Source organism: Enteractinococcus fodinae, assembly GCF_031458395.1.
Classification (GTDB): Bacteria; Actinomycetota; Actinomycetes; order Actinomycetales; family Micrococcaceae; genus Yaniella; species Yaniella fodinae.
This window is the reverse complement of record NZ_JAVDYJ010000001.1, coordinates 2244188-2932870: the sequence shown is the minus strand read 5'-3', so window position 1 is coordinate 2932870 and position 688683 is coordinate 2244188. Positions and strand designations below refer to the sequence as shown.

The following is a 688683-nucleotide window of genomic DNA, read 5'->3' as shown; positions in this document are numbered from 1 at the left end:
AGGGGTTCATGGATGCGCTTCACTGAGCAGGTTGGACTCTGGCTCATTTTAACAAGGAGCAACTGGGAGGCATACTTGGGTATTTGATTGTTCCAATTGCAAGAGCATCGCCCCCACAGTCTCTTATTGTGAGCCTTAGCATATGCTCCAGCGGATTGTGAATATGTGCTCTTGTTTACTCGTGCCTCCGAGCGCTGCTTCCATCATATCTATGTATTCTTCAGCTTGACGGTCTAGCTGAGACCGTTCCTCACGGTACGTTTCGTAGAGGTCGTCGGCTTGACGTGAATATCGTCGTATCTCTTTTCGATATCGCAGGCGTTCGGTGAGATCAGTTGTTCTTCTTTCTAGAGAGCGAGCCCGTTCCTCTTTCTGGTTTATATTGCGAATTTCAGCGTCGAATTCTGCCTTATGGTCTTTTAGACGTGAATCGATAAGGTCACTTTGCTCGATAGCGTAAGTGGCGGATCGCGTCTGAACCTCTTCTTGAATAGAAGAAGCTTGAGATGCTAACAAAGGTGTGATGGTAGTGCTATCTATTCGTTCTACAGAACCAACCTCTACACAGTTTAAATCGAGAATCTGTTCGATTTGTTCTGCATCAAGATGCTCACCCTGCTTTGTTATGCCTGCTGCGAGGATATACGACTCTTTAACAATGTCCGTGCCGGCTTGCATGCTAAAGGTGAGTAATTCGATGCGTAGGACACCCTGCTGTCCAATCAGTGCTTCGGTGGTGGCGGATGCTCTTTTCGATGTTGAATGCGAGAAGAGCAGCTCTCGTTCGGGCGTAGGGTTGGAAAGTGCAGAGGTGACGACGTATTGTCCCAAATCGCTAGTGAAACGATACTGGTGAGCGCCTTTTTCAGGCTTTGATTTGAAGAAATAGCGGCCTTGGGGGATGTCAGGCGCGGGCGGCCGTTGGAGGGTGAAACTGTGAGCACCGTCATCGAAGACCGCAAGGTCATTCAGTTCTCGTCTAGTAACCTGTAGTAGAAGACGCTCAAACTTCGTAAGTACGGAGTCTTTCTCCGCATCATAATTTTTTAGTTTGTCTCGCACATTGGGATCGAGATTATCGAAGACCCGAGCACGTGTCGCCTGCATCTCTGCTTGAATCTCTGATTGGTACTGCGTTTCCAGTTCTTCGAAAGCGGCATTGATTTCATCAGAAGTTTTACAGTTTTGGAGAATCTCTCCGATCTTCTTCTCGAAATTGAAGCCGTCTTCAATCGAACCCAGAACATCATCAGAAGCACCGAAAACGGAGGTAAAGAGTTTAAACTTATCAGTCAGTAACTCAAGAATACGTTCCTCGGCAACATTTCCTTGGTTCGAAAAATTAACAACGACGACGTTGTGCTTTTGACCGTATCTGTGCACACGCCCGATCCGCTGCTCAACCCTTTGGGGGTTCCAGGGTAGATCGTAGTTTACGAGCATAGAGCAGAATTGGAGATTAATGCCTTCTGCAGCAGCTTCGGTAGCAATCATGATGGTACCGCGCTCTCGAAACTCGTCCACGAGAGCTTTTCTTATATCGACTGACTGGACGCCAGTGACGAGATCTGATCCCTCATTAGTCGCAAGCCATTGTTGATAGATAGCTCTGGTTTCTGGTGAAGAATTGGCCCCGTTAAAAAGGACCAAACCATCGCCCCATCCAGAATTTCGCAGTGTTTCTGCGAGGTACTCCTGGGTTACTGTTGAATCCGTGAAAATTATTGCCTTTTGAGGGGCACCAATCTCTCTAAGTTTTTCGAATCCTAGTGTTAGTGCTTCTATGAGCTTTATAGCTTTCTGATTGACGCGGATAGATCGTGCTAGTTCCGCGTAGGATCGCAGCTCTCGAGCTTCGTCGATCATTTCTTGTCGGTGGCTCAGGAGAGGAAAATCAGTCGCATCCTCGGAGTCGCCCTCGAAGGCTTCCAACTCTTCAGCGGTCATGTCATCGTCTAGGAGCACGCCCCTGTTATTTCGGATCTGCCCGGACTTAATCTCTGCCTCGAGTCGGCTGGCAATGGCTTCGAGAGTTGTAGCAACTGCATAAGTCGAAGAACCGAGACGCTTGCGAATGATCAGGGCTGATAGGTGCCGTTGAGACTTAGCGAAAGCATAGAGGAATGGGCGTTGAAGGTAAGTATTCACCTTGTCATATAGTTCGCGCTCCTCTGAAGATGGCATGAAGCCTAACGTGCGGGGTATACGCTCCGTAAATCGTATATATTTCTGAGCCTCTGATCTCAACGTCCGTTTTACCAAATGAGAAATTCGTTTGGAGAGGTCATCGTTATTGGTGTTATAAGGATGTTCTATGTAACGTTCTCTGAAACCTTCGAAAGAATGGAAGAAATTTTGGTCAAAAACTGAAACGAGCCCATAGAGCTCCTCAAGTCTGTTTTGCAGGGGCGTTGCAGTAAGCAATAGAGACTTTCTGGAGGAACGCATAACTTCCGAGACAGATTGCGCGATCTTAGCGTCTTTTTTCCAGAAGGACCGAAGTCGGTGAGCTTCGTCCGCAACCACGACATCCCAATGCCTTATGAGCTCGTTTTTATTTCGTTGTACGAACTCGTATGAACATATCAAGATGTGAGTCGGAAGGGTGGAATGGGGCTTTAGTAGCTCGTTCTTGTTCTTTCTCTCTAAAAGGCGTGAAGGTAAAGCAAATTTTTCGTCCAGTTCTTGTTGCCATTGCTGGCGTAGCGATGAAGGCGCAATAATAAGGATCTTCCGTTTGCGTTCAGCCCAATACTGACATAACACAATACCGGCTTCGATGGTTTTCCCTAACCCGACTTCATCTGCGAGGATGACCCCAGGCGAAGATGAGGCTTGTAGGGCAAAAAGTGCTGCGTCGATCTGGTGAGGTTTAGGTTCGATTTGAGCATCGAAGAGCAACCCCGCAAGTTTTCCCACGTGATCCGAAGCGTAGGACCGCGTTAATTGGTGGGCGTAGTATTTCGACTGGTACGCAGTGAGTTCCATATCGCAGGGCTTATCTGTAATCTGTTGCTAAATCGGAGGTGTACAGTGCTTTGGCGTCCTGATATTCACGGATGGCTTTTCGAACCTGATCCTTTTTGAGGTCGAGCACGCGATATACTCCGTTGATTTCGGCCACGGATTCGATGCGACGGAATTCGGTGCCGTAGTCCTCTGTGAATTTGGCGAGACCACGGAGTTTCGGAAGCGCATCTGCAAGATGATATCCATGAGGATCTACCAAATCGGCGACTATCCCGTTGCTGCCTTCAGCAAAGAAGATGAAGTCTGGGCGCAGAGCTTTCCACTGCCCTGAAGGATCTCGATACGCGATCGCCAATGAATCTTTGACGGCGCGATCCGGGTTTCTCCACCACCCCACAAAGTTGCTTCGCGTAGATTCTGTCTTCAGCACATGTTGTTCCCAGCCGAGGAGGTTAAGTGGGAACGTACCTTCATCGGATACAAGCAGATGGTTTCTGTCGACAGGTAATGTGATGGGGTCACCCTCTTCTGTCCGCCACATTTTTGTATCAGCTTGTCCGGCTTGTGGCAGCGCGAGACTAACGCGTTCGGGACTAGTTGCCATGCCTTCGAGTCGTTCGTATTCGGCTTGGTGTTCATCGGGTAGATCTTTTCGATCCACACGCGTATCGTCGAGCCATTCTGTTGCCAGACGTCCCACTTCGCTTTCAATACTCTCAACAAGTTCAGGGACCAAACCTATAGCTGCCACTTCGACATAAGCCTCTAACAGATCATCTTCATTTGCGTCTGTTGGAACAAGGTAGTCAACATAAGATGAACAAAGAGCTGCGCTGAGGCGCCTGGAAGCGGAGTTGTAGGATTCTATAATCGCCCGGGGATCAGCAGAGAGATTAAACGAAGTGCTGATGAGAGGGCCTCCGCCTATACGTGCACGAAGAGTTTCCCCCGACATCGTGAGAACATCTTCGCGAGCGGCATCGACTTCTTCTCTATATTGCACAACACGGGATGCAATGACTTTGTTTAACGTTTTGCGGGAGTGTTTTACAGCATTCTCCACGATCCCATCTTTTGCCAGAGCGGCCGCGAGAGCGGTGAACCGTTTGATGGGCTTGGCTTGTCGTTGTGGAATTGAAACTGTAGGAAGGGCCGTGAACTTCTGCCACAGCTCATCTGGCATCTTTTGATTGGGATGTAACTCGACTGGTTCAAACAGTACGCGACGACCTTCTCCACCCCCGGTTTCTGCCTCGTCGTCTTTTCGAGTGGCACCCTGCATGAGCATATTGGCGACGAGTTTCGCAGTTTTCTTATCGAAATAAGGCAAAATGCAGTCAACCGAGTTCAACAGCTCATTGCCAGGAATGCGCCGCGCAAGAGGCGTACGAATCATTCGGCCCAGCAATTGAGTAATATGCGTACGATCTGAAGCGGGCCGGAACGAAATAAGCACCTCAGCGCGTGGGCAGTCCCAACCAGTTGAAATCGCGGACTTCGCTAACAATACTCGAATATGTTTAGCGTCTTGAACACGCTGCGGTTCGATATAGGGGACGACATAACTACCGAAGTGAAGTTTTTCGCGTTCACCAAAAACATTCGCAACAGCGTCATGCTCAAGCTCTGGCCAGGCCTCGTAAATCGTATCCAAGGTTGCCGTTAAGTCTTCCGCTGAAGGTTTATCTGCCATTTGAACCACGAGTAACGGTTCGACTCGCTCGGTGCCCTCTTGCGTACTCGTGTATTCATTCCAAGCGGCTGTCGACGACCTGATCTTCTCTACGGCATGGCGGAGCAATACTGATTCGTATGAGCCCGCCTCGGCTGGAATCGACAGGACGATGTCGTCCTTCAGGAGGCCTGAAGCCTGAACCAAAGCGGAGTCAACTTCAACGCTTGGTAGGGCCGTCCGCTCCTTTATGTTTTTCATTGCCTGGTCGAATCGCTCAACCGTGGCCGAAATACCAAAGACGATAGGAATCGATGGAACGCTGCCGTGGCCATTAATGAGGCGTTGGACAATCGTGGTTCGATTGCGTTCCGGTTTCATACCGCGGTGTGCTTCATCAAGTATTAAATAAAGGGTGAGATCCTCGTTTTTAACCGTGTTTGCGATGGTGTCATAAATAGTTGATTGAACTTCATCGGGGCGCGGTTTCTCCAAGGTGAGAAGAGTGCCTTCGTCATCTGAGCTTGGCTCATGGCCTTTTACTAACAGTGAATTCTTACTGAGTTTTTGAGTATTGAGAAAATAGACATGCCCTGGCTGAAAAGTGCTCTGACGAAAATCGTTAGAGATAATTTGCATACGCCAATCCAACTCGCTGGCCGCTGACTGGATTCGCGCACGTGACTGTTCGTTAAGCGAGGGGTCATCGGAGAACCATAGAACGACGGCACCTGGATCTCTAGGAAAGTCGAACTCATCTGAACCAAACAGCAAAGCTTCAATCACAGCAGCAGCCATGACCGTCTTTCCGGCGCCGGTTGTCGCTGACAAAGAAAACTGAGACAGGGCACCATGACGCTTATACATGTCTTGCGCCTGAGTTATGCGGTCGAGGACCTTTTCGACGGCTTCTGCTTGGTAGTCCTTGAGGGTGTAGCGCATTAGTGTGGTTGTCCTTGGTTGATGGTGAAGTTATGCAGGTAGGATTCGTAGAGTTGGACGGGGCGTAGGTGTTCGGGCAGTTCGCGGCAGATCATCTGGAAGGCCGTGTCGTCGTCGGTGATGAGATAGACCGTTAAGCACCCTGGGTGCTCTCGTATGGCGGTGAGGAACTCATCGGTCTGATCGAAGTTTGCTAGCACGGCGTAGGCTTGGGCTATGTCCCAGCCCTGGTCGCCGAGATCGGTGATGATCCGGCCGTGTGCGCCGGCCCGGAGCCAGAGCATCGGGGCGATGCGTTTAAAGGCGCGGTGGTGGCGGACGGCCAGTGGGGTTTCGTAGGTTAGGGTGAAGTAGGCGGCGTTTTCGTTAAACCCGTCGGCCATGGGGAATTCATCGTTGAACCGGTAGTCGCCTTTGATTGGTTGACCCTCTGGGGTCTGGCCGGTGATGGCAGCAGTAATACGAGGTTTGGTAACGTAGTCACAGATCCCGAGGGCTTCCCAGTCGGGATCGCCGGGGCGCAACCCGGCTTTGCGCAGGGTGCGTTGTTCTTCTGCAGAGACCTCGTTATTGGTCACCGAAATCGACTGTCGCCGCCCACCGTCTTGTTTATTGAGCCGCATTACGGCATGCGCGGTGGTGCCTGAGCCAGCAAAGAAATCCAGGACCTTGGCCTCGGGCTTATCTTTGACAAAAAACCGCAGCGTGTCCTCGACCGCATACAACGACTTCGGAAACGGGAACTTACGATTTGGCAATATTCGACGCAGGAGGGAACTACCATAGTCTCCAGCACTGTGGGACTGCTTATTCCATGTTGTCATCGGACGCACTGGCTTATTGAGTGCACCCAGAAGCAATGTGCCATCCTCATTTTTGCCATGGACTTCGATCTCTCCAGCCTCAATCGCTTTAATGGTGCCGCTTTGTACGTGGTAGATGGCTCGCCAACGTCTTTTTTTGTCATAAGGGCCAAATTTGAGGTAGCCGTTTCTGATATGTGAATCAAACTTAATATGGGAGATTCCCCATGTTGCTTCTGAACCGTCTTGAGAGATCGGGAATACAGGAAAAGTCCCAGCGGGAGAATCTACCTCGTGACGGCTTTCAGAAATATCTAAGGGTTCACCTACAGAGTGATATCGACCGTTGTGTTTGTGAAAGAAGACCGGATAGAAAAGGTTTGGCCTCGCTGTTCGTCTACCTGTCGCGCCCCGACGAGCAAGACCATCCCATCTGACAGGGCGTTCCTTTAGATTGCCCCGTAACATGTCATCTCTACCAGGGACTATTTGAGCAGCTCCTACAAATACAAATAGTATGTACTCGTCAGACCTCGAAAAGCTACCTAAACGACTGGATCCACTAGGGTTAATGACACTTGTGATCATTTGGATATCGGCTTCGGGGAAGGTCTGTTCGAGCAGGAGTCCTAACCGGTGTACTTCTTTTTCGTCGATGGTGACGATGAGCACGGAGTCGTCGGGGTTGAGCAGATCGCGGGCGATCTTGAGGCGGCGTTCCATGAAGGCGAGCCATTTGGAGTGGCGGTAGTCGTCGTCGCCTTCGACGTAGTTGTTGTTGTATTTCCAGTCTTTGGCCCCGGAATTGTAGGGCGGGTCGATGTAGATGGCATCGATGGTCTGCCGGTGGGTGTAGGTCAATAATTGTAGGGCGTGATAGTTTTCGGCGTTGATGACGGTGTGGAAGGGTTTATCTCCGCCGCGTTCTACCCGCCCGGTTTCCACCAGGCCAGGGTAGATCCGGTCGCTAAATTCCGCGATCACAACGAGGTCCTCGGTGGGGGCGCTACAGCTGTCAGGCTGGTCGGTGTTGGCCTCGAGCAGGTGGGCGATTCGTTGACCGTTGGAAGACTCGATCGTCTGGACGCGCCAGAGCCGGGAATCTGCTGATTTGGTCTCACCGCGCGGGGGCAGGAGACGGACTTTGTCACCACGCCGGATGCTGCGTCCGGGCAGTTCCACGGCTTCGGGCTGGTGGGGCTCAAAGACTAGACCGAAGGTGCGCCGGTTGGTCAGTTGGTTAATCTCGGCTTCGAGGTCTTTGGCCAATTGCGTATCGGCTTGGCGCACTTGCCGCAGGAGATCAGTCAGCCTAGACACCGTATTACTACCCCTTGCATGTGTGAGTGTGTGAAACGCCCCCATCCCAGTGAACGACACTAGGGCAGCGGCCTTTCTATGATATCCACTCACAAACACAGCCCAGAAATACTGCACCACCACGCAACACACCCCACCCATGATGCAGCTTACTTATCTGCGTACAGGACGGTGTCCGAGAGCGGTAGTTTGGTGTTGAGCGCCGTTTATGCCTTGTTTCAAGGACGGCTTTTGCCATGGTCGCCGGTTAGGTCACGGCTATAGGCGGCGTTATCGATCTTAGGCTCAGCAGCTCCGCGATACTCGCATACGAAGAGGATAGTTTATGCCATATACGTGTAGGAGTTTGGGAGCTGGTGGCACCTCATAGATGATGATGCGCCATCGGTGAGAGGTCCTGATCGTCCAAACGTGAGGCATTCAGCGTTAGCGTCCCAGGCTCCCCTCGTACGAGGTTAGGTTATATGACGTTTTGAGGCTTTACTCCGCTGCGGGCTGGGGTGTGTGCCAACCCTGGCGAGCTGTAGTTCTGTTTGGTTTCGAACCCCACCGCTCATTGGTGGTGGATTGACTTGTATGACAGATACGCAGCTAAGCCTTCTGGTCCGTATTCAACCCCAAGGCCGGAGTCGTTGCGGCCGCCGAAGGGTGCTGCGTGGTTTGAGGCAAAGAAGTTGATGCCGACGCTGCCGGTGTTCATCGCCTCGGCCACTTCTTGGGCTTTGTCTTGATCGCTCCCGAACACAATGCCGCCGAGACCGAATTCGGTGTTGTTGGCCAGCTCGATTGCCTCGTTGAGGTCGTTATATTTCAGGATGGTGATGACGGGTCCGAAGATTTCTTCGCGTGCGACTCGCATGTCCGGGGTGACATCAGCCAGTACGGTTGGCTGGATAAACAGTCCCTCTGCCAGTTCCCCGTTCAGCTGGGCTGCTTCACCGCCGGTGGTAACACGCGCACCTTCTTGTTTCGCGGATTCCAGATGCTCCAGCACGGATTCGTACTGTGACTGGTTTGCCGATGGACCGAAAACCGTGGCCGGATCTAAGGGGTCGCCTTGCGGAGCAGCGGCAATCGTTTCGGTGACCATGTTGAGGATTTCGTCGTAGCGGGAGGCTGGTGCGAGGATTCGGGTGGAGATGTAGCAGGTTTGTCCGGTGTTGCGCATGCACGAGCGGATGAGTCGACCCGACATCTCGTCAAGATCAGCATCTTCCATGACGATGGCGCTGGATTTTCCGCCGAGTTCGAGGGTGACAGGTCGTAGGAGTTCACCGCAGGCGGCCGCGATGTGGCGTCCGATCGGGGTGGAGCCGGTGAAGGCGACTTTGGCGACCTTCGGATGGTGAACCATCAGGTCGCCCATCCGTCCCGGGCCTGTGACGAGGTTGACGACCCCGGCAGGCACTCCGGCCGCTCTCACCGCATCGACGATGATGCGGAACGACAGTGGGGTAGGGGAGGCGGGTTTCATCACGACGGTGCACCCGGCCAGCAGGGCTGGGCGAGTTTGGTGACCATCAGATTGATCGGGAAGTTCCATGGCGCGATGAGTGCACAGACGCCGATGGGGTCCTTGCGGACGAGAGATTCGCCCTGGCCATTGGGGAAGGGGTGTACGTCGTCGGCTTCAAGCTCTGGAGCCAGGGTTGCGAAGTACCGGAAGATACTGGCGGCATTGGCTGCGGCACCCGATGTCTCAGCGACGGGGGACCCGTTCTCAAGCGTGTGCGTTAGCGACAGCTCGGTGGCACGTGCTTCGATTTCGTCGGCGATGCGCAGCATGATCTCGGCGCGTTCGGGTGTGGTGGTTTTCGACCACGGTCCGGTGGTGAAGGCTGCGTGTGCGGCTTCGACGGCCGCATTGACGTCGTCCTTATTTCCAACGGGCACCGAGCCCCAGACGGTGTTGGTTGCCGGGTCGGTGACCTCGATGGTGTCTTGTCCCTGGCTTTGCCCCCAGGCGCCGTCGATGAAGTGGGTGGTGACGTGCCGGTAGGGGATCTCGATGGTGTCGCGGGTGAGCTGCTGTGGGGTTTGCGTGGTCATCGGAGCACCGCCGTTTTCAGTAGGTCTCAGGAGCGTTTCAGGTCAGCATGCGCCATGGCGATGGCTGCTTCGGTAATGAGTTCGGGGATAATTTCGTGTTCGAGCCGGTCGGTGTAGTAATCGGGAGTTTGGCTAAACCATCCAGAGGCCAGGGCGATTCCGACGCGGTCGAAACGTCAGGACCGGTCAGCATCACGCATCAAGGCGTCTTCGATGCTGTGGGCTTCTTGCCGGGTATCATGGCCATCGATAATGGCTGTGACTTTTGCAATGAACTCATCGGAGTAGCCCAGGCCGGGAGAACGCGTTTGGCGACTTCGCAGCCTTGGACTTCGTGTTCATAGCGGATCTTCGCTTTGAGCCCGTCGCCGCAGAAGTCCTCAGAGATGATGCGTTCTTCGTCGACGTGGGCCCAGCCGGTGTCATGCAGCAGCGTCGCAATGAGCACGAGTTCTCGGTCTGCCTGGAGGTAGGCATCGCACAAGCGGCGGGCATAGGCACAGACAATGACAGGTGGCGCCCTCAGCGATGACAGGAGGATTTGTCGCACCGGCATTGCTAGCAGAGCTACGACACTTCGAGGTTCCTGAGAGCTAAGTTAGAGGGGTGCAGGCAAGAATTTTTCATGCTCATCAATACTTAGTAATCCAATATCGACGGCCTTATGGACAGCTTTCATTGCTTGTTCCCGGGTGGGTCCTTTAAGTCGTTGAAGATCAAACTCATCTCGTATTTGATTTAGTAGATCACTCTTACTATATCGTGCTGGTTTCTCACGAACTATAATTTCAAGGAGATTAACCAATTCATATGGCGAGATATCTTTGAGTGTGCGTTTACCACTTGAGTCTCTACGGTACAGGCGCCACTTTTCTGGTTCCACACCTTTCGGCCAGTAGAATCCATCTTGATCGCGCCATACTTCAGCGTTGCCACTTGCAACTTGGTGTTTGATCTTTCGTTGGAAGGAACTCGAGCGCCGTCGTAACCCAAATGCGCGAGCAACGCTGGTCAGTAACTGGTCCTCGCTGAGGGGACCATAGTTACTAACGACAGTTTCGATTGCCTGAATGACTTTTCTCTTCGAACTGACTCGACGCAGGCTGTCCAGATCATCTTTCTCGCCGATGGGATTAATGAGAATGGGTTCCCACTCGACGATACGCTTTGATAACGTCCCTTTAATACTCGATACGTCATGGGTTGTAAATGCTTGGGAGGTGGTGGGGGTCAGCGACTTCGGCGGGTTGGGCTTCGAAATCTCTCTGTTCTTAGAGTTCGAAGGGATCTGTACAGTGTCATCTTCTTGGTCTGACCATAAGAAGCTTAGAACTTCGTTCTGTAAATCATTCAGTTTATCGACAGTAGCTGTCGCTCCAATTAGCGACGCGAGTTGAGTAGCAGTGACTATGGTGGTCATGGCATGTACTGGTTCAATCACGTCATCGGGGTGTGACAATTGATTACGTGCTAACCGAAGCATTTGGCCATATGTGCTAAATAAGCGATGCCGATTGTTCCTGTCGAAAGGGTAGCCGAGGTCCCCCAATCGTTCTGTAAGCATCCGATATTGAACTGCCGGATCCCGTCGACTCAACTCAACCGGACCCCTTCCTTTCAAAGAATCGAGTTCTTGGAGTACGTATGGCCACGGGACATCGTCGCCAATGAGTTTTGCAATAACACGCGTAATGTGATCATCGAGGGCTGGAGACAGCGTCAGGAGAGCTGTATCGGTCCAATTTCGTGATAATAATTCCTCGTCCATTTACCCTCCAGGTATGTGACTTGACATATTCGATTAGTTTCAGTTACAAATCCGTGTTCTCACGGCTATGTACGGGAGCATATCTTTGGCCCTATATCCCAAATCCCTTGTTCCCGTTCGATAGTCAGGCGCACGTATGGCCGTATAGATTTATACTGGGTGTCCTAGAACGGACTTTCCCGTGCGACAGCCGCGGTTAGTTCAGCGATAGTGTGGGCGTGAAGAATTCTAAAAGGTTTGCCTCGCACCTAAATATCCAGATCAACCAATCTGGTGCCATCCCAACTCCAATTAGATGCGCCATGAAAGTTACTCGTTCTACTTACTCGCGCGCCGCTTCGTTCCTTTAGTTCCTTCGTTAACGGGCCCAACGCCCATTCTTCACCTTCAAACCAAACCCTAGAATCGCTAATCACTTCTGCGGTAATAACCGGATTGGAAACAAATTCAATCGTTTCGCCAATGAGTTGGTTCAACATTTCACGCGAATCAAACTGGGACGTACCACGCCCATTCTGACTCCAGTTGCTACCGCGTTTAAAGCGCTGGGGGACCTCTAAAACTTGGTCGATGATGAGGGAGATTATGTAGTCTTGTCTCCGGGTTATCGCGCTTAGGTCCCAAACTTCTCGATCAAGAATACGATTCTGAGTAACTTGTAAGCCTGATCGGCCGGCGTACGTAACCTTCTTTTCGATAAATGACTTGTTACCTAGTTCTTGATTATGTCGAATTAACGTTATATTCCCGACGTTGTTCAGATATTCCTGGTGAATTGATTCGTGCTCATCGCCGAGCATCTCACGCCAGCCCGCGTTCAGTTTCTGTGGCATGATGTGCTCTAGCTGCAGCAAGGAATCATCCCAGGCTGGGCGCGATTTCGTAAGATACTCTTCAGCTATCGACAAGATTAGGCGAGGGTAGTTCCTTGAACGCCCAAGGTTGTAGAAGTTCATGGTACGAAGCCGCGACGCCAGTTCGTCGTCGTTGGGCAAACGCAGAGCATACTCTTGAGAAGATAGTTGCTTATATAAGGTGTTGGTTACATTTTGGGAATTCGCTAGCTCGTCGAGCCGAGCCCCTAATACCGGGTAAAATTTGTTTTCAGCAGTCGTCATGCCAAGAACGCGGCGGCGCAAAAGATAAGTTCTCATACCAACTAGAACTTCCATAACGTCCCGATTAGACAGGAACTTCGATTCCCAGCCTGCCAGTACCTCTGTCAGATAAGAATAAGCCGGTGCAACGCCAATTACGTTGAGGTCGGAGATGACTTGATCAATTTGATGAATGCCTGTCTGTTCGAGCCCACAGACGATGGAGTACGGCCGAGCGAATCGCACAAAGCTTCTAAAAAGCTCCTCAACACTGCGACCGCCTACTATCTCTTTAAATCCTCCGTATAGCTCTTTGTAGTTGTTTTCTCGAGCCACTTTGTAGCTCTTATGCTGGTCCGCTTGCATCCAGTCACGTATAAACTCCGATAGTTTCCCGGGGAGTCTTTTCTCTAGTCTCAGCCAGTATTCGTTGTAGAGCTCAGTTTGATCACTTGTGCTCTTACCCATTAGCAGATAGTTGCGAACTAAGTCAGCTAAAGATAGCGGCTTGCCCAAAGAGTTCATAGACTCGAATATTTCTTGGGGGTTTTCCCAAGGATTCCGGTCTGGCTCCAGCTGTATCGCGATAATGCTGAATTTCATTAACCCTTGTTCAAGGAGACTTTTCTTTTCTGATTCGGTTAAAGTTTCAATCGACTTGCGGAAGAAAAGATAATTTTGGTGCACTGCGGAATTTTTCAGTTCCGCAGGAACTTCATCACCGAGAACAAGGAGTTTATAGGCTTCCCAGTCTGATTCAACTTGCTTGAGCTTAATCTTGTATTCAACACTCTCATCAGCTCTATCGTTTTCAAGGAATCGCTGCCGGATAGTCTGTTGGTAGATAGGGTCTTCGATACTATCTCTTAAGGCCATCAACATGAGCATCGTAGTAGTTATGCGCTGTTGGCCGTCAGTTAGTACGTACTTATCAGGCCGACCAAAGCCAGACTCCTCCACCACATAAACAATGCTGCCAAAGAAGTGCTCAGTCTTACCGCCCGCCATGTTCGACTTGGCTACCTTTTTCACATCTGAGAGTAGCACCTTGCAATTATCTGTCGACCACTCATAATTTCGCTGGTAAGGCGGAATGAAGAAGGTTACATCATTATTCGATAGGGAATCGAGTAAGTATGTCGGGTTGGCTTTCATAGAGTTTCCTCAACAAGTTCAGCGCTCTAACTCTCATGGTTAGAGATAGGTGTGTGTGGGTGTGAGATATTATATTGCTCCCTATCATCTCACTATCTACAGATTCTTTATGCAATAGGTCATCGGTGTCTTCGAATATTAGACAGACTTGCGAGGCCTGTTTGAGCGAACGAGCCCAAAATTGGGGAGTCATGGGACTGCAGAGCAGGGTCCCGCTCGCTAATAGAGGTGGGGGTAGCATTATTACTAAGTCGCTATCCGGTCTGTCTGGTATTGACCGTTATTTCGCGCTCGACTCGTTTTTGTCGTGGAGCCGATTACGGGATATGCAGGCCTAGTTTTTGGTCCTTTGCAAAGTGGTGGACGCACGCTAGGCCTCAAGGTGGTTATCCATTCTTCGCCGCCGTAGCCTGCCAGCTTATTTTCGTCCGGCTGCGCACCGTCTATTTATCCGAGGGTCGAAAGCCTAAGGGTAGACCGTCTGACTTTGATATTTTGGGACCGGCCCTACTCGCTCGAATCAGATGCGTTCCCGCAGTGGCGAGTCGAAGAGTCACTCCGAGACGTCTACTCAGCCGTCACCAAGAACTCCGATATTTGCCCACTGTGCGACCTGTGATCGGCTGGGCTAAATCAGCGCCGAGGGATAGCTATGTAAGAAAGATAAGCAACTAAGCCTTATGGTCCGTGTTCAACGCCGATGCCGGAGTCGTTGTGTCTCCCCCAAGGGCGTGGTTCGAGACTAAGATGTTGATACCCACGCTGCTGGTGTTTTCTTCTCGATCAACGTTAATTATAGAAAGAATCAATCATCCACATACCGAGCAGGGTGAATGAGATAAGAAGTAGGACGCCGCATCCCGCGCTGGAATCACGTGAGCGCGATGCGGGCGGCACACGGCGGAAGGTGTTGTGGCGCGGCTCATTGTGCTCGCGATATAGCGCATAGGCGCGCTTTATACCTTCAAGTGCATGGTCTCGCTGGGACACGGAATAGACGTTCACGCATGGATGTTTGGGCCAAGAAGGCCATAATGCATCGAGGTAAATTCGTTTTTGAGCAGAGCCCGGGACGGCAATGAACCATACGGCCGCTCCGCAAAGAGGGCAGGTTGAATTGGGAGGGAGGCCCTCATGATAATCCTGAAAGATTCTTACTAATTTCTCCGGGATTAAGGGGTGAGCAGTGGGTGTAAGTTTGCCTCTAGGGTACCGCGTCCGTGCTGGCTGATATCTGTTGGCGGAGCGGGTAGAACTTTGTATATACGAACCCGATCTATGGCGATTTACTGTATGACCCCTAACCCAAACTCTTTGCCCATTCTTTCCGCGGCGATAATGTCCTCGACGGTAATGCCTGCTCAGAGCGTTCTCCTGTGCTTTCTCTTCGATTGGAATAATGTTCGTTATTGTAAGCCACAGATCGCTCGGTTGAGATCGTATTCCCCTCTCTTCTGCAGGTAAATACCATTTGCAGTTTCTGATCATGCTCCTAAAGGACATCCAGAATTGAGTGAAGTAACTATCTGAAAGTCGGCTCCGATGATTATTTATATAGGAAAAAAGTAAAAGGCTGAACGTAGCGGTTTCCTCTGGTATAACCGGTCGTGAGAGGTAGGTCATGCAGATACATTTCGGTTGGGGATATGACGGAGCTCGATGGAACCATGAGGATTCGCTGCGGCAATATACAGCCGGCCCCACGGGTCTCACCTCTCTACTGGCTACCAGGCTAGGCCTCAATATTCCCGCGATTTCACAGGTGCAGCGGATTGCCGTGTACCGGCGAGCGTTGGAGAAGTACCTAACTGAAGTCGACACTGCGCCGAACGGTCCCTGGTTTGCCGACAGTTTTGTCAAAGATCCCTGGGCTACGGCTCGACAGGTGCTTGCCTGGCGTGATGAGTTAGTAGCTGCCGGTTGGCACGCAGAAGAGTGCACGGACGCGTCAGTGCCACCCCGTCTGCGAACGATGGCACGAATCGAAACCACCCTGGCCCAAGAACCAGATTGGGCTCCCGGTGGAGCCGACCTCTTAGCTGATGTTGCGGCAGAGCTTCAGTGGCTTGTTTCTGCGCAGCTGCCTTTTGAACTTGGCATTGAAGCGGTCCGTATCGAACATGAACGTACCGCGCTGCCTCAAATATGGCAACAGCTTTTTAGCCACCTTGCGGCACTGGGGATTGAAATAGCAAATGTGCCACAGGTTGCGCCACTGACTCAGCTGCGCATTCTGCACGCCGACTCTGAATGGGATGCCGCTGTTGTGGCGACTCGAGCCGTACAGGCTCACGCCCATGCACCGTTCACGCTCGTCGCGGGTCGTTCAACTCAACTGCTAGATGCGGAACTGGCCCGCTATGGCTTCCCGACCGCAGGAGTGCGGGAGCCAGGAAGTGCCAGACCCGGAGTGCAGGTGTTGGGCGTTTTCTTGGCCGCAGCGATGGCACCGCATGATGTGCACGCACTGGCCAACCTGCTGGATATGCCCTTGGCGGTGCAGCAAGGCGACGATGGCATCAGACGCCAAATCCGGCTGCTGCCTAACGCCGTCCGACGAGAACTGCTGTGGGCACTCAGCGAACAGCCCGGGATAGGTGGATCGGCCTGGGGCGCTGCGTTCGAAGAAATCTGGGCCCAGGGGAATGAACGGCACAGCGAACTGGCTGACGCATTCGATCAGGTCATCCGAGTCAACCCAATCGAGCTCGACGCTTCTGGACTCAAGACGGCACAAGTCGTCGATCACCTCACCTGGCTGGTCACACGGCTGAATGCGTTGCGTCGCGGACTCGGGGAGACCTCCCAGACCCAAGGGCTTGAGGTAGCGATCACACACGCGACAGCTGTTATCGAGGTGCTCGGCAGTCTCGGCAGCACGGTCTCGATGCAGGAATTGCGGGCCATCATTAATGATTCTGCCGGTGATGTCGGACCGATTGTTGATAGTCAGCGGCAAAGCGCGTCGGAGTTCATGGACGTGGTGACGTCACCGTCGCAGTTAGGCACCGGTACTGCGCCGGTGGTCTGGTGGTTGCCCCTCGACGATGCGCCCGTGCAACGTTGCTATAGCCGGTTAACAGAACTCGATTATCTGCACAGCATCGGTGTCGAGCCCGCCGAACCCGAAGCTCTGGCAGCCCTGCACTTGGACTCGCAAATCCGTGCAGCGCGCAAGCGCGGTTCGGTCACGGCCATCCTGCCGGCAACCACTGTCGATGGGGAACCAGTTGGGCCACACCCACTCCTGACGTTTCTGCTCGACGACGTGCGCTCGCAGCATCCGGATCTCAGCTTGGGAGAGGTTGCCGAGCAGGTGACCTGCACGGTCGATGATGTCTTCCCCGCAGAAACTGTTGCGCCACCCGCGGTGGAACTGACGACCAGAAGCCCCGTGCGCTGGGAGATCACACCGGGGGAGCAACTCATTCCGTCGCGGATCAGTTTCTCGCAGTGGGAGCGGCTGCTCACGCACCCCACCGATTGGTTGCTCGAACGTCAACTCCAGATCACCTCAGCGGCACGCACGCACATCCCAACCGACAACCGTATGATTGGACTGTGGTTGCACGCGACCGTCGAAACCCTCGTCAACCGTCACATCGAGGAACCGGGTCAGCCTGTTGCTATTGATGTCACGGATGACGACGTGCGTGAGACACTCATCGAGCTCATGCCCTATCACGCCTCAGAACTCATGCTGCCGGGGTATCGCCGAAAGCGCGCCACGCTGCTAAACCACGGCACCCGCGCCATCAGCGCGCTCTTTGCCGGTCTGGGCAAAACTGGTACTCGTATCAGCGGTGTCGAGAGCCAGATCGGGTGCGAAGTGCCTGGCACTCGCGGCCAACACGGCCAGCCGTTGCAGTTAACTGGCCGCCGGGACGTCGACGTCGTTTTCACCGATGGTCGCCTCGGGCTGATCGATATGAAGTACACGAACTCCAAAACCCGCTATCAGGATCAAATCCGCACCGGGCAGGCGATGCAGCTGGTCGTCTACGCCCACTCGATTCGTGCCGCGCAAACCGAGGATCGGGGCCTGGCCCACATCCCCACCGCATATTTCATGCTCAAAGATGGCGACATGGCCACCGAATTCAACGGCTTCGGCGCTCGGGAAGTCATCACACTTGAACCCAGTGAATACGGTGCCGCCAGCGCGGATGAGTTATGGCAGCGAGCCGTGACCGGTCTCAACGCATTCTTCGATCGGTTGCGCGAGGGCGTGATGTTTGACTTCGGGAAGCTCGTGGATCGTGATGAATGGAAAGCTTACGAGCGGGCCATGAAGAAGGGCGATGAGGCCACAGTCCCGCGCGATGGGGAACTCTATGGGCCCCTGCAGGCGGCTCGAGTCGACGGGTTTATCCCAGAGCGGTCGTATCGCGATAGAACCTACGATTTCATCGCGGGTGTGAAGGAGCTATGACCTTGGACCTGACCAAGTACACGATCATCAAAGCCTCGGCGGGATCCGGGAAAACCTATCGACTGACCCAAGAACTCGCCAACCGGCTTGCCAATGGCGAGAGCTCAGCACAACTGCACCCGTCGCAGATCATTGCCACCACCTTCACCCGCAAAGCCGCCCAAGAACTCAAACATCGCATCCGGGAATACCTCGTCGACGAGAATCAGCTGTCCCAGGCCGCAGCGCTGCCAGCGGCACTGATTGGGACCGTGAACTCCGTGACGGGACGCATTCTCCAAGACTTTGCGGTCGATATCGGTCTGTCACCAGACCTCACCGTGTTGACAGAAACCGCTGAGCGGCGCGCGTTTGCCATCGCCGCTGATGACATCATCGCTGCGGCGGAACAAGAACATCGCGGGTTATTGGCTCGTACCGGATACAACCTGACCGAAGCGGACTGGACCTCGTTCCACGACTTGCGACGCAACTGGAGTGACACGATCCGCAACGTGGTCAACTTGGCGCGCACCAATGATATCGACCCTTCGGAGTTCGCCGACTTTGCTGAGCAGAGTGTGCAAGAGATTCACACTTTGATCGGCGCGGAAGAGGAAACCGACCAACGCACTCAAGTGCTTGCAGGTCTCCGCCAGGTCATCCAACAGATACAACAAGACCTGGATAGCGGTGTGATCAAGGGTCGTTCGGTGAGCCCCAATGAACGAGCGATTTCGGCTGCAGTGCGTTTCGTCGACACCATCGAGCTCGACGGCATAGACGGTGTCTCGTGGAAAGCATGGTTCGACGCGACCGCAGGGAAATTCCCTGGTCTCCGAACTCCGGCGGCATTCAAGAAAGCTTTAGCGGCACTCTTGGATCCCGAGGCGCTTGCGACTGACACGCAATTTCAACGTGACATGACCGAGCTTGTGCGGCTGGTCTTCACCACGGCCGCACAGTGCATGGCAGCATACCGTGAATACAAAGATGAGCTCGGCCTGATCGACTTCATCGACCAAGAACACCTCACCCTCAAGCTCCTGCGCACCAACCAGATGGTCCGCGAGACGATCACCGAGCGCTATCGCATCCTGGCCGTCGACGAATTTCAAGACACCAGCCCACTGCAATTAGCACTGTTTACTGAGCTCGGTGGGCTCGTGGAAGAAGTCATCTGGGTCGGCGACCCAAAGCAGTCAATTTATCGTTTCCGCGGTGCTGACCCCGACCTGATGCAAGCGGCCATCACCGCCATTGAAGACGGTGGCGGTACCACCGATACGCTGAGCTATTCTTGGCGTACCCACGAAGTGCCACTCGACGTCACCAACCGGATCTTCTCCCAGCTATTTGCCGGGATAGACCCCGCGACCTGTCGGAACCCAGAAGTCTGGTTGGATGTCGCCCCACCCCGGGCGAGAGCCCATGTGGGTGGAGAAGTGCAGTTGTGGGTCGATGCAGATACGGAAAAACCCAACAATGCCCAGTGGTATCAGCGCATTGTGCACGGCTTGATTGACCAGGAAAACGCGGAGGCGAAGCCTGGCAGCCGGGCGATTCTGACTCGAACCAATAGCCAGGCCGCAGAGCTTCAACGCCTGCTGACCGCCCACGGCATTCCGGTGACCGGTGGCGGCGCACCGCTCTTGGATACTCGGGAGGGCGCTGCGGTCCGAGCAGGCATTGCGTTTTTGCTCGATCCAAACGATACCCAAGCGTTGGTCGAGCTCATCATATTGCTGAACGAGCACGAGGCCCACGAGACCTGGCTCCAACAGCTGACAGCGCTGGAGACTCGAGCCCAGCGGCGTGAGCAGCTCGCCGAGTGGGGCAAGGATCCCGCGCTGACCCCGCTTCGCGAAGTTCGTGAACTCATCGCAGACTCGAAGCCTGTGGAACTCACCGCCGCAGTCATCGATGCGCTGGACCTTCGCACGAAAGTTGCAGCGTGGGGTCGGGCTCGCGAAGGCACCGCAGCGCTCAACGGTCTCCTGAGGGCGGCAGCGCTGTTCACGGATGAAGCTGATGCTCCCATCGCCGCGGACTTTCTCGAGTACCTCGAGGTTTCTCCGGATGCCGTCACGCAGGCAGCCCAAGATACCAATGCGGTGTTTGTCGGGACAGTTCACCAGTCCAAGGGGCTTGAATGGGACGCTGTTGTTGTGGCACTACCAGATGGTTCCGAGAAGTTTCGGCCCGCAGGACAGTGGGTGCACGTCACCCAAGATATCTCGATGGACGCTCCGCTGGCGGGCCGCCAACTGCGGTTCTGGCCAGAGACGCTGCTCCACTCGGACACCCTCAAGCAGCGCATCGTCGAAGACCCCTCACAGGTGCAGCGCTCACAGGCCGAACAACTAGAAGAACAACAACTGTTCTATGTGGCGATGACCCGCTCGGTGCACACCACCGTGTTGGCCCCGAAAACCGAAGTGCAAAAGCTCCAGGCCTTCGCTTCAGGCACGGTCGACTTGCAACTCACCGAAGAGCCGACGGAGCAGGTTGCTCATCTGACGATCAGCTCCTCACCAGTGCACGAGGGTCAGCAGATGACCATCCAAGACACCGTCAGTTTCGACCTCAAGCACATCTCTTCTGAAGAAGATGCATTGGATCTGGTGGCCGAACAGCGGCCTCCGGTGGCTGATCCACCCGCCGCACGTATTCTTGCTGGCCGCAACCAAGCCCCAGCTACTGACCAGATCGTACCGGCCACATTCAAAGCCAGTCATCGTCTTCCTGATGCCACCCTGGTGGCTGAGACACGGGTCGAGAAGATTGCAGACCTTGGCCCTGCTCTCGTGCCACGTGGCGGCATGGACTGGGACCGGGTCGGAGACTGCGTTCACGCGTATCTTGCGGTGCCGTACCGGAGCCTGGACGATGCCGGCAAGCACCGGATCGCCGCCAGGCTCATCCAACGATGGGCCGTTGCTGATGTGTTGTCTCCAGAACTGGTCATCGAAGCAGGGGACCGGTGGGCTGAGTGGCACGACCAACGCTATCTCGATGCGACCGTGCACACAGAAGTACCGTTCACTTGGACGAACCCTGAGCACCAGCGTACCCAGGGCTGGCTCGACCAACTGACTGAACTGTCTTCGGGTGACTACGTCGTCGTTGATCACAAGAGTTATCCCGGCGAGCAACCGGAACAAGAAATTCTTGCGTCATATACTGGCCAACTGCAGGTTTACCGGGAAGCCTTGCGTAGTATTACCGGTGCATTCCCGACAGAGGTGCTCGTGCATCTGCCCCTCCGCGGCGAAGTCTATGCCGTCCACCTTCCGATGCTCGCGTCGCCAACGCCCTCCGTCCAAGCTCTCAGAAGCGGGAGCTTTTCGTAAGCTTCTCGACCGTAGCCTCATGCTGGAAGCGCGGTACTGCGTCTCGAGCTCTCGTGCGCACGCGGAGCTGAGATTCGAGGATGTTTGTTGGCAAGGTTAGCTAGGTGCAGTAACTAGGATGCTAGACGGCACGCTTGATCAAACAGATAACCGGAAGGCTTTGCAGAGTATGAGCGTCCCATCATGGGAAGATTTTAATGTGTGGGTTCTCAGAGTTCTCAATGAGGGCGAAACACTATCGATTAGAGAACTGCGACGAGAAGTGCCAGTGAGGATGAAGCTGACAGAAGAGCAGCTGAGTGCCACCGTCAGTAGTGGTCAATCTATGGTTGCTAATCGCATTGGTTGGGCCGCTTCATACTTGACTCGAGTTGATGCGCTCGAGCGACCCCAACGAGCTCACTATCGGATCACAGGGATTGGTCGACAGTTACTCGTTGAGCACCCGGACCGTGTCACTGAGCATCATCTTCGAATGCTAGCCAAGCCTGATGATAAATGGTGGATCACTGTGCCCAAGCACGAGGATGGGGCGCAGAAATCCGATGAAGTGGAGCAGGTTGACACCAAGCTTGATCCCATTGCCCAAGTCGAGCAAGGCATAACGCGAATCCATGAGGACATCGGTTATCAACTACTATCTCGACTTCAAGAACGAGAGTGGGGGTTCTTTGAGGAAGCGGTCGTAGATCTGCTGCTGAAAATGGGGTACGGCGGAGTCCACGGACGTGGTCAAGTCACAAGGTTTACCCGTGATGGCGGGATCGATGGCGTTATCGACCAAGACGCTCTCGGACTAAATAAAGTTTATATCCAAGCCAAACGATACGGGGCGAACACTGCGGTGCAACGTCCAGAAGTACAAAGCTTCGCTGGAGCCCTGCGTGGCAAGGCAGACGGTGGAGTGTTTATTACCACGGGTAGGTTTACCTCGGGCGCTCTAGAGTACGTCAATAACAGTCCGGACCGCATCATCCTGGTCGACGGACAGCAACTTGTGTCACTTATGATCCAATACCGCGTAGGTGTCGAAGTGAAGCAAACATATAGCGTGGTCGAGATCGACGACGACTATTTCACATAAACTAACCGAGATCAGCGCAGCTTTTCCGTTGCACTTCAAACGCGAGCCCGACAATCTGAAGTTTGATATCGGTTTCGATGCTTGGTTACCCCCACCGTGTAGCCTGAGCTTGGTTGAACATTGGACTATCCGGGTTCAGGGTGGCTGATGTTTACCGTCACTGACATACGAGGGATTGATTTCGTGAACGCGTCTGTTCCACCACCCAACGGATGGACAAGCTTCGCACTGGGCCTTCTGACAGCGGCAATCAGCATTTTGCTGAGTCAGGTGGTCTTCCTTCTCAGACTGACGACTGATCAAGGTGGCTTCATCCACGAGAGGTTCTTCGACCCAGTCCTGTACTCAGTTGTCGCAGTCTTTGTTGTCGCTCTGGCGGTTTACCTGGCGATTGTTGTGTCTCGGAGACGACGCGGCTTATGGATGTACCTCTCGGTGGGAAAAACCTTCGCGTGGTCACTTGTGGCGACGCTTGTTCTGCTGCTCGTGCCGGTTCTGGCCTTCTCGCTACCCGAGTTCGGCCGCATGTACTTCAGTTTCGCCTTCTTTGCGACCGGTGTTATCGGCGCGGTCTTGGCATTACCGCTTACCGCAGGACTGACTGCACTCAACATTCGCTTGTATCGCCATCGTCTGCGCTCGAACGCCTCTGAGCGCACACATTCGTAACTCTTGGGGACACTGAGGCACCAGTCCAGGTGGGCCAACAGTGCTCCCTTCCTCCCCAAGTCACGCTGAACTATGATGCATATCACATAGTGTGCAGGACTCACACCCTGAATTAGAGGAGCTCAGTATGTCATCCACCGATTCACGCTCCAGCAATACAGCCGCCAAAGATAAAGAAGGCACACCGATCTCGCGAGCGATGCGGCCCCTGAATAACCTGGTAGAACGGTTCATCCCGTCGGCGCTGGTCTTCTCGATTCTGCTGACCTTCATCGTTGTCATTCTCGCGCTGTTTCTGACTGATACTCCACCGACCGACCTCATGCTGCACTGGGGTGACGGCCTGGCCGGCCTGTTGGACTTCATCACGCAAATGGCCTTGATCTTACTCTTCGGCCATATTCTGGCCAACACAGGTCCGGTGCGGCGCGGTCTAGCGTTTCTCGGAAGTGTGCCGCAGAGTGAACTCTTTGCGTATGTGTTCGTTTTTCTTGTCGCGGCAATCGCCAGTCTCATCACCTGGGGATTGGGCCTCATTGTCGGAGCGCTGTTAGCTCGAGAAGTCGCCTATCAGGGTGCTCAACGTGGGCTGAAGCTGCACTTCCCAATGTTGGTAGCCTCGGGCTTCTGTGGATTCATTGTTTGGCACATGGGTTATTCGGCGTCCGGCCCACTGACCGCTGCCACCGAGGATTCCTTCATGGCTGAAGCATTGGGCGGCGAAACCATCCCGCTTAGTCAGACGGTCTTTTCGGGCTGGAACATGATAGCGGCTGCGGTCACTATCATCGTGGTCGCTCTGGCGCTGTATCTGATCGCACCCCGGAAGGGCGACCACATTATTGAGTTCACCGCCGACGCTCGCCAGGAAGTCGTTGATGGACAAGAAGAAGTTGTCACCCCCGCTGACCGCATCGACGCCAGTCGCATCGTCACTCTGTTACTTGGACTGATGGTGGTCACCTATCTGGTGCTGCACTTTGCTCAGGGTGGCACCCTGACACTCAACACGGTGAACTGGTCATTCCTTGGGCTCATTCTCCTGTTGGTGCGCAATCCCTTTGAACTGATCGCCTTGACGAAAAACGCAGCATCCAACGTGGGGGAGATCCTACTGCAATTCCCCCTGTATGCGGGCATTTTGGGACTCATGGAGGGATCCGGACTCATCCAGATCTTCTCCGAAGCTATCGTGGCTGTCTCCAATCCCGTCACCTTTGGGGTGTTGGCATTCCTAGCAGCTGGACTGGTGAACTTCTTCGTCCCCTCTGGCGGTGGACAATTCGCCGTCCAGGGCCCCATCATGCTCTCGGCCGGTGCTGAACTCAATGTCGATCCCGAAATCACCATCATGGCGGTGTCGTACGGTGACCAGTGGACGAACATGATCCAGCCGTTCTGGGCCCTTCCGTTGTTGGCCATCGCGGGGCTGAAGATGCGCGACCTACTCGGCTACACCACGATCGTGCTCATTGCTTCCGGACTCGTCTTCGCCGCGACTCTCTTATTGGTGTCCTTATGATTATTAGGGCAGAGCACCCCTAGGAGCCATGGGCTCTGGATATGTCACAGTGGGTTGAGAGAATGGTAGAGCACCGATCGGCGATAAACGACCTCATGAAGAATGCGAGGAGCGATAGTTCAGGTGGAAGATACTTCAGCACACGAACCGGCTCATACCTACGTTGAAGCGATCCGGCGTGGGGTACCTTTTCGGGATGAAGAAGGGGTGTTGCACTATCCCACCAAGCGGAGCCGGCCGCAGCCCACCTTCACTCTTGATACTTTCCACCGGTTCCTATTGATCAGCAGCGTGGTGGTGGCTATCGGTTATACCATCTGGATGATATTTCGCATCCCATCGATGCCAGACCAGCTTCCGATGCACTTTGCTGCAGATGGTTCTGTGAACCGTTATGGCTCCCCTTGGGAGTTACTCATTCCTGCAGCGTTATTGCTGGCCACAATCCTTGGTTGTGCGCTCCTTACCCGGTATCCCCGCATCTTCAACTACGGCACTGGGAAGACCACCGAGAACAATATTCAAACGCACTATAAAAACGGCGTGCAGCTCATGGTGTGGATGACTTTCAGTGCCACCGTGCTGCTGATTATTTCGTTAGGCGGCATCGCTGGTGACTGGGCAATGACTCCAGCTATCTGGATTGGATTAGGACTTTTCGTCATCCCAATCCTCTTTTTCACCCTACGAATGCCCAAACACTAGCCAGCCTCAACATCCTCTCCGCCAAGTTCCGACCTTAGAACCCTGAGCATTTGGCAAGGGCGCCATCGATGGGCTAGCGGCAACCGAAACCGCAGATAACGCCTCATCGAACTCCGCGTTTATCCCGCTGTTGACCTTAGGCTTGCCACCCAACTCGGTGCTGGCACTGCTGTTCGGTGTGCTGATGCTGCACAACGTCACTCCTGGCCCGACCATGATTGAAGATCACCCGAATGTCTTCTGGGGTGTTATCGCCTCGATGTACATTGGCAACGCCTTGCTGTTGCTCTTCAACCTGCCGGCCATCGGAGCGTTCGTCCAGATCCTTCGGATCCCTGCCGGACTGATGTTCCCATTCGTTGTCGTCATCGCGTTCTGTGGTGTCTACAGTGCCAACAACCAGCTGTTCGATGTGTTCGTAGCGGCAGTCTTTGGCATCATCGGATTCTTGTTGAAGAAGTATCGTTTCGACATGACTCCGGTCATCCTGGGCTTCATCTTGGGCCCGGTTATCGAAAACGGTTTCCGTCGCACCATGGTGATGAGCGATGGCAGCATGGGCATCTTCTTCGAGCGTCCCGGAACCATCATCATGATGGTCATCATCGTTGCCATCGGCGGTGCCATGGCGTACATGTCGCACCGCCGCAAGAACTCTGTCATTACAGAGGCGGCGAAAGAATCAGCCGACGCCAGCTAGGACCTTAAACATGTCTTGCTAAGCTTCGGTACGCAAGCAAGGGCCGTCACGGTACAGCGCGGTATCACACCGCTGATGTATTCCGTGACGGCCCTTTTTGTTCATTCCGAGGAGGTCGAGATCCGTTATCTAAGCAGTCGAGGGTTGGCAGGCCGAGCAGGCCGCGGTTCATCCGCCTGCTCTAACGGGGTTTTGAAAAGCTGTCAGTATCTGGCTAGGAAATGCGGTAGTCCACCACACTCATAGTAGCCATGCAACGTTCAGTCCCTTGGTAGAACCAAACGCTAGCATCGCATCGCCTAGGCTATTCCACCTTGGATACTCGCCACAGGATCAACAAGCACGCACATCATGGATCGGCGATCAAGGCTACGTGGGGCAGTCGGTATCTCCAATTCGACTTATCATCTGGAAGTGACTTCGCGGCGCATAACACTAACCGCTTGGTGTCAATTTCCGCATCGCAAGTAATGCCAAAGCTGCCGCTTGATCGCCGAGCACCGCATCGTCAAAGAGAACTTCTGGCGAATGGTTCCACGCAGCTTTCTCGAAGTCTACTTCAGGTGGGCTGGTTCCTAAAAAGAAGAAAGTACCAGGCACCCGCTGGAGAACTTCAGAGAAATCTTCTGAACCCATCGCAGGCTCAGCCGATTCCACCACCCGCTCATGTCCGAAATGCTTTTTTAGACTTGTAGCAGCTTCGGCAGTTTCATCCGGATGATTGACAGTTACGGGATACGAGACGTGCCATTCGATTTCTGCAGTACAACCAAAGGATGCCGCTATTCCCTCGGCGAGTGCTTTTGTATGGATTCGCAACCGTTCATTTGCCTCAAATGAGAGCGTTCGAACTGTAGCCCCGAGCTCTGCGGTCGCTGGAATTACGTTGATTGCTTCACCCGCTTTGAGCTGTGTCACTGTAAGCACCACTGGATCGAAGGTGGGGAATTTGCTCGCAAGCATCTCTTGAAGAGAGCCAGCTATCTTGACCAGGGCTGGAACTGGATCAATAGCGCTTTCTGGTCTAGACCCGTGTCCTCCTTTTCCATGAACCTTGATATTTAACTCGCTAGCCCCGGCTAAGGCTGGACCGCTACGATACATGAACGTCCCTCTAGGACCAGGAGCCACGTGAAGGCCGTAAGCGGCGATAGGGCGCTCTCCGGTAGCTTCAAGCACTCCTTCCTCGATCATTTTTTTGGCTCCACCGTACCCTTCCTCGCCGGGCTGGAACATGAATATCACAGAGCCGTGCAGTTCCGACTTCAGTCCTGACAACAACTTCGCCGCACCTACAAGTCCAGCCGTGTGCAGGTCATGGCCACACGCATGCATGTTTCCGTTAGTAGCCGCATAGGCCAAACCGGTATTCTCCTGCACCGGCAAAGCATCCATATCTCCACGGAGTAAGACCGTTGGTCCGCCGTAGTCACCTCGTAACACTGCAACAATTGAGGAGAGGCCTTTGCCCAAGCTGATTTCAAGCGGTAGTCCTTCCAAGGCAGCGAGGATTGTCCTTTGCGTTTCAGGAAGATGCAAACCAACTTCCGGTGTGGAATGTAGAGAGCGGCGAAGAGCCACAAGGTCCGGTAATAGATGGTCGGTTTCCAAGAGTGGGCTAGTTTCTGTTTGAAAAGGCACGGATACTCCATTCTGAGTGAAGATAAATGAGCTTCGATGCGGATGGTTGCTTGACAGTGATCTAGGTCACTTGTAATCTCGCTGTCATCATAACGAATTTTTGAGTAGTTACCACTTACCTCATCCAGACGTGTCATAGCTACGGCGTACCTCATCAATGACGCTTCGAAGCTTCCGCGCATCTCCCATCCTCCAGATGCCTACGGTGGCCCAAACCAATTATCGACTCACGCTTGAAATTCCCTACATAGGATTCGAGGACACATGAACATGCTTTTAAGTAGGCCAAAACCGTCAAATACTAGCCGTGCCCACCGAAAACCTTTGATGAGCACTATCGCAGGGCTCTCTGCACTAGCCCTCACCCTCTCCGCTTGCACCACTGGCGAAGATAGCGCGGCAGCCGGAGGTGAGATGTCTACGGACACGATTCGCACCACAATGGACGGTGATCCGAACAGCTTTAACCCCCTCGAGGCTCAGGGTGTCAGTGCATTCATAGTGGATGCGTTTCTCTATGGGACTCTTGTCTCACGAGATCCTTCAGGAGGGCTTGTAGGGGATCTGGCTAGTGATTGGGAAGCGACTCCTGAAAAGGGCGTGTTCACCATTCGTGAGGGAGCTACTTGTTCTGATGGCACAGAGATTACGCCCACAGTCGTCGCCGATTCGCTCGAGGCGTTTATCAGCGAATCTCGAAATAAGCACATTGTTTTTGGTCCCTCAGATCCGGAACTCACAGTCGACGATGAGGCTGGAACTGTGACGATAGAATTAGAAACTCCCTGGGCAGACATGCCTTACGGGCTTACCCTGCCGGAAACGGGAATCATCTGTCCAGCGGGACTGGAAGATCAGGAAGCGCTGGCAGCAGGTGAAGCCGACGGAGCTTATTCTGGACCTTATACCTTAGACAATTATCAACCTGGCGTCACAGTTGACTTCGCACTGCGTGAGGAATATGAATGGCCCGAGTATGAGACACCGTTGGAGGGCGTACCGGCCGCGACAATCAAGTACGCGATCAACGGCGACTACAACAGCATTGCCAATGGCCTACTCACGGGCACCCTAGACATTGCCAACATTACTGGTGAGCCGATGGAACGGTTCGACGGTAACGATGATTTTAATACAGAGCGGTATCCCGCAGCTGTCCAGTTCATAATGTTCAACGAGCGCGAAGGGACCCCCTTTGCTGAAGAGGAGAACCGCAGGGCAGTGGCTCAGGCCTTAGACAGAGAAGCGTTCAATCAGGCAGCGACGAACGGTAACGGCGAGTTATTAGCAAGTTTCGTGCCAGAAGAAGTCCAGTGCGCACTCACAGACGACACTCTTCTTCTTCCCCAGGATGTCGACTCATCGCAGTCCGTTCTGCAAGACAGTGAGGTCATTCGACAAATCGGCACCCAAGCTGTAGGTCCCAACGGTGCCGGCAACTCTTATGTGGATCAAGCCCTCCGTGAGCTCGGAGCGGAAGTGGAGCTTCGGAATGTGGATAATACCACCTGGGCTACTGAGCTCGACTCTAAGCCTGAATCGTGGGACATGACAGTGATGGCGTTGTTGAATCTATCGCGCACGATGTACGGGGGATTATCTCCATTTACCGGCGCTGCTCCTGAAGATGGCGGACGCAATAGTACTGGCAGTGAAAAAAACGAGGTCCTAGAACGGTTCAGTCAAGCTCAAGCAGAGCCAGACGAAGAAAAACGCTGCGAGATTTATCAAGAAATTCAGCAGAGCCTCATCGATTCTGCACACCTTGTTCCACTGAGTACCCTGGTTGCCCAAGCAACTACTGCTGACGGTTTCAGTGTGCAGGTAGTTGACGGAACAGTCCAGTCAAAAACGATGCGTATCACGAAGTAGGTATCTATAATGACCTCACTTCACACTGATACGGCTGCCGTCTCCGGGAAAGCTGCACATACTCCCGGAGGCGGGCGGCCGCCTCGCCAGCTGAGAGATCATCCCTGGTACGGTTTGCGCTAGTGCGCACTGGTGGATTTTTCATCGGCCGCACTGTTAATCGTAATCACTTTCTTAATCATGCCCCTGATACCTGGTGATCCTGCTGTAGTGGTCGCAGGCGAGGGGGCAACTGCGGAGCAAGTAGGGCCAAACTAGCCAGGCATTGGGATTGGAAGAGCCTTTGCTCGTCCAATTCTGGCATTATGTCGTCGGTGTTCACACTGGATATGGGCTACTCTTTTTCGTCTGGAGCTCTGATCGCGGATATTGCGCTTACCCGCCTTCCATTTACGGCACAGATAGCGCTGCTTGCGATCAGCTTCACCCTACTTATCGGGGTACCTGCAGGTATGTTCGCAGCCTTGTTTACACGTGGCGGACGCAACCGCTGGATAGACCACTCTTTCAACGCCCTAACCAGTTTGGTTTACGCAGTACGAACTACGTGTTTGCGACCTTTCTGATATTTGTCTTTGCGATTCAGCTGGGATGGTTCCTTTCCGGGGGAGCTGCATCAATCACGTCGTTAGTCTTACCTACGAGGCAGTGATGCTCGGACCCACCATTCGGCGGTAATGCAGCTAGTTGTAAGTGGGCCTGGTCCCGGGCTTGGAAAACTGTTGAGTGGGTCTCGGGCTCCGTTCCACTCTTGACATGACTTAATAGAGTGTGTCAGGGTCTCCCAAAGTTCTTATCCTCTTCAGGCTCGAGTTGAAAATAATGAATGGAAGGTTTTATGCAGACAAAGGTAGAGGGCAGGTTGGCCGGTAAGGTTGTGTTCGTTTCCGGTGCAGCGTCAGGAATGGGCGCAGCTCACGCAAAGCATCTTGTTAGCGAAGGCGCATCTGTCGTCATTGCAGACATTGACGAAGAAGGCGGACGTGACCTAGCCAACATTATTGATAAAGACGAGACGATGTTTTTCCGGCTCGATGTGAGTGATTATGACAATTGGCTGGAAGCAATAGACAAGACCGTGGAGCGTTTCGGGCGTCTCGATGCACTTGTCAACAATGCTGGGATGGGAACGACGGGCTCAGTCGAAGTAGAGACTATCGATGGGTGGCACGAAACACTCGGAGTAAATTTACATGGATCGTTTTATGGGATGAAAGCAGCCGTGCCCCAACTGAAACAATCTGAAGCGGCATCGATCATAAATATTTCCTCAATTGCAGGTTTCTCGGGCTTCAAGGATTTAGTAGCCTATAGCACCGCTAAGTCAGCGCTGCAAGGTCTTACTAAAAGTTCCGCATTAGATCTCGCGCAGCATGGGATACGAGTGAACCTTGTACATCCGGGCAGCATCGAAACCCCTCTAACTGCAGATCTGCAGCGAGGACTTGGTCAGATTCCTCTGGGTCGAGTAGGGCAACCGAGAGAAGTGTCTTCGTTGATCGTTTATCTAGTTTCGAAAGAGTCGAGCTTCGTCACCGGAGCTTCATTTGTGATTGACGGCGGAGAAACCGCTGGTAATAACTTGCGGGGAAGTAATGCAATCACGCGGACCGATGAGTGACGGCCTCCTTGATGGCCAGAGGAACTGGCTGATGGTTAGCCTGTGGAGTTGGAACGACCTTTTCAGACAGATTTTCGCTGGGAAGCATTTGGAATTGAAATGCGCGTCACGGGAGTGGATTCTCCCGTCCTCACAGATGCCGATCATCAGCCAGGAACGACAACTTAGAGCTTTCTTCTCTTATTGCTCGCAAACTATGGGCCTATCTATGCAACGCGTTCTTCAGTAGTTGCGCAAGGTGTTTGCCACGTACTCCAGTGCCTTCCTCTATTTGTGTCCGGCATGAGAAGCCGTCTGCAAGGATAGCTTCGCCTTGCGTAGCAGCCCGAACGCGAGGGAAGAGCTCACGCTCACCCAGATCTCGTGACATTTGGGCGTGTCCAGGCTCGAAGCCCCAGTTGCCAGCCAGGCCACAACAACCGGTCTGGATGGATTCTTCATTAACCCCAACGTCTTCTAAGACGCTGGAGGTGGCATCATGACCGCCCCGGGAGCGTTCGTGACAGTGGGTCTGGCTAAGCGCGTCCATTTGGAGCTTTTCAAAGGGCCAAATTCCGCCAGCCTGCTTGTGGGAGGTGAGGAATTCGCTGAAAGAGACGACTTGTTGAGCTAATGAATGCGCACGGGCGTCGTCAGGAAGCAACTCTGGTGCCGTATCGATTAACATTGCGGCACACGAAGGCTCTAGGCATACCACAGGGGTCTCCCCGTCGAGGTTGTCTTCTAGCTGGTCGAGTGTTCTGGTGATGACCTTCTGTGCAGTGTCCAGTTGACCGGTGGAGTGCCAGGTGAGTCCACAGCAAATGAACCCCTGAGGGACTGTGACCTCATAACCAAGCGCTTCCAGAACCTCAAGGGCGTCCATAGGCACGGCGGGATCTAAGTGGTTCGTGAAACTGTCTGGCCACAGAATGACTTTTCCCCGTGTATGTTCTACCTGAGTGTTTCTACGACGCCGTCGCGCACGTGATTGGAAGCTACTGGAGGCGAAGTTAATCATCTTCCGGGAGGGATCAATGCCTCCCAGCCGCTTCACCAGTTGCTCGACAGGACGGATTCTTAATGCTTTATCCGCGAACCATGCTGCACCGGGTATTCGGTGTAGAAGGTGTGAAGTAAGTGGCAGCCAACCCATGGAGTAATGGGCCATTGGACGGCGGCGTTTCTGGTAGTGCTGATGCAGGAATTCCGATTTATATGTCGCCATGTCAACGTTCACCGGACATTCTGACGCGCACGCATGACATGACAGGCAAAGATCGAGTGCATCTTTTACCTGCTCGGAATCAGTTCCTTCAGTAAACACTTCGCCACGCAACATCTCTGAAAGAACTCGAGCTCGTCCTCGTGTACTATGCACCTCATCTCCTGTGATCTGGAACGAGGGACACATGGCATCGGACTCAGTTCGGCACAGCCCGACCCCGGCGCAGCGGTTGACTGCATTGACCAAAGACCCGCCATCACGTGAAAGTGCATGTAACGGGATGAATTCTTTCTTCCGTTGGCCTGGTCCGGGCCGCAGATTGTCATCGAGAGCTTCGGGATCGACTAGTATTCCAGGATTGAAGAGGCCTGTCGGATCGAAAATCTGCTTGAAGCGGGTGAAAGCTGACAAGGCATCTGGTGAATACATAAGTGGTAGGAGCTCCGAACGGGCTCGACCATCACCGTGCTCACCAGAAAGCGATCCGTCATACCGGGCAACCGTCGCAGCGGCTTCCTCCATGAAAGTCCGATAAGTTGCCATGCCTGCATCGGTACCAGGAGTGAACGAGATCCGGATGTGCACACAACCATCACCGAAGTGGCCAAAGGGGACGCCCTCAAGACCGTGTTTATCGAGCAGCCCGTAGAGATCTCTGAGGTAATCCGCGAGTTTTTCAGGAGGCACAGCGGAATCTTCCCACGATGGCCACGCCTCACGACCGTCAGGGAGCCTGGTGACCAGGCCCGCTGCGGATTCTCTAATTTTCCACAGCTGCCGTACCTCTTGGTGGTCACTCACGACGACGGAGTCCACGAGACGGTGGCTTGACTCCGATTCAAACTTTCTGACCAGGGCAGCAGCGCGTTGTCCTGCCTGCTCAGGTGAGTCTCCCGTTGTCTCGCAGTATAACCAGCCACCTGCCGGACGTGGATTTCCATGGGCGCCTGGTAGCAGTTCGTCTGCGCCAGTATCTCCTTTGCTCATCCACAAGGCATCTAACAGGTCTGAACCCATACCCTCAGCGGTCGAAGCGCCTGCGCGCTTGGCCAGCGGTGCGGCGCCGGCGGCATCGAAGACGCTTTCGAAAGCCATGACTGCCAGTGCGCTTGCTGCCGGCCGTTCGACGAGCCGCACCACTGCCTCAACGACAATTCCGCTAGTGCCTTCGCTACCAACAAACGCCTTTGCTACGTCGAAGCCGGCTTCTTGTGTGAGATGGTGCAGACCATAACCGGAGACCTGGCGGGGAAACCGACCCAGCTCAGTACGCAACATCGCGAGGTTTTCGTCTCGTAGCGCGATAAGCTGCTTTTCAAGATTAGGATCGCTGACTGTCCCATGACCAAGGGTAACGAGTTCGCCGTCTGCGCGCATGATCGTTAGCTCCACGACGTTGTCTGCAGTGGTACCCCATTGCATAGAGTGGGAACCACACGCATTATTACCGATCATTCCGCCGATTGTGCAACGACTGTGAGTCGAAGGGTCGGGACCGAATGTCAAACCATATTCGCCCGCTGCCTCACGAAGTACATCGCAGACGACGCCCGGTTGGACACGCGCGGTGCGATTGACAGGGTCGATCTCCAAAATGCGATTAAAGTGGCGGGATGTGTCGATAATCAGGCCTTGCCCGATCGCATTTCCTGCCACTGAAGTGCCACCACCGCGTACGGTAACCGACCAACCTTCCTCGCGCGCAGCCTCAAGTGCGGAGCGCACTTCCTCGAGATTCCGAGGTTCAAAGACAGCTTGGGGCGTTCTCCGGAAGACAGACGCATCTGATACATACGCTCCCAGAGTTGCAAGGTCGGTGCGGAATTGGTCACGAATGTCGACTGTAGAGGTTTTAGTTATGCTGGATAAATTGGTTATTGATTCAGTATCACCAGCCGTTGAATACGTCACGAATGGCCTCCGCTAATGTACGCCGTGGTGGTGTGGGTGAAGAACTCCTTGGCTGCGCCCCCCTGTTCCATCGGACCGTAGCCAGACTTCTTGGCACCGCCGAAAGGCACGTGTGGTTCCGAACCGGCAGATTCAGAGTTTATATGCAGCACACCGACATCGATTCCCTCGACGGCCTCGAGCACGCGAGTAATATCCTGAGAGAAAACTGCACAGGAGAGCCCAAATTCACTGTCCCCAGCTAGTCGGAAAGCCTCCGCACTGTCGCGGACCCGCCGCACTGTCAGCACCGGACCAAAGAGTTCTTGGTGCCACGCTGAGTTTGCCAGCGCAGCCTCACCAGGCGGTAACTCCAGCACCGTCGGCGCCACGTAACTGTCTACTGGGGGGAGTGGTTCGTCCCCTGGGTTATAAACAACCTGCGCCCCTTCTTGGATTGCGCGAGAAATCCCTTCGCGTACCCTGGCTGCGGCAGAACTAGAGACGAGGGGGCCCATATGCATCGCTGGATCAGAGGGATCACCGACTCGCCATTCCTTGATCTGTGCCACTAGGCGCGCGAGGAACTCGTCAGCCACGGACTCAGCGATGATCAATCTCGACGTGGCTGTGCACTTTTGGCCGGTGGACCGAAACGCGCCCTTTATTACTTCCTCGACTGCAAGGTCGAGATCGGCGTCTTCGAGTACCACCGAAGCATTCTTGCCGCCCATCTCCGCTTGCATGGGGATACCTTTGGAGGCAGCCTTGCTCGCCAACGATAATCCGACTTCGGTTGAGCCGGTGAAGGTAAGCCCGTCGAGTTCAGGATGTTCCAGCAAATCGTTGCCTAGCGACCCGGGGCCGATGAATAAGTTCAGCACACCGTCGGGTAAACCGGCAGTAGTGAGTGCCTCAGCCAAGCGGTATGCCAACAATGGCACATCCGACGAAGGTTTCCACACCACGGTGTTCCCGTACACCAGTGCGGGTGCGATTTTCCAAGCTGGAATAGCAATCGGGAAATTAAAAGGAGTCACCACTCCCACAACCCCAAGTGGCTTACGAGTGACAAATATGCGCTCACCACGGCGGGGCGATGCATAAGATTCACCGGCCATCCGGTCGCCTTCGTTGCCCCAATAGCGGAGAATCCGTACCGCTCGGGAGACTTCAGCGATACCCTCAGACAGAGTCTTACCCTCTTCACGGGTGAGTTCGAGGCCGAGAGTGTCTGTGTCGGCCTCGATAATCGAAGCGGCTCGCAGCAGAACAGCACCGCGTTCATGAATAGGAGTTTGAGACCATGCTCGGGCCGCAGCTCTAGCGGCCGACATTGCATCGTAGACGTCGGTGGTCTCTGCCTGCCTGTACGTCGCGACGATCTCTTCGGGTCGTGCCGGATTTAACGAAGTTCGCGTTGCGCCAGATCCCTCACGCCACGACCCGGCAATGAGATGATGCAGTTCGACACTGGTGGACAGAGTATCAGTGGTTTCCATCGTTTTCCTTATGATGAGCAGACGCAAAAGCGCCAGAAAAGACTTTGAGAGTAGCCGTCAAACCTTAAGCAGGGGTCGTAATGACCTCGCATTGTATGGCTGCACTCTCAGGGGAGGACGACTATCGAGACGTGTAACATGCTACTGGGATAAGTAACATGTTACAAGCAGTTAGGGTGAAAGTGTTTTAGGAGGCCTCGATGAACTGCTTGACGACTCGGTTGTACTCATCGGGGTACTCGAGTTGCGGGCAGTGGCCGCATTGGTTCATCAGATATAGTCGCGCCGAGGAAATGAGCGTACATAACTGTAACGAGTTTTCGAAGTGGACCACTCGGTCATCGCGTCCATGAATCAGTAGTGTCGGTGCTGTGATGGCTGAAACTTGATCGATCGTGGACATGGGGAGATAGCCCGGCGTGCTGATTCCTGCGAGAAAGTTATTCCTATGATCCTCGCGCGCAGCAGCGGCTTCTGCGCGTTCGGCTACGGCTTCTTCAGAGATGACGCCTTGCTCGAATGTGATGGCGTCGTAGAATTCTCGCATGTTCTGTTGATTTGGCTCTTGATAGGCTGATATTAGCGCCCTAAGCCCCTCACTCATCCCCTCGGGACTGAATATCTTTGGAGCCAGTGGTCCTGCAGAGCCGCTGGCTACGATATGTGAGACGCGGTCTGGCCATTCAGAGGCAACCCGTAGTGCAGTCATCGCTCCCATAGAGTTGCCTACGAGCGCTGCCTGATTGATTTGTAGTGCGTCCATAAATTGGAGCACAGCCTCAACATGGTTTGCTTTATCAGGGGATGCGGGGTCGGAATCTCCCCAACCAGGAAGATCGAGCGCCAAGACTCGGAATGATTTCGAGAGGACTTCAATGTTCGGGTAAAAGTTCTTCCAGCCTGATGTTCCTGGCGCTGAACCGTGGATAAGAATGAGCGGATGCCCGCTCCCGGCCTCATGGAAGTGTATTTCCCAGTCGGTTGTTCGAATACGGCGGGCGGTGCCCTCTGCTGTTACGTTAGCTGTGCTTTCCAGAGTCATTAGGACCTCTTCCATCAAGGGTTGGAGCGGAACATCTTGGCGGCATATATGGTTTGGAGCTCATTGTGATCTGTGCCGCAATCGAATAGCTCCGATAGTAACATGTTACTTTCACTTGAGCGAGAAATACTGTGGCGTCTGGGTACGGAGTTCTCCGATCTGGAGTTGCTAGGCACTTTATCGCGCCCAAGATATTCATGCCCTTGAATTCCGTGAGCTCACCCGACCCCTTTCAAAGAGATTCGGCTGTGCAGCCATGCGACCGACACCTTCTTGCCTGTGCAGTACTTGACGCCCGCCCTTATGGATCTGTGATGTCGAGTATTCGTGGATTCGAGTCACCGCCAGTGTGAGTCATAAGCTGCAATCATTGCTGCTCGTCCCTCGCTCTGAGTTGGCGGTCTGCGCTTTGTTTTTCGGTGGAGCGTCTCACTATGTATGAAATAAATCACTCTGTTGACAATCTACGTCACATTGCTAATATTGACGCAGCGATGAAATGAGAGTGCACTCTCATTAGCTAACAAATACTTATTCTCACTGAGGGGGACTTTCCTATGGCGGAAAGAGTTATAGTCACAGGCGGCAATGGCGGTATCGGTTCTGAGATCATTAATCGACTAGAGGCTGACGGCTACGAGCCGATCTCCATCGACCTTCAGGGTCCCGGAATTAACGCGGACCTTTCCGATGTGGAAGAAGTCCAGGATGCGGTCGCAGAAGCGCTCAAGGACGGCCCCATCGAGAGGATCGTCAACAATGTGGGCGGAACGAACGGTGCCACGCTCGAGCAAGTAGACGAGGCCGGAATGGATGAGTTGTGGGCGATAAACGTTAAAGCCGCCGTGTTCGCGACCCAGGCGTTACTTCCATCAATGAAGGCTCGCGGAATGGGTCGGATTGTCAATATTAGCTCTGTGGCGGCCTACGGCAAGCTTGAGAAAACCTCTTATTCAAGCACGAAAGCGGCTGTCTTGGGCTTAACGAAGACTTGGGCACTCGAACTCGGCCAGCATGACATCACCGTGAATGCGATCGCACCCGGTGCAATCGAAACGAAGATGTTCGCGGTCGGTAACCCGCTGTCGGATCCCAATGTGCAGGCAGCTCTTAATTCCTTGCCGATCCAGCGCATGGGGCAACCGAAGGATATTGCTAATACGGTAGCGTACTTGCTCGATGAGCGGACCAGCTACGTAACTGGGCAGATCCACAATGTATGCGGTGGGTTCACCGTCGGCCGTGTTGCGCACTGAAATGCAAATATACGAATCGGCAGAGGCATCTATGCGAAACATTCAACATAGCATCATTCAGGTTGGCGGCAGTGAGCAGCAAGCGGATGCACAGTTTGCTATCTACGGTGAGATGCTCGGCCGGGATTATCACGTCACAACAATTGACGCAGACCCACCACAGGCAGACCGGCCCCTTCCTAGCGGCTGGACGGTGAGCTCTGAAGTTGAGACGGATTTCGACGAACGAGTTCAGACCGTGCTTGGCACTATACGCAGAGAAGTAGAAGCTGAACGAGTGGTTCACCTCCTAGGGTTTGGTCTCGGTGCTGGTGTGAGTGTCGCAGCAGCGGCGCGTAGTAACGGATTGGTGAGCAGCTTAACGCTAGTTGCAGGCTGGTTACGGTCCGACCGTCTCATGCAGGAAACTATCGATTTGGGAGTGGCACTCTGGTCCCAAGACAAACATCTTTCACAAAGGTATTCGTCACTTCTTGAGCACTCACCGCAATACCGGCGTCATCTAGGTGTTTCCTACGATCCGACTATCCCTGCAGTGCCCGTGGCAGATCCACGGGTGCTGCGCAGGTTGAACGCCGCCTACCATTTAGACGTGTCAGACGAGGCCACACGCGTGGAGTGTCCGACTCTCATCGTTGTGCCGCTGCGTGACCTCAAGGTCCCTCCACAGCATTCATATGAACTCTACGGTGCGATCCAGGGGGCTTCACTCATGGAAGTTGACGCCGGACATGGGATCCTTGCCGAGCGGGTCAGTCAGGTCTATAACGCACACGACCAGCTCATCCGTGGTCAAATTTCAGCGCATTCCCGGCTAGTTCCGAATCAAGCCTGACGATTGCATATCGTTACTGAAAGAGAAGGTAAATTTATGACGTCGAATCATACCCCGATTCTTATTATCGGAGCAGGAGTCGCAGGGATAGCGACCGGAACAATGCTGCGTCGTCGAGGCATCACTGATTTTACGATTATTGATCGAGGTGAGACGTTCGGCGGTACCTGGCGCGACAATGTCTATCCAGGCGTGGAATGCGATGTTCAATCACATCTTTATTCCTTTTCCTTCCGTCACAATCCTCGGTGGTCGAAGACTTATGCTGGGGGTGCTGAGATTAATGATTACCTCGTTACCGTTGCCCAAGAAGAGGGACTCGCTGAGAACACCGTTTTCAATCGATCGGTCCTAGAAGTCCGCTGGAACACCGGTACGCAAACGTGGATCGTGACGACTGATCATGAGACGTATGAGGCCAACTATGTGGTCACCGCGACCGGATCCTTAGCTGAACCCAAGATGCCCAAGATTCCTGGCATCGAGGGTTTCGAAGGCGATCTTATGCACTCAGCCATGTGGGACAGTTCCATCGACCTCAAGGGTAAACGCGTTGCGGTTATCGGAACAGGAGCTTCCGCTATCCAGGTGGTGCCGGCCATCGCTAATGATGTCGAGTCACTTACAGTTTTTCAGCGCACTCCTCCGTGGATAGTTCCGCGGGTGGACATCAAATACAGCGAGGCGCAGAAGCGCATGTGGGAAAGTCTTCCAGAAACTCTTGAGGAATATAGACAATTCCTTTTCTGGCTGCATGAGACGCGTTTTCCAGAGCGTGCCCGAGCACAGGCTGCTATCGACAGAATGACGGGCATTGCCAACGCTCACCGAGAGAATCAGATCCAGGACCCAGAACTTCGAGAAATGACGCGACCGACCTATGCCATCGGTTGTAAACGCATCCTCAATTCGAACGACTGGTACCCTACTTTGCAGCGTGAGAACGTAGAGCTGGTACCTTACGCGGCAGAGAAGATGACGGAAACAGGCATCATTGATGCGGCCGGTGCGGAACGAGATTTCGATGTCATAATCGTGTGCACCGGTTACGACACCGAGGGACTTCCTATTACCCGCATCATCCACGGAGAAGACGATACTCGACTTTCAGATCTGTGGGCTGAAGAAGGTGCTCGAGCCTATGGGGGTATGAGCGTCGACGGATTCCCCAATTTCTTTTTCGTCAATGGTCCCCATGTGGGCTTGGGTTTCGGTTCGATCATATTTATGATCGAGACGCAGGCTGGTCACGTTGCCGATGCGCTGCGTTTTGCCATGGATTCGGACACTCCGACCATTCGTGTTCGCCCGGATCGTCAAAGGTCCTTCACGGACTTTCTCGACGAGCGCGCGGCTCGCACCGTGTGGCTCACAGGAGGTTGCGACTCGTTTTATCTTGGTGATGGCACTGGGCGGCTGACCTCGCTGTGGCCTGATTTTATGACTCGATTTGCTGACGACTTTGGAACCTTTAATGTCGATGATTACGTGCTCGAGCCATCTAAATACGCTGTGGCATAATTTCGGTCAAGTCTCTAGTCAATTGGTCGAGACCGGCGAAGTAAGCTCCTTTTCCGCCGAGAATTCGCATAATATCGCCGGCAACGCTGAGCACGCTTCAGTTATGCTGCGCGAATCTCGGACAGTGGAGTGAGTGTTTTCTTTTACGCTGTCGAGGCTGGCTGGTGGTATTTATGCTGAAATTCGAAACCAATGTGGAACGGATCTACAAAATCCCGCAAGCCCCCACAGCAAGAGTGAGCCGGTTTATGGCACATATAACTGTAATAAATATCCAGCGAACAAAAGTATAAAATTTGCCCGAACTTTCAGTCTCTGAAGTATGGGTAATCTTCAATAGTTCTGCAGACACAACAGTAGGAGGTCCTCGTGTCGGACATTACAACGGTGGCAGTCGCCGGAGCCGGAGTGCTCGGATCACAGATAATCATGCAGAATGCCTACGCGGGAATGAAAGTTCACGCCTTCGACACTGAACAGGCGGTACTCGAGAAGCTGCCTGCCCGGTGGGAGTGGATGCGCAAGTACTACCGGAAGGACCTCCCTGAGTTCACAGAGGAGGCCTTTGATGCCGCGATCGCCCGGATCACGCCAACCTCAGACTACGCCGAGGCGTTCGCTAACTGTGACCTTGTCATCGAGGCTGTTCCTGAGGATATCGAGATCAAGCGAGCAGTGTGGAAAACGATCGGCCAACACGTTCGCGAGGATGCCGTGCTGCTGACGAACACTTCATCACTGCTGCCGAGTGAATTCGCGGACGCAAGCGGTCATCCCGAGCATTTTCTTGCCCTCCATCACGCGAACTTGATCTGGATCCAGAACATTGGCGAAGTGATGGGCCACTCCGGCACGGATCCTGCCTACGTCGAGCGAACGGTCAAGTACTGCGAATCCGTCAACCTCGTCCCGGTAGTCGTCCAGCGAGAGAGCTCACGTTTCATCCTCAATAAGATGATCAAGCCTTTCCTTGACGCCGGTGTCGAGATGTTCATGACCGGTCTAGCCACGGTCGAGGACATCGACAAGGCGTGGACGGTGTCTACGCAGGCGCCCAAGGGACCTATGGCCACGATGGACGTTATCGGCTTTCGTCCCCTGGCGCTCATCAACAAGCATAGTGAGAACCCGCTGGTACGTGATTTTGCTGGTCTGCTCGAAGAACGCATTACCGAGGGCAAAGCCGGTCTCGCAGACGGCGAGGGCTTCTATCTGTGGAACGAGGACGGCGAGATCATCGGCCGCTCCGACTTTGGCGTGATCGCTCCAGCATTGAGGCACTAATCAAGCCTCGCAGTCTCTCAACAACGAACGAAGGTGAAGAGATGTCCGTTCCTGTCATCCATACCTCATCCGGCATCGTGACGGGCCTGACCGAGGGTTGTGTCGAGGTGTTCAGAGGCATTCCTTATGCTTGCTCTCCGCTAGAGACGGGACGCTTCGACGCACCCGTTCCGTTCGATTCGCCCGAGCTTCAGATCGATGGGTCGCGCTCCGGTACCGTGCTTCCGCAGATCTCAATTGGCATCGACCGCGACTACCCGCAGGTCAAAGACGATGACGAATGGCTCACACTCAACGTTTTCTCTCCTCGAACCGGAAACGCCGTGAACGAAGATGACTCGGTTCCGCTGCCGATCATAGTCTGGGTCCATGGCGGCTCGTTCATCAGTGGAACCCCAGCGAGCCCGAGCTATGACGCGGTGGAACTCGCCTCCCAGGGGGCCGTGGTTGTCACTATCACATACCGGCTCGGCGTGGACGGTTTTCTGCATATCCCTGGCCATCCCGATAATCGTGCGGTGCTCGATGTCGTCGCCGCCTTGCGGTGGGTGCAGAGGAACGCCGCAAGTTTCGGGGGGGATCCGGCTCGACTCACTCTGGCGGGTCAGTCCGCCGGGGCACTACTCGCCCTCATTGTTGGGGTCAGCGATATGGCCAAGGGGCTCGTAGAGCGCCTCATCCTGCAGAGCCCGCCCGCACTCCTTACCTCCTTGGAACTCGCCGCAGACGTCTTTGAGCAGCTTGATGCGGCTCATCGGGAGAAGTACGGAACCGGGATCACCGAGGTGGGGCCCCACGAGGCGGCGAAACACGTCGCCGAGATAGGTCCCGATCTCATCGCGGCCAACGGACTCGGTTGGAAGCGGATCGGCGTCGGCGGTGTTCCGCTTCTACCAGTCATCGATGGTGAGATCGTGCGCGAGTCACCTTTTCTAGCCTTTGCAGAGTCGAGATTACCCGCTCTTATCTCACACACGACAGGGGAATACCGACTGTTCCTGCACCTGGCTGGTGCGCTCGAGTCGATGTCAGCTGAGGCAGCCCAGGGCCTGACCTTCCTGACTGGAGCGAACTCAGCGGGGTATCCAGGGTCCTTCTCAGCGCCCCAGGTTGCCGAGTCGGCTATGACGGACCGGTTCTTCACCGCGGCGGCGGTCGATCTGCTCCGTGCGCGGCCGGCATCGAGACAGACTTATGGCGTCGTTTTCGATTCCGCTCCAGCTAAAGGGATTGGCGCGGCTCATGCGATTGACGTCAGCTATCTATTCGGTGGCATCGACGTCGAACTTGGACAGGTGATGTTCCCCAAACCGAACGTCACCGACCGCGAGATCGGGTCGCTGGTGCGTCGTCATTTTGTCGGGTTCGTCCATGGCGTACCCGAGCTGGTTCGCTGGGAGGACGAGACAGTGACTCTCATCGCCGATCACCATAATCCTTGGATGATCGACGCGCGCCATCCACTCCTGGATCGATACGACGCAGCATTCAACACGAATCTGCGCGGTGGCGACTGGATCGTTACCACGACCGGCTGAACACCGCCCTACCCCGCAACGATCGTGGGGAGGTGCCCAGTTGCCAGCTCAATCGAGACAGCACACGGTCACCCACCAGACTTCTCTGTTGCTTCTACCGACGACCTTGTGAGGTCTTCGGTTCCCGGGGCGTGCTTGAATATAGGACTGTTGAATAAGCGATTTACAAGCTGCCATTGCCCACCCAGTTACACCCCTGGGATAGCAGTCCATCACGGTGGCAGGGTAGAGAACCCCCTGCCAGTTATCAATATAGGGACATCTCGCGTGAGTAGCCATAGCGGTTCAATGAGAACACTCGCTAGTGGCAACAAGGAAGTGGGCGGGGCCACTGTTAACCCTAGAGGCCCTCACAGGCTTCAAGGATCGCGGGTAGCTAGACCGGCACTGCTGTAACCCGTCGTTAAAGACAACTGCCGCATCGTGATACGTGGGGAAGCTGCGGTCTGCAAAGCATGGCACCAAGAAATCTGGAGCGCATCAAGCTTGAGACCGGGTCAACCAACAATAAAGAGGGCCATCAAAAGGGTCTGGGGGTAAATCCGGCTGGGGTACGTGACAGGTATTCATATCGAGGAAGGCCTCTGACAATGCTTCACCCGCGCCGTGGTTGGGTCGGGAAGACTTTCACTGAACGAGCTGGTTACTCTTTAAACTGACCCATCCGCGAAGTAATTGGGTGTTGTAGTTCGTCCAAACGCCGTAGATCTTCAAGATACTGAAGAGATGCTTCCATTCATATCGCACCTCACAGGCAGAAGAAACGGAAACAGGACCAGCCCTAGAATTCGGCTGCCCAATCCTTGGGAATAGGGACCGCTCTGGCGTATTCGTAGGTCAAGGTCGAGCCTGCTGACGGATTGCTAAACGCCCGTTCTTGCGGCGCATTATCGTGGCGATACTGGTATGACGAGAGCTCATGTTCTTCTCCTAGGCTTGGCTCCGCTTTTAACGGAAGGGCCCAAAGAACCGTTAGATGCGGGGCTCACATGTCGGTGTGAGTAGAAGGGGGGAGTCAATCCGCCCCTCCTACTCATTCCATTTGTCATTCTGGTCGATGCTCCAACAGGATTTCTTCATAGACAGCTTCGGCAAAAGGACGAAAATCTGTCTCCGGGTCGAACCACTCATCGAAATCAGAGAATTCGCCCTCATCTACGAAACCAAGTTCTTCGGCCTTTTCCGTCCACTTCTCTCCAGAAGCAAGGACGCGCTCTCTGAGATCCGTGCCGTGAGTGCCATCGTTCTCAATTTCAGTGATGCGTTCTTCATTTGTGGCTGCAATTGACTCTTGGACCGCAGCGTCCATCTCCTGGATCGTGCCACCAACTTCATGCACCTCGGCGACTCCCTCATAATTTCCATGGATGACAACTTCTGCACTCCCCATGAATGCCTCAACAAGCGAGTCGAAGAGGACTTGCTTGTAAGCTAGAGGTAAATTAGCGACGTCAATCCCTCCAATGATCGCCCCGGGTCCTCGAGGCACACTAGTTTCGGTTGGGTAGCTGACATGGGGAGCAACGTCTATGAATCCATAGTCATATGCGGAGTTCATTGAGTTCAGGGCGCAATCAACGGTTCCACGCTGAAGGGCTTCGTATACCTCGACGAAATCTAACGATACGGGAGTGGCGCCAATGCCTTGGGCCATAGCCTCATGAGCTCTCGAGCCTGCTCTAATCTGGCGTCCGTTCCAATCCGCCTCGGAGGTCCCTTCCTGTGTGCATGCCGGATAGAAACTCGCTGATGCCGAGACGGGGAAGAGAGGAACAAGTCCCTGGCTTTCGTATTCTTCGAGTACTTCCTCTGATTGCCACGAGAGTTCCAAACCAACTGCGTTGGCCACCAGTTCACCGACAAGTGGAGAGTTCGGAAGCATAGAAAGAGAATATGAAAGGTCATCGAAGTTAGGGTACGTCGAGGGATCATAGCCAGGAAGCGTGTAGGCTAAATCAACGCGCCCGTCTGCAAGTGCAGCATCAACTTCGTCGAATCCGGCAATTGCCTGCCCATATACGATGTCCATGGTAAGTTTCCCCCCGGACCGCTCTTCAAGGGCTTCGGCCCAGATCTTGTCCCTCGCCTGAACCGAGTCCGGTGAGCTAGCAGCACCCTGATATGTCAGAGTGACCGGTTCGAGATCTGCGAGTGCCGCGTCAATCTCCTCTTGGTCAGCTCCATATTCATACCCGGTCTCATCAGATGCCCCGGGTTGGTCTGAAGCGTTAGCGCAACCAGTGATTATTAGGGCGAGCGCTGCACCAGCCGCAGCGAGCGGGAATTTTTTCATAATGACGTTGCCTTTCTAGATCGTATATTTTTGTTTGCTACACAATTTCGTCTTTAACTAAGTAGCGGTTGATGCGGCTTTCATGCATCGCAATTGTCATCCGAGGATTACCTGTCGTTAGATGGATCACGTCGCGTGTCACATGTTACTCAGTAATCTGGGTAACATTATACTGGGCATGTCAAGATGCATCGTGATATACGACTCACTGCGTTGCTATGAGCATCCAATACGAGATATGAAAGTCGGGCAGAATAGCGGTATGCCACGTTCTGAATCCTCCCCCATAGTCCGTCCACACCGAAGTCTCACCCAGCAAGTCATGGATTACGTGCGCACTTCGGTCATGAATGGACAGATGCAGCCGGGGGAGCTCTACAGTGTTTATCAACTAGCCGAAGAGCTGGAGATTTCACGCTCGCCGGTGAGAGACGGACTTTTACGTTTGGAAGAAGCCGGCATGATTCGGTTTTCCCGGAATAGGGGATTTCAGGTTATTCCTACGACGCCCGCCGATATAGCTGAGATTTTCTCTATTCGAATTGCTCTTGAAGTACCGGCAGCCCGTCGTGCTGCTTTATCGGAAGCGGATGAATCGGCCCGACTCGCTGAGCTTCGTATAGAGATGCAGCAGGCTGCGGCAGACGATGATGAAGAACGGTTTTTCCGTGCGGACCAAGAACTGCACAATGTAATTCTGGTGACGGGGGGCGCGCGTCGGGCGCGGGACATCGTTGAGCGGCTTCGCTTGAATACCCGACTGCTTACGCCGTCGACGGTGGGATTATATAGAGGGTTCGACACGATTGTGGATGAGCATGATCCGATTATCGACGCCATAACTCGTGGTGATGATCGGGCAGCGGCTGAGGCAATGCAGAGCCATCTGGTTTTGACCGGCCGGCTCTTAGTTAAGCAGGCACTGGCACAGACTGGTGACTCAGAAGATCCCGATGAACTGTGGGAGCGGTTAACGGCGGGATACCTGCATTAGGGCGATTCCACACCTTCGGTGGTGGAATCGTGACCAGACAACGGAGCGAGACTGACCGAAGAAGATAAATACACCAAAGAGGTATCTTCCACTGTGGACTAGATGCCATCAATTCAGTAATTGAATACGATGAGGAGCGTTGGGCGTGTCACAGAAGTCCCTCCACGGAGGTACCTCTGCACCGAGCTGACGTGAGTCTAAGTACCTGACGAAAGAGACATATATGTTTGATCTGTACAAGCCAAGCGAAGACCACGATGAACTGCGTGCTGCGGTACGCGATGTCGTAGATAAAGAAATCGCCCCGCATGCGACCGAGGTTGATGCGGAAGCACGGTACCCACAAGAAGCCCACGATGCGCTGGTGGACACGGATTTCTTTGCCGCACATATCCCCGAAGAATATGACGGCGTCGGGGCTGATGCGCTCGCAGTGGCGATCATTATCGAAGAGGTCGCACGTGGCTGCATGTCATCGTCGCTGATCCCAGCGGTCAATAAACTCGGTTCGCTGCCAATACAACTGGGCGGCAATGAGGAAATCAAACAGAAGTACCTGCCACGGTTGGCCGCCGGTGAAGCGACCATCTCCTATGGCCTCTCGGAGCCAGAAGCCGGTTCTGATACCGCGAGCATGAAAACTCGCGCGACTCGGGATGGTGATGACTGGATTCTCAACGGAACCAAGGCCTGGATCACCAACGCCGGGGTCAGCGAATATTACACGGTGATGGCCGTGACCGATCCGGACGGCAAACGCGGTAGCAACATCACCGCTTTTGTGGTCGAGAAATCTGATGAAGGCTTTAGCTTCGGCGCTAAAGAGCGCAAGCTCGGGATTAAAGGCAGCCCCACCCGGGAACTGCTATTCGATAACTGCCGGATCCCCGGTGACCGAGTAGTCGGAGACATCGGCGGCGGCCTGAAGCTAGCATTGCAGACCCTTGACCACACGCGCGTCACTATTGCGGCTCAAGCCGTGGGAGTAGCTCAAGGCGCCCTGGATTACGCGATTGATTACATCAAGGAACGTCAGCAGTTCGGCAAACGCATTGCCGACTTCCAGGGCATTCAATTCATGGTTGCTGATATGGGCATGAAGCTGGAAGCTGCCCGCCAGCTCACCTATGTTGCTGCTGCCAAGAGTGAGCGCAACGACTCGGATTTGGGCTATTACGGTGCGGCCGCGAAAGCCTTCGCCTCCGATGTCGCCATGGAGATCACCACCGATGCGGTGCAATTGCTCGGGGGTGCCGGCTACGTGCAGGACCACCCGGTTGAGCGCATGATGCGCGACGCCAAGATCACCCAGATCTACGAAGGCACCAACCAGGTACAGCGTCTTGTGATGGGTCGCAAACTGCTCAGCTAGCGCCGCGATTTGCTCAGACCGCATCTCAGTAGCCATCCCCGCCGCATCCGAGGTGGCAAACAAAGCTTGGACCTTCCTGGTCTGAATAAAAGCCTCGTGCTTTCGCTCCATAGAACCGTTTACGGCTGAACTGGAGCACCCGCCAGCCGCGTGAGCTAATGAACCTGAGCTCGACAAGGCTCGACAGGCCAACCGTAACCGGCACATCGGACTCACCCCAAAAGAGGTCGAAATCTACCGAGCATCGTTTACTGCCCCCTCGACCTGCTGGTAGACGAAGGCACCGGGTAGCCCCATTCAACTGCGGACTACCCGGGTCTTCGGGCTTCTGGGTGAAGAGGGAGCACGATCATGGAGAAAATGAGACCCCGAGTGTGCAAAGAACGTCTCGGCGCGTCCTAACCTACGTTCTTTCTCGCACCCGATCTGAGGCTTCGTGCGTTCGGGAATTAGAGCAGCCTTATGACCAGCGACACTGCGTCCTGCATAGACCACCGCGTTACGATGACGAGCGCTGAAGCCATCGCTTGGGTGGTAGCATGCTGACATTAGTGGCGATATAGACGAATCGACCTAAAATGCTTTGAATTGAGATGTCACCGTACTGTTCACTTCATTCCTGGGTCGAAGGTGTTAATGTCACAACAGGCTTAGAACGGGAAGTTCGAAAGTAGGGAAAGAGTGGCAGTTGATACTCGTCAGAGGATAGAGGCCGCTGCGTCCTCGTTACTTGAAGAGCGATCTTTTGCAGAAATCACAACACGCGACGTTGCAGTACGTGCAGGGATATCGGAGGCAACCCTCTTCAGGCATATAACGTCAAAAACAGATCTTTTTTTGACGGTATACGGGCATCAAATGGATCTTATTATGGATTCGTGCGAACAAAGAGAGATCGCATACTCCACCAAATCCAGCACGACGGCCGCTGCCTACGTAGACAGGATATTGGCAATATATCAAGCCCGTGCTGAGTATTATCAAGACAATTTTACAAATGCGGCAGAATACGTTCTTGCTTCCTTCGACCCCAGCAGCCCTCGAAAGCCGCGGACGCTCTCACAGGGGGAGCGGATGATCCGCCTAGTCGAGACCGTCTTGGTGGAAGCCAGCGAGAATGGTCGTCTACGAACTGGTGGGTCCCCGCGCCTTATCGCAGAGAACATTCATGCCGTAGAGCTTCACGAGATAATCCGTACTCCGCTCCGGGAATATGCCGTCGCGCAGATGTGGGACAGGCTGCGCCCGCGGATTGAATTTATTTTGGAAAGCGCTCTCGTCGAACCATAGTGAATCTTAAGTGTGGCCGTTACGGACCCGTATAACGAAAGCGAGTACTTAGAGAGTAACTCGCTTGGCAGGCTGACGTGCGCATCCCCTGTTGTGTAATCCCCTCGAGAATGCACGATGTTGCCGTTCGCGAAAATCTTCACCTTGACCCAATCGTAGCCCTACAGGTGAGCCTCCGGCTTCTGTGCACGTGGCGCCATGCAGTCAGGTTTATGATCACCGGTCGAGGGTGGGGTCGGTTGGCTCAGTAGTGAGCTTGTGCAAACTTTTTTCTTTTGATGGCCGATCCATTTTGCTCCCGTATATCGGGCATAAGTGCGTCCATCTTTCGATGTTCGATGTCAGGCTGACAAGCAACAGTGTGAATCTGAGGCTCCGGATGCGCTTGTTGAAGAAAAGTGTTGAGGTATGACTACATCTGCACGAGGTCGTCAATGTGTCCAGGCGCATGATTGACAAAGTTGGGTAGATCACAATATCCTTCATTGAAGCAATGAGAGTGTACTCTCATTGAGCTCCACGTAACTTTCTCAAGTATGAGGAGAACTATCCGGTGACGGAGAGAGGGCTGTGCACGGCGGTACCGATTCGCCGATCACGTACCGGCTGAAGAAGGACGTGTACATGCCTATCTCAATCGCCATTCAGGTTCCCAGTATCTAACGCGGACCTGTTCGATAGTGCGAGCGTTCACAGCGAATGCATGGAGCAGCATCTCTGGGTCAGTTCATCAAGCTATTTGCAGAGCGGGTGCCGTCGTAGGCGGTCAAGGCTCAGTCTGAAAACACAACATATGATCTCTAAGATTGGAAAATCAGAATGAAATATCTATCGCTTGCCGCCTGTGGGACGGTGTTCATGCTGGCGGTTACGGGTTGTGCCGGTAGCGCGGGGCAATCATCCGCTGCTGAAGATTCTGGCTATGAATTTGGAGCTAGCCAGGACGAGATTGATGCGGTTCTTGCCGATCTTGAACCAGTCACTCTGACCTATCAATCGGTAGCCAGTTCGCCGAACTCTGTGATGGCCCATGACACCATCTTTGCAGAGGAAATCGAGGAGCGCTCCGGCGGAAAGATCACCGTGGACGTCGTCTACGGACAGGCCATTGCGGGGTTTGACGAAATACATGATGCACTGGCCGACGGGCGCGTGGACCTCGCATACACCCTGCCCGCCGCCGATCCCTCGAGGTTCCCCATCTTTGACGAGCTCTCATACCCTCTTTCGGCGCTGTCGAGTTCGCCGCTCGTCGGTGAACTTGTCGCCAACGCTGTCGGAGTGGAGCTCGGATGGGAGTCCGAGGAACTTCTCGAGGAGTTTGAGAGCCAGGGCTTAGTTCCCCTCTTCCCGATCTCGGCGTCTGCGAATGCCTACCCCTCCTGTACCGAAGAAGCCCAGTCAGCTGAAGATTGGGAAGGCCGTCAGATCCGGGCAGGCTCGAGTGCCCATGAGACGATAATACGGAGCATTGGAGCGACCCCAGTGTCCTTGTCGTACGTCGAGGTGTATGAAGCCCTGCAGCGAAAGACCGCCGATTGTGCGATGAACTCGTTCAATTCCTCTTTTGATCACGGCTTTTTCGAGGTTGCACCGCATGTTAGCTACACAGCAGATACAAGCGCTTTGCGAGCTCCGGGCGCTGTGCTGGGCGGTTCGAAAATCGCTAACTTGCCGCTTGCATACCAGCAGGTCGTCTTCGACTCTCTCGTGGGGGCTTTCATCGGAGGCGCGGAAGTCGTGATAGATGGCAACTACGAGGGTGTTGCGAAGGTCAACGAGGTCGGCGGCACCATTAAGGAGATGGACCCAGAGGTCCAAGAATCGATCATGAAGGCGAATAGAGAGCTGATCGCCGAGATCGAAGACAACGGAACGCACGGGTCAGACCTCCGTGACCGCGTTATCGCCTCTGGAGAGAAGTGGACCGCCAAGGCCGAAGAGCTGGGTTTCGTCGATGAGGGAGACTTCGCCAGCTTTGACGAATGGTATGACGAGGATACAGATTTCCGCCCCTACGCCGACGCGGTATATGAAGAGGTCCTCCTGGAGCACCGACCAGAGTAATTTGCAATTCCCACTCGTGCTCATTCGCCACTGAGGCATGGAGCGGAACTCCGGCGGGGAAATGTATGCCGGGACTCCTGAGCAACGTTTGATCATTCTTGTAAGGAGGCTTCAATATGACCGTTACCAAATCATTCACGGTAGTCGGTGCAGGCATTGTCGGAGCGGCTGTCGCTCGTGAGCTCGCGAGCAGGTTTCCCGATTCAACCGTTACCTTATTAGAGAAGGAAGCTCAAGTTGCTAGTCACCAATCTGGGCATAACTCAGGCGTGGTGCATGCTGGCCTGTACTACCAGCCGGGAGGTTTGAAAGCGCAGCTGTGCCGACGGGGCGCGCAACTTCTCGAGGATTATTGCCTAGCGCGAGAGCTGCCGTACGAGCAGTGCGGCAAGCTGGTGGTGGCGCTAGACGAAGCAGAAGCGCGTCACTTGGGCGAGATGTTCGAGCGGGCGAAGAAGAACGGTGTTCCTGGAGTACGGATGGTCGACGGCGCCGGGATTCGCGAAATCGAACCGAACGCAATAGGTATTTCTGCTCTGCATTCTCCAACCACGGCGATTGTCGATTATGCTGCGGTTACGAGATCTCTTACCAATGACTTGGTCGAGTTGGGTGGGAGAGTGGAACTGAACTGTGAAGTTTACGATATCGCCCCGAGTAATAGTGGAGTCATTCTTCAAACTTCTCAAGGTGATCGCGAGACCGACTTTGTGATTGTGTGCGCAGGCCTCCAGTCCGACCGCATCGCGCGTCTGGCAGGGGGCGCGCGGAATCCGAGTATAATCCCGTTCTTCGGGCAGTATTTCAGGTTGGACGAAAAGCATAAGGACATACTCAATGGCCTGGTGTACCCAGTGCCAGACCCGAAGTTTCCTTTTCTAGGGGTGCATTTAACAAAACGTGTCGATGGGGAAATGTTGGTGGGGCCTAATGCCTTCCTGTCACCCTCACGTGAGGTTTACCGCGGGCTGGGATTGAACCTGCGAGACCTAGCGGAAACGCTCATGGACCGTGGTTTCCTGAATTTCGCACGGAACAACCTTCCGAGCGCCGTTCGGGAAGGACGAACTGTGCTGTCGAAGACATTCTTTCTTCGTGAGGCGCAGAAGTACGTTCCTTCGCTTGAGGGTGCGAACGTAACTCGCCTCACCCGTGGAATCCGCGCACAAGCTATGGATGCGGATGGCAGCCTCGTCGATGATTTCAGGATCGATTATGAGGCTAGAGTGACTCACGTTCGAAACGCCCCGTCACCAGGCGCAACCTCCTCAATGGCGATCGCTGAGTTTATTGTCGCTGGGATGGTTGAGAAACACGAAGCTCTCCAAGTCTGACAGCCCTTACTTTTGCCGTGCGCAGGACCAGTAAACGCATTCGATGATCAACTCCATCCTGGGCGTGGTTGGATTGCCGCAGCAAGACAGATGGTATCGCTGGTTTAAGCCTTGCTGGCACCCAACGCTAAGGCTTAGACGAGTTGTGGATGATCGTTCAAACTCGTCGGCGTAGTTGCTTCAGGGGCTTGAACCTATCCGTCATTTCATCCTTGTGCTCTGGGGTGTTTGCTCGCTATCAGCAGCGGCTTGAAATTGACGTCGGTAAGTGGGACTGATCTGTCCTCGCGCCCCACCGGCGAATGCAGACCGCTGTGTTACCCGAGGGTGTGAGGGCCAGGGCTAGAACTAAGTACAAAATACCTCTCAAAGCTATTGTAATCTCATTTCAACTTGAAGTACGATTACAAGTGTGATTTCGATCACTCGTAACGAAGGAGTAAAAGGATGGCGAACAGCTGGTCGGTTGATAATCCGAAAGCTACTGATTCGGGTTCGATATACGTTGATGTATTGATCATTGGAGCGGGGGTAGCGGGTGTAGGTGCGGCTGCTCAATTGAGGCAGTCCTTACCCGAGAAAAGTTTCCTTGTGCTCGAGAAGAAAGATGAGATCGGCGGAACATGGGTGACCCATAGATACCCGGGCGTTCGATCGGACAGCGATCTGTTCACTTATGGATACTCGTTTCGTCCCTGGGACGGTCCTGCGATCGCCACCGGCCAAGAGATTCTTTCGTATCTTGACGATGTAGTAGACGATTACGGACTGAGGGACAACATCCATACCGGCATCCACGTCGAAAGTGCATCGTGGTCGTCTAAGGAGTCCTTGTGGACTGTTGTGACGACTAGTAGGGCCAACGGGAGTCGTCAGGTCTATAGGACTGCTTTTCTTTGGATGTGCTCTGGTTATTACGATCACGATCGTGGCTACTTGCCCGAGTGGTCGGGCATGGATGAATTTAGCGGACAGATCGTTCATTCGCAGCACTGGCCTGAAGACTTAGATTTCACTGGTAAACGAGTAGTTGTGATTGGTTCGGGGGCAACGGCAGCCACCCTTATTCCAGCTATGAGCGACCGCGCCGAAAAAGTAACAATGGTCCAAAGAACTCCAACCTATTTTGCTAGTCGTCCAGCCACTCCTGAGCTAGTCAATACACTTCGTGAGCTAGATATCCCTGGTGAGTGGATACACGAGATTATGCGTCGCTATTACATCGACCAGACGAACCAGCGTGTGCGTATGACGTTTGAGAACCCTCAGGTCCTAGAAGAGGCTCTACTTGAAGATACTCGCGCTCGCTTACCGGAGGGCTTCGATGTGGATCACCATTTCAAACCGCCCTATCGAGCCTCCCAACAACGGATTGTTTTGACGCCCGATGGCGATTTCTTCTCAGCGGTCCGAGCTGGCAAGGTGGACATCGTTACGGACACGATCGAAACATTTTTCGAGGGTGGCCTCCGACTGTCGTCAGGACAGGAGATTGAAGCGGACCTCATCATCGCGGCCACAGGATTTAATATGAACGTCCTTGGAGATGTGAAGTTTGTGGTGGATGGGGAACCCGTGGATTTCGCCAACCATGTTACCTATCGAGGGTTGATGCTCACAGGCATACCAAATATGGCATATGTAATGGGCTACTTTCGTTACAGCTATACCCTCAAGGTGGATCTTGTTTCAGAATTTCTGATACGTCTTTTTGACTACATGGAATCGAAGGACGCTGCCGTCGTGGTACCTCAACTGCGCCCAGAAGACGCCGACATGGAGATACTCGACTGGGGTAATCCTGACAACTTCAATGCTGGCTATGTTATGCGCGCGCATAAGAAATTTTTTAAACGCGGCACGAAACCACTCTGGTCTAACTGGAATGAATATCCAGATGATCAAACCTTGTTACCTAACGCAGATCTCAACGACGGCTTAACTTACCGTTCTAAGGGCGAACCTATTCGATTCGACGGTGTCCCAGCCGTTACCGGCGCGCAGAGTCTTTGAGTCTCTTGCATTGGGCACATCATTTATTAAGGAGACACGATGCCGCTCGATTCTGAACTTGCCGAAACGCTCGCTGCAGCCGCAAAAGCAGGGGCTCCACGTTTAGAGACCCTGGGCCCCGAAAAAGCTCGTATCCAATATAGAAGCCTCACCTTCGACTCGATCCCGCATGGGCGAATAGTGCCCGTTGCATCGACCGAGTACATTAAGGTTCCCGGCGGGGCGGGTGAACTCGATGCCAAAGTGTATCGTCCCGAAGGCGAAGGCCCCTTCCCGACGATCCTGTTCATACATGGTGGAGGATGGGTAATCGGTGATCTAGATACACACGAGAACACCGCGCGGGGCCTATGCAGGGGCAGCCAGGCGGTGGTTGTTTCAATTGATTATCGCCTAGCCCCGGAGCACAGGTTCCCCGCCGGACTGCAAGATGCCGTGGAAGCGGCGAGGTGGATCCACACCAATCTGTCCTCCCTTGGTGGTGATGAGCGTTGGGCCGTGGCCGGCGATAGTGCCGGAGGAAATCTTGCCGCCGTGGTTTCCGAGGTTCTGACTTCGGAACACACGCCACCGCAAGCGCAACTGTTAATATATCCCTCAGTTGAAATTGACGGCTCCGCCTACCCCTCCCGATCTCAAAACGCGCGTGGCTACTCCCTCGAAGTCACCACAATGGACTGGTTTGTCCAGAGTTACCTCGGTGACCACGATAAAACGGACCCACGCGTATCGCCTCTTCGATCTCAGAACCTTGCAACGCTACCACCCTCGCTGATTGCGATTGCTGAGTTCGATCCGTTGCGAGACGAGGGGGCCGCGTTCGGGGCAGCATTGCGCGATGCGGGGGTATTCGCTGAGGTTGTGTGTTATGACGGCATGATTCATGGATTTGCTGGCATGACTCACAAATCTGAGGGAGCCAAAAATGCAGCGGAGGATATCTATCGTCGGTTTGGGGACCTATTAAGATCGGATATTTCGACGTGCTAACTACCTCAGCACTCGAACATATGGCGCCTACGCAGCTGTGTGCTAAACGGTCCTGCGGTTTCGGTGCTCATTTCAAAGTTGAGCGACTGGCACATACCTATTTGAGGGAATCGTAGGACTTCGCTTACGCAGTTTCCGGTTTCACGTTGTTACAACGTGGGCTGGGTTTAGTACTGCCTCATACTATTTTCGCCTTATTTACGAATGTAGAACCAACTCGCAGCGCGACAAGCTGAAACATACTCATCGTCCTACATAGCACTGAACAAATTCTTAAGGAGTAATGATGTTAACTGGTATTAGATCGACTATGGGGGATAATATTCCTCTGAATATTGGCGCATTGATGAAACACGCCGCGACGGTATTTCCGTCCACTGAAATCGTTCATCGACGCCTAGACGGCTCCTGGTCCCGTACGGATTATGCCGCGACCATGAAACGCATCAACAAGCTGGCGCACGCACTCGACTCGTTGGGGATCGCTGCTGGATCGATGGTGGGAGTGCTCGATTGGAATCAGCTGCGTCACTTTGAACTGTACTTCGGGGTCCCTAGCGTCGGTGCCACAATGCTCCAGCTCAACATTCGCCTGGCACCCTCGGACCTGAGCTACGTCGTTGAGCATTCCGATGCGAAATGGATTTTCGTTGACGAGTCGTTGCTTCCCGTGGCTGAGGAGATAGCCGACAAGGTGGATGTACACGGCTGGGTGGTGATGACCGACAAACCTTCGTCGGAAATTACAACCAGCCTCAAAAACGTGCATTTCTATGAAGACCTGCTGGCCGGACAACCGGATGAATACGAATGGCAGCTCATCGACGAGAACACCGCGTGTTACGCCGGCTACACTACTGGAACCACTGGGCGACCGAAGGGTGTGTACTACTCGCATCGCGCAATTTATCTGCACACTCTGGGTGTGATCTCTGCTCTTAAAGTCGATTATCTTGACTGCGTCATGCCGATCACCCCTATGTTCCATGTCTTATCCTGGGGATTCCCGCAAGCTGCGGTCGGCGCTGGTGCAAAAATCGTGCTGCCTGGAAGGTTTACTGCTGACAACATTGGAGCTGTGGCGGATGCTCTTGTGGAGGAAGACGTGACGGTAGCCAACGGGGCTCCCTCATTATTCGCTCCCATGTTGGAACACATTCGTCAGCTACCCAAGGCGCCGGACTTATCTCATACCCGACTGGTCTCTGGCTCAACGGAACCACCGCTGGCTTTGATGAAAGGTTTCGCCGAACTGACCGGAGCCAACGTCATCCACGGCTATGGCGCGTCGGAGACGAGCCCGCTCGTGACATACAACTGGGAACTGAAACCCGAGCTCGCTGAACTGTCGGAAGAAGAGAAGTGGGATCGCAAACGTTACCAAGGCGTTCCTATTCTGGGCGTTGAGCTCAAAGTCGTAGATTCTGAAGGCGCCGAGTTGCCTCATGATGGTAGGTCTATGGGAGAAGTGCTCATGCGAGGACCATGGATCGCGACAAGCTACCACAATCTTGCCGACAATTCCGAACGCTTCGTTGATGGTTGGTGGCGATCTGGCGACGTTGGCGTAATTACTCCGGAAGGTTATCTCAAGCTCACAGACCGGCTAAAAGATGTTATCAAATCTGGCGGAGAGTGGATTTCTTCAATCGATATGGAAAATGCGATCATGGACCACCCCAAGGTGCTCGAGGCAGCCGTCATCGGCGTTCCGGACCCCAAGTACCAAGAGCGACCGATGGCATATGTCGTAGGGCGTGAGGGCGATCCGCTATCGAAAGATGAAGTCTATGAAGTACTGGCCGAGAGATTTGCCAAATGGCAACTACCTGACGATGTTCACCTGACGACGGAGTTGCCACGTACCTCAGTGGGCAAGCTCGATAAGAAACGCCTGCGCGCTGCATGGAGCGCCTCCTGAAGAGTAAGCGTTTCACGGAGCATCGCACTGACTGATCGCTGCCTTGGTCCCATTGATTACCACTAGACTCGTAGTGATGACACACCTGCGGCAGGAGGCGAGAGTATGAAGTCAGAGACAAGTTCCTCAAAAGGAAAGTCTGTCCCGCAATTCCTGCCGAGAGTTCTAGCAACACGTAAAGCGCTATTAGAAGGTGCTAGACGAGCATTCGTGGAGCACGGCGGATTTGCCCAGACGTCGATAGATGCCATAGTCGCGAGATCGCAGTCGAGTTTAGGAAGTCTATACAATCAGTACGGAAGCAAAGCTGAGATTTTTCTTGCACTGTACGAGGACTATCACAGCAAGTTATGGCAGGTTAGCCATGCTGCCATACAGGGTTCCCGAGATGCGGGAGAACCGGATCCTCTCAGACAATATCTTGAAGGCCTCAAGGCGTATCTTCGTGAATGCTGGGAAGAGCGCGATCTGACTAAGCTCTTTTATTGGGGCGACACAGCCCCGGGGTTTGAACTGCTTGCGAGAGATACCCTCCGATTGTGGATTGCTGAAAACTTCGATCAACTAGCGCTCGATGACAAAAAGAATGGCGAATTGCTGGCGGCTGCTGTAACGGCAACTGTTGGTGCTGGCGCCAGGGCAATATGTGACAGTCGCACACGTGAGGAAGCAGCCACGGTAGCGGATTTCTACGCAGAGTTGGTCACCAGGCTTGTCATGCCGACCCTCGAGGCTGAGAGACTGAACTGAACGGTGACGGGTGATGCGGTAACCTCCGTGAGAGCGTTCGGTGCGAACTGCTTCAGTGGCATCACCACGCTCCACGAAGGAACCCCGTTCTCTCGCTCGGGGCCGAGATCGTCGTCGCAGGTTTTCATCTTGGCCGAGTTCAATCCGATTTCAGCTCAGCGCCAGTGGTTGTGTTGATGCCCTGGCGGGCTGGTTGCCACCCTCAGGGGGGTGTAGCCCGCTGCAATCGGCCCACGTTGCCCTTTACTGTCCTCTTCATCGGCGTCATGATCGGAATATATATCTCCGTGGCATCGCTGCGTTATTAGTCGCCTTGTACTACTGCCTGCGATACATAACAACAGTACAAAGTTTCCAGTAGGCATCCGCCGTCGGGGAGTACCGCACGGTTCGAAATCGATGTGGGGTACCGTCCTGGTCTTGCTGTTGGTTATGGAGAACGGTCTGGCCGAATAGCGTTTGATCAAATGCGTGTCTAATCGCGTCTATCACCAGGTCAGACTGGCTACGGTGTATTCTGGGGCTTTGGTTGATGGCTTGGAGGAGTATTCATGGGGGTTAGCAGGTGAGGTCGCATACCAGTGCACAGAGTCACCAGGGATGGTGGCCGTTTGCGGTCTCTGCAGCAGCGTTGCTCCTCATCTTCGTTGCCTCCGGTTCACCGACTCCGCTGTTCAATATGTACCGCGAGACGACCAGCATTACAGACGCACACCTCGCGCTGACAACCTCGCTATATTTCACTACCACGGCATTATCCTTACTGCTGTTAGGGCGGCTATCAGATTATCTCGGCCGCCGTGCTGTCTCCATCGCTGCCGTGCTAATCGGCGCCCTCGGCTGTCTGGTACTAACGCAGATAGATGGGCCCGCAGTGCTGGCCATTGGACGTCTTCTGCAAGGACTGTCCTGCGGGATGGGGTCGACTGCGCTCGGCGCGTTTGTCGTAGATACGGCACCGCCTCGGTCAGACTGGTTAGCCGCGTTGATTACCGGCAGCGCTCCACCGTTCGCGATACCCATCGGGGCGTTATTTTCCGGAGCGTTAATGAAGCTTCCAGATGTGACGCCCACATTGGGTTACCTCATACTGAGCGCCCTCTTGGTGATCCTCGCCGTATGCATATTCTTATGTCCAGATACTGTTCGACCCAAGCCGGGGGCGCTGCGCTCGACTAGACCGTATGTCCGCATCCCGGAGGGTTCGGGACGGATGATTTTTGCTGCGGGCGCGGCCTTTGCCGCCACCTGGTCGATGGGCGGGTTTTTTCAATCATTCTCGGCTTCTTTGACAGCCGACTACCTCGGCTCGAGTGACACGTTCGTCATTGCGCTCGTCTTTTCTGCACCTGTCTTACTCAGTCCCATCGGCGGAGCTATAAGCGGACGACTCAAAGTAGCCACCGCGGTCCGTACCGGATTGATCGTATTCATGCTAGCGGTCATCGGATTTATCACCGCCTTGCAATTCGGATCAATTCTTTGGTTCCTGGTAGCCGCCATTGTGGCCGGCTTCGGACAAGGCGCCGCCAGCACCGGCGGGATGCGCAGTGTGCTGAATGTATCGTCTGCCCCAGACCGGGCGGGTGTGCTAGCCACCATGTATCTAATCTGTTACAGCTCCGGTGCGATCCCGAGCCTCGTCGTAGGACAAATAGCGGACTTCGTACCTATCTTTAGTCTCGCGGTGGGCCACGGCGTACTGGTCGTCGTTGCCGTCATCGTGTCAATGGCGACCATCAGAAACCAGCCGCCGAAGCGGCCGTCACACTAGGTCACCGGTGGCGGGGCGCGCATCCCGAGAGTGTCTCGCTCACTTTGACGGGCATGCGATACGTGTCTAAATCTAGTCCGGAGTACAGAACACTGGAGACAATCCGAGGATGCCGTATTAATGCATCACTCAGCCGGTTAATCGAGTAACCATATTTATGGAAGCACGATGTACCTTCCCGGCCGTGTTCGACCGCCGAGAAGGTATCACCTCTGCTGGCTACCGCGCGGTCTCACCGGCCTCGAAGGCGGCGTGGGCACGCTCGACGATATCCCGGTCAGCGAATGCGGCTACCGCAGTTGCGGCGAGCATGAGCGCTCCGTCCCGGATCAGGCCCTCGGCGGCGGGGCCAGCAGCGTCGTCGGCGAATTCACGAGTGTGTGGAGAGCCATCAGCCAAGCGCATCATAGGGTGCATCGCTGGTACGCGCTGGCTAACGTTCCCCATATCTGTGGAGCCGCGGGGACCGGCTGGCACTACGAGGTCTCGACCTAACGCCTCGTAGGCATCTTGGGCGAGCCCAGCCAGGACCCGGTTTTGCATTACAGATTCATAGCGAGGAGTATTCTCCTGAATCTCGACTTCACAGCCCGTCGCGATAGCAGCACCTTCGAAGCACGCCCGCACTCGTGGCAGAATGTCGCTGATCAGGTTCTCTTGGTCTCCCGAACGGAGGAAAACCCGCAGGGCGGTGTGCTCCGGGATGATATTGGGGGCCTCGCCACCATCGGTGACAATCCCGTGGATGCGGACCCCGTCGGGGGTCTGCTGACGAAGTAGACCGATAGCGTTCAATGCCAGGACGCTGGCATCGAGCGCATTGCGACCGAGTTCGGGGGCGCCTGCAGCATGGCTAGCGCGTCCGGTGAACTTAATATCCAGGGCGATGCGAGCCATGGAAGCACCCACTACAGCGTTGTAGCTCGAGGGGTGAACCATAATCGCGATATCCACACCGTCAAGGACGTTTGCCTCGATCAGGGGAACTTTTCCTGCGCCGCCCTCCTCACCAGGGCTGCCGATAACCATGAGGTTGGCGGGCACGTCATGATTTTCTTGGAGCCACTGCTTAACCAGCTGCCCGGCGCCGAGGCCACACGCTGCGATTAAGTTGTGGCCGCAAGCATGCCCAATGCCCTCTAGTGCATCGTATTCGCAGAACACTGCAATCGTGGTGGATTCTGGAGTCGCAGTGCTCGTTGACCAGCGTCCGACAAATGCGGTTTCAAGGCCGCCCACCCCGCGTTCCACTGCAAAGCCATCAGTTTCCAGGGCTTCTGTAAGCACCTTGGCCGCGTGGTACTCCTCGAAGCGGATCTCAGGATTAGCGTGAATATTCATTGCGAGATCAACCAGCTCAGGGAGAACCCCGTCGACGTAGCCGGAGAGAGAATCGAGAATAGCCGGGATAGGGGTGTCAGTCATGGGGTCTTTCCGATTTTGAGTGACATGGCTAGAGGTGACGGTAGTGGTTTTGGACATGTGAAGCTAGCTCGCTTTCTTCGTAGTTATCTAGTGGGTGGTGGCAAGTTCAACAATGTGGTGATGAAGGGACGGCGCGCAATGCAGTGCACGAAGTAACGAGCCAATTGATGCTCCTGTCTGCCCGTAACGCACTGTGCAAGCCCTTTGCTCTTCAATTACACGCAAGGTTTATTATCGAATTAGATGTTGTCGCGCATTGGGCTTCAGAGTATGAGGTTGCCCCAGCTTATTTAGCGCCAACGATGCCAGTGCTAGTGCTTGGTCACCGAGTACGCCATCGTCAAAAAGTACTTCTGGTGAATGGTTCCAAGCACTGGTTTGATGATCAACGTCTGGCGGACTAGCTCTAAGGAAGAAAAACGATCCTGGCACTCGTTTTAGAATCTCTGAGAAATCTTCTGATCCCATCCCAGGTTCTGGCGCTTGCAAGACCCGATTCGGTCCGAAAAGGTTTTCTAGAGTATGCGCGACTTCAGACGTCTCAAAAGGATCATTCATGGTGACGGGGTATCGTACCTGCAGTTCGACTTCTGCGGTACAACCGAACGAAGAAGCTATCCCTGCCGCAAAAGTTGACGTATGGTGCCGTAAGAGTTCGATGGCCTCGGCCGAAAACGTACGCACTGTTGCCCCAAGTTCTGCGGTTTCGGGAATGATGTTGATCGCTTGCCCCGCTTTGAGCTGTGTCACAGTAAGAACCACAGGGTCAAAAGGCGAAAACTTACTCGCAATCATTTCCCCGAGGGAGCCAGCGATCTTGACCAGCGCCGGGACGGGATCGACTGCATTCTCTGGCCGCGATCCGTGCCCACCTTTGCCGTGAACTTTAATACTTAACTGGTTCGATCCAGCTAAGGCGGGACCCGCACGATGTACGAATGTGCCCTTCGGTCCAGGGGATACGTGAATACCGTACGCGGCGATGGGGGGTGCACCTGCAGCCTCGAGGACGCCTTCTTCGATCATCAGTTTGGCTCCGCCATATGACTCTTCGCCGGGCTGGAACATGAAGATTACTGAACCGTGCAGTTTAGACCTGTAACCCGACAACAGTTTGGCAGCCCCTACGAGACCTGCTGTGTGTAGGTCATGCCCGCAAGCATGCATGTTTCCGTTGCTCGACGCATAGGGCAGTCCCGTTTTTTCCTGCAAGGGTAAACCATCCATGTCGCCACGAAGAAGTACACTGGGTCCTTCGTGAGCGCCATGTAGGGTCGCCACGACAGACGAGAGTTGCTCTCCTAAAGTGATTTCAAGCGGCAAACCTTCCAGGGCATTGAGGACTTTTCTTTGCGTTTTGGGAAGGTTGAGGCCAACTTCTGGTTCGGTGTGTAGGGAGCGCCGAAGGTTGACAAGGTGCGGTTGTAATTGAAGAGCCTCTGCATGCAGAGACATATTTACCTCGCGTTCTGAGTGGATGAGCGGTAAGGAGGACTCCACGTGTGACCGACCCTACATTGGCATAAATCACATTCGCTCTCAAGTTGTGGAGTTTTTGTTTCATCGTGAGTAGGGGCGTCACGGGTCTCTGGAGAGGGCTCGGATATAAGAGAGCGCCGAGTTACATCGCGAGCCACGCAGGTGCTGTGAGGCCTCAGGCGTGTATCGCAAAATAGACCACAGCCCGTGGCGAGACATCGCGCCAGTCGGCTAGCACTGCGGTCACAGATTTGCCTGCTCGTGTGCCTGACTATCCGGCGGACGAAAGCATCTGTATGAGAGTGGCAGAGTATCTATTGGGTTTATGCTCCCACCGAACAGGATTCTGTGCGTCTTGATTCCATCTCCTCGGAGATTTGAGAGCCGTTGTGATGCGCGCTGTTCTGCAACACTGGATCCATGGGATTAGCTAATTATTCAGAGACCTCCAAAATTTGACAGGTGGCGATGCTGTGGCGGCGTGGAAGTCAGTAGATGTCGGTGTAACGAAGCTGAGTTGCACATTCACGCAAAGTCTCTGCGTTAACAACTCGAGCTGTATGTTGGCTGATTTTCGGGCGTGTAATAATTTTGACAATGCTACACGTCACGCTTACTGTCGAGAGCGTCACTTCAACCTTCGAGTAGATCACTCATGCCTTTGAGCGGGTCACATTTTCGCTCAAACGCAACATACGGGTGTGAGATGAGTCCCTGCTTATCTCACGGCTGATGTGACAGAGGCTCTTACGCCCCTGTCATCACTGTCTGTTCGATGAAGGGCAGTAAACGAACCGCACGTTAATCACACACGAAGAATTTTTACGCGAAAATGCGAGGACAGATGAACATGCTCTCTAGTAGGCCGAAGCTTCCGATGACCAACCGGTCTCGCCCCAAACTGTTGGTGAGCACAGTTGCAGGAATGTCGGCATTAGCTCTTACACTTTCAGCCTGCACAACGGATGAAGGCAGCGCCGCAGCCGGAGGTGAAATGTCTACTGACACGATTCGCACATCGATGATCGCTGACCCTAACAGCTTCAACCCACTAGAGGCTCAGGGCTCCAGTGCCGCCTATGTGGACGCTCTCCTATATGGGACACTTCTCTCCCAAGATCCTGCCGGGTCACTTGTAGGCAATCTCGCCACTGACTGGGATGTCACCCCTGAGAAAGGTGTCTTTACTATTCGTGAGGGAGCGACTTGTTCGGATGGCACAGAAATCACTCCGACAGTGGTAGCTGATTCGCTCGAAGCGTTCATTGATGAGTCACGAAATAAGCAGATCGTATTCGGACCTTCAGATCCAGAACTCACAGCAGACGACGAAGCTGGAACTATCACCATCGAATTAGAAGTTCCGTGGGCAGACATGGTTCACGGGCTGACCTTGCCGGAAACGGGAATCATCTGTCCAGCTGGGCTTGAGAATCCAGAACAACTGGCGGCAGGGGAAGTCGACGGAGCTTATTCCGGGCCCTACACCCTAGATAACTTTCAGCCTGGCGTCACCATAGACTTCTCACTACGGGAGGAATACGAATGGCCAGAGTATGAAACGCCGTTGGAAGGAGTACCTGCCACCACGATCAAGTACGCAATCAACAGCGATTACAACAGCGTCGCGAATGGCCTACTCACCGGTACCATCGACGTCTCCCATATTACTGGAGAGCCGATGGAACGATTCGACGGCAAGGATGACTTTCACACAGAGCGGTATCCGGCCGCTGTGCAGTTCATAATGTTCAATGAGCGCGAGGGGACACCCTTTGCTGATGAAGAGAACCGCCGGGCAGTGGCTCAGGCCCTAGACAGGGAAGCGTTCAATCAGGCCGCCACGAACGGTAATGGCGAGTTATTGACAAGCTTTGTGCCACAAGAAGTCCAGTGCGCACTCACAGACGACTCACTGCTCTTGCCACAGGATGCTGACTCGGCACAGGCCACTCTAGAGGGTGAGGCAATTCGTCAGATTGGCACCCAGGCTGTAGGCCCTAACGGTGCCGGCAACTCCTATGTTTCCCAGGCTCTGGAAGAGGTTGGAGCTAATGTCGATCTGCGGAACGTGGACAACACCACTTGGACTACCGATTTACATTCAAACCCAGAGTCTTGGGACATTACAGTGTCGGCGTTGTTAAACCAATCTCGAACGATGTACGGGGGGCTTTCCCAATTCACTGGACCTGCTCCTGAAGACGGCGGCCGTAATAGCACCGGCAGTGAGAAGACTGAGGTTCTTGAACGGGTCAGCGAAGCTCAAGCAGAGCCAGACGAGGAGAAGCGCTGTGAGATTTATCAGGAAATCCAGCAGGGTCTCATCGATTCCGCGCACTTTGTGCCGTTGAGCACCCTGGCTGCTCAGGCGACCGCTGCTGAAGGCTTCAGTGTCCAGGTGGTCAATGGAGGCATCCAGCCAACAACGATGCGAATCACGAAGTAAGTATCTATCATGACCTCACTTCATACTGATACCGCCGCCGTCTCCGGGAAAGCTGAGCAGCTTCCCGGAGACGGGCGGCCGCCCCGTCAACTGCGAGACCATCCCTGGGCTCGGTTTGCGCTGGTGCGCACTGGTGGATTCCTGCTATCTGCAGCAATCTTAATCGTTGTCACCTTTCTCATAGTGCCCTTGATACCGGGTGACCCGGCCGTGGTAGCCGCAGGGGAGGGAGCCACCGCGGAGCAAATAGAACAAACTAGGCAAACTTTGGGCCTGGACGAGCCTTTTCTTGTTCAATTTTGGAGCTATATTGTAGGCGTCTTCACCCTAGACATGGGATACTCATTCTCCTCTGGGGCAATGGTTACAGATGTTGTATTAACCCGCCTTCCGTACACCGCTCAGATTGCACTGCTGGCGATTAGCTTCACGCTTCTTATCGGTGTACCTGCAGGTATGTGCGCAGCTCTCCTGACACGAGGCGGACGCAACCGCTGGATTGACCATTCTTTCAATCTCTTGACCAGTTTCGTTTATGCGGTGCCGAACTATGTACTCGCCACCTTTTTGATCTTCATTTTTGCGATTCAACTCGGGTGGTTTCCTTCGGGGGGAGCAGAGTCACTCGCTTCCTTAGTCTTACCAACAGCGGCGGTAATGATTGGACCGACTTGCGTCATTGCCCGTGTGGTGCGCCGAGAAGCAGCCACCATCCTCGAGCAAGACTATGTACGGACAGCCCGCGGCTGGCGCTTAGGTACTTGGCGGACCCATTCCAGGTACGTACTTCCGAATCTACTCACCACCACCTTGACCTTGGCAGGCCTGATTTTGGCAGGAATGCTCGGCGGGGCTGTCGTGATCGAGACTGTATTTGGATGGCCGGGGTTAGGTAAGGGCGTGGTAGACGCAATCATTTTCCGTGACTATCCAGTGATACGGGCAATTGTGCTTCTATTGGGTCTCCTAGCTACCCTCCTCATCATCCTTGTCGACGTCATTCTGGCGATAATCGATCCTAGAAACCTTGAGAAAGGCCACAATGGCTAACCCAAAACGCTCGCTATGGAGTCCGGGACTAATTGTTGGCCTGGCGCTCCTTGCTGTACTCACTCTCATCGCAATTTTCGCGCCTATGTTTCTGCAAGACGCAGCGAACGACTTAACCGATAATCGGGGCTTGCCGCCTTCGAGCGAGCATTGGTTAGGCACGAACAATTTTGGCCAAGATAATCTCGCGCGTGTATTAGTAGCAACCCGATTGACGCTGCTCATGACCTTGGCTGCTTCGGCAATTTCAATCGGTTTCGGGTTGCTTATCGGGATAGCCATTTGGCTCGCGCCGACAAAGGTCCGCGAGTTTTCGCTGCGCTTACTCGAAACCATGGTGGCGTACCCAACTTTGATCACCGCTCTGATCATCGCCGCGATCCTTCAGCCTGGAGCAATGACAGCAATTATTGCTATGGGCGTCGCAGGAATACCGGGCTTCGCCAGGGTTACGGCCAACCTCGCCCAGCAGGTAACGAAAAGTGATTATTTTGTTACCGCGAAGTTCCTAGGAGTACCACCCTCCAAGCTAGCAACTCGACACATGATCCCGTCGATGGCTGAGCCATTGCTCGTCCTATCGACCACTATTTTCGCATCAACTCTCGTCGAAATTTCAGCTCTATCGTTCATCGGTCTCGGGGTACAACCGCCTCAATATGACCTAGGCTCTCTGCTGAACGACAGCCTTGATTCGCTATATACTCAACCAGCTGAAGCGGTCGGACCAGCCGTACTCATCGTGGTGGCCAGCATCGGAGCGATGCTCATCGGCGACGCTCTGGCAGCTCATGCTAATCCTCGCACCACTCGTGTCTGGAGTCCTCGTAAGCCGCAGGGTAATCCCATTGATAACACTGCGCAGGAAGACACAGCGCTCGTTCGGGTAGAAGACCTGCGAGTGACCATGCCTGGAGAGGGCGGAGGAACCGAACTAGTACACGGTGTGAGTTTCTCTATCGACCCTGGGGAGATCATCGGCATTGTCGGTGAGTCTGGTTCCGGAAAGTCGCTAACTGCGATGACGGTAGCAGGACTCGCTCCAGACAACTTGAGCATCAACGCGGAACGAGTCCGGGTAGGAACGATGAACATGTTGTCGACCCCTCGGCCAGAAGAGCTGGCGAAGGAAATCAGCATTGTGTATCAGGACCCAGGTACGACTTTTAGTCCCTCCCTCAAAATGGGTGGTCAGTTAACCGAGGTGCTTCGAAAGCATGCGAACAAGGGGAAAAAAGAATCCAGAGCAATCATGGCAGATGCACTCGAGAGGGTAGGTATTGATCGACCTCACGATAGGTTAGACCAGCATCCTCATGAGCTCTCTGGGGGAATGCGGCAGAGGGCGATGATTTCAAACTCTGTAGTGACATCGCCGTCACTCCTTATCGCAGACGAACCCACAACCGCCCTGGACGTTACCGTACAGGTTGACGTGTTGCGACAGTTCCGCAAGCTTCGAGAAAAACACGGCACTGCCATCCTATTCATCTCGCATGATATTGGGGTAGTACAAGAATTCTGTGATCGCGTACTCGTGATGGAAAAGGGCAGAATCGTTGAGGAGCTGCAACCTGATCAGATCAGAACGCATGACGTTTCGCACCCTTATACGCGCCAGCTCCTTGAGGCGGTCCCGGTACTTGACGTAGAGCAGGAGATAGCAGCAACTGAGAAGGTACGACCATGAAGAATCCGAATACAGAACCTCTCGTAGCCACGCAAGAGCTTAATCTTAGCTTCGGATCGGCTCATATCTTGAAGGACGTGTCAGTTTCTCTCCCACATAACCGTACTGTTGGCTTGGTTGGGGAGTCAGGGTCGGGCAAATCGACCTTAGCCAAGGCGATTGTGGGCATGAATCGAATCTCATCGGGCAAGCTTATGATTGCGGGTGAAGATATGTCTCATCCGACTCCTGCTCAACGGAAACAACTTTATAGGCAGATCCAGTATGTGCCGCAAGACCCCTATTCGTCTCTTAACCCTCGCCGCACCATCGGGCAAACCATGGCTGAGGCGCTCGATCCGATGCGAGCTAACCCTCGAAAACACGCGAAGGAAATCAGCGAGGCTCTTGGGGCGATGCAACTTGATTCGCAGTCCGCGAGTAGGTACCCACACGAATTCTCGGGGGGACAGCGCCAAAGAATCGCAATTGCGAGAGCGCTAATCGTCAAGCCCAAGCTGATCGTTGCCGATGAGATCACTTCGGCACTTGACGTTTCAGTGCAAGCTGAAGTAATTCGCATCCTCCAAGAGCTACGCGAGGATATGGACTACTCCATGCTTTTCATTACCCACAACCTAGCGGTTGCACAAGCTGTTTGTGATGAGGTTGTTGTAATGCTCAAAGGTCAGGTAGTTGAATCAGGAGCCACGCAGGAGGTCTTTTCTCGGCCAAAAGAAGAGTACACGAGAAAACTGCTCAACTCTGTACCAGGCGCACCGGGGTTCAGTCTCGTGTGAGGCCGATGTCCGGCCCTTCTAATGCGCACCGGCTTCATGTTTGCCATCCCTCATCGAACGCCTACAAGACAAAGGCGTTCGGTGAGGGATTTAAATTATCGGAAATCTACGGTTAGCCTGAACTACGTCTATATTCTTCGGCGGATGTCGCTTCGGTGGCGCACGCACGATACGGCTGAGTGGGCGCTCTGCCGCTGCTACTCTTATGTGAATACTTTGCATAACTCTTGATGAGGTCGCTCATGCTAGATGCCTATCCGATACTCACACTGCTGCCGCCACTGGTGGCAATCATCCTGGTCATCGTCACCAGAAAAGTCCTGATCTCGCTTGGTGCCGGAATCGTTTCCGCCGGCTTGATCCTGGCTGAATTCAACCCACTGACCATGGTGATATGGATCTGGGATGCGATCGTCCGGCTCGTCTGGGCCGACGGCGAGCTCAACTGGTTCACCATCTTGATCGTGGCGTTCTTGTTCCTCCTCGGTATCATCACCTCGCTCGTCATGATGTCGGGTGGGGCAGCAGCGTTTACCGAATGGGTAGCAAAACGCATCAAATCCCGTCGTGGCGCTCAAGCGCTCACCGGGCTGCTGGGCATGATCATCTTCATTGACGATTACTTCAATGCGCTCGCCGTCGGCCAGGTTGCCCGACCGATTACCGACCGCTATCGAGTATCTCGGGCGAAGTTGGCGTATCTCATCGACTCCAGTTCGGCGCCGGTGGTCGTGCTGATGCCCCTGTCGAGCTGGGGTGCCACCATCATGGGGATCATGGCTCCGGTACTTGCAGCCTCAGCGCTGATGGTCTCCCAGCTTGAGGCCTTCGTGCTGGCGGCCGCGATGAATTACTACGCGATCGCCGCACTCGTGCTGCTGTGGCTTACGATTTTCCTGGGGATCGATTTCGGTGCGATGCGCCGTGAAGAACACCGCGCCGTAGCCGGTGAGGGTCTCTACAGAGCCGACGATGTCGCACCGGCTCAACTCAATGACACCGTGCCAACGCCCACCCAGGGTGTTATGCGCGCATTGCTCCTGCCGTTTATCGTCCTCTTCGTCGGCGTGATCATCGGGATGTATGTCTCCGGTGGCATCATCGGCGGCAGCTGGGCGCTGCTCGACACCCTGGAAAACACAGATGTCGCCATCGCGCTCAACGTCGGCGGCATCGCTGCCTTACTTGTCGCCCTGTATTACTGCCTGCGCTACACGAAAGACAGTACACAGTTTCCGACGGGCACCCGCCGTCGGGGAGTGCTGCATGGGGCGAAATCCATGTCGGGCGCCGTGCTGATTCTCCTATTCGCCTGGGTGCTGGGTGACTTGATCGGCGAACTTGGCACCGGTGAATACCTGGCATCACTCGTCGAGGCGCTGGCGATGCCGGCCGTGTGGTTGATCCCGGCACTATTCGTCATTGCTGCGCTCATTGCCTTTGCGACCGGGACGTCCTGGGGTTCCTTCGGCATTCTGTTACCCCTGGCCGGTGAGATGATGAACGCTGTATCCGGCGGCGATGCGTTCTTGATCGCCAGCTTCGGTGCCGTCCTTGCCGGTGCGGTATGGGGTGACCACAGCTCACCGATTTCGGACACCACGATTCTGTCGAGTACTGGCGCTGCATGCTCGATCCCCACCCACGTTTCTACCCAGCTGCCCTACGCTTTTGTCGGAGCGCTCGCAGCTCTAGCGGGGTACGTAGTGTATGCGCTGACCCAAAGCGGCATCATCGGTCTCGTTGTGACACTTGGTTTAGTAGTGGGGATCGCTCTGGTGATTCGAAAAGTACGCCCACCCGTTCAAGAGCAGGATGTTGCAGCCGTGGGCGTCGCGCAGAATAACTAGAGCACCGCGCTGAAGTAGCGAAAGCTAAGTTATGAGCCGCCTTGACGAGGTGGAACCTCTACACTTTTGCTGTCAGTAAGACACCTTCGCGAGTGTCACGTCGCTCGTGTTCAGCGAAGGTTGGTGCGGCGCACATGAAAAGGGTTCGACCATCTGAGCCCCCGAGAGCGCACGCGAACACGTTGAGGTCGCCGGTTGAAACCTGATCGACAATCTCGCCGCCTTTGGCCACGCGAACTACTCGCTGTCCGATCGCGTCTGCAACCCAAACGGTGTCGTCCTCGTCTCTGCACAGCCCGTCTGGGACTGCTGACACTGACTCGAGTACCTCGGCGATGTCCTCGCTCGTGGGCTCCGGTCCGAAACTCGCCCAGTCCTGCCGGGCTGACAGCTCACCTGAGGAGTCCACGTTGAAACTGCTGAGCCGATTGCCGAACGATTCCGAGACCACCAGGGTACCGCCGTTGTCGAGAAGATCCATCCCATTCGGGAAAGCGAGATCGTCAGCAGCGACCTCAGCCGAGCCGTCCGGTTGGACGAGTACGATATTTGCGGTTTGCACAGGAGCACCAGACATGAGATCGAAGCCGAACGAACCGACGTAGGCTCGTCCTGCCTCGTCGACAATCATGTCGTTGAGGTGCCACGTGGTTAATTCCGACAGGTCGGCGTGTTCGGTGAGCGAGCCGTCTTCTTCTTGGCGTAGCACACGACGATCCCGCATCGATACGATCAGAAGTCGCCCATCTGGTAACCAGCCGAGCCCCGAAGGCTGTTCCGGCACAGTGGCCACTAGTTCAACTTTTCCAGACTCATCAATGGCAAGGACCTGGTGAGTGTAGAAGTCCGACACATATAGCTTGCCGTTGCGCCACCGGGGTCCTTCGAGATAGCTGAAACCGTCGGCCAGTTCTTGTACGTTCGTCATCGGGGTGTCCTTTCGATAAAACTACTAACGAATTGCCGGTTCGGCCGACAGGCTGAGAAGTGAGGGGGCTTTTAATAACCGTTGTACGGGGGTTCTTGAGATGTCAGTCCGGGCTGCGACTGCTGACGGTCCGCACGATGTAGGAAGTGAATTTGGTTTAGAAGCAGCTGTCGACTCAAAATGCAGCCTAAGTGTGACTTGGGGCACTGTCAAGATAATGGGCAGATACGTTATCGTGGCTCAGCTCCCTAAACGGTAGGCATTCGTGCTCTGAGCTAGGGCAGCCCGAAGTAAGGACGCGCAGCGGAGGTATCGCTTCGTGGATGACTGTATGGCATCCTTCAAAAGATGCCGGGCAGTGTGCTGGCCATGCTAGCCGTGGCTATCGAATGAACAAGATATTCATAGACTTCGCAGGAGCATTCATGATTCGTCGATCGGTTTCCGATGGCATTCTCACGCTGACAATTGATAATCCGAGCCAGGCGAACGCCCTGACTGCAGAAGCGTTAGAAGAGCTGTGCAAAGCCTTTACTCAGGCATCTGACGACACTGAGCTGCGTGGAGTGCTCCTGACCGCAGCCGGCGATAAAGGTTTTTCGGCGGGAATGCACACGGCCCAATTCGATCACACGAGCTCCACGCGTGCTTATGAGACGATCTCATTGCTGGGAAGTGTATGCGAGGCAGTAAAAGACTGCGAGCTTCCGGTTGCCGTAGCCATGCGTGGTTACGTTATCGGGGGAGCGCTAGAAATCGCCGCTGCAGCAGACTTCCGCGTAGGGAGTACCTCATCTTGGTATTCGATGCCTGAGGTCCGCATCGGCATCCCCTCAGTGCTCGAATCGGTCAACCTCCACCGACTCATGGGATGGACGAAAGCTCATGAGCTGATTCTCACGGGAAACCAATTCTCCGCAGATGATATGGAACGCTACGGTTTCCTGAACTATGTGGTGCCCGAGGCAGATGTTGAGGAAAAGGCGCTCTCGTACTTGTGGGACACCATGAAATCGGACCGTGAAGTCATTGCGCAGCAAAAGCGGCTCTTTCGAACCTGGAAAAATACCTTCGAACGAGAAGCGGTTGCTGACTCAAGGAAAGAATTCGCACTAGCTTTCGCACGGAAAAACGACTAAGCCTTATCGCCCACTTTGCTATGGGGCAGGGCGTCCTGAACGTGTGAACCACCTGCTTTAGGTGCACGATTCTTGGGAGGTCGTACGTGCTCGGGACAACGTCTGAAGTAAATACGTGAAACCATGGACAGTCCGGGCGTTCACTCGGTAACATGCATCACAGTGATTGGGCTCACAAGCGAGCCCGTTAAATGTTTAGTCACACCACACCGTGTAGGAAGAGTGAGCAGATGTATCCAGGTCTTTGGGCTGCCAAGAACCCCGAGAAGCCCGCCGTTATTATGGCTGACACTGAGGAGACGCTCAGTTATGCCGAGTTAGAAGATCGCTCGCTACGGCTAGCGAATCATTTCCGCAGTCTCGGTCTGAAGCCGGGGGATCATGTGGCCATGATCGCCGAGAACCGGATGGAAATCATCGAAGCGTACTGGGCCGCGCTGCGCAGTGGAACCTTCATCACCGTGGTGAACCGTCACCTCACCGTGCGGGAAAGCTCGTACATCATTCACGACTGTGATGCCTCCGTCGTGCTGATTTCTGCTGGGTTGTCGATTGCTGAAGAACTCAACGAGGTCTGTCAAGACATCCCGCATCGCATTGCCGTGGGCGGCACTCTACCCGGGGCTGAAGAATATGAAGCCGTATTGGCTGCTGCGAGTCCTGTTCGGCCAGATTATGAGCCGCGCGGTGACGATATGCTCTACTCCTCGGGTACCACCGGTAATCCGAAGGGGATCTTGCCGGCGTTGAAAGACCAGCCGGTCGAAGACGAGGATATCCCGTTGGTGCAGCTCTTTACCCAGCTGTATGGTTTCGACGAGAACTCGGTGTACCTGTCACCTGCTCCGCTGTATCACGCGGCCCCGATCCGATTTGTGATGACCACGCACTCTCGTGGTGGCACAGTAGTCGTCATGCCGAAGTTCGATCCAGAAACGGCGTTGTCGCTCATCGACAAGTATCAGGTCACCCATTCGCAGTGGGTGCCGACGATGTTTATTCGGATGCTCAAGCTGCCTCAAGAGGTACGCGATCAATATGATGTCTCGAGCATGAAGGCTGCCATCCACGCTGCGGCTCCTTGCCCCGTTGAGGTCAAGCAGAAAATGATCGAATGGTGGGGCCCGGTTATTCACGAATATTATGCAGCGACAGAAGCCAACGGCATCACCGTGCTCAATAGCGAAGAGGCGCTGGCCAAACCCGGTTCCGTGGGGCGCGATGGACTGATGGGCACCGCGCACATTGTCGGTCCCGATGGCGAAGAGCTGCCCGCCGGTGAAATAGGAACGATCTACTTTGAGATCGAAGAAGGCCGCGAGCCATTCGTCTACTACAAAGACGATGAGAAGACTCGAGGCAGCAGGCACCCGGTACATGAGCGGTGGACGACCACCGGGGATCTGGGCTACCTCGACGAAGACCGTTACCTGTATATCGTTGAGCGCAAGAGCTTCATGATTATCTCCGGTGGGGTCAACATCTACCCGCAGGAAATCGAAAACGAACTTGCCCTGCACCCGGATATCAGAGATCTAGCCGTCGTCGGTGCCCCGGACGATGAGCTTGGTGAAATCGTGGTGGCCTATCTTGAAGTTGAGGATCATGCGCAACCCGGTGAGGAATTGGCCGAAGAGATCCGCGAGTGGCTCAGCGATAAGCTCGCGCGCTACAAGATTCCTCGCCGTTTCCACTTCATCAATGAAGTGCCGCGCACACCGACCGGCAAACTCGTCAAGCGGAAGCTGACCGAGACTACGACTGTTTAAGAGCGAATCGAAGTGCGTAGGTAGCTGCAACGCCGGATGGGGCCTTGGTCTCATCCAGCGTTGCAGCGTCTCGGCGCGTGAGCTTCCGTTATGAACTGAGACCCTGCGCGCATGTTTTTATAGCTGTCCGGGCTTGAGTGCGACCCATAAACCTTCGGCTTCAGCGCACAGTGTTTGTCCGTCAAACAGTTTCCCACTCAAGAACTGTTTGCGTCCGTCGACCCTGGTTACCCGTCCCTGAATCGTAAGTTCTTTATCCACCGGTGTAATAGACCGGAAGTCCGTATTCAAGTAGGCAGTGCGAGAGGTGGGTAATTTTGCTCTGGTGCTCACGTTGCCGAGGAATTCGTCAAAGAGTAGCGTGACCGCGCCACCGTGCACGGCGTTGTTCATTCCGGTCCAGAATCTGCCGAAGGTGACCTTGCCTTCCATAGCAAATATTTCTTCCTGGGGTGGTTGTGAACCGTTAAGGCCCTGGTCGCGCTGTTTCAGTACGACATCGTCGTAGACAGTGGGCACAAGTGCTTGGCCGCGGTCGTCGCGTTGGGGCCAGTGACCCCACAGACGCTCTGGGTCAGGAACTTGCTGGTTTCCTAGGAACTGAGTCCATTGCTCGAGATCTTGAGCTAAACGTGTTGCCTGTTGCTCATCGATGTGCGCTCCGGCGAGGGCATTGAGAAACGGCTTGAGCGCATCAATCATTTGACCGTATGAGCTGAACAGTGGTGAGTCCCGGCGAGCGTTGGAGGCCAAATCGCGCATAGCTGTTATGCCGTCACGGAGTTCAGCAGGAGCATCTAGATTCGTAGCCGTGGGCGATGAGAAATGATTGTTGTGCATGAAAATCTTCCGACGAAAGGATATACATCGTATCTTCGATGTGGTCTATGTCGCTTATACCACGAAATCGTTGCACCACTCATCCATGACCGTAATGGTCTATTCAACCGAAGGCACTGGCGTTTCATGAGGCTGATGAGGCAAGGCACTATTGCCGGGGCTATCGAGGTTTGCGAAAGTGAATTTAGCTGATAACCATCTGACACGGGAAGTCGAGAACAACATGAGTGAAAGAAAACCCCTTGCCCGCACCGAGGTACAAGTGCGCTATCACGAATGCGATCCTTCAGGAATCGTCTTTCATCCGCATTATCTGACATGGGCAGACATGGCGAGCTTCGACTGCCTCGAGGCGACCACAGGGCCATACTCGGACCTGGCGGATCGGGGAATAGGGCTCGTGGTGGCAGATTCGAGTGTTCGGTACCTGGCGCCGTGTACTGCGGGTGACGAGCTCGTGGTGTCAGGATTCCTCGATCACGTCGGCACGACCTCGATGGTGCTTCGGTTCGAAATACATAAGCCTGAAGAACTCGTAGCCGAAGTGACGAACCGATATGTCTGGGTGGACGCGGAGAGCGTGAAACCCATGGCGCTCCCAGAAGATATTCGTTCAAAACTGGTTGCACACCTGTCCGAAGGGTAGATCGACCTTAGCTGTTACACAACTTCACAGTGACGACAGTCACGGTAGAGTTACTCCTGATAGAAGAACTAGGCCGCTTAGTAAGGGTCTTCACTGGCGCCCATCAGAGGCGCACTGCGCTAGTTCTCTCCGACATCACTTGAAAGATTTGAGCATGACAAAAAATACTGACGTTCCTGTTAAAGACGCTGCAACAGTGATTCTATTGCGCGACGCTCCGGGAGGGCCTGAAGCGTTCGTCATGGAACGCGCCATGACCATGGCTTTTTCGGCAGGGGCCACGGTGTTTCCCGGAGGTAAAGTTGACCCCGCTGACACAGTCCACGACGAGCTCTTTGTCGACGTAGAAATGCCGTACTGGCAGCAATCGCTCGGCACCTCAAGTGAGCAAGCAAAACGGCTCATGATGGCCGCAATACGCGAAACGTTCGAAGAGGTCGGTGTGCTCTTTGCTCGGCCAATCAGTGGCGGGGAATTGGTGGATCCAAGCAAGTTCGAAGAAGAACGCGCTCGCATCGAGGCGGGTGAACTCGTCTTTTCAGATTTCCTGGCTCAGAATCAACTGGCCCCCGACTTTTCCTATCTGCGTCCTTGGTCGCGATGGGTTACCCCGGTTGGCGAATCGAGACGCTACGACACCCATTTCTTTCTCGCTGCTTTCCCCTATGGGCAAGAGGCTCGACTGGTCACTGAAGAAGCGACCTCAGCGTCTTGGATCAAACCACAAAAAGCGCTGGACATGTTTGGTCAGGGCGCTACCTATTTAATGCCGCCTACCTGGGCCCAGTTTGATCGGCTCAAAGAGTTTAATTCAGTCGAGGACGCACTGGCCGCAACCCCCCAGACTGCACCCATTGAACCTGAAGTCCTCGCCGGTGCCAAGCCCTTCAAGGTTCGTTTTCCTGGTGCAGAGAATTACTACTTACTGTCTCCACAACACAACGACTCGAAGTCGTCCACGAACGCCTCCTCCTAACGGGAGGAGCCACGTTGCGCTCGGACTGTAGCTGCAGCAGAAATCACCTGCTGCGTCGATACTAGGAAGAAGGTTTACATGACCGAACGGGACACGCAAGTAGAAGAACGCCACAGCGCAGCCGAGAGTGCTTCGGCGCTTGTGAATCTGCGAGACCTCGGTGGTATGCCGACCCAAGATGGCACCGTAACCCGGCATGGCGTCCTGTATCGCAGTGACGCGCCCTACCCGAATGATAGCGACCCGGTGACTGTCGACCAGTGGCCTCCGGCAGCTGTGCTTGATCTGAGGTCTCAGCGTGAGCGCGACGACGTTGGGCACGAGTGGACCGAAGATTCGAAGCTGTACCACTGGCCGCTCTACGATCAAGCAGCGCCGATCTCTCGCGATGCGCCGAACTTGGTTGACCTATACGGCAATATTCTTGAGGCAGTTCCTCATCGTGTAGCAGCGGTCGTGGATGTTGCTGCAGAGGCCGAAGCTCCGCTGTTAATTCATTGCGCAGCTGGCAAGGATCGTACTGGTATCACTGTGGCGGCTTTACTGTTGGCCGCAGATGTAAAGCCCGAAGCGGTCATGCAGGACTATCTTGCCACTGCCGCGAGCATGGCGGCATTGCGGAACCGGTGGGACGTCAAAGGTAGAGAAATTACCGTAGCCGAGGAGTGGCTGCTGACGCCGCAAGATGCAATTGAGTTCGTGTTGGATCAGTTCATGTCGTGGCGTGGTGGACCTGTTGGTTGGTTGACTGAGCACGGTGCCCGCCCCGAATCGGTGGAAGCCTGGAGAGCGCAGATCCGCCAGTAAGAGCCCTGGGGTAATACCACGGAGCGTCTCAAGGGGTTTTTCCAGTTCAAGCGGAGTAGAAGCGATCTATCCGTGCACTTGTGACCCGTGCTACATTTAGGTTCGTTGTAGATAATCTTAGTAAGACCGTCAGCGGTTCAATACCCTGACATGGAGCCGACTCACAGCTGGGCTTAGTACTCCGCCGTGGTGACCCGAACACTACCGAGAAACTCGGACTCCGAAGCAGATGATAGAAGGTTTATACGCAGTGCAACGTCAATTTCTTCCCTCACTTGAACAAGTGAGCCAGCTCCCGAGCCTAGTTTCCGTCCAGGTCATGCCCGATTGGATCGATGTCAATGGACATATGAATATCCGGCATTACTTGGAAATCGGGTCAAAAACCACCGTTGCGGGTGTCGAATCCTGCGGAATTGACCAGAAATATCGCGAGGAAGAACGCGCGAGCATATTCGACGCTGAGACTCACATCCGATACCTCAACGAGTCGCATATTGGCGACGCACTCACGGGACATCTCCGATTCGTTGATGTAGGTCCGAAAAGTGTCCACACGGTCGTGCTGGTGGTCGATTATAAGCGTGAGGTGCTTGTGAACGTGTATGAGTCACTCGGCATCCATGTGAATATGGAAACACGACGCGCAACGAATTTTCCAGACCATATCTTCAGAGATCTGGAGATGAAGGTACAGGAAGACTTACTGCTTGACTGGCTACCGCCCGTATCGGATTCGTTGGAGGTCCGAGGCGGCATCCGCGCTCTGCAGACCCAGGCAGCTCGATAAGTAGTACAAGGAATCTCTTACTGAGGACATGGAACCCGCATCAAGAAGGTGCATTTCAGACTGAAGAAGCCGAACCCACGGACGTGGGTTCGGCTTCTTCAGTCTGCGTTATCTTGTGATCAGCGGCCGAGCCACTGTGGTGTCCGTTTCTCCAGGAACGCAGCAACGCCTTCCTGACGGTCTTCCGAGACCAACACCCTTTCTGTCGCCTGCTCAGTGCTGGACCAGCCGAGCTTCTCCTCGTCCTCCAACACATCATTCATCACCGACAGACTGGTTGACACAGCGAACGGTGAATTCTGACAAACCTGGTCCGCGAGGGTCAGGGCCGCTTCAAGAGCATCGCCATCTTCGGCGAGCACGTTGACGATCCCTAATTCGTATGCACGTGGCGCGCTCATCGGCTGACCGGTCAACACGAGTTGTTTCGCGACGGTTAGAGGCAGACTCTGCCACGGACGGAAGAGCCCGCCACACGTCGGGATGACGCCCCGAGCAACTTCGGGCAGACCAAATTGCGCAGACTTCGCGGCAGCGACCATGTCACAGGCCAAGACCACCTCAAAGCCGCCGCCATAGGCGATACCCTCAACCGCTGCGATGAGCGGGGTGTGACGTCGTCTTCTGATGACGCCGTAGGGCCCGCCTCGATCTGTTGGTTCTCCGGGACCATCGGCCAAGTCGGTTCCGGCAGAGAAAGCCTGCTCCCCACCGACTAGGACGCCGCATCGCAGATCAGGATCATCGTCGAGCCGGTTCAGCGCGGCATCGAGGCTCTGCGTCATGAGCGAGTCAATCGCATTGCGTTTGCGGTTCCGCTCCATCCGGATGATGAGCACGTGGCCGCGTTGTTCTAACGAAACCCGCTCCTCTGCGGAATCGGGCATGTTTGAGTCAGTCATCCTGGTGCTCCTAGTACGTGTTGAAGTGTCGCTTCATACCGGCAGATTCGCTCTCCGAAGCAGCTGGATTATTCTTCGTCTTCTCCCAGCAGGGTGAGCGCAGTCGAGGTCCAGGTCGCGATCATCGGTTCGGTTTCAGGATTGCGACCGGAGAAGGTGTAGGTCAGGGCCATGCCACGCATACTGGTGAAGATGACGTCGAGCATCCTAGAGAATTGCGGGTTGGCGTTGATGTGCTCACCAAACAGTCGATGCGCGTTTTCCCGCACCCGACGCAAAACGGCCCGTTCGTGTTTCAGCAATTCGGCTGCCAGTTCTGGGTCAGTCCGGGCCGCGATCCAGGTTTCTGTGGCCGCCCAGAAATTCGGGTGAAAGAAGCTGGTCCATAACGCGTTGACGGACCATGCTACGCGTTCTTTGACGTGCGTAGTCGGCGGTGCATTGGAATAGTCCGCGCTGGACGTCGTGAGACGATCGGCTGCTAATCGGCGTATCGCGGCCGTGATAAGTTCCCGCTTCGAGGGGAAATGGTGCAGTAGTTTGCCGCGTGAAACACCGGCGTGTTCCTGAACCTTCATCGTGGTTGTGGCTGCGTAGCCGTTGGCCAGCAGGCATTCGATGGCTGCGGTCAGGATCTGATCGCGGGCGATCCGGCCCCTAATTTGGCCAGTTTGTGTTTCGGAGTCGAGGTCGAATATTTCAGTGGTGTCGGGAGAAGACACGTCCGCCAACGCCTGGGGACCAGTGGCCCCCGAGGCGTTAGGCGACGTGAATTTCTTTTCTGAAGAGGTCATCGGTGGTTAGCGAGGAGCCATCCGGATTGCACCATCCAGGCGGATCGTTTCACCATTGAGCATAGGGTTCTCAATAATGTGCTGTGCAAGCGAACCGAATTCATCCGGCTTCCCAAGACGAGATGGGTGTGGGATCTGCTGGCCCAGCGAATTCTTGGTTTCTTCGGAAGCGCCCATCATCATTGGGGTTTCGAAAATGCCCGGTGCGATGGTCATGACGCGGATCTTGGTCGAAGCAAGGTCGCGAGCAATCGGCAAGGTCATGCCTGCGACGCCAGCCTTGGATGCCGAGTATGCTGCCTGACCGATCTGGCCGTCGAAGGCAGCGACCGAGGCGGTGTTGATGATGACGCCACGTTCGCCGTCGATCGGTTCGTTCTGCTGCATCAAAGCGGCACCCAACCGGATGACATTAAATGTTCCGACCAGGTTGACCTGGATGACCTTGTTGAATGCGTCGAGTGGGAATGGTCCATTTTTGCCGGAGACACGAATGGCGTTGCCGATTCCTGCGCAGTTGACGACCATACGCAGATCGCCGAGTTCTTTGGTGCGCTCAAGGCCGGCGGATACTTGCTCTTCGTTGGTGACATCGCCTTCGACGAAGATTGCATCGTCACCGAGTTCAGCTACCGCGTCTTCACCCTTCAGGTCGAAGATGACCGCCTTCCCACCCTGGGCAATGATTTTCTTGGCGGTATCGAAGCCTAGTCCTGAAGCTCCACCGGTGATGAAGGCAACCTGGTCTTTAATCTGCATGTGATGTACTCCTCATTGAAAACGTCCTGTGTGAAATTGCAGCACTAAAAAATGCTTACCAGTCTATCTTGACTGGTTTTGTCGAATATGTGAAGCTTGACACATAATATTTTTTTGCGCACCGTGCGTAATCGGGGTCAAAGTCGAGCTGTTCATGACCGATGAGGCCCACCCACCACAAGGAGTTTCCATGTCAGATGCAGTTATTGTTGCCGCCCGCCGTGCCCCAACCGGAAAGCGTGACGGTGCTTTGTCAGGTATCCACCCCGCCGACCTCTCAGCGACCGTCCTCGAAGACCTCGTCAAAACCGCCGGGATCGATCCAGAACTTATTGACGATGTTGTCTGGGGCTGTGTTACCCAAGCCGGTGAGCAGACCATGGACATCGGACGCACCGCAGCCCTGTCTGCTGGTTTCCCCGAGACCGTCACTGGCGTGACTATTGACCGTCAGTGTGGCTCATCCCAGCAGGCCGTGCACTTCGCTGCCGCCGGCATCATGGCCGGTCAGTACGATATCGTCATCGCCGGTGGCGTCGAATCGATGTCGCGCAACCCAATGGGTTCGTCTTCGCAGGGCAAAAACCCGTACGGTGAAAAATTCTTAGAACGCTATAACGGCATCAAACCAAACCAGGGTATCGGCGCGGAAATGATCGCCGAGCAGTGGGGCTTCTCCCGCACCGAACTCGACGAGTTTGCACTGGCCTCTCACGAAAAGGCCGCCTATGCAACCGATTGTGGCTTCTTTGACTCGCAGATCGTGCCGATTGAAACCGAGCACGGCACCATTACAAAAGATGAGGGCATCCGTCGCGGCGGAACGGTAGAAAAGCTTGCCAAGCTCGACACCGTGTTCAAAGAAGACGGCGTGATCCACGCGGGTAACGCTTCACAGATTTCCGACGGTTCCGCAGCCCTGTTGATGATGAGCTCGGAACGCGCCAAGCAGCTGGGTCTGAAACCACTGGTGCGCGTACACACCGCAGTACTTGCTGGTTCCGATCCGGTCATCATGTTGACCGCTCCGATCCCAGCCACGCAGAAGGCGCTGAAGAAGTCCGGTCTGTCCATTGATGACATCGGCACCTTCGAAGTCAACGAAGCCTTCGCCCCGGTTCCAATGGCCTGGTTGAAAGACCTCGGCGCAGATCCAGCGCGCCTGAACCCACACGGTGGCGCGATTGCGATGGGTCACCCACTGGGCGGTTCCGGTGCCCGTTTGATGACCACCATGGTGCACAACATGGTCAACAACGACATCAAGTACGGCCTGCAGACGATGTGTGAGGGCGGCGGACAAGCCAACGCCACCATCCTCGAACTGCTCTAACCCACGCCTCGAGCGGATCAGGAGATTCGATATGAAACGTAACCTGTATACAGACGAACACGAGGCCTTCCGTGAGACGGTCGCGGCGTTCCTAGACAAAGAAGTGGTTCCCTACTTTGAGGAGTGGGAAGAGAACAAGCTCGTCGATCGGTCGATGTGGAAAGCCGCCGCCGAAATGGGCGTCATTGGGTTCTCACTGCCAGAAGAATACGGCGGACTGGGAGTCAAGGACTACCGGTTTGAAATGATCCGTGGGGAAGAAGTCGCCAAGCGCGGTGTCTCCCCGGCGACCTCCGGCTGGGGCGTGTCCGACGGCATCGTCCCCGGTTACTTTGAGGCCTTCGCCAACGAGGAGCAGAAACAGCGGTACCTTCCCGGTCTGGCTTCCGGTGAGAAGATCAGCGCGATCGCGATGACCGAACCCGAAGCCGGGTCGGACCTGCAAAGCATCAAGACCAAGGCCGTCCGCGATGGCGACGAATGGGTCATCAACGGTGCCAAAACCTTTATCACCAACGGCCAGCACTGCGACTGGGTCATCGTTGTTGCTCGCACGAATAAAGACGTTCCGGCTTCTAAAGGCACCTCGCTATTTATCGTCGACACCGACACCCCTGGCTTCCAGCGTGGCCGCAAGCTTCGCAAAGTTGGCCTGGACGCCCAGGACACTTCGGAAATGTCGTTCGTCGACGTCCGCGTCCCACACGCCAATCTGCTGGGCGAAGAGGGCAAAGGCTTCATCCACCTGATGACCAACCTGCCGTACGAGCGCATGGGCATTGCTTCCGGGGGGCTCGCCGGAGCACGCGCTGCGCTGCAGTGGACGTCGGAGTATGTCTTCCAGCGCAAGATGTTCGGTAGCACCCTGGGCGATCTGCAAAACACCCAGTTTGAACTGGCCGAGATGGAAGCCAAAGTCGACATGCTCGAAGCCTATGTTGATCGCTGCGCGATGGCGCTCAACGCGGGTGAACTCACTGCGGTGGAAGCATCCAAAGCGAAACTCATGGGCGCGGACCTGCAAATCGAAGTCGTGAACCGTTGCCTGCAGCTGCACGGCGGGTACGGCTACATGCTCGAATACCCGATCGGGCGGGCCTTCCGCGATAGCCGGATTCAATCCATCTACGGCGGTACTTCTGAAGTCATGAAGTACATCATCGGTAAAGACATCAGCAAGAGGTACCAGGTTGCCAAGCAACCGCAGCCTGCATATGCCTAATCCGAAGGTAGGGCCCTGGAATACGCTCCGCTAAGACACCGTATTCCGGGGCCCGCCTGCGGACAAAACCACACAAACCATAACCAACATACTGCGAAACGATCTACATGAAGACTTCCCTTGGGGGAGCGTGGGTCTTTTTCAAATGTACGATCTGGGGGATTAATGGATAATCTACTGAACGAGCAAGAGCTTGAATTCGCGCAGCAGATGCGTGAGTTCTATAGAACTGAGATTCCGGAAGACATTCGGCGCCGAAACGCCGCCGGTGAATCGCTGACCAAAGAGGATCACGTCACGACGATGCGTATCCTCAACAAACACGGGTATGCAGTCCCGAACTGGCCTGTCGAATGGGGTGGAAAAGACTGGACCCCGGTGCAGCGCCACATCTGGCTCGAGGAAATGCAGCTCGCCTCGGTCCCGACACCACTGCCATTCAACGCCTCGATGGTCGGTCCCGTGATTGCCACCTTCGGAAGCCAAGAGCTCAAAGAACGCTTCCTGCCACCCACCGCAAACCTCGATATTTGGTGGGCCCAGGGCTTCTCCGAACCCAACGCTGGGTCTGACCTCGCATCCCTCAAGACGGCCGCTGTACGCCAGGGCGATAAGTACATCGTCAATGGCCAGAAAACCTGGGCCACGATGGCTCAGCATGGCGACTGGATCTTCACGCTCGTTCGCACTGATCCAGACGTCAAAAAGCAGGCCGGCATCTCGTTCCTGCTGATCGATATGTCATCTCCCGGTGTCACGGTCCGTCCGATCAAACTGATCGATGGTGGATACGAAGTCAATGAGATTTTCTTCGATAACGTTGAAGTTCCGGTTGAGAACCTCGTTGGTGAAGAAAATAAAGGCTGGAGCTACGCGAAGTTCCTGCTCGGCAACGAGCGTACCGGTATCGCCCGAATCGGCAGCTCAAAAGTAGCGCTCGCACGCGTGAAGGCTTTTGCCGCCAACACCAAAACCTCCCGCGGGACGCTGCTGGATGATCCGCTGTTCTCCGCCAAACTCACCCGCGTCGAAGCAGAACTGACGGCGCTGGAATTCACCCAGTTGCGCATCCTGTCTACCCAGGCAGCAGGGGCCGATAAACCGGATCCACGCTCCTCCGTCCTGAAACTGCGCGGGTCCATGCTGCAGCAGGCGATCACCGAGCTCAAGGTCGATGTCCTCGGGCCCGAAGGCTTGGACTTCGTCGACTCACGCGAAGTGCCGGACGGCTTCACGACGCTGCCACACGGCGCGCCAGATGCCCTTCCGAACTACTTCAACATGCGCAAGACCACCATCTACGGCGGGTCTTCCGAAGTACAGCGCTCAATCATTTCCAAAGCCCTGCTCGGTCTCTAAACCCCTCGGCAACGTTAGAAACTTTATAAAGGAGAATCGCATTGGATCTCGAACTAAACGAAGATCAGCAAGAACTCAGCGAAATCATCTCTCGCCTGCTGAGGGATAAATACGACGCAGGCACCCGTGACTCAATCCTGGCTTCCGAGCAGGGATGGAGCACCGAAATGTGGGAACAGTACGCCGAAATCGGGCTCCTCGGGCTGCCATTTTCCGAAGACCACGGTGGCGTCGGCATGGGCTTTGCTGAAGTCGCAGTCGTGATGGAAGAGTTCGGCAAAGCGCTCGTGCTCGAACCATACCTGGCCACTGTCATTCTCGGCGGGGGACTCGTCAACGCAGCCGGCACCGAAGAACAGAAATCTCAGATCCTGGAAGAAGTGACCGAAGGCTCGAAGTTCTTGGCTTTTGCTGGCTATGAACCGCAGAACCGCTACGATCTGACCACGCCGGCAACAACTGCCACAGCTTCGGGCGACCAGTACACGCTCAATGGTGAAAAATCACGCGTGCTGGGCCTCGATGCAGCTGACCAGCTCGTGGTTTCCGTTGCCGTCGATAATGGTGTGGGTCTGTTCCTCGTCGACGCTGACGCCCAGGGCGTCACCACCGATATCCGGACGCAAGCAGATGGACTGAAGGCAGGATCGGTCCTGTTCGACAACGCCCCGGCTGTTCGACTCGGTGAAGGCGATGCACAGGACGCCATCAACCAGGTCATCGACATGGCCAATACCGCCATGATGGCCGAAGCCGTTGGAGCCATGGAGTCCGCCCTGAAAATGACCTCGGAGTACCTGCACGAACGCGAACAGTTCGGTGCCCCCATCGGTCGTAACCAGGTACTGCAGCACCGCGCCGCTGACATGTACGCCTCCCTGCAGGATGCCAAGAGCATGGCACTCTATGCCCGGCTGGCAGTGTCGCAGGATGAAAACGAGCCAAACCCCAACCGGCACCGCGACGTGATCGCAGCCAAGATCATCATCGACCAGGCAGCGCGTCACATCAGCCAGGAATCCATTCAGATGCACGGCGGTATCGGCATGGCAATGGAATACCCCATCGGTCACTACGCCAAACGCCTGACGGTCATCTCCCAGACGTTTGACGACTCTGACGGCCTGACCGCAGAACTCGCCGGTCTCGGTGGGCTTATTGAAGCCGAGGCCGCAGATCTTGAACCATCACTTGCACTCAACTCGACGCACTAAGAAGGAACCCATGTCTGAAGAGTCTCTCTACGTCTCCACTACCGATGGCGTGATGACCATCCAGCTCAACCGTCCACAGGCACTCAACGCCGTCACACCGGACCTGGTGTATGCCTTGGATGCTGCGATCGATCGCGCCCAGTCCGAAGCCCGGGCGGTTATCATCACCGGCGATGCACGTTCGTTTTCTTCCGGAGCGGATCTCGCGGCCTCGAGCAATGGGGAGAAAAAGGTCGATATTCTCGACATCATTAACAAGCTCATGCTGAAAATCCGCGACCTCAAAGTCCCAACGATCGCCGCGGTCTCCGGACCAGCTGCCGGAGTCGGATGCTCCCTGGCATTGATTTGTGACTACGTCGTCATGGACCCCAGCGCATACCTGATGTTGGCATTCACCAAGATCGGTCTGATGCCCGATGGCGGCGCAACAGCACTGGTCGCTGCTTCGGCTGGACGCCACCGCGCGCTGCGGATGGCACTGAACGCTGAAAAAATTCACGCCGAGACCGCCTTCGAATGGGGACTGGCGACCGAGGTCACCGCTGAAGGCGAGTACCTGAGTCGTGCACAGGAGATCGCAGCACGCTTTGCAAACGGTCCGACGCTGTCTCTTGGGGAGACGGAGTACGCAATCAACAAGGTCACGCTTGGAGATCTTGATGCCGCACTCGAGCAGGAACTGACCGGCCAGAATATTCTGCGAGCCAGCTCAGATTACGTCGAGGGTGTCCAAGCTTTCCGTGAGAAGCGTCCAGCCGTCTTTGCAGGGAAGTGATTGATTGTGTCGAATCTCTTTGATCTCTCTGACAACGTCGTGGTCGTGACCGGTGGCAATAATGGCATCGGGTTGGGCATGGCACGTGGCTTGGCACAATCCGGTGCATCAGTGGCCATTTGGGGCCGCAATACCGAGCGCAATGCTGAGGCTGAGGCCGAGCTAGCGAAAATCACCGATGCGAAAGCATTTGCTTGTGACGTCGCGGATCCAGCACAGGTGGCTGAAGCCATGGAAGGGACCGTTGAAAAGTTCGGCAAGGTTAACACGCTGATCGCCAACGCCGGTAGAGGAGGCAAGAAGGGCCCCTTCCACGAAATGGAAATCGAGGAATTTGATGAGCTCGCCGCCGTCAACGTCAACGGTGTGGTCCTGAGCTTCCAGGCTGCGATCAAGCAATTCCTCAAACAAGAATCCGGCGGTTCCCTTGTGGCAGTGTCCTCCTTGGCCGGCATCGAAGGCGCAGGCCAGAACGTGCACTACGGTGCAACCAAGGGTGCCGTCCTGGCAATCACCCGTGGTCTGGCCGCCGAGTACGCTCGCTACGGCATCCGCACCAACGCCATCCTCCCGGGCTGGATCGATACCGACATGACCGAAAATGCGGTCGGTAGCGAAGTGTTTTGGGAAAAAGTCATCAAACGCGTCCCGATCCGTCGCTGGGGCACCCCCGAGGACTTTGCTGCGGCAGCGGTCTACCTCGCGGGACCCGGCAGCGCATACACCAACGGCCAACAATTCATCATCGACGGTGGGTACTCGATCTTCTGATCGACGCCTATCGCAGTGTCTTTGTAAGGAAAGGGCAACAGTGTCCGAATTTACTCACATTACGTATGAGGTGGCCGAGCGGATCGCGACCGTCACCATTGATTCTCCGCAAAACAACAACGCCTTTACTGCTCTGATGGGCGAAGAGCTTATTAGTGCTTTTGAACGAGCAGACGCCGATGACGACGTCAAAGTGGTCGTGTTCACCGGCAAGGGCCGCTTCTTCTGCCCCGGAGCTGACCTTTCGGCAGGCGAAGAAACCTTCGACTACGACGCTCGCTACGGTGACAACGGTCTTGATCCAGACAAAGATCTGATCGATGGTGTGCGCCGTGATGGTGGTGGCCGGGTATCGCTGGCGATTGCTGATATGCGCAAACCCGTCATCGTGGCCTTCAACGGTGCCGGGGTGGGCGTTGGTTCGACGATGACCCTGCCGTGCGATATCCGTATTGCCAGTGAAGACGCCAAGTTCGGGTTTGTCTTTGCCAAGCGTGGCATCATGCCAGAAGCTGCCTCCACTTGGTTCTTGCCTCGCGTGGTTGGGATCAATCAGGCGCTGGAGTGGGTCTACACCGGCCGGGTGTTCGACGCCCAAGAAGCCAAAGAGGCAGGCCTAGTGTCCCGCGTCGTGCCGGGCGACCAGCTCATGGAAACCACCTACGAGCTGGCTCGCGAAATGGTCGAGGGCTCCTCGGCATTGACCATGGCTGCAGGTCGCAAGATGCTGTGGGGCATGCTCAGCGCTGATTCCCCGTGGGAAGCACACCGGTTAGATTCCAAGGGCATTTACGAACTTGGCAAACTGCCGGATGTTCGTGAAGGTGTCTCCTCGTTCCTTGAAAAACGCGAACCGGACTTCCCGGCAAGCATCCCGAGTGACTATCCCGAATGGTTGCCCGAATTCCCCGGTCCAAAACCTGTCTAACCTTTTAGGAGACCGTTATGATTAAAAACCGTTTTACCGAAATGCTCGGCATCGAGCACCCGATTGTCCAAGGCGGTATGCAGTGGGTAGGCCGAGCCCCACTGGCTGCAGCCGTATCCAACGCCGGCGGCCTGGGGATTCTCACCGCATTGACCCAGCCGACCCCGGAAGATTTGCGCAACGAAATCCGCAAGACCCGCGAACTGACCGATAAGCCATTCGGGGTCAACCTGACCATTCTGCCGACCATCAACCCGGTTCCATACGACGAATACGTCAAAGTGGCAGTCGATGAAGGCATCAACGTCATCGAAACCGCCGGGGCCAACCCCGAACCCTACATGCCGTTGTTCAAAGAACACGGTGTCAAAGTCATCCACAAGTGCACCGCCGTCCGGCACGCACTGAAAGCCGAAAAACTCGGTGTGGATGCGGTCAGCATCGACGGCTTCGAATGCGCCGGCCACCCCGGTGAAGACGATATCCCAGGCCTGGTGCTGATCCCAGCAGCGGCCGATAAACTGTCGATCCCGTTCATCGCCTCCGGTGGCTTTGCTGACGGTCGCGGTTTGGCCGCAGCGCTTGCCCTGGGTGCCGATGGCATCAACATGGGCACCCGGTTCATGGCTACCGCTGAATCCCCGATTCACGAAGACGTCAAACAAGCCATCGTCGAGGGCACCGAACTGGACACCATCTTGAATTTCCGACCACTGCGCAACACCGTGCGGGTCCGCAAGAACCAGGTCTCCACCGAAGCCGTCGAGATCCTCAACAACGGCGGCAAGTTCGAAGACGTCCAGCACCTCGTTGCCGGCGCTCGTGGACGTAAGGTCTTCGAAGACGGCGATATTGAAGCCGGCCAATGGACCGTGGGCATGGTCCAGGGCATCATCAACGATATCCCCACCAACGAAGAACTCATCAACCGCATCATCTCTGATGCGACCGAGATCATCCAGAACCGCCTGGCGAACATGCTCACCGCAACCTCGCCAGTCAGCTAACACACCACAACAACCCAAGCGCAAGCAGAAGGGGTGGGACGATCCAGATCGCCCCACCCCTTCTGTCACGCCCTAAAGCTTCAATATAAGGAGTCATATTATGAACTCAGCTCAAAACGCATCAGTGCGAGAAGACAGCGCGTTTATGAAAGCCTCGGGTCTGGTCATCGAGACCTTGGAAAAGACTCGTGCGACGGGATACGCCGATCTGGGCGAGGATCAACTCATGCCCAAAGGTGTAGTTCACGGCGGAGTCTACGCCACGATTGTGGAAACGATCGGCAGTGCCGGAGCAAGCCACGCAGTCTCTGAACTGGGACAGTATTCCGTGGGGGTGAATAACTCCACTGATTTTCTACGCCCTAGCACCGGTACGCATGCAACGGTGGTGGCCGAGGCGCTATACCAGGGACGCACGCAGCAGCTGTGGCAAGTGGTGATCACCGATAGTGCTACCGGTAAGGACCTGGCGCGAGGACAGCTTCGCGTACAGAACGTTCCCGAATCACCCGAACAGTAGCGTCACGGTGCAGAAGGCGAAGGCCCCGTGTTTCCAGGACCGTCACACGGGGCGGTGTGTCCTAGGGGCGCCTAGATCTTCCGTGAGTAAAAGCCCCAAGGGCCGCCACGAACGCTGCCTCACGGGAGCGCCGACAGAGGGTCTTTCTCGGTGATGACCTTCTGTGACGTGAGCCAAAGTTGCACCGCGGTCCCTGACTAGCGCCTTCGTTTTGGAGCGAGGTTTAAGACAGTACATCACAACAGATTTTCCTTCCGATGTGGTACAGTCTCCTTCGGCATGAAGTGTCATACGTCACTTATTCGATACGCCGGTGCAACAAACGAATTTCAGTTGCACCAGTCTTTTCTTTAGAAATATATAATATACGGAGAGTACTGCAATGCAGAAAATGCAGAAAAAGAATCGATGGAGCTCCACGAGCGTTATCGCTGGAGTTGCGGTCGCTGCGTTAGCTTTGTCAGGTTGTGCCGGGAGCGCCGGTGGTGACGCAGAAGAAGAGCGTGCTGGCGATGAAGGCTACGAGTACGGCGCCTCGGAAGAGGAAATCAAAGCGGCATTTGAGGATGTCGAGCCCCTTACCATCACCTATCAGCCCTCCGCACAGTCTCCCGGTGGTGCTGAAGCATACCGCGCGGAGGCCTTCATTGAGAACCTCGAGACGCTGTCTGACGGCAAAATCACCGTCGATACGACTTATGGCCAAGGTATCGCTGGCTACGATGAATTGCCGGACGCGTTGGCCGATGGTCGAGTCGACATCGCATACATGTTGCCGATTTATCTGCCGGACCAGTTCCCGATCTTCCAAGGGTATGTTGCTGGCACCACGTTGACAGGTACCTCTCCACTGGTTGATGAGCTTGCTGCGAATGCGGCGATGGGTGAGCTGGCCTGGCAGGATGAAAACCTGATCAATGAGTTCCGTGATCAAGGTATTGAACCCCTGAATCTTTTCAACGCCGCTGGAGCGGTGCTGCCAATGTGTGCTGATGAGACGCTGACCGCCGACGATTGGAGCGGTAACCAGGTGCGTGCTTCTTCGTCGGCACACACTGCCCAATTACAAGCATTGAATGCATCTCCCGTCTCGATGGCCTACACCGAGACATTCGAAGGGTTGCAGCGAAACACCATCGACTGCACGCTGACCGCAACGTTGGCCGCTGATGCCGGTGGCTTCATGGAAGTTGCCCCGCATGCCTCCTACACCAGCGATGTGACCTTTGCTCGTGGTCCAGGTGGCGTATATGCCGGCATGGCCTGGGACTCCTGGCCGCTGGCAGTGAAGCAGTTGGTTTTCGATTCCATGCAAGATGAGTTCATCCAGTCACGCCGTGGTGACCTGGCAGCCAACCACATCGCCGCAGAAGCGGTCCGGGAATACAACGGTTCATTTGAAGAAATGGACGATGACCTTCAGGAAGCGCTCTTAGAAGTCTCTCAGGGCCTGGTGGATGACGAAATTGAAGCTGGCACCCTGCCAGAAGGCTCGACCGAGAACATCCCAGAGACGCTGAACCGCTGGCGGGACGTCGCTGAGGAGCTCGGGTATGAAGATGAGGGCACTTTCGCGAACTACGACGAGTGGTACGACCTAGAAGACACCGAATACCTCGTGCCGTTCGGTGAACGCTACTTCGAAGAAGTCATGCTCCCACACCGCCCAAGCTAAGCACCTCATGAGCCACCCGCGCCGCTAGCCCATGCGCAGCTGCCGGGCGGGAACGGTGCCCGTTTTCAGAAGTGAAGATCTACTTCTGAAAGCGGGCACCGACTCGTTTAACGAGTAAGCCTTAGCTGTGGAGGTCGGAGTCGAGCATCGTCAGGGCCTGTCTTGCGAGCCCTTCAACGCCTTCACCAGTCTCTTCAGCATTAAATGCTAGATCGCCCATCTGGCCATTGATCATCCGGGTGTAGACCCCTTCCCGGATGCAAGCTAGCTTCCAGAGTGCAAATGCCGCATAGTAATTGACGTTCTGAGCCCGCGTGCCTGTCTGCTCTTCATAGTGCGCAATCAGTTCTTGGGTCGCTGGGAACCCGTCGTCTTGCCCGGGCACCCAAATGTTTGTGTATTGCTGTGGAGTTTCGAACATCGCCACAAAGTAGCCCAGATCTGTAAACACGTCGCCGATCGCGGTGAGTTCCCAATCGACGACCGCGTTGATGGTGCCGTCGGGCGCAAAGATCATATTGTTCGGTTTGAAATCACCGTGGGCGATGCCGGTAACGACGTCGTCCGCCTTGGGCATGCGTTCCACGAGGACATCGTGGACTTCGCGGATCACGGGAATGTCCCGTTGGGTAATGTTTTCAAACTGGCCAAGCCACCGCCGCAATTGACGTTCTACCAAGTTGCCTGGCCGACGCAAGTCACCCAAACCAGCGGCATCAATGTCCACACGGTGGATTGCAGCCAGGGTGTCAACCATCCCAAACGCAGTTGCACGCCGATTCTCTGCCGGGATTAGCGCCCATTCTTCAGGTGTATTGAGCGGGAAGCCAGGACAGTGGTCCATAAACACGAATGGAACTTCCATGACCGCAGGGTCATCGACAATCTCTAACACGTTCGGGACGGGCACTTGTGTCGAGCCAAGGGCCGCCATAATGCGGCCTTCGCGCGCAACGTTGTGGGCACTGCCGCCTTGGTGGCCCAGTGGGGGCCTGCGTAGCACCCACCGTGGTTCTCCGCCGACATCGACGGTGTAGGTAAGATTCGAGCGTCCTACCGATAGGACCGAATAGCTCACCTCACTTACACCAAATTTCTGGTCGATCCATCGGCCGACCTTTTCGGCATCGAGCCCCGCGGGCACCGTTTGCGCTTCAGTCATATCGTCCTCACTGTAGTTACGGGTCTATACATAGCTCGAGCAGGTGGACACGCACCATAAGCCCGGAATGATAAGTCTGTGGTCTGCCTCACAGTGTAATACTAGTTCAGCTGCCCCCTCAAAGAGGCGAAGGGCAAATCACTGGATGGCTCCAGATTTACACATCGTGTGAAATATGTCACGAATTGGTCTTTCGTTGTTATGGTGGGTCAATGACATCACTTGATTCTTTAGACGGCATTGCCATGGCTAAACGCCGTGGCCGAAGACTGGAGGATACGCCACATACGCAGGCGTATCGTGAAATGTTAGCCGCGGTGCGTGGGTTCCAGAACGCGGTAGTGCAAGCCAATCCCAGCCCGGAAGAATTGGCGCAAATGACGGCTTCACTGCAGGAAATGCAGGCGATGTTGGAAGCGCAGGCGGTGCCCGAAGTGGAGCGCTGGTATGGACGTGGCGGTGGGCGCGATGGCAAGTTGCAGTTGGTGACTCCACAGTTGCGCATCGATGTCGTGGAAGAGGACCGCATCCAAGCGCATACGGTGGCAGAGGAGTTTTACATCGGAATGAACGGTGCCATGCACGGCGGGATTGTGGCAGCGATATTTGATGCGTTATTGGGGCGGATGGCTTCAGGCGCGCAGGGTCGAGTGTGTCGCACGGCGTATCTGACGACGAATTATCGCGCGATCACCCCGTTGAATGAGCGGTTGGACCTGGTGGCGAAAGTCGAATCAGTAGAGCGCCGGAAACGGTTCGTCTCAGGACAGCTCTGGCATGGCGACACCTTGTGCGCCGAAGCTGATGCTCTGTTTGTAGAGCTCCTGCCCGGACACCAGTAAATCTCTGTTCGCATTCTCTTGTGACTATTGACTCTCATGGGCGTGCTCCCTAGAGTCTGGTTTTAGCGATCGATCACTAAAGTGATGCCGTCGATTCCGTTAACGGCACTGACGACCCAATTTTCATCCCAGACGACCATGTGTCCGCGCGATAGTACTCGCCGGCTTAGTACCTGGCATCGCTCCCCAGCGTTATACCACCGGGCACAGTTGCGAACCACTGACCTATGTAGAGGAATGCCAATGGATTATCGAATTCCCGAGTACCTACAGAACCTGCTCAATGAATTAGACGAATTCATTGAACGGGAGATCCGCCCGCTGGAGAACGAAAACGATAATATTCGGTTCTTCGATCATCGACGCGAGTACGCACGCACCGACTGGGACAATGGTGGGGTCCCACACCCAGATTGGGAAGCATTGTTGGCTGAAGCCAAGCGTCGCGCGGACAAAGCAGGGTTCTATCGAGCCCAATTGCCGAAGCATCTAGGTGGCTCTGGATTAGGAAACCTAGACATGGCTGTCATTCGCGATCACTTCGCCTCCAAAGGGCTTGGCCTTCATAACGATCTGCAGAATGAACACTCGATAGTCGGCAACAACGTGGGTCTGATGCTTCTGATGAACTATGGCTCCGAAGCGCAGATTGATGAATGGAAAGAAAAGATTGCCGCGGGCGAGGCGCACTTCAGCTTCGGCATCACGGAACCAGATCATGGTTCGGATGCCACCCACATGGAAACGACCGCGACGAAGACCGATTCCGGTTGGGTCATTAATGGGGAAAAGATGTGGAACTCCGGTCTGCATACGGCCGATCGGGATATTGTTTTTGCTCGCACTCATGGCGAGCCTGGCAGCGCAGAGGGCATCACCGCTTTCCTCGTCCCGTTAGACGCACCTGGAGTCGACATCCTGGAGTACGTCTGGACGTTCAACATGCCCACCGACCATGCCCACGTCCGGTTTACCAATGTCGAAGTCGATGAGACCCAGCTCTTTGGTGAACTCGGTCGCGGCCTACAGATCGTGCAACACTTCTTCAACGAAAATCGAATCCGGCAGGCAGCGTCGAGCCTGGGGGCAGCACAGTACTGCATCAACGAATCCGTTGAATATGCCAAGGAGCGCAAGCCGTTCGGCAAACCGCTCGCGGTCAACCAAGCGATCCAATTTCCACTGGTCGACCTTCAGGCACGTGCCTCCATGCTGCGTTCCTTTATTCGTGAGACAGCATGGCTCATGGACCAAGATGGCGCTTTCACCGTCTCCGACAAAATCTCCATGGCGAATTACCAGGGCAACAGACTGGTTTGCGAGGCGGCCGATCAAGCCATGCAAGTGCACGGCGGAATGGGGTACTCCCGCAAGAAACCCTTCGAGCACATCTACCGGCATCACCGCCGCTACCGCATCACCGAAGGCGCCGATGAAATTCAGATGCGCCGCATCGCCGGTTACATGTTCGGCTTCATGTCCCAGCGTAATCCTAAGGGAGTTACAACCGACACGTACAAGACGCAAGCTGACAGTGAGGCGACACAAAGAGCGTGATGGTAGAGGACCTCAAAGCCCGCTTGGAATCGCGCCTTCATCAGCTCGGGCACCCATCAGGCGAGATTACCGATATACAACAACTCACCGGTGGCGCCAGCAGGTTGATGTGGCTGGTGGGAACCACCCTGAGTGGGGACTGGTGTCGATTCGTGTTGCGGATGGACCATCCCAGCGATCCCGATCCCGAAGCCAATGCACAAGAAGCTCGGGTGCTCGCTGCGGCCCATGCCGCCGGAGTCGCAAGTCCTTCAGTGCTGGACCATTCGGTGGACCCCCAGATCCTGGGGACCCCGTACCTCATGCTGAGCTTTATAGAAGGGGAGACTATCGCTCCTCGCATCCTGAAGGATGAGCGATACGCGACAGCACGAGAACGCTTACCGGCTCAACTGGGTGAAGCAATCGGACGCATCCACGCAGTACCTTTGGATGGGCTGGGGCTAGAAGAGGCCGAGGACCCAATTGACAGTCTTCTTGATGATTACGCCGCGACGGCTGTCGACCGTCCGGCACTGCTCTTAGGACTGCGCGAACTAGCCCGCCGCAAACCTGAGGCAGCGCCGAAACGCACCCTGGTTCACGGGGATTTTCGTCTAGGAAATCTCATGGTGGACGAATCGGGTCTGGCCGCTGTGCTGGATTGGGAACTCACCCACCTGGGCGACCCGTTTGAGGATCTGGGATACGTTTGTATGCGAGCCTGGCGATTCGGCGGGCCCGGCCGAGTAGCTGGAGTCGGGGAGGTATCCGATTTTCTGGATGCTTATGAATCGCAGACCGGTTTCCGCCCCTCCGAGGAGCAATTGACCTGGTGGGAAGCTCGAGCCACCGCCTGGTGGGGTATTGGGTGTCTCCGACAAATGCAGCGCTCCGTACCCGGCCATACCAATGAACTTGAGCTCTTGGCTATTGGACGTCGTACAGCCGAGCAGGAACATGACCTGCTCGAGCTGTTATACCCCGAGGTGCAACCCGCCGAGGTTGGTACAAGCTCGACCGATGGTGCTCCGCAGAACGGACGGTCCGCCCCAAGCTTGTTCACGGAGCCGACCGCAGATGAGCTGTTCAACGGGCTCGAGTCCTATTTAACGCAGGACCTTATTCGTGGCGAAGGTGAACCCAACCGTTTCAAGGCTCGCGTGGCCAAGAATGTCGTCAGCCTGCTGCGTCGTGAAAACAGCCAACGACCAGAGGCCGATCGATGGTACGCAAGGGCGCTGCACGAGCTACGCGCGGACGATGAAAAGGGGCTCGCGCAGTGCGTGCAGCAACTCTCAGACACATCGGCAAGTTCCGAGGAGACCCGGCGCATCGTCGCGGTGCTCAAGACAGCAGCGCGACTCCGTCTCGAAGTCTCCAACCCGAAATACCTCACATAACGAAGCGGCCTGAATCATGCTGGCGCGTAGGTTGAATCTTCAAAGGAGAACAGACAGGATCATGCCAGAGACTTCATCAAGAATTACAGCATGGCAGGCGGCCGCAGAGGAACTTGCTGCGCTGCGAACGCTCTGGCCGGAAGAAGTTCCGCATAACCCCGCTGAGTTGGCGGCAGGGACCGGCCTGGCCGAGACCATCCAACACTGGGCTAGGACCCGCCCCGATGCGGTAGCGGTCAGCTACTACGGATGGCAGTCGACCTGGTCAGAAGTGGAACGCAGGGTGGGAGCGCTCGCCGGCTGGCTGTCAGGTCACGGGGTCGGTGTGGGAGATCGTGTTGGCGTCTATATGGGAAACAGCCCGCAGTATTTCGAGTCGTTTGCTGCAATTGCCTGGCTTGGTGCGGTCTATGTGCCTATCAACCCGATGTACAAAGCCGAAGAGTTACGGTACCAACTTGAAGACTCGGGTGCGGTCCACCTGATCGCCGCGACTCAACTGCGAGAAATCGTTGATAGCGTTCTTCCTGAGCTCGGCCACGAGGTCTCAGTGACATGGACAGATCCGGCTGCCGTTTTCCTTGAAGCGGGCGCACCTGCGCCCACCCCAGGATTGCCTATATCGGTGCCCTCTGCTGAAACAGCGGGGGACTGGGCGGCAGTCCTTGAAACCTCGCCCGTACCTCCGGTGCCTTCGGACCCTGACCGTCTCGCGGCATTGAACTACACGGGTGGGACAACAGGGCGGCCAAAAGGATGCGAACATACGCTGGGCCACATGGCGTACACCGCAGCCGCTTCCGCCGCAGGGATGGGCAAAACTTCCACAAGTTCCACACGGGATGTCACCCTAGGCTTCCTTCCGATGTTCTGGATCGCGGGGCAAAATTTGGGTTTGTTGTTGCCGTTCTATTCCGGCGGGGAAGTGGCGATCATGAACCGGTGGAATCCACGTGTAGCGCTGAGGGCGATTCATGACCGTGGCGTCACTCGTCTCGCCGCACCTGCTGAAGGCTATGACGAGATGCTGCAATTATTAGCGACTGAAGAGTTTGCGGACGTCGACATCAGTTCGCTGGAGCAGTCCCAGGCGCTTTCACTGAGTCGAAAACTCGACATCGACTTGCGCGAGCGCTGGCATGCCCAGACCGGTCTGACCTTGCGAGAGGCATCCTACGGGATGACCGAAACCCACACATCTGACACGTTTACGCTGGGTCTGCAGGATGAAGACCGGGATCTGCGAGCTGAGCCAGTGTACTGCGGGTACCCTGTGCCCGGAACAAACATCGTGGTGGTCGATGCGGATCTCAACCCGGTCCCCGTAGGACACGAAGGGGAGATTCTGGTGAATTCGCCCTCGGTTCTGACCGGATATTGGCGCAACCCGACCGCTACCGAAGAGACCCTAATTGGTGGATGGCTCCGCACCGGTGACACCGGCCGTTTTGATGAAGTGGGCGCGCTGACCTACTTGGCGCGGACCAAGGAAATGATCAAAGTCAACGGCATGAGTGCATTTCCCTCCGAAATCGAAGCCCTGTTGCGTATGCATCCCGATGTGGACACCGTCGCGGTCGCGCCCCGCGAAGATCAGGCCAAAGGGCAGGTTCCCGTCGCATTCGTGATCCCCACCCCGGGATCCCAGCCGGACGCCGACGAGCTCACCGCATGGGCCAAAGAGAACATGGCGGTATTCAAGGTGCCCGAATTTGTCTTTGTCGATCAGATGCCCATGACCGCCACGGGCAAGATCCGCAAGAACGAACTCATCGAACAGGTCAATCAGCTGACCTGAGGCAGCTGATTTTCCCTACCCAACCACACCACTGAAAATCTGCGTCAACGGAGACCAAGACATCACTATGGACAACACCCCTACAATTCTTATTGCCAATCGCGGCGAAATTGCCGCGCGGATTATCCGAACAGCACAGGCCTATGGGATACGCACCGTTGCCATTCGCTCCTCGGATGAAGAATCCTTGGCTGGAGCAGCCGGCCTGCACGTACAACTTGCTGACGAAGTAGTCACGCTGCCAGGTCGCGGCGCTGCGGCATACCTCGATGCGCAAGCGGTTCTTGAGGCCGCCTGCTCGAGCGGTGCCCAACTGATCCACCCGGGCTATGGATTCTTGGCCGAATCAACACAAATGGCACAGCTGTGCCAAGACGCCGGCCTCACGTGGGTTGGACCCTCTGCCGAGGTGCTCAACTTATTTGGGGATAAGCGTGCGACACGGGAGCACGCCGAATCCCTTGGCATCCCGGTTCCCGCCTCAACCGGCCTGCTGTCTACGGCAGAAGAGGACTATGAAGTGGCAGTTTCTACTGCGGCAGAGCTGCTGGCCGCGCACCCCGGTGGTATTGCCATTAAGGCCGTGGCCGGCGGAGGCGGGCGGGGGATCCGCATGGTCCACGATGCCGATAAGCTCCACGATGCGCTCAACGCGTGTGCTGCAGAAGCACAAGCTGGCTTCGGAGACGACCGTGTTTTTGCCGAGGCTATAGTCACCGGTGCACGGCATATCGAAGTACAGGTCTTAGGCACCCCTGACGGGGTCCATGTATTAGGGGACCGCGACTGCTCTATTCAGCGCAGACGCCAGAAGCTGGTGGAAATCGCCCCCGCGCCAGGGCTGAGCGATGAGCTACGAGCAAGTTTGCACGCCGATGCTGCTCGACTGACGGAATCCGCGGGGTACTTGTCATTGGCGACCGTGGAATTTCTCGTCTCTGATGACCGGTACGAGCTGCTCGAAGTCAACCCTCGCATCCAGGTCGAGCACACGGTCACTGAGCAAGTAACAGGGCTTGATCTGGTGGCCTGCCAACTCGATGTTGCCACCGGCAAACAACCAGTAGGTCTGAATGATCACTCTGTAGAGGCACCAGAGCCACGCGGCTACGCGGTCCAACTACGGGTCGCCGCCGAGTCCATGCAAGCCTCGGGGGAGCCGATGCCCAGTGCCGGTACAGTTGACGCGGTCACGTGGCCGACAGGCCCCGGGGTGCGAGTGGATACATGGGTTCAACCGGGCACGACCGTTACCGGGGCCTTCGACTCGTTGCTGGGCAAGATCATCGTCCAGGGACCTACCCTCGAGGCAGCGTTATCAGCCGGAGACCGGGCGCTGTGCGAAACTCGGATCTCAGGAATCGACACCAACGTCGCCTTATTACAAGCGATCGGCCAGATCCTTGCGCCGGGAAGCGAGACCACAACTTCGTTTGATGCTCGGGCAGCAGACATCGTCACCTGCGCCAACGAGATCGAAGCGGCCAGACAGGCTCGAAACCCCTCAGCCCCTGGAGCCAACGGCAGAGGTTCCCAGTCGCCGCCGATCAGTGGCAACGGTGTGGCTGAACCGAAACTTCGCAGCGATGAAACCCTGCTTCGCGCCTCGCTGACCGGCACCGTCGTGTCCGTCGGGGAGAAACCCAGCGAATATGTGCTGTTGGAGGCCATGAAGATGCATCACCCCGTCTCGGGGCCGGTTGCGCAAACCGTCCGGCACCTGGTTTCGGTGGGAGACTTTGTTTCCGCCGGGACTCCTCTGGCTGTGCTCAGTGGCGTCGCAGAGCAGGATGAGGATGCCGCCTTAGAAGTAGAACCACACCCCGGTGTGGCCGAGGTCCAAGAACGACACGCAGCGGTGCTGGATGAAGCCCGCGAGAAGCATCTGAAAAAGATTAGAGATCGTGGCAGACGCACGGCGCGAGAAAACGTTGCTGACCTGGTAGATCCGGGCAGTTTCGTGGAATACGGGCCCTTGGCTATCGCTGCCCAAACCAAGCGCCGCAGTGTTGAAGATCTTATTGAAAAGACTTCTGGGGACGCTCTCGTGGGCGGTGTCGCCACGATCGAAGGCCAAGAAGTTGTGGTCATCAGCTACGACTTCTCGGTCTTGGCGGGCACGCAAGGCACCCGCAACCACGCAAAAGTAGACCGGCTGATTCAGGTGGCCCAGCAACGCCAGGTGCCATTGATCCTCTTCGCCGAAGGCGGCGGTGGCCGTCCGGGCGAAACTGACCGGGCGCCCTCAGTAGGGCTGAGCGTGCCGACCTTCGCAGACCTCGCCGCGCTCCGCGGGCAGGTACCGATGATTGCTGTGGTTTCCGGCTACACCTTTGCCGGCAACGCAGCGTTAGCCGGGGTCTGTGATCTCATTATCGCCACGCCTGAGGTCAACCTCGGCATGGGCGGGCCAGCAATGATCGAAGGCGGGGGACTCGGCAAATACCGCCCCGAGGATATCGGTCCGGCAGAGCTCCACCTAGCCAACGGTGTCATAGACATCCTCGCCCAGGATGAGGCCGAAGCAGTAGCCCACGTGAAAGAGGCATTGTCCGCGCTCACCGGAACCCGGCGCTCGCAGCAAGAGGAGAACGTTTCTCCTTTAGAGGTTGATGAAGAGCTCGCCGAAACCGCTCGCACCGTCGTGCCGGCGGATAGACTCCGCGCGTTCTCTATGGTCGATGCGATCACTTCGGTTGTTGACCCGGGAACGTTTACGGAAGTTCGGCAGGAATTCGGCGCTGGCGCCATCACCGGCTTCGGGCGCATTGATGGTGAGCCCATTGCGATCATTGCCAATAATAACCATCATCTCGGTGGCGCGATCGACGTTGATGCCGCACGGACGATGACCCAGCATCTGACGCTCGCACAAGATCATGGCTTGCCGGTCGTCTCGTTTGTCGACACCCCCGGCTTTATGGTCGGTGTCGAGGCCGAGCGAGAACCAGGAGTCCGAGCATTCGGCGACCTCTTCGTGGCCGGCGCTTTACTTACCGTCCCGGTGGGGGCCGTTGTCATCCGGAAAGCCTACGGCTTGGGCGCGATGGCAATGCTGGCCGGTAGCTCGAAATCCCCGCAGTTCACCATCGCCTGGCCAAGCGGTGAACTCGGGCCCATGGGACTCGAAGGCGCGGTACGCCTCGGGTACGCAAAAGAGCTTGCCGCAATCGACGATCCTGAGGCTCGTGAGGCAAAGGAAGCCGAACTCACCGACCAGCTCTACGAACAAGGCAGAGCGATGAGTGCCGCCATGATTTTTGAAATCGACGACGTCATCGACCCAGCACTCACCCGCGACTGGATCCGAACTCTGGTTTGAAAAGAGCGGAGCACCGGAGTTGCCATACCTTGAACTCCTTACCCCCACGGGTAGAATGTGCTGGGTATCACACTAAAATAGCGGAGGTGGAGTACGTGGAGCCAAAGAGGTCTCACGAGGATATTCAGGCAGAACTCACAGCAGAGGGGGCCCCTTTTGAGACCCTCGAGATCGACAGAGATGGCGTACCGGTCCGGGCGTGGAAAAACGCTCCACCCAGCGTCCGCGCCATGGTTGAAAACTCTCGAGCCTTTGGTGACCAGGACTTTCTCGTCTATGACGATGAGCGACTCACGTACCGGGAGCACTTCACCAGAGTCGCCGGGCTAGCCAAAGAGCTCATGGAAACCTACGGTATCGCCAAGGGCGACCGGGTGGCTATCGCGATGCGCAACTATCCGGAATGGGTCATCGCCTTCTTCGCAGCCTCGTGTACAGGTGCGATCGTTGTGCCGCTGAATGCCTGGTGGACGGCGAGAGAACTCGAATTCGGCCTCCGCGATTCCGGGGCAAAGGTCGTCATCGCCGATCAAGAACGGTTGGACCTGTTGGGTTCCGTTCTGCCTGAGCTGGAGATACCAGCCATGGTGGCGCGCCCCACAAAGCCGCTTCCCGAAAATACTCGTGATATCTCCACCGTGGCCTCAGCCGAAGAGCTGCCTGCAGTGGACCTTGATCCCGAGGACGACGCGACGCTTTTCTACACCTCGGGCACCACCGGCACCCCAAAGGGAGCCCTCGGGACACACCGAAACATCTGCGGCAACGTGGTCAGCCAGGTCTATTCCGGCGTCAGGGGAATGCTCCGATTGGGCCACACACTGGCCGAAGTTCAGGCGGCAACGCCAGCCCCCATGGTCTCCTTGATGGCGGTGCCGTTATTCCACGCCACCGGTTGTCACACGGTCTTGATGGGGGCCTTCGAACGTGGCGGCACGTTGGTCCTCATGTACAAGTGGGAGCCAGGCACAGCACTGGAACTTATGGAGCGCGAGCGGGTCACCCACTTCACGGGTGTGCCCACTATGCTCACGCAGATGTACAACCATCCTGATTTTGAAGATCGTGACCTCAGTAGTCTGACGGTTATGGCTTCCGGAGGCGCATCCGCCGCCCCAGTGCTGGTCGAACGAACGACCCAACTGCTGCCAGCGGCCGCTCCCGGGAACGGTTACGGACTCACCGAAACCTCCTCGATGACCACAAGCAACCGCGGGATCGACTATGTTATCCACCCAGATAGTGTGGGCCCGCCGGTGGCGATTTGTGAGGTCGAAGTAGTCGATCCGGCGAGCAGAGAACCTCTTCCAATTGGCGAAGTTGGAGAACTGCGCATCAAAGGCGCCAACGTCGTCAAAGGCTACTGGAACCGTCCCGACGCTACCGATGAGGTTTTCGTCGACGGCTGGTTCTACTCCGGGGATCTGGCGCGACTGGATGATGAAGGCTTCGTATACATCGTCGATCGTGCCAAAGACATGATTATCCGTGGGGGAGAAAATGTCTACTCGGCCGAAGTGGAAGCTGCGATCCACCAACACCCGAACGTTACCGATTGCGCGGTGATCGGTGTCGAGCACGAGGTTCTAGGTGAAGAAGTCGGAGCCGTCGTTCAAACGAAGGTTGGTTCGTCTCTGACCGACGAAGAACTCAGGACCTTCCTCGCTGATCGTATCGCGCGCTTCAAGATACCAACCCGCTGGGAGATCCTGGAAGACGAGCTGCCGCGAAATGCCGCCGGTAAGCTGCTCAAACGCGAAATTAAAACGCATCTGGACAATGCAGGCGAGACCACCAGGGTCTAAGGGACTGACCTTGTAACGACTGAAACGCAAAGAGGGGGTAGTGCGAAAACTCGCACTACCCCCTCTTTAGCTTTGGAAACTATTTAGTTGTCGAATATTCAGCCGCGTACTGGGCCCGCATTTTATGTTTCAGGAGCTTGCCCGAAGCATTTCGTGGGAGCTCGTCGACGACTTCCAGCCGGGTGGGCTTCTTGAAGGAAGCTAATTTATCCGAGAGGTAGTCTTGGATCTCTTCCAGGGTTGGCGGGTCGGAGGGATCTGCCGGGACCACGATGGCCACCGGGGTCTCAACCCACTTCTCGTGCGGTGCGCCAACCACCGAGGCATCAGCCACCTTGGGGTGCCCGGCTACAGCATGTTCAACCTCGATGGAAGAGATGTTCTCCCCACCGGAGATAATGAGATCTTTCGTACGATCCACGACATACATATAGCCTTCCTCATCTTGGCGAACCATATCGCCTGAGTGGAACCAGCCATCGTGCGTGGATTCTTCGGTCGCTTCTTCTTTGTTCCAATACCCGGCCATCAGACCGGGACCGCGATACACGATCTCCCCCATTTCACCCTGTGGTACATCGTTACCCTGCGCATCAACGATGCGGGCGGCAACCGGGCCGATCGTTTTGCCAATCGAGCCCATCTTGCGCAGTGAATCCGGTCCCTGAAGCTGGGCCGTGACGGGTGACATTTCCGTCTGACCAAAGGCGGCCGAAATGGTGGCATTGGGGAAGGTGTCCGCCATGAGCTGCAGTGTCTCTTTCGAGGCTGGGGAGGCGCCCCACGAGATGGTCTGAAGGGGAATATCGCGATCCTTAATCCCCGGCAACGAGCACAGCGCTTGCCAGATCGTGGGCACCAGGAACATTGTGGTGATCTGTTCTCTTTCGAGCATGTCGGCCAGCGCTGAGATATTTGTGAGCACTTTGGGTGGCGCGATGACTAGGCGAGTGGCCGCGAAGAATGCTGGAGTTAGGAAGCCAACGCCGGCAATGTGAAACATTGGTACAACGATGAGGTTTGCTTCTGGTAGTTCTCCGGGGGCCGGTGCCGTGCGGAACAGCGGGATCGTCTGGCTCAACAGATTCATGTAGCTGAGCATGACCCCTTTCGGCGCCGAGGTCGTGCCAGAGGTGTACATGATCATGGCGATCGCATGTTCATCAACGTCCAACCATTCCGGGCGTCCTTCGGCCGCGATAATCTCTGGCAGGTCATCAACAAAAGAGATTGCTTGAACTTGATCTTTGTGTTCGGCGCCAGCAAGTGTCTGCGCACCCATCGCGTCCACGTAAATGGCCTTGGCACCAGAATCGGAGATGAAGTAGTCCAATTCCCGTGGGACGGAGCGGACGTTGACCGGAACGCTGACCGCACCAAGCGTATTAATCGCCACCATCGCAGCAAGATACTCGGCGCTGTTTAGGGCAAGAATCAGGACGCGGTCGCCGGACTGTACTCCGCGGTTCTGTTGGAGATCAGCGGCCATTGCCTGGACTCGTCGATGGAGTTCCGACCAAGAAATATTTTCCGCTTCGGTCGTGACCGCAATTTCATCTGGCCGGTCAGTTGCATGGAGATCGAGCATATTCATCCAGTGCATTCGACGGGAATGAAATGGTTGGCGGTCTGGGACGGTGGGAATGAGCATGTGAGAGCCTTCCGTGTTTAGTGTGAGCTACCTCACGATATACTAATGAAATGTCTCCATAAAAGCGATGCTTTTTTGGAAATTTGGTGCGATGATTCTCGCCGAGAAGGGGCGTGGATCCAGATTGAACTCGCTTGTCCGAGCTATCCGTATTACTCCCGAGAGCGGATGAGAGCGTCAAGAACTAAGGAAAGTACCGGTCGGTCAGCGTTGTCCACGAGGACTCCGGTCGAGGAGAAAATAGCTCGACCCGGGCCGGTAGGCGTGACCGATTTGATCGTGACTCTTCCGCGCAGCTCCGTTCCTGCAAAAACCGGACGTTCAAACCGCAGCTGAGAGACCTCTCGTCCGGCGATGATGTCATAGCGGTTAAAGAAGTTTTCAACACATAGTCGCTGAAAGATTGCGGCCGTGTGAATGCCGCTTGCGATGATGCCGCCAAATTCACTGTTAGCGGCTGCTTCAAGGTCTACGTGAAAATACTGTGGATCCCATTGCTGTGCGAAGCCGATGATTTCCTCCTCGGTTACCGTATGGGAGCCCAGGTGGAGTAGTTCACCAATGGGGAGCTCTTCGGCTGGTAGACGCTTGTTTGCTGTTAGGTCGTTCATGCAGGGATCACCGTTTCCGTGAGTCTCGTGTTGTGTCGAAGTTCTTGGGTGAGATGGGCGGGGTGCTCTTGGGTGGTGCTTTTTATTCCTTCTAAGCATCCATGAAGCGTCATGCGCCGAGAGGCTAAGTTGTGTCGCGTACGTAGGGTTGCCCATGAAGACTGATTCAGGTGTATCCTACATCACAGTTGATCTGACCTGGGCCGCTTCGACTGACGGGCATCGAGCACTGAAAGTTCGATCGCGACGCACTGACATCTCAAGGCTCCCGTAGCTCGCTTGGAGTGATATAGGATGCAGTGTGGCGAGCGACACGTTTCAGCGTGAATCGTCGCATCATATCCAGGTGCGGCGTGGGCGGATCTCGGATTCGGCCCATCAAGCTGGAAAGTGACCATCAGGTGACTCCAGATTCTGTACGTAGGGGACTCTGCGGTGACTGCAGGGAGAGATACCGGCCCCGATTTCGATTTGGCTGTACAGGAGTGCCTCGTCATATTAGTAAGCATGAAAGGCTGAATACTTATGGATATCACGCCGGATAGCGGCCTGGAAGAGTTTCGTTCCGAGGTAGTCGAATTCTTGGATACGGCGCCCACCCCAGAGATCCTCGAAGCAGGGCGGAAAACGACCAGTGTCTTCGCTCCCTTCGAGCAAGTTATGGCCTGGCACCGCATACTTCACACCCGCGGGTGGTCGGCCCCGGACTGGCCGGAGGAATACGGCGGACCGGGCTGGTCAGTGGAGCAACGCTATATCTTCGCCACGGAATACCAAAAGCGCGGACTGCCGCCACTGTTACCCAATGGTCTGAAAATGGTGGGCCCACTGCTGATGGAACTCGGCAGCCCCGAGCAGAAGGATCGCTACCTACCAGGCATCCTGTCTGGCGAAGACTACTGGACCCAAGGCTATTCTGAACCTGCAGCCGGCTCCGATCTCGCCTCGCTGAGTTGTTCAGCTGTGGCTGACGGTGATGACTACATCCTCAACGGCAGTAAAATCTGGACCACCTACGCCCACCACGCCAACCGGATGTTCATGCTGGTGCGCACCAGCAATGAGGGACCGAAACAGGCCGGGATCACGTTCCTACTTTTGGACCGCATGGATTACCCGGGCATGGAGGTTCGGCCGATTATCGGACTCGACGGTGCTCCCGAGCAGTGCGAGGTATTCTTCACCGACGTTCGAGTGCCACAATCCGGCAGGGTGGGTGCCGAAAATGATGGCTGGGCAGTATCCAAACAACTCCTCAAACACGAGCGCGGCGGTGGAGCGCAAAGCCCCATGCTGCGCCACAGACTCGATGTGGTCCGGGAAGCCGCTGCCCAGACACCCTCCGCGTTTGGCGGCTTCCTCGCGGATGACGCGGCCTTCCAGCGCGACCTGGGAGAACTGGAAGCTGAGGTCAGCTCGCTGGAGCATTTCGAAAAGCTTGCGATCAGTGGACATCCAATGGTCAAAGATCGCGCTTATCCTTCACTGAATAAAATTTTGAGCACTGAGCTTACCCAGCGCATCTCAACCCTGATGACCGACGTGGTTGGTTTGGATGCCCTACCCGACCAACGAGATGCATTGAGCGTCGGCTCGGATACCGAACCACTTGGTGATGATCTTTCCCTGATTGCCATGCCCTACTACCTCAACAGCCGGGCGACCACCATTTACGCGGGCACAAACGAAGTGCAACGTGACCTCATCGCCCGCACACAGCGACCCTGACCGGAGGCCCACCGTGGATTTTACGTATACCGAGGAACAAGAACAGCTCCGCAGTAGTCTGGTCAGTGCACTGCGCCGGAACTATACGTTGGCGCAGCGCCAGGACATCGTCGCCTCAAAAGACGGCTGGTCCCCAGCAGTGTGGGAACAACTGACTGAACTTGGCTTGACTGCTATTCCGTTTTCCGAGGAGGTCGGAGGGCTCGACGGCTCGATCGTTGATCTCGTCGCCGTGGCCGAAATATTTGGCGCGCATCTGGTCGCAGAACCCTGGATACCTTCGACGGTCTTGGCCGGCGGGGTGTTGGCCGCGTTTCCTGACCTGCCCGAGGCGCGCTCGCTGCTAGAACAGATTGCAGCCGGTGAAGCAATCGGCGCGCTCGCTCATGAAGAAGGCCGTGGAACACCAGATCCCGCACTGATCACTATGGAAGCCGAACGAACCGGTGAGGGGTACACGCTCACCGGTGAGAAGCGGATGGTCTTGCATGGGGCAGCAGCTGACATCGTGCTCGTGACCGCCCGCCTCGATGGTGAGCTAGCGTTATTTATTGTCGATGGCACCGCACCTGCAGCGACGAAATTCACTACCATTGACGGTCGACCAGCTGCTCACCTTCGCTTTGAGGCCACATCAGCTAAGCTCATCGCTTCCGAGGCGGAAGCCCGGGTGCGCGAGGCGTTGAACCGAGCAATCATCGTGTTAGCCGCCGAGACGGTCGGAGCGATGGGCGCACTCCTGGAACAGACGGTGGAATATGCGCACACCCGACAGCAGTTTGGGTCGCCCATCGGGGCCTTCCAAGTGATTGCTCACCGCATGGCTGACATGAAACTGGCCTATGCAAAAAGTCGCGCCACGTTATTACACACCACGGCGGTAGCCGAAGCAGGACAGCCCAGCGCCCACGATATCGCCGTGCTGAAAACTCAAGTGGGACGCCTCGGGCGCAGCGTCGGTGAAGCCGCTATTCAAATTCACGGTGGGGTCGGGATGACCGATGAACTGCCGATCGGCCACCTGCACAAACGCATCCTTACCATCGACGCTCTGTTGGGCTCAGCCGAGTATCATGCCCGCGCTCTCGGTGCCCCACGCGCAGCAAAAGTCGACGGCTCAGCGGGTGATGAGAGACAACCAAGTACGACCGAGAAGGAACTATTTCATGCCGACATTTGATGCCCAATCCACCACCGACGACATCCTCGGCGACGCCGATTTGCGAGGAACGCGGGTGCTTATCACCGGCACATCCGCAGGTCTTGGCGTCGAGACCGCTCGCAGCCTGAGCGTCCGGGGCGCGCAGGTCACCGGCGTGGTACGGGACGTAGAGAAAGCACGAGCGAACCTTGAGGAGGCCGGAGCGCAAGGGGTCGAACTATTCGAAGCGGATCTTGCATCGCTGGCCTCTGTTCGCGAGTTCACCGATGCTTTCCAGGCCACCGGTGAGGAAATTGATGTGCTCATCGCAAATGCGGGCATCATGGCGTGCCCGCAGGCCACCACCGAAGATGGTTTTGAGCTGCAATTCGGCACCAACCATCTAGGGCACTTCGTGTTAGTCAATCGCCTCGTACCGCAACTGGCAGCAGATGGGCGTGTGGTCATTCTGTCTTCCGCGGCCCATCGACACAGTGACGTCAACCTCGACGACCCGAATTTCGAGCACACCCCGTATGAGGAGTGGAAGGCTTACGGTCGGTCCAAGACCGCTAACGCCCTGTTCGCCCTGGAACTTGATCGCCGCTTACAAGACCGCAGTATTCGGGCGACTTCGGTGCATCCAGGGGTCATTGAGACTGAGTTGATGCGTCACCTGACACCGGAAACCAGTAAGCGGTCCGGAGCCCGGAAGATGCAGCGCAAAACCGTCGGTCAAGGAGCGGCCACAACGATATGGGCTGGGTTCGCAGCAGATGCAGACGATGTTGGCGGGAAATACGCTGAGGATTGCGCTGTCAGCCCGGTTACCGACGATCCGAGAGAACGTCCGGGTGTGATGCGTTATGCCACGGATCCGGAATCAGCCCAAGAGCTCTGGTCACTCTCCGAGGAGATGGTTGGCGAGACGTTCAAACTGTAAATGGCACCGCCGGTGGCGATGGTTTCGTCGCCACCGGCAGTCATTGCTTGGTTTCCCTTAGATTTTGACGACCATCTTGCCGGAGTTCTCACCGCGCAGCAACCCCATGAACGCTTCCACGCTATTATCGATCCCTTCGACCACGGTCTCGTCGTAGACGAGCTTTCCATCGGCAAACCATTGGCCGGCGACGCGACGGAATTCATCGCCGACTTCAGCGGCATAATCGGATTGGATAAAACCTTGGACTTTGAGCTTCTGTCGCAGAATATTGGTCATATTATCGGGGCCGGGTTGTCGTTCCGTAGCGTTGTATTGGCCGATGGCACCACAAACCGCGACTCTTCCGAAGGGGGCCAGCACATCAAGTGCGGCTTCGAGGTGGTCCCCGCCCACGTTGTCGAAGTACACGTCGAGTCCATCATCACCGATCACCCGGTTGGCTTGCTCTCGGATCGGCTCAGCCTTATAGTCCATCGCTGCATCAAAGCCGTATTTTTCCGTGACGAGTTCGCACTTTTCCGGCCCACCTGCAGAGCCATATACCTTGCTGGCCCCGAGTAGTCGGGCGAACTGGCCCACGGCCGTGCCGACTGCGCCGGCGGCACCGGAGACGAATACGCTTTCACCCTCACTGAGCTCCGCGATGCGGGTCAGCCCAATGTAGGCGGTGATCCCGGGCATGCCGAGCAGACCAAGGTAGAGGGAGAGAGGGGTATCTTCAGAGGCGCGCTCTATGCGCTGAAAAGCCGTTGCGGGCCCCTGCGCTACATCACGCCACCCCATGCTGTGCAGCACAAGCGTGCCTTCGGGCAACTCCGACGAACGGGATTCCACGACACAGCCCACGGCTGCACCGTTCATAACTTCACCCACCGCATAGGGTGCCGCATAACTCTTCGCCGAGCTCATCCGACCGCGCATATACGGGTCCACGGAGACGAATTCGTTTCGGACGCGCACCTCACCCTCAGCGAGGGCCGGTAATTCAACCTGAACGGTATCGAAATTGTCATGGGTTGGGAAACCGACGGGACGAGACGATAAATGGATCTGAGTACTTAGAGAAGTCGACATGCTTCTTACATTAGGCGTAGATGTAACTTGAGTCACTCCAGATGACCTTCTAAGAGCTGGTGTAGACCACTGCGGGGCAATTCGTGCCCGCAATGTATACGAAGCGTTGACGTGATCTGCATTACATGCGTAGTCTTCATATGGTGCCACCATCATGGTGTTTTACATCACCTACGCTCACATAAGGAGATCACACAAGCATGAAGGCAATCCACGTCACCTCGCTCGACGGACCAGACAAGCTCGAAGTGCGGGAAATCGACCGTCCCAAACCAGGTCCCAACGAAGCTCTCATTGAAGTTTCCTATGCAGGGGTGACCTTCCCGGAAGTACTCCAGACGCGTGGCATGTATCAAGTCCGCCACGAACTTCCGTTCGTCCTGGGCTCGGAAGCCGCAGGCACTGTAGTTGAAGTCGGAGAAGGTTCGAAGTTCTCCGTAGGAGACCGGGTGGCGACCAACCCTGGCAAGGGAACCTTCGGCGAATATGCCATTGCACCAGACTCCAAGACCGTGAAGCTGCCGGATTCCACCCCGTTTGCCTACGGCGCCGGCATGCCCATGAACCTGTTGACTGCAGACTTCTCATTGCGCATGCGCGCGGACCTGCAACCTGGTCAGACTGTACTAATTCACGGCGCTGCTGGCGGACTCGGCTCAGCCGGCGTCCAGTTGGCGCTGGCCATGGGCGCAGAAGTCGTCGCTGTGGTCTCCAGTGATGACAAAGCCGAAATGGTCAAAGGCCTCGGCGCCCAGCATGTTGTTAAAGCAGACGGTTTCAAAGATGCCGTCAAAGAAATTTATCCCGATGGAGTGGACCTGGTCTTCGACCCGGTAGGTGGCGATCGGTTCACCGATTCGATCCGCTCACTCAAGCCTTTCGGGCAGCTCCACGTCCTCGGATTTACCGCAGGAGAAATCCCCACCGTAAAAGTGAACCGACTCCTGCTGAAGAACGTCTCCGTCGTGGGTGTCGCCTGGGGTGCCGCGCTGCAGGGTAAACCAGAATTTATTAGCGAGCAGTGGGATGCGATCTACGAGCATGTTTCGGCAGGTCGCCTCGACCCGAATATCCATGCGATTTATCCGCTAGACCGCGCCAGTGAAGCGCTCGCCGTCCTGGATGAGCGCGCCGTGCTGGGCAAAGTATTGCTCGAGGTCAAGCCAGAGGCAGACCAGCCGGATTCCATCCGGGAAAACGCCCTGGTGTCGTCTAAATAACGACAAAATCCAGTACAGAGCCCTCCGGCCCCTCGGGCCGGAGGTTTACGTGCACTTGTGCCCACATAGGCCAGCGCGCACTAGAAGCGATGCATGCTGCAGCGACTTCTAGTTCTACTAAGGAGATAACGTATGAGTTGGAATTTTTCGACTGAGCCAGAGTTTGAGAAGAAGTTGGAATGGATGCGGGAGTTTGTCCGCGAGGAAATCATTCCACTGGAGGTCGCTGACCTGAGTCCTGAGGCTTTCAAGGTTCATACTGATAAGTTGAAGGATCAGGTTCGTGAACAAGGGCTGTGGGCTGCTCACCTTGAACCTGAGCTCGGTGGTGGTGGTTTTGGGCAGTTGAAACTTGGCCTGATGCACGAAATTCTTGGCCAAAGTGTGTTTGCCCCACCGATCTTTGGCAATAACGCCCCGGACTCCGGCAATGCGGAACTACTGGCTATCGGTGGTAACGATTACCAAAAAGAGCAGTGGATGTACCCGTTGCTCGCCGGCGAATTGCGCAGTTGTTTCTCCATGACTGAGCCCGGCGCCGGCGCTGACCCGACCATGCTGACCACCCGTGCCGTGCGTGAAGGCGACGAGTACGTCATCAACGGGCATAAGTGGTTCTCCTCAAATGGCGCATATGCTGACTTCTTCATCGTCATGGTCGTGACCGATCCCGATGCCGACCCACGCAAACGTGCCTCAATGATCATTGTGGATGCAGACACGCCGGGGGTGAATGTGCTCCGCAACATTCCGGTGATGGGCGAATCCGGCGCGGCCGGCGATAAAGGCCACGCGGAGATTTTGTACGAAAACGTTCGGGTCCCGGCGGCGAATCTGGTCGGCAACGAAGGTGACGGATTCATGCTCGCCCAGCAGCGTCTGGGCCCAGGCCGTATCCACCATGCGATGCGCTGGTTAGGTCAGGGACAGCGAGCCTTTGACATGATGTGCGAGCGAGTCGTCTCTCGCGAAGTGCATGGTTCGTTGTTGTCGCAGAAACAAATGATCCAAGACATGATCGCCACCTCGAAAGCAGAACTGGAAGCAGCCCGACTGCTCACTCTGCAGGCAGCATGGAAGATGGACCAGGGTGGTACCAAGAACGCGTTGACCGATATCGCGATGATCAAGTTCTGGGGTGCACAAGTGCTCTATAACGTGATTGATCGCGCGATTCAGGTTCATGGCGCACTCGGTATTACCGGGGATCTGCCGTTGGAGCGGATGTATCGTGACGCCCGCGCCGCGCGGATTTACGACGGCCCGGATGAAGTCCATAAGGTCACCGTTGCACGCCGGGTGTTGCGCGACTACGAGCCAACCGATGTACCGACAGAACACGTGCCAACCCGCACCGAAGCAGCCCAGAGAAAATTCGCGAGCCTGTTGGAGTCGATCTCTTGAGCCACAGCAAACAACAAAACCCAAGCACCGATCTGTCGATCAGCGCCTCGATCGCAGCAGAACACGCCGAAGAATCGGGCATTGATTTAGACACACTCGAAACCTGGTTGCGGGCACAACTCGGCCCAGGCGAATTGCAGGACCCGAAGTTCCTCACCGGCGGAACGCAGAATGTGTTGTTGGGATTCACGTGGAACGGGGAACGCCTGATATACCGTGGCACCCCGGTGCACAAACGGGAACACTCTGACACGATCATGTTGCGTGAAGCCCGCGTCTTGGCAGCACTGAAGGGCAGCCCGGTACCGCACCCGGAACTCATGGCGGCCTGTGATGACCTCAGTGTGCTCGGCAACGCGTTTTTCATCATGCGTGCAGTCGAAGGCTTCAATGGTGTCAGCGAACTTCCGGAACATGTGCAAACCGATACCGAGTGGCAGCATGCCATGGGCATCTCGCATGCACGGGCAGTGGCAGCCTTGGGCAACGTCGACTATAAAGCGGTTGGCCTGGAAGGCTTCGGCAAACCAAACGGATGGCTCGCACGCCAGCCCGCCCGGTGGGTACGGCAGCTCGAAAGCTATCGTGAATACGAGACCTGGGCAGGTATAGACCACCCCGGTGTCGAGACCATTCCCGCTTGGTTAGAAGAACACATGCCCACCGCGCAGAACGAAGGAATTATTCACGGAGATTGCCACGCCGGCAACGTGATGTTCAAACACGAAACCCCAGAGGTCGCAGCGCTTGTTGACTGGGAGCTGTCCACCCTCGGTGATCCGCTCTTGGATCTCGGTCATCTATTGGCATCCTCCTACGGGAATGAACTTCCTGGAGCCCCCAGCAAGTCTGAAGTTATTGAAGCGTACGGAGAAGTCAGCCAGTGGGACGTCAGTGACGTGGACTTTTACCACGTGCTGGCATGCTTCCGTTTTGGAGCGATCCTCGAGGGCTCGCAAGCACGAGCATCAGCCGGTCTCGCCCCGGAGGCCGTGGGCGAGCGTCTGCACGCCAGAACACTGTTCCTCTTCGACCAAGCAATGGAGATCATCGAATCATGAATAAATGGGCCTTCGATTTTACCGGGAAGAAAGTCGTCATCACCGGGGGCTCTCGTGGCCTCGGTTTTCAGATGGCCTGTGCTTTCTCCTCCTTGGGTGCCGAGGTCATCATCGCCTCTCGGAAATTAGAGTCCTGCCAGACCGCAGCCTCGACCATAACCGCCGAAACCGGCGGGAAGGTGCACGCCTACGCCTTGCACGCCGCGGACTGGGACCAGTGCACCGAGTTTGCTCACAGGGTATTAGAAGACCACGGCAAGATTGACGTTCTCGTCAACAACGCCGGTTCGTCCCCGCTCTACGACAAAGTCACTGACATCAGCGAAGAACTCTATGACAAAGTTGTCGGGCTGAACCTGAAAGGCCCGTTCCGCTTGTCGGCACTGCTTGGTGAAAAGATGGCTGAATCGGGTGGCGGGGCGATCGTCAATATCTCTTCGATCGCCTCGGTGAATCCCAAACCCGACACGGTGCCATACTCGGCGGCCAAGGCAGGCCTCAACGCTACGACCGTTGCGCTTGCGCACACCTACGGGCCCGACGTGCGAGTCAATGCCGTGGTGCCAGGCACTTTCTTGACGGATATCTCTCAGCACTGGGACCAAGAGGCATTTGCTCAACGGGCCCAGAGCTTTGCTGCCAAACGTGGTGGAGAGCCCGAAGAAATCGTTGGAGCGGTCCTGTACTTGTCTTCTCCAATGGCCAGTTATACAACAGGCGCCCTGTTGACCGTCGATGGTGGAGCTTCGAAATAATGAGTAGTTTCTTAGGAAAAGCCCTCGGGGGAGCACTACTAACACGAGCCATGCAGGTCACGAATGTGTACCTGGTCCGGCATGGTCAACAAGTCCGAGGTGGCCACGATTCACCCGAATCCTTGGGTTACGATGCGCACTTGTCTGACACGGGTCGGCGACAGGCCCAAGCGGTGGGGCGCGCCCTCGAGGGCGCGGAGCTGGACGTGGTGTATTCATCGGACCTTGTCCGGGCCCACGATACCGGTAAAGCCATTGCTGCCTCCCATGGTCACGAAGTTTGTGTTGACCCACGGCTCAAAGAGATCGGTGTCTTCCGAGACGTCCCCGAAGACCAAAGCTACGAACAGGCCGTGGGCGCTGAAAAAGCTCAAGAAGCCACGACTCGTATGATGGAAACCCTCAAATGGGATTCGATTGCACTCGGTGAAGGCTCTGCTGAGTTTCGCAGGCGCGTTCACGGCGCTATTTGGGAGATCGTGCGGCGGCATCAGAATCAGAACATCGCGATCGCATGCCACGGTGGTGTCATTAACGCGTTTATCTCCGAAGAGTACGGCTTGGAACGTGACTTCTTGTTCCGGCCGGCCCACGCTGGGATTACGCGCATGCGCTTCACAGAGGATCGCGCAGTGATGCTCACCGGCAATGAGATCACTCACCTTGAGAATGAAGACATCCTGACATTCTGAGGTTTCGACTTGCGGTGAGAAGCCAGCTGAAGGGGATAACATATGTCAGCAGTGGAAAGCACGACGGCAACGAGTCGACTGCCGGAGACGATTAGTAGTCGATTGAGGTTGCCTGCAATTGCCGCGCCCATGCTTCGGGTCTCCGGGGTCGAGCTGGTCAAAGCGGCCTGCCAGGCGGGTGTGATTGGTGCGTTTCCCACGGCCAACCCGAGATCGCATGAAGCCTTGGATGACTGGCTGACAGAACTCGATGAAACCCTTTCAGAAAACGATGCGCCGTACTGCGCCAACCTCATCATGAGCAGGCCGGAAACGCAAAAGGATATCGAGATCCTCTTGCGGCACCGAACTGAGATGGTCATTACCAGTGTCGGCTCTCCGGCACCGGTGGTGCCCGCCTTACACGAGGCCGGAGTGTTTGTCCTGGCCGATGTGGCGACCATGAAACATGTTAAGAAAGCGATCGAAGCAGGTGTTGACGGTCTCGTGCTTCTGACCGCTGGAGCCGGCGGTAATACCGGCTGGATGAACCCTTTCGCATTTGTCCGGGCGGTTCGCGCCTTTTACGATGGGCCGATAGCTTTAGCGGGCGGGATGAGTGATGGAGTAGCACTTCGTGCCGCCCGTGAGCTCGGCGTTGATCTGGGCTACATCGGGACAAAGTTCATTGCAACGCAAGAGAGCCTGGCCGAGCCAGAGTACAAACAGATGCTTGTCGACAGCACGATGGATGACGTGCTGCTCACCCAAGCCTTTACGGGGATGAACACCAGTTTTCTCCTACCCTCAATTGAGGCTGCCGGACTTGATCCCGCCACGCTCGACCACAATGCGGACGTCGCCTCGGCTCAAGCCCAGTACGGAGGCTCGGCATATTCAGATAAGTCCGGCCCTCGTCGTTGGAAAGATATTTGGAGTGCCGGACATTCCGTCAGTGGCGTGTCAGATGTGCCAGCGACACGAGAGATAATCGACCAAACGCTGCGAGAATTCCACGGGGATAGATAACCGATTCGACAAGGGAAAACCCCGCGTCTTTACCTCTCACCAGCGCCCAAAGGAGCAACCATGAACATCGCTACCCATTTGCTGGGCCCCACCCAAGGTGTGCAGATCAAGCGCGCGCTTGAGCGGTACCCCGAACGCCTGGCTTTCAAAGATGAACGCGGCGAGCAGACCTACGCTGAGGTATACGATCTCATCGGCCGGTACCAAGCGGTGCTGGAGGCCGCCGGGTTAAAGCGCGGTGACGGTGTCGCAGCGTTAGGCGCGAACCGTTTCGAAGTATGGGTCCTCGGTTCTGCAGTCCAGTCGATGGGGCTGTACATTACCTGGTTGCATCCCATGGGTTCCTTAGCAGACCAAAAATTCCAAGTGCACGATTCCCAGGTCAAGGCGCTGATTGTTGATGAAACCTATTATGCCCAGCGGGGTCGGGAACTGGCCGAGGTAGCACAAAAATCAGGCTTGCAGATCTGGTCCATGAGTCCCGCTGACTTCGCCTCCGACCTGGCCACGGCAGCCAAGGAAATCGGTCCCCAACCATTTCAGACCACGGTCAAACACGATGACCTCAGTACAATCAACTACACCGGCGGCACCACCGGAAAACCGAAGGGCGCCTATCGGAAGCACTTTAGCCTTGGCCCTTCGACCGCAGATATCCTCGCCAACTTCGAACTGCCAGACACTCCTCGCTACTTACTCGTCCCACCAATGAGTCACGTCGCCGGGACCAATGTGCTGCCAACCCTCATTAAGGGTGGCACAGTGCATCTGATGAACGGTTTCGACCCGGCCAAAGTATTGGAAACGATTGAGCGCGAGAAGATCAACTTCACCCTGTTTGTGCCGACGATGATCTATGCGCTGCTGGATCACCCAGATCTCGACACACGGGACACTTCGAGCCTGGAATACATTCTCTACGGTGCCTCGCCGATGTCGGAAAGCCGCCTCCGCGAAGGTATGGAGCGGATTGGACCAGTATTCGGACAGCTCTACGGTCAGACCGAGTGCTATCCAGTGTCAATCCTTTCCAAAGCTGATCACCAGAACCAAGACTTGCTGCTGTCATGTGGCAAACCAGTCGAATCCGTCGACGTACGTATTCTTGCCCCCACGGGCGAGGAAGCCGAAATCGGTGAGCCAGGTGAACTGTGCGTGCGTGGTCGGGGCGCAATGCAAGGCTACTGGCAGCGCGAAGATCTCACCGCAGAGACGATCGTCGACGGCTGGATCCACACCGGTGACATCGCGAAAATGGATGAGCAGGGCTATTTGTATATCGTCGACCGGAAGAAAGACATGATTATCTCGGGTGGTTTCAACGTATTCCCCCGAGAAGTCGAAGATGCCCTCACTACTCACCCGGCGGTAGCTCAAGCGGCCGTGTTCGGTATTCCGGACGAGAAGTGGGGCGAGCAAGTTACTGCCGCTGTGATTCTTAAGAGCGGTCACGAAGCCGACTCCGAAGAACTCGTGGCACACGTCAAAGAACTCAAAGGATCCGTTCAGACGCCCAAGGAGATTATCTTCCCGGAGACCATGCCCCAGACCGCAGTTGGGAAGATCAACAAACGCGCGCTACGCGACTTGGCCAGCAATAATTAATAGCTCGTGATGCGCCGCTGAGCAGCGCACCGGACTGAATAGGCACAGGCGGTCTTAAGCGGTTGTTGTGTCTCCAACAAAACGCGCCGTGTCCCGACAGATCTGAACGTGAGTCCCAGCGAGTTCATCGACAGAGAGCCCTCCGTCTGGTCGATACCACTGCGACATGCCTAAACAAATGCTCGTAATGGCTCGAGCCACATGCCGTGGGTCATCGGTTGCAAAGATACCCGCGGAGACGCCTTCTTCGACCACGTCGGTGACTAACTGCTGTTCTTGGCGTCGCTGTTCCAGATGATCTTCCCGCGCTTGGCCTTGCAGCGCCCGAATCTCGCTGAAGGATACGAACGCGACGTCGGCAAAGTCGGTGTGGAACTGGACCAAGCACTCCACGAGCGCGTCGAACCGATCAAGTACGTCGTCTCCCGCCGCAGCGAGCGCACGATGTGAGGCATCAAGCAGTTGGGTCATGGCGACGTTGCAAAGATCGACCAACAGGGCGTGTTTGGAATCGAAGTGGTGGTAGACCCCGGGCACGGATAACCCGGCCTCAGCAGCAATCTGGCGAATCGTGGTCCCGTGATACCCATTAACGGCAAAGCACCTGAGTGCAGCTTGTGTAATAGGGGACAGGGGCAACTGATCGGGAAGCATACGGGAAAACTTCATGGGCGCCTCTCTGCGGTCAGGTGCTACTGTCCTGATACAGGTTACAGCAGAACCCCTTGTGCGTGGGTGAATGCCCCTCAGGGCCGGAACTCTAAATCCAGCGCCAGCCTCTACGCAAGGCAAGTACTAGTTCGGTAGGTGTGGAAGCATGACTTTTAATGTTGATGTAGGGCTTTACAGTTCCCCACGCACTGAGGCCTCCGACCAGCGCCTGTGCGGCGCGGTCAGAGGCCTCAATGCAGGTGAATCAACGGTTAGCTTCCATTACCTGAGCCGGGCCTGTAATTCATGGCGGCCGATTCTTCGTAAACGGCCCAGGAGAACTCGTCGTAATCAGTATCTGGGTCGTACCATTCGTTGAGGTTATCCATTTCGCCCTCGTCTGCGTATCCCATTTCGGAGATTGCGGAAGACCACTTCTCGTCCAGTTCTTCAATCCGGGTCACCGTGTCAGCGTCGATGGTGCCGGCCTCGATGGCTTCGTCTTGTAGCACGGTAATGAAATTGGCTAGTTCATCTTGCATTTCTTGGTCGAATTCATTGATCGTGCCATCGATGGACAGGGTGTCGTCGATAAACAGCGCATTGGAATTGATGTAGTTTCCTACGTCATTGCCAAGCCCAAGTTGCTGAGAGTCGAAGATAATCTGCTGATAGGCCAACGGCAGTTCCTGGAAGGTCGAGCCCGCTAAGTAAGCTGCAGGGAATCTCGGCCAGCTGGCTTGGGTGGTGTATCCCAAGTGCGGTGCTGCCTCGTAGACTCCTGAGATCTCTTTTGCTCCCATTGGGGAGAGGTCACAGTCAATGGTGCCGCGCTGTAACGCTTCGAACGCTTCAGCAAATTCGATACTTGTGGGCGTTGCATCGAAGTGCTCCACTGCCTTTGCTTGGGCGAGGGAGCCCGCACGAATCTGGGCTCCAACCATATCCTCTGCGGTGCTGAGCTCAGAGTTGCAGCTCAGTGAATACGCCCCGTTGGCGACAAACGGCGCGAACGGAGTCAGGCCCTCTGCTTCATAGCTATCGAGAAGGCCTTGATTCTGCCATCCGATCTCGGCCCCTACGGCGTATGCTGTCATCTCACCCACCATCGGGGAGTACTCAATATTCGCCAGCGCTGAACCTATATCGGTCGCTTCGGGAAACCGCTGGGGTTCATATCCGACGAGGTGATATGACATGTCGATTCGACCATCTTGGAGCGCATCCACAACTTCGGGATAGTTAGCAACCGACATCGACCAGACCGGTTCGATGGTGATTTGACCGTTGGAACGTTCTTCGACTGCTTCCATAAACTTCAGCACAGGCTGAGCAGCTGGCGCGTTTTCGGAAGGGGCTGCGTTTTGAAAGGTCAGCGTAACTGGTTCTAAATCAGCGATGGCCTCGTTGACCTCTTCTTGGGAAGCGCCGTATTCGAAGCCTTCCGTTTCGGCGTTCGCTTCATCTGCGTCCGCTTCTCCTGTGTCACCTGCGCATGAAGATAATGCCAGGCCGGCGATCGCCAGCAAGCTCACTGCACCATAGGTTTTTCGACGGCGGGATAGTTTAGGGCTCTTGCTTGTCATTCGGTTTCCTCTATCTGGTTGAGAGTGAAACAGGATCCCGGGTATAGATGGGGTAAATGCTGCTTCGTCTATTCACGAGAATTTCGCAACGCGCCTTGTCCGGAACCCCTCATGTGCACATCAATGCACAGTGTGACATAGCTTACATTTACCTTGGGGTTCGCGCCACCATGAGTTCGAGCCTGGGCTGACTTTTCTGGTGGTGTCAGACAGTAAAGGTTGAAGCCTCTAGTTCTGGGACCGCTTGTGCTCGCTTTCACGGTCCTGGGCATGGCGCAGCAGTCGTTTGACGAGGTACCTGCCAGAGGGCAGCACGCGAGCTCGTCGGTCCAGCTCGACATCATCGCGAAACTGCTCTGAATTCATGTAGCTGGCTTGCGGAAGCATTTTGTCAGGACCGGAAGCTCACTCTGTCTGAACACACCCCAGCCGACTATGCTCGAGGTCACATCTACTCCTCTCGGAAGGATCAAGAATGCTCAAAGGTGTCCCATCGTCAATGGGCGACGAATATCCCCTAAATATGACCACTCTGCTCAGGCACGCCGCCGGAACCTTCCCCACCTCGGAAATTGTCCATCGGCGTCTCGACGAAAGCTGGGCGCGTACGGACTACGCCGGGATGCTGCGGCGCGTTAGTCAGCTCGCGCACGCACTGGATTCACTAGATATCACCCCTGGGACCACGGTTGGAGTGCTGGACTGGAATCACCTGCGCCACCTCGAACTGTATTTCGGGGTGCCGTCGGTCGGTGCGGTGATGCTCCAGCTGAATATTCGACTCGCTCCAACGGATCTCGTCTACGTGGTCGACCACTCGGAAGCGCAGTGGATCTTTGTCGATGAATCATTGCTCTCAGTAGCTGAGAGTCTCGCCGATAAAGTCAACGTGCGCGGCTGGGTCGTGATGACAGACAAACCCTCATCCGAGATCTCTACCAGCCTGGAAAACGTGTACTTCTACGAAGATCTACTGGCCGGACAGTCGGAAGAATACGATTTTCAATTCATTGAGGAAACAAGTGCTGCTTACGCCGGTTACACCACCGGAACCACAGGCCGCCCCAAGGGTGTCTACTATTCGCACCGCTCGATGTACCTGCACACCCTCGGCCTCATCTCGGCGCTCAAGATCGACTACCTCGACTGCGTCATGCCGGTTACCCCGATGTTCCACGCCGTCTCCTGGGGCTTCCCTCAAGGTGCAGTGGGTGCTGGAACAAAGATCGTCCTCCCGGGCCGGTTTAGCGCCGACAACATTGGTTTCGTCGCTGAAGCGCTCGTTGAGGAGAACGTGACTGTCGCCAATGGCGCCCCAGCGTTATTCGCTCCGATGCTTGAGTACCTGCGTCAGCTGCCCGAAGCACCAGACTTGTCAAACACTCGCCTGGTATCCGGGTCGACAGAACCACCATTGTCGCTGATGAAAGGATTCTCGGATCTCACCGGCGCCGATGTTATTCACGGTTATGGTGCTTCTGAGACCAGCCCGCTGGTCTCGTACAACTGGCGACTCAAAGCGGAACTTGCGGACCTCCCTGAGGCAGAAAAATGGGATCTGAAACGTTACCAGGGCTTGCCTATCTTAGGCACCGAAATCAAAGTTGTTGGCCCGGAGAACGAGGAGCTACCTCACGACGGCAAATCTATGGGTGAAGTTTTGATCCGAGGACCGTGGATCGCGCGTAGCTACCCGAAGCTCGATGACAATGACGAGAGGTTTCACGAAGGCTGGTGGCGCTCGGGTGACGTTGGTGTCATCACCCCGGAGGGTTATCTCAAACTCACCGACCGACTCAAGGACGTCATCAAGTCCGGTGGTGAGTGGATCTCCTCGATCGACATGGAAAACGCCATTATGGACCACCCGAAAGTGCTGGAGGCAGCGGTCATTGGCGTGCCGGACGAGAAGTATCAAGAGCGTCCGGTGGCTTTCGTCGTGGGCCGTGACGGCGCTGAAGTCACCAAGGAAGATGTCTACGAAGTGCTGGCCGATCGGTTCGCCAAGTGGCAACTGCCCGATGAGGTCGTTGTCTCTCAAGAACTACCGCGCACCTCGGTGGGCAAGCTTGAGAAGAAGAGACTGCGCGCTGAATGGCAGAGTAATTAGAAAGAGTCCTTGAGTGAGGTGTTTGCTCTGCCGCCATGCGTGAGCGGTAGACCAAACACCTCATTTTTAGTTAGGGCGATGTTCCAGCATGACTTCCTGGAATAATTCTTGTGCTAATGGACGGTAATCGGCCTCGGGGTCATACCACTCATCGAAATCGGCCAGTGTACCCTGTTCCTCATAGCCCAGCTCTTCGACGCGATCCGCCCATTTTTCACGGGATGCCTGAAGCCGATCGACGATATCCTCACCGAGAATGCCGGATTCGACGACCTCTTGTCTTTGAAGGTCGGCAAACTGCTGAATTTCTTCTTGCAATTCCGGCGACACTTCTACAACGCTGCCTCCAAGCTCATTAACTTGGGCTATAGCTTCATCTTTTCCGTTCGCCTTTATGCTGCCATCGAAATACGCATCGAAAGAGTCGAAGAGGATTTGCTGATAAGCCACTGGCAACTCTTCAACGCCCGCACCCGTAAGGATCGCACCGGCCACGCGCGGAAAGCTTGTAGTGGTTGGATACCCTAAATGTGGTGCGACCTCAAAAAAGCCCCCTTGCGCTGCGTCTGATAACACCCCAAGGGTGCAGTCGATGGTGCCGCGTTGCAATGCCTCGTAAGCTTCTACTCCCGCGATCGAGACCGGCGATCCGCCCAGGTGCGATACCAGGTCCAATGCTGCCGGCGAGCCGACCCGCACCTGAAGGCCATCCCAATCTTCCGGTTCGGTCACTTCATCGCTACATATCGAATAATAGCTAGCCGATGCCATAACGGGTACGAAAGGGGTGACACCAATTTGTTCGTATTCTGTGAGGATTTCAGGGGTCTGCCAAGCTGTTTCAGCAGCCGCTAGATTCGTCACGAGTTCACCTGTCAGGGGCGGCTCAGGGTCACCACCCAGCAGGTCGTTGAGAGCGGTGAACGCAGGAAATTCTGCTGGCTCATATGAGGGCAGGGTAAACGCCATATCAACCCGTCCGTCAGCCAGTGCGTTGTGCAGATCCTCGTAAGGAGCTACGGACTGATTCCAGGCCAACTCAACTGTGATTTGTCCGTTGGAGCGCTCCTCGACAGCTTCCTTATAGTGGGTCCCTAAGTTTGCCTGCGGTGATTGCTCGGAGGTCGCAGGGATCTGGTAAGTGACTGTTACCGGTTCCAGTTGTTCAATCGCCGCATTCACTTCTTCTTGTGGGGCCCCGAATTCGTACCCCTGCTCTTCTGCGGCTTCATCTCCGTCTGCGGCCTCGCCACCGCATGAGGTCAACACGAGGGCAAGGGCTGCCAGCGCTGCGGATGAAGTCACCCACCTGGTCCATGAACGTCGTCCGTGATCTGTTTTCATTGAATCCACCTTTTATTATTTGGTATCGCTGCTCAGAAACCCACTGAAGATCACCTGAGACGTAAGTCACATAAGTGTGGATGCTATCGAACATGCAAAGAAGACTCAATAAGGCCTTTGCGCAAAATGTGGCGCAGTTCCACCGCATGTCAGAAAGTGCTGGGTTGTAATAAGTCCAGTAAGTGTGTCTTGACTCACACGCGATGCCGTATAGTCTTCCAGGGTAGGAGAGAAGTGACCTCCGACACAACTGCGAAACCATGGTTGGAGAAGGGTAGAACAGCGTGGCAGCAAACGCTCAGTTTCCAGACATCATCCACACGACTAATGCAGACGCGGGGTCCGCGACATTCAACGAGCAGTTTGCTCGTCTCGCGGATACTCACGGGACGATCGACGCGATAGTCGATTCCAGCGGTGCTATCACATTCGCGGAACTGGAAACCCGCACAAATCAGTTGGCCCGACTCTTCCAGGAACACGACGTCGACCACGGGGACTATGTTCTCATCTCGACGGCACTACCTTCGCTACTGCTCGAATCGGCCATTGCCGCCTGGAAGGTGGGTGCCGTGCCCATGCCGGTATCAGACCGCATGGTGCAGGCAGAGTTGGATGCAATTATCGAACTCGGACGCCCACGAGTCGCCGTCGATACGACTTCCCGAACAGTCAGCGTCCCAAGGATAGACGGCCTCAATCAGCTGCACGATTATAGTTCTGAAGCTCTGCCTCCCGTCGTGCCACCGCATCTCAAAGCACCCACCTCTGGTGGAAGTACAGGCATGCCCAAACTGATCATCTCGGGCGCCCCGGGCGATCCAGCGAGCATCATCCAACTAGGCCAGGCGATGGGAGTGCCGACCAACGGAACCTGTCTCATTACTGCCGCGCTCTCCCACAATGCACCGTTCAGCGATGCCCTCGCCGCTCTTGCCCTTGGTAACACCACAGTCTTGATGGAGCGATTCGACGCAGAAGTTACGCTGCAGATGATCGAAAAACACCAAGCCACATGGGTTTATTCGGTCCCTACCATGATGCAGCGCATGTGGCGGCTCCCAGACGAGATCAAATACAAATACGACCTCTCCAGCGTCGAGACATTCTTCCATGTGGCAGCACCCTGCCCTCCATGGCTCAAGCGGGAATGGATCAACTGGCTGGGTGCAGACACAATCTATGAACTCTACGGTCCCACTGAGGGCCAGGCTGCAACTACTATCACCGGGCGAGAATGGCTCGACCACCCCGGATCAGTCGGCAGAGCCGCCATCGGTGAAGTCACAGTGCGCGACGAAAATGGGCGGGTGCTGCCTCCTGGCCAGACCGGGGAAGTCTGGTTGCGTCGCGGAGCAGACGAACCACCGTCGTACTACTACATCGGCGCCGACAGTGAAGCCCAAGATGAGGGCTGGGAAACGGTCGGAGACATCGGCTGGATGGATGACGAAGGCTACCTGTATCTGACTGATCGCCGGTCAGATATGTTGCTGGTGGGCGGCGTCAATGTGTATCCCGCTGAAATTGAGGCCGTGGCTGATATGCATCCTGCGGTTCTCTCCTCGTGCGTAGTCGGGCTCGATGATCCGGAGCTGGGCAAGGTCCCGGCCATGGTGATCGAAACCGATCACGGAAACATACCCGAGGACTTCGATGACTTCCTCAGCAGCCAGCTTTCCGGAGTGAAGCTTCCCCGTCGTGTAGTGGCAACAACTCAACGGCTCCGCGACCATGCGGGAAAAGTGCGGAAGCGCGATATCAAAGTCGAATTTTTCGGTGCATAAAGTGCACCCCATTTCTAACGTTCGGTGCATCAGGTAAACCGAACCTCTGAAGTCAACGATCAACAACGAAGCTGGAGGCTAATGCATGGGTATCGATGTAAGCGCTGTAGGACGTTCCGCCGGACCGGTCAAAGTCGAGTGGGACTCGAGAGATGCGATGCTCTACGCTTTAGGTGTTGGGGCCGGCGCTGAGGACCCGCTGGAAGAGCTCTCGCTGACGACCGAGAACACCGAAGGGGTCACGCAGGAGATTCTGCCGACTTACGCCATCGTGCTTGCCCAACGTACCCGTGACCTGAGTATCCCGTTTGGTGATTTCAACCCTGCAAAACTCGTCCACGCACAACAGGAACTATCGATGCACCGCCCGTTGAGTGTTGAAGGTGAAGTATGTCTAACGAATACCATCTCCAGTATTTGGGATAAAGGCTCCGGAGCGTTAGTGACAATCGAAACTCAAGGCACCGTACCGGACACCGAACAACCCTGGTTTACCAGCAGAGCGTCTGTATTCATCAGGGGCGAAGGTGGTTTTGGTGGTGAGCGTGGGCCGTCTTCCACTTCTAACATCCCCGAGCGGGACTGCGATGAACAGATCACGGTTGCCACCCGCCCCGATCAGGCTCTGCTGTACCGACTATCGGGTGATCGAAATCCGCTGCATACGGATCCCGCCTTTGCCGCTAACGGCGGGTTCCCGCGTCCTATCCTGCACGGCATGTGTACCTACGGGATCACCGCACGAGCCGTACTACGAGCAGCCGAACTATCCCCGTCGAGCCTGCAAAGCATTACCGGACGCTTTTCAAAACCGGTCTTTCCTGGCGAGGACCTCACCATCTCCATGTGGCAAGAAGCCGACGGCATCCGCTTCCAAACCCAAGATTCCGACGGAGACATCGTCCTGGATCAAGGTGTTCTCACAACCACGGGCTAACGAAAAGTCGCAGCGTCGTTGCAGTTCAGTGCGTTCTTACTCCCAAGCAGATTTGCTGTGGAGTAAGAACGCCCCCGGTGGCTAGGCTGCGGCGCGTGGTCCTATCCGGGGAGAGCATCCCCAGAAGGGTCAGACTTATCGGCAATTTCCCACCGATCTTGCGCCTCCGACAGGGACGCGCCCTCTGCGAGTAGCCGACGCAACTCGACCTTGTTCACCTTATTCAGGGTGGAGTGCGGCAGAACTCTCACGAAATGCACCGCTCTGGGGACTTTGAAATCGGCTAACTGTTTGCGGCAAGCATCAATGATGTGATCGGCTAAGCCCTCGGCAGGGGAGGGGTCGACTACGAATACCACCGGGACCTCGTCGAGACTGTCATCTGGTCGTCCGACCACAGCGATCTCAGCGGTACCAACTACCTGCTGTATCACCCGCTCGATCTCAGAAGCCGCTACGTTCTCAGCGCCGATTTTAAGCATGTCTTTGGCGCGATCCATAAAGGTGAAGCTGCCGTCATCGTTGAGCCGGACGAGATCGCCTGTGGCCATCCAGCCTTCAGCATCGAAAATCTCAGCTGTCGCTTCTGGATTGTTCCAGTACTCGGCGAACAGCGATACTCCACGAATTCCGCGGACATACAGATCGCCCGTTTCACCCGGCACGACAGAAGTGCCGTCAGGTCTCCGAACGGCGATCTCGTACTCTGGCGCTGCTCGACCAATGCTGCCTGGCAGCTTCGTAGCGCGTCCATCGGAAATGATGCCGTGGCTGACCGTCTCGGTCATGCCCCACCAGTTCACGGACTCAACGCCGCATTTTTCTTCAAGAATCGGGTTGCTCGCGCCGCTTCCGAAGGCACGATACGAGTGGTTCTCGGGTGGGGTTGAGTCCATGATCGCCCGAGATGACAGACCGACTAAGGACAGCCACGTGCAACCATGGGCTACCGAAATGTCCCAGAAGCGACTCGTCGACCATTTTGGAGTGAGTACGAAGCGCGCTCGAGCCCAGATGCTGGCCAACACCGAATACCCCATGGCGTTCGTGTGAAACAGGGGCAAATAGACCAAGTGCACGTCACTTGCCAGCAGGCCTTCGTGCAGAGCGTTTACCCGAGCTGACCAAAGCCCATTCGCCTGAGTCCACAGCACGCCCTTGGGCCGTGAGGTCGTGCCCGAGGTGTATTGAATACACAACCACGCTGCTGGATCCGGTTCCGGCAGAACCAGTTGAGCGGGATCGCCGTGCAGGGCCGCAAAGGATTCTTCTGTGGCAACAGCGGTGGTGTCAGTCTCTCCTGCATGGGGCACAACGCTGACCCATTCCAAACCTGGCGCCGCCTCCCGAACAAGTCCCGCGAACTGAGCTTGCGTGATCGCGGCCCTAGCTCCGCTGTTATCGATGTAGTAGGCCAACTCGTCCACTGAGGAGCGGGAGTTTGTCGTGACTGCTACCGCGTGGATGGCCGCGCAGGCGAACCAAGCCAGCAGGAACTCGGGGCAGTTCTCCATATGGATCACCACACGGTCTCCAGCCTGGATCCCCCGAGCCTGTAACCCGGCTGCTATTTCGCGACATTCCGCCAAAAACGTTGCATACGTCCACACAACTGGCTCAGCATCGAACGGCTGCCAGGTGAGTAGCTCCTTATCCGGGACAGCCGCAGCTGACTCGTTGAGCATGCTCCACACATCTGCGCCCACGAACGGATGGATCTCCGGCAGATCGAAGCGAGTAGAGGCGAGCTTGGTCTGAGTGTTCAATGTAAGTCCTTATGCTTCGGGGCGAGATTGTGGCTGTGCGTCACGGCGTGTCACGAAGTGTGATTTGCAACACTCATATTACCGTGGCTTAACAGCTCTCAAGCAAGAAGTCGGGAACGCTATTCCAGTAAAGGCTCAGCTACACCAAATCCGGGGAGTATAGGACCGAGAAATATGACATACACGCGTAAATTGACACCATTAGCACTCATCGCCAGTTCAGCTCTGATTTTGAGTGCTTGCGCTGGTGACGAGGGAGGCACGGAAGGCGGTTCCGAGGAGGGTTTCGAGTACGGAACCTCCCAGGAAGAACTGAATTCTGTATTAGCAGACTTAGAACCATTAGAAATTACGTATCAGGCGGGTGCGCAGTCTCAGAATTCCATTTCGGCCGCCAACGATCTTGCCTTCAAAGAGTATGTTGAAGAGCGCTCTAACGGACAGATCTCTGTGGATATTGTCTGGGGGCAGGCCATTGCTGGCTACCCCGAACTGGATGACGCGCTCGTCGACGGACGCGTCGATATTGCGTATGCAGTACCGATTTATAAACCAAATGAATACCCAACCTTCGATGCCATCGGAGCTGCGACTTCTGGTTTGCCTAACTCACCCGTCGTAGGAGAAATGGTCGGCGATGCAGCTGTTATCGAGCTGGCTTCGAGCTCGGATGAATTACGTGCTGAATATGAAGCGCAAGGGGTAACGCCACTGATACCGATGATCAGTACAGGGACATATCTTTCGGTCTGTGCTGAACCTGGCACAGCTCCAGAGGATTGGACTGGCCGGACAGTACGCGTCGGTAATTCCGCTCATGAACAGCAGGCACGAAGCTTGGGCGGCACACCTACATCGATGGCGTATACCGAAGTCTTCGAGGCTCTTCAACGCGGTACCGTCGACTGTACGTTGGCTCAATTTAGACCTTCTGAAGAAGCTGGATTACTTGAGGTCGCCCCCTATGTGGCCTATACATCGGAAGAGAACAGTCTGCCTGGTCGAGCGGCAGGCGCCGTATTGGCAGGGGCTAAATATCAACAGTTACCCCTGGCATACCAGCAAATTATCTATGATGCTAACGAAGTGCGATTTGTGACCAATAACGAGGTCGCGGCTACTTCAAATGCAGCCGGTGTAGAGCAGCTTAAGGGCGCCGGTGGGGAAATAGGGCCACTCGACGACAACGCTGATCAGATCCTTGGCGAAACCAATGAAGAACTTCAGGCTGGAGTTGAAGAGTCTGGTCACGTGCCGTCCGGCATAGCGGACCGCGTCGCTGCGTCAGGCGAGCGGTGGAGTGAGGTAGCGGAAGAGCTCGGGTACACAGAAGCTGGCGGATTTGAAGATCTAGATGAGTGGTATGAGCCGGATGATTATGACTTCGCACCGATGGCCGAACGGGTATTTGAAGAGGTGCTGTTAGAGCATAGGCCTGAGTAAGCGCGGCCTCTCGACTCCGGATAAAACCCTTTGCCCTTAGAAAGGACCCGATGACCACACAGCTTTATCTCGATATCGACGGGGTTCTCGTCATGGAACCGACCCCTCCATATCCTCCGGACTTTCGTGCACTTGATGTGCGGGTGGCTGACGGCCGGTTCGTACCCGTTGCCTACTCTGAAACTATCGTCACAGCTCTGGCCGAGGTGATCGCTGAGCATTCAGTAAACATCACCGTCGCGTCATCTTGGCAATCCGATGCGCCATATCTATTCCGCGAAATTGGGTTACCCGAGGTTGAGTGGCTCGATTTGTCCGGCCCAGCCGAAGTTTCAATGTTTGAGCGAAAGCACACCGCCGTACGCGCTCACGCACTACAGCACCGTCCACAACGGATCCTGTGGATCGACGATCATCTACCGAAAACTCAGGTTGAATGTGATCCGTTGGCGACATCGCTCGAGTGTGCTGACACCTTTCTTTTGAGCCCTTCCCTACGCGAGTGCCTAACAGCTGAGCATCTGGAAAGCATCGTTGATTTCGTGGCCCTCAGTCGAGCTGAGACGCCAGCGGGGCGTTGAACCAGCATTTGGACGTGCACCAAGCTCGGTTACGGGCTGAGAAAAACGGGGCAAGGGTGGATCGCTGAGGTTAAGCGATCCACCCTTGCCCCGTATCTGCTTGCTGTGGTTAGTTGGTTTTCTTGTAGACCAGGCGCTTGTTGACGAATTCGTCCATAGCCAGCGGTCCGAGCTCACGGCCGACTCCGGAGCGTTTCACGCCGCCGAATGGCAGGAATTCGCGGGACTGCTCTGGGGTGTTGATGAAGACCATGCCGGCATCGACTTGCTGGGCGACCTTTTCGGCTTTTTCCTGGTCAGAAGAGAACACTGCTGAACCCAGGCCGAAGGGCGTGTCATTGGCCAGTTCGATGGCTTCTTCTTCCGAAGAAACTTTGAAGACCATGAACGCTGGTCCGAAGAGTTCTTCGTGGTAACCGCGCATGCCAGGTTTCACATCAGTCAGAACGACCGGTTTGACGAAGGCACCGGGAAGGTCATATTCATCCTGTCCGGTGTGGATGGTCGCACCATCAGCGACAGCGGCTTGGACCTGTTCCATAAAACGTTCCTTGGCTGCCACGCTCGATAGCGGTGAGAGCTTCGAGTCCTCGGCCAAAGGATCCTCCGGAGTGAATTCTTTGGCGGCAGCGGTGAGCTGCTCGACGAATTCGTCGTAGACGTCGTCCATGACAATCATGCGTTTTGGTGAGTTACAGGCCTGACCGGTGTTGCCCATGCGTGCGCCAAAGAACGTTTTAACTGTGGCGGCAAGATCCGGGGTGTCCAGCAGGATATAGGGATCCGATCCGCCCAGTTCCAGCACAACTTTCTTCAAGTTGCGGCCAGCTTCCGCCGCCACTGCCGAACCAGCACGCTCTGAACCCGTCAGAGAGACGCCTTGGTTCCGTGGATCCGGGAGGATGACATCAGCGACCTGCTCATTGGTGGCGTAGATATTGATGTAAGCATCCGCTGGAAGTCCAGCTTCTTGGAAAATCTCTTCCATGACGGCCGCTGACTTCGGGCACTGTGGTGCGTGCTTCAACAGGATGGTGTTGCCCAGGGCCAGGTTGGGCGCCGCGAACCGGGCAACCTGATAGTACGGGAAGTTCCACGGCATGATGCCCAATAGCGATCCCACCGGGCGACGCTCAATGAATGCCTCGGCATTCTTGGGCCCCTTGAGTGGTTCGTCTTCCATGAACGCTTCAGCGTTGTCAGCGAAGTACCGGTAGATCAGGCTCACTAGCTGGAGCTCGCCTTGACCCTCAGGAATGGCTTTACCCATTTCTGTCTGGATGATCTTGGCTAATTCTTCCGATCGCTCTTCATAGATCTCCGCAACCTTTCGCAGCACCGCGGTGCGTTCTTGGATCGGAGTCTCGCGCCATGATTTGAAGGCTTGATCTGAGCGTTCCAGAGCGTCCAGAATCTGGTCATCTGTTGCTGTAGGGAATTCCTCGACGGTCTGGCCTGTAGCGGGATCCACAACTTTGTATTGAGTAGTTACTTGGGACTGAGTAGTCATAGAAGTTCTAGCTCTCCTTTGAAGTAAACGATGTGCTTAGAAATGGAAGATTGGGGCATAAGAAAATGCCGTATCTTAGGCGGTCAGTACTGTGCGGCCACGAGACTTCCCCGCAGCCAAGTCTTGCAGGGCGGCATTGAGGTTGTCAGCATCCAGTGGTCGCTCGGCGATCGGCAGTACCGGTAGGTCTTTTGTTTTCGCCAGTTCCACCAGAGCTTTGAGTTCCGGCAAGCTGCCCACGAAGTTGCCTTCAATCGTGAACACTTGCAGCGCCAACATGGCGGTCGGGTAGGTGTGTTCGCCCCCGAACAAGCCAACGCTGACGAGCTTTCCGCCCTTCTGCAAAGCGCCTAGGGCCAAGCTTGATGTGCCACCGTTATTGACAAAATCGATCACCGCCGCGACCTTCTTACCGGTCGCTGCGAGGAACCCTTCTAGGGGGTTCGAAGCCTTGGAATTGAATGTGATCGTTGCACCAAGACCTTTGGCGCTTTCGAGGTTTTCATCGCTGACATCCACCACCGCAATTTGCTTGTGGCCCAATGCTTTGAGCATGGCAACAGCCATCAGCCCCACACCGCCCGCGCCGATCACTGCGACAATGTCGTCATCGCCACGTGGGAGCACCTTGTTGACGGCCGAATAGGAGGTCACGCCAGAGCAGGCCAGTGTCGCGCCCCACGCTGGGTCAAGATCACCCAGCTCGATCAGGTATTTTTCATCCGGGACGAGCACTTCACGAGCAAAGCCACCGTGAATGTCCATGGTGCCGAGGTTCCGCCCGCGTGGACAATAATTTTCGCGGTCTTCTTGGCACGCCTGGCATTCGCCACACCCGATCCAAGGAAAGACGATGTATTGTGTGTCGCCGGGTTGCAGTGAGGCTTCCGGTCCCGCAGCGGCTATGGTGCCGACAATTTCGTGGCCAAACACTGCCGGATATTTACCGCCCATGGCGGCAAAGGTCAGCTCGCCTGCAGAGCCCAGGTCGAAAGCCCCTTCTTGCAAGTGAACATCCGAGTGGCAGACGCCAGAGTGCGTTACCTGAATAAGGATTTGCTTGCCCGTAAGTTCAGGGGTAGGAAGTTCTATTTCCTCAGCGGGCGCTCCTGGCGCACAAACCGCAAATACCTGCATATGATTCCTCCTCAACGTCACGCCATGTGACGTCAGTAACTGAAATGTGAGTCCTAGATCACTCTAACAGCATGCAGGCATAACCGTCAGCCCTGACTCTCATCATTTGAGTTGCAGCTTGAGCTGAGCTTTGTGAGATGACTTATCGCTTGAACTAAATCACGGGGGAGAGCCCGCCGTCGACGTTTAGGGCAGTGCCGGTGAGGTAGCTGGCGCGGGGTGACAGGAGAAATGCGGCGACGTCACCGAATTCTTCTGGCGTGCCTGCTCGTCCCAGAGGGATGCCCAGTTGCTGGGCACGGTTGTCCTCATATTCTTGGACCGCTTGTGCATCATCCGTGCCAGCAGCGCGCACCCACTGGTCACTGTGGATAAAACCGATCAGGGCTGCATTGACTCGGATCCCATCATCCGCCAGATCCCGAGCTAGCGCGTTCGTTGCGCTCAGCCCAGCTGATCGAAACATGGAGCTGGGCATCGAATTTTTGTATTGGTATTTTGCAAAGACGCTCAAGACGTTGAGTACTGCAGGGGCGCTACTGGCGCGCAGCAGCGGTAGCATTTCCCGCACGCCGCGCAGAATGGCCATGACCTTCAGGTCAAAGTCGTCGTACCACTGGGTGTCCGTGGTCTCCTCGAACTTGCCCGAGGTGTGCTCGCCGGCGTTATTGACCAGGCCGTCCAGCACACCATCCCAGCGTGATGAGAGCTCCTCGCGTAGCTGGCCGAAGGCTCCTGGGTCGGTGACATCAGCTCGGAAGCCGACGACATCCTGCCCATCGCTCCTGAGGGAATCCAGCGCCTGTTCTATGCGCTCCTCAGATCGCCCACAAATAGCCACATCAGCGCCCTCTGCCACCAACGATCGTGCCGCGGCTAATCCCAAGCCAGAAGAGCCACCCGTGATCAGAAATTTGCGCTTACTCAGTCCCAAATCCATGTTTTCCCACTCCTCAGACAGAGCCCTACAAGCCAAAATGGCAGAGCTGCACTCAGTTCAATCGATGTCACTGCTCCGTGCGGAACAGTTCCCTCTCGACCGCTTCCGAGACGTGTGCTGAGCTCGTCAGTCCGATCCCGCCGTCAACGATGTATTGCGAACCGGTCACGTAGGCACCCAGCGGACCGGAGAGTACAGCGGCCATCGCACCGATTTCTTCCTTGTCCCCGTAACGGCCCAGCGGAACCGCCCTCTTCCACGCCTCGTCACCGGACTGAGCGGCCAGTCGTGCCATGCCCTCGGTGCCAGAGATCGGTCCGGGGACCAACGAGTTTGATCGGATGCCGTACGGACCCCATTCAACAGCGAGGTCCTTCATGAGCATTTCAATGCCCGCCTTGGCAGCACCGACATGGGCTTGATATTTATTTGCTTTGTATGCCTGGCCTGCTGAGATGAACAGGACCGAGCCGCGGGTGCGCTGCAGGTACGGGAAAGCAAAGCGAGCAGTGTGATACGCGCCCATGAGATCGATGTCGACCACGGTGCGGAAGGCGTTGGGGCTCATCTCCTCGGCTCGGGCAAAGAAGTTGCCAGCGGCACCAGCCACCGCAATGCTGATGTCGCCCAGCTGTTCGGCAGCGTGATCGATCGATGCTTGCAGCGCCTCGGGGTCACGGACATCTGCAGCTTTGTAAGCAACCCGCGCGCCTAGCGCCTCCAGCTCTGTTGCGGCAGCGGCAAGGCGCTCTTCGGTGCGCCCACAAATAGCAACCGCGGCCCCGCATCGCGCGAACGCTTTGGCGATGCCCAGGTTAATGCCGGAACCGCCACCGGTGATAAATGCGACGTGTCCCTTGAGTAACTCTGGTGAGAGGTAGCCGATAGGGTCGTGAACTGTCTCTTGCGCTTCGGTCATGAAACGCTCTCCTTCTTTTGGTATGTGTGATCAAAGTGCGTCATTGTGTAGCGTCCTTTTCGGTCCCGTACGCCCCAAGTCTGGCGGCGAGAAACCCGAAAATCACGGTGAGTAGTAGGGTGCCCAGAGCAGTCCACCCATAAGCAATCTGCATGGGCAGCATCTGACCCAGCCCAGCGAAAACGCTCGAGAGTACGGCCACGCCCAGCCCGATGCCGGTCTGCTGGCCCGTTGCCACCAATCCACCGGTGAGCCCGGCGACTTCGTCGGGGACGGCAGCCATGATGACGGAGATCAACGGTCCCATCATGAGGCCCTGGCCACCGCCGATGAACACTGCCGTGATTTGAAACCACACGATAAACGTCGTGACGTCCGTATTCAACAATGAGACGAGGCCGAGTCCGGCCAGCCCGACTCCTTGGACAACAGAGGCGATGATGAGTATTTTTCGTCCCCCGTTGGCTGTGCCACCGAGTCGGGCAACAAGCCGAGGGGCTAGGGCTGATGTGAGGATAAATGCCAGTGCCAAAATAACCATGGACAGCCCGGATTCTAACGGCGAGAAACCGAACCCGACCTGGCTGAGGATAGCGAAGTTGTACATGAACCCACCGATCATCATGAACAACAGGCAGGCCAGTGCTATCCCGATGCGCACTCCAGGTTCCCGAATGACATAGACCGGAAGAATGGACGGTCGCAGTGAACGCTCTCTGCTCCGAGAATGTGGCACCAATAAGACGAAAAAGAGCAGCGAGCCGGCGAGAAGTACTGCGGTGGTCACCAGGGGTTCAACGGGGGAGAGAGGTTCCAGCAGGTTGATGCTTGCCGCATTGGTCAGCCCAGCAATCATCAATAGCAAGGCGATAGCGAGGATGACTGAGCCCCGGATGTCTAACCCCAGTGGTGCCGGAGAGCGCGATTCGGTGAGGTAGCGGGAGCCCACCCAGGCGAAAATAGCTGCAAGGGTGACACTGGCGAATGCCGCGCGCCACCCATAGGTTTCGCCGAATGCACTGTTGACGATCCCGCCCATCACTTGTCCACCGACTGTCCCACTGCCGGCGAAAACTGCGTAGAGTCCGACCGCTCGCAGTCGAGTCGAGCCGGTGAGGATAGCTTGGATGCTGGACAGGATTTGGGGTGTAGTAATCGCTGCAGCAATACCCTGGAGCAGCCGGGCCGCTACGAGGAGTCCCAGGTTCGGTGCGCAAGCGACCAGTAAGGACGTCACGGCCAATCCTGCTGTGCCGAATCGAAACATCCGGCGTCTACCCCAGCGGTCGCCTAAGCGTCCAAAGATGATAAGACCAGCGGCGAAGGTGGCCGAATAGGATCCAACCACCAGAGAGGTCTGGGTGTCTGGGATTCCCAGAGCCTGCTGAATTCCAGGCGCTGAAATGCTTGCCACAGCGATCGTGTAGGTGGCTAAGAATGTGACGACGTAGAGGGGCCAGACTCTGGGTTTGTCAGTAGCTGGCTGTTTACTCACCGCAGGGTCGAGTGGTTTGCTAGCAGACTGAGTTCGGGAAGAGGGCCGTGATGTCACTGTCAGCGGTCATTTCGTCCGGTGTGCTCACGGTGACGGGGTTCCAGGAGTCCCTCGTCAAAGAGGAGCTGTAGCTGCTCAAGCCCGGACACGTTTAACAAATCCCTAGGCATGCCCTCTCCTCTGTGTGGTGATATACGTCATAACTCTCAACAGTCTAAGCTGACTGGTCTGTTTTCGGAAGGTCCAGCCAGGTCTTTATATGAACTAAGAGCCTTCGTGTGTCACTGTGATGTACACACGAAGGCTCTTAGTCCCGTAGTGAGGGAAGTTAGACGCGTTCTTTCTTGCGTGCCTGTAACTGCGCCATCCGTTTATCGACGGCCTCAACCTGCTCCGGGCCGCCCATGAGTTCGGCTATTGCGTCTTGTTCTGCGTCGAAGCCCTTGTCGAGCGAATCGGTTGCAGCCATGTCGATGAGTTTTTTCGCCCAAACCAGTGCACTTCGAGATTTATCGGCGATTTCCCTGCCAAGCTCGAGTGCACGATCGACGGCGTTCTCCGTGACTTCGTCTGCCATGCCGATCTCACCACAGCGAGTCCCGCTGATGACCTCGCCGGTAAAGGTTAGGTACTTCGCTTGGGAGGGCCCAACCAGCTGTGGCAACAGTTGTGTGCCACCCATATCCGGTGCCAGCCCCCAGTTAATCTCCATCATCGAGACCTTCGTATCTGGTGCCATCACGCGAATGTCGGCGCCGAGTGCAATCTGGAGTCCGCCACCGAAAGCGACACCTTGTACGCCAGCGATGACAGGAATCTCAAGAAGGGACCATACATGCACGGCCTTCTGGCCGAGAGCGCGAGCGGATCCGAGGCGCTCGCCCAGAGCCACGGCGGGGTTTCGCTCTCCCGACTTCATTTCATCGAACGCACTCAGATCGAGTCCGGCACAGAAGGCGCGCCCGGCGCCCGTGATGACGACACAAGCGACGTCCGGGTCAGTCATGAGCCGCTGCCCCATCTCTACAAGGTCGGCAAAGACGTCCCTAGTGAGTGAATTCAGCTTCTCCGGCCGATTGAGCTGAACATGGGCTAGGCGGTCCTCAATCGTCAGGGTCACATTGCCGTTCGTCGCAGTTTCCGTCATAACGCTCCTCTTTGACAAGTTGTGCCCCTTCGACGAAGGACAACCTGCATCTACCGATCTGTGCGAGTGTGCTCTAGGGCACAAAGGTTCCTCGATCTATGATGCAGGGTACGTATCGCTTTGGCAATACTCCCTCGAGTCGCCGGTGAAGCTTGACCGGCCTAGATGCCATCACTGCGTAGCCGGAGCTAGTTCTCCATGAGGCTTTCGAAGTAGTTGCGAAGCGCGTCGTCAAAGGGCTGAGATTTGCGTGATGCGGTATTGATTTGCACGCAGATTGACTCGCCGGTGGAGCAGAGGTTTCCGTTGCTGAATATTGCCTGCTCGAGTACGAGCGAGCTATTGCCGACCCGTTTGATTCGCGTTCCTATCTCGACGGTCCCCGGCCAGTGCGTCTCCGCAAGATACTGGATCGTGATTTGGGCGATGACAAATTCGCAGTCGTCGTTGTCTGCAGCCTTGTGAGCCTCTTCGAATGTTTGGGTCCGGCCGGTTTCGTAGAAAGTCGAGTATACGGCGTTATTGATGTGACCTTGTTTGTCTGTATCCGAGAAGCGGAGCTTGTCGTGAGTGCGTAGGGGGTAGTCCATAATTGTTTCGCTCATGAGCTTATTGTTACATAGACCACTTCCGACGTGCGGGTTCAACATACTGCCGATATAAGGCATCAGGGGGTGTCGGGACTACAGCTGGACGATATGAGATACGGGTCGCAGTTATTGCTCAGGTGTGTATAGGTGTGTTGCCGGATGGTCCAGTACCCTGTATTGTGTCGTACGTCACACTACAGTTGGATGTTTAGAACACATTCAAACTGGCGCACCGCCTGCTTATTTGGTGCGTCGCAACTTGAGGAGAACATTGATGGATGGAACCAGAACAAGGAAATTTGTAAAGCTGTCTGCTGGGGCTGCGGCATTAGCGCTGGTGCTAGCAGGCTGCGGCGGCAATGCCGAAGGTGAAGACAATGGGGCTGCTGCGGAGGACACTGGCTTCGAATACGATGCTCCACAGGAAGAAGTCAACGCCATTGTAGAAGACTTAGAGCCTGTCACGATCACGTTCCAGCCTTCCGCAGCATCCCAGAACTCGGTGATGGCGCCGGCCGGGACGGTGTTCAAAGACATCGTTGAGGAGCGGTCGAACGGCAAGATTACCGTAGATATCGTCTGGGGTCAGGCGATAGCCGGCTACGACGAAGTGCACGATGCACTGGCCGACGGTCGGCTAGATGTGGCTTATACTCTGCCGGTCTATCAGCCGGATGAATTCCCAGCGCTTAATGATCTAGGCACTGCAATGGCAGGACTTTCGTCTTCGCCGTTTGTAGGGGAACTGGTGAATAACGCGGTGGGTAATGAACTCGGCTGGCAAAATGAAAGCTTGCTCCAGTCTTATGAGGAAAAAGGGCTCACGCCATTGACCGCGTTAGCAGCTTCTGGTGGGTATTACACGGTGTGTTCAGATCCGGTCGAAGACGTGGATGATTGGAACGGAACACAAGTCCGCATCGCTTCGACCGCACAATCTGCCCAAGTGAGCGAGCTTGGGGGGACCCCGGTATCGATGGAGTATGCCGAGACATTTGAAGCCCTGCAGCGCGGTACGGTGGATTGCACCTTAGGTCAGCTCGTGCCGTCGGCCGAAGGTGGTATTTTCGAAGTCGCTCCGCATCTGGGGTACACCACAGACCACAGCTTCTCTCGAGCACCGGGTGCTTATCTCGCGGGCTCAAGTTTCCAAGATCTGCCATTGGCCTATCAACAGATCATCTTCGACAGTAACCGATTCGCTTCGGCTGGTGGCATGCAGGCCGTGATTGGCGGCAACGCCGAGGCAGTTGCTCAGGCGAAAGAAGCCGGTGGTGAGGTCACTGCATTTACTGACGAGGTACAACAACAGATCGGTTCCTATGCCGAAGAGCTGACCGAAGAAGCGGTCCAGAACGGTCAGATTGATGAAGATATCGTCTCCCTGATCGCCGAATATGAAGAGCAGTGGACCACAAAGATTGAAGAGCTCGGTTACACCGATGAGGGTACGACTGCGGACTTCGACGAATGGTATGACGAAGACACCGACTACATGGACTACGCTATCGCTACATACGAAGACAGCGAAGCCATGAACTTCCGCCCTGAGTGATCCCCACTAAGTCTTTCAAAGCCTACGGGGATGCACTGTCATTCCAGAAAAGTAGCCGAGCGGGCAACGATACCCGCTCGGCTACTTTGTTGCCGTGAATAGGCGACGAGAACTACATCGTTATCAGGCTGGGACTTAGCTTCCTGTCCACTGAGGTGCTCGCTTCTCGGCGAAGGCGGATGCGCCTTCTTTAGCGTCCTTCGAAGTGAAGATTGGGTCGAGAATCTCAGACTGCTTGGCGAATTTTTCGCTTTCATCCCATTCGCTCGACTCTACGATGACGCGTTTCGAGGCGCGGACCGCTAGTGGTCCATTTGCTGCAATCTTCTCTGCCAACTTCAGAGCCGCCTCGACTGCTTCACCCTCGGGTACCAGTTGGTTGACGAAACCGTGCGCGTGTCCGAATTCGGCACTGTAGATATCTCCGGTCAGTGCCATTTCCATTGCAATGGCACGGTGGGTACGCGAAGGCAAAGTTAGCAGACCGCCGGCAGCAGCTGCCAGGCCGCGTTTGACCTCGGGGATGCCAAATTTTGCGGTTTCTGCTGCGACAACGAGGTCACAAGCCAGCATAGTTTCGAAACCACCCGCGAGTGCATACCCCTCGACGGCCGCGATGATTGGTTTCGTTGGTGGCTGCTCGGTGATAGCCAAAAAGCCGCGGCCTTCCACGGAGGGCCGTTCGCCTCGCACAAAGCCTTTGAGGTCCATTCCTGAACAGAACGTCTGAGCTGCACCCGTCAGTACGGCCACGAACAGTTCATCGTTGGCTTCAAAATCATCGAGGATTTTGGCCATGTCCTTGGCCATCGCCTCGGTGGCAGCGTTTTTGGCTGCCGGGCGATTCATCGTAATGATGAGGACGTTGCCGCGGATCTCGGTTAGCACTTCACTGTCAACGGAGGTCTCTTGAACATTTGCGGTTGTAGACATAGGACTATGCTCCTTATGGATTAGTTATTTCGATAGTGCGCGATGCAACGCTCGCACGGTCTTCAATAGGGTGAACTTGATGGGTAGAGTTTCTGGACGGGCTTAGTCGTGGAGACGCTCGACCTGGGTGACAACTTCCGATAACGGTGCACGCTCGGTGCGGTAGGAATTCCCCGGCGCCGCATGATCGGGATGACCCAGGGCCATACCCGCGACCACGTCGACCTGGTCATCGAGCCCAAGGTACCGATGGATGAGATCAGCGTGCATGCCGATCGATCCGAGCGCACACGCTCCCAACCCGAACTCCCAGGCAGCATATTGCAAGGATGCAATATATGAACCGGTGTCGACCCAGCCGTACGGTCCGACCTCACGGTTCGAGGTGATGACCAACCCCACGGGGGCGCCGAAGAAGTCGTAGTTATCCAGCGCTGCCTCGAATCGAGCTACGTGATCGTCGCGATCAATACTCAAAGAGGCGTACCGGCCATAGCCGGTGACTCGACGACGCTGGAGTTCCAGGTCGTTGAAGCGCTTGGGCAAGGCAAGATCTGGCCCGGTGATTTTCTCCGGGGTGCGTTTCGTGACTTCGGTCCTGAGCCGATTGCCGACTTCCGTAAGGACCTCACCGGTCAGAACATGCACCTGCCACGTCTGGGTATTCGACCAGGACGGCGTCCGCTGGGCCACTTCCAGCACAGCGGTCAGTTGCTCTTCGGTGACAGGTTCGTCGGTGAAATGGCGAACGCTGTAGCGCGCGTGCATCAGATCCGAAAACGGCGTGCTGAGGACACCGGTGGCTGATTGCTCAGGCTGAGATGAGGTCATGGTGTTAGCCCCCGATGAATTGTGGGGTGCGGCGTTCTTGCGCCGCAGCGATGCCTTCGTCGGAGTCCTGGGTCTCCCAGAGGCGTGCTTGCTCGGCGCGTTCCCGTTCTAGGACTTCGCGTACTCGTTCTGGCAGGTCACCTCGAAGAGTCTTCTTGATAGATTGCACGGCCAGCGGGGCCTGCTCAGCGATACGCTGCGCAAAAACGACTGCTTCATTGCGAAGGTCCTCTTCGTCTACCAGTCTGTCGAGCAGCCCAATTTCGTATGCTTCTTCGCCTTTGAGCCGTGGCGAGGCATAGAAAACTTCCAGGGCCTTTTGGTGACCAAGAATCTGAGGCAAGCTGACGCTTAAACCGAAGCCCGGGTGGAAACCGAGCGAGGAGAAATTGGCGTGGAGTCGCGAGGAGGGTGTACCGATTCGGAAGTCGGCGGCACAGGCTACACCGAGCCCGCCACCGACCGCGGCTCCCTGGATCGCCGCAATGATTGGCACCCGGACGCCAAACAGCCGGATCGCTTCCTCGTAAATTTTGTCGGTGACAGCTACCCGGTTATCCCCGATACCATCGCCACTGAAGTCCGCTCCGGCGCAGAAGTGCTTGCCGGTTGAACACAGCACGATGGCCCGGCTTCCGTGGTTATCAATGAGCTCATCTGCTGCGTTGCAGATGGCGTGCATCATCTCGTAGTCAAAATAGTTCACGGGAGGTCGGCTAAATTCGATGATACCGACGTGCCCTTGTTGATCGATTCTTACCGGTTCGGTCACGGTATATCCCTTCATTGAAAATTCGCAGGTGTTAGGCGCGAGAAATGAGCCCCATAATATTTCCGTTGTCCATAGCGCTCTTGGCCATCAGTTGTTTCAGCTCGGTATCGGAGGCTCCATGGGAACGCCATAGCCACAACCGACGCGTCAAATGCTGGAGCCCATACTCGCGAGTCATGCCCATGGCCCCGTGGGCCTGATGCGCGGCGCTCGCAGCGAGATCGACGTGGTAACGAACAGCAATTGCTGCGGCGATTGCCTCGTCGTCGGCGTCAACGGTCTCCTCGCTCAGCGCCGCGCGCTGTATGGAAAGAGCACTCATGGACGCGGCTTGGGCCAGTGTGACCAGATGTTGCTGTACGGATTGGAACGCCGCAAGTGGCCGACCGAATTGGTGCCGCTCAGTAATGTACTGTTGCGTCATTTCGAAGGCCCCATCCATGGCACCTGCCATCAGCGCGGAATAGACCAAGAGCGACCGACGCTTGAATTGACCTTGTGTCAGCGGGGCTGCGAAGCGGCTCGCTCCTGAAACATCGATGCCGACGTGTGCTTTTGGCTGGCCAGCAATGTCACGGCCCTCTTGAAGTTCGACATCGTTGCGAGCGACAATGGCAATTTCGGTCTGGTCATTCGCAGTCTTCACCACGACGAACGATTCGGCAGCGGGTGCCCAGGAGACATCTCGCCAAGTGCCTGAGATCCGGTTGTCGGAGAAGCCATGATTGGCCTCTTCATTAACCACTAGACACACGGCTGGCCCCTCAGGAAGATCAGCTTCGGCCACTCCCGCGACCCAGCGAGCCAAGAAATTCTCAGCCCACGGCAGCGGTGCGGCATAACGCCCTATCGCCATAGCGACCTCTAGTGCTTCCAGGAAGGACCCGCCGGCGCCGCCGAAGTCTTCGTCCAGCCCAAGGGTGTTGAGCTCAAGCGCTTCAGCTTCCTGCCACACGTCCTGGGGCCATGCCCCCTCATCTGCGTTGCTCCGCACGCCAGGGGTGATGGTCTTGTTGAAAAATTGTTCAATGAGATCTTGCAGATCCTGATCGACAACAGTCACTTCCGGGTCAGTCCTTTCGAGATTACGTTGCGCAGGATTTCATTTGTGCCACCGCGAATGGACCACGATGGAGCCACCAGGCAGGCTTGCGCAAGGAGACGTTCATAGGGGTCTTCAGCGTCGTGCTGCGGTGGACGTCCTAGCCACTGCGATACGGTCCGGACGCATTCTTGCTCAAAGCGAGTAGCCATCTCTTTGACTAACGCGGCTTCGTGGACGGGGGAGTAGCCCTGGTCCACGAGTCGAGCAATAGATAACGACATTCCCCGGAATGCCCAGCAACGCGCCACGATGGAGCCCAACTGATCCTCTGCTACCGGTCCGGCTTCCTTAATTTGGTTGGCTACCCAGTGCTCCAGGATGGGCATCGGGGTGATCCAGCGATCCACTCCGCCACGTTCGAGCGCAAGTTCGCTGGTGTTTTGGCCCCAGCCCGCACCGACTTCGCCTAAGCGCTGCTCGTCAGGGATGAAAGCGTCTTCGAATACAACTTCACAAAAATCGGACGTGCCGTCGATGAAAGGAATTGGATTGACTGTTACGCCCGGAGTGTCACGGTCAACGATGAACTGTGTCAGACCTCCGTGGCGCTCATCTGAAGTGCGGAATAGCGACAGGATTTGGGTGGCCTTATGTGCCCCGCTGGTCCAAATCTTTGTGCCGTTGACCTTCCATCCGCCGTCGACCGCTTCGGCTCGGGTACGTACTGAGGCTAGATCAGAACCGGAATCAGCTTCGCTCATACCAATGGAGAACGACAGCTCACCGCGTGCAATCCCCGGCAGGTATTTCTGTTTTTGCTCTTCCGTGCCGTTTGCGGCGATGTTCGGACCGGACTGGCGGTCGGCGATCCAGTGATACCCGACGGGCGCTCCGCGACGGAGGAGCTCTTCCACGACCACGAGTCGTTCGACAGCGCTTCTGCTGTGACCGCCGTATTCGGTCGGCAACGCCATTCCGAGCCAACCTTGAGCGCCGAGATCTTTCGAAAACTCCGGGTCCACTCCCGCGGCCATGCCGAGGCCTAGTGCGTAGGACCCCTCTGGTAGGCGTTCATCGAGGTAAGTCCGCACCTCGAGTTGAAGGGAGCGTTCCGCATCCGTCAACGTGGTGGGTGGTAAGCGCATAGTTCCTCCGAATACAGCATCTAATGAAACGTCACGTCGTGAAGGTGGGAGTCGGCAGTTCTTGAAACCGTCGAGTCGTTCATTCTGGACCGTCATTTTCGTGCGTCAAATCTTGGTCGACGGTGCGACCTATCTCACAATACTAAATGTATACAATAATGTACACAGACAAGGGCAAGCTTTTGACGCAGGAATGGTTCGCGTTACATGACCAAGCGCTGGTTCGCGTTGCGACGACCCCAAGGCAAGGGAGAATTAGAGTGAACGATGTGAGTGGGACGAAGAAGACGAGTGTTGAAAGCACCCTTCACCAGATCCGACAAATGATTGTCGATGGTGAGCTACTTCCTGGCGAGAAAGTGCACCAGGCGGAGTTAGCGGTGAAGCTCAACCTGTCGCGGATACCGGTGCGCGAGGCCTTATCCTCGCTTCACGCAGAAGGTGTCCTCGTGTACAAACCTAACGTGGGGTTCACGGTGGCGCGCTTCAAAAGTTCGGATCTGGTCGAAATCTATCTCATGCGTCGCCTATTGGAGACGGCCCTGATTCGTTCCATCGATCTCTCAGCGGTCGACACCGATGAGCTTTCCGCCTTGAATCAGCAACTCGCAATGGTCTCCGCAGACGACACGCATGGAGAGTTTCAAGAGAGAAATCAAAGATTTCATTTCCGCTTTTTTGAATATTCGGATTTGGCGTTAGTCCGAAAGGAAGTAGAGCGGTTATGGTACATGTCCACGTTTTATCGCTCGCTCTACATTCAAGAGCGTGGCTCGCTGTCCCAAATTATTGCTGATCATGAGCGCATCATTCAGGCGATTCGAGACCAGGATGTCGAGGCCGTGATTCAGGCCAGTGACGACCATCGAGGAGCAACTGAAGTAACGACCCTTCGTCGCTTTGGTTAATACTGCACTCGCGTGCTGCGACGCCCGTCGGGTAAACGTCCCTAGTGGGCGCCACCCTTTATCAAAGCTTTGGGGGTCGTTGCCAGTGCTCTTTCGCACTGACGACGACCCCCAAAGTCATGGATTACTCACCATAACCGTTGCTGCGTAGGTGTTGGTCAAACCTAGTGGTTTGACTCGTGTTTACTCAGGTGGTGCACCACCGCTCATAGACTCCATGAGATTCGGTAAGACTTCTGTCATTTCTGGGAAGAAGATCATAATCATGAGGAACACTACCGAGACCGGGAGGAACCAGACGAGCGATGTAAAGACGTCGCCAAGGCTGATCTTTTGTCCCTGGTTGACCTCAGGATCCTGCGCGATGCCATGAACGATGAAGGACAAAATACCAACCGGTGGGGTGATCATTCCGAGTTCGCCGAGAAGAATCACAAAGACACCGAACCATAGTGGGTTGACGTCCATCGCTTCGAGGGTAGGCAGGAGAATCGGAATCGTCAGCAGCATCATCGACAGGGTGTCGAAGAACATGCCCAAGATGATATAGACCACGATGAGGATCATCAGGAACGCGATTCTGCCTAGACCCATCCCGACGATGAAGTCGGTGACGATTTGGGCAAGGCCAGTGATCGCCAGCAGTCGCGTGAGCATTTCGGCGCCGATCATAATGAAGAAGATCGCTGCCGTGGAAGCAACTGCCGCGAAGGCCGCTTGAGAGACCTGCTTCAATGGCTGATTCTTGCGAGTGTAGAAAATACACAGGGCAAGTGCTGTTAGGGCAGCCGCTGCACCTGCTTCAGTAGGTGTAAAGACGCCCGAGAACAGCCCACCGAACAAGACGATCATGATGACGGGGAAGCCCCAAACCTGACCCAGGGAGTGGAAGCGTTCGCCCCATGTCACTTTCGGGCCCTTTTTGGCGTCCTTCGTACGTCCGACAAGCTTGGGGAAGATCAGCGCCAGAATCAGAATAAAGATTGCGTAGGTGATAGCAATGAGGATGCCCGGTACTGCGCCTGCCACAAGCTGTGGTCCCACTGGAACACTAGCGATTCCTGCATAAACAACCAGAAGGATCGAGGGCGGAATCAGCGCGCCGGGCAGCCCAGCGATAATCACTGTACCCACTGCCATACGCCTGTCGTAGCCCATGCGCAACATTTCCGGAAGACCAGCTCGCGCCAGTGTGTAAGTCATACCAATGGTTGAGCCTGAAACAGATGCCAGACCAGCACCAGCAGCGGTGGTCCCCACACCAATACCACCGGGCAGCCAGGAGAACCAACGATCTGTGGCTGTGTAGATCCTCGTCGTCATGCCGGACTGGGTAAGAAGCATGCCCATGAAAATAAAGGCTGGGATGACGCTGAAGCTCCAGCTTGCCACCGTGTTGTACGGGGCTGTGGAGAGGATATTCATCGAGGCCGGAGCGCCGCTAATGGCGAAGACACCGACGATACTGGGAATAGACAACGCAAGCGCGACGGGCACTGCTAGGAATATCAAGACGAGCATGAGGAATACGCACCACATGCCTGCCATTGCGTTGGACGTACTAGTGAACAAGCCCACCAGACACACAGCAATCAAACCAAAACCGATGATCAGGGCTTTTGCTGTGGGTTTCCTGCTTCTTGTGTCAGCCGGCAAAATGGCCGGGGTGGTACTAACGGGGGGTTTCCCAGTTTCGACGGTCATAGAGTTCTCCTGATGGGACCTAATAGGTTGAGTGATATCACTTGCTGGCTGTTTCTATATCGTCGGCGGTTTCGCTGACCAGTGGTTCTTCAGGATCGTCAGCGCGCCGAACCGCTACCATTTCAACGATGTAAAGTGCCGCAAGTAGTAAGAAGGTCAATGGGACGAGAAAATACACGGGCCATATGGTGACGTCCGTTACGCCCGCGGTCGCGCCAATTGACATCCGATGTAGAGCTTCTTCGAAACCAAACCAGGCCCAGAGGAGGCTGACACCGAATCCGAGTAACGCTGCGAACATTTTGTAAATGGCGGCGTTCCAGAAATTCATCTGTCCGGTGGCCAGTGTCACGGTGATGTGTTGCTTTTGCAGTTGGGCCGCAGGGATGCCCAGAAGGGCTACCAAGGGAAGGTACCAGTATTGCACCATCTCATTAGTGCCGTAGATCGGTGAACTAAAGAGAAAGCGGAGTACTGCGTGTGCCACGACGTGGAGCATCATTACGATCAATACCACGGCGGTAATGACCGAGAGCGTCCTATTGAGACGATCGTTGATTTTTGTTAACATAGCAGGCTCTCTTTGAGGTGTCTGAGTCGGTCGCAAAACCGCGACTTACATGTGCATTCGGTTATCTGAGTAATCCCACAACATACGTCACTCGAAAAGTAGTTAGCGCCTCACCTGAGGCGCCGGTACTGCCTGTTTTTCGAGTGGGTACATACGTAGCCTTCCGTCTGGTGCACCGCAGCCGGTAAATCAGCCTGCGTTTTGGGCTTTGCGGGGTGATGTTGATGCTGAGTGGCCCGGCGTTGTGCTGCATGCCCACTCAGCGGTATTGCAAGGCAGCTGCGGTCTGTCATATGAAGATGTGAGTACTCAAAAGGGCTCTGTGATCCTCTGGTCCCGTGAAAGTCCTCGAATAGCTCTCTCCTCCATATAACTGCGCATCCATGTGCAGAAGCCATGAGCTGCGTGACTTAGATTACATTTGAATTCGGGTCCGGTCAACGATCAGTTGCAATGCGTTTAAAAGACACGTCCAAGAGCGCTGGATTCGGGGTTCGACCTTGTCGCGTTTCTTCTTCAGCCTGGAAATTGGGGATGCGGTTTTACCTTCATGAGATCTCGTTAGAGCTGGTAGTATATGGTGAACTCAATCACACAATATATAATGTATTACTAGCAGTCGAATCAACATACTAAAATTTTGAGGAGTTCCTTTGGTTGAAGCAGTGATCGTAGATGCGGTGCGGACACCCGTTGGCAAACGTGGTGGCGCATTGCGGGACATTCACCCCGTGCAATTGGGCAGTCATGTTCTGAAAGGGCTGGCCGAGCGGAACTCGTTAGATCCTGCGCTTGTCGATGATGTCATTTTCGGCTGTGTCGTCCAGGTAGGGGAGCAAGCCGGCAATGTGGCTCGTTGGGCTGCCCTAGGCGCCGGATGGCCTGAAACAACTCCTGGCACCACGGTAGACCGAGCCTGCGGCTCGTCCCAGCAGGCTCTAACCTTTGCCATCTCATCGGTCGTCGCAGGTCATGCTGACATCGTGGTAGCAGGCGGTGTTGAGAGCATGACTCGCGTCCCCATGGGTACCAACCGGAACAACGGCCCCGGTAAGCCTTATGGCCCAGACATCGAAGCCCGGTATGGTCAGGACAGTTTTAGCCAAGGCGAAGGCGCCGAGATGATCGCCGAGCAGTGGGGTTTCACCCGCGAGCAGCTAGATCAGATGGCTCTGGACTCGCACGCTCGAGCGAAGGCTGCGACTGAACGGGGAGACTTCGCTGATCAGATCCTGCCGATCACTGGGCTCGATAAAGAAGGCAACGAGTTCCTCTTTAAAGAAGACGAAGGAATCCGGCCCGGAGGCACATTAGAGACTTTAGGCAAGCTCAAGACGGTCTTCCGCGATGATGGCGTCATCACCGCCGGCAACTCATCCCAGATCTCAGACGGAGCATCCGCAATACTCGTGATGTCCGCGGAAAAAGCCGAAGAATTGGGCCTCGAACCGATTGCGCGGCTCCACACTGCGGCTCTGGGTGGCGCTGATCCCATCACTATGCTCACCGCACCGATCCCGGCTACACAGAAAGCTTTGCAGAAGTCAGGGCTATCAGTTGATCAGATCGGCGTCTTCGAGGTCAATGAAGCCTTCGCGTCCGTGCCTGCGGCATGGCTATGTGAAATCGGCGCTGACCCAGCCCGGCTGAACCCCAACGGCGGGGCCATCGCTCTGGGGCACCCATTGGGCGGCTCAGGTGCGCGCATCATGACCGACATGATTCACTACATGAAACGTACCGGCACGCAGTATGGTCTGCAGACCATGTGTGAAGCCGGCGGCCAGGCCAACGCCAGCATTCTCGAATTGATGAACTAGGTTCAGACCGGCCAGGCTCTTCCGGCGTTCTGTCGGAAGAGCCGGCTCCATCCGATAACCACACTGGCGAGCGTTGTCGACACCCACTACCGCTCCCGGCCAAAAGAATTTAACCGCATTAGAACTTAACGGGAAGTATTGAGAGATTCTTAGGAGACAATTTGTCTAATCAACCAGAAGCCTACTCCGCAGGCCGGGGCCCGTTAACGGGACTCAAGGTCGTTGAGCTCGGCGCTATCGGACCGGTGCCCCTTGCGGGAGCAATGCTGTCAGACCTCGGTGCCGACGTTGTGTTGGTCGAGCGACCGGGCGCAAAAGAGCCGAATCAAATAACCGATATCGTCCGACGAGGTCGCCGCGTTGTTCAGCTTGATCTGAAAGACGAAGCTGATCGAGCACGCCTCATCGAATCGCTGAAAACCGCCGACGTATTACTCGAAGGCTTCCGCCCCGGAACCATCGAACGGCTGGGGTTGGATCCAGAGGTGTTGCTGGAAAATAACCCGCGCCTGATCATTGGACGGATGACCGGCTGGGGCCAGTATGGTCAACGTTGCGCCGACGCTGGACACGATATCAACTACATCTCGCTGACCGGCCACCTGTCAGCCATTACTGACCCCTCCCAACGTCCTGCTGTCCCGCTCAACCTTGTGGGCGACTACGGCGGAGGGACCATGTTCCTACTGCTGGGGGTCCTGTCAGCACTTCACGAGCGCTCCACCTCAGGTCGGGGTCAGGTCATTGACTCGGCCATGGTTGACGGAGCAGCCATGCTCGGGCTGCAGATCTGGTCGATGCGTGGAATGGGGAGCTGGACTGACACACCATTCTCGAACCCGCTTGACGGCAGCGCCCCGTGGTACGGCGTCTATGAAACCCGCGATGGCCGTTATATGGCAGTTGGTTCCATCGAACCGCAATTCTATGAACTGCTACTAGAGGGTCTCAACGTCAAAGACATCGCACCCGACCGCGCTGACAAAGCCAATTGGCCCCGGTTGAAAGAAATCTTCGCCGAGCGATTCTTGACCGAGGACATGGCACACTGGACTTCAGTATTTGCCGGTACCGATGCATGCGTCACTCCAGTCCTGACCTACGAAGAAGCTCTCCAGGACGGGCACATGCGCTCGCGGCATACCTTTACAGAACTTGGCGGCGTGCCTCAACCCGCACCTGCGCCACGCTTCTCTCGCACCCCCGCATCCACTCCTGAATGGCCGCCGCAGGCGGTTGGAGAAGGGACCGACTTCTGGTCCTAAGAACCCGAGATTGAAAGCGTCCCCGGTCGGTGAGATCACTCACCAGCCGGGGACGCTTCGTCTCTCAGACGTGGTCTTCGCGATACCTTATGTTCGAGGTGTCGAGGATGATAATTGTGGGGAATCAACGTCGCGATCGCTGACGAGCTGGCGCAATGTTGTCTTCTGAATCTTGCCGATGCCGTTTCGGGGAAGGGCCGGTTGAATGATGAGATCTTTCGGCAGCTTATAGCGGGCGAGGTCTCCCTCACAGAAGTCGCGGATCTCTTCCAGCGTGGGCGGTTCGTTGTGATCGTGCGGCACGACAATTGCCACCGGGATTTCTCCCCATTTGTGATCAGCTCTTCCCACAACGGATACTTCGGCGATTTTCGGGTGCCATGCGATGACGTTTTCTAGTTCGGCGCAGTAGATATTTTCTCCACCGGATACGATCATGTCCTTGACTCGATCGACCACGTAGAGGAAGCCGTCCTCATCCTTGCGGACTAAGTCACCAGAGTGGAACCAACCGCCAGCGAAGGCTTCGGCCGTTGCCTCCTCGTTGTTCCAAAACCGACTCATTACGCCCGGCCCTCGGTAGACGATCTCACCGACCTCATTGACGGGAACATCGTTCATTTCGGCATCCACGATTCGTATCGCGAAATTGCGATTGGCCTTGCCGACGGATCCAAGTTTGCGCAGCGAGTCTTCGTGTCCGAGAGAAACACCGCTAGCGGTGGTTTCTGTCTGGCCGAACGCCGCTTGTGAGATGGCGTCAGGGAAGGTGTCGCGTAATGCCGTGAGTAACTCTTCGGTGGCCGGTGCGGCACCCCAGTTGTAGAACCGCAGATTCAATTTTCGAGATTTGCGGCGTTGTTCGTCCACGATCATCTGCCATTGGGTGGGAACCCCGAACGTGTGAGTGACACGGTGTGCTTCCATCAGATCCAACATTTCTGCGGCATCGAATCCTGTTGATGGCGGGATAATCGCGGTCACCGCGTTGGCGATACTGGTTGTGAAGACGCTGAAAGCCGAGATATGGAACATCGGGGACGGGATGAGAACCGAGTCCTCACCGGGCACGTAGCCCCATGATATAGACGAGTTCGTGGTCGCAGACAGGAAGTTCATGTACGAAAGGACTGCGCCTTTGGGGCGGCCTGTGGTACCGGAGGTATACATAATGGCTCGGTCATCGTGTAGATCGCAGATCACCGGCTCTGGGACCTGGGGGTCATGGCCCGGTGATGTGGTCTCGGCCAGATCCAGGACGGGGGTCGATCCAGCGGCTGCTCTCGTGACCTCAGAGCGCTCTGCATCGGTAACCACAATGGTCGGCTCACAGTTGCCGAGGATATATGCGATTTCACCTACGGAGAGCCGAAAGTTCACGGGCACGATGATGGCACCCAGGTAATTGACCGCGTAGGTGAGGATGGGAAATTCGACGCAGTTGCCGGCCACAATCGCCACGCGATCGCCGCGGGTGATGCCGACGTCGGCTAAGCGAGTAGCTGTTTGCTGCACTCGTTGGAGGAGTTCGCCGTACGTAACGGTGGTTTCTCCCACCAGAGCCGGATGGTCCGGCAGTTCGTAGGCGTGGCGATAGATGTCAGCGGTCGGGAGTTGGGTGCGGGCCAGTTTGAATTCAATGGTCACTGAAGTTCCTTCGTCGTTCCTCGGATTATGCGTAGGCGTTGTAGCTCAGAAAGGCAAGATATTGTTCCGGCCGACTTGGGAACAGAAGTGGCCGGTTCGTCAGGTTCCTAGGAGAATCGTGACGAACCGGCCGCTGCCCAGAGCGTTACTGTGGGCGGTGGGGGAGTGCAGCGTCTTCGAACAGTGCCTGGCTTACCGGGCGGAAGTCGACACTGCCTTCTTCATACCACTCGTCGAGTTCTGCCAGGCTGCCGCCGTCCTCATACCCGAGTTCTTCGACAATGCCAGTCCATTTTTCTTCAAGCTCTTGCATTCGATCACGGATGCCCTGATCGAGGCGACCTTCAGCAATCATCTCGTCGACGAGCTCCTCTTGAATTTCTTGGATGCGTGCTTCCGCGTCGGGTTCAAAAGTTGAGACTTCCCCGCCGGCATCGTTCAGATCGTGAACCATCTGAAGGGCGGCATCCATTGTGGCAACCAAGTTGCCATGGAAGTGGTCGATTTGCGCATCGAATATGATTTGCTGATATGCCAGTGGTAGGGATTGGAAGCCAGAGCCGGCGATATTTCCGGATGTTGCCGATCCCGTCATGCGTCGATCAGAAAATATCCCGAGATAAGGTGCGGCTTCCATAATGCCTACCCCTCCGGCGACTTGCGGTTGAGTGAAAGTACAGTCGACAGTACCTCGCTGGATGGCTTCGAAGAGCTCGTTATATGCCATCGATACGCCTGTGGCGCCGATGCCCTCTGCAATGGCACTGTGTGCGCTTCCGGCGATGCGCATTTGTCGACCGTCCCAATCTTCAAGACTCGTTCCAGGCTGGCCACAGGCCGTGTAGTAGTCGCCGGAGCTCATCATTGGAGAGAGCGGCACGAGGCCCTTATCCGAGTATTCTGCTAGCAACTCATCACTATTCCACCCTAGGTCGCTCATCATGGCCGCCGAGACAACTTCACCGACCAGTGGGCTGGGTGCAGAATAGTGCGTCAGTTTGCTGAAGGAGTCAGCCACCGGATACTCATCCGGCTGATAGATCGTAGCGACGAAAGCGATGTCGATACGACCATCAGCAAGGGCAGCCTCTATCTCACCGTGATCGGCAATCGACTGGCCCCAAGCGACCTCGAAGTTGATTTTGCCCTCGGAGCGCTCTTCGATAGCTTCGACGAAAGCGTGTGCATTAGCGGCATTTGGCGTATTTGGAGACGCAGCGCCGGGTTGATACGTCAGCGTCACTGGCTCGAGGTCGGCTATAGCTTCGCTAACCTCTTCCTGTGATGCCCCGTATTCGAAACCATCTCCCGCTTCTGCGCTTGCACCACCACCCGCAGAGCCGCCGCAGCTTGATAGCAATAGTGCTGCGACCGCGCCGAAAGAGACAGTAGCAAGCGATCTCCGTGTTCGAGGAGCCCTATTTTTAAATGGCATGGGTACGGCCTTTCAGGGGAGGGTTATACAAATGAAGAATGAGAGAGTCACCGGGATATATAGGCGACCGATCGATCGCTAGCTTATCTGTGATTAGTGCCACAGGTCAAGATATATTCTGGCGAGAATACTGCATTATGCGCTAAGGGGTTGAACATGTCCGTGGAACATCGCTGCAGACGAGTAAATTCTCCGGGCGAATCAACTGCTTGGCGCAGTTTCACCAGGACTAAGAAAGAGCTCTGGTCGACCTCAGCAAGCGGGACCGACCAGAGCTTAAGCGTGCGAGAACGGCAGTCGTTACCCGATAGCCCGGGCCATGCCTTCCCAGTGTGTGGCACGTAAGACTTTCTTATCGATCTTGCCGAATGGCGTCACGGGTAGCTCAGGGACGAACTCAACGGTTTTCGGGCGAGCGTATCCGGCCAGCTTGTTCCGGCAGAAATCGATCAACTCGTCTTCTGTTAATGTCTCAGACGATGTCCCGGCCTCAGGTTCTCGAAGCACAACAACAGCGTGAACCGCTTCGCCCCAGTCATCGTGTGGGATACCGATAACAGCCGCCTGCGAAACCTGCGGGTGCTTGGACAGTACGTCCTCTACCTCACGGGAATAGACGTTGAACCCGCCCGAAATGATCATGTCATTGCGGCGGTCTTTCAGGTAGACGTAGCCTTGCTCGTCCATGGTGCCCATGTCACCTGTTCGCACCCAATCGCCCCAGAACTTCTCGGCGGTAGCCTCAGGGTTGCCAATGTACTCGGTGAGCGCGAAGGGCGTGAGCACACTGATTTCTCCGAGTTCACCAGGTGGCAGCGTATTGCCGTGGTCATCAGTGACTCTGACCTCGGTGAATAGCGAAGGGTTCCCGCACGACGTCAGCAACTCCGGGCGGTCTAGGTCATGGTCGAGCTTCGACAGTCGGGTGCAGAACTGTGGCGCTTCGGTCTGGCCGAAGAGCTGAATGAAGACCTGGCCAAAGACTTTCAGCCCGTGTTCCAGGCGGGTCGGTGACATAGGAGCGGCGCCATAGAGAACGGTACGTAGTGCAAGCTTCGGGATTTCGGGCAATTCGTCAATGACATCGAGCACCCGATAAATCATCGTCGGCACCATGAACGTCCAGGTGATGTCATCATGCATCAGCAACTCAACTGTGCGATGTGCGTCGAAGGAGTCGAGAATCCGAATATTGGCACCACGTGCGATGCCAGCCTGCATGAGTGCCCCACCGGCATGAGCCAGCGGAGACATCACAAGCATCCGTTCTCCGACGCCGATCTCTGCCTCGATCATCTGGATATACAACGCTGCGGCAGCAGACCGGGCCGAGTGTGAGACGGCCTTCGGTTTCCCGGTGGTCCCACCGGTGAAGTTGATGCTGGAACGAGAGTTCGGGTCTCGATGATGAACCGTGTCGCGGCCGTCAACTTCCGGGCCCGGCGGGTCAACGTGCGCGATCGAGCCCGGGATCCGTCGCCCTTGAGGGTCGGACAACTGAATGATGGTTATGCCGTGATTCTCGCCGAGCTGCTCGAGGAGAGCGGTGCCAAGGTCGAAATCGGTGACGACAACCTTGGCACCGGCATAGTTGAGTTGGTACACGACGGTATCGATAGCTGACATGTAATTGGCGGGGGTGCGTACCGCGCCCATGCGAGCAATTGCGGAATCCACTACTGCCCATTCGGCGCGGTTGCCTGCGAAGATACCAACCACGTCATCATTTCCGATGCCGAGGTCGCGAAGCTGGTCGATGGTTGCATCTGACCAGGTCCATATCTCCTTGTAGGTAAATTCCCGGGTGTCCTCGCGCAACGCGGTGAGGTTACTGTGAACGCGGAAGGAGTGCTCGTAAATCTCTCCGGGGGTCGTAAACATAGTTCTCCGATGTTCTAATGTGAATGAATCAGTTTGGCCAATTACTCCGGGCGGTGGGCGAGCGCGGTGTCTTCGTAGACACGCTGGGCCATAGCGTCAAAGTCGTAGTCGTCTGCGTTCCACCATTCATCGAGGTCTTCGAAGTCCCCTTGATCGACGATGCCGGTCTCCTCGGCGACGGAGCTCCATTTCTCGGCGGAGGCTTGGACTCGCTCGGCGATATCATCACCTAGTTGTCCGTTTTCGATGACTTCAGCAAGTTGCTGCTGGTGAGTTTCGCCGATGATTTCTTCAGTCTCTTCGTCGAACTGTTCGATATTGCCGTCGGCTTCTTTCGATTGGCGCACGGACTCGGCATTACCGTTTGCGGTGAGTTCAACTACGCCCGTGTATGAGGCTTGAGAGGCATCAAAGATAATCTGCTGGTAGGCCAAGGGGAGGTCATCGAAGCTCGAGCCAGCCAGTTCTGCGCCAACCGCACGTGAAGACATGCTGTAATCGTCAGAGCTGTAGCCAATATTAGGCGCGACTTCGAAGAGCCCTGCTTCAGCTGAAGGAATGAGCTGAGCGAAGCTGCAGTCGACAGTACCGCGTTGCAGAGCCTCATACACTTCGACATATTCCATGGAGACAGGGGATGCCCCAAGAGCATCAGCGACTCCGTGATGAGCAGTGCTCGCCACTCTGATCTGACGGCCATTCCAGTCATCAGCAGACACACCTTCATCAGCGCAAACGGAGTAATAACCGCCCGAGGCAATGATGGGGGTCAGTGGTGTGACGCCCTGCGCTGCATACTCCTCGAGTAGTGATTCAGACTGCCAGCCGATGTCGGTTGATACGGCGTTGTAGATTGCCTCGCCTGCTACAGGGGAGATTGGTAGACCGCCCAGGGCGGTTGCTGCAGCATCGAAGGAAGGGTAGTCGCTCGGGTTGTAGATGGGTAGCGCGTAGGCCAGATCGAGGCGGCCGTCCGCTAATGCGTCATCAACCTCGTCATAACCGGCGATTGCCTGTCCCCAGATGATCTCGATTTCAATTTGTCCGTTCGAGCGTTCTTCAATGTAATCTGCGTAGTTCTCGGCAAACGGGGCCATGATGGAGTTTGGTGATGCGGCGGCCGCCTGGTAGTTCAAGGTCACCGGTTCCAGGTCGGCGATTATTTCATTGACTTCCTCTTGTGGCGCTCCAAATTCGAAGCCCGCTGATTCGGAATCAGCTTCAGCGTTGTTCCCGCCTCCGCCGCACGCTGATAGGAACAGTCCGGCGGTGGCCATGATACCGACGATTTTGGCCGTTCTGAGTGTCCTCTGATTTGTCATAAATGTATTCTCTCGGTGTTGGAGTTTCGAACCCGGCAGGGGGATAACAGAAAAATTCCCAAGGAAGGTGACGCCGGGTGATGAGTGTGATCTACCTCTCAGTATCACATACTATAAAGGCGGAAAGATAAAGTCTGCAATCGCTGGGGTGAGTTAAATTTCTTGGGCTACCCTCACACAGCCGGATCTGGCCGACACCTCTTCTGAGGGGTCGGCCAGAGGGCGAGTAGGGAGCTTCAGGGTATCGAAGAGGTTTTATTCTGGACGGTGGGCAAGTGCACTGTCTTCAAAAACGCGTTGACCAAGCGCTTCAAAGTCGTAGTCGTCGGCGTTCCACCATTCGTCGAGGTCTTCGAGGGAACCTTGATCTTCAATGCCGATTTCCTCCGCGGCGGAGGTCCACTTGTCAGCGGCCTCTTGTACGCGTTCGCCGATGTCCTCGCCGAGGATGCCGCTTTCAATGACCGCCTCGAGCTGCTGTTGATTCGTTTCGCCGATGGTTTCTTCGGTCTCACTGTCGAACTGTTCGATCGTGCCGTTGGCCTCTTTGACCTGGCGTACTGCTTCAGCATTCCCACTTGCGACAAGCGGAACGCCGGCGGCAAATCTAGCCTGGGAAGCATCGAAAATGATCTGCCGATACGCCAGAGGAAGATCATTGAAGCTTGCGCCAGCCAGCTCGGCGCCTACAGCGCGCGAAGACATGCTGTGGTCATCGGAGCTGTAGCCCACGTGGGGAGCGACTTCGAGAAGTCCCGCTTCGGCTGAAGGAATCAGCTGGGCGAAACTGCAATCGACCGTGCCGCGCTGCAATGCTTCGTATACTTCGACGTACTCCATAGACACTGGTGAAGCTCCGATCGCTTCGGCTACACCGTGATGGGAGGTGCTTGCCACCCGGATCTGACGGCCGTTCCAGTCTTCAGCAGAAACGCCTTCATCGGCGCAGACTGAGTAGTAGCCGCCAGAGCTGACGATAGGTGTTAGGGGAGTAACGCCTTGCGCCTCATATTCTGCAAGTAACGACTCGTTCTGCCAACCGATGTCCATCGAGACCGCGTTATAGATGGCTTCACCCGCGACCGGGCTGACGGGGAGTCCTGCCAGTGCGGTCGCTACGGCATCAAAGGATGGGTAGTCATTGGGGTTATAAATCGGAAGCGCGTAGGCCAGATCAAGGCGACCATCGGCCAAGGCATCGTCAACCTCTGGGTAATCGGCGATAGCCTGACCCCAGATAACGTCGAGGGTGATCTGGCCGTTCGAGCGTTCCTCGATGTAGTCGCGATAAGACTCCGCGGCTGCTGCCATGAGAGAGTTTGGTGAAGCTGCCGAAGCTTGGTAGGTCAACTCGACGGGCTCCAAGTCAGCAATCACCTCATTGACTTCTTCTTGCGGTGCGCCGTATTCGAAGCCTGTCTCTTCCGCATCGTTTGCAGCATTGCCTGCCTCACCGGCGCATGCTGTTAGGAGCAGTCCGGCAGCTGCGATCATACTGAGGGTTTTGACCGTTCCAGTCGTTCTGTGTTTCGTCATAAATGTACGCTCTCGTCGTGGTTTTCTAGGCGATGACCTGAGGAAACAGACGTCTCCAAGAAAGAGTTGCTCAGGTTCTGTGGTGTGATTTCCCTCTCAGCATCACACCCTATATTCAACAAAAAATAAAGTGTGCGCGCCCCGTAGGTGGCAGAATCGTGTCCTGCGTTACAACAAGAGCTAGTTTCTGCGCCTTGCGTGACGCGCTGAGCTGCAGCTAGTGACATACGACACGTTTGAGGGTATTGTGGCATCGGTGCCAGACCGATCACTCACTCAGTAGGAGAGACACCTTTATGACAAATCGCACTGCGATCGTTACTGGCGGGGCGCGCGGAATCGGCGCTGCAGTCAGTGAACGGTTTGCCGCCGATGGTATGAAAGTCGGCATTATCGATCTCAATGAGAACGAGGCTCAAGAGGTCGTTGAGCGCATTCAGCGTGCGGGCGGTGAAGCCATCACGGTCGCCGCCGATATCACCGATGAGAATGCTTCCGAGCAAGCCGTGACCCAAGTGGCCGAGCAACTTGGACCTCCCACAGTCTTGGTCAATAATGCCGGGATCTTGAAAGATAACTTGCTATTCAAGATGCCCGTGCACGAGTTCCAGGCCGTCCTCAGCGTTCACCTGACCGGGAATTTTCTAATCACCAAGGCCTGTCAGAAGTACATGGTGGAAGAGAACTTCGGTCGGATCATCTCCATGTCGTCGACTTCGGCATTGGGCAATCGCGGCCAAGCCAACTACGCGGCCGCCAAAGCCGGGATCCAAGGCATCACAAAGACTTACGCTTTTGAGCTCGGCAAATTCGGCATCACGGCCAATGCCATCGCACCGGGTTTTATCGAAACTGACATGACACGTGCCACCGCCGAACGGCTCGGCACATCTTTTGAAGAATTCACAGCGGCTGCCGCCCAGAGCATCCCTGTGCAGCGAACCGGACGCCCCGAAGACGTTGCCCACACGGCTTCCTTCCTGGCAAGTGAAGAAGCAGGGTTCGTATCCGGTCAAGTTATCTACGTAGCAGGAGGACCAAAAAATTGAGTACCACCGATATTGAGCAAGAGCTCACCACTGAACAACAAGCGGTGGTCGACGCTGTCAATGCGGCAGCCGCCGCGACGACAGCTGAGATGTCCGATCAGGAAAAGTACGGGGTCCAGTTTGACCACGGCCTCGCCTGGGTAAACTTCCCCGTTGGTGACGGTGGACTAGGTGTCTCAACAAGTCTGCGCGAATTCGCAGCTGACCAAATGACCAAAGCTGGTCTGCAGCCGCCGCCGCGGGGTAGCAACACCATTGGTTTCGGAATGGCCGCCCCGACGATCGTGGCCTACGGCAACGAAGAACAGCGTGCTGTACTCCGCAAGATCTACACCTTAGAAACCATCTTCTGCCAGCTGTTTTCTGAACCCGGTGCGGGCTCTGACCTCGCGGCTGTCGCGACTCGTGCGGTGCGCAATGAAGACGGATACCTCATCAATGGCCAGAAAGTATGGACCTCCTCGGCCCATAACGCCGACATGGCGATCCTGGTAGCACGCACTGACACCGAGGTCCCGAAGCACCAGGGGCTCAGCTACTTCCTGCTTGACATGCATGCCCCAGGGGTCGAGGTTCGAGGGCTGCGTCAGATCACTGGTGAAGCGGAATTCAACGAAGTCTTTTTGACTGACGTCCAGATCCCCGCAGGCTACATGCTCGGTGAACCGGGCCAGGGCTGGAAAATTTCTAACACCACTCTCAACAACGAACGCGTGGCTATCGGGGGTGGCAATCCGCGTGAAGGCGGCATGATCGCCCAGGTCGCCAAAACCTGGCGGGACAATCCCGAATATCGCGACCCGCTGCTGCATGACGAACTCGTCCGCCTCTGGGTAGAAGTAGAGGCGTCTCGCATGATGAGCGAGCGACTCAGCCAGAAACTCGCGGCCGGTCAGCCGGGACCCGAAGGATCGGGCGCGAAACTCGCCTTCGCGACCAACAACCAACTCTTGTCCGGTTTGGAAATCGCGCTCAGTGGTGTTGATGGCCTGCGCTACGACACGTATGAAATGCGTCGTCCCGTCGAACACTCCATGACCGGGCGCATCCCCGGGTACCGCTACCTACGAGCCAAGGGCAACTCAATCGAGGGCGGCACGAGCGAAATTATTCGAAACATTATTGCAGAACGAGTTCTTGGTCTTCCAGGTGAACACCGGGTCGACAAGGACGTGGCTTTCAAGGATCTCCCTAAATGACAGATATTGACCTGCTCCCAAGCGAAATCGAAGAGGACCTGCGAGACAGCATTCGCAGTCTTCTTGAGTCGAAAAGCGACAGCGCTTTTGTCGCAAGTCTTTACGACGACCCCGATACCGACACTTCTGCACTCGACGCTGCGTGGGCTGAGGAACTCGGGCTGGCAGCTCTGTTAGTTCCTGAGGAGCTTGATGGAGCTGGCGCCACGATCTCCGAGGCCGCAGTCGTCTCGGAGGAAATTGGCCGCGCCGTTGCGCCGGTTCGGTTCTTTTCCTCCGCTGTCGTTGCCACCACCCTGGCAGTTAGGCTGGGTGCCACTGAACTCGTCGAGCGGTTAGCAGCTGGCGAAGCGTTCGCTGCGGTTGCCTGCCCGGCGACCTCTGCCACACTAGATTCGGGCGTCACCGTGGTCGAGTCTGGGGAAGATGCCGTGGTCAACGGAACGGTCCCAGGCGTGATCGAAGCAGCCGGTGCCGATGAACTGATCGTCGTCTCCGGTAGTGGCGATGACACTATCGTTGCCTCGGTCGCTGCCGCTGATGCGAAGGCCGAAGCGTTCCTGACCCTCGACCAAAGCCGTCGCTTAGCCGATGTGACCTTTGCTGATGCACCAGCTCGTGTCCTTGGGCGCGGCGCTCAAGCAGCCGATGCCGTGCGGGCAGCGACCGTTATCGGACGGACGATCCTGGCGGCCGAGCAGTACGGGGTGGCGCAACGGTCGTTCGACCTGGCGCTGGACTACATCAAGGAACGTCGCCAGTTCGGTCGAACCATCGGTTCCTATCAGGCGATCAAACACCGGATGGCCGATCTCTGGCTGGCGGTGTCGCAGGCCGGTGCAGCCGTGACCTACGCTGCCCGGGTTGCCTCGGCATGGCAGGCGGGCGAAGAAACCATTGAAGAAGCAGAACTCTGCTCCTTGGTGGCCGGATCGTACGCGTCGACCGTGGCCGTCAATGCCGCCGAAGAAGCGCTACAGATGCACGGTGGCAACGGTATGACGTGGGAATTTCCACTGCATCTCTACCTGAAGCGTGCCAAAGCAGATGAGCTGATCCTTGGCCACGCTGCAGCGCAGCGACGCCAACTGGCGCCCCTCATTGACATCACCCTCGACTAGCACAACAACGTATTTTGAAAACTTTTGTGCCACATCGTCTGTGAGTTTTTCACGGACGGAAAGAAACACCGGATGGTCGCGACATACGCCACCATCGCCGCAGCAGAGGCTCGGCCCGAGCTAAGGAGAATAACGCAATTGCAGACTACAACTGAAGACAAACTTGTGGGCGACAATCAGGACGGGATGGGTGACCTCACTCCGCAAGACACACTAAATGACTTGCGGATGTCGGATAAAGCCGTACCGCTGTTGAATCACGTGAAGCGGTTCATCAAAGAAACTGTCGACCCGATGTACGAAGAGTTTCAGAAACTCGGCGAGGGACACACCGACCGCTGGAGCTTCGCTCCCGGGCAGCTTGAGGTTCTTCAAAAAGCCAAAGATAAGGCAAAAGAAGAAGGCCTGTGGAACTTCTTCTTACCGGACTCCGAAACCGGTGAAGGTCTTTCGAACCTCGACTATGCCTACATCGCCATTGAACTCGGCAAAAGCCCGTTGGCGTCGGAGACGATGAACTGCTCCGCGCCGGACACCGGGAACATGGAAGTCCTTGAACGCGTTGGTACACCAGAACAGAAGGAGCAGTGGCTACAGCCGCTGCTCGATGGTGAGATCCGCTCTGCCTACGTTATGACTGAACCGAACGTGGCGACTTCTGACGCTAAAAATGTCTCGACCACGGCAGTGCTAGAAAACGGCGAATGGGTCATCAACGGAGAAAAACACTACATCTCCGGTGCCGGCGATCCACGATGCAAAATTCTCATCATGATGGTCAAGACCAACGACGGGGACGATCGTAACCGCAACCACTCGCAGATCCTGGTGCCAATGGACACCCCAGGTGTCGAGATTGTCGGCCCGATGCAGGTTTTCGGTGAGGACCATGCACCAAGAGGCCACATGCACATGCGCTTCAACAACGTGCGGGTACCGGAATCCAACATGCTGCTGGGCGAAGGTCGAGGCTTCGAGATCTCACAGCTGCGATTGGGCCCTGGACGCATTCACCACTGCATGCGCACCATCGGTAAGGCCGAAGTTGCTTTGGACTACATGGTCAAGCGCGGTAACTCACGTACTGCGTTCGGTCAGACACTCTCGAAGCTGGGTGGCAACCTTGAGAAAATCTCGCGCGCTCGCATCGAGATCGAATCGATGCGCCTGCTAGTACTCAAGGCAGCCAAGGCCATGGATGTACTAGGTAACAAAGAAGCCCGAGTCTGGGTTTCGATGGCCAAGGCGGCAATTCCAGAGAAAACCTGTCAGATCATTGACCAGGCGATCCAGATCCACGGCGCGTACGGTATGTCGCAGTTCACGCCACTGCCAGAACTGTACGCGGATGTGCGTCATCTGCGTTTCGCCGATGGCCCGGACGAGGTTCATCACATGGTGGTCGGCCGCCACGAAATTTCGCAACACTAACTCCTACACCTTGGAGTAACACACACTGAGAGCGCGCGGGTGACGAAAAATATTCGACACCCGCGCGTTCTTTTTTATTGACGGCCCGTTGGCTATATCCAACTCATCACTTTTTGATTCAGAAAATTCCAGCGATGCATCGGCCATCCTGGAATGAAAGAGGAAATATGCGAAAATTTCGTAATGCAGTCCCAATAGCTCTGGCGGCAAGCTTGGGGTTAGTCCTAAGCGGTTGCTCTGGGGCTGGCGCCGAGGAGCAGTCTGATGGCGAGCAGGGGTTTGAATTTGGAGCTCCGCAAGAAGAAGTCGACGAACTGATTGCCGATTTAGAACCGGTGACGTTGACTTATCAGCCTTCCGCTGGCTCTCCGAACTCTGTCCTTGCGCAGAGCACGCACGCTTTTGCAGAAGCGGTCGAGGAACGTTCAAACGGTCAGATCACTCTAGACATAGCGTATGGACAAGCGATCGCTGGGTATGGAGAAGTGATCGACGCGTTAAACGATGGCCGCATCGATATTGCGACCCATCTGCCGGTATACGAACCCAGTGATTTCCCTACCTATGATGCACTAGCAACCTCTATGTCCGGGCTACCGATTTCTCCTGTTGTGGGTGAAGCCGTACATGCTGCAATGGCAGCTGAACTCGGTGAGCAAAGCGACGGACTACGCGCCGAGTTCGAAGCCCAAGGTGTCACCCCCATCGCCCCGCTTATGTCTGCTGGAGGCTATTACGGTCTATGCAATTCGGAGGACACATCCGCTTCTGACTGGGCAGGGAACCAGACCCGAGTTGCCAGTACCGCTCATCACGCGGTGGTCGAAAATATCGGAGCCACACCGGTCTCCCTGGAATGGGTGGAAACATTCGAGGCCTTACAGCGAGGCACCGTCGACTGTTCAATGGCGCAGCTGCACTCTTCATCCGAAGGTGGCGTGCCAGAAGTCGCGCCCTACATTATTTATACGTCAGACGAGAACTCCATGTCCTCGCGGACAGTTGCAGCCGAATTAGCTGGCCCAAGTTTTAATGAATTGCCGCTGGCTTATCAGCAGATCATTTATGATGCGCGATGGGTCGAAGGCAATGCCAACGCATTGAACTCTTCGATAGATGGTATTCAACAAGCTGTCATACAGGCCAAAGGTGCTGGTGGCGCGGTCGTACCGTTCGATGACGAGGTGGATCAAGCTATCGGGGAAGCGAATGAAGAGTTGCTAGCTTCGGTTCGCGAAACCGGCTTGGTGTCCGAGGAACTGCTTGACTCGATCCCAGAGTTGGGTGAGGAATGGGAGAGCCGGGTTCAGGAGCTCGGTTATGAAGACGCCGGTGACTTTGAAGAACTCGACGAGTGGTGGGAACCCGGCGAAGTAGACTTCACGGAACTTACCGAAGCAATCTACACCGAGGTAGGTCTGCAGAACAGGCCGAAATAAGGACAGTTCTCCTACCCGCTCGAAGATAGGGGGCTTCAGGTTCTATCAATTCGAACCTGAAGCCCCCTTATTGCAGGAGCCCGAAATGCTTCCGCTATCTAATTCTGTGCAGCTTCCGCGAACGGGTACAGACGGTGCATCTCCATAACCAACGGTCGATGCCAACGCCTTCACACCGATGTACTTTCAGGACTCTTAGAGGTGACAAATGAAGGAAGCATATCTTCTGGAGCGTTACAAGTAGCATCTCGGTCCCCGCCGCAAGGGCTGACACCAGAATGGTGCAGGTCTTTTGCCAGTATGCCTGGATACGCCTCGCTCTGAACCGGCGCACTGTCTCCGCTCAACTTACACTTGAATATGAATTAGGGTTCAAGTAGTCTCCTCGTAGGATATTCGGTATCGACGAAGGGTTGCAGCTATGGATTCGTCAGCGTTCGACACACAATCGGGCGGGGCGAGTCCGCCCTCCGCGTTGCTCATCGATTTCGGCGGGGTGCTCACCAGTTCCGTTCTGGACGCTTTCCGAGCGCTCAGTGTAGATCTGGGCTTAGCGCCCGAGACAGCGTTGAATGTGCTCAGCACCAATGAAGAAGCGCGGACAGCGCTGATTGAACACGAGGTCGGACGCCAGGAGGAAGAGGAATTCGAAAAGGCCTTCGCAGCGGCTCTGACCGAGGCTGGTGGCAGGGTTGAGCCTCAGGGTCTATTGGCCCGCTTTGACGGGTATCTGGACTTGGAAGAAACGATGATCGAGGCAGTGATGGAGGTGCGCCGTCGCGGGGTGCCAGTAGCACTCGTTTCCAACTCACTCGGACGCGATTGTTATGCCCGAATCGACCTGGACGAACTCTTCGACGTGAGCGTGATATCCGGCAAGGTCGGAGTCCGCAAACCATCACGACGGATCTATCGCATCGCCTGCGAACAACTTGGTGTCGCTCCCGAAGAGTGCATCTTAGTAGATGATCTGCAAAACAACCTCGACGGTGCAGCCAGACTCGGCATCCGAGGGGTCCTCCACCGGACCGCGCCGGAGACAATAGCGCGTCTGGAGGAGCTTCTCGCGCTCCCCGTCGGCCCCACTACCCCCAGATGAAATCTGACTAACTCACCAGGAACGGACACCATGTTAGAACTAAGTGAACGCGGTCAAGAATACCGTGACAAGCTGCTCAGCTTTATGGACGAGCACATCTACCCTGCGGAACCGGTCTACCGGGAACAGATGGACGCGTCCGGCGATCCAAATCATCAGCCTCAGATCCTTGAGGACCTCAAGACCGAGGCGCGTGAGCGGGGGCTGTGGAATCTCTTCCACCCGGATCCCGAATGGGGTCCAGGCCTCACCAATCTTGAGTACGCGCACTTGGCCGAGATCACCGGTCGGAGTCTTGAAATCGCACCCGAGGCCATCAATTGTAATGCGCCAGATACCGGCAACATGGAGGTCCTGAGCCTGTTCGGTACCGAAGAGCACAAGGAAAAGTGGCTGCGACCGCTGCTCAACGGTGAGATCGCTTCAGGTTTTGCGATGACCGAGCCCCAGGTCGCTAGTGCGGACGCGACGAACATCGAAACCTCAATGGTTCTTGACGGCGATGAGTACGTCATCAACGGGCGCAAGTGGTGGACCTCTAACGCTTTACATAAGAACTGCAAGGTGCTGATCGTCATGGGTAAAACCGACCCAGACGCTTCGACTCACCGTCAACAGTCAATGATGGTCGTGCCAATGGACACCCCCGGGATTAAAGTCATCCGCGGACTGCCGGTCTTTGGCTATCAGGACCGCGAGGGCCACGCAGAAATCGTTTTTGACAACGTCCGCGTGCCCCGTGAAGCGCTACTCGCAGGAGAAGGCGATGGCTTCATGATCAGCCAGGCCCGGTTAGGGCCCGGGCGAATCCATCACTGTATGCGAGCCATCGGTGTCGCCGAGCGGGCTTTGGATATGATGATCGATCGCGCACAATCGAGAGTTGCTTTCGGGGAGCCGATCGCAAACCGTGCCAACATTCAAGACTGGGTGGCCGAAGCACGTATCGATATAGAAATGGTCCGGTTACTGACCCTCAAAACCGCCTATCTCATGGACACGGTCGGGAACAAGCAGGCCCGTACTGAGATCGCAGCGATTAAAGTAGCGGCGCCCAATGTCGCCCTGCGCGTGCTGGACAGGGCAATTCAGGTACACGGTGGCGGAGGTGTGAGCGATGACTTCCCCCTGGCCATGTGGTATGCACACATGCGGACTCTTCGGCTCGCCGACGGGCCGGACGAGGTCCACAAGATGACCATCGCCCGTCGTGAGTACCGCCGTCGCTGCCCAGACTGGGGCAAGAAGAAATAATCAATTGCCCCGGCGCTCGCTTCACGCTTGAGGCCGAGTAGGAGAACAGGAATAGTAGAATGACCGTTATGTCTGATGAGAACTCTGCAGGCGATGTGGTTCCGGACCTCGTCGACCCCTTGAAGCTAGGACCCCAGCCGCAAACCGCCCGGGGTAAACGCACCAGGGATGCTCTCATCGCAGCGGCCCGAACCATTTTCGAACGGGATGGTTATCTGGACTCAAGGCTCGTGGATATTGCCGAAGAGGCGAAGTGCTCGATCGGCAGTTTTTACACCTGGTTTGACAGTAAAGACGTGATCTTTGCGGCTGTCCTCCACGAAGCACAAAACGATATGCTCCACCCCGGTACGGGGATGATTGAGCGAACCGATGACCCGGTGGCCATCATCGATGCCAGCAACCGAGCATATTTCGAGGCCTATAGCCGTAATGCACGACTGAACCAGTTGCTCCAGCAGGTCTCTTGGGTTGATCCGCGGTTCCGGGCGTTGCGTAAGGCCCGTTCGGACGCCTTCGTCAGCCGCAATGCGCGTGCGATCGCAAGCCTGCAAGAGCGCGGTTTGGCAGATCGTCAGGTGGATGCTGAAGTAGCGGCAATGGCGCTCTCCGGCATGGTCTCGCGTTTGGCAACTGATGCTTTTCTTTTCGACCTCGAGCACGACATTGAGGTGCTTGTCGAGACCGCAACACGTCTGTGGACGAATGCCCTCGGTCTGACCGAACCGGAGCTACGCCCGAGCTGATTAGCGAGCCAATATCAAACACGTAAGGGCCCGGAGTTGTCGACTCCGGGCCCCTATGTGTTGGTAAATTTCAGATCGGATCAGCGGGTGATGTTCGCCCCGCCGTCCACGGTTAATGTGCTACCGACCACGTAGTCGCCCGCGCTGGAAGCCAGATAGACCGCAGCTGCAGCCATATCCTCAGGGCTGCCGATACGGCCCGATGGGATTCGGGCGGCGACCTCGGTGGCCTCGTCTCTGGCTGCCTTATTCATGTTCGATGCAAAGGCCCCGGGGGCGATCGCGCTGACGACAATCCCTTGGGGTGCCAGCTCGGCTGCCATCCGTTTGGTCAGATGGGTTATGCCGGCCTTGCTTGCATGATAAGAGTATGTCTCTAGTGGGTTGAGCGATAGTCCGTCGATTGAACCGATGTTGATGACTTTGGCGAGGTGTCCGTTGCGCTCGCGGGCGGTCAGCAGGAGGTCTTTGGCTTGTTGGGTGAGGAAGAAGGGGGCCTTGACGTTAAGGTTCATGACCTTATCCCAGCCAGACTCGGGGAACTCGTCGAATGGTTCAGCCCAAGCCGCCCCGGCGTTGTTGACGAGTATGTCTAGCCGGTCCTCATACTCTCGGAATGCTGAGAGAAGTTCTTCGATCCCGTCGAGGGTGGAGACGTCGGCGGGCAACGCGACGCAGTGTCCGAGTTCGGAGAGCTCCGTGGCTGTGGCTTCGGCTGCCTCCGCCTTTCGGGCAGAAATGTACACCCGTGCTCCCTGGCTGAGTAGTCCCTCAGCTATCATCCGGCCAATACCTCGGGAGCCTCCGGTGACAAGGGCTACGCGACCTTCAAGTGAAAACAAGGAACTCAAGTCCATGGCGATCCTTTGCGAGAGAATTGTGATTGATACCACCCTGCAGCCTAACATGAATGCAGGTTCAAGCATCACTTGAGGTCGAATTCAAGTTAAGGTTAGGCTGATCCTATTCTCTGACCCATTCGGGTCTATAACCGCCCCTATCGATTTTGGGAGATTTCATGAGTTGGTCCTCGCAGGAAGTCCGTCTGGCACAACGTCCTTTGGGTTATCCGGATTCAGAAACGTGGGAAATTGCCGACGTAGAAGTCGGTGAGCCCGGCCCCGGCGAGTTCGTGGTCAACCTCGAGCTCATCTCGTTGGATCCTGCGATGCGGGGCTGGCTCAATGATGTCCGCTCCTATGCACCACCTGTCGGGATTGGCGAAGTCATGCGAGCATATGGCGCCGGTACCATTGTGGCCTCACAGCATGACCACTATGCGGTCGGTGACGTCGTCAGCGGCACTTTCGGAGTGCGTGAGTATGCGGTCTCCGACGGCCACGATGTCACAAAGCTGGATCTCGACGTGGCGCCAATGGCCACCTGGCTCGGTGCACTCGGTATGCCCGGGATGACCGCGTATTTCGGGCTCGAGGAGGTCGGGCGCGTCCAGCCGGGGCAGACGGTGTTGGTCTCGGCTGCAGCTGGGGCGGTGGGTAGCATCGTTGCCCAGCTTGCCAAAGCCAAGGGGTGTCGTGTTATCGGCGTGGCAGGCGGCCCCGAGAAGGTGGCGTGGCTACAAGAGGTCGGGCTTGACGAGGTGATTGATCGCAAGGAGGGGGATCTCATCCGCCAGGTCCGACGCGCGGCACCCGACGGAGTCGATTTCTACTTCGACAATGTCGGCGGTGAGATGCTCGACGCTGCACTCGCGAACCTCGCCTTCGGTGCTCGGATCGCGCTGTGTGGAGCCATTTCGGCATACAACGAAGAGAAGCTCCCAGAAGGACCGCGGCGATATATGGCGCTTTTGGTCTTTCGTGCCACGATGCAAGGGTTTCTCGTGACGGATTACAAAGATCGTTATGACGAGGCGGTGGCCGAAATCTCTCAGCTTATTGCCCAGGATCGAATCGTTGCCACCGAGACCATACTGGACGGTGGGGTGACCACGTTCCCGGACGCTTTGCTGGGGCTCTTCAGTGGAGTCAATACGGGCAAGCTGCTCCTGAAAGTCTGATCGCACTGGGTGAGACATGCGGCGCGTAGCTGCTTGCTCTACGTTCACTTACGGGCTCTGTGCAACATAGATTTCACGAGATTTTATTCTTGAACCTGAAAACACATTCAAGTATGGTGTGATTGATCGCACATCACCACTGAAGCATTACCGGCCAGGGCCCAGCAGCGGGTTGCGCTAGCCCGCAGCCGAACGCTTTATCGACATCACTACCGCAGCCTTATTTGAAAATGAGTGCGCGCATTCGCTACGGGGCAGGTCAGCCGACCCATTCTGCAGCCGACAGGAGAAAACTTATGGACGTCAAAAATAAAGTGGCTATCGTAACCGGTGCTGCCGGGGGAATCGGGGCAGCCATTGCACAGCGACTCCTTGAGGCCGGGGCGAAAGTGGTGATCTCGGATCTTGATGCGCAGCGCCTACAGGCAACAGCAGACCGTTTAGCCAATGAAATCGACCCCAAGAGGGTTATAGCGGTCGCCGGGGATGCAGCCGCTACTGAAACTATCACGCGGCTGATCGAAGCCGCCGAGGGACATCTGGGGCCGGTTGATATATATTTCGCCAACGCCGGAGTAGGTGACGCCAGCGGACTGGACGCCGACGATGCACAGTGGCAACAGGCTCTCGAAGTCAATCTGATGGCCCATGTGCGGGCCGCGCGAAAGCTCGTGCCTGCGTGGTTAGAGCGGGGGAGCGGTTACTTTGTCAGTACGGCCTCGGCTGCAGGACTGCTCACTCAAATTGGCTCGGCAACGTATTCTGTGAGTAAGAACGGGGCCGTTGCCTTCTCGGAATGGCTTGCGGTGACCTACGGGGCGCAGGGGATCGGCGTCAGCTGCCTGTGTCCAATGGGAGTAGACACCAACATGTTAAATGGTGGCAACCAAAATGATGGCACAGCGCGAAAGACTACTTCGGCGGTCACAAGTGCCGGTGAAGTGCTTGATCCGCTGGTCGTGGCCGACGAGGTATTGAAGGCGCTCGCCGATGAGACTTTCCTGATCCTTCCCCACGAGAGCGTGCAAGAATTTCGTCGACGTAAGGTGGCTGACCCGGACCGGTGGATTCGTGGAATGCAGCGCTACGCGGGCTCTTTGGTCCATGGGTGACCGCCCGAATATTAGCTTGAGCGCCCACCAGTAACTACAGCCTGAACCGCTACCCTCACGAACTCTCCAGGGGTACGTGCCACCACGAGGAGCAAAATTCATGACTAACGCAGCACATCTTGTGTGGGGCCACGCAGTTTCGAGCCCCAGCCGGCTGGCGCTCCGCGAGGGCGAGCGCGAATGGACCTTCGAACAGTTACGCGCAGCCATCACTGATTGCATGACCCAGCTGCGCCAACGCGGGGTGGGTCGAGGGGATCACGTACTCGTGGTCTTGCCGACAAGTGCTGAGTTCGTCATTGCCTACCACGCCCTGCTGGCCCTTGGAGCCACGGCGGTAACTGTCAACACGCTTTCGACCGTCCGAGAACTGAACTACTTCCTTGCAGACGCTGAATGCACCCATGTAATCGGGTGGCACGAGAGTCAGACCGCAGTGACAGAGGCCGCCGAACAGGCGGGTTTGGAGGCCTGGATTCTTCGGCCGGAAGCCGTGGGCTCCACCGATGAGGTCTTGGAACTTGCGGAGGTCAGTAGTGATGACGCTGCAGTGCTGCTGTATACCTCTGGCACGACTGGTAGCCCGAAGGGTGCCGTGCTGACCCATCGCAACTTACTGGCCTGTGGCAAAGCCCTGAGTACCGCGCTGGAAGTCACCGCGGATGATGCAATGGGCACCGCCCTACCCTTGTTCCACGTCTTCGGACAGGCGGCAGTGATGTTCACGGTCTATTCGGTAGGGGCCAGCTTGACGCTGCTGCGTCCGTTTGACGGCGCGGCCCTACTGGAACTGGCGGCCCGACACTCGTTGACGGCCGTGGCAGGGGTCCCGACGATGTGGAACGCGATGCTACATGCGGATACGAAGGTCACCCGTGAAGATTTGTCTGCCCTTCGGCTGGCCAGCTCAGGCGGTGCCGCGCTCCCGCTCAAGGTCGCCGAGGCCTTCAAAGAACGTTTCGGTGCCCAGGTGCTCGACGGGTACGGATTGAGCGAGACCACGGGTGCGACCACGTTCAGCTCTCCCGATAATCCTCGCAAAGAGATGAGCGTCGGACGAGCAGTCCCCGGAGTGGACATCGCGATACTCGACGATCATGGGCAGCCGCTGCCACCCGGTGAAAGTGGAGAAGTCGCAGTCGCCGGACCGGTGGTGATGCGCGAGTACTGGAAGAAACCAGACAAGACTGCGGAAGTCTTCCACAATGGTTGGTTTCTCACGGGCGACATTGGTCGGATGGACGAAGACGGCGACTTATGGATCGTCGACCGTAAGAAGGACCTCGTGATCCGAGGTGGTTACAATGTGTACCCGCGAGAGATCGAGGAAGTCCTATATGCTCACCCCGCGGTCCTTGAGGCAGCCGTGATTGGTGTGTCTGACGAACGCTTAGGCGAAGAACTCGCCGCAGTTGTGGCACTGCACCCCGGGCAGGAACTCGAACCTGAGGAATTGCGAACATGGCTCGAGGAGCGGCTTGCTGCCTACAAGGTGCCGCGTATCTATCAACAAGTGGATGCGCTCGTGAAAGGTGCGACAGGCAAGATTCTGAAGCGGAAAATCGACCGGGAAGCCATCGCCACTTCCGGCGCCCGCCCATCTCGTGTCACGAGGTGACCCAGCTGAAAGCTAGCACTGGGTGAGGGGTGCACCTGCGCTACAAAGATATACTCGCCACCCGGCTGCATAATCGAAAGATTGGAGGACCATCAGCATGCTGATGGTCCTCCAATCCGTTGCGCCCCGCGACAGTGCGGTTATTCGGGTCGGTGCTGTAGAGCGGCTTCTTCGAATACCCGCTCGCCCAGTGGGCGGAAGTCCACCTCGCCGGGCTCGTACCATTCGTCAAGTTCAGACAGCTCGCCCCCGTCTGTGTAACCGAGCTCCTCTACAATCTCGGTCCATTTCTCAGCCGATGCTTGCAGTTCGTCCCGGACATCTTCATCAAGCACGCCGTCGGCGATGAGATCGTCAACGAGTTCTTCTTGTACCTCGGACATGCGTGCTTCGACTTCGGGATCGATCGCGGTGAAGCCGCCGCCAGCCTCTCGGGCGTCGATGACTGATGCGACTCCCGAGTCCAAGGTATTGGCTAATTGTCCGTGGAACAGATCAACTTCGGCGTCGAAGATGATCTGTTGGTAAGCCAGGGGCAGCTCTTTAAAGCTGGCTCCAGCGACATGGGCGGCTGTCGCCCCACCGGTCATCCGACCCTCGCTAAATAGCGAAACGTGGGGAGCCACCTCGAGTATGCCGGTTGATCCAGCAACCTGTGCTTGCACGAAGGTGCAATCGACAGTCCCGCGCTGCAGGGCTTCGAAGGTCTCACCGTATTCCATGGAGACCGGCGATGCGCCAATGCTTTCAGTAATCGTCGTTTGAGCAGTCCCTCCGATGCGGAGCTGACGCCCATTCCAATCCTCCATGGCCACCCCCGGAGAGTTGCAAGCCATCCAGTAATCGCCTGAGGATAACAGCGGCGATAACGGCGTGAGACCCTTTTCTTCATACTCCTGCATGAGCTGGTCGTTGTTCCAGGCCAATTCACTCATCATCGCCTGGGAAATCGCTTCGCCGGTCAGTGGGTCCGCACTAGAATACTGCGTTAGCTTGTTATATGCGTCGATAGTGGGGTACGCCGCTGGATCGTAGATCGGTACATGATAAGAGATATCGATCCGCCCATCGGCCAAGGCGTCATCAATCTCAGGGTATCCCGCGATGGCCTGTCCCCAGACCATATCCAGCGTGATCTTGCCTCCGGACCGTTCCTCCACTGCCTCTTTGAATGACATGCCGGTCACGGCGGATGGCTTATTCGGAGAGCTTGCGCTCGGCTGATACACAAGGGTTACAGGTTCCAAGTCCTCAATGACCGCATCTACCTCCTCCTGCGAGGCACCGTATTCAAACCCTTCTCCCTGAGCACTGGCATTCGTATCGCCTACAGCTCCTGCGCAGGCCGTGAGCAGCATAAGAGATGAGAGCGCGGCGCCGACCGATCCATACAGTCGTTTTCGTGTCATATATTCTCCTTTGATCGGTGATCCCACTCGCGTAGCGCACCGGAGGTATCTCCGTGCTCGCCCCGGAAGAGTCAGGCTGATTTGCCGCGAGCGGTTATGTGATGTATTTCACTCAAACCAGTTCGAGCGTAACCTAACATGAACTCACATTCAACTACACGCGGGCGCCTCATTTTAAAGAAAGAATCAGCAATGGCGGCGCAGCAATGAGCGGTCTCAGTCGCACATTCTCGTTCGGATGCGCGACTGAGATCGGAAACCAGGAAAGCTCGTGTGGCTGCTTTGCAAAAGCTAGCTCACCGTACGTTGGCCGGCTTTCGCTAGCGTGTTCTGGTATCGTCGCATTCCGCTCAGCCAACGGTCGTAGTCGGCCCCTTTGCGCTGGTGCATATCCAGGACTTCTGGGTGCGGCAAAATGAGGAACCGTTCCTCTTCGAGCGCTTCGAGTACCACGTCGGCCACCACAGTGGGGTCGAGGATCTCTCCGGCGGAGGTCACCGACCGGGTGGCCATCGTCCCGATCTCATCGCCGAGCTGTTCGCCTGCACGTAAGAGGGGAGTCTCAACGGCCATAGGACACAAGCAGCTCACGCGAATACCTTGGTCGCCATAGGTGACCGATAACCACTCGGCAAAACCTAACGCTGCATGTTTCGTCACGGAATACGCGGGCATCCCGATCTGGGTCAGTAGTCCGGCAGCAGAAGCTGTGCTAATAAAGTACCCTTCGCCGCGCTCTAACCACCGGGGGATCATGACCTGTGCCGCTCGCACATGGGCGCGAATGTTGACTTCAAACGCGGTGTCCCAGGACTCGTCTGATGCGTGCAAACCGGGCTCACCAGCCACCCCGGCATTGGCGAAGAACATATCCACCGGCCCAAAGGCGTTCTCGGCCTGTTCGACCAACCGAGTGATATCCGTCGTGGCGGCAGCATCGGCCACTACGGCTAGTGCAGCATTCGGATGACTGTCATTAATCGCCTCCACTACGGTTTCCACGGCGCTGGGCTGGAGGTCAGAGACAACCACTTTGGCACCTTGACGCGCCAGGGCGGCGGCGAGAGCGCTACCGATGCCCCCGCCACCACCGGTGATGACGGCTACTTTGTTATTGAAGCTCAAGCTGAGTCCTTTGCCGTGTCGCGAAGCTGGCGTCGCAGGAGCTTGCCAGTGGCCGTTTTAGGGAGTTCGGGCAGGATCTCGACCGAGCGTGGATACTTGTAGGCGGCCATCCGTTCTTTGCAGTGCTCGATGAGTTCGGCTTCGGTCACCGTCGCGCCAGAACGTACGCTTACGAAGGCTTTGACCGTCTCACCGCGGTAGGCATCGGGTACGCCGATAACCGCAGCTTCCAGCACCGCTTCGTGTTCGTACAATACGTCTTCGACTTCGCGCGGCCAGATCTTATAGCCGGCGGCATTGATCTGGTCCTTCTTGCGGTCGATGATATAGAACCAACCGTCTTTGTCCATGTACCCGACATCACCGGTATGCATCCGCCGATAGCGCGTGCCTTCCGGGAGGTCTTTGGCGGTGGCTTCAGGCTTGTTCCAATATCCAGCCACCACCTGGGGTCCTTCGGTGACCAGTTCACCGATCTCCCCGGCAGGCAAGTCGTGGCCTTGTTCATCGACGATCCGGACGACTGTGTCGTACACCGGAACCCCCACCGAGGTAGCACCGGTGACCTCGTCGACTGGGGCGCGCACGCCATAGGGCACCCCGTGCGAGGGTGAGGTAGTTTCGGTCAGTCCATAAATGTTATGGATGTAATGATCGAACATCTTTTCAAACGCGATAATCGTACTCGGCGGGATTGGTGCTCCGCCGGAATAGATTTTCGTCAATGTTTTGAGCGACTCGGGCTTCACGTCCGGAACATTCATCAGCGCAATAAACACGGTGATCGAGCCGGCGGTGAAGGTCGCGCCCTGCTCTTCAATCGTGCGGATGGTTTCTTGCGGCTCCATCCGACACATCAGTGCTAACGGTGCTCCGGTCAGCAGTGTTGCGGCGATGTGTGCGATCAGTCCGGTGATGTGAAATAGCGGAGCCACCCCGAGGATGACATCATCGCTGTCGAGTTCTACCCACTCGCGGTACGTTTGCGCGTTGAAGACCACGTTCCGATGCGTGGTCATGGCCCCTTTGGGCGGTCCGGTGGTGCCTGAGGTGTAGGTCAGAAACGCGATCGAGTCTGGACCCAGTTCAGCCGCCGGTGGGCGCTGGCCGCGATTTTCTGCCAAGAGATTGGCCATGTCGATGGTGTCCGGGCAGTCGATGACCTCAACGTTGGCCAGTGGACCACGATTGAGGCTCTGGTATTCGAGCTCAGAAGTGGTGACCACGGTGCGCACTTGGGTGTTGGGTACGACCTCGCGTGCGACATTCTGGTATAAATCCTGCATGGAAACCAGGACGGTCGCACCGGAGTCTTGCAGTATCTCCGTGAGTTCACGGCTGCGGTACATCGGATTGGCCGATACTGCGATCCCACCGGCTTTCCACGTGCCGACTTGAGCGATGACGAATTGTGGAATGTTCTGAGCGAAGATGACCACGCGCTCGCCGGCTTGAAATCCATGTTCAAGGATCCCGGCAGCGAACGCGTCGCTGAGTTCATCAAGTTCCCGGGCGCTGATGCGACCGTCGTAATAGCGAATGAGGTCAGCTTCGGGGTCTCTGTCAACCGTGGCAGCGAACATCTCGAGTGCCGAGTCGAATTCGATGTCTAACGATGTTTTGGTCGGATCGGGATATTGGGCCAGCCACACCTTCTCGTCGTAAATACTCATGCGATCACCGCAAAACCACTGGGTTGACGGGTGCGCCGGTGCCCTCGACGATGTTCAGCGGTGCCGCGGTGTAGAGGAAGTCCCATCGGCCGTCAGCCGCACACGCCTCAGCGAGTTTATCGAGGTCACAGATTTCCGTCAGCACAACCCCGAGGTTGCGCATCAGGGCGCAGTGCAGCGGCAGAGCCACGCCGGACTTAGGTTCATACGTGACTTCGTTTGCGATGGTATCTGTCACCAGGTTGGGGATTTCGCGATCGTTAAACCAGTCGACGAGTTCCCGAGAGTAGGTCAGTCCCGGCTCCATGAAGCCGTCATAGAACTCTTCGTTGGGTACAGAATAGAAGTAAGTCAGAAAGCCGGTGCGGATCAGCAGGATGTCGCGTTGCTCAAGCTCCACGCCCTGCGCTTTGGCAGCTTCCTCGAGATCGTTGTGGTCAAAGGTTTCACCCTTATCTAACCATTTCTTGCCGCGATGCCGTGCCATATCGATCAAGACTCCGCGCCCGGCGACACCGCGTTCGGCAATGGGCTGGACCGAGGCCTTTTTATTGCCACCCACGGTGCTGCGAGCATCATAGCCGTTCCAAATTTGACCGTCGTACCACACGTGCCCGAGGGCGTCATACTGGGTCGAACCTTGCAGGAAGATCTCGGCTTTGTCGTCCGAGTAGTGGAGGCCGCCGGGAAACTCCGGTGCGCTCTCCTTGCCAGGATCCCACGATGATTCATCGAGCACATTTTCCCGCTTAATGCTCTGTCGCCCCGGGAAGACGGGGTCACCGTGCGGGTGACCCATGGGGATCTGCAGGGTGAAAACTTCACCGCTCTTGACGTATTGGACGCCTCGGAGCACCTGCGAGGCATCCAGGTAGTTCAGGGCACCGAGTTCATCATCATCGCCCCACTTCCCCCAGTTCTTTGGGGTGTCCTCGCCGAGTAATTCATGCATGGTAGGTACAGTTTCTGCGGTCATGACAGACTCCTCTGTATGCAAAGTGTAAGTTCTTAACAGACCACAGCCGATCGAGTGATCGGTCGAGTGGTGTGTGATTAGCGTCTCACTCATTTGGGCTCTGGTCAAGAGTCTGAGGCAGAAAAACCCCGCCCCACGAGTACTCGGAGGCGGGGATGTTTTCTCGTTTCACCTGGGCGTGAGCGTTCGGCGGCTCGGGTTTCCGTCGCCTTAACCTACATACGGAGGTGTGCGGCGCAGTTCACCTCTGGCAACGGTGCGGCGGTGTACTGCATCGGGTCCATCGACGATGCGCAGTGCGCGGGCCCACGCGTAGAAGTATGCCAGCGGGGTGTCATCGGAGACCCCAGCTGCTCCGAAGATCTCGATCGCGCGATCGATCACCGCGCAGGCGACCTGCGGGGCGATGACCTTGATCGCCGAGATTTCAAAGCGGGCATCCTTGGCGCCGACGGTGTCGATCATCCACGCGCAGTGCAGTACCTGCAGGCGTGCTTGGTCAATTTCGATTCGCGAGTTCGCGATGTGTTCTTGTACGACGCCCTGATCTGCCAGTGGTCCTCCGAAGGCATTCCGAGATTTGGCTCGATCGACCATCAGGGCCAGTGCGCGTTCGGCCATGCCGATCGCTCGCATCGCGTGGTGGATACGGCCGGGGCCGAGACGAGCTTGTGCGATCGCGAAGCCGCCACCTTCTTCGCCCAACAGGTTCTCGACCGGCACGCGGACATCGCGGAACACGAGTTCCGAGTGTCCGTGCTGGTCCTGATAGCCGAACAATGGCAGGTGGCGTTTGATCTCTAAGCCGGGGGTGTCGCGGGGGACGAGCACCATCGACTGCTGGCGGTGGGTCTCGGCCTCGGGGTCGGTCTTACCCATCACAATGAAGATTTCACAACGAGTGTCAGCGACCCCGCTGATCCACCATTTGCGCCCGTTGATCACGTACTCGTCGCCCTGACGCTCAATGCTCAGCTGCACATTGGTGGCATCCGAGGAGGCCACATCGGGCTCGGTCATGGCGTAAGCGGAACGAATCTTGCCTTCTTTGAGCGGCTCAAGCCACCGGGCCTTCTGCTCGTCGGTGCCGAATAAATGTAAGGTTTCCATGTTTCCGGTGTCGGGAGCCTGGCAGTTGATCGCTTCGGGGCCAATGACGACGGACCACCCGGAAATTTCGGCGATCGGAGCGTATTCGAGGTTCGAGATGCCGGACCATTCAGGCAGGAACAGGTTCCACAACCCGCGGCGACGAGCCTCTTCTTTGAGGTCTTCCATGATCGGAGCGTAGGCGTGCTCGCCGTGGGTCCGTTGGTATTCCGCGACGACCGGTTCGGCGGGGAACACCTTTTCTCGCATGAAGTCCCACATGGTCTCGGAGAGCTCTTGGGTGCGTGCACTCGGGGTGAAATCCATCAGTATTCCTAAGGTGGTTGAAGTGGCTGAGTTTCTATAGGGAAAAGTATGTTTCCGAGACCAAACGGTGAGTTGGTTCAGTGCATGGTCATGCCGCCGTCGACGGTCAGTGTGATGCCGGTGATGAAGGAGGAGGCATCGGAGGCTAGAAAGACCAGGGCGCTATCGAGTTCGTACTGGCGGCCAAGGCGACCGAACACGGTGTTGGAGGTGATGTCTTCGAGCATGTCTTGAGGGATCTCGTCGGTCATTTCCGAAGCGAAGTATCCCGGGGCCAGTGCGTTGACGCGAATACCGCGTCGGGATCCCCACTGGGCCGCGAGATCGCGGGTGAGTCCCAGTACGCCGGCCTTTGTTGCCGAATACGCGGCTTGCGGGGCAAATCCGGCCGTCAGGCCTAAGACGCTGGCGATGTTGACGATGCTGGAACCGGGCTGCATCACGGCGGCGCATTCTTTGGCCATCCAGTAGGCGCCATTAAGATTGACGTCGACCACCGAGCGGAATTGCTCTGGGGTTTCTTTCAACGCCGGTACCGCTGTGCCCATTCCCGCGTTGTTGACGAGGATATCGACGCGACCGTGTGTTTCCACCACGGTACGCACCAGTTCGGCACAGACCTCTGGATCAGAAACATCAGCTTCGACGGTGGTGGCCTGTCCACCATTGTCCGTGATCTGTTCTGCCAGCGCTTCCAGCTTCTCGCGTCGGCGCGCGGCTAGGACCACAATTGCGCCTGCTGAGGCCAGAGCTTTGGCGAAGCCGGCGCCCAGACCCGAGGACGCTCCGGTGATGATGGCAACCCGTTGGTCCAGGCGGAATCTGTCCAGCACCGGAACATCGTCGGAGAGGTCTCCGGTGCGTGGATCGACAGCGACGGAGGTGGCGTTTTCGGGCATCGGATTATTCTCCTTGCAAGCGGTCTAATGTGGTGTGGCCGTATTCAACGATTTCTACGATCTGGCTTGCGATATCTCCGAAGGACTGACCGGCCATATCGCCGGCATCGGCGCGGGTGGCGACCCCTTGGGCGATCGCCGCAAACTTGAACGCCGAAAACGCCAGATACCAGGGCATTTGGCTGGCATCGGTGCCAGTGGCAGAACAGTATCGTTCGATCAGATGGTCTGGGCCCGGCCATTCGTGGCTGCGGCTAATGCCCGGGATCAGCGGCATGATGGGTCCGTTAGCATCGCCCCAATACAACACACTCAGAGCCAGGTCAGCGATCGGGTCGCCCAGTGTGGAGAGTTCCCAATCCAGGACCGCTTTAATGCGCCCGGGGTTCTCAGCGTCAAAAATGCAGTTGTCCATACGGTAGTCCCCGTGCACAATGCGGGCCGGGGGAGAGGTCGGCATGGATTGTCCGAGTCGGTGGGCCAGTTCGGGTAGCCGATCGGTGCGGACCGAGTCGTTGGCTTTCTCCGATTGGCCCAGCCAGCGGCGTAGCTGACGTTCCAGATACCCCTCGGTTTTGCCTAAATCGCCCAGGCCCACTGCAGCCGGGTCCACCGCGTGTAGCTCGATCATGACATCGATGAGTTCATCGGCCATGGCCTGTTTCTGGTCAGTCGTGGTGGCATAACCGGCGGGTAGTTCTTCACGGATGATGTGGCCTTCCACCTTCTCCATGACGTAATAGGGCACTCCGAGGTCTTCCCCGGTGGTCTCGTTGACGACCACGGTGGCCACCGGCACTCCGGTGTCTACCAAGCCCTGCTGGATCCGGGCTTCGCGGCCCATATCGTGAGCGCTGGGCAACAGTTTTCCAGTGGGCGGTCTGCGCAGAATCAGCTGTTGTCCGCCTGCTGAGGTCAACGTGAAGGTGAGGTTGGACTTCCCACCGGCAACAAGTTCTGCCGTGAAATCCCGCCAGGTCTCGTCGTCGGTTGCTTCAGCTATTCGCGGGCCGACCGCGTCAGGATGCACGAGATGCTCAGTCGTCTCCCGATCCTGCTGTGCTTGTCCTGCTGTCATAAAGGTCCACCCTGTCTCACGAACGATACCGAGCGAACGCTCGGCTTCTACCAATGCTAGGGTGGCCCATGCCACAGGCAGATGTCAAGCTTGCAGCATTGTCGGAAGGGTATCAATCCGGGCCGCAGTTCGTATTGGACAGTTCGTGCGACCGGTGGTTCTATGAGGTAGAGCACTTCGAATAGGACGTTTCTATGATCAATGCACTGAATTCTCAGGACCCAAATTCGCCCCAGGGCCCCCTGGCTGGAGTTGTCGTGGCTGATTTCAGCCGCGTACTGGCTGGCCCCTACTGCACCATGCTGCTGGCCGATATGGGTGCAACCGTCATCAAGGTGGAAAGCCCCGGCGGGGACGATACCCGCCAGTGGACTCCGCCCGAACGCGACGGCGTGAGCACGTATTACTTGGCGATCAACCGGAATAAGCATTCCATCACCTTGGACATGACCGACCCCGCGGATCTGCAAACCGCCTATGACATCGTCGATCAGGCCGATGTTTTCGTGGAGAACTTCAAGCCCGGCAGCCTGGCCAAGTTCGGTCTTGACTCCGAAGCCGTTGCTGAGCGCTGGCCGGGCATCGTCCACGCCTCGATCACCGGTTTTGGCAGTGCCGGAGGTGCCGATATGCCCGGTTACGACCTCTTAGCTCAGGCCATGTCAGGCATGATGTCCATTACCGGCAGCCAAGACGGTCCTCCGCAGCGCGCCGGAGTGGCAATGTTCGACGTGATGACCGGTATGCACGCCTCGATCGGTATTCTGGGGGCGCTCCGCGAACGCGACATCTCCGGGCAAGGTCAGCATCTGGAAGTGAACCTTTTGTCCTCTGCACTGTCAGGACTGGTGAATCAGACGTCTGGTTATGCTGCCGCTGGCAACGTGCCAACCCGGCTGGGCAATGACCACCCAAGCGTGTACCCCTACGGGCCGTTCGCCACCGCGGATCGAGATTTGATCATCGGATGCGGCAACGACAACCAGTTCGCAAAGCTCGTTCAGCACTTGGGCATGCCTGAGCTAGCCGACGACGAGCGATTCCGCACCAACAGCCAGCGCAATGCGCACAGGGAAGAACTGCGGGCACTGTTGGAAGAAGCGCTGTCCACCGCGACCGCCGATGAGTGGTTCGAACGCTTCCGGGCCGCGAAGATCGCCAGCGCCCCGATCCTGACCATTGGTGAAGGCGTCGAGTTCGCCGACGAAATCGGGCTGAACCCGATAGTCGAAGCCGGCGGCCCAGACGACAGTGTGCCCACGATCAAACACCCGGTTGATTACAGTCGCACGCCCGCCCGGTACGATAAAGCTCCGCCGGCATTAGGCGCGGATCGGGATGCCGTCCTTGCCTGGCTCAAAAGCCGACAAGCCCAAGGAGAGCACGCCAATGTCGCCTACTGAGGTCCCAGAGCACGCCTTCACCTGCGAGTTGCAGGTGCGCTGGTCAGATCAAGACGTCAACGAACACGTCAATAACAGCCGCATTTTGACCCTGACCGAAGAAGCGCGCGTGCAGGCCACCAAAGCCTGGACCGGCGTGGTTCCTGATGCCCGGGTCGTCCGGGCGCTCAACGTGTCATTCGAACATCCGATCCATTACGGGCCAGCGCTGATCGCTCACGTGTGGATTTCTCGGATAGGCACGTCGTCCTTTACCTTCAGCCACACCTTGAGCCAGGACGGCGTTCGGTGCGCCTATATCGAAGCCACGGTCGTCACCATCGACCCCGAGACGAAGCAATCCAGGCCATTGTCTGACCAGCTCCGGGCAGCGCTTGTCCCGCAATTGGCGGCAGAATCCGTGACGGGGCCCGGTAACTAAGGGACGCACACTTGCGCTCGCGGTGAGTCTCACACCTCCCTTGACTCCTTCATAGTAGCTATACTGTGCCAAAGTAGTGCTACATGAGCTAACCCCGACGGGAGCATAACCGTGATAAATACGATCGTGACAGGTGTTGACGAAAGTGAAACGGCCGCTGTTGCAGCAAGAAAGGCTGCGGAGTTGGCCAATGTCCATGAAGCAGAACTCCACGTGATCAGCGCTTATGGCAACCAGGAAGTTAGAACCCTGCGTGCCGGCGGGGACGTGGTGGAGATCAATCAGGTTGAGAATGCCACCCGGGTAGCCAAAGGGGTAGCAGATTCACTGCGGGGGGAGTTCCCCAATCTGACGATTACCTCGAACGCAGCGTTGGGTCAGCCCGGGGAGGCTCTCGTCTCCACGGCATCAGAACTGGATGCCGATCTGATCGTCGTTGGTAATAAGCGAGTTCAGGGATTTAGTCGGGTGCTGGGAAGTATCGCCCGGGATGTCGCATCCGAGGCGCACTGCGATGTGTATATCGCCTACACACGATAAGTCTTAGTGCAATTAAGAGAGCAGGCTCGAATACGAGCCTGCTCTCTTGTTGTTTAAGCCAGATACAGTCCGTTTAGCATCCTTGAAGCGTCTGACCCTTCTGCAACGCATCTTGTCTCGCTAAACTGCATCAATGACTTCTTTTGACTCAAACTCTGAAAATATTCACCTTGATTATCCCGAAGCCGGTATCGCTCGCATCACCTTCACCCGTCCAGAGCGGATGAACACCGTCGATGTGGACTTCGTTGCCGACCTCAACCATGCCCTCGCGGATATCGAAGCAGATCTCGATATCCGAACATTGATTCTGACGGGCCAGGGCCGCGCATTTTGTGCGGGTCTGAACCTCACCGGGTACGGCGACGAGGAGCTCATCGAGACCCAGGGTAAACTGCCGCGGGCGATGGCACGGCAAAAAGAAATCGCCGACCTAGTCGCGACCATCCGAGGCCTGCGAGTTCCCGTGATTGCTGCCGTCAACGGCGCCACCGCAGGAGTGGGTCTGTCCATTCTGTGTGCGTCAGATATCCGCTACGCAGTCCCCGAAGCAAATCTCGCCGTGGGCTACATCCGCGCCGGATTCTCAGCTTGCGATATGGGATTATCCTGGTTGTTGCCTCGGATCATCGGTGCCGGACGGGCACAGGAATTGATGCTCACTGGCCGTCGCTTTACTCCGGCTGAAGCCCAACAGGCCGGCTTGCTGGCTGATGTAGTAGAGGCCGATGTTCTGATGGATCGGGCGCTAGAGACCGCGCGGCAAGTTATGCAGAATGCCCCGATTTCCGTGGAATTTACCAAGGAAGGCCTCTGGGCGTCGTTAGAGATCTCATCCTTCGATGCAGCCGTGGAATTCGAGAACCGGCAGCAAATTTACACTGCTCTAACCGAGGACCGGAGCGAGGCTACCGCATCGTTCCTCGAAAAACGTGCGCCGCAATACGCACGCCGCTAATCAAGAGGCTCTCGAAAGGTATAGTGCACGAATCCGAGGATTGCTGCCTTAGAAGTATGGGCAGCAATCCTTGTGGTCTCCTTAGTAGGACTTCGGCAGGTCTAGCACGTGGTTTGACACGTAGTTGAGGACCATTTCTTGGCTGACGGGAGCTAACCGGAGGAGTCGAGATTCGCGGAAATAACGCTCGACGTTGTATTCCTTGGCATAACCCATACCTCCGTGCGTTTGGACCGCGCTGTCGGCGGCTTCGAAACCGGCATCTGCACACAGCCATTTGGCCATGTTGGCCTCCTTGCCACAACTGAGGCCTTGATCGTAGCGCCACGCTGCCTGGCGGGCCATGAGTTCTGCGGCATCTAGCTTGATGGCGGCTTGGGCCAGTGGAAACGCGATCCCTTGGTTCTGGCCGATAGGGCGGCCAAAAACGACGCGGTCTTGAGCGTACTGAGAAGCGCTTTCCAAAGCTGCCCTTCCGATGCCTAAGGCTTCGTGAGCAAGGAGAATGCGTTCGGGGTTGAGGCCGTCCAGCAGGTACTTGAAGCCTTGTCCCTCCTCACCGACTAATGCACTGTCAGGGACGAAGTAGTTATCAATCGCTACTTCGTAGGAGGCAACCGCGTTGCGTCCCATTTTCGGAATAGCGTTGAGTTGAATGTGCTCGGTATCCAGATCGATGAGGAACAGCGACATGCCGTCGGTAGACCGCGTCACATCTTCGCGTTTTGTGGTCCGTGCGATGAGCACCATCTTTTGTGATTGCTCCGCTTTCGTGATCCAAACCTTCCGTCCATTCAGGACGTATCCGCCTTCAACACGTGTTGCGAAAGTCGAGATCCTGGTGGTGTCTGTGCCAGCATCCGGTTCGGTAACGCCGAAACACACGTGAAGGGAGCCGTCTGCTGCAGCCGGTAAAACTTCTCGCCGGAGTTCTTCGCTGCCGTGTTTGACGATCGTATTGAGGCCAAATATGGTCAGATGCATAGGGCTGCAGCCGTTCATGCCGGCACCAGAAGCGGCGATTTCTTCAAGCAGCAGCGAGGCCTCAAATATCCCCATTCCACCGCCCCCGTAGTCTTCTGGGATAGCGATACCGAGCCAACCACCTTCCGCGAAAGCGTTGTAAAACTCCCAAGGAAATTCATTCTGGCTGTCTCGTGCAGCCCAATATTCATCGGGGAAGCTTCGTGCAAGCTCTCGCGCAGCAGACTGTATGTCTAGTTGTTCGTCGGTCAGTTGGAAATCCACGGAAGAAACCTTTCCTAGCGTCGAGGCTGGTGCTTTGTGCACGCAGTGCGGTCGCCTTGTGGCGATGGAGGCTCGGGAGGGGCATGCAGCTCGGGGGAAGCCGCAGAGCCTTTCTAGCTATGACCCGCCTCACAGTACTCGTGTAGTATCTTATCCGGGTCACGGAAGTGACCGCTCACACTTAAAGGGAAGCGAGGATGTGTTGAAGGTTTTCGAAGCAGTCGCCAAATATCTGGCGGAGGAAAGAGCAGGACGACCTATTTTTGGGCTCATGGGAGATGCCAATCTAGGGTATTTGGGGGCCTTCCTCGAACGAGAATCTGGACACTACATTTCTGCAGCGCTCGAGGGCGGTGCGGTGTCGATGGCCGACGGCTGGGCTCGCGCCACCGGTGAGGTCGGGGTCGTTTCGGTGACCCACGGCCCTGCGTTGACGAATACGCTGACCGCCCTGACCGAAGCGGTCAAGTCTCGCAGCGGTATGGTGCTCATCGGTGGCTCGCCCCCAGAAGTCGACGGGCACTTCCAGTACGTCGACATTGAAGGCTTCGCACGCTTCGCCGGGGCCGCATTCGTGAAAGTCCGGCAAGAGCGCGAACTGCTCCGCATGCTGGACAAAGCCTTCACCCGTGCAGCCCAAGACTCCATCCCGGTGGTCCTCGATATCCCGTTCCAGCTGCTGCGCAAAGACGTTGAATACCGTTCCCCGCAGATTGCCCCAGTCGAAGGGCGTCGGGTGGGCCCAGACGCCGATTCCGTTGACGAGGCACTGGCCGCCCTAACCTTTGCCAAACGTCCGCTGCTGATTGCGGGACGTGGCGCGGTCGTCTCGAAGGCGCGGGAAGAAATTCTCGCGCTGGCTCGTGCTATCAACGCACCGGTTATGACCACCCTCATGGCCAAGGACTACTTCGACGGGGAGCCAGAGAATCTCGGCATCCACGGCACGCTGTCGAACGGTCCTGCGCTGGCCTACATGGCGGATGTTGATGTGGTGATGTCGTTCGGTGCCTCGCTGAATAGTTTCACCACCGACAAGTTCGAATTGCTCAAAGACCGCGTCCTGATTCAATCTGACATCAGCCCGGCAGCACTCAGTAGCCACGGACCCGCTCACCAAGCGATTGTGGCCGATGCGAAAACCTTGGCGCAAACCATGCTGGACCGGTTGGAAGAAGCAGACATGGGCGCTGAGCGAGCCGCGTACATGGAGACGATTGCCGCAGCACCGGATCGTGAAGCCAAAGATCTCTACGAATCGACCACCGGCGACGGCTTTATCGACATGCGCGATGCCACCAGCTGGTTCTCCGACATCCTGCCCGAAGGGGCGATGCAGGTCTGCGACGTGGGGCGTTTTGTCTACTCCACCTGGCCGCACATTACTATTGACCCCGAACGCTGGGCCTACATCGGCGCGTTCGGGTCCATTGGACTAGGCACCGCGGCCGCAGTCGGGGCCGCCGCTGCCCGCCCAGACACACCGACCGGGCTCTACGTTGGGGACGGCGGTCTGATGCAGGGTCTTGTCGAACTCAATACCGCCGTTCGGCATAAGCTGCCCTTAGTCGTGCTCGTGCTCAACGACCAGTGCTACGGCGCCGAATACCTCAAACTCGACTACTTTGGCAGCAAAGTGGACTGGGCGACCTTCGAATGGCCCTCCTTTGCTGAAGTCGCTCGCAGCCTTGGCGCCCATGCTGTTCGAGCCACCAGTATGGAAGAACTCGAACCCGCAGCAGAAGCCATCAAAGAGCAAAAATTCCCGCTGCTCATCGAAATTGTCGCTGATCCCCACAAGGTCGCGAACCGACCCGGTATCGTGCCCACGGCCGCGTCAACTACCGCTTGATCTAGACGGTACTTTCCAACCCCTGCACGGCATTCAATCGAACCCGATCTTCTCGGTGAGTGCCGTGCAGGACTGGTTAAACCTTACGGCTCTTCGTGGCCTCAAGAGTGTGGTCGGTATGGTTGGCGCGTGCTCGTGCACGTGCTAGTGTCATACATCACATACATCAGAGCGATCGATCGGTCCACCTAAGAGTGTTTGCGAAGAGTGAGGAAGTCAATGAAACCATCCGCTGAGCGTAGAGCTCTCGAGTTATCTCAAGCGCCATCAGTTCCTGCCCGAATCGAGGGGCATGCCCACGAAGCTCCGCAAGCTACGGCGGTGAGCTTCAATGGTCATGACATGAACTGGGAGACGTTCGCGGAGCTGGTGCGGTATTGCGCAAAGAACCTGAAAGAACGCGGGATCGAACAGGGCGATCGAGTCGCGCTGTTGCTGACCAACCGCCCGGAGTTTCTAATTGTCACCTCTGCGGCGGCGGCAATCGGAGCGATTTCCGTACCTATCAATTTCCGCCTGGCCGCTGGTGAAGTTGCCTATATTCTCAACAACGTCACTCCGAAGCTGTTGTACGTCGAGCAACAGACAGCCGAGCTCGCAGAGGCCGCGGCGACTAACGCGGCCACCCAGCCGGAGGTCATCGACTGCGACACAGCAGACCTTCTCGAGGCGACTTCTTACCCGGCCGGTAAGCTCGATGATGCTGAGCTGTTCATTCCTGAGGCGGGCGACGATTTCGCGATCATTCACACTTCGGGCACCACCGGCAACCCAAAGGGCGCGGTGATTTCGCACGGCAGTATCTCCATGTGCGCGTCGAAGGTCGCCAGTCGGTGGGGTCTGCGTCGCGGTGAGGGAGTGGTCATGCTCGCGCCGCCGCTGTTCCACATTGGCACTTTCCTGGCCAGTCACGGAGCGCTTGTTGGTGGTAGTACTTCACTGGTGGTTCCTAGCACCGGCTTCGATCCGGTCCAAACGTTGGAAACGATGAAGCGCTTCGCGGTGACCGCGGCGTTCATGGTGCCTCAACAATGGCAGATGCTGTGCGCGGAGATTGAGCGAGTAGGTGGCGAAGGCTTAGCGCTGACGCATGCCAACTGGGGTGGGGCGCCGGCCAGTGAAAAACTCCTGGAACGCATGAAAGCTAACTTGCCCGGGACCGAAGTGAAAGCCTCCTTTGGGCAGACAGAGACGACCGGGTACGGAGTAGGTCTGGAGTTTGCAGACTCGTTGCGCAAAATCGGCTCGGTTGGCAAGCCCGAAAATGATATGTCCGTGCGGGTAGTCGACCCAGACATGAACGACGTGGCCGTGGGGGAAGTCGGCGAGATCGTCTACCGCGGAGTAGGCGTGATGAGCCGTTATTGGAATAACGAAGAGGCCACGAACGAAGCCTTTCGAGGCGGCTGGTTTCACTCAGGAGACCTGGTCAAGCGTGATGATGAAGGCTTCATCTATGTCGTGGACCGGCTCAAAGATATGATTATCTCAGGCGGAGAGAACATCTACTGCGCTGAGATTGAAAATGTGTTGGCTTGGCATCCCGATGTCGCCGATGTCAGCATTGTCGGCCGCCCGGATGAGAAATGGGGCGAAGTCCCAGTGGCCTGTATTATTCCCAAAGACCCGAATAACCCACCAGATCTCGCCTCCGTGAGAGAGTATCTGGCCGATCGCCTGGCCTCATATAAGCATCCAAAGGATGTGCGCATTATCGAGGCGTTCCCGCGCTCAGGGATTGGCAAGATCCAAAAGAATGTGTTGCGCCAATCAGTCCAGTCAGCGGAAGCACTAGCTGACTAATTGCTGGGGACAGCTCTCCAAGCAGTAGGGGAGTGACCGGTCACAACGCCTCAACAGCCGCCTTCTGGGGTCGTTTGGAATACCAGATCAGTACGGCGCTGACCAAGGCAGCTATCAATCCCAGGACAAAGACGAGGACAAACCCCTCCGGTTCTGGGACTTCGTTGCCGTTTACGGGCACGCTGTAGGCTGCCAGCACCATGCCCGTCACGGTGGCACCGGAGCTGGTGCCAATGCTGCGCATCAGGGCGTTGACGCCAGTGGCAGACCCTGTGGCATCCCGAGAGACTTCGCTAATCACCAACGTTGGTATTGCGGCGTAACCGATTGCGACTCCGGCCAGCAACAGAGAACTAAATGCCACAATGTGCCAGACCTGGTCGTGCCAGATGAGGGTAAGCGCATAGGCGGCAGCGGCGGTGAGTGCCCCGATCGAGGTGGCGACCCTACCACCGTAGCGACTGGTCAAACGAGCTGCCAACGGTGCTACCGCCATCATGGCAATAGCACTGGGCACTAGAGCGATACTGGCCAGCAGCATGCTCAGCCCTAACCCGGCGTCGGTTTCGCTCGGCAGCTCCAAGATCTGAAGAAACGCAACTTCCGAAACGAAGAACGAAAATCCCAGCGCGATCGTGCCTAGATTTACCATCAGCAGCGGGCGACGAGCCAAAATTCTCAGGTCGACGATGGGATCGACGGTCCGAAGTTGGTACAGTCCCCACACGTAGAGCACCACGACTCCGCCGAAGAAGGTGCCAAGTGTCTGTGTGGATACCCACCCCCAGACGGGACCCTGGGAGATAGCAATCAAAATTCCGGATAGTCCCACCGCGAGCCCGGCTGCCCCGATCAGGTCGAGGCGTTGTTGCGTGCCAACCGAGCGCGGCACCACGCGCCAGATGAAAATAAGGTTCACAATCCCCAGTGCGGCAGACGACCAGAACAGCAGCTTCCAATCGCCGGCTTCCACGATCCAGGCACTCAGCGGCAGCGCGATGGCACCACCGAAGCCCAAACTGGCGCTGATAAAAGCGATGCCAGTAATGCGCTGCTTCGGGTCCTGTTGATCGCTCATGATCGACATACCAACGGCGATGATCCCCATGCTGACACCCTGGAATGCTCGGCCAACTAATAACCACCCCAAGCCCTGAGACACAGCGGCAATCACAGAACCGACCACTAGCAAGCACATGAGTGCCAAAGCCACTTTGCGTTTGCCAATAATATCGCCCAGCCGCCCCGAGATCGGTGTGGTTACTGCAGCAGCCAACAGCGAGATCGTCAAGACCCAAGCCGTTGAACTGCGCGAGGCATCGACTAGTACTGGAAGATGATTTTGAATCGGAACCACCAGGGTCTGCATGAATGAAGCGCTCGTCCCAGCGAAGCCGAGTACTGCGACCAACGCCCAGGGGCGTCTCTTCGTTCGCATTGTTGTCTTACGGAACACTGCGGAGCCCTTCCTCGCCGTCTACGACTTCTGCCAACTGCAGGAACTACCGCCGAAAACGGCCTCAAACTAGCACTGTACCGTACGCTCGGTCCGCAGCGAATGAATGTGCGGCTGTCCTGCTGTGAAACGTGACCGCGTACCAGAGGGACTGCGTTGGTGAGGAAGGCTTGCCCTTGGGGATACTTGCGCCACGCAGCAACACACCAGGTCATTGCCACCCTCAGCACGGTAGATTGTAATCTGCATCACTGTATAACAGCAAAGGAATCCCTTGTGAGTATTAATTTCGCTTCTCGTTCTGTGGCCGAATCCACCGTCATGGTCACGGGTGCTGCCAGTGGCATGGGGCGCGCCACGGCACTCCTCTTCGCATCCGAAGGCGCCCGCGTAGTGCTCGCCGATCGCTCCGAGGAAGAGTTAGAGCAGGTCATGACAGAGCTTTGCGACGCCTTCCCGCAGGCTGAGGCATTATCTGTTGTGTGCGATGTGCGGAAGCCGGAAGATCTGAAAAATCTGGTGTCCGCTACGGTGGAACGCTTCGGCGGGATCGATACGCTGGTGAATAACGCTGGCATCTCCCGACGCAACAACATTTCTGAGCAAGAAGAAGCAGAGTTCGAGGAAATCTGGCAGGAGGTGCTCGACATCAACCTCACTGCGCATGTGCGCCTTGTTCGGTTGGCGCTGCCGCACCTCAAAGAATCCGATGCAGGTCGCATCATCAACATCGCCTCGAGTGAAGCGCTCGTCTCTCAGGGTGGGCTCATTAGCTACTCCGCGACCAAATCAGGGGTCGTGGGCATTACCCGCAGCATGGCCATTGAGTTGGCTGACCACGGCATCACCGCGAACTGCGTCTGCCCCGGACCAATCGATACGGGCATGACGGCCCGCTACCCAGAAGAGGCCAAAGCGAAATACGCACGTCGACGTGTCCCGATGCGTCGGTATGGGCGCCCCGATGAGGTAGCACAAATGACGTTGAACCTCGCCCTGCCCGCTTCCAGTTACGTGACCGGCGCGGTCATCCCTGTGGATGGTGGCATGACGATGTTCCACGTCTAACCCATGTGCATTCCTCAGGCAGGCTTCTAAAGGTTAAACACAGAGAGCTCCTGTTGGGTCGGTGCTGTGCTTAGCACTTTCCCACAGGAGCTCTCCGTGATCATCTCGCGCCTCAATGCTGGGGCGACGAGATATCGTTACGTGTTAGAACCTTTCAAACAGCGCTGCGGCACCCATGCCACCGCCGATGCACATTGTGACAACAACACGCTTGACGTCACGACGTTCTGCGGCCAGCAGGCCATGGCCGGTCATGCGAGCACCCGACATGCCGTAGGGGTGGCCAATGGAAATTGCTCCACCGTCGACGTTCAATTTTTCCGTCGGAATCCCGAGTACGTCCTGGCAGTACAGCACCTGGACGGCGAATGCTTCGTTGAGTTCCCACAGGTCAATGTCGGAGACATCCAGGTTCATCTTTTTCAGCAGCTTAGGTACTGCTAGTGCAGGTCCAATACCCATTTCATCAGGTGCAACGCCTGCAGTCGCAAAACCAGCTAGGCGACCGAGTGGTTTGAGGCCGCGTTCTTGGGCTTCGTCTGCTGACATAACCGTCAGAGCTGCCGCACCGTCTGAAAGTTGCGAGGCATTACCGGCGGTGATCGATGCTTCGTGTGGAACTTGGTCAGCCATCACGGGATTCAACCCGGAGAGTTTTTCTGCCGTGGTTCCGGGTCGGTTACCTTCATCTTGTTCCAGCGTGACTTCTTTGGTCTCGCTATTTGGATCCTTCGGATCTGTAAAAGGACAGGACGGCAGTGGCACAATTTCCTGATCGAAGCGGTTGTCGGCCTGCGCTTCGGCGGTGCGCTCTTGTGACATGGCAGCGTATTCGTCTTGTCGGCTGCGGGAGATCGAGTACCGGTCCGCTACAGTTTCGGCGGTTTGTAGCATCGAGTGGTAGATTCCCGGCACATTGTGCTCCAGCCATTCATCCTTGGCTCGGAATCTGTTCTGGTGCTCGTTCTGCACCAACGAAATCGATTCGGCGCCCCCCGCCACGACGATATCGGCGTCGCCAGCTTGGACCATGCGGTTGGCGATCACAATCGACATCAAGCCTGATGCGCACTGACGGTCCACGGTCATGCCCGAAACTGTGGTCGGGAGTCCGGCGCGTAGTGCAGCCTGCCGGCCAAAGTTTCCACCCTGAGCGCCCTGCTGTACTGCCGAACCTAGAATGACATCGTCAACTGCAGACGGGTCAAGTTCAGCTCTCGAAACCGCATGCTGGATTGCATGCCCAGCGAGTTCCTGGGATTGGGTGTTGTTGAAAGCACCCCGGTAAGCCCGGCCAATCGGCGTGCGGGCAAATGAAACCAATACAGCGTCTCGCATTACTACCTCCTGAAGATGTGTGTACCACACATAGGCTAGCGCAATAGTGGCCCACTTCACTGTTATGTGTCATAGTTCACGATGTTGCTATAGTCGAAAAGGATGTTTCGGATCACCGGCCACTGGTTTTAGCGTCGAGGCCGGTACCGGAACCCCAGCCAACACCCACGTAACACCAAGGAGAACAGGGACCTGTGAGCACAGCATCGCCAGCACAACAGACCATGTCAGAGACCGTAACCCTAGAGATCGTCGATGCCGTGGCGGTCATCGAGATTGCGAATCCGCCAGTGAATGGGCTGGGCGATACCACGCGTAAGGGCCTCAGCGATGCCCTCGCGCAGGCATTTGCCGATGACGCCGTCACCAGCGTTGCTATTACCGGAGCTGGTCGAGGGTTCAGCGGTGGTGCTGATGTGCGGCAGTTCAATACTCCAGCCGCTACAGCCGAACCCGGACTGCGCACCATTTTTGCGCAAATTACCGCAGCTGAAAAACCTGTGGTGGCTGCCATCCATGGCTTCGCCCTGGGTGGGGGACTCGAACTCGCGCTGGCCTGTCACTACCGCATCGCCCAAGAGGGCGCCTCGATTGGATTGAGTGAGGTCAACCTCGGGCTCATTCCCGGAGGTGGCGGCACGCAGCGGCTGCCACGCCTCATTGGAGCGAACAAAGCCTTGCAGCTGATTCGTAAGGGCGCCTCCTTGGATGCCACCAAAGCAAAGGACCTGGGTGTCGTGGACGCCGTCTTTACTGGTGATCCAGCCGAGGCAGCTCGCACCTTCCTTGCCGAAAAAACCTCGAGCACGCAGGACCACCCCGTCCTTGACGAGCTTCCCACCGCTGCGGCTGACGGAGCTGACTTTGAGGCGGCCCGTGCCGAAGCGAAAAAGAACCGACGCAACGGCCGCGCCGAACTCGCTGCCATCGACGCAGTCGAAAAATCCTTGAGTCTACCGATCGAAGCTGGACTCGACGCGGAACGAGCACTTTTCGCCGACCTAATTGACGGCCCAGAATCGAAAGCACTGCGGTATCTGTTCTTTGCCGAGCGCATGACCCCCAAACTCGCTTCGGTCCCGAAAGATACTCCGATCCGCGATATCAAGACCGCCGGGGTCATCGGTTCCGGAACGATGGGTGTCGGCATCGCCATTTCCCTGGCCAACGCAGGCATCGCTGTTACCTTGATTGATAAAAGTGCCGAAGCCCTCGACAAAGCTACAGAGCGCATCGCCGGCATCTACGAGAGCTCGGCTAAAAAGGGACGGCTGACCGCTGCGGAAGCTGAAGAGAATAAGAACCGCATCGTGACTGCTACCGACTATTCTTCACTCAATGATGTCGACCTCATTATCGAAGCGGTCTTTGAGGATCTCGACGTCAAGCAGTCGGTCTTCAAAGAAATCAGCCAGATTGCTCGGCCTGATACCATTCTGGCGACCAACACCTCTCGCCTGGATGTCAACAAAATCGCTGACGTGACGACCAAGCCGGAAAATGTGATCGGCCTGCATTTCTTCAGCCCAGCGCACGTCATGCGGTTGCTTGAAGTGGTGCAAGCAGACCGGACCAGCGACGAAGTGCTGGTCAGCAGCATGAAGTTGGGGCAGCGGATCGGGAAACAGCCGGTCCTTTCCCAGGTGTGCGATGGCTTCATCGGTAACCGGATGCTCTCGCCTTACCGCCGAGAAACTGATCTGTTACTCGAAGCCGGTGCGACGCCACAGCAAGTGGATGCTGCGCTGACAGATTTCGGCATGGCCATGGGCCCCTTTGCCGTGAGCGACCTCGCCGGGCTCGACATTGGCGAGGCCGGACGAGAGACCTTCCGACAGACCGCAGACCCGGTGCTGCTCGAATCGGACTCTGAAATCTCTACCATTTTGGTCGAGGCCGGACGCTATGGTCAGAAGACTGGCGCGGGGTACTACCGGTACGAAGAAGGGAATCGCACTCCGCAACCCGATCCGTACGTTGACGAAGTGATCGAACAAGCTGCCGCGAAGAAGGGCGTGCAGCGGCGCGAGGTCTCCGATGAGGAAATCGTAGAACGTAGCATGTTGGCGCTGATCAACGAGGGCGCAAAACTGCTAGACGAGGGCATTGCCCAGCGTGCCTCCGATATCGACGTCGTGTGGACCAGCGGTTACGGCTTCCCTGCGTACCGCGGCGGCCCGATGTACTATGCAACCACTCTGGGCTTGGAGCACGTTGTCTCGAAAATGCGTGAATTCCAACAGAACATTGGTGAGTACTGGAAGCCCGCTGATTTGCTTGAACGGCTGGTCAAAGCCGGGAAGAAAGACTTCTCTGACCTAGACGTCTAACGACCTCAGCGTCGCTGATCTTAGCAACTCAAAAGCACTGGGCGTTTCATCCCTCAAGGCGATGGAATGCCCAGTGGCATGTTTTCGGGGTGTCATGTGTTACGCCACGAATCGTCATGGGGTGCAACGCGCTTCGATGTGATGTAAGTTACGGAAGTAGCGTCTGCAGGTCTGCATCGACACAAGCCTGAAGCTTTTAACTTATCGCCAACGCATTGGAGTGACTGTGGTCAGCATCGAAAATATTCTATCTCAATTGAGGATTCCGGTTATCGCGTCTCCGCTGTTCCTTGCTTCTGGGATTGATCTGGTAAAAGCTCAGTGTCAGGCCGGTGTGGTCGGCTCGTTTCCGACGCTTAACGCACGACCCGTTTCGTTACTGGACGAGTGGTTTGCTGAGATCAAGGAATCCAACGAAGACTTTGCACGCAAGAACCCAGACATGCCGGTTGGCCCGATGGCAGCGAACCTGATCGTGCACAGAACTAACGACCGACTTGAGCAGGATATCGAGCTCGTCGTCAAGCATGAGGTGCCCGTTGTCATTACCTCCCTAGGCGCCCGAGAAGAAGTCTACGAGGCGGTGCATTCCTACGGCGGCGTCGTCTTCCACGACGTCATCAATAACCGTTTCGCCCACAAAGCCATCGAAAAAGGTGCCGACGCCCTGGTAGCGGTAGCCTCCGGCGCCGGGGGGCATGCTGGCACACTTTCACCATTCGCGCTGATCAGCGAGATTCGCGAATGGTTCGACGGTTATCTGGCGCTTTCGGGTGCGATCGCCAACGGTCGGTCAATCTTGGCTGCACAGGCAGCCGGGGCCGATTTCGGCTACATCGGCTCAGCATTCTTATCCACTCCAGAAGCCAACGTCGTCGAAGAACAGCGGCAAATGGTGCTCGACACGACCGCAGAAGACATCGTCTACACCAACCTGTTCACCGGCGTGCACGGAAACTATATGCGCGGATCCATCGAGGCAGCAGGGCTAGACCCGGAGAATCTTCCATCCTCCGACCCTTCGAAGATGAACTTCGGGTCCGGCGGAAATACGAAGGCCAAAGCCTGGCGCGACATCTGGGGCGCTGGCCAGGGCATTGGCACCATCCGGGAGCAACTGAGCACCCTCGAGCTCGTTATGCGATGGGAACGCGAGTACAAAGCGGCTGCCGCTGAGCTTGATGCCAAAGTCGCGTCTCAGCACAAGCCGGTCTCGTCCGTGACGCACTAAATGACCCTCGGCTCGGGCTGTCATCGATTGTTCACGACGACTGCCCGAGCTCAATCTCACTCTGGTAATTCAACCTGAACCACGCGCCTGAGCACCTCCCTCATCTCAGCCCCGTGCTGCCTGATGTGCGCCACATCCCAGGTTTGGCCCGTACCTTCAAGCTGATTTGTGGTCTCAGCCATGATCTGGAATTTCAGACTTTGATTCGTGGACAGATATTGGGCGACCTTGGCCCTTGGCATCAGGTTATTTCGAGCCGAATTATCCGAGCGCGACATAATACAGAGGTTGCCGAAGTGGTCGACGTCGCTCTGGGGAAGCGGCCGGTGTTGCTGAGATTCATCAGGTGCTACCGGATAGAAGTGCTCCACTGAGGTGCGGTAACGGAAACTGAAGCTTCGAGCGTGTTCTTTGATTGCGGCGACGACCTGTGGGTTGTCTACTTGACGAGCAAACGGGTGCTCTTTGAACGTCCCTTGAAGCCAGAGAACGTAATCGAGGAAATTGAAAATAAAGTTCGACACTTGCGTGCCTTGATGCAGGTTGTCGCCCAGACCCAACGCTTGCAGCCTTTGCTGAGCCGAATGCTCTAACTGTTGGGCAAGGCCCTCGGCGGATACCTGGCCTTGAGCTTCATGGTCATGTAGCCACTTGAGGGTCTGGAAAAGAAAATACTTGGACGCTCGTCGAGTATCGGTTACCTGGAACATCGCCTGAAGCATGAGCACCCGGCTGCCAGAAGAAGTCTGATCTTCATCGTCATGTGAGGTGTCGCTGGAACTAAACGTATTCCTTGCGCTCAATTGCCGTTTCACTGAGACAGAGCTATATTTATGAGCTCGGTGGATGACCCAGTTTTCATCATCATTGCCAGCCAATCCGGGTTGAGTCCGAATCACAAAGGTATCCAGAAGGTACCGAGTCCTCAGCAGCAACCAGGCGAAGTCGCGCACCCAGTCTGCGTCTGCTTGCGGCAGGACTTTATCGAATTCCTCGAGAAGATACTTGTCTTCTAGGCGGATTTCTTGCAATGAGCCGTGGTCGGGATCGTCCCACGAAAATCGCTCGCCCTGTTTGATCTTCAAGACGTGCAGCAGAAAGTTGGGAAAGTCGATAATCGAGCCATAGGATCCGGCATCTTCGTCCCCCGCAGGCTCAAGAGATAACTCATCGGCGCTGGCATCTTCAGTGAGTATGTCCATCAGACTGACCTCGCCGGTTGCCTCATCTGTCGTATGTGAGTCTTGGAGATGGGCAAAAAGGGTTTCGCTGTCTTCCGGGACGAACGTGTTCCAGTTGGTGCCGAAGAGATGTGCTCGTTCTGACGTGGCAGAGAACTGCACTTGGATGTGCCGATTCAGATGCTTACACGCATCCCAGATCCGGGACAGGGTGGCCTGATCGTCCTGGCTTGGCAGTTTTTCAATGAGCCGAGCCTTCAGGATCTCGTGTTTTTCAAGTTGTTCTCCTCGGGTGTTCATGACCTCGAAATAATGATTCAGATCTGTGTTCGGAGGTAACTGAGTGCGCACGATTCTTACGTTATGAAGAAGATACTGTAAATCCTCGGCGCTGAAGATGATTTCCGAACTATGATCTGGTGTGTTCGAATTATCGGCCGTTGTGCGGTGTGCGGCGGTGTAGATGAGCTCTGCAGCGTGGGTGATCCCGTCAGTGGTTAGCAGTCCTCTGCCCTTAGCACCGTCGCGGGCGAGACGTTTCAAATCTTCTTGTGAACGTTCGCGACCTTCAAATCGTAATTTATCTCGGAGGACCTCGGCCCAGTACGTATCTTCCGGGTTGAACAGACGTGGGACGATTGATAAGAGAATGAATAGCGTGGTCAGACGTTGTTGGCCGTCGATGACCTCGAAGATGGTTTCATCATTATTGTGGAGCGTATTGACCACCAGAGATCCCAGATAATAGTCGCGCACCGGGCCATGGGCTCCATTTTTAAGCCGGGCATCTCGAATATCCCGCAGGAGGGTATGAATTTCTGAAGCTGTCCACGCATAGGCACGTTGGTAGATAGGAATACGGTAGGTTTCTTGACCGAAGATCTGCGCAACTGTGAGTTTGTCTAAACCTTGATCCATGGTGGTTGATGGGATGGTCATACCGTTGGCTCCTTTGGGACAGACGAGAAAAGCCTTTGAAAGGGCGTGTTCAGCGCGCCGATCTTTTCTGCGGGCACCGTGGGGTCCTGGATAGTCAAAATTTCGTCGGGGGACTGGGCTTGTGCGATTTTAGCGAAGAGGTTCTCGTGACCTAGGCCTGCCCGGGAGTGCCCGAACAGCGCGTGGTTATTGATCGATTTCTTATTGACCCGTTGGAGGTGCACTCGCAGTAGGTATGCACGTTGTGCGAGTTTGTCGGCCGCCTCTCCGACCTCGTGCCAACCGAACCGGTCCACATAGGCCAACAGCAGGCAGTCGAAGAGCTCCCGGATGTAGCGGTTTCCGGTACCAGCAGGAAGCCCCTCGAGTTTTTCGAGAATATTCTGAAGTTCTGGGGCCGTTTGAGTAGCAGGCGACCCGGAATCCTGTGCCAAAGTACCGTTGATGCCTGCTTTGCGGGTTTCGGCGATGTAGTGGTCCACCATCCGGAAGAACATCTCACCGTCTATGACCGGTTGCAGGATCTGAAACGGGAATTCAAATTCTTCAATCACACCATACTGACGCAACGTTGCATTGGTAGCACGATACTGATCGACCGTTGCCTTGGCCATCAGTGCCATGTGAGCCCACCGATACTGCGTATTACCTTGCCGGATGCCTTTGAACAGATCGACATGCTCGGCGGTGAACCCGGTTTCTGGGACGGGTTCATTGGCTGTCCAGCGTTTGACGGGAAACAGCACCGCGGCAAAGAGATGTTCGATTTCCTCGGGCTCAAGAGCATCCCACCGGCGCACCGTCTCAAGGATCGCTTCGCGAGAGGGATCGGTCTGACTAAATTCGCGCAGGTGGTGGGCTTTCAGCAAGTCGGTCGGATACAACGCTCTTCCTCGGGTGTTTTGGGAGTCGAAGAGTTGAAATGCTGAATCGAGGTCTTTGACCTCCATAACCACTACAGAGCATTCTTTGAGAAAGAATTCCGTGAAGTCGCTGAGCTCTTGAGTGGACCACGTCTTCACGACCTGGAACAGATGCTCGTAGTTGGTCCGGAGGTTGGCTTCGCTTTTACCATCCCGTCGTCTCGGGATGGAGATATTCTGTACCCGGGCGAGCAGTGGCTCGGAGAGCGCCTGGTCGAGCTCTTCTGACCGGGTTGAAAGCGCCATAATGATGAGCCCGAACGTTAGATACCGCTGCTGCCCATCAACGATGTTCAGCACGCGCTTCCCGTCTTGCGCGCCGTGGTCGACACTGTCTGCTGGGTCTGCTTCGTTGAGGATGAATGTCCCGAGACGATAGTGTCCTGCGGTACGGAAATGCTGAATATCGGAGACGAGCTGACGGACGTTTTTGACAGACCAGGTATAGGGACGCTGGTAGGCCGGGATGCGAAGATCCTGTCGGAGTATGTTGCCCACCGTGCTGATGTAGGCCTCGAATTGCTCGCGATCTTCAGTGGCGGCGTGACGGTGTGTGATGGTTTGCTGAATACTCACGTTGTCATGCTCTCATAACCTTGTGTGTCTCATGTTGTGAGCAGGGGTTGTTCTGGTAGCTCATTCCGGTCATAACGGAGCCTACATTGGCGCCGGGGTGCGCCTAAACTTCATCTTCTGAGAATCGGGCGGGGATATCCCGGGCAGTGTGAAGTACACGGAGAATACGTATGGTGTCGCCCTGTGCCGTGTAAAAAACAATATAAGGGAAGCGCGGCAAGGAAAGAGAACGTAGCTCGGGAATATTTGTTTCCATAGCGAAGCGGGTCGAGCCCAGATAAGGGTGTTCGGAGAGCAGTCCTTTGGCTTGTTCCAGTTCATCGATAAGGTTCATGGCGGTTTCTGCTACGCCTTGATGAAGGTAATGCCCGATTGCGGTATTGATATCCGCGTCAGCTTGCTGGGTTGTTAGGACACGCCGTGGAGTCACGCTGCCCCAGAGTGACGAATCCGGGCACGCAGCCGCTCAAAATAGTTTTCGTCCATGTCGGAACCAATCCCGGATTCCATGCCCTGAACTACCAATTCGCGCAGCTGAGTGCGGTCCTGCTCGCGCCGGATCAGTTCCCGCAAGAATTCACTATTTGAGACGTAACCGTGCTTGTCGACTTGTGCCTCGACGAACTCTTTGAGTTCGTCTGGCAGCGATACATTCATAGTTGCCATAGGTCCATAGTAGGGCGATTGGCAAAGTTTGTCATCGGGTATGTGAGTGCATGCTGCGATGTCGCCCGTTCCTCTTCCGCCGATGGCCTGGCGTGGTCGGAAAATCGGAAAGTTCTGCCCCGGAGACACAATGGCCTCCGGGGCAGAGGTGATATTTGCTTGTTAGGAACTTATCACCGTGAGGCGTCGAACCTTACCGATTTGGGCTATTCGATTTGCCCTTCCCATTCGAACCGTTGCCTGAGTTTTTCAGGTTTGGGACAACTTCAAATGACCCGTCGAGGACTTCGTCAGCACCGTAGGAGACCTCAACTCCGTAGGTGCCCATCGGAGGACCATTCGAGATGGAATTGTCACGAGTCACGAGCAATTCTGCTATGCCACCACCGCTAGCGATCACGGTGTGTTCAGCTGAGCCATTACGACCCTGACGAGAAATCTCGAAAGTCACTTCCTGACCGACTTCCAGACCGTCTACGCGCAGCAATACGCCACGATCTGTACCACTGTTGCCGTTGGCGACGAAGTCTTGGACGGCAATGCGCTCGGACTCGATGGTCAGTTCAGGCTCGGTTACCTCAGGATCTTCTGGATCAGTTGGCTCTTCAGGTTCCGTTGGTTCTTCGGGTTCGGTAGGTTCCTCTGGATCCGTCGGTTCCTCGTCATCACTGGCGGTCAATGACAGGCCGAAGATCACCGGGTCGTGGTCCGAAGCGCGGTACGGGCCTGGCTCGTAAATGTCCTGCTGTGCAGGTTGCTTGAACCGGGTGGTGTAATCGAAGATTGGCACCTCGTCCGAGTTCGCGTGCCAGGATGCTGCACCGGTAATGAACGGCATGAGTTCTTCGCCGGCCATAATGTAGTCGAGGTAGCCCAACTGTCCGTCGAAGACGTAGGAGTAGGCTTCTTCGCCATCAAAGTGCTCGCGCAGGTCGACGTAGCCGCCTTCTTCGAGCGTGGTGATCGGCGCTTCTTGGTCATAGGCGTTCAGATCACCGGTGATCACCGGATTCGGCATGTCTTTGGCGTCTATCCAATCGACCATAGCTGCAGCTGCGGCGGTACGCTCAGCATCGCACGAGCCGACCAGGTGAGTGTTGTCGCCTTCGCTGCCGCACTCGGAACCCTTGGACTTCAGGTGGTTGGTGACTACGGTGAACTCACCGAGCTCTTCGCCGGTGCCCTCAGCGTCTGCAACGGGAGCGAAGGTCTGTGCCAGGGCGGGACGGTGGCGAGCGGTGTCGAAGCGTTCATCAACGGTTTCGTCGAGTACTTGGAAGTCACCGACTGGTTCGACGTTGTCGTGCTGGAAGATGATCGCGGTGGTGATCTCATCGGTGCCCAGCATGCCGGTTTCGAGTGCGGAGTACCGCTCTTCACCGGCGCGGTCGTTGAGCGCATTAACCAGGGTGTTCACAGCGACATCGTCGTTGTTTTCAATTTCCATCAGGCCCAGCACGTCGGCGTCCATCTCAATGATGGCTGAGACGATCTTGGCTTCCTGACGTTCGAACTCTTCGGCGTTGTTGGCGCCGCGTGAGCCCATGGTGGTGAAGTAATTCAGCACGTTGAACGCTGCCACCGAAACATCGCCACCAACCTCGGGTACCTCAGGGCGTTCGAGGTTCGGGATGTGTTCGGCGCCTTCGGTCTGCTGGATCTTCCACTCATCGAAGCGGTAGTCGAGCACGCCGGTGATATCGCGGAAGGTGTCGCCGCCGCGGAAGTAATTGTCAACGGTGAATTCTTCACCATTGAGGTGCATGGCTGGATCGGGGTTCTGATCTGAGCGACGATCATCAATCTTGATCCGGTTGGCCATGTTCGATGCATAGAGCGCTTCAGCTTCTGCCGACTCAGGGGAGTGGATCGCGGTTGGCTGGAACTGGCGTTCCGGCCCAACAACGGTCTCGCCGTAGCGGCCGAACTGGTACGTCTCCAAAACGACGGCTTCGGCGACGTTCACACGCATGGATTCCATGCCAGCGAAGTCAGTTTCATCGATGGGGAAGGTGAAATCAATTGGTTCTGGCAGCGGTGCTTCACCACATTCGGTGATGTCGCGGGCGCGGATCTGCGTCATGTCGTAGTGCTCACCGGCCTGGCCTTCAACGGCCACGAGCGTGCCGGGTTCGGGCGCGGTGCTGCCAGCTTCGTAAATGAAGATGCCTTCGGAGGTGGCGGGGTTGCCGTCGTATTGTTCTGCTTGCTGCTGGATGTAGAAGCCGTTTTGCGAACCGGAGTTATTCGAGAAGTCCCCGGTGACGACACCCTGGACGGTGACCGTCTCGCCGGCCATATCGGTGCCCTGGCCTTCGCCCTGAATTTCGGAGATGAGCGTGAAGTCAGCCTCGCAAATCTCGCCCGGCTCGGCTGGAGCAGGATCGGTGGGGGCAGGATCCGATGGTTCTGGTTCGGTCGGCTCTGGTGCCGGTTCGTTGTCGTCGTCTTCGCCAGTGAACACCTCGTTGGCGGTACCCGGGGTGTTCCAGGCTTCAAACTCGCCACGTGGTGCATCGGCGGCACGGTCGTGATCTAAGCCGGCGCCGTTGAACGCGTTGGGCACCCAGTTATCTGAGGCATCCGGGATGCGGCTGGCCCCACCGAGGATACCGGTGTACTCGTCGAATTGGCTGGCGGACAGTTCCGTACCCCAGGCCATTGCACCGGAACGTCCGTCGTTGATGCCGACAACATCCAAGATCTCTACGCCATCGGGCGCTTCGAGTTCGCCGTCGAGATCTTCGTCGAGTGCTGTGCCGGTCGAGACGGCACCGTCAACCAGCGCGATGGTCAGTGCGGCGTTTTGCAGGCCGTTGGTAGGGGTGGTCAGCAGTAGGCGGCCATCCTCATCGACGCTCTGGTCGCCCAGCGGATACGAATGGACCGCGGTGCCCTGGTTGCTGTTTTGGTCGCCTTCGATACCGACGACATGCAGGTCGGAGGTGTCATAGTTCTCGGGGACCAAGACTTCGACGTATTCGAGCATGTCGACGCCGGCGGTGTCCGTCACGAACTCGTTGATGATGGGTTCATCGACGGGGTTGGCGTGGGCAGCGGGGACGCCCACCAGCGCGGTTGCGCTGACTGCCGCGACGGTGCACGTGACCGTCAATTGAAATCGCGTACGCATAGGTTTACTTCCTCAAAGGGTGTGGGGACAGCGATCACCCTAGGCCTTAAAAGTTCCTCCAGGACACGAGAGCGTAAACAGCCGGTGAATCTTGTGACCAGTAGTAACCCGGTGCCTTCGTCACCTTCTGGGAAATCTACACTCAGCGAGATTCGGGTGACCTGACCATGCACAGCAGGGGTTCTCCGAGTGGGTCTTTCCACAACGTCAGTCCTTGACCCTCCACGGTGGCCATCGGCATCTTAGAATGCATGGCGTAAGAAGTAGTCATGCGGCACAATGGAGGTATGTATATGTCAGCCGAGGCGATTTCTCTCATACTCGTGGCTGCCGGTGTGTTGATAACCCTTGGCGGTGGCTTCGTCGCCGGGCTGGCGTGGCTGCTCCGCCGCATAGATGAACTCATGGAGAAAATGGATCAACGCTTCGACAAGGTGGACGAGCGCTTCGCCAAGGTGGATCAACGTTTCGATAAGGTGGACGAGCGCTTCGACAAAGTGGATGAGCAGATGAACGGTGTCCGGGCTGAATTAAATGAAGTGAAGGTTGCTGTGGCACGTCTCGAAGGCCCTCCACCACGATTAATCTTTCCGCGGTGAGGCTTCGTGCATATCGGGGCTAACAGTCAGTTCGCATGGCCGGTGACCAGAGGATTCAGGCGGTTTGTTCTTCGTGCACCGGCACTTCGTCAACCACCGGCGGTTCACTGAAATCGGGTTGGACGATCAGCGTAACCACCGCAAGGACCACCACGTAGATAGCAAAGATGCGGAAATAGCCGCGGTAGAGCAGTTTCAGCACCATCCACAACGCTCCGGCCCCCACGACGGTCGCGACGACAAAAGCCCACAGGTAGGCATCCCATCCCACCGTCAAGCCACCTTCATGCTCTCGGAGCGACAGGGATTGCACGCCGGTAGCCGCCACGATGGTGGGGATTGCCACGAAGAAACTGTATTGTGCGGCGATCTTGCGGTGCATACCCAGTGCAAGGGCTGCGGCAATGGTCAGCCCGGAACGGCTCAGCCCGGGAAACAGCGCGGCCGCCTGTGCGAGTCCGATGACGATGGCCACCATCAGGGTCATTTGTGCGGCACCACGCCACGTGTCGGTCACCGAGTCGGTCCACCAGAGGATCACCCCGGTGACCAGCAGTAAGAGGGAAACCGCCCACGGGGTCGCAAACACTTCGGTGCCGAATTCGCGAATCACCAGGCCCAACACGCCGGTGACAGCGGTGGTGATGAGCCCGAGCACGATCAGTTTCAGGTGAATGAGGTGGCGCAGCGTGCGTCGGCGGCGCAACAGGGAAAGTTCGCGTACGGTGCCGGAAATGAGACGGACCAGCGGTTTTCGCATCACGAGCACAACGGAGACCATCGTGCCGAGATGCACCACGAGGTTGAAGAAGATCATCTCGGGGGTATCTGGCGAGGGAACCGACGATCCTCCGGCTGCCAGCCAGTGTTGGGTCAGCACCAGATGGGATGAGGAGCTCACCGGGATGAACATGAACAATCCCTGGATGGCGCCCAGTAGTATCGCTTCTGCTACTGTCACTGTGCTGCGTCCAGGAATCGTGGTGAGCGGAAGCTGTGGCGAGCGTCCAGCTTGTGGAAGATCGCCTCTGTTGTCGTGACCATGGGGGCCAAACTAACACGACGTATCAGCAGTCGAAGCAATGTGTATGGGGCATATTCCGTGAACTGCACCGGCCTTCAAGATTCAATGGCGCACAGAGTTGATCATGCGGCACAATGGGAGCATGGACATGTCTGTTGAACTGAGTGCGATTGTCTTCTGCGCAGTCGGCTTTGTGATAATACTCGGCGGGATTATCTTCGCTGGTCTGACATGGTTCCTCCGGCGCATGGAGGCGCGTTTCGAGAAAGTGTACCAACGGTTCGACCAGCTCGAGCAGCGTTTCGACGAATGGGATGAGAAAGTAGCCTGAGCTTTCACAGCATCCAGATGGCGCATTTACAATATCCCTAGACAGCGCGGCGTTTTTGATGGGAACGTAGGGACGTATTCGATTGTGGCGCGGTCGCTGAGCCGAGTGAAGAGGAATCCAATGGCGCAAGAGATGGTAATTGTTCACGAGGCACAGCGTTGGGACGGGTTCCAACTCGTCGTCTTCGATTTTGACGGCACGCTGTGCCTGGGTGATGACCCGGTGCTCACCTACGCGCAACGTGTGGATGAGGCGCTCGCAGAACGCAGCGTCTCCGACAATGGAACAAAAGGTCACCCTACGTCGCGCCGTGTCAGCGTCCGAGAGGCTGTGCAGCGAGGGTTAGATGCAGGGGACCTGAACGTCCCAGAAATCCGGTTTGATGATGATGGCTATCCAGTCGACATTGCCGGTCGCACCGATATGGCGCTGTGGCCGCTGCAGGATGGCTATCAACTGGTGCAACTCCTCGGCTTGCAAGCGGGACTGACGAGCGTAGATACCCATGCTGCGTTTCGAGCTTCCCGGACCCAGCTTTTGGACCACGGGCTGGCCACCAGTGATGTCCACGCCCCAGACGGGGCGGACGAGATTATCAGCCAGTTGCAGGAGGAGGCGGCGGTCGTCCTCATTACCAACAGTCCCGCCGAGAACTTTGACGTGTGGCTAACCCAGCTCGGATTGGAATACCACTTCGATCTGATCATCAACTCCGCCAAGAAACCCACCGGCATGGCGGCAGCCGTCGACCACGCACGAACCACCCTTCAGCACGAGGGCGAGGCCATTCCGATGGAAGCGGTGGTCTCCATCGGCGATATTTGGGGCAACGATCTAGCCTACGTGCACGAACACGGTGGCCACACGATCCTGATCGATCGGTTTTCAACGGGACTGGGCACCCCGGATCATCGAGTCCAGGACGCGGCTAGCGCGCTGGCGTTGCTACACCACCAGAAAGCCACGTCAAAGTGAACTAAAGAACTAACGGATGAACACTGGGTGACAAGTGCGCAAAAAGGTGCATTCTAAGTTGTAGTGCCTTGTTGAACCTCCTTACATTGGGTGCGGTAGTTGTCGTTTGAACTTCCGAAACATCACACACTTTTGAGGAGTACTTTCCATGCGCGCCAAAATGAAATCGATGTTCGCCGTGGCCGGTATCGCCGCACTGGCGATGACCGGTTGCGTGTCTGACACCGAAGATGATGCCAATGCCGGAACCAACGGTGAAACCACTGAAGACACCGCAGGCGGATCGGATGAACCCTTAGTCTTGGGTCTGGTGCCATCACAGGATTCGGCTCAGCTTGTTGAGGACGGGGAACGCCTGGCCGACCTGCTGGCCGAAGAACTTGACCGCGATGTTGAAGCCTACGTTTCAGACAACTACGCCGGACTGGTTACCGCGATGCAGACCGGTCAGGCGCACATCGGGATGTTCGGTCCCATCGCGCTGGTGCAGGCCGTTGATCAGGCCGATGCCGATGTCGTCCTGCAGGCCGTCCGCTACGGTTCTGACACCTACGTGACCCAGTGGTTCACCAACGATCCGGACACCTACTGTCTCGATGAACCCGTCATGGGCACCTCGGCAGGCGGCGAGCACGAAATGCTGTTCTGCAACGGCACCGACGAAGCCTCCGAAGGCCCAATCGGCGAAGAAGCACTCGAACTGATCGAAGCCGGCGACACCATCTCGTTCGTCGACGAAGGCTCCGCATCCGGGTACTACTACCCAGCCACGCAGCTGCAACAGCTTTCCGGACTGGACCCGTTTTCCGACATTGACGCCCAGTTCGCCGGTGGCCACCCGAACTCCGTACTCAACGTCTTCAACGGCGAGATCTCCGTGGGCGTCAGCTACGACGACGCTCGCCAAGACGTCTACGAAGAAGAAGAAACCGTGGGCGAAGAAGTTGTGGTCTTCGGATACTCCGAGTCCATCCCGAACGACGGCGTGGCCGTTGCGGGAGACCTGACCGACGAAGAACAGCAAGCCATCACCGATGCGTTCATGGCACTGACCGAAACCGAAGAAGGCCTGACCGCACTCGACGAGGTCTACGGCATCGAAGACCTGACCGAGGCCAACCTTGATGCACTGGATGCCGCGCGTGATGTTGCCGCGAACTTCGGCGACGAAGAATAAATCGTAAAACCGCTGCTCCACAACCCGCTTGCCCGATGAACAGGTCCACAAGATGATCCAATTCGAAAACGTTGACGTCGTGTATCCCAATGGGTTCCAGGGACTCAGAAACGTCAACTTACGCATCAACCCTGGCGAATTCGTCGTCATTGTGGGCCTGTCCGGGGCAGGCAAATCCACCCTGGTCCGCACTATCAACGGCCTGGTGCCCTACACCGCAGGGAAACTGACCGTCCACGACGAGGTCGTCAACCCAGCATCCCGGACCGGGATCCGTCGCCTCCGCTCAAAGATCGGGATGATCTTCCAGTCGTTTAATCTGGTCAACCGTATCTCAGTGTTATCCAATGTGTTGGTGGGGCGATCCTCGTATCTATCGACCTGGCGATCGCTGCTGGGTTGGTACCGGCCCGAGGATAAAGACATCGCGTTCCGGTCCCTGGAACGGGTTGGAATCGTCGAAAAGGCTTACGTTCGAGCCTCATCGTTATCCGGGGGCCAGCAACAGCGCGTGGCCATCGCCCGCGTGCTAGCCCAAGACCCGAGTGTCATCCTCGCCGATGAACCGGTGGCTTCTTTAGATCCACCCACAGCACACATGGTGCTGCAGGACCTCAAACGCATTAACCAAGAGCTCGGCATCACCACGATCGTCAATCTGCACCACCTCGATATGGCTCGCCGGTACGCCGACCGAGTCATCGGGATGCGCGCCGGGGAAGTCGTGTTCGATGGCACGGTTGACGAAGCCACCGACACTGCCATCGAAGAGATTTATCAACGCTCGTTGACCGCTGACGATGTGGTCGCTGACGCGGTGTTGGATGAGACGCCATGAGCAGTCTGAAAACCTCCACCGAGCCGAACATGACACGACGTGATGCGCAGCGTTCGCCCGGGGGCGCGAAGCAATGGCCCGAGAAGCCGCGCCCAGCAGCCAGTAGCTACCTGTTGCTGATCGTCGCAGGCCTCGCTTTGGCACTGTTCTTCTTCGCCTCTGCGACCTCCACGCTCGTGGTCGACTTCGGGCTCGCCCGTGTGCCGCTGTACCCGCTGATTGGAACAGCCCTGGTGGCTCTCATCATCCTGGTCGGCTGGGTCAGCCGCACCTCAGCGATGCCAGTGCTCGGTGCGATGGTCGCCCTGGGTGTCACCTGGTGGGCCGGTTCCGGTATCGGGTTTACCCTTGCGCCATTGTGGGAAGACCTGCACCGAGCAGCCCCGGTGCTTGAAGGATTCCTCAACCCGAACTGGGGGTTCATCTGGCGGGTGTGGGACTCCTGGGTAGCGACCATCGCCATGGCCATCGTGGCCTCTGCTATCGGATGCGCCATCGGATTGCTCTTAGCGTTAGGCGCCTCCCCGGTATCCAGCCCCACCGGCTGGTTCTCCCAGGTCCTCAAAGCGATCAACTCGGTCATCCGCTCCATCCCGGACGTCGGCTATGGCCTGTTGTTTGTCGCAATGCTGGGCGGTACCGCTTCGGGTGGGGGACCGCTGGCCGGAATCATGGCGCTGACCCTGTTCAACATGGGCGTGGTCGCCAAGCTGACCTCTGAATCCATCGACGCCGTTTCCCCGGGGCCACTTGAAGCCGCAGATGCTTCAGGCGCATCACTGATCCAGCGCAACCGGGTCGCCGTACTGCCGCAAATCTTACCCAGCTATTTTTCCTACAGTCTCTACGTATTTGAACTCAACATCCGCTCCTCGGTGGTGCTGGGCATCGTTGGAGCCGGTGGGATCGGTTCGGTCATCTCAGTCCAGCTCTCTCGGTTCGCCTACGACAACATCGCCGCCATTATCGTCGCACTGATCCTGGTCGTGCTGCTCGTGGACTTCATCTCGTTGCAAATCCGCCGGAGGTTAACATGAGCCACCACGAACCCGGCGCCCAATCGCGCACCACGCAAACCACCAAATACACGCCGGATCGGCTTGATCAGCGGCCGGTCAAACCATCCAAAACCGGGTACAACATCGGCATGCTGGCCTTCGGGATCCTGTTCATCGCGGCACTGTCGGCCTCGGGTGCGAACTTCTCCCGCCTGGCCGAATTCCCCGCGAACTTCTTGAACTACTCGGTCCTGATGACCCAGGGCGTCTTCCAGCCGCTGACCGAAGAGGTTATCTCACACTGGCAGGCCGCATTAGACGGCATGTTGGAATCGGTGATGATCGCTTGGATCGGAACGCTCGTCGGCGCGCTGTTCTCACTCCCGATGGGCGTGCTCGCGGCTCGTAACCTCACACCGTTACCGATCTATGTGGTCGTGCGCTTCATCCTGTCGATGATCCGCGCCGTACCTGAGATCATCTTCGCTATTGCCCTGATGCTCCCAATCTTCGGACTGGGCCCCCTAGCTGGTGCCCTGGCACTAGGGGTCTCTTCGATCGGTACGCTATCGAAACTGATCTCTGAGGCCATTGAAGCCGTCGATGACGGGCCGCTCGAGTCGGCGAGCGCGGCCGGTGCAAATAAGACGCAAATGATCCGCTGGGCCATCCTGCCCCAGGTCATGCCAGAAGTCATAGCTATCTGGCTCTACCGGTTTGAAGTCAACATCCGAGCATCAGCCATCCTCGGGGTCCTAGGTGCCGGTGGAATCGGTTCGCTACTATCCGCACTATTCAACGTACGCGCCTGGGACCGGATCGGCATCACGCTGGTGGTCATCGTGGTGGTGACTGTCATGATCGACCAGATTTCAGCGTGGATCCGCCACCGCGTCATCCACGGTGCGCCGGGCAAGCCTGATCACGATGATGACGACCAGACCGGCCCACAAAGACCGCAACCTGCAGCGACCGTGCCAGAACTTGGCACGGAACCGCCGTCACCTCGTGTGCCCGGCTAAACGCCTCACCAAGATGCCGCTAGTTCCAGAGAGCGCAGCGGTTAGCTGCGTGGCACCCGGATGAGGTCACCCACCTGAATGAGGTTCGGGTTGGTGATCGAAGGATTTGCGGCCAGTAGGCGGTGGTAGAGGTTCCCATTGCCATAGTGTTGCTGGGCGATGCGCCACAGTGTCTCACCGCTTTGCACTACGTGTTCAAAGTAGTTGGTGTACCCCGGCACTATTTCTGCGCCAAGAATGACCGGAACGACTATGAGATCCCGCGGAGAACCATCCTTGGGCGACTCATGGAAGACCTCGATGTACGCCACGACGTGTTTGAACGCGGCTGCAGCGACATCGGCAACGATCTGGAATTGGCTATGCCCACCGGTCCCGTCGCCGGCCATGAAGTGACCTTCGACCTCATCATGACCTTCGCTGATCCGGTAATTGAAGTTCGCTTCAAAGGCCCCACCGGCGGTGCCGGCGATCTGGATGCTATTGCTGACGATGTCGTAGGGCTGCGGCTGTTGAACATTGATGCTCATGATGACTCCTACAGCAGTGCTGTGGGAGTCTCGCCGAAACCGAGCCCGGCGCCTCACGGACGTTGACGGCCATTATCCCTAGTGGCACCGCCGGTGGCGAGCTGCTCCCAAAAGCGGTTGCGAAATACACATCAGACGATGGTGAAGTCATCATCACACGAGGGTCAGGACACGTCAACGCCCCGCTCGGGGAGGGAGTTTCAGTCCTGGTACCGACGGGCTAGCCCGTCACAGGGCCCTTATGCTGGGCGGGTATTGGCCACGTAGATATCACAACTGGCATTCGCTGCGACGCTTCGCGCGATGCTGCCAAGAATACGTGTGGGACCCTGCACTCGTTTGTTGCCCACCACAATGAGGAGGGCGTCAAGGCGCTCTGCTTCACTGACCAACGCATCAGCGGGCGTGTCATTGACGACGGAGGTGGTGACTTCTAAATTGGAGATCTCGGCTCGTACGCGCTCTGCAGCTTCGGCAACGAAACCTTCAGCCTCGTCTTGGAGACTGATGACCATTCTGCCGCCTTCACCGTCGGCCAATTGGCGTTGTTCTCCGGGCCCATATGCAGACACGATGTGAAGTGATGCCTGAAATGCCACGGCCACTTCGGCGGCACGTTGCGCCGCTCGTGTTGCGGTCTCACTGCCATCGACACCGGTAACGACAATATTGGCCATCAAATCTCCTTCATAAGATTTTGTTCGAACGCCAGACTCAAGGCACTGGATGCATGTGCAACCCAGACCCCTTAGTACTCTAGCGCTGCTGGCAGCTGGGGGAGAACCGGTTCCGCTGGCAACGGTGAGTCAGCAATACGTTCCGGTGTCGGCTATCGGGTATGCGCAATGTACAAATCGGTTGTGATATGGCGCGCCACTGCGGTGGCCACGCTGCCGAGCATCCGCCTGGCACCCTGGACGTGCTTATTGCCGACTACAACAAATCGCGCATCCAGCTTTTGAGCTTCCTCTATGAGCGCGTCGGCAGGGGACTTATGTATGCCCTTGGAAGTGATGTTGAGATCAGGGAACTTTTGGCGCAAGATTTCGGCAACTGCATCTGCCGTCTGCTGGGTAGCGCGATTGTGGTCATCTATTTCTTTTTGATAAGTCGTCATCTCGACCAGGGCGGTGGGGTCTCCAGCGAGCCGTCCCATGCGGGGTGACGATATCTGCTTGGGATCCGAAGCAGAGATAACGTGAAGATCACAGTTCAAGTCTGTCGCGAGCGACGCGGCAACTTCTGCAGCCTTTGTAGCTGTCTCACTTCCGTCGACGCCGGTGATGATAATGTTCTGCACAGTGCTCCTTCGGGTGGATTTCCACCGGTCAACAATCTTTTTGAGCGATGGCTACAGGCGATCGTTTGAGTAGGTCGGCCGCTTGGGATCACACGCCGGGCCGAGAAGTTAAAGCCGCGAAGTTAAAGAGCACATTACACCACCGTTGTGTCGTACGTAACATCTCGCGTATAGGTCGCCGGCTTCCGGCGTACGGTGGCCCAACGGTCGACGACTGGAGCGCGTCGTGCCGTGTTGGTTTGCCATGGCAAGGTCATCAATGCCCACACCACGGCGATAATGACGGCCTCCCAGAAAATGTAGATCGGCCAGGGGCCCAGCAGATCAAGGATTGAAGGCCCGTCGGGGCCACGGCTGAGATACCCGTAGTTCGCGCCGGTGATCGCATTGGCGACGACCGCGATGCCAGCCCACACCACGGTGGCCAAATAGGTGACGCCATAGCCGCGCCAGGTCGGACGATAGCCAAGTCCCCAGACAAAAAGGATCGGTACGACAAACGCGACGATGTGTAGAAACCAGTAGACCATAAACTCGAGGACGGGATAGTCGAAGTAGTTCAGGTCGGGGGTAATGATCGACTGCAGGTTCAGCGTTAGCCCCCAGAAATAACAGATGGCTATGGCCCATCCGGCGCGCGTGATCAAGGCGACCGCGGTAATGAGCCGTAGCGCGTCGGAGTAGTGGAATGGCAAGGACTGGTCGATATTCCAGTTGCCGGGAAGCATGCCCCAGATCGTCCACGCGATGGTCACGGTGAGCATGATCCATCCGCCGATGCGCAGCAAGCGGTCTTCCATATCGGTGCCGCGTATCCGCCGCCCTACGATAATAACTGCGATCGACACAACAATGGTAAGTGCCAAGATTGAAAGATGCTCGGGGCCGTACTGCGGCATGCGTCCGATTGGTTCAACAGCATTACCCATGCTCACATTGTAAACTTGGCCGATTGAATTCTTGATGAACAGGTTGCGCGGCTCTGCTAGCCTCGATCTTGATCCCATGAAGCCTGTGGGATTGTGCTGTAGTGAGGGGTCACGACATCTGATGGTTGAACCAGGAAATCTAGGACGCGGCGCCGGGTTTGCGGCTGGCGCAGCAAGCGGTGCTATGCAGCGTCGGCTCCGCACGATGAGTACCCACCCCGAGGACCCACGGGTGTTTTCGCAGTCCAAGATCCTGCTGATGTTTGGGCTGCCACTGAGCGTGTTGTCGACACTGATCATGCCCATGTTTATTAGTGATTACCTGGCAAGCTCCGATCGTGACCTCTTTGCGTTCTTCCTCCCCGTCCTCCTGCTCGTGGTGTCATACTCGTTTGTGTTGCACGCATTTTTCCGTCGGTTTGGGGTGGACCGCGACAAGGTGTGGACACGCTTTGGGAAAGTGTTCTACCGGCAAGTTCGGTTCGTGGAAATCGAACGACTCGATGTCGGAGTCAATCGGTTCAAGCTCTATGCACATGGCACCAAGGTCAATATCGACTACAACCGTTTCGACTATTCGCTGGTGTATATCCGGTTACTGGAAGAACTTCAGTACCGGCGGTTCAAACTCCAAAAGGTGGAGATCAATGATCCAGATTGGGAAGTAGCCGCTCAAACCCACCGCCATATGCTTGCCACCAAGGTTTATCAGTCACACCAAGCGTTCTATGATGCAAATCCAGCGGAATTCGCGCGGCTCGAGGCCCTCATGCAGCCACCGAAGACGTATGTGAAATAGCCCCACATCACTAGACTGGCGAACGTGACCACCCCACAGGCTACTTCTCACCCGACACATATTCATGTGCGCGGTGCCCGCGTTAATAACCTGCAAAACATCGACGTCGATATCCCATTGAACCAACTGGTCGGCATCGTCGGTGTTTCGGGTTCCGGGAAATCCTCGCTGGCGATGGGCACGTTGTATGCCGAAGGGTCCCGTCGGTACCTCGAAGCGCTATCGACGTATACGCGCCGCAGGATGGCAGCCACCGCAAGAGCAGCTGTCGATTCGGTCAGTCATATCCCACCTGCCCTAGCCCTGCGGCAACGCCCGGGGACAGCCGGGGTGCGTTCCACGTTTGGAACGTCAACTGAGCTGCTCAACGTGGTGCGTTTGATCTTCTCCCGACTGGCCGAGCACCGGTGCCCGCACTGCGGCATGTACGCTGAACCAACCATCAAGGTTGCGCTCGAACAGCCCATCAGATGTACACAATGCGACAATGACTTCGACCCTCCTGGAGCCGAAGAACTCGCATTCAACTCAGAGGGTGCCTGTCCAGCATGTGCTGGTACCGGCATCACCAGACAAGTTGATGAAACCAGCCTGGTACCAGATCCAACCAAAACCATCGACGACGGAGCGGTCGCTCCCTGGAATCAGTTCGGGTTCAACGTCCAACCGCAGATTGTGGCTGAGTTCGGGGTCCGCACAGATGTACCCTTTCAGGAACTCACCGAAGACGAGCGGGAGATTGTCTTCCACGGTCCCGAAGAGAAGAAAGCCATTACCGTGACGTCTCGCAAGGGCGTTCACGATTTGGATTTCACCTTCCGCAATGTTTATCTAACGGTCACCAAGGAGCTCGAGCGGGCTACCGACGCCAAACGATTGCAGCGAGTCTCAAAGTTCTTAATCGAAAAGACCTGCCCAGACTGTGCGGGCACTCGACTCTCCGAACAGGCACGTCAGCCTCGGATCGGCGAGCATAACCTCGCCTCAGTCTCAGCACTTCCCTTAGCTGACCTACTCACCTGGGTTGCCAGCCTCCAGCTGCCTGAACAACTCACCGAATTGGGCCGCGAGCTGACCAAAACCCTGCAAGACATGGGCACACGGTTACTGCAACTGGGATTGGGGTACTTATCGCTTGACCGGACGACGAACACGCTCTCCAATGGCGAGCGGCAACGCGCTCAGTTAGCTCGAGCGGTGCGCAATGAAACCACCGGGGTGTTATATGTTCTGGATGAGCCTTCCATCGGGCTGCACCCGGCAAACATCGAAGGCTTAGTCGGCGTGATGCACGATCTGCTAGCCGGTGGCAATTCTGTGGTCTTTGTCGATCACGATGTCGCAGTCATTCAAGCAGCTGACTACCTGATTGAAATTGGGCCAGGCTCTGGAGCGCACGGCGGCACCATTCTCACCATGGGTAGACCGAAGGACCTCGCGGCAGCGACAGGTTCCGTGGTCGGTCCCCACCTGCAGAAGCCACAACCCATCGAACGTGAGCCTCGCGAACGAGCCGGGTGGATCAGCATGCAAACCCAGCCACTGCATACCGTCGAAGCACTGGATGTTCGTTTTCCTACCGGTGTGCTGACCGTGGTCACCGGTGTGTCAGGCTCGGGCAAAACCACATTGGTACTGGAATCACTAATCCCGGCGCTGAACGGTGCGAATCCTGAGCATGTGCAACACATCGCCGGCGATATCGACCGGGTGATCCGGGTGGACGCGTCACCCATTGGCATCAACGTCCGCTCAACGGTAGCAACCTATTCCGGCATCATGGACCAACTACGAACCGAATTCGCAAAGGTCAGTGATGATTACACCGCTGCGGATTTCTCCTACAACACCGGCTCGCTGAAATGTCCCGAGTGTGATGGCAATGGGCAGATTTCCCTGGATGCGCAGTTCTTGGCCGACATCGAGATGGCCTGCCCATCGTGTGAGGGCTCCCGGTATCGCCAGGAAGCCTCCAACGTGCAATTGGAAGGGCATTCGATGCCGGAGGTACTGGCATTGACTGCCCAGGAAGCCGCCGACCTGTTCGCCGACTATTCCCGAATAGCGCGCCGACTGAAGATCCTGATTGACCTGGGACTGGGGTACCTGACCTTGGGCGAAGCCACACCGGCACTGTCCGGTGGTGAAGCTCAACGCCTCAAATTATCGACCGAGCTGGGACGCAACCAGCAGGGCACGCTATTTGTCTTGGATGAGCCATCGGTTGGGCTGCATCCAGATGATGTCGCGGTGTTGGTCGGAGTGCTGGATCGCCTCCTTGAGCGCGGTGCGACGGTGATCGTCATCGAGCACGATTTAGACATCATTGCCGCCGCCGATTGGATCATTGATTTAGGCCCCGGCGGTGGCGCAGACGGGGGTCGTATCGTAGCCACGGGTACCCCTGGCGATGTCGCGGCTGCTGAGGCATCTCTGACTGGGAGATACCTCCGCCCGTATCTGGATCAGGTATCTTCATAAGTACTGATGACACATAAGAAAAGCGTCGAGTCGAAACCTTTGAAAGTGCAGCCCAAACGCGGGATGACCATTGCGCTCATTCTCGTCTTCGCTGTATTCGTCCCCGCATTCATGATCTTTTGCTGTTTGATCAACATGACCCGAAATGGGCCACCTGCGAAGTCATCAGCGCTGAGCCCTCGAAAGGACACCGGTTTAATGCTTCGGAGTGGCTCGTCGGTATCGAAACTGAAGATTGCGGACGCGTGGTGTATTCAGTGGGCGTCACCGAGGAGAACGTGGGGGAGCTCGCTTCCTCTTTTCAACGTGGAGCATATGATTTCGAATTCGGACTGTCCTCTCGAGCAGCGGCCCATGGTTGGTTACCATTAATGGCTGCTACTGCCCAGGATTACCGTTCATCGCAGTAAGCCGCTGGGCGAGCAGGACAGGGGAGCATGCACTGGTAATCTGGTGTGCGGTTAGTCGCCTGTTGAAAAACTTCTCATATACCGGGGGCAGCGTGGCGGCTACACTCCGTTTCTTTTGTAGAGGGTTATCACTAGGTGCACCATCGATTCGCAGATCGTCGCAACCTGCTGTTGGCGTTGCTAGTCGTGGCGGTTTTCTTTGCGCTCGCCGTGGTCGGACCGGTCTTTTTCTCTAAGCCGCCGCAGTTAGGCGCGCAGCTCATCGTCAGTGTTGTAGCCTTTCTAACTTTTGGCGTGCTCGCTGGGTTCCACGTTGCGCCGAACTCGAAGTACTCCGGATGGATTATCCTTGCGGTTTTTGTCCTCGGATACGGGGTGTTGTTTGTACTGCGCGATGGAGACTTTCGTCCGGACCAGCATTGGTTCATCATGAGTCCGCTGGGTTATATCGCTGGTGCATTGGCGCTGGGCAACCCGGATGGGCTGAAACGTCAGTCCCGAGAAGTCACCACTCGAAACGATGAAGCAGCAACAGCACATATGAACGATCAGTTTGAGGCAGCACCCCTATATCTCGGCGAGGTATGCTTTCGACAAAGCGTTCGAACTCGAAATCGGCTGTTCGGTCAGAAACCGAAGATCATACCGATGGTAAACGCCTCCACCGCAGGACATGAGATGGAATTCGATTTCTTAGACATCTACGAGCTGACGGCCGGCCCTATTTTGATTGACGCGATCTCCGCGACCCCGCCCGGAGACTATTTCTTGGCGTCACCGACCCTGATCCCACCCAGTAGCGCCGTGGGCACCAGCCTGCAGAACGTTCGCTTCAATGACAACAGCCTGCTACTGCTCCACGGGAGCAACATCCTCGCAGAGTTCTCGCCAGCTCAGCAAGCTGACCTGCTTGCATGGCTCCGAGACATTGGACGAAACTGATCCACGCTCTACGAAGCTGTTTGAAGGACAAAGGGTAGAGGGCGCAAGGAAGATTAGCGCAGATTCACTAGTGCACGCGGAGAAGCTCACGAACGATTCACGCGGTGCAGTTCAACCTCGATGTCACTGCCGTCGATGACCGCCGTCATCATGGTGCAATGGGGCTGCCGACGTCGATCTGTGGGAGAACCGGGGTTCAACAACCGCATGCCACGCGGGGACACCGTATCCCAGGGAATATGCGAATGACCGAAAATCAACACGTCGGTCGAGGGGAAGGCCTCGTCCGCGCGCTCCTCCCGCCGCTTGGCTTGCCCGGTCTCATGAATCACCGCCAGGCTCAAATCCTCAACCGTAAAATACGCCACCTCGGGCAGTATCGCCCGCAGCTCCGGTCCGTCATTATTGCCATACACGCCGTGCAGGACCCGCGCGCGGCTTTGGAGTAACTCGTAGGTCTCCAGATCCATCCAGTCGCCGGCATGAACGACAATATCGGCAGCATCGATGGCCTCAAGCACTGCTTCCGGCAGGCGTTTCGCTCTCTTTGGAATGTGCGTATCGGCTAGCAGTAAAAGGTTGGTGGCCATGTTCCCATTATGCACACCGAGGCTGCCGGCAGGGAGTTACAGAACGCTTTTACGAGGCGATTTCGGGTGCGGGGCGGTAGGAGTGAATCTTGAGCTCTTGTGCGTACCGGATGCCGCCGTCAGCATCGATGGCTGATTCATGCACCCACACTTCATATGGTGCCTGTTCAAACGTACTGACCAGGGCGTCCACGTTGTCGTCGGTCAGCCCGTCGGTATAGATCAGGGTCGGGCAGTCTGCTGACTCGAGCACGATCCGCCACGGGTGCTCTTCGTCGTCGGTGTGTTCTGCGGTGGCCTCGGTGATGTGACAGGTCGCCCAGCGCAGATCGACGGGCTGCTCGGCGCCCATCGAGACACAACTCAGCGGTAACAGTGCAAACATCCACAAAAACAAGAACACGGTGAGTCCCAGCATGAGACGCTGCCGCCAGGTCTTGGGCGGCCTGGCTTCGGGCTGGGTGTGAGTCACTGTGCACCTCTTCGTGAGCTCATGGTCGATGGTTGTCGATCGAGTTGATTATAAAGGCTGCAATGGACCGAGTAATGAACGCGACAGCGGTGAGGCTGTGGTTATTATCGAAGGATGCAGTGGCGCGAAGTAGACGGCTATGACTGGTGCGTTATCGAGACCCCAGAGTCCGGCCCGTATCTGAGTCTGACCCTAGGTTATGGGCTGGTTCATGAACCGATCGACCAGTACGGGACGCTCCAGTTGGCAGCTGGCATGCTCCAAGCCGAGCTCTCCCGGCCCGTCGAAATGGGATTCGGACGGGCCTCGGTGCCCGAAATTTCAGTCAGCGTCGGGACGGATATCACCTCGGTGGGAATGCACGGTGATATCGCGACGCTGCGAGCCGCGTGGCAACGACTGGCCGAGGTATTCGCCGGTCGGCATCAGTTGGATGCGGCGCCGCCCGTGGACGTGAACGTTTCAGCAGCACCCCGAGACCTGACGTCTCGATTCGGGCTCTCCTCGTTGACGTTTGCGGCATCCCAAACGCTTGAGATCCAGGCGCAACAGGATCCGATGGCACTATTGCGGTATCTGGACCCGGCAGCCGGCAATGTTCGAGCCGTCATGTGCACCAACACCGAGCAACTCGTGAACAGCTCCTTCGCACCGTTGCCCAGAACTGTGCAGGCGAGCGAGCCTTCGCGGTATCGTGACGAAGCACGCCCCGGAGCGATGGAATTCCGGGCCGGTTACGCACTGATTTCGACTGTGGTGCCCACTTCGGCCGATGGCTCCGCCGCGGCGCGTGTGTTGGCCCAGCAACTGAGCCAACACATCCGGGACGTGACCCGGCGGGAGTTGGGCTTGTCGGTCTCGCTGTTGCCGATCGGCCCCGACACGCTGGTGACCTACATGACCGCCGATACCATTCTGTACGGGGAGCAGCGCTCGGAGATTCAGGCCCAGCTGGTCTCCAAACCGATCCCCGATCACCGTATCGCCGAGGCTGCTCAAGGGGAGATGAACAACCGGCCTCTGGCCCGCATCCTGGACAACCGAGTCCACGGCCTGGCAGAAGACCCTGCCACCCCCGAAGGAACACAACAGGCGCTTTCCCGGGCACGCGCCACGATGCGCTTTTTCACCGACCCGCACTCGCGCACGCCTGTGGGGTACGGTCCTGTCGCGGACGAACTACCCTCCCCCGAGGGACAACGATTTAAAGCCAAAGCAGGCCGCGACCATGTGATCGTTGGCACCGACGTCCTCGAGCGCCGTCGTTCGGGTTCTCGTGGGGTACCAAGCGAATACGATCGCGTTGATCTGAACTCTTTAATCCTGGTCATTGACGACGTCGAAGACTGTGCGGTGTTGATTGACGCCGAGTACCGCACGGTTGAGATTGTTTTCGACACCCATCGCAAGCAGCAACAGCTTCGTGAGCTCATCGCCCAGCGCACGGTCGGCGTGCCGCGCATTACCGCCCGCAACGCGGCCCTGCCGGGTCCAGCACGACAACGCGTCCGAACTACCCAAATGGCAAAGCTTGGTGTCGTGGTCATCCCGCTTGCCATCATCGGGTTTGCGGTGTTCATGTCCTGGTTGGATGATTTCCGGAGCGTGGGGGAACCGGCCCCCGAACACGCCTCGCAAGAGCCAGGCGAACCGGCCGAAGAACCAGAACGTGATGTCGGCTCGGTGGACACCGTAGTCGGTGAGATGGCAACGTTATCGAACTGGTCCCGAGTCACGGTCAATAGCGTGACCGAAATTGAGCCCGGTGAGGATGCGGAATATCCCACCGAGTTCGGGCATCACTACCAGGTCAATGTCGAATACTGCGCGGCTGAAGAGGCCGACGCAGTGGACCCGGAACACTTCCGGATGTTCCACGGCGATCCCGCCCAGTTAGCTCATGGAATGGATGACATCGAGGACCCGATTGAAGCACGCGAGCTGTCGCTCGGCGAGTGCGCCACCGGCAACGTGGGCTTCTATACCGCAGTCGACGACCCCGAAGAACTCGGGGTCGATTACCGGCCGGGAGACCTCGACAGCATCACCTGGGTTGTCGAGGACGTGGAATAGCCAGTTATGGCAGGTCGTCACGCCAAAACTTCCCCGCGCCGCGATGGTCTCGTGACGGTGATCTCCCTGACGGTTATGGCGCTGGCGGGCACATGGTTGTTGTCCGATGGGCTACGTGACGCCCAAGACGTGACCTGGGTTCGCTGCGACGTGACGGGGGCCAAACCCCAGCGCGGCGACAATCATTCCTCGGTGCCGTGGTACTTGGCTGTCTACACCGAAGACTGCGGGACAATCGTTTACCAAATAGGCACCAACGAGGAGAACGTTGACGGACTGGCCGCAACCTTTGAACCCGGGCCCTATGAGTTCAAACTGGGCGCGGTATCGCAGCGCCGCGCGGAAGGCAAGAGCCTGCTGGATCACGCCGCCGTGGCCAAGGACATCCGACGCCTGCCCGCCGAGGACAATGCACTTGAGGAAGGACCGCAGCGGTGAGTTCGCGATATCGCTTGAGTTGGCCGAAATCTAAGCTCGGCAGAGTAATCTTCGGCTGGTTCCTCGTCATTGTTTTTGGTTGGATGGCGATCCTCATGAGTCTGGTGGCACTGGATTGGACCGATGATCAGTGGGTTACTTGTCAGGTTATTGACGCTGAAGCGACCAAGGGTAATCGGTTTAGCTCCACGGTCTGGCTCATCACCATTGAGACGACCGACTGTGGAAACATTATCTACCGACAGGCGCTGAGCGATGAGAACGTCGAATTTTTGGCCGATTCCTTTGAACCTGGTGCATACGAATTCAAACTTGGCTTCACCTCGCAGTTAGCCGCTGACGGTTGGGTGCCCACGCTGGCACCGTCCACGAGTAATTACCGACCGCTTGACTAAAGCCGTGGCTCGCGGACTACCCGGCCGGTTCGGAGACCCAGAAGGATCTGACACGCCACGACAGCCCCCAGCCCAGTCAATGAGGCGGTAGCCGAGGCTGTAACTTCCAGACCGAAGCCATATGCGAGTGGGCCCAGCGCTGCCAAGGCGACACCCGAAGCAGAAGTCACCGCAGAAATGGCGGCCGCATGATCGGGAGAGCGGGCATAGCGGACGACTTGGTCGTAAGAGACCCCTAGACATAGACCCTGCGAGATTCCGAACAGTAACACTGTCATGACGACTCCCGAAGGGCCCACTGTCAGGAGCAATGCCACGGCTATCAGCGCCCCGATGGGAGCCAACGGGGCCAGCCACTGCGCATAACCTCGGCTCATGATCGCAGGCGCAAGAAAAGCACACGGTATCGCGACGATATTGATGATAGCTGTATAACTTCCCGCAGCGGCTGTACTGACCCCGCCCATCATCAACGTTGTCGGTAGCCATGTCGACGTTGCGTAAAACGTGATTGAGGTGATGCCGAGATACAACGCAATCTGCCAGACCGATGGATCACGAAGCACCCTGTGAACCCCTTGGGGCGGAACGGGGGATGAGTCGGTCTGGGGAGTCGGGTTGCGATACCTATCGCGAGCGTAGATAGCCCAGAGGACCACCGCGATGAGACTGCATCCGGCCCAGACAGCCAGAGTCCCAGTCCAGTCCAAGTCAGTCCAGCGCATAATGGGAACGGTCAAGCCTAATGCTAGGGCCGGACCAAGACTCAGCGACATTGAGTAGGTACCGGTCAGTCGCGCTCGCAGCACCGGGGTAGCCGAGGCGATTGCCGCAGGAATCAGTACCGTTCCCGTCGCAATGCCGACACCTAACAGTACGGTTCCGCTAAAAAGCGCGACATCATGCGGCAGCGAGCGGACCACGATCCCCACCGTGACGGTCGTCAGCGCAACGATGATGATTCGGTTGCGCCCAAATCTACGCGCCAACCACGGAGACATGGGCGCGATAACTAGGGTGAGCGCCAGTGGGATGCTGGTCAGCAGTGATAGCAGCGTTTCACCGTAGCCAGTCGAAGACCGCAGGTCTGGCAGGAGTGGACCCAACGAGATCGTCGGAATGCGTAAGCTCAGGCCGGCGACCAAAATTGCGGCCATCCCGATGATCGCTGAGCGGGTGGTCCGTGTCATCGTCAGCGAGTCTAGCCCACCCTTTGAAACGGGTCGTATCCGATGAGATGAAACGGGTAGCGTGGCAGGTATGGGATTTCGGACCTACTGGTCAGGCCGTCCGTTTCGCGCTATCGCCATCGGGTTGACAGCCGGTCTGCTGCTGACCGGCTGTAGTAGTGAGTATATTCGTGAACTTCGGTCCTCTGCCCGAGAGCTGCGCTCCTCGGATGAGTTTGCCGCGGTGAATTTCGAATACGAGCGTAGCGACCCGATTGCGATGCCCCGCAGTATCTATGACTATTCCGCCGCGCTGCACGAAGACGCCGATCTACAAGAAGCCGGGCGATTGCTCGCCAACGCGGCAGAGCGTACCGGTTCTGTGCCTGATATCCAGGTTCATGGCACCTGGCTCAAGAGTTTCGATGACGGCGCTGGCAGTCGCCGGGCCCCAAATTTCACCGCACAAGAGTGGACGGAAATTTTAGCAGCAGCGCGCGCCACCCCTGCTGATGAGCTCCAAATCTGGCAACTCGATGAGTATTTCGTCGAAGACCCCGAAGATGGCCAACCAGAACTGCTGCTGACGGTCTACGCTGAGACCTTGACGGAGGGTCTGGAACAGTATGAACAACTCGAATCCTTCGAAAGTCCCGCTGGAATAGAGAAAGTTTCTGTCGGATTGCACGCCGGAACGGACCGATTACCTTGGGCATACGAGGAGCATCAAGTAGGGGATCGGTATCACACGAATTCCGGGGCACCCATCAGTATTGTGGCCCTCGACCAATCAGATCTGGCAGCGGCCCGAGAGCTCTTCGAGGCTGGGCAGGCTAGTTTCGGAGAAATTTATCAATTCCACTATCACTACGCGGACGTAAGATCGACGTTGGAAGTGGTCCACGCCGGGGATCCCGAAGCGTGTGAGGACAACAAAGACTACGCCGAGCTCGCCCGTGAGCTGTTGACCACAGACCTGGAGGTCGCCATTACGCTGTCGCAGGCTGACGATCCAGCCAGCGCAGGGACGCGGATCTATGAAGAGACAGAAACCGGTGAGTCGCCTACAAATGCGAATCCGCACGGTTGCTCAATAGAAGGATGAACAGAAACGATGCCGGTATCAGCTGAACATTATGCGGCGATGCAACAATACTTACATGACGTCAAAAAGTTGCTCGTCGAGGTATCAGATTATATCTCTGATGACCTGCTGGCTGAACCTCGTCGGCTAGTCGAGCACGGGGAAGCACCGCTGGGAATGACTCAATTGGCATGGGTGATCAGTGATGAGCGCATACCAGTGCCTGTATCAGTCATCGCTCGTATTCGTGCGTACGCTGCGGCCGACGAAGAGTTTCCTGAAGCCCTTCTTGGCTAGGCGTTGGGGTTATAACTCAACTGCCATGAGACTCCGTAGCGATCAGCAAGCCACGCATAAGGTCCGAAACCATAGTCGCTCTTTGGCATCATCGCGTTGCCACCGTCCATCAACCCGTTGTAGAGGTGGTCGAGTTGTTCTTCGGATTCGCACCGGAAAAACAGCGACATCGACGGAGTGAAATCAAACTCGTGCACAGCCGAGCTGTCCATCATGTTGATCTGCTGACCCGCGATATCAATCGTGGCGATCTGTACCTTGCCTGCCAGTTCTCCGGCTTCCTCTCCGTAGTTCAGCAGCAGGATAGTTTCGCCACCGAAGAGTTCTACATAAAACTTCAGCGCTTCTTCGGCTCGACCGTCTTGGAACATCAGATGAGGCGTCAGTTGCTGCATATTAAATCTTGAGGGCCTTTCGGTTCAGAGTGCTGTTCTTTTCATTCTAGGTTTCTGTGAACAGAACGGATATGTCTTGCACTATCCGGAGCTGACTGAACGGCGTATGGCCGCTGCTATCATCAGCAGCGGCCATGCGGGGTTCTTCTGGCCTCGAACCTGCCCGTTAAAATAATTGAGACAGATCCATCGAATCTAACCTTGTTCGATGGGCTGGTCTTGCTCGACCCAGCTTTTGAAGCCGCCGTCGAGGTGGGCGACATGTGTGTAACCCATCTCTTGGAGCGTCATGGCACCGAGCGCGGAACGTCCACCGCTTGCGCAATGCAGGATTATTCGTCGATCTGGATTCAAGGAAGCATCGTGGTACGGGCTGGTGGTATCCGCCCGAAATTCAAGCATTCCACGCGGGATGTGCACTGATCCTGGAATCTTTCCGTTTTCTTTAATCTCGGGGCCGTCGCGAAGGTCAACGATGACAGCCCCACGCTCCTGCTCCTGCGCCACCTGTGTTGGATCGAGATTCTCGACCCGGCTCTTTGCCTCAGTGACCATGTCTTTTGCGGTCTTTGTCATGAGCTTGCCCCTCTGATCACGCTGGTCGCACTGGCGCAGGCCAACTCTAAGATAAACCTTACTCCGATGCTGTCGGGAGGTATAGGGCAATGGCCATGGGGATACGCTGAGCCGGTCGTAGAGTTCTACGCTCTGCCGTCGACCAGTTCTGCCCTCAGTGCTGGCTTAGCCTGACAAGTATGATTTCTCACTGTCGCAAGCCAGCCCGCAAGTCGCCACCTGCCTAGAGAAGAAGGTCTACGCGGAACTGGTGGGCACCATGCTGGCAAGATCCCGGGTCCGTCATGTGACGACGCATACATTTTTCGGGTCTTCAGGGTAGGCAAACTGTATTGCTGATGCTCAAGACTTCTCGAAGAGCTCGAGCGTCAGGCCTTCAGAACCAAGGAGAACGATGTGAGCCCTTCCAGCACCATTGCCTGGCCAGTCCCACGTAGCTCAACAAACCGAGTCATCTTGTGCTGCTTTTTCGCCATTCTGGCAGAAGGGTACGACGTTGGAGTACTCGGTGCAATCCTGCCTGCGCTGGCCGAGTATGAGGCCTGGGCGCTATCGCCGTTGGAGCTTGGGGCACTGGGGTCCTACGCTTTGGTCGGGATGATGATCGGTGCCATGGTGATCGGTACATTGTCGGACCGATTTGGCCGACGAACGATGCTGCTGGCGGCCGTCTTATTGTTCTCACTCGCCCAGGTTGGTGCCGCACTGGCCCCGACTCCCGAAGTATTTGGACTCTTTCGGTTGATCGGTGGCCTCGGCATGGGTGGCGTCATTCCGGTCGCGGCCGCGCTGACGATTGAATACTCCCCACCGGCCAAGCGCTCATTCAACTATGGCCTGATGTACTCGGGATACTCGCTGGGGATCCTGTCTGCCGGACTCGTCGCGTTGGTGTTCTTAGAACTGATTGGCTGGCGCGGCGTGGTCGCCATCGGAGCTTTACCGCTGCTCTTACTGCCCCTGCTGGCCAAGGCCACCCCGGAGTCCCTCGAATCGCTGTTGGCCCGCGGCCGCAGTAACGACGCCGAACGCGTTGCGGCTGCGCTTCGCATCGATCCCTACCAGGAGACCGATTGGCGACCCATCCCGAAAGAAGACGGCAAGCAGTACTCAACGATCGACGCCGTCAAGGTCATGTTTCGCGGCAAAACAGCCCTGGCCACAATCGGTTTCTGGGTGAGCCTGTTCTGCGGCTTGTTGCTGGTATACGGCCTGAACACCTGGTTGCCGTCCTTGATGCGCGATGCGGGCTATGATCTGGGCTCATCACTGACGTTCCTCATTGTCTTCTCGCTTGCCTCCGCCATCGGCGGGCTGGTTATCGGTGGCATCGCCGATAAATGGGGGAAGAAAATCTGCCTGGTCACGTTCTATCTGATCGGTGCCGTCGGTATTTTGATGCTGATGTTCCCCAACACGATCATCATCAATTATGCGTTCGTAGCGCTCGCTGGGGTGGGGTCCATCTCGACGTCGTTAGTGCTCACCGGCTGGGTGGCCGATTACTACCCGGCCTACGCACGAGCCACCGCCACGGGTTGGGCGCTGAGTTTCGCACGAGTTGGGGCGATCATGGGACCGCTAATCGGTGGGTGGATCGCTGCCGCGCAGGTGTCGTTCGAATGGAACTTCATGATCTTCGCGATGATCGGGGCAGTGGCTGCCCTATTCATTTTGCTCATCCCAACGCGCGGTGGCGAACAAAGCACGCAGCATTCGACCGCGAACGAGTCGGATCAGGTCATGCCCGCACGCTAGAACAGTCTTTGGCTCGCCTCAGCGGTTGTATTCTATGCTCAAAGAGCACCCCTAAGGCAGGTGAGATGCATGGATGTAACGACCTGGCTCCCATTATTTGAGGCCTCCGACTATACGATCGCCCGCGAAGTACTGTTCCGCGGGGTCGCTGCGCTCTACTTCACCGCGTTCCTGGCCGCGTTCAACCAGTTCCCGGCGCTGTTGGGCGAGCGCGGCCTGAGTCCAGCCCCGGAACATATTGCGCGCACGAGCGCTCGCGATAAACCAAGTCTGTTCCGCTGGCGGTTTACGCCCTACAGTGACCGATTGTTGCGCATCGTATGTGTCATTGGCATGGTGCTGAGCCTGTCTGTCGTGGTGGGACTGGCTCAGCTGGGGCCCGGGTGGCTCACCATCCCGGTCTTCTTGATCATGTGGTGGCTGTATCTTTCGATCGTCAACATCGGCCAGTACTACTACGGCTTTGGCTGGGAATCGCTGCTGCTCGAAGTCGGGTTCGTCGTGGGTTTCCTTGGGACACCAGATGTCGCGCCGCCATTTCTTATCTTGCTGTTCCTTCGGTGGACGCTGTTCCGTGTGGAGTTCGGGGCCGGGATGATCAAGATGCGTGGCGATACGTCCTGGCGTGATCTCACCGCGATGAATTACCACCACCAGACCCAACCGATGCCAAACCCACTGAGCCGGTGGGCGCATCAGAAACCCCAATGGTGGCACAAGACCGAAACGCTCGGCAGCCACGTGATCCAGCTTGTGATGCCGTGGCTGCTGTTCTTTCCGCAACCCGTCGCATCAATCGCCGCCCTTGTCATCATGTTCAGCCAGCTGGTGCTGGTCGTGACCGGCAACTACGCGTGGCTGAACTGGCTGACCATCTTGTTAGGTTTCTCAGCCATCAGCGACTCGTTTCTCTATGGCCTGTTCGGGGCCGGGTGGCCCGGCTGGGGATGGGACCATGTCACCGCGGTGCTCAACAGTACGGTATCGGTCACCTCGCCCGTGTGGTGGCTTGTGCTCACCACCATCGTCTTTGTGTTCCTGTTGGCCCTGAGCTGGCCGGCGTTTATGAACCTGTGGTCTTCAAATCAGCTGATGAACGCCAGTTTCAACCGGTGGCATCTGGTCAACGCCTACGGTGCGTTTGGGGCCATGACGCAAACTCGTCGGGAGATCATCATCGAAGGCACGATGAGTTCGGATCCAACTGATGAAGAGGCCTGGCATGCCTATGAATTCAAGGGCAAGCCCGGCGATGTGTATCGACGTGCGCCACAGGTCGCGCCGTACCATCTGCGCCTGGATTGGATGATGTGGTTCTTGGCGCTGGGATCACCGAACCAACCGTGGTTCCGTCGGTTGATAGACAAGATCCTGGACGGCGACCAGGCAATTCGAAAGCTATTGCGCACCGATCCGTTCGATGGCGAACCGCCCGTGCTCATTCGGGTCAGAATCTTCGAGTACCGCTACGCGACGGCAGCTGAACGCCGCGAAACCGGGCAGTGGTGGTGGCGCAAAGAGCTCGGTACTGTGGTGCCACCGACCGGGTGAACTGTCATATCGGGGCGCCGATATGTGACCATAAGAGCGAGACTTTCCTAACCGCGTCGACGAGATTGGCCAATAGCATGTCGCTCAGCAAACTTATCCCGATTGTCCCCGTTGCCAGCGCGCTGCTGGTGCTGACTGGATGTGGCGCCGGCGAAAACCTCACCAAAGAGGGTGACCCACCGGAAGTGACCTGCCAACGCTTTCAGGACGTGGTAGATGAATTCAGCGATCTTGATCCGGCATCCATGGGTTTTGGCGAAATCCTGTCGCAGGTGAGCGAAGGGTTCACCGAAATGGAGACCATCGCCGATGAAGCCCAGGATGAGCAGCTTGGACGCTCCATCGATACGCTGGTTGAGACGCTGAACTCCTCGATTGCCTCGGCCGGTGGCGATGTCGACGCGGTTGGGGCGGAATTCCGAGAACGACTAGAAGAGCCCGAGGTCCAAGATGCCGCAACTTACGTCGATGAGGTCTGTGGCTTTGACATGCCCTTCTAGTGCAGGCGCCATCGGCTAGCGTTGTTTCAAATACTTCCGACGGAACGCGCGTTCAGCGTGCCGGTCGCCCAGCAATAACAAGGTGCTGGTCTCATCGGCGGAGACGCGTTCCGTCCACGGCAGCAGTCGGCTGTCGGTATCAAGCGCTCCGACGACGTGGCATCCGGTGGCCGCAAGGATCTTTGGGTCCCGCAGGGTCACACCGTCAAGCGTTCTCGGTACGGGTACGGTGAACAGTTCATTGCCCTCCGCGATGACTACGCGATGCGAATGCCTCAGCTTATTCCACATTGCCGTGGCCCCGATGGCTGCATAGGACAAGACGCCGTCGGCTCCTGCGCGGTATAGCGTTGCGACGTTATGTTCTGAGCTGGCTCGCGAGATGACTTGTAGTTCGGGACGAAGTCGGTGGCAGTACAGGGTGAGGTAGACATTGAGGTCGTCGTCGTGACTGGTGATGACCACCCCGGAGGCCTCGGGTAAGCCGGCATCTTCGAGCACATCAAAATCGGCCGCATCGCCTTCGATGGAGTGCAGGTGGTTGGGTACTCGCGATGGGACCTGTTCGACGACCATGTAGGGCACGTCGGATTGCTCGAAGGTCTCGGCCACGGCGCGACCGACTCGTCCACCGCCCAGGACCAACACCGGCCCCTCGAGTTGCTGCGGGTTCTGGAACTGGTCGTCATAGATGTCCAGATCGCGCTTGGTGCCCGCAATAATCAGGACCATGCCCTCGTCTAGGGTGGTTTCGGGGGTCAGGGGCACCAGATGCCCGCGGCGCATGACCGCCAGAATCTGGGCTTCAGAGTCGATGCGGCGCTGGGCTTGCTCTAGCGTGAGCCCGTCCAGTGCGGTACCTTTTATCGCGGCCTCGGCGACGTAGGTTTCACCGATCGCATCAATAATGTGGGAGCGCCCGGTGGTGCCAAGGATGCGGTTGGCCAGTTCGGTGCCCAGGGTCGAGCTGAGCTGCACGACGTGATCCGCGCCGGCCAGTGTCAGCACGTCGCGGGAGGCTTTCTTATCGGCGGTCACGGTGATCAACACGTCTTCACTGACCGCCCGAACGGTGAACGCGACGTTCGTGTTGGTCGTGTCGGCTTGAGTGGAGACCACCATGCGCGCCCGATCCACGCCGGCCTTACGATACGTGGCCGGCGAATCGAGCGCCCCGACCATCGCTTGGTAGCCTTCGTCTTTGAGTTGGCTGGCCTCGGCCGGGTCATCAACGAGCACGACCGTAGGGGTCTTGGTGCGCTTGGCCCGAGCAATGAGCGTGCGATTGACCGTATCCAGTCCTACCAGTAACAGATGGCCGCGCAGGTTGTCGGGCACTCGGCGGGGCACGCGGGCTTGATCGCGTTCAGCAATCCATGGGGTGACGACGAACTGGATGAACAGATACGGCAGTAACACCAAAATCAGCAGCACCCCGCTGACCAACACGACCATCGAAAATAGTCGCCCGGCGTTCGAGTCGAAGGTGATATCACCGTAGCCCAGCGTGGACATCGTGGTAATGGTCCAGTACAGGGCGTTGGCCCAGTCGTGGGTTTGGCCTTCGCGGGCCATCAACCAGCGGAAGATCGCGCTGTAGCTGAATAGTAAGGCGATCCAGCCCAGTGCGATCCACACGAGGAATCGGATGCGGCGACGCTTTTGCTGGGCTTGGATCACCTGCGGTTCGCGTGAGAGGTATTGCATAGTGGACTACATCGTACTCCCGTGGCGGGTGCGCGAGGTGTATCTGCTATTTGTCGTTTATCTCACGGCGGCGGAACCCGATCAGCCCGAGCACGGCGGTCACCACGGCGATGCCGAGCAGCACGACGAACGGGGTCGGTTCAAAGTCTTCGACCGGTACCCGGGGCAGGTGCCACAGTGGTGACAGGGCCCGGAACCCGTCGGGCAGATCCAACAGCTCGGCGAACAGGTCGACGATGGCAATGATCGCGACCGCCAGCCAGCCGACCAGCGTCATGAACCGTGGCAGCAGTCCAAAACAGCCGACGGTCAGACCCAGCACGACCAGTATCGCCGGTGCGGTGGCCAGGTGCGCCCACAGCACGTCGCCGATGAGGAATGCCTCACCGGTCACCGCCGCTGCGGAGATCCCGGTGCCAAGCCCGGTGATCAGCAGGATTAGCATGGCTCCGGCCGCGACAACGGTCAGGTGGGACCCCAGCCAACCGGCCCGACTCACGGGGGTGGCCAGCACGGTGTCTGCCCGGCCGGAACCTTCTTCGGTCCGCAGCGTCTGGATCGCATACACCACATAGGCTGCGACAAGGATGGCTATGAAGCTGGCAAGGAAGCCGACGTAACCGTCGAGCAGTTGCTCGGTGCCGAAGACGGCGCGCATTTCGGGTGGCATTGCGTCTGCGGCATCCAGCATCGCTTGAGTGAATAACCCATCAATGACGCCCAACGCGAGGATGCCAAACCCCCAGCCGAGGAAGCCCCCGCGCTGGAGGCGTGCGGCCAGTCCGAGCGGATGTCCCAGCATCGGGTGGGCGCGCGTATTGCCCGGACGAGGTGGCACGAGGCTGGCACCGAAGTCTCGTCGATCCTGTAGGAAATACGCAATAGCAATCGTGACCGCGGCGAGCCCGGCCGACAGGGCCAGCGGCCACCACCGGTCGTGCACATACGGTGCGGTTTGAGCGGCCCAACCCAGGGGAGAGGCCCAGGACAGCGCACTGCCGCCGGGTTCCGCCATGTCGCCGAGCGCTCGCAGCACAAACGCCGCACCGAGGATCGCGCCTGCCATGCCTGAGGCTGCACGCGAGAACTCATTGACTTGCGCGGTGATCGCGGTGATCCCCGCAAAGACCATACCCGTGGCTCCGGTGGCGACACCGACTAGCACGGAACCCGCGGCCGGATACCCGGCACCCAGGGTCAGTACGGTGACGATTGCTGCTGCTCCGAGGTTCGCCAGCCCGGCGACGACCAGGGTGGCGGTCAGCATCGTGTGTCGGCCCAGCACCGAGGCGCGCAACAACTCGGCACGCCCGCTTTGTTCTTCGGCCCTGGTGTGGCGGGTGACGAGGAAAATGTTCATCAGGGCGGCGATGATGAACAGATACGGTGCATACCCGGCGGCGAAGAACCGCTCATAGGTCGGATCATCCAGACCCAGTGCAGGGCCGGTGAACATCCGCGCCACCGGCTGGGTTAACAGCGAGGTGAGTCCTGCCAGGTCCCGCTCGCTGGGTGCCAGCTGGGGGAGCGCGGCGGTGATGTAGATGACGAACAGACCGTGGCCCAGTATCCAGACTGGCAGCCGGATCCGATCCCGTCGCAACATGAACCGGATCATCGTGCCCAGCCCGGCCAACGGCGCGGTGCCCACCTCGGTGGTGGGTGCGCGATGTCGTGGTTGCGTTCTGGTGGTCATGATTGACCTTTCAAAGCATGGGTGCTGTCGTTTACACCCTCGCCGTAGTGGCGCATCAAGAGTTGTTCAAGGGTCGGTGGGTGGGCCACCAGCGAGCGCACACCCAACGGGGTCAGGGCTCGCATTGCCTCATCAAACCGATCACCGTCGAGTTGGAACTGCACCGTACCGTCCGCGACGGTGAGGTCGTGGACGCCGGGTATCGTGTCCAATTCGCGTGCCGGCCGGTCAGTTTCGGCGATGACGGTCGTGCGGGTCATGTGGCGCAGCTCCGACAGGCTTCCGGTCTCGACGATCCGCCCCTGCCGGACGATCGAGATCCGATCGGCCAGGACTTCAACCTGGGCCAGAATGTGACTGGAGAGCAGCACGGTCCGGCCGGCGGCCTTGACCTCGTGGATGGCCTGTTGGAAGAGCACTTCCATCAGCGGGTCCAGGCCAGCCGTGGGCTCATCCAATAGGAGCAGCTCGACGTCGGAGGCCAGCGCTGAGATAAGGGCAACCTTTTGCCGGTTGCCCTTGGAGTACGTGCGGGCCTTTTTCGACGGGTCCAAATCGAAGCGTTCGCACAATTCGTCGCGCCGTTTTTGGTCCAGTCCACCGCGTAGTCGAGCGAATAAGTCGATGGCCTCTCCGCCGGTGAGGTTGGGCCACAACTCGACATCACCCGGTACATAGGCCAGTCGTCGGTGCAGTGGGACCGCGTCCTTCCACGGATCTTGGCCCAACAGGCTAACGCTGCCGCTATCGGCGCGCAGCAGCCCCAAAAGGATGCGGATCGTGGTGGATTTGCCGGCCCCGTTGGGGCCCAGAAAGCCGTGGACCTCGCCTTGTTCGACGTCAAGGTCCAAACCGTCCAGTGCTCGGGTGTTACCAAAGGTCTTGACCAAATCGCGGGTGGAAATAGCAGTTGGGGTGTTCATGGTCTGCTCACTCTTTTCGGGTATCGTGCGCACTGTCGGACGTGGTGCCCGCAGGGCCAAGGAAAGCGGAAAGATCATCCACAGCCCCGTCGACAACGAGGCCCTGGGTGTACAGTTCTAGCGCTGGGTAGAGATAGCGTTGTAGGTCATCGGCGGAGTCTCCCGAGGCCAAGAAATCCACGTCAAGCAGTCGCTGTGCGTGTTCATGCAGTACCAGTGCTCCCAGTGACCAGAGCACAAGCAGGACTGCGCGATCACGTGGTGCGGCGCTGGGTTTGATCACGCCCGCACGTTCGCCCTGGGTCATGTATTCCTGGGCATCCGCGACCATCTCGTCAATGAGTTGGGCAGCGTGCTCGCCACCTTCGGTGAGCGTACGAATCAGATAGCGCAGCAACGCTCGACCATTGGATAGCTGTCGCATGGCAATGACCGGGTCGATGCGCGGCTCATCCTCGAGCACTTCTGCTTTCCGTTCCCGGATCAGTTGTGCCACATGATCGTCACAGACTGAGCGGAGCTGTTCTTTAGTGCCGTAGTGATGCACGATCAACGCCTGCGAAACACCGGCCTCAGTGGCGATATCTTTGAGCGTGGTCCCGCGGAAGCCGTGCTGGCCGAACAACAGGATAGCTGCATCAAGAATACGTTCTGCACCGCCACGGGCGCCCTCATTTACTGGGGACATGAGAGCCTCCTACATGACTGACTGAGTATTTAGTCAGTATAGTTTTCGCAGCTGCATTGGTCAATGATTTTTCTATCGAGCGCCTGGTACTGTCGTGGTGGTGGAGCATTCACGAGCGCAAACGGTTTCAACCCCTCGACAGCGGTGGACATTTCTTGCCGTTATCAGTGCCGCGTTATTTCTCGTCGGTGCCGACAATTCGATTCTCTACACCGCCTTACCTGAACTCCGCGACCAATTAGGCACGACACCGCTGCAAGGTTTGTGGATTATCAATGCCTATCCGCTGGTGCTGTCCGGGCTGTTGTTAGGTACCGGCACGCTTGGCGACCGCATCGGTCACCGCCTGATGTTCCTCACCGGGGTGACCATCTTCGGTCTCGGTTCACTGATCGCAGCCTTCTCACCCAGCGCTTGGTTCCTCATCGCCGCCCGCGGCCTCCTCGGGGTCGGCGCCGCCACCATGATGCCCGCCAGTCTCGCCCTGGTCCGCATCACCTTTACCAATGTCCGCGAACGCAATCTCGCCATCGCTATCTGGATGTCAGTCGCCGTGGTCGGGGCGGCTGCCGGACCGGTGCTCGGCGGACTGTTACTAGAATTCTTCTGGTGGGGGTCGGTGTTTCTGATCAACGTGCCGGTTGTCATCGTGACGCTGATCGCCACCCTGGTGGTTGCCCCACCGAACATCGCGAACCCACATAAACACTGGGATCTGATCTCATCGGTTTGGGCGATGCTGGCAATGGTCGGCCTGGTCATGGCGATCAAAGAACTCGCCAACCCGGATCGCGCCGCATGGTTGCTGGTCACCTCGACGATCGTAGGGGTTATCGGCCTGTTGTTGTTCATTTCGCGACAACGCGGGCTAGAACAGCCACTGCTGGATGCGCAGATCTTCCGCAATCGCATCTTTACCGGCGGTGTACTGGCCGCCGGGTTGATGATGTTTGTGGTGGCCGGTGTTGAACTCATGACCACGCAGCGCTTTCAGACTGCCGGTGGTTTCACACCCCTGGAAGCCGGAGCCCTCGTGGCCTCGGTCGCCGTCCCAGCCATCCCCGCAGCGCTGTTGGGCGGCTCTATTTTGCATCGCGTCGGATTCATCCCCTTGATTTCCGGTGGATTTGCCCTCATGGCTGTCGGCATCGGCGGGGCCTGGTGGACCTTCGGTGACGACTCCCTGGTGCCGTTCATCATCAGCCTGTTGCTGGTCGGGCTCGGTAGCGGGTTGGCTTCTTCGGTGGCATCGACCGCGATCCTCGGCGCCGCACCCGTAGACAAAGCCGGGATGGCATCTTCTGTCGAAGCCGTCTCCTATGAATTTGGCACGCTGTTATCCGTGGCAGTCTTCGGCTCGTTGTTGCCATTGTTCTACTCGATCACCGCCCCGTCAGAGGTCGCCTCCGATGTTGATCACGGGGTCGACCATCCCGTCCACGGCCCGGCAGCAGTCCAGGCCTACGATGATGCCTACCTCATGATCCTGGTCATGGTCGGTGTGGTGTCTTTGCTCGCTGCAGCACTCACCGCCTACTGCTTCCGCGGTAATCCAAAAACCGCCGAAGCGACTGTATAAAAACCTCAACTTGGGGGTATTCTTCCTCGTCACCCCGCGCGCTATGATGAGCTGCACACAGAGACAGACTGGAGTCGAAAAGAGACACTGTCATGGCACACTTTGTTCTGGTCCACGGAGCGTTTGATGGTGCATGGTGTTGGGCACATCTTGCCGATGATCTCCGCACCGCAGGCCACACGGTGCTCGCACCAGACCTTCCTGGGGCAGGACAGGATCCGACGCCCTTATCCGAAGTCACGCTGGCTTCCGCGACGCAGCGAGCCGTGGAATATTTGCGCTCGCTGGACGCTCCCGCCGTCCTCGTCGGACACAGCATGGGCGGGGTCATCATCACCCAGGTCGCCGCTGAAGTGCCGGAGATGGTTGCCAAGTTGGTTTATCTAGCGGCGTTTCGACCCGTGGATGGTGAATCGCTGCTGGACCTGGCACACCTGCCAGAAGGCGTCGACAGCCAGTTCGAAAAGTACCTCACCGTCACCGGGGACCCACCCATCGGTACCTTCGATCCCGCCGGAGCACGCACCGTGTTTTACCATGACGTGCCGGAGGAACTTGCCCGCAGTGCGATCGAGAAGATGGGGCCGCAACCGCTACAACTCTTCGAGACCCCGGTCAGCCTGGGCGACACCGTCTTGCCGCCCACAGAATACGTGATCTGCACGCGTGATCGCGCTGTCCCACCGGCGTTGCAACGACTCATGGCCCAACGCACCCTGGCACGCGTCCACGAACTGGACTCCGGCCATTCGCCGTTTTACTCCCTGCCCGGCGAGGTGCTGAGCATTTTGCTACACGCTGCGGAATAAGCCCGAGGGTGTGAGCATCCCTGGTCACCGCCAAATGGCGTCACTAGGGTGGGGGATGGAATCCAAGTTCTTTCGTCGGAGGTTCATTATGTCTGTTCGACCCCCTGTGCCACCATTTGACCGCGACGCCGCCATCAAGAAGGTGCGTGGTGCCGAAGATGCCTGGAACAAACAGGAACCAGAAAAAGTCGCCCTGGCGTACACGCCAGGCAGCACATGGCGCAACCGCGATACCTTCCTGCAGGGCCGCGACGAGATCATCGAGTTCCTCAAAGACAAATGGTCCAAGGAGCTGAACTACCGACTCATCAAAGAACTCTGGGCCTTCACGGAGAACCTTATCGCAGCGCGCTATTGCTATGAGTACCAGTCGCCAGACGGCCAGTGGTACCGCGCCTATGGCAATGAGAACTGGGAGTTCGATAGCGACGGGTTGATGTCACATCGGCATGCCAGCATCAACGACGTTGAGATCACCGAAGCCGACCGCAAGTTCCACTGGGAATTCGGCACCCCACGCCCGGAAGATCATCCAGGGCTCAGCGACCTCGGTCTGTGATCGACGCACGAGGCCGCGGTGCGTCCCTAGGTCGGGCTTTTAGTCCTCGACCCACTCCAAGAGATCTCCGGGTTGGCAGTCGAGCACTCGGCACATTGCCTCGAGCGTGCTGAACCTGACCGCCTTCGCGCGCCCATTTTTCAGTACCGAGACATTGGCTGGGCTGATGCCGACCCGTTCGGCGAATTCCCCGACGCTCATCTTGCGCTTGGCCAATTCCACATCGATTCGCACCACGATAGCCACTAAATCACGCCTTCAAGATCTTCACGCAGCAGAGTCGCCTGGCGCAAAAGATCGCGCAACACAACGATGAGCAGTACGAAGACCGCTGCGAGCATCGTGATGCCAATGAACACCGCAGGCGGGCCGGGATCGCGCAGCTCTGGTGTGAAGTAGATGTAGAGCACCGCAGAACCCGCCATCACGACGAGCACCATCCAGGCTGCGAAAAAGGTCCAGGCGATCACATCAACCCATCGCAAAGACCCTGCGGTAAAGATTCGATCGCGACGCACCAAGGTGAGGAGCTGCCAGGTGCACACGATCACGATCTGTACGCACAGTGCTTGAAGTTCCCAGAAGATGAGCATCGGCCACCGCCACGGGTCGTCCGCTGGCGAGTGGATAAATTCTCCGGGAAATGACATGACTTGGGCGACCACTAACCCCACGAAAACCAAGACCAATAGGATTCGCAGGGGCAAGACCACTCGGGCAAGGATGGATGGCTGGGCCCGATTTACGTTAGATATATATCGATTATCATTCGATGTTGAATGCATGTCAATCAGTTGAGGCGCTTCGGACAGCAGCGGTCCCCGATGTTTCGCTCGCACTCATCAGTGATCCCCATGGCAGGGCAGTGCTACCCTCAAGGCGTTAGGTAACGCACGAGTGTGAGTGGAGCGGCCGTGACGGCATTGACCATCCCCGAAAAACGCAACTGGTTTGGGCTCGTCCTGCTCGGGCTGGCCGTCGGGGTAGCCTCAGGGCTGTTCGGGATCGGTGGCGGCATCATCATCCTGCCGGCACTGGTCTACCTTTTCGGGTACTACACCAGAATCTCAGCCGGCACGTCGCTGTTGGCCGTTGTGCTTCCTGCTGTGGTCGGTGTTATTACGTATGCGATCGACGGCAACGTGAATCTCTTGATGGCCGTCCTCTTGGCTGCCGGATCGATTTTCGGTGCCCCGCTTGGTTCCTGGCTGCTGACAGTGCTTTCACACCGGGTCGTGTTGTGGGGATTCATTGGCTTCATGCTCATCGTGATCGCATCATTATTCGTGGTGATCCCCTCCCGCGATGCGGTCGTCGACATAGACTGGTTGCTCGGAGCCGGACTTGTGCTCCTGGGGTTATTCACCGGTGTCATGTCAGGGCTGCTGGGCATCGGCGGTGGGGTGATCATTGTGCCATTGCTCGTCGTAGTTTTTGGCGCCAGCGATCTAACAGCCAAAGGCACTTCCTTGTTAGTCATCATCGCCACCGGAGCGTCGGGCACCCTGGCGAACCTGCGACGCCGAAACGTTGATCCGCCAGCCGCGCTGGTCATTGGTGGGGCCGCCGCTGTGGCAACACCCGCCGGGGTATGGGCGGCTTACGCGTTGGATCCGGCGACCGCCAATATCGTGTTCGCGGTATTCCTGGCACTCGTGTTACTTCGGATGCTCGTCGACGCGCTGCGTCGGAAATCATAGCCCCAGCCTTTACCGAAATATGACGCGCCTGGTGCGTGCGCGCGGCCTCCGCTGACTTGGTATCACGCAGTTTATGAGTGTTGTTCATATTTGAAGGACATGTATTTATCCAAAGCTTCAAGTGTTTCCGATATACTCGACCCGGCGCGTTCCGTAGCGCTTTCACCATTGCCGTTTTGTAGAAACGCCAAAACTCCCTTCTGCTAAGGAGCAGTCTTGAAGATCTCACGCACACCTTTGAAGAAAACCATCGCGCTAACAGCCCTCCCATTTGCCGCGGTCCTGGGCCTTTCTGCATGTGGCGAGCAAGAGCCTGAAGATACGGCGTTCACCCAAAATCAGAACGGCGTTGAAATGAGACTGACCTACACTCACGTGGGCGATGAGGTCATCAAACAGACTGCCAGCAATGAAATCAACTACGAAGAAGCCGGGTTCGAAAACAAAGAGCAGGCTCAAGAAGTGCTGGACATGCTGCTGGCTGAGTCCCAAGATATCGAAGGCTACGAAATCTCGATGGACTACGGTGAAACCACCGCTACTGAAGAAGTCGTTATCGATTACGAAGTCATCGACGTCGCAGAGCTCGAAGGCGTCCCCGGTTTCGAGGGTTCCAATCTGGAAGACGCCGACTACATTAGCCTCGACGAAAGCCGCGAACTGCTTGAAGCCCAAGGCTTCACCGAGGTCGAATAGTCATTCTGGCTCGTTCCTAGCCCCAGCGGATGCCACGGAACTCCGCTCGGGCTGCGAGCAGCTTTACGCTTCATCCCCAGGTATTAGACTGAGTTGGCGAGTGAGGGGAGCTTGGGATGAAGATTGAACGGGTGTACTCGTACGCGCCATCCGAAGGGCGCCTGATCGCCGCTGGTGTCGGCCATGTGCCGGCTGGTTTCCCGTCGCCCTCACAGGATTACTCAGACACCAAAATTGACCTGACGCAGATGCTCATTCGCGATGAGCTGGCGACTTTCATCGTGCGAGTTTCTGGTGACTCGATGGAAGGTGCGGGGATCTACGACGGGGATAAACTCATCGTTGACCGCTCAATAGAGCCCCGTGACGGGCACGTGGTGGTTGCGGTCGTCGACGGGGAGATGACGGTGAAGCGCCTGCGCGTCACGCCCTCAGGTGTAGTGCTGCAGGCCGAAAACGCCGAGTACCCAGATGTGACCGTGGCTGAGCTGTCCGATCTGACGATTTGGGGAGTCGCGACCACATGTCTACACCAGCTATAAATCGTGCCGATGACTACATCGGGCTGGTCGACGTCAACGCCTTCTATGTCTCCGCCGAGCGCGTTTTTGATCCTTTGCTCATTGACCGACCCGTAGTCGTGCTGTCGAATAACGATGGCTGTTGCGTCTCGTTGAGTGACGAAGCTAAAGCGCTGGGTATCCCAATGGGATATCCCTGGTTCAAGCTACAGCCCGGGGCCGAAAAGCTCGGCTTGGCCGCCCGATCCAGTAACTATGAACTCTACGGCGACATGTCTTCGCGGGTCATGGGGATCTTATCCCGAATGACAATGTGGACCGAAGTGTACTCCATCGACGAAGCGTTCATCGGGTTAGGCGGAAGCCTAGATGAAGTCCACGCAGCCGCCGCGCACATTAAACGCGAGATCCTGCGCCTCACCGGATTGCCAGTCTGCGTGGGCATCGCCAAAACAAAAACGCTAGCGAAACTGGCCAACCAAGCCGCCAAGAAAGTACCCGAATTGGCAGGCGTCTGCGTGTGGGACCGCGTACCAGAGTCCACCCGAGAACAGTTGCTCAGCCAGCTGCCCGTCGGAGAAGTGTGGGGGATCGGGCGCCGGGTGGCCAAACGCCTCAACGCGATGGGCATCTCCACGATCCAAGAGTTTCGCGACGCCGACCAGTTCCGGATTCGTGACAAGTTCTCCATCGTCCAAATGCGCACTCTGCTTGAGCTACGCGGAACCCCGTGCATCCCGATGGAGGAAGAACGCGAGCTCAAAGACCAATTGCTGTTCTCCCGGAGTTTCTCTGAGCCCATCACCGATCGAGAGCAGATGGAACAGGTCCTGGCCATCTATGCCCAACGCGCCGCCACCCGATTACACCGGCAAAATGGTGAAGCCAAGGTTGTCACCGCCTGGGCGATGACCAGTCACTTCAACGAAGACCAATCCCATGCGCCCTCGGCGACCGTCTCGCTACCAAGCCACAGTGCTGACCCCGTGGTACTGACCCGGGCGTCCAAGGCGCTGTTACCAAAGATCACTCCCGGAATCCGCTACGCCAAAGCGGGCATTACCGTCACCGAACTGCGTCCAGCTGGGGCGGAACAAATGTTGGATGGATTCGTCTCGACCCAGGAAACCAAACAGGTTGGCCCACTGCTTGAGAAGATCCGGACCGAACACGGCAGCGCGGCCATCGGCCTCGGCAGCGCGGGACTGCGGGAAGGTCCCTCCTGGCAAATGCGCCGTGAGATGATGTCACCGCGCTACACCACCCACTGGGATGAACTGCTTACCGTCCACGCCGATTAGCCGTAACCTTTCTCGATTGAGTAGTTATCGTCGGGCACTGGCGCGCCTACAAGAACTCCCACGCCAAATAATGACCATCGTTTCTTGATGCTCGCGACAGTATTTGAGAGCTTACGGCCAGACATCACAGAGCATTCACGTCTGAGTTCGACAAGCGGACTTTATGCAGCGAAAAGCTGCCTTTATGAGTTCGACGGTGAGAACATTTTATATATAATGTGAAATGTATAATAACCCTGTGCTGCCTGCGTCACCATGCCCACAGCTCTGAGGCGCCTCCAGGGGTGACTTTGTACTCCAGCACAGGAAGCCGAACATCTCGCAGGTTCATATCGTGTCGCTGCGTCTTAGGAGAAGAATGAAACCGACGTCTCTAACCAAAAAACTACGCCTTGGAGGACTGCTAACCGTCTCAGCTTTACTCCTTGCAGGCTGCGCCGGCAGTGTTGGTGACACTGAAGGAGCCGCAGACCGCGGTGCCAGCGTTGAGCCCGGAGCTTCGAAAGAGGAATACGCTGAAGCCTTGGCAGACATGGAGCCGGTTGAATTGACCTTCCAAGCTGCGAGCTCTGCCACCGGTGGCAATGGTGCTCGTGATACGGCCTTCGCCGAAGCCATCGAGGAATGGTCCGACGGGAAGATCTCGGTCGAAGTACTATTTGGATACCCTATCGTTGCACCATCTGAGGTAGCTTCCGCGCTGCAGGATGGTCGTCTCGACCTGGGCTATGAGATTCCGCAGTACGCCCCGTCAGAATATCCAGCCATCGCCGAGTTGGTGAACCTGCAATCCAGCGGCGGAAGTGGGAGCGCCGTATCCGATTTTGTTAACGTGGCTGCCACCGCAGAGGTCGCCTGGAACACTCCAGAAATCCAAAGTAACTACGAAGCCATGGGGGTGACTCCGCTTGTTCCCGTTGAAGCCGAATTCTCCCACGTGGCAATGTGTACCGATCAGGCTGATAGCGCCGATGAATTGAACGGTGCTGTGATTAGTGCTGGGGCACCCGACCTTCTGCAAATGATTGAGTCGATTGGGGCCAGCGGAACTTCGCTTCCATACACTGAACTGTATGAGGGGTTGCAACGTGGAGTGATTAACTGCGCGGTCAACGGGCTCAAAGTCGGTATGGCTACTGGGGTTTCTGAAGTAGCTCCCCACATCGTTGCTCCGCAAGATGGCTCGCTGGGTCGGAGCACGGCCGCCCTGCTGGCTGGCGGACAATGGGATGACCTGCCGCTTGCTGCCCAACAGCTCATCTATGATCAGCTCGAGGTCTACATCAACGGACAATTTGAGGTCAGCACCCGAGACTACCTCGCCGCGATGGACGATTTCTCCGGTGGGTTCCACACCGTCGATGATGAAACTGAAGAAGCACTCGACGCTACCGTCGAGGCCCTTCGCGAAGACGTCGAGAGCTCCGATGCGCTAGACGGTACCAAACTCATCGCAGACTACGACGCAGCGCAAGAAAAATGGACGCAAATCGTAGAAGAACTCGGCTATGAAGATAACGGCAACTGGTCCGATTTCGCAGAAAACCTCGATGGTGAATCCATCGACTTCTCGCCACTTGCAGAACGCATGATGGAAGAGATCTACCTAGAGCACCGCCCAGCGGAGTAAGCCGCGCCCGCCGGAGCGCTAGAGCCCTAGTGAAATGAAAGCCACCGGCAGGATAGCCTTGCCCGATCCGCTACCTGCCGGTGGTCTTCCACCCAAGTTTTTACACGCCGCTACTGAGCAACGGCGTACCCGATGCCCTGGTGTGCTGGCGTCGCGCCACCTACAGAAATAAGACTTATAAGGAGTTCGTGTGGATATTGGTCTCGAATTGTCTCGGACGCATTTGCCGCTTGCACGCGTGTTTCGACATGCCTGGGAGCTGCCAGAAGAAACAGCAGTGGTCGATGGAGATTTCAAACTCACCTTCCGAGAGTTTCTAGCACGCATCCAAACCGCTGCCGCCCGCTTAGCCGAAGCCGGTGTCAAACAAGGCGACCGAGTCGCACTGGTAGCAGGCAACAGTGCCGCCTACCCGGTGGTGGCCTACGCCGTGAACTACTTGGGTGCGATTATCGTGCCGGTCAACTTTCGCCTCGCGGCGGGGGAGATCGGCTACATCTTGGGCAATTGCGAACCCAAGGTAGTGGTCGCAGATGCCGAGCGAGTCGACATCACCCGTGAGGCCGCTGCGGAAACGTCGGTACAACTGCTCGATCTAGACCAGGTCGCAGCGCCCGGTGAACTGCAGAACATTCCAGATCCGGTGATCTGTGCACAGACTGATGACCAGGCCATCATGTACACCTCGGGCACCACAGGTCGTCCGAAGGGCGCGGTCCTGACCTATTCGAACTTCCTCGCCACGATTATGCGCATCAGCAGTACGTGGAAGGTGAAGCCCCTACACGATGCGGTGCTCATCGCTTCGCCAATGTTTCACATCGCTGCATTCAACGTGATGCTTGGCAGTATCTCCAGTGCTGCCAAAACCGTTATCACGCCTTCGACTAATTTCGACGCCGGATACTTGCTGGATGTCATGGAAGAACAGGGCGTCACGCGCACGTTCATGGTGCCGGCCCAATGGCAACTGATTGCAGAAGAACAGCAACGCAAACCGCGGGACATCAAGCTGGAGTTCTACTCTTGGGGTGCGGCCCCAGCCACCGAAGCGTTGTTGACACTGTTGCGGGAAACCTTCCCCAACGCGGACTCTCAGGCGGCCTTTGGTCAAACCGAAACCACCGCAAGTGGTGTCTCGTTGAGTCATGAGGACTCTCTACGCAAACTCGGCTCTGTTGGACTTCCTGATGTGAACTACTCGATCCGAGTGGTTGATCCAGAGATGAATGACGTCCCGCAAGGAGAAGTCGGGGAGATCGTGTACCGCGGTCCCGGCGTGATGGATCGTTTCTGGAACAATCCGGAAGCTACCGCTGAAGCCTTTGCTGGAGGGTGGTTCCACTCCGGCGACCTCGTACGCCAAGACGAGGACGGTTTCATTTATGTCGTGGACCGAGTCAAAGACATGATCATCTCCGGTGGGGAGAACATTTATTGCGCCGAGCTAGAAAACGTCATTGCCTGGCACCCCAAGGTCGCTGATGTCGCCGTCGTCGGACGTGCCGACGAAAAGTGGGGCGAAATACCGGTAGCGGTCATCATTCCTCAAGACCCAGCGGATGCTCCGACTCTCGAAGAGATTCGCGAGTTCTGCGACGGGAAATTAGCTCGTTATAAGCATCCGAAAGACATTGTCTTGCGTGAGGCGTTCCCACGAAGTGGCACAGGCAAGATCCGCAAAACGGACCTACGCGAAGCAGTCTAGAACTCCAGCCCACCCCAATCGCCAGGTTGCAAAACCACGGTGCGTTGGGGTGGGCTTCGTATATCCCGGTGTGACACGTATTCGCCAAGAGGTCTCGAGCTCGCTATACTCTCCTGTATATAATATATTATTTTGCAAAAGCTCATCACTATTGGGGTGGACATGAAAGTCGTAGTGCTCGTAAAACAGGTGCCCGACACCTATGAGAAACGCCAAGTGGCGTTGGATACTGGGCTATTAGCTCGAGAAGCGTCCGAAAACGTGGTCGACGAGATCGACGAACGGGTCTGTGCAGTCGCCGCGGATCTCAAGAAAGAAGGCATCGCCACCGAAGTGGTCGCCGTGACCATGGGGCCCGCTGACGCAGATAAGGCCATCCGGAAGGTACTAGCACTGGCAGCGGACCGTGCCGTCCATGTTGTTGACGATGCGCTGGCCGGATCGGATATGGTCCAGACAGCTCGCGTGTTGGCTGAAGCCGTCAAGGATGCTGACTTGGTCCTGACCGGCGCCGAGTCGACCGATGGCGGTGGGGCAATGGTCCCAGCAATGGTTGCTCAAATCTTAGGCCGCCCACACATCATCGGCGCCGATTCCATTAACATCACCGACGGCACCGTCACCGGTGAGACCAACACCGAAACCGAAAAGCTCACCCTTTCGGCTGCCACACCTGCGGTCGTGTCACTGACTGAAAAAGCCGGTGAACCAAAACTGCCAAACTTCAAAGCCATTCGTGAGGCCAAGAAGAAAGAAATCGCTGTCACCTCGCTGGCCGATCTCGGCTTAGCTGCCGGACCGGACGCCGCCTACGTGCGCAACGTGATGGTCTCCGCCGCTGAACGCCCGCCGAAAGAGGCCGGGCAGAAGGTCTCCGGCGAGACGGCTACTACTGAACTTGTCGACTTCCTTGCCGAACGGCACTTGATCTAAGGAGCTTTCTGACGTGACGAAAGTACTTGCGCTTATTTCTCATACCGACCCTGCTGAAGTGCTAGGTGCTGCTTCCATTATTGGGGAGCCGGTCGCGGTCGTGACTACCGCACCGGATGCTGATACCATCGCTTCCTTAGGAGCCGCTGGAGCGACCGAAATCTTTGTCCACCCTGGACCCGAAGACCAGCTGGGCACCGCCGAGGTTGCAGCCGGGATGGCTGCCGTGCAGCACTACGGTACTTCATTGCTCTTACTGGGTCGTAACCCGGTGAACTCAGCGATCGCCGGCCGGATTGCCATCGCCACGAAGGGTGCGGTGGCCTCGGACGCCACCGGGTTGTACTGGGATGCCGATGGCCAAGAAGCCGTGGTCACCCACTCGATCTTCGGTGGGGACTACAACACCGAGTCCACCGTCGAGGGTGGGCTGATGATCGCCACCCTGCGTCCCGGCACGATCGATACCCGCGCGGCGGCTGTCGGCCAGCCTGCTGTGGTGAACTCTGAGACGCAGGTTGACGCCGGTCCGGGTGCCACGATTGTCTCAGCCGAAGGCCTGGAAGAAGCCTCGGATCGCCCAGCTCTGACATCGGCCTCGGTCGTTATCTCCGGTGGTCGCGGTGTCGGTTCTGAAGAGAACTTCAAACTCGTCGAGGACCTTGCGGATCAATTCAACGCCGCGGTCGGCGCCTCCCGTGCCGCTGTCGATTCAGGGTATGTTCCCCCTAACCTGCAGATCGGCCAGACCGGTGTCTCCGTGTCGCCAGATCTCTACATCGCCGTAGGGATTTCCGGTGCGATCCAGCACCTGGCCGGTATGCAGACCGCCAAAACCATTGTCGCCATCAACAAAGACGAAGACGCCCCAATCTTTGATGTGGCGGACTTCGGTGTAGTCGGGGACCTCTTTGAGGTTATGCCTCAACTCGTTGATGAAATCCAAGCCCGCCGGAACTGATATTTATGTCTAAACGCCGTATGGTCGGATGGGCCCCGTTGAGCGTCGAAAACACCGACGCACCACAACCCACGGTCTCATCCGCAATCTCTGTTCTAGAACCACAAACAACACCTGAATCCGAGACGCAGACGGATTTTACCGAGGCCCCTCAATCGGTGGCTGCTGACGGTGCTTCGACTCCAATTGCGGAGTCGGTTCCGGGAACTGCCACCACAGCTGCCGAACCTGTCCAGTCTGCTGCGTCGGGTCCGATCCAGGATCCGAATGTTCCGCGGCGTCGGATGGCTGGATGGCAGCCGTTGTCGGTGGCTCGTGATGGTGCGCCGGTTGTGGCCCCAACCGCAGCACCCGCTGCCCAAGCCCCGGCTGCTGCCGAAACATCAGCTGTTACTGAGCAGGCCACCCCGGCTGTCGCGCAGGCGGTACCGGTCGCTCCAGCACCGGTGACCGAGGACTTACCGCGGCGACGCATGGAGGGGTGGGAACCGCTGAAGGTGGGCCACCCGGATGTCGCTGCGGCGATTGCGCCCCAGCCTGACCCTGCTCCGGCGGCCGAAGAGCCGACCCTGGCTCCGGTGGCCGATTCGGCCCCGGCGGCTCCGCGTCGTCGGATGGGCGCCCCAGCTGCCAGCCAGGAGTCGGCACCTGCTGCTCAACCGGCTGCCCAACCTGCTGCTGAGCCGGCGGTAAAGACCCCAGAGGTAGTGACGCCGGAACCGGCCAAACCCGCAGCCAAGACCGAGGCCGCACCTGCTGGTGCGTCCGCACAGAAGCCACCCAAAAAAGAGATGTCCAAGGTCACCAAAGTCATCTTGACCTTGTTGAGTGTGGCCGTGGTCGCCGCCGGGCTGGTCCTGATCGCCCAGTGGGCACGTGGCCTGGAGCCGGTGGCGAACTTTATTGCCACCTATGATGGCACGCCAACGCACCCGGAGGGCATTGAGCCCGGGATCCCGGCTTGGGTGGGCTGGCAGCACTTCTTCAACTTCTTCATTATGGTCATGGTGATCCGGTCCGGGTTGCTGATTCGGAACCAAGAACGGCCTGAGGCGTACTGGACCCCGAAGGATGGTGGATTCTTCTCACCCAATAAGAAGAACTCCCCACAGAAGGTCTCGATCCAACAGTGGATCCACCAAAGCTTCAACGTGTTGTGGGTGGCCAACGGGCTGATCTTTTATGTGATGGTGTTTGCCACCGGGCACTGGGTGCGCATTGTTCCCACGAACTGGGACATCTTCCCCAATATCGTCTCAGCAGGCATCCAGTATTTATCGTTGGACTGGCCGGCCGAGAACTCGTGGGTGTATTACAACGCCTTACAGATCATGACGTATTTCATCACCGTATTCATTGCCGCTCCAATCGCAGTGCTCACCGGGTTGCGACTGTCGACGTGGTGGCCGCAGAAAGCTGAGGGCCTGAATAAGGCCTTCACGCTGCCAGTGGCTCGGAAGATTCACTTCTTCACCATGGTGTACTTCATCCTGTTCATCATCGTCCACCTGTTCCTAGTGTTTACCACTGGAGTGCTGCACAACCTCAACATTATGTTCACCGCTCGGGATGCTAGCGACTGGTGGGGCATCGGCGTCTTCGCGCTGTCGGTGGCTGTGACTGTCGGGGTGGCCTGGTTGATCAAACCGATCTTCATCTCACCCATCGCCGAAAAAACCGGAACCGTCTCAACAAGATAATCAGAAACTCGCAAAATAGAGCGCGGCATGCGACGAACAAATCGTCGTGTGCCGCGTTCTATTTCAACCAGCACTAGCCGCCCGAATACGACCACCCCACGTACGGCGAGGACCCGCCACACTGTACGCTAGGCTCCATCCTCACTCAGAGTGATGCAGATTACGATCAAAGTCTAGGGCGTGTCTGGACAGCCATTAAGTGGCTCGTGGCGGTGAATCCCCAATTAATTGCGCCGTTTTCACAGGTTCAAATGGTGGTCCGTACAATCGAGGCTCCTTGGAGGTTCTCTCGACTGGATAAAACGCCGACACCGGAGTTGCTGCCTAAATCAGTCGACTCCACTAGCCGTTCGAAGTGTCACGGCAGACGTTCTACCAGGTCTACGCCGCGCGCCGAGAAGAGCTAATACCTGGATAGGGCTAGGGGAGAGACTAGGCCTTTGTAACTTAGAGAAGCTGTGGTATCTCCATAAGGATATTTACGGCTCGATCCCCGAGCTTGGTTACAAAGCTAGAGAAGAACTTATTCCGGAGCTCTTCGAAAGCTGATGGTCCTCGTTGGGCTGCTTCTTCGAGTTGGTGAATCTGTTCAAGCAGCTCTTGACGATCTTCCGACGGCGCCTCGGAGGCAAAGTCGCGCAAAGTTTGGAAGTGCTGCTGGACTTCAGGCTGTACGTTTTCAACAGTGGCGTGGTTCTGATGGCCGAATTGTGCAGCTCCAATGGTGCCCCCGGTAATATTAGTCGTGAAATTATAGGTCGCTGAGGGTGCGGCTGTAGCGGCCTCGGGGGTACTGTCGGGCATTTGTGGGAGGAGCGTTGGTACATAATGTTCGCGACGTACTTCCCGACCTCGTGTAGTTAGGGTTAGCCGATGAGGCGACTCGTAACCCATCGAGGGGAACCCTGAAACAAACCCGTTCTTATACAGCATCCCTCCGGCTTGATCAATTAGATCAGCAGAAGGGGGGGTTCATTCGTGACTGGATCTCGATAGGTGGCGTCGAAAGCATCTTCTGCGCCGGAGAGATCCCCATTCGTCGCCGGGATCGCCTGCAATATTTCATAGGCTGCGCTATGCATTGGGTATTCATCCCACCATCGACGAGCTCGCTGTTTTCCGTTGGGGGAGAGAGTAAAGTTTGGCCCACTACCGAGCATCTTGTCCAGAGCGGCCTCATCTATCCAACCGTGCGACACCATTTCTTCGTGTGTGGGTTCGCGTTCCAGTGCCGGTAGTACTTCTTCTGGCACTGCACTTATGTCGTCGCTGTTCTGCTGCGCGCCCCATAGCAGTGTACGAAACGCATAGATGGAAACCTGCATACCGTGAGAGTCCTCTTCTTTGTAGTCGCTGTACTAATTAAGAGTTTTTATTTGCCTTGTTATCCAGTGTAGTTCAGTCTGTGTTAGACGAGACTAGGAGCTGTCTGCCACAGGAAGATTTCGGCATGTCGCGATTGCAGTGCTTTGACGCTGTCTCGTGTTTATAAATCGTACGGCAGAAGGACTTCTGGGTAGATGGGGCGGTCTAGCCTGTTCCGGTGTGCTGCTGCATACTGGTTGTATGAGGAAACTGACTTGGAGAGAAAGGCGTGAGCAGGCGCGTATTCAGCGCGAGGGTTGGCGCGAGATGGTGGAGAAGGAAAGGCAAGGCTTAAAGCCTGGCCCCGAAAAGCCCGATCCCCCAGTGAGGAAACCTCCTCGCTACGCCCGTGAGCCGTATGAGTACAAGACTGTACGTCGCAATAAAGATACTCAGCGACTGCTGCGGAAAGGGTGGGAGCTAGTCGATTCTTCAGGCAAAGAAAGTATGTGGTCTGGTAGTTACAAAGCAATAATGCGCCGACCAAACCCTCACTATAGAGGCAACGCGTAACTCGCAAGTTCTAGGGATAGCTCGATCTGGCTTGGGTCCTGCTCGCCTAAAGGCTGAGATATGACGCTCGGGGCTCACCCGAAGTGGGAGTGGCGCGTCTAAGCAACAGGAGCTGCTGACACATGAAGCTCAGGCCTAGTGCGATTACAAGTCACAGCTGAGGAGGCTGTGGACGCGGAGTCACTATTAGTGAGGGCCGCTAATGAACTACGGGCAGTATACGGCCAATCGCAGGGCCATATTTGTCGTAACGAGATCTCGTGAGAACTGCAGGTACCGAAATTTAACGAGCGTTGGATTTCGCAGAATCTTGGAGCACTTCGGTCTGTCGTTTTTCGAAATACTCTGCCAACTTCTCACCAGAGTTTCGAATGTGTTGGCCCATGGTCTGGCGCGCGGCTTCTGGATCTTCGTTGATCATGGCTTCCATGATCTCCGTATGATCTCGAATCGTCGTGTCTGGCCAGCCTTGAATCTGGGCGTAAAAAGCCCTGGGCACGTATCGCAGGAAAGCGTTTAACGCCCACTTGAGGCGTTCAGAATCTGCCAACTGGTAGATGAATCGATGAAATTCGTGGTTCTTTTGCTCCAGGAGGTCAGTATCGTCATCGCGTGCCGCCGCTAGCACTTCATCGTGGATCTGCTGGATGGTCTTGAGTTCTTCCGCGCGAATATTTGCTGTCGCACGAGCTGCAAGTTCACCTGCGATGAGGGCGTGTGCTTCGAAGATGTCTCGGATATCTTTCGCGCGCAGTGACGCGACAATGAATCCTCTGCGGGGAATGAGTTCTAGGAAGCCTTCGACCTTAAGCGTATGCAGGGCTTCTCGCACCGGTGTGGCTGAAACCGAGAGGAGCTCACCTACGGCTTCTGCTCTCACTGAAGTTCCAGGCGTAAGTTCACCAGCGACAATTCTCTCGCGTAGGTATGAAGCGACTTCATCGCTTAGTTGTTTCCTAGGTGCCACACCCATGTAATGACCTCACAACCCGATTCTCTTAACAATTTGAAGCGGCATAGCTGAGACCAGCACGCCAATTCGTATTAACTATATTCCATTGTCGGCGACCGGAACCGAGGGATTTTCTCAGCTGGAAATCTCCGTGTCCGTGGCAATGACTAAAACTCGCCATTGCAAATAATTCTATTTTATATATTATATGAGTAAGGCTAAGAGGTGAAGGCTTCACTCTCAGACAATTACATCGAATGGATATTGAGGTCCTGATATGACAAGCACAGCCCACCAGGTTCTTACGGACGAAGAAGAACTCCTCATTGAAACGGTACGCACGTTCATTGACAGGGAAGTCAAACCGTCCGTTAACGAAGTCGAGAAAGCTAACGAATATCCAGAGCGCTGGATCGAACAAATGAAGGAATTGGGTATCTACGGACTGGCCGTCCCTGAAGAGTACGACGGTATGCCAGTGTCGATGCCCGCCTACGCGAAAGTTACGGAAGAACTAGCACGCGGTTGGATGTCTTTGGCCGGTGCCATGGGCGGTCACACTGTCGTCGCAAAACTCCTGACCGAATTTGGTACCGAGGACCAAAAACAGAAGTACTTGCCACGGATGGCCACCGGAGAACTCCGCGCTACGATGGCACTCACCGAGCCCGGCGGTGGTTCTGACCTGCAGGCGATGAGAACGGTCGCAACCGAAGACGGCGAAGACCTGGTCATTAACGGTGCAAAAACCTGGATCTCCAACGCTCGCACCTCCGGCTTGATCGCACTACTGTGCAAAACAGACCCGAACGCCGAGCCACGGCACAAGGGCATCTCGATTGTTCTGGTGGAAAAAGGTCCCGGACTCACCATCTCCCGCGACCTTGCCAAACTCGGGTACAAAGGGGTCGAGAGCTGTGAACTGGTCTTCGAAGACTACCGAACCCCAGCCGCCCAGATCCTCGGAAGCGAGCCAGGCAAAGGCTTCTCGCAGATGATGCGTGGCCTAGAAACCGGACGTATTCAGGTTGCATCCCGCGCGTTAGGTGTTGGCGCAGCTGCCCTCGAAGATGCGCTGCAGTACGCCCAGGAACGCGAAAGCTTCGGAAAGCCTATCTGGAAGCACCAGGCTATCGGTCACTACCTCGCCGACATGGCCACCAAGCTCACCGCAGCCCGTCAGCTCACTCGCTACGCGGCTGAAAAGTACGACAGTGGCCAGCGCGCCGACATGGAAGCCGGCATGGCGAAGCTGTTCGCCTCCGAAGTTGGTATGGAAATCGCCCTGAACGCGGTCCGTATCCATGGCGGTTACGGCTACTCGACCGAATATGACGTTGAACGCTACTTCCGTGATGCGCCGCTGATGATTGTTGGCGAGGGCACGAACGAGATCCAACGGAACGTCATTGCTTCGCAGCTCGTCTCGCGTGGCGGCATCTAACCACACATAGACATCTCGATCTCAACTCCTAAACTGTCGAGGGGCCGCCTGTCTACGGTCCCTCGACAGTTTAGGTACATGACACTTTTAGACGAACAGTAGCGTGCCGCCATTGGGCGGTTCCCAGCAGGACAGAAAGCGTGGTCAATTTGGCTTCTTCATCACTCGAGACCTCCGAAACACAATTCGAAGACTGGATATCGAGAAGCGAGGTGACGGAAGATATCGCTTCAGCTTCGGCGATGCAGGGGCTGCAGTCGATTCTTGAACTACCAAATCCGGATGACAAAAACCTCTTCCCGCTGGGGCACTGGCTTCAGTTCACCCCTACCGCTGGCATGAGCGAGCTGGGAGAGGATGGCCACCCAAAGCTCGGCGGTTTCTTGCCTCCCATTCCTTACCCACGCAGAATGTGGGTCGGTAGCCGCATTGCGTACTATGCGCCTATTCCCGTCGGAGAACGCATTACCAAAACGACCACCATTGAAAGCATCACCCCGAAACAGGGACGCGGTGGAGGCCTCATCTTCCTGGGGCTGCGTCACGACATTCATACACCTGACGCACTAGCGATCACAGAACATCAGACTCTGGTGTATCGCGAAGCGGCACCTGTTGATCCTGACAATCCGCAACAACCACAGCCGCCTCGGGACACGGCAGCGCCGGAAGGCGATTGGGAATGGACGGTACCAGTCCAGCCCAACGAAATCACGCTGTTCCGGTATTCTGCCTTGACCTTCAACTCCCACCGGATCCACTACGACTTGCCGTATGCAACCGCTGTGGAAGGCTACCCGGGACTTGTTGTTCATGGGCCGCTATCCGCTACGAACATCCTGGCCAACTTTCAACAGCAGCGTGGGAATCCCGCCATTGAGGCGTTTGAGTTCTCGGCACGCAGCCCTCTGTTCGTCAATGAGAAGGCATACGTGTGCGGACGCCAAGTCGAAAACGACAACGGTCTGATCACCGAAGAACTCGCATTGATCGGTCCCGGAAATGCCACCAACGTCGAAGCAAAGGTGCAGTACCGACAATAACGCGTTCTAGACAGCTAACTCTGTGGAGTTAAACTCACCAGCCGTCCATGCCTAATATGTGGCATGGACGGCTGGCTGGTTAACTCTGGCCTCAAGAACTCAGGGGGACTTGAGGTTGTTGTGCTTATTTACTCGGGCCGCAGTGGCAGCAAAACGTCTTCGAAGAAGCGTTCGGCCATCGGAGCGAAGTCGTAATCTTCCATGTCGAACCACTCATCGAGGTCTTCGTAGCCGCCTTCTTCGGTATATCCGAGTTCCTCGGCTAGATCGGACCACTTGGTAATCGATTCTTGGGTTCGATCTGCAATGCCAGGATCGAGAACTCCTGATTCTTCGACCTCCTCGATCAACTTCGCATTGGTTTCGCCAATAATTTCGTTCGACTCTTCGTCAAGGGGAACCAGCTCGCCCCCGGCTTCTTTCAGCTGTTCAATCCCGGCAACATTACCTTGGGCGAGGCTTTCAACGCTGGCTGCATAGCGGGCTTCCATGGCATCAAAAATAATCTGCTGATATGGCAGCGGCAGAGCCTCATAGCCACTACCTGCGACGATGGCACTTGTTCCCCGATTCGACAAGCTGTTTTCTTCGGGGATAACGGAAAGATAGGTGGCGACTTGGAGTATGCCGCCTTCTTCGGAGTTTCTTAGGGCACCGAGGGTGCAGTCAATAGTGCCGCGTTGTAATGCTTCGAACATTTCCGTGTAGGGCAGGGAGCTAGGGCTACCCCCAAGGTTCTGGACCAGTTCTTCTTGTGCCGTGTTACCAATGCGCACGGTTCGACCGTTCCAGTCGTCGGGGCTTGTGCCCGCTTCAGTACATATCGAATGGTAGGTGCCTGCGCTAGCCATTGGCAGCAATGGAGTGAGTCCTAGTGCTTCGTATTCATCGAGCACTTGTTGAGAACCAGCAGCTAGATCAGCGACAACAGCTTCCGCGATGAGTTCCCCCAAAACAGGTGAGCTGGGCATTCCGGCTGTTGCAGTATTTATCGCATCAAATGCGGGGTACTGGTTGGGATCGTAGACCGGTAAAGTGAAGGCGATATCGACCCGGCCGTCGACCAGTGCGCTGTCGACTTCGTCGTAGCCTGCGATGGCTTGCCCCCACACCATGTCGACGGTGATCTGTCCATTTGAGCGCTCTTCGATGTACTCCTGGAGTGCTATATCGCTAATGGAGACCACCGAGTTGGGGGATTGGCCTGCTGCTTGGTACGTAATTTCAACCGGTTCGAGGCCTTCGATCGCTGCATTCACTTCTTCTTGTGAAGCGCCGAATTCGAACCCTTCGCTGTCTCCGGATCCCTCTTCAGTGGAACCATTCCCACAAGCACTGAGCACTAACGCCATGCTGGCGATCAGAGCGGCCGGTGCCAAGGTGTGTGATCGTTTCATATATGAATTTTTCCTTTTTTATGACACATGTATTGCTTCCGCAAATGTATCACAAGTCACATTGTAGTACAGTCCTTAGCGTGCGCTATGTGCGGCTGAGGTCCATAGAGTCGGTCAGCCTAGATGCTGTCGACCCTGGGTGATCTTGACCGCCAGACATCAGTATTTCCTTATGAAGCGGTAGGTAAGTAAGACCATGACAAACCGGTTGTACGAAAATGTAAGCTACGCCTCCTTGGCATACCGTGCACTGCGCCGTTATGACGATCGTGTGGCCTTTATAGACGGCGACAGAGAATTCAGCTACCGCGACAGCGCGAAGAGTGTTCAGGTGTTCCGCAATCTGCTGGTGGACTCTGGAGTGGAGAAGGGCGTGCCAATAGCGCTTGTGGGTGGCAACCACCCCGAAACCTTCTTCACTCGGGCTGCGGCCATCATGGAGGGCGCCCGCGTCACCTCCCTCCATCCCGAAAACGGTATTGACGACCACACGTATGCACTCAACTATCTCGACACTGAGGTCGTAATCTTCGAATCACCACGATTTGATGCCTTGATTGAGGATCTCAGCCCGCTCAGCCCGACCATAAAGTTCATTCCGATGCCGAGCATGGACCCGGCAACGCTGCAGGACCAAGACATTGAGTTGGCACCGCCGGTGCGCATGCATGCCGAAGACGTCATCGGCATCAGCCTGTCTGGCGGTACCACGGGAAAACCCAAAGGCATCATGCACTCGGACCGGACCCTGGCCACGAACGCTACGTTTTCCTGTCTTGAGTGGGATTGGCCGCAAGACATCCGCTTCCTGGCTGCCACACCACTGTCACACGCCAGCGGTGCCATGGCGGTACCGATCTTGATGCAGGGTGGATCCCTCGTCATGCTGGATAAGTTCACCCCGGAGCGGTTCCGCGACGTCGTCAAAGAACATAACGTCAATAGCACGTTTTTGGTGCCCACGATGATCCATCGCCTCCTGGCGCTCCCTGATGCTGAGTCTCCTTTTAACGATCTTGAGACTGTCATTTATGGGGCATCGAAGATTGATCCGTCGATGCTGCGCGGGGCCGTTGAACGGTTTGGGCAAAAGTTTGTGCAGCTCTACGGCCAGTCCGAAGCGCCAAATCTGATCGCTGCGCTCAAGAAAGCCGATCACGACCCCCATGATCCAGAGAAAATGGCGTCATGTGGCAGACCTGTCGGCTGCGCGGACGTCGCCCTGCTTGACGATAAGGATCGTGAAGTGCCGGTCGGTGAAGTCGGGGAGATTTGTGTGCGTGGCCCAATCGTGATGGCCGGCTATTGGCAAAAACCTGAGCTGACCGAAGAGACCTTTTCATCCGGCTGGCTCCATACCGGAGATCTCGCGCGAGCCAATGCACAAGGATATCTAACAATTGTTGGTCGTAAAAAAGACATGATCATCACCGGCGGGCTCAACGTCTATCCTGCCGAAGTGGAGACTGTCATGGGTGAGTTCCCAGGCGTGGCTGCCGCCGCGGTACTGGGTATCCCGGATGAAGAATGGGGCGAGAAAATCGTAGCCTTCGTGACCTTGGACGATGACGCCGGGGATGCATTCGATGAAGCCGAGCTTCAAGAGTTCATCAAGGCTCGAAAGGGAAGCGTGCAAACCCCGAAGGCCATCTTCACCACCGACGCGTTTCCCCTGACGAAAATTGGCAAGCCCGATAAAGTGGCCCTGCAAAACCTGGCAATCGAACGCGATGCAGCCCGCTCGCTGGTGCATGAGGCCCGGTAGTCACGGACCACATGCCAGCGGCTATCGGGATGGGTTAGGACGCGCTTCGGCCAGCGTCCTGCAGGATGCGTTCGGCACGCAGCATCACTGGACGGTCAATCATCTGTCCGTCTACGGTGCCTGCACCGTCACCGGCGGCAATGACGCGCTCGGCCCAGGCAACCATCTCCTGGCTGGGGGTGAACGCGGCGGTCACATGGTCAAGCTGCTTGGGATGAATGCACAGCATGCCGCCGAAACCGTCTCGTACCGAAGCCTGAGCCGCAGCTTGGATGGCATCGTCGTTGGAGATCTCAGTGGTTGGGGTGTCGAGCGGTCCTGGGAGACCCGCTGCGGCCGAAGCCAACACCACAGCAGCCCGAGCTGCTTCAATGGGCACAGAAGCAATCTGGGAGCCCAGCGCTGAGGAGAGATCCACCGCTCCGATAGCCAGTCGATCTACCCGTGGAAGAGCGGCGATGGCGTGCACATCCCGAACCGCGGTGGGCGTTTCAACCAGGGCCAACACCGTCACCGAGTCCAAGAACTCGGGTAGCCGGTCAAACGTCCCGGTCGCTTCAGCCTTGGGCACCATAATGGCAGCGGGCAGGTTCGCTGCGTCGCCGAGCATATCGAGATCTAACTGTCCACTGGCAGTGTCAGGAGCGTTAATCCGTATCGCCAACCGGTGCTGCACCTCAGGATCAAGCGAGGCAAGGAAGTCTTTGAGCTGTTGCCGGGCGGAATCTTTCGCTGTCTCAGCTACCGCGTCTTCGAGATCGACGATCACAGTATCTGCCGGACCGGCAAGGGCTTTTTCCACGCGATCGATACGGTTCGCTGGGGTGAACAACGCGGTGCGCGAGGTGAGGGTTGAAACAGTCATTGAGCCAGTATATTTCATCACAAAATACACCTTCCTATGTCTAGATTCGTGAAGCAGATAACAGCACTGTCGACGCTTGCTACCTGCCCTTTAAAACCAGTGGGGCCTGATCCGAGACTGCGGATCAGGCCCCACTTAGGACGCGAGTAATTGTCCCCGACGGTGGGGAGGTCAGTTAGTGCTTAGCGCGTGGCAACAGGCGGTCGCTGATGATCTTCTTCTGGATCTCGCTGGTGCCTTCGAAGATGGTGGTCAAGCGTGCATCACGCCAGTGACGCTCTACTTGCAGTTCGGTCGTGTACCCGTTGCCGCCATGCAGTTGCATCGCACGGTTGGTAACGTACACGGCCATCTCGGTTGCCTCGAGCTTGGCCATTGCCGCTTCGCGTTCGCAGGGCACCCCGGCGTCGAGCAGGTGCGCTACCTGACGGTAGTGCGCGCGAGCTACATCCACTTTGGCGGCCATCTCGGCGAGCTCGAAACGCAGCGCCTGGAAGTCACCGATGGGTCGACCAAACTGCTGACGACGCTGGAGGTACTCGGTGGAGTCTTCCACGGCCGCTCTGGCCAGCCCCACGGCACGAGCCGCGGTCTGAACGCGAGCGATATTCAGCCATTTCTGGGTCTCCTGGAAAGCGCGACGTTTGCCCTCTGCTGCCTCGGCAGCGCTCTGGGCTTGTTCGGCCTCTTCCGGACCAACGAGGACGTTCTCAACCGGTACTCGCAGACCGTCGAACGTCAGATCCCAGGTGGTGAAACCGTGATAGCCAATCTTGTCGATTGGTGTCCCGGTCAGGCCTTCAGGGAATTCGTTGCGCTTCTTTTCGACCAACAGTGTGATCATGCCCGCGGAGCGTGATTCGCCTGGTTCAGGCTGGCGCTCGCGTGCCAACAACTGGATGAAGTCGGCGGCCAGCGAGTTCCCGATCCAGCGTTTGCGACCATGAATCACCCAGGAATCGCCATCACGTGTTGCAGTGGTCTGGACGTTTGCCAGGTCCGAACCTGCCAGTGGTTCAGAGAAACCGATCGCACCGATCCATTCACCAGCTGCGCTGCGACGGAGTAGTTCCTTGCGACGTGTTTTGTCAGCCACGTTCGTGCCGACACCTTGGGCGCGCGCAATAATACTTGCCACGCTCATCCACGACACGGCCAGTTCTTCGGCCACCATGCAGTATTCGAAGACGCCCAGGCCCATACCGCCGTCTTCTTTCGGAATCGTAATTCCGAAATAGCCCAGTTCGCCGAGGCGAGCTATCAAGCTGGCCGGCATCTCACCCTTTTGGGGGTCCAGCTCATTAGCGACGGGCAGGACCTCCTCGCGGGCGAATGTGTAGGCTTCGTCCTGCAGCGCTTGACGTTCAGCAGTGTGCCAAGGCGGCGGCAGGACCGGTCGCTGGACCGGTACTGAGATCTCGCTTTGGGTAATTCCTGAGTCAAGATTCATGTTTTGCTTCCTTTTCTCCTACGCGACGATCATCGTCACTGATTCAGCGACGCAGACTGGACGATCGCCGTTTTCCCGCTCCAGAGTCCACTTCGTGTGCACTCGCGTGCCGGAGGCTTGCTCGGCGACGGAGACGAACTCCGCGGAGCCGCGGATCCGTTCGCCAACTGGCAGCTGGGCAAGAAAGCGTACTTTCTCCAAGCCGTAGTTGAGGCGAGCTGAACCCATATCGAACTGGTAGAGTTCACCGGCAAACTTCGGCAGGAAGGCCAGGGTCATGAAACCGTGGACGATCGTCCCGCCGAAATTTGATTGCTTTGCGCGCTCAACATCGACGTGGATCCATTGGTGATCGCCCGTGACGTCGGCGAACGCATTGACGTCTTCTTGGGAAATCTCGACCCAGTCGGTCGTGCCCAGTGGCTTATTTACCGACTCCTTGATTTCTTCTACTGAAGTGAAGGTGTGTTTGCCCATGCTTATGCCACCCGCTCGAAGATCGCTGCCAGACCCTGGCCGCCGCCGATGCACATGGTCTCCAGACCGTACTGTGCTTCACGGCGGTTGAGTTCACGAGCTAGCGTGCCTAACATGCGGCCGCCGGTTGCCCCAACAGGGTGACCAAGCGAAATACCCGAACCGTGAACGTTGGTGCGTTCGTGGTCTTCGTCGGTGAAGTTCCATTCGCGCATCACAGCCAAAGCTTGGGCAGCGAACGCCTCGTTGAGCTCAATGACGTCCATGTCTGACAGTTCCAGACCGGCCTTCTGCAGCGCTGCAGCGGTGGCAGGGACCGGGCCGATGCCCATGGTCCGCGGTGGAACACCAGCAACACCCCAGCTGACCAAGCGGACCAGTGGCCGCAGGCCAAGCTTTTCAGCGTTTTCTGGAGTCGTGACGATAACCATCGCTGCGGCGTCGTTTTGACCACTGGCGTTGCCAGCGGTAACGGTGGCCTCTTCATCCTGGGAGAGCAGAATTGGTTTGAGCTTGCCCAAGGTTTCCATGGAGGTGTCCGGGCGAGGGTGCTCGTCGGTGTCAATGATGCGCTCTTCTTTACGAGTCTTCACCGTGACCGGGACGATTTCTTCGGCCATTACACCGGATTCTTGAGCGGCCACGGCGCGCTGGTGAGACTGCACAGCCAGCTGATCCTGTTCTTCGCGGCTGATCGAGTATTCGCGGCGCAGGTTCTCGGCTGTTTCGAGCATGCCGCCCGGGACCGGGTAGTTCTTTCCGCCGGCGGTACTGCGTGCCCGGGCCAGTGAATCGTGCATCTGGACACCGGTGCGTGCGCCACCCCACCGCATATCGGTCGAGTAGAAGGTCGCGTTGCTCATGCTTTCAGCGCCACCGGCGACGATCAGATCCTGGGCACCAGTCTGGACGGCCATGGCCGCATTCAGGACAGCCTGCAGGCCGGAACCGCAACGACGGTCCAGGTGCTGACCTGGCACATCGATCGGCAAGCCAGCATCCAGGGCGATGACACGTCCCAGCGCTGGAGCCTCGCTGCCACCGTTGCACTGCCCGAGGATCACGTCTTCGATGAGTTCAGGATTCAAACCGGTGCGCTCGAGGAGACCGTTGAGGGCCGCGACACCGAGGTCTACAGCGGTGAGGTCCTTGAACTGGCCTCCGTAACGACCAATTGGTGTACGGACCGGTTCACAAATTACAGCTTCACGCATTGAGATAAGCCTTTCGTGGTTCGAGCTAGACCGCGGTGGCCAACCCGAAGGGGATATTGAGTCGAGACCGTCGAGAACCTACATGAACCGTCCGCCGCTGACTTCAGCGACGGTACCGGTCATGTAAGACGACAGATCGGAAGCATAGAAGAGGACAACAGAGGCGACCTCTGATGGTTCAGCAGCGCGCTGCATTGGGATCTCGGCGAGTTTTTCGTCGAAAATACGCTTCGGCATCGCTTCGGTCATCGCGGTGCGAATCAGGCCGGGCTGAACGGCATTGACCCGGACACCGTGGTGGCCCATTTCTTTTGCCGCAGCCTTGGTGAGGCCAACGATGCCAGCTTTGGCGGAGGAGTAGTTGGTCTGGCCAACCATCCCGACTTTGCCGGAAATCGACGAAATGTTGATGATGGCACCGGATTTTTGTTCGCGCATGCGCAATGAAGCCAGGCGGGTACCGTTCCAGGCGCCCTTGAGGTGCACGGCAATGACCTGGTCGAATGCTTCTTCGGTCATGGTGCGCATCGTGGCGTCGCGGGTGATACCAGCGTTATTGATCATGACATCCAGCGAACCGAACTTCTCGATGGCTGCATCAAGTGCGGCATCGACCTGGTCTGCTTGGGTGACGTCACAGGCCACACCGATGCCCTCGGAGCCGGCGATTTCTTCAGCGGTTTGCTGTGCCTGTTCACCATTGAGGTCGGCGATGACCAGGCGCGCGCCGTGTTCGTGGAGCATTTCGGCGGTGGCGCGGCCAATGCCTTGGGCGCCACCGGTGATAACGGCGGTCTTGCCTTCGAGGAGTTTCGTCATATGAGGTCCTTTCAGAGGAAACGAGAGATGGTGTCTGGGTGATTACCCAACGGGGGTATCAGCGGGCTTGGGTGACGACGCCTTCGCTAGCGAGCTGGGAAAGACGGGCTTCGTCCAGACCCACATAGTCAGTGAGGATTCGGTCGGTATCTGCGCCAATTTCTGGGGCAGGTTGTGGAGTCGTGGCGGAACCGTCGACGACCAGCGCAGAGCGTGGCGCATAGTAAGAACCAACGCCGTCTTCGGAGACCTCGTCGAACATCGGATGGTCTTTGAGGTACTGCGCATCGTTCGATGTCAGGTCCTCGAAGGTGCGGTACGGCGACCACAGAATCCGGGTTTTCGCCAGTTCTTCACGGATCTCTGCCGCGTTGCGCTGGGCGAACCAGTTGCCAATCAGCGCCGACAGGACTTGTCGATGACGATAGCGATCGCCTTCTTGACTAAAGTCCGCGCCGAGCACAGGTTCTAGGGAAGCCAGTGCGTCTTCCAACCCCGTCATCGCGACCAGGTCCTTCCACTGACGCGGTGTCAGGGCCACGATCATGATGCGCTCATTGTCGGCACTTTCGAAGTCTCGACCGAAGGAACCGTAGACGTAGTTGCCGTCCGCCTCACGAGCAGGACCAGCTTGAAGCTGGGCGTCCGCGAGGTACCCGAGCTGACCGGCGGTGGCCAGTGCTACGTCTTCGAGTGCAACCTGGACGAAGCTGCCTTCCTGGGTGGCGGTACGACGATGAACGGCTGCCAATAAGCCCGTTGCCAGATACAGTCCGGCAGTCAGGTCCCACGCTGGGACCGGGTTGTTGACCGGGGCGGCTTCTCCTGCGTCGCCCGTTAGCAGCGGGAACCCGGTGCCGGCCTGCACGGTGTAATCCACCGCGGTGCCGCCGTCGTTTTTACCCATCAACTGCACGTGCACCAGATCGGGGCGACGCTGACGCAATTCGGCATCTACAAGTTTGGCATACCGATCCGTGTTGCTGATCAAGATGCCCCCGTTGGGACCACCGGAGGTGACCAGATCTGCGATCAGGTCTTGACCTTCGTCGCTTTTCAGGTCAACCGCAATGGCTGACTTGCCACGGTTGAGGCCGGTCCAGTACAGGCTCGTGCCGTCTTTGGCCAATGGCCACCGACCGCGATCAGGGCCACCGCTGGTGTGTTCGACACGGATGACCTCGGCGCCGAGTTGGGCCAGCACCATGCCGCACAGTGGGGTCGCGACGAAGCTTGAGAGCTCAATGATGCGCAGGCCTTTGAGTAAGCCGCCAGTTTGCGTCATGTCCGCAATTCACTTCCTTCAGTTAGACACTAATTATTGGGTATCGTCGGCCCCGACTGTTCGATGTGACATCGAGTGGAGCCGCGATCGGCACTCCTGCAGCGTGCGCAGGAGCGCGCTCAGCGGGGCGTTACTTCATGGACTTGACCAGCTGCTTGGCAATGATAATCTTTTGAATTTCGCTGGTGCCTTCGTAGAGACGGAACAAGCGTGCATCCCGGTAGAAACGCTCAACCGGTACGGAGCGCATGTATCCCGTTCCGCCGTGGATCTGCACGGCGGTATCTGCGGCGCGACCGACCATTTCTGTACAGAACAGTTTGGCGCTTGATGGTGCCATCCGGCGATCCGTGCCCTCGTCCCATTCCTTGGCGGCCTTCATGACCATGGCTGCACCGGCGTAGGATTCGGCTTCCATCTCAGCCAGCATGCCCTGGACGAACTGGAAATCTGACAGGACGGTACCACCTTGCGTGGTCGTGGTGGCGTGCTCGAGGCTTTCTTGTAGGAGTCGGCGAGAAAGGCCCACACACAGCGCTGCGATGTGGAGACGGCCCTTGGTCAGTGACCGCATAGCCGTCACGTAGCCTTCGCCTTCTACCTCGCCAACGAGACGGTCAGCAGGCACGCGAACGTCGTCGAAGTAAATTTCTGAGGTGCTCGCACCGCGCTGTCCCATTTTCTCGTCGCGAGCGGAGACGGTCACGCCTTCCGACTTCGTATCGACCACGAACACAGAAATATCCTGTGCTGGGCTGCCGGTGTCACCGGTGCGAGCAAAGACCATGAGCAGGTCTGATTGGTCAGCATTAGTGATGAAGCGCTTCTGACCGTTCAAGATGTAGCAATCGCCATCGCGCACAGCTTTGGTACGCAGACCGCTTGGATCCGAGCCGGCTTCGGACTCGGTCAGCGCGAACGACGCGACGAGCTCTCCGGCAGCCAGACCGGGTAGGAAGCGTTCCTTCTGCGCCTCGGTTCCAGCATTCACGAGTACCTGCCCGGCAATACCGTTATTGGTTCCGAACATCGAGCGGAAGGACGGTGTCGTCCAACCCAGTTCCATCACCAGTTGAGCTTCTTCGGTCATCGTGACCCCGAGGCCACCGTATTCTTCCGGGATGGCGAAGCCGAAGAGACCCATATCTGCTGCAGCTTCTTTGATGTGCGCTGGGATCTGGTCTGACTTCTCGATTTCATCTTCGGCCGGCACAACTTCGTTGCGAACAAAAGACCGAACGGTATCAAGAACGTGCGTGAATTCTTCAGCTTCCATGTTTCTCCTCAATGATCACGGGACCACGAGCGCAAGGTGAAATCGTGGCGCTGCTGTGGTTCGGCGCCCGCGACATAAAGCGAGCTGCTCGTAGCAGGGGAGCAGCTCGACGCTTCTGTGGTCAGGTTGGGTACCTTCTATCCTGTGTGATAAATGCCATTGCCGTCCAATGCCTTTTGCCCCTTAGGTTTTTCCAGTTGCGGTATCAATACAGTGTGCCGCATCCCTGGGGTCATGCCGATGCGAGCCCGGCTTGGGGGAGCATGGGCGAATCAGCCCAAGAACTACTTATCCTCAATGCTGGTCTCGGGGGTCGGAAACGGTGGCGGTATCGGCGACTTCTTCCACGTGCCATTTCAGCGGTTTGTCCGTGGGGGCTCCGCCAATAAGCCTGCTTGGAGGGTCAGTAACGCTTGCTCGTCTGGCACGGTCTTTCCCGCAGCGACGATAGCTTGCGCTCATTGCAGCCCGCCATATGCAGCTGACCGTCGGGCCGGTGAGAAGTACTGAGCACCGCGTCGCTGGCAGAAGGTGCCGCACTCCGAGTAAGCCCTGGCCCTTCGGCTAAGTCACTCGGTATGAGATTTATGCCTGGCACGCTTACCACTCTTACTCTTTGGCAATGAATGCCCCGTCACATTGAACATTTTGTTCAAATCCAGCAGGCTAGTACAGTCAGTGAATGGAGTCACAGGGTCGTGAGACTTGGCTCGCCACGTTCAGATTTGTCTTCGGAGTCCAAGTGCCGTGTGAGGAGGAGGGTGTCTTGAAGTGCTCGCAGCACATTGATCCCGCCGATCCTCTCGCCGGTATATCCGGCCCCAGACTAGGTAAGGGTCGCTTCGAACGGTTAGCTCACCGCCCTCTACGGACTGCCGTCAAGGGTAGCGCACACGGTGATTCGACTGCCCGTGGTGCTGGCCAGGTGTCGCCTAGATCACATGCGCTTGAGTGTGTCAATACCAATGCGAGTCCGACCCTGACAAAACGTTTCCTCCAGCAGTCGCACGCTACTACCTCTTTCGTTACGAACTTTCCCTCTTCAGGAGCAAAATGATGAAAATGCCTCTCGCTACGCCAAGAGTCATGGCTTTGTCGGCTGTCGCTGCGTTAGCGCTGACCGGCTGCACTCAGGTGATGAGCACAGGCACCCCAGTTGAAAGCACTCCAGCTGGCACGCACGAGAACGGCTTGCCGATTACCAGTGTCTGGACAAGCTATCCCGTGGGAACCTCGAACTATGCCGAACAGGCCGCGGTGGCAGAGGTCCTGATTAGTGACTATGACATGCAAGTTCGGATGGTTGGTTCAAGCACAGCCATGGGGCGCGTCACCCCGTTGCGCACCGGACAAGCGCAGTTTGCTCGGCTCTCCGATGAGGCGTTTTACGCGTTCGAAGGCAAATACGAATTCGTGGCACCCGAGTGGGGGCCACAGGATCTTCGCAACGTCTGGCTACCACCCACCACGGTGACCGTCGGCACGCTGACCAGCACCGGTATCGAGACCTTGGAAGACCTCGAAGGCAAGCGCGTCCCCTGGATGACCGCAAGCCCCTCTGCCCAAGAAAAGATCCTGGGCATCCTAGACTATGCGGGCTTAGAACCTGACGACGTCCAACAGGTGCCAGTGGAATACGCAGACCAGCCTGAGCTTATGGATAATGGCGGGCTCGACATGGTGTTCTTCGGAGCCGAGTCACCAGCAATCGTCGAGATCGCATCTCAAAAGGACTTCCGCTGGATCGACTTTGATGGCGACGAGGAAGACGAAGCCCGGCTACAAGCAATGGCCCCGACTGTCAGCATTAATGAGTTTGAGTCGACCATCGGCATGGAAGACGAAGATGTGAAGCGTGGTCCGACCTACCCGATTCAAATCGTGACGTACGCAGATTTCGATGCAGACGAGGTATATGCACTCGTCAAAGCGTTCCACGAGTCTTTCCCGCGCTATGAGAATGCCACCGCAACCACCAAGGACTGGAAGTTCGAAGACATCAACTGGATGCCCCAGGTGCTGCCTCACCACGAAGGGCTGATCCGCTACCTCGAAGAACACGACATGTGGACTGAAGAACACGAGGAACGCAACCAGACCCTTATCGAACGAGGCGAAAAACTGCGAGAAGGGTGGCCCGAAGTCTTAGAGACTACGCCCGAAAACGAGCTCGAGGAAACTTGGGAAGAGTGGAAGAACGAAAACGCACCCCACGTCCCCGTCGGCAACTAGAACTTCAGGATAACAAGCTTGGTTGACCCTCCCGTCAGAGGCGTCGCATCAGTTGTGTCCTGTCACAATTCAGAAGGAAATCATGAAGACTAGAGTTACTCCGCTATGGAGAGCTGTGATTGTCGTGTTGACAATGGTGGGCATCTTACTTGCTCTGAATGCAGCGTTTTTCTGGAACCCATTTGGGATCGTCATTCTGCCCAACAGCTACCTGTTCTTCCTGCTTGGCTGCTTCCTGCCGATGGTATTTCTGATCTTTCCGGCTAAGAAAGGCATGCAAACAGACGGTATCCCGTGGTACGACGTAGGCATCGCGGCATTAGTGTTCGTCATCTGTGCCTACTTCGGCTTCAACGGCGAAGACATCATCAATATGGGCTGGGATAAATCCCTGAGTTACCCGCTCATCGCGCTGGTATTTTCATTTGCCATGTGGCTCATCGCGCTGGAAGCGCTCCGCCGCACCGCAGGCCTCATCGTCACGATTATCGCCTTCGTCTTTTCCGTCTACCCCGTCTTGGCCATGGAAATCCCCGTGCCGTTCTTGCAGGGAATCCAATACGGTCTGAGTGACACAGCTCGGATCCACGTGATGGGCAATGAGGGCATTATGGGGCTACCGCTTCAGACTGCCGGGTCGATCCTGATCGGCTTCTTGCTCTTTGGTGTCGCGCTGCAACACACTGGGGCAGCCTCGTTCTTCTTCAACGTGGCACGTGCCATCTTTGGGCGCTTCCGCGGAGGCCAGGCGAAAGTCTCGGTCGTCTCGTCAGGTCTGATGGGCATGATGTCCGGGTCTGCCGTTTCAAATGTATTGACCACCGGTCCTATGACCATCCCAGCAATGAAAAAATCTGGCTTCCCAGGCCGGTATGCGGCCGGCGTTGAATCGACTGCCTCGACCGGCGGAACCATTACTCCGCCCATCATGGGTGCCGCAGCGTTCCTCATGGTCGCTTTCGTCGGAGTGCCTTATACCGAGATCGCACTTGCCGCAGCTATTCCCGCACTGCTGTATTACTTGGGCACCCTGTTCCAAGTTGACGCCTACGCAGCCAAAGCCGGACTCGGCGGAGAATCACGAAAAGGCATGCCGAATGTTATCAACGTGATCATCCAAGGCTGGCCCTACGTGCTGGCCTTCGTGGGACTCATCGGCGTGCTCATGGTCACCGGCAACGAGCGACAGGCACCGTACTGGATCGTCGGTTTCTTATTAGTTATTTCGATCTTCTATGGCCCAAACCGGCTGACCCCGAAAAGTTTTTATGAGTTCCTCTACGCCTCCGGTCGCACCATTAGCGAGATCATCGGCATTATCGCCGGGGTGGGACTGATCGTGGGCGGCCTATCCATGACCGGTGTGTCACTGTCGATGGCACGTGAGATTCTCGAACTCGTCGGCGATAACCTGTGGCTGATCCTCATCACCGGTGCCATCGTGTCATTCGTGCTTGGCATGGGTATGACAGTGTCTGCTGTCTACGTGTTCCTCGCGATTGTTATGGCACCAGCGCTGACGGGCATGGGGATCAACCCGATCGGTGCGCACCTGTTCGTTATCTACTGGGCCACCGTTTCGTACATCACCCCACCGGTCGCCCTGGCGTCCTTCGCCGCCGCGAACATCGCGCGAACCCCGCCAATGGCCACAGCCTTCGTGGCCATGAGACTGGGCATGGTGAAATATATCGTTCCGTTTGCGTTTGTGTTCAACCCTGCGCTGCTTGCCCAAGAATCCACACTGTTGGAGATTGCGTACACTACCGTTTTCGCCATTCTTGGCGTATTCTTCCTCGCGTGTGCATTCGAGGGGTGGGCGATTGGTGTGAACCGTCGGATCAACATCCCAATGCGAATCGTGCTATTCGTCGCCGGCCTGCTGGCGTTCGCACCCGAACTCAACACCAGCCTGGTGGGTCTGGCCGTCGCCGTCCTGGCAATGGTAGTGATCCGCTTCTGGAATGCCGGCGGGCCAGAAGAGTCCGCCGCCAGGGAACGAGCACGCATCGCCAAACTGCCGGCTGAAGAGCAACTCACCGACGACCAGATCGAAGACCGCGACCAACAGCACAAACAACAAGAGCCACTGCCTGAAGTGGTTGCTGCAGCAGCCCCAACTGCCACAACAGGACCGTTGGATGATGCCAAAGGCACGAAAGAGCCGAGGTTCTAAGGTGTGCTAACGCCCTAGCCCCACGGTCACCTGTCACCTACTGAATCGCAATGTCTACCCACCGAAGAAGGAGCATGCAATGATGCGCAGAACAATTTTCAACGAGGATCACGATGAGTTCCGGGAAATGGTGCGTGAATTTGTCGCACAAGAACTCGTCCCGGTCTTCGACAGCTTCGAAGAAAACGGCAAGATAGATAAATCCTTCCTCGCCAAGATGGGCGAAATGGGTCTGACCGGCCTGCAGATCCCAGAAGAATACGGTGGCGGTGGCCAGACGGACACCTTCAAATACAACGCGATCCTGACCGAAGAAACCGCATACGCTGCAACTTCGCTCGGCACCCTCCGGGTCCACCAAGACCTGGTCCTGCCCTACATCATGAGCTACGCCAATGAAGAGCAGAAACAGCGCTGGCTGCCAGGCATGGCCGCGGGCACGATGATGACCGCCATTGCCATGACTGAACCGGGCACCGGCTCTGACCTCACCGGTATTCGCACTCGAGCCGAATGGGATGGCGAGCAGTACATCCTCAACGGTGCCAAAACCTTCATCACCGGTGGCGTGTTGGCCGACCGTGTGCTCGTGGTAGCGCGCACCTCGCCGTTCGATGAAAATAACCGTCGCGGCGGCCTGTCTATCTTCGTCGTGGATGTCGAGAGTGAAGGCTTTGAAAAGGGCCGTGAGCTCGAAAAAATCGGCATCAAGGCGCAGGATACGGCGGAGCTGTCCTTTACTGATGTCAAAGTGCCCGCCGAAGACTTGCTCGGCGAGGAAGGCAAAGCCTTCGAGTATCTGAGCCACAACCTTCCACAAGAGCGTCTGACCATCGCCGTCAATGCGGTTGCCAGTGCTCAAGCAGCCATCAACTTCGCTGTGGAATACGCCGAAGAACGCAAAGTCTTTGGTACCTCGCTCAAAGAATTCCAGAACACCAAGTTTGTACTCGCTGAATGCTCCACCGAAGTGCAGGCCGCTCAGGCGCTGTTAGACAATGCGTTGGAAGCACACGATGCCGGTGAATTGAGCCCGGCCGATGCGGCACGTCTGAAGCTGTTCACAACCGAAGTTCAGGCCCGGGTCGTCGACAAATGCCTCCAGGTACACGGTGGGTATGGCTACATCCTGGAATACCCGATTGCGCGTCTATACACCGATGCCCGCGTCACCCGAATTTACGGGGGCACCTCCGAGATCATGAAATCGATCATCGCCAAAGACATGGGCCTGTCAGCCAGCCGGAAATAACGGGCTGCTCAACTCGAGACTTTCTTCACGCCCCGCGCGCTGCGCGGACTTAGCAACCAAATAATTACTTATGAGGTTTCAAGAACCTCACGAACAACTGGAGAGATTTTATGGATATTCGTGGTCATGTTGCCCTTGTTACCGGTGGAGCGTCCGGAATTGGTCTGGCGACCGTCCAGCGGCTCGTCAGCGAAGGCGCGAAAAAAGTCGTCGTTGCAGACTTGAACCCCCCGAAGGACGAGGTTGCTGCCGAACTCGGCGATGCGATTCAGTTCGTTGAAACAAACGTGACGAACGAAGAACAGGTTGCAGCGGCGATGGACGCTGCAACAGAATTGGGCGATTTACGCGCAGTCGTCCACTGTGCAGGTATCGGCGGGCCGATGCGTCTGGTGCAAAAAGACGGCTCCCCGGGCGATCTTGAGCACCTGAAACGCATTATTGATGTGAACCTGGTTGGAACCATGGTCGTTGCAAGCCAGGCAGGCGCCCGGATGGCGAAAAACGAAGAGCTCGACGGTGAACGTGGCGTCATCATCTTCACCGCCTCGGTTGCAGCCTACGAAGGCCAAATCGGTCAGGCCGCCTACGCGGCTTCCAAGGGCGGGGTTGTCTCGCTAACGCTATGTGCAGCGCGTGACTTCGCATCGAAGAAGATCCGTGTGGTCACCATTGCTCCCGGCACTGTTGACACTCCATTGCTGGCGAATGCTTCGGACGAAGTCCGGGAGTCCCTGGCACAGATGGTTCCCCACCCGGCTCGCTTGGGTCGACCAGACGAGTTCGCTCACCTGGCCTTGTCCATTATCGAAAACGCCATGATTAACGGTGAGACCATCCGCATGGACGGCGCCATTCGCATGGCCCCTCGCTAAGGCTCGCGAAGTCAAGACGTCTCGACGATTAGATAGGAACCGCAAATATGGTGGAAAACCGCGCAGCTGACCGAGAAGTACTCACCGAGGTCCAGGGATCAGTCCTGGTCATCACCTTGAACCGACCGGAAGCCAAAAACGCTGCCACGGCAGCCATGGCTGAACAGATGGCAGAAATCATTGACGATTTCGAAGCCAACGACGAGCTGTTCGTCGCGGTCATCACCGGTGCTGGCCAAACCTTCTGCTCCGGCATGGACCTGAAAGCCTTCGTACGTGGTGAGCGCCCATCGATTCCAGGACGAGGTTTCCTGGCACTGACCCAACGCCCACCGACCAAGCCCGTCATTGCTGCCGTGGAAGGCTACGCGCTAGCTGGTGGATTCGAAACCATGCTGGCGTGTGACTTAGTGGTCGCTTCTGAAGCAGCAAAATTCGGGATCCCTGAGGTTAAGCGCGGTCTTGCCGCTGCCGCAGGGGGACTGTTGGAGCTTCCGAAGCGCACACACCGGGCTGTCGCGATGGAGATGGCCCTGACCGGTGACATCTACGAGGCGGAATTTGGCTACCGGCACGGCTTCGTGAACCGGCTGACCGCCGCAGGTGAAGCCCTGGAGGAAGCGATTAAGCTGGCCAATGCCATTGCCGCCAACGGACCACTTGCGGTGAAAGCTTCCAAGCGAATCATCACAGAATCTCCAGGCTGGTCGGAGGACGAGAAGTTCGACAAGCAGGCGGAAATCACTGGTCCGGTCTTCGCTTCTGAAGACGCGAAAGAAGGCGCTACCGCATTTGCGGAAAAACGCGCGCCCCAATGGGCCGGGCGCTAAGCCGGCACCGATGAGTACAGTCGAGAAGGGACAGACTATGCAGTACTACTACCCGCCGGGTATGCCACGAACATTGGATTACGTGGAGGCGACCGTACCTGATCTGCTGATTTCAGCAGCTCATCGGTACGGTGATCGAATTGCTGTCGTTGATGGCGAGGAAACGCTGAGCTACCGGCAGCTATTAGTCAATGCGCAGTCTGTCGCTTCCGACTTACAAGCACACGGGGTGGGCACCGGCGATACCGTGGGGCTACATTTGCCGAATAACCTGCATTTCTTCACGGCCTATTATGGGGCACTCCTCACTGGTGCCGCTATTACACCGGTCAACCCGCTACAGCCGCCGGTGGCCCTAGCACGGCAGTTGACCGAGACCCAGGCGAAAGCTGTCATTACCCATGCGGCGCACGCTGAACCACTGGCAGAAGTGGTCGAGACGCTACCACTGGCACGGATCATCGCGATACAAGAAGATGACGAGACCCAGCTTCCGTCATTCGGCAAGACTCCGATGGTTCAACTTGCCGAACTGTTGGCACAACCCAAGCCGGATTTCGTGCCAGCTGAGGTCTCGACCCATGATGTGGCACACTTGGCCTTTACCGGAGGAACCACGGGAGATCCCAAAGGGGTGCGGGTCCTGCATCGCAACGTGATAGCCAACGTGACACAGATGTGCGCGTGGCGATTCGCGTCATTTATCGTTCCTGACCCACAGACCGTTCTTGCCCTCGAGCCCACACCGCTTCGTGAGATCAACCCGATCATCCCGGGGGAGGCCGCCACCGTTCAGGTTCCGCCGCTGTTTCACGCTCAGGGACTCGTCAACTGCGCGTCCTTTTTGATCGCTGGCATCACCATCGTTTTACAGCGCCGGTTTAACGCAGAAACATTTTTCCGGGACGTGCAAGCGTGGGATGTGCAGTACGTATCGGGCAACCCACCGATGTATCTTGCGCTGGCAGACCACGGCAGAAAAACCGGTGCCGTGCTCCCGAGCATCCGCGTCGCTGTGTCAGGGGCGGCCCCGATGACCGACGCGGCAGCAAAGAAAGTCGCGACCGTGCTGCCCAATGCCAAGATCATCGAGGGCTATGGATTAACCGAAGCTTCGTGTTTGGCCACCGCTTCGCCGTTGACCGATGACAGCATCACCAAGCTTGGCAGCGTCGGGCTACCTGTTGCTGATACCACCATCGAGATTCGCGATACCGATGGCAGAACTGTACTCGGGGACAACGAAGAAGGTGAGCTGTGGATCCGCGGCCCGCAAGTCACCGACGGGTACAGTAACGCCCCTGAACAAACTGCTGAGCAGTTCGTCGATGGTTGGCTCAAAACCGGCGATATCGGGATGCGTGATTCGACCGGTTTCATTTGGATCCGCGACCGGGCCAAGGACATGCTCACCTATAAGGGCTACAACGTGTACCCGAAAGAGCTGGAACAAGTTGCTGCGGAACATCCTGGGGTCGCTGAAGTCAGTGTCGTCGGGCGCGAAGTAGACGATGTGGGTGAAGTTCCCGTGGCCTTTGTGGTCGCCAATGAAGGCTACGAAGATGCCGCACAGGACATTTTAAGATTCGTTGCGGATAGAGTGCTGCCGTATCAGAAAATTCGTGAGCTGCATTTCGTCGAGAAACTTCCAACGTCTGATGCTGGCAAGGTTCTCAAACGAGAAATACGGAGCCTGTTGGAACAACAAGGCGAAACGATCAACAGCTAGTAGCTGCGGATTCATGAATAAGGAGTGAAATCGACGTGGTGGGCTTAAACGAAACTACGAATCCAACTGGACCGCTTGCGGGCGTTGTCGTGGCAGACTTTTCCCGGGTCTTGGCCGGTCCGTATGCAACGGTGATTCTGGCGGACCTCGGGGCAACCGTGATCAAGGTCGAGGGTCCGCAGGGTGACGACACCAGAAGCTGGATGCCACCAGCGTATGAAGGCGTGGCCAGTTACTATCAGTCGGTCAACCGCAATAAGCACGCGATTACCTTAGACTTCAAGGACGCCGAGGATCTTGAGGTCGCAAAACAAATCGCGGCCAAAGCAGATGTGTTCATCCACAACTTCAAACCCGGCTCGATCGACAAATTTGGACTCGGCTATGAGGCCGTGCGCGAGTTGAACCCCAGCATTATTTACACCCATATCAGTGGGTTCGGCACGCAAGAGGGCGGCCGCGATCTACCCGGCTACGACATCCTGGTTCAGGGGATGTCTGGGCTGATGGACATGAACGGGGACCCCGATGGCCCACCTGTTCGATCAGGGGTTTCGCTGTTCGATCTGACCGCCGGGATGATGACCGCCGTGGGCATTTCAAGTGCGTTGCGGCACCGCGAGGTCACTGGGGAGGGCCAGTTGCTGGAGAATAACTTGTTGTCCAATGCTATCTTCACCATGATCAACCAGTATCAGGTCGCCACGACCACGGACACGGTGCCGACTCGGTTAGGGAAAGAACACGGGACGATCTATCCGTATAACCAGTTTCCCACCGCTGATGGCGACCTTATTGTCGTGGCCGCAAATAACGGCCAGTTCCGTCGATTGTGTACGGTGCTGGGACTCGAAGAGCTCGCCGAGGATGAGCGCTTCAACACGCCAGAAAAACGCAACGTCAACCGCAATGAACTGCGTCCTTGCATAGAACGGGCACTGTCACGCCAAGGCAAACAGGAATGGTACCGCGAGCTGTCCGCAGCCGGGTTACCGGTGGCGCCAGTACAAAATGTGCTGGAAGGCTACGAGATGGCCTCGGAACTCGGACTGGAACCGTTATGGACCACCGGTAAAGAAGGGGACCTTCCGACAGTCCGGAACTCGCTGTCCTTCAGCGCGACACCGGCCTCGTATCGCAAAGCTCCTCCAGCCATGAACGAGGATTCAGAAGCAATCCGCGCGTGGCTCGCCGAAGAACAGTAGGCCTTCGACCAGGCGTGCCTTCAACACATTGGCCGAAGGCACGCCATGGTAGAGCCTGCATCCAAGCAGCCGATTAATCAAAATCGGTGTCGCGTCCTAGATGCTCCCATTTCCTTAAATAATCCAGCTGGCGTTGCAAATCCTTTTGCGCTAAATCTGTAGCTAGCTGCCCCAGCGGCAGTCGCAGCGGGGGTTTGTCTAGTTCAGCCAAGTTCATAATCGCCTGAGCCGCTTTGACCGGATCGCCGGCTTGGGTGCCATCAACGCTGTTATTTTCTTCGCGGATCTTGCCAGCGGTTTCAGCGTAGTCATCAATCGGCGCCTGAGACTGGTACAACGAGCGACCTGCAAAATCCGTGCGGAATGGACCCGGTTGGACAACCGAGACGCGAATGCCCAAAGAACGAACCTCTCGCATCAGAGCTTCCGAAGTAGCTTCCAAAGCCGCTTTAGTCGCCGCATAATAACCCATACCAGCGGGGCTCACCTGACCGGCGATCGAAGAGAGATTAATGATCATCCCCGCTCTGCGGGCTCGCATCGATGGTAAGACGGCGTTGATCAGCTTCACGGCGCCAAAATAATTGGTCTCAAACATCGGCCGGATGACCTCGTCTTCACCTTCTTCGACGGCTGACCGATAACCGTAGCCGGCATTATTCACGAGCACGTCAATGTCACCAAGACGTTCCCGAGCGGTTTCGACGGTCGTGGCAATCTGCTGGTCATCAGTGACATCGAGCGCAAGCGCTACAGCAGTATCGGGATATTCTTCTGCAAGATCTGTCACGGCTTCCACGTTGCGGGCGGTGATGACAGCAGTGTGACCAGCTGCCAGGACCTGTTGTGCCAAGGCACGGCCGAAGCCCGTCGAGCATCCGGTAATGAACCATGTGGCCATGAAAAACTCTCCTGAGTGTGTGCGGTGTGATGATAGAAGCCTATTATCAGGGCCGAGTATTGGGTACGACTGGGGTGCGATCCTGTTGGACTGCTTCAGGCGATGCGCGGCAGCACGCTCCGGAGACATCACCGCGCTTGAGGGTGAAATATCTCACTATTTGAAGTTTGGTTGTTATGGTGGGTGAATGACTTCTGTGGATTTTGTAGATGCAATTGCGCTGGCGAAACATCGCCAGAATTTTGAGGAGACGGAGCATACGCGGGCATATCGTGAGATGCTGGCCGCGGTGCGTGGATTTCAAAACGCAGTGGTGCAGGCCAATCCCAGCCCAGAGCAGCTGGAGCAGATGACAACCTCGCTGCAACAGATGCAGGCGATGTTGGAAGCCCAGGCGCTACCGGAGGTCGAACGTTGGTACGGCCGAGGTGGGGGTCGTGATGGCAAGTTGCAGCTGGTTACCCCGCAGTTGATCTTTGAAGAAGTGGAAGACGATCGCATTCACGCTCACACGACCGCAGGTGAATTTTACATTGGCATGAACGGTGCCATGCACGGTGGGATCGTCGCAACAATTTTTGATGCACTGCTGGGGCGGATGGCCGCGGGCACGCAGGGGCGGGTGTGCCGCACGGCTTACTTGACCACAGAGTACAAAGCGATCACCCCACTAAATCAACGGTTGGACCTGGTCGCAAAAGTTGAGTCCGTAGAGCGTCGGAAGCGGTTTGTGACCGGGCAGCTATGGCATGGTGACACCTTGTGTGCCACAGCTGATGCGTTGTTCATTGAAATGCTGCCTGGGCAGCAGTAAGCCACCGGGCCCGTCCTACCTCGTGCTTTCCTCGGGCAACTTCATGATCCAAGTGGCATACGGGGTGCTGCCATGGGTGGTAGCAGTGTGGCTGTTGAGACACTACGACTCCGAGACGCTGACCAAACGGGTTTCTGGCGTACCGGAAGCCGCGTAGCTTATTCAGGTTTTGAGACTGCGCGCGAGGCGATGTACAGGTCTTCTGGGCGGTAGCGTTCTTCAATGGTCTGAGTGAACTCTTCGCCGGGTACTTCAACGATGGATACTGAAACAGCCTCCTCGTCAGTTCCGAAGGTCTCGACGTAGAACTGCTGGAGTTTTTCGGCAATGTCGCGTTTCGTGGCGTCATCGCGCCCCGGATACAGGCTGACGGCAATGTGAGGCATAACAAAATCTCCTTGTGTAGCGATCAGAAGGACAGCAGTCACAGGATACGTTATCTGCTCGCCTCAAGGGGAGAGCCACCAAGCTCCGTGCCGGCGCCTAGTTGCAGTGAACTGGGTCACTAGAATGGGGGCTGCAGTAATCTCACACCTTGACTCCAGGAGACTTGATGAACCAGCTCACCCCGCCCACCTCAGATGAAGAAATCCCAGCCTATATTGCAGCGTTAGGCCTACCGGGGATTATAGATTTGCACGTGCACTTCATGCCTGAGCGGGTCCAGCAGAAAGTTTGGGGCTTTTTCGATCGCCTGCCCGAGATGGGCGCGCCGGCCTGGCCGATCGCCTATCGTTACAGCGACGACGAGCGAGTTCAGATCCTTCGCAAACTTAACGTTCGGGCCTTCAGTACGTTGAATTACGCGCATCGACCAGGCATGGCGCAGGTGTTGAATGACTATTCACGCGACTTCGCTGCCCAATATGAAGATGCGATTCATTCCGCAACCTTTTACCCGGAAACAGGTGTCGAAGAACAAGTTGGGCAAGTCCTTGCTGACGGCGCTCAAATCTTCAAAGTGCATGTGCAGGTCGGCGCGTTCTCTCCGCTGGACCCGCTTCTCGATACATCCTGGCAACTGATCGCCCAGGCTCGTACGCCAGTCGTGATCCACTGTGGGTCAGGCCCGCACGGTGGGGAATACACGGGGCCCGAACCGATCATCAAGCTCGTTGAGCGCCACCCGGACCTTGTCTTGGTGATCGCGCACATGGGTATGCCCGAATACGACGAATTCGCACAGCTCGCCCGTCAGGCCCCGAACGTGTACCTGGACACCACCATGGTCGGTACTGATTTCATTGGTCAAAATTTCGGTTCCATGCCCGAAGGCTACCTCGACACCGCGGCGGAACTGCGAGACAAAATCGTGCTGGGGACAGACTTTCCGACCATTCCCTACAGCTATAGCCACCAGCTCGAGGCGCTGCACAACTGGGGACTTGGAGCAGACTGGATGCGCAGCGTGCTGTGGCTTAATCCGCAGCGACTCCTTGCCAACGCGAAGGTTTCTCGCGCAGCGGCAGAGTAAATCAGCCTGCGCCCTACGAATCTTCAAACCATTACTGTACAGTTGACCAGTAGTGACATATGTGAGTGCTAACACTTACTTCCACGCTTTGAAGAAAGGTGACTTCCATGGTGGCGTTGACTGAAGAACAAGAATCTCTACTTGAGGTAGTACGTGACTTTGCTCAGGAGCGGATGGCGCCGCATGCCTTGCAGTGGGACACCGACAAGCACTTCCCCGTCGACGTTTTAGCTGAAGCCGGTGAGATGGGACTGGGTGGCATTTACATTTCTGAAGAGTACGGCGGCGCGGGGCTGACGCGGCAGGATGCCGTATTGATCTTCGAGGAATTATCGAAAGCTGATCCCGCTCTGGCGGCCTATATTTCCATTCACAACATGGTGTTGTGGATGATCGACACGTATGGCAATGACGAACAGCGCGCCAAGTGGGTGCCGGACTTATCGTCGATGAAGAGCTTGGGCAGCTATTGTCTAACCGAACCGGGTGCCGGTTCTGATGCGGCCGCATTGACCACCCGAGCGGATCGCGACGGCGATGAATATGTACTCAATGGCGTCAAGCAATTCATCTCCGGGGCAGGGGCAACTGACTTCTACGTGGTGATGTGCCGAACTGCCGATACGGGATCCAAGGGAATCTCTACCGTAGTAGTGCCGGCGGATTCACCCGGACTGTCCTTCGGCCCAAATGAGTCCAAGATGGGCTGGCACACCCAGCCGACCCGACAGGTGATTTTCGAGGACGTTCGGGTGCCGGTCGCGAACCGCTTGGGCGAGGAGGGCGATGGTTTCCACATCGCGATGAAGGGCCTCAATGGTGGACGCATCAATATCGGTGCGTGCTCGCTGGGTGGGGGACGAGCTGCTCTCGAGAAATCGGTCGCATACCTCAAAGAGCGCACCGCATTTGGCGGGCCGTTGACCCAGCAACAGTCCTTGGTATTCGAACTGGCTGACATGGACACCGAACTCGAAGCCGCGCGCACCTTCTTATTGCGCGCCGCCGGAGCACTGGATGACGATGCACCTGACACCGTCAAACTCTGCGCGATGGCAAAACGAGTCGCCACCGATACCGGGTTTGAGGTGGCAAATAAAGCCTTGCAGCTGCATGGGGGTTACGGGTACCTACACGAGTACGGGATCGAAAAGCTCGTCCGCGACTTGCGAGTCCATCAAATCCTGGAAGGCTCCAACGAAATCATGCGTCTGATTGTTGGTCGCATGCTGATCGACCGTAGCTAAAAACTCGCCCGACCGCTTCACTTCATCGCCATAGGACGGTATTATCGCCCTATGGCGATGAATCATGTGTGGGGTAATGACAAGAAGTTAACCGAGGCCTACGCGCACCTGTTTCAAGCCTTTGCCGAACCCGCGCGCCTGGCCATTCTTCAGCATCTAACGTTGGGGGAGCACCGCGTTCGTGAGTTGGTGGATCACCTGGGGTTAGCCCAATCGACGGTCAGTAAACACCTGAAATTTCTAGTGGAATGTGGGCTCATCACGGCCCGCCCGCAGGGACGTTCCACCTGGTATGCGCTCGCGGATCCTGACGCCCTACAAACCTTGATCGTCGCTGCGGAACGTATGGTGTATGCAGCCGGTCCGCACACGCAACATGTGCACGGACCTGAGGCGGAGTTGGAGGTGTCCTAAACCATGGGTGTAGGCCATGATCACGCACCGTCGGCAGCGACGGCCGGGCAGGCCCCAGATTTTCGCAAGAAGCTCTGGATCGCCTTCAGTATCACCGCGATCATTGTCATCGTGCAGGCCGTCGGCAGTGTGGTCACGGGCAGTTTGGCCCTGCTGACCGATACCGTGCACGCCCTCACCGACGCGGCCGGCCTGCTCGTCGCCCTGATCGCCGCCACGCTTGCCCTCAAGCCCGCCACCGCACAGCGCACGTGGGGCTTCCGACGCGTCGAAGTCATTGCGGCACTGGGGCAAGCCACCGTACTGCTCGTCGTCGGGGTCTATGCAGCCATTGAAGGGATCCGGCGGCTCGTGCATCCGCCAGAAGTGCCACCGTTTGAGCTGTTGGTCTTTGGGGTGCTGGGCCTGACGGCCAATATTATCGCGCTGACGGTGCTGGCCTCGAGCCGTGGTGCGAATTTCAATATGCGAGCGGCATTCCTCGAAGTACTCAATGACGCCTTAGGCTCGCTGGGCGTCATTGCCGCTGCGGTCGTGATTGCCACGACGGGCTTTCAGCAGGCTGACGCAATCGCTAGCTTACTCATCGTGGCCCTGATTGTGCCGCGCGCCTATCTGTTGATGCGCGAAACCCTAAGTGTGCTCATGGAGTTCACGCCCAAGGGGTTGGACTTAGAAGAAGTGCGCCGCCATATTTTAGAACTCGACCACGTGATCGACGTGCATGATCTCCACGCATCCACTGTGGCCACCGGCCTGCCGGTGCTCACCGCGCACATCGTGGTGCACGATGAGTGCTTTGCGGACGGGCATGCTGCTCAGCAGCTGCAAGAAGTGCAGCGATGCGTCAGCGAACATTTTGACGTGGCCGTGCATCATTCAACGTTCCAGATCGAAACCGCAAGTGTGGCAGCCCAAGAACCCGCGGTGCTGCGACATAACTGAGGCGAGGGTCAGACGTGTTGCTCGCGCTTGACCAGAGACAGCTCGAATTCCAGCGTAATTTTGTCACTGACCAACACCCCACCAGAGTCCAGGGGCGTGTTCCAGGAGATGCCCCATTCTTTGCGAGTGATCCGTCGGGTGCCTTCGAGTCCGGCCCGCAACGCTCCCGAGGGGTCGCGCTCTAATCCGGTCAGGGCGAGCGGCAGGGTGAGCGGTCGTGTGATGCCGCGCAGCGTGAGCTCCCCGACGACCACGTAATTATTTTCTTCTATCTCGTCGATGGTGTCAGCGGTAAAGACCATCTCCGGGTGGTTCTCGGTATCGAAAAAGTCCGCACTGCGCAGGTGTTCGTCGCGCTGCTGGTTGCGGGTATCAATGCTGGCCAGCTGGACTCGCACCTCCACTCGAGCATCGTCGGGATTGACGAACACGTGCCCGGCGACGTCGTTGAAGGCGCCGCGCACCTTGGTGACCATGGCGTGGCGGGCTGAAAACCCAATCCGGGTGTGGGTGGGATCGATGTCCCATTCGCCTGCCAGTACCTCATTATTGGGCATGTTCGGAGTCCTTTGCCGTGCGGATGGCACCCACCGGATCGTGATGCTGACAACATCCTAGTGCAGCAATGTCTAGGTGCGCCATCGAGTTGACTAGACAAAAAGAAAAGTCTTGCATCCTCATGAGTTCATTAGTAGACTAATGAACCAGCGGGGCAGTGAACCCGCGAAGCTATCTGACAATTGCGGAAGGTGAGTTCTGATGGACGATGGACGCCCGCTGTTTATTCAGATCGCTGAGGCGATAGAGGCCTCGATACTGGACGGATCGCTGGCCGAAGACGAACAGGCGCCATCGACGAACGAACTCGCGGCATTTCACCGCGTCAATCCGGCAACCGCCGGCAAGGGTCTGAATCTGCTCGTGGATCGAGGGATCTTGCTCAAGCGACGTGGGTTAGGCACATTCGTGGCCCCGGGTGCTCAACAGATGGTGCGCAATGAACGTGTTGAGCAATTCGCCCAACACTACGTAGACCCTCTGCTCGACGAGGCAAGGGCCATCGGACTCGATACGAAGGCGGTCTTGGCGATGATTCGCGACCGCGACGCTTCCTAATCAAGGAGAACACTATGACAACCTCGGATACCGATACGAGGGTCTGGGCAATCGAAGCCCAAGGTGTGACTCGCCGTTTCAAGGACACCCTTGCCCTCGATAATGTCACACTCAATTTTGCCAAAGATCAGATTCACGGTCTGCTGGGCCGCAACGGTGCCGGCAAGACTACGCTGATGTCGGTCATGACCGCACAGGACTGGCCATCTGACGGCGAGGTCTATGTCTTCGGGCAAGTGCCACACGAAAACGAGCAGGTGCTGCCCGATATCTGCTTCGTCCGCGAAGACCAACGGTACCCCGAGGATGCGATGGCCAAACACGCTTTCGCGGCTGCTCGAGATGCCTTCGAAAACTGGGACGAAGACTTCGCTCAACGGTTGATTAAAGACTTCCGGCTGCCCGAGAAGACCGCGATCAAAAAAATGTCTCGGGGTCAGAAATCGGCCGTCGGGGTGATCATCGGGTTGGCATCGCGAGCGCCCCTAACGGTGTTCGATGAACCGTATATGGGCCTGGATGCGGTGGCCCGACAGCTCTTCTACGATCGTCTGCTGCAGGACTATTCGGAAAACCCCCGCACCATTGTGCTGTCGTCTCATCTCATCGACGAGATTGCTCACTTGCTGGAACACGTCGTGGTGATCGACCAGGGCAAGATTTTGGTCGATGAATCCGCTGAAGCTTTGCACGGTCGAGCCGTCACACTGGTGGGTCGGGCCGATGCCGTCGACCAAGTCGTCGGTGACCGCGAAGTGCTCGACCGCGAAGAACTGGGGCGTATCGTTCGCATCACGGTGCTGGGCAGGCTATCGACCGAGGAGCGCCGACTGGTCGCAGACCTCGACCTCGACGTCATCCCCGTTTCTCTACAACAACTCATCGTGCACATGACGCGCAACAACGTCCTGGGGCAGACCGAATCGGAGGGTATCTCATGACCTCGACAACACTACAAAACCCCAATACGAAACGCTCAAGCTTTGCGCGGGTTCCCTCAGCGTTTCGTCTGCAATTCGCGGTGCCCTACTCGTTCATTTGGCTGCCGATGGTCATCTTCGTCCTCGCCTGGGCGTTTGGGCTGGGCATCGGATTCCTGGTCGACTCACAATCGCCCGACCGGATTCCCGCAGAGGAGCCGATTCACACCACCGGGGCGGCGCAAGCTACCATCTGGTACCTGGCGTTCATGGCCGCCTACACCGCATCCCATACATTCCCGTTTTCAGTGGCGCTCAGCTACAGCCGCCGGGTGTACCTGATCGGCACCTACCTGACCTTCTTAGTGGTGTCCGCCGGGTACGGGGCAGCAGCCATGCTGGCCTATTGGATCGAACGGGTCACCGATGGGTTTGGCAGACACCTCTATGTCTTCGGGTCACCGTCGTTCGAAAATCTCGGCGGGGCCCTGGGCGTCGGATGCTTCGGGGCCGTGCTGGCACTGTTCTTTATGTGCTTCGGATTCTTCTGGGCGATCCTGTACCGCAGAGTCACCATTCCAATTCTGTGGACGGTCATCATCGGCGTCATCGTCGTCATCCTCGGTGCCGTCGCACTGATCACCATCAACGACTGGTGGATCAACGTCGGCATGTGGCTCGTCGAGCAAAACGCATTCACACTGGCGGGATGGGGTCTGCTCGCCACCGTGCTGCTGGGCCTGTTGAACTACGTGCTGATTCGTAAAGCAACCGTGAGCTAAGGCCGTATTTCTTTCCCACGGCCGTGCCCACCACTGGAAACCTTCCGGTGGTGGGCACCTTTTGCTGTCATATTCACCGTTTACCGGATGGTGAAAGAGTGCTGGCGGTGTGCCAGACTGCCTCGTATGTGTTTCTTCCGCTGCGTGGATCAAAAGCAGTCTTGACGTACGTCAAGGCACGTCAGACGGAGATCGCATACCGTGAGAAGCGAACCTGAAAGATTTCAGGGTACTGAACGATAACTCACAAGTGTTAGGAAAGATAATGAGCACCAACACCAATACCCACACCCTGCTTCGCGCCGAAGGCTTCTCCTGCCCGTCGTGCGTGAACAAAATTGAAAAACGCGTCGGACGCCTCAAAGGTGTCGAAGACGTCAAAGTGCACTTCGCAACGGCCCGTATCGAAGTCGACCACGACGAATCCAAAGTATCGGTCGATGACTTGGTCGCCGCCGTGGCCAAGGCCGGCTACAAAGCCACCCCCTCCGCGTTCTAAAACCGCTTGACTCAAGGAGGGCTGCGTTGTGAATTGGTTTCGAAAATGGTGGTACGGCAACTGGGCCGTACCCGTTATCTCCGGTCTGCTGATCCTGGCATCCTTTGGGGTGCAATACCTGGGCGGTGGCGCGTGGAACACCGTGGTGGGCCCACAGTGGTGGGTCGACGCCGGTGAACACGCCCACGGTTCCGGGCAAGTCTTTACGCTCGCGAACCTGCTAATGCTGGCCGCCGCGGTGGTGGCCGGCTACGGGATTGTGCTCAATGCGGTCCGGGCGCTGATGACCAAAATGATCAGCATCGATCTGTTGGTCTCCGTTGCTGCCATCGGCGCGACGATCATCGGGAACTTCTGGGAAGCCGCCGCGGTGACCTTCCTGTTCGCCATCGGACACGCGCTGGAAGCCGCCACGATGAACAAAACGCGCTCAGCGTTGGCCGAGCTCGTGGCCGTGGCCCCCGACTTTGCGGTGGTCATGCGCGACGGGGAACAACAAGAGGTCCCCGCCCACCAGGTGCGGATGGGCGAAATCGTCCTGGTGAAAAACGGGGCGAAAGTACCCGTTGACGGTCAGGTCGTCGCCGGTACCGGAGCCCTGGATGAAGCCTCCATCACCGGTGAATCCATCCCGGTCGAAAAATCCAAGAGCGACCAGGTGTTCGCCGGAACCATTTCACGCAGCGGCTTCTTACAAGTCCTGGCAACCGGCGTCGGCGCTGACACCACGCTGGCCCGCATCATCCACCGCGTTGAGGAAGCCCAAGACGCCAAAGCTAGAACCCAAGCATTTATTGACCGGTTTTCCACCTGGTACACCCCCGCGGTCTTCATCCTGGCACTGCTCACCGGGCTGATCACCCAGGACGTGGTCCTGGCGCTGACCCTGCTGGTCATCGGTTGTCCCGGTGCACTGGTCATCTCGATTCCGGTGGCCATTGTGGCAGGTATCGGACGCGCGGCCCGCAACGGCATCTTGATCAAAGGTGGCGAATACCTAGAAACCTCCGCCAAAATTTCTGCGGTGGCCGTGGACAAAACGGGTACCCTCACCGAGGGACGTCCCAAACTGACCGACATCGTGGTCTTAGACCAGACCCTGTCACGCACCGATGTGCTCCGGTGGGCCGCAGCCGCAGAAGCCGGTTCCGAACACCCGCTGGCACGTCCCATCTTGGACTCAGCACGCGAAGAAGGAGTAGGGCCCGTCGGCATACCCGGGGATGTCACGCCGGTGGCGGGCAAGGGCATCGTCTCTGCGGTCGAGGATACCAGGGTGCTAATCGGTAACGCGCCACTGTTAGAGCAGTACGGGGTCACCGATTCGGTGGGCGCGGATGCTGCCGCCAACGATCTGGCTGCCCAGGGTAAGACCCCGATGATCGTGGCGGTCGATGACGCCGTGATCGGCGTGATCGCCGTGGCCGACCAGATCCGGACCGACGCCCCGAAAATGGTGGAACGCCTGCACGCTGCCGGGGTCGACAAGGTCGTCATGCTCACCGGTGATACCCGTCTGGTGGCCGAAGCCATTGGCAAAGCCACCGGCATCGACGAAATTCACGCGTCGCTGTTACCCGAAGACAAGCTCGATGCCGTCGCAGCGATGCAGCGTGACGGACACACGGTGGCCATGGTTGGTGACGGGGTCAATGATGCCCCGGCACTGGCCACAGCGGATATCGGGGTGGCGATGGGGGCGGCTGGTTCTGCGGTTGCCGTTGAAACGGCCGATATCGCGCTGATGGGCGACAACCTCATGAAGCTGCCCGAGTCCGTCAGCCTCGCCAAGCGCACCATCAGTGTGATGCGCCAAAACATCTTCATCGCGTTGGCCACCGTGGTGGCACTGCTGATCGGTGTGTTTGCCGGCGGCGTCACCATGTCGGTTGGCATGCTCGTGCACGAAGGCTCCGTCCTGGTGGTCATCTTGAACGCCATGCGACTGATGCGCAACGACCAACACTCCACGGCCATGTCCAAGGCGGCCCGCAGCCCGGCGACCCAAACCAAAGACACCCAGGCTGTGGACGCCTAAACGTCCACACCACCACAAGGTCTCAAATAAGGAGTAGCACATGACAGAAAAGCATTTCGAACTTGAAGGCAACATCAAACACTTCACGATCGCCGACATCGCCCAGGAAAGCCCCGATTTCCGCAGAACACTGTGGACCGGCGAACACGCCCAGATTGTGATCATGACCGTCCCGGTCGGCGGGGAAATTGGCGACGAGGTGCATGAGCACACCGACCAGATTCTGACCTTCATTTCGGGGACGGGTGAAGGCGACCTCAACGGCGAAACCCACCCGATCGAGGCCGGTGATCAGTGCGCCGTCCCCGCCGGCGCCCAACATAACTTCCGCAACACCGGTGACGAACCGCTGGTGCTCTACACGATCTATTCGCCACCCGAGCATTCGGCGGACGCCCAGTATGCGACTAAGGAAGAAGCCGACGCCGCGGAAGCATCAGGCGAAGATAAACCACCACAGGCCTAAGTTGACGCCGACCCAAGGAGAAAAACACCATGTCAAAAACGCTGGTCTTCACCGAATTCGGTGGCCCCGAAACCCAACAGCTGATCGACCGCGAGGTGCCGGTACCGGAGGCCTCGCAGGTGGTCATTGAAGTCAAAGCTGCCGGTGTGAATCCAGCAGATTGGAAGATTCGGGCCGGACAGATGGGTGACCACTGGAAACTTCCCGCACCGATGGGCCGCGAAGCCTCCGGAATCGTCACCGCGGTCGGTTCCGATGTCGAAGATTTTGCGGTGGGCGACGAGGTCCTGGGTCTGGCGGCCAAAGGCCACGGGACGTTTGCAGAACACACCGTGCTCAATGGAAAGCAGACCGTGGCAAAACCCGAAGAGCTCAGCTTTGCGAACGCGGCGGCCCTGCCCGTGGCCGGGGGCACCGCCTACGACGTCACGCATCAGATCGAGCTGGAAATCGGCCAGACCATGGTCATTCTAGGTGCCGGTGGGGGAGTGGGCCTGATGGCCGCCCAAATCGGCAAGGTGCACCAATTCAATGTGATCGGGGTGGCCAGCGCGTCAAAACAAGAGCTTGTGGAAGCTACCGGTGCCACCTTCGTTGAGTCGGGCGACGGCGCGGCCGACAGGGTGCGCGGAGTTGCCTCCGACGGTGCCGACCTGCTCATTGATTTGGTGGGCGGCCAGCCACTCCGCGATATCGCCTCGGTGGCCAAAGACCCCAGCGTCATTATCTCCACCGCTGACCCTGCCACCGCTGAAGAACTCGGTGGCGCAGGTGTGGAACGTACCAATGAGGGACTCGAAAAGATCACCGGCGTCGCCGAGTACGGCTTGGTTGACCCCAACGTGGTGCAACGGTTCAGCCTCGATGAGGTCCAGCAGGCCATCGCCGTTGTCGAAGAAGGGCACGCGGCCGGCAAAGTGATCATCGAACCCTAAGCGTATTCCTCTGCGCGGTGCTGTTCGTGACGGTTTGTGGCCGGGAGCATGAGATCTCGGTAACGTCTTCCCTAGAGTGGAGCGCAGACCGTCACGAACTCGAGGAGCCTTTTTTGCCGAATACAGCATCTGAACGTGTAGCCCAGGCGGCGTATGACAGCCGGGACGCCGGTGCGTTCTATTCCCAAATTTGGGGTGGGAACGATATTCACCTTGGCATCTACACGGCAGACGATGAACCCATCGCTGACGCGAGCCACCGGACCATGCAGCACATGGCCGAAAAGATCCGGCAGGGTGGCATCGGCTACGTCGTTGACTTAGGTTCGGGCTACTGTGGGGCCGCCCGATTCCTTACCCAACACCTCGACAGCAAGGTGTTGGCCGTGAACCTTAGTAGTGCGCAAAACCGTCGCGCCGAAAGCCTCAACCAGCGGGCGGGTGTCCACGATCGCATCGTCGTGGCGGACGCCAGTTACAACGATGTGCCAGCATCGGATGCGGTCGCAGACCTGGTGTGGTCCCAGGACGCGTTCTTGCACGCACCACGCCGCGACGTACCAATGGCAGAGGCCGCCCGGATACTCAAACCAGGCGGCGAATTCCTCTTCACCGATCCCATGGCGGCCGACGGGGTGTCCGCGGCCGACCTGTCGGGCGTTCTGGAGCGTCTGAACTTGACGTCGTTGGCTTCCCCGAGTGAGTATAAGCAGCTGGCCGCCGATGCCGGGCTAGAATTCGTCGAGTTTGATGACCTCAGCGACATGCTACCCATCCACTACGGCCGGGTACTCGAAGAAACCCGCGCCAACGCTGATGAGCTATTGAAAACCGCAAGCCAGCAGTACCTAGACGCCATGATGACCGGACTGCAGCACTGGGTCGACGCCGGGAACCGCGGCCTGTTGAGCTGGGGTATTTTCCACTTCCGCAAACCCGCCGCATAACACCGCGGCCAGATGGGGCACGTCTATGGATGAGATCGGGAACGCCTACGACGCAGAAGCGACTGCGGCCGAACGCCTCCTCGGCACCGCGGTGTCACCTGATGACCCAGACCGAGCAATTATCGAACCCTGGGCAAACACTGTAGCCGGCCCCATCCTGGATGTCGGTTCGGGCACGGGACGCTGGACCGGGCACCTTGTGCAGCGTGGCCATGACGTCACTGGGCTAGAGCCAGCCGAACGGCTACTCCGTATCGCGCGGAAGAGTCACCCCGCGGTGCGTTTCTGTCACGGGTCGATCTCGGATCTTGTCCTGGCAGAGCGCCGCTGGGTCGGCATCCTGGCGTGGTATTCAGTCATTCACATGGGCCCCGACGAATTACCCACAGCCCTTGCGACGCTTCAGCAAGCCCTCGATCCCAACGGCACCATGTTGTTGTCGTTCTTTTCCGGGCCACACCTACAAGCGTTTGACCACCCGGTCGCAGTGGCCTACCGATGGCCCATGGCCGATATGCGCCACGCGCTGACCGAGGCAGGCTTTGAAGTCATTGACCAACACGGAGAGCCCAGCGCTATTCACGCCCACATGATCGCCCGGCAGGCGCGTTAGTGCCCGGCGTGGTGAGCGTCCACAATAGCGTCGAGTTTCGCGTCCACAGTGTCCACCGACGTCGGGTCCAAGTCGGTCGCATCAAACGCCACCCCGTGGCCCTTGAGTAAAAAGTCCAGTTTCGGCTGGAGCTGTTCGATCGTCTCATCCCGCATCGTTGACGGGTCTCCGCCGTGCGCGCTGCACAGCGCATTGGCTTTAGCATGCAGTGAAGTGTGCGACTCAAGATCAAGATTCGAGGCGTCGAAGTCGGTCACATTGTGATCCTCGAGCAAAAAATCTAACTTCTGGTGCAGGGTGGTCATCGATACGTCGGTCATGAGAATTCCCTTCTTACAGAAACACAGCGATGCCTCGAGTGTAACGAATCTCAAAGCTCGTGCATACGATCCATTGAGCCCCCTGAACCCCGTTGATACGCTGCATGGAAGGGTTCCTTCCAGACCAACCAAAGACCGACCACGGTGAGCCCGGAGGAGTACATCATGGAGGCAGATTTTCCCTTTTGGCTACGCGCCTCCCACCTGTTCAATTTCGTCCTCCTGGGCATCTTGATCCGCAGCGGATGGGAAATCCTCGCCTCGCTGCCCAGACTGTGGTGGCGCAATGATTCCAAACCCGGGACCGAATGGTTACGTTTCACCAAGCGGAAGCTACCTACCGAAGAGGGCGTCTACACCTCGCTGATGGACGAGCGCTCGATGTCGCCCTTGCTGTCGTTACCGGGCCGGGAAAACATTGGCCTTGGACGCCACTGGCACGGCCTGGGCGTCATGCTCTGGGTGCTCAACGGCCTGTTCTATGTGATCATGTTGTTTGCCACCGGACTGTGGACGCGCATCATTCCCACGTCCTGGGACGTGTTTCCAGAAGCCTGGGAGTCGCTGACGATTTACGCGGGTTTCGGTGTGCCCTCAATCGAGCACTTCCAACCCTATGACGCCCTGCAAATGCTCACCTACACAGGCGTCGTCTTTGTGCTGGCACCGCTGATGATCCTCACCGGGCTGGCAATGTCGCCCGCCATCCGGTCGCGGTTTCCGTGGTACCTGAAAATTTTTGGTGGCGTCCAAGTGGCCCGCTCACTGCATTTCATCTGCCACACAGCGTTCATTATTTTCCTCATCATGCACGTCGGCCTGGTGTTTCTGGTTCACCCCGAATACAACTTGCCACACATGATGCTGGGGATTGAAGCCAATCAGCCGGAATACTATGCGCAGGCGTTCACGGTCGCCCTGCTCGGCATCGTCGTCGTCATCGCATTTCTGATTGGCCTGAGCTACCTCAGTTTGGCCAACAGACCGCGAGCACAACGCTTCCTGGTCGCTGCGACCGAACCGGGCCGTCAACTGTTTCTGAATTGGATGCGCTCGCGGATGTCGAAACAGAAAGTCTTCACCGAAAAAGACATTTCGGAGTTCCATTGGACCAACGGGCTACCACCGACCGAGGATGAATCCCCCGAATGGCTCGCCCATCGGGACGAGGACTGGGCGGACTGGCGGCTTGAAGTTGGCGGCGAATTAAGCGGTGAAACCATCCAGTTGAGCCTGGCAGACCTGCAAGCCATGCCGAAACAGGAATACATCGGCATTCAATCGTGTATGCAGGGCTGGACCGCCACGTCAAAGTGGGCGGGAGTGCGGCTCCGCGACGTGCTCGACTTATTGGGCCCACGGCCCGAGCAGGCCAAGTATGTGCTCATTGAATCCCACGGCCTCGCCCAGGTCATGTACGACAACCGTCCGCGAGAACCGTTCTATTCGGTCATCCCACTGCGCGACGTCAACGAGGATGACACGATCTTGGCCTATGAACGCAATGATCGCCCGCTGGATGAGCATCTGGGGGCACCGCTCCGGTTGCGCGTGGAGTCCAGCCACGGGTACAAGATGGTCAAATGGGTGCGCAAAATTGAATGGGTCACCGATTACGCCGATATCGGTGACGGTAGGGGCGGCACGCGTGAAGACTCCGCGATGCAGGCTTTCAACGGGCGGATCTAACCGGGAGGTCTTATGATTACCAGCACCATTTATTTCTTGGAAGGCGCGCTAAGCAACGCGGCCACTCGGTCCATCAAAGGGCAGGTATACGATGTCCCTCGGGTGGGTGGAGTGGCTTTCGAAGTCGAAGCTGGCAAAGACACCTGCATGATCCTCAAGCACAAGGACGATGAGCCCATCGACCGAACCGCACTCGAAGCTGCCGTTGCCAAAGCGGGCAACTATCGCCTGCTCTAGAGCCAGCCGTTTTGCTGTGCCACCCGGGCGGCTTCGGTCCGGTTTGCGGTCTGCGTCTTCCCGATCGCCGACGACAGGTGATTGCGCACCGTGCCCTGTGATAAGTGCACCTGGGCTGCAATATGTTTGACTGACGAGCCAGTCAGCGCAGCCTTGAGCACATCGCGCTCGCGGTCCGTCAACGGATTGGTCCCGGCGCTCAAGGCTTCGGCGGCCAACGCCGGATCGACCGCGCGGCCACCGGCATGTACGGTGCGCACCGCTTCGGCAAGTTGTTCCGCGGGGGCATCTTTGACCATGAACCCGCGCGCTCCTGCCGTCATCGCGCGCTGCAAGTACCCTGCCCTGCCAAACGTGGTGACGATCAAGACGGCGACCTCGTCACCGAAGGCCGCGGTGATGTCTGCAGTGGCGGTGATGCCGTCAACCTCGGGCATTTCGATATCCAATACGGCCACATCAACTTGGTGTTGTCGGATGTGTTCGACAATCTCCCGGCCGTCGGGCAGTTGGTGAACGACGTCGAGGTCAGCCTCCAGATTCAACAGGGCGGCCAGGCCGGCACGGATCAGATGTTGATCATCGGCTAGCAGTAACCGGATGGTCACAGGCGCACCTCCACACGAGTTCCAGGATTGAGATGGAATAATTCCAGACTACCGCCGGCCGCCGTGACTCTGCGTTGCAGCCCGGCCAAACCGTGATGGTTCACCGGGTTCGTGTCATGGACGCCGTCCCCGTCGTCATCGATTCGCAGGACCACACCGGCCTCCTGGTGTGTCATGCTGATGGTGCACGTTGTAGCGTTGGCGTGTCGCAACACATTGGTCACGGCTTCGCGGATGACCCATGCAAAGACTTGCTGTTGCACCAGCGTCAGGCGAGGTAGGGTTTCGGGGCGCTGAAAAGTCACTCCGGCTGCGGTCAGTCCGTGGTGGGCCTTGTCAAGCTGTTCCGTCAGGTCTGGGTGTTGGAGGTCGGTGACGGTGGCGCGGACCTCGGATAATGAGCGCCGGGCCAACGCCTCGATGTCCGCGAGTTCGGTTTTTGCGGCATCCAAGTTCGTGTTGAGTAAGCGTTGGGCCAGTTGAACTTTGACGGTGATGGTGGTCAGCGAATGCCCCAGCACGTCGTGAACGGTGGAGGCCAGCTCTTCGCGCTGGGCAGCCAACGCCAATTGCTCGGAGCGCTCTTGCTGGGTGGCACCCATCTCGATGCTGATGCGGATGAACACCATGATGATCGCAGGGGACCCGACCGAGGCGAGGAACCAATTAGCGTAGTCATCAAGATTGCCCAGTACCACCACGGCCACCGCGGCCAAGAATAATATGACCACGGCGATGATGCCGGTTGCCAGCCGGTGGTTGAAGATCCACTGGGCCATCAAATACGGCACGATGTTGATGATTGCCGTGGGCGTGACTTGGGCCATGACAAGACCCAGCGCAATCAGGGCCAGGGTGTACAGCAGGGTGTTGACGTGGCGGGAAGCCCGGGCCAGCGGCTCGGGGCGCAGAAACCCGAAGAGATAGACGACGGGGAACGCGACCAGTGCCGCCCATCCCGTGATTTGGGCGGGCACCGGGGCGGTGGATTCGAGGAAACCGATGATCGTCCACCCCAAGAACACCAACCAGATGCCTGCGGTGAAGATGATGGCCCGACGTTCAGCCGTGGTCGTCGGTGGATCGGGTAGGTAGCTGGTCTGGCCGGTCGTGGTGATTTTAGAGATGATGCTCATACGGTTAGCGGGCCGTTCTGCGGCGCACGGCCATCAGGCACATGATCCCGAAGATGACCGTCCAGCCGCCGATATTGGTCAACAGTAGCCACATGGATTCAAATTCTACTTCGGCCCCGGCTTGCATCGGGATCAGCATCCCCTCGGTTTGGGGCCAGCGGGCCAACATGGCTGGACCGTACAGCGGGGTGAATTTGGCGATATCGAGCAGCGCGCCGCCCAGCGGGATGAACAGGTTGCCAAAAAATGCAAACAGCACCAGGAACCCGGAGGCTGCACTGACGGCAGTTTCTGAGCGGAACAGCAGGGCAAACGCCAGGCCATAGAGTGAGAACGGGATGGCAACCACCAGACACAGTGCCGCCGATGCAAACCAGTGCCAGATCGAGTCGAATTCCGCCCCCGTGACGGCGCCGGCGATGTAGACAATGACAATCGGGCTGATGGCCATCAACAGCGCCATGAGCATTTTGCCCAGGATGTAGTTGGCTTCGGTCAGACCGGTCATGTTCAACTGACGGCCCCAACCCGTCGTCCGCTCGACCGCGGCCGAACCGGCCATCGCCGTGGTGGAGATGACCGCCCCGTAGACGGCCATCGAGGTCATGACATAAGCCGAAACGTTGCCGTAGCCGGCGGGCATCTCGCCTTGGTCCATGGCGACGCCGAACATCAAATACATCGCTGCCGGCAGGATGATGACGAAGAAGGTGGCATCTAGCATGCGGAAATTGCGCCAGAATTCCCAGCCGACAAACCGCAGCAGAATCTCTACTTGGGATTTTTGGGGGCGTTGGAGTGAAGTGGTCATGACGCAGTCTCCTGGGCATGGTGATCTTGGGTCAGGTCGAAGAACGCTTCTTCGATCCCCGGTTGGGTGATCGTCAGATGGCGGATTAGCCCAGCCGATAACAACTTGGCAGCAACCCAATCGGTCTCCGCGGTGGTGAGATGGATGCGTTGCGTCGTGGCGTCGTAGTGCAGCCCTTGGGTTGCGGGTCCGACGGTGTCAGCCCAAACATACGGGTCGATATCCGAGACCCACTGCGCTGACAGTTGGCGCGGCATATCCGCGGTCATGTCAGCCACACTGCCGTCGGCAATCACGCGTCCTTGAGCCATCAACACCACTCGGTCTGCGTAGTCGTCGGCTTCGCGCAGATAGTGGGTGGCAAAGACGATGGTACGACCCCGCCTGGCTTCGGCGTGCATCGTGGCCCAGAAATCGTTTCGAGCCGTCGCATCAAGGCCCGCGGTTGGCTCATCTAAGATGAGCAGTTGCGGATCAGTCAGTAACGCGAGCGCAAAACGCAGGCGTTGCCGCTGCCCTCCCGAACACTTTTTGACCTTCCGAGTCGTGAAACTCATGACCCCTGCGCGGAGTATCACCTCGTCAATCGGCAAGTGCCAGCGATGGCAGGCAGCGATCATCCGAATGGTTTCTCCGACCGTCAGGTCATCAAGGAGGCCACCATCCTGGAGCACTGCGCCGACCATGCCGTTGCTGGCTGCAGTTTTAGCAGAGTTACCAAATGTGCGGGTACTGCCTTGCGTGGGCTCGGTGAAACCTAACACCATATCTAACAGGGTGGTCTTGCCAGCTCCGTTGGGACCCAGTAACGCGAGCACTTCGCCGGGGTGGACGGCCAAACTGACGTCATCGACCGCGAGAACCTGGCCGAAGCGTTTGGTGACCGCGTCTAACGTAATGGCTGGGGCAGTAGCTGAAGTATCCATACCTCCAGTGTCCCGCGCCATGCCAGTTTGCGGTACTGCCGCGAATCACGACTTAGCCATGACGAATGTCATGGTCTCCAGGTGGTTTTCGCGGTTCTCCGTTCGACCATAATGCGCACCCAAATCGCCGTAGCTAGCACGAGTGCTGCGGCAATGCCGGCGGCCCAGACGAGGATGAGTGACTCATATTCGCCGCTAGTTCGAGCCACCGCAATCCAGGCAAGACCCCAGCTGATCGCCAATGCGGGTGCGATCCGGCCCTGGTTGAAGATCTCCAAACTGATGCCAATGGCAGCCACCACCGCAATCACGGCCACGGCGGCCCACTCCCATCCGGTGAACGTATCTAATCCCGTGACCTGGGCAATCAACGCGGCGGTATTGGCCGTGGTCGCCACCGTGACCCATCCCAAGTACAGGCCAAAGGTGCCATCGGTAATGATCCGGTCGGTGTTGGTCGACGGCTTGCCGCTGCGCAAAATGAACAAGATTCGAATCAACACCAGCAGCAGTATCACGATGACGATCACACTGCCCCAAATGCTGTCGAGCTGCACCACACCGAGCCAGGCGGCGTTCAGAAGCGCTGACAGCGCGGCCCAGGGACGTAGCCGTGCGTGTCGCGCCGAGGCACGCTGTTTGGGCAGCAGCTGGTAGATCGTATAGAGCACCAGGCCCGCATAGATCACGCTCCAGATACTAAACGCCGGGCCGTCGGGCGCAAACGGTGTGGCATCGGCAGATAGGGCCCCACCTGCGGCTTCACTGACTTCGGTACCGCCCATGGCGCCACTGCCGATAAACGCCAGCACAATAGCGGCCACTACAGCCACTACCGTCACGATCGGCATGAACCAAGAATTCACTCGCTGTTCCACCGGTTCTTTCCTCCTTATGCGATGCTTTTCTGATAGCAACTGCTAGTATTGTTAGCCAGGCTAGTAATTTCGCTCACCTTGAGTGCGGAGTTCGACGAAACAGGCCAAAGTTCCGTTCGCTGCCGACACTACTATTTGATCAGGAGGAGCAATGAGTATCCAGGTTCAGCTCATCCCCCAGACCAAGCCCGGTCAGCAGTTGCAGCGGGAATTTGATCGCCGTCTCGAGGCTATCTTGTGCGAACAGACCCGCACCGCTCCCACGCCGCAAATGGCCGCCCTGTGGCAACAAATCATCAAAGCTACTTCCGGGGGGAAGCGAACTCGCCCGTTGCTGGTCAACCTTGGCTACCAGGTCGTCGCCACTGACCAGGACACGCGGCTTTTGGATATCGGATGTGCGTTTGAATTGTTGCACACCGCGCTGGTCATCCACGACGACATCATTGACCAAGATTTCATTCGACGCGGCCAACCCACCCTGTCAGCCCACTATCGCGATGCAGCACTAGCCCAAGGTAAGTCACAGGCCACCGCCGAGCATCTGGGGCATTCGGCGGCCCTGCTGGCCGGGGACGCCTTGATTTCTCAAGCGCTCCAGCTGCTCCACGCCGCTTGCCAAGATCTAGCATGTGGCCAGCGCATGATCGATGTCTTTCACAGCGCGATCCAACAGTCAGCTGCGGGAGAGCTCGACGACGTCATGTTCTCGGCGCACATTGAATCTCCTGATCTCGACGATGTACTGCAGATGCATCGCCTCAAAACTGCGGCCTATTCTTTCGAAGCACCGCTGATAACCGGCGCGCTGCTGGCCGGCGCGACCGACGAGATTGTAACGCGCCTGTCAACGTTCGCGAACCTTCTTGGTAGCTGTTATCAAATTATTGACGATGTGCTGGGGACGTTTGGGGATGCTGAAACCACCGGCAAACCCAACGACTCGGATTTGCGCGAGGGCAAAATCACCGTGCTGATCGCACTGGTCGAAAGCATTGAGTCCGCAGCCGGCACCGTGGAAGCCTGGCGTCACGGGGAGGTCAGCAACGATGCGATGCGTGCCCTGCTCATCGCTCATGACATCGAAGCCAAAGCGCGAGCGCTGGCCGATGAGTGTTGCCAGCAAGCGCGCGCTGAACTTGCCCAGTTACCCCTGAGTAAAGCGGTCCGCACGACGTTTGACCAGCTCATCGACGACCTGCTGCAGAGGAACACCTAAATGAAACACCCCACCGCGCTGCACCGGTACACCTCCGCCGCGATCTCCAGCTCCGGCAAAGTCATCACCGAATACTCCACCTCATTTGGGCTCGCGAGTCGATTTCTGGGCAAAGCAGCTCGGCGCGACATCGGCAATATCTACGCGCTGGTGCGCTTAGCCGATGAAATCGTCGACGGCGTCGCCCACGAAGCAGGCCTGGACACCGAGACGATCGCGATCGAACTCGACCGGTTAGAAGACCAGACCGAAGCTGCTTTAAAGACCGGTTACAGCACCAACCTCGTGGTCCACGCATTTGTCACCACGGCCCGCACACACGACATTGGTCCTGAGCTGACGCGACCCTTTTTCCGGTCGATGCGCGCGGATTTGCACCGCTACGAACACACCGACGAAACCCTGGACGACTACATTTACGGTTCAGCAGAAGTCGTGGGACTGATGTGTTTGGCAGTGTTTCGGAACATGCCCGGCACCAATACCAGCGATGACGCGATGCTCGTGACTTCTGCCCGACGGCTCGGGGCGGCGTTTCAAAAGGTGAACTTCCTGCGCGACTTAGCAACCGACTACGCCGCACTGGGACGCTCGTATTTTCCCGACGTCGACCCGGCAGCCTTCGAAGAGACCAAAAAACGCCAATTGGTCGCCGATATTCGTGCTGACCTGGACGCAGCCAAACCGGGTATCAAGCGGCTCGATCCGCGCGCCCGCATCGGAGTGGATATGGCCCACCGGCTCTTCAGTGCTCTGACCGATGAACTCGATGCCCGCCCGGCCGATGAACTGTTGTCACGCCGCGTGCGCGTGAACAACACTCGGAAATTGACCATCGCCGCACAAACCGTATCCACACACCTGCTGAAGAAGACCTAATTCATGCCCCAAACCCACACCACGCCAGCGAAACCCACCGCCATCGTCATCGGAGCGGGCGTCGCTGGACTCGCAACCGCGGGCTTACTAGCCCGAGACGGCTACGACGTCACCGTCTTTGAAAAACAGCACCAGGTCGGGGGACGCGCCGGAGTCATTGAAGACGCCGGATTCCGCTGGGACATGGGGCCCTCCTGGTGGCTGATGCCCGGCGCCTTCGAACACTTCTACAAGCTGATGGGCACCACGGTCGAGGAGGAACTGGAGCTGGTACATCTCAACGAACCGGCCTTCCGCATGTTCACCGAAGACCACCCGCCCCTGGACGTGACCACCGGTACTCAAAACCTTCTGGAGTTATTTGAGCGCCTCGAACCCGGAGCCGGGCAGAAAGTTCAGCAGTATCTTGCCGGGATGGAAACCGACTACCGGTTAGCCATTGAACAGTTCCTCTACACGAACTTCACCGAATTGCGCGGCCTGACCACCGCACAGATTCTGCGACGGTTAGGCCGGCTAGCACGCAAACTCACCCAATCCATCGAATCCGACGTCGCAGCCCATTTCGACCACGTGCAGCTGCGGCAGTTGCTGACCTATGCCGCGGTGTTTCTGTCGTCGGCACCGAAGATCACGCCCGCGTTTTACGGGATCATGAACTACACGACCCTGATCGAGGGGGTGGCCTACCCGATGGGTGGGTTCGGTACGTTTGTCGACTCGCTGCACCGGTTAGCGGTCGATGCTGGGGCGCAGATTGTCACCGGGGCCACCGTGGAACGCATCCACGCCCAGGCCAACGGGCACCCGAGGCGTCACGTGTCATCGGTGACCTACCGGGATGCCACCGGAACACACCAGCAGACGGCCGATATCGTCGTATCCTGTGCCGACCGGCAGCACACCGAAGCACAACTGGTCGATGACCAGCGCGCTGCGCGACCCAAATACTGGAAGCGCCGCAATCCGGGGCTGTCCAGCGTGCTGGCCTATCTGGGAATCGAAGGCGAACTGCCAGAACTGGCACACCACTCGCTGTTCTTCAGCCAAGACTGGGACCCAGATTTTACCGCCGTGTTCCCCAACGATCGCACCAAGGCCAGCACGGATCGCAGCACGTTTTCGCGCTCGCTGTACGTCTCCCGACCTTCGGCCACTGATCCCAGTGTGGCCCCGCAGGGTCACGAAAACGTGTTCCTGTTAATCCCGGTGCCGGCGATGGACGATGGGATCGTCGGCGACCTCAACCACCCCGAAGACGCCGAAACCACAGCCATCGTTGATCAAGCCATCGAACTGGTTGGTCAACGCATCGGAGTGCCGAACCTGGCCGATCGCATCGTGGCCCGCCACACCGTTGGTCCCGGGGATTTCCAAGACCGCTTCAACGCCTGGCAAGGCAACGCGCTGGGCCTGGCCCACACCCTGGCGCAGTCAGCGTTTTTCCGCGGCGCCAATACCTCCAAGCACGTTGACGGACTGTACTTCGCCGGAGCGACCACCGTGCCCGGTGTGGGACTCCCGATGTGTCTGATCTCGGCCGAAAACGTCATCAAACGCCTGCGCAACGATACGACCACCGGCCCCATACCCACGCCCCTGCAGCCCACAGCTGCCCGCATCGCTCACAACCGATAAGGAAGGAAGATCTTGGCTCAATACGAGTACCTGATACTGATGGCCGCCTGCGTGGCCATCACCCTCCCGTTAGAATTTTTCCTGCGCGCCAGAGTGTACCGACGACCCCTGCTCATGCTCCCATCGGTCGGTGTGGTCGTGGTCGTGTTTGGGCTGTGGGATCTGTTGGGCATCGTGCGTAACCACTGGACCTACAACCCCGAATTCATCACCGGCATCCACATCGGCCCGATGCCGTTAGAAGAACTCGTGTTCTTCGTCGTCATCTCGCTGTGCGCGCTGCTCAGCTACGAGGGCGTGTCCACCGTGCTGCGGTTCTTTGCCAAACGGAAAAACCGGGAAGGGAGCGCCACCGATGCTGCCTGAATACACCATCCTGACCATCATCGGCATGATCGTCGTGGTGTTGGTTGAACTGTTTATCGTCCGCAGCGGGATCTTCCGCAAACCCGCCTACTGGATTGCCCTGGGCATCTGCCTGGGCTTCCAAATCCCGGTTGACGGGTACCTGACGAAACTGTCGAACCCCATTGTCATCTACAACCCGGACATGAATTCAGGCATCCGGTTCCCCTGGGACATCCCGATCGAAGACTTCGGGTTCGGGTTTGCGATGCTGACCACCGTGATTATGGTCTGGCAGGCGCTGAAGAATCGGCGTGCCCGACTCGCTCAGGAGGCGCCCGCGCATGCTGCTCAGTGACGCCTTCACCTCCTCAGCACGCCGGTATGACCTGCTGACCCGACTGAACCCGGGGTATCAGCGCGAACTACGCCGGGCCGCTCGCCAGCTGGCCGCCATGCTCGACGCCACCAGCCGCCCGGTGATCTGGGACCTGGGCTGCGGCACCGGACTGAGCACCAAAGCCCTGCTGAAGACGATGCCGCACGCCAAAGTCATCGGCGTGGACGCCTCGGCCGGGATGCTGGCAGCCGCACGCGCCAAAGACTGGCCCGCGGGCACGGAATTCGTGTTGGATCGTGTCGAGAACCTGGTGACCAATCCCGCTCCAGAATTAACACAAACGCCCGACGGCGTATTTGCCGCCTATCTGTTACGCAACCTCCCGGCAGAAGACCGCACTGAGGTCCTGGCAAAGATTCGGGAGTTTATGGGACCGGATTCGCCGCTGGTCCTGCATGATTACTCGGTGGCCGACTCGAATGTGGCGCGGGCGAAATGGACGCTGGTGTGTTTCCTGATCGTCATCCCGCTGGCGGCACTGACCGGCGCGAAGACCTCGCTCTTTACCTACCTGTGGCGCTCGGTGATGGATAACGACTCAACCGCCAATGTGCTCAAGCGGCTCACCCAAGCCGGCTTCCGCGACGCCGCGGTCACGACCGCCAAGGGTTGGCATCGCAAAGTTCTCTACACCTATACCGCTCGTAATCAAGGAGCCCGTGAATGATTCGTTCACCGCATGCTGTCCCTAACGCCCCGAGCGATCCGCACGCTGAACGCATTCTGGCCCACCGTGGCCACGACACCGTGCAGGACCCTCGCACCGTGGCCGTCATTGGCGGGGGCATTGCCGGACTCGCCGCGGCCACAGGCCTGACCGAACGCGGCGCGGACGTCACCATCTTCGAAGCAGCACCGCAGCTGGGCGGGCGGGTCCGGTCCTGGCCGGTGGGCGATGACCGGAATATGAGCCGCGGATTCCACGCGTTCTTCCGCCAGTACTACAACCTGCGAGCCCTGCTGCGCCGCACCGACCCGGCGATGGACCAGTTGACGCCGATAGCCGACTACCCGCTACAAACCGCAGCCGGACTGACCGACTCTTTCGAATCCATCCCGCGCACCCCGCCATTCAACCTGGCGGCTTTTGTACTCCAGAGCCCCACCTTCCCGCTGACCGGCTTGGCCCACGTCGACCTGCCCAGCGCCTTTGAACTCATCGACCTAGAATTCCCTGAGACACTGCACCGCTACGATGGGGAGTCCGCCGCGGACTTCCTCGACCGGCTGCAATTCCCCGACGGCGCCCGCCACCTGGCACTTGAGGTCTTCGCACGCTCATTTTTTGCTCACCCCGATGACTTTGCGGCCCGCGAGCTCGTGACGATGTTCCACACCTACTTCACCGGCTCTGCCGAAGGGCTGCTGTTTGATGTGCCCGTCGACGACTTCAACACCAGCCTGTGGGACCCCCTGGGTGACTACCTGCGCGCGATGGGTACCACCATCAACCTCGAGTCTCCCGTAGATACCCTCAGCCAACACGACGACGGATGGCAGGTCACCAGCCCGCAGGGGATCGCCGCATTCGACGCGGTCGTGTTAGCGGCGGACCCGCGCAACAGTCGCAAACTCATCGCGGGTCTCGAACCCGACAGTGAACCGGTGACGACCCTTCAAGACCGGGCGTCACGCCGTCGCAATGCGCCGCCCTTTGCCATCCTGCGCCTGTGGCTCTCCGATACCGTCAACCCAGATCGTCCGGCTTTCTTAGGCACCAGCGGCTACACTGTGTTAGACAATATTTCGGTGCTTGAACGCTTCGAAGCCACCGCCGCACAGTGGACCCGCACCCACGGGGGATCGGTGGTCGAACTCCACGCGTATGCGGTCGACGGTCCGGCGGACCCGAACTCAGCACAAGGCAAAACCATCCGCGACGCGCTGCTGGGGGATATGTACTTCGTCTTCCCTGAAACCCGGACGATGACGATCGTGGCCGAAGAGTACCTGCTCGACGACGACTGCGGGCTGGCCGACATCTCACCGTGGCACGACCACCCCGAAGTCATCACCGACATTCCGAACCTCGTGTTAGCCGGTGATTGGATCCGCTGTGACCTCCCGGTCGCGCTCATGGAACGCGCGGCAACCACCGGCTTCCAAGCCGCCAACGCGCTGCTGGCCGACTGGAACGTGACCGGCCATGACTTGGATTCGCCACCGCGCACCGGACTGTTGCGCCGCAGTGCCACCGGTCGTTTCATCCGTCGATTCGCGCTGCCCGAAGGAGCATAATCATCGATGACCCAACAGCACCAGGGCTGCCCATTCCATAGCGCGACCAGTCAGCGCAAGGCGCTCAAACCCGGGGACACCCCCACGGGGCGGGTGACCAAACGGGAATCAATCTGGCGTATCGGCTCGCTGGCCGCCGCCAAGGACGTGTTACTGGCCCGTCACGAGACGATCCAAGCCGGGTTTACGGCCGAATACATTCCCCGCGACGCCTTCCGCAGCCACCCGATTCTAATCTCCGACGGCCCCCAACACGACGAACAACGGCGCAAAGTCGCCCGGTTCTTCGCGCCCAGGATCGTGGCCACCCGCTACGGGACCCTCATGGAGACCGTGGTCGACAAAATCCTCGACGAGGCAAAACGCACCGGGACCATTACTATCGACAAAGTGGCGCTGTACTACACGGTGGAAGTCACCGCCTCAATCGTGGGATTGACCCACGCCAAAGTGCCAGCGTTGGCTCGCCGGTTAGAAAAATTCTTCCGCCAACCCCCGTTGGACCGCAGCAAACCACGCCTGGGTCGCACCAACCGTCAGTGGATGGCAGCCGCCGCCAACGGACTGGGTCCACTGGTCGGGCTGTTTGTGTTCGATGTGCTGCCCGCGGTGCGTTCGAGGACCAAAAACCCTCGTCAGGACGTCATCAGTCATCTGATCGAGCAGGACTCCAACCTGGCAGACATCCTGGTCGAGTGCGTCACCTACGGCACCGCCGGTATGGTCACCACCCGCGAATTCATCACCATGGCCTGCTGGCACCTACTGGACAACGACGAACTGCGGCAACGCTACGTGGCCGCCGAGGAAGACGAACGGCTTGGCATCCTGGCCGAAATTATCCGGCTGGAACCACCCGTGGGCCACCTGTACCGTCGCGTCACCGACAACATCACCGTCACCGACGATGACGAGAGCTACGAATTGTCGCCCGGAGAACTCGTGGATCTGGACATTCGCCAGACCAATGCCGATCCCGATGCATTCGCCGACGATCCATTACAGCTGCGACCGGGTCGAGATCGCGCAAAAGGGGTCCAGGACGTCGGGCTCAGTTTCGGATTCGGCGCCCACGGGTGCCCCGGCCAGCCCCTGGCATTACGAGAAACCGACGCACTGCTACACCGGTTGTTGTCCCTGGAAGTCGCCAAGCGCACCGAACCGACCATCAGCTGGGACGACCTGATTGAAGGCTATAAGGTGCGCGGTCTGACTCTGGATGTGCGCTAGGTGCGTTCCCAGGCTTCGATGGTGCCAGGCACCGCACAAAACAGCGGATGCACCGGAATGAACTCATCGGTGGCATCCAACACGGCCGCATGCTCGGCCAAAAACTCCGGCGAGCGCTGAAACAGCTTGGCTCGTAAATGCGACAGCTCAAAACCCAGCTGCCCGAACGTCACCGGAATCGGCTCAAGCCCACCTGCCGCGCGGTCAGAATCTGGTGCGTGAACAATCCGCGTGGCGTCGAAGCGATAGCCGCGCGATGTGGCTTCTTCCTGGATTCCGGCCAAATAGGTGCCAATCGCCGCCTCGGGGTGGGCGTGGGTTTTGAACCGGTCTAATTGCGGATGGGCGGTGTAGCCGCGGGTCCGTCCTAACAGGACGGCTTGGGCCAGCAGGGCCTCACGCCAACATGCCACCAGACCCTGCCGATCCAACGTTGACGGATGCAACGACCACAACCGCATCCTTACGGCACCAGTCCGGCCGCCGCAGGGCTGAACCCACGACGCGCATTCTCGCAGCAGCCCGGCCGGCAGACGTCATACCAAGGTCCAAGGGTGGTCAGGTGCTCACGATCGGTGACCGGTACGGCATCCATGCGCTCTTGCACCAAATCGACCAGGCCTTTGACGAATTCTGGATGTACCCCGGGGGTTGCGGTCCGCACCGCGCGCAAGCCGGCCTCTTCTGCTGCTTCGATGGCTTCTTCGTCGAGGTCCCAGAGCACTTCCATATGATCACTGAGGAAACCCAGCGGCACGATCACCACGGCTTTAATACCTTCTTCGGGGAGTTCCGCGATGCGATCACACACGTCGGGTTCCAACCACGGCTGCGATGCTGGTCCAGAACGTGACTGATAGACCAGCTCCCACTGGGTTCCAGCCCGAGACGGCAGTTCGAAACGCAATTGTTCCATAATGACTTCACCGACTGCTTTGTGTTGGGCCGCATAAGCTCCGCCCTCGCCCAAGGCCAGTTCTGGTGGGCCCGAGCGCTCACCATCTGCGCTAGGCAATGAGTGGGTTGCAAACAGTACGCGGATTTCTTCGGGTGCCAGTTGTTCGGCCTCGAACTGGCGCAACGCCTTGTCGACCCCTTCGATGAATGGCGTGACGAACCCCGGATGGTCGAAGTATTGGCGGACTTTATCAATCATCACGGTGCCGGCTAGGCCGGTGTTCAAGAGTGCCCGAGCGAAATCCTCGCGATACTGGCGGCAACTCGAATACGAACTGTAGGCACTGGTGGCAAGAGCGAGTAGGCGGGTGTGACCGGCCGCGGCAGCTTCTTGTACCGTGTCTTCCAAATACGGTGTCCAGTTGCGATTGCCCCAGTACACCGGCAGATCCATGCCGCGATCTTGCAGTTCTTTTTCAATGGCTTCGCGTAGTTGCTGGGTCTGGGCGTTGATTGGACTCACGCCACCGAAATGCCGGTAGTGGGTGGCCACCTCTTCTAGACGTTCATCCGGAATCCCACGACCAGCGGTGACATTCCGTAGGAAGGGTAAGACATCCTCTTGGCCTTCCGGTCCACCGAACCCAGCTAACAACAGGGCATCATAACGTTGCGGTGTGGTGACATGAGGCTGGCCGTCAGCGGAGGCTTCAGTGGCAAACGGAACCGAGGTCGAGGTCTCAGCTTGGTCTGGTGCACCATTTTGGGCAGTAGGGTTCTGGTCAGGCATGTTTTCCTCTAGCAATCTGGCGGAGATGGGCACAGACGGGCCACCGCGACACACGGTATTATGAATGCCAGGCAATCGAAATCCCGAGCTGCATCAAGCGACCCAACAATATAGTTAGAACGGCTAATAGTTACCTTGGCTAACAATACTAGGAAATCACCTCAAACGTCTACTCGGCGCACCTCCCGCGATATGTCGATGGTCGACCCACGCGTCATGGATCCTGGCCAAGAGCTCATTTCGTTGCAGGACTATACGGAAGAAGAAGTCGATGAAATTGTTGCGGTCATGGAAGCGATGCGACGGTGGCGTCGCGTCGAGCGCCGTCTCAATGACTCTTCCCGTAAATACATGCAGCTTGGTGAAAATGATATGCGCGCCGTCCGCTACATCATCGCGTGTCAACGCCACGGTGCGCTCGCGACCCCCAGCGATGTTGCCAAACATCTGGGTATCACTACGGCCTCGGTGTCACGGATGATCGACCGACTCGTGGAGGCCAATCACATTCGACGCACGCCTCACCCGCAGGATCGTCGCAGCACCGCCCTGGAAGTCACTGCCGAAACACAAGCAACAGCACGACGTTCAGTCGGACACAACCACGCTCAGCGGTTCCAGGCAGTGGCCGAGCTGACCTCCGAAGAGCGCGCGGCCGTCATCAAATTCTTCGACAGTTTCGTCGCCACCGCTGGCCCCTCAGCCCTATAGCTCAGACTCGTAAGCCGCTCAAGCTGGTTTTGCTTCTCGAGCTCCCTTGTTAGCGTGGTAGATGAGTGTGATATACCGCACTCACACGCAAGGAGGTTGAGATGGCAATTGAAATAAACCCTGACGGTTACACCTACGACGACCCGAACCTACCCGTCACCAGTTGGACGCCAACGACTCGACGAATTACTCACCGATGTGATGTGGACGACCGATGACGCCACGGCCCTGCGGCGTGCCGGTGAAATCCTCACCCCGCGGGTGGCTGACATTCTGGATGTCTGGTACGACTTCATCGGTTCAACCCCGCATCTGGTCACAATTTTCCGCAGACCAGATGGAGAGCCGGATGGCCAGTACTTAGAACGGGTGCGCGGTCGGTTTGAACACTGGGTGATCGATGTGTGCACCCGAGCATTCGATGACCAGTGGTTGGCGTACCAAGAAGAGATCGGGCTGCGCCATCACCCAACCAAAAAGAACCAGACCGACGGAGTGGCTTCTCCAGCACGGCACGTGCCGATGAGCGACATGCTGGCCCTGATTGTGCCGGTCACCTTAACCATTCGGAACTTCCTCGAAGAAGGCGCTTCCGAAAGTGATGAGGTCGAGGCCATGCACCAAGCCTGGTTCAAGACGGTGACGGTCACGCTGGTGCTGTGGGCACGGCCCTATGCAGGAGATCTGTGGTGATGTCTGTACCTCGTTATGTGGGCGAGCGCACGGTTGGCATGGCATAGTCTGGTCAGCAATATCGTTTGACTAGGAAGCTTCTTCACCGTGCTCATTGGCATTCTGCTGCTCAGTTTCATCGCGACCGCCCTGCAACGGATCACCGGACTAGGCTTCGCGATGCTGACCGCACCGTTTGCCGTCGTCGCCTTGGGTACTCACCAGGGAATCATGTTGACCTCCATCCTGGCGGTCTTGGCCTCCCTGTTTATGCTGCCGGGAATGTGGCGCGACATCAATTGGTCCCGTGTGGGATGGATCGGCATTCCCGCGATGGTGTCGATCGTGCCGGCCGCCTGGCTCGGGGCACGCATCGATGGGGCGCTCATCTACTTGCTGGTCGGCGTTTTAGTCATCATTGGGCTCAGTGTCGCACTGCTGATGCGCGGCACGGCGGAACCGGTGACCCATCGACCCGCGCAGATCCTCACGGGCGTGGGCGCTGGAGCCGGAAGCGTGCTGGCCGGTATCGGCGGCCCGGCCGTGACGATCTTCGGTGTGGTTTCGCGCTGGCCGGTGGCCTCGTTTGCTGCCAGTCTGCAACCGATGTGGGTGATGATCGCCTCGGCCACGCTTGCCGGACGTCACTGGTTCATGGGCTCAACGCTGCCCGAGTTGACCTGGTGGATGTGGTTGTTGGCCGCGATCGGTATTGCCATTGGCATGTGGACCGGTCAACGCGCCCTGGGCAAGGTCAATGATCGGGTGGTCTTTGGCGTGGTCGTGATCTTGGCCATGACCGGCGCGGTGCTGTCGGTGGTCACCGGGATAAATCAGCTGCTCTAACCTCGGCACACAAACCACCTTCATATAAGGTGGTTTCGTCAGTGAGCCGTGCTAGTAATGCATGGCGCAAGACGGTGGACAGAGAGGGGCTTGTGCATGACTTCAAAAGAACAACACTCCGATTCTTCGGTCGATCGCGCCACCACCGATGAACTCGAGGACCGCCCCGAGTCCCTGGGCACTCGCATTATCAGGCGACTCAAGGAACCCGGCACCACCTCGGACTTCCTGTTGGCGATTAAAGCCGTCATCGCCGCGACTGCCGCCTGGGCGATTTCGATCGGTGTGCTCGATTCGGAAGTCGCGTTTTTGGCACCGTGGACGGCGCTGCTCACCGTCCATGCCACAGTGCATCGGTCCCTGTCGCGCGGGGCTCAAACCATTGTGGCCACCCTGGTCGGAATGGGGATGGCCTCTCTCATCATGCACTTCTGGGAAGTGAACATCTGGACGTTCGCTTTAGCGATGTTCGTGGGCCTCATGGGCGCCAGACTTTCCTGGATCCGCCACGAAGGCGTAGCCATCGCCACGACCGCGATCTTTATTTTCACCGCCGATGAGCCCATGTTCGGCGACCGGGTTTTGGAATTATTCGTTGGAGTCGGCATCGGCGTGTTGGTCAACATGTTGGTGCTGCCACCGCTCCGGGATAAACAGGCCGGCCGGTATGTGGACAGTTTGAACCGTCGAATGGGTGCGGTCCTCGTCGATATGGCCGATGAGTTCGCCGACAAGTGGGACATCGATCAGGCCGACGAGTGGATCGAAGAAACCCACTCGATGAACGACGAACTCAATTCCGCCTGGCAAATGGTTCGGCTCGCTCGGGAAAGCCGCCGCGAGAACCCACGACGACTGCTCCAGCGTAAGATCCGCGACGAAGACAACGACATCGATTACGAAGAGGTCCTCAATCGTATTGATGAAGCCATCTCGCACTTACGGAACATGACCCGCACCATCCGGGAAGCCACCTGGGCGGTCGGCGATTGGGACAAACGCTTCCGTGAAGGCTGGGTCGAGGTCGCTCACCATCTTGGGGAAGCTATCGCAGACCCCGACGGCAACGTGACGGCTCAGCGTCGACGCCTCAATGAACTGGTCTCAGAAATGTCTTCGGAAGCTGATCTACCCCAGATTCACTGGCCGTTGTACGGTTCGATGCTGTCCACACTGGACCATTTAGGTCGCCTGTTCGACGATGGCACCACGACCCGTGAAACGCGTGAAACACCAGAGGGCCAAGACAACTAACCTGGTCTCCGCCCAGCGTTTAGTCCAGCCCCAAGAACTCCTTGATCGCCGGCATCTCGCGGCGCGCCTGGTCGAGCCCAAGTTCGTGGGCTGAGTGAAGCTTTTTGACGTTGCGCTCCCCATTGGCCACGGGCATCACCTCGGGGATAAAGAGATACGCTTTGCCCGCTCGGTGTAGCTCAAAGAGTTTTTCGCGGGTCTGGTTATAGCGCCACCACCGAGTGAGCAGCGCATCGGCCACCGCTGGATACCTGCGGAAATACGTCAAGTAGAATTTCGGAAACTTTTCGGGAGCTTTGCGATATTCCCGCTCGCGAGTCAGCACGACGAGAAATCGTTCATATCCAAGTTCTTCGGCAATCGACAGCGGCACTCCACCATCGGTACCCAATGCGCCATCAACGTAGGTCCGGCCGTCAATGGGCACCGGAGGCATCACAATCGGCATCGTTGAGGATGCGCGCACTCTGCGCATCAGATCTTCCATCTTGGGCGTGTCTTTTCGTCCCCACCACACGGTGTCGCCAGATTTTATGTCAAAGCCACCAATCCGAAAGTCCGCTCGGTGACGCTGGAAGGCCTCCCAGTTGTACTCCAACGGCATCCCAGGCATGCCGGCATGCTCATAAATGTACTCCGCATGGAATAAACCTTTGCCGCGTAGAAAAGTTCGCCAGTCACCGAAATTTGGGTCAGCAGCAAAATCGGTAAACGACCGGCGCGCTCGCGGACCATCACAGGATAAATAGTTTGCGGTATTTGACGCCCCCGCCGAGATACCGGCTACAAATGGGGCGTGGATGTCTTGCTCCAACAGGGCTACCACCATGCCGGAGGTATAGGAGGCGCGCATACCGCCGCCTTCAAAAATCAGTGCGGTTTCGTCTAGCAGATTGGTGTGCTCCATCCTTTCAGCTTAGATGACCTCACCGACACCCATTCTTTGGAAACGCCACGCACCTCTCCGTCAGTGCAGCGTTTTTAGACCTGGTATGCAGGAGCTTTCAAGCTTCGACCAGTATTGTAAGGCCGATGCGTTACTTAGTTGAGTCGTAGTGGTTGTTGAACGGCTGTAACGCTGTCGAGTTAGTTTAAACCCAAACTGAGACGATCTTAAACTGGTAGATGCCGGGCGGCCAGATAAGGTCTTTGCGCCGAAAAAGCGGTCGAACCCATAGCGGTCTGGTTGCTTTGCGGTTGTTGTTTGTCCTTTCAACTATGCCAGTTGCCTAGATAACACGGTGTAACGTGTTCGCGTATGTGGAAAAGTCTAGGCTGGTAAGGTTTGGTAGGTTAGAATTTGGTTAAAGTAGTTGGTCAATATGCAAGGAGCCATCATGATCGAACCCTGGATGTCCGCCGACGACATTGCCGAACACCTTGGTGTTACCAAGCACACCATTTATGGCTGGATCAATGATCGCTCCATGCCGGCACATAAGATTGGCCGTTTGTGGAAATTCAAAGCGTCAGAGGTCGATGAGTGGGTGCGCACCGGTGGTGCCGCGGTTGTCGAAGAAGACGACGAAAAATAGGCAATCTGACATAAAAAAATCCTGGTTGGTGCTCCTCGAAGCACCAGCCAGGATTTTTTGTGTGTGTTCGCTTAGTTGCTCAGCGGCTGCGGTGTGGGGTTTGTCCACGGATCCTCAACCGGCTGCGATAAACGCCATACAGCGTATGCGGCACCTGCAGTCGCGACGGTAATGCCAACGACGAGCAGGCCGCGGCGAGATTTCTTGTTTTTCTTCGCCTGTTTTTTCAGCTGTTTTTCAGTCTGTTTGGCCCACTGTTCAGCGGCTTTCTGTAATTTCCGGCCCGCCTTCTTATCGCCAGTGACCCGAGTGATGGTGTCGTTGACGAAGTGTGGCAGCTCGGTGGCTTTAATAGCTTTGGCACCGCCGGCGGCAACCGGGGCTAGCTGACCAGCGGCAGTTGGAATGTAGTCATCTTGGACTTTATGTTGGAAGTTCGATGCAGCATCGCCGACCTTATGTGCGGCTTCAGAGAGTTTCTTCGAAGCGGCATCGACAACCGGCGCGGCGCGATGTGCGGAGTCCTGCCACACATGTTCGGCCCAATCCCGAACCTGATATGCGGCTTCAGAGACAGAGTCTCCCAGCGATGGTGCTTTGGACTTTGAGCGTCCGAACATATTTACCTCCAGAATAGGGGATTGACTACCCCTAGGTTACGCTGTCACGTGCTTCCTTGCCACGATCTGCCAGCGATATCGCGCATTTCTTTAGGCCATGGGCGAATGATCTGGTACTTGGACTGACGCAAGAGTGTGCCTTGCCCCCAGATAATGCGAGAATGGCGATCATGAGTATTGCTACACATAAAGCTGTCATCAAAACCAACCGCGGCGACATCACTGTGGATCTGTTCCGCAACCATGCGCCCAAGACCGTGGATAACTTCGTCGGTCTCGCGACCGGTCAGAAAGAGTGGACCGATCCGGCCAGCGGCGAGAAGAAGAACGGTGTTGCCCTCTACGACGGCACCATCTTCCACCGCATCATCGCCGACTTCATGATCCAAGGTGGCGACCCACTCGGACGCGGTATCGGCGGCCCCGGGTACCAGTTCGAAGATGAATTCCATCCAGAACTCGACTTCAACGAGCCCTACAAACTGGCTATGGCCAACGCCGGTCCAGGCACCAACGGCTCCCAGTTCTTCATCACTTCGGTTCCGACTCCGCACTTGCAGAACCGTCACACCATCTTCGGTGAAGTCACTGACGAAGATTCCCAGAAGGTCGTCGATGAACTCAACTCCGTCCCAACCGGTCCACAGGACCGTCCAGTCAACGACGTAGTCATCGAAACGATCGAAATCACCGAACTCTAAAGAAAGCCCCCATATGTCATCCGGTCCCTCGTTTGGTGCCTATCACGACCCCTCGGCAGAACAGCCGGTGTGTCCCAGGCACCCGGACCGGGTGACATATGTTCGGTGCCAACGGTGCAACCGTCCGGTCTGCACCGACTGTCAACGCCCCTCCCAGGTAGGCGTCTTATGCGTTGACTGCGTCAAAGAACACCAGCGCTCTTTACCACGTGAACAGCGCGCCCCGCGTTTTACGAATCGACACGGCCAAGCCGTTCCGCTGGCCACCTACATCATTATCGGGATTACCGCCCTGGTGTATGCGCTGCAGTGGGCAGGGCAACTCATCCCAGGTTTTCCCGATGTCTATAACTTATTTCTCTATTCACCGCTCCACACCTCGTGGGTCGCCCTCGAGCTCTCGCAACTGACCGGCCAATCGCTGTTTCAGCCCTGGCGGATGCTGACCTCGGCATTAGTGCACTCGATGGCCACCCCGTTGCATCTGCTGCTGAACATGGCCGTGCTATGGCTCATTGGTCGGCAAATTGAACAATTCTTAGGTGCAGCAAAATTCGTTGCCCTGTACGTGCTGTCAGCCTTCGGGGGAGCGGTGGCAGTCCTGTTCCTCGCTGCCCCCAACTCCGCGGTCGTCGGTGCCTCGGGCGCGGTCTACGGCCTGTTTGCAGCACTGTGGATGATCGGTCGCCGACTGGGTGCTGACACTCGCGGTATCACCGTGCTGATTGTTATCAACTTCGCGTTTTCTTTCATCGGCGCTGGCATATCCTGGCAGGGCCATCTCGGCGGATTCCTGACTGGCCTGGCCGCATCCACGCCTGTGGTGCTAGCCGATAAAAAGCTTGCCTCGGCCGGTTCTACTCCCGAAACCCGCAAGCGTGCCAACCGGCGCACCTGGCTGGGACTGGGGCTCGTCGCGATCCTACTGATCGCGCTCACATTCCTCGGTGGGCTGCTCATCGATAGCCAGGCTGTGCTGGGCCGGTAGACTCTGTGGATTTCCCACAGTTGTCCACCGCTTCTCCACATTGTATCCACAAATTCTGTGGATAACTTAGCGCGCCAGCATCTATCCCCAAAGTTATCCACAGGTTTATTCACAATGTGGAGAATTACATGTGTGTAACTTGGGGACGGCTTGTGGGAAACCTAGCGCCAGCGGGTCATCATGATGAACCCGATCATGGCTAAACCGAACCCAACGATGATGTTCCAGCCACCAATACCTGGGATAGGCCACTGGCCGCCCGGCGCCAGATAGAACACCATGATCCAGACCAGTCCTACGATCAGCAGGCCGAACATCACGGCTTTGTACCATGTCGGCAAGGGTTGCGGCTGATCGTCTGCGGCCATCAGCTCGGCGTCAAGATCAGACTGTTGCGTACGAGACGGGCGCTTCTTCGATGATGCCAATGGATATCCTGTTCGACAAGGGGCGTATACTACTGTCAGTATTCTACGTGCACCCGTAAGGTGCCGCAGCGTATCTTGAGTTGGAGGAACCGCCGAGTGTCAGAAGTCGGTTATCAGCCGCTGTCTCGTCGGCAGCAGCGCCAGCGAGACAACCGGCGCAAACGTCCTCCGCGTCCCACTTTTCTTGGTGTCCTGGGCGAAGTGCTGATCACCGCAGGTCTGTTCGTCCTGCTATTTGTGGTGTGGGAGTTGTACTGGACTAATCTGGGTGCCAATCGTGAGGCTCAAGCCCACCGCCAGGTCATCATCGAGTCATTTGACGAGCACTATAGTGGATTCGACGGCTCCGGGGCGGACCCGGCTGTACCGGGCACACCCGGGGAAGCGTGGGGACTGCTATATATTCCACGCTTTGGTGCCGACTACTCGGTGCCCGTCCTCGACGGCACTGGTCCCGAGATCGACTCTGCCGTCTTAGGTCGCTACGATAATGCTCCCGGACCGGGTGAAGACGGCAACCTCGGGCTCGCCGGGCACCGCCAGACCTATGGGGCGGTGCTGTGGGATATGGACACCTTGCAAGAAGGCGACCGAATGTACCTGCAAACTGCCAACGGGTGGTGGGTCTATGAGACGCGGCAGGTGCACATCGTTGAACCCACCGCGGTCGAAGTGCTCGATCCCAACCCAATGAATCCCGGCGGTCCGGCCGACGGCCAGTGGCTTACGCTCACCACCTGCCATCCGCCGTATACGGTGTTGGAGCGTATGATCACCCACGCTGAGCAAGTCGATTTTGTCCCGCTTCATGAGGGGCCACCGGCCGAAATCGCCGACTCCGTCCACAGCATGACTGAGGGGGCATAGCGTGTACGCCTGGTTATTTTATGTCTTACCCGGCCCAACCTGGTTCCGATGGCTTCTGGTACTGGGCCTGTTGGCTGGTGTCATCGTGGTGCTTATGGAATTCGTCTACCCGTGGATCGCCGAGTTCGGGTTTTTCTCCGACGCCACGCTGGATACCGGCGCCTCACCCAGCGAATAACCGGTAGTTCAGATTTGAAGGAATGTTTCCGCGAGTCGAACGGTTGATGTTGTTATGACTACTTCTGTACCAACTCCAAATCCATCTCATCACCTCGCTGAATCCCTGCCCGATGGGGCCGTTGAATTCGGGCTGCACACCTTCGGCGATATCACCCAAGACGTTGAAGGCACCCGCGTGCTGAGCCATCCCGAAGTTCTGCGAAATGTGGTGGCTGAAGGCGTACTCGCCGACCAGGTCGGCGTCGATGTCATTGGCGTCGGTGAACACCACCGCCCTGACTATTCGGTGTCGGCTCCCGATGTGGTCCTCACCGGAATCGGTGCCCAAACCGAACGCATCAAATTAATCTCGGCGGTGACCGTGTTGTCCTCCGATGATCCGGTGCGAGTCTTCCAACGCTTTGCAACGCTTGATGGCATCACGTCTGGTCGCGCGGAAGTGTCGCTGGGCCGAGGCAGCTTCATCGAATCCTTCCCACTGTTTGGCTATGACCTGAAAGACTACGAAGTCTTATTCGAAGAAAAACTCGAGCTCTTTGATCTCATTCGACGCGAGGAACCCGTCAGCTGGTCGGGCACCACCCGGGCACCGCTGGACAATTACTCGATTTTCCCCACGACAGCACACGAGCACGGTCTACCCACCTGGGTCGCGGTCGGTGGTTCACCACAGTCTGTCGTCCGTGCCGCAAAGTACGGCATGGGACTCGAACTAGCAATCATCGGTGGCGCTCCACAGCGGTTCGCTCCGCTGGTCAAGCTTTTCCACGAGCACATTGAACAAAACGGCTTCGATCCCCGGCGTGTGGCGGTGCACTCGCATGGTTTCGTCGCGGAAACCGACGAACTGGCTATGGAACGCTACTATCCGTATTGGCACAACTCCATGTCGGTGCTGGGCGCGGAACGCGGTTGGCCCTCGCCGACACCCGACCAGTTCGCCCAAGAAGTGCGCCAGGGTGCGCTGCACCTAGGTTCCCCTGAGACGGTGGCCCGCAAGATCGCCAACACGGTCCAGACCCTGGGCGCGACCCGGTTTGGGATGAAATACGGCAACGGCCGGTTACCACACGAGTACATGATGGATTCCATTGAGCTGTATGGTTCCAGGGTCATCCCCATGGTTCGTGAGATGCTGGCCGAATAGCAGGCCTCACAACGAACAAAGTGCCCGCCACTCAGTGAAGAGGCGGGCACTTTTCGTTAAGATGCGGCAGGGCAGGTGGAGTTAGTCGTTACCTCGACCGCGTCCACGGTTCCAGTCACGGACTTGCTCGTGGCCCTCTTCGTGAATCCCGCCATGCGGAGGTCCACCAGCTTCATTATCCTCATCATCCGTGTTGTCTTCATCAGGTGATGGGGAATCTTCGGTTGCTTCCTCATCGGCTTCTTCGTCACTGTTTTCCTCATCCGGGGATGGGGAGTCAGTTTCTTCCGGCTCTTCTTCCTCTACGGGTGTCTGAGCAATGTTGACCTCGATTGTGTTGCCCTGGGCGATCGAGCTTCCTGGGTCAGGGTTTTGAGCGAAGACCCTGCCCTCTTCCTCGTCGGCTTCCATCACGTTCACGCTGAGATTGAGGCCAAGGCCGCTGAGGGCTTCTTGTGCCTGATTTTCGGTCAGCCCGCGCAGGTCAGGTACTTCAACTTCGCCCGAGGACATCTTCAGAGCCACCGTGGAACCGTGGGGAACTGTCGAGCCAAGGGCAGGGTTGGTATCAACCAGGCGGTCGCGTGGAATCGTCGCAGAGTTCATGTATGACACGTCAGAAACGGTCAGTCCGAGGTCTTCGAGGGTATCGCGTACCGTCGCTTCGGAGGCGCCTTGCAGGGACTCGGGGATCTCAACTTGATCAGGTCCCAGCGAGATGTTCAGGGTTATCTCGTCGTAACGTTCCATGGTCGTACCGGAGTCTGGCTCGGTACCGATCGCGTGATCTCGTTCGATGTCATCGCTGTGTTCGTACTCTAAGATCGGCCGTAACCCTGCGGTTGTCAGCGCGTTCTGGGCTTCAGTTTCGGGCATGCCGGACACGTCTGGCACATCAACTTGGTTTTCCTCGATGCGGCGCTGTTCGGCCTCATTCCAGAACCACCACCCGGCAAACGCGCCACCACCCAAAAGTAGGATCAGCAGCAGGGCAATTAACCATCCGCGGCGGCGTTTCTTGGGTGGTTTGGCTTCGGCTGCTTCGAACTGGCCGGTCCGCTCGTAGGACTCGGGTAGCTCTTCACGGGGTTCAAAGATCGAGTCGTCTTGGGCCGAAATTGACCCCATCGCCTGGGTCGGTTCCGCATCGGCGGGGATCACGGCCGGTGGAATAACCGTCGTGGACGCATCTTCGGATACTGGCACACCATCGTAGTGCGCGGACCGAAGCGCGGTCAGGAATTCTTTGCCTGTTTGGAAGCGGTCGTTCTTGTCCTTGGCTAAAGATTTTTTCAGCACCGAATCCAGTGCCGGTGTGATGTCTGGGTTCAGTGAGGTCGCCGCGGGCGGTTCCTCACGGACGTGCTGGTAGGCAACGGCGACCGGCGAGTCACCAACAAACGGTGGGCGACCGGTCAGCAGTTCAAAGAGCAAACACCCAACCGAGTAAAGGTCTGACCGGAAATCAACGGTCTCGCCGCGGGCTTGTTCAGGGGATAGATACTGTGCGGTGCCAACCACGGCCTGGGTCTGGGTCATCGTCGCCGATGAATCCGATAGCGCCCGGGCGATGCCGAAGTCCATGACCTTGACGGTGCCGGCTTCATCAACCATGACGTTGCCGGGCTTGATATCGCGGTGCACAATGTCGTTTTCGTGCGAGTACGCGACTGCCCCGAGGACCCCTTCGGTCCACTCGACGGCCTGGTCGATGCTGACATCGTCCTTACGCAACAGTGCGCGCAGGGTGTCGCCGTTCACGTATTCCATGACCATGTAGGGCAGTGCCAGCCCGGCGTGTTCGCCGTTGGGTGGGATTTCTTCCTCACCCGTGTCGAAGACTGCCACGATATTGGGATGATTGAGCGCAGCCGAGGCATGGGCTTCACGTTGGAAACGCGTTTGGAACTGTGGGTCGCGGGCCAGGTCGGGGCGCATCATCTTGATGGCGACGGCACGACCTAGTCGGACGTCACGTCCAAGGTAGACGTCCGCCATCCCGCCGCGGCCAATTAGCTCGCCGACTTCATAACGCTCATTGATAACTCGTTGTTGTGACACGGTTTTCCTTAGCGGACGCTATGCAGCATTTTCATGTGCCGCGAGGGTCCGAGGATAGAACAGTACATGTTTCATTAGATTTCTTTTAGTCTTCGGTGGGATCGTTGTCTGGCGATTCTGCAGGCACAGACTGCGTAGTGACCTCGTCTGCATTATTTGTCCCAGGATCCGGTTCGGGATCAGGGTCAGCATCTGGATCAGGGTCGGGGTCAGGATCTGGCTCGGGCTGCTGAGGTGCTGGCTCTTGGGTCGTCTGGGTCGGAGCTGGTTGTTGGGTCGTCGGCGGTGCTTGTTGTTGCGTGGTGGGCGCTGGTTCAGGTGCCGGCGCGGGCGCCTGAGTGGTTGGCTGGGGAGCCGGAGCTTGCGTGGTCGGCGCTGGTTCTGGCTCAGGTTCTGGTTCAGGAGCGGGGTCTTCCCCGGTGCCATCAGAGAAACTCACCCGGATCTCCGAGCCTTCTTCGACCTCACCGGTCGGGCTCAGCGCCAACACGGTGCCTGCCGGTTCAGTGTCCTGGCGCTCGACCCGGTCGACGGTGAAACCGAGTTCTTCGAGTTCTTCTTCGACCTCGTCAATGTCACGACCGAGGTAGTCGTCGGCGTCGAGCTCCACAGTCGCGACGGTCTCGGTGGGTTCAGGCTCGGGTTCTTCATCAGAGCCCAACGAGGCGGCCCAAAAGCCGATTCCGGTCAGCAACGCCAGGATGAGCACACCGATAATCGGCCAGAACCACGGGCTGCGTTTCTTCTCGCCATCCTCGGCATGAGAGCCGGTTGCTTCGTTCTCGTCGTAGGCACCGGCTTCTTCATCAGGCAGTGCGCTGGCGCTGAGTTCACTGGACTGCGCAGTCAGATCGGTCGGTGTGACCGGAAGCGCTGCGGTGGAATCCGAGACCTCGGTCGGCATATCAGACATGACCTGGGTCGCGTCGGGGTCAGCCGCGCTTTGGAATTCTTGCGTATTGATGACCTGGGTGGCATCAGAATCAAAGCCGCCGGAGGTGATGAACGGGACCATGCCGGGCACCGCGTTGATCGCGGCTTGGGTGTCTTGACGGCGCAACGCTTCGGCTGCGGTGGCGAGTTTATCTGCGTCGGCCGGCCGGTCCTCGGCTTCTTTGGACAGCATCGACATGATCAGCGCGCGCACCGGTTCGGGAATCGATTCCGGCAGTTCCGGTGGGTCATCGTTGACTTGGGCCAGGGCAATCGCGATCTGAGACTCGCCGGTAAAGGGCCGGTGGCCGGCTAAGCTTTCGTAACCGATGATGCCCAAGGAGTAGATATCGGAGGACCCGGTGGCTTGTTGGCCGGTGGCTTGTTCTGGTGCCAGGTACTGGGCGGTCCCCATGACCTGGCCGGTGGCGGTGAGTGGGACTTGGTCGGCGAGGCGGGCGATACCGAAGTCGGTGACTTTGACGCGGTTTTTCGCGTCGATCAACAGGTTGCCGGGTTTCACATCGCGGTGGACCAGCCCTTGGGCGTGGGCGGCGGACAGCGCGCGGGCGGTTTGGGCGATGATCGACAGGGTGCGGTCGGGTGAGAGGACTTTTTCGCGGTCGAGAATAGCGCTGAGCGGATCCCCGGGGACCAGCTCCATAACCAAATAGCCGGAGCCTTCTTCTTCGCCGTAGTCAAAGACGTTGGCCACGCCGGGGTGGTTGAGCAGGGCGGTGTGTTGGGCTTCGGCACGGAAACGGCGCAGGAAATTGGGGTCCCCGGTGTATTCTTCCTTCAAAATTTTGATGGCGATGATCCGGCCGAGCACGGTGTCGCGTGCCTTCCAGACCTCGCCCATGCCACCGATGGCGATCCGATCGGTCAGTTCGTATCGGCCGCCTAGCGTCATTCCCGATATTGGTCTCACTGTTCGACCACCGCCTCCACGATTGTCTTAAGGTTCGTCGCGGTGAGCTGGCTGCCCACCGAGTAATCCGTGTTTTGATATACCAGGGTGACGGCCACCTGGGGGTCATCTGCGGGTGCGAACCCGGTGATCCACGAGTTCACCTTGCCGGTCTCGCCGATATCGGCGGTACCGGTTTTCGCGGCGATCGGGATCGAGGAACGCGCCGGCATGGCGGTACCCGATTGGACCACTTCCAGCATCATCGTTGTCATATCCTCGGCGACATCCGGAGTGATCGCTTCTGAATACACTTCGGGCTGGGTTTCTTCTAGCACGTTAAGATCCGGTCCGCGCACGGTGTCGACCAGTTGCGGGTGCATGACGGTCCCATCGTTGGCGATCCCGGCGGCGACCATATTCATTTGCAACGCGGTGGCACGAACGTCGACCTGACCCAGCACCGACTGCGCCAGGGTTGCATCGTGGATGTCTTCGGTAGGGAAGTGCGACGCGGTGACCGACAGCGGAATGTTGATCGAGTCGTCGTTGAAGCCGAAGCGTTCGGCGACATCAAGGATGGCGTCTTGGCCCAGGTCCATCGCGGCTTGCGAGAACGGGGTGTTACAGGACTGGGCGAAAATCCACGTGAAGTCGGCCGAATCGCGCCGATCACAGATCCCGCCCCGGAAGTTTGAGATGGTGTTATTGGTTTGCGGCAGGGGCAGTTCGTTGGGCACCGGGATGGAACCACCGGGGGAGTACTCGCCGGACTCGAGCATCGCGATGGCGTCAATCAGTTTGAAGGTCGAACCGGGTTGGGCGATATCGTAGGTCGGCCGGTTCTGATATGGCGACACCCCGGACTCGACGATCTCGTCCATGTTTTCTGAGGCCTGCGTGGTCGAGTGCACGGCCAGCAGGTTGGTGTCGTAGCTTGGGCGCGCGACCATCGCCAGGATCCGTCCGGTATCGGGCTCGGAGACAACCACCGACCCCTCAATGCCTTCGGGGAGCGCGTTGTATGCGACTTCTTGAAGTTGCGGGTCGATGGTCAGTTCAACGGATGCGCCGGGGTTTTCGGCACCGGTGAAAGTTTGGCGTAGGCGTTCGATAAAGAGGTCGTCTGCGGAGCCGGACAACCAGTCATTGAGGCGTTGTTCCAACCCGGTTTGGCCGTAGGCCAGGGAGTAGAACCCGGTCAGCCCCGAATACAGGTTGGGATCGTGATACACCCGCTGGTAGTCAAAGCTCGTGGATTCGCTTGGCACGGACTCAGCGATCGGGTCCCCATCGACCAAGATTGGTCCGCGTGGGCCACCGAATTGCTTGTAGAGTTCCCGCGAGTTGGCTTCGTGGGTGCGTAAGTCGTCGGCGCCAATGACTTGGACGTAGCTGGCGGCCCCGACGAGTACGAGGAACGCGGCGACGATACCAAACCAGGCGTATCGGATGGATTCATTCACTAGCGTTCACCCGCCTCTACTGGTTGTCCCGGTACTGATGTGCCCGCCCCAAAGCCCGAGGCGTTGACCATGGGGCCGGCCTGCATTGGGCGGTTGGCGGTGTGCGAAATTAATAACACTAGCCCGATAATCATCCAGTTGGCTAACAGTGACGAGCCACCCGCGGCCATGAACGGGGTGGTGAGTCCGGTCAGTGGAATGACGCGCAATACCCCGCCGACAACCACGAAAATTTGGATCGCCATGGCGCAGCCCAGCCCGGCGGCGAGCAGTTTGCCGAAGGCGTCGCGGGCTGACAGGCCGATACGCATAATGCGAGTAATCAGGACGAAGAAGATCAACAAAATGGCGGTCAATCCGACCAGGCCGAGCTCTTCACCAAAGGACGCGATGATCATGTCGGAGTTGGCCGCGAACACGAGATCCGGGCGGCCTTCGCCAAGCCCAGAGCCAAATAATCCGCCCGAAGCCAGCCCGAACAGGCCTTGGACGACTTGGTGGGAGCCGTGCTCGGCGTAGATCATGTCCATATCGAACGCGTTGAGCCACCCGTCAATGCGTGCTTGGACGTGTGGGAATAGGTTGAAGGCGATAATACCGCCGGCTCCGACCGCGAGGAGTCCCAGGATGATCCAGGATAAACGTGCGGTGGCCAGGTAAATCATGGCCATGAAGAGTCCGAAGAACAACACTGCTGAGCCGAGGTCACGTTGGAAAATCAACACGCCCATGGACACCAGCCAGGCCACGACCAGCGGGCCAAGATCTTGCAGCCGTGGGAAGCTTAGCGGGCCGAGCTTCCGACCCGCTAACAGGATCAGATCGCGGTTGGCGCTCAGGTAGGAGGCAAAGAAGATGGCCAGGGTCAGTTTGGCGACTTCACCGGGCTGGAACGACCCAATCCCTAGGTTCACCCAAATGCGGGCACCATAGATCTCCATGCCGATGAACGGCAAAAACGGCAGGACCAGTAAGATCGCCGAGGCCAAGAGCCACACGTAGGTGAAGCGGCGCATGTGCCGGTAGTCGATGATGAACCAGACCAGCGCCATCGAAATGATGATCGACAAGGCCGTCCACAACAACTGATTATTGGCCGCACTCCCACCCGGGGGGACCAGGTCAAGCCGGTGAATCATCGCCAGCCCCAACCCGTTGAGCGACAGGGCTAACGGCATGATGTACTGATCTGACCAGGGGGCTCGCAGGCGCAATACGAGATGGAAGGCGATCGCCAGGGCGGCCATGACCCCCAGTTGGATCCAGTAGTGGGTCTCCAGGGGCTGATCCATCCCTAACCCGGACAGCATGTAAGCACCTGAACCGATGGCCACAGCCATGACCAGCAGTATCAGTTCAGTGATACGCAGTGGCTTTTTGACCGGCTGGTCTTCGGTTTCGACGGCGTCAAGAGTGTGGGCCATTACGGGTTGCCTCCTGTGGCACCTGCGGCTGCACCAGCAATGGAAGCCGATGTGGTGACGCCGTTGGATGCCAGTGGAATATTGGAGTCATCAGGCTGATCGGTGGGGGAGACCGGCGGGGCTTCAGGGATCAGGGCGGTTTCGAGATCCATCAGGATCTCGCGGGCATGGTTGAGATCCTGGGCGGGCAGCCCGGCTTCGACACGTTGCCGGCTGTATCCGGGCAACCGGGATAGCGGAATTTCCGTGGCCTCTTCGACCGAGGACAGCTCGAGCGGTCCGAGCGATTGTGGCACACCCTGATAGATGGCCACCCGGTCGTCAACCGAGCCGACATAGTATTGACCGCGAATCCAGAGAAATCCGACGGCAAGGGACGTGGCAAATAAGATCAAAAAGACCCCGACCATGGTCAGCAGCGGCCATGTGCGTCGACCGGTGGGTACGGCGTCTTCGTCGAGCTCGGAGGCGCCGGCGGGTTCGGGTGCTGCCGCATCTGAGGCGCCGTGCAGGAGTGCGGCGGCGCGCTTTTGCGATGAAGAGCGGGTGACAATCGGGATTTGGTCGGTGTCGGTGGCCAACTCGGCCGCACCCACCAATAGGTGGGGTCGTGAACCGAGGTCAGCGCGCAGCAGGGCGGCTGATACGGATTCACCGTCGCTTGCTTGACTGACTTCACGAGCCGATTCGGCGAGCTCTTCTGCGCGCGGCGGGTCTTCGACGGTGACTTGGGCTTCCGCAGTTTCAAAAACCACGATCGTCACATTGTCGGGGGCGCCGCGGTTCAGGGTCTCATCCACCAGGTCCCGGCAGATGTCATCCAGGGGCTTATCCGCCCGAAGCAGGGTTTCGATCGTGGCATCATCCACCACCGCGTTGAGGCCATCGGAACACAGCAACCAGCGTTCACCGGGTTGGGTTTCGAAGGTGGCAACATCGAGTTCCGGGGAAGCATCAACATCACCCAGCACCCGCATCAACACGTTCTTGTGCGGGTGAGATTCGGCGTCTTCTGGTTTGATACGCCCTTCATCGATGAGCCGCTGCACGAAGGTGTGATCGGCCGAAAGTTGTTCGAAGACATCGTTTTTGACGCGATAGGCCCGCGAGTCACCGATGTGGGCCATGTGCAACAGATTGTTGTCGACCAGGACGGCGGTACAGGTGGTGCCCATCCCGGCGAGTTTGGGGTTGTCATGCACCAGGTCGTTGAGAATCAGGTTCGCCGATTGGATTTCATCGGCTAAGACGGTTTGCGGATCCGACAGATCGTTGCGGTCTAAGGGAGCCAGGTCGAGCACGACCGAGGCTGACGCCACGTCACCACCGACGTGGCCGCCCATCCCGTCAGCCACCACGGCTAAGTACCGACCGACGTAGGCCGAGTCATCGTTTTTTGAGCGCACTCGTCCCACGTCAGAGCGCGCGGCGAAGTTCAGCTCTAGAGCCATAGTTATGCCCTGAGCTCCATGACAGTCTTACCAATGCGCACCGGCACATTGGGTTCAAGGGCCATCGTCCGGGTCAATTGGTTACCGTGAACGAAGGTCCCATTGGTTGAGCCCAGGTCTTCTAGGAACCACCGACTGCCCTGCGGGAACAGTCGCGCGTGGCGGCCCGAGGCGTAGTCATCTTCCAGCACGAGTCCGGCATCCTGGGCGCGCCCGATCAACAAGGGTTGACCGTTGAGCGGAATCGTCCGGCCTGCCAGGGGCCCTTCCGTGACGACGAGCTTGCTGGCTAACGCGCGAGTGGGCGGTGGTGGCGTATCGGTGGAAACGTTGGAGGGCTGTTCGGATTTCTCTGGTTTCTTTTTGCGCTTGGTCAAGCGCGCAGGCCGGGCAATCTGCAGCGACCGGCCCTGTGAGGTAATTACGGAGAACACAAAGATCCACAGTAGGGCGAGCAGCCCAAACCGCAGCGCAGTTATCGCCAATTCGCTCACGGGCTACCTCCGTGCCTGGGTTGAAGTGTCTGGGGCGAGGCGGAACACGATGGTTGTTCGACCGGCGGTAATAATATCACCGTGGTGCAAATCTACCGAGTTGCCTGCCTTTTGCCCGTTGAGATAAAACCCGTTGGTGGAGCCGAGATCTAAAGCGGAGACGCGGTCTCCTGCGATCTGGATTTCCAGGTGTCGGCGAGACATCCCGGGATCTGCCACCGTGATATCGACATCCGCTGAGCGGCCGATGACCGCTGAGGAGGAATTGATCGCGTAACGCGTGCCTTCGATCTCTAATACTGGACGCCAGGTGGTGCGATCGACTTGTACATTGGGGTCCGTCATTTCAGCCGGCGGAGTCACCGCGGGGGAACTGACTTCTTTGTCCGGTGAGTACGAGATGGGTTGACCGGGATCGACATCATCGGCGGTCTCAATGGTTGAAGTAATCTCCATGTCGCCGCGCTCGAGCTGGTCGTCGGCGACGAACGTGACGCGCACCGGACCCGACAGGGAATAGCCCTGCACCGAGGCGTGGCGGATTGCTTCGTCGCATAATTCTTCAGCCAACGCTCGACCCCACTGCTGAACTTGTGGGAAGTCCTGTTCCGAAAAGGCGATCGTGTACACGTTGGGGACCAGCGTGCGTTGCTCGGAGATCGTGGCGGCGCGATGGTCCATTTCCAGGCGCATCGCATTGGTCACTTCTACGGGCTTAATCTTTTTGGAGCCACCGGCCGAAAAGATTTTGCGCACGGTGCGTTCGAGAAGGTTCTCTAAACCATCCAACATGCCCACTCCGGCACTCCTTTCAGCGTGGCCAGAACGGCTCACTGGTAAATATCCCAGAGTAGTTCTGTCCCGGGAAATTGTCACATGCAGTTACATTTTTGCACATCGGGCCCGGCAATACACGAAGCGCGATGTCAGAACCGGATCGGCAGCCCTTGGATTCCCTTGATTAGCATTCAAGCCGCTGTTGTGTTTATACTATAGATCGTGCTTCTAGCAGATGCTGGTGAGCATAGGTCATTCGCGCGAGTGGCGGAATTGGTAGACGCGCTGGCTTCAGGTGCCAGTGTCTTCACGGACGTGGGGGTTCAAGTCCCCCCTCGCGCACAAATTTCCTCAAGACACTATCGGTGACGGGGATGGTGGAAGCTCCGAAGTTTTTCTTCGGAGCTTTTGTCGTTTCTGACTACCAGCTCTTTTGTTCAGCGACCTGTCAGTGGGGTCGCCCAACGGTCACGTGCAAAGCCCTTGAAATGCGCCGCCAACCGACGTATGTTTATGGCACTCATGAGGGATTGCACCCATATATAAGGTATGGCCTTACTCGGTGTATGCGTGCGATGAGTTGAAGGATGCGCCATGACGGCTTCGACACCAACAGGATCCCGAATTCGACGCTGGTATGGGATCGCCGCGGCAGGCGCCCTGACAGTTACTGTCATTTTTGCGACCGTCGGTGACGGCGTGGATGTTCCGGAAGCTACGGGTCTGCGCAGTGTCGTTATTGGCTTTGGCCACACGTTGGTCTGGGCGCTGCTGACGGTTGCTTTGCTGATCGCAGCCATCCGCGGGCAGTGGTCTACACCGTCCCAAATCTTCGCCGTGGCGGCCGCCCTGAGTTACGGCCTGTTTCTATTTGCCGTATTTCTGTGGCCATAGACCTCAGTGTGACACGGACCAGCGATTAGCGTTTCGCCGCCTTAATAATTCTTCCCGCAGCCCATCCGGCAACGCCAATAAAGGGAATCGAAACGGCTATCAAGGCGACCGGATTTGGCTCGAACCGGGTCTTCCCATTGCGGGTGATGTACGCTCCGACCGGAACAGACATGCCCCCTCCGCCACCGCCGGATCCTTCGTTGTGCTCACCTTCGGCAACGCCTTCACCAGCGCCAAAGCCATAGCTTGCAGCCGCAACCGGCACGATGGTGGTGCCGGCGATTTCAATGGGTTCACCGTAGGCAAGTTTCACCCCGGTGTTGGTAAAACTGTCCGCTAATTCTTTTGCAATGTTAGCCATGTGCCGATTTTATCGCCGCCCGGAACGAGGCTGCTAGGGGTAGCTCGCAATTGCCCGAACCGGTGAGCCATCGAGTCCCGCCAGCGGCAGCGGAAGAATGGTCATCTCCACGCGTTCTGGCAGCTGCTGAAGGCCGGTGAGATTTTCCACGATGATCCCGTCCTGCCCTAACCAGAATTCATGCACCGGTGCGCTCAAAGTGCTGTGCGTCGGGTCCGGGCTGAACATATCCACTCCTAAGACCCGCGCGCCCTTGTCCCACAGCGCTTCGACCAGTTCAAGTTCGAGGTACGGGTGGTGCTCATAGACGGGCTCATGAAAGTATCGGTCCCACCCGGTGGCGATACAGACAATGTTAGGAAGCTGCGCTGGTATCGGCGCCAGATCGGAGAGCCCGAGGGGTTGATCGCGGAGCGCTGCTGTTTCGTTTGATCGCGTATGCAACACATAGGCCGTGCCCTGCAATGCAGCCAGATTCAACTGGTCGACCGTGCGCCCTCCGGCGATCATATGCGAGGGAGCATCCAGGTGAGTGCCGGTGTGAGAACCAAATCGCAGGGCTGACACATTAGCGCCGTCATCGGCAAGCGTGGCTGCCGGGGCGAAAGCAACGGTGGGGTCACCGGGATACACGGGCATGCCAGGGGTCATCGGGTGGCTCAGGTCTACTAGTGGCAAGCTCAACCTCTCGTAAGTTTGATGCGTCAATATGTCGATGTGGGACAGTTGCAACGCCTATCAGTGTCTGAATAATGATGTCGAGGCGCGTAAGGCTGCAACGAAGGCTTGTTCCCGATTGTCGCTATCGTTCGGTGGTGTCGTGAAACCACTGAGTTCCAGGGTCACCAGACCGTGAATATAGGCCCATAAACGATAAGCCCTGCTCTGCGCTTGGGGTGGGCTGCATTGGGCGGCGCGTGCAACAGCATCGACGAGCATGTCGAAGGTTGCTGCGCTGCGTTCGGGCGTGGAGGACCCGAGGGTGTTGTTGAACATCACGCGATAAAAATGCGGGTTCTCTAATGCGTTGATTCGGTAGGAGCGGCCTAACGCGAGCAGATCGGCGTCGGGGTCGTCGGTGTGGGGCACGGCACGAAGGTGCGCGGCGAAGCGTTGAAAACCCTCTGTGACGACGGCGTCGATGAGCGCTTCACGACCGCCAAAGAGTGAATAGATGGCCGTGGTCGTGGTGTTTGCTGTTGTGGCGGCTTTCCGCATGGATAACGCGTCAACGCCCTGTTGGGCAATAATTTCAGAAGCCGCTTCTAACAGGCGACGGCGTACCGTGTCGTCGTGGGTTTTTGGGCGAGCCATTTTTCGAGTCTATAGTACTGCCGCAGGTTTCATAACAGCGTTATAATTCGTGTATCGAACGCTTCACCCCGAGGGGGTCCCCATGTTTGAGATCTCGCCTGCAGCACAGACCACCGCTGGGATCGTGCTCCTCGCCGCGATCACGGTCGCCAGTGGCGGATGGCTATTGCTGCAAATCTTGCGTGGCAGTGTCGCCGCCACGGATTTTCAAAAGGCGTTCTATCGCGCCGGACACGCACACGCCGGTGTGCTGATTACCCTCGGATTAGTATGTCTCCTCTTAACAGAGACCACCTCGCTGACCGACGGGTGGTTGTGGCTGAGCCGCACCGGAGTGCTCATCGCCGCCATTCTGATGCCGGCAGGGTTCTTCTTCTCGGCCATGGGCGCTGGTCGAACCTCACCGAGCCGCTGGATTGTTCTGCTCTGGGTGGGAGTGGTCTTTTTGGTCGCTGGACTGGCCACGTGCGGCGTCGGATTAATCCTTGCTTAGCCGAGAGCGGCAACGTATGACGGGGAAGGTCACCCTCGATGCGAGCCAGTGGCGAGGCCAGCTAGGCTGCGAGGAGTACCTCATACGGCGCATGGGTGTGTGCCCACGAAAGGAAAACTCCGACCTTGTCTGTACCGCTAAGTATTCTCGATCTCGTCTCCATCTCTGAAGGCTCGACGGCCCGCGACGCCATTGAGGCCTCGATGAACTCGGCACGGCTCGCCGATGAGTGGGGTTATCGCCGGATCTGGTTCGCTGAACACCACAACACGCCCAACCTGGCGGCCAGCTCGACCGCGCTGCTGATCTCCCAGGCCGCCCAGTGCACCGACAAGATTCGCCTTGGTTCCGGTGGGGTCATGTTGCCCAACCATGCGCCCCTGATGGTTGCCGAACAATACGGAACCCTGGCCAATATGCACGGCAACCGGATCGATCTGGGTCTGGGGCGCGCACCGGGTACCGACATGATGACCGCCCAAGCCTTGAGCCGTTCCTCTGCCGAACCGCAACAGTTCGCCCAGCACATCTATGACCTGCAGGGCTGGTTTGCCGAAGATGGCACGGCCTATAGCATGCCTATTGTTTCCGCCGTATCAGCGGGTACCAACGTGCCCATCTGGGTGCTGGGTTCCACGGTCAATGGGGCCTCCATTGCTGGCCAACTCGGGCTACCGTTTTCGGTGGCCTCGCACTTTGCCCCCGATCAGCTGGATCAGGCCATTCAGGTCTACCGCGACGCCTTCAACCCCGCGGCCCCTACAGCGGAACTTGAGGAGCCGTACGTGATGGCGGGCATCAATGTCATGGTGGCCGACAACGACGACGAAGCACAACGAGAGTTCACCGTCGTCGAGCAGATGTTCCAAGACATTCAGACCGGCCAACGCCGGCTGCTGCAGCCTCCACTGAACGCCGAGCAATTCAGCGCTCGCGGTCCGGCAGATCATGCGATGCTTCGGATGAAAGCGGTGGGTACCCCGCACACCGTAAAACAGGAACTCGAAGCATTCGTCGAACGGACCGGTGCGGACGAACTGATCACCGTGACTTATGCGTATGATCCGGCAGTGCGCGATCGCTCGTATGAGCTCCTCGCCGAGACCTGGTTCTAACTGGCGCGTCTATAGAGAGTTATCCATGGACCATCAGGATCTGCTGGCATCGATTTGGGAATCGCTGCGTGCTGCCACGACACAGCGGACCGGGTTCACCCTGGCAACGTTGGCGACCGTGACCGCAGCGGGACAGCCCCGTGCTCGGTCGGTGATTATCCGTGACTTCGCCACCGACCCGGAACGGGTGTACTTCGCGACCCACACTGCTTCAGACAAGCTCCCTGAAATGCTGGCCCGTCCTACCGTCGCGCTGATGTTCTATGATGCGGCGACATCGGTGCAGTTGCGCGCCGAAGGGCAAGCCCAGATCATCGAGGATCCCGCCGAGCGCCACCGCGTGTGGGACACGTTGGCACCGCACAGCCGGGAACTCTATGCACCGACTGCGCCGCCGGGCACCCCGTTGGAGACCGCTGATGCCCCAGATGCGCGCACCGCATTTGAACGGTTCGCCTGGATCAGCATCCGACTGGACCGCCTCGACTGGTTAGATCTGGCAACTGACCCACATCAGCGGTGGCAGTTCCAGCGAACGGGTACTACCTGGACTGGGCACCCGGTGGTCCCTTAGTTACTCAAGGGCCGCGGACAGCTCGCCAGTGAGATCGCCGGGGGCGTGATCCTCAACGGCCACCTCACCGGCACCCAGCCACGTGGCCATGGTGGACAGTTCAGCGGCGAGCGCTTGGCTGATCGCCCCGCGATCGGGCCAGGGCGTTTGGTCCCCAGCATCTGTCCGGGGTTCTTCGGAAAATGCTGAACGAACGAGCAGCTGGTTGTGGGAACGGTCGTGTTTGAGATCGAGCCGCGCGACCAGGTGTTCGCCGAGTACAAACGGCAGCACGTAGTACCCGTATTGGCGTTTGTGCGCTGGCGTGTAAATTTCTAACCGGTAGTGCATGCCAAAGAGCTCCAGGAGTCGTCGCCGTTCAAACACCAGTGGGTCAAATGGCGCCAGCAGTGCTTGAGCATCAACCGTGCGAGGCACTCGCGCCCCGGCGTGCATCCATGTTGGGCGCTGCCAGCCGGTCACTTCAACCGGAATGACTTCGCCTACGGCTTCCAGCTCGCCTAGGGCGCGGGCGGTGTCGCGCTGGGGGAATCGGAAGTAGTCGGCAAAGCAGCGCACCGTGCCGATCCCGTGTGCTCGCACTGCGATCCGCACTAGCTCTCGGATCGCGTCTTCTTTGGGACAGTCCAGCGTTTCGCGGATGGCTGGCGGCACGACGCGTTCGGTGAGATCAAAGACGCGCTCAAATTGCGCATTGCGACGAGCCGGGGTGAATGTTCCGGCATCGAAGAGTAACTCGGAGGCGGTTTTTGCTGGACTCCACGACCAACCCCAGTGCCCTTCGGGTCGGCGGGCCTGATCGCGGTGCACAAACGCTTCGATTTCGCGGCTGGTCAGCGGCCCATGTTCGGTCGCGATCTCACGTACCAAGCTCAACAGGCCGGGCTGTTTTGCCTCAAAAGCTACCGGATCCATCCGCGACCAGCGTCGCCGATTCCAGGTCAGCAACGGGAACGTGGTGGCTGGCACAAAGGAGGCTTCGTGCGCCCACGTTTCAAGAATGCGCCGCGGCGCGTGCCCGGTGGCCCGTTCCAACAGTGTGGTGTCATAAGGACCCAAGCGAGCAAATAACGGCAGTAAGTGGGCCCGGGCCAGCACATTGACCGAATCGATTTGTAACAGCCCGATCCGTTTGATCGTGTCGGTCAGATGTCGCAGCGTGACTGTGGCGGGCCGTGCACGTTCTAAGCCTTGAGCGGCAATCGCGACGCGACGGGCTTGACTCAAGCTCAATCTCCGAACCACCGGTTTACTCCTAGCGCTGTGCGGCTAAAATCCTGGTTGCATGCTAGCTGACCGGTGACACGCTGGAAACACTTGGAGGATGCCGACCGCCGGAGAGGTAACTCACCGACCGGTTAGGGTAGGAGAGCACAGTTTGCCCCGTTCAGCATCCAAGGAAGACCCGTTGAGAGACACGCTTCGCATCGCGGGAGTGTATATCGGCACGATTATCGGCGCCGGGTACGCTTCAGGCCAGGAAATTTTACAGTTTTTCACCGGCTACGGTTGGTGGGGAATCCTTGGCACCCTGGTATCTATGGTCATGTACCCGCTGCTGGGGTACTACCTGATTGTGCTCGGTAAACGGGTCCAAGCCCGGTCGCACAAAAGCGTGATTTACCATATTTGCGGCAAATACTTAGGGGCCGTCATCGACGTGCTCTTAGCATTTTTCCTCTTTGGGGTCGGCGTCATTATGATCGCCGGTGCCGGGTCACTCTTTCACCAACAGTTCGGCATTGAACCGGTGATCGGGTATGTGCTCATGACCGTGCTGGTGATCCTCGCCCTATTATTGAGTCTGCGCCGGGTACTCAATGTCATCAGCAGTCTTGCCCCCTTCGCATTTGTCCTGGTGATCGTGCTGGCCGGATATGCCGCTCTCACCGCCGACACCACGGGTGTTGATCTGGAAGCCGTGGCAGCTACCCAGGACCAGTTGGCCTCACCGCACTGGTTGCTGTCGGCATTTTTGCACGTGTCCTTTAATGTCACCATCACCGTCAGTATCATGGCGATGATTGGAGCCACCGAAAAGAACTACCGGGCAGCCAAACGTGGTGCTGTACTGGGCGGCCTCGCACTAGGCGCGATCGCTTTGGTTATCAACCTGGCGATGTACCTCAACATCGATGACCTGGTCGGCACGGATATGCCGATGCTGATGCTGGCCACCGAAATCCATCCGGGTGTCGGCGTGGCGATGGCCGTCGTGCTGCTGGCAATGATCTTCAATACGGCAGTCCCGATGTTCTACTCGTTCACCGCACGGTTCTTTACGGTCGAAACCAAGCACTTCCGCATCGCCGCCGTGGTGGTTGGGCTTGTGGCCTTCGGGTTCGGCTTCATTGGGTTCACCGAATTGGTGGGCACCGTCTACCCCTTGTTGGGCTATATGGGCTTCATCATTTTCGCTGCCATGGCACTCAACCTCATCCGCTATACGCGCCGCTCGAAGACCGCCCCCACCGCGGTTTCGCACGACTCGTAGCAGCCCTGCCCGGTGCGGAGACGTGAACACTCGGGGACGGGGCAGTAAACGTTGCGGTGTTACCGGCTCAAGTGCTTGCTCGACGGTCTGGGTTCATTAGGCTAGGGCACGTGCATGAACCCACCGACGCGGCAACCACCAAGGACACCATGACAGCATCCGGCCCGACTGAGGTCTTTCGCGCCTTCCTCAAGCTCGGCGTGACCTCCTTTGGCGGACCGGCCGCGCATCTGGGCTACTTCCGAGATGAGCTGGTCCATCGTCGGGGCTGGGTGACCGACCAGCAATACGGTCAGCTCGTGGCGCTGTGTCAGTTTCTGCCCGGCCCGGCTTCCAGCCAGGTCGGGTTTGCCTTAGGCCTGATACGCGGCGGATACCTCGGGGCCTTCGCCGCGTGGTTCGCCTTCACCGTGCCGTCCGCGGTGCTGCTGGTGCTGTTTGCGATGGGAGCGGTGGCCCTTTATGGACCCGTGGGCCAGGGGCTACTGCTGGGGCTCAAGGCCGTGGCCGTCGCCGTGGTCGCGCACGCCGTATGGGGCATGGCCAAAACGCTCACCCCGGATCTACGCCGCATCATCATCGGCTGCGGTGCGCTCGCGCTCGCATTATTTGTACCCGGTACCGCTGGCCAATTGTTGGCGATCATCACCGGGCTGGCCCTTGGCATGCTGGTGTGCCGACGGGTTGTCTCCACAGACCAACAACCCTTATCGGTCCGGGTATCCAAGCGCGTCGGGATCAGCTGCGCGGTGGTGTTCGGGTTGCTGCTGGCCGGTCTGCCGCTGCTGGTGGCAGCAACGAACAACGCCTGGGTTGCCATGACCGATGCGTTCTACCGCGCCGGTGCGCTAGTGTTCGGCGGCGGACACGTGGTGTTACCGTTATTACAAGGCGAACCAGCCATTACCTCGTCGGTGACCCAAGATCAGTTCTTGGCCGGTTACGGTGCCGCGCAAGCCGTCCCGGGCCCCTTATTTACCTTTGCGGCCTTCCTCGGCTTCGAAATGGGGGATGGCGCCACCGCGTGGATCTCAGCGGCGGTGGCCCTGGTGGCGGTCTTTGTGCCCGGTCTGCTGCTGTTGCTAGCCGTGCTGCCGTTTTGGAATGCGGTCCGCAATAACACCACGGTGGCCGCGGCAATGGCCGGCGCCAACGCAGCGGTCGTCGGGGTTCTGGCCGCAGCGTTGATCACCCCGATCATCACCTCAGGGATCACCGGCATCGCAGCCCTGGTCATCGCGCTGGGGTGTTTCGCACTGTTGCAGTTTGCCAAACTGCCCGCCTGGGCCGTGGTGCTGATTGGTGCGGTGGCCGGCTTGCTCGCCAGTGTCACCGGACTGGGTGTGACCTGGGGCTAAAAACAATTGGTCGAGGGCTGGTGTGTGGGCTGGGTTTTCGCGGCGTTTCGTCGTTTGCTGGTGTCGTAGCGTAGACTGTGATGAGCCAGCCGGTCAGGAACTGCCTTTCCGGTGCCGTCCAGTACCGCGTTGAGGGACTTTTGTATGGTCGCTCCGCCTGTGCCAGGGTCGGGTCTTTCTTTCCCGAACGGAATCATTTTTTACGTGACTTCAATTCATCATGCCGCCCAAACCGGCGGTTCTTCCACCGTGCCTTCTTCCAGCGCCACACCAGCAGCCAACGGCTTTCTCCCGCTGGGTGTGCCCACAAAACTGGCCGAAACACTAGCACGCCAAGACATTACGAACCCCACCCCGATTCAGGCAGCCACGCTGCCCGACTCGCTTGCTGGGCGCGATGTGCTGGGCCGTGGCCGCACCGGATCCGGTAAATCCTATGCATTCTTGCTTCCCACCGCAGCACGACTGAGCGACGGACAACGCGCCGCCAGCCGCCGTCCTCGCGCGCTGGTCTTAGCACCAACCCGCGAGCTTGCACTGCAGCTTGCCGAAGCCGTTGAACCACTCAGCCAGGCCACCGGGCTGAGCACCGCCACCGTGTTTGGTGGCGTGGGCCAAAACCCGCAGGTCAGGAAACTCCAGCGCGGCGTTGACGTGCTGGTCGCCTGCCCGGGCCGACTCCTGGACCTGATGGGTCAAGGCCACGCCGACCTGTCAGACATCGAAATTCTCGTCATTGACGAAGCCGACCACATGGCCGACATGGGCTTTTTGCCCATGGTTCGCCGTATTCTGGACCAGGTTCCCGCGAACGCGCAGAAGATGCTGTTCTCCGCGACCCTGGACGCCGGTGTGGGTGTGCTCGTCAAGCGCTACCTGAAAAACCCGGTCGTGCACGAAGCCGACTCCGCAGCCTCACCGGTTGCGAAAATGGATCACCACGTCATCGTCGTAGATGCCGATGATCGTGTTGAGACCTTGGCGAAGATGACCGCCGCCGAAGGTCGCACCATTGTGTTTACCCGCACCAAACACGGCGCCAAGCGCACGGCCAAACAATTGCGTCAGCGCGGGGTCACCGCGTTGGAACTGCACGGCAACCTGTCACAGAACGCCCGGACCAGGAACCTCCAGGCCTTCCACGACGGTGCCGCCGGCACGCTGGTCGCCACCGATATCGCAGCCCGCGGGATCCACGTCGACGACGTAGAACTCGTCATCCATGCTGATCCACCGGCAGAACACAAAGCCTATTTGCACCGCTCGGGCCGGACCGCACGCGCCGGCCAGGCCGGGACCGTTATCACGTTGGCGACCACCGATCTGCAACACGAAGTCCGTCACCTGATGAAGGCCGCCAAGATCAGCCCTACCGTCCATAGTGATGGCGCCAACGACGAGCTGCTCGATGAACTGGTTCCCGGACCACGACGGTTCCATTCCCAGGCTGAGGTCGACAAACTGCTTGGCGTCTCCACCCCGGTGCCAGATCAGCGCCAGAGACGCGGCAAATCTCGCAATGGGCGAGGTCGCGGTCGCAATGAGGGACAGCGCAGCGGGCACAGCCCACGCAGCAGCTCCCGCAATAGCGACTCGCCACGCTCAAATGCTCGCGCGGGTGCCGGTGGCGGACGGCCACAAAGCAACCGACGCGGCAACCGTCGGGCATCCTCGGGACAGACCAGCCGCTAAGCTTCACCAACCACGCTTTCACTCGTGCACCTGACCTCTAGACGAGGCCGGGCACGAGTGGAAGAGTGGAGTCCATGAGTGAACAACGTATTGTGAGCGCTGAGCGCCACGTCTCTGCCCCAGCCGAAGTGATTTTCAAACTGATCGCCGACCCGGTACGGCAGCCCGAATGGGACGGCAACGATAATTTATCGCACGCCGACCAGGGCCAACGTATCACCGCGGTGGATCAGAGCTTCACCATGGAGCTGACCAACGGGCAAACCCGTACGAACCATGTGATTGAGTTCGAAGAAGGTCGGCGCATCGCCTGGAAACCCGCCCCCGTGGGCGAAGAACCCCGCGGTCACATCTGGCGGTGGGAACTTGAACCCGTCGATGACGTCACCACCTTGGTCCGGCACACCTATGACTGGACCGACCTGACGGACGAAACGCGATTTGAACGCGCCCGATCCTATACCGAAGAGGCACTGGCCGCATCGGTCGAAAAACTCGCTGACCTCGCCGAAGGTGTCGCCTCCGGCGCTGAAGTCACCGACTAACACACACCGCTAACGGGGGTTATTGCTGGGGTCCACCCGGTGAATAGCCCCCGTACTGCTGTGGTCCACCTGGATTGGTGGGATACCCGGGATGCTGTTGCCCATAACCGGACTGCGGACCGTACTGCTGCGACGGGTAGCTTTGTTGCCGGTTCGACGGCGCTGCTGGGTTGGCATCCGAGGACTTCGGTGCCAAAAAGATCAGTGTGCCCGCTATGAGCACCAGGGACATAAACAATAACCAGAGCACCGAAAACCCGGTGTAGCGCATCGTGAAGAACCCGATGAGCGTCAAAGCCCGCCCGATCATCACAAACCCCGCCCCAAGACTCACGGCGACGAAGAAGAAACTCATCCACGGTGACGGTTTCAGCAGTTGCAACAGTGACAGGGCAACGGTTGCGATGAATAGCAGCACAATGATCCAACCGCCGGCTGTCAGATGCGAGGTAAACGGCATGGTCGTGTCCAGCGTCGGGGTGAAGATGAACCCGAACAGGCTCAGAAACGCTGCCCCACCGGCAACAAACAGGCCCCAGGTGCGTGCACTATCCAAATCGATGCGTGATGCGCCCCGCTGTTGAGCTGCCTGGCGCTGCTGGCCAAACTGCTGCTGTTGCTGAGCATGGGCCTGGCCGTACCCAACGTGCTGATAGCCGGGCTGTGGCTGTTGAGGCGAAGGCTGCTGCGCATACTGGCCTGCATCAGCTTGCGGCTGGGAGCTGGACTGTCCAGCAGGCTGCGACCAACCCCACGTCATGTGGTCTTGGGCGGCCTGCTCAGTACCCTCTGAAATCTCCGCATCCGTGTCGCGTTCCGACGATACACTGGCAGCCGTTGAACCGGTTCGTGGCTCAGAGCCCGCTCCGGACGGGAACGCCCACGTCGTTTCCGCATCGGGTGTGGCTGGATCATCTGCTTGTTCATCTTCGACCGACTGCGTAGTGGAATCCGCAGCGCGTTCAGCCTCTTGAGCAGCTGCCTCATCAACTGCTGCCTGGGCTACCGCATCCGACTCCGCAACAGGCTCCGCATTCCCGGTGGCGGCCAACTCGGTCTGCCGGTCACGAATCCAATCGGTCAACCCCGGATACACGTTGGGGTGCGCCAAGATCTCATCCCAGAATTCCGGGTGGGTTTGGGCCAATTCATGGAGCCGGTGTGGCGAGATCGATGGATCGGACAGATCGACCGGTTCCGATGAAGATGAGTTCGTCATGTACAGAGTCCTTTTTCACGAGTTAAGGCGTGTCTGAGTTCAGCAGTGCACGGGGCCACCAGCGATTGGTAACGCATGGAACCGTTAGAGGATGACGCCGCATAACGAGTCTAGCGGAGCACTATCAGACGCCGACACGTAAGAAGTCGCCCAGTAGGCTAGACTTTCGCTGCATGCGATGACATGTAACAGTTGCGTATCTTCACAGCGGCGTTCACGACGAATGCCGCTGTCCTATTGTATGAGTAGAACATATGGCTGACGAAAAAGACTCTGACCGCGATCCGTCGACATCCCACGACGACGAGGCACGACCCGAAGACGGCGCGACGTCACGTCCCGAGCCCCACGATCCAGACCCCGAAACTCGGATGCTGGACCAGATCGCGGCCCTGCACGAGGACGAATCGACCCATCCCGCCGCCGATCAGTCCGAAGAAGACGCGTCTGATGAGCAGCCTGTGGCCTCTGAGCCCACCACAGACCAAGAACCGACCGAAGTGCTTGGCGCCGATAACGCCAGTGATGCCGAACCAGTCTCGGCGACTGCGAACCCGAACGAACCTGGCCCGATCCAGGAACCGGTCGAAGCCCGGACGGAACGCACCGCTATGTTGAGTCCGATCGCCGCCGCGGGCGGAAACGATGCGCCCCCAGGTTCCACAACGGTACCTGCCACGAAACAGCCGTCGAAAAAGCGCCGCTGGCCCTGGATTGTGGCCCTTGTCGTGTTGTTGCTTGGTGCAGGCTATGTTGGCCTGGCCTATGCGACCCAAGATACGCTGCCGGCCACCCTGACCGTTGAAGACGTCGACGTCTCCGGGATGTCCGTCGAAGAAGCAGCCCCGGTCTTAGAAGATGCCTTTGCCGAGCGCGCCGAACGAGAAATCACCGTCAACGTTGCCGACGCCGAAGATGCCTCAGCCACCATTGTCCCGGCACAAGCCGGCTATAGCTACGACGTTGAAGCCACGCTCGATGAACTGACCGAACTGACCTTCCATCCGGGAGCGCTGTGGTCCCGCCTCTTCGGGGAAGCTCACGTGTCGGCTGAAACCCAGGTCGATGAAGCCGCCGCCTCCGAAGCGATTGCAGGGCTTGACGAGCAGCTGAGTTTTGAACCAACCGAAGGCTCCGTCGTCTATGCAGGAGCTGAGCTGGACTACACCGAACCAATCGATGGTTTCACGGTGAATTCCGAGGAGCTGGCCGCTCAACTCGACGAGGTCTGGTTGAGCGACACGCAGGAACTGACCGCCCCCGGTGAAGTTGCCGATCCGGCGGTGTCTGCCGATCAGTGGGAACAGTTCGTGACCGAGGTCGCCCAGCCGCTGGTCGACGGCGACTACACGGTCACCGCAGGCGACATTAGTACCCAATTGACGCCGGCCCAGCTGGGGTCCGCCGCCGAGGTGCTCGTCGACGAACCCTCCGAAGCGACCGCCGAAACTGATGAGGCAGAGCCCGCCGAGTCCGAGGACACCACTGACGGTGCACAGCCGGTGTTGGTGTTGGACGATGAACAGCTGACCGATGCGCTTGCGCAAAATAACTCCGATTTTGAATCCACCAATCAAGATGCCACGGTGGAGCTCACCGGTTCTCCGGGGTCCGGGCAACCTGAAGTCGTGCCCGGCTCGGTGGGACGCGGGGTAGATGGTGAACAGGTCGTCGACGAAATCCTGGCCGACCTCAACGGCGACCAGTCCCGCACCATTACGGTCGAGCTGCAGGAAATCGAACCAGAGATCACCACCGAAGACGCCGAAGCCTGGGATGTCAACCACGTGGTGGCCGAATATGCGACCCCGTACCCACCCGAAGATGGCCCCAGGACGGCCAACCTGCGGGTCGGAGCAGACCGCATCAACGGCACCGTGGTCATGCCGGGCGAAGAATTCAATCTGAACTCGCTGTTGGCCCCGGTGACCGAAGCCAACGGTTATCACCAGTCCGGGGTCGTGGAATCCGGTGTGACCACGACCGCCGTGGGCGGTGGGCTGTCGCAGATCGCGACCATGGCCTATAACGCGGGTTTCTTGGGCGGCATGGACATCGTCGAACATAAGCCGCACTCCCGGTGGTTCGACCGCTACCCGCAAGGCCGGGAATCCACGTATTGGGAAGGCCAGATCAACGTGCGGTGGGCCAACGACACCGACGCGCCGGTCATCGTCGAAATGTGGCTGGCCGACAACCAGGTCCACACCCGGCTGTGGGGATCGGACTACTATGATGTCGAAACCTCCACGTCAGAGCCGTATAACCCCACCGCGTCGCCGACAATTCGCTCCAGCGACGACGAATGTGTTCCCGAGCGTGGGGGCCGCGAAGGTTTCACCGTCGATGTCCACCGGACCAAAACCCCACCAGGTGGCGACCCAATCCGCGAGTCATGGAGCTGGGCCTACTCCGGCTGGCCGACGGTCATCTGCGAATAATCTAAACCGGCGTCACCCACACGGCCGCCACCGCGGCCGGTCCCAACGTCAACTGCGCCTCGGGTGCCACCAACGTGACGGTATCCGAAAACGGGGCGCCCTCGGTCAGCTCGACCACCGTGCCGTGGGCGATGCCCTGGGAAGCGAAATACTGCAATAACTGCGGGTCGTCGTCGGCGATGCGTTCCACCACAGCGCCCACGCCGAACCCTAATTCGGTCAAGGGGATCGCAGTCAGCCGTTGAACGCTGCCATCGGCGCTGGGGATCGGATCCCCGTGCGGATCCCGCTCTGGGTGCCCCAGATACTCTGCAATTTTGTCGACCATAAAATCCGAGACCGCGTGCTCTAACACCTCGGCCTCATCGTGGACCTGATCCCAGGTGTACCCCAACGCCTGGACGAGAAACGTCTCAAGCAGTCGATGACGACGCACGACCTCGACCGCATGCGCCCGTCCCGTATCGGTCAATCGGATCGCACTGTACGGGGCGTGATTAATCAGCCCGGCCTGCCGGAGTCGTCGCAGTGCATCCGAGGTCGTGGATAACGTGACTCCGACCCGTTGGGCGATACTGGTGGCCGTGACCGGCTCATCGGACCACTCACCGGCCAACCAAATGGCCTTGAGATAGTCCTGGGTGGAATCCGAAAGTTCAGCGCTCGACATAAATGTTAACGTACCAACAACGCTTACTTTCCGCAGAAACTCAAGGATCGTGACGTTTTTTGGGTGTCACCATGAGGTTGATGAACCCCTGGCGAGTGGACAAAGTATTTCAAATCTGGAATAGTTTTCTGGTGGAAGACGTTTTACGAACCACGTGGTCTTCCGAAAATCTGTAAGGCCACAAACCGAATTTTGGAGGAACATATGACAACATTGACCGCAGGTAAATGGACACTCGACACTTCCCACTCGGAAGCCATGTTCAGCGTGCGCCACGCTGGCATCTCGCGCGTTCGCGGGAACTTCGAGGACTTCTCCGGAAGCGCTGAATTCACTGAAAACCTTGACGGCTCGGTCATTCAGGCCGAAGTTATGGCCGCATCGATCAACACCCGCAACGAAGGTCGCGATGAGCACCTGCGCGGCGAAGACTTCTTCGATGTTGCCAACCACCCGGTCCTGAAATTCGAATCCCTGACCGTCACCGACTTCGACGGTGAAGAGTTCAACCTCACCGGCAACCTCACCATCCGTGGCGTGACTAAAAAAGTCGAATTCAAAGGCGAATTTGGCGGTCAGACCGTTGATGCGTTCGGTATGACCCGCGCAGGTTTCGAAGCGACCACCGAAATCTCCCGTGAAGACTTCGGTCTGACCTGGAACGCTCCGCTTGAAGCCGGTGGCTTCCTGGTCTCGGATAAGGTCCGCATCACGCTGGACGTTTCCTTCACCAAAGACGAAGACTAAGCGCTAGCTTTCCTCGCCGCCCGGTGATCCGTTTGGATCGCCGGGCGGCGTTTTTGCGTTAAAGTGAACACCATGACTGACCAGGCCGTTGAGACACTATTTCTTTCCACCATCCCGGGGGCGACCCCGTCCAAGTGGGCCCACCGTTTCAAAGCACGGGGCTCTGTCGTCCAGCTAGTCACCCAAGATGAGCAGTCCCAAACGTTGTTTTTACACCCCCATGACCCGCCGCGCTATTTGCCTCAGCTGGGGTATCTGCGCTGGCGAGCAGATCAGACTTGGCAGGACCTTGTCGCGGCCGATGGTCTGGACCCCGACGAGATTCACGTGGTGCGCCTCTACGACGAAGCACCCGTGGTCATGGTCTCCAAGGATCACCTGTTGGCGGCCTGGACCGAGGACGATGGTGAAGTCACTGCCGAAGAATTGGCCGGGGAGACCTTTTGGGATCCGAAAGACTATGCCTCCGAACCGGTCACGGATCCGCTGGATACCCCCGAAGAAGTAGCCGCGGGGGAGCGGATGGCCATTCAACTGGCTGCTACCGGCTCGGGTTACACGCTGTTGCCGGCCTCGGTCGCGCGCATGTTCGGGCAAAAGGACGTGCTAGTGCTGCCAACCAATGTGCACCCGGGATGGGAAGTTGGGCTGGCCTGGCGCAAGGCCGCCGACTCGGAGCTGATCCAGGATTTCATTGGCGTGACCAAAGGCCGCCGGCCGCGCTCCAGCCGCTAGGGCTCCTGAGAGGTTATTCGACGCGACCGGGCCCACCGACGGTGGCCGGTGTGTCGTCGAGCTGTTCGATGGGTGCGGTGTCGCGCCACCGGGCAATGGCCGACATGATGTGATAGATGCCCAACACGGCGATGGTCCCCAGCGCGATGCCACCGAATTGCATGCCGCCTATGTCAATGACCGGATCGGCGATGGCGATGATCAGCCCCGCGCCGGCGGCCATGAGGTTGATGGTGTTGGAGAAATCCACCTTGTTGTTGACCCAGATGCGGGCGCCCATGATCCCGATCATGCCGTATAAAATAATGCCCGCCCCGGCGGCTACCCCCATCGGAATGGTCGCAATAAGCGCACCAAATTTCGGGAAGAACGCGAGGCATATCGCCACGAACCCGGCGATCCAGTAGGCAGCCGTCGAATAAATCCTCGAGGACGCCATGACCCCGATATTTTCGGCATAGGTGGTGGTCCCCACGCCACCGCCGGTCCCGGACAGCATGGTCGCGATCCCATCGCCGATCAGCGCCCGGCCGTTATGCGGATCCAAGTTCCTGTGGGTCATGAGACCGACCGTGCGCACATGCCCGATGTTTTCGGCAACCAGTACGAACACCACCGGTAGGAATAAGAATAAGACATCGAACCGGAATTCGGGCGTGTGGAAGGCGGGGAGCCCGATCCATGCGGCGTCGGCGACCGGCTGGAAATCAATTTCGTCCTGTGCCAGCGCCAGCAGATAGCCAACGACAATGCCGATCAGGATGGATAACCGCCCCAGAAAGCCCCGGAAGAGCACCGCTGCAATGATCACGGCCGCCGTGGTCCCGAAGGTGGTCAACGGGACCTCTTGCATGCCGTCAGTGGTTGCCCCGGCCAGGTTCAACCCAATCAGCGCCAAAATGGTGCCCATGACCGCCGGTGGCATGACCGCATGAATCCATCGGGTACCGGCCTTATGCACGATGAACCCGATGATCACCAGCGCAACACCGGTGACCAGAATCCCGCCCGAGGCCGCACCAATCGAATGCATGGAGGTAGCTGCGGTGAGCGGGGCGATGAACGCAAATGAGGAACCCAGGTAACTGGGCACCTTGCCCTTGGTAATGATCAAGAACAATAACGTACCGATCCCGGAAAAGAACAGCGCCGCCGTCGGTGGAAAACCGGTCAGCGCGGGCACCAGCACGGTCGCGCCAAACATGGCCATCACGTGTTGTAAACCGATCCCGATGGTTTGCGGTGCTGCCAACCGCTCATCCGGTTTGACCACCTCGCCGGGGGTGATGGATTTCCCATCCCCGTGAATATCCCAGGCCAAACCCCATCGCTTGCGGAAAGATGCTGCCATTACGGCTCCTGTCACACCGGTATTCGTTGCCAGCAAGACTTTACCAACTAATGACCCCTGCGGCACCAATCCGCGCTAACATTCTTGGGTAAGGAAAGGAAGCCTGCATGCCTAAGCATTTGGCGCATCACGGTGCCGAAGTCGAACGCGACGAGATCGGTCACCCGGTGGTGCGGCCACAACTGATCGCCACAGACCTGGACGGTACGATCATCCCGTACACCGAAACCCACACCGGGTATGTATCGCCGCGGACCCTGGCGGCTTTTGCGGCGGCCATCGGGGCTGGAATCGGGGTGGCGTTTGTCACCGGGCGTCCCATGCGGTGGATGCCAGCTTTGGCGCCCCTGCTCGGTCCGATGGGACCGGCGATCGTATCCAATGGTGCCGTGATTTATGACATGAACGCCGATCGAGTGCTCGAAGCCCACCCAATGGACCAGCACCTGGTCGCCGATGTGACGAACCAGCTGCGAGGCCTCTTTTCGGGAGCGATCTTTGGCGCCGAAACCCTCACCGGGCTCATCATGGAACCCAATTTCATCCCGGCATCGGCTCGTGCTGCTGCCCGTGAAGTCGATCAGGTCGTGGCCGCCACCGCTGAACCGACCAACACCGTCGCCGTCCGGTCTTCACGCTGGATCGAAACCGACTACATCACCGACCGACTCGATGAGCACCCCGAAGTCGTCAAATTGATGGTCAAAGTTCATGGCCACGACCCCGACGAGCTGCTCATGGCAGTCCGGGCCCACTTTGGCTCATTGGTGCAAGTGACCCACTCGGTGCCCGGAGTCGCACTGTTAGAAATCTCCCGCGGGGATGTGCATAAAGCCTCGACCCTGGCGGACTATGCGGCCAGCCTGGGCATCCATGCCAACGACGTGGTTGCTTTTGGCGATCAACGCAATGATGAACAAATGCTGCGCTGGGCCGGCACCGGATATGCGTTGAAGTCAGGTCATCCCGACCTACTGGCCCAAGCCGATGTCGTTGCGCCGGCCTGTGACGATGACGGCGTCGCAGAAATGATCGAACATCTCCTGACCTTGCCCGAATAGTCCGAACCAGCGGGAGTTACTCAAATAACTGCGCGCACCACCGCGGAGTGCCCTGGTCAAAGTACCTGGCGAGCGCATCTTGTTCGGCTGCGCTAAGTTCTGTGGGAAGCTCGCAGGACGCAATATTATCGGGGGACACATGGCGCAGGGAGCGAGCTAGGTCGGTGATCCGCCCGGTGTTGAGGCCCGCATCCGCGGCAACATAGGGCGTGAGGGTTGCGGCCAGGGTGTTGAGTTGGCCTGGGTCCCGTATGTCGAGCGCTTCTTGAAGCACCATGGTCCACACGGTATCGGCGTCAAAAGCTTCGGGGTCGGCAGTGATGGCCTCTGCGGTGACCGCAGCGGACTCAAGTTCGGTGAGGAATTCCAGATCCCACAGCATCACATGTTCCATCCGGGCCTGGGTCAGATCCTCGACTTCTTGCACCGTGCCAGGGACATCTTGGATATTGCTCAAGTGAGCAGAATCCGAGGGAAAATTGACGATATCAATACGACGGCGCCCTTCCGCCAGATGGAAAATAGACACCGTCTGGTGCGTTGCGGCGGCTTCGCCAAAAACCAAGAAATTCACCGCCCCGCGGGCAGCTTCAGATCCTCCGGGGCGGGCCTGTTCGTCGGGGAACGGATCATTGAGCACACCCAACGGTTGCATGCTAGACCGCAGCGTATTGACGGCAAAAAGTGCGGCACCAGCAAACAGCGTCAGCACGATGACCCACACCCAAATTTTGGTACGTCGCGATGCTTCAGCCATGTCTGGGATTCTAGCTGACCTGGACCAGGGTGCCTTCAATATTGGGATCGAAAAGTGACGTACGGTGGAATACATGACCACTGGTGCCCACGAAACCCTCTCCGCCAGGATGGCAGACCTGCGAGCCTTCGCCGCCACCCGGGCAACACATTCGCGCTCCTACCGCATGGACCAGCTCAAGGGGCTGCGTGAATTATTCGAAGATTACGCGACCGATCTTCAAGACACCTTATGGCATGATATTGGCAAGTCCACCGCTCAGACGAATCAGACGGAATTTTGGCCGGTCAAAGATGAAATCGCTCATGCGATGTTGCATCTGACCGACTGGATGGAACCACAGCCGCGATCGATCCCGTACGCGCTGCGGCCTGGCAAAGCCATGGTGAAACCCAGACCGCTGGGTATTGTTGGCATCGTGGGCAACTGGACCCACCCGTTCTACACGTTGATGGCGCCCTTAGTTGGAGCGGTCGCGGCCGGCAACTGTCTAGTGCTGAAACCCTCGATGCACACCCCTCGCACTGCCAAGCTGTTGGGCAAGGTGCTGCCGGAATATCTCAACCCGCGGTCTATTATCACCGTTACCGGCGGCGAAGAGACGCTCGATGAGTTAGCAACCCAACCCCTGGATCACCTATTTTTCACCGGTTCGGAAGGTTTAGGGCGCCGTGTCTACACCACCGCAGCTCAGCATCTGATCCCGGTGACATTACAGCTGGGTGGAAAATCTCCGGTAATCGTCGTGGATGGCAGCGACTGGAAAACTATTGGACGCCGGATTGCCTACGGTAAGTTCACCAACGCAGGGCAGAGCATGGTCAGCCCGGACTATTTATTAGCCGTGGGACATGATGTCGCCGCGAAGGTCAAAGACGCTGTTATCGACGCGATTGAAGAGTTCTACGGACCGACTCCCGCCAAATCCACGCAATACGGTCGCCTCATTACGTCCGAGCACACCCAACATTTGGTGGATCTCATTCAAGCCACCCTCAAGGGATCAGTCGATGCGACCCCTGCCCGGTTGGTCTACGGCGGAAAATACCACACCGACGCGGCGTTTCTGGCCCCCACCATCCTGGCTGATGTCCACCCGAATTCGGCGGTGATGCAAGAACAAATTCTCGGGCCAATCCTGCCGATCCTCGTGGTGGACACCTACGAGGAAGCCGTCGAACTCGTCAATGCCAAACCTACCGCTCCGGCAGCGTACCTGTTCTCCGAGCGACGCCGCATCCGCAAGGACTTTATGCACCGGATTAACGCGGGTGCAGCCGTCATGAACGTCACCGTCATTCAGGCAGCCCTGCCATCAATGCCCCATAACTTCACTGGGGCAGCCGGTTTTGGCACGTGGGGCGGGTACGAGAGCTTCCGGCTCTTTTCGCAATACCGTACGCACTTCTATAAGCCCACCCAGCTCGATACCCTCCAGGCGGCGTATCCGCCTGACCCAACCTACGGGCAGCGGTTCATCGACAAACTCCGCTAATCGGCCGACGTTCCTACGGCGGCCTAGGACGCCTCATCTTCGGTTTTTCGGGCGGCCAAAATGCCCAGGACATGCGAAACCAACCGAGCCAGCTCTGGACTTGCGACTGCTTCCAGATCAACCTGGCCATTTCTGACAGGGAATGAAAAGTATTGCTCGGTGGCCGTCGTGGTGTGTGTCGTCATTGCGTTCATGGTTGATGCCTTTCGTTGTTCGTTCTGGCACCCATGCTGCACCAATCCAGCAGTTGCCGCCGGCTCATAACCGGATCGTGTGGAAAACCTTTATCGGGAGGCTCCTCGGTGCGGTTATCCACAATCTGTCGTCAGCAAGCAGTCGCGAATCACCGGGAACAGTACCGTCAGCAGTAGCCACGAACATCCAACACAAGGAGTTATTGTTGACGTCTTTAAAATCGAGCCGTTTCCTCGGACTAGCAGGTATGACTTTCAGCGCAGCTCTGGTCGGCTGCACAGCCCAAGAAGCCCAACCCCTCGAACTTGAAGAGACAGTGGAGATTGTCCCGCTTGAAGCCCACGAGTCGGAGGAGGGATCTGCCCAAGACGTGGCCGAACCGGAACTTCCAGAGGTCGCTCAGCAGAACTCGCCGGAAGGTGCCAAAGCGACCCTGGAGTACTTCTGGGAGGGCATTGATTATGTTCGACAGACCGGTCACGCCCAGCCTGCAGCGAGCGTTTCGTATTTTACGTGCGATATGTGCACCGAATCGATCTTCCGATGGCAACAGATCCACGACGCTGGCTCATGGGCAACGCTCGACGGAGCCACAGAAATTGAAATAGTCGAGACCCAGTCCTATCTCGACGAAGAAAATCAAGAAGAGTGGACCGCGGTCATTTTCAACGTGACCGAACCGGCCAGCGATTTCTACCTGGATGGCGAGTTAGTGGAGGACGAGCGTGTCGCCGAAACTACGCTTGAGGGCTGGTGGGCTGAACTGACCTATAACGAAGCCCAACAGCGGTGGCAGATCGAATGGATCGATCAAGACGATGAACTTGTCGACTAGCTCCAGCACGCACCCTACGCGCAGGACTCGCTGGGCCGCGTCTCATGCGAGTTGAACAATCGACTCGACGATGGGCACTAGTTGCGCTGTTCTAGTTGCCGGGCAAGCTCTTCTAACTCTTGGCTGGCGTCCGCAAGCTCTTGCGGCGACAGCTGCTGCGATAAGCGGGTAACCAGCTCTGACTGGCGCTTTCGGATGTCCTCTGTGTCCATGGGGCTCCCCTCATGTTCGATGCTGTGCACTACCTGTGTACTGGTTGAAACTGTATCTCAGCTCTTCTGCTCCCCTGAACAGGGTCACTACGCTGATGCCTACCGAGCACAAGCGCCGGTGAACTCAGACCGAAGAGTCACCTGCAGGGTGCTTGTGTGCTCTATCTTAGGGAGCGTACGTTATGTTTTTCCATAAACAAGAACTTCAGTACAACTCAGTCCCAGATCATCCCGACGCGGTCTATGCTCGCAAACTCCAAGAAGTCCTCGGTGGACAATACGGCGAGATTACCGTTGCCATGCAATATAGCTTCCAGGCGTGGAACATCCACATTCCCGGTAAATACAAAGACCTGCTCTACGGGATCGCCGCCGAAGAGTTCGGCCATATCGAAATGTTGGCCAAAATGATTGCCCAACTGCTCGAGAAGTCACCACTTGGTATTACCGATGAAGACGTCCAGTCCGACCCAGCCGTGGCGGCCGTTGTCGGCGGCACCGATTTGCAACACGCCATCGTCTCTGGCGCAGGGGCCCGTCCTGTCGACAGCATGGGCAACCCGTGGAGTGGCTCCTATGTCACCGCCAGCGGAAACTTATTAGCAGACTTCACTTCGAACGCGAACGCCGAGATGCAGGGCCGGTTACAAGTCGCTCGGCTCTATCACATGACCGATGACACCGGTGTGCGCGACCTGCTCTCCTTCCTGCTTGCCCGAGATACCATGCACCAAAACCAATGGATTGCCGCGGCCCGTGAACTCCAAGAAGAAGGCGCCGAGCAGCTGCCAGTGCCCAGTAACTTCCCGCGCTCCAAAGAGCATACGCCCGTGTCGCATCAGTACATTAACTTCTCGGACGGCCAGGATGCTGCCAAAGGGTCCTGGGCAGAAGGCCCGACGCCAGATGGGCACGGCGAATTTACCTATCTCGACGGGCCGGACACCTCCGCGCCGATGCCTGCCCCAACACACCCGGACAGCCGACTTTTCGGTACCACAGAATTACCGAATGCGGCAGAGAAAATAGCCGGCACCGTTCAAGACAAACTGCATAAAGAATAACCAACATATCCGTCTCGGCGGCATGCTAGCCCCGCGGGACCACGAGGTTGGTCGCTCTTGAAGCGTAGGCCGATGCGTTAGGAACTAGCGGGTCGGTAAACGGTCTCGTTCGTAGGTGATCTCCGTGTACCCGTGGGGCTTCGGCTTGCCATCTTCACCCAGTGAAACGAACACGATTTTATCGATGCTCAGAATGATGTTGCGCGTGACCATATTGCGAACTTCGGCGCGCATCGTCAAAGAAGTTCGACCGAAATGCGTAGCTTTGAGACCCATTTCGATCATGTCACCCTGCTGAGCGGACGCAACGAAGTTGATCTCCGACATCATCTTGGTCACGGCACGATAATTACCCATCTGTAACATCGCATAGATCGCGGCTTCCTCATCGACCCAGCGCAATAATGCGCCACCAAATAAGGTCCCATTGGGATTAAGGTCTTCGGGCTTGACCCATTTACGGGTATTGAAATTCATCCCGTCGTCAAGCACGCTGAATTGTTGGGTTTTGGGGGAAATTGAAGCATCAGACATATTTTGTAGTGTAGCGGCGGCCACCTACGTGCACGATAACCCCGCTCACAACCTCAGCTGTGGGAGGAGCATTACTCTGTCGGCTTCGGCGCCGCAACGAGTGCTTCTAGTCGTGCCCCAAGTCGCAACAGCTTATCTTCTGTCCCAACACGCCCCACCGCTTGGATCGACCACGACATCCCGTTGTCATCGTTTTTGACCGGAACCGAAATGGCCGGCAGCCCCAGCACATTGATCATGGATGTGTACGGGGTGAATTTGCACTGGTATTCGTAGTCTTCTTGCGGTGGCATCGCCGAGAAAGTGCCCACCGGTGGTGGCGTAAATGCCAGAACCGGGGTGAGGACCACATCGTAGTCGGCAAACGTGCGCCGAGTATCGTTGGCCCAATCGGTGAGCGCAGTGACGGCGTCGTCGTACTGTTCTTGGGTGCGCTCGCGAGCCTGCTCCAGGAAGCTTCTGGCTAACGCGCCGAGGCGTTCCTCGCCGCCCTCCGGCAAGGGCATGGAAGCGAGCCCATTGGTCCAGACGGTTTGGAAGTTTCGGTGATAATCCGGCAGGTAGGAAAAGTCCATCTCTTCGATGGCTAAACCGTCGCGGCTCAGCAGCGTCACCGCCAGGGTGAGTGCTTGGACGGCAGCCTGGGAGAGCGTGATGTTCAGATCGGGTTGAAACGGTGAGGCCGTGGTGTAGCCGATGTTCAGCTCACCGGCGGACTCGCGCCCGTTCTGGGCTGCGGTTTGATAGCGACCGTTTTGCTGTGTGGGATCCACCAGCGCGTCCAACAGCATACCGGCATCCTCGACGGTGCGGGCCAGGGGACCGGTGACCGTCAGGTTGGTGACGTCATCGCGTTGCTCGTCGGTGGGGATGGTGCCGCGTCCGGGTTTGACCCCGACCAAGCCGGTGGCCGCAGCCGGAATCCGGATAGAGCCGCCACCGTCGGTTCCGGGGGCAACCGGCAACAAACCGGCCGCAACCGCTGCGGCTGCCCCACCAGATGACCCGCCCGCGGTCAGCTCAGTATTGAGCGGGTTTCGGGCCGGATCGGAAATACGGCTGTCCGAGTGACACGGCAACGCGAACTCCGGGATCGTCGTTTTGCCGACCTGAATAGCGCCTGCAGTATTGAAATTCAGCGACACCGGGTCGTCTTCGGTCTGCGGTGCCGAGTCAGCAAACAGTTCTGACCCAAAGGTGGTGACCATCCCGGACACGTTCACGGTGTCCTTAAATGCCGACGGGAGACCGTGCAGTGGCCCCACTACGCCCGTCGACTGATACGCGGCGTCAAGTTCATCGGCCCGTTCCAAGGCGGCATCGGCGTGCACCGCCATGAAGGCACCAAGGTCGGTGCGTCGGCTGATCTGAGCGAGATAGTATTCGGTGACTTGACGGGCAGTATAGGTACCGGCGGCGATCGCATCCCGCAACTGGGCGGCGGTGAGCGAGGCGATGGCATCGTGTTCAGTCATGCTTTCACTGTATACGCCATCGGGGGTAAAACGTCCCGTTTTGCTGGTCGCCGAGTGTTTCGGTGATTTACCATGGGCCACATGAACGACTTTGAAACCCTTACCGTAAACGACGTACCCGACGACGCTGACATCCTCGACGTCCGCGACCCGTATGAATTCGATGCCGGACACATTCCGGGGGCCCTCAATATCCCGCTGGATCAGCTCCCACTGCGCATTGACGAACTCGATCCCGACACCGACTATTTCGTCATCTGTCGCACCGGAGGGCGCTCCGCCCGCGCGACCCAATACATGGAAATGCACGGCTACTCGGCCGTGAACGTAGCCGGTGGGTGTGGGGCCTGGCTGGAAGCCGACAAGCCACTGGTTTCCGAAACCGGAGCCGACCCCATCGTGCGCTAACCCTTGGCTGAGGTGACAGGGGCCTTGGGATCCTGACGTAAGATGGGCAACCATGAAAACGTTTGCGTATCTGGGACCCGAAGGCACCTTCACCGAGGCCGCACTGCAGCGCGTGCCCGAAGCCCGCGGGGCGGATCATGTTCCGCTGGGCTCGGTCATCACCGCGCTGAATCAGGTTCGCAGCGGCGAAGTGGATGCTGCTGTCGTCCCGATCGAAAACTCGGTCGAGGGTGGCGTCACCGCAACCCTGGACGCGATCGCTTCCGGCGATGAACTCCACATCGTCCGCGAAGTGCTGGTGCCCATTAGTTTCGTGCTGGTCGGTCGGCCGGACGGGCCCCAGAGTCTGCCCGAGTTGCACAGCGTTGCCACGCACACCCACGCCTGGGCACAAGTTCGGATTTGGGCTGAGGCGAATATTCCTAATGCCGCTTTCGTCCAAGCCGCCTCCACAGCGGCCGGCGCGCACGGGCTGCTGGATGCTTCCTCAACCTACGATGCGGCCGTCTGTGCGCCCCATTTAGCGCGCCATCTTGGCTTGCCGATCCTGGCCGAAGGTATTGAAGACACCCCGGATGCAGTCACCCGCTTTGTGGTGGTCGCCAAAGCCGGCAGTCTGCCAGAGCCCACCGGATCCGATAAAACCTCGGTGGTTGTGCCGCTGCCCGAAGATCGACCGGGTGCGCTGGGGCAGATTATGGACCAGTTTTCCACGCGCGGCGTGAACCTGACCCGGATCGAGTCCCGCCCAACCGGCGAATCCTTGGGCACCTACTTTTTCTCCATTGACCTAGAAGGTCACCTGGTCGAAGAACGCGTCAGTGCCGCCCTGGCTGCGCTCTACCGGATGATCCCGGGGGTGCGTTTTCTCGGGTCGTATCCGGGGGCCGAGCATCACGATTACACGATCCCCGAATACACCACCGACGAGGCCTACCAGCGCGGTCGGGCCTGGGTGCGCAGCATCCTGGACCGCTAAGCTCTAGCGATCGCCGCCGGGTGGGAGCGAGGCGGCTTGTTCGGTGCTGACTTGTGCCGTGGGAGTTTGTGCTGCTGGAACCCGAATTTGTAAGGACCGCGGGATGGTGTTCGCGACGATTTCCTTGGTTTTTGGAATCGGGTCGCCATCGATCTGGGCGACCAGCGGTTCCTCGAAGACCAATTTGCAGTTGCGCAGCGCGAACGTAGTCACCCGCTGGCTTTTGCGTTTCGGAATGATCACCGATGAGGCGACCTGAATCCAGTCGACCAGGTTTCGTGGATCTAACAGGGCAACATCTAACAGGCCGTCGTCAATCACGGCCTCGGGGATCATATTGATACCACCGGTGAGGATCCCGCAGTTGGCGATCATGGCCGAGCGGACCCGAACACGTTTGGTCTCACCGTCAGCGGTGGTGACGGCCACCGAGTGCCGCTTGCCGCGCAATTTGCGCATCCCGGCCTCGGTATAAGCCAGCCAGCCGGCTGCGGCCTTGAGCCGGTCGGAGGTCGAATGCATGATCTCAGCATCGAACCCGGCCCCAGCAATAACCGTGGACACATAGGCGTGGCGACTGTCATCCTCATGAACCATGTCCAACGAGATCACATCGATGGGTCGAACCTGACCGTTAAAGGCAATATATGTGCACGCTTGGACGTCATTGATTGGTAGTTCTAGGTTGCGCGCCAACAGATTCCCCGTCCCCGTCGGGATGATGGCCATCTGCACAGCGGTGTTGACCAATACTTTTGCCGCGGCTCGCACGGTGCCATCCCCACCGGCAACGATCACCAGCTCAGCGCCGTCCGTCACCGCTTGCTGGACCGCCAATAACCCGGAATCGTCTGGGTCGGTTTCATAGAGTCGTGGCGCATCCAACCCGAACAACGCACAGGCCTGCGAGACCAACGGTAAGGCTTGTTCCGAGGCGGGCTTGGAGGGATTGTACACCATCGCCACCCGATTCGGGACCCCTAACCGTGATGCCACATGAGGCAACTCATAGGCGTGGGAGAGCTGCTCCGATAAGTCCCGGTTCACTGCTTCCGCACGTGTCGCGCGCTCCTTGGCCTTGGCCCACGCGGCGAGAGCAATGATTGTCCCAGCCACCGCGAGGACAGCGACAACGAGGAGCACGATCGATAAGGCGGTCATGTCACCAAGTGTAGGGGACCGTTGGCTCGGGTAAGCTGAACCATGTGATTGACGTAAAGCATCTTGCCGAAAACCCTGACCTGTACCGCGCCTCGCAACGAGCCCGTGAAGAGGACGAATCGCTGGTCGATCAGATCATCGCCGCTGACGCCGACCGCCGAGCCGCACTGCAGACGTTTGAAAACCTGCGTGCCGAACAAAAAGTGCTCTCCAAAAAGATTGGACCGGCCAAGGGCGACGAAAAACAAGCCCTCCTGGCCCAGGCCAAAGAGCTGTCAGCCAACGTCAAGGCAGCCGAAGCCCAAGCCGATGCGAAAAGCCAGGAGCTTGCGGAGCTCAACAACAAGTTCCCGAACCTGATCGTCGACGGCATCCCGTCCGGCGGCGAGGATAACTTCGCGGTGCTCAAAACCGTGGGCGAGCTGCCCGAGTTCGATTTTGAACCCCGCGACCATTTAGAACTTGGCGAACTGCTCGGTGCCATCGATATGGAACGCGGCGCAAAAGTTTCCGGTTCGCGGTTCTATTTCCTCAAGGGTGTCGGCGCGCAACTGGAGATGGCGCTGACGCAGATGGGCATGGCCCAAGCGCTTGAGGCCGGGTTCAACCCGATCATCACACCAACCTTGGTTCGCCCCGAAACCATGAACGGCACCGGATTCAACGTTGAGCACGACGATGAGATTTACCGCATCGAAAAAGACGATCTGTACCTGGTCGGCACCTCCGAGGTCGCCTTGGCCGGGTACCACGCCGACGAAATCTTGGACTTCAGCGACGGTCCCATTCGGTTCGCCGGATACTCGACCTGCTACCGCCGCGAGGCCGGTGCCGCAGGCAAAGACACCCGCGGGATCATCCGGGTCCACCAGTTCAACAAACTGGAAATGTTCGTCTACACCACCGTCGACCAAGCCGAAGCCGAACACGAACGCCTGTTGGCCTGGGAAGAACAGATGCTGGCCAAAATTGAGGTCCCTTACCGGGTCATCGACACCGCAGCCGGTGACCTTGGCCCGTCGGCGGCACGCAAATTCGACTGCGAAGCGTGGGTGCCAACCCAAGACGCATACCGCGAGCTGACCTCAACGTCCAACTGCACCACGTTCCAGACGCGTCGTCATAATGTGCGCGAACGCCTGTATAACGATGACGGGAGCAAAGCCGGCACCCGCATGGCCGCCACGCTCAATGGCACCTTGGCCACGACGCGCTGGTTGGTTGCTATCCTGGAAAACCATCAGAACGCCGATGGCTCGGTCAACGTGCCGGAGGCTTTGCAGCCGTATATGGGCGGCAAAACCGTTCTGGAGCCCATCGCATAACACCCTCGTGGCGTCCGACCCGGAGGACTTCCTTCGCTAGACGGCTGGAATTCACGGTTTGTTCAGCGCAACGTTACCGAACATGATTGACTGGTCATTATGAAGAAAAAGATGGTCTGTTTAGACGTAGACGGTACGATTGTGGACTTTGACGGCCACATGTACCCAGAAGTCCGTGATGAAATCATAAACGTCATGGAGGCCGGGCACCATGTGCTGATCGCCACGGGGCGGTCATACCACGCGACGTTGCCCATCATCCGGGACATCGGCCTGCACTCGGGGTATTCTGTGTGCTCCAACGGCGGTGTTAGCTTGCGCTTAGACCCCGAGCTTGACGAAGGGTTCGAAGTCATCGCTCGCAGCACCTTCGACCCCGCCTCGGTGTTGGAATCCTTCCGTCGGCGCATCCCAACCGCGCGCTTTGCGATCGAAGATGAGCACGGGAACTACCTGTCGACCGAGCGGTTCCAGGACTTTAGTTTCGGTGTGCAGGCCACCGGGGTGTCGTTCGAAGAGCTCCAAGAAACCACTGCCGTTCGGCTCGTGGTGTTCTCGCACGGTGCCTCCACCCGAGAATTCGCCTCGGCCATCGAATCGCTGGGGCTGCAAGGTATTACCTATTCGGTTGGGTACAACGCGTGGCTGGATGTTGCCGGTGCCGGCGTCTCGAAAGCTTCCGGGCTCGAAGCGCTCCGCCGGATTCTGCACGTCGATCCCGAAGATACCGTTGCCATTGGGGACGGCTTCAACGACGTCGAGATGTTGGAATGGGCCGGCCGGGGTGTGGCCATGGGCCAAGCACCCCAAGAAGTCAAAGCCGTCGCGGACGAAATCACCGGAACGGTGCGTGAAGGTGGGCTGGCCACCGTGCTGCGCACCTTACTTCGAAGCCCCGCAGACCAGCGCAGCTGACGGGCCAAGCTACCCCGCTAAGGTGTCGAGTCGCCTACAGGCCACTGTTGGTCTGAATATCGACGGCCGCATCGGCCTGGTCGAGCAGTAAACTCACTGCCGCACGGACTTCGTGTTCGGTGTTATATAACGACCGCTTCATCGCCTGCGATACCGCTTGCACCGTCATCCCTAACTCAGCGGCCACTCGGCGCTGCTGGCCGCGGATGCCCGGCTTCAGACGATCAATGACCGCCCACTCGGCAGCCGAACGACGGGTGACGATGTGGCCTAACAGCTGTAAAACACTCTGGGCGTGTTTACCCAGTTGCGTCTGCTCCACCCCGCGGGGTGGTTTGGCGGCCTCAACACGTAGCGGGACTAACTGGCCCTGCTTCGCAGCCAAGGAAACCGCGAAATCTGCGGCTTTCACACCGGAACCGTCGACGGTGTGATCATCGTGCTCGGTGGCCTTGCCGATGCCGATCCCCACATTCCAGGTGCCGGAACGCATCGCGCACAGCGCGGTCTCGACGACGTGTTGAGAATCGGAAAAAACCTGACGATACCAGGTCGCATCCGTGGCCCAAGACCCTGGAAGAGCAACACCAAGTCGTTCTTCCAGATCCTGGTGAAACGATGCGACGTATTGCTCACTGGGTTCTGCCGAACGTTGGGTCATGGTCACAACAAACATGGTTCCATCTTTGCATGTCACCTCAAGCTCACGCGAGAGATTTTAGCGCAGAGGCGGAGACCCCGACACGGGCGCGATCGCCGAAATGCCACAAGAAGCGGCTCTCACGGCGATCGACGCCGCTGCGGTGGCTGTCATGATCCAAGATTTTCTCGTCGCGAAATTGCTCAAAACGACGTCGATATCAAGAGAAACTGACAGATTTGTTAAGCGAATGACCCGCCGGGGAGTGGTTAACCCTTGAAACGCTCAATGGACGCCTGGAGTTCGGCTTCAGCGGCGGCGCGACCTTTCCACCCTTCGGCTTTAACCCATTTGCCGGGTTCCAGATCCTTGTAACGGGTGAAGAAGTGTTCGATCTCCCGGATCAGGTACTGGTCGATATCTTCAAGTTCTTTAATGTGGTCATAGCGTAAGTCTGTGGGGACACACAGCACCTTGTCGTCGCCCCCGCCATCGTCGGTCATCGAAAAGATGCCGATGGGGCGGGCTTCCACGACAACATTTGGCAGCAGATCAAAGCCCGGCAGGTACACCATCGCATCCAGCGGGTCGCCGTCTTCGCCCAACGTGTTGTCAAAGAAACCATAGTGCGTGGGGTACGCCATTGGAGTGTACAAAATACGGTCCAAGTGGAGGCGACCGGTTTCTTCGTTGATCTCATACTTGACGCGTGAGCCGGCTGGGATCTCAATGGTGACGTCGTGCTGCATTATTTCTCCATCTGATTGCTGGTAGGACTTGCCGCGTTGAATACACAAGGGCAAGCGTATCCTTGCTCTAAGGTTATTACGTGCACGGGTGCATCACCCAAATATGTTGACGGGGACGTTCACAAGCATTCAACAACGCGAAATAGTTTTACAGGTGACACCATGATGGCAGCGAAACAAGCCGGGCGACGCGCCGCAGGCCGTCGACCTGGGCGACGTGCTTGGGTGCCGGTCATCATCGGTGTCATTGTGGGGCTGCTCGGCGGGGCAGGGCTGGCCGGAGCCTATCCGCCGCCAAGCACCGACATGATCAAAGTCCAAGCCGCCGACTGGTACCAACACATGCGCCAGCTGGTATCGGGCAGCGAAACCACCGGGACCCGCACCTGGAAGGGGGATCCGCAGATCTATGCCGCACCCCCGGTCGCATTGCCGCCTGAGCCCGAGACCAACGATGACTTACTCGACGATGGGGTCGCTGACCTCATTGATGTCAATGCGCCGGCACCGGATGCACATCAGCTGACTGCCGTTTTGGATGAGGCGATGGGAGAGCTGGGATTGGGGCATCGGATGCTCGTCGTCGATGCGGCAACCGGTGAGACCCTTTATGACCGCGGCGGCCAAGACTCAGTGGTCCCAGCTTCAACGCTGAAACTATTTACCGGCATCAGCCTGTTGCACCATCTAGACCCAAATCATCGCTTCGTCACCGCGGCACGGTATACCCCCAGCCAGGGTGTGACCCTGGTGGGTGGCGGTGACGGGTTGCTAGCACTGGGGGAGAGCACCGGGTCCACCGTCGGGTACGCTGGCCTGGCAGATTTGGCCCAAAAGACCTGGAACGCCATCGGTGAAGATGTCACGGCGGCCGGCGTGGCCACCGTCAACGTCGGGGTCGATGTGTCCCGTTACAACCGGCCGTGGCTGCATCCAGACTGGACCGAAGGGCTACAAGAGGCCGGCTGGGTCTCACCTGTCTACCCGCTGAATGTCTACGGCGGGCTGACGGGGCATCCGGCCTATGCCGATACGGCAGTCGAAGATGGGGCCGGCCTGGCCGCCAGTACCTACACCAGTCACCTGAACCAGCTCGCCGACGCGGCAGGAGCCACCGTCGAATTTCAATACACGGGTCAGACCAGCGTGCCTGATGAGGCCGAACAAGTGGCTGAAGTCCGCTCGGCGCCGCTGGGTCGGCAGCTCGAGTACGCGATGAAACAGTCCAACAACATGCTGTTTGAAATGTTTGGCCGTGAAGCCGCGATCGCAGCGGGAAGCACCCCGGATTTCACAGGGTCCACGCAGGCCACCGTGGCAACCTTGGACCAGTTGGGCATCGACACCCAACCGCTCGTATTTGCCGACAACAGCGGGCTGTCACCGCGCAGCCGCGCCACTTTGGAGACGACCGTCGAGCTGTTCGAGCTGATGTTAACGAACGAACATTATCGGCCCCTGCTGCACACCTTAACCGTGGCAGGCTATGACGGCACCATGGAAAACCGGCTCACCGAAGCACCATACTCCGGCGTCGTCCGCACCAAAACCGGCACACTGGAAGTCGCCAGTTCCAATGCGGGCTTCACGGTCACCACCCAGGGACGCGCCCTATGGTTTGCGATCAATACCACCGGCAGTGAGGGAGACTACGAAACTACGCGCGCCGAACAAGACCACCTCACCCAAGTGCTTACCAACTGCCAGTGCACAGCCGAGTAACCCCGACCCACGACCGCGAAAAAACGTGACACCATGGTCACTATGAAGGGACAACCCATGCAGATTTTCAGCAAAGAGGCGGCAGCGGCCACCGGACGCAACCTTGTGCCCCCTGGCCCGCGAGTCCCCGCCACCGATGCGATCGTTGAAGCCGAAGCACTCCGCGCCGCCGCCTACTCGGCCGTAGAGCACGTACCTCAACTGAGTAAACTGCCTGCCATTGCCCACTGGACTCCGAGCACCATCGACGACGAGATCAACCTGCTCGTCATCGATCGTCCGGGCTGGATAAACGCCAACGCTGAATCCCTGCAAGTCATGCTCGAACCAGCATTTCACCGTCTTGGAGAACTGCACGAAGACCTGCTGAAGAGCATCTCCTCGGACCTCACAGCACGATTTTCAGGGGCGCAAGTGGGAGCCGTCCTAGCGTTTCTGGGCACGAAAGTGCTCGGCCAGTTTGAACCCTATGCCGCACGAGCTGCCAACGGGCCAGACAAACCCCGGCTGATGCTAGTGGCACCAAACGTCATGACGATCCGGGACGAACTGAACCTTAATGCCGAAGACTTCCGGTTCTGGGTCGCTCTGCACGAGCTCACCCACGTAGCCCAATTTGCCCAAGCCCCGTGGCTGGCCGACCACATCTTAGAGACCGCCACCGAGTTCTTGCTGCATCATCTCCTTCCAGACAGCGCTAGTGAGATGACAGCAGAGCAAAAAGCCGCTCACAGTAAAGACCTTGAATCGCAGCTGACCGGGGTCATGTCCCTGCTGGAGGGACACGCCAACGTCATCATGGATGCCGTCGATCAGAGTATTGTACCCAGCGTTAAAACCATCCGGAAACGCTTCAACGAACGATCTGCTAACCATAATTGGTTGAGCCAACTGATCCGAAAGCTCATCGGATTGGATGCTAAAGCCAAACAATACAAGCAGGGCCAAGCGTTCGTTTCGACGGTGGTAGACCGCGTGGGCATCGAACAATTCAACACGGTCTGGCAACGCCCGGAGAACCTGCCGACCAAGGATGAACTGACCAACGCTGAGGCATGGATCAGTCGGGTCGTGCACGAACACGCACGGTAAAGCTGTGACCACCTCTGACTATACTGGCAAACCCGTACCTCAAGGCCCTGCCACCTGGCCCCCGAGCCGAGCCTGGCCACAAGCAGTGCACGCCGGGGTAGCCCAGCTCAAGGATGTGATCGCCCGCTGGGATCTCCGAATTGACCAGCACAGCCGCCCAGTACTGGTCGCAGTCTCGGGCGGGGCAGATTCCTTAGCGCTGGCCGTGTTGGCCGCGGAGACACAACGCGTTACCGGGATACGGTTTGGCGCGGTCGTATTCGATCATCAGCTCCAAGGCGTCACTGCTGCCGTGGCGCAACGTACCGCTGAGCTATGCACGCGGCTGGGACTAGACCCCGTCGTGCGAGAAGACCTTACCGTCACCCCTGCCACCGAGGGCCTTGAAGCAGCGGCCCGACGCGCCCGCTACGATGCATTCGTTCGGTGTGCTCATCGGCACCACGCAGCCGGCGTGCTGACCGCACACACGGCGAATGATCAAGCCGAACAGGTATTGCTGGGATTAGCGCGCGGATCCGGGGCCCGATCGATAGCCGGCATCCGACAAGACCGTGAACACCATCTGCCAGGCTATGACCCGGTGCGCATTGGGCGCCCACTTTTAGGATTGACGCGCAGCGACACCGAAACCATCTGTGCGTGGGCGGGAATCGAGTATTTCGAAGATCCCATGAACGAAGACGCGACCATCGCTCGCATTCGCGTCCGGAAGCACCTGTTACCGGCTTTGGCAGACCCCGCGACAGGACTGGGGCCCGGAGTGTTTTCCGGGCTGGTGACCACCGCCACCCTTGCGGCCGACGATGCGGACCTCCTTGATGCACAGGCCGCCGAAGCGTTCGAAGCGATGGCTCACATTGAAGGCGACCGGATCAGTTTCCAACTCGAAACGTTACAAACATCTCATCCAGCGATATTGCGTAGGGTTTTAGCGCTCGCAGTACAGCATTTCGGAGCGCCACAACCGTCTTTTGAACGGTTACGGTCGCTGCAGGAATTGATCTTCCCACCCGTTGGCAGGGCGTCGTCGGCGGGGCCCATCCAATTGGAGGGACATCTGAGCGCTTACCGGCAAAAAGCTGAGCAAGAATATGCAAAACTATTAGTCATCACCTCGCAGCCGAGGAACTAACCAGACATACTGAGGAGTGACCATGAAGGCCGAAGACGTTGCAGACGATTTAGACTCGGTGCTACTCACCCGCGAAGAGATTGACGAGATCGTCCAGGACCTCGCAGCCCAAATCGATCGTGACTACGAAGGTAAAGACATCTTGTTGGTTGGCGTTCTCAAGGGCGCGCTGATGATCATGGCGGATCTTTCACGTGCCATGAAATCAAATGTCACCCTCGATTTTATGGCGGTCTCATCCTATGGGTCTGGAACAAAATCCTCTGGTGTCGTCCGAATCCTGAAAGACCTTGAAGAAGACCTCATGGACCGGCATGTGGTTATCGTCGAAGATATTATCGACTCCGGCCTGACGCTGTCGTGGTTGAAAACCAACTTAGAGTCACGCGGTCCGGCTTCCGTGGAGATCGTCACCCTGCTGCGCAAACCTGAAGCATTGGCAGTCGATATTGATGTCAAATACATTGGTCGCGATATCCCCAATGAATTCGTCGTCGGGTACGGCCTGGACTTCGACCAGAAGTATCGCAACCTTGACGTTCTGGGGACGCTCGCGCCCCACGTTTACCAGTAAGGTGCTCGGCTGCGTATTCAGGTAGCCCGTAATTGGGGTACCTGAATACGCGTCCTATTGCTCGATTTATCCGCGATGCATATGGTTGCGCACCCAGATCGCTTCTGCGGTTGTAGGGTTTAAAAGAAACTCTGGGAAATGCTGCTCACTGGTCCGGACGAGTACGTCCGTTTGGTGGATGACCGTGTGATGGTAGCGGCATAGCATGACCGCGTTTTCTAATGATGTTGGACCGTTATTTTGCCAGTGCCGGATGTGGTGAATTTCTGAATAAATATGCGGCATGTTGCATCCCGGGTAGGCGCAGCCTCCGTCCGGGAGAATGACCGCGCGGCGTATGCTGGCGGGAAATGCTCGTTGGGCTCGTCCGACATCTAGTGGCTCGCCCTTGGAGTTTAAAACCGCCGGGATGATCGACGCGTTACAAGACATCATGCGCAGTGTGGCCCAATCCAAGTCCATGGTGTCGTAGTCATAGAGTTCTGGAAATGGTTTCCGGCCTTCCACCAGGGCGGCGATTTCGGCTTGCACATTCGGATTTTCTGATCCGAAATCCAAGTAATCACCGGCCAAATCTGCGTACTGCAACCCGACAGTCACGCTTGGTGCGACATTGACTAAGCGGCCAAGCCCCGGGATGACGGCACCCGACGGGGCAATATTAGCAGGGTTTATCTCTTCATGTGGCTGATCCAGAGGCCCAGTGGGAGAGCTGGCCAGCTCATTGTTGTCGCTGGCATGCTGATCCAATGCCTCTTGGGCCTGGCCGACGGGTGAGCTGGTGAGCACGATTCCGGTTTCCAAAATATCTAACAGAAAGTGTGACCACCGCTGGGCCGCGGTGCGGTCATCATAAAGCAGCGGTATCTCGAGCTCGTCGTCTGCCGGGGTGATACGTTCGGCGCCGGATTTTCGGGGTTCAGACTCGGATGGTGGGTCATTGATGCGCGATACCTCTGCGCGCAGGTTATTGATATGTTGACGCAATCGTTCCAAGACGTGCCGATACTGCCATCTCGTCATGACCCAATCGAGGCGCACATGGTTGTCTCCTAGCGGGGCCACAAACCGCAGCCCTTCTTCGTATTGACGTTGCTTGGGGGTCAGCCTGGTGCCCGGTTTGGTGAACTGGCGATTGGTGCTGCGCTTGATTCGATCAGCGAATTTGCGTACTTCATCCGGTCCGGCATGGAGGGCCTTGGCTAACAGTTCCCCTTCTTTGGTCGCCACCAACTGGTCGGCTTGGGTATCGGTGGCGCCAGCACGCTTGGACGCAGCCCGGATGGAACGCAGCCGGTCGATAATATAATTTGCCGACGAAGGGTCAATCTTGCCCTGAGCCATAGCCTTTTCGATCTTGGCTGCGCGCATCTTCGAAGCGCCGGGTTTTGTGGGGTTCGCCGTGGCGATCCGTAACCGTCGTTCAACCTCTTTGATATCGATCCCAACGAGCCGGGCGATAAAATCCTTGGCATTCTTAAACGGTTCCTTGCCCTGCTGCGCCAGTCTTGCACCGCGGGCCTCTATAGTCTCAAACCAGCCCTCCAGTAGCAGGGCGAGCCGACACTGAAAATTATAAAACCGACGATGATTCTCTTCCGCGATCCGGGATACATCAGCCAGCGACAATGCTGCCTCATCATCGGTGGCCGTCTCGATGAGCTGCTGATCGGAGGTCGCGGCCAATTGTTCCGCGATCAGTGATTGCAAAGCAAGCAGTTCGCCGCCGTTCATGCCGGAAAGCTCGGCCCCGTAACGGGCGCGAAGCTTTTGCACGTTCGCATCGTGTGCGGCAAAAAGGCCTTGCGTGGCGGACGGTTCGCTCGTGTCAGTAGCTGGCTGAGCATCAGCGCTTTGCGCAGTGGCTGGGGTAGCTAAGGGTTGGGTCATAGGGCACCTCCTTTCGACTCGTTCGTTGGCAAAAGTATGGCGCGTTTCACGCGAAACCTGGACGGTGAAAAGTGTGAATGTGGATAACTTTGGGCAGTCTTTGACCTTCCACCCATTGCGAAAGGAAATGAGACGTGCGCGCCTGGTGCCTGGGAAAGGGGTAGCTTTAGAAGGGTGAAAGCCAAGAACATCTTTAAAGGGCCGGTCATTTGGATCGTCCTTGCAGTACTTGCGTTGCTGCTCGTCGTGCCTGTTCTATCGGGTTCGTCCTCGAGTCGTGTTGACACCTCGGTGGGTATCGAACTGTTAGAAAACAACCGGGCTGACGAAGCGCTGCTTGATGATAATGATCATCGGGTCGAGCTGTCGCTGCAAGAAGACTTCGTCCACGAGGACCGCAATCTGGGCACCGAGGTGCACTTCTTCTACTCGAAGGATCGCGCCGAAACCATCGTGGACCTGATTGCGGGCGCTGACCTGGACGATTACACCGACCAGCCGGTGACATCCAACTGGTTCTTGTCGATGCTGGGCTTCTTAATACCCTTCCTGATCATTGTCTTGCTCTTCTGGTTCTTGCTGTCCCGGATGCAAGGTGGCGGCAGCCAGATGATGAAGTTTGGCAAATCGCAGGCCAAACTCATGTCCAAGGACAACCCGCAGGTCACGTTTACTGACGTTGCCGGTGCCGAAGAAGCCGTCGAAGAGCTCCAGGAAATCAAAGAGTTCTTGACGGAGCCCGACAAGTTCAAAGCAGTCGGCGCCAAAATCCCAACCGGTGTGCTGCTCTATGGTCCGCCCGGAACCGGCAAAACCCTCATCGCGCGCGCACTGGCCGGTGAAGCCGGTGTGCCGTTCTACACGATTTCGGGTTCCGACTTCGTTGAGATGTTCGTCGGTGTGGGTGCTTCTCGTGTGCGTGACCTGTTTAACGAAGCGAAGAAGAACGCGCCGGCCATTATTTTCGTCGACGAAATCGATGCGGTCGGACGCCACCGTGGTGCCGGCGTGGGCGGCGGTAACGACGAACGCGAACAGACCCTGAACCAGCTGCTGGTCGAGATGGATGGCTTTGACGAAAACGCCAACGTCATTTTGATCGCGGCCACCAACCGTCCCGACGTCTTGGATCCGGCCCTGTTGCGTCCGGGCCGTTTCGACCGGCAGGTGCCGGTTGAGGCGCCATCACTTGAGGGACGCCTAGAAATTTTGCGGGTGCACGCCCGTGGCAAACCGTTAGTCGATGACATCGATTTGTACGGTCTGGCCCAGCGCACCCCGGGCTTTTCGGGCGCTGACCTTGCCAACGTGCTCAATGAGGCCGCGCTGCTGACAGCCCGCTCGAACGCGCATCTGATCGATAACCGGGCTCTGGACGAAGCGGTCGACCGTGTCATGGCGGGACCGCAGAAACGCACCCGACTCATGAATGACCACGAGCGCAAAGTGACCGCGTACCACGAAGGCGGGCACGCACTGGTCGCCGCCGGGTTGAACCACTCGGCGCCGGTATCCAAGGTGACGATTCTGCCGCGCGGTCGCGCCCTGGGCTACACCATGGTCGTGCCGGACGAAGATAAATACTCGGTGACCCGCAATGAGCTGCTAGACCAGTTGGCCTATGCGATGGGTGGTCGCGTGGCCGAAGAAATCGTGTTCCACGACCCCTCCACCGGGGCCTCCAATGACATCACCAAGGCCACCGAAACAGCCCGGAAGATGGTCACCGAATACGGCATGTCGTCGCGGGTGGGAACCGTCAAACTCGGCTCGGGTGACGATGAACCGTTCCTAGGACGCTCCGGGATGGGCTCAAGCCGGGAGTATTCCGATGAGCTGGCATTCGTGGTGGATGAGGAAGTGCGCCAGCTGCTCGACGGCGCGCACGCTGAAGCCTACTGGGTGCTCAACGAAAACCGCGATATCCTCGATGAGTTGGCCTCGCGTCTGTTGGAACAGGAAACCCTGAACCGTCACGAGCTGGCCGAGCTGTTTTCCAATGTGCGAAAGTATCGGCCGCGCGAAACCTGGTTATTCCACGAGGACCGCCCGGTTTCGGATCTGCCACCGGTCGAAATGCCGGCCGGCACAGCGACCGATAACAAGTCGCATCCGGAAACACATCAGAACGGCGAACAGCCGGCCCGCGGTGACCACCAGGAGTCCTAGATGATTGACCAACCTCGAATCGAAGCTGCGATTCGTGAAGTCTTACTTGCCATCGGGGAAGACCCGGATCGAGATGGTCTGGTGGAAACCCCCGCGCGGGTGGCGCGAGCCTACGAAGAGTTCTTCGCCGGCCTGCACCGCGACCCGGCCGAAATTTTGGGCACGACGTTCGACATCGCCCACGACGAACTGGTCCTGGTCAAAGATATCGAGTTCTATTCGATGTGCGAACACCACCTGGTCCCATTCCACGGTTCCGCCCACATCGGCTACATCCCATCGGCCGAAGGCAAGGTCACCGGACTGTCGAAGCTGGCACGCCTGGTGGACCTGTTTGCACGTCGTCCCCAAGTCCAAGAACGCCTGACCACCCAAATTGTCGAGTCGCTCATGGAGCACCTCAACCCGGCCGGCGCCATCGTCGTGTTGTCGGCCGAGCACATGTGCATGTCCATGCGCGGTGTGCAGAAACCTCATGCTAAAACTGTGACGTCGGCGGTGCGCGGTCAATTGCGCGATCCGTCGACGCGGAATGAGGCCATGAGCCTGATTCTCAACGCCGGGATACACTAAGCCCCGCGTTATCACCCAAGAAGGAAGGATCCCCATGTCAATCGGAGCTGTCCCAGGAACCGGTCCGGCCTCGGGCCCACTATCGGTCGTGCGTAAGGCCACCCGCAAGAAATTCGCGGATCTGCCAACCGACCGCACCCTGGTCATGGGCATCCTCAATGTCACCGACAACTCATTTTCCGACGGTGGCGAGAACTTCGACACGGCCAAGGCCATCGACCACGGGCTGCGCATGCACTACGCCGGAGCTGACATCGTCGACGTTGGCGGGGAATCCACCGCCCCGGGCACCGATGAGATCAGCCCCGAAGAAGAACAGGCCCGCATCCTGCCGGTCGTTGAAGCACTCATCAAAGCCGGCGTCTACGTTTCGGTTGACACCCGCCACACCGAAACCGCTCGTGCCGCACTCGAATACGGCGAAGTCATGATCAACGACGTCTCCGGGCTGCGCCACGAAGCGGACATGCCCAAGCTCATCGCCGAATCCGGTGCCCGTTACGTCGTGATGCACAACCGTGGGAACTCCAAAACCATGGACGGCCTGACCGACTACACCAACCTGGTCGACGACATGGTGGCCGAAACCCAACAGGTCATCGACACGTTCTTGGCCGCCGGGGTGACCAAAGACCAGCTAATCGTGGATCCAGGTCTGGGCTTCTCCAAGGCCGGCGACCAAAACTGGCAGCTACTCAATAACCTTGAAGCGTTCCAAGCCCTGGGTTACCCGGTGCTCATTGGTGCCTCCCGCAAACGGTTCCTCGGCTCGATGCTGGCCGACAACTCGGGCGAACCCGTTGAGCCGCGCCAACGTGACCACGCGACCGCGGCGATCACCACCCAGGTGGCCGAAGCCGGCGTTTGGGCGGTTCGCGTCCACTCAGTCATCCCGAACGTGGATGCCGTCAAAACAGTTACCGCACGCCAAGCCGCGAAGTAGTCCCGATGGCCAAGATCAGTCTGACCGGACTGCGCGTGCGCGGCCACCACGGCGTGCTCGACCACGAACGAGAAACCGGCCAAATGTTCGTCGTCGATCTCGAACTCGATGTTGACGTGGACCAGGCGGCGGAAACCGATGACGTCGCAGACACCGTCAACTACGCCGACGTGGCAACAGTTGTTGAACGGATTATCGCCGGGCCCCCGGTCAATCTCATTGAGACCCTGGCGGTCAATATTGCCGAGACCATCCGGGCAGAATTTGGCCTGGTGAACTCGGTGGTCGTGACCGTCAACAAACCCCAAGCGCCCATCCCGGCGGACTTCGCCAACGTCGCCGTGACTGTCGTTCGCCACAGGACTGCCTAAGGGCACGAGCATGGACCAGCTGCCCGAGGACCTCACGACCGCGCCCGCCCATCCGGTATCGGCGGTGCTCGCGCTGGGTTCGAATCTGGGAGACTCCCAGCAGATCTTGCACGACGCCGTCGAAGCCCTGCGCGCCCACGCGCAGGTTCACGTCACCGCGGTGTCACCGTTGGCCAAAACCGCACCGGTCGGGGGACCTGCACAACCAGATTTCCTCAACCAGGTGGTCCTGATCGACACCACCCTGGCGCCCTATGAGCTGTTGGAGCTGGCCCAGAAACTCGAACAGGCCGCCGCTCGGGTCCGGGATATTCGCTGGGGCCCGCGCACCTTGGACGTCGATATTATTACCTACGACGAGGTGGTTTCGGACCACCCGGTGCTCACGTTGCCCCACCCCAGGGCGCAGCAGCGCGCGTTTGTGCTCACCCCGTGGGCCTGGGCTGACTCCGAGGCGACACTCAACGGGGTGCCCGTCACCCAGTTGGCTGCCCAAGCCGACGACGCAGCCACCGTGCAACAAGTATCCACCCGCCAGGAGGGCACCCCGTGACATCGATACGCATCGGGTGGGTCCTACTGGTGGTGGTCGTGACCGCAGTCTTCGGGTGGATGGGCGGTTTCTATTCCGCTGAAAACGGGTGGCGCGCCCCGGTACTGGGCTACACCTCGGTCATCACCCTGACCGGGGTCATGGTGCTGGAGCTGATCCTGGGTTTGCGCGTGCTCAAAGACCGGGAGCGCCCGGTGGCCGATCGCATGAACCCGGTGGCCGCCGCCCGCACCCTGGTGTTGGCACAAGCCGGCACGTACGCGGGAGCTGCGATTGCCGGCTGGCACATTGGGATGCTGTTACACCGGCTACCCGCCAGCGGATTTGGCTCAACCGTGGTTACCGAATCCATCGTCCAGTCGGTCACGGCGTTGATCCTCGTGGCAGTTGGTTTTATTGTGGAACAATGGTGCAGGATCCCACCGGATGATACCGACAATAATGGGAACCATAACCGGAGGCCACCAAATGCCTCCGGAGCACAGCCGACCACCCGGCAGGCCGACCCGATTGAGCGGCCACAATTTTAGCCCCACCACCAGAATGCAGGCATGGATCACGAACAGTTGCCCTATAAACGGGTCTCCACCAAGCTGATACCGCTGCGCCAAATTTACAACGCCCTGCTGCTGGGCATCCCGGTCATCGCCACAACCGTCGGGCTGCTCGTCCTTCACAACGTGACCCCATTTTTCGAGCTGTACCCGATCGCCTACCTGCTATTTCTCATTCCCGCCGGACTGCTGATCTGGGGCATCATCTACGCTTTTATCATTCCCCGTCAGGTCCGGGCCATGGGCTACCTCGAAAAACGTGACGACTTACTGCTACGACGCGGCATCCTGTTTCGTCATCAGGTCGCGGTCCCATACGGGCGCATCCAATACGTCGACATCCGCCAGGGTCCGCTGCAGCGCATGCTGGGCATCACCTACATCGTGATCACAACCGCCGGGGGCGGCACCGCCTCCACCTTTGAAGGTTTGGAAATGGCTGAAGCCGAACGGTTGCGCGATGAACTCACCCAGCGCGGTTATGCCCGGCTGGCAGAACTGGGGGAGTCATGAGTCAACCGCACCATCCCGGACCAGAGCCAACCCCAGACGCCAACGCCGCACCCGAGAGCGCACATGCCGCCGAACAGCCGTGGCGCCGTGTCCACCCGATTTCACCGTTCATCCGGTCGTGGTCCGCGCTGCTGATCTTCGTCTATCTCATCATGAGCTTTTCGGTGCGCGAGCTCCAAAGCTTCATTGAGGCCGTGAACCTTTCGGTGGGCCAATCACTGCTGATCCTGTTGGGCCTGGTGATCGGGATCCTGGTGGTAGCAGCCGGCCTGTACGCGATTGCGTGGCGGTTCTATCAATTCCGGATCACCACCGAAGCGGTCGAACTCCACGCGGGGGTCATCTTCCGCCAGCGCCGCTACATGCGCCTGGACCGGCTGCAAGCCGTGGACATCGTCCGGCCCTTCTTTGCTCGCATCTTTGGGCTCTCGAAACTCTCGCTGCACGCTGCTGACGGCGGGGAAACCACCCTGACGCTGGAGTACGTGCGCGAATCCGACGCCGAACGGTTGCGCCACGAAATTCTCTACCTAGCTTCGGGTGCCCAAGGCGACCCAGCCCTTGATCCCACCACCGACGACGCACCGCATGCCGCTATCGCCCAGGTGCCCCACTACCCATACGACGGGTACCTGGCCCAGTATGTGCAGCACAATCCGCACGGGCTCAACGAAGAGGTCCCCGCAGACCACACCACCCGGCAATCCAGCCGAGAACTCCTCACCATCCCCTTTGGCCGCGTCATCGGGGCAGCCCTGCTGACCGGACTGTCCACCGGCGTGTTCACCGCGCTGACCGGTGGGGTTACCACCGGGTTCTTCATCTGGTTGGGTGCCCGCGGCGACGCCGACTCGGGTGCGATCCCAGTGAGCTTGCTGATGCTGTTGATTTTTGCCGGGATCGGACTGTTCACGGCACTGATCACCGCTTTTGGTCAGGTCAATGCGAACTTCAACTTCACCGCCAAAACCGCCGACTCGGGCGTGCGGTTGACCTCGGGCATGCTTTCGACCACCTCGCACACCATCCCGCCCGGACGAATCCAGGCCATCCAAATCACCCAACCACTGCTCTATCGCATCTTCGGGTGGTACCGCATCCAAGTCACCGTCGCCGGGTACGGTCTCACCGACCCGTCCACGACCGTCCTGCCCGTGGGGACCTTCGACGATGTGATCATCATGCTGTCGGTCCTAGCCCCCGACCCCGGTGTCGAGCACGCCAACGACCTGCTCTACACGGCACTCAAGCACACTTCCGACGACGATGGCTTCACGAAAGTCCCCGGCCGTGCCCGCATGTGGCAGCCGGTCGCAGGCCGCCGGCATGGGTATCGCACCACGCCGACCTTATTGTTGATCCGGTTCGGGCGCCTCCGCCGGAATCTGGCGATGATCCCGCACGAGCGCATCCAACAATCCGCGGTCCATCAGACGCTGTTCGACAAACTCTCCGGTACCGCTTCGGCGCGGTTCGTCACCCCACCCGGCCCGGTCCGCGTGCACCTGAGTAACCAAGAACCCGCCGGATTAGTGCAACTGTTCTTCGAAGAAGCCGAAATCGCCGCCCACGCCCGACGCATCTCTGACAAAAACCAGTGGATGGCCGAAGAGGAACTCGAAAACTTTGAGAAAGCGGCAGAAAAAGCCCTCGCGGCAGGTGAGACAGCGTGAAAGATTTCCCTGCTGACCTCGAGTTTCGGCCCGTCCGAGCGCAGCTGACAACCTACCGGCAGATCCAGAACGTGATCAGCATGGTGTGCTTTGTGCCGCTGTTGACCTTGGCGGCCGTCATCTTTAACGCCCAAGTGGACCCTGATTTCTGGCACGGGTTGAGCTATATCCCGGCAGCCTGGGCCCTGCTTTACGACGTGGGCCAGATCATCCTGACCCCGTATCAGGTCCGTATCCACGGCTGGGCCGAACAATCCGATGACCTGCTCGTCCGCTCCGGGGCGATCTTCCGCAACTATGACGCGGTGCCCTACGGGCGGTTGCAGTTCGTCATCGTCAAACAAGGCCCGTTGCAGCGCAAATTTGGGCTGGCAGATCTGACCATCACCACCGCAGGCTCGACCGCAACCATCCACGGCCTGCCCACCCGCGAAGCCACCCGCCTGCGTGATGACCTCTGTTCGCGCGGCTATGCACGACTGGCTGGACTCTAAGGAAGGATCTCACCGTAGTGAGCGTTGATGAACCCCTGACCACCGAAGCAATCGGCCAACCAAATCGACTGGGGATCGGCATCATTGGTGCCGGCCGGGTCGGAGCAGTCCTGGGCCGAGCGCTTCAGCAAGCCGGCCATACCGTCACCGGCGTCCACGCGGTCTCGGAAGCCTCGATTGCCCGGGCCGAGGCGCTCTTGCCCGAGGCGCCGATCCTCGAAATCCCCGATATTCTTCGTCGCTCAGAGGCCGTGATTTTTGCGGTCCCTGATGATGTGCTGGAACCGTTGGTTTCTGGTCTCGCCGCCGCCGGGCACATCCAAACCGGACACCTGTTGGTCCATACGTCTGGACGGTACGGCACCGCCGTGATGAAGCCGGTGCGCGAGCACGGGGCGATCCCGGTGGCGATCCATCCGGCCATGACTTTCACCGGGCTGTCTCTGGATGTGGATCGCTTGCAGAACACAGCCTTTGGCATCACAGCCGACCCCGTGGTCGCACCGATTGCCGAAGCCATGGTGGTTGAGATGGGCGGCATCCCGGTGACCATCCCGGAAGCCGCACGCCCGACCTATCACGCGGCCATGGCGCATGCCTCCAACCACCTTGTCACCCTGACCGCCCAGGCCCAAGCGATGCTTGAAGCAGCCGGCATTGACCACGCCTCCAAGTTGCTGGGCAACCTGATGACCGCGAGCCTGGAGAACGCGCTGACCAATGGCGACCAGGCACTGACCGGGCCGGTTTCTCGCGGCGATACCGGCACGGTGGCCAAACATTTAGAAACTCTGAAAGCCCTGGATGATCCCGACCTGTTCGAAACCTACCGGGGCATGGCGTTGGCAACCGCACGCCGAGCAGCCGAAGCCGACTTCATCAACGCGGCGAAACTCGAAGAGCTCTTGCAGATCTTGGAAGCCTAACCGCCACCCAGGCACATCGGGGCGGTGTGGTCGCGCTTGTGACTAGACTGTGTGACGTGACTGACCAACAAGCCCTCCTTGCCACCACGGCTGACGCAGCGAAATCCTTGATCGCCCAGCAGGTTGCTGAGCTCATCGAAGCCGGCAACCCCCGCCCCACGGTTGGCCTCGTGCCGACCATGGGAGCCTTGCATGACGGGCACGGGGCGCTGTTTCAACAGGCTCGAGACGAAAACGACCTGGTGGTCGCCTCGGTCTTCGTCAACCCGCTGCAATTTGACCAGCCCGAAGACTACGAGCACTATCCGCGGGATCTGACCGCGGACCTCGAGCTGATCACCGAATACGGCGGCGATATCGTCTTTGCCCCATCCACCGAGCACATGTATCCGGGCTATCCCGCAGGCCCTCATATCACCGTGTCGGCCGGCCAAATGGGCCAGATGTTTGAAGGCGCTTCCCGCCCCGGCCACTTTGACGGGGTGTGTACGGTGGTGGCCAAACTCTGGAACATCTTGATGCCACCGTCCCCGGCGGTCTTTCGCAGTTACTTTGGGCAAAAAGACGCCCAACAGTTAGCCATCGTCACCCGCATGGCCAAAGACCTCAACATCGACGTCGAAATATGTCCGGTGGACTTAGTCCGGGCACCCTCCGGGCTGGCGCTGTCGTCGCGCAATGTGCGACTCGATGATCACGGGATGGAAAAAGCCTTGGGCCTATCCAAGGCGCTGCACTATCTTGCGGATCAGGCAACACAAGGTGAACCTTTGGATGTTTCGGCTGCCCGCGACATCATTCGGGCCCAGGAAAACGTAGACTTAGACTATCTAGAGATTGTCGATCCGGAAACCCTGACCCCACTATCCGATGAGCAACTGGCGGTTCCGTTAGAACGCGAGGCGCTGGCCTTAGTCGCGGCCTGGGTGCCGCCTGTTCGCTTGATCGACAACATGTTGTTAGCGCCGTAAGCTACTTGCTGGATAGCGGCATCATCGTTGAAGGAGACGCGTGACAACCACAGCCCCGAAACCGACTCAAGATCTGTATCGCTACGTCAATGGTGACTGGATGGAAAATAATGCCATCCCAGCGGATCGTGGCACCTATGGCGCGTTCATGGAGTTACATGAAAAGTCGGAACATGCCGTGCACGAGATCCTTAAAGCAGCAGCTCAAGACCTGACCAAAAAGCAGCGTCGCCACGCGTTTGTCGCAGACCACTCCGACGAAGGTGCCAAACAACGTATCGGTGCGCTGTACACCGCGATGATGGACGAAGAGACCATCGAAGCGCTGCATGTCACCCCGCTGTGGGAAACGCTGGACAAAATTTCGGACATTTCCGAAACCGCAGACTTCCTCAAATTGACCGGCAAGTTGCAACGCAAAGGTATTGTTGGCGGGCCGGTCGGAACCGGTGCCATGCCCGATGCTGGCAACCCGGACCGGGTCTTGCTGCACATGATTCAAAGCGGTCTGGGGTTGCCGGATGAATCCTATTATCGCGACGAGAAATTCGCCGACATCGTCGAGGCCTACCGCACCTACATCGAAAAACTGTTCTTACTGTCGGAAATCGCGCCCACCGAAAAACGGGCCCGCAAGATGGCCAAACGGGTGCTCGATCTGGAAACGAAGATTGCCGAAAAACACTGGGACATTGTCTCGGTCCGCGATGCCGTCAAACGCTATAACCTCATGAGCCGGGAAGAACTGCTCGAAATCTTCCCGTCGGGCATGCACTGGCTCAAGGGCATGAAGATGGCGCCCGGACAAAAACACGAAAACCGCTCAGAAGAGGTCGTGGTCTGGCAGCCAGATTTCCTCAGCGGCCTAGAAGAGCTCTTGGAATCCGAGCCCACCAAATCCTGGCGCATCTGGTTGAAGCTGCACCTGCTGTCCTCCCACGCGCCGTACCTGTCCGATGACTTCGTTCAGGCACACTTTGAATTCAGCAAAGTCCTCACCGGCACCGAGGAACTCCTGCCGCGATGGAAGCGTGCCGTGGCTTTAGTGAACTCGAGCCTCGGTGAAGATGTGGGTCGGCTCTATGTTGCCAAGCACTACACCGAATCGCACCGCGAACATATGGACCAGCTGGTCGATGCGCTGCAGCAGGCCTACCGCCAGTCGATCTCGGAATTGCCATGGATGAGCCAGCAAACTCGAGAAAAAGCGCTCGAAAAACTCGAAAAGTTCAATCCAATGGTCGGCTACCCGGTCAAATGGCACGACTATTCAGACATCAAGGTCAACGCGACCGATCTGATCGGCACGCTCAACCGCATCGCCGAACACGATCTGGAAGAAAACCTGGCCAAGATCGAAAAGGGACCGGACCCCGAAGAGTGGCATATGAGCCCTCAGACGGTCAACGCCTATTACTCACCGTTGGAAAACGCGATCGTCTTCCCAGCAGCAATCTTGCAGCCACCATTTTTCTCCCCGGACGCCACCCCGGCGCAGAACTTCGGTGGGATCGGTGCGGTCATTGGCCACGAAATTGGGCACGGTTTTGATGACCAAGGTTCCCAATACGACGGCGATGGCGCGCTGAATAACTGGTGGACGGATGAAGACCGGGCCGCATTTACCCAACGCACCCAAACGCTGATCGACCAGTACAAGGTCCTGGCCCCAGCCGAAGCGCCTGATCATAACGTCAATGGCGAACTGACCTTAGGCGAGAACATTGGCGACCTCGGCGGACTGGGCATCAGCCATAAAGCGCTCTACCTGTATTTAGAACAAAACCCCGATGCAGCCAAGGAACAAGGATGCGACCCCAACGATCCAGAAGATCGGAAAGTCATCGATCGACAGTTCTTTGAGTCCTGGGCTGCCGTGTGGCGTCAGCTGATTCGTCCGGAAGCAGCGATCACGCGCGTGTCGACTGACCCGCATTCACCCAACGAGTTCCGAGCGAACCAAGTGGTGAAAAACTTGGACGCTTTCCATGAAGCCTACGACACCAAACCGGGCGATGACATGTGGCTCGAGCCCAAAGAGCGCGTCACCATCTGGTAATAGGTTCAAGACGATGCTGTGGCCGGTTCACCACGAACCGGCCCCAGCGTCATCTCACCGGAGAATGCTCACCGGGCGAGTTTTTGATGGGCGTTTAGACTGAACTCCTCGCGCCACAAGGGTGACGTGCCATCCACGGCCATTTCGGCCAGCATCTTGCCGTATGACGGGGCGAATTTGAAGGCATTGCCGTGCATCCCGGTCGCGTAAAGGATGCGATCATCCGCAGGCAGGCGATCGAAAATGGGGATCTTATTCGATGCATAGCTATCGTGATGCACTGAATGTCGCACCGGCGAGGCGATTAAATCCGGCACGCATTCGGCCACGATCTCTCCGACCCAGGCCAGTTGTTCTGGTGTGTAATCGGCGGGGCGGTCATCCGGGGACATCGGACTGATCCACGGTTCTGGATAGGTGCCAATTTTGATGCTGTAGCCATCCAAGGTTGGTGCGCCGAACCAGTGGGTGACGGTGCCGTCAGCTGCCACCCGGTCGCGCATAAACACCGGGAATACCTCGGGCTGGAATTGGTCAATATTCCGCGGCATAGCCCAGGTCAGACCGATCGGCCGGACTTCCACATACTCGCTGAGCTGCGGTAACAATTGTCCAGTCCAGGACCCGATCGTCACAATCACCTGTCGTGCGGCAAATGTGCCAGCATCGGTCACGACTTCGATGCCCTCGGCGGTCGGAGTTAGCTCGGTGACGCGGGTGTTGAAATACAGTGGTGCGCCCTGGTCTTCGGCTGCCGTGTGTGCGGCGGTGACGGCGACTTCGGGCCGTAGGGCCCCACCGCGCGTATCGAGAATGCCGATGTCGTCTGGATCCGGACTAAATTGCGGATACCGCGCGTGCAGTTCCTCGGCAGTGAGTATTTCATGCGGCAGATCGTAGCGCTCAACGACTTCGCGCGTGGTGCGCATGGCTTCGAAATCCGGTGGCCCGATGCTCAGCGCTCCGCACTGGTCTAGGATCGGCCGGTTCGAGGCGGCTTCTAACTCACGCCACAAATCAATCGAGGCGTCAGCGTGGTCGTTGAAGACCGGGCCTTCTTTGACCGCGGTGCGAAACAGCCGTGATTCACCGGCATACGAGGAGCGCAGGTTGACCTGGGCGTGGGCATCGATCCCGACGACTTTCAGATCGGATTGTTGGCTGAGCTGCCACAGGGTCATCGATCCGATTGTTCCGGCTCCGATGACCACCACATCGGCGTATTCCACGGTGTCATCACGTCACTTTCTCAAGTTGTAGCTGGGCGCACGGAGGAGTGTACCCAAGGCAACGCTAGCCAATGAACCGACAACATACTGACAAGGCGAGGTGATTTTTCTGTCAGCTCGCCTTCAGTGTCCTGTGCAGCGGGTGTCACTGCGTTTTAGGTGAGCGGGTCGTGGGCGGCCAGACTGAATTCGTCCCGCCACAGCTGTGATTCGCCATCGACCACCATTTCGGTGAGCATCTTGCCGTAGGAGGTGGTGAATTTGAACCCAACACCGTACAAGCCGGCGGCATACAGCACGCGGTCGTCTGCTTCGAGACGATCAAAAATTGGCATTTGGTTGGAAGCATACGTGTCGTGGTGCATTTCGTGGCGGACCGGTGAGGGGAGGAGATCCGGGATGCACTTTTGCACCATCTCGCCGACAAAGGACAGCTGTTCGGTGGAGTATTTGCGCAGGTCCTCATCGGGGTTCACATCGACTCGCTCTTCCGAAGGTTCCGGGTAGTAGCCGATTTTGATACTGTAGCCGTCTAAACTTGGCACCCCGAACCAGTGGCTTTCTTCGCCATCCTCATGGATTCGATCACGGATGAACCCGGGGAAGACGTCCGGCTTAAATTGGTTGATGTCATGTGGCATCGCCCAGGTGGAACCAATTGGCCGAGCTTCGACGTAGGTGCCGAGCTCAGGCAGGAGCCGGCTGGTCCAGGACCCGGCGGCGACCACCACGTGATTGGCCAGATAGCTCCCGTTGGTTGTGGTGACCTCAACGCCCTCGGCCCGGGAGGTCAGATCGGTCACCTTGGTTCTGAAATGCAGTTGGGCACCGTTGCGTTCGGCGGCGAGCTGGCCCGCGGCGACCGCGACCTCGGGGCGGAGCACCCCACCTCGGGTATCTAATATCCCGATGTCGTGCGAGTCCGGGCTGAACTGCGGGTACCGGGAGAATAATTCATCAGGGTCCAATAGCTCGTGAGGTAAGTCGTATTCTTCAGCGAGCTCTCGGGTCACGCGGATGTCGTCAATCTCGGGTGGGCCGATGCTGAGCATCCCGCACTGGTGCAGCAGCGACTGGGAGGAGAAGTCTTGCAGTTCGTGCCACAGATCAAGCGAAACGTCCACGTGCTCATTGAATAAGGAACCCTCTTTGACGATGGTCCGGAACAGCCGCGATTCCCCAGCATACGAAGAGTTCAAGTTCATCCGCGGGTAGGCGTCAATTCCCACGACCTTCAGATCTGAGCGTTGACTAAGTTGCCATAAGGTCATGGCGCCAATCGATCCGGCACCTACGACCAATACGTCTACATGTTCCATGATCTGCTCACCACTTTCTCAAGCTATAACGATCAAAATTCGGGTTGCACGGCCAGCCTAACGATCGGCTAGATCTCGCGAAACCGCCGACCAGCTGCCCGTGGACACGCTAGGAGCAGATGAGCCGTGAGTGAGAGCTGCTAGACGTTGATGGAACCGCATGAGAGGATGCCCATATGCGTTTTGATCCTTATGATCCGTTACCACAATTGCCTGCCATGACGTTGACGAGTGAGGACTTCGACGACGGCGGGCAATTACCGACGCGCTCGGTGATGGCAGAGCTTGGCGGTAAGGATGAACTACCGCAGCTGACCTGGTCCAATATCCCAGCAGGAACCCAGACGTTCGCGCTGACGTGCCTGGATCCAGACGCGCCAACTGCCGCCGGATTCTGGCATATGTCGGCGTTCAACATTCCGGCTTCCGTGACGTCGATCCCGGGCGGTGCGGTCCGCTGGGACACGATTGACTGGGAGGCCTTCGGGGTCTCGGCAGCAGGCGAAGGTCCGGTCTTTGTACGGAACTCGCGCAATGTTGCCGGCTATACGGGTGCACGTCCACCGGTTGGGCACGGCGAGCACCGCTACATGTTCGTCATCCACGCGGTCGACACGGCCTTGGATCTTGGCGCGGATGCGACCCCGGATCAGGTGGGGTTCAATCTCTTCCAACATGCCATTGGCCGCGGTCGAATCACCGGGGTCTTTGGCCGCTAACCAGTCCCAGGGCTACACCCAAACCGTGAGAGGAGGAGTCGTGACACAAAACCAGAACACCAACGGGCACGTGGCATCCCGCAAAGTGCTGGTCATCCAACCTGACGTACGGGCACCATTAGGCCGTTTCCGTCAGTGGCTGGCAGAATCTGGTGCGGAAACCACGGTGGTGCAGCCCTTTCGGGGCGACCAGATACCGTCCGAGGTGACAGCTGATGGGTTGATCATATTGGGCGGGACGATGAGCTATCACCACGTCGAAGAGTTCCCGTGGCTGGAAGACATTGCGGCGCTCTGCCGGCGTGCCACAGCAGCAAACATTCCGACCTTGGGGATCTGTCTGGGAGCTCAATTGCTGGCGGCAGCCTTCGACGGTGAGGTCACGGTGAATTCGCCCATCGGCCCAGAGACCGGGGTGGTCGATATCGACTGGACCGAAGCTGCCCTGCACGATCCGCTCGTGGGTGACCTGTCGCCGGGATTCCGTGCGACGGCATTTCACTACGACGGCATTACCGCCTTACCTGAGCATGCGGTGCTGTTGGGTCGAGGCGAGCGCTATCCCAATCAAGTCTTCCGCATCGGTAGCGCCGTGGGAGTGCAGTTCCACCCGGAAGCGTCGCCAGAGCTGTTCAGTAGTTGGTGTGCCTCGGATGTAGCGCAGAAACCAGAACTGGCAGAGTTCTTTGCGGAACAGAAGCAGCACGTTGCAGAGGCTGACGATGAGATCATGCCCCAAGTGCAAAAACTCGCCCGAAACTTTGTCCAACAGCTGCAACCCGCACCGCAGGCACAGTCTCGCTAAAGCATACTTTCTGCTCCATAAACCCCGTCCCCATAAAAACACAATGCCCGCATGCTAAACGTTCAGCATGCGGGCATTTTGTCGTGTGTTGAGGTTCTAGGCGTCGACGCTCACGGACTGATCGCTGCGAGTTTCGGCCAGGATATCAGTGATCACGCTCAGGCCTTCTTTCAGGAGGTCTTCACCGATGACCACCGGCGGTAGGAAGCGCAACACGTTGCCGTAGGTGCCAGCGGTCAGCGTAATGACGCCTTGTTTCCGGGCTTCGACGGCAATCTGATTGACCAGCTCTGCCAACGGTGCTTTCGTTTCGGGGTCAACGAGTTCCACGGCCATCATCGCACCGCGACCACGAATGTCAGCGACGCGCGGGTCGTCTTGTTGTACCTGCTGGAAGTGGTCGGTAATGATCTCACCGATGCGGGTGGCTTTTGCAGTGAGGTTTTCTTCTTCCATGACCTCAATGGCTGCCAGCCCTGCTGCCACGGCAACGGGGTTACCGCCATAGGTGCCGCCCAGGCCGCCGGGGTGCACAGCATCCATGACTTCAGCCCGCCCGGTGACCGCAGATAGCGGCATACCGTTGGCGATGCCTTTGGCCAGGGTGATCAGATCAGGTTCGATGCCTTCAGTCTCGGAGGCGAACCAGGTGCCGGTACGGACGAAACCGGTCTGGACTTCATCGGCAATGAATAGCACGTCGTTGGCTTTACACCATTCGACGACCTTGGCCAGGAAGCCTTCGGCGGGCACAATAAACCCACCTTCGCCCTGAATTGGTTCCATGATCACCGCGGCGAGGTTATTCGCACCGATCTGCGATTCCAGCGAGGAGATGGTGCGGGCGGCTGCTTCTTCGCCGCTGAGCCCATCGCGGAAGGGGTAGGAGCCCGGTACGCGGTAGAGTTCGGACGCAAATGGGCCGAAGGAGTCCTTATAGGGCATGTTTTTGGCGGTCAGCCCCATGGTCAGGGTCGTGCGACCGTGATAGGCGTGATCAAAGGCGGCGATCGCTTGCTTGCCGGTGTAGGCGCGGGCAATTTTTACTGCGTTCTCGACGGCTTCGGCTCCCGAGTTCAACAGCACGCTGCGGGTCTGGCCCGAGATGGGGACCAGCTCATCTAGGCGCTGCGCCAACTGGGTGTAGGAGTCATACGGGGTGACCATAAAGCAGGTGTGGGTGAAGTCTTCGACCTGTTGTTTGACGGCTTCGACGACTTTCGGGTGTGAAGCGCCCACGGTCGTAACGGCGATACCAGCGCCCAGATCGATCAGGCGGTTGCCGTCCACATCTTCGAGGATGCCACCTTCAACACGCGAGGCAAACGCCGGGGTCGAAGGGCTGAGCGCTTTGGGAACGTAGGTTTCCATCCGTTCACGCATTTCACGGGCTTTTGGTCCAGGCAATTCGGTCACAAGTTTGCGGGACTGATCTAACGGTTCACGCGACATGGGAAATCCTTTTTGACGGCTCGATAAGACAACGGGTTGTCCTTCCCATTATGCGGCACCACGGCTATGCGCGGCCAATAGAATCTCGTCATCGCAGGTATGCTTAACGGTTATGGACGAGCGGTTACTCACAGCATTTCTCACGGTCGCCGACACGCGCAACGTATCGGTGGCGGCGGGCAAACTTAATATCACCCAACCGGCGCTGTCGCGGCAACTGCAAAAACTCCAACGCCACCTGCAGGTCACCCTCTTGCAGTCGAGTCATTCGGGGGTCACGCTGACCGCCGCGGGCGAAGAGTTCCTGCCGGTCGCACAACAACTCGTCAACGAAATCCATAAAGCTGAGGCGTTTGCCAAGATGCTGTCGACGGGACGGTTTAGCGAGATCACCTTTGCCGCCCCGGGCACCACGCTCATCGATGTGGTCATCCCATTTGTTGCGACCCTGGATTCGTCCGAACTGCACTCCCACGTCATTGAAACCCCACTGGGAAGTTCGCTCGAGCAAGCAGTCCATACCGCCGACTTAGTCATCATGCCGTCTGAGCCTCCCCGCCAACTCGCCTCGGTCGCCCTGGTCGAGCTACCTGTGTGGGCCTATGTCGCCCCGACTCATCCCTGGGCGCAGCGCGACGAAATTCGGCTGGAAGAGCTCGTCGACGAACGCGTCGTGGTCGCCACGCCAGAGTTTATGTCACGACGTGTGCTGGACGGCGCCATCGACGTCGCGGGCCTGACCGTGCCCGATATCGTCGAAACCAATTCGGGTCGCGTCGCCCAAGCGCTGGTCGCCACGGGCAACGGCGTCGCAGTGGTCACCGAAGATGCGTTCTTCGGCCTGAAGCCGGCAAAGATTACCTCGCGCGGGCACGTGCTGTCGGTCGGGTTGCATGCCGGCTGGCGGGCAGATCACTACGCCAGCGAGCAGGTGCAAGCTCTCGCGGAACAGCTGGCTACATTCGCGCAGGCCCGCTATCCGGAACTGACCCCGGGCCCGATCGAGGTCTCGGGGCGCAGTCGATCGTGAGCCAGGGGCGATTAATCCGCCCAAACCGGACATAACGCCGGTATGAGCGGCCGCACCGGGCTAGACTATGGGACGTGAGTACGACCAACACTTCAAACACCAGCCCCTCCACCGTCGACGACGTCGAGAACACCCGCGATCAACGCAAAGTTCGCCAGGCCAAACGCCAGGAACTGCTTGACGCAGGTGTTGCCGCCTACCCGGTTGAGGTAGACCGCACGCATACGCTCGCCGAGATCCGGGAAAAGTACCCCGATCTGGAACCGGGGGTTGAAACCGGTGACATCGTCTCGGTGGCCGGTCGCGTCGTATTCCAGCGCAACACCGGAAAGCTGTGTTTTGCCAGCCTGCAAGAAGGCGGTGCCGCCGGCGAGCATCCTCGTCTGCAGGTCATGCTGTCCCAGGCTCGGGTTGGTGCCGACTCGCTGGATTCGTATAAGCACCTGGTCGATCTGGGTGACCACATTTCGGTCACCGGTGAGGTCATCACCTCCAAGCGCGGTGAACTGTCCATCATGGCGGACTCCTGGACCATGGCCTCCAAAGCGCTACGGCCACTGCCGGTGCTGCACGCCGACCTGGCCGAAGAAACCCGGGTCCGCCAGCGCTACGCGGACTTGATTGTCCGCCAAGAAGCCGCCGAAATGGTCCACAAACGTGCCGGTGTGGTTCGGGCGATCCGACGCACCCTGGAAGACCAGGGGTACATCGAAGTCGAAACCCCGATCCTGCAGCTGATTCACGGTGGGGCACAGGCCCGCCCGTTTGAGACGCACCTCAACGCGTTTGACCAGACGATGACGCTGCGTATCGCCACCGAGCTGTACCTCAAGCGCGCCGTCGTCGGCGGGATTGACAAGATTTTCGAAATCGGCCGGGTCTTCCGCAACGAAGGTGTCGACTCCACGCACTCGCCAGAATTTACGATGCTAGAAGCCTACGAGGCCTACTCGGATATGTACGGCATGGCCGAGAGGATCCGCGAGGTCATCTTGGCCGCGGCCAAAGCCGCCGGCGTCGAACAAGAACTCACCACCCCAGAAGGCAACACGATCGTGTTGGACACCGAGTGGGAATGGCGCGAGTTCTACCCGGCCGTTTCCGAAGCTGTGGGCCAAGAAGTCACCCCGGATACCACCGCCGAAGAACTACTGGCGATCGCCAAAGCCCAAAACATCGACGTTGATGCCAGCAAGCACAACGACGCACAAGAACTAGCGCTGGAACTCTTCGACGAGCTCGTCGAGCCCAACCTGGTGCAGCCGACCTTCGTGTATCACTACCCGCAGGCCGCCCAACCACTGGCGCGCCCGCACCGGCAAGACCCGCGCATGGTCGAAGCCTGGGATCTGATCATCGACGGCTATGAAATTGGCACCGCATTCTCCGAGCTCATCGACCCGGTCATCCAGCGTGAGCGTCTGACCTCGCAATCCGAGGCCGCGGCTGCCGGTGATGAAGAAGCCATGCAGCTAGACCACGACTTCCTGCGTGCTCTAGAATATGGTGCCCCACCAACTGGTGGTCTGGGCATGGGTGTCGACCGGCTGGTCATGTTACTCACCGGGACCGGGATTCGTGAAACGATCCTGTTCCCGCTGCTCAAACCAGAAGAGGGCAACGAGTAAGGAGACACCGTGGACGTTTTCATGGATTACTTTGAAGTACTAGCCCCATCCATCGGGCTGTTCTTTATCTTTTGGTTAGTCATGCGCTCGCTGTTTCGGGGTGACTCCGGTGAGCGCGACGCCCGCCGTGAAGCCGAAGAACGCGAAGCCCAACTGTGGGCGCAGAAGAAAGCCGCGGAACGAGACGGCGACGATGACGCTGTGATCGAAAAGCTGTAACGCTTCGGAATAACGCTGCACCAACTCTGGTTATCCACAGCCTCAACCACTACGTTTGTGGGATAGGAACGGTGTGTGCGAACCTACCATGAGTCAGGGTGACTCAGCTTAGGGTAAATAATGGCACATTCCCTTCGCCCAGCAGTGAACAGCAGTCTCAATACCTCATATAACTCAGTACGATCAGATTCAACAGTCAGCAAGGAGTGTGCCCATGTTTGAAAGATTCACCGATCGGGCCCGACGAGTCGTAGTGCTTGCGCAGGAAGAAGCGCGCATGCTCAACCACTCGTACATCGGTACCGAGCACATCCTGCTCGGGTTGATCCACGAAGGTGATGGCGTTGCCGCCAAAGCCTTACAGTCTCTCGATGTCTCATTGGGTGCTGTGCGCGAGCAGGTACGAGAAATTATTGGCCAGGGCCAGCAAGCCCCATCCGGCCACATCCCATTTACCCCGCGCGCCAAAAAAGTTTTAGAACTCTCGCTGCGTGAAGCACTGCAGCTGGGCCACAACTACATTGGCACCGAGCACATCCTGCTGGGTCTGATCCGTGAAGGCGAAGGCGTAGCCGCTCAGGTTCTGGTACAGCTTGGCGCTGATCTGAATCGCGTCCGCCAGACCGTCATTCAGTTGCTGTCGGGCTACCAAGGCTCGGGCGAAGGCGAAGGCAAAGAACCAGCGGGCGTGTCCCAGAGTGGTTCCAGCCAGGGCCAGCCGGCCGGTTCAGTTGTCCTGGACCAGTTCGGTACCAACCTCACCGCAGCAGCTCGCGAATCGAAGCTTGATCCTGTTATTGGTCGTTCCGATGAAATGGAACGTGTCATGCAGGTACTCTCACGTCGTACCAAAAACAACCCGGTCCTCATCGGTGAACCCGGTGTCGGTAAAACCGCTGTTGTCGAAGGGCTGGCACAAGCCATCGTGCGCGATGATGTCCCAGAAACCCTGAAGAACAAACAGCTCTACACCCTGGACCTGGGATCGCTGGTTGCAGGGTCCCGCTACCGCGGTGACTTCGAAGAACGCCTGAAAAAGGTGCTCAAAGAAATCCGCACCCGCGGCGACATCATCCTGTTCATCGACGAAATTCACACGTTGGTTGGGGCCGGTGCCGCCGAAGGCGCTATCGACGCCGCCTCCATCCTGAAGCCAATGCTGGCCCGTGGTGAACTCCAGACCATCGGTGCCACCACGCTGGACGAATACCGCAAGCACATCGAAAAAGATGCTGCCCTGGAACGTCGCTTCCAGCCCATCCAGGTAGATGAACCATCCGTGGAAGACACCGTGGAGATTCTGCGCGGTCTGCGTGACCGCTACGAGACCCACCACCGCGTGTCCATCACCGATGATGCACTGCACTCAGCCGCCGTGATGGCTGACCGCTACATCTCGGATCGCTTCCTGCCCGATAAGGCAGTCGACCTGATCGATGAGGCCGGCGCTCGGTTGCGCATCCAACGGATGTCGACCCCACCGGAGATCAAAGAATACGATGCTCGCATCGAGAAAGTGCGCCAGGAGAAGGAAGCCGCCATTGACGGCCAAGACTTCGAAGGCGCCGCCTCGCTGCGTGACAAAGAACAGCAGCTGCAAGACGAGCGCAATACTAAAGAACGCGAATGGCGCGAAGAAGCAGCCACCGGCATCGCCGAAGTTGATGAGGACATGATCGCCGAAGTGCTGTCCAAGTCCACCGGTATCCCGGTCTTCCGGTTGTCCGAAACCGAAGCCGAACGTCTGCGCAACATGGAAGGCGAACTGCACCGCCGGGTCATTGGCCAGGACGAAGCAGTCAAGTCTTTATCGCGTGCGATCCGTCGTACCCGTGCCGGGCTGAAGGATCCGAACCGTCCAACCGGTTCGTTCATCTTTGCTGGCCCAACGGGTGTTGGTAAAACTGAGCTGGCCAAGACCCTGGCTGAGTTCCTCTTCGGTGACGAAGAAGCACTCATCACCTTGGACATGTCAGAATTCCAAGAAAAGCACACAGTCTCACGACTCTTCGGTGCCCCTCCGGGTTACGTTGGCTACGAAGAAGGCGGTCAGCTGACCGAACGCGTTCGTCGTCGTCCGTTCTCCGTCGTGTTGTTTGACGAAGTTGAAAAGGCCCACGCGGACCTGTTCAACTCGCTGTTGCAGATTCTGGAAGAAGGTCGCCTGACCGACTCCCAGGGCCGTGTGGTGGACTTCAAGAACACCGTGATCATCATGACCACCAACCTTGGTACCCGGGACATATCCCGCGGTGTTCAGACCGGTTTCCAGTCGGTCTCCGACACCCAGACCGGTTACGAGCGGATGAAGGCCACCGTGCAGGAAGAGCTCCGTCAGCACTTCCGTCCGGAGTTCCTCAACCGTGTTGATGACGTCATTGTGTTCCCACAGCTATCTCGCGACGAGATCGTCGAAATTGTCGACCTGTTCGTCAAGAGCCTGCAGGATCGTCTGACCGAACAGAACCTGAGCATCGAACTCAACGACCAAGCCAAGTACCTGCTGGCAAACCGCGGTTACGACCCCTCTATGGGCGCCCGTCCGCTACGTCGTACAGTGCAAGACTTGCTGGAAGACAAACTGTCCGAGAAGCTGCTCTACGGTGAGATCCCAGCCCACTCGCACATCAAAGTCACCGCAACGGGTGACGGCAAAGATGACGAGTTGGAATTTGAGATCATTGAGCCAACCGAATCGATTGAAGCTCCACCAGAACGTGAAGCTATTGAAGCAGGCAGCGACAGCTAACCTGATCTAACAAAGAATCGCCGGGACCCGCAAGGGTACCGGCGATTTTTTGTTGCTATGCGCCCTTCTAACAACTTCGGCGAACGTCTCTCCACCGGTATCGAACCGTCAACTGCGAGCAGGTCGGATATGCTGTTCGTCGAGATCGGCGATATCGGATACCCCCATCAGCCCGAGACTAATATCCAGCTCAGCGGCGAAGTAATCCAGGACACTGCTCACACCAGCAGCCCCGTGGAGGGCTAGCCCGTAGAGATACGGCCGACCGATGGCCACTGCTGAAGCGCCGAGCGCCAGCGCTTTAATGGCATCTGCGGCAGTGCGGACACCGCTGTCAAAGATCAGCAGCATCTCTGCGCCAACAGTCTGGCGCACGTCGACCAAGGCGTCCAACGAGGGTATCGCCCCATCAAGTTGCCGTCCACCATGATTCGAAATCCACAGCGCATCAAAGCCGAGACGTTGAGCCTGCCGAGCATCATCGGCATGTTGGATCCCTTTGATCATAATCGGAAGATCAGTGGTGTCTCGCAGCCGGGCTAGTTCGGTCCACCCGAGATCCGTACGAGAAAAGATCTCCAGGAACGTCTCCACAGCTGCCCTGGGATAAGGCGACCTCAGATTTTGACGCAGGGAACCCGGATAGCGCCTACTCATGTTCATCAGTGCACGCACTGCAGCTAGCGTCGGCCTAGCCTCATCACTTGACTTCTCCTTTGGGGAGGTGGCTTGTAGACGAGCTTCCACGAGTTTGGCGAACTCTGGATCTGAGGTATATTGACCGATGCCCATCCCGTGGGCGAAGGGTAAAAAGCCGTTGTCTAAATCTTGAGTGCGCCAACCCAGCATAAACGTATCGAGGGTGACGACGATAGCGGAGGCGCCAGCGGCCTCAGCCCGCCGCACCATGCTGAAGGCCACCTCATCGCTGCTGCCCCAATACAACTGGTAGTACCACGGTGTGCCGGCTAATTTAGCGGCAATCTTCTCCATCGGCACGGAAGCCTGGGTCGAGACCGTCATCGGGGTCCTAGTGGTGGCAGCCGCTTCGGCGGTCGCAAGATCAGCTTGCTGGTGCACCATCTCGGCCACACCAATGGGTGCCAGGACAAAAGGCGAGTCCAGGGGCTCGCCAAATAGCGTTACCGAAGTGTCGCGTACGGTCACCGGGGTGGCCATCCGGGGGACCAGCTGCCACCGATCAAAGGCGGTACGATTTGCTGCGGCAGTGGCTTCGGTGCCCGCTGAACCGTTGATGTAGCCGCGGGCTCGGGGTGACATCTTCTTGGCCGCGGCATCGTACAGGGCAGTACTGTTGACCGGCACGTGCGGGCGGCGGCCGTAAAGACCTGCCCGATAGATAAGATTCTGTAATCGCCGGCCAGCGGGAAGTTCGTTTGTCATCTAGCTCACCATCCTGGCCGCCATCATACCCGGCTTAAATTAGCAGCCCGTTGAGACGTTTTCGTCTCTGCTCTGGTATTGCTTGGCTACCTCTTGGCGTCGGTGTTCCGGAAGGTAGGATGCCCAGCCGCCAATAACCACACCAAAAATAATTGGTACCGCAATCCACAGCCCTTGCCAGTCGACCCAGGTGCCCACCATTGGCAGCACTACTATCGAAAAGAACATCCAGTGCCAGCCAGGTGGTGTAGGGATCTGTTCCAACGGGACCGGCGTACTGAACCGCTGCGCAACAATCCCGAGAATCCAGAGACAGAACGCTGCGACCAACCACCATATGGCGCCAGAAGTTTGATGCTGGGAGAACACCGGAAAGCCCGCCAAGAGACTCGCAAGCCCAATGAACATCAGCAGACGTGCAACATGATCTAATCCTGGTCGGTAGGGTCGAGTCGCTGACATGACTACTATCCTCTCCAGTGTTGGTGTGGCGTCACGTGTCCAGGGTAGTGCTCAGCGCACGCATCGTCGATGCCGCATAGCCTGCGCCAAATAACAGCACGTGCACCAACAGCGGGACAAGCTGGAAGACCGGGATGCGCTGCTGCCAACCGTCGGCCAGCGGAAACTCATCGGTGTAGCCGGTCATGACGGCCGGACCGAAGCCACCAAACAGGTGCATCATCGCGATGTCTTGTTCGCGGTGGCCCCAGTGGCATGATGGGTCGATCAGCCAACTGGTGCCTGCGGCGTCCACCATTCGGTTGCCTGCCCACAGATCACCGTGCACGACGGTGGGCGGTTCTTCTGGGCCCAAATGTTCGGGGGTGATTGCCTCGGCCATCGATACCGCCGTGCTCTCCAAGAGGCCCGCTTCGACAGCCTGTTCAGTTAACGGCACAATCCTATTGGTCACTAAAGATTTATACAGCGTTGTCGTCGGTTGCAGGTCGATGGCGGCTGCACCCAGATACCAGTGCGAAAGACCTGCCAGACTACCGAAAGTCTGGTCAGCAGCAGCTTGCTCTTGGCTTGTACGGTGCAGGCGGGCCAGCTCCTGGCCAAATGCGTCTTCTGGGTCTTCGACTCGCCCGACGCTGGTGTCAGCTGAGATGAGTTCGATGACCAGGTGGTCGTCGGTGACCTCGTAGACTTTCGGCACCCTGGCGCCTAACTGGCCTAACGCCTCAAGACCGGCGGCCTCGAATTGGAAGAATCCTGCTGGTGCGTTGGTCAACGCCTTGCGAAAAGCTTTGGTCCCGTCGGCTAGCCGGATGGTTGAGGTTGTGCCGGTTCGGCTCATTTGCCACCGTAGCGCTGCAATACCGAGTCCAGGCTGTCATTTCGGATCGCCTCAACGAGACCTTTGGCAGCATCTTCGATCTGGTCGTACATTGAGACATAGGCTTCTTCGGGGTGACCGTAAGGATCTGGCACATTAGCGATGCCTTCTTCATCAACTGTGGAGGCGAAGGCGCCAAAGCGGACGATCTTGGCTCGTTGTTCTTCGGTGGTGGCCAGATCCAAGACGTTGCTCAAATTCGAATCGTCCATCGCCAGAACAAGGTCAGCTTCTTCGATATGCTCGGCGGTGATTTGATCGGCCACTGACGTGAATTCGTAACCGCGCTCGGTGCCGACTTTCTGGGTCAGGTGATGCGCTCCGGTGCCGATGTGCCAATCAGAGGTGCCGGCCGATGCGACTTCAGCGTCGATCCCGGCTTTTTCGAATTCATGAATCAGCACTGATTCGGCGGCGGGGGAGCGGCAAATATTTCCAAGGCATACGGTTAAAATTTTCATAGTCACCATTGTGCTGATACTTCCAGCCCTTTGCCTAGCCTCGTCGTGCGCGTGTTGGCAGATGGCGTATTTCCGCCGAGAATGGAGCGCAGCCCTCAGATTAGCCGAGAAATGTCACAACAAGTAATGTTGGCATAATGGAAATTCACATCCGCCCGGCCCGCACCCAGGACGTCCCCACCATTCGCTCAATGGTGCAACCGCTTGCGAGCGAACGTGTACTGCTCGACAAAGACAAGGTCGCCTACTACGAGTCGGTCCAGGAGTTCATGGTTGCAGAAAGCGACGAGGGCGAGATCGTTGGTTTCGGTGCCCTGCACGTGATGTGGGAGCATCTAGCCGAGGTCCGGACCCTTGCAACAGCCGACGGTCACCAAGGTCGCGGTATCGGCGGGCTCGTCTTGAACGCCCTGCTCAATAAAGCCGAGGCCCTCGGTGTCCAACACGTCTTCTGCCTGACCTTTGAGACCTCGTTCTTCCAACGCCATGGTTTCGAAATCATGAAAGACCAGTCGGTGCTGGACCCAGACGTCTTCAGCCAACTGCTGCTATCCACCGACGAGGGTGTCGCAGAATTCCTAGATCTTGCTCGAGTCAAACCCAACACGCTGGGCAATACCCGCATGATCCTGGACCTCGCGCAGCGTCCACTCGGTGACTAAGGCAGAGTCAGAACATCTTCGCTGAGCACAGCCAGCCCGTCATCAACCAAACCGGTGACCGCGCGATCCCACTGGGCTGATTCGGGTATGTGACGACCAAGCCTGCCGGTCGCTTCTACCGTGGTGCGCAATCTGCCGACATCGACTGTTCCTTGGGCGCGTAGCACGCCCATGATCGCCCCGCGAACCTGACGATCCGAACCATTCCACGATTGGGTTTTCGCCACCACGTCGGGTTCGGGCTTACCAGCCGCCACCCACGCACACTGCGCTAACACCGGGCACTCTTCACATTTGGGTGCTCGTGCAGTACAAATTAGCGCACCCAATTCCATGGTCGCGACATTCCACGTATTCGCATCGGCAACGCCCTGCTCCGTTGAGGTATCGGGCATCAGCTTTCTGGCCAGTTGGCGTTCTGCAGCAGTCAGACTCGGCGCTGCGGCGCCCACCCCGGTAAAGATCCTGGCGTGTACACGACGCACGTTCGTATCGATCACTACCTCGGGGATACCAAAGGCAAACGATGAGACCGCAGCGGCGGTGTATTCGCCGATGCCTGGTAACTGGAGCAGCAACTCAGGGTCGGCGGGTAGCTGGCCGTCATGTTTCTCTACCACCGCTTTGGCGGTTTCATGCAGTCGCAGAGCGCGGCGTGGATAGCCTAGCCGCCCCCACATGATCAACACGTCGGCGGCCTCGGCAGCAGCTAGGTCCGCAGGTCCAGGCCACCGCTGCATCCACGCCAGCCACGGTTCCCACACGCGAGCCACCTGGGTTTGTTGCAGCATCACCTCGGATACCAGCACACCCCAAGCGGTGGTTTCTGGCTCACGCCAGGGCAGTTTCCTGGCGTTGGCCGCATACCAATCCAGGATGCGGGTTCGGACCTGTTGCACGTGGGCGTCGTCGAGTTCGGCGAGGGGAGATGACATACCCACCATGCTAGCTGCGGCCCCCGCTTTTGCCGGTTGAGTGGCTAAACTATTCACTATGTCCGACCAACAGCTTCCCCCGCGTCCTCGAAAGATCCCGCCACATATTTTGCGACGACGTCGTATCGTTGCGGTGATCATTTTGCTCATCATTTTGGCGTTGATTGGCTGGGCCATTTGGGCCCTCATTGGCTTGTTTACTTCTGACGACGATAATGCCGCACCTGATCCTTCGCCCACGGTGACCGAGACGGTTTCGCCTTCTCCGACCGAGACTGAAACGGACGACGAAGACGACGATGAGTTGGCTAATGCTTGCGATCCCGAATTTTTGACGGTCACGGGCTCAACTGATCAGGAAGTTTATGCCGAGGATGAGGACCCGCGGTTCACTATGACCATCACCCATGATGGGGACGTTTTATGTGATGCGTCGTTGGGTTCGGATCAGCAAAACTTTGTGGTCGAAGATATGGATGGCCAGTTCGTCTTCGCTACCCGTGCCTGCCAGGTGGACCCGCAGGAGCAGATTGTTGAGATGGAGCCTGGGCAATCTGAATCCGTCAACTTCCAGTGGGAACGCTTCAGTACCGACGAGGACTGCGAGTCGGAGGTTGAAGATGTTGAACCCGGCCAGTATCAGCTGGTGGTCAGTATCGGGGATCGAACCGCTGAACCGGTGGAGTTTGAGCTCGAGTAGTTAGTCGTCCCACACGTCGTCTTGGTCGAGTTTGATGACATCGGCTAGCCGCGCTCCGGGTTTGGGCCGCGGTGGTGGACGGAGGCTGGGGTCGAAGAGTTTGGCCATGGCCTCTTCTAGCGAGTCGGTTTGCACCACGTGCATGCCCTTGGGCACTTTGATGCCGTCATCTTTCGGGATGATCGCGCTGTGAAAACCTAGCCGGTGGGCTTCTTTGAGCCTGCGATCGATCCCGGGCACCGGACGCAGCTCCCCGGCAAGGGATAGCTCGCCGATGGTCACGGTACTGCGCGGTAGCGGCAGGGATCCGCGAGATGAGAGGATCGCTGCGGCAAGTGCCAGGTCGGCGGCCGGTTCGTGCACATTAATCCCGCCTACGGTGGAGGCGTAAACGTCTTCGGTGGACATGTTGAGACGCAAGTGGCGCGAAAGAATCGCCACTACGGTATTCAACCGTGACTGCACCAGACCCGTGACCACGCGGCGCGGGGAGCCTCCCGCGCTTTCGGCCACGAGTGCTTGGACTTCGGTCATCAGTGGGCGGTGACCATCCATGGTCACGGTAATAGCTGTGCCGGGGGCCGGAGTTTCGAAGGTATTAATAAACAGCCCCGAGGGATCGTCAATGGACTCAATCCCGGAATCTCGCATACTGAAGCAGCCAACCTCATCAGTTGAGCCGTACCGGTTTTTGACCGAGCGGATGAACCGAAGTTGTGAGTGTCGGTCGCCGTGGAATTGGCAGACCACATCGACGAGGTGTTCCATGGTGCGCGGACCGGCGATACTGCCCTCTTTGGTCACGTGCCCGACCAGAATGGTGGCGATATTGTAGCGTTTGGCCAACCGGATGATACTGGCGGTGACTTCTTGGATCTGCATCCGGCCACCCGGAGTGCCGTCAATCGAGGCAGATTGGATCGTCTGGACGGAGTCAATGACCATAAAGTCCGGTTGCAGCTGTTCGATCTGTCCCAGCACCTGGCCTAGATCGGTTTCTGCGGCCAGCATCAGGTTCGGTTTCATCGCCCCGATGCGTTCGGCCCGTAAACGCACTTGGGCGGCTGCTTCTTCACCGGTCAGATACAGGGTTTTGCGCTGCTTGCCGTCATCGCGCCGGGTTGCTGCCACATGACCGGCAATATCTAATGCCATGGTTGATTTGCCGATCCCGGGTTCACCCGCCAACAGGATGACCGCACCGGGGACTAACCCGGAACCCAAGACCCGGTCGAATTCAGACACCCCGGTTGGGAAGCTTTCAGCGTGCGACGCATCGACCTCGGTGATGGGTTGGGCCAGGTGATCGATATCCACCCGCGCTGGAGCGGTCCGGGTGGAGGTTGGGGTCACCCCGGCTTCTTCGATCGTGCCCCAGGCCTGGCATTCGCCACAGCGGCCCGTCCATTTGGCGGTCATCCACCCGCACTCGGAGCATTTATAGGCAAGTTTGGTCTTCGACTTCGACATGTCGCTAAGCTTAGTCGCCGGTTAGGACACGATAAGCCAGTTAGTTGCCCAGTGTGGGTAAGTAGCTGGTGGCCTCATCATGGTCTGAGCCGGTGGCCTCTAAGAAATCAACCATCATGGGCCGACACATCATCACTAGGGCCTCGCCGTGGAGGGTCCCTGCCCCCAGATTTCGGGGGGTGAGTTTGGTTGTGACCGACCCCAGTGCATCGCGTGCGACCGACAGCGAGCGATGCCGCCCCGGAGCCACCGGTTCGGAAACCGACCGGCCCAGCACCGCCACAGCATCGCCTGCGTCACCGAACCAGGAAGCCATCCGCTCCAGATCGTCAACGGCTTCGGTCTTTCCGTCGACTTCATCGATCACGGTGATCACCCGGCGGGCGATGATCCGCAGTGAACGCACCGCCAAGTCGGTCTTTTCTAGGGTGCGAGACATCTCTTGCAGATCTTGTCGAGCCGAACGTCGAGTCGGGGCGTAGGTCGCGTGCTCATCTGCGGCGGCCAGTTCGGCGCGCACCGCATCGATCTTGGTTTGCAACCCACGAGCCTCGATCAGCGCCACCCAACCGCCGCGCGAATCGTGCGACTCTAGCGCGTGGGACAGTTCTCGGAAGACCCCGGTGATGGAAGTGAACAATTCGCGAAAGCCAGCCACAGCTTCGCGGCGGACCGACACCGGAGTAAGCATCGTGATCGCAATCGCGATGATCCCGCCGATCACCGCATCCAACGACCGGCTAAAGGGCCCCTCGGGCGGAATCGGTAGTAGCACGATCAACACCGACTGAATCGACATCTGGGTGGTGAAAATGACCCCCGAGTCAATAAAGCGTGCCAGGATGATCGTCACGAAGACCACGATGACACCCTGCCAGTAGCCCTGCCCCAGTAGGGTTTGGAGGGTGTCCCCAACGAATATGCCTAACGTCACACCGATGGACACTTCTAGGGCTTTTCGGATGTGCGGGTCACGCCCGAAACCCAAGGAAATTAAGGCTGCGGTCGCGGCGAAATAGGGCTCGCTGTGACCGAAAATAATACTGGCAAAAGCATAGGCTGCGACAGCGGCAATCGCCGATGTCGCGGCGGGAATAAGCGCTTTTCGGGCACGCCAAGCACCGGAACGAAACCGCGATGAAACGAACTTCTTGACCCGTGGCCAACCCTTGGGTTCCGGTTGGACGGGTAACGGGGTGGTATGCATGCGCTCAGACATGCCTTTATCCTACGAGGTCGCAAAAAAATAGTGGTAAAAGCCGTCCGTAGCCAAGAGTTAACCAAGCGTTAATACTTCGAATGCCAGAAGGTTACCTACCCTGCGTAGCTTCATGGGTAGTTCGGGCCACCGCCACGCAAGCAATGGCCCAACAACATGTCTCACAACAAACTCGAAAGAGGAAAACACCGTGAAGTTTTCGCGCTTTTACCGCTCGGCCGCTATCGCATCAGTAGCCGCGCTGGCCCTTGCAGCCTGTGGATCCGACGACGCCGCCGAAGGCGACAACGCCAATAACGCCGGTGGCGACGAAGCCGCAGCCGAAGTTTCGGGCACCCTGGTCGGTGGCGGTGCTTCGTCGCAAGAAGCAGCCATGACCGCATGGACCTCCGACATCACCGAAACATACCCCGACCTGACCGTGAACTACGACCCAGTCGGTTCCGGTTCGGGCCGTGAAGGTTTCATCGCCGGCCAGTACAGCTTCGCAGGCTCAGACTCCGCGATGGACAGCGACGAACAGGAACAGGCTTGCGGTTCAGGCAGCCCATTCCATGTGCCGTCCTACATCTCCCCGGTAGCGGTTGCTTTCAACCTTGAAGGCGTCGACACCCTGAACATGAACCCAGAGACCATCGCCAAGGTCTTCGCGGGCGAAATCACCACCTGGGATGACGAAGAAATCGCCGAGCAGAACGAAGACGTCGATCTGCCATCGACCGATATCACCGTTGTGCACCGCTCCGATGACTCCGGCACCACCGAAAACTTCACCGACTACCTCAACGGTGCAGCAGGCGACGCCTGGACCTGGGAAGCTTCCGATGCTTGGCCAGAAGATCTGACCGGTGAATCCGCCCAGCAGACTTCCGGTGTCGTCTCGCTGACCACCGACACCGACGGTGCCATCACCTATGCTGACGCCTCCCAGATCGGTGGCCTGTCCACCGTAGCTGTTGGCGTTGGCGAAGACTACGTCGAATACTCCGCTGAAGCTGCAGCATCCGCTGTGGAATCAGCAGAAGAAGACCCAGACTCCGAAGGCGCTCGCGTTCTTGACCGCAGCACCGAAGAAGAAGGCGTCTACCCGATCGTGATGATCTCCTACCACATCTTCTGTGATGAATACGAAGACGAAGGTCTGGTCGAGCAGGTCAAAGCATTCGGTAACTACGTGATCTCTGAAGAAGGTCAAGCCGCCGCTGAAGAATCAGCCGGTTCTGCACCAATCTCAGACACCATCCGCGACGAAGCAACTGAACGCATCGAAGCGATCTCCGTAGCCGGCTAGGCCACGCGTTAAGCTTTCGTAGCTGATACCACCGCCTGGCACCACAAGCGGTGGTATCAGCTTGAAGGCTCTTTTTAGTCAGTAAACGTTTCAGGAGTACAAACGTGACAACCACATCCCCGCGCACCAAGACTCAAGCGCGTAGAACCACTTCCGAGGTGGGGGATAAAGTCTTTTATGGCCTATCCTGGACCGGCGGCGTCATCATTCTGGTCGTGCTGGCCTTCGTCGCAGCTTTCCTGCTTATCCGGTCCCTGCCAGCCATCGCACCGGACGCATTCGGTCCGGGCGCAGAAGAGGCAACCGATTTCTGGTCGTATGTCTGGCCGCTCATGGCAGGCACCGTTATCGTCTCGGCCATCGCGCTGCTGCTGGCCACCCCTATCGCCATCGGCGTTTCACTATTCATCAGCCACTACGCGCCCCGTCGGTTCTCTTCGACCATCGGTTACGTGATTGACTTGCTGGCTGCTATCCCATCGGTGGTCTATGGCGCATGGGGCATGCTTGTCCTGGCCCCGCTGATGGTGCCGATCTATCAGTGGTTGCACGACAACCTGGGTTTCATTCCACTGTTTGCCGGTGACCCCTCCAATACCGGCCGCACGATCCTCACCTCCGGCGTTGTACTAGCCGTGATGGTACTGCCGATCATGACCGCGCTATGCCGCGAGATCTTCCTCCAGACCCCACACCTGCACCAAGAAGCAGCCCTAGCCTTGGGTGGCACGCGCTGGGAAATGATCAAAATGACCGTTTTCCCATTTGCTCGGGCCGGTATCATTTCGTCGATCATGCTGGCGCTAGGACGCGCACTGGGTGAGACCATGGCCGTGACCATGGTGCTGTCCCCGGGTGGGTTCTCCTGGTCGCTGATCACCTCGGGCGCCAACGCCACGATTCCTTCCGAAATCGCACTCAACTTCCCCGAAGCCTTCGGCCAGCGTCAAGCCGAACTGATCGCTGCGGGACTGATGCTGTTTGTCATCACACTGGTCGTCAACGTGATCGCCAGAGCGATCGTCGACCGTCAGGCGAAGAAAGCTGAGGGGCTGTCATGAGTTCACAAATTTCCTCCCGTCCCACCGCCACCCCAAAGGCTCCCACCTCTCAGGACCCTCACGGTCGGAAGAAGCCAGAAGACATGCCCCCACGCAATAAGATGAAGCGGTTGGACTCGCTGACCGCAAACCGGAAGCCGTCCTGGAGCTGGATGGCGGCCGCTGCAGGTGCCGCAATTTTCGCGCTGCTCATCAATCTGTTCTTCTTCGAATCCTTCAGCATCGTCGGCTTCCTGCTGATCGGGGCGGCCGCATACATTCTTGCGATGTACGTGACCAGCCGCGTGCTCGAAGATCGTCTCAAGGCCCGGGACGAGTTATGGCGCCACCTGGTGTGGACGGCATTTCTCATCGCGTTAGTCCCACTGATCTCAGTGGTCTGGTCGGTGCTGTCCCAAGGCCTACCGACGTTGCTGTCGCATCCTGGCCTGTTGACCACCGACATGCAGGGCGTGGTCGGAGCGACTGACATCGCCACGCAGACCGAAGGCGAACCGCTGCAAGGTGGTATTCTCCACGGCCTGGTCGGCACGCTCATGATCACTCTGCTCGCCAGCGTGATCTCCATCCCGGTGGGGCTGTTTGCTTCGATCTATTTGGTGGAATACGCCAACCGCAACAAGTTCTCTCGTGCCATCCGGTTCTTCGTGGACGTCATGACCGGTATCCCATCGATCGTTGCCGGGCTGTTCGCTTTTGCGGGACTCACGCTACTGATCGAACTAACGGTCGGCTCATCGCCGCAGGCACTGCAGTCGGTCAAGACCGGTTTTGCCGCCGCGCTGGCCCTGAGCGTGCTGATGATCCCGGTGGTTGTGCGTTCGACCGAAGAGATGCTGGGCGTCGTCGCAGACGAACTGCGCGAAGCCTCATACGCATTGGGTGTGCGCAAATGGCGCACCATCATGAAGGTCGTGCTCCCCACCGCGATGTCCGGTATCGCCTCCGGTGTCACCCTGGCTATCGCCCGTGTCACCGGTGAAACCGCGCCGATTCTGGTCACCGCCGGTTATGCTGCGACCACCAACTGGAACCCGTTCTCCGAGTGGATGACCGCCTTGCCGGTGTTTATCTATCGCCAGTTGACCAACCCGACTGCACCAGCAGCAGGCGATCCTTCGACCGCACGCGCTTGGGCGGGCGCGCTCGTGCTGATCGTCATCGTCATGGGCTTGAACTTGATCGCCCGTGTCATTGCTAAAAAATTCGCTCCGAAGACCGGCAAATAGTCCCCGGTCCGCGACGCTTCAAAGGAACCTACCTCCATGGCAAAACGTATTCAGACCATTGACCTCAACTGCTACTACGGCGACTTCCTAGCGGTTAAAGATGTCAACATCGAAATTGAACCCCAATCCGTCACGGCATTCATTGGCCCATCCGGTTGCGGTAAAACCACCTTCTTGCGCACCCTAAACCGGATGCACGAAGTGACCCCGGGTGCCCGCGCCGAAGGCCAGATCCTCCTCGACGACGAAGATATCAACGCACCCACGGTGGACCCGGTTCGCGTGCGGTCCACGGTGGGCATGGTTTTCCAGCGTCCCAACCCGTTTCCGACCATGTCGATCCGCGAAAACGTGCTTGCTGGTTACCAGCTCAATGGGATCCGGTTAGCCAAATCCGATTCGGATGCCATTTTGGAACGCTCCCTGACCGGTGCGAACCTGTGGGATGAAGTTAAAGATCGATTGGACCGTCCAGGTGGAGGGCTTTCCGGTGGCCAGCAGCAGCGCTTGTGTATTGCTCGGACGATCGCGATTGAACCCGATGTGATTCTCATGGACGAGCCGGCCTCCGCATTGGACCCGATTTCGACTCTGGCGATTGAAGATCTCATTCATGAACTCAAGCAGGATTACACGGTGGTGATCGTGACCCACAATATGCAGCAGGCTGCACGCGTGGCTGACAAAACCGCCTTCTTCAACCTGCAGGCCATTGGTGAGCCAGGTGGGCTGATTGAATACGACGACACCACCACGATCTTCAACAATCCGGCCAACGAGCAAACTGAAGCCTACATTTCTGGACGCTTCGGCTAAACCCAATTGAACAGCAAAGTCCCCGGTCTGAAACGCGTTTTCAGACCGGGGACTTTGGGTAATTCAGCGATGTCGGGCCGGGCACGCCTCACGGCGTGTGGCCGCTCGAAGCGGCTAATAATTTGGAGCCCGGGGGTACCGCAACCCGACATCTACTGTCACTCTATCCGCCACAGGTTGGCTTAGCAACAGCGCTTCTCGGGGCCGTAAATTCTCTGCAACATCGCGTTATCACAGGGTTTCTCTTCAATCCTGTATGCCGCGAACCTCATCAGTCTCTGCTGCCACTTTCCGGGGCGTGGGTATCACCGGTGCGCGCCAGGTCAGAGCTGTGTCATGACCAGGCTTAGCAGACCAAAACCAAGTGCCGCGCACACGATGACCGTCATCAAAAAATAGGTCATGAGTCGCAGCACTTGCGCCCAACGAACTGCTCCACTGTTTTGTGCCGTCCCCGCGCCGGTGATGGCCGCAACCGTGGTGATGGATGACGATAAGGGAATGTGCAACATAAAGGATCCCACGAGCAACAGCAAGGCAGAGGTCGAGGACGCGATCGCCGAGTGCATCGGGTCCAGCACGGTGATGCGACGCGTCAGGGTGTAATTGACGCGCCACGCTGTGACGAAAGTGCCCAACCCCAACAGGACGATGATGGTCCAAGCCAAAGCCCAGTGGGGGATCGCGTCAGCCCCGGCTGCGGTGACGGACATCAGCGCAACAATGTACAGGCGTTGCCCATACTGGACGCCATGTCCCAGTGCGTTCGCTGCGGCCGTGATGGCCAGTGTGCCTCGGGAACTATACGCCACCCGGTGTGGTGCAACGTTTTTGGTCAACCAGGTCAACGGGATGGCTACTACCCAAGCCAGGAGCACCGCCAACACGGGGGAAGCGATCAACGACAGGGCGAGGTTGATCGCCACCGGTGAGAGATCATCGACGATCAGATGTCCAGCCCCGAGAACAGATACCGCAACAGCACCACCGGTAATCGCTGCGGTCAACGCGTGTGAGGAGGAGACGAGCACGCCCTTCCACCAAGTAAACAGCGCCCACGCCAGTGCAACGGCCACGCCGATGGCGGTAACTACTAATCCGATATCACCTTCGGGTACCAGCGCGACGAAACCGGCGGCAAAAAATTGGATGGAGCCAACACCCATGATCGCGCCCACGACGCGCATGACAGCCGTCATCGACAGGGCCGTGCCCGGGGTCAGCGCGCCAGCTGCGATGGGCAGTGCTACCGCGTTGGGGGTGTCGCGTCCGGCCACGACAAAACTAAAAGCTGCGGTGAGGATCAGGACCGCAGCGAGCAGAAGAAAGGTGCCCATTTAGGAATCACGCACCAAGATCCGTCCTAGCTGGGTGGAGAATTCCCGAAGGGTCATAAAGGTCGCTTCCAAGGAGCGGGCGACTTCTTGTTGGCGGTAGTAGTGTCTGGCGAGCAGCTCATCGGCGTCGGTGAGACGCCAGGTGACCAGCGCTCGTTGGGCCTGATGGGTCAGGCGCTCCAGGTGCATCCAGGTGCTTTCCAACTCATCGGGTTGGCTGAGCTGTCCGGTGGTGTCTAGGACAAGGTCGGCTTGGCGGGTGAGAATCTCGAGCACATCCCCGGCGCGTGCGGGCAGCCGGTATTGGCGGGTCGCGTGAATGATGGTGCCGGTGATGGCAACGGCTTCAACCGCCCGATTGATCCAGGTGCCCAACAGGTAGAGGTCTTCGCGGGGCAAGGGTGTCAGGTAGGCACTGCGTAACGCGGTGAGCATGGTGGTCTGAGTTCGCGAGGCTCGTTCGTTGAGATTATCGAGCTGCGCATCCAGGTCGGCCCCGGTCTCTGGGGAGGCCCCGAACATCTGGGTTACCAGATCTACCGACTCCACCAGGAGTTTGGCAAGCGTTCGAACGTGGGCCGCGCCTGATTCATCAGCGGAAAATAAGCGCGTTACAGACAGCTTCATGGTTCGTTACTTTACACACCGAAAGTTAACCAACCGTCGGATTAATCTGTTGGTCGCTGCTCTGGACGTTCCACTGGCAGTCGCTCTTGCCGCCAGGCGGTAGCACACAGTTCCAGTTCGGTCGCGGTGCGCTGCAATTTCACGGAACGATGCTCCAAGGCCGCAGCAGCCGCCGGGTTGAAGTCTTCGAGCCGTTCGGCGTGCTGATGCTGTCCAGCGGCGATCACTCGGGCATAAGCGCCACCGCGTTCCAGCGCGATCCCAAAGTCACCGGAATAGACGCCGGTCAGGATCTTGGTAATTAAGGTTTGCAAATCTCGTGCCCGTGGCGGCTCGGTCGCTCCCGCTATGACGCGCGATGCATAGGCTTCACTGCCAGCCCGATACCAAGTGGCCCACATCTCGCCGTCGCGTTGGGTGGCCTGCTGCAGTGCGTAGAGCCGCCATAGGGCGCCCCCGTAGGTCACAGCTGGGGCATCAGCCCAGAGACGGGCCATCGTATCGAGGCCGACATCGGCGACTAAATCGACGAGCCAGTCGACGGTTGCTTGGTCAGCGTTGGGATCTTGACCGGTGGCGACCAGTTTGGCAGCAACGGTTTGGGCAGCAGAAAACACCTCGGCGGGGTCTAACCCTCCCGAACGATGCTCGAATTCTTCTAGTGGCATCAGTTTGGGGCGGCTGTATGTGATGCCGACTGAACTGCCGCGCTGATTCCTCAAGCGTACTCCTAGACTGTTTTACGCGTACCCACGACAGCATAGGGCAAATTTGCCCACCAATGACAGGCATCGGGCTAAATTTTGTTCCACAGCAAAATACGCTACAATCGTTAATCGGTCCTAAACGGACCGTGGGCCTTTAGCTCAGTTGGTAGAGCATCGGACTTTTAATCCGCAGGTCGCGGGTTCGATCCCCGCAGGGCCCACAACGAGACCGGCACCTGATTGTTCAGGTGCCGGTTTTTCTTTCCCTCATGCACGGCAAATTTGGTAGAGGCCAGCTCGCTGCGGGAGCAGCTCAACCGGCCCGTTGGAACCAGTCCATACACAGCTCTGCTACCGCATCTGGTGCATCGTCGGTGATAAAGTGCGCTGCGTCCTCAACATAGGCGAACTCGACGTGGTCCGCGTAGCGTTCGGGGTTGCGACAGATCTGTTGGATCAACTCTTCGGTGGTCGGAGCGTCTTGGCGTCCGTACACCACCAGGGTGGGGGCCTCCAGACGTTGCTTGCGATAAACCCCGCGAACAATTCGTAGCGCTTCAGGCATGATTATGCGCCGGGTGAGGGGTCGCACTGCTGCATCGATTTCGGTACGTTGCATCGGGGCGAGATACGTCTCGATGGTCTCTTGCGACATTGGATGCACAACGTATCTTCCAGCGAAGGTTCCTGCAAGTGATGCACCGGGACGGTGCCAGATGAACCGTGGCAAGTGTTGAAACGCTGGAGCCAGTTTGGGATGGAAACTAGCAAACCCCGGGAAGACTGATAACTGCACCGCGGTGCGCACCCGTTGAGGGTGCAAGTAGCTCAGCTGCATGGCAGTCAGCACACCCATATCGTGTGAGACCACGTGGGCGCGTTCGATCTCGAGAACAGCGAGCAAGCTCATGAGGTCATGCAGGCGCGTTTCGCGGTCCAGCTGTGAGTTGGCTGCTATGGTCCAGCCAGCGCCGCGTAGATCAGGACACACCACTTGGTATCCTGCGGTGGCTAGGATCGGTGCGATGTCCCGCCATTGCCACCAATGTTCGGGAAAACCGTGCAACATCACGGCCGGTTCACCTTCGCCGATGATGGCGACATGCGACTGGAGATCACCCGTATCGACGAAGAAGTGCTCAAAACCGGGCACATCAGGGATCGGCGGCGACACTGTTGAACCATCCACCGCACGGATAGCGTCTCGCTCAGGTACAGCCATGACGGCCCCTAAACTGCAGGGGAAGAAGTGCTTTTATCGTAAACCTGCACTGCAACGGGGTCAACGGGTCTGGGGAAACTCGACGACTCGTGTTATCACTACGAGGTGTGCGTTCAGGTGCACGAGAAGCTGCCGTTGTTGAGAAGGCCTGTGCTTTGACGCAACCTCCACTCCCGATGCACCTAATTACCCTTGTGAGAGCGTGCCTGTACCGCGTAAAATGGTGAGCCCGTGATGAGGAGACTGGGCCATGAAGGTGTTAGTAGCAGGTGCTAGCGGAGTCATCGGAAAACAATTAGTTCCCATGTTAGAAGCCGCCGGTCACGAAGTCGTAGGTCTCGCCAGGTCCGTGCGCGGTCAGATGGGTACCACCGCCTTAGCGGTGGATGCTTTAGACCGCGATGCCGTGGTAGACGTAGTCATGGAAAACCAACCCGATGCCGTCGTGAATCTCTTGACGGCGTTACCCGATCGGATCACGCACAAGCGTATTGACGCCGATTTTGTGATGACCAATCGGCTGCGCAAAGTTGGTACCGAAAATCTGCGGTTCGCAGCGCAACGAGCCGGAGTTCGCCACTTTATCTGCCAAAGTATTGCCTTTGGCTACGAACCACGAGGTACCACATTAGCCGATGAGAAGGCCGCCCTGTGGAGAGATCCACCAAAACCGTTTGATGTGATCCTGGACGGTGTGAAGCGGCTTGAGGCCATCACGGTCGCCGCACGCGGTACAGTACTTCGCTTCGGCCACCTCTACGGGCCGGGCACCGGTTTCGCCTCCGACGGGTGGTTCTTCAACGACGTGGAACGCGGCAAAATGCCACTGGTCGCTGACGGCAACGCCACGTTTTCTTTTCTCCACGTCCACGATGCTGCCCAAGCCGTGTTAGCCGCGCTGCAGGCTGACCAACCGGGGGTGTTCAATATCGTGGATGATGAGCCCGCACAGGTGCGCGAGTGGCTGCCTGCCCTGGCTCAGATGATGGGCGCCCCAGAACCGAAACGGGTCTCAGCCGTGCTGGCCGGATATGCCGTTGGAACCTGGGGCGTGGCGTATATGACCCGGCTACGCGGGGCCGACAACACTCAGGCAAAACACACCCTGAAGTGGCAGCCAAGATATCCTTCGTGGCGGGACGGTTTCGCTGCTGAACTCGCCGCGGTAGGTGGCACGAGTTAAAAAGTTTGGGAGTGGTAGTTGATGCTGTATCAACTACCACTCCCATGAGCTTCACTGGGCGAGCAACCGCGTCACGAGTTGTTGCGCGTGGCGGTGGTGCCGCCTTCTTCTTCCAGCGGGGTTGCTGGGTCGCTGACAACATCGCCATTGGCATCGGCGGTCTCATTCCCGGCCCGATCATTCTTCGGATCGGCATTTGAGCTGTTGGAATGATCCTGCGATTCGCCCTCATACCCGGTCGATTTGTCGATCAGGTCGGCAGCTTTTTCTGAGACACCGCCAAGTTTAGGAGCTTTCTCCTTCAACGTATCGGTGGCGTACTCGGCAGCCTTATGCACCTGTTCTTGGGTCTTGGGGTCGGTCCAGAATTCTTGAGCAGACTGCTTAGCCTGCTCAAAGGCTTGTTTGGCTTGGTCGCGGCCTTCACGGTTGCCCAGGTAGTAGCCCACGGCAGCGCCCAGACCGAATGTCACGATTCGTCCGAATCTAAAAAGTTTCATGCTCTCATCACTCCTTGCAATTGACAAGCTAATGCTTCGTTCTTCGAGTCTTACGGGTCGAGGTGGTGTGGTCAATGCTGAATCAACGATCCAGACCTGTGAACTTAGTCAAGAAACACTTGAATTTGCCCAAACTCTGGCTAACTCGTGGACTGAACACCCTTAAACATTGTCGACACCGTGTAATTGCGCTTGAAGGTCACGTACCTGTGCGCTCAGTTCAGCATCGGGTCCGGCGACCTCGATCCCGGGCGCAACCTGCTGGATCGGCAGCGCTGCTACCGGCCCGGCAGGAATGTTCCAATCAGCGTGCCAAGCGGTTAGCTGTGCGGTGCTGGAGGCGTACACAATCCGGCCCAGTCCCACGAGTGCATGCGCCGCAGCGCACAGGGGGCAATGCTCACCAGAAGTGTAGACGGTGGCCGTGGCGCGCTGCTCTTCGGAGAGATTGCTCGCCGCCCACCGGGCAATGGCAAACTCAGGGTGTTGTGTTTGGTCACCGCCTGAGACGCGATTGCGATCGGCAAAAAGTTCGCGGCCTTGAGCATCGACCAGGATCGAACCGAAGGGTTCATCGCCGGCGGCCAGGGCTTCGCGCGCTAAGTCGACGCAGCGCTGTAGGTGTTGCCGGTCGTGTGCTGTGAGTGCATCAGAAATCGCCATGCTTCCTAGTCCAGCACACTTGGTCCCACAGGGCCACACCTATCCCACAGCCCTGGGCGCGCTATTCGAAGCAGAGTTCGCAAACCAGTCACCTGGACGACACCGCGGGTCCATACTGACATCACCTCGGGTAAGAATTGTTGGTCACTATAGTGTGGGGAAGTTCCGGCCCGTCAGTGGGCGGGCAAAGTTTTTCAGGAGATAATCGTGACGCAAACGCTGCAGGCTGTGCTGTGGGATATGGATGGCACGCTGGTAGATACCGAGCCCTACTGGTACAACGCCGAGGTAGAACTGCTGGATGAATATGGCAAACCATGGTCCGTCGAACAGTCGGAGGCGCTGATTGGGAACGCGTTGCCACTGTCGGCGGTCGCGTTACAGCAGGCCGGCGTCGATCTGGGCATCCGCGATATTATCGACCGCCTCACGCACTCGGTTGCCCGGCAGGTGCGGCAGCGGGTCCCATGGCGACCCGGCGCCCGAGAATTGTTGCAACAGCTGCACGCAGCGTCGGTGCCGTGTGCGCTCGTGACGATGAGTGAAACCGCGCTGGCCGATGAAGTCATCCAGCATCTGCCCGAGGACACCTTCCCCGTACAAGTCACCGGCACCTCGGTGGAGCGCGGCAAACCTGAACCCGACCCATACCTGTTGGCTGCCCAGCGGCTGATCGACCGGGCGGCAGATCCCACCACAATGGGCATAAACGGGATGGTTGCGATTGAAGATTCACTCACCGGGGTGACCTCTGCACTGGCTGCAGGACTGACCACCGTGGGCGTGCCGAATATTCTGCCGTTATCGCCCCAACCGGGTTTGACCGTTTGGCCCACGCTGGCAGGAACAACAGTCGAAGACCTGATCGAAGTGCTACGCACTGACCAACGCCACACCTCCCGCGTCGTCGGTAGTGCCCTAGGTTCCTAAGCTGAGCACAGTTCAGGCGCAGAAGAACAATTCCTCTGCGCCTGAATGCGTCGCGTTAGTGGGATTTAGTAGTTCGCTGGTGGATCCGAGGCAGGGAAAGATTCCTTGCCTTGTTCCTCCACCACAGCGTCTTCCCGTTCTTCGGACTCATTTTCTTCGTCGATGTAGTCCTCGTCGTCGTTCTTCCGGTGTTTAGGGTCCTGAATCATACGTAATCAGCTCCTCTCGTTTGCCATTATTCCTGGCATAACAGCGCCTGGCTAGGGCAAGAATTCTGAAAACTTCCTCACAGAAGACTGGGTGTTCAACATCGGCGCCACGATGCTGGGTCCTATAGCCTGAGCTGCAGCCGGGGCCGAGGCCACCAACGGTTGGCCAGGGGCAACGCTGATGCGAAATCACGCGCAATGCCGTGGCGGCAAGATGGCCAGATGAGAAATATCAACGCCCGTAGACCTCTGAATGCGGACTGCTGTGCACCAGATTTCACGGTGTTGTGCGAGACTTCTTGCGCGGATTGGCGCCCTTTACCGCAAATTTCCCAGCTATTTTTGATAACGTCACCTGGGAATAAGAATGTTTTCGCCGTTAAGCGGCCCTAGTTGGAGTTGATACCCACGTGAGTGATGAACGAGCGCGCACAATAAATACGTTGCGAGAAATTGCGTTGGCCCTACATGGTGACCAACCGGCACAAGCCGAAGAAATCCTGGACGGTATTGGCCCCGAAGCCAATAATGGTCGCCCCAGTGCGGCCCAGTTATCCGTAGTGGCCATGGAGTCGCTGGATGCCTGGTATGCACAAAACCAGCTGCAAAACGGGGCGGTCCGTCTTATCCAGCGTGACGTGCCCAGAAGCATGCGAGATGTCACCACCGCCGTTGATGTCCTGGCAAGTAAAGGCCGCGCACTGCGCTCGGCTGCCAGCCTGCTGCAACGCAACCCAGAACCAACCGTGGCTGGGGCGACAGCATATCTCGTGACTGCTGCGCTGGCCACGGTAGCCACCCAGCGGGGCGATTCCTTTGATGAGACCCTCGATGCGCTCTTGCCAGAACAAGAAGTCAGCGAACCGGCCACCCCATCGGAACCTGAAACCGCGTCTGAACCTGCCCAAGCAGCACCGGCCGCAGCGACCGAGGAAGTCGTTGAGGTGGTCGATGAGACCGCTGACACAAGCGAGTCCTCCGCGGACGGTCCCCAGGCCCGCTACACCGCGATCGTTGAGACCCAGTTCATGGCCGGGGTCAAAGAATTCTTCCAGTGGATGGGCGAATCGCATGCGGTCACCGGTACCGGGCTGCCCAAACGTGCCGACATCAAAGATGTGGCCGCAACCGTTGGCATTGATGCCGAAGGCGTGGCCAAAAAACCCGCCGACGAAGAGTCCGTTGCCTCAGATCTCGATCTGACCGTCCCGGCCGCACCACGTTCGACCCGGTATGTCACGTCTGCTCAGGCCATTCCTGAACTGATGGCGTTTTGGACCGCCTTGCAGGAGACCGAACTGGTCGAGGTCACTTCCACCAAGATACAACCGGGCAAAAACGCCCAACCATTTGGTTTCGAAGACTTCGACCAACTTGATGCCGCCGAAGAACTTGTAGCCACCTATGTGTACCAGACGCTCACGTTGGATGCCGACGACGATGCAGCAGCCCAGACCGCCGCATTCATCAAAGACTCCGGCTCTATTGATGACACTTCTTCGGTGCTGATCCCACGCTTGCGCCAGTTGGAATCCGTCGGATTGCTGGACGTTGTCGATGGCAGCGTCGAGATCCCTGCACCGCTGCGCCCTGCGGTCACCGAAGGTGCCGCACGAGTCTCAGCCTAAAGCTTCCGCACACACACCTGCTCCCTGAGCTTCGGAACTGATAATCAGCCCGAAGGTCAGGGAGCAGTGTTGTGTGGTGAGACGGTTTAGTGTTCGGTTGCTTTCTCTGCCCCGACACCGGTCAGTGAGCGGACTTCCATCTCTGCCTGAGTGGCAGGGTTCTCGAGGGTTTTCGAGGTGACGGAGCCCAACCAGCCCAGCAGGAATGACAGTGGGATGGACACGATGCCCGGGTTGGTCAGTGGGTAGAGGGCCAGATCAACGTCGGGGAAGAACGAGGTCTCAGCGCCCCACATGACCGGCGAGAAGACGATCAGCAGGATCGAGGACGACAGGCCACCGTACATGGACCACAGCGCACCGCGGGTGGTGAACCGTTTCCAGAACAATGAGAACAAGATCGTCGGCAGGTTGGCCGAGGCGGCCACCGCGAAGGCCAGTGCTACCAGGAAGGCAACGTTTTGGCCTTGTGCGCCGATACCACCGAGGATGGCCAGCACACCGACAACCACCACGGTTGCCCGTCCGGCGCGCATCTCGCCTTTGGCATCGAGTTTGCCTTTCTTGATGACTTGGCCGTAAATATCGTGGGCAAACGATGCCGACGCCGCGATCGTCAGACCAGCAACCACGGCCAGAATGGTCGCGAAGGCAATCGCTGCGATCACGCCGAGCAAGATGGTCCCGCCTAATTCATAGGCCAGCAATGGGGCCGCAGAGTTTTGGCCGCCGGGCGCGTTGGCAATCGTTTCGGGCCCAACGAGCGCTGCTGCACCAAAGCCAAGGATCAGGGTGCACAGGTAGAACCCGCCGATGAGGAAGATCGACCACACCACAGATTTGCGTGCTTCTTTTGCCGTGGGGACCGTGTAGAACCGAATCAACACGTGTGGCAGCCCTGCGGTACCCAGCACAAGTGCTAACCCAAGGGAGATGAAGTCGATCTTGGATAGGGTATCGGTACCGTACTGCAGGCCTGGTTCCAGCAGGTCTGGGTTGTTGGTGACATTGACGGCTTCGCCGAGCAGGGCCGAGAAGTTGAAGCCGAACAGCGCAAGGATCCACACGCTCATGATGCCCACGCCGATTAGCAGCAGGGTGGCTTTGATGATCTGCACCCAAGTGGTGCCTTTCATGCCGCCGATAAAGACGTAGAAGATCATCAGCAGACCGACAACGGCAATAACGAGTGACTGGCCGAGTTCGGAATCGATGCCTAACAGCAACGAGACGAGCGCGCCGGCACCGGCCATCTGCGCCAACAGGTAGAAAATCGACACAGCAAGGGTCGAGGTTGCTGCGGCAATGCGGACCGGGCGTTGCCGCAGGCGGAAGCTCAGCACATCTGCCATCGTGAATTTCCCGGTGTTGCGCAGCATCTCTGCAACCAGCAGCAGTGCCGTCAACCAGGCGACTAAGAAGCCGATCGAATACAAGAAGCCGTCGTAACCATAAATGGCGATGGCCCCCACGATGCCCAAAAACGAGGCGGCGGAGAGATAGTCACCGGCAATCGCGGTGCCGTTCTGGGTTCCGGTAAACGAGCGTCCACCGGCGTAGAAGTCCGTGGCAGTTTTCGTCTTTTTGGATGCCCGAAGCACCGCGTAAAGGGTGACGGCCACGAAGACGAGGAAGATGCCGATATTGGCCCAGGGGTTGCCGACTTGGGTCGACATCGTTTCGGTGTTTTGGGCGGTCAGTATGGATAGTTGCGTCATGATTAGTCTCCTGAGCCTCTGCCAGTGGTCACGTTCTCAACTTCAACGGCCTCGCTGATCTCCGCACCAGCGCCGGCGGCTTCCATTTCTTCGCGAAGGTCTTGGGCCAGCGGGTCGATCTTGCGGTTCGCGTAGACAACGTACGCACCAGTGATGATGAAGGTCGTGACAAACTGGGCCAGGCCCAGCACAATCCCCAGGTTGATGTTGCCTAAGACCTGGAATGCCATAACCTCTGGCAAAAATGCCGCAACCACGACGAATCCCAAGTACCACAGCAAAAAGACCACGGTCATGGGGAACACGAATTTGCGGTGTGTACTTCGTAAGGTTTGGAACTTCTCAGCTTTTTGGACTGCTGAGAAGTCCGAATAATCAACGGTACTCATGAGGGTCCCTCCACAAGGAGCTCGATGGATGTACTTCTGCCACATACCGTAAGCTCTGTGATATAAGTCACGAAAGATGAAAGGTCGCATTGTGCGCTAAACGGCTCGGTCTGCAAGTCGAGCGGCATTCAACGGGCTGAGCGTGAGGAGAATCACCGGCGGTTTGGAGTATGTTAGATGTACTACACAAGCTGACCGGCAGCAGCGCTGCCAGTGTTTTCGCGTCAAAGGGGGTGCGTACATGATCTTTCGTCGCAAAGCTCGACAACAAACAGCCGAAGTCGAACCGGACTATCAAGAACTCGTCGAGCTCACTCGCGAGCAGCTCGTCGATGCACAATTACGCAGCCTCCGAGCCCAAATCTCACCGCACTTTATCTATAACTCCCTCAACGCCATCGCCGGGCTTATCCCGATCGACCCGACCCGCGCTCGCGAACTGTTAGTCGATTTCGCTGACTTCATCCGGTACTCGCTGGGCACCGAAGGCGACTTCACGACGCTTGAAGACGAACTGACCGCGGTGGAACGGTACGTCATTTTAGAAAAAGCCCGCTTTGGGGAGCGCTTACAGGTCAGCTTAGATATTGCCCCCGAGGTGTTGGGACTTCAGATCCCGTTTCTCAGTGTTCAACCACTGGTCGAAAACGCGGTCCGGCACGGTATCTACGACAGCCAGCACGAAGGACACGTCTTCGTGCGCGCCAAAGACTCCGATACCTATGCCGAAATCAGCGTCGAAGACGGCGGAGCCGGGGCAGACCCAGAATTTATGGCCAAACTGATGCGCGGCGAAGCCGAAGGCTCACACGTCGGGCTGCGCAATGTTGATCTGCGACTGCGCCAAGCCTACGGTCCCGGGCACGGCCTGCATATCGAAACGGCCATCGATGCCGGCATGAGCGTGTCGATGCGCATCCCGAAATTCAAAACACCCGCCCGTATCGTGACCCCGGCAGGGGGAAGCTTGTGATGACCTCATCCGCCGAACGCCGGCTGCGAGTCCTGACCGTCGACGATGAACTGCCAGCCGTCCAGCAAATGCAGTGGCTGTTAGAAGCCGACCCGCTGGTCAGCCAGGTGCACACCGCCACTAACGTCGCTGAAGCCAAAGAAGTGCTGCGCCGGCACCGCATTGATGTGGTGCTGTTAGACATTCACATGCCGGGTGCGACGGGCATGGATCTGGCGCATGAATTGCGTCGACAGGAAACCAGCGACACCCCGCACGTGGTTTTTGTGACCGCCGATGCCCGTCCCGCCGTGCACGCTTTCGAATTAGACGCACTGGACTACTTACTCAAACCTGTCCGGCCTGCACGACTCCACGAGGCGTTGCGCAAAACCCTCAACCGAGTCGACACCGGGCCGTTGACCCAGATCCCAGACCAAGGCCGGATCGCCGTCCAACAGGGGTCCCAACAATTACTCCTACCGATCCGCAGCATCCGGTGGGCCCAAGCGCAAGGTGATTACGCTCGGATTTATACCGCAGACGATTCGCACCTGGTACGGCTGTCGCTGGCCGGGATTGAAGAAGAGTGGGCGGTTTACGATTTCGTGCGCATCCACCGCTCACACGTGGTCAACCTGAATTACGCGACCAAGATTGTGCAGCAGGACGGTCGGATGCGCATCTATCTGGACGACACGGAACTGCCCGTGAGCCGACGGCTCATGCCGCAAGTGCGCCAGCGCCTCAAACAATTGAACTTCCGCACGGTGCCCCGGAGTAGTGGATGACCCCGCAGTACCAGGACGATGAGGATTTCGAACTAGACCTGATTCGAGAACCCGAACCGCCCGCCGAAGTCCCTGAGAGCATTCGCGCCATGCGCGCCCGCCGAGTACCCGTGGAAATGCCCACCGGGTTACCCAGCGTCCAAGAGGTGCTGCACAATCCGGCAGACCGCGCCCGCCAACACCAACAGCCCGCCATCCAGCAGACCGTGCGTCGTCTGATGCGCACCCAACTCCGGTTGGCGGTCAGCTTGATGGCGTGGTTCATCGGCGTGGTGGTGGTCGGGAACCTCGCATTTCATTTCAGCCCCGCCCTGGCAGCAACCCGGGTGATTGGCGTGCCGGTCGAATGGCTCTTTCCGGTGGTCATCGTCATCCCCTTGCTGATCTTTTTAGGCTGGTTCTATGTGGGCCGAGCAACCGCTCAAGAACAACAAGTCCACTATGACCAGCCACAGGCGGCACACTCATGACCGATGACGCGCTCTTAGTCCTTGCATCCATCGGGACGGTCTGTGTCGTGACCATCCTGATCAGTGTCTTTGGTCTGCGCCGAACCCGCACGACGCGAGACTTCTACGTGGCCTCTCGCAGGGTGCCCCCGTGGATGAATGCCTCAGCCATTGCTGGCGAATACCTCTCGGCCGCGTCCTTCCTCGGAGTGGCCGGACTCATCATGGCGTTTGGCCCCCACGGCCTGTGGTTTCCGGTGGGTTACACCGCAGGCTTCCTGTCACTATTGGTGTTTGTTGCCGCACCACTGCGTAGGTCGGGGGCCTACACCATTCCGGATCTGATGAGCCTGCGACTGCCGTCCTCAGCACTGCGCCGGCTCACCGCGTTACTCGTGGTCGTCACCGGTTGGCTCTACATCGTCCCGCAACTGCACGGTGCCGCACTAGCACTATCGGCCACGACCGGGTTGCCGGCCTGGTTGGGCCCGGCGATTGTCGTGCTGGTGGTATTACCCACGGTGGTCTCAGGTGGGATGCGCTCCGTGACGGTGGCCCAAGCCGTCCAATACTGGTTCAAACTCTCGGCACTGTTTATCCCCACCGTGTTTATCGTGTTGCGCTTAGGGGCCGGGGAAGCCGAAGTGCTACCAGATCTTGCCAACGCCTTTGAGGTCGCTTTAGTGGCTGATACCCACTCCTCGACCTATCGGACCATCTCGCTGGTAGCGGCGCTGATGCTCGGCACGCTGGGACTGTCGCACGTCTTAGTCCGGTTCTACACCAACCCCGATGGCCCCTCGGCCCGCCGGACCACCGTGCTCCTGCTAGGTTTGCTCGCTGCGTTTTATCTCTTGCCGATCATTCTGGGCGTGGTCGCTCGGGCGGTGCTCCCAGAACTGACCGCCAGTGCCCCTACCGACACCGCGCTCCTGCACCTGCCAGAGGCACTGTTCAACGGGCTCCTCGGCGACCTGCTGACCGCCCTGGTCGCCGGCGGCGCATTCGCCGCCTTCCTGTCCACCGCCTCGGGACTGGTCGTCTCCATCTCCGGGGTAGTCTCCCAAGAATTTTTCGGCGGCACCGTGCGCGGCTTCCGCATCGGCGCGATCCTCGCCCTGGTACTGCCCATCATCGCCGCATTTGTCACCACCGACCTTGCGCTCGCAGGCGCGGTGGCCATGGTGTTCACCTTTACGGCCTCATCGCTGGCACCCATTGTCTTGCTAGCCATCTGGTGGCGCGGCCTGACCGTCCACGGGGCGATCACCGGCATGCTCACCGGGGCTATCATCTCGCTGACCGCGCTGCTCACCGGCCAGTTCAGCGACACCGAGGGCCTGACCACCACCATGTTGCAATACCCAGCACTGTGGACGGTGCCGCTGGTATTGGTCGTGACCATGCTGGTTTCGGCTCTAGGCTCGCAACGCCCACCGGCCACCACCGATGCGGTCATGGCCAAACTGCACCTCCCCGAACACGCCAGACAACACGCCACGGAGTCCACAAGCGACGCCTGAACCTATTCTGCGCACCGGTGACGCTGCTATCGTGCCCATATGACTGAGTCGAAGTCACCCTTCGACGATCCAGGCTTTCTACAGTTACCCCCTGGCGTCGAAATCCGTCACTACTCCGGTCCGACCGCTGACCTGCTCGAACAACTCGCCCCGCTGCTAGCCGACGAGGGTATCGACGTCGAACATCTCAACGAAGCCGACCCGGAGCGGCTCAAAGCTGCCATGATGCGGGTCGTGGAACGCCACAATCTGGAACTCAGCACACCCGTTGGCGAACAGCGGGTCCGCACCGTCAACACTTTGCGCGAGCTTTTGACCGCTCACCACGCCCAAGACGGGGCCCAAATTCAAGTCCTGTTCGGTTCGATCGGGCCGGTCCCCACACGACACCGGCCCAGCAGCGGCCACCTGACCGGTGTCACGGTCGAAACGCTGGATACCATCTATCGCAACGAGCAGTACCATCCCGCCCTGCACGTCATTGAAATCCCAAAAGTCGAGACCACCACGCGAGCCGCCGCCCAACACATCCTCGGTTTGGCGGCCAAAGGTCGTGCCTTCCGCTCCCTGGATGCCTTGCTTGGGGAGCACGGCGGATTCGAAGTGTCTCGCGCCGGGGTATTGCTGCTCACCGCGACCGTCCAAGCTATTGCCCACCACCGAGACGCTGACTTTGATGAGATCTTGGACGAAGTGCTCCCGGCCCAAGACGACGAGCAGCCGGCCGAAGAGCTTCCCGGTGGACTGCGTGCCACGCCGCAACAGTATTTGAGCGATTTCGAAACCTGGGTCAAAAGCCAATCCGAGGTCTCCGATATCGCGAGCAAAGTCGTCGAGATTTTTGCGACCATGGTGGACGAGGCCCATGACGTCGACCTGAATCCACATGACCCGGAAGATTTTGATGATTGGATGCTCTTGGTCCACGAGCGCACCGATCCAAAATATCTGGGCACCGCCCTGGAAATCGTCAAGTACTATCTGCAGTTTCGACTCCGGACCAGTCTCGAGCCAGAACGGTGGCATCACGCGCACGCCCAGATCACCGATCTAACCCTGCCGCATGAAGAATCCCCGTGGGATTTTGAGCTGATCTATGACACCGCACAACAGGTCGCGGTCGACGAGCGCTACGCAACGATTGTCGACTTGCCAATCGTATCGGGCAGTCGTCAGCTCTACGAGTGGTTGGCCACCCCGCGCCCCGTCACCGAAGAAGGCGCGCCCAAGCGCGACGACCTCCGGCTTGTCGGCCAGATGATTGGCCTGGAGTTGCACGGGGTAGCGGAACTGCCCTCACCGCCGGTGCGCGGTTATGTGACCTCGGCCCTGGACGTACCTGAGCTGATGATCTGGTGGTGGACTCTCCAAGAGCTCGGCATGCTCACGATCGGCGACTCGGTCGCACAGCGTGGCCCCACCGCAGAAGAATATTTCGGGGCCGAACGCCTACCTTTTGAAGGCGCAGAGGGACTGGTCGCGACCTATGTGAAAATTTTCCTGGTCCACGCGCTAGAATATGCCCCGCTGGAGATCTCCTCGGTGGGCCACACCATCGCCCGGCTACTCAACGCGCTCCAAGCCCTGCCGCCGCTGGATCCACCCGGTGCCGATGATTTCCGGGCCCAAATGGTCCATCAACGGTCCGATGAATACCTGCACTCCATGGCCTCCATGGAACTGATTGAACTGGACCGTGGCGAACCGCGTGTCCCATCACCCTTGGCCGCAGCGACGTTCTACGGGCTGATGATGGCCATGGACCACATTGACGATCTCTTAGACCAGCATTTCTCCTAAGCCCTGCTCAACCGGGCTAGCTGACGTCGGCGCAACCAGAATGTCGGCAACCACAACACGATCGCGGCCAACGCCAGGAGCATACCGGCCAGTGCGGGAGCCGAATAACTGAACCCAGCCGCAATCACCGCCCCACCGATGGCCGCCCCAGAAGCATTCGCTAGATTCAAGGCCGAGTGGTTCAGCGCTGCGGCCAACGTTTGCGCGTCCCCGGCGACGTCCATGAGCCGGATCTGCAGGCTGGGCACCAAACTAGAACCAAAGAACCCGATCAGCCCGAAGTTGACCACACCCAGCACCGGGTGGGTCGAGGTGACATAGAATGCGGCCAAGGCGATAGCGATCATCAGCAGCGAGAACAAGATGCCCAGTTCCAGGTTGCGGTCCGATAGCCGCCCACCAAACCACGTCCCGGCCACCGACCCGACACCATAAACCATCAACACCAGCCACATCCAAGAACCATCTAGCCCGGCACGTTCGGTCATGGTCCACGAGATATACGTGTAGACGGCAAACATCCCACCAAAACCCACGGTGCCCAGAGCCAAAGTCAACCACACTTGCGAACGACGCAGCGCACCCAATTCGGTGCGCGGATTCGTTGGCCGCATCTTGGTCATATGCGGCATCACGACCCACAGCGCGGCTACGGTCACCAGACCGATGACCGTCACTAACCCGTAGGCAGCCGGCCACCCGAGTGCCGCTCCGAGGGCTTGGGCCGCGGGCACCCCGATCACGGTGGCCACCGATAATCCCATGGTGATAAAAGCTACGGCGCGGCCGCGTTGTGCCACCGGTGCCATGGACGCGGCGGATAACCCGGCAATTGAAAAGTAGGCGCCGTGGGGGAGTCCCGCGATAAACCGAGCCACCAGCAACGTTTCGTAGTTGGTCGCCAACAACGACAGCCCATTGCCGAGAGTAAAGGCGGCCATGAGCAGTAATAACAGCCGTCGGCGTGGCACCATCCCGGTGAAGGCGGTGATCAACGGGGCGCCCACTACGACTCCCAGGGCGTAGGCGCTGATGATGACCCCGGCGGTGTCTTCGGTGATGGCGAAGTCTTCAGCGATGAGATTGAGCAAGCCCATCGACACGAACTCGGTGGTGCCGATGCCGAAGGCACCCAACGCCATCGCCAGCATGACGACCAAACGGCGGCGTTCAGTAATCTGGGTTTGGCGAGGTCTGGGACGACGCCGCAAAAAGCTCGAGGGTTTGGCGAAGGCTGGCACAATGACTCAGTGTAACAACCGTCCAGGGATGACCGGGACGCGTCCGACCGGACAAACCGCACTACACTAGGTGCCAGTCATCAACCTTGTGAGGATTACGTATGCAGTCTGTTTATGTACTCAATGGCCCCAACCTGAACTTGCTGGGCACCCGCGATCCGGGCACCTATGGCACACAGACGCTAGCTGACATCGAAACTCTGTGCGCTCAAGTCGTGGACAATCTTGGGTTTCAGCTGGACTTCCGCCAGTCGAATCACGAGGGGGAACTCCTGGACTGGATTCATGAAGCCGGCCGGGCGGTTATCAGCGGAGACAGCATCGGCGTGGTCCTCAACGCCGGCGCCTACACGCACACCTCTGTTGCCTTAGCGGATGCGATTTCCGGGATCAGTGTGCCAACCATCGAAGTACATATCTCAAACGTGCACGCGCGCGAAACCTTCCGGCACCACTCCTATCTGTCACCGGTGGCCGCTGGCGTGATTGTGGGCCTCGGTGCTCACGGCTATGAGGCCGGGATTCGCGCTCTGGCCCACCTCGCCCAGTCCTAAAGGCCTCTTACGGTACTCGGGTGGAGGTGGGCCACGTGCATTGTCGACACTTGCGGGGAAATAAAGCGATGATCACTTGAGCTTTGTGCGGCTGAATGGTGCTTGTCTTCGAGTTGATGTGGAGAAACACCGTTGAACAACTGCGCGGCGGGTTGAACGGGCCTCACGCATGGTTTAAACGATTGTTTTTGAATTATCACCAAGCTCACAGTTTCACTTTGGATGCCCAGCATGAAGCGGTAGAGCCGACGGAACTCACGCCAGAAAACCGCGCGTGCTGTAGTTCGAACCTTCCGCGCTGACAGGCTGGGTATTAGCGTGGAGGCACGACATCCTTAAACCGAAGGGTGAAAGGGAGGGAACTATGAATCCTCGTGAACCGAAGCCAGGCGAGCAGCCAGAGCGGCAGAAGCCTGAAACCACCAAATCGGCGACTCGCATGGGTTTTTTCGCGGTACCGCTCGAGCTTGTGGGTGCCGTTCTCATGATCGGCGTAGGGGTACGGTTCGTCACCGTCGCCAACCAGCCTGATGCTATTGGTTGGGTGCTCTTCGTCATTGCAGCTGTGCTCATTATCGATGCCATCCGGCGACTCAGAAAGATCACGACGGGCCAAGAGAAGTATTAGCGCCTGAGTTCGCAGCGTCGATCCAATAGGGTCGATACGACGGACAGTTCAAGGGCCAGTGAGTATCTGTTTCTAAGGTACGCACTGGCCCTTGTGCGTGTCTGAACCTCAACGCTCAGTGAGTGCGGCCTGACGTCGTCGCTACGCTATTGCCATGCTCGGGTCAAGGAATTTAGGCTGAAACCAGACCGTTTCAGCTCGATCGACGAGCGATCCGAGCTAGCTCATGGAGGTGAGTCACAGTGTCTAACCGTGATCCGGAAGATCCGAGCCAACACGAGCCGCGAAACCCTAATATTGACCCAGGGACGAATGGCGACAACGACCTAGAAGCCGGCGGTGGCGTGAAACCCGGCCACACCCCGCCCGACTCTCAGTCGGCGACTTCGACCCCCTCGCATACACCCGAGGCCAAACCGCCACGTTCGAAGCTCGCTTTGACGCTGATGATTGCCATCGCCGTCATCTTCGTATTTATCTTCGTTGCCTACGCAATCGGTCTCTGGGACTAGCTCTAACCCCACGAAATACTCCTCAGAAATTAGGCTGAACAATCAGTGCCCAACGACTGGGGAGTTTTTCATTGCCGGATCAAAAAAATTATCGATCCGGGGTTTATCAGAGGCCAGCAACCCCATACTGTGGGGTTATGGAATTGACGTTGAATAACGGAGTCACCATGCCGGCGCTAGGGTTTGGCGTGTATCAAATCCCGCCGGACGAAACCGCTGAAGCCGTGGCCGCAGCACTGCGGGTTGGATACCGGCACATCGACACAGCCGCGGCCTATGGCAATGAACGAGCCGTCGGAGAAGCCATCCGCGCTTCCGGTCTGGATCGCGACAACGTGTTTCTTGAAACCAAGATCTGGGTTAGCGATTACGGGTACGACAAAACACTGCACGCCTTCGACAAGAGCGCGAACAAACTGGGCGTTGAGACCATCGACCTGCTCTTACTGCATCAAGTTCTGTACAGCGAATTCGATCGGACGATCGAAGCATACCGAGCTTTAGAAAGACTCCTCGCCGACGGTCGCGTCCGGGCCATTGGGGTGAGTAACTTTATGGTTAAACACCTCAAGACGCTGCGTGATCACACCAGTATCGTCCCGGCCGTGAATCAGATCGAATTGCACCCGTATTTCACCCAACCTACGGTGCGGGAACTCAACCCACAGTGGGGCATCGTCACGCAGGCCTGGTCACCCATCGGAGGCATCACCGTCTACGGCGGCCAGGATAAAACCACGTTTGAGGATGACACCATTGGTGCGATCGCTGCCGAGCACGGTCGCACCCCGGCCCAAATCATGTTGGCCTGGCACCTACAAGAAGGCCGTTCAGCGATCCCGAAATCAGTAACCCCGGCCAGGATCGCCGAAAATTTCGATGTCTTCGATATCGAGCTGACCCCTGATCAGATCCGCACGCTGTATGAGTTGGATACGGGCCAACGTGGCGGACCAGATCCTGAAGAGGTCACCCTCGAGGTCTACGGCAAACCTATTCCCGAAGCCTAACCTGATCAGCGCCACCTTCGAGACGTCGTGATCTCACGGGTCGTGCCGGCTGAGCCGCTATGCTTAGAGTTTGCGAGGTCAGGACGTAAAGGGGAGTGCCGGGTATGGGGCTGTTCATGGCAATCCTGCCCGTGCTTCTGACTCTTGGACTGTTGGCCGTACCCCGCATGCCGGCTGCCTTCCCGCCGCTGCTAGGCACCATCAGTGCAGCCGTGCTATCGCTAATCTATTTCAACGCCCCAGCCGGCGATCTGATCGACGCGTGGAACGACACTTTTTGGACCCTGATCAAAGTCTTGGCGATCATCGGCGGGGGAGTACTGCTGTCCGGGGTGATGGACCGGACCGGCGCCCAGCGGCAACTGGCCAACTGGCTATCAGCCGGTGGACCAACCATCCCGGCCGCGCTGCTCATGGCCCAAGGGGTCGTCCCGTTTTTGGAAACCGTCACGGGCTTTGGGGTCTCCGTACTGATCGGTCTGCCACTGCTGCTCTCGCTGGGTTTCACCCCCTACCGGGCCGCGCTGCTGACCCTGTTGGGGCTGATGATCGGTCCCTGGGGTTCGATGGGACCCGGCACCCTCATTGCCGCCGACGCCGCAGGGGAGTCCCTCACCGCCATGGGCGTGGCCTCAGCGTGGATGAACATCGTGCCTTTCATTGTTTCCGGGGTCGCCGTGGCGATCATTGCAGGCAATGGCTACACCACCATCACTCTGTCCCGCGGCCAAAAATTGCTCTGGGCCGGGATCGCCACCGGTTCTGCGCTGCTGCTGTGGGGACTGACCATGGGAGCCAACCTGCTACTGGGCACGCCCGTCGCCGGCGCGGTCGCGACCCTGATCATGTCCGTACTGTGGCTGTTATATATTCGCCGCGGGCGACTCACACCCGGCCCGGGTCGTTCCCTTGTGCCGTATCTGATCCTGATGATCGGCACCATCACTGGCCAGGTCATCTACCGCAGCGTGGATCTCGGGGTCTTGGGAGAAATCATCGCCTCGCCAGCGTTGTGGTCCACCACCGGTGCCCTGGTCTCGCTGACCTTTTTGACCATGCCGCCCGACAAGAAGCGCGCCTTACCCAAAGCGACGTTGGTGATGTGGTGGGGCGTGGCCATCCCCACCGCGTTGTATGTATTACTTGGTGTAATAATTGCCGGCGGGGGACTGGCCGATGTCATCGCCGGCAGCCTGGCAGCCCTTGGCCCGGTGTACCTGTTCTTATTGCCCTTTGTCGCCGGCCTATCGGGATACATCACGGCTTCAGGCACCGGTGCCAACGCGATGTTCGGCGCGACGCAAGTTGCCGCAGCACAAGGCCTCGGCGTCTCGCCCTTATGGGCCATGGGGCTCCAAAACTCCGCCGCAGGCTGGGCCATTATCGCCGGGCCTGCCCGCATCGAGTTGGCCTACCGCATGGGGTATGCCTACCAACGCGACGATACACCCGGCCCGGTCATCAGCCGGGGCGCACTCGTCAAAGTCCTGCTGCCCATCGTGCTGTTCAGCCTCGTAGTGTGGGGCATCATTGCCGTCCTCTTCCTCCCCACCACCGCCTAAATAAAAATGCTTATATCGCTATGAATATAAGTGATATTGTGGTCCCATGGTCCAAGCCGTAGGCATCATCGCAGACATTGTGGGTTCTCGAGATCTCGAAGATCGTCCCGCCGCCCAGCGCGCGATTCTCAACGCCTTCGAACACGCCCAAGATAGCGTCCCGGTTGAACAAGACGCCTGGGCAACCGTCGGCGACGAATTCCAAGTCATTACCGCAACCTGGCAAGACGCACTGCGCATCACCCTGCGCGTGCAGGTGGCACTACCCGAGGACCTGCGGTTGCGCTTCGGTATCGGGGAGGGCCAGATCAACACCATCGGCGACAGCCCGGCAGGCCCCATTCAGGACGGCACCGCCTGGCTCAACGCCCGGGATGCAATCGAAGACGTTGAACAACATCAGCAACACCATGACGAGGCACTCACCGGGTTCCGCTCCGCCGATGCATCACTCACCGCAGCCGTGACAGCGCAGTTACTGATGCGTGACCACATTGTCGCCCGAATGAAAGCCCGCGAACGACGCCTATTTGCCGCACTACTGGCCGGGGCAACGCAACAAGAAGCTGCCCGTGAAGAAAAGATCTCCCAAGCCGCCGTCTCACAAGCCGTACACCGCTCCGGTGCCATCGCACTGCTGACCGCCGACGACCTGCTCCAAAGCCAGAGTGCCCAAACGAAAGAGGCGACCTCATGCTCGTGATTCTGACCATCCTGGCCGTCGCCGGCACCGACCTCATCGGTTTGGCGCACCCGCGGGTCTCGACACAAACCGTCCGCTATATCCAGCTGGCCTGGTGGCTCGTGCTCACCGTCGCTGCGGCATTCTGGGTCCGCCCCGAAGGCTGGGCCGGAGCCGTCGCAGCACTGGTCGCCCTCGCGTGGTACTTCATCGGTGAGCGTCGGGATGAGCGTTTGCACGAGCAGCGCGAAACCGGGATCATCGCCGAACTCTATGCCTGGTCAGCAGTCGGTCTCGTGGTTCTGCTTGCAGGATTAGCGTGGATCGACATCGCACTACTCAGCGGTACGGTGCCCACCGGGCTCATGTGGTTGGCCCTGGCACTATTCCTCACCCAAAGCGGCAACCGCATCACTCGCTGCGTGCTGTTACTCTCCGGCCGAGAGTTGGGTGCTGACGGTGTTCCCGCAGGTGCGGTCCCGGGCAGTCGCCTCAAAGGGGGCCGGGTCATCGGGCCCCTAGAACGCATTTTCATCACCGTGCTCATCGTGTTTGAGGCCTATCACATAGTGGCAGCGCTGATGGCTGCCAAAGGTATTGTCCGCTTCCCCGAGATCTCGGCTGAAGCCAAGCGCGACGATGCCACGGGCACGAAAGCCGAAGAGTTCCTCGTGGGTAGCTTGGCCAGCTGGGGGCTCGCCGGCGGCGCGGGACTGCTGGCGGCCATCCTGTCCGTGCAAGCCTAAGAAGCTAAGACAAAAACCCTTATAATCCGCACAGTATAAGGGTTTTTGTCATCGGGTGTTCTTACAGGTTAATCGCTGCCCACTGCTGGGTATCGCGCAGCAGCTGACGATCGTGGGTTGCCAACACCACCGCCGCCTCAGTGGTTTCAAGTGCGGCAGTCAGTTCTTCAACCAACTGGAGCGACAAATGGTTCGTCGGCTCATCCAGCAATAACACGTTCGGACGGCGGGCCAGCACCAGCGCTAATTCCAAACGACGCTGTTGGCCCATGGAAAGTTCTCCGACCCGCAACCCGAACTGTTCGGTTCTCAGCAGCCCTAGCTCGGATAGTGCCATCGACTGGTCCGGGGCCAGAATGCCTCGCGAGATCAACCGCTGGACATGAGTCTCATATACCTCTGACACGAGTTGGTTTGCAGGCAGCGAAGACTCTTGCTGTAGGTAACCGATACGAGCATCGGCATGGCCGGTTACCACCCCGGTGTTCGGTGCCAACTGGCCGGCAAGCACCTGCAGCAACGTCGATTTTCCTGCCCCATTGGGGCCAGTGACCACCAGCCGGTTACCACCGGATACTTCCAGCGAGACAGGCCCGCGCAATCGCTCGCCCACACTGATATCGTCCGCCGTCAGTAACGTCGTGCCGTGCTCGCACGGCAGTTGGGGGAAATTCAACACCAAGGGAGGCTCAGGGATGCTGAGCGCGTGCGCTTCAAGTGATGCTTGACGGCGTTGCACGTTGTGAACCGTTGATGCTGCTCGGGTCGAGCGTCGGTGCTTGCCCGAACCTTTGGGTGGACGCCAACCGGTGACCAGACGGTCCTGAGCTGCTTGTAAATCCTGTTGCAGCTGAGCGTGCTGGGTTTGTTGTTGTGCATATTCTTGTTCCCACCGGATGCGTTCTGCTTCGGCACGCGCACGGTAGCCCGCATAGCCATCCCCATACAGTCTTGGACGACCATCCGGAGTCGGGTCCAGGCTCAGAATGGCTTCGGCGACGTCGGATAATAAGGCTCGGTCGTGGCTGACCACGACGACTCCACCGTTGCGCTCACGCAGACTTTGCGTCAAAAACTCCAAGCCGCTGCGGTCCAGGTGGTTGGTTGGTTCGTCGAGGAGAAGAAAATCGTAGCTGCCACCCAAAAGACAAGCCAGCCGCACGCGATAGCGCTGCCCTACGGACAAGGTCGACAACACCACCGCGTAATCGGTTTCGGCATCTAACGCTTCGAGTGCCAGCTGTACGCGTCGTTCCGCGTCCCAGGCGCCAAGGGCTTCGGCGCGTTCTAACGCTAGGGTAAACCGTTTATCGGCTCCGGGTCGTGAATCGGCCAGCGCCAGCGAGGCTTCTTCAAATTCGGTCAGCGCAGTCACCGCCGGAGCGATTGTCGCTGCGACTGCGTCGCCTACGGTTCGGTTGTCGTCGATGGCCATGTCTTGTTCTGCCACACCGATGGTGCCATGCCGGATCACGGAACCCGCATCGGGTGTGAGCTGGCCTGTTAACACGTGCAGCAGCGTGGTTTTGCCGCGACCGTTTTCACCCACCACCGCAATTCGAGAGGTGGGAGTTACAGTCAGGTCGACTTGCTGGAGGACGGGTGTGGTCCCAAATGTGACATCGACGCCACGAAGGGTTATTTGGGCGCGCGAAAGCGCAGGGTAAATGGTTTCGGAAGACATACAGTTCCTCTAAATACTTCAGGCGTGTAGATACGCAAAATAGTGACCGGCATAGGTCAGGACGAGCTGCCGCCGCATACTCAGATCAGAAGTTTTCGAGCGCGGAAGGCCGAGTCGCTATTAGAGGAAGAGGAGTAACTGTAAAGCCATGCCCAGCAGCATAACGTAGATCAACAATGTTGACCAGTTCCACACAGCACGCTCTTCTATAGAGGGCATGGTGGGGTTAGGCTGCGGCGGGCCAGGCGATGTCGATGGGGCCGATGGGTGGGTCGGTGGTATCGTGGCGCAGCTGGCTGATTGGGGGCCGGGTGGGGACCGTGTATTGATGCCCGGTGGGGGTGGTGACCATCAACAGATCCGGAGTGCCCGTATAGGACCAGCCTCGGTTTTCTTTGCGCTGGTTGCAGCGTTTACACAGCCCGGTGGCGTTCTCCCAACTGGTGGCCCCACCCTGGGCCCAAGATTTGCGGTGATCAGCATCCTCGACTGGACTGTTACACCAGGGGGTGGCGCAGGTATCATCCCGGATGGCCAACATCTTGGACAGTCCTTCGGGGAAGTGGCGGCGTTTGGACTCTAGGGCCACGAGTTGGCCGTCGGTGGCTCGGGTGTACATGCGTCGGAAAAACTTTGCCGCCGCTGGGTCTGCGAGCCAGTGTTTGACCATCCCGGCGGGTAGGGGTCCGTGGCCGGGGAGCCAGGCCGGCACGTCATCGTTGCCAAACAGGCTGGTGTCGTGCATGACGACCACGACTTCGGCGGTGACCCCGTCGGCGGTGGTCTGCCCGGTGAGCAGCTCGACGAAGATATCAGCTATGACCTGGTCGCGACTCAACGATTCGTCACCAATGGCCTCGGGGGTGTCACCGGCGGCTGCGGCCTGGGTCTGCTGCCGGCGGTGGGCGGCTAGGCGTTGATTGGTCAGCTTTTCGAGCGCGTCCATGACTGCTACCGCCTGATGGGTGGGCAGTTCGGCGGTGAGATACGAGAGGCCGTCGCTGCCTGGATCCAAGCACACCCGACGATCCCGCCGATTCTGCGCGGCCCGCTGCTCAGCAGCCTTGCGGTCTAACCGGTAGGCGTGTCCTTGGATGAGTTTCCGTAGCTGGGAGCTGGAGGCCTTACCCACTCGGTGGGCAATCAGCCCATCAATCTCCCGCCGGTGAGCATCCGAGAGATGACTGGTCTGTTCGGCCACAATCCGAGCATGATACTCACTGACCCGCCCATCCGCTAACGCCGCATAGGTCTTCGGGAGCACGTTACACAACGCGGTGGCCGTATACGTCAGCGCGGCCCCCACAAACGGCGACTCCCCACGAGCCAACCCGACTTCTGCCTCAATGCCTTTGAGTTGCTCAGAAGTCGTGATCCGCATCCCGGCCTCATGGGCCTTGCGCTGTTCGACAAACGCATTCGTCGCCGTGGCCTGGGCAGCAGCCAACGCCCGCTTCGCGCGCTCCAGATGCTGGAGCCGGTCAATGTTGTCTTCCTCGGACGCAGCAGGCGGTAGCGAGGCCAGGGACGTCACCAGTTCCTGGACCTTCTCTGCTACCTCAACTGCTGTTTCCATACCCCCATGCTAGCTATTCACACGGACATGATAAGGGAAAACCCAGGTTCTGTGGACAACCCCGCGAAGACCTCCGAGCCTGTGGAAAAGTGCCACCACGCTCTCAGAATTGACTATCACCGCGCAGAGTCGATACGGCAACCGATGCGACAAACTACTCCTCCATACTGCAGACGATGAGGAGCCTTTTCTCTCAACGTCGGGAGTGAGATATCGAAGCCACGTGAAGCATGCTGCAGCCCTCGACAGGCTCGACCGAGGGTGCCACACTTGAGTTGGGACTACGCCCACCGCTTCGATGCCACTTATTGTAGGAGGCCCGCCATGACCCACGTGACCTCAGCAGAAGCCCAAGAACAACTACCTGACTGGACGGTCGTCGACGGACGACTCGAAGTTAGCGTTCGCGCCAAAGACTTCACGCAAGCAATCGAATTCGTCAACCGTTTCACCAACTTTGCCGAAGCCCAAGACCACCACCCCGACTTCGAAATCCGCTACAACACCATCCGGATGCGCGTGGTCAGCCACGACGTGGGCCACCTGACCGACCGCGATATTCGTTTCGCCACCTCCGTGGATGTGCTGATTGAAGAAATGCAGCTGAAGCGGCAGCCCGAGAAAATTGCCCGAACGCACCTGGTGCTCGTCAGTGCCGACGTCGCGGCGATCAAACCGTTCTGGCAGGCCATCCTGAATTTTAAGGAAGCCAAAGGGGATGAAAACATGATCGTGGATCGGTCCGATGTGCTGCCGCCGATTCGCTTTCATCAATTCGCCGATACCTCAGCATCCAGCGACGAAGTCAATCTGTCCGGCGCACTGGGCAAAGCTCATCTGGATGTCTTCTTACCCGCCGACCAGGCCAAGTCCCGTGTTCAACAGGCCGTAGAAGCTGGCGGAAAACTGCTCAACGACACCGAAGCCCCAACCGAGTGGGAATTATCCGACGCCGACGGTAACCGCGTGTTTGTCCGAACTGAACGCTAAATCGCGGATCGGCTCTCTCGCAGGGATTTAAGGCCGACAAACCTCGCCAACGCGGGTGTGAATTGCTTATCGTAGCGGTATGCAACTCACACCCCGGGCGAGGTCTTTTATCGTCGGCACGCCGCTAATCGGCGCGCTGGCATTCGCCGGGTGTGCCAGTATCTCTGACGGCCCGGTGACCGAAGCCGAAACCGCTTCGGTGGCCCCGACGCCGGCTGCGACCGAGGACCTCACCACGACGGTGGAATTGGGCGATGGACATCTCACGTTTGAGATCCCAGAGACCTGGGATGCGGAATTTGAAGATCTCACCGCAGCCCTAGAAGCCGATGAGAGGGCAGCTGAATTTAACGGCCGCTCTGCCCAGCGCGCTGTCATCACCAGCCCAGATGAGACCGCACGGGTTGACGTGTTTACCAACATGCCGTGGCCCGATATCGTCGCGGTCGACGCTGATGAAGTCCAGCTGCTGCATGCTGAGCCGCTCGATATGGGATATGAACCCGCCGAGGATGGGTATGGCATGTGGCTCCGTGCGGTCATCGGTGAAAACCCGGAATTCACCGACGAACGACCCACCTATGGTGCCTATGACGAACGCTTCGAGGGCGAGCGATACTTGCTCGTGGTGGCACCATATTTCGCCGACGACGGTGTGGGACCACCGGATGAACTCGACGGCGGAGTCGCAGCATTTCGCTTCCCGTTCAGTGACACTCCCGCGGGCGACCGGGCTGATGAAAGCATCACCATCGCGGCTGGCACCATACGCCAGAGCGTCGCCGAGGATCTGACCGGTGAAGAAGGGCTAGACGCCATGCGCGCGGTGGTCGACACCGAAGAATACGCGGAACTGATCGACATCGTCCAAAGTTTCCGGGTCCATGTCGAGCCCGACGCGATTCAACCGTAAAGCACGCGAGCGTTATCCATCGGGTGCCTTCGCTTGGCGGGCGCGGACCACCGACTTCGGAGCGCCAGCAAATGCCTGAGCTATCGAAGCCCACTGCGCAGCATCATCGCCGGTGATCTCCAGTTCGAGTTCTGATAACTCAGCACGTTGGGTCACTAATAAGGCAAAATCCCAGGCCGAACCGCGCACGCTATTCTCGGCTGACGGTTCGCCCCACGTCCAGACTTGGCCCTCGGGCCCCGTGAGCTCCACATACATGTCCGTTGACGGGGGCTCGAGGTTGTTGATGCGATAGGCGAAGCCTCGAGTGGCAAGACCCAGGTGGGCAATGTCGTGGAGTGCGTCGGTGGCCGGCCAGCTCGCATCCAGTGCGTTGGCGACATCTTGTCCGTGCGCCCAGGTCTCCATGATGCGCGCGGTGACCATCGACAAGGCCTTCATGCTTGGCCCAAACCACGGGAAACGAGCCTGCGGATCAGCGTCTTCTAACGCTTCGGCCAGCGCCACTCGGCTGGATTGCCAACGCTCGAAGAGTTCGGCGACCTCTAGCTGTGCACGCTGCTCGGCGGCTTCGTCCACAAAACGCTCGGACTGGCTTGACTGCTGTTGAAATTCCTCGAAGCGGTCAGGCTCGCGCAGTGCTGCCAGCGCCGCACCATCGGTCCAGTGCAGATGCGCGATCTGGTGCGCGATGGTCCAGCCGACCGCCGGGGTTGGTGTCCGCCACGCGGCGTCTGGGAGATCACGCACGAGGTCTTCTAAGATTTGGCTTTCTTGGCGCAGCCGTCCAACAGCTGCCTTGATCCGATCCGATGCAGGTGGCATCACAACGCTCCTCTGGGTTCAGGTCACACGTTCATTGTGCGGGATTAGTCCCGCTGACGCCACGGGCCACGAACGCGCCGGATCCGCCCGAACGCGATGATCATCGAGATCAATGCCAACCCCGCAAACACCAGGAGCGTGACGTTATAGGGCATCACCGGGAGCAGGGCGGCGATGACGGTGGGGAACAGGAAACCCACATAGGTTAGGGCGTAGAAAAGGCCCGTCAGACCGGCCAAATCCTGGGCGGGGGCGATCTGTTGGACCCGGGTCAGACCGGTGACCAACACGCTGCCATACCCCAGACCCAGAACGACGGCGGCCATCAACCCGATGATCGGGCCCTCCTGATAGGAGGCGAGGGAAGCCAGCACCAAGCCGATGACGACGGTGCCCAGCCCGATGGGCAGACCGCGCCCGTCGAGGTGGCGATCCAATCTCTGGGCAAACGGCTGAATGAAGGCCCCGATGCCAAGCGTCAACACGGCCATGGTGGTGGCATAAATGGTCGTGTACGCGCCGGTCGCATGGGCCATAATCTGTGGCAGCAACCCGTAAGCAATACCGCCAGCACCGAACACCCAGGGGGCGGCAGTGGCCACCTTGATCAAGAAGTCCGGATGGGCCGCGCTGGGGGTGTGCAGCTGGCGCATCCAGGAGCCCGAGTCGCGTTGCTGCGGGGCCGTGGCGCCGACGGTTTCGGGCGCAAACGCCGTCGGGATGATAGTCAAGACCAGCAGGGCCAGGGTGATAATAAACGGGGTCACGGTGGGAGCTGGGACCCACTGGGCCATGGTGCCGGTGGCTGCAGCGCCCACACCAAAGCCCAGCGTCATCGTCAGCGAAGGTCGCCGTGCCCCGGCCCCGGTGGTCGCCAGCGGGTCCCACTGCCGCGAGGAAAGCTCTTTGATCCAGGAGGTGCCCACGGACATGCCGATACCCACGGCCAACCCGGCAAAGAACCGCCCGGTGAACAACATGGTCACCGAGGTCGACCCCAGCAGGATGATGACATTGCCCAGCGCCGAAGAGATCAACCCGGCCAAGGTCAGGGGTTTGCGGCCATACACATTCGACAGTGCCGCGGCGACTAAGAGCCCGGGGACCAGGCCGAAGACGTAGGTGCCCAGCAGCATGTTGGTTTGCCACGGGATCAGGTCGGCGACCTCATCATAGAGCGGCAGCAGCGGCGTAAAGTGGTTCCCACCCCAGGCGATAAAAAACAGCGACGGAACCGCCAGCTTCCAGGGGGTGATGTTGCGCATGGGCATCCTTCCGGGAGCTTGGGCTGTGGGTGGTCAGGTGCTGGTGACGGGGCTCGATGGCAGTTAGCCGACGAAGTTTACTAGTACCACGTAGGTTACCGTGCCCAGGCCGATCGAAATGAGGGTGCGCCGACCCAGGGCGAGGTGTGAGGTGATGGTTACCGCAACGGCCAGTAGCAGTTTCCACAGCACGGTGTCGGCTGCGGAGGCGGTTGAGTAGAACAAGACGATGGCCAATAATCCCAGGATGCCGGCTGGCATCCATAGCGCCATGATGTTCACGAATTTCGAATCGCGCAGTTTCGACAGGATTGCAAACGGCAGGGCGCGCAGGGTGAAGGTCACCACGAACATGATGGCCAAGACCGCGATGATGTACCAGGTGGCCGGGGCGGTATCGGGACTAGTCGCGAGCAGCACCATAGAGGCCACCCTTTCGTTGCGCCGTGAAGTAGCGGATGGTCAACAGGGTCATAAACAGGATCATGCCGGCAAAGACAATCTGGTCCGGGGTGATCAGCAGTGCGGCAAAGAACGCGACGGTGGCGATCAGCAGGGAGGGAAGTTGTTCGCGCGAGCGCACCGCGTCCAAGGTCAGGGTGATGAACAGGGCCAGCAGCGCGAAATCTAAGCCCGCGATGGTGCCGGGGATTGCCCATGCCACGGCTACACCGACCAGTCCGCCTCCGACCCAGTAGGACTGCATCGAAATCTGCATCGCCAGCAACCTCGGCGCGGTCCACCCGGTGGGATGGGCCGCGGTGACTGCGTAGGCCTCATCGATGAGCGCGTGCATTGCATAGAATTTCGCGATGGGGTTTTTGATCACGTGTAGCGGGAAGGAAAACGCGTAGAAGACGTGTCGGAAGTTTACGAAAAACGTGGTGACCGCGATTGTGAGGAGCCCTGTGCCGGCGGTCATCATGTCGATCATCAAAAACTCTAACGAACCGGCGTAACCGACGATCGATAAACCCGGCACCGACCACGCGGGCAGCCCGGCTTGCACGGCTAATAACCCCAGGGCGATGCCCAAGGGAAAAAGTCCCAACCCGGGACCGATTCCAAGTTTGAGGCCAGCAAGAATTTCGTGACGGCGTGCTGGTGAGCCCGTTGTCGACTCCGTATCCATAGCTCCATAATCTCAGGAAGTGCACCGGTGTCCTGACGTATTGCGCAATAGGTGGGCTATCGCACAACCTTCCAGTATGATTTGGCCTAGGCCAATTTATGGCATAGGCCAAAACTTGAAAGGATATTATGACCACCACACCAAACCTCAAGACCGGACTCTCCGACCAATTCCGCGGGGGAGTGATCATGGATGTAGTCACACCGGAACAAGCGCGCATCGCAGCAGACGCCGGGGCCACCGCAGTCATGGCGCTGGAGCGGGTGCCAGCCGATATTCGAGCCCAAGGTGGCATCGCCCGCAGCTCGTCACCGGAGCTGATCGAGGCCATTATCGAAGCCGTCGATATTCCAGTCATGGCCAAGGTTCGCATCGGGCACTTCGTCGAAGCCCAAATCCTGGAAGCCCTCGGGGTGGACTTCATCGATGAATCGGAAGTCCTGTCGCCGGCAGATTACGTGCACCACGTGAATAAATGGGAGTTTACGACGCCTTTTGTGTGTGGTGCTACGCACTTGGGCGAAGCCTTGCGGCGCCTGACCGAGGGTGCGGCCATGATCCGTTCCAAAGGTGAAGCCGGCACCGGAGATGTATCCGAGGCTGTCAAACACTTGCGCACCTTGAAATCCGAGATCGCTGCACTGCACGCCATGGACGATAATGAACTCTTCGTCGCGGCCAAAGAACTGCAGTCCCCGTATGAGCTGGTAAAACAGGTGGCAGAAGAAGGTAAACTACCAGTGGGTTTATTTACCGCCGGTGGCATTGCCACACCGGCCGATGCGGCCATGATGATGCAAATGGGCGCCGACGGGGTATTCGTAGGATCGGGAATCTTCCACTCCGACAACCCCACCGCCCGTGCCCGAGCTATCGTGACCGCCGTGCAAAACTACAACGACCCACAGGCAATCGCTGACGCATCCCGGGGTATCGGGGACGCGATGGTGGGTCTGAACGTATCTGATATTCCGGCACCGCACCGCCTCGCAGAACGCGGCTGGTAGCCGCATGTAAAGGAGGAACAGTTGGTAGATCGCACTGCCGGCATTTCAATGACCGGTGTGTTGTTGGTCGTGGCGGCGACGATTTCGCTACCGCTGGGCGCGTCTGTTGCCACCCAACTGTTCCCCATCGGCGGCGCCTGGGGTGTGTCAGTCGTCCGCCTCCTGCTAGCTTCCGTTCTCCTGCTGCTGATTGCACGGCCGACGCCCTGGCGATGGAGTCTCAGCGCGTGGCGAGAAGTGGTGTTGTTCGGCATCAGTCTGGCCGGGCTCAATGCCTTCTTCTTCGCAGCGGTAGAGCGCATCCCGTTGGGCGTAGCGGTCGCCATTGAATTCGTTGGCCCGTTGGCGCTGGCGGTCATTTTGTCGACCAATCGCCGCGACCTCATCTGGATCACCATGGCGGGCATCGGGTTGGTCGTGCTGGGCGTCGAATCGCTAGCCGGTGATGCCTCATTCGATGTGCTCGGGCTGGTCTACGCAGCGCTGGCGGGGGTGTCCTGGGCGTTTTATATCCTGCTCAGCGCCCGCGTCGGGAAACGGCTGCCCGGAATTGAGGGCCTGCCCATGGCCACCCTCGTTGCGGCGCTGGTGGTCCTGCCCTTCGGGTTCACCGGGCTGATCGATATACTCAACGTGCCCGAAGCCTACTGGCTGGCCTTGGGTGTGGCCTTATTATCCACCGTGATTCCGGTGTCATTTGAGATGGCGGCACTGCGCAGACTACCGCGTAACGCATTTTCTATCCTCTTGAGCCTCGAACCGGTATTTGCCGCGCTGATCGGCTGGGTGCTGCTAGACCAAACCTTCGGACTCCTCCGAAGCCTGGCGATCATCTTGATCGTCGGGGCGACCATCGGCATGACGGTCGCGGCCGCCCGCATGAGTCGAGAAGTCGTCGATCAACACGAAGCGCGAACAGCGACTCCCGACGACACAACAGCGTGAGCCGCTCCGACAAACGACCGCCATGAACATCACGTGTGATGTGTGTCACGACAAATGTCCATGTCAATGGCGGGGTGGAGAATTTCCGATCCAAACCACCCGAACGTATGGTCACAAAATGATTACATTCTGATCAAGAATGCGTTGCATAAGTTTTGCCAGCAAAATCGGGTAACCGAACACAACCGCATGAGCATGCGTTTGCGGGGCGAAAGTGTGACTCAGGGTAAGTTTCAGTCCATGAACTCGGACTTTCAATCAAACCGGGTGGCGCTTATGCTGGCCGATATGCAGGAAACCCGCTCTAGTTTTCGAGTGCAAAAAACAGTGATCGTCGCAGCCGCTGCTAGCTGCCTCGCACTGGGTTTCGCGTCCCCAAATGCCGCAGCCGCAGAAACATCAGATGATGCAGAGCTGCCGTATTGTCCCCGTCCCGGCGCAGAAATCCTGGCCGATGACAGCGCCCAACAGCCTGGGGGAGAGGTCGCGAACTCGGCTGCACCCGCAGATTCCGCAGCCAAAACTCCCGTAGTCGCTGAGACCCCCGAGGACGCCCTACGGGTCGCTACCTACAACGCAAACCTCACCCGCGAGAGCTCCGGCGAGCTCTTCGAAGAACTCTCCGCCCCCGGAGCCGAGGACGCCACCGCCGTTGCTCGCGCCGTGCAAACCGTCCGGCCCGATGTGCTGGTGCTGACCGGCATTGACGTGGACGCCGGAGACAACGTCGCCAAAGCCTTCAACACCAACTACTTGGCCGTCGGCGGCGATGAACACACCGGTATCACCTACCCATACTTTTACACCTCTGACTCCAACGCCGGGGTGGATTCGGGCGCGGACCTGAATCGCGACGGCACCATCGGTGAACCAGGCGATGCCCTCGGCTACGGCAGTTTCCCCGGACAGTCATCCATGATTGTCTTTTCGAAGCATCCGCTTGATGAAGCCAACGTCCGCGACTTCACCTCCCTGTCCTGGGAGGCCATGCCGGATAACAATATGCCCGCGCGCCTGACCGATCTCGAGCGCAATATCATTCCGCTGGCTTCCGTCTCGCACTGGGACATTCCCGTTGAAGTCGACGGCGAAACGCTCCACGTGCTGGCAACGTCTACCGCAGATTCCTCGGAAAGTACCTACGGCACGGCTCGCAACCACGACCAAATCCGGTTTTGGCAGGACTACCTGGACCCAGACACCGAATACATCCTGGACCACCGCGGCGACCGCGGTCCGCTGCCCGAAGACGACGCCTTCGTGATTGCCGGCTCGCTCAAAGCCGACCCCACCGGTAAAGGACCGGGCGATCCAACGGCCATCACCAGTCTGCTGGAATCCAGCCAAATCATTGATCCGGAACCGGCCCGCACGCTGAGTGTCAGTGGTTTAGGACGCGGTTTGCTCCCGGACACCCCGGACGCACCGCACCACACTGCCCCCAGCCCCTTGGGCGGCGATGAAAGCTACCGGGCCGACTACGTGCTGCCCAGCGCAGACCTTGAGGTCCTCGATTCTGGTGTGCTCGAAACTGACAGTCCAGCATCTGCTCAAGGCTTCTTCGGATTGCCCACCGATACCAATGCCAACCGCATCGTGTGGGCAGACATCGTCGTGGGCGGCTAACCTGACAGTGTGGAAATACTTGTCACCGTCATAGCAGCCCTGCTGATGCTCGTCGCCATCGGCGGCATCATCTTCCCGATCCTGCCCGGCTCACCGGTAGCCATCATCACCATGATCGCCTGGGCCTGGATCCTCGGCTCGACCGCATCCTGGTCCACCGGTGTCATCGCCGCAGCCCTGGCACTGGTCGGCTGGAGCGCATCACTGGTGCTGACCGGCCGAACCATGCGACGCGAACGCATCCCCAATCGGCCCATCATCATTGCGACCATCGCCGCGATCATCGGGTTCTTCGTCATCCCATTTTTCGGGCTGTTCATCGGCTTCGTTCTGGGATTATTTGGTGCCGAATACCACCGACGCCGCGACCCCAAAGCAGCGCTGCACTCCTCGGTCGAAACGCTCAAAGCCATGGGCATCGGCATGCTCATTGAAATCGCCTGCATTATCGTGGCCACCGGCGTCTTCGGTGTGGGCGTACTCATCCACTTTCTGTCCTAGCCTTCGTTAGAGTGAGGGCATGTACCCAGAAACTCTGACCACCGGCCACCGCGGCATCTGGTCGCACCCAGAACACCAACGCACCACCCAGCTGGTGCTGGTCTTACACGACGCGGGCTCGACCCCAGAAACCGTCGCCGACCACTACTTCAGTCATCTGCCAGACGGTGTCACCGGTCTGGCACTGCAAGCCGGATTCGAGGCCACCTTCGGCCACAACTGGTTCACCACCTCGGACCACCAGCACCCCAGTTTCCCTGAAGTCATTTCGGCGGCACACCGGGTGTTTGACGCCCTGGACGACGATGAATACGGCAACACCAGTTACACCAGCGTCCAAGTCGTAGGTGTCGGACAGGGTGCAGCGCTGGCCACCACGATGCTGCGAGTTCGCCCCGAAGCGCTCAACGCCGTCGTGGGTGTCAACGGGTATGTTATCGACAATCCGATGCTGGCCGCACTCGACGCATCAGCAGATGCTAACCAGGCCAAAAGTGTTCTATGGATCGGCACCGGTGAGGCCGAGCAGCGGTCGGCTGATTTCAGTCTTCATTGGTTGACAACCCACACCCGCGTCACCGAAGCTGAGACCACATCGGCCATCACACCGTTTCTTGCACAGAATGTGAGCTGATCTTGACGAACGAAAATGACATGTCAAAAGCAAAAGCCGCGAAACGAGCCAACCGCGACAAAGCTGCCCGCCGCGCCCAGAAGATGCTGAATCAAGCCGTCGACGCCAAAGGCCGGCCCAAGCCAGCATTCCAGCGCGCGGTGCTGTCAGCGATGCGCGCCCAGCGGCCGTTAGTCATCGCCAACCTGCGCCGGTTGAGTAAGAAATATCCCAAGGATTCTCCCGGCGAGCTCGCCGAACGGATCTCGCAGCACTACATCAGGTCGCTGACCGGCACGGGTGCAGCAGCCGGCGGGGTCGGTGCGGTGCCAGGGATCGGAACCGCGACCAGTCTCGGAGCGTCCTTCGGCGCGACCCTAGGCTTTCTGGAATTCACCGCGTTCTACGCCCAGTCCATCGCCGAGCTGGCAGGGCTGCACACCAATGACGATCAGGAAGCTCAGGCCTTGGTCATGACGATTATGTTGGGTGAAGAAGGCCGCGAGCTCCTGCAACAAGCCGCCAAAACCCAACCCGGCACCCGGTTTGGCACCCTGGGCCCCTCGGCATGGATTGCGTCGGGGATCACCGGGCTGACCGAACGGGCATTTTCGAAACTGGCCAACCGGTTCATGAAAACCCTGGTCCGCGGGGAAGCCGTCCGCTTCCTTGGACGCCTGGTGCCCTTTGGGATCGGTGCCGGCATCGGTGGGGTAGCCAACCGCAACCTGGCACGCCAAGTGGTCAAACAAACTCAAGAAACCTTTGGCCAACTGCCGCAGTGGGAATATCTGCCGGAACTATTTGCCGAGCTCAACAGCACGCGCAAAACACGCCGGGAGATTAAAGCGGCTGACTCACTTGAAGCCATCGAAGCCACCGACACTGGTGGTGACGAATAGTAGAGGTGGGGGCAGGAATCGAACCTGCGTACACGGCCGTGCGGGCCGCGACCTAGCCTGCTCAGTCACCCCACCGGAAGGTCTTTAGGTATTGTAGCCCGGTCCTCGCGCTGTGGAGCAAGTATCACCGAGTGCTTTCAGCCGCAAGGTAACCCGGCAGATCAAGCCCAGTACTGTGACAACGCTCGTGCAGCTTTGTTACAGTCTGGCATATGCCAGACGCCATCTCATCGCCCGAAGAATTCCCCGAAGCTCGGACCGTCGAGGATTTTAAGGCCAATATCGCGGCGGTGCGCCAACGCATCGCCGATGCCGCAGCACGGGTCGGTCGCGAGAGCGACGACGTTCGGTTGCTGGCGGTGAGTAAAACCGTGCCCGAAGCACGCATCCGCCTGGCGGTCGCAGCCGGGTTGGATGAGCTGGGCGAAAACCGGGTACAAGAAGCCACCGCGAAATACCATGCGATGCAAGACCTCAATATTCGGTGGTCGATCATCGGCAACCTGCAAACCAACAAGGCCCGTGATGTGGCCGCCTATGCCGCCGAGTTTCAGGCGTTAGACCGCTTACGCGTGGCCGAAGTCTTGGATCGACGGCTGGCGGCCGCCGGCCGCACGCTCCCGGTTTTCGTCCAGGTCAATACATCCAACGAGCCGCAGAAATATGGCATCCACCCGGATGAACTCCGCGAGTTCCTCACAGCACTGCAGGACTACCCGAGACTCAAAATTCAGGGACTGATGACCCTGGCGGTCTTCACCCCGGAAGTCGAACGCGTCCGGGAATGCTTTGTGCTGTTGCGCAACCTTCGGGATCAGATGCTCGACGAGGCCCCAGAGCTGATCGGCCCGGGCGAATTATCGATGGGCATGTCTGGTGACTATGAGGTCGCCATCGAAGAGGGTGCCACCGTGGTCCGCGTCGGCCAAGCTATCTTTGGGGCACGCGCAACGCCCGATAGTTATTACTGGCCGGGCATCGCTGAACCCAACAAGTAAACACTCCGCACGTCAGGGTTAGATCGTCACGTCCTCGGGATCGATATCGTCACGGAGACCGCGCCATACCGGATGCCGCAGCCTGCCATCTCGGGTAATGCCCCCGTATTCAACATCTGCCACCAGTTTGGGGGTCACCCAATGAGCATCGCGACGCTGATCGGCTGGCACTTCGACCGGCGGTGTCTTGCGGGTGATGCTGTCTAATTGTTCGCGAATATTGCGCAATTGGTGCATATCGAACCCGGTGCCGACGCGTCCCATGTAGGTCAGTTCGCCGTCTTCGTCGTGGGCTGCTAGCAACAGTGAACCGAACGTGTTCTGCCGGCCGCCCTTGCCGTCGCGCCACCCGACAATCAGCACCTCACGGCTCATCGAATGTTTGAGCTTGAGCCAGGTTTTGGTACGCTTGCCGGGCAGATAGACACTATCTTTCTTCTTCGCCAGTACCCCTTCGAGCTTGAGTTTCTTGCTCGAAGTCATGGCATCATCCAGCGAGCCGTCGAAGGCCTCGGGCACGAAGATACTCTCGCTCTCCGAGACGATTTCGAACAGTCGTTGACGACGCTGCTCATAGGGGGTGCGCAGCAGCGATTCGCCGTTGGTGCGCAGCACGTCGAATACCATCAGATACACGGGCGTTTTGGCGCGCTCTTGTTCAATATCTTTAGATTTAGTCAGCTTGATCCGACGTTGGAGCCGACCGAATTCGGGATTGCCACCGTCGCCAAACGCGACGATCTCGCCGTCCAGCACACAGTCGTGTTCGACGCACCGGGCGAGTTCGACCAACTCGGGGTAGGTATCAGTCATATCCAGACCGTTGCGGCTGGTCAACGTGACCGCGCCTGGATCATCATCGGTTGCAGCCTGAACGGTGGCAATGGCTCGAACCCCATCCCACTTCATCTCAAAAGCCCAGTCGTCTGCATGATGACGGACACTGTCGACCTTGCCGAGCGTGGCCAACATTGGGGGATAGTCCGCAGGGTCTGCCCGATCGGGGACTTTAGCAGGAGTAGGCTTTTGCCGCTCTTCGGCATCCTTTGTGGACTTCGATGTGGTCTGCTTAGCCGAGGATTCCTTCAGGTGGATCATCCAGTTGCGCGCAGGATCGTCATTTGGACCGTGCTCACCGGTGTTGAATAGCGCGAACTCTTTGGTGCCGCCCAGCCCGCCGTCGGGTTGGCCGTGCAGGAGCGCGGTGACCTCTTTGCCGTCTCGCCATTTTTCGACTTCGTAGGTGCCCCAGTCCCAGATGGTCATCTCGCCGCCGCCGTATTCCCCTTTCGGGATGGTGCCTTCAAAGGTGGCATATTCGATCGGGTGGTCTTCGGTCTGGATGGCCAAATGGTTGCGCTTCGGATCGGTGGGTGGGCCCTTGGGCAGCGCCCAGGACACCAGCACGCCTTCGTGTTCGAGGCGCAGATCCCAATGCAGACGACGGGCGTGATGTTCTTGGATCACGAAAATCAGTTCGTCGCCGCTTTTTCCATGACTGTCCGGGACCGGTTCGGGTGTTTTGTCTGGGTCCCGCATGGATCGGTAGGTCGTGAGCCGATCCTGGGGTGCTTCCTTGGGTTCCGCATTCTCCATGTCGCCGGCATCATCGGCCCCGGCACGTTCGGCCAGCGGTTCGAGCAGATCGCCCAGGTCCTCGATGCGTTCCAGGACCTCTTCAAACCGCAAGTGTTCAACACTTGCGGGGTCATCGAGCTCCTCCCAGGTGCGCGGGGCAGCGACCGTGGGAGCGAAACGGCCGCGCATCGAATAGGGTGCCACCGTGGTCTTGGACGCCGAGTTCTGCGACCAGTCGATGAAAACCTTATTCTTCCGCAGCGTCTTCTTCATCGCCGAGACAATCAGCTTGGGATGATCCGATTCGAGAGTGCGGGCCAGCTCGTGGGCCACATCGGAAACCTGCTGGCTCGTCGACGTCCCGTCTAACGGCGCATAGAGGTGCACCCCTTTGGACCCACTGGTCAGCGGGAAGACCTCTAGTCCCATCCCGTTGAGCAACTCACGCACCAGGTGGGCGACCTCTACACAGTCGGCCAGTTCCCGACCTTCGCCGGGGTCCAAGTCGAAGACCATGCGGTCGGGATACCGCGTCTCGGAGGTGATCGTGCCGGGATCAGACGACCCGGGCAGCACGCGCCACTGGGGGATATGCAGTTCCAGGGAGGCCATTTGGGCCAGATACATTAAGGTGGCCTGGTCTTGGATCAGCGGATAGTGTTTGGTGCCGGTGCTGTGCTTGATCGCACGCGACGGGATCCATGACGGGGCGCCCTCCGGCAGGTCCTTTTCGAAGAACACGTTGCCGGGCTTATCCGGTGTGCCGACCCCATCGACCCAGCGCTTGCGGGTGGCGATCCGGTCGCGCGCGTGCCGGATCAGATACGGGGCGATCCGGGCATAGTAATCCAACACTTCGCCCTTGGTCGTACCCGTTTGGGGATAGTAGACCTTATCCAAGCTGGTGAGCTTGAGACGGTGGCCATCGATGGAGACTTGCTGTTCATTGCGGGCCATCAGAACCTCCTGTGCGGTGCATGCTACCTGACGGAGTTTTCAGATACGATACTTCGCCGAGCAACGGGGCTAGCCATCGACCAGTGGGTAAGTTTTAATGGGGGCCATGAGAGCTATCTGGACTGGATCAATCGCATTTGGCCTAGTAAATGTGCCGGTGAAGCTGTACTCAGCCACCGAGAACCACGACGTTCGCATGCACCAAGTGCACGACAAGGACGGCGGACGGATCCGGTACCAGCGACGCTGTGAAGAGTGCGACGAAGTTGTCGAATACTCCGATATCGAGCGAGCCTATGATGACGGCGACCATCGGGTGATCATTCACAAAGAAGATTTCGAAGCGCTGCCCTCCGATGATGCCGACGATATTGAAGTTTTGCAGTTCGTCCCGTCGGATCAGATCGATTCGATCATGTTGGAAAAATCCTATTACCTCGAGCCGACCTCGAAAACTCCGAAGGCCTACTTACTATTGCGCCAGACCCTGGAGGAGACGGATCGGACTGCGATCGTCAAAATCACCCTGCGGACTCGGACCCGGTTAGCGATTCTGCGGATCTGCGACAAAGTGTTGATGATCCAAACGCTGCGCTGGGCTGATGAAATCCGCGAAGCGAATTTTAAAGGGATCAACTCGAAAGCAAAGATCTCGGATAAAGAACTCGAAATGTCCAAACAGCTCGTGGAATCCTACTCGGAAGACTTCACGCCCGAAGAGTTCGAAGATGACTACCAGGCCGAACTGCGCAAACTCATTGACGCCAAGATCGAAGCCGGCGACACCGTTGATCTGGAAGAAACCTTCCCCGAGGAAGACGAGGACGACGATACCGGCGGCGATGTCGTCGATCTGATGGAAGCACTGCGCGCCTCGGTCGAGAAATCCCGGTCCTCCAAGTCAGGTGGGTCGAAGAAGAGTAAGTCGAAGAAGTCAGCCTCGAAAAAATCCGCGTAACGTTTTGCATAGGCTAGTGCAGCAGAGTGACTCGCATAACGCATCGGCAACGATAAGCAGCGGGACTCACTCTCTTCTCGGATGCTCACACTTTGCGGAAGGACCCTAGCCCTATGAAACGTGCCCCCATCATGAAATTCGCTGCGGCGCTCACACTTGGCGGATTGGCGTTGACAGCCTGCGGAGATGCTGACAACGCAGAGGCTAGCGACGATTCGATACACATCGTCTACACGCCTTTCGATGAAGGAGTCGCAGCCACCTACCTGTGGAAGCACATTTTCGAAGAGCAGGGGTACGAGGTTGAACTGACCCTGGCCGATGTTGGGCCCACCTATGCTGCGGTCAGCCAAGACGATGCGGACTTGTATTTTGCGTCCAACCCAGAAAGCCACAGCGAATACATCGATGAATATGGTGACGGCTTTGAGCTGCTCGGTACCTGGTACGAACCTCTACGTCACGCGATGGTGGTGCCAACCTACGTCTATGACGAGGGTATCCAAGAGATTGCAGACCTGAAAGGTCGGGGTGACGAATTCGGCAACCAAATCGTTGGGATTGAAGCCGGAGCCGGTATCACCCGTGAAGCCAATGAAGCCGTCGAAACCTATGGGCTCGACGACTATGATCTGCTCGATAGTAGTACCGCTGCCATGCTGAGCGAATTTGGTGCAGCCGTCGCCAACGACGAATGGATTGTTGCGACCGCGTGGAATCCGCACTGGGCGGTCGCGGAATACGATATGCAATTCCTCGATGACCCAGAAGGCATCTTTGCCGACGGAGACACCTACGAGGTTGTGGTCAGTGACAGTGCCCAACAGCGCGAAGATCTGATGGGCATGCTGTCAGCTTTCGAAATGAACGATGACCAGATCTTCTCCCTGCTGGCCGAGATACGTGACGCCGACGAAGATAACGAAGAAGCAGCCATCGAAGCGTGGCTCGCCGACGATGCACACCAACAACTCGTGGACAGTTGGGTCGCTGCAGGTTCAGAGCAGTAGGGTCAGCATCAATCTAACGTGACGAATTTCTCTCACACAAATACCAACTTGGGCTTGAGTTCAGAATATGTTCAGAAGTATGGTGGGGGTATGATCACCCGTGACGCCTTTAAATCCTCCGAGCTTAGTCGCGCCTCCAGCGAGGTCTTTGCTGCAGCAGCAGACCATCCTGTAACTGTGACGCGGCGAGATGGCGAGCCACTTGTCCTAATGTCGGAGCGCGAGGATACTGCTCGCAATGAACTCCTTAAATTAGCGGCACAACTCATCGGGATCGCGACCATACATGATGACGAACTCGTTGATTTTATGACGGAGCACTTCCCTTGGATGTTGGCACTCAGCCCAACGGACCAGGAGGCTTGTGCTAACGAGGTTCTCAACGCTGCCAGAGCTAGCTTTGCAACAAGCCAGGCTCATCTGGCGTTGTCGACGTTAACTTCGTGGCGAGAGACCGCGGAAGCCGTTGCGGCCGGGCTAGGCAAGACTCCCGTGGAGTGGATCGATAACGATGAACCTGTTGAGCGACCTTAGGGTTTAATGGCTAAAGATGTAAATGTCCCGCGTCCAGTCAAAAGCTCTGAATATCGCCTCCTCTTTGCCTCACGAGAAGCCAAAAAGGGCTGGACCGATCTTGCCGCGACGATTCGAGGACCATTAGCTGACAGCTGGGATTTTCTCACTAAATCTCCCTTGGAAAGAACACCAAACAACTATCCTTTGAAAGGCGAGCTCGGCACCGTTACTCGAAACGGGAAGCAATACGAGCGCTGGCAGCATAAGCCGACTCGTAAAGGCGATGCTCGCATATGGTTCTACGTTGATGAGCGCTTTGTCTATCTAGAACGCGTGCATACTCATCATCCAAACGAGACAAAACGGTAGTCTTCCTAGACGCTAAAGAACTGCGTTCATTACAATGCGTCGACGCCGTGGCCCCAAGCATCCGCTGACTCGACCAGGTGGAAGGTCTGCTGAGCAATGGCCATCTCCTCATCGGTGGGCACCACAGCGACGGCGATTGCTGAATCTTCAGTAGAAATCAGTCGCGGTTCATCAGCGCGAACCACGTTCAGGTCCTGATCGTATTTCACACCCAGGACGCCGAGTCGGTCGAGCACGCGCGCCCGGAACGGAGCAGAGTTCTCGCCGATACCGGCCGTGAACGTGATCGCCTGAGCGCCATCGACGGCGACATGGTAGCCGCCAATGTATTTTGCTAATCGGTAGGTCGCGATATCCAGCGCCAGTTGTGCATCGCGTGCCCCGGCTTCGGCAGATTCGAGCACCTGGCGCATGTCGGCGTGGCCGGTCAGACCCAACAGTCCCGATTCGTGATTCAGGATGCGGTCGACTTGGTCTGCGGTGTAACCGTGCGAGGTGATCAAATGGGTCAGCACCGACGGGTCGATATCGCCCGAGCGAGTGCCCATGACCAGCCCGGCCAGCGGGGTGTAGCCCATTGAGGTATCCACGGATTCGCCGTGTTTGATCGCGGTCGCTGAGGCACCATTGCCCAGGTGCAAAATGATGCCATTGAATTCGTCCCGGTCGGTGCCGATCAGCTCGGCGGTCATGCCAGTGACCAAATCGTGACTGGTGCCGTGGAACCCGTAGCGACGGATCCCGTGGTCGGTGTACCAGTTCTCGGGGATCGCATACCGCCAGGCTTGCGGTGGCATGGTCTGGTGGAATGACGTATCGAAGATGACCACCTGCGGCATGTCGGGCCACTTATTTCGAATGGCACGCAGACCCTCGGTAGCCGGTGGGTTGTGCAGCGGTGCCAACGGTGCCAGCCGGTCGATGGCGCGGATAACTTCGGGGTCGACTAGGGCGGGGGCTTTGAAGCGTTCCCCGCCGTGGACCACGCGGTGGCCGGTGGCATCGATGGTGCGGCCGTCCAGGACTTCGTCGAGCTCTTTGGCGACCACATCTAGGGCGGCGGTGTGGTTGGCGATCCCTGAACCGGGCACACCGATCCGTTCGACCAGACCGGAGGCCTGAATCGGATCGGCGGTGTCGGTGCCGTCATCGTTGAGTTCGCGCAGCTGGTACTTGAGCGACGACGAGCCCGAGTTAATCACCAAAATCAGCATGCTGTTCCTTTTCTCGTCCGTGGACGACTTGCGTTAGTTTGCTTGGGCCTGAATCGCGGTGATGGCCACGGTGTTGACGATGTCATCCACGGTCGTGCCGCGCGACAGGTCGTTGACCGGCTTATTCAACCCTTGCAACACCGGCCCAACCGCGACCGCGCCGGCCGACTGTTGGACGGCTTTATATGTGTTATTGCCCGTGTTGAGGTCTGGGAAGATAAACACCGAGGCGTTCCCGGCGACCTCAGACTCGGGCATTTTCGACGCAGCGACCGAGGCCGAGACGGCGGCATCATATTGCAACGGACCATCGACTTTCAGCTCGGGGTTCGCCTCTTTGACCAACCGGGTGGCTTCGCGGACTTTATCCACGGCTTCGCCGGCACCGGACTCGCCGGTTGAATACGACAGCATCGCCACGCGTGGCTCGACATCGAATTGCTGGGCGGTTTGTGCCGAGGCGGCCGCGATATCGGCCAGTTGTTCGGCATCCGGGTCGGTGTTGACCGCGCAGTCGCCGTAGACCAGCGCACGATCGGGCAGCAGCATGAAGAACACCGAGGACACGATCTTAGTGCCGGGCTTGGTCTTGACGAACTCCAGGGCCGGCCGGATCGTGTGGGCGGTGGTGCCCGCAGCACCGGCGACCATCCCGTCGACGTGGCCCTGTTGGACCATCATCGTGCCAAAATAGACCGGATCCAGCATCATTTCGCGCGCAAAGGCAAGTTCCACGCCCCGGTGGGCGCGCGCTTCAGCATAGGCCTGGGCGTAGGCTTCCCGGTCCGGGGATTCGGCAGGGTTGATCAGGTCAATGCCGGCCAGATCCACGCCCAAGGTTGAGGCGGTCTCTTGGATCTCGTCAACATCGCCCAGAATTGTCAGGTCGCAAACCCCACGACGGCGCAAAATCTCGGCGGCCCGTAGGATGCGTTCGTCCTGGCCTTCCGGCAAGACAATGCGTTTGCGGTCTGCCGAGGCGCGGGCGGTCAGCTGGTGTAAAAACCGCACGGGCGTCATCGCTGTCGGGTGCGCTAATTTGATGCGACCCAGCAGTTCGTCTTCATCGACGTGACGGTTCCAGGCCCCGAGTACTGCCGCGGTCTTGCGGGGTTGCGCGGCCGACAGGCTCGCCGGCACTGCGGCGACGTTCCGGGCCATCGTGAAGGTATCGGAAAATGACACGAACACCGGAAATGGTGCATCGGCGTAGAGTCGCTGAATCATTGGATTGGGTTCAATGCCATTGGTCAGGATCATGCCGGCGGCGACCGGGAAGTCGGCGGTGCGGGCCGCGGCCAGGGTAGCCAGCACGGCGTCGGAGCGGTCGCCCGAAACGATCACCAGGGCACCCTCGTTGAGCACCTGTAGGAAGTTGCCGCCCTCCATAGATACGGCTTTGACCTCGGAGACATCGCGGTCCAGCTGTTCGGAACCGGCCACCCAGTCCAGGCTCAGGGCGGAGGCGACTTCGCCGACGGTAGGGTAGCGGAGCTCTTCGAGTTCCGGAATGATGTAGACCTTGCGCTGATAGGTGCCGGGTTTGATGGTCGAGGCCATCTCATCGAGCAGGTCGGGGTCGGCACGGTTGACTACAATAGATAGCAGCTCGGAGCCGGCGTCACGCAGATTCGAGCGGGTCAATTCGACGGCGTCAGAGGTTTCTTGGGCGGTCAGGCCCTGGGCCGAAACCACGGCTAAGACCGGGGCATTGAAATGCAGCGCCAGGTCAGTATCGATCTCGCGTTCAAACCCGGTATCACCGTTCAGCAGATCAGTACCCTCGATCACCACGGCATCAACATTGGCGGCGACCTGTTCATAGGCGACCACAAGTTCGGCATAGAGCTGGTCTTGGTCACCCGAGGTAATCATCGAGCGCGCATACGCATCGGTCACGCCGCCGACCGCGGTGGTCGCATCCAGATTCAACGTCTCCCGCATGAGCTGGACCATCGAGTCATCATCCACAGAGTCACCGGGCACGATGGGTCGGAAATACCCCACCCGGCCGGTGTTGCGGTGCAGCGCATCCATCAGGCCCATGGACACCAGTGTTTTCCCTGCTCGAACCGTGGTCGTTGTGATGTAAATTCCCTGCGCCATGTTCACGTCCCTTTCGCACCGATGATCTCATGCACCCGTTCAACTATAGTCCTCGGGCCTGTTGGGGTTCTCGGCGTGGCACTCGTAACGCTGGTTACACTGGTGGCATGGATGAGGCAAACTCGCAGCCCGAGCACGGCACCTGGCCGCAAGACGGGCGGGAAAGCACCGGCGATGCTGAACTCGATGCCCTATGGGCGATGACTCCGAGCGCGGTCGACCGTATCGCTAATGATCCGTCAAACCCGTTGCACCTCAAGGCCAAACAAGTTCAAGGCGAGGCCGCCGAGCCGGTGCGTCAACTGGTCGCAAACCTTGGAGCCCCGCTGCCCTCTGCTGCAACCCCGCCACCGTGGGCCGTGCCTGGTCTCAGCATTGATTGGCAACGGGCAGCGACTGCCTCGCCCGCACTTGCGCACTCAGCAGACGCCCAAAGCTCAGCGAATGAGGAGCCCACCATGGCTCAGCTGCTGAGGGTCTGGCAGCAATCGCTTGAGGAACAGCGCCGGGCCAACGAGTACTGGCAGCAGTTTATTGCCGCCACGGAGGCCTCGGGGGAACGCTCGAGTCAACTGGCACGGGAGGCAAATGACATCTCGGCCGAAGCAAATGCGATCGCTAAACGCAGCTTGCTCATCGCAGCGATAGCAGCCTTGGTCGCGGTTGTCTCAGCCATTGCGGCGATCCTCAGCGCCGCGCAGTGATCGGCTGACCTACTAGGATGGAACCATGATCTTAGCGTTTTCCATTTCAGTCTCCGGTGTCGGGGAGCTCGGCGAACACGCCGCCGCCAATAGCCCAGAAGATGCCAAAACCGGTTCGGTCGCCCGCGCAGTAGCAGCCGCCTATGATGTGGTGCGCAACTCTGGACTGCCGCACCGTTTGTCGTCAATGTTCACCGAAATTGAAGGCGAATGGGACGAGGTCATGGGAGTGCTGAAAGAGTGCGTCGATGCGGTGGCTCCCTATGGGGCACGCATCTCGATCACCATGAAGGCCTACATTCGAGACGCCAAACCCAACCAACTCGACGCCAAAATTGATCGGGTCAACCAGCTCCTCGAGGACTAAGTTTTCTTGTGATCTGGCCGTTTAACCGCAAAACCAGCACCGAAACCGGCGCCGAATACTACATTCGAGACGCCGCGATCGCCGACGCCAAAACCCTGGTCGATTTCAAACACCGCATCTGGCGTGACATGTTCGGCCACCTCAAAGACGAAGCATTCTTCACCCAGGCAGAAGCCACCACGGACGAGCAGGTGAAGTTCTGGCAGTCCAGGATCTCCCGGGGTGACACCGTGTGGATGGCCGAAGATCTGCGCGATCGTCTGGTCGGCACCCTCCACGCCACAACCAAGCACAGCGAACACACCGCGGAATTCGTTGCCGCGCATGCGCTGGGTGAACTGCATGAACTGCGATACTTCTATCTCACCGCTGCCACAGCTGAAACCACTATCGGCACAGAACTCATTCGGACGGCAATCGGCGATCAACCTGCCATCACCTGGCTGATGGGTCATGCCCCGCTGGTGGAAACCAATCTGCGCCAAGCCGGCTTTGAACCACTCGGTGAGCCAATTGATCCCAGTGACGCACCGTGGAAGGGCATCCCGCGGCAGGCTATGGTACGACAATGAGCAAGCAACGTCGCAACCAGAACCGGTCAGCAGTCAACATCGAACCGGGCATCTATGAGATCGACTCGGGCACCGCTGAGATCAAACCCGACCCCTTCACCCCCGGGGCGTGGGTGTTGCTGATCAATGGGGTGGAATCGTCGCAGCTGATTCCAGATGAACCACAGCGGTTGGGCTTTGAATACATGCGGTGGATGGCGATCGCACTGGGCTTTCGATACCCGCAAGACGCTCGTCTACGATTCTTACATCTTGGCGGTGGGGGAGCGACCATGGCCCGCTGGGGTGCCGACCGGTATCCGAACTCGAGACACACCACGGTCGAATACGATGCCAAACTCACCGAACTAGCCCGGGATAACTTTGGCCTGCCGCGCGCGCCAATCGTCAAAATGCGCGTCGGTGAAGCCGGTCAGGTCCTTGCCGAGACTAGACCGGACAGTTGGGACGTCATCATCCGCGACGTTTTTATTGGCACAACCCGCGGAGACCACATCACTCCAATGCATCTCACCGGGCTGGACGCGGCCGAAACCGCAGCCCGTGCCGTCGGTGCCAACGGCGCCTATGTGCTCAACTACGGTGGCCCACCCAACCTCGCCCCGGCCAGAGCCGAAGCCGCCGCACTGGCACAGGCCTTTGAACACGTCACGCTGATCTCGGATGCCACAATGTTCAAAGGACGACGACGCGGCAACATTGTGATGGTCGGGACCCAAACCCCGCTGGCCAATCCCGATTTAGGCGGCACGGACGCCTTTATTGCAGCATTGCGAGCCGAACCATTGCCGACCCAAGCCAAGTACGGAACCGCTACTACCAACTTCATCGCGGGCACTCCACCCAGCCTGGCACCATTACTCTTGCAAGAACCTCTTTAAACCCCGTATCCGAGGTCACTTCAGCGTTAGAATAGATCTATCACCTTCGCAACCGATCCTCGGAAGCGAACTCGACCGTACGGAGGGGATCTGCCATGACCGACCAATTCCATGACCCAGCAAAAAAGGTGAATGCGGACAACGGTCTGCCAGAAAACACCGCCAAGAAGAAACACGGCGTCGTCGTCGGGGTGGACGGGTCCAAGCGTTCCCTGGCTGCCGCGATTTGGGCGGTGCGTGAGGCACGCCGGATCAACGCTCCGTTGACCATGGTCTCGGCCTATACATTGCCCGTCTTCCCATCCGTGGCAGTTGATGCTGCGACCGGAGGCCACGAAGACTCAGCGCTGGCTCAATCCTGCCGCCAGATCTTGGAAGCCACCAAAGCCGAACTCGGTGACACCGAGGGCGTCGAAGTGCGCTGCAATGTCGAGCTTGGCGACCCAAGCACCGTGCTGGTGGATTACTCCCATAACGCCGAAATGCTTGTCGCCGGGCCACGCGGTCGTGGCGGCTTCCTCGGCCTGTTAGTCGGCTCGGTGTCTCGCGGGCTGCCGGCCCAAGCTAAATGCCCGGTCGTACTTGTACCCCGCGGAGCAGAAATGACTCGTGCAGACTCCGACGCCCCGGTCGTGGTGGCCTCGGATGGCTCGGAGCAGGGTCGTGTGGCGATGCTGCGTGCCGCAGAAGAAGCGATCCATCGCAGCGACACCTGCCGGCTGCGGATCATCACCGCCATGGCCCCGGTCTCGTCGGCCGTCGAATGGCTACCATCTACCGTGGACGAGCGCGCGATGTTCGATGAATTGCGTGAGAAGCTGGATGCCGGCGCGGCCTGGCTGCAATCGCACTTCCCGAACCTCAACATCGAAACCGAAGTCATCGACGGGGTGCCCGTGGACGCGGTCGTGGCCGAATCGGAATCAGCCCGCCTGACCGTGGTCGGAACTCGCGGTCTAGGTGGGTTCACCGGTGCGCTGTTGGGTTCGACCTCGCAGGGTATCGCCGCGCATGCTCGCGGTCCGGTTATGATCGTGCCGTACCACGATGACCCACGTCTGGCAGACCGGCCAGAATACGGTCCGATGATCGATCAGGATCCGCAAGAATAAACCTGTAGTTAAAACACTTGGGGGTTGGGTACCGAATCGGTATCCAACCCCCAAGTGTTTGCGGTGCTATTGAATTATGGGCCTCCAAGGGCACGGAGAACTTCCCCGGACTCCGCGCCCCTGAAGGAGTTTTTTAGTAGCGGCCACCCACTGAGAGCATATTCCATGGTGAGTAGTGCAAGCCGGTAATCGTGATACCGGTCGACGGGTTGCGCGCATGCGCAATCTGGCCGTTCCCAATATAAATGGCGACGTGGTAGACGCCGGACTGCGAACCGTTATTTGACCAAAACACGAGGTCACCCGGCTGCAGGTTGTTCAGCGAGACGTACTGCTTGGCGGCACCATACTGGGCGCTCGCGGTACGTGGCAGCGACTTGCCGGATTGGGCGAATGCTGCGGTGGTGAAACCAGAGCAGTCATACCCCTTCGGCCCGTTGCCACCCCATGAATAGAACGTCCCGGACTCCCGGGTCTTGTTAACCGCCCAGTTGACCGCAGCCGACATATTCGAACCGGTCGACGCTGGTGCCACGCTTGCTGCCTGTGGTGCTGCAGCAGCTTGCGTTTGGGTTGGCGTCGGGGTTGGAGTCGGCGTAGGTGTCGCGGTACGCGTTGGAGTTGGCGTGGCCGTCCGAGTAGGAGTCGGGGATGGCGTTGCCGTCTGAGTTGGCGTAGGCGATGGAGTCGCAGTGCGAGACGGCGACGGTGTAGCCGACTGAGTCCGCGTCGGTGTTGGGGAGGCAGATGGCGAGGTCGACGGAGTGGAACTCGCAGTTTCAGAAGGCGTAGAAGTCGCGGTCTGAGTCGGTGTTGGCGATGGAGTCGCGGTCGCAGTCTGGGTCGGCTCATCAGACGGTTCATCTGATGCCTCAGGTTCGGACGCAGTGTCTACAACAGGTGCTTCCGAGGCCGATTCAATGCTCGTCGCGCTGGCTGCTGGTGAAGTAGCCGAACCGTCCGCATTGTTATCGGCAGCATCTTGTCGAGCCTCGTTATCGATTTCCTCGAAGGACAGCCCAGCTTCTGTTGCAGCGTCAGCGATGGCTGCTTCGCGTGCGGCCTGTGCTTCAAGTTCAGCTTGACGTGCTTCTTCTTGACGCCGTAGCTCTTCCTGCTGACGTTCGAGCTCTTCTTGTTGACGCTGTTCCTCAGCTGCTTTCTCTTCAGCTTGGGCCGCCGCATCTTCAGCAGCATCGGCTCTCGAAGCCTCTTCGCCTGCGAGGTGCTCGGCGCCTTGCGCGTTGAGTTGGCTGTTTTCAGCATCGCCGGTGAGGGACTCAGCGAGTTGCTGGCCTCGTGCAGCGTCAGCGAGTGCTTCATCGTCATCGCCCAACAAGAATTCTTCAGTACTCAAGCCTCCGTTGCGATACATGTCCGCAACGGCTTCCCCGGCAGTTTCCTGATCTTCTTCTTGCTGTTCGGCTGCGAGTTCTGCCTGCTGTGCTGCTGTCTCAGCTTCACGGCGAGCTTCTGCAGCAGCTTCGCTGAGTTCGCGTGCTTTCTCGTTTGCAGTAAGTGTTTCGGCTTCGACGTCGGCCAGACGCTGGTTACTTTTATCTAAGATCTCTTTTAGATCTTCACGCAGTTTCGCTTGGGCCGAGGGGTCTTCCTTCGCTTTCGCGACGGTTTCTTCGTCTGGAAGGTCAGGGACTTTCGGCAGGGAAAGTTCTGACGCCTCATCGGCTTTTACAAAAATGCTGTCGGATTCAGAGAAGATCTGTGGCATTGCGGTGGCAGACATAGCTGCTACCGTCACCAGGGCAACGCCCGCGGCGCTCCCTTTCACAATTCGTGATTTCACGATTCTTCCTCATTCTGTGGCTAGTCCAGTTTTATGGTTTTGAGATAACCATCGTCACCACAGGTAATGACTTTATCCGCACTCTTGTCACAACTGCAACACTTGCCACTTGCATAAACACGAACCACAATCATGTAATTATCACGACACGCCTGAAATCATCAGCATCCTTGCAATGCCAGCGATTTATAAATTTGTTACACAAGGCCGGTCATGGTGCTTGACTTAAGACAAACATGCGCCCGGATTGATATCAATCCGGGCGCAACGTGATCTTGTTGTGATGTAGGTCGTTGGCTAGTTCGGACTCATGTTTCGACCGTTGAGCGCAGGCACTGCGGGGGACTGGCGAACCGTGACTGGGCGACCATTTGCCGCAGCGTGTTGCAGGACCATCTTCTCGGCTAAACCGAGGTAGCGGTGTAAGCCCCGGGATGCTTCGATGCGTTCCCCGGACAGGATTCTGTTGATGATCGCTAGGTTCTGTTGGGCGAAGGTCTGATGGATGGGTGGTGTGATCTGCAGACTATGGAATGCCAGACGTAGCTGGGTGAGGAGGCGCTCAAGCGCTTCATTCATGGTGCTGGAATTGGCGAGCGCCACGACAGCCACATGGAAGCTGCGGTCTGCTTCGACGATTGCTTCCAGATCCTCTTGAGCGATACCTCGACGCGTCCGATCAGCGATGCGATTGAACGTGTCGGTCAATTCCGGGGTGAGTTTGCCCCAGAGAATGGCAGAGGGTTCCAGGAACCTTCTGGTCTGATAGATCTCTTGGACCTCACGGGGTCCAGGGTCGATAACGAAGACGCCGCGGTTCGGCACCTTGTACACCAGGTCTTCGCCTGCAAGGACAGTAAAAGCCTCACGAAGCGTGTTCCGTGAGACTTCAAATTCCGCCGCGATGGTCTCTTCCGAGAGTTTGGTCCCCGGTTTCAATGCACCTTGGCAGATATGAGCGCGTAATGCAGCTGCAATCCTCGTCGGTGTGTGAGCGTGAATCGGATCATCGTCGCTGTCATTTACAAGTGAAAGCTCTGGCATGACTGGCTTATCCATCAGAATCTCCCATAACTCAGAGTGCTGAACTTCACAGTAACACTGGATTATGAGTTTTGTCTGTACTTGGTGTATCAAAAAAAGACTGGGCGAATTCTCTTTTCTTTAAAGTATCTGACTAGGAGTTTTGCCCGCGCCAATAGCAGCTGGCTCGTTGTTAGTGCTGCGCTGCGGGCAGGGATGCAGAGGAAATGGGTCGACTTTGAAGAGGGGTTGGGCTCCACAGCGATTTGCATTTGAAAATCGTTTAGGTCTATGATGATCTAGGTCGATCGCGCTAACGAGTGTAAAAGCTCAGCGAACACCAGGCCCCCATCGTCTAGTGGCCTAGGACACCGCCCTTTCACGGCGGCGGCACGGGTTCGAATCCCGTTGGGGGTACAAGTCAGTAAAATGGCTATGAGAAATGTTTGCATTTCTTTTGGCCCTGTAGCGCAGTTGGTTAGCGCGCCGCCCTGTCACGGCGGAGGTCGCGGGTTCAAGTCCCGTCAGGGTCGCGGATTTGAGAGCCTGTCCAGTGGACGGGCTCTTTTTCCCAAAACAATTGAATACCTTTTGGTCCTGTAGCTCAGTTGGTAGAGCGTTCGACTGAAAATCGAAAGGTCACCGGATCGACGCCGGTCGGGACCACTGAACCCTCGCGTAGCTTCTACATCGCGAGGGTTCTTCAGTTTAATACTGCACATCAGACGGTGCTGGGTCTAGAGCAGACCCCGACGCTGTGCCCCGAACACAGCGTCTTCTGCTGTAGACACCCCGAGTTTTCGATAGATAGCCTTCAAATGGGTCTTTAGTGTATTCACTGAAATGAACATCTTTTCTGCCATAAGCGCCCGGGGATGACCTTCAGCCAGGTGTTCGATGATTTCGACTTCGCGTTCAGTCAGGGCAGTACCAGGTTTGGGCAGCCCGGTGAGGAACACGGAGGGCTCCTGATTGTCTCGAGGCCATGCGGGCACCTTCTGGGCAGCTAGATCTCGTGTTTCTGGGCTGAATAACTGGACCTCAAGTGGGCCCAGCCCTCGGGGTATCTCGGCGGCGCGTGCCAGGGTGCTGAGGCAGTCCTCGGTTTCGTCGGCTTGATACTGGGCTGCGGCAAGAATTGCGAGCCGGCGAACTTCCATCAAGCGAAAGCCTCGGGTTTTTGGTCTCAGACGGGAGACGTCTTGGATCGCCTGCTGAGTCCGGCCAGCATAGACGTGGGCGGCAGCTTGGAAGAGCTTGGTGTAGGTCAGGTCCGGGTCGGCGCGATCAATGAAAGCTTGAGCTTCTACACCCCGGCCGTTCTTCAGGGCTATCGCCGCGCGCTTCAAGGGAATGATACTGCCCGTAAAACCGTCGCCGTCGTGCCGTGGGAACAACATGTCATCGAATATTTCCATCCGGTGCTCGAGTTCATCTTGGCGGCCACCAGCTTCTAGAACTCGATGCACGGCCAGAATGTAAAAGGGCCACATCTCACCAATATCGCGCAAGTTGAGAGCATCAAGCTTTTGGAGTGCTGCGTCATAGTCTTCTATGGTGACCATGATTTCCGCAAAATTTCGGTGGGCGTCGATATGAGTTTCTGCCCAGCTGGAAGTGCGAGCGATTTTATCTGCCCGGTGGATTAGTGAGCGAGCTGTGGTGCGGTTGCCAAAACACGCGTGGATGAGCGCTGATTTTGTCAGTGCGTCGCGTGTGAAGAAAGCAAATTCCGGAACTTGTACGTGCAATTGGGCGCGCGTGAAGTTCGTGAGTGCTCGAGTGAAGTGGCCTGCGAGCATGGCAGTAATACCCATTTGCACCGCAGCGTGTAAAGCCCAGCTGTCATATGAAGCTCGTAGTGACGGTATGGGACCGAGTTGTTGCTCCAGTAGGTCGCATTGTTCCAGGCCGCGTTGCGTGCATCCTTGAGATCGGGCGATTCCCAGTCGCAATATCGTCAGAAGATACACGTCTCGTGGGTCATCGAGATTAAATGTGGCTGAAGCCTGAATCTCAAATTGGTCCGAAGGGCTTTCGCTAAAGAAGCGGCGAGCAATTTGCCACAGTCTGCTGTCGTTAGATGCAGTGCAAAACAACAACCGCATGGTTTCTAGGGTGCGGTCGGGCGGTATGCCGAACCAGGTACCTGCAAGATCGCTTTCGAGGGGTGCAACCACGCGATTTAAGTTCTCTCCGTCGAGTGCGGTTTCGATTTCTTCAGCGTGCTGAGCTAGGTCATCTTGTTGCAGGGAAGTCTCGTAGTCTGTGGTATCGCGTTCAGACATCGTTCTACCTCTAGTGACTTACCTTACATTTATGTATATTTGAAGTTTATACTATGCGCCAACCGCCAGCTACGAGAGGGTGTGTCGGGAAGGCCGGGTGGACCGTTGTAGGTCCTGATTTGAAAACGGCGACTCTGTTTCAGGCCCAGCCGTGGGAGCATACTGGCGTATGTGGTCTTATGAGCACGGCAAGGATTTGATTCTCCGCCGGTCGACCTCTAAGATTATCTTTCTAGCTTCGAAGCTTGTCAAAAAACTTCGTAACAATACGCCCCCATCGTCTAGTGGCCTAGGACACCGCCCTTTCACGGCGGCGGCACGGGTTCGAATCCCGTTGGGGGTACAAGCCAAGAACTGGCTTATGCGATGTCCGCATCGCTGAGGCCCTGTAGCGCAGTTGGTTAGCGCGCCGCCCTGTCACGGCGGAGGTCGCGGGTTCAAGTCCCGTCAGGGTCGCCATTTATTTTGCACGGTGCATGCTATCAGAGCACGCCGCGCCGCTCTCCCTCAAAGATCGCATCCGCAGCCGACGACACGTCAAGCTTTCGGTACAAGGACCGCAGCTGCGATTTCACCGTACTAACGCTGATGTAGAGCCTTTCTGCTATCTCAGTCCGAGTGTAACCCTGGGATAGCAGCGTCAGGATCTCAATTTCACGCCCGGTCAGCGTTTTTCCTGGCTTGGGGAGTTCCGGTAGAAATATCCCCTTGCCGACTGGGGTTTTAGGCCAGTTTTCAACTTGCTCCTCGCCGAGCATCCGCATTTCTACACTAAACAGCACGAGCTCATGAGGGCTCAATCCTCTGGGGAGACTCGCTACCCACCGAAGCGTTTGAATACTGGCCTCTGGATCCCCGGCGATGTATTGCGCTGCCGCTAATACCGACAGTCGACGAATTTCCATCAACCGAAAGGCACGAGTTTCTTTGCGCAACGCCACTGCTTGATCCATGGCTTGTTGGGTCCGGCCGACAAAGAGGTCAGCAGCGCTTTGCGTGAGCTTGGTGTACGTCAGACGCGGGTCGGCTCGTTCCAGGAATCTCAACGCTTCGGCCCCGCGTCCCGACTGCAGCGCTGTCATCGCGCGTTTCAGGGGGAGCACACTGCCGGTAAAACCCTCGCCGTCTACCCGCGGAAAGGGCAGCGAGTCGAGCATTTCCAGTTGGTGTTCCAGCTCGTCATGGTGTCCCGCAACCTCGAGGACTCGATGCAGCGCCACAATATAGAACGGCCACATCTCGCCAATGTCCTGAAGGCTGATGGCTTCGAGCCGTTCTAATGCCTCTTCGTAGTCGCCAGCGTACGTGAGGATCCGGACGAATTCTTCATGGGCATCAAGTTGGGTTTCGCACCAGCTCGAGGTCCGTTGAATACGCCCGGTGCGCTTCAACAGCCCATCGGCTGTGGTAGCGTTCCCAAAACACGCGTGAATCAGGGCCGATTTTACGATGGCTTCGCGCTCTAAAAAGGCGAACCGTGGATTCGGCGGCAGCATTTGCGCCCGCATGAACGAAGACAGTGCTTTCGTGAAGTCTCCAGCGAGCATCGCGGTGTTGCCAATTTGGACCGCAGCATGTTGCAACCAGTGAGACTGCGGGGGCAGTTGGTTCCGGAGTGTGGCCAGGTTCGCTTCAGCGGTCTCAACCTGTTCGAGGGCCTCAGTCGTGCGACCGTGGAGGCGGTAATCGACCATGCGAAACATTGCCAACGCGAGCATTTGGCCCGGGTCTTCCGCATCGAGCGCTTCCATCAACGGTTCTGTGTTGCTCAGGTCTGGGCTGGCGGCCGTCATAATTTTGTGTGTCACGACCAGAAGCGGCGGCGGGCGTTCGAGATTTCTGGCGATGAGACCAAGAATTTCAGCGGTTCGATGTGTTGGAAAGCCAAACCATGTGGCGGCGAGGTTTTGTTCGATGAGTTCTGCGGCCCGGCTGTAATCGTGGCGCTCCAAAGCGTCTTCAACCGCTTCGACTAGGAGCGCTAGATCGTCCTTGCGTGACGACACTTTACTGTTCCGCTGTAGCGGATTTTGCCGGTCCATAAATTATTCAGTCGCCTCTATGGTGTGTGATGAAGGTCACTGTACTTCATGGTAACTGTCGGATGAGGGTCCCGACTAGTATCTATTTCAAATCTGTAGCGATTGATTTATAACTTAAGTGATTACTGGCCCAGAGTACCAGGTGTGATGTTCTCCACTTTTTAGCCGAGCCATTCCCAAGAGATGGACCCGTGGAGATGGGCAAGCGTGCTCGTCCATGGAAATAGTCTCGCGTGCTGATGATGAATATGTCACAGCCGGCCCCGCAAAAGCAGATCAAATGGTCACGTGCTATTGCCGTTCGGGTACATTAGGCGCCTAAAGACGTTGAAACGACGAGTAATTAACGGAAGAGACCTCTATGGCCCGCACCCAGCAGACCACTCTGACAAAACGCCTCAACCGGATCGAAGATGACCTCGCCGAGGACGAATTGGCTGAAATATCTCGCCGGGTCAACGCATTAGAAGTCTCGGAAATCATCCGGCTGCTGGCACGGCTCAACCGGCGACGGCGTGCCATTGTCTACCGGCTATTAGAAAAGCAGGTGGCGCTCAAAGTCTTTGAGGCCATGCGCCCGGCGGCACAAAGCGATCTACTCCAAGCCCTGCAGGATCAAGAAACCGCCGAAATCTTCGTCGATCTGGATCCCGAAGATCGCGTCTGGCTGCTCGATGAACTGCCCGCCACGGTGGCCTCGAAACTCATGCAGGGTCTGGACCTTGACGAGCGAGACCAAACCGCAGCACTCATGGGCTACCCCTCCGACGCGGTGGGTCGACGCATGAGTCCCCGGTTCATCCGGCTCCACCCGTGGTTCACCGTCAATGAGGCAATGCAACGCGTGCGGGAACACATCAACGACGCTGAGACGATCTATTACTTACCTGTCGTCGATGAGGGGCGCCGGGTGCTTGGTGAGGTTGGTCTGCGCACGCTGATGAACAGCGACCCATCGAGTACCATCGAACAACTGGTGCGACCGACCCACACCGAAGAAGTCACCGAGAGCGCCGAAGAAGTCGCTCGACGAGCCAGTAAGCGTGGCACGTTTGCGCTGTCGATCGTGGATGATGAACACCGGTTGGTTGGAATTTTCACGCTGGATGAAGCGGCCCGCATCCTCGAGTATGAAGAGAGCCAAGACGTCTCTCGTCAGGGTGGTGTCGAGCCGATCCGCCGCCCCTACCTCTCCACGCCCATTATACGACTGGTACGCAGCCGCATCACCTGGCTACTGGTACTCGCCGTTGGCGCGACGCTGACCGTGCAGGTGTTGGAAGTCTTTGAGGACGCGCTTGCCCAAGTCACCGTCCTGGCACTCTTTGTACCATTGCTGATTGGGACCGGTGGGAACACCGGCAACCAGGCCGCAACCACCGTGACCCGCGCGATCGCCTTAGATAACCTCCAGCCCCGGGACATGATTCGAGTACTCGCTCGAGAAGTCCGCACTGGATTTCTGTTGGGACTCATCTTGGGGACGTTGGGTTTTGTGATCGCCGGGTTCTTTTATGAGCCCGAGATCGGATTGATTATCGGATTGACGTTGTTGTCGGTGTGTACCATGGCGGCCAGCGTGGGCGGTATCATGCCGCTGGTGGCCAAGGCCATCAAAGTTGACCCGGCCGTGTTCTCCAACCCCTTCATTACCACCTTCGTGGATGCCAGCGGGCTGATCATTTACTTCCTCATTGCTCAGGCGGTCATCCCGGAACTCTAAGGCCACAGCGTTAAAACGATGGGGGCTCTCCCCGGATCTTCCGATCCAGGGAGAGCCCCCATTGACGTATAGCGGCGTTATTCGGTGAACAGTGCAGCGGCTTTGATGGCCGTGTCGACCAGGCCGTAGCCCAGGCCCATAATGACGACCAGCGCTAAGATGACCGCGACGGTGCGGTAGGTGCCGCTGACTTCATCGGTGACTGCTTCAGAAAACTGCGGTGAAGTGCTCATGATCGTTCACTGCTCCTAATGTTTGATGTCGTACTCAATGGTATGTTTCTCGGCGACCGGACGCATCAGGATGTTGGCGATCAGCCCGAGTGCCAAGAGGCCAACCATGATGTACATGGATACGGTGTAGAGATCTGGACCCTCGAGGCCTGCGGAGGCCTGAGCCTCGACCACGGTGTTGACGATCAGCGGGCCAGCAACACCGGCGGCGGCCCATGCGGTGAGCAGTCGACCGTGAATCGCGCCGACCTGGTAATAGCCGAACATGTCACGCAGGTAGGCTGGAACGGTCGAGAAGCCACCGCCGTAGAAGGACAAAATGAAGACCGCTGCGATAATAAATAGGACCAGCGAGTTGTTCCCCAAGAAGGCGATGAGTAGATACAGCACGATGCCCACGCCCAAGTAAATCATGTACATGGGCTTGCGGCCGATGTAGTCCGAGGTGGTCGACCATACGAATCGGCCGGCCATATTGGCCAGCGACAGAATGCCGACGAAGCCTGCAGCAGCCGCGGCGGTCACGGCTGGGAAGTAGTCCTGAATCATCGGTGCCGCGTTTTCCAAAATACCAATCCCGGCGGTGACATTGGTGAACAAGATGATCCATAAGAACCAGAACTGCGGGGTCTTCAGCGCTTGGTTCGCGGAGACGTTGAGTCGAGTCTGCATCGCATCTTTTTCAACGGCTTCGGGGTCATACCCCTCTGGTACCCAGTCCGGATGGGGCATCCGAATGACGTAAGCACCGGCCGCGATGATGACCGCGTAACTAATGGCCAGGGTGATAAACGTTGGTACCAGGCCTGCTGCCAGATTCTCCGTTTCGGTTCCGCCGCCATACAGCGACATCAGGGAGTTCGACAGCGGGCTGGCGATGAGCGCGCCCCCACCAAAGCCCATAATGGCTAGCCCGGTGGCTAGCCCTGGACGGTCGGGGAACCATTTCATCAGGGTTGAGACCGGCGAAATGTAGCCAATGCCAAGCCCAATACCGCCAATGAATCCATACCCGAAGTACACCAGCCACAGTTGTCCGGTAGCGATACCGAAGGCTGCGACAAAGAAGCCCAAAACCCAGGCGGTACCTGCGACCGCCATGGATTTGCGGGGTCCTGCTTTTTCCACCCAGGTGCCCCCGAATGCGGCCGACAGGCCAAGCATCGCGATGGCGACCGAGAAGATCCAGCCGACAGACACCTCACCCACATCGAAGCGAGACATCAATGGAATCTTAAATACACTGAATGCATACACCTGGCCGATGCACAGGTGGATTGCCAACGCCGCGGCGGGGATGAGCCACCGGTTAAAGGTCTTCGGCGCGACAATCGCTGATTTATCCAAAACGCTAGCCATCGCGTCCTCTCGTCACACATTGTTAGATTTCGACTTGAACCGTCAATCAAGCCGATCATATTGACGCGGTTTAAGCGTGTCAACGATTCTGCACTTGCTTTTAAGGATGTCTGATGGAGGATACCGAAATTCTGCTGACGTTAGTCGTATAGCTCTGTTGCTTGTGGCTGTGCGGGGCGCATGGTTTCAACGCGCTCGGCGAGCAGTTGCTCAAGTTGTTGTCCGGCTCGCAGCACCGCAGCATCGCGTCCGGGTTTGCCGATCACTTGCAGCCCTTTGGGTAGGGGATCACCGGGGATCCAATAGGGGATGGAGACCGCGGGCCAGCCCAACATATTCCAAATCACCGACTGGGACACGAGTACTTCGGAGCCCTCGCCCGGTGCCTCATTCTGTGAAGGAGCATCAATGGGCACGGTTGGTGTCAGCAGCATCTGGTGATCATCGAACGTGTCCAGGTAGAGCTGATTGACCTCGTCGATACTGGCCTGCGCTTCGTCGACGTCGGCATCGGAGATATCGCGCCCGTTTCGCAGTCGGGTCAGGGTCAGCTCTTGGTACTGATCAGCGTAGGTTTCCAGATACGGTTCATGCAGCAGATACGCTTCGCGACTGCGCACAATATTGAACAGGCCCCGGAAGTCAGCGTATTCACCACGAATCGTTGGGTGCTCAATAGCTGGGGCATCCAGTACTTCCGGCAGGGGGACTTCCGGCGAGACGATTTCAGCATCCGCACTCAAACCAGGGTTGCCTTGGAGCATCCGAAACTCGAACTGCTCAGTATCTTCCGCGTCCGGTTCGAAGCCTTCCAGCCCCAGCGCATCCAGCGTTGCCAGCACGTCGCGCACCGTGGTGCCCAATAACCCCACGGTGTCAAAAGACCGTGCTAGCGGGAACACGCCATCGGTGTCGAGTAGGTCGAAGGTTGGTTTGAATCCCACCACACCGCATAAAGCTGCTGGGACTCGAGTAGAGCCGGCGGTATCCGTGCCGATTGCCACCGGCACGATGCCCTGAGCAACCGCCGCTGCCGAACCCGAGCTGGAACCACCCGAGACCCGGCTCTCGTCGTAAGGATTTGGGACCACTCCAAACGCGCTGGTATCGCCGCGAATGCCGTAGGAAAATTCGTGCGTATTGGCCTTGCCGATTATATTGGCGCCGGCTCGGCGTAGCTGGGCGACAATCGCTGCATCGTGTTCGGGTTGGTGATCGGCATAGACATTGGAGCCCATGGTGGTGCGCATATCAGCGGTATCGATGACGTCTTTGACCGCGATCGGGATGCCTTCCAGCGCACTGCGCGGGGTGCCCGCCGAAAACAGGGCGTCGGAATCTTGTGCGGCGCGATCATGATCGATGACCGTGATAAAAACCGGCCCGGCGGCTTTGGCAGCTTGGCGAGCGGTGCGGGACGCTTCGACCGCAGTCGTGGTGCCGTTGCGAAACTTGGTACCTAACGTTGACAGAGTCTCGCGGTGATCGGTCATGGCATACTCCTGACGCGTGGGGGTTGCTCGCAACGTGAGCGTGAAGCGGGCTTTTACTAGACCAAATGCTAATGACTGTATTCCCTGAACGTTAGGGCTCCTCAACGCTGTGTTCTGAAGACCCTTGTGTAGATATGACGCTGGTCGGGTTCACCATGTGTTCATGCGTTTTGCACCGTGTGATGTCGCGTCCCTTAACGTTCCGTGGTATCTCTGGTTAGTGGCCCATTTTTACCAATAGGCACAACTCTTATATTCACACTCCGGCTCTTGTGAGCCCCACCCCAACCACCCGGTGGCCAACCACAACCCGGCCCGGGCGGACCACAGCGCGGCCCCCAGACCAATACGGTAGAAGCCAAAGGGTTCTTCGCCGGGCTGTTCGACTTTAGTTTCCAGACTTTCGTCACCCTCAAGTTCGCCAAGTTCATCTACATCATCGTGATGGTGGTTATCGGGCTCTGGGCACTGTTCGGGTGGCTCATCGGCTCGATCGTGTTGATGACCCAAGAACCCCTCGTTGGGCTGCTGGGCCTTCTGCTCGGCTGGATTCCGATGCTCTTAGTACTGATCTTCGCCCGGCTGACCCTTGAGTTCTACGTTGCCATGGCACGCACCGCGCAGAATACCGCGGGTACTCGGATGGAATTGGAGCGCATGCGCTCGTTCAACGGCTAGTGCCACAGCGAGTATCGTCCAAAGACGCCTCATGTAAGCCCTGGTCCCTCACGTCCTGGGGCCAGGGCTTTTCTGTTGACGAAAAGATATGTAAAAAGTTTTTACATATGAGCCAAACGTGTAAAAAATCTGCCTCATTTTTTACATTACCTATCATGCCCAGCGTTTTACCAGCCGGTTCATGCCGGTTTCTGAGCGGAACGCAAGCTCCGCGTCAGGAACGTTTCGTAGAGTAGGAAACATCCTCTTCGAGGTGTGAGTGATGAGAGTATGAGGCCCCGGTTCCAGCCGGGGCCTCATTCATGTCCTCTCATGATTGCGAGGACAGGCGCTGCTCAGCCAGCTCCACGAACTCGGCTAGCGCCTCGGGGTTCGCGATGGCATCCTCGTTAATTGCGTTGGCAGCGCCCCGGCCGGAGAACAGCTTCTTAAGTGGCACCTCGATCCCCTTGCCGCTGTGGGTCAACGGGATAGCCGCAACCTGAATGATTTCATCGGGCACGTGACGTGCTGATGCCTGCCTCCGAAGCGTATCCTTGATGCGCTGCTCGAGCTCTGGGGTGAGCTCAACATCGTCGGCCAACTGCACAAACAACGGCATCCAGTACCCGCCGTCGGGCTGCTCCACACCGATGACCGTGGACTCTACAATCTCTGCAACGTCGCCCAGCGCGGCATAGAGTTCCGCGGTGCCCAGGCGTACGCCGTCGCGATTCAGCGTCGCATCCGAACGGCCGTGGACAATAAAACTGCCGCGCGAGGTCTGGGTCACCCAGTCACCTTGGGCCCATACCCCATCGGGATATTGGTCCACGGTGGGGAAGCGCTCGAAATAGGACTCGCGATAGCGGTGCTCATCTTCGCTGTCATCCCAGAGGTAGGCGGGCATCGAGGGCATGGGTTGGGTGATGACCAGCTCGCCGACCGCGTCGAAGATCTCGTGGCCGTCATCGTCGAAGGACCGAGCAGCCACGCCGAGCATCGGACCCTGGAGCTCACCCAAGTGAACGGGTTCTAGTGGGTTGGAGCCGATGAATCCTGAACAGATGTCGGTGCCGCCGGAATCGGAGCCGAGGCGGACGGTTGGGCTGACGTGTTCGTGCACCCAGCGCCAGGTTGACTCGGGTAGGGGTGCGGCCGTGGACAAGATGGATTTCAGTCCGCTCAGATCCCAGCGCTGGCCGGGGGATAACCCGGAGCGTTCGACCATGGTCAGATAGGGCGCACCGACCGCGAACCGGGTCGCGCCGGTTTTCGCGATGACCTCAAACTGCCGGTCGGGGGCGTGCACCTGGGGCGAACCACCGTAGACCACGACCGATGCACCACACGCCAGGGCATGCGATAACGTATTCCACACCATCCACGAGGTATTAGCTGACACGTAGTAGCGGTCATCGAGTGTCATGTCCTGGTGGAGGGCTTTGCTCTTGAGTGCTTCGAGCAGCATCCCGCCGTGGCCGTGAACGATACCTTTGGGGTCACCGGTCGTGCCCGAGGAAAAGAGGATCCACAATGGGTGGTCAAACGCGAGCGGGTAGTAGCGTTCGGGGCCGTTGACGGGGGCGGTGCGGAAATGTTCAATGTCTAAGTGGCGCTGCACGCTGGGCAGCCCGGTGAGCAGTTCGACGTTGTAATCGGTGCGGTCAATCCACCGGCCGTTATAGGTATACCCCGTCGCGGTGATCAACACCTTTGGTTCCAGCTGCCGCAGCCGGGCCAGCGTGGCGGTCACGGAGAGATCCGGGGAGTTGATGGTCCACACCGCGCCGATGGTCGCGGCCGCCAGCAGTCCGATGATGGCCGAGGCATTATTCGGCAACACCGCAGCGACGCGGTCGCCGGCTTGTACCCCGAGCTCACGGAGTTGTTCGGCCAGTCCGTGGACCCGGGTGCGAAGATAGTACCACGACAGTGATTCGGTTTCATCGTCCTCATCGATCGTCAGGATCGCCGTGGCATCCTGGTCGACTAGATCGCGGGTGCGTTCCAAAACGTTTTCGGCATAGTTCACGCTCGCCTCGGGGTACCATGTGGCTCCGGGCATGGCCGCGTTCGGCAGAATCGGGGTGTTAAAGTCCTCACCCAGCACCCCGAAGTACTCGCGCACCGCATCCCAAAACTCCGCTAGCTCGGCGATCGACCAGGCGTGCAGGTTCCGATACAACTGCTCGGACACATTGCCCGTGGCATCCGTCAACGGGCCGAGATCCACCCCGCGCTGGGTCGTGACCCACTGAGCGAAGCGGAACATCTCGGTGTCGCGAGGGTCAGTTGGGCGCCAGGTAACCGGTGGTATTTGGGGCTGCATCATGACGGAATCCTTTGGCTGGGGTTTCTCCCACGTTACCGGGTCGACGCGGTCCATTGTGAGTCCTCTCCGGCCGTTCAATGCAACCCGGCACGATTTGAAGATGACGTTTCATGGCTTTGCACAACAGGTCGCATTCAGGACCAGCTGATAATCTCGCCAGCATGAAAGCTATAGCATTTAATACTCCAGGCGGCCCAGACGTTCTTGAAGTGATGGAGTTCCCTGATCCGGAAGTCGGCCCCGGTGAGGTTCTCATTCGGGTCCAGGCCACTGCCGTGAGCCCCACGGACACCACGCGTCGCGCGGGTGCTCGCACCAAGGGCCGCGAGGGACCGCATGTGCCGGGCATGGATGCCGCCGGCGTGATTGAGGCCATTGACGAAGCCGCCGATACCGACCTGACGGTGGGCGATAAAGTCATGGCCTTTGTTGTTCCCAAAGGCACCCACGGCGGCTACGCCCAACGCATCGTTGTCCCGGCCGAATCGGTCGTCCGGATGCCCAAAGACACTTCATTTGCCGAGGCCTCGACCCTGCCGATGAATGGCTTGACCGCGCAACTGGCGCTGGACACGCTCGATCTGCCCGAGGGTGCCAAGCTGGCCGTGACCGGCGCTGCCGGTACCCTGGGTGGCTATGTCATTCAGCTGGCCAAACACCGCGGCCTGACCGTCATCGCGGATGCCTCCGAAGACGACGACGATCTGGTCCAAGAATTGGGTGCCGACATCGTCAAGCTGCGTGGCGAGAACTTCGCTGAGGCCATCCGGGAGAAGTTCCCCAACGGCGTCGACGCGATCGTCGATGGTGCCGTACAGGTGGATGAAATCGTGGACGCCGCCAAAGACGGCGCGACCATCATCACCATTCGTGGGGCCGAAGGCGAGCGCGACCGCGGCGTGACCTTCCGCCCGATCTGGGTGACCGAATACGACCGTCGCCAAGACAAACTCGAAGAACTGCGCCAGCTCGTGGAAGACGGCGTGCTGACACTGCGGGTGGCCGATGTGCTGCCAATGGATCAAGCACCAGAAGCCCACCGGCGGATGGAAGCCGGTGGTGTGCGCGGGCGTATTGTTCTAGAGCTCGGGGATCTGCCCTGGGCCTAAGTTTCGCTTAGACGAAACTTGCAACTGACAGTGGGTGCTGCACACGGTGTAGCGCCCACTGTGGGTTATCCACCGTTATTTGTTGCACCCCGAGTTGGCGTGCGGTCGCGAATTGTCGATCGGTGGCGACCGTCCACATCCGCACGGTTCGGCCCTCGTCGGTCCAACGACGCAGCACCGACGGGTGGTGCGCTAACCAACTGGTGGATGGTCCCAGCAGATCCGCCGGACCAGAGGACACTTCATGGGGCCCACCGATGTGCAGGGCTTGGACGTCATGGGCGTTAAAGAGCGGACACAGATACGGCGCCGGCACAGTTTCAGCGACACGATCTACCGCCCGGCGCGAAAAGCTCATGATTGAGATTTTTACTTCAGAGGCATGACCTCCCGGGCAGAGTGTGCCGGTTGCGGCATCCCAGCCCCAGCGCTGGAGCCAACCCAACACTGCTTCTTCAAGGTGGCCGGCATTCGTGCGGGTGATTTTCAGTTCGACGGCCAGTTCGACCGGTCGTTTGGCCCCCAGGAGCATCAGTGTCAGTTCATCCAGGGTCATCAATTGGTTCGAACTGTCACCGTATTCACTGGGTAGTTTTGTGCTGCGGGTCTTCCACGAATGTACATCGAGCTTCCGGAGCTCAGCCAGGGTGTGCGCATCCAGGGAACCTTGGCCGTTGGACGTGCGATTCACGGTGGGGTCATGCCAGCAGATCAGCTGGCCATCGGCGGTGAGTTGGACATCAGTTTCTATGCCATCGGCTCCAACTGCGAGCGCATGGGCGTAGGCGGCGCGGGTATGTTCGGCGTATTGGGTGCTGGCACCACGGTGTGCGAAAACTTTCACGGCTCCGAACCTAACGACACCGGATGACCTGCCCGCAACGTGCATGTAAACTCCGGCTGTCCGGGGGTTTACGGTGTGCAGCTTTATGTGGATGGTTCGGCTCGATCATCGAGTACCCTGTCGAGTTCCGTGCATTCAGAAACTCATGGCGCGCTTCAGATATGCGTAGTGCATCGACATTATGGGCAGGGTAACGAAAGACGAGTTGTGCCAACGTACCTCAGCTGTGCTTCGCCGCGTAAGGGAAGGCGACGATGTCGTCGTGACAGAACATGGTGAAGCGAAATGGCGTATCAGCGCCTATCGGCAACCCGATGACCGAAATACTCCGATACTCTGGTGGAAAGACTCATCCAAGACATGCGTGGAGATCGCTGACAACTCATCCTGTTGCATCTCACGGTCGCCTCGGAACCGCCTCCTAGAACTTAAACACAGGCTTTACTCAGCAGTTTCAGTAGTGATGTTGAGCCGCTGACAAGCTGAGCGTAAGGAAGCGTCGTTAGAGTAGGTACTACCTCTTCAAGGTGTGAGTGATGAGATGACGTGGCCCCGGTTTTGACCGGGGCCACAGTCACGTCCGGACACTCTTCACCTATCATCCTCGGGTGGAGGGTGAGATCCCGGGGGCTTACCGTTGACCACCGGTGGGGTAGCGGTGAAGTAAGAATGCCCGGTTGGCGTGGTCACTTCCAGACCGTCTTGTTGGGCTGTGTGCCGCCACCTGTTGTTCTCTTTGATCTGGTTACAGTTTGCACATAGTCCGGAGGCGTTCTCGTAGGTCGTTTCGCCGCCTTCGTGGACGGGTTCGGTGTGGTCTGCGTGTTGGATCGGTGCGTCGCACCATGGGGTGCGGCATACGTCGTCGCGCAGCATGATCATCCGACGAAGCCCCTCTGGAAAAGCACGGGCGCGGGACTCTAGTGCTACGAGTTGGTGGCTGTCTGGCCGGGTGAAGACGCGGCGGAGAAAAACTTGCAGGTCGGGATTTGTCAGCCAATGCTTAGCATTCGGGGCCGGGATAGGGCCGTGACCGGTGAGCCAGGCCGGCGTCTCATCGCGTCCAAAGAGTGTCGCTTCGGTCATGACCACCTGAATCTCTGCTGGCACGGCGGGTGCAGTAGTTTGGCCAGTCACTCGCTGGACCAGCATGTCGGCCATGATCTGGTCTCTGGTGCGCGGCTGGCCGGTGGGGTCGGCCGGATCAGCGGTCTCTCCGGTGCCGACCATCGTTGCGGCATCGCGGCGCAGGCCCGCATACATGGCCACGGCTTGGGGCATCTCCACGAGCGCGGTCAGATAGGCCATATTATCCGGCGCGGGGCGCACCGATACACGACGTTCCGAGGAGGCTTTCGCCAGATGCTTCACCGCGCCGATCTGATCTAGCTGCTGGGCGTGAGCGCGAACTGCTCCGGCTAACTGGCGTGGACCCAGGGTGCCCAAGCGATCGGCAATCAGCGCATCGACCTGCTTTCGATGCGCGGCCGATAGCCACGAGGTTTCCTGCGCGACCACGTGGGCGTGTTCTTCACTGATCTTCCCGACAGTCAAGGCATTCAAGGTGCGGGAGAGGTCTTTGCATAATGCATGGGCCAGGTTCAAGCGACGACTACCGCGGGCCGGGGACTCCCCGCGAGCTAACCCCACTTCAGCGCCGAGGCCTTTACCCCATTTGTCCTTCTCAACCCCTCGGACAGCTTCTTCATTGTGGCGCAATTGCTCCAAGGTGGCAGTTGCGCGAGCCTGGGCTGCGGCACAGGCTGCCTTGAGTCGTTCGAGCTCTCGAACCCGGCCGATAGCTTCAGCCTGAGTCGTGACCCCATCCCACGCTGCAACAGCATCGCGGAACTCGGCGATCTGGGTGATCACCGGGTCGAGTTCTGCGACTGCTGCAAGATGTGTCATACCTCGATGTCAGGAAACACGCTGCGGTCAAAGACCGGGGGAGCGGCTGACGTGGATAACCAGCCGCGATACTCGGTTTTCCACAGATTTCAGTACCCCACGGTTGACAGCGGCGTGCGGACGTAGGTGCCCGGCACCACACCGATCAAGAGCCTGCATCCGGATAAGATCAGGAAGGTATCCACGCCCTGGCCCGCAGATCGGAGTATCCTTGCGCAGCATCCATGACCCCTCCGACGCACAGGCGCGCTCGCAGCCACGACGGACGCGACCTATCGTTGCGATCGTGGTGGTGGCCGCGCTGTTGGGAGCCCTTGTGTGGGCGGTACTAGCGTGGCAAAACCGGTCGGATCCCGAAACCGCGGAGCAACAACCTGCGCCGCCGACCGCAACGGCCGAACCCGAGCCAGAACCGGTTTGCCGCGCCGAGGGCGAATTCGTGGCGGGCTTTATGTCACCTCAGGCCGACGACGCAGATACAGCCGCGCTGCTGGATCAAATGCACACCGATGCGGTGACCTTCGGCGGACGCATCGAACCCATCGAAGCTGATCACTACCCCGAAGAGGTTGCCGAGGCCATCGGAGACCGGCAAGCCTATGAGTACACCGTGACCATGAACTGGCAAGACATCGACCTAGACGACACAGACCAGCGCATCCAGCACAGCGACACCGAATACGGGCTCATCCAGGCCACCGATGACGCGGTCGTAGTCACCGAGTCGACTAACGGCGCCGATGTGTTCCACTCCTTGACCCGGGTTGCGGCCCAACGCGAGACCCAGGCCTATATCGGTCTCCCCGTGCCACAAATGCGGACATCGGGTGAAACCTGGCTACCGGACAACAGCTACGCCCAAGTCATCGACGCCTTCAATACCAAATTTGTGGATGCCTACCACCAGCGCGGAGCCGACGGCTTCTACTTGGCCATGGAAATGCCGTTGACCGATGCCGACCACTGGAATCCCGTCACCGACTACTACGCGCGCCAAACCGAGCTGATCAACAGCATTGCCCCGGACACGACTGTGCTGATCTCGCCGTATCTTGAAGGCCGTGAAAACCGCGAAACCATTAGTCCCGAGACCGCAGCGGCCGGCTACCAAAAACTTCTCGACCTAGACAACGGCACGCATATTCTGGTCTCACCCCAAGATGGTGTCGGCGTGGGGACGACGGCGCTAGATGCCGACGAATCCGCAGAGCACACAGTCACCGTGGAAGACTATTTCGCGGTGCTCCACGAGACCAACCCGGACCGACTGTACGTCACGATTGAGGCGATGCACCCGGGCGGCGGGAGCCCCGATACGCGCGAACCCACCACTCGCGACCGGGTCGAAGACCAACTAGACGCCACGGCCCCCTATGTTCAAGGCGCGATCGGGTTCCAATGGTCCGGCCCCACCGCCATGACCGAGCTTGACCATATCGGCGACGGGGCGTGCGCGGCCGGTCCCGGGCAGCTGAACTAACCGCCGCCCGGGACGCGAGCGCCGAGGGCTAGACGGACTGGTGCTGTTCCTGCTCTTGCTGGGCAATACGGGCGTTGTGGTCATTGCTGGCGCGTTCACCTTTTCGCGCCAGCGCCATCGCGGTACTTCCCAGAATCCCGACGAAGGCAAACGCGACGAAGCCCCACGGGTAGGCCAGCCCAGCCGAGAGTAAGGACCCACCGATAATCGGGCCACTGATCGCACCGAGACGGCCGATCCCAAGGCTCATGCCAATCGCAGCGCCGCGAGATGCCGGCGGGTAGTGCGTTGCAGCAAATGCGGTCACGAGGTTTTGTGCCGAAAACACGAACACCCCGGTGACGAATACTAATAAGTACAGCCCGAACATGGGCAGCCGTACCGTCAACAGCATGAGCATGACGGCGGCTAGCAGGAACCAGATCGTTGCCGCGCGGCGCGGGCTGATGCGGTCGCCGACTTTGCCGGCAAACATCAAACCGATCACGGCACCGGCGTTGAGGACGACGAGGAAGCCCAGCGAGTTGCCCAGATCGTAGTCGGCGGCGACCATAATTTGTGGCAACCAGGTGTTCAAGCCGTACACCAACAACAGCCCCATAAACGCGCCAACCCAGATCAACAGGGTGGTCCAGCGGTACTGCGGGGTGAACAGTTTTGCCACGGCCCGCTCGTTGTCCTTCTCCGACGCTGGTTCGGCTTCGGCCTTGGCTTGGGCGGCCAGGGTTTCGGTGAGATCCACCCCGTAGGTGTCAGCAATCTGCTGGGCTTCAGTTGTTCGGCCCTTCAGCAGGAGGTACTGCGGGGATTCAGGCAGATATTTCCACATCACCGGCAACAGCGCGACGATGGGCAGGCCACCAATCAGGAACATGACCTTCCACCCGAAATCAAATGAGGTCATGATCCATACGGCAAGCAGCGCGGTGATGACCGCACCGACGTGGTAACCGGTCATCAGCATCGTGGTGGCATTGGCACCGCGGCGGACCCCGGCGAATTCGGTGACCATCGAGATCGCGGTGGGGAGACAACCACCCAGCCCGATACCCGCCAAAAAGCGCAGGATGCCAATAACTTCGGCATTGGGCGCAAAAGCGGTCAGCGCCGTCAGCAAGGAAAAGACAAATACCGAGGCAATCAACAGCTTGCGGCGGCCAAACCGGTTAGTCAGCCCTCCCGAGGCCAGCGCACCGATCATCATCCCCACCAGTCCGGCCGAGGCGATCCAGGTTCCGGACGCGGCGGTGACGTTCATCGTTGGGTCTTCAATCAGCGATGGCAAAACGGTACCGAGCACGACGGCGTCGAAGCCATCAAAGACGACGGCCAGCCAGCACAACACCGGGACCCACAGCCGAGAGCGGGTCGGGGTGACCGATGCGGGTCGGCTCGTGACAGGGGTAGTTCGAGTCATAATTCCTTCTTCAGGACGGGTTTTGCAACGAGGGGCGCAGGTCAACCCTCGCGAGCGGTGTGGCGGGCAGCTAGGCTGCCTGTGAGGCCGCTCATGGACGTATCTCACGAGTCTGCACGACGCAGCGCACAAATGTGCCCCCGATGTTCACTGTGCGGCCATCTGTGCTTTAGCTGTCAGCTAGACGTGAGCCATTTTTGCTCCCTACCGCTGAGCGCCGCGTGTCGCAGCGTCTAGAGTGAAGCTGTGTCTTCCCGCAGCATGTTGGCGAAAGCCTCAGATATCCTCGGAGCGTTTTCCGCTGCGGATCCCGTGCTGACCCAAGCTGAAATCACCCGCCGCGCGCAACTGGCCCACAGCACCACCAGACGACTGCTGACGGAGATGGTGGACCACGGGCTCCTCGAAAGAACCGACGACGGCAGCTTTACCCCGGGGTTACGATTGTGGGAACTCGGTTCCATGTCGCAGCGCGTGCTGTCGCTGCGTGATGCCGCGATGCCCTTTATGACGGTGCTGAATCAGGCACTTGGCCAACACGTCCAATTGGCGGTCCGGGAAGGACATGAGGCCGTGATCGTGGAACGCTTATCGGCCACCAATGCCATCGGCTTGTCGATTAACCTACGCAACCGGCTGCCGCTGCACGCTTCGGCCACCGGCAAGGTCCTGCTGGCATATGCATCCGAAGCTGTCATTACCGAATGCTTCGCCCGCCCACTGGCACAGCTCACCCCGCACACGGTCACCGACCCGCAACTACAACGCGCAGATCTTGCCCGGATCCAGCGGCAAGGATATGCGGTCATGCGAGACGAAACGCAGCTTGGGGTGGCAGCGGTGGCCGCTCCGGTGCGAACCGCGCGCAGACAGCTGGTTGCCGCGTTGTCGGTCGTGGTGCCCAGTCAGTTCGCCGACTTCGACAAACTTATCCACGGTGTGACTGCTGCTGCCAAAGCGATCTCGGCTGCCATGTAATGCCTCGAGTAGCATCTTGCCATCTGGAGGAGGGCCAGGAACAATAGCCTGGTGCCTATCCTGCGAGGAGATCGTTGATGGAAGCTGAGACGTTTACACTCATTCTTGATCTGATGGGTACCTTCGCATTTGCGCTTAACGGGGGACTGACCGCGGTTCGGGCCGCACGCGTCGACCTTGTCGGGGTCATTACCTTGGGCATGATCACCGCGATGGGCGGCGGCATTCTGCGCGACATGATGCTCAATGTCCAACCGGCAACGTTCCAGGACTGGCGGTATCTGGCCGTAGCCGCAGCCGGTGCATTCATCGCGTTTGCGTTCTCGTGGGTCCTGCACCGGATGGCTATTCCGATAGAGATTCTTGATGCGATCGGGCTGAGTGTGTTCGCGGTCGCCGGGGCGATCAAGGCGATGAACTTCGGCTTCGGACCCGTTCAATCCATGATCTTAGGAACCGTCACGGCCGTAGGTGGCGGTACTATCCGAGATGTCCTGATCCTTCGGGTGCCTTCGGTCCTGAGTGAAGGACTCTATGCGATCCCGGCCTTTGTCGGTGCCGCGCTCACCGTGGCAGCCCTTGAGCTAGAGCTCAATGGTGTGGCCGCAGCGATTCTTGGGGCATCGGTGTGCTGGCTGATTCGTGTGGTTGGGGTGTACTTCAAGCTCAACGCCCCGCGCCCACCACGGGTCGAACCCGGCAACCTGCAGGGTTAGGCGAGCGCAACCTGTCAGACCTCGGTCATAACGACTTTTGGTTACTGTCTAGACATTTGTCATTTCCGTGGTAATTTTTGAATCACATTATTACTCATATCACTCTTTGCACAAGCGGAGCGAAACGACTGGTCACTGGGTCCTACCTCCACTCGGCATTCGAGATGAAGTGGAGAACGCCATGTTGCCAAGGAAGTTTTTCGCCCTCATTGCTGCAGCAGCGATCGTTGGTCTGACCAGCTGCGGTGGAGAGGCAGGTCGAGCTGATGCTGATACTCCACCCGCTTTCTCAGAGATCGAGAACGACATATGGGGGAGCATGGCAGCGGCAGGGTCGGTCACGATTGAGAGAGATATGGCCCTCTTCGCTATCAGTGACCCAACAGCCTCCCTGAGATTTGACGACATCTATGGAGAGAGTGACGCACCGTTTGAGAATCGTGGGATGCTCGACGGCTCTGGTTCCTCTCTGCACCGAGATGGCCATGAATTGGCACGAGTCTTTCCGGACGACGTCATGTACCTGACCGGCGGTGCTGTGCTCAGCATGTTTGAAGGAGGGGAAATTGGTCTGGATAGCTTCGCCGAACTCGATCGGACATCGGTCCCGGACGACCTGATGGACGTGTGGGTGGAGCCCAGCCCCGAGATTCAAGACTTCTATTCGGAGGGCGCGTTTAACGTCGGCGATGAATTCTATGGACTCCATCGCATGTGGTACGGGGAGGATTCGCCGGACCACGCCATAACTCGTGACCACCTCACAGATCAAGGCACGGCCGAAATACGAAATGATAAGGAGGTCTGGGTCTATCCAGGAGAGTACATGGATCAAGAGTTGGTGATCGAAAGCAACCACGAGACACCAAGGCTCGTGTCATTGTCATACCCCCTACTGGAGATGCATTTCAAAGACTGGGGAGAGACTGAAGCACCAGAACGCCCTGACGAAGCCGATGTTATAAGCCTCGACGAGTTCGAGGAGCGAGTGCTGGCTGCTACCTCTGATTTATAGAGGATAATGCCGACGAGCCGCCCAGACCTCGCCGTAACTGCCTGGCTGACTTCGCCCTGCATGTACGATGGCCATTGTGATCAGACTCGACAACGTAACCAAATCCTTTGGCGACCACCAGGTGCTGACCGACATGAGTTTTGCCATTAAACCCGGGATCATGACCGGGTTCGTTGGCGGCAACGGCGCGGGTAAAACCACCGCGATGCGCATTATCATCGGTGTGCTGAACCAAGACTCCGGAACCATCACGGTCGACGACGAGCCGATCACCGCCGGCTACCGGGCTCACATCGGCTACATGCCAGAAGAACGCGGCCTGTATCCGAAAATGAAAGTCCTCGACCAGCTGGTCTACCTGGCCCAGTTGCACGGTAAGTCTGCCGCACACGCCAAACGCCGCGGCATGGAACTGCTCGAACGCCTCAACCTCGATGCCCGAGCCAACGACAAACTCGAAGAACTCTCGCTGGGCAACCAGCAGCGCGCTCAAATCGCAGCCGCCATGGTTCACGACCCGGTCGCCCTCATCCTCGACGAACCTTTCTCCGGACTGGACCCCCTGGCCGTGGAGACCACCGTCGAAGTCTTGCGCGATGCTGCATCCGCCGGTGCACCCGTACTGTTTTCCTCACACCAACTCGACCTGGTCGAACGGCTGTGCGATGAGCTGGTCATCATCGCAGACGGGCAGGTCCGCGCAGCCGGCACTCGCGACGAAATCCTCCACGCGACCGCCCAACCCGAATGGGAACTGCGCACCACCGCCGACACCGCCTGGATCAACGACACCGGGGTGCCCATCGTCCACCACGAACCCGGCACGGTCCGTTTTCTTGCCGACGACGCCACAACCGCCAACAGGATTCTGAACGAGGCCAGTCAGCGGGGCACCATCGAACACTTCGGCAAAGTCAGCCAGTCGCTGCACGAGATCTTCAAGGAGACCATCCGATGAGCACCCAAACGCTGCAACGCACCCCGTTCACCACCGCAGTGTGGGTCATTGCCAAACGCGAGATCACCACCCGGCTGACCTCCAAAAGCTTCGTTGTCCCGACGTTGATCGTGTTGGCCTTCATCCTGATCGGCGCGGTCCTGGGACCAAGGGTCACCGACATGCTGTCCTCAACCGATCATGTGGCCGTGACCGACCAAACCCGGCCGGTCATCTCCTCCCTGGGCGAAGGGTATGTCCCAGAAGTCGTGGGTGACGCCGCAGCGGCACGTGAGGCCGTCGCCGACGGTGAAGTCGACTATGCGGTCGTGCCAAGCGCCGATAACCCCACCGGGCTGCTGATCATCGCCGAACGAGACGCCCCGACGGGGGTGATGAGCATGCTGTCAGTCATGCCAGACGTTCAATTACTCGACGCCGACGCCCCGGACCCCATGCTGGTCTACTTCATAGGCCTGGGCTTCGGACTGGTGTTCTTCTTCTCCGCCCTAACCTTCGGACTGACGATCGCCCAGTCGGTGGTTGAAGAAAAACAATCCCGCATCGTCGAAATCCTGTTGGCCACCGTGCCGGCGCGCGCGATTTTGGCCGGTAAAGTGCTCGGCTGCTCGCTACTGGCATTCACCCAGGTCGCGCTTTATGCCGCAGCCGGACTATTAGGCATTGCGATCAATGGCGACGAACTGAACCTCGACGGATTGGGCGCACCCATCCTCTGGTTCGTGGTGCTATTCATCTTCGCCTTCGTTGCCCTGGCCGCCCTCTACGGAGCCGCAGCCTCACTGGTCTCTCGCCAAGAAGACCTTTCGGCGGCCTCCAGCCCGATCATGATGCTGATTATGATCCCGTACTTCTTGATTATCATGTTCTCCAACAATGAGACCGTCCTGGCCGTGATGAGCTATATCCCGTTCTCCGCACCGGTTGCCGTGCCCCTGCGGGTCTACCTCGACAGCGCGGCACCGTGGGAGAACTTCGTGTCGCTGGGCATCCTAGTGGTCACAGCATTGCTGTGTATTCAATTAGCCTCGGCAATCTACGAGCGTTCGGTGCTGAAGATGGGCGCCGCGGTCAAATGGTCGCAGGCGCTGAAGAACTAGCCAACGACGCCGTGCGATGCTTGGGGGCTAGTAATAGTAAGTGCCACCATGTGGATCGTAGTTGACGGTGTCGGTCTGACCATCCTCAGTAATAACGGTCAGGGTCGCGACTTCATTTGAGTACGCCCCAATTCTTGAGACCATGTTGCTCGAGACGAACTCGGCGGCGGGCTCGTATTGGCCGCCTTGCCAAGGGCCATCTTCGATATGGACGACAAGCTCGCCATAAGCAGGGGATTCCACGCTGGTGATGTAGCCGTGCGGATCATCGGGTACGCTTCGCGGTAGTCTGCCACTGACTCGACGCCACCGCACATGCCTTGGTAAGTAAGGTTCATGGAGCGAATCCAGTCCTGAAAACGGACATCAGCCCAAGCTGCAAGTTCGGCCTCCGTCTGCGGGGCATCCGCATCGTCAGGGGCGGGGACGAGACCTTGAGTCGCCTGGTGTTCCCCATCCGGCGTCTTGGTGGTCACTTCGAAGAGACCGTCAAGGTGTCTACCAATATACGAGTGCAGATTCCCCGCCAGATAGGGCACGGTGTACACCCGGTCGGGATCATATTCTCCGCAGCCCCAGGCCTCGGGCATCAGCGTGACAATGAGCTCGCCATCCCGTGGTGACTCAAGCGAGGCCAAGTACCCCACAGGGTTGCTCGGACTGCAGATTTTGATAGTCTTCCAACGTTTCGAATGGGACGTCGCAATCCTCGGTATAGTTTCCGTTGCCTACGTTGTCGTGATAAACCGTGGTCAATGTGGTGAGCAGATGATCAAGAGCTTCGGCAGCGAACGGACCGTCAATCTCCACGTCTGTATACGGCATGTCCGTCTCAGCAAAAGTCGGCTCGGATTGCTCGGAATCTTGAGGTGCTGGAGTAGCTTCGGTGGCTTCCGGGCTCGAAGCGCTGCTAGCTTCTCCCGGATTGGCTGTGCAACCGGTAACGGTCAAGAGGGTCAGTGCTGCGACAGTCGTCGCGGTGCGAAGCATGGTTTGATCCTGTCTATGGTGCGATGTGACGGTGGCAGCGTACATGTTGTGAAGGCCGACTTCGCGAGGATTTCATGGCAGCGGGGAGCGCGTTCAGGGGTTTCCTAGACAGTTCTGACGGAATATAGACAAAAGTTCAAGCTCCCCAACAGGAACTATCTTTAGAGTAGGTACTACCTCTTCAAGGTGTGAGTGATGAGAGTATGCGGCCCCGGTATTCAGTTTCCGGGGCCGCATTCTTATTCATTACCGGCTAAGCGCGCTATTCTGCCGCGCAATGAGCTTCACAGAACGAACTGCCGCTCTTATTCTAGGGCTGCAACACCGGCGCTGCGGTGTCACGGGAGCGCTCAATGTCAGCCGCATAGAGTTCAGCCGCCTTACGGGCGCGAGCCGGATCTTCTTTGGCGACCTCGGCAGGTATTTCGCCGTTGAGGCGACCAGTGGGGCTTGTCAGCCAGGCCCACAGAGACCAGCTGTCCAAGCCGGCTTGAAATAGGGGCTGGACCAGTGCTGCGACATCTTCATTCAGGTTGCCGTTGGTATCGAGCTGCACTCTCGGAATGAGAATGCGACCATTATCCTCCACCGTGAAAAGGCATCCCCGCCCGCTGACCCGAGCAACCCACGCTCGAACCGCACTCGTCCGAGAACCACACAACTGTGCAAACGCCTTATAAGACACTGCCCCGTGGTCCGCGAGCAGACTTCGCCGCAGGTCTGCAGTCATCTCGACCTGCTGAACCCGTCGTGGATTGGGCGTAGTGTCGAGATGGTTTTCCTTGTCAAGACCATGGGCTCCCATATGCGCCTCCTGGTCAAAGAGTAGCAATAGGGCAGCAGCCTGTGTAGCCCTCATCACAGTCCAAATGCGAAGATGAATAAACTTCTTGACCCAACCCAGTACGATCTGGTCGGCTAGCTTTTAAACGGTAATGCCCCGGACGCTAGAAGAATAGGGAAAATCATGGACCTGCCGATTCAAGCACCGCCCGAGCCATCTCGCTGGAACCCTCGACCAGCTGGCAACCGACTTCTGATTACGGGGGCTGCCGGGACCGTGGCGAATTTGATTACCCGCCAGCTATCTGAGACCTATCAGTTGGTGGGTGTCGACATTGCTGGTATCGACAACGATGCTTTTACTGAAACCCATCAGGCCGGCCTGGACGACGAAGAACTAGTCGATCGCCTGGTGCGAGATGCTGACTATGTATTGCACCTGGCGACCGGGGCACCCGATGGCAAAGACGGTCTATACGCCACGGAGATGGATGCAACCAACCGGATCCTGGCCTCCGCGATCGCGCACGGCACGCGACGAGTCGTGCTGGCATCGAGCAATCACGCTTCCGGATGGCCCGAACGAGAATGGCTGGCAGGGGAAGGTGACGGTCACGTCAAACCGTGGGATCCACCGCGGCCGGACGGACTCTATGGTGCAGCGAAAGCTTATATGGAAGCACTCGGTCGGTATGCCAGCGACTCATCCGGCCTGCCAGTCAGTGCGTTGCGCATTGGGACGATGCGGGACAATATGACGCTGCAAGAGCTCATCGACTCCGACGAGATGCCGCATTTAGGTTTCGGCGAACTTCGAGCGCAACGGATCAAACGCACCTGGCTCACTGGAGACGACCTGGTCGATATTCTTCGCGAGGAGTTCAACGCTCCAGAGCCGTACCGGTTGCGCTTCGCCACCTCTTCGCCCGACCAAGAGCAGTGGGATCACACTGTTTACACCGGCTGAATCATTCGCCAGGAAAGACGGCACGCGGCGCTGGAGTCGTCGATATTGCGCTGAAAACTCAAAGCTTTTTGCAATACCGACCGTTCGGACTAAGGTGGTGTCGAACAGAGACCCCGGGGTGCACTGAAACTGGTGCTGAGAGTGCGGAGATGCCGCAGACCCGTTCACCTGATCCAGATAATGCTGGCGTAGGTAGAGGTTCCTAGCTCTTATGTTTATGAGAGCCCGGTGGTCGGAAGGGAGACCACCGTGAGTGGTCAGACACTATCACCAGATCAAATTGGTATTGGGATGCGCATTAGCGTCCATCCCCACGCAGATGATTTCGAACGCATCATTTTGGATGCCATCAAATACACCCACGACGTCCTAAAAGTCGACGAGCCAGACTCCGGTCTAGAAGTCTCCACGGGCGAAGTCTCAACCTACGTGGGCGTCAACTCGGGTGAGTCAGCACAGCAATTAGCTGCGTATGCCTCGACCCTGATCCGTGCTGCTGCCGAAGAATCCAATCGACAGCACCTGACCAGCCACATTCTGCTGTCGCGCGGCTGCCCAGGTGAAGCTACCTGTGAGCTCGTACCCGGTGAGATTCCGGCCGAGAAGCCCGTACACCTGGCAAAAAGCGAACTCGAAGTCGCCGCAGCATGGTCACTGTACCCCCTGGCAGACGGCAACGTGCCGCACATGACACCGATCTATGCAGCGATTGATCAGGCCAAAGCCAGCGGTGTGGAAGTCACCAGCGAGCACTTTGCCACCATCCTGCGCGGCGACCTCGCCGACGTGCTAAAAACCATCGTGGACGCGTGGGCCCAGATCGGCCAAGAAGTCCCACACGTCGTCTCGCACATCTCGATTTCGGTGGACTCGCCCTCGGCCCAGCGGAACGGTGAGTAAACATGAGCAACGCTGTATCCTCCCAAGGCAAACGCGAGTACCGCAACCCCTACGACAGCCCGTTTCGGTGGCAACTCAAAGACCTCGTACTCGTGGTGGTCCTGGGTGTTGTCTTCGGGTTCGTCTACTGGGCGCTGGTCCAAGCCTGGAACGCACTGGCTATCGCCATGGGCCCGGCAGGTGACCTCGCCCAACACTTCTTCCAAGGCGGCTGGCTCCTCGTTGCCCCGCTGGCGGTGGCCATCACCCGCAAAGCCGGCTCTGGGATCTTGGCCGAAATTCTGGCGGCGACCATGGAGTTCGTGTTCCTGGGCTCCCCGGTCGGACCAGTTCTGTTGCTGTCGGCCTTCCTCCAAGGTCTGGGCTCAGAACTACCGTTTGCCATTGGCCGGTATAGGCACTTCGGTATCACCCGCTTTGCGATCAGTGGGTTCCTGGGCGCATTCTTCGTGTTCTGGTCGTCTGCCATCCGCTTCGGTTGGTTCGGCCAGGAGATCTTCGGCCTGCGTCTAATCATCCACTGCTCCTCGGGGATTATCCTCGGTGGGTTGCTGGCATGGGTGCTAGTGAAAGCTATTAAGAAGACCGGAGTCGTCGACAACTACGCCATCGGAAGGCAACGATGACGCAAGGCCAACCACTCGTTGAGCTGCGTGGGTTCACCGCCGTGGACCCACGCAGCCAGCGGGTGCTGCTCGAGGACATCAACCTCACCGTGCACCCCGGCGAACAAGTGCTGTTGTTGGGTGCCTCGGGTGCAGGCAAGTCCACAATGCTGGATGCGATCCGCGGGGTCGTGCCGCATTCGGTACCGCTGGAGATCAGCGGGGAGTGCAATGTCGCCGGTGAACCAGTTATCACCAACACGGTGGCCCAACTCAGTGCCAAGGTCGGCAACGTGCCCCAGGACCCGCACGCTAGCCTCACGCTGCCGCTGGTCGAAGACGAAATCGCACTGACCTTAGAAAATCACGGTGTTGACCCGGCCGAGATCGGCGACCGAGTCCAACAACTCCTGGCCTCGGTGGATGCCAAACACCTGATCAATCAGCGCACCCAAACACTATCCGGTGGGTGGGTCCAACGCATCGCCACGGTCGCAGCGCTCGCGGCCCGACCCAACATCGTGCTAGCTGACGAACCAACATCGATGTTGGATGGGGCCGGGGTCGCCTCGGTCATGCACATCCTGACCGAACTCACCGGTGATACCGGCGCACTAATCTTGGTCGAACATCGGCTCGATGAACTCGCCGACGGGCCGGGGCTGCCAGCACGCACCGTGGTCATCGACCAGGGCAAACTCAAGGCAGACGGGCCGACCAATGAAGTCCTATCCGAACACGCCGCAGCGCTGGAAGCCAACGGGGTCTGGACACCAGGTGTAGAACTACCGGCCTTCCACACGCCAGCATCAACCGGCTCGGAACCTTTACTTTCAGCCCAGAGTCTCACGGTCCGACCAGTACCGCAGGCCAACCCGGTCGTCACCGACATTGACCTCGACATTTACCCGGGTGAGCGCATCGCGGTGATGGGGGATAACGGTACCGGCAAAACCACCCTGCTGATGGCATTAGCCGGGCTGATCCAACCCGAAGGAGATCTTTCCGGGCGGCAACCGGTGATGGTCTTCCAAAACCCCGAGCACCAATTCCTCACCCACTCGGTCCACGATGAACTGCGCTTCGGTCTGCCACTCGACAAGCAAACGGAACAAGCCGTTCAAGAACTCACGGAAACCTTCGGCCTGGCACATTTAGCCGAGCTCAACCCGTTCCGGCTATCAGGTGGCGAAAAACGCCGGCTCTCGGTTGCGGCGGGACTACTGGCCGCCAGGTATCGTACCGAACCCACAGTGTTGCTTGCCGATGAGCCAACCTTCGGGCTGGACCGGGCCAACACCACGGTCATGCTGCAACAACTGGTCGACCACGCTGACAACGGGGGAGCGGTTGCGATCATCACCCACGACAAACGCGTGGCAGATGCCTGGGCCACCCGAGTCGTGACCGTGGCACAAGGAGCCCTGGTATGAGCACCCTGACCATCCAACACCCCTCAACGCTGGTCGAACCCGGGATCCTGACCCGGTGGAACCCCTCGATCAAACTCATCAGCCTGTTTGTGCTGTCGGTATCACTGCTCTTCATCTGGGATCCCATCCGCCCGGCAGCACTGTGGGTGGCGCTGGTTATTGTCGCTCTGACCATCGGCAAGGTGCCATTCAAATGGTTGGCCGCCGCCCACATCCCGTTCTTCGCATTCGGGCTCGGGCTGTTCCTGGTCAACGTATTTTCCAGACCCGAGGACGGCGTCTGGATCGGAGCGGCACTAGCGGCCAGAACCCTAGTCATTGGGGTAGCCTCGATCCTGTTCCTCACCTCAACCGCACCGGTTGCGTTGATGCGCTCGCTGAACCAGAACCTGAAACTGCCCGCGTCAATTACCTTTGCGATCCTGGCCGGTTACCAGTTGCTACTTGGTCTGCCGCGCGAATGGCAGACCATTCGTGCAGCACAACTGATGCGCCAAGGCGGGGCCACACTGTCGAGGAAGGGCAAACCCAAGCTCAAACTCAAAGAAGCCGGCCGGTTGGTCTTCACCGTGTTGATCGTTGCCCTACGACGTTCCGAACGAATCGCAACCTCGCTGGAGTCGCGCGGATTCGGTCTGAAACCACGGACGGTGTACCGCCCGATTCACCTGCGAGCCACTGACATCCTGCTAGGACTCGCCGTGTGCGCCTTTGCGGTGGTCTTCGCCTTGCCATGGCTCTAAGTTGCAGTTTCACTAACGATCGACGCGAGTGCACAGGCTTCTCCGAGTCGTTTCTGCTGGGGCTTTGTGGTGAATTCAAGTAAATTACCAGGAACGTTTCTTAGACTAGTAATCACCTCTTCAAGGTGTGAGTGATGAGATTGTGAGGCCCCGGGTTCATCCCGGGGCCTCATTTCTTTTTTCAACCACGGATGTGGGGCCTATTTGCCAAAAAGCATTCCTAAATTCCCTTGACCACCGGGATGCGTAAAAGTAATCTGCGAAGCAACGATGCGGCAAGGCTCGGGTTCGACAGTAGAGAGCAGACCCCCGATGATCACGGTCACCAATCGCGAAGCGGTGCAGTTGCCTGATTCTGGAACAGCCAGGTTTACTGGTGCCGACCATCAGGCTGATATTTCGTTTTTCTGGGTCAATTCGCCACCGGGAAGCGGCCCGGAATTTCATTGGCATCCCTATACGGAAACCTGGGTCGTGCTCCACGGTGAAGTCCGCATTGAGACCCAAGAAGAGCAACTGCATGCTCACCCGGGTGACATCGTCACGGTCACGGCAGAAACGGTACATCGTTTCCGTGCTCAAGGCGAGAGCAATCTCCAGATGGTCTGCATTCATGCCTCGCCGACGATTATTCAAGAATTTATTTAGTGAAATCATCAACGTGTGACTTTGATGCTTCGCATACTTCGCTAACCGTTCATGCTTGAGCCAACTCGGCGTCAGCTGCTCGCAAGAGTGGGGTCTTAGGGTGCTATTACCTCTTGAAGGTGCGAGTGATGAAGGTATGAGGTCCCGGATGCGAGCCCGGGACCTCATTTCTTTTGCACTAGCGGACACTCCGAGGATCTCGAGGCGGTACCCTTCTCGAACTACCGCAGCGGTATCATGACAGGGTGACTACCGCTGAATCTCCGAAGGACCGTGCAGGCGACGCGAACCATTCTCGCGCACAAAAGGCGAGCGATGAAGCCAAGGATGTGGCAGCTGCTGGCTTCGATAAAACGAGCGACGACAAGATCGATGAGATTCAGGAGCGGTGGGAGAAGAGGCTTGCTTGGCCGGTCCTGATCGCAGCAATTCTTTCAGTTCCGGCAGTCTTTCTGACATTATTCGATGAGCCCTTGGAAATGATCGGGCACATCCTCCTGTATCTGACCACAGCGGTGCTGGTTATTGAAACCACCATATTTTTCTTGATCTCACCGAAGAAAATCGATTGGGTGCGTCGCAACTGGTGGTTGATCGGACTCACCATTGCAACCATCCTGGCCGTGATCTTCAGTATCGGCCCCATGCAGTTGTTCCGCACGGTACGGAGCGTGGGTGCACTGCGAGTGTTGAAAGCCAAGCAAGTAGCCAAAGCCGGGGAGTCACTGGCCAATAAAGGCAACAAACGCTGGCGACGCTGGTTCGGACAGATCCTGGCCACACTGGTAGTTGGCGCGTTCGTGGTCCTAGCCTTGGCGGTACCCGAATCAGAAGCCCGCACCACGCTAGAGAATTATGTTGGTGAAGAAGGGGTGCCCTTCGCAGCAGCGATAGCCGGGGTTATCACCGTAGTGGGCATGTATTTCTTGGTTCGCACTCCTCGCAAGCAGGGGGACAGCGAATCTGAGGACCGCAGCTCAGTATCTCAGGGGGATTAAACCTACTGGAGCCCCCGCGGATTATTCGGGTCTGCGCTGTCTCTGGGGATGGTTATACATACCGGTGTCGGCGCAGTGCTCCAGGGCTGTGTGGTCGCCATCCAGTGGCTGAAGCTGCGAGCCAGCCGCCGTGGTGTGTGGGCATGCGATACGCACCGCAGGTTGACCCGCAAACCGGGTATTGAGAGTGTCTTCGATCCGGTCAAACCGGGTGAGTACATCAGCGCCGAGTTCGTACAGGGCCTCTCTAGCAGCGGACATCGTCATTCCCGCAGAGGTCCGATGAAAGAGCTTCAGGGACAGCCGCGACTCCAGGGCTCCTATTTGCTTTGACACCGCCGGCTGGGTGACAGACATCAGCTGTGCCGCCTGACTGACCGAACCGGTCTGCGCTACGGCGCGGAAGTATTTATGGCTACAAAGATTCAATAGACAGCATGGCAGATCGGTGCGACATTGGTGGGTGAGACAAATTCAGGTGACTCTAGTCACGACGAAAGGAATGCCCAATGAGCTCCCGACGAGATATCGATACAGAACCCACAGATCAGGCTTCAGGGGCCACTTCCGAAGAGTTCGAGGTCAGCGGTCTTGACCGTGACGTGGAAGTTCTGGTCGACCGTTGGGGTGTTCCGCACATTTACGCGCAGTCCAGGATGGATGCATATATGGCCCAAGGCTTCCAGGCAGCCCGAGACCGGTTATTCCAGATCGACCTGTGGCGCCGTCGCGGCCTGGGCCGGCTGTCCGAAGCCCTCGGACCAGGACATGTCGCTCAAGATCGAGCCACCCGACTATTCCTATACCGCGGCGACATGCGCGCCGAGTGGCTGTCCTACAGCACCGAGGCCAAAGATATCGTCACCGCATTCGTGACCGGCGTGAACGCCTTCGTGAACTGGGCTCTGGAAGACCCGGCGCGTCGGCTGCCACCCGAATTTGCTGAGCTCGGCTACGAGCCCGCCCACTGGGCCCCGGAGGATGTGGTGCGGATCCGCACCCACGGGTTGCTTTATAACGTGGAGCAAGAATTGGCCCGTGCCCTGACCGTGCGGGACCTTGGGCCAGAAGGCGAAGAACTGAGGTCTGTGCGCGAGCCGGTTTCGAACATCACGGGACCCACAGACCCGAGTCTGTATGAACATCTGTCGGAGTCCGTACTGGAGGTCTACCGGTTGGCATTCGCTCCGGTGGATTTCGGTGCTGGCACTTCAGCAGAGCAGCCTGCGCCATCAGGGAGCAACAACTGGGTGGTCGCGCCGTCACTTTCGGCAACCGGCAGACCGGTGTTAGCCAATGATCCACACCGCGCGGTAACGCTGCCATCTCTGCGGTACCTGGCACACCTGGAGGCCCCGGGGTTGAGTGTGATTGGCGCTGGCGAACCAAACCTGCCGGGTATCTCCATCGGGCACAACGGGCGCGTGGCGTTCGGGCTGACGATCTGGCCGGTAGATCACGAGGACCTCTACATCTACCAACTCCACCCTGAAGACGATGACCGTTACCTCTACAAAGGTGCGTGGGAGGAATTCGAGACCATCGAAGAACGGGCTGCTGTCGCCGGAGCCGAGGATGTTATTCATTCCCTGTCCTACACCCGACACGGGCCCGTCGTGGCGGTAGATACTGGAAACCGCCGCGCTGTGGCCGTGCGAGCAGTGTGGCTACAGCCGGGCATGGCTCCCTATCTGGCCAGCCTTGAATATCAGGACGCAGCGGACGCTGAACAGTTCCGCCGGTCGTTGCGCCGCTGGGGTGCTCCGGCCGTGAACATGGTGTACGCCACGACAGACGGAGACATTGGCTGGCAGGCCAGCGCTCTAGTGCCCCGGCGTCCCGGCTGGGATGGTTCACACCCCGTACCCGGCGACGGCCGCTACGAGTGGGATGGTTTCGCTGCCGTCGAGGAGTTGCCCTCGGTCCATAACCCCGAATCCGGGTGGTTCACCAGCTCCAACGAGCACAACTTGCCAGCTGATTTCGACAACGATGCACTGACGACCACGAGCGACTGGTCCTCTGACGCCCGCCATGAACGGCTCGTTGAATGGTTTTCCAGCGGCGAGTCGATCGGTATCGATTCAAGCCTGGCTATGCAGTCCAACGCAGATAATCTCCACGCGCGGCACCTGCTCGATACCCTCCACAGGGTACGTCCGGAGCAGTATCAAGACGAATGGGCACAGCTGCAAACTTGGGACGGCACAGAGTCCGTGGATTCTTTCGCCGCACTGCTGTACCAAGTGTGGCAGCGTCGACACCTACGCCCCTGGCTCGTAGACCAATCTCTCAAGCGCTTGAACGTCACCCCTGCGGCAGCGGCCAAGGCTAGACACCGTCTGCTGCGGGCCGAGACTCTCAGCTCCGATCTCCGACCCGACATGCGTATGCTCGCAATGTTCGATCAAGCGATTGACCAGGACCTCACGCTCCTTAACGAAGGAGTGGCGCAAACCTTGGGCCAGGCACTGGAAGAGATAGCACAGCTTTTGGGACCCGACCGCGAAAGCTGGACGTGGGGAGCCTTGCACCAAACGACACTGCGCCACCCTGTACTGAGCAAAGTCACCGACGTGCCAGCAGACTGGGGTAGCCTGCCATCCGTTGCCCGGGCGGGCAGCGGCGACACCGTGGGCATGGCCGCATACGACGCCGAATTCAACGCAGTGCTGGGCGCCAGCTTCCGCATGGTCTTAGACGTTGGCGAATGGGACCAAAGCCGAGCGGTTAACACCCCCGGCCAATCCGGAGATCCCCGCTCAAAGCACTACGCGGATCTCTTGGACCTCTGGGCCGAGGATGGCTCCTTTCCCCTGCTCTATAGTCGAGAAGCCATTGAAGGCGCCGTCGATCAGTGCATCATCCTACGGGCACTACCACGAAATAGTGACCGCTGAACCACCTCCAGCTACCCGAAGGCAACAAGGTCGCCGTCAACCTGGGTCCTGCCGTGTCGATGCGCCACCACCTGCATCAAGCGCGCCGGGGGCTGGATCGGCTTTTACAATGTGTGCGGTCCTGAGGCCGGGGATTCAAGCAAGACCGCCGGGTCATCCCCGACGAGTGCGGCTTGCAGTAGCTCAGTCAGGTTTTCAGCGGTGACTGGTCGAGGATTACTTGCGGGAACTGCCGGCAGAATGATCTTAACTGCCTCGACAATATCGGCTTCGGTGAAGCCATAGTCGGTCAGCTTGTCAGGAGCACCCAGTTGGGCGCGCAGTTGTTGGAGCCCCTCCAGTGCATCATCGGCACCAAGGGCTTTAGCGATCCGGTCCCGTGCATCGGGTGCGGCATCCATATTGAAGGCTAGAACGTAGGCCAGCACGGTGGCATGTGTTTGGGCGTGGGGCAGATTGTAGGTCCCGCCCAGCACATGGCAGATCTTGTGGTGCAGCCCGGATCCGGCAGAAGTAAATGCGACCGCAGACAGGTAGGCGCCGTAGAGTAACTGCTCCCGACCGGCAAGATCTTGCGAATCCTGCACAATGGCGGGCAGCCCGGTTGCAAGGGCTGAGATCCCTTCGGCGGCGAGCGCCTGGTTGATTGGGTTGGCGTGGGGTCCCCACATCGCATCGATACAGTGGGCCATCCCGTTCAGGCCGGAGGCCACCGACAGCTCCACGGGCAGTGACATGGTCAGCTCGGCATCATAAATTACGGTGGTCGGCAGGACGACGTCATCGATTCCGGTGGTCTTGCGTGCAGCTTCGGTCAGGCCCCAGACATTGGTGGCTTCTGAGCCCGAGTAGGTGGTTGGGACAGCGATGATGGGCAGCCGGGTTTCCAACGCGATGGCTTTGGCCAGCCCGGTAGTAGAACCGCCACCGACACAGATCAGCAGATCCACTGCGTTCTTGCGTGCCACCTGGCGGGCGTCTTGGGCCACTTCGATGGGCACGTGCATGACCACATTGTCGTAGTTCACCACCACATCAATTTCGGCAGCAACACGTTGTGCCAGCTCTCGTTTCGAAGCGCTCGCGATCAACATGATGCGCTGTGCACCCAAGCGCTGCACCTCTTCGGCAAGGCGGCTTGCTGCTTGGCCAGCTCCAAACAGTACGCGCTGACCCAAGGTGGTGTGTGAAAATTCGAGCGGCATAGCATTCCTTCAGTGAGCGGTAGGGAATCTAGCATCCAGCCTACGACGACCAGGTGAGCCTGCCCCGATTAAGCCCAATGTTAGGCGCGCTGAGCAACCGGCTAGGTAAGTGCCAGAAATCTAACCCCTCTGTGCTGAATCCTTAATGGGAAAATGTTCTGCGATTTTCTCATTAGGGATACTAATGAGAAAACCACGACGGCACACAGTCTTTGCTCAGACGATTCACGTTGAAATTTGAGATGAACGTAAGCTCCCCATCAGGGAGGTTTCTTAGAGTAGGTACTACCTCTTCAAGGTGTGAGTGATGACGTAACTGAGGCCTCGGGTTCTACGGAACTCGAGGCCTCAGGCGTGTCCGGTGGGTTCGTCGAGTAATAGCCCCCTCGTAGGAACAATTAGTCGCAGATATTCCTTACAGACCGTTAGAGTTAACACGATATGGCCCCGCTATTTCGCGGAGGTGCCGCCGGTTGTGTGAATGTGTGAGGGTAAGTTGGGTCAGACAAGACAGATCGTTGGGCCGGTTCTCCTGTGGCTGCTAGTTGCAGCAACCATCGGTGCGCTCACCACAGTGCCATCGTGGAGTGCAGAGCTATCAGCCACCATGGCAGTGGACCCCTGGATTACCATCGGCCAGGTCATCTCCCCAATAGTGATGATCGTGCTGGGGCTGCTGTACGTGATCATGTTGATCCGTACCTGGGTCCAACGTGAAAACCTCCCATTCATCCGGTTAGTTTTTGGCGCTGGTACCGCACTAGCCATTACGATCGTCAGCTTCGTCCTACAGAACACCTACGGCAAACCCCGGCCCTGCCACCTGACAGAGCTTGGCGGCTGGTGTCCGGCCAATGAAAGCTTTGCCTACCCCTCAAGTTTTGCCGTGATCGCTTTTGCGGTGGCGGTCGGTCTGGCCTTTGCGGTGCCGTGGACCTCTTATCTGGTTTTTCCGCTGGCAGTCCTCGAAGGTGTAGCCAGCATTCTTGCTGGCCATCAGTTCCCCCACGACGTGCTGGTCGGGGCAGTCCTGGGAGGCCTCGGAGCGATCGGGTTGCTCTACATGTTCATCAAAGTCCAAGCACGCATGGCAGAAAATTTGGCGGAAGCACGGCAGCGGAAGGCACCCATCGACTGAGAGTAATTGGCAGTAGTGGGGATCGGCCCGGTGTTTCCCAGTTCGGTCATCTGAATCGTGGCAGAAACTCCTCGTTGCTGACTGTGATGCAGGGCATCTTTCAGTAGTATTTGACCTACGGGAACAGCCAACCTCCATAGACGGAGGGGATCGTTCTCGCTCTACTACCTCGTCGGAGACCATGTGGGACAGTTATGAAATTACTTCCGGTCGTTTCTGCTAGCGCAGTGGCAAGCCTCATTGCCGCTGCGAGCATCGTTCCTGCCCATGCCGACGACCTCGAACCCGTGACGTTTCGCATCACAGCGAGCATAGAGGTCGAACCGGACGAAGACACCGACGAGCCGGATGCCCCCGAGACCGACCCGGCAGAAGAGGAGCAGGCCGACCACGAAGTCGACGCAGAAACTGTGACGCCAACTCCTGAGCAGACGGAACCAGAGCGTGTCACAGAGCAGGCCGAAGCTCCGGTCGAGGTCGAGACTGTGGTGCCTGACGAGCCGACCGAGCCGGTCGAAGAAACGCCCCTTACAGATTCCGTAGAACTCTTCTCTGCAGTACCCGCTGAACAGTTACCTGACGAAGCAGCAATCACTCCACGGAATGCCTCAGTGGGGGAGACCCCGAGTCCGCAGAGCCGGAGTTCTGCAACCGGCCTGACATCAGTCTCACAGAGCTCCAACTCTACGAGTAGCACAGCTTCACAGGATGAGAGTTCTGCTGATCAAACGGCACCTGCACGGGAGGAGTCACGAGCTGCAGCGTTCCCCACGGTCCTTGATGACGCCCTCGAGGCGAACAGTCCACCCCGGCTAGAAGCTGAGGGCGTGCCCGCTGAGCAGGGCGGAGCTCAAGCAGCCAACGAAGAGCAGCGAGACATCCCACCAGAGCCGCGAGAGATTTCCACAATAGAACCCTCGGACACAGTCCGGGATGACAGCTCACCAGAGCCTGAGGACTCTCCAGAGCCAGAGGACAGAGCATCCAAAGACGAAGAGCCTCAAAACACAGAGCGCGAAAAGCAGCGCATTGAGTCGGCCGAGCGGTCCGACAAAGGTCCACTGCCCGCAACCGGAGCGAGCTCAGCGGCGCTGGCAATCGGCGGTGTGCTGATACTGGCTACCGGACTCGTTCTGGTCTCCAAGCGCCTGCGTGCTAAGGAGGCAGCGCCTCGTGGGAGACGCGCCAAACGAGACTGATGCTCGCAGAAGGATGTCGTAACCCTAGCCCGCGGCGGTGGCCGCAGGTTGACGTGAGTGCAACCTAGGCTTCGGTAACCACGAAACTCCCGTTTATGCGTGTGAGTGGGGAAGAATTGCACGCTTGAGTAGGTGCGGTAAAAGTTGCGAAATCAACTAATACCGAAAGCGCTTTCCGAGTTGTCCAACAATCATCTAGGCAGTATGCGCCAATATGCCAATTCCTCGCAATCTTGTCGTGAGATATAGCACAATTCATGGTGTCTCTGGCCTTGAGAGATAGTTGGCGCGAACATTCTTCTGGGAGTTGGATGCTCTAGTCCGGCGGTTCACCTAGCACACCTTAGGAACCCACTATGAAGCTCCGTTCACCGCTCGTTGCGAGTGCCATCGGCGTGCTGATTGCAGCAGCACATGCTGTCCCAGCGTATGCCGAGCATGACACAAATTCCCTCGATAAAACGTCTACACCTCGCGCCGAAACGTCGGAGACCATCACGGTAGGCAATGATGAGCTGGCTGATCCTACGCCCCCATCAGAGTCTGCGGAGCCCACAGCTCCCAAACCTACGGATCCGATCGATCCGCCAGCCAAAGCAGACCCTCAAGCCCCGTTGGATCCGAAGCAATCTCCGATCCCGAAAACCCCCACAGATCCTGTACAACCCACCGCTCCAGTGCCGCCGAAGAATCCAGCGCACCCTACCGAAACCACGAAACCCCTTACCCCGGTCGAGTCGCCAAAGCTTTCAGTGCCCATACATCCAAGCGAACCTAGCGCTCCGAAAACTCCGCCACCTCCCTGGGAAGCAATCAGCTCTGAAGATCCCACGGAACTTCATACACCAACTGCCCCAATGGGCCTGACTGACCCTGAAGTCTCCGCGCCACCGGCAAGCACGACAGAGAGCCCGGAACGAGTAGCGCCATCGGCACCAACCGATCCTGAGGCCGCAGAGGAGCCCGGGGTACATTCCGGGACCGTCACGTATTACTTTGGGCAACCGGTGATTCTTGATGTCGGCGATGGAACGTTCAGGGAAGACGCTACCCCGAAAGTGTGGGGAGAGCTCCTCACAGAGTCAGTTCCCTGGGATCACCCACAAGGCGTGGTACCTACTGCCTCGCCAGTAGAAACCACTGAGCATAGTCTGGCCCAAGCCGGTTCGATCTCCAGCACACTGTTCATAGGCGGGGCTCTTCTGCTAGCCGCCGGGGCAGTGCTGCTGATGTGGGGGCGACGAGCTGATCAAGAAAGAGCATCTGCCCTCGAACTCGAATCCCCGGAGAGTTAAGCAAAATCGGTGTTCAGCCCGATGTGTTCCCATTCCATCAGATCATCGAGCTGCTGATTTAGGTCGGTCTCGGCAACTCTGTTCGCGGCCTTGCCTAAGACCAAGCGCATAGGCGGATCTTCCAGTTGGGCTAGCTGCATGATGGCAGCGGCAGCACGGTCCGGATCGCCCGGCTTGGTATCTATCGAGGAATCGTTTTCTTTTCGACGCTTCCCGGCGGTCTCAGCATAGGCCTCTAGTGCAGTATCAGCCTGCTTGAGGGAACGGCTAAAGAAATCCGTGCGGAAGGGGCCGGGCTGGACAATCGAGACACGGATACCCAACGGAGCGACCTCCTGGCGTAGCGCTTCGGAGGTTGATTCCAGCGCAGCCTTGGATGCGGCATAGTATCCCGATCCGGGTGCGCTGCGTTGGCCAGCAATAGACGAGATGTTGATGATCATGCCGTTGCCCTGCTCGCGCATCAGCGGCAGCACAGCATTGATCATGTTGACAGCACCAAAGTAGTTCGTGTCGAACAAGTCGCGGATCGCCTCGGGTTCGCCTTCTTCCACCGCGGCACGGTATCCGTAGCCGGCGTTATTGACCAGCACATCTATCGCACCGAAGTGCTGGCGGGCTGCATCGACCGTCGACTCAATCTGCTCTTCGTTGCGAACGTCTAACGGCACCGACAGGGCAGTATCCGGGTAGGCCTCGGCGAGATCAGCCACAGACTCAGTGTTCCGTGCCGTGATCACAGCCTTATCCCCGGCCTCTAAAACACGCTGGGCAAGTGCGCGGCCGAAGCCGCTTGAGCAGCCAGTAATCAACCAAGTGGTCATGAAGGAACCTTCCTAGGGCTTTCAGGGTATTAGTTGCACACTATTGCGCAGGTCCCGTCTTGGAAACCATTGGCGCGCCTACACGCTCAACCTTGAAGCAAGAAATCCTGCGGTGCTTATCGACGAGGCGATGGACAGCACCACCGATAGAGGACGGTGGACGTTATTCAGCTCGGACGCGCGAGGATGTCTCACGGGGCACCAGTCGGGTCAGCTGCGTGACGTGAGATGGGTTCAGTTCTTCGATGCTGGCTGCACCCAAGAGCCCCATGGTCCGGCGGATCTCGGCAGACATAATCTCGATCATCTTGTCGACGCCGGCTCGACCACCTGCCATCAGACCGTAGAGCCAGGCTCGGCCAACCAAGACGAAGTCAGCACCAAGAGCATGAGCTGCGACGATATCTGCGCCGTTGGTTACACCGGTATCCAACATGATGGTCGTGTCATTGCCCAATTCGCGGGCAACATCTGGCAACAGATGGAAGGGGACCGGTGCACGGTCGAGCTGGCGACCTCCATGGTTGGACAACACGATGCCATCAACGCCAGCATCGACCATGCGCTGAGCATCCTTGAGAGTCTGGATGCCTTTGATCACGATCTTGCCAGGCCACATCTGGCGGATAATGTCGAGGTCGGTTTCCGAAATCGTGGGGTCGAACGCAGCGCCAATCAGATCAGCCACGGTGCCGCCCGTATTGGCAAGGGAAGCAAACTCGAGCTGTGGAGTGGTGAGAAAATTCATCCACCACTCCGGTCGCGGCAGTGCATCAAGCACGGTCTTAACGGTCAGCTGCGGCGGGATCGAGAACCCATTGCGGGTATCGCGCATCCGGTTGCCAGGAATCGGGGTGTCGACCGTGAAGAACAACGTATCGAAACCTGCTGCGGCAGCTCGCTCCACCAGGCCGTAGGAGATGTCCCGGTCTTTCATCAGATATAGCTGAAACCAATTCCGCCCCTGCGGGTTCACGGCTTTCACTTCTTCAATCGAAACGGTGCCCAGGGTGGACAACGTAAAGGGTATGCCAGCAGCGCCTGCCGCACCGGCCCCGGCGATCTCACCTTCGGTCTGCATCATGCGTGCAAACCCGGTCGGAGCCGTTCCGAAGGGCAACGCACTGGGCCCGCCAAGAATCTCTACTGAAGTATCGATATTCGGGGTGGGTTTGAGGATCTCAGGGTGGAACTCAATGTCTTGAAACGCCTGTCTGGCCCGCTGGTAGGAAATCTCACCTTCCGCAGATCCATCCGTGTAATCAAATGGCGCTTTCGGCGTACGACGTTCTGCGATCTTGCGCAGGTCCTCGACGGTCAGTGCCTTATCCAACCGCCGCTTCACTGCATTGAATTCGGGCTTTTTGAATTGCACTAATTCCCGTAGTTGTTTGGGATTTGGCAGTTGGCGTTTGATCGACATACCTCGGCACTCCTTCAATGGCGGACTACCGCTTAGCTTATGTTTAAACTTCGTCCCAGCGATGCAAGTGTCGACCATCACCCCTGCAATCGGCGCTGAAACCACTACGCTAGGGCAAGCAGGATTTCACGATAGTATTCCCTCGAAAGGATTGCATGGCTGATAAACAACTCATCAACCCAGACGTGCCACTAGCACTCGGTGGCAACACGTTCGGCTGGACCTCTAGCGAAGATGACACCTTCGCAGTGCTCGACGCATTTCTGGATGCCGGAGGTGCACATGTCGATACGGCAGATAGCTACTCACAATGGGCACCAGGCAATAGCGGTGGCGAATCCGAAGCTATCCTCGGGAACTACTTTGCAGCACGCGGCAACCGTGACAAGGTCTTCTTAGCAACGAAGGTTGCCGGCTGGGAAGAACAGCCTGGACTCACACCCGAAAACGTTAACGAGGCTGTCGAAGCCTCCCTGGCTCGGTTGCAGACTGACTACATTGATTTGTACTACGCCCACTACGACGATGAATCACAGTCCCCGCAGCAACTGGCTCGCACTTTCGATGCGCTGGTCAAAGACGGGAAGGTTCGCCATATTGGGCTGTCTAACCTCTCGCCAGAGCGCCAAGCAGCGTGGATTGCTGCGGCGCAGGAAGGAGGCCTGACAGTCCCGGCCGCTATCCAGCCGAACTACTCCCTGGCCCACCGCAGCGACGTCGAAGGTACCGATGGCTACGGTGAGCTCGCAGAGCAGCACAATCTGGCTGTCTTCCCATACTATTCATTAGCGGCCGGATTACTGACCGGTAAATACCAGTCACTGGAAGACTTTGAAGGTTCGGATCGTGCGGGACAGCTGGCACAGTTCGCCAATGAAGACGCCCTGGATCTCGTGGGCGCCTTGGTTGGGATTTCCGAGGAGCTCGATCACGAGCCAGCTTCGGTCGCGCTGGCATGGTTGCTCGCGAAAGATGTAACTGCCCCGATCGCTTCAGCCCGAGTCCCCGAACAGCTTGACGCACTTATAGCAGCCAGCGACGTACGGCTCTATCCAGAGCATGTCGCTCGACTGGACGAGGCTTCACAGAAGTTTCTCTAAACTCCCTAGACACAGCAACTGCGGGCCCAGAAATTTGGGCCCGCACTTGTTTGGGTTAAAAACTTAGTCGGTGTCCTCGGGGAACGTTTCTTCGAACTCGTCTTCCTCAAGCACTTGCTGCTCTTCAAGCGCCCAGTCATCTTCCGCCAACGGTTCTGCAGCTTGTCCTGTCACAGTGGTTGGGCTATCGGTTTCGCTGAGCACCACTTGGTCATTGCGCAGCGGATCTTGTGCATCTAATGTCTCGGGGTAATCGGATGAGCCTTCTTCAGGCGGCTGAGCATCGCGGCCGTCTTTTGGTCGTTCTAGATCCGGGCCGTCAATATCGCCAAGTACTTCTGGGTCGTTCTCAGTCACGTCACTACTCCTTTCATAACCTGGGCTTCTAATAGGCCTAGGACTCGTCACTTTACGTTGTCGCACTAGCTGAGGGAATAGCCGAACGAATGCAACGAAGGCCGATGACAAGGGGGCTGGTGAAATAAAAATGTGCACCGCCCAAAGGACGATGCACATTTCTGATCCGTTACAGGGCCGTAAAGTTTTTAGCGGGGATCAGGCTGATAATCAGCGAGATCATCATTCTTGAAGCGTTCTTGAACTTCCTCGAGTTCATCCCAATCCACGTAGACAACTGATTGTCCACCACCTTCGGTGCCCAACCCGGCGGTGGGCAGCGTGAAGCTGGTGATATCATTGGCTCGCACTGAAGACATTGAGGTGCCCAAACCAACCATGGTTCCAGCACCGAAGTCGCCATCGAGGGCCACATAAGGAGTCGTCGCTTCCACCAGGTCGTTCAGTTTGCCCGGGTTGGTAATAGTATCGCGTGACAGGATCTCACCAGCCATGCTCCGCATGAATAATTGCTGGTTCTCGACGCGAGTGTAGTCACCGTCTGCGAAGTCGCGGCTGCGGACGAACTTCAATGCTTCTTCACCGTTGAGGTTGATAGGACCCTGAGCGAATTCTGTGCCACGGACACCAAACGCACGGGGGTTATTGATTCGCACGCCGCCAAGAGCGTCAGTCATATTCTGGAAGCCATTGAAATCGACTACCGCGACGTGATCAATGCGTTGATCGAGGAGGCCTTCAACGGTCTGGACCATCAGGGGGACACCACCATAAGCCATGGCCGCGTTGATCTTGGCGTGCCCGTGGCCAGGGATTTCTAACCAGGAGTCACGCATGATCGACATGATCTGCACACCGCTACGATCCGACGGGATGTGAGCCACCATGATGGTGTCAGCACGGTTGCCGATATCATCAAGTACCGGAGTCGAGGTGTCAGCTCTCGAATCGGAGCCGAGCAGCAGAATGTTCATCGACGCATCGTCTTCGCCCTCCGCGGGTTCGGAAGCAGCCGGGCGGAGGGAATTATCCGGGAACGCGCTTTCGATGGTTTCGAAATCTTGCAATTTCGACAGGGCAGCCCAGACAATAGCGCCTGCGATCAACAAAACGACTAAGAACGCACCCAGAGTCCAAAAGAGAGCTTTTTTCTTCTTGGAGGGGGCACGTTCTTCACCGTTAAGGATCTCCATGGTGTTATGACTCATGCGAGATACTATATAACGTTCTAGCAGTTCCGATGAATTGGCCTATAAACCGCGAAGGGGTATGAAGGTTCTGCATGTCAAGTTCTGACTATCGACTGTAAAAGTGCTATTGCAGATAGTTTGTGCCAGTATCATGGTGAGAGGCTTCAGGCAGGGGCATAACACCTGCATTTACTGCTAGACATAAACTGTGTCGTCTCTTATCTGGCCGGCATCACACGAGGTCGTCATAAACCTCACTAGGGGTGAAGTGATGTGGTGATATAGGGAACAGTAAAAGATTGAACAAATGACAGGTGCTGAAACCCTTAGTGAATTCGGGGTGAAGAACCTGTCGATGCAGTCCGGTTTGTAACTGGTTGAAAATCCTAGTAGTACTATGAGGATTCCGGAAGAACCATTCAGTAGGGGAGAAGTGCGTGGAATTACGCGACTATCTGCGTATTATGTATGCCAATTGGGTGTTGATCCTAGGGAGTACACTCCTCGGAGTTGCAGTAGCTGCGACGCTCTCGTATCTCACAACTCCCGCATACGAAGCACACTCTAAAGTTTACGTGTCAGTTCGAACCGACACCCAAGCGTCTGGTGACCTGCTGCAAGGGTCGAACTTCGCGCGACAAAATATGGCGACCTTCGCTGAACTGGCTACAACCGAAAGTGTCTTGACGCCGGTTGCTGAAGAGCTAGAACTCGACCGGACCGATGCTCAACTGGCCGAACAGGTGACCGTTACGGCCCCGGCTGACTCGACGCTGCTCAATATCACGGTCACGGATGAAGACCCGGAGCTTGCCGCTGAGATCGCCAATGAAGTTGGAGCTCAGCTGAAGACCCTGGTGGAAGAAGAGCTCGAATCTCGCCAGGGAGACGCAGACGATAGCCCCGTACAGATCAACACCGTGCAATCGGCCGCCACTCCGTTCGATCCGGTCAGCCCGCGAATCGCAGTCAACCTACTACTCGGGCTCCTACTTGGCTTTGCTGTCGGAGTTGGTGTCGCCATCCTCCGGTATGTCCTCGATACCCGTCTCCGCTCGCTTGATGATATCGAAGCGATCACTGATGCCCCGATCCTTGGTCGAATTGTTGATGACCCGCAAGCTCACAAGAAACCCATCATCGTCCATGTCGACCCCAAGCATCCACGTGCCGAAGCGTTCCGTACCTTGCGCACTAACCTGCAGTTCTTGGATGTCGACGAAGGACCGAAGACCTACGTCATTTCCAGTGCAGCACCTGGGGAAGGTAAATCCACTGTTTCGACGAACCTAGCTGTAGCACTTGCTGAAACCGGACTGCGCGTAGCGCTCGTAGATGGCGACTTACGTAAGCCACGTGTCGCTAACTACATGGGCATTGAAGGTGCCGTTGGTCTAACGGATGTGCTGATCGGAAGAGCAGACCTGTCAGACGTCCTTCAACGATGGGGTCGAACCGAACTGTATGTTCTCCCAGCCGGGCAAGTACCACCGAACCCTTCTGAACTTCTGGGTTCTGAGTCTATGCAGCAAACACTGGAGATCCTCTCTAAGAGCATGGACGTTGTCATCGTTGATGCACCGCCTATGCTTTTGGTGACCGACGCGGTGGTCATCGGAGCTAAGACTCAGGGTGTCATTCTCGTAGCGGCCGTGGGTTCCACTCATCAGCAAAGCTTGCAAGCAGCAGTTGAAACACTCGAGACCGCGCACGTACCACTACGTGGCGTCGTGGCGAAGAGACTGCCAGCCAAAGGACCGGGCCGTTACATGTACGGTAGCTACTCGTATGCCTATGAAGAAGACGATGTCACTCTCACTGCCCAAGACCGCACCCCGCCTCGCAAGGCGAAAGCGAGCTCGCGACGAGCAACTAGGGGACTCAAACGATGAGCTCCGCTCCGCAATTCACGATCTTGTTCGTCTGCACAGGAAACGTTTGCCGCTCTCCACTGGCGGAACTCCTATTGCACCAATCGATCAATACGCCTTCCATCAAAACACTCAGCGCAGGAACCCAAGCACTGGTAGGGCATCAGATGCCCGAGATTCAACAAGAGATCGCTACTCAGCTCGGGGTCGAAGCACCAGAGGAGCATCGAGCTCAGCAGCTTGCCTTGCAGCATGTTGAAAGCGCGGATCTCATCCTGGGAATGGAACGGCAACACCGTAGCGAAGCAGTGAAATTATCGCCCCGTGCGCTCAGGAGAACCTTCACGCTTCGCGAGCTTGCAAGGATTGCTGAGCTCGTTCCAGATGAGGACATTGCTTTCAGTGAGGCAGCCAACCTCGTGGAGAACATGAAGGCACTGGTCGAAGCCGCGGCTGTGAACCGTGGTTTGGCTGTATCGTTCGAGGATCCTGAAGACGACGATGTCGTGGACCCCTACAGACGTAGTAAGCAGACCTACAAAGAATCTAGGGACCAGGTCGTGAGTGCCTTAGGTGGAATCGTTACTTATCTGAATCGAGCTGCCGTATGAGTGATTCACGTTTCAATGTATCGGGTATTCGCCGCGCTAGGTGGAAGTCTGCTTTGATGGCTGTTGCAGACGCTTCAGCGTGGTTCGTTTCGGTGCTCCTTGCATTATTTCTGCGCTACGAGTTCGATGCATGGCGCATCGAATGGCTATCCACCGTCCTGTTAGCAGTCGTCATGGCGGGGTTCTTTGTACTTGTCGGGTTAATGCTGGGCATTTACTTAGGTAAATACGCCTACGGCTCCCTGGACGAAGTACGAACCGTCACGCTAGCAGCGCTCCTAACGAGCGTGGTATTTTCTGTCTTCCTACTTCTCACTGGATTCCAAGCTGAAATACCACGGAGCTTGGCACTCCTCGCGTTCCCTCTAGCGGTAGTCATTATGTTTGGGCTGCGTTTCCTCTACCGCTTGAGTATCGACCGAGCTCGGCTACCTGCCGGCGCCGCGACCCCCGCGCTTGTGGTTGGTGCAGGACAAGCTGGTGAGATAACGGTGCGCACCATCATGAATGATCCAGATTCACCATTGAGAGCCGTAGGTCTCATTGATGATGACATCACCAAGCGCCGACTGCGGTTACATGGCGTACCTGTGTTGGGGACCTCGGATGACATAGAACAAGTCGCCAAACAAACGCGCGCCAAAGTGCTCGTCGTGGCCATTTCCAACGTTTCTCCGGAATTTTTAGGGGAACTCACGGACGCCGGAAATGCTGCTGGTCTACGCGTTTTGAAAACTCCAACTGTCCAACGGCTGATGGAAGGCCCGATCGGAGTACAGGATCTCCGATCTGTGTCTATCGAGGACCTCATCGGACGGACTTCCGTAGATACTAACGTTGAAGAGATAGCCGGCTTCATCACCGGTAAAAAAGTCCTTGTGACAGGTGCTGGCGGGTCGATTGGTTCTGAGCTGTGCGTTCAACTCGCGAAATTTGGTCCAACCGAACTCATCATGCTTGATCGGGATGAAACCTCGCTTCAGGAAGCACAGATCAGGCTTCAGGGGAATGGCCTGCTCGATGGTGAAGACATTGTGTTGGCTGATATCCGTGAAACCGAACTGATGCGCCAAGTATTTGCCTCCCATCAACCCGAAGTTGTGTTTCATGCTGCGGCGCTCAAACACTTGCCCATGTTAGAGAAGTATCCGGAGGAAGCTTGGAAAACCAACGTGTTAGGGACACGCAATGTCGTTCAAGCCGCCATGGCCAGTGGTGTTGAGACATTTGTGAATATATCAACTGATAAAGCGGCCAACCCTACCAGTGCGCTTGGTCATTCCAAGCGGGTGGCAGAGAAGATCACCGCGTGGGCAGCGAAAGAAACCGGAAGACCGTATCTGTCCGTGAGGTTTGGCAACGTCATCGGTAGTCGAGGCTCCATGCTGCCGACGTTTGAGCGATTGATAGAAAACGGCGGACCAGTAACCGTGACGCACCCAGAAGTAACTCGTTACTTCATGACCATTCCTGAAGCGTGCCAACTAGTTATTCAAGCTGGCGGGATCGGCCGTGCAGGGGAAGTGCTCATCCTTGACATGGGGGAGCCAATCAAAATATTAGATATAGCCAAACGAATGATTGCAATTTCGGGCAAAGACATCGAAATCGTATACACGGGGCTTCGTGAAGGCGAAAAACTCCACGAAGAGCTCGTAGGGGCAAATGAAGATCTTGAACGCCCGTTCCATCAACAAATCTCTCATGCAACGGTGGGCAGTCTGTCACCGGAAAATATGGACCTGCAGGTCTGGCTTGACCGAATGGAACACGAGAAAGGTGCAGTTATCCGATGAACGAAAGAATCTACCTTTCGCGACCCGATATTACTGAGCTTGAGGAACAAGCTGTTTTAGCTGCGATGAAGAGCGGATGGGTTGCGCCTGCGGGCCCAAACCTCGAAGCTTTTGAAAAGGAAATGGCTGCTCGAATTGGTGTCGAACACGCAGTCGCATTGAGCTCAGGAACAGCTGCTTTGCACCTAGGGTTACTGGCACTTGGCGTCAAGCCGGGGGACATCGTGGTCACGTCCACGATGACTTTTGCAGCGACCGCCAATGCAATTGTGTACACAGGTGCCACCCCATACTTCATCGATTCCGATCCCGTGACTGGCAACATGGATCCAGGCCTGCTTCGTCAGGCACTGGGAGAATTATCGAGTCAGGGGACACCTGCAACAGCGGTTGTACCGGTAGATCTGCTAGGCAAAGCGGCCGATTACACAGCCATCGAGGCGATCAGTAAAGAATTTAACGTTCCGATTCTTGCTGATGCAGCAGAATCTCTGGGTGCCTCACATGCAGGTCGGCCGGCAGGCTCTTTTGGAAACGCTGCAATCTTGTCCTTTAACGGGAACAAGATTATGACAACTTCTGGTGGAGGGATGTTGCTGACTGATGATGAGGCCATTGCGTCCCATGTACGGTACTTATCGACTCAAGCGCGACAACCCGTGGTGCACTATGAACACGCCGATATCGGTTACAACTACCGTATGAGTAATATTCTGGCAGCCATCGGCTGTGCGCAATTGACCCGGCTCGATGAGATGATCACACGGCGACGAGAGTGGCGCACCAGGTATCGGCAGTTTCTTGACAATGTTCCTGGCATTGAAATCTTTGGGCAGGAAGATAGTGAAGATAACTGTTGGTTGACTTCTATCATTGTAGATCCGCATGTCGCTCCGGTCACTGCAAAAAAAATACAAGCGGAGCTGGAGTCAGCAAACATTGAGTCTCGACCATTATGGAAACCTATGCACCTGCAACCAGTCTTCGAAACGATGCCGGGGCTTATAACCGGAACTTCCGAGAAACTATTTCATAGAGGTGTTACGTTACCTAGCGGGTCGGAAATGACAAGGACCCAATTCGCACACGTGCTGTCAACTTTGCAAGAAAAGATGGAGACTGCGTGATGAAGGTATACCGAAGATTTTACGCCTCGGTGAAGCGTGGTTTGGACATAGTCAGTTCAGCAGCCGCGCTTGTGGCTCTCTCGCCGATAATAGGGGCAGTTGGGGTTGCAGTGAGAATGAAACTTGGAACGCCAGTCATCTTTAGACAAGACAGACCGGGTTTAAATGGTGAAATCTTCACGCTCTACAAATTTCGCAGCATGTTAAACGTTGATGAGAGTGTGGGGCGGGTAGCGAACGAAGATCGAATGACTCCCTTCGGCTCGAAACTGCGTGCTACAAGTCTGGATGAATTGCCATCACTGTATAACGTTCTTAGGGGTGATATGAGTCTGGTAGGTCCTCGTCCATTGCGGGTTGAATATCTGGAGAGATATACAGATGATCAGGCACGGCGACATGAGGTAAAGCCTGGTGTCACTGGCCTCGCGCAAATTCAGGGACGTAACGAACTGAGCTGGTCAGAACGGTTTAAACTCGACGTCGAGTATGTGGATAATCGATCGTTGCTTTTAGACATCAAAATCATTCTAAAGACAGTATTCGTGGCTATAAAGCGTGAGGGGATTACAGCAGAGGGTGCTGTAGTAGGTGACTATTTTTGGGGGAGCTCACCGGATTCTGAAGCACAAATACCTGTGCAGTCAAGTCAGGAGCAGCGCTGAGATGTCTTTGCGATTAGTGATAGTTGGAGCTGGGGGCTTCGGCAGGGCAGTTTACGAGTGGGTTGGACTGTCGCCAAAGCACTGCCAAGACACTGGGATTGCTGAGGTAGTTTTTATAGATGATAACCCTGGGCCTATAACACCTCAAGCCTCTGTAATCGATACGGTTGGCAACTACATACCTGAGAGAAACGATGTTTTGTTAATTGCAGTGGGATCTCCACGTGCAAAAATGGAAATTGTAGCTAACTTAGAAGAGCGTGATGTAAAGTATCATACCTTCGTAGCTGATCAAGCAGTTGTAGCCCCTAGTGCGGTTATTGGTGCTGGTGTGGTGATCTGTCCTGGGGTCGTAATAGATCCGGACGTCATCATAGACAATCATAGCCATCTCAATAAGAACTGCTCTGTGGGTCACGACAGCAGGCTAGGTGAATACAGTACCCTCAGCCCTCTCGTGAATGTCATGGGAGGCGTTACTCTGGGCCGAAAAGCCTTCGTAGGTGGCAGCGCTGCGATTCTGCCGTCTCTGAGAATCGAGGACGGATCTGTCGTGGGAGCAGGGGCTGTCGTAACACGCGATGTAGGCGCGGGTACTACGGTGGTCGGCAACCCTGCGAAGGCCCTTGTAAGACCGAAGAGTCCCGCGGGTACATGACAAGATTGCAGTACCGGGTAGAACGAACAATTCGGCGCTAACGGGTATCTAACTGTGAGGTGAGGTAGCTGGGAACGGATAACGAATTGACTAGATGGGTAGAGAGTCTGGCAGGCAAGTTTTCTTACCACCAAAATTCTGTGGACTAGCATTAGAACGATGAAAATAGGCTTATGTGAGCCCTGACCACTATGGAAGTAAGCCGTCTCGGCTCCTATCTGGCATGCTACATTAAGTCTGGCTTGCCCGGGAGCCCCACGCAGTACTCAATAGGTCGGTCTTGTTTGAACAGCGGTGCCTGAATCTTAACCATGCTAGCGGGCAGGTCTCGAGAGAACGAGAATACTAGTATCTAGGGGCGGCGCAGGCGTGACGACTTCGAAGACGTGTAGTGAGAAATTGTGCATGGTTGAGGCTAAGTGAGATTAGATCCGGAGAGCGAAGTGGTATGAGGTTAGATGAATTGGATAGGGAAAAAGGAAAACCCAGAATAGTTCTTGGCGTTACTTCCTTCCGCTCATTGAAATTCTTGCGGGGAGTGGGAGATTATTTGGCCTCATTAGGGTGGGACGTTCATCTAGTATCCTCCTCACAGGGGGGCGAAGGTCAATCCTTAAATAAGAATGTCACCTGGCATAAGATTAATATGTCACGAGAGCCTTCACCTGCGCAGGATCTGAAGGCACTAATTAGCTGGATGCGTCTCTTCCTTATATTGAAACCGGATGTGGTGAGCTCCGGTACGCCTAAAGCTGGCTTATTGGGAATGCTCGGTGCTTTCGCCACGCGTATACCTAAACGAACTTATCACTTGCGGGGTCTTAGGCTCGAAACAGAGTCTGGACTTAAACTGAGGCTGTTAAGGTTTATAGAGAAACTGACTTGTGCAGCAGCGACAGATGTCTTGGCAGATAGCCCGAGCCTTCGTGATGAAGCTGTGCGCCTTGGCCTTGTATCTCCAAATAAGATAACTACCCTAGGACGGGGCAGCTCCAACGGTGTAGACCTGAATATATTCAATCCAGCGCGCAAAAACTCTAACACTGTCCGAGCCCTCCGGGAGAATCTTGGCCTTGTGCCTGGGGTGCCGGTGGTAGGGTTTGTCGGGCGAATTACTAGGGATAAGGGCGTCTTTGAGCTGGCGGCAGCCAGCCGTATGCTACACGATCGAGGAGTTCCCCACCAGCTGTTGGTGATCGGGTCAACTGAGCTGAAAGAGGGCGTCGCTCCTTGGAGGCAAGCGGGATTGACCGGAAACCGAAGCCCCGTCTTGGTTGGTCATGTTGAGGATATAGAAAACTACTATTCTCTAATGGACATATTGGCTCTCCCGACGTACAGAGAAGGTATGGGCAACGCGCTTCTCGAAGCAGGCGCTTTAGGGCTGCCCACTGTTTCGACTCGGGCTACAGGAGCTCGGGATGCAAGCGTTGACGGCCATACCGGTATTCAAGTGGCAGCCCGAAGTCATACTGAATTAGGTGCTGCACTCGAGAAGCTTATTGAAAGTCCCCAACTGCGCCGAACAATGGGGGAGGCAGGCGTTATGTTTGTCCACAAGTACTTTGATAAAGAAAATGTTTTGCGACAACTAGCGCATTATTATAGTGAAGGCAGTAGCGTCAAAAATCGATGAGGGGGATGAGAGGGTGCGAGCCCGACGAACCTAGTACTTAGTATTCTTAGAGGTAGTAACCGCAATATCGGATCTTATCTGACTCGTCGAGCATTGCTTGCAATGGTGTCTCCAGACGGGTTTTATTGTGTGGGTAGTAATTTGACTCAAAGATAAAAGAACGGAATATCTTGTCACGCGGGCTCCGCTCTAGAAGATAACTAAATGACTAGTGAAACGTACTCACTGCACGTGAACTCTGTCAGAAAGGCATGTGCTAACTCAGGGTGAGTCCCTTTTGCAATGGTTACGGCATCGTAGAAGATTAGCGACCAGTAAGACGATGAGCATCAAGGTCCACGACAACTTGGGGATAGGTGTGAGGCCTTGATGGCGGTACAGGGTCATAGGTTAGGGATCCCGACGGGCACGAAGCATTACCGTCATAGTTAATAAATCACTTGAGAGGTGAGAATGAATCGTTCTGCGATTAATAATCATGCGACTACGCCTAAGGCTGATTTGCTTTTCATGAGCGTAACACGGCTTCATGAGGATGAGCAAGGACGCCTACGCTCAACCGACCCTCTAATGTCAGCTGCTGAGTGGGAGCCATTTTTACAAACGTTTAACAAGATCACAGTACTAGCGCGGGTAGAACCTGGGTTAGTCCGGAATGAAGGATACCTACTTCACGAGAGGTTGGAGGTGGTCCCAATCCCCTACTACTCTGGGGTAGTTAATTACTACCGTAAACGTGCTGAAATACTAGATTTTATTTTCAATTACATCGCCGACCCTGAGCAAGTGTATTACATGTGGGTACCAACACAAATCGCGGGTCCAATAAGTAAAAAGGTGAAAGAGATTGGCGCAGCGCTCATTCTCAGAGTGATAGGTGACCCTGCCGGGGTAGCAAAGTCGATCCTACCAACACCAGCAAACCATCTAGCTGCCCGTATTGAACAGAGGAAGTTACGTAGGACAGTACAATATGCTGATGGCATTATCTACGTAACTTTGAGGACTTTACAAGAGTTATATCCTCCAAGCCAAGAAGCACTTGTTCAAGCTCGGACAGACGTCGTATTCTCCCCAGAGTTGTTAGCAATAACAAAGAAGCGGCGCCATGATGCTGAAAAGGATTTTTCCATAATTGCAGTAGGTAGCCAGCAACAGAACTACAAGGGACACGATCTTTTAATCAAAGCCGTTGGCTCCTTGCAGAAGCGCGGATATGATATTTCGTTGACCTTGGTAGGTCAGGGAGCCAAACATGAGGAACTAAGATCCCTGGCTAAAGAGTTGCAAGTTAAGGGGGCTTTCTTCATAGAGCGGTTAGGTTTTAGTCTTGACGTAGCACGGTACGTGAGTACTTTTGACATGTTCGCAATGCCATCTAGGACCGAAGGGATGCCCAAAGCTCTGCTAGAAGCTATGGCTGTAGGAGTGTTATCTATCGGCTCTTCTGTAGGAGGGATACCTGAGATTCTTGAAGAGGAGTGCCTCTTTGAACCAAATTCAGTATCAGCTCTTGAAGAGAGGATTGCGTTTCTTATCGAAAACAGGGATCTGGCAGAGGAACAGCGAGAACTCCAATCGGAAAAGATCGCTCTTATTCACGAACACTACTCAGGCAACCAAGTAATTGAGAACTTTTTGGAGTCGTTTCTCAATCAAAAAGTCTATCGCTAATATTTGGGTATACCAACAAAGTGGATATTGTCAGGTGTAAGACCTCCAGATCAAGCGCTTTGCAGCCCGTGCGGAGGCATAGCAGGGGGAAGGGCAACAGGCAGTCCAAGAATTTAACACAATCAAAACTCCTCTATGATTCTTATACGCCAACTAATTGTCGATGGAGGATAGAAGATTGGGTCTCAGGTAGCGCGACTAACCTTCTGGTTCGCATGCAGAAGGACTGTCCACCTCTAGTGCCAGCACAAATTTAATTTTTTACTCCGTCGGGTAGCTGCCAATGAATAGCCGCGTGAGCGAGTAGAGTCGGCCCGAGAGTATATAAGGGAGCGTTCAGAATGTATGTAATCCGTGCCCTGCTCGTGGCGTTGGTGCTGCTTGGAGGTTATCTAGGGCCCGGAAGTGATTCGTATATTACTCAACCGGCCATAATCATAGCGGCATTTTTTCTGTTATTGGAAGTCGCTCGTCACTTGCCCAAGCTTCATTCGATTATTCCATTTATCATTTTGGTATTCGGCCTCTTATCAGTACATCGAATGTTTTCAGAACCTTTGTTGGAGTACGGTGAGCAGAAGTTCGTTTCTTTATGGACAGTAATTGTTTTCTCCGCTGCGATCGCAAGCCTAATTTCTTTACCACGTGGTTTCATTGCCCTTGCAGTGATTTGGGTCGCAATTGGAATTTATCTCAGCGCCGCAAGCTTACTGAACAGCGATAGCTTGAGGGCTGAAGTATTTGGAATGAACCCCATTTGGGTTTCTAGAGTAATGTCAGCTGGCTTCGTTCTCCTTGTCTGGCTCTACTGGACTAAACGAATTCGATTAGTGTGGACGATAATAATTGGAATTTCACTATTCCTCGGTATTTTCGCTACTGGTTCGCGCGGACCCTTGGTCGCGGCGCTCAGCGGAACTGCGGTGATCATACTCGCTTCTAAGATAACGATTGGTAAAAAAATCTGGGCGTTAGCGCTAGGCTCTCTCGGTACGCTTGTTCTAGTGAAATTGCCCTGGTTCAGTGAGTCGCGTATTGTCGGTATCCTAGCGGGCGAAATTGATGGTGGAACCGCCAGGAAACGCATGTGGGAACAGTCTTTACCTGTAATTTCTGACCACCCCTTAGGTGTTGGATACGGCAATTGGGCTCTGTATACCGATGGCTTCAAGGGGTTCTACCCCCATAATCTCTTCCTGGAAGTATTTATTGAGCAGGGGGCAATTGTGGGCACCTTTTTTATTCTCTTAGTACTCGCAATTCTTGTGAGATGTCTAAAAACTTCTCGGCATTCAACGATAGCTCTCGGTGTATCCGCGTGGCTTGTGGCGGAAATTGTTCACGTATCTGTTTCCGGAGATCTAAAAGCTCCTATCTTCTTCTTTTCGTTAGCTCTAGCATTTCTTGTTGCTGCACGCACAAAAACCTCAGACGGTCCTGGGAAGAGGAATCCTACTTCCTCAACGCTCCAAAAACCACTTAAATTAGTGCGTCTAGGCAACAAGCAGTGACGGAGATGCCTCTATAAAGTTTCCGCGGCATAAACGGGCATGCTTGGACGGCGCTCGCGCATGAGTCATAAACTCTCCGGTCTTAGACGTCACTCATATGCAGCAGCCACGCCAGACGCTGACCTGGAACAGAACTCGCAGGCTATGTGGATTTGACTTTGCGCCCGGCACGAGGGCACCGGCCTATCGTTAAGGTATAAGCCTTCGCGCGTGCGTGGAAGAATAGATCTCGTGTTAGCGGCCATGGAAGACTGCCCATAGGCGGTCAATGATAGTTCCCGCTGGCGGTCAGGAAAACTGCCCACTGGTGGTCATGAGTTCTGCCCACGATCGTCCATCGTTGTGCTGCGTGTCTGATACGCAGCGGACCTCTTCCTGAGGTTCGATGACAGTGCCACCTGTTATCGGAAACCTTCAGAAAGAGGTCCTGTCTGAAGTCTGACGGAGAAATCATGGAAATTCTTGCAGCTTACGATCTCACCGGGTCGTTTCGTGCCGCTGCCGAGCTTGCCGGATGTTCGCATCACACCGTGGCTGCCCATGTGGCGGCCCGGGATGCCGGGCGTCCAATCGGCCAGCCAACACCCAGAAACAAACTCATCGATCCTTATCAACACCATATTGAGCAATGGGTTGAGGATTCCAAAGCGAAGATCCGTGCTGATCGGGTCCACCAGAAACTGGTGGGGTTGGGATTCACCGGCTCAGAGCGGACGACCCGGCGTGCTGTGGCCAAGATCAAGCGGGCCTGGAAGGTAGGTCATCAGCGAATCCATCGGCCCTGGATCACCGAGCCAGGGTTGTGGTTACAATACGACTTCGGCGACGGCCCGCTCATCAACGGAGTCAAAACGGTCCTGTTTGTGGCCTGGCTAGCCTTTTCCCGGTTTCGGGTGGTCATCCCGGTCCGTGATCAGTCCCAACCCAATGTATTTGCCGCCCTAGATCGGACCTTCCGCATCCTGGGTGGGGCACCAACCTATGTGCTCACCGATAACGCCAAAACCGTGACCGTGGAGCATATTGCCGGGGTCCCGGTGCGCAACGCGGCCATGGCAGCGTTTGGTAGATACTACGGGGTCAGCGTGCTGACGTGTGAACCCGCAGACCCTGCCACCAAAGGTGGTGTGGAGGCCAGCGTGAAGATCGCCAAGGCCGACCTGGTACCCACCGAAACCAACTTACGCGATGACTACGCATCATTTGCTGAGCTGGAAGCCGCCTGTGTGGCGTTTATGGACCAGGTCAATTCCAGGGAACACCGCGTCACGCGGCGTCGGCCGGCAGATGTGCTGGCCGGTCAAGAACGCCCGATGTTGCATCGAGTGCCCGAACGGGCCCAGACGGTGACCTTCGGGGTCTCACACCAAGTGCCCGTCAATACCCCGATGGTGACTTTTGAACACGGCCAATACTCGGTGCCGCATACCCTGATTGGTGACCAAGTCTTTGTCCGAGTCCGCGGTGCTGGAGCAACCGAACAGATTGTCATCGTTCATGTTGGTGACCACGGCCCGGTCGAAGTAGCCCGCCATGATCGTGCCCGACCCGGATCGCCACGCATTGTTGATGCGCATTTTCCGACCGATCCGGCGCATAGATCTTAGTGAAGATTAGCCCTTATCGACAAAAGCACTGCCACAACAGTGTTACCTGCCGAAAAAGTCCAAGGTTTTGATGGCGCAAGGCACTAGAGTGGTACCTGCTAAATATCTCAACAAGCAGCTCGGACTGGACGAGAGCGAGTGAGGACAAACTCGAAGTTGCAGCCTCATATGACCTTGCTGGCTTTTGATTTAATCTTTGTTGGACCCTGTTCTCACTGCTGATCGGAGAAGTAAATGAGAATACTGCACGTTACCACCCTGAGAGCGTTGGCACCCGGGCATCGTAAACAACTTCGTCATGAAGTACTTGCTGCCAAAGACGCGTGCCTTCAGTGGGACACGATTTCACTTCAAACCGACGCTGTTCAGAGTGACTTTGAAAGACAAGTTCCTCGGGTCTGGCGTTCCGCCCTTATGCTGCGACTGTACAGGTGGATGTATGTTGTTAGAAAAGCTCGCGATTATGACATTGTATTGCTGAGGACTTTATCATTGGATCTCTTCGGTCCTTTATTTGGACTCTTTGCCCCGAATCTAGTCACCGTCCATCATGCAAAGGAAATAGAAGAACTCGCAATTCTTGATAGTAGTACCTTTTCTAAGCGGGTTTCCACCTTTGTTGAGAGATGGTTCACACCATTGACTATGAAGTCTGCGCGTGGAATAGCGGCGGTCACCAGCGATATAAAAGAGTATGAGATCGCTCGTTTTCCGCATCTTAGAAATCGGGCTATCGTTTTTCCCAATGGATATCACTTCGCTGAAGCTATGCCGGCTGAGGATAAACGCCTGCGTACGATGGTAACTTTTACTTTCGTCTGCTCGACGTTCGCGGAGTGGCATGGATTGGATCGTTTGTTAGAAGCGATTGAGACCGATACCGGTGAGGGGCAAAAACTAGTTCGCATTCATTTAGTAGGAGCCCTCACTGACGAGCAACGAGCGGCTGTGCATGCATTGAGCCACAAAGGAACTGAAATTTATGTTCACGGAGTTCTTGACTCTGATGGAATCATTTCATTGCTAGACACAACAGACGTTGCAATAGGTTCGCTCGCCCTTGACCGAAAGAATCTTTTCGGTGCATCCACACTTAAAGTGCGTGAATATTTGGCTAGTGGAATTCCAGTTTATGCTACCCATCACGACACTGCGCTCCCACAGAGTTTCCCGTTCTATTATTCAGATTCCGCTGTATCTCTGAGTCGGATGGTGAACTTCGCTGAATTGATGACTAATTATTCTCGAGAGGAGATCCGAGAGGCGAGCAGATCTTACCTAGACAAAAAGTTCATTCTGGAGAAAGCAGTGCAAGAGCTCGCTGAGATGTGAGATAACAATTCAATTTGGTGAGTCAGAATACTCACTCTGACACATCGCATCAACGTGTATTAAAGAAATCAACGCCCGTTGTTTCCCGGGATGGGTGGTGCCAGCGGAATGGCGTTATGCCGGTCATTCTCAATCTTCCGAGGTCACAGCGTAAACCGTCGGTCTAATAAAAGAACCACGTGAATGCTAGCCGTTGTCACGCTGGTTTGTTTCACACGTTTGTAATTGCGGATATGTTTGCTAGGTTGCATAGACGATTATTTCATATTTCAGCGATCGCTATTGCGCGCCTAGTAACTGCCACTCAGTGGGCGTAGATAAGGTTTGAGCACTGTCAGCGGCGTTGAGTTCTGTCTGGGCAGGCCTGGATCCTCTATTAGCTCGGGACCCAAGAAGAGGCTCGCAGGAGTGATGTGTACACATATATTGGCGATGTCGTAGGTGAGAGCCACAGGGCATCGCCAGACGTTCTTTCAAAAGAAGCGCCCGGGCATGAAAGACCCCGAATGTCACTTGCCTCGTCGCCTATAAGGTAAAGTGGGTTTCGTGTGTTGGGTGACAGTTGAGTTTTAATTAGTAGGGAACTTTTATCTAATCATATTAGGGGTGTTGCGGACGCTAGCTGTGAGTCGCAATACCAGGTGCCTGCTCATTGCCAATATTAGTGGGTAATGACATGAATATAGCTTGCAGCCATAGATACTCGCTGTTAATGTGTTCTGGTGTCAACCTCGAGCGGTCTTGTTGGATTTGGGACCGTAGATACTCATCGGAGATGATATGCGCTATATAGAGCGTAAAAACTCAGTCGTCTATAAATTTACTGGCCCCACTCCGCCACCTATAGACTTACCAGCTGGGTATGGTTGGTCTAGGATAAGTCATGAGTGCCTGGATAAATTCTTTGCTCCGAAAATGCAAGACTGGCGACTCAAAACTTATAGGAAGCTACTAGATAAAGGTCATATAGGTTTTCTAATTCATGACCAAGTCGAATGGGCTGCCGTTCAGTGGTTGTCGACACCAGAGTCTCCCGGACCAGATCACTTGCCTACTAGAATCTCACAAGGTAAGTTCTGGTGCTTCAACGAACACACCCGTGAAGAGCACCGTCGACTAGGCCTTTGGCGCGCGCTGAAAAGTATTGGGGTTAGATACATACGCAGTACTAGTGATTGCCAAGGGATGACGATCTATAGTGATACGGGCGTGGAAAACTTGGCTTCTCGAAAAGCCCACCAGAATTTTGGCTTTGAACCGGCAGGAACAATTGACCGGCTGACTATCGTCATTCCCAAAGTTACCGCCCTGAACTGGGGGGCTTGGGCACAGGAGCAAGTGCACCCTCCTCGTTGACTCATCTCCGTTGGCCTTACAAGTAGAAGGACTTAATTTAGAATGCCTGAATCCCTCCCGCAGACTCACTCCATCTTTGAACAACCCTGGTGGCTCGAGGCGACAGCACCGAATCAATGGGATGCAGTGGAAGTCGAAGAAAGCGGGCGTGTGGTAGCTCGCCTCCCGTTTGTGTACAGGAAAAAGCGTGGTCTCAGAATTATAGGGCAAGCCCCGCTCACACCAACCCTCGGGCCATGGATTGAACATACTTCAGTCGAAGAGAATGAGCGAATAGCTCGTGAAAAGGATCTCTTCATTAAATTAATAAAAAAATTACCTAAGCACGATTCGTTCTCACAAAACTTTCACCCTAACATCACGAACTGGCTGCCCTTCTACTGGAACGGATACTCCCAGACGACTCGATATACATACACGTTAAACACCCTTAATAGAGTTGACGATTTATATCATAGAATTAGAAAGAGTACGCGGAAGGAAATTAGGCGAGCGGAGAACCGGCTTACGGTCGTGCCCGATGTATCCGTGCACAAAGTCCTTGAGATGGCAAAGCTTACGTTTGGGCGCCAAAATATGCGCCTGCCGTATCCGCCCGAATTGTTGGAGCGCATTGATGAGGCTGTAACCAGTCACGGGTTAAAAGTTTCTTTGGCAAGCGTTGATCAAGAGGGGCAGACCCATTCTGCGGTTTATGTAGTAGGTGACGAGCGTCGAATGTATCTCTTAGTGTCTGGGAACGATCCCGAATTGCGCAGAAGTCAAAGTGGCACGTTGCTTAGGTGGGAAGCGATTCAGGCTGCAGCGGAGCTGACTAAAGTATTCGACTTCGAAGGCTCCATGCTTGAAGGCGTGGAAGATTTTAACCGTAAATTTGGAGCAAATCAGACTCCATACTTACGCGTTTTCAAGCACAATCGCTTAGTCTCTGGTATGCTAGCCATCCGACGAATGCTGACGCCGTGAGGATTATCTCTCATCTAAAATCTCTGATTACAAGTCCACGGGTTTCAGGGTTTCTTTCTCTGAGTAGCGCCACTCTATTTGCGCAGCTACTAACTCTCGCAGCATTGCCCTTCTTGTCCAGGTTTTATTCACCCTCTGACTTCGGGGCATTGACTGTCGTCATGTCGATCTCAAGCATCGTTGCACCCGCAGTAGCTTTGAAGTTTGATACTGCTGCGCTTGTGGGTAGCACGAACCGTGAAACCAGAGGCATAGTAACGATCGCACTATTTTCGACGCTTGTGATTTCAAGCGCTTGGGCTGTAATCTCGGGTCTTCTTTCCGATGTATTTATTGATGGCGAGCCACCAGCTTATATGGAGTTGTGGGTTTTTGGCATTACATTGCTTACTGGGCTCTTCGCCGTCTTCTCGCAACTAGCTTTGCGGGAACGTCGTTATATTAAAGTTGCTTCCAGGACGGTGCTCCAAGCAGTGGGCACCTCTTCGAGTCAAATTTCGTTCGGCGTGCTATCGCTGGGACAGGTAGGGCTCCTCGCAGGGTATTTAATAGGAAGATTCGTAGGGCTTCTAGCGCTTGTACCCGTTGTGAAAAAGTATCTGGGAAAACATACACTTCGCGAGATGTCTTTATCTTTCCGGTATTACTGGAGATTCCCCCTTGTTTTCGCCCCGTCCGCTCTGATCAACGCTGCGGGCAGTCAGCTACCCCTTTTAACGCTCACAGCCCTCTATGGCTTAGACTTCGCAGGTCAGTTAGGAATGGCGGAGCGCATCATTTCTATTCCTATTGGGCTTGTTGGCGCTTCAATCGGACAAATGTTTATGGCTGAGATAGCTAGGATGAGGCGTGAACAGAGCTTCGCTTATTTACGATTTTTTTTGAGACTTAGCTCTTTCCTCTTATGTGTTGGTATCCTCGGCTTCGGCGCTTTAGCGATAGGTGCTCCGTGGCTCGTGCCAATAGCTCTTGGCCACGATTGGAACGCCGCGGTCCCTCTAATTCAAATCTTGGCCGTGACGAGCACTATTCGTCTGATTGCTATTCCCGTAGCTCGTGCAATAAGTGTATTTCAACGGGCGAAGGCGAACGTAGTAATCGACATTATTCGAATCACGCTCATGGCCGTGGCTATTTATGTTGTGCATGAATTTCCGCTAAGCGAAACGGGTGCTGTCTGGCTTTTATATGGAACTCTCGCAGTAGTTTATGTCATTACCTGGCTGTATGTGTTGATTCTTTTACGCGCCGCAAGTAAAGATACCGTGAGGAAATCTTCCACATCTTTGCCCACATGACGCAAGCGGTCGCGTTGACTCATTGAAAACCTCCGCGTAGGTGTGGTCGTTGCCTAAATAGATTTCCTCCGGCTGGGAGCATTCGTTGCCTCACAGTAATACCTCCGCTTTGCGGCGTGGTGTCCGGCTTTGAGGGGTGACTGCAGTTATGCCCGATATATGGAGCTAACAATGAGTCAACGTCAAGCCGTCACGAAGAAAAAAGCCCTCGCCTACAAACGCGCCTGCCAACCGAGCCAACAAGTCCTGAATCCTCGACGAGATCGTCGAGTTGACCGGCTGGCACCGCGACCACGCCAGAGCCGCCCTGCGCCAGGTGTTGGTCCTCAAGGTCGTCAAGCCACGACCCGGACGCACCCCCATGTATGGCCCAGACCTGTTGGACCCGTTGATTACCTGTTGGGCGACGCTACGTGCCCCGGCAGGCAAGCTGCTGGCCGCGATGATGCCCGTGTTGGTGCCGATGCTGCGCCGTGACAAAGAGATCGTGGTCTCCGATGCCCAAGCCGAGCTGCTGATGATGATGAGTGCAGCCACCATCGATCGGAAACTGGCCGATGAACGCGCCAAGATGACGATCCGGGGCCGGTCACATACCAAGCCGGGGTCCTTGTTGAAATCCCAGATCCCCATCCGCACCTGGGCCGAATGGGATGATGCCGTCCCAGGATTTGTGGAAATCGATTTGGTGTCTCACGATGGGGCCAATGCCTCTGGGGAGTTTCACCTTGACGGTGACCGATATCGCCACCGGATGGACCGTGAACCGGTCGGTGAAGAACAAAGCCGCCAAATGGGTCTTTGAAGCCTTAGAACATGTCATCAGCGTGTTTCCGTTTCCCATCATTGGCATTGACTCAGACAACGGAAGTGAGTTCATCAACGCGCATCAGCTGGCCTACTGTGAAGAGCACGAAATCACGTTCACCCGGTCGCGGCCAGGCAACAAAAATGACGGTGCCCATGTAGAGCAAAAGAACTGGGCCCGAGTCCGAGAACTGGTCGGTTACCTGCGATATGACACGCCCGCGGAACTCGAGCTCCTCAACGAGATTTGGGAGCAGGACCGGATCTTCACCAACTATCTGTTGCCCCAACAAAAGCTCCTCTCGAAGCAACGACACGGGGCCAAAGTCACCAAGAAACACGACAAACCCACCACCCCGCACCAACGGGCTATCGTCCATCCGGCGGTGCGCAAACGCCCGATCATCACCATGAATGCCGCCTTCAAGCGCATCAAACCCGCCGCCTTGCAGCGCAAGATTATGACGATGACCGGCGAACTGGAAACCCTGTCTTTGGCGAAGAAAACCGGACGAGCCAAACCGGCCATCGCCACTGCCAAACACGGCTAAATCCAACCCCGTAGCCGGAGGTCGACTTCTGAGGCGACGTCACCGCCAAACACCTCTCAGAGCGGCCACAAGCCGGAGGTCTTATTCTGCGTCAACGACTCAGCTCTAGCGGAGGTTTCTTCTTGAGGCAACGAAACCGGCTTCCCGGAGGAAATCATTTGAGGCAACGATGGACCCGTGCCGGAGGTATTGCAATGAGGCAACAGGGCGGTGCGCGAAGAAGCATCTCTCCCCACATGCTCAGGCAGCAGAATTTCTTGCTTAGAAGCCAGTCAGGCAAGCTGTTCAAAAGCGCGTATTAGCGCAGAAGGAGCCTTGGGATTTACCCCGTCTAAATCAAAGGGCTTGCAGAATTGGCCAGCCTCGTATCCACCCTCTGACATGATTTCCTGCGTCGGTAAATATCCAATCACATGATCAGCGCAGCCTACACACACTACATGGCGATCATGCAGTATCTGCCGGAGGATGGGCGCGTACTCAGCAACTACCTCCGCGCTTACAGTCACGAATGAGACCTTAGTGTCCAGATCAATTCGTGAAACATAAACATGATCCAGGGGCTTATTCGCATCCATGAAATCAGAGCCGGGAATGGAGATCCTTCGAACTGAGGTCTTAGGTGAGTCAAGAATTTTTGCATTTCTTATCGCGCCAAGAAGCACTTCAGTAAGGCTTGTCATCCATTTCTGGTACGTGTGCGGCTTCATTCGTTCGAACACGGGGCCCGCAAGCCGTCGTCGTACCTTACTCTTAAGGGTTTGCGCTTGTCCACTCGCTTTAGGTCTAGTATTGCCTGAAAAGCCTTGAAAAAATAATACCGGAAGTGATGAGTTGTTATAGTACTGTCTAACACCATCGCGCACCGCCGTGGGAAAATGTCCACTAACCGCATTTTGCGTGGGCCCCGCGACAGGATGGCATGCATAGTTCCACAGGACAGCAAGTGGTTGATCTTCACCCGATGAATGAACTACTAGAGCTGTGAGAAGTTCATCTCGAAAACCCTGTGGATTAGGGGCCATAACAACTTTATTCAAACGTGGGCGACTAGATAGTACCAGTCGTTTCCGCAGCCTACGGTTTATACTATGGTCGGCGATGCTAGTCCCGAGGCGCAATGTTATTGGTACCCGATCCGAAGTTAGGACGGAGCGTACTAAAGACGAGACTGTATCTGCAATCCAGTCGAGATACTCCACGTCGGGTCGGCCTAGACCAGTCTTCGTGTCATCCGTCATCGGCGCGCGATGTGTGTGACTCGCAGCTACTAAAATACGTTCGGGCGGAACCGGATAAGCCGCTTCCTCTATCGCGTCTCGCAGACGACGTCCTGGGTACAGCAGGTCTAACGTGACGAGTATAAGCGGAAAATCTTCATCTTCTGACCACAACGCCAGCACGTTAGCTTCAATGTCGGACTCGATCCCTTCCCAGGGGCCTTCATTGCAGTCTGATGCTCCTAATATGACCGACTTTTGCGGTGAGATCAGTGTGCTACCTGCTGTAGCTAAACGAGTGCTCATTCCGTGACTAGCTCCTTACCTAAAACGAGCCTTGATAAGTTGAAGGTGTCTAAGGCTTTCGATAATAGAAAACGCCTAAGTAATTTGTTTTTTAGAGGCGTCGCGCTTTAGTCTACATTTTTAGCTCGGTTTCTGGTGGTACCCACATTCTGTGCTGGCTGGGGGACACGGCGAGTGACGAAGATTAGATCAACATCCACTATTGAGTGCTAGTCGATATATTCTAATGAGAACTGCAACCACCGGCATGCTGGGCGAGTCGGGTGAGACCGGTAACCACGTCTGATACAAACCTTCGACGCTTTAGGGCAAGTCTAGAAGTACTATGTAATAGGTTCTTGCATAGGAAATGGCCTGCTTTCGCTAGCCGAGCGTCTGGCGGATTTAGGTCTCAGAATCATGGGTTAGATCGTATGAGTAGAAAATTTGCTCAGCCGACCGACGCGGGGAACAGTCCCCATTAAGTGCCAGAAAACTAGGCTGCGCTGACGTGGTTCAGCGGGTCATGCCTCCATATAATGCGCTTTCTAGCCTCAAGTAACGGCGCTAATGCACTTGCGAGAGATCTACAGCTGTCAAGAGCCGCGCGTAGTGCTGATCAAAACCTCTGGTATGTCACGTCCTCCTACTACGAGACGTCTACACGTTTCTAAGAGTAGCTCGGTTACAGGGGTGATGTTCGCTGATGAGCTTCGTCCTTATGGGCTTTGATTCAGGCTTCTTACATTTCTCCAGCAAACACAGCCTTATAAATGCGACTTAGTGTCCTGGTTGCGATGAAACGTGTATTACAGTTGCAGATATGAATATCGCCGTTGTCGCTCTGGGAAAAATCGGGCTGCCCCTAGCCGTCCAATTCGCTGAATGTGGTCATAACGTTGTAGGGGTCGACGTAAATGCACAAACGGTTGAATTGATTAATCGAGGAGTTGAGCCGTTTCCGGGAGAAGCATTCTTGCAAGAGAAGCTTGAGAAAGTGATTGCGTCGGGCCACCTGCGGGCAACCACCTCTTATGAAGACGCACTGACCCATGCCGAGGCGGTTGTGGTGGTGGTGCCGTTGTTTGTAGATGAAAAGACTGCTCAGCCGGATTTTGCGTGGATGGATATGGCTACGGCCTCGTTGGCGAAACACCTGAGGTCCGGCACTCTCGTTTCGTACGAAACAACGTTACCTGTGGGCACTACACGAACGCGTTGGAAGCCAATGATCGAGAAGCTTAGCGGGCTGAAAGAGGGCACTGATTTTCATTTGGTGTTCTCGCCTGAGCGGGTATATTCTGGGCGGATCTTTGAAGACCTGCGAAAGTATCCGAAGCTTATTGGAGCCCTATCGGATCAAGGTGCTCAACTGGCTCGTGAATTCTATGAGACTACTTTACAGTTCGATGATCGTCCTGATCTTGATCGTTCAAATGGGGTATGGGATCTGGGTAGTGCTGAGGCGGCAGAGATGGCTAAACTCGCCGAGACAACATATCGTGATGTGAATATTGGACTGGCCAATCAGTTTGGTGTTTATGCCGCAGCCAATGGGATTGACGTGTATCAAGTAATTGAGGCGTGTAATTCCCAACCCTTTAGTCATATTCATCGTCCGGGGATCGCTGTGGGTGGGCACTGTATCCCAGTGTACCCGCGGTTGTATCTTTCCACGGATCCTGATGCTGATATCGTACGCACCGCGCGAGCATATAACGCGTCAATGCCAGAAAGACTCGTACAGCAAGCAGTCGAATTGTTGGGCTCTCTAGAAGGCATGAAAACCGTAATCTTAGGTGCGGCCTATCGCGGTGGAGTCAAAGAGACTGCCTTTTCGGGTGTGTTCCCCACAACGCAAGCGCTGCAAGCTCGAGGAGCAGAGGTTGTCGTACATGATCCGCTGTACACCGATGAAGAACTGGAACGGCTAGGGTTCGAACCCTACACGTTGGATAGTGATATAGATGTCGCGATTCTGCAAACGGATCATGCTCAATATCGGGACTTGTTGCCATCTCAACTGCCTGGTGTGAAATTGTTGGTCGACGGACGAGCTATCACCAATAGCGAGAAGTGGACCGGCATTCCTCGCATTGTGGTTGGTGGCGCTGCGTAGTGATCAGTCGAAAAAGCGTGAATATTGTTGAATCTGCGGAGGTCTCCCATGAGGCTGTTATTGGGTCCGGCAGTTCGATATGGCATTTGGCGCAAGTTCGAGAACACGCGTACCTTGGAGATAATTGCATAGTGGGTCGAGGGGCCTATATTGGTCCGGGCGTGATAATCGGTGAAAATTCGAAGGTACAGAACTACGCGCTTGTCTATGAGCCAGCCAAACTTGCGGAGGGCGTATTTATTGGGCCGGCCGTCGTGCTGACGAACGATACATATCCACGGGCGATCAATCCAGATGGCACACAAAAACAGGGCGATGATTGGGAGCCGGTGGGGGTGACCATTGAACGAGGCGCATCTATTGGCGCTGGTGCCACCTGTGTAGCCCCAGTCGCCATCGGTTCATGGGCCACCGTTGCCGCTGGTGCTGTGGTTATTAAAGACGTGCCCGCCTATGCTGTCGTTGCAGGAACCCCCGCGCGACAGGTCGGTTGGGTCGGCGAAGCTGGTGTACCTTTGATACGCGAGATTCCCCCGGACCGCTGGGCGTGTCCCGTCACAGGTGCGAAATACTTAGAATTACATGGCGTATTGACAAGGGAGAAAGCTTGAGCGGATTCATTCCACCGGCGAAGCCAATTATCGGAGACGACGAGCGAGCCGCAGTGGATGCGGTATTGCGAAGTGGCATGGTGGCTCAAGGTCAAGAGGTCGCTGCATTTGAGCAAGAGTTTTCCTCTCACTTTGTGCCAGAACGTACCTCAATAGCGGTCAACTCAGGCACCTCTGGGTTGCATCTGGGCTTACTCGCAGCAGGAGTAGGGCCGGGCGATGAAGTCATCGTGCCGTCATTTACCTTTGCTGCGACAGGGAATTCTGTAGCACTGACTGGCGCAACGCCAGTATTTGTCGACATCGAGCCAGAGACCTTTGGCCTGGACCCGGCAGCGGTTGCTGCAGCAATCACCCCCCAGACCAAGGGTATTATGCCGGTTCACTTATACGGGCACCCTGCTCGCATGAGAGAACTTACGAATATCGCGACAGAACACGGCGTGGACGTATACGAAGATGCTGCCCAAGCGCACGGTGCATCGTTGCACGGACAATCCGTGGGATCCTTTGGACAGTTTGCAATGTTTAGCCTGTATCCCACTAAGAACATGACTAGTGGTGAGGGTGGCATGGTGACCGTTGCGACTGATGCGCTTGCCCGCACACTGAAGTTGTTGCGGAACCAAGGCATGGAGCGACAATACGACAATGAGATCATCGGATTTAACGCTCGGATGACTGATATTCATGCGGCAGTCGGGCGTGTCCAGCTCACCAAGGTGGGCAGCTGGACGGCGATGCGGCAAGACAATGCCGCCTTTTTTGATGCGAATCTTGAACACGTTGTCACTCCCACGGTTGTTGAGGGCGCAGTGCATGTGTATCACCAGTACACGATTCGGGTAGCTGATGATCGTGACGGCTTCGTGGCCGCACTGAAAAATGAATACAACGTGGGAGCCGGAGTGTATTACCCCATTCCGAATCATCGACTCCCATCTCTTGCTCAATATGCACCACAACTTGAGCTGCCGGAAACGGAAAAAGCCGCACGGGAAGTTGTCTCGCTACCAGTGCACCCTTCGCTGTCAACCCAAGACTTAGAACGCGTCGTCAGTGCGGTCAATAGTGTGGCAAAGGCAGGTGCATAGTGACGGTGTTACGCGCAGGTCTGCTGGGCCTTGGCATGATGGGACGACACCACGCTCGAGTACTTCGCGAGATCGACGGCATCGAGCTGGTAGCGATTGCTGACGTTGGTGGCGACAAATTTGGCGTAGCCCAAGGGTTACCGGTCTTCCCCGACGTTGATGCGCTCATCGACGCGGGCATTGATATCGCCGTAGTCGCGGTCCCCACCCAGTTTCATGAAGAACCGGCACTTCGGCTTGCAGCCGCTGGGGTGCACACGCTAATTGAAAAGCCTATTGCTCACTCAGTCGAAGCAGGGCAACGAATCGTTGATGCTTTTACGTGTGCCGGGCTTGTGGGCGCAGTTGGTCATATCGAGCGGTTTAACCCCGCGTTGCAACAATTGCGGCGTCGCTTAGAAGCAGGCGAACTCGGCGCCGTCTATCAAATCCAGACTCGACGGCAGGGACCTTTTCCATCTCGCGTGGCAGATGTCGGCGTCGGAAAGGATCTTGCTTCACACGATATAGATCTCACGGCATGGGTAGCCCAATCGGACTATGAATCTTTGTTTGCAAATATCGCTTATAAATCGGGCCGCAACCACGAGGACCTCATCGCGATTACCGGACGTTTAGAATCTGGTGTTGTGGTCAACCACCTGGTGAACTGGCTCAGCCCATTGAAAGAGCGCATCACCATCGTTACAGGTGAGCGTGGCACGTTCGTAGCAGACACGGGGACAAGTGATCTGACATTCCATGCCAATGGGACCATACCGGCTGAGTGGGAACGTATCGCCGCGTTCCGAGGGGTTAGCGAAGGCGACGTCACTCGTTTTGCGTTCTCAAAACCCGAACCTTTACGGACTCAGCACGAAGCATTCCGCGACGCAATCCTAGGGAAATCTAGCGACACGGTCACCTTAGGGCAGGGACTGCGGACCCTTCAAATCGTTGAGTCGGCATTAGACGGTGCTCGAACCAATTCTGTCGTGCGATTATGAGGGTCAAAAACGGTATCAAGTGCGTTCGAATCGCAAAGTATTCCCAAATGCTATGACCTAACTCTGTAAACAATACATAAACGTAGTCAATCTCCATAACGGACTTCGGCTGCCGGAGCTGTACTGCAGCAAGTATTGCTGGGTGCTCGACTCGCGGCTGCCATCGAGCGGCGCGGACCAGGTACATTTAAAGTATGCATATTGCGGTTGTTTCCTTGAACAAGATCGGCCTTCCATTAGCCGTGCAGTTTGCAGACAGCGGGTATGATGTCATCGGCTTAGAAGGAAATGAGCAAACGGTTGATCTCGTGAATCGGGGCCTCGAACCTTACCCAGGCGAGGATCAGCTGCAGCAAAAACTTGCACATGTCACCGAGGCAGGACGACTGCGCGCCACCAACTCATTCGCAGAGGCGATTCCTGCGGCAGAAGTTATCGTTGTTGCTACTCCTTTGTTGGTTGATGACATGAGTCACGAGCCAGAGTTTGATTAGTTAGATACTCTGACGCTGTCATTGGCCGGGTATCTGAGCGAAGGTACTCTCATCTCCTATGAGACGACTTTACCTGTTGGTACTACTCGGGACCATTTAAAGCCACTGATCGAATCAGCCTCTGGCTTAGAAGAAGGTCTAGATTTTCATCTGGTTCACTCGGCGGAGCGTTTGTTCTTGGGACGGATTTTTGAAGACCTACGTCGCTACCCAAAACTATTGGGCGCTTTGTCGAATGAAGGCGCTCGTAGGGCGCGTGAGTTTTATGAATCGGCGCTACGGTTTGATGAGCGTCCCGACTTAAAGTTTCCCAACGGTGTCTGGGACCTGGGTAGTCCGGAGACATCCGAAATGGCTAAGCTTGCTGAGACCACTTATCGGGATGTCAACATCGGATTAGCAAATCAGTTCGCTATTTATGCCGCTGCTAACGGAATAGACGTTTACCGAGTAATCGAAGCATGCAACTCACAACCGTACAGTCATATTCATAAGCCTGGTATTTCGGTCGGTGGTCTTTGTATCCCAAACCACCCTAGGCTTTACTTATCTTCCGACCCAAACGCAGATATAGTACGTACGGCTCGAGCGTTGAATGCTTCGATGCCCCAGCGTATTGTGAACCAAACTACTGAATTATTGGGCTCTTTGGCGGATATGAGAACCGTGGTATTAGGGGCTTCTTATCGAGGGGGTACAAAAGAGACGACTTTCTCCGGTATATTTCCACTAGTAAGAGCTTTAGAAGATGAAGGTACTGAAGTCTTCGTACACGACCCACTCTATGACTCGAGAGAAATAAGGCGCTTGGGGTTAGTCCCTTATGAAGAAGGTTCTCCCGTCGATGTGGCGATCGTGCATACCGATCATAACGAATATAGCCACATATCTCCGCAACAGGTGCCCGGAGTAAGATTGCTTGTGGACGGACGGGCGATTACTGATGCCGCTCTTTGGGCGGGTATTCCCCGTCTTATCGTGGGCATGCCCTTAGAGTAGAGGCTGCCAATCTCACACGACTCCTGTGATAATGAAACTTCTTTTTTCTACGAGAAGAGCTGAGCGTTTGTCCGGCAACTTACTTGCAGAGCGCAGCGCATGTCCCCTTGCCGCCACCGACTTGAGGCTTAGTGCCTGAAAAGGGTGCGCGCAATACCACTATCTTATTCTGTAAATAAACACACCCGGTGGAAGCTCGGCGTTCTAATTCACGATGTATGTAACTTGGGCGGAGGGTCGAGAACACGTAATTAGTACGTGACTAACATGCCTTCCGGCTTGTCTTCCAATATAAGGAAGTGCCATAATTTTGTACCATGTTTGCGTGCCCTCACTTAGCGACATCGTAGCCGTGGGGGTTAAGCGACTGCCACGTCCAGGCATCGCGGCAGGCGTCTTCGAAGGTCCGTCGTGTTTGCCAACCAATCTCGGTTTTGGCAAGAAGAGGATCGGCAACGACCGAGGCGAGATCGCCGCTTCTTCTGGGATAGATTTCATAGGGGATTGCTCGCTCTGAAGCTTTCTCAAAAGCCCCGATGGCTTGCAGGACGCTGGTGCCTTCTCCAGACCCTAGATTGTAAGTCTTGACTCCGGATTTGAGATGCAATAATGCTGCGAGATGGCCTTCTGCTAGATCCATGACGTGGATGTAGTCGCGTACCCCGGTGCCATCAGGCGTGTCATAATCATTTCCGAAAACAGTCAGGAATTCACGCCTCCTGGCCGCCACTTGGGCTATGAACGGCATTAAATTATTGGGTTTTCCGGAAGGAGCTTCGCCTATTTGGCCTGAGTGATGTGCTCCCACGGGGTTGAAATAGCGAAGGAGCGTTACCGAAAGTTGAGGCCACGATCTAGCTACATCGGAAATTATTTGCTCATTCATTGCTTTTGACCAGCCGTACGGATTGGCGATACCGACTCCAACTGGGTGGGACTCACTAATGAGCGAAGTTTGTGGTTCTCCGTAAACTGTCGCAGATGAACTAAAAACAAGTCTATTGATACCTCTTTCTTGCATAGTATTCAGCAACGTGAGAGTTGACCCAAGGTTGACACGGTAATAGCGGGCAGGCTGGTCGACTGATTCTCCTACGGCTTTGAGTCCAGCTAGATGGATTACAGCTTCGACATTAATGCCATCAAAACACTTTCGGACTGTCTCCGGTTCGGTAAGGTCCCCGTGGAAGAACTCAATGGATTTTCCCGAAAGTCTTTCTACTCGTCTCAGCGCCTCAAGGTTGCCATTAGAGAGATCATCGATGATCACTACCTCGTGGCCTTGCTCCAGGAGTACAAGCGCTGTATGACTACCTATGTACCCGGCTCCACCGGTAAGAAGTATTCGCACATGTTCAGTGTACTGGTGCTTGGAGCTTGAGTGGGTGATGATACTTTTTGCGATCCCGGGCCGTCCTGAATAAAGATCCAAATAGCTACGCGCTAGATTGGACCTAGATTGTTCTAGACCTGCCTGTGTCGGAGCTTCTCACTCAGGTGCAGGGGTTCCCGTTTCTCATCACGCTCATGGACTGTGGCAGCAGCGACATTGAGTCCGCCGGCAGCTTCCGTCACTTGTGGGCACCTCGGCTGCCCTGCAAGCACAAAAAGCGCTGTTCCGACTATCGATGGAATCATACTGAAAAACCAGGGTGAGACTCGCAGGCGGTTCTGTATAGACACAACAATGCGGTGAAGGTACTCGATTCATTTCTTGATGTAACTGAAATGTATATCTCAAGTGGTGCTCGTACGCGAAGGAGTAAGTCTTCTTGTTCACTGGGCTCCCAACACCGTCGGCTAATTGTCAGGATCCACAGCAGATCGTCCGGGGCGGTAGAGACTTCGCGAAGGCGTCCGAACGCCTGTTTTAGGTAGTCCGTCGAGGTGTCGACGTTGCCTCAGGGACTTTCTCAGGGGCGTTGACCTCGTAGTGCTGCCTTGTAAATCCTATTATTGTCACTTTCTATGGCGCTGGGACTGGTCTCAGCTGGTGCCCATTGTTGCAGCGGGTCAATGTAGTTTGGATCGATCCGGCTCCTTAGACTGATTGCCAGCCGTAGTTGCCACCAGGTTCGATGATATTGAGCGCATCCCAGGTCGCCTCGCCGAACTCGCTGGAGTGCATGGGGCCATCTTTCGCCCGGGCCAGACTCTCGGGCTGACCGTAATTATAGAAGGGGAGTCTCCGCACGGAGTATCACCAGGGAGGTCGCCCGCGGGAGTGATCCGCAGAATCTTCCCTGCCCGTGAAGCGAGATCTTGGGATCGGCTAGGGTCCTGTGCGTTCCCGGTCGTGGAATAGGCGTAAAGCTGACCTTCATGGACAGCGGCCTACCCTCACCAGGTGAAGTCGAAGCTTGTTCGATCACCCCCACTTCACGTGTCTGCTCGTTAGTGCCTGTTCTAAGATCCGATAAGTGGCGCGCTCGCTGAACAAAAGTGTCTCACCTACGACGGCAATAGAGCATAGTCCTTCGAGATGTGGGCCAAGATTACGGCTTTGCCCACATCGGTTTCCACCGTATCGAGTGCTTTGAACTCGGCGGCTGTGGTTTTTGCCAAGTTGGTCGCCGATGAGGGGCGTCGGTGTCAGGCTCCGGCTCGTTTGCGCACCCCGCAAGGAACAAAAACTCATGCCGTTAGAAGCGTACCTGCTTGTAAATATCGTCCTGAACGTGCCCCTTCGCCTGGCTTATCCAACTGTGGGTGGTACTGGTGTGGTGTGTGTTATACCAGTAGACAGCCTGCCGGACATTGCAACCGGGTTCTGTGGCAAAATATGAGGGCAACTCACGGAGAAACTTGATGAAGGGTAGCTGATGTTTAGTGTCGCAGGTGCAGCGTTTTCGTGAGACGATTCATCACACGATCGGCCTATGGGGAGTACTACTAAGTGCTACATTCCTAGCGTGGTATTTGTGGGTAGTCGTCGCGGGCTCTATGGTGCAGTACGATCTCGGGCTGACTTCTCCATACGTCGTTTCCCCTGCAACACTAATTCTGGGAACCTTTGCTGGTGGCTTCATCCGTCGTGAGTGGCTGCGCGGAAAAATTTTAGTCCTCTTTATATTGCTCTTGCTCGCGACCGCTATTTCTCTGCCTATTTATGCTAACGCCAGTGCAGCAGTCGGTGGGCTACTCATCGCACTGGTTGGCCTCGGGGCACTTGATCTCCGAGCAGCGATGCAACCCGATCACTCGTTATCCGAGTCTCCGCGACCTGCTTTGACTGAAGACCACGTATTACTTCAGGCCAGTGTACTGGCACTCATACTCTGTGTGGGTGTGCTGTTGGCCCTCGATGCTCAAGCCGCTATTGCTCTGACCGTACCGCTGGCGATCGTCGTCGTGCTCGCAGTATGGACCCAAACTGGACCACCACAGTGGCTAACAGTGGTCTTAGGGACTCTTGTGGCTATCGGGGCCGTCCTCATCGTGGTGTTCCTTGGTAGTCGCCCGGCGTGGCCTTCGTGGTTGGCATCCAGTGATAGCTTGAGTAGTGCTCGGCACACGCTGTGGTCTGATGCCCTCAGTCTTTGGGGTACAAGTCCACTGTTCGGCTCCGGACCCGGGTCGTTCACTCCCTCTTCAGAACTTGCCTCAAGTAGTACAACTCTTGCGGCGGTACACTCGTTGCCACTGCAAGTAGGTTCCGAACTGGGCGCAGTTGGGGCCGTCCTCCTCGGGTTACTCTTTGTTGGTGGGCTTGCATTCGCCGCCCGGGGGAACCGGGCGGTCGCGTTCATCGCCATGACGGCGTGGACTGCGCTCGCGATCCATTCCAGCATCGATCACTTAGAGGATTTTCCCATCGTTGGGTTTATGGGTGGGGTAATCCTTGGCTGGGCCGGGATCAGTCAGCGATTTATAGGTGCATCGCGGCGTAAACCGTAGCCAAAGTGCCTGCTTAACGGGTTTCGCTTCGAAGTAACAGGTCCTCCTGATCACTCGGCGTCCCGACTCCGTCGGTGTTATTTGTCAGTATCCACGGCGATCCGTCCGGGACGGTGGTGACATCGCGTAGTCGTCCGAATTCCCTAACAAGATGATCCGTTGACGTGTCGAGGCTGTCGAGTGGGATTTCCCAGAGGCATTGGTCACGTAACGCCACCATGTAGATGGTGTGGTTGTGGATTTCGATAGCGCTTGGGCTGATATCCATTGCTGGACGGGGTCAATGTAGTTCGGGTCGCCGCCGGCACCTTCATAGTGTGGCCAACCGTAGTTACCACCGGGCTCAATGATGTTGAATTCATCCCAGGTGGCTTCACCAAATTCACTGGGGCACATGGTGCCATCCTTGGCCCAGACCAAACCTTGCGGGTGGTGAGGGCTCGGAGACGCTAACGACGCACTGCTGACGAGCGGGTATTTCACTCAATGTTCATTCAGGTCAAGTTTAGAGTTCGAATGCCTGTCGGTGGACGGTTTTCTTGTGGTGGTTAGGTGACCGGTTGTTGGTGCTCAATGACCTCTACCTTTACAGAAAGATTGCACATGAAGTCACACCGTTTCACCGATGCCCAGCGGCATACAGCGCGCCCTCGCAAACTTCCCTTAGCCGTCGTTCTGCCCCTCTCTGCCAGTCTGGTGTTAGGCATGCCTGCACCGGCCGCCTTCGCAGGCCCCGATACGGTGCAAGCTACTCAGGTTCAGCCATCCGCACCCGAGGCGGATTGTTTGGATGTCACGTTTGAAAATGGCACGGCAGCCGATGCCGCCCAGGGGCGCGCGATGGAAACCTTTGGTAGCCCACAGATCGCTGTTGATGGGCAGCTGGCCCGAGGTGTTGCCGACTTCGATGGCGAATCGGCTTATTCTTATGCCCTCGAGTCTGAGGACTATGCGGCGATGCAAGACGGTTTCACCGTCGAATGCGGTTTCATGGCCACCGGGGCGACAACGGGTGAAGATACCTTCTGTGGAAACAAAGAAGCCGGTGGCTGGGCCATGGTGGTTCGGGATGACCGTGTCGGGTTCATGATCCACACGGATGGTAACTACACCTTTGCCTGGGCGGATATTGACGTCAACCGCTGGTACCACGCCGCCGGAGTCTACGACGGTGAGACCATTCAGCTGTATTTCGACGGTGAATTGGCCGCCGAAGCCTAAGCTGGTGGTCTCATGACCATCCCACAGAATGAGACCGCCCAGAACGTGGTGATCGGTGCCGATAGTGACCCCAATGACGAACCCGGTCAGCACGCTTCCGTGCACACCGAAGACCAGCAATTCGAAGGGCCTGCCGGTCACAGAACATAGCGATCCGGAAATTTCTATGGATCCAGCACTGGGTCGAAACACCGCAACATTCGATGGTGATGATGCACTGCAGTACCCAATGGGGGAGCAGTACGCAGCCATGTCGGACTCTTTTTCTGTGGAATGCGTGTTCCGCTATAACGGGGAGTTCCCGGACTCGGGCCAAACCAATATGTGTGCCAATAAAGAGGCCGGTGGGTTTGCTGTGGCCATGTTCGAAGACACTCTGACCTTCGAATTACACACCGGTAGCTACCAGAACATTGGCCTCGAGATAGAACCCAATGAGTGGTACCACGCCGTGGCGGTCTTTGATGGTCCCAACCAGATGGCCCGCCTCTATGTGAATGGGGAACTCGCCGCTGAAGTCGAAACTGTCGGGGATCAAATGGTGTGGCCGCCAAACGCTGGAGCCCACAATATGACCCTGGGTGCAGACTCCTCACCCAGTGGGAGCCAATTCCACTCGACCTCCACATTGGACTCCGCACGCATCTACAGCCAACCCTTGAACGCCCAGCAGGTCGCTGCACTCAATGTGGAAGCATTTGGCGAGCTTCGCGAGCAGCAGGCCCAGCTCGTGGAAACCACACCGGCCGAAAATGCTGAGTTAACCCGCGCCACAGAATTCCAGGTGGAGTGGGATAACCCTTCCCTGGTTGCCCAGGGTGTGACGTATCTGCTCAATGATGAGGTCATTGAACCCGGCGACATGATTGGGGCCGGACTGACCGCGGGCGAACACACCCTGACCGTTGAAGGCAAGACCGTGTTCGGCCAGCCAATTCAGCAGACCATTGCCTTCACCTCGGGGTCGATTCCCGAAACGGGCGGCACCGAAACCGGCCAAGGTGAAGGCACCGTGACGCTCTCAGTTCGCGCGACCAACCCTGACGGCGGGGATGTCACCTCCACGTTCTATGCGGGCCAGGCCGATGTGGCCGAAGGTGGGTTCCAGGGCGTCGTCGAGGAAACCCCGACCACCCTGGAGTTTGACTACCGTGAAGCTGGCGAGCTGGATGGGGCCGGTGAAAGTTTGTCTGCCGGACAAGGTCATATCGCTTTCCAGCGCTTTGACGTTGCAGTCGATGCCGCCGTCGCCGGTCAGGCTGTGCGGTGGGCCGGCAGTGTGGATCCGTCCCGCCAGGTCAACGTCATGGTGTGGAATACCGCCACCGAAGCCTGGGATACCGTTGCGTCGGGCCGCGGGCTGACCGAGGGCGAACTGGTGCTGACCGGTGAACTGGAAGCCGACCACATCAACGACGGGACGGCGTCGGTGTTAGTCACCGGTGAGGATCCGTTCGCTGATGATCTCCCCAATGAGGCAGCTGATGCATTTGAAGATCCCGACGACTATGATTTTGCGATCGCGCATCTGACCGACACCCAGTACCTCTCCGAAGGTGCCGCAGAGAATGCCTACTCGCCAGAGCAACAGGCCATCTGGGCCGATGTCTACACCGACGCCCTGGATTGGATTGTCGACAACGCCGACGAGCGCAAGATCGAATACGTCGCCCACACCGGTGACATCATGGAAAACTGGCACACCGCATCCGAACGCGATGACGAAGAGGAATACCGCCAGATCGCCATCGAGGAATTCGAATTCGCCTCCGAGGCCCAGCGGATCCTGGATGATGCTGAGATCGTCAACGGGGTGCTGCCGGGCAACCACGATAACCGCACCGGCAACGACGTCGGCCCCGATAGCCTATACAACGACTACTTCGGCCCCGAGCGCTACGAGGCCCTCGAAAACAACGCCGGGTGGCGAGAAGCCCAAGCATCCTATACGCCGTGGCGGGCAGACGATAACGAAAATCACTACGACCTGTTCACCGCAGGCGGTCTGGACTTTATCGCCGTCCACTTAGGGTATGACGTCACCCAGGAAGAACTCGATTGGGCATCCGAGGTGCTGGATGAGTACTCAGACCGCAACGCGATGGCCATGACACACGCGCACCGTCGTCCAAGTACCGAACCTGATGGTCGCGGTGCAGCCTTCTCGCACGACCGGTTCACGAGTCGACCAAGGCGTGCTGCAGCAACACGACAACGTGTTTTTGGTGTTATCCGGTCACGAGCACGGGGTGGATATTGAGGTGCGCCAAGATGTCGGCACCGAAGGCAACCACATTGTCGAGCTATTGGTCGACTACCAGTTCTATGAAGTCTCGGCCGAAGAACCCGGGTTGACCGGTATTGATAACCGCAACCCGGATGACATGCTGCGCTTTGGGTCAAGCTTCTTCCGGATGCTGCAAATCGATGTCGACAACTCCGAGCTGGCCGTGGACACCTACTCTCCACTGCTAGACAACTTCGGGGCCACCGAATACGACGATCGGCAGCGCTATAACGGCACCGAAGACGATACCCGGCTGCCAATCCAGCTCGAGACCCGCAAAACGTCCTTTAGTACCGAGTCGGTCATGGTCACAACCCCGACCGATGACGTCATTGGAGAAGCCACCGCACGGTCTGGTTGGCCCGCCTCGGTTGAATGGTCCGGGCTGACTGAAGGCGAGACCTACGCCTGGTATGCGGTCAGCCGCGATGCCGAATCCGGCGAGGACCTGCCGACCGGTGAAGCCCAGCAAATGGGTGTGTTCACCGCAACCACCGCTGGCACCGATGACGTGGCTCCCGAGCTGACCGTGCCAGAGGCCGCGACCATTGCTGCAGGTGATGCGTTTGACCCGATGGCCGGTGTTTCCGCCACGGATAACGCTGACGGAGACCTTACTGCGGCAGTGCAGGTGATGACCGACCTCGACACCACCACCCCGGGTGTCTATGTGGTGACCTACCTGGTCGAAGACTCCACCGGCAACCAGGCCACCGCCACTCGTGCTGTGACCGTTACCGAAGCCGCCGCCGACTCGACCGAAGGGGACCAGAACGGCGATGACCAGAACGGTGACAGTGACGATACCGAGCAAAACGTCGAGGGCGAGGACACCACCAAGGGGGATGACGCCTCTGATGGTGCTGATCCTGTTAGCGGCACCGACACCCCCGGTGGGGCACACGATGGTGATGGTCCCTTAGACGATGAGGCAACAGCCGGCTCAGCAACGGACGTCGAAAACGCCGAGGGTTTCCTTGCCAATACCGGGGCCAACGGCACCGTATTGCTGGTCCTTGGTGGGCTGCTCAGTATTGCTTTCGGCCTTTCTGCTTGGCAGATCTCACGGCGTCGTAGTGCAATGAACTAACCTGCTTTGAAGAGCGAATACAAGAATAGCCGCTGGGGCACCACCGAGCCGTAACGGTCGGGGCCACCAGCGGTTACGCATTGACGTCTTTCGGGATTTTCGGTTGGATCTACAGCCAGGAGAAACAGGCTCCGGTATTGGGCTGGCCCCTGGTGCCGTCTGGCCGCGCTGCTCGTGGATACCTGCGTATTTGCTCACGTGCTCGTATGCTGAGCCTTACTTTCTACGTCGACTTCTTTGCTAGCCCAGGCTTGGTCGTCTCCTCGGTAGGCTTTTGGCTGCTGGTGTCTGTTCTGCAGGCATATGCTGGGACAACCGCGGACCCTGACCGAGGTTGGCGTCGACGATCCACTACCTGGCCTATCCGACATCGAGTTCGGTGACTGGCCAGGCGAGGACCACGTGCTTGCGCCAGGGCAAGAGGTTGTAGCCACCGCCACCTACGAACTGACCCAAGCTGATGTGAACGCCGGCTCGGTCGTCAACCTGGTTGAGGCCGATGGCACCCCACCAAACATCAAGGATCCAGAAAATCCGGATGATCCGGGCGAGCCCGCTGATCCGGTTGAAGATGAGGATCCGGAAACCGTTGTCGTACCGGGCGGTCCAGCACTGCAGCTGACCAAGACCAGTGATGGTATCGACGACGCCGTGGCCGGTCAGACCGTGACCCATGAGTTCGTTGCCACCAATACCGGCAACGTGACCATCACCGACGTCAGCATTACTGACGAACTGGAAGGTTTGGGCGAGCTGTCCTACGACTGGCCAGCCGATCGGGGAGTGCTGCAACCGGGACAGTCCGTGACTGCCACCGCGCAGTACACCGTGACCCAGGCCGATGTGGACCGTGGATTCGTGCACAACATCGCCACCGTTGATGGCACACCACCACCGGGTAGCCCCGATGTTGAGCTGCCACCACCGGCAGAGGAAATCATCCACCTGCCACCGGCACCGGGACTGATCGTTGACAAGACCAGTAGTTTCACCGCTGACGCTGTTGTCGGTGAGACCATTGAGTACGCATTTGCTGCCACCAACACCGGCAACGTGACGCTCACGGATGTTTCGATTGCCGATCCACTGCCGGGGCTGTCCAGCCTGTCCTATGACTGGCCTGGTGACACCGGGGTGCTGGCACCAGGTGAAACCGTGACCGCTACCGCAACCTATGCGTTGACCCAGGCGGATATTGACGCTGGCGTCGTGCATAACACGGCGACTGCGGGTGGTACGCCACCGCCATCGATTGATCCTGACGATCCGGACAACCCGGTCCCGTCAGATCCGATTGGTACCCCACCGGTGCACGAGGACACGCCGCTGCCACCGAACCCGGGCATTGACCTGGTCAAGACCAGTGACCTGACCGCGGAGGCGGTTGCCGGTGACGAAGTCGAGTACGGGTTTGTTGCCACCAACACCGGCAACGTAACCCTGACCGATGTGTCGCTGACCGACCCGCTGACTGGACTGTCGGACCTGACCTTTGACTGGCCGGGCGAGAGGTCAGTGTTGGCGCCGGGTGAATCGGTTCAGGCCACCGCGACCCTGGTGTTGGCTCAGGGCCACATCGATGACGGTCTAGTAGAAAATACTGCGACCGTCACCGGGACACCGCCACCGTCATACAACCCGGAGGACCCGGCCACCCCGACACCGCACGATCCGGTGAGGGATCAGTCGACCGTGGTCACCGAGTTGCCGCCCAACGCGATCTCGACTTGGCCAAGACCGCCGAACATCCTGGTGAAGGCGAAGTAGGCGACACCATCACCTATCACCTCACCGGGACCAATAACGGCAACGTCACGCTGACCGATGTTGAGCTGGTCGACGAGCTGGAAGGCCAAGGTGAGCTTCACCGGTCTGGCTGTCACAGGTGCATCCATCCTGACAGCAGTCGGTATCGCGCTGGCCTTGCTCGTGTTGGGTATCGTATTGCTCCGTGCTCGGAGTCGAAAGGAAACCGTATGAAAGCCCAACGTGGCATGATTACCCTGGCTGTGGCAGCCCTAGCGCTGACGGCCTGCGGGTCGGCTGATGATGACGCACAGTCACCGGATGCCGCAAACCAGAAGGTCATCGAGATCGCTGACCAGCCGGGTTCCGTTGAGGACTACGTCGGTGCCGCCGAAGACGCCGAAATCGACACCTGTGCTGCAGGCGGCGATAGCCTCGACGTTGCCGGCACCGTGACGAACCCAGAATCGGAGACCCACGACTACCTGTTGTACGTATCGGCCATGACCGAGGGTGACACCGTCGGTCTGGTCCAGGTTGACGTTGCAGACGTCGCCGGTGGCGACTCAGCCGAATGGGAATCGCAGATGGACCTGGCTCAAGAGGACATTGACTGTGTCCTCCGAGTGGAACGGTTCGCAGCCGAATAAGCTCACGCAACAGTACGGCCCGAGGCTGACATGTTTTCATGTCTGCCTCGGGCCTTGCTGTTTGGCTGCTCGTCGGGATATGACCTCGAGCTTGGCACGGACAGTGCTGCCACTCCAATGGGAAGGTGGCCTATGATGCTGGAGCCTGTGTCGCGAGTATTATGACAGATGCTGGCCAATCGACGCGTGAAAAGATGTGACACTATGAGCTCGACCGCTGCAGGAGCGAACCGATCTGTGAAGCCAAGACGGCGCGGGCTGAAGGTGGCCATCGGTGCGGCCGCTGTGCTGGCGGCCGGATGGTTCGTTTACACAACCGTGAACATCGTGGCGCCATCCCAGGGGGAGCTCGATAAACGTGTCGATGCCGTGGTGAGCTTGGCTCCGCAGTCTCATCGCCTCCCGATGGCTCAGCAGCTGGTGGCCGATGGGGTAGCGGATACCCTGGCGATTTCCTATTTCGATCATGACACCCCACAGATTCCTCTGAACGGGACCGGTGAGCCTGTGCCGCTGGAACAGCATTGCGAGCAGGAACACGTTGTGTGTTTTCGGCCGGCAGATGCCACCGCCGGTGAAGCTGAGGCAGTGGCTGAGATCGTTCGCAGCGAGTCTTGGAATTCCTTGACCGTGGTGACCAATCAACACCATACGTTTCGGACGCGGTTTATCTTTGATCGCTGCCTGGGGAAGCAGGTCGATGTGAACGTCGTGTACTCGCATCGAGACTACGACTTAGCCGGGACTGTCTGGCGAGTGGTGTACGAAAACGCTGCGATGTTCAAAGCTTTCTACGACGTGGCCTTTCGCTGCTGATCCGCCGATGAACAAACTTGGGAGAGCGCATGAGAGTTCCCCATCTGCCTTTCCAAGAGTGGCGTCCGGTATGCCCTTTATGATTGCACTGAGGCGGTTGAAGCCCATATCTCCGCCAGCAATTGGAGGTCTTCCTCCTCATTGTTATGGAAGACCTCTGCTCCCGGATTTTCGCTGGCACTTCCCTGGCTGTTCACTTAGCTGAGCCAGCAAATTCACCGTAGCTGTCTATACATGCAGAGGTGCCCTACACAATGACCTGGGAGTACTTCCGTGACAAACCGCAATCACCGCAGCACGCCCCGTCTCGCTGGACAGGGTCCTCAACCGCACCTACGTCGGTAAACCAGTGTGGCGAAACGGCCAGCGAACCTACAGGGACCCGGCCTCCGGCGGAGTGATCCGAGACGTGCACGACCGTCCGATCGAATTCGACATTGACCTGACCCGCCGCTGGTCAGGGGTGGTCGCAAGTTCTGAACAACTGGCGGCCGAACTGATCGACCTGGTGCTGGGGGACTAGTATGACCGACCGTCCTCGCGGCGGCCTCGCAGCACTGTGCATCGCCCAGGTCGCCAGTTGGGGACTGCTGTACTACTCGCTGCCGGTTGCCGTGCCACGCATCGCCGACGACACCGGCTGGAGCCACACCACCATCACCGCGGCACTGACCATCGGATTGCTCGTGTCTGCCGTGGCAGGGCTACGGGTTGGGAAACTGCTTGATGCCACCGGTCCTCGTCGATTGATGACCGGTGGCAGCCTAGCCGGGGTGCTCGCCTTATTGTTGGTGGCCTGGTCGCCCAACGTCTTCTGGTTCTATGTCGCCTGGTTGGTAGCAGGCTTGGCCCAATCAGCGGTGCTATATCCACCGGCTTTTGCAGTGATCACCCGATGGTACGGACCCCAACGCGTCAGTCCGTTAACCATCCTGGCCCTGGTCGGCGGCCTCGCCTCGACCATCTTCGCACCCATCGTCGCGTACTTGATCGAACAATTCGGATGGCGCACCAGCTACGTCATCATGGCGATCATCCTCGGCGTCATCACGGTGCCGTTGCACATGGTGTTCTTGAACGGCCAGTGGTCTGATGCACCTGATGCAAAGGCCAGTCCCCAGGACCGGGTTGAGAACACCAGCGCTGTCCGGGCGATTACTCGATCGCCGAGATTTATCCTCCTGACCACAGTCATGTCGTTGGCAGCCTTCGCCTTATTCGCCGTGACTATCAACATCGTGCCCTTGGTTATGGAACGCGGCATGGCCTATTCGACCGCCGCCATTGCACTCGGACTGCTGGGAGCCGGCCAAGTGGTCGGCCGACTCGGATATGGCACGTTATCCCGCAAGACCACACCACGGCAACGGACCATACTCATCTATGGTGCGGGTGCGATCAGTCTGGCTGCGCTCGCCGTCGTACCCGAACCCGCGTGGCTGATTATCTCGTTGGCCGTGTGTGCGGGTGCTGCACGAGGCTGCCATACCCTGTTGCAAGCCACCGCCGCCTCCGACCGCTGGGGTACCAAGAACTTCGCACAGATCAACGCAACACTCAACGCCCCCATCACCGCGCTGAGTGCACTGGCGCCCGTCACCGGGCCAGCACTTGCCGCTGCTTTCGGGAGCTACACGTTGATGGGCATGACCATGGCGGGACTCCTCGTCCTAGTGACAGTCGCCTCGGCGAAGACCTAATCATCGAGCAATCAAGAGGGGTAAAGGTAGTCCTTCGTTTGTGCTTGGGCTATTCGTTGTGGGCTGTTACTGATGGGACTAGCCGCTTTCCAGATTGTAAGAAAGCATCGTCGCGAAAGTCATGACATAGCCAGAAGTCTAACTCGTTGTTGAGTCTGGCCACCACAAATGATAATAAGCGGCTAGACAACCTGGATTCTCACTTTGATAGGGGTTGTTCCCCGATTTCAGATTGATCGCGCAGTGATATCCAGCTAGCAATGCTTGATCAGGGTGTTTCGAGTTGTAGCCGAAGTATCTCTTGCTCACTCGGAGGGGCCAAAGATTGTCGGCGGTAGGGGTACCCTTGCCCAACGTACTATCCGGGGCGCAGGCGCCGACTCTAAAGCCGTCATCAGTCCGCTCTTGCAGTATTTCAAGCCCAAACGAGCACCGAAACTATTGGGGTGCATTACTCAGGAGCCGATGGCGGTCGCGCCATGCGAGTTTGAATAAAGCATGTGCCGCTGGGTTAGTTTTGGGTGACTCAATAAGGTGTAAAAGCTCTTCATAATCGAAATCGCGAATCCTTTTAGTTCCTTCATGATCGAGTAACTGGTCTCCTAAGATCCTCTTTCCAGCAAGCGGGGAAAGGACAGCGATGACCAAGATTTCGGGCTTCAAGGAGACTGGGTTTAAACCCAAACCATATTCCCATAAGGTCAAATCTCCGGATCCTTGAAGCTCCGCAAGTAACCTTAAGGATGGATGATCTTGATCAGGCCTGTCTAGCAGTGGCTCATTCAGGCCATCTGGAAGGTTAAGAAATTCTTCGGCGTATTCCCGCTGTATGTTAATCCAAAAGTCAAAGTCTGTATTGACTCTAGGATCCACAACCGCGGGTTCAAACTCACCTGCGGGTACGATGTGGAATTGACCCACACCCTGGTGAACAGCAGTAGAGCTCCTACAGTGATAGATGAATTGCGGTGGGTCACTGTCGATGAGGGTAAGAGTGCAGATTGCTGTCGAGGCGCAACGTGCTCGGAAATCGAAAGGATCTCTGGGTAGATACCTATCTAAACTTGCGCCTGCTCCCGAAACAAATCCAAAAGCTTCTTGAGTGTCAGTAGCATCATGGTATTTGCCCAATTCATACGAAAGCTTAAGTTGCTCGTCGCGTAACTCTACCTCCACAAGGCGGTAGGTGTCAGTCCCCTCGGACCACAAGGTCGGTTGGTCGTACTCGCTGATAGCCTCACTGTATCTTTGTAATGTTATTCCTCCTTTGCCTGGAGGCCAGAAAGAACACATTCTTCGTATCGCTTTCTGGTATTCCTGGGGGTTGTGGGCTTCCTTGAACTCAATCTCTATCGACCCGATCTCGCGAGGTTTATTGAATATCCACCCTGCTCTACCGAGAAGTTTGAAATCCTTCAAGCGGTAATCGGAGTAATATCTTAGCCCTTTCTGGACAAGGCGATCGTAGTCTGTTTTGAGTATTTTACGAGTTCGACGAAATCTTTCTCGCTTCTTTTTTCTGATGAGTTTGTGTCTGTTTACTTTGTACGGCTTCCATGCCAGTAGAACAGTAATTAAGGGGATAGCAAAAGGCCACCAAAAAGCCAAGACTCCCATAGCAGAACCCTCCGTGTGAGCAGAGATATTACACCTAGTGTACCCTTAGAGCTGAAAAGTTTGCAGAGGTAGCATCACCTTCAGGCGCATGCATCAGGTGCAGGTGGATGTGAATTTAGGGCTGCATTTGCTAGACGTTGCCATACGACGGTCTCAAGGAAACTCTGGGCGGAGCAATATGAGCCTTTATATCAACAGGCCGGACTGAGTCTATCCTTCCGGTGATGATACTTCCGCCACGCACGCGTCGAACGGCGCATGAATCTAGGCTGCACAATTATGGGCCGCATGCCGAGGCTCATCGCGCCCGCTACTAAAGGGGAGTGACGAACTATCACCTGTGTGGAAGCCGTTGGGCATCCGTCGCCGGGCCTCGATGCGGTCCACATGGCGCTTACTGTTCTGAAGGGGAGCGGGTCATCCGCTTCAGGATGGAGTCTGCTGCCGCCTAATGGTGTGAACACGACAACTGAGAAGATAGCCAGCCTTCGTTAATGATGCGAACAGAGACTGCAACTTGGGTAAAAACACCCAGGCGATCGTCGTCTGTGCAGCCGAGTGCGGTAATCCGCCAAGGTGCCATCAATGCGCTGTCAGCAGTTTTTTCAGCTCATCGAACACCTGCCCGGGCGTGGATACCGCGTCTGTGTCGCGCATCGTCATCCACGATGCCGACGTTGCGTTGGGGTCATCAAGCTCCAGCGAGATGATGCCCGTGCTGCTCTCGGCGACGATTTCTGGAACAATCGAGACGCCTAAGCCTTGCCGGACCAGTGAGATGACAGCACTCCAGGTGGTGGTCTGATGTTTGATGCGCGGGGTGAAATCCGCGGCCCGGCAGATCGACATGACCCGCTCCCAGTAATGCGGGGAGGCTTCGCGGCGAAAAATAACAAACGGTTCGTTGGCCGCGTCTGTCAGGGATTCGACCTCACTGCCTGGGTGAGTGCACAGCCGGAAGCTGTCGCTGGCGATTTTGTGCGAGGTGAGATCCTCCGAGGTGGGGCGACTGTGACCGCAGGCGATATCGATGCCGCCGGTCTCGAGCTGTTCGAGTTGCTCGGCCGTGGTCATTTCCAGAATCTGGATTTTGATCTGTGGCCACTGGTGTTCGATGGAAGTGACCGCTTGTGGCAGGCCACGCATAAAGAATGTCTGCACGCACCCGATGGTGACGGTGCCGCTGATGCCTTCGGCCAGCGCCTGTGCCCCTAAGCTGAATCGATCTGCTGCCGCCAACAAATGCTGAGCGCGACGATGCAGCAGCCGTCCCTCGCGCGTCAGCGCAGTGCGGGGACTGCGGGTGAACAGCGTCAGGCCAAGTTGCGCTTCCAGTTTTTTGATCTCGCTGCTCAACGCCGGTTGGGAGATGTGGAGCTCCTCGGCGGCACGACCGAAATGCTCCGTTTGTGCCAGGGTGGCGAAGTAGCCCAGCCGTCGAAGGCTCACATCGTTCATAACCAAAACCTATCTCTGCATCGATAAAATGTATTGGAGATTATCACCGGCGTGAACGTAGTCTAATCGGAAATCCCGTACCCAAGGAGATCCGACCATGACGACCGATACCTCTGTATCCCGCGCCGGCACGAACGGTAGTGTTGACACCAGTCCTGTCCCGGACAGCTGGGGCATCAACCGCTTCACCGATGACGGTGCACTGCAGCAGCTGCTCCCGCTGTATTTGTCGCAAGATCTCTACGACCATCTGCTGCCACAGTTCGAAAGGCTCGGTGCCCGACTTGGTGGGGAGCTCGACGATCTGGCCCACCAGGCCGATCAGAACCCACCGGTGCTACACCACCGCACGCGCAGCGGGCAGGACATCCAGCGTATCGAAAAACACCCGGCCTACCAGCAGCTGGAGCAGGTGGCCTTCGGGGAACTGGGCATGGCGGCCATGAGCCACCGCGGAGGCGTCCTGGGGTGGCCCGAGCCGCTGCCGCCGGTGGTGAAATACCTGACCTTCTACCTGTTTGCCCAGGCTGAATTCGGGCTGGAATGCCCCGTGAGCATGACGGACGCGCTCACCCGGACCCTGCGAAAATACGGCGACCCGGCACTGGTTGCCAAATTCATTGATGGCCTGACCAGTCAGAACCTCGAGGAGCTCACGCAGGGTGCGATGTTCATGACCGAGCAGGACGCCGGATCTGATGTGGGGCGGACGACCACGACCGCGCGTGACAACCAGGATGGGACCTGGTCGCTGACAGGCGAGAAATGGTTCTGCTCCAACGCCGATGCCGATCTGGCGCTGGTGCTGGCACGCCCGGAAGGCGCTGAGCCCGGGATCAAGGGGATCGGGCTGTTCATCATGCCGCGCCGCCTCGACGATGGGCAACTGAATAGTTATCGGATCGTGCGGCTCAAGGACAAGTTGGGTACCCGGTCGATGGCCAGTGGTGAGATCAGTCTGCAGGGGGCGACCGCCTATCTGGTGGGAGACCTCGGGCAGGGCTTCAAGCAGATGGCCGACATGATCAACTCGTCTCGGCTGTCCAACGGGGTCCGGGCGGCGGGCATGATGCGTCGCGCCTTTGGTGAAGCCCGCTACGTGGCTCTCAATCGTGAGGCCTTTGGGCGTCAGCTAGTCGATCTGCCGCTGCAACGTCGCCAGTTGATCAAGATGCTCGTACCCACCGAACAGGCAACCTCGATATTCCTGCATACCGCACGGGTTTTCGCCGAGGCCGATGCCGGCGATTCCCATGCCGCCTCGGTGCTGCGTATTTTGACACCGTTGGTCAAGCTGCGTGCCTGCCGGGACGCGCGCAAAGTTGCCGGCGATGCGATGGAGGCCCGCGGAGGTGTCGGCTACATCGAGGAATATGGCGATGCGCGCATCCTGCGCGACGTGCACCTGGGCTCGATCTGGGAGGGCACGACTAATATCATCGGCCTTGATGTGGTGCGTGCCGCGCACCGGGCTGAAGCGCTCACCCCGCTCATCGAACACTTGCGGCAGCTGCTCGACGACGCTGCGAGTGCGGGAGCCGAAGATGTCGTGTCCGGGCCGCTGCGCAACTGCCTTGAGGCACAGTTGGACCGTGTCACGCACGCCGTGGAAGGACTGGCCGACTCAGCCGCTGAAGAGCAGGTGCGCCAAGTGGCAACCGCACTGTACAACATCACCTCTGCGGTGATCATGGTGTCCGAAGGCGCCCGGATCGCAGCCGCCAGCGGTGACCACTCACGACTGGTGTTGGCCGCGATGGTGCTGCGTCATCGAGTGTTGCCACAGGACCCGCTGGCGCCGGTCACCGAGTCCGCCCAGTTGCTTGACGCCCTGATCCGCCAGCAGCCTGTGACCGAGACCCAGGCAGCGGACTATGCTGCATCACTTGCCGAGTTCCAGCGGGTTCAAGCATGAGCGCCACATGGGGATCCCTGGCCGGGCTGCGCGTCGTTGACCTCTCGCGCGTGCTGGGCGGGCCGTATGCCACCCAGATTCTGGCTGATCACGGTGCAGAAGTCATCAAGGTCGAATCCCCGCAGGGCGATGAGACCCGGCACTGGGGCCCACCCTTCGTATCCGAAGGGGTTGCCTGGTATTTCGCGGGGGTCAACCGCAACAAGAAAAGCGTCGTCTTGGACCTGACACAAGACTCCGAGCGGCAGCGACTGCTGCGGCTGCTCGAGGATGCCGACGTACTGGTTGAGAACTTCAAATCCGGCACCCTGGAAAAATGGGGTATGGGTTATCACGAGGTGCTGTCTGTCCAGTACCCGCGGTTGGTGCATGCCTCGATCACCGGCTTCGGTGATGATGGGCCGCTGGGTGGGCTGCCCGGTTACGATGCGGTCGTGCAGGCCGAAGCCGGACTCATGAGTGTCAACGGCACCGCCTACAGCGGACCCACCCGGATCGGAATGCCAGCAGTCGACATGATTACCGGGCTCAACACAGTGAACGGCATTTTGATGGCGCTGCGCGAGCGTGAGCAGAGCGGCCGCGGCCAGCGCGTCGAGACCACACTGTTTGATTGCGGTATCTCGGTCATGCACCCGCACATGCCCAACTACTTCGGCACCGGCCGCGTCCCAGAGCTCACGGGCAACGACCATCCCAACATCGCACCGTACTCGACCTATGCCACCGGCAGCGGCGAGGTCGCGATCACCGTCGGCAACGATCGGCAATTTGCCAAGCTGTGCGAATATCTCGGCATCCCCGAAACGGCCACTGATGACAGGTTCGCGAACAATGCCGCCCGGTGTGGGCATCGTGCGGAACTACGCGAAGTGCTCGAAACAGCCATGGCCGACACTGACGCTGCGACTGTGGCCCAGGACCTGATGGCGATGGGGGTGCCCTGCGGTGCGATCAACACCGTCGATCAGGTGGTCCAGCATCCACACGCGGCACATCGCAAGATGTTCGTCGAACTGGAAGGCGGCTACCGCGGGGTGGCCTCTCCGGTGAAGATGTCGCGAACGCCAGCTGAGTACCGTTTACCGCCCCCGGCACATGGTGAGCACACCGCCGAAGTGTTCGAGTCGCAGGAGCCATCAAGCCAGTCACCAGCCTCACGGTAAGGTCCGAGTATTTCTCAAGGTGCTCAAATTAGGGATATAGAATGTGTCCTTGTTTTAATTTCTCCATTTTCAGACCACTGCATATGTATATTGGCTTGCTGCGTGGAGGTAATATCGCGGGCAACAGGCCACTGGTATTCGCCACCGTTACCCGGAATCGTAGCACCCACACTATTATTTAGTATTTCAACCGGTGCTCCACCGTCGAGTGGTTCAAGCTTAAACGAGAGGTCTTCGGCAGTTTTATCGCCTTCATTTCTGATACGCACGCTGTTCTGAGAGAATCTATTTTGCGGTTGAGTTACAAACGAGGCGATTGGGTCAGCTCCTGTTTGAATTAGATCTTGCTGAGTTGGAGTGACAAGGTTTAAGTTAGCTAGATCAGTCTCCACCGCGTTTCGAACTTTATAGGCAAGGTCATCGGAGTCAGAATAATTGCCTAGTAGACCGACTGCTTGCAGCTTTTTCTGAAACTCACGTACCTTCATTGCGTCCTCGAGTGCGTCTGGGGGTACAGGGGCATCCGAGAAGTACACATGAACGGGCTTATTAGCAGCAACTGCACGCTCAATCTCTTCAGCGGTACCTGAAATTGCGTTTTCGGTAGGTTGACCAAGCCGTGTGCCAAAAAGGGCTACTACAATATCGCTTTTGTCGACGAGCTGCTGATTAATAATGTCCTGCCCGGTGCCACCCATGGCTGGTACGGCGTCAGTTTCCCAGCGTCTGGGGAGCAGGATGACTTTTTCTGTTTCAGCGCGGTTTGAGTTCCAACTATGGAGCATTCGCTCTACGGCATCTCGCTCCTGACTGGTGTCACTTGGAGAGGCAATCAAAACTTTTATAACATTTGCATAGAAGCTCATAGCACCACCATAATCAACCATAGATCTTCTAGCGCATCCGGAAACACCTCAAAGTCACCGCACGTACCAAAGGGTTGTAAGCTTTCTGACCTCGATTTATGTTCGTGGTCTGTTTGAGGACAAGATAGCAGCGGAAACATGATCTATTGGAGCGGGCACATTCTGCGGTAACAGCGTGCCGCATCAAAGCGTTCAACGTTTTTCGTCGACGGCCCACCCGGCGCAGGTTGCCTCATCCAGAGGTTGTTCGAGGGGCGTGGGTCGGTTGCGGATCTAGTGAGCGCAGGGTTGTGACTCTACCGGTGCTGCACATCAACAAAAATGACAGGCAGAGGCTGGTTGATCGAGAGGCGCAAGGTGCCTGGCGAATCTCGCCGGCCCGCGTCGTGCAGCTGTGTATGCTGACCGCAGTTCGGCAGGGTCACTCACAATGTCACTAGTTTAACGCCTCGTCTTGATTGCTGGTCTGCTCCAGGCTTGGCCGTCTGCAGCGAGATTCTCTCCGGAGCCCGAGTTCGCCCGACAGTAGGTGCCATCTTTATGTAGGGTTCTGCTCTACTCCGAAATAGGTGGCCGCTACTCGGCTTGGTTCAGATTCTGGATGTTTTTAGACTTCGCCCTAGCGGTCATCAAATTATTCAGGATAGTCAAAGCTCGCAGTCCCGAGGTCTGGATGATCGCCTAACAGAATCCGAACTACTCGACGTCCGGAGCAATCGTGTGGAGTGGTGCTTTGTTAGATTTTGTTGGTGGAGGCTCTAGGCATTGACGAGTCGGAGCTATGGGTCCGCGCACATTGCATCTTTTGACAATGTATCGGTGACCACGTGGTCGTGAACCTGATACATGCCGACCCCGACCTCAGTATCTTTCAGCGGGCTTGGCATGTGGTCGAATAGAACGTTGCTTTCTTCAAAGCGCTCTGACAAGCTACCACTCGCCGTGCGCCAACGCTAGAGATCTAATATTCGGGCGTCTTTGGTCCCCTTAAGTCTCACAATGAACTGACACAAAACTCATTTTGAGGGCGTTACTAAGGGTAAGTTCCTCCACGGGTATCACCACGACCAAATCGGGGTCATTGGAGGCCACCAGAAAGAGGAGTATCCTAGTCGTGTTTGTTTTGGGGCGGCAGAGATTCTCTCGCAATGCAACTGGTGAGGCCGAAATAAATCCTGCCACCCCGTGGGCTTTACATATATTTTTGCGTAGAGGCGCAGCTAGGAACCAATGCTAATGGCAAGCTGGAAACCAATTAACCCTGATATTGCGACGAGAGCGGCCTACTTAGAGGACACTCTCAACACCCAGATCGCCTTCGCTCCAAAGCAGGTACGTGAAGTTTGGACGCAGTGGAATAACTACGATTCAACTGAAGAGCGCCGTAAAAACAAGTCTGCCGTTCGAGTTATTGAAGAGCAACTTGAATCGTGTTTGGACGAGCTAACGATCTCTTTAGAAGGGGTCTCCCCTGAAGCCGCAACTTGGCTCCTACCAGGTGAACGTGGGGGAGAATACATGTCTTTACGCGGTGGTGAGCATTTTAATGGGTCCATGTGTGCGTGGCTAATAGGAGTCTTTGGTTCTGGTAGAGCCGACAACCTGGTCTCGGCCCATAAAGTTTTTAGTAAATATGCGAGGTGGGTAGCCACCTATTTGACCCGGTGGCTTATGCTCTACGATCTCAGGGAAGAGGAGCATTTAGGTGAACGGATTGTTATTACACGTCTTCTTAAAGTCGACACGAAGCTTCGGTGGATTGCGGACGAGGTTTGCGCAAAATTAGGAGAATGGGTCGATTTAAATTTACCTGCCAGTTCGAACGCCCTTGGGCTTTCGATAATGAGAACAGTCGAGGATAACGTTCTCGGGACGACTTTATCCTATGCAGCGGATGCAGCTAATGATACTCCTCCAAACGCTAACCACACGCTTGACTCCGGAGGGAGTCGGGGTACTGAGCCATCTGCATCATTCAAGCCTCTGAGCGACGGCTTCTTAGCAAGGCTGCCTGCTGAAACTTTAGAAGCGCTTAGTGCTCCCTCTAGGGCTCTCACAAGAGCTGAGTTATTGCGTGCTCTTGAAGGTGAGGAGTATGTGATCAAACCTCTAGTTCGCGTTGAAGGCAGTTATAAGGTCCTTAATCGTTATTCTTGGATGTACTCCCGTGACGTGGCAATTATGCATGCGATAATGTTGGTTTGTAAGCCTGAAGAAGTAGGGCGCCCTTTAGAAGAGACAACAGTCGCTTTGCTTCGCGACTGGGGTCCAGAGGGTTTTACGTGGGAATCTGACGTGGTGTTGGCAGCCGCGGGGAGGACTAAAGGGGACGAGGTAGACCTTTTTGGTTTATCCTCAGAAGTCGCCCTCATTGGAGAATGTAAGGCCAATCGCATGCCCCGCAATAATGCGAGCCTGGATGCTACTTTCGAAGAACGTCTTATCGGTAAAGCTGTAGACCAGGTCGAGAGGCGGATTATGAATTGGAATTCGGGAGGGCGTCCTGTGAATTCGCACACTAGGTGGGTTCCGGCAGTGGGAGCGGTGATAACAATTTCTAGCTACGCCGGCGCTGTATGGTCGTCAACCTCTTTGGTGAAAGAGAATAAGCAACTTGATGTAGCGATATTTCCGCTACATTCTTTCCTACTTATGGCTAGTGTTTTGGAAAATTCGAGCGAGTTCCGTGCATATATAGAATGGAGAACACAGCTCCTGGCGAGCGGAGTCATGAATAATGACGAACTTGAATTTTTGGTCACCTTTCTCAAACACCCTAATCCGCTCCCTGCGCCAGAGCAACACGGCTACCCAAAAATACTTGAACAAATCGAGGTTGATTCCGATGCCGCGTTTCTACTGACCCCTAAGAAAAACAGGCTCACGGATGCTTGGAGAAATTCGTATAAGAAGGAATTGCTGGAGTCTGTTGTCTCTGTCGGTCCGCGCCTGTCTTAGGGTTTTGTGAGAACTGTTATAAAACGAAAACAGGCAAGACTCTCATGGTGCCTAATTTCAATCTTTATCGTGCGACAAGCGCTCGCAGAATAAACTCGGCGACGAACACATCCCAAGGACCCAAAGTGATATACGAAAGCACCGTTTGGGCCGTCACTAGCACCATGTATTCCTTGGCGTGTGGTGTATGAGCACGCTGCGATGGTTAAAGCCTTCTACGACGTGACCTTCCGCTGCTGACGGGGCTCGAGCATAATGTGGTTGCATGTCTTCTACACTTTTATCGTTTCCGAATGGGAGCGGCGTGCGAATTCCGGTGTTACTCGATACTGATATCGGATCCAACGTCGACGACCTGCTCGCACTGCTCTTCACACTGGGGAACAACTCACTGAACCTTGTAGGCGTGACCACAGTGTATGGGGACACCATGCTCCGGGCTAGGGTGGCCCAATCCACGTTGGCGCTCGCAGGACGTGCCGATGTTCCGGTGGGCGCCGGTATCGGGACGCCGCAGTCGGGCAAGCCAGTCTTCTGGACCGGGCATGAAGGCGAAGGGTACGACCTTTCCGAGACGTCCGAACCGGTGCCCCCGGCGTCGTCGATTTATGTTCAAGCTTTGAAGCGGCATGGTTCCGACCTGGTGATTGCCGCGATTGGCCCACTCACCAACATTGTCAGTGTTCTCCAAGCAACCGACGTCCAACCTCGATGCGTAATTGCCATGGCAGGGCAGTTTGGTCCGGGGGAGCCGGACCATAATGTCAGTTCAGACACCGTAGCTGCAGCGCAATTGATGGAGCTGGGTGTGCCGGTCGTCTTAGTCGGGATCGAACTGTGTCGACAAGTGCCCTATGATTTCACCGATCTCGATGCGGTCATCCACGCCCTTCCTAACCATCCTTTGACGAAGGTGGTTGCGGATCGTACCCACGCGTGGTGGAACTACCGTGGAGAAAGCCGTTCTAACCCGTGTGACCCGCTGACCTTACTAGCGTTGGCTCAGCCGGAACTCTTCGACTTCCAGCAGGCGGAAATTGCTTTTGTTCCTCACGGCAACAAGGCCGGTACAACCCTATGGGAAGCGTCAGACAGTGCGAGCAGTTTCTTCGCGACCACGGTGCACGTACGGCGCGCCCGTGAAATCATCTGGCGCAATATCATTCGCTGCATTCATGACGCACCCGCTGCCACCTAACTATCGTCACCTTTAAGCTCTTCGTCCGTCTCCACAGACTTTCAAGCTCGCCACACCGATCCTGGACGTAGAACAGTGACTTAAAACCACAACCCCGTGAAATCCGAATACGCTATACCGAGTGACCAAATGGTCTCAAGAGCGTTGGGGAACACTTGTGCCGCAGCAGCTACAACGATCGGCGACGGGCCTCCTGATTGGAGACCCGCCGTCTATGAAGAGGAAAGTAAACAGCGATGAGTGACTCTATAGAAACTCAACCACCTGCTTACGAAGTCAAAAATCTCAATAAGATTTTCGTAGCAGAGAAACCGGTTCACGCCTTGGTGGACATCAACCTGACGATCCCGGAAGGTTCGTTTACGTGCATCGTCGGGCCCTCGGGTTGCGGTAAATCCACCCTGCTACGGATTCTCGGCGGCCTCGTCGACGAAACCTCCGGGACAGTTAATCGGTCGCTGACCAGCCAATCGGTCCCGTCGTCGGCATTTGTCTTCCAAGAACACGGTATTTTCCCCTGGATGAATGTCATCGATAACGTCGCCTTCGGCCAGCAGATGGCCGGGATCGATAAGAAAACTCGCCGCGCCTCTGCCACCGAGTGGATCAAACGCATCGGGCTGAGCGGATTCGAAGACAGCTACCCGCACCAGTTGTCAGGTGGGATGCGCCAGCGCATCGCAATTGCCCGCGCCTTTGCTACGGGTTCACCCGCATTGTTAATGGACGAGCCACTCGGAGCGCTGGACTCCCAGACACGAACGCTGATGCAAGAAGAACTCGTGGCGTTGTGGGAAGCCGAACGCAAAACCGTCGTGCTCGTGACCCACTCAATTGAAGAGGCGCTGCTGCTCGGGGATCGTATCGTGATGATGTCAGCTCGTCCCGCCACGGTCAAAGAAGTCATCGACGTGCCGTTTGAGCGGCCGCGTGGCATCGATACCGAGAAGGATCCGCGGTTTGGTGAGATGAAAACACAGATTTGGGAATCCATCCGCGATGAGGTTCAAGAGTCGATGGGAGCGATCTCGTGACCGAAACAACCAACACCACCACCAACGGCGTCGCTGGTGCTGCTTCGGACGGTATGGACTCGGGGGAGCAGCCCGGTAGTCTGATGACCCTGCCTGCCGCCACCCAGCACGCTATTGATACGCAGCAGCGGAAAAACCGCTTCCTTCGTCGTCGTGATGTGCTCTTATCCATCCTGACTCCCATCGCGTTTCTGGTGTTATGGGAAGTCGCTGCAGCGACCGGGATGATCGACTCCCGCGTCTTTTCGGCACCAACGCTGATCTTCCAGACCGCTTTCGAAATGATTCGCGACGGCTCACTGTTCGTCCACTCGTGGGCCACCATCTATCGTCTCGTGTTGGGCTTCATTATTGGTGCCGCCGTCGGTATCGGGATGGGCCTGCTCATGGGGCTGTGGCGACCGCTCCGAGCAGCCTTCGGCCCGATGTTTACAGCATTGTATGCGCTGCCGATGATCGCGATCTTGCCGTTGTTGCTATTGGTCTTCGGCCTGACCGAGACACCGCGTATTCTGGCGGTGGCGATCTCGGTGTTCTTCGTGCTGCAGATCAATACCACGGCTGCCGTCATACAGATTGATGCCGGTGTACTCGAAGCGGCGCGCTCCTATAACGCGCGCGGCTGGCGGCTGTTTACCTCAGTCTTGTTGCCAGCGTCGTTGCCGACCATCTTGACCGGTATGCGTGTCGCAGCAGGTATGGCCGTCACAGTTGTGACCGCGGTCGAGTTCGTCGCCGCGAACGAGGGCCTGGGCTTTTTGATTTGGAATTCATGGCAGCTGTTCCAGCCCTCCGTGATGTACGTGGGTCTGGTAGCAGTGGCCATATTAGGTGCGGTTGTAACGTTCGGCCTGGTCTGGCTCGAACGCGTGGTCACACCATGGAAATACGCGCGAAATAAGAAAAGGAAGAAACATTCATGACTAAAATTCGTCGCACAGTCGCGGGCTTAGCAGTCCTAGCGCTGGGGCTTACCGCATGCGGTGATTCGGGTGAAGCATCCGAAGAGGATTCGACCATCACGCTGGGTGTGGCCAGCCTGCCGATCTTTGCACCCGTGTTCGTCGCCGATGAGAAGGGCTACTTCGAAGACCGCGGCCTGGACGTCGAACTCGAATTCGTCCAAACCGGTCAGGACGCTATCCCACTGCTGTCCTCGGGCCAGATGGATGCCTTGGCCGCAGGCTTCTCCGCCGGGGTCTTCTCCGGACTGGATGAGGGCCTGGAGTTCCGCATCGTCGGGTCCATGGGCGTTGCCGACGGTAGTGACTACGCGCCAGCACACCTGATCGTGCGTGATGAGCTGGTTCAAGACGGCACCGTATCCGGTATCGAGGATCTCGAAGGCCTCAACGTTGGCGTTGCAGGTGGCGAAGGCGGCACCGGAGCATTCCTAACCGCCCAAGCACTGCAGGAAGCCGACCTGAGCATCACCGATGTGAACCTGCAGAACGTGGGCAACCCGGACATGCCAGCGGCCATGGACAACGGCAGCATCGACGCCGGCCTGATGTCCGCGCCATTCTCGGAGAACGCCCTGAACGACGAGATCGGTCAGTCGGTGTGGTACCCGCCGGAAGGCACCAGCGGCACCGGCCTGATGTACGGTGAGCATTTCCTAGACCGCGAAGAAGCAGACCTGCTGTTTGAAGCATTGGCGCAAGCTGCCGATGAGCTGCAAGGCGATGCCCGCTACTCCGAAGAGTACTTGGACATCGTCGGTAACGCCATCGGCCAATCCGGTGAAGATCTCCAGGGTGTGCCGCTGTACACCTGGTACTCCGACCTGCGCCCACTGCCTGACCAGTTAGCTGCCATGGAATCCGTCTGGCTTGAGTACGGCGCCCTGACCTATGATGAGCCGCTTGACCCAGAAGAGTACATCGACTCATCCTTCTCCGACGCTGTCGATAGCGAGTAAAGCTTCTCAACAGCCGACCGCATAGCGTCATGTAGGAACGGCCTCGTCTTCGTGTAGGAGACGAGGCCGTTTCTTTCGAAGCCAGGGGGTCTGTCACCGCCTGCTGTGACGCACTGAAAAGCGCTAGCAGTACGGGGCTGTAGTTATCCTTTAAGACAAACTCATAGCCTGTGAATAACTCGCAGCACAATCCACAAATTTTTACACGAGGAATCCTCGTCCCTGGAAATGAGCGATGATGTGAGGTGGGAGGCGGAGTTATGAACGAATTAGCATACGTTAGAGCTCGTCGTGAAGCGCGAGAGCTGCTCGAAGCACATTGGGATGGCGAGTTCCCCGTTAAGCTTGGGCCCATCACGGAAGCGCTAGATGCCGAGAATATGAGATGCCGCTAGATGGTGGTATTTCTGGGGTTGTCTCGAAGCAGCCTCGCGGCGCAGCTGAGATTGTTCTTAACTCCACCGAACCTGCTGCGCGTCGACGGTTTACTTGGGCTCATGAATTAGGCCATGTAGTAGAACGTGGCTCCGTCGCTTCTGACGAGGACTACTCGTTTACCGATGCTCGCGGCAATGATTATAACTTGCACGAGTTCTTTGCCGACGAATTTGCAGGTGCCTTATTAATGCCAGAAGATGAGATCACCCGCCTCGAGATAGTGGGGTACTCCATCGCTCAGCAGGCTCGTTACTTCGGTGTCTCAATACCTGCTGTACGGGAGCGCCATAAACGGCTGTCGAATCAACCAAGCCCTGCATCCTTATAATCTATGGCAGACGATTTTGAAGAGCGCGCGATTGCGGTGCAGTCGTTTGCAATCATGGGGTTTGTTGCACGCGGTTTGTACCCATCTCCCGTCACTAAATGTTCCAGGGAAAGTGAGCCCGTGGAGTGACCAGCTTATAAAGCCGGTTAGCCCTCGTCCTCTTGGCGCAGATTATTCGCGAGGTGCGTGGTGTGGCCAGGTTCGGCTGAGGGCGCTTCTTGCGCCGTCGCCTCACGACCCAGAAAGTACGCGCCGAGTGTGCCGGCGAGGGTAGCGAACACCACTACTGAAAAGATAGCCAGCACGACATGCAGGATGCGAACAAAGACCGTGTCTGCGGTGAAACCGGCTCCAGTTATCGTGGCCAGTGCGGCCTCGTAGAGCGCATCCAAGTAGCTCGGGTAATCAGCGAATATGTAGAGTAGCTGGCTGGCTCCCAGGATGACGATCGCGGTGACAGCAATCAGCCAGGCAACTCGGTTAGAGAGCAGTTTCTCGGCGGATCGTGAGCCGCGAACTCCTGCGGAGAGAACCCTGCCGAATCGTGTGACGCGTAGGATCCGCAGTGCCCGTAAAGCTCGAAAGAACCGTAAGAACGGCAGCACCAGGAAAATAATCTGCCACCAGTTCTTGCGCCAGAAGCTGGCTTGGAACCGAGCAACGTATGCACGTAACAGGAATTCGGCGACGAAGATGCCCCAGAAGATCCAGTTGATGACTGAAAGCACGGTTTGACCAGTGGGGTCTGTGACCAGCAGCTGTGCAAGGACGACCAGGAGGAAGATGATGCCTAGGACACCCATCGGCCGGTCGAGTCGTCGTGCGAGGACTTCCGCATCGATCAGCCGTCGTTGGTCGTCAGCCACCAATCATTCCTCTCCGTCAATGTGCTGAGTTGTCTAACCTGCTCAGAGGTTACTATTCGAGCATGGCACGGAATGCGCCGTCACTCCAACGGGCGGTGCTTGAGAATAACAGTATTCTATGAGGAGCTTCCTGGTGTGGCAGCAACCACTTCTGAACCGTCGTTCATCCTGGGCTGGGGGCTTCAGGTGACGTGTGGTTGTTAAGCGCACGTATCTTGGATTCCAACCATTCACGAGCTGACTCGAGGTCTGGGGCAGGGGCTATTTGTCGACCACCGATGAGTACCTCTTGAAGGGCTTCATCGTAGCGGGTTCGGTCACTGCTCATCGCTCTTAAGATGCTCTCGGATTTGCGCAATTGTCGTTTCATAATCACGCAGGAAAACGCCGTCGAGATCGGAAGTCGCTCGGGTTCCTAATTCACCTCGCTGCATTTTGATAGCGAGACCGCCCTTGATTGCTACAGAATCCGGCAACATTTGAGTAGTTAAAACTCCGATAAAAGTAGTGCGAACTCGTGCCACCGGAAGACCTAATCTTCGTGCTGTCTTTCTATGATCGTGTTGAGTTCATGCACTGTTTTAACAACCGTCACGAGGCCTCCTCGGAAGCTAGTGCGAGAAGTTCGTGTACTTCTACGGAACTGAGCAATTCACGACGTGCCGCTTGTGAAATGGCTTCTCTCCATCGGGCCTGGGGGATTTTTTGGTGTACCTGCCGTAAGGCATAGTTGAGAGCCACCGAAGGTACGCCGTGATAATACGTGGTTTCATCTTCTTGCAGAGTGGTTCGCTGAGTCACGTGTATCCATTGCGGAAGCGTTCGGCGTTTTTGCCGAGTGGTTGCAATCTCGATCCTGGCAGGGTTGGCATGTCCTAGTTCTAGTAGAGCCAGAACAGACTCGCCTTCGAGATACGCATGCTCTCCGACTATCGCGACGGCTTCAGCTTCATCAGAGCCGATGGTTCGTGGGAAATCATCGAAACGGTAGACCCCGTGACCAATTCTGCGGATCGCGCCGCGTTGGGCGAGTTTGCGCAGCTCGACAGCAGGGATGTCTAGCTCATCGGCGTCGTCGGTAGTGATAATGCCGTGCTGGTATGCCGCGATATGACGAAGTTGCTGCTGGTAACTCACGTGCCCTCCCTATCTTCAAAACCGTACCAAATATGGTACGGTTTTGCATATTCTGCTTCGGGGTCATGGATATCAAATGCTCGACGCGCGCCTGGGGCACATGACGCGTCGTGTATGCACATCATGACTACGGCTGGGCAGGAACTGGACTGTCTGGCGTGGCGCCTACGAGAACGCAGCGTTCGTTAAAGCCTTTTACGACGTGACCTTTCGATGCTGAGTGATACGAACTGGATTCGCGTGCAAAACGATTCTGGCGCAGCAGGTTACGCTCGAGGAACTCAACGCCTACGGTCTGGCTGAGGACCCGCAGTTTGAGCCCGGTACTGAGCACGTCTATTCGAACACCTCAACGAATCTGCTGGGCGTCGTCATTGAAGAAGCCACCGACTAATCGATTGCCGAGGTGATCAACGAGCGCATCGTGGCGGAACTCGGCCTCACCGATACCCGGTATGTCGAGACCGAAGACGACTGGGTGGACCCGCACGCCCAAGGTCATCAGCCAGCCGAGGGGCAAGTCGAGCTCAACTTCAATAACTTTTCCTCGATGGGCGCTTCCGGTGCGATGGGCTCCACGACAGACGACATGACCGTGTGGGCTGAAGCGCTCGCAACCAGTGAGCTGATCTCGCCGGAGCTGCACGACCAGCGACTGGTCGGTGCGCCGCTGACTGAGAGACCAGAATATGACGAATACGCCTTAGGCATCGGTTCGCTTGACGGCTGGTGGGACCACACCGGTGAGGGGCAGGGCTTTACCGCATTAGCCATGCACGACGTGGAGTCGGAGGCCAGTGTGGTGATCTCTATGGACATCTCCAACGCGGTTGTGAGCTCGGAGGGCGGGGAAGAGGTGTATCGCCAACGTGCCCACAGCACTGATGCGTGAGTATGCCGAATTTTGGATGCGAACGAGCAAGGATCCAGCGGGCCGTATCTCCACTAGATAAGTACGTGCAGACCCCTAACCTATCGCTGGCAGAAGGTAGTCTAACCTTCAGCCTGCTTCTGAAATTATCTTTCTTTGATGGTCCAAGTAGTCAGCGATCGTCACGACGTTATTATCTACAGGCTCGTCGAACTCAGGTGGCCTAGATAGGTTTGCCTTGGCGAGCTCTCTGGAATAATTAATGAGCAGGTCCGTGAATGATAGAAACCCGCAGGATTCAAATAATTTCTTTAGGCTCCGTTCTCGAATTTGCTGGGTAGCCTTCAATGCTTCCGAGAGCTGATCGATAATTTCAGTAGATAACCTCTTGTCATGGACCGCTGCCGCATAGGCCGTCATAGCGCTGTTCAACTCATCGACAATACGATCGGTACGTGCCCGCGCGTGAATGTAAAACCCTCCGGCGACTGCTCCAGCAGTTGCCACTAATGCACTACCGGTGAGAACTAGCCTGGAGTTTGATGATTGGGTCAGACGCATCATAGCTTCGGATAGGTTCTCCGAGCGAGCTACTTCGACTAAATGTTCCATAATCTGTCCACTAGTATTCCGCATCACTCCGCCATGCCGAACCCATTCGCCGGTAAGTAATTTCTCTTGTGCTTCAGGTGACAGAAGATAGTGCGCTTGTACAAACATTGGGTAATTCCTAGCTCATTTCAGTGTGGCGCCTTTATTAGATTACCTCTAGCCGATGCACTGTGCTTCCGGAAGCCCTCGCGCTCACACCTGCGAAGGATTGAATATGAGAGCCGGTAAGAAGCGTAGTTGTTGCATGCCATTTGAGGTAGCGTCACGAGCATAGTGTGCCTAACCTGTGATCGCGCAGCATTTGTCGGTGGCTAATGTCGGCTTCTTATGTACCGGGTCGGATGTAGCTTCACTAATGCTCGTCTGATCCGGTCACGAGTATGTGTTCCTCGTAGGCCCGGCGGGTTAATTCGCGTGAATGCCATCGCCGAAAAATGCCAGATTGATTAGACCGCATCAAATCAAGGCAGAGCTTTCGCACACCTTGCAAGATTTCAGGCTGGTCCAGGGCCTGACCCAGCAATCCGGTAGGGACGGCCATACGATCGACGGGGCCAATACGGTATGTAGGGGAATCAATGAACGTCGGCACGACCGGTGGATCTTGTATCCATCTGTCTTGGATGACGCCCTCGTCGGTGAGCGTTCCCTCCGTCGTGTTGAGGCAGCTGAGGTGTACGTCAACGGGGGTACCGTCGACTCGCTTCAGTTCTACTGTGTGCCTCGGAACGTAAAGGACTTCCACGACGCCCACGTTGAGGGTCGCAAGTCGACCTCCGACGGTGCTGGGGTAATCCGAAAGGGTCCAGTAAATGCTTTCGAGCTCAACTGCTTCGGGGATAGCTCGCGCAATGACTTCTCCAAGATCAGCGCAGACTGCATCGGCTACGGTTGGCCACGTCTCGTCGGTGGTGTCTTCGGCAAGCCAGGGAAGTTTCCCTTCAGGACTCTGGTGTAATTTAGTGCGACCTTCCACTGGTCGGTCCGCTGCATGCCGAATATCTTCAATGTCGTAGTCAGAGACTCCGTTTGCCCAATGTTCCTGTTCGATGATCGGAACGTCGCCGTCTAATCTGCTGGGACCTTCGAACCCGAAGTTGAACACCTTATTGCGTAGTGAATGGCCCTGGTTCTTATAGGCTTCGATGAAGTGAGCCTCGAGCGCATCCAGGTCGGCTGGGTCTGCGTCCATGACCATTAACCGAGAGATGTCGCTCCAGGGCGGATGATGACTACTGCCGCGAAGGTGGGCTGGGAACCGTCGGGCGAAGTTTTTGGTTTGTCCGACGTAGTACTGCCCGTTGGTAAATTCGAAGATGTAGATACCCGAAGTTCTGCCGTATACAAACGGTGCGAAGCTTGACCGGTTTTGGACGTCGTAGCTATCGAAAGAGCGTTCGTTGAAAGTAGTTGACATGACTCTCCACAGGGTGCAGGTGTGATCCGAAGCTTTGTTAGACCTTATCAACTGGTTTTAGAGATGTATCTACCTCGCATCGATCATGGTTCGACATTCTCACCCGCGAGCACCCGGTCTGCCCCAAGCACACCGTGCAGTACGTCGGGATCTAGGGTGTCGTTGTACTCGAGAACGCTGAGTGCGCCGCTGGGCTCAAGGACAATACAGCGCACCTGCCGCAAATTCGAAAGCCCAGTTTTCCTGACACAGCTAGTTATTTCGTCGTAGGTAATATGCGTTTTGCGCATCAGATCTGGTTGGGGTTGCCCGTGCGCTAACACTACGGTCGGTCGGGCATTGAGGACGCGATGCAGTCGGATGTTGTTGCGGAATAACCCGAAGACGGCTTCACAGCACAACAGCGTGACCAGCCCGATGACACCGGCCGCCAGGGTTGGTGGGTGGCCGATGATCACGCGCCCCGCAACAGAGCCGAGCATGACGCCGACGACGATATCGAACCCCGTGAGCCCCGAGAGCACTCGTGCGCCAAAGACCCGCACTAGTAGTAGGAACACCAGGTAGATACCGATCGCCGAGACGATCACGATGGGTATTCGCCACAGCTCAATTCCTAGCGTGTCGACGAGTTGTTCCTGTGTCAGGCTGAAAGCATCCATGACGTCATATTAGACCGTGGCGTAGCGTGCCCCGCCGGTGTGTTGTCAGCCCTTGAGCGCTACAATACCATTGCGGTGAGCGCCGGTATGGTGATGATCGATAACAGGGTGGTGCCCGCGAGTATGGCTGCTGCTAAGTCCCCGGACTCGTCGTAGCGTTCCGAGAGAATGTACCCGGAGGTGGACATTGGCATCGCTGCCATGAGGATGCTGGTGATCATCCAGTCTGCACTGGCTGATTGGCCGATGAGCGCCACGAGTGCGACGGTTGCCATCGGAAAGACAATGTTCTTCATCCCGATGCCCGATACCACCAGCCCGATACTGATGCTGCCGGAGCGCAGACTCTCCAATGCTGGATGCAATGCGATCCCCACGGAAAACAGCGCCAACGGAATTGCCGTTTGACCCAAGAGCTCAAGGCTGTCATTGATAAACGCTGCCACAGGCACTTCCAGTATCAGCACGAGCAGGCCCAATACCGTCGAGATGGTCACCGGATTGTAGAAGACCCGAGCGACAATCTCCCGGACTACTGTTCGAGCTGACAAGGACGTCCTGCGTCCGCTGCTTTCTGACGGCTGTTGAGCTTGTTGTCCTCGCAACAGGGGATATCCCACGAGGAATACGAGGTTGTGTAGAAGGTGGACCAGTACGGCGGGGATGGCGGCGTCGTTCCCCAGTAGCGCGATGGTCATCGGGATGCCAAAATAGCCCACGTTGCCGTAGGTCGAGGATAAAGCCAGTGGCGCTGCGTGTTCCCGGTGTTTTGGAAGCAGCCAATGAGTGACTGCATAGATAAGCAGGAATGCTACCGCCGGGAAGACGAAGGCCAGCACCCAGACCTGCCAGGGGAACGAATCCGGGAGTTCTGCCGTCGTAATTGCGACATAGACGAAGCAGGGGAGGGAGATGAAGAAGACAAACTGATTGAGCCCGCCCGCCCGTTCTCGGAAGCTTTTTGCATACCCGGCGGCAAAACCGAAACCGAGAATGACGAACATCGGTGCGAGAACGTTCAAGGTGGCGAACATAGGGGTCATTCTAACGGTGGGTTAGCTCATGGGGCGTAGTGCACTAGGGCGAATAGCGTGTGCAGTTCGTTGGAGCTGATGCGGGAGTGCGTCGGGATTTTAGCGGGGTAGGGCGGACACCTACTGACGCCCTGCCCTCCACTTCCGGAAGGTGAGCCTTCGGTGTCGGAATCTCCGATAGTTCTGCAGAGTGAACATGCCGGGGCGTGTGGCACCTGCAATTTCACCCACGTGATCGCTTCTCTGCGCAGGATCACCTGAAACCTATGCTGGGTCACTTCTCGATATTAGGGTGGTACCAATCGAAATGCTTGAACTTTTACCGACGTAAGGAGAATGGTCATGAGATACGGTGGGTCAGTCGCGCTGATAGTTATTGGCGCCATCCTGTATTTTGCGGTGCGCGTCGAAGTCCAACCGATAGATATCAATCTCATCGGCCTCATCCTGATGATCGCCGGCGCAATCTGGCTTGTGGTCAATTTCATTGTCGATGCCACGACGCGTCGCCGTCGAGTAGTTCCCGTCGAAGAGCGTCGCGAGATTATCGACGAGTAACCTTGTCTAAGGTGCTCATGCCGAAGGCTCTTCTGAGCTAGCTGACATATTACGCTTGACCCGGTCGAACACTGAGGGACACCTTCCCTCTCGCGTAAGCTATGCCACATGGCAGAAAAGGATACGGAGCGCGTCCCTCAAGAAGTTCAAGTACGGAATCTCGGCAGCAAAGGGCTCTGAGCTCGCAGTATTTGAGTTTCAAGGTGAGCTGCGAGACCTAATGGTTTCTAGTTTGCATGAGGCTTACCTGACGACAGGAAATTATGCGTCCGATGCGCGTGCCGTGGCTCCGCAGAGCGCGATGTCTGCGGCTTTTGCCGGTTCGGCAGCAGTCGCGACTGGGTTGTCCGCTCAAATTTCGTCCTCGTTATTTATGGCTACCGCAGACCCAACAACTCTCATGCAATTCAATGGAGGATACGGGCCTGCTGTGATGGGCGCAAAAGGCATCATCCGTAATGCTCCGTTCATTCCAGTTGCAAGTTCGCTACCTACGGTATTGCCCCTTGCGGCCCTGCAGACTCTGAATACGGCAATGATGATGCAGCAGTTCCAACAAGTCGACCGGAAGCTCGACGCCATTAAATACACCTTGGATACTGTCATCGCAAGAGCAGAAGCTACCCATGCGGGAGAACTTCTTGCGGCTTCGTCGGTGGTTGACGAGGTATACCGCCAATACGAATTAGAAGGGCAGTTCTCGCAGGACATGCTCATCCGGTTGAGCCTGGCAGAGCGCGATGTGCGAGCTCTCGCTGTTCGGTTCCGCCACCTCGTCGAAGCCCACCGGGACATGAACGTAGAAGAGCCAGCTGAAGTTCAACAAGCGAATTATGATGCACACAGTGCGATGCTGTCGTCCTTCCTTGACTTGCGAATCTCATACTTGCGGGTGTGCGTTGATATGCAGGAGAATCCGAAGTCAGTGAACTCCACCGTAGAGATGTTGAAGACAAAAATTGACGACAGCACTGCGTTTTGGACGCAACTCTTGGAGCGCTCGCAAATGCTAAAGAAACGTATCGACGAGTTGGAGTCTAGCCTCGAAGATATGAACGTCGCTGAGCGGTTTACGAAGTTCATTGGCAACCGGGGCACGCTCGAACAGCTGAAATCGGCGTACACAACGACGATGGAGAGCGAACGCGAAATCATGAAGGGATTCCATTCGCTCATTGAATCGGCAGAGAAAACTCGCAAAGAACTTGATGCGCCTTCGAAGGCTTCGGGTAGCGAGCCGACCCTGGTCTATTGGAAGGACGAAGCCGGGACGCACTCCTTTGTCACTGATGAACTGCGCCTGGCCTAAAGCTGGTAAATGTCGTCTTCGAGGACGCGTACGTGTTCTTCGTAGGCTCTACGTGCCAGTTCGGGTGAGTGCCACCGTCGAAATATGCCTGACTGCCCGGATCGCATGAGATTCAGACAGAACTCGCGAACGCCTTGCAAGATATCTGGATCATTAAGGGCCTGACCTACGAGCCCCGTCGGAATAACCACGTTATCGACCGGTCCGATTCCATACGTCGGTTGACGAGTCATATTGGAGACGAACAGAGGGGTATTATGCCAGCGTGGTTGGAGCTCTCCGGCCTCGGTCACAGTTCCCGCTGCCATGTTGAGTCTGCTGCAGTGGATTTTTACAGTATCGCGTCCACCCCGAATGAGTTCAATAGGCTCTCTCGGAAGATATAGGACTTCGACGCTGCCCACGTTGAGAGTCGCAAGTCGCCCGCCCACAGTATTGGGATAGTCCGAGACTGTCCAGTAAATACTTTCCAACTCCACGGCTTCCGGGATGGCCCGTGCTATGACAGCCCCGAGATCAGCGCACACGGCGTTAGCGACAGTCGGCCAAGATTCATCGTCGGTCGTTTTATTCATCCATGGTTGGCGGCCCTCGGCGCTATGGTGCAGTTTCGTGCGTCCTTCGAAGGGGCGATCTGCTCCTTCACGGATCTCTGCGATGTCGTAGTCTGAATCGCCGTTTGCCCAATGAAGTTGGTCAATGATTGGGATATCACCGTCTAGCTGGCTGGGGCCCTCGAACCCAAAATTAAAGACCTTGTTACGGAGCGAAAAGCCTTCTTCTTTCTGCCACGCAATGATCCGGAACTCTAGCTCGTTCAATTCCCCCGGCTTCGCATCCATAACCATCAACCTGGTGATATCGTCCCACGCTTCGTGATGGTCGCTGTCCCTGATGTGGGAATTAAATCGTCCCACGAAATTCACTGTTTGGCCCACATAGCGCTGACCATTTTCGAACTCGAAGATATAAATGCCGGAACTTCGTCCTCGCACAAAAGGGGCGAAGCTTGAGCGCTCGCGGACATCGTAGCTATCGAAGGAACGTTCGGAGAAGTCAGAAACCATGGATGGCGCTTTCAGAAATTGGGGTTGGAGTCCTTAGCGATGTGATCTGGCTCTACATATACCAGCGCTGTGCCGTCTGGTGGGATCGGTGTGTCCCGGTGTAGTCGTGGTCTAGCCGACCTATATCTTCAGTGTCTCAATGACTAGCGATTGTGTATTTAAGTTATCTCACCTAACTGTGTACCCTAACTCTCACGCTTGAATGTTGTAGCTAACGTCGCAGCAGCGTAAGCGAGAGTTTACCCGTGGTTCATTAGGCAACCTGCTGCGAACTTTGAAGAGGAGAAAGGCAAGAACAATGGCGCAAAAAGACAGATTTACCGACAAGGTCGTCATCGTAACTGGAGCTGCCCAAGGCATTGGGGAACTCCTTGCGCGGTCCTTGGTCGAGGAGGGCGCGAAGGTAGTCGTCGCTGATAAGTCGCCATTGGTGAATGACTTAGCCCAAGAGATCAGCGACGGTGACGGCCAGGCGCTAGCTGTGGTGCAGGATCTGGAACTCTTCGAAGGGGCTCAAGCCGTAGCCGAAGCCGCCATCGCTGAATACGGCCGGATCGACATCCTCTTCAACAACGTCGGCGGCACCATCTGGACGCGTCCATACGAGCACTACGAACCGCAACACATTGAGGACGAAATTAATCGGTCCCTGTTTCCCACGCTCTGGTGTTCGCGTGCCGTTCTGCCGCAAATGCTGGAGCAAGAAGCCGGTGTGATTGTGAACGTTTCTTCGATCGCGACCAGAAGCATCAACCGGGTTCCGTACGCTGCAGCCAAAGGTGGCGTCAACGCGATGACGAAGTCCTTGGCGTTCGAGCTCGGCGACCGAGGTGTTCGTGTGCTGTCTGTAGCCGTCGGCGGTACAGAAGCGCCTCCTCGTCGTGTGCCTCGAAACCCAGAGGGTAACCCTTCTGACCTCAGTGAACAGGATCAGAAGTGGTACCAGGAAATCGTCGACCAGACCACGGATACCACCACGCTTGGCCGGTACGGAACTCTGGAAGAGATGGTCGCCCCACTCCTCTTTGCTGCTTCGGACGAAGCTTCCTACATGACTGGGTCCGTAATCCCAGTTGGCGGCGGAGACCAGGGCTAAGTAAGTAAGCAGCTTCAATCATATAAAAGGATAAATAAATGGATCACGTATTTAAGCTGCTGGGACGTATCCCAGGTGCGATTATGATTGTCCCGCTCTTTCTTGGGGCACTCATCAATTCCTTCTTCCCAGAAATACTCGACATCGGGAGTTTCACGACCGCACTATTCAGGGACGGGCTGCCCGTCCTCATTGGTCTGTTCTTCTTAGCCGTGGGCTCGCAGATCAACGTGAAAGCAGCCTTGCCTTCGGTCGAAAAGGGGCTCGTCCTGCTCCTTGCAAAGTACGGCATGGCGGTCGCGGCAGGGCTGTCGGTAGCGTTCTTCACTCCGAATGGCGTGCTGTTCGGTCTGCTGCCGCTGGCTATTATTGCCGCAATGTCGAACTCCAACGGGTCGCTTTATGTGGCACTGACGGGACAGTTTGGTAACCGCACCGATAAAGGTGCCATCTCCGTGCTGTCCGTCAATGACGGGCCCTTCTTGACCATGATCGCCATGGGTGTCGCAGGGTTGGCCTCGTTCCCAATCCTTGCCTTATTCGCGGCCATCTTCCCGATGATCCTTGGATTCGTTTTGGGTAACACCAGCGAGAAGGCCCGTGAATTCCTTGCCCCTGGAGAGCGGCTGATCATTCCGTTCGCAGCCTTTGCTATCGGAACAGGTATCGACTTCGAGGTACTGCTCGGCGATGCGGCTATCGGTGTTCTGCTGGGTATCGCAACTGCAGTTCTATCCGGTGGGGCAGCAGTTGGTGCACTCTACTTGTGGCACGTTGCGCGTAAACATCCACGTCCTACCCGCAACCTTGTGGCAGGCGTTTCGGAAGCTAGCGTGGCAGGCAATGCGATTGCTACGCCAGCGGCAGTTGCCGCCATTGACCCGAGCTTCCTTGAAATAGCGGACGCCGCAGCTGCCCAGATCGCTGCAGCAGTTGTGACCACGTCGTTTGTCCTGCCTTTCGTGGTCGCGTGGTTCGCCGGCTGGCAGCGTAAGCGAGGCATCACACCAGAGAACGAAGATGCTCTCTACCACTCAGACGAAGAGTCTGCTGTCGAGGCTGACCATGATGGAACCGGGAGTTCTTCCGTACAGCCCGAGGGAAATGATGATGCAGCTCCGTCTGTAGCGGGCTCACCCTCTAGGTAGGGACCACACTTACAACTAGTTCAACGAACGGCCGCTGTCTGCCCGACCAATTACTGGCTGAGGCAGACAGCGGCTTTTTGTTTGTGTTGACCATCCCAACCGGTTGCGAATCCCGCCTGGATCGTCGAAGGACGAGTCAGAAGAATGTAGGCTTCGCCATCTAAGCCTTCTGACATGCGAGCAACCGCCACCAGCTCTGGGACAATCTATTTTTTGACGGTCATAAGGCGTTTATTGACGAACTCATCCATTCCAACAGGTCCAAGTTCGCGACCGTAGCCGGACCGTTTCACGCCACCGAAAGGTACCTCTGCGGATTCTTCCGGCGAGGTGTTGGTGCCGACCATCCCGGCTTCGAGCTGTTCAGCGAAAGCCTGGGCGCGTTCTTGATCGGTAGCGAATACGGCCGAGCCCAGCCCGTATTGGGTGTCATTGGCAAGCTGTAGGGCATCTTCATCAGATTCAGCTTTGAAGATGTTGATGACCGGTCCGAAAAACTCCTCGTAGTAGACATCGGAACCCTGTGGGATATCGGTGATCACCGTGGGTTGTACGAAGAATCCCGGACGGTCTTCGCGTTCACCACCGGTGTGGATTTTTGCACCAGCCTGCTTTGCCTGCTCCAGCTGCTTCATCAGCGTCTCTGCGGCTTTTTCGGAAGACAACGGTGAATAACCATTTTCTGCTTCTTCGGTTGGATCCGCAGGCTTGAGTTCAGACGCCAAAGCCGTCATTTCTTTGACGAAATCATCGTAGATATCGTTCATAACGATCATCCGTTTATTCGAGTTGCATGCCTGGCCGGTGTTTTCCATCCGGACCTCAAATGCCTGCTGCGCGGCAGCTTTCACGTCATCGGTCGACAGGATGACATATGGATCAGAGCCTCCCAGTTCAAGCACAGCTTTCTTCAAATGCTTGCCAGCTTGCTCGGCAATCGCTGCACCGGCGCGTTCGGAACCGGTCAGGGATACACCCTGAATAATTGGGTGGGCAATGAACGCCGAGATCTGCTCGTGGGTTGCAAAGATATTTTGGTAGACGCCTTCTGGGATGCCAGCTTCGTCCATCATGCGTTGGACGGCTAATGCCGATTCTGGACAAGATTCGGCGTGTTTGAGGATGATCGTGTTGCCTAACACCAGGTTCGGCGCGGCAAAGCGCGCGATTTGGTAGTAGGGAAAGTTCCAAGGCATGATTCCTAGCAGCGGCCCGACTGGACGACGCTGAATGTAGGAGATGGTGTCATCATCTTCATTCACTTTTTGATCAGCGGCGAGTTTCTCACCATTGGTCGCGTAATAGCGGAAGATTTCTGCTGAGAATTCAGTTTCCTCTCGAGCTTCTGCGAGCGGCTTGCCCATTTCTTTGGTCATAATAGCGGCGAGCTCTTCAACGTTCTGCTCGAACAGGTCGGCTAATGTGGAAACCTTTGCGGCACGTTCTGCAATGCTTAGCTTGCGCCAGGAATCAAAGGCCTGGCGAGATTTTTCGGCGATGGTATCAACATCTTGATCCGAAATGCCCGGGTATTCTTTGAGAACTTCTCCGGTAGCGGGATTGATGGTCTTGAATGCGGCGGAAGTAGTCAAGGTTCCTCCTATGTTGTATTGGTGGACAGCAATGCGTCCATTGGTCAGCCTAGTTGTTCTAAAATCGAGTTGGCAGCGATCTCGCCCTGGCGGATGGCACCGTCGACGTGTTGGTATCCCTCTGCTGCGATGTCCGAGCAGGCATAATAGATCGGGCCGGTTGGTTCATTCTGCAGATGCCCCCAGCGACTCAGACCGCCCAGATCATAACTGGTGGCGTATGCGCCGCGGGTCCATTCTTCTGCTGCCATGTCAGATAGGTAAAACGCAATCGGATGCATGGCCTCTTCGCCGAGATACGCTGCAAGTTCGGCCAAGATCTCCTGCTTACGCTCTTCCTCGGATAGTGCCCACATGCGTTCAGCGTGGACATCCGAGATAAAACTGACGAGTACGCCGTGGGGGTCTTCGCCCTCCTTGGCGTTGACGGAGTTCGGACCGTAGTTGGTGTTGTCATACACTTCAGGGGCTACGTGTCCGCCTCCGAAACCAGTACCGGAAAGACCCTTTTCGCGCCAAAAGGGCGTCTCGTAGACAGCATGTACTTTAATGACCAGGCCCATGGAGATGTGCTGATGTGCAATCATCTGTTCGCGCGGCAGTGGTGGGACGTACTGGATCCGATGGTAGAGATTCGGCGGGACAGCTAGGACCACGTTTTTGGCTTTCACTATGACCGAGTCAGCATAAGCGGTCACTTGTCCGGGTGCGCCGTTGCGTGGCACGCCATTGCGTACGTCTGATGAAATGTTATTGAGTGCATCAGCGGTGGATTCATCCGGGGTCGCCCAGTTGAGCTGGCGTACGGGGGAGCCCAAGATGACATCGTCGCCTACATACTGTGCAAGCTTTAGCGATACGGATTGCATACCGCCCACCACGCGCTCATCGAGAATGAAGTCCTCATCCACAAGATTCGAGAATGAACCAGCCGAGGCAGCCATTAACAGGGCCTGTAGGGCCGAGAAGGTATGCGAGGGTTTGGTCAGCATGCCGGATGCGATGCTCATGGAGATGTTATCGATAGCTTCTTGATCATCTGAATGTTGCTGGAGCCAGGCCCGGAACGAAATAGTATCTAGTTCAGCGGCATCGGGCATCTTCCACGGGCGCGCGACGTCCATCTGATCTACTTTGGCGTTGAGTAAATCGGTGAGCTTTTCCATCTCGGCGTTGGTTGCGTCAGAGACTGGCAGGGCCTCCCCGGTGTAGGTATGCCGTGTATTATCTGGCGCACGATACACATTTTTGCCATCGCGATAGCGTTTGAAAGTCGTCAACCCGAGTTCCTCCACCAGGCTGCTAAGGCGCGTCTGGTCCGGGGAAATCCACTGACCACCGATCTCAATGAAGTGTTCCGTGCCGTTCATATCTTTGACTTTGGCGTTCCAGGTTCTGCCACCGACACGCTCACGGGCTTCAACAACGGCGACAGACTTCCCTGCTTTCTTTAGTGTGTAGGCCGCCATGAGACCGGCTGGGCCAGCTCCGACGATCACGACATCGCGCTCAAGGGTTGGACGTTCGGCTGGAGATTCAAATGCTGTAGACATTCACGCTGCTTCCTAATAATGAATGGAATTCATTTAGTGATATGGTACACAGGAATAAGTGTGCTGTATAGCGTCTAGCACTGCAGTCGTATGCTTTTTTGGAAGACGCGAGAAGTGAGAGCGCGTGTATGCGCTGTTGGGGTGTATGCACGGTGATCAGAAATTTGGGGTAAATGTGAGTAAGCTAAAACGGCCTCTAGGGCGGCCTGTCAAGCCTGTGTTAAGTCGAGAGCTCATCGCGGAGCATGCACTCGACTTCGTCATCGAAAGGGGTCTTGATGAGCTGACGATGAGCCATCTAGCCAAGAGACTTGGTGTTGCACCGTCGGCGCTCTATAACCATCTTGACAATAAAGCGGATTTAGTCCTACTCATCCAGGACGCGTTGGTCTCGCAGGTTTCTCTTGACGAGATGGACCGACTCGTTGAGGGGAAGTTGTCCTTGGGGGAGGCGTTGGAGGGGTGGGCGCGTTCGTATCGCAGAGTATTTGCTTCATATCCATCATTGATTCCACTGATCGCTGTCACTCCGGTTTCTGAAGCTCCCCAGACATCGCATATGTATGACACCGTTGCCAAAGCATTGATCGTCTCGGGCATCCCCGAGCAACGAGTTATCAGCGTGATCGTGGCTTTTGAATCATTTCTATTTGGTTCAGCGCTTGACCTCAATGCGCCCGCTGATGTGCTGGACGCCGGAGAGGCCACGGAGCAGAGGGTGTGGCTGGCTCGAGCTGTGGATGCCTCCAAGGCAAACGATCAGCGCGCTGGGGTCTCGCAGGGGGATATTGACGACACTGAGGCGCCGGTGAATATCCATGCGGAAACCCCTTTTCAGTACGGCTTGCGCGCGCTGATTCACCAGACCGTTGCCCTGGTGCAGTCTCGCATGTAGGACTCGCTGCCTAAGAGTGCATTCTGACGTACGAATTCACTGACCTTCGAAGGCTATTTTGGTTCGGAGGTAGAAAAAACGAACCTCGTCGTATACAGTCAAGTAAAAGTTATGTGAATCACATTCATATATTCCAGTGCGGTGCATCGAGACGTCGAGAAAACGCCGCAGCAGAACATGGACGCGTTACCGCGCAGCAGGCATCGACCTGACTGCCGCTGGTGGCACGTTATCTAACTCCATGAGTACCACTCACTCACACGACGAGGAATAAACTTATGTCTTCTGGTGCGTTGACAATCAGACAAATCCGAAAAGTATATGGCGACAACGAAGCTATAAGCCCGCTCGATCTCGATGTCGAGGCCGGTGAATTTGTCTCACTACTCGGGCCATCCGGATGCGGTAAAACCACTCTGCTAAGAATGATCGCCGGGTTTGAAGAGCCAACTTCCGGTGAGATTCGCTTGGACGGGGAAGATCTCGTCCGGCAGCCGCCGAATAAGAGGTCGGTTAATACAGTCTTTCAATCGTATGCGCTCTTTCCGCATCTCAATGTTGCTGAAAACATTGCATACGGACTCAAGCGGTCCAAAGTTAGAAAAGACGAGATACAAGCTCGGGTACAGGATGTATTGCGGCTAGTACAAATGACGAAGTTCGCTGACCGAAAGCCAGATATGCTCTCTGGCGGTCAGCAACAGCGAATTGCTCTTGCTCGAGCCGTCGTGAACCGGCCGAAGGTGCTGCTGCTTGACGAACCAATGTCAGCCTTAGACCGTAAATTGCGTGAGGAAATGCAACTGGAGTTGATCCAGCTGCATGACGAGCTGAAAATGACGTTTGTTTTCGTCACGCACGATCAGCAGGAAGCACTGGCACTCAGTGACCGGATTGTCGTGATGAATCATGGCAACATTCAGCAAATCGGCAGCGCTGAGGACATCTATCAATCGCCCAATAATGCTTTTGTTGCGGCCTTCATCGGCCAACAAACATTCTTCGATGCCAAGGTATTGAATACCGCCTCCGGGGCTCTTGAGCTAGAGACTCCCACAGGGAAAATGGTGAGTTCATCGGACCAACACATCCCCGTCAGCTCTAACGTGCAAGCTGCGATCAGACCAGAAGAGATCCGACTTCGACGGGTAGCGTCCAACGAAGACATCGCACCCGCAGCCAACCAATTCGTCGGACGAGTAGTCGGCCGTTCATTTTTGGGAGATGTGTTCCAGTACCTCGTGCATATCGACGATGGCACCGAAGTTCTGGTACGCGTCCCGGCCTCCTCAGCGCCAGATGGCAACGAAGGCGATCAGGTCATCATGGAGTGGGACAGCAGCGCAGTTAGGGTTTTTGCAAATGGATAACGTCATTAGAGCCATCGGAGATCGTGCCTTCTCCCAGCGGATCTCTCGTCGTTCCGTGCTCGGAGCGATGATGGCGGCCGGTGTCGGAGTGCTGACAGCCTGTGGGCGTACCGGTGAGATGGCAGCAAACGTTGCTCCGGATGGCCAATTAGAAGACAAACTCAATATCTATACTTGGGGCGATTATGACGATCCCGAGGTGCTGCGAGCATTTAGTGATCGCTATGATGTCGTACTCCAAGTCGATTCCTACGGTTCAAATGAAGAGCTGATGGCCAAGCTTGGCGCCAGTCGAGGCACCTCGGGGTATGACATCGTGTGTCCAACTGACCTCGAGATCCCGCAATTAGTCGAGAACAACCTAATTCAAAAACTAGACATGTCGTTGATCCCGAATTTCGACACCATCGATGCCGCTTTTAAAAGTCAGCAACACGACCCCAACGACGAATACTCCATTATCAAAGCATGGGGGACCACGGGCTTTGTCTACGATGTACAAGCCATCTCGGAGGAACTGACCTCTTGGGAAGACTTTATTCGAGTTGCCCAAGACCAGGCGTCGGGCGCTACCTTGCTGCTTGAAGACCCATGGGAGGTTGTGTCTATCGGCCTGGCAGCAAAGGGCTACGACTTGAATAGCAGCGATGAAGGTGAGCTTGAAGAAGCTCGAGAAATCGTGGTCGAGCAGATTGCGCCACATGTTCGTGCTTATGCAAGCACCGTGAGCACGCCGATGATCCAGGGCGGTTTCAAACTGCTGCAAGCCTTCAACGGTGACGCACGCCAGGGTTTCTTAGAAGTCTCGGATCCAGAACGCTGGAAGTATGTCTTCCCCACCCCAACTGCCAACCTGTGGACCGATACATGGTGTCTGGCCACCGGCGCACCGCACCCGGATGCGGCCCATGAATTTATCAACTACATCATTGCACCAGAACAGGCCACGGTAGAGGCAGACTACATCGGGTATTCAACCGGCTCAAAGGTCTTTAATGATCCAGATATCGAAGAGCAGTACGACTACCCGGATCTGATCTTCCCGGACGCTGAAATCGTTGACCGCCTGACCCCATCAATGCGGCTCGGTGGAGAACAAACAAGGGTGGATATCTTTACCGCAGCACAGGTCAGGAGTGGATCATGAGAAAGTTCCTAGCCAGAATCATCGGACCAGGTGCATTGCTCTTTCCTGTCTGGGCATATGCGGTGTTCTTCTTTGTCATCCCAGTTGCGATTATTTTCTACTACAGTTTCGGTTACAAACCAGACTTGTTTACCCCGGTAGCCACCGATGTCTTGAGCTTGGATCAGTACCAAGCTGCGATGTCTGGCACGATCTTCTCGACGTTCTTGTCGACCTTAGAAATTTCGATCACCGGCACCCTCGCCTGCTTAGCGATATCCGTCCCGTTTGCCTACTGGCTGGCGGTCAAAGTGTCACCGAAACGCCGTAATTTCTTGCTTGCGTTGGTGTTGGTCCCATACTGGACCAACTTCCTAGTTCGAACGCTGGGGTGGCAAATTACCCTATCGCCGCAGGGATACCTGTCTAATTTCTTGCAAACCATTGGGCTCCGAGAAGGTCCTCTTGATGTGCTCTATACGGCGCTGGCGGTGCAGATCGGTGTGATCTACAACTATCTGCCGCTGATGATCTTGCCGTTATTTGTTGCGATGGATGCGGCCGGCAAAGATCTCCGAGACGCTAGTTACGACCTCGGTGCCGGGAAATGGAGCACCTTTTTCCGGGTCACGATGCCCCTTGCGATGCCCGGCGTCATTAGCGGATGCCTCCTGGTCTTCGTGCCGCTTAACGGTGACTACGTCACGGCAGCGGTGCTGGGCGGCGCTGAAGGAACAATGATCGGTCAGGTTATCGCGAACCAATTCAATACCGCCCAAGACTGGGCGTTGGGTTCCGCAATGGCGGTCACGCTCATGTTGACCACAGCCATCGTCGTAGCGATCGCTGGGCTGATCTTCTGGGCCGGACGAAAAATATATGAACGACTAACGCGCGTGGATTTGGAGTTGGCATAAATGGCGCATCAAACAGCCTCTCGTAAAAGGCTCTCTGACGTCGCTCTGACAGTGTGGGGCGTTATCGTATTCTTCTTCCTCTTCGCACCGATCGCCGTGATCGTTGTGTATTCGTTCAATAACGGCAACGTCTTAGCTCAGTTTCGCGAGTTCGGATTCGATGCATACGTCAGCGCGATTAACAACGACGTGATTGTCTCATCGGTGATCACGAGTTTGCAGGCGGCGTTCTTGTCAGCTCTGCTGGCCACGATCCTTGGCACGCTTGGTGGGATCGCCTTGGCCCGCGCTAAACGAGCCACTCTCATCACCGTGGGGCTGGTGGCACTGTTAGCGATTTCGCTCATGACCCCGGAAGTAGTCGATGGTATCGCGTATCTGCCGTGGTTCGTCACCCTTGGCGTCGACGCACAAATTGCGATGTTCAATAACGGCCTGGTCAGGCTCGTGGTGTCACACGCGATGTTCAGCCTGGCCGTGGTGACGTTCATTGTCCGAGCACGGATGGCGGGCATTAACGAACAACTGGAAGAAGCCGCTGCAGACCTAGGCGCCACTCGCTGGGAGCGGTTCCGCGACATCACCCTGCCAATCGCGATGCCGGGCGTGCTTGCCGGCGGGCTCATGGCCTTTACTCTGAGCTTAGACAACACCATTTTGTCGAGCTTCGTCCAACAGCCCGGTTATACCCCCTGGCCCGTATACATATTCTCATCGGTCAGAGTAGCCCTGCGGCCAGAGGTTGCTGCTATGTCGACGGCCATGTTGGTCCTGACGTTGCTGGCTCTGGCTCTGGTGGGTTACGTACTGCGCAAGACTGGCGGCTCCGCGACCCAGATCGTCAAGACCGTTGCGAACTAACACCTCATTCCTAAAGGACGATACGTATGATTAACGGCAGAGTCTCCCACTGGTGGCAAGAGATCGGCATTCCGCCCCGACGCCCCGGCCTGCCAGGGGACCTGGAGTGTGACGTCGCGATTGTTGGAGCAGGCTACACCGGGCTGTGGAGTGCTTACTATCTGAAGCAGGCGCAACCAGATTTGCGCGTCATTGTCCTCGAGCAAGAACACGTTGGATATGGCGCCTCGGGCCGCAATGGAGGGTGGCTCACCAACTCCATCACCGGCGGGCGTGACCAGTATGTCAAGACTTTTGGCACCGACGCGGTTGAACGTTTCCAGCAGGCAATGAATGACACCGTCGATGAAGTCATTCGCGTCACCGAGGCGGAGGGGATCGATGCCGAGGTAGTCAAAGGTGGCGAATTTGGCGTCGCCTACACCCCGGCCCAAGAAGTTAGGCTCCGCGCTTTCGCAGCGGCCGAGCAAAGGTGGCAATCCACCGGTTTGCACGTTTTGGAACGTGAAGAGGCGACATCGCGGATTAATGTAGCCAATACCCGAGCCGCAGTATGGCATCCCCACGCTGCCCGGGTGCATCCCGCCAAGCTCGTGTCAGGATTAGCCGACGCCGTCGAACGGCTCGGGGTCACGATCTACGAAAACACCACCGTCGAAGAAATACGTCCCCGCGAGCTCATCACAACGCACGGTACCGTGCGGGCGGACTCCATCGTGCGGGCAACCGAGGGGTTCACCGCGAACCTCAAGGGCCTCAAACGATTGTGGTTACCCATGAATTCGTCCCTGATTGTCACCGAGCCACTCGCGCAGCATATCTGGGATGAGATTCATTGGGACAACGGCGAAGTGCTCGGAGACTTCGCGCATGTCTATATCTATGCCCAGCGGACACAAGACAACCGAATCGCTTTCGGGGGACGGGGCGTGCCATACCGCTACGGCTCTCGCACCGACAACGATGGGACAACCCAGGAAGCGACCGCACAAAAACTCAGCGAATTGTTATTCCGGTTCTTTCCCATGACTACCGGGGCACAAATAGATCATTTATGGTCCGGGGTGCTTGGTGTACCACGAGATTGGGCGGCCACGGTGGGCTTCGATGCACCATCTGGTATCGCTTGGGGCGGGGGATACGTGGGGACGGGTGTTACCTCAACCAACCTGGCCGGGCGTACGATTCGTGATCTTATACTTCGTCAGCACACCGATTTGGTGTCCCTGCCGTGGGTAAACCATCGGGTTCGCAAATGGGAACCGGAACCACTGCGGTGGCTAGCCACCCGAGGACTCTATAAGGCCTACGGGGTCGCCGACCACCAGGAGTTGCAAGGTAAGACGACCACCCCTTGGATTGCCCAAGCTGCGGATGTCATCACGGGCAAGAAATAAGCACTCTGCTCTTATCCCACACAGATCCTCGTGGCTAGCTTGGATCGGGCCTATTGAAAGCGTCAGGAACGGACAGACACTGTGGCACAGTACCACGATCTTACTTTTGATCAGCACGAACGAAACATCCCAAAACACGTTATTGAGCAGGCGCTGACGGAGACGAAATACGCGCCGTATTGGCTAGACACCTCGACACGCCCTGCAGCATCCCCAGCACTTCACGACAGTATCGAAACCGACCTTCTTGTGGTGGGCGGAGGCTACACGGGGCTGTGGACCGCGCTGCAAGCGAAGGAACGTGACCCAAAGCGAAACGTCGTGCTCATCGAAGCGCAACGTATCGGGTGGGCCGCGTCCGGTCGAAACGGCGGTTTCTGTGAGTACTCCTTGGTGCACGGCGACGCAAATGGCGAAAACCACTTGCCCGAAGAAAACGCCAAACTCACCGAACTGGGCATTCAGAATCTCGCGGAGATTCGCGAGACCGCCCAGCGATATGACATGGATATCGAACTGCACACTGACGGGAGCCTCAACGTCGCAACCGAACCTCACCAGGTCGAATGGCTGCAAGGAGAGGAACATTTTCTGGATGCAGACCAAACCAGAGACCTTATTAACTCCCCAGATTTCCTCGCTGGCGAGCGCGACTACACCGGCACGATGTTGGTTCATCCGGCAAAGCTTGCCTGGGAACTGGCAAGAGTGTGCCGCGACCTGGGTGTCCAGATCTTTGAGCATACCCCGGCCGAAGGGCTCATCGATGAGGGGGCAACGTTGCGGGTTGTCACGCCCGAAGGCCACATCACGGCTAACCGCGTAGCGCTCGCAACCAACGCCTTCCCATCGCTGCTGAAACGCCACCACTTATACACCTTGCCACTGTATGACTACGCCCTGATGACCGAACCGCTGACTGCCGCACAACGCGAAGCGATCGGTTGGAATGAAATGATTGGGCTGGCCGACCTCAATAATCGATTCCACTACTCCCGTCCAACCATCGATGAAGACGGTGGATTTCGGATCCTGTGGGGAGGTTACGATGCGGTTTACCACTTTGGCCGCAAAGTGCGCTCCGAATACGACTACCGCGATGAAACCTTCGAAAAATTGGTAGCCCACTTCTATGGCACTTTCCCGCAGTTAGAAGGCATCAAATTTAGTCACGCCTGGGGCGGAGCAATAGATTCTTGTTCGCGATTCTTCGCATTCTTTGACGTCTCACACCGCGGCCGCGTCGCATACTCGGCCGGCTACACCGGCCTCGGCGTAGGGGCCACCCGTTTTGGGGCACAGGTGATGTTGGACTTGCTCTCGGGGCAAGAAACGGAGCTGACGCGACTGCAACTTGTTCGCAAGAAACCCATCCCATTTCCACCGGAGCCGGCGACGTGGGCTGGCGTCCAAATCATGCGGAACCAAATGATTCGAGCCGATCGAAACCAAGGTGAGCGCTCCCTGTTCTTACGAGCGCTGGACAAAATCGGCATCGGGTTTGACTCCTGATGGCCGAAACACAGTCCTGCGCCGTACCGATGCGGCCAGCCCAAGAAGGAGTCGTATGTCAGATCTGAATGCACTCGAAAGTACTCATGAGGTGCCCTTACTGCTGCGCTCTGGACGTGTTTTCACCGGGGACGAGCTCCATCCCACCGCCACAGCTGTGTTGGTCATCGCCGGGCGCATCGAGAAGGTCGGCACCGACGAGGAGCTGCTGGGCCTGATCGACAGCGACGCGCAAATCATTGATGTGAACGGCGGCCTCATCACGCCGGGATTCATAGATGCACATATTCATCCCATTTATGGCGGCATGGAACGAAATGCCTGCGACCTGACTGAGGCGGACAGTCATGCGGGGACTTTAGAAGCCGTTCAAAACTATGTGGCACAGCGCAAAGCAGCTGAGACAAACAACACGGATTGGATCTTTGGGGGTGGGTGGTACACCGGATTCTTTCCTTCGAGCGGCCCGACCGCGAAAGAATTAGATGCGGTGACCGCCAATATGCCCACGTATCTCATCAGTGCCGACCATCATTCGGCATGGGTCAACACCGCCGCTATGAAACTAGCGGGCATAAGGTCTCAGACGCCCGACCCCGAAGACGGCGTGATAGAGCGGGACGCCTTGGGTCAACCTACAGGGGTGCTCCACGAGGGAGCAATGGACTTGCTCAATCATGTGTTGCCACCCCACAGTGCTGAAGAATACGCGGCTGGGCTGATAGCAGCCCGGGACTATTTGCATTCCGTGGGAGTAACCGGGTGGCAGGACGCCATCCTCGGTGAATATGCTGGCTATCCTGATGTATCGGAAACCTACCGAAATGCCCGTCTGACCGGAACAGTCGCTGAAACTGTTACCGGTGCGCTCTGGGTTCCTCGAGAGCTCACAATTGAGACCGTGCCTTCCCTCGTGGATGAGTTTGTACAACGTCGACAGACAAACGCCCATGCTGGCTTCACGACCCACACCGCAAAGATCATGGTGGATGGGGTTCCGGAGAATAAGACAGCGGCGCTGCTCGAGGATTATTGTCGCTGCGACTCCCTTGGCATGGGTCGCAGCCCGGCTGCCGGTGAGCATGATCGTGGTCTGACCTATCTCGAACGCGATGTACTGATGGCTGTCAGCGTGGCCCTGGATGCTGCCGGGTTTGATTTACACTTCCATGCCATCGGCGACCGTGCCGTGCGCTGGTCACTGGATGCTATTGAAGAGACCCGGCGCCGCAACCCAGCAGCAGCCCAACGGCACCATATTGCTCATATCCAAATTGTGCATCCCGACGATGTGCAGCGCTTTGGAACTGTTGGTGCGACAGCTAATATTCAGGCGCTGTGGGCGGCATATGATCCTCAGATGCTTGAACACACGATTCCACAGCTGGGAGAGACACGAACCTCCTGGCAATATCCGTTCTCGTCGATTCAGCAAAGCGGCGGGAACCTATGCATGGGTTCAGACTGGCCAGTCTCAAGTGCAGATCCATGGCAAGCAATTCACGTCGCTGTGAATCGAACGTACCCGCACGTTCTTGACCAAACGGCAGCCATGAATGAACCCCTTGAACTGGATGAAGCGATTGATCTGCATACCGCGCTCAAGGCCTATACCAGTGGATCCGCATGGCAACTCAGACTGGATCGCGACTACGGTCGTATCACACCAGGTGCTGTAGCGAACTTGGCAGTCGCGAACCGGAACCCGTTTGATGACATCACATCAGACCAACCCACTAGCATTTGCACGACCAAAAACGTGTTGACAATCGAATGCGGCGAAATCGTTTACAAGGCCCACCGTGGCCAGACGTCGTGAATCGTCATGACTTTGAGAAACAGTTAGTCCATCTCTTCGAAAAATCGATTAGACGATAGACCCCTTGACAGGAGCACACCAATGACAAGTACTGCTATGACAAAAATTTCAGGCTATGACCTGGAATCAGGACTGAAAGCAATAGGCCAACGGCCTGGCGCGGATCAAGGGGATCCGCAGTTGCGAATACTCGAAGCAGAACACGGGGCCGCAGCTGACGTCGGCTTTTGGGAATGCACGCCTGGGGGCTGGCCCGTAGACGACCGTCAGGATACTGAAGTTGCCTATATCCTCTCAGGTAAAGGAGAGATCACCGATCAGGCAACCGGCGAGGTCCATGCCATTGGTTCGGGCGATCTGGTCATACTTCCGGTCGGGTGGACAGGCCGATGGAACATCACAGAGACCGTACGAAAAGTCTATGTAATCTTCTAGAGTTTCATGACTACACTCGTCAGTACATAGTCTCTCGCTCCTGTGCCTCTCCTCTGGAGAAGACAGGAGCGAGACCTGGGCAGAGCCGAACAGCGTGCACACCGCAAGAGACGAAGAATAGCTCGCCGATGGCCAGGTGATTGGTCGCGATAAGTGCGATCACGCCCGCAGTTTTTGAATACTTCGAGTCATAGGCTGCTTGTAAATGCGAGGTGCGCTCCGAGTTACTCGTCTTCGGTGCCGAGCTTTTTGTCGAGTTCACGTTCCTGAGCAATACGTTTTTCCTCCGCGGCCTCATCCTCACCTGTAGGCACCGGTTTTTGGCCGGTCTCTGGAACTTGGCTCGAAGTTTCTGTCAGCGCTATCTCTTGCTCTGTCATCGGCTCGTCTGGTGTTGATGCTTGCGGCTGGGCGGAATCATCTTTTACAGACTTACCTTCAGGATCTTTTTTCATCACGTTACCTACCTCTGCTCTAACAACTTGTGGCCAGGCTCCGGGTTACTAACTTTACTCAGCGATGACCCTCGAGAAAACAGCATCCTTTATGGTCTAGGAACCGAGCTTAGACATCAGCACCGTCAGGGCAGCTCGCACACCGGTGGTCAGCGTTGGTTCGAGTACCGGAGCAAAGTTGGGTGAGTGGTTGACTGGTACCTGGCCGGATTCCAGTCGTTTTTGGGTGTGCCCACCGAACATCCAGTACACGCTAGGCACGCCAATCGACGAGGCAAGGATGCCGAAGTCTTCCGAGCCCATCGCTGGTGGTACCTCGCGTACGGCATCGTCCCCGAGTTCTTGTTGCAGTGCGGCCACGGCGGCTGCCGTTTGGTCGGGGTCATTGTAGTTCCGCGGGAAGGTAGAGATCTCTTCGATAGTGGGTTCTGGGGCGCCAGAGGTTGCTGCTTCGCCTTTGATAATGCGGCGCAGGGCGGCAAGTACGGTGTCTCGGGTGCGCGGTTTCAGGCTGCGGATGTTGAGGGTGAATTCGGCGGAGTCCGGGATGATGTTTTCTTTTAGACCGGCGTGGAAAGTCCCAACTGTCACGACGGCTGCAGCATACGGAGCGATTTCGCGAGATACGATGCCTTGGAGCCGGGTAATGATGTGGGCGCCCAACACAATGGGGTCGATCGAATCCTGGGGCTGTGAGCCGTGTGAACCCTGACCATGGAGGGTTACACGCCAAGAGTCTGCCATCGCCATGCCATCTCCGGGGGTATAGCTGACAGTTCCGGCGAGTGATGGTCTGACGTGCTGGCCATAGACCACCTCTGGTTTTGGGGCTTTATCCCACAGGCCGTCGTCGACCATCGCCTGTGCTCCGGCAGCGATTTCTTCAGCGGGTTGGAAGATCATCACCAAGGTCCCTGACCAGGATTCACTATATGCCACCAGATAGCGCAGGGCGGTGATCGCGGTGGCCATGTGAGTATCGTGACCACAGGCATGCATGATCGGTACTTCGGTGCCGTCGTCGAGTTTGCCGGTGGCTTTCGATGCGTAGTCCAGGCCGGTGGCTTCGGCGACCGGGAGCGCATCGGTGTCAGCTCGGAAAGCAACGGTGGGGCCTTCACCGTTGCGCAGGACGCCAACCACGCCGGTGCCGCCGCAGCGGAAGTGCTCAATGTTGAGTTCGTCGAGCAGTTGTTCCAGCCGGTCTGCGGTGTCGTGTTCTTGCATGGATAGTTCGGGTGAGGCATGTAGCTCGCGGTACAGCTGGTGCATCGATTCGATCAGCTGTGGTTTGAGGTCGAATTGGGTTGAGGTGGTCATGCTTTCCTCTTCTGGTGGGGTAGTTAGTCGCTCGGGCCGTCAGGATGTCCCTGCGTTCACATCGGTTGGCTCTCATCCTAAGTTTGTAATGCGGGTAACTGTAGGCGTGAGGTGCGCCTCCGCTGTCTAACCAGTCCTAAACGATCCCTGCAACCTAGGGCGTTACGCCTCGTCGATGCTCACGCAGTGCGGTACATTGGTACCAGCAAAACGTAGCCCATCGACACCGGCATCAAGCGGGGAATCACCATGTCAGTCACGGCGAGACCACACGCCAACATTGTGGGCTCGGGCCCGAACGGACTCACCGCCGCAGCCATGCTGGCGCGTGCAGGATGGCACGTGCGGATCTACGAACGCAACGAGATCGTCGGGGGAGCCGCCGCCTCGACCGATGTATTCGGTGATGGCTCGATCGTGGATCTGGGCGCTGCAGCGCACCCGTTCGGTGTCGCATCACCGGTGTTCCGGCATCTAGGGCTCGAAGAGCACGGGCTGGAATGGTTGCACTCCGAGTACCCGATGGCTCACCCATTCGATGACGCACCTGCTGCGATTCTGCACCGCGATATTCGCAAGACCGCCCGATCATTGGGCGTGGACTCTACCGCGTGGCGACTGACCCACAGGGGAGTGGTCAACTCAATTGACGACTACCTCGAACAAATCCTGCGCCCGTTGCTGCGCTTCCCGCACCGGCCGGTAAAAATGGCACGGTTTGGCATGCTTGGCTCCGCGCCCTCGTCGTGGTTCGTCCGCACTGCGTTCCGCGAAGAGGCCGCTCGAGCATTATTTACTGGCTCCGCTGCGCACGCCAATACGCCACTCGGTCATCCGTTCACCTCGACATTTGGGGTGTTGTTCTCAGCACTGGGCATGACTCGGGGCTGGCCGGTGATCAAGGGTGGTACAGGGGCGCTGACGAAGGCACTGGCTCAAGTGGTCCGTGAGTATGATGGCGAGATCTTCACAAACCACGAGGTGACAGATTTAGATGCGCTGCCACCAGCTCGAGCTACGGTCTTAGATATCACCCCTGCGCAAGCTTTAGTTATGCGCGGTAAGCAGCTGCGTGAGATTCCTGAATATACGGCCCAACGCTTCCAACGTTGGCGCTACGGCCCCGGGGCGTACAAAGTCGATTGGCAATTAGACGGTCCGGTGCCCTGGGCGGATGATCGAGTTAACAACGCAACGACTGTCCACGTCGGTGGCCGTGCCGCGGAGATCCGCTTGGCAGAGGCTCAAGTCAATGCGGGCCGGATTCCGGATCGGCCATTCGTTTTGTTAGTGCAACCGCAGGCGGCCGACCCGTCGCGGGCGTCTGGAAGTAAACACATTGTATGGACTTATACCCACGTCCCGCACGGCTATAAGCCGGCTACCAAAGACCGAGAATATGTTGCTGATCTAATTCAGGCGCAGATTGAGCGGTACGCACCGGGCTTTGGCAGTAAGGTCACTGCGAAGAAAGTTTGGGATCCTGATGCGTTAGAGGAGTGGAACCCCAACTTGGTTGGCGGTGATGTGGCTGGTGGTTCGATGGACGGTCTGCAGTCACTTCTCCGCGGGGGACTGACGTTGGAGCCCTATCGGATGGGTGTCGATGGCTTGTATATCTGTTCGGCTGCGACCCCACCTGGTGCTGGTGTCCACGGCATGCCCGGTGCTTGGGCAGCACACGCCGTGCTCGAAGATCAGCGTTCATAAGCATGTCAGACCTCCTGCAACGTTTGCGGTGCAGGAGAAGGTCTTTGATGAACGGCGGCGGAACTTAGCTGCCATCTCTTGCATGCGGTGTATAGCTTATACGGAAGTTTTAATAATGTCCTTTAAGTTGGGGCATTCAGGAGACAAACGACCAAGAACCTGGGGTGTCCGTTGAGTTCGGGATATAACTAATAGATTTTGACCTGCTCCGATGTTCGGCTGAGTGCTGCCTTGAGGAAGTACGACTATCCCGTCTATGAATAGACCGAACTTCGCCAAGTTAGCCATGACCGTTCCGGGCCCGGGGCGCATTAGCAAGCCAGGTCCCACGACAAAGCAACCTAATCCTTCTGGGGACAGCATCTGGCAAGCGTCGATGAGCGCGATGTTTGCTGGATCATCCGTCAGGGCGACGGACTGGCTATCGTTATTTAGCCGTTTGGTTCGTTTAGGTTTCCAGCGCCGAGGTGGAATGCCTACTACAAGGTCAGGATTCGGAAACCACTCAGCGGTTATCCCAGCGGGATGGGGCGAGAGATATCCAATATCCTCTGTTCTCACTTTGTCTTCGTGCTCAGCCGGAGAGATACCGGCCACAACCGGCTGGCTACTGGGCGTATTCAGCTTCTCAGCTAAGGGTTGTAGGAGGTAGCTGCTGCTTGCCCATAGATCTACTACGAGGTTAATTTCGATTGCACGATAACGGACGTAGTCAGAGATTAAATTGCTAACGATAGGGTGGGCTTGGCATGGCTCGCTACGAAACCATGAGTCTTCGTGCATGGACCGCTCCTTGGAATTATATGAAAAACTTTTCTGCCCATTGGGCGGTGGGACCGGAAACTATAGAATCAAAGCCACCTTTTGCAATGATGCTCATCCAGCTTTCGGTCCATTGCACCTCCGGAGTTTCGCCAAATTTCGCGATAGTGATTTCAGACCGTGTCATACTGATCGGTTTAACAGTGGCGAGCGCCACCCAGCCTTCCCCGTTTACCGCTACTAAATTTGGCGGAGCGACCCTAGCTTCTATAACCCCTTCTAATTCGAGCTCTGAAGCACTCTGCAGGTAATCCCCAATAACGCGCCAGTTTCCAGTGATCTCTCGTCGAATGTAACCGGAATAGTTATGCGCGCTTGCCTGTAAGAGATCATGCTCCCAACTAGAGATTGGTGAGATCTGCTCGTACAGCTGATCCACTCGGTTACCGGGCATAGCAACGAAGAGAATGGGGCCTATCTGTTCAAATGGGAGTAGAGGCCGCCGAGAGGGACGATCTCCAACAAGTTGGCGAACTAATCGCCGCTCGGATTCATCTCGAGGGTCTAATACACCCCCATCGCGACTATGTCCGCATGAAACGTACGGACATTCGATCTTATAGCCGTTTCCGCATTGCACCGGGATATTCCAACACGAGCCTTGTTGGAAGACATTGTATCCTGCATCCAGTGCTCCATCGTCGTGGCGGAGTACGTGCACTCCGTGGTTACCGATGGTCGCTGGTAGAACTTGCCCGGGCTTGCTGAGCATGGCGTCGACTCCTACAGCTACCCAACAACGGCTCCAGAGATGTGTACTTTCGTCGCCGAAATCGGGAAGTCTTGGATTTCTAAGGTGGGGGACTCCGAGTTTTACTTGCGCACTCATTCCGATGTCTCCCCGTGTGTGTTGTCGACCCGTGTGTAGTTGAGTTGCGGGTCATAGTCTTTTCTGCCGCGATGTATGAAATGCTCTTCGCCTGGTTCTGGGAGAGGGCCATCCTGGGAGAATCGGTCCAAAACATTCTTGACTAGTCGAGAAATGTTGTTGTCATAGTTGTTGTGAGACAGCGACCCACAAAAAGCGATAGAGCTGAAGGCAAATGTGGCTCCGCCGTTTGGAGTTTCATGGAAAGCTATATCCGACCTCACACGGGGATGCTGAGTTCCATCGATTCCTGCCTGACTGAAGCCGTAATCTTCCATTACGAGGAGATACCCCTCGGTATGTCTACCTGCAGATGTGGCAGTGAGCAGAGTATGAGGTGGCGATCCTAAAGTCGTATCTACGATGTCCAGTTCAAGCCCGGCAGCGCCGCCGGATACTAGGCCGAAATCCCCTAGACGCTCGTCATAGTCAATGCCTTCGAACGCCCATGCTACGCGCGGATTGTTCGACTCAGGAGTCCTCGAATAGTAGCTTCCGATATCAAAGCCTTCGGAGGACATACCGGTGCCACCAACCGCGTGCAAGTACTGGCCGACGAAACGCCACATGCCGCCTAGAGCCCCGTTTGATTGATGATAATATTCCCCGGGATCTGCACGCCAAGTTCGGATCCCGGACTCTGCGCGGCGCATCTCTGTGATCTCTCCCCGGCCGTAGGAGCCATGATAGGTATGAATCCAATAGAACCCATCGGCACCCATATACATAAATCGCCCGCCGCGTTCCTTATACGCATGAATATTGTTGAGGTAATGTACATCGTGATGCTCAGGATGGGTGCCCGTCAGAAGTACGTTATATCCTTCAATTCTTTCTAACCCATCGTAGGAGACTTCTTCATCGGTAATAACGTCAAACTCGTAGCCCATCTCCGTCAACCAGTCGATCAGATGTAAGTCAGCTGGAAATTGCCATGGCGCTTGCGCTAGGAAATGATCGTATTTCGGTCTGAACGATAGGACTGGTCTTAGGCGAGAGGAGAGACTGACTCCTGATCCGTCAGTATGAGTATCATATAGTGAACTCCCGTATTCGCGATGCTCTGCTAGGAACATGTTTTGTTCTTGCATGATGGGAACGCGATACACCAGCAGCTCGGCGGCACCCGCGTTAGCGGCTAGGTGCTCATTGGCGTAAGCCATGTAGCTCTGAGTAGACAGAATCACTGCGATTTTTGCGGTTTCTTTACCGACGGGAGGGCAAACTATGAACGGTACATAATCCTCGTCTCCCTCAGAACTCGTCAGTTTCACAGCCCATACCGCCGACTTCATATCGTCAGGAACATCGAAAGTAAAATCGACCTCCCAGCGAGCATCGTCCAGGTCATCATCATGAAAGTGGATGGCACCGTATTCTTCTGGGGCTCGTTTCCAGTCTGTCTCCCTACCGGTCCAGTTATGTCCTGTCATTGCGCGAGTCGGTAAATTCACTAGCTTGCCATGTAGCTTGTAAGGCCCATCGTCATAAGCACGAGTTGTGGTGATCTCTTTCCCGAAGTCCCACGATGCCACTAGGCTCGCGGCGATCTCAGTTGTAGGCCCCGTTCCACGGCGCTCGTCTAGTCCCGTTGCTTCACCAGCTTTGAGTCTCTCTATGTCAAGACGGGATAGCGCTTGCGAAGCTACTCGGGGACTATCGATCTTACCGTTGAAGTGAGACCCCAGTACTAAGCCTCGAGGTACTGAGGAGGCACCTTGGGGGCCCTCATCTCGCTGTTTCGGGGAGGCCCCTATGAAAAGCGGGGTCTCGCTTCTTTCAGGGGGTGCCACACCGGACTGTTCGACTGGGGATATTTGGGGATCTAATGCGTACCGAATTTGAGGCTCGTGATAAAGAACTGCTTGGCCAGTATCGGCATCGTACGAAGCCGCCACAAAGATCCAAGCACGGTCACGGACAGGAGCGCCCGAAGTGAGAACGGTGTTATTAATGCGTAGTTCTACTTCAGCGTCATCGTTAATGAACAGCCCGTACCCACGCCCCTCAAACCACTTAGAGAGGATCGCTTGGGGCCCCGGGCGCCAGTAGCCCTCAGGTTTGTGAGGCATGGTGGGCCAGATATAGGCCTGGATGGTAAAGCTCTGAAGGTTCAGCGGCTCACGGTCTTCTATCAAAACATAAGACCCTGAGTTGATGATTTGTTTCCTTCCAGCATGCTTTCCGTTGAAAGGTGCCGGGGTGGGTATTTCTTTTGCTCCGGGACCTGCCGGGTCAGTGTTGCCGTTAATGAGTTTTACTAACTGCGCTTCATATTCTGACGGTCCGTCGCAATTGACATAGAAACGGATTTGGTCGCCCTGATTTACTGACCACTTATCTGCATAAGCAGTAATCCTCATCCAGTCTGGTGCGATAGGGTAGTCGACCTGGGAAACGTTCTCAGTCATTGAATGCCTCGCCTCTTCAAAGTAGAGCTCTAAATGGTTATAGGGGTGTCGAAGATACAAAAAGACGGGGCCTGAAAGCTATGCTTCAAACCCCGTAATCAGTTGCTAAGTGGTTGCCCAGTTGTCGTCTCGCCGCTTCCAACCTTCGTGAAAATGTTCTGGCATACCGTCTCTCTCCGGATACTGATCCAAACGCATCAAAAAGATCTCATGTTGGATGTCTTGTTCGTTGTCGAAGATTCGGTCGTCCACGAATTTTGGCGGCACTCCGCGAATGCCTGACAGCTGACCGATACGCCACGCCTTGTCAGGTTCTAAACAAATTGCAACTAGTTTACCTCCGTGTGCGCCGGGTTGTTGAGCTCGCATACGAACTAAAACTTTTGCAAGTTGTTTATCCTCATGAATACCGCCATGTACGCCGACGACACTTCCAGGACTTTCCGTTCGGACAATCGAGTTACCGGGGATACCTTTCATAAAACCAATGCATCGTTTATGTTCTTCGATGATTCGTTCTCGATCCTCGGAGCCTGGTGGGGGGATGGGGAACATAACCTACACCTCGCAGGGATTGTGACTTATGTCTCATCGATAATTGTTGTTGGGTACGCGCTACGAATCAAGAGATTGAAAGAATGGAAGCACTCATTTCCATGATTCGCGTTCTACGACGGGTTCGTGTGGGACTGACCTGCAGGTCAGCAGCGGACACTCTTGAAACACCGATCAAGCCCTAGGTCTTAGTAGTTTCTAGCTATTGTGACATCCCGCTTTTTGCGCGTGATGCGAGGTAGGTAAAGAGGAGAAAGCCAGCCCCTTACCGCGACATGACTAGGCTTAAAATCTTGTTGAACATGTCATTTAGATGTTCTGGAGACGGTCACTGATGGTGAGCTGTTGGATGAAAGTAATAGTTATATCGGAGTGCTCTCGAGGCGTGAACTTCGAATCCCTGGCGCCTATCGAAAAGACATGAATGTGAGGATGGGCGGCGAGGACCCATTACAGAAGGAGGAAGAATCGGGATCGTCTCGTGAGCATGATTTATTCTGTTATGTCCACATATTTTGCTGCGACCGTCTAGCGCGTATCAGGCCAGCTCATTCTAGTCTGGGACCCTCGAGGGCTCTTCTGGAGTCTAGATTGGCGAGCGAGACAGATTTTAGAGAAACTGACTTGATCCCTGGGAGGTGTGATGCCGTTATGAATTATAAGCCTGTCGGATGTCCGTTTCACTGAATTAGTTAGCTATTTTTATGAATGCCAGACTTGCCGGAATACCAGAGAAGTATGTCTAACACACGCAATGTGGAAAGAGTGGGCTGATCTACCTCTTTTCGAAGGCACTCGACTTGAGTCTCAATTTCAGGGTTGTCATGAAGGGTTTTCCACCAAAGGTGCCAATCGTCATCCCCACTTTTGAATTTTGCCACACGAGCTACGATGGAATCGCGGATGGGGATTAAGTGGGGGCGTTTTCGTGCCATAAGTTTGCTAACTCTCGCTATCCCCATCCCATGGTAACTCTTGAGCAGTTTCCACAGTTGCCAAGCTGCGGATTCTTTCCCCAAATATGCAGCAAATTCGGTGTCGGTTAGCTTTCCGATTGGTTCGTCCGGGATCTCCTTGAGGAGGCCGGTGATTGATGCGGCATCTGTTCCTAGGATCGACAGTCCTGCGCTTCCGGGGATGTCTAGAGCCAGAAGATTCACTGAGTAGAGATCGGCCAGCGTCATTTGGTTGCTCGATTTCTCGCTCACTTGGAACGAGTTGAAATGTGCACCCGAATAGGTCGGCGTGTCAGGTGAAAAATAGTCTTGAAGGTAGGATATTCGGTCATTATTCGGAATTTCCTGGAGTGCTGAGAGAATAGACATACCTGTATCTTTTGACAGATTTAGACAAATTTCCACAGCTGATAGGCGCGTAGCTTTGTCGAAGGTCGTTCATGGCAAACTTCATACCCTGAGTTAATACGACCATTGCTCCATGCCTCCATTAAACGTTATGAGTGTTGCTTTGCCTCCGTCGATTGGGAGGCTGCGAAACTTTGCGAGTCCTACATGACTTGTCGCATTTCGTCATCGCTCAGACCGCGTTGATCCGGTTGTTTTCCTTCTTCCAGCGCGACGTAGGCGGGAGTACCAGCAACAACCGGCGAACCGATCGAGCCGGGCACCTGCTCACCTTCCAGTGAAGCGCTGGCGGTTTCGGGCATGAAGTACACCGCAATTAGCCCGATGACACAAGCGATTGCCATGTAGAAGGCGGGGACCAACAGGCTTCCGGTAATTTCAACGAAGAAATCATTTACCAGTGCTGCTGTCCCACCAAACAGGGCAGTGCCGACGTTGTAGCTACTCGCAAAGCCTGCAAACCGGACCTGGGTTGGGAACATCGCAGTAAAGGTTGCAGAAATGGTACCAAGCTGCAGAACGAAGAGCAGCCCCAAAATTGCGTAGCCAACCAACGCGAGACCAAAGCTCATCCCCATCAGCCAGAACAGTGGAATCGCAAGCACACCGATACCGACCAACGAAATGTTCCAGCACGTCTTGCGTCCCACGCGGTCAGACAGAGCACCAGCAAACGGCATGAACGCGACCATCGCGAGCTCACCGATCAAAATAACCGTCAAAGCGGCCTGTGCATTAAGGCCGAGCTGTTGCTCCAGATAGGTCGGCATGTAGGTCAGCAGCGTGTAGTTGACGATATTCAGCGCGGTGACCATACCTGCCATGACCAGGAGTTGTCGCCAATACTGTTTGATGAGCTCGCCCAGTCCGGGTTTCTCTGGCGCTTCGTCCTTGCTGACTGGCTTGTTCTGTTCTTTGGCTGCGGCAGCTTCTTCTGCTGCTTGCTCTTTCTGGAGGTCTTGGAAGATTGGGGTGTCTTCCAGCTTATTGCGCAGATAGAACCCGATGAGTCCTAAGGGGAGTGCCAGTAAGAACGGTAGACGCCAGCCCCAGGCAAGCATCTGCTCGTGAGGATGGTTTCCAAAAAGAGCATGAGGGCCGCGCCCACTGCATAGCCGCTAATCGTCCCGAACTCGAGGAAAGAGCCGAAGAATCCGCGTCGTTTATTTTGTGCGTACTCTGCCATGAAAGTGGGCACCACTGTACTCACCACCGGTGGAGAAGCCTTGGACTACTCGTAGCAGGATGAGCAATATTGGTGCCCAGACACCGATGGTGGCATAGGTCGGTAGAAGTCCAATGAGGAAGGTGGCCGCTGACATCATCAAAATGGTTGCAGCGAGAACACCTTTGCGTCCGATCCGGTCACCCAGTGGTCCCCACACGAAGCCACCCAGCGGGCGAATGATGAACGAAATAGCGAACGTCGCTAGAGTCAGCAGCATCGGGTATTCGAAGGGCTCGAAGAAGTGGTGGGCAATGTAGGCGGTGGCGACCGCATAGATCCCATAATCAAACCACTCTGTTGCGTTCCCAATGGCCGAGGCCGTTGTCGCGCGTTTCACTTCGGCGTCGGGGGCGTGTTTATCGTGTGCTGGCCGAGAGTATCGTCGCTGGGTGGTGGGCGTACTGCCGGTCTTGCCGCTGAGTTGCCGGATCACAAAGAACTCCTTCCGTCATTGGACTGTTCCGAAAGTTCACAACATTCGACCCTAACGAAACCGCCCGGTTTGCGCGCCCCAGTTGAAGTCCTACAGCTTGGAAACGGTGCGAACTGTCCTGCCCCGCCTTGTGTATAGCCTGAAGTGAACCATCGCCGCCATGGTGCATCGGGCGGTTACAGGTCGAAGCTGACAGCGGTAGACTCCGTGGTGTGACAAATCGGTATTCTCCGTCTTGGATCCCAGAACGTCGACCACGTCCCCGGCAGACTGAGATTGGTGACCGTCGTCGGCTTGCCGTGATGCTGGCCATGTCGCTTGGTTCCTTCGCGATTGGCACGACCGAGTTCGTGTCCATGGGCTTGCTGAACACCATTGCCGAAGACTTTCAGATCTCGGAAAACGAAGCCGGCGTGATCATCAGTGCCTATGCGCTCGGTGTCGTGGTGGGTGCGCCACTGATTACGGTGTTTACGGGGCTGATGCCGCGTAGACGCTTGTTGCTGTTGCTGATGGGCGCGTTCCTGATCGGCAACGTGATCTCCGTTTTCGCTGCCACCTACGAGACACTGATTATCTCCCGCTTTATCGCTGGGTTACCACACGGGGCGTATTTCTCTGTTGCCGCATTGTCTGCGGCCTCTATGGCTCCGGTGACTGAACGAGGTCGCGCCGTCGCATTTATCACCATGGGTTTGGCGGTTGCCACGGTCATTGGGGTGCCCGCCGCTGAGGCCTTGGGCAGCGCCATGGGATGGCCTGCCGCGTATGCACTGGTCGCCGTGTTCGCACTGATCACCATCATTATGCTGTGGTATTTGATGCCGCATATGGTCAGTATGAAACCGACCAGGCCTCGCACCGAGATCGGCGCACTAGGACGCAGCCAGGTGTGGTTTACCCTTGCTATTGGCACCGTTGGTTCCGGCGGCATGTTTGCGATCTACACCTATATCTCCTGGACCATGACCGAAGGTGCCGGCCTCGACCCCGATCTCTTGTGGTTAGTGCTGATGACCTACGGTGTTGGTTCAGTCGCCGGGAACTGGTTCGGTGGTCGTCTTGCTGACCGCAATCTCGAGTGGGGCGTGCTCTTAGCTCTCATCATGATCGCGATTATTTTGACGATTTTCTACTTCACCTCGACTCACCCGGTTGCCGGGACCATTACCTTCGGCTTCTGTGGGTTCTTCGGAACGTGTTTGGCACCCACCTTGCAAGTGCGACTCATGGACGTGGCTCACGATGCTCAAACTCTGGCGGCCGCGCTGAACCACGCGGCGCTGAACATGGCCAACGCTGCCGGTGCTGCTATTGGCGGTGCAGTCATTGCTGCTGGCTTCAGCTACTCCGCACCAGCCCTGGCCGGGGTGGTCCTGGCACTGATCGCCATCGTCATTTGGATCCCGGCGTACTTGCTGCGGCGTCGCAGCGCTGAGCGCGCGGTGGCTTGAAGGTTCAACAAGCAGGGCGACAGTGAGCCCAAAGCCCTGGGGTAGATCTTGGCTCCTCCCAGGTACGTCACTGCGTCCCTGTTAGCCCCTGTTCTTCGCAAAGGCGGGAGCCACCTCTGCATACCTGATCGTCTCCGAATGATAATCGAGCTCTTCGAGCTGCGCGGTTGTAGTGCGGACTTGTGGTTGACGTTGCGTCAAGCGGTACAACAGTGTTGAAACCACAAGACAGCTGCGAGGAGGCGACATGGAGTGGTCGATTCACCAGGTGGTTGAAGCCACGGGTATTACCTCCCGGACCCTGCGACACTACGACCAGATCGGCCTACTTCACCCAACTCGAAGAGGCCCCGGCGGTCTGCGGTATTACGACCAACGCGCGCTGGTGCGATTACAGCGGATCTTGCTGTTGCGCCCGTTGGGTCTTTCCCTGGCAGATATCGCCGAGATCCTGAACGGAGAAACTCGTGATATCGAGGCTCTCCAAACACACCGTGCACGACTTCAAGCCGAACAAGAGCGCATAGATCGCCAGCTGCAGTCACTTGATGCGACGATCGCGGCCCTACAGAAAGGACAGCCCATCATGCCTAAAGATATGTTCGAAGGCTTTGACCACACCCAATACGACGCCGAAGTCCGGGAGCGCTGGGGCAATGACGCCGCAGATCGCTCCAACGAATGGTGGTCCGAACTCGGCGACGAAGGCCAAGCAGCGTTCCGTCAGGAGGTCGAAGACCTCAACGCTGCGTGGGATCAGGTGATCGCTTCCGGTATCGCGCCTGATGCTGCCGCAGCCCAGGAGGTCGCCGCACGTCACGTCGCCTGGTTGCGCTCAGCCATGCAGAGCCAACCTATGTCTAAGGCGATGCTCAAGGGGATCACGCAAATGTATGTGGACGACGAACGATTCGCAGCCAATTACAACCGCGTGTCTCCCGCTGGGCCGCAGTTCGTTCGCGACGCCGTCCACTATTGGGCAGATGACCACCTGCCTGCAGACCAGGAGTAGCAGGACTCGGGCTTTAGATGCCGATTGCTTGAGCCGTAAAACAAGAGTTGAACAAGCCTGGGTCATCTGACAGGCGCATACATCTTCGTTGAAGACGGTCCCCGTTTATGGGGACATTAGCCAAATATGCTGTGACCAGTCTCAGCGCTTTGAGCTAGAGAATTTCGACGGGGAAGGAGCGACCGATAGATGACCAGGGCCGTGGTTGTGTACCGCTCAGAATATGGGGCAACTCAGCAGTATGCTCAGTGGTTGGCGGTCGATTTGTGGTGTGACGTATTTGATCGCCGCAGCATACGGCTCGAAGATATGCAAGAGTACGACACCATTATTTACGGTGCTCCGCTGCGCGCCGGAGGCAAAGTCTTGGGTTGCAAGTTCCTCCGCAAAGAGATCGAAATGCTCGGGGACAAGAACCTGATCCTGTTCACCTGCGGCATTTCAGATCCCGAGGTGGGAAAGAATCGTCGCCTCATCCAAGACTGGCTCATCAAAAATCTCACCGATGAGGTGCTTGCCCATATTAAGGTGTTTCATCTCCGCGGCGCGATCGATTACAAACAGCTCAGCGGGGTTCACACCATCGCGATGGCCATGCGGAAACGCACCATTGCCCGGCTGGACCCAGCGGAGCGCACGCCAGAAGAACAGACCATACTCGATACCTATCGCAAGACCACTAACTTCGTGGATCGAGACGCAATCCGCCCGATGGTGAAATACGTCCTGCAGCTCAGCATACGAGGCATCGGCCCCAATGCTGGCGCTTCCCACTTGGTGGACGACTAGACGGTTAACCGCAAGACCGCAGCAGCTCGAGCAGCTACTGCGGTCTTGAGTTCTTGAATTAGTGCGTTGAATAAGGATCAAGCCGAAAAGGCGTAGTGCTTACCCGTAATCCCATCAACGATCACTTCAACGGACCCGTTGTCGCTTTGGTCTGTCACCCACCAGTTGGGCTTACCCAACCGCAGTGGTGTCTCCACGAGTTCAAGAGCGCCGATGGCGGTGATCTTTCGGCGACGCAGAACGACCCCGGCTAAGATCGAGCGAGCCGCGCCGATGGCAGTCGCCTCATCCACCTGTGGTTCAGGATCGCTGATCAGGTTGGGCTCGTCACCTGGGTTGAGAGCCACGAAGTCTTCGGTCTTCCACGCATCGCTCAGATACGCTCGGCCTCCGACAAGGTCCACCAGAACGTGGGCACGGACGAGCTCAACTCTCTGCTGGGTCCTGACCATCGACGAAAGCCAGCCTGGTCGATGCTGCTGACCCTGAAACACCAGCCCGAGAAACGGATGGTGATACAGCGTTGCCTTCAGATCAGTCCGCTGTTTCAACCGTCGATTGACCAGAGCTCGAGCCTCTCCAGCCGAGAACTTGACCGGCCACGCGAGCTCAGGGGCCAGTTTCTGTGTGTCAGTGAGCACCGCGGGTCCCTTCACCTGGACGTTGAGTTGCTAACGTGCTGTCTTCGCCTGCGACCATGCGTGCTGGAACAGGTGCAACTCGGGCGGTCTCAGCCACTGCCCGGCGCACACCTTCTGGCACAGGATGTGAGTGCTGGGTGAGCAGCGAACCTACGATCATGGCGACCGTCGAACAGGTAATGCCAATGACCATCGGATCAAAACCGATGCCATCGGTGCTGCCGAGCAGCTCTGCCGAAACGGACGCGACAGTCCCGATGACCATGGAGCTAATCGCTCCCACCGTGTTCGCCTTCTTCCACCAGACTGCACAGATATACGCTGGCACGAAAGCTGAGCCGAGCACCGAGGTCGCGAACACGACCACGTCGAAGACTCCCGGAGGTTCGGTAATCGCCAAGATCGTTGCGATGACGGCCAGCAAGATAATGGTGATACGCGAAACGTTGACCGAAGTCCGTTCACTCATCGACCGCTGGAAGAAACGCGCCCACAGATCTTGCGAGGCGATTGTTCCGGCTTGTAAGAGCAGGGCGTCCGCGGTGGACATGATCGCACCCATAATCGCTGCCATGACGATCCCGACTGCAAACGTTGGCAGGACGGTGTCCGCTACTTCGAAGATCGCCAGCTCGGGGTTTTCCAGCCCGGGCACGATCAAGATCGCGGTCATCCCCACCAGGTAGGCGCCTGGGATAAACAGCAGATTAAAGATGGTCGCGTAGAGACCGGCCTGGCGCGCCACCGATGGTCGCCGCATTGCCATGTGGCTGACGTTGACGTGTGGCCAGCCAATGTAACCAATTGAAAAGACTAACAGCGCGCCGATAATGATGCCCCACTGGCCGAAGTACTGGCCTTCAGCGCCCCACATTGTCAGGAGGTTCTCGTTGACGTTGGCCAGATTCTCGTTGGCCGCGGTGAGCCCACCGACGTATTGCAGGCTGGCGATCAAGATCCACAGCATGCCCACCACCATGATGATGGCTTGGAAGAAGTCCGTGTAGGCAACTGCGAGGTACCCACCGAGGAAGGTGTACCCAACGATGACTCCGACGGCGATAATCAGGGCCACGTTAACGGACAGCCCTGTCACCATGGCAAGGCCCTGACCACCAGCTAGGAACTGGGCCAGGACGTAGAAGAACATGCAAAACAGCGCAATCGGAGCTGCGATGGCTCGGGTCCAGCGAGATGGATAACGATTCTCAAGGTAACCAATCGACGTAATCGAGCCGAGCATTTGCGACAACTTGCGCATGCGGCGGCCGATAATCGAGAGGTTGAGTACGCCACCGCCGACGTCACCCAGGGCGTACCACATGCTGTAGTAGCCCTGGGTGTAGGCCAGCGATCCGGCGCCGAGGAACATGTAGCCTGACATTGACGAACTTTGCAGGCGCAGGGCGGTCACTGCAGGTCCGATACTACGATCTGCTAGCAGAAAGCCTTCTGGGGATTTCGTGCTGCGGCGCATCGCCCAAACACCGATGCCGAGCATCCCCGCAAAGTACACGATAAGCAGTACCAGATCAATGCTCACTGTGGATCTCCCGTCTTGTCATAGTCGGCATCTTCGACGGCCCAGTTTCGGGAGATCACGTAGAACACGCCCGTGTAAACGACCCAGAAGCCCAGGACCCCTACGAGGACGAGCCACGTGGTTGTTGGTAACGCAAACATACTTGTCACTCAACTTTCGAGGTGTGAATAATTGTGCAAACTCTCCGGCTTGTGCCGGAGTAGGTATATGTGGCTGTGACAGCCCGTGGTGGACCGGACTTACACCGCCGAAGTCTGTCAGCCTTGATAGTGCCGGTCGGCGAGTGCGAGCGCCTGATCCAGCAGTGCGAGCCCTTCTCGCATGATGTCGTCTGAAGTATTCAGTGGTGGGACCACGTGGATGCGATTGAAGTTCGCGAAGACGAGCAGGCCCAGTTCCTTACACTTGCCGATGACCTCGCCCATGGCAGGTGAGCTCCCACCGTATGCTGCCAGTGGTTCCTTGGTGTCGCGGTTCGTGACCAGCTCGACTGCCCAGAAGCAACCGACTCCACGCACATCTCCGACCGATGGGTGCTCGTTTTTCAGTCGCTCGAGTTCAGGTCCAATGACCTCACTGGCTAGGCGAGTCGCGTTTTCCAGCATCTGTTCTTCTTCCATCGCTTCGATAGCGGCAACAGCTGCAGCGGTAGCCAGCGGATGGCCGGAGTAGGTGAGTCCACCCGGGTACACGCGCTCGCGGAAGGTGTTGTAAATGGCTTCATTGATGACCACGCCACCAAGCGGTACGTAGCCGGAGTTCACACCCTTGGCAAAGGTAATCAGATCCGGCGTGACGTTCCACAGGTCGATGGCGAACCAGGTGCCGGTGCGCCCGAAGCCGGACATGACCTCATCGGCGATAAAGATGATGCCGTATTTTTTGGTCAGTTCGCGGACGCCTGCCATGTAGCCTTCTGGCGGGACGTAGATGCCCGCAGTGCCCGGTACCGATTCAAGGATCAACGCCGCGATGGTCTCGGGACCTTCCAGCACGATGGTCTGCTCAAGATGCTCGAGCGCACGCTGGACTTCTTCTTCCTCGGTTTCGGCGTGAAAATACGAGCGGTACGGATAACAAGGCATGAAGTGTACGGTGCCGTGCGTGGCGGTATCGGAGGCGAAGCGCCGCGGGTCACCGGTGACGTTCACGGCCAGATCTGTACCACCGTGATAGGAGCGGTAGGCAGAAAGGACTTTGGACTTGCCGGTGTGCAGACGCGCCATGCGAATCGCGTGCTCATTGGCATCGGCTCCACCGTTGGTGAAGAACACGTGATTCATGCCTTCGGGAGCGCGTTCGGCAATTAGTCGAGCGGCCTCGGAACGAGGTGCTGAGACATGGGCCGGGGCAATCGTGGCGATGGTCGCGGCCTGTTCTTGGATGGCCGCCACAACCTTGGGGTGTTGGTGCCCGATGTTGGTGTTGACCATCTGCGACGAGAAATCGATGTAGCGTTTACCATCGGCATCCCAAACGAAAGAGCCCTCGGTCTTCACCACTGTCAGCGGATCTAACGCGTCCTGGGCTGACCAGGAATGGAATACATGTTTACGATCCAACTCGTATGCTCGCTGGCCCTCGGCTTTCATAGCCTCAGTGATTTCAGATGTATTCGCTAGACTCATGAAACTTCCTTTGCTGGTTTTGCCGGAAACCGAGGTTGACGCCTGCATGGGACGGTGCAGCCCACGTGCGATGAATACTACTCACCATCATCGTGCCATGTGACGCACATCTCGATACACTGACACTTCGTAAGAAAATGCCTAGTCAGTTCTTACACTATGCCTATGATGCAACTCATAGTAAAGGGGTACAGGCGGTATATTTATCGAGCTGTGCAAGGAGGGTATTGAGCCTACTCAGCACTAGCGGTGCAATTGAAGACGCTGCCAACTCAGAGCGGTCAGAACTGCAAAAAGAGCCGGGACGATCACGACGGTGGCAAGCTGTCCGAGATGCACGGCCTCGGGCATGATCGCCCACAGTGCTGGTGCAGACAGTGGAAACCACGCTGCGCTGTCTGGGGCAGCGATGACGGTAACTTGTGCGATCACTAAGACCACAACGGTGGCTGCGATACCAGGCAGAGGCCCACGGCCCAGAGTGGCGACCCAGGCGGCCGGGAAAGTCAGCAGACCGGTCAGTACGACCAGGACTAGCAGGCGTCCGAGCTGCAGGAGTATCTCGCTGGTCAGCGGACCGAGATTCAACGCGAGGCCGCTGACGAGGATCAGTGCTGTCAGACCGATCGATACGGCCACAACCCACAGCATCAGAACCCCAAGTTTCGCCAGGGCAATGATGGATCGCGGCACGGGCAGGGCGAAGAGACCGCTGATGGTGCCGTCGGTAAATTCTCGCCCGAACATCCAGCTCATCGCGATCCCGATGGCCAGCAGTCCACCGGCAGCGATGACCTGAGCGGTGATCCCAATGAGCAGCAGCCAGCCGGTGGTGTCAGCCAGGGGACCAAGTTTTGCCAGCACCTGCTCATCGCCAGAGTTGACGCTGATCGTGAGCGCGATGGCCAGTATCGTAATACCGACCATGAGCAGGATTGCGGTGAGGTGCAAAACCCGAGATGCCCGGGCTTTGCGGAGCTCAACGTATAGGGCAGTGCGAAGCGCTTTCATGAGGCCCTTAGCTCATCGTCAGCGTGGACCATCTGGAAGAACGCGCGCTCCAGATCTGGTGTGCCAGGCTCAAGTTCCCCGATCATCCGGCCATAATTGAGCACCCAGATGCGGTCTGCAATCCGCGCAACTTCATCCAGGTGGTGACTGGAGACGAGGATCGCAGCACCCTGGTCTGCACGGTGCAAGCGGAGCTTTCGTAAGCGCAGCACGCCCGCCGGATCTAAGGTATTTGTGGGTTCGTCAAGGACGACGAGATCCGGGTGGTGCTGCAAGGCCGCTGCTAGACCTACGCGCTGGCGATTGCCCTGCGATAGGCGTCGTGCCGCCACGTGACGGTATCGTTCCAGCCCTAGGTCGGTGATCGCGGCGTCTACCGAATTGGGGATCTGTGCTGTTTCGATCCCTTTGAGTCGGGCCGCCAGCGCCAGGTTTGTTGCAGCATCCAGTTCTGGATACGCAAACGGTTGGTTCACCAGATGCCCGACCCGCCGCCACGCACCGGGCGGGAGATTAGCCAGTGAGACTCCATCGAAACTGATCGTGCCCTTGTGCAGCCGAAGCATCTGCAAGATTGCTTGAATGAGCGTGGTTTTTCCCGACCCGTTGAGCCCGAGCAGAGCGTGAATCTCACCGGCATTTACCGTGAGGTCTACACCAAAAAGACCGGCATCCTCACCGAAGACGAGGGTGGCATGCTGGATGCTGAGTCGCTGAACCACATGCACCCTCCTTGTCTCTCGGCAAGACCTACGGTGTTAATAGCTTCGCCCTGTGCTGTTTACTCCCACCAGGTATCTGATGGGCGAACGGGCAGACGGCGTTTATGTTCAGACCGCTTATACGTGGTTTCGAGTTTCTCGCGGGCTTCGTCCGGGATCGATTGACCTAACAGGTATGCATCGATATTTGCATAGGTCATGCCCAGTTCGTCTTCGTCGGTTTGGCCTGGATTATCGGTCAACAGATCTGCGGTGGGGACTTTCTCAATGAGCCGTTCGCTGGCACCCAGGCGGGTCCCCATGTTCCGAACCTGGGTTTTAGTCAGTCCGGCTAGTGGCATGAGGTCTGCTGCGCCGTCACCAAACTTGGTGAAGAACCCAGTCACTGATTCGGCGGCCTGATCGCTGCCGACCACCAGCGCATTGTATTGACCGGCGATCGCGTATTGGGCGACCATGCGCATCCGGGCTTTGACGTTGCCGAGGTTGTAGTCGGTGGGCTCTTCACCTAGGGCGGCGGTGAACGCTTCGCCGATCGCATCGGTGGCGGAGCCGATCTGCAGTTCGATGTCTTCGTCGGGTTCGATGAACTCGATGGCCGCCATGGCATCGTCGGCGTCGCCTTGGACATGATAGGGGAGCCGTACGCCCCAGAATTTACCCTTCCAATCAGGATTCACCCTGCGGTATTGTTCTACGGCCATTTGGCAGAGCCGACCGCCAACGGTCGAGTCCACTCCGCCGGAGATCCCCAGCACGAGTCCGTTGGCGCGGGTGTGGTGCAGGTAGTCCACCATGAAGTTCACGCGGCGCACGATTTCGGAGTCTAAGTCGATGTCAGCTTGGACTCCCAGGGTGTCAATGATGTGTTGTTGCATGTCGACCTTCCTGCTAGTTGGCATGTTCATACCGTTGTATGCGCTCCCATATGGCTACCGCTTCTTGGTAGTGTTTGCGCATGGTTTCGGCTGCCTGATTAAGCATAGCCGGGGGTACGCTGGGTAAGAATGCGTCATCGTCGTCTTGGATTTCATCGTCTAGTTTCCAGACCCGTTCAAGGGCCTTGTGACCGCGTTCCAAAACTTCGCCGGCGGTGTCGGGCCAGGCGTAGCGACTCAGCGCACCGTAATCGAGTTCGACAAGTCCTTCGATGGGGTGGCCGCGGCTGCGCCATCTGTTGAGCCAGCTCTGCACATGGTCCACAGAGCGCCGGTAGGGGTGGTCTTGTCCGTCGGGGCCATAGAAGGCCATCAGTCGGTTGACCCAGCTGAGTTGCGTGACCGCAGCGTCCAGGTCGCGCACCCGCCGGACAACCGGCGTGCCCCCGATGATCATTTCCTCGACGAGGTCGGTTTGGTGTGATGGCACCGTCCCGCAAAAGGCCGCTAACCAGGCTAGGGAGACATTCCACAGTTGCATATAGAAGTTTGGCAGCGGCCGACTGATCAGCCCCGCGTCTGCCTGCAGTTCGGCGATCTTTTCTAGTGTTTCGACAACGTTGGGTGGGACAAGCCGCTCATAGAGCGTGTCATCGTAGTATTCCCGCCGCATCGCCACGGACTCGAACGCCGCTCGCGTGAGATATTCGACGTGAAAAAGTTGGTGCGGGGTCCCGCCCGGGTCTTGGGCTTCGATGACCCGGATAATCGGTGGGTCGGTGTCGCTGGGGGCGAGTCGGAATGCATCGGGCCGAAGCCTGCGGTTGAGGCGTTCCGCGGCTTCGGCCTCGATATCGGCACGTGACAGTTTCGTCGCGGCGCGTGCCAGCCCGTGAATTCTGGCCGGCAGCTGCTCCAGGGGGACATAGACCCGCAGAAACGTCAGGTGCCGCATGATTTAGCCCAGTTCTGCGACCACTGGCACGTGGTCCGATGGGCCCGGACCCTTCCTGGCTTCGCGGTCAATCCAGGCGTCGGTAACATCATTGGCCAGATGCTGGGAGGCCAGAATGAAGTCGATGCGCATGCCCTGGTTCTTGGGGAACCGCAGGCGCTGGTAGTCCCAGTACGTGTAGGTTTCGGGTCCGGGATGCCGTGGACGAACCACATCGACTAGGCCGGAGTCTTCGAAGGCTCGGAATGCTGCACGTTCGGGTTCTGACACGTGGGTGAGTCCGTTGTTGAGGAAGAATTCCATGTCCCAGACGTCTTCGTCATAGGGTGCGATGTTCCAGTCACCGGTCAGTGCCACACGAGTTGTGTCGGTGAGATCTTCGGTGACATGGTTGTGCAGCGCATCGAGGAAGCGCAGCTTGTACTCCATGTGCTCGTCTTCCAGGGAGCGACCGTTAGGAACGTAGAGACTGTAGAGCCGAAACGGTTCGACATCGGTGTTCTTCGTCCCGACCGTCGCTGAGATCGCGCGAGCTTCGACCTCCGGGTCGACACCGTTTTTCCCGAACTCTGGCTGACCTGCAAAGCCATATTCGACATCATCCAGACCAACCCGGGAGGCAATGGCCACCCCGTTCCACTGGGAGATCCCGAAATGGGCCACCTGGTAGCCCATCATTTCGAACATGCCCCAGGGGAAGTTCTCATCCCGGCATTTAGTTTCCTGGATCGTCAGCACATCGGCATCGGTTTCATCCAACCAGTCTTCGACCCGATCAGCTCGGGCGCGCAGTGAATTCACATTCCAAGTCGCAAATTTCATGTACTCAACCCTACCGGTGACTGATCGTTAGATCGCTGCGGTGTGGAAAGCTTACGTTGTTGAACTCCCAGCACGGGTGCCCACCAAGTGTTGTGCCGGTACCCTAAAGGTATGGGGTTTCTCGCAACGGTGATGGTCTTAGTACTGGTGCTCTATTGGCTGCGCTCGCGTGCACGAAAACAGTCCGTTGAACAGTACTCGATGCACTCTTTTGGAGGGGGTCAACAGGCAGCTCAAGAGGATTCCGCGTCCGATGACGAGATCACGGTAGTGCATAGGGAACTGCCGGAGAGACTCGTGGATCTTCGAGACGGTGCGGAACGCTCTTTTCGAGTTGTGGGAGCCAGCCACTGGGTGGACAGAGATGAGATCTGGCAGTATCACATTGATGCCTTTTTCCTGCACAGGGAACAGGACAACATTCATGATGACAATGCGATAGCGGTTTATGGCGGAGACCGGAAGTTTGGTTACATGAGCGCGGGCATGGCGGCACAGTACGCTCCGTTGCTTGATCAAGTTGGGCCAGATTTCATCGTTGCTCGATGTGATGGAGACTTGGCGCGCATGCGATTTGGGCTGCCACGCATACCTACGCTTCGAACCCTCATCAACGAGCAGAAGATTCGCTACTGGATGTTGGACTACGCAGAGTTAGAAGCTACCGCTTTGCTCTCCATAACCCTTCCGTCGCCAGGCACAGAGGCGACGGGTGGTTACCCGCGCATCGCCGGGCCCTATAACAACGGGGACCAGGTTTTTGGCTACTATGAAGGTTTCGCTACTGACCTTCGAGCAGCTGGGACGCCGCAGGTCTCCTCACTCAAACGAAGTACCATCACGAAGGCCATGCAAGATGTTCGTATTGGGGACCAACTTTCGCTCAGGTCTGCTAACAATACCCTGACAGTCTTCAAGCGGGGCCCTGTTGGTCAGGTGCATTGGAAAGACCACAAGGATGTGTTTGACGGTGGGCTGCTAGAAGTTCAGCAGGTCTTCATTGATATCTATGGCAACGTCGTGAACTGTGGAGGCAAAGCGAGACCGGCTAAAGGGGTACGTTGAATCAAGCGCCGTGCGGCCAGGTGGGCAGTTCGATTGGGTCCTGCAAGACGCGACTCGACGCCAGTCGGCTCACAAACGGTAGCGACATCAACTTGAACATGCCGTTGCGGAACAGCAGTTGTCGTCTATTTCGAGGTGCAAAGAAACTCGCGGTACCCAGGGCCGCATCCTGTTTGTCTCGGACCATCGGTGCTAGCTGGCGCTCGTAGGCGCTAAACGCAGTGGCGTAATCGGAGTCCTTGTCAGCGAGTTCGGCTGCGAGGACATACGCCTCGATCATGGCCAGTGCGGAGCCCTGACCTGCCAGCAGTGACGGGCACGCTGCCGCATCACCAACCAGCACGACACGACCGCGTGACCAGGTCGGCATCCGGATCTGGCTTGCCTTATCGAGATAAAAGGTGCGCGCTTCTGGAAGCCGCGTCAGGATTTGCGGCACTTCCCAACCCACGTCACGCAACTGCTCGAGCAGTAATTGCTGTTGGGCTTCGATATCGTCGGGGATGGGGCCGTCGTGGCGAAACGTGAAGAAAAACATCGTCGCGCCGTCACGGAGGGTGAACCGCAGCGCTTGCGCACCCACTTCGGTGTGCGTGATTGCTACGAGCTCCTCACGCGGGTCATACCCCTCGACGTCGAAGGCCGCGACACTAAACCCGAGGTCCTTGGCAAACTGGTCTTCGGGGCCAAATACCAGACGACGCACCCGCGAATGCAGTCCATCCGCGCCGACCACAAGATCAAACTGGCGGGTGGTCCCACTAGTGAACGTCACCTGAACACCCTCGTCATGATCATCGAGCGCTGCCACAGAATCTCCAAAGAGAATCTCGACATCCTTCAGAGTGTCAAAGATCGCTGCCGCTAGATCCGCACGGGCAATGCTAATGAACCGGTCACCGATCGGACCGAGGAAGCTGCGTGGATCAAGCCGGGCTATCTGTCGGCCACCTCTGGACACTTCGCGCAGTGCTTCCATGTGATAGCCGACTTCGTGGAGCGTCTCTACGATGCCCATCCGCTCGGCCACTTCGTACCCGGCGCCCCAGAAATCAATGAGGTAACCACCCTGACGCAACTGTGGGGCACGTTCGACCAGCGTGGGCTCGTGACCTGCGCGTTGTAACCAGTAGGCCAGGCTTGTTCCCGCGATCCCGGCGCCCGAAATGAGAACTTTCATGAGGGCTCTCTATGGAGAAGGTGTTAGGGGAATTTCATTCTACGGTGTCAGGGTACAGCGGATCCATGGAACTTCCGACAACGGCGAAACCAAGGGATTAGCTGCTCGAGCGCGGAGCTATAAGACGTAGAATAAGGCACGTTGCCAGAGCCATCCTGTCACTGTGGAGGACCAAAATGAGGAAGCGTACACTGCGTGGTGCCGGTGCATTGTTAGCAGCCGGGCTGGTATTCACGGCTTGTGCTGATGGCGGTGACCAGTCTTCTGCTGCAATGGAGTCCTCCCAGCAGCAGCTCATCGCAGCTCACGGGCTTGAGAACATGGATGCGGTCGAGGTCATCGACCATCTCGACCGAGTGCCTTTGGCAGAACGGTCCACCGAACTCATGGCTGCGGTGCTACCTGATCGACTGGTACTTAGTTCCGAGACTGAGGAATTCGCGCTGGAACTGCCCGAAGATTCGTTCTATCTGTCGATCGCTCCCTTCGTGAACTACACCCATGAGTGCTACTACCACAGCCTGACCACCTGCGTCGGGGAACTCAGCGAAGAAGATGTCCACGTCACCATTACCGATGACTCCGGCGAGGTCCTGGTTGATGAACAGCGCACGACCTTTGACAATGGGTTCGTCGGAGTGTGGGTGCCAACCGGTACCAGCGGCACCATTGAGATCAACTACGCAGACATGACCGGCAGCACCGAGTTCGCCACCGACGCTGAAGCAGCCACCTGCATCACTGATTTACAGCTGAGCTAAGGGACAAGCGACGACTTACAGCAAGACTGTGAGCTCGCAGGTCTCATTCACAAAGTCTGCGGCGTCGTCGATCTTTTGAATCTCTTCTTCAGACAGCGCTGCGAGTTCTTCTTTCGCTTGGAGTGCCGCTTCTTCGTCATTACCCGTCAATGCTTCGAGCTTGTTCAGCAGTGGTTGGAGCTGAATAAGCGCATCTTTGAGTTCTCCCTCACTGTGTTCAGCAAGGGCGCTGACATCGTCGTAGGTAGCAGCTAACACGTTCGACGTGTTCTCATCTTCGGGGTCAGCTTCAATAATGCGCTGTTCATATTCTTGAAGTTGAGAGCACGAGTCGTTGGCTGCAGCATTCCCACAGCCAACGAGCAGGAAACTGCCGAGTAACGGCAGCGCCAGGGCGCGAATTAGAGACCGCCCTGCTGAGCGCCGAAGACTGGTCCGCAGTATGTGTTGATGACGTTGCTGGCTTCTTCAAAGCTCATGCCGTCAACTTCCACACCGCTGGGGTCGCTGGCCTGGAGGGCCGCGACATCGTCATTCAGGGTTTCAGCCATGTCGTTGAACTGAGCAGCTTGGACCTGGAGTGCGGTACGCAGTTCACCGTCGCGATCAAAGGAGTGCTGGCGCAAATCCAAGGCAGCTGATTCGATCTGGAAGGCAGCACGGGAATCTGCGCCAGAGGCTTCGCGAATACCGCCGACCGCTTCGGTGGCTTTGGTAGATGATGCCTGCAGCAGGCCGCAGGTTTCTTCCTGCTGGCGTGCATCATTGGCCGCGTCATCAGCACATGCGGTCAAGCCAAGACCCGCAACTGCGGCGATGGCTGCGATTTTGCCCAAGGATTTGATCGACATGAAGGTTCCTTTTCGTGAATGTCGGTAAAACTGCTATTCCGTACTGTACCCGAGCCGGTGTGAGCGGTTGGTGAATGCAACCTAAGAGGAAGAGGGTTACCGGGCATCGTAGGATGGAGCCCATGACCCATGATCTAGACGCCGACCGCGCGCGGCTTGCCGAGCTCATCCGTGAACTGGCCGTGGTCCACGGCAAAGTCACGCTCTCCTCCGGCAAGGAAGCTGACTACTACATTGACCTTCGTCGCATCACCTTGCACCACGAAGCCGCCCCCTTAGTCGGGCGCGTGATGCTGGGACTCCTTGATGAGGCCGGTATCTCCTTTGAGGCCGCCGGTGGGCTGACCATGGGTGCCGACCCGGTTGCGACCGCGCTCATGCACGCTGCCGGCGACCGCAATATTGATGCCTTTGTGGTGCGCAAAGAACAAAAAAGCCACGGGATGTCCCGCCAGGTCGAAGGCCCCTCGGTGGACGGACGCAAAGTTGTCATCCTCGAAGATACTTCTACGACCGGCGGCTCTGCGCTGACCGCGGTCGAAGGCGTGCGCAAAGCCGGCGGCGACATCCAAGCCGTGGCCGTGATTGTCGACCGGGACACCGGCGCGGCCGAACACGTGGCCGAACAAACCGGCGTGCCCTATCTCTACGCGTTTTCCAAAAACGATCTGGGCCTGGACTAAGTCCTAGCTCAGCACATGAAAGGACCTGGAATGGCTGAAAAGAAACCTGAACCAACTGCCGGACTCGTTGTGACCGGCATGCTCGGCGGTTTTGTGACCGGTCGGATCACCAAGCAGCGCCCACTGGCCGGCGTCGTGCTCGGTGCGGCTGGTATTGCTGCCGGACGCCGCTGGTACCGCAACTCCGGTGCCGGAACCACCGCGCTGCTGACCGCTATCTACCTGGGCGCCTTTGGCGCCTCGCACCCGCTGGCCAAAAAGATCGGTGCCTGGCCATCCGTGCTGACGTCCACTGCCGCGGCTGCAGGGGCCGCACGGGTGCTGAACGACACCAAATGACCACTGAGCACCGCGAATCCGGCTGGGAAGACCGCGAAGTAGGGGTCGGTCCCTGGCAAGGGGACTGGCCCGAAGGCGACCACTGGGATCCAACCCTGCTAGCTGAAGGCGATCGCCGCAACGTGGCAGACCACTACCGCTACTGGACGGTCGAAGCCATCGTCGCTGATCTGGACACCAAGCGGCACCCGCTGCATATCGCGATTGAAAACTGGCAGCACGACTTCAACATCGGCACCGTGGTGCGCACCGCCAACGCATTCAACGTTGCCGGGGTGCACATCATCGGCCGTCGTCGCTGGAATCGTCGCGGTGCGATGGTCACCGACAAGTACATGCACGTCCACCACCACCCAACAGTCGAAGACTTCGTGAACTGGGCGAACGCCGAGTCGTTGCCGATACTCGGCGTGGACCTGTTCCCGGATTCGGTGCCAATTGAAACCTTCGAGTTCCCGGAATCCTGTGTCATGGTCTTTGGGCAAGAAGGTCCCGGGCTGTCCGAAGAGATCCACGAGGCCGCTGAAGCCACCTTATCGATTGCCCAATACGGTTCCACCAGGTCGATTAACGCCGGCAGTGCCGCGGGTATTGCGATGCACTGTTGGATCCGCCAACACGGCGCCGCTGTTCGCTAGACTTACCAAAGAATCACAAGTTTCATACTCAAGGAGCTTTCATGGCTTTTGCCACCCCAGACCAGTACGCCGAGATGATCGACGCCGCCAAGACCGGCGGGTATGCGTATCCTGCGATCAACGTGACCAGCTCACAGACCCTCAACGCAGCGCTGCGCGGGTTCGCCGAAGCAGAATCCGACGGCATCATCCAGATCTCCAACGGTGGGGCAAAATACTTCTCTGGCTCCAATATCAATGACATGGTCACCGGCTCGCTGGCGTTTGCCGCATTCGCTCGCGAAGTCGCTAAGAACTACGGTGTCCGCATCGCCATCCACACCGATCATGCGATGCGCGACAAACTCGATGATTGGGTTATCCCGCTGCTAGATGCCTCCGAAGCAGAGGTCAAAGCCGGCCGCGACCCCATCTTCCACTCTCACATGTGGGACGGTTCGGCAGAAACCGTGCCGGATAACATGCGCATCGCCGAACAGCTGCTCGAGCGCACCGCCTTCAACAAGCAGATCCTGGAGATCGAGGTCGGCGTCGTCGGTGGCGAAGAAGACGGCTATGCAGCCGAAATCGATGAGAAGCTCTACACCACGGTCGAAGATGCCATGGCCATCGTCAACGCGTTGGGCACCGGCGAAAACGGTCGCTACATCACCGCGCTGATCTTCGGGAACGTCCACGGTGTTTACAAGCCGGGCAGCGTGAAACTGCGCCCTGAACTGCTCAAAGAACTCCAGGACGCCGTTGGTGAGAAGATCGGTAAAGAACGTCCATTTGATCTGGTCTTCCACGGTGGCTCCGGCTCATCGGCCCAGGACATCGCCGATGCGGTGTCCTACGGTGTGATCAAGATGAACGTCGACACCGACACCCAATACGCGTTCACCCGTCCGGTGGTCTCGCACATGTTCGAAAACTACGACGGTGTGCTGAAGATTGACGGCAACGTGGGCGATAAGTCCAAGTACGATCCACGCTCCTGGGGCAAAGCAGCCGAAGCCAATATGGCAGCTCGTGTGGTTGAGGCCTGCCAGAACCTGGGCTCTGCTGGAAAATCGTTGAAGTAAATGACAAACACAAAATGGGTACAGATCAGCATCTATGTACCAATGGGCAATGCTGAAGCCGTCCGCACCGCGCTAGCTGAAGCCGGTGCCGGACGACTCGGTAACTACTCCGGAGCGAGCTGGTCGACCACCGGGGTAGGACGCTTCACGCCAATGGAAGGCGCCAATCCCAGAATCGGACATATCGGAGTGCCATCCGATGTGCCCGAACATAAAATTGAGGTGCTCGCGCCGCGTGCGATTGCCCGCAGCGTGATCGAAGCAGCTATCGCAGCGCACCCCTATGAAGAGCCGGCCTATTTTGTCACCGATGTGTACATGGCCGATGAGCTCTAGCTGACCTTGTGCAGTTCGGCGCTGAGATGCTGCTGCATTTCTTCGCCGACTGCCGCCATATCGAACTCGTGGTAAAACGCGGTGCGCGCCGGGTTAAACACATAGTGGCGCATCGTGTTCTCCACCCACTTGGCCGTGGTGGTGTTCCGAACTTCCGAATACCCCAGCACAATCGTCAGACTGCCATCGTCGTTGTCGGTCGCGGTGCCTTCTAGTAGTTCCGTTTGGCCCGTCGGTTGGGCCAGCACAAACTCAATATGACCGCTCGCTTGCGGACGAAAATAGCCAACCTCGGTGTGCATTGGGCCGTGATCGGGGTTGGCTGTTTGCTGTTCGTACACTAAAAACGGTTTACCCGGCACCGCCGTAAACGTCACCGTTTCGGTGTACTGAAAGTCCTCAATGGTGTCGTAGCGGCCACGACCGTGACCTTCCCACGTGCCAATCATAAATTCATACGGGGCGATAAGCTCATGCAATGTCATAGGGCCCATTAAACGTCACCGAGTAGCCACTGCCTAGGACTCATCACTTCACGCCCGGGTTGGCAACCTGCCACCTATACTGGTGATCAGCATCATATTGGTGCCACACCTAATTTTCGGAGGACCGCATCATGGAGCACATCCCTTGGTTCGCGTGGATCGCGATAGTTGGCATCGTTGTGTGGGGGATGGTGGCCGCTGTCGGTAGCATCACCGGTCGACCCCATCAGGCGCGTCGTGGTGAGTGCGACCACGAAGACGTCGAGCAGCTGAAACGCCGCATTGAACAACTCGAAGCGCAGCTCTATCGAGGCGCTTAATCTTTCATCTCTATGAGGAACGGCATGAGCTGAGCGCTTTGCGCTAATGAGGCTCAAGTTTGTCGCCCCGTTTGTTTTCCCCTTCCTTCCTGGCTGCCGCATGTCATATTAAGCGCAGATCAGCTATTAGCTGGTGAAGCGTTGAATTTTCGCAATTCAAGATTCTAAGGTTACAAATGACCAGCTAGTTACTAGAAATAACTTCATAACGTCTTGAACTGTGACCCTCCGGTGGTGTGCCCAATTGGGCGCGAAAGCTGAGCTGTATTGGAAGGTGAAATGACATGACGAAGAACGTACTCCTGATATCAGACCACGGAGACCCACTCGCAGAATTGGGTGGGGAACAAGAAGGCGGACAGAATAACTACGTATTGCATCTGTCGCTTGCACTGGAAAAAATTGGATACACCGTGGATGTGGTGACGCACTGGAGCAATCCGTCGTTACCGCAACGGGAATCCTTTTCAGATAACTGCCACGTCATACGGATCTCGGCGGGTCGCAGAAAATACTTATCAAAGAACGCCATGTACGATGTCCTGCCCGCGTTCTATAACGAGATGACCTCAGTGCTATCGATGGATTCTTATGAGCTCGTCCACACGCACTATTGGTTGTCGGGACTCCTTGGTGAGCGGTTGCAGCGCGACTACGGTGTGCCCTTTGTGCACACGTCACATTCGCTAGCAAAAGCCAAACAGTTTGGCACCGGCAAACTCGATACCCGCCGCTTCGAAGCAGAGCGGCAGATCCTCCGCTCGGCCCAAGCCGTCATCGCGACCACGCAATACGAAAAAGACCTCATTCAAAGCTTCGAACCGGACTGCGCCCCGATCCTGGTCGCGCCCTGTGGGGTCAACGAGATTTTCGCACCAATTCAGAACGCGCAGGATCCGAACCAGCCCGTCACCTTTCTCTACGCCGGCCGACTCGTGGAAGAAAAAGGTATCTTCACGCTGTTGTCAGCGTTCCGCGACTTCACCGAGCGACGCCAGAGCCGCACCAATGCACAGCTGATCATCGCCGGTGGGGAGAAATCCAGCATCGACCTGAAGAAACACCTGCCCCGAGACCGCAAACTGAAAAAATACGTCAACGGGCTCGAAAACTCGGTCAAATTCATCGGTCCGCAGTCACCAGAGGCACTGGCGAAGCTGTTCAATCAAGCTTCAGCCACCATCGTGCCGTCATATTATGAATCCTTTGGCATGGTCGCCGCCGAGTCGCTGGCCTGCGGCACACCTGTTATTGCGTCGCGGACCGGCGGGTTACAACACGTCGTCGAACACGGGACGACCGGCTTGTTGGTCGAGCCTCGTAGCTCCCGCCAGCTCGCCTCGATGATGGGCCTGATTGCGGGAAGCAAGCGGTTCACCGAGACCCTGGGCCACAATGCTGCACGGGCGGCCGAGGAGCGGTTCCGGTGGGATGCCATTGTCGAAGACATTGACGAGCTGTACATGGAGGTCAGCCGGGTTGCCACAAACCAAGCTGTTTATCACTGACCTCGACGGCACCCTGGCTGGCGATGCGGCTGCCCTGAGCCAGTTCAAAGAATTCTTGAACGGCTTTGAGCAGCCGCCCCGGTTGGTCTACGTTACCGGGCGGCACCTACACTCCGCACTAGAACTCATTGAGCACGACGAGTTGCCCCAGCCCGATACGCTGATCACCGATATCGGGACGGCGATCTATACGGGCCAGACGCTGCAGGAAGATCCTGAATGGCGCCAGTACATGCAGCAAGACTGGCAGCCCGAAGCGATCCTCGATAACGGAGCAAAGTTCGGTGGGCTGACGGTGCAGGATCTGCCGAACACCAAACGCATCTCGTTTTTTGCCGACGATGCCGAAACTGTCCGCGCGTTTGAAAGCGAACTGATCCACAATGACATCGCGCACAAGCTTATCTTTAGCGCGGATACCTTTGTCGATGTGCTGCCCCGCGGCAGCGGCAAGGGGAATGCCGTGAACTTTGTGCTCGACCGGTTCTATCGTCCTGACGCTGACATCCTGATCTCAGGCGACACCGGCAATGACGCTGAAATGCTGGAGCTGGGCTATCCAGCGGTCATTGTTGGCAACGGCCACCCAGAACTGGATTACTTACTGGACCGGCCAACGGTGTATAAAGCCACCCGGACCCATGCCGCCGGGATCCAAGAAGGCTGGGAACACCACCACGGCCAACTGACCCGTCAATCGCTGGCCACACGCTCGACATAGCTACCGGACCACAAGGCAATTCGCTACCCTTGCTATGTTGAACGGCAACGCAGGGTTGTCGGCAAGGTGACGAAAGGTGCCACTGTGGCCGAGGAAAACACACCACCACAACAGGCAAAAGGGGCCAACGGCAAAAAGGCAGACCAGCGAGCCGCTCACTCGCTTTCCTCGTGGGACTATGTGCGGCCGACCTACCCGCATGCGATCCACCCCGGACTAGTGCCGGGGATCAGCGTGGATGAACAACGCCGGCGCTACAGTGTCGACAAGGTCGTCTTCAGTGTGGCTGGGGTGCTGACCGTCGCATTTGTGATCTGGGGACTCGTCAATCCCGCCAACGTGGGAGAAGTCGCCGGAGCAGCGTATAACTGGGTCACCAACAACCTCAGTTGGCTCTTTAGTGCGGTCGCAACCATCGTCCTGGTCAGCCTCTTAGCGCTGGCTGCCACCCGGTACGGCAAAATCCCGTTGGGCAAAGACGGAGAGAAACCCGAATTCTCGACTTTCTCGTGGGTTGCGATGCTCTTCGCGGCAGGGTTGGGTATCGGTGTGATGTTCTGGGGACCAGCAGAACCGCTGACCTACTTCATCAACCCACCACCGCTGACGAATGCGCCTGAATCCACCGAAGCCATGCAATTCGCGCTGGCGCAAACATATTTTCACTGGGGCTTCCACGCCTGGGCGATGTATGCCCTCGTCGGCGGCGCAGTGGCATATGTGGCCTATCGACGAGGCCGCAGCTTGCTGATGTCTTCGATCTTCCGCCGGTTATTTGGTGGTAACTATACCGACGGGTTCGCCGGTCGAGTGGTCGATATCTTTGCCATCATCGCCACGTTATTCGGTACCGCCGCCGCCCTGGGCATCGCCGCATTACAAATTGGCGAAGGGGTCACGATTGTCACCGGGGTTTCGGAGATCACCAACACCGTGCTTGCCATTGTGATTACTGTGTTGATGATTGGTTTCATATTGTCCGCAGTCTCTGGTGTTGCGCGCGGTATTCGCTACCTGTCGAACATCAATATCGTCTTTACCCTCGGGATCGTGGGATTTGTGTTCCTGCTCGGCCCGACCTTATTCTTACTCAACCTCATCCCATCCGCCGCGATCGAATACGTCGGCTCGCTATTTGATCTCATGGCACGCTCGGGGGCGTGGGGCCAGGAAACCGTCGACTTCCAGTCAGCCTGGACGGTGTACTACTGGGCTTGGTGGATCTCGTGGTCGCCCTTCGTCGGGATCTTCATCGCGCGCATTTCGCGGGGCCGCACCATCCGGCAATTCATTCTCGGGGTTATTCTCATCCCGTCGTCGCTGCTTATTGTTGCCTACGGGGTGATGGGCGCTTCTGCGATCTGGATGTACCGCGAAGGCGCACCGGGCTTCCATGATGACATGGCCGTCCCGCAGGTGCTGTTCACGATGGTGGGGAACCTGCCGTTTGCCGAGTGGATGCCCTATCTGATCATGGTGGTGTTGGCGATTTTCTTCATTACCGCAGCCGACTCCGCATCCGTGGTGATGGGGATCCTCACGACTCGTGGCCGACAAGACCCACCAAAAGTCGTCGTCCTCTTCTGGGGCCTGGTCATGGGCGGGATCGCGATGGTCATGTTGCTCCTGGGTGATGAGACCGCGCTCGAAGGCCTCCAATCGCTGGTCATCATCACTGCGGTACCGTTTGCGATCATCATGTTGCTGATCATCGTGGCGTGGATTCAAGAATTGCGCACGGACCCCTTCGCGCTGCGCTACCGGTATGCCAATAATGTGGTGCGGCAGGCAGTTCGCGAAGGCATTGATATGTACGGTGACGATTTCCGGCTGCGGGTCGTGCCGTCAGCACCCGGAGAGGGCGCGAGCGGCGGCACCGATTCAGCACACGAAGACTACACGGCCTGGTATCAGCGCTTCGATGAGAATGGCGAACCGGTCGGTTATAACTTCGAAACTGGTGAATGGGAAGACGGCTGGGATCCCGATACCGGCACGATCCCAGCCCAATCAGGTACTGAGCAGCGTCAAGACACCCCCGAACGCCCCTCCTAAACGCCACGGGGCGCGAGAACGGGGCCTTCTGTTCAGCATGCCTGCCCGAGTAGATAGCGAGCGAAAGGATATGCGTACCGCTCAGAACGCCTGTGGGATGGTCTATGTCTATATCGCTACATCGTGTAGTGTCATAAGATGAAGCCACCAGACTTCTTGATGGAAGACGTGACATATGACTATTGAAATTGGGCCTACCACGGCAGCGCGTTTTTCAGCGGAAGTGCTGGGCACCTTCATCCTTGTGTTTGGCGGCGTGGGCACAGCTGTACTCGCCGGCACTCATGTCGGCTTTCATGGCATTGCGCTGGCCTTCGGGCTGACGGTGATCGTTGGCGCCTATGCTTTTGGCCCCGTATCGGGCGGACACTTCAACCCAGCGGTCACCATCGGGCTGGCCACAGCAGGCCGCTTTGCCTGGCGGGATGTGCCGGTGTATATCATCGGACAAATTATCGGGGGATTGCTGGCATCGAGCCTGTTATACCTCATTGCTACCGGTCGACAGGGCAGCGATCTGGGAAACTTCGCCGCCAATGGGTACGGCGAAGCTTCACCCGATGGGTACGGTCTGGTGGCAGTGATCCTCGTGGAGGTCATCCTGACCGCGGTGTTCCTGTTCGTCATTATCGGAACCACGTCCTCACGATCCACGGTGAGTTTCGCGCCACTGGCAATCGGTCTGTCGCTGACGCTGATCCACCTGATTTCGATACCCGTCTCCAATACCTCGGTTAATCCCGCGCGTTCAATTGCTGCAGCAGTATATGGCGGGGGCGAGTCTCTTGTTCAGTTGTGGGTCTTTCTCATGTTTCCTATTCTTGGCGCCGTGATCGCCGGCCTGCTGTTCCGTCCGATGTTAGACGGCGTGCGTGAAGCTGACTCTGCCCCATTGGAAGAGCTTTGAGGTCAGTGGGTTCCGGCTGGGTTGGGTTGTTATGGCACAGCGATCTTGGCGGCCTTCTTACCTGCCATCTTGAGCGCCTTCTTTGCGGCTTTATCCATCGTGATCCGCTGTACCGTGGCAGCCCCGACACCGACAGCGCCTAGGACGAGCCCGGCGGCGAGGACCTGTCGGGTCCGCGTTTTGCGTTTGCCAGCCCAATCCCCGTGGATGGTGTACTCGTCATCGGTATTCGACTCGTACAGGTTGCCGGAGGTCTCCGGTGCGGATTCTCTCCGGGATAGGTGGGTGGTGTCCACCTGGACTGCCATTTGTTTTTCGGTGGCACCCGGTGCGACACGGTGTTGTTTGATGAGTTCTTTCGCCCCGGCTCCGACAACCACGTTGTTTTCGGGTTTGGTCGCCGCTTTGAGGATGGCCTTGGCGATATCTTCGGGTGGGTGCACCGGAGGCATCGCACGGACTTTGCGACCGCTGTAGTTGGCGGTCCGTCCAAAAAACGGCGTATCCACGGTTGCCGGGGTGACCGTTACGACGTGAATGTCTTTCAGCTTCTCCAGCCACAGCTCCGAACGCAGGCTCACCGACAGCGAGCTCACCGCGGCTTTGGACATCGAATAAGCGGCGGTAAACGGCTGGGGCACGTGCGCGATGGCCGAAGACACATTGATCAGCACTCCCTGGCCCTGGTCTCGCATGTGGTGCAGTGCCGCACGGGCGCCGTGCACATAACCCATGACATTGGTTTCCAAGACCCGCTGAAAGTGGTCCAACGGTACAGTTTCGACCGCACCAAACAGACTGACCGAGGCGTTATTGACCCACACATCTAGCGAGCCGAATTGTTCGACTGCCCGGCGGGCCAGCGCTTCGACTGCCGTTGCGTCGGTGGTATCAGTTGGGATGGCGATGGCTTTCGCGCCGAGTTCTCGACATTCCTGAGCGGTCTCGTCCAGGGCTTTCTTACCGCGCGCTGCCAACACGAGGTGGCTGCCGGCTTTGGCGAACTGTCGAGCAGTGGCCCTGCCAATGCCGCTTGAGGCACCGGTAATGACGACAACGGCGCCGCGTAATTTCTTAGGTGACTTCATCTACTTTGTCCTTAGCCTTCGTATGAGGTGGTTGAGTCTCGCATTTCCATGTACTGCAGGTCAGTTTGTAAGGTTTGGCCGCTTTCCCACGAGTTGGCGCCCGGTTGGACCAGCGGTGTGGGAATATCGGCCCGGCTTGCGCGTTTCTTATCCGTGGACAGGCCCAGTCTGCGATCGCGGGCTTCCACGAGGTGGTCGTGTGCTTGCCCGTCGGCGGTGAAGCCCATCATCAGCTGCGGGATGCCGTACGGGAAATCATGTCGGTCATACTGCCAGGTGTGGAAGGTCTTGCCGTAGGTGGTGACCAGGTCCTCGAAGTAGGCGTGTTCTGCCAGTTCGGGGACACCCGGCGCTTGGAGAGTTCCGGATTTCACCTCGTGGTGGTGGCTGTGCCAGAGCAGTTTTTCATCTTCATCGAGGCTCTTGAAGCGTTCCTCGTTGATGATGTATTCGATGCCGATGAGTTTGGCATCGGGGGCGTTGCGGTCGAAGATCACGCACTGATGCAGATCGTGTTGGAGGTGGATGCAGAAATGCGAGGCTTCAACCTGACGGCCCATGTCGTCGGCATAGAAATGGAAGCCATTGAGATACGTACTCATCGCGTCGAGCGGGTACTTGGGTTGGAGCAGGTTAGAGCTGATATCCAACACTCGATGCTTCAGTGGATGGCCTTGCGAAATTTTGGCGGTGTTGAGCACCTTGCGGCCGGCAATGATGCTGGCTGCGGTGGCCGCGCCGGCAGCGATACCCACACCGATGCTTTTCAAATAATTATTCTGTCCCATGTCGTGACTCTATCGATTCGGGGCTGAGGTGAAAACAGCCCGGTGAACAAGAATTCTCCCGGTCAGGTCAGCGTGCAGGTGACCGGAGTGCCTACGTACAACAACAGTGCGGTACCTGCTCGAAGGAGCTGAGGTACCGCACTGTTATCATGCTGTATTTTGTCCGCTGTACGAACGTTGCAGACCTTATCGGCGAGGTCGTGGATCGACCGTTGCGTCGGGATGGTCTGGGTCCAGAGTTCGGCTTGGCAAGAATGCCAGGATGATTGCTGCGGCACCTACAACGAGGTGGAACCCAATATCAAAGCCGGTGAATTCATTGTTGAGGATCCCAAAGTGCATCGGGTCAATGAAGGTCACAACCGCCATGACCACGTAGATACCACCCACGACACCGACGGTGCCTCTGGCGACTTCATTGCGTGGCGGGCCGAAGCCAACGTACAACAGGACGATGGCAAGGACCGTGCGGGTGATGTCCATGGCCAAGTCGACGTTCATCAGGTCGAAGAGCAGCTCGCCTTCGCCTTCGATAAAGAACCCGACCACCGCCAGTAGTGCGATGACGATACCTAAGATTTTGGCTATGAGTTTGTGCATTTGTATCAGACCCTTCGTTTGCTAGTGCAGAGGTCAAGGGCAACGGATATTTCCTCCAGTGCTGCTTGAGGATTCTGCTCCGCTGGTGATGACCTCTTCGGAAAGAAGGTGCGGACGCTCTGTTATTGGCCGGGTTGTTTCTGGTGTCGTGATCCCGGCGTGCATCGGAACTGCCGTCGCCGGTTGTCTGACACTTCCTGGACTAACATGAGGTCCTCCGTGTGGTACTGATCGTGTGTACTTCGGTGTCAGGTGTTGCGTCTGGATCTGTCGTGTTTCAACTAGAAAAGTATGATCCTGTCTTCAGGCTACGCACTATGGTTTAGGGGCGTAAAGGCCTCTTGATCGAAAAATCCTCGTCGAATCCGGGCACAAAAAACGGCGCGGCACCTGCCCGATAGGGGACAAGTGCCGCGCCGTGGAATGAAAAACCGGAGCGGTTATTCTTCGTCGTTGGTTTCCGTGTCAGTGGTCTCGGCATCTGCGTCGCTACTGGCTTCAGTTGCCGGGATGACTTCACCCTCAGGCCAGTTCTCGGTGATGTAGTCGGCGACCTCTTGGGAGTGCAAGAGCTCTTCGAGCTGCTGGATGGCTTCGTTGCCGTCGTCTGCAGAGTTCCACGCCAGGATGTTGGCGTACGGGGAGTCTTCTGCATCTTCAACGATCAGCGCGTCATTGACATCCAGACCGGCTTCTAAGAAGTAGTTACCGTTGATAATGGCCGCATCGATGGAGGCGTCATCGACGACCTGAGCGAGGATTTCTGGTGGGTTCTCCTCAAACTGCAGGTTCATCGGGTTCTGTTCATCAGTCAAGGTTAGGGCAGCCGAGTCATCTTCGATGTCCTCGAGCATCCCAACTGCCTCCAGTAGCAACAGGGCGCGTGGCTGGTTACCCGCATCGGAGGTGATGCCGATGGTCGAACCTTCGGCGATGTCGTCGACATCATCATGCTGGCTGGAGAACAACGCGTAGGGTTCGATGTGGACCGGGTCGCCGTGGCTGATTTCGTAGCCGTGGTCTTCAATTTGCTGTTCTAAGAACGGTACGTGCTGGAAGTAGTTGGCATCCAGGTTGCCTTCGTCCATCTGACGGTTTGGCAGCTGGAAGTCGTCAAATTCGACGACCTCGATTTCGAGTCCGGCGTCTTCGCCGAGTTCTTGCGACACGAAGTCGAGGATCTGGCCGTGGGGGACCGGGGTCGCACCGACGGTCAGCGTGGTGACGCCGTCTTCATTGGCGGTGGGGCCTTCGGCGTTATCGTCGGCGCCGCCACACGCAGCGAGCACGAGTGCGGATGCTGCGGCGAGGCCGGTTAGTGATAGACGTCGTGAGAAACGAGATGTGTTCATGTGTACTCCTGACATGGTTATGGTGTGTGGAACAGACGCTGATGCTGGTGCTGCTCAGCGGTGATCAACAGCCGCTACGATCTTATCGCCAATCCATTGGATTAGCTGGACCCCGATCACAATGACCACAATGGTCACGATCATGATCTGCGAGTCAAAGCGCTGGTACCCGTAGTTGTAGGCCAACCGACCCAGGCCGCCGGCACCGATGAGCCCGGCCATGGCCGAGTAGCCGATCAGCACTACGGTTGTGTTCGTTGTGGCGGCAATCAGGCCCGGGAGGGCTTCGGGTAAAAACACCTTGGTGACAATTTGCCCGTTCGACATCCCCATCACCTGGGCGGCGTCGACGGTGCCCGTGGGGACTTCGCGCAGTGCGGTTTCGACCAGGCGAGCGAAAAACGGTGCGGTGGCAATTGTCAGTGACACGGTCGCAGCAATCGGGCCAATTGAGGTCCCCACCAACCACTGGGTAAATGGAATGAGCGCGACCATCAAAATCGCAAACGGGATCGAACGGGTGATGTTGACGATGATCGACGAAAGAATCGCGTACAGCGTGCGCATCGGAGCCAGTCCGCCGGGGCGGGTCAGGTGCAAGATAATGCCGATGACCCCACCGATGATCACGGTCGCAATCCCTGAAATCCCGACCATGACGATGGTGTCCCAGATGGCCTGGGGTAAGGCGGTTTCGAGCGCGCGATTGTTTAGGAGTTCTTCAAACCAGTTCATGCTTTGACTCCTTGCTTGGCGCGGACGCGAATCGCGAAACCATGGCGTGCCAGAGTGGCCTCGATGCCGGTGAGGTTGATGGCCTCGGGACTGTCGATGGCTAGCAGGTAGTGGGCAAAGCGGGTATCACCCAACGTTTCGATATTGGCTGCGGCAATCTCAACCTCCACCGGGTTTTCTTCGGCGATCTTCGTAGCAATCGGGGTATTGACCGCATCGGCTTTACCAATAGCCTCGATGACCATGTCTGCGCTGGCCGGCTGATGTGTCGGCAGGGGCAACAGTGAGCGTGACAGTTGCGAGTTCACGTCAGCAGCTACCGTGGAGAGTTTGCCCGACTCCATGATCGCGCCGGCTTCCAGCAATGAAACCGAGTCGCAGAGATTTTTCACCACGGACATTTCGTGGGTAATGACCACCACGGTTAGGTTCAAACGGTCTGCCACCGACCGGATGAGCGACAGGATCTCGTCGGTCGTACCCGGGTCCAGCGCTGAGGTTGGTTCATCACATAACAACACGTCGGGGTCGGCTGCGAGCGCTCGGGCTATGCCGACGCGCTGTCGTTGCCCACCAGATAATTGCGCCGGGTAGGTATCTTCCAATCCTTGGAGTCCGACGAGCTCGAGCAGTTCAAGCGCCCTGCTACGACGCTCGGCTTTCTTGGTGTTGACGATTTCTAGTGGCATCGCCACGTTTTCGGCCACGGTCCGTGACGACAGCAGGTTGGCATGCTGGAACACCATACCGATCCGACGGCGTGCATTGCGTAGCTGAGTATCGGAGACCGCGGTGAGATCCTGACCGCCGACAATGACCTGTCCTTTGGTCGGACGGTCTAATAAGGTCAGGCATCGGACCAGGGTCGATTTCCCGGCGCCCGAGCGGCCGATAATCCCGTGGATTTCGCCGTCGTCAATATCTAAATTGATGTCGTCGATGGCCACCACGTCCCGGGTGGGCTGGCGATACACCTTGGTAAGCTCTCGAACGGAAATCATGGTGTCCTAGTGTGGGGTTTACGTGCTTGACTCAGTATAAACACTGACAGCTACAGACCGCGTAGACTCAGCCCTAAAGGCTTAGTGGAAGGAAACAAACGTGTCGTCACTCATTGGCAAGAACCTGATGGAACCGGACCCAACGTTATTACCAGAGGAACCAGAGGTGCAGGCCCGCTACGAAGCTGGCGATTTGCCCGAGGAGATTGCCCAGCAATTCCCGGCTTCTTCACTGGCTTGGGCGATGGCTGCAGAAGATGCCTGGAACGATGGTCGCACCCTAGAGTCGTACGCCTATGCGCGGGTCGGATACCACCGCGGTCTGGATTCCCTTCGTGGCGCCGGGTGGAAAGGTGCCGGTCCGATTCCGTGGAGCCATGAGCCTAATCGGGGTTTCCTGCGCGCCCTGTACTCACTGGGTCGTGCAGCCGGTGCCATCGGTGAAACTGATGAAGTTGATCGCATTACTAAGTTCCTCAACGACTCAGATCCGACTGCCGCCGAACAGATCGAAGCCTCCCAGTAGAGGAGTAGTAATGGCCACACCCGATGTTCGACCCGTCGGGGACCTGCCCGATGCCATCGGCAAGACTGCTGCCCGGGCGCTTCAAGCTGCGGGGATCGACTCGCTTGCCTAGGTCAGTGAGCACAGTGCGAAAGAGTTGGTTGCACTGCATGGGGTCGGTCCCAAAGCGGTTGCCATCTTGAATGAGACGCTCGCAGCAAGAGGACTGAGCTTTCGTAATAACTCTGAGTCGTGAGGCCTCGATGGTGAAGAAACGAGCTGCGCTTCCCGAGCCAGGTTTTCCACGAGGTGACGCTGTCATCTCGCGGTGTGGCAATCCATAGTCCAACGACCCCTAGGTAATCGGAGTAAGACTCGCCAAGAAATCGTACAGCAGCTTGGCCGCAACAGTGAGGTTCTGCACGAACTCCTCGGCCTGCGCTGCTTCCGCACCCCAGGTGGTGACGTACTCAGTGCCCGAATCCACCGTGGTGTAGTGCACGCCGAAACCGTGATCAACGCTCGGAGGGATCACCGCTCGGCTGACGGCATCGGTATCATCGGTGGTAACTGTTGTGAGAAAAGCTTCCCGAGCTGTGGTGTGCTCGGTGAACAGTTCTGCATTAGCCCCACCGAGTTCTTGCCCAATGTGGTGCAGCATGAACAGGTGCTGGTCAAAAGCTTTGCCGTCTTTGGCTGCCTGAATCCACTGGCGATGCGCGACTAGGGCTGCGGTCAGTTGTGTTTCGGTGGCTTGGTCTTGTACAAGATGGGTGACAAAGTTGACGGCCTCCAGTGTGACCGGGCGGATCGTCTCGGACCGGCCGGCACGGAAATGGCGCATATCGCAGCACTGCTGGTGGGAACGAATCTGTCCGTAGGTGAGTTGTTGGGCGATCATCAACACTAACTGGGCCCGGGCATCCGCGCTGATGTCATACGGTAAATGCTCGTCGCGCCGCACCGTCACACGCCGGGTGCCGACACTCATAGCGCGTTGCAAATACGGGCGCAGATCATAGGTTACGTCCTGCCAAACCAGTTCCTGAGCGCGACCTAGCTGCGGGTCGGGCAGGGTGTCGAGCTCCTCGAGGTTGACCTGTTGCATGCGGGTCACAGCTGTTGCCAGGGTGCCAGCGTGCATCACCGAATGCTCAACGTGGGCTGCCAGCAGGTTAGTTTCGAGGCTCATCATGTAACTGATCGGTTTATAGACCCAGGCGTAGCCTGGCAAAAACGCCCAGCGTTGGAGGGCTTCATCCTCATCGTCAGCCGAAGGATCTAGTGCCAGCGTAAAGAGCATATTGGTCAACTGGTTGTACACCGACCGGTTGGCATCCTGTTTCCACGACCGGTCATCCGCCAGCACCTCCGAGCCCAGGGCTGCCATGCTCACGAAGTTTTGTGTCGGCAGTTCAGTCTGGGAGAGCACGTAGTCCACCGAGGCGCGCAGTTGGGTGGCGGTGAGTAGTTTGCCGTTAGTTCCGGTGAGCGGCACTTCCCACATGCGCCCAAAATAGAGCAGCCCCACGGTCCGATACGCGGCACCGGTGCCTGCCCGCACCCATACGTCCTGGTCGACCTCTGGGGTGCGGATCCCACCGTTGAAACTCACCCACGCATCCATCGATAGTCGCCGTCCGGTGGCATCATATTCGGGTTCGGTTTGGCGCGTGGCCTGTTGAATATGGACCGCACCGATGCGCTGCAACAGCTCCACGACTCGTTCCGCACCACTCGAGGCGGTCGGGACATCGAGCTGATAGGTCGCATTCGAAGCCAGCTGTAAGGGGTCGCGAACCTGTAAAGCCTGCTCAAGCCATTGTTCGGCCATCCAATTGGAACCAAAGTCCGCCATTGAGTCGGCATACTGTTCCAGTGTTTCTTGCAGTGCTGGGGCAGGCCCGATGACGAAATCGGCGATCGCCTGATTGACGTCCGCTTCCTGGGTCGCATCCAGGACCGCAGCAGACGCCATGCGGTAGCGCTCCAGCGACTCTTCAAGGCTGGGGACGGGAAGCTGTGGCAGATCGGTGGTCAAATGATGCGGATAAGTGCGCACGAGACTTCCTTCAGACGGTGAGATGAATGACATGCACAGTCTAGTGCGGGGAGGCATAGCCCTGTGAAGCTACCAGCTGCCCTGCTCCACGCCCCGAGGCACAGGAGTCGACGAAATCCTGCAAACGTGCCCTAACTCATGTAGCCTGAGGCACGTCCAAATTCACACAACTTAAAGTGAGCTGTTGGCACTATTACCCAATAAATCCCGTACCTAGTACCTGAGCGTTAGAAAAAATATGCCCGTTGAACTTCTGATACTCCTCGGCGTTTTCGTTTTAATCGCCGTCCTGTTCCTCTTCGCCAGGCGACCGATCTATGAAGTGATGGCAGTGGCCTTCGTCTTCGTGGTGCTCGCCTCGGGACAATGGGCTGAGTTTGGGAACTATCTGCTGTACCCGGCCAGCAACAACCTCTTTTATATTATTTTCGCCTTCTTGGTCGTGGCGGTGATCTTTGAGGCTACCGATGCGGTCAATCGCATTATTCGCATCATGTTGTCGGTGATCGGGAAATTGCCCGGTGGGGCGGGATATGTGGCGTTGATGGCCAGCGCGTTCATGTCCTCGCTGTCCGGCACGGGACCTGGCAACGTGGCCGCAACCGGGGTATTCACCATCCCGATGATGAAACGCACCGGCTTCCCGCGGCACTTGGCGGCCACCACCGAGATGTCAGCCAGTATGTTGGGCAACATTATCCCGCCGTCTGGGATCGTGATCTTATCGTTTGGGATCTATCATGACGTCACCGGCGACGACATCTCCCTGACCACCTGGATGCTTGCTGCCTACGTCATCGGCCTGTGGTTCTTCCTGCAGCGCCTGATCACGCTATTCGTGTTGGCGAAGATCAATAAGGTGCAACCGGTGCCCGAAGATCAGATGCCAAAGTTTCTCCCAGCCCTCAAAGAGGGCTGGTCTGCGCTCCTGCTGCCGCTGGTCATCTTTATCCCGCTGTTTATCGACTCACAAGCGACCGAGTTTTTGACCAACCGCCTCGGTGAAGACGGCGCCGAAGCATTCTCCAGCGCTGTGCTGATGTTCACCCCCGCCGTGGCAGCGGCCTACGCGATCTGGATCGGCCGGTCGAACTTTAGCCGCGGCACCCAAGGTGCCAAAGAACTCTACGACGTCTTCGCCAGATCGCTCAAAGTCGTTGTGCCGATCTCGGCCACCATTTACTTCGCGTACGCGACCTCTGAAGCCTTCACGGGCATGGGCGTCGATGACGCGGTGCGGGACATTTTCGTCGCCATGAACGTGCCGCTGTGGTTGCTCATCATTATCATTCCGCTGCTCTTTGCCGTGCTCGGGATGATTCTGCCAGGTTCGGCACAGATCGCGATCCTGGGTGCAGCGATGATTGGCGTCTTCGCAGAACTCGGTGGCGATCCGCTCCTGCTAGCCATGCTATTGCCAGCTATGACGGGTGCGCTCGAAGGGATGACCCCGCCGTTAGCGCTGGGACTCTATGTGGCCACGGGTATCGCGGAGTCGGACTTTAATAAGACCGCCCGGTACGCATTTATCTGGGTCATCACCCACATCATCCTGTCGATGCTCTTGCTCGCCGGCCTTCTGCCGATCTTCGTGGTATGAAAGGATTAACACTATGAAACGCTTCCTCACCACGGTCTACGGGGTCGTCACCGCGATCGCCTTTTCCCTCGGGCTGGTGGTAGCCGTCCTGTTCGTCATCGCCCTGATCGTCGGCCAAGACTTAGGGGAGACCCTGGCGCTGCTGGCCGGTGACATCATGATGTGGGGCATCGCGCTGGCCGCAATCGCAGTACTAGCGGGCCTGATCTATATCTACGTCACCGGCTCACACAGCCTGGTCATGGAGAGGAGTCCTAAAAGTGACAAGAAGGATTCTTCGGACAGTGATGCTTAGCTCCGAGTAACTGCACAGCACGTCCTTTTCTTCTTATGCTGCACATCCGGCTTTGTTAGAGTCGCGAGGGAAAGCACCCGCTGTGAAAGGAGTGTTGTATGTCAGAATATGCTCAGCAAACCCTACAACAGGACCCGCCGCTGACCACCATTATGGAAGTCACCGATTACATGGAGGGCCAGCTGGCGGTGGATCGTCTCTCCGATGCTGGCTTCCCAGTCGATGGCGTCAAGATCATCGGCCACGACATCAAATCCGTGGAAGTCGTCACCGGGCGTATGACCACCGGTAAAGCCGCCGGTCTGGGTGCGCTCAGCGGCCTATGGTTCGGACTCTTTGTCGGACTGCTGCTCGGGATCTTCGCACTCGTTGGGTGGCTGACCATCATGATCACAGCCCTGGTCTTGGGTGCTGTGTTCGGTGCGATTGCCGGAGCCGTCGGGCATGCCATGACCCGCGGTCAACGCGACTTTTCTTCCGCCCAACGGCTGGAAGCCTCCCGCTACGAAGTGCTGGTTCCGACCCAGCGCGTCGATGAAGCCCGCTCCATCCTGGGCATGCCGAACTAACCTCAAGACTTCACCAAAAACGGTGGGTGATGGCCTCGGCTATCACTCACCGTTTTCGTGCGCGACGTATCGCGTGATTAGTTGCTCGACGAGCGGTTGCTGCTCAACATGCGCTCCAGCGGAATGCTGTTGTCGCGCCACGGGGTGATGAGCCAGACGATGGCATAAATGCCCCAGCCCAGCACCGGGAGCAAGAATAAGATCAGCACAACGAGCCGAATCAACCACACGTTCGTCCCGGTTCGTGAAGCGATCCCACCTGCGATACCGCCCAGCAAGCGCTGGGGTCCACGTCGGAAACGAATGCTGCGGATCATGTCGAAAATGGCGTCCATGATCATGACGCTACGCTACTTGCCGGACCGCGACAAGCAAGATTCCGCACATTAAACCTTGGCTCGTCTTGCTGGGTTGAGCGGGACCGGTTCGATCAACTGGACGGCGTTGTCGCGACTGAAGATTTTCGCGGCGATGATCAGGGCCACGACACCGGCGAGATTGACCAGCGTGATGATCATCAGCACCCCGGGGTCATCGAAGTTTCCTTGGGCTACGATCATGGCCGGTGCCACACCGCGTTGTGCAGTCCCGAGTGAACCGACGTCTTTGAGGTGGCCGTGGCCGTCACCCATCGCCCAGCCGAGGAACAGGGATAGTAAGAGGACATAGGTGCCGACCATGATGGCTTTCCACACCTGGAAGTCGGCAAGGGCCGGCAGATAGCCGATCACAATGGCGATGATCAGCACGTACAGCGAGATATTCGAGATCCGACCGACCCAGGGCTGGATGGTCTCGGCGAAGCGCTCGACGAACTGATTGAGTAGCATACCGACCGCCAACGGCAGGATCATTTGGGTCAATAAGTTCTGCGTCACCAGCCACACGTCCACCGTGGCGCCTTCCAGAATGATCGGCAGCATGACGGGTAACACGATGATGTTGCCAACGGTCAGCACCAACAAGACCGCCGCCGCAAGCGCGAGATCGGCATGCGAGATATCGGCGAGCCGGATGAGAAATGTAGCGCCGGCACACAACCCGAAAATCAACAGCCCGGTCTGATACACCGGATCGAGGTCGACCAGCTGCACGATGGCGATCATGATCGAGGGGATCACCACGAAGTTGAGCAGCAACATCCGCCACAGAAACGACCGGTTAATCTTCAGATGCCGCCATAACTTGGTGGGTTTCTGCGTGAGACCGACATTGAGCATCGAGCTGAGGACAAAAGCTAATACGGCCCAGGATCCGAGGGTTTGGAAAAATTCGTACATTGCCAGCCCCTTGCGTTCAGACTTCGGTTCGACTCCGGAAACCCTGGTCAACCCGGGGTCACCTACCGGAAAGTGTAGCTTGGGGGCTGGTGAGGTTGAAGCTTTGAACAGGTCAGAGCTGGCTGCCGAAATCGAGGAGCGTTTTAACAGCGTGGCGCGGTGAACCCGAACGGTTCACCGCGCCACATCGTTGGCTCTGTTAGAACAGCACGATTAGTGCTGGTAGTACTGATCTGCGACCGACAGGGCCTCGTCCAGAATCGCCAGGCCTTCGGTGACGACCTCGTCGTCGGTATTCAGTGGCGGCACCACGTGGATGCGATTGAAGTTTGCAAACACGATCAGCCCGAGCTCTTTACACTTGGCAATGACCTTGCCCATCGCCTCGGAGCTTGACCCATAGGGGGCCAGCGGTTCCTTGGTTTCCCGGTTGGTCACCAACTCGATGGCCCAGAAGCATCCGAGACCACGGACATCACCGACCGATGGGTGGGCTTCTTGCAACCGTTGCAGACCGGGCCCAATGACCTCGTTGCCCAGGCGGGTCGCGTTGGCGTTCATACCTTCGTCTTCCATCGCGTTGATGGTCGCCACCGCGGCCGCGGTGGCCAGCGGGTGCCCCGAGTAGGTCAACCCGCCAGGGTAGACCCGGTTGCGGAAGGTATCATAGATCGCCTCATTGATCACGACACCACCCAGAGGAACGTATCCGGAGTTCACACCCTTGGCAAAGGTGATCAGATCCGGGGTGACGTCCCAGTGGTCGACGGCGAACCATTCGCCGGTGCGACCGAAACCGGACATGACCTCATCGGCGATGAACACGATGCCATATTTCTTGGTCAGTTCTCGCACGCCGGCCAGGTACCCGGGTGGTGGGACATAAATGCCCGCCGTACCCGGAACGGACTCGAGGATCAGCGCGGCGATGGTACTGGGGCCTTCCAACACGATCGTGTTTTCGAGGTTTTCCAGTGCGCGGGCAACCTCTTGTTCCTCGGTTTCGGCGTGGAAGTAGGACCGGTAGGGGTAGCACGGCAGGAAGTGCACGGTCCCGGTGGACGCGGTGTCCGAGGCGAAACGGCGTGGATCCCCGGTGACATTGACCGCAAGATGAGTGCCACCGTGATACGAACGGTAGGCCGATAGCACCTTGGTTTTGCCGGTGTGCAACCGCGCCATACGGATCGCGTGCTCGTTGGCATCGGCACCGCCGTTGGTGAAGAACACATAGTCCATCCCTTGGGGTGCCCGCCCAGCAATCAGCCGGGCGGCCTCGGAACGCGGTGCCGAAACATGCGCCGGTGCAATCGTGGCGATCGTGGCGGCCTGTTCCTGGATGGCCGCCACAACTTTGGGGTGCTGATGACCAATATTGGTGTTGACCATCTGCGAAGAGAAATCGATGTAGCGTTTGCCGGTCTCATCCCACATGAATGAGTCTTGCGTTTTCACCACGGTCATCGGGTTGAAGGGCTCCTGGGCCGCCCACGAATGGAACACGTGCTGCCGGTCCAGTTCATAGGCGCGTTTGCCCTCGGCACGCTGCGCATCGGTGACCTCAGAAGAATGGGTAACAGTCATGACAGTCCTTACTGGTTTTGTGGGAAGCCCAGGTTGATACCGGCGTGCGATGGATCAGACCAGCGCGTGGTGACAGCCTTGCCGCGGGTGAAGAAATGCACGCCTTCGGCACCGTGGGCGTGAGTGTCACCGAACAGGGAGTTCTTCCAGCCACCAAATGAGTAGTAGGCCATTGGCACCGGAATAGGTACGTTGATCCCGACCATCCCAACTTCGACTTCATTTTCGAACCGGCGGGCAGCCCCACCGTCATTGGTGAAGATGGCGGTGCCGTTGCCATATGGGTTGGCGTTGATCAGCTCAAGGCCTTCGTCGTAGGTGTCTACGCGCAGTACCGACAGCACCGGACCGAAGATCTCTTCTTTGTAGATCGTCATCTCAGGAGTTACATGATCGAACAGGGTCGGGCCGACGAAGTAGCCGTTGCCGTCGGCGTCGAATTCACCTTGTCGACCATCGACCACCACGGTTGCGCCTTCGCGCTCGCCGGCGTCAATGTAGGCGGCGACTTTGTCTCGGTGTTCGGAAGTCACCAGTGGACCCATATCGGTGCCCCGGGTGCCGTCACCGGTGCGCAGGTTCCGAGCGCGCTCGGCGATCTTGTCGACCAGTTCATCGGCGATGTCACCGACAGCGACGAGTGCGGAGATCGCCATGCAGCGCTCACCTGCGGAGCCGAATCCCGCGTTGATGGCGTTGTCGGCGACCATATCGAGGTCCGCATCCGGCAGGACGAGCATGTGGTTCTTTGCGCCGCCCAGGGCTTGGACGCGTTTGCCATGCGCGGTGGCGGTTTCGTACACATATTTTGCAATCGGGGTGGATCCCACGAAGGAAACGGCTTTGATGTCGTCGTGTTCCAGCAGCGCATCGACGGCAGGCTTGCCACCGTGCACGACATTGAACACGCCGTCTGGTAGGCCGGCTTCTTTCCAGAGTTCAGCTTCCCAGTTGACCGCTGAAGGATCCTTTTCGGACGGCTTGATCACCACGGTGTTGCCGGCGGCAATGGCTACCGGGAAGAACCACATGGGCACCATGGCGGGGAAGTTGAACGGTGAGATGATGGCGACTGGACCCAGCGGCTGGCGCTTGGAATGAACATCGACGTTGGTCGAAGCGTTTTCGGTGTAGCCACCTTTGAGGTGATTGGGCATCCCGCAGGCGAATTCCACGACCTCGAGACCGCGCATCACTTCACCGAGGGCATCATCGAGCACTTTGCCGTGTTCAGCGGTGATCAGTGCGGCGAGTTCTTCTTTCCGTTCATTGAGCAGTTCGCGGTAGCGGAACAGAATCTGCGTGCGCTTCGACAACGAGGTATCGCGCCAGGCCGGGAACGCAGCCTTAGCAGCAGCCACGGCCTCATCGACCGTAGCCTGCCCGGCCATAGCCACCTGGCCAGTTGTTTTCCCGGTGGCTGGGTTGGTGACGTCGGCACGTTCGACACTGGATTCGACGCCTTCGGTATAGGCGTTATTGATCCAGTGGTCAATGGTCTTCACGGTGTCGGCGGACTCAGCGGTGGTGGTATCCAGCTGGTTGATCGTGTTCATGCAGCTATCCTTTGCTCACAGAATGTTGGTGATCCTCATATTGCCTCCTTGCCGCCCGACATAACATTGACACTGTGTATCGCCTTACCCCGGGCCCCATTACACTATGTGTATGCGTCAGGTCACAGTCGGTTCAGTGCTTGCTCTGGATATCTTCAAGAACACCCCGCCCCAGTTGATCTCACAACCCGAGGTTTCTGCTTGGGACGAGCCCGTTCGGTGGATGCACATCTTAGAAACGGCACGTCCCGAAGGTTTGCTTCCCGGCGGGGAATTCATTCTGACTACAGCCACGTTCCTCGATCCGGTCGTGGATAGCGCAGATGGCGGGCTTGATGCCGCTAATCAATTTCTCGATAGTGTCGAAGCCACCGGTGCGGTCGCGGTGGTCGCTGAAGTCCTGCCGGACAGGCAAAAAGTTATTACGGCGTTGAAAGCTGCCGCACGGGATCGAGTCACGCCGATTTACCTGATTTACGACCTCATCCGTTTCGTTGAGCTCACCCAGTTCGTGCACGAAAATCTCGCGGCCGCGCGTCTGCAAGAAGTGGAGACTGATCGCCGCATTCATGAGGCATTTACACGACTGTCCGTCGGTTCAGCTTCCACGAGTCGCATCGTCGCTGAAGCTGCGGCGCTGTTGGAATGCCCGGTCGAATGGGAGTCGATTGATAAGCGCAGTGCCCAGAAGTTTGCCGCTGCACATTCGGTCGTAGCTGGTGACGAAGAACTGGGCCGCCTCATCATTCGCGAGGCCTGCTCGGCTGAGGACAAACTGGTGCGCACCGTGTTAGAGCGTGCAGGGCAGGCCGTTGCCATCTCGGTGCTCGCACAACGCTCCCAGCGTGAAATGCGCCGATCCACCGCATCCTCGCTGTTCTATCAGCTGCGAGGTGGGACCGAACTGTCAGCCCAAGAAGTCCAGTGGCGACTGAGCGAAACCTTTGGGTACGCCCCAGTCACAGCCGCAAAATGGGTGCCCGTGGTATTCCGGATTTCCGGCCCGCAACAAACCGAGGAGCGGCTCAACCGCTGGTCCGGTGTGCTGTTGGATATCTTGGAGCAGCTCGGCTCGGTGCAGCAGTTGCCAGTGTTCGCTGCGCGAAGTGAAATTGGGGTCGTGGACATGCTCGTCCCAGCTCGGGAAGCGACCGAATTACACGAGCTCATCGAAACTACCCACGCACGGTTTTCGAGTCGTCTCAGTGGCCGCAGTACTTTGGTCGCTGGGATAGCAGGCGAGACTGAATCGGCCAAGGCATCCGCCGAACAGCTGGAAGACGCGGCCCGAATTGCTTACGCCGCTGAGGCATACGTTGCCGTCACCCATCGAAACCAAGCCTATTTTTACGCTCAGGATCTCGGCCTCCCAGGGCTGCTGGCCACGCTGAACACACACGAGCACTTCACGGCTTTTGTGACAGCCGAACTCGCCAGTCTGGCAGGAGGGGCACGCACACGGGGCGCGTTGGAACAGCAGCTCGACTTTATAGAGGCCCTTGTGACATCGACGAATAAAGCAGAGTTAGCTCGTATGCTGCATATTTCTCGCCCTGCGCTCTACGCTCGGCTCAAGAACCTTGAAGTGCAGCTCGGATACAATCTCGAACAGCACGCAGAACGTCGAACTGCGATACATCTTGCACTGCTGGCGTATCGCCAGGCCCCGGACCAGATCTACCCGTTGCTCGTGGAAGCCTCCACATCGGAGCGGTGAAGCCCTCTATTTCTTATGCGATTGACCTCTGCGTGACAACCAGGACGTAGGATCTCATGAGTTGCAGTGCTGTGTCTCGGTCAATGCTTCTATCACGGGCCACGATTCGGTAGCCCAAATAATCTTCCAGAGACATCAACGTCATAGCGGCCTCGGCAGCTGAAGTGCGCAAGTCGAACTCTCCGGCAGCGGCACCTGCTGAAATGACTTCTTCATACAGCTCGCGTTGCCGATGAAAGATCCCCTCGACTTCGGGTGCCTTATCAAGCTGGAAGTCCGTTGCCAGCACAGCGCGCCAAATGACGCGCCATTCGTAGTCTTCAACCCCAGAAGGTAGGCCCGCCTCAATCAGTGCGTTCAACTTCTGGCTATACGTCTCTTTGCTAGCGATGAGTTCACGCCGGCGCGCCAAGAAGCGATCATCCGACAGTGCGGCTAAGGCGCGTAACAGTTCCTCCGTGTCAGCGAAGTAATACCGGATTGCGTTGGGCGTCAAACGCATCTCAGCCGCCACCTGCGGTATGCCAAAATCTTGAAGCCCAACATCCTCGATGACCTTGATAGCGGTCTCGAGTATTTCTTTACGACGCTCTTTCCAGCGCGCAGGTCGAGCCAAGACGGCCTCCTTTGGCTGCTGATATCGACCTCAGTGTAGTGCAACGTTGAAGTAAAAGTATTTCCAGAAAACCCTTGTCTAAAAGTGTGATATAGGTCATTCTTTTATCATGGTGAAAAAAACTCTACATAAAACGATTCGGGCTCGCGATCTTGGCATCATCATTGGCGAGTATCCCACGGGGCCAGAGAATGCCATCACCGATGTGCCCGGCGTGAAAGTAGGGCACTCCACCCTAACGTCTGAAACCTCGGAAGACCGCACCCGTCCCATCATCAATACCGGCGTGACCGTTATCGTGCCACACAATAATATTTGGTCCGAACCCGTTTTTGCTGGAGTTCACCGTCTCAACGGTAGCGGCGATATGACCGGTGTTCCCTGGATACAAGAATCCGGCGAACTCACCTCCGCCATTGGACTGACGAACACCCATAGCCTCGGGACCGTGCGGGATGCTTTGGTGAAAGCACAAGTGCAGCAACGCAACACCTCCGAGATTTTCTGGTCGTTGCCTGTAGTCGCCGAAACCTTCGATGGTCTGTTGAGTGACATCAATGGGCATCATGTGTCAGAAGAACATGTGTTCGCCGCGCTCTCGAACGCCGCGGCCGGGCCGGTACCAGAAGGAAGCGTGGGCAGCGGCCGGGGCATGATCTGCCATGACTTCAAAGGCGGGATCGGGACTGCCTCACGGGTTTTCCAGGCCTCGGGGGCAAAATATACGCTCGGGGTCTTAGTGCAATCCAACTATGGTCGCCGCGAGCGCCTCCGGATCAATGGAAAACCTATTGGTGAGTCAATCGACGAGACGGTTGTCCCGGTTCCGCACATCCCCAACGGGTATGAACGAGGCTCTGGCTCCATCATTGTCGTCGTCGCGACAGACGCGCCACTTTTACCTCACCAATGCGAACGGATTGCCCAACGCGCTTCGCTTGCCATCGGCCGGATGGGTGGCACCGGCGAACAACACAGTGGGGACCTCATGCTCGCCTTTTCTACCGGCAACAGAGGCTTGCCGTCGTACGCCTGGGATAACAACCCTGACGTGCAACGCGCAGAAATCCCGCTGCGCATGGTGGCTCCACAGCTGATGACGACCTTCTTCGACATGACGGTTGAAGCAACCGAAGAAGCGATCACCAATTCGATAGTGGCAGCGGAAACCGTGCACGGGCCCAACGACACCACTGCTTATGGGCTCGACCCTGAACTTTTGCGATCCATTTATCACCAAACCTAAGGGATGTTTATCAGCATCAAAGGAAAGAAAGCAGTGGAACAATGAGTCAGAAAATCACTCTTCACACACCTTCGGAGAAAAAACGACTGAACGGCCAGCTGGGCACTGTCGGAATCGTGTTCATGGTGGTCGCAGCAGCGGCACCCCTGACTGTGATCGGCGGGAACATGCCCCTTGCGATGGGTATCGGCAATGGCGCCGGGGCACCCGTCGGTTTCATTATCGCCTCGCTCGTCCTGCTGATCTTTAGCGTCGGTTTCGTACAAATGACACCGTACGTGGACGAAGCTGGCGCATTTTTCTCCTACGTCAGGAAAGGCTTAGGTAGACGTCCCAGCATGGGGGTGGCTGCCGTTGCCCTGGTGGCCTACACCGCAATACAGGTCGGTATTTACGGCTATATCGGTTGGGCGATCGACGATACGATTCGGTTCTACGGTGGGCCGAGCTTACCGTGGCCACTGTATTCACTCTTAGTGCTGATCATTGTGGCCTTCCTCGGGTACCGCCACATTGATTTGAGTGCCAAAGTGCTCGGCGTCGCATTGGCCCTTGAGATCAGCATTGTAGTGATCATCAACCTCATCGTGGTCTTCACTGCCGGTACCGAGGGCCTCACCGCTGAGCCTTTCAACCCCGCGGTCTTTACCGAAGGCTCACTGGGTATCGCCGTCTTGTTCTCACTGACCGGCTTTATTGGCTTCGAAGCCACAGCGATCTTCCGAGACGAAGCGCGCAACCCCGAAAAAACCATTCCCCGCGCAACCTATGCTGCAGTGCTAGTTATCGGCCTCTTCTACGCGATTACCTCGTGGGTCTTCGTGGTCCAACACGGGGCCGATAATGTGCAGGCTACGGCGCAGGAAACACTCGACGGCAATGCCAACATGCTGCTGGATACGGCCGCTGTCACGCTGGGCAGCATGGGCCGCGACATCATGAACGTGTTGCTGTTGACCAGCCTGTTTGCCTGCGTGCTGTCCTTCCATAATGTGATCGCGCGGTATCAATTCATGCTCGCCTCGCGCGGCACCCTGCCACGGATGCTCAATGATGTGCATCCACGACACCTCTCACCCCACAAATCATCCTTGGTCCAGACCATCACCGCCATCGCGATCCTGGCCATTTTCGCGATCTTCGGGGTCGACCCGCTGGTTGGAGTCTTCGGCTCGATGGCCGGGGTGGCCACCGTGGGCATGATGATCTTATTGTTGTCGACCTCAGTCGCGGTGATTACGTTCTTTGCAAAGAACCCGATCCTCCGGGGACGAAAGTTCTTCAGGTCGCTCGTCGCTCCGACGTTGGCCTCGGCCGGAATCGTCATCAGCCTCTGGTTGGTCTTGTCGAATTTCATGCTGGTGACCGGAGGCAGCTTCGCGATTAGTTTGTTCCTCGGGTTGATACCGTTTGTTGCCTTTGGCATCGGGGCCGTTTTCTTCAAGGAAGACGAACACGCCCATGAAGTTGTCCCACAGCCCCCGGTTGAAGAGGAGGTCGAACCATCTGTCTAGTGTGTCCACATGGCCCAACGATGCAGTATGGCTGTGAACCGATTCGGTTCACAGCCATACTTTTTGTGTCGCACGCAGGCATATTTCCTACCAGCTTCCGTTAGGCCTGGGAGCTGACCGGTTGCGTCGCTGGTGCTTACGTGACGGGAGTCATTCGTAATCTCCGCACCACCACGGTCATTTGCTAAACTCTGGTTGTAACTGTTCTCGACCCTCAGCCGTGCGTGGAAGCGGGTGCGAGAACCTTTCTATGTTGTGGGCCGGCATGCGCCGCCCCGTGGGAGAGATGAATTTTATGCCAGCAATCGCAATCGTTGGAGCCCAATGGGGCGACGAGGGCAAGGGCAAAGCAACTGACTTACTGGGTGGACGCGTTGATTACGTCGTTAAACCAAACGGCGGAAATAACGCCGGGCACACTGTGGTCGTTAACGGTGAAAAGTTTGAACTCAAGCTGCTACCCGCAGGGATTCTGTCCCCACAGGCCATCTCCGTGATTGGCAACGGCGTGGTGATCAACCTCGAGGCGCTCTTCGAAGAGATCGACGGACTCGAATCCCGTGGCCACGACACCTCACACCTGCGGATCTCTGCCAACGCGCACCTGGTTGCCCCGTACCACCAGACCCTCGATAAGGTCACCGAGCGCTTCTTAGGTAAACGCGCCATCGGCACCACCGGCCGCGGTATTGGCCCGACCTACCAAGACAAAGTCGCACGCTTGGGCATTCGCGTCCAAGACCTCTACGACGAGTCGATTCTGCGCCAAAAAATTGAAGGTGCACTACGCCAGAAAAACGAACTGCTGGTCAAACTGTATAACCGCCGAGCCTTCACCGTCGATGAGATCGTTGAATACTTCCTGGGTTACGCCGACCGGTTGCGCCCGATGGTTGTGGACTCGGTGCGGATGCTCAATGAGGCCCTCGACGACGACAAAGTCGTGCTCATGGAAGGCGGCCAGGCCACCTTCTTGGATGTTGACCACGGCACCTACCCGTTCGTGACCTCCTCAAACCCGACCGCCGGGGGTGCATCCGTTGGCGCTGGCATCGGTCCCACCCGATTCACGCGCACGATCGGCATCGTCAAGGCCTACACCACCCGCGTAGGTGCCGGCCCGTTCCCCACCGAACTCTTTGACGAGATGGGCGAACAACTGCGCACCACCGGCGGAGAGTTCGGTGTCAACACCGGACGTCCACGCCGCACCGGTTGGTACGACGCCGTTATGGCTCGCCAGGCCGCGATGATCAACGGGTTCACCGACTACTTCGTGACGAAACTCGATGTCTTGACCGGCATCAAGGAGATCCCGGTTTGTGTCGCCTATGACGTTGATGGGGTCCGTCACGACAGCATGCCGATGACCCAAACCGAATTCCACCACGCCAAACCGATCTACGAATACTTCCCGGGCTGGGACGAAGACATTTCTGGGTGCCGAACGCTCGAAGATTTGCCAGCAAACGCCCGCAACTACATTGCCAAGCTCGAAGAGCTGGCCGGTGTGCGCATTTCCGGTGTGGGTGTCGGCCCCGGCCGCGACGAAGTCATCCAAGTCCGCGATCTGATCTACGAAGACTAAGGCCGTTATGCAATACGTATCTACGCGTGGCGGGATGTCCCCGTCGAACTTCTCCGATGTGCTGCTCGAAGGGCTCGCTCCGGATGGCGGACTGGTGGTGCCCGAAACCATCCCGACCGTCACACCTGAGACCATTGAGTCCTGGCGGGAACTGACGTACCCAGAACTGGCCACCGAAGTCATCGGCCTGTACTGGACGGATATCCCGCGCGAGGATCTGGCTGAACTATGCCAGGCCGCTTACGGCTCTCAGTTCAACGCCGATATCATCGTGCCGCTGACCCCGATCGATCAGATGGCCGCCTTGGTGGACCTATCGCAAGGCCCGACCCTGGCGTTCAAAGACATGGCCATGCAGTTTCTGGGTGAAGCGCTGCCATATGTGCTGAAACAGCGCGACCAGACGCTGAACATTCTTGGCGCGACCTCGGGGGATACCGGGTCTGCTGCCGAGTACGCTTTCCGGTCGAAGCCGAATATCGGCGTGTTTATGCTCTCGCCTAAAGGCCGGATGTCGAAATTCCAGCGCGCGCAGATGTACACGCTCACCGACGACAACGTGCACAACATCGTCATCGACGGGGTCTTTGATGATGCCCAAAACCTGGTCAAAGAGCTCAACGGCGACCTCGAGTTCAAAGCGGCCCACTCGTTGGGTACGGTCAACTCGATCAACTTAGGTCGGCTGATTGCCCAGTCGGTCTATTACTTCTGGGCCTGGCTACGCGTGACCAACGGGATCCCCGAAGACCAACGCGCAGGCTTCGGCGTCTCGTTTGCTGTCCCATCGGGCAACTTCGGCAATATCTTCTCCGGTCAGCTCGCCCGCCAGATGGGACTGCCCATTGACACGCTGGTACTAGCCACCAATGAGAACAACGTGCTCGATGAGTTCTTCCGGTCCGGAAAGTACGAGCCACGCTCGGCAGCCAACACCCTGGCCACGTCATCCCCGTCGATGGATATTTCGAAGGCGTCGAACCTCGAACGGTTTGTCTACCTGGTCCTGGACCAGGATCAGGGTCAGCTGGCGGAAGCCTGGCGGCAGCTAGACACCACCGGCACCCTAGACCTGTCAGATCATCAGCCACGATTCTTAGAAGAGTTCGGGATGGTCTCTGGCACCTCAACGCATGAAGACCGGGTGGCAACGATCCGGGCCGTGTACGAAAAATCCCAACTGGTTATTGATCCGCATACCGCTGACGGCGTGACCGTGGCCCGCGGGTATCAAAAACCGAACCAGCCCATGCTGATTTTAGAAACCGCCAAACCAGAAAAGTTTGGCGACATTGTCCGAGAGGCACTGGGCTTCGAACCCGAGCTGTTGCCGGAATACGCCAAGTTGCTAGAACTGGAACAGCACACCGTGGAGATGGGCGCGGATGCGACCGCGCTGCGGGAGTACATCACCCTGCACCACGTCTAACTCCCAGGGATTAGTCAGCTGGCACTCTGAGGTTCTCAAGACGGATATGTTTATTCTTGAAGTACCTCAAGGTGTGAGTGATAGTGATAGTGAAGGCCCCGGACGAAACTCCAGTAGTTTCCTCCGGGGCCTTCGCGATTCCCATGAACGGGCTCAGACTCAGAGGGAATTTACAGGAATTCTCAAGTATTTCCCAATGATGGGTTCTTAGAGTAGTAACTACCTCTTCAAGGTGTGAGTGATGAGTGTCAGAGCCCCCGGTTTTCCGGGGGCTCTGGTTTTTCTCATCTCATCCTTCGGCGCAACATCTCGCGCCAGTTACTGCGTCCCAGATGCCTCCCACACGGCCCGCCATTTTTCAGCGATGCTTTGAACCGTTTCATGAGCATTCAGACCGCTCGGGTTCGGCAATGCCCATAATTGCACGCTCGCCGGCCAGCCTGGAATCAAATCCCACTCCTGCCGTCCCAGCTGCGTCTTCGGCAGCGAAAACGCGGTCCGGAAAGCGGTGATCCCCACGATAGCCACCGCTTTTGGTTGTAAGACTTTCACGCGTTCTACCAGGCGCTGGCCACCGGTCTGTAATTCTTCGGTGCTCAGTTCATCAGCACGGGCGCTGGGACGCGACACAAAGTTTGTGATGCCTATCCCGAGCTCGGCTAACAACCGCTCATCCGTACGAGCCAGCCCGGTGGAAGCGTCTACAGTATGCGGGAGAATGCCCGCTTGTGCCAGGGACGGCCAGAACCGGTTGCCCGGGCGAGCGAACGGCGCATTCACCGATGCCGTCCACGGGCTGGGATTAATGCCAACAATGAGCATGCGCAGCATGCCGGCAGACTGCTCGTCGGTCGGGTAGGGGAGCACATCCTCGCGTCCCAGGCCAGAATGGACCGCGACGGCGAGATCGGCTTTGGTCGGGCGGCGTCCCGCCAGTGGGGACTCGGCTCGCCAAGGAGTCCAATCGGGTGGCAGCTGCATGCGCATGGTAGTCCTTCTTGGGTTAAACACGAATTCCGGTGCCCCGGAATGGGGCACCGGAATCATCGTGTCTTCAGGGAGCTGTTAGCTGGTGAAGGTGTGGCGCTTCTTCAGATCGAGTGGATCGCCACCTGGCTGCTGTTCACCCTGTGGTGAGCCGGCGCGGACCTTTTCTTCGATGCGCTGGCCGACTTCTTCGTCAATGTTCTTCCAGTACTGGATTGCATTGGACAGGACCGGCTCGATGACGGTCTCCAGGGCACCGGCAACGGTGTCGATCAGTTCCAGACGCTGGTCGTCGTCCATGACTTCACGAACCAGGGTATGTGCCTGGCCCCAGTCATCATCGTCTTCACGCAGCGTGTAGGCTTCACGAACCAATGCGCCGTCGTTCTCCCATGAAGCATCGACGGTGCCTTCTTCATCCGACCAGGAGTCACCGAAGGAGTTCGGGACGTAGACGGAGCGGTTGCCGGTGTGGTGGTACCACATGGCACCTTCGAAGTTGTAGGTGTGGACCTCGGTCTTGGGTGCGTTGACCGGCAGCTGCTGGAAGTTGGTACCGATGCGGTAGCGCTGGGCATCCTGGTAGGCGAAGTTACGTCCCAGCAGCATCTTGTCTGGGGACATGCCCATGCCTGGCACCATGTTGGCTGGCGAGAAAGCTGCCTGTTCGATTTCAGCGAAGAAGTTGGCCGGGTTGCGGTTCAACTCCATGGTGCCCACCTTGATACGTGGGTAGTCCTTCTTCGACCAGACTTTGGTCAGATCGAATGGGTTGAAGCGGTAGGTCTTGGCTTCTTCGTACGGCATGATCTGCACCCACAGATCCCATGATGGGTTGTCGCCGCGTTCGATGGCTTCGAACAGGTCACGGCGGTGGTAGTCAGCGTCGACGCCAGCCATTTTTTCGGCTTCTTCGTTGGTGAAGTGTTCCCAGCCCTGGTTTGTCAGGAAGTGGTACTTAACCCAGAAGCGCTCGCCTTCGGCGTTGATCCACATGTAGGTGTGGGAGCCATAGCCGTTCATGTGACGCCAGGTGCGTGGCAGGCCACGCTGACCCATCAGGTAGGCAACCTGGTGTGCGGATTCGGGGTTTTGGGTCCAGAAGTCCCACTGCATGGTGTTGTCACGCAGACCGGAATCTGGCAGACGCTTCTGCGAGCGAATGAAGTGGGTGAACTTCATCGGGTCGCGCACGAAGAAGATCGGGGTGTGGTTGCCGACCAGGTCGAAGTTACCTTCTGACGTGTAGAACTTCAGGGCGAAACCACGCAGGTCACGCCAGGTATCTGGGGAGGCCAGCTCACCGGCAACGGTAGAGAACCGTGCCAGCATTTCGGTTTCCACACCGGGCTGGAAGAGCGCGGCCGAGGTGTACTGGGAGACGTCCTCGGTCGTGGTGAAGGTACCAAACGCGCCGGAGCCTTTGGCGTGTGGGCGGCGTTCTGGGATGTTCATCCGGTTAAAGTGCTGCAGCGTTTCAACCAGGTGGCTGTCGTGCAGCACCACTGGGCCGTCGCGGCCAACGGACAGCGAGTTGCGGTCGCTGACTGCTGGGATACCGGCCTGAGTGGTTGAACCGGTACTATGCGGAGTCTTTCGATCTGCCATGAGACCTTTGCCTTTCTGTTTCATCTATTGCAGCGCACGGGGCGCAGAATCGTGTCGTTCGTGGTTGTGGTTAGTCGATGAGCTTGTCTGTTCTAGTGATGGGCGCCCTCTTCTTGTCGAACCAGCGCACATTCGTGGCAGACAGCTGAGTACACCACCTCGGCGATTTCGATGGTCATACCGGGGTGGGCTTCGGGGTGAAGGCACGGGGCTTTGCCGGTGACGCACGCGATGTCTTCGATCCGGCCGCAGTAGCGGCACACCGCGTGGTGATGGTTATCGTGGCCTTCCAATTCATAACGTGCGGGTGAGCCGGGGAGCTCGAGCTTGCGCACAAGTGCCGCGGACACAAGCGAGCTGATGACCACGTACACCGATTGGATGGTGATCGTTGGGAGATCTGACCGGACTTCGTCGAGGATTTCTTCAACGGTTCCGTGGGGCTGGCGGCCGATAGCTTCTAGAACTGCCAGGCGCTGCTTGGTAGCTCGCAGCCCTGCATTCCGAAGTGCTGTGCGCCAGTCGCTGGGTGCCTGCTCCTCGTGCATAAATGCGCTCGGTTGGTTGCCGGCTCCTGGTGTTGCCTTCATGCGGCCCATTATTGCAATATTGAACCGCTCATAACAAGGGATGAGTCGTTGAGGTTACGAATCTTCTTGTCAGCACACCTACGCTGTGAGCAATACCACTCTTATCGGGGTAACTGGAGGCCAGAAAACACAACACCGGCCGCCCGGAGAGGTTCCGAACGGCCGGTGTGCAGTGCTGTTGGTTAGGCGTCGATACGTTGGCGTTTAGAGGAAATCTCACCGGTATTGAATCCGGCCAGGTGGAGGCCGCCGTGGAAGCGTGCGTGTTCGATTTTCACGCAGCGATCCATGACCACCTGTAGGCCAAGCTCTTCGGCCACCTTTGCGGCCTCATCCGACCAGATGCCCAGCTGCAACCAGAAGTACTTGGCACCAATCTCGGCGGCTTCTTTGGCGATGGCTGGGGTGTCTTCGGCACGCCGGAAGACATCGACCATGTCAATTTTGACCGGAATGTCTTGCAGCGATGGGTAGACCTTGTGGCCCAGGATGGTGCCGCCTTTGGCCGCCAGGACCGGGTTGACGAAGTAGACATCGTAGGTCGAGGAGGACAACAGGTAGGTTGCCACAAAGTACGAGGCGCGTTCGAGTTTATCGGAGGCCCCGACGATGGCGATGGTCTTGGTGTCTTGCAGGATCTTCAGGCGATCAACGGCGCCCGGGGCGACCCAGTTGCGTTCAGTTGCGGTAGTCATGAAAACTCCTTAGGCGTTGTTCACGGCGGCGGTTAACGCCTGGTCGAGGTCCCAAATAATGTCATCGACGTCCTCGATGCCCACCGAAATACGGACCAGGTCATCTGGGATACCAGCGGATGCTAACTGTTCAGACGACAGCTGCTGGTGGGTGGTCGAGCCTGGGTGCAGCATCAAGGTCTTGGCGTCGCCGATATTTGCCAGGTGTGAGGCCAATTGTAGGTTGGCCATAAAGTCGGCGGAAGCCTTGCGGCCACCTTTCACGCCAAAGCTGAACACCGAGCCCACGCCCAGCGGCAGGAGTTCTTTGCCGCGTTCGTAGTACGGGTTGTCTTCCAGACCGGCATAGTTCACGTACTCGATGCGGTCATCGGCGGCCAACCACTGAGCGACCTGCTTGGCGTTGGCCAGGTGTTCGTCCATGCGCTGCGGCAAGGTCTCCACACCAATGAGCAGTTGGAATGCTGACTGGGCCGGTAGGGAGGGGCCGAAGTCGCGCAGCTGTTCGTTGCGCAATTTGGTCAGGAAACCGAATTCTCCGAAGTTCCCATACCAGGACAGGTTGTTATAGGACGGCACCGGTTCGGTCATGAGCGGGAAGTTGCCGTTATCCCACGGGAAACGACCGGACTCGACGACGACACCGCCAAGGGTAGTGCCGTGGCCGCCGAGGAATTTTGTGGCCGAGTGGATGACGATATCAGCGCCGTGTTCTAGCGGGCGGATCAGATACGGCGGGGTCAACGTAGAGTCGACCACCAGCGGGATGCCATGTTCCGCAGCCAGCTCGCCCAGGCCTTTCAGATCAACGATGACACCCGAGGGATTGGCCACGATCTCGGTGTAGATGGCCTTGGTGTTGGGCTGGATGGCCGCGGCGAAGGCCTCGACCTCGGTCGAGTCAACGAACGTGGTGTCTACCCCAAACCGACGCAGGGATACATCGAGTTGGGTCACGGTCCCGCCGTAGAGCTTGGAGGACGCGACAATGTGGTCGCCCGAACCGGCAAGTGCGGCCAGGGTGACGAATTCGGCCGCCTGCCCGGACGCGGTGGCGACCGCGCCGATCCCGCCTTCTAGCGAGGCGATGCGTTCTTCGAATGCCGCCACGGTTGGGTTCCCGATGCGCGAGTATACGTTGCCGTATTTTTGCAGCGCGAACAGATCTGCCGCATCCTGCTGGGTTTCAAAGACGAACGACGTCGTCTGGTAAATCGGTACGGCACGGGAGCCGTGCACCGCATCCGGAACGGCTCCGGCGTGAAGCGCACGCGTGCGGAACCCAAAGTTGTGTTCTGCCATGACATCCTTTTCATTCAAGCTGCAAAGTGGCGTTGTCCTTCGCCTATTGTCGCCAATCTCGGCGCAGCGCCGGGTGGATATTACTTCCAACGACAATTCATCCTCTGTCAGCATAGCCGCCCGTCCCCACTGGTCTTCTGTTGATCGTTGCCGGCTGCTACTGTCCCGGTATGAGTATCTTCGCGGCCACCGCAGACCACGCCGAGACCGTTGCCGGGCTGCTGTATGACTTCAACACCGAATTCGAGGCATCCACCCCCAGCGTTGCCACCTTCGCTGCGCGGTTCCGACAACTATTAGACCGCGACGATGTGGTTGTCCTGCTCGCTGATTCGGTTAAAAATCCCAGCGGTTTCGCATTGATTACCTACCGTCCGACCCCGTACTGTGATGGCCCGGTGGCCTACCTGGAAGAGCTCTACGTCCGACCGGACCTGCGCGCCCAAGGGATCGGGACCAGATTGTTAATGGATTTCATTCAACGAGCCAAGGAGCTTGGGTGCTGCGAGACGCAAATCGGTGTTGATGAGGCCGACAGGGATGCACGCCGGTTTTATGAGCGCCACGGATTCAGCAATCTGGAACCCGACACTGGCACCCGCATGCTGTTATACCTGCGCCAGCTCTGACACTGCTCGCCGCGTTAGCTCGTGGGGGACGAGTACCTGGTCGCCAGCGCGGCCCGACTAGACTGAATACCGATGACCAAACGCGAATCTACCGGCAGCACTCGGCGCCAGCCCACCAGCTCCGAGAACCCGCCCCAGGCCCAAGAATCCAACTTCTGGACCACGGGCAAGGGCGTGCTGACCATCATCGGCATCGCGGTGGCTGCGACCGTGGTTGTCATGGCCCTGATTTTTTCGACCCTGGATCGAGACAATGAATTCGGCCAACCGGCGGTCTACACCGATGAACAAACCGATTCGGTCTGTGGTCTGGGTGGCGTGGCCCGCGAAGGCTCGATTGCCGACACCCCGGATGCCGAGTGGATTGAATACCGTGGCGCCTGGCTGCCAACCTCCGAAACTTACGGCCCTGGCCTGTATGACACCGAGGGGGAATTCCGGTGTTTTGAGCGCTCCCCGCGCGGGATGCTATTTGCCGCCTCGGCCTACACCGGTCAGTTGACCAACCCGTCCTATTGGGAAGCCGAGCCCGAGATTTTCGCCGGGCAATACGCCGCCGAACACCAAGAAGAAGCCACCGAATTGTTCACGACGGTCTTTTCGGAAGCCGACACCGCGCTGGGCGGGTTCCGGCTGGTCCACTATGACGGTGAGACCGCCCAGATTGATATGGCCGTGACCTCCTTTGACGGCTCAGAGACCTCCCGCACTTCGGTGGTACTAGATCTGGTCTGGGCCGACGGCGACTGGCATATTGATGCCACCGAGCCCGAATTGGGCATCACGCTCACCCCGCTGTCGGATTTGATCGGATATCAGCACTGGTCGGCGTAGACTGTATGGTGTGTACGTTGCAGCGATAACTCACCGGGCCCCCCAATCTTCGCGCCGCCGGGTCATGCCGAGTCTGAGCGCCCTCGGCGTCGTGCTGGCGCTGACCGGATGTGGCGCCGCGGACGCCGAATCGGAAACCCAGCAGGGCCCACCGCATCAAAGCTTCGTTACTCGCCCGGACCTGCAACCGGTCGAACTCCAAGTCACCCACGGCGAAGCTTGGTCCGAGGAGTACGCCGAGTCCGACGAGTACATCTTTGTCACTCCCGACTTTGACGCGGACACCCCCTCGAGTGCTGCCACCATCTTGGATGCCACCGGTGAGGTCGTGTGGATGGACCCCTCTAAACAGCACCGCAACGATAACGGCCACTTTGACCTGCGCGTCCAGGAGTACCAGGGCGAACCCGTGCTGACATACTTTAAAGGCCCGGCCGAAGACGGCTGGGGCTACGGCGACATCTACCTGATGGACGACACCTATCACGTGTTCACCACGGTCACCACGGGCGGTTCCTTGCCCCCGCACGAAACCGACTTCCACGACACTGTGATCACCGACGACGACACCATGCTCGTCATGGCCTATGTGACCACGCAAACCGATCTGACCGAGGTCGGCGGCCCGGCCGACGGCTGGGTCCACGACGGCGTCGTCCAAGAAATCGACATCGAAACCGGTGAGGTCCTGTTCGAGTGGAGCTCACTGGACCACGTCCCGGTCACCGAGGCGCTCCACGACTTCGAAGACGAATACGCCGAACAACAAGACCGCATCGACGCCGGCGATGAACACGCCGAACTGGGCACCCGCGACAAGCCCTATGACTACTTCCACATCAACTCCGCCACCCTGGATGACGACGACAACATTTTGATCTCAGCCCGTCACACCCACGCGGTATACAAACTGGACCGCGACACCGGTGAGGTGCTCTGGACACTGGGCGGCACCGCCAGCGATTTCGACATGTCCGAGGACGCGGTGTTTGCCTGGCAGCACTCGGCGGCCCGAGACACCGACGGCACCCTGGTGCTTTTCGATAACCACATCCGCGAAGCCGACGCCGAGGAGTCTTCCCGCGGGCTGCGCCTGGACCTGGACGAAGATGCGATGACCGCCGAGGTGGTCACCGAATACCTCCCGCCCGAAGATCGCCCGTCCGGGTGGATGGCCAACACGCAGCTACTCGACAATGGTGATGTGTTCATCGGGTGGGGCAGTCAACCGTACTTCTCGGAATACACCCGCGACGGTGAACTGATCTACGACGTCTGCCACGGCGATGCCTGCCACGACGACGAGGATATCGACGCCGGGGGCGACAGCTACCGGGCGTATAAGGGCACCTGGGAAGGCCACCCAACCACCGACCCCGATGTCGTTGTACAACAAAACGACCAGAATCAAGACCACGTCTACGTTTCTTGGAACGGCGCGACCGAAGTCGCACAGTGGCGCCTGGTCACCGGTGACGACGCCGACAGCGCGACCGAAGCCACCGTCGTCGACAAACAGGGATTCGAAACCGCCATTCCGCTGGAGACCGCAGCCGACTACGTAGCTGTCGAAGCGCTCGACGCTGACGGCCAAGTGTTAGCCACCGGCACCCCGTAACCAGGCGCGACGTGCTAGCGCTTCTCGTCCCCGTCGCGCCGTGTTCCGCGTCTGCCGCGAACGTCTCGTCTGACGTCATCCTTGACCGCTTGACGATTAAACACGCCCCGCGTCCTGGCAAGCCGGTAGTCAATGCGTTCATCGACCCGGGAATCGACCTGTTCGCCGAAGGTCTCGTCGAAGTCCTCGGCCAACTGATGACTGACGCGTTCATACCGCTCTCGAGCGACCGCCTGGTCGTAACGAGCTAGGTCAAGCCGAAGGCTTCGCAACGTTGCGAAGCACATAAACAGCAGGACCAAACTGAACGGCAGCGCGGTGGTCAGTGCCGCCGCTTGCAGCGCTTCTAACCCGCCGGCCAGCAGCAGCGCGATCGCCAGCACGCCCTCGAGCGCGGCAAATAAGACGCGTGACCACACCGGCGGGTTTGGATGCCCACCGGAGGCGAGCATATCGATGACCAACGAGCCGGAGTCCGATGAAGTGATAAAGAAAATCGCCACCAAAATGATAGCGATCCCTGAGAAGATCTGGCCCAATGGCAAGTCACCGAGCACATTGAACAGTGCCGCTTCAACGATGACACCGTCTTCGGGATCCACCAGGTCTTGCGCCCCGAAGAACTGTCGGTATAACCCCGTCCCACCCATGGTGCTGAACCAGAACACGCTGACAATGGTGGGCACCAACAGCACTCCGGTGATGAATTGGCGCACTGTACGGCCTCGCGAGATGCGGGCAATGAAAATGCCAACAAAAGGCGCCCAGGACATCCACCAACCCCAATAGAAGATCGTCCACGAACTGGACCATGCCAGCCCTTCCTCACCCGTATAGGCTCCGACATCCAGGGTCAGGTTCAGGAAGTTCGCCAGGTACACCCCAAGGGACTCCACCATATTTTGGAAAATGAACAGCGTGGGGCCCAATAGCATCACAGAAATCAACAGGATCCCGGCCAACGACAGATTGATGTTCGACAGCCAGCGAATCCCCACGGCCAATCCTGATACCACCGACACCATGGCAACGAGGCTGATGACGATAATCAAGATGACCAAGAAGACGTTGTCAAAATCATCAATGATGCCGATGGCCTGGAGACCGGTCGCGATCTGCTGGACACCCAACCCAAGGGATGTCGCGATGCCAAAGATTGTGCCGAAAATGGCGACGATGTCGATGACATCACCCATCCAGCCTTTGACACGTTGTCCCAGGAGTGGCTCCAAAGCCCACCGGATCGAGACGGGGCGACCGCGCCGGTGAATCACGTAGGCCAAGGCAAGCCCGATCACAGCGTAAATGGCCCACGGATGCAGGCCCCAGTGCACAAACGTTTGTGCCATCGCCATGAGCCCGAGGTCCGACTGCTCCGTCGGCCAACCCGGCTTGGGATCTTCGGTCGCGAAAATCAAGGGTTCCCCGACACCGTAGAAGACCAGACCGATACCCATGCCGGCGGCAAATAGCATGGCAAACCACGAAAAGAGCCCAAATTCGGGTTCTTCGCCTTCTCGGCCCAGGGTGATGGTCCCATAGCGCGTGAGGCTGACGACCAAGGTGAAGACAATGAAGGCACCCACCAGCAGCATGTAGAACCAGCCCAAGTTTTCCACGATCCAGCCTTGCGTGGCGTTGAGCACCGTCCCGGCGGTATCAGGAGCCAGAATCGTCAGGCCCGCGACCAGCACAATGAGAATCAGTGAGGGCCAAAAGACGGTCGGGGCGATCGTGCCGCGCGTGATGTTCACGCCTTGTCGTTTGATTCGCTCCGTGATCTCGTCATCGGATTGGGTTTCTTCGACCCGCTGGCTCGGTGGCACGTCCTCGGCAAGGTTAGTGACGTCAGCGGCGGGATCATCCTCGGTTAGTCCCGGAGTCGATTGTTCGACGTTCCGATCTTCTGTATCGCTCATCTTGCCCACCATCCCTTCGGCATGGTGCCACATCCTGGACACCCGGAGAATCACAGCGGTGGCTGTGACTTTATTCAAGCAATTTGGGGTGTCGTTGTATAGGTCTTTATCAAGCCTGGTAGTGGTGGGCTGGTCGCGGCCCCACACCCAACCACGGGATTGCACCAGATCTCCAGGCGAGACCCGGATTTTCGGGGGAACTATCGGGCCGTGCCATCTTCGACCTTGGCACTTAGGATGGAGAAAACTTCAGTCACGTAGGTATTGGAGGAAACAGGTTGTCAGACAAAGCTCAGGAAGAGGAAACCACAGGGACTGACAATCCCGGTGGTGTCGAGGAACCGGCGATCAAAACCGATCCCGAGATTGACGAACAGGTTGATGAACTCCAGGCCCAGGACCGTTCCGATGTGTTGCCCTGGGATATGCAGATCCGCAACCTGGACTCCGACGATGCGACCACCATGAAGCTGTTGCGCCAGGGCGTGACCCTTAAGCGCGGCCTGATTAGTCCCCGGGTCTTTTATCCGGCGATCATCGTGCTGCTGTTAGCAGCCGGGATCACCATTTTCTTCCCCGATGCCTCCGGCGAGGCCCTGCTGGGTGCCCAATCATGGATCGTGGACACGCTGGGGTGGTACTACATCCTGATCATGTTCGGGTTCATTATTTTCTGTCTATTCGTCGCGTTATCCAAATACGGGCGGATCAAGCTCGGGGCACCCGACGACGAACCCGAATTTTCGACCGGTGCATGGTTTTCGATGCTGTTTGCCACCGGCATGGGTATCGGCCTGATTTTCTACGGGGTCGGCGAACCCCTGACCTATGCAACTGTTGACCCCAAACCCGGGTGGGAAGGCAGTCCCGAAGAGCTAGCCCAGATGGGCATGGCCCAAACCTTCCTCCACTGGGGCTTACACCCCTGGGCCGTGTACGGTGTGCTCGGCCTCGGGGTCGCCTACACGATTCACCGGCGCGGCCGGCCTGTGTCGATCCGCTGGGTGTTTGAACCGCTGATCGGTGCCAAACGCGTGCGCGGCTGGCTGGGTGACACCATCGATGTGCTCGCGATTTTCGGGACCATGGCCGGGGTCGCGACCTCACTGGGGCTGGGCGTCCAACAAATTGCGACCGGTCTCGAGCACCTGAATTTTGTGCAAGACTACGACGTGACCCTGCTGATCATCCTGATCATTATCATTACGTTTATCGCCACCGCCTCGGTGGTCTCGGGCATTGGTCGCGGGATGAAGTGGTTGTCCTCAATCAACCTGTCCCTGGCCGGGGTCCTGACCGTCTCGGCCCTGTTGCTGGGACCAACCCTGTTTCTGGCCGAAAACTTCATCGAGTCCGTCGGCGTCTGGTTGGCGAACTTCTTTGAAATGTCCTTTGACATCGGAGCCTATGCCGGTGAAGAGGGCGGCGCCTGGTACTCGACCTGGACCCTGTTCTACTGGGGCTGGTGGATTGCCTGGGCACCATTCGTGGGCATTTTCATCGCCCGAGTCTCCCGCGGTCGCACCATTCGCCAGTTCATTATCGGTGTGATGCTGGTACCAACCTTAGTCGGCATGATCTGGTTCGGTGTCATGGGTGGGTCCGGTATCTACCGGCAACTCTTCGGCGAAGCTGACCTGGTAACCAACGGCGAAGTTTCACCTGAAGGTTCGCTGTTCACCGTGCTGGGCGACCTGCCCTTGGGTACGGTCTTCTCCATTATCGGGATCATCCTGGTCGTGCTGTTCTTCATCACCTCGTCCGACTCCGGCTCGCTGGTGATGAATATGCTCACCGCAGGTGGGCACCCCAACCCACCGGCCTGGTCGCGTGTACTGTTCGCCTTTTTGGAAGGTGCCATCGCAATCGGACTGCTGCTGGCAGGCGGACTCGAAGCACTCCAGGCCGCATCCCTTGCCACGGCGTTACCGTTTTCGATCATCATGGTGTTTATGGCCCTGGCGGTCTATCGCGGGCTGAGACTCGACGACGCGCGAGCCACCCAGGCCCAACTGGAACGCCGGATGGACCTGTTTACCGAACACGTCGGCGAACATTATCATCTGGATGAAACCACGGAAGTTCCGGCACGAGACGGCCCCGACGGGGATCCGATCGATTACCGGCTGTCCCGGACTACCGGGCCGCGCCTCACCGGACGGGGTTCGAGCACACGTATGCGGATGCGCGACCTGCGACGCGTCAATGAGGAGCGCAGCACTTCGGAACAACAACGGCAGCAACCTCGGCAGGATCCAGACGGCAGATCGCGCGGACAAACCGACGAATAATCGTCCCGCAAGTGAGCCTGCGTCACGCTGTGTGATGCAGGCTCACTCGTGTTATGCGGACCTTAGACCTGGGCGGGTTCGTCGACGTGGCGTTGAGGGCGGAAGAAGATCGCACCGACCACCGGTAACAGCATAATGACCGCGCCCCAGATCAGCGCGTTGTGCATCCCGGTCATCTGGGCGGTCAACGGGTCTTCGCCCTGTCCGAACCCAACCACCGCCGCCACCGACATCACCGTGATATACAGTGCGGTCCCACCGGCCGCGGCAACTTGCTGCAGCGTTGAGAAAATCGCTGATCCGTGTTGATACAACCGCCCGGGTAGTGAACTCAGTGCCGAGGTCATTAGTGGTCCCATCATCATGCCGATCCCCACGGCCATCAGGATGTTCCATAGCACCAGGATCCATAACGGGCTGGTGGCGTTCAGTGTCGTCATGCCCCACAGTCCCGCAGCGCCAATGATCGAACCGGGGATCAGCAACGGTCGGGCACCCACCGCATCGAAAGCACGCCCTACGAAAATCCCGAGCACACCCATCAGGATGCCAGACGGCAACATCACCATGCCCGCGACTTGGGCATCAAATCCGAGCACCTGCTGAATATAGATCGGCAGGACGATGAAAGTGCCGAACATCGCCATATTCGCGGCAATCATCAACACCATCGCAAACGAATACGTGGGTACCGCGAAGACCCGGACGTTGAGAAACGCGTTGTGCCCCATGGCCAGTTGCCGCAGCACAAAAATGGTCAGGGAGATGCCACCAATCGCCAGGGGAATCCAGGCCGGTACCAGCGCGACCCCGCGAGCCGCTTCACCCAGCGAACTCAACCCGTAAATCAGGCCTGAGAACCCCACCGCAGACAGGATAACGGACAAGAAGTCGAGCTTCATCGGCCGGGTTTCGGTGATATTGCGCAGCATGGTCCCACCGACGACCAACGTAACCACGGCAATGGGGAGCACGGTCCAGAACATCCAGCGCCAGTCGAACTGTTCAAGGATGACGCCACCCACCGTCGGCCCTAACGCGGGGGCTGCCGAGATGACCATGCCGACGATGCCCATCACGCGGCCGCGTTTTTCAAACGGCACCAGGTTCAACACGGTGGTCATCAACAGGGGCATCATGATCGCGGTGCCGATGGCTTGGATCACGCGCCCGGCGACCAGCATGATGAACACCGGCGCCAAGGCGGCCACGAGCGTGCCGGCGGTAAAGATCAGCATTGCGGCGATGTAGACGCTGCGCAGTCGAAACCGGGTCAGGATCCAGCCGGTGGTCGGGATGACCACGGCCATGGTGAGCATGAACGCGGTGGTGACCCACTGAACGGTGGCTTCGGTGATGTTGAATTCTTCCATCAACCGGGGCAGGGCCACCGACATGATGGTCTCATTGAGAATGACCACAAAGGCCGCGACCGACAGGATCGCGATGACTCGAAATGGATTTGCGGGCATCGTCGTGGGCTCAGACATGTGCCGCACCGACCTTTCAGCTGTACTCAACAGGGAAACGCAAAGTCGGCCCGATGAGTACGGTGGGTCACTTTGGTTGGGGTGAAGTCTGCCAGAAATGGTGCAGGACTCGATGTTGACGTCGAGTTTTCACCTTTTGATCCAACACTAAAAGTCCTAATCCTGCAAATCTTTGCCGGTGGTCTCCGGCGCCAGGAAAAACATCGCAACTACTGCTACTACGACGAGTCCGGCGGCGAAAGCGAACGCGCCGGGCAAGGTCATCGCGGGCACCATGTGCGTGACAAAGAGTAGCGGTCCAATCCCGGCGGAGATGCGGGATACCGCCGATGCCCACCCGAATCCAGACGATCGCAGGTCAGTGGGGTAGACCTCTGAGGCGTAGGCGTACATCACCGGAATGGCCATCTGGATGATGAGCCCATAAGCCAACACCAAGGGGAGGACGGCGGGTGGGACGTGTAAGAACATGGCCAAGATCACCAGCAGAATGGACCCGGTGACGGCCGAAACAGCCAACAGAGGACGGCGCCCGGTCCGCTCGACCAAGACCGTGGATAGTAGGGCCCCGATCAGGCCGATGGCCGACATCCCACCGGTGGTCAGAAACGCTTGGGTTTGTTCGAATCCGGCGTCCATCAGAAACGTGGGCAGCCACTGCAGGGAGACGTAGTAGACGAACATGATGGTCAGAAATAACAGCCACACGGCCAGGGTGGTGCGCCAGGAAAACGCCCATACCCGGCGCAGCTGATCCCATAGTGCCCCGGTCGACATCTTGGGGATATCTTCCATGGTGTCCAGCCGGTATTCGACGGGTTGAGCGCCCGTGGCTTCGACTAATCCGTCGATGACCTCACGGGCCTTGGCGTGCTGATTGGTGCGGATCAGAAACATCGGCGACTCGGGGATCCACAGTCGCACAAAGATCAGCAGAATGGCCGGCAGGACCATGGCCAGTAACGGTGGGCGCCAGTCGGCCCACATGGTCACGAACCAGGCTGAGACGAATCCGGCCAGTGCCGCCCCGATGGGCCACCAGGCGTCCATGGCGGTGAGCACTCTGCCGCGGTGCCTACGGGGTGTGAATTCTCCGACGAGGGCATAGTCCACCGGGATGGCACCACCCAGTCCGAAACCGGCGATGAATCGCAGGATAGCAAAGACGACAATGTCGGTGGCGAAGACACCGGCCACCGTGAAGATCGCAAACACCGCGATGGTCGCAGTGAAGGCAGCCTTGCGGCCGATCCGGTCAGCGATGGTGGCCCACACGAAGGCGCCCAACGCCATGCCCAACAAATTGGCGGTGCCAATCCAGGCGGCTTGGCCTGGTGTGAGGTTCCATTCTTCGGACAGCAGAGGGATCAGGATCCCATTGAGAGAGACGTCCCAGGCGTCGAACATGAAGCCCAGACCGCCCACAATAAAGATGCGGCCCTGGACGTTCCATTTCCATGGCAGGGATTGGACGACTTCGCTGCCGGAGGGTACATAGTGTGTCTGCGTCACACCCATATGCTACTCCCGCGGTCTCAAACCCGGGGCCAATTGGACCTTTTGACGGAGCTTATTGTGCTGTTGCAGCCTCAAAGACCTCGGAGGCACGCTCGGTTGCGGCTTCGTTGAAGGTCTCGGCCGCATCGTCTTCGAGGTCTTCGGCGATGACCTGTGGTGGGTAGGCGGCCGCGTAACGTACCAGAATGTCATCGTTGATGATATCGATCATGCGCCCGGTGAGTTGGTCGGAGGCCACCACCTGCCAGGTGTGCACCTCGACCGAACGGCCAGCGACTTCTGAAGTGCTGGTGTTGTGGTCGATCGCTGATTCATATTCTTCTACACACGAGGTGTCGGTATCCTGATGGACCTCATGCAGCTCGGCTGTGCTGACGGCATCATTTGCGTAGAACACCGTGACGGTCTCCCCGCTGGCGTGTTCATCGAGTAACGCTTCGGGATCGACGTTGGCTTGTACGGTGGGTGGTTGCGCTTCGACGAGTAAACCGTATTGTTCAGCCCCGGCCTGTTGACAGAGATCGGGGTTTTCCGTGCCGGCCAGTGCAGCCGCCATGGCGGTCAAATCCGGCCACTGGTCCTCAAGCGTTGCGGCGTCGGTGACCTCAAAGTCTGCCTCAAGAGTCTCCGCGAGCTCGGTTTCTTGATCGGTGGCCTCGGGTGCTTCGGGTACTTCGAGGCTACTGCCGGTATCTGGGCTGGGCGTTTCGGGTGCGGCGTCATCCGAGCCGCAGGCGCTCAGCCCCAGCGTTGCGACAACAGCGAGCGCGGACAGGCGGAGCAGTGGTGAGACAGAAGAGGTCATGGGTCCAGTCTAAGCAACCGCAGGGGTTTGCGAAGCTGAAAGTTTGGGCTGGTGAAAAAACTTTCCTCTCGACTCTTGCAATCCGCACATACACGTGGCTAAGATCACAAAGTGAATTCATATTCACTCAAAGTGAGTGAGTATTCATGATGGATCAGTCGATACGAGATAGGGCGAGGTATGGAAAGCGATACGGGAACGATGCAGCCAGCGCAGGCGGCCCAAGCTGCGCGGACACAAGTCCGGATCCGCCAACTACTAGATGCGGCAGCGCGGCTCATGACCACTTCCGGCTCGCAAAGTGTCTCAATGCAAGCTGTCGCCGATGAGGCAAATGTCTCGGTAGGGCTGATTTACCGGTATTTCTCCTCCAAACAGCAGCTCGTCAACGCCGTGATCGTCGGCGTGCTCGACGATATGGCCGTGCATGTACCGGCTGCCACCGCCCAAGTCGACGATCCGATCCGTCGGCTCGCTAGTGCCCTGGAAGCATTTATTCGGGTGGTCGACGACCAGCGCGCTGCCGTGTTGTTGACCTACCGCGAATCGCACACCTTAGACGCTGAAGGTCTGCAGGCCATCAAAGATGCGGAAATCCGCACCGCCCAACCCCTCGTGACGGCACTGCGCGAAGCCAATGAGCAAGGCATGATCCGGCCGATGAACGTCTCGGTATTCGGCTATGACCTCCTCATGATGGCACACACCTGGGCGCTGAAGCATTGGTACTTCAAGAACCGCACAACCTTGGACGACTACATCGCCGACCAGATCGCTATCGCACTGTCGGCTGCGCTTCGTCCCGAACACCGCCAGAACTATACAGACCTGTTATCCGATCTCACCTAATTCAAGGAGCATTCCCTATGACCACCAATGACGTCCAAACCATGGGCCTTCAGGTGCCTGAATTTACGGACATTACTTACGAACGCAAAGCCACCACTGCAGTCATCACGATGAATCGTCCGCATCGCTACAACGCATTCACGGCCCACACCGTGGATGAACTCATCACCGCATTCCGGGCGGCAGGATCCGACCGGGGAGTGCAATCCATCATCTTGACTGGTGCGGGTGACAAAGCGTTTTGCACCGGCGGGGATGTCAAACAACGCGCAGAGACCGGCGACTACGGACCGTCTGAAACCGGCATGTTGGAAATCGGGCAGTTGCACAAACTGATCCGTGACACGCCCAAACCGGTCATCGCTGCGGTCAATGGTGCCGCGATTGGTGGCGGGCACGTTTTGCACGTGTTGTGCGATATGACTATTGCCGCTGACACCGCTCGCTTTGGTCAATCCGGGCCAAAAGTTGGCTCCTTTGATGCCGGATTCGGTTCGGCCTACCTGGCTCGGGTGGTCGGCGAGAAACGCGCTCGCGAGATTTGGTTCCTCAATCACATCTATGATGCCGAAACCGCTGAACGATGGGGACTGGTCAATAAAGTCGTACCCTTGAATGAGCTCATGGACGCCGCACTGGAATGGGCGGCAGAGATCGGGGAGAAATCCCCGACGGCCATCCGATTTTTGAAGCAATCCTTCAACGCTGACACCGATCACCAGGCCGGACTGTCCGCCATGGCGATGTCGGCCCTGGACCTCTACGCCACCACTCCCGAAGGCAAAGAAGGGGCGGCAGCGTTCGCAGAAAAACGCACCCCCGACTTCGCCTCAAAAATGCTCTAATCACCGACCACAGGACAGCCCATCAGGAGATCACCGTGGATTTTTCCATCGACGCAGCCATGCAGACCTATCTGGACCGTGCCGAAGCGCTCGTGCCACAGCTTGCCGCTGGCTATCAGCAACGCGAATACGATCGCTGTATTCCGGTTGAACTGCGAACCACCATGGGAAAGGCGGGTCTCATCGCTCCGGAAATCCCAGCCGAATACGGCGGCCAAGGTGAACGTGCGCTGACGTCGGGGATGATTATTGAGCGCTTATCGAGGGCGGACTTGAACGTCACCTACGTACAAGTGGTGGCCTCCCTGGTGGCCCAAATCCTGTTGCGCAATGCCTCCGAGGATATTAAACGACGCTGGATTCCGAAGATCACCTCGGGGGAAGATATTGTCGCCATTGGACTATCCGAACCCAGGGGTGGTTCCGATGCTGGCAACCCGGAGATGACTGCCCAGCGTCGCGACGGCGGATGGGTGCTCAACGGAACAAAATCGATGTCATTTGCCCTACATGCCGGGGCCACCGTAGTGTTTGCTCGCACCTCGGAGGAACGTCGCGGCCGCGGCATCAGCGCGTTTCTGGTGGAACTGGACCGCGAGGGACTCACCAAAACGGGGGCAAACGATATGGGCACCCGCGCCGTGGGTCGGGGCTTTGTCGAAATGTCAGACACGTGGATTCCCGCAGACAATTTACTGGGTGAAGAAGGGACTGCCTTTACCCAGGTAATGCAGGGCTTCGATTTCTCCCGAGCCCTGATCGGTCTACAGGTCATCGGCGCAGCCCGTCAGACGCTCAACGAAACATGGGAACACGCTCGTACCCGGCAGGCATTCGACCAGAATATCGGCAAATTCCAAGGCGTCTCGTTCCCACTGGCCGAAGCAGACACGATGCTCACGGCCGCCGAGGTGCTCTGTCAGAAAACGTTGTGGCTCAAGGATGCCGACTTGCCGCACTCGAAAGAAGCCGCGATGTGTAAATGGTGGGCACCCAAAACCGCCTACGACGTGATCAACCAGTGCCTGCTCAGCCATGGTCAGTTCGGCTATCTCAAAGATCTGCCCATCGAACAGCGCTTACGCGATGTCCTGGGGCTGCAGATCGGCGACGGCACCGCTCAGATCATGAAACTCATCATTGCCCGCCACAACCTGGGCCGCCAATACGCGCCCTAAATTTGTTACCACAAGGAGCCATTATGACTGAAACCACCGCAACCGCAGAGATCGCAGGCCTCGGACTTACAGGCAAAATCGCCATTGTCACCGGCGCAGCATCCGGGATCGGCAAGGGCATCGCCCGCCGACTGGCAGCTGAAGGCGCGAAGGTCGTGATCGCTGATCTAAACGAACAAGCAGCGCAAGACACTGCCGCGGCACTTGGGTGCGACGCAATGGGCATCAGTGTCGACGTCTCCGACCGGGGCACCGTCGATGCCATGGTGGAAGCGGTTATGGACCGCTACGGTGTGATCGACATTCTGGTCAATAACGCCGGCTGGGACAAAATCGGGCCCTTTCTTGAGCAAGACCCGGCCATCTGGGAACGCATCATCAACATCAACTTGATTGGTGTTCTCAACTGTTCCCAAGCCGTCGCGCTGCGGATGAAAGACCAAGGTCACGGCACGATTGTCAATGTGGGTTCGGATGCGGCTCGCGTCGGATCCTCAGGGGAAGCCGTCTACTCGGCGGCCAAAGGCGGCATCGTGGCCTTCACAAAAACCCTGGCCCGTGAGACAGCACGCTACGGACTCACGGCCAACGCGGTCTGCCCCGGCCCGGCAGACACCCCGCTATTCGCCCAAGTCGCCGCTGACGCGCCAAAACTTCGGGACTCACTGGAACGGTCCATCCCGTTACGACGCCTGGCCCAACCAGAAGATCTCGCCAACGCCGTGGCCTTCCTCGTATCCCCGCGAACCGGCTATGTGACCGGCCAAACCCTGTCGGTCTCTGGTGGCCTCACCATGATCTAACTACAAAACCCCACCACACAGCCACACCACACTGCGTCGCCAACCCAGTTCCCCCGACGAAGGATCATCATGGTACAAGCCGACATGCTGCTCACCCAAGACCACATCGACACCTACACCGCTTCCGGACACTGGAAGAACCGACTGCTCACCGACTACCTCGACGACGCCGTTGCCGCCCGGCCGGACCACGTGGCCTCAATCGACTCTGCCGGCCAACTGACCTACGCCCAGCTGGCAGACCAGGTGAACGTAGCCGCTCATGCCCTCGATGTCGCCGGGATCGGACCCGGTGATGTTATTGGCATTCAACTACCCAACTGGAACGAATGGTTAATTGCGCACTTAGCAGCCCTACGGGTCGGAGCGGTCACGAACCCGCTAATTCCGATCTACCGCGACCGCGAAATCGGCTTCATGGCCGAAAAAGCCGAAGTCAATATTCTGTTCGTGCCAGGTAAGTTCCGGAACTACGATTACGTTGCTATGATCGAGCGGCTGCGGCAGAAGCTGCCAGGATTGCGCAAAACCGTGGTGGTCCGTGCGGGATCGAGCGTCGATGACTCTGATTTTTATACCGGTTGGGATGATTTCCTAGCCACCGGGCGCAAGCAGCGTGACACCGCACCCAAAGACTTCACCAGTCAGAGGCCGTCGCCAAATGCGCTGTCGCTGATCATGTTCACCTCGGGCACGACCGGGTCGCCTAAAGGTGTTATGCACACCCAGAACTCGGTGCTGGCCGCAGCCTTACCTTGGCCCGATAAACTGGGGATGGACGAGTCCACCGTGGTACATATGGCTTCCACCTTCGGACATCTGACTGGGTACTTGTTTGGGGTCTGCTTGCCGATCATGCTGGGTGGGACCGGCGTATTTCAGGATGTCTGGGACGCCAATGAGTTCGCCCGGCTTACGGAAACCCACGGGATTAACCACACGTCCGCGGCGACGCCCTTTTTACACGATGTGCTTCAAGCTGAGGGCATCAAGCGTCACGACATGAGTTCGCTCAAACGCTTCGCGTGCATGGGTGCGCCCATCCCACGGCACTACGGCACCGAGGCCAAGGCGAAACTGCCCGAGATGGTGATGTTCGGCGGGTGGGGCCAGACCGAATGCGGGCTATCCAGCTTCGGACATCCTGACGATCCCATAGAAAAGATCTTCACCACGGATGGCCGCCCCCTTGACGGCATGGATATTCGCATCGTTGATTTCGACGGTACCGAAGTGCCCGCTGGCACTGAGGGACGGATCCAAATTAAGGGTCCGTTCTTATTTCATGGGTACCTGGGCCAACTGGACAAGACCCGCGAAGAATTCGACGGTGATTACTTTGATACCGGTGATTTAGGCAGCATGGATGAAGACGGCTACCTCTCGCTGGCGGGGCGGACCAAGGACATAATCGTGCGCGGAGGCGAAAATATCCCGGTCGCCTATGTCGAAAACGTGCTTTATGAACATCCTGACCTCGAGGCTCTGGCTGTCGTGGCGATTCCGCACGAGCGCCTCCAGGAGACCGCTGCGGTTGCAGTGGTGATGGCAGACGGGGCCGCCCCGTTGACTCTGGAAACTATGCAAGCGTATCTCGAGGAAAAAGGGGTGGCTAAGCAGTACTGGCCCGAACGGGTCGTCGTGGTCGAAGATCTGCCACGTACCCCGTCAGGCAAAATTCAAAAGTACATCATCCGCAAACAGCTGCTAGACATGCCTGGAATTGTGCCAGAACGAACCGCTTGAGTACCGCTCAACGTGACTACGGCTGAATTATGCGTTCGTCTGCACCGTGGGCGGGTTTCAGATCGGACACGTCGGTTAGGCGCAGGGGTGTGAAGTGGCCATCGGATTCGGCGCTGACCACCCGGGCGGTGACGCACACATGGTCGCCACCGTCGTCCAAGATCGAAATGCGTTCTAGGACCATCCGGTTGGGCAGCGCGACGACAAATGGCAGATCGTGATCGCCGGTTTCAATCGCAAGGTCAGCGAATTTGTCGGTGTCTTGGCCCGAGGTGCAGGCAAAATGTTTGGCCATATCGTAGTCGTGCTCGGTCAGAAAGTGCACGGCGAAATGGGTCGCGAGCAGACCTACGCGGTAGGTGTGGTTGGCTTTGGATAAATAGAGCGTGTAGTGCTGTGGGGACATGCTGGCCTGGGCGTGGTAGCCGACCATGCACCCGGCCTGCACACCGTCGACGGCGGTGGTGACGACTAACAGGGCCGAATTGGCTGAACCCATCAGATCATAGAATGCGTCGCTACTCATGGTTGTGCCCCTCGTGCGGATTGGATTCGTAACGCAAGAACAACGTGTCGGCCTCGCCCAGGATGTGTTTGAGCTCGAAGGTGGTGATTCCCGCGCCGTCGGGCATAATCCCGACCGGTAGGTTGTCACCACCCATGACCGGTGAGATCGATAAGCACAGTTCATCGAGGCGGTCCGCGGCGACGAACTCGCCCAGTAAGGTCGGTCCGCCTTCGCATAGCACCACACCGTGGCCCCGAGATGCCAGTGCTTGCAGGGCTGCGGCGGGTGTTACACGCTCGGTGCCAGCGGTGATGACGTCGGCGTGTTGCTTGGCCTCGGTGACCTTGGCGGGGTCAGCTGCCTCGGTGGTAATCACCATTGTTTTGGCGTGTGACGGGGCCTCCCGGAAGAGTTTGAGATTCCAGTTCAGGTCTAGGCTGCCGCTGACGACTGCGACCGGGGGAGTGGGCGGTTTCCCTTCGCGCTCGCGGGCGGCCTTGGCCTCATCGGATAACCGGACTAGCCCGTAACCTTCTTTGCGCACCGTTTCGGCCCCGACGAGCACGACGTCGGCGATCTGTCGCATCCGCCGGAACAGGTCCTGGTCGACCTCGGTGGACAGGGCCCCGACTTTGCCGTCAATGGCCGCCGTGCCGTCCAGGCCGGCGACCATGTGGCCGGTCACCCAGCATTCGTGTCGTGGTTGGGAGCGGTCTACGGCCAGGTATGTGGCCATGGGGTCATCAACGGGGCCGCCAGGCGAAAGAACATGCATGCGCCCAGTCTACGAACTGGTCTGGTGCATGACCAGGCCCACGCCACCGGGTTGATTCTCATAGGCTTCCGACGAGCAGCCGGTCAGGGCTAGGCCGGCGGCAAGCGCCAGACCGAGGGTACGAACAGTCAATTGAGTAAAACGTTGCATAGCTTCCACTCTCACATCGATGTCAGGCGCCCCGAAATCGGCTTGCCACCAGCGAAAGCTGTGACGAACTCTTACTCCGCGACCCCGAGTTTGTGCATGATCAGTTCACGTACACGCCCCGTATCGGCTTGACCGCCCGTGGCCCGCATGACCGGTCCGATGAGCGCGCCGATGGCTTGGAGCTTGCCGTTGGTGATCTTGTCGACGGCGTCCGGATGTTCGGCGATGGCCGCATCTACAGCCTGGCCGAGGACCTCGTCGTCGGAGACCACCGCGAGTGCCCGTGCCGCGACGATTTCTCGCGGGGCGCCTTCGCCGTCTGCCACATACCCCAACAGTTGCCGGGCGATCTTATCGTTGATGAGATCTTCGGCGACCAAGGACTCCACCTCGACCACATCTTCGGGTGTGACCCCAAGCCCCTCCAGCGAGGTGCCGCGCGCATGTGCCAGCCGGGCGAGTTCACCCATCCACCATTTCCGGGCGGCCTCGGGGGTTGCTCCGGCATCCACGGTGGCTTCGATGACGTCGAGGGCCCCGGCGTGGACGAGATCGCGGAAGGTCGCATCTGAGGTGCCCCATTCGGCTTTGAGCCGTCGACGACGCTGATCTGGCAGCTCGGGTAGTTCAGCGCGCAGCCGGTCGAGCCAGGCTTGGTCGACTTCGATCGGGACGAGGTCGGGTTCGCGGAAGTACCGGTAGTCATCGGCATCGGATTTGCTGCGCCCCGGGGACGTGGTGCGGGTGTCTTCTTGCCAGTGCCGAGTCTCTTGGTTCACCTGGTCCCCGGCGGTCAAGACCGCGGCCTGGCGACGCATCTCGTATTCGACGGCCTGGGCCACGGTGCGCATCGAGTTCACATTTTTGGTCTCGGTGCGAGTGCCGAATTCGGTCGCGCCCTTGGGCTGCAAGGATACGTTAGCGTCGCAGCGCAGGTTGCCGCGCTCCATATGCGCATCCGAGATATCCAGGGCACGCACAATGTCACGAATCGTGCGCACGTAGGCGCGGGCAAGTTCGGGGGCTCGGTCGCCGGCACCTTCGATGGGTTTGGACACAATCTCGATCAGGGGCACCCCGGCGCGGTTATAGTCCACCAGCGCATACGATGCCGCGTGGATCCGACCGGATGTGCCCACGTGGGTGAGTTTGCCGGCATCTTCTTCCAGGTGGGCGCGTTCGATTTCCACGCGGAACAGTTCGCCGTCGTCGAGCTCAACATCAACCCACCCGTCAAAGGCGATGGGCTCGTCGTACTGGGAGATCTGAAAGTTCTTGGGAACATCCGGATAGAAATAGTGTTTGCGCGCAAACCGACAGGTCTCGGCAATTGAACAGTTCAATGCCAGACCGAGCTTGATCGCGGCTTCGATCGCCCCGTAGTTCATGGTCGGTAGCGCACCGGGCATGCCCAGGTCGACTTCGGTGAGATTGGTGTTGGGCTCATCCCCGAACGCATTGGGTGCCGACGAGAAAATCTTGCTGGCGGTATTGAGTTCGACGTGGACCTCAAATCCCAAGACCGGATCGTACTGTGCGACGGTTTCTTCAAAACTGGGGAGGGCAGGGGAGTGGGTGGTCACAGGCGTTCTCCTTCCATGGTCACGGCGGCGGTGAGTTCCGGGGCTCGGTCATAAAACGGCACGCCGGTGGCTTCTTCGATGAGCCGTTCCAATCCTGCGGCCACCCGGTAGACCACCTCATCGGCCTTGGCTGGGCCTTGAATATGCATGCCCACGGGCATGCCGTGGTCAGCGGTACCACCCGGGATAGAAATCGCCGGGATGCCCGCCAGGTTCGCCGGGGTCGTGACCACATCATCTAGATACATCGACACCGGGTCGGAGACTTGCTCACCCATTGGGACCGCAACCGTTGGCGTGGTCGGCCCGATCATCACATCGACCTTTTCAAACGCCTTATTCAGGTCCTGTTGTACCAGCGTGCGCACGCGCTGGGCCGAACTGTAGTAGGCATCCACATACCCGGCTGACAGCGCGTAGGTGCCCAGAATGATGCGACGCTTCACTTCATCGCCGAATCCTGCTTCGCGGCTGGCGGCCATGACCTCGGCCGCGGTGGCACCTTCGTGCGGGACGACCCGGTTGCCGTAGCGCAGCCCGTCGAAGCGAGCCAGATTTGATGAGGCTTCCGAGGGGACCACCAGGTAATAGGCGGGCAGGGCATATTTGATGTTCGGGCACTCCACGATGCTCACGATCGCACCCGCATCGCGCAGCATGTCCAGGACGGTTTCGAACTGACGGTCGATTTCGTCGGTAAACCCGGGGCCCTGGAGCTCATCGAGCACCCCGATGCGCATGCCCCGCAAGTCTTGGTTTTGAGCGGCATCCAGCAGACCGTCCCAGGAGGTGCGTAACGAGGTGGCATCCTTGGGGTCGTGCCCGGCAATAAGTTGGTGTAGCGCTGCGGCGTCGGCGGTGGTGCGGGCATGCGGACCAATCTGGTCAAAGGACGAGGCCATGGCAATCAACCCGTAGCGTGACACCGACCCATAGGTGGGTTTGGTGCCGACCGTGCCGGTGAACGCGGCGGGTTCCCGAATCGATCCGCCGGTATCGCTGCCCAGGGCCCACGGGGCCATAAACGCTGCGACCGCGGCGGCCGATCCGCCACCCGAACCGCCCGGGGCGCGGTTAAGATCCCAGGGATTCCGAGTCACACCGAAGGCCGAGTATTCGGTGGTCGAGCCCATCGCGAACTCATCCATGTTGTTTTTGCCCAAGATGGGCAGTTTCGCTGCGCGGATCGTGCGGATGACTGTGGCGTCATACGGGCTCATCCAGCCTTCGAGCATTTTCGACGCCGCGGTCGTGGGCTGCCCGATCGTCACAATATTGTCTTTGATAGCAATCGGGACCCCGGCATAGGGGTGGAGCTGCTCGGCTTCGGCGCCGCCTGCTGCGCGAATCGCATCGACTTCAGCGGCCACCGCGTAGGCTTCGTCTTCATTGAGGTGTAAATACGCGTGGATCCCGGCCTCTGCGGTCCCATCGATCTCATAAATACGTTCAAAGTGCGCCCGGGTCAGTTCTACTGAGGAAAAGGTTTTCTTCCGCAGCTCTTCGGCCATTTGTAAGGCCGTGAGCCGAATCATTTCGTGGTGGTTCATCGATCATCCTCATCCAAAATTGCGGGCACTTTGAACCGGCCGGTTTCGGCCTCGGGGGCGCCGGAGAGTGCTTCTTCTTGGCTGAGCACCCCACGAACCACATCGGCGCGGAAGACATTGGTCAGCGCAATCGGGTGTGAAGTGGCTTCGATATCCTCGGACGCAGCTTCTTGAACGCGGGCCACGGAGTCCACGATCTGGTCGAGCTCATCGGAGACACGATCTAACTCTTCGTCGGTGAGATTGAGGTGAGCTAATTGGGACAAGTGTCGAATCTGATCCCGAGTCAGGTCGGACATAGCGCTCCTTTGCCTAGGCGTGTTGAGCTTTTATAGCGAACATCGCACGAGGGCGGTTCGCCGCTGTGATGATGCCAGTGTAAACCCCGGACATCAGCTGGTCATAGGTGACAGCGGCTGATGATACAGAATGTGACGTGCACGTCATCGCTCACGCTCCTGCCCTCTGCGAGGAGTGCAGGGGCTCAGCGCGTAGCTCGCTTCACATTCCCCGCGACTGAGGGTAGCCTCATATATTAGGTAAAGAGGTTATGACCTAATTCGTTTCAAAGGAGTTTCCTTGTCTCAGCAAGTCGCCGCCACCACGCGGAGTCGTCCCCGTCGTCCCCAAATGGTGATGGAGGTTGTCGCCGTGGAGGATATTTCTCCAACGTATCGACGCATCACCTTCGGCGGCGAAGACTTCAAAAACTTCCAGGATTCCGACGCGGTAGATAAATACGTCAAACTATTGCTGCCGCAAGATCCTAACTCGGGGCTGACCCCACCGTTTGATCTGGATGAACTGCGCAAAACGATGCCGCGCGATGAGCTGCCGTTGCGCCGGACCTACACCGTGCATTCGGTGGATCCCACAACCGAGACGTTGAAAATGGATTTCGTCATTCACGGGGCCGACGGACTGGCCGGACCGTGGGCGGAGCAGGCCAAGGTTGGCGATCTGCTGCAATTTTCCGGTCCCGGGGGCAAATACCAGCCCGATCCAGAAGCTGACTGGCATCTGCTGGCCGGCGACGAAGCCGCGATCCCTGCCATCGGTGCGGCCCTGACGGCAATGCCCGACGACGCAGTGGGGTACGCGCTGATCGAGGTCGCCACCGCTGCTGACGAATGGGACCTGGTCGCCCCCGAAGGCATTGAGGTCACCTGGTTGCACCGCGGCGGTCCCTTCACCCCGGAATCGACCGTCTTAGAACAGGCCATCAAAGCGCTGCCGTGGCGGGAAGGCCGCGTCCAGGCGTTTGTTCATGGTGAGCGCGAAAGCATGAAAGCACTGCGTGCCTACCTGCATGATGAACGCGGGGTGGACCGGGCTGCCCTATCCTTATCGGCGTATTGGGCTTACGGCCGGGGAGAAGACGAGTTCCAGGCCGAGAAGAAGTTGCCAATCGGACAGATCTATCCCGAGGCCACGCCGCAGTACTAACCGGTCTGGTCCCGGCGGCCCACAAACCCTTCGGGCGGCCGGACCACCAGCACCGAGCCCGTGGAGCGATCAACAGCCCCTGAGCCGTGTTGGGATTGAAACATCCGCGCCGCCAGGTTGCCGGTGGCCCCTTCACCAATGACCAGCAAGCCTGCTGAGAGCTCGTTCTGTAACCGTACGAGTTCCCGTTCGGTGTTTTCGCCGTAGCGCACATGCACGTCTGTGGGTGCCAACCCGGCCTCGGTCGCCACAGTACTGAATTCTTGCAGTATGGCGTCTGCTTCGTCGTCGGTGGCACCGCGCTGTGATGGGGTCATTGGCCGACCGCGCAGGAGCCCTGAGGTGAGTTTGACGTGGGCCAGGTGCAGCGGTGAGTTCGTGGCCTGGCACAGTTCGACTGCCGTGAGCACCGCGTGGGTCGACTCGCGGGTGTGGTCGACTCCCACCAGAATGGCCGTTGGGAAAAACACCATGTTTCGTCTCCTTGTTGTACACGATCAAATGAACGGGACCACCACGGCGACAGTCAGGACCACAACGCCCGCTGAAAGGTAGCGGTAGTTCTTGTACCACGGTTTGCCCCGGAGCTGTTCGGTTTCTTCTGCCCAGGTGCTGCGGTCGAAGGTGACTTCTTTGATGCTGGCACGTTCCGGTGCGGGGGTCATCAGTGAGATCGTGACGAAACTGATGGTGCTGAGCACCACCATGATTCCGGTGGCGTACAGGAACTGGATCCCGTGGAGCTCTAGCAACTCACCGGTGACGAACCCGACCACACCGATCGAGGTGACCACCACCAGCGTCCAGAACGCGGCCGTGGCGGTGGCACGTTTCCAGAAGATCCCGCCGATTAGCACCACGACCACGGGCATGGTGACGTAGCCCAAAAACGACTGGAAATACTGCACGATGGTGTCGAAGTTCAGGATCACCGGAGCCCAGAGGACCGCGATGACCATGAAGACCCCGACCAGGGCCCGGCTGATTCGCAGTAGCTGTTTCTCGGTGAATTCTTTTTTGCGCGTTTTTATAAAGTCATTGACGACCAGGCTGGCAGCGCCGTTGAGTACCGAATCCAACGTCGACATGAGTGCGGCCAGCAGTGCGGCAACGATCAGCCCGCGAATCCCGACGGGCATGTACTCGAAGATCAGCGACGGCCACGCCAAATCGGGGTTTTCGAGTTCCGGGAACACGTCGCGGGCCAGGATCCCGGGGAAGATGAGCAGCACGAGCCAGGGCAGCTGCATCAAACCGGCGAACAACGCGCCCCACCGGCCGTGATCGAGGTTCTTAGCTGCCAGTACTCGCTGGACGACGACGTGGTTGGTGATCCAGGTGTAGAGGCCTAACCAGATGACCCCGGTGAAAATCCCGGGCCAGGGCATGAAGTCATCATCGGCCGGAGGCGCGATCGTGAACCCATCTTCGGGGGCGAGCTCACGGAAGATCCCCCAGTCGAACCCGAATTCGGCAAACAGGATGACAAAGATGGTCCCGGAGGCGATCAGCAGCAGAATGCCTTGGATGGTGTCGGTGATCATGACCGCGCGCAGTCCACCGAGAATGACATAGACCCCACCCAGGACCGCGATAATCACGATGTGGACCATCAGCGGGATGTCCGGGTACAGCAGGTTCAAAATGATTGCGCCGGCGAACATGCCGCCGGCCGAGTCGATCAGCATCCCGCTCAACACGGTAAACCCGGAAAATGCGTAGCGGGAGCGTCGATCGTAGCGTTTTTCTAAGAACTCTGGGACGGTCGTGATCTTGGATTGCAGGTAGATCGGCAGGATGAGCACCGCGAAGAACACCAAAATGAGGGTGGCCATCCACTCGAAGTTCCACACCGAAATGCCGGTGTCGTATCCTGCCCCAGCTAGTCCAAGAAATTGGGTACCGGAGAAGTTCGATACAATCAGCGAAAACCCGACCAGCGGCCAGATCATCCCTCGGCCTGCGAGGAAGTAATCATCAGAGTTTTTGGTACCGCGGCCGACCCAAAACCCGATGGCGACAATACCCAGCGCATAGGCTGCGATGATCGCCAGATCGAGGCCAGCAAGTTCAAATTCCGGCATGGCATTCCTCGAATCACATCAAAATGCTTACCAAGTGCAGCTTGTCGTACGTTAAGCTACGTTGTCGCCTGCGGGCTGACAAGAGCGTAGATACCGGAAGGTAGGGCGATTTTTGAACCGCTACTGTCGGTGGTGTGTCTTGCGGCGTTTCTCCGCCTGGCTTGGAAATACTCTGTAGGACAATCCGCAGCGGGTCCGTTATGGCGCAGGCTGCGAGGGCACCTGAGAAAGCATCGCCGCATCCGCGAGGTACTGACCCGTTACCGAGGCGGGCAAGGTAGCTAATCCAGCCGGGGTCGTCGCCGCAACCACCTTGCCGCCGGCCGTTCCGGCACCCGGTCCCATGTCGATCACATGGTCGGATGAAGCGATGATCGATTGGTCGTGTTCAGCGACAATGACGGTGTGGCCGTGGTCCACCAGACGATGTAACTGTGCGTTGAGCAAGTCGATATCGGCCGGGTGCAGACCCGTAGACGGCTCGTCGAGTAGGTAGACGGTGTGGTTGGTGGTGATGCGTTGTAACTCAGTGGCCAGTTTGATGCGCTGGGCTTCGCCGCCGGATAATTCGGTCGCTCGCTGGCCAAGCGTGATGTACCCCAAACCGATGCCTTCTAACGCGTCAAGTGCGCGCAGGACCGCCGCGTCGTCAGCGAAGACTTCGGTGGCTTCCGTTACGGACAAATCCAGCACATCGGCGACCGTGTAACCGTTCCACGTCACTTCGAGAGTTTCGGGATTGAAGCGTTTGCCGTAGCAGACCGGGCACACGGCATAGGAGCCGGGCAAGAAGATCAGTTCGACTTCGATCTGCCCCAGTCCGGAACACTGCGGACACCGACCCTCGGCGACGTTGAATGAAAATCGGCCGATGCCCCACCCCCGACGCTGGGCTTCCTCGGTGTCTGCGAAGATGCGCCGGACCCGATCGAAGATTCCGGTATAGGTCGCAACCACCGACCGCGGTGTGCGCCCGATGGGTCGCTGGGTAATATGCACTGAGCGCTGAATCTGCTCGAGCCCCTCCACGGACCTGACCTGCACATCTTCAGGACTCGTGGCTTCCTCGTCTTGGGGCTCATCGGTAACGGTGGTTGAGACCGCATCTTTGACAAGGCTGCCCAGCACATGGGTGACCAACGTGGTCTTCCCGGAGCCGGACACCCCGGTGACGGTGGTGAATTGGCCCAGCGGAAAGGTCACATCTTGATCGACGATGGTGCGGGCGGTGACCCCGGTCAGGTGTAATGCGCCGCTGGCCTCGCGGCGCGGAGCCTCGGCTAGTTCCAAGGGTCCGGGGTGAACATACTGGGCGGTGATGGACTCTTGGGCCTCGGCCAACCCACTGGTGGGTCCCGAGTAGACGATGTTGCCACCCTCCACCCCGGCTTTCGGGCCGACGTCAATCACCCAGTCGGCTTGGGCCACCAACGACATGTCGTGTTCGACTAACAACACGGAGTTGCCATCGGCAATGAAGCGTTCAAACAGTTTGGACAGCATGCGTTTCTCGGCCGGGTGCAGCCCGGCAGATGGTTCGTCCAGGACGTAGGCCACCCCGAATAAGCCTTCTCGGACCTGAGAGGCTAACCGGAGGCGTTGCAGTTCGCCGGTTGAGAGAGTCGTGGCGGGACGATCCATCGACAAGTGACCCAAGCCCAGCGCATTGACGGCCTCTAAGACAGACAGTGCGGAGGGCAGCAGGATTCGTTCGGCCCCACGCTCTGGGCCATCATCACCGGCAGGTTGGGTTTGCAGAAAGTCGTAGCGCTGCTGGAGGCGTTCCAACAGCTCATCAAGGTGTAAATGGGTCAGCTGCCAGATGGGTTCGTCGAGATAGCGAACTTGCAGCGCGCCAGCATTCAACCGGTGACCCTGGCATGTGGGGCAGGTTCGGGCGGTGAAAAAGCGAAACGCCCGGGCACGGTTTTTGTCCGACTGGGTCGCGGCCACGGTCCGGCGTAAATATCGGGCGACGGATTCCCATTTGCCTTCATACGGTCCTTGGGTGCGTCCGGCTTCCCGGACCGGAACCACCGTGATCACCGGGGTTTCGTCGGTGTAGAGGATCCAGTCGCGCGTGTCTTGGTCGAGTTCGCGCCAGGGTCGGTGGGTATCCACGCCCAGTGTTTCGAGTATTTCGCGGAAGTTTTTGCCTAACCACGCACCGGGCCAGGCCGCGATCGCGCCGTCAATGATGCTCAGGTTGGGGTCGGGCACCATGAGTTCTTCGGCGGGTTCGAATTGTTGACCCACCCCCTGACAGTCCGGGCACATGCCCTCGGTGGTATATGGCGAAAAGTGCCCGGCCGTCAATCGGCCGCCGGCTATGCCGTAATCGGGGTTGAGCACCTCATCGGGGTGGTCGCCCGCCCGGGAGAAAAGTAGCCGTAGCGAATTCGACAGCGCGGTAATGGTCCCGACATCGGAGCGTGATCCGCCAGCTGAGGTCCGTTGTTCCAACGCGACCGTAGGTGGCATCCCCTCCACCATTTCGACCTGTGGATCCACCGCCGAACCGATGAGCCGTCGCGCGAACGGGGCCACTGATTCTAAATACCGACGTTGCGCCTCACCGTGGATGGTGCCAAACGCCAGAGAGGACTTCCCGGAACCGGACACCCCGGTGAAGGCCACGACCGCACCGCGCGGGAATTCCACCGAAACATTGTTGAGATTATGTAACCGTGCCTCAACGACCTGAACACATTGCGCATCACGCTGACTTGAGCTCATCATCCTTCCATTGTGTCATCCGTTTTCGGATACACAATTGAACCGTCATCCTGCGACACCGCACCGGCGCTCAGGTCAGCGGTCATGAGCTGACCGGGACCCATAATATGTTCCACCGGGTACTCCGCCATGAGCAGATAATCGGCAATAATGCGCCGGTGACACCGCCACCACACGGCTTCGGCGCACATCACGACCGTCGGCTGTGCTCGGGCTGTTGCCTCGAGTTCGGTGAAGGCCTGGCGGAACTCGTCGGATAGGGCATGATCGGCGTAGTTGTGGAAGCTGCGATTCTGCCACCACGCGTTGACCCCGAACGCGATGTCTTTGCTGACCTTGCGCCGTCCGGTCAGACCCGCCGCGCGAGTGAGCTCAATATCGTGATCCGCCAACTGTTCAGCTAGCGTATCCGCGTTGAATTGCGGGTAACGTTTGGAACCGGGCAGTTTGCGGACATCCACGACGTGCCGGACCGAGTTCTCCACCATAAGCTCGAGGAATTCGTCGAGGCTCCGGTTGGAGTGCCCCACCGTATAGACCGTTGGGCGTGTCACGGCAGCCTAATCGATCTTTCGTAAGGCGCTGCCTTTATGGGCCGCAATATGGTCGGTTTTGTCGCTTTGGATCTCGTACTGCGGCTCATCCTCGGAGGCTCTGCGGGTGTGGCCTTTGTAGTCAAAGTCAGCCGTGTGCACCTTGATGATCTTCCCCGAGACTCGACCCGCCTCGGAATTCCACGACACATGATCTCCGACGGAAAATTTGGTCCCCATCTCAGCCTCCGTTATTCCGCGCTTCGGATGGCGATGCGGCCATCTTCAGCGCGGACCTGCCACATCGGCTGGTTAGCGCCTGCCGGACCACGTTGCGGAGTCCCGTCGGTGATACGGAATTTACTTTGGTGCCACGGGCAGACGATGCAGTCACCTTCGATTTCGCCTTTATCCAATGGCCCGCCGGCGTGAGCACAGGTGGCTGACATCGCATGAAGGTCACCTTTGTGGCGGGTGATCACGACGGGAGTGTCGTTGACGGTCACGCGATGGAGCTGGCCTTCTTGGATCTCCTCTTCTGCTGCCACATCAGTCCACTTGTTGGTACGTTTTTCGAAGGCTGCATGGTTGACGCCCACTCCCATATCGAAGGAGAGGTGTCCGCCCAGATATCCTGCTGCGCCAGTAAAGCCCAGACCGATCAACGAGAGGCTGGCACCCAGCACATGGCGATCTTTGCGACGAGCCAACCACGACATGATTTGGAATTCCATCCCCATGGAGTTGGCCAGAGCGTGCGCCGTACCGACGCGACGTGCTTTGCCGTAGGAATCAGACCAATCCGATGCACCGGTAATCGCGACCGGAATCGAGGACAGGATGCCCAGGGCGACAAGCCGCTGGGAGGCAGGGCGCATCTGCTCCCCACCGGTGAGGTCTAACACGCTGGCCATGGCCCAGGCGCCAATCGGAACATCAGTAAGTGGTGGGTGGAGTTGGTGGCCCAGCCACGAGCCAGAAAGCGCGTACTTAATTTTGTCCGGGGAGGTTACTTTCGAGACCCATTCGGCAACGGGCTTCGAGATGCTGTCGAGGGATTTCTCGTTTTCGATGCGTTTGACAACTCGTGATAATCCAAACATGCGCTGTTCCTCTTTCGTCTGTTGATGCCAGTCCAGCTGCAGTAGGACCAATACGAAGTATTAGTCGTAATACCGTCACCCTAGCTTTCAGTAGGAGGTTTTGACATCCTTTTATCTGCGCATCGTAGAGCAACATCGACCCGCGTGGCACAATACGAAACATGGACGAGGCAACGCACGAACGGATCCGCAACACCATTGCCCGCGTGCCCAAGGGCCACGTGGCATCCTATGGCGACATTGCCGCGCTCGCGGGCGCTCCGAGCCCGCGGATCGTTGGATGGGTATTGAAAGAAGACGGGGGCGATCTGCCCTGGCATCGCATTGTGCGCAACGACGGTACGGTCGCTAAACCGCAACAGTTCGATTTGCTGCGCGACGAAGGCCTCCAGATCCCAGGCAACAGAATCGACATGGAGCGATACCGGTGGGATCCGGAGGCATAAATAACGCTGTTGAACGGGTCGAGTATTTACAGTGCGGTGACCTTGGGTAGGGCGACCTGCTTGAGCCCCTCGACCCCAAATTCCAGGCCCATCCCGGATTTTTTGACGCCACCAAAGGGCACGCGTGGATCGACCGCACCGTGTTTGTTAATCCAGGTGGTGCCGGCGATCAGCCGATTGGCGACTTCACGGGCGCGTTGTTCATCGGAAGACCAGACGGAGGACCCCAGTCCGACGTCGAGTTCGTTGGCCCACTCGATGGCCTGATCCAGGTCGTCGTATTTGATAATGGGCAGGGCTGGACCGAATTGTTCAATCTGGACCAGCGGGTTGTGCTGGTCAATGTCGGAAACAATCGTTGCCGGGTAAAAATACCCGGGCTGATCATCATCAGGGTTGCCTCCGGTGACAATGTTGGCACCGGCCTTGCGAGCTTCTTCGACGAGATCAGCCACGATCTTCCGCTGCGCTTCGTTCTGGAGCGGGCCCAAGACGTTTTCCTCAGACACTCCCTGGCCCATCGGAGTTTCGGAGGCGATCTTGGCCAGCGCTTCGACAAGTTCGTCGTAGATCGCAGCAGGTACGTAGAGCCGTTTCAGTGCTGCACAGGTCTGGCCGGTATTGATGAATGCGCCCCAGAAAATATCCTGAGCCATTTCGTCGACGTTGATATCGTCGAGCACGATCCCGGCATCGTTGCCGCCAAGTTCCAGCGTCACGCGTTTCATGTCTGCCGCCGCGCTGCGCATGATGGCCTGGCCGGTCTTGGTAGAGCCGGTGAACATGATTTTGTCGATATCGGGGTGTTCGGAAACCGCTTGCCCAATATCGCCGGCACCGGGCACGACCTGCAAGACGTGTTCTGGCAGCACTCGGTTCAGGACGGCCACCAGGGCTTGGACAGACAACGGGGTGTGTTCCGAAGGTTTCATCACCACGGTATTACCCATCCGCAGTGATGGGGCCAGCTGCCAGATGGAAATCATCATCGGCCAGTTCCAAGGGCCGATTGCTCCGACCACGCCGATGGGCACATACGACAGGATGGCCTTGCCGGAGTCATCCTCCACCAGGACTTCTTCTTGAATCTCGAAGTCGGCATTCGCTCGCAACCACGCTTCGCAAGCGCCGGCTTCAAACCGGGCGTTGGGACCGTTTAAGGGTTTGCCGACTTCGCGCGCCAAGATGTGGGCCAAGGCTTCGGCAGATTCCTTGACCGCATCAGCTGCCTTGTGCAGGTACTGGGACCGTTCAGCATCTGGTAGTGCACCCCAGGATTGCTGCGCCTCCCGCGCCCTAGCGACAGCCGCATCGACATCATCGGTCGTTGACATCTTGGTGTTGCCAATGAACTCGCCCGTGGCTGGGTCGTGGACCGCTTGACCGTCGTCAACGGTAATGGCAGACAGTAAATCTTCATAGGTCGTGAGATTTAGGGACATGTGAACCTCCGTCGCATCTTCGGACCCACAGTGGGTCCAGTCTCGATTCTATGATGCCAACATGTGGCGCACGTCATGAGTGGCGAAGCTTTTGGTGCAGTGTGCAGCAAAACCTGGGGTCAGACGTGGAGCAAGGATTACTTAACGGGTGTGTTCGACCGGACGACCGGGCCCGGGCCGGGCGGCAGCGCGCGGGCAAAGATGCTTGCGCCCACCAGTCCAAGCGCAGCGATGGCCCAGACCCCGAATGCCAGAGAGGAAATGGCCGTCACGGCTGAGATGAGCAGCGGACCGGTCAGCATACCGGTGTCTGAAAGCAACCGCCACAGAGCTAAGAATTTTGGTCGTCCGACAGCGGGGGAGTAGTCAGCGCCAAGCGTCATGACTATGCCCGCACCGAATCCGTTGCCCAGCCCAATGAGCACGGCGGCAACCATCAACCACGCGCTTGACGTGGTCAAGGGGACCACTGCGGTGCCAAGTGCCAGCCCGGTCAAACACGACACGGCCACCACTCGCCGGCCCTTCCGGTCCATCATCAGACCTGAGGGATAAAACATGATGAGATCCACCGCGCCGGCCACACCGTAAATCAACGAGGCCTGCGCGGGGCTGAGCCCAAGATGTTCCGCCCACAACGGGATCACTGCGGTACGTGAGGCGCGCAGCGCCGTCAAGCACAAGACCCCGAGCCCGGAAGATAACAGGATCCGCCAGTGCTCTTTCGCTAATGATGTCATGGTCGGGTTCGTGACGATTTCGATGGGATTGGTGGTCGTGGATTCCACGCGTGGCGGTGAATTCGGGTCGACCAGTTCCTGAATAAACAGGGATACGACCACAGCGATCCCCATGCACACTGCACCAACCGCGAATGCACCCTGCAGGCCCATCACCGACTGAGCTGCCGCACCGAAAAATGGACCAACGAAGGCGCCGATGCGCAGCATGCCACCCAGTAACGACATCGCCCGGGCACGATGCGAGATCGGCACCGCCACCGCAAGATACGACTGTCGGGCGAGATTGAACCCGGCTCCGGCCATCCCAATCATGAGGATCCCGACGGTATATCCCGCGAAATCCACGGGTGCTTCGAGCCGGAACCAACCGGCCACCATTGCCCAGGAAAGTGTCACGCCCAACGTGCCGACGAAGGCGGAGATAATCATTGTCAGGCGTTCGCCGGCACGGGAGGCCAACTGAGCAGCTGGCGCGTTGGCCATGAGCGACCCGATACCGATGAGTGTGACCGTGCTGGCCGCCAACGCCAACGAGGCACCAAATCGAGTCGACGCTGTCGCTATAGCCGGCATAATTGCGCCTAACCCGATCGCATAGATCAGTGACGGCGCATAGATCTGGAACGCATTCGCTAGCGGCTTTGAGCTTGGCGACCGCTGGTTCATAGCACCTTCATCTACTCGGTGGAATGCCTGATTCATGGGGATCGGGAAGATTGTCGTACTTTCTCAGGATACGCCCAGATGGCACCAAAAGTGTTCAACGAGTGTTGGCCCTTGAAATTTCAATCATGATCCGCGCCCAGGCGCTATCTAGCTCGGCGTCACCTGCCGAATCAAGGATTGATGAACCGGATGGACTTGAGATATGTCACCAGATGAGCTGTTTTCTTCCGGAATGCTCTTCGTTATGTTGGAAAACGGAAAGATATTCCAGCGTTTGGTTCATCACCCGAACGAGACCGGCGGTTGTACCGTCGGAATCTAGACGGAGGAGAAATATGACAACGAATCAGGAATCATCTAATAATCCAGCTTCAGGTGGCACTCGTTCCGCCAGTGCCACAGAGCAAGCAAAACAGACTACCCGCCAAGAAGCTGACCGTCTGAAAGGTCAGGCCCAATCGGCAGCAGACGATGTGGCGGATACTGCCAAGCATGAGGCGCATGCGGTGCAGGACGAAGCCATGGATCAAGCAAAATCTCTGGCTTCAAGTGTTCAAGAAGAAGCCAATGCACAGGCTTCGACACAGCAGCAACGGCTGGCTGAGCAGTCCCGGACGGTCACCGACGACCTGCAGCGGATCCGCCGGGGTGAACGTCCCGAATCGGATATGGTGCTTCGGGCAGTCTCAACCGTTGCTGATCGCGCGGAAGCCTTCACGCACCAATTGGAAACCAAAGAACCTCGCGAGTTGCTCTCAGATGTGCGCCGTTTCGCTTCACGTCGACCAGGCGCGTTCTTATTGATCGCTGCTGGAGCCGGCTTGATAGCCGGTCGACTGACTCGCGGTATGCGCGATGCTGAGTCTGACCAGCAGTCGTCATCCCAGTCACGTAGTGGCCAGTCCCAGAGTGGGCAGGTTAGCCCCACCACGCCGCAGCAACCACCTGCAGTACCGGTGCGCGGCACAGAAACCCTGGGAATCCAACCTGATATCGAATCGGGAGGTCGCCTATGAATCCGCGAAACGTGAATCCAAGTGGACCAGAAGCGGGGCAACCGGACACCACAGGGCGTTACCACGGTGCAACCGAGGCCCCCGAATCGGAAGAAGAGCAGAGGGCTCGAACTGAGTCGTTAGGGGAGATGTTCTCCCGGCTGTCCAAAGATCTCAGCACGCTCTTCCGCCAGGAAGTTCAATTAGCAAAGGCCGAAGCAACTCAATCGGCGAAACAAGCAGGTGCAGGTATCGGCATGCTGGTCGGTGCCGCAATTGGGGCACTGCTGTTGCTGATCTTCCTATCGACCGCCCTGATGTGGGCTTTAGGAAGTGTCATGCACCTGGGCTGGGCAGCGCTAATCGTCGCTGCAGTGTGGGCCATTATTGCTGGCATCTTAGCCCTGGTGGGTAAGAAGAAACTCGAGGAGATTCAAGGACTGCCTAAAACGCAGGAGACCGTTGAGGACATCCCCGCCACGCTTAATCCAACGAAGGAGACCCCATGACCAACAATCCTGAGGAAATCCGCACCGATATCGAACAAACTCGTTCCGAACTCGGTCGAGACGTAGATGCCCTGGCAGAAAAAGTCGATCCCAGCAAGGCTGTAGACCGCCAGAAAGACCGCATCCGGGATCGTTTCCGGAACGCACGAGAAGCAGTGATGGGTTCGCCAGATTCTGGCAACCAGAGCGACTCAAACTCTGGCGCATTACAGCAGGCTTCCGATCAGTTGTCTCATCTTGGAGATCAGGCTGGTGAAGCAGTGCAAAACATCCCGGACAAGGTGACCTCTGGGACTCGCGGCAACCCGCTAGCTGCAGGGCTGATTGCCTTTGGGGCAGGGCTGTTGGCGTCATCGCTAATTCCTTCGTCTCGTATGGAACAGGAGGCCGCCGAGAAGGTGAAGGATCGTGCTGCTCCTCTTGTAGAAGAAGCCAAATCAGCCGCGCAAGAAGCTGGTGAGCACCTCAAACCGCAAGCGCAAGAAGCAGCCCAAGCTGTGAAAGACACCGCAGCTGAAGGGGCCGAACATGTCAAACAAGACAGCAAAGAGCATGCGCAGGATCTGAAAGACGATTCTCAGCGGGCTGCCCGGGATGTCAGGGATTCAACCAGCGAAGCCTAACCTGCACGAATCCTGAAAAAGTACTGCATTAAACCTGACTAAACCATGAACATCCGGTGTTATTTAGTGCAGTCCTGGTGAAACGCATCAGTAACTTCATCAACAGGCAAAATTCAACAGATATCGGCTGTTGTTTCTCAACACCATCATCGTTAGAGTGAAAATTGAAAGAGCCCCGGTGACCCCGGATCGGCTCGAGCATCTCAGAAAGGAAGTGCTTCAACATGACACAGAACTTCAATCTCGAGAACCTTGACGACGCAACTGTTTACGACCAGGACAACGAAAAGGTCGGAACCGTCAAAGAAATCTACCTTGATGATCAAACGGATGAACCTCGTTTCGCGACCGTGAGCACAGGCTTATTTGGTCTGAAAGAAACCTTCGTCCCACTCGATGCGGCTCAGCCCATTGCAGATGGCGACCTCAAGGTGCCGTTCACCAAAGACTTCATCAAAGATGCGCCAAACATCGATCCTGATGGTCACCTTGAACCATCCGAAGAGCGCGAAATCTTCGAATACTACGGTCTGACCACCACCGGTGGCGCTGGCACCAATGCACCTGCAGCAGGTGGCCCAGCAGCCGGCGCGCCAGCAGCAGGAGCACCGACAGCTGGTGATCCTGTCGCAGCAGCTGAAGGCGGCGAACAGGCCGTTGCCCGCGAAGAACACCTCAAAGTTGGCAAGGAGGACCACGTCGCTGGCAAGGCTCGCCTACGCAAACGTGTTGTCACCGAACGCGAGCAGGTCGATGTGCCAGTCGAACGTGAAGAACTCGTTGTAGAACGTGAACCAGTCGATCCTAACTCGCCACAGGCTCGTGCCGGTGCGGGTTCTTTGGATAACGCCCAAGAGACTGACGAAACCATCACGCTGCACGAAGAACGTCCAGTCGTCGATAAAGAAACTGTCGCGACCGAGAAGGTCAACGTTGGCAAGCGCAAGGTCGTTGACACAGAAACTGTTGGCGATGAAGTCCGCAAAGAGAAGATCGACGTGGAAACAGACGATGTGACTCGCGGAGATCGCGACACCAATCGCTAACTCCCGCACATCGTGAAATTGCCTGACCATCTCAAGGCGGCGACCGTTTCAGGTCGCGCAACGGAAGGATGATCATGACAGAAACGAACCCGACATCTCGTAGCGGCAGAGACCCAGTAACACCCGATCACGGCGGTGGTGACCATGCCGCGACATCGGGAGAGCACGGCGCAACGGCAGTCGGCGCGACTGGTAACACTGACAGAGTGGGCCGCACTGACAGAGTGGAACACCACGATCACACCACCCGCGATTCGTTCATCGGTACTGATGAACCAGCGCCGCGACGCACGAACGTCTCCTGGGGTGCGATCTTCGCCGGCGTGGTGACGTTCATTGCGTTGGTCTTTGTATTCGGTTTGGTCAGCATCGGCCTCGGCTTAGAAGAAGCCGGAGGTACAGCGGTCGGAATTTGGAGCGCAATTGCAGTAATTGTTGCTCTGGGGATCGCCGGGTTCGTCTCCGGTATGCTGTCCATCCGAGCTGGCTTCCTGCACGGTATCGCCACCTGGGCAACCTCCCTGGTAGCGACCCTCGTGCTCGTGGGCTGGGTCGGCGCTAGCGTACTCGGTGCACTCGGGGGTGCCGTAGGTAACCTTACCCAGGGAGCCCTGCAGCAAACCGAAATCACCACCGAAGACCTTGGCAATGCTGCTGACGAAGCAGACGTAGATCAGCAGGATCTGGAGCAAGCTCAGCAAGAAGCTGAGGACACTGCTCAGCAAGCCCAAGATGATCTGGCAACCAGCGCCTGGTGGAGTGTCGCCGGTCTATTGATTGGTGCTGTCGTCGCAGGATTTGCAGGTGCCGGTGGTTCGCGAAGCGTCCACACCCGTCACGAAGATGATGTGACCCGCACACCAGTGCGATAAAAGAATAACGTAGCACAGCGCGAAGCGCTGAAAACCAATGATGGTGGAGACCCTGCGGTCTCCACCATCATTGGTTTAATGCAGAGTTTCCCGCCGCGTTAGGAGCGGTGCTGTAAGACTTTAGCGATGCTGTCGACGGCCGGTTCATTTTGCAGTGAGGTGGTATCACCCAGCGTGTCACCCGTGTAGAGCTGGGTCAGCAGTCGACGCATGATCTTGCCGGAACGCGTCTTCGGAACGTCAGGAACGAAAACGATGTCGTTGGGTTTTGCGACCGGACCAATCTGTTTGGCAACCAGCTGTGTCAGTTCGTGTTTTGCGGCCTCATCGTTGAACTCACCGCGTGGCACGACGAAGGCGATAGCGCAGTGCCCGGTCTTGGGGTGGGGTACCGGGGTGACGCCAGCTTCGATCACATTTGGATGGGAAACCAATGCTGATTCAATCTCAATGGTCGATAGTCGGTGGCCCGAAATGTTGATCACGTCATCGATGCGTCCCAGGATCCAGATGTCATCATCTTGATCGGTTTTGGCCCCGTCGCCGGCAAGGAACCAGCCACGGCCGTCTTCTGTCCAGTGATAGTCCTGCCAGTACGATGTGTAGAAGCGTTGCGGGTTGCCCCATACCGTCCGGGCGGCGCCGGGGCCGGGGCGGGTTACGACGATGACGCCCTGCTCATTGGTGTCCGCAGGCTTTCCAGCGTCATCGACGACCGCGACGTTTACGCCCGGTAGGGGCCGTGATCCCGAACCAGGTTTGAAGGTGGTATCAGTCTGGCGTGGTGAAATGACGGTCGCGCCGGTTTCGGACTGCCACCACGTATCCACCATTGGCACACCTTCCGGGGTGTCTCGGCCGATATGGGTGCGAGCCCACTGCCAGGCTTCCGGGTTGACGGCTTCCCCGACGGTGCCGATCAGCCGGATGGATGACAAATCATAGTCCGCAGACGGGCCGTTTTCGTGCCATCCCATCAACGAACGCAACAGTGTTGGTGCGGTGTAGTAGCTGGTCACCCCGTAGCGTTCAATGACCTCGAAATGCCGCGAAGTATGCGGGGCATTGGGTACACCCTCGTAGATCACCTGAGTCGCACCGTTGGACAGTGGCCCGTAGATCTCGTAGGTGTGGGCGGTGACCCAGGCCAGATCCGCGGTGCACCAGTGCACATCGGCATCACGTTGGGAGACGTCTGGGTTGGCGAATAGAAAATCATAGGTCACCGAAGCGTGGGTCAGATACCCGCCAGAAGTGTGGACAAGTCCTTTGGGCTGACCCGTCGTGCCCGAAGTGTACATAATAAACAGCGGGTGTTCGGCGTCGAAATACTCACAGGTATGCTCGGTGGGTTGTTTGGTGACGATATCGTCCCACCAGACATCGCGGCCTGTGGTCCACGGAATGTCAGTGTGACCCGTGCGGTTGATGACGAGCACGTGTTCGATATTGTTGTCCCCGGCCACGGCTTCATCGGCGGCTGCTTTGACGTGTACCGCCTTACCGCGCCGGAATTGCCCGTCGGAGGTGACCAGCAGTTTGGCGCCGGTATCTTCGACCCGGAACTTGAGCGCGTCGGCAGAAAACCCACCAAAGACCAGCGAATGGACTGCGCCGATTCGGGCGCAAGCCAGGGCAATGACCACGGTTTCGACAATCACCGGCAGGTAAACAACCACGCGGTCGCCAGCCTTGATGCCCAGTTCAGTCAACGCATGAGCGGTTTGGGAGACTTCTTGGAGCAGGTCTCGGTACGTGACGGCACGGCGATCACCGGGTTCACCCTCAAAATACAGCGCAACCTTGTCGCCATGCCCGGCCGCTACGTGTCGGTCCACGCAGTTCTCGGCCACGTTGAGCTTTCCGTCGGCAAACCAGCGGGCTTCGGGGCCACGCTGAGATTCCGCGTCCGGTTTAGTCCAGGAATGGATCGTCTCAAAGGGCGTATCCCAGCGCAGGCGGTTGGCGGCGGCTTCCCAATACGCCATCCGGTGTGCTTCATCGACCTGGTTGCCGGTCGCATCAGGACGATGGTGGGCCTGGTGCGGTGCTCGACCGGGATTCACGTCCGGGTCTGCGGCATCCACGATCGCCTGGGGCAGAGGACCCGGCAGCCCATTTGGCAACGGAGCGTATTGCTCGCCAAAAAGCTCCGTGGCCAGACCTGCTCGGTAGGTCACGGAGGTGTCGGTGGTGTGGACAGGGGAGTGCGTCAAGAAGTAAACCTTTCCATCGGTTCTGGCGGTAGCACCTGCACTACGTGTGGTTGCTGCGGCGTCGTGGAGCCAGATCTCTTAGCCGCTCTGGATGGGTACGCACTTACTTTAGGCAAAATTTCGGAAATGGGAAAATCAGGATGTCACATTGTGTCAGCAGGATAATGCAAGAGCTTCGTGGGTTGATAGATGCCGGCGGCTTTGGCGAGGTCGGCCGTGGAGCGGCCGGCGTTGAGAATCGAAGACTCGGTCAGCAGCCCATCGGCCCGGATGCCGTATACGGGTGCGGTAAACGCTGCTGTCATGCTAAATGCGGTAGCGCCCACATCAAGGATTGCCACGATATCGCCGGCTTCCAGCTCGGGCAGTTCAACCCGTTGGGCCACCAGCCCGGTGGGTCCGGCAAGATCATAATAATAGTGCTGCAGGTCGTCTTTGTACCGGCCGTCGCTATCGTAGGCTGCGACTCGGATGCTTTCGGGCTGATATTGAGCATCGGCGTGGATAACGGCGATCATGCGGCCATCAAGATCTTTGGTGTATTCGACGCGCGCCAGGATCATCCCGGCTTTAGCCGTCAGTGGGGCACTGATTTCGCTGACGATTTCGTATTTACTGTCGAATAGCTCCGGCATCATCGCGTGGTGCACGAACCGGTGGTTGTCGAAGGTTGGTTGAACTTCATCCGAGACGACATTGACCGGGATACCGGCGGGGAAGTACAACCGGAAGATCCGCTGTGCCCCGGCGGCGTGCTCAATATCTTCTGCGAATTGATAGACGGCAGCGACCTGCTCGGCGGTTTGCTGCAGCGAGGTTGGTGGCGTATCAAAACTGACGTGAAGTTGCGTCAACCAACTGCGTTCCAAAAACGTCTCGAATAAATCGTTGCGGTGATCGCGCAGCCCGATACCCATGTGAGCGCATGTAGTCGCGTCGTCCTCAGCGGATGCTTGGGGTGTAACGCGTAAACCGATTGAGCCTTCATAGTTGTGTGGGTCTTGAAGCAGCCCATCGACTCGGGTTAGCTCAGCAAAGTTATCGACACTGAAACTCAGTTCTGCATCGGTGATATCGCGCAGCTGCGTCAGGGTTTTGACCGGCGCGTTATGCACAACTTCAGACAGCGGTATGCCGGAGTGCTGGGCAATCTCCAACTCGGTTGCCGAGGCGGTCTGGACGCCGAGCCCGCGAGCGCGGAAGTGTTCCAGCACGCCGGGCAGGCTCATCGTGCCCACGGCGATGGTGTGGCGAATCCAGTCTTCGGTGTAGACCTCGTGAAGATGTTCGATCAGTTGGTCGAGGACGTTGAAATCGATGACACCTAAGACCGGGTTGGCATCGGAGAGCACCGGGGCCAGCTGTTCCACCGCGGTGTGGCGTTGCGTTGCGATGCGAGTTCCTGAAGTCGTCATAGCCACGATCATACGCGGCAGGGTAGGACACTGTAAGAATTTTGGTAGCTGGGCGACTAGACAGCAACGATTCTGTTGAAAAGGATGCGCCGGCGATTGACCGGCTCAGTGAATTTGTTCCCTGATCCAGCAGAAGCTGTGGTCAACCTGGTGGCGGCTAGTGTCGCGCTGGTCGCGCTCAAAGTCGAGCTGAAACCACCTGGCCGCAATCACATCGACGGGCATAGCAAGGTTGAGTATTCTGCCGCTGCCGTTGAAAGGTGGATGACCTTCGTGACGGCCGCCGGGATCCTGACAACCTCGGTTCAACGTTTTCTTGAGCCTCAGCCCCTGGAAAATAGTGGTATCGGACTAGGCGTCTGCATACTGGCACCAAGGGCCTAGCTCCTGCGTGTTATGTCCAGCGGGCGATGGCGCGTTTCTCTGCCAGGCCCAGCAGGGTATCAGTGAGTTTACCGAGTACGGCCAACAGAATGATCGCCAGGATCAGTCGATCAGTGCGACCATTATTTTGCGAATCGGTGAGTAAGAACCCAAGCCCCATTGAAGAGGCAATGAGTTCGGCGGCCACCAGGAACAACCAAGCCTGGGCCAGTGCTAGTCGTAGTCCGGAGAAGATCGAGGGAACGACAGCGGGCAGTTGGACGGTTTTGAACAGTCGAACACCTTTATATCCGAAGGCCCGCCCGGCTTCGACCAGGTGTGGGTCCACATGCTGCAGGCCGGCATACAGGGTGGTAAAGACCGGGAAAAACGCACCGATAGCGATCAGCGTGACTTTGGAATCCTCGCCGATCTGCATCCACAGAATCAGCAGCGGAACCCAGGCCAGCGATGGGACCGCCCGGAGTGCACCCAACAGGGGCGTCAGCAGTGCGTCAGCCCACCGGGACAGGCCCAGGACGGCACCAAAGATCATGCCTAACACCGCACCGATTGCAAAACCGATCAGGACCCGTTGTACCGAGATTCCGATGTGTAGCCACAGGTCACCGCGCTGGATGAGGCCCACGGTAGCCTCGATCACTGCAGAGGGAGACGGTAACTGCACGGGAGTAAAGACTCCGGCGTCAGTAACCGCCCACCAGGCGATCAGCAGGACAAGGGGCACCAGGAACCCCACGGCGGGTTTGACGCCTTTGCGGTCTAGCAGTCTTGGCTTGTCCGTGGCGGGGGCCGGGGTGATCGGCGTGTCACTGGGTGTTGGGGGCTGGCGTTTACTGGCGACTTCGGAGTGGTCGATCGCGGTCATGGATTACTCCGCATTCTGGGCGAACTCGGGCGCGAACAGCGTCTCGAGGGCTTCGTCAACGGTTTCTTGGTTGTCAACGTCTCCCGAAGTAACGAAAATCGGTGCGATATTAGCCAACACCTGGGCCTGATCTTCACCGGGTACGGGGCTGATATCGAAACCAGAGCGTTCTTCGATCACGATGGTGGCAACATCGAGGTCGATTTCAGCTTCCTCGGCCAGCAGCTCTGCGGTTTCTTCGGGATTCTCTAACGCCCAGTCGCGGGCACGCTCATATGTATCGACCACGAGCTGGGCAACCTCTGGAGAGTCCTCGATAAACGATTCGGTCGCGTTCACAAACGAGTAGGTGTTCAGATCTACATCACGGAGTAAGAACTCGGTCGAGTCTTCACCTCCGGCCATGATTGGATCAAGTCCGGCCCAGGCCTCAACGGAGCCGTTATTCAAGGCGGTGAACCCGTCAGCGTGCTGGACGTTTTGCACCTCGACCTCCGACAGCTCAAGGCCGGCTTCCTCTAGGGCTTGAACGAGGAAGAAGTACGGGTCGGTGCCACGGGTGGCCGCAACCGAGTGCCCGGCAAGATCCTCTACGGTGTCGATCGCGGAGTCTTCTGGAACGACCAGTGCGGTCCATTCGACGTTGCCAACGACGCTAATGGTCTGAATGGGTGTCCCGGTTGAACGGGATAGTAGGGCAGCTGAGCCTGCAGTAGAGCCGACATCGATAGCCTCGGCGCGCAGGTTTTCATTGGCGCGGTTCGAGCCAGCAGAAAAGACCCATTCAACCTCGCCATCAAGTTCTTCTTCCAACCAGCCTTGGTCTTTGATGATCAGCGACAAGGGATTGTAGGTGGCGTAGTCGATGCGCAGCGATTCGGTCTCACCGGCGTCAGCGTTTTCTCCGGCGCATCCGGTCAGTGCCAGCGCTCCGGCCAGGATTGCAGCGGGAAGTGTTTTGCGTGGAAGTAACATGAGTTAGCCTTTCGAAGATGCAAGTGGTTGTACGCCCAAACCGGTCAGCAGTTGCTCCCGTAACGAAACTAGTGCGGGGTCATGGCTGGCGCGTGGCCGAGGTACGGGTGGAGTGAAAATATTGGCAATCGTCGCGCCTTCGATGTGCGGGGTGTGATCCAACAGGATGATGCGATCTGACAGCAGCAAGGCTTCGTCAACATCATGGGTGACCATCACTGTGGTGGTACCGGTTTTGGCATGTACGTCCAACAGCAGTTGCTGCATTTTGATGCGTGTCAACGCGTCGAGGGCACCAAAGGGCTCATCTAACAACAGGATTTCGGGGTCGCGGGCCATCGCACGTGCCAAGGAAGCGCGTTGGGCCATGCCGCCGGAGATTTCCCGCGGGCGATGATCGGCTGCGTGCTCCAAACCGACAAGCTGCAAGAGCTCATCGACGCGGTGTTTGCCAGCAGCTTTGCCCGTTCCGTCGGGTAGTCCCAGGGCAACGTTGTCCGCCACGCTCGCCCAGGGCATCAGTCGGGGTTCTTGGAACCCGATGGCACACCGTGGATCGAATTCGGCCACGGGAGTGTCTTGGATGTGCACCTGGCCGGTGCATCCGACATCCAACCCGCCCAGGGCACGTAGCAAGGTGGATTTTCCGGACCCGGAGGCACCGATGATGGCAATGATCTCTCCGGGTGCGACCTCGAGGTTGATGTCAGTCAAGATCTGGCGGGTGGTGCCGTTGGTACCGAAGGCTCGGCCGACATTGCGGCAGACTACTGCAGGACTGGATGCTGTGAGCGTCATGAAAAAATCACTCCATCGAGTCTTGGCGTTAGCACCTGCCCTTCGGGTGGTTGCTGCGACTTCACTGAGCCAAGTCTCTCAGTCGCTCTGGATGGTTACGTTCAACGATCCTATGCTGATCATGGGTCAAAAGGAAAATTATTGTTACGGTGCGTTGCCTACTGGACAATGGCATGTTCGGAGCGAACCGACCGTTGCCGTGGATGGGGGACAGCCCTGCTCCACTATCCCGAAGGCAGGGAATGAACTCCGTGAGTGTTTTCTGCCGACGTTACTGATAGCTGACTAGGGTGTACGATTCGGGGAGCGAACACAAGGCAACAATATGACGATTCGACTGGCAATCTTGGGGACAAATGTGTTTGAATCGGTAGCTGTAACCATCCAGAGCGGCTAAGAGATCTGGCTCGACGACGCCGCAGCAACCACCCGTGTGGGAAGGTGCTACCGCCAGAACCGATGGAAGGAGCATTCATCGTGGCATCACAACGTCAAATCCTCTTCAACGCTTTCGACATGAACTGTGTCGGACACCAATCACCAGGCCTATGGCGCCACCCGCAAGACCAGTCCCGAGACTACAATAAGCTGTCCTACTGGACCGATCTGGCCCAGACGCTAGAAAAAGGGCTGTTCGATGGGCTCTTCATCGCCGATGTTCTTGGGCCCTACGATATTTACGGTGGCAACTCCAATGCTGCACTGACCTCGGGTGCGCAGGTGCCCGTCAACGACCCCTTCCTGCTGGTCTCTGCCATGGCTGCCGTGACCAAGCACCTCGGTTTCGGGGTTACAGCCGGCACCGCCTATGAGCACCCTTTCCCATTCGCTCGTCGCCTGGCCACCCTGGATCACCTCACCAACGGCCGCGTGGGCTGGAACGTTGTGACCGGTTACCTCCCATCGGCGGCCCGCAACATGGGTAACGACGATCAGATGGAACACGATCGTCGCTATGACCACGCGGATGAATACCTCGAAGTCATCTACAAACTCCTCGAAGGGTCATGGGAAGACGATGCGGTGCAATTCGACCGCGAATCAGGCGTCTTCACCGACTTCACCAAAGTTCACAACATTGCTCACGAAGGCGAATTCTTCCGGGTACCAGGTGCAGCGGTGACCGAACCGTCGCCACAGCGCACCCCGGTCATCTATCAGGCCGGCGCCTCGACCCGTGGGCGTGTTTTTAGTGCCAAACATGCCGAAGCCACCTTTATGAACTCACCGACCCCAGAATTGCTGGGCGAGTCAATCGCCAAAACCCGTGCGGCACTGGTCGAAGCCGGCCGCGACCCGTATGACATGAGAGTCTTTGGGATGCAGACCGTTGTCACCGGTGCAACGGATGCCGAAGCACAGGAGAAGTACCGGGATCTTGCCCAGTATGCCGATGTTGAAGGCGCGCTGTCGCTGATGTCAGGTTGGATGGGCACCGACTTTTCCAAATATGATTTGGATGCTCCCATCGGCCACATCGAATCCAATGCAATCCAATCGGCTGCCGAAACCTTCCGCAGGGCTTCCGGCGACGGCGAAGAATGGACCGTTCGTAAACTCGCCGAATGGGTTGGTGTCGGTGGTTTCGGACCGGTCCTGATCGGATCCGGCGCCACGGTTGCAGAAGAGCTTATCAGGATCCAGGACGAAACCGACGTCGATGGTTTCAACCTGGCCTACCACATCACCCCGGGAACCTTCGAAGACATCGTTGAATACGTTGTCCCAGAACTCCAGGAACGCGGCCGCTACAAGACCGAATACTCCGAGGGCACCCTGCGCCATAAACTCTTCGGCCAGGGCGACCACCTCCCCGAGACCCACGTTGGTGCCAGCTATAAGCTCGGGGCCAGCTCACTGGTCTAACACCCGTTCAGGGACTAGAATGCGAAAACGCCCACAACCAGCATGCTGGTTGTGGGCGTTTTGTCGCGCGCACTACCGCAATGGCGGCAGAACTTTTTGTTCCACCAGCTGATCAAAGAGTTCCAATAAACGCGTTTCAGTATCGAGAGCATCGGCGAAACCCGCCTGACGGATCTTCACGGTCGAGGTGATGTTGTCAGCTTCGTGCTGGAATAAGAAATCTCCAACACCCCACCCGACTAACTCGTGATACGGGGTGGGTTGCAGGTCGTGGCGGTGCACCAGTCTGTCCCAGATTTCGGCCAATGCCGGCATGGTTTCGGTTAACGACATCTGTTGGGGTGGGGCGTAGGCCATGCCGAAATGCTCGGCGAACCGCGGCCAGAGTTGTGACCAGCGGAACTGATCGCCATTGGTGACGTTAAAGACCTGGCCGGCAGCCGTTTTTGTCCCACCCGCCCACACGGTGGCTCGGGCTAACAGTTGGGCATCGGTGGTTTGGTAGAGCACGTCGTAGGCTGTCCGGGTGCCTGGGAAGCGCAAGGGTAACCCAAGCTCTTTACTGATGGCCGCATAGACCCCGATGACTAACAACAGGTTCATGGGGTTGCCGGTCGCGTACCCGGTCACGCCCTCGGGACGCAGCACCGTGAAATCGAAACCCCGTTCTTGTGCGCGTTGGCGCAGGAGGTCTTCTTGCGTGTAGTAGAAATGCGGCCCGATGAGTCGCGGGTCTGATTCTTTGGCAGGGGTATTGAAAAACCCGAGGTGGTGCCCGTAGGCTTTTCCGCCCTGATAGATCGTCACGTGTTTCAGGTTCGCTCCGGCCTGCCGGAGCACCTCTAAGGTATTTTCTAACAACGCATCGTTGATTTCGATGAGTTCCGCATCGGTGTCACGTTCAATGTATGCGCCGAAAACCAAGTGGGTCACCTCGGCTAGCCCTTCGACTTGGGCCAGTTCACTAACAGCCTGTTCATCGAGTAAGTCAGCGCGGTGGTGGACCCATGGGACCTCGGGGAGCGCTCGACGGCTCACCCCGTGGACCGTCCACCCAAGCTGGTGGTACAACTCGGCAGCGTAACTGCCCAACAGACCACCGTCCCCGGCGACGAAGACCGTTCCTGGGTGGGCTGGCAAGTCAGTCAAATTTAATCCGACCGTGGATGTCATCAAAGAATTCCTTCTGTATAACGAGGGCGGCTACCCTGCGGCAGCCGCCCTCGCACTATGCGTCGTGAGTCGAGAATCGAAGCTTAGGCGAACGGCTGGGAGGCCGTATCGAGCTGGTGAACTTCCTCGTCGGTGAGTTTCAGATCTGCGATGGCCATCAGAGCTGGCAGCTGGTCCGGGGCAGAAGCCGAAGCAACCGGAGCGGTCACGCCCTTGGCCAGAAGCCACGCCAGGGAGACTGTAGCTGGCTCGACCCCACGAGCCTCAGCGATCTCCACGATGGCGTCCACAACGTGCAGGGCGTCATCGGTAATGAGATCCTCGGCGAAACCTTGGCGAGCTTTGCCTTCGATGTCGGCTTTCGAGCGGTACTTGCCGGTCAGCACGCCCGAAGCCAGTGCGAAGTACGGGAAGACGGCGGCTTCGAATTCTTGGGCGATTGGACCATACCCTTGTTCATAGTCTTTACGATGCAACAGGTTGTATTGTGGCTGAA

General features: G+C 57.3%; 612 protein-coding genes, 8 tRNA genes, 8 pseudogenes and 4 riboswitches (1 of these 632 running past the window's edge). Of the genes and pseudogenes, 368 read left to right on the top strand and 260 right to left on the bottom strand.

Annotated features, from left to right (window positions below; translation table 11 throughout):
• Nucleotides 1-135: 135 nt before the first annotated feature.
• From J2S62_RS13565 to J2S62_RS13535, 7 genes and pseudogenes are all read right to left on the bottom strand, one after another.
• A complete protein-coding gene (locus tag J2S62_RS13565; RefSeq protein WP_310175656.1) occupies nt 136-2919 on the bottom strand; it encodes an SNF2-related protein in 2784 nt (927 codons plus the stop codon).
• Nucleotides 2920-2998: 79 nt separating this feature from the next.
• Nucleotides 2999-5584: a DEAD/DEAH box helicase gene (locus J2S62_RS13560; RefSeq protein WP_310175654.1), complete on the bottom strand. Its 2586-nt coding sequence runs from the start codon at nt 5582-5584 to the stop codon at nt 2999-3001.
• A complete protein-coding gene (locus J2S62_RS13555) occupies nt 5584-7707 on the bottom strand; it encodes a site-specific DNA-methyltransferase (protein ID WP_310175652.1) in 2124 nt (707 codons plus the stop codon). Before J2S62_RS13555 ends, J2S62_RS13560 begins: the two co-directional genes overlap by 1 nt.
• A 553-nt stretch (nt 7708-8260) precedes the next feature.
• Nucleotides 8261-9756 (bottom strand): annotated as a pseudogene (locus J2S62_RS13550) (aldehyde dehydrogenase family protein).
• Between the two features lie 199 nt (nt 9757-9955).
• Complete coding sequence (locus J2S62_RS13545; RefSeq protein WP_310175650.1) at nt 9956-10306, bottom strand: HD domain-containing protein; 351 nt, start codon at nt 10304-10306, stop codon at nt 9956-9958.
• A gap of 48 nt (nt 10307-10354) precedes the next feature.
• Nucleotides 10355-11524, bottom strand: coding sequence for a hypothetical protein (locus J2S62_RS13540; RefSeq protein ID WP_310175648.1), 1170 nt, complete (start codon nt 11522-11524; stop codon nt 10355-10357).
• 248 nt (nt 11525-11772) lie between these two features.
• Nucleotides 11773-13776, bottom strand: coding sequence for a DUF262 domain-containing protein (locus tag J2S62_RS13535; protein ID WP_310175646.1), 2004 nt, complete (start codon nt 13774-13776; stop codon nt 11773-11775).
• Between the two features lie 1621 nt (nt 13777-15397).
• Here J2S62_RS13535 and J2S62_RS13530 point away from each other — a divergent pair.
• The 7 genes and pseudogenes from J2S62_RS13530 to J2S62_RS13500 form a co-directional block, all read left to right on the top strand.
• The gene (locus J2S62_RS13530) at nt 15398-18208 is read left to right on the top strand and encodes a PD-(D/E)XK nuclease family protein (protein ID WP_310175644.1); all 2811 of its coding nucleotides are present in this window, start codon (nt 15398-15400) and stop codon (nt 18206-18208) included.
• Nucleotides 18205-21540: a UvrD-helicase domain-containing protein gene (locus tag J2S62_RS13525; RefSeq protein ID WP_310175642.1), complete on the top strand. Its 3336-nt coding sequence runs from the start codon at nt 18205-18207 to the stop codon at nt 21538-21540. Before J2S62_RS13530 ends, J2S62_RS13525 begins: the two co-directional genes overlap by 4 nt.
• A gap of 118 nt (nt 21541-21658) precedes the next feature.
• Nucleotides 21659-22624 carry a restriction endonuclease gene (locus J2S62_RS13520; protein WP_310175640.1) on the top strand — a complete coding sequence of 322 codons (966 nt, stop codon included), beginning with the start codon at nt 21659-21661 and terminating at the stop codon, nt 22622-22624.
• A 147-nt stretch (nt 22625-22771) separates the two neighbouring features.
• The gene (locus J2S62_RS13515) at nt 22772-23293 is read left to right on the top strand and encodes a hypothetical protein (RefSeq protein ID WP_310175637.1); all 522 of its coding nucleotides are present in this window, start codon (nt 22772-22774) and stop codon (nt 23291-23293) included.
• A gap of 199 nt (nt 23294-23492) precedes the next feature.
• Nucleotides 23493-24815 carry a short-chain fatty acid transporter gene (locus J2S62_RS13510; RefSeq protein ID WP_310175890.1) on the top strand — a complete coding sequence of 441 codons (1323 nt, stop codon included), beginning with the start codon at nt 23493-23495 and terminating at the stop codon, nt 24813-24815.
• A gap of 123 nt (nt 24816-24938) precedes the next feature.
• Nucleotides 24939-25520 (top strand): DUF1648 domain-containing protein, encoded by a 582-nt coding sequence (locus J2S62_RS13505; protein WP_310175635.1) that lies wholly within the window; start codon nt 24939-24941, stop codon nt 25518-25520.
• A 61-nt stretch (nt 25521-25581) separates the two neighbouring features.
• Nucleotides 25582-26220: pseudogene (locus tag J2S62_RS13500) on the top strand (tripartite tricarboxylate transporter permease); the annotation flags it as partial.
• Between the two features lie 435 nt (nt 26221-26655).
• On the opposite strand, the gene J2S62_RS13495 reads toward J2S62_RS13500, so the two are convergent.
• The gene (locus J2S62_RS13495) at nt 26656-27861 is read right to left on the bottom strand and encodes a M20 metallopeptidase family protein (protein WP_310175633.1); all 1206 of its coding nucleotides are present in this window, start codon (nt 27859-27861) and stop codon (nt 26656-26658) included.
• Between the two features lie 414 nt (nt 27862-28275).
• On the opposite strand from J2S62_RS13495, the gene J2S62_RS13490 reads away from it, so the two are divergent.
• Nucleotides 28276-29733 carry an ABC transporter substrate-binding protein gene (locus tag J2S62_RS13490; protein WP_310175631.1) on the top strand — a complete coding sequence of 486 codons (1458 nt, stop codon included), beginning with the start codon at nt 28276-28278 and terminating at the stop codon, nt 29731-29733.
• Nucleotides 29734-30571: 838 nt separating this feature from the next.
• Entirely contained in the window at nt 30572-31354 is a 783-nt protein-coding gene (locus J2S62_RS13485; RefSeq protein ID WP_310175629.1) for an SDR family NAD(P)-dependent oxidoreductase, read from the top strand.
• Between the two features lie 202 nt (nt 31355-31556).
• On the opposite strand, the gene J2S62_RS13480 is transcribed toward J2S62_RS13485, so the two are convergent.
• From J2S62_RS13480 to J2S62_RS13470, 3 genes are all read right to left on the bottom strand, one after another.
• Nucleotides 31557-34472, bottom strand: a complete 2916-nt coding sequence (locus J2S62_RS13480; RefSeq protein WP_407650002.1) for an FAD-binding and (Fe-S)-binding domain-containing protein — start codon at nt 34470-34472, stop codon at nt 31557-31559.
• Nucleotides 34469-35953: an aldehyde dehydrogenase family protein gene (locus J2S62_RS13475; protein WP_310175627.1), complete on the bottom strand. Its 1485-nt coding sequence runs from the start codon at nt 35951-35953 to the stop codon at nt 34469-34471. The genes J2S62_RS13480 and J2S62_RS13475 overlap by 4 nt, the downstream gene beginning before the upstream one ends.
• A 187-nt stretch (nt 35954-36140) precedes the next feature.
• On the bottom strand, nt 36141-36995 hold the full coding sequence (locus J2S62_RS13470) for an alpha/beta fold hydrolase (RefSeq protein ID WP_310175626.1): 855 nt from the start codon (nt 36993-36995) through the stop codon (nt 36141-36143).
• A gap of 557 nt (nt 36996-37552) precedes the next feature.
• On the opposite strand from J2S62_RS13470, the gene J2S62_RS13465 reads away from it, so the two are divergent.
• From J2S62_RS13465 to J2S62_RS13445, 5 genes are all read left to right on the top strand, one after another.
• Nucleotides 37553-38251 carry an SDR family NAD(P)-dependent oxidoreductase gene (locus J2S62_RS13465; RefSeq protein WP_310175624.1) on the top strand — a complete coding sequence of 233 codons (699 nt, stop codon included), beginning with the start codon at nt 37553-37555 and terminating at the stop codon, nt 38249-38251.
• Nucleotides 38252-38282: 31 nt separating this feature from the next.
• Nucleotides 38283-39086, top strand: a complete 804-nt coding sequence (locus tag J2S62_RS13460) for an alpha/beta fold hydrolase (RefSeq protein ID WP_310175622.1) — start codon at nt 38283-38285, stop codon at nt 39084-39086.
• Nucleotides 39087-39122: 36 nt separating this feature from the next.
• Nucleotides 39123-40607 carry a flavin-containing monooxygenase gene (locus tag J2S62_RS13455; RefSeq protein ID WP_310175619.1) on the top strand — a complete coding sequence of 495 codons (1485 nt, stop codon included), beginning with the start codon at nt 39123-39125 and terminating at the stop codon, nt 40605-40607.
• A 369-nt stretch (nt 40608-40976) separates the two neighbouring features.
• The gene (locus J2S62_RS13450; RefSeq protein ID WP_310175617.1) at nt 40977-41891 is read left to right on the top strand and encodes a 3-hydroxyacyl-CoA dehydrogenase NAD-binding domain-containing protein; all 915 of its coding nucleotides are present in this window, start codon (nt 40977-40979) and stop codon (nt 41889-41891) included.
• A 41-nt stretch (nt 41892-41932) separates the two neighbouring features.
• Complete coding sequence (locus J2S62_RS13445) at nt 41933-43429, top strand: carboxylesterase family protein (protein ID WP_310175615.1); 1497 nt, start codon at nt 41933-41935, stop codon at nt 43427-43429.
• A gap of 1045 nt (nt 43430-44474) precedes the next feature.
• On the opposite strand, the gene J2S62_RS13440 is transcribed toward J2S62_RS13445, so the two are convergent.
• Nucleotides 44475-45722 (bottom strand): type 2 periplasmic-binding domain-containing protein, encoded by a 1248-nt coding sequence (locus J2S62_RS13440; RefSeq protein ID WP_310175613.1) that lies wholly within the window; start codon nt 45720-45722, stop codon nt 44475-44477.
• A gap of 238 nt (nt 45723-45960) precedes the next feature.
• Between J2S62_RS13440 and J2S62_RS13435 the strand changes: the two genes are divergently transcribed.
• From J2S62_RS13435 to J2S62_RS13390, 10 genes are all read left to right on the top strand, one after another.
• Nucleotides 45961-46716: a GntR family transcriptional regulator gene (locus J2S62_RS13435; protein ID WP_407650001.1), complete on the top strand. Its 756-nt coding sequence runs from the start codon at nt 45961-45963 to the stop codon at nt 46714-46716.
• Nucleotides 46717-46939: 223 nt separating this feature from the next.
• A complete protein-coding gene (locus J2S62_RS13430; RefSeq protein ID WP_310175609.1) occupies nt 46940-48088 on the top strand; it encodes an acyl-CoA dehydrogenase family protein in 1149 nt (382 codons plus the stop codon).
• A 681-nt stretch (nt 48089-48769) separates the two neighbouring features.
• Nucleotides 48770-49378 (top strand): TetR/AcrR family transcriptional regulator, encoded by a 609-nt coding sequence (locus J2S62_RS13425; RefSeq protein ID WP_310175607.1) that lies wholly within the window; start codon nt 48770-48772, stop codon nt 49376-49378.
• 819 nt (nt 49379-50197) lie between these two features.
• A complete protein-coding gene (gene dctP / locus J2S62_RS13420; RefSeq protein WP_310175605.1) occupies nt 50198-51445 on the top strand; it encodes a TRAP transporter substrate-binding protein DctP in 1248 nt (415 codons plus the stop codon).
• 116 nt (nt 51446-51561) lie between these two features.
• Nucleotides 51562-52779, top strand: coding sequence for an L-2-hydroxyglutarate oxidase (lhgO, locus tag J2S62_RS13415; protein ID WP_310175603.1), 1218 nt, complete (start codon nt 51562-51564; stop codon nt 52777-52779).
• A 447-nt stretch (nt 52780-53226) separates the two neighbouring features.
• A complete protein-coding gene (locus J2S62_RS13410; protein WP_310175602.1) occupies nt 53227-54792 on the top strand; it encodes a flavin-containing monooxygenase in 1566 nt (521 codons plus the stop codon).
• Between the two features lie 39 nt (nt 54793-54831).
• On the top strand, nt 54832-55782 hold the full coding sequence (locus tag J2S62_RS13405; protein ID WP_310175600.1) for an alpha/beta hydrolase: 951 nt from the start codon (nt 54832-54834) through the stop codon (nt 55780-55782).
• A 283-nt stretch (nt 55783-56065) separates the two neighbouring features.
• Nucleotides 56066-57703: a long-chain-fatty-acid--CoA ligase gene (locus tag J2S62_RS13400; protein WP_310175598.1), complete on the top strand. Its 1638-nt coding sequence runs from the start codon at nt 56066-56068 to the stop codon at nt 57701-57703.
• A 105-nt stretch (nt 57704-57808) separates the two neighbouring features.
• A complete protein-coding gene (locus tag J2S62_RS13395) occupies nt 57809-58453 on the top strand; it encodes a TetR/AcrR family transcriptional regulator (protein ID WP_310175596.1) in 645 nt (214 codons plus the stop codon).
• 565 nt (nt 58454-59018) lie between these two features.
• Nucleotides 59019-60227 (top strand): MFS transporter, encoded by a 1209-nt coding sequence (locus tag J2S62_RS13390; RefSeq protein WP_310175594.1) that lies wholly within the window; start codon nt 59019-59021, stop codon nt 60225-60227.
• Between the two features lie 219 nt (nt 60228-60446).
• Here J2S62_RS13390 and J2S62_RS13385 read toward each other — a convergent pair whose 3' ends face one another.
• Both J2S62_RS13385 and J2S62_RS13380 read right to left on the bottom strand, forming a co-directional pair.
• Entirely contained in the window at nt 60447-61652 is a 1206-nt protein-coding gene (locus J2S62_RS13385) for a M20 family metallopeptidase (RefSeq protein ID WP_310175592.1), read from the bottom strand.
• A gap of 231 nt (nt 61653-61883) precedes the next feature.
• The gene (locus J2S62_RS13380) at nt 61884-63107 is read right to left on the bottom strand and encodes a M20 metallopeptidase family protein (protein ID WP_310175590.1); all 1224 of its coding nucleotides are present in this window, start codon (nt 63105-63107) and stop codon (nt 61884-61886) included.
• 1018 nt (nt 63108-64125) lie between these two features.
• On the opposite strand from J2S62_RS13380, the gene J2S62_RS13375 reads away from it, so the two are divergent.
• From J2S62_RS13375 to J2S62_RS13355, 5 genes are all read left to right on the top strand, one after another.
• Entirely contained in the window at nt 64126-65580 is a 1455-nt protein-coding gene (locus J2S62_RS13375; protein ID WP_310175588.1) for an ABC transporter substrate-binding protein, read from the top strand.
• 9 nt (nt 65581-65589) lie between these two features.
• Complete coding sequence (locus tag J2S62_RS13370; RefSeq protein ID WP_310175586.1) at nt 65590-66630, top strand: ABC transporter permease; 1041 nt, start codon at nt 65590-65592, stop codon at nt 66628-66630.
• Complete coding sequence (locus tag J2S62_RS13365; RefSeq protein ID WP_310175584.1) at nt 66623-68320, top strand: dipeptide/oligopeptide/nickel ABC transporter permease/ATP-binding protein; 1698 nt, start codon at nt 66623-66625, stop codon at nt 68318-68320. Before J2S62_RS13370 ends, J2S62_RS13365 begins: the two co-directional genes overlap by 8 nt.
• Entirely contained in the window at nt 68317-69099 is a 783-nt protein-coding gene (locus J2S62_RS13360; protein ID WP_310175582.1) for an ABC transporter ATP-binding protein, read from the top strand. The genes J2S62_RS13365 and J2S62_RS13360 overlap by 4 nt, the downstream gene beginning before the upstream one ends.
• A 242-nt stretch (nt 69100-69341) precedes the next feature.
• The gene (locus J2S62_RS13355) at nt 69342-70949 is read left to right on the top strand and encodes a Na+/H+ antiporter NhaC family protein (protein ID WP_310175580.1); all 1608 of its coding nucleotides are present in this window, start codon (nt 69342-69344) and stop codon (nt 70947-70949) included.
• Between the two features lie 58 nt (nt 70950-71007).
• On the opposite strand, the gene J2S62_RS13350 is transcribed toward J2S62_RS13355, so the two are convergent.
• Nucleotides 71008-71877 carry an SMP-30/gluconolactonase/LRE family protein gene (locus tag J2S62_RS13350; RefSeq protein ID WP_310175578.1) on the bottom strand — a complete coding sequence of 290 codons (870 nt, stop codon included), beginning with the start codon at nt 71875-71877 and terminating at the stop codon, nt 71008-71010.
• Between the two features lie 425 nt (nt 71878-72302).
• Here J2S62_RS13350 and J2S62_RS13345 point away from each other — a divergent pair, with 425 nt between their 5' ends.
• Complete coding sequence (locus tag J2S62_RS13345; protein WP_310175576.1) at nt 72303-73016, top strand: enoyl-CoA hydratase/isomerase family protein; 714 nt, start codon at nt 72303-72305, stop codon at nt 73014-73016.
• Nucleotides 73017-73246: 230 nt separating this feature from the next.
• Nucleotides 73247-74785 (top strand): acyl-CoA synthetase, encoded by a 1539-nt coding sequence (locus J2S62_RS13340; RefSeq protein WP_310175574.1) that lies wholly within the window; start codon nt 73247-73249, stop codon nt 74783-74785.
• 117 nt (nt 74786-74902) lie between these two features.
• Here J2S62_RS13340 and J2S62_RS13335 read toward each other — a convergent pair whose 3' ends face one another.
• Nucleotides 74903-75625: a PaaI family thioesterase gene (locus J2S62_RS13335; RefSeq protein ID WP_310175572.1), complete on the bottom strand. Its 723-nt coding sequence runs from the start codon at nt 75623-75625 to the stop codon at nt 74903-74905.
• Between the two features lie 223 nt (nt 75626-75848).
• Between J2S62_RS13335 and J2S62_RS13330 the strand changes: the two genes are divergently transcribed.
• The 4 genes from J2S62_RS13330 (at nt 75849) to J2S62_RS13315 (ending at nt 78844) form a co-directional block, all read left to right on the top strand.
• Nucleotides 75849-76271, top strand: coding sequence for an acyl-CoA thioesterase (locus J2S62_RS13330; protein WP_310175570.1), 423 nt, complete (start codon nt 75849-75851; stop codon nt 76269-76271).
• A gap of 154 nt (nt 76272-76425) precedes the next feature.
• Nucleotides 76426-77247 (top strand): NUDIX hydrolase, encoded by an 822-nt coding sequence (locus J2S62_RS13325; RefSeq protein WP_310175567.1) that lies wholly within the window; start codon nt 76426-76428, stop codon nt 77245-77247.
• A gap of 78 nt (nt 77248-77325) precedes the next feature.
• Complete coding sequence (locus tag J2S62_RS13320; RefSeq protein WP_310175566.1) at nt 77326-78054, top strand: tyrosine-protein phosphatase; 729 nt, start codon at nt 77326-77328, stop codon at nt 78052-78054.
• Nucleotides 78055-78304: 250 nt separating this feature from the next.
• Complete coding sequence (locus tag J2S62_RS13315; RefSeq protein WP_310175565.1) at nt 78305-78844, top strand: thioesterase family protein; 540 nt, start codon at nt 78305-78307, stop codon at nt 78842-78844.
• 119 nt (nt 78845-78963) lie between these two features.
• On the opposite strand, the gene J2S62_RS13310 is transcribed toward J2S62_RS13315, so the two are convergent.
• The 3 genes from J2S62_RS13310 to J2S62_RS13300 form a co-directional block, all read right to left on the bottom strand.
• Nucleotides 78964-79746, bottom strand: coding sequence for an enoyl-CoA hydratase-related protein (locus tag J2S62_RS13310; protein ID WP_310175563.1), 783 nt, complete (start codon nt 79744-79746; stop codon nt 78964-78966).
• Nucleotides 79747-79814: 68 nt separating this feature from the next.
• Nucleotides 79815-80540 carry a TetR/AcrR family transcriptional regulator gene (locus J2S62_RS13305; protein WP_310175561.1) on the bottom strand — a complete coding sequence of 242 codons (726 nt, stop codon included), beginning with the start codon at nt 80538-80540 and terminating at the stop codon, nt 79815-79817.
• A gap of 6 nt (nt 80541-80546) precedes the next feature.
• Nucleotides 80547-81299, bottom strand: coding sequence for a 3-hydroxyacyl-CoA dehydrogenase (locus tag J2S62_RS13300; RefSeq protein WP_310175559.1), 753 nt, complete (start codon nt 81297-81299; stop codon nt 80547-80549).
• A 190-nt stretch (nt 81300-81489) separates the two neighbouring features.
• Between J2S62_RS13300 and J2S62_RS13295 the strand changes: the two genes are divergently transcribed.
• The 10 genes from J2S62_RS13295 to J2S62_RS13250 all read left to right on the top strand — a co-directional run bounded on the left by J2S62_RS13295 (nt 81490) and on the right by J2S62_RS13250 (nt 92106).
• Nucleotides 81490-82632 carry a thiolase family protein gene (locus J2S62_RS13295; RefSeq protein ID WP_310175557.1) on the top strand — a complete coding sequence of 381 codons (1143 nt, stop codon included), beginning with the start codon at nt 81490-81492 and terminating at the stop codon, nt 82630-82632.
• Nucleotides 82633-82663: 31 nt separating this feature from the next.
• Nucleotides 82664-83854: an acyl-CoA dehydrogenase family protein gene (locus tag J2S62_RS13290; protein ID WP_310175555.1), complete on the top strand. Its 1191-nt coding sequence runs from the start codon at nt 82664-82666 to the stop codon at nt 83852-83854.
• Nucleotides 83855-84019: 165 nt separating this feature from the next.
• Nucleotides 84020-85213 (top strand): acyl-CoA dehydrogenase family protein, encoded by a 1194-nt coding sequence (locus tag J2S62_RS13285; protein ID WP_310175552.1) that lies wholly within the window; start codon nt 84020-84022, stop codon nt 85211-85213.
• Between the two features lie 41 nt (nt 85214-85254).
• On the top strand, nt 85255-86427 hold the full coding sequence (locus tag J2S62_RS13280) for an acyl-CoA dehydrogenase family protein (RefSeq protein WP_310175550.1): 1173 nt from the start codon (nt 85255-85257) through the stop codon (nt 86425-86427).
• 10 nt (nt 86428-86437) lie between these two features.
• A complete protein-coding gene (locus tag J2S62_RS13275) occupies nt 86438-87205 on the top strand; it encodes an enoyl-CoA hydratase-related protein (RefSeq protein ID WP_310175548.1) in 768 nt (255 codons plus the stop codon).
• 6 nt (nt 87206-87211) lie between these two features.
• Complete coding sequence (locus tag J2S62_RS13270; protein WP_310175547.1) at nt 87212-87976, top strand: SDR family NAD(P)-dependent oxidoreductase; 765 nt, start codon at nt 87212-87214, stop codon at nt 87974-87976.
• 40 nt (nt 87977-88016) lie between these two features.
• A complete protein-coding gene (locus tag J2S62_RS13265) occupies nt 88017-88904 on the top strand; it encodes an enoyl-CoA hydratase-related protein (RefSeq protein WP_310175545.1) in 888 nt (295 codons plus the stop codon).
• A gap of 17 nt (nt 88905-88921) precedes the next feature.
• Nucleotides 88922-89911 (top strand): NAD(P)H-dependent flavin oxidoreductase, encoded by a 990-nt coding sequence (locus J2S62_RS13260; protein WP_310175542.1) that lies wholly within the window; start codon nt 88922-88924, stop codon nt 89909-89911.
• A 100-nt stretch (nt 89912-90011) separates the two neighbouring features.
• Complete coding sequence (locus J2S62_RS13255; protein ID WP_310175540.1) at nt 90012-90431, top strand: PaaI family thioesterase; 420 nt, start codon at nt 90012-90014, stop codon at nt 90429-90431.
• Nucleotides 90432-90813: 382 nt separating this feature from the next.
• Nucleotides 90814-92106 (top strand): type 2 periplasmic-binding domain-containing protein, encoded by a 1293-nt coding sequence (locus J2S62_RS13250; protein ID WP_310175537.1) that lies wholly within the window; start codon nt 90814-90816, stop codon nt 92104-92106.
• 121 nt (nt 92107-92227) lie between these two features.
• On the opposite strand, the gene J2S62_RS13245 is transcribed toward J2S62_RS13250, so the two are convergent.
• Complete coding sequence (locus tag J2S62_RS13245; RefSeq protein ID WP_310175535.1) at nt 92228-93268, bottom strand: phosphotransferase family protein; 1041 nt, start codon at nt 93266-93268, stop codon at nt 92228-92230.
• Between the two features lie 212 nt (nt 93269-93480).
• Here J2S62_RS13245 and J2S62_RS13240 point away from each other — a divergent pair, with 212 nt between their 5' ends.
• The 6 genes from J2S62_RS13240 (at nt 93481) to J2S62_RS13215 (ending at nt 103974) form a co-directional block, all read left to right on the top strand.
• On the top strand, nt 93481-94110 hold the full coding sequence (locus J2S62_RS13240; protein WP_310175533.1) for a PaaI family thioesterase: 630 nt from the start codon (nt 93481-93483) through the stop codon (nt 94108-94110).
• A gap of 243 nt (nt 94111-94353) precedes the next feature.
• Nucleotides 94354-95667 (top strand): acyl-CoA dehydrogenase family protein, encoded by a 1314-nt coding sequence (locus J2S62_RS13235; RefSeq protein ID WP_310175531.1) that lies wholly within the window; start codon nt 94354-94356, stop codon nt 95665-95667.
• Nucleotides 95667-97049 (top strand): phosphotransferase, encoded by a 1383-nt coding sequence (locus J2S62_RS13230; RefSeq protein WP_310175886.1) that lies wholly within the window; start codon nt 95667-95669, stop codon nt 97047-97049. The genes J2S62_RS13235 and J2S62_RS13230 overlap by 1 nt, the downstream gene beginning before the upstream one ends.
• 61 nt (nt 97050-97110) lie before the next feature.
• Nucleotides 97111-98847, top strand: coding sequence for an AMP-binding protein (locus tag J2S62_RS13225; protein WP_310175529.1), 1737 nt, complete (start codon nt 97111-97113; stop codon nt 98845-98847).
• 67 nt (nt 98848-98914) lie between these two features.
• The gene (locus J2S62_RS13220) at nt 98915-102169 is read left to right on the top strand and encodes an acetyl-CoA carboxylase family protein (protein WP_310175527.1); all 3255 of its coding nucleotides are present in this window, start codon (nt 98915-98917) and stop codon (nt 102167-102169) included.
• A 230-nt stretch (nt 102170-102399) separates the two neighbouring features.
• A complete protein-coding gene (locus J2S62_RS13215) occupies nt 102400-103974 on the top strand; it encodes a class I adenylate-forming enzyme family protein (protein WP_310175524.1) in 1575 nt (524 codons plus the stop codon).
• 79 nt (nt 103975-104053) lie between these two features.
• On the opposite strand, the gene J2S62_RS13210 is transcribed toward J2S62_RS13215, so the two are convergent.
• Nucleotides 104054-105625, bottom strand: a complete 1572-nt coding sequence (locus J2S62_RS13210) for an AMP-binding protein (protein ID WP_310175522.1) — start codon at nt 105623-105625, stop codon at nt 104054-104056.
• Nucleotides 105626-105777: 152 nt separating this feature from the next.
• Complete coding sequence (locus J2S62_RS13205) at nt 105778-106236, bottom strand: MaoC/PaaZ C-terminal domain-containing protein (RefSeq protein WP_310175520.1); 459 nt, start codon at nt 106234-106236, stop codon at nt 105778-105780.
• 525 nt (nt 106237-106761) lie between these two features.
• On the opposite strand from J2S62_RS13205, the gene J2S62_RS13200 reads away from it, so the two are divergent.
• Genes J2S62_RS13200 through J2S62_RS13190 form a run of 3 tightly spaced genes read left to right on the top strand, consistent with a single transcriptional unit; the run spans nt 106762 to nt 110048 of the window.
• Nucleotides 106762-107964: an acyl-CoA dehydrogenase family protein gene (locus J2S62_RS13200; protein ID WP_310175518.1), complete on the top strand. Its 1203-nt coding sequence runs from the start codon at nt 106762-106764 to the stop codon at nt 107962-107964.
• A gap of 13 nt (nt 107965-107977) precedes the next feature.
• Nucleotides 107978-109144, top strand: a complete 1167-nt coding sequence (locus J2S62_RS13195) for an acyl-CoA dehydrogenase family protein (RefSeq protein ID WP_310175517.1) — start codon at nt 107978-107980, stop codon at nt 109142-109144.
• Nucleotides 109131-110048, top strand: coding sequence for an SDR family NAD(P)-dependent oxidoreductase (locus tag J2S62_RS13190; RefSeq protein WP_310175516.1), 918 nt, complete (start codon nt 109131-109133; stop codon nt 110046-110048). The genes J2S62_RS13195 and J2S62_RS13190 overlap by 14 nt, the downstream gene beginning before the upstream one ends.
• 57 nt (nt 110049-110105) lie before the next feature.
• On the opposite strand, the gene J2S62_RS13185 is transcribed toward J2S62_RS13190, so the two are convergent.
• Entirely contained in the window at nt 110106-111125 is a 1020-nt protein-coding gene (locus J2S62_RS13185) for an NADP-dependent oxidoreductase (RefSeq protein WP_310175514.1), read from the bottom strand.
• Nucleotides 111126-111325: 200 nt separating this feature from the next.
• On the opposite strand from J2S62_RS13185, the gene J2S62_RS13180 reads away from it, so the two are divergent.
• From J2S62_RS13180 to J2S62_RS13150, 7 genes are all read left to right on the top strand, one after another.
• Nucleotides 111326-112345, top strand: a complete 1020-nt coding sequence (locus J2S62_RS13180; protein WP_310175511.1) for an NADPH:quinone oxidoreductase family protein — start codon at nt 111326-111328, stop codon at nt 112343-112345.
• A 132-nt stretch (nt 112346-112477) separates the two neighbouring features.
• Nucleotides 112478-113749 carry an acyl-CoA dehydrogenase family protein gene (locus J2S62_RS13175; RefSeq protein ID WP_310175509.1) on the top strand — a complete coding sequence of 424 codons (1272 nt, stop codon included), beginning with the start codon at nt 112478-112480 and terminating at the stop codon, nt 113747-113749.
• Nucleotides 113746-114810, top strand: a complete 1065-nt coding sequence (locus J2S62_RS13170; RefSeq protein WP_310175507.1) for a phosphotransferase family protein — start codon at nt 113746-113748, stop codon at nt 114808-114810. The genes J2S62_RS13175 and J2S62_RS13170 overlap by 4 nt, the downstream gene beginning before the upstream one ends.
• Nucleotides 114807-115565 carry an SDR family NAD(P)-dependent oxidoreductase gene (locus tag J2S62_RS13165; RefSeq protein WP_310175505.1) on the top strand — a complete coding sequence of 253 codons (759 nt, stop codon included), beginning with the start codon at nt 114807-114809 and terminating at the stop codon, nt 115563-115565. Before J2S62_RS13170 ends, J2S62_RS13165 begins: the two co-directional genes overlap by 4 nt.
• The gene (locus J2S62_RS13160; RefSeq protein ID WP_310175503.1) at nt 115565-116257 is read left to right on the top strand and encodes a histidine phosphatase family protein; all 693 of its coding nucleotides are present in this window, start codon (nt 115565-115567) and stop codon (nt 116255-116257) included. The genes J2S62_RS13165 and J2S62_RS13160 overlap by 1 nt, the downstream gene beginning before the upstream one ends.
• A 42-nt stretch (nt 116258-116299) precedes the next feature.
• Nucleotides 116300-117265: an NAD(P)H-dependent flavin oxidoreductase gene (locus J2S62_RS13155; RefSeq protein ID WP_310175501.1), complete on the top strand. Its 966-nt coding sequence runs from the start codon at nt 116300-116302 to the stop codon at nt 117263-117265.
• A 60-nt stretch (nt 117266-117325) separates the two neighbouring features.
• Nucleotides 117326-118870 carry an AMP-binding protein gene (locus J2S62_RS13150; RefSeq protein ID WP_310175499.1) on the top strand — a complete coding sequence of 515 codons (1545 nt, stop codon included), beginning with the start codon at nt 117326-117328 and terminating at the stop codon, nt 118868-118870.
• A 54-nt stretch (nt 118871-118924) separates the two neighbouring features.
• Here the strand turns inward: J2S62_RS13150 and J2S62_RS13145 are convergent, their stop codons facing one another.
• From J2S62_RS13145 to J2S62_RS13135, 3 genes are all read right to left on the bottom strand, one after another.
• On the bottom strand, nt 118925-119539 hold the full coding sequence (locus tag J2S62_RS13145; RefSeq protein WP_310175497.1) for a TetR/AcrR family transcriptional regulator: 615 nt from the start codon (nt 119537-119539) through the stop codon (nt 118925-118927).
• Nucleotides 119540-119793: 254 nt separating this feature from the next.
• Nucleotides 119794-121107, bottom strand: a complete 1314-nt coding sequence (locus J2S62_RS13140; protein WP_310175495.1) for a type 2 periplasmic-binding domain-containing protein — start codon at nt 121105-121107, stop codon at nt 119794-119796.
• 228 nt (nt 121108-121335) lie between these two features.
• Nucleotides 121336-121473, bottom strand: coding sequence for a hypothetical protein (locus J2S62_RS13135; RefSeq protein WP_310175493.1), 138 nt, complete (start codon nt 121471-121473; stop codon nt 121336-121338).
• Nucleotides 121474-121582: 109 nt separating this feature from the next.
• On the opposite strand from J2S62_RS13135, the gene J2S62_RS13130 reads away from it, so the two are divergent.
• Complete coding sequence (locus J2S62_RS13130) at nt 121583-123217, top strand: long-chain-fatty-acid--CoA ligase (protein WP_310175491.1); 1635 nt, start codon at nt 121583-121585, stop codon at nt 123215-123217.
• A gap of 66 nt (nt 123218-123283) precedes the next feature.
• Here the strand turns inward: J2S62_RS13130 and J2S62_RS13125 are convergent, their stop codons facing one another.
• The gene (locus tag J2S62_RS13125; protein WP_310175489.1) at nt 123284-124561 is read right to left on the bottom strand and encodes a type 2 periplasmic-binding domain-containing protein; all 1278 of its coding nucleotides are present in this window, start codon (nt 124559-124561) and stop codon (nt 123284-123286) included.
• 284 nt (nt 124562-124845) lie between these two features.
• Here J2S62_RS13125 and J2S62_RS13120 point away from each other — a divergent pair, with 284 nt between their 5' ends.
• Together J2S62_RS13120 and J2S62_RS13115 are read left to right on the top strand one after the other, a co-directional pair.
• On the top strand, nt 124846-126348 hold the full coding sequence (locus J2S62_RS13120; protein ID WP_310175487.1) for an AMP-binding protein: 1503 nt from the start codon (nt 124846-124848) through the stop codon (nt 126346-126348).
• An 85-nt stretch (nt 126349-126433) separates the two neighbouring features.
• Nucleotides 126434-127285, top strand: coding sequence for a MaoC/PaaZ C-terminal domain-containing protein (locus J2S62_RS13115; protein ID WP_310175485.1), 852 nt, complete (start codon nt 126434-126436; stop codon nt 127283-127285).
• A 101-nt stretch (nt 127286-127386) separates the two neighbouring features.
• Here J2S62_RS13115 and J2S62_RS13110 read toward each other — a convergent pair whose 3' ends face one another.
• Complete coding sequence (locus J2S62_RS13110) at nt 127387-129051, bottom strand: AMP-binding protein (protein WP_310175483.1); 1665 nt, start codon at nt 129049-129051, stop codon at nt 127387-127389.
• A 174-nt stretch (nt 129052-129225) separates the two neighbouring features.
• On the opposite strand from J2S62_RS13110, the gene J2S62_RS13105 reads away from it, so the two are divergent.
• Nucleotides 129226-130494, top strand: a complete 1269-nt coding sequence (locus J2S62_RS13105) for a TRAP transporter substrate-binding protein (protein WP_310175480.1) — start codon at nt 129226-129228, stop codon at nt 130492-130494.
• Between the two features lie 50 nt (nt 130495-130544).
• Nucleotides 130545-131075, top strand: coding sequence for an HAD domain-containing protein (locus J2S62_RS13100; RefSeq protein ID WP_310175478.1), 531 nt, complete (start codon nt 130545-130547; stop codon nt 131073-131075).
• Nucleotides 131076-131184: 109 nt separating this feature from the next.
• Here J2S62_RS13100 and J2S62_RS13095 read toward each other — a convergent pair whose 3' ends face one another.
• The 7 genes from J2S62_RS13095 to J2S62_RS13065 all read right to left on the bottom strand — a co-directional run bounded on the left by J2S62_RS13095 (nt 131185) and on the right by J2S62_RS13065 (nt 138828).
• Nucleotides 131185-132585: an NAD-dependent succinate-semialdehyde dehydrogenase gene (locus J2S62_RS13095; RefSeq protein ID WP_310175476.1), complete on the bottom strand. Its 1401-nt coding sequence runs from the start codon at nt 132583-132585 to the stop codon at nt 131185-131187.
• Nucleotides 132586-132660: 75 nt separating this feature from the next.
• Nucleotides 132661-133722, bottom strand: a complete 1062-nt coding sequence (locus J2S62_RS13090) for an alcohol dehydrogenase (RefSeq protein WP_310175474.1) — start codon at nt 133720-133722, stop codon at nt 132661-132663.
• A 154-nt stretch (nt 133723-133876) separates the two neighbouring features.
• On the bottom strand, nt 133877-134662 hold the full coding sequence (locus J2S62_RS13085; RefSeq protein ID WP_310175472.1) for an SDR family NAD(P)-dependent oxidoreductase: 786 nt from the start codon (nt 134660-134662) through the stop codon (nt 133877-133879).
• A 67-nt stretch (nt 134663-134729) separates the two neighbouring features.
• Nucleotides 134730-135581: an SDR family oxidoreductase gene (locus J2S62_RS13080; RefSeq protein WP_310175470.1), complete on the bottom strand. Its 852-nt coding sequence runs from the start codon at nt 135579-135581 to the stop codon at nt 134730-134732.
• Between the two features lie 40 nt (nt 135582-135621).
• The gene (locus tag J2S62_RS13075; protein WP_310175468.1) at nt 135622-137076 is read right to left on the bottom strand and encodes an MFS transporter; all 1455 of its coding nucleotides are present in this window, start codon (nt 137074-137076) and stop codon (nt 135622-135624) included.
• 328 nt (nt 137077-137404) lie between these two features.
• Nucleotides 137405-138223 carry a crotonase/enoyl-CoA hydratase family protein gene (locus J2S62_RS13070; RefSeq protein ID WP_310175464.1) on the bottom strand — a complete coding sequence of 273 codons (819 nt, stop codon included), beginning with the start codon at nt 138221-138223 and terminating at the stop codon, nt 137405-137407.
• A 188-nt stretch (nt 138224-138411) separates the two neighbouring features.
• A complete protein-coding gene (locus J2S62_RS13065; RefSeq protein ID WP_310175462.1) occupies nt 138412-138828 on the bottom strand; it encodes an acyl-CoA thioesterase in 417 nt (138 codons plus the stop codon).
• Between the two features lie 259 nt (nt 138829-139087).
• Between J2S62_RS13065 and dctP (J2S62_RS13060) the strand changes: the two genes are divergently transcribed.
• Nucleotides 139088-140368, top strand: coding sequence for a TRAP transporter substrate-binding protein DctP (gene dctP, locus J2S62_RS13060; RefSeq protein ID WP_310175460.1), 1281 nt, complete (start codon nt 139088-139090; stop codon nt 140366-140368).
• 135 nt (nt 140369-140503) lie between these two features.
• Here the strand turns inward: dctP (J2S62_RS13060) and J2S62_RS13055 are convergent, their stop codons facing one another.
• The 5 genes from J2S62_RS13055 to J2S62_RS13035 form a co-directional block, all read right to left on the bottom strand.
• Nucleotides 140504-141301 carry a crotonase/enoyl-CoA hydratase family protein gene (locus tag J2S62_RS13055; RefSeq protein ID WP_310175459.1) on the bottom strand — a complete coding sequence of 266 codons (798 nt, stop codon included), beginning with the start codon at nt 141299-141301 and terminating at the stop codon, nt 140504-140506.
• A 102-nt stretch (nt 141302-141403) separates the two neighbouring features.
• Nucleotides 141404-142132, bottom strand: a complete 729-nt coding sequence (locus J2S62_RS13050) for a nitroreductase (protein ID WP_310175457.1) — start codon at nt 142130-142132, stop codon at nt 141404-141406.
• A gap of 4 nt (nt 142133-142136) precedes the next feature.
• The gene (locus J2S62_RS13045) at nt 142137-142904 is read right to left on the bottom strand and encodes an enoyl-CoA hydratase/isomerase family protein (RefSeq protein WP_310175455.1); all 768 of its coding nucleotides are present in this window, start codon (nt 142902-142904) and stop codon (nt 142137-142139) included.
• Between the two features lie 31 nt (nt 142905-142935).
• Nucleotides 142936-143967, bottom strand: a complete 1032-nt coding sequence (locus J2S62_RS13040; RefSeq protein WP_310175453.1) for an acyl-CoA dehydrogenase family protein — start codon at nt 143965-143967, stop codon at nt 142936-142938.
• Nucleotides 143964-145094, bottom strand: coding sequence for an acyl-CoA dehydrogenase family protein (locus J2S62_RS13035; protein ID WP_310175451.1), 1131 nt, complete (start codon nt 145092-145094; stop codon nt 143964-143966). Before J2S62_RS13035 ends, J2S62_RS13040 begins: the two co-directional genes overlap by 4 nt.
• 158 nt (nt 145095-145252) lie before the next feature.
• Here J2S62_RS13035 and J2S62_RS13030 point away from each other — a divergent pair, with 158 nt between their 5' ends.
• A complete protein-coding gene (locus J2S62_RS13030) occupies nt 145253-146002 on the top strand; it encodes a GntR family transcriptional regulator (RefSeq protein WP_310175449.1) in 750 nt (249 codons plus the stop codon).
• A 183-nt stretch (nt 146003-146185) separates the two neighbouring features.
• Here the strand turns inward: J2S62_RS13030 and J2S62_RS13025 are convergent, their stop codons facing one another.
• Both J2S62_RS13025 and J2S62_RS13020 read right to left on the bottom strand, forming a co-directional pair.
• Nucleotides 146186-147523 (bottom strand): TRAP transporter large permease, encoded by a 1338-nt coding sequence (locus tag J2S62_RS13025; protein WP_310175884.1) that lies wholly within the window; start codon nt 147521-147523, stop codon nt 146186-146188.
• A 220-nt stretch (nt 147524-147743) separates the two neighbouring features.
• On the bottom strand, nt 147744-148277 hold the full coding sequence (locus J2S62_RS13020; protein ID WP_310175447.1) for a TRAP transporter small permease: 534 nt from the start codon (nt 148275-148277) through the stop codon (nt 147744-147746).
• Between the two features lie 653 nt (nt 148278-148930).
• Between J2S62_RS13020 and J2S62_RS13015 the strand changes: the two genes are divergently transcribed.
• Together J2S62_RS13015 and J2S62_RS13010 are read left to right on the top strand one after the other, a co-directional pair.
• A complete protein-coding gene (locus tag J2S62_RS13015; RefSeq protein ID WP_310175444.1) occupies nt 148931-150097 on the top strand; it encodes a thiolase family protein in 1167 nt (388 codons plus the stop codon).
• Nucleotides 150098-150258: 161 nt separating this feature from the next.
• Complete coding sequence (locus J2S62_RS13010) at nt 150259-151362, top strand: CaiB/BaiF CoA transferase family protein (RefSeq protein ID WP_310175441.1); 1104 nt, start codon at nt 150259-150261, stop codon at nt 151360-151362.
• An 87-nt stretch (nt 151363-151449) separates the two neighbouring features.
• Here J2S62_RS13010 and J2S62_RS13005 read toward each other — a convergent pair whose 3' ends face one another.
• From J2S62_RS13005 to J2S62_RS12985, 5 genes are all read right to left on the bottom strand, one after another.
• Nucleotides 151450-153009 (bottom strand): AMP-binding protein, encoded by a 1560-nt coding sequence (locus tag J2S62_RS13005; RefSeq protein ID WP_310175439.1) that lies wholly within the window; start codon nt 153007-153009, stop codon nt 151450-151452.
• Nucleotides 153010-153154: 145 nt separating this feature from the next.
• Nucleotides 153155-154252, bottom strand: coding sequence for a type 2 periplasmic-binding domain-containing protein (locus tag J2S62_RS13000; RefSeq protein ID WP_310175437.1), 1098 nt, complete (start codon nt 154250-154252; stop codon nt 153155-153157).
• Between the two features lie 492 nt (nt 154253-154744).
• Nucleotides 154745-156325 (bottom strand): AMP-binding protein, encoded by a 1581-nt coding sequence (locus tag J2S62_RS12995; protein ID WP_310175435.1) that lies wholly within the window; start codon nt 156323-156325, stop codon nt 154745-154747.
• 41 nt (nt 156326-156366) lie between these two features.
• On the bottom strand, nt 156367-157647 hold the full coding sequence (locus J2S62_RS12990) for a type 2 periplasmic-binding domain-containing protein (protein WP_310175432.1): 1281 nt from the start codon (nt 157645-157647) through the stop codon (nt 156367-156369).
• A 255-nt stretch (nt 157648-157902) separates the two neighbouring features.
• Nucleotides 157903-159183 (bottom strand): type 2 periplasmic-binding domain-containing protein, encoded by a 1281-nt coding sequence (locus tag J2S62_RS12985; RefSeq protein WP_310175430.1) that lies wholly within the window; start codon nt 159181-159183, stop codon nt 157903-157905.
• A 296-nt stretch (nt 159184-159479) separates the two neighbouring features.
• Here J2S62_RS12985 and J2S62_RS12980 point away from each other — a divergent pair, with 296 nt between their 5' ends.
• The 8 genes from J2S62_RS12980 to J2S62_RS12945 all read left to right on the top strand — a co-directional run bounded on the left by J2S62_RS12980 (nt 159480) and on the right by J2S62_RS12945 (nt 168521).
• A complete protein-coding gene (locus tag J2S62_RS12980; protein WP_310175428.1) occupies nt 159480-160232 on the top strand; it encodes an SDR family oxidoreductase in 753 nt (250 codons plus the stop codon).
• On the top strand, nt 160229-161431 hold the full coding sequence (locus J2S62_RS12975) for an acyl-CoA dehydrogenase family protein (protein WP_310175426.1): 1203 nt from the start codon (nt 160229-160231) through the stop codon (nt 161429-161431). The genes J2S62_RS12980 and J2S62_RS12975 overlap by 4 nt, the downstream gene beginning before the upstream one ends.
• Nucleotides 161428-162552, top strand: coding sequence for an acyl-CoA dehydrogenase family protein (locus J2S62_RS12970; RefSeq protein ID WP_310175425.1), 1125 nt, complete (start codon nt 161428-161430; stop codon nt 162550-162552). The genes J2S62_RS12975 and J2S62_RS12970 overlap by 4 nt, the downstream gene beginning before the upstream one ends.
• Nucleotides 162553-162690: 138 nt before the next feature.
• Nucleotides 162691-163983, top strand: a complete 1293-nt coding sequence (locus tag J2S62_RS12965; RefSeq protein WP_310175422.1) for an acyl-CoA dehydrogenase family protein — start codon at nt 162691-162693, stop codon at nt 163981-163983.
• Between the two features lie 167 nt (nt 163984-164150).
• A complete protein-coding gene (locus J2S62_RS12960) occupies nt 164151-165422 on the top strand; it encodes a type 2 periplasmic-binding domain-containing protein (RefSeq protein ID WP_310175420.1) in 1272 nt (423 codons plus the stop codon).
• A gap of 421 nt (nt 165423-165843) precedes the next feature.
• On the top strand, nt 165844-166521 hold the full coding sequence (locus J2S62_RS12955) for an HAD family hydrolase (protein ID WP_310175419.1): 678 nt from the start codon (nt 165844-165846) through the stop codon (nt 166519-166521).
• A 30-nt stretch (nt 166522-166551) separates the two neighbouring features.
• On the top strand, nt 166552-167775 hold the full coding sequence (locus J2S62_RS12950; protein ID WP_310175416.1) for an acyl-CoA dehydrogenase family protein: 1224 nt from the start codon (nt 166552-166554) through the stop codon (nt 167773-167775).
• Between the two features lie 68 nt (nt 167776-167843).
• Entirely contained in the window at nt 167844-168521 is a 678-nt protein-coding gene (locus tag J2S62_RS12945) for a TetR/AcrR family transcriptional regulator (RefSeq protein ID WP_310175414.1), read from the top strand.
• Between the two features lie 80 nt (nt 168522-168601).
• Here the strand turns inward: J2S62_RS12945 and J2S62_RS12940 are convergent, their stop codons facing one another.
• Nucleotides 168602-169378, bottom strand: coding sequence for an SDR family oxidoreductase (locus tag J2S62_RS12940; protein WP_310175412.1), 777 nt, complete (start codon nt 169376-169378; stop codon nt 168602-168604).
• A gap of 161 nt (nt 169379-169539) precedes the next feature.
• On the opposite strand from J2S62_RS12940, the gene J2S62_RS12935 reads away from it, so the two are divergent.
• The 3 genes from J2S62_RS12935 (at nt 169540) to J2S62_RS12925 (ending at nt 173271) form a co-directional block, all read left to right on the top strand.
• The gene (locus J2S62_RS12935) at nt 169540-170541 is read left to right on the top strand and encodes an NADP-dependent oxidoreductase (RefSeq protein WP_310175410.1); all 1002 of its coding nucleotides are present in this window, start codon (nt 169540-169542) and stop codon (nt 170539-170541) included.
• 296 nt (nt 170542-170837) lie between these two features.
• Nucleotides 170838-171653, top strand: a complete 816-nt coding sequence (locus J2S62_RS12930; RefSeq protein ID WP_310175408.1) for an SDR family oxidoreductase — start codon at nt 170838-170840, stop codon at nt 171651-171653.
• A 100-nt stretch (nt 171654-171753) separates the two neighbouring features.
• Complete coding sequence (locus J2S62_RS12925) at nt 171754-173271, top strand: class I adenylate-forming enzyme family protein (protein WP_310175406.1); 1518 nt, start codon at nt 171754-171756, stop codon at nt 173269-173271.
• Nucleotides 173272-173411: 140 nt separating this feature from the next.
• Here J2S62_RS12925 and J2S62_RS12920 read toward each other — a convergent pair whose 3' ends face one another.
• The 7 genes from J2S62_RS12920 to J2S62_RS12890 form a co-directional block, all read right to left on the bottom strand.
• Nucleotides 173412-174680: a type 2 periplasmic-binding domain-containing protein gene (locus tag J2S62_RS12920; RefSeq protein ID WP_310175404.1), complete on the bottom strand. Its 1269-nt coding sequence runs from the start codon at nt 174678-174680 to the stop codon at nt 173412-173414.
• Nucleotides 174681-174971: 291 nt separating this feature from the next.
• A complete protein-coding gene (locus tag J2S62_RS12915) occupies nt 174972-175805 on the bottom strand; it encodes an SDR family oxidoreductase (protein ID WP_310175402.1) in 834 nt (277 codons plus the stop codon).
• A complete protein-coding gene (locus tag J2S62_RS12910; RefSeq protein WP_310175400.1) occupies nt 175802-177478 on the bottom strand; it encodes a class I adenylate-forming enzyme family protein in 1677 nt (558 codons plus the stop codon). The genes J2S62_RS12915 and J2S62_RS12910 overlap by 4 nt, the downstream gene beginning before the upstream one ends.
• 4 nt (nt 177479-177482) lie before the next feature.
• Nucleotides 177483-178454: a cyclase family protein gene (locus J2S62_RS12905; protein WP_310175398.1), complete on the bottom strand. Its 972-nt coding sequence runs from the start codon at nt 178452-178454 to the stop codon at nt 177483-177485.
• A gap of 210 nt (nt 178455-178664) precedes the next feature.
• The gene (locus tag J2S62_RS12900) at nt 178665-179870 is read right to left on the bottom strand and encodes an acyl-CoA dehydrogenase family protein (protein WP_310175395.1); all 1206 of its coding nucleotides are present in this window, start codon (nt 179868-179870) and stop codon (nt 178665-178667) included.
• 77 nt (nt 179871-179947) lie between these two features.
• Nucleotides 179948-180769: an SDR family NAD(P)-dependent oxidoreductase gene (locus J2S62_RS12895; RefSeq protein ID WP_310175393.1), complete on the bottom strand. Its 822-nt coding sequence runs from the start codon at nt 180767-180769 to the stop codon at nt 179948-179950.
• 4 nt (nt 180770-180773) lie between these two features.
• Complete coding sequence (locus tag J2S62_RS12890) at nt 180774-181847, bottom strand: phosphotransferase family protein (RefSeq protein ID WP_310175391.1); 1074 nt, start codon at nt 181845-181847, stop codon at nt 180774-180776.
• Nucleotides 181848-182041: 194 nt separating this feature from the next.
• Between J2S62_RS12890 and J2S62_RS12885 the strand changes: the two genes are divergently transcribed.
• The 4 genes from J2S62_RS12885 to J2S62_RS12870 all read left to right on the top strand — a co-directional run bounded on the left by J2S62_RS12885 (nt 182042) and on the right by J2S62_RS12870 (nt 185169).
• Nucleotides 182042-183250: a CaiB/BaiF CoA transferase family protein gene (locus J2S62_RS12885; RefSeq protein ID WP_310175389.1), complete on the top strand. Its 1209-nt coding sequence runs from the start codon at nt 182042-182044 to the stop codon at nt 183248-183250.
• Complete coding sequence (locus J2S62_RS12880) at nt 183237-183671, top strand: acyl-CoA thioesterase (protein ID WP_310175387.1); 435 nt, start codon at nt 183237-183239, stop codon at nt 183669-183671. The genes J2S62_RS12885 and J2S62_RS12880 overlap by 14 nt, the downstream gene beginning before the upstream one ends.
• Nucleotides 183672-183782: 111 nt before the next feature.
• Nucleotides 183783-184211 carry a universal stress protein gene (locus tag J2S62_RS12875; protein ID WP_310175385.1) on the top strand — a complete coding sequence of 143 codons (429 nt, stop codon included), beginning with the start codon at nt 183783-183785 and terminating at the stop codon, nt 184209-184211.
• A 133-nt stretch (nt 184212-184344) separates the two neighbouring features.
• Complete coding sequence (locus J2S62_RS12870; protein ID WP_310175382.1) at nt 184345-185169, top strand: enoyl-CoA hydratase/isomerase family protein; 825 nt, start codon at nt 184345-184347, stop codon at nt 185167-185169.
• Nucleotides 185170-185250: 81 nt separating this feature from the next.
• On the opposite strand, the gene J2S62_RS12865 is transcribed toward J2S62_RS12870, so the two are convergent.
• Nucleotides 185251-186417, bottom strand: coding sequence for an acyl-CoA dehydrogenase family protein (locus J2S62_RS12865; RefSeq protein WP_310175380.1), 1167 nt, complete (start codon nt 186415-186417; stop codon nt 185251-185253).
• 199 nt (nt 186418-186616) lie between these two features.
• Between J2S62_RS12865 and J2S62_RS12860 the strand changes: the two genes are divergently transcribed.
• Both J2S62_RS12860 and J2S62_RS12855 read left to right on the top strand, forming a co-directional pair.
• On the top strand, nt 186617-188269 hold the full coding sequence (locus J2S62_RS12860; RefSeq protein ID WP_310175377.1) for a thiamine pyrophosphate-binding protein: 1653 nt from the start codon (nt 186617-186619) through the stop codon (nt 188267-188269).
• A gap of 219 nt (nt 188270-188488) precedes the next feature.
• Entirely contained in the window at nt 188489-190072 is a 1584-nt protein-coding gene (locus J2S62_RS12855) for an AMP-binding protein (protein ID WP_310175375.1), read from the top strand.
• Between the two features lie 40 nt (nt 190073-190112).
• Here the strand turns inward: J2S62_RS12855 and J2S62_RS12850 are convergent, their stop codons facing one another.
• Nucleotides 190113-191510, bottom strand: a complete 1398-nt coding sequence (locus tag J2S62_RS12850; RefSeq protein WP_310175373.1) for an MFS transporter — start codon at nt 191508-191510, stop codon at nt 190113-190115.
• 294 nt (nt 191511-191804) lie between these two features.
• Here J2S62_RS12850 and J2S62_RS12845 point away from each other — a divergent pair, with 294 nt between their 5' ends.
• Nucleotides 191805-192596 carry an SDR family NAD(P)-dependent oxidoreductase gene (locus tag J2S62_RS12845; protein WP_310175371.1) on the top strand — a complete coding sequence of 264 codons (792 nt, stop codon included), beginning with the start codon at nt 191805-191807 and terminating at the stop codon, nt 192594-192596.
• A 144-nt stretch (nt 192597-192740) separates the two neighbouring features.
• On the opposite strand, the gene J2S62_RS12840 is transcribed toward J2S62_RS12845, so the two are convergent.
• On the bottom strand, nt 192741-193934 hold the full coding sequence (locus tag J2S62_RS12840; RefSeq protein WP_310175369.1) for an acetyl-CoA C-acyltransferase: 1194 nt from the start codon (nt 193932-193934) through the stop codon (nt 192741-192743).
• Between the two features lie 194 nt (nt 193935-194128).
• On the opposite strand from J2S62_RS12840, the gene J2S62_RS12835 reads away from it, so the two are divergent.
• Nucleotides 194129-196264, top strand: a complete 2136-nt coding sequence (locus J2S62_RS12835; RefSeq protein WP_310175367.1) for a 3-hydroxyacyl-CoA dehydrogenase NAD-binding domain-containing protein — start codon at nt 194129-194131, stop codon at nt 196262-196264.
• Between the two features lie 256 nt (nt 196265-196520).
• Nucleotides 196521-197495: an NAD(P)H-dependent flavin oxidoreductase gene (locus tag J2S62_RS12830; RefSeq protein WP_310175365.1), complete on the top strand. Its 975-nt coding sequence runs from the start codon at nt 196521-196523 to the stop codon at nt 197493-197495.
• A 56-nt stretch (nt 197496-197551) separates the two neighbouring features.
• Here the strand turns inward: J2S62_RS12830 and J2S62_RS12825 are convergent, their stop codons facing one another.
• The 5 genes from J2S62_RS12825 to J2S62_RS12805 all read right to left on the bottom strand — a co-directional run bounded on the left by J2S62_RS12825 (nt 197552) and on the right by J2S62_RS12805 (nt 204913).
• A complete protein-coding gene (locus tag J2S62_RS12825) occupies nt 197552-199615 on the bottom strand; it encodes a DUF262 domain-containing protein (RefSeq protein ID WP_310175364.1) in 2064 nt (687 codons plus the stop codon).
• The gene (locus J2S62_RS12820; RefSeq protein ID WP_310175362.1) at nt 199612-201114 is read right to left on the bottom strand and encodes a DUF262 domain-containing protein; all 1503 of its coding nucleotides are present in this window, start codon (nt 201112-201114) and stop codon (nt 199612-199614) included. The genes J2S62_RS12825 and J2S62_RS12820 overlap by 4 nt, the downstream gene beginning before the upstream one ends.
• Before the next feature lie 103 nt (nt 201115-201217).
• Nucleotides 201218-201544, bottom strand: coding sequence for a type II toxin-antitoxin system RelE/ParE family toxin (locus J2S62_RS12815; RefSeq protein WP_310175359.1), 327 nt, complete (start codon nt 201542-201544; stop codon nt 201218-201220).
• Entirely contained in the window at nt 201541-201780 is a 240-nt protein-coding gene (locus J2S62_RS12810) for a ribbon-helix-helix domain-containing protein (protein ID WP_310175357.1), read from the bottom strand. Before J2S62_RS12810 ends, J2S62_RS12815 begins: the two co-directional genes overlap by 4 nt.
• Before the next feature lie 193 nt (nt 201781-201973).
• Entirely contained in the window at nt 201974-204913 is a 2940-nt protein-coding gene (locus J2S62_RS12805; RefSeq protein WP_310175355.1) for an ExeM/NucH family extracellular endonuclease, read from the bottom strand.
• Between the two features lie 287 nt (nt 204914-205200).
• Here J2S62_RS12805 and J2S62_RS12800 point away from each other — a divergent pair, with 287 nt between their 5' ends.
• Complete coding sequence (locus J2S62_RS12800; protein WP_310175353.1) at nt 205201-205512, top strand: response regulator; 312 nt, start codon at nt 205201-205203, stop codon at nt 205510-205512.
• A gap of 55 nt (nt 205513-205567) precedes the next feature.
• On the opposite strand, the gene J2S62_RS12795 is transcribed toward J2S62_RS12800, so the two are convergent.
• A complete protein-coding gene (locus J2S62_RS12795) occupies nt 205568-206473 on the bottom strand; it encodes an undecaprenyl-diphosphate phosphatase (RefSeq protein ID WP_310175351.1) in 906 nt (301 codons plus the stop codon).
• Nucleotides 206474-206684: 211 nt separating this feature from the next.
• On the opposite strand from J2S62_RS12795, the gene J2S62_RS12790 reads away from it, so the two are divergent.
• From J2S62_RS12790 to phnE (J2S62_RS12765), 6 genes are all read left to right on the top strand, one after another.
• The gene (locus tag J2S62_RS12790; protein WP_310175349.1) at nt 206685-206867 is read left to right on the top strand and encodes a hypothetical protein; all 183 of its coding nucleotides are present in this window, start codon (nt 206685-206687) and stop codon (nt 206865-206867) included.
• Nucleotides 206868-206987: 120 nt separating this feature from the next.
• A complete protein-coding gene (locus J2S62_RS12785) occupies nt 206988-207842 on the top strand; it encodes an HAD family hydrolase (RefSeq protein WP_310175347.1) in 855 nt (284 codons plus the stop codon).
• A 148-nt stretch (nt 207843-207990) separates the two neighbouring features.
• Nucleotides 207991-209019, top strand: coding sequence for a phosphate/phosphite/phosphonate ABC transporter substrate-binding protein (gene phnD / locus J2S62_RS12780; protein WP_310175345.1), 1029 nt, complete (start codon nt 207991-207993; stop codon nt 209017-209019).
• 28 nt (nt 209020-209047) lie between these two features.
• On the top strand, nt 209048-209857 hold the full coding sequence (phnC, locus tag J2S62_RS12775) for a phosphonate ABC transporter ATP-binding protein (protein WP_310175343.1): 810 nt from the start codon (nt 209048-209050) through the stop codon (nt 209855-209857).
• Complete coding sequence (gene phnE / locus J2S62_RS12770) at nt 209854-210894, top strand: phosphonate ABC transporter, permease protein PhnE (RefSeq protein WP_310175341.1); 1041 nt, start codon at nt 209854-209856, stop codon at nt 210892-210894. The genes phnC and phnE (J2S62_RS12770) overlap by 4 nt, the downstream gene beginning before the upstream one ends.
• Entirely contained in the window at nt 210891-211877 is a 987-nt protein-coding gene (phnE, locus tag J2S62_RS12765; protein WP_310175340.1) for a phosphonate ABC transporter, permease protein PhnE, read from the top strand. The genes phnE (J2S62_RS12770) and phnE (J2S62_RS12765) overlap by 4 nt, the downstream gene beginning before the upstream one ends.
• A gap of 41 nt (nt 211878-211918) precedes the next feature.
• On the opposite strand, the gene J2S62_RS12760 is transcribed toward phnE (J2S62_RS12765), so the two are convergent.
• From J2S62_RS12760 to J2S62_RS12745, 4 genes are all read right to left on the bottom strand, one after another.
• Nucleotides 211919-212407 (bottom strand): Gmad2 immunoglobulin-like domain-containing protein, encoded by a 489-nt coding sequence (locus J2S62_RS12760; protein WP_310175338.1) that lies wholly within the window; start codon nt 212405-212407, stop codon nt 211919-211921.
• Nucleotides 212408-212646: 239 nt separating this feature from the next.
• Nucleotides 212647-213084 (bottom strand): universal stress protein, encoded by a 438-nt coding sequence (locus tag J2S62_RS12755; protein WP_310175336.1) that lies wholly within the window; start codon nt 213082-213084, stop codon nt 212647-212649.
• A gap of 152 nt (nt 213085-213236) precedes the next feature.
• Nucleotides 213237-213707 (bottom strand): universal stress protein, encoded by a 471-nt coding sequence (locus tag J2S62_RS12750; protein ID WP_310175334.1) that lies wholly within the window; start codon nt 213705-213707, stop codon nt 213237-213239.
• Nucleotides 213708-213841: 134 nt separating this feature from the next.
• Nucleotides 213842-214636 carry a YwaF family protein gene (locus J2S62_RS12745; protein WP_310175332.1) on the bottom strand — a complete coding sequence of 265 codons (795 nt, stop codon included), beginning with the start codon at nt 214634-214636 and terminating at the stop codon, nt 213842-213844.
• 121 nt (nt 214637-214757) lie between these two features.
• Here J2S62_RS12745 and J2S62_RS12740 point away from each other — a divergent pair, with 121 nt between their 5' ends.
• The 4 genes from J2S62_RS12740 (at nt 214758) to J2S62_RS12725 (ending at nt 219268) form a co-directional block, all read left to right on the top strand.
• The gene (locus J2S62_RS12740; protein WP_310175330.1) at nt 214758-215435 is read left to right on the top strand and encodes a hypothetical protein; all 678 of its coding nucleotides are present in this window, start codon (nt 214758-214760) and stop codon (nt 215433-215435) included.
• 24 nt (nt 215436-215459) lie between these two features.
• The gene (locus J2S62_RS12735; protein WP_310175328.1) at nt 215460-217916 is read left to right on the top strand and encodes an excinuclease ABC subunit UvrA; all 2457 of its coding nucleotides are present in this window, start codon (nt 215460-215462) and stop codon (nt 217914-217916) included.
• 119 nt (nt 217917-218035) lie between these two features.
• A complete protein-coding gene (locus tag J2S62_RS12730) occupies nt 218036-218326 on the top strand; it encodes a hypothetical protein (protein ID WP_310175326.1) in 291 nt (96 codons plus the stop codon).
• A gap of 135 nt (nt 218327-218461) precedes the next feature.
• Entirely contained in the window at nt 218462-219268 is an 807-nt protein-coding gene (locus tag J2S62_RS12725; protein WP_310175324.1) for a hypothetical protein, read from the top strand.
• Between the two features lie 86 nt (nt 219269-219354).
• Here J2S62_RS12725 and J2S62_RS12720 read toward each other — a convergent pair whose 3' ends face one another.
• Together J2S62_RS12720 and J2S62_RS12715 are read right to left on the bottom strand one after the other, a co-directional pair.
• The gene (locus J2S62_RS12720) at nt 219355-219858 is read right to left on the bottom strand and encodes a metallophosphoesterase family protein (RefSeq protein WP_310175321.1); all 504 of its coding nucleotides are present in this window, start codon (nt 219856-219858) and stop codon (nt 219355-219357) included.
• A 49-nt stretch (nt 219859-219907) separates the two neighbouring features.
• The gene (locus J2S62_RS12715) at nt 219908-220330 is read right to left on the bottom strand and encodes a hypothetical protein (protein WP_310175319.1); all 423 of its coding nucleotides are present in this window, start codon (nt 220328-220330) and stop codon (nt 219908-219910) included.
• A 114-nt stretch (nt 220331-220444) separates the two neighbouring features.
• Here J2S62_RS12715 and J2S62_RS12710 point away from each other — a divergent pair, with 114 nt between their 5' ends.
• The 3 genes from J2S62_RS12710 to J2S62_RS12700 are packed head-to-tail and all read left to right on the top strand — an operon-like array spanning nt 220445 to nt 223236.
• Nucleotides 220445-222403, top strand: coding sequence for a hypothetical protein (locus J2S62_RS12710; protein ID WP_310175316.1), 1959 nt, complete (start codon nt 220445-220447; stop codon nt 222401-222403).
• A gap of 6 nt (nt 222404-222409) precedes the next feature.
• Nucleotides 222410-222841 carry a hypothetical protein gene (locus tag J2S62_RS12705; RefSeq protein WP_310175314.1) on the top strand — a complete coding sequence of 144 codons (432 nt, stop codon included), beginning with the start codon at nt 222410-222412 and terminating at the stop codon, nt 222839-222841.
• Nucleotides 222838-223236 (top strand): hypothetical protein, encoded by a 399-nt coding sequence (locus J2S62_RS12700; protein WP_310175312.1) that lies wholly within the window; start codon nt 222838-222840, stop codon nt 223234-223236. The genes J2S62_RS12705 and J2S62_RS12700 overlap by 4 nt, the downstream gene beginning before the upstream one ends.
• Here the strand turns inward: J2S62_RS12700 and J2S62_RS12695 are convergent.
• Complete coding sequence (locus tag J2S62_RS12695) at nt 223233-224426, bottom strand: MFS transporter (protein ID WP_310175310.1); 1194 nt, start codon at nt 224424-224426, stop codon at nt 223233-223235. The genes J2S62_RS12700 and J2S62_RS12695 overlap by 4 nt on opposite strands.
• A gap of 70 nt (nt 224427-224496) precedes the next feature.
• Between J2S62_RS12695 and J2S62_RS12690 the strand changes: the two genes are divergently transcribed.
• Complete coding sequence (locus tag J2S62_RS12690; protein WP_310175307.1) at nt 224497-225510, top strand: hypothetical protein; 1014 nt, start codon at nt 224497-224499, stop codon at nt 225508-225510.
• A gap of 9 nt (nt 225511-225519) precedes the next feature.
• Entirely contained in the window at nt 225520-225786 is a 267-nt protein-coding gene (locus J2S62_RS12685; RefSeq protein WP_310175305.1) for a hypothetical protein, read from the top strand.
• On the opposite strand, the gene J2S62_RS12680 is transcribed toward J2S62_RS12685, so the two are convergent.
• Both J2S62_RS12680 and J2S62_RS12675 read right to left on the bottom strand, forming a co-directional pair.
• Nucleotides 225783-226181, bottom strand: coding sequence for a VOC family protein (locus J2S62_RS12680; RefSeq protein ID WP_310175302.1), 399 nt, complete (start codon nt 226179-226181; stop codon nt 225783-225785). The two genes, J2S62_RS12685 and J2S62_RS12680, sit on opposite strands and share 4 nt — an antisense overlap.
• A 195-nt stretch (nt 226182-226376) precedes the next feature.
• The gene (locus tag J2S62_RS12675) at nt 226377-226757 is read right to left on the bottom strand and encodes a rhodanese-like domain-containing protein (RefSeq protein WP_310175300.1); all 381 of its coding nucleotides are present in this window, start codon (nt 226755-226757) and stop codon (nt 226377-226379) included.
• Nucleotides 226758-227153: 396 nt separating this feature from the next.
• Here J2S62_RS12675 and J2S62_RS12670 point away from each other — a divergent pair, with 396 nt between their 5' ends.
• From J2S62_RS12670 to J2S62_RS12660, 3 genes are all read left to right on the top strand, one after another.
• On the top strand, nt 227154-228515 hold the full coding sequence (locus J2S62_RS12670) for an MFS transporter (protein ID WP_310175298.1): 1362 nt from the start codon (nt 227154-227156) through the stop codon (nt 228513-228515).
• A 69-nt stretch (nt 228516-228584) separates the two neighbouring features.
• Nucleotides 228585-230066 (top strand): lipase maturation factor family protein, encoded by a 1482-nt coding sequence (locus J2S62_RS12665; protein ID WP_310175296.1) that lies wholly within the window; start codon nt 228585-228587, stop codon nt 230064-230066.
• Nucleotides 230067-230143: 77 nt separating this feature from the next.
• A complete protein-coding gene (locus tag J2S62_RS12660; RefSeq protein ID WP_310175293.1) occupies nt 230144-230566 on the top strand; it encodes a hypothetical protein in 423 nt (140 codons plus the stop codon).
• A 15-nt stretch (nt 230567-230581) separates the two neighbouring features.
• Here J2S62_RS12660 and J2S62_RS12655 read toward each other — a convergent pair whose 3' ends face one another.
• From J2S62_RS12655 to J2S62_RS12640, 4 genes are read right to left on the bottom strand one after another with little or no spacing between them, the layout of a single operon-like run.
• Nucleotides 230582-232273: a potassium channel family protein gene (locus J2S62_RS12655; protein WP_310175291.1), complete on the bottom strand. Its 1692-nt coding sequence runs from the start codon at nt 232271-232273 to the stop codon at nt 230582-230584.
• Between the two features lie 46 nt (nt 232274-232319).
• The gene (locus tag J2S62_RS12650) at nt 232320-233969 is read right to left on the bottom strand and encodes an ABC transporter permease (RefSeq protein ID WP_310175289.1); all 1650 of its coding nucleotides are present in this window, start codon (nt 233967-233969) and stop codon (nt 232320-232322) included.
• A complete protein-coding gene (locus J2S62_RS12645; RefSeq protein WP_310175286.1) occupies nt 233966-234892 on the bottom strand; it encodes an ABC transporter ATP-binding protein in 927 nt (308 codons plus the stop codon). The genes J2S62_RS12650 and J2S62_RS12645 overlap by 4 nt, the downstream gene beginning before the upstream one ends.
• A 7-nt stretch (nt 234893-234899) precedes the next feature.
• Complete coding sequence (locus J2S62_RS12640; RefSeq protein ID WP_310175284.1) at nt 234900-235580, bottom strand: TetR/AcrR family transcriptional regulator; 681 nt, start codon at nt 235578-235580, stop codon at nt 234900-234902.
• Nucleotides 235581-235680: 100 nt separating this feature from the next.
• Between J2S62_RS12640 and J2S62_RS12635 the strand changes: the two genes are divergently transcribed.
• The 3 genes from J2S62_RS12635 to J2S62_RS12625 all read left to right on the top strand — a co-directional run bounded on the left by J2S62_RS12635 (nt 235681) and on the right by J2S62_RS12625 (nt 238527).
• Nucleotides 235681-237159: an MFS transporter gene (locus J2S62_RS12635; protein WP_310175282.1), complete on the top strand. Its 1479-nt coding sequence runs from the start codon at nt 235681-235683 to the stop codon at nt 237157-237159.
• 92 nt (nt 237160-237251) lie between these two features.
• Nucleotides 237252-237968: an alpha/beta fold hydrolase gene (locus J2S62_RS12630; protein ID WP_310175280.1), complete on the top strand. Its 717-nt coding sequence runs from the start codon at nt 237252-237254 to the stop codon at nt 237966-237968.
• An 88-nt stretch (nt 237969-238056) separates the two neighbouring features.
• Nucleotides 238057-238527, top strand: a complete 471-nt coding sequence (locus J2S62_RS12625; protein WP_310175278.1) for a nuclear transport factor 2 family protein — start codon at nt 238057-238059, stop codon at nt 238525-238527.
• 39 nt (nt 238528-238566) lie between these two features.
• On the opposite strand, the gene J2S62_RS12620 is transcribed toward J2S62_RS12625, so the two are convergent.
• On the bottom strand, nt 238567-238773 hold the full coding sequence (locus J2S62_RS12620) for a helix-turn-helix domain-containing protein (RefSeq protein ID WP_310175276.1): 207 nt from the start codon (nt 238771-238773) through the stop codon (nt 238567-238569).
• A complete protein-coding gene (locus tag J2S62_RS12615) occupies nt 238773-239312 on the bottom strand; it encodes a DUF2975 domain-containing protein (RefSeq protein ID WP_310175274.1) in 540 nt (179 codons plus the stop codon). Before J2S62_RS12615 ends, J2S62_RS12620 begins: the two co-directional genes overlap by 1 nt.
• Nucleotides 239313-239441: 129 nt before the next feature.
• On the opposite strand from J2S62_RS12615, the gene J2S62_RS12610 reads away from it, so the two are divergent.
• The 9 genes from J2S62_RS12610 (at nt 239442) to J2S62_RS12570 (ending at nt 249677) form a co-directional block, all read left to right on the top strand.
• Nucleotides 239442-240227 carry a sulfite exporter TauE/SafE family protein gene (locus J2S62_RS12610; protein WP_310175272.1) on the top strand — a complete coding sequence of 262 codons (786 nt, stop codon included), beginning with the start codon at nt 239442-239444 and terminating at the stop codon, nt 240225-240227.
• 216 nt (nt 240228-240443) lie between these two features.
• Complete coding sequence (locus J2S62_RS12605) at nt 240444-240923, top strand: YehR family lipoprotein (RefSeq protein WP_310175270.1); 480 nt, start codon at nt 240444-240446, stop codon at nt 240921-240923.
• A gap of 116 nt (nt 240924-241039) precedes the next feature.
• A complete protein-coding gene (locus J2S62_RS12600; protein WP_310175268.1) occupies nt 241040-241465 on the top strand; it encodes a LexA family protein in 426 nt (141 codons plus the stop codon).
• Entirely contained in the window at nt 241447-242745 is a 1299-nt protein-coding gene (locus tag J2S62_RS12595; protein ID WP_310175266.1) for a Y-family DNA polymerase, read from the top strand. Before J2S62_RS12600 ends, J2S62_RS12595 begins: the two co-directional genes overlap by 19 nt.
• A 358-nt stretch (nt 242746-243103) precedes the next feature.
• Nucleotides 243104-244375: a TRAP transporter substrate-binding protein gene (locus tag J2S62_RS12590; RefSeq protein ID WP_310175264.1), complete on the top strand. Its 1272-nt coding sequence runs from the start codon at nt 243104-243106 to the stop codon at nt 244373-244375.
• A 190-nt stretch (nt 244376-244565) separates the two neighbouring features.
• The gene (locus J2S62_RS12585; protein ID WP_310175262.1) at nt 244566-246083 is read left to right on the top strand and encodes an AMP-binding protein; all 1518 of its coding nucleotides are present in this window, start codon (nt 244566-244568) and stop codon (nt 246081-246083) included.
• 132 nt (nt 246084-246215) lie between these two features.
• Nucleotides 246216-247016 (top strand): electron transfer flavoprotein subunit beta/FixA family protein, encoded by an 801-nt coding sequence (locus J2S62_RS12580; RefSeq protein WP_310175260.1) that lies wholly within the window; start codon nt 246216-246218, stop codon nt 247014-247016.
• Nucleotides 247017-247029: 13 nt separating this feature from the next.
• A complete protein-coding gene (locus J2S62_RS12575; protein ID WP_310175258.1) occupies nt 247030-247977 on the top strand; it encodes an electron transfer flavoprotein subunit alpha/FixB family protein in 948 nt (315 codons plus the stop codon).
• 5 nt (nt 247978-247982) lie between these two features.
• On the top strand, nt 247983-249677 hold the full coding sequence (locus J2S62_RS12570; RefSeq protein ID WP_310175256.1) for a cytochrome b/b6 domain-containing protein: 1695 nt from the start codon (nt 247983-247985) through the stop codon (nt 249675-249677).
• 447 nt (nt 249678-250124) lie between these two features.
• Here the strand turns inward: J2S62_RS12570 and J2S62_RS12565 are convergent, their stop codons facing one another.
• The 3 genes from J2S62_RS12565 to J2S62_RS12555 form a co-directional block, all read right to left on the bottom strand.
• A complete protein-coding gene (locus J2S62_RS12565) occupies nt 250125-250481 on the bottom strand; it encodes a hypothetical protein (protein WP_310175254.1) in 357 nt (118 codons plus the stop codon).
• Nucleotides 250482-250627: 146 nt separating this feature from the next.
• On the bottom strand, nt 250628-251002 hold the full coding sequence (locus J2S62_RS12560; RefSeq protein ID WP_310175252.1) for a hypothetical protein: 375 nt from the start codon (nt 251000-251002) through the stop codon (nt 250628-250630).
• 836 nt (nt 251003-251838) lie between these two features.
• Nucleotides 251839-252528 (bottom strand): GntR family transcriptional regulator, encoded by a 690-nt coding sequence (locus J2S62_RS12555; protein WP_310175250.1) that lies wholly within the window; start codon nt 252526-252528, stop codon nt 251839-251841.
• Between the two features lie 256 nt (nt 252529-252784).
• Between J2S62_RS12555 and J2S62_RS12550 the strand changes: the two genes are divergently transcribed.
• Complete coding sequence (locus J2S62_RS12550; protein WP_310175248.1) at nt 252785-253951, top strand: acyl-CoA dehydrogenase family protein; 1167 nt, start codon at nt 252785-252787, stop codon at nt 253949-253951.
• A 149-nt stretch (nt 253952-254100) separates the two neighbouring features.
• Nucleotides 254101-254994: an FAS1-like dehydratase domain-containing protein gene (locus tag J2S62_RS12545; protein ID WP_310175246.1), complete on the top strand. Its 894-nt coding sequence runs from the start codon at nt 254101-254103 to the stop codon at nt 254992-254994.
• A 128-nt stretch (nt 254995-255122) separates the two neighbouring features.
• Here the strand turns inward: J2S62_RS12545 and J2S62_RS12540 are convergent, their stop codons facing one another.
• Complete coding sequence (locus J2S62_RS12540) at nt 255123-256391, bottom strand: type 2 periplasmic-binding domain-containing protein (protein ID WP_310175244.1); 1269 nt, start codon at nt 256389-256391, stop codon at nt 255123-255125.
• Nucleotides 256392-256587: 196 nt separating this feature from the next.
• Here J2S62_RS12540 and J2S62_RS12535 point away from each other — a divergent pair, with 196 nt between their 5' ends.
• Nucleotides 256588-258156, top strand: a complete 1569-nt coding sequence (locus J2S62_RS12535) for an AMP-binding protein (RefSeq protein ID WP_310175242.1) — start codon at nt 256588-256590, stop codon at nt 258154-258156.
• Between the two features lie 34 nt (nt 258157-258190).
• On the opposite strand, the gene J2S62_RS12530 is transcribed toward J2S62_RS12535, so the two are convergent.
• The 7 genes from J2S62_RS12530 to J2S62_RS12500 all read right to left on the bottom strand — a co-directional run bounded on the left by J2S62_RS12530 (nt 258191) and on the right by J2S62_RS12500 (nt 265542).
• Nucleotides 258191-259021, bottom strand: coding sequence for an HpcH/HpaI aldolase/citrate lyase family protein (locus J2S62_RS12530; RefSeq protein WP_310175240.1), 831 nt, complete (start codon nt 259019-259021; stop codon nt 258191-258193).
• 175 nt (nt 259022-259196) lie between these two features.
• Entirely contained in the window at nt 259197-260471 is a 1275-nt protein-coding gene (locus J2S62_RS12525) for an acyl-CoA dehydrogenase family protein (protein WP_310175238.1), read from the bottom strand.
• Nucleotides 260472-260489: 18 nt separating this feature from the next.
• On the bottom strand, nt 260490-260948 hold the full coding sequence (locus J2S62_RS12520) for a MaoC family dehydratase (protein ID WP_310175236.1): 459 nt from the start codon (nt 260946-260948) through the stop codon (nt 260490-260492).
• Nucleotides 260949-260950: 2 nt separating this feature from the next.
• On the bottom strand, nt 260951-262162 hold the full coding sequence (locus J2S62_RS12515; RefSeq protein WP_310175234.1) for an acetyl-CoA C-acetyltransferase: 1212 nt from the start codon (nt 262160-262162) through the stop codon (nt 260951-260953).
• Between the two features lie 78 nt (nt 262163-262240).
• On the bottom strand, nt 262241-262981 hold the full coding sequence (gene fabG, locus J2S62_RS12510; RefSeq protein WP_310175232.1) for a 3-oxoacyl-ACP reductase FabG: 741 nt from the start codon (nt 262979-262981) through the stop codon (nt 262241-262243).
• 58 nt (nt 262982-263039) lie between these two features.
• A complete protein-coding gene (locus tag J2S62_RS12505; protein ID WP_310175230.1) occupies nt 263040-264266 on the bottom strand; it encodes a CoA transferase in 1227 nt (408 codons plus the stop codon).
• A 130-nt stretch (nt 264267-264396) separates the two neighbouring features.
• Entirely contained in the window at nt 264397-265542 is a 1146-nt protein-coding gene (locus J2S62_RS12500) for an acyl-CoA dehydrogenase family protein (protein WP_310175228.1), read from the bottom strand.
• 1092 nt (nt 265543-266634) lie between these two features.
• On the opposite strand from J2S62_RS12500, the gene J2S62_RS12495 reads away from it, so the two are divergent.
• From J2S62_RS12495 to J2S62_RS12465, 7 genes are all read left to right on the top strand, one after another.
• Nucleotides 266635-267774, top strand: a complete 1140-nt coding sequence (locus tag J2S62_RS12495; protein WP_310175226.1) for a TAXI family TRAP transporter solute-binding subunit — start codon at nt 266635-266637, stop codon at nt 267772-267774.
• A gap of 82 nt (nt 267775-267856) precedes the next feature.
• Nucleotides 267857-269950, top strand: a complete 2094-nt coding sequence (locus J2S62_RS12490; protein WP_310175223.1) for a TRAP transporter permease — start codon at nt 267857-267859, stop codon at nt 269948-269950.
• Nucleotides 269951-270029: 79 nt separating this feature from the next.
• Nucleotides 270030-271202: an acyl-CoA dehydrogenase family protein gene (locus J2S62_RS12485; RefSeq protein WP_310175221.1), complete on the top strand. Its 1173-nt coding sequence runs from the start codon at nt 270030-270032 to the stop codon at nt 271200-271202.
• Nucleotides 271203-271312: 110 nt separating this feature from the next.
• Nucleotides 271313-272077, top strand: a complete 765-nt coding sequence (locus tag J2S62_RS12480; RefSeq protein ID WP_310175219.1) for an SDR family NAD(P)-dependent oxidoreductase — start codon at nt 271313-271315, stop codon at nt 272075-272077.
• Nucleotides 272078-272124: 47 nt separating this feature from the next.
• The gene (locus J2S62_RS12475) at nt 272125-272907 is read left to right on the top strand and encodes a crotonase/enoyl-CoA hydratase family protein (RefSeq protein WP_310175217.1); all 783 of its coding nucleotides are present in this window, start codon (nt 272125-272127) and stop codon (nt 272905-272907) included.
• A gap of 10 nt (nt 272908-272917) precedes the next feature.
• Nucleotides 272918-274636 carry a class I adenylate-forming enzyme family protein gene (locus tag J2S62_RS12470; RefSeq protein ID WP_310175215.1) on the top strand — a complete coding sequence of 573 codons (1719 nt, stop codon included), beginning with the start codon at nt 272918-272920 and terminating at the stop codon, nt 274634-274636.
• A gap of 35 nt (nt 274637-274671) precedes the next feature.
• A complete protein-coding gene (locus J2S62_RS12465) occupies nt 274672-275841 on the top strand; it encodes a CaiB/BaiF CoA transferase family protein (RefSeq protein ID WP_310175213.1) in 1170 nt (389 codons plus the stop codon).
• 73 nt (nt 275842-275914) lie between these two features.
• On the opposite strand, the gene J2S62_RS12460 is transcribed toward J2S62_RS12465, so the two are convergent.
• The gene (locus tag J2S62_RS12460) at nt 275915-276742 is read right to left on the bottom strand and encodes an oxidoreductase (RefSeq protein WP_310175211.1); all 828 of its coding nucleotides are present in this window, start codon (nt 276740-276742) and stop codon (nt 275915-275917) included.
• A gap of 187 nt (nt 276743-276929) precedes the next feature.
• On the opposite strand from J2S62_RS12460, the gene J2S62_RS12455 reads away from it, so the two are divergent.
• Nucleotides 276930-277556, top strand: coding sequence for a PaaI family thioesterase (locus tag J2S62_RS12455; RefSeq protein ID WP_310175209.1), 627 nt, complete (start codon nt 276930-276932; stop codon nt 277554-277556).
• Between the two features lie 158 nt (nt 277557-277714).
• On the opposite strand, the gene J2S62_RS12450 is transcribed toward J2S62_RS12455, so the two are convergent.
• Nucleotides 277715-277942 (bottom strand): tautomerase family protein, encoded by a 228-nt coding sequence (locus tag J2S62_RS12450; RefSeq protein ID WP_310175207.1) that lies wholly within the window; start codon nt 277940-277942, stop codon nt 277715-277717.
• Between the two features lie 167 nt (nt 277943-278109).
• Between J2S62_RS12450 and J2S62_RS12445 the strand changes: the two genes are divergently transcribed.
• The 4 genes from J2S62_RS12445 (at nt 278110) to J2S62_RS12430 (ending at nt 281636) form a co-directional block, all read left to right on the top strand.
• Entirely contained in the window at nt 278110-279030 is a 921-nt protein-coding gene (locus J2S62_RS12445) for an amidohydrolase family protein (protein ID WP_310175204.1), read from the top strand.
• Nucleotides 279031-279137: 107 nt separating this feature from the next.
• Complete coding sequence (locus J2S62_RS12440; RefSeq protein ID WP_310175203.1) at nt 279138-280277, top strand: acyl-CoA dehydrogenase family protein; 1140 nt, start codon at nt 279138-279140, stop codon at nt 280275-280277.
• Nucleotides 280278-280328: 51 nt separating this feature from the next.
• Nucleotides 280329-280691 carry an ArsR/SmtB family transcription factor gene (locus J2S62_RS12435; protein ID WP_310175201.1) on the top strand — a complete coding sequence of 121 codons (363 nt, stop codon included), beginning with the start codon at nt 280329-280331 and terminating at the stop codon, nt 280689-280691.
• Nucleotides 280692-280694: 3 nt separating this feature from the next.
• A complete protein-coding gene (locus J2S62_RS12430; RefSeq protein WP_310175199.1) occupies nt 280695-281636 on the top strand; it encodes a cation diffusion facilitator family transporter in 942 nt (313 codons plus the stop codon).
• 8 nt (nt 281637-281644) lie between these two features.
• Here the strand turns inward: J2S62_RS12430 and J2S62_RS12425 are convergent, their stop codons facing one another.
• Nucleotides 281645-282193 carry a YceI family protein gene (locus tag J2S62_RS12425; RefSeq protein WP_310175198.1) on the bottom strand — a complete coding sequence of 183 codons (549 nt, stop codon included), beginning with the start codon at nt 282191-282193 and terminating at the stop codon, nt 281645-281647.
• 199 nt (nt 282194-282392) lie between these two features.
• Between J2S62_RS12425 and J2S62_RS12420 the strand changes: the two genes are divergently transcribed.
• The 9 genes from J2S62_RS12420 (at nt 282393) to J2S62_RS12380 (ending at nt 289952) form a co-directional block, all read left to right on the top strand.
• Nucleotides 282393-282752, top strand: a complete 360-nt coding sequence (locus J2S62_RS12420; protein ID WP_310175883.1) for a GntR family transcriptional regulator — start codon at nt 282393-282395, stop codon at nt 282750-282752.
• 14 nt (nt 282753-282766) lie between these two features.
• Nucleotides 282767-283693, top strand: a complete 927-nt coding sequence (locus tag J2S62_RS12415; protein WP_310175197.1) for an ABC transporter ATP-binding protein — start codon at nt 282767-282769, stop codon at nt 283691-283693.
• A complete protein-coding gene (locus J2S62_RS12410; protein ID WP_310175196.1) occupies nt 283690-284454 on the top strand; it encodes a hypothetical protein in 765 nt (254 codons plus the stop codon). The genes J2S62_RS12415 and J2S62_RS12410 overlap by 4 nt, the downstream gene beginning before the upstream one ends.
• Nucleotides 284455-284719: 265 nt before the next feature.
• Nucleotides 284720-284953, top strand: coding sequence for a heavy-metal-associated domain-containing protein (locus J2S62_RS12405; RefSeq protein WP_310175195.1), 234 nt, complete (start codon nt 284720-284722; stop codon nt 284951-284953).
• Nucleotides 284954-284981: 28 nt separating this feature from the next.
• Nucleotides 284982-286991 carry a heavy metal translocating P-type ATPase gene (locus J2S62_RS12400; RefSeq protein WP_310175192.1) on the top strand — a complete coding sequence of 670 codons (2010 nt, stop codon included), beginning with the start codon at nt 284982-284984 and terminating at the stop codon, nt 286989-286991.
• A 40-nt stretch (nt 286992-287031) separates the two neighbouring features.
• Entirely contained in the window at nt 287032-287457 is a 426-nt protein-coding gene (locus tag J2S62_RS12395; protein ID WP_310175190.1) for a cupin domain-containing protein, read from the top strand.
• Nucleotides 287458-287486: 29 nt separating this feature from the next.
• Nucleotides 287487-288392 (top strand): NADP-dependent oxidoreductase, encoded by a 906-nt coding sequence (locus tag J2S62_RS12390; protein WP_310175188.1) that lies wholly within the window; start codon nt 287487-287489, stop codon nt 288390-288392.
• 113 nt (nt 288393-288505) lie between these two features.
• Complete coding sequence (locus J2S62_RS12385) at nt 288506-289339, top strand: methyltransferase domain-containing protein (protein ID WP_310175186.1); 834 nt, start codon at nt 288506-288508, stop codon at nt 289337-289339.
• Between the two features lie 25 nt (nt 289340-289364).
• Entirely contained in the window at nt 289365-289952 is a 588-nt protein-coding gene (locus J2S62_RS12380; RefSeq protein ID WP_310175184.1) for a class I SAM-dependent DNA methyltransferase, read from the top strand.
• On the opposite strand, the gene J2S62_RS12375 is transcribed toward J2S62_RS12380, so the two are convergent.
• Nucleotides 289949-290272, bottom strand: coding sequence for a hypothetical protein (locus J2S62_RS12375; protein ID WP_310175182.1), 324 nt, complete (start codon nt 290270-290272; stop codon nt 289949-289951). The two genes, J2S62_RS12380 and J2S62_RS12375, sit on opposite strands and share 4 nt — an antisense overlap.
• A 165-nt stretch (nt 290273-290437) precedes the next feature.
• On the opposite strand from J2S62_RS12375, the gene J2S62_RS12370 reads away from it, so the two are divergent.
• Both J2S62_RS12370 and J2S62_RS12365 read left to right on the top strand, forming a co-directional pair.
• The gene (locus J2S62_RS12370; protein WP_310175180.1) at nt 290438-291961 is read left to right on the top strand and encodes a molybdopterin-dependent oxidoreductase; all 1524 of its coding nucleotides are present in this window, start codon (nt 290438-290440) and stop codon (nt 291959-291961) included.
• A gap of 12 nt (nt 291962-291973) precedes the next feature.
• Nucleotides 291974-292198, top strand: a complete 225-nt coding sequence (locus J2S62_RS12365; protein WP_310175178.1) for a hypothetical protein — start codon at nt 291974-291976, stop codon at nt 292196-292198.
• Here J2S62_RS12365 and J2S62_RS12360 read toward each other — a convergent pair.
• The 5 genes from J2S62_RS12360 to J2S62_RS12340 all read right to left on the bottom strand — a co-directional run bounded on the left by J2S62_RS12360 (nt 292195) and on the right by J2S62_RS12340 (nt 296557).
• The gene (locus tag J2S62_RS12360; RefSeq protein ID WP_310175881.1) at nt 292195-292845 is read right to left on the bottom strand and encodes a response regulator transcription factor; all 651 of its coding nucleotides are present in this window, start codon (nt 292843-292845) and stop codon (nt 292195-292197) included. The genes J2S62_RS12365 and J2S62_RS12360 overlap by 4 nt on opposite strands.
• Nucleotides 292803-293942, bottom strand: coding sequence for a sensor histidine kinase (locus tag J2S62_RS12355; RefSeq protein WP_310175176.1), 1140 nt, complete (start codon nt 293940-293942; stop codon nt 292803-292805). Before J2S62_RS12355 ends, J2S62_RS12360 begins: the two co-directional genes overlap by 43 nt.
• A gap of 4 nt (nt 293943-293946) precedes the next feature.
• The gene (locus J2S62_RS12350) at nt 293947-294753 is read right to left on the bottom strand and encodes an ABC transporter permease (RefSeq protein ID WP_310175174.1); all 807 of its coding nucleotides are present in this window, start codon (nt 294751-294753) and stop codon (nt 293947-293949) included.
• Complete coding sequence (locus tag J2S62_RS12345; RefSeq protein WP_310175173.1) at nt 294750-295679, bottom strand: ABC transporter ATP-binding protein; 930 nt, start codon at nt 295677-295679, stop codon at nt 294750-294752. The genes J2S62_RS12350 and J2S62_RS12345 overlap by 4 nt, the downstream gene beginning before the upstream one ends.
• A 68-nt stretch (nt 295680-295747) precedes the next feature.
• Nucleotides 295748-296557, bottom strand: a complete 810-nt coding sequence (locus J2S62_RS12340) for a tryptophan-rich sensory protein (RefSeq protein ID WP_310175172.1) — start codon at nt 296555-296557, stop codon at nt 295748-295750.
• A 151-nt stretch (nt 296558-296708) separates the two neighbouring features.
• Here J2S62_RS12340 and J2S62_RS12335 point away from each other — a divergent pair, with 151 nt between their 5' ends.
• Genes J2S62_RS12335 through J2S62_RS12300 form a run of 8 tightly spaced genes read left to right on the top strand, consistent with a single transcriptional unit; the run spans nt 296709 to nt 304506 of the window.
• The gene (locus J2S62_RS12335) at nt 296709-297776 is read left to right on the top strand and encodes a polyprenyl synthetase family protein (RefSeq protein ID WP_310175171.1); all 1068 of its coding nucleotides are present in this window, start codon (nt 296709-296711) and stop codon (nt 297774-297776) included.
• A complete protein-coding gene (locus J2S62_RS12330; protein WP_310175169.1) occupies nt 297777-298655 on the top strand; it encodes a phytoene/squalene synthase family protein in 879 nt (292 codons plus the stop codon). It begins immediately after the preceding gene.
• Between the two features lie 3 nt (nt 298656-298658).
• Complete coding sequence (gene crtI / locus J2S62_RS12325) at nt 298659-300293, top strand: phytoene desaturase family protein (RefSeq protein WP_310175167.1); 1635 nt, start codon at nt 298659-298661, stop codon at nt 300291-300293.
• 12 nt (nt 300294-300305) lie between these two features.
• On the top strand, nt 300306-300659 hold the full coding sequence (locus tag J2S62_RS12320) for a lycopene cyclase domain-containing protein (RefSeq protein WP_310175165.1): 354 nt from the start codon (nt 300306-300308) through the stop codon (nt 300657-300659).
• The gene (locus J2S62_RS12315; RefSeq protein ID WP_310175163.1) at nt 300649-300996 is read left to right on the top strand and encodes a lycopene cyclase domain-containing protein; all 348 of its coding nucleotides are present in this window, start codon (nt 300649-300651) and stop codon (nt 300994-300996) included. Before J2S62_RS12320 ends, J2S62_RS12315 begins: the two co-directional genes overlap by 11 nt.
• Nucleotides 300983-301705, top strand: coding sequence for a class I SAM-dependent methyltransferase (locus tag J2S62_RS12310; protein ID WP_310175161.1), 723 nt, complete (start codon nt 300983-300985; stop codon nt 301703-301705). Before J2S62_RS12315 ends, J2S62_RS12310 begins: the two co-directional genes overlap by 14 nt.
• Nucleotides 301702-303276: an FAD-dependent oxidoreductase gene (locus J2S62_RS12305; RefSeq protein WP_310175159.1), complete on the top strand. Its 1575-nt coding sequence runs from the start codon at nt 301702-301704 to the stop codon at nt 303274-303276. Before J2S62_RS12310 ends, J2S62_RS12305 begins: the two co-directional genes overlap by 4 nt.
• A gap of 6 nt (nt 303277-303282) precedes the next feature.
• Nucleotides 303283-304506, top strand: a complete 1224-nt coding sequence (locus tag J2S62_RS12300) for a cytochrome P450 (protein WP_310175157.1) — start codon at nt 303283-303285, stop codon at nt 304504-304506.
• Here the strand turns inward: J2S62_RS12300 and J2S62_RS12295 are convergent.
• Nucleotides 304503-304967 carry a pyrimidine dimer DNA glycosylase/endonuclease V gene (locus tag J2S62_RS12295; RefSeq protein WP_310175155.1) on the bottom strand — a complete coding sequence of 155 codons (465 nt, stop codon included), beginning with the start codon at nt 304965-304967 and terminating at the stop codon, nt 304503-304505. The genes J2S62_RS12300 and J2S62_RS12295 overlap by 4 nt on opposite strands.
• A 2-nt stretch (nt 304968-304969) precedes the next feature.
• A complete protein-coding gene (locus J2S62_RS12290) occupies nt 304970-306193 on the bottom strand; it encodes a ferrochelatase (protein ID WP_310175153.1) in 1224 nt (407 codons plus the stop codon).
• 135 nt (nt 306194-306328) lie between these two features.
• Here J2S62_RS12290 and J2S62_RS12285 point away from each other — a divergent pair, with 135 nt between their 5' ends.
• From J2S62_RS12285 to J2S62_RS12270, 4 genes are all read left to right on the top strand, one after another.
• Complete coding sequence (locus tag J2S62_RS12285) at nt 306329-306904, top strand: MarR family winged helix-turn-helix transcriptional regulator (RefSeq protein WP_310175151.1); 576 nt, start codon at nt 306329-306331, stop codon at nt 306902-306904.
• A 201-nt stretch (nt 306905-307105) separates the two neighbouring features.
• The gene (locus J2S62_RS12280; RefSeq protein WP_310175879.1) at nt 307106-307597 is read left to right on the top strand and encodes a protoglobin domain-containing protein; all 492 of its coding nucleotides are present in this window, start codon (nt 307106-307108) and stop codon (nt 307595-307597) included.
• Between the two features lie 87 nt (nt 307598-307684).
• Entirely contained in the window at nt 307685-308422 is a 738-nt protein-coding gene (locus tag J2S62_RS12275; protein WP_310175149.1) for a sulfite exporter TauE/SafE family protein, read from the top strand.
• Nucleotides 308423-308518: 96 nt separating this feature from the next.
• Nucleotides 308519-309676: an FUSC family protein gene (locus J2S62_RS12270; RefSeq protein WP_310175148.1), complete on the top strand. Its 1158-nt coding sequence runs from the start codon at nt 308519-308521 to the stop codon at nt 309674-309676.
• 19 nt (nt 309677-309695) lie between these two features.
• On the opposite strand, the gene J2S62_RS12265 is transcribed toward J2S62_RS12270, so the two are convergent.
• A complete protein-coding gene (locus J2S62_RS12265) occupies nt 309696-310583 on the bottom strand; it encodes a patatin-like phospholipase family protein (protein WP_310175146.1) in 888 nt (295 codons plus the stop codon).
• 430 nt (nt 310584-311013) lie between these two features.
• On the opposite strand from J2S62_RS12265, the gene J2S62_RS12260 reads away from it, so the two are divergent.
• Nucleotides 311014-311211 (top strand): helix-turn-helix domain-containing protein, encoded by a 198-nt coding sequence (locus tag J2S62_RS12260; RefSeq protein WP_310175144.1) that lies wholly within the window; start codon nt 311014-311016, stop codon nt 311209-311211.
• A gap of 71 nt (nt 311212-311282) precedes the next feature.
• Here J2S62_RS12260 and J2S62_RS12255 read toward each other — a convergent pair whose 3' ends face one another.
• On the bottom strand, nt 311283-311831 hold the full coding sequence (locus J2S62_RS12255) for a hypothetical protein (protein WP_310175143.1): 549 nt from the start codon (nt 311829-311831) through the stop codon (nt 311283-311285).
• A gap of 170 nt (nt 311832-312001) precedes the next feature.
• On the opposite strand from J2S62_RS12255, the gene J2S62_RS12250 reads away from it, so the two are divergent.
• Complete coding sequence (locus J2S62_RS12250) at nt 312002-312532, top strand: peptidylprolyl isomerase (protein ID WP_310175141.1); 531 nt, start codon at nt 312002-312004, stop codon at nt 312530-312532.
• 13 nt (nt 312533-312545) lie between these two features.
• Nucleotides 312546-313520 carry a rhomboid family intramembrane serine protease gene (locus J2S62_RS12245; protein ID WP_310175139.1) on the top strand — a complete coding sequence of 325 codons (975 nt, stop codon included), beginning with the start codon at nt 312546-312548 and terminating at the stop codon, nt 313518-313520.
• 161 nt (nt 313521-313681) lie between these two features.
• Here the strand turns inward: J2S62_RS12245 and J2S62_RS12240 are convergent, their stop codons facing one another.
• Entirely contained in the window at nt 313682-313948 is a 267-nt protein-coding gene (locus tag J2S62_RS12240) for a cell division protein CrgA (RefSeq protein WP_310175137.1), read from the bottom strand.
• Between the two features lie 96 nt (nt 313949-314044).
• On the opposite strand from J2S62_RS12240, the gene J2S62_RS12235 reads away from it, so the two are divergent.
• Genes J2S62_RS12235 through J2S62_RS12225 form a run of 3 tightly spaced genes read left to right on the top strand, consistent with a single transcriptional unit; the run spans nt 314045 to nt 316142 of the window.
• Entirely contained in the window at nt 314045-314815 is a 771-nt protein-coding gene (locus tag J2S62_RS12235) for a class E sortase (RefSeq protein WP_310175134.1), read from the top strand.
• Nucleotide 314816: 1 nt separating this feature from the next.
• Nucleotides 314817-314993 (top strand): hypothetical protein, encoded by a 177-nt coding sequence (locus J2S62_RS12230; RefSeq protein ID WP_310175132.1) that lies wholly within the window; start codon nt 314817-314819, stop codon nt 314991-314993.
• Nucleotides 314994-315047: 54 nt separating this feature from the next.
• On the top strand, nt 315048-316142 hold the full coding sequence (locus J2S62_RS12225) for an LLM class flavin-dependent oxidoreductase (RefSeq protein ID WP_310175130.1): 1095 nt from the start codon (nt 315048-315050) through the stop codon (nt 316140-316142).
• Between the two features lie 81 nt (nt 316143-316223).
• Here the strand turns inward: J2S62_RS12225 and pknB are convergent, their stop codons facing one another.
• The 7 genes from pknB to J2S62_RS12190 all read right to left on the bottom strand — a co-directional run bounded on the left by pknB (nt 316224) and on the right by J2S62_RS12190 (nt 325673).
• Complete coding sequence (gene pknB / locus J2S62_RS12220; RefSeq protein WP_310175127.1) at nt 316224-318203, bottom strand: Stk1 family PASTA domain-containing Ser/Thr kinase; 1980 nt, start codon at nt 318201-318203, stop codon at nt 316224-316226.
• Between the two features lie 85 nt (nt 318204-318288).
• Nucleotides 318289-320067 carry a protein kinase domain-containing protein gene (locus J2S62_RS12215; RefSeq protein ID WP_310175125.1) on the bottom strand — a complete coding sequence of 593 codons (1779 nt, stop codon included), beginning with the start codon at nt 320065-320067 and terminating at the stop codon, nt 318289-318291.
• The gene (locus J2S62_RS12210) at nt 320064-321512 is read right to left on the bottom strand and encodes a penicillin-binding transpeptidase domain-containing protein (RefSeq protein WP_310175123.1); all 1449 of its coding nucleotides are present in this window, start codon (nt 321510-321512) and stop codon (nt 320064-320066) included. Before J2S62_RS12210 ends, J2S62_RS12215 begins: the two co-directional genes overlap by 4 nt.
• Nucleotides 321512-322936 (bottom strand): FtsW/RodA/SpoVE family cell cycle protein, encoded by a 1425-nt coding sequence (locus J2S62_RS12205; RefSeq protein ID WP_310175120.1) that lies wholly within the window; start codon nt 322934-322936, stop codon nt 321512-321514. Before J2S62_RS12205 ends, J2S62_RS12210 begins: the two co-directional genes overlap by 1 nt.
• Complete coding sequence (locus J2S62_RS12200) at nt 322936-324387, bottom strand: PP2C family protein-serine/threonine phosphatase (protein ID WP_310175118.1); 1452 nt, start codon at nt 324385-324387, stop codon at nt 322936-322938. Before J2S62_RS12200 ends, J2S62_RS12205 begins: the two co-directional genes overlap by 1 nt.
• Nucleotides 324388-324389: 2 nt before the next feature.
• The gene (locus J2S62_RS12195; protein WP_310175116.1) at nt 324390-324881 is read right to left on the bottom strand and encodes an FHA domain-containing protein FhaB/FipA; all 492 of its coding nucleotides are present in this window, start codon (nt 324879-324881) and stop codon (nt 324390-324392) included.
• A gap of 3 nt (nt 324882-324884) precedes the next feature.
• Nucleotides 324885-325673, bottom strand: a complete 789-nt coding sequence (locus J2S62_RS12190; RefSeq protein WP_310175114.1) for a DUF3662 and FHA domain-containing protein — start codon at nt 325671-325673, stop codon at nt 324885-324887.
• A 243-nt stretch (nt 325674-325916) separates the two neighbouring features.
• Here J2S62_RS12190 and J2S62_RS12185 point away from each other — a divergent pair.
• Both J2S62_RS12185 and J2S62_RS12180 read left to right on the top strand, forming a co-directional pair.
• A tRNA-Leu gene (locus J2S62_RS12185) sits at nt 325917-326000 on the top strand.
• Between the two features lie 252 nt (nt 326001-326252).
• Nucleotides 326253-326552, top strand: coding sequence for a hypothetical protein (locus J2S62_RS12180; RefSeq protein ID WP_310175112.1), 300 nt, complete (start codon nt 326253-326255; stop codon nt 326550-326552).
• Between the two features lie 25 nt (nt 326553-326577).
• On the opposite strand, the gene J2S62_RS12175 is transcribed toward J2S62_RS12180, so the two are convergent.
• Genes J2S62_RS12175 through J2S62_RS12165 form a run of 3 tightly spaced genes read right to left on the bottom strand, consistent with a single transcriptional unit; the run spans nt 326578 to nt 328227 of the window.
• On the bottom strand, nt 326578-326913 hold the full coding sequence (locus J2S62_RS12175) for a spore germination protein GerW family protein (protein WP_310175110.1): 336 nt from the start codon (nt 326911-326913) through the stop codon (nt 326578-326580).
• A gap of 33 nt (nt 326914-326946) precedes the next feature.
• Complete coding sequence (locus J2S62_RS12170) at nt 326947-327591, bottom strand: cyclase family protein (RefSeq protein ID WP_310175108.1); 645 nt, start codon at nt 327589-327591, stop codon at nt 326947-326949.
• A 60-nt stretch (nt 327592-327651) separates the two neighbouring features.
• On the bottom strand, nt 327652-328227 hold the full coding sequence (locus J2S62_RS12165; protein WP_310175105.1) for a TetR/AcrR family transcriptional regulator: 576 nt from the start codon (nt 328225-328227) through the stop codon (nt 327652-327654).
• An 82-nt stretch (nt 328228-328309) separates the two neighbouring features.
• Between J2S62_RS12165 and J2S62_RS12160 the strand changes: the two genes are divergently transcribed.
• The 3 genes from J2S62_RS12160 to J2S62_RS12150 all read left to right on the top strand — a co-directional run bounded on the left by J2S62_RS12160 (nt 328310) and on the right by J2S62_RS12150 (nt 330409).
• Complete coding sequence (locus J2S62_RS12160) at nt 328310-328720, top strand: hypothetical protein (protein ID WP_310175103.1); 411 nt, start codon at nt 328310-328312, stop codon at nt 328718-328720.
• 125 nt (nt 328721-328845) lie between these two features.
• A complete protein-coding gene (locus J2S62_RS12155; protein WP_310175101.1) occupies nt 328846-329835 on the top strand; it encodes an LLM class flavin-dependent oxidoreductase in 990 nt (329 codons plus the stop codon).
• A 25-nt stretch (nt 329836-329860) separates the two neighbouring features.
• Complete coding sequence (locus tag J2S62_RS12150; RefSeq protein ID WP_310175100.1) at nt 329861-330409, top strand: pyridoxamine 5'-phosphate oxidase family protein; 549 nt, start codon at nt 329861-329863, stop codon at nt 330407-330409.
• Here J2S62_RS12150 and J2S62_RS12145 read toward each other — a convergent pair whose 3' ends face one another.
• Complete coding sequence (locus tag J2S62_RS12145; protein ID WP_310175098.1) at nt 330410-331636, bottom strand: winged helix-turn-helix domain-containing protein; 1227 nt, start codon at nt 331634-331636, stop codon at nt 330410-330412.
• Nucleotides 331637-331817: 181 nt separating this feature from the next.
• On the opposite strand from J2S62_RS12145, the gene J2S62_RS12140 reads away from it, so the two are divergent.
• From J2S62_RS12140 to J2S62_RS12125, 4 genes are all read left to right on the top strand, one after another.
• Entirely contained in the window at nt 331818-332903 is a 1086-nt protein-coding gene (locus J2S62_RS12140; RefSeq protein ID WP_310175096.1) for a YkvI family membrane protein, read from the top strand.
• A gap of 149 nt (nt 332904-333052) precedes the next feature.
• Complete coding sequence (gene chrA / locus J2S62_RS12135) at nt 333053-334261, top strand: chromate efflux transporter (protein WP_310175877.1); 1209 nt, start codon at nt 333053-333055, stop codon at nt 334259-334261.
• A gap of 204 nt (nt 334262-334465) precedes the next feature.
• Nucleotides 334466-335953 (top strand): DEAD/DEAH box helicase, encoded by a 1488-nt coding sequence (locus tag J2S62_RS12130; protein WP_407649978.1) that lies wholly within the window; start codon nt 334466-334468, stop codon nt 335951-335953.
• A gap of 74 nt (nt 335954-336027) precedes the next feature.
• Nucleotides 336028-336498 (top strand): SRPBCC family protein, encoded by a 471-nt coding sequence (locus J2S62_RS12125; protein ID WP_310175094.1) that lies wholly within the window; start codon nt 336028-336030, stop codon nt 336496-336498.
• A 19-nt stretch (nt 336499-336517) separates the two neighbouring features.
• Here the strand turns inward: J2S62_RS12125 and J2S62_RS12120 are convergent, their stop codons facing one another.
• Nucleotides 336518-337717, bottom strand: coding sequence for a variant leucine-rich repeat-containing protein (locus tag J2S62_RS12120; RefSeq protein WP_310175092.1), 1200 nt, complete (start codon nt 337715-337717; stop codon nt 336518-336520).
• 254 nt (nt 337718-337971) lie between these two features.
• Between J2S62_RS12120 and J2S62_RS12115 the strand changes: the two genes are divergently transcribed.
• The gene (locus J2S62_RS12115; protein WP_310175090.1) at nt 337972-340158 is read left to right on the top strand and encodes a VanW family protein; all 2187 of its coding nucleotides are present in this window, start codon (nt 337972-337974) and stop codon (nt 340156-340158) included.
• A gap of 1 nt (nt 340159) precedes the next feature.
• Here J2S62_RS12115 and J2S62_RS12110 read toward each other — a convergent pair whose 3' ends face one another.
• A complete protein-coding gene (locus tag J2S62_RS12110; protein WP_310175087.1) occupies nt 340160-340828 on the bottom strand; it encodes a metal-dependent transcriptional regulator in 669 nt (222 codons plus the stop codon).
• A 204-nt stretch (nt 340829-341032) separates the two neighbouring features.
• On the opposite strand from J2S62_RS12110, the gene J2S62_RS12105 reads away from it, so the two are divergent.
• Nucleotides 341033-341575, top strand: a complete 543-nt coding sequence (locus tag J2S62_RS12105) for a YceI family protein (protein ID WP_310175086.1) — start codon at nt 341033-341035, stop codon at nt 341573-341575.
• Between the two features lie 72 nt (nt 341576-341647).
• Nucleotides 341648-342310 (top strand): LysR family transcriptional regulator substrate-binding protein, encoded by a 663-nt coding sequence (locus J2S62_RS12100; protein ID WP_310175083.1) that lies wholly within the window; start codon nt 341648-341650, stop codon nt 342308-342310.
• 13 nt (nt 342311-342323) lie between these two features.
• Here the strand turns inward: J2S62_RS12100 and J2S62_RS12095 are convergent, their stop codons facing one another.
• Nucleotides 342324-343661: a uracil-xanthine permease family protein gene (locus tag J2S62_RS12095; RefSeq protein WP_310175081.1), complete on the bottom strand. Its 1338-nt coding sequence runs from the start codon at nt 343659-343661 to the stop codon at nt 342324-342326.
• A gap of 107 nt (nt 343662-343768) precedes the next feature.
• On the opposite strand from J2S62_RS12095, the gene J2S62_RS12090 reads away from it, so the two are divergent.
• Nucleotides 343769-344722, top strand: coding sequence for an HAD family hydrolase (locus J2S62_RS12090; protein WP_310175079.1), 954 nt, complete (start codon nt 343769-343771; stop codon nt 344720-344722).
• Nucleotides 344723-344738: 16 nt separating this feature from the next.
• Here the strand turns inward: J2S62_RS12090 and J2S62_RS12085 are convergent, their stop codons facing one another.
• Nucleotides 344739-345479 carry a hypothetical protein gene (locus tag J2S62_RS12085; protein ID WP_310175076.1) on the bottom strand — a complete coding sequence of 247 codons (741 nt, stop codon included), beginning with the start codon at nt 345477-345479 and terminating at the stop codon, nt 344739-344741.
• Between the two features lie 73 nt (nt 345480-345552).
• Here J2S62_RS12085 and J2S62_RS12080 point away from each other — a divergent pair, with 73 nt between their 5' ends.
• Nucleotides 345553-346974: an aldehyde dehydrogenase family protein gene (locus J2S62_RS12080; protein ID WP_310175074.1), complete on the top strand. Its 1422-nt coding sequence runs from the start codon at nt 345553-345555 to the stop codon at nt 346972-346974.
• A gap of 23 nt (nt 346975-346997) precedes the next feature.
• On the opposite strand, the gene J2S62_RS12075 is transcribed toward J2S62_RS12080, so the two are convergent.
• Nucleotides 346998-347159: a hypothetical protein gene (locus J2S62_RS12075; protein ID WP_310175073.1), complete on the bottom strand. Its 162-nt coding sequence runs from the start codon at nt 347157-347159 to the stop codon at nt 346998-347000.
• A gap of 215 nt (nt 347160-347374) precedes the next feature.
• Here J2S62_RS12075 and J2S62_RS12070 point away from each other — a divergent pair, with 215 nt between their 5' ends.
• Nucleotides 347375-348004 (top strand): DUF6318 family protein, encoded by a 630-nt coding sequence (locus tag J2S62_RS12070; protein ID WP_310175071.1) that lies wholly within the window; start codon nt 347375-347377, stop codon nt 348002-348004.
• Nucleotides 348005-348081: 77 nt separating this feature from the next.
• Here the strand turns inward: J2S62_RS12070 and J2S62_RS12065 are convergent, their stop codons facing one another.
• Nucleotides 348082-348216, bottom strand: coding sequence for a hypothetical protein (locus J2S62_RS12065; protein ID WP_310175069.1), 135 nt, complete (start codon nt 348214-348216; stop codon nt 348082-348084).
• A gap of 182 nt (nt 348217-348398) precedes the next feature.
• Here J2S62_RS12065 and J2S62_RS12060 point away from each other — a divergent pair, with 182 nt between their 5' ends.
• On the top strand, nt 348399-349280 hold the full coding sequence (locus J2S62_RS12060) for a manganese catalase family protein (RefSeq protein ID WP_310175067.1): 882 nt from the start codon (nt 348399-348401) through the stop codon (nt 349278-349280).
• A gap of 84 nt (nt 349281-349364) precedes the next feature.
• On the opposite strand, the gene J2S62_RS12055 is transcribed toward J2S62_RS12060, so the two are convergent.
• Both J2S62_RS12055 and J2S62_RS12050 read right to left on the bottom strand, forming a co-directional pair.
• Nucleotides 349365-349814 (bottom strand): acyl-CoA thioesterase, encoded by a 450-nt coding sequence (locus J2S62_RS12055; RefSeq protein ID WP_310175064.1) that lies wholly within the window; start codon nt 349812-349814, stop codon nt 349365-349367.
• Between the two features lie 71 nt (nt 349815-349885).
• Nucleotides 349886-351289 (bottom strand): amidase, encoded by a 1404-nt coding sequence (locus tag J2S62_RS12050; protein WP_310175062.1) that lies wholly within the window; start codon nt 351287-351289, stop codon nt 349886-349888.
• Between the two features lie 81 nt (nt 351290-351370).
• Between J2S62_RS12050 and J2S62_RS12045 the strand changes: the two genes are divergently transcribed.
• Nucleotides 351371-351697, top strand: coding sequence for a rhodanese-like domain-containing protein (locus J2S62_RS12045; RefSeq protein WP_310175060.1), 327 nt, complete (start codon nt 351371-351373; stop codon nt 351695-351697).
• Between the two features lie 52 nt (nt 351698-351749).
• The gene (pheA, locus tag J2S62_RS12040; protein ID WP_310175057.1) at nt 351750-352676 is read left to right on the top strand and encodes a prephenate dehydratase; all 927 of its coding nucleotides are present in this window, start codon (nt 351750-351752) and stop codon (nt 352674-352676) included.
• A 3-nt stretch (nt 352677-352679) separates the two neighbouring features.
• On the opposite strand, the gene J2S62_RS12035 is transcribed toward pheA, so the two are convergent.
• Nucleotides 352680-353837 carry a diacylglycerol/lipid kinase family protein gene (locus J2S62_RS12035; protein WP_310175054.1) on the bottom strand — a complete coding sequence of 386 codons (1158 nt, stop codon included), beginning with the start codon at nt 353835-353837 and terminating at the stop codon, nt 352680-352682.
• Between the two features lie 44 nt (nt 353838-353881).
• Here J2S62_RS12035 and serS point away from each other — a divergent pair, with 44 nt between their 5' ends.
• The gene (serS, locus tag J2S62_RS12030) at nt 353882-355162 is read left to right on the top strand and encodes a serine--tRNA ligase (protein WP_310175053.1); all 1281 of its coding nucleotides are present in this window, start codon (nt 353882-353884) and stop codon (nt 355160-355162) included.
• A gap of 99 nt (nt 355163-355261) precedes the next feature.
• Nucleotides 355262-356077 (top strand): HAD family hydrolase, encoded by an 816-nt coding sequence (locus tag J2S62_RS12025; RefSeq protein ID WP_310175051.1) that lies wholly within the window; start codon nt 355262-355264, stop codon nt 356075-356077.
• 34 nt (nt 356078-356111) lie between these two features.
• On the opposite strand, the gene J2S62_RS12020 is transcribed toward J2S62_RS12025, so the two are convergent.
• Nucleotides 356112-356753 (bottom strand): hypothetical protein, encoded by a 642-nt coding sequence (locus J2S62_RS12020; protein WP_310175049.1) that lies wholly within the window; start codon nt 356751-356753, stop codon nt 356112-356114.
• 233 nt (nt 356754-356986) lie between these two features.
• Nucleotides 356987-357466, bottom strand: a complete 480-nt coding sequence (locus tag J2S62_RS12015) for an inorganic diphosphatase (protein WP_310175046.1) — start codon at nt 357464-357466, stop codon at nt 356987-356989.
• Nucleotides 357467-357628: 162 nt separating this feature from the next.
• Between J2S62_RS12015 and dacB the strand changes: the two genes are divergently transcribed.
• From dacB to hpt, 4 genes are read left to right on the top strand one after another with little or no spacing between them, the layout of a single operon-like run.
• Complete coding sequence (gene dacB, locus J2S62_RS12010) at nt 357629-359188, top strand: D-alanyl-D-alanine carboxypeptidase/D-alanyl-D-alanine endopeptidase (RefSeq protein ID WP_310175044.1); 1560 nt, start codon at nt 357629-357631, stop codon at nt 359186-359188.
• A 57-nt stretch (nt 359189-359245) separates the two neighbouring features.
• On the top strand, nt 359246-360280 hold the full coding sequence (locus tag J2S62_RS12005) for a zinc-dependent metalloprotease (protein ID WP_310175042.1): 1035 nt from the start codon (nt 359246-359248) through the stop codon (nt 360278-360280).
• Nucleotides 360281-360284: 4 nt separating this feature from the next.
• Nucleotides 360285-361415, top strand: a complete 1131-nt coding sequence (tilS, locus tag J2S62_RS12000) for a tRNA lysidine(34) synthetase TilS (RefSeq protein ID WP_310175039.1) — start codon at nt 360285-360287, stop codon at nt 361413-361415.
• Nucleotides 361416-361437: 22 nt separating this feature from the next.
• On the top strand, nt 361438-361989 hold the full coding sequence (gene hpt / locus J2S62_RS11995) for a hypoxanthine phosphoribosyltransferase (protein WP_310175037.1): 552 nt from the start codon (nt 361438-361440) through the stop codon (nt 361987-361989).
• 66 nt (nt 361990-362055) lie between these two features.
• Here hpt and J2S62_RS11990 read toward each other — a convergent pair whose 3' ends face one another.
• A complete protein-coding gene (locus J2S62_RS11990) occupies nt 362056-363879 on the bottom strand; it encodes an HNH endonuclease signature motif containing protein (RefSeq protein WP_310175035.1) in 1824 nt (607 codons plus the stop codon).
• Nucleotides 363880-364053: 174 nt separating this feature from the next.
• Here J2S62_RS11990 and ftsH point away from each other — a divergent pair, with 174 nt between their 5' ends.
• The 12 genes from ftsH to J2S62_RS11930 are packed head-to-tail and all read left to right on the top strand — an operon-like array spanning nt 364054 to nt 375678.
• Nucleotides 364054-366048: an ATP-dependent zinc metalloprotease FtsH gene (ftsH, locus tag J2S62_RS11985; RefSeq protein WP_310175032.1), complete on the top strand. Its 1995-nt coding sequence runs from the start codon at nt 364054-364056 to the stop codon at nt 366046-366048.
• A complete protein-coding gene (gene folE / locus J2S62_RS11980) occupies nt 366049-366621 on the top strand; it encodes a GTP cyclohydrolase I FolE (protein WP_310175030.1) in 573 nt (190 codons plus the stop codon).
• 34 nt (nt 366622-366655) lie between these two features.
• On the top strand, nt 366656-367564 hold the full coding sequence (folP, locus tag J2S62_RS11975; protein ID WP_310175028.1) for a dihydropteroate synthase: 909 nt from the start codon (nt 366656-366658) through the stop codon (nt 367562-367564).
• A 5-nt stretch (nt 367565-367569) separates the two neighbouring features.
• Entirely contained in the window at nt 367570-367935 is a 366-nt protein-coding gene (gene folB, locus J2S62_RS11970) for a dihydroneopterin aldolase (RefSeq protein WP_310175026.1), read from the top strand.
• Nucleotides 367936-367945: 10 nt separating this feature from the next.
• On the top strand, nt 367946-368488 hold the full coding sequence (gene folK, locus J2S62_RS11965) for a 2-amino-4-hydroxy-6-hydroxymethyldihydropteridine diphosphokinase (protein WP_310175024.1): 543 nt from the start codon (nt 367946-367948) through the stop codon (nt 368486-368488).
• Complete coding sequence (locus J2S62_RS11960) at nt 368485-369018, top strand: DUF3180 domain-containing protein (protein ID WP_310175023.1); 534 nt, start codon at nt 368485-368487, stop codon at nt 369016-369018. Before folK ends, J2S62_RS11960 begins: the two co-directional genes overlap by 4 nt.
• 21 nt (nt 369019-369039) lie before the next feature.
• The gene (locus J2S62_RS11955) at nt 369040-369555 is read left to right on the top strand and encodes a PH domain-containing protein (RefSeq protein ID WP_310175022.1); all 516 of its coding nucleotides are present in this window, start codon (nt 369040-369042) and stop codon (nt 369553-369555) included.
• A complete protein-coding gene (locus J2S62_RS11950) occupies nt 369552-371228 on the top strand; it encodes a PH domain-containing protein (RefSeq protein WP_310175021.1) in 1677 nt (558 codons plus the stop codon). The genes J2S62_RS11955 and J2S62_RS11950 overlap by 4 nt, the downstream gene beginning before the upstream one ends.
• Nucleotides 371225-371722 carry a PH domain-containing protein gene (locus J2S62_RS11945; protein ID WP_310175019.1) on the top strand — a complete coding sequence of 166 codons (498 nt, stop codon included), beginning with the start codon at nt 371225-371227 and terminating at the stop codon, nt 371720-371722. The genes J2S62_RS11950 and J2S62_RS11945 overlap by 4 nt, the downstream gene beginning before the upstream one ends.
• 50 nt (nt 371723-371772) lie before the next feature.
• Nucleotides 371773-372648 carry a Rossmann-like and DUF2520 domain-containing protein gene (locus J2S62_RS11940; protein WP_407650016.1) on the top strand — a complete coding sequence of 292 codons (876 nt, stop codon included), beginning with the start codon at nt 371773-371775 and terminating at the stop codon, nt 372646-372648.
• Between the two features lie 56 nt (nt 372649-372704).
• Nucleotides 372705-373619, top strand: a complete 915-nt coding sequence (gene panC / locus J2S62_RS11935; protein WP_310175015.1) for a pantoate--beta-alanine ligase — start codon at nt 372705-372707, stop codon at nt 373617-373619.
• Between the two features lie 40 nt (nt 373620-373659).
• On the top strand, nt 373660-375678 hold the full coding sequence (locus tag J2S62_RS11930; protein WP_310175013.1) for a M13 family metallopeptidase: 2019 nt from the start codon (nt 373660-373662) through the stop codon (nt 375676-375678).
• Between the two features lie 68 nt (nt 375679-375746).
• Here J2S62_RS11930 and J2S62_RS11925 read toward each other — a convergent pair whose 3' ends face one another.
• Together J2S62_RS11925 and J2S62_RS11920 are read right to left on the bottom strand one after the other, a co-directional pair.
• Complete coding sequence (locus J2S62_RS11925; RefSeq protein WP_310175011.1) at nt 375747-376907, bottom strand: FAD-dependent oxidoreductase; 1161 nt, start codon at nt 376905-376907, stop codon at nt 375747-375749.
• Between the two features lie 155 nt (nt 376908-377062).
• Nucleotides 377063-378226, bottom strand: coding sequence for an FAD-dependent oxidoreductase (locus J2S62_RS11920; protein ID WP_310175009.1), 1164 nt, complete (start codon nt 378224-378226; stop codon nt 377063-377065).
• Nucleotides 378227-378402: 176 nt separating this feature from the next.
• Here J2S62_RS11920 and J2S62_RS11915 point away from each other — a divergent pair, with 176 nt between their 5' ends.
• Entirely contained in the window at nt 378403-378945 is a 543-nt protein-coding gene (locus J2S62_RS11915; protein ID WP_310175007.1) for a YbhB/YbcL family Raf kinase inhibitor-like protein, read from the top strand.
• Nucleotides 378946-378985: 40 nt separating this feature from the next.
• Nucleotides 378986-379750 (top strand): type 1 glutamine amidotransferase, encoded by a 765-nt coding sequence (locus J2S62_RS11910; RefSeq protein ID WP_310175005.1) that lies wholly within the window; start codon nt 378986-378988, stop codon nt 379748-379750.
• Nucleotides 379751-379846: 96 nt separating this feature from the next.
• On the opposite strand, the gene gabT is transcribed toward J2S62_RS11910, so the two are convergent.
• Nucleotides 379847-381202, bottom strand: a complete 1356-nt coding sequence (gabT, locus tag J2S62_RS11905; RefSeq protein WP_310175003.1) for a 4-aminobutyrate--2-oxoglutarate transaminase — start codon at nt 381200-381202, stop codon at nt 379847-379849.
• 112 nt (nt 381203-381314) lie between these two features.
• Between gabT and J2S62_RS11900 the strand changes: the two genes are divergently transcribed.
• The 4 genes from J2S62_RS11900 to J2S62_RS11885 all read left to right on the top strand — a co-directional run bounded on the left by J2S62_RS11900 (nt 381315) and on the right by J2S62_RS11885 (nt 386828).
• Nucleotides 381315-382232 carry a LysR family transcriptional regulator gene (locus J2S62_RS11900; RefSeq protein ID WP_310175002.1) on the top strand — a complete coding sequence of 306 codons (918 nt, stop codon included), beginning with the start codon at nt 381315-381317 and terminating at the stop codon, nt 382230-382232.
• Nucleotides 382233-382306: 74 nt separating this feature from the next.
• The gene (gene lysS, locus J2S62_RS11895) at nt 382307-383860 is read left to right on the top strand and encodes a lysine--tRNA ligase (protein WP_310175001.1); all 1554 of its coding nucleotides are present in this window, start codon (nt 382307-382309) and stop codon (nt 383858-383860) included.
• Between the two features lie 9 nt (nt 383861-383869).
• A complete protein-coding gene (locus J2S62_RS11890) occupies nt 383870-384079 on the top strand; it encodes a hypothetical protein (protein ID WP_310174999.1) in 210 nt (69 codons plus the stop codon).
• 214 nt (nt 384080-384293) lie between these two features.
• Entirely contained in the window at nt 384294-386828 is a 2535-nt protein-coding gene (locus tag J2S62_RS11885) for an ATP-dependent Clp protease ATP-binding subunit (RefSeq protein ID WP_310174996.1), read from the top strand.
• 108 nt (nt 386829-386936) lie between these two features.
• On the opposite strand, the gene J2S62_RS11880 is transcribed toward J2S62_RS11885, so the two are convergent.
• The 4 genes from J2S62_RS11880 to J2S62_RS11865 are packed head-to-tail and all read right to left on the bottom strand — an operon-like array spanning nt 386937 to nt 390035.
• Nucleotides 386937-388232, bottom strand: coding sequence for an alpha-hydroxy-acid oxidizing protein (locus J2S62_RS11880; RefSeq protein ID WP_310174994.1), 1296 nt, complete (start codon nt 388230-388232; stop codon nt 386937-386939).
• Nucleotides 388233-388271: 39 nt separating this feature from the next.
• Nucleotides 388272-388694, bottom strand: a complete 423-nt coding sequence (locus tag J2S62_RS11875; RefSeq protein WP_310174992.1) for a hypothetical protein — start codon at nt 388692-388694, stop codon at nt 388272-388274.
• A 31-nt stretch (nt 388695-388725) separates the two neighbouring features.
• Nucleotides 388726-389535 (bottom strand): fructosamine kinase family protein, encoded by an 810-nt coding sequence (locus J2S62_RS11870; RefSeq protein ID WP_310174990.1) that lies wholly within the window; start codon nt 389533-389535, stop codon nt 388726-388728.
• Nucleotides 389532-390035, bottom strand: coding sequence for a low molecular weight protein-tyrosine-phosphatase (locus J2S62_RS11865; protein ID WP_310174988.1), 504 nt, complete (start codon nt 390033-390035; stop codon nt 389532-389534). The genes J2S62_RS11870 and J2S62_RS11865 overlap by 4 nt, the downstream gene beginning before the upstream one ends.
• 137 nt (nt 390036-390172) lie before the next feature.
• On the opposite strand from J2S62_RS11865, the gene J2S62_RS11860 reads away from it, so the two are divergent.
• Nucleotides 390173-390697: an amino-acid N-acetyltransferase gene (locus J2S62_RS11860; RefSeq protein ID WP_310174986.1), complete on the top strand. Its 525-nt coding sequence runs from the start codon at nt 390173-390175 to the stop codon at nt 390695-390697.
• Here J2S62_RS11860 and J2S62_RS11855 read toward each other — a convergent pair.
• On the bottom strand, nt 390694-391632 hold the full coding sequence (locus J2S62_RS11855; protein ID WP_310174984.1) for an HhH-GPD family protein: 939 nt from the start codon (nt 391630-391632) through the stop codon (nt 390694-390696). The two genes, J2S62_RS11860 and J2S62_RS11855, sit on opposite strands and share 4 nt — an antisense overlap.
• Nucleotides 391633-391690: 58 nt before the next feature.
• On the opposite strand from J2S62_RS11855, the gene J2S62_RS11850 reads away from it, so the two are divergent.
• Nucleotides 391691-392332 carry a hypothetical protein gene (locus J2S62_RS11850; protein WP_310174982.1) on the top strand — a complete coding sequence of 214 codons (642 nt, stop codon included), beginning with the start codon at nt 391691-391693 and terminating at the stop codon, nt 392330-392332.
• Here the strand turns inward: J2S62_RS11850 and radA are convergent, their stop codons facing one another.
• Nucleotides 392333-393802, bottom strand: a complete 1470-nt coding sequence (gene radA, locus J2S62_RS11845) for a DNA repair protein RadA (protein WP_310174980.1) — start codon at nt 393800-393802, stop codon at nt 392333-392335.
• A 40-nt stretch (nt 393803-393842) separates the two neighbouring features.
• Nucleotides 393843-395021, bottom strand: coding sequence for an FUSC family protein (locus tag J2S62_RS11840; RefSeq protein WP_310174978.1), 1179 nt, complete (start codon nt 395019-395021; stop codon nt 393843-393845).
• Nucleotides 395022-395211: 190 nt separating this feature from the next.
• Between J2S62_RS11840 and J2S62_RS11835 the strand changes: the two genes are divergently transcribed.
• The 4 genes from J2S62_RS11835 (at nt 395212) to pstB (ending at nt 399418) form a co-directional block, all read left to right on the top strand.
• The gene (locus tag J2S62_RS11835) at nt 395212-396312 is read left to right on the top strand and encodes a phosphate ABC transporter substrate-binding protein PstS (RefSeq protein ID WP_310174976.1); all 1101 of its coding nucleotides are present in this window, start codon (nt 395212-395214) and stop codon (nt 396310-396312) included.
• 104 nt (nt 396313-396416) lie between these two features.
• Nucleotides 396417-397373 (top strand): phosphate ABC transporter permease subunit PstC, encoded by a 957-nt coding sequence (gene pstC, locus J2S62_RS11830; RefSeq protein ID WP_310174973.1) that lies wholly within the window; start codon nt 396417-396419, stop codon nt 397371-397373.
• 101 nt (nt 397374-397474) lie between these two features.
• Nucleotides 397475-398602 (top strand): phosphate ABC transporter permease PstA, encoded by a 1128-nt coding sequence (gene pstA / locus J2S62_RS11825; protein ID WP_407650015.1) that lies wholly within the window; start codon nt 397475-397477, stop codon nt 398600-398602.
• A 36-nt stretch (nt 398603-398638) separates the two neighbouring features.
• On the top strand, nt 398639-399418 hold the full coding sequence (gene pstB / locus J2S62_RS11820) for a phosphate ABC transporter ATP-binding protein PstB (RefSeq protein ID WP_310174971.1): 780 nt from the start codon (nt 398639-398641) through the stop codon (nt 399416-399418).
• Between the two features lie 323 nt (nt 399419-399741).
• Here the strand turns inward: pstB and J2S62_RS11815 are convergent, their stop codons facing one another.
• From J2S62_RS11815 to J2S62_RS11805, 3 genes are read right to left on the bottom strand one after another with little or no spacing between them, the layout of a single operon-like run.
• Nucleotides 399742-400755, bottom strand: coding sequence for an inorganic phosphate transporter (locus tag J2S62_RS11815; RefSeq protein ID WP_310174969.1), 1014 nt, complete (start codon nt 400753-400755; stop codon nt 399742-399744).
• Entirely contained in the window at nt 400756-401382 is a 627-nt protein-coding gene (locus J2S62_RS11810) for a hypothetical protein (RefSeq protein ID WP_310174967.1), read from the bottom strand.
• 41 nt (nt 401383-401423) lie between these two features.
• The gene (locus tag J2S62_RS11805; RefSeq protein WP_310174965.1) at nt 401424-402104 is read right to left on the bottom strand and encodes a hypothetical protein; all 681 of its coding nucleotides are present in this window, start codon (nt 402102-402104) and stop codon (nt 401424-401426) included.
• Nucleotides 402105-402237: 133 nt separating this feature from the next.
• Between J2S62_RS11805 and J2S62_RS11800 the strand changes: the two genes are divergently transcribed.
• Nucleotides 402238-402310, top strand: a tRNA-Lys gene (locus J2S62_RS11800).
• A gap of 92 nt (nt 402311-402402) precedes the next feature.
• On the opposite strand, the gene J2S62_RS11795 is transcribed toward J2S62_RS11800, so the two are convergent.
• A complete protein-coding gene (locus tag J2S62_RS11795; RefSeq protein ID WP_310174963.1) occupies nt 402403-403311 on the bottom strand; it encodes an alpha/beta fold hydrolase in 909 nt (302 codons plus the stop codon).
• A gap of 250 nt (nt 403312-403561) precedes the next feature.
• Here J2S62_RS11795 and J2S62_RS11790 point away from each other — a divergent pair, with 250 nt between their 5' ends.
• Entirely contained in the window at nt 403562-404494 is a 933-nt protein-coding gene (locus J2S62_RS11790) for an NAD-dependent epimerase/dehydratase family protein (RefSeq protein ID WP_310174961.1), read from the top strand.
• 71 nt (nt 404495-404565) lie between these two features.
• Here the strand turns inward: J2S62_RS11790 and J2S62_RS11785 are convergent, their stop codons facing one another.
• Complete coding sequence (locus J2S62_RS11785) at nt 404566-404994, bottom strand: hypothetical protein (RefSeq protein ID WP_310174959.1); 429 nt, start codon at nt 404992-404994, stop codon at nt 404566-404568.
• A 162-nt stretch (nt 404995-405156) separates the two neighbouring features.
• A complete protein-coding gene (locus J2S62_RS11780) occupies nt 405157-405657 on the bottom strand; it encodes a nucleoside deaminase (RefSeq protein ID WP_310174956.1) in 501 nt (166 codons plus the stop codon).
• A gap of 207 nt (nt 405658-405864) precedes the next feature.
• On the opposite strand from J2S62_RS11780, the gene J2S62_RS11775 reads away from it, so the two are divergent.
• Nucleotides 405865-406587, top strand: coding sequence for an HAD family hydrolase (locus J2S62_RS11775; protein ID WP_310174953.1), 723 nt, complete (start codon nt 405865-405867; stop codon nt 406585-406587).
• A gap of 65 nt (nt 406588-406652) precedes the next feature.
• On the opposite strand, the gene J2S62_RS11770 is transcribed toward J2S62_RS11775, so the two are convergent.
• The gene (locus J2S62_RS11770; RefSeq protein WP_310174951.1) at nt 406653-406796 is read right to left on the bottom strand and encodes a hypothetical protein; all 144 of its coding nucleotides are present in this window, start codon (nt 406794-406796) and stop codon (nt 406653-406655) included.
• A 410-nt stretch (nt 406797-407206) separates the two neighbouring features.
• Here J2S62_RS11770 and J2S62_RS11765 point away from each other — a divergent pair, with 410 nt between their 5' ends.
• Nucleotides 407207-408424: a hypothetical protein gene (locus J2S62_RS11765; protein WP_310174949.1), complete on the top strand. Its 1218-nt coding sequence runs from the start codon at nt 407207-407209 to the stop codon at nt 408422-408424.
• Between the two features lie 86 nt (nt 408425-408510).
• Here J2S62_RS11765 and J2S62_RS11760 read toward each other — a convergent pair whose 3' ends face one another.
• Nucleotides 408511-410142: a solute symporter family protein gene (locus J2S62_RS11760; RefSeq protein ID WP_310174947.1), complete on the bottom strand. Its 1632-nt coding sequence runs from the start codon at nt 410140-410142 to the stop codon at nt 408511-408513.
• 2 nt (nt 410143-410144) lie between these two features.
• On the bottom strand, nt 410145-410531 hold the full coding sequence (locus J2S62_RS11755) for a DUF485 domain-containing protein (protein WP_310174945.1): 387 nt from the start codon (nt 410529-410531) through the stop codon (nt 410145-410147).
• Nucleotides 410532-410772: 241 nt separating this feature from the next.
• On the opposite strand from J2S62_RS11755, the gene J2S62_RS11750 reads away from it, so the two are divergent.
• Genes J2S62_RS11750 through J2S62_RS11730 form a run of 5 tightly spaced genes read left to right on the top strand, consistent with a single transcriptional unit; the run spans nt 410773 to nt 416046 of the window.
• Nucleotides 410773-411504 carry a sensor histidine kinase gene (locus J2S62_RS11750; RefSeq protein WP_310174942.1) on the top strand — a complete coding sequence of 244 codons (732 nt, stop codon included), beginning with the start codon at nt 410773-410775 and terminating at the stop codon, nt 411502-411504.
• A complete protein-coding gene (locus J2S62_RS11745; RefSeq protein ID WP_310174940.1) occupies nt 411504-412274 on the top strand; it encodes a LytR/AlgR family response regulator transcription factor in 771 nt (256 codons plus the stop codon). The genes J2S62_RS11750 and J2S62_RS11745 overlap by 1 nt, the downstream gene beginning before the upstream one ends.
• Nucleotides 412271-412744 (top strand): DUF485 domain-containing protein, encoded by a 474-nt coding sequence (locus J2S62_RS11740; RefSeq protein WP_310174939.1) that lies wholly within the window; start codon nt 412271-412273, stop codon nt 412742-412744. Before J2S62_RS11745 ends, J2S62_RS11740 begins: the two co-directional genes overlap by 4 nt.
• Nucleotides 412741-414246, top strand: coding sequence for a sodium/solute symporter (locus J2S62_RS11735; RefSeq protein WP_310174936.1), 1506 nt, complete (start codon nt 412741-412743; stop codon nt 414244-414246). The genes J2S62_RS11740 and J2S62_RS11735 overlap by 4 nt, the downstream gene beginning before the upstream one ends.
• A gap of 39 nt (nt 414247-414285) precedes the next feature.
• The gene (locus tag J2S62_RS11730) at nt 414286-416046 is read left to right on the top strand and encodes a hypothetical protein (protein ID WP_310174934.1); all 1761 of its coding nucleotides are present in this window, start codon (nt 414286-414288) and stop codon (nt 416044-416046) included.
• Here J2S62_RS11730 and J2S62_RS11725 read toward each other — a convergent pair.
• The gene (locus J2S62_RS11725) at nt 416043-417287 is read right to left on the bottom strand and encodes an MFS transporter (protein ID WP_310174932.1); all 1245 of its coding nucleotides are present in this window, start codon (nt 417285-417287) and stop codon (nt 416043-416045) included. The genes J2S62_RS11730 and J2S62_RS11725 overlap by 4 nt on opposite strands.
• A 101-nt stretch (nt 417288-417388) precedes the next feature.
• On the opposite strand from J2S62_RS11725, the gene aroQ reads away from it, so the two are divergent.
• The 7 genes from aroQ to J2S62_RS11690 all read left to right on the top strand — a co-directional run bounded on the left by aroQ (nt 417389) and on the right by J2S62_RS11690 (nt 422981).
• Nucleotides 417389-417841, top strand: coding sequence for a type II 3-dehydroquinate dehydratase (aroQ, locus tag J2S62_RS11720; RefSeq protein WP_310174930.1), 453 nt, complete (start codon nt 417389-417391; stop codon nt 417839-417841).
• A 364-nt stretch (nt 417842-418205) separates the two neighbouring features.
• Nucleotides 418206-418469, top strand: coding sequence for a hypothetical protein (locus tag J2S62_RS11715; protein ID WP_310174928.1), 264 nt, complete (start codon nt 418206-418208; stop codon nt 418467-418469).
• Nucleotides 418470-418711: 242 nt separating this feature from the next.
• Entirely contained in the window at nt 418712-418981 is a 270-nt protein-coding gene (locus J2S62_RS11710; RefSeq protein ID WP_310174926.1) for a DUF6480 family protein, read from the top strand.
• A gap of 137 nt (nt 418982-419118) precedes the next feature.
• On the top strand, nt 419119-419991 hold the full coding sequence (locus J2S62_RS11705) for an aldo/keto reductase (RefSeq protein WP_310174924.1): 873 nt from the start codon (nt 419119-419121) through the stop codon (nt 419989-419991).
• A 116-nt stretch (nt 419992-420107) separates the two neighbouring features.
• Nucleotides 420108-421553, top strand: a complete 1446-nt coding sequence (locus tag J2S62_RS11700) for an L-lactate permease (RefSeq protein ID WP_310174923.1) — start codon at nt 420108-420110, stop codon at nt 421551-421553.
• Between the two features lie 46 nt (nt 421554-421599).
• Nucleotides 421600-422256 (top strand): SatD family protein, encoded by a 657-nt coding sequence (locus J2S62_RS11695; protein WP_310174920.1) that lies wholly within the window; start codon nt 421600-421602, stop codon nt 422254-422256.
• On the top strand, nt 422247-422981 hold the full coding sequence (locus tag J2S62_RS11690; protein ID WP_310174918.1) for a hypothetical protein: 735 nt from the start codon (nt 422247-422249) through the stop codon (nt 422979-422981). The genes J2S62_RS11695 and J2S62_RS11690 overlap by 10 nt, the downstream gene beginning before the upstream one ends.
• Nucleotides 422982-423042: 61 nt before the next feature.
• On the opposite strand, the gene J2S62_RS11685 is transcribed toward J2S62_RS11690, so the two are convergent.
• Nucleotides 423043-424665: an ABC-F family ATP-binding cassette domain-containing protein gene (locus J2S62_RS11685; RefSeq protein WP_310174916.1), complete on the bottom strand. Its 1623-nt coding sequence runs from the start codon at nt 424663-424665 to the stop codon at nt 423043-423045.
• 226 nt (nt 424666-424891) lie between these two features.
• The gene (locus J2S62_RS11680) at nt 424892-426241 is read right to left on the bottom strand and encodes an HNH endonuclease (protein ID WP_310174915.1); all 1350 of its coding nucleotides are present in this window, start codon (nt 426239-426241) and stop codon (nt 424892-424894) included.
• 324 nt (nt 426242-426565) lie between these two features.
• Here J2S62_RS11680 and J2S62_RS11675 point away from each other — a divergent pair, with 324 nt between their 5' ends.
• Nucleotides 426566-427231: a 4a-hydroxytetrahydrobiopterin dehydratase gene (locus J2S62_RS11675; RefSeq protein ID WP_310174914.1), complete on the top strand. Its 666-nt coding sequence runs from the start codon at nt 426566-426568 to the stop codon at nt 427229-427231.
• A 79-nt stretch (nt 427232-427310) separates the two neighbouring features.
• Nucleotides 427311-428144 carry a hypothetical protein gene (locus J2S62_RS11670; protein ID WP_310174912.1) on the top strand — a complete coding sequence of 278 codons (834 nt, stop codon included), beginning with the start codon at nt 427311-427313 and terminating at the stop codon, nt 428142-428144.
• Nucleotides 428145-428156: 12 nt separating this feature from the next.
• Here the strand turns inward: J2S62_RS11670 and J2S62_RS11665 are convergent, their stop codons facing one another.
• The 4 genes from J2S62_RS11665 to J2S62_RS11650 all read right to left on the bottom strand — a co-directional run bounded on the left by J2S62_RS11665 (nt 428157) and on the right by J2S62_RS11650 (nt 431366).
• Complete coding sequence (locus J2S62_RS11665) at nt 428157-428969, bottom strand: TIGR03084 family metal-binding protein (RefSeq protein WP_310174909.1); 813 nt, start codon at nt 428967-428969, stop codon at nt 428157-428159.
• Nucleotides 428970-429013: 44 nt separating this feature from the next.
• Nucleotides 429014-430234 (bottom strand): MFS transporter, encoded by a 1221-nt coding sequence (locus J2S62_RS11660; RefSeq protein ID WP_310174906.1) that lies wholly within the window; start codon nt 430232-430234, stop codon nt 429014-429016.
• A 63-nt stretch (nt 430235-430297) separates the two neighbouring features.
• A complete protein-coding gene (locus tag J2S62_RS11655) occupies nt 430298-430657 on the bottom strand; it encodes a branched-chain amino acid transporter permease (RefSeq protein ID WP_310174904.1) in 360 nt (119 codons plus the stop codon).
• On the bottom strand, nt 430638-431366 hold the full coding sequence (locus J2S62_RS11650; RefSeq protein WP_310174901.1) for an AzlC family ABC transporter permease: 729 nt from the start codon (nt 431364-431366) through the stop codon (nt 430638-430640). Before J2S62_RS11650 ends, J2S62_RS11655 begins: the two co-directional genes overlap by 20 nt.
• A gap of 128 nt (nt 431367-431494) precedes the next feature.
• Here J2S62_RS11650 and pdxS point away from each other — a divergent pair, with 128 nt between their 5' ends.
• From pdxS to J2S62_RS11620, 6 genes are all read left to right on the top strand, one after another.
• Nucleotides 431495-432373, top strand: a complete 879-nt coding sequence (gene pdxS, locus J2S62_RS11645; protein WP_310174899.1) for a pyridoxal 5'-phosphate synthase lyase subunit PdxS — start codon at nt 431495-431497, stop codon at nt 432371-432373.
• Nucleotides 432374-432394: 21 nt separating this feature from the next.
• Nucleotides 432395-433318, top strand: a complete 924-nt coding sequence (locus tag J2S62_RS11640; RefSeq protein WP_310174897.1) for an EamA family transporter — start codon at nt 432395-432397, stop codon at nt 433316-433318.
• Between the two features lie 315 nt (nt 433319-433633).
• The gene (locus J2S62_RS11635; RefSeq protein WP_310174895.1) at nt 433634-434944 is read left to right on the top strand and encodes an endonuclease/exonuclease/phosphatase family protein; all 1311 of its coding nucleotides are present in this window, start codon (nt 433634-433636) and stop codon (nt 434942-434944) included.
• A 9-nt stretch (nt 434945-434953) separates the two neighbouring features.
• Complete coding sequence (locus J2S62_RS11630) at nt 434954-435445, top strand: DUF456 domain-containing protein (RefSeq protein ID WP_310174893.1); 492 nt, start codon at nt 434954-434956, stop codon at nt 435443-435445.
• A 19-nt stretch (nt 435446-435464) separates the two neighbouring features.
• The gene (locus J2S62_RS11625) at nt 435465-436079 is read left to right on the top strand and encodes a hypothetical protein (protein ID WP_310174891.1); all 615 of its coding nucleotides are present in this window, start codon (nt 435465-435467) and stop codon (nt 436077-436079) included.
• A 20-nt stretch (nt 436080-436099) separates the two neighbouring features.
• Entirely contained in the window at nt 436100-436960 is an 861-nt protein-coding gene (locus J2S62_RS11620; RefSeq protein WP_310174889.1) for a hypothetical protein, read from the top strand.
• Between the two features lie 3 nt (nt 436961-436963).
• On the opposite strand, the gene J2S62_RS11615 is transcribed toward J2S62_RS11620, so the two are convergent.
• Nucleotides 436964-437035 (bottom strand) — tRNA-Cys (locus J2S62_RS11615).
• A 137-nt stretch (nt 437036-437172) separates the two neighbouring features.
• Between J2S62_RS11615 and J2S62_RS11610 the strand changes: the two genes are divergently transcribed.
• Nucleotides 437173-437958, top strand: coding sequence for a YggS family pyridoxal phosphate-dependent enzyme (locus J2S62_RS11610; RefSeq protein WP_310174887.1), 786 nt, complete (start codon nt 437173-437175; stop codon nt 437956-437958).
• Nucleotides 437959-437976: 18 nt separating this feature from the next.
• Here the strand turns inward: J2S62_RS11610 and J2S62_RS11605 are convergent, their stop codons facing one another.
• The gene (locus J2S62_RS11605) at nt 437977-440493 is read right to left on the bottom strand and encodes an ATP-dependent DNA ligase (protein WP_310174885.1); all 2517 of its coding nucleotides are present in this window, start codon (nt 440491-440493) and stop codon (nt 437977-437979) included.
• A gap of 106 nt (nt 440494-440599) precedes the next feature.
• Between J2S62_RS11605 and ku the strand changes: the two genes are divergently transcribed.
• From ku to J2S62_RS11585, 4 genes are all read left to right on the top strand, one after another.
• Nucleotides 440600-441451 (top strand): non-homologous end joining protein Ku, encoded by an 852-nt coding sequence (gene ku / locus J2S62_RS11600; RefSeq protein ID WP_310174883.1) that lies wholly within the window; start codon nt 440600-440602, stop codon nt 441449-441451.
• A gap of 113 nt (nt 441452-441564) precedes the next feature.
• Nucleotides 441565-442461: a glycine betaine ABC transporter substrate-binding protein gene (locus tag J2S62_RS11595; protein WP_310174881.1), complete on the top strand. Its 897-nt coding sequence runs from the start codon at nt 441565-441567 to the stop codon at nt 442459-442461.
• A gap of 90 nt (nt 442462-442551) precedes the next feature.
• Nucleotides 442552-442995 (top strand): prevent-host-death protein, encoded by a 444-nt coding sequence (locus J2S62_RS11590; protein WP_310174879.1) that lies wholly within the window; start codon nt 442552-442554, stop codon nt 442993-442995.
• Between the two features lie 6 nt (nt 442996-443001).
• Nucleotides 443002-443346 carry a hypothetical protein gene (locus J2S62_RS11585; protein ID WP_310174877.1) on the top strand — a complete coding sequence of 115 codons (345 nt, stop codon included), beginning with the start codon at nt 443002-443004 and terminating at the stop codon, nt 443344-443346.
• Nucleotides 443347-443375: 29 nt separating this feature from the next.
• Here J2S62_RS11585 and J2S62_RS11580 read toward each other — a convergent pair whose 3' ends face one another.
• Both J2S62_RS11580 and pta read right to left on the bottom strand, forming a co-directional pair.
• Nucleotides 443376-444560 (bottom strand): acetate/propionate family kinase, encoded by a 1185-nt coding sequence (locus tag J2S62_RS11580; RefSeq protein ID WP_310174874.1) that lies wholly within the window; start codon nt 444558-444560, stop codon nt 443376-443378.
• Between the two features lie 33 nt (nt 444561-444593).
• Nucleotides 444594-446666: a phosphate acetyltransferase gene (gene pta, locus J2S62_RS11575; protein WP_310174872.1), complete on the bottom strand. Its 2073-nt coding sequence runs from the start codon at nt 446664-446666 to the stop codon at nt 444594-444596.
• Nucleotides 446667-446773: 107 nt separating this feature from the next.
• Between pta and J2S62_RS11570 the strand changes: the two genes are divergently transcribed.
• From J2S62_RS11570 to J2S62_RS11550, 5 genes are all read left to right on the top strand, one after another.
• Entirely contained in the window at nt 446774-447370 is a 597-nt protein-coding gene (locus J2S62_RS11570) for a hypothetical protein (RefSeq protein WP_310174870.1), read from the top strand.
• A gap of 25 nt (nt 447371-447395) precedes the next feature.
• Complete coding sequence (locus tag J2S62_RS11565) at nt 447396-447737, top strand: thiamine-binding protein (protein WP_310174867.1); 342 nt, start codon at nt 447396-447398, stop codon at nt 447735-447737.
• An 8-nt stretch (nt 447738-447745) separates the two neighbouring features.
• Nucleotides 447746-448309, top strand: coding sequence for a hypothetical protein (locus J2S62_RS11560; RefSeq protein ID WP_310174865.1), 564 nt, complete (start codon nt 447746-447748; stop codon nt 448307-448309).
• Complete coding sequence (locus tag J2S62_RS11555) at nt 448306-449190, top strand: spermidine synthase (RefSeq protein WP_310174863.1); 885 nt, start codon at nt 448306-448308, stop codon at nt 449188-449190. The genes J2S62_RS11560 and J2S62_RS11555 overlap by 4 nt, the downstream gene beginning before the upstream one ends.
• Before the next feature lie 95 nt (nt 449191-449285).
• Complete coding sequence (locus J2S62_RS11550) at nt 449286-450302, top strand: universal stress protein (protein WP_310174860.1); 1017 nt, start codon at nt 449286-449288, stop codon at nt 450300-450302.
• 133 nt (nt 450303-450435) lie between these two features.
• Here J2S62_RS11550 and J2S62_RS11545 read toward each other — a convergent pair whose 3' ends face one another.
• Together J2S62_RS11545 and J2S62_RS11540 are read right to left on the bottom strand one after the other, a co-directional pair.
• Entirely contained in the window at nt 450436-452106 is a 1671-nt protein-coding gene (locus tag J2S62_RS11545; protein ID WP_310174858.1) for a C40 family peptidase, read from the bottom strand.
• Between the two features lie 297 nt (nt 452107-452403).
• Entirely contained in the window at nt 452404-453165 is a 762-nt protein-coding gene (locus J2S62_RS11540) for a GntR family transcriptional regulator (RefSeq protein WP_310174856.1), read from the bottom strand.
• A 308-nt stretch (nt 453166-453473) separates the two neighbouring features.
• Between J2S62_RS11540 and J2S62_RS11535 the strand changes: the two genes are divergently transcribed.
• The 3 genes from J2S62_RS11535 (at nt 453474) to J2S62_RS11525 (ending at nt 453795) form a co-directional block, all read left to right on the top strand.
• Nucleotides 453474-453546: transfer RNA gene (locus J2S62_RS11535), tRNA-Glu, on the top strand.
• Between the two features lie 42 nt (nt 453547-453588).
• Nucleotides 453589-453662: transfer RNA gene (locus J2S62_RS11530), tRNA-Asp, on the top strand.
• 60 nt (nt 453663-453722) lie between these two features.
• Nucleotides 453723-453795 (top strand) — tRNA-Phe (locus J2S62_RS11525).
• Between the two features lie 71 nt (nt 453796-453866).
• Here the strand turns inward: J2S62_RS11525 and J2S62_RS11520 are convergent.
• Nucleotides 453867-455417, bottom strand: coding sequence for a helix-turn-helix transcriptional regulator (locus J2S62_RS11520; protein WP_310174853.1), 1551 nt, complete (start codon nt 455415-455417; stop codon nt 453867-453869).
• Between the two features lie 270 nt (nt 455418-455687).
• Here J2S62_RS11520 and J2S62_RS11515 point away from each other — a divergent pair.
• Nucleotides 455688-455760: transfer RNA gene (locus J2S62_RS11515), tRNA-Glu, on the top strand.
• A 39-nt stretch (nt 455761-455799) separates the two neighbouring features.
• Nucleotides 455800-455876 (top strand) — tRNA-Asp (locus tag J2S62_RS11510).
• 23 nt (nt 455877-455899) lie between these two features.
• Here the strand turns inward: J2S62_RS11510 and J2S62_RS11505 are convergent.
• Nucleotides 455900-457423: a helix-turn-helix transcriptional regulator gene (locus tag J2S62_RS11505; protein ID WP_310174851.1), complete on the bottom strand. Its 1524-nt coding sequence runs from the start codon at nt 457421-457423 to the stop codon at nt 455900-455902.
• Nucleotides 457424-457820: 397 nt separating this feature from the next.
• Here J2S62_RS11505 and mgtE point away from each other — a divergent pair, with 397 nt between their 5' ends.
• Nucleotides 457821-459182 (top strand): magnesium transporter, encoded by a 1362-nt coding sequence (gene mgtE, locus J2S62_RS11500; protein WP_310174848.1) that lies wholly within the window; start codon nt 457821-457823, stop codon nt 459180-459182.
• 77 nt (nt 459183-459259) lie between these two features.
• Here the strand turns inward: mgtE and J2S62_RS11495 are convergent, their stop codons facing one another.
• The 4 genes from J2S62_RS11495 to J2S62_RS11480 all read right to left on the bottom strand — a co-directional run bounded on the left by J2S62_RS11495 (nt 459260) and on the right by J2S62_RS11480 (nt 462777).
• On the bottom strand, nt 459260-459415 hold the full coding sequence (locus J2S62_RS11495; RefSeq protein ID WP_310174846.1) for an MFS transporter small subunit: 156 nt from the start codon (nt 459413-459415) through the stop codon (nt 459260-459262).
• Nucleotides 459416-459430: 15 nt separating this feature from the next.
• Nucleotides 459431-460774: an L-lactate MFS transporter gene (locus tag J2S62_RS11490; protein ID WP_310174843.1), complete on the bottom strand. Its 1344-nt coding sequence runs from the start codon at nt 460772-460774 to the stop codon at nt 459431-459433.
• A gap of 140 nt (nt 460775-460914) precedes the next feature.
• Nucleotides 460915-462267 (bottom strand): amidase, encoded by a 1353-nt coding sequence (locus tag J2S62_RS11485; RefSeq protein ID WP_310174841.1) that lies wholly within the window; start codon nt 462265-462267, stop codon nt 460915-460917.
• A gap of 231 nt (nt 462268-462498) precedes the next feature.
• On the bottom strand, nt 462499-462777 hold the full coding sequence (locus tag J2S62_RS11480; RefSeq protein ID WP_310175892.1) for a hypothetical protein: 279 nt from the start codon (nt 462775-462777) through the stop codon (nt 462499-462501).
• Here J2S62_RS11480 and J2S62_RS11475 point away from each other — a divergent pair.
• On the top strand, nt 462712-462945 hold the full coding sequence (locus J2S62_RS11475; RefSeq protein ID WP_310175870.1) for a DUF4282 domain-containing protein: 234 nt from the start codon (nt 462712-462714) through the stop codon (nt 462943-462945). The two genes, J2S62_RS11480 and J2S62_RS11475, sit on opposite strands and share 66 nt — an antisense overlap.
• 310 nt (nt 462946-463255) lie before the next feature.
• On the opposite strand, the gene J2S62_RS11470 is transcribed toward J2S62_RS11475, so the two are convergent.
• Nucleotides 463256-465259 carry an acetoacetate--CoA ligase gene (locus tag J2S62_RS11470; RefSeq protein ID WP_310174839.1) on the bottom strand — a complete coding sequence of 668 codons (2004 nt, stop codon included), beginning with the start codon at nt 465257-465259 and terminating at the stop codon, nt 463256-463258.
• 161 nt (nt 465260-465420) lie between these two features.
• Between J2S62_RS11470 and J2S62_RS11465 the strand changes: the two genes are divergently transcribed.
• Nucleotides 465421-466368, top strand: a complete 948-nt coding sequence (locus J2S62_RS11465; protein ID WP_310174837.1) for a quinone oxidoreductase family protein — start codon at nt 465421-465423, stop codon at nt 466366-466368.
• A gap of 7 nt (nt 466369-466375) precedes the next feature.
• On the opposite strand, the gene J2S62_RS11460 is transcribed toward J2S62_RS11465, so the two are convergent.
• Complete coding sequence (locus J2S62_RS11460; RefSeq protein WP_310174834.1) at nt 466376-467212, bottom strand: glycerophosphodiester phosphodiesterase; 837 nt, start codon at nt 467210-467212, stop codon at nt 466376-466378.
• Nucleotides 467213-467393: 181 nt separating this feature from the next.
• On the opposite strand from J2S62_RS11460, the gene J2S62_RS13600 reads away from it, so the two are divergent.
• On the top strand, nt 467394-467690 hold the full coding sequence (locus J2S62_RS13600) for a type II toxin-antitoxin system Phd/YefM family antitoxin (protein ID WP_407649970.1): 297 nt from the start codon (nt 467394-467396) through the stop codon (nt 467688-467690).
• 113 nt (nt 467691-467803) lie between these two features.
• Here the strand turns inward: J2S62_RS13600 and J2S62_RS11455 are convergent, their stop codons facing one another.
• On the bottom strand, nt 467804-469120 hold the full coding sequence (locus tag J2S62_RS11455) for an HNH endonuclease (protein WP_310174832.1): 1317 nt from the start codon (nt 469118-469120) through the stop codon (nt 467804-467806).
• Nucleotides 469121-469331: 211 nt separating this feature from the next.
• Between J2S62_RS11455 and J2S62_RS11450 the strand changes: the two genes are divergently transcribed.
• Nucleotides 469332-470600: a DUF4434 domain-containing protein gene (locus J2S62_RS11450; RefSeq protein ID WP_310174830.1), complete on the top strand. Its 1269-nt coding sequence runs from the start codon at nt 469332-469334 to the stop codon at nt 470598-470600.
• A 28-nt stretch (nt 470601-470628) separates the two neighbouring features.
• Here the strand turns inward: J2S62_RS11450 and J2S62_RS11445 are convergent, their stop codons facing one another.
• Nucleotides 470629-472017 (bottom strand): MFS transporter, encoded by a 1389-nt coding sequence (locus tag J2S62_RS11445; protein ID WP_310174826.1) that lies wholly within the window; start codon nt 472015-472017, stop codon nt 470629-470631.
• A gap of 246 nt (nt 472018-472263) precedes the next feature.
• Between J2S62_RS11445 and J2S62_RS11440 the strand changes: the two genes are divergently transcribed.
• The 5 genes from J2S62_RS11440 (at nt 472264) to J2S62_RS11420 (ending at nt 476784) form a co-directional block, all read left to right on the top strand.
• Nucleotides 472264-472995: an IclR family transcriptional regulator gene (locus J2S62_RS11440; protein WP_310174823.1), complete on the top strand. Its 732-nt coding sequence runs from the start codon at nt 472264-472266 to the stop codon at nt 472993-472995.
• A 77-nt stretch (nt 472996-473072) separates the two neighbouring features.
• Complete coding sequence (locus J2S62_RS11435; RefSeq protein ID WP_310174821.1) at nt 473073-473711, top strand: trimeric intracellular cation channel family protein; 639 nt, start codon at nt 473073-473075, stop codon at nt 473709-473711.
• Between the two features lie 67 nt (nt 473712-473778).
• Nucleotides 473779-474726 carry a hypothetical protein gene (locus tag J2S62_RS11430; RefSeq protein WP_310174819.1) on the top strand — a complete coding sequence of 316 codons (948 nt, stop codon included), beginning with the start codon at nt 473779-473781 and terminating at the stop codon, nt 474724-474726.
• Nucleotides 474727-474802: 76 nt separating this feature from the next.
• Nucleotides 474803-475684, top strand: a complete 882-nt coding sequence (locus J2S62_RS11425; protein ID WP_310174817.1) for an ABC transporter ATP-binding protein — start codon at nt 474803-474805, stop codon at nt 475682-475684.
• A complete protein-coding gene (locus tag J2S62_RS11420) occupies nt 475681-476784 on the top strand; it encodes an ABC transporter permease (protein ID WP_310174815.1) in 1104 nt (367 codons plus the stop codon). Before J2S62_RS11425 ends, J2S62_RS11420 begins: the two co-directional genes overlap by 4 nt.
• Before the next feature lie 27 nt (nt 476785-476811).
• Here J2S62_RS11420 and J2S62_RS11415 read toward each other — a convergent pair whose 3' ends face one another.
• The 3 genes from J2S62_RS11415 to J2S62_RS11405 form a co-directional block, all read right to left on the bottom strand.
• A complete protein-coding gene (locus J2S62_RS11415; RefSeq protein WP_310174813.1) occupies nt 476812-477099 on the bottom strand; it encodes a hypothetical protein in 288 nt (95 codons plus the stop codon).
• Between the two features lie 309 nt (nt 477100-477408).
• Nucleotides 477409-477774 carry a hypothetical protein gene (locus J2S62_RS11410; RefSeq protein WP_310174811.1) on the bottom strand — a complete coding sequence of 122 codons (366 nt, stop codon included), beginning with the start codon at nt 477772-477774 and terminating at the stop codon, nt 477409-477411.
• A gap of 310 nt (nt 477775-478084) precedes the next feature.
• The gene (locus J2S62_RS11405; RefSeq protein WP_310174809.1) at nt 478085-478636 is read right to left on the bottom strand and encodes a hypothetical protein; all 552 of its coding nucleotides are present in this window, start codon (nt 478634-478636) and stop codon (nt 478085-478087) included.
• Between the two features lie 105 nt (nt 478637-478741).
• On the opposite strand from J2S62_RS11405, the gene J2S62_RS11400 reads away from it, so the two are divergent.
• The 7 genes from J2S62_RS11400 to J2S62_RS11370 all read left to right on the top strand — a co-directional run bounded on the left by J2S62_RS11400 (nt 478742) and on the right by J2S62_RS11370 (nt 484851).
• Entirely contained in the window at nt 478742-479524 is a 783-nt protein-coding gene (locus tag J2S62_RS11400; protein ID WP_310174808.1) for an NAD-dependent epimerase/dehydratase family protein, read from the top strand.
• A 104-nt stretch (nt 479525-479628) separates the two neighbouring features.
• Nucleotides 479629-479737: riboswitch (TPP riboswitch) on the top strand.
• A gap of 36 nt (nt 479738-479773) precedes the next feature.
• Nucleotides 479774-480424: a YkoF family thiamine/hydroxymethylpyrimidine-binding protein gene (locus J2S62_RS11395; protein WP_310174806.1), complete on the top strand. Its 651-nt coding sequence runs from the start codon at nt 479774-479776 to the stop codon at nt 480422-480424.
• 2 nt (nt 480425-480426) lie between these two features.
• Complete coding sequence (locus J2S62_RS11390; protein WP_310174804.1) at nt 480427-481050, top strand: ECF transporter S component; 624 nt, start codon at nt 480427-480429, stop codon at nt 481048-481050.
• The gene (locus J2S62_RS11385) at nt 481047-482462 is read left to right on the top strand and encodes an ABC transporter ATP-binding protein (protein WP_310174802.1); all 1416 of its coding nucleotides are present in this window, start codon (nt 481047-481049) and stop codon (nt 482460-482462) included. The genes J2S62_RS11390 and J2S62_RS11385 overlap by 4 nt, the downstream gene beginning before the upstream one ends.
• Nucleotides 482459-483205 (top strand): energy-coupling factor transporter transmembrane component T family protein, encoded by a 747-nt coding sequence (locus J2S62_RS11380; protein ID WP_310174800.1) that lies wholly within the window; start codon nt 482459-482461, stop codon nt 483203-483205. The genes J2S62_RS11385 and J2S62_RS11380 overlap by 4 nt, the downstream gene beginning before the upstream one ends.
• A gap of 312 nt (nt 483206-483517) precedes the next feature.
• Nucleotides 483518-483853 (top strand): cupin domain-containing protein, encoded by a 336-nt coding sequence (locus tag J2S62_RS11375; protein WP_310174798.1) that lies wholly within the window; start codon nt 483518-483520, stop codon nt 483851-483853.
• 245 nt (nt 483854-484098) lie between these two features.
• Nucleotides 484099-484851, top strand: a complete 753-nt coding sequence (locus J2S62_RS11370) for a hypothetical protein (RefSeq protein ID WP_310174795.1) — start codon at nt 484099-484101, stop codon at nt 484849-484851.
• A 21-nt stretch (nt 484852-484872) separates the two neighbouring features.
• On the opposite strand, the gene J2S62_RS11365 is transcribed toward J2S62_RS11370, so the two are convergent.
• Together J2S62_RS11365 and J2S62_RS13595 are read right to left on the bottom strand one after the other, a co-directional pair.
• A complete protein-coding gene (locus tag J2S62_RS11365; RefSeq protein ID WP_310174794.1) occupies nt 484873-485112 on the bottom strand; it encodes a hypothetical protein in 240 nt (79 codons plus the stop codon).
• A pseudogene (locus J2S62_RS13595) lies at nt 485113-485280 on the bottom strand (LysR family transcriptional regulator); the annotation flags it as partial. It abuts the gene before it with no gap.
• 80 nt (nt 485281-485360) lie between these two features.
• Here J2S62_RS13595 and J2S62_RS11360 point away from each other — a divergent pair.
• Nucleotides 485361-487751 (top strand): penicillin acylase family protein, encoded by a 2391-nt coding sequence (locus J2S62_RS11360; RefSeq protein ID WP_310174792.1) that lies wholly within the window; start codon nt 485361-485363, stop codon nt 487749-487751.
• 104 nt (nt 487752-487855) lie between these two features.
• Here J2S62_RS11360 and J2S62_RS11355 read toward each other — a convergent pair whose 3' ends face one another.
• Nucleotides 487856-488956: a maleylacetate reductase gene (locus tag J2S62_RS11355; protein ID WP_310174790.1), complete on the bottom strand. Its 1101-nt coding sequence runs from the start codon at nt 488954-488956 to the stop codon at nt 487856-487858.
• Nucleotides 488957-489452: 496 nt separating this feature from the next.
• On the opposite strand from J2S62_RS11355, the gene J2S62_RS11350 reads away from it, so the two are divergent.
• The 3 genes from J2S62_RS11350 to J2S62_RS11340 all read left to right on the top strand — a co-directional run bounded on the left by J2S62_RS11350 (nt 489453) and on the right by J2S62_RS11340 (nt 492588).
• Complete coding sequence (locus tag J2S62_RS11350; protein WP_310174788.1) at nt 489453-490094, top strand: phosphatase PAP2 family protein; 642 nt, start codon at nt 489453-489455, stop codon at nt 490092-490094.
• Between the two features lie 227 nt (nt 490095-490321).
• Nucleotides 490322-491293 carry an LPXTG cell wall anchor domain-containing protein gene (locus tag J2S62_RS11345; protein ID WP_310174786.1) on the top strand — a complete coding sequence of 324 codons (972 nt, stop codon included), beginning with the start codon at nt 490322-490324 and terminating at the stop codon, nt 491291-491293.
• A 356-nt stretch (nt 491294-491649) separates the two neighbouring features.
• Entirely contained in the window at nt 491650-492588 is a 939-nt protein-coding gene (locus J2S62_RS11340) for a hypothetical protein (RefSeq protein ID WP_310174784.1), read from the top strand.
• Here the strand turns inward: J2S62_RS11340 and J2S62_RS11335 are convergent.
• Together J2S62_RS11335 and J2S62_RS11330 are read right to left on the bottom strand one after the other, a co-directional pair.
• Nucleotides 492585-493412 carry an oxidoreductase gene (locus tag J2S62_RS11335; protein WP_310174782.1) on the bottom strand — a complete coding sequence of 276 codons (828 nt, stop codon included), beginning with the start codon at nt 493410-493412 and terminating at the stop codon, nt 492585-492587. The two genes, J2S62_RS11340 and J2S62_RS11335, sit on opposite strands and share 4 nt — an antisense overlap.
• A 163-nt stretch (nt 493413-493575) precedes the next feature.
• Entirely contained in the window at nt 493576-494835 is a 1260-nt protein-coding gene (locus J2S62_RS11330) for an alpha-hydroxy acid oxidase (RefSeq protein ID WP_310174780.1), read from the bottom strand.
• A 155-nt stretch (nt 494836-494990) separates the two neighbouring features.
• Between J2S62_RS11330 and J2S62_RS11325 the strand changes: the two genes are divergently transcribed.
• A complete protein-coding gene (locus J2S62_RS11325; protein WP_310174778.1) occupies nt 494991-495935 on the top strand; it encodes an aldo/keto reductase in 945 nt (314 codons plus the stop codon).
• Between the two features lie 63 nt (nt 495936-495998).
• Here the strand turns inward: J2S62_RS11325 and J2S62_RS11320 are convergent, their stop codons facing one another.
• Together J2S62_RS11320 and J2S62_RS11315 are read right to left on the bottom strand one after the other, a co-directional pair.
• The gene (locus J2S62_RS11320; RefSeq protein WP_310174776.1) at nt 495999-496292 is read right to left on the bottom strand and encodes a hypothetical protein; all 294 of its coding nucleotides are present in this window, start codon (nt 496290-496292) and stop codon (nt 495999-496001) included.
• Nucleotides 496293-496480: 188 nt separating this feature from the next.
• Complete coding sequence (locus J2S62_RS11315; RefSeq protein WP_310174774.1) at nt 496481-497500, bottom strand: LCP family protein; 1020 nt, start codon at nt 497498-497500, stop codon at nt 496481-496483.
• A gap of 419 nt (nt 497501-497919) precedes the next feature.
• Here J2S62_RS11315 and J2S62_RS11310 point away from each other — a divergent pair, with 419 nt between their 5' ends.
• The 15 genes and pseudogenes from J2S62_RS11310 to J2S62_RS11240 all read left to right on the top strand — a co-directional run bounded on the left by J2S62_RS11310 (nt 497920) and on the right by J2S62_RS11240 (nt 516948).
• On the top strand, nt 497920-499374 hold the full coding sequence (locus tag J2S62_RS11310) for a polysaccharide biosynthesis tyrosine autokinase (RefSeq protein ID WP_310174772.1): 1455 nt from the start codon (nt 497920-497922) through the stop codon (nt 499372-499374).
• Nucleotides 499371-499964 carry an arsenate reductase/protein-tyrosine-phosphatase family protein gene (locus tag J2S62_RS11305; RefSeq protein WP_310174770.1) on the top strand — a complete coding sequence of 198 codons (594 nt, stop codon included), beginning with the start codon at nt 499371-499373 and terminating at the stop codon, nt 499962-499964. The genes J2S62_RS11310 and J2S62_RS11305 overlap by 4 nt, the downstream gene beginning before the upstream one ends.
• A gap of 56 nt (nt 499965-500020) precedes the next feature.
• Nucleotides 500021-501760 (top strand): polysaccharide biosynthesis protein, encoded by a 1740-nt coding sequence (locus J2S62_RS11300; protein WP_310174768.1) that lies wholly within the window; start codon nt 500021-500023, stop codon nt 501758-501760.
• A complete protein-coding gene (locus J2S62_RS11295) occupies nt 501757-502887 on the top strand; it encodes a DegT/DnrJ/EryC1/StrS family aminotransferase (RefSeq protein ID WP_310174766.1) in 1131 nt (376 codons plus the stop codon). The genes J2S62_RS11300 and J2S62_RS11295 overlap by 4 nt, the downstream gene beginning before the upstream one ends.
• Nucleotides 502887-503552, top strand: a complete 666-nt coding sequence (locus J2S62_RS11290) for a sugar transferase (RefSeq protein WP_310175868.1) — start codon at nt 502887-502889, stop codon at nt 503550-503552. The genes J2S62_RS11295 and J2S62_RS11290 overlap by 1 nt, the downstream gene beginning before the upstream one ends.
• Nucleotide 503553: 1 nt before the next feature.
• Entirely contained in the window at nt 503554-504210 is a 657-nt protein-coding gene (locus tag J2S62_RS11285; RefSeq protein WP_310174764.1) for a NeuD/PglB/VioB family sugar acetyltransferase, read from the top strand.
• A gap of 448 nt (nt 504211-504658) precedes the next feature.
• Nucleotides 504659-505846 carry a glycosyltransferase family 4 protein gene (locus tag J2S62_RS11280; RefSeq protein WP_310174762.1) on the top strand — a complete coding sequence of 396 codons (1188 nt, stop codon included), beginning with the start codon at nt 504659-504661 and terminating at the stop codon, nt 505844-505846.
• Nucleotides 505847-506416: 570 nt separating this feature from the next.
• A complete protein-coding gene (locus J2S62_RS11275) occupies nt 506417-507520 on the top strand; it encodes a glycosyltransferase (protein ID WP_310174760.1) in 1104 nt (367 codons plus the stop codon).
• A gap of 341 nt (nt 507521-507861) precedes the next feature.
• Nucleotides 507862-509031 carry an O-antigen ligase family protein gene (locus J2S62_RS11270; protein WP_310174759.1) on the top strand — a complete coding sequence of 390 codons (1170 nt, stop codon included), beginning with the start codon at nt 507862-507864 and terminating at the stop codon, nt 509029-509031.
• Nucleotides 509032-509462: 431 nt separating this feature from the next.
• A pseudogene (istA, locus tag J2S62_RS11265) lies at nt 509463-510614 on the top strand (IS21 family transposase); the annotation flags it as partial.
• Between the two features lie 258 nt (nt 510615-510872).
• Nucleotides 510873-511970, top strand: a complete 1098-nt coding sequence (locus tag J2S62_RS11260) for a glycosyltransferase family protein (RefSeq protein WP_310174756.1) — start codon at nt 510873-510875, stop codon at nt 511968-511970.
• A gap of 1398 nt (nt 511971-513368) precedes the next feature.
• Nucleotides 513369-514292, top strand: a complete 924-nt coding sequence (locus tag J2S62_RS11255) for a GNAT family N-acetyltransferase (protein ID WP_310174754.1) — start codon at nt 513369-513371, stop codon at nt 514290-514292.
• 161 nt (nt 514293-514453) lie between these two features.
• Entirely contained in the window at nt 514454-515590 is a 1137-nt protein-coding gene (locus J2S62_RS11250) for an MATE family efflux transporter (protein ID WP_310174752.1), read from the top strand.
• Nucleotides 515591-515861: 271 nt separating this feature from the next.
• A complete protein-coding gene (locus J2S62_RS11245; protein ID WP_310174750.1) occupies nt 515862-516395 on the top strand; it encodes a hypothetical protein in 534 nt (177 codons plus the stop codon).
• Nucleotides 516325-516948, top strand: a complete 624-nt coding sequence (locus tag J2S62_RS11240; protein WP_344987320.1) for an integrase catalytic domain-containing protein — start codon at nt 516325-516327, stop codon at nt 516946-516948. The genes J2S62_RS11245 and J2S62_RS11240 overlap by 71 nt, the downstream gene beginning before the upstream one ends.
• A 272-nt stretch (nt 516949-517220) precedes the next feature.
• Here the strand turns inward: J2S62_RS11240 and J2S62_RS11235 are convergent, their stop codons facing one another.
• Nucleotides 517221-517973 carry a hypothetical protein gene (locus J2S62_RS11235; RefSeq protein ID WP_310174746.1) on the bottom strand — a complete coding sequence of 251 codons (753 nt, stop codon included), beginning with the start codon at nt 517971-517973 and terminating at the stop codon, nt 517221-517223.
• 1303 nt (nt 517974-519276) lie between these two features.
• Between J2S62_RS11235 and J2S62_RS11230 the strand changes: the two genes are divergently transcribed.
• From J2S62_RS11230 to J2S62_RS11210, 5 genes and pseudogenes are all read left to right on the top strand, one after another.
• A complete protein-coding gene (locus J2S62_RS11230; protein WP_310174743.1) occupies nt 519277-520572 on the top strand; it encodes a nucleotide sugar dehydrogenase in 1296 nt (431 codons plus the stop codon).
• Between the two features lie 17 nt (nt 520573-520589).
• The gene (locus J2S62_RS11225) at nt 520590-521183 is read left to right on the top strand and encodes an acyltransferase (protein ID WP_310174741.1); all 594 of its coding nucleotides are present in this window, start codon (nt 520590-520592) and stop codon (nt 521181-521183) included.
• Nucleotides 521180-522277, top strand: a complete 1098-nt coding sequence (locus J2S62_RS11220; protein ID WP_310174739.1) for a DegT/DnrJ/EryC1/StrS family aminotransferase — start codon at nt 521180-521182, stop codon at nt 522275-522277. The genes J2S62_RS11225 and J2S62_RS11220 overlap by 4 nt, the downstream gene beginning before the upstream one ends.
• On the top strand, nt 522277-523263 hold the full coding sequence (locus J2S62_RS11215; RefSeq protein WP_310174737.1) for a Gfo/Idh/MocA family oxidoreductase: 987 nt from the start codon (nt 522277-522279) through the stop codon (nt 523261-523263). Before J2S62_RS11220 ends, J2S62_RS11215 begins: the two co-directional genes overlap by 1 nt.
• Nucleotides 523264-523457: 194 nt before the next feature.
• A pseudogene (locus tag J2S62_RS11210) lies at nt 523458-524756 on the top strand (nucleotide sugar dehydrogenase).
• Nucleotides 524757-525087: 331 nt separating this feature from the next.
• On the opposite strand, the gene galE reads toward J2S62_RS11210, so the two are convergent.
• Complete coding sequence (galE, locus tag J2S62_RS11205) at nt 525088-526107, bottom strand: UDP-glucose 4-epimerase GalE (protein ID WP_310174734.1); 1020 nt, start codon at nt 526105-526107, stop codon at nt 525088-525090.
• A gap of 690 nt (nt 526108-526797) precedes the next feature.
• Nucleotides 526798-526950: a PQQ-dependent sugar dehydrogenase gene (locus J2S62_RS11200; RefSeq protein WP_310174732.1), complete on the bottom strand. Its 153-nt coding sequence runs from the start codon at nt 526948-526950 to the stop codon at nt 526798-526800.
• A 749-nt stretch (nt 526951-527699) separates the two neighbouring features.
• On the opposite strand from J2S62_RS11200, the gene J2S62_RS11195 reads away from it, so the two are divergent.
• Nucleotides 527700-528653: an O-antigen ligase family protein gene (locus tag J2S62_RS11195; RefSeq protein WP_310174731.1), complete on the top strand. Its 954-nt coding sequence runs from the start codon at nt 527700-527702 to the stop codon at nt 528651-528653.
• Between the two features lie 84 nt (nt 528654-528737).
• Here J2S62_RS11195 and J2S62_RS11190 read toward each other — a convergent pair whose 3' ends face one another.
• Nucleotides 528738-529136: a PQQ-dependent sugar dehydrogenase gene (locus J2S62_RS11190; protein ID WP_310174729.1), complete on the bottom strand. Its 399-nt coding sequence runs from the start codon at nt 529134-529136 to the stop codon at nt 528738-528740.
• Between the two features lie 120 nt (nt 529137-529256).
• On the opposite strand from J2S62_RS11190, the gene J2S62_RS11185 reads away from it, so the two are divergent.
• The 8 genes from J2S62_RS11185 (at nt 529257) to J2S62_RS11150 (ending at nt 538163) form a co-directional block, all read left to right on the top strand.
• Complete coding sequence (locus J2S62_RS11185; protein WP_310174727.1) at nt 529257-529874, top strand: LamG-like jellyroll fold domain-containing protein; 618 nt, start codon at nt 529257-529259, stop codon at nt 529872-529874.
• 12 nt (nt 529875-529886) lie between these two features.
• Nucleotides 529887-530024, top strand: coding sequence for a hypothetical protein (locus J2S62_RS11180; RefSeq protein WP_310174725.1), 138 nt, complete (start codon nt 529887-529889; stop codon nt 530022-530024).
• A gap of 16 nt (nt 530025-530040) precedes the next feature.
• On the top strand, nt 530041-532134 hold the full coding sequence (locus tag J2S62_RS11175; RefSeq protein WP_310174723.1) for a LamG-like jellyroll fold domain-containing protein: 2094 nt from the start codon (nt 530041-530043) through the stop codon (nt 532132-532134).
• The gene (locus J2S62_RS11170) at nt 532070-533251 is read left to right on the top strand and encodes an immunoglobulin-like domain-containing protein (RefSeq protein ID WP_310174721.1); all 1182 of its coding nucleotides are present in this window, start codon (nt 532070-532072) and stop codon (nt 533249-533251) included. Before J2S62_RS11175 ends, J2S62_RS11170 begins: the two co-directional genes overlap by 65 nt.
• Before the next feature lie 303 nt (nt 533252-533554).
• Nucleotides 533555-535018: a DUF7507 domain-containing protein gene (locus J2S62_RS11165; RefSeq protein WP_310174719.1), complete on the top strand. Its 1464-nt coding sequence runs from the start codon at nt 533555-533557 to the stop codon at nt 535016-535018.
• The gene (locus J2S62_RS11160; protein WP_310174717.1) at nt 534979-535647 is read left to right on the top strand and encodes a DUF11 domain-containing protein; all 669 of its coding nucleotides are present in this window, start codon (nt 534979-534981) and stop codon (nt 535645-535647) included. The genes J2S62_RS11165 and J2S62_RS11160 overlap by 40 nt, the downstream gene beginning before the upstream one ends.
• 204 nt (nt 535648-535851) lie before the next feature.
• Entirely contained in the window at nt 535852-536463 is a 612-nt protein-coding gene (locus J2S62_RS11155) for an ElyC/SanA/YdcF family protein (RefSeq protein ID WP_310174715.1), read from the top strand.
• A 524-nt stretch (nt 536464-536987) separates the two neighbouring features.
• Nucleotides 536988-538163, top strand: a complete 1176-nt coding sequence (locus J2S62_RS11150) for an MFS transporter (RefSeq protein WP_310174712.1) — start codon at nt 536988-536990, stop codon at nt 538161-538163.
• 438 nt (nt 538164-538601) lie between these two features.
• Here J2S62_RS11150 and J2S62_RS11145 read toward each other — a convergent pair whose 3' ends face one another.
• Both J2S62_RS11145 and J2S62_RS11140 read right to left on the bottom strand, forming a co-directional pair.
• Entirely contained in the window at nt 538602-539780 is a 1179-nt protein-coding gene (locus J2S62_RS11145; protein WP_310174709.1) for a hypothetical protein, read from the bottom strand.
• 582 nt (nt 539781-540362) lie between these two features.
• Nucleotides 540363-541238, bottom strand: coding sequence for a LysR family transcriptional regulator (locus J2S62_RS11140; protein WP_310174707.1), 876 nt, complete (start codon nt 541236-541238; stop codon nt 540363-540365).
• 97 nt (nt 541239-541335) lie between these two features.
• Here J2S62_RS11140 and J2S62_RS11135 point away from each other — a divergent pair, with 97 nt between their 5' ends.
• Nucleotides 541336-543153, top strand: coding sequence for an acyl-CoA dehydrogenase family protein (locus J2S62_RS11135; protein WP_310174705.1), 1818 nt, complete (start codon nt 541336-541338; stop codon nt 543151-543153).
• Nucleotides 543150-544319, top strand: coding sequence for a CaiB/BaiF CoA transferase family protein (locus J2S62_RS11130; protein ID WP_310174703.1), 1170 nt, complete (start codon nt 543150-543152; stop codon nt 544317-544319). The genes J2S62_RS11135 and J2S62_RS11130 overlap by 4 nt, the downstream gene beginning before the upstream one ends.
• 23 nt (nt 544320-544342) lie before the next feature.
• Here J2S62_RS11130 and J2S62_RS11125 read toward each other — a convergent pair whose 3' ends face one another.
• The gene (locus J2S62_RS11125; RefSeq protein ID WP_310174701.1) at nt 544343-545206 is read right to left on the bottom strand and encodes a DUF4062 domain-containing protein; all 864 of its coding nucleotides are present in this window, start codon (nt 545204-545206) and stop codon (nt 544343-544345) included.
• Nucleotides 545207-546421: 1215 nt separating this feature from the next.
• Between J2S62_RS11125 and J2S62_RS11120 the strand changes: the two genes are divergently transcribed.
• From J2S62_RS11120 to J2S62_RS11095, 6 genes are all read left to right on the top strand, one after another.
• Nucleotides 546422-548143 (top strand): hypothetical protein, encoded by a 1722-nt coding sequence (locus tag J2S62_RS11120; RefSeq protein WP_310174699.1) that lies wholly within the window; start codon nt 546422-546424, stop codon nt 548141-548143.
• A 265-nt stretch (nt 548144-548408) separates the two neighbouring features.
• Entirely contained in the window at nt 548409-549341 is a 933-nt protein-coding gene (locus J2S62_RS11115; protein ID WP_310174697.1) for a nucleoside hydrolase, read from the top strand.
• A 236-nt stretch (nt 549342-549577) separates the two neighbouring features.
• Entirely contained in the window at nt 549578-550375 is a 798-nt protein-coding gene (locus J2S62_RS11110) for an ABC transporter ATP-binding protein (protein ID WP_310174695.1), read from the top strand.
• Nucleotides 550372-551298 carry an ABC transporter permease gene (locus J2S62_RS11105; RefSeq protein ID WP_310174693.1) on the top strand — a complete coding sequence of 309 codons (927 nt, stop codon included), beginning with the start codon at nt 550372-550374 and terminating at the stop codon, nt 551296-551298. Before J2S62_RS11110 ends, J2S62_RS11105 begins: the two co-directional genes overlap by 4 nt.
• Nucleotides 551295-552296, top strand: coding sequence for an ABC transporter substrate-binding protein (locus J2S62_RS11100; protein ID WP_310174691.1), 1002 nt, complete (start codon nt 551295-551297; stop codon nt 552294-552296). The genes J2S62_RS11105 and J2S62_RS11100 overlap by 4 nt, the downstream gene beginning before the upstream one ends.
• Nucleotides 552297-552681: 385 nt before the next feature.
• Nucleotides 552682-553062 carry an ImmA/IrrE family metallo-endopeptidase gene (locus J2S62_RS11095; protein WP_310174689.1) on the top strand — a complete coding sequence of 127 codons (381 nt, stop codon included), beginning with the start codon at nt 552682-552684 and terminating at the stop codon, nt 553060-553062.
• Nucleotides 553063-553208: 146 nt separating this feature from the next.
• Here the strand turns inward: J2S62_RS11095 and J2S62_RS11090 are convergent, their stop codons facing one another.
• Both J2S62_RS11090 and J2S62_RS11085 read right to left on the bottom strand, forming a co-directional pair.
• The gene (locus J2S62_RS11090) at nt 553209-553928 is read right to left on the bottom strand and encodes an ion transporter (protein WP_310174688.1); all 720 of its coding nucleotides are present in this window, start codon (nt 553926-553928) and stop codon (nt 553209-553211) included.
• A 591-nt stretch (nt 553929-554519) separates the two neighbouring features.
• Entirely contained in the window at nt 554520-555065 is a 546-nt protein-coding gene (locus J2S62_RS11085; protein ID WP_310174686.1) for a type IV toxin-antitoxin system AbiEi family antitoxin domain-containing protein, read from the bottom strand.
• Nucleotides 555066-555285: 220 nt separating this feature from the next.
• Between J2S62_RS11085 and J2S62_RS11080 the strand changes: the two are divergent.
• Nucleotides 555286-555957: pseudogene (locus J2S62_RS11080) on the top strand (serine hydrolase domain-containing protein).
• Between the two features lie 108 nt (nt 555958-556065).
• Here the strand turns inward: J2S62_RS11080 and J2S62_RS11075 are convergent.
• The 4 genes from J2S62_RS11075 to J2S62_RS11060 form a co-directional block, all read right to left on the bottom strand.
• Nucleotides 556066-556656 carry a hypothetical protein gene (locus J2S62_RS11075; protein ID WP_310174684.1) on the bottom strand — a complete coding sequence of 197 codons (591 nt, stop codon included), beginning with the start codon at nt 556654-556656 and terminating at the stop codon, nt 556066-556068.
• A gap of 244 nt (nt 556657-556900) precedes the next feature.
• Nucleotides 556901-557965 carry a GIY-YIG nuclease family protein gene (locus J2S62_RS11070; RefSeq protein WP_310174683.1) on the bottom strand — a complete coding sequence of 355 codons (1065 nt, stop codon included), beginning with the start codon at nt 557963-557965 and terminating at the stop codon, nt 556901-556903.
• Between the two features lie 83 nt (nt 557966-558048).
• The gene (locus tag J2S62_RS11065; RefSeq protein ID WP_310174681.1) at nt 558049-558627 is read right to left on the bottom strand and encodes a DUF421 domain-containing protein; all 579 of its coding nucleotides are present in this window, start codon (nt 558625-558627) and stop codon (nt 558049-558051) included.
• A gap of 59 nt (nt 558628-558686) precedes the next feature.
• A complete protein-coding gene (locus J2S62_RS11060; protein ID WP_310174679.1) occupies nt 558687-559661 on the bottom strand; it encodes an AEC family transporter in 975 nt (324 codons plus the stop codon).
• Nucleotides 559662-560003: 342 nt separating this feature from the next.
• On the opposite strand from J2S62_RS11060, the gene J2S62_RS11055 reads away from it, so the two are divergent.
• The gene (locus tag J2S62_RS11055) at nt 560004-560219 is read left to right on the top strand and encodes a DUF6458 family protein (protein ID WP_310174677.1); all 216 of its coding nucleotides are present in this window, start codon (nt 560004-560006) and stop codon (nt 560217-560219) included.
• Nucleotides 560220-560439: 220 nt separating this feature from the next.
• Nucleotides 560440-561528, top strand: a complete 1089-nt coding sequence (locus J2S62_RS11050) for a hypothetical protein (protein WP_310174675.1) — start codon at nt 560440-560442, stop codon at nt 561526-561528.
• Here the strand turns inward: J2S62_RS11050 and J2S62_RS11045 are convergent.
• Nucleotides 561525-562595: a GIY-YIG nuclease family protein gene (locus tag J2S62_RS11045; RefSeq protein WP_310174673.1), complete on the bottom strand. Its 1071-nt coding sequence runs from the start codon at nt 562593-562595 to the stop codon at nt 561525-561527. The two genes, J2S62_RS11050 and J2S62_RS11045, sit on opposite strands and share 4 nt — an antisense overlap.
• A gap of 298 nt (nt 562596-562893) precedes the next feature.
• On the opposite strand from J2S62_RS11045, the gene benD reads away from it, so the two are divergent.
• Both benD and J2S62_RS11035 read left to right on the top strand, forming a co-directional pair.
• Nucleotides 562894-563691 (top strand): benzoate diol dehydrogenase BenD, encoded by a 798-nt coding sequence (benD, locus tag J2S62_RS11040; protein WP_310174671.1) that lies wholly within the window; start codon nt 562894-562896, stop codon nt 563689-563691.
• A 38-nt stretch (nt 563692-563729) separates the two neighbouring features.
• Nucleotides 563730-564839 (top strand): 2-keto-3-deoxygluconate permease, encoded by a 1110-nt coding sequence (locus J2S62_RS11035; protein ID WP_310174669.1) that lies wholly within the window; start codon nt 563730-563732, stop codon nt 564837-564839.
• A gap of 50 nt (nt 564840-564889) precedes the next feature.
• Here the strand turns inward: J2S62_RS11035 and J2S62_RS11030 are convergent, their stop codons facing one another.
• The 3 genes from J2S62_RS11030 to J2S62_RS11020 are packed head-to-tail and all read right to left on the bottom strand — an operon-like array spanning nt 564890 to nt 567984.
• Nucleotides 564890-565015 (bottom strand): hypothetical protein, encoded by a 126-nt coding sequence (locus J2S62_RS11030; RefSeq protein WP_310174667.1) that lies wholly within the window; start codon nt 565013-565015, stop codon nt 564890-564892.
• Nucleotides 565016-565045: 30 nt separating this feature from the next.
• Nucleotides 565046-566431 (bottom strand): NAD-dependent succinate-semialdehyde dehydrogenase, encoded by a 1386-nt coding sequence (locus J2S62_RS11025; RefSeq protein ID WP_310174665.1) that lies wholly within the window; start codon nt 566429-566431, stop codon nt 565046-565048.
• A gap of 44 nt (nt 566432-566475) precedes the next feature.
• The gene (locus J2S62_RS11020; protein WP_310174663.1) at nt 566476-567984 is read right to left on the bottom strand and encodes a flavin monoamine oxidase family protein; all 1509 of its coding nucleotides are present in this window, start codon (nt 567982-567984) and stop codon (nt 566476-566478) included.
• Between the two features lie 145 nt (nt 567985-568129).
• Between J2S62_RS11020 and J2S62_RS11015 the strand changes: the two genes are divergently transcribed.
• The 9 genes from J2S62_RS11015 (at nt 568130) to J2S62_RS10975 (ending at nt 578316) form a co-directional block, all read left to right on the top strand.
• Nucleotides 568130-568879, top strand: coding sequence for a TetR/AcrR family transcriptional regulator (locus J2S62_RS11015; RefSeq protein ID WP_310175866.1), 750 nt, complete (start codon nt 568130-568132; stop codon nt 568877-568879).
• A 278-nt stretch (nt 568880-569157) separates the two neighbouring features.
• Nucleotides 569158-570249, top strand: a complete 1092-nt coding sequence (locus J2S62_RS11010) for an ABC transporter ATP-binding protein (protein ID WP_310174661.1) — start codon at nt 569158-569160, stop codon at nt 570247-570249.
• A complete protein-coding gene (locus tag J2S62_RS11005; RefSeq protein WP_310174659.1) occupies nt 570242-571396 on the top strand; it encodes a polyamine ABC transporter substrate-binding protein in 1155 nt (384 codons plus the stop codon). The genes J2S62_RS11010 and J2S62_RS11005 overlap by 8 nt, the downstream gene beginning before the upstream one ends.
• Nucleotides 571393-572292 carry an ABC transporter permease gene (locus tag J2S62_RS11000; RefSeq protein ID WP_310174657.1) on the top strand — a complete coding sequence of 300 codons (900 nt, stop codon included), beginning with the start codon at nt 571393-571395 and terminating at the stop codon, nt 572290-572292. The genes J2S62_RS11005 and J2S62_RS11000 overlap by 4 nt, the downstream gene beginning before the upstream one ends.
• Nucleotides 572293-573153, top strand: a complete 861-nt coding sequence (locus J2S62_RS10995; protein WP_310174655.1) for an ABC transporter permease — start codon at nt 572293-572295, stop codon at nt 573151-573153.
• A 26-nt stretch (nt 573154-573179) separates the two neighbouring features.
• On the top strand, nt 573180-574550 hold the full coding sequence (locus tag J2S62_RS10990) for an NAD(P)/FAD-dependent oxidoreductase (protein WP_310174653.1): 1371 nt from the start codon (nt 573180-573182) through the stop codon (nt 574548-574550).
• Between the two features lie 81 nt (nt 574551-574631).
• Nucleotides 574632-576062 carry an NAD(P)/FAD-dependent oxidoreductase gene (locus tag J2S62_RS10985; RefSeq protein WP_310174651.1) on the top strand — a complete coding sequence of 477 codons (1431 nt, stop codon included), beginning with the start codon at nt 574632-574634 and terminating at the stop codon, nt 576060-576062.
• Between the two features lie 55 nt (nt 576063-576117).
• Complete coding sequence (locus J2S62_RS10980) at nt 576118-577881, top strand: amidohydrolase (RefSeq protein ID WP_310174649.1); 1764 nt, start codon at nt 576118-576120, stop codon at nt 577879-577881.
• Between the two features lie 81 nt (nt 577882-577962).
• Complete coding sequence (locus J2S62_RS10975; RefSeq protein ID WP_310174647.1) at nt 577963-578316, top strand: cupin domain-containing protein; 354 nt, start codon at nt 577963-577965, stop codon at nt 578314-578316.
• Nucleotides 578317-578540: 224 nt separating this feature from the next.
• Here J2S62_RS10975 and J2S62_RS10970 read toward each other — a convergent pair whose 3' ends face one another.
• A complete protein-coding gene (locus tag J2S62_RS10970; RefSeq protein WP_310174646.1) occupies nt 578541-578774 on the bottom strand; it encodes a hypothetical protein in 234 nt (77 codons plus the stop codon).
• A gap of 93 nt (nt 578775-578867) precedes the next feature.
• On the bottom strand, nt 578868-580091 hold the full coding sequence (locus J2S62_RS10965; RefSeq protein WP_310174645.1) for an amidohydrolase: 1224 nt from the start codon (nt 580089-580091) through the stop codon (nt 578868-578870).
• Between the two features lie 249 nt (nt 580092-580340).
• On the opposite strand from J2S62_RS10965, the gene J2S62_RS10960 reads away from it, so the two are divergent.
• Nucleotides 580341-581801 (top strand): phytoene desaturase family protein, encoded by a 1461-nt coding sequence (locus J2S62_RS10960; RefSeq protein WP_310174643.1) that lies wholly within the window; start codon nt 580341-580343, stop codon nt 581799-581801.
• 96 nt (nt 581802-581897) lie between these two features.
• Here J2S62_RS10960 and J2S62_RS10955 read toward each other — a convergent pair whose 3' ends face one another.
• From J2S62_RS10955 to J2S62_RS13585, 7 genes and pseudogenes are all read right to left on the bottom strand, one after another.
• Nucleotides 581898-582584 carry a hypothetical protein gene (locus J2S62_RS10955; protein ID WP_310174641.1) on the bottom strand — a complete coding sequence of 229 codons (687 nt, stop codon included), beginning with the start codon at nt 582582-582584 and terminating at the stop codon, nt 581898-581900.
• 16 nt (nt 582585-582600) lie between these two features.
• Nucleotides 582601-583002: a hypothetical protein gene (locus tag J2S62_RS10950; RefSeq protein WP_310174639.1), complete on the bottom strand. Its 402-nt coding sequence runs from the start codon at nt 583000-583002 to the stop codon at nt 582601-582603.
• 446 nt (nt 583003-583448) lie between these two features.
• Nucleotides 583449-585902, bottom strand: a complete 2454-nt coding sequence (locus J2S62_RS10945; RefSeq protein ID WP_310174637.1) for a N,N-dimethylformamidase beta subunit family domain-containing protein — start codon at nt 585900-585902, stop codon at nt 583449-583451.
• A gap of 105 nt (nt 585903-586007) precedes the next feature.
• Nucleotides 586008-586457, bottom strand: coding sequence for a hypothetical protein (locus J2S62_RS10940; protein WP_310174635.1), 450 nt, complete (start codon nt 586455-586457; stop codon nt 586008-586010).
• 692 nt (nt 586458-587149) lie between these two features.
• Nucleotides 587150-587782: a DUF6308 family protein gene (locus J2S62_RS10935; RefSeq protein ID WP_310174633.1), complete on the bottom strand. Its 633-nt coding sequence runs from the start codon at nt 587780-587782 to the stop codon at nt 587150-587152.
• 182 nt (nt 587783-587964) lie between these two features.
• Nucleotides 587965-588882 carry an MFS transporter gene (locus J2S62_RS13590; RefSeq protein WP_407649966.1) on the bottom strand — a complete coding sequence of 306 codons (918 nt, stop codon included), beginning with the start codon at nt 588880-588882 and terminating at the stop codon, nt 587965-587967.
• Nucleotides 588834-589386: pseudogene (locus J2S62_RS13585) on the bottom strand (MFS transporter). Before J2S62_RS13585 ends, J2S62_RS13590 begins: the two are co-directional and overlap by 49 nt.
• Nucleotides 589387-589694: 308 nt before the next feature.
• Between J2S62_RS13585 and J2S62_RS10925 the strand changes: the two are divergent.
• The 3 genes from J2S62_RS10925 to J2S62_RS10915 all read left to right on the top strand — a co-directional run bounded on the left by J2S62_RS10925 (nt 589695) and on the right by J2S62_RS10915 (nt 592737).
• Nucleotides 589695-590936, top strand: coding sequence for an MFS transporter (locus tag J2S62_RS10925; RefSeq protein ID WP_310174630.1), 1242 nt, complete (start codon nt 589695-589697; stop codon nt 590934-590936).
• A 247-nt stretch (nt 590937-591183) separates the two neighbouring features.
• Nucleotides 591184-591948 carry a MerR family transcriptional regulator gene (locus J2S62_RS10920; RefSeq protein ID WP_310174628.1) on the top strand — a complete coding sequence of 255 codons (765 nt, stop codon included), beginning with the start codon at nt 591184-591186 and terminating at the stop codon, nt 591946-591948.
• Between the two features lie 189 nt (nt 591949-592137).
• Complete coding sequence (locus tag J2S62_RS10915) at nt 592138-592737, top strand: flavodoxin domain-containing protein (protein WP_310174626.1); 600 nt, start codon at nt 592138-592140, stop codon at nt 592735-592737.
• Between the two features lie 77 nt (nt 592738-592814).
• On the opposite strand, the gene J2S62_RS10910 is transcribed toward J2S62_RS10915, so the two are convergent.
• From J2S62_RS10910 to J2S62_RS10870, 9 genes and pseudogenes are all read right to left on the bottom strand, one after another.
• Nucleotides 592815-593378 (bottom strand): hypothetical protein, encoded by a 564-nt coding sequence (locus tag J2S62_RS10910; protein WP_310174624.1) that lies wholly within the window; start codon nt 593376-593378, stop codon nt 592815-592817.
• Between the two features lie 265 nt (nt 593379-593643).
• Nucleotides 593644-594855 (bottom strand): annotated as a pseudogene (locus J2S62_RS10905) (sodium/proline symporter); the annotation flags it as partial.
• A gap of 62 nt (nt 594856-594917) precedes the next feature.
• Entirely contained in the window at nt 594918-595061 is a 144-nt protein-coding gene (locus J2S62_RS10900) for a hypothetical protein (RefSeq protein WP_310174620.1), read from the bottom strand.
• Between the two features lie 117 nt (nt 595062-595178).
• Complete coding sequence (locus J2S62_RS10895) at nt 595179-596549, bottom strand: aspartate aminotransferase family protein (RefSeq protein ID WP_310174618.1); 1371 nt, start codon at nt 596547-596549, stop codon at nt 595179-595181.
• A 243-nt stretch (nt 596550-596792) separates the two neighbouring features.
• Nucleotides 596793-597560, bottom strand: coding sequence for an ABC transporter permease (locus tag J2S62_RS10890; RefSeq protein WP_310174616.1), 768 nt, complete (start codon nt 597558-597560; stop codon nt 596793-596795).
• Nucleotides 597557-598282 carry an ABC transporter ATP-binding protein gene (locus J2S62_RS10885; protein ID WP_310174615.1) on the bottom strand — a complete coding sequence of 242 codons (726 nt, stop codon included), beginning with the start codon at nt 598280-598282 and terminating at the stop codon, nt 597557-597559. The genes J2S62_RS10890 and J2S62_RS10885 overlap by 4 nt, the downstream gene beginning before the upstream one ends.
• A gap of 59 nt (nt 598283-598341) precedes the next feature.
• Nucleotides 598342-599160 carry an ammonia-dependent NAD(+) synthetase gene (gene nadE, locus J2S62_RS10880; RefSeq protein WP_310174613.1) on the bottom strand — a complete coding sequence of 273 codons (819 nt, stop codon included), beginning with the start codon at nt 599158-599160 and terminating at the stop codon, nt 598342-598344.
• 13 nt (nt 599161-599173) lie between these two features.
• On the bottom strand, nt 599174-600115 hold the full coding sequence (locus tag J2S62_RS10875; RefSeq protein WP_310174610.1) for a hypothetical protein: 942 nt from the start codon (nt 600113-600115) through the stop codon (nt 599174-599176).
• Between the two features lie 3 nt (nt 600116-600118).
• The gene (locus J2S62_RS10870) at nt 600119-600937 is read right to left on the bottom strand and encodes an exodeoxyribonuclease III (RefSeq protein WP_310174608.1); all 819 of its coding nucleotides are present in this window, start codon (nt 600935-600937) and stop codon (nt 600119-600121) included.
• Between the two features lie 111 nt (nt 600938-601048).
• On the opposite strand from J2S62_RS10870, the gene J2S62_RS10865 reads away from it, so the two are divergent.
• Entirely contained in the window at nt 601049-602002 is a 954-nt protein-coding gene (locus J2S62_RS10865; protein ID WP_310174606.1) for an HIRAN domain-containing protein, read from the top strand.
• Nucleotide 602003: 1 nt separating this feature from the next.
• On the opposite strand, the gene J2S62_RS10860 is transcribed toward J2S62_RS10865, so the two are convergent.
• Complete coding sequence (locus J2S62_RS10860) at nt 602004-603182, bottom strand: FAD-binding domain (protein ID WP_310174604.1); 1179 nt, start codon at nt 603180-603182, stop codon at nt 602004-602006.
• A gap of 176 nt (nt 603183-603358) precedes the next feature.
• Between J2S62_RS10860 and J2S62_RS10855 the strand changes: the two genes are divergently transcribed.
• Nucleotides 603359-603943: a CueP family metal-binding protein gene (locus J2S62_RS10855; RefSeq protein ID WP_310174601.1), complete on the top strand. Its 585-nt coding sequence runs from the start codon at nt 603359-603361 to the stop codon at nt 603941-603943.
• Nucleotides 603944-603958: 15 nt separating this feature from the next.
• On the opposite strand, the gene J2S62_RS10850 is transcribed toward J2S62_RS10855, so the two are convergent.
• Both J2S62_RS10850 and J2S62_RS10845 read right to left on the bottom strand, forming a co-directional pair.
• Nucleotides 603959-604201: a hypothetical protein gene (locus J2S62_RS10850; protein ID WP_310174599.1), complete on the bottom strand. Its 243-nt coding sequence runs from the start codon at nt 604199-604201 to the stop codon at nt 603959-603961.
• Nucleotides 604202-604344: 143 nt separating this feature from the next.
• The gene (locus J2S62_RS10845) at nt 604345-604794 is read right to left on the bottom strand and encodes a hypothetical protein (RefSeq protein ID WP_310174596.1); all 450 of its coding nucleotides are present in this window, start codon (nt 604792-604794) and stop codon (nt 604345-604347) included.
• A 122-nt stretch (nt 604795-604916) separates the two neighbouring features.
• Between J2S62_RS10845 and pyrE the strand changes: the two genes are divergently transcribed.
• From pyrE to J2S62_RS10820, 5 genes are read left to right on the top strand one after another with little or no spacing between them, the layout of a single operon-like run.
• Nucleotides 604917-605477: an orotate phosphoribosyltransferase gene (gene pyrE, locus J2S62_RS10840; protein ID WP_310174594.1), complete on the top strand. Its 561-nt coding sequence runs from the start codon at nt 604917-604919 to the stop codon at nt 605475-605477.
• A gap of 30 nt (nt 605478-605507) precedes the next feature.
• Entirely contained in the window at nt 605508-605816 is a 309-nt protein-coding gene (locus J2S62_RS10835) for a hypothetical protein (RefSeq protein ID WP_310174592.1), read from the top strand.
• On the top strand, nt 605813-606454 hold the full coding sequence (locus tag J2S62_RS10830) for a TrmH family RNA methyltransferase (RefSeq protein WP_310174590.1): 642 nt from the start codon (nt 605813-605815) through the stop codon (nt 606452-606454). Before J2S62_RS10835 ends, J2S62_RS10830 begins: the two co-directional genes overlap by 4 nt.
• Nucleotides 606455-606495: 41 nt before the next feature.
• Nucleotides 606496-607518, top strand: a complete 1023-nt coding sequence (gene fbaA, locus J2S62_RS10825; RefSeq protein ID WP_310174588.1) for a class II fructose-bisphosphate aldolase — start codon at nt 606496-606498, stop codon at nt 607516-607518.
• Nucleotides 607519-607854, top strand: a complete 336-nt coding sequence (locus J2S62_RS10820; RefSeq protein ID WP_310174586.1) for a hypothetical protein — start codon at nt 607519-607521, stop codon at nt 607852-607854.
• On the opposite strand, the gene J2S62_RS10815 is transcribed toward J2S62_RS10820, so the two are convergent.
• Nucleotides 607851-608339, bottom strand: coding sequence for an FABP family protein (locus J2S62_RS10815; RefSeq protein WP_310174584.1), 489 nt, complete (start codon nt 608337-608339; stop codon nt 607851-607853). The genes J2S62_RS10820 and J2S62_RS10815 overlap by 4 nt on opposite strands.
• Before the next feature lie 131 nt (nt 608340-608470).
• Here J2S62_RS10815 and J2S62_RS10810 point away from each other — a divergent pair, with 131 nt between their 5' ends.
• The 5 genes from J2S62_RS10810 (at nt 608471) to aqpZ (ending at nt 613850) form a co-directional block, all read left to right on the top strand.
• The gene (locus J2S62_RS10810; protein ID WP_310174582.1) at nt 608471-608659 is read left to right on the top strand and encodes a hypothetical protein; all 189 of its coding nucleotides are present in this window, start codon (nt 608471-608473) and stop codon (nt 608657-608659) included.
• Nucleotides 608660-608943: 284 nt separating this feature from the next.
• A complete protein-coding gene (locus J2S62_RS10805; RefSeq protein WP_310174580.1) occupies nt 608944-610167 on the top strand; it encodes a glycosyltransferase in 1224 nt (407 codons plus the stop codon).
• Nucleotides 610139-610888: an HAD-IIB family hydrolase gene (locus tag J2S62_RS10800; protein ID WP_310174579.1), complete on the top strand. Its 750-nt coding sequence runs from the start codon at nt 610139-610141 to the stop codon at nt 610886-610888. Before J2S62_RS10805 ends, J2S62_RS10800 begins: the two co-directional genes overlap by 29 nt.
• Before the next feature lie 84 nt (nt 610889-610972).
• A complete protein-coding gene (locus tag J2S62_RS10795; RefSeq protein ID WP_310174578.1) occupies nt 610973-612943 on the top strand; it encodes a BCCT family transporter in 1971 nt (656 codons plus the stop codon).
• A 175-nt stretch (nt 612944-613118) separates the two neighbouring features.
• The gene (aqpZ, locus tag J2S62_RS10790) at nt 613119-613850 is read left to right on the top strand and encodes an aquaporin Z (protein ID WP_310174577.1); all 732 of its coding nucleotides are present in this window, start codon (nt 613119-613121) and stop codon (nt 613848-613850) included.
• Between the two features lie 29 nt (nt 613851-613879).
• Here aqpZ and J2S62_RS10785 read toward each other — a convergent pair whose 3' ends face one another.
• The 6 genes from J2S62_RS10785 to J2S62_RS10760 all read right to left on the bottom strand — a co-directional run bounded on the left by J2S62_RS10785 (nt 613880) and on the right by J2S62_RS10760 (nt 619414).
• The gene (locus J2S62_RS10785; protein WP_310174576.1) at nt 613880-614938 is read right to left on the bottom strand and encodes an SDR family oxidoreductase; all 1059 of its coding nucleotides are present in this window, start codon (nt 614936-614938) and stop codon (nt 613880-613882) included.
• A gap of 11 nt (nt 614939-614949) precedes the next feature.
• Nucleotides 614950-615726: an OBAP family protein gene (locus J2S62_RS10780; protein ID WP_310174574.1), complete on the bottom strand. Its 777-nt coding sequence runs from the start codon at nt 615724-615726 to the stop codon at nt 614950-614952.
• A gap of 186 nt (nt 615727-615912) precedes the next feature.
• The gene (locus tag J2S62_RS10775; protein ID WP_310174571.1) at nt 615913-616326 is read right to left on the bottom strand and encodes a hypothetical protein; all 414 of its coding nucleotides are present in this window, start codon (nt 616324-616326) and stop codon (nt 615913-615915) included.
• Between the two features lie 440 nt (nt 616327-616766).
• Nucleotides 616767-617678, bottom strand: a complete 912-nt coding sequence (locus J2S62_RS10770; RefSeq protein ID WP_310174568.1) for a MetQ/NlpA family ABC transporter substrate-binding protein — start codon at nt 617676-617678, stop codon at nt 616767-616769.
• A gap of 54 nt (nt 617679-617732) precedes the next feature.
• Entirely contained in the window at nt 617733-618413 is a 681-nt protein-coding gene (locus tag J2S62_RS10765) for a methionine ABC transporter permease (protein ID WP_310174566.1), read from the bottom strand.
• Nucleotides 618410-619414, bottom strand: a complete 1005-nt coding sequence (locus J2S62_RS10760; RefSeq protein ID WP_310174564.1) for a methionine ABC transporter ATP-binding protein — start codon at nt 619412-619414, stop codon at nt 618410-618412. The genes J2S62_RS10765 and J2S62_RS10760 overlap by 4 nt, the downstream gene beginning before the upstream one ends.
• A gap of 127 nt (nt 619415-619541) precedes the next feature.
• On the opposite strand from J2S62_RS10760, the gene J2S62_RS10755 reads away from it, so the two are divergent.
• On the top strand, nt 619542-619940 hold the full coding sequence (locus J2S62_RS10755; RefSeq protein ID WP_310175863.1) for a DUF3151 domain-containing protein: 399 nt from the start codon (nt 619542-619544) through the stop codon (nt 619938-619940).
• Between the two features lie 334 nt (nt 619941-620274).
• Here the strand turns inward: J2S62_RS10755 and J2S62_RS10750 are convergent, their stop codons facing one another.
• On the bottom strand, nt 620275-621981 hold the full coding sequence (locus J2S62_RS10750; protein ID WP_310174563.1) for a choline/carnitine O-acyltransferase: 1707 nt from the start codon (nt 621979-621981) through the stop codon (nt 620275-620277).
• Nucleotides 621982-622219: 238 nt separating this feature from the next.
• Here J2S62_RS10750 and J2S62_RS10745 point away from each other — a divergent pair, with 238 nt between their 5' ends.
• The 3 genes from J2S62_RS10745 to J2S62_RS10735 all read left to right on the top strand — a co-directional run bounded on the left by J2S62_RS10745 (nt 622220) and on the right by J2S62_RS10735 (nt 624445).
• A complete protein-coding gene (locus J2S62_RS10745; protein ID WP_310174561.1) occupies nt 622220-623581 on the top strand; it encodes a TRAP transporter large permease subunit in 1362 nt (453 codons plus the stop codon).
• 13 nt (nt 623582-623594) lie between these two features.
• Nucleotides 623595-623876, top strand: coding sequence for a hypothetical protein (locus J2S62_RS10740; protein ID WP_310174559.1), 282 nt, complete (start codon nt 623595-623597; stop codon nt 623874-623876).
• A gap of 98 nt (nt 623877-623974) precedes the next feature.
• Nucleotides 623975-624445, top strand: a complete 471-nt coding sequence (locus J2S62_RS10735; protein WP_310174557.1) for a general stress protein — start codon at nt 623975-623977, stop codon at nt 624443-624445.
• 77 nt (nt 624446-624522) lie between these two features.
• Here J2S62_RS10735 and J2S62_RS10730 read toward each other — a convergent pair whose 3' ends face one another.
• The 4 genes from J2S62_RS10730 to J2S62_RS10715 all read right to left on the bottom strand — a co-directional run bounded on the left by J2S62_RS10730 (nt 624523) and on the right by J2S62_RS10715 (nt 628814).
• Nucleotides 624523-624780, bottom strand: a complete 258-nt coding sequence (locus J2S62_RS10730) for a PspC domain-containing protein (protein ID WP_310174555.1) — start codon at nt 624778-624780, stop codon at nt 624523-624525.
• A 51-nt stretch (nt 624781-624831) separates the two neighbouring features.
• Nucleotides 624832-625776 carry a bile acid:sodium symporter family protein gene (locus tag J2S62_RS10725; RefSeq protein WP_310174553.1) on the bottom strand — a complete coding sequence of 315 codons (945 nt, stop codon included), beginning with the start codon at nt 625774-625776 and terminating at the stop codon, nt 624832-624834.
• A gap of 162 nt (nt 625777-625938) precedes the next feature.
• Entirely contained in the window at nt 625939-627309 is a 1371-nt protein-coding gene (locus J2S62_RS10720; RefSeq protein WP_310174551.1) for an aspartate aminotransferase family protein, read from the bottom strand.
• A gap of 8 nt (nt 627310-627317) precedes the next feature.
• Nucleotides 627318-628814: a CoA-acylating methylmalonate-semialdehyde dehydrogenase gene (locus J2S62_RS10715; protein WP_310175861.1), complete on the bottom strand. Its 1497-nt coding sequence runs from the start codon at nt 628812-628814 to the stop codon at nt 627318-627320.
• A 163-nt stretch (nt 628815-628977) separates the two neighbouring features.
• Between J2S62_RS10715 and J2S62_RS10710 the strand changes: the two genes are divergently transcribed.
• Nucleotides 628978-630582 carry a helix-turn-helix domain-containing protein gene (locus J2S62_RS10710; RefSeq protein ID WP_310174546.1) on the top strand — a complete coding sequence of 535 codons (1605 nt, stop codon included), beginning with the start codon at nt 628978-628980 and terminating at the stop codon, nt 630580-630582.
• Nucleotides 630583-630595: 13 nt separating this feature from the next.
• On the opposite strand, the gene J2S62_RS10705 is transcribed toward J2S62_RS10710, so the two are convergent.
• Nucleotides 630596-631198: a TetR/AcrR family transcriptional regulator gene (locus J2S62_RS10705; protein WP_310174544.1), complete on the bottom strand. Its 603-nt coding sequence runs from the start codon at nt 631196-631198 to the stop codon at nt 630596-630598.
• Between the two features lie 109 nt (nt 631199-631307).
• On the opposite strand from J2S62_RS10705, the gene J2S62_RS10700 reads away from it, so the two are divergent.
• The 4 genes from J2S62_RS10700 to thrC all read left to right on the top strand — a co-directional run bounded on the left by J2S62_RS10700 (nt 631308) and on the right by thrC (nt 636975).
• Complete coding sequence (locus tag J2S62_RS10700; RefSeq protein WP_310174542.1) at nt 631308-632444, top strand: DmpA family aminopeptidase; 1137 nt, start codon at nt 631308-631310, stop codon at nt 632442-632444.
• Nucleotides 632445-632485: 41 nt separating this feature from the next.
• Nucleotides 632486-633958, top strand: coding sequence for an APC family permease (locus J2S62_RS10695; protein ID WP_310174540.1), 1473 nt, complete (start codon nt 632486-632488; stop codon nt 633956-633958).
• Nucleotides 633959-634253: 295 nt separating this feature from the next.
• On the top strand, nt 634254-635546 hold the full coding sequence (locus J2S62_RS10690) for an adenylosuccinate synthase (RefSeq protein ID WP_310174538.1): 1293 nt from the start codon (nt 634254-634256) through the stop codon (nt 635544-635546).
• Between the two features lie 7 nt (nt 635547-635553).
• Nucleotides 635554-636975 carry a threonine synthase gene (thrC, locus tag J2S62_RS10685; RefSeq protein WP_310174535.1) on the top strand — a complete coding sequence of 474 codons (1422 nt, stop codon included), beginning with the start codon at nt 635554-635556 and terminating at the stop codon, nt 636973-636975.
• Between the two features lie 318 nt (nt 636976-637293).
• Here the strand turns inward: thrC and J2S62_RS10680 are convergent, their stop codons facing one another.
• From J2S62_RS10680 to J2S62_RS10660, 5 genes are all read right to left on the bottom strand, one after another.
• Nucleotides 637294-637962 carry a mismatch-specific DNA-glycosylase gene (locus tag J2S62_RS10680; RefSeq protein ID WP_310174533.1) on the bottom strand — a complete coding sequence of 223 codons (669 nt, stop codon included), beginning with the start codon at nt 637960-637962 and terminating at the stop codon, nt 637294-637296.
• A gap of 78 nt (nt 637963-638040) precedes the next feature.
• Nucleotides 638041-639570, bottom strand: coding sequence for a catalase (locus J2S62_RS10675; RefSeq protein WP_310174531.1), 1530 nt, complete (start codon nt 639568-639570; stop codon nt 638041-638043).
• Between the two features lie 92 nt (nt 639571-639662).
• Nucleotides 639663-640160 carry a Fur family transcriptional regulator gene (locus J2S62_RS10670; RefSeq protein ID WP_310174529.1) on the bottom strand — a complete coding sequence of 166 codons (498 nt, stop codon included), beginning with the start codon at nt 640158-640160 and terminating at the stop codon, nt 639663-639665.
• A 182-nt stretch (nt 640161-640342) separates the two neighbouring features.
• Entirely contained in the window at nt 640343-640855 is a 513-nt protein-coding gene (locus J2S62_RS10665; RefSeq protein WP_310174527.1) for a CoA-binding protein, read from the bottom strand.
• Nucleotides 640856-640864: 9 nt separating this feature from the next.
• Nucleotides 640865-642157, bottom strand: a complete 1293-nt coding sequence (locus J2S62_RS10660) for an O-acetylhomoserine aminocarboxypropyltransferase/cysteine synthase family protein (protein WP_310174524.1) — start codon at nt 642155-642157, stop codon at nt 640865-640867.
• A 170-nt stretch (nt 642158-642327) separates the two neighbouring features.
• Between J2S62_RS10660 and J2S62_RS10655 the strand changes: the two genes are divergently transcribed.
• From J2S62_RS10655 to J2S62_RS10645, 3 genes are all read left to right on the top strand, one after another.
• Nucleotides 642328-642786, top strand: a complete 459-nt coding sequence (locus J2S62_RS10655) for a GNAT family N-acetyltransferase (RefSeq protein WP_310174522.1) — start codon at nt 642328-642330, stop codon at nt 642784-642786.
• 72 nt (nt 642787-642858) lie between these two features.
• Nucleotides 642859-643620: a hypothetical protein gene (locus tag J2S62_RS10650; protein WP_310174520.1), complete on the top strand. Its 762-nt coding sequence runs from the start codon at nt 642859-642861 to the stop codon at nt 643618-643620.
• Between the two features lie 10 nt (nt 643621-643630).
• Entirely contained in the window at nt 643631-645238 is a 1608-nt protein-coding gene (locus J2S62_RS10645; protein ID WP_310174518.1) for an arylsulfotransferase family protein, read from the top strand.
• A gap of 14 nt (nt 645239-645252) precedes the next feature.
• Here the strand turns inward: J2S62_RS10645 and J2S62_RS10640 are convergent, their stop codons facing one another.
• Nucleotides 645253-647157 carry a BCCT family transporter gene (locus tag J2S62_RS10640; RefSeq protein WP_310174516.1) on the bottom strand — a complete coding sequence of 635 codons (1905 nt, stop codon included), beginning with the start codon at nt 647155-647157 and terminating at the stop codon, nt 645253-645255.
• 278 nt (nt 647158-647435) lie between these two features.
• Here J2S62_RS10640 and J2S62_RS10635 point away from each other — a divergent pair, with 278 nt between their 5' ends.
• Entirely contained in the window at nt 647436-649448 is a 2013-nt protein-coding gene (locus tag J2S62_RS10635) for a BCCT family transporter (protein ID WP_310174514.1), read from the top strand.
• Between the two features lie 62 nt (nt 649449-649510).
• On the opposite strand, the gene J2S62_RS10630 is transcribed toward J2S62_RS10635, so the two are convergent.
• From J2S62_RS10630 to J2S62_RS10620, 3 genes are all read right to left on the bottom strand, one after another.
• The gene (locus tag J2S62_RS10630) at nt 649511-650938 is read right to left on the bottom strand and encodes an MDR family MFS transporter (protein WP_310174512.1); all 1428 of its coding nucleotides are present in this window, start codon (nt 650936-650938) and stop codon (nt 649511-649513) included.
• Nucleotides 650939-651094: 156 nt separating this feature from the next.
• Nucleotides 651095-652450, bottom strand: coding sequence for an MFS transporter (locus tag J2S62_RS10625; RefSeq protein WP_310174510.1), 1356 nt, complete (start codon nt 652448-652450; stop codon nt 651095-651097).
• Nucleotides 652451-652508: 58 nt separating this feature from the next.
• On the bottom strand, nt 652509-653261 hold the full coding sequence (locus tag J2S62_RS10620; RefSeq protein WP_310174508.1) for a hypothetical protein: 753 nt from the start codon (nt 653259-653261) through the stop codon (nt 652509-652511).
• 180 nt (nt 653262-653441) lie between these two features.
• Between J2S62_RS10620 and J2S62_RS10615 the strand changes: the two genes are divergently transcribed.
• The 5 genes from J2S62_RS10615 (at nt 653442) to J2S62_RS10595 (ending at nt 658682) form a co-directional block, all read left to right on the top strand.
• The gene (locus J2S62_RS10615) at nt 653442-654110 is read left to right on the top strand and encodes a TetR/AcrR family transcriptional regulator (protein WP_310174506.1); all 669 of its coding nucleotides are present in this window, start codon (nt 653442-653444) and stop codon (nt 654108-654110) included.
• A gap of 17 nt (nt 654111-654127) precedes the next feature.
• Nucleotides 654128-654955 carry an enoyl-CoA hydratase-related protein gene (locus J2S62_RS10610; protein WP_407649959.1) on the top strand — a complete coding sequence of 276 codons (828 nt, stop codon included), beginning with the start codon at nt 654128-654130 and terminating at the stop codon, nt 654953-654955.
• A gap of 35 nt (nt 654956-654990) precedes the next feature.
• The gene (locus J2S62_RS10605) at nt 654991-656133 is read left to right on the top strand and encodes an acyl-CoA dehydrogenase family protein (RefSeq protein ID WP_310174504.1); all 1143 of its coding nucleotides are present in this window, start codon (nt 654991-654993) and stop codon (nt 656131-656133) included.
• A 23-nt stretch (nt 656134-656156) separates the two neighbouring features.
• A complete protein-coding gene (locus tag J2S62_RS10600) occupies nt 656157-656936 on the top strand; it encodes an SDR family NAD(P)-dependent oxidoreductase (RefSeq protein WP_310174502.1) in 780 nt (259 codons plus the stop codon).
• A 69-nt stretch (nt 656937-657005) separates the two neighbouring features.
• Entirely contained in the window at nt 657006-658682 is a 1677-nt protein-coding gene (locus tag J2S62_RS10595) for an AMP-binding protein (RefSeq protein ID WP_310174500.1), read from the top strand.
• Between the two features lie 16 nt (nt 658683-658698).
• On the opposite strand, the gene J2S62_RS10590 is transcribed toward J2S62_RS10595, so the two are convergent.
• The 6 genes from J2S62_RS10590 to gatC form a co-directional block, all read right to left on the bottom strand.
• Nucleotides 658699-659208 carry a flavin reductase family protein gene (locus tag J2S62_RS10590; RefSeq protein WP_310174499.1) on the bottom strand — a complete coding sequence of 170 codons (510 nt, stop codon included), beginning with the start codon at nt 659206-659208 and terminating at the stop codon, nt 658699-658701.
• Nucleotides 659201-659965: a pyrimidine reductase family protein gene (locus J2S62_RS10585; protein ID WP_310174497.1), complete on the bottom strand. Its 765-nt coding sequence runs from the start codon at nt 659963-659965 to the stop codon at nt 659201-659203. Before J2S62_RS10585 ends, J2S62_RS10590 begins: the two co-directional genes overlap by 8 nt.
• 9 nt (nt 659966-659974) lie before the next feature.
• The gene (locus J2S62_RS10580) at nt 659975-660115 is read right to left on the bottom strand and encodes a hypothetical protein (RefSeq protein WP_310174495.1); all 141 of its coding nucleotides are present in this window, start codon (nt 660113-660115) and stop codon (nt 659975-659977) included.
• Between the two features lie 71 nt (nt 660116-660186).
• Nucleotides 660187-661698, bottom strand: a complete 1512-nt coding sequence (gatB, locus tag J2S62_RS10575; RefSeq protein ID WP_310174493.1) for an Asp-tRNA(Asn)/Glu-tRNA(Gln) amidotransferase subunit GatB — start codon at nt 661696-661698, stop codon at nt 660187-660189.
• Nucleotides 661695-663248: an Asp-tRNA(Asn)/Glu-tRNA(Gln) amidotransferase subunit GatA gene (gene gatA, locus J2S62_RS10570; RefSeq protein WP_310174491.1), complete on the bottom strand. Its 1554-nt coding sequence runs from the start codon at nt 663246-663248 to the stop codon at nt 661695-661697. The genes gatB and gatA overlap by 4 nt, the downstream gene beginning before the upstream one ends.
• A complete protein-coding gene (gatC, locus tag J2S62_RS10565) occupies nt 663245-663547 on the bottom strand; it encodes an Asp-tRNA(Asn)/Glu-tRNA(Gln) amidotransferase subunit GatC (protein WP_310174489.1) in 303 nt (100 codons plus the stop codon). The genes gatA and gatC overlap by 4 nt, the downstream gene beginning before the upstream one ends.
• A gap of 280 nt (nt 663548-663827) precedes the next feature.
• On the opposite strand from gatC, the gene J2S62_RS10560 reads away from it, so the two are divergent.
• Nucleotides 663828-664694, top strand: a complete 867-nt coding sequence (locus J2S62_RS10560) for a siderophore-interacting protein (protein WP_310174487.1) — start codon at nt 663828-663830, stop codon at nt 664692-664694.
• Here the strand turns inward: J2S62_RS10560 and J2S62_RS10555 are convergent.
• The 6 genes from J2S62_RS10555 to J2S62_RS10530 all read right to left on the bottom strand — a co-directional run bounded on the left by J2S62_RS10555 (nt 664691) and on the right by J2S62_RS10530 (nt 671150).
• Entirely contained in the window at nt 664691-665167 is a 477-nt protein-coding gene (locus J2S62_RS10555; RefSeq protein WP_310174485.1) for a universal stress protein, read from the bottom strand. The genes J2S62_RS10560 and J2S62_RS10555 overlap by 4 nt on opposite strands.
• Before the next feature lie 24 nt (nt 665168-665191).
• Complete coding sequence (locus tag J2S62_RS10550) at nt 665192-666778, bottom strand: sodium:solute symporter family transporter (RefSeq protein ID WP_310174483.1); 1587 nt, start codon at nt 666776-666778, stop codon at nt 665192-665194.
• A 198-nt stretch (nt 666779-666976) separates the two neighbouring features.
• Complete coding sequence (locus J2S62_RS10545; RefSeq protein ID WP_310174480.1) at nt 666977-669517, bottom strand: excinuclease ABC subunit UvrA; 2541 nt, start codon at nt 669515-669517, stop codon at nt 666977-666979.
• Entirely contained in the window at nt 669514-670068 is a 555-nt protein-coding gene (locus J2S62_RS10540) for a DUF488 domain-containing protein (protein WP_310174478.1), read from the bottom strand. The genes J2S62_RS10545 and J2S62_RS10540 overlap by 4 nt, the downstream gene beginning before the upstream one ends.
• A 6-nt stretch (nt 670069-670074) precedes the next feature.
• Entirely contained in the window at nt 670075-670287 is a 213-nt protein-coding gene (locus J2S62_RS10535; protein WP_310174476.1) for a hypervirulence associated TUDOR domain-containing protein, read from the bottom strand.
• 11 nt (nt 670288-670298) lie between these two features.
• Entirely contained in the window at nt 670299-671150 is an 852-nt protein-coding gene (locus tag J2S62_RS10530; protein WP_310174473.1) for a Rieske 2Fe-2S domain-containing protein, read from the bottom strand.
• A 161-nt stretch (nt 671151-671311) separates the two neighbouring features.
• Between J2S62_RS10530 and J2S62_RS10525 the strand changes: the two genes are divergently transcribed.
• Nucleotides 671312-671596 (top strand): MGMT family protein, encoded by a 285-nt coding sequence (locus J2S62_RS10525; protein WP_310174471.1) that lies wholly within the window; start codon nt 671312-671314, stop codon nt 671594-671596.
• 26 nt (nt 671597-671622) lie between these two features.
• Here the strand turns inward: J2S62_RS10525 and J2S62_RS10520 are convergent, their stop codons facing one another.
• A complete protein-coding gene (locus J2S62_RS10520; protein ID WP_310174469.1) occupies nt 671623-673038 on the bottom strand; it encodes an aldehyde dehydrogenase family protein in 1416 nt (471 codons plus the stop codon).
• A gap of 137 nt (nt 673039-673175) precedes the next feature.
• Nucleotides 673176-674447, bottom strand: a complete 1272-nt coding sequence (locus tag J2S62_RS10515; protein ID WP_310174466.1) for an MFS transporter — start codon at nt 674445-674447, stop codon at nt 673176-673178.
• A 335-nt stretch (nt 674448-674782) separates the two neighbouring features.
• On the opposite strand from J2S62_RS10515, the gene J2S62_RS10510 reads away from it, so the two are divergent.
• The 5 genes from J2S62_RS10510 to J2S62_RS10490 all read left to right on the top strand — a co-directional run bounded on the left by J2S62_RS10510 (nt 674783) and on the right by J2S62_RS10490 (nt 678492).
• A complete protein-coding gene (locus J2S62_RS10510; protein WP_310174464.1) occupies nt 674783-675463 on the top strand; it encodes a hypothetical protein in 681 nt (226 codons plus the stop codon).
• On the top strand, nt 675460-675951 hold the full coding sequence (locus tag J2S62_RS10505) for a phage holin family protein (RefSeq protein ID WP_407649958.1): 492 nt from the start codon (nt 675460-675462) through the stop codon (nt 675949-675951). The genes J2S62_RS10510 and J2S62_RS10505 overlap by 4 nt, the downstream gene beginning before the upstream one ends.
• Nucleotides 675948-676574: a DUF3618 domain-containing protein gene (locus J2S62_RS10500; RefSeq protein WP_310174462.1), complete on the top strand. Its 627-nt coding sequence runs from the start codon at nt 675948-675950 to the stop codon at nt 676572-676574. The genes J2S62_RS10505 and J2S62_RS10500 overlap by 4 nt, the downstream gene beginning before the upstream one ends.
• Nucleotides 676575-676798: 224 nt before the next feature.
• Nucleotides 676799-677620: a PRC and DUF2382 domain-containing protein gene (locus J2S62_RS10495; protein ID WP_310174460.1), complete on the top strand. Its 822-nt coding sequence runs from the start codon at nt 676799-676801 to the stop codon at nt 677618-677620.
• Between the two features lie 74 nt (nt 677621-677694).
• Nucleotides 677695-678492, top strand: a complete 798-nt coding sequence (locus J2S62_RS10490; RefSeq protein ID WP_310174458.1) for a YrzE family protein — start codon at nt 677695-677697, stop codon at nt 678490-678492.
• Between the two features lie 98 nt (nt 678493-678590).
• Here J2S62_RS10490 and acs read toward each other — a convergent pair whose 3' ends face one another.
• Complete coding sequence (gene acs / locus J2S62_RS10485; protein WP_407650014.1) at nt 678591-680618, bottom strand: acetate--CoA ligase; 2028 nt, start codon at nt 680616-680618, stop codon at nt 678591-678593.
• A gap of 100 nt (nt 680619-680718) precedes the next feature.
• Nucleotides 680719-680806, bottom strand: a riboswitch (SAM riboswitch).
• Nucleotides 680807-680851: 45 nt separating this feature from the next.
• Entirely contained in the window at nt 680852-682123 is a 1272-nt protein-coding gene (locus J2S62_RS10480; RefSeq protein WP_310174456.1) for a type III PLP-dependent enzyme domain-containing protein, read from the bottom strand.
• A 96-nt stretch (nt 682124-682219) separates the two neighbouring features.
• Here J2S62_RS10480 and J2S62_RS10475 point away from each other — a divergent pair, with 96 nt between their 5' ends.
• Nucleotides 682220-682507: a cation transporter gene (locus J2S62_RS10475; RefSeq protein ID WP_310174454.1), complete on the top strand. Its 288-nt coding sequence runs from the start codon at nt 682220-682222 to the stop codon at nt 682505-682507.
• A gap of 10 nt (nt 682508-682517) precedes the next feature.
• Here J2S62_RS10475 and J2S62_RS10470 read toward each other — a convergent pair whose 3' ends face one another.
• From J2S62_RS10470 to J2S62_RS10460, 3 genes are read right to left on the bottom strand one after another with little or no spacing between them, the layout of a single operon-like run.
• Nucleotides 682518-683375, bottom strand: coding sequence for an ABC transporter permease (locus J2S62_RS10470; RefSeq protein WP_310174452.1), 858 nt, complete (start codon nt 683373-683375; stop codon nt 682518-682520).
• 3 nt (nt 683376-683378) lie between these two features.
• Nucleotides 683379-684350 (bottom strand): aliphatic sulfonate ABC transporter substrate-binding protein, encoded by a 972-nt coding sequence (locus J2S62_RS10465; protein ID WP_310174449.1) that lies wholly within the window; start codon nt 684348-684350, stop codon nt 683379-683381.
• A gap of 3 nt (nt 684351-684353) precedes the next feature.
• A complete protein-coding gene (locus J2S62_RS10460; protein WP_310174447.1) occupies nt 684354-685148 on the bottom strand; it encodes an ABC transporter ATP-binding protein in 795 nt (264 codons plus the stop codon).
• Between the two features lie 9 nt (nt 685149-685157).
• Nucleotides 685158-685246, bottom strand: a riboswitch (SAM riboswitch).
• A 279-nt stretch (nt 685247-685525) separates the two neighbouring features.
• Nucleotides 685526-685614: riboswitch (SAM riboswitch) on the top strand.
• Between J2S62_RS10460 and J2S62_RS10455 the strand changes: the two genes are divergently transcribed.
• Entirely contained in the window at nt 685608-687014 is a 1407-nt protein-coding gene (locus J2S62_RS10455) for an LLM class flavin-dependent oxidoreductase (protein ID WP_310174445.1), read from the top strand. Its footprint overlaps the riboswitch before it by 7 nt.
• A 72-nt stretch (nt 687015-687086) precedes the next feature.
• Here the strand turns inward: J2S62_RS10455 and J2S62_RS10450 are convergent, their stop codons facing one another.
• Nucleotides 687087-688187 (bottom strand): SDR family oxidoreductase, encoded by a 1101-nt coding sequence (locus tag J2S62_RS10450; protein ID WP_310174443.1) that lies wholly within the window; start codon nt 688185-688187, stop codon nt 687087-687089.
• A gap of 83 nt (nt 688188-688270) precedes the next feature.
• On the bottom strand, nt 688271-688683 hold the 3' end of the coding sequence (locus tag J2S62_RS10445; protein ID WP_310174441.1) for an aldo/keto reductase. The gene runs 529 nt beyond the window's last position; 413 of the gene's 942 nt are visible here — the last part of the coding sequence; its start codon lies beyond the right edge, outside the window; the stop codon is at nt 688271-688273.

Coding starts and splice junctions, on each gene's coding strand:
- J2S62_RS12525 (WP_310175238.1), bottom strand. CDS start 260,471: ATGAATCTTGACTCAGGAATTACCCAAAGCGAGATCTCAGTACCGGTC.
- J2S62_RS11435 (WP_310174821.1), top strand. CDS start 473,073: ATGGAAGCTGAGACGTTTACACTCATTCTTGATCTGATGGGTACCTTC.
- J2S62_RS12190 (WP_310175114.1), bottom strand. CDS start 325,673: ATGTTGGATGGTTTAGAGAACCTTCTCGAACGCACCGTGCGCAAAATC.
- J2S62_RS12435 (WP_310175201.1), top strand. CDS start 280,329: ATGGCGATGAATCATGTGTGGGGTAATGACAAGAAGTTAACCGAGGCC.
- J2S62_RS11055 (WP_310174677.1), top strand. CDS start 560,004: ATGAGATACGGTGGGTCAGTCGCGCTGATAGTTATTGGCGCCATCCTG.
- J2S62_RS11035 (WP_310174669.1), top strand. CDS start 563,730: ATGGATCACGTATTTAAGCTGCTGGGACGTATCCCAGGTGCGATTATG.
- J2S62_RS12345 (WP_310175173.1), bottom strand. CDS start 295,679: ATGGATACTTCAGCTACTGCCCCAGCCATTACGTTAGACGCGGTCACC.
- J2S62_RS11650 (WP_310174901.1), bottom strand. CDS start 431,366: ATGGATACGGAGTCGACAACGGGCTCACCAGCACGCCGTCACGAAATT.
- J2S62_RS13345 (WP_310175576.1), top strand. CDS start 72,303: ATGATTCGTCGATCGGTTTCCGATGGCATTCTCACGCTGACAATTGAT.
- J2S62_RS10630 (WP_310174512.1), bottom strand. CDS start 650,938: ATGTCTGAGCCCACGACGATGCCCGCAAATCCATTTCGAGTCATCGCG.
- J2S62_RS12055 (WP_310175064.1), bottom strand. CDS start 349,814: ATGTCTGATGCTTCAATTTCCCCCAAAACCCAACAATTCAGCGTGCTT.
- J2S62_RS10500 (WP_310174462.1), top strand. CDS start 675,948: ATGACCAACAATCCTGAGGAAATCCGCACCGATATCGAACAAACTCGT.
- J2S62_RS13470 (WP_310175626.1), bottom strand. CDS start 36,995: ATGACTCTGGAAAGCACAGCTAACGTAACAGCAGAGGGCACCGCCCGC.
- J2S62_RS11385 (WP_310174802.1), top strand. CDS start 481,047: ATGACGCAAGGCCAACCACTCGTTGAGCTGCGTGGGTTCACCGCCGTG.
- folK (WP_310175024.1), top strand. CDS start 367,946: ATGGACCAGCTGCCCGAGGACCTCACGACCGCGCCCGCCCATCCGGTA.
- J2S62_RS11155 (WP_310174715.1), top strand. CDS start 535,852: ATGAGCTCGACCGCTGCAGGAGCGAACCGATCTGTGAAGCCAAGACGG.
- J2S62_RS12225 (WP_310175130.1), top strand. CDS start 315,048: ATGACTACTTCTGTACCAACTCCAAATCCATCTCATCACCTCGCTGAA.
- J2S62_RS11770 (WP_310174951.1), bottom strand. CDS start 406,796: ATGATTCAGGACCCTAAACACCGGAAGAACGACGACGAGGACTACATC.
- J2S62_RS13100 (WP_310175478.1), top strand. CDS start 130,545: ATGACCACACAGCTTTATCTCGATATCGACGGGGTTCTCGTCATGGAA.
- J2S62_RS13360 (WP_310175582.1), top strand. CDS start 68,317: ATGAAGAATCCGAATACAGAACCTCTCGTAGCCACGCAAGAGCTTAAT.
- J2S62_RS12645 (WP_310175286.1), bottom strand. CDS start 234,892: ATGAACACCCCAACTGCTATTTCCACCCGCGATTTGGTCAAGACCTTT.
- J2S62_RS11620 (WP_310174889.1), top strand. CDS start 436,100: ATGTCAAAAGCAAAAGCCGCGAAACGAGCCAACCGCGACAAAGCTGCC.
- fabG (WP_310175232.1), bottom strand. CDS start 262,981: ATGACGAAACTCCTCGAAGGCAAGACCGCCGTTATCACCGGTGGCGCC.
- J2S62_RS12470 (WP_310175215.1), top strand. CDS start 272,918: ATGAGTACAGTCGAGAAGGGACAGACTATGCAGTACTACTACCCGCCG.
- J2S62_RS13125 (WP_310175489.1), bottom strand. CDS start 124,561: ATGAAAACAGATCACGGACGACGTTCATGGACCAGGTGGGTGACTTCA.
- J2S62_RS10595 (WP_310174500.1), top strand. CDS start 657,006: ATGGTACAAGCCGACATGCTGCTCACCCAAGACCACATCGACACCTAC.
- J2S62_RS13255 (WP_310175540.1), top strand. CDS start 90,012: ATGAACTCAGCTCAAAACGCATCAGTGCGAGAAGACAGCGCGTTTATG.
- dctP (WP_310175605.1), top strand. CDS start 50,198: ATGAAATATCTATCGCTTGCCGCCTGTGGGACGGTGTTCATGCTGGCG.
- J2S62_RS12630 (WP_310175280.1), top strand. CDS start 237,252: ATGGCACACTTTGTTCTGGTCCACGGAGCGTTTGATGGTGCATGGTGT.
- J2S62_RS11880 (WP_310174994.1), bottom strand. CDS start 388,232: ATGACAAACGAACTTCCCGCTGGCCGGCGATTACAGAATCTTATCTAT.
- J2S62_RS12720 (WP_310175321.1), bottom strand. CDS start 219,858: ATGGCCACCAACCTTTTACTGCTAGCCGATACGCACATTCCAAAGAGA.
- J2S62_RS12900 (WP_310175395.1), bottom strand. CDS start 179,870: ATGGATTTCACCCCGAGTGCACGCACCCAAGAGCTCTCCGAGACCATG.
- J2S62_RS10735 (WP_310174557.1), top strand. CDS start 623,975: ATGTCAGAATATGCTCAGCAAACCCTACAACAGGACCCGCCGCTGACC.
- radA (WP_310174980.1), bottom strand. CDS start 393,802: ATGTCGAAGTCGAAGACCAAACTTGCCTATAAATGCTCCGAGTGCGGG.
- J2S62_RS13210 (WP_310175522.1), bottom strand. CDS start 105,625: ATGCTCATTCCCACCGTCCCAGACCGCCAACCATTTCATTCCCGTCGA.
- J2S62_RS12970 (WP_310175425.1), top strand. CDS start 161,428: ATGACAGATATTGACCTGCTCCCAAGCGAAATCGAAGAGGACCTGCGA.
- J2S62_RS13590 (WP_407649966.1), bottom strand. CDS start 588,882: ATGCTTGCCTGGGGCTGGCGTCTACCGTTCTTACTGGCACTCCCCTTA.
- folB (WP_310175026.1), top strand. CDS start 367,570: ATGGCCAAGATCAGTCTGACCGGACTGCGCGTGCGCGGCCACCACGGC.
- J2S62_RS10780 (WP_310174574.1), bottom strand. CDS start 615,726: ATGGGACAGAATAATTATTTGAAAAGCATCGGTGTGGGTATCGCTGCC.
- J2S62_RS13025 (WP_310175884.1), bottom strand. CDS start 147,523: ATGCTCGTCTTGATATTCCTAGCAGTGCCCGTCGCGCTTGCGTTGTCT.
- pta (WP_310174872.1), bottom strand. CDS start 446,666: ATGGCGCAGGGAATTTACATCACAACGACCACGGTTCGAGCAGGGAAA.
- J2S62_RS13055 (WP_310175459.1), bottom strand. CDS start 141,301: ATGTCTACAACCGCAAATGTTCAAGAGACCTCCGTTGACAGTGAAGTG.
- J2S62_RS13600 (WP_407649970.1), top strand. CDS start 467,394: ATGGGCAGGGTAACGAAAGACGAGTTGTGCCAACGTACCTCAGCTGTG.
- J2S62_RS11475 (WP_310175870.1), top strand. CDS start 462,712: ATGGTGGTTATCGGGCTCTGGGCACTGTTCGGGTGGCTCATCGGCTCG.
- J2S62_RS13340 (WP_310175574.1), top strand. CDS start 73,247: ATGTATCCAGGTCTTTGGGCTGCCAAGAACCCCGAGAAGCCCGCCGTT.
- J2S62_RS11355 (WP_310174790.1), bottom strand. CDS start 488,956: ATGCCGCTCGAATTTTCACACACCACCTTGGGTCAGCGCGTACTGTTT.
- J2S62_RS12260 (WP_310175144.1), top strand. CDS start 311,014: ATGATCGAACCCTGGATGTCCGCCGACGACATTGCCGAACACCTTGGT.
- J2S62_RS13330 (WP_310175570.1), top strand. CDS start 75,849: ATGAGTGAAAGAAAACCCCTTGCCCGCACCGAGGTACAAGTGCGCTAT.
- J2S62_RS11365 (WP_310174794.1), bottom strand. CDS start 485,112: ATGTCCGCTGCTAGAGAGGCCCTGTACGAACTCGGCGCTGATGTACTC.
- J2S62_RS10495 (WP_310174460.1), top strand. CDS start 676,799: ATGACACAGAACTTCAATCTCGAGAACCTTGACGACGCAACTGTTTAC.
- J2S62_RS11685 (WP_310174916.1), bottom strand. CDS start 424,665: ATGTCTTCCGAAACCATTTACCCTGCGCTTTCGCGCGCCCAAATAACC.
- J2S62_RS13065 (WP_310175462.1), bottom strand. CDS start 138,828: ATGAGCGAAACAATTATGGACTACCCCCTACGCACTCACGACAAGCTC.
- J2S62_RS11920 (WP_310175009.1), bottom strand. CDS start 378,226: ATGGAACATGTAGACGTATTGGTCGTAGGTGCCGGATCGATTGGCGCC.
- J2S62_RS12165 (WP_310175105.1), bottom strand. CDS start 328,227: ATGGCTCGCCCAAAAACCCACGACGACACGGTACGCCGTCGCCTGTTA.
- J2S62_RS12500 (WP_310175228.1), bottom strand. CDS start 265,542: ATGGAAGCTGAAGAATTCACGCACGTTCTTGATACCGTTCGGTCTTTT.
- J2S62_RS10960 (WP_310174643.1), top strand. CDS start 580,341: ATGTCAGTCACGGCGAGACCACACGCCAACATTGTGGGCTCGGGCCCG.
- J2S62_RS12430 (WP_310175199.1), top strand. CDS start 280,695: ATGGGTGTAGGCCATGATCACGCACCGTCGGCAGCGACGGCCGGGCAG.
- J2S62_RS12555 (WP_310175250.1), bottom strand. CDS start 252,528: ATGGGTGTGGCACCTAGGAAACAACTAAGCGATGAAGTCGCTTCATAC.
- hpt (WP_310175037.1), top strand. CDS start 361,438: ATGAAGGCCGAAGACGTTGCAGACGATTTAGACTCGGTGCTACTCACC.
- J2S62_RS13395 (WP_310175596.1), top strand. CDS start 57,809: ATGAAGTCAGAGACAAGTTCCTCAAAAGGAAAGTCTGTCCCGCAATTC.
- J2S62_RS12805 (WP_310175355.1), bottom strand. CDS start 204,913: ATGCGTACGCGATTTCAATTGACGGTCACGTGCACCGTCGCGGCAGTC.
- J2S62_RS12150 (WP_310175100.1), top strand. CDS start 329,861: ATGGACCATCAGGATCTGCTGGCATCGATTTGGGAATCGCTGCGTGCT.
- J2S62_RS11860 (WP_310174986.1), top strand. CDS start 390,173: ATGGAAATTCACATCCGCCCGGCCCGCACCCAGGACGTCCCCACCATT.
- J2S62_RS10980 (WP_310174649.1), top strand. CDS start 576,118: ATGTCAGATCTGAATGCACTCGAAAGTACTCATGAGGTGCCCTTACTG.
- J2S62_RS11760 (WP_310174947.1), bottom strand. CDS start 410,142: ATGACGCAACTATCCATACTGACCGCCCAAAACACCGAAACGATGTCG.
- J2S62_RS12250 (WP_310175141.1), top strand. CDS start 312,002: ATGAGTATTGCTACACATAAAGCTGTCATCAAAACCAACCGCGGCGAC.
- J2S62_RS11315 (WP_310174774.1), bottom strand. CDS start 497,500: ATGAGTCATAACACCATGGAGATCCTTAACGGTGAAGAACGTGCCCCC.
- J2S62_RS12355 (WP_310175176.1), bottom strand. CDS start 293,942: ATGAGCATCATCTCTAAAATCACCACGACCGGCCAGACCAGCTACCTA.
- J2S62_RS11100 (WP_310174691.1), top strand. CDS start 551,295: ATGACTAAAATTCGTCGCACAGTCGCGGGCTTAGCAGTCCTAGCGCTG.
- J2S62_RS11150 (WP_310174712.1), top strand. CDS start 536,988: ATGACCGACCGTCCTCGCGGCGGCCTCGCAGCACTGTGCATCGCCCAG.
- J2S62_RS11595 (WP_310174881.1), top strand. CDS start 441,565: ATGAAACGTGCCCCCATCATGAAATTCGCTGCGGCGCTCACACTTGGC.
- J2S62_RS10900 (WP_310174620.1), bottom strand. CDS start 595,061: ATGTTTGCGTTACCAACAACCACGTGGCTCGTCCTCGTAGGGGTCCTG.
- J2S62_RS13295 (WP_310175557.1), top strand. CDS start 81,490: ATGTCAGATGCAGTTATTGTTGCCGCCCGCCGTGCCCCAACCGGAAAG.
- J2S62_RS12280 (WP_310175879.1), top strand. CDS start 307,106: ATGTGGACGACCGATGACGCCACGGCCCTGCGGCGTGCCGGTGAAATC.
- J2S62_RS13230 (WP_310175886.1), top strand. CDS start 95,667: ATGGTAGAGGACCTCAAAGCCCGCTTGGAATCGCGCCTTCATCAGCTC.
- J2S62_RS11665 (WP_310174909.1), bottom strand. CDS start 428,969: ATGCCACCTGCATCGGATCGGATCAAGGCAGCTGTTGGACGGCTGCGC.
- J2S62_RS12460 (WP_310175211.1), bottom strand. CDS start 276,742: ATGGCCACATGGTTCATTACCGGATGCTCGACGGGCTTCGGCCGTGCC.
- mgtE (WP_310174848.1), top strand. CDS start 457,821: ATGGCCCGCACCCAGCAGACCACTCTGACAAAACGCCTCAACCGGATC.
- J2S62_RS12925 (WP_310175406.1), top strand. CDS start 171,754: ATGACTAACGCAGCACATCTTGTGTGGGGCCACGCAGTTTCGAGCCCC.
- J2S62_RS10700 (WP_310174542.1), top strand. CDS start 631,308: ATGGTGAAAAAAACTCTACATAAAACGATTCGGGCTCGCGATCTTGGC.
- J2S62_RS11660 (WP_310174906.1), bottom strand. CDS start 430,234: ATGCGCAACATCACCCCCTGGAAGCTGGCGGTTCCGTCGCTGTTTTTT.
- J2S62_RS11030 (WP_310174667.1), bottom strand. CDS start 565,015: ATGTCAGAAGGCTTAGATGGCGAAGCCTACATTCTTCTGACTCGTCCT.
- J2S62_RS11915 (WP_310175007.1), top strand. CDS start 378,403: ATGCGTTTTGATCCTTATGATCCGTTACCACAATTGCCTGCCATGACG.
- J2S62_RS11050 (WP_310174675.1), top strand. CDS start 560,440: ATGGTTTCTAGTTTGCATGAGGCTTACCTGACGACAGGAAATTATGCG.
- J2S62_RS12445 (WP_310175204.1), top strand. CDS start 278,110: ATGAACCAGCTCACCCCGCCCACCTCAGATGAAGAAATCCCAGCCTAT.
- crtI (WP_310175167.1), top strand. CDS start 298,659: ATGCCCCAAACCCACACCACGCCAGCGAAACCCACCGCCATCGTCATC.
- J2S62_RS11455 (WP_310174832.1), bottom strand. CDS start 469,120: ATGACACATCTTGCAGCAGTCGCAGAACTCGACCCGGTGATCACCCAG.
- J2S62_RS13490 (WP_310175631.1), top strand. CDS start 28,276: ATGTCTACGGACACGATTCGCACCACAATGGACGGTGATCCGAACAGC.
- J2S62_RS10545 (WP_310174480.1), bottom strand. CDS start 669,517: ATGATGAGCTCAAGTCAGCGTGATGCGCAATGTGTTCAGGTCGTTGAG.
- folE (WP_310175030.1), top strand. CDS start 366,049: ATGATTGACCAACCTCGAATCGAAGCTGCGATTCGTGAAGTCTTACTT.
- J2S62_RS12625 (WP_310175278.1), top strand. CDS start 238,057: ATGTCTGTTCGACCCCCTGTGCCACCATTTGACCGCGACGCCGCCATC.
- J2S62_RS11470 (WP_310174839.1), bottom strand. CDS start 465,259: ATGATGCAGCCCCAAATACCACCGGTTACCTGGCGCCCAACTGACCCT.
- J2S62_RS11095 (WP_310174689.1), top strand. CDS start 552,682: ATGCCGCTAGATGGTGGTATTTCTGGGGTTGTCTCGAAGCAGCCTCGC.
- J2S62_RS11810 (WP_310174967.1), bottom strand. CDS start 401,382: ATGAAGCTGTCTGTAACGCGCTTATTTTCCGCTGATGAATCAGGCGCG.
- J2S62_RS11870 (WP_310174990.1), bottom strand. CDS start 389,535: ATGAGCCGAACCGGCACAACCTCAACCATCCGGCTAGCCGACGGGACC.
- J2S62_RS13375 (WP_310175588.1), top strand. CDS start 64,126: ATGTCTACTGACACGATTCGCACATCGATGATCGCTGACCCTAACAGC.
- J2S62_RS10895 (WP_310174618.1), bottom strand. CDS start 596,549: ATGAGTCTAGCGAATACATCTGAAATCACTGAGGCTATGAAAGCCGAG.
- J2S62_RS12330 (WP_310175169.1), top strand. CDS start 297,777: ATGAAACACCCCACCGCGCTGCACCGGTACACCTCCGCCGCGATCTCC.
- J2S62_RS10710 (WP_310174546.1), top strand. CDS start 628,978: ATGCGTCAGGTCACAGTCGGTTCAGTGCTTGCTCTGGATATCTTCAAG.
- J2S62_RS10890 (WP_310174616.1), bottom strand. CDS start 597,560: ATGAAAGCGCTTCGCACTGCCCTATACGTTGAGCTCCGCAAAGCCCGG.
- fbaA (WP_310174588.1), top strand. CDS start 606,496: ATGGCTTTTGCCACCCCAGACCAGTACGCCGAGATGATCGACGCCGCC.
- J2S62_RS12085 (WP_310175076.1), bottom strand. CDS start 345,479: ATGGCTGAAGCATCGCGACGTACCAAAATTTGGGTGTGGGTCATCGTG.
- J2S62_RS11390 (WP_310174804.1), top strand. CDS start 480,427: ATGAGCAACGCTGTATCCTCCCAAGGCAAACGCGAGTACCGCAACCCC.
- J2S62_RS13365 (WP_310175584.1), top strand. CDS start 66,623: ATGGCTAACCCAAAACGCTCGCTATGGAGTCCGGGACTAATTGTTGGC.
- J2S62_RS13260 (WP_310175542.1), top strand. CDS start 88,922: ATGATTAAAAACCGTTTTACCGAAATGCTCGGCATCGAGCACCCGATT.
- J2S62_RS13200 (WP_310175518.1), top strand. CDS start 106,762: ATGGATATCACGCCGGATAGCGGCCTGGAAGAGTTTCGTTCCGAGGTA.
- J2S62_RS12515 (WP_310175234.1), bottom strand. CDS start 262,162: ATGCGTGAAGCTGTAATTTGTGAACCGGTCCGTACACCAATTGGTCGT.
- J2S62_RS13380 (WP_310175590.1), bottom strand. CDS start 63,107: ATGTCTCTGCATGCAGAGGCTCTTCAATTACAACCGCACCTTGTCAAC.
- J2S62_RS13105 (WP_310175480.1), top strand. CDS start 129,226: ATGACATACACGCGTAAATTGACACCATTAGCACTCATCGCCAGTTCA.
- J2S62_RS13160 (WP_310175503.1), top strand. CDS start 115,565: ATGAGTAGTTTCTTAGGAAAAGCCCTCGGGGGAGCACTACTAACACGA.
- J2S62_RS12270 (WP_310175148.1), top strand. CDS start 308,519: ATGACTTCAAAAGAACAACACTCCGATTCTTCGGTCGATCGCGCCACC.
- J2S62_RS11275 (WP_310174760.1), top strand. CDS start 506,417: ATGTCAGCTGCTGAGTGGGAGCCATTTTTACAAACGTTTAACAAGATC.
- J2S62_RS11700 (WP_310174923.1), top strand. CDS start 420,108: ATGGCAATCCTGCCCGTGCTTCTGACTCTTGGACTGTTGGCCGTACCC.
- pyrE (WP_310174594.1), top strand. CDS start 604,917: ATGACCCATGATCTAGACGCCGACCGCGCGCGGCTTGCCGAGCTCATC.
- J2S62_RS13475 (WP_310175627.1), bottom strand. CDS start 35,953: ATGGAAACCACTGATACTCTGTCCACCAGTGTCGAACTGCATCATCTC.
- J2S62_RS10460 (WP_310174447.1), bottom strand. CDS start 685,148: ATGACGCTCACAGCATCCAGTCCTGCAGTAGTCTGCCGCAATGTCGGC.
- J2S62_RS11690 (WP_310174918.1), top strand. CDS start 422,247: ATGCTCGTGATTCTGACCATCCTGGCCGTCGCCGGCACCGACCTCATC.
- J2S62_RS13535 (WP_310175646.1), bottom strand. CDS start 13,776: ATGAAAGCCAACCCGACATACTTACTCGATTCCCTATCGAATAATGAT.
- J2S62_RS13520 (WP_310175640.1), top strand. CDS start 21,659: ATGCTAGACGGCACGCTTGATCAAACAGATAACCGGAAGGCTTTGCAG.
- J2S62_RS11495 (WP_310174846.1), bottom strand. CDS start 459,415: ATGAGCACTTCACCGCAGTTTTCTGAAGCAGTCACCGATGAAGTCAGC.
- J2S62_RS13320 (WP_310175566.1), top strand. CDS start 77,326: ATGACCGAACGGGACACGCAAGTAGAAGAACGCCACAGCGCAGCCGAG.
- J2S62_RS12290 (WP_310175153.1), bottom strand. CDS start 306,193: ATGCCTGACCAGAACCCTACTGCCCAAAATGGTGCACCAGACCAAGCT.
- J2S62_RS13215 (WP_310175524.1), top strand. CDS start 102,400: ATGGTTGAAAACTCTCGAGCCTTTGGTGACCAGGACTTTCTCGTCTAT.
- J2S62_RS10490 (WP_310174458.1), top strand. CDS start 677,695: ATGACAGAAACGAACCCGACATCTCGTAGCGGCAGAGACCCAGTAACA.
- J2S62_RS12755 (WP_310175336.1), bottom strand. CDS start 213,084: ATGGCCAATATTGTCGTTACCGGTGTCGATGGCAGTGAGACCGCAACA.
- J2S62_RS13440 (WP_310175613.1), bottom strand. CDS start 45,722: ATGAAAAAATTCCCGCTCGCTGCGGCTGGTGCAGCGCTCGCCCTAATA.
- J2S62_RS13145 (WP_310175497.1), bottom strand. CDS start 119,539: ATGAAGTTTTCCCGTATGCTTCCCGATCAGTTGCCCCTGTCCCCTATT.
- J2S62_RS11590 (WP_310174879.1), top strand. CDS start 442,552: ATGATCACCCGTGACGCCTTTAAATCCTCCGAGCTTAGTCGCGCCTCC.
- aqpZ (WP_310174577.1), top strand. CDS start 613,119: ATGACTATTGAAATTGGGCCTACCACGGCAGCGCGTTTTTCAGCGGAA.
- thrC (WP_310174535.1), top strand. CDS start 635,554: ATGCAATACGTATCTACGCGTGGCGGGATGTCCCCGTCGAACTTCTCC.
- J2S62_RS10655 (WP_310174522.1), top strand. CDS start 642,328: ATGAGTATCTTCGCGGCCACCGCAGACCACGCCGAGACCGTTGCCGGG.
- J2S62_RS12710 (WP_310175316.1), top strand. CDS start 220,445: ATGCAGTGGCGCGAAGTAGACGGCTATGACTGGTGCGTTATCGAGACC.
- phnD (WP_310175345.1), top strand. CDS start 207,991: ATGCGCGCCAAAATGAAATCGATGTTCGCCGTGGCCGGTATCGCCGCA.
- J2S62_RS10810 (WP_310174582.1), top strand. CDS start 608,471: ATGGAGCACATCCCTTGGTTCGCGTGGATCGCGATAGTTGGCATCGTT.
- J2S62_RS11140 (WP_310174707.1), bottom strand. CDS start 541,238: ATGAACGATGTGAGCCTTCGACGGCTGGGCTACTTCGCCACCCTGGCA.
- J2S62_RS13455 (WP_310175619.1), top strand. CDS start 39,123: ATGACGTCGAATCATACCCCGATTCTTATTATCGGAGCAGGAGTCGCA.
- J2S62_RS10760 (WP_310174564.1), bottom strand. CDS start 619,414: ATGATTTCCGTTCGAGAGCTTACCAAGGTGTATCGCCAGCCCACCCGG.
- J2S62_RS10915 (WP_310174626.1), top strand. CDS start 592,138: ATGACCAGGGCCGTGGTTGTGTACCGCTCAGAATATGGGGCAACTCAG.
- gabT (WP_310175003.1), bottom strand. CDS start 381,202: ATGTCGCGTGAACCGTTAGATCAGTCCCGCAAACTTGTGACCGAATTG.
- J2S62_RS12245 (WP_310175139.1), top strand. CDS start 312,546: ATGTCATCCGGTCCCTCGTTTGGTGCCTATCACGACCCCTCGGCAGAA.
- J2S62_RS11990 (WP_310175035.1), bottom strand. CDS start 363,879: ATGACCCAACCCTTAGCTACCCCAGCCACTGCGCAAAGCGCTGATGCT.
- J2S62_RS13540 (WP_310175648.1), bottom strand. CDS start 11,524: ATGGACGAGGAATTATTATCACGAAATTGGACCGATACAGCTCTCCTG.
- J2S62_RS11285 (WP_310174764.1), top strand. CDS start 503,554: ATGTCTTTGCGATTAGTGATAGTTGGAGCTGGGGGCTTCGGCAGGGCA.
- J2S62_RS11610 (WP_310174887.1), top strand. CDS start 437,173: ATGCCAGACGCCATCTCATCGCCCGAAGAATTCCCCGAAGCTCGGACC.
- J2S62_RS12870 (WP_310175382.1), top strand. CDS start 184,345: ATGACTTCTTTTGACTCAAACTCTGAAAATATTCACCTTGATTATCCC.
- J2S62_RS11020 (WP_310174663.1), bottom strand. CDS start 567,984: ATGTCTACAGCATTTGAATCTCCAGCCGAACGTCCAACCCTTGAGCGC.
- J2S62_RS11680 (WP_310174915.1), bottom strand. CDS start 426,241: ATGGAAACAGCAGTTGAGGTAGCAGAGAAGGTCCAGGAACTGGTGACG.
- J2S62_RS13035 (WP_310175451.1), bottom strand. CDS start 145,094: ATGCGCTTACCACCCACCACGTTGACGGATGCGGAACGCTCCCTTCAA.
- J2S62_RS10600 (WP_310174502.1), top strand. CDS start 656,157: ATGACTGAAACCACCGCAACCGCAGAGATCGCAGGCCTCGGACTTACA.
- J2S62_RS12025 (WP_310175051.1), top strand. CDS start 355,262: ATGAAGAAAAAGATGGTCTGTTTAGACGTAGACGGTACGATTGTGGAC.
- J2S62_RS12015 (WP_310175046.1), bottom strand. CDS start 357,466: ATGCAGCACGACGTCACCATTGAGATCCCAGCCGGCTCACGCGTCAAG.
- J2S62_RS11380 (WP_310174800.1), top strand. CDS start 482,459: ATGAGCACCCTGACCATCCAACACCCCTCAACGCTGGTCGAACCCGGG.
- J2S62_RS12100 (WP_310175083.1), top strand. CDS start 341,648: ATGACTGACCAGGCCGTTGAGACACTATTTCTTTCCACCATCCCGGGG.
- J2S62_RS13080 (WP_310175470.1), bottom strand. CDS start 135,581: ATGACCGAAGCGCAAGAGACAGTTCACGACCCTATCGGCTACCTCTCA.
- J2S62_RS12505 (WP_310175230.1), bottom strand. CDS start 264,266: ATGACGCAAACTGGCGGCTTACTCAAAGGCCTGCGCATCATTGAGCTC.
- J2S62_RS11280 (WP_310174762.1), top strand. CDS start 504,659: ATGAGGTTAGATGAATTGGATAGGGAAAAAGGAAAACCCAGAATAGTT.
- J2S62_RS12785 (WP_310175347.1), top strand. CDS start 206,988: ATGGCGCAAGAGATGGTAATTGTTCACGAGGCACAGCGTTGGGACGGG.
- J2S62_RS11325 (WP_310174778.1), top strand. CDS start 494,991: ATGGCTGATAAACAACTCATCAACCCAGACGTGCCACTAGCACTCGGT.
- J2S62_RS13485 (WP_310175629.1), top strand. CDS start 30,572: ATGCAGACAAAGGTAGAGGGCAGGTTGGCCGGTAAGGTTGTGTTCGTT.
- J2S62_RS12855 (WP_310175375.1), top strand. CDS start 188,489: ATGAAACCATCCGCTGAGCGTAGAGCTCTCGAGTTATCTCAAGCGCCA.
- J2S62_RS13070 (WP_310175464.1), bottom strand. CDS start 138,223: ATGACGGAAACTGCGACGAACGGCAATGTGACCCTGACGATTGAGGAC.
- J2S62_RS12890 (WP_310175391.1), bottom strand. CDS start 181,847: ATGACAGCAGGACAAGCACAGCAGGATCGGGAGACGACTGAGCATCTC.
- gatA (WP_310174491.1), bottom strand. CDS start 663,248: ATGAACCACCACGAAATGATTCGGCTCACGGCCTTACAAATGGCCGAA.
- J2S62_RS10775 (WP_310174571.1), bottom strand. CDS start 616,326: ATGCACAAACTCATAGCCAAAATCTTAGGTATCGTCATCGCACTACTG.
- J2S62_RS12740 (WP_310175330.1), top strand. CDS start 214,758: ATGGTTGAACCAGGAAATCTAGGACGCGGCGCCGGGTTTGCGGCTGGC.
- J2S62_RS13290 (WP_310175555.1), top strand. CDS start 82,664: ATGAAACGTAACCTGTATACAGACGAACACGAGGCCTTCCGTGAGACG.
- J2S62_RS12045 (WP_310175060.1), top strand. CDS start 351,371: ATGAACGACTTTGAAACCCTTACCGTAAACGACGTACCCGACGACGCT.
- J2S62_RS11655 (WP_310174904.1), bottom strand. CDS start 430,657: ATGGTGCTGCTCGCGACTAGTCCCGATACCGCCCCGGCCACCTGGTAC.
- J2S62_RS11250 (WP_310174752.1), top strand. CDS start 514,454: ATGTCGATCTCAAGCATCGTTGCACCCGCAGTAGCTTTGAAGTTTGAT.
- J2S62_RS12475 (WP_310175217.1), top strand. CDS start 272,125: ATGGTGGAAAACCGCGCAGCTGACCGAGAAGTACTCACCGAGGTCCAG.
- J2S62_RS13225 (WP_310175529.1), top strand. CDS start 97,111: ATGCCAGAGACTTCATCAAGAATTACAGCATGGCAGGCGGCCGCAGAG.
- J2S62_RS10855 (WP_310174601.1), top strand. CDS start 603,359: ATGAGGAAGCGTACACTGCGTGGTGCCGGTGCATTGTTAGCAGCCGGG.
- J2S62_RS11340 (WP_310174784.1), top strand. CDS start 491,650: ATGAAGCTCCGTTCACCGCTCGTTGCGAGTGCCATCGGCGTGCTGATT.
- J2S62_RS12615 (WP_310175274.1), bottom strand. CDS start 239,312: ATGCATTCAACATCGAATGATAATCGATATATATCTAACGTAAATCGG.
- J2S62_RS13175 (WP_310175509.1), top strand. CDS start 112,478: ATGAGTTGGAATTTTTCGACTGAGCCAGAGTTTGAGAAGAAGTTGGAA.
- J2S62_RS11005 (WP_310174659.1), top strand. CDS start 570,242: ATGGATAACGTCATTAGAGCCATCGGAGATCGTGCCTTCTCCCAGCGG.
- J2S62_RS11540 (WP_310174856.1), bottom strand. CDS start 453,165: ATGGATAAGCCAGTCATGCCAGAGCTTTCACTTGTAAATGACAGCGAC.
- J2S62_RS12120 (WP_310175092.1), bottom strand. CDS start 337,717: ATGACGAACTCATCTTCATCGGAACCGGTCGATCTGTCCGATCCATCG.
- J2S62_RS12570 (WP_310175256.1), top strand. CDS start 247,983: ATGTCTAAACGCCGTATGGTCGGATGGGCCCCGTTGAGCGTCGAAAAC.
- J2S62_RS11730 (WP_310174934.1), top strand. CDS start 414,286: ATGACTGAGTCGAAGTCACCCTTCGACGATCCAGGCTTTCTACAGTTA.
- J2S62_RS13325 (WP_310175567.1), top strand. CDS start 76,426: ATGACAAAAAATACTGACGTTCCTGTTAAAGACGCTGCAACAGTGATT.
- J2S62_RS12005 (WP_310175042.1), top strand. CDS start 359,246: ATGCAGATTTTCAGCAAAGAGGCGGCAGCGGCCACCGGACGCAACCTT.
- J2S62_RS11165 (WP_310174719.1), top strand. CDS start 533,555: ATGCTGGGACAACCGCGGACCCTGACCGAGGTTGGCGTCGACGATCCA.
- pheA (WP_310175057.1), top strand. CDS start 351,750: ATGAAAACGTTTGCGTATCTGGGACCCGAAGGCACCTTCACCGAGGCC.
- J2S62_RS13185 (WP_310175514.1), bottom strand. CDS start 111,125: ATGTCGACTTCTCTAAGTACTCAGATCCATTTATCGTCTCGTCCCGTC.
- J2S62_RS11230 (WP_310174743.1), top strand. CDS start 519,277: ATGAATATCGCCGTTGTCGCTCTGGGAAAAATCGGGCTGCCCCTAGCC.
- J2S62_RS13300 (WP_310175559.1), bottom strand. CDS start 81,299: ATGCAGATTAAAGACCAGGTTGCCTTCATCACCGGTGGAGCTTCAGGA.
- J2S62_RS13405 (WP_310175600.1), top strand. CDS start 54,832: ATGCCGCTCGATTCTGAACTTGCCGAAACGCTCGCTGCAGCCGCAAAA.
- J2S62_RS12050 (WP_310175062.1), bottom strand. CDS start 351,289: ATGACTGAACACGATGCCATCGCCTCGCTCACCGCCGCCCAGTTGCGG.
- J2S62_RS10610 (WP_407649959.1), top strand. CDS start 654,128: ATGACCACCAATGACGTCCAAACCATGGGCCTTCAGGTGCCTGAATTT.
- J2S62_RS12440 (WP_310175203.1), top strand. CDS start 279,138: ATGGTGGCGTTGACTGAAGAACAAGAATCTCTACTTGAGGTAGTACGT.
- J2S62_RS11625 (WP_310174891.1), top strand. CDS start 435,465: ATGTACCCAGAAACTCTGACCACCGGCCACCGCGGCATCTGGTCGCAC.
- J2S62_RS12205 (WP_310175120.1), bottom strand. CDS start 322,936: ATGGCCCACACTCTTGACGCCGTCGAAACCGAAGACCAGCCGGTCAAA.
- J2S62_RS11300 (WP_310174768.1), top strand. CDS start 500,021: ATGGCTGTTGCAGACGCTTCAGCGTGGTTCGTTTCGGTGCTCCTTGCA.
- J2S62_RS13560 (WP_310175654.1), bottom strand. CDS start 5,584: ATGCGCTACACCCTCAAGGACTACCAAGCAGAAGCCGTCGAAAAGGTC.
- J2S62_RS11555 (WP_310174863.1), top strand. CDS start 448,306: ATGAGCAAGCAACGTCGCAACCAGAACCGGTCAGCAGTCAACATCGAA.
- ku (WP_310174883.1), top strand. CDS start 440,600: ATGAGAGCTATCTGGACTGGATCAATCGCATTTGGCCTAGTAAATGTG.
- J2S62_RS13095 (WP_310175476.1), bottom strand. CDS start 132,585: ATGACTACTCAGTCCCAAGTAACTACTCAATACAAAGTTGTGGATCCC.
- phnE (WP_310175340.1), top strand. CDS start 210,891: ATGAGCCACCACGAACCCGGCGCCCAATCGCGCACCACGCAAACCACC.
- J2S62_RS12530 (WP_310175240.1), bottom strand. CDS start 259,021: ATGACTGTTTCAACCCTCACCTCGCGCACCGCGTTGTTCACCCCAGCG.
- J2S62_RS12595 (WP_310175266.1), top strand. CDS start 241,447: ATGTCTACACCAGCTATAAATCGTGCCGATGACTACATCGGGCTGGTC.
- J2S62_RS10770 (WP_310174568.1), bottom strand. CDS start 617,678: ATGAACACATCTCGTTTCTCACGACGTCTATCACTAACCGGCCTCGCC.
- J2S62_RS12550 (WP_310175248.1), top strand. CDS start 252,785: ATGACAAGCACAGCCCACCAGGTTCTTACGGACGAAGAAGAACTCCTC.
- J2S62_RS11305 (WP_310174770.1), top strand. CDS start 499,371: ATGAGCTCCGCTCCGCAATTCACGATCTTGTTCGTCTGCACAGGAAAC.
- benD (WP_310174671.1), top strand. CDS start 562,894: ATGGCGCAAAAAGACAGATTTACCGACAAGGTCGTCATCGTAACTGGA.
- J2S62_RS12955 (WP_310175419.1), top strand. CDS start 165,844: ATGGATTCGTCAGCGTTCGACACACAATCGGGCGGGGCGAGTCCGCCC.
- J2S62_RS11135 (WP_310174705.1), top strand. CDS start 541,336: ATGACGACCGATACCTCTGTATCCCGCGCCGGCACGAACGGTAGTGTT.
- J2S62_RS11255 (WP_310174754.1), top strand. CDS start 513,369: ATGCCTGAATCCCTCCCGCAGACTCACTCCATCTTTGAACAACCCTGG.
- pstB (WP_310174971.1), top strand. CDS start 398,639: ATGGCAAAACGTATTCAGACCATTGACCTCAACTGCTACTACGGCGAC.
- J2S62_RS13515 (WP_310175637.1), top strand. CDS start 22,772: ATGTTTACCGTCACTGACATACGAGGGATTGATTTCGTGAACGCGTCT.
- J2S62_RS12090 (WP_310175079.1), top strand. CDS start 343,769: ATGCCTAAGCATTTGGCGCATCACGGTGCCGAAGTCGAACGCGACGAG.
- J2S62_RS10875 (WP_310174610.1), bottom strand. CDS start 600,115: ATGCGGCACCTGACGTTTCTGCGGGTCTATGTCCCCCTGGAGCAGCTG.
- J2S62_RS12255 (WP_310175143.1), bottom strand. CDS start 311,831: ATGTTCGGACGCTCAAAGTCCAAAGCACCATCGCTGGGAGACTCTGTC.
- J2S62_RS10955 (WP_310174641.1), bottom strand. CDS start 582,584: ATGCACGAAGACTCATGGTTTCGTAGCGAGCCATGCCAAGCCCACCCT.
- J2S62_RS11550 (WP_310174860.1), top strand. CDS start 449,286: ATGACCGACCAATTCCATGACCCAGCAAAAAAGGTGAATGCGGACAAC.
- J2S62_RS13020 (WP_310175447.1), bottom strand. CDS start 148,277: ATGTTAACAAAAATCAACGATCGTCTCAATAGGACGCTCTCGGTCATT.
- J2S62_RS13530 (WP_310175644.1), top strand. CDS start 15,398: ATGCAGATACATTTCGGTTGGGGATATGACGGAGCTCGATGGAACCAT.
- J2S62_RS13030 (WP_310175449.1), top strand. CDS start 145,253: ATGTACACAGACAAGGGCAAGCTTTTGACGCAGGAATGGTTCGCGTTA.
- J2S62_RS13305 (WP_310175561.1), bottom strand. CDS start 80,540: ATGACCTCTTCAGAAAAGAAATTCACGTCGCCTAACGCCTCGGGGGCC.
- J2S62_RS11675 (WP_310174914.1), top strand. CDS start 426,566: ATGACCCACGTGACCTCAGCAGAAGCCCAAGAACAACTACCTGACTGG.
- J2S62_RS12370 (WP_310175180.1), top strand. CDS start 290,438: ATGGAGGCAGATTTTCCCTTTTGGCTACGCGCCTCCCACCTGTTCAAT.
- J2S62_RS11410 (WP_310174811.1), bottom strand. CDS start 477,774: ATGCTTCGCACCGCGACGACTGTCGCAGCACTGACCCTCTTGACCGTT.
- J2S62_RS10835 (WP_310174592.1), top strand. CDS start 605,508: ATGGCTGAAAAGAAACCTGAACCAACTGCCGGACTCGTTGTGACCGGC.
- J2S62_RS11185 (WP_310174727.1), top strand. CDS start 529,257: ATGAAGTCACACCGTTTCACCGATGCCCAGCGGCATACAGCGCGCCCT.
- J2S62_RS10720 (WP_310174551.1), bottom strand. CDS start 627,309: ATGACTGTTACCCATTCTTCTGAGGTCACCGATGCGCAGCGTGCCGAG.
- J2S62_RS11565 (WP_310174867.1), top strand. CDS start 447,396: ATGATCTTAGCGTTTTCCATTTCAGTCTCCGGTGTCGGGGAGCTCGGC.
- J2S62_RS12850 (WP_310175373.1), bottom strand. CDS start 191,510: ATGCGAACGAAGAGACGCCCCTGGGCGTTGGTCGCAGTACTCGGCTTC.
- J2S62_RS10695 (WP_310174540.1), top strand. CDS start 632,486: ATGAGTCAGAAAATCACTCTTCACACACCTTCGGAGAAAAAACGACTG.
- J2S62_RS11605 (WP_310174885.1), bottom strand. CDS start 440,493: ATGGCCCGCAATGAACAGCAAGTCTCCATCGATGGCCACCGTCTCAAG.
- dctP (WP_310175460.1), top strand. CDS start 139,088: ATGGATGGAACCAGAACAAGGAAATTTGTAAAGCTGTCTGCTGGGGCT.
- J2S62_RS13335 (WP_310175572.1), bottom strand. CDS start 75,625: ATGCACAACAATCATTTCTCATCGCCCACGGCTACGAATCTAGATGCT.
- J2S62_RS11000 (WP_310174657.1), top strand. CDS start 571,393: ATGAGAAAGTTCCTAGCCAGAATCATCGGACCAGGTGCATTGCTCTTT.
- J2S62_RS12640 (WP_310175284.1), bottom strand. CDS start 235,580: ATGTCCCCAGTAAATGAGGGCGCCCGTGGCGGTGCAGAACGTATTCTT.
- J2S62_RS11075 (WP_310174684.1), bottom strand. CDS start 556,656: ATGTTTGTACAAGCGCACTATCTTCTGTCACCTGAAGCACAAGAGAAA.
- J2S62_RS10525 (WP_310174471.1), top strand. CDS start 671,312: ATGGACGAGGCAACGCACGAACGGATCCGCAACACCATTGCCCGCGTG.
- J2S62_RS12480 (WP_310175219.1), top strand. CDS start 271,313: ATGGATATTCGTGGTCATGTTGCCCTTGTTACCGGTGGAGCGTCCGGA.
- J2S62_RS13435 (WP_407650001.1), top strand. CDS start 45,961: ATGAAAGTCGGGCAGAATAGCGGTATGCCACGTTCTGAATCCTCCCCC.
- J2S62_RS10815 (WP_310174584.1), bottom strand. CDS start 608,339: ATGACATTGCATGAGCTTATCGCCCCGTATGAATTTATGATTGGCACG.
- J2S62_RS12485 (WP_310175221.1), top strand. CDS start 270,030: ATGATGCGCAGAACAATTTTCAACGAGGATCACGATGAGTTCCGGGAA.
- J2S62_RS11695 (WP_310174920.1), top strand. CDS start 421,600: ATGGTCCAAGCCGTAGGCATCATCGCAGACATTGTGGGTTCTCGAGAT.
- J2S62_RS11175 (WP_310174723.1), top strand. CDS start 530,041: ATGGATCCAGCACTGGGTCGAAACACCGCAACATTCGATGGTGATGAT.
- J2S62_RS12180 (WP_310175112.1), top strand. CDS start 326,253: ATGACGGCTTCGACACCAACAGGATCCCGAATTCGACGCTGGTATGGG.
- J2S62_RS12745 (WP_310175332.1), bottom strand. CDS start 214,636: ATGGGTAATGCTGTTGAACCAATCGGACGCATGCCGCAGTACGGCCCC.
- J2S62_RS10830 (WP_310174590.1), top strand. CDS start 605,813: ATGACCACTGAGCACCGCGAATCCGGCTGGGAAGACCGCGAAGTAGGG.
- J2S62_RS12880 (WP_310175387.1), top strand. CDS start 183,237: ATGTCGCCTACTGAGGTCCCAGAGCACGCCTTCACCTGCGAGTTGCAG.
- J2S62_RS10620 (WP_310174508.1), bottom strand. CDS start 653,261: ATGACCTCTTCTGTCTCACCACTGCTCCGCCTGTCCGCGCTCGCTGTT.
- J2S62_RS10455 (WP_310174445.1), top strand. CDS start 685,608: ATGGAAGGAGCATTCATCGTGGCATCACAACGTCAAATCCTCTTCAAC.
- J2S62_RS13140 (WP_310175495.1), bottom strand. CDS start 121,107: ATGACAAGCAAGAGCCCTAAACTATCCCGCCGTCGAAAAACCTATGGT.
- J2S62_RS13285 (WP_310175552.1), top strand. CDS start 84,020: ATGGATAATCTACTGAACGAGCAAGAGCTTGAATTCGCGCAGCAGATG.
- folP (WP_310175028.1), top strand. CDS start 366,656: ATGTCAATCGGAGCTGTCCCAGGAACCGGTCCGGCCTCGGGCCCACTA.
- J2S62_RS12450 (WP_310175207.1), bottom strand. CDS start 277,942: ATGCCTCACATTGCCGTCAGCCTGTATCCGGGGCGCGATGACGCCACG.
- J2S62_RS13155 (WP_310175501.1), top strand. CDS start 116,300: ATGTCAGCAGTGGAAAGCACGACGGCAACGAGTCGACTGCCGGAGACG.
- J2S62_RS13370 (WP_310175586.1), top strand. CDS start 65,590: ATGACCTCACTTCATACTGATACCGCCGCCGTCTCCGGGAAAGCTGAG.
- J2S62_RS10650 (WP_310174520.1), top strand. CDS start 642,859: ATGACCAAACGCGAATCTACCGGCAGCACTCGGCGCCAGCCCACCAGC.
- J2S62_RS11110 (WP_310174695.1), top strand. CDS start 549,578: ATGAGTGACTCTATAGAAACTCAACCACCTGCTTACGAAGTCAAAAAT.
- J2S62_RS13205 (WP_310175520.1), bottom strand. CDS start 106,236: ATGAACGACCTAACAGCAAACAAGCGTCTACCAGCCGAAGAGCTCCCC.
- J2S62_RS11750 (WP_310174942.1), top strand. CDS start 410,773: ATGATCTTTCGTCGCAAAGCTCGACAACAAACAGCCGAAGTCGAACCG.
- J2S62_RS10670 (WP_310174529.1), bottom strand. CDS start 640,160: ATGAAGGCAACACCAGGAGCCGGCAACCAACCGAGCGCATTTATGCAC.
- J2S62_RS13445 (WP_310175615.1), top strand. CDS start 41,933: ATGTCCGTTCCTGTCATCCATACCTCATCCGGCATCGTGACGGGCCTG.
- J2S62_RS12660 (WP_310175293.1), top strand. CDS start 230,144: ATGTCGCTCAGCAAACTTATCCCGATTGTCCCCGTTGCCAGCGCGCTG.
- J2S62_RS10820 (WP_310174586.1), top strand. CDS start 607,519: ATGACAAACACAAAATGGGTACAGATCAGCATCTATGTACCAATGGGC.
- J2S62_RS12305 (WP_310175159.1), top strand. CDS start 301,702: ATGATTCGTTCACCGCATGCTGTCCCTAACGCCCCGAGCGATCCGCAC.
- J2S62_RS12365 (WP_310175178.1), top strand. CDS start 291,974: ATGATTACCAGCACCATTTATTTCTTGGAAGGCGCGCTAAGCAACGCG.
- J2S62_RS13385 (WP_310175592.1), bottom strand. CDS start 61,652: ATGACTGACACCCCTATCCCGGCTATTCTCGATTCTCTCTCCGGCTAC.
- J2S62_RS11755 (WP_310174945.1), bottom strand. CDS start 410,531: ATGAGTACCGTTGATTATTCGGACTTCTCAGCAGTCCAAAAAGCTGAG.
- J2S62_RS12895 (WP_310175393.1), bottom strand. CDS start 180,769: ATGCCCGAAAACGCCACCTCCGTCGCTGTCGATCCACGCACCGGAGAC.
- J2S62_RS13510 (WP_310175890.1), top strand. CDS start 23,493: ATGCGGCCCCTGAATAACCTGGTAGAACGGTTCATCCCGTCGGCGCTG.
- J2S62_RS13085 (WP_310175472.1), bottom strand. CDS start 134,662: ATGGATTTGGGACTGAGTAAGCGCAAATTTCTGATCACGGGTGGCTCT.
- pdxS (WP_310174899.1), top strand. CDS start 431,495: ATGACCACCACACCAAACCTCAAGACCGGACTCTCCGACCAATTCCGC.
- J2S62_RS11045 (WP_310174673.1), bottom strand. CDS start 562,595: ATGGTTTCTGACTTCTCCGAACGTTCCTTCGATAGCTACGATGTCCGC.
- J2S62_RS11570 (WP_310174870.1), top strand. CDS start 446,774: ATGGATGAGGCAAACTCGCAGCCCGAGCACGGCACCTGGCCGCAAGAC.
- J2S62_RS12105 (WP_310175086.1), top strand. CDS start 341,033: ATGACAACATTGACCGCAGGTAAATGGACACTCGACACTTCCCACTCG.
- J2S62_RS10805 (WP_310174580.1), top strand. CDS start 608,944: ATGACGAAGAACGTACTCCTGATATCAGACCACGGAGACCCACTCGCA.
- J2S62_RS12375 (WP_310175182.1), bottom strand. CDS start 290,272: ATGACCGACGTATCGATGACCACCCTGCACCAGAAGTTAGATTTTTTG.
- J2S62_RS13165 (WP_310175505.1), top strand. CDS start 114,807: ATGAATAAATGGGCCTTCGATTTTACCGGGAAGAAAGTCGTCATCACC.
- J2S62_RS13400 (WP_310175598.1), top strand. CDS start 56,066: ATGATGTTAACTGGTATTAGATCGACTATGGGGGATAATATTCCTCTG.
- J2S62_RS10450 (WP_310174443.1), bottom strand. CDS start 688,187: ATGACATCCACGGTCGGATTAAATTTGACTGACTTGCCAGCCCACCCA.
- J2S62_RS12115 (WP_310175090.1), top strand. CDS start 337,972: ATGGCTGACGAAAAAGACTCTGACCGCGATCCGTCGACATCCCACGAC.
- J2S62_RS12950 (WP_310175416.1), top strand. CDS start 166,552: ATGTTAGAACTAAGTGAACGCGGTCAAGAATACCGTGACAAGCTGCTC.
- J2S62_RS12065 (WP_310175069.1), bottom strand. CDS start 348,216: ATGGACACAGAGGACATCCGAAAGCGCCAGTCAGAGCTGGTTACCCGC.
- J2S62_RS10730 (WP_310174555.1), bottom strand. CDS start 624,780: ATGGACGCCATTTTCGACATGATCCGCAGCATTCGTTTCCGACGTGGA.
- J2S62_RS13410 (WP_310175602.1), top strand. CDS start 53,227: ATGGCGAACAGCTGGTCGGTTGATAATCCGAAAGCTACTGATTCGGGT.
- J2S62_RS12790 (WP_310175349.1), top strand. CDS start 206,685: ATGTCTGTTGAACTGAGTGCGATTGTCTTCTGCGCAGTCGGCTTTGTG.
- J2S62_RS10990 (WP_310174653.1), top strand. CDS start 573,180: ATGATTAACGGCAGAGTCTCCCACTGGTGGCAAGAGATCGGCATTCCG.
- gatC (WP_310174489.1), bottom strand. CDS start 663,547: ATGTCCGACCTGACTCGGGATCAGATTCGACACTTGTCCCAATTAGCT.
- J2S62_RS11955 (WP_310175022.1), top strand. CDS start 369,040: ATGGATCACGAACAGTTGCCCTATAAACGGGTCTCCACCAAGCTGATA.
- J2S62_RS11950 (WP_310175021.1), top strand. CDS start 369,552: ATGAGTCAACCGCACCATCCCGGACCAGAGCCAACCCCAGACGCCAAC.
- J2S62_RS11145 (WP_310174709.1), bottom strand. CDS start 539,780: ATGGGAGTCTTGGCTTTTTGGTGGCCTTTTGCTATCCCCTTAATTACT.
- J2S62_RS11740 (WP_310174939.1), top strand. CDS start 412,271: ATGACCCCGCAGTACCAGGACGATGAGGATTTCGAACTAGACCTGATT.
- J2S62_RS12490 (WP_310175223.1), top strand. CDS start 267,857: ATGAAGACTAGAGTTACTCCGCTATGGAGAGCTGTGATTGTCGTGTTG.
- J2S62_RS12685 (WP_310175305.1), top strand. CDS start 225,520: ATGCCGGTATCAGCTGAACATTATGCGGCGATGCAACAATACTTACAT.
- J2S62_RS10675 (WP_310174531.1), bottom strand. CDS start 639,570: ATGGCAGATCGAAAGACTCCGCATAGTACCGGTTCAACCACTCAGGCC.
- J2S62_RS12080 (WP_310175074.1), top strand. CDS start 345,553: ATGACCACTGGTGCCCACGAAACCCTCTCCGCCAGGATGGCAGACCTG.
- J2S62_RS13190 (WP_310175516.1), top strand. CDS start 109,131: ATGCCGACATTTGATGCCCAATCCACCACCGACGACATCCTCGGCGAC.
- J2S62_RS12990 (WP_310175432.1), bottom strand. CDS start 157,647: ATGACAAATCAGAGGACACTCAGAACGGCCAAAATCGTCGGTATCATG.
- J2S62_RS12425 (WP_310175198.1), bottom strand. CDS start 282,193: ATGCCCAATAATGAGGTACTGGCAGGCGAATGGGACATCGATCCCACC.
- J2S62_RS11715 (WP_310174928.1), top strand. CDS start 418,206: ATGAATCCTCGTGAACCGAAGCCAGGCGAGCAGCCAGAGCGGCAGAAG.
- J2S62_RS10845 (WP_310174596.1), bottom strand. CDS start 604,794: ATGTCGATCAAATCCTTGGGCAAAATCGCAGCCATCGCCGCAGTTGCG.
- J2S62_RS13275 (WP_310175548.1), top strand. CDS start 86,438: ATGTCTGAAGAGTCTCTCTACGTCTCCACTACCGATGGCGTGATGACC.
- J2S62_RS10515 (WP_310174466.1), bottom strand. CDS start 674,447: ATGAACCAGCGGTCGCCAAGCTCAAAGCCGCTAGCGAATGCGTTCCAG.
- J2S62_RS11335 (WP_310174782.1), bottom strand. CDS start 493,412: ATGACCACTTGGTTGATTACTGGCTGCTCAAGCGGCTTCGGCCGCGCA.
- J2S62_RS13245 (WP_310175535.1), bottom strand. CDS start 93,268: ATGACTGAAGCGCAAACGGTGCCCGCGGGGCTCGATGCCGAAAAGGTC.
- J2S62_RS12520 (WP_310175236.1), bottom strand. CDS start 260,948: ATGGGCAAACACACCTTCACTTCAGTAGAAGAAATCAAGGAGTCGGTA.
- J2S62_RS10680 (WP_310174533.1), bottom strand. CDS start 637,962: ATGCGCATGCAGCTGCCACCCGATTGGACTCCTTGGCGAGCCGAGTCC.
- J2S62_RS12175 (WP_310175110.1), bottom strand. CDS start 326,913: ATGGCTAACATTGCAAAAGAATTAGCGGACAGTTTTACCAACACCGGG.
- J2S62_RS12910 (WP_310175400.1), bottom strand. CDS start 177,478: ATGAGTATTTACGACGAGAAGGTGTGGCTGGCCCAATATCCCGATCCG.
- J2S62_RS11010 (WP_310174661.1), top strand. CDS start 569,158: ATGTCTTCTGGTGCGTTGACAATCAGACAAATCCGAAAAGTATATGGC.
- dacB (WP_310175044.1), top strand. CDS start 357,629: ATGATGGCAGCGAAACAAGCCGGGCGACGCGCCGCAGGCCGTCGACCT.
- J2S62_RS11125 (WP_310174701.1), bottom strand. CDS start 545,206: ATGGTTGATTATGGTGGTGCTATGAGCTTCTATGCAAATGTTATAAAA.
- J2S62_RS11840 (WP_310174978.1), bottom strand. CDS start 395,021: ATGTCTGAGCGCATGCATACCACCCCGTTACCCGTCCAACCGGAACCC.
- J2S62_RS11815 (WP_310174969.1), bottom strand. CDS start 400,755: ATGGGCACCTTTCTTCTGCTCGCTGCGGTCCTGATCCTCACCGCAGCT.
- J2S62_RS10945 (WP_310174637.1), bottom strand. CDS start 585,902: ATGACTGAGAACGTTTCCCAGGTCGACTACCCTATCGCACCAGACTGG.
- J2S62_RS12825 (WP_310175364.1), bottom strand. CDS start 199,615: ATGACCATCCCATCAACCACCATGGATCAAGGTTTAGACAAACTCACA.
- J2S62_RS10935 (WP_310174633.1), bottom strand. CDS start 587,782: ATGTCTATTCTCTCAGCACTCCAGGAAATTCCGAATAATGACCGAATA.
- J2S62_RS12310 (WP_310175161.1), top strand. CDS start 300,983: ATGCTGCTCAGTGACGCCTTCACCTCCTCAGCACGCCGGTATGACCTG.
- J2S62_RS11270 (WP_310174759.1), top strand. CDS start 507,862: ATGTATGTAATCCGTGCCCTGCTCGTGGCGTTGGTGCTGCTTGGAGGT.
- J2S62_RS10995 (WP_310174655.1), top strand. CDS start 572,293: ATGGCGCATCAAACAGCCTCTCGTAAAAGGCTCTCTGACGTCGCTCTG.
- J2S62_RS11120 (WP_310174699.1), top strand. CDS start 546,422: ATGGCAAGCTGGAAACCAATTAACCCTGATATTGCGACGAGAGCGGCC.
- J2S62_RS11735 (WP_310174936.1), top strand. CDS start 412,741: ATGACCGATGACGCGCTCTTAGTCCTTGCATCCATCGGGACGGTCTGT.
- J2S62_RS12650 (WP_310175289.1), bottom strand. CDS start 233,969: ATGACCACCAGAACGCAACCACGACATCGCGCACCCACCACCGAGGTG.
- J2S62_RS10470 (WP_310174452.1), bottom strand. CDS start 683,375: ATGACCGCGATCGACCACTCCGAAGTCGCCAGTAAACGCCAGCCCCCA.
- J2S62_RS11330 (WP_310174780.1), bottom strand. CDS start 494,835: ATGTCGATCAAACGCCAACTGCCAAATCCCAAACAACTACGGGAATTA.
- J2S62_RS12705 (WP_310175314.1), top strand. CDS start 222,410: ATGGCAGGTCGTCACGCCAAAACTTCCCCGCGCCGCGATGGTCTCGTG.
- J2S62_RS10865 (WP_310174606.1), top strand. CDS start 601,049: ATGGGGTTTCTCGCAACGGTGATGGTCTTAGTACTGGTGCTCTATTGG.
- J2S62_RS12680 (WP_310175302.1), bottom strand. CDS start 226,181: ATGCAGCAACTGACGCCTCATCTGATGTTCCAAGACGGTCGAGCCGAA.
- J2S62_RS10755 (WP_310175863.1), top strand. CDS start 619,542: ATGGAACCGGACCCAACGTTATTACCAGAGGAACCAGAGGTGCAGGCC.
- J2S62_RS11585 (WP_310174877.1), top strand. CDS start 443,002: ATGGCTAAAGATGTAAATGTCCCGCGTCCAGTCAAAAGCTCTGAATAT.
- J2S62_RS10590 (WP_310174499.1), bottom strand. CDS start 659,208: ATGAGTAGCGACGCATTCTATGATCTGATGGGTTCAGCCAATTCGGCC.
- J2S62_RS13220 (WP_310175527.1), top strand. CDS start 98,915: ATGGACAACACCCCTACAATTCTTATTGCCAATCGCGGCGAAATTGCC.
- J2S62_RS11795 (WP_310174963.1), bottom strand. CDS start 403,311: ATGGCTGTACCTGAGCGAGACGCTATCCGTGCGGTGGATGGTTCAACA.
- J2S62_RS11060 (WP_310174679.1), bottom strand. CDS start 559,661: ATGTTCGCCACCTTGAACGTTCTCGCACCGATGTTCGTCATTCTCGGT.
- J2S62_RS10555 (WP_310174485.1), bottom strand. CDS start 665,167: ATGGTGTTTTTCCCAACGGCCATTCTGGTGGGAGTCGACCACACCCGC.
- J2S62_RS11290 (WP_310175868.1), top strand. CDS start 502,887: ATGAAGGTATACCGAAGATTTTACGCCTCGGTGAAGCGTGGTTTGGAC.
- J2S62_RS12110 (WP_310175087.1), bottom strand. CDS start 340,828: ATGTCGAGCGCTGAACTTTCGGATTCCACCCAGGACTATCTCAAGGCC.
- J2S62_RS10920 (WP_310174628.1), top strand. CDS start 591,184: ATGGAGTGGTCGATTCACCAGGTGGTTGAAGCCACGGGTATTACCTCC.
- J2S62_RS12455 (WP_310175209.1), top strand. CDS start 276,930: ATGACTTCTGTGGATTTTGTAGATGCAATTGCGCTGGCGAAACATCGC.
- J2S62_RS12560 (WP_310175252.1), bottom strand. CDS start 251,002: ATGCAGGTTTCCATCTATGCGTTTCGTACACTGCTATGGGGCGCGCAG.
- J2S62_RS10530 (WP_310174473.1), bottom strand. CDS start 671,150: ATGTTTGGATTATCACGAGTTGTCAAACGCATCGAAAACGAGAAATCC.
- J2S62_RS13350 (WP_310175578.1), bottom strand. CDS start 71,877: ATGACGAACGTACAAGAACTGGCCGACGGTTTCAGCTATCTCGAAGGA.
- nadE (WP_310174613.1), bottom strand. CDS start 599,160: ATGCAACAACACATCATTGACACCCTGGGAGTCCAAGCTGACATCGAC.
- J2S62_RS10580 (WP_310174495.1), bottom strand. CDS start 660,115: ATGCAACGTTTTACTCAATTGACTGTTCGTACCCTCGGTCTGGCGCTT.
- J2S62_RS10690 (WP_310174538.1), top strand. CDS start 634,254: ATGCCAGCAATCGCAATCGTTGGAGCCCAATGGGGCGACGAGGGCAAG.
- J2S62_RS12665 (WP_310175296.1), top strand. CDS start 228,585: ATGGATGTAACGACCTGGCTCCCATTATTTGAGGCCTCCGACTATACG.
- J2S62_RS13355 (WP_310175580.1), top strand. CDS start 69,342: ATGCTAGATGCCTATCCGATACTCACACTGCTGCCGCCACTGGTGGCA.
- J2S62_RS12840 (WP_310175369.1), bottom strand. CDS start 193,934: ATGCGAGACGCTGTATTGGTTTCATTTGCCCGCACGCCGATTGGCCGG.
- J2S62_RS11785 (WP_310174959.1), bottom strand. CDS start 404,994: ATGAAACTTTTTAGATTCGGACGAATCGTGACATTCGGTCTGGGCGCT.
- J2S62_RS12760 (WP_310175338.1), bottom strand. CDS start 212,407: ATGAGCATCAATGTTCAACAGCCGCAGCCCTACGACATCGTCAGCAAT.
- J2S62_RS11375 (WP_310174798.1), top strand. CDS start 483,518: ATGATCACGGTCACCAATCGCGAAGCGGTGCAGTTGCCTGATTCTGGA.
- J2S62_RS11745 (WP_310174940.1), top strand. CDS start 411,504: ATGACCTCATCCGCCGAACGCCGGCTGCGAGTCCTGACCGTCGACGAT.
- J2S62_RS12940 (WP_310175412.1), bottom strand. CDS start 169,378: ATGGACTTGAGTTCCTTGTTTTCACTTGAAGGTCGCGTAGCCCTTGTC.
- J2S62_RS12655 (WP_310175291.1), bottom strand. CDS start 232,273: ATGCAATACCTCTCACGCGAACCGCAGGTGATCCAAGCCCAGCAAAAG.
- J2S62_RS12920 (WP_310175404.1), bottom strand. CDS start 174,680: ATGACACGAAAACGACTGTATGGATCGGTCGGCGCCGCGCTCTCATCT.
- J2S62_RS12535 (WP_310175242.1), top strand. CDS start 256,588: ATGACAAACCGGTTGTACGAAAATGTAAGCTACGCCTCCTTGGCATAC.
- J2S62_RS10860 (WP_310174604.1), bottom strand. CDS start 603,182: ATGAAAGTTCTCATTTCGGGCGCCGGGATCGCGGGAACAAGCCTGGCC.
- phnE (WP_310175341.1), top strand. CDS start 209,854: ATGAGCAGTCTGAAAACCTCCACCGAGCCGAACATGACACGACGTGAT.
- J2S62_RS12395 (WP_310175190.1), top strand. CDS start 287,032: ATGACAGAAAAGCATTTCGAACTTGAAGGCAACATCAAACACTTCACG.
- J2S62_RS10535 (WP_310174476.1), bottom strand. CDS start 670,287: ATGGGGACCAAATTTTCCGTCGGAGATCATGTGTCGTGGAATTCCGAG.
- J2S62_RS12095 (WP_310175081.1), bottom strand. CDS start 343,661: ATGGCAGCATCTTTCCGCAAGCGATGGGGTTTGGCCTGGGATATTCAC.
- J2S62_RS11065 (WP_310174681.1), bottom strand. CDS start 558,627: ATGGATGCTTTCAGCCTGACACAGGAACAACTCGTCGACACGCTAGGA.
- J2S62_RS12300 (WP_310175157.1), top strand. CDS start 303,283: ATGACCCAACAGCACCAGGGCTGCCCATTCCATAGCGCGACCAGTCAG.
- J2S62_RS13250 (WP_310175537.1), top strand. CDS start 90,814: ATGCAGAAAATGCAGAAAAAGAATCGATGGAGCTCCACGAGCGTTATC.
- J2S62_RS10665 (WP_310174527.1), bottom strand. CDS start 640,855: ATGACTACCGCAACTGAACGCAACTGGGTCGCCCCGGGCGCCGTTGAT.
- J2S62_RS10660 (WP_310174524.1), bottom strand. CDS start 642,157: ATGGCAGAACACAACTTTGGGTTCCGCACGCGTGCGCTTCACGCCGGA.
- J2S62_RS11295 (WP_310174766.1), top strand. CDS start 501,757: ATGAACGAAAGAATCTACCTTTCGCGACCCGATATTACTGAGCTTGAG.
- J2S62_RS12265 (WP_310175146.1), bottom strand. CDS start 310,583: ATGGAGCACACCAATCTGCTAGACGAAACCGCACTGATTTTTGAAGGC.
- J2S62_RS10480 (WP_310174456.1), bottom strand. CDS start 682,123: ATGACGACTTCAGGAACTCGCATCGCAACGCAACGCCACACCGCGGTG.
- pstA (WP_407650015.1), top strand. CDS start 397,475: ATGAAGCGGTTGGACTCGCTGACCGCAAACCGGAAGCCGTCCTGGAGC.
- J2S62_RS12600 (WP_310175268.1), top strand. CDS start 241,040: ATGAAGATTGAACGGGTGTACTCGTACGCGCCATCCGAAGGGCGCCTG.
- J2S62_RS12695 (WP_310175310.1), bottom strand. CDS start 224,426: ATGACACGGACCACCCGCTCAGCGATCATCGGGATGGCCGCAATTTTG.
- J2S62_RS12200 (WP_310175118.1), bottom strand. CDS start 324,387: ATGGCTCTAGAGCTGAACTTCGCCGCGCGCTCTGACGTGGGACGAGTG.
- J2S62_RS11465 (WP_310174837.1), top strand. CDS start 465,421: ATGAAAGCTATAGCATTTAATACTCCAGGCGGCCCAGACGTTCTTGAA.
- J2S62_RS11260 (WP_310174756.1), top strand. CDS start 510,873: ATGAGAATACTGCACGTTACCACCCTGAGAGCGTTGGCACCCGGGCAT.
- J2S62_RS10615 (WP_310174506.1), top strand. CDS start 653,442: ATGGAAAGCGATACGGGAACGATGCAGCCAGCGCAGGCGGCCCAAGCT.
- J2S62_RS12885 (WP_310175389.1), top strand. CDS start 182,042: ATGATCAATGCACTGAATTCTCAGGACCCAAATTCGCCCCAGGGCCCC.
- J2S62_RS11850 (WP_310174982.1), top strand. CDS start 391,691: ATGTCCGACCAACAGCTTCCCCCGCGTCCTCGAAAGATCCCGCCACAT.
- J2S62_RS13465 (WP_310175624.1), top strand. CDS start 37,553: ATGGCGGAAAGAGTTATAGTCACAGGCGGCAATGGCGGTATCGGTTCT.
- J2S62_RS10585 (WP_310174497.1), bottom strand. CDS start 659,965: ATGCATGTTCTTTCGCCTGGCGGCCCCGTTGATGACCCCATGGCCACA.
- J2S62_RS11885 (WP_310174996.1), top strand. CDS start 384,294: ATGTTTGAAAGATTCACCGATCGGGCCCGACGAGTCGTAGTGCTTGCG.
- J2S62_RS12690 (WP_310175307.1), top strand. CDS start 224,497: ATGGGATTTCGGACCTACTGGTCAGGCCGTCCGTTTCGCGCTATCGCC.
- J2S62_RS11195 (WP_310174731.1), top strand. CDS start 527,700: ATGGTGCAGTACGATCTCGGGCTGACTTCTCCATACGTCGTTTCCCCT.
- J2S62_RS12075 (WP_310175073.1), bottom strand. CDS start 347,159: ATGACGACACACACCACGACGGCCACCGAGCAATACTTTTCATTCCCT.
- J2S62_RS13180 (WP_310175511.1), top strand. CDS start 111,326: ATGAAGGCAATCCACGTCACCTCGCTCGACGGACCAGACAAGCTCGAA.
- J2S62_RS12945 (WP_310175414.1), top strand. CDS start 167,844: ATGTCTGATGAGAACTCTGCAGGCGATGTGGTTCCGGACCTCGTCGAC.
- J2S62_RS11520 (WP_310174853.1), bottom strand. CDS start 455,417: ATGTCTGAACGCGATACCACAGACTACGAGACTTCCCTGCAACAAGAT.
- J2S62_RS12410 (WP_310175196.1), top strand. CDS start 283,690: ATGACCTCGACAACACTACAAAACCCCAATACGAAACGCTCAAGCTTT.
- J2S62_RS12405 (WP_310175195.1), top strand. CDS start 284,720: ATGAGCACCAACACCAATACCCACACCCTGCTTCGCGCCGAAGGCTTC.
- J2S62_RS13310 (WP_310175563.1), bottom strand. CDS start 79,746: ATGACTGACTCAAACATGCCCGATTCCGCAGAGGAGCGGGTTTCGTTA.
- J2S62_RS10520 (WP_310174469.1), bottom strand. CDS start 673,038: ATGTCCCTAAATCTCACGACCTATGAAGATTTACTGTCTGCCATTACC.
- J2S62_RS11780 (WP_310174956.1), bottom strand. CDS start 405,657: ATGGCGATTTCTGATGCACTCACAGCACACGACCGGCAACACCTACAG.
- J2S62_RS10940 (WP_310174635.1), bottom strand. CDS start 586,457: ATGTTCCCCATCCCCCCACCAGGCTCCGAGGATCGAGAACGAATCATC.
- J2S62_RS12335 (WP_310175171.1), top strand. CDS start 296,709: ATGAGTATCCAGGTTCAGCTCATCCCCCAGACCAAGCCCGGTCAGCAG.
- J2S62_RS12995 (WP_310175435.1), bottom strand. CDS start 156,325: ATGTTTACGACCCCCGGAGAGATTTACGAGCACTCCTTCCGCGTTCAC.
- J2S62_RS12930 (WP_310175408.1), top strand. CDS start 170,838: ATGGACGTCAAAAATAAAGTGGCTATCGTAACCGGTGCTGCCGGGGGA.
- J2S62_RS13135 (WP_310175493.1), bottom strand. CDS start 121,473: ATGAATTCAGAGCAGTTTCGCGATGATGTCGAGCTGGACCGACGAGCT.
- J2S62_RS11070 (WP_310174683.1), bottom strand. CDS start 557,965: ATGTCAACTACTTTCAACGAACGCTCTTTCGATAGCTACGACGTCCAA.
- J2S62_RS12415 (WP_310175197.1), top strand. CDS start 282,767: ATGACAACCTCGGATACCGATACGAGGGTCTGGGCAATCGAAGCCCAA.
- J2S62_RS12390 (WP_310175188.1), top strand. CDS start 287,487: ATGTCAAAAACGCTGGTCTTCACCGAATTCGGTGGCCCCGAAACCCAA.
- J2S62_RS12935 (WP_310175410.1), top strand. CDS start 169,540: ATGAGTTGGTCCTCGCAGGAAGTCCGTCTGGCACAACGTCCTTTGGGT.
- J2S62_RS12350 (WP_310175174.1), bottom strand. CDS start 294,753: ATGACCACTTCACTCCAACGCCCCCAAAAATCCCAAGTAGAGATTCTG.
- J2S62_RS11865 (WP_310174988.1), bottom strand. CDS start 390,035: ATGAAAATTTTAACCGTATGCCTTGGAAATATTTGCCGCTCCCCCGCC.
- J2S62_RS10505 (WP_407649958.1), top strand. CDS start 675,460: ATGAATCCGCGAAACGTGAATCCAAGTGGACCAGAAGCGGGGCAACCG.
- J2S62_RS13460 (WP_310175622.1), top strand. CDS start 38,283: ATGCGAAACATTCAACATAGCATCATTCAGGTTGGCGGCAGTGAGCAG.
- J2S62_RS10965 (WP_310174645.1), bottom strand. CDS start 580,091: ATGACCACCTCAACCCAATTCGACCTCAAACCACAGCTGATCGAATCG.
- J2S62_RS11115 (WP_310174697.1), top strand. CDS start 548,409: ATGTCTTCTACACTTTTATCGTTTCCGAATGGGAGCGGCGTGCGAATT.
- J2S62_RS12035 (WP_310175054.1), bottom strand. CDS start 353,837: ATGACCGCCTTATCGATCGTGCTCCTCGTTGTCGCTGTCCTCGCGGTG.
- J2S62_RS11790 (WP_310174961.1), top strand. CDS start 403,562: ATGAAGGTGTTAGTAGCAGGTGCTAGCGGAGTCATCGGAAAACAATTA.
- J2S62_RS11235 (WP_310174746.1), bottom strand. CDS start 517,973: ATGGCCCCTAATCCACAGGGTTTTCGAGATGAACTTCTCACAGCTCTA.
- J2S62_RS12315 (WP_310175163.1), top strand. CDS start 300,649: ATGCTGCCTGAATACACCATCCTGACCATCATCGGCATGATCGTCGTG.
- J2S62_RS12160 (WP_310175103.1), top strand. CDS start 328,310: ATGTTTGAGATCTCGCCTGCAGCACAGACCACCGCTGGGATCGTGCTC.
- J2S62_RS12675 (WP_310175300.1), bottom strand. CDS start 226,757: ATGACAAAGACCGCAAAAGACATGGTCACTGAGGCAAAGAGCCGGGTC.
- J2S62_RS10870 (WP_310174608.1), bottom strand. CDS start 600,937: ATGAAATTTGCGACTTGGAATGTGAATTCACTGCGCGCCCGAGCTGAT.
- J2S62_RS12960 (WP_310175420.1), top strand. CDS start 164,151: ATGCGAAAATTTCGTAATGCAGTCCCAATAGCTCTGGCGGCAAGCTTG.
- J2S62_RS11485 (WP_310174841.1), bottom strand. CDS start 462,267: ATGACCGATCACCGCGAGACTCTGTCAACGTTAGGTACCAAGTTTCGC.
- J2S62_RS11580 (WP_310174874.1), bottom strand. CDS start 444,560: ATGCTGATTTTGGTGATTAACTCGGGCTCGTCGTCGCTCAAGTACCAG.
- J2S62_RS13115 (WP_310175485.1), top strand. CDS start 126,434: ATGGGTATCGATGTAAGCGCTGTAGGACGTTCCGCCGGACCGGTCAAA.
- J2S62_RS13090 (WP_310175474.1), bottom strand. CDS start 133,722: ATGCAGGTATTTGCGGTTTGTGCGCCAGGAGCGCCCGCTGAGGAAATA.
- J2S62_RS11180 (WP_310174725.1), top strand. CDS start 529,887: ATGACCATCCCACAGAATGAGACCGCCCAGAACGTGGTGATCGGTGCC.
- J2S62_RS10640 (WP_310174516.1), bottom strand. CDS start 647,157: ATGAGCGATACAGAAGATCGGAACGTCGAACAATCGACTCCGGGACTA.
- J2S62_RS12905 (WP_310175398.1), bottom strand. CDS start 178,454: ATGACCGCAGAAACTGTACCTACCATGCATGAATTACTCGGCGAGGAC.
- J2S62_RS11130 (WP_310174703.1), top strand. CDS start 543,150: ATGAGCGCCACATGGGGATCCCTGGCCGGGCTGCGCGTCGTTGACCTC.
- J2S62_RS13050 (WP_310175457.1), bottom strand. CDS start 142,132: ATGACCTCATCTCAGCCTGAGCAATCAGCCACCGGTGTCCTCAGCACG.
- J2S62_RS10510 (WP_310174464.1), top strand. CDS start 674,783: ATGACAACGAATCAGGAATCATCTAATAATCCAGCTTCAGGTGGCACT.
- J2S62_RS11490 (WP_310174843.1), bottom strand. CDS start 460,774: ATGGCTAGCGTTTTGGATAAATCAGCGATTGTCGCGCCGAAGACCTTT.
- J2S62_RS10465 (WP_310174449.1), bottom strand. CDS start 684,350: ATGTTACTTCCACGCAAAACACTTCCCGCTGCAATCCTGGCCGGAGCG.
- J2S62_RS12985 (WP_310175430.1), bottom strand. CDS start 159,183: ATGACGAAACACAGAACGACTGGAACGGTCAAAACCCTCAGTATGATC.
- J2S62_RS12125 (WP_310175094.1), top strand. CDS start 336,028: ATGAGTGAACAACGTATTGTGAGCGCTGAGCGCCACGTCTCTGCCCCA.
- J2S62_RS12060 (WP_310175067.1), top strand. CDS start 348,399: ATGTTTTTCCATAAACAAGAACTTCAGTACAACTCAGTCCCAGATCAT.
- J2S62_RS13130 (WP_310175491.1), top strand. CDS start 121,583: ATGCTCAAAGGTGTCCCATCGTCAATGGGCGACGAATATCCCCTAAAT.
- J2S62_RS12810 (WP_310175357.1), bottom strand. CDS start 201,780: ATGGCAACTATGAATGTATCGCTGCCAGACGAACTCAAAGAGTTCGTC.
- J2S62_RS11400 (WP_310174808.1), top strand. CDS start 478,742: ATGGACCTGCCGATTCAAGCACCGCCCGAGCCATCTCGCTGGAACCCT.
- J2S62_RS13430 (WP_310175609.1), top strand. CDS start 46,940: ATGTTTGATCTGTACAAGCCAAGCGAAGACCACGATGAACTGCGTGCT.
- J2S62_RS11420 (WP_310174815.1), top strand. CDS start 475,681: ATGAGCACCCAAACGCTGCAACGCACCCCGTTCACCACCGCAGTGTGG.
- chrA (WP_310175877.1), top strand. CDS start 333,053: ATGACAGCATCCGGCCCGACTGAGGTCTTTCGCGCCTTCCTCAAGCTC.
- J2S62_RS12540 (WP_310175244.1), bottom strand. CDS start 256,391: ATGAAACGATCACACACCTTGGCACCGGCCGCTCTGATCGCCAGCATG.
- lhgO (WP_310175603.1), top strand. CDS start 51,562: ATGACCGTTACCAAATCATTCACGGTAGTCGGTGCAGGCATTGTCGGA.
- J2S62_RS11360 (WP_310174792.1), top strand. CDS start 485,361: ATGAGCTCCCGACGAGATATCGATACAGAACCCACAGATCAGGCTTCA.
- J2S62_RS12020 (WP_310175049.1), bottom strand. CDS start 356,753: ATGTTTGTTGTGACCATGACCCAACGTTCGGCAGAACCCAGTGAGCAA.
- J2S62_RS10745 (WP_310174561.1), top strand. CDS start 622,220: ATGCCCGTTGAACTTCTGATACTCCTCGGCGTTTTCGTTTTAATCGCC.
- J2S62_RS12295 (WP_310175155.1), bottom strand. CDS start 304,967: ATGCGGTTGTGGTCGTTGCATCCGTCAACGTTGGATCGGCAGGGTCTG.
- J2S62_RS11900 (WP_310175002.1), top strand. CDS start 381,315: ATGGACGAGCGGTTACTCACAGCATTTCTCACGGTCGCCGACACGCGC.
- J2S62_RS12980 (WP_310175428.1), top strand. CDS start 159,480: ATGACAAATCGCACTGCGATCGTTACTGGCGGGGCGCGCGGAATCGGC.
- aroQ (WP_310174930.1), top strand. CDS start 417,389: ATGCAGTCTGTTTATGTACTCAATGGCCCCAACCTGAACTTGCTGGGC.
- J2S62_RS10785 (WP_310174576.1), bottom strand. CDS start 614,938: ATGAAGTCACCTAAGAAATTACGCGGCGCCGTTGTCGTCATTACCGGT.
- J2S62_RS10740 (WP_310174559.1), top strand. CDS start 623,595: ATGAAACGCTTCCTCACCACGGTCTACGGGGTCGTCACCGCGATCGCC.
- J2S62_RS11875 (WP_310174992.1), bottom strand. CDS start 388,694: ATGTCAGCGACTCGACCCTACCGACCAGGATTAGATCATGTTGCACGT.
- J2S62_RS11015 (WP_310175866.1), top strand. CDS start 568,130: ATGCACGGTGATCAGAAATTTGGGGTAAATGTGAGTAAGCTAAAACGG.
- J2S62_RS11855 (WP_310174984.1), bottom strand. CDS start 391,632: ATGTCATCTCCCCTCGCCGAACTCGACGACGCCCACGTGCAACAGGTC.
- J2S62_RS10765 (WP_310174566.1), bottom strand. CDS start 618,413: ATGAACTGGTTTGAAGAACTCCTAAACAATCGCGCGCTCGAAACCGCC.
- J2S62_RS12590 (WP_310175264.1), top strand. CDS start 243,104: ATGAAACCGACGTCTCTAACCAAAAAACTACGCCTTGGAGGACTGCTA.
- J2S62_RS10975 (WP_310174647.1), top strand. CDS start 577,963: ATGACAAGTACTGCTATGACAAAAATTTCAGGCTATGACCTGGAATCA.
- J2S62_RS12565 (WP_310175254.1), bottom strand. CDS start 250,481: ATGCCCGACAGTACCCCCGAGGCCGCTACAGCCGCACCCTCAGCGACC.
- J2S62_RS11445 (WP_310174826.1), bottom strand. CDS start 472,017: ATGACTCGAACTACCCCTGTCACGAGCCGACCCGCATCGGTCACCCCG.
- J2S62_RS10550 (WP_310174483.1), bottom strand. CDS start 666,778: ATGCCGGAATTTGAACTTGCTGGCCTCGATCTGGCGATCATCGCAGCC.
- J2S62_RS13240 (WP_310175533.1), top strand. CDS start 93,481: ATGACATCACTTGATTCTTTAGACGGCATTGCCATGGCTAAACGCCGT.
- J2S62_RS13525 (WP_310175642.1), top strand. CDS start 18,205: ATGACCTTGGACCTGACCAAGTACACGATCATCAAAGCCTCGGCGGGA.
- J2S62_RS12800 (WP_310175353.1), top strand. CDS start 205,201: ATGTATATGTCAGCCGAGGCGATTTCTCTCATACTCGTGGCTGCCGGT.
- J2S62_RS11670 (WP_310174912.1), top strand. CDS start 427,311: ATGCAACTCACACCCCGGGCGAGGTCTTTTATCGTCGGCACGCCGCTA.
- J2S62_RS13235 (WP_310175531.1), top strand. CDS start 94,354: ATGGATTATCGAATTCCCGAGTACCTACAGAACCTGCTCAATGAATTA.
- J2S62_RS11705 (WP_310174924.1), top strand. CDS start 419,119: ATGGAATTGACGTTGAATAACGGAGTCACCATGCCGGCGCTAGGGTTT.
- J2S62_RS13150 (WP_310175499.1), top strand. CDS start 117,326: ATGAACATCGCTACCCATTTGCTGGGCCCCACCCAAGGTGTGCAGATC.
- J2S62_RS12380 (WP_310175184.1), top strand. CDS start 289,365: ATGGATGAGATCGGGAACGCCTACGACGCAGAAGCGACTGCGGCCGAA.